Here is a 901,006-nt window from a genome sequence, read left to right as displayed (position 1 = left end):
ATGGTGGTCGGGTCGGCCGTCTTCGCGAGCGTCAGAGCAGGCGCCCGATCGGCGGTGACCCCGGCGGTGGCCGCGGCGCTGGTGATGGCGCCCGCCACGGCATCCTGACCACCGGCGACGGCGGTGTTCGAGATGGTGCCCGCGTCGACGTCCGCCGCGGTGGCGATGTAGGTCGCGGTGCACTGCTCACTCGCGCCCGCGGCGAGGATCGTCTGAGGACAGTCCGGGACCGGCGCCGTGCCGGTGCCGGTGAAGTCCGTCTCGGTCACCGCGATGGCCGACAGCGGGGTGTTTCCGGTGTTGGTCACCGTGTAGGTGTACGTGATGGTCTCGCCGGCCTTCGCGATCGTCCCCGGGCTGGCCGACTTGGTCAGGCCGAGAGCGGCGGCGCGCGCCTCGTTCGTGAACGTGCAGACCACCGACGGCGCCTCTCCCGCGTAGGTCGCCAGCGCGAAGCTGACCGTCGTCCCCGTCCCGGAGATCGGGAACTGCGGGTTGCCCGGGTTGACCGTGTCGACGCAGCGGTACGACGACAAGTACTGCGTCAGATCGGTGGTGCCCGCAGCCGTCTCGGTCGCCGTGTACGTGTCGCCGTAGCGCGCGAGCGCCGGCCCGGCCTGGAGGACGCGGCCGTCCGCCGTCTGCTGCAGTCCGGTGGCGGTGCCGGTCGTGGTGGCGGTGGCCGGGAGGCTCACCGTGGGGCCGGTCACCTGGAGGCCGAACTGGTCGGTGGCGTTGACCCGGGACACGACGTTCTTCTGGACGCTGAGTGCCGGCGGGAACGCGCAGCTGGCCAGATCGACGACGCCGACGTTGGCGGGGCCGGCGAGCGCTGCGGGCAGCGGGGTCAGGTTCCCATCCGCGTTCCCGGTGCCCGGGTCGATCGAGAAGATGCCGTTGGTGCCGCCCTGGCTCAGGTAGAGCGTCCCGTTCCCGTCGAAGGCGATGCCGTTGACGACCGCGCTGCCCGGCACGGCGAACGTGCTCAGGATCGTCGGCGAGACGGTCGCGGCCTGCGCTGCCGTCTGCGGCAGCGGTCCGCTGATCGCCTCCAGCGTCCCCTCCGTCGCCGACGACGCGACGACGTAGAGGTTCCCGCCGCCGTCGAACGCGATGTCGCCGTTGACCTCGCCCGCGATCGCGGGGAACGTGATCAGCGGCGCCGGGCTGATCATCTGGTCCGTCGTGGTGTCGAAGCCCCAGAGCTGACCCGTGACCCCGTTCGAGCCGACATCGCCGAAGTAGTAGATCCCGGTCGTGGGGTCGACGGCGCCTCCGGTCACGGCCGAGCCGGGCGCCGGCTTGCCGGGGTACGAGGTCCAGGTCCCGCTCGCGGCGTCGTAGCCCTGGACGACCGTGCCGCTGTCGGAGGCCATGAACGCCGCCGTGCCGCCGATGGCGATTCCGAGCCCGTTCGCCAGCAGGCCCGGGATCGTGCTGGTGGACTCGACCGACGCGTTGAGCTGCGGCCCGCCCACGGACGACCCGTCGATGCTGAGCATGTCGGCCGGCTGCGGGCCGGCGATGTCGTGGGGGACGACGCCGTAGAGCGAGGTCCCGGAGCAGTCGAGGGCGCCGGCGGCGTTCGCGGGCCCGGCGGGTCCGGCCGTCGCGGCGAGCGAGAGCGGGATCGCGAGGACTGTCGCGAGGATCAGTCCGTGGCGAACCGCGCGTCTCGCGGTGTTCGCGGAAGTGGGCATTGCCACCCTTTCGTCGTTGCGTGCGCGGCCGCAGGAGGCGAGTCGCGTGAGGGGTTTATAGCAACGAGATGAGAGCGGTATTCAGACGCGCTCGGATGCCGGCGTCCCGGAGTTCCGGTGTTTCCGCCGCGCAAGCCGCACGTCGGATCGGCGCCCCCGACGTCCTGGCGGCAGGATTCACCCGCGCCTTAACGCGTCGGAGTCCACGGCATCGGCGCGAAGGCACACGCGAATGCGTGCGATTTGGACGGGCGGCTCAGGCCCAGCCGAGCTCGTGCAGCCGGTCGTCGTCGATGCCGTAGAAGTGCGCGATCTCGTGCACGAGCGTCACGTGGATCTCGTCGCGCAGCTCGTCCTCGTCCGCGCAGATCGCCAGCAGCGGCTCGCGGTAGAGGATGATGCGGTCCGGCATCTCGCCGAAGCCGTAGGCGTCGCGCTCGGTCAGCGCGACCCCGTCGTACAGTCCCAGCAGGTCGAGCGAGCCGTCCTCCGGGCGGTCCTCGACGACGAACACGACATTGTCCAGCCCGTCGACCATCTCGTCGGGGAGCTCGTCGAGCTCGTCGGTGACGAGGCGCTCGAACGCGTCGGCGTCCAGGTGCAGCGGCACCGTCACCACGCCTGGGCGACGGCGGCGTGGAGGTCGAGCAGGCCGATGGTGCGCTCGGACGGCCCGCGGCCGAAGCCGCACTCCGTCGCCACCCCGAAGCGCGGCCGCGCGGTCGCAGCGGCGTCGGCCCGGCGGCGTGCGCCCTCCACACCGTCCTCGTGGTGCAGGAGGCCGAGGTAGAGCTCGGTCGACTCCGGCAGCTCGAGCGCGGCGAGGGGCACGAAGTACTCCGGGTCGTCGCGCTCGATCGGCACCGGGAGGTGGAAGAACGTGATCGGCCGCGGCGCACCCGAGAGGATCCCGTCGATGACGGCCGCCAGGTTGCCGGCATCCGCGGGCTGCACGAAGTGCTGCTCCTCGACGTCGCCGTAGCAGAGGTGGTAGCCGACCTCCACGTCGCCGGGAACCGCGGCCGCCTGCCGGAGCGAACGCTCCACGACCCCGGCGAGGACGTCGTCGGCGCCCGGCTCGGCGAACCACGGCTCGATGCGTCCCTCCAGGATCGCGAACTCCACAGCGGTGTCCCACTGGATCGCAAGGTCCTGGTGCGGGATGCCGTCGAGGATGCGCGACAGCTCGGCGAACAGCGCCCGCTCGTAGGCCGGCTCGAGTGCGGCCCGGTCGGCCGGCACGACGAAGGCGCCGATCACCGCGGCCGGCGTCGGCAGGGACACCTGGAACCGGCTGCCCGATGCGATCGTCCCCGCCGCGCGCAGCCGGGCGAACTCCGCGTACGAGGCCAGGGCCGCCTCCGCGTAGCCGAGGTCGGGGAAGACCAGCTCGTCCGCTGCGACGCCCTCGTCGAGCTGGAACGGACGGCCGTCGAAGATCCCGCGCAGGTAGTACGGCTCGACCGGGATGCGGGAGAGTCCCGTCATGGTGTCGAACCGCTTGGTCTGGAACTGGATCCAGTAGAAGCGCTCGCCCACCTCGCCGTCGGGGATGCGCCGCAGCCGGTCGCCGAGGTGCTCGCTCGCCGTGCTGAAGACCGCTGCGGCATCGGGGAGGTTGACGCTCCCGACCAGGTGCGCGCCGCGGATCGCGGGGACGGAAGAAGGGACGGGGGCTGCGCCGGTGCTCACCTGGGTGAGTCTACCGGCGCGGCCGCCGTCCCCTCATGTGTGGAGGTCGTGGACCGGTCAGTACCAGTTCATGGCCTGCGAGTGGCCCCACGCGCTGCACGGCGTGCCGTACGAGCTCTTGATGTAGGAGAGGCCCCACTTGATCTGGGTGGTCGCGTTGGTCGCCCAGTCGCTGCCGAACGAGGCCATCTTGCTGCCGGGCAGCGCCTGCGGGATGCCGGTGGCGCCGCTGCTGCCGTTGGAGGCCTGGTAGTTCCAGCCGGACTCCTTAGACCAGAGGCTGTCCAGGCACTGGAACTGGTCGGAGCCCCAGCCGTAGGTGCTCGCCATGATGGACTGCGCGGCGGTGCGGGCGCCGCCGGGGGTGTTGGCGTTCGCCTGCGCCGCGGCGGCGGCCGCGGCGGCCGCGGCTGCAGCGGCTGCGGCCTTCTGATCGGCGGCGACGCCGGCGGCTGCGAGAGCCGCGGTCGCGGCGTCGGTGGTGTCGATCTGCTTGCGGAGCTCGGAGTCGTCGAGCTTCTTGTACGCGTCGAGTCCCGCGATGGCGGTCTTCGCGGCCGTCGTGTCGGCCTTGGCGGCGTTGGCCTGCACGGTGGACTGCGCCTTCGTCAGGCTCTGCTGGGCGATGCCTTCGAGGCGGTCGCGCCAGAGCTTGTCGTAGACACCCAGCTGGTCGTGGTGGATGCCGGTGGACTCGGAGAGCTCACGGGTGGCGCGGACGCTGTCCTGCTGCTGCGCGAACATCGGGGCGACGATGCTGGCCGACATGATGATCGCGGCGGCGCCGGTGAGGACGCGCCCGAAGGAGACGTTGGATGAGCGGACGACATGGGTGAGAGAGCTGAGCATATAGTTCCTGGGTCGGGCTTCCCCGCCAAGCCGTGCGGCACCCCGGCCGGGGCGCACGCACGGCGGAGAACGCTCGCGGGGGAGCGCTCTCGGACGGGCTGGCAACCGCGCCGGGACGCACGGAAGCGCCACTGGACCAGGGGTCCCGAGGCGCGGCGTTCGACGCGGGTGTGCCGCACCAGGTTTTCGGGGGTGTCGTCCGGGGGTTCGGGGGTTGGACGCACGGGCGCAGCACGTGACGGCGTTACTGCCGTCGGGAAAACACGTTAGACGCCGACTCTGGACGATTCGGGCACAGAGCCTGGCAAAGTCGTGTGCGCGCGCTCTCTCGGCGTTGTTCCGCGGGTGTGCCGCGTTCCGAACCTGAACGCCCGGTGTGCGCCGGACGCCCGGTCAGCTGCCGAAGGCGGCGTGGTCGCGCGCGTCGGCCTCCTCGGCCTCCGCCTCCGCGGCCGTCATCCGGGCGTCGGTGACCCAGATCATCCCGATCAGCATCGCGAGCGCGACGACGCCCATGCTCAGGAACACCGCGGGGATGCCGAAGAACTGGGCGATCAGGCCGGCGGCGGCCGCCCCGAGCGGCATCGTGCCCCAGGCGAGCAGCCGGTAGGCGGAGTTCAGCCTGCCCAGCAGCCGTGCGGGAGTCACACGCTGCCGGAGGGAGACCGTGATGACGTTCCAGATGGAGACCGTGACGCCGCCGAGCAGGAATCCGGCGCCGATGATGTACGGGTTCGTGGTGAAGGCCGGCGTCGCGACCGTCAGCAGCGAACCGAGGATCGTGAGAAGGAGCGCTCTCGAGCGGCCCAGCAGGCGTTCGGCCGGTTCGGCGAGGAAGGTCCCCGCGACGCTGCCGAGCGCCGAGGCGGTGAGCAGGAGGCCGTAGCCGGGATCCGTGAGCTTCATCGCGGACGCCGGCCCGACCGCGTACAGCACGAACACGGTGAAGACGGCGCTGCTGGCGAAGTTGAAGCCGCCGACCATGACCGCGAGCGTGCGCAGCAGCGTGCTCCCGCGCAGGAAGCGCAGCCCCTCGGCGATGTCGGCGCGGATGGTGGTGGTGCGCGGGTGGTCGGTCGTGAAGCGTCCGCGGACGAGCAGCAGCATCCCGATCGCGGCGACCCAGAGCAGCACCGGCGTGCCGAAGGCCAGCCCGATCCCGGCCGCGACCAGGAACCCGCCGAGCGGAGGGCCGACGAACTGGTTCGTGGTGAGTTCAGCCGCGTAGAGGCGGCCATTGGCGCGGGAGAGCGCGGACTTGCTCACGAGCTGCGGGAGGATCGACTGCGACGAGGTGTCGTAGACGGTCTCGGCCACTCCGATGCAGATGGCCGCGGCGTAGAGCAGCCAGATCGCGCCTGCGCCCGCGACCGCCGCGATCGTGAGGAACGCGAGGAACGCCGCTCGCGCGGTGTTGGCGACCAGCATGAGCCGGCGGCGGTCGTAGCGGTCGGCGAGGGCTCCCGCCAGCAGCGCGAACACCAGCCACGGCAGGGTGAAGGCGAAGGTGAGGCCGGCGATCAGCGCGGGGGAGTCGGTGTAGCGGATGGCGACCAGCGGCAGCGCGACCTTCATCACGCCGTCGGCGAGGTTGGAGAAGGCCGACGACGTCCAGAGCGTCCAGTAGCGCGCGCCGAGTGATTCTGATGCCACGCCGCCAGCCTGACACGTCGATTGAGAAAACTCAATCGATATCAAGAAACTCAATTGAGCGGGTATCCTCCCGGTATGGCCCGCCCTACTCCACCCGACGCCGTGCCCGGTCCGTCCGCCGACCCGGACGCCAAGCGGCGCCCGGCCTCCGTCACGGAGATCAAGGCGCTGTCGCATCCGCTGCGGGTGCGCATCCTGCGGCTGTGCGGCGACCGCGAGTTGACCAACAAGCAGCTCGCCGACCGGCTGGGGGAGGACGCCGGCACGGTCTACTACCACGTCCGCCAGCTCGTGGACGCGGGCTTCCTGGAGCCGGCGCCGGTGCGGTCGGGGGAGAGCGGCGCGCTGGAGAAGCCGTACCGCTCGACCGGGCGGAGCTGGTGGCTGTCCATGGCGCTGGATGAGCGGGACGGCAACCGGGCGGTGGCGCCGGTGGAGGCCTTCCAGCAGGAGCTCGCCGAGGCCGGGCCGGCCTCCATCGCGACGTTCGCGCGCTTCTCGCTGCACCTCTCGCCGGAGGATGTGGCGGAGCTCGACCGCCGCATCGTCGCGGTCATCGATTCCTACGTCGAGACGGACAGCGAGCGCAGCCACCTGCCCGCGCACGGCGGCATCTTCGTGCTGCACCGCAGCGTGGAGTGAGCGCGGGCACCGGAGGAGGGCTCACTGCCAGGGCGACGGCGCCGGCGGCACGACGACCGGCGGCCGGTCGTCGCAGGTGATCGTGTTGGGCAGCTCCCACGACGCCAGCCACGGACCGGTGGTCCCGCCGCCGTCGTTGCCGCCGAGGTTCTGGAGCGAGAACTCCGATCCCGCGGGCGTGAAGTGGAACGACCCGCAGTTGTTGACTCCGACGGCGCCGACGTTGCGCGCGTCGACGTTCTGGAACGACGCCGACCCGGCGGCGCGGGCGCTGACCACGCTGGTGCCCGTGCCGTCCACGTGGATGTCCGCGAAGTGCACGTTCGTGATCGAGTAGAGGTCCTTCACCGGCCAGTCCGCGACGAGCATGATCGCGTTGTAGGTGTTGTCCAGGAAGTCGTCGCCCGTCACCTGGATGTCGGCGTCGATCGAGTGCTCCAGCGCGTAGAACCAGATCGCGCCCAGTCCGATGTTCCAGTTCAGCTCGTAGGTGCCGGCGCGCACGGTGGTGTTGTCCGCGATCGCGAGCGTCCCGGTGAAGGGGACCGCCCCGAACCGGCTGCCGACCTGGATGGCGCTGCCCTCCCGGAGCGGATCGGCGACCAGGTTGTTCGAGACGGTGTTGTCCGTACCGCCGTAGATCGCGATCCCGTTGGCGAGCGTCGGCGTCTGGACGGTGTCGTGGTCGAATGTGTCCCTGGCATCGGCGGTGGTCTCCGACCACAGGGCGAGGCCGTCGTCCCCGGTGTTGCGGATGAGGCTGTTCGTCACCCGGGAGTCGGTGACGCCGGTGTGGAAGTTGACGCCGTCGGCGATCTGGTCGGCGATGACCGTGTCGGAGATCGTCAGCCCGTGCATCGGCCCGTCCAGCCAGATCCCGACCTTGGTGTGGTGGATGTAGAGGCCCTGGACGGTGGAGTCGCTGAGCGCGCCGCCGATCCCGTTGACCTGGTCGAGGTCGATGCGCTCGCGGACATCTCCCTCGATCGCGAAGCCGGAGAGGTGGACGTTGTGCGAGCCCCCCGACGCGGCGTCCTTGCCGTAGAAGCCGACGCCTGTGTGCACGGAGCCGTCCGGGGCGGGCGTCGCCAGCGCGACCTCGTGCCCGCGGATGATCGTGTACCAGCTCCCGGCGCCCTCGATCGTCACGTTGTCGACGACGATGTGGCGGTTCACCTGGAAGACCCCCGGCGGCACGTACACCGACAGATGCAGCTTCTGGGCGAACGCGATCGCCTTGTCGAACGCGGGGGCGGCGTCCCGGTGGCCGGTGGGGTCGGCGCCGAAGGCGAGGACGTTCGCGGCGGCGAGGCGGACGTGCGGCGGGGCGACCAGCTGCGAGTCGAGCAGGTCGATGGTCGTAGTCGCGGCGGGCGTCCCGGCTGGGGCGCTGAGCCGCACGCGGGTCCCGGCCGGGTAGGTGCGGTGCAGGAGGAGCCGCTGCTCGTCGTAGAAGTGCATGGGCCGGAACGGCTTCGCGATGGTGGGCGCCGGCGTGGTCTGGTCCGGAATGCAGTTGCACTCGGTGATCCACCAGTCCGGGTGCAGGAGGCCGGCGTTCGGGTCGTTGCTGAACGAGTACTGGTTGTACAGCCAGGAGTACTGGGAGGTCAGGGTCATCGTCTGCCTCGCTCCGCCGTTCAGGGTGACGGCGAGCGGGGCGGTGATGCCGCCGCCGTTGGGGGCGTCGGGGAGGCTGTACCGCACCGTGAGCGCGTTGGTGGGCGCGGCGAGCGTGAACTCGACGTACTGGCCGGCGGTGAGGGAGACCGCCGAGCGCCCGGAGGCTTCGGCCGCGAGTGTGTACGCAGTGCGGTCGGGGCCGATGACGGTCCCGGTGGTGACAGCCTTCTCGGCCTCCTGCTCGGTGATGCCGAGGTCGGCGCCGCGGCCCGTGGTCAGCGACGGGTCGAGCGCGGAGCGGGTGACCGGGCTCGGCGCAGGCGCAGGTGGCGGTGCGGCCAGCGCGGGGGCGCCGGTGAGGCCGATTCCGATCGCGGTGGCCGCGGCGAGCACGACGGCCAGAGTGCGGAAATGAGCGGGAGTTCGAGTCATCGTCGACGGTCCTCTCGGAAGCGGGCGGCCCCGACGCCGCCCGGCTGCGCCCGACGATACGGCCGCCCGGCGCGGACCCACAACCCCTCCACCCGAAATGTCGAAGAATTGTCGATTCCTTGCGCAAAGCTTGCGGGCGACTGCAAGTGGAAAAGAGAAAGAGCACGTCGTTTCGGCGACGTGCTCTCTCTATTGGGGTGAGTTACGGGGCTTGAACCCGCGACCTGCTCGCGGCTCAGTACCACGACCAGGCGCTATTGGGGTGAGTAACGGGGCTTGAACCCGCGACCTCCTGGACCACAACCAGGCGCTCTACCAGCTGAGCTATACCCACCATGTTCCGCGAGCGTCCCGGATCATCTGCGATGACCGTTCCGCGCGAGGCAACTCATCGATTCTAGTACATCCGGGCGGCCCATTTTTCCACCACTCCCGCGGCGGCCTCCTGGGTCTGCTCGGTGCTCGGTCCCGGCTCGCCGACGAAAGCCGCCGCGCGGTAGTAGTCGAGCTCGCGGATGGACTCGAGGATGTCGGCGAGCGCGCGGTGGCCGCCGTTCTTCTCGGGGGCGTTGAAGTAGATGCGCGGGTACCAGCGCCGGGCCAGCTCCTTGATCGAGGAGACGTCGACGTTGCGGTAGTGCAGGTGGTTGTCGAGCCGCGGCATGTACTTGGCGAGGAACATCCGGTCGGTGCCGATCGTGTTGCCGGCGAGCGGCGCGCTGCGGGCGGTCGGCGCGTACTTGAGGACGTACTCCAGCACCTCGTACTCGGCCTCCGCCAGGCTCTTGCCGTTCGGGATCTCCTCGATCAGGCCCGAGGTGGTGTGCATGGCGCGCACGAAGTCGTTCATGTTGGCGAGTGCGGAGGCGTCCGGCTTGATCACGATGCTGAGACCCGGGTCGAGCACGTTCAGCTCGAAGTCGGTGATGACCACGGCGATCTCGACGAGCTCGTCGACCTCCAGGTCGAGTCCGGTCATTTCGCAGTCGATCCAGACCAGTCGATCACTTGAGGCAGCCATGCCCGCCAGTCTAGTGGGGGCCTCCGACCATCCGCGGCTGGCCGCCGATGAGGGCCTGCGTGCTCACGGGCAGCGCCTCCGGCAGCTTGGGGCTGAGCCCGTCGCCGGAGGAGATCCCGCGCAGCCGGCGCGCGGCCCACGGGATCGCGTGCACGCGCAGCCAGGTCCGCAGCGGGAGGTCCTCGGGGAGCGCGGGCGGCCCGTCCACGACGGCGTGCGCGTCGGCGGCGTCGCCCTGGTTGGTCTCGGCGTACGGCACGCCGAGCGCGTGGGCGGCGTGCGCCGCGAGCAGCCGGTGCCCGCGCGAGCTGAGGTGGACGCGGTCCGCACCCCACATCGCCGGGTCGCGGAACTCGCGCACGCCCCAGACGTCGAGGACGACGGCGTGGTGGTCGCGGGCGATGCTCCAGATGTTCGCGTTGAACACGGCCGCGCGTCCGCGGAACGGCTTCAGGAAGAACGCGAATTGCGGGTCGAAGAGGTTCGCCAGCAGCACCGTCGTCCCGTGCGCCCGCAGCATCCGAACTCCGTCGGACAGCCGCTCGGCGAGCGCGTCCGGGTCGGCTGTGGGGCTCATCAGGTCGTTGGCGCCGACCAGCACGGAGACCAGGTCGGGCCGCAGCGCGAGCGCGCCGGGCACCTGCTCTCCGACCACGTCGGCGATCCGTCTGCCGCGGACGGCGAGGTTGGCGAACTCGACGGTCCCGCCGGAGAGCCGGGCGTCGCCGTCCAGGATGCCGGCCAGGCGGTCCGCCCAGCCGAGCCACGCCCCGGGCCGTGCAGGCGCGGGATCGCAGAGCCCCTCGGTGATCGAGTCGCCGAGGGCCACGTAACGCGTGTAAGTGGTCCTGCTCACGCCCCGATTGTCGGTCGCGGGGATGACGTGCGGGTGACGCGCCGGGCGCTGTCGCGGGATGGTCGCCGGGAATTCGCCGGACGTACACTGGTCGACGTGGATGCGACACCCGCCGTTGACCGTCCCGTCACCCGGGAGGTCGGCCTGACCTTGTACACCTCGGCGTTCTGCGAGCCGTGCATGCAGACGAGGGCGGTGCTCGCCGAGGCCGTCCGCCTGGTCCCCGGCCTGCGGGTGACCGAGCGCGACGTCGCGCGCGACCCGGCCCACGCTGAGTCGGACGGCATCCGCTCGACGCCGACCGTGATCGTGCTGGGCGGGGACGGTGCGGAGGTGTTCCGCGCGGAGGGCGTGCCGACGCTGAACCAGGTCCTGGTGGCGGCGGCGCGGGCGTTGTGACCCCGAATGCGACATTCGGCACGAATCGACAAACGCACATTCGGCACGAATGTGGCGAATGGCGACGCCAAAGGCGACATTCGGCACGAATCGCGACTTTGATGCGCGTCGTGCCCCCGGCAGGAATCGAACCTGCGACCAAGAGATTAGAAGGCTCCTGCTCTATCCGCTGAGCTACGGGGGCGCGGCCTCCACGATACCGTAGCCGTCCGGCCCCTTCCCGACCTTCGCGCGCGAGCCCCTACAGCGTCGCCCCCGCCTTCCCGGCCCGATTCACGATCGCGATCACCGGCCGCCGCCCGCGCAGCCCGAACCGCAGCCGGAGGCTGGCGTGCCGCGCGATCATCAACGCGACCACCACAGCCGCCGCCGCCGGCACCAGCCCCGAGATCGCCATCGCGATGTGTGGGCCGACGGCCTCCACCACCCAGCCCATCAGCGGGCCGCCGATCGCCTGGCCGCCGAGCAGCACCAGGATGTACAGCGAGATCACGCGGCCGCGGATCTGGACGTTCGACGACATCTGCACCAGCGAGTTCGCCGCCGTGATGAAGAGCAGGTTGCCGACGCCGATGCCGACCAGCAGCACGCTGAAGGCGATCTGGTCCGGCGCCAGTCCGGCGAGCGCCTGGACCACGCCGAGGGCGGCGGCCGTGCCCACCACCATCGACAGGCGAACCGACGTGCGGCGGGTGGAGGTCAGCGCCCCGGCGAGCGCGCCCGCGGCGACGAGCGCGTTGAACATCCCGTAGCCCTTCGCGCCGACGTCGTAGACGTCGTTCGCGTACGCGGCCAGGAACACCGGCATGTTGAACGCGAAGACCGCCAGCACGGCGACCATCACCACGGTCCAGAAGATGACCGGCTTGCGCCGCACGTACCGCATCCCCTCGGCGAGCTGGCCCTTGCCGCGGGGAGCAGCGGGGGAGTGGTGCAGTTCCTTCGTGCGGAGACTGAGGAGGGCGCCCACCACGGCGAGGCACGCGGCCGAGTTGATCACGAACGACCAGCCGCCGCCGACCGCCGTGATCAGGATGCCGCCGAGCGCCGGGCCGATGAGGCCGCCGAGCTGGAAGATGGACGAGTTCAGGCTGATCGCGTTGCGCAGGTACTTCGGCCCGACCAGCTCGTTGACGAAGACCTGGCGCGCCGGGTTGTCCACCACGGTCACGAGGCCGAGGACGAACGAGATGGCGTAGACGTGCCAGACCTGCACGGCGTGGGTGAGCGTCAGCGTCGCGAGCAGCGCCGCGAGCGCGGCCGCCGCCGACTGCGTGCAGACCAGGAGGCGCTGCTTCGAGTACCGGTCGGCGATGACGCCGCCCCACAGCCCGAACAGCAGCATCGGCGTGAACTGCATGAAGACGGTGACACCGACCGCGGCGACGCTGCCGGAGAGCTGCAGCACCAGCCAATCCATGGCGATGCGCTGCATCCAGACGGCGGTGTTGGCGACCAGGTTGCCTGCGGCGAACCGGCGGTAGTTGGTCACGCGCAGCGAGATGAAGGTCTCGCGCCACGGCGGGCGTGCGCTGAGGACGGGCATGGGGCCGGTGGGAGGGGCTGCTGCTGCTGTGGAGTTCGCCACGAGTCGTTCCTGCGTTCCTGGTTCCGTATGGTCTGTTCGAGTTCTCCCTCAACGCTACGGAATCGGCGGTATTCTTTCAGCGAATTGAAGCTATAACTCCCATTGGCTTTCCGAATGACCGCCCCGCGAACGGAGCACCGATGTTCGACCCCGTCCTCCTGCGCACGTTCCTCGCGGTCGTCGACACCCGCTCCTTCACCCGTGCTGCCCAGCGGCTCGGCATCAGCCAGCCCACCGTCAGCCAGCACGTCCGGAGGCTGGAGCAGGCCGCCAAGCGCCAGCTCGTCTCGCGCGACACCCGCGAGGTCCGGCTGACCGACAACGGGGACGCGATGGCCGGCTTCGCGCGCACCATCCTCGCCGCGCACGCCGAAGCGGACAGCTACTTCAGCGGGTCGGCGATGCGCGGGAGGCTGCGGTTCGGCGCCGCCGACGACCTCGCGATCACGACCCTCCCGCGCATCCTCCGGCACTTCCGCCAGCAGAATCCGCAGGTCAACCTGGAGCTCACGGTCGACCAGTCCGGTCCGCTGCACCGCAGGCTCAAGGCCGGCCATCTCGACCTCATCTTCATCAAGCAGAACCCGGGCACGACGGACGGGACGGTGGTCGCCACCGACGAGCTGGTCTGGATCGGGCAGGAGAAGACGGCGCTGGAGCCCGACCAGCCGGTGCCGCTGATCGCCTACCAGGGGCCGAGCCTCAGCCGTCAGATCACGATCGAGGCGCTGGAGGCGGCCGGCCGCACCTGGCGGATCACCTGCAACACGCGCGAGGTCAACGGCGTCCTCGCCGCGGTGCGCGCCGGCCTCGGGGTCGCCGTGTTCCCGCGTTCGCTCATCCCCACCGACCTGATCAAGGTCACCAACCGCTTCGGGCTCCCGGAGCTCGGCCACGTGGACTTCACGCTGCTGTCGAACCCGTCGGCGGCACGGGAGCCGGTGGAGGCGCTGACGACGGCCATCCTCGCGCGGGCGGTCACGCGGGTGCCCTGAGCGTCACCCCTCGACCGGCACGCGGTCCGGGTCCGGCGGCCGCACGCCGCCGTCCGCCGAGCGCTGCCGCAGCATCAGGGCCACGACCGGGAAGATCAGCACGGACAGCATCCCGGCGCCGACCAGCGCCGTCGCCGTCCCGGAGGTCAGGTCGTGGTCCTTCAGCCCGATGTTCGTCACGGCGACGATGATCGGCAGCCCGGTCGCGCTGAACAGCGTGAGCGACGCCCGGTCGGCGAACGTCGAGCCGCGCGGCGCCGCGAGTGAGCCGGGGAGGCCGCGCACGACGAGCAGCAGCACGAGGAAGATCGGCAGCAGGAGCAGCGCGTGCGGGTCGCCGAGGAGTCCACGCAGGTCGAACGTGATCCCGGTCTCGATGAAGAACACCGGGACGAGGACGCCGAACGCGACGGCCTCCAGCTTCGTCTCGATGAGCTTCGCGTCCGACTCGGCCGCCCCCGACAGCAGCACGCGGACGACGACGCCCGCGGCGAACGCGCCGAGCAGCATGTCCAGGCCGAGCGCCAGGCTCAACCCGACCAGCGCGGCGATGGCCAGCACCACGACCCGCACGGCGAACTGCCCGCTGGTGTGCAGGGTCGCACGCACGAGCGCGTGGAACCGCTCGTGGCCTCCCCGTGCCGCGAACCAGACCGCGCCGGCCGCGATCACGGCGAACGCGATCAGCACGAGCGCGGCGGCCAGCGGCCTCCGACCGGAGAGGAACAGCGAGATGGCCAGCAGCGGCCCGAACTCGCCGATCGCGCCGACGGCCGTGACCGCGCGACCGAACGGGGTGCGCAGCTCGCCGGCGTCGCGCAGCATCGGCATGAGCGTCCCGAGCGCGGTGGAGCACAGCGCGATCCCGACGTACACGCCGGCGATCGCGTTCGGCGCGAGCAGCACCCCGAGCAGCACGCCGACGGCCAGCGAGATGATCCAGCCGAGGGAGGCCCGGCGCAGCGGCCGGCCGCGGATGGCGTGGAAGTCGATCTCGTTGCCCGCCATGAAGAACAGGAAGGCGAGGCCGAACTGGCCGACCGCGTGCAGCGCGTCCGACGCGGGGATCCAGCCCAGCACGCTCGGGCCGGCCAGGATGCCGAGCAGGATCTCGAACACCACGAGCGGGATCTTCGCCACCCTCCCGACCGCCGACGCGACGAGGGCAGCGACGACGGCCAGCAGCGGCACGAGGACGATCGTTCCGACGAGCGGGTTCATGCGGCCGATGCTAGAGCGGACGGCGGGCGCGCGGGGAGTTCACACGCACGAAATCCGCCGCCGGTATCGTGGCAGCATGCGTGAACTCCAGGCCAGGATCATCGACGAGCTGAACGTGACGCCGAGCGTCGACGCCGCGGAGGAGGTCGCCAAGCGCGTCGACTTCCTCGTCCGCTACCTGCGGGCGACCGGCGCCTCCGGGTTCGTGCTCGGCATCAGCGGCGGGCAAGACTCCTCCCTCGCCGGCCGGCTCTGCCAGCTCGCGGTCGAGCAGCTCGCCGCGGAGGGCGTCGAGGCCGAGTTCATCGCGGTGCGGTTGCCGTACGGCGTGCAGCACGACGAGGACGACGCGCAGCTCGCGCTCGCGTTCATCCGGCCGCAGCGCACCATCGAGTTCAACATCAAGCGCGGCGTGGACGGCGTGGACGCCGAGTTCGGCGACGCCGTCGGCGAGGCGATGACCGACTTCAACAAGGGCAACGTCAAGGCCAGGGTGCGGATGGTCGCGCAGTACGCCATCGCAGGCCAGCGGCGCCTGCTCGTGGTCGGCACGGACCACGCGGCGGAGGCGGTGACGGGCTTCTTCACCAAGTACGGCGACGGCGGCGCCGACGTGCTCCCGCTCAGCGGCCTGACCAAGCGCCAGGGCCGCGCGCTGCTGGAGCACCTGGAGGCCCCGGCGCGGCTCTACGAGAAGGCGCCCACCGCCGACCTCCTCGACCTCGACCCCGGCCAGACCGACGAGGCGAACCTCGGCATCGAGTACAGCGACATCGACGACTTCCTGGAGGGCCAGGACGTCGCCGACGAGATCGCGTCGGCGATCGAGACCCGCTACCTGGCGACCGAGCACAAGCGCCGGGTGCCGGCGAGCATGTTCGACGACTGGTGGACGACGCGCGGCGACTACAGCCGCTGATCCGCGACCTCCCGCGCGCGACGCGTGAACGACGAAGGGGCGCCGACCGGCTGGTCGGCGCCCCCTCGTTTCGGTGGGGAGGCTCGGGTGCGCTCAGGTCAGCTGACGGGCTGGCCGTACCGCTGGTTCGGAGTGGTGTCGTTCTCATTGTCGGAGGAGGCGAAGGCGGACACCGGAAGCGGGGTCTCGTCGTTGGCCGCTGCGTTCGTGGGGTAGTTCGCGGCGGTGAACGCGGCCTCGGAGTGCGCAGCCGGGGCGCCGGCCTCCGGAGCGGCCGCGGCGGGAGCGCTCGCAACCGGAGCGTACGACGCGGCAGGAACGGTCTCCTCGGTGGCGGGAACTGCCGGCGCCGCGTACTGCTCGTGGTGCTGCTGCGCCACCCAGGCGTCCTGCTGGGCCAGTACCGAGTTGCCCGGGTCGGCGCTCTCGAAGCGCCAGCGCTCCAGGTCGCCCTGGAAGATGCGGCGCGCGCGGCCCGGCTTGTTCTGCCACTCGATGAGCCGGTCGCGGAACTCCGCGACGGCCGGGTCGAGCTGGTAGCCGAAGGTCGCGGAGGCGCGCTTCATCTCGGCGAGCTGGTGACCCGCCCAGGTGGCGGCGATACCGGCGCCCTTGATCGGCAGGAGCCGCACGAGGATGTCGGCCTGGCCGACGGCGCGGTCGGAGAGCACCTGCTCGGCCGGGGTCAGCGAGTTCCACACGGACGCCTCGGTCGCAGCATCCACGAGCGCGGCGATCGCGCTCGCCTTCTGCTGACGATCGGTGCGGGAGAGGAGTCCACGGAGGGCGCCGCGCGCGATCCACGCCGCGAGCAGACCGGAGACGATGACGGCGATCGCGAGGACCGCCGCATTGAAGACCGCGGGCTGCGCGGCCGACGAGTTGAGCCAATCGACGAAGTCATTCCACCACTGCATGCGGTGATGGTAACGGGGCGGACCGTTCCGTCCGGGCAGCGGCGGCGCTGTGTCGCGCATCCCGCTGCGAACCTCGCGCCGGCCGGGCTCGTAGCAGAATGGAGGCCGGACCGATCGAAAGGGATGGACCGATGCAGACTTTCGTTGTCGCCGGCGGGTGCTTCTGGTGCCTCGACGCCGTCTACCGTGTGCTCCGCGGCGTGCAGGACGTGGTGTCCGGCTACACCGGCGGCACGACCGTCGACCCCAGCTACGAGGAGGTGTGCACCGGCACGACCGGGCACGCCGAGGCGGTCGCCGTGACCTTCGACCCGGAGGTCATCCCGGCCGACGTCATCCTCGACGTCTTCTTCACGCTGCACGACCCGCGGCAGCTCGACCGCCAGGGCGCCGATGTCGGCACGCAGTACCGCTCGGCGATGTTCTACGACGGCGAGGAGCAGTGTGCGCTGTTCGAGGCCGCGCGCGACCGGGCGTCCGAGTACTGGGAGGGCGGGATCGTGACCACGATCGAGCCGCTCGGGCCGTTCTACCGCGCGGAGGACTACCACCAGGACTTCTTCGCCAAGAACCCGGGCCAGGGCTACTGCCTCGCGGTCGCGCTGCCCAAGGTGAACAAGATCCGGGCGTCGTACGCGCCGTACGTGGTCGCGGCCTGAACCGTCTGTCCGGCGTGATCCGCCTGCGCGGCGTGATCCTCCTGCACGGCGCGATCCTCCTGCACGGCGTGATCCTCCTGCACAGGCCGCCGGTTTCGCGCGTTCTCCACTGATCTCCGCTTCCCGCGCTGTGCGGGTTGCGCGTCGGTCATGGTTGACGCAGGGCCTCACCGGAGGCCGCGGAAACGGGGGAGACATGACGGAGACGGTGGCGGTACGGGGCACGGTGGCGACGAGCCCGCGGCACATCGTGCCGGAGGCGGGGGCGCCGATCACGAGCTTCCGGCTCGTGACGAACGACCGGAGGCGCGAACGCCGCTCGGGAGCGACGGTGCCGGACGCGCCCTCCAACTGGTTCACGGTGACGGCGTTCGACGAACTCGCGGTGAGCGCGGCGGCGTGCATCGCGCGCGGCGACCCGCTCCTGGTGTCCGGGAGGCTGTGCGTGCGCGATTGGGAGGGTGAACAGCTCGGCGTGACCGTGGAGATCGAGGCGGAGGCGATCGGGCACGACCTGACCTGGGGGCGCAGCGAGTTCACGCGGTCCACGGCCGGGATCCGCCTGCCTGCCGCGGGCGGAGCTGTGTCAGACGCGCCAGGAGAGCGGCCGGATCCCGCAGCAGGTCAGGGAGATCCCACAGGCGCCGGGCCCTAGGGTGGACAGCATGAGAGCGCCCGCCCGACCCGCCGCCGCCTTTCTCGCGGGTGCGGCCGTCGCGGCGGCGCTGCTGCTGAGCGCGTGTACCGGGGCCCACCCCTCGGCGTCGACCGATCCCGCGCCGCACACGACGGCGTCGGACTCGGCTACGCCGACGCCGACCGCGAGCGCGGCCCCCGTGCTCGTGCCCGGCGGGACCGCCGCTGCGAACCAGCCGTACTTCGACAAGGTGAATCAGGCGACGATCGCGGCCAAGCCGGGTGCGAAGGGGCGCGACTTCATCGACGGGCTGGTGGCGGCCGGGTTCACGAAGGCGGACATGCAGCTCACGCCGGACACGACCACGATCGGGCTCACGGCGCCCTCCATCCAGTTCTCCGTCAAATTCGGAGACAGCTGCGTGATCGGCCAGTACGGGCCGGACTCCGGCGGCTACACGAGTCTCACCAGCCCGGCCCTCGCGACCGGAGGCTGCCTGATCGGCCAGACCCGGCCGATCGACTGGTAGTTCCCGGTATCCTCGTACAGGGCTTCGAGCCCAGGGTTCCGAGCCCAGGGCTGCGAGCCCGGCGAGTCCAAGACAGGGAGTTCAGGAAGAAGAGTGGCCGAATACATTTACTCGATGGTTAGGGCCCGCAAGGCCGTCGGCGACAAAGTGATCCTCGACGACGTGACGATGGCGTTCCTGCCGGGAGCGAAGATCGGCGTCGTCGGTCCGAACGGCGCAGGTAAGTCGACCATCCTGAAGATCATGGCGGGGCTCGACACCCCGTCCAACGGCGAGGCCAAGCTGTCTCCGGGCTACACGGTCGGCATCCTCATGCAGGAGCCGCAGCTCGACGAGTCCAAGACCGTGCTCGAGAACGTCCAGGAGGGCGTCGGCGAGATCAAGGACAAGGTCGACCGGTTCAACGAGATCTCCGGGCTGCTGGCCGACCCGGACGCCGACTTCGACACGCTGCTCGCCGAGATGGGCACGCTGCAGGAGCAGATCGACGCCGCCGACGCGTGGGACCTCGACTCCCAGCTGGAGCAGGCGATGGACGCGCTGCGCTGTCCCCCGGGCGACTGGCCGGTCAACACGCTCTCCGGTGGTGAGAAGCGCCGCGTCGCGCTCTGCAAGCTGCTGCTGCAGAAGCCCGACCTCCTGCTCCTCGACGAGCCCACCAACCACCTCGACGCCGAGAGCGTGCTCTGGCTCGAGCAGCACCTGGCCAAGTACCACGGCGCCGTGCTCGCCGTCACCCACGACCGGTACTTCCTCGACCACGTCGCCGAGTGGATCGCCGAGGTCGACCGCGGTCACCTCTACCCGTACGAGGGCAACTACTCGACCTACCTCGAGAAGAAGCGCGAGCGCCTGGAGGTCCAGGGCAAGAAGGACGCCAAGCTGGCCAAGCGGCTGTCCGACGAGCTCGACTGGGTGCGCAGCAACGCCAAGGGCCGGCAGGCCAAGTCCAAGGCGCGTCTGGCGCGCTACGAGGAGATGGCGGCCGAGGCGGAGCGCACCAGGAAGCTCGACTTCGAGGAGATCCAGATCCCGCCGGGGCCGCGCCTCGGCCAGATCGTGATCGACGCGAAGAACCTGCAGAAGGGCTTCGGCGACCGCGTCCTGATCGACGGCCTCAGCTTCACGCTGCCGCGCAACGGCATCGTCGGCGTGATCGGCCCGAACGGCGTCGGAAAGACCACGCTGTTCAAGACGATCGTCGGCCTGGAGCCGCTCGACGGCGGCGACCTGAAGGTCGGCGAGACCGTGCAGATCTCCTACGTCGACCAGACCCGTGGCGGCATCGACCCGAACAAGAACGTCTGGGAGGTCGTCTCCGACGGGCTCGACTACATCCAGGTCGGCAAGACCGAGGTGCCGTCGCGGGCCTACGTCTCCACCTTCGGGTTCAAGGGACCGGACCAGCAGAAGAAGTCCGGCGTCCTCTCCGGTGGTGAGCGCAACCGACTCAACCTGGCGCTGACGCTCAAGCAGGGCGGCAACCTCCTGCTGCTCGACGAGCCGACCAACGACCTCGACGTCGAGACGCTCTCCAGCCTGGAGAACGCGCTGCTCGAGTTCCCCGGCTGCGCCGTGGTCATCACCCACGACCGATGGTTCCTCGACCGCATCGCGACGCACATCCTCGCCTACGAGGGCACCGAGGAGAACCCGTCCGACTGGTACTGGTTCGAGGGCAACTTCGAGGCGTACGAGGAGAACAAGGTCCAGCGCCTCGGAGCCGACGCCGCGAAGCCGCACCGCTCCGCGTACCGCAAGCTCACGCGCGACTGACGCCGCCATGCGACTGCACGTTCCGATCAAGCTCCGCTGGAGCGACCTCGACGCGTACGGCCACGTGAACAACGCCGCGATGCTGCGCCTCCTGGAGGAGGCGCGCATCGAGGCGTTCTGGTCGAGCGACGAGCACGCGGTCGGCGGCTCCACCGCCGTGCTCGACGGGACACCGGGCGCGGACACGCTCACCCTGATCGCGCGGCAGGAGATCGAGTACGTCGCGCCCATCCCGTACCTGCGACAGCCGCTCGACGTGCAGCTCTGGCTCGGCAGGCTGGGCGGAGCGAGCCTGGAGGTCAACTACGAGGTGTGGACGCCGGAGTGGGCCGAGCCGCGCACGATGTTCTCGCGCGCGGCGACCACCATCGTGCTGGTCGACGCCGCGACCCAGCGGCCGCGCCGCATCAACGACCGCGAGCGCGCCGCCTGGACCCCCTACCTCGACGACCCCGTCCAGTTCACCAAGCGCTGAGCGCGTCTCTCTGGCGCCGAAGGGCACGTAAACGCCCCTAAACCCGCGTTTTAGGGGCGTTTACGTGCCCCTCGACGGTGGCGCTACTGGGTGACGGTGACCTTGTCTCCGGAGATGTTCGCCTTCAGCTTCGTCAGCGGGGTGCTCGCGGGGCCGTTGATGACGTCGCCGGTCGTCCCGTCGAAGCGCGATCCGTGGCACGGGCAGTCGAACTCCTTGCCCTGCGGTGCCACCGTGCAGCCCGCATGCGTGCACACCGCGCTGAACGCGACGACCGTTCCGGCGGACGGCTGCGCGACGACGATCGGCGTCGAGCCGAGCTGAGCGGAGACAGCGCCGCCGACCGGGATGGACGACAGAGCGACGGTGGCCGAGCCGCCGTTCCCGTTCCCCGAACCGTCGCCGGACGCGCCAGAGCCCTGCGGCGTGCATGCCGCCAGCAGCAGCGCCCCCGCGCCTGCTGCGGACACGCCGCCGATCTGGACGAGGGTGCGGCGCGTCAGCGGCGCGGATTCGGTCATCGTGGATCCTCCCGGTCGGCAGTGCTTTCTCCTAGCGTAGGCACGAGACGGAGAACAGCCCGGTTCACTCATGGCGTTCTGAACCATTCCATCGCCGGCTCCGTGGTTAGTGAAGGAGGTGACCATGCCGGATGAGGACGCACGCCTGCTGCGGGAGCTGCACGACCAGCACGCGCAGGCGGTGTGGCGTTACGTCGTCCACCTCACCGGCGACCGAGCGATGGCCGACGACGTCGTGCAGGAGACCCTGTTGCGCGCCTGGCGCAAGCCAGCGGTGCTGGATCAGACCCAGCAGTCGGCGCGCGCCTGGCTCTTCACCGTCGCCCGCAACATCGTCATCGACGACAAGCGGAGCGCGCACTCGCAGCACGAGTTCGGCACCGACACCCTCCCGGAGCGGCCGTCGCAGGACGACGGCGCGGACGCCGTCCTCGACGCATGGCTCGTCTCGGACGCACTGGCGGAGATTTCCGACGAGCACCGCGCGGTGATCGTCCACGCGTACTACGGCGGCAGGTCCATCGCCGAGATCTCGCGGGAGCTGGAGATCCCGGAGGGCACGGTCAAGTCGCGGCTGCACTACGGCCTCCGGGCCATGCGGCTCGCACTGCAGGAGAGAGGGGTGACGGAGCGATGAACCACGACGAGTTCGCCACCTGGGACGCCGCCTACGTGCTCGGCGCCCTGGCTCCGAACGAGCGCAAGCAGTTCGAGGAGCACCTGCGCGAGTGCGGGCGCTGCTCTGCCGCGGTCGCCGAGCTCGCCGGCATGCCGGGGCTGCTCGGCCGGGTGCCCCGTGAGCAGGCGTTCGCACTGCTCGACGAGGAGGCGCCGCAGGACGCCGGGCTCGGCGCGGAGGTGCTTCCGTCGCTGCTGGACGCCGCCCGGCGGCGCAGACGGCGGTCGCGCTGGCTGGTGGGCGGTCTCGCCGCTGCGGCGGCGGCCGTGCTCGTGGGGGCCATCGCGATCGCCGTCCCAGCGCTGGAGCCCGGCTCGCCTGCGGGCACCAGCGTCGCGATGGAGCAGGTGGAGCCGAGCGCGCTGTCCGCCGACCTCCACCTGACGTCCGAACCGTGGGGAACCCGGATCGACTCGCGTTGCGCCTACGCGAAGGTGGGCGGCGACGACGGAGGCCGCACCTGGACCTACGCGATGGTCGTCACCGACAAGTCCGGCCACCAGACCCAGATCTCGACGTGGACGGCGACCGAGGGGACCGTGGTCGAGCCCGCGGCGACGACGAGCGTGCCGGTCGCCGACATCGCCGCGATCGACATCAGGTCGGCGGCCAACGGGACGGTGCTGCTGCGCAGCACGTTCGGCTGAGCCGACGCCTTCGGCGGTCAGCCGCTCAGTCGCGAAGCTTGGCCGCGTCGGGGACGCGGATGGTGGCCTCCTGGGCGACACTCGCCACGAGGCGGCCGTCGCGGCTGAAGATCCGGCCGAGGGCCAGCCCGCGGCCGCCGTTCGCGCTCGGCGACTCCTGCGTGTAGAGCAGCCACTCGTCCACGCGGGCCGGCCGGTGCCACCACATCGCGTGGTCCAGGCTCGCCGCCTTGAGGCCGGGGGTCGCCCAGGCGACGCCGTGCCGGCGCATGACGGACTCCATGATCGTGTAGTCGCTGGCGTAGGCGAGCGCCGCGCGATGCAGCGCGGGGTCGTCCGGGAGGTCGCCGATCGAGCGGAACCAGACGGCCTGGTGGGCGACGTGTGCGCCCTCGACCGACAGGTAGATCGGCGAGGGCACGTGCCGCATGTCGAAGGGGCGCTGACTCGCCCAGTACTGCGCGACCGGGTGCTCGACGTCCTCCAGCGTCGCCGCCGAGTTCGGCAGCGTCTCGGGGTCGGGCAGGTCCAGCGGCATGGCGACCTGGTGCTCCAGGCCTTCGTCGTCGTCCTGGAACGAGGCGATCATCGACAGGATCGGCAGCCCGTTCTGGTAGGCCTGCGTGCGCCGGGTGGAGAACGAGCGCCCGTCGTGGATGCGGTCGACGGAGAAGGTGATCGGATAGTTGACATCGCCGGGCCGCAGGAAGTACCCGTGCATCGAGTGGATGCTGCGGTCGTCGGAGACCGTTCGGGTCGCCGCCACGATGGACTGGGCGAGCACCTGACCGCCGAACACGCGGCCCAGCGGCATCCACTGGGAAGGCCCGGTGAAGATGTCCTCGCTTGTCCGGGCGCCGGTGTCGGTGAGGTCGAGCGCGGCGAGCAGCGATTCCAGGGGCTCTGTCACAGTGTCTCCGTCCGGGGTCTCTAGTAGCTTAGAGGGCAGATGAGCCAGTCGTTTTCCCTCCAGGACACCCTCGCCGCCGCCGACCTGCAGACGTACCTGTCGCGCGCCGCCCGCGTCGAGGAAGGGTCGGTGCGCCTGATCGCAGGATCGGGCGTGCTCGCCGTGTACACCGCCATCCTCTACCCGAGGGGGCTGCTCGACCAGACGCCGACCGTGCTCGGGCTGCGCACGTTCCTGACCGGGAACGATGTGGAGTTCGACGTGGTCGTCCCGATCCGCTCGCTGCTCGACCGGCTCGCGCGGGTGCGCGAGGCTGCGGAGAGCGCGGCGGCTGCCTCCGAGACCGGTGCGGTCGAGGAGGAGGGCCGCGACGGCGACGAGTCCGGCGCGGTCGACGGGGCCGTGGAGAGCGCACCGCTGGAGGTGCGCCTGCCAATGGAGGCGCCCTCCGTGACCTGGGCGGGCATCTCACCGCCCCGCGGCGGCTGGCGGCAGGTCGGCGAGACGAACTTCGAGCTGCTGCAGGCGACGGCGGCGGCCGGCATCGCCGAGGTGGCGGACGCCGTGCCGACGGGGACGGGCGAACAGCTCGTCCAGCGCGTGCGCGCCGAGGTGTGGGGCCGTCCCATCGATGAGCTGGAGTACGTCCCGGCCGGTGCGGCCTTCGCGGCGGAGAGCCTGGGGTTCCTGGCCGCGGGGGAGCCGGTCGCGATCCTGGAGACTGGGCCGTGGACGCGGCTGACGACGCGGCGCGGACACACCCTCATCCGCCGGCAGTCGTGGAGCCTGCGCGGCTGACGCGACCCGGCGAGGCTGACGTGACCCTGCGAGGCTGAGGCGACCCGCCGCGGCTAGACCGCCCGCGCCACCGCCCGCCCGGCCTGCCGCCCGGAGAACAGGCACCCGCCGAGGAATGTCCCCTCCAGCGCCCGGTAGCCGTGCACACCGCCGCCGCCGAAGCCGCTCGCCTCGCCGGCCGCGTACAGTCCGGGCACCGGCTCGCCGTCGGCTCCGAGCACCCGGCCGTCGAGGTCCGTCTCGATGCCGCCGAGGCTCTTGCGGGTGAGGATGTGCAGCTTCACCGCGATCATCGGGCCGGCCTTCGGGTCGGTGAGCTTGTGCGGCGACGCCACCCGGATGAGCTTGTCGCCGCGGTAGGCGCGGGCGCCGCGGACCGCCGCCAGCTGGAGGTCCTTGCCGAACGGGTTGTCGAGCTGCCGGTCGCGCTCGCGCACGTGCCGGGTCACCAGCTCGGTGTCGAGCGGGACCTCCGACAGCCGCTGCATCCCGGCCAGCAGCTCGTCCAAGGTGTCCGCCACGACGAAGTCGGCGCCCTTCTCCTTGAACGCCTCCACCGGCCCGGGCGCTCCTGGCGCGACGCGCTTGGCGAGCAGGCCGAAGTCCTTGCCGGTCAGGTCTGGGTTCTGCTCGCTGCCCGACAGCGCGAACTCCTTCTCGATGATCTTCTGGGTGAGGATGAACCACGAGTAGTCGGAGCCGACCTTCCGCAGGTGCTCCAGCGTCCCGAGCGTGTCGAACCCGGGGAACAGTGGCGCAGGCAGCCGCTCGCCGCGCGCGTCCAGCCACAGCGACGAGGGACCGGGCAGGATGCGGATGCCGTGCCGCTGCCAGATCGGGTCCCAGTTCTGGATGCCCTCGGTGTAGTGCCACATCCGGTCGCCGTTGATCAGGTGCGCGCCCGCCGCGTCCGCGATGCCGAGCATCCGGCCGTCGACGTGCGCCGGGACGCCGGAGAGCATGAAGTCCGGGGGAGTGCCGAGCCGCTCCGGCCAGGCCGCGCGGACCAGGTCGTGGTTGCCGCCGATGCCGCCGCTCGCGACCACGACGGCCGGGGCGCGCAGCTCGAAGTCCGCGATCCGCTCCCGGTTGCTGGCCGCGCCGCGCGGGGCGGCGTCGGGCTTCAGGATCTCGCCGCGCACGCCGGCGACGCGGCCGTCCTCCACGATCAGCTCGTCGACGCGGTGACGGTGCAGGAGGCGCGCCTTCCCGGTCGCGGCGGCGGCCTGCACCTGCCGGACGAACGGCTCCAGGACGCCAGGGCCGGTGCCCCAGGTGATGTGGAAGCGCGGCACGGAGTTGCCGTGGCCTCCCGCCGTGCCGTCGCCGCGTTCGGCCCAGCCGACGACCGGGAAGAACCGGACGCCCTTCTCGTGCAGCCAGGCACGTTTCTCGCCGGCGGCGAACTGGAGGTAGGCTTCCGCCCAGCGCTTCGGCCAGTGGTCCTCCGCACGGTCGAAGCCGGCGCTGCCGAACCAGTCCTGCCGCGCGAGGGCGAGCGAGTCGGTGACGCCCATCCGGCGCTGCTCGGGGGAGTCGATGAGGAACAGCCCGCCGAACGACCAGAACGCCTGACCGCCGAGGGAGGCCGCAGGCTCCTGGTCGAGGATCGTCACGGTCTTCCCCGCGTCGAGCAGCTCGCATGCGGCGACCAGTCCGGCGAGTCCGGCTCCCACGACGAGGCAGTCGGGTTCAGGGGTCATGGCGTGGCTCCTTCGGCACGGCGGGAGGGTGAGGCGCTACTCCTCGAATGTGTTGACCATAGCGAACGCGGCGCGCTCCAGATAGTTCCAGAGGGTCTCGTCCTGCAACGGAGGCAGCCCGAGCTCGTCGACCGCGACGCGCATGTGCGCGAGCCAGCGGTCGCGGGCGTCCGGGTTGACCTTGAACGGGTTGTGCCGCATCCGCAGGCGCGGGTGGCCGCGCTCCTGACTGTAGGTGGTCGGGCCGCCCCAGTACTGCTCCAGGAACAGCGTCAGCCGCTCCTTGGCGGGACCGAGGTCGTCCTCCGGGTACATCGGGCGCAGCACCGGGTCGCAGGCGACGCCGCGGTAGAAGGAGTCCACGAGACGCACGAAGGTGGCGTGGCCGCCGATCTGCTCGAAGAAGGACGGCCCGAGCGGCGGTTCGACGGGGAGGCTGGTCATCACTCGGCTTCTTCCGCGGGAGGCTGCCCGGCAGCCGGAGGCTTCGGGGTGCGGGGCTTGGCGGCGGGCTTCGCCGGGGTGTCCGCGTCGGCCGGCGGCGTGGGAGGTGTGGCCGGCTTCGCCGCGGTCGACCGGGTCGTGGCGGGCTTCGCGGCCGGCTTGGCGGGCGCAGCATCCGGCTTCGTCTCGATCGCCGGCCGGATCCGGATGGCGCCCGGGTCGGGCGCGCGGGTCGCGGTCCGCTTCGCCGCCGCCCGCGCCTTGCGCCCGGTCAGCGGCCGGTCCGGGACGACCGGCGTCGGCCGGGTGCGCGGCGGCTTCGCGCCGTTGACGCTGCCCGCGCCGTCGAAGCCGGAGAGGACGACGGCCGACAGCGACGGCAGGGTGACGCCGAGTTCGTCGGTGGCCTGCTTGAGCCGCAGGCGCAGCTCGCGGGACACGTCGTCCTTCGCCGTCGTGCGGGTCTTCAGCACGATCCGGATCACGATGGCGTCGGCGGAGATCGACTCCATCCCCCACAGCTCCGGCTTGTCGAGGATGCGGGAGCGCCACTTGGGGCTCGTCGCGAGCGCGGTCGCCGCCTCCATCATCTTCGCCTGCACCGTCTCGATGTCGGTGTCGTACGGCACGGCGAGGTCCACGATCACGCGCGACCAGCCCTGCGACATGTTGCCGACGCGCAGGATCTCGCCGTTGCGGACGAACCAGAGCGTGCCGTTGACGTCGCGCACCTGGGTGATCCGGATGCCCACGGCCTCCACGACCCCGGTCGCCGGCCCCAGGTCGACCACGTCGCCGACGCCGAGCTGGTCCTCCATGACCATGAAGAGGCCGTTGAGGACGTCCTTCACGATGTTCTGCGCGCCGAAACCGAGGCCGGCGCCGATCGCGGCGGTGAGGAGGGCGAGCGAGCTCGCGGCGTTGGGTGCGACGACGCCGAAGATCATCACGATGGCGATGATGCCGATGGTCACGTTGACGATGTTGCTCAGTACGGAGCCCAGCGTCCGGGTACGCTGCACCACTCGCACCGCGGCGAGCGGCGACGCCACGAGCGCCTGCGTGTCGGTGACGCTCTGCCCCTTCTTCACGCCGCTGACGATCTGTTTGACCACGCGGCGGATGATCACGCGCAGCAGCCAGCTGATCAGGACGGCGCCGAGGATGATGCAGAAGACGTTGAGCAGGGTCCAACCGGTGCTGACGGCCCAGTCCCCGAGGGAGGTCCAGAAGTTCGCTTTCAGAATGCTCATCGCACGGAATCCTACCGAGAGCAGCCTTGGCGTCTTCTGGAATTCGCGGCGCGGCTCAGCTCTCCACCAGCCCGTTCTCGTACGCGAAGATGACCGCGTGCACGCGGTCGCGCAGCTGCAGCTTGGCGAGCACCCGGCCGACGTGCGTCTTGACGGTCGACTCGGTCAGGAAGAACTTCGCGCCGATCTCGCCGTTGGTCAGGCCGTCGGCCATCGCGAGCAGGATCTCCCGCTCGCGCGGCGTGAGCACCGCCGCCGGGTCGGCCGTCGTGGTCGCGGACGGGCCGCTGGCGGGGAGCCGGTCGGCGAAGAGTTCCAGCATGGAGCGGGTGACGCGTCCGGTGACGGCGGCGTCCCCGGCGGCGACGGCGCGGATGGCCGCGGTCAGCTCGGCCGGACGGGCGTCCTTGAGCAGGAAGCCGCTCGCGCCGGCGCGCAGCCCGCCGAAGGCGTACTCGTCCAGGTCGAAGGTGGTGAGGATGATGATGCGCGCGTCCGGATTCGCCGTCACGATGCGCCGGGTCGCCTCGATGCCGTCGAGGTTCGGCATCCGCACGTCCATGAGGATGACGTCCGGCCGGGTCTCGACGGCCAGGCGGACCGCTTCGACGCCGTCGGCCGCCTCGCCCACCACCCGGAGATCGGACTCGGTCTCCAGCACCATCCGGAAGCCCAGCCGCACGAGCGCCTGGTCGTCGACGAGCAGGACGCTGATCGGCTGCTGAGGGTGGTGGGGGTCGGTCATTCTGTTCTCCTGGTGGTGCCGGTGTCATTGTCGATGCCGGTGTCAGTGTCGGCGGCGATGGGGTCGGCCGGAGACGGCACGGTGGTGAACTCCGCCACGAGCCGCCAGCCGCCGCCGCGCCGGGGCCCGGCCTCCAGCGTCCCACCGTAGAGCGCGACACGCTCGCGCAGCCCGAGGAGGCCGCTGCCGGAACCCTGCACGGAGCCGGTGTGGACGGTGGCGTCGTCCTCCACGGTGATGCGGATGACCCGCTCGCCGAACTCGATGGTCACGGCGACCGTGGTCGCGAGTTCGGCGTGCCGGAGCGTGTTGGTGAGGGCCTCCTGCACGACCCGGAAGACGGTGAGCTGCTGCCCGACGTCGGTCGGCGGCGTCCCCGAGACGGTGATCCGCACCGGGAGGCCGGCCGCCCGGAACCGCTCGACCAGCTCGCGGAGGTCGCTGAGGCCGGGCTGCGGGGCGTGCGCGGCGGCCTCCTCGTCGCCCGCGCGCAGCACGCCGAGCAGCCGGCGCATGTCGCCGAGGGCGCCGCGGCCGGTCTCGGCGACCAGCCGCATCGTCTCGGCGGAGCGCTCCGGTGACGTGGCGACGAGTCCGGCTGAGCCGTCGGCCAGGGCGATCATCACGGTCAGGCTGTGCGAGACGATGTCGTGCATCTCCCGCGCGACGCGGCTGCGCTCGGCCGCGGTGGCGATCTCGGCCTGCTGGTCGCGTTCCCTGGCGAGCTGCCTGGCGCGGTCGATGAGCGCGGTCAGGTAGCGGCGGCGGTTGCCCACGTTGCTGCCGATCAGGACCGCCACGATGCAGAACGCTAGCGCGGCGAACCCGGAGGGCACGGCCTCCGTCGACAGCGGTGCGAAGTCGGGCACCTCCGAGACGATGGTCGCGACGGCGAGGGTGACGGTGGTCACCACCGCCGTGATGCCGTAGCCGATCCAAGCCGAGCGCACCGACCGGTAGACCGCGAGGGCGTAGAGCGCGAACACCGCGGGGACGAAGTCGAGGTTGCGCCCGAGGAAGACGCTGACGACCAGGACGACGATCGCGATCCCGAACACCGCTCGCGGGTGCAGCCGGCGGGCGAACAGCGCCGCGCCGGCGATGACCACGAGCAGGAGCTGGATCGCGGCGGCCAGACTCGGGGTCCGCACCAGGTGGACGACGCCCTCGGCGAGAGAGGGCACCAGGTAGACGCCGGCGACGATCGCATCCACGACGAGCGGATGCGCGCCGAAATAGCGCCGCACCGCCCCGGGCGGCCTCGGGAGTTCGAGGTCGGCCGGGGCGGCGTCGGCGGCGGTCACCGTCGGGGTCACGCGTCCCGTCGCTGCAGCAGGATGGCTCCCACGACGAAGGCGGCGGCGGTCCAGATGCCGAGGCTCAGGGCGTTCTGCCAGGGCTCGAGGCCGCCGTTGGCGAGTCCGGCGAGCCCGCTGCCGTTGTTGCTGACGAGGTAGTGCGTCCAGTCTGCGAGCCAGGTCTCCTTCGGAAACACCGACACCAGGACGTTGGCGAGGATCGGCAGGACGAAGAGGACGCCGACCACGGCGGAGATACCGCCGGCGCTCGACTTGATGATGGTCCCGATCCCCAGCGCGAACACCGCGACGAGCCCGAGGTAGAAGGCGCCGCCCACGATGGACCACAGCGTGGACGCGTCGAACAGCCCACGCGTGTAGCCCTTGGCGCCCGTGACTCCGACCGCGATCGACCAGGAGGCCGCCATGCTCACGAGGCCGATCACGAAGGACACGACGAAGAGCATGATCGCCTTGGCCGCGAGCACCGGGAAGCGGTGCGGGACGGCCGCGAACGAGGAGCGGATCATCCCGGTGGAGAACTCGCCGCTGATCGCGAGGACGCCGAGCACGGCGACGACGAGCTGGGCGAAGGTGAGGCCGAAGGTGGCCGCCGTCGCGACGATGTTGGACGGGTCGAGCGTGGCGGCGCGCGGACCGGCCTCGCTGAGCAGCGTGGTTTTGCTCGGCAGCGCGAAGCTGATCAGGGTCGCGAGCCCCACGACCAGCACCACGACGCTGACGAGCGTCCAGAACGTCGAGCGGAGCGAACGGAGCTTGATCCACTCCGAGCGCAGCACGCGCGGGAAGCTGAGCCGGCCGATCTCCGCGTGGACGTGCGGGGTGGCGGGCGTTGCGGTTGCGGCGCTCATCGGGCGACCTCCGAGTGGTATTCGACCTCGTCCTGCGTGAGTTCGAGGTACGCCTCCTCCAGGGAGGCGCTGAGCGGGGTGAGTTCGTGGAGGGCGATGCCCGCGGCGGCCGCGGCGTCGCCGATCTGCGCGGCGCTGAGGCCGGTGACCTCGATGAGCTGGGCCTCCACGCCGGTGATCGTGACGTCCCCGCCCTGGATCGCATTGGCGAGCCGCTCGACCTCGGGCGTCCGGACCCGGACCGCGCTGCGCGTCGCGCCGGCGAGGATCTGGTCCACCGGGGCGTCGGCGAGGATGCGGCCCCGGCCGAGCACGATGATGTGGTCCGCGGTCTGGGACATCTCGCTCATCAGGTGCGAGGAGAGGAAGACCGTGCGGCCCTGCCCGGCGAGGTGCCGGGCGAACTGGCGGACCCAGAGCACGCCCTCCGGGTCGAGCCCGTTGACCGGCTCGTCCAGGATCAGCGTCTGCGGGTCGCCGAGCATGGCGGCGGCGATCCCCAGCCGCTGACCCATGCCGAGCGAGAACCCGCCGACGCGCTTGCCCGCGACGGACTCGAGGCCGGTGAGGCCGATGACCTCGTGCACGCGGCGCTTGGAGATGCCGTGCGTCGCGGCCATGGCGAGGAGGTGGTTGTAGGCGGTGCGCCCGGTGTGGACGGCCTTCGCGTCCAGCAGTGCGCCGACCTCGCCGAGCGGCGACCGCAGCTCGGCGTAGCGCTTGCCGTTGATGGTCGCGATGCCCTTGGTGGGCCGGTCGAGACCCATGATCATGCGCATGGTGGTCGACTTGCCCGCGCCGTTCGGCCCGAGGAAGCCGGTGACCTTGCCCGGCTGGATGGTCGCCGAGATGTCGTCGACAGCGGTCTTGCTGCCGAACGTCTTGGTGAGGCGTTCGAGTTGGATCATGGCTCCGAGAGTAGGGGTGCGGAGGGGTCGCCGTCATCGAACCTGGGTACGACCTGCGTGTCGGGCGGGTCGGGCGGTGGCATGAAAGGAGGCCCCGGCTCGTGCGAGCCGGGGCCTCCTTCAGAGCGCCCGAGCGTTACGCCTGCGCGTCCCGCGCCTGCGCGGCGAGGGCCCGCTCGACGCCCGCGAGGTTCTCGACCACGAGCCGTCGCAGCGCGGCCGGCTCCTGGTTGGCGTCGAGCCACGCCCGCGTCGCGTCGCGCAGCTCGGCGTTCGCGAGCGGCGCCGGGTACATGCCGGCGACGAGGTACTCTGCGATCTTGTACGTGCGCGACACCCAGATGTCCTGCAGCGCCGCGAAGTACGGCGCGACGAAGGCCGCAAGGACCTCCTTGTCGGCCGCGCGCTGGAAGCCGAGGCCCGTGAAGCGGACGATCGTGTTCGGCAGGGCGTCCGAGGCGAACACCGAGTCCCACGCCGCCTGCTTGCCGGCGAGCGTCGGGATGGACGCACGGGCCTGCGCGGCGAACTGCGCGCCGTTCGCGGTGTTGTCCGCCGCCAGCGCGGCGTCCACCTCGTCGTCGCCCGCGACCCCGCCGGCGACGAGCGCGATGAGGAGCTCCCAGGCCAGGTCGGTGTCCACGGTCAGGCCCGGGAGGGTCACCGTCCCGTCGCGCAGGGCGGCGACGTTCGCGAGCTGCTCCGGGGTGGAGGCCAGCGCCGCGAAGAACTTGACGAACTGGAACTGGGCGTCGCTGCCGGCCTCGGCCTGCTGAGCCAGCTCCCAGAGACCGCTCGCGGCATCCTCGCTGGTCTGCTTCTGCCGTTCGGGCGCGACGTAGCTGCCGGCCGCGAGGACGAGCTGGTTGAGCGTGGTCCGCAGCGTGGTGGACTCCGTCTCCGAGGCGATGTTGCCGAGCACGAGGCGCACGTAGTCGCTCGCGGGCGTCTCGGCGTCGCGGGTGGCGTCCCAGACCGCGCCCCAGACCAGGGAGCGCGCGAGCGGGCTCTCGATCGAGGACAGGTGCTCGAGCGCGACGCGGTGCGAGTCCTCGTCGAGACGGATCTTCGCGTAGGCGAGGTCGTCGTCGTTGAGCAGGATGAGCGCAGGGCGCTTCTGGCCGACCAGCTCGGCGACCTCGGTCCGCTCGCCGTCGACGTCCAGCTCGACGCGCGAGGTGCGGACCAGGCGGCCCTCCACCAGCTCGTAGAAGCCGACCGCGAGACGGTGCGGGCGGATGGTCGGGTAGTCGGCCGCCGCCGACTGGAGGATCGCGAAGGCGGTGATCGTGCCGTCCGCCTCCACCGAGAGCTCCGGGCGGAGGGTGTTGACGCCCGCGGTCTCCAGCCACTTCTTCGACCACTCGGTCAGGTCGCGGCCGCTGGTGGCCTCCAGCTCGACCAGGAGGTCGGTGAGCTCGGTGTTGCCGTGCTGGTGCTTCTTGAAGTACTGCGCGACACCGGCGAGGAAGTCGTCCTGGCCGACCCAGGCGACGAGCTGCTTGAGCACCGACGCGCCCTTGGCGTAGGTGATGCCGTCGAAGTTGACCTGCACGTCCTCCAGGTCGTTGATCGTGGCGACGATCGGGTGGGTGGAGGGCAGCTGGTCCTGGCGGTACGCCCAGCTCTTCTCCATCGCGGCGAAGGTCGTCCACGCCTCGGTCCACTCGGTGGCCTCGGCGGTCGCGAGCGTGGAGGCGTACTCGGCGAACGACTCGTTCAGCCACAGGTCGTTCCACCACTTCATGGTGACCAGGTCGCCGAACCACATGTGCGCCAGCTCGTGCAGGATCGTGACGACGCGGCGCTCCTTGATCGCGTCGGTGACCTTGGAGCGGAAGACGTAGGTCTCGGTGAAGGTCACCGCGCCGGCGTTCTCCATCGCGCCCGCGTTGAACTCGGGCACGAACAGCTGGTCGTACTTCTCGAACGGGTACGCGTAGTCGAACTTCTCCTCGTAGAAAGCGAAGCCCTCGCGGGTCTTCTCGAAGATGTAGTCGGCGTCGAGGAACCCGGCCAGGCTCTTGCGGGCGTACACGCCGAGCGGGATGGTACGGCCGTCGCGGCTGGTCAGCTCGCTGTGGACCGACTCGTACGGGCCCGCGATGAGCGCGGTGATGTAGGAGGAGATGACCGGCGTGGCAGCGAAGGACCAGGTCTTGGCGCCCTCTCCGGCCTCGACCGGCTCCGGGGTGGGGGAGTTGCTGACGACCGCCCAGTGCGCGGGAGCGGTGACGGTGAAGGTGAACTCCGCCTTGAGGTCGGGCTGCTCGAACACCGCGAACATGCGGCGGGAGTCCGGGACCTCGAACTGCGAGTAGAGGTACACCTCGCCGTCGACCGGGTCGACGAAGCGGTGCAGGCCCTCGCCGGTGTTGGTGTAGATCGCGTCGGCGTCGACGGTCAGCGTGTTCTCCGCCAGGAGGCCGTCCAGCTGGATGCGCACGCCGTCCGAGACGACGGCCGGGTCCAGCTCGACGCCGTTCAGCACGACCGAGTGGACGGTGCGCGTGATCGCGTCGATGAACGTGGACGCGCCCTCCGTGGCGGAGAAGCGCACGGTCGTGGTGCTGCGGAAGGTCTCCGGCCCGGTCGTCAGGTCGAGGGCGACGTCGTAGCTCTGGGTGCGGACGAGCGACGCGCGCTCCTGGGCTTCGATGCGGGTGAGGTTTTCTCCGGGCAACGCTGACTCCTTGAAAAGCGGATCGGGGGGTGTGGATCGTGTCCACCGGATCCACCTTACTGACGTGGCGGCGGCGTCGGCGGCCTTCCCTAGACTGTCTCCATGCGCATCCACATCGCCACCGATCACGCCGGTCTCGAGTTCAGCACGCACCTGCAGGCGCACCTCAGCGAGGCGGGGCACGAGGTCGTCGACCACGGGCCGTCCGAGTACGACCCGATCGACGACTACCCGGCCTTCTGCATCAACGCGGCCAACGCGGTCGTGCGCGACCAGCAGTCCGGTGTGGAGGCCCTGGGCGTGGTGTTCGGCGGCTCGGGCAACGGCGAGCAGATCGCGGCCAACAAGGTGCTCGGCGTCCGCGCCGCGCTGGTGTGGAACGAGAGCACCGCGGAGCTCGCCCGCCAGCACAACGACGCCAACGTCATCTCGATCGGCGCGCGCCAGCACACCGTCGAGGAGGCCACCCGCTTCATCGACCTCTTCATCGCCACGCCGTTCTCGCTGGAGGAGCGCCACGTGCGCCGCATCGCCCAGCTCGCGGAGTACGAGGCCACCGGCGACATCGCGGGCAAGAACGTGGACCGCTGATGCCCGAGGGCCACTCCGTCCACCGGATCGCGAAGCAGTTCGCGGTCAACTTCGTCGGGCGCCGGGTCGCGGTGTCCTCGCCGCAGGGCCGGTTCGCCGACGACGCCAAGCGCATCGACGGGCACACGATGATCGCCGCGAAGGCGGTCGGCAAGCAGATGTTCCTGGAGTTCGACAACGACCTCTGGCTGCGCATCCACCTCGGCATCTACGGCGCCTGGGACTTCGCGGGCGACATCAGCATCGACCCGACCATCGCGAGCGCGAACGGGCGGATGGGCCAGACCAACCAGACGGGCACCATCCTGGATTCGGCGGGCGAGAACTCCCTGCACTCCATCGGCGCCCCGCGGCGCACCCGGCTGCGCATGTCGGAGTCCGAGAAGGTGGAGGCCGACATCGACGTCTTCCCGCCGGAGCCGATCGGGCAGGTGCGGGTGCGCCTGCTCACCGACACCGCCGTGGCCGACCTCCGCGGGCCGACCGCGTGCGAGGTGCTCGACCCCGCCGAGGTCGACGCCGTGATCGCCAAGCTCGGGCCCGACCCGCAGGTGGACGATGGCCCGGAGGCCGAGGAGGCGTTCGTCGCGAAGGTCCGCAAGAAGCCGACCGCCATCGCCCTCCTGCTGATGGACCAGAGCGTCGTGAGCGGCATCGGCAACGTCTACCGCGCCGAGCTGCTGTTCCGGGCGCGGCAGAATCCGCACACCCCCGGAAAGCTCGTCGCCGAGGACACCGTGCGTGAGCTGTGGCGCGACTGGGTGCACCTGCTGAAGATCGGCGTCGAGACCGGCCAGATGATGACGATGGACGACCTGGACGAGGAGTCGTACCGCAAGGCGATGGCCAAGCGCGAGGACCGGCACTGGGTGTACAAGCGCGAGGGCCTGCCGTGCCGGGTCTGCGGCACGCACATCGTCATGGAGGAACTGGGCGGCCGCAAGCTGTACTGGTGCCCCAAGGATCAGAAGTAAGGAGCGCTCCGTGCGTCAGAACCCCAGCTTCACCCTGACCGACCGGGCGGAGATCGAGCGGATCATCCGCGAGAACCCGTGGGGCACCTTCGTGAGCAACGCCTCCACCGGGCTGGTCGCCTCGCACTACCCGGTCATCCTCGACGACACCCGCGAGGAGCTGAGCATCGTCAGCCACGTCGGCCGTCCCGACGAGCAGCTGCACGAGCTGGGCGAGCACGAGCTGCTGGTGATCTTCCAGGGCCCGCACGGCTACATCTCCTCGTCCTGGTACGACGCCGACCCCGCGGTGCCGACCTGGAACTTCGTCGCCGTCCACCTCTCCGGCGTGCCGGAGCTGCTGAGCCCGGAGGAGAACCTCCGGGTGCTGGAGAAGCTGGTCGACCACTTCGAGCGCGAGCTGCCGGAGCCGCGCCAGATGCGCGGCACGCTGGAGGACGAGAGCTACGCCGAGCGGATCTCCTCCGGTACGGTCGGCGTGCGGCTGACGCCGACGAAGATCGTCGCCAAGCAGAAGATGAGCCAGAACCGCCCCGACCACATCGTGGACTCGATCATGTCGGAGCTGGGCGGCAGCTCGCCGTACGCGAGCCCCGCGCTGCTGCGCGAGATGCAGCTGGTGCACGACCGCCGCCGCGCGGCGCGATGACGCTCGTCCTCGCGGGGGCGCGGCTGCCCGGGTCGGGCGAGGTCGTGGATGTCACCCTCCGGGATGGCGTCATCGCGGGCGTCGCGCCGTCGGGAGGTCGGATCGCCTCGGAGGCCGAGCGCATCGACCTCGACGGGCGCTGGCTGATCCCGGGGCTCTGGGATCAGCACGTGCATTTCACGCAGTGGGCGCAGACCGCCCGGCGGCTGGATGTGTCGCGCGCGGCGTCGGCGGCGGATGCGGCCGCCCTGGTCGGCGCGCGGGTCTCGGCGGACCCCGGGACGGATGTGCTGGTCGGCTTCGGGTTCCACGACGCGCTGTGGCCCGACCTCCCGACTCGCGAGCTCCTCGACGCCGCGGCCGGGGAGCGACCGGTCGTGCTGATCGCCGGCGACTTGCACTGCTCCTGGCTGAACACGGCGGCGTTCGAGCGGTTGGCGCCGTCGGCGGAGGGCGCACTGCTGCGGGAGGACGAGAGCTTCGCCCTGACCAGCCGCCTCACGCCGTCCGACGCTGCGACGCTCGACCGGTGGGCGGCGGAGGCTGCGCAGCAGGCGGCCCGGCGCGGCGTCGTCGGGATCGTGGACCTCGAATACGGCTGGAACCTCGACGTGTGGACCCGCCGGATCGCCGCGGGCGCCCGCTCGCTGCGAGTCGAGTTCGGCGTCTACCGCGACCGGATCGCCGACGCGGTCGCCCTCGGCCTCCGCACCGGCCGCGCCGTGGACGACACCGACGGCCTGCTCACGATGGGTCCGTTCAAGGTCATCTCCGACGGCTCGCTGAACACGCGCACGGCGCTCTGCCGCCACCCGTACCCGGACGGCGGCCACGGCGTCGCGAACCTGACGCCCGCCGAGCTGCTGGCCGACCTCCGGTTCGCCGTGGGCAACGGCATAGAGCCGGCCGTGCACGCGATCGGCGACGAGGCCAACCGGCTGGCGCTCGACGCGTTCGAGGCGGTGGGCTCGGGAGGCCGCATCGAGCACGCGCAGCTGATCGACCCCGCCGACATCCCGCGCTTCGCCGCGCTCGGAGTGACGGCGAGCGTGCAGCCCGAGCACGCGATGGACGACCGCGACGTCGCGGACCGGCTCTGGGCCGGACGCACCGCGGACGCCTTCCCGCTCGCGTCGCTGCTGGCCTCCGGCGCCCGGCTCGCGTTCGGCTCCGACGCGCCCGTGGCGCCGCTCGATCCGTGGGCGGCCATCGCGTCCGCGGTCGGCCGCTCGCGCGACGGACGCGAGCCGTGGCATCCCGAGCAGCGCGTCACGACGCCGGCCGCCCTCGCCGCGTCGGCCCGGACGCGGGTCGCCGTCGGGGAGGCGGCCGACCTCGCTGTGCTGGAAAGTGATCCGCTCGCGGCGTCCGCGGACGAGCTGCGGGGGATGCCGGTCGCGGCGACCCTGCTCGCCGGGCGGTTCACGCACAGCGTGCTGGACTGACGCTCGAAGGCCTGACCCACCGAAGGCCGCCCACCTCCCGGTGGACGGCCTCCTGACTGCGGGGCTCCCGCTGCGGCTCTACTCGCTGATGTGCGCGAAGAGGAACCAGCGGTCCTTGTCGAGCCCGCGGGCGATCTCGATCGCGACGTCCTGGCTGGTCTGGTCGAGCTCGTCCAGCTCGGCGACGGCGGTGTTGACGCTCGCGAGCGCGGCGTCGATCTGGGCGATGACCTCGGCGATGGTCTCGTTCGACGGGCGGAAGCCGGCGGTCAGCTCACCCGTGGTGGTCTTCGCCGCGACGGTGCCGAGGCGGGCGTCGACCGGGAGGCCGAGCGCGACGATCCGCTCGGCGGCGAGGTCGGCCCAGTCCTGGGCGTGGGCGACGATGGTGTCGAGGAGTTCGTGCACTCCGATGAAGTTGGCGCCGCGCACGTGCCAGTGCGCCTGCTTGCCGTTGACGACGAGTGCGGTGAGGTCGATGACCACGGGGGTCAGGAACTGGGCGACCCCGGCGGCGACGTCCGGGTTCGAAACGCTCTGGGTGGCTGCGATGTCCGTCATGGTGGTGATCCCTTCTTCTGGCTGTGGACAACGCTACTCAGCGCCGGGAATTCCGCAACGAAGTGCAGGCTGCCCTCAGGAAGGGCAGGCTCCCCTCACCTGCGGGTCCTGGCATCCCGGGGGATAACCCCCGCACGGTTCGGGAGGGTCGCGGGATGGGGCGCCCGGCCGCGGTTCGGGAGGCTGGAGGCATGAACGAACAGAGCACCGTCCCGCTGCCCGCGGGTGACGTCCCCGGCCCGGCGGCCTCGTCTGCCAGGCTGGACACCGTGACCGCCCCCTCCGCCGCTCCGCGCGCCGACCGTACGTCGTACGGTGCGCTGTGGCGCCGGGTGCCGCGCGAGCTCGGCTTCCTATTGTTGACCATGCCCATCGCCATCGTCGGGCTGTCGGTGCTGTCGTCGCTGTTCTGGACCGGCATCGGCACCATCGTGATCTACGTCGGCTTCTTCATCGTCGTGGCGACCTTCTACACGGCCCGCGCGTTCGGCGTCCTGGAGCTGACCCGGCTGGACTGGGCGGGGCGGCCGGCCATCCCGCGTCCGGTGTGGGAGCCGGCGGACAAGCCGCGCACCTTCTGGCGGATGATCTTCGGTCCGTGGGCGAACGGCCACTACTGGCTGTACCTGCTGCACGGGATGATCATCAACCCGATCGTCAGCATCGTGAGCTGGAGCATCACCATCGCGTGGACCTCGGTGGCGCTCGGCGGCCTGACCGGCTGGATCTGGCTCGGCTTCATCCCGACCGGGCACCGCGACTTCTTCCTGTCCCGGGTCGTGGTGGACGCCGTCTTCGGCATCCACTCGACCTTCGACCCGGTCGCCGGCGACCGCATCCTGTACCTGATCGCCGGCGTCGTGTTCGCCGTGACGCTGCCGTTCGTCACCCGCGGGCTCACCCTGCTGCACCACGCCATCGCCCGCGGCCTGCTCGGCGCGTGGCCGTCGGAGGCGCTGCAGCGCGAGGTCGCGGACCTGTCCGCCCAGCGCGGCGCCGCGCTCGCCGCCGAGGACCACTCGCTGCGCCGCCTGGAGCGCGACCTCCACGACGGACCGCAGCAGCGCCTGATCCGGCTGCAGATGGACATCGCCGCCGCCGAGCGCAAGCTGTCCGACGACCCCGCAGCCGCCGCGTCGCTGCTGGCGGAGGCGCGCAAGCAGGCCGGCGACACGCTGGAGGAGCTGCGCGCGCTGTCCCGCGGCTTCGCCCCGCCGATCCTCCAGGACCGCGGCCTCGGCGCGGCGGTCGACTCGCTCGCCGCGCGCAGCACCATCCCGTTGACGGTGGAGTCGTCGCTGCAGCCGGGGGAGCGGTTCAGCCCCGAGGTGGAACGGAACGCCTACTACGTGCTGGCGGAGCTGTCCGCGAACCTGGCGAAGCACTCCGGCGCGACCGCCGGCCGGATAGTCCTGGAGCGGACGGTCGACATCGCGGGCGACCCGTGGCTGTCGGTGTGGCTGACGGACGACGGCCACGGCGGCGCGACGATCGTGCCCGGCCACGGACTGAGCGGCCTCGCGGACCGGGTGCACGGCCTCCGGGGCGAACTGCTGGTCGACAGCCCGGCGGGCGGGCCGTCGGTGATCGGGGCGCGGCTGCCGCTGACCTGAGCGCGCTCGGCCAATAGGGTGGAGGGGTGTCTGCCGACCCCCTCCGCCTCGTCGTCGCCGACGACTCCGTCCTCCTCCGCGAGGGCCTGGTCCGCCTCTTCGACGAGGCCGGCTTCGAAACCGTGGGAGCGTTCGGCGACGCGGACTCCCTGCTCGCCGCCCTCCCGTCACTGGCCCCGGACGTGGCGGTGCTGGACGTTCGGATGCCGCCGACCTTCCGCGACGAGGGCGTGCGAGCGGCGTTGGAGCTGCGGTCGTCGTTCCCGTCGGTGGGCGTGCTGCTGCTGAGCCAGTACGTCGAGGGGACGTACGCCCAGGAGCTGCTCGCGAGCGGCCGCGGCGGAACCGGCTACCTCCTGAAGGACCGCATCGCCTCGCTGGAGGAGTTGCGTGACGCGGTCACCCGCGTCGCCGCCGGCGGCACGGTCCTCGACCCGGAGGTGGTCCGCGAGCTGCTGGTGCGCCGGACGGACCCGCTGGCCGCATTGACGCCGCGAGAGCGCGATGTGCTCACGCTGATGGCGGAGGGGCGGACGAACACGGCGATCGGCGGGCGGCTGATGATCGGCGTGGGCGCGGTGGAGAAGAACGTGACGTCGATCTTCCAGAAGCTGGGGCTCGAGGACTCGGGGGACGATCACCGGCGGGTGCTGGCGGTGCTGGCGTATTTGCAGCGGTGAGGTGCTGCCAGGATGACGATATGGAAGAGATCGAGTACGACTTCGACGTCGCTGTAACGTTCGCTGGAGAAGACCGCGATTTTGTCGAAGAAATCGTTCGGCTGGTGCAGGCTGACGGCTTTTCAGTGTTTTACGACGAGGACTCGAAGGTTGCAACCTGGGGCGAGGATCTCACCGAGTATTTCTCCAACGTGTACGAACAACGCGCACGATTTGCCGTGATGTTCATTTCAGCGAGTTATGCCGCCAAACCATGGACGCGAATGGAGCGTCGAAGTGTGCTGTCGCGCGCGCTGCGAGAGTCTTCGCCCTATCTCTTGCCGGTGCGCCTTGACTCAACAGCGCTTCCGGGGGTGAGGGAGAGTATCGGTTACCTCGACGGTTTGCAGGAGGGGCCGTTGGGGATCGCCGACGCAATCCGGGGAAAGCTTGAGCAACCTCGATCAGATGGCAGCCGACGCTTCAATGGGCGAGTCCCGCGGACAGAAGTTGAGGTTGCTGTTCTTCTCGGCGAGCGGCCCACGGGGTGGGAGTATCTGTTGTTCAGCTATTGGCTCGCAGCCGGGCTCGAGCGATTGAACCCGCAATACAACGACCATGTAATCAAGTTCGCGATAGGCGGAGACCCCGTGAGCGACGAGGATCTGCTGGACTTCAGCAGCTCCGAGCTGGCGCGCATAGGTTCAGTGACCTCGACGTTTGAAAGCCTGCTGCTTGGTCCTGCACAAGAAGCTGCTATGGGGCGGCCGGGCGAGCCGGGTGACCCAGAACTCATCGAGCATCTCGCTGATCGGATGATTGCAATTTACGCTGAGCTGCTTAGTTGGGAGTACCGTCTCCGTGCTGCAGCTACCTGGAGCGATGAAGCCCGAGAGCTACTTCGCGCTCTCGCGAACTATGCCAACCAGCCAATCGACGAGATTCATCGATTCGTTCTTGCGCTTCGTGCCCAGATGGATGGACTGAGCGAAATTCTCCAGAGCGGCAAGTCCGTGGACTGGTCACAGACGATCGAGTTCGTGATTCCCGAAGAAGTGTCCAAGCAATACTTGGATTCGTTGGAGGCGTTCAAGCTCTGGCGTCAAACGTAGCGCCAGACCGAGGGATCGGCCCCGAAGCGGTCCGCACACGGAGGGGATGACGGGAATCGAACCCGCGTAATCAGTTTGGAAGACTGAGGCTCTACCATTGAGCTACATCCCCGAAGGCCGTCCTCTGCGGACGGCCGACGACCATCGTAGTACACGCGGGGGGATGCCCGCGTGCAGTAGACTTGCGCACGGTCTTTCGCACCGCTTGAAGCCGGGGCGTAGCTCAGCTTGGCTAGAGCGCCCGCTTTGGGAGCGGGAGGTCGCAGGTTCGAATCCTGTCGCCCCGACGAGGACCTCGTTCCTTGCGAGTAGACCATCGTTCGAACATTCAGGAGAACCCAGACATCGTGAAGACCACGGTCGAGAAGCTCAGCCCCACGCGTACCAAGCTCATCATCTCGGTGACGCCGGAGGAACTGCAGCCGTCCATCAAGCACGCCTACGAGCACATCGCCGAGCAGGTGAACATCCCCGGCTTCCGCAAGGGCAAGGTGCCGCCGCCCATCATCGACCAGCGGGTCGGCAAGGCAGCCGTCCTGGAGCACGCGGTCAACGAGGGGCTCGACACCTTCTACCGCCAGGCGGTCGAGGAGAACGACGTGCGTCCGCTCGGCCGTCCCGAGGCGGACATCACCGAGTGGCCCAGCGAGAGCGACTTCTCGGGTGACCTTCTGCTCACCATCGAGGTCGACACCCGCCCGGAGGTCACCCTTCCCGACTTCGGCGACATCACCCTCACCGTCGACGCCGCCGAGGTGTCCGTCGACGACGTCGAGGAGGAGCTGGACCGTCTGCGCAGCCGCTTCGGCACGCTCGTCACGGTGGACCGCCCGGCCAAGTCCGGCGACTTCGCCCAGATCGACCTGACCGCCGTCATCGGCGGCGAGGAGGTCGACACCGCCGCGAACATCTCCTACGAGATCGGCTCGGGCGAGCTCATCGACGGCATCGACGAGGCGCTCGACACCCTGACCGCCGGCGAGACCACCACCTTCGAGGCCCCGCTCATGGGCGGCGACCACGAGGGCGAGAACGCGCAGATCACCGTCACCCTCAACGCCGTCAAGGAGCGCGAGCTCCCGGAGGCCGACGATGACTTCGCGCAGATCGCCAGCGAGTTCGACACCATCGGCGAGCTCCGCACCAGCCTCCGCGGCCAGGTCGAGCGCGCCAAGTCGTTCGGCCAGGGCACCGCCGCGCGCGACCAGCTGGTCGACAAGCTGCTCGAGCTGGTCGAGATCCCGGTCCCCGCCTCGCTGGTCGAGGACGAGGTGCACCGCCACCTCGAGCAGGAGAACCGCCTCGAGGACGACGTGCACCGCGCCGAGGTCACCGAGTCGAGCGAGAAGACCTTCCGCACGCAGATCCTCCTCGACGAGGTCGCCCAGGCCGAGAACGTCAAGGTCAGCCAGGACGAGCTCACCCAGTACCTCGTGCAGGGCGCCGCCCAGTACGGCATGGACCCGAACGAGTTCGTCAAGATCCTCAGCGAGAACGGCCAGATCCCGTCGATGGTCGGCGAGGTCGCCCGCAACAAGGCGCTCGCGATCATCCTCGGCAAGACCGAGGTCGTGGACAGCAACGGCAAGAAGGTCGACCTCACCGAGTTCGTCGCCCTGCCGGAGGACGAGAACGGCGACGAGGCTGCGGACGAGACCGCTGCCGACGAGGCGACCGAGGCCCCGGCCGAGGAGCCGGCCGCCGAGGAGAAGCCGAAGAAGCGCGCCGCCAAGAAGAAGGCGGAGTAGCACTCCTGTCACCCGAAGGCCGGGCGTCCCACGGGATGCCCGGCCTTCGTGCTGTCCGGTAGCGTGACCGGAGCACGACGAACGGAGCGCACGATGGACGACTGGCGGCAGCGGATGGACGCGGTCTGGGCCGCGGCGGACCGGCTGGGGGAGCAGGCCACGGTGGCGGCCGTCGACGCCCTCGTCGCCGAACGCCCCGCCGACGACCCTGTCGCCCTGTTCGAGGCGGCGGGCGCCCGCGACTACGCCGGCCGGGAGGCCGAGGCCGAGCCGCTGTACCGCGCGGCGCTGGCCGGCGGCCTCGCCGAGCCGGAGCGCGGGCAGGCGATCGTGCAACTCGCGAGCACGCTCCGCAACCTCGACCGGCCGGCGGAGGCGCTGGCCCTGCTGCGCGACTTCCTTCTCGCCGAGCCCGAGCATCCGCTCGCCGGCGCCGCGCACGCGTTCGCCGCGCTCGCCCTGTTCGACGACGGACTGCACGCCGACGCGCTGCGGGAGGCCCTCGGCGCGCTCGCCCCGCACCTCCCGCGGTACGGCGGCGCGGTGGAGGCCTACGCCGCCGCCCTCGACGACGACTGACGCGGCGCGCCCGGCACCCCGCGACACCCGCTCTGCCCAGGGCGAACAGCGGGGAAATGCGTTCTCCGCTCCGATAGATTCGATGCCAAGCGACAAAGGAAACGGAGCGAACATGGCCGACATGGGTATCCAGCCCAGTGTTTTCGACAGACTGCTGAAGGACCGCATCATCTGGCTCGGTTCCGAGGTGCGCGACGACAACGCCAACGAGATCGCGGCGAAGCTGCTGCTCCTGGCCGCAGAAGACCCCAAGCGGGACATCTACCTCTACATCAACTCTCCCGGCGGTTCGATCACCGCGGGTATGGCGATCTACGACACCATGCAGTTCGTTCCGAACGACATCGTCACGGTCGGCATCGGCATGGCCGCCTCGATGGGTCAGCTCCTGCTGACGGCGGGCACCAAGGGCAAGCGGTACATCACGCCGAACGCGCGCGTTCTGCTGCACCAGCCGCACGGCGGCTTCGGCGGCACCGCCAGCGACATCCAGACGCAGGCCCAGCTCATCCTCGACATGAAGAAGCGCCTGGCCGAGATCACCGCGGCAGCGACCGGCAAGTCGACGGAGCAGATCAACGCCGACGGCGACCGCGACCGCTGGTTCAGCGCCCAGGAGGCCCTCGACTACGGTTTCGTCGACCACATCCGGGAGTCCGCGCTGGACGTCTCCGGCGGCGGCGGAACCGACCAGGACGCCCAGTAGCAGACGCCGGAAGGACAAGGACATCACTATGAACACCCCCATGCTCGGCGGGTCGGCCTTCGGCGGACTCCAGGCGCCCGGCTCCCGCTACATCCTGCCGTCGTTCGAGGAGCGCACGGCCTACGGCTACAAGCGCCAGGACCCGTACGCGAAGCTCTTCGAGGACCGCATCATCTTCCTCGGCGTGCAGGTCGACGACGCGTCCGCCGACGACATCATGGCCCAGCTTCTCGTGCTCGAGAGCCAGGACCCGGACCGCGACATCGTCATGTACATCAACTCGCCCGGCGGCTCGTTCACGGCCATGACGGCGATCTACGACACGATGCAGTACATCCGCCCGCAGATCCAGACCGTCGTCCTCGGCCAGGCGGCCTCCGCCGCGGCCGTGCTGACCGCGGCCGGCACCCCGGGCAAGCGTCTGGCGCTGCCGAACGCGCGCATCCTCATCCACCAGCCCGCCGTCGGCGAGGCCGGCCAGGGGCAGGCGTCCGATATCGAGATCCAGGCCAACGAGATCATGCGCATGCGCACCTGGCTGGAGGAGACGCTCGCCAAGCACTCCAACCGCTCGGTCGCGCAGGTCAACAAGGACATCGACCGCGACAAGATCCTCTCGGCCGAGGAGGCCCTGGAGTACGGCCTCATCGACCAGGTGCTGACCAGCCGCAAGACGCTGCCGGCGCTCGTCAAGTAGCTCCCCGTCGCCGAACGCCCCCGTCCTCACCGGACGGGGGCGTTTTGCGTGGCCGTTGAGCGCCACATTCGTGACGAATGTCCCGTTTGGCGCGGCGAATGTCGCGATTCGTCATAAATCGTGATTCGCACATTCGTCACGAATGTCGCGTTAGGGAGCCCTAGACGCGACATTCGTGCCGAATCGCGGCTACGTCGGCTGCGCGCAGCGTCTGCTACGGGCATAAGGGCCCCGCGTGTCGAATCGCCTCCGGTGCGCGCCAATGTCGCCGTCTCGGGTTAGGCTCGACGAAGAGACCCGAAGAAGGAGGGGGAGACGGATGGCACGCATCGGGGAGAGCGCCGATCTGCTCAAGTGTTCCTTCTGTGGCAAGAGCCAGAAGCAGGTACAGCAGCTGATCGCCGGTCCCGGCGTGTACATCTGCGACGAGTGCGTCGAACTCTGCAACGAGATCATCGAGGAGCGGCTCGCCGAGGCGGGCGAGGAGGCCTCGGGCGAGTTCGACCTCCCGAAACCGAAGGAGATCTTCGGCTTCCTCGAGGAGTACGTCATCGGCCAGGAGCAGGCGAAGCGCGCCCTGGCCGTCGCCGTCTACAACCACTACAAGCGGGTGCGGGCCAAGCAGACCCTCACGTCCGCCGACGCCATGGACGACGTCGAGATCGCCAAGTCGAACATCCTGCTGATCGGCCCGACCGGCTGCGGCAAGACCTACCTGGCCCAGACGCTCGCGCGCCGGCTCAACGTGCCGTTCGCGGTCGCCGACGCGACCGCGCTGACGGAGGCCGGCTACGTCGGCGAGGACGTCGAGAACATCCTGCTCAAGCTGATCCAGGCCGCCGACTACGACGTCAAGCGGGCCGAGACCGGCATCATCTACATCGACGAGGTCGACAAGATCGCCCGCAAGGCCGAGAACCCGTCGATCACGCGCGACGTGTCCGGTGAGGGCGTGCAGCAGGCGCTGCTGAAGATCCTCGAGGGCACGGTCGCCTCGGTCCCGCCGCAGGGCGGCCGCAAGCACCCGCACCAGGAGTTCATCCAGATCGACACGACGAACGTCCTGTTCATCGTGGCCGGCGCCTTCGCCGGGCTGGAGGACATCATCTCCTCGCGCGCCGGCAAGAAGGGCATCGGCTTCGGCGCCCCGCTGCACTCCAAGGGCGACGACATCAACCTCTTCAGCGAGGTGCTGCCGGAGGACCTGCACAAGTTCGGCCTCATCCCCGAGTTCATCGGCCGCCTCCCGGTCGTGACCACGGTGACGCCGCTCGATCAGGACGCGCTCATGCAGATCCTGACCGAGCCGAAGAACGCGCTCGTGCGGCAGTATCAGCGCATGTTCGAGCTCGACGGCGTACAGCTCGAGTTCGAGCACTCGGCCCTGGAGGCCATCGCCGACCTCGCGGTGCTCCGCAAGACCGGCGCCCGCGGCCTCCGCGCGATCATGGAGGAGGTGCTCGGCCCGATCATGTTCGAGGTGCCGTCCAGCTCCGAGGTCGCTCGTGTCGTGGTCACCAAGGAGGCCGTGCTCGAGAACGCCGCGCCGACTATCGTCCCGCACCGCCCGCGGCGCGAGGAGAAGTCGGCGTAAGCTTCGGCGGCTTGATCAGGAACTCGGGCGCCTTCGTCACCATCAGCCACGCCGGAAGCACGGCGAGCGACAGGATCGGCAGCACCAGCAGGTTCTGAGTGACGGCGACGCCGACGAAGATGGCGATCCAGCCGTCCCGTGTGACCGCGAGTGTGATCCCGAGGACGCCGGCCGCGACCGCGACCGGCAGCGGCACGGCCGGGACGAGTGCGGTGGCGAGCGTCCCGATCGCGGCGCCGATGAAGACCGCCGGGAAGACGCGGCCGCCGCGGAACCCCGCGCTCGCGGCGACCAGCAGCGCGACCAGCTTGACGCCGATGATGAGCGCGAGCTGCCCTGCCGAATAGTCGGCGCGGTTCATCACCAGCGTGCCCATCTGTTCCAGCCCCTTGAACAGCGTGATCGGGCCGCCGAGCGCGCCGAGCAGACCCAGGACCACGCCGCCCGCGAGCGTGATCAGCAGCGGGTGCCGCAGAGCGTGGAACGCCCGGTGGATCAGCGGGAAGAGGACCGCCCCGAGCAGGCCGAGCGCCGTCGAGACGACGCCGATGATCAGGGCGGCGAGCACGTCCCACCCGGTCACCTGGGTGTAGGCGGGCATCGGGATGCCGAAGTGCGGGTGGGCGAGCAGCGTCATGGTCAGCGACCCCGCCGCGGCAGCGACCAGCGGCAGGAACAGCTTGTCCCAGAGGGCGCCGCCGCCCTTCACCGCGGCGACGATGCCGGTGAAGACCAGCGCCGCGGCGACCGGCGTGCCGAAGAGCGCGCCGATCGTTCCGGAGGCCGCCATCAGCATGACGAGCCGGGCGGGCACGGCCTTCCACAGCCTCCCGACGAGCGTCACCAGGATACTGACGTTGATCGCGATGATCGGGTTCTCCGGGCCGAGGCTCACGCCGCCGGCCAGGCCGAGCACCGCTGCCAGGGCCAGCGACGGCACGACGCCGATCTTCAGCGGCGCCGCGACCAGATCGGTCGTCGCGGAGTCGGGGCCGGCGTGCCCGGGAACGAGCCAGACCGTCAGGCCGACCGCGAAGCCGGTCACCGTGAGGACGAGGAAGATCCACCATCCGGACGACGGGTCGACGCCGATCGCCTTCGGCAGCGTCGTCCACACACCGTCGTCGATCACGGCGGCGACCTCGTCCACTACCCACAGCGTCAGGGCGCTGACGACGCCGATGACGACGGCCGGGATGGAGAGCAGGACGAGCTGGCGGACGGACGGTGTGGCCAGCTCCGGCTCGGTGGTGGTCACGTCGCCCCCTTCCCGTTCGGATGCGCCCAGGTCTCCGGGATTGGGCCCAGAGTAGAGCTTCGCGCGGGAAGGGGGCTAGGGCTCAGCCGTCCAGCCCGCGGCGCTTCAGCAGCGGCTCGATGACCGCGTCGCGGCCGCGGAAGTCGCGGTACGCCTCCAACGGGTCCTTCGAGCCGCCCACGCCGAGCAGGCGGCTGCGGAAGCGGTCGCCGTTCTCGCGGGTCAGGCCGCCGTTCTCCTTGAACCACTCCACCGTGTCCGCGTCGAGGACCTCGCTCCAGATGTAGGAGTAGTAGCCGGCGTCGTAGCCGCCGGAGAAGGTGTGCGCGAAGTACGTGCTCGCGTAGCGCGGCGGGACGGCCGGGTTGTCGAGGCCGACCGCCGCGAGAGCCGCCGCCTCGAACGCGGCGACGTCGGTCACCGTGTCGTCGGCGGTGATCGCGTGCCAGGCCTGGTCGAGCAGTGCCGCGGCCAGGTACTCGCTCGTGGCGAAGCCTTCGTTGAACGACTCGGACGCGTGCAGCCGGTCGATGAGCTCCTGCGGCATCCGCTCGCCCGTCTCGTGGTGCACGGCGTAGTTCGAGACGATCTCGGGCCACAGCATCCACATCTCGTTCACCTGGCTGGGGAACTCGACGAAGTCGCGGAAGACGTTCGTGCCCGCGAACTTGGGGTAGGTGACCCGCGCGAACAGCCCGTGGAGAGCGTGCCCGAACTCGTGGAACAGCGTGTTCGTCTCGTCGTAGGTCAGCAGGGTCGGCTCGCCGGCGGCCGGCTTCGGAACGTTGAGGTTGTTGACCACGACCGTCGGGTAGTCCAGCAGCGCGGACTGCGAGATGAGGGGATTCATCCAGGCGCCTCCGCGCTTGGAGTCGCGCGTGTAGAGGTCCAGGATGTACAGCCCCAGCTCGGAGCCGTCCTCGTTGCGTACCTCGAAGACGCGCGCGTCCGGGTGGTAGGCGACCAGGTCCGGCCGCTCCTCGAAGGTGATGCCGTACAGGCTGGTGGCCGCGAAGAAGACGCCGTCGCGCAGCACACGCTCGGCCTCGAAGTACGGCCGCATCGCGGCGAAGTCGACGTCGTAGGTCGCCTGGCGCACGGTGTCGGTGAGCTTCGACCAGTCCCAGCTCTCGACGGTCTCGCCGTCGCCCAGCTGCTGCTGGAGGTCGGCCTGCTCGGCGCGGGCGTTGCGGGCGGCGGGAGGCGCGAGCCGGCCGAGCATGTCGGCGACGGCCTGCGGGGTCCGCGCGGTCTCGTCGGCCGTGACGAACGCGGCGTGCGTGTCGAAGCCGAGCAGCCGGGCACGCTCGGCGCGCAGCCGCGTGATCTCCAGCACCAGCTCGCGGTTGTCGTTGTCGCCGCCGCGGATGCCGCGCGACCGGGAGGCCGCCATGATCCGCTCGCGCGAGCGGCGGTCGGTGAGGCTCGCCAGCCACGGGTGGCCGGTCGGCAGCACCAGGGTGACGACGTACTTTCCGTCCAGTCCGCGCTCGCGGGCGGCCTCCGCCGCGGCCGAGAGCTCGCCCTCGCCGAGTCCGTCCAGCTCCTCGGCCGCGTCGAACACGACGGCGAGGTCGTTGGTGTCGGCGAGCAGGTTCTTCTCGAAGCGCGTCGTCAGGGTGGAGAGGCGCTGGTTGTACTCGCGCAGCCGCTCCTTCTGCTCGTCGTCGAGCCCGGCGCCGGCGAGCGTGAATTCGGTGAAGTAGCGCTCGATCAGGTACACGCCCTCCGGGTCCAGTCCCAGATCGTGGCGCCGCTCGTGCAGCGTCTGGATGCGCGCGTACAGAGCCGGGTTCAGCCGGATAGCGTCCTGATGCGCGGAGAGCAGGGGAGCGATCTCCTCCTCCAGGGCGTTCGTGAAGTCGGTGCTGTCGGACGAGCTCTTGTTGAAGAAGACCTCGGCGACACGCTGCAGCACCTGTCCGGACCGCTCCAGCGGCAGCATGGTGTTCTCGAAGGTCGGCTCCTCGGCGGAGGACGCGATCGCCTCGACCTCGGCCAGCTGCTCGGCGAAGCCCTGCTCGAACGCGGGACGGTAGTGCTCGTCGCGGATGTCGGCGAACGGCGGGAGCTGGTAGGGGAGCGGGCTGGGGGAGAGGAAGGGGTTCGACGTGTCGGCCATTCCTTCAGCCTAGGGGTAGGCGTGCACCTCGCAAAGGTTTCGCTGCAAAGACTGCGTTGCAAAATAGTTGTTGCAAAGAAGTCTTTGCATGGCTATTCTGGTCTCATGTCCGACGATGTCACCCCCGCAGACCCCGAGAAGGCCGCCGACGAGTACGAGCCGCACTTCGAGTCCCTCGGGATGCCCGCGCTGCGCGCCCTCGCGCACCCGCTGCGCGTCGAGCTCATGAACGAGCTGTCCGACTTCGGGCCGGCCACCGCCTCCATGCTGGCCGAGCGGCTGGGGGAGTCCAGCGGCGCCACGAGCTACCACCTCCGGCAGCTCGCCAAGCACGACATCATCCGGGAGGACCCCGAGCGCGGCAGCGGCCGCGAGCGCTGGTGGAGGATGGCGCCGGGCGGCGTCACCATCGGCGGCCCGGAGACACTGGAGACCCCCGCCGGCCGGGAGGTCACCGAGCAGATCTCGTTGAGCTGGCAGCAGAACAACGAGCGTCGGCTCAACGCCTACCTGCGCCGCGGGCTCGACACCTTCGGAGCGGAGTGGGTGCAGGCCGCGGCGCTGTCGACCTCGCACCTGGAGCTGAACCGCGACCAGCTCGCCGAGTTCGCCACCGAGTACTACAAGATGCTCAACCGCCTCAAGAAGAAGTGGAAGGCCGAGCCGGCCGGCGACCGCAAGCGCATCCAGGCGCAGTTCAACGCGTTCCCGCTCGTGGAGCAGGAGCACCGCGCCGAGGAGCAGAAGGCCGAGGAGCAGAAGGCTGAGGAGCAGAAGGCCGAGGAGGAGCGATGACCGCCCCCGCCGCCGCGAAGACGGGCCTCGGCGCCGGCTTCAGCCGGCTCTGGACCGCAGCCATCGCCTCCAACCTCGCCGACGGCATCGGCCGCACAGCGGTCCCGCTGATCGCCACGACCCTGACCCACGACCCCGCGTTGATCGCCGGCCTGACGGCGGTGACCTTCCTGCCCTGGCTGCTGTTCGGCATCCCGGCCGGGATGCTGCTCGACCGGGTCGACCGCAGGATCGCGATGGCCGTCGCCAACGGCCTCCGCTTCGCCGTGGCCGCGCTGGTCGCCCTGCTGATCGCCACCGACGCGCTGACGATCTGGAGCCTGTACGGCTGCGTGCTGCTTTTCGGCCTCGGCGAGACGGTGTTCGACAACGCGACCACGACGGTCACGCCGAGCCTGGTGACCCGCGCGCAGCTCGACCGGGCGAACGGCCGGATGCAGTCCGCCGAGATCGTGGTGCAGAACTTCATCGCGACGCCGATCGCGGGCTTCCTGTTCGCCGCCGCGATCGGGCTGCCGCTCTGGCTGACCGGCGCCGGGTTCCTGATCTCGGCCCTGCTGGTGCTCAGCATCCCGGTCGCCGCGGCCCGCGTGCACCAGCTCGGGGCGGACGGCGAGGAGGCCGCGCCGCGTCCGAAGCTCGGCGCCGTCGTGCGGTTCCTCTGGGACGACCGGTTCCTGCGCAAGATGATCATCCTCACCTCGATCACGGCGTCCGCGCTGTCGTTCGCACAGGGCAGCGTCGTGCTGCTGCTCCTGCAGACCTACGCGCTGCCGCCGTCGCTGGTCGGGGTCGTCACCGCGGTGATCGGCGCCGGCGCCCTCGTCGGCGCGCTGATCGCCAGCGGGCTCGTCGCCCGGTTCGGCCGCGGCCGCGTGATGTACGTGGCCATCCTGGTCAGCGGCGCCGGCATCCTCGGCGTCGGGCTCACCGGCAACGTCGTGGTGGGCATCCTGGCCTACGCGATCGGCGCGTTCGGCGTCGCGGTGTGGAACGTCCCGTGGGGCGCGCTGCGCCAGGCGATCGTGCCTGGCGCCATCCTCGGCCGGGCGATGGGCATCGTCCGCACCATCGGCTGGGGCCTGACCCCGGTCGCCACGGTGCTCGGCGGTTTCGTCGCCCGCATCGACCTCCGCCTGCCGTTCCTCATCGGCGGTGCGATCGTCGTGGTGCTCGCGCTGATCGCGACGCGCCTCCTGCTCAGCGCCGGCCGCTACGGCCAGGTGGAAGAAGAGAACACAACACCAGAAGTCCAGACCATCCCGGAAGGAACCGCATCATGACCGCCATCTCCGTGCCCGTGCACCGGCCGCTCAGCCACCGCGCAGCACTCCGGCTCGGTCGCGCCCTCACCGCGTGGGGGATGCGCCAGCCCGCCCGTCACCACCGTCACGCCGAGCTCGTCGCCACCGTCGAGCAGACCCGTGACCGCGCGGCGCGCACGCTGCCGCAGCTGCCGCGTTAGCCGCGCAACGAGCGGCTACGCCTCGTCGTAGTCCGAGGGCTCGGTCTCGACCACCTGGGTGATCGTGGCCGAGTCCTCGGCCGCGTTGTAGCGGATGACCGTCCCGTCGTCGAGCTCGACGACGGGGTTGCCCTCCAGCCAGGTCAGCGTCCAGCGCCAGCCCGCCGTGTCGATGTCCGTCGCCGTCAACTCCTCCTCGACGGTGGAGACGGCGTAGGTCACCACCTCCGGGAGGTTCGCCGGCGGATTCTCGCCAACGGCCCAGCGGGTTCCGAGCTGCATCAGGCGCTCTCGGCGTTCTGCGCGGCGGCGAGGTCGATCTCGTAGGTGACCCAGCCGGTCTTGTTCGCCACGGAGTCGTAGACCCGCTGCGCGTCGGCGTTGTCGGTCGCGGTGATCCACTGCACGACGCCGAGGCGGCGCTCCTCGGCGAGGGCGCGGACCGCGGCGATGAGCTGGTGGCCGACGCCCTTGCTGCGCTCGTCCTCCAGCACGTAGAGGTCGTCCAGGAACAGCCCGCGGTCGCCCTCCAGCGGCCGGGCGAACTCGCGCACGTTGGCGAGGCCGACGATGCGGTCGCCGTCGACGGCGACGTAGCCGAGCTCCTCGTGGTCGGGGTCGGTCAGCCAGGACCACAGGACGAGGGCCCTCTGGTCGGTCAGCTCGGTGTCGTAGAACTCCGCGTACTTCGCGTACAGGTCCAACCAGGCGAAGAAGTCGCCATCCTTGACCGGCCGAACAACTGTCGACATCAGCCCCTCCGTTCGCCTTGCTCCCCGGCTCAGGAGTCCGGGAGTCGTATCGACCCTATCGCGGACCCGTTCAGGGAACGAGGTCGTAGGTGACCCACTTCGTCTTCTCGGCCACCCGATCGTAGAGGCGGCGGGCCGTCTGGTTGTCCTTGGCGGTGATCCAGCGGACGACCGACAGGCCGCGCTCCTGCGCCAGCGTGCGCAGCTGCTCGAGGAGGGCGGTGCCCGCCCCTTCGCCGCGCGCGTCCGGCAGGACGAACAGGTCGTCCAGGTAGAGGCCGGTGCTGCCGTCGAGCGGGCGAGCGAACTCGCGCACGTGCGCCAGGCCGATCGGGGTGCCCTCCGCGTCGACCGCGAAGTACGCCTCGAGGCTGTGCTCCGGGTCGGTGATCCAGCTCCACACGAGGAGGGCCTTCTCGTCCGTCACGGGGGTCTCGTAGAACTCGCCGTAACCGGCGTAGAGGTCGAGCCAGGTGAAGAACTCGTTGTCCTCCACGCGCCGGACGTCAGCCGTCATCGTTCCTCCTCGCTCAGCGTCTGCGCAAGGAGGATATCGGTCACTTCGAGCGTGTCGGCTGCTGCGAAACGCAGTTCTGCGATTCTGCCCACCGAAGCGAGGTCGGCGGACGCGGACTCGATGGCCGCGAGCTCGCCCGCCGGAGCGGCGATGACGGCCGAGTCGACGGGTGTGCGCTGGGAGGCCTTGGCGGCCGTCTTGGCGCCGCGGATCCCGGTCAGGGCGCGGCCCACGACGGTGAGGACGGCGCGGGCGTCGTCCCAGTCGCCGGCGACCTCACCGGTCTGCGGCCAGGGCGCGAGGTGCACGGAACCGCTCTCCGACCAGCTCCACGCCTCCTCGGACGCGAACGGCAGCACGGGGGCGAACAGCCGGAGGAACGCCGACAGCGCGGTGCGGAGGGCGACCACCGCGGAGACCTGGCCGGCGTTGTGCTCGCCGTAGGCGCGCTCCTTGACCAGCTCCAGGTAGTCGTCGCAGAACGTCCAGAAGAACGTCTCGGCCGTCTCCAGCGCGCGGGCGTGGTCGTAGCCCTCCAGCGCGGTGGTCGCGTCGGCCACGACATCGGCGAGCTGCTGCAGCATGCTGCGGTCGAGCGGCGCGGTCACCTGGGCGAGGTCGAGCGACTCCGGGGCGTCGAAGCCGTGGATGAACTTCGCCGCGTTGAGCAGCTTGATCGCCAGGCGGCGGCCGATCTTGATCTGAGTGGGGTTCTGCGGGTCGAACGACGCGTCGGTGCCGAGGCGCGAGGAGGCCGCCCAGTAGCGCACGGCGTCCGAGCCGTGCCGCTCCAGGATGTCGGCTGGCGTCACCACGTTGCCCTTCGACTTCGACATCTTCTTGCGGTCGGGGTCGACGATGAAGCCGGAGATGGCGGCGTTCGACCACGGCGCGACGCCGTTCTCCAGCTGCGAGCGCAGCATGGTCGAGAACAGCCAGGTGCGGATGATGTCCTGGCCCTGCGGGCGCAGGTCGAACGGGTACACGGCGCCGAACAGCTCGGGGTCGTCCACCCAGCCGCCCGCGAGCTGCGGGGTCAGCGAGGAGGTCATCCAGGTGTCCATGACGTCGTGCTCGCCGACGAAGCCGCCGGCCTGGCCGCGCTGGGACTCCTCGAACCCGGGCGCCGGGTCGGAGGACGGGTCGACGGGGAGGTTGTCCTCGCCCGGCAGGATCGGCTGGTCGAACAGCGGGTTGCCGACGCCGTCGAGCGGGTACCAGACCGGGATCGGCACGCCGAAGAAGCGCTGGCGCGAGATCAGCCAGTCGCCGGTGAGGCCGTTCACCCAGTTCTCGTAGCGCACGCGCATGAAGTCGGGGTGCCAGTCGAGGCTGCGGCCGAGCTCGATGAGCCGCTCGCGCAGCTTCTCGTCGCGGGCGCCGTTCTTCACGTACCACTGGCGGGTCGAGACGATCTCGAGCGGCTTGTCGCCCTTCTCGAAGAACTTGACCGGGTGCTGGATGGGCTTCGGCTCTCCGACCAGGTCGCCGGAGGCGCGCAGCAGCTCCACGACGGACTGCTTGGCCGAGAACACGGTCTTGCCGGCGAGCTGCGCGTACGCCTCGCGGCCCTCCGCGCTCTCGATCGCCGCGGGCGGCTCCGCGATGATGCGGCCGTCGAAGCCGATGATCGCGCGGTTCGGGAGGTCGAGCTCGCGCCACCAGGTGACGTCGGTGATGTCGCCGAAGGTGCAGATCATGGCGATGCCGGTGCCCTTGTCCGGCTGGGCCAGGTGGTGGGCGACCACGGGCACCTCGACGCCGAAGACGGGCGTGCGCACGGTGGTGCCGAACAGCGGCTGGTAGCGCTCGTCGTCCGGGTGCGCCACGAGCGCCACGCAGGCGGGCAGCAGCTCGGGACGGGTGGTCTCGATGTAGACGGGGCCGTCGGCGCCGTGGAAGCCCACGCGGTGGTAGGCGCTCGGCTGCTCGCGGTCCTCCAGCTCGGCCTGGGCGACGGCGGTGCGGAAGGTGATGTCCCACAGCGTCGGGGCGAGCGCCTGGTAGGCCTCTCCGCGGGCGACGTTGCGGATGAAGGCGAGCTGCGAGGTGTGCAGCGCCTCCCGGCCGATGGTCCGGTAGGTCTGCGACCAGTCGACGGAGAGCCCGAGAGTGCGCCAGAGCGCCTCGAACTGCTTCTCGTCCTCCACGGTCAGCCGCTCGCAGAGCTCGATGAAGTTGCGCCGCGAGATCGGCTTCTGGTCGGCCGCCTTGGCGCTCTTGTTGTCGCCGCCCTCGAACGGCGGGACGAAGCCGGCCTCGTAGGGGAGCGACGGGTCGCAGCGCACGCCGTAGTAGTTCTGCACGCGCCGCTCGGTGGGCAGGCCGTTGTCGTCCCAGCCCATCGGGTAGAAGACGCGCTTGCCGCGCATGCGCTGGAAGCGGGCGACGATGTCGGTGTGCGTGTAGCTGAACACGTGCCCGATGTGCAGCGATCCGGAGGCGGTGGGCGGCGGGGTGTCGATCGAGTAGATCGCGGCCCGGCCGGCGGCGATGGCACCGTCCCGATCGAATTCGAAGGTGCCGTCCTGCTGCCAGCGTCCGCCCCAGACGGCCTCCAGGCCTTCGAGTGCTGGCTTGTCGGGCACGGGGTTCGCGGCGGTCATGGCTCTCCGATTCGATATGTGCGGCACCGTGTCAGCGGGGTGCCTGAGTGTGGGATACCCGTCAAGTTTACAGACTGGCCGTGGCGACGGCTGAACTCGTCTGCAGCCATATGCTGAACTCCGGATTTCAATGTGAGTGAGGCGTGATGACCGGTGCGGTTTCTGTCGAGACGGAACGATTGCGGGAAGGCGCGGCAGTGCTGTCGCAGGCCGCCGAGCGAAGGCATCCCTCGATGGTCGCCGGAGCGGAGCTCGGTTCTCGCGTCTCGGCGGCGGCGTTCGAGCGGTTCGAGGGGTACTGGTCCACACCTCGATCGCTGCTGACCGACAGTGCGGGGGCGCTGAGCGCGGCACTGCTTTCGCTGGCCGAGGGGTACGAGCAGCGTGATGCGGAGGACGCGGGGATGTTCGAGGGCGGCGTCCGTGCGATCTAGCGGGGCGGACTGGTCGGTCGTCGGCTTCGACGCCGATCCCACGCCCGGCGAGGTGGAGGCGGTCGACGCGTGGGCGCGCGATCTGAGCGCGCAGACCGACAGGCTGTGGCAGCAGTCGGAGGCCATGCGACGGACGCTGACGGTCCTCGAGACGCCCGCGTGGACCGGGATCGCCGCGGAGGTGTTCGCGGAAACGTTGGGAACGGTCCTCACCGCAGCCAAGACCGCGACCCAGCAGCACGACGAGGCCGCGGCGGCGGCGCGCGTGTGGGCGCACTCGCTCGCGGAGACGCAGCAGGAGGCGGACAGGGCGCGGCGGGACGCGGAAGAGGCGCAGGACGACCTGGAGCGGGCGCAGGCAATGGCCGGTGCGCTCTCTGTCGAGCACGCGGCCCTGGTGGCTGCATTGTCGGCCGTTGGCGCGGCGTCGTCGGTGCGCCACGACGAGGACGCAGTCCTTGCCGAACTGATCGGCGCGCGCAACCGGGTGGACGACGCGCAGCAGCGACTGGACGAGGCCACGGCACGGGCGCGGCGCGCCAAGGACGATTACGACTCGGAGGAGCGGGCCTTCGCGCGCCGGCTGGAATCGACCCTGGACGGCGCCCTCACCCGCGTGGCGACGCCGGAGCTCGGCGCCGACTTCGTGAGCGCGCTCTCCACGCTGGCGCGGTACGACCGGGCGAACCCGGGGGTGACGATTCGCCCGGCGTCGACGGCGGTCCCGGTGCCGGGAGCGAGCGTGCAGCAGGTCGCCCGGTGGCTGCTCAGCGGGGCGTACAGCATCGAGAAGCTGATCGCGCTCTGCGGTGCGGGCGTGGTCATGGCGGCGGTCGCGCTCGTGGTCATCGGGGGAGTGGGCACGGGGTCCACGAGCGGGTCGCGGTTCTACACGCCGGAGGAACGGCTGAGGCGTGCGCAGCTGAACATGTACTACCGAACACACAACCTGGACGGCAGCGTTCGTCAGTTCATCGGACCTGCGCCCACGCCCCTCGGGACATACCTCAACGAGGCGAAGACGTTCGACGAGATCGAGTCCATCGTGAAGGAGAAAACGCGTAAGGGGAAGAGCCGGCCCCACCGCGAAGTCGACACGCCGGAAGAACTGGACGCGCTCCACGAGGAGATCACTCGCGGGAGCGAAGCGGTCGAAGAGACCGGAACCTACGAAGGTGAGAAGCGCAGGCTCCCTGACGGAAGTGAAATCGGCATTCGAGGCGACAGCACATCGGGCGGCCCAACGATCGACCTCAGGTCTCCTGGTGGCAAGGAATTCAAGATTCATCTTCCGAAGGGATGGGGCAAGTGAACATCGAGCCGGACACCATTGAGCACCTCGTCCTGCAACAAGCCGCGGACGATTGGTTACCGATCGGGAATGCGAGCGCCTACGCCTCGGACTTCGTGACGGACCTGGCGGAACGCAAGGCTCTCCTGTTGGACACCATCCGATCACTGGCCGCAGCCGGGTACATCCGGATCGGCCAGCTGGCGTTCCACGACCCTGAGCAACGCCGCGGTCTCCACTGGGTGGAATGGTCCGGCGGTCTCGACGATCACATGGCGCGTCTCGCCGAGGTTTACACGCCCGAGGTGGAAGACACCACGTGGTGGTATTACGCGTGCTGGCTCAATCTCACGGATGCCGGCCGCCAGATCGTCGAGGCCCTTCCCGAGCCCGACGACCGGTTCTTCAAGGGTCTGCCGTGAGGTCTTTGAGCCGTGGTCACGGCAGATCCCTGGCTCGAGACGCAACCTGAGCCAGGGACCACACGTCGCTAGATGGTCGCAGCCGACTCTTCGACCGCCACGTCCGCATCCTCATCCAGCACCGGCTTCCGCCGCGCCGCCGCCCACGCCGCGACCAGCGTGATCGCCGACATCACCGCCAGCACCACACCGGGGTGCCACCACGCGTTGTGCACAGCCTGCCCGAAGATCAGCGTCAGCGCAGGCACGAACGACGTCAGCAGCGCCGCGACGCTGTACGCCACCGACAGCGCGCTGTAGCGGATCGGGCTCGGGAACAGGTCGGACATCAGCCCGCCGAGGCCCGCCCAGGAGAGGGTGGGCAGGATGCCGCCGATGATCATGCTGGCGACCAGCACGCCGAAGGACGCGCTCTGCAGCAGGAAGTACATCGGGAACGCGACGACCAGCGTGCCGATCGCTCCGATGGCGACGACGCGGGCCGAGCCGATCTTGGCGGCCCACAGGCCGAACAGCGGGATCGTGACGAGCTGGAGGAGGCCGCCGATCGTGGTCGCCACCAGCAGGTCCTGGAACTTGAAGCCCAGCACGCTCGTGCCGTAGTCGACCATGTAGGTGTTCATCAGCGAGTAGGAGCCGATGCCGAGGACGGCCGCTCCGATCGCGATCACGAACGCCGTCGGGGCCTTGGTGAAGACGTCGAGGACCGGGAAGCGGTCGCGGCGGCCGGTCTCGACGAGCTTGCGGAACACCGGGGTCTCGTCGATCGACCAGCGCAGGTAGAGCGACACCAGCAGCAGCGGGAACGCGGTGAGGAACGGGATGCGCCAGCCCCACGAGGCGATGTCGGCGGGCGACATGGTCAGCGTCAGGACGATGAAGACCACGGCGCTCAGGATGGAGCCGACCGGCGAGCCGAGCTGGGGGAGGGCGGCGTAGAAGCCGCGGCGCTTCGGGTTGGCGTACTCGGTCGCCAGCAGGATGGAGCCTCCCCATTCGCCGCCGAGCGAGAGGCCCTGGACGAGCCGCAGCAGCACGAGCACGACGCCGCCGAACCAGCCGGCGGCCGCGTAGGTGGGCAGCACGCCGACGAGGCCGGTGCTGATCCCCATCAGGAGGATGGTCATCAGCAGCACGGGCCGGCGGCCGATCCGGTCGCCCAGGTGGCCGAAGACGACCGCGCCGACCGGGCGGATCACGAAGCCGGCCGCGATGGCCAGGAAGCCGGCGAGGACGCCGCCGAACGAGCCGAGCGGGCTGAAGAACAGCGGGCCGACGAAGAACGCGGCGAAGTACGCGTAGAGGTAGAAGTCGTACGATTCGAGGGAGGTCCCGACGAACGATGCGATGGCGACGCGGCGAGCGGTGCCGGGTGTGATGCCCGGGCGATCGGTCTCGCTGACGGCGAGCGTGGGGGTGGAGGTCACGGGTGTCCTTCTGACGGGGGTATTTGAACCGGGTCCAATATTAGGCGTGAGGAGACAACGCATCGTGACACTGCGCCATTCCAACCAGGCGACGCAGCCTGGGCGACCGCGGGCGTCGTCGCGCGGGATGCTGGCCGAGGCGGCCGGCGAGCTCTTCCTGGAGCAGACTTACGCCGGCACCACCGTGGACGACATCGCCCGTCGCGCCGGGGTCAGCCGGGCCACCTTCTTCAACTACTTCTCGGCCAAGAGCGACCTGCTCTGGCTGGAGGTCGACGAGTCGTTGGCGGCGTTCCCCGCGATGCTCGCGGCGGCCGACGACGACGTCGAGCCGATGGCCGCGGTCCTGGAGGCCGTCGTGCGGCTCGCCGAGGGCTTCGGCCCCGACCGGCTCCCGCTCGCGGTCACCCAGGTCGAGCTGATGGGCACCGACGCCGAGCTGCAGGCGTCGGCGCTGCCGCGGTTCCTCTCGGTCGTCCGGCTGGTCGCCGCGGCGGTCGCCCGCCGGGCCGGGCAGGACCAGGACGGCCTGCTCCCGCGGGCCGCTGCGACCGCCGTCGTCGGGGCAGCGGTCGCCGCCGCGGGCGTGTGGGCGCGCGCGGGAGTGCGGCGCGGCCCGCTGGCTCCGCTCGTTCGCGCGGCCGTCGAGCCGGTGTGCGCCGGGTACGCCACCGCGTTCGGGTCCGAATAGCCCCGATCACCCGGTAGAATGGTGCGAACGACGTCGACCCGGCCATCACCGGTGAGTCTTCGGAAGAACGGCGGGCAGTCGCCCGCTCACTAGAACCGAACGGGGCAGGCCCGTCACAGCCGCAGAACGAGAGGCTTCATCCGGCGCCGCAGGCGGGTGGGGCAAGCGGGGTGGTACCGCGACGGGCGTGCGAGCGTCCGGCGTCCTCGTGCAGATCACGACTGCCAGGAGAGAGATGCCGTACCCCAAGTCCGCACCGGATGGAGCGCCCGAGTCCACCGGGCGCGAGCCCCAGGACGTCACGCCGTCGCCGGTGTTCCCGGAGATCGAGACCGACGTCCTCGCCTTCTGGGCCGAGGACGGCACCTTCCGCGCGTCCGTGGAGAACCGCGAGGGCGCGCCCGAATGGGTCTTCTACGACGGCCCGCCGTTCGCCAACGGCCTGCCGCACTACGGCCACCTGCTGACCGGCTACGCGAAGGACGTCTTCCCGCGTTTCCAGACCATGCGCGGCAAGAAGGTCGAGCGCCGGTTCGGCTGGGACACGCACGGTCTCCCCGCCGAGCTGGAGGCCGAGCGGCAGCTCGGGATCACCGACAAGAGCCAGATCGAGGAGATGGGCCTCGCCGCCTTCAACCAGGCCGCGAAGGACTCCGTGCTGCGCTACACCCGCGAGTGGCAGGAGTACGTCACCCGCCAGGCGCGCTGGGTCGACTTCGACAACGACTACAAGACGCTGGACACCTCCTACATGGAGTCGGTGATCTGGGCGTTCAAGCAGCTGCACGAGAAGGGCCTGGCGTACGAGGGCCACCGCGTGCTGCCGTACTGCTGGCGCGACCAGACCCCGCTGTCCAACCACGAGCTGCGCATGGACGACGACGTCTACAAGATGCGCCAGGACCAGACCGTCACGGTGACCTTCCCGCTGACCGGCGCCAAGGCCGAGGCCCTCGGCCTCACCGGCGTGCGCGCCCTGGCCTGGACGACGACGCCGTGGACCCTGCCCACCAACCTCGCGCTGGTGGTCGGTCCCGACATCGAGTACGCGGTCGTCCCGGCCGGGCCGAACGGTGCCGCGGATGTGCACGGGCGCGACGGCGGGCGGCACAGCTCCGCCCTGCACGAGGAGTCGCTGAGCGGCGAGTACCTGCTGGCGATCGACCTGGTCGGCAACTACGCGAAGGAGCTCGGCTACGGCTCTGCGGAGGCCGCGCGCGACGCGGTCAGCCGCACCGTCCGCGGCGGCGAGCTGGCCGGCGTCACGTACGACCGGCTCTGGGACTACTACGCCGACACCGAGAAGTACGGCACGCAGAACGCCTGGCAGATCCTCGTCGACGACTACGTCACCACCGAGGACGGCACCGGCATCGTCCACCAGGCCCCGGCCTACGGCGAGGACGACCAGCGCGTCTGCGAGGCGGCCGGCATCCCCGTGATCATCTCGGTGGACGACGGCGCGCGCTTCCTCGCCGAGGTGCAGGACGTCGCCGGCCTGCAGGTCTTCGAGGCCAACAAGCCGCTCACCACGCTGCTGCGCGAGGACGGCCGGCTGCTGCGCCAGGCGAGCTACGAGCACTCGTATCCGCACTGCTGGCGCTGCCGCAACCCGCTGATCTACAAGGCGGTGTCCAGCTGGTTCGTGCGCGTGACCGAGTTCCGCGACCGGATGGTCGAGCTCAACCAGGGCATCAACTGGGTGCCGGAGAACGTCAAGGACGGCCAGTTCGGCAAGTGGCTGGCCGGCGCCCGCGACTGGTCGGTGTCGCGCAACCGCTACTTCGGCTCGCCGATCCCGGTCTGGAAGAGCGACGACCCGAACTTCCCGCGCGTCGACGTGTACGGCTCGTTGGAGGAGCTGGAGCGCGACTTCGGGCGGCTGCCGGTCAACGCCGCGGGCGAGCCCGACCTGCACCGCCCGTTCATCGACGAGCTCACCCGGCAGAACCCGGACGACCCGAGCGGGGCGTCGACCATGCGCCGCATCCCGGATGTGCTCGACGTCTGGTTCGACTCCGGGTCGATGCCGTTCGCCCAGGTGCACTACCCGTTCGAGAACCACGACTGGTTCGACAGCCACAACCCGGCCGACTTCATCGTGGAGTACATCGGGCAGACCCGCGGCTGGTTCTACCTGCTGCACACGCTCGGCACCGCGCTGTTCGACCGCGCCGCGTTCAAGAACGTGATCTCGCACGGCATCGTGCTCGGCAGCGACGGCCAGAAGATGTCCAAGTCGCTGCGCAACTACCCGGACGTCAACGAGGTCTTCGACCGCGACGGCTCCGACGCGATGCGCTGGTTCCTGATGTCGAGCCCTGTGCTGCGCGGCGGCAATCTCATCGTCACCGAGGAGGGCATCCGCGAGGGTGTCCGCCAGGTGCTGCTGCCGCTGTGGAGCACGTGGTACTTCTTCTCGCTGTACGCCAACGCGTCCGGCTACGAGGCGAAGCGCTCGACGGCCTCCACCGACGTGCTCGACCGCTATCTGCTCGCCAAGACGCGCGACCTGGTGGAGGCCGTGACGGCCGACCTGGACGGGCTCGACTCGACGCTCGCCGCGGCCAAGCTGCGCGACTTCGCCGACGTGCTGACCAACTGGTACGTGCGCCGCTCGCGCGACCGGTTCTGGACCGGCGTCGCCGAGGACGGCTCGGGCGCCGAGGCGTTCGACACCCTCTACACGGTGCTGGAGACCCTGACCCGGGTCGCCGCCCCGCTGCTCCCGCTGGTCAGCGAGCGCATCTGGAAGGACCTCACCGGGGGCCGCAGCGTTCACCTCACCGACTGGCCGGAGGCGGCGGAGTTCCCGGCCGACGACGCACTGGTCGACGCGATGGACCGCATCCGCGCGATCAGCTCGACCACGCTCTCGCTGCGCAAGCAGTCCGGCCGCCGCGTGCGCCTGCCGCTCGCGTCGCTGACCGTCGTCGCCACGGACGCCGACGCGCTGCGCCCGTTCGAGGCGATCCTGCGCGACGAGCTGAACGTCAAGGCGGTCGAGCTGGTCGAGCTCGCCGACGACAGCGCGACGTCGTACGGCATCACCAGCAAGCTGACCGTGAACGCCCGTGCGGCGGGTCCCCGGCTCGGCAAGCAGGTGCAGCAGGTCATCCAGGCCGCTCGCGCCGGCGACTGGTCGGAGCACGACGGAGTCGTTACCGTGGGCGGCGTGGAGCTGGCCGAGGGCGAGTACGAGCTGGTGCTGGAGACCGCGCAGACCGACGACGAGGCGACCTCGGCGCTGGCGCTGCTGCCCGGCGGCGGCTTCGTGCTGCTCGACACGGCCACGACGCCGGAGCTGGAGGCCGAGGGCCTGGCCAGGGACGTCATCCGCGCCGTGCAGGACACCCGCAAGGCGGCCGGGCTCGACGTGAGCGACCGGATCGAGCTGAGCGTGGCGTTCGAGCACGCCGACGACGTGCGCGCCATCGCACTGGCGGGGGAGGCCGTGGACATCGCGGCGGAGACCCTGGCGCTGGAGTTCGAGTTCGTCGCCGCCGGCGGCCGCTCCGAGGACGCCCGCGATGACTTCAGCAAGGACTTCGCCGCCGGACTGTACGCGAACGCGGGCCGGTTCACGGTCGGCGTGACGAAGGTGGAGGCCACCCGATGACCGACGACGACGAACTGCGCGAGGACGCGGAGGCGGTCTACCAGGCCCTCCTCGCCCGCGTCGGCGAGGGCGCCCCCGAGCGCCGCCTCGACGCGACCCGCCGTGCCGTCGAGCTGCTCGGCGACCCGCAGCGGGCGTACCCGATCATCCACATCACCGGCACGAACGGGAAGACCTCGACCAGCCGGATCGCGGAGAGCATCCTGCGCGCCTACGGGCTGCGTACGGGCCTGCTGACCAGCCCGCACCTGGTGCGCTTCAACGAGCGCATCATGATCGACGGCGTGCCGATCTCCGACGAGGCTCTGGTGAGCAACTGGGAGGACGTCCGCCCATACCTGGAGATCGTGGACGCCGAGCTGCAGGAGCAGGGCAAGGCGCCGCTGACCTTCTTCGAGGCGCTGACCGCGCTGGCGTTCGCCGCCTTCGCGGACGCACCGGTCGACGTCGCCGTCATCGAGGTCGGCATGGGCGGCGAGTGGGACTCCACCAACGTCGGCGACGGCCAGGTGGCGGTGTTCACGCCCATCTCGCTCGACCACACCAAGCAGCTCGGGGGCACCGTCCGCGAGATCGCGCGCACCAAGTCGGGCATCATCAAGCCCTCCGCCGACGTCGTGACCTCGGCCCAGGCTCCGGAGGCCATGGCCGAGCTGGAGGAGGCCGCCCGGCTCACCGAGTCCACGCTCGCGGCTCAGCCGCAGGCGTTCGACGTCGTCAGCACCCAGGTCGCCGTCGGCGGCCAGCTCGTGACCGTCCGGGGACGGGCGGCGACCTACGCGGACGTCTTCCTCCCGCTCTACGGCGACCACCAGGCGCAGAACGCCGCCGTCGCGATCGCGGCGGTCGAGACCTTCCTCGGCCGCGGGACCCAGCCGCTGAAGACCGACCTCGTCGAGGAGGGCTTCGCCACCGCGACCTCGCCCGGTCGCCTCCAGCTCGTCGGCGTCGAGCCGACCATCCTGGTGGACGCCGCGCACAACCCCGCGGGAGCGGCGACCCTGGCCGACGCCCTCCGCCGCTACTTCGACTTCGACGAGCTCACCTTCGTGGTCGGCAGCCTGGGCGACAAGGACGCCCGCGGGGTCATCCGCGCGCTCACCCCCGTCGCGACGCAGTTCTTCGTGACCGAGCCCGCCTCCGACCGTGCCCTGCCCGCCGAAGACCTGGGGGACATCGTGCGCGAGGAGGCCGGCGACGAGGCGACCATCGTCTACGGCGACGCACTCGACGCCCTGGAGGCCGCGCGCGAGTGGGCGGGCGAGGAACCGCGCCGCGCGGTGGTCGTCACGGGCTCGATCGTGCTGGTCGGCGCCGCGATGGCGTACGCCGACGAGCAGGGCTGGAAGGACGCCACAGCGTGAGCGCCGCAGCCAAGCAGCCGCGCGCCCGCCGTCAGCGCGGCCTCCGCGAGAGCCTCGGCTCGATCGTGCTCGGCTTCGAGCTGATCGTCGTATTCCTGGGCGCGCTCGTGCTCTTCGGGCTGAAGGCCCTGCCGGCGTGGATCGCGCTCGGCGGGGGAGCGCTGGTGGTCGTGCTGATGATCGCGGCCATCGGGCTCATGCGCAATCGCGTCGGCGTCGTCCTGGGCTGGATCGTCCAGGTGCTCGTCGTCGCGGCCGGCTTCCTGCAGCCCGCCTTCTTCATCGTGGGGGCGATCTTCACGGCAATGTGGACCTACTGCATGATCGTCGCCTCCCGCATCGACCGGAACAACATCGACCGGAACAACCGAACGGAGACCAGATGACCACCGCCGTCGAAGAGACCCTCGTCCTCGTCAAGCCCGACGGAGTCGCCCGCAACCTCACGGGCGAGATCCTGCGCCGCATCGAGGCCAAGGGCTACTCGCTCGTCGACATCCGGATGCTGCAGGCCGACCGCGAGCTCCTCGCGAAGCACTACGCCGAGCACGAGGGCAAGCCGTTCTACGAGCCCCTCGTGGAGTTCATGGAGTCCGGCCCCGTCGTCGCCCTGCGCGTCGCAGGCAACCGCGTGATCGAGGGCTTCCGCTCGCTCGCGGGCGCGACCGACCCGACCGGTGCTCTGCCCGGCACGATCCGCGGCGACCTGGCCCGCGACTGGGGCCTCAAGGTGCAGCAGAACCTGGTGCACGGCTCCGACTCGCCCGAGTCGGCGCAGCGCGAGCTCGCGCTCTGGTTCGGCTGAACCCCCGACCGCACGAGGAACGGCTCCCGACCAGATGGTCGGGAGCCGTTTCGCGTGCCGGGGGATCAGCGCCCGGGGATCAGACGAACGCCCGGTGGATCCAGTCGAGCTGGATCTGCGCCAGCACGGCGACGATCGCGTAGCTGACGATCGTGATCAGCGGCACCCAGCCGTAGAGCGTGCCGAAGAACCGGCGGGCGCGCTCGGGCACGGGGATGTGCCCCTCCTTGAGGTTGTAGAGCGTGACCGCCCAGAACGTCGGGATCGTCACGGTCCAGGTGACCATGCACCACGGGCAGAGCACGTTCAGCACGGTCAGCGACTCGGTGATGAGGAAGATCACCAGCACCAGGGCGAGCACGACGCCGACGTTGAACGCGATCCAGTACCACCGGGCGAAGCGCCCGGCGGCGAACAGTCCGACGCCGACCGCGATGGTCGCCGTCCAGCCGGCCAGGCCGAGGAGCGGGTTCGGGAAGCCCAGCAGCGAGCCCTGCCACGAGTTCAGGTTCTTGCTGCAGCCGACGAGGACGTTGAAGTTGCAGGAGAGCTGCGCGTGGGAGTCGGCGAGCAGGTGGAACTTGTCCACGGTCAGCATGAACGCCGCCCAGAAGCCGATGACCCCGGCGACGATCAGGAAGATCGCGAGGGCGGTCGGGCGGCGGTACCCCGCGGGAGCGGGATCGGTCGTCGGTTTTGACGGCTGTGGGGTAGCAGGCGCGGTCTTCGAGGCAGGCACAGTCGGATTATGGCATGACGCGGCGCGCCCGTTCTGTGAACGCCGGTTGCGCCGGTTCGGAGCCGCCGACATGCGATAATCATTGGATAAGTCGTTCCGGCAGCATGCCGGCCGACACGAACAGAAGGCTTGAGGGCGCCAGGTGCGCCCGAATGAACAGCCGGCCACGCAGGCCGGCACAAGACAAGGGAGAGCCGGACGCGGGTGCCACGAGCACCGGCAGTCCGAGCCAGGATTACGGCAGGCGCCGAGCGGCGCCTCCGACGGAGAGTACCCGGTGAGCGGGTTGCCGCCACCGGTCGAGGAGTGCACCAGCGATGGTGGAAAACGAGAATATCGACAGCACGAACAGCAACGAACAGGGAACGGGAGGCCGCAGGCGCCGGGGGATCTTCGGCAGCAGGCGCGTGAGCCGTCCCGCCGGGACCGCCGAGACACCGGTGTTCGCCGGAGAGCGCGAGATCGCCGAGCAGGAGGTCGTCGCGGAGCAGGCCGACACGTCGGTCGCCGAGGCGACCGCCGACGCCGGGACCCCCGACGCCGCGACCGACGTGACGGTCGCCGTCACCGAGGAGACCGCGGCCGCGGAGTCCGTCGTGGACGTTGCGACGATCGCCGCCGACGGCCACGAGCCGCCCGCCCTGCCCGAGCGCCACGGCGACGAGCAGGAGGCGGCCGGCGCCGTCATCCCCGGCCTCCCGCCGACGACCCTGCTCTTCCAGGCCCCGGACATCGTTCCGCTGCCCCCGCTGCCGGACGAGGAGCCGACCGGCACCATGCGCCGCCGCTCGCGCCGCCGCGCGGGCGAGAACGGCCGCACCGAGGCGAACGACCCGGCGAACACCGTCGTCAAGGTCCGCACGCCGCGCGAGCCGGAGCTGATCACCGAGCCGCAGAAGGTCAAGGGCTCGACCCGGCTGGAGGCCAAGAAGCAGCGCAGGCGCGACGGCCGCGACGCCGGCCGCCGCCGCCCGGTCATCACCGAGGCGGAGTTCCTGGCCCGCCGCGAGTCCGTCGACCGGCAGATGGTCGTCCGCTCGAAGGGCGGCCGCATCCAGATCGGCGTGCTCGAGGACAAAGTCCTCGTCGAGCACTACGTCGCCCGGTCGCAGGAGGCCTCCCTCATCGGGAACGTCTACCTCGGCCGCGTGCAGAACGTGCTGCCGAGCATGGAGGCCGCCTTCGTCGACATCGGCCGCGGCCGTAACGCCGTCCTCTACTCCGGCGAGGTCGACTGGGACGCCGTCGAGACCGGCAACCAGCCCCGCCGCATCGAGCTCGCCCTCAAGGCAGGCGACCGCGTGCTCGTCCAGGTCACCAAGGACCCGGTCGGCCACAAGGGCGCGCGGCTGACCAGCCAGATCTCGCTGCCCGGCCGCTACCTCGTGTACGTGCCGAACGGCTCCATGAACGGGATCAGCCGCAAGCTGCCCGACACCGAGCGCTCGCGCCTCAAGAAGATCCTCAAGGAGGTCCTCCCGGAGAGCGCCGGCGTCATCGTCCGCACGGCGGCCGAGGGCGCCACCGAGGAGCAGCTCACCCTCGACGTCACCCGCCTGACGGCGCAGTGGGCGGACATCAGCCGCCAGGTCGAGACCCAGCAGGCGCCCGCGCTCCTGCACAGCGAGCCCGACCTCCTGATCAAGATCATCCGCGACGTCTTCAACGAGGACTTCCAGAAACTGATCATCGCCGGCGACGACGCGCGCCAGACGATCGAGAGCTACCTGCGCCAGGTCGCGCCCGACCTGATCGACCGCGTGGAGGCCTACACCGGCGACCGCGACGCGTTCGACGAGCACCGCATCACCGAGCAGATCGAGAAGGCGCTGGAGCGCAAGGTCTGGCTGCCGTCCGGCGGTTCGCTGGTCATCGACCGCACCGAGGCGATGACCGTGGTGGACGTCAACACCGGCAAGTTCGTCGGCTCCGGGGGCAACCTCGAAGAGACGGTCACCAAGAACAACCTGGAGGCCGCGGAGGAGATCGTCCGCCAGCTCCGGCTGCGCGACATCGGCGGCATCATCGTGGTCGACTTCATCGACATGGTGCTGGAGTCGAACCGCGACCTGGTGCTGCGCCGCCTGATCGAGTGCCTGAGCCGGGACCGGACCAAGCACCAGGTGGCGGAGGTCACCTCGCTCGGCCTCGTCCAGATGACCCGCAAGAAGCTCGGCCTCGGCCTCCTGGAGACCTTCAGCGAGGCGTGCGAGGTCTGCGCGGGCCGTGGTGTGATCGTGCACCACGACCCCGTCGTCAAGCACCGCCAGCCGCAGCAGCAGCCCCAGAGCGAGCGCCGGCGCGGCCGCGGCGGCAACGCCGGCAACGGAAACGGCAACGGCGGCGGCCAGCAGCAGCAGGCGAGCGCCGCGCACACCAACGGCACGCACGCGCTGACCGACGACGCCAAGAACGCGCTCGCCCAGATCGCCGCCTCGACCATCCACCCGCATCACGAGGGGGAGGTCGCACCGGCCGCCGAACCGGCCACTCAGCCCGCGCAGGTGGCCGACGCGCCCGCCGCCGACGCCGCGCCGAAGAAGCGCCGCCGCAAGGGCAAGGGCCCGCGCGACGAGCAGCGTCAGGCGGAGGCTCCGGCCGCGGAGGCTCCCGCCGCCGAGACGAAGCCCGAGCCCGCAGCGCAGGAGTCCGCTCCCGCGGCTCCGGCGGCCGACGAGCACCCGCACCTCGACTTCCCGATGATCGACCTGCCCGAGCCGTCCGCTCCCGTGGCGCACGCCCCGGTCGCGACGGCCGTGGAGACCGAGCTGCTGCTCGACTCCGTGCTGGACGCCCTGCCGCAGCCGAAGGCTCCGGGCCAGGGCCGCAGCCGCGGCCGCCGTGCGAGCACGGCCGTCATCACCGGCGGCCAGATCGCCGGCGAGAAGCACGAGGACTGAATCGCCCTCCGTGCGCCGTCGCTGACCTCTCAGTGGCGGCGCACGCGGTCGCGCGCCCGCACGCGCAGTCCGCTGGCGATCAGCCGGGAGACCAGCTCCTTGCCGCTGACCGCCTCCGCTCCCGCCGCCACGAGCTCGTCGTAGCGGCGGTCCGGCACGTCGTAGTGGTCGAGGTCGAACGCGCGCGCCGGGATGTCCGCCGCGGCGGCGAACGCGTGCAGCTCGTCCAGGGAGGAGTCGCTGACCAGATGCGACCACAACATGCCGTGGGCGGGCCATGCCGGGGGATCGATCAGGACCGTCATACAATGATTGTAGGAACCGGTCCCGTCCAGGGTTCCGGTCGGTCTCGACGCCCCCTCGCTGAATTGACGGGTCGTGCGGTGTCGGGTAAAGTTGACCGTTGGTGTGTGCCGGTTGGCCGGTGCACCCGCACGGTTTTCTGAGAGCCACCCGCCGCCATCGGCGGGCGCGAGCTCGCCAGTAACTCCCTGAACAAACAAGAGCAGGACAGGTCCACGGCATCGGTCGGGAACTGATCCCCGACGAAAAGGTACGTGAAAGTGGTTTACGCAGTTGTGCGCGCCGGTGGCCGGCAGGAGAAGGTCGAGGTCGGCACCATCGTGACGATGGACCGCATCAAGGCCGACAAGGACGGCAACGTCGAGCTGGCCGCTGTCCTGCTCGTCGACGGTGACAAGATCACCTCCGACGCGAAGTCCCTCGCCAAGGTGAAGGTGACCGCCGAGGTCCTCGGCGACCTGCGCGGCCCGAAGATCGTCATCCAGAAGTTCAAGAACAAGACCGGCTACAAGAAGCGCCAGGGCCACCGCCAGGAGCTCACGCGCGTCAAGATCACCGGCATCAAGTAGCCGACAGAACCTCTCGAGGAGAAGAAGACATGGCACACAAAAAGGGCGCGAGCTCCACTCGCAACGGTCGTGACTCGAACGCGCAGCGCCTCGGCGTGAAGCGCTTCGGCGGCCAGACCGTCAACGCCGGCGAGATCCTGGTCCGCCAGCGCGGCACGCACTTCCACCCGGGCGCCAACGTCGGCCGCGGTGGCGACGACACGCTGTTCGCCCTCGCGGCGGGCTCGGTCGAGTTCGGCACCAAGGGCGGCCGCAAGGTCGTCAACATCGTGGCCGTCGAGGCCTGAGCCTCACCCACGACAGCACTTCACGGATGGGCGGGCTTCGGCCCGCCCATCCGTCGTTTCAGACACAACCGAGGAGCATCCTGATGGCCACGTTCGTGGACCGCGTGACACTGCATCTGCGCGCGGGCAACGGCGGAAACGGGTGCGTCTCGGTCCGTCGCGAGAAGTTCAAGCCGCTCGCCGGCCCCGACGGCGGCAACGGTGGCAACGGAGGCGACATCGTCCTCGTCGCCGACCCGCAGGTCACGACCCTGCTCGGCTACCACCGCCACCCGCACCGTTCCAGCGACAACGGCGGCTTCGGGATGGGCGACCACCGCAGCGGCACCACCGGCGGCGAGCTCGAGCTCCCGGTCCCGGTCGGCACCGTGGTCAAGTCGGAGGACGGCGAGGAGCTCGTCGACCTGAACGAGCCCGGTATGCGCTTCGTCGCGGCCGCGGGCGGTCTCGGCGGGCTCGGCAACGCCGCCCTCGCCACCCAGAAGCGCAAGGCGCCCGGGTTCGCGCTGCTCGGAACCCCGGGCTGGGAGGGCGACGTCCTCCTCGAGCTCAAGACCGTCGCCGACGTCGCGCTGGTCGGCTACCCGTCCGCCGGCAAGTCGAGCCTGATCGCCGCGCTCTCTGCGGCGAAGCCGAAGATCGCGGACTACCCGTTCACCACACTGCACCCCAACCTCGGCGTCGTGCAGGCGGGGGACGTGCGCTACACCATCGCCGACGTCCCCGGCCTGATCGAGGGCGCCAGCGAGGGCCGCGGCCTGGGACTGGAGTTCCTGCGCCACGTCGAGCGCTGCTCCGCCCTGCTGCACGTGCTCGACTGCGCCACCCTGGAGCCCGGCCGCGACCCGCTGAGCGACCTGGAGGTCATCCTCGGCGAACTGGCCGCCTACCCGGTGCCCGAGGGCCAGGTCCCGCTGCTGGAGCGCCCGCAGCTCATCGCGCTCAACAAGATCGACGTCCCGGACGCCCGCGAGCTGGCGGACTTCGTCCGTGGCGACCTGGAGGCGCGCGGCTACCGCGTGTTCGAGATCTCCACGGTCAGCCACGAGGGCCTGCGCGCGCTGTCGTTCGCCCTGGCCGAACTGGTCGAGGAGGCCCGGACGGCCGAGGCCGCGCAGGCCGAGATCCGCCCGCGCATCGTCATCCGCCCCAAGGCCGTGGACGACGCCGGCTTCACCGTCAAGGTGGAGGGCGGCTCGGACGGCCCGGTCTACCGCATCCTGGGCGCGAAGCCTGAGCGCTGGGTCGCCCAGACCGACTTCGCCAACGACGAGGCCGTCGGCTACCTCGCCGACCGGCTCGCCAAGCTCGGCGTCGAGGACCGCCTGTTCACGGCGGGCGCCGTCGCCGGTTCGACCGTCGTCATCGGCCGGAACAACGGCGTGGTGTTCGACTGGGAGCCCACGCTCACCTCCACGGCCGAGCTGATCACGGCGCCGCGCGGCACCGACGCGCGCATCGACCAGAGCGCGCGCCCCACCCGCGCCCAGCGCCGCGAGGACTACTTCGACCGGATGGACGGCAAGGCCGAGGCCCGCGCCGAGCTCCTCCGCGAGAAGGAGGCCGGGCTCTGGCAGGACGACGACTACGACGACTACGACGGCCAGGACTCCGGCTCCCGGAGCGCGGCGAGCGAGGAGACAGGCCGGGAATGACCATCGACGAGCGCGCCCAGGTCCCCACCGCCCGACGGATCGTCGTCAAGGTCGGCTCCTCGTCGATCAGCGGCGAGAACGCGGGGCAGATCGGCCCGCTCGTGGACGCCCTCGCCGAGGCGCACGGCCGCGGCTCGCAGGTCATCCTGGTGTCTTCCGGCGCGATCGCGACCGGCATCCCCTACCTGTCGCTGGACGCGCGGCCGACCGACCTGGCCACGCAGCAGGCGGCCGCCGCGGTCGGCCAGAACGTGCTCATCTACCGCTACCAGGACAGCCTGGACCGCTACGAGATCGTCGCCGGCCAGGTGCTCCTGACTGCGGGCGACATGGAGAACCCGACCCACCGCAGCAACGCGAAGCGTGCGATGGAGCGGCTGCTCGACCTCCGCATCCTCCCGATCGTCAACGAGAACGACACGGTCGCGACCCACGAGATCCGGTTCGGCGACAACGACCGGCTCGCCGCGCTGGTGGCGCTGCTGGTGGAGGCCGACCTCCTGGTGCTGCTCTCGGACGTCGACGCGCTCTATACCAAGCCGCCGCAGGAGCCCGGCGCCGAACGGATCGGGTACGTGGGCTGGGGCGACGAGCTCGCGGGGGTCGAGATCGGCGCGACCGGGCTGTCCGGCGTCGGGACCGGGGGAGCGCTGACCAAGGTGTCGGCTGCGCGGCAGGCCGCCGAGCAGGGCACAGCGGTCATCCTCACGGCGACGACGCTGGTCGCCGAGGCGCTGCGCGGCGAGGCCGTCGGGACCTGGTTCGCGCCGTCCCCGAGCGCGGACGACGCCGAGGCCGCGCGGGCCGCCACGGCCTAGACTTGACGCATGTCCTCGACCGTCGCCGCCCCCACTTCGCTCGCTGATCGCCTCGCCGCGGCCAAGGGCGCTTCGCTCCCGCTGGCGACCGCGACGTCCGAGCAGAAGAACGCGGCGCTGCGCGCGATCGCGGATGGCGTGCTGGCGGCCGAGCAGAGCATTCTGGCCGCCAACGAGTTCGACCTCGCCAACGGGCGTGAGAACGGGCTCTCCGCGGGCCTGCTCGACCGGCTGACCCTCACCCCGTCGCGGCTGCAGAGTCTCGCGGAGGCTGTGCTCGAGGTCGTCGGCCTGACCGACCCGGTCGGCCAGGTGGTGCGTGGCAGCGACCTCCCGAACGGCGTGAAGATCGCCCAGACCCGCGTGCCGTTCGGCGTCGTCGGCGCGATCTACGAAGCCAGGCCGAACGTCACCATCGACATCGCGTCGCTCGCGATCAAGAGCGGCAACGCGGTCGTCCTGCGCGGCGGCACCGCGGCCCTCAACACCAACGCCGTGCTGGTGGAGGTCGTCCGCGACGCGCTCGCGAGCGCCGGCCTCCCCGCCGACGCGGCGCAGACCATCGACGAGTTCGGCCGCGACGGCGCGAACGAGCTGATGCGTGCACGCGGCCTGGTCGACGTGCTGATCCCGCGGGGCAGCGCCGACCTGATCCAGGCCGTGGTGACCCAGTCGAGCGTCCCGGTGATCGAGACGGGCGCCGGCGTCGTGCACATCGTGCTGGACGAGAGCGCGCGCGAGGACTGGGCGGTGGACATCGTCCGCAACGCCAAGGTCCAGCGTCCCAGCGTCTGCAACGCGGTCGAGACGCTGCTGGTGCACCGGAGCGCCGCCGAGCGCCTGCTGCCCGCAGTGCTCGGCTCGCTGGCCGAGGCCGGCGTCACCATCCACGCCGACGAGACCGCGCTCCCGTACGCGCCGGGCGGCGTCCCCGTCACCGACGAGGACTACGCCACCGAGCACATGAGCCTCGACATCTCGGTGCGGGTCGTGGACGACCTGGACGCCGCGATCGCGCACATCCGCCGGTACTCCACGCAGCACACCGAGGCGATCGTCACCAACGACCTCGGCAACGCCGAGCGCTTCCTCGCCGAGGTCGACTCGGCGGTCGTCATGGTCAACGCGTCCACCCGGTTCACCGACGGCGGCGAGTTCGGCTTCGGCGCGGAGGTCGGCATCTCCACCCAGAAGCTGCACGCGCGCGGACCGATGGGCCTGCCCGAGCTGACCAGCACCAAGTGGATCGTCCGCGGGTCAGGCCAGATCCGCGCGTGAGCGACCACTAGACTGAGAAACGGCCTCGTGCCGCAACGCCCCGAAAGGAACACCACCGATGTCCCAGTTGACGACCATCATCGCCGCGGCAGCAGCGGAGACCCACGTCGACCTGCCGATGCCCACCTGGGCCTACGGCACGATCGCGATCGTCACCTTCCTGTGCCTGCTCGGTGTCATCTTCAGCTTCCGTGACGTGGCCAACCGCCACAGCCACCGCTCGGCGACCGACGCCGCGTCGCACGCCGGCGCCCCGGGCGCCACCCACCACGGCACCGGCCACCCGACCCAGGGGCACTGAGGCCCGCCGCGCCGGGCGGCACCCACACATGGAGCTGACCGAGAAGAGCCGTCCACGCATCGGCGTGATGGGCGGAACATTCGATCCGATCCATCACGGCCACCTGGTCGCCGCGAGCGAGGTCGCGCAGTCGTTCGACCTCGACGAGGTCGTCTTCGTGCCCACCGGCCAGCCCTGGCAGAAGGGCGAGGTCACGCCCGCCGAGCACCGCTATCTGATGACGGTGATCGCGACGGCCTCCAATCCGCGCTTCACGGTCAGCCGGGTGGATGTGGACCGCGTCGGCCCCACGTACACGATCGACACCCTGCGCGATCTGCGCGAGGAGCGGCCGGACGCGGAGCTCTTCTTCATCACCGGCGCCGACGCCATCGCGCAGATCCTCAGCTGGCGCGACATCGACGAGCTGTGGAAGCTCGCGCACTTCGTGGCTGTGAGTCGCCCGGGACACGACCTCAATATTTCTGGATTGCCCAAACAGGACGTAAGCTTGTTGGAAGTTCCGGCCCTGGCGATCTCGTCCACTGACTGCCGGAGCCGGGTGAGCAGGGGATTCCCCGTCTGGTACCTCGTCCCCGACGGGGTGGTCCAGTACATCTCCAAACATCACTTGTATCGGAGCGTGGAATGACGTCATGGCCTGAACAGCCAGCGGAAGCGAGCCAGCCGCCGCAGACACGGCGACAGGCCAGAGAGAACGAGCGTACGGCGGCTCGGCAGGCGTCGCGCCGTGCGGGCACCTCCGAGATCACGCCTGCGGGGGAGATCCCCGAGACGTCCGCGACTCCCGGAGCCCCCTCCGACGCTCCGTCCTCGAACGAGGAGCAGGCACCGGCCATCCCCGCCAGCGCGTTCGCCGAGCCCGGCGTGTCGTCGGGCGGCAGCTTCGACAACCTCCTGTTCAGCGCCCCCAAGCGCTCGGGCTCCGACCCCAGCTCGGACGCGTCGTCGTTCGACTTGTTCCGGCAGGCGCCGGACCCGTCCAAGCCCGAGCCGGTGACGCAGCCGATGAGCGTTCTGCCGGGGGCGGCTGCGGCCGCTCAGGCTCCTGTGCGCGCGACGTCGCAGCAGATCACGACTCCTCCGCCGTCCGCGTCGGACGAGTCCGACCCGACCGGTGAGCGCACGCTGACCCGCCGCGAGCTGCGGGCCATGCTGCAGGCGCAGGCGGCGAACCAGCAGGCGAACCACTCGCCGGCCATCGCCGAGCCGATCATCCCCGTGAGCTTCACCGACGAGGGGGCGCCCGCGGCCCCGGTCTCCGCGGCGTCGCAGGCCGACAGCGCGGTGACATCCTCGCCGACGTCCGTCTTCACGGCGTTCGGATCGCAGGCTCCCGCCGCGCCGGCCGCTACCGCTGCCGCCCCTGTCGAGGACGACGAGGACACCTCCGCGCAGGAGCGCCGTCCGTTCACGCCGCCGACCGGCCACTGGTCGATGGCGGCCGAGCTGGAGGACGGCTCCGAGCCGATCACCTCCCGCAACGTCGGCCACTCGACGGCGGCGACCACGACCAACGCGCTGATCCTCCCGTCGCTGCCGCAGGCGGACGCCACGGGCCCGCTGACCAGCACCGGCGAGATCCTCGTCACCGGCTCGATCGACCTGCCGCGCACGCTCGGGGCGACCGGTGCCCACGACCGCATCGACTCCTCCGACATCGACCGGCTGCTGGACAGCGAGGAGAACGAGTTCAACACCTCCGAGGTCGCGCCGGTGCGCGCGTCGCGGGCGATCAGCACGCACACCTCGACGCGCGGCGTCATCGCCCCGCCGAAGAAGCGCGGCAACGCCCTCCCGGTGGTGCTCATGGTGACCGCGGGCGTGCTCGCCGTCGGCGTGATCGGCCTGCTGATCGCGGCGTACGTGCTCCACGTGTTCTGATGACCCGCGAACACTTCTTCTCGACCCGCTCTCTTCCGAAGGACTCTCTGTGACCGCCTCCCCGCATGCCCGGGACATCCTCCAGCTCGCGGCCGCCGCCGCCGACTCGAAGGGCGGCATCGACCTGGTGGCGCTGGACGTCTCCGGCCCGCTGCCCCTGACGGACGCCTTCCTCCTCGTGTCCGGCTCGGTCGAACGCAACGTGATCGCGATCGCCTCCGAGGTGGAGGACCGGCTGAACGACGCCGGCGTACGCACGCTGCGCCGCGAGGGCAAGGCGGAGGGCCGCTGGATCCTCCTGGACTTCGGCGACCTCGTGGTGCACGTCTTCCACGAGGAAGACCGCATGTACTACGCCCTCGAGCGCCTCTGGAAGGACTGCCCGGTCCTCCCGCTCGAGCTCCCGGTCCACACCGCGGAGTAGCCCCGGAAGCGGGCGCGGAGCGCACACGCCCGGGCTGCACGGCCGATTTACGTTGCGCCGCCCGCGTGTAGTACGCTTGATGAGTTGCCCGGGGAGACCCGGTGAACAACAACAAAGGTACTGATAATTCAACATGGGGGTCTGTGGCGCAGCTGGTAGCGCACCTGCATGGCATGCAGGGGGTCAGGGGTTCGAGTCCCCTCAGATCCACCGAGAACAGAAAAGGCCGGCTTCTTCGGAAGCCGGCCTTTTCTGATTGCGCGGGCCGATGAGCCGGCCTCTCCATGGGCGCGCTCAGTCGGCGGCCGCCCGCGGTACGGCCCGTCGCCGACCTCTGGTGCGCGATCCCGGCTGGGGTCGCCGGCGGCCGAACACGATCACCGCGATCAAGGCCGCCACGTACGTCGCCACCGCCGCGATGCCCAGGGGCGTCCGCGCGGCGAGCGCGATCGTGCCCGCCAGCGGGATCCGGCCGACGAACTCACCGACGGAGGTGACCACGTACGGCAGCGGGTCCTCCGTCGCGTTGGCGTCGCCTTTCAGACGCAGGGTCGTGACGCCGTCCTTCGTCGTCGCCTGCTTCACACGGTGGGTGATGAGGCCCGCGGCGCCATCCGAGCGGGGCACCGTCACGATGTCGCCGACCGCGACGTCCTTCGCCGGGACCGTGCGGTAGAAGACCATCGATCCCACCGGGAGCTCCGGCTCCATCGAGCCGGAGATCACCACCACGGGGCGGAGGCCGAAGATCGCGCAGACCGCCACGGCCACGATCGCGATCACGCCGACGACGGCCGAGAACGTCAGCAGGAGCGAGCCGAGCAGCTTCCACACCGAGCGACGCGGGGGCTCACTGCGCCGACGTGCCATCGAACTCCACCTCCAGGGCGGTCTGGCCTCCGTTGTAGGCGGAGGTCTCCGGTGTGTCCACGTAGAACAGCGTGATCGTGAGGTCGTGGCGGCTGCCGGCGTTTCCCGCCACCCAGGCGGCGCCGTCGGCGAGGGCGGCGGAGCCGCGGGCCGGGAGGCGGCCGATCACGGCCGACGCGTCCGCGACCGCGGCGCCCTGGCTGGGGTCGGACGCGCTCCCGCCGACCAGGAGCTGCCCGGTCGTCGTGTCGACCACGGTGACGCGGAGGAACGGCGTGATGTTGGGGCTGCCGTCGACCTGGCCGGTGCCGGCCGCGTCCGACGGCTTTACGGCGACGGTGACGGCGGCGGCGAGCGAGGGCGAGTTGTTCGCGACGCCGAGGTTCACAGTGAGGGCGCCCCCGGGGACGAGGGAGTCGTCGCCGGCGATCGGCACCGTCACGCCGTGACCGGGGAGTGCCTGGGCGACGTCCCCGCCCGGGAGGACGGAGACGATGTCGAAGGCCTCGGAGCCGATGCCGTCCGTCCCCGCGTTCAGCGCCGCCCGGTCGGTGAAGGCGCTCACCGTCGGGCCGACCGTCAGCAGCGCGGCCGTCACGACGAGCGTTCCGGCGGCGACGGTGGCGAGGGCGATCCCTCTGCGTGATTGTCTCCTGTGCTTCATCACGACCCCGGGGTGATCATCGTCGTCAGCCCCTGGACGGCGTTCGTGGGTGTGGTGTTGGCGGCCCAGCTGTTGATGATCGAGGAGTAGGTGTTGTTGTTGCCGCCCGCGGTGCTGCCTCCCCAGTTGACGAACGAGCCGTCGGCGTTCAGGGCCGTTCCGGAGTAGCCGAAGGCGCCGACGGCGCTGACCGTGTCGCCCAGTGGGAGCAGCGGGGTCGGGGTCACGATGTTCGTGGTCGACGCCGTCCCCGACACCGGGTCCGGTCCGCGTGCGAACGAGTAGCGGCCGTAGATGTAGACCTGGCCGGACATCCCCAGCACCTCGACGTAGTCCTGGCTCGGCGCGATCTGCTTGACCAGGTCGTCGTTCGGCAGCGTCAACGCGATCGGGGTCGCGCTGATCGGCCCGGAGACGTACGCCCGGCCGGTGCCGAAGTTGGAGGCGTCGCCCCACGTCACGAGGTGACCTCCCACGGCGACCAGCTGGTTGCCGAAGTAGTGCCCGGTCAGGGACTCGATCGAGCACTGGTCCGCGGGGGAGCCCATCACCACCCCGACCGTGTCGCAGCCGGACTGGGCGAACGGGGACAGCCCCGTCGACCGGGTCGGGGTGTACTGGTTCGTGCCGAGGTTGTCGCCGGAGGGGTCGGAGGCGTAGGAGGAGCCCGCGTTCGCCCATCCCCACCAGAAGACCCCGGTGGTCGGGTCGTTCGGGTCGAAGTTCCCGCGGACCGCCCACCCGTTCCACATGCCGGCGCCGATGCTGTGCACGCCCGACATGATCAGGGACGGAGTCGGCGAGGAGGCCGTCGCGCTGCCCTGGCCGGTGATCCCGCGGCCCTGCGCGTTGCCCCAGGTGTACAGGTCGCCCGTGCTGGTGAGCGCCATGAAGACGCCGGAGGACGAGCGGAGGTCGACGACGGTCCCGGGGATGGCGACCGGCCCCGGCTGCGTATAGGGGATCGGCGTGCTCGGCCGGCCCATGACGTTGTTCGTGTTGCTGCCGCCCCAGGTGTAGACCTGGCCGTCGTCGGACAGCGCTGCGAGGCCGGTGTAGTTGATGTCGGTGGGGTAGAAGTCGTCCAGGCTCGTGCCGGCGACCTTGACGATGTACCGATGGTTCGCGCCGGTGTAGCCGTCGTTCGGGAGGACGACGGGCGACGGCGAGGCGGTGGACGGGACGGTCAAGGTGCCGTTCCCGGCGAGGCCGTTTCCGCGGAAGCCCCACACCCACAGCGTGCCGTCGTCCTGCAGGGCGGTCGCCGTGTTGGCCAGGTAGGTGTTCGTCGGGATCATCCGCGCCGCCTGGGTGAGCAGGGGCGTGTCGGTCGGGGAGGTCTCGGCCGCGGCGGTGTCGGTGTACGCCGCCGTGGTCGACGGCACTCCGGCGACGGCGGCGAGCGCGATGGCGACGAGGGTGGTCATCCCTGCCGCGCGGGCGGCGGCGGAACGCCGGATCCGGGTGATGGGTCTGCGCGTCATGGCTGTGCACTCTGCTTTCTGCGCCGCAGGAGGAACACGGCGCCCAGGGAGACGAGGGCGAGAGGGACGCCGAGGCCGATCACCGTGAGGCCGGTGTCGGCGAGCGGGGGAGGCGCGGACTCCTGCGCCACGGAGCTGAGCCGGAGGGTGACCTCGGCGCTCTGTCCCTGGTAGGCGTTTCCGGCGGCCGTCGAGAGGGCGACCTCGCCCGAGACGGTCTTCGTGCTTCCGCCGTCGACGGTGCCGAGCGCGACCGGGCCGGCGCCGAGGATCCGGCGCACCGGGGTCGGCGCGATCACGGTGACGCCGTCCACCTGGACGCTGAGCGTGAGCTCGTCGTCGATGCCCGCCGCGCCGCCGGTCGCGCCGACGACGTTGAGGTAGACCTTCGACGTGCCGGAGACGGGATTCTGCACGGTGGCCGACCACGCGCTCTGATGGCCAGGACCTGGCATCGGCACGGTGACCACGTCGGCGGCGTTCGCGGCGGAGGCGGTGGGCAGCACGCCGGCCAGCGCGAGGAGGGCGGCGGACGCGACGACGGCGGCCCTCACGAGGTGCTCCCGTCGAAGCGGACGCCGAGGACGAGCGTGCGGTCGAAGACGTACGGATTCCCGATCGCGCGCGGCAGCGAGACGGCGACCGTGACCGCCTTCGGGGTGTTCTGCGTCCAGCCGGTGAGGACGGGGGGCGCCGCGTCGATCGCGGCGGCGGTGGCGGCCGTCACGACCGCGGTCCCATCCACCGTGACCGTGTAGAGGGCGTAGTCGTACGGATCGGCGCCGGGCCCGGTGGTCCCTGGATCGCTGGGGCGGCTCCCGGGGTAGGCGTTGTACAGGGAGAGCCGGACGGGACCGGTCGCGACGGTCGTGGTGACCACCCGCATGGCGACGTCGGAGGTGGCGTCGAACGTGATGGCGCCGTTGCCGGAGGTGTCCAGCGCGAGCGGTGTCGGGTCGCCCTCCTGGATCGCGCCTCCCGCGTCGAGGAAGGCGATGTTGTAGGAGCCGCCGATGGCGCCGCCCGTGCCGAGCCGCGGAGCGGACTGGTCCGTGAACCCGGCCGAAGTGGTCTGGAGGGCGGCGAGGCCGAAGGCGGCGCTCAGGGCGAGGAGGCCGGTGGCGGCCAGTGCGCGCCGTCCGCGCGGAAGGAGGCGCAGAGCGGAGACCCGGCGTGCGCTGCTCGCCCGCCGCCCGGTCACAGGTTCACCCCGGTGAACATGAGCCGGATGGGCGTCACCGATCCGTTCACGCTCGCGGGCGCGTCGGCCGGCAGCGCGACCTCCACGTCCAGGACCCGGTCCTCGCCGGGCGCCGTCGCGCCGGTGAGCGGGATGTCCGCCGCGCCGGTGGGCGGGACTGCTGCCGCGTACACGTGGCCTCCTTCGGAGATGGTGAAACGCAACTCGGGGAACAGCGCGTTCGGCGTGGCCGGGTCGACCAGGTGCACCCTGATCGACCCGGCGAGCCGGGGGCTGCTGTTCCGGACGGCGACGCGCGCCTGCACGGAGGTGCCGGGTTCCAGGACCGTGGCGGGCAGGGCGACCACGACCGGGTCGGGTCGGCCCTGCTGCCATTCGGCTGCCGTCGGCTGCCAGCCGGGCACGTCGCTGCCCGCCACCTGCAGGTCGAAGGTGTTGTCGCTTCCGTCCAGCGCGACGATGACGTCGGACCAGTTCACGGTGCTCGCGGCGGTGACGGCGATCGCCGAGGCGACGCAGACTCCGACCGCGGCAAGGACGGGGCGGCGCCACCGACGCGCCGGCAGAGTGGGTGGGGTCATCGGATCAGGGAGCCGACGTGCCGTTGAACTGGGCCTGGATGAACGCCTTCATGCCGTTCAGGTCGTTGTCCGTGAACGTGGAGCCGGACTCGGCCTGGGTGAGCAGGCGCACCTGGATGGTGACGCTCGACTCCTCGCCGGCGGCCAGGCCGTTCAGCGCGAGTGTGCTGAGCTCCGCGAACGTCTGGTCGGTGACGCTGATCGGCGTCGCGCCGAGCGAGGTCGCCGGCATCGTGACGGTGAACCGCAGGCTGGACAGGTAGTCGGGGTCGGTCACGTTCGCTCCGGCGTCCGGCAGCTGCACGAGACCGAGCGACAGCGTGGAGTTCAGCGTCGCGGACGCGTTCCGGACCGGGATGTCGACCGAGATCGGCGTGCTCCCCGGGAAGATCGTGTTCGCGCCGACGAGCTCGATCGGGGCTCCTGCGGGCGTGTTCGCCTCTTGCCACGAGCCGGGGATCTGCGCGCCTGTCGTGGGGTCGGTGTCGACCACCTGGATGTTGTACTGGTCGGCGCCGATCCCGTTCGCCCCGAGGTTGAGGTTCGCGAAATCGGTGAAGGCGGCGGCGGTGACGCCGGCCGCGATCGCGACGACAGCGCCCAGGCCGACGACCGCCCGAGTTCTCTTGGACATTCCGCGCTTCTGCGGCGCGGCGGCTTCTTGCATCATTGCTCTCTCCCTAACGGTCGAAGACGGTCAGGCCGTCTACAGCGACGTGACCGTAGCACCGGGGTTTCGCGGTGGAACGGCGGGGGAGGAGGGGTTTCATCGGGGTCTGACACGGGGGGAGCCGAGATGATCGTCTGGGCTTTCACCCGCGTGGAGCCCGGGCGTGTCGCGCGGGGTGTCGCGGGTTCATTCGGGGCTCACATCCCGTGCGGCGGCGTGTGCCAGCGCCTCACCTCACGGTCGGGGACTCGACGGAGACACGGATTCCGTCGGTGGTCCCGCGAATCCGGGCGACGTCGACGCCGGCCGGCCCGGGGACGTGCGGTCCCCGGCTCCAGATCTCCGTGCCGAGCGCGCGTTCCCCACTGGTGAGCCCGGCGTGGCGCCAGGCCGCGGTGATGGCGGCGAAACAGGCTTCGACGTCCTCCGTGGTCGTGCCGGCTTCATGCCAGAGCGGGAGCTCGGCCAGGCACTGCACACTGCGCCCGTCCGTGACCGAGCAGGTGGCGGTGCCGGCTTCCGCGGTCCGGAGCAGGAAGGCCCGGAGATCGGCCTCGTAGGACGCGAGGATCGGGGCGGCCTCAGCGGCGGGCGGAGGTGGGTCCGCACCGGCGAGAGGTAGGCCGACGTACCCGTTCAACGGGGGTGCGTTCGTGGCGGTGTGGGCGGAGAACGCGGTCCGTGGGCGCGGTGGGTGGTCGTCGGCGACGGTCGTCAGGAGCCGCGCGACGGCCTCCGGGTCGTCGGTCTGGACGTCGAGCAGCGGACGATCCTGACCGCGCTGCTCGTGGTGGACGATCCTGGAGACGTCCGGGCGGACGGTCAGCTCGTCCAGCGCGGCCAGAAGCTCCGCGGACGGGCCGTCGTCGGCCACCTCCACCGAGACGGAGCGGGAGGAGTCCCGCGGCCGGTACTCCACCGTGACGGGCGAGGGGACGCCCGCGACGCCGCGGAGGGCCGCCGCCGCCGTCGTGAGCGGGGACGGCCCCGCCGTGGTGTGGTCGTCCAGTCGCAGCGACAGAGCCGAGGACGTGATGCCGACCTCCGCGGCGATCGCGACCCGTCGCAGCGTGTCCGCCGCCTCCAGCGCTGCCGGGAACGGCATCCCGTCCTGGTGCGCGCGCGCCTGCGAGATCTCGACCGGCGCGAGGCCCGGAGCAGCCGGAACCGCGACCGCGAGCGTGACCTCCTCCGCGCCGGGCAGCGGCGCGGCGTCGAGGGCCGCGGCCGCCGTCGCCGCGGCCCTCAGCTCGCCCTCCGGCTGCAGCCGCACGTGCACGGTGACGCGGCCCGCATCCCCGACCTCCGACCACGCCGCCGCCACCCCCGGCTGTGTGCGCACGTCGAACGCGACCTTCGCCGCCGCCACGATCAGGTCCCGCTTCGGATCCGGCAGCTGCGAACACCCGGCGAGGACCGACGAGAGGAGGGCGACGACGCAGAGCAGTGCTGCTCCGATCACGAAGCGGTGGAGCAGCGGAACCATCCCGCCAGTCCAGCGCCTCGGCGCGGCGCCCGTCGTCCCTCCCGCTGCGGACCCGCGTCATCCTGCCGGCGTATCCGCGCGCCCCGCCCCCATCCGAAAGCGCCCATCGCTTAGGATTCACCCAGTTCTCTTCTTCGAACCGCCCCGGGGGATCCGCATGACCGACCTGACTCGCCGTCAGAAGCGTCCGCGCGGGCCGGCGCCGGTGCGGCACGGGAGACTGCCGCGGCGGCGGTTGGTGGCGTCCGTCCTCAAGCTGCTGGCGGGCGTGGTCGCGGTCGTGGTGGTCAGCAGCTTCTCGGTCGCCGCGTACGCGGTGTGGGATGTCGCCCGCTCGGTGAAGCACGGCGTCACCCTGGTCACGCTTCCCGGCCACACGGCGATCCCGCAGGACATCCCGAATGTGGGCGCCATCCCCGGCGGCGTCAACCTGCTGCTGGCGGGCACGGACAGCCGCAGCGGCCTCGGCGGCGTCTACAACTCGGCGGCCGAGCAGGACGCCAGCACGGGCGAGGGCAACAACGACGTCACGATGCTGCTGCACATCGCGCAGGACCACAAGAGCATGATGGTGGTCAGCTTTCCGCGCGACCTCATGGTGCGCATCCCGACGTGTCCGACGCCGGACGGCAAGGACACCGTGAGCGGGTCGTCGTACGCGCAGTTCAACACGGCGCTGTCGCGCGGCGGCCTCGCCTGCGTGGTGCTCACCGTCGAGAAGCTGACCGGCGTGAGCATCCCGTTCGGCGCTGTCATCAACTTCAACGGCGTGAGCGCGATGTCGACGGCCGTCGGCGGCGTCACGGTCTGCCTCGCGTCGAAGGTGCAGGACGACTACACGAACCCGCCGCTCGACCTCCCGGCCGGGGAGAGCACGCTGGTGGGGGATCAGGCGCTCTCATTCCTGCGCAGCCGGCACGGCGTCGGCGACGGCAGCGACCTCGGCCGCATCTCCAACCAGCAGGTTTTCCTGTCCGCGCTCGCACGCAAGATCGTCAGCGGGGGAGTGCTCGGCAACCCGGTGCAGCTCTACGCGCTCGCCAAAGCCGCTGTGCAGAACGTCACGCCGTCGGAGACGCTCACCAACCCGACCACGCTGGTGGAGATCGCGCTCGCGCTCAAGGACACCGGCCTGCAGAACATGGTGTTCCTGCAGTATCCGGCGGTGACGGACCCGGACAACATCAACCGCGTCATCCCGGACGAGGAGGCCTCGACCGCTGTGAACAACGCGCTGGTCAACGACCAGCCGGTCACCCTCACCGGCTCGACCGGGCGAGCGGCGGAGGACCCGAGCGCGACGGCCACGCCGACCTCCCAGCCGAGCCAGACCTCCCAGCCGAGCGACACCGCGACGGCGCCCGCGAGCCCGACCTCGAGCGGCACGCCCGCCCCGACCAACTCGTCCGGCGCGGTCGATCTGCCCTCGAACGTCACCGGTCAGACGGCCGCGCAGCAGACCTGCACGAAGGGCAACAACTGACGCTGGTCACACCGTCGGCGGCGTGACCAGGAAGTGCCAGCCGATCCACCACCAGAACAGCAGGATGGTGACCCGGGCCGCGCGATCGGCCATGACCCGGTCGAGGAGGCTGCCGAGCGGCGCGATCCGGTCGGGGCGCCGGCGCGACTGGACGACGAGCAGGACGATCAGGAGGCCGCACAGCAGGAAGCCGCCGATGGTCACCCATCTCATGACGACCTCCCGCGCCGCAGCAGCGCATAACCGCCGAGCAGCCAGCACGCCACCAGCAGCGCCCGCGCAGGCGGCGACGCCAGCAGCGGGTCGATCAGGTCGGAGAGCGCGGGGAAGGCGTTCTCGCTGCCGGTGAGGTCACGGCCGAGGAAGTAAACGCCGATCTCCCAGAGGCAGCCGAGGACGATGACGACCGACCAGAGCACGGCTGCGCGGCGCACGGCGGCTCCGGGCGGCCCGGCGTCCGCACGCGACCGGTCGGCCCACGCCACCGGCAGCAGCAGCACCCCGAGTCCGACCACGATCGCGGTGTCGGCCGGGCTGTAGAGCTGCGTGAAGCCGAGAGTGATGGCTGCGACCGCGATCAGCGTCCCGGCGATCACGCGGCGGGAGACCGTGTCGCGGTCGGCCGGCATCCGGAGCGGGACGCGCAGCCAGCCGAGCGCGTCGAGCGTGAGCACAGCCGCCCCTGCGACGTAGATCGCCGCGTCCACGGGCGCTCCCCGCACCGCGTGGAAGACGGCCGTGATGAGGAGCACGCCGATCCAGCCGGCCCGCGAGATCGTGGTCGGGGTCGGTCGGCGCCGCCCGGAGGATCGCTCGGAGTGCGACAGCTCGGACACGAGGGAAACCGTACGCCCGGCGTGCGTGGTTGCGCGATCAGCACGCCGGGTCGTTGAATGAGCACATGGCCACCGAGAAGATGACGTCCCTGCAGCTGCGCGTCCTCCTGATCGCGATCCTGGCCAGCTTCGTGGCGTTCCTCGACGGGGCCGTCATCAACGTGGCGCTGCCGGCGATCGACAAGGAGCTCGGCGGCGGGCTGCCGCTGCAGCAGTGGGTGGTCGACGCCTACCTCGTGACGCTCGGCTCGCTGATCCTCATCGCCGGCTCGCTGTCCGACGTGTTCGGGCGCAAGCGCATCCTCTACGTCGGGCTGATCGGGTTCGGCATCACCTCGCTGCTGTGCGCGTTCGCGCCGAGCGGCGTGTTCCTCGTGCTGTCCCGCGCCCTCCAGGGCGTCGCCGGAGCGCTGCTGGTGCCGTCGTCGCTGGCGATCATCATCTCCCGGTTCGAGGGGCCGGCCCAGGCCAAAGCCATCGGGCGCTGGACGGCGTGGACCGGCATCGCGATGATCGCTGGCCCGGTGGTCGGCGGCTTCTTCGTGGACGCGCTGTCCTGGCGCTGGGTGTTCGTCATCAACGTGGTGCCCATCGCGGTCACGCTGGTGCTCATGCTGACGCTCGGTGACACCGACAAGGGAATGGGGGGTCGGGTCGACATCATCGGCGCCGTGCTCGGTTCGGTCGGTCTGGCCGGCACCGTGTTCGCACTCATCGAGCAGGGGTCGTACGGCTGGGGGAGCCCGCGGGTGTGGATCCCGTTCGTGGTCGGCATCCTGTCGCTGATCGGCTTCTTCTTCGCCGAGACGCGGGTCAGGCAGCCGATGCTGCCGCTGGGGCTCTTCTCCGTGCACAACTTCTGGGTGGGCAACCTGGCCACGGCGTTCGTCTACGGAGCGCTGTCGTTCGGGCCGCTGATGGTCACGCTGTTCCTGCAGCAGGTCGTCGGGTTCTCCGCGTTCGTCGCCGGGTTCGTCTTCATCCCGTCGACCCTCTGCATGCTGCTGCTGTCGAGCTACTTCGGCGGGCTGGCGGGGAAGTACGGGCCGCGGTTCTTCATGGGCGTCGGTCCCATCGTGGCGTCGGCGGGCTTCCTCTGGCTGCTGATGATCGGGCCGGAGGTGAACTACTGGTTCGAGCTGCTGCCCGCCGTGCTGCTGTTCGGCGTCGGCCTCTCGATGACGGTCGCGCCGTTGACCAGCGCGATCCTCGGCTCCATCCACCCGGGCCAGGCCGGCATCGGGTCCGCGGTCAACAACGCCGTGGCGCGCATCGCCGGCCTCCTCACCGTCGCCATGGCCGGGATCGTGATCGGCCAGAAGCTGGACGTCGACGGTATGCACCGGGCCATGCTCGCCACGGCGGCGCTGCTGATCGTCGGCGGCGTGGTGTCGGCCATCGGCATCCGCAACCACGAGCCGGCGGCTGCGCCGATCAAGACCACGGTCGACGAGCCGCCCGCGGGGAGCCCGACGGCCTCCCGCTAACCCGCCGCGATCGACTGGCCGGCCAGGGCCAGCATCGCGACGTCCACGAGCGCGCACGTCATGATGAGCTGCATGAGCAGCCGGGTCGGGCTGCGCCGGAGCAGGAGGACGACGCCTGCGACGACCGCGGCCAGCCCGATGACGAGGCCGACGACGAGCAGCGGGCGCACCGGGAGGCCGGGCCCGAACGTGATCAGCACGGTCGCGACCGCGAGGCAGCCGAAAGCGAGCAGGCCGCTGGCGCGCGTGCCGAGGCGGTGCGGGAGGCCGCGGATGCCGGTGCGGGCGTCGTCGGCGAGATCGGGCAGCACGTTGGTCACGTGCGCGGCGACCCCGAGCAGAGCGCCGGCCGCGAAGACCCAGGGCGCCGGCCACGCCGGGTGCTCCTGGCCGAGCGTGGCGATGGCCGGGAGGAGGCCGAAGCTCACGGCGAACGGGACGAACGACGCAGCGGTCGACTTGAGGCCCAGGTTGTAGGCCCAGCCGCCCGCGATCGCCACGGCGTGGGCGATCAGTGCGCCGATACCGAGGAATGCGGTCACGATCAGCGCGAGGGCGAGCGCCACGAACGCGGACGCGCGCACGAGGGCGAGCGGGACATCGCCGCGGGCAGCCGGCTTGTCGGCCCGGTCGACCTCCCGGTCGCGGGCGGCGTCGAGCCAGTCGTTCGACCAGCCGATCGAGAGCTGGCCGAGCAGGATCGCGAGCGCGAGGACGACGAGGCGGCCGGGCGGATAGCCGAGCCCGATGCCGAGGCCGACCGCCACGACGGTGACCACGGCAGTGGGTCCCGGGTGGCTGGCGAGCAGCAGCGAGATCGGCTTGGACGCCATCCCGCCATCGTAGGGCGGCCGGAGCCGGGAGGCGACGGCGTACGGGCGGACACGCAGGAAGCACCTGCTGCAAAAGAGTTGCGTTGATCTGCAAGAGTTTGCGTACACTGTGACCATGTCGAAACGTCTCGCCGAAGTGGCGCGCAAGGTCGGGGTGAGCGAGGCCACGGTGAGCCGGGTGCTCAACGACAAGCCGGGGGTCTCCGACGCGACCCGGCAGGCGGTGCTGACCGCGCTGGACGTGCTCGGCTACGAGCGGCCGAGCAAACTGCGCGGCGAGCGGGCCCGCCTGGTCGGGCTGGTCCTGCCCGAGCTGCAGAACCCGATCTTCCCCGCCTTCGCCGAGATCATCGGCGGCGCGCTCGCACAGAACGGCTACACGCCGGTGCTGTGCATGCAGACGGCGGGCGGCATCTCCGAAGCCGACTACGTGGAGCTGCTCCTGCAGCAGCAGGTGTCCGGCGTGATCTTCGTCGGCGGCGCCTATGCGCAGCAGGACGCGTCGCACGAGCACTACGCGCGGCTGACCGAGCTGCACCTGCCGACGGTGCTGGTCAACGCGCCGGTCGACGCCCTCCACTTCGCCACGGTGTCCTGCGACGACTCGGTCGCGACAGCGCAGGCTCTCGGCCACCTGCGCTCGCTCGGCCATGAGCGGATCGGGCTGCTGCTCGGACCGCGCGACCATGTCCCGTCGCAGCGCAAGCTCGCCGCCGCCCGCCGGATCTTCGCAGAGGCCGGCCAGGAGCTCGACGAGGACCTGGTCGTCCACTCCCTCTACTCGCTGGAGGCCGGCCAGGCCGCCGCGGCCCGGCTGCTGAAGGCCGGGGTGACGGCGATCGTCTGCGCGAGCGACCCGATGGCGCTCGGCGCGATCCGCGCGGTGCGGCGGGCGGGGCTGAGCGTGCCGCGCGACGTGTCGATCGTGGGCTACGACGACTCGGCGCTGATGAACAGCACCGAGCCTCCGCTGACCACCATCCGCCAGCCCATCGAGCCGATGGGCCGCACCGTGATCGAGCTGCTGCTGCGCCAGATCTCCAGCGACTCGGCCCTGCGCGACGAGCTGCTGTTCGAGCCGGAGCTGGTTGTCCGCGGGTCGACAGGACCCGCCGCACACCTGGTCTCGTAACGCAATTCAGCGCAAAAGTATGCAAACCAATTACGTCTTGTTGAGTTCTTGCGTCATTCTGTCGCGATAGCTACATTCAGTGAGCAACGCGGCCCGCCTGGGCCGCTTCCCGAAGCGAAGGGCTCACTGTGGACCTCTCCGTGCTGGCCGAGACGGCTGCGCATCCCTCACCGCCTGCCGACGATCCGGAGTGGTGGCGCAGCGCGGTCATCTACCAGATCTACCCGCGGAGCTTCGCGGACGGGAACGGCGACGGGGTCGGCGACCTGGCGGGCGTGCGACAGCACCTCGGCTATCTGCGGGACCTCGGCGTCGACGCGATCTGGTTCACGCCCTGGTACGACTCGCCGCTGGCGGACGGCGGCTACGACGTGGCGGACTACCGCCGCATCAACCCGGCGTTCGGCGACCTGGCCGAGGCGGAGGCGCTGATCCGGGAGGCGCTCGAGCTCGGCATCCGCACCATCATCGACATCGTCCCCAACCACGTCTCGGACCGGCATCCGTGGTTCCAGGCGGCGCTGGCGGCCGGACCTGGATCGCCGGAGCGCGAGCGGTTCTGGTTCCGTCCTGGCCGCGGCGAGCGCGGCGACGAGCTGCCGACCGGCTGGGTGTCCAACTTCTCCGGCGACACCTGGACGCGCACCGTGAACGCAGACGGCACACCGGGGGAGTGGTACCTCCACCTGTTCAGCCAGCAGCAGCCCGACCTGAACTGGAATCATCCGGACGTCCGGCGCGAGCACGAGGACATCCTGCGCTTCTGGTTCGATCGCGGCGTCGCGGGCGTGCGCATCGACTCGGCGGCGCTGCTGATCAAGGATCCGGCGCTGCCCGAGGTGCCGGCAGCGCCGGGCCCCGGCGAGCACCCCAACCAGGACCGCGACGAGCTGCACGAGATCTACCGCAACTGGCGGGAGCTGGCCGACTCCTACGACGGCACCCGGGTGCTCGTGGGGGAGATCTGGCTGCCGGACATCGACCGGTTCGCGAAGTACCTGCGGCCGGACGAGCTGCACACAGCCTTCAACTTCGACTTCCTCGCCCGGGCCTGGGACGCCGGCGAGCTGCGCGCCTCGATCGATCAGACCCTGGCCGCACACGCCCCCGTGGGCGCGCCGAGCACCTGGGTGCTCTCCAACCACGACGTCACCCGCCCGGTGACGCGCTACGGCCGGGCGGACAGCTCGTTCGCCTTCGCCGCCAAGCGCAGTGGGACTCCGACCGACCTCGACCTCGGCCGCCGCCGCTCGCGCGCCGCGGCCCTGCTCACGGCGGCGCTGCCCGGCTCGCTGTACCTCTACCAGGGCGACGAGCTCGGCCTGCCGGAGGTGGAGGACCTGCCGGCCGACCGCATCGAGGACCCGATGCACTTCCGTTCCGGCGGCGTGGACCCGGGCCGGGACGGCTGCCGGGTGCCGCTGCCGTGGCGCGGGACAGCCTCCCCGTTCGGCTTCAGCCCCGATAGCGCGGCCGGGGAGCCGTGGCTCCCGCAGCCCGCCGCCTGGGCGGCCCTGACCGTCCAGGCGCAGCAGAGCGATCCCGCCTCGATGCTGTGGCTGTACACCCAGGCACTGCGGATCCGGCGTGCGGAGCCCGGGCTCGGGGACGGCCCGCTCTCCTGGGCCGAGGCACCGGAGGGCGTGCTCGCGTTCGCCCGCGGCGGCGCGTTCCTGAACGTCACCAACCTCTCGGCGGAGCCGGTCGCGCTGCCGGCGCACGCCGCCATCCTGCTCAGCAGCAGCCCGCTCGACGGCGGAATGCTGCCTCCCGACTCCACGGCGTGGCTTCGAACACAGCACTGAGCCGCCGGAGAACCCTCACCACCCACCTGAAAGGAACATTCCGACAATGAAGTCACCGAGAACGATCGCGGCCGTCGCCGCGGTCACCATCGCCGGAGTCGGGCTCCTGGCCGGATGCTCGTCGTCCGGCTCGGACTCCAGCGACGGCAAAGTCCACATCACTGTCGCCAGCCTCATCCCGGGCAGCGACAAGGCCGCCTTCAAGGCGTTCGACGATCGCGTCAAGGAGTTCGAGAAGGCGAACCCGAACATCGTGATCAAGTCCGAGGAGTACCAGTGGACCGGGCCGACGTTCGCGACCCAGCTCGCCGGCGGCACCCTCCCCGACGTCTTCAACGTGCCCTTCACCGACTCCCAGTCGCTGCTGCAGGCGGGCCAGCTCGCCGACATCACCGCCGAGGTCGACAAGCTGCCGTACGCGAAGAAGTTCAACGAGAACGTGCTGGCCGTGGCCAAGAGCGGCGACAAGATCTACGGGATCCCGTACGGCCCGTACGCCATGGGTCTGTCCTACAACCGCGACATCTTCCAGAAGGCCGGCCTCGACCCGGACAAGCCGCCGACGACCTGGGACGAGGTCCGCGCCGACGCGAAGATCATCTCCGAGAAGGTGCCGGGCGTCGCGGGCTACATGCAGATGACGCAGGGCAACACCGGCGGCTGGGAGCTGACCACCACGACGTACGCGCGCGGCGGCAGGATGGAGACCGTCGAGAACGGCAAGACGAAGGTCACGGCCGACAACGCGGTCACCAAGGACGCGCTGCAGTGGCTGCACGACCTCCGCTGGAGCGACAACTCTGTCGGCAGCAACTTCCTGCTCGACTGGAGCGGCATCAACCAGGCGTTCGGCGCCGGCCAGATCGCGATGTACCCGTCGGGCTCCGATGTGCTCACCTCGCTGGTGCAGCAGAACCACGTCGACCCGAAGAGCTACGGCCTGACGATGCTGCCCGTCGACACCAGCGACAAGAACGCCGGCGTCCTCGTCGGCGGCAACGTCGCGGCGGTCAGCCCGAAGTCATCGCAGGCGCAGAAGGACGCGGCGGTGAAGTGGATCGACTTCTACTACATGCAGAAGCTGCTCAACCAGGATCAGGCCGTCGCGGACGCGAAGGTCCTCGCCAAGTCGGGCCAGCCGGTCGGCGTGCCGACCCTCCCGGTCTTCGACAAGGCGACCTACGACCAGAACATGCAGTGGATCAAGGACGAGGTGAACATCCCGCTGGAGAACGTGGCGCCGTTCACTGACAAGATCTTCGACGCGAACCTGGTCCCGGAGCCGAACAAGCACACGCAGGAGCTCTACGGCGCCCTCGACTCGGTCGTGCAGGCCGTGCTGACGGACAAGAACGCGAACATCGACCAGCTCCTGACCACGGTCGACACGAACATCCAGAAGCTCGTCGACGCCGACAAGTAGCCACCCGGCCGGCGGGACGTCACGCGTCCCGCCGGCCCCTCGCACGAAAGCCCTCGCACATGACAGAGATCGACCGACCACACTCCGCCCGCCGGAGGTCGCCCCTCACCTGGGTGCGCGGCGGCGGCCTCACCACCCTGCTCTTCCTGATCCCGATGCTCGTGATCTTCGGCGTCTTCTCCTGGTGGCCCATCGTCCGCAGCGTGGTGATGAGCTTCCAGCACACCAACCTGGTCTCGGCGCCGACCTGGGTCGGCTGGGACAACTTCGTCCAGGTGGTGAACGACCCGCTGTTCTGGACGGCGGTCGGCAACACCGCCTGGTTCGCCTTCCTCGCGCTGATCCTCGGCTACCCGGTTCCGCTGATCGCGGCGGTGCTGATGAGCGAGGTCAAGCGTGCGAAGGGCCTCTACAGCGCGCTGGCCTACCTGCCGGTGGTCGTGCCGCCGGTGGTCGCGGTGCTGCTCTGGAAGTTCTTCTACGACGCCCGCCCTGACGGCGTTTTCAACACGATCCTCGGCTGGGTGGGCATCCCGCCGCAGCCATGGATCCAGTCCGCCACGCAGGCGATGCCCTCCCTCGTCGTCGAGGCCACCTGGGCCGCCGCGGGCGGGACGATCATCATCTACCTGGCCGCGATCACGGGCGTCGCGCCCGAGCTGTACGACGCGGCGGAGGTCGACGGCGCCGGGATCTGGAAGAAGATCTGGCACGTCACCCTGCCGCAGCTGCGCGCCGTGCTGCTCATCACGCTGATCCTGCAGATCATCGGGACGGCGCAGGTCTTCCTGGAGCCGTTCCTGTTCACGGGCGGAGGGCCGGTGGACTCCACGGTCACCATCCTGCTGCTGATCTACCGCTACGCGTTCCAGAACTCGCTCGGCGGCGACTACGGCGCCGCGACCGCGCTGAGCCTCATGCTCGCCGCGTTCCTGGCCGTGCTGTCCCTCGTCTACTTCCGTCTCACCAAGTCCTGGAGCCAGAATTGACCACCTCCACCCAGCTCCCGCCCGAGGTCCGGAAAGTCGTCACCGACGTCGTCGAGGAGGGCGCTCGCACCGAGCCGCCACGCCGCCGCAGGCGCCGCCGTCCCAGCGAGGACTCCGCGGACCGCGGCATCCTCTCGATCTCCGACCGCCGCAGGCCGGGCGTCCGCTGGAGCAGCCGGATCGTCAACGCCGCGCTGCTCGTCGTGCTGCTGATCGTGGGCCTGGGCCCGCTGCTCTGGCTGGCGAAGTCGGCGATCACCCCGACCCAGGACACCCTGGCCACGCCGATGGCGCTCTGGCCGCATGGCGTCGACTGGGCCAACCTGTCCACGGCGTGGTCGACGGTGCACATCGACGTGCAGTTCGTGAACACGATCTGGGTGGCCGCCGGCTCCTGGGCCATGCAGGTGCTCGTCGCGACCACGGGAGGCTATGCGCTCAGCGTGCTGCGGCCGAAGTACGGCAAGGTGCTCTACGGGCTGATCCTCTGCACGCTGTTCGTGCCGTCGGTGGTGCTGCTCGTTCCGCTGTACCTCACCATCCTGAACCCGCCGCTGCTCGGCCAGTCGCTGATCAACACCTTCTGGGCGGTCTGGCTGCCGGCGGGCGCCAGCGCGTTCAACCTGGTGCTGGTGAAGCGCTTCTTCGACAACCTGCCGCGCGAGGTGTTCGAGGCGGCGAGGACGGACGGCGCCGGGCCGTTCCGGCTGTTCTGGTCGATCGTGCTGCCGATGTCGAAGCCGATCCTCGGCGTCGTGTCGGTGTTCGCGATCATCGCGGCCTGGAAGGACTACCTCTGGCCGCTGCTCGTGCTGCGCGACCCGGGCATCCAGCCGCTGTCGGTGCGGCTGCCCACCCTGCAGGCGGCGATCGAGCTGGACGTGTACCTGGCGGCGCTGGCGATCTCCACGCTCATCCCGATCGTGCTGTTCCTGGTCTTCCAGGGGCTGTTCCTGCGCTCGGCCGGGCTCGGAGGGGCCGTCAAGGGCTGAGGGTTACCATCAGGGGATGCGCCGCGCCCGAGGGATGACGGCCGCCGCCCTCCTGGTGCTCGCGACGACGCTGGGCGGGTGCGCGGCCGGCGGTTCGGCGCACCCTGCGGAGACTGCGCCCAGCTCGCCGGCCGGGGCCTCCGGAGCGCCGCGCGCCGCCGCCACCCCGGATCCCGTCGTGGGGTACGCGGAGGAGCGGCTGCAGAACCTGACCCTCCGCCAGAAGGTGGCGAGCCTCTTCATGCTGCACGCACCCGGCACCGACCCGGCTGCGCTGCGCGGGTTCGTCGACCGCTACGGGCTGGGCGGCGTGATCCTGATGCCCGACAACATCCCGGCCACCCCGCCGGCCCTGGCGGCGGAGACCGCGGCCACCCGCGCCTCGGATCCCGGCCTGCCGCCGCTCGTCGGGATCGACGAGGAGGGCGGCGACGTCACCCGGCTGCCGTGGGACGCTCAGCCCGGCGCCGAGACGCTGCGGTCGCAGCCGCCCGCCGCCACGCAGCAGGCGTTCGCCGCCCGCGCCGCGCTGCTGAAGCAGGCCGGCGTGAACCTCAACTTCGGGACCATCGCGGATGTGACGGCCGATCCGCACTCCTTCATCGCCGACCGCATCCTCGGCACCGACCCGGCGTCCGCCGCCGCTCGGGTCGCCGCCTCGGTGACGGGGGAGCGCGGCACGGTGCTGAGCACGCTCAAGCACTTCCCCGGGCACGGCGAGACGGAGGCCGACTCGCACCACACGGTCCCGACCGCCGCCGTCGACCACGCCCGCTGGGCGGCGCAGGACGCGCCGACCTTCCGCGCGGGCATCGACGCGGGAGCGGAGGTCGTGATGTTCGGCCACCTCGTCTACAGCGGGGTGGACTCCCAGCCCGCGTCGCTGTCGCCGGCCTGGCACCGCATCCTCCGCGACGAGCTGGGCTTCAGCGGCGTGACCATCACCGACGACCTCCGGATGCTGCAGGACACCGGGCTGCCGCAGTACCAGGACGCGGGCGCGAACGCCGTCGCCGCGATCGCCGCCGGCAACACGATGGTGCTGATGATCCAGGGCGCGGAGGACCCGGACGCCCTGATCGACGCCGTGGTGGCGGCCGTGCAGAGCGGGCGCATCCCGGTCGCGCAGCTCGACGCGGACGTGCGGACGCTGCTCATGCTGCGGCGGTCGATCGCCCTGCACGGTTGACGTGTCAACTTTTTTTCGAGATTCCGGAATACCCGCCCGATACATGCGGTTGCATGGACTCTGACAGCGTCAGACACACGCAAGCTTCGAGCAAGGAGAACCGAATGAGCATCGACATCCCCGGATACAAGGCCGGCACCTGGACCATCGACCCCGTGCACAGCGAGGTCGGCTTCAGCATCCGTCACCTCATGATCAGCAAGGTGAAGGGCGTCTTCGAGAACTTCGACGCGACCTTCGTCACCGCCGAGAACCCGCTGGAGTCGACCGTCTCCGCCACCGCCCAGGTGGCCTCCATCAACACCAAGAACTCCGACCGCGACGCCCACCTGCGTACCGGCGACTTCTTCCTCGCCGAGGAGTTCCCGACGATCGGCTTCGTCTCCACCGGCGTCCGCCACGAGGACGGCGACTTCCTCGTCGACGGCGACCTCACGATCAAGGGCGTGACCAAGCCGGTCACCTTCGAGTTCGACTTCGGCGGCTTCGGCCAGGACCCGTACGGCAACTACAAGGCCGGCGCGACCGCGAAGACCAAGGTCAACCGCGAGGACTTCGGCCTCACCTACAACGCCGCCCTCGAGACCGGCGGCATGCTGCTCGGCGACGACGTCGTCATCACCCTCGAGCTCCAGGCTGTGCTCCAGCAGGCCTGACGCTCCACCCCCTTCCGTCGAAGGGCACGTAAACGCCCCTAAAACCGTGTTTTAGGGGCGTTTGCGTGCCCTTCGGTGTTCGTGGGGTCAGCGGAAGTCGCGGGAGGCGGTGCGGATGGCGGTCTCCAGTGGCTCGAGGCGGTCGGCGATCACGTTGACCACGCCCTCCTCGCTGCGCTCCAGGATGCCGCGGACGATCATCGCCGGCGCCTGCCTGGCCACCCGGCGGTAGCGGTTCCACACCCCGACCGGGCAGATGATGTTGACCAGGCCGGTCTCGTCCTCCAGGTTGAGGAAGGTCACACCCGCCGCCGTGGCCGGCCGCTGCCGGTGGGTGACCACGCCGCCCACCTCGATGCGGCGCCCGGACTCGGCGGCCGCCAGGGTGTCGGCCGCCCGCACGCCGCGCGCCGTCAGCGCCGGGCGCAGGAAGCGGATCGGGTGGTCGTCGGTGGAGATCCCCGTGGCCCACAGGTCGCTCGCCAGCTGCTCGGCGGGGGAGAGCATCGGCAGCAGCGGAGGCTGCACGGTGATCGCGGTGCCCGCCAGGTACTCCGGACGCTCCTGGGCGGCGTTGCCGGCCTCCCAGATCGCCTGCCGCGGGCTCAGCCCGAACCCCTCGAACGCCCCGGCCGCGGCGAGCGCCTCCAGCTGCGCCACCGTCAGCCCCACCCGGCGGGAGAGGTCGCTCAGGTCGCGGTAGGGGCCGGACGCCTCCCGCTCGGCCACGATCCGCCCGGCGAGGGTCTCGCCGATGGAGGTCACGCCCGCCAGCCCCAGCCGCACCGCGTGGCCGGCGTCGCGGCGGTGGGCGGCGAAGTCGAGCGGCACGGCGCGGTCGAAACCGCCGACCGGGGGCTGGTCGGGCTCCAGGCACGGGTCGGTCCCGGTCGGCCCCTGCCTACTCTCGTCGATCGCCTCCAGCAGCGGGAACACCCCGGAGAGCTGGATGTCCGGCCGGCGCACCACCACGCCGTGCCGCCGCGCGTCGGCGGTGAGCGTGCGCGGCGAGTAGAACCCCATCGGCTGCGCGCGCAGCAGCGCCGCGAGGAACGCGCCGGGGTAGTGCAGCTTCATCCACGAGCTGACGTAGACCAGCAGTGCGAAGCTGATCGCGTGGCTCTCGGCGAAGCCGAAGTTGGCGAACGCCTCGATCTTCTCGTAGATCGCGTCGGCGTCGGCGCCGACGATCCCGTTGTGCGCCATCCCCTCGTAGAGCTTCGCCCGCAGCGCGCCGATCTTCTCGATGCCGCGCTTGGAGCCCATCGCCCGGCGGAGCAGGTCGGCGTCCTCCGCGGTGCAGTCGCCCACGGCGACGGCCATCTGCATCAGCTGCTCCTGGAACAGCGGGACGCCGAGTGTCCGCTCCAGCACCGGCACCAGCGCGGGGTGCAGGTAGGTCACCTCCTCCTTGCCGAGCTTGCGGCGGATGTAGGGGTGCACGGCGCCGCCCTGGATGGGGCCGGGCCGGATCAGCGCGATCTCGATCACCAGATCGTAGAAGCTGCGCGGCTGCAGGCGCGGGAGGGTGCCGATCTGCGCGCGGCTCTCCACCTGGAACACCCCGATCGAGTCGGCGCGGCACAGCATGTCGTAGACGCCGGCCTCCTCCTTCGGGATGCTGTCCAGCGTCCACGCCTCGCCGAGCGACGCCTCGATGGTGCGCATCGAGTAGTCGAGCGCGGAGAGCATCCCGAGGCCGAGCAGGTCGAACTTGACCAGGCCCATCCAGGCGCAGTCGTCCTTGTCCCACTGCAGCACGGTGCGGTTCTCCATGCGGGCGTGCTCGATCGGGCACACCTCGCCGACGGGCCGGTCGGTGAGCACCATGCCGCCGGAGTGGATGCCGAGGTGCCGCGGGAACTTCAGCACCTGCTGGGCGAGGTCGACCACCGCCTCCGGGATGTCGTGGTCGTCGGTGCTGGTGACCTTGCTCCAGGAGTCGATCTGCTTGCTCCAGGCGTCCTGCTGCCCGGTGGAGTGGCCGAGCGCCTTCGCCATGTCGCGCACGGCGTTCTTGGGCCGGTAGGTGATGACGTTGGCGACCTGGGCGGCGTTGTGCCTGCCGTACTTGGCGTAGACGTACTGGATGACCTCCTCGCGCCGGTCGGAGTCGAAGTCGACGTCGATGTCCGGCTCCTCCTCGCGCATCGAGGAGAGGAAGCGCTCGAACGGCAGGTCGTACTTGATCGAGTCCACCGCGGTGATCCCGAGCAGGTAGACCACCGCCGAGTTCGCCGCGGAGCCGCGGCCCTGGCAGAGGATGCCGCGGCTGCGGGCGAACCGCACGATGTCGTGGACGATGAGGAAGTAGCCGGGGAAGTCCTTCGCCTCGATCACGTCCAGCTCGCGCTCGATGCGCTCCCGCTTTGCCGGGTTGCGGTCGAGGTCGGGGTAGCGCTCGGCGGCGCCGCGCCAGGTGAGCTCGCGCAGCCAGCTCATCGGGGTGTGGCCCTCCGGGACCTCCTGCTTCGGCAGCTTCGGCCGGGCGCTGCGCAGCCGGAACGCCAGGTCGTCGGCGATGTCGGCCGTGCTCTCGACCGCGCCGGGGTAGCGGGCGAACCGGGCCGCCATCTCGCGGCCGCTGCGCAGGTGGGCGGCGGCGGAGGCGGGCAGCCAGCCGTCCATCTCGTCCAGGCTGCGGCGGGCGCGCACCGCCGAGACCGCCGTCGCGAGCGGGTACTGGGCGGGCGTGGCGTAGTGGACGTTGTTGGTGGCGACGACCGGGAGGCCGAGCCGGCCGGCGATCCGGGCGAGCACGTCGTTGTCTGTGGTGTCGCGCGGGCCGCCCTGGTCGATCAGCTCCACCAGCACGTTGTCGTGGCCGAACAGCTCGGCGAGCCGGGCGACCTCCCGTTCGGCAGCCTGCTCGCCGTGCTCGGCCAGCGCGAGGCGCACGTCGCCCTTGCGGCAGCCGGTGAGCACCATCCACTCGCCGCCGGACTGCTCGGCGAGTTCGGGGAGGCCGTACACCGGGCGGCCCTTCTCCTCGCCGGCGAGCTGGCCGGCGGTGATGGCGGCGGCGAGCCGGTGGTAGCCGGACTGCTGCCGGGCGAGCAGGACCAGGTGGCTGCCCTCCGGATCGGCCTCGCCGTTCTGCGGCCGGCTGAGCGAGAGCGACAGCTCGGCGCCGAACACGGTCTTCACGCGCTCGTAGGCCTCCGCGGCCTCGGCGAGGCGGACGACGCCGTACAGGCCGTCGTGGTCGGTGAGGGCGAGGCCGTGCAGGCGCAGGCGGGTGGCCTCCTCCAGCAGCTCCTCCGGCGCGCTGGCGCCGTCGAGGAAGCTGAAGGTGCTGTGCGCGTGGAGTTCGGCGTACGGGACGTGGCCTTCGTCCGGCTCGTCGGAGATGGACTGCGCGACGTACTTCTGCCGCTTGCGCGAGGAGGGGCGCTCCGGCTGCTCCTGCTCGCTGACGCGGCGGCCGCTCAGCCGGCGCTCGAACTCGGCCCAGGGGATGGGCGGGTTGTTCCACCCCATCAGTCGTACCTCGCCTCCGCGACCCAGGCCGTGCCGGTGAGGGCGAGCAGCCAGGCCGTGCCGTCGGCGTCCACCAGCTGGAAGCGGTGCATGGCGCGGGCGAGCGTCGTGTCCCACCAGCGCTCGCGGACCGGCCAGGGCCCCGCCCAGGAGTCCACCGGGCGGGCGTCGCGGGCCGAGCCGGTGGGGGAGAAGCTGACGATCGGGGCGGTGACGTCGCCGCGGTCGGTGACCTCCACCGGCTCGCCGGACGCGTTCAGCACCGCCACCGGCCGCGGCACCTCGAACACCGTGGAGGGCGCGGGCGCGGGCAGCGACCCCGGCCAGGGCCGATCCGAGCGGGCGACGCCCACCGGCCGGTCGCCCCACGGCACGAGCACCTGCCGGTCGGACAGCGCGCGGCCGCCGCCGATCGTCGCGGTGACCACGGCGTCGTGGCCGAGCATCCCCTGCACACGGGTGAGGCCGTGGTGGATGCGCTCGTCCGCGCCGCCGCCCCACAGGCCGTCCTCGTGGTGGCCGATGTCGTCCACGGCCTCCGGAGCCACCGCGACCTTGGCGATCGGGGAGGCCAGCCCGGAGTCGATGGAGCCGGCGCCCTGCAGTTGCCAGCGCACCCGGTCGACCACGTCGGAGGCCGAGAACAGCCGGGGGTGCTGCCAGCTCCGCTCGCTCACCCTCCCGCGCTCGTCGGTCACCTCGATGCGCAGCGACGTGCAGACCAGGCCGGCCTTGGTGAGCCCGGCGACGAACTGCTCGGCCGTGCCGCGGAACGCGAAGGTCACCTGGTCGACCCGGTCGAGGGGAGGCTCGAACTCGATCGCGCGGTCCAGCACTTTCGGCGGGGTGCGCGGCACCACGGCGGCGCCGTCCATCCCGCTCGCCAGGTCGTGCGCGTGCTCGCCGCGCTCCCCGAACCGCTCGCGGACGTCCAGCCGGTCGAGCCGGGCCAGGTCGCCGAGGCTGCGCAGGCCCAGCCGGCGCAGCAGCGGGGTGAGCTCGGCGAGGCCGAGCTGGGCGACCGGCAGCGGGGCGAGGAAGGCGGGGGAGCCGCCGGGTGGCACGATGCGGACGCGGGGTGCGGTCTGTGCCACCCCGGCGGAAGGGGCGAGCCCGGTGGAGCGGGCGGCCTGCTCGGCGGCGAACGGGCCGTCGGCGATCCCGATCCGCACGTCGTCGAGGGCGAGCCCGGTCACGTTCTCCAGCCCTTCCAGGCAGCGCAGCAGCTCGGCCGCCGCTGCCTCCTCTCCGCCGTAGTACCGCGCGGGTCCGCGCGCCCGCAGCACGCAGGTGCCGGGCCGCACCGCCTGGACGCCCGGCGTGATCTCCTCGATCGCGGTCAGCACCGGTTCGAACGCGCGCGCGTCCAAGACCGGGTCGTAGAGGACGATCTCCAGCTGCGGGCAGCGCGACTGCGCCTCCCTGACCCGGAGCCCGCGGGTGACGCCGTCGGCGCGGGCGTGCGAGGAGCAGGCGAACACCATCCCCTTCTCGATCAGCGCCAGCGGAACCTCCGCGGGCAGCTCGAGCCGCTGCCGCGCGGCGATGACCGGCCAGTCGGGGCACCAGAGCACGATCGCGCGGGTGACCTGGCGCACCTAACTCACCGCCTCCAGGCGCGTGGGGGCGGAGGCGCGGAACGTCTCGTCCATCGCGGGCAGCCAGAGTTCGGCGCGGCGCCGCGGCCCGGCCCCGCCGCGCGGTGCGGCCTCCACCGTCACGCGTCGCGAGTGGAGGTAGCCGGCGCCCTCGCCCAGGCCGTCCCAGCCGCTGCGGACGACGGAGAGCGCCGCCTCCGCCTGCGGCCAGTCGCCGGCGACGACGAGCGTGGCCTCCCGCTGCCGCAGCCGCGCGGTCAGCCGGGCGACGTCGCCGCTTTTCGGCTGCTCCGGGGGCGCGACGGCGATCACACCGAGCACGTCGGCCATCGCGGCGGTGACCGTCAGCCACTGCGGCCCGGGATGCGGCACCAGCACCAGCCGCTCCAGGTCGATGCCGAACCGCCCGGCGGCCTCCGCTCCGAAGTCGGGCATCCCGACCACCCCGCACCAGGCGCCGGCCGCGCTCGGCCCGGCGAGCATCGCCATCAGGAGCGTGCTGGAGCCGTGCACCGTGTAGGCGGCGCCGGCTTTGAGCGCCCCGCCGGGCAGCAGCGCGGCGAGCGCGGGATGCGTCTCCAGCCGCCGCGCGTCGAGCTTCGTCGCCTGCATCTGGCGGATGCGCGACTGCAGCTCGTGCACCTGCGCCCGGTCGGCGACCGGGTCGGGGAAGGCGGGTGCGACTGCCAGGGACATACGTCTATTTTCGAACACATGTTCGAATACCGCAAATGGATTCTGGTGCGCGAAAGCGCGACAGGAGAAACGGCCCGGAACTCCTTCCGAACGTCGTTCTGCGGGAGTTCCGGCGCGTGTTGCGGCGGGATCTCCTGCGCTACGGGCGGCCGACCGGCTCGGTTACGAAGTCGATGAGGCGCTCGACCCGGCCGAGCAGCTCCGGCTCCAGGTCGGCGTAGGTCCGCACCCGGCCCAGGATGAGCTTCCATGCCCGGGCGATGTCGGCCTGCGTCTCGTGCGGCAGCCCGAGCGCCGCGCAGATGCCGTGTTTCCACTCGATGGACCGCGGGATCGACGGCCAGGCCTCCAGCCCGACCCTGGCCGGCTTCACCGCCTGCCAGATGTCGATGTAGGGGTGGCCGACCACGAGCACGTGAGCGCCGAACGGCCCGCGCGCGACCTGCTCGGCGATCCGGCTCTCCTTGGAGCCGGGGACCAGGTGGTCGACCAGCACGCCGATGCGGCGGCCGCGGTCGGGGGCGAACTCGCGCACGATCGCGTCCAGGTCGTCCACGCCCTCCAGGTACTCGACGACGACGCCCTCGACGCGGAGGTCGTCGCCCCACACGCGCTCCACCAGCTCGGCGTCGTGGCGGCCCTCCACGAAGATGCGGCTGGCGCGGGCGACGCGCGCCTTCTGGTCGCCGACGGCGAAGGACCCGGAGGCAGTCCGACCGCGGCCGGCCGGCGCCCGGCTCGGCGCGGCGAGCTTCACGGGCTCCCCGTCGATGAGGAAGGCGGCGCTCAGCGGGAACACCCGCTTCGCCCCGAAGTAGTCCTCCAGCTCGACGGTCTGCGCCTCCAGCCGGACGATCGCGCCGCAGAACCCGGTGCCGGCCTCCTCGACCACGAGATTGCGCACGGCCTCCACGGTCGGCACGGCTTTGCGGCCGGCGTTCTTCCAGTCGCCGGCCAGCACATCGGATCCGTAGCGGTCGTCGTCCATCACGTTCAGAGAGGGTAGGGGATGGGTGGGGCGCGGTGGGGGAGGCTCCCCGAGGGAGGGTGGGATGCGAAGGCGGCTGCCTCAGTCGAAGATCCGCACCAGCCACCAGCTCCGGTCGTCCGCGTCGTGCCGCACGTCGAACACGTGCGCCACCCCGCCGTCGCTGGTCGCCTGGAACCGCCACCCGCCGATCTCCCGCGGCAGCGCCCCGACGCCGTACCGGTGTTCGCCGAACGGCCGCCACCACGCGCAGATCTCCGCCCAGACGGTCGGGGTGTCGCTCACCCGGTAGCGTGTGGAGCGCCAGACCAGGCGGGTCGGGATGCCGTCCTCGGTGGTCCACACGGCCACCGCCTCGTCGATGTCGGTCATGAGCACGGGTTCCTCTCGAAATCGAACGTATGTTCGAATGCAAGTGTAAACCTGCGCGCCGACGGACGCACCTGGAATGCCGTGCGACTGCCATACTGACCCCATGACAGACTTCGGGGATCCGTCGAGCGCGTCGCTGCGCCTCAGCAACGACGAACGGGAGCGCGCCGTCGCCGCGTTGCAGTCCCACGCCGCGCAGGGGAGACTGAGCGACGCCGAGCTGCAGTCGCGGGTCGCGGCCGCGCGGTCCGCCGTCACGCGCGGCGACCTCCAGCCGCTGTTCGCCGACCTGCCGGGGGTGCTGCACCTCGACGGCGCCGCGCCCGCGCAGGGAGCCGCGCCCGCTGCCGCCGGAGGCCCGGCCGATCCGGCCGCCGCCGCGTGGCAGGCGTCGCAGCCCGGACCGGCCCCGTACGGCTATCCGCCGGCTCCCGGCGAGCACGGCCGGCCGGTGAACCGGTGGGGGCTGCTGGTCGTGTCGATCATGCCCTTCGTGGCCGTCATCCTGTTCTTCCTGACCGGGATGGCGTGGGGCTACGCGTACAGCTGGCTGTGGTTCCTGCTCATCCCGCTGGCCGGGGCGCTGGTGTACGGCGTCGACGGAGGGGACCGGCGGCGGCGCTGACCGCGCACTCCAATCGCGTCAGCCGACCGTCGCGCCGAACAGCAGTCCAAGCAGGTACGTCGCGGCCGCCGCACCGTAGCCGATCGCGAGCTGCCGCAGTGCGCGCTTGAGCGGCGACGCGCCCGACAGCAGGCCGACGACCGCACCCGTCCCGAGCAGCACCAGCCCGACCAGCACGGCAGCCACGATGATCGCCGCGGTGCCGGTCAGGCCGAACAGGAACGGCAGGATCGGGATGAGCGCTCCCGAGGCGAAGAAGCAGAAGCTCGACAGCGCAGCGCTCCAGCCGTTGCCGATGGCCTCGTGCTCGTCCTCCGCCGCGCCCTGCACCGCGACGGGCGACGTGTAGGCGCCGAGCGTCGAAAGCACCTCGTGGGCGTGCGCCTGCGCCTCCACCTGGTCCATGCCGCGCGCCCGGTAGACGAGGGTCAGCTCGTTCGCGTCCACATCGAGGTGGGGGAGAGCTGAGCTCGTCGCGGGGTTCGGGCTGGAGGCCTCCAGCAGCTCGCGCTGCGACCGCACCGAGACGTACTCGCCGGCGCCCATCGACAGCGCGCCGGCGAGGAGGCCGGAGATGCCGGTCAGCAGCACGACGTGGCTCGCCACGCCGCTCGCGCTGACGCCGAGCACGAGGGCCAGGTTGCTGACCAGGCCGTCGTTGGCGCCGAACACGGCCGCGCGGAACGTCCCCGACAGCCGCTGCCGGCCGCGGGCGGCGAGCGCGCGCACGACCTCCTCGTGCACCTGCTCGTCCGCGGCCATCTGCGGCGTGGCGTCGGCGTCGTCCGCGTACGGCGACCGGGCCTCTGCGCGCTGCGCCAGGGCGAGCACGAACACCGACCCGAACCGGCGGGCCAGGAAGCCGAGCATCCGGGTGCGGATGTCGCCGCGCAGCGGACGGCCGACCTGGTCGCCCAGGAGGCCGAGCCAGTGCTGTTCGTGGCGGCGCTCGGCGTCGGCGAGCGCGAGCAGGATCTCCCGCTCCTCGCCCTCCCGGCGGCCGGCGAGGTCGCGGTAGACGGCGGCCTCGGCGCGCTCGTCGGCCAGGTACTGCCGCCAGCGCTTGATGTCGGCGTGCGTCGGGGTGCGCGGTGCGGGTGGGGTGGGGGTCGGCTCGGGCGTGCTCATCGGGTGACGAGTCTACCGGCGGAGGTGAAACGCTCGCCCCAGAGAGCGGCCAGTTCGCGCACCTCGGACGGCCCCTCGATCGCGAACGGCGCGGCGACGGCGGCGAGGCCGAACAGCGCCCACTCGGCGGAGTCCGCCGAGATCCGGACCCGGGTGCGCGCCGTCCCGTTGGGCACCGCCGCGTCCGCGGATGCCGTGGCCCAGCGCCCGATCGCCTCCTCCACGACGGCGAGCGGCGCCTCGATCACGGCGTCCACGATGAGCGAGTCCGCCGCGCCGGCGAGCGAGTCGCGCACGTACTCGGCGGCGTCGGCGGCGGGCAGCGTCCGCGGCCGGAACCGTGCACCGGTCGGCCGCGGCCCGCTCATCCGGTCCAACCGGAAGCTCCGCCAGTCGAACCGGCCGATGTCGTAGGCGACGAGGTACCAGCGCCGGCCGACCGAGACCAGCCGGTGCGGCTCGACCGTGCGTTCGGACGCGTCCCCGTCGCGGCGGACGTACGAGAACACCAGGCGCTCCTCGTCGCGGCAGGCCTGCGCCACCACGGTGAGCAGCTCCGCGTCCACCACCGGCCCCGGCCGCAGCTCGGAGGCCAGCGTCGCGACGCGGAGGGCGTCCACGCGCCGGCGCAACCGCGGCGGCATCACCTGGACCACCTTGGCGAGCGCGCGCACGGAGGCGTCCGCGACCCCTGCGATGCCGCTCTGCGCCGCCGTTCGGAGGCCGACGGCCAGCGCCACAGCCTCCTCGTCATCCACCACGAGCGGCGGCAGCGACGCGCCGGCGGCCAGCTGGTAGCCGCCGGCGACCCCGCGCGTGGCGTCGACGGGATAGCCGAGATCGCGCAGCCGCTCCACGTCGCGCCGGAGCGTGCGCGGCGACACCTCCAGCCGGTCGGCGAGCTCCTGCCCCGGCCAGTACCGGTGCGTCTGCAGGAGCGACAGGAGCTGGAGCGTGCGTGATCCGGTGCTGGCCATACCCCCAGTGTGCCGCGAGAACCGGTCGGGATGTGACCGCTATCGCTGTTCGAGCGCGTCCGGGTCGTGCGGCAGCAGCGCCGGGGCGCCGCGGCGGGACAGGGTGAGCACCGCCTCCGCCACGTGCTCGTCGCGCTCGATCGCCCGTTCCACCTCGTACAGGTCGTCGGCGACGTCCGACTCCTTGTCGTCGCCGATCAGGTCGACCGCCGCGACGAGGAACACCCGCTCCGGCCCCACGTACTCCAGGTGCAGATAGGTGACGCGCTCGACCTGGGGATGCTGCAGGAGGGCGACGAGCGCCGCCTGGTTCACCCGGTCCGGCGCGGGCTCGCCGAGCAGGAAGCGCCGGTTGCGGTCGATCAGCACGACCGCGACGACCGCCAGCAGGATGCCGACCAGGATGGAGCCGACCGCGTCGTAGACCGCGTTGCCGGTGAGTTCGTGGAGCAGCACGCCGAGGAACGCGATCACCAGTCCGATCAGCGCCGCCGCGTCCTCCGCGAAGACCGCGCGGAGCGTCGGGTTGGAGGTGCTGAGCACGTGCTCCAGCGTCCCGGTGTCGCGTTCGGCCGCCATCGACCTGGCCTGCCGGAACGACTGGAAGAACGAGATGCCCTCGAACACGAACGCGACGGCGAGCACGATGTAGTTGACCAGGTAGTCGCTGTCCGGCTCGCCGGTGCCGAGCTGGGAGAAGCCGTGCAGGATCGAGACCACCGCGCCGGCCGTGAACAGCCCGACGGCGGCGAACAACGACCAGACGTAAGCCTCACGGCCGTAGCCGGTCGGGTGGAGCTCGTCCTGCGGCCGGAGGGCGCGCCGCTCGGCCTGCAGCAGGAAGATCTCGTTCCCGGCGTCCGCCCAGGAGTGCGCGGACTCCGCGACCATCGACGCGGACCCGGTGAGCACCGCGGCGACGGTCTTCGCGAGGGCGACGACGATGTTCGCCCCGAGCGCGAGCAGGACCGTGAGCAGACTCTGGCCGGAGCGCTTCGGGTTCGCCATGCCCGCAAGAGTAGAAGGAGCCGGGGGAAAGAAGAAGGCCCCGGATCTGTCGATCGGGGCCTTGTCCATTGGTGGGGGACGGCCCGTGCTTACACCGCGCCGTCGTCGGTGATCGCCAGCAGCACCGCCTCGGGGTGCGCCCGCACGCCGACGACCGCCTCCGAGGAGAAGACGCCCTCAAGCTCTGCGGCGACGACCTCGTACAGCGCCACCGTGAACTCGCTCTCCTCGAGGTCGAGCAGTCGCAGCGGGTTGAGAGTGTCGGTGCCGCTGGGTTCGGTGGAGATGTCCCGGCTGCCGACGAAGGGGATCTCGGTCTCCGCGCCCGCCAGTCCGACCGCCTGGGCGGTGTTGTGGAGGACGTGCACCACGGCAGCCTCGGCGGAGGTGTCAGCGGGGATGGGAAGCTGATCCCGGTTGACGTAGGCCATGCGGACGTTGTCCAACACCATGCGCTCGACAACGCTGCGCGCGTCTGCATTCTGTGTGGGCACGCCCTACGGCTGTTGCGAGCTCAGGTAGCGCAACGTCGCATCGATCAATTCGATCAGGTCGAGGGCCGAAGCCTGTCCGAAGTCGATAGTGGCGCTCGCCTCGTGGCGACACGCACCGTCGCCGAGAAAGTCGGGGTGCGTCTTCGTCCGGTTGTTCGTGGACCCGTCCGTCAGGGGAGCGCCCGCAAAGCCGTGGACGATGACCCGCTCGAAGTCTCCTGTGGCGTCCGGGCGGCCCCGCCCCTTTCCAGACACCAGCTTGACGAGTTCTGGTTCTTCTTCGGTCAGATATGCGTTGAGGCCTTCGTAGTCGATCGCGGTATCCATGCTGCGGGCGAGATCGTACGCCGCCCTGCGCACTTCCTCGTCCTCCACGCTGTCCGGTCGCGGATCGAAGTCGACGCCGAAACGCAGCTCACCGACGGGCATCGTCTCCGACCAGCGGATCTCTGCGATGAACGATCGGTCATAGCTCTCGTCACGAATAGGGGTCCAGCACTCGACTATGGGCCGGCCGCCTCCGCTCGTAACCATCGCCCTCGCCCACCTGCGCCGATCCTTGCGGTCCTTTTCGTCAAGGTCCCTTTCGATCCTGCGGGTGACGACCCGCGCCAGGAACTTCTGAGTCAGGGCACTGACCGGCTGCCAGTCGGCCGACGATCGTTCAGCGAATACCCCTGCCATCACCGTGTCCCATGACCTCAGTACTTTGGCTGCCTCGGCCGCTAGGAGCCGCGCGAACCCGTCCTTGGAGGACTCCCATGCGCCGATCAGCTCGCTCAGGCTGAGGAATTCCCACCGATCAGTGTCGGACGGCAGACGAACCTTGTCTGAGCTCAGGGCAGCCTGGAACAGATCCGGGCGACTCGCGAGCGACTCGTATGCGGCCTGCTGCTCCGTGCTCATCAGGTGACCGAGCTTCACTTCGACCACAGCACTCCGCGCTTCACCGGTCAGCAGCAAATCCGCCTTGTTGTCCGACTTCAGCCCTTCGCGATCAGCGGCGACCGGGACGAATCCCACCAGATCCTTCCAGGGCGACGGGTCGCGGTCGGTCAGCAACTGGATGAGGTCCGAGATGTTCGTTTCCTGAGCGAGATGGCGCTCGAGCCCCCGGCCGCGGACCCAGTGGAGTGGTTTCATGGTCAAGAGGCGTCGCCTTTCCGGTGTGCGTCAGGCGTTGCAGGCGCCCGTAGACGTTCCTGTCTACGGTATCGAGCACGGGCGCACTCCTGCGGCTGCCGGGCACCCCCAGATCAGGGCTGCTCCTGCCGGTCCTCGTCCGGGAGACGCAAAAGGGCCGAGACGCTACAAGCGTCTCGACCCAATACCCTGCACAGCCCTCCGGATCACTCCGAATCGCCACTGGTGTCCGAGGGGGGACTTGAACCCCCACGCCCTATACGGGCACTAGCACCTCAAGCTAGCGCGTCTGCCATTTCCGCCACCCGGACAGGTGTTTCCGGCCGCCGAAGCTTCCGGCTGCCGAAGAAAGACACTAGCACGAAACCGACTCCCGCTCTGACATCGTCGCGCACCCCGGGCGTGGCGCGGCGGTGCGCCCGGTAGCGTGGGGGGATGACCGACTCCACCGACACCGGACTCGACGAGACCGCGATCATCGCGCGCGACCTCATCCGCTTCGACACCACCAACTACGGCGAGGGCCGGTCCAACGGGGAGGCCGAGGCGGCGCAGTACGTGGAGGCGCGGCTGAGCGCGATGGGCCTGGCCCCGCAGCTGTTCGAGTCCGACCCCGGTCGCACCAGCGTCGTCGCCCGGGTGGAGGGCCGCAACGCGTCGAAGCCCGCGCTGGTCGTGCACGGCCACCTCGACGTCGTCCCCGCCGACCCGCGCAACTGGTCGGTGGACCCGTTCGGCGGCGTGGTCAAGGACGGCCTGCTCTGGGGTCGCGGCGCGGTGGACATGAAGAACATGGACGCGATGATCCTGACCGCCGTCGGCGACATCCTGGCCGCGGGGGAGCAGCCCGAGCGCGACCTGGTGCTCGCCTTCTTCGCCGACGAGGAGGACGGCGGCCGGCGCGGCTCGCACTTCCTGGTCGACACCCAGCCGCAGCTCTTCGCCGGCGCCACCGAGGCCATCAGCGAGGTCGGCGGCTACTCGATCGACCTCGGCGGGCGGCGCGCGTATCTGCTGCAGACCGGGGAGAAGTCACTGGTCTGGATCAAGCTGATCGCCCGGGGCCGCGCCGCACACGGCTCCCGGCTCATCAAGGACAACGCGATCACGAAGCTCGCAGAGGCGGTCGTCGCGATCGGCCGGCGCGAGTGGCCGATCCAGCTCACCGGCACCACCACCCGGCTGATCGCCGAGCTCGGCCGGCTGCTCGACGTCGACCCGGAGCAGGTCGGCCCGGACGAGGTCGTGCTGCGCACCGGCACGGCGGCGGGCTTCATCCTGGCGACGCTGCGGGCGACCAGCAACCCGACCCTGCTGGACGCCGGCTACAAGCACAACGTCATCCCCGACACCGCGGAGGCGCTGATCGACATCCGCACGCTGCCCGGCGACGAGGACCGCGTGCTCGCCGAGGTCCGCGCGCTGATCGGCGACGATGTGGAGATCCAGGTCATGCACCGCGACATCGGGCTGGAGGCGGAGTTCGGCGGCGAGCTGGTCGACGCGATCACCGGCACGCTCGAGCGGCACGATCCCGGGGCTCCTGTGCTGCCGTACCTGCTCTCGGGAGGCACCGACAACAAGGCGCTGAGCCTGCTCGGGATCACCGGCTACGGCTTCGCCCCGCTGCGGCTGCCGAGCGACCTCGACTTCCCCGGGATGTTCCACGGGGTCGACGAGCGGGTCCCGCTGGAGGCGCTAGTGTTCGGCAGGTCCGTCCTGCGCGACCTGCTGCGCAGCTACTGAAAGAGCCTTCGTGGAATTCCTCAACGCCCTCATCCTGGGTGTCGTCCAGGGACTCACCGAGTTCCTGCCGATCTCCTCCAGCGCCCACATCCGCATCGTCGGGGAGCTGCTGGGCACGGGGGCCGACCCCGGCGCGCGCTTCACCGCGATCATCCAGCTCGGCACCGAGGCCGCCGTGCTGCTCTACTTCTGGCGCGACATCGCCCGCATCGTCACCCGCTGGTTCCAGGCGCTGTTCGGGCGGATCCCGCGCAACGACCCCGACGCCAGGATGGGCTGGCTGGTGATCGTCGGCAGCATCCCGATCGTGGTGCTCGGCCTGCTCTTCCAGGACGCGATCGAGACCACCTTCCGATCGCTCTGGATCGTGGCGACGACGCTCATCGTGTTCGGCATCCTGCTCGGGATCGCCGACTACGTGGGCGCGAAGACCCGCCGGCTCAAGGAGCTCACCTGGGGGCACGGCATCATCTTCGGCTTCGCCCAGGCGCTCGCCCTCATCCCGGGCGTCTCGCGCTCGGGCGGCACGATCACCGCCGGTCTGTTCATGGGCTACCAGCGCCGGGCGGCCGCGCGGTACTCGTTCCTGCTGGCGATCCCGGCCGTGTTCGGCAGCGGCCTCTACCAGCTCTACAAGGCGTTCAAGGAGCCGTGCACGGCGGCCCTCCAGGCGGCGGGCACGTGTACTCCCGAGGTCTTCGGGCCGGTGGAGACGGCCGCGGCGACGGTCGTCGCGTTCGTGGTCGGCCTCCTCGTGATCGCCTTCTTCATGGGCTACATCTCGCGGCGGAGCTTCCTGCCGTTCGTGATCTACCGCATCGCGCTCGGCGTGCTGCTGATGATCCTGCTCGCGACGGGCGTGCTCGCGGCCTGACCGTCCACGACACGGGCGCCCCGCCGACCGGGTGAAATCCGGCGGGATTCAGCCCCGCCGCGGGTCGTCGCCGGCCTTGCCGTCGCGCCCGTCCCGTCCGTCCCTGCCATCGCCGCGCCGGCGGAGGTAGCGCTCGAACTCCTGCGCGATCGCCTCGCCGCTCGCCTCGGGGGAGTCGACGGTGTCGCGCGCCTGCTCCAGCTGCTGGATGTACGCGGCCATCTCCTCGTCATCGGAGGCGAGGGCGTCGATCCCGGCCTCCCAGGCGGCGGCTTCCTCGACCAGCGACCCGCGCGGGATGGTGACGTCGACCAGCTCCTCGAGCTTGTCGATGAGCGCGAGCACCGCCTTCGGGCTCGGCGCGTTGTGCACGTAGTGCGGCACGGAGGCCCAGATCGAGATGGTCGGGATGCCGACGTCCTCCGCGCCCTCGGCGAGCGCGCTGAGGATGCCGACCGGACCCTCGTAGCTGGAGCGCTCGATCCCGAGTTCGGCGCGCACGGCGGCCGACTCGCTGGTGGCGAAGACGGAGATCGGCCGGGTGTGCGGCACGTCGGCCAGCATCGCGCCGAGGAAGACGATCACGCCGATGTCCTCGGCGAGGGCGGCGTCCATGATCTCGGCGGTGAAGCTGCGCCAGCTGCGCGACGGCTCGGTGCCGAGCAGCAGGAAGATGTTGCCGGAGTTGTCGCCGGTCACGTCGAGCTCGGCGTCGCCGGCGAGCGCGTCGCCGACGCGCCCGGGGCGCGCGGGCCCCATCACGACCGCCGACGGCCACACCAGTCGCCTGCGGCCGTCGTCGTCGGTGACGACCGGACGGTTGAACTGGAAGTCGAAGTAGAGCTCCGGGTCCACCTCGGCGATCGGGACGACGTCGAGCTGCTCCTTGAGCGTCTTCACCGCGCCGCTGGCCGCTTCGCCTGCGTCGTTCCACCCTTCGAAGGCCACCACCAGGATGCGGCCGCCGAGGATGTTCTTCGCGTCAGTCACGTGGGCTACTCGTCCTCTCGTCGGCGACCGGTCGGCCGCCGTTCTCACCAGGATAGGCCCCGTCCCCGCCGCGATAGACTTGCCGGTCGTGACCGATCTGACCACGCACCCGCTGCCGGCCGCTGTCTTCTGGGACATGGACGGCACCCTCGTCGACACCGAGCCGTACTGGATGGCCTCCGAGCAGGAGCTCGTCGGCTCGTTCGGCGGCACCTGGACCCACGACGACGGGCTCCTGCTGGTCGGCCTCGGCCTGTGGAACTCGGCCGAGATCCTGCGCTCGCGCGGCGTCGCGATGGAGGCGGACGAGATCGTGCACTGGCTCACCGAGCGGGTCAGGCAGCGCCTCGCCGAGCAGGGCGTCCCGTGGCGCCCCGGCGCACGCGAGCTGCTGCGGTCGCTGCGCGACCGGGGCGTCCGGACCGCGCTGGTGACCATGTCGATGCGCAGCATGGCGGAGGAGATCGTGGCGGCCATCCCGTTCGACGCCTTCGACATCATCGTCAGCGGCGACGAGGTCACCGACCCGAAGCCGCACCCCGCGCCGTACCTGCGCGCCGCCGAGCTGCTGGGCGTCGAGCCGGGCGAGGCGGTGGCGATCGAGGACTCCCTGGTCGGGCTGTCCTCGGCGGTCGCCTCCGGCGCCGCGACCATCGGCGTGCCGCACATCGTGCCGCTGCCGGAGTCGGACGAGCACACGCTGTGGGAGTCGCTGGAGGGCCGCACGGCCGAGGACATCGCGGCCGTGGCCGCCGGGCGGCGTGCCGGCGCCACGAATCAGGAGGACGCACGATGACCGAAGAGCGAAAGAACTCGGGTCCGTTCCGGGTGGGGGACCGCGTCCAGCTGACCGGCCCCAAGGGCCGCATGAACACCATCACCCTGGAGCCGGGCAAGCTCTTCCACAGCCACCGCGGCGTGCTCGCGCACGACGCCATCATCGGGCTGCCGGACGGCTCCGTCGTCGTCAACAACGCAGGCGTCGAGCACCTGGCGCTGCGCCCGCTGCTCAACGACTTCGTCATGTCGATGCCCCGCGGCGCGGCGATCATCTACCCGAAGGACGCCGCGCAGATCCTCGCGCTGGCCGACATCTTCCCCGGCGCGACCGTGGTGGAGGCCGGCGTCGGCTCCGGCGCCCTGTCGCTCTGGCTGCTGCGCGCGATCGGTCCGCAGGGCCGGCTGCTGTCGTTCGAGCGCCGCGACGAGTTCGCCGACGTGGCCCGCGCCAACGCCGCGACGTTCCTCGGCGGCGACCCGGAGAACTGGACCGTCACCGTCGGCGACCTCCAGGAGGAGCTGACCGCGGCGGTCGAGCCGGCGAGCGTCGACCGCGTCGTCCTGGACATGCTCGCGCCCTGGGAGACCCTGGACGCCGTGACCGCCGCGCTGAAGCCGGGCGGCGTCGTGCTCTGCTACGTCGCGACCGTCACGCAGCTCTCCCGCGTCGCGGAGGCCATCCGCGCGACCGGCCACTACACGCACCCGCAGTCCAGCGAGACGATGGTCCGCGGCTGGCACGTGGAGGGGCTCGCCGTGCGCCCGGACCACCGGATGATCGCGCACACCGGCTTCCTGATCACCGCACGCCGGCTCGCGCCGGACACCGTCCTCCCCGAGCTGAAGCGCCGGCCGTCCAAGAGCGACTACGACGACGCCGACGTCGAGGCCTGGACGCCCGGCGCCCTGGGCGAGCGCCAGTCCAGCCCGAAGAGCCTCCGCAAGCGGATGCGGGAGGCCGCGGCCAGCGCGACGCTGGCGCGCGAGGGCGGCGCGGAGGCCGTCTCCGGCGCGGACGACGACGGTGACGAGCTCGACCCGCACGTCGACTAGCATGGTTCAGGTCGTGAGGCGCGCCGCCTGACGCGCCTGCACCGTTCGAATCGGTGCACACCCCCACCGCTCGCATCGAAAGAGGACCCGTGCGCAGAGCTACCGCACTCGGAAGATCGTCCGTCGCCCTCCTCGCCGTCGGCATCGCCGCCGCGGCGCTGACCGGATGTTCGTCCAACCCGAACGCCGACTGCGGCTCCGCCCTGAAGAGCGGGCAGGCGTCGTCGCTCGTGCAGGCCACGGGCCCGCTCGGCAAGCAGCCGAAGATCACGATGCCCACGCCGGTCGACACCACGACCTCCGAGCGCACGATCATCACCACGGGCACCGGCGCTCCGGTGATCAACGGCCAGATGGTCGAGATCCAGTACACCCTGCTCGACGGCCAGACCGGCCAGGTGGGCGAGAAGGGCAGCTACGGCGGCGACACCACGCCGATCACGATCGGCAACTCCAACGCCGCGATCAGCAAGGGCCTGCTCTGCGCCCCGGTCGGCTCGCGCGTCGCCGTCGCGATCTCCCCGAAGGACTCCGGCGGGGCCGGCTCCGGCAACACGACCATCCTGGTCGCCGACATCATGCACGCGTACCTCCCGGCCGCGAACGGCGCCGTCCGCCCGTCGGTCTCCGGCTTCCCGACCGTCGTGCTCGCGCCGACCGGCCAGCCCGGCATCACGATCCCGTCCTCCGGCGGCGCCCCTAAGAGCGTCCGCACCGAGACGCTGAAGCAGGGCGACGGCGAGGAGGTCAAGGCCACCTCGCAGGTCGTCCTCCACTACACCGCGGTCGGCTGGGACCAGAAGAACGTGGTGATGAGCAGCTGGCAGAGCAAGTCGCCCGACATCGTGTCGATGAGCACCGGCCAGAGCGCGCTGAACCAGGCGCTCCCGCAGGAGGTCCTGAAGCCGCTGGTCGGTCAGAAGGTCGGCTCGCAGCTCGTCATCGAGGCGCCGGCGAACGGCAACGTTCCTGCCGCCGCCTGGGTGGTCGACATCCTCGGAGTCCGCTGAGTCCCGACTAGGATGGTCGGGTGCCCCGATCCTCCTCTTCGCCCGCGCGCGTCCCGGTCGAGGAGCGTCTGTTCAGCCTCGTGCTGGCGCTGCTCGCGACCGAGAACGGCCTGACGAAGAACGAGATCCTCTCGACCGTCCAGGGCTACCGCCAGCGCTACGAGTCGCACGGCGACAACAGCAGCCTGGAGCGCCAGTTCGAGCGCGACAAGGACGACATCCGCGAACTCGGCGTCCCGCTGGAGACCGTGGAGTCCCCGGAGGCCGCGGGCAACAACCAGCTGCTGCGCTACCGCATCCCGAAGGGCGCCTACGACCTCCCGTCCGACGTCGTGTTCTCGCCCGAGGAGATCACCCTGCTCGGCCTGGCCGCCACGGTGTGGCGCGAGGGCTCGCTGTCGGGGGAGTCGCGGCGCGCGCTGATGAAGCTGCGCTCGCTCGGCGTGGAGGCCGACGAGCCGGTCGTCGGCTACGCGCCGCGCCTGCGCGCGCGGGAGAGCGCCTTCGACCCGCTGAGCCAGGCGCTGGAGCGCCACGCGATCGTCCAGTTCCCGTACCTGAAGCCCGGTGAGAGCGCCTCCCGGGTGCGCACGGTGGCGCCGCTCGCGCTCGTGCAGCACCAGGGCCGCTGGCACCTGCAGGGGATCGACCAGGAGGCCGGTGGCTCGCGCACCTTCCTGCTCTCGCGGATGGTCGGCCCGGTCAAGGTCACCAACCGCACGTTCACGCCGGAGGGCGACGACTTCGCCGAGCGGGCGCTCGCCGACCTGGAGAGCATCTGGGCGGCCAACGTCGCCGAGATCGAGGTGACCGCCGGCACCGACGCCGCGACCCGGCTGCGCAAGCGCTACGGCGACGCCGTTCCCGCGCAGCACGAAGGCGCTGCCTTCCGCTTGACGGTGAACTTCTCCGACATCAACATCCTCGCCGACCAGCTCGCGGCGTTCGGCCCGGAGGTGCTGGTGTTGTCGCCCGAGGAGCTGCGCGGCAAGGTCCTCGACCGGCTGACGGCGGTCGCCGAGGCGCACGAGGGGGAGGGGAGCGGCCGTGGCTGAGCGCAGGCGCCCGATGCAGGCGCAGGACAAGCTGGCGTTCCTGCTGGCGCTGGTCCCGTACCTCATGGACCGCGACCGGGTCACCGTGGCCGAGGCGGCCGAGCACTTCGGGGTGGACGAGGAGAGCATGCGCGACGCCGTGCGGCTGATCGCGGTCTCCGGCATCCCGGGCGAGACGAACGCGTACCAGCCCGGCGACCTGTTCGACATCTCCTGGGACGACTTCGAGGAGAACGACCGCATCATCCTGACGCACCAGGTGGCGATCGACGACTCGCCGCGGTTCTCGGCCAGGGAGGCCGCTGCGCTCATCGCCGGCCTTCAGTACCTCACCGCGCTGCCGGAGAACGCCGACCGCGACGTCATCGGCTCGCTGATGGCCAAGCTGGCCCGCGGGGCGTCCGCCGCGCCCAGCCAGGTGGCCGTCGCCCGCTCGGAGTCCGACGAAGCGCTCGCGACCATCCGCGAGGCGGTCATCGCGGGCACGCAGCTCGAGTTCGACTACCTCAACTCGCGCGGGGAGCGCGAGCGCCGCCGGGTCGACCCGCTGCGCGTCGAGTCCGCCGACCAGGACTGGTATCTGCGCGGCTGGGACCACCTGCGCACCGCGATCCGCACCTTCCGCCTCGACCGCATCGACGGGCTGGTGGCCACGAAGGAGCCGATCACCTACCGGCCGGGCGACCTGAAGCTTCCGGAGACGCTCTTCGAGGGGACGCCGGAGGACCAGCTGGTCACCGTCGAGGTGTCCGCGTCGGCCATCCCGCTCATCGAGGACTACATCCCGGAGGGCGCGGCCCGCGAGGAGCGCGACGGCGTCATCCGCACGAGCGTGCGCGTCGCCCACTTCCACGGCCTCAAGCGGCTGGTCGCCGGCCTGGCCGGAGTGCTCACCGTGCTCGACCCGCCGGAGGCCCGCCGGCTGGTGGCGGAGTGGGCGCGTGCGGGCGCCGACCGCTACCGTTAGGCTCCCTGCATGCCGTGGTGGTCGTGGGTCGTCATCTGGGCCGTGCTCGTGCTCGGCCTGCTGGGCATGCTCGCGTTCTTCGCGTGGTGGCTGTTCCGGAAGGTTATGGCCGCGGGCCGCGAGGCGAGCGCCCTGATCGAGAAGGCCGCGATACTCAGCCGGCGCTCGGATGACATGCGGTACGCTGAGTTTCACAGCGCCGTTTTCGCCGACTCGGAGGTGCTCCGAGCGGAGCGCGAACAGGCCGTTGCCGACCGTCAGGTCGCACGGCAAGCTCGCAGAGATCGGCGAGTTCAGCGCGGTAAAATACTCGTCAACGCGGACCCGTTCCGCTACTCGTACTTGAACAGAAGGACGTAACTCATGCTCGGCGGCCTCACCGGATGGCACCTGCTCATCATTCTCGCGGTCATCCTCCTTCTTTTCGGTGCGCCCAAGCTCCCCGCGCTGGCGAAGAGCATCGGTCAGTCCATGCGAATCTTCAAGGGCGAAGTCGATGAGATGAAGAAGGACGGCAAGGACGGCGACGCCTCGGCGTCCGCCCAGAACACCACAGCTCAGAACACCGCGCCCGCCGCGCCCGCGGCTCCGGCTCCCACCGCGCCCGGCACGGACTCGACCGAGTCCAAGCCGAAGCAGTAGCTGAGTGGCCTCCACCAAGCGAGGCAAGAACCGCGAAGGCCGGATGTCGCTGGCCGAGCATTTCGTCGAGCTTCGTAAACGTCTGTTCCGCGCCGCCCTGGGCCTTCTGGTCGGCGCGGTCGTCGGCTGGATCCTCGCCGGTCCGGTGATGGACGCCCTGCGCGTTCCGATCACCGCGATCGCGAAGCAGCAGGGCCGCGAGGCGCTGCTCAACTACGGCAGCATCACCGGCGCGTTCGACCTGAAGATGCAGATGGCGATCACCATCGGCATCATCGTCTCCAGCCCGATCTGGCTCTGGCAGATCTGGGCATTCTTCGTGCCGGCGCTCACGCGCAAAGAGCTCAAGTACGCGTTCGGCTTCTTCTTCACGGCCGTTCCGCTGTTCATCGCGGGCGGGGTGGCCGGCTGGCTGCTCGTGCCGCACATGGTCAGCCTGCTGACCAGCTTCGCCCCGGAGCAGGACGCGGCGATCATCGACGCCAAGACCTACATCGACTTCGTGACCAAGCTCGTCCTCGCGGTCGGCGTCGCCTTCGTCCTGCCGGTGTTCCTGGTGCTGCTCAACTTCGTCGGCGTGCTGAGCGCCAAGTCGATCATCGGCTCGTGGCGCTGGGCGATCATCCTGATCGCGCTCTTCACCGCCATCGCGACGCCGGCGGCCGACGTGCTCTCGATGTTCCTGCTCGCCGTGCCCATGGTGCTGCTCTACTTCGGCGCCTACGGCGTCGCGTGGCTGCACGACCGCCGCGCGGCCAAGGCGGCGATGCGACTGGAGGCGGAGCTCGCGGCATAGGCTGGTCGCGTGACCGACCAGCAGCAGCTCTCTCCGGCCGAACGCTTCGCCGCCTCGCGGCAACGCGCGCAGCAGCCTCTGCTGGAGACCTTCCGGGCGGGACTGCGCTTCGACCTGGACCCGTTCCAGCGCGAGGCGTGCGCGAGCCTCGAGAACGGCCGCAGTGTGCTCGTCGCGGCGCCCACCGGCGCGGGCAAGACCATCGTGGCGGAGTTCGCCGTGTTCCTCGCCATGCGCGAGGCGAACGCGAAGGTGTTCTACACCACGCCGATGAAGGCCCTGAGCAACCAGAAGTTCCAGGAGTTCGTCGAGGCGTACGGGCCCGAGTCGGTCGGCCTCCTGACCGGCGACACCAACATCAACTCGCACGCCCGCATCGTCGTGATGACGACCGAGGTCCTCCGCAACATGCTGTACGCGGACTCCGACCTCCTCGGCGACCTCGCCTACGTGGTGATGGACGAGGTGCACTACCTGGCCGACCGGTTCCGCGGCGCGGTGTGGGAGGAGGTCATCATCCACCTGCCGCAGGCGGTGCGGATGGTGTCGCTCAGCGCGACGGTCACCAACGCCGAGGAGTTCGGCGACTGGCTGCAGGCGGTCCGCGGCGACACCGACGTGGTCGTGTCCGAGGAGCGTCCGGTGCCGCTGGAGCAGCACATCCTGATGCGCTCCAAGCTCATCGACCTGTTCGACTCGTCCGGGCTCGCCGCGACCAACCGGGTGAACCCGGAGCTCGTGCAGATGGCGCGCTACGGCGGCCGGGTGCTGTCCAGCCGGCAGACCCGCGATGTCGGGCGGTACCACTCGCGCGGCGGCCGCCCCGACACCTTCCGGATGGGCCGCGCCGACTTCGTCCGGATGCTGGACGAGCACAACCTGCTGCCGGCGATCTTCTTCATCTTCAGCCGCAACGGCTGCGACGCGGCCGTGCGGCAGACCCTGCGCGAGGGCGTGCGCCTGACGGAGCAGCGCGAGCGCGACGAGATCCGCGCGATCGTGGAGGAGCGCTGCCGCACGCTGCTGGACGAGGACCTCGCGGTGCTCGGCTACTGGGAGTGGCTGGAGGGCCTGGAGCGCGGCGTCGCTGCCCACCACGCCGGGATGCTGCCGGCGTTCAAGGAGGTCGTGGAGGAGCTCTTCCGCCGCAAGCTGGTCAAGGTCGTCTTCGCCACCGAGACCCTGGCGCTCGGCATCAACATGCCGGCACGCACCGTCGTGCTGGAGAAGCTGGAGAAGTTCAACGGCGAGGCGCGCGTGCCGATCACGCCGGGGGAGTACACCCAGCTCACCGGGCGGGCCGGACGGCGCGGCATCGACGTCGAGGGCCACTCCGTCATCCAGTGGGAGGACGGCCTCGACCCCCAGTCGGTCGCCTCGCTGGCCTCCCGGCGCAGCTACCCGCTGAACTCCAGCTTCCGCCCCACGTACAACATGGCGGTCAACCTCATCGACCAGTTCGGCCGGGTGCGCACCCGCGAGATCCTGGAGTCGTCGTTCGCGCAGTTCCAGGCCGACCGGGCGGTGGTCGACCTCGCGCGGAAGGTGCGTCAGCAGGAGGAGTCGCTGGCCGGCTACGAGAAGGCGATGGAGTGCCACCTCGGCGACTTCCGCGAGTACTCCCGGATCCGGCGCGAGCTCAGCGACCTGGAGAAGAAGGGCCAGCGCATCGAGAACGCGTCGAAGGCCGAGCGGGAGCGCCGCCAGCGCCAGCTCGCCGGCCTCCGGAAGCGGATGCGCGAGCACCCGTGTCACCGCTGCCCGGACCGCGAGCAGCACGCCCGCTGGTCGGAGCGCTGGTGGAAGCTGAAGCGCGACACCGACCGGCTCAGCGCGCAGATCCAGTCCCGCACCGGGGCGGTGGCGAAGGTGTTCGACCGCGTCTCGGACGTGCTGCTGGAGCTCGGCTACCTCACCGACGAGGACGGCGAGACCGCCCTCACCGTGCACGGCCGCACCCTCAAGCGGATCTACGGCGAGCGCGACCTCCTCGTCGCCGAGTGCCTGCGCCGCGGGTACTGGAAGGAGCTCGACGCCGCGGGCCTCGCCGCGATGGCGTGCGCGCTGGTCTTCGAGCCGCGTCGCGACGACGGCCTGGCGCACGACCGCAACCTCCCGCGCGGCGCCTTCCGCCCGGCCCTGGAGCGCACCACGGACCTGTGGGCCCGGCTGGACGACCTGGAGCGCGACAACCGCCTCCCGGGCAGCGAGCCGGTCTCGACGGCGCTGGCGCTGGCGATGCACCAGTGGGCGCGGGGCGCGGCGCTGGACGTCGTGCTGCGCGAGGCGGACATGGCCGCGGGCGACTTCGTGCGCTGGGCGAAGCAGACGATCGACCTTCTGGACCAGCTCTCGCTGGTCGCCCAGGGCAACGTCGGGCGCACCGCACGGCAGGCACTGGAGTCGATCCGCCGCGGCATCGTGGCGTACTCCGCCGTTGCCTGAGCCCGTGGCTGTGCGGGACGCAGAGCGCGATGCCTTAGGCTCTCCCTTCGTGACCCGAACGCCCCGCGCCCGCCGATCGCGGCGTGCTGCGCTGCCGCCGGCTCCGCTGCCGCTCTGGCTGGCCATCCTCGTCGCGATCGGCGCAGGCCCCGTGCTGGCCGCCGGCTTCCCCGGCCAGAACCTGTGGCCGCTGACGTTCGTCGGCATCGGGATGGTGCTGCTCGCCCAGCGCGGCAGGACGGCGGGGATGGCGTTCCTGGTCGGCTGGCTCGCCGGCGAGGCCTTCTATCTGGTGCACGTGTCGTGGACCTCGCTGTACCTCGGACCGGTCCCGTGGATCGCGCTCTCGACGTTGGAGGCGCTGTTCTGGGGCGCGGGCGGCATCCTCATCACGCTCGCCTACCGGTGGGTGCCCCGGGCGTGGCCGAGCATCGCCGGGCGGCTCGGGATGGTCCCGGTCATCGTCGCCGGGCTGTGGGTGCTGCGGGAGTACGTGACGGGCAACTGGCCGTACGGCGGCTTCTCCTGGGGCCGGGTCGCGGAGTCGCAGTCGCTCAGTCCGTACGCTCCGCTCGTGGCCTGGCTCGGCATCTCGGGCCTCGGGTTCGTCATGGTCTGGCTCGTCGCCCTCCTGATCGAGCTGTTCTTCGCCGTGGATGTGCGCACCGTCGTGCGCGGCGCCGTCGCCCTCGGCGCAGTCGCCGTCGTGCTGGCCGTGCCGTCCTGGCCGGCGACGACGCACGGCACCACGCGGATCGCGGCCGTGCAGGGCAACGGTCCCGCCGGCTACTTCGACAACGCGCCGGAGGGCGCGGTGCTGCAGACGCAGTTCGACGAGACGCTGAAGATCCCCGCCTCCCAGTCGTCGGGCGACAAGAAGCTCGACATGGTGGTCTGGCCGGAGGGTGCGGCCCAGCCCGACCCGACCCGCGACCCGGACACCGCCGCGCTCCTCGACGCCCTGAGCCGCAAGTTCGGCGCGCCGTTCATCGTCGGGACGATCACCTACCGCGACGGCAAGTACTTCAACACGTCGTTGCAGTGGGAGGCCGGCAAGGGAGCCGTCGACTACTACGACAAGAAGCATCCCGTGCCGTTCGGCGAGTACGTCCCCGACCGGTCGTTCTGGCGGCCGTTCGCGCCGTCGCTCATCGACCTGATCGGCCGCGACTACACGCCGGGGACACGCGACAACGTGTTCGATGTCGGGGGAGTGCGCGCCGGCATCTCGATCTGCTTCGACATCGTGGACGACCAGCTTCTGACCGACATGATGAACGACGATGCGCAGGTCATCCTGGCCCAGACGAACAACGCCGACTTCGGGCAGACCGACGAGAACGAGCAGCAGCTCGCGATCGCCCGCCTGCGCGCGATCGAGTCGGGGCGCGCGCTGGTGAACATCTCCACGGTCGGCAGCAGCCAGATCATCGCCCCGGACGGGAAGACCATCACCGAGATCCCGCCGTTCAAGCCGGGTCACATGGTCGCGGACGTGCCGCTGGGCACCACGACGACCCCTTCGACGCTGCTCAGCCGCGGCATCGAGTTCCTGGTCGCGGGCCTCGGGCTCTTCGGCCTGGCGGTGGCGGCGTTCTCGCGGCGGCTGCCTGCCCCGAGCACGAGAAAGCCGCTCCCACCGAAACGGTGAGAGCGGCTGAACGGGGACCGAGCGTCAGGCGGTGTGCTTGTGCTCGGTCGTCCCGCGGCGTGCGCGCAGGTACTGCAGCCGCTCCTCGAGGAGCTCTTCGAGCTCGGCGCGGGTGCGACGCTCCAAGAGCATGTCCCAGTGGCTGCGCGGCGTCTTGACGTCCGAGTGGTCGATCTCGACGGGCTTGTCGTCGACCAGCAAGCGGGCCTCGTGGCCGCAGTGCTTGCACTCCCAGGCACTGGGAGGCTCGGCCTCGGCGGAGAAGACCATTTCGGTCTCCTTGCCGCAGTCGGGGCACAGGTAGGTGTAACGGGAACGCGGAGAGTAGACGACGCCTTCTTCGCTTTGTAAGCTCTGGGCGCCAAGCCTCATTCCGCGCAAACTGCGATCTGCCATCGTGTGGTCTCCTCTTCGCGCGAATCCTCACTTTTATAAACCAGCAAGCTGGGGATTCTCTTTCCGGGAGCCGCCTTCTCTCAGTGGGCTCACAGCGTCAGCAGAGCTTCGACGGGTCAGTTCTGCGGGTCGACCAGGGCTTTCATGAGGTCGCAGCGGTTGGTGACGATGGCGTCGACTCCCAGGTCCAGTAGGCGCTTCATCTCGGCGACGTCGTCCACCGTCCACACGTGCACCTCGGCTCCCGCGGCCTGGATGGCGCGCACCGTGCGCGCCGTGACCAGTCGGACCGGACCGCGGCGCTCGGGGATCTGCACCGCGGCGAACCCGCGCAGCGCGCGCCGGGTGAGCGGGCGGAGGCCAGACTTCGCCCCGACCAGCGCCGGCACGAACTCCGTCACGGAGGGCGACACGGCGACCTCGGGGAGGGCGGCTGTCGCGGCCTTCCGGCGTGCCGCCGAGAAGCTCGTGAGCAGGACGCGGTCGGCCGCGCGCGCCTTCACGATCGCAGCGGCGGCCGGGGCCGCGGCGCGCTCGTCCTTGATGTCGATGTTGAAGCGCGCCTCCGGGAAGGCGTCCAGCGCCTCCGCGAGCGAGCAGAACGACTGGCCGTCGCCGAGCGGGATGCGCCGCAGCTCGGCCAGGGTCAGCTGTTCCACGCGCAGGTCGCGGCCGGCCACCCGGGTGAGGTCGGGATCGTGACTGACCACGGCCTCGCCGTCGGCGGTGCCGTGCACGTCCGTCTCCAGATGAGTGGCGCCGGCGCTCAGCGCCTTCAAGAAGGCGAGGAGGGTGTTCTCCGGCGCGTTGAGGGCCAGGCCGCGGTGCGCGATGATCCGCGGCCGCGGCCCGTCGAGGAAGGTCACGCCGGGGGAGCGGGCGGAGGAGTCGAGCTCGCCGCGCCTGCCGCCTCCACCGACGGCGGGGCCTGTGTGCCGGCCGGGACCACGCCGAGCCCGGCCGCGTCCGCGCCCTTCGGCCCGAACGCCTGGCCGATGCCCTTCAGCGCCTCCGTGAGCTCGCTCGGGATGACCCAGAGCTTGTTCGCGGAGCCTTCGGCGAGCTTCGGCAGCGTCTGCAGGTACTGGTAGGCCAGCAGCAGGTTGTCCGGCTTCCCCTCGTGGATGGCGCCGAAGACGGTCGTGATCGCCTTCGCCTCGCCCTCGGCGCGGAGCACGGCGGCCTTGGCGTCGCCCTCCGCCTTGAGGATCGCGGCCTGCCGCAGGCCCTCGGCGTTCAGGATCTCGGACTGCTTCGTGCCCTCGGCTGTCAGGATCAGCGCACGACGGTCGCGCTCGGCGCGCATCTGCTTCTCCATCGAGTCCTGGATGGACACGGGCGGGTCGATCGCCTTCAGCTCGACGCGCGATACTCGGATGCCCCACTTGCCGGTGGCCTCGTCCAGCACCAGGCGCAGCTGGCCGTTGATGTTGTCGCGGGAGGTCAGCGCGGCCTCGAGGTTCAGGCCGCCGACCACGTTGCGGAGGGTGGTCGTGGTGAGCTGCTCGACCGCGCCGAGGTAGTTGGCGATCTCGTAGGTCGCGGCGCGGGCGTCGGTGACCTGGAAGTAGACGACCGTGTCGATCGAGACGACCAGGTTGTCCTCGGTGATCACCGGCTGCGGCGGGAAGGAGACGACCTGCTCGCGGAGGTCGATCAGCGGCCGGACCTTGTCGATGAACGGCACGACGACGTTGAGGCCGGGGGTGAGCGTCTTGTGGTACCGGCCCAGGCGCTCCACGACCCCGGCCCGCGCCTGCGGGATGATCCGGATGGCGCGGAAGAGCGTGACCAGCACGAAGATCGCGATCACCAGGACGATGATCGAGACGACGATGGTCACGACGAGCTGGGTGACGTCGGTCACGTGATGCTCCTCTCGGTGAGGTCGCCGGCTCCCGCCGACACCGGTGACGGGGCGACGACGGCCGTCGCGCCCTCGATGCTCAGGACGATGACGTGCTCGCCCGGCACCAGTTCGACGGGGCGGGACTGGCCGGGCGAGAGCCGCGCGGTCCAGGTCTCCCCGACGGACAGCTTGACCAGTCCAGCGGTGCGCGAGACGGTCGAGACGACGACGCCGTTCATCCCGATCAGCGCGTCCACGTTGCTCTTGGCGGGGTCGCCGCCGCGCTTGAGCCTGTGCAGGAGCGGCGGCCGGATGAAGAAGACCAGGATGACCGAGAGCGCGGCCGCGATGATCAGCTGTAGCCACCACGGGGCGCCGAGCAGCCCGGCGATCAGCCCGCCGAGACTGCCGATCGCGATCATGAGGAAGACGAAGTCCAGCGTCAGCATCTCGATGATCACGAACACGAGGATGAGGACGAGCCAGGCGATCCAGGCGAAGGAGGTGATGTCCACGAGCCGCCCCTCTCTACACATCACTATGTACTTGCTAGAACGCTAGCATTCCCGCGGCCCACTGGACGGAACGCACTTGGTAGTCTCAGAAAGCCGTGTCGTCCAACGCTCTAGGAGTACCCGTGTCCAACGCTTCCGCGTCCGCCAGCCCGCTCGCGCAGGGCAGCCTCACCGGCAAACGCGCCCTCGTCACCGGTTCGTCGCGCGGCATCGGCGCCGACACCGTGCAGTACCTGGCCGACGCCGGCGCCGCCGTCGCGATCAACTACCGCAACAAGGAGGCGCGCGCGGTCAAGCTCGCCGACGCGATCCGCGAGCAGGGCGGCTCGGCGATCACCGTGGGCGCGGACCTCACCGACCCCGCCTCGGTGGCGGCGCTCTTCGAGACCGTCTCGGCGGAGTGGGGCGGCCTGGACATCCTGGTCCTGAACGCCTCCGGCGGGATGGAGTCCGGCATGGCGGAGGACTACGCCATGCAGCTCAACCGCGACGCCCAGGTGAACGTGCTGACCTCGGCGCTGCCGCTGATGGCGGCGGGCTCGCGCGTGGTGTTCGTCACGAGCCACCAGGCGCACTTCATCCGCTCCACGCCGACGATGCCCGAGTACGAGGCCGTCGCGCTCAGCAAGCGGGCGGGGGAGGACGCGCTGCGGGCGCTGCTCCCGGAGCTCGAGGCGAAGGGCGTCGAGTTCGTCGTGGTCTCCGGCGACATGATCGAGGGCACCATCACCGCGACGCTGCTCAACCGGCTGAACCCGGGCGCGATCGACGCCCGCAAGGAGGCCGCCGGCCGCCTCTACAACGTCGGCGAGTTCGCCGCCGAGGTCGCCTCCGCCGTGGTCGACCCGGTGCCGGCCGACCACACCCGCCTCGTCGGGGACGTCTCCAGCTTCGAGCCGATCAGCGAATGAGGCCCGCCGACCTGGAGCTCCTGACCGGGGTCTCCCGTCCCACCGTGCACCCGGCAGGCGGCCGCGCGGTCGTCTCGGTCACGCATCCCTCCCTCGCCGCCGACGCCACGATCGGTCAGCTCTGGAACATGCCGCTGTCCGGGCACGCGGCGCCGCGCAGGCTCACGCGCGGGTTCCGCGACTCCGCGCCGCAGTTCTCGCCAGACGGCCGGCTGATCGCGTTCCTGCGAGGCGGTCCGAAGTCGCCGTCACAGCTGCACGTCGTGGACGCCGCCGGCGGCGAGCCGGTCGTCGTCACCGACCGCAAGCTCGGGGTGACCGAGTTCGCCTGGTCGCCGGACGGGCGCTCGCTGGCCTTCGTCAGCCGGGACCCGGAGCAGGGCAGGTACGGCACGGTGGACGGCATCGAGCCGAACGGGGAGCGGGCCCGGCGGATCGACACTCTGAAATATCAGGCCAACGGACTCGGCTACATCACCGACCGGCGCTCGCACGTCTACCTCGTGACGGCGCCGGACGTCTGGGCCGAGCCTGCCGTGTCGCCGATCGCGGAGGCCGACGGCTCGACCCGTCCGGCGCCGGCTGTCGCGACGCCGCGCGCGCTGACCGGCGGGGACTGGGACGACTCGACCATCGCGTTCTCGCCGGACGGGTCGACGCTCGCGTTCGTGTCGGCGCGGCACGAAAGCCGCGACGACGACCTGCGCTCGAACGTGTTCGTGGTGCCCGTCGACGGCGGCAGGGAGCCGTCCGACGCGACGGGGAGGCACGGGGACTTCTCGATCGTCGCCGTCGCCTACGGACTGAACGGCGCACTCTACTTCAGCGCGCAGGACGTGGGGGAGAGCGGCCGGGACTTCGTGGCGAAGAACACGGCGCTCTACGTCATCGACCACCCGGGCGCCGCACCGCGCCTCCTGACCGACCCGGAGTCGGTGGACCTGACCGAGTCGGACATCGTCGCCTTCCGCGACGACAGCGTGCTGGTGTCCGACCGCCGCCGCGGCGTGCTCACGCTCACCGAGGTCGACGCGGACGGCTCGGCACGCCGGCTGACCGACGACCTGACCGTGGTGAGCGGCGTCGGCGCCGCGGGCGGGACGGTCGTGGCGAGCGTGTCGGACGCCGGCACCGCGGGCGACGTCGCCGTGCTCGACGGCGACGGCATCCGGAAGCTGACCGACTTCTCCCGCGAGCTCCGTGCGTCGGGCGTGATCCCTCCGCGCGAGCTCACCGTGACGGGCCGCGACGGCTATCCGATCCACGGCTGGGTCGTGGCGCCGGAGGGCCCCGGCCCGCATCCCGTCCTCCTCAACATCCACGGCGGGCCGTTCGCCGCCTACACCGCAGCGCTCTTCGACGAGGCGCAGGTCTATGCCGCGGCGGGCTACGCCGTGGTGATGTCGAACCCGCGCGGTTCGGCCGGCTACGGCCAGGACCACGGCCGCGTGATCCGGCAGCGGATGGGCACCGTCGACCTGGCGGACGTGCTGGACTTCCTGGACGGCGCGATCGCCGCGACCCCCGGCCTAGACGCCGAGCGCGTCGGCGTGATGGGCGGCTCCTACGGCGGCTACCTGACCGCCTGGACGATCGCGCACGACCACCGCTTCGCCGCGGCGATCGTGGAGCGCGGCTACCTCGACCCGGCCGCGTTCATCGGCACGAGCGACATCGGCAGCTTCTTCAGCGACGAGTACACCGGCACCGACCCGTCCGGGATCGCGGCGCAGAGCCCGCAGGCCGTGGTCGACCGCGTGCGGACGCCCACGCTGGTGCTGCACTCGTCCAGCGACCTGCGCTGCCCGCTCGGGCAGGCGGAGCGCTACTACGCGGCGCTCAAGCGAGGCGGCGTCGAGGCGGAGCTCGTGATCTTCCCCGGGGAGGACCACGAGCTGAGCCGCAGCGGACGCCCGCGGCACCGCCGCGAGCGGTTCGAGATCATCCTGGACTGGTGGGACCGGCACCTGCCGGTCGAGCGCCGCTAGGCGGCGGCGGGAGCGGCGGGCGCCGTCGTCGTCTTGAGCACCTCGCGGCCGAACGTGAACGCGCGGACGATCCCGATGATGCCCAGCACGATCAGCGCGATCGCGGCGAACAGGATCAGGAACACCGCCGACGACGCCGGCAGGAAGAGCACCACGAGACCCGCGATGATGCTCAGGATGCCGTAGGCGATCGCCCAGCCGGCCGACCGGGAGCGCCCGGCCTCCACGAGCGCCATCACGCCCTCGATGATCCAGCCGACGCCGATGAATGCCAGGGCGAAGATCACCAGGACGGTGGCCGCCGTCGAGACGTTCTTCAGCGTCACGATGGCGAGGAACACCAGCAGGATGCCGAGGATGATGTTCAGCGTCCGGATGCCGCCGCCGATGCCGCGGGCGAAGATCCCCATGGCGAGCCGCATGATCCCGGCGATGAGGAAGTAGATGCCGAGGAAGACCGCCAGCACGGCGATCGTCTTGGCCGGCCAGAACAGCAGCACCACGCCGAGGATCACAGCGACGGCGCCGCTGACTCCCAGCACAGCGCGGATGCCGTTGATGGCCGAGCGCGTCATCTCCGAGGCGTCCAGGGAGAGGTCGCGGACGACGGAGTCGAGAGGATCGGGAGAGGACATCGCGCACACCCTTTCAGTCGTTCGGCCACGGTTCGGATGGCCGTCACGTGCAGAATACTGAAAATGTCCTGTGTAGATCAGACCCATTCTCGCGAGGCGGGGACGGCGGGGAGGGGAGCGGGTCGGCGGCACCTGGTTAGATCGGATGCGACACCGAACGGACGGAGCACGGCGATGACCACGGCGACCAGCGCAGCCACCGACGCGGGCGGACCGGAGCGGGCGGACAGCCACGACGTGATCCGCGTCCGCGGAGCGCGGGAGAACAACCTCAAGGACGTCAGCGTCGAGCTCCCGAAGCGCCGGCTGACGGTGTTCACGGGGGTGTCCGGGTCGGGCAAGAGCTCGCTCGTCTTCGGGACCATCGCCGCGGAGTCGCAGCGGCTCATCAACGAGACCTACAGCGCGTTCGTGCAGGGCTTCATGCCGTCGCTCGCGCGCCCCGACGTGGATGTGCTCGAAGGGCTGACCACCGCGATCCTGGTCGACCAGGAGCGGATGGGCGCCAACGCGCGGTCCACGGTCGGCACGGTCACCGACGCCAACGCCATGCTGCGCATCCTGTTCAGCCGGCTCGGGCAGCCGCACATCGGATCGCCGCAGGCCTTCTCGTTCAACATCCCGACCGTCCGCGGCGCCGGCTCCATCGCGATCGAGGGCAAGGGCACCGTGAAGCGCAGCTTCGAGCAGACCGGCGGGATGTGCCCGCGCTGCGAAGGGATGGGCACCGCCTCCGAGATCGACCTCACGCAGCTCTACGACGAGTCGAAGTCGCTGTCCGGCGGGGCGATCACCGTCCCCGGCTACACGGCCGACGGCTGGTCGGTGCGGATGTTCAGCGAGTCGGGCTTTTTCGACGCGGCCAAGCCGATCCGGGACTACTCGGAGACCGAGCTGCACGACTTCCTCTACAAGGAGCCGGTGAAGGTCAAGATCAACGGCATCAACCTCACCTACGAGGGCCTGGTGCCGCGCGTCCAGAAGTCGATGCTGTCGAAGGACGTGGACGCGATGCAGCCGCACATCCGCGCATTCGTGGAGCGCGCCGTCACGTTCGCGCCGTGCCCGGAGTGCGGCGGGACGCGGCTCAACGAGGGCGCGCGTTCGTCGCTCATCGAGGGCGTGAGCATCGCCGACGTCTGCGCGATGCAGCTCAGCGACCTCGCCGCCTGGGTCCGCGGGCTGGACGAGCCGTCCGTGGCGCCGCTGCTGGCGAACCTGCAGGGCACGCTCGACTCGTTCGTGGACATCGGCCTCGGCTACCTGTCCCTCGACCGGCCCTCCGGCACGCTGTCCGGCGGCGAGGCGCAGCGCACCAAGATGATCCGGCATCTGGGGTCGTCGCTCACCGACATCACCTACGTCTTCGACGAACCCTCCGTCGGCCTCCACCCGCACGACATGCGCCGCATGAACGAGCTGCTCGTGCAGCTGCGCGACAAGGGCAACACGGTGCTGGTGGTCGAGCACAAGCCGGAGATGATCGTCATCGCCGACCATGTGGTCGACCTCGGGCCGCGCGCCGGCACCGCTGGGGGAGAGATCGTCTACGAGGGGACGATCGAGGGACTGCGGGGGAGCGGCACGCTCACCGGGCGGCACCTGGACGACCGGGCCGCCGTCAAGGACGCGGTGCGCACACCGTCCGGGGTGCTGGAGGTGCGCGGTGCGACGTCGCACAACCTCCAGGACGTGGACGTCGACATCCCGCTCGGCGTGCTCGTCGTGGTCACCGGCGTGGCAGGCTCGGGCAAGAGCTCGCTCATCCACGGCTCGGTGTCGCCGCGCGAGAACGTCGTGTCCGTCGACCAGGGCGCGATCCGCGGTTCGCGGCGCAGCAACCCGGCGACCTACACCGGGCTGCTGGAGCCGATCCGCAAGGCGTTCGCCAAGGCCAACGGCGTCAAGCCCGCGCTGTTCAGCGCGAACTCGGAGGGCGCCTGCCCGAACTGCAACGGCGCCGGCGTCATCTACACCGACCTCGGCGTCATGGCGGGCGTCTCGACGGTGTGCGAGGTCTGCGAGGGCAAACGGTTCGACGCGTCGGTGCTGGAGTACCGGTTCGGCGGGCTGGACATCAGCGAGGTGCTGGCGCTGTCCGTGGAGGACGCCGAGACGTTCTTCGCGAGCGGCGAATCGCGCATCCCGGCCGCCCACGCCATCCTGCAGCGCCTGACCGACGTCGGCCTCGGCTACCTGACCATCGGCCAGCCGCTCACGACGCTGTCCGGCGGGGAGCGCCAGCGGCTGAAGCTGGCGACGCACATGGCGGAGAAGGGAGGCGTCTACGTGCTGGACGAGCCGACCACCGGCCTGCACCTGGCCGACGTCGAGCAGCTGCTCGGCCTCCTGGACCGCCTGGTCGACTCCGGCAAGTCGGTCATCGTCATCGAGCACCATCAGGCCGTCATGGCGCACGCCGATTGGATCGTCGACCTCGGCCCGGGCGCCGGCCACGACGGCGGCCGCGTCGTGTTCGAGGGCACTCCGGCCGACCTGGTCGCGTCGCGCGCGACCCTGACGGGGCAGCACCTGGCGGAGTACGTCGGGGGTTGAGACGCTTCAGCGTTCCTCCACCCGGCGAGAGCGGCCCGTCCGCGCGTTCAGCCACCCCGCCCGGGACAGCAGCTCCGTGGCGATGTCGGTGACCGAGCGGTCGTCGGTCGCGACGCGGGTCACAGTGCGGTCTGCGGCGTCGAGCGTCTGCGCTGCGTGTCTGCTGCGCTCGATGTGCTCCGTGAGCGAGCTGCCGATCTCCCGTTTCGCCAGTCGATCCGCTGCGGTCGTGTCACTCGCGGTCAGCAGTACGGCGAAGGGGCGTACCTCGGTGCCGAGCGCGGCGATGAGCGGCGACAGCTGGAGCTCGCTGACGGTGTTGGTGAAGATGAGCCGCGAGTAGCCGCTGCGACACGCTCTAGTGGCCGGCTACCGCGGTCCCGGTGAGCTCGTGGCGTGAGTAGGTGTCCACGAAGCACTCGTACGCGCGGTCTCCCGACGCCCACTCCGCCTCGGTCCGGGGGTAACGAAGCTCGATCTGGACGTCCTCGTTCCAGACCGCCACCCAGTCCCAGTTCAGGAGCCCCGGCGCGCTGCAGAGGTCGCCGACCTGGGCGTTGAGCGGCTGCGCGCCGGGGAACGCGGCGCCGGAGGACTGGGGGAGCGTGCCCTTCGCGAGCACCTGCGCGAGGTGCGGGGAACCGCAGTCGACGACCGGGTAGGCGTCGGCCCAGGGGGAGGGGAACACCTGGAGGCAGGCGCCCGTCGCGATCCCGGCGACCGGCTGCTCGGGGACCGTCGCGACGGGCGGCGTGGGGCTTGTGCGCGGGGGGAGTCCGAGCGGCGTGGGATTCGCGTTGAGCGTATGCGGGGCAGCGGGGGTGGATGCGGCCGTTATGTCAGCTCGTGCGTGGCCGGCGGGGGCGGCCAGGGCGAACGCCGCGACGGAGAGGAGAGTGGCCGCGACGACGCCGACCACGGCGACGAGGACGATCCAGCCGCGCCGCGACAGGCCGGCGGAACTCGAAGACGTTCGGCGGTCGGTCACCGCCTCATCCTACGTTCGGCTGGCGGGATCGCGAGATCGCAGCGGGCGCGGGCCGATACCCTGGAGCGGTGGATGGCGCTGACGGAGACGAGAACATCCTGCGGCTGACCGTCGGCGGCTCGACCCGTGCGCAACTCCGGGCGGCGCTGGAGTCGCACGGCGTCCTCCTGAACGCCCACGCTTCGACACTGCTCGACCATGAGGCCTTCGACCGGCGGGATCCCGTCGAGGTGTCCGTCGTCGAGCGCGACCTGCGCGAGCTGGGCCTAGGCGACGGCGGGACCCTTCCGGAGGTCTTCGCTGCGGCGGGCGAGCACGGCCTGTCGCTGTGCCCGCCCGACACCGGACCGTACCTCCGGCTGGCGCTCCGGTCGCAGCCGAACGCGCCAGACTCGATCCTGTCGGCCGGGCGGTCGCCGGCGGGCGCGATCAAGGCGGCCGCGGCGCCACTGAGCGACGACGTGGAGTTTCCGAAGGGCTTCTACCTGCGCGTCGTCGACCACGTGCCGTGGCTGCGCGGCTACCGCTGCGACGACGAGTACCGGTTCTCGGCCGGGGACCGGTTCGCGTTCACGCTCCCGTCATGAGCGATACTCCGGATTCGGGAAGTCGAAGCGCGTTCCGGCGTCCCACTCCCGGCGCTGGTTGCCGTAGTTGGGGAATCCGCCGGCGTCCTTCAGCAGCCGGGCCAGGTGGAGGAGGTTCCAGGTGAGGAATGTCGTGTTCCGGTTGGTGAAGTCGTTGTCGAACCCGACGCGCCGGCCGTCGCCGGCGTCGTCGCCGTAGCTGGGTCCGGGGCCGGCCTCGCCGATCCAGCCGGCGTCCGCCTGCGGAGGGATGGAGTAGCCGATGTGCTGCAGGCTGTACAGGACATTGGACGCGCAGTGCTTGATGCCGTCCTCGTTGCCGGTGATGAGGCAGCCGCCCGTCCGGCCGTAGTAGAGCCACTGGCCCTTCTCGTTCAGCTCGCCGGAGTGCGCGTAGAGGCGCTCGATGATCTTCTTGGTCTCGCTGCTGTTGTCGCCGAGCCAGATCGGGCCGGCGATCACGAGGATGTCGGCGGCGAGCACCCGCGGGAACAGCTCGGGCCAGGCATCCACCTCCCAGCCGTGCTCGCGCATGTCGGGGTAGACGCCCGTGGCGATCGGGTGGTCGACGGCCCGGAACTGGTCGACCTGCACGCCCTGATCGGCCATGATCGACGCGCTCACGTCGACCAGCGACTGCGTGTGGCTGCGTCCGGGGCTCCGGGTCAGCGTCGTGTTGATGAAGAGCGCGCGCAGGTCGCTGAAGTCGGTGCCGGAGGAGCTCATGGCGCTCACGCTACAACTGCTCGCCGTGCCGCGCGACGAACAACGGGGAGAAGAGGACGATGAGCGCCGCGAGGAAGAAGACGATCGCACCGATTCCGATGGTGAGGCGGTAGCCGAGGAGCGTAGCGAGGAGTCCGGCCAGGAGGGCGCCGACGAAGAAGACGACGCGGTTGACGGTCCGGATGGTCGAGTTCATCCGTCCCTGGATGGCGTCGGGCGCGACCGACTGCCGGTAGCCCGTGTCGTTCGGATCCTCGACGCCCATCGCGAGGCAGTAGACGAACTGCGCCGCGGAGACGAACGCCACGAGTGCGACACCGTCGTCGGCCGGGCTCAGCGGCACCGCGGCCAGCGCGAGCCACGGCACGACGACGAGGGCGCGGGCGAGGAAGATCGCGCGTCCCGCCCCGAGCGACGTGCCGAGCCGCGGTGCGATGAGCGCGCCCAGGAACCCGCCGAGGCCGCCGAACGCTAGGGCGAGCCCGTACTCCCAGGGCTGGAGCTGGAGCTGACGGAGGGCGAACACGGCGAACACCGTCGTGACGATGCTGTTGCCGAGGAACCAGGTGTGGATCGAGAGCGCCAGTGGACGCAGCGTGCGGTGCCGGTAGGTGTATCGCATCCCGTCGGCGATGTCGTGGCCGATATGACGACCGGGTTCGCGCGGGGCGGGTGGCGGCTCGTCCACCCGGATCCGGGACTGCAATACGGCCGAGACGGCGGTGAGGACGGCGTCGAAGGCGAACAGCAGCGGCGCTCCGAGTAGGGTCAGCAGCGCGCCGCCGACCGCCGGCCCGGCGGTCCCGGCCACGGTCTCGCTCTGCCCGAGCCGGGCGTTGGCCATGATGAGGGAATCTCGGGACACCAGCCGGGGGAGCAGCGGCTGAGCGGCCGAGTCCGCGAACAGGACGAGGACACCGAGCACGAGCGTGACGATGGCGACCGACCAGAAGCCGAGTGTGCCGGTCAGGATCAGGACGGGGATCGCCGCCAGCGCGATCGCGCGGCCGACGCTGGTGAGGACGAGCGTGCGCTGACGCCGCCGGCGATCCATGAGCGCGCCGACGATCAGCCCGAGGAACAGATACGGAACGACGCTCAGTGCGCTCAGGACGCTGATCTGCACGGCCGACGCGTGCAGGACGGAGACGATCAGGACGTTGAAGGCGACACCGGAGATCGCGCTCCCGAACGCACGGACGGTGCTCGCGCTCCAGAACAGCGCGAACGCCTTCTGACGCAGGACTTCCCGTGGACGTGCGACGACAGCGGGCGCAGGGTCGGCGTCGTCGTCCACGGGACCAGCCTAACGAGGGCGGTACGGGCGGGCGTCGAGCTCAGGCGCAGACGTCGTCCCGGACGGGCGTGAGGTCGGCGATGACGCTGGAGAGGGCGTCCGGCAGCTGCGCCATCGCCGTCTCCTTAGCGGATCCGTTCAGCAGAGCGAGCTGCCTGTCGAGCGTGGCCGTCGCGTGGCGGAGGCGGGTCGCTGTGGCGGCGTCGGCGGACGTGTCGGCCTTCAGCGAGTTGTCGACGCCGGTCATCCAGGCGGCGGCGCCGGCCGGATCGTCGTGACCCGCGCACCAGGAGCGCAGCGCCTCCAGATTGGTGACGACCGACCGCAAGTTCGCGCAGCCGGCGCTCGCGGCTGTCGTCGCGCCGGTGGGAACGGTGGAGCAGCCGGCCAGGCCGAGTGCCAGCAGGAAAGCTGCGATGGGCACGATACTGGTGGCACGGGTGTGTTGCTTCATGGTTCCCCCTGTCGACGATGACATCCACGGCGATCATACTGACCGGGTGTCGCGGAGGAGGGAGTCGTGATCCTCGCCGTGGCGCTAGCGTTCATGCATGACGATCTCCCTTCCGGGGCTTCCTCCGCTGCGGTGGACCGGCGTCGACGGCGCCGCGTCCTACGACGAGCGGAACGGCGTCCTGTCGCTGCGGGCGGCTGCGGGTACCGATTGGACGAACGACGCCGGCGGTGGCCCGCAGCAGCACGCGGCCACGGCGTTGGCGTTCACCGCGCCCGCCGGCGACTTCGTGCTGTCCGCACGGGTGCGCGTGCCGGGGGAGCGCACGACCTTCGATGCCGGCGCCCTCGCGCTCTGGTCCGACCGGGATCACTGGGCGAAACTCTGCAATGAGTTCTCGCCCCACGGCGAGGAGATGGTCGTCAGCGTCGTCACGGACGGGTTCTCGGACGACTGCAACGGCCCGATCCTGGATGCTCGGGCGGTGTACCTGCGCGTCGCTCGCGTCGGTCAGGCGTTCGCATTTCATTCCTCGCGCGATGGCCGGTTCTGGGATTTCGTCCGTGTGTTCCGGCTGCCGGTGAGCACCGAACCGTTGTGCGTCGGCTTCCTTGCGCAGGCGCCGCTCGGGGACCGCAGCGATCCGACTTTCGATTCGATCCGTTACGAGACGCGTTCTCTGGGGAGCTTGCGCGACGGGTCGTGACGGCTCCGATCGAAGTTACGCTGATAATGCACATTATGTCAGCTAAACTAGATACAACTTGCAGGATTTGCAATTGTGCGCAATTGCACGCTCCCCGTCGCTCCTGAGCTTCTCCCGGTCAGAGTCGGTTTTCATAGATGCTTACTCCTGTGGACCCACGATGGAACACTGGGCCACGACGAGTGCGAGTTGAGGTCCTGACCGGGATTTTCATTGCCGTCTATTTCATTTTATGCAATGATCATGCGAAACGTGCAACGATCGGAGTTGGCGTGAATGACGAGATGGGTCGGGTCACTGTCGTAACGTTCGGCAGCCAGGCTCCAGATCCGGAGGTGTTTCTGGAACGCCTTCTCGAGAGTTGGGTGCGCGCCCAGACGTCCTCGGACAGGAGCAAGCAGACCGTGAGGGCGAAACGAGCGCGCGTTCTAGACCTGGTCGAGTTCTCTGGACACTATCCCTGGGAATGGTCCGTAGCCGACGCGGACGACTATTTCTCGCACTGCCGCGGCGTTCGGAATCTGGCTCACAACACTGTTCGCAACTATCAAGGCGCAATTCGGTCCTTCTGCGAGTTCGCCTGCGACCCTCGCTACGACTGGAATACCGACTGTGCTCGACTATTCGGCGCCGTGTTTTCGCAGATCGTCACCGAGTGGAACCGTATCCCCCACAGCCAGCCGAATGCATCGAAGCCCGAGAAACGCGTGTTCACCCAGTGGGAATTGCAACAGCTTTTCGACCTGGCCGATCTCGAGCCTGAGCGCAAGCTCGCGTCGGGTCGAAAGGGAGCGCTATCGGCGATGCGGGATGCCGCCCTGTTCAAGACGCTTTACGGGTGGGGCTTGCGAATCGACGAAGGCCGTCATCTCCAACGCGTCGACCTGTCAGAGAACGCCGGTGCACCCCAGTTCGGCGAGTACGGCGTGGTCAGAGTTCGATGGGGCAAGTCACACCGCGGGTCGGCGAAGAAGACGAGATCGGTGTTGACAGTGTGGGAGTGGACGGCGTCCGCGCTTCAGAATTGGGTCGAGTTCGCACTCCCCCTTTACGGCAAGCCCTTAACCGATCTGTTCCCGACGACCGGAGGGCGAGTCGTCGCTGAGAGCCACGCCCTGCGCCGACTCCGTGGCTATCTGGACGAACTGGGATTCGCGCCGGGCGTTGACCTCCATGCTTTTCGCCGCTCCTACTCCGCTCATCTCATCACCGGACTCGGCGCGGACGTCTCGTTCGTCCAGCAACAACTCGGTCACGCCCACGCATCCACCACGTCGATCTACACCCTCGCCTCGCCTGATTACCAGCGCGAATCGCTGAAAAGGCTGCACGAGAAGACTCTCGCTGCCGCGATGACCTCCCGGAAAGGATCCACTCGATGAAACGCGAGATCCACTACGAATGGCACACCCGCGAGCTGATGGCCCGCAATCACTTCCGGCGCGGAAAGGATCTGATCGAACCGCTCCGCGAGCGCGGCATAACCCTCTCCCCCACTCAGGTCTGGCGTCTAGTCGACCAGACACCTGAGCGGATCTCACTACAGGTACTCGTTGCTCTGGCAGACATTTTCGGCGTCGAAGTCAGCGAGGTCATCACCTACACCGCTGCGGACAAAAGCACGCAGCGCCGAAAGACCGCACAGAGCGGCGCCCTCCCGGACATTCACGGATACCGCCCCGTTCGCGCTCGAATAGTGGATGAAGACGATGATGACGGGGCGTAGCGGGCAGGGGCGGCCACCCTCGGACGGCCGTGTCGCGCCCGCCGCCATCGAAAATGCTGCGCCGCCGCACAAGCGCGGCCGCCCTCGCACAACCGGCGACAGGCGCTGTGAACGGTGCGGTGAAATGGTGGCCAAGATCCGTGTCCGCTGGCCCGATGGAGCGATCTGCGGCCGCTGTTTCACCGACGCTGTGCGCACCGTCGGGCGCTGCGCCCAGTGCGGTGAGGAACGGCTGGTCCCGGGCCGCGACAATCTGGGCCGCTCGCTATGCCGTGACTGTGCAGGAATCGACACCAACATGACCTGCGATACCTGTGGCGCGGAAGCAGAGCGCTATCGCGGCGGATCCTGCGTCAGGTGCGTCATCCGGGTCGACCTCATCGCGATTCTCAAGCCAAACGATCCACCGGATCTCCGGCTGCGCCGCCTGATTGATGTGCTCGCGGACAGCGGCCGGCCAGAGAGTATCCACACCTGGATGCGGGGTGGAGCTGCCGCGAGCCTACTCGCACAACTCGGCGAACGGACCCTGCGCCTCGATCACGAAGCCTTTGACGCACTCCCCCGCTCTGCTGCTGTCGAGCATCTACGAGACCTCTTGACGCACCACCACATCCTGCCGCGCCTAGAGGACAAGTACATCGCCACTTTCGAGCGCTGGCTCGCTCGACGCCTCCACGAGTTGGAGCCGTACCCGCAGGTACGCTCCAGCATCGAACAGTTCGCGACCTGGCACCACCTGCGCCGCCTCCGATCTGCCGACGCAGACACAGCGACGGTCACGGCGGCGCTTGCGGCTCGACAAGAGATCACCGAGGCCGGCAAATTCCTGATCTGGCTCGCCGAAGAACACCAGACCGACCCAGCCGACATCAACCAGGCGCAGATCGACCAGTACCTCGCCGAAGGAACGAGCACCCGGAAGCACATCCGAAATTACCTGCACTGGCTGAACCATCAGCGCCCCCGCTCAGCCCACGTCACCGCCCCCTACCGAACAGCTCAGACCACCCCACTCGTCACTCAAGACCAGCGCATCCGCATGGTCCGCAACTGCCTCACGTACGACAACGTTGCCCTCTCCACCCGCGTCGCCGCACTCATCCACCTGCTGTGGGCGCAACCATTGAACAAGATCGCGCGTCTGCACACCGACGCGATCGAACTCCGTCCCGCTGGGATGCGCCTCCACCTCGCGGCCGTGAGCTCGGACATACCCGAACCGATCGCACGACTCTTCTGGACTCACCTCCGGGCGCCCAGCAACCAACGCGCAGGAAACACCGGTACCCACTGGCTCTTTCCCGGATTTCGTGCAGGCCAGCCCGTGCACCCCAACACACTGTCCCAGCGATTCCTCGCCCTGGGCATCAATACCCAGCGGGTGCGCAACACGACGCTCCGCACCCTCACACAGCAACTCGACGCACACTCGCTGGCGAATCTCCTCGGGTACGACGCCGGGATTCTCGCGGAACACGCACGCCGCGGCGGCCTCGTCATGCATACTTACCCGAGCGTCCTACTCGAGCGCTCGCGTTCGCAGCGCACACCGCCGGCCGCCCCAATTCAGGGCTAGGCCTCCGTGCCTGCCCGGAGGATCCTCACCCGGACATCGACGGGTACTGCCTGTCCTCCTGAGCCCTGCTCCCGATAGCGTGGAATCTATGCCCGACCCTCGATCGTTCAATGACGCCTCCGCTGCCATGGCCGTCGATGCGATCGCACACCTTCGCGATGTCCTGGGCCCGGGGCTCGTCGCAGTGATTGCTGACACCACAGTCCTCGAGGTCACGACCTGGGCAAGTGGAGCAGCCGCCCCCTCCCCGGCCAAACGACCGCTGCTCATTGCGGCGGAGTCGCTTGTGAACCAACTGCTTGAGGTTGACGACGCGGAAGTGGTGCGCGCCTGGTTCATGGGGATGAACCCGCAACTCGACGACGACTCCCCTGCCGAAGCTATCGCCGACGGGCGGATACGTCAGGCCACCGCGGCTGCACACGCGTTCATTCAGGGAGGCTAGTTGTAGGAGGCCAGGACGTTGTTGACGCGGGCTAATGTCGCTGAGGCGGGCGGCTTCCCGCGGTGAGCACCGTGAGGCCGGTGATAGTTGTAGTGCAGGTTCCACGTCTCCAAGGCACTCGCCCGCAGGGTTTCTGAGGCCCAGGTTCTGGCGTAGAGGAAATCTTCGGCGAGGATGCGGTTGTACCGCTCGACTTTCCCGTTGTGCTTGGGCGTATACGGCCTCGTGCGCCGATGCTCAGCACCGTCCAGTGCAGCGGCGAACGCGCCAGAGCGGTAGCAGGAACCGTTATCGGTGATGATCCGCTCGATCTTCACGATGCCGTGCTTGGCGAACCAGTCCCGTGCCCGGTCGAGGAACGCGACGGCCGTGGATGCTTGCTCGTTCTCCAACGCCTCGGTGTACGCGAGACGGGTGTGACCGTCGATCGCGGAGTGCAGGTAGACGTAGCCGGCACGCGCACCGCGCGTCTTCGTGCGCGCGACGGCCTTCGCTTCGCTACTGCCCTTGCCGAAGGCGCGCCAGCCGCCGCCGTCCGGGATGCGGCCGGCCTTCTTCACGTCGAGGTGAAACCATGTGCCCGGGATGCTTCGCGGTGATCTTCTTCACCTCACGATTGGTTTCGCCGTTCGGCTCGATGAACCTTCGCCGGTTGAGGCCGAGTTTGGGCGAGATGTCTTGTAACGGTGCGGCGGCTGATCGTGACATCGTCCGCAGCCAGCTCGAAAGTGATCCGCGACGCGGACCACTTCTTGTCGCGTCGCATGCTTTCGATCTTCGCGACGGTCTCACCGGGCGTTGCGGTTGGCTGCCGGATCGGGGCGGAGGAGCGGTCGTAGAGGCCAACCTCCCCGTACGTCCGGTACCTGTTCACCCACTTGGATGCCGTCGCGCGGGAGATCCCCATCTCTGCCGCGACGTGCGCGATCGGCCGAGTGCGGCACCGCTCGATCAGACGCATGCGCCCTTCTGGCGTCAGCTGCGCATTCCGGTGCGTCATTGGCGGGAAGTAACGGGGCCGTGGCGCTGTGCGTTGTTCAGCGTGCCAGCGGGCGCTCGACAGCCAGAGCGCCGCTGTCGATGAGCCATGCCACGGATTCCCTTACGGCGTCCAAGGAGCTGTAGCTGGGGGCGTAGCCGAGGAGGCTCTTGGCTTTGTCGATGCTGAAGCAGGGGCTGCGGTCCAGGTGCTCGAGGCTCTTGTCGGCGTGCTCGGCCGTCGTGGCCTGTCGGAACTCGTCCCAGGTGACGTGCTTGAGGTGCGCTTCCTGGCCGAACCAGGACGCGGACGCGTGCGCGAAACCGCGCACCGACAGCGCGGCCGCCGAGGTGATGTTGAAGTCCTCGCCGGCGGCGCGATCGCGGTTGGTGATCGCGAGCTCGAAGGCTTGCGCGACGTCGTCGGCATGGACGTGATGCACCGTCTCTGCACCCAGCCCGGGAACCGGCAGCGGTCGGCCGGCGGCAAGCGTCTGCCACACGGCGAGGTCGACGTTCCCGAGGGGGTTGATCGGCTCCCATCCCGGGCCGACGATGTGACCGGGGTGCAGCGAGGTGGTGTCGAGTCCGCCTGCGGCGGTCTCGGCCTTGAGCATCTCGGCGATGCGCTGCTTCTCGATGCCGTATTCGTCGAACGGCGGCGTCATCGTCTCTTCGGTGGTCGGAACGATCGCGCTGCGACCAGAACGCCAGATCGACCCGCAGTTCACCAGGTGCGCGCTTGTGCCCCGTAGCCCCTCGACGAGCGCGGCTGCAGACTCGAGTGTGAAGCACACCAGGTCGATCACAGCTTCCGGGCGCAGATCGGCCACTCGTCCCGCGAACGTGCCTGCCGCGTCCTCGGCCTGCCGGTCGGCCACGACATGCTCGACGTGCTGCCACTCGGGCGCTTCGGCGTAGGCGCGGCTGGTGCCACGGGTGATGCTGACGACCTCGTGGCCGGCCCTGACCAGCCGCGGGACCAGGAACGTGCCGATGTGGCCGCTTCCGCCGATGACGACGACGCGCATGATTCTCCTTCAGTGCTCAGTGCTCAGTGCTCAGTGCTCAGTGGTGTTGTGGCTGGCCGCCCAGCTGGCCAGCAGGGCGAACTTCTCGCCGGTATCGCTTCCCGGCAGCGGGCTGTAGGTGACGAGCTTCTGCCCCGGCGTGCCCGGTGTCTCGAAGACGTTGAATGCCACCTCGACGACCCCGAGCTCGGGATGACGGAACGCTTTCGTCCCGGTGCGGTGCTCGTGCACGTCGTTGCGCGCCCAGTCCTGACGGAAGTGCGGGCTGAGGGTCGACAGCTCCCCGATCAAGGCGGTCAGCTGTTCGTTCAGCGGGTCGCGGCCCGCCTCGAAACGCAGGATCGCAGCCGACGTGCGGCGCGAGAGTTCCCAGTCGACCCAGTAATCGCGCGCACGCGGGTCCAGATACACGAACCGGGCCAGGTTGGGAGTGCCTGGCAGGTCGAACACCGGCGCATAGATCGCCCGCCCGACCAGATTCGCGGCGAGGACATCCTGCTGCGGGTTCTGCACGATCGCCGGCAACGTCATCGCGTCCAGGAGCTGCTGCACCGAGTCCCGCACCTCGGACGGTCTCTCCGCGGGGCGCGTCACCATCGAGGATGAGGCGGCGGTGCGTGCCAAGCCGAGCAGATACTCTCGCTCGACGATCGAGAGCTGCAACGCCGCCGCGACCGCGTTCAAGACGCTCTCCGAGACGCCCGCGATGTGTCCCTTCTCCAGCCGCGTGTAGTAGTCGACGCTGACGCCGGCGAGCTGGGCCACCTCCTCGCGGCGCAGCCCCGGCACGCGACGATCATCACCTGAAGCCTGGATACCCGCGGCAGCCGGTGTGATATTCGCGCGGCGCGACATCAGGAACTCCCGAACGTCATCTCTCGTGCTCATGGCCACGATGATATGGCGACGCACCCCGGCCCCGGCAGGTCGAGACGCAACCCCCCAACGGGCCGCCCGAAGCTACCAACAACACCCGTCAGAGCCGGCCCGCGCAGGCCACGCCGTCAACAACGTCATGGCCAGCAACAGCTAGTCGCGCCACCCTAGCTGGACGGCGATGGCTCGCGCCGCCGGCGGCCCGCAGCTCGTCGGAGCGGCCCGTGGACTACCCGTCGTCGTCGCGTTCGCGCCCGATCATGACAGAACGGAAGCTGCAACCGACGGGATGGCTTAGGTGACTAGCATCGAGCGCGCGGCTACTAGAACGTCCGACGCGTCGCCAGGCGCAGCATTCCTGATATAGCGCGCGGGCGCCTCGTCACCGAGTAGAGGATTCATTCCTCGAAACCAGGTGCTGATCGTAATTGGGTCGTAACCAATCTCCAGAATCCCTAAGGCGTGGACCGCCGTTCGAAGACGTGTGTCGTCGGCGGGTGTCGGGAGTGAGCGTCCGTCAGCCCATGCGCTGACGGCGCTTGCCGTCGTCACGTTCCCGATGTAACCGACCAGTCGCACGCCTAGTACGGCCCGAAGACGCACAACGACCTGATTGATCGGAAGCTGTCGAGACTCTTCTTCCGCCAGAAGCCACGGTCGCGCTCCACCATTGTCCATACGACGATCGTGCTCCATCACCGGGCTCGGCGATACCGATCAAGCATCACAAGAGTCCGTACTCACGTCCTGGCCGAATCAGCCCCGCTCCAACATGGCCGTCCGGTGGCCGCTGAGCCGATGACTTCCCTCGCGCCTTGTACGTCTCAAGATCGATGGGGCTGAACGGTGTGCCATCCAGGCGCGCAACGGCGGCCTTGAGTCGGGTGAACGCCCGTCGCTCGGCGCTCGTCGTATCGAACCCTGAATGCGCCCGCAGCGTATTCGCAAGAACACCAGCCGCATAGAGCAGACTGAAGAGAACAGTCGCGGCTGACTCATCGGGATGCGCCATAGCATCCTCCGTGAACCCATCCACGGTGCTCGGAAGAAACCACGGCTTGGAATGCACAGCTCCCGATGCGATCACCCACCCGTAGGTCTCGTCAGGAAGATACGTCTTCGCGAGCTCAGTAGTCTTGAGACGCACCTGCGCACGCTCCCCCTCGAAGGAGACCGAAGGACACAATCGGCTCGGCTCCTTGGTAGCGCCAAGGACGAATCCGTTTTCGGCGAAGAACGCCTTGATTCCGTCGGTGCTCTCCTGCACCCGCTTCAGATCCTTCGGGGATGCATCTCGGCCGAACTCCGCGAGCGTGCTTTCGTTGCCTTGCACTGAGTCGATCTTGTAAGCCGCAAGCCGCGCTACCGACTGCGCGGGCGGCACTTCCGAGTCATACAGGTAACAGAGAACCACGACGGCCTCGTGCACCGCTCTGAGAAGCGTCGAGGCAGCCGGAGTGTGACCTCGGCCAGAACGGAACAGCAACTCGATCGCCTCGGTATGAGCATCGATCGAGTTCAGTAAACGCACTGCATCTTCTAGCCCCTGTTCGAAAATGACGCGCAGAGCCGGGAACTCCGCACGCGTCTCCATCCACTCGACCACGTTACGCAAACCGCTCCCGTGAACTTCAAGATTTCCAGCCGCGTAATCAGTGGATTCAAGGAAGGCGTGCCGAAGATCCTGCCGCTCTTGCGCGACGATCTTGGCCGCATACTCCTGGAAGCCGATCTGCGCTCGCATGCTGATCATTCTGCCCGGCAGATACCCGAATTGTTCGGAAACGGATAATCAGCTTCACCAGTAATGGACAATCGGATCAGCGTGCCCGCTCTCCCGCGCCGGGTGTGACGTGGTACTTGAAGCCGATGTGCGAGCCGGTGAAACCGAGTCGTTCGTAGAACCGGTGGGCGTCCGTCCGTGCTGCGTCCGAGGTCAGCTGGACGAGACTCGCGCCGAGCGTCGGCGCGGCGATGTCGGTCACCCAGCGCATCATGGCGCCGCCGATCCCGGCGGAACGCTGATCGCCGGCGACGCGGACGGCTTCGACCAGCAGCCGGGTGGCGCCGCGGCGTGCCATTCCGGGTATCAATGTCAGTTGAAGCGTTCCGGCGAGGTGTCCCCGGCTGTCGACGGCGATGACGAGATCGTTGGCGTCGTCCGCGATGATCCGGGTCAGACCGTCGGCGTAGGCGGGCAGGTCGGCGTCTGCCCCAACGTCTCCCCTGCCAGCGCTGATGGGGTCGTCTGAGAGAAGACGCATGAGCCCGTGGAGGTCGGTCGCGGTTGCGCGCCGGAGGGTGATGGCGCCGTCACGGATGGAGAGCTCCGCGGGAAGGTCGAGCAGGGTGAGCATGTCTGCCATTCTCCCGTTCGCGGAAGACGGGAGACAGCCGCCCCGCGCGTCATGCGCTCAGGATGCGGGCCTTCTGGGTCTCGAACTCGGCCTCGCTGAGCACTCCCGCCTCCCGGAGCTGGCCGAGCTGCGCGAGTTGGTCCAGGACCGACGGTGCCGACTCCGGAGGCGGTGCCTGTGCGGTCGCCGCGGCGTCCTGTGCGGCCCAGCGCTGCTGCTGGCGTCGGTGCGTGTTGCCGATGACGCGGGTCGCGACCGAAGCGCGGACGGCGGTGCGAAGAAGGCTCATTTTCGGTTCTCCCCCAGTGATTCGGATTCTGCTCCGGCTTCGGATTCCGGTTCGAGCGACTCGGCCAGGTCGATCATGTCGACTCCCCCGACCAGCAGCTCCGTTCCGCCCGCCGCGGTCCAGGCGTCCGCCGCGGTGGCCAGCGACAGGTCCTCGTAGACGAGGGCGATCGCGACGCCGCCGGGTTCCAGGGCGTCGGCGACGCGGCGGACGTCCTCGGCGTCGAGGATGCCGGAGAACGCGCCGGTGAAGTCGGCCGGATTGTCGAGCGGGCCGGCGACGACCGTCCCATCCGCCTCGACCCGGATGCGCTCGAGGTCGAGGACTTCGATGACGCCCTCGTCGACGCGGCGGAGGACTTCTGTGAGGCCGGCCCCCAGCACGGCTTCCGAGGGGAACGTGAAGACGAGGTAGTCCACGGGTCCGGCGAAGGCGTCTGTGGCCATGGCGGTGTTCCTTCCTGGTTCGCGGCACGGTCGTCGCAACGCTAGTGGCGGCCCGTCCGGTCGAGCGGGCCCGCTCCCCCGCCGTCCGCGGCGCGATGCCGTTCGTCGGGCGTGGGCCGGGCGCAACTTCACCACCGCGGCCACACCGCGATGCGGCCCGCCGGCGTCGGAGCTCACCCGTTCGCCGGTTGGCATGGTGGAGCCCCGGGGCGGGGAACGCCTTCATCGCGCTCCACGCCCCGGAAGGCCGGTCTCTACTCCTGCAGGACGGCGCCGAGGACGCACCGGATGGTTGTCCCGGCCGGCGCGTCCAGATCGGTGCTGACCGACCACCGCGCGGGGGTTCCCGGGGTGGCGTCCTGGACCGCCTCGACCGCCCGCGCGTAGGCGGTGGACGTGTCCGCGTCGACCCAGCTCACCGATACGACCGGGGAGCCGTGCGCTCCGGCCGGGACGGTGATCGAGCCTTCCGCCGTCACGGTTCCGTTCCCGGTCGCACAGGCGGTCATCGTCGTCGCGCGGATGATGCCCTCTCCGTCGGGGATGTCCGGCAGCGCTGCGGTGCCGGTGGGCTGAGCCCGCGCGGTGGCGGGAGGCCCCGACGGCGACGGCGACGGCGCCGCCGTGCAGCCGGCGAGGCCGACGGCGGCACCTCCCCCGAGCGCGAGCGCAAGGGCCGTCGCGGCGATCCGGCTTCGGAGGCTGCCCGCCATCTCAGCGCACCGCCTTCGGAGCGGCCACCGAACGCCGCCGCGCGACCACTCGCACCGCTACACCGACCAGGATCAGGAGGATTCCTGCCAGGACCGCGGCCCCGGCGACGTCGCCGCCCGTGAACGCGAGCGCAGTGCCCGGCTGCGGGATCCGGACCTCGGCGCTGTCCTCCGGCGATGCCACGCGCGGTGCGCCGTCGCCCGGAGGCGTGCCGACCGCGTGTGCGGTGTTCAGCACCCGGCCGTTGCGGAGGTCAGCGGCCGTCAACTCGTACGACGCCGTCGCCTGGACCCGCTCGCCGGGAGCGAGGACGCCCTTCTCCCCCGGCCACGCGTAGACCGGCGCGGAGAGGCCGGCCAGCTCGTCGACGACCTCCACGTCGGTCAGCGTGACGTTCCCCGTGTTGGTCACCAGGAACGAGTACCGGACGACGTCGCCGACCGCGCCGGGGCTGCTGACCCCGGAATCGTCGGCCGTCTTCACGAGCGCGAGCGCGGCGGCGGGAGGCAGCGGCGTGTCCGTCTCGCTGGGCGCGGTCACGTATGCGTCCGCGTCCGGTGCGGGCCGGGTGCCCTCGGCGAACGCCAGGTTCGCGACGTGCCCGGCGTCGAGGTCCGCCTGCGTCAGCAGGTAGTCGGCCGTCGCCGTGGCCTCCTCACCGGGGGCCAGGACCCCCTTGGCGCCGGGCCAGCGGTACTGCAGCTCGCCGAGCCCGTCGAGGTGGTCGACGATCGCGACGTCCGTCAGTGTGACGTTCCCCACGTTGGCGACGGTGAAGCCGTAGACGAGCGTGTCGCCCGCCGCGGCCTGCTCCGCGATCCGGCTGGCGTCCGCGGTCTTGACGATCGTCAGCTCCGCGTCCTGCGCCAGCGGGGTCAGCGTGTCGTCGTGGTTCGACGGCACGTACTGCTCCGCGCGGCCGGGGTCGGCGGGGTCGGCAGGGTCCGGAACGCCGGGCACCGTGACGCCGTCCGCGAACGCGTCGTTCGCCACCGCGCCGGCGTCGATGTCCGCCTGCGTGACCGCGTAGGCGGCGGTGGCGGTGACCCGCTCACCGGGGGCGAGCACGCCGGCCGGGCCGGGCCAGGTGTACGACAGCGCGCTCAGTCCGGGCAGAGGGTCATGGATGTCCACGTCCTTCAGCGTGACGTTTCCGGTGTTCGTGGCCGTGAAGGCGTACTCGATCACGTCGCCGACCGCACCCGTCGCCTGCGCGTCGGCGGTCTTCTCGAAGACCAGCGCCGGTGCGACCGGGATCCGCGGCGTGGTCGTCGCGGGCTCACCGCTCACCGGCAGGCCGTCCGGCGTCTCGGCCTCCGGCGTCGCCACGTTGTGCACGTAGCCGCGATCGATGTCCGCCTGGGTCACCCGGTAGGGCGCCGACGCGGTGCCGGTCTGACCGGGCTCGAGGACCCCGGGGGCGCCCGGCCAGGAGTACTGCAGCGCGCCGAGCCCCGGCAGCGGGTCGTTGACCTGTGCGCCGCGCAGGGTGACGGTCCCGCTGTTGAGCAGGTCGAAGGCGAACGTGATCAGATCGCCCGGGCGGGCCGGTGAACCGATCCCGGAGGTGTCCGCCGACTTGCTCAACTGGAGGGCGGGAGCGCCGGGCAGAGTGTCATCGGTGTTCCCCGGGTTCGAGGGGACCGGCGATCCGGACGGCGGTGTGCCGGTGGCGATCGCCGTGTTCGCGACGTGGCCGCGGTCGATGTCGGCCTGCGTGATCGCGTAGTCCGCCGTCGCCGTCATGGACTCCCCCGGACGCAGCGTCCCGTCGGCAGCCGGCCACGCCTGGGCGATCGTCCCCAGACCGGGCAGCGGGTCGTCGATCGCGACACCGGTCAGCGTCGTCGAACCGGTGTTCGTGACGGTGAAGCGGTACACGATGGTCTCGCCCGGCGCGCCCGGGGACCCGATCCCGGAGGTGTCCGAGGTCTTGATGAGGCTCAGGGACGAGTCGGACGGGAGCGGGGTGTCGGTTCCGGCGGGTGGTGTTGTGACGGCCGGGCCGGTCGGCGGGGTGCCGGTGGCGAGCGCCGTGTTCGCGACGTGGCCGCGGTCGATGTCGGCCTGGGTGATCGCGTAGGTGGCTGTCGCCTTCACGGTCTCCCCTGCGACCAGGGTGCCAGCGGCGTTCGGCCAGACGTATTGCAGCGTGCTCAACCCCGGGAGCGGGTCGTCGATCGCAACGTCGGTCAGGGTCACGGAGCCGGTGTTCGTCGCGGAGAACGTGTAGGCGATGCTCTCACCGACGGCAGCCGGGTCGCCCAGCTGCGACGCGTCAGCGGACTTCGTCAGCGCCAGCGCGGCGGCCACATGAAGCGGGGTGTCGGTGGAGGCCGGCGGCGCTGTGACGGCCGGTCCCGTCGGCGGGGTGCCGGTGGCGAGCGCCGTGTTCGCGACGTGCCCGCGGTCGATGTCCGCCTGCGTGATCGCGTACGCGGCCGTCGCCGTCACGGTCTCCCCCGGCTGGAGAACCCCCGCGGGGCCGGGCCAGACGTACTGCAGCGTGCTCAACCCCGGAAGCGGGTCGTCGATCGTCACTCCGGTGAGCGTCTGCGAGCCGTCGTTCGTCGCGGAGAACGTGTACACGATGGTCTCGCCGACGGCGGCCGGGTCGCTCAGCTGTGACGCGTCAGCGGACTTGGTCGATGACAGTCCCGAGCTGCTCGGAAGCGGGGTGTCGGTCGACGCCAGCGGCGACTCGACGGGAGGTCCTGCCGGCGGGTTTCCTGTCGCGACGGCGGAGTTGTCCACGTGGCCGCTGTCGATGTCGGCCTGGCTGAGCGCGTAGGCCGCGGTGGCCGTGACGGTCTCGCCGGCGAGGAGCGTGCCCGCGGCGCCCGGCCAGGAGTAGGTCAGCGCGCCGAGACCGGGGAGGCGGTCGGTGATCGTGACGTCGGTCAGCGTCTCGCCGCCGGTGTTCGTCGCCGTGAAGCTGTAGGCGATGGTGTCCCCGGCCTGCGCCGGATCCTGAACGCCCGACGCGCTCGCGGTCTTGAGGAGCGTGATCGCCGCGGCCTGCGGCGTGCTCGTCACGCTGGCCGAGCAGTCCGGGGTGCAGCCGGTGTCCGTGGCGCCCGCCGGGGGTGCGACGGTCGCGGTGTTCGTGATCGGGCCGGTGGCGTCGGCCGGGAGGGTGCCGGTGACGGTGTACCGGAGGCTTCCGCCCGCGGGGATCGTGACGGCGTCGTCGATGCTGCCGGCGCCCGAGGTGGCGCAGGAGGCGCCGGCCGAGGGGACGCAGGTCCAGCCGAACGTGCCGGCTGCTGCGGGCAGGACGTCGGTCACGCGCGCGCCGGCGGCGTCGCCGGGTCCCGCGTTCGCCACGTCGACCGTCCAGGTCAGCGGCCCGCCAGGAAGGTAGGAGGCTGTGTCGACCGACTTGGCCACACTCAGCGCGACCGGCGCCTCGAAGGTCACCGCGGCGCACGCGGGGAGGTCGAGCCCGGCCGACGCCGTGATGTTCGCGGCGCAGTTCTGGTAGGCGCCCGGCGCCGCCGAGACGTCGACCGTGATGGTGCAGCTGACGTCATCGAGGGCGAGCTCGCCGTTCGCCACGGCGAACTGCGCCGCCCCCGGGTCGGCCGTGACATCGGCGACGCAGGTGCCGCCGGTGTTCGGCGACGACGCGACCGTCATCCCGGACGGGAGAGCGTCGGTGAAGCTCCAGCCCTTCTTGGCGGCGAAGTCGGAGGTGTTGGTCACCGTGAACGTCAGGGTCGACACGCCTCCGACCGGAACGGACTGCGGGCTGAACGACTTGTCCAGCTGGGGCGTCGCGTCCAGGATCTCGACGTTGTCGATGGCGCCGTCGTTGCCCATGGCCGCCTCGCGCGAAAGGTTGCGGATCTCGAGCTGGACGGTGTCGGTGGTGATGAGCGCGGAGTCGTCGGCGACGAACTCCGCCGCCTTCACACAGCCGCGGAACCGGTCGACCGGGACGCTCGTCCACTCGCCGCGGGGGTCGGAGTGGACGTTGATCGGCTGGTCCGTGACCGTGTGCCGGACGCCGTCGCCGTCGACGAGCGAGTACTGCAGCAGCGGCGAGGTGGCGTCGCTCGGCGGGCAGATGTCGTTCGAGGCGGCGAACGCGGACCGGACGGTCAGGAACCGGCCGGAGCCCGCGAGCGAGATCGGGGACGAGCCGAGCATCAGGGTCTCGTTCGCCGGAGGCCGGGCCGAGGAGGTGTTCATCGACAGCGCGTAGTTGTCGTCCGCGTCCTGCTGCCCGAGGATGACCCCGAGCTGCTTGGCCTTCGCCTGGACCGCGTTCCACTCCTTGGCCTGGTCGCCGCAGTAGCCCGACGGCTGCGTGCTGCGCGCGTTCAGCACGAAGCCGTTGCACTGGGACGTGTTCGCCCAGAACGGGTCGGCGCGGTAGGTGGTTCCACCGGAGCCGACATAGGCGTCGACGGTGGTGACGAAGATCCCGTCGGCATGGTTGCTGAAGGTCTCGGCGAACAGCGGGACCGGATCGTTGGGAACCGCGGGTGTGCGACCTTCGGACGCGACGATCCCCTGCTGCCGGGCCGCCTCGGAGCCGGCGACGTCCACGGCGGCGGCGCCCTGAGCAGGCAGTGCCAGCCCGGCCCCGGCGAGCAGTGCGGCGAGGACGCCCGCCAGCAGGCTCCGCCTCCGTCGGCGGGGCGTCGTGAGCGGGGTCCCCGGAGGGCTCGTGCGTTGTGCGGTCATACCAGGTCTTTCTGATTCGACACCTGAACAGTGATTCACCTCGAATCGTCCGGCGACCGCCCCTCTCTCCCGCAGCCGGCCGCCGCCCATCACCGTGCAGTTCAGTACGCGGTCCGGCCCGCTCCGTACCGTGCGGGTGGGACGCGCGGTCTACTCACGGAGGCGGGAGGAGGCGGCCGCGGACGGCGTCAGAACCAGTCCAGCTTCGCCAGCTCGGCGCGGGCGGAGACCCCCAGCTTCCGGAAGACCTTGAGCACGTGGCTCTCGACGGTGCGCGGGCTGATTCCGAGCCGGGCGGCGATGTCCGGGTTCGACAGTCCATTGCCGACCAGGCGGGCGATCTGCACCTCGCGGCCGGTCAGCTGGGCGTGGGAGGCCTCCCACGCCCGCGTCCCGGGATCGGCCGCGTCCAGCAGTGTCCGGGCCGTGCGCTGGAGTCGCCTCACGCGCGCGCCCTCCTCCGTCCCGTCCTCGGCCAGCAGCCGCTCGGCGGCGGTCAGTGCGACGGCGGCCTGCTCGATCCGCTCCTTCGCCAGGAACCATTCGCCCAGCCCGACGAGGGCGGGGGCGTCCCCGGCGTCGAGCGACGCCTGCAGCGCGCGGTACGGCGCGACGAGGGAGCCTTCCACGTCGAGGCGGACGGAGTCGCCGACGAGCGGCGCGACGTCCCGCCCGAGGGCCGCGAAGTCGATCACCGCGTGGGTGGCCGCTGTGCTCGTGTATCCGCGTGCGGAAGCAGCCAGGACGCCCGCCGCGAGCGCGTTCGCGGCGCCGACGTCGTCGCCGTCCATGGCGAGCAGCGCCGCCTCCGGCAGGGCCGCGAGCATGCCGGGCCACGGGCCGGGGACGTGTCCGGGCGCGGACGTCTGCCGTGCCAGCGATCCGGCCGTCTGCAGCCGACCGCCGCGGACGGCCAGCAGCGAGCTGAGGGCGAGCGCGCCGAAGTACAGCTGCTCCTGGCCGAGGCCCGGCGTCCCGAGCGCCAGCACGGTCCCGAGCAGGCGCTCCGCCTCGGCGTAGCGTCCGAGCGGCACGGAGGCGACGGCCGCGATGTATGTATGCTCCCGGTACCGTTCGATGTCGAGCTCCGTCCGGGCGAGCTCGCGCTGTTCGGTCGTGCACAGGACGGCGTCGACGCACTCCCCCGCCAGCAGCAGCGCCCACGCGCGGACGGCGGCGTGCGCGCCCGCCACGGCGGAGGACGGCTCGGCCCGGACCGCGTTCAGCACCCCGAGTGCCCGGACGGGCTGCGCCGCCAGGACGAGGGCCGTCGCGCGCGCCACATCGGCCGCCGCCCAGTCGGCCTGCTCGTCCGGGTCGTACCCGGCGAACCGGTCCGCGATGTCGCCGGGTACTCCGTCGAGCTGGAGCTCTAGCGCGGTCGCGGCGGCCTCCAGGAGCGCCCCGAACCGCTCGAGGCCGGGCACGGACTCCCGCAGCAGCCCGGTGGCGCCGGTGAGGTCCCCGACGCCGAAGGCCAGCCAGCGGGCGCGGTGGACCCGGTGACGGGCGACGACGGCCGCGTCTGCGCCGTGCTCGCTGGTCTCGGCGAAGACATCCTCGATGTCCCGCGGATCGCGGTCGCCGGCGAAGAGCGCTTCGAGGTAGGCGTTGGCCGACTCCACCGTGCCGTGCCGCAGCCACTCGTGCTTGGTGGCGCTCACCCGGGCGTCGCGACTCTCGTGCAGCATCCGGATCAGGGCCGGCTCGGAGGCGGCGCCCCCGCCGGCGTGGGCGCGACGCGCGATGAGCCGGTCGAGCTCGTGCGCCGCCGGCCCACTGCCGGGTTCGAGCGCTGCCAGCTCAGCGCGGACCCGGTCCAGGATCCGGGCGTGGCGCGAGGTGGCCGGCTGCTGCTGGAAGTGCTTCGCCACCAGCGCGGGGCTGACGACGACCGTACTGCGTCCCAGCGGTCCGATGCTCTGGACGAGTCCGCGCGCCTCCAGGTCCTCGATGACGCGATGGCCGAAGAGCGCGGTGGCCGCGCGCAGGTCCAGCGGGCTCGTCAGGGACATCGCCTCCAGCGCCTCGCGCTGCTCGTCCGTGCAGCCGTAGAGCAGGCGGTCGACGACGGCGCCCATGGCGGGATGCCAGATCTCCGCGCCGGCGCTCCACAGACCGTCGTGACGGAGGATCGTTCCGTTCGCTGCTCCGATCCTGATCATCGCCCCGACGAGGCCCGGACGGCCGGCCGACTTCGCGTACAGGCGCCCGACGAGCCACGCGTCGACCGCGCCGCCCAGCATCTCGTGGGCGATGTCGGAGACCACGTCGAAGGTGACGGGGGCCAGGTCGACCGCGGCCGAGCCCATCGGCAGCAGCTGGTCGAACGCCCGCGCCGAGTCGGCGTCCGCCGTGGACGCCGTCGCGAGGACCGGGACGCCCAAACGCGCGCTGACCGCGCCGAGCGCCGCTGCGGACTGGACGTCGATGGAGGGCGCGTCGTCGACGACGATGACGCCGCGTCGTGCCGCGAGGTACTCCCCCAGCAGGTCCGCGACACCGGAGACGGACGGCGGCTTCGCCGACTTGGCGAGCAGGCCGGTGGCCTCCAGACTCTCGAACGGGCGCGCGGCGAGATGCTTGAACCCGGGCGCGACGATCGTCTCGTAGCCGCACTCGTCGAGCGCTTCGATGGCGTGGCGGGTGAAGGTCGTGCGTCCCGCCGTCGGCAGAGCGACGAGCCGGACGCTCGTCCCGGCCAGGAGGTAGTCGAGGCTGTGCCGCAACTCGGCCGCCCGGGCGAACAACAAGATAGCTCCTCCATCGGTCAGCCGAGCGCCATGAACATTTCATGCGTCCGACTAATATTCCCCGAAGAGGTCGCCGAGTCTGATGCGTCCCGAGTCGATGTGCGGGGTGACGGCGCCGCATTCCGTGCTCCGACGGCTGCCGCGTCGGTAGGAGTGCGTAAGCCGGCGCTCGGCGCGTCCGTGAGGAGCGACCGGGATTCCGATGCTCCGCCGGCCTATCGCCGGCCGACTCCCGGTCGCGACGTGATCTGCCGCATCCAGTCCGCCGCCTGGCGCTCGTCCAGGTCCGCCGGCGTCTCCAGCTCCACCCCACGGGTGGCCTTGCCCATCCCCACCGGCGTGACCGGAGGTACGGGATCGAGGGTGTCCCCGTTGACGAACATGAGCTTCACCAGCCCGTCGAAGGATCCGCAGCAGAAGCACCAGCCGTCGCCGACGCCGTAGTACGACATCCCCCACTTGACCGAGCGGGTCAAGCCGGGCAGCGTCCGGGCCGCCAGGGCGTCGACGGCCTCGGCGATGGCGCGCTGCGGCTCCGGGAGGCTCGCGATGTAGGCGAAGACCGGCTTGTCGCCGACCGCGGCCCTGGCGTCACTCGCCCGCCCGGGCATCACGCACGCTCGTGCACGGTGTAGGTGAGGTGCGTCGCGCGCGGCGACGCCTCCGAGCCGACCTGCTCCAGCCGGAGCCGGGAGTCGTCCACGGCCTCGAAGAGCCGGATGCCCTTCCCGAACAGCACGGGCGAGAGCGCGATCGAGAACTCGTCCACCAGGCCCGCGTTCAGGTACTCCACGATCGTCGCGCCGCCGCCGGCGATGCGGACGTCCCGCTCCCCTGCGGCCGCGCGCGCCCGGTCGAGGGCGACCCGGAGGTCGTCCACGAAATGGAACGTGGTGCCGCCCAGGCGCTCCCACGGGTCGCGGCGCTCGTGCGTGACGACGAACACGTCGGTGTGGAACGGCGCGTCCTCCGGCCAGGCGTGCTCGCCGGCCTCGAACATGCGCTTTCCCATCACGCTCGCGCCTGTGCGCTCGAAGGTGCGCCGGGCGACGTCGTCGTCCAGGCCCTCCTCGCCGCCGGCGCCGAGCCCCAGGTTCTGGCGGAAGAACCGGGTCGGGAAGACCCAGTGCTGCAGCTCCATCCACTGCTTGCCCATCAGCTCGTCCGGGGAGTCCGGCGCCATGAACCCGTCCAGCGACATCGAGACGCTGAAGAACACCTTCCCTGCCATCAGTCCTCTTTCTCCTTCGTCATGGTCGTCTCGACGTAGCCGGCCAGCTTGGCCAGCGTCTGCCTGCCGCCCTCGGCGGCGTGCGAGCGCTCGAGCGCCTGGTCGCGCAGCTCCCTGGTCGGGAACACCGTCCGCAGCTCGATGCGCGTGGCGTCGCCTTCCGGGGCGAACGTCAGCACGGACGCGAACGTGTCCGGGTCGTCCTTGTGCTCGCCGTGCAGCAGTTCGATGCGTTCGGGCGGCTCGATGACGGTCCAGGTGATCCACTCGGGATGCACGGTGCCGTCGGGTCCGCGCATCGTGAAGGCCCACGCGCCGCCGACGCGGAACTCGAAAGACCGCGTGGTCGTGGTGAACCCCTCGGGACCCCACCAGCGCGCGAGGTGCCTCACCTCGGTGAACGCCTCGAAAACCAGCTCGCGCGGCGCGTCGATCACGCGTGCGACGACGATCTCGCGATCGGCGGTCGAGGCCTCCACTGCTTCCGGTTCCCGCACTGCTACTCCCCTGCGCTCGGTGTTCTCGGTCCTTGGGCTTTCAGCTCCTGCACGTACGCGTCGAGCCGGTCGAAGCTCTCGTTCCAGAACCGCTCGAAGCCGCCCGTCCACTCGTGGACGGTCCGCAGGCCGCCCGCGTCGAGGCCGTAGACGCGCTGCTTGCCCGCGCGCCGGTCCTGCACCAGCCCGACCTCCTTGAGCACCCGCAGGTGCTTGGAGGCGCCGGGCTGCGGCATCCCGAGCGCTTCGGCGACCTCGTTGACCGGCCGCTCCCCCGACCGCAGCAGCGTCAGGATGTCGCGGCGGCGCGGCTCGGCGATCGCGTTGAAGACGTCCGAGGTCGTCGCTGCCCGTGCCATGCAGCGATCATATACCCATATGGGTGAGTGTCAAACGAACTCAGGCGTCGGCGCGCGCCATGAACGGCTCGTGGTGGTAGCCGTCGTCGGTGAGGATCGCGACCGTGGACTCCCCCACCTCGACGAAGGCGCCGGGGAGGTCGTTGAGCGGCTCCGACACCACGACCTTCGCCTTGTCCCCGAAAACCTCCAGGCGGGCGGCGTCCGGGTACATCTCACGCAGCTCCGGGATGGCGACCGAGTGGTAGAGGCTCCGGCTGCGTCCCGAGGTGGAGTGCCGGAAGGCCCACAGCGTCGCGCCGTCGGAGATCGCGATGGTCCCCTGCATCGGGAAGCGGACGCCGTTCGCCTCGCCGACCTCCTCGATCCGCTGGACGGTCTTCGTCATCGCGCCGATCGGGTCGTCCTGGAGGCCGAGCGTCAGGGCCAGGTAGAACATGATCTCGGAGTCGGTGGTGCCGTGGATGAGCGGATAGAGCGACGGGTCGACGGAGAACGCGAGGTCGCGCTTCATCTCGGCGAATCCGCCGAGGAAGCCGTTGTGCATGAACAGCCAGTTCTCGTAGCGGAAGGGGTGGCAGTTCGTCTGCTGGATGGGCGGGCCTGCCGCCGCGCGGACGTGCCCGAAGAACAGCGGGCTCGCGATCGAGTTGGTCAGCTCGCGCAGGTTCTCGTCGTTCCAGGCGGGCTCGGTGGAGTGGAACAGCGCGGGGACACTGCCCGCGACGGAGCCCTCCGGGTACCAGCCGAAGCCGAAGCCGTCCCCGTTCACCGTCTCGGCGCCGAGCGGCGAGTTGAGCGATTGCGCGACCAGCGAGTGTTGCGCGTCCAGGATCAGGACGGCGGGTTTGAGCGCCTCCCCCGAGTACGCGAGCCAACGGCACATGACGTCATCCCCTCCCGGATCGACCGGCTCGATCCGCAGGCACCATAACGCCGTGCCCCCTCCTCCGGGAATGGGGCTGCGGCGACTCTCAGGCGGGAGGGGCGAGCACGTCGCGATCGTCACCGTGCCCCGCGACGTGCAGCGGGACCACCAGCACCGGGCGCGGCTGGTCGTGGGCGAGGTGCGCGGCGACCGAGCCGCCCAGCCACTCCTCGAGCGCGTGCTCGACGCCCCTGCCCCGGGTGCCGACGACGATCAGCCGGGCGTCCAGCTCGACCGCGATCCGGCCGAGGGCCTTGGCGGCGTCCCCGGCGAGGATGCGCAGGCTCCAGTCCGGTGCGACCGTCCCCTGCCCGCCGCCCGGGGCCGGGTCGAGCGCGGAGCCGATCGCGGCGGCCAGGTCGAGAGCGATGCGTTCGTCGTCGGCGGCCACATCGCCCGGATGGAGCGACGCCTCCTCGCGCACGTCCGCGCGGTCCCACTCGGTGAGGTAGCTGTCCTCCGTCACATAGGCGCAGACGAGGTCGCGGCCGAGCGCGACCGCGAGGCGCGCGGCCTCCCGGGTCACGGCGGCGGCCTGACCCGGGTGCACGCCGACGATCACCGGGCCGGCGCCCGGCGGTTCGGTCATCGGACCGGAACGCTCAGGCCGACGGCGCGGAGCCCGCGATGTTCACGAGCCACTGCACGCCGAAGCGATCGACCAGCATCCCGAAGCTGTCGCCCCACGGCGCCTTGGAGAGCGGCTCGACGACCGTGCCGCCGTCCACGAGCTTGTCGTAGTAGCCGGAGAGCTGCGCCTCGTCGTCGCCGCTCAGCGAGACCGAGATCTGCGAGCCCTCCTTGAGCTCCATGTGGGCGGGGACGTCGGCGGCCATCAGGGTGAAGCCCGCGTCAGTGGTGAGCTGCGAGTGCATGATCAGGTCGGCGTCGGCCGGGTCCTGGCTCATCCCGAACTCGGCGAACGTGCTCTGCTGCAGGCTGCCGCCGAAGACGGACTGGTAGAAGTCCATCGCCTCGCGGGCTTGGGTGCGGAAGTTGAGGTAGGGGTTCAGGATGGACGGCATCTGGAGGTCTCCCTTCGTGCGCGCGCCGGATGCGCGGCTCAGGAGTCAGGCTAGCCAGTGGGCCGCGCGGGCGGGAAGGTCGGGGCCCGATGTCTGGACGCTTCGTCGGATGCGCAATCACCGAACTGTCAGGTGAGGTAGGCGGCGACGAACAGGTCACCCCGGATCTCACCCAGGGCCACGAGGATCCGCTCGACCACCGCGTCGGTGACTCCGGACGCGACGATGTCGTAAGGGCCGATCGGCGCGAGCGGAGAGCACCGGACGCGGACGACCTCCCAGCCGGCGGCGCGCAGCAGGCGGTCCTTGCGGCGGTCGGAGGCCTCCCGCGGGCCGACGTGCTCCAGGCCGTGCCGGCCGATGGTGTCGTACTCCACGGCCACGCGCAGTTCGGGCACGACGATGTCCGGCCACACCTCGAGCTGGTTGTAGAACGGCCGCGCGACGCGCACGGCGTTGTTCGACAGATCGAGGGCGAGCCGCGCGGCGAGCCGGCGCTTGAGCTCCGGCTCGGCCGCGGACGCCGGGCGCGGCGCCAGCTCGCTGACGAAGGCGTCTCCGACCGCGACCCGGTCGGCGCCGCGCCGGGCGTTCCGGCAGACCGGGCAGCGGCGGCCGCCGAGGATCCGCTCGACCGTCGTCGAGTAGGTCGGATGCCCGTGTGCGCACTGCCACGAGTAGCGCGCGGCGGTGCCGTTCTCGTGCGACAGCGCGACCCGGGAGCCCGGCGCCGCGAGGGCGATCAGCTCCTCGCGGGTCATCGAGGTGCGGTCGAGCCGGCGGCAGAGGTAGCAGCGGTCGTCGTCTGGGTCGTTCTCGATCCGGCGCAGGTCGCGCGCGTGCCCGCAGACGTGCAGCCCCGCGTCGGGCTCCGGGGTGCGGACGCGGCGCGGGACGGCCTCCTCGCTGCACCACGGGCACCAGGCCGAGCGCCGCCGGGTGCCGCCCGGGCGGGAGCGCTGCTCGTCCGGCGTGGCGATGAAGCGGTGGCCGGCGTCGCACTCCCACTGCACGTAGACGTCGGCGGCGGGCGGGATCTGGCTGAGCACGATCCCGGCGTTCAGCTCGGGATGGAACTGCCGCACGACCGTCGGATAGCGCTGCCAGTCGGCGCGGTAGGTCCCGACGGCGTACGGAATCGGGAGGCCCTTCGACCACTGCCGTCGAGCCCACCACTGCGCGACGTTCTCGGTCACGTCACCCCGTCCTTCACACGCCCACGGTACGGCGGGCCTCCGACAGCGCGCGCGTCACTGCGCCGCCCTCACAGCACGAACGGCAGCAGCGCACGCCGGTCGGCCGGGTAGTCGGGGAAGGTCTCCCGGTACCAGCGGTGGTTCGCCATCGCCCGCGGCGCGAGGTTGGCGACGGTGTAGAGCGCGAACGCGAGTCCCGCGAGGGACCAGGTGGCGATGGCCCAGCCGGTCCACTCCACGATCTCGCCGAGGTAGTTCGGGCTGGAGACGAACCGGAAGCCGCCGCCGTGCGGGATACGGTAGCCGGTTCCGCCGCGCCGCAGCCGGCGCAGGATGCGGTCGGACCCGACGTTGAGCGCGTACCCGCCGGCGAACAGGACCACGCCGATCCAGAACCGCGGATCGCCCAGCCAGGACACCGGGTAGTCGCCGTACTCGGAGATCCAGCGCGCGTTGACCCAGGCGTTGAGCAGGTTGAACAGGATGGCCAGCAGCATCACGAGCACCGGCATCCGGGACCCGGAGCGCATGAGCAGCGGGTAGACGAAGGCGCGCTGGACGTAGTGCGCCTGCCAGAGCAGCAGGAACAGCACGGGCACGAGCTCCGCCCGGTGCGCGCCGAGCAGATAGAAGGCCAGGAACGCCAGGCTCGCCGGCGCCTCCATCACGATCCAGCCGACCCGCGCCGGCACGGTCGGTCCCCAGCCCGGGCGGCCGTGGCGTCCGCCGTACGGCGCGACGATGAACAGCAGCGCGACGAAGGTCACGGCCGCGAGCACGAACTCCGCGACGACGAACCAGCGATACGGGCCCTCCGGCATGTGCGGGAGTCTAGGTTCGCGGGTCCCCGGGTGGAAGCGGCGCGCCGAGGATGCCGATCACCTGGGCGGCGACCGCGTCGGTGGCGGCGCGGTTGCGAAGGGCGGAGACGGCGGCCTTCCGCGGGTCGGTGCGGCGGGCGCGCAGGTTCCAGGCCAGGAAGACGAGGTGCCGGGCGCGCATCATGGCGGGAAGGCGGTCGAGCTCGGCGGGTTCGAGGGCGATCCGTTCGCGGTAGCCGGCGGCGACGAGCGCGGCACGGCGCGGGTCCTTGACGCCCTCCGCCCACAGGAGAAAGGCCAGCGGCCAGATCCGGGGACCGACTCCGGCGCCGGTCCAGTCGACCAGCACTATGCCGCCGTCGGCCGCCGCGACGACGTTGGGGAGGACGAAGTCGGGGTGGAGGAAGGCCTCTGGGAGCCCGTCGCCTGCGTCGGCCTCGGCGAGCTCCCGGCGGAGGGTGTCGAGGGAGGCCGCGTCGTCCGTGCCCGCGCCCTCCAGGAATCGGGAGGCTGCCGCGAGCTCGTCCGCGGGGCGTCCCTCCACGAAGTGATGCCACGCGCCGCCGGGCCGGGTCATCGCACCGCGCGGCGTGAGCAGCTGCAGGCCGGCGAGCATCCGCCCCAGCTCACGGAGGCCGCCGGCATCCCTGATGGCCTCGCGACGCTCGCTGCGCGGCACGGGGACGACGTACTCGGTGACCAGGAGTGGGCGGCCCGCCACCACGGAGACCGGATGCGCGTCCGGGCGCTCAGCGGGATAGCCGTCCTCCGCCAGGAGTCGCAGGATCTCGGCGTCGCCCTCGACCGCGGCCAGGGGCCGCTGCGCGGGGAAGACGCGCACGATCCGTTCGCGCTCGCCGCGGGCGCTGACGTGCAGGACGTCCTTGTCGAGCTCCTCGACCGCGCTCACGTGGAGGCCGTGCTCGGCGGCGAGGTGCCGCAGCAGGTCGGCGTGACGGAGGGTCGCCATGTCGGCAACTCTAGGGTGGGCCCTGCCTCGCGGCATTGCATCGAACCGATGACGTTGTGCGTGACGGTGGGCCCTGCCGGGATCGAACCGACGACATCCACGGTGTAAACGTGGCGCTCTACCAGCTGAGCTAAAGGCCCTGACTCCCCCAGCCTACCGGGCCGCGCGCGTCCTCAGCGTTCCGCCGCCCAGTCGAGGTCGAGTCCCCACTTCCCCTCCTCGCCCGCGGCGAGCTGCCACACATACTCGTTCTTCAGTTTGGCGCCATCGCCCACGAACGGGCCGGCACGGTGCGGGTAGAACGCGAGCGTCGGCAGCGTGCCGGCCGGCGCCGTGCGGATCGCGTTGTGGAAGTCGCCGTTCATCCGGCGCAGCTCCGCGACGATGCGCGGTCCCGCCTCCGCCGCCGAGAGCATGCCGGCGCCGTCGCTGAGCTGCAGCGCGATGTGGAGCTGGCGGTCGCCCGTCGCGTCCTCGAACGAGATGAGCCGGTGGTTCTCGACCGCGCGGACCAGGACCGGGTCGCCGGCGATCACGTCGCGGAGGGCGTCCGGCGCGACGACCGCGCCGTTGTAGTCGACCGACAGGTCCGAGCGGCCGTAGTGGAACAGCAGCGGGAGGTCGAGGAAGCGCTCCGCGAGCACCTGGGTGTGGCCGCGCGAGCGCAGCGCCGGCACCACATCGCGCATCCGGAGGACGTGACCGCGGTCGTGGATGTTGTACCGGATGCGCGGGTTGATGTTCTCCTTGCGGACGATCGTGACGACCAGCTCGCCCTCCGCATTGGTCTCGATCAGGTAGTCGTACGGGTTGAACTGGAACACCATCGGCAGCACGCCGTACTCCCGCTGCCGGGTCAGCCGGGCGGCGAGCTCGGGATCCGCCACCAGCGCCTGGCGCAGCGCGACGGTGAACTCCGTCTCGATGGCGATGTTGATCTCCAGGTCGCTCGCCCCGTACGACCCGAACGCGGTGGTGGCGTAGCGGAGGATGTGGGCGCGCATGCTCTCGCTGATGCCCTCGCCGCCGAACGCCGCGACGATGTCGTACTGCGCCCAGTCGATCCGGTCGTCCTCGAATAGCGCCTTCAGGAACGGCGGGTAGCTCAGGATGATGTACGTGTAATCGGTCCCGAACTCGCGCATGGTGGCGACGATCTTGTCGCGGTCGGGGCCGATCGACTTCATCATGGTGACCTCGGTGAGCGAGGTCGTCACATTCATCCCCGTCGCCCACGCGCCGAGCGAGAAGGCGTTCAGCACGAAGGGCTGCTTGCGCAGCGTCGTCGCCGTGCGGGAGAAGCCGACCTGGAGGAGCTGCCGGGTCGCCAGGCGCTCGTCGCGGCCGCGCACCCAGCTCGTCGGGACGCCCGAGCTGCCGGAGGACTCGTCCACCACCACGCCGCGCCGGGGCAGCCGGCCGCCGACGCAGCGCTCCGGGATGCTCCAGCGCTTGATGTAGGAGTCCTTGTCCATCTCCGGCAGCGCGGCGAACTCGGCGGCCAAGGCAGCGCCGCGCAGCCGGGGCGCGACGCCCCGTTCGGCGAGGAACGCGCGATACGCCGGCACGCGGCGGGCGGCGCGCTCGAAGGTCCGCCACGCCCGCCAGCGCCCCAGCTGCCAGCGCAGCGGCTCGATGCCGGGGCCGAGCAGGATCTTGTGCGTGTTGACGCTGTGCGTGAACAGCCGGACGAAGCCGTCCTGCAGCCACACGAACGCGAACACGACCGCGCGCCTCATCGGTCCGCCCCCACGAGCATGGCCGCTGCGGGACGGCGGTGGGCGACGGGAGGCGGGGCGCTGCGGCCGAAGCGGAACAGCATCCACGCCATCCGGCCGTCGCCCTCCCGGATGCCGGCGGCGGAGACGAACCGTCGGTGCGACTCCGGGTTGGTGATCACCGTGCCGAACGGGTGGAGGGCGAGGCCGTGCGCGGTGAAGGCGAGCCAGAGCCGGAGGAAGACGCGGCCGGCGGTGACGTAGTCGTCCGGCCCGGCGAAGGGTCCCTCCAGCCAGCCGAGCTGGTGCACGCCGCGCATGGTGTTCAGGTAGACGCCGCGGATGACGGGCCCGACGACCGGCGCCGTCCAGAGCTCGCGGTGGCTCATGGCGAAGCGGAGGATTGGGCCGGGCAGCAGCATCGCCTCCGCGCTGAGGCCGTCCCCGCGGTCGGCGGCCTCCCGGCGGCTGAACCGCAGCCAGGTCATGATCTCGTCGTAGACGGCGTCGTCCTGCAGGTCGGAGAACAGGGTGGACTGGTTGATCCGGACGAGGTCGCGGACGGTGCGGGCGTCCTCTGTCCAGCCGAAGCGCTGGCCGCCGGAGTCCGCGATCGCGGCGGCGTCCGCCACGGCACCCTCCGGGACCGCCGTCCCGTCGTAGGGCCGGCGCGAGGTCTGCCTGCGCAGGAACAGCGCGTGCCGGACGCGCTCGTCGTCGCCGGCCGGCGCGTCCACCAGGGTCAGCAGGCCGAGCGAGTGCAGGCGGTCGTTCACCCCGAAATCCATCTCGCGCAGGTCGAGGCGCTCCTCCACCCGGTAGCCGTGGCCGCCGGCGACCGCGGCGAGGCTCTCGAGGAAGACGCCGGCGCAGACGTGGGCGAACGGGATGCCGAACGACTCGGCGGGCAGCCCCAGGTCGAGGTCGTAGTAGAACTCCGCGGTGCGTTCGTCGATCGGGCGCACTTTGATCGGCTGCGAGTTGTGCGGCGACGGGTAGCGGCGCGCGTCCTCCAGGACGGCCGTCCACGCCGACGAGAGATCATCCATGAGGGCGACGCTAGCGGTACACCCTCGCGCTCAGTATCCGTGACAGCACGGTGGCGAGACCCCCTAAACGTGGGCCGGGAGCAACTCCAGTGCGGCCTTGTACGTCTCGATCGAGCGGGCCTCCCCCGGCGCCGTGATGAACGACGCGCGGATGATGCCGGTCTCGTCGATCAGGAACGTCGCGCGGTTCGCGAAGCCCTTCTCGGGCAGGAAGACGCCGTACTCCTTGGCGATCTCGCCGTGCGGCCAGAAGTCGGCCAGCAGGCTGAAGTCGTAGCCCTCCTGCTCGGCCCAGGCGCGCAGCGTGTACTTCGAGTCGACGGAGATGGCCAGCAGCTCCACGCGGTGGTCCTGGAACATCGCCAGGTTGTCGCGCAGCGCGCACAGCTCGCCCGTGCAGGTGCCGGAGAACGCCAGCGGGAAGAAGACGAGCGCGACGGCCTTGGAGCCGCGGAAGTCGCTCAGCCGGACCGAGCGGCCGTGCTGGTCGAGCAGTTCGAAGTCGGGAGCCTGGGTGTCGTTCTCCAGAGCCATGTGACGGTGTCCTTTCACGCGCCCCGGGGACGATTCCACCCGGCCGGCGCACGAGGACACAGCATAGACCCGGTGCAGGGAAGCGCCAACCCGGGGACGGTCACCGGTGCTCCTGAGTTGCGGCTAGGCTGAACGATGGTGCCCGCGGAATTGTCGCGACCCGACAAGCGATGCGCCCCTTCCACGATCCATCCGACACAAGAAAGAGGTCGAGGGTGACTGTAAACGACCAGGACCCGTACTCGATGAATAACATCGACTCGGACCCCGAGGAGACCGCCGAATGGCGCGAGTCCCTCGACGCACTGGTTGCGGCACACGGCCATGAGCGCGCTCGCGAGATCATGCTGAGCCTGCTGAAGCGCTCGAAGGAACTGCACCTCGGCGTGCCGATGGTGCCGACCACCGACTACATCAACACCATCTCCCCGGAGAACGAGCCGGACTTCCCCGGCGACGAGGAGATCGAGCGCCGCTACCGGGCGTGGATCCGCTGGAACGCGGCCATCCTCGTGCACCGCGCGCAGCGCCCCGGCATCGCCGTCGGCGGCCACATCTCGACCTACGCGTCGAGCGCCGCCCTCTACGAGGTCGGCTTCAACCACTTCTTCCGCGGCCAGGACCACCCGGGCGGCGGCGACCAGATCTTCGTCCAGGGCCACGCCTCCCCCGGCACCTACGCCCGCGCGTTCCTCGAGGGCCGGCTCAGCGCCGACCAGCTCGACGGCTTCCGCCAGGAGAAGTCGCACGCCGGCGGCGGCCTGTCGTCGTACCCGCACCCGCGGCTCATGCCCGAGTTCTGGCAGTTCCCGACGGTGTCGATGGGCCTCGGCCCGATCAACGCCATCTACCAGGCGCAGCTCAACAAGTACCTCACCAACCGCGGCATCAAGGACGCCTCCGACCAGCACGTCTGGGCGTTCCTCGGCGACGGCGAGATGGACGAGGTGGAGTCGCGCGGCCAGCTCCAGGTGGCGGCGAACGAGAAGCTCGACAACCTGACCTTCGTCATCAACGCGAACCTGCAGCGCCTCGACGGCCCGGTGCGCGGCAACGGGAAGATCATCCAGGAGCTGGAGAGCTACTTCCGCGGAGCCGGCTGGAACGTCATCAAGGTGATCTGGGGCCGCGAGTGGGACGACCTGCTCGCCCGCGACACCGACGGCGCGCTGGTCAACCTGATGAACCAGACGCCGGACGGCGACTACCAGACCTACAAGACCGAGAACGGCGCCTATGTGCGCGAGAACTTCTTCGGCCGCGACCCGCGCACGCTCGAGCTGGTCAAGGACTTCACCGACGACGAGGTCTGGAACCTCAAGCGCGGCGGCCACGACTACCGCAAGGTCTACGCGGCCTTCAAGGCGGCCGTCGAGCACAAGGGCCAGCCCACCGTCATCATCGCCAAGACCATCAAGGGCTACGGCCTCGGTCCGTCCTTCGAGGGCCGCAACGCGACCCACCAGATGAAGAAGATGACGCTGGACAACCTCAAGACGTTCCGCGACGCCATGCGCATCCCGGTCACGGACGCGCAGCTCGAGGAGAACCCGTACCTGCCGCCGTACTACAACCCCGGGCCGGACGACGAGGCGATCCAGTACCTGCACGACCGTCGTCGCGCGCTCGGCGGCTACGTCCCGGAGCGCCGCGTGAAGTACACGCAGCTGAACCTGCCGGACGACTCGGCCTACGCCATCGCCAAGAAGGGCTCCGGCACGCAGGAGATCGCCACCACCATGGCGTTCGTCCGCCTGCTCAAGGACCTGCTGCGCGCGAAGGACTTCGGCCACCGCATCGTCCCGATCATCCCGGACGAGGCCCGCACCTTCGGCATGGACGCGTTCTTCCCGAACGCGAAGATCTACAACCCGAACGGCCAGCACTACACCTCGGTCGACCGGGAGCTGCTGCTGGCCTACAAGGAGAGCCCGCAGGGCCAGATCATCCACGTCGGCATCAACGAGGCGGGCGCCCTCGCGGCGTTCACCAACGTCGGCACGTCGTACTCGACGCAGGGCGAGCCGCTCATCCCGGTCTACGTCTTCTACTCGATGTTCGGCTTCCAGCGCACCGGCGACGCCATGTGGGCAGCGGGCGACCAGATGGCGCGCGGATTCATGATCGGCGCGACCGCCGGCCGCACCACGCTGACCGGCGAGGGCCTGCAGCACGCCGACGGCCACTCGCTGCTGCTCGCGTCGACCAACCCGGCCGTCGTGGCCTACGACCCGGCCTACGGCTACGAGATCGGGCACATCGTCCGCTCCGGCCTGGAGCGGATGTACGGCGAGTCGCACCCGAACCCGAACGTCATGTACTACCTGACGGTCTACAACGAGCCGATCGTGCAGCCTGCCGAGCCGGAGGGCGTGGACGTGGACGGCATCGTCCGCGGCATCTACAAGCTCCGCGACGGCGGCGAGGGCGGCCCGAAGGCACAGCTCCTCGCGTCCGGCGTCTCGGTGCCGTGGGCGCTGGAGGCCCAGCACCTGCTCGCGCAGGACTGGGGCGTGTCGGCGGACGTGTGGAGCGTCACCTCGTGGGGCGAGCTGCGCCGCGACGGCCTGGCGGCCGAGGAGCACAACTTCCTCTACCCGCAGCAGGAGAAGCAGGTGCCGTACGTCACCCGCAAGCTGCAGGGCGCCGACGGCCCGTTCGTCGCCGCGACCGACTACATGCACGCGGTGCCGGACCAGATCCGTCAGTTCGTGCCAGGCGAGTACGCCACGCTCGGCGCCGACGACTTCGGCTTCTCCGACACCCGCGCCGCCGCGCGCCGGTTCTTCAAGATCGACGGGCCGTCGATCGTGGTCCGCACCCTGGAGCTGCTCGCGGCCCAGGGCAAGGTGGACCCGAACGCTCCGGCCTGGGCCATCGAGAAGTACCTGCTGCACGACGTGAACGCCGGCACCACCGGCACCGCGGGCGGCGAGTCCTAGACCGCGGGCCCGTGCCGACGACACCGGAGAGGACGAAGTCCGAGACGCTTGCGTGGCTGCGCAAGATCTCGGGCGAACTCGCCACGACCACGCTGAAGCGGCTGGAGGACACGCTCCCCTGGTACCGGGACATGCCCCCCGGCCGCCGCAGCGCGGTCGGCCTGGTCGCCCAGGCGGGCATCTCCTCCTTCATCTCGTGGTTCGACGACCCGCGGTCGACGCCGTGGATCGCGGCCGACGTCTTCGGGGCGGCTCCCCGTGAGCTGCTCCGGAGCGTCAGCCTGCAGCAGACCCTGCAGCTCATCAAGATCACCGTGGAGGTGGTCGAGGAGCGCGTGAAGAGCGGCGGCAACGAGGCTCTCAAGGAGGCCATCCTCCTCTACTCGCGCGAGATCGCGTTCGCCGCGGCCGACGTGTACGCGCGCGCCGCCGAGGCGCGCGGCCTCTGGGACGCGCGGCTGGAGGCCCTGGTGGTCGACAGCATCCTCACCGGCGAGTACGACGACGAGCTGCCCAGCCGGATCGCCGCGCTCGGCTGGCACGGCCACGGCGAGGTGAGCGTCCTGGTGGGCACCGCCCCCAAGATGCTCGACGTCGACCAGCTGCGCCGCACCGCCCGTCACATGTCGGCGGATGTCCTGATCGGCGTGCAGGGCAGCAGGCTGGTGCTCGTCATCGGCCGAGCCCTCCCGGCCGACGCTGTGAACGAGGACGCCATCGGCGCCGCTCCCGCGGTCAGCTTCCTGGAGATCGCGCAGCAGCTGGAGCCGGGCTTCGGCGCGGGCCACCTGGTGCTCGGCCACGAGGTCGCGAGCCTGGTGGACGCCTCCAAGAGCGCGAAGGCCGCGCTGGCCGGCTTCGCGGTCGCGAAGGCGTGGCGCAACTGCCCGCGTCCGGTGCACGCCGACGACCTGCTCCCCGAGCGGGCGCTCGCGGGCGACGGGCTCGCGCGGGCCACCCTGATCAGCCGCATCTACCGCCCGCTGCAGGCGTACTCCACGGAGTTGCTGACGACGCTGTGGTGCTACCTGGACAACGGGAGGTCGCTGGAGGCCACCGCGCGCGAGCTGTTCGTGCACCCGAACACGGTGCGTTACCGGCTGAAGCGCGTGTCGGAGGTCATCGGCTGGGACGCCACCGGGGCCAGGGAGGCGCTGATCCTGCAGGCCGCTCTCATCGTCGGCTCGATCAACGAACCGGACGCGCCGCGGCGGCACTGACCGCCGGCCGTGGGCGACCTCGACTGTAGACATTCACAAAGCATCGCCGAATAGTTCATACACATCCGACACATCCGCTCGGCGGAAGATTGGCAGACTTGAACCCGTGATCGTCATCGCGTGCCCGGGACAGGGTTCCCAGACCCCCGGCTTCCTCGACCCGTGGCTCACCGAACCGTCGTTCCGTGACCAGCTCACCCGCATCTCCGACGCGGTCGGCATCGACCTCGTCGCGCACGGCACGGTGAGCGACGCGGACACCATCCGCGACACCGCGGTGGCCCAGCCGCTGATCGTGTCGGCCGGTCTCCTGACGCTCTCGGCCCTCCTGGCCGATGGCCGCCGCGAGAAGGTCGGCGGCATCGCCGGGCACTCGGTGGGCGAGCTGACGGCGGCCGCCGGCGCCGGGGTGCTGTCCGAGACCGACGCGGTCGCCTTCGTCCGGGAGCGCGGCGCCGCGATGGCCCGCGCCGCCGCCGAGGCGCGCACGGGCATGAGCGCCGTCATCGGCGCCGACGAGGACGAACTGCTCGCGAAGCTGGACGCCCTCGGCCTCTCCCCCGCCAACTACAACGGCGGCGGCCAGATCGTCGTCGCCGGCGATCTCGACGCGCTCGCGAAGCTCGCCGAGGAGCCGCCGGCCCGCGCCCGCGTCATCCCGCTGCAGGTCGCCGGCGCCTTCCACACGCGCTACATGGCGCCGGCGGTGCCGACGCTGGAGGCGTTCGCCGCGACGCTGACCACGAACGACCCGACACTGCGGCTCTGGACCAACAAGGACGGCTCGGAGGTCGCCGACGGCGCTGAATTCCTGCGCCTGCTCGTCGGCCAGGTCTCCTCGCCGGTGCGCTGGGACCTCGACATGGCGGCCTTCCAGGAGGCCGGCGTCACCGGCATCATCGAGGTCGCCCCCGCCGGCGCCCTCGTCGGCCTCGCCAAGCGCGGCCTGAAGGGCGTCCCCGCCGTCGCGGTGAAGACCCCCGACGACCTGCCCGCCGCGTTCGACCTCATCGACCAGGCCGCCTAGGAGGACCGCAGCCATGACCCACCCCACCCTGCAGCAGTCCCACGGCCCGCAGTACACCCGCATCCTCTCGATCGGCGCGGCCCGCGGCGACCTCGTCGTCCCGAACGACGACCTGGTCGGCCCGATCGACTCCTCCGACGAGTGGATCCGCCAGCGCACCGGCATCATCACGCGCACCCGCGCCAGCCACGACGTGGGCGCCGTCGACCTCGCCACCGAGGCCTCCAAAGAGGCCATCGAGAAGTCGGGCGTCGACCCCAAGCTCATCGACGCCGTGATCGTCGCGACGATCTCCAACCCCCAGCAGACCCCGTCGCTGGCCGCGGTGCTCGCCGACAATGTCGGCGCCAACCCGGCCGCCGCCTACGACATGAACGCTGCGTGCGCGGGCTACGCCTACGCCGTCGCCCAGGCCGACGCGCTGATCCGCACCGGCCAGGCGCACTACGCGCTGGTCGTCGGCGCGGAGAAGCTTTCCGACGTGGTCGACCCGACCGACCGCACCATCTCGTTCCTGCTGGGCGACGGCGCGGGCGCCGTGGTCATCGGCCCGAGCGAGTACCCGGGCATCGCCAAGACGGTGTGGGGCTCGGACGGCTCCAAGGCCGGCGCGGTCGGGATGGGCAACACGCTCACCGAGTACCGCGACGGCGAGGCCCCGTGGCCGACCCTGCGCCAGGACGGCCAGACCGTCTTCCGCTGGGCGGTCTGGGAGATGGCGAAGGTCGCCAAGCAGGCGCTCGACGCCGCCGGCGTCACGCCCGACCAGCTCGCCGCCTTCATCCCTCACCAGGCGAACATGCGGATCGTCGACGAGTTCGCCAAGCAGCTCAAGCTGCCGGAGACCGTCGCGATCGCCCGCGACATCGAGACGACCGGCAACACCTCGGCCGCCTCGATCCCGCTCGCCACGCACCGGCTCCTCCAGGAGCGTCCCGAACTGTCCGGCGGCCTCGCGCTCCAGATCGGCTTCGGCGCCGGTCTGGTCTTCGGCGCGCAGGTCGTCGTGCTCCCCTAGGGCCTGCCCTAGACTGATCAACGGTCAAAACGACACCCCCTCAAGGAGAAAACACCATGGCATTGTCCACCGAAGAAGTTCTTGCCGGCCTGGCCGAGCTCATCAACGACGAGACCGGCATCGCGACCGACACGGTTGAGCTGGACAAGTCGTTCACCGACGACCTCGACATCGACTCGATCTCGATGATGACCATCGTGGTCAACGCCGAGGACAAGTTCGACGTGAAGATCCCGGACGAAGAGGTCAAGAACCTGAAGACCGTCGGCGACGCCGTCGAGTTCATCGTCAAGGCGCAGGACGCCTAAGCACCGCAAGAAGAAACTTCCTACGCGCGGGCGGAGCCGGGCCTCCGGCAGGGTTCCGCCCGCGCGGGTAGCAGCGCTCTGCGCGCTGCGCCGTTGTTCCTACTACACGGAGTTGCCGTTATGACCAAGAAGATCGTCGTCACCGGCGTGGGCGCATCCTCCCCGCTCGGTGGCACCGCCCCCGAGAGCTGGGAGGCGCTGCTGGCCGGGAAGTCCGGAGCACGCAGCCTCACGCACGACTGGGTGGCCGAGCTCGAGCTGCCCGTCACATTCGCCGCGGAAGCGCTCGTGCGCCCCGACACCATCCTCGACCGGCCGACCGCCAAGCGCCTCGACCCGTCCAGCCAGTTCGCGCTGGTCGCGTCGCTGGAGGCCTGGGCCGACGCCGGCTCCCCCGAGGTCGCCCCCGAGCGCCTCGGCGTCGACTACGCCACCGGCATCGGCGGCGTCTGGACGCTCCTCGACGCGTGGGACACCCTGCGCGAGCGCGGACCCCGCCGCGTCCTGCCGATGACCGTCCCGATGCTGATGCCCAACGCCGCGTCCGCCGCGGTGTCCATGCACTTCGAGGCCCGCGCGTTCGCGCGCACCGTGGCCTCCGCATGCGCGTCGAGCACCGAGTCGCTGGTCAACGCGTACGAGCACCTGCAGGCCGGCCTCGCCGACGTCGTCATCGCCGGCGGCACCGAGTCCGCCATCCACCCGATCACGATCGCGTCGTTCGCGTCGATGCAGGCGCTGTCGCGCCGCAACGACGACCCGGCGTCGGCCTCCCGCCCTTACAGTGTCGACCGCGACGGCTTCGTCATGGGCGAGGGCGCCGCCAGCCTGGTGCTGGAGACCGAGGAGCACGCGCTCGCCCGAGGCGCCCGCATCTACGCGGAGATCGTCGGCGGCGGCGTGACGGCCGACTCGTACCACATCACCGCCAACGACCCGGAGGGCCGCGGAGCCAGCCGTGCGGTCCGGCTCGCTCTCGAGCAGGCCGGCGTCTCCCCCGACGAGGTCACCCACATCAACGCGCACGCCACCAGCACGCCGGTCGGCGACCCGTCCGAGTACGTCGCCCTGCGCGAGGTGTTCGGCGAGCGGGTGCACGACATCCCGGTGTCGGCGACCAAGGCGTCGACCGGCCACCTGCTCGGCGGCACCGGCGCGCTGGAGGCCGTGTTCACGATCTTCGCGCTGCGCGACCGCGTCGCCCCGCCGACGATCAACATCACCGAGATGGACCCGGCGATCCCGCTGAAGGTCTCCGCCGAGCCGCAGCCCCTAGGCGACGGCCCGCAGCTCGCGATCAGCAACTCCTTCGGCTTCGGCGGCCACAACGCCGTAGTCGCGATCCGCTCGGTCTAACCACGCGAAACGTGAGTAGTCGCGGGAATCGCATCGTCGATTTCCGCGACTAGTCACGTTTCGGCGGCCGTGAAGAAGGCCCCGGTCGCAGGACCGGGGCCTTCTTCTGTTCACCGCGTGCGGACGGCCGAGCCTGGCCCGTCGCGGGAGTCGGTGGTGCGGGTCAGCCGACCTTGTGCAGCCAGATGACCGAGGTGTCGTCGTGAGCGCGCCGGAACGGCTCCAGCTCGTCGTCCCACGCCTGGCCGAGCGCGAGCCGCAGCTCGCGGTGCAGGTCGAGCGGGTTGGGCCCTGCGACCTCCATCGCGTAGCGGATGCGGTCCTCCGGCACGACGGTGTTGCCCGCGGTGTCGGTCTGGACGAAGAAGATCCCGAGGTCTGGGGTGTGCATCCAGCGACCGCCGTCGGTGCCGAGTCCGGCGTCCTCCGTCACCTCGTAGCGCAGGTGCTCCCAGCCGCGCAGCGCGGTCGCGAGGCGCGCGCCGGTGCCCTGGGGGCCGTCCCAGAAGAACTCGGTGCGCTGGGCGCCCTTCAGCACCGGCTGCGTCTCCCAGGTGAAGTTGACGGCGCGACCGAGTGCGCGTCCCGCCGCCCACTCGATGTGAGGGCAGAGCGCGCCGGGAGAGGAGTGCACGTAGAGCACTCCTCGAGCTGCGTGAGCCGTCATGGTTTCCTCCTTCGTCGGTACGTCTTCCCCTACGACCGCGAACGGATTCCATGACTCCTATTAAGTTGGCTACCGCGATTATGCCGGAGAACGCGCCCGAGTTACAAGATTGTGATTCGGCGATTCCTCCGTGCCACGCGCTCGCGAGCGGAATAGCATACCGGGTATGTCGGTCCAGTATGGTTTCCTCGCGGTGCTGACCCAGGGCCCCGCCTACGGCTCCCAGCTCCAGAATGAATTCCTCCTGCGCGCGGCCAACCGCCGCCAGCTCAACGCCGGGCAGGTCTACTCCACGCTCGACCGGATGGCCGAGCAGGGGCTGATCGAGTCGGCGGGTGAGACCGACGACGGCCTCCCCCTCTACCGGCTCACGGCGGCCGGCACCGAGGAGGCCACCGGGTGGCTGACCTCCGGCCCGCGCGACGCCCGTCCGGACTGGGACGAGATGCAGGACCAGGTGCTGGTCGCGGCGTCCCTCGACGGGGCGGACGCGGAGGCCGTCGTGGCGGACTACCGCGCGGCGTTCGCCGAGCGCATCCGGGAGCTGACCCACGACGCGGACTCCCGCGCAGTCCTGGCCGCCAACCGCGCGGCCGAACTCGGCGCCCGCGCTGCGATCGAATGGCTGGACGAGGTCGCCAAGGCACTTGCCGCGCACCCCGGCGCGCTCGTGCAGCCGCGCTGCCCCGAGCGCCCGCGCCGCGGACGCAAGCCCGCGGCCGCCGTCGACTGAGAGCAGCCGTCGCCGCTCAGTGCAGGAGCTGGCCGTCCTTGTCGAGCACGTTCTTCTCTCCGGCCTCGATCGGGACCGCGAAGCGGTTCTGCGCGGGAGGCAGCGGGCAGTTGAAGTTGTAGCTGAACGCGCACGGCGGCAGCACGGCGAGGTTGAAGTCGAGAGTCACGGTGCCGTCCTCGTTCGGGACGACGAACAGGAACCGGCCGACCGAATAGGTGCTCTCGCCGTTGGTGGTGTCCGAGAAGACGAGCTGGAGGGCGCGGCCGGCCTTGAAGGCGGCCAGGTTGTAGTCGACGCCGTCCTTGCTGAAGGTGATCTCGCCCGGGATGACCATGTCGCGGGTGGCACCGTCGTCCTTGAGGTGCTCGAAGCCGACCGTCTTGCCGCCCTCGATCGACGAGAACGTCGCGGTGATGATCCAGTCCCGGTTGAACGGGAAGGCGTCGATGGAGCCGAACTTCTGGATGTCCTCCGACTGGGCGTCCCAGACACGGAGGGCGTACTCGCCCTGCTCGCTCGCGATGACGAAGCCGGTGACGGTGTCGCTGAAGCGGATGGCGCCCGGGTTGGGGTCGTCCTTGCCGCGCACGATCGCGGAGCCGTCGACCAGCACCTCGTCCACGAAGATGTTGTCCGTCGCCGAGGCGGTGACCTTCAGCCCGGACTGACCCGCCGGAAGCGGCGACCACAGGCCGGGCACGCCCCAGACCGGCTGCTCGGAGTCCGGCTCGCCGGTGATCCACTGCGTGTTCACGAGCGCCAGGTTGCCCTGCGGGGCCGTCACAGCCTGCTCGCGGCGGGCGTGGTACCGGGCGAGGACGGCGTCGGGATCGGCGGGGGCAGCGGTGTCGGTCATGGTCTCCATCCTCTGTCAGGTCGGTGGGTGCAACCAAGCGCGACACTCCCCCATTCCCGCCGCGCGCACGTGCGCACGGGCCGGATCACTTTGCCTCGCCGTAGCTGTCCACCACCGCGGCCGTCACCGGGAAGTCGACGGGGAAGCCGCCGAAGAGCAGCCGCCCTGCGGCCTCGGCCGACGCGCGCACCTCGGCGGCGACGGCATCTGCGATGTCGGCCGGGGCGTGCACGATGACCTCGTCGTGCAGGAAGTACACCAGGTGCGGCCCCGCGGTGAACTCCGCGGCTGCCGGGGTCAGGCGCGCGAGCCGGTTGCGCAGCTCCGCCATCCAGCAGAGCGCCCACTCCGCTGCGCTCGCCTGCACGACGAAGTTGCGCGTGAAGCGGCCCCAGTCGCGCGCCTGGCTGCGGGCGCGGCGCTCCTCCGCAGGCGTCGACTCCGCTCCGGAGGCCGCCGACTGGGTGGCCTGCCAGCTGCCGCCGGGCCGCGGTGAGCTGCGGCCGAGGCGGGAGGTGACGATGTCGCCGCGCTCCCCCGTTCGCGCCGCGTCCTCGACGAGCCGGACCGCCCGCGGAAAGGCGCGCGCGAGCCGCGGCATCAAGCGGCCGCTGTCGCCCGTCGTCGCGCCGTACATGGCGCCGAGCATGGCCACCTTGGCCTGCGCGCGCTCCTCCACCGCGCCGCTCGCCACGATGCCCGCATACAGGTCGCGGCCGCGGCCGGCCTCCGCCATCGCGGTGTCGCCGGCGAGGCCGGTGAGGATGCGCGGCTCGAGTTGCGCGGCGTCGGCCACCACGAGCTTCCAGCCCGGATCGGCCACGACCGCTCCGCGGACCTCCTTGGGCAGCTGGAGGGCGCCGCCGCCCCGCGTGGCCCAGCGTCCGGTCACGACGCCGCCGGGGATGTAGTCGGGCCGGAAGCGTCCGTCGCGCACCCAGGCGTCCAGCCAGCTCCAGCCGTTGGCGGAGTGCAGCCGGGCGAGCTTCTTGTAGCGGAGCACAGCCGGGATCGCGGGATGGTCGAGCTCGCGCAGCTCCCATGACCGCGTCGAGGTGACCATGAGGCCCGCGCGCTGCAAGGCCTTCAGGAGCTCGGGCGGGCTGTCCGGGTTGAGGTCGGGCGCTTCGAGGGCTGCGCGGATCTCGACCGCCAGGTTCTCCAGCGCCTCCGGCCGCCCGTAGCTCGGGCGTGGGCCGAGCGCGGCGCGCAGCAGCTCGTCGTGCCGGTCGACGCTGTACGGGAGGCCGGCGTGCTGCATCTCCGCGGCGATCAGCGCGCCGGCGGACTCGGCGGCGAGCAGGAGCCGGAGGCGGCCGGGCTCTGCGCTTCCGGCCACGGCCTCCTGCTGCGCCGCGAACTCCGCCTCGATGGAGGGCCGGGCCGCCTCGACGGGGTGCTCGAAGTCGAACAGCGTCGCGGTCGCGGGCGCGGGTTCGTCGTCCAGCGCACGCGCGGCGTCCCACGGCCCGGGCGGCGCGGTGGCGAGGCTCGAGGCGGCCGTGAGCGTCGACGCCCGCAGGATGGCGTGACTGAGCCGCAGGTCCACGCAGCGCTCGACGCGGACGCCGTACCGGAGCAGCCGGGGATACCAGGAGCGGGTGTCGTCCCAGACCCAACGCGGACGGGACGCCGCCTCCTCGCTCCGGACGAACTCCGGCAGCTCCGCCTCCGCGAACTCCGTGCGCCCGGCGTCGTCGCCGTCGGGACGGATCGCCACGACCCGCCCGGGGGCGACGCGGTCGAGAAGCAGGTGCACGCCTCAATTCTGCATGCGGCGGACGACACTTCTCGCTATAGTGAGGAAACGTCACTTTAAGCGATGCCGACCCGAAAGGCGAGCGACGATGACAGAGTACCTGCACGACTCCCAGGGAGTGTGGATCGCGTACCGGCCCGACCCGCAGTCGCGCTGGCTGTTCAACTCCGAGGGCGACTGGATCGGCTGGTTCCCCTGGTCGGACGATGTCGCGGTGACCCCCGGCGGCTCCTACCTCGGGACCGTGCACGGCGACCGTCTCTTCATGGACACCGACCATCCGTACCGCGGCAACCCGGGCTACCCCGGAGCGCCGGGCTACCCCGGTCAGGCGCCGTACCCGGGCGCCGGGCCCTACGTCTGCCTTCCGGACGGCTGCGACGACGTGGCGCCCGCGCTGCTCTGGCCGCGCATCGCCTCCTGAACCGTCGACCCCGACCCGTCAGTCCGCGACAGCCGTCAGCCCGCGAGCGCCGCCAGCCGCGACCGCAGCTCCGGCCAGGCCGCCCCGAACCCGGGATGCAGCGGCAGGTCCGCGACCTCGCCGACCGACACCCAGCGCAGCTCGATGCTCTCGACGTCCGCCATGTGCGGCTCGAACGCGCGCACCGCCTGGGCGACCACGGTCGTGTACGACCAGAAGCCGAGGTCGAGCACGCTCTCGAACAGCACCTGCACGGCGTCCGCGGGCACAGCCGCCTCCTCCGCTGCCTCGCGCAGCGCGCCCTCCACGGCGGTCTCGCCCTCGTGCCTGGCGCCGCCCGGGAGGCCCCAGGTGCCGCCGAAATGGCTCCAGTCCGCGCGGTGCTGAAGCAGCACGCCGCGCCGCAGGTCGTGGATGAGCAGCCCCGCGGCGCCGAACCGGCCCCAGAAGCGCTCGCCGTTCGGACCTTCCACCCATGCGTCGCCGGAATTCACGTCTCCACGTTAGCCGCCCGTCGACCGCCGGTGACGCCGCGTGACGGTTCTCGCAGGACGGTCCTACTGTGTGGTCATGACACTCGAACGCTGGCGCCACCTCACCGAGTGGCCACTCACCGCCGCAGCAGCGGTGTTCCTCGTCGCCTACGCCTGGGAGGTCATCGGCGACCTCCACGGCCCGGAGCTCGTCGTCGCGGAGACCGTGATCTGGTTCACCTGGGCCGTCTTCCTGATCGACTACTTCGTCTGCCTCGCCCTCGCCCCGCGGCGATGGCGCTGGTTCTACACCCACCTGTTCGACCTCGCGATCGTGGTGCTACCGATGCTGCGGCCGCTGCGGCTGCTGCGGCTCGTGACGATCCTCGCCATCCTGCAGCGCAGCGCGGGCGCCGCGTTCCGGGGGCGCGTGATCGTCTACGTCGTCGGCGCGGGCGGCCTGCTGGTGTTCACGGCGGCGCTCGCGGCGCTCGACGCCGAGCGCGGGGTGGCGCACGCGCGGATCCAGACCTTCCCTGAGGCCATCTGGTGGGCCTTCGAGACGATCTCCACGGTCGGCTACGGCGACTACGTCCCGGTCACCGAGGTCGGCAAGCTGGTCGCGGTCGGGCTGATGATCGGCGGCATCGCGACGCTCGGCATCGTGACGGCGACGCTGGCCTCCTGGATCGTGGAGCGGGTCGCGCAGACCGAGATCGACATGCGCGCGGCCACCCGCGGCCAGATCCGCGAGCTGTCGAAGCAGGTCGCCGAGCTGAAGACCCTGCTCGAACAGAAGTCGGCCTGATGGCCGTGCGGAGCGCGGCGATCCTGCTGCACCGCCGCGGCGAGGCCGGCAGGGAGGTCTGGATCGCCCACATGGGCGGCCCGTTCTGGGCGCGCAAAGACGAGGGCGCCTGGACGCTGCCGAAGGGCCTGGTCGAAGAGGACGACGTGGACGAGCTCGCCGCGGCCCGGCGCGAGTTCGCCGAGGAGATGGGCACGCCCTCCCCCGACGCCGTCTACCTGCCGCTCGGCGAGTTCCGGGCGTCGAGCAAGACGTTCGTGGTGTTCGCGGCGGAGGCCGACTTCGGTCCGATCGAACTGGCCAGCAACGAGTTCGAGCTGGAGTGGCCGCCGCGGTCCGGCGTGTTCCGCACGTTCCCGGAGGTGGACGACGCCGGGTGGCACCCCGTGGAGCGGGCGCGCACGAAGCTCGCGAAAGGGCAGCGGCCCATTCTGGACGCGCTGCTGCGGCGCCTCGGCGAATCCGGATCCGACTAGCGCGCACGGCACCCCTGCGGACGTATCGTTGGCTGCACGTGCCGGACGGGACGAAGGAGAAGCAGGTGGCGAAGAAGAAGGCGGAGAAGGACGCCGAGAAGGCCCTGATCACCGCGAGGGCCGCTGTCGACGAGGCGCAGCGGCTGGTCAAGAAGCTCGACAAGAAGACCCGCAAGGAGGCCGACGACCTCGCGGCCGCGCTGGAGCAGGCGGCCAAGGACGCCAAGAAGGCCTCGCAGCGCGCCCGCAAGACGGCGGAGGCGGCGGCCAAGGACGCCAAGGAGAAGGCCCAGGCGGCCCGCGAGCGGGCACGCACGGCGGCGTCGGCGCCGGCGGCGAGCACGGGGATCCCGACGTTCCGCGACCTGCGCGACCGCGCGAAGGCGCAGGGCATCCAGGGCTACTCCCGGATGAACAAGGCGCAACTGCTGCACGCGCTGGGCGAGGGCTGAGCGGCGCCCCCCACCACCGGCCGTTCACCCGCCGGTAACCGGCTGCTCCTACGGTTGCCGCCGTGACAGACACCACCGCCGAGCCCGCGATCCTCTCGGCGCTGGACGCCGCGCCCGCTCCCCGGACGCTGATCGACATCCTCCGGGAGTCGGCGGCGGCCAACCCGCAGGGATCTGCCATCGAGGACGCGCGGGGCGCTCTGAGCTACCGCGAGCTGCTGGCGCGCGTGCTGGCGACGGCCGCGCGCCTGCGGGAGGCCGGCGTGCGCCGCGGCGACCGCGTCGGCGTGCGGATGACCTCCGGCAGCAGGGACCTCTACCTCGCGATCCTCGGCGTGCTCGCCGCGGGAGCCGCCTACGTGCCGGTGGACGCCGACGACCCGCAGGAGCGCGCCGACCTCGTCTTCGGCGAGGCGGACGTGCGCGGCGTCATCACGGACGACGGCTACCTCGCCACAGCCTCGGACGACGGCGCTGACGCGGTCGACGTCCCGGCCGGACCGCTCGCGGTCCAAGGCCAGGAGCCGCACCCGAGCACCTCCAACCTCCCGGTGGTCGACCCGCCGACCCCGGAGGACGACGCCTGGATCATCTTCACCTCCGGTTCGACCGGCACCCCGAAGGGCGTCGCGGTGCGGCACTGGTCGGCGGCGGCGTTCGTGGACGCCGAGTCGCGGCTGTTCCTGCAGGAGGAGCCGATCGGGCCGGGCGACCGCGTGCTCGCCGGCCTCTCGGTGGCATTCGACGCCTCCTGCGAGGAGATGTGGCTCGCCTGGGGCCACGGCGCCTGCCTGGTGCCCGCACCGCGCTCGCTGGTGCGCACCGGCATGGACCTGGGGCCGTGGCTGGCCGCGCGCCGCATCACCATCGTCTCCACGGTGCCGACGCTCGCGGCGCTGTGGCCCACCGACGCGCTCGACACCGTCCGGCTGCTGATCTTCGGCGGCGAGTCCTGCCCGCCCGAACTGGTCAACCGGCTCGCCGTGGAGGGGCGCGAAGTCTGGAACACCTACGGCCCGACCGAGGCGACCGTCGTCGCGTGCGCGAGCCTCCTCACGGCGGGAGAGCCCGTGCGGATCGGCCTCCCGCTCGACGGCTGGGACCTCGCGGTCGTCGGCCCGGACGGCTCCCCGGTCGCCAACGGAGAGTCCGGCGAGCTGATCATCGGCGGCGTCGGCCTCGCCCGCTACCTCGATCCGGCGAAGGACGCGGAGAAGTACGCGCCGCTCCCCTCGCTCGGCTGGGCGCGCGCGTACCGCAGCGGCGACCTGGTGCGCTTCGACCCGGCCGGCCTGTTCTACCTCGGCCGAGCGGACGACCAGGTCAAGGTCGGCGGCCGTCGGATCGAGCTCGGCGAGGTGGAGGCCGCCCTCCAGCAGCTGCCCGGCGTGTCCGGGGCCGCCGCCGCTGTGCGCAGGAGCTCGGCCGGCAACGACGTGCTGGTCGGCTACCTCGCCGTCCCCGAGCGCGCCTCCTTCGACCGGCGCGCGGCACTGGAGGAGCTGCGCGCCGAGCTGCCGGCGGCGCTCGTGCCGCTGCTGGCGGTCGTGGACGACCTCCCGGTGCGCACCTCCGGCAAGGTCGACCGCGCCGCGCTGCCCTGGCCGCTGGAGGACGTGGACGAGGACGCCCCCGATCTCGACCCGGTGTCCGAGCTGCTGGCCGCCGACTGGCGCAGCGTGCTCGGACTGCCGGTGAGCGGGCTCGACGACAACTTCTTCGACCTGGGCGGAGGCTCGCTCGCGGCCGCGCAGCTCGTCTCGCTCGTGCGCAGGCGGCACCCCGACATCACCGTGGCCGACATCTACGCCCACCCGCGCTTCGGCTCGCTCGCGGACGCCCTCGCGGAGAGCTCGCCATCGGCCTCCGCCGCCTCCACCCACGTCGTCCCGCCGACCCCGCGGCGGATGCAGGTCCTCCAGACCGTGCTCGGGGTGCCGCTGTTCATTCTGAACGGCATCCGCTGGCTGCTCTACCTGCTGACCGCCGCCGCGATCCTGCGGCCGGCCGGCGGCTTCGGCTCCCTGCCTGACGTGAACCTGGTCTGGCTGATCGCCGGGCTGATCGTGTTCGTCACACCGTGGGGCCGGATGGCCATCGCCGTGGTCGCGGCGCGGCTGCTGCTGCTCGGCGTGAAGGCCGGCGACTATCCGCGCGGCGGCGGCGTGCACCTGCGGCTGTGGCTGGCGGAGCAGGTCGCGCACCAGATCGGCGCGGCCAGCCTCGCGGGCGCGCCCTGGATCAGCTACTACGCGCGGGCGCTCGGCGCGACGATCGACCGCGGCGTCGACCTCCACACGCTGCCGCCGGTGACGGGGATGCTGCGGATCGGCGCCGGCGCCTCCATCGAGCCGGAGGTCGACCTCGCCGGGTACTGGATCGACGGCGACCTGGTGCGCATCGGCGAGATCCGCATCGGCGCCGGCAGCTCGGTGGGCGCCCGCAGCTCGCTGATGCCGGGCGCGAAAATCGGCCGCGACGCGACCGTGGCTCCCGGGTCCGCAGTATTCGGCCGCGTGCCGGCCGGCCAGAACTGGGCGGGCTCCCCCGCCGTACGCGTCGGCAAGGCCCGCGAATGGTGGCCGGGCGAGCGGCCGCTGCGCCGCACCCGGTGGGTCGTCGCGTACGCCGCGTCGTCCCTCGTCGTCTCGCTCGTGCCGGTCGTCGCGCTCGGCGTCGGCGGCCTGATCGTCGCGGCGTTCACGCGCGGCTCCACGACGATCGCCGGGGCGATCCCGGGAGCGGCGGCGGCCCTCGTGCCTGCGACGCTCGCCGCAGGCGTCGTGCTGGCCGGTGTCGTCGTCGTGGTGGTGCGCCTGCTCGGCCTCGGCCTGACGGAGGGCGTCTTCCCGGTGCGGAGCCGGGTCGGCTGGCAGGTCTGGTCGACCGAGCGGCTGCTCGACATGGCTCGCACGCTGCTGTTCCCGCTCTACTCGAGCCTGTTCACGCCGGTCTGGCTGCGGATGCTCGGCGCCAGGGTGGGCCGCGACGTCGAGGCCTCCACCGTGCTCCTGCTCCCGGCCATGACGAAGATCCGCGACGGCGCGTTCCTCGCCGACGACACGCTCGTGGCGTCCTACGAACTGGGCGGCGGCTACGTCCGGGTCGCGGAGGCCGAGATCGGCGCGCGCGCCTTCCTCGGCAACTCCGGGATGGCCGGCGGCGGAAACCGGGTGCCGCGCGACGGCCTCGTCGCCGTGCTGTCGGTCGCGCCGCGCAAGGCGAAGGCGGGCTCCTCGTGGCTCGGCTCGCCTCCCGTGAAGCTGCGGAGGCGCGCGCAGGATGCGGACCTCTCGCGCACCTTCGAGCCGCCTGCCGCACTGCGGGTCGCGCGCACCGCGTGGGAGCTGCTGCGCATCGTCCCCGTGTTCGTGACCTGCGCCATCGGGCTCGCGGTGCTGCTGAGCCTCGCCGCGCTCTCCGAGGGCCTGGGCGCCGGCTGGGCGATCGTCCTGAGCGGTCCGGTCCTGCTGGTCGCCGGCGCGGTCGCCGCGGCGGTCAGCACCGCCGCGAAATGGGCGCTGCTCGGGAGGCTGAAGCCGGGCGAGCATCCGCTCTGGTCCTCGTTCATCTGGCGCAGCGAGGTGTCTGACACCTTCACCGAGATGGTGGCGGCGCCCTGGTTCGCCTGGGCCGCGGCCGGGACGCCCGCGCTGGTCTGGTGGCTGCGCAGCCTCGGCGCGCGCATCGGGCACGGCGTGTGGATCGACAGCTACTGGCTCCCGGAGGCCGACCTGGTCGAGCTGGGCGACGCATCCACCGTCAACCGGGGCTGCGTCGTGCAGACGCACCTGTTCCATGATCGAATCATGAGCATGGACGAGGTGATCATCGAGCGCGGCGGGACACTCGGCCCGCACAGCGTCATCCTGCCCGCGGCCGCGATCGGCTCCAACGCGACCGTCGGGCCTGCGTCGCTGGTCATGCGCGGCGAGACGGTGCCCGACCGCAGCAGGTGGAGCGGGAACCCGATCGGCCCGTGGCGGGATGTCGTGGTACGCGAGTACCGTGCGGTGCGATGACCACGGCCCCCTCCAGTGCTGACGCTGTACCCGCGTCCCACGCTTATCTCCCGCGCTCCGGCACCGACGACTTCTCCGTGCTCTCCTACGACCTGGAGCTGTCCTACAAGGTCGCCACGAACCGCCTCGACGGGACGGCCGTCATCCGCGGCCGGGCGAACGTGCCGCTCCCGGCGGTCTCGCTCGACCTCGTGCACCTGCGCGCCAAGCGGGTGAAGCTCGACGGCGACAAGCGCACCCGGTTCACGCAGTCCCCCACGCACGTGCGGGTGAAGCCCGCGAAGCCGATCCCGGCCGGGGACGAGTTCACGGTCGAGATCGCCTACGACGGCTCCCCCGTCCCGCGGCGCACGCGGTGGGGCACTCTCGGCTGGGAGGAGCTGAGCGACGGCGTCATCGTCGCCTCGCAGCCCTCCGGGGCGCCGACCTGGTTCCCGTGCAACGACCGGCCGTCCGACAAAGCTGCGTACCGCATCACGATCACGACCGAGCAGCCGTACACCGTGCTCGCCACCGGCGAGCTGATCGAGCACAGCGTCAGCGGGGGCCGCGGCACCTGGACGTTCGACCGTCCCGAGCCGACGGCGACCTACCTCGCCGCCGTGCAGATCGGCCGGTACGTGCTGGAACCGCGTCGTACCGGCGGCGTGGAGTGGGTGATCGCCTATCCCCCGGCTCTCGCCCGCCGCGTGCTCGCGGACTTCGCCCCGGTGGGCCGGATGATCGAGTGCTTCCAGGAGCGCTTCGGCCCGTACCCGTTCCCGTCCTACACGATCGTGGTGACCGAGGACGCGCTGGAGATCCCGCTCGAGTCGCAGGGCATGGCCACGTTCGGCTCCTCGCACGTCGACGGCCGCGGCGGCTCCGAGCGCCTGATCGCGCACGAGCTGGCGCACCAGTGGTTCGGCAACAGCGTCGGCGTGGCCGGCTGGTCCGACATCTGGCTGAACGAGGGCTTCGCCTGCTACGCCGAGTGGATCTGGTCGGAGTACTCCGGCGGAGCCTCCGCCAACACGCTCGCGCGCACGCACCACGCCGTCCTCCGCATCAAGCCGAAGGACCTGGTGCTCGCGGACCCCGGCGTCGACAGCATGTTCGACGACCGGGTCTACAAGCGCGGGGCGTGCCTCCTGCACGCGCTGCGGCGCAGGCTCGGCGACGACACGTTCTTCGACCTGGTGCGCGGCTGGTCGGCCGCGCACCGCTTCGGGTCGGCGTCGACGGCGGACTTCGAGACGTTCGCAGCCGGGTTCTCGGACGAGCCGCTGGACGAGTTCTTCGACGCGTGGTTGCGGCAGACGCGGCTGCCGTCGCTCAGCGAGTGAGCCGCTGAGCGACGGCGAAGCCGGGACGGTGAGGGCTAGGGTCGACGGTCCTCGGGGCGGCGCTCCTCGCCGGTGATGCCGTCGATGCGCGGCGCGTCGTGCGCGGGCGCCGCCGCCGGAGCTCCGGTGGCCGGCTCCGCTGTCGTGGGTGCGGCGGCCGGACGCGGCGGCGGGACGTCGTCCCTGCGGGTGTCGTCGACCGACCCGTCGGCGACCACGCGGTTGCCGTGCCGGTCGGTCTCGACGTCCGGGTCGACGTCGTCGGCGCGGGACAGCTTGTCCTGCTGCTCCTCGCGGGCGGCCGCGGCGGCGCGCTCGCGCTCGTCGGCCTCCCGGCGCAGCCGCTCGGCCTCGACCTCCGCCTGCTTGACGTCGGCGGCGGCGCGGGCGGACTTCGCCTCGCGGTCCCGCGCGGCCAGCTCATCCCGGGAGGCGGCCTCCCGCAGCTCGGTCGCCCGCTGCCGGTCGGCCTCCTGCTTGCGCCGCCGCCCCATGGTCGAGACGACGATGACGATCCCGACGACGATGACCACGATGACGACGATCAGCACGATCCATCCGATGGTGTTCATGCCCGGGCACGATACCCGCGGCACGCAGTGCCGGAAGGGCCTTGCGCTCGGGGACGGGAGGTGCAGGGGCCGGAGGCCCGAACGCGCCTAGCCCTCCGCCTCCCCCGCCCGCAGCCCGGCGAGCAGCAGCCCCACCATCCGCTCGGCGCGGCCGGAGGCCGCCCCCTCCGGCCGGACGCCGTGGCACAGGTCCGCGACCGCTCCGAGGAACTCCGCCGCGTCGACCTCCTGGGCGATCTCCCCGGAGCGCCGGGCCGCGGCGAGCAGCCGGGCGAGCGTCGGGGTGAGGTGCGTGGAGAAGTACGCGGCAAGCGGCTCGTAGGCGGGGTCGCCGGAGTGCAGAGCGGCCGCGAGCCCGCGCTTGGCGGCGACGAACTGCGTGTAGCGCATGATCCAGCGGTCGAGGGCCTCCCCCGGCGGGTACGCCTCCTCGAGCGGTGCGGCCGCCGCGACGCAGGCGTTCAGCTCGCGCCGGAACACCGCCGAGATCAGGTCGGAGCGCAGCGGGAAATGCCGGTACAGCGTGCCGACCCCCACGCCGGCCCGCGCGGCGATCGCCCGTGCTGGGACGTCCACCCCGGCCTCCGCGAACAGCGCCGTGGCGGCCTCCACCAGCGCGTCGGCGTTCTGGCGGGCGTCGGCGCGGCGCGCGCGGGTGGCGGGGGTCGCCTCGCTCAGGCTGCTCGTGTCGGCGGGCATGGCGCGTTCCTCTGGGTGTTCGCTCTGGCGGATGGGCGGAGATCGGTGTACCGTCGGACGTATTACCGGAACACTGTTCCGGTTACGGCTCCTTCGATCCGGAATCATGTTCCGATTGTCCGATCCTAATCCCGCCGTCACCGCGGCGCCAGACCCGCCCGCCATCCCGACTCAGGAGACACCTCATGCAGTACCGCACCCTCGGCCGCACCGGCATCAAAGTCACCCCCTACGCGCTCGGCGCGACGATGCTCGGTTCGCTGGGCAACCCCGACCGCGCGGAGGGCGTGCGCATCATCCACCGCGCGCTCGACGCCGGCATCAACTTCGTGGACACCGCCGACCGCTACGGCGACTCCGAGGAGGTCGTCGGCGAGGCGCTCAAGGGCCGCCGCGACGACGTCGTCCTCGCCACCAAGTTCTGGGGCCCGGTGGACGACGACGTCAACCACCGCGGCGCCTCCCGGCGCTGGATCATGCAGGCCGCCGAGCGCTCCCTCCGCCGGCTGCAGACCGACCACATCGACCTGTACCAGCTGCACCGCCCCGACCCGGACACCGACATCGACGAGACCCTGTCGGCGCTCACCGACCTGGTCCGGCAGGGCAAGGTCCGGGCGATCGGAACCTCCTCCATGCGCGGCTCGGAGATCGTCGAGGCGCAGTGGATGTCCGAACGGCGCGGCTTCGAGCGCTTCCGCACCGAGCAGCCGAACTACTCGCTACTGGACCGGGAGATCGAGCGCGAGATCCTGCCCGTCGCGCAGCGCTACGGCATGGGGACGCTCGTCTACAGCCCGCTGGCCGGCGGCACGCTCACCGGCCGCTACCGCGCGGGCGCCGAGAACGACAACTTCCGCTCGACCCGCACCGGGATGCGCCACTTCCGCGACGAGCGCCGGCTCGCCGCCGTGGAGGAGCTGATCGCCCTGTCCGAGGAGGTCGGCGTCCCGCTCACCCACTTGGCGATGGCGTTCGTGATCGCCCACCCGGGCGTTACCTCCGCCATCGCGGGCCCGCGCACGATGGAGCAGCTGGAGGATACCCTCGCCGGCGTGGACGTGTCGCTGTCGGACGAGGTCCTCGACCGCATCGACGCGATCGTGCCGCCCGGCGAGAGCATCGGCGCGATGGACATGGTGTACCGCGGTCCGGAGGTCGGCTCCGCCGCGATGCGGCGCCGGCCGGTAGCCGAGCGGGCGGCGGGCTGACCCCGGTGAGCCCCCGCCTCATCCTGATCAACGGCGCACCCGCGAGCGGCAAGACGACCCTCGCCCGCGCCTGGTGCGCGCGCCATGCGGCCGAGTTGCCGCTGGCGCTCGACATCGACGCGCTGCGCGCGATGCTCGGCGGCTGGCAGGACGACCTCCACGCCGCCGGCCTCGCCGCCCGCGAGCTGGCGGTCGCCGCGATCTCGGTGCACCTCGCGAGCGGCCGGGACGTCATGGTGCCGCAGTACCTCCGCCGCGTGGAGTTCGTCGAGCGCCTGGAGGCGACGGCGGCGAACTGCGGCGCGGTCTTCGTGGAGACGGCGCTGCGGATCGACGCGGCGACGGCGGCGGAGCGGTTCGACAGGCGCGCGGCCTCGCTGGGCGGCGCGGACATCCACTCGACGCTGCCCGCGGAGATGGCCGCGGTGGTCGAGGACTTCGAGCGGTTCCTGCTCACGCGGCCGAGGGTGGTGCGGATACCGAGCGGGGAGGGGCCGTTGGCGGCGCTGGATGCGGCAGTTGCGGCTGCGTCGGGTTGAACCAACAGGAGTTACGCCCCGAATCTCCTGCCGGGAGTCGTTCTGCAGGAGTTCCGACGCGTGTCGCGCTCGAAGCTCCTGTTGGGCCGTGAGTAGGGCGGACGGGACTTGAACCCGTGACCGGCGGATTATGAGTCCGATGCTCTGACCAGCTGAGCTACCGCCCCGTGCGCCTTCCCCTGGTCACTCCGGGGTGGGCACGCCGGGGGCCGCCGCCGTCACCGGGTCGGCCACCGGCTCCCCACGATACAGGCTCTCGAAGGTGCTGATCGTGGTCTGGATGTCGTGCGTCGCCACGATCCGCAGCGACGCGTTCTTGAGGACGTCCAGCTCCTCCTGCGGGAGGGTGAGCACGCTCTCCAGCTTGTCCGCCAGATCCTGCGCGTCGCCCGGGCGGAACAGGTGGCCGTTCTCGCCGTCGTGGACCAGGTGCGGCAGCGCCATCGCGTCGGCCGCGACCACCGGGAGGGCGGAGGCCATGGCCTCCATCGTCGCGATCGACTGCAGCTCGGCGATCGACGGCATCGCGAACACCGTGGCCCGCGTGTACGCCTGGCGCAGCTCCTCGTCGGTCACGTAGCCGAGGAACGTCACCCGGTCGGCGATGCCGAGGGTCTCCGCCAGGGCCTGGAGGTTCTTGAACTGGTCTCCCCCGCCGACGATCTCCAGCTTCGCGTCCAGCGCCTCCGGCAGCAGCTTGACCGCGTTGAGCAGCACGTCGATCTGCTTCTCCCCGGTCACCCGGCCGACGAAGAGGATGTGGTTGCCCGTGCGCGGCGTGAAGTCCGGCGTGTAGTTGTGCGCGTCGATGCCGCAGGAGATCGCGTGCACGTTGCGCAGGCCGGTGGCCGCCTCCAGGAACTCCGCCGCGCGACGGGTCGGCGTGGTGATCGCCTCGGCGCGGTCGAAGCTCTTGCGGGCGTCCCGCCACGCGATCGAGACGAAGGTGTGGTGCAGGAACTTCGGCAGGCGCGTGAACTCGATGATGTTCTCCGGCATCACGTGGTTGGTCGCGATGATCCGGATGCCGCGCTTCTGCGCCTCGTACGCGAGCCCGCGGCCCACGACGATGTGCGACTGGAAGTGCACGACGTCCGGCTTCACCTCGTCCAGCACCCGGCGCGCGTTCGCCTTGCTCATCCACGGCAGCGCGAACCGCAGCCAGTCGTGCGGGTACCAGCGCCAGCTGCGGAGGCGGTGGGCGGTCATCTTCTCGCCCTCGTGCTCCTCGATCCAGGTGCCGTGCTTGCGGCTCGCGGACGGGGCGACGATGTGCATGTCGTGGCCGCGCTCCACCAGGCCGGCGGCGAGGCGCTCGGCGAAGCGGGCGGCGCCGTTCACATCCGGCGGGAAGGTGTCGCAGCCCATGAGGATGGTCATCGGCCTGTGCTCGGCCGGGGCGGGCGGGATGTCGTTCGTTCCGCTCGTATCAGGCACGTGGTGGGTCCCTCACGGTCTTCGGCCGGGGCGGTTCGCCCGGCGACGGTCTGAGCGCGCCGGACGGGTCGGACCGGCGATTCATCGATTCAGTCTAGGCCGGATTCCCGCACGGGGTCGGCAAGCCTGTCGGTGAGTGGCGCTTCGCCGTTGGTCTGCGGGTGGTGCTTGGCGAGCTGGAACACGCCGTAGATCGCCACAGCGCCGGTGATCGCGAAGCCGACCATCGCCCACCACGGCGCCCCCGCCGCCTCGTTGAGGACGACGATGCCGATGGTCACGGCGACGAGCGGGTCGATCACGGTCAGGCCGGCGATGACCAGGTCGGGAGGCCCGGACGAGTACGCGTTCTGGACGAAGTATGCCCCGAGACCGGCGGCGGACAGCAGCGCGACGATGCACAGCACCAGCAGCCAGTCCCACTCCTGGTTGGAGATCCGGTCGATGACCACCTTGGCCAGCGTCGCGACGAAACCGTAGAGGACGCCGGCGCCGACGATGTACATGATCGCCTTGAACCTGTGCCGCAGGAAGATGAACGCCAGCGCGAACAGGATGAGCACGACCGCGAGGATGATCAGGATGACGACGAGCGCCCTGGTCGTCACCGGTTGGTCGCGCGCGAAGATCGCGGCGATGATGACGAACGCGCCGACGCCTCCCACACAGAGGGAGATGGCGACGATGGACTGCCGGTTCAGCTTCACGCCGCTCACGCGCGCGTTGAGGACGCTCGTGATCACGAGCCCGACGACGCCGAGCGGCTGGACCAGGATGATCGGCGAGAGCTTGAGGCTGACCAGCTGGAACACGATCGCGAGGCCGAGCAGCGCCGTCCCGATCACCCACGACGGCCGCGCGAGCAGCAGCCCGAGCTGCTGGAGGTTGAGTCCGGCCTTCGCGTCCTGGGTCTGCGCCTCCACCTTCGCGACGCCGTGGTGCTGCAGCTGGGCGCCGAGTGACAGGAACACCGCGCCCACCAGCGCGACCGGGATGCCCAGGAGCTGGCTGGGCTGGTAAGCCAGCTGCAGTGCGTCCATCAGTTCCGTAGCCACGCCACGACCCTACCCAACATGATCCCGATAGTCTTGCCGAATGGCCGTCCTTCCCATCCGGATCACCGGAGACCCCGTCCTGCACACCCGCGCGGCGGAGGTGACGGACTTCGGCGACGACCTCCGCACGCTCGTGGCGGACATGTTCGAGACGATGGATCAGGCGCCCGGCGTGGGCCTCGCCGGTCCGCAGGTCGGCGTGCCGCTGCGCCTGTTCGTCTACGGCTGGACGGACGACGACGACGTGCTGCACCGCGGCGTCGCGATCAACCCCGTGCTGTGGCTCAGCCCGCTGACGGTGGGCGAGCCGGACGAGGACACCGAGTCTGAGGGCTGCCTGTCGTTCCCGGGCGAGCGGTTCCCGCTCCGGCGCGCCGAGAGCGTGATCCTGGAGGCCGTGGACCTGGAGGGCGAGCCGTTCACGGTCCGCGCCGACGGCTGGCTCGCGCGGATCTTCCAGCACGAGTACGACCACCTGGACGGCGTGCTCTACGTCGACCGGCTGGCGCACCCGTACGGCAAGGCGGCGATGAAGGCGCAGCGAAAGAACTCCTGGGGCGTCCCCGGGCTCAGCTGGCTGCCGGGGCGGGACCACCTGGAGGACTGAGCGGCCGCAGCGCGACCGCCGCGCTCAGCGCAGCGGCACCCCGTGCACGCCGTTGTGGTGCCGCAGCGCGGGGAACACCACCGACAGCGAGAACCCCACGCCCGGCACGGTCTTGGCGTCCAGCACCCCGCCGAACAGCGCGGCGCGCTCGCGCAGCTCGTTGAGGTCGGCGCCCTCCACGAACTCGGTCATCGCCCGCAGGTCCTCCTCGGCGCCGTAGGCGGTCGCCTGGTCGACGCCTGCGCGGTCGAGGCCGCGGCGGCGGGCGGCGGCGCGGATGCCGTCGTCGTCGACCGTGACGTGGAGGCCGTCCGGCGTCCAGGTCATCGCGACGACCGCCGTCGTGCCGGCGCCGCCGTGGTCGAGCGCGTTGCCGAGACTGGTCTGCAGGATCCGGAAGACGACGAGCTCCGCGCCCTGCCGCAGCTCGTAGCGCTCGCCGGTCTCGGTGAAGGTCACCTCCAGTCCCGCCTCGCGCATCACCCGGAACAGGTCGCGCGCCGAGTGGAGGCCGGGGGCCGGCAACACCTCGCGGCTCCCGTCGGCGACCGCGTTCTGGAGCCGGCGGAGGTCGGCCAGCGCGTCGCGGGCCGAGGTCTCGATGGCGGCGGCCGAGCGGGAGGCCGCCTCCGGGTCGGCGCCGGCCGCGTAGCGCATCCCCTCGGCCTGGGAGACCAGCCGCGACACCGCGGCGACCGCGACGTCCCCGAGCTCGCCGATGATCCGGAACCGGCCGGCCTGCTCGGCGAGTTCCAGCTCGCGGTCGATGCGGTCCCACTCGCGCTCCTCGCGCGCGTTCTGCGCGCGGCGCCGGCGGGAGCGTTCGAGGAGCCAGAGCGCCGCGAACACGACGGCGGCCGCCAGTGCGGCGGCCGCGAGGGTGGTGGCGAGCGTGGTCATGCTGGTCCTTCCGGGCCGGTGGAGCGGGCCGGTGCGCGGCCCGGACGATCATATCCGGGCCGCGCACCCGCCAGGCCGCGCCTGCCGGGTGGGACCTACGCGCTGTCGCCGCGGTTGGCGCGCAGCACCTCCAGCCGGGCGCGGTACTCCTTCTCGTCGATGTCGCCGTTGGCGTAGCGCTCGGCGAGCGTCTGCTCGGCGGCACGAGTGCCGGAGTGGGGGCCGTTCGGGCCCCAGCCGTAGCCGCCCCGTGCGGCGGCCGCGCGGCGCCAGCGGCGGCCGAAGACGCCGAAGATGAGGAAGAAGATCCCGATCCAGAAGAGCGGGATCAGGAACCACCACCAGCCGAACCAGGGGCCGCCACCCCAGGCGACGACGGCGCAGGGTGCGGCGGCTGCGAGCGAACTGAACATGGTGCATCCAATCGGTGAGCTGTCCGCGGCTTTCGCGGAACCACCATCAGCCTCGCCGCGCGGGCCGTCGCGCGAATCCGCCACCGGGAGGCAGTTGCCCTACTCCCCCGGGAGCAGCCTCCCCCGGGAGCAGCGCAGCGCTCAGCGCTGACCGGGCTGCACCAGCCCCGTCTCGTACGCCACCACGACCAGGTGCACGCGGTCCCGCGCGGCCAGCTTCGTCATGATCCGCGAGACGTGCGTCTTGGCGGTCAGCGGGCTGAGGAACAGCCGCTCGCCGATCTCCGTGTTCGTCAGGCCGTGGCCGACCAGGGAGAGGACCTCGCGTTCGCGCTCGGTCAGTTCGCGCAGCGCCTCCGTGTCCGGAGCCGGGCGCATCCCGCCCGCGACGCGCTCGATCAGCCGGCGGGTGGCGCCGGGAGACAGCAGGGCGTCGCCCGCGGCCACCACCCGCACGGCGCGCAGCAGCTCCACCGGCTCGGTGTCCTTGACCAGGAAGCCGCTGGCACCGGCCAGGATCGCCTGCGCGACGTAGTCGTCCAGCTCGAAGGTGGTCACCATCACGATCCGCGTGCCCGCGAGGTCCGGGTCGGCCGTGAGCTCCCCGGTCGCCCAGAGGCCGTCGCCGTCCGGCATCCGGATGTCCATGAGCACGACGTCGGGATGCGTCCGCCGGGCGACCTCGACGGCCTCCCGCCCGGTCGCGGCCTCGCCGACCACCTCGAGGTCGTCCTCCGCCTCCAGCAGCGCGCGGAAGCCCGCGCGGACGAGATGCTGGTCGTCCGCCAGCAGCACCCGGATCATGCGTCCTCCGCCTTCCGCAGCGGAATGCGGGCCTCAACGGTCAGTCCACCGCCTGCGGTCTCGCGCGTCTCGAACCGGCCGCCGAGCAGCTCCGCGCGCTCGCGCATCCCGATCATGCCCTTGCCGTCGGTCTCGCTCTGCGGGAGGCCGCGGCCGTCGTCCGCGATCGTGAGCACGAACTCGGCGCCCTCCTCGGCGAGCCGGATCGCGACCGTGCGGGCCTGCGCGTGCCGGCCGATGTTGGTGAGCGACTCCTGGACGATCCGGTAGAGCGCGAGCTGGGAAGCGGCGGACGGCGCGGAGGTCAGCGCGTCGTCGTAGGTCACGTCGAGTCCGGCGCGCCGGTAGGTCTCGACCAGCACGGGGATGCGCGCGAGGTCGGGCTCCGGCGCGCGAGCCGCCGGATAGCCCTCGGCCCGGAGGAAGCCCAGCACGCCGCGCACCTCCTCCAGCGCCTGGCTGCTGACCGACTTGATCGCCTCCAGGCTCTCCCGCGCCTTGTCGGGGCGGCTGTCGAACAGGTGGAGGCCGACCCCGGCCTGCACGCTGATCTGGGACAGCGAGTGCGCGAGCACGTCGTGCAGCTCGCGGGCGATGCGCAGCCGCTCCGCCTCGGCCGCGGACTCGCGGCGGGCGGCGATCTGGCGGGAGACCTCCCGGTAGCGCTCCCTGCGCCCGCGAATGGCCTCCCCGACGCCGACCAGGAGGGTGAGCACGAGGGCGATCGCGAGCGGCCGGATGACGGCCTCCGGGCGCCCCACCAGCAGGTAGGCGCCGAGCGGCCCCACGACGGCGACCCCGGCCACCGTCCACCACGCCCACGCCCGCGCCGACCGCACGACGGCGCCGACGACGGCGAACGCGAGCGGGACGGCAGCCAGCGGAGGCCCCATGGTGATCGCGATGGCCGGCGTGCAGAGCACCGCGATCGCCACCAGCACCGGCCCCGGGTACGCACGCGCGAGGAGCAGTAGGAACGACGCCGCGAACGCGACCAGGACGGCCGCGAGCGTCAGCGGATCGGCCGCGGCGGTGTGCGCGGCGATGAGGACGCCGGGGAACTGCAGGAGGACGGACAGCACCACAGGGAACCAGATGGTCCCGCGCGGCCGCCGCCCCTGCCACCCGCGTCCGTCAGCCCAGCCGGGCCCGCTCGTGCGGGTGTCGGCGGACGGGTTCCAGGGCATCTCCCCATGCTAACCAGCGCGCGGGGCGTGCGCCCTGCCCCGGCAGGAGTCTTCCGGCTACTCCCCCGGGAGTACGCAGCGGAGGATCACGGATTGTGCTCCGCGTCGAAGATCTCCCCGTCGTCCCCGTCGCCTTTCGCGAACAGCGGCCCGAAGGCGGGTCCGCCGAACGTGGTCAGCTCGGCTTCGCGTTCGAGCGATTCGCGCTGTTCGTCGTCGTCGTTCTCGTAGTCCTCGTACGTCGCGTCCGGCTCCTCGGAGTCGCGCTCGTCCCGCTCCCTGTCGTTCATGGCCGCATAGTAGCGAGAGGAGCGGGCGGTGTGGTGTATTCCGTTCGGAGCATGTTAACACCGGGAGAACGCGTACGGAGAACGGCGAAGGCCCGGAGGCTTTCACCTCCGGGCCTTCGCTTGTGTTTCGGCTCCCCGACTTGGACTCGAACCAAGAACCTGCCGGTTAACAGCCGGCTGCTCTGCCAATTGAGCTATCGAGGAATGCTTGATCAGCGAAGCTACTCTAGCAAGACTTCGACCGTCGTGAGAAATCGGCCCCGCATCCCGCGCGCGTCGCCGTCAGTAGCCCGCGACGGGGTCCACGCGGCCGACGAACTCGCCGTCGGCGAGGAAGGCGCGGACGTTCGCGCGCACCCGCTCGGCGAGCAGCGGCGCGACCATCTCGGAGGTGTCGGCCTGGTGCGGCGTGATCAGGCAGGCGTCCTCCGACCACAGCGGGTGGCCGTCCGGCAGCGGCTCGGGGTCGGTGACGTCGATGCCCGCTCCGGCGATCTCGCCGGAGCGGAGGGCACGCAGCAGCGCGTCGGTGTCGACCAGGCCGCCGCGGGCGATGTTCACGAGGTACGCGGTGTCCTTCATCGCCGCGAACTCGGCGTCGCCGAACAGGTGCCGCGTCCCGCCGGTGAGCGCCGCGGCGATGACGACGACGTCGGCGTCCGGGAGGACCTCCGCCAGCCGGTCGGAGCCGACGGTGCGCTCGGCGCCAGGGACGGGCTCCGGCGAGCGGCGCACGATGGTGACGCGGGCGCCGAACGGCGCGAGCAGCATCATCAGCTCCAGCGCGATCCCGCCGGCGCCGACGATCACGACGTTCATCCCGTACAGCGAGCGACCCTCCTCGACGGTCGACCAGGAGGTCGCCCGCACGCGCTTCGGGAGCACTCGCAGCAGCGCCAGGGTCAGTGCGAGCGCGTGCTCGGCGACCGGCTGGGCGTACGCGCCCTTCGCGCTGGTCCAGATCAGCCCGGGCCGGTCCTCCGACGCGATGATGCCGGAGAAGGCGTCGACGCCGGCGAACGGGAGCTGCACCCAGCCAATGCCGGGGTGCGCCTCCAGGATCGGCGGGAAGGCGGCGGCGTCCTTGTTGGAGAGCCAGACGACGCCGCGCGTGCGGTCGGAGAGCGGCTCGACCGTCCCGCCCGCGGCCTCGACAGCGGAGACGAAGGACGGCTCGGCGGCCGGGAGGACGGCGATGGGGCCGGGCTCCGGCCGGTCGGCCGGGTCGAGGGGCGTGCCGCCCGGCGCGAGGACGGCGCGGTGCTGCGGGGTGGGCTCGGTCATGGGTTCCTCCGGTCGGAGACGTTCTGGGATGGTCTGGGGTGGCAGCGGACGCCGCGTCAGATCGTCGCGATCTCGCTGGTCACGCTCTCGCCTGCCACGATCTGCGGTCTGCGCTCGCGCCGGCGCTGCGGCGGCTTGAGCGCGTCCGCCAGCCCGCGCACGAACGGGTGCGACGGGTCGGCCAGCACCTCCTCGATCGGGCCGTACGCGATCGGCCGACCGTTCTGCAGGACGAGCGAGACATCCGTGGCGCGGCGCAGCACCGAGAGGTCGTGGCTCACGATCACGGCGGTGAAGCCCTCGTGCGTCCGGAGCTGGGCGAGGAGATCGATCACCGCGTCGCGCACGGTGGCGTCGATCCCGGCGGTCGGCTCGTCCACGATCAGCACCTGCGGGCCGAGCACGAGCGCCTTCGCGAGCGCCACGCGCTGCCGCTGCCCGGCGCTGAGCTGGTACGGGTACTTGCCGAGCACGCTGAGCGGAAGGTGCACGGTGTCCAGCATGAGCGCGGCCCGCTCCCCCGCCGCCCGGCGGCTGTAGTGCTCGTCCCGCTCGAAGATCGGCAGCGTCACGTTGTCCTGCACGGACAGCGACGGCTCCAGGGAGGCAGCGGCCTCCTGGGGCAGGTAGCCGACGTGGAAGGTCACCTCGGCGACGTCGCGCTTGCGGGCGTGCCGCAGCGAGTGCCCCAGCACGGTCGCGTCGCCGCCGCTGATCCGCGGGCCGGGCTCGCCGGAACGGAGGGGAAGCCCCCGCCCGGCGAGCACCGCGGCCAGCGTGCTCTTGCCCGAACCCGTCTCGCCCAGGACCCCCAGCGACTGTCCGGCCTCCAACTGGAAGCTCACCCCGCGGAGGGCGACGCACGAGGGGCTGACGCCCCTGGCGGGATATTCGACGGACAGGTCACTGACGAGGATGGCGGGTTCGGAGCTCACATGTTCGACCCTAGGCGCTCTCGGCCTGGAGAGCGCGCAGCGCCTCCCGCCGGTCGGCCTGTTCCACCGGGTCGGGCACCGGCAGGGAGGCCAGCAGCCGCTGCGTGTACGCCTCGCGCGGGTTGCCGAGCACCTCGGCGCCCGTGCCCTCCTCGACCAGCTTGCCGCGGTGCATCACGGCGATCCGGTCGGCGAGGAGATCGACGACGGCGAGGTCGTGGCTGATGAACAGCGCGGCGAACCCGAACTCCCGCTGCAGGTCGGCGAACAGCTCCAGCACGCGCGCCTGCACCGACACGTCGAGCGCGGAGGTCGGCTCGTCGGCGATCAGCAGCGTCGGCTCCAGGGCGAGGGCGCGCGCGAGGCTCGCCCGCTGCCGCTGGCCGCCGGAGAGCTCGTGCGGGAACCGGTCGCCGTAGCTGCGCGGCAGCTGCACGGCCTCCAGCAGCTCGTCCACCCGGCCGCGCGCGGCGGAGGGCGAGGACGCCCTGCCGTGCACGACGAGCGGTTCCGCCACGCAGTCCGCGATCGTGAGCAGCGGGTTGAAGCTCGACGCCGGGTCCTGGAACACGAAGCCGATGTCGCTGCGCACCTTGCGGAACTGGCGCTCCTTGACGCCGTTCATCTCGATCCCGAGCACCTTCAGCGAGCCGTCGGTGACCTTGCCGAGACCGGCGATGGCGCGGCCGATGGTGGTCTTGCCGGAGCCGGACTCCCCCACCAGGCCGAGCACCTCGCCCGGCCGGATGTCGAAGCTCACGCCGTCGACCGCCACGAAGCCAGGACGGCCGAGCCGGCCGGGGTACTGGATGCGCAGGTCGCGCGCGGTGACCACAGGGGCCGCCTCCGGACGCTCGGCGCGGGCGATCGCCCGGTCCTGCGTCGCGACGGCGCCCTGGCCGATGCGCGGCACGGAGGCCAGCAGCTTCCGCGTGTACTCGGCCTGGGGCGCGGCGAACAGGGTGCGCGCGTCGGCCTCCTCCACGACCTTGCCCTGGTACATGACCGCGACCCGGTCGGCGAGGTCGGCGACCACGCCCATGTTGTGCGTGATCAGCACGATGGCCGCGCCGAACTCGTCGCGGCAGCGCCGCAGCAGGTCCAGGATCTCGGCCTGCACGGTCACGTCGAGCGCGGTGGTCGGCTCGTCGGCGACGATCAGCCCCGGGTTCAGCACGAGCGCCATCGCGATCACGATGCGCTGCTTCTGGCCGCCGGAGAACTGGTGCGGGTAGTACTTGACCCGCGTCTCGGGCTCCGGGATGCCGACCCGGCGGAGGATGTCGATCGCCTGCTTCTGCGCCTCCTTCTTGGACAGCTTGCTGTGGGCGCGCAGGCCCTCGGCGATCTGCCAGCCCACCTGGTAGACGGGGTTCAGCGCGGTGGACGGCTCCTGGAAGACCATCGCCACGTCGGTGCCGCGCACCTCCCTGAGCTCCTTCTTGCTCAGTGAGATGACGTCGGCCTCGGTGGCGCCGTCTTTGCTGCGCAGCACCACGGCGCCCGAGGCGGTCGCGGTCTCCGGCAGCAGGCCGAGGATGGTCTTGGCGGTGACGGTCTTGCCCGAACCGGACTCCCCCACGATCGCCAGGACCTCTCCGGGCGAGACCCGCAGGGTGACATCGTCGACGGCCTTGACGGCGCCGGCGTCGGTGGCGAACGTCACCGACAGGTTGTCGATGGTGACGACATCGCTCATGGCTTGACCTCGATTCCGTGCTCGTCGAACGACTCTCCGCCCTCCAGGCCGTCGATGCCGCCGGGGCCCGCCTCCAGCGGACCGCCGGGGACGACCGACGTCTCGGCGACCAGACCCGACGCCTCGGCGGCGCGGCGCCGGCCGCGCAGGCGCGGGTCGGCGAGGTCGTTGAGGCTCTCGCCGACGAGGGTGATGCCGAGCACGACGAGCACGATCGCCAGACCCGGGTAGATGGACGTCCACCAGATACCGCTGGTGACGTCGGACAGCGCCTTGTTGAGGTCGTAGCCCCACTCGGCCGCGGCGGTCGGCTCGATGCCGAAGCCGAGGAAGCCGAGCGCCGCGAGCGTCAGGATCGCGTCCGAGGAGTTCAGCGTGAAGATCAGCGGCAGCGTGCGGGTCGAGTTGCGCAGCACGTGGCGGAACATGATCCGCCCGTTGCTGGCGCCGACGACCTTGGCCGACTCGACGTAGGCCTCCGCCTTGATCCGGACGACCTCCGAGCGGATCACCCGGAAGTACTGCGGGATGTACACGACCGTGATGGAGATCGCGGCCGCGAGGATGCCGCCCCACAGGCTGGACTGACCGCCCGAGATGACGATCGCCATCACGATCGCCAGCAGCAGCGACGGGAACGCGTAAATCGCATCCGCGATCACCACGAGCACCCGGTCGACCCAGCCGCCGAAGTAGCCGGAGACCAGTCCGAGGATGACACCGGCGAAGATCGACAGGATGACCGCCACGACGATCACGAGGATCGCGGTCTGCGCACCCCAGATCACGCGGGAGTACACGTCGTAGCCGCCGACGGTGGTGCCCCAGATGTGCGCCGGGCTCGGCGGCTGCTGGGAGCCGAACTGGCCGTGCGCGTCCTTGAGCTGCGCGAAGCCGTACGGCGCGATCACGGGGGCGAAGATCGCCACCAGGATGAACAGTCCGGTGAGCACGAGTCCCGTGATCAGCATCCCTCGCTGCAGCCCGACGGACTGGCGCAGCTGGTGGACGACGGGGAGCCGGCTCCAGATGGTGCGCTTCTGCGAGGCCATCTCAGTACCTCACTCTCGGGTCGATGAGCGCCGCGATGATGTCCACGATGAAGTTCGTGATCGCGACGATGACGGCGAGCAGAACGACCATGCCCTGCACTGCGACGAAGTCGCGCGCCTGGAGATAGTGGGAGAGCTGGAAACCCAGGCCCTTCCACTCGAACGTGGTCTCGGTCAGGATCGCGCCGCCGAGCAGGAGGGCGATCTGGAGGCCCATGACCGTGACGATCGGGATGAGCGCCGGCCGGTACGCGTGCTTGCGCACCAGTCGGCTCTCGCTCACGCCGCGCGAACGCGCCGCGTCCACGTAGTCCGTGGAGAGCGTGCCGATCACATTCGTGCGCACCAGTCGCAGGAAGATGCCCGCCGTCAGCAGACCGAGCGTCACGGCCGGCAGCACGGCGTGCAGCAGCACGTCGCCGACGACGGCCGGGTCACCGGTCATGAACGCGTCGATCAGGTAGATGCCCGTCTTGTTCGGCAGCGTCTGCATCTCGATCTCGGAGCTGGTGGAGGCGCGGCCCGCGACGGGGAGCACGTTCAGCCAGATCGAGAAGACGAGCTTCAGCACCATGCCGACGAAGAACACCGGGGTGGCGTAGCAGAGGATCGCGAAGATGCGCAGCGACGCGTCGCCCCACCTGTCGCGGAAGTAGGCCGCGAGCAGGCCGAGCGGGATGCCGACGATGAACGCGACGATGAGGGCGTAGAACGCCAGCTCGAGGGTCGCCGCGCCGTAGGTGATCAGCACCTGGGTCACGGGCTGGTGGTCGGTGAAAGTCGTGCCGAAGTCGCCGCGGAGGATCTGTCCGAGGTACTCGAAGTACTGCACGATGAGCGGCCGGTCGTAGCCGGCCTCGTGGATGCGCTGCTGGAGCTGCGCGGGAGGGAGCTTGCCGCCGAGCGCCGCCGTGATGGGGTCGCCGGTGGACCGCATCAGGAAGAAGACGACTGTGACGAGGATGAAGATCGTCGGGATGATGAGGAGCGCGCGGATGACGATGTAGCGGCCGAGGCCGCCTCCCGTCTTCCGGCGCGTCCTGGTTCGTTCGGGACCGGGCGCCGTGGGCGCCGCCGGTCCGCTGACCGTCGCTGTCATGGGAGCCAATCGTGGGTGGTTCGTGGGTGGGGGCGGCTCGCGCGATCCGCGAGCCGCCCCCCTTCGGCCGTGAGGTGCGGCCTAGCCCTTCGAGAGAGCTGCGTAGTGGAACTTGAACGACGGGTCGAGCGTCTTGTCGGCGCCGTTGACGTTCTTGCCCACCACGGCGACCTGCGCGCCCTGGAGCAGGGGCAGGGTGGACAGGTCGGCGCCCACCTTGGCCTGGATCTGCTCGATGAGCTGCGTGCGCGCGGCCTTGTCGGTCGTGCCCAGCTGCTGGGTGATCAGGTTCTGGACCTCGGGGTTGTCGTAGTGGTTCGCGAGGAAGTTGTCCTTGCTGAAGAACGGCGACAGGTAGTTGTCCGCGTCCGAGTAGTCCGGGAACCAGCCGAGCTGGTAGGCCGGGTACAGGTCCTTGACGCGGTCCTTGGAGTACTGGACCCACTCGGTCGACTGCAGGTTGACCTTGAACAGGCCGCCGTTCTCGAGCTGCTCCTTGACGAGTGCGTACTCGTCGCCGGAGGACGGGCCGTAGTGGTCCGGGTTGTACTGCAGGTTGAGCGCGACCGGGGTGGTCACGCCGGCGGCCTGCAGCGCAGCCTTCGCCTTGTCGAGGCTCGGACCGCCGTTGCCGTCGCCGTAGAGGTCCTTCAGCACGGTGGTCGCGCCGGTCAGGCCCTGCGGGACGTACGAGTACAGCGGGGTGTAGGTGTCCTTGTAGACCTGCTTCGCGATGGTCGCGCGGTCCACGAGGTCGGCAGCGGCCTGGCGCACGGCGAGGGCCTTCTTGGCGTCGGCCTCCGGCGTGGTCGCACCGTACGGCTGGGTGTTGAAGTTCCAGACGATGTAGCGGATCTCACCACCCGGTCCCTTGACGACCTTGACGTTCTTGTCCGTGCCGAGGCTCTGGATATCGGTCGCCGACAGGCTGCGGTACGCGACGTCGATCGCGCCCTTCTGGATGTCGAGCTTCAGGTTGGACGACTCCGCGTAGTACTTGACGTTGACCTTGTCCGTGGCCGGCTTGCCCAGCAGGCCCTGGTAGTTCGGGTTCGCCTTGTACGCGATCAGGTTGTTGAAGTCATAGCTCGTGATGTCGTACTGACCGGCGAACGCGTGACCCTTGACGATGGTGTTGTCCGGGGTGACCTTGTCGGCCGAGAAGACCTGGTGGTCGACGATCGGGCCGGCGGGGCTGGAGAGCACCTGCGGGAAGGTCTGGTCGTTCGGGACCTTGAGCTTGAAGACCGCGGTCGTCTTGTCCGGCGTGCTGACGCTGTCGAGGTTTCCGAGCAGCGACGCGGGACCGTTCGGGTCGTTGATCTTGAGCTGGCGGTCGAAGGTGAACTTGACGTCCTCGGAGGTCAGCGGGTGACCGTTCGCGAACTTCAGGTTCGGCTTCAGCTTCACGGTGTACTCGGTGGGCGACGTGAACGCGGCGCTCGCGGCGATGTCCGGCTTGACGTCCGGGCTGCCGTACGGCGAGTTCAGCAGGAACGGGTACACCTGGTTCATCACGGCGAACGAGCCGTTGTCGTAGGAGCCGGCCGGGTCGATCGACGTGATCTTGTCGGTCGTGCCGATGGTCAGCGTGCCGCCGCTGCCACCGGAGCTGTTGTTGCTCCCCGAGCAGCCCGCGAGCACCAGCGCCGCGGCCGCGAATGCGGCCGACACGGCGAGCAGGCGCCGTCCGCCGATCTTTACGGATCTCATATCCGATTACCTCTTCCTTGGTGGGGTCACCGATCGGCGGAGCGCACGCGAGTGCCACGTCGCCGAATCGCGTAGCCACAGTCCTAGCATGAATGCCGCGTCGAGTGCGCATCTTGCCGCGGATCGCGCCGTAATCTTTACATCGGCGCAACATTTCCGCGCGCATTTGCGCACACTGCCACGGATTCCGTCGCCGGACTGCGGTGATGATCTATTGTGCCGCGCTATTCGCCGCGCAGCCGCATCCGCTCCCGGTCGATCGACGCCAGGGCGACCTGCAGCGACCTTCGCAGCTCGGCGTTCTGCGGGTCGGTGCGGGCCAGGCGGGAGGTCAGCTCGGCCTTCTCGCGCAGCAGATCGCGGTCGATCAGGCTGTCCAGGATGGACCGGGCGTAACGGCCGACGTCGGCGCCGGTCTGCGGGAGGGCGGCGACCGCGAGTGCGTTCACCGTCGGCGCGTAGGCCTGCGGCACCTCCGCGAGGATGCGGTCCACCCAGCCGGGGTCGGCGATGGACGGCAGCTGGGTGGCGATCGCGTCGCGGACGACCGCGTGCGTGGGGTTGGCGAACGGCACCTGGACCGCGCGGGCGGCCCGCTCGGCGCCCACCTCGGCCGGGTGCTGGAGCAGCACCATGAGGCTCTCCCGCTCGGTGCGCTGGGTGGGGTCGCTGGGGTCGATCTCGCGGATGGGCGCCGGCGCGTCGGGCGTGGGCGGCTGATACTGCTGGGGCGCGCCGTCGCGGCCGCCGCGCTGGTCGTCTCCACCGCTGCGCCGCTCTCCACCACCGCTGCTTCGCTGGGCCGACCGCACCGCGCGCAGGGCGTCCTGCAGGTCGGCCCCGGAGAGGCGGGCGAGCTCGCGCGTGTAGCCGTTCTGCGAAGCGGGGTCGCGGATGGTGGCGACGATGGGCGCCCCGGCGCGGAGGGCGGACGTGCGCCCCTCCACCGTGTCGAGGTCGAAGCGGTCGACCACCTGGCGGATCATGAACTCGAACATCGGCTTGCGGTTGTCGATCATCCGGCGCACCGCGTCGTCGCCGCCCGAGAGCCGGAGGTCGCACGGGTCGAGGCCGTCCGGGCCGACGGCCACGTAGGTCTGGGCGGAGAATCGCTGCTCCTCGCCGAACGCGCGGGCGGCGGCCTTCTGGCCGGCGGCGTCCGGGTCGAAGGTGAAGATCACCGAGCCGGTGCTGCTGTCGTCGCCCATGATCCGGCGGATGACCTTGATGTGGTCGACGCCGAACGCCGTGCCGCAGGTGGCGACGGCCGTCGTGATCCCGGCCAGGTGGCAGGCCATCACGTCGGTGTAGCCCTCCACGACCACCACCTGGTCGTTGCGGGAGATGTCGCGCTTGGCGAGGTCGAGGCCGTAGAGCACCTGCGTCTTCTTGTAGACGGCGGTCTCCGGGGTGTTCAGGTACTTGGGGCCGTTGTCGTCCTCCAGCAGCCGCCGGGCGCCGAAGCCGATGGTCTGCCCGGTCACGTCGCGGATCGGCCAGACCAGCCGGCCGCGGAACCGGTCGTAGACGCCGCGGTCGCGCTGCGACACGAGGCCGGCGGCCAGCAGCTCGTCGGGGGTGTAGCCCTTGCCGCGCAGGTGCTTGGTGAGCTCGTCCCAGCTCTTCGGGGCGAAGCCGACGCCGAAGTGCGTGGCGGCGGCGGCGTCGAAGCCCCGCTCGCCCAGGAACCGCCTGCCGGGGTCGGCGTCGGGCGCCGCGAGGCGGTCGCGGAAGAACTCCTCCGCCGCGTTGTTGGCGGCCAGCAGCCGGGCGCGGTTGCCGCTCGACTCGCTCGGGCCTCCCCCGCCCTCCTCGTAGTGCAGCTGGTAGCCGATCCGGCCGGCCAGGCGCTCGACCGCCTCGGTGAACGAGACGTGGTCGAGCTTCACGAGGAACGCGTAGACGTCGCCGCCCTCACCGCAGCCGAAGCAGTGGTAGCGGCCGACGCCCGGGCGGACGTTGAAGCTCGGGCTCTTCTCGTCGTGGAACGGGCAGAGCCCCTTGAGCGAGCCGACGCCGCCCGGCTTCAGGCTGACGTAGTCGCCGATGATGTCGGCGATGTTGGTGCGGGCCTTGACCTCTTCGATGTCGCTCTGTCGAATCCGGCCTGCCATGCAGTCGATTCTAGTGAGCGCCGCCGACTCCGGCCGACTTCACACGGGCTCAGTCGCGCGGTGGGCGTCTGCGCCGGGTGTTCTGGGCGATCTCGATGATCGCGCAGAAGACCTCGATGGTCACCCGGAGCAGCAGCACGCTCAGGATCGCGGCCACCAACGTCACCAGCACGCCCAGCAGGAACACGAACGCGCCGACCGGGGACCTGGTCGCGATCGCGATGCCGAGGCTGTTGGCGAAGCCCACGACGATCCCGAGGCCGATCAGGACGAGGCCCACGACGTACACCGGGCCGGCGAGCTTGCGCGTCACGTAGCTGGTGAAGGTGAAGTCGAACAGCGACGAGAAGAACCGCGAGTCGTCCAGGCGGTCGGCCAGGTCGTTCATGTTGCGGCCGGGCCGCGGGGCGTGCGGGCCGGCGGCGGGGGCCGGAGGGGCGTCCTCGACGGCCGTGGTCGTGGCGGCGCCGTCGGTCAAGGTGTCCTCGGAGACCGCGCCGACGGGGACCGGCTCGGCCGCGGCCGACGCGGGGAGCGTCTCCGTGCGCACCGGCTCGGCCCCGGCCGTCGTCGCGGCCGCGGCTCCTGCGGGGTTCAGGATCTCCGTCTCCGTGGTCGGAGCGCGGTAGAAGTCGTCCGCCGTGGGGAGGACCGCGGTCGCGGCCTCCGTCTCGAGCGGCTCTGTGACGTCGTCCGGAGCGGCCGCCGCCACGGGAGGCTCCGCGGGGGATGTGGAGGTGTCGGGCGCGGCCGCCGCCTTCGCACGGGAGGCCGCGGTCCGGCGGCGCGGGGTGGCCGGCTTCGCGGGGGCTTCGGCCACGGTGTCCTCCGTGGACGCCTTGCCCAGCATGGCGTCCAGGATCTCCGGCGCCTCGCCGTCGGGCGAGATCGCTGTGGTCTTCGGCGTGCGCTTGCGCGGAGTCGTCGTGCGCTTCGCAGGAGCGGGTGACGCCGCCGGAGCGGTCGTCGGCTCGGCCGCGCCGGACTCCGTGTCCGTAGGCCGGTCCCCGTCCGCCGGGGGCTGTGGGCTGCTCATGCGTCTCCTCCTTCGCCTCCCCCAAGCATTCTGCACACGGGCTGCCGATTCAAGCCCACGCCCGGCGCGCCGGATCAGAGCCTCCTCAGGCGCGGCTCAGTGCCGCCTCAGTGCTGGACGAGCCGCTCGAACCAGCTCAGCGCCGACTGGTCGGTCAGGCTGGCCACCTGGTCGACCACCACGCGCTTGCGCTCGGCGTCGGAGCCGGCGAGCCGCCAGTCCTCCTGGAAGCCCGGATCCAGCTCCTCCGGCCCGCGGGAGAGCAGGACGTCCGCCAGGGCCATCAGGACCTGCCGCTGCTGCGCGTAGATCGGCTGCCGGGAGTTGCGCGACATCACGAACGTCGCCACGATGCCCTTCAGCACCGCGATCTCCGCCCGGATCGCGTCGGGCACGACCACGTCGGCGCCGAAGCGGCGCAGCTCGACGCCTCCCGCCCGGTGCTTCGTCTCGTGCACGGCGGCGTGCGCGAACCGGCCGATCAGCTGGCTGGTGAGGTTCTTCAGGTGCGCCTGAGCGCGCCGGCTGCCGTCCCAGCGGTCGAGCCAGATCTCCAGGCTGTCCAGGCGGTCGAAGGCCGCGATCAGCTCGTCGTGGCTGAACTCGCCGCCCACCCACTCGTACATCGACCGGACCAGGTCGTCGTGGGCCACCCGGCTGCCGAGCGCTGCCACGTCGATGTAGCCGTTCACCACGGCGTCCTCGAAGTCGTGCACGGAGTAGGCGATGTCGTCGGAGAGGTCCATCACCTGGGCCTCGATGCTGCGGGTGCGGTCGGGGGCGCCGGCGCGCATCCACTCGAAGACCGCGTGGTCGTCGGCGTAGAAGCCGAACTTCGCGCGCCCGCTGGGGTCGGCGACCGAGCTGGTCTCCGGCCACGGGTACTTGCAGCTCGCGTCGAGGCTCGCCCGGGTCAGGTTCAAGCCGTAGGGGCGGCCGTCACGGCCGAACACCTTCGGCTCCAGCCGGGTGAGCAGGCGCAGCGTCTGGGCGTTGCCCTCGAAACCGCCGATGTCCTCCGCCCAGGAGTTGAGGGCGCGCTCGCCGTTGTGGCCGAACGGCGGGTGGCCGATGTCGTGCGCGAGGCACGCGGTGTCCACGATGTCGGGGTCGAGGCCGAGGCTCGCGGCGAGCTCGCGGCCGACCTGGGCGACCTCCAGGGAGTGCGTCAGCCGGTTGCGGGCGAAGTCGAGGCCGGCCGTGGGGCTGAGCACCTGCGTCTTCGCCGCGAGCCGGCGCAGCGCGCTGGAGTGCAGCAGCCGTGCCCGGTCGCGCGCGAAGTCGCTGCGGCGGCTGGAGTGCTGCTCGGGGAGCCAGCGCTCCCTGTCCCGCTCGCTGTAGCCGTCGGCCGGGACGCTGTCGAGCGTCGCCGTCGCACTATCCGCCACTGTTGTGCACCTCCGCCTCGGCGACCTGGGCCCGCGCGCTGCCCGCCAGCTCGCGGCTGTCGAGCCAGCCCTCCGGGAGGGCGGGACGCTTGGGCGATCCGGCGCGGCCGCGCTGGCCCTCCGCCGCCTCGCCCGGGTACTCCTGGCTCCAGTCGAGGGTGGCGAGCAGGTCGTCCAGGTGGGCGAGTGTGTCGACCGTCGCGAGGCTCGCGCGCAGGTCGCCGCCGACCGGGTAGCCCTTGAAGTACCAGGCGACGTGCTTGCGGATGTCGCGGCAGCCGCGCTCCTCGCTCTCGAAGAACTCGACCAGCAGCTCAGCGTGCCGGCGGAAGGTCGCCGCCACCTGCCCGAGCGTCGGGTGGGCCTGCGCGAGCGCGGCCTCCTCTGCGGTGATCTCCCCCGCGCGGGCGCGGAACGCTGCGGCCAAGTCGCCGAACAGCCACGGCCGGCCGAGGCAGCCGCGGCCGACCACGACGCCGTCGCAGCCGGTCTCCTCCACCATCCGGATCGCGTCGGCCGCCGACCAGATGTCGCCGTTGCCGAGGACCGGAGTGCCGGTGATCGTCTCCTTGAGCTTCGCGATGGCCGACCAGTCGGCGTGGCCGGAGTAGAACTCGGCGGCCGTGCGGGCGTGCAGCGCGATCGACGCGACGCCGGCGCCCTCCGCGGCCTTGCCGGCCTCCAGATAGGTGAGGTGGTCGCCGTCGATGCCCTTGCGCATCTTGACGGTCAGCGGGATGTCGCCCGCCGCCGCGACCGCGCCCTCCACGATCTCGCGGAAGTGGTTCAGCTTCCACGGCAGCGCCGCGCCGCCGCCCTTGCGGGTGACCTTGGGCACCGGGCAGCCGAAGTTGAGGTCGATGTGGTCGGCGCGGTCCTCCGCGACGAGCATCGTGACGGCTTCGCGGACCGTCTTCGGGTCGACGCCGTAGAGCTGGATGCTGCGCGGCGTCTCCGACTCGTGGTGCGTGATGAGGCGCAGCGACTCGGGGGTGCGCTCGACGAGGGCGCGGGACGTGATCATCTCGCTCACGTAGAGCCCGGCGCCGAACTCGCGGCAGAGCCGCCGGAAGGCGGTGTTCGTGATCCCCGCCATGGGCGCGAGGACGACCGGCACGTCGAGAGCGAGCGGGCCGATGGCCAGCCGGGGGCTCGTCTGGGTGCGGGGAGCTAGGGTTGCGGTAGTAGACATCTGCATCGATTCTCCCAGAAAGCGTGCTGATACATGGCCGAGAGCCCCGAAGCTGTGGAAACCGGCGGCGGACGCCGACGTGTGGAGGAGGATGCGCGGGCCCGCGGCATCCCCGTGCGGATCGTCGAGCGGCCCGCCGCCCGGAGCCTGGAGGAGGCCGCGTCGCTGCTCGGGATCGAGCCGGGCGACATCGTGAAGACCCTCGTGGTGAAGCGCAGCGACGACACGTTCGTGTTCGCGCTGGTGCCGGGAGGCCGCAAGATCTCCTGGCCGAAGCTGCGCGCCGTGCTGCACGTCAACAAGCTGCAACTCCCGGACGCGTCGGTGGCCTTCGCCGCGACCGGCTACGAGCGCGGGACGATCACGCCGTTCGGCAGCACGACCGCCTGGCCCGTCGTCGCGGACACGACCGTCGCCGGCCGCACCGTCTCGATGGGCGCCGGCGAGCACGGTTACTCGCTGTTCGTGGACGCCGACGCGCTGCTGGCGGGCTTCGACGCGACGCTCGCGGACATCACCGACCCGGAGTGACGCGCGTCACGCACCCGGGATGACGCACGAGTCGCCGTCGCAGGCTGCGGCGGCGGGGTCGCCCAGCGGCGTCAGCAGCGGACGCGGAGCGCCGGTCGCGGGAGTCTCGGCGGTCATGCCGTCGCCCCCGCGGCTTCCGGCTCCGCCGCACGCTCGGACCAGACCTGCTCGAGCACCTGCGCGAACGTCGACGCGCCCTGCGCGCCCGAGACGCCGTACTTCCCCTCGATGACGAAGAACGGGACGCCGTTGATGCCGTACTCGGCCGCCGTGCGCTGGTCGTCGCGCACCGCCTTCACGTACTCTCCGGACTCCATCGCGGCCAGCGCCGCGTCGCGGTCGAGTCCGACGGACGCGGCCAGGTCGGCGAGCGAGTCGGCGCGGCCGACGTGGCCGCCCTCGAGGAAGTAGGCCTGGAAGAGGCGCTCCGCCAGTTCCAGCTGCTTGCCCTGCGCCTTGGCGAAGTGCAGCAGCTCGTGGGCCTTCACCGTGTTGGTGTGCTGGAGGGCGTCGAAGTCGTAGTCGAGCCCGACCGAGGCGGCGATGCCGGTCACCCGGTCGAGCATCTGGTGCACCTGCTCGGCGGGGATGCCCTTGTGCCCGGCGAGGAAGTCCACCTCGCTGCCGTCGAAGTCGACCGGAGTGTCCGGCGAGAGCTCGAACGAGTGGTACTCGACCTCCACGGCGCGGCCGTCGCCCGCGTCGGCGAAGGTCTCACTGCCGGATTCGAACTGACGCTTTCCGATGTAGCACCACGGACAGGCGATGTCGGACCAGATGTCGATCTTGATGGGTACGCTCACGACAGAGGGCAACGCTGCAGCGGTGCAGTTATTCCGGGAGGCTACAGCGCCGCGTCCTCCGGCGTGTCCACCGCTCCCCCGAACCGGCGGTTGCGCCGGGCGAACGTGTCGATCGCCTCCCAGAGGTCGGTGCGCGAGAAATCCGGCCACAGTCTGTCCAGGAACACCATCTCCGCGTACGCGCTCTGCCAGAGCAGGAAGTTGCTGGTCCGCTGCTCCCCCGAGCTGCGGACGAACAGGTCCACGTCCGGCATGTCGGGGATGTAGAGGTGGCGCTGGATGGTCTTCTCCCCCACCGCCGACGGCTTCAGCCGCCCGGCCGCGACCTCGGCCGCGATGGACCGCACGGCGTCCGCGATCTCGGTGCGGCCGCCGTAGTTGACGCACATCGTCAGGGTGAGCACGTCGTTGCCCGCCGTCAGCCGCTCGGCGTACTGCAGCTCCTTGATCACCGACGACCACAGCCGCGGCGTTCGGCCGGCCCAGCGCACCCGCACGCCCCACTCGTTGAGCTGGTCGCGTCTGCGGTGCAGCACCTCCCGGTTGAAGCCCATCAGGAAGCGGACCTCGGCGGGCGAGCGCTTCCAGTTCTCGGTCGAGAACGCGTAGACGCTGAGGTGCTTGACGCCGACCTGGATGGCGCCGGCGACGACGTCCAGCAGGGAGGCCTCCCCTGCGCGGTGCCCTTCGATGCGGGTGAGGCCCTGCCGGTTCGCCCAGCGGCCGTTGCCGTCCATCACGATGGCGACGTGCTCGGGCACCGCCTTCGCCGGGAACGCGGGCGGGTAGGCCCCCGTCCAGTCGACGGGGCGGTACGCGACCGCGTCCTTGTGCGTGTAGGGCTTGGGCGTCATCCGCTCGCCTTCTGATCGTGCTGGACGTGCTGCAGGGAGCGCAGGCCGCGCTCCAGATGCCATTGGGTGTACGCGGCGACGAGCCCGTTCGCCTTCGAGCGGGTGGAGTCGTCGGAGGCGTCGGCCGTCTCCCAGTCGCCGGTGAGCAGCGCGCCGAGCAGCGCGATGGTGGCGGCGTCGATCCGCGGGGCGCCCTGCGGCGCGCAGTCGTCGCAGACCACGCCGCCGAGCTGGACCACGACGTGCTCGTGCGGACCGGGAGCGCCGCAGCGGGAGCAGTCCTGGAAGCTCGGCGCCCAGCCCGCCAGCGACAGCGCGCGCAGCAGGTAGGAGTCGAGGGTCAGCTGCGGGCCGTGCTCGTGGCGCGACAGCGAGCGGAGGGCGCCGACCAGCAGGAGGTACTGCTGCAGGGAGGCCTCGGCGTCGGTCAGCCGGTCGGCGGCCTCCACCATCGCGTTGGCGGCGGTGTAGCTGGCGTAGTCGTCCGCGATCAGCGCGCCGTACGCGCCGAGCGTCTCGGCCTGCGTCACGACGTCCAGGGTGCGCCCCTCGTAGAGCTGCACGTCGGCGACCATGAACGGCTCCAGCCGCGACCCGAACTTGGAGGCCGTGCGCCGCACGCCCTTCGCCACCGCGCGGATCTTGCCGTGCTGCCGGCTGAGCATGGTGACGATGCGGTCGGCCTCACCCAGCTTGTGGGTGCGCAGCACGACGGCTTCATCACGGTAGACAGGCACGACTCCAGTATCCCGCGTGATACAAGTGACTGGTGACATCCGCGGCCTTCACGATCCCCCTCTGGGGCGACCTGGTCGCCGTCGGCGTCGGCAGCCTGCAGGGCGCCATGTTCGCCTCCGGGTTCCGCGACCGCAGGCTCGATCTGCTGGGAGTCGCGATCATCGGCGTCGCCACCGGGCTCGGCGGCGGCCTCCTGCGCGACCTGCTGCTGAACGTGACGCCGGTGGCGCTGCAGTCCAACTGGTACCTGCCGGCCACGGTCGTCGCGGCGCTGCTCGGGATGCTGCTGGTGCGGCTGTTCCGGAGGCTCGACCCGATCATCACGTTCCTGGACGCGCTCACGATCGGGCTGTTCGGCGCGATCGGGGCGACGAAGGCGCTGGCGCTGGGGCTGCCGGAGGTGCCCGCCGTGTTCGTGGGCGTGGTGTCGGCGGTCGGCGGGTCGATCCTGCGCGACGTGCTGCTGAACCTCCCCATCGCGCTCATGCACGTGGGGTCGCTCTACGCGGTCGCCGCTGGGGCGGGCACGATCGTGCTGGTCATCCTGGTCGACCTGAAAGTGCCGTTCGCCGTCGCCGTACTGGTCTGCGTGGTCGTGACCCTGGTGATCCGCCTGCTCGCCGTCCGCTTCGGCTGGAGCCTCCCGGAGCAGCGCGAACTCGGCCGCCTCCGGGCGCCCCGCTGGATGGCGTTCGGCTTCGGGAGACGCCCGAGCGACGAGCGCACGATCGAGCGGACCGACACGGGGGCCATTCCGCGGTACCGCATCCAAGACAAGCCCGCAGACAACGGAGGAGATCTGCGCGCATGAGCGCCTGAACGAAGATCAACGGAGGAGATCCCGGTCAATTGGACCGGGATCTCCTCCGTTGTCTGCGGGGTCAGGCCCCGACGAGCTCGGCCTTCTCGGCGGCGTGGCCGGCCGACTCGCGGACCGCGCGATTCACGGCCGACACGACCGCCTTGAACGACGCCGTCGTGGTGTCGCCGTCGATGCCGACGCCCCACAGGCGCACGCCGTCGACGTCCAGCTCCACGTAGGCCGCCGCCTGCGCCGACTCGCTCGCCGACAGCGTGTGCTGCGAGTAGTCGTACAGGTGGACGTTGATGCCGCGGGCGTTCAGGATGTCGAAGAACGCGGCGATCGGGCCGTTGCCCTCCCCTGTCGCCTTCGCCACCGTGTCGCCGTCGCGCAGCGCCACCGTGAGGGTGACGTGCTCGCCCGTCTCGTTCGTCGTGCTCGTGCTGCCCAGCTCGAACCGTCCCCACTTGGCGTCGGGGTCGGAGGCGGGCGCCGGCAGGTACTCGTCCTGGAAGATGTCCCAGATCTGCGCGCTCGTGACCTCGCCGCCCTCGGCGTCGGTCTTCGCCTGCACGACGCCGGAGAACTCGATCTGCAGCTTGCGCGGCAGGTCCAGCGCGTGGTCCGTCTTCAGCAGGTAGGCCACACCGCCCTTGCCGGACTGCGAGTTCACCCGGATGACCGCCTCGTAGCTGCGGCCCAGGTCCTTCGGGTCGACCGGCAGGTACGGCACGGCCCAGACCAGCTGGTCGACCGTCGTCCCTTCGGCCTCGGCCCGCGCGGCCATCGCCTCGAAGCCCTTCTTGATCGCGTCCTGGTGGGAGCCGCTGAACGCGGTGAACACCAGGTCGCCGCCCCACGGGCTGCGCTCGCCGACCGGCAGCTGGTTGCAGTGCTCCACGGTGCGCTTGATCTGGTCGATGTCGCTGAAGTCGATCTGCGGGTCGATGCCCTGCGTGAACAGGTTGACGCCCAGCGTGACCAGGTCGACGTTGCCGGTGCGCTCGCCGTTGCCGAACAGGCAGCCCTCGATGCGGTCGGCGCCGGCCATGTAGCCCAGCTCCGCGGCCGCGACGGCGGTGCCGCGGTCGTTGTGCGGGTGCAGCGACAGGATGACGTTCTCGCGGTGGTTCAGGTGGCGCGACATCCACTCGATCGAGTCGGCGTAGACGTTCGGCGTCGCCATCTCGACGGTCGCGGGCAGGTTGATGATGACCTTGCGCTCCGCCGTCGGCTCGAAGACCTCCAACACCTGGTTGCAGATGTCGGCGGCGAACTCCAGCTCGGTGCCGGTGTACGACTCCGGCGAGTACTCGTAGTAGATCTCGGTGCCCGGGACCATCGACTCGAACTGCCGGCACAGGCGCGCGCCGGCCAGGGCGATGTCGACGATGCCCTGCTGGTCGGTGCGGAACACGACCTCGCGCTGCAGGATGCTCGTGGAGTTGTACAGGTGCACGATCGCCTGCTTGGCGCCGACCAGCGACTCGTAGGTGCGCTTGATCAGGTGCTCGCGCGACTGGGTCAGGACCTGGATGGTGACATCGTCGGGGATGGCGCCCTCTTCGATCAGGCTGCGGACGAAGTCGAAGTCGGTCTGGCTGGCCGACGGGAAGCCGACCTCGATCTCCTTGTAGCCCATCCGCACCAGCAGGTCGAACATGATGCGCTTGCGCTCGGGGCTCATCGGGTCGATGAGGGCCTGGTTGCCGTCGCGCAGGTCGACGGCGCACCAGCGCGGCGCGACCGTGATGCGCTGGGACGGCCAGGTGCGATCCGGCAGCTCGACGCGGATCTGCTCGTGGAAGGGCCGGTACTTGTGGATCGGCATGGCGCTCGGCGCCTGAGTGTTCTTCATGGTCTGTCTTCTCCTCGCGGTGTGGTGTGGAGAGCCAACGACGAACTCCGCGACGAGGGAGGCCCGGAACTAGGACTCGTCGCGGCAGCTAAGAAGGAGCAGACCGTACACAGAAACCACGGTACCACGCCCGCCGCGTCAGCCGCGTCCCACCGCCAGCGCCGCGGCCTGCCGCATCGACAGGTCCGGCAGGTAGGCGCGCACGAGACCGACGCCGATCGCCGGCAGGGCGACCGGATCGGGATAGGCCATGATCAGCGGGTGCAGCTCGGGCTGGAACTTCTGCTTGAACTTGAGCAGGGAGCGGAAGCCGTACACCGGCTCCAGCGACGTGCTCAGGTAGCCGAGCACGCGGTCCATGCCGCTCTTGGCGTCGTCCGGCGTGCCTGCGGTGTGCGCGAGCGGCGCGGCGGAGAGGCTCATGAACTCGACGCCCTCCTCCTTCATCCGCGTGGCGGCCTCGGCGATCAGGAACTCCATGACGCCGTTGATGCTGCCGGGGCGACGGCGCATGAAGTCGAGCGTCCAGCCCACCACGTGGCCCTCGCGGTAGCTCGGCAGCCAGGAGGTCACGCCCTCGATGCGGCCGGACTCGTCCACGGCGAGCATCAGTCGCACCGCCGGGTCGCGCAGCTCGTCCAGGCCGCCGAGGGTGAAGCCCATCTCGGGGAGATCCTTCTCCGCGACCCACTGCTCGGAGATGTCCGAGAGCTGCACCGCTGCGCTCAGCGGGAGGGCGCCGAAGCTGGTCCACTCCGAGCGGATGCCCGCGCGCTGGGCGCGGTTGATCGAGCTGCGGACGTCCTGCCACTTCTTGCCGGTGGTCGCCCACTGCTGCGGACGGATGACCGTCTCCTCCGCCACGGTCATGGTCGACCAGCCCATGCCGTCGAAGATCGGCTGGTACTGGGCGTCGACGCTGTAGAACACCGGGATCCAGCCGCTGTCGTCGCAGAACCGCGAGAAGCGCTCGATGATCCCGTCGTGCACCGACTCGTCCGCGCCGAACGGTGCGCCCGTGGTGAGCGCGACCCGGCCGACCACGCGGTAGGCGACGGCGCCGCCGGTCGCGGAGTCGAACCAGTAGCTGTTGCCCGGCCAGGTGGCCATGAACGAGATGGCGTCGCCGCCGCCGCGCTCCAGCAGCGAGCGGACACGGCCGGCGTCGCCGATCGAGCGGCGCCACGCCCCGCGGCCGACCATGAACGGCACGGCGGCGAGGATGACGACCAGCCAGAACACGGTGCCGATGTTGTGGTAGACGACGGTCGCCAGCGGCGTCGTCGGCAGGTACTGGAGCGGCTCGCGCCGCAGGAAGCTCACCGGGATGAAGCGCTCCAGCACATCGTTGAGGAGGTCGGTGATGTCGATCGGACGGGTGAAGCCGGTGTCCTTCTGCAGCCAGCCGACCAGGATGTAGAGCCCGATCAGGCCGAGGCCGGTGAGCAGGACCGTGAGCACGTAGCGCCGCACCGAGCGCGCCGTCGCGAGCACGGTGAAGTGCCGCCGGTAGGCGACCAGCAGGATCGCCATCGTCAGCGGCACGAGCGCCGACAGCGCCAGGATGAAGGTGACCTCCCAGTACCGCGGCGACACGGTCGGCCGCGGGTCGGCGAACGGGAGGATGCCGAAGTACAGCCCGGAGAGCACGGCGAGCAGCGTGTTGACCGACACGGCCATCCAGACCGCGAAGCGGCGCCCACGGAGGAGGCCGTACGCGGCGACGAGCAGCGCGAGCAGCGGCAGCACGGAGATGAGCACGGGCCCGAGGCCGTTGATCCGCTCCAGGGTGAGGTCGTGCACGCAGTCGCGGGTGACCGCGAACGCCTGGCAGCGCTCCAGGACGCTGCCGGTGGCCGGCACGTCGCTGGAGAACAGCAGGCCGATCGGCGACAGCATCCCGTACCGCGACTGGGTCAGGAGGCCGATGACCGGGCCGAGCGCGCTGATCGTCACGGCGGAGGCCAGCAGCACCCTGACCTCGTGATGGGAGCTGCGGCGCCAGCCGAGGATGCTCTCGTGCGGCCGCAGCAGCACGCCGAGCCCGAAGCCGGCGAGGACGGCGAGCAGGCGGTACAGGTCGGACGGATTCCCCGAGTACAGCAGGTACATGATCGCGACGAGCATCGTGATGACGCGGATGCGGCGGCGCCAGAACGCCCCGGCGAACGCGCTGGCGGTCATGATCGTGCCGGCGATGCCGGTGAACACGTCGAGGACGACGAGGTGGTGGACGTTGCGCGACCACATCTCACCCGTCTGCGAGCCGATGAGCTGGATGCCGACTCCGGCGGCGATGCCCACAGCGGAGGTCGCGAAGAACGCGAGCGCCGTGCGCCACGCGCCCATGAGCCGTTCGGAGACGCCGACGAGCAGCACCGTCAGCACGAGGACGACGATCAGCTCGGCGAGGTTGTCGGTGAAGAGCACGGCGGTGACCGCCGACCACCAGTGCCCGTCGATGAGCTGGTCCGGCCCGACGCCGAGCCAGACCCGCAGCGGCCGGTGCGGCCCGTGGATCGGGCCGGTGACCAGAGCGAGCACGAGGATCAGCGCCGTCAGCGCTGCGGTGAAGGGATGCGTCGCGATCAGCCGGCCGAGTCGCCGGACCGCGCCGCCGAATCCGGACGCGCGCGCGGGAGGCTCGGGCGGACGCGCTGGAGGCTCCTGCGTCGCGGTGGCCTCCTGCACCGTCTCCTGGGTCGCGCCGTTCCCCGGCCCGCCGCCGTTCGCCGGCGTGCCTCCCCCCGTGGTCACGGCATCGCTCACGGAGCCAGCCCCATGTGGGCGGCGACCGCGGGGAAGCCGTTCGTCAGCGTGTAGCGCACCGTGTTCCAATCGTGTGCCGTCCCGGGCGAGATCAGAAGGTCGCTGCGGATCCCGGCGGAGACGGCGTCCGAGTGCAGCGTCTTCGCGAAAGCAGTGTACTTGGCGTCGTTCTGACCCACGCCGAAGACCATCAGCGTGTTCGCGTAGGGGGCGTGCGCCTTCATGGTCGGCCCGAGCTGGGCGTCCTCGAAGGCGGTGTGCGAGCCCGCGAAGCCGGTCGCGATCGTGAGCGTCACGTTGCCGAGCGTCGGCCCGAGCTCGCTGGAGGAGGCGAGCGCCGAGCCGAAGAGGTCGGGCCGGCTCGCTGCGAACTGCGCGGCGCAGGTGGCGCCCTGCGAGTAGCCGAAGACGCCCCACGCCGACGGGTCGCTGCTCACCCGCAGGTGCGAGGTGATCCAGGAGCGCACGTCCTTGAGCAGGTAGGTGGCCGAGTCGCCGAAGGCCCGGGAGTCGATGCACATCGGGTTGCGGCCGGGGCCGCCGAGCTGGTCGGGCGCGACCACGATCGGCGCGTAGCCGTTGTGCTTGGCGGCGTAGGCGTCGAGGTACGTCCCGATCCGTCCGGCCGTGAACATGTCGGCCGGCGCGCCGGGCTGACCCGAGAGGGCATAGAGCACGGGGAGCGCTGGCGGGTTCGGGCCGAGCGCGACCGGCGGCAGGTAGACCACGGCCTCGCGGGCCGGGAAGTTCGACAGCGTCCCCGGGATCTTTACCTTGCCGATCTCGCCCTTCACCGGCGGGTCCGCCTGGGTCGTGGAGGCCGACCAGGCTGTGCCCGTGATCACGTCGCCGCGCTCGTGGTGCAGGTCCAGCGCCTTGTACGGCACGACGCCGATCGCGTCATTGAGGTTGCGGTACGCGCCGAAGTCGACGTTCACGCCCGCGAACGCCGCGACCAGGAACACCGGGATGCTGACGCCCGCGATCACCTTGCGCCACCAGCGCGAGCGGAAGAAGTTCGCGATTGCCAGGCTCACGCCCGCGCAGCCGAGGGCCACCCACATCGTCGTCACCGGGGTGAGCCCGACGCCGAACAGGTTGTAGACGTCGTCCGTCAGCCAGACCAGGAACCAGCCGAGCAGGCCTCCTCCGACGGCGGCGATCACCCCCGCGAGCACGCGCTTCCAGGTGGGTCGCACGAGCAGGTACACCGCGAGGATCGCGGCGACGATGTCGATCGCGATGAGGAACGGCGGTTTGTCGATCCTCAGGGTCATGAGCCAGTTCAGGGTGGATCCTCTCGAGGGTGCAGGAGGCGCTCCGGCACGGGATGATGGGCACGGGTCGGTGCGCCAGTGCACCAGTATCGGACACCCAGCCTGCGGATAGCTGAGGCTTGATGAGCGTCCAGGAAACCTGGAGGCTCGCTACTCGACCGCGAGGGCCTCCACCGGCGCCACGCGGGTGGCCCGGCGGGTCGGCGCGACCGAGGCCCCCACGGCCAGGACGGCCGCCGCGAGCACGATCAACCCGATGAAGAGCCACGGCACCGCCGGCGGGACCAGGCCGCCGCCCGGCAGCTGGCCGAGCAGTGTCTGGGCGCCGATCCAGCCGTACAGGGTACCGAGCACCAGCCCGGAGAACACTGCGGCGACGGTCAGCTGGGCGCTCTCGGCCAGGATCATCCGGCGCACCTGCGCGGCGCTCAGCCCGAGCGCCCGGAGCAGCCCGAGCTCGCGCCGCCGCTGCAGCACGCTCAGGGACAGGCTGTTGACCACGCCGACGGCCGCGATCACCGCGGAGAAGCCGACCAGGCCGCTGAACACCAGCATGGTGACCGTGAGCACACTCTCAGCGCCCTGATAGAGCTCCGGGTCCTTCGCGGCGGCGCTGCGGATGAGCGTCAGCCAGGTCTGGGTCGCGACGACGAACATCGTGATGAGCGTCACGCCGATCACCAGGCCGATCGCGGTGCGCGAGCTGCGCTCCGGATTCCGCACGGCGTTGGCCGCCGCGAGGCGTCCGGCCGCGCCCCTGCCGAAGAGGAGGCCGACCGCGCGGAGCACGGCGGGAAGGAACAGCGGTGCAGCGACGATCACCCCCGTGAAGGAGAGCAGCCCGCCGAGCATCGCGATCAGCACGCCGTAGCGGCCGAACTCCACGAGAGCGGAGTTCTCCGACTTCGCGAACGCGCCGAGCCCGAGCAGGAGGCCGAAACCGAGCAGCGCGGCGCCGGGCAGGATGAGCAGCGCGGCGGCCACGATGCGTCCCGTGCTGCGCACGGCGGCCGACGGCCGCTCCTGCGCCGCGCCGAGAGCCTCCACCGGCGCCACCGTCAGCACCCGGCGGCTGCCGATCCACGACGCAGCCCACGTGGTGAGCACGACGACGACGGGCGGCCCGATCAGCGACGGCGTGATGACGGGGTACAGGGTGTCCGGGAGGACGCCCCACCAGATGAACGCGCGCACCGCGATCAGCGCGAGCACCACGGCGATCACGCCGCCGGTGAGCGCGCCGATCACGCCGACGGCGAGCCCCTCGCCCGCCACGGAGCGACGCTGCGCCTTCGAGCTGGAGCCGAGCAGGCGCATGAGCGCGATGGTGCGGGTGCGCCCGGCGATCACGGTCGCGAACGTGTTCGTGGTCACGATGGCGCCGACGAACACCGCGATGACGAAGAAGATGCCGGCGACGAGCGCGAGCGCGAAGCGGGCGGAGCCGTGCTCCCCCATCGGCGACGCCTCGATGTACGCGCCGAGCACGTTGGTGCAGGCCAGCAGCGCCACACCGAAGGCGGAGGACAGGGCGGAGACGAGGGCGCTGGCGCGGTGGTCGCGCGCGTTCGCCCGGAACGCGCGGATCACGCGTGCGCCTCCACGTCCTGCGCCTCCACGTCCTGCGCCTCCATGCCGAGCATGAACGCGGAGATCTCCTCCGCCGTCGAGCGCTCCCGCTCAGCGACCACACGGCCGTCGGCAAGGAAGACGATGCGGTCGGCGTAGCTCGCCGCCACCGGGTCGTGCGTGACCATCGCGATGCTCTGGCCGTAGCTGCGGGAGGCCTCCTGCAGCACACCGAGGACCTCCCGGCCGGTGCGCGAGTCGAGGTTGCCTGTCGGCTCGTCTGCGAACACCAGGTCCGGCCGGGTCGCCAGCGCGCGGACGATCGCGACGCGCTGCTGCTGGCCGCCGGACAGCTCGTGCGGGCGGTGGGTGAGCCGGTCTGTCAGGCCCAGCAGCTCGATCAGGCCGTCGATCCACTCGCGCTGCGGGAGCGTCGGGCGGCGGCCGTCGATCTCGAACGGCAGCAGGATGTTCGCCCGCACGTCGAGCGTCGGGACGAGGTTGAACGCCTGGAAGACGAACCCGACCCGGCGGCGGCGCAGGACGGTCAGCTCCCCGTCGCCCATCCCGGTGATCTCGGTGTCGCCGAGGAACACGCGCCCGCCGGTCACGGAGTCCAGCCCGGCCATCACGTGCATTAGCGTCGACTTGCCGGAACCGCTCGGCCCCATGATGGCGGTGAACCGGCCGGCCGGGATGCCGACGGTCACGTCGTCGAGGGCGATGACCCGGTTGGAGCCGGATCCGTAGGTCTTCGTCGCGCCGTCGACGCGAGCCACCATGGTGTCGGGAGTGTGCATGCCTCCACGCTAGGAAGCCGGCGACGCCACCGGATCGGGCTGAGGATCCACAGGGGATCAGCCCAGAGGATGATCTGCGGGTGAAATCCCTACTCCGCCCGCTCGGCCGCACCCCCGGTCAGCCCGTGTTCGAACGCGTAGACCACCATCTGCACCCGGTCGCGCAGGCCGAGCTTCGCCAGGATGCGGCTGATGTGGGTCTTCACGGTCGCCTCGCTGAGGAACTCCGACCCGGCGATCTCCGAGTTGCTGAGCCCGCGCGAGGCGAGCACGAAGATCTCCCGCTCGCGGCTGGTGAGCGTGGCGAACTCTGGCGGCGTCTGCTTGGCCTGCTGGCTGTCGGAGAAATACTCGAACAGCTCCCGGGTCGCCCCGGCCGCGATCACCGCGCTTCCGGCGTGGACGGTGCGGATGGCGGCGAGCAGGAACTCCGGCTCCGCGTCCTTCAGCACGAAGCCGCTGGCGCCGCTGCGGATCGCGCGCGCCGCGGCCTCGTCCAGGTCGAAGGTGGTGAGCACGATGATGCGGGCCGGCGCCCGGCCCTCCCGCTCGGCCTCCTCCACGATCCGCGCCGTGGCGGCGATGCCGTCCATCACGGGCATCCGGATGTCCATCAGCACCACGTCCGGGCGCTTCTCGCGCACCAGCGCCACCCCTTCGCGCCCGTCGGACGCCTCTCCGGCGAACTCCAGGTCGGGCTGCGAGCCGATCAGCATGCGGATCCCCGCGCGGAACAGCGCCTGGTCGTCGACGAGGGCGACCGTGATCGGGGCGCTCACGCGCGCACTCCCGACACCACCGGCAGGAACGCCGTGACCACGAAGCCGTCGCCGGCCGGCCCCGCCGACAGCGAGCCGCCCGCCAGGGTCGCTCGCTCGCGCATCCCGGGGAGGCCGTGCCCGATGCGCGGGAGGCCGCCGGTGGCCAGGGGTTCCGGTGTCGGTGTCTTCATGCTGTTCCTCACGGTGATGACGATGCCCGGGCCTGAGTCGGCGCCGCCCGCCTGGGCGAGCACGACGGAGACCGGGCGGGTGGTGTCGCCGTGCCGGAGCGCGTTGGTGAGCGCCTCCTGCACGATGCGGTACGCGGCGATCTGCTGCGCTGAGCCGAGCCCGTCGAGCTCGCCGCGGCGCTCCATGGTGACGGGGAGGCCGGCCGCTCGCACCTGTTCGACGGTCTGGTCCACGTCGGCGAGCGACGGCTGCGGCCCCTCCGGCTGGCTCTGCCGCAGCTCGGCCAGCAGCACGCGCACGTCGACCAGCGCGGAGCGCGCCGTCGCGGCGATGGTCTCCAGCGCGGTGTCCACGGCGTCCGGGTCGGCGTGCCGTGCGTAGCGGGCGCCGTCGGCCTGCGCGATGACGACCGCGAGCGAGTGCGCGACGACGTCGTGCATGTCGCGCGCGATGCGGGTGCGCTCCTGCTCGACGACCACGACCTCCTCGGCCCGGTTGCGGTCGAGCTCGGCCTGCACCTGGGCGTGCCGGGACGCACGGGCGTTCCGCCAGGTGCGGACGAGCAGACCGAGCACCCAGGACAGCCCGAGCACGGTCGCGCTCACCACGAACAGGAACGCGAACTGCAGCGCCATCCCGGTGAGCTGCGACGACAGCAGGTCGAAGTAGCCCTGGGCGAGCGCGGAGGTCAGGGTCAGGTAGAGCGAGGCGACGAACGCGCCGACCCCGGCGGAGATCAGGCCGGCGTAGCGGACCACCCGGTCGCCGTAGAGCGCCGTCGCGTAGAGGACCACGAGCACCGCGATGTCGCTGACCAGGATGTTGTGCCCGGTGGTCATCTGCACCACGGCCGCGAGCCACGCGATGGCGAGCGAGACCGCGGGCGACATCCGGCGCAGCGCGACGGCGACCGCGAAGACGATCAGCACGAGGAACGTCGAGCGCCCGGCGTCGGACGGCACGAGGCTCGACGTGAAGTCGGTCACCAGGCAGAAGAACACGTAGGCGACGGCGCCCGCGATGTCGAAGGTCAGCTGCGGCCGGGTCAGCCTCCGCACCAGCTTGGGCCCGTCGCCCTCCTCCCCCGGCGCGCCGAGGCCCGGTGCGCCGCCGCCGGGCGACGCCAGCCAGACCAGCAGCGACGGGACCGGCCCGGACGTCGCGGTCGCCCGCTGCCGCGCGACGAGGAAGCCGAGCAGCCACGCGCTGACGAACACGACGGCCAGCAGCAGGCTCATCATCAGGAGCCCGACGCCCTGGCTCGTGTAGTAGCCGCCGATCACCGGCCCGAACTGCGGGAACTTGAGGTCGCCGCGCACGGTGAAGAGGTAGGCGAGCGCCGGCGCCCAGAGGATGGCCGAGCCGAACCCGAACCAGCGCACGACCTTTCCGCCGTGCGACGCGATCCCGAACAGCGCGATGACGACCGCGACGGCCGAGATCAGCCGGTGCGGCAGCGGCAGCGAACTCCCCTCGCTCAGCTCGGCGATGACCGCCAGCCACGCGATCTCCAGCGCCACCACCGGCAGCACCCGCGAGAGCGCGACGGCTGCGCAGTAGAGCAGCACGGCCAGCGCCCCGGCCAGGTCGAACGGGAGGCCGGTGATCAGCCACACCCCGAACAGCACGACGGCCAGCGCGGGCTCCAGCACCCAGCGGTGCGGCGCGAGCGCACTCAGCACGCGTGTCCGATCTGGCATATCTCTACGGTACGGGGCGGGAGGCCGCGCGCCCGCATCCGGAGCGTGGAATCATCCTGGGGATGTACGACGGCGGTCCAGGCGACCCGCCCCTAGAACCCCAGCCGCCCCAGCTGCTTCGGATCCCGCTGCCAGTCCTTCGCCACCTTCACCCGCAGCGACAGGAACACCTTCCGCCCGAGGAGTTCCTCGATCGGCTTGCGCGCCTCGGCGCCGACGTCGCGGATGCGGGAGCCGCCCTTGCCGATGACGATCGCCTTCTGGCTGTCGCGTTCCACGAACAGGTTGGCGTAGACCTCCACCAGGTCCTTGTCGTCGCGCTCCACGATGTCGTCGATCGTCACCGCGAGCGAATGCGGAAGTTCGTCCTCGACGCCCTCCAGCACGGCCTCCCGAATGTACTCCGCGATGCGGTCCTCGATGCCCTCGTCGGTGATCGCGTCCTCCGGGTACAGCGGGCCGGGCGACTCGGGAAGCAGCTTCATCAGCTCCGCGGCGAGCGTGTCGAGCTGGATGCTGCTGGTCGCGGAGATCGGGATGATCGCCTCCCACTCGCGCAGCGCGGAGACGGCCAGCAGCTGCTCGGCGACCTGCGTCTTGCCCGCGGCGTCGATCTTGGTGACGATCGCGACCTTCTTGGCGTTCGGGTAGTCGTCCAGCTGGTCGTTGATGAAGCGGTCGCCCGGGCCGATCTTCTCGTCGGCTGGCACGCAGAAGCCGATCACGTCCACGTCGCCCAGCGTGGACTGCACCAGGGTGTTCAGGCGCTCGCCCAGGAGGGTGCGCGGCCGGTGGATGCCCGGGGTGTCGACCAGGATGAGCTGGCCGCCGCGCTGGTGGACGATGCCGCGGATGGCGCGGCGGGTGGTCTGCGGCTTGGAGCTGGTGATCGCCACCTTCTCGCCGACGAGCGCGTTGGTCAGCGTCGACTTGCCCACGTTGGGGCGGCCGACGAACGAGACGAATCCGGCGTGGTACTCGCTCATGCGCGGGCCTCCTTGTGCTGGCGGTCGGATTTGGATTGCTTGGCGGGTTTGTGCGGCTTGTCGTGCCGGTCGTGCTTGTCCTGCTTCTCCGGCCGGTCCGGCGCCGCGTCCTCGTGCGGCTCCGGCAGCAGCGCCGTGTCCCGCTCCACGAGCACCGTGCTGACGTGCTTGTGCCGTCCGTCGATCCGGTCGACCGTGAAGCGGAGGCCGTGCACGGCGACGGTGGAGCCCACCTCCGGCAGCCTCCCGAGCGCCTTCGCGACCAGGCCGCCCACGCTGTCGACGTCCTCGTCCTCGATCTCGATGTCGAACAGCTCGCCCAGGTCGTCGATGGGCAGCCGCGTCGCCACCCGCAGCCGGCCTCCGCCGAGCTGCTGCACGAGCTCCACCTCGTGGTCGTACTCGTCGGAGATGTCGCCGATCAGCTCCTCGATGAGGTCCTCCAGCGTGACCAGCCCAGCGATGCCGCCGTACTCGTCCACCACCATCGCCAGGTGGTTGGACTCCAGCTGCATCTGCCGCAGCAGCGCGTCGGCCTTCTGCGACTCCGGCACGAACAGCGCGGGCCGCGCCAGCTCGCCCATCGTGATCGCGTCGGCGCCGAGCGCGCTCTCGTAGCTGAGCTTCGCCACGTCCTTCAGGTAGAGGATGCCGGCCACCTCGTCCGGGTCGCCGTCGATCACCGGCATGCGGGAGACGCCGGTGGAGAAGAACATCCCCATCGCCGTGCCGAGCCCGGCCGAGATGTCGATCGTGATCATGTCGGTGCGCGGCACCATCACCTCGCGGACGACGGTGTCGCTGAACTCGAAGATCGAGTGGATGAGCTCGCGGTCGTCCTCCTCCAGCACGTCGAACTCGGTCGCCTCGTCCACGATGCTGAGCAGCTGCTCCTCGCTCGTCACCGGGGCCGAGCGGGCGCGGGAGGGGGTCACCCGGTTGCCGAGCGCGACCAGGCCGCCCGGGATGGGGCCGAGCACGACCCGGATGCCGTGCACCAGCGGCGCGGTGAGCTGCAGCAGGACGCGCGAGTTGGCGCGGCCGACGCTGCGCGGGCTGGCGCCGACCAGCACGAACGAGACGCCCGTCATGATCGCCGCCGAGAGGATCAGCGAGATCCACCACTCCTCGAAGATCTGCTCGAAGGCAAGCGTCACGAGCACCGCGGCGGTGGTCTCCGCGATGATGCGGCTGAAGTTGATCGCGTTGAAGTACGCGCCGGGGTCCTCCGCGATCGCCGCCAGCGACTTCTTCGCCCGGGAGGTCTCGGCGAGGTCGGCGATGTCGCCGCGCGACTGCACCGCCAGCGCGGAGTCCACGGCCGCCATGAGCCCGCCGAACGCCACCAGGAGGAAGGCGACGACGAAGAACAGGGTTGCGAGCATCCGGCGCCTAGCGCTGTCGGTCGTAGCGGGCGAAGCCCACGAGGATGTCGCGCTGGATGCCGAACATCTCCCGCTCCTCCGCCGGCTCGGCGTGGTCGAAGCCGAGCAGGTGGAGGATGCCGTGCGTGGTCAGCAGCAGCAGCTCCTCCATGAGGGTGTGGCCGGCGGTCTCCGCCTGCACCTGCGCGACCTGCGGGCACAGCACGACGTCGCCGAGCAGCCCGGCCGGAGCCGGCTCCTCCTCGGTGCCCGGGCGCAGCTCGTCCATCGGGAAGCTGAGCACGTCCGTCGGGCCCGGCTCGTCCATCCACTGCACGTGCAGCTGCTCCATCGCCGCCTCGTCCACCAGGACGATCGCGAGCTCGGCGTCGGGGTGCACGTGCATGATGTCGAGCGCGTAGCCAGCGAGGCGCTGCAGGGCGGACTCGTCCACCTCGATGGCGGACTCGTTGTTGATCTCGATGCTCATCGTGTCGGGCCCTGTCGTTTCGGGAGGTGGTCGCGCGGCATGCCGGAGCGGCGTTCGGCGCGGTTCGCGAACTCGCGGGCCTCCTCGCGCTCGTACTGCCGCGCCTGCTGCTTGGCGTCGTACTCGGTGTAGGCGTCGACGATCCGGCCGACGAGGCTGTGCCGCACGACGTCGTCGCTGGTCAGCCGCGAGAAGTGGATGTCGTCGATGTCGTTCAGCACGCGCGTGACCAGCCGCAGGCCGCTGGCGGCGTTCGGGAGGTCGATCTGCGTGATGTCGCCGGTGACGACCATCTTCGAGTTGAAGCCGAGCCGGGTGAGGAACATCTTCATCTGCTCGGGCGTGGTGTTCTGCGCCTCGTCCAGGATGATGAACGAGTCGTTGAGCGTGCGGCCGCGCATGTACGCCAGCGGCGCCACCTCGATCGTGCCGGCGGCGAGCAGCTTGGGCACGAGCTCCGGGTCGAGCATCTCGTTGAGCGCGTCGTACAGCGGGCGCAGGTACGGGTCGATCTTGTCGGTGAGGGTGCCGGGCAGGTAGCCCAGCCGCTCGCCGGCCTCCACCGCGGGACGGGTCAGGATGATGCGGCTGACCTCCTTGCGCTGCAGCGCCTGGACGGCCTTCGCCATCGCGAGGTACGTCTTGCCGGTTCCGGCCGGGCCGATGCCGAACACGATGGTGTTGTGGTCGATGGCGTCGACGTACTGGCTCTGGCCGAGCGTCTTCGGCCGGATGCTCTTGCCGCGCGCGGTGAGGATCGCCTGGCTCAGCACGTCGGACGGGCTGAGGTTCAGGTCGCTGCGCATCATCCGCGCGGAGCTGGCGACCTCGGCCGGGCCGAGGTCCTGGCCGTTGCGGACCATCTGCAGCAGCTCCTCCAGCAGCGCGCGCGCCGCGGCGACCTGCGCCGGGTCGCCGGTGAGGCTGATCTCGTTGCCGCGCACGTGCACGTCGACGAGCGGGTACTGCCGCTCCAGCGTGGTGAGCAGGCGGTCCTGGGGGCCGAGCAGCCGCACCATCTGGATCCCGTCGACGCTCAGGCGCGCCTCAGCCGAACCTCCCGGCGTGGTCTGGCCATCCGGGGTCCGCTGGCCATCCGGGGTCGTCGGGTCACTCGTCGCCAAGGCTTCCTTCCTCGAGCCCGCCGTCGGGCGAGCCCAGTATGTGGGCGTGGACGTGGAACACGGTCTGTCCCGCGCCGGCGCCGGTGTTGAAGATCAGACGGAAGTCGCCGTCCGCGTGCTCGTCCGCGAGCTTCTTGGAGGTGGCCACCAGCTCCGCGAGCAGCGCGGGGTCGCCCGCAGCCAGCTCGACGACGTCGCGGTACTGCTCCGTCTTGGGCACGACCAGCAGGTGCACGGGCGCCTTCGGCGCGATGTCGCGGAACGCGATGATGCGTTCGCTGTCGTACACGACATCGGCCGGGATCTCCCCCGCGATGATGCGCGAGAAGATCGAGCGCTCCCCTGTCTCCATGTGATCCATCCTATTCGTCGGCGCCGTCGCGGCGCAGACTCACCAGCGCCCCAGCGCCGCGTTGAGCACGGCCAGGGCGGCCGGCCCTGCCGTCGACGTGCGCAGCACGGTGTCCCCGAGTCGCACGACCTCCGCCCCCGCCGCCAGGAACGCGTCCAGCTCCTGCGGCGCGATCCCGCCCTCCGGCCCGACCACCAGCGCCAGCGGCCGCCCGTCCGGACGCACCGCCGTCAGCGCGGACGTCGCGCCCGGCTCCAGCACCAGCACCCGGTGCGTCGCCGCTAGCGCGGCCACCTGCTTCGTCGTCGCCAGCTCGCCGACCTCCGGCGTCCACGCCCGGATGGACTGCTTGCTGGCCTCGCGCACGATCGCCGCCCAGCGGTCGCGGCCCTTCGCGACCTTGGCGCCCTCCCAGCGGGAGACCGAGCGGGAGGCCGACCACGGCAGCACCGCGTCCACCCCGAGCTCCGTCGCCGCCTGCACGGCCAGCTCGTCGCGGTCGCCCTTCGCGAGGGCCTGCACGAGCGTGATCGCGGGCTCGGCGCGCGGGACGCGCTCCACGGCCTCCACGTCGATCGTCAGCTCGGCGCTGGTCGCGACCAGGACTTCGCCCGACGCGACGAGGCCGCGGCCGTTGCCGATGAGGACGCTCTCGCCCGGGCGCGTGCGGTTGACGGTGGCGGCGTGCTTGGCCTCGGGGCCAGTGAGGGTGAGCCGGGCGCCCACCTCGACATCGGCGAGGTCCTCACGCAGATAGAGCGAGCTCATCGGTCGCCCGTCAGAGGTTCAGGAACCGGTCGCGGAGCTTCGCGAACAGGCCCTGCTGGAAGCGCGCGAGCGACGGATCCGGGTTGTGGTGCGTCGAGGCGAACTTCTTGATCAGCTCCTTCTCCTTGTGGTCGAGCTTCGTCGGGGTGACCACCTGGATGCCCACCCGGAGGTCGCCGCGGCCGCTGCCGCGCAGGTGGGTGATGCCGCGGTCCTTCACCGAGACGATGTCCGCGCTCTGGATGCCGGGCTTCAGCTCCAGGCGGATGTCGCCGTCCAGCGCCTTCACCGTCGCCGTGGTGCCGAGGATCGCGTCGGCCATCGAGACCTCCAGCGTGCAGAGCAGGTCGTCGCCGTCGCGGCTGAACACGTCGTGGTGCTTGACCTTGATCTCCAGGTACAGGTCGCCGTTCGGGCCGCCGGCCGGACCGGCCTCGCCCGAGCCCGGCATCTGCAGCCGGAGGCCCGTGTCGACGCCCGCGGGGATGTCCACCGGGACGGTGCGGCGCGCGCGGATGCGGCCCTGGCCCTGGCAGGTCACGCAGGGCGTGGCGATGACGGTGCCGTAGCCGCGGCAGCTGCCGCACGGGCTGGAGGTCATCACGTTGCCGAGCAGCGAGCGCACCGAGCGCTGGATGCTGCCGGTGCCGTGGCAGATGTCGCAGGTGACCGGCGCGGTGCCGGGCTGGCAGCAGGAGCCGTTGCAGGTCTCGCAGACCACCGCGGTGTCGACGTCCAGCTCACGGTGCGTGCCGAAGACGACCTCGTCGAGGTCGACCTCCACGCGCAGCAGAGCGTCCTGACCGCGCTCGCGCCGGGAGCGCGGGCCGCGGGTCGCGCCGCCTCCGCCGCCGAAGAACGTCTCGAAGATGTCGCCGAAGCCGGCGAAGTCGCCCGCTCCCCCGCCGCCGAATCCGGTCGGGCCGCCCAGGTCGTACTGCTGCCGCTGCTGCGGGTCGCTCAGCACGTCGTAGGCGTGGGTCACGAGCTTGAAGCGCTCCTGCGCCTCGGAGCTCGGGTTGACGTCCGGGTGCAGCTCGCGCGCGAGCCGGCGGTACGCCTTCTTGATCTCGTCGGGGGTGGCGTTGCGGTCAACGCCGAGTACTTCGTAGTGGTCGGCCACGTAAGGCTGTTCCTTCTTGTTCGTTGCGTTGCGGCGGGAGGTCTGAGTCTGGAGGTCAGTGTCTGGAGGTCAGTCGCCGAGGAGGCGGGAGAGGTAGCGCGCCACGGCCCTGACCGCGGCCATGTTGCCCGAGTAGTCCATCCGGAGCGGCCCGAGCAGGCCGACGCGGGCCAGGTCGGAGCCCGAACTGTAGCCGCTCGACATGACCGAGGTCTCGGTCAGGCCGATGACGGCGTTCTCGCGGCCGATGCTGACGGCCACGCCGTGCTGGTCGAGCGCCATCTCGTCGAAGAGCCGCAGCAGCACCACCTGCTCCTCGATGGCCTCCAGGACCGGCGTGATGGAGCCGGGGAAGTCGGTCTCGGTGCGCGCCAGGTTGGCCGCGCCCGCCATCACCAGCTTGTCCTGGCGGTTGGCGGCGATCTGGTCGAGCAGGGCGCCGGCGACCGGGGCGACGAGCGCGCGGGTGCGATCGGTCAGGTGGCCGGGCAGCTCCCGGAGCCGGACGGCCGCGTCGGCGAGCGAGAGGCCGGCCGCCGCGCCGTTGATGGCGCCGCGGATCTCGGCGATCTCGGCGTCGTCCAGCTCCTCCTGCAGCTCGATCACGCGCTGCTCGACCGCGCCGGAGTCCGTAATGAGCACGCTCAGGAGGCGGCGCGAGCCCAGCGCGACCAGCTCGATGTGCCGGATGCGCGAGCGCGCCACCGACGGGTACTGGACGAGCGCCACCTGGTTGGTGAGCTGCGAGAGCAGCCGGACCGTGCGCGAGAGCACGTCGTCCAGATCGACCGACTGGCCGAGGAACGCCTCGATCGCGGTGCGCTGGGCCGGCGACATGGGCCGGGCTTCCGCGAGGTGGTCGACGAAGAGCCGGTAGCCCTTGTCCGTCGGCACCCGGCCGGAGGACGTGTGCGGGGCCGCGATCAACTCCTCCTCCTCGAGGAGCGCCATGTCGTTGCGGATCGTCGCGGCGGAGACGCCGAAGGCGTGCCGCTCCACGATGCTCTTGGAGCCGACCGGCTCACGCGAGGCGACATAGTCCTGGACGATGACGCGGAGCACTTCCAGACTGCGTTCCGAGACCATGCGAACCGCCTCCTGTCGTCGCTTCGGCACCCGAGGATCGAGCACGGGAAGACATCGAATGAACTGGCACTCGAAGATCCTGAGTGCTAATCATATCGCTTCGGGATCGGAGGACGGTCAACGCCGCGACACGCATCATTTACCGGCGGCACGGCTAGCAGTACCCTGTGCGCACCGGCTCAGGTAAGCCCCCGCAGCCGCCCACGAAAGGGTTCTCCTCATGTCAGACCCGAACCTCCCCCCGGCCGACGGCCAGGGCGAGCAGCCTCCGCAACAGCCTCCCCAGCAGCCGTACGGGCAGCAGCCGTACGCCGCAGCGCCCGGTCAGCCCGCCGGCGCCGTCCCTCCGCAGCAGCCGTATGGCGCGCCCGCCGGTCAGCCCGCCGGCGCCGTCCCCCCGCCGCAGCAGTACGCCGCCGCGCCCGCCGCCCCGCTCGACCCCGCCCAGGACAAGCAGTGGGCGTCGTTCGCGCACCTCGGCGGGATCCTCTGGTTCCTGCCTTCGCTCATCATCTGGCTCGTGTTCAAGGACAGGGGTCAACTGACCAACCAGGAGGCCAAGGAGGCGCTGAACTGGCAGATCACCTGGATCCTGGCCTGGGTCGTCTCCCAGATCCTCGGCGTCATCATCGGGACGTTCACGTTCGGGATCGGCTACCTGCTGTTCAGCCTCCTCATCCCGTGGGCGCTGTACATCGTCAACCTGGTGTTCTCGATCCTCGGTTTCGTGCGCGTGAACAGTGGAGGGACGTACCGGTACCCGCTGAACTTCCGCTTCATCAAGTAGCGCGTCCCGTCGACGCGGGCGGGCGCCGGATTCGGCGAATGGGCACTCGGCTCCTTCTCAGGAACGTCGCCCGCCCCCTAGGCTGGGACCCGCCATTCCCACTCACCGGAGGAGAACGACCATGTCCGCAACGCCCCCGCCCCCGCCGCCCCCGCAGCAGCCGTACGGAGGTCAGCAGCCGCAGCTCAGCCCGGCCGACGAGAAGCTGTGGGCGACGCTCATCCACGTGGGCGGCATCCTGTTCAGCTTCATCCCCGCCCTCGTCGGCTACCTCGTGCTCAAGGACCGCGGCCCGTTCATCCGCTCGCACACCGCGACGGCGCTGAACTTCCAGATCACGCTCGCGATCGCCACCGTCGTCGGCTGGATCCTCAGCATCGTCGGCATCGGCCTCATCATCATCTTCGCGGTCTGGGTGCTGAACATCGTCTTCAGCATCATCGCCGCGATCAAGGCGAACCAGGGCCAGTTCTACACCTACCCGATCGCCATCCGGTTCCTGAGCTGAGGCTCGCGCGCTATTCCTCGGCGAGCAGCCGTCGCACGACGGCGTCCGCCAGCAGCCGCCCTCGCAGGGTCAGCACCACCGACCCGGCGAGGGCGGCTTTCGCGTCCACCAGGCCGTCGGCGATCAGCCCGGCCACCGAGCGGCGGCCCTCGGCGGTCAGCTCCTCGGTGCGCAGGCCTTCGCGGATGCGGGTGAGCAGCAGCACGCGCTCCACCCGCCGGGTCTCGCCGTCCAGCGTCTCCCGGCCGGCCGCAGGCGACTCCCCCGCCAGCACGCGCTGGGCGTACGCGGCGGGATGCTTCACGTTCCACCAGCGCACGCCGCCGACGTGGCTGTGCGCGCCGGGGCCGACGCCCCACCAGTCGTGCCCGAGCCAGTACGCCAGGTTGTGCCGGGAGCGGTGCGCGCCGTCGGTCGCCCAGTTGCTGACCTCGTACCAGCCGTAGCCCGCCGCGCCGAGCCGCGCGTCGGCGAGCTCGTACATGTCGGCTTCGAGGTCGTCGTCCGGCTCCTGCACCGAGCCGGAGTGGATCTGCCGCGCGAGCTTCGTCCCCGGCTCCACGATGAGCGCGTACGCCGACACATGGTCGGGCTCGCACGCCAGCGCAGCGTCGAGCGACCGTTCCCAGTCGGCGAGGGTCTCGCCGGGCGTGCCGTAGATCAGGTCGAGGCTGACCTGGAGGCCGGCCTCCCGCGCCCAGCGGACGACAAGTGGGATGCGCTCCGGATCGTGGGTACGCTCCAGCGTGGCCAGCACGCTCGGTACGGCGGACTGCATCCCGAACGACACCCGGGTGAACCCGGCGTCGGCCAGCCGCCGCAGGTCGTCTGCGTCGACCGAGTCGGGGTTGGCCTCCGTCGTCACCTCCGCGCCGGGGGCGATCCCCCAGGCGTCGCGGACCGCGCCGAGCATGGCGCCGAGGTCGTCGGGCGGCAGCAGCGTGGGCGTGCCGCCGCCGAAGAAGACCGTCGACACCGGCCGGGCCGGGACGCCGCTGCGCTCCAGCGCCTCCCGCGCGAAGCCCACCTCCCTGACCGCGTGGCCCGCATACTCGGACTGGGACACGCCGCGCAGCTCGGTGGCCGTGTAGGTGTTGAAGTCGCAGTAGCCGCAGCGCACCCGGCAGAACGGCACGTGCAGGTAGACGCCGAAGTCGCGCCCGGCGGCCCCGTCGGCCGTGCTCGCGGGGAGGAGCCCGTCGGCGGGCGCCGGGTCCCCGAGCGGGAGGGCGCCGGGCATCAGGCCGCCCGCGCGGGCAGCAGCGAGCGCAGGTACCGCTTGGTGAACCGGTTCTGGGTGACGCGCAGCACGGGCGAGGTCAGCCGGTAGAAGGCGTTGGAGGGCCGGGAGAACGCGCGCAGCACGAACCAGACGGTCCCGTCGTCGCGCATCTCGACCAGGAAGGCCTCCTCGCCGCTCTGAGGGTGCCCCTTGAGCGTGCCGTAGGCGAACCCGCGCCGGTGCGGCTCGTCGACCACGTAGACGACGCGGCAGGGAGCCGAGACCCGGAACGGCCCGAACGGCACCTTGAGCACGGCGGTCATCCCGTTCTGGATGAAGGGCGTGCCGTCGTCGGCGAACACGTCCTCGGCGGTTTTGTGCTCCCGCATGCGCTTCGGCGTGCCGTCCTCGTCGAACTCGATACCCTCGTACTGGACGCCGGTGCCCTCGTTGACGTCGGTCACCCGGATGCCGCTGTTGCGCTGCACGCCCCAGGTCATGAGCGCGGCGACCGCGGACTCGAACCGCTCCTCGCCGCTGCCCAGCCGCACCTTCCGCTCCAGCGGCCGGTACCCCTTCGGCGGATAGTAGAGCAGGTCAGCGGCCTGCGTGCCGCCGATGAACCCGTACGTGACAGGCTGGTCGGTGAAGCTGGTGCGGCGCATGGTGTCTATCCTGCGTCATCCGGGGTGGGAGTGCGAACCGAGGCGGGCCGAGACCTCCGCCGGTGTCAGATCGTATCCCGTGGCCGAGCGGCCGGACCAGTTGATCCCGACCAGCAGCCCGTCGCGCTCCAGACCAGGAAGCCACCGCTCCCTCCATTCAGCGACGGGAATCGCTCGCGGACGGCATCCGCTGTACGCGGGAACGGTATCCAGCACCCGCTGAGCACGCGACTCCCGCGACCAGAACGGCATCGCGCGCCGGCCGTCGGGGTTCGCCGGTGCGGGGATGCCGCCGTCGTCCTCGATGGTCCAGACCTCGGCCTCCAGCTCCACGAAGAACGCGTTCGCGTGGGCCGCGCTGACGCTCATGAACCTACTTCTTGTCCTTCTTCTCCGTATCCCCCGACAGCGCCGCGATGAACGCCTCCTGGGGCACCTCCACGCGGCCGACCATCTTCATGCGCTTCTTGCCCTCTTTCTGCTTCTCGAGGAGCTTGCGCTTGCGGGTGATGTCGCCGCCGTAGCACTTCGCCAGCACGTCCTTGCGCATCGCGCGGATGTTCTCGCGCGCGATGATCCGGGCGCCGATCGCCGCCTGGATGGGGACCTCGAACTGCTGGCGCGGGATCAGCTCGCGCAGCCGGCCGGCCATCATCGTGCCGTACGCGTACGCCTTGTCGCGGTGCACGATCGCGCTGAACGCGTCCACCGTCTCGCCCTGGAGGAGGATGTCCACCTTGACCAGGTCGGCCTCCTGCTCGCCGAACGGCTCGTAGTCCAGCGACGCGTACCCCGCCGTGCGGCTCTTCAGCTGGTCGAAGAAGTCGAAGACGATCTCGCCGAGGGGCATCGTGTAGCGGATCTCGACGCGGTCCTCGCCGAGGTACTCCATCCCGAGCAGCGTGCCGCGGCGGCCCTGGCAGAGCTCCATGATGACGCCGACGTAGTCCTTGGGCGCGAGGATGGCCGCTTTGACGACCGGCTCCTCCACCTTGTCGATCTTGCCGCCGGGGAACTCGCTCGGGTTCGTGACGGTGACGATCTTCTTGTCCTCGGTCGTGACCTCGTAGACCACGCTGGGCGCGGTGGTGATCAGGTCGAGGCCGAACTCGCGCTCCAGACGTTCCGTGACGATCTCAAGGTGCAGGAGGCCGAGGAAGCCGCAGCGGAAGCCGAAGCCGAGCGCGACCGAGGTCTCCGGCTCGTAGACCAGCGCGGCGTCGGACAGCTTCAGCTTGTCGAGCGCCTCGCGGAGCTCCGGGTAGTCGCTGCCGTCGATCGGGTACAGGCCGGAGAACACCATCGGCTTCGGCTCGGTGTAGCCGGCGAGGGCCTCTGTCGCGGGCTTCGCCGCCGAGGTGACGGTGTCACCGACCTTGGACTGGCGGACGTCCTTCACGCCGGTGATCAGGTAGCCCACCTCGCCGACGCCGAGGCCCTTCGACGGGGTCGGCTCGGGGGCGGAGACGCCGATCTCCAGGATCTCGTGGGTCGCCCTGGTCGACATCATCTGGATGCGCTCGCGCGGGCCGAGCTTGCCGTCCACCATCCGCACGTAGGTGACGACGCCGCGGTAGCTGTCGTAGACGGAGTCGAAGATCATGGCGCGCGCCGGGGCGTCCGCGACGCCGACCGGCGCCGGGATCTCCTGCACGACCCGGTCGAGCAGAGCCTCCACGCCCATGCCGGTCTTGCCGGAGACGCGGAGGACGTCCTCCGGGCGGCCGCCGATCAGGCTGGCGAGCTCCTGCGCGTACTTCTCCGGGTCCGCGGCGGGGAGGTCGATCTTGTTGAGCACCGGGATGATCGTGAGATCGTTCTCCAGCGCCAGGTAGAGGTTCGCGAGCGTCTGGGCCTCGATGCCCTGCGCGGCGTCGACCAGCAGGATGGCGCCTTCGCACGCGGCGAGCGACCGGGACACCTCGTAGGTGAAGTCCACGTGCCCGGGCGTGTCGATCATGTTGAGCGCGAAGGTTCCGCCGTCGACGGCCCACGGCATCCGCACGGCCTGGCTCTTGATCGTGATGCCGCGCTCGCGCTCGATGTCCATGCGGTCGAGGTACTGCGCGCGCATGTCCCGGTCGGACACCACCCCGGTGATCTGCAGCATCCGGTCGGCCAGGGTCGACTTGCCGTGGTCGATGTGCGCGATGATGCAGAAGTTGCGGATGGAGGCCGGGTCGGTCGCGGCGGGCTCGAGGGGCTTCAGGGCTCGTGGTGACATTGTGGGGTTATTGTCCCATGAACCCGGGGGCGCTCGGGGCGCGGTAGGTGCGTGGGCGGAGCGCACCAGCGTGGCCGGGGGCCGCGCGGATGGGCGCCCCGACGGGCGGACGGGTGCGCTTGCTCGACGCACCCGTCGCCGCGGGTCAGGCGAAGCGCTCGGAGCGCTCGACCACGTGGCCGGCGCCGTCCTCCCAGCGGTAGACCTCCGCACCGTCGATGAAAACGTGCTCCGCTCGGGAGTTGACGTCCAGCGGGTCGCCCGACCAGACGACGACGTCGCCGTCGAGCCCGGGCTTCAGCGCGCCGACTCGGTCGTCCAGGCCGAGGAACGACGCCGGGTTGACGGTCAGGGCCTCCAGCGCGGTCTCGCGCGGCAGCCCCTCCTTCACCGCGAGGGAGGCCTGGTGCACGAGGAAGTTGATCGGCACGACGGGGTGGTCGGTCGTGATGGCGACGCGGACGCCCGCCGCGGCGATGTGCGCGAGGTTCGCGATGGCGCGGTCACGCAGCTCGACCTTCGACCGCGAAGTGAACATCGGGCCGAAGATGACCGGGATGTCGCGCTCGGCCAGCACGTCGGCGATCTTGTGCGCCTCGGTGCCGTGGTTGACGACCAGCTTGTAGCCGAACTCGTCGGCGAGCCGGATCGCGGTCGCGATGTCGTCGTGGCGGTGGGTGTGCTGGTCCCAGACCAGCTCGCCGGCGAGGACCCGCGCCAGGGTCTCCTTGGTGAGGTCGCGCGCGAACGCCTTGCCGTCGCGCTCGGCCTCCGCGCGGGCGGCGGCGTAGTTCTGGGCGTCGACGAACGCCTCGCGGATGATCATCGCGACGCCGAGTCGCGTGCTCGGGGTCTGGTTCTTGCCGCCGTAGACGCGCTTCGGGTTCTCGCCGAGGGCGGACTTGACGCTGACGGCCTCCCGGATCACCTGCTCGTCGATCGTCCGGCCGCCCCAGGACTTGATCGCGACGGTCTGGCCGCCGATAGGATTGCCGGAGCCCGGCTTGACCACGATCGCGGTCACGCCGCCGGAGAGCGCGTCGCGGAAGCCCTCGTCGTCGATGTTGACGGCGTCGATCGCACGCACGGCCGCCGTGTTCGGCGTGGTCATCTCGTTGGTGTCGTCGCCGGCCGGGCCGTTGGCCTCCTCGTGGATGCCGACGTGCCCGTGCGCCTCGACGAAGCCCGGGAGCACCCACTTGCCGCTCGCGTCGACCACCCGGACGCCGTCCGGGACGACGACCTCCGCCGTCGGGCCGACCGTGGTGATCGTGCCGTCCTCGACGATCACCGTGCCCTTCTCGATCGGGTCCCCGGCGATGGGGACGACGTGGGCGTTGACGATGGCGATGCTGGCACGAGTCATGGGATCGAGCCTACGCTCCGACACGATGCGCTTCCGCGTCGCGGGAATGGGCGCGGGCCGGCTGCGTTGTCCCCTGGCATGACCATTCTCCTGACCGGCGCGACCGGCTACATCGGATCCTCCGTCCTCCCCCGCCTCCTCGAGGAGGGCCACGGCGTCACCGCCCTCGTCCGCGACGAGGCCAAGGCCGAGGCCGTCCGCGCGGCCGGCGCCACCGCGGTGGTGGGCGACGCGGCCGACGCGGAGCTCCTGACGCGGCTGGCGCGCGAGAGCGACGGGGTCATCCACCTGGCGTCCGGTCCGGACGTGGACCCCGTTCTCGTCCCGGCCGTACTGGCGGGGCTCGCCGGGTCCGGGAAGCCGTTCGTGCACACCGGAGGCGTCTGGACCTACGGCTCGAACGCCGACATCACCGAGGACTCCCCCGCTGCGCCGCCCGCCCTGACCGCGTGGCGCGCTGCCGCAGAGGCGCTGGTGCTCGGGGACTCCGGCGTGCGCGGGACGGTCGTCGTCCCGTCGATCGTCTACGGCCACGGGAAGGGCCTGGCCCGCGTGATCGTCGACGCGCCGCGCGGCGAGGGCGACGACGCCGCGCTGGCGCTGATCGGCGACGGGTCGCAGCACTGGGCGACCGTGCACGTGGACGACCTCGCCGCCCTCTACGTGCTCGCGCTCGAGAACGCGACCGCCGGATCCGTCTACATCGGCGCGAGCGGCGCCAACCCGACCGTTCGGGAGCTCGGGGAGCTCGCCGCTGCCGCCGCCGGGGCACCCGGGGTGTCGGCCGAGACGGTCGCGGAGACCGCGGAGCGGCTGGGCGCTGGACTGACCGAGGCGCTGCTCCTGGACCAGCAGGCGCGCGGCACGAAGGCCCGGATCGACCTGGGCTGGGAGCCGAACGGCCCTGCTCTCGCCGACGAGATCACGACCGGCAGCTACGCGCCGGAGTTCGCGCGCTCCTGAGCGGGCGAGGGCGCCGCGGTCTGCCGCGGCGTGCACGTTTTGGCGCAACGGTCGGCCGCTGCTAAAGTTGTTTGTTGGCTTGCGTGTGGGTGTCCCGCACGAACGCCGCAAGGCGCCCTCTCTCGCTGAGCGGCAACATCCGATCACTCATTTCGAACGAAAGTAACCATTCGTGGCAAACATCAAGTCGCAGATCAAGCGCAACAAGACCAACAAGAAGGCGCAGGAGCGCAATAAGGCGGTCAAGAGCCAGCTCAAGACGGCTATCCGCGCCACCCGCGAGGCCGTCGTCGCCGGCGACAAGGAGAAGGCGACCGCGGCGCTGCGCGTCGCCGCCAAGAAGATCGACAAGGCCGCCAGCAAGGGCGTCATCCACAAGAACCAGGCGGCGAACCGCAAGTCGGCCATCGCCAAGCAGGTCGCCGCTCTCTGAGCCGGTGACCGCTCGCGGGACCTGTCCCGCGCCGCGACGAGCCCCCGCCCCGTGCACACGGGAGCGGGGGCTCGCTGCATGTGCGGCGGGTGCGAGCTCGCCAACACTCGAGGGGCACGTAAACGCCCCTAAAAGGCTGCTTTAGGGGCGTTTACGTGCCCCTCGGCGAATGGGGCGGCGCGGGTCAGGCGCGGCCGCGGGCGCTGACGATGCGGATCATGCGCTCCAGCGCGAACACCGGGTCGCGGCCGCCGCCCTTGACGTTCGCGTCGGTCTCGGCGAGCACTTCGATGCAGCGGCCGAGGCCGTCCTCCGTCCAGCCGGAGAGGTCGCGGCGGGCGCGGTCGACCTGCCACGGCGCGAGGCCGAACTGCTGGGCGAGCTGGCCGGAGCCGCCGCGGGAGCCGGAGATCTTGGCCATCGTGCGGATCTTGCTCGCGAACGCCGCGACCATCGGCACCGGGTCGGCGCCGGACGCCAGCGCGTGCCGCATGGTCACCAGCGCCTCGCCGTACCGGCCCGCGATCGCCTGGTCGGCGACCTGGAAGGCGTTGGTCTCGACCCGTCCGCCGTAGTACTTGTCGACCGTCGCCTCGGTGATCTGCTCGGCCGAGTCGGACAGCAGCTGCTGGCACGCGGCGGCGAGCTCGGCCAGGTCGTCCGTGAACGCGGACGTCAGCGCCCGCAGCGCGCCCGGGGCGATCTTGCGCCCGGCGGCCGCGAACTCGGCCTGGGCGAAGTCGTACTTCTCGGTGTCCTTCTTGAGCTCGGAGCAGACGACCTCGACACCTCCGCCGGTCCCGGCGCGGATCGCGTCGAGCAGCTTCTTGCCGCGCACCCCGCCGGCGTGCCGCAGGACGACGACCGTGCCGTCGGCCGGGGCGGCCAGGTAGTCGAGCATATCGGAGAGGAACGGGTCCCCGGTCTTCTCGACCGCGTCCACCCGGATGAGCCGGGGCTCCCCGAACAGGGAGGGGCTCGCGAGGGTGAGCAGCTCCCCCGGCGCGTAGTCCGCCGCCGAGAGGTCGCTGACCTCCAGGCTCGGGTCCTCCTGCTTGAGGCGGTCGCGCAGCAGCCTCGTGGCCCGGTCTGCGAGGAACCCCTCGGTGCCGGACACCAGGACGACCGGCGCCGGGCGGACCTGGTTCCAGGCGAGCTGCGGGATGGCGCTCTTCGCGGGCGCGCCGGACGCCCGACCTCGTGAACCGCCCCTGCTGTTGCTTCGTGTCGCCACGTTCCTCCTCGTCCGTATAAAGGATAGAGGGGACCACCGGCAGCGGCCGCCGCGCCGGGATCGTCGCGCTCCGCCCAGAGGCGCGGACCGTCCGGGCCCGGCGACACCAGCAGCATCCCGGAGCGGTCCGTCCGTGCGGCGGCCGTGCCCGACCGGGCCAGGAGGTCGAGGGCCCGGGCGGTGGGATGCCCGTAACCGTTGTCGTCCCCGACGGATACCAGCCCGAGCCGCGCATGGATGCCCTCGTACAGGGCCGCGCTCTGATCGGCCGACCCGTGATGGGAGACCTTGACGACCTCCACGGCGCCGAGCGCGCCGGTGCGCAGGAGCAGGTCCTGCTCGTGCTCGCCCAGGTCGCCGAGGAAGAGCGCGTCGACACCTGCTCCGTCGGTGCGGAGGACGAGGCTGCCCGCGTTCCCGCTCAGCGCGGTCTCGCCCAGCCCGGGCGGCGGAGGCCAGACCACCCGCCAGCGCAGCCGGCCGAGCGCGCCCGCAGCGCCCGCATGGATCTGCTCGACCGCGATGCCTGCCGCGGCCAGCCGAGTGAGGAGGGCGGTATCGGCGGGACGGTCCGCCTGGCCGACGAACGCGCGGCCGGTGCGGCCCAGCACGGCGTCGGCTCCACCCACGTGGTCGGCGTCGAAGTGGGTGAGGAGCACCCAGTCGAGCCGGGCCACGCCGAGGGTGTCGAGGCAGTCGGCGACCGGCTGCGGTCGTCGGCCGACGTCGATGAGTCCGACGTGCCCGTCGTCGCGCAGCAGGAGGGCGTCGCCCTGGCCGACGTCGCAGGCCGCGTAGACCCAGTCGCCCGGCCGCCCGAGCGCAGCGCCCACGCCGAGTCCGCCGAGGACGCCGGCGTAGACAGTCGTCCCACCGACCAGGGCGATCGCGGCGGTGGATCCGACGGGACGCGGCAGCCGCGAGCGCGCGGCGAGCAGCGCGACCGCCACGAGCACCAGTGCGCACAAGCCCACCCCGACCAGACCGTCCGGCCACGGCAGCGCGGCGCCCGGCAGCCCGGCGGAGAACCGGGCGACCGCCGCGATCCACGCCGACGGCAGCCACGCCAGCCACACCACGACCTCCCCGAGTGCGGGCGCCCACGGCAGCACCAGGCAGGCGAGGCAGCCGAGAACCGTCGCGACCGGGGCGGCGGGCTCCGCGACCAGGTTCGCCGGGACGCCGAACAGCGGGAGGGTCGGCGTCAACAGGATCAGGACCGGTTGGCAGGCGAGCTGGGCCGCCAGCGGCACGGCGAGCGCAAGGGCGACGCCACGCGGCAGCCACCTCCCGAGCGCGAGGGCCAGCGGCCGGGCCAGCACGAGCAGGCCGGTCGTCGCCAGCACCGAGAGGGCGAAGCCGTAGTCGCGGGCGAGCCACGGGTCGTGGACCAGCAGGACGACAACGGCCAGCGCCAGGGCGGGGAGGCCGTCGGCGACGCGGCCGCGGGCGAGCCCGAGGAGGACGACGGAGGCCATGGCCGCCGCGCGGATCACGCTCGCGCCCGGTCCGACCAGCACGACGAACGCGCCGAGTGCTGTGGCGGCCGCGACGATACGCGAGCGGCGGCCCAGGCCCGCGACGCGCGCGAGCAGGAACACGAGGCCCGTCACGAGAGCGCAGTTGGCTCCGGAGACCGCGGTCAGGTGGCTGAGCGCGCTCGCCTTCATCGCCGCGTCGAGGTCGGCGGTCACAGCGGCCTCATCGCCGATCGCGAGGCCGGGGAGGAGGTCGCCGCCGTCGCCGGGCGTGCGAGCGGAGGCCTCCGCGAAGGCGGACCGGACGGGCGCGGGCCAGGCGAGCCACGGCGGCGGAGGCTCGCGGATCGTCAGGGACGTCGTGCCGCGGAGCGTGAAGGTGGTGGCCTCGCCCGGGTCGTTCGGGCGGACGGACGCCGTGAGCGCGATGACGCTGCCGAGAGTGATGGCACGGACGGTGCGCAGGTCGGCGGGGACGATGACGGAGACAGGGACCCCGGCGGCCGAACCCCCGACCGTGGTGCCGCGCAGGCGCCAGTGCTCAGAACCGTCCAGACCGGGGGCGGATCGCTTCGGGGAGCCTTCCACGCGGAGTGCGACCTCCACCTGCTGGTGTTCGCGTGCCGCGGCCTCCAGCGCCGGCGTGGAGCGTGCCGGGGCCGCCGTCGCCACCGACACCGCACCGAGCGCCACGGCCGCCAGCGCGATGGAGACGGCGGACGCCGGCAGGATGGCGCGCGGTCGCGTCGAAGCCCCGCCGTGCCCGCGACGGCGGAGACCACCGCAGCTCCGCAGGGCCGCGACACTCAGCGTCACCACAGCCGCGACGCCCGCGACGGCCGCCAGCGCCGGCATCACCGCGGCAGCACCCACACCCACCCCGCAGCACACCCACAGGGCAGCGGCCGGAATCGCCAGTCGGAGGTCGGGCATCAGACGGTCACCCTGTCCTTGAGGCCGTCGAACAGCTTCTGGCCGATCCCCGTGACCTCGAGGAGGTCCGTGATCGCCGTGAAGGAACCGTTCGCCGTCCGCCAGTCGACGATGCGCTGGGCGAGAGCGGGGCCGATGCGCGGGAGCGCCTCCAGGTCGCCAGCTGTCGCGCGGTTCAGATCGATGAGGGCAGATCCGGCGGATGCGTCGGCAGAGCCAGACGCCGACGCCTCACCCACAAGCGCCTCGCCGACCAGCGGCGCCCGGAGTTGCTCACCGTCGTGCACCCGGCGCGCCAGGTTCAGCCCGGCCGGATCGGCGCCCTCGGCGAAGCCGCCCGCGGCCTCCACCGCGTCCACCACGCGGGAGTCCGGCGGCAGGCGGATCAGCCCGGGCTTGTTCACCGCGCCGGAGACGTGGACGAAGAGCTCAGCCGACGACGACGGTCGACCGGAAGCCGCAGGCGTCACGACCGACGACGACCCCGTCGGCAACGGCACCGCCCGGCCCCCGCTCAGCCCGGACACCAGCGCCGCCACCACGAACGCGGCGACCAGCAGCACGGTCGCCGCGCCGACGCCGACCTTCAGCCGGCGTGACGGCCCGCGCCCTGTCCCCTCGTCCCGATGTCGCATCCCCTCACGCTACGAAGGCCGCAACCCCCGGAAGCCGCGCGACGACGATCGGTGGACAGACGACGGCGGCGGCCCTCCTGTGGAGGACCGCCGCCGTAACGACAGAACGGGATTCAGCCCCGCGTCGCGATGTTCACCAGTCGCGGCGCCCGCACGATCACGTTCACGATCTCGCGGTCGCCGATCGAGCGGACCACGGACTGCGACCCGCGGGCCAGCGCCTCCAGGTCGTCCGACGCGATCTTGGGCGACACCTCGGCGCGGTCGCGCACCTTGCCGTCGACCTGGAAGACGGCGGTCACCGACTCCTCGATCAGCAGCGTCGGGTCGGGCTTGCGCCACTGGACCAGCGCGACCGACGGCTCGTAGCCCAGCGTGGCCCACATGTCCTCGGCCGTGTACGGCGCGAACAGGTTCAGAGCCATCGCGGTGACCTCGGCGGCCTCGCGGACCGCGGCGTCGGCCGGGCCCGCTGCGCCGTCGATCGCCTTGCGGGTGGCGTTCACCAGCTCCATCAGGCGGGCGACGACGACGTTGAACTTGAACGCCTCGATCAGGCCGGGGGCGTCCGCCAGGAAGCGGTGGGTCACGCGGCGCAGCGCCGGGTCACCGGTCTTCCAGACCACGTCGGGCGCGCTCGTGACGTCGTGCGCCACGCGCCAGGCCCGTGCCAGGAACTTCGCGCTCCCGGACGGCGAGACGTCCGCCCAGTCGATGTCGTCCTCCGGCGGACCGGCGAACGCCATGGTCAGGCGCACCGCGTCCACACCGTGCTCGTCCAGCTGCTCGGACAGCTTCACCAGGTTGCCGCGCGACTTGCTCATCGCGGAGCCGTCCATCAGGACCAGGCCCTGGTTCAGCAGCGCCGTGAACGGCTCCGTGAAGCTGATGGAGCCCATGTCGAACAGCACCTTGGTGATGAACCGGGAGTACAGCAGGTGCAGGATGGCGTGCGTCACGCCGCCGACGTACTGGTCGACGGGCGCCCACTTCTCGGCCTCCTTCGGGTCGAACGCCTGGGTCGGGTCGTTCGGGTTCAGGAAGCGCAGGAAGTACCAGGAGCTGTCCACGAAGGTGTCCATCGTGTCCGTGTCGCGCTGGGCGGGCCCGCCGCAGTTCGGGCAGGCCACGTTGACCCAGTCGGTCGCTCCGCCCAGCGGGCTGGTGCCCTTCGGCTGCAGGTCCAGGCCCTCCGCGGGCGGCAGCAGCACCGGCAGCTCCGACTCGGGCACGCGGACCTCGCCGCACTCCTCGCAGTGGATGATCGGGATGGGCGTGCCCCAGTATCGCTGGCGGGAGATCAGCCAGTCGCGCAGGCGGAAGTTCTTCGCCGGCGCGCCCAGTCCCGAACCCTGCAGCGCCTCGGTGACGCGGCGGATCGCGTTCGACTTGCTCAGCCCGTCGAACGGACCTGAGTTGATCAGGCGGCCGTCGCCGGTCAGGGCGACGCCCGTCTCGCCGGGGCTCTCCAGCGGGGCGTCCTCCGGCAGGATCGGCTCGCCCGTCTCCGGGTCGGTGTGGATGATCGGGATGGCGCCGGTCACAGGCTGCGTCGTGTCGACCACGACCCGCACCGGCAGGTCGAAGGCACGCGCGAAGTCCAGGTCGCGCTGGTCGTGCGCGGGCACGGCCATGATCGCGCCGTGGCCGTAGTCGCTCAGCACGTAGTCGGCGGCCCAGATCGGGATGCGCTCCCCGGTCAGCGGGTTGACCGCGTGCCGCTCCAGGAAGACGCCGGTCTTCTCGCGGTCGGTGCTCAGGCGGTCCATCTCGGTGGTGCCGCGGACGGCCTCCAGATACTGGTCGAACCGCTCGCGGACCTCCGGGCGCACGTCGGCGACCAGCTCGGCGGCCAGGTCGGAGTCGGGCGCGACCACCATGAAGGTGACGCCGTACAGGGTGTCGGGGCGGGTCGTGTAGACCGTCACCGGCTCCTCGCGGCCCTCGATCGCGAACTGGACGTCGGCGCCGGTGGAGCGGCCGATCCAGTTGCGCTGCATCGACAGCACCTTGGACGGCCAGGCGCCCTCCAGCTGGTTCAGGTCGTCCAGCAGGCGGTCCGCGTAGTCGGTGATGCGGAAGTACCACTGGGTCAGCTTCTTCTTGGTGACCAGGTTGTCGCAGCGCTCGCAGCGGCCGTTCACGACCTGCTCGTTCGCCAGCACGGTCTGGTCGAAGGGGCACCAGTTGACCTGGGAGGCCTTGCGGTAGGCCAGGCCCTTCTCGTGCAGCTTCAGGAACAGCCACTGGTTCCAGCGGTAGTAGCCGGGGTCGCTGGTCTGCAGCACGCGGTCCCAGTCGAAGCTGGGCGCGTAGCGGCGCATGCTGGCCTTCTGTTGGGCGATGTTGTCGTTCGTCCAGCCGGCCGGGTCCAGCCCGCGCTTGATCGCGGCGTTCTCGGCGGGCAGGCCGAAGGAGTCCCAGCCGATCGGGTGCAGCACGTTGAAGCCCTGCTGCCGCCAGTACCGGGCGATGACGTCGCCCAGCGCGTACGCCTCGGCGTGACCCATGTGCAGGTCGCCGGAGGGGTACGGGAACATGTCGAGCACGTACTTGCGCGGGCGCTTGTCGTCGGGGTCGGCCGTGGAGAACGGCTTCAGCTCGTCCCAGACCGGGAGCCAGGTGTTCTGGATCTCGGCGAAGTCGTAGTGCGCACCGGCCTCGCGGACCGGTGCGGGTGCTGCATCGTGCTCGTGTGCCACTGGACTCTCTCTCGGATGTCGCCGCGGCCGGAAGGGCGTCGCGACGAGAAGGCATCGGGCGCGCAGCCCGAGCTTCCAGGGTACTAAACGTTGGAGGTGTCGGATCCGTTCCCCGGAGGGCGCAGGCCCGCGGCGCGGAACAGGGCCGCAGCCTTGACATCGACCTCGTCGAGCTCCTCGGCGGGGACGGAGAGCGCGGTGATCCCGCCGCCGGCGCCGATGGTGACCACGCCGTCGCGGAACCGGAGGCTGCGGATCACCATGGCGAGGTCGGCGGAGCCGTCCGCGGCGAGGGAGCCGAAGCAGCCGGAGTAGACGCCGCGCGGCCCGGCCTCCAGCCCGGCGAGGATGCGCATGGCGGAGAGCTTCGGCGCGCCGGTCATGGAGCCGGCCGGGAACGCGGCGGCCAGGGCGTCTACCGCGGTCAGGCCCGGCCGCAGCCTCCCCTCGACGGTGCTGACGAGCTGGTGCACCTGCGCATAGCTCTCGACCTCCAGGAGGTGCCGGACGCCGACGCTGCCGACCTCGCACACGCGCCCGAGGTCGTTGCGCATGAGGTCCACGATCATGACGTTCTCGGCCTGCTCCTTCTCGCTGGCCTCCAGTTCGGCGCGCAGGCGGAGGTCTTCGGCCACGGTCGCGCCGCGCGGGCGGGTGCCCTTGATCGGCTTGGTGCGGACGTGACCGTCGGGGGTGACCAGGAGGAACTGCTCGGGCGAGGAGCTGACCAGCGTCTCCCCGGCGATCCGGAGGAAGCCGGCGTGGTGGGCCGGGCTGTCGCGGCGGAGGCGGAGGTGCACGGCGAGGGGGTCGGCGGAGGTGGCGGCGGTCGCGGTGTTGGTGAGGCAGAGCTGGTAGGCGTCGCCGGCGCGGATGGCGTCCTGGCAGGCGGCGATCATGGTGAGGTAGATGTCGCCGGAGTGGCGCCATCTGGGAGCGGGAGTGGCTGTCGGGATCGGATGCGCTTTTGCGAAGCGCGCCGCCGCCCCGCTCGCGCCGGCAAGTGCCGCGACCGCCTCCCCCAGCCATTCGCCCTCCGGCGTGGCGTCCACCACGGTGACCGAGCCGTCCGCGTGGTCGAACACCACCAGCCGGTCGACGTACAGGAACGCCGCGTCCAGCCCGGGCCCCGCACTGTACGGCACCCCGAGCGCCGCGGCGCCGGCCTCGTACCCGAGCCAGCCGATCCAGCCGAGTGGGTAGCCGTCGGTGGCGGCCGGCTCGTCGCGCAGCGCGTCCAGGATGTCGCCCTCGACACTCCGGCCGTCGACGGTCACCGTGCCGTCGGCGACCGACGCGGTCGCGAGGCGCGTACCGGTCCCGATGACGCTGCGGCCGGCCTCCGCGTCCGGGCCGCTGTCCAGCCAGACCGCGTCCCCGGTCGGGAACAGCGCGGCGAAGGCGTCGGCGGGGTCGACGGGAACGTCCAGACGGTGCGTTCGAGACGGCGGGAGCACTGCACCAGTCTGCACCAGGCGCGGCGTACAGCGTGGCGGGCGTTAGCCTGAGCGGATGGACACCTCGGCGACCCTGTACGACTGGGCCGGCGGCGCGCTCGCCGTCCGCGACTCCTGCGAGGTGGTCGAGATCGAGCTGCTGGCGGCGGACTCCTTCCTCGTCGCGGAGGGCCGCGTCCTGGCGCTCGGCCTGCACAGGGAGCGCTTCGCCGAGACGGTCCGCGAGCAGGGCTTCCGGGAGGGGGCGCAGCTCGCGGCCTTCTGGGATGCGGGCGTCGCGCTCCTTCCCGGCGACGGTCGCTGGTTCCCGCGCTTCGAGCTGGTGCGCGCTCGCGACGCCTTGCGCCTGCGGTTCCGGCTGCGCACGGCGCCGCCGCTCGGCTCCGACCTGGTGGTGGCGACGGCGGCGAGCGACCCGCGCCGCGTACCGCACCTGAAGGGCCCCGACATCGACCGGCTGAACGTGCTCCGGCAGCGCGCGCAGCAGGTCGGAGCTCAGGAGGCCGTGCTGCTGGACGACGGACGGGTGTCCGACGGCACCACCACGGCGCTGCTGTGGTGGCGCGGCGACACGCTCTGCGCTCCGCCGTTCGAGCTCGCGCGGGTGGACAGCGTCGCCGCCCGCACGGTGCGTGGGATCGCGGCAGCCCTCGGCGTGCCGGTCGAGGAGGAGGCGGTGCGGCCCTCGGAGCTCGACGGCGTGGCGCTGTGGGCGGTCAACGCGCTGCACGGGATCCGCGACGTGACGGTCTGGGTGGACGGCCCGGCGCTCGGGCACGACCCGGCGCGCACGGCGGCGTGGCGGTCGCGGTTCGGCGCGCTGGCGCGGCCGATCCGCTGACCCGCGGCGCGCGATTCGTCACGAATGTCGCGAATCCGCGCGCCAAACCCCACATTCGGCACGAATCGCCAATGTCGACGCCAGCACGATTCGGCACGAATCGTCGGCAGGGACGCCTCCACGATTCGTCACGAATGTCGCAATTCCGCGCGCCGAAGACCACATTCGGCACGAATGTCGGCGCTGCGCGGAACGCGATTCGGTACGAATGTCGTGAATCGGGGTGCGTAACGCGACATTCGGCGCGAATGTGGGGCTGCGGGTCACGGGATGAGGGTGCCGGCCTCCAGGTGGAGGCGGCGGGTGACCAGCTCGTCGGGCACCGGCGTGTGCGAGATCAGCAGCACCGTCCGGCCGTCGTCCGCGGCCGTCGTGAGGATGTCGCGCACGATCCGATCGGCGACCGCGGTGTCCACGTTCGCCGTCGGCTCGTCCACGACCAGTACAGGGAAGTCCGCGAGCAGCGCCCGGGCGAGCGCGATCCGCTGGGCCTGGCCTCCTGAGACCAGCGCGCCGAGCTCGCCCACCGGGCTGGTGAGGCCGCCGCGCTCGCGCGTCCACTCCCCCAGGCCGACGCGGTCCAGCACCGCCAGCAGCTCGTCGTCGGTTGCGGTCTCGCGCGCGAACAGGAGGTTCTGCCGCAGGTCGGAGTCGAACAGGTACGGCTGCTGCTCGACCAGGCCGACGACGCGGCGGACGTCGTCCTGGCGCACGCCGCTCACGTCGACGCCGTCGATCGCGTAGGTTCCGTCGAGGTCGAGGAACCGGGTCAGCACGTGCGCGAGCGCTGTCTTGCCCGCGCCGGTCGGACCAGTCAGCACCACGCGCTCCCCCGCCCGAAGCGACAGGTCGACGGCATGGAGGACCGGTGCGTCCGAGCCCGGCCAGTGCGCCGAACGGAGGTGGAGGGCGATGTCGGGCGCCGACGGCACGGTCAACGGGAGCGCGGCCGGCACGTCGACCGGCACGCCGTCCGGAACGGTCGCCGGCACGGTGTCCGCGATCCGCTCGGCGCTCGCCCGAACCCGCCGCCAGGCGCCGAACGCCAGCGGGAGGGTGCCGAACACCTCGAACACGGCCAGCGGGAGGAGGGCCACGACCGCGAGCGTCGGGGCGTCCAGCCGTCCGGCCGCCAGGGCGGGGATGCCGGTCGCGAGCGCCAGCACGGTCGCGACGCCCGCAAGGAGCGACACAGCGCCGGCGGTGAGCCCCAGCCCGGCCGCCCGGGTCCGCACGGCCGCGGTCAGCCGTGCGCTCGCCGCCCGCACCCGCTCGCGCGCCTGCGGCAGCGCGTCGAACGCGATCAGCAGGTCGAGGCCGGTCACCAGTTCATGCAGCGCGGAGGCGAGCGCGGCCCGCAGCGGCGCGATCCGGCGCTCGGCGGAGCCGGCCGCCCAGCGGTTGACCAGCGTGCCGACGGCGAAGGCCGCGACCAGTGTCAAAAGCAGCACGACCCCGGCCGCGGGGAGGAACAGGAACGTGGCCACCACGCTCGCGAGCACCACCACACCGCCGGACACCAGTGGCTGCACGACCCGCAGCGCGAAGTCGGGCAGCTCGTCCACGTCGTCGGCGAGGCGCGAGAGCAGTTCGCCGCCGCCGGCCCTGCCGTCGCGCCGGTCGCCGGCCCCGACGCCGTCCGGGCCGAGCGGGACCAGCCGCGCGAACAGGTCCGCACGGATGTCGCCGAGCCGCCGGAACGCGGCGTCGTGCCCGGCCAGCCGCTCCAGGTAGCGGAAGAACGCACGGCCGAGCGCGAACGCGCGAACGCCGACGACGGCCATCGAGATGTAGATGAGCGACGGCTGCTCCGAGGCGCGCGTGATCAGCCACGCGGAGACGCCGAGGAGGGCGACCGCGCTCGCGCCGCTCAGGGCGCCGAGGGCGATGGCGGACCAGAGCCTCCGCGCCGGTGGGAGCGCGAGGCGGAGGATGCGGCGGGTCTGCTCCCGCTCGCTCGGGCCCGGTCCGGTTCGCGCGACGTCAGAGATGGACATCGGACAGCACCTCCAGCGTCAGGACCTCGTCGGCTTCCGCGACGACGGCCTCCCGATGGCTGACGACCAGCACCGCTACGCCTTCGTCCGCGACCGCCCGCAGCGACGTGAGGAGCGCGCGCTCGGTCGAGGCGTCGAGGGCGGAGGTCGGCTCGTCCAGGATCAGCACCGCGCACCCGCGCGAGCGCAGCCGGTAGAGCGCGCGAGCGACGGCCACGCGCTGCGCCTGGCCGCCCGACAACCCCGTCCCGCCTGCACCGATCAGGACGTCCGGGTCGAGCTCCGGTGCCGCCGCCGCTCGCAGCGAAGCGGCCACGAGAACGGCGTCCGGCACGTCATCGCCCAGCGCGACGTTCTCCGCGATCGTCCCCGCCCGGAGCCCCGGCTTCTGACCGGCCCATGCGATGGCCTCCCGGCGGCCCGCGGCGTCGGCCCTGGCGCCGGCCGCGATGGTCCCGGTGTGCGCCGCAAAACCGAGCGCCGCCGCCACGAGGCTGGACTTGCCCGCGCCGCTCGGCGCGCTCAGCACCGCGAGCGTCCCCGGCGGCACCGACGCCGAGAACGGACCGACCGTCTCACGCCCGTCGTAGGCCACGGTCACCTCCGAGAACGCGAGTCCCGCCGAAGCGGACGCCCGCACCGGTTCCGGCACGACGTCCTGCGCCGCGTCCAGCACCTCGAACGCCTTCGACGCCGCCTCCATCCCCTCGGTCGCCGCGTGGTAGGCCGCGCCGACGTTCCGCAGCGGCAGGAACGCCTCCGGCGCCAGCAGCAGCACGAACAGCCCGACCGACAGGTCGAGCGAGCCGCCGAGCAGGCGCAGGCCGATGGCCACCGCGATGAGCGCGACCGACAGGCTGGCGGCGAGCTCCAGCACGAAGCCGGACAGGAACGACATCCGGAGCACCTTCATCGTGCGCGACCGGTACTCCTCGCTCACCTGCCGGATCCGCGCCTCCTGACGGTGCTGTCGGCCGAACAGGGTGAGCGTTGGGAGGCCGGCGACGACGTCGAGGAAGCCGCGCGACAGCGTCGACAGCGCCGCCCACTGCTTCTTCTGCGCCGCCTGCGTCGCCCAGCCGACCAGCACCATGAAGACCGGGATGAGCGGGAGGGTGAGCACGAGGATGATGCCGCTCGTGAGATCCTGCCAGCCGATCACCAGGACCAGCAGCGGCATAGCCACCGCCGTGCCGATCAGCTGCGGGAGGTACCGGGCGAAGTAGCCGTCGAGAGCGTCCATCCCCCGGCCGGCCACCAGCGTCAGGTCGGCGCTGCCGCGCCCGGCGAGCCCCTGCGGGCCGAGGCGCCCATACGCGTCGACCAGCTGCTCCCGCAGCTGCGCGACGACCGTCGCCCCGCCCCGGGCAGACACGGCCTCCGCCAGCCAGAGCAGCACGGCCCGCGCGATCACCACGAGCACCAGCCCCGCGAAGAGCCCGCTCAACTCGGCGAACGGCGCCCCCGCGATCGCGCGGACGACGAGCCGGGTGACCAGCCAGGCGAACGCCACGACAGCCGCGGACTGCAGCACCGTGACGAGCGCGCCGGTCGCGAGGGTGACACGGGTCGCGCCGGCGTAGCGGAGGAGGCGGGGATCGAGCGGGCGCACGTCAGGCGGCCACCGGTTCGGGATCCGCGGGCTCGGCCGGCTCCGCCGGGATGCTCGCCCGGGTGACCCGCTTGCGGAACACCCAGTACGTGAACGCCTGGTACGCCAGGATCAGCGGCAGGAAGATCACCGCGACCCAGGTCATGATCGTCAACGTGGTGTCCGTGCTGGAGGCGTTCGCGATGGTCAGGCTGTTCTGCGGGTTCGGCACCGAGGGCATCACGTTCGGGAAGAGCGCCACGAACAGCGACACCACCGCGAGTGCGATCGTCACGGCCATGAACGCGAACGACCAGCCCTCCGCCCCGCGCAGGTTGAGGATCCACGACACCACGAGCGCGACAGCGGCCAGCGCCGCGAGGATGAGCAGCGCGACCGAGAAGTGCGCGATCACGGTCCAGATCAGGAAGGCCGCGGCCACCACGATCGCGAGGACGCCGGAGCGCACGGCGAGCTTCCGTGCCCGCTCCCGGATCGGACCGTCCGTCTTGAGCGACACGAAGACCACCCCGTGGGTGAAGAACAGCAGCAGCGTGGTCAGCCCGCCGAGCAGCGCGTACCCGTTCAGGAGGTCGAACAGCGTGCCGGTGTAGTTGTGGCCGTGGTCGAGCGCGACGCCCTGCACGATGTTCGCGAAGGCCACACCCCAGAGGAACGCCGGCAGGGCCGAGCCGACGACGATCATCCCGTCGAACCACCGCTTCCACTGCGACTCGGGCCGCTGGTGCCGGTACTCGAACGACACCCCGCGCAGGATCAGCGCCAGCAGGATGAGCAGCAGCGCCAGGTAGAAACCGCTGAACAGCGTCGCGTACCACTCCGGGAACGCCGCGAAGAGCGCGGCGCCGCCGACGATCAGCCAGGTCTCGTTGAGGTCCCAGACCGGGCCGATGGTGTTGATGAGCACCCGCCGGTCGGTCTCGTCCCTGCCGAGGAACGGCAGCGACATCCCGACGCCAAAGTCGAAGCCGTCGAGCACGAAGTAGCCGATGAAGAAGAAGGCGATGATGCCGAACCAGAGGACTGCGAGATCCATGTCGATGCTCCTAGTAGACCGTGGCGACCGGGACGTGGTTGCCCTCGTCGTCGAGGTGTTCCTCGGCGGGGGCCGGTCCCTTCTGGGCCGCGCGTTTGATGAGCTTGAACTCGACCACGGCGAGCGTGCCGTAGATGGCGGTGAAGGCGAGCAGCGAGATCAGGACCTCCAGCCCGGTCGTGCCGGGCGAGACGCCGTCCTGCGTCTTCATCAGGCTGAACACGAGCCAGGGCTGCCTGCCCATCTCGGTGAAGATCCAGCCGACGATCATCGCGGCCAGCGACAGCGGGAACGCCCAGATCGCGACCTTCCACATCCACGCCCACGGTGGCGTGCGGCCCTTGCGGGTGAACCACAGGCCGACGAGGGCGACCAGGACGTGCAGGAGGCCGAGGCCGATCATCCACCGGAACGCCCAGTAGGTCACCCAGATGATCGGGGTGTAGTCGCCGGGTCCGAACTGCTGCTGATACTGGGCGTTGAGGTCGTTGATGCCCTCGACCGTCCCGGTGAGGGTGTGCGTCGAGAGGAACGACAGCAGGTACGGGATGCGGATCGAGAACAGCTCGTGCACGCCGTCCGGTGTGCCGAGCGTGAAGATCGAGAACGACGCGTCGGCGCCGGTCGAGGTCTTGTAGAGCGCCTCGGCCGCGGCCATCTTCATCGGCTGGGTCTGCACCATGGCGAGGCCGAGCTGGTCGCCGCTGAGCACGCTTCCGATCCCGGCGACGACCATCATCCAGAGCCCGAACTTCAGGGCGGGACGCATGGTCTCGAGGTTCTTGGTGCGCGAGAGATGCCAGGCGGCCACTGCGATGATGAGGCCGGCCGAGACCATGAAGCAGCCGAAGATCGTGTGCGGGAACGCGGCCAGCGCGACCTTGTTGGTGAGCACCGCCCAGAGGTCGGTGAGCTCGGCCCGGCCGCGCGCGTGGTTGAGCGTGTAGCCGACCGGGTTCTGCATGAACGCGTTGGCCGCCAGGATGAAGTACGCCGACAGGATCGAGCCGACCGCCGTGATCCAGATGCAGGCGAGATGGACGCCGCGCGGCAGCTTGTCCCAGCCGAAGATCCACAACCCGATGAAGGTGGCCTCCAGGAAGAACGCGAGCAGGCCCTCGAGTGCGAGCGGGGCGCCGAAGATGTCGCCCACGAACCGGGAGTAGTTCGACCAGTTCATGCCGAACTGGAACTCCTGCACGATTCCGGTCACGACGCCCATCGCGAAGTTGATCAGGAAGAGCTTGCCGAAGAAGTGCGTGAGCTGGAGGTAGTGGACCTTGCCGCTGCGGTACCACGCGGTCTGGAAGATCGCGACGACCGTGACCAGGCCGATGGTGAGCGGAACGAACAGGAAGTGGTAAATCGTCGTCAGTCCGAACTGCCAGCGTGCCAGCAGCAGCGGATCGAGGATCTCGTTCACGCAGCCCACCCTTCCGGTCGTTGTTCTACAGCGTGTAGAAGACTACTTCTACAGAGTGTAGAACATTCGCAGCCTTGTCGCGCTACCCTGGATCCGTGGCGAATCTCGGAGAACTCGAACGCGCGGTGATGGACGCCCTCTGGTCGGGCGACGCCCCGATCACCGCCAACGAACTGCGCGACAAGCTAGCCGCCACCCGGGACGGCGGCAAGACCCCGGCGCTCACCACCGTGCTCACCGTGCTCTCCCGCCTGGAGCAGAAGGGGTTCGTCGACCGCGACCGCGACGCGCGCCCGCATGTCTACTTCGCGAGCCTCACCCGCGCCAACCACGTCGCCGACCTGATGCGCGAAGTCCTGGAGACCTCCACCGACCGCACGGAGGCGCTCGCCTACTTCGTCGGCTCGGTCGACGAGTCCGAGGCGGCGATGCTGCGCCGGCTGCTCGACGCACGCAGCTGACCGGGATGCCCGTCGACTCGACCGCCATCCTGCTCGGCGTCCTGGCGGTCGCCCTCGCCTGGCCGGTGCCGCTGCTGCTGGCGCGCGCGAAATGGCCGCCGGCCGCGCCCGGCCTCGCGCTCGCCCTCTGGCAGTCGATCGCGCTCGCCGGTGGCATCTCGATGATCGGCTCGCTGCTGCTCGCCGGACTCCAGCCATTCGGGAACGACCTCGTCAGCCGGATCTCGGGCGCCGCGGCCACGCTCTTCAGCGGACCACTGCCCGCCGGCGTCTCGTTGCTGCACACGTTCTTCCTCAGCGCCGCCGTGCTGCTGACCGCTCACCTGCTGCTGAACCTCGCGCTCACCTCGGTGCGCAGCCGCCGGCAGCGCCACCGGCACATGGAGCTGCTGCGGCTGCTGAGCTCGCCGCTGCCCGACGAGCCGGCCACCCGCATCATCGACCATCCGGCCCCCGCCGCCTACTGTCTCCCCGGCGCGCGCAGCGTGACCGTGCTGTCCGAGGGGATGATCGAGCTGCTCACCCCCGCGCAGCTGGACGCCGTGATCGCCCACGAGCGCGCGCACCTTCGGCAGAAGCATCACCTGCTGCTCGACGCCTTCCGGTCCTGGAAGCGCGCATTGCCGTGGTTCCCCATCGCAACGCGGGCGCAGGACGCCGTCGCGCTGCTGGTCGAGATGTTGGCCGACGACACGGCCCGCCGCACAGCGGGAGACGCCGTGCTGGCCGACGCCATCCGCATCGTGGACTCGACGGGCTCCGCGGGCGCAGCGCTCGGCGCGCCGAAGGACCCGCGCACTCCGGAGCAGCGCCGGTCGGCCCTGGTGGCCCGCGAGGATCGCCTCACCTCCGGTCACCGCACGGTCGGGCCGGGGCTGCGGCTCCTGGTGGTGGTCGCCGCCGCGCTGCTCGTGGTCGTGCCGCCGGTGCTCGTGCTGACCAGCTGACGTCCTGACCGGCTGACGGCCTGCCCGGCTGGCGCCCCGGCTCCCGCTAGCCTGGATCCATGCCGGAGAAGCGGGGATACGCCAAGGGAATCGCCAAACGCGAGGAGATCCTCGCCCGCGCCCTGGAGGTGTTCGCCGCCAAGGGCTACCGCAAGGCGTCGCTGCGCGAGATCGCCGAGTCCGTCGGGCTCAGCCAGGCCGGCCTCCTGCACCACTTCTCCTCGAAGGAGGAGCTGTTCGCCGAAGTGCTCCGCAAGCGCGACGAGGTCGACTCCGCCGGCGGCGAGCTCGGCACGGACTGGTCGGAGGCCTTCGACGGCCTGGTCGGCATCGTGCGGCACAACGCCGAGGTGCCGGGCCTGGTCCAGCTCTACGCGACCATCTCCGCGGAGGCGGCCGACCCCGACCACCCCGGTCACGACTACTTCGTGTCCCGCTACCAGCAGATCGTCGCCGGGCTGGAGGGCTACATCCGGTCGGAGCAGTCGGCGGGCCGGGTGCGCGACGACGCCGACCCGCGCATGCTCGCGCGCCTCGCGGTCTCCGTCGCCGACGGCATGCAGGTGCAGTGGATGCTCGACCCGTCCGCCGACATGGCCGACGCGATCGAGGCGTTCTGGTCGCTGCTCCGGACCACGCCCACGACGTGAACGACGCGCTGACCTGGATCCTGGACATCGTCCAGTCGGTCGACCCGGTCCTCCGCACCCTCCTGGCGGGCGTCGCGATCCTGCTGGAGACCTCCATCCTGATCGGCCTCATCGTGCCGGGCGACACCGTCGTCCTGGTCGCGTCCACCGCGGTGGCGAGCCCGCTCGAGTACGCGGCGCTGGTCGCCGTGGTCATCGTCGGCGCGCTGTGCGGCGAGTCGCTCGGCTTCGCGCTCGGCCGCTGGTTCGGGCCGCGCATCCGCGCGAGCCGGCTCGGACAGCGGCTCGGGACCCGCAACCTCGACCGCGCGGAGCGGTACCTCGCCACTCGCGGCGGCGTCGCCGTGTTCCTCTCGCGCTTCCTGCCCGTCTTGCACTCGCTGATCCCGCTGACGGTGGGAATGAGTCCGATGCGCTACCGCACGTTCATGGCGTGGACGGCGCCGGCCTGCGTGATCTGGGCGTTCGCGTACGTCAGCGTCGGGTCGCTCGCCGCGGGCGGTTACCGCGAGCTCTCGCAGGAGCTGCACTGGGCGGGCTACGTCTTCGTCGCCGTCATCGCGGTGTTCGTCGCCGCGGTCGTGGTGGTCAAGAAGGTCCTGCAGAGACGGGAGTCCGCGCACATGGATGCGGCGGCCCGGTCGCCCGAGCCGCCGCACGCGGAGCAGTGAGGAGGTCGCCCTCCCGTCAAACCGTTATCCCTTGATCGGGTGCTCCTGCAGCCACTTCTTCGCCACGGCGTCCGGCTGGGTCTTGCTGGCGCCCTGGTTCTCGCTGTTCATGGTGATCAGGTCGTCCGTGGTCAGCTCGGCCGAGACCTTGTTGAGCACCGACTTGACCTTGTCGGAGGCCTTCTTGGTGTTGATCAGCGGCACGATGTTCTGCGCGGCGATCAGGTTCTTCGGGTCCTTCAGCACGACGAACCCGTTGTCCTTGATGGCCGGGGTGGTCGTGTAGATGTCGGCCAGCTGCACGTCGCCGTTCTTGAGCGCGGTGACGGTCAGCGGGCCGCCCGAGTCGCTGATCGGCTTGAGCGATGCGGTCACGCCGTAGGTCGACTTGAGGCCGGGGATGCCGTAAGGCCGGGTGGCGAACTCAGGGTTCGCGCCCACGGTCAGCGGTACGGTGACCTTCTTGAGGTCTTCCAGGCTCGTGACGTTGTACTTGTCGGAGAACTCCTTGGTGACGTTGTACGCGTCGGCGTCCTCCGCCTTGGCCTGGTCGAGCACCTCGAAGCCCTTCGGCAGGGCGTCGTTGAGCGCGGCGTAGACATCCGCGCTGGAGGAGGCCGTGCTGGTCTTGTCGTAGAACTGCAGCAGGTTGCCGGAGTACTCGGGGACCAGGTCGATCGAGCCGTCCTGCAGCGCCTTCAGGTAGACGTCGCGCTGGCCGATGCTCGGCTTGTAGCTGACCTTCACGCCGTTGGCCGCGAGGGCCTGGCCGTAGATCTGCATCAGGATCTCGTTCTCGCCGAAGGCGGCGGACCCGACGGTGATGGTGTCGCCCGAGGAGCCGCTGCCACTGCTGCTGGTGTTGAATGCGCCGCCGCCGCCGGACGAGCACGCGCTGAGGGCGATGAGGGCCCCCGCCGCGAGCACACCGGCCGCGATGCGGCCCTTCTTGGATCCGAACATGTGATTCTCTCTCTTCTGTGTGCGTTGGGTCACTGTGGGTCAGGGAATTCGGTTCAGGTCAGGGAACGGGCTGCCGCCCGGGGGCGGTGATGCCGAGCGCACGCCGCGGCTCCGTCGCGGTGTCCGCTCGGACCTTCCCCGCGGTCACGCCGCGCGGGACGACCAGCTTCTGCGTGAGCGCGAACAGCCCGTCGACGACCAGGGCGAGCAGGACGACGATGATCGAGCCGCCCAGCATCTCCGGGTAGTTCTGCACGGCGAGCCCGTCGAACAGGAAGCGCCCGAGCCCGCCGACCGGCAGGATGGCCGCCACCGTCCAGGTAGCGATCACCTGGAGAGCGCCCGAGCGGATGCCGCCGATCACGAGCGGCAGCGACAGCGGAAGCTCCACCTTGGTGAAGATCTGCCACTCGGTCATCCCGACCGCGCGGGCGGCGTCGATCGTGCTGCGGTTCACGGACTCCAGCCCCGAGTACGCGCCCGCGAGCAGCGGCGGGATGGCCAGGATCGTCAGGGCGATCAGCGGAGGGACGATCGAGATGTTCGCCATGATCAGCGCGAGGTAGACGACGAGGCCCAGCGTCGGCAGCGCGCGCAGCGCGCCGGAGACGCCGACCGCGAGGCCGCGCAGCCGCCCGGTGTGCCCGATCGCGAAGCCGATCGGCAGCGCGATCACTCCCGCGAGCAGCAGGGTCATCAGCGTGTACAGGATGTGCTCGCCGGTACGCACGGGGATGCCGCCCGGCCCGGCCCAGTTGGTCGGGTCGAAGAGCCAGCCGAAGGCCGCCACGAAATCGGTCATGCGCCGGTCACCGCCTTCATCGCCGCGGAGCGCTTGAGGCGTCCCGTGCGCTTGTCGAGGCGCGACCAGGGCAGCAGCAGCCGGCCGAGCAGCACCAGCACCAGGTCGAACACCAGCGCCACGACCATGATCAGGATGATGCCGACCGCGACCTCCTCGGGGTAGTACCTGTTGAGGCCGTCGGTGAAGAGCTGTCCGAGGTTCGGCACGCCGAGCAGCGCACCGACGCTCACCAGGCTGACCGTCGACACCGAGACGACGCGCAGGCCGGCCAACAGGACAGGACCCGCGAGCGGGAGCTCGACCGCCCAGAACCGCCGCCACCCGGAGAAGCCGATGGCGGTCGCGGACTGAACGACGTCACCCGGCACCGAGGCGAGCGCGTCGGCGGTCGTGCGCACCATGAGCGCGACGGCGTAGACGCTCAGCGCCACCACCACATTCGCCGGGTCGAGGATCTTGGTGCCGATCAGCGCGGGCATCGCGAAGAACAGCGGCAGCGACGGGATGGCGTACAGGATGCCGCCGAGCGTCAGCAGCACCGGCCGGCTGATACGGTAGCGGTTCGCCAACCAGCCGATCGGGAGCGACAGCAGGAAGCCGACGACGATCGGGATGGCGCTCAACCACACGTGGGAGACCGTGAGATTCCAGACCTGGCCGAAGTTCGACCACAAGAAGCTCACGTCGGGTCCTCACCCTGCGCCGCGGCACCCGCGACCGAGACGGTCGCGGCCTTTGCTTCGTCGGAAGCAGCGGAGTCGTCCGCGCTGAGCACACCGGCGGTGCGCCCCTCGCTGTCGACCAGCACGGAGCCGGTCGGCGTCCGCTCGATGTGGAGGGCGCGCTTGCCCCGGTCTGCGCCCACGAACGACGACACGAAGTCATCGGCCGGGTGCGCCAGGATCTCGGCGGGCGTGCCCTGCTGGGCGACGATGCCGCCCTTGCGGAAGATCACGACCTGATCTCCCAGCCGGAACGCCTCGTCGATGTCGTGCGTCACGAACAGCACCGTCTTGCCGAGCTCGCGCTGCAGGCGAAGCAGCTCGTTCTGGAGGTCGTCGCGCACGATCGGGTCGACCGCGCCGAACGGCTCGTCCATCAGCAGGATGTTGGGGTCGACCGCGAGACCGCGCGCCACGCCCACGCGCTGCTGCTGGCCTCCCGAGAGCTGGCTCGGGTACTTGTCGGCCAGCGAGCGCTCCAGCCCGACCGTGTCCATGAGCTCCAGCGCGCGCTCGTGCGCGGCCTTCCGCTTGACGCCGGTCAGCAGCGGGACGGTGGCGATGTTGTCCACGACCTTGCGGTGCGGCAGCAGCCCCGAATTCTGCATGACGTAGCCGATGCGCCGGCGCAGGAGTACCGGCTTCAGGCTCTGGACGTCCTGGCCGTCGATGGAGACGGTGCCGCTGGTGGGGTCCACCATGCGGTTGACCATCCGCAGGATCGTGGTCTTGCCGCTGCCGGACGAACCGACGAGCACCGTGATCTGGCGGGACGGGATCACCAGCGAGAAGTCGTCGACCGCGACGGTCCCGTCCGGGAACCGTTTGGTCACGGAGCTGAACTCGATCATCGGTCCTCAGCTCTCGGTCGACGGAACGGGGTGGTCTCAGATATCGGGGCCATCGAACCCACCCAAACAGCGTTTTGCACAATGCGCAATGAATTGAGTCGGTTTGTGGCAGGAAACCCAGCCACGCGAAGCCCGGACATCATGAGACAACCCTGTCCCATACCGCCGACATTCCCCGAAGAGCCTCAGCTCTTCGGGTCGTACCGCCGCTCCAGATACTCGCGGGCGACGACGCGCGCCTCGTCGATGTAGCGCGCGTCTCCCATCGGGTCGTCGAGGAAGGCCCGGTTGATCAGGCCGTCCATGATCTCCACGACGATCTCGAGGCGGAACGCCAGGTCCTCGCCCGCGGGGAGGCCGTACTCCTCGGACAGGATCGACGCGAACTGCGACGCGAAGGACGCCGCCTGCTCCGGCTCCTCCTCGCCGGGCAGCCCGGAGCGCTCGGCGTCGGTGAAGCGGATGATCCGGAAGCCCGGCTCGGTGCGGAACATCGCGACGAACGCGTCGATCGCGCACTCCACCGCGTTCCACCAGTGCTCGGGACTCTCGGCGTGGATGGCCGCGACCACGGAGTGCCGGTAACGCAGCAGCGCCCGGTCGCGCAGCGCCTGGAGCAGGACGATGCGGTCGGGGAAGTACCGGTAGACCGTGCCGATGGACGCGCCGGCCCGCTCGGCGACCATGGCGGTCGTCAGGCGGTCGAATCCGATCTCGTCCACAACCTCCGCGGCAGCGTCGAGGAGGGCGTCGATCCGGGCGGCACTGCGCTCCTGGATCGGCTCCGTCCGCACGAGCGGCGCTCCGGCGGTGTTCTGTGCGGCGACCAGGTCGTTGATGGGCACGAGGGCGACTCCTTCTTTCTCTGTTCCACGATACGCGTGCGGGTCCCCAGCCCGGCGACGGTCCGTCCCGTCGCGCTATACCGGATCATATTGTGGAAATCTCACCTTTGCGGGTGAATTTCCTCCGACACACCGAAGAATCCTCACCCCAGATCTGGGGGCTGCGTCTGAGCGAACCTTCACTCCGTGAGAAACTGGTGTCTCTATGACTGTTGACCCAGCCAAGCGCAGCGCGAGCGTCGACCCGATCATGCACCGTGCGGCGCGCATCGAGGACGCCTTCCACGAGTTCCGTGCCCGCCGGGCGCGCAAGCACGGGTTCCTGGCGACCGTCGTCCCGTACACCGGCTACGGCTCTCCGACCTGGGTGCGCATCCTCGGCCGCGTCCTGCTGGCGAAGGAGCCGCGGCCGGGCAGCCGCGCCGAGCGCAAGCACCGCAAGCGCGAGGAGTCCATCCGCGGCTGGCGCTCGTTCATCAGCGTGCCGGTCGGCGACGTCACAGTGACTGTCGAGGTCGACGGCGCGCACCACGAGGTGCGGCCGGACCGCGGCGGCGTGATCGACACCGTCCTCCCCGTCCAGCTCACGCCGGGCTGGCACACCGTGAAGCTGACGACGCCGGAGTCCGCCCGCGTGTTCGAGGCGCCGGTCTACATCGTGGACCCGAAGGCCACCTTCGGAATCATCTCGGACGTGGACGACACGGTCATGGTCACCGCGCTCCCCCGGCCGCTGCTCGCCGCCTGGAACACCTTCGTCCTGGACGAGCACGCGCGCGTACCCACGCCGGGGATGTCGGTGCTGCTGGAACGGCTCGCGGCGGCGCACCCCGGGGCCCCGGTGATCTACCTCTCCACCGGCGCCTGGAACGTCGCGCCGACGCTCACGCGCTTCCTGTCGCGCAACCTGTTCCCCGCGGGTCCCCTCCTCCTGACCGACTGGGGGCCGACGCACGACCGGTTCTTCCGCTCGGGCCGGGAGCACAAGCGCATCAGCCTCGCCCGGCTGGCCGACGAGTTCCCCGGGCTCAAGTGGCTGCTCATCGGCGACGACGGGCAGCACGACGAGTCGCTCTACGGCGAGTTCACGACCGAGCACGCCGGCAACGTCGCAGGCGTGGCGATCCGGCAGCTCTCCAACAGCGAGGCCGTCCTGGCCGGTGGCCGGTCGAAGGCCGAGAAGCACAGCGAGATCTCCGGCGCGCCGTGGATGTACTCCCCCGACGGCGCGGGGCTGAGCGACCAGCTCCAGGAGCACGGGCTGCTCCCCTGAGCCTGTCGCCTGCCGTGGGCCTGTCTCCTCCCGCGGGCCGGCGGCGTCCGAGTGTGTCGGACGCCTGCGCCAGACTGGGTCCATGACGTCTCGCGCCGACCTGCTGCGGCTGCGCCGCCTCGCCCACGCGATCGACGGCGACCGCGAGGTCTCCCCCGCCGACGTCGCGCGCCGCTTGCTCGCCGTGCAGGCGCAGGACTTCGCCGCAGGATCCTGGGCGCTCGGCGTGCGCACGACCGGCGCCACGCGGGCGGATGTGCTGGCCGATCTCGACGCCGGCCGGATCGTGCGGTCCTGGCCGATGCGCGGCACGCTGCACTTCGTCCCACCCGAAGACCTCCGCTGGATGCTCGGCATCACGACCGGGCGGATGATCGCCGGCCTGGCGACGCGGCACAAGCAGCTGGAGCTGGACACGCCCGACTTCGTCCGCGCGCGCGACCTGGTCACCGAAGCGCTCTCCGGCGGCGGCCGGATCGGGCGCGCGGAGCTCATGGACCTGTGGGAGTCCAACGGCATCGCGACGGCGGGCCAGCGCGGCTACCACCTCATCTACTACCTGGCCCAGACCGGGCTGATCTGCTGGGGGCCGACCTTGCGGACGCAGCAGGCGCTGGTGCTGCTGGACGAGTGGGCGCCGCAGTCCCGGCGGCTGGAGCCGGATGAGGCGTGGGGCGAGTTCCTGCTCCGCTACCTTCGCGGCCACGGCCCGGCGACCGTGAAGGACTTCGTCTGGTGGACCAAAGGCACGGTCGCCGGGGCGAAGATCGCCCGGGCGGTCCTCGGCGACGCGCTCACCACGCTGGAGGTCGACGGGATCGAGTACCTGCTGACGGCCGAGCTGGCCGACCGAGCTTCGGGACTCGCGGAGTCGCGACGCGAGAGGGAGGCGGTCCAGCTCCTCCCCGCGTTCGACGAGTATCTGCTCGGGTACCAGCAGCGCGACCTGGTGCTCGACGACGATCACTTCCAGCGGATCGTGCCGGGCGGCAACGGCGTGTTCCAGCCGATCGTGGTGGCGCGCGGGCGCGTGGTCGGGACCTGGCGGCGCGGCCGGGGCGGGAACGGCGTCGACGTCGAGTCCTTCGCGCCGCTCACGGCCGGGCAGGAGCGGGCGGCCGGGCGCGCCGCCGAGGCCTACCGGCGTTACGCCGGCTGAGCCCGGCCCGACCTCCTCCGGCTAGGCTGGAACCGTGCGTTCGAAGTTCCGGGTTCCGACTCTCCCCGCGAACATCCGGGCGACGACCCGCATCCCGTTCCTGCAGGTCGCCAAGACCGCCACAGCGATGATCATCTCCTGGGGCCTCGCCGCGCTGCTCTTCCCCGGCGAGCTCCCGGTGTTCGCGACCATCGCCGCCCTGCTCGTCGTGCAGCCGAGCGTGAACCAGTCCGTCGGGCGCGCGATCGAACGCTCGCTCGGCGTGATCTTCGGCGTCGTCATCGCGTACGTCGTCGGGCTGTTGTTCGGCGCGAACACCTGGATCGTCCTGGTCGCGATCGTCGCGTCGCTCATCATCGCCTGGGCGCTGAAGCTCACGCCGGGCACCGCGAACCAGATCCCGATCAGCGTCATGCTCGTCCTGTCACTCGGCGCGACGAATCCCGAGTACGCTGTCGCCCGCATCGTGGAGACCGTGCTCGGCGCGGCGATCGGCGTCATCGTCAACATCGCGATCGTCCCGCCCGTGCTCACCGGGCCCGCCCGCACCGCCGTGCTGGACCTCGGCCGCGAGATCGCCTCCACCCTGGACCGGCTCGCCGTCGCCCTGACCAGCCGGCCGACGCCGGGTGAGCGGGACGCCCTCCTGATCGAGGCCCGCCTGCTCCGGCCGATGGAGAAGAAGGCGGAGGCCGCCCTCACCTCCGCCGACGAGAGCCTCACCCTCAACCCGCGGCAGTCCAGGCACCGCGTCGTGCTGGAGCACGACCAGCAGCTCTTCGCGCGGCTGCGCCCGCTGATCACGCGCTCGCTCGGCATGACGCGCGCGTTCCACGACCACTACGACGACAGCCTCGCCGACGAGCCGACCATCGCCGCCATCGCGGACGAGCTGGAGCGCTCCGCCCACGACCTGCGGCTGCTGTCGCGCGACCCGGACGCCCCGGTCGTCGAGCCGGGCACCGAGACCGCGGGCATCCCGGTGCTCACAGCGCCGCTCGTCATCGGCACGCCGAACCCGCGGCACTGGGTGCTGATCGGTTCGCTGATGGAGGACCTGCGCCGCATCCACGCGGAGATCACCGGAGACGACGACGCCGCCTGAACCGCTCGGTGCGGTCCAGACGGCGTCGGGAAGCTGCCTTACGCGGTGAGCGCCGCGATGGCCTCCGCCAGCGGGAGCGTCGACCGCTCGCCGTTGCGGCGGTCCCACAGCTCGACCTCGCCGTCGGCGGCGCCGCGGCCGGCGACCAGGACCCGCGGGATGCCGATGAGCTCGGCGTCGCCGAACTTCACCCCGGGCGACACCTTGGGGCGGTCGTCCAGCAGCACCTCCAGGCCCGCGGCCTCCAGCTGGGCGGCGGCTTCCTCGGCCACCTCGAACGCGACGGCGTCGCGGCCGGCGGCCACCACGTGCACGTCGAACGGCGAGACCGCCGCGGGCCAGACCAGGCCCTTGTCGTCGTTGTTCTCCTCGGCGATGATCGCCAGGATGCGGGTGACGCCGATGCCGTAGGAGCCCATCGTCACGGTGACGAGCTTGCCGTTCTCGTCCAGCACCTTCAGGCCCAGCGCCTCGGCGTACTTGCGGCCGAGCTGGAAGACGTGGCCGATCTCCATGCCGCGCGCGAGCTCGACGGGGCCGGAGCCGTCCGGTGCGGCGTCGCCGGGCTTGACCTCGGCGACCTCCACCGTGCCGTCCCAGGCGAAGTCGCGGCCGGCGACCAGACCGAAGACGTGCTTGCCGTGGACGTTCGCGCCGGTGATCCAGCCGGAGCCGTCGACCACGCGCGGGTCGACGACGTAGCGGATGCCGGTGGCGGCCTCCTCGCCGAGCACGGGGCCCTCGGCCGACCAGGGGCCGATGTAGCCCTTCACCAGGCCGGGGTGCTTGCGGAAGTCGTCTTCGGTCGCGGCGTCCACCTCGGCGGGCGCGAAGGCGACCTCGGCGCGCTTCAGGTCGACCTCCCGGTCGCCGGGCAGGCCGACGACCACGAGCTCGCGCGTGCCGTCGAGGTGGGTGAGCGCGAGGACGACGTTCTTAAGGGTGTCCGCGGCGGTCCAGAGCCGCCCGTCCGGACGCGGGTGCTTCTCGTTCGCGACGTCGACCAGGGTCTGGATGGTGGGCGTGTTGGGGGTGTCGAGCACCTCCTGCGGCGTCAGCTTCTCGTAGCCGCGGGTGGGCGGGGCGAGCGTGGTGAAGGCCTCCACGTTGGCCGCGTAGCCGCCCGCCGAGCGCACGAAGGTGTCCTCGCCGACCGGGGTGGGGTGCAGGAACTCTTCGCTGCGGGAGCCGCCCATCGCGCCTGCGTCGGCCTGCACGATGACGTACTCGAGCCCGAGACGCGTGAAGATGCGCTCGTAGGCGTCGCGCTGCGCCATGTAGCTGGTGTCCAGGCCCTCGTCGGTGTAGTCGAACGAGTAGGCGTCCTTCATGGTGAACTCGCGGCCGCGCAGCAGGCCGGCACGGGGGCGGGCCTCGTCGCGGTACTTGTCCTGGATCTGGTAGATCGAGAGCGGGAGGTCCTTGTACGAGGAGTACAGGTCCTTCACCAGCAGGGTGAAGACCTCCTCGTGCGTGGGGGCGAGCAGGTAGTCGGCGTCCTTGCGGTCCTTGAGGCGGAAGATGCCGTCGCCGTACTCCTCCCAGCGGCCGGTGGCCTCGTAGGGCTCGCGCGGCAGCAGCGCGGGGAAGTGCACCTCGTGGGCGCCGGCGGCCGTCATCTCCTCGCGGATGATCTGCTCGATGCGCGCCTTGACCCGCAGCCCCAGCGGCAGCCACGCGAAGATGCCCGGCGCCTGGCGGCGGATGTAGCCCGCGCGCACGAGAAGCTTGTGGCTGGTCACCTCCGCGTCGGAGGGGTCTTCACGGAGGGTGCGGAGGAAGTAGTTCGTCAGGCGAGTAGGCACCGTTCCATGTTAGTGGTGCACGGGAGGCCGCCCCCGCCCGTCCGTTCCTCCGGAGAATCGGCCCACGCTGGCGTCGGTCTCCGTACGAACGGACCGAGCGGCGGCGTGTCGGCCCGATCCTCCGGATGAGCCGACGCCGTCGTCAAATCCGGAGAGTTCGGCCGACACGCGGCTGTAATCAGCGTAACTCCGGAGATCGTGGCCGGATCGGCGGTGAACTCCGGAGTTTCTGCGGGAAGCTGTGGTGACGTCTAGTGGCCGACGGTGACCGTGGGCTCGCCGGAGGCGACCTGGGCGTCCTCCATCTCGGCGGCGATGCGGTTCGCCTCCTCGATCAGGGTCGCGACGATCTCGGCCTCCGGCACGGTCTTGATGACCTCGCCCTTGACGAAGATCTGGCCCTTGCCGTTGCCGCTGGCGACGCCGAGGTCGGCCTCGCGGGCCTCCCCGGGGCCGTTGACGACGCAGCCCATGACCGCGACGCGCAGCGGGACGCTCATGCCCTGCAGGCCCTCGGTGACGCTGTCGGCGAGCGTGTAGACGTCGACCTGGGCGCGGCCGCAGCTCGGGCAGGACACGATCTCCAGCTTGCGCTCGCGGAGGTTGAGCGACTGCAGGATCTGCAGGCCCACCTTGACCTCCTCGGCCGGCGGCGCGGACAGCGAGACGCGGATGGTGTCGCCGATGCCCTCCGAGAGCAGGATGCCGAAGGCGGTCGCGGACTTGATCGTGCCCTGGAACGCCGGGCCGGCCTCCGTCACGCCGAGGTGGAGGGGCCAGTCGCCCCGCTCGGCGAGCTGGCGGTAGGCCTTCACCATGACGATCGGGTCGTTGTGCTTGACCGAGATCTTGAAGTCGTGGAAGTCGTGCTCCTCGAAGAGGCTGGCCTCCCAGACGGCGCTCTCGACCAGCGCCTCGGCGGTCGGCTTGCCGTACTTCTGCAGCAGGCTGGGCTCGAGCGAGCCGGCGTTGACGCCGATGCGCAGCGAGACGCCCGCGGCCTTCGCGTAGGCGGCGATCTTGCCGACCTGGTCGTCGAACTTGCGGATATTGCCCGGGTTGACCCGGACCGCCGCGCAGCCGGCGTCGATCGCCGCGTAGACGTAGTTGGGCTGGAAGTGGATGTCGGCGATGACCGGGATCTGGCTCTTCTTGGCGATGATCGGCAGCGCCTCCGCGTCGTCGCGGCTCGGCACGGCGACACGGACGATGTCGCAGCCGGAGGCCGTCAGCTCGGCGATCTGCTGGAGGGTCGCGTTGATGTTCGTCGTCGGCGTCGTACACATCGACTGGACGCTGACCGGGGCGTCGCCGCCGACCAGGACCTTTCCGACACGGATCTGGCGGGACTTGCGACGGGGTGCGAGGGTCTCGGGGACCTTGGGCATCCCCAGATTGATTGCTGCCACCCGACAATCCTACGCGGCCCGGTGGGAAGCTCCTGGGCGTCAGGTGAACGGAGCGTATGCCCGCGTCAGCCGAACAGGTTGACCGGCTTGACGATGTCCGCGTACATCAGCAGCAGGCTCATCCCGCCCAGCACGACGACCACGGCCATCGTGAGCGGCATGAGCTTCGCCATGTCGACCGGACCCGGATCGCGCCGCTTGAACAGCTTGGCGATCGAGCGGCGGAAGCCCTCCCACAGTGCGCCGGCGATGTGACCGCCGTCCAGCGGCAGCAGCGGGATGAGGTTGAAGACGAAGAGCGCGATGTTCAGCGAGGCGATGATGCCGATCATCGAGTAGACCTTGTCGACCACGGGGACGCCGTCGAGTGCGGTCAGCTCCCCCGCCGCGCGTCCGACGCCCACCAGGCTCAGCGGCCCGTTCGGGTCGCGCGGGGCGGAGCCGAAGGCGGCGTTCCAGACGTCGACCATGCGCTGCGGCAGATGGATGACGACGCCGACGACCGCGGAGGTCTGGGCGCCGACCGCGGGGAGGACGGAGGTGATGGGCTGCGGGACGAGTTCCTGCACCGGGCCGATGCCGACGAAGCCGGCCTTCACCGTCTCCGTGCTGCCATCCGCGGCCTTGACCGCCTGTCCGTTCGCGTCGAGCTTGGCGACGGTCGTCGTCTTCGGCGTCATCGTCAACGAAACGTCCTGGCCATCCCGTCGAACGACGACGGTCAGGGGCCGATCAGCGGATGCACGGATGATCGCGGTCGACTGTGCCCAGGAGGTGATCTTCGTGCCGTCGATGCTCACGATAGTGTCGCGCGGCTTGATTCCGGCCGCCGCGGCGGGCGCCTTCGCATCGCTCGCCGTGCAGGACTGCTGGGTGGTTGCCGCCGCGTTGGTCGCGACGCACTGGCTCACGGTCCCGATCGTCAGCGAGTTCTGCGCCGTGCCGAACCCCATCAGCAGCACACCGAACAGCACCACCGCGATCAGCAGGTTCATGAACGGCCCGCCGAACATGATCACGATGCGCTTCCACACCGGGAGGCGGTAGAAGGTGCGGTCCTCCTCGCCCTCGCCGACGGTCTCGGCGCTGGAGGTGCGCGCGTCCTGGACCATGGCCTGCATGAAGCCGGTGGTCGCGTTCCGGCCGCTGCCGCCCTCCTTGCCGGGCGGGAACATCCCGATCATCGAGATGTAGCCGCCGAGCGGGATCGCCTTGACGCCGTACTCGGTCTCGCCGCGCTTGAACGAGAACAGCGTGCGGCCGAACCCGATCATGTACTGGGTGACCTTGACGCCGAACAGCTTGGCCGGCACCAGGTGGCCGATCTCGTGCAGCGCGATCGAGAGCGCGACGCCCACCAGGATGATGACGACGCCGAGGACGAAGAGCAGCACGGAATCCACCTGCCCAGGCTAGTCGCGGACTCTTGGAGCGAGCCGCACGGATGCTATGCGCGTTCGATTGCCGTACGCGTTCGATGCCTACCGGCCGGCGAGGTGCGCGTCGGCGGTCGCGCGCGCCCAGCGCTCGGCCTCCGCCAGCGACTCCAGCGTCAGCTCGCCGGACGGCTCGTGCTCGTCCACGACGCGCTCCACTGTCGCCACGATGTCCAGGTAGCCGATCGCGCCCGCGTGGAACGCCGCCACCGCCTGCTCGTTCGCTGCGTTGAACACGGCGGGGTAGGTGCCGCCCGCCGAGCCGACGCGCTTGGCGAGCGCCACGGCCGGGAACGCCTCGTCGTCCAGCGGCTCGAAGGTCCAGGTGTGCGCCTGCGTCCAATCGAGCGGGACGCCGACGCCCGGGACCCGCCCGGGCCAGCCGAGGCCGAGCGCGATCGGCAGGCGCATGTCGGGCGGGGAGGCCTGGGCGATGGTCGAGCCGTCGACGAACTCCACCATCGAGTGGATGACCGACTGCGGGTGCACGGTCACGTCGATCCGCTCGAACGGGACGTCGAAGAGCAGGTGCGCCTCGATGACCTCCAGCCCCTTGTTGACCAGCGTCGCCGAGTTGGTCGTCACGACCAGGCCCATGTCCCAGGTGGGGTGCGCCAGCGCCTCGGCGGGCGTGACGTCGCGGAGCGAGTCGCGGGAGCGGCCGCGGAAGGGACCTCCCGACGCGGTGAGCACCAGCCTGTGCACCTCGTCCGCCGTGCCGGAGCGCAGGGCCTGGGCGATGGCCGAGTGCTCGGAGTCGACGGGCACGAGCTGCCCCGGAGCCGCCGCCCGCTTGACCAGCGCGCCGCCGACGATCAGCGACTCCTTGTTGGCGAGCGCCAGCAGGGCCCCCGTCTCCAGAGCCGCGAGCGTCGGCCCGAGCCCGACCGAGCCGGTGATGCCGTTGAGCACCACGTCGGCCTCGACCGTCTGCAGGAGCCGCACCGCGTCGTCCGCGCCGAGCGCCGTCTCGCGCACGCCGAACCGCTCCGCCTGCTCGGCGAGGAGGTCCGCGTTGCGGCCGGCGGTCAATCCGACCACGTCGAACCGGTCGGGGTTGGCCGCGATGACGTCCAGCGCCTGCGTGCCGATCGAGCCGGTCGACCCGAGGATGACGACGCGGCGCGCGGGCATCAGCGGCTCGTCTTCAGGATGTCGATCACGAACACCATTGTGTCGGTCGCCTTGATCTCTCCGGAACCCTGCGCGCCGTAGCCGTCGGCCGGCGGGACGATCGCGATGACCTGGGAGCCGACCTTCTGGCCCTCCAGCGCCTTCTGGAAGCCCTTCACGACGCCGGTGGTCTGGAACGTCGCGACCTGGTTACGGCTCCAGCTGGAGTCGAACATCTGGCCGTTCCTCCAGAGCACGCCCTTGTACTGGACGGTCACGGTGTCGCCGGACTGCACGGTCTCGCCGTCGCCCTGCTTGAGCACCGCGATCTTGGTCTCGGTCGGCGGATCGGCCTTCGGGATGGTGATGCTCGGCTCGCCGGTCTTGGCGTCGTCCTTGACGGTCGGGAAGCCGGGGGTCGGGGCGACGGCCTTGCCGTTCGCGCGGGTCGGCGCGATGTCGGCGATGTCGGCGACGAACACGACGGTGTCCTTGTCGGTCAGCTTGAGCTGCGAGATGTCGGCGTTGCCGAACGCGGTCTTGGCCGGGGCGGTCAGCACCACGCGCGAGCCCACCGGGAGACACTCGACGGCGCGCACCAGTCCGGGCACGAACGCCTTGTCGTCCACCGTGATGGACTGGGTCGCCTGACCGTCGAAGCCGGCCGGGGCCGTCAGCGACTTGCCGGTGGTGCCGTTGTAGGCGGCGAGGGCGATGTCGATGCTCGAGCCGGCCTTGACCTCCTTGCCCTTGCCCTTGATGACGACGGTGCGCTCGAGGTCGCTGGTCTTCAGCGGCGCGGGGACGGTCACGTCCGGGGTCTTCAGGAAGCTGCCGGAGACCTTGATCGAGTCGGAGGATGTGCCCGACTTCACGTTCTGACAGGTCGCGGCCGCAGCGGTGCTGGTCGCCGAGGGACTGGGCGACGAGGAGCTGCAGGCGGCGAGGCCGGCGACGACGAGGGCTGCTGTGAGGACGGAGAGGGATCTGCGCACGAGGAGCCAGTCTGCCTCATCCACCTAGGTCCCCGCTGAACGGACGCCTGAACAACGCCCATACGATGGAAGACATGACCCGCGACTTCTCCGTGCCCCAGTCCCGCCACGTCGTCACCGAACTGCCCGGCCCGCGCTCTGTGGAGCTGCAGCAGCGCCGCGTCGCGTCGGTCAGCCGTGGCGCCGGGACGCTGGCGAACATCTACATGGAGTCCGGTTCGGGCGCCATCCTGGTGGACGTCGACGGCAACCGCCTGATCGACCTGGGCTGCGGCATCGGCGTGACCACCATCGGCCACGCGCACCCCGCCGTCGCCGCCGCGGCCGCCGAGCAGGCCGCGAAACTCACGCACACGCTGTTCACCGTGACCCCGTACGAGAACTACGTGCGCGTCGCCGAGAAGCTGGCGGAGATCACGCCAGGCGACTTCGAGAAGCGCAGCATCCTGGTGAACTCCGGCGCGGAGGCCGTCGAGAACGCGGTGAAGATCGCGCGGAAACACACGGGCCGCCGCGCCATCGCGACGCTCGACCACGCCTTCCACGGCCGCACCAACCTGACCATGGCGATGACCTACCGCCCCTGGCCGGAGCGCGCAGGCATGGGGCCGTTCCCCGGTGAGATCTACAGCCTCCCGATCAGCTACCCGTTCCGCGACCCCGAGGGGATGACGGGCGAGGAGGCCGCCGAGCGCACCATCGACTACATCCGGACCCACATCGGCGCGACCGACCTCGCCGCGCTGTTCGTGGAGCCGGTCCAGGGCGACGGCGGCATCATCATCCCCGCTCCCGGCTACTTCCAGCGCCTCTCCGAGTTCTGCACGGAGAACGGCATCGTGTTCGTCGCGGACGAGATCCAGGCCGGCATCGGCCGCACCGGAACGTGGTACTCCATCGAGCACCACGGCGTCGTCCCCGACCTGATCACCTCGGCCAAGGGCATCGCGGGCGGCTTCCCGCTCGCGGCCGTCACCGGCCGCGCCGAGATCATGGACGCGGTTCAGCCCGGCGGCATCGGCGGCACGTTCGGCGGCAACCCGGTCTCCACCGCTGCCGCCCTCGCCGTCTTCGAGGCGTTCGAGCAGGAGGACCTGCTCGCCGAGGCCAAGCGCGTCGAGAAGACGCTGTGGGCGCGGATCGGCGACTGGGCCGAGCGCTTCCCGGTCGTCGGAGAGGTCCGCGGCGTCGGCGCGATGTTCGGCATCGAGCTGGTCGTGCCCGGCACGAAGAAGCCCAACCCGGAGGCGCTGAAGGCCGTGCTCGCGCACGCCACCGCCAACGGCGTCATCCCGCTCGACGCCGGCAGCTGGGACAGCGTCCTGCGCCTCCTGCCGTCGGTCGTGATCAGCGAGGAGCTGATCGACGACGCCGCCACCGTCATCGAAGAGGCGCTCGGCCGCCTCGGCTGACCCGCCCGCCGAGGAGATCGACGCCATGCGCCTCCCCTTGCGACGGCCCCCGCGCCGACGGCTCGCAGGCCGACGGCTCGCCGCCGCGGTCCTCGTGACCGCGGCGGCCCTCGCTGCGCTGCCCGCGGTCGGCGCCGCGCCGGCGGAGGACGCGCGGGCGGCCGCCGGGGCGGCGACCGCAGCGGTCGCGGCGAAGGCCCAGCCGGCGTTCGACCCCGGCGACATCATCAGCGACGACAGCTTCTACAATCCGTACGCGATGACGGCCGATCAGGTGCAGCACTTCCTGGACGCCCGCACCTGCACCCCGAAGGACACCTCGCCGTGCCTCGCGGACTTCCACATGGACGTGCCGCGCACCCCGGCCTCCGCCGAGCGCTGCGCCGCCATCCCTGCGAAGAAGAACGAGCGGGCCAGCAGCATCATCGTGCGCATCGCGCGGGCGTGCACGATCAGCCCGCGCGTGCTCCTCGTGCTGCTGCAGAAGGAGCAGTCGCTGCTCACCACTCCGAGCGCCTCCGGGTATCAGAAGGCGACCGGCTACGCGTGCCCGGACACCGCGGGCTGCGACACCCGCTACTTCGGATTCTTCAACCAGGTCTACCGAGCGGCCTGGCAGTTCCGGGAGTACACCGCGCACCCGTCCGACTGGCGCTACCGCGTCGGCGCGAACAAGATCCAGTACCATCCCGACGCCGCCTGCGGCGCGAGCACGGTCCGGGTGGTGAACCAGGCGACCGCGAACCTCTACAACTACACGCCGTACCAGCCGGATTCGAAGACGGTCGCGCACCCCACCGGCCCAGGCGACGCGTGCTCGGCCTACGGCAACCTCAACTTCTCCCGGCTCTACAACAGCTGGTTCGGCGACCCGCGCACCGTGCGCTACACCGGCTTCCAGCTGCCGTGCCTGATCTACGCGGGAGGCTGGGGCTGCGCGCCGCTCCGGCCGTTCGAGAGCTGAGGGACGCATGCCGGTCGTGGCATACGATCGGGATTACCCTCGTTCTGTGAGTCTGACAGCACCCGACGGCGGGCACGAGGCGGAGACCGAGGTCATTCCGCGCCCGGGACTGACGTACTTCATCGGCCGCCGGATCGTCGCGCCGCTGCTGCGTCTCATCTACCGGCCGCACGTCATCGGCGCCCGCAACGTACCGCGCCACGGCAAGATCATCTTGGCCAGCAACCACCTCTCGTTCATCGACTCGCTCGTCATCCCGATGATCTCCCCGCGCCGCGTGCAGTTCCTGGCCAAGTCGCACTACTTCGAGGGCACCGGGTTCAAGGGCGCCGTCTCGCGCTCGTTCTTCACCGCGATCGGCGCGGTCGGTGTCAAGCGCGGAGCAGGCCAGGCCGCCCAGGAGGCCCTGGAGCAGTCCCGGCGGATCATCGACACGGGCGCGGCGTTCGCCCTCTATCCCGAGGGCACCCGCTCGCTGGACGGCCGCCTCTACAAGGGCCGCACCGGCATCGGCTGGCTGGCGCTGACCACGGGCGCCAAGGTCGTCCCGGTCGGCCTGATCGGCACCAACGAGGTGCAGCCGGTCGGCGCGAAGTTCCCGCGCGTGCGCCGCATCACCATCGCGTTCGGCGAGCCGATCGACGTCGCGCACTACGGGCCGGCGGAGTCCGGCCGCGCCCGCCGCCAGGCGACGGACGAGATCATGGCGGCCATCCACGGCCTCACCGGCCAGGAGCTCGCCGGGACGTACAACGAGTCGCCGCCCGCGAACACTGTCGAGCGGGTCAAGCGCGCACTGCGCCCCGAGCGGATGTAGAGAACCCGCGACATTCGTGACGAATGTCGCGATTCGCGCGCGTATTCGCGCGATTCGTCACGAATCCGCGTGCTCGTCTCTGCGCGCCCGGTAGCTGCGCGCCTTCTGCCGGTTGCCGCAGACCTCCATCGAGCACCACTGCCGGGAGCCGTTGCGCGAGCTGTCGTAGAACGCCCAGCGGCAGTCCTCTCCCCCGCAGAGCTTCACACGGCCGAGCTTGCCCTGGATGCTGAGCACCACCGAGCTGGCCACGGCCGCCTCGCCTGCGGTCCGGGCGCTCAGCCCCACCGACCGCTCGCCGCACGCCGTGGTCAGCGAGACGGAGGGCAGCTCGGCCTCCTCGCCGTCGATCACGTTCCGGAGGGCGTCGCGCACGCGCCGGGTCTCGGCCAGGTCGCCGGGCTCGACCCCATGCTCCCCCGCCCAGGCGGCGAAGCCGGCGGCGTCGCCGAGGGCGTCCGCGCCCTCTTCGACGTCCAGCGTGTTGAGGAACGCCACCAGGTAGTCGGCGCCCAACTCGGGCTCATTCGTACGCATATAACCATTGTAACTCAATAGACGGTTACGGTAACCTATAACCAGTCAAAGCCGTTAGGTGGTTATCATGCATCCGCTGGTCTTCTGGTCCATCTCGCACGACGCCCTCGCCCGCCGCAATGAGGAGGACGCGCTCCGCCGGGCGCAGCGCGACTCCGGCACGGAGCAGCCCGCACCGCTCACCCGGGACGAACGCTGGGTGGCGGCGATCCACCGCTGGGCCGCTGCCGAGCCTCCGCAGGCCGCGCCAGCGCAGCGCACGCAGAAGGACGGCGCGCGCCTCCGCGGCCGCGCCGTCTGAGCCGGGCGCACGTGTCTGGCCCGGGCACGGCCGTCAGGCCAGCGTCAGGATCTCCGGCTCGTGCCCGACCGGGAAGTTCACGCTCGCCGCGATGAAGCACTTCGCCGACGCCGGAGCGTGCAGGGAGGCCGCGAGCTCGGCCTGGGCCGGGTCCGCGATGGTCACCTTCGGCCGGAGCGTCGCCGTCGTGAAGTGGCCGCCGCCGTCGTTCGTCTGCACCATGACCCCGGTCGCCTCATCGGTGTAGCCGACCACGACCACGCCCGCCCTGGCGGCCTCCGCCAGGTAGCTGAGCATGTGGCACTGGCTCAGCGCGGCGAGCAGCAGCTCCTCCGGGTTCCAGCGGTCGGTGTCGCCGAAGAACGCGCGGTCGGCGGAGCCCTCGATGGGGTGCTTGCCCTCCGTGCTCACCGTGTGGTCGCGGCCGTAGGCCTTGTAGCCGTTGGTCCCCTCCCCGCGGTTGCCGGTCCACTGCAGGTCGATCGCATAGCGGTGCTCGAGCTTCATGGTTCGATTCTCGCACCCCGGCTAAACTGGCCAGCATCATGACTGACACCCTGAGCACGCCCACGTTCACCGTGGAGCAAGAACGCCGCATCGTCACCGCCGTCCCCGGCCCGAAGTCTCAGGAGCTGCACCAGCGCCGGCTCGCCGTGGTCCCGACCGGCGTGTCATCGGCCCTGCCCGTCTACATCGCCCGCGCGAACGGCGCCATCCTGGTCGACGTCGACGGCAACCAGTTCGTCGACTTCGGCGCCGGCATCGGCGTGACCACGGTCGGCCACACCGAGACCGCTGTCGTCGCGGCCGCCGCCGAGCAGCTGCAGGACGTCATCCACACGCTCTTCACCATCACGCCCTACGAGGAGTACGTGCGCGTCGCCGAGCTGCTCGCGGCGCACACCCCCGGCGACCACGCCAAGAAGACCGTGCTGGTCAACTCCGGCGCGGAGGCCGTGGAGAACGGCGTGAAGATCGCCCGCAAGCACACCGGCCGCCGCGCCGTCGCCGTGCTCGACCACGCCTACCACGGCCGCACCAACCTCACGATGGCCATGAACTACAAGGCCATGCCGTACGCCACCGGCTTCGGCCCGTTCGCCGGCGACGTCTACCACGCCCCCAACTCCTACCCGTACCGCGACGGCCTCAGCGGCGCCGAGGCGGCAGCTCGCACCATCGCCTACCTCGAGAAGGTCGTCGGCGCGACCGACCTGGCCTGCCTCGTGGCCGAGCCGATCCAGGGCGAGGGCGGCTTCGTCGTCCCGGCCGAGGGCTACCTCACGGCGCTGCAGGAGTGGTGCACGGCCAACGGCGTCGTCTTCATCGCCGACGAGATCCAGAGCGGCATGGCGCGCACCGGCGCCTACTTCGCCAGCGAGCACTTCGGGCTCGTGCCCGACCTCGTGCTGAGCGCCAAGGGCATCGCCGGCGGCCTCCCGCTCGCCGCGGTCACCGGCCGCGCCGAGATCATGGACTCCGCCCAGCCCGGCGGCCTCGGCGGCACCTTCGGCGGCAACCCGGTCGCCGCGGCGGCCGCGATCGCGGTCTTCGAGCAGCTGGAGAAGGGCGACCTCCTCGGCCACGGCGCGCGCATCGAGAAGGCCCTGAAGCCGGCGCTGGAGGAGCTGAAGCAGAAGTACGACATCATCGGGGACGTGCGCGGCATCGGCGCGATGGTCGCGATCGAGCTGGTCCAGCCGGGCACCGGCGAGACCACCAAGGTCCCGAACCCGGAGGCCGTCAACGCGATCATCGCCTTCGCGGCGCAGCGCGGCATCCTTTTCCTGAACGCCGGCACCTTCGGCAACGTGCTCCGCTTCCTCCCGAGCCTCGCCGTGAGCGACGAGCTCATCGCGGACGCCATCTCCGTCCTCGACGACGCGTTCGCCGCGCTGTGACGCCGGAGGTCTTCGGCACCGCCGAGGCGGTCGAGCTCGCGGTCGTCGAGCGCAGCGGTTTCGTGGAGTCCCGCCACGCCGGGTCGGCCGTCGTGCTCGGCCCGGACGGCGACGTCGTCCGCTCGCTCGGCGCGCCGGAGAAGCCGGTGTTCCCGCGCTCGTCGCTGAAGCCGTTCCAGGCCGTCGCGGTCATGGGTGCCGGAGTGACGCTGGAGGGCGCAGGAGCCGTGCTGGCCACCGCGAGCCATGCCGGGACCCCGGCCCACATCTCGGTGGTCCGCGGGCTGCTCGCGCAGGCCCAGCTCACGGAGGACGCCCTGCACTGCCCCGCGGACTGGCCACTCGACAGCGCCGCACGCGAGAACGCGATCCGCGACGGCGCCCAGCGCAGCCCGGTGTTCATGAATTGCTCGGGCAAGCACGCGGCGATGCTCCTGGCCTGCCGGGTCAATCACTGGCCGATCGAGAGCTACCTGAGCCAGCAGCACCCGTTGCAGCAGCACATCCGCGACACGACGGAGCGGCTGACCGGCGAGAAGGTCGTCGCGACCGGCGTGGACGGCTGCGGCGCGCCCGTGCACGCGATGTCGCTGCTGGCGCTCGCACGCGGCATCCAGCGGATCGGCACCGCGTCGGAGGGCTCGCCCTTCGCGCTCTACCGCAACGCCGCGGTGTTGCGCACCGCGGTGCTCGCCAACGGCTGGGCGATCGACGGCCCCGGCCGTGCCAACACCGTGGTGATCGACGAGCTCGGAGTCTTCGCCAAGCTCGGCGCGGAGGGCGTCATGGTGATGGCGGCGCCGGACGGCACGACCGTCACGCTGAAGGTGCTCGACGGCAGCCTGCGCGCGGCCTCCATCGTCGCGCTGTCGCTGCTCGCCGACGCGGGCGCGATCGAGCGCGCCGCGGTGGACGCCGTCGCCCCGAAGCTGGACCTCGCGGTCCTCGGCAACGGCGTCCCCGTCGGCGAGATCCGCGCCTCCTACGCCGCCTGACCTCCGCCGAGGGGCACGTAAACGCCCCTAAAACCGCGTTTTGAGGGCGTTTGGGTGCCCCTCGGCGAAAGGGTTACTGCGTGGCGCGGGCGAGGCGCTTGGCGCGGGCGGCGGCGGTGAGCTGGGTGATCAGCACGACCAGGATCGTCAGGATGAACACCGCCGAGGCGATCACGTTCGCCTGCGCCGGGATGCCGCGCGACGCCGCGATGTAGATGTACATCGGGAACGTCGTCACCGCGCCGGCGTTGAAGTTCGTGATGATGAAGTCGTCGAAGCTCAGCGAGAATGACAGCAGCGCGGCCGACAGGATGCCCGGCAGCAGCAGCGGGAACGTGATCCGCCAGAACACCGCGTTCGGCGACCCGTACAGGTCGCGGCCCGCCTCCTCCAGCGCCGGGTCCAGCGACGCGACGCGCGCCTTCACCGTCACCACCACGAAGCTGATGCAGAACATCACGTGGGCGATGATGATCGTCCCGAAGCCCTTGTTCACGCCCAGGCTCAGGAACTGCGCCGCCAGGCCGGCGCCGAGCACGACCTCCGGGCTCGCCATCGGCAGGAACAGCAGCAGGCTGGTCTGCGACCGGAACCGGAAGCGGTAGCGCATCAGCGCGATCGCGATCATCGTTCCGAGCACGGTGGCGATCACCGTCGAGACGATGCCGATGATGATCGACGCCGCGAACGCGTCGCAGATGCCGGCCGCGTCGCAGACGTTCGTCCAGTTCCGGAGGGTGAACCCGCGCCAGGCGATGTTGTTCTTGATCGCGTCGTTGAACGAGAACACGAACGTGTAGACGATCGGGATGAGCAGGAACGCCAGCGCCAGGAAGGCGTAGACGCCGAGCCCGAGGCCCTGGAACCGGAACCGCCTGCGCGGAGCCGCCTGGGCGGTGGGCCGAGAGATCGTCGTCGTCACAGCAGGTCCTCCGTCCCGCTCCGCCGCACGTAGAAGCCGACGATCACCAGGATGACGGCCATCAGAATGACCGACATCGCGGCCGCCGCCGGATAGTTCTGCAGCACGAGGAAGTTGCTCTCGATGACGTTGCCCATCATCGAGGTGTCGGCGGCGCCGAGGAAGTCCTGCGACGCGTTGATGTAGTCGCCGGCGGCCGGGATGAAGGTCAGCAGCGTCCCGGAGACGATGCCGGGCATCGACAGCGGGATGGTGATCTTGCGGAAGGTCATCCAGTTGCTCGCGTACAGGTCGCGGCCGGCCTCCAGCAGCCGGGTGTCCAGCCGCTCCAGCGTCGAGTACAGCGGCAGCGTCATGAACGGGATGAAGTTGTACGTCAGGCCGAAGATCACCGAGAACGGCGTGCCCGTGATGTGCGCGTCCGGCGGCAGGACGCTGATCGCCTTGAGCGAGCTCGCCACCCAGCCGTCGTCGCTCAGGATCGACTTCCAGGCGAGGGTCCGCAGCAGGAAGCTGATGAAGAACGGCGCGATGACGAGCGTCATCAGCAGGTTCTGCAGCACGGGCTTCGCGCGCATCTTCACGCCGATGAAGTACGCCAGCGGGTAGCTGATCACGAGCGCCGCGGCCGTGGCGATCAGCGCGTAGCCGAACGAGCGCAGGATCTGCGGCCAGTACTCCGAGATCGCGTCGGTGTAGTTCTGCCACTGGAACGCCGCTACGTACTGCCCGATGTCGCCCTCCGGCGCCGGCGCCTGGAACGACGTGATGATGAGCGAGACGAGCGGCGTCAGGAAGAACAGCACCAGGTAGAGCACACCGGGCAGCAGCAGGACCAGCGCGATCCCCGACTTCCGGCGTGCCGCGGGCTCCTGGTCCTGCGTCGCGGGGGCGCCGGTGAAGGCGGCGATGGCCATCTACGCCTCCTCCAGCTCGGACAGCAGCCGCTCCTTCGCCTGCGCCGCCACCGCCTGCGTGTCGGTGTCGTCGGCGAACCGTCCATCCGCTGGCAGGTCGTCGGCCAGCACGAAGGTGTGGGAGGCCTCCCACGACACCCAGACCTCGTCGCCGAAGCCGGCGGCCGGGCCGCTCGCGAGGTTCTGCGCGAACACGATCACCGAGCCGAGGCCCGGCACGTCGACGAGGTACTGCGTGCTCACGCCGCTGAACGACACGTCGATGACCCGGCCGGGGCCGAGCCGGTTGGCGCCGGACGGGATGGTCTGCTCCCCCGCGTGCAGCGTCAGCTTCTCCGGGCGGACGCCGACGGTGACCGTCCCGGTGCTGCGCTGGGCGCGCGCCCGCGGCACCTGGATGCGCCGGCCGCCGACCTCCACGCCGAGGGTGTCGCCCGCGCTGTCGAGCACAGGACCGGCGAACAGGTTGGACTGGCCGAGGAAGTTCGCCACGAAGACCGTCGCCGGCAGCTCGTAGAGCACCTCGGGAGCGCCCATCTGCTCGATGCGCCCCTTGTTCATGACCGCGACGGTGTCGGCCATGGTCATGGCCTCCTCCTGGTCGTGGGTGACGTGCACGAAGGTCAGGCCGACCTCGGTCTGGATGGACTTCAGCTCCAGCTGCATCTGGCGGCGGAGCTTCAGGTCCAGTGCGCCGAGCGGCTCGTCGAGCAGCAGCAGCGCCGGCCGGTTGACGACCGCGCGGGCGAGCGCCACGCGCTGCTGCTGGCCGCCGGACAGCTGCGACGGTCGCCGCGCCGCCAGATGGTCGAGCTCGACCAGCCGCAGGGCCTCGTGCGCCTTGGCGACCGGGTCGCCGATGCGGCGGCGGCGCAGGCCGAACGCCACGTTCTCCAGGATGGTCATGTGCGGGAAGAGCGCGTAGCTCTGGAACACCGTGTTCACCGGCCGCTGGAACGGCTTGGTGGCGGTGACGTCCTTCCCGCCGATGAGGATGCGGCCCTCCGTCGGCTCCTCCAGCCCGGCCACCAGCCGCAGCGTGGTCGTCTTGCCGCAGCCGCTGGGTCCGAGCAGGGCGAAGAACGACCCGGCGGGGATGGTGAGGTCGAGGCTCTCGATGGCGGTGAAGCCGGGGAACCGTTTCGTGATGCCGGCCAGCTGCAGGTCGGCGCCGGACTCGGCGAAGACTCCCTTCGGCATCAGGCCCCCAGGATCACTTTCTGGAACGACGCCTGGTACTTCTGCTCCTCGGCGGGCGTCAGGGTGCGGAAGATCTTCACTTTCGACAGGGTCTCCTCATCCGGGAAGATCAGCTGGTTCTCGGCCAGCTTCGGGTCGATCTTGACCGCGGCCTCCTTGGCGCCCTGCACCGGCGTGATGTAGTTCACCCACGCGGCGACCTCGGCGGCGACCTCCGGCTCGTAGTAGTAGTCGATCAGCTTCTCGGCGTTGGCCTTGCGGGTCGAGCCGATCGGGATGACGAAGTTGTCGCTCCACAGCGTGCCGCCGGCCTCCGGGATGGCGAACTGCCAGTTGTCGCCGGCCTCGGCGTTCAGCTGGGTGATGTCGCCGGACCAGCAGATCGCTGCGAGGGTGTCCCCGGACTTCAGGTCGTTGAGGTACGAGTTGCCCTTGATGTTGCGGATCTGGCCGTCGTTGACCTCCTTGGTCAGGGTGTCGATGGCCTTGTTGTAGTCGTCGTCGCTGAACTTCTGGGAGATGTCGACGCCCTGCTGCAGCAGGAGCAGGCCCATGGTGTCGCGCATCTCGCTGAGGACGCCGACCTTGCCCTTGAGGTCGGGCTTCCAGAGGTCGTCGATGGACTTCAGGCCGTTCGGCAGCTTCGACTTGTTCCAGCAGATGCCCGCGAAGCCGCTCTGCCACGGCAGTGACTTGGTGCGGCCGGGATCGAAATCGACCTGCACCAGGTTCGAGGTCAGGTTCTTCTTGTTCGGGATGGCCGAGGAGTCGAAGCTCTGGACGTAGCCGAGCCGGATCCACCGGGCGATCATCCAGTCCGTGAGGCAGACGGTGTCGGCGCCGATGTCCTTGCCGAGCGCGAGCTGGTCCTTCACCTTGGCGTAGTACGTGTTGTTGTCGTCCACGGCGACGTCGTACTTGACCGACAGCCCGGTCTGCTTCTGGAAGGCCTCCAGCGTCGGGTACTTGCCGTTCTCGTCCTGATCGAGGTACGCCTGCCAGTTGGCCCAGGTCATCGTCTTGTCGGTGGAGGACTGGTCCTTCGCCGGTGTGGGCTTGCCCGACGCGCCTCCGGTCGAGCAGGCGGCCAGCGCGAGCGCTGCGGCGCCGGCCGTCGCGCCGGCCAGCAGACCGCGGCGGGTGAGCTGCGACGCACGCGCGGACTGCACCAACTGGCGGATCATCGGGTCGTTGGGGAGTGGCCTTGAATTCACTGCGGAGCTCCTTCGGGTCTATCTGGTGTTGCCTGGAGGGCGATCCGCCGGAGCACGTCATCGTGTCGCCGCGGTGGGTCGATCCTGGCATAGGACCGGTGCGATTCGCACCCTTCAGAGGGCGAATCGTCCATCTCGAAACATGATCGTCACGAAATCCGTTCCGTTTCGTCCGAAAGACGGGGGAAACCGCACACAGCGTGCGGCGCGCGGATGAGCATCGAGACGAACTGACGAAATCAGCCCTGATTCGAGGCCGAATTTACGGAATCAGCACGATGGTCATCCGATTGCTATCGAAATCCTCCGTGAAGAAAGCTAAGGTGAAGTCGAACCATCACGTCGAAGTGTGAGGAGCTGAGGAGCCCCATGAAGGTCGCGATCCCCCGCGAGATCAAGAACAACGAATTCCGCGTGGCGATTACGCCCGCAGGTGTCCACGACCTGGTCGGAGCCGGCCATGACGTGTACGTCGAGACCGGAGCCGGCGTCGGCTCCTCCATCCCCGACGAGCTCTACGTCGGCGCGGGGGCGACGATCCTCCCCGACGCGGCCGCCACCTGGGCGGCGGGCGACCTGATCCTCAAGGTGAAGGAGCCGATCGCCTCGGAGTACGGCTACTTCCGCGAGGGCCTGGTGCTCTTCACGTACCTGCACCTCGCGGCCGACGAGGCGCTCACCCGCGCGCTCGTGGAAGCCCGCGTCACCGCGATCGCGTACGAGACGGTCCAGCTCCCCAACCGGGCGCTGCCGCTGCTCGCCCCGATGAGCGAGGTCGCCGGCCGGCTCGCGCCGATCGTCGGCGCCAACACCATGCTCAAGCCCAACGGCGGCCCCGGCCTCCTGGTCCCCGGCGTCCCCGGCACCCACCCGGCCGTCGTCACGGTGCTCGGCGGCGGCGTCGCCGGCACGAACGCCACCTCCGTCGCTGTCGGCCTCGGCGCGGAGGTCACGGTGCTCGACACGAACATCGCCCGCCTGCGCGAGCTCGACGCGCTCTACGCGGGTCGCATCAAGACCATCGCGTCGAACAGCTTCGAGATCGACAAGGCCGTCGTGGCCTCCGACCTCGTGATCGGCTCGGTGCTCGTCCCCGGCGCGAAGGCGCCCAAGCTGGTCAGCAACGAGATGGTCTCGCGGATGAAGCCGGGCAGCGTGCTCGTCGACATCGCGGTCGATCAGGGCGGCTGCTTCGCCGACTCGCACCCGACCACGCACGCCGACCCCACCTTCACGGTGCACCAGTCGCTGTTCTACTGCGTGGCGAACATGCCGGGTGCGGTGCCGCACACCTCCACCTACGCGCTCACCAACGCGACGCTGCCCTACGCGCGCGCCATCGCGAACAACGGCTGGCAGGCCGCGCTGCGCGCCGACGCGTCGCTGGCGCTCGGCCTCAACGTGCACGACGGCCGCGTCACCAACGCCGGTGTCGCCGAGGCGCACGGGATCGTGGACGCGCCGCTCGCTGACGCGCTGGTCTGACCTTCACGGCGTGGGCTGGGCGGAGAACCCGCTCAGCTCACGTCGAAGCTCAGCTGGCGTCGAAGCTCAGCTGACGTCGAACCATTGGTCGCCGATGTCGACCCGCGTGCCGCGTTCCACCCGGTAGCGCCGGCCGGCCTCGCACTGCCGTGCCACCCCGCCGAGCGGCCGCGCCACCGTGCCGTTGCCGGAGTAGCGGTCGCAGATCCACAGGTCCTCGCCCTCCAGCCCGAACTCCAGGTGGGTCTTGGAGACGCTCCTGGCCGGGTCGGAGATCGCCACGAGCTGGTCGACGTGCTCCCCCGGCTGCGTGATCGGGCGGCGTCCGACGAGGCCGCTGCCGCGGACCTCCACGGACTCCCCCGTCGAGAAGCTGAGCCGGTAGATCCGTACGCGCGCGACCGGCGGCGCCGGAGGGGCGCTCTCGAGCGGGACGATGTCGATCGCCTCCGTCGGCGGCAGGCCGTCCTCGTCCAGCTCGACCTCGCCGGGGAACCGGCCGGCCACAGCGGGCTTGGAGCGCGCGAGCGGCGGCTTGGCGAGCGGCGGCACGATCGAGGTGTCGGAAGGCCGGGAGTCGGCCATCTCGGGCGGCCGCACGCGTGACGCCGTCACCGAGCTCCCGCAGTTGCCGCAGAACAGCGTCCCTTCCGTGAGCTCCGCTCCGCACACCCGGCACTTCATCGCCTGCTCGTCCCTTCTCCCGTCCTCCCACGGTATCCGAGGGAACGCAGCGAGACCGCCGCGAGCCATCGCTTCCACCGCGTGTCGCGCCGATCGAGCTGGCCGCGGAGGGCGTCGACCGCTTTCCAGACCGAGTCGGCCTCCTCGCGGCTGGGTGCCAGCGGGCTGAAGACGGCCCGGTCGGCGACCTGGGCGAGCGCGGAGGCACGGGTGCCGCCGATGGTGGTGGCGAACTCAAGCCGGGTCGCGGCCGGCGGCGGGTCGTAGCCGTGGTCGACCGCGGCGTCGGCGAACTCGCGCCAGCCGCCGACGATCCGCTCGGCGGCGGTCGGGGCCGACCTCCTCAGCGACCGTCTGCGCCACTTGGCCGCGATGACGGCGAGGAACGGGGCTGCGATCACCGCCAGGACGAGCACGGTCCAGCCGATGACCGTCAGGATCGCCAGCAGCGTCTCCAGCACCGGGTTCGGCGCGGGCGGGTTGGTGCTGTCGACCTGCGCGTTCGGCGGCTCCTCGTTCTGCTGCGGGGTGTCGTCGATCGGGGGCTGCACATTCGTCTGCGGGCGGGAGATCTCCGTCGGCTGCTGCGGCTGCTTCGGCGGGACCGGACGCACCGGCGGCGTCGGGTCGACCGTGACCCAGCCGGTCGTGGTCTGGACCTCGATCCAGGCCGACGCGTCCGAACCGAGGAGTGTGACCGGTCCGCGCGCGTCGGCCGGCGCGACGAACCCCATCACGACGCGGGCCGGGAAACCGAGCTGGCGGGCCATCAGCGCGGCCGTGACGGCGTACTGCTCCTGGTCCCCCAGCATCGGCACGTCGGTCAGGAGCTCGGTGATGCGGTCCGCGCCGTGGCCGGAGCGGCTCGCCGGCTCCTTCGTGCCGACGCCGTGCGAGAGGTAACCGTCGGCCTGGAGCCCCTTCAGCGCGGCGGCGAGCTTCGGCCCTGCGCCGGTGACCCCCGCCGTGTACTTCTGCAGGGTCGACTGCAGCTCGTCGGGGACGACGGTCGGGCGCGGGACCGAATCCGACCCCGGCTCGACCTTGGCGAGCTGCGCCGTGCTCAGCTTCGGCGGGGTGACCGAGTCGGCCAGGTAGGTGTCGCCGTCGTGGAGGGAGGCCATCACGGCTCCCGTGCCCGTCACGTCGTTGTAGAAGTACGCTCCGGACAGGTTCGCGGCGTGCGGGCCGTAGAACTGGATCTGCTCCAGCTGGCCGGAGCCGGGCACCCAGGGCCCGCGGTAGCCGCGCACGGTGACCGTCAGCGACGTCGAGTCGCCTTTCGTGCCGCTCTGGTCGAGCCGATAGGGCAGGCGCACGAACGAGCCGGAGGCGCTGGTGATCGCGTCGCTGCCGACCGAGTAGGTGACGCCGTCGTACGTGTCGAGCGTCGCGATCCGGATGCGGCCGTCGGCGGGCAGGCCGGACACGCTCAGCATCGGCTGGTCGGCCGCCGCCGGCTCGAAGTACGACCGGAAGCCGGTGAGCGGGCTCGGGTAGGCACGCGGGTCGAAGGGCTGCTCGACCGCCGTCCGCACGACCTGGCGGTCGTTCGCCGGCGGCACGAGCGCCGTCGCGCCGATCCCGGCCGCCGCCGCGATGGCCAGCATGACCGCGGCGCCCGCCGCCGTGAGCACGACCGTGGAGCCGCGCTCCCGCCGGGTCTCGACCGTCAGCCCGCTCTGCTCGCGCAGGCTGCGCACCGCGGCCGTCCTCCTGCGCAGCCGCAGCCGGATGTTCCACACGAGCAGGAGCGCGAACAGGGTGAGCACCAGCCAGAGCGGGACGGAGGCCACAGACGGCCCGAACGCGATCCCGGCGATCAGCACGACCACGGGAGGGATGCCGGCGAGCTCCGGAAACCGCGACCGCAGGGCGATGGTCGTCGTCGTCACGGACGCCAGCAGCACCAGGATGAACGCGGGCACGAGCAGCGCCTCGTACGATCCGACCGGCACGGAGATGGTCACCAGCTGCTTCCAGGACAGCCACGTCCCCTGCACCAGGTCGAGGAAGCCCGCACCGGTCGGGAGCAGACCGCCTCCCGCCGCCAGGCTCGGCACGGCGAGCTGCACCCCGGTCGCCAGGTAGACCAGCACGACGACGCCGGCCACGACGATGCTGGGCCAGCGGAAGGTCGCCCCGAGCACGCCGACCGCGCCGCCCAGGACGAGCGTCGCCACCAGCATCGTGACGAAGGCGCCCGACTGGTACACCGGCCAGAACGACCACGCCGCGAGGCCGACCGCGACCAGCGCTAACGCGGTGTCCAGCGCTGCTGACCGCCAGGGCAGCCGGCCGATCATGTGGCAAGCCGTTTCGCCAGGCTGCGCTGGAGGTCCTCCAGGTAGCCGATGGTCAGCACGCTGAGGTCCGCCACCCGCCGCAGCGTCGGCACGGCGCCCTCGTCGCACACGATCGCGACCACGTCGACGCCGAGCGGGAAGTGCGCCGCGGCCGCGCGCAGCTGCGTCGCCGTGACGGTCGAGCCGCAGAGCAGGAAGGCGATCGAGATGCCCGCCGCGTCCTCGCTCGCCACCTGGGCGAGCTCGGGCAGCCGCAGCGCCGACTCCGCGGTCTCCACCCCGGCCAGGTCGTCCAGCAGCCGGCCGCGACCGACCGTGCTCAGCCGCCGCGCGCTGAACAGCACGCGCTTGGCGAAGTCGGGCGTCTCGGCGCTCGCCACGACCGAGACGGTGCGGGAGTCGAGCATCGCGCGCACGCCGAGCGATCCGGTGGCGCTGACGGCCAGCTCGAACTCCTCCTCCGTCGCGTAGTCGGCCTGCGACAGGCTCAGCGCGACCAGGAGGTGGCTACGCCGGGTCTCCTCGAACTGCCGCACCATGTAGCTGCCGGTCTTGGCGGTGGACTTCCAGTGGATGTTGCGCCGCTCGTCCCCCGGCATGTACTCGCGCAGCGCGTGGAAGGCGACGTCGCTCTGGGTCAGGTCGCGGGTCGGCGCGCCCTCGAGGTCGCGCACGAAACCCGTGCTCATGCTCGGGATCGCGATGGTGCGCGGGTGCACGAACAGGTCGAGCGACTCCGCCCAGACCATCTCGCGGCGTAGGAGGCCGAGCGGGTCGGCGCGCACGGTCCGGACCGGGCCGATCGGCACGATGCCGCGGCGGCTGGTCGGCACCACGAAGACGTCGGAGTGCTCCTCGCCGCTCGCGAGCGCCGGAGCCGCGAACTCGGCGAGTCCGGCGCCGACCGGGACCTCCACGCGCACCCCGGGCAGCCGCCGGCGCGCGGGGTTGCGGACCGTGACCTCCCCCGGCGCCCTGTCGCCGACGACCACACGGTTCGTCGGCAGGCTGAGGCCGACGTCGTAGGCGATCCGGCCCACCAGGTAGAGCGAGGCGATCAGCAGCAGCGCGACGGCCATCCAGCCCGCGACGACGGCCTCCGTCCAGCCGAGGACGTACCCGCCGACCAGCGCGAGCACCGTCACCACGAGCATCGACCAGCCGAGCGGCGTGATCACCGCGCCCAGGACGCGCGCGGCGGACGCGATCGCCCGGCCGGCCGCGGAGCCGGTGCGGACCACCGCGACGATGGCGTCGGCGAGCACGCCGTCGCGCTCGCCGACGATGCGGGCGCGTGCGTTGGTGAGCTCGACCTGGGTGCGGGTGACGGTGCTGGTCACACGGCGGCCCGATCGCTGGGCGGCGGCACCTCGATGAGGAGCTGGCCGACGACGCTGGAGGCCGTGACGCCCTCGAACTCGGCCTCCGGGTCGAGCACCAGGCGGTGGGCGAGCACGGGCTCGGCGAGGGCCTTCACGTCGTCGGGGGTCACGTAGTAGCGGCCGGACGCGGCCGCGAGCGTCTTGCTGGCGCGGACGAGCGCGAGCGCGCCGCGCACGCTGACGCCGAGCCGGATCTCGTCGGCCGAGCGGCTGGCGTCCACCAGCCGGGAGACGTAGTCGTTGATGGTCGGGTCGACGTGCACGCCGCGGGCCAGGTCCGCCATCTCGGTGACGGTCTCTGCCGAGATGACCTCGGGGACGACGATCTCGTGCGCCCGCCGTTCGGCGCCCTCCAGGATGCGGAGGGTGGCCTCGTGGTCCGGGTAGCCGATCGACGCCTTCATCAGGAAGCGGTCGAGCTGGGCCTCCGGCAGCCGGTAGGTGCCCGCCTGCTCGATGGGGTTCTGCGTCGCGATGACCATGAACGGCTCGCCCACGGTGTGGCGGACGCCGTCCACGGTGACCTGCTGCTCCTCCATGACCTCCAGCAGCGCCGACTGGGTCTTCGGCGACGCCCGGTTGATCTCGTCCGCCAGCACGATGTTCGCGAACACCGGCCCGCGGTGGAACTCGAACGCCCCGGTCCGCTGGTCGTAGATGTTCACGCCGGTGATGTCGCCGGGCAGCAGGTCGGGAGTGAACTGGACCCGATTGGTGGTGCCGCGCACGCTCTCGGCCATCGCGCGGGCCAGCGAGGTCTTGCCGGTTCCGGGATAGTCCTCCAGCAGCAGGTGCCCCTCGCTCAGCAGCGCGACCAGGGCGAGGCGGATGACATGAGACTTGCCGAGGAGCACGCGGTCGATGTTCTGCACGAGGCGGTCGAACACGCCCGAGAACCAGCCGGCCTGCTCGGGGGTCATCGTCATGCTGGAGCCTCTCTGGATGTTCGCGCTCGGGGTCTGCGCGGTGGGCGGGAGCAGCGCGGCGCCTGCGCGCACGCCGTCCTCAGTATGCCTGGCGTCGCTCATGGCATGCCTGAGGCTGGATACGGGGTGCTGTACGTGTCGCCATTGGCGTAGACCTTCACCATCAGGGTCGGGTTCGCCGCGCCAGGGGGTGCGACGCAGACCGCGGTCGACCCGACGGCCGGCATGTCGATCTCGGGACCGCCGCAGCTGTACGTCACACGGCTGTACCCGGAGCCGGTCGGCCAGCTCGTCCAGCTGAAGGTGCCGGTGGCCGCGTCGAAGCGCTGGCCGCCGATGGCCGTGCTGACGGCGACGCCCAGCTGCTTGGTGAAGTTCTGCTGCGTGCAGAGCTGGCTGCCGTCGGGGTAGGTCTCGCAGATCTGCGTGATGCTCAGTGTGAGCGGCATGCCGTAGTGCGCTCCGGGCGCCCCGGAGACGGTGCCGCTGGTGCCGGTGAGCTGCCCGCTGTCCACCACGGCGCCGCCGCCGAGGAGCTGGTAGCTGATGACCGGGCTGGACCCGCTGCCGGTCTGGTAGTCGACCGTCGCCTGGTAGTCCCAGGTGTCGTTCGAGCTCGGCGTCGGGCCGGTCACGGTCACGCCGCGCACCGTTCCCGGCTGGAGGCGCTGTGTGGCGGAGACGACGGCGCTCGCGGTGCACCCCTGGCCGTTGTAGGCGTAGACGACGAAGTTGTAGGTCTGGTTGGCCTGCAGGCCGCTGAAGGTGGCCTGGCCGCCCTGGGTGTGGATGAAGGAGGACGACTCCGGGTCGACGTGCAGCACCGGGTTGCCGCTTTCCACTCCCGTCACGCTGCAGCCCGGCTGGGCTCCGCCCTGGAAGACGCCGGCGTAGTAATCGGTGATCGCCTTGCCGTTGGGGCCGAAGACGCTCGGCCAGGACAGGGTGGCGCTCGATCCGTCCGCGTTGTTCGGCGCCGCGCTCGGAGCCGTCCCGGTCAGCACAGGGGCGCCGGCGGGCACACCGCTCCCCGAGGTCTGGTTCCAGGTCGTCCTGCCCTGGTAGAACGCATTGCGGCTCGCCACCGTGAACCCGATCGCCGCGCCGTTCGCGATCCCCGGGTCCGTGACGTTCAGGGCGTAGCTGCCGCTGTCCGCCGGTCCGACCTGGACGGCGTTGGTGATGCCGCCCACGGTGACGAGGTACGACGTGATCGGGCTGGCCCCTGGAGCGTCGGCGGGGCGGTTCCAGGTGATCCGGAGCCCGTTGTTCAGCGGGGTGGAGCCGACGTTCGCCGGAGCGTTCGGGATCACGTCCGACCACACCGGCTCGACGTAGTTCGTCGGATCCGACAGCCCGAGCGCATTGCGGGCCTGCACGGCGAGCACGACGGCGTTCTGGGGCCCGTTGCCCGGCGTGGTGATCGCGCACACCGTCGTGGTGCACTGCGTGGTGCCGAGGACCGCCCCGGTCGCCGCGCTCGACATGGTGACCTGGAAGCCGGTGATCGGCGAGTTGTTGAACGCGCCGGGCGTCCAGCTCAGCGTCAGGCTGCGGTCGCCGATGGCCCCGATCTGCACATTGGAGACCGGCGCGGGCCGATCCTGGACCGAGACGGTGACGGTCCCCCAGGTGTAGCGGTCGGGGTCGTTGGTCGCGTCGGCGACCTCGTACTGCAGAGTGGTGTCCTGCGGGGCCGCCGTGGCCGACACCGAGACCTGCAGCACCGCGTTGTCGGAGCTCGGCGTGATGCTCACGCCGTCGGGGAGCGCTCCGCCCAGCCCGCGCACTGCGAGCACGCGCAGCGGCTTGCCAGGGAACGGGTTCGTCGCGGCGTCGTTCGCCAGCACGTCCACCGTCGTCGTCTGCCCGCGCGGCGCGATCACCCGGTCCGGCTGCGGGCTGGCCAGCGGCCGCGTGGATGGCACGACGTTGAGATCGATCCGGCCGGCCTGGCCGGCGTTGACGGCGTCTTTGACGCCGATCGAGATCGAGGGCGTGCTGCCCTTCGCCACGTCGGCGCCCACCGAGATGGTCAGCTTCTGCCCGGAGAGCGAGAGCGAGACCCCGTTGGGTCGCGGGTTCTGGATCGAGTACTGGAGCTCGTTCTGGTCCTTCGCGTACGGGTAGCTGGTCAGCTTGGTGAGGTCGACCGTCTTGGACTGGCCCGGCTCGAAGTCGATCAGCGCACCGGTGAACACCGGGGGCTGGTTCTCGCGCGGCGTCACGTCGATGGGCAGCACGATGGTCGCGACGTTGCCGTTCGGGTCGTTCGCGCTGCTGCCGTCCGTCACCTGGAACGAGATGCTCGCCGGGCCGAAGTACCGGGTGGTCGAGGTGTACTGGAGGGTGTCCGAGTTGACCACCAGGTCGTCGCCGTTGGCGTGCGTCGCCCGCACCGTCGCAGCGTCGGTCAGCTTCACCTTGCGGCCGCCGATCGCCACGATGTAGTCGTTCAGGTGGATCGTCAGCGTCTTCTCGCTGACCACGGTGAGCTTCGGCGCCCCGCGCTTGAGCTGCGGCAGCGCGTCGTCGTAGCCGGGGACCCGCACGAAGCCGTACCCGGCGACGGACTCGTCCTCCGGGTTCGCCACCTTGAACGGGATGATCTGGCTCTTCGCCGCGATCGTGACGTGCAGGCGCTTGCCTTGTGTGACCGTCGCCGTGCCTCCGTAGCCGGACACCACCGAGAGCTTCAGCGTCGACACCGGGCCGTCGGCGAAGAACACGTTGGAGAGCACGTTCACGTCGACCGTGCTCCGGCCGAGGATGTCGGAGAGTCCGAGCACGGTGTCGCTCACCACCGGCCGCGCGGGAGGCGCGTTCTTGTCGACGGTGACCCGCAGGAACGCCTGACTGGTGCCGCCCTGCTCGTTCTGGATCGTGTAGAGGAACCCGTAGGCGCCCTCTTGCTGCGGAGCGGTCACCACCACGATGTCGCCCTGGATCTTCGCCTTGGCCTTGCCGTCCAGCGAGGTGACGGCTGTCACGCTGAGCGGGCTGCCGTCCGGGTCGGAGTCGTTCGCCAGCACCTGGACGTTGAGGGTCCTCCCCGGCCGCGTCGTGACGTCGTCCTCGACCGCGACGGGGTTGCGCGCGCCTCCGACCCGCGGCGCGATGCCGATCCGCACGGTCCCGGTCGCCCGGGCGCCGAGCGCGTCGACGACCGCGTAGGTGAAGGTGTCGGTGCCCGCGGCGTAGGCGCCGGCCTGGAAGTCCATCCAGTCCGGTCCGGAGGCGACGACCGCGCCCTTCTGCGGGTTGGTCTCCTGCCCGATGAACTGCACGGAGTCGCCGTCCGGGTCGATGCCGGAGAGCGGGATGGTGACGCGCACCGTGTCGCCGGCGAGCACGCGGGCGGTCACGGTCTTCGGGACCGGCGGGTTGTTCGTGGCCAGGTCGCGCTCGCGCACGGCGATGTTCACCTCGGCGGTGGCCCACTGCCCGTCGGCGCCGTAGACCCGGTAGGCGGCGACGTAGTTGCCGGGCTTCGACGGCGCCAGGTAGCGCAGGTGGTCGCCGGAGGCGAACAGCAGGCCGGCGCCGGCCGGGAGCGGGGTCGCGAGCGTCGGGTCCAGCGTCAGCTTGTCGCCGTCGGGCTGGATGTCGTTGGCGAGCACCGGGATGTCGACGGTGTCGCTCACGCGCACGGCGACCGAGTCCGGCACCGCGATCGGCGGCTGGTGCACGGTCAGGGGCGGGAGCTGGATCACCGTGACCGTGCCCTCGGCGTCCGCCAGCCCGTTGCTCAGCCGGTAGTGGAAGTCGACGGGGGCGGCGAGCGGCCGGGTCAGCGAGACCCGGAGGGTCCGCTGCTGCAGGATCTGCACCTTGACGCCGGTGGACGCCGCGGGGTCCGTCACCCCGGTGACCAGCAGCACACCCCCGGAGGGGTCGATGTCGGTGGAGAGCACGTCGACGTCCTGCGTGGACTGCTCGCGGATGAACGCGGTGTGCGGCACGGCGATCGGAGTCGTGTTCGCCCCGGGCGGCGCCTTCACCTCGACCCGCACCACGCCGGTCGCCGTGATCACGCCGTCCGTGACCGAGTACTCGATGTTGTGCGTGCCGGCCTGGTCGGAGTCGAACCGGAACGTCCCGCCCTGGTAGTCCGGCGTGATCGTCGCGTCCGCCTTGGAGGGCACCGTGCTCAGCCGCACCACTCCGTTGCCGCCGCGGACGTGGTCGAGCGGGCGCACCGTCGTCTCCTGGCCCTGGTACGCCACGACGGCGAAGGGGTCGGCGATGATCGGCACCTGGCCCGGCGGCTGCACCGTGACGGCGAGCTGGCCGGCGCCCTCCGCGCGGCCGTCGGAGAGCACGAGGGCGACGTCCTTGAGCCCGCCGCCCTGGCCGTGGTCGGAGTAGGCGACCTGGCCCTGCGGCGTGTAGGTCACGGTGTCGGGCGCTGGAACCGAAGCGCCGGCCAGGTAGAACGGGTCGCCGTCGGGGTCGTAGCACTCGCTGAGGGTGGACGTCGTCACCCGGCCGCCGGCCTGGACGACGGCCTTGGCCGGCCGGACGCAGACCGGAGGCGAGTTCTCCTGCGGGGTCCGGACCGTCACCGTCACGTGCGCGGTCGCCGTGCCGCCGCGGCCGTCGGAGATCGTGTAGTCGAACCCGAGCGAACCGCTCGCCGTCTCCGGGAGCGTGATCTGCAGCAGCTGATCGGAGTTCGTCAGCTCGATCGTCCCCTGGCTCGCGGGGATCGCGGTGAACGAGTCGATCGTCAGGACGTCGCCGTTCGGGTCGTAGTCGTTCAGCAGCACAGGGAGCGGGGTCACCCGGCCGGGGCGGGCTCCGAACTGGTCGTCCACCGCGACGGGCGGCTGCTCCTGCTTGGCGTACTGGGGCGTGGTGTCCTGCTTGGACTGGTCCACCAGCTCCTGCGTCGTCTTCTTGGAGACCAGGTCGTCCCAGTTGTCGATGCGGGTGTTCCCGCTCTGCACCGCCCAGGAGACGCCGGATCTGACGTCGTTGAGGACCACCCGGTCGCGATTGACCCGGAAGGCGAGCGCGGCGCCGGACGGCACCTGGCTCAGCGTGCTCCGGGTGCCGGAGGACGGGGTCGAGCAGGTGTGCCAGGCGGCGCCCGAGTTCCAGGCCGTGTACGCGCAGCCGCCCACCACGACAGGGGCGGCGGGCGCTCCGGACACCGTGCCGAGCACGCGCTTGGGCGCTGTGCCGTCGAGCGGGACGCGGATCAGGCCGCTGGAGGTCGCGATCCAGACCGCGCTGCCGTCGGCCGACGGCGCCTGGAGGATCGGATCGGAGTCCTCGCCGAGCGCCGCCGCCAGGTCGATCGCGCGCCCGGACACCCACAGGGTCTTCTCGTCCGGGTCGAACAGCGCCCACTGGCCGCCCGCGGAGGTGAGCTGGATGTGCGCGCCCGCCCCGCGCGTCGGGACCCGCTCGGTGGAGCTGGCCGGCTGCTGCCCGCCGAGGTCGACGCGCACCATGCTGCGCGTGCCCGGCTGGTAGGCGAACAGGACGCCGGAGGGGTCCATCGCGCCGACCGCGCGCCCGCCCAGGTCCATGGTCGGCGCCGACCCCGAGTTGAACTGCTCGAGCTGGGACACCGAGGTCAGCCAGAGCTGGCCGGTGGTCTGCGACAGCATGGCGACGTGGTCCCCCGCCACGGCGACCTGCGGCGACCGCGGCGGCAGCGCCACCGACTTGCCGGCCTGCGCCGTCGCCGGATCGACGACGGCGGCCGTGTTGGCCTCCTTGTCCAGCAGCAACACGTTCTGGCCGTCCTGGACGACGTCGAGCGCCTCGCCCGTGCCGGGGACGATCGAGTTCAGCGAGTCGATCTGCGTGTTCGCCCGGCCGAGCGCCTTCTTGGCGTCGCTGGCCACCCAGACCGCCGCGTCGTTGAGCTGGAGGTGCTGGGCGCTGTAGCCCCCCGACACCACCGCGAGCGTCGCGACGACCGCCGCGACCACGGTCCCGCTCAGGGCGGTGGCCGCGATCGACTTGTGGGCCAGGAGCCAGGCGCGGATCATGGCGAGTCGGTCCTCTGGACGCACTTCTGGCCGCTCGGCGAGCCGGTCTTGCCGTCCCGGTTCACGGTGATGGTGACGCACACCGTCTGGCCCGGCTTGGCGTCGACGCGGAACTCCGTCGCGCGCTGGCTGCTCGGCGGCTGGTCGTCCACCGTCACCTGGTAGCTGTCACTGCTCTCCAAGCCCGGGTCGCTCCAGGTGAAGACGATGGTGCCCTGGCTCACCCGGCCGCTCAGGTCGCGCACGGTCGGGATGTCGCCGGAGGCGTTCGCCCGTACCAGCACGACGGCCGCCGTGACGGCCAGCACCACGACGAGGGCCGCGCAGGCGATCAGCGCGCCGATGAGCGCGCGCGAGATGCGCGCGGGCGGCGCGGGCGGGGAGGTCGGCGCGCTGCCAGCGCCGGACTCCCGGACGATCGTGCGCGTCGGCGCCCGGGTGGATGCCACCGCCGCGGGCGCGGCACGGCGCCTGCGCCTCCGGACCGAGCCGGGGTCGACGGCCATGACGCCCTTGACGCGCGTGCGCTCCTCCGGATCGTCGGCCGTGGCCAGCGCCCAGTCGTCCATCGCGACCTCGATCGGGGTCTGCGGCAGCCCGAGCTCGGCCTCCACCGACTGCAGCTCGCGGATCAGCTCCAGAGCGCTGCGCTGCCGGGCGGACGACTTGCGCGACATCGAGCGCATCAGGATCTGCTCCAGCCGCGGCGGGACGTCCGGGCGGGCGATCGGCTGCGGGCGGCCCTTGGTGATGCGCTGGATCAGCTCGGCCGAGGTGTTCTCCTTGCCCGGCTGCTCGAACGGCGACCGGCCGGCCAGCAGCGAGTAGACCGTCGCGCCGATCGACCAGACCTCGCTGGCGACCGTGCCGCTGGTCTCGTCGAGCAGCACCTCAGGGGCGGACCACGGGATCGAGAGACCGATCGCCTCGGTGACGTCCGCCTCGCTGAGCGTTGCGGCGATGCCGAAGTCGCTGAGGACCGGGTGCCCGTAGGCGGTGGTGAGGATGTTGGACGGCTTGATGTCGCGGTGCAGCACGCCGGCGCGGTGCGCGGTCTCGACCGCGCTCGCGATCCGCACGCCGATGCTCAGCACCTCCGGCACCGGCAGCGGGTCGGAGCGGTAGCGCTGGCCGATCGCCGACGAGCACAGCTCCATCACCAGGTACGGCCGGCCGTCCGAGGAGACGCTCGCCTGATACACCGTGAGGATCGAGGGGTGCGTGCTGAGCTGGGCCATCAGATTGGCCTCGGCCTGGAACATCTGCTTGACCTGGCTGGTGACGACTTCGGCCAGCATGACCTTGACCGCGACCTGCCTGCGCGGCATGTTCTGCTCGTACAGGAACACGTCGGCGAAGCCGCCCGAACCGAGCACCCTGACGTACGAGAAGCCAGGGAGGTTCGGCGGCTGTGAAGGCAAGCGCCGAGCCAAGCAGCTCCTCCCGTCTTCGGCCGTTCGCGTTCGCGGGGGCGAAAGCGTTTGTCAATTGTAGGCAGCCCGCAGAGGGCCTCAGGGGGGTCCGACCCCCACTGGGGACAACTCGATTACCCCCAACTCGGGGGGCACGAAGGGAGGGGGGGCCAGGACCCTCTGTGGCGGAGCCCCCGTCAGTGCCGGCGCGCGGCCCGGCGCGGGAATCCTTCGCGATGCGAACCGCTCTCGGGCGTGGCGAGCACGTCGACGACGACCACGGTCACGTTGTCGCGCCCGCCGTTGCCGAGCGCGGCGTCCATGAGCTGCTGCGCGGCGTCCAGCGGGGAGCTGCCCTCGCCGAGGTAGTAGCGAATGCCGTGCTCGGTGAGCTCCTTGGTGAGCCCGTCCGAGCACACCAGCAGCCGGGAGCCCGCGACGATCGGGAACAGGAAGTAGTCGGGCACCGGGTCCTCGTTGAACCCGACCGCGCGCGTGATCACGTTGCTGTGCGGGTGGACCTCCGCCTCCTCCGGCGTGATCGCCCCGGCGTCCAGCAGCTCCTGCACGATGGAGTGGTCCACCGTGAGCTGCTCCAGCGTGCCGTCGCGGAAGCTGTAGACGCGCGAGTCGCCGATGTTGAACACCAGCCAGTACGGCGCGCCGTCCGCGAGCGTGAGCGCGATGCCGGTCACCGTGGTCCCGGTGCCGAGGTCGGTCTGGCCGACGCCGCGGCCCATGTCGCCGACCGCATCGCGCAGCGCATCGGTGAGCGCCGTCTGCGTGACGAAGTCGACGCGCACCTTCTCCGCCAGGCGGGTCACGACCGCGGTGCTGGCGAAGTCGCCGGCCGTGTGGCCGCCCATGCCGTCGGCGACCGCGAAGATCGGCGAGCGCGCGAGGAGGCTGTCCTCGTTGACGCTGCGGCGGTAGCCGGTGTCCGACAGCGCCGCCCAGGACAGGCTGATGCGCGCGTCTGCGCCGCCCGGCACGACCACGGTGTGGCGCCGGTTGGTGCGCCCGATCTGGGTCACTCGCGTCCTTCTTCTCGACGGTCCGCTTCCGGCAGCGGCCGCGGGGTCCCCGTGGTGCCGCCGGCCGGGACGGCGGTGATCTCGATGATATTACCGTCGCCGATCTCCACAACCGTGCCCGCGAGGACGACGGTGGACTCCCCGGGGCGCAGCCGGTCGGCGCTCCCGCCCGGCCGGTGAACGCGCGTGCCGTTGGTCGAGCGGAGGTCGGTGACCACCACGGCGTCCCCCGATCGCTCGATGCGGACGTGGGTGGACGAGACCTCATGCTCGGGCGACTGCACCGCGACCAGGCGCGGCGTGACGCCCGACTCCACGCGCTGGAGGGCGGGCTTGCGGCCGATCACGATCGGAACGTCGAGCTCCATGATGTCCCCCGGGACGACGCGGACGGCGAAGCGCTGCGGCGGCGCGGCGGGCTCCGGCTCGTCGGCCGGCGGCGGAACGGCCCCGGGAAGCGGCGGCCGGCCGATTCCGGGCGTGTCGCGCAGGTCGGGGCGCTCGGTCGCCGCGCCGGGCTCCTCGATGTCGACGGCGCCGGGCAGTTCGTGGGCGGCCGGGACGGGCTGGACGACGGGCGCGGCCTCCGGGGACTCCGCCAGGCCGGCCGTCGCGGGGGCGTCGGCGTCGTCTGCACGCGAGAACAGGCTGGAGCTGCGGTTGCGCTCCCGGATGATCGTCTCGTCCAGCTCGGTGAGCGGAGGCTCGGCGCCGGGCCGCGCGGAGCCCTCGACCGCGGGAGCCTTCCGGTCGGCGGTGCGCTCGACGCGCTCGATCGGGGAGTTCGACCAGGTCAGCAGCTCACCGTCGACCACGCCGAGACCGATCGGGAGGGAGCCGATGGCCAGCCGCGCCACCGACCCGGTCGGGAGGTCGTCCCCTCCGACGGCGAGACCGGTCACGTTGCGGAACTCCGCCAGCACCCAGGGCTGCACTCCCCCCGAGCCGAATCGCCGCGCGCCGCCGACCGAGAACACGTCGAGCGCGGCGGAGCCGCGCACCACCGCCGTCACGACGATCTCGCCCGCGGCGTTCGGCTCGCTCAGCTCGGCGACCGCGAACGAGCGCACGCTGTCCGGCCCGGCGAGCGGGAACGCGCCGACCACCGACTCGATCGTGGCGAGGTCGGAGTCGGCCAGCCACCACACCGCATCAACGATGCTGTCGGCGGCCGTGCTCTCGACGCAGGCGACGAACCGGCGGCCGGCTATCAGCAGCCAGCGCGACGGGCCCGCGGTCGGGGCGTAGCGGGTGAAGCCGGGAGTCACCGCGGTCCCTCCTGGTCGACGATGGACCGGGGCTGCTCCCCGATGCAGGACGTGACTGGTCGTACCGATGTTAGACCAGGCGGAACGGGGTGCCGGCGCAGCGGACCGCCCCGTCGCCCGCTTCGACGACCGCGCCGACGAGCACGGACGGGTCGGTGGAGACCATCGCCCGGCCGGCGTCGTTGACCAGCACGACGGGGCGGCCCGCTGCGAGCATGGCCGGCAGCAGCTCGCGCTCCAGCCGCTTCACGTAGACGTCGACGCCGACCACACCGATCATCCGGCCGCCGCGCTCGACCGGCGAGGTCACCGTGACGATGTAGTCGCACGCGCACAGGTGGTCGACGTAGGGGCCGGTGATGTGGGTGCGGTGGGTGGACTGCGGGATGCTGTACCACTCCAGCGAGCGGAAGTCGCGCAGATAGTCGGAGTACGACCGGGACGCCAGATCGAGCCGGCTCGGCTCGGAGGTCGAGCCGAACACCGGGTTCTCCTCCAGCGGGCCGAGCCACCACGAGAAGTGGAGGTCGTCGCCGCCGGTGAACTCGGGCGCGGCGATGAAACCTGCGCCGACCAGCAGCGGGTCGTCCTCGCGCAGCAGCGGGATGACCAGCGCGCCGACGGTCGAGTCGAGCGCGGCAGGAGTCGTGGTGGACGCGCTCCCCGCGCCGTCGTCCCCGAGGATGGCGTGTCGCCAGCCGCCGAGCGAGTCCTGGATGCGGGCGAACAGCGCGCTCACCCGCTCGGCCGCGGCCGCCACGCCGGCGTCCGTCTGCGTCCCGGCGATCTCAGCCATCGATCGTCCCTCCCGTCTCGATCCGCGCCCTCGCGGACAGCAGCCAGCGCGCGACGCCGGCCAGCAGGGCGCTGACCTCCGCGCGCGCGGCGTTCCCGTCGCCGGCGGCGACCGCGTCCGCGATCACCCGTGCGGAGTCCGCCGTTCCGGCGCGGAGTTCCGCGTCGCGCATCCCGAGCCAGAGCAGCGGGCCGAACTCGGCCTGCAGCCGGATCTGCTCGCGCACCAGCCGCGTCGACTGGCTGAGCACGGCGAGCTCCAGCAGGAAGCCGCCTGCGTTGCGCCTGGCAGCGGAAGGCCCGCTGAAGTCGGCGGCGTCCAGCCAGGCCGCGAGCCGCGCGTCGTCGGCGGTGGTCGAGCGCTCGGCGGCGCGATCCGCGCAGCCGGCCGCGATAGCCGTCACGTAGACGGCGAGGTCGCTCAGCTCCACCTGCGAGAAGCCACGCAGCCGGGTCGCGAGCAGCGCCTCGTCGCCGTCGCCCGGGTGCACGACGAAGGAGCCGCCATCGCGGCCGCGCCTGGTCTCGACCAGGCCCGCCTCGCGCAGCATCCCCAGTCCCTCGCGCGCCGTCACCAGCGCGACCCCGAACCGGCGGGCGAGCTCGGCCTCGCTGGGCAACCGCTCCCCGGGTGTCAGCACGCCCAGGACGATCGCGTCGGCGAGGCGCCGGGCGACCTGCTCGGCGCGGCCGGCGTCGGAGAGCTGCGCGAACACGGCGTCCCGCGCCCCTGGCGCCGGCCGGGTCGTTCCGGCAGCATCGCGAGTGGAGGTGGTCACGCCCCCACGATATCCCGGTCCAATCATTCGATATAGGATGAATCACCGACGGACAGCGCGCGCGACCGTCCGAGCGAAGGAGCGACCATGGCCGACGGCATCCTCTCCGGCCTGCGCGTCGCGGACTTCTCCCGGGTCCTCGCCGGCCCGTACGCCACCATGACGCTCGCCGATTTCGGCGCAGACGTCGTCAAGATCGAGAGCCCGGCGGGCGACGACACCCGGTCGTGGCGGCCTCCGGTGGACGACGCGGGAGAGTCCACCTACTTCGGCGCGGTCAACCGCAACAAGCGCTCGGCGGTCTGCGACCTCGCCACCCCGGAGGGCCTGGCGGCCGCACGCGCCCTGGCCGAGACGGCCGACGTCCTGGTCGAGAACTTCCGCCCGGGGGTGATGGAGCGCTTCGGGCTGGACGAGGACAGCCTCCGGCCCGCCAACCCCGGCCTGATCTACTGCTCGATCACCGGGTTCGGGCGGGCGGCAGGCGCGGAGCTTCCGGGCTACGACCTCCTCGTCCAGGCGGTCGGCGGCCTGATGAGCATCACCGGAGCCCCGGAGGGCGAGCCGAGCAAGGTCGGCGTGGCGCTCGTGGACGTGCTCACCGGGCAGAACGCGCTCACCGGGATCCTGCTCGCGCTGCGTGAGCGCGACCGCACCGGGCTCGGCTCCCGCGTGGATGTCGACCTCCTCGGATCGCTGCTCGCCGCCCTCACCAACCAGGCGTCGAGCACGCTCGCCACCGGCCGCTCCCCCGGCCGGCTCGGCAACGCGCACCCGAGCATCGCGCCGTACGAGCTCTTCCGGGCGGCCGACCGGGAGCTCGTGGTCGCGGTGGGGAACGACCGGCAGTTCGCCGCGTTCGCGGCCGCGCTCGGCCTCCCGCAGCTCGCGGCCGACCCCCGCTTCACGACCAACGAGGCGCGCGTGCACCACCGGGCAGAGCTGCGGGCCGTCCTGGAATCCGAGCTCGCCGCCCGCCCTGCCGCGGACTGGCTGTCCGCGTTCGGCGCGGCACGCGTCCCGGCCGGGCTCGTCAACAGCGTCGGTGAGGCGTTCGCGTTCGCAGACTCCCTCGGACTCGACCCGGTGACGACCACGACCGATCCGGCGACCGGACGCGTCTCGCGTCAGCCGGCGACTCCGATCCACCTGAGCACGTCGCCCGCCGCGCACCGCAGCCCGGCTCCGCTGCTCGGCGCCCATGAACCCCAGTGGCTGGACGCCGTCCGCCCGTCCACCGAAAGGACCACCCGATGACCGCACCCGCCGTCGCCCGCCTCGACGAGGCGTTCAGCATCGACCACCTGCTCACCGACGAGGAGCTGCGCTGGCGCGACGCCGCCCGGACCTTCGCGGTCGAGCGCATCGCGCCGGTGATCGAGCAGGACTTCGAGGACAAGCACTTCCGCCGCGAGTTCGTCGCAGAGCTCGGCGCGCTCGGCTTCCTCGGCATGCACCTGAAGGACCCCGGCTGCGCGGGCGCCGGCGCCGTCGCGTACGGGCTGGTCTGCCACGAGCTGGAGGCCGCGGACAGCGGCTGGCGCACTTTCGTCTCGGTGCAGGGCTCGCTCGCCATGAGCGCGATCTCGAAGTTCGGCTCCGACGAGCAGAAGGCCGAGTGGCTGCCGCCGATGGCCCGCGGCGAGCGCATCGGCTGCTTCGCCCTCACCGAGCCGCAGGGCGGCAGCGACCCCGCCGCCATGACGACGACCGCCCGGCGGGACGGCGACGACTGGGTGATCGACGGCGCCAAGCGCTGGATCGGCCTGGCGGCGCTCGCCGATGTGGCGGTGGTCTGGGCGGCGACGGAGGACGGTGTGCGCGGCTTCGTCGTGCCGACCTCGACTCCGGGGTTCTCGGCGACGGCGATCGACGGCAAGCTCTCCATGCGCGCCTCGGTACAGTGCGACGTCGTGCTGGACAGCGTGCGCCTGCCCGCCTCTGCGATGCTGCCGGGCGCACGCGGCCTGTCCGGCCCGTTCTCCTGCCTCAACGAGGCCCGCTACGGGATCGTCTGGGGCGCGATGGGCGCGGCGCGCTCCTGCCTGGAGGTCTCCATCGAGCGCGCGACGACGCGCGAGGTGTTCGGCCGTCCGATCGGCGCGACCCAGCTCATCCAGCAGAAGCTGGCGGACATGCTGGTCGAGTACGAGAAGGGGATGCTGCTCGCCCTCCACCTCGGCCGGCTGAAGGAGGCGGGCCGGCTGACCCCGACGCAGATCAGCGTCGGCAAACTGAACAGCGTGCGCGAGGCGCTGGCGATCGCGCGCGAGGCCCGCACCATCCTGGGCGGTGACGGCATCACCAACGAGTTCCCGGTGATGCGGCACATGGCCAACCTGGAGTCGGTGCGCACCTACGAGGGCACGGACGAGATCCACACGCTCGTGCTCGGGCGCGCGCTCACCGGGCTGGCGGCGTTCTGATGGACGAGGTCACCGCTGCCGCAGCGGCCGCCGCCGGCGCCGCACTCCTCCCGACCTCCCGCGAGGAGCGTGCGGCCTGGCTCGACGCCCTCGCCGCCGCCCTCGAGGACGACCGGGCCGGTCTCGTCGCACTGGCCGCCGAGGAGACCCATCTCTCGCAGGCTCGCCTCGACGGCGAAGTCACCCGCACCGCCGCCCAGCTCCGCTTCTTCGCGGGCGTGGCGCGGGAGGGCGGCTACCTGGAGGCGACGCTCGACTCCCCCGACCCGTCGCTCATCCCGCCGCGCCCCGACCTGCGCCGGATGCTGCGGCCGCTCGGGCCGGTGGCGGTGTACACGTCGTCCAATTTCCCGTTCGCGTTCTCCGTCCTGGGGAATGACACGGCGTCGGCGCTCGCCGCGGGCTGCCCAGTGATCGTGAAGGCGCACCCCGGTCACCCTCAGCTGTCCCGGCGGACCGCGGAGCTGGCGCTGTCGGTGCTGCCCGCGGGCTGGTTCGCGCTGGTCGAGGGGATGACGGCGGGCGTGGCGCTCGTGCAGCACCCCGCCGTCCGCGCGGCCGGGTTCACCGGCTCGGAACGCGGGGGTCGCGCGCTGTTCGATCTCGCGGCCTCCCGGCCCGACCCGATCCCGTTCTACGGCGAGCTGGGCAGCGTCAACCCCGTGGTCGTCACGCGCGCCGCCGCCCGCGAGCGTGCGGCCGGCATCGGCGCCGGACTCGTCGGATCGTTCACGCGCGACGCCGGGCAGTACTGCACCAAGCCCGGACTGGTGTTCGTGCCGGCCGGCGAAGGAGTGGACGACGCCGTGCGGGACGCGCTCGGTTCGGCCCCGGCCTCCCGGCAGCTCACCGACGGGATGAGCGCGGCCTACGCGTCGGCCGTCGAGCTGTTCGGGACCGACGAGGAGGTGACGGTACTGCTCGGCACGTCCGAGCCCGGCACGTCGACTCCGGCTGTCGCCCTCGTGGGCGCCGCGGACTTCCTCGCCGCGCGCGACGCCTTCCTCGAGGAGCACTTCGGCCCGATCACGGTCCTGGTCTCCTACCGCGAGGACGAGCTCCCCGCGCTCCTCGCCACGTTGCGGCCGTCGCTCACCGCGACCATCCACCGCGGCACGGGCGAGGACGTCACCGCCCTCGCCACCTGGCTCGCCCCCATCGCCGGGCGGCTCCTGTTCGACGGCTGGCCGACCGGCGTCGCGATCGGCTGGGCGCAGCACCACGGCGGCTCCTGGCCCGCGACCACGGCGAGCATCCACACGTCTGTCGGCGCGACGGCGATCCGCCGCTGGCTGACGCCGATCGCATACCAGGACGCTCCGCAGGAGGTGCTGCCTCCCGAGTTGCGGGACGGCAACCCGCTCGGCATCCCGCGCCGGGAGTCCTGACACACGGATGCGCCCGCCGTCGGCGCACAGTTCCGACGGCGGGCGCATGTGGGTGCGGGGTCAGTCGACCGGCGCCGCCTCCGCGGAGGCCGACGGCGACGCGAGACCGCTCCGGCGCGCCCTCAGCAGCTCCGCCACCTGGATGGCGTCGCCCGCCGGCGCGTCCGACGCCCGGTCCGGCCGGGCGAGGAACAGGTACAGCAGTCCCGCGCCCGCGACGATCCCGAGGCCGATCAGCACGATCCAGTCGTTGAACCAGTTGCCCGTGCTCGTCGGCCAGGCCAGCAGGACCATCGCGAAGATCCCGTAGGCGAGCGCGAGGATGTTGACGATGAGCCCGCCGCGCCCGAGCGAGAACGGTCCGGCCGGACGCCAGCCCTTCACCCGCTGCCGCAGCGACGCGAGCACCACCGACTGGAACGCGACGTAGATGCCGAGCACCGCGAACGCGGTCACCTGAGTGATCAGCCCGTCCGGCCCGAGGTAGACGATCAGGCTGATCAGCACCGGGATGCTGCACGCCACGATGAGCGCGTTCACCGGCACCTTCGTGCGCGGCGACACCTGCGACAGCCAGCGGTGCGCGGGGATCATCCCGTCGCGCGCGAACGAGAACAGCAGCCGGCTCGCCGCGGCCTGCAGGCTGAGCACGCAGGACAGGAACGCGGTGACCGCGACGACCAGGAAGATCTTCGCGCCGACGTCGCCGAGGGTGGACTGCAGGATCTCCGGGATCGGGTCGACATCCTTGCCCGCGACGATCTTCGCCAGGTCGGGCGCCGCCAGCACGTAGCCGCCGAAGGCGAACAGGGCCGAGACGCCGCCGACCAGGATGGTCATCATCATGGCGAGCGGGATGCGCCGGGCCGGGTTCGCGACCTCCTCTGCGACGTCGCCGCACGCCTCGAAGCCGTAGAAGAGGAACAGGCCGGCCAGCGCCGCCCCGAGGAACGCCACCAGGTACGAGCCGTGGCCCTGCACGCCCATCGTGTCGAAGAACACCGAGAACGGGTGCTTGCGCTGGAAGATCAGCAGGTAGAGGCCCACCGCGATCACACCGATGAGCTCCGCCGACAGCCCGATGCGGGCGACCGTCGCCAGCGTCTTCGTGCCGGTGAAGTTGAGCCCGAGCGCAACCACGAGCAGCAGCACCGTCAGTCCGAAGGTGACCTCCTTGGTGGCGGGGAGGCCGAACAGGCTGGCGAGGAAGCCGCTGCCGTACGACGCCACCGCGGTGATGGTCACGATCATCGCCCAGATGTAGACCCAGGCCGCCATCCACGCGTAGCGCCGGCCCCAGAGCCGCCGCGCCCACGGGTAGATGCCGCCGTGGATGGGGTACTGCGAGACCACCTCCCCGAAGACGAGCGAGACCAGGAACTGGCCGGCGCCGACGATGACGATCCACCAGATGGAGGGCGGGCCTCCCGTCGCCATCGCGACGGCGAACAGCGAGTACACGCCCACCAGCGGCGAGAGGTACGTGAAGCCGAGAGCGAAGTTGGCCCACAGGGTCATGGACCGGTTGAAGGAGTCCTCGTACCCGAGGACGGCGAGGTGCTCGCCGTCCTCCAGATGGGCAGAGGACGAGGGTTCTGCGGACATCGAATGCCTTCCGGGTCAGCCGCACACGACGATGTGTGTGGGAGGCAGCGTAGCGGAGCCGCAGGCCGAATACCTATAGGAGCGGATGTTTAAGCCGGGGCGGCGTGTCGCGTAGTGTTGCCGCGATGACCTCCGAGCGACCGGCACCGAGACCAGCACCGGGACCGGCACCGCGACTCAGCGCCGCGCTCGTCGCCGTCGCCCTGGTCGTCGCCGTGGTCGGCAGCCTCGGCGCCCCGCTGATCACCTCCGTGGCGACCACCCTGCACGTGCCGCTCGCGGCGGCGCAGTGGACCCTCACCGTGACGCTCTTCGCCGGCGCGATCGCCGGGCCGGTGCTCGGGAGGCTCGGCGCGGGTCCGCGCCGCCGGGCCACGCTGCTCGCGTCGCTCGCGGTCGTGGTGCTAGGCGGACTGCTCACCGCCCTGCCGCTGCCGGCCGGCGCGCCCGTCGCGTTCGCGGTGCTGGTCGTCGGCCGCGGCCTCCAGGGGCTCGGCCTCGGCGCGGTGGCGCTGCTGATGAGCGTCGCCCGCACCGAGCTGACGGAGGCGCGCTCGGCGAGCACGATCGCGGCGCTGTCGGTCGCCTCCACCGTCGGCATCGGCGTCGGCTATCCGCTCGTCGGGCTGATCGACCAGCTCACCGGGCTCCGCGCGGCCTACGCGTTCGGGCTGGTCCTCTCCGCCGCCGCACTGGTGGTCGCCTGGCGCAGCATCCCGCGCGACACGCCGGGAGCGACCCCGCGGCTGGATGCCGCCGGGGCCGTGCTGCTCGGGCTCGGGACGCTCGGCGTCCTCCTCGTGGTCGCCGAGCCGGCCGTCTGGTCGCCGCCGATCCTGGGCGCGGGCATCCTGGCGCTCTCGGTCGCCGTGCTCGCCGCCTGGGCGGTCGTCGAGCTGCGGGTTCCGGCGCCGCTCGCCGACCTCCGGCTGCTCGGCAGGCCCGCGGTGCTGCGCGCGAACGCGGCCATGCTGGTCTCGGGCGTCGGGATGTACCTGATCTTCAGCCTGCTGACCCGCTTCCTGCAGACTCCGGCCGGCGCCGGCTACGGTTTCGCGCTGCCGGGCGTCGCGGCGGGCGCGGCGCTCATCCCGTTCTCGGCGCTGGGGTTCGTCGCGGGACGGGTCGCGCCGCGGATGGTCCCGCGCACGGGCGCCCGCGGCGTCTTCGCGCTGTCCGCCGCCGCCGTCGCCCTGGCGGCGGTGCTGCTCGCGCTCGGCGCCGCCTCCCTCCTCCTGGTGCTGCTCGCCATGACCGTCCTCGGCTTCGGCGTCGGCGGCGTGTCCGCGGTCATGCCTCGGCTCGTGCTGGAGGGCGTGCCGGCTCCCGAGACCGCGAGCGTGCTCTCCATCAACCAGATCGTGCGCAGCGTCGGCTTCAGCATCGGCAGCGCGCTCGCCGGGCTCCTGCTCGCGGCGGCGACGCCCGCCGGGGCGCTCGTGCCCCCGGCGGGCGGCTACACCGTCGCGGCGCTGTGGGTGCTGCCGCTGCTCACGGTCGGCACCCTCATCGTCGCTGTGAGGCGCTAGCTCACTCCCCGATGTACGACATGACGTGCTTGACGCGCGTGTAGTCCTCGAAGCCGTACATCGACAGGTCCTTGCCGTAGCCGGAGTGCTTGAAGCCGCCGTGCGGCATCTCGGCCACGATCGGGATGTGCGTGTTGATCCACACGCAGCCGAAGTCGAGGCCCTTGGCGAACCGCATCGCCCGGCCGTGGTCCTTCGTCCACACCGACGACGCCAGCCCGTAGCGCACGCCGTTCGCCCAGCGCAGCGCCTCCGCCTCGTCGGTGAACTTCTGCACGGTCTGGACCGGGCCGAAGATCTCGTTCTGCACCGCGTCGTCGTCCTGGCGCAGCCCCGAGACGATCGTGGCCTCCCAGAAGTAGCCGCGGTCGCCCTGGCGGCGGCCGCCGAGTTCGACGTTCGCGTGGTCGGGCAGCCGGTCGACGAAGCCGCTCACCTGGGCCAGCTGATTGGCGTTGTTGAGCGGGCCGTAGAGGATGCCGTCCTCGCGCGGCGCGCCGGTGCGGGCGTTCTCCCGCGCGTACTGTGCCAGCGCGGCGACGAACTCGTCGTGGACGCCCTCCTGCACCAGCAGACGCGTGGCTGCGGTGCAGTCCTGGCCGGCGTTGAAGTAGCCGGCCGCGACGATCCCCTCGACCGCCTTCTGGATGTCGGCGTCGTCGAACACGATCACCGGCGCCTTGCCGCCGAGCTCGAGGTGCACGCGCTTGAGGTCGTAGGAAGCCGCGCGGGCGACCTCCATACCCGCACGCACCGAGCCGGTGATCGACACCAGCTGCGGGGTCGGGTGGTCGATCATCGCGGCGCCCGTGCTGCGGTCGCCGAGCACGACGTTGAGCACGCCGGCCGGCAGGAACTCGCTCGCGACCTCCGCCAGCAGCAGGGTGGACAGCGGTGTGGTGTCGGACGGCTTCAGCACCGTGGTGTTGCCGGCGGCGAGGGCGGGAGCGAACTTCCAGACCGCCATGTTGAGCGGGTAGTTCCACGGTGTCACCTGGCCGACGACGCCGATCGGCTCGCGGCGGATCATCGAGGTGTGGTCGGGCATGTACTCGCCCGCCGAGCGGCCCTCCAGGTTGCGGGCGGCTCCCGCGAAGAAGCGGATCTGGTCGACGGACAGCAGGATCTCGTCCTCCACCAGCGTGCCGCGCGGCTTGCCGGTGTCCTGCGACTCGGCGTCGGCGAACTCCTCGGCGCGCTCCTCCATCGCGTCGGCGATCCGGAACAGCGCGAGCTGCCGCTCGCCGGGCGTGGTGTTCCCCCACACCTCGAAGGCGGCCTCCGCGGCCCGATAGGCGTCGGCGACGTCCTCGGCGGTGGAGACGGGCGCAGTGGCGTAGACATCCTCGGTCGCCGGATCGATCAGGGCGATGCTGTCGCTCCCGCGCGCGTCGGTGCGCGCTCCGGCGACGAAGTTCTGCAGTTCGGGTGTGGTTGTGGTGCTCAGCGGTGAACTCATGGCGGGGAGTCTACTGATTTCGTCAGTGAATCGGGCAGGAATGTGCGGATTCGCTTGCTAGACCGCCTCGCCACTGACAGAATCGCTCCATGAGTACCCCTCGGGCAACGAACGGCACGAAGGCTGCGATCATCGACGACGTCTCCAAGGCGATCATCGAGCAGTTGCAGGTGGACGGCCGCAAGTCCTATGCGGAGATCGGCAAGGCCGTCGGTCTCAGCGAGGCGGCCGTGCGCCAGCGCGTGCAGAAGCTGACCGAGTCGGGCGTGATGCAGATCGTGGCCGTGACCGATCCCATGCAGCTGGGCTTCTACCGCCAGGCCATGATCGGGGTGCGCGTCACCGGCGACACGCTGGTGATCGCGGACAAGCTCGCCGCCATGCCGGCCGTGGACTACGTGGTCCTCACGGCGGGCACGTACGACATCCTCGCGGAGGTCGTGTGCGAGAACGACCTCGACCTCATCACGATGCTCAACTCCGAGATCCGGACGCTCGAGGGAGTCCTCTCCACCGAGACGTTCGTGTACCTCAAACTCCACAAACAGTTCTACAACTGGGGAACGCGATAACCATGACGACAACCGTTGAAACGTTCGGCGAGCCCATCACACCCGATGAGGCAGACCTGCAGGCGAAGGCACGCGACCACCTCTGGATGCACTTCGCGCGCCAGTCGGTGATGGAGGAGGGCCACGGCGTCCCCATCATCACACGCGGCGAGGGGCACCACATCTGGGACGACCACGGCAAGCGCTACATCGACGGCCTCTCCGGCCTGTTCGTCGTGAACGCGGGCCACGGCCGCAAGCGCCTCGCCGAGGTCGCCGCGAAGCAGGCCGAGCAGCTCGCCTTCTTCCCGATCTGGTCCTACGCCCACCCGAACGCGATCGAGCTCGCGGACCGCCTCGCTCACTACGCGCCGGGCGACCTCAACCGGGTGTTCTTCTCCACCGGCGGCGGCGAGGCCGTCGAGACCGCCTTCAAGCTGGCCAAGTACTACTGGAAGCTGCAGGGCCGCCCGACCAAGCACAAGGTGCTCTCCCGCGCGGTCGCCTACCACGGCACCCCGCAGGGCGCGCTGGCCATCACCGGCATCCCGGCCATGAAGGAGATGTTCGAGCCGCTGACCCCCGGCGGGTTCCGCGTCCCGAACACCAACTTCTACCGCGCAGGCGAGATGGGCGCTCCGACCGACAACATCGAGGACTTCGGTGTCTGGGCCGCGAACCGCATCGAGGAGATGATCAACTTCGAGGGTCCGGAGACCGTCGCCGCGATCTTCCTGGAGCCGGTGCAGAACTCCGGCGGCTGCTTCCCGCCGCCCCCCGGCTACTTCCAGCGGGTGCGCGAGATCTGCGACAAGTACGACGTGCTGATGGTCAGCGACGAGGTCATCTGCGCCTTCGGCCGCATCGGCCACATGTTCGCCTGCGACCAGTACGGCTACGTGCCCGACATGATCACCTGCGCGAAGGGCATGACCTCCGGCTACTCCCCCATCGGCGCGACGATCATCAGCGACCGGATCTACGAGCTCTTCAAGCACGGCAACACGTCGTTCTACCACGGCTACACCTTCGGCGGTCACCCGGTGTCCTCCGCGGTGGCGCTGGAGAACCTGGACATCTTCGAGGAGGAGCGCCTCAACGAGCGGGTCCGCGAGAACTCGCCGCTGTTCCGCGCCGAGCTGGAGAAGCTGCTCGACCTCCCGATCGTCGGCGACGTCCGCGGCGACGGCTACTTCTTCGGCATCGAGCTGGTGAAGGACAAGGCCACCAAGGAGACCTTCAACGACGACGAGTCGGAGCGCCTGCTGCGGGGCTTCCTCTCCAAGGCGCTGTTCGACGCCGGCCTGTACTGCCGCGCCGACGACCGTGGCGACCCCGTCGTCCAGCTCGCGCCGCCGCTCACCATCGGCCCGGACGAGTTCGTCGAGATCCGGCAGATCCTGGAGTCGGTGCTCACCGAGGCGAGCAACCACCTGTAAACCGCACCACCGCCGGCACGAGTCCGCGCACCGCACCATACAGGCGGGGCGCGGGCTCGTTCCATATCCGGCGTGCTTTCGAAGGAGTGACGTGGACTACCGCAGTGTCGGCTTCTGGTTCGACTCGATCGCCGAGGCCGAGGACGGCTTCCGCCCGCGCCCCGCGCTGGCCGACGACGCCACCGTGGACGTGGCGATCGTCGGCGCCGGCCTGACCGGGCTCTGGACCGCCTACTACCTGCAGGAGCTCGACCCCGGGCTGCGGATCCTGCTGCTGGAGCGGGAGGTCGCCGGGTTCGGTGCGTCCGGCCGCAACGGCGGCTGGTGCTCTGCGCTGTTCCCGTGGTCGGCCTCGGCCCTCGCCGCCCGGTACGGCCGGGACGCCGCCGTCGCGCAGCGGCAGGCGATGGTCGACACTGTGGACGAGGTCGGGCGGGTCGCCTCCGTCGAGGACATCGACTGCGACTACGTCCGCGGCGGGACCGTGACGTTCGCCCGCGACCGGGTGCAGCTGGAGGCCGCCCGCGCGGAGTTCGCCGAGTCGGAGGAGTTCGGCGTCGACCGCGTCTCCCTCGCCGGGACCGAGACCGTGCGCGAACGCTACGGGGTGCCGGACGCCATCGCCGCGACCGTCACCCCGGCCTGCGCGCGCGTCCATCCCGCCAAGCTCGTGCGCGGGCTGGCCCGAGCCGTCGAGCGCCGCGGGGCGACCATCGCGGAGGGCACGGAGGTCGTCGGCTGGACGGACGGCGTCGTGCGGGTGCGGGTGGACGGCGCCGAGCGCACCGTCACGGCCGGGACCGTGGTCAACGCCACCGAAGGCTACGGGTCGCAGCTGCCGCAGGTCGGCCGGAGCATCCTCCCGCTGTATTCGCTGATGATCGCGACCGAGCCGCTGTCCGACGCCGTGTGGGAGGAGATCGGCATCGAGCACGGCCAGACCTTCGCCGACTTCCGGCACCTGATCGTCTACGGCCAGCGCACCGCGGACAACCGGATCGCGTTCGGCGGCCGTGGAGCGCGCTACCACCTCGGGAGCGCCATCCACACCTCTTACGATCGCTCGCCGCGCGTGCGCGACCACCTCGTCCGGACGCTGGGCGAGCTGTTCCCCGCCGTCGCCGGTGTGCGCATCACCCACCACTGGGGCGGCCCGCTGGGCGTCCCGCGCGACTGGCACGCCGCCGTCGGCATCGACCGCGACGCCAGGGAGGCCTGGGCCGGCGGCTACGTCGGCGACGGGCTCAGCACCACGAACCTCGCCGGCCGCACGCTCGCCGACCTGATCGCGGACCGGCGCACCGGGCTCACCGCCCTCCCCTGGGTCGGCCACCGCTCTCCGCGCTGGGAGCCCGAGCCGCTGCGCTTCCTCGGCGCGAACGCCGGCCTCGTCGCGATGGAGGGCGCCGATCTGGAGGAGCGAGCCACCGGCCGCCGCTCCCTCATCGCCCGCGCAATGGCTCCCCTCACCGGCCACTGAGCACCGAAGGGCACGTAAACGCCCCTAAACCGCGGTTTTAGGGGCGTTTACGTGCCCCTCGGCGGAACGTCAGTCCTCGAAACGCAGGTGCCGCACGCTGCGGCCGTTGCGGCGCACCAGCCGGAGCGCCTCCACGCCGATCCGGATGTGCCGCTCCACGAACTGCGCAGTCACGCCGCGGTCGCTCTCGGCGGTCTTGACGCCCTCCGGGATCATCGGCTGGTCCGACACCAGCAGCAGCGCGCCGGCCGGAATGTGGTTGGCGAACCCGGCCGCGAAGATCGTCGCGGTCTCCATGTCCACCGCCATGCACCTGGTCTGCCGCAGGTACGTCTTGAAGGTGTCGTCGTGCTCCCACACCCGCCGGTTCGTCGTGTAGACCGTGCCGGTCCAGTAGTCATGCCCGAAGTCGCGGATGGTCGTGGAGACACCGCGCTGGAGCTGGAACGCGGGCAGCGCAGGGACCTCCGGCGGCAGGTAGTCGTTCGACGTGCCCTCGCCGCGGATCGCCGCGATCGGCAGCACCAGGTCGCCGAGCTGGTTCTTCTTCTTGACCCCTCCGCACTTGCCGAGGAAGAGCGCCGCCTTCGGGCTCACCGCGCTCAGCAGGTCCATGATCGTCGCCGCGTTCGGGCTGCCCATCCCGAAGTTGATCATCGTGATCCCGTCGGCGGTCGCGTTCGGCATCGAGCGGTCGGTGCCGCGCACCTCGCCGCCGTACCACTCCGCGAACCGGTAGACGTAGTCGCCGAAGTTGGTGAGCAGGATGTGCTCCCCGAACTCCTCCAGCGGCGTCCCGGTGTAACGGGGCAGCCAGTCCCGAACGATCTCCTGCTTCTCCTTCATCGCTCCCCCGTTCCCGCCGCAGCGGCTCAGCCGACCGTCGTTCCGAGCAGCGCGCCGATGGCGAACGTCGCCGCCAGCGCCAGCGCGCCGCCGATGACCACGCGCAGCATCGCCTTGCCTCGGGAGGCGCCGCCGATCCACGCCGCGACGTACCCGGTGGCCGCCAGCGCGATCAGCACGATCACGAAGGTCAGCGGGATGCGGATGCCCGGCGGCGTCAGGATGGTCAGCAGCGGCAGGATGCCGCCGATCGTGAACGAGATGGCCGACGCGATCGCGGCGTGCCACGGGCTGACGACGTCGTCCTGGTCGATGCCGAGCTCGGCGGAGAGGTGCGCCGCCAACGCGTCGTGCTCGGTCAGCTCGATCGCCACCTGCCGCGCGGTCTCCGGCTTCAGCCCCTTCGCCTCGTAGAGGCCGGTCAGCTCGGCCAGCTCCTCCTCGGGCATCTCGGCCAGCTCGCGCCGCTCCTTCGCGATGAGCGCGTGCTCGCTGTCGCGCTGGCTACTCACCGACACGTACTCGCCGAGCGCCATCGAGATCGCGCCGCCGACCAGCGCGGCGAGGCCGGCCGTCAGGATGGCGGGGACGGCGGGAGTCGCCCCCGCGACGCCGACCACGACCGCCGCGACCGAAACGATGCCGTCGTTGGCGCCGAGCACGCCGGCCCTCAGCCAGTTCAGCCGCTGCGCGATGCCTTCGCGATGCGGTTCGTCGGGGTGTCGTCCGTTCACGGTCTCCGCGGTCATAGCGTCAGCCTAGGAAGGCGGCGGCCAGGTTTCCAGCAAGCGCAGCCGAACCTAACCCGTGGCGGGCGCGGTTCCCTCGGCCGCCGCCGCTCGCCTGGCCTCCCGCAGCCGCCGCTGCACCCGGTACTCGTGCACGGTCAGCACCACGATCAGCACGTCGAACGCGGTCAGCGCCAGCAGCCCCCAGGAGAAGTGCCTGGCCAGCTCCCAGCCCTGCCAGCCGATGAAGACGGCGAGGAAGCCGATCATCCACGGGTACGCCCAGAGCTGCTCCTTCAGCACCGCCCAGACCAGCACGACCTTCACCACGCCGTGCAGCAGCAGGTAGACCGCGCCGAACAGCGTCGCCGAGCCCGTGAGGGTGTGGCCGAAGTGCACGATCCAGTTGGAGACCGGGTCGTTCGGGTCCTCGCCCAGCTCGTGCTGTGTGAGGAAGACCACGACTGCGTTCATCCGCTGCGGCGTCAGGAAGAGCAGCAGGACGCCGCCGATCAGCTCGAGCACCCCGTCCGCGCCCTTCAGCACCAGGGTGACGCGGAAGAGGACCTCCAGGAACCGTTCCCGGCGGTCGATGGTGCCGTGTTCGGCGTCCCGCTCCGTGCTCATCACCCCATGCAACCACCGCACCGGATCGCCACCGTGGCGAAGCGAGCGAGTTGTATGAGAGTAGACTCAGAAATCTTATGTTCGAGAAAGGCAACCGCGTGACTCCCGTGCTCTCCTCCCTCCTGGACGACGTCCTCCGCCGCAACGCCGGCGAGCCCGAATTCCATCAGGCGGCACGCGAAGTGCTCGGCTCGCTGGGCCCCGTCATCGAGGCGAACCCGCACTACGCGCAGGCGGCCGTGCTGGAGCGGATGACCGAGCCGGAGCGCCAGCTCATCTTCCGGGTGCCGTGGACCGACGACGAGGGGAACATCCGGGTCAACCGCGGCTTCCGGGTGGAGTTCAACTCGGCGCTCGGCCCGTACAAGGGCGGCCTGCGCTTCCACCCGAGCGTCACGCTCGGCACCGTGAAGTTCCTCGGCTTCGAGCAGATCTTCAAGAACGCGCTCACCGGCCTCCCGATCGGCGGAGGCAAGGGTGGCAGCGACTTCGACCCGAAGGGCCGCTCCGACGCCGAGGTGATGCGGTTCTGCCAGTCGTTCATGACCGAGCTCTACCGGCACCTCGGCGAGTACACGGACGTCCCCGCGGGCGACATCGGCGTCGGCGGCCGAGAGATCGGCTACCTGTTCGGCCAGTACAAGCGCATCACGAACCGCTACGAGTCGGGTGTGCTGACCGGCAAGGGTGTCGGCTGGGGCGGCTCGCTGGTGCGCACGGAGGCGACCGGGTACGGCGCCGTCGTGTTCACGCAGCGGATGCTGGCCACTCGCGGGCGCTCGTTCGACGGCGCGCGCGTGCTCGTCTCCGGCTCCGGCAACGTCGCGCTCTACGCGATCCAGAAGGTGCACCAGCTCGGCGGCACGGTCGTGGCGTGCTCGGACTCCTCCGGTGTCGTCTACGACCGCGACGGCGTCGACATCGAGCTGCTGCGCCGGCTCAAGGAGGTGGAGCGCGCCCGCCTGACCGAGTACGCCGCCCGCCGGCCGTCCGCGGAGTACCGCGCGAACGGCGACATCTGGGCGCTCGCGGCGGAGACGCCGATCGACGTGGCGATCCCCTGCGCCACGCAGAACGAGCTCGACGCGACCGCGGCCAGCACCCTCGCGGGCAACGGCGTCGCCGCCGTGGTCGAGGGCGCGAACATGCCGTGCACGCCGGACGCGGTCCACGTGCTGCGCGCCGCGGACGTCCTGTTCGCCCCCGGCAAAGCGGCGAACGCGGGCGGCGTGGCCACCTCGGCGCTGGAGATGCAGCAGAACGCGTCGCGGGACGCCTGGACGTTCGAGTACGCGGAGCAGCGGCTGGACGACATCATGACCTCCATCCACGACAGCTGCGCCGAGACCGCCGAGCAGTACGGGGCTCCGGGTGACTACGTCCTCGGGGCGAACGTCGCGGGCTTCGTGCGGGTCGCGGACGCGATGCTGGCGCTCGGGGTGATCTAGCCGCTACCGGCCGATCCGCTTCCGCAGCCACTCGATGCGGGCTTGGAGTTGCGACACGCTCGCCTGCGCCACAGCGGGCCCTCCGCACACGCGGCGGAGCTCGGCGTGGATGAGGCCGTGCGGCTCCCCCGAGTTCTTCGAGTAGAGGCCCACCAGGCTGTTGAGGAGCTGCCGCTGCTCCTTGAGCGTGCGGTGCAGCGGCGCGGGCGGGTGCCCGTCGGCGGCGGCTGGTCGGGCGGAGTGCCGCCGCGCCTGGCGCTGCTGGCGCTGCATCAGGAGGTCGTGCACCTGCTCGGGCTCCAGGATGCCCGGGAGGCCGATGAAGTCGAGCTCCTCGTCCGTGCCCGGCACCGCGAAGCCGCCGAACTCGCGCCCGTCGTAGACGACGCGGTCGAAGTTGGCCTCCGACCCGAGCGCCTCGAACGCGAACAGCTCGGTCAGCGCCTCCGACGCCCTGCCCTCTTTGTTCGCCTCCGCGACCAGGGCGTCCTCCGGGTTCCAGAGGTCGCCCTCGCCGCCCTCCTCCGACGGCCGGTCGAGCGCGTGGTCGCGCTCCAGCTCCAGCGCGCTCGCGAGCGCCATCAGGGTCGGCACGTTCGGCAGGAACACCGACGCCGTCTCGCCGCGGCGGCGCGCGCGCACGAAGCGACCGATCGCCTGCGCGAAGAACAGCGGAGTGGAGGCGCTGGTCGCGTACACGCCGACCGCCAGCCGCGGCACGTCGACGCCCTCCGACACCATCCGGACGGCGACCATCCAGCGCGAGTCGCCCGCGGAGAAGTCCGCGATCCGATCGCTGGCCTCCTTCTCGTCCGAGAGCACCACGGTGACCGGCTCCCCGCTGATCTGCTGCAGCAGGTCGGCGTAGGCGCGCGCCGCGTAGTGGTCGGTCGCGATCACGAGGCCGCCGGCGTCCGGGATGGAGTTGCGCACTTCGGTGAGCCGGCGGTCGGCGGCGCTCAGCACGGCCGGGATCCATTCGCCGCGCGGGTCGAGGGCGGTGCGCCAGGCCTGCGACGTGATGTCCTTGGTGTTGCCCTCGCCGAGCCGGGCCTCCATCTCATCGCCGGTCTTGGTGCGCCAGCGCATGTGCCCGGCGTAGACCATGAAGATCACCGGGCGGACGACGCCGTCGCTGAGGGCACGGCCGTAGCCGTAGTTGTAGTCGGTGACCGACGTGCGGATGCCCTGCCGGTCGGGAAGGTAGGAGACGAACGGGATCGGCGCGGTGTCCGACCGGAACGGCGTCCCGGTCAGCGACAGCCGCCGGGTGGCGCGCTCGAACGCGTCCCGGATGCCGTCGCCCCAGCTGAGCGCGTCGCCGCCGTGGTGCACCTCGTCCAGGATGACGAGCGTGCGGTACGACTCGGTGATGTCCTTGTGGAGGCTCGGCCGCATCGCCACCTGCGCGTAGGTGACCGCCGCGCCTTTGTAGTGCCGCGCGTACCGGCCGTCCGCGTTGCGGAAGTCGGGGTCGAGGTGGAGGCCGACCCTGGCCGCGGCCTCTGCCCATTGCCGCTTGAGGTGCTCGGTCGGCGCGACGACCGTGACGCGCTCGATCACGCGCCGGGACAGCAGCTCGGTCGCGAGCCGCAGCGCGAACGTGGTCTTGCCGGCGCCGGGCGTCGCGGCCGCGAGGAAGTCGCGCGGTTCGTTGACGAAGTAGGCGTCGAGCGCCTCCGCCTGCCAGGCGCGGAGCTTGCCGGCGGTGCCCCAGGCGGCCCGCTCGGGGAACGACGGCGAGAGGTGCTCGGCGGCGAAACTGCCCGCCCGGGAGCCTGCGGAGAGCTCGTCCGCGGTGTCGTCTTCTGCGACGTCCGCGGGTACGCCGGCGCCCCTCCCGGGCTCATCGGGCAAGGCTGCTGCGTTCGTCTCCACTTGGATCGAATCTACCGGAGCCGCCTGACAATCGTGGGTGGGCCCCGGCGGGATGCAGAATGGTGGGATGGTCGAAGCTCAGCATCCGTGGTCCCGCTACGTCGCGCTCGGCGACTCGTTCACCGAGGGCATCGGCGACCCGGAGCCGCTCAGCCCGGGCGGCCACCGCGGCTGGGCCGACCGCGTGGCGGAGGTGCTGAGCAGCAAGACGGACGACTTCGCCTACGCGAACCTGGCCGTCCGCGGCAAGCTGATCAAGCAGATCCTGGACGAGCAGGTGGAGCCGGCTGTCGCCCTCCGCCCCGACCTCATCACGATCTCCGCCGGCGGCAACGACGTCATCCGCCCCGGCACCGACCCCGACCTGATCGCCGCCCTGCTGGACGAGGCCGTCGGCCGCTTGAGCGCCGACGGCGCCACCGTGGTGGTCTTCACGGGCGTGGACGTGGGCTTCTCCCCCGTCTTCCGCGGCATCCGCGGCAAGGTCGCGATCTACAACGAGAACGTCCGCGCGGTCGCGGCCAAGTACGACGCGATCGTGGCCGACCAGTGGTCGCTGACCGAGATCCAGGACGTCCGGATGTGGGCCCCGGACCGCCTCCACCTGGCGCCCCTCGGTCACCACACCGTCGCCCGGATGGTGCTGTCGGCCCTCAACGTCGACAACGACCTCCAGCCGCTCTCGCCCGAGCCCCTGCCGGTGCGCACCTGGCGCCAGGCCCGCGCGGAGGACCTCTCCTGGGCGCGGGAGTACCTGGTGCCGTGGGTGCTGCGCCGGATCCGCCACCAGTCGTCGGGGGACCATGTGCTGCCGAAGCGGCCGCAGGCGGGGCCGTTCTTGATCGAGGTGGATGGGGAGGAGTGACGTCGTCCGGCGATCACGAGCCGCCGGAGTCGACCGCCTCAGACTGAGGGGAGTCCGCCTCTGCCTGGGGCGTGAGGCTGACGCCGTTCTCGGCCAGGAGCGCGACCAGGGCCGGATAGATGTGACGGCCGTATTCGCGGGTGATGTGGGTGGTGTCCACCTTCACGGGGATGCTCGCGACGAATGCCGGGCATCGATCCGAGACGCAGAAGAGCGGCCGGCTGTCGATGTGAACACCATCCAAGGAAGCGACCACCTTCGCATCGGCCGAGCCGAACGCCTTCCAGCGCGCCGGGACGGTCGAGACGCAGTCGGCCGGAGATGTTCGTGGTGAATAGCACTCCCGCACGTCCTTGTCCGCCGGGGGCGCCGCGAGGGTCAGGATCTTTCCCACCGCGGGAGCGACCTGCTCCAGTGTCCGGGTGAGGCCGGCCTGATACTCCGACGCGGTGATCACTTTGCCTGTGTCGACGTTCTTGTAGTCATTGGGGGCATTCGTGACGAAGAGCAGGTCGGGCTTCAGTTCGTTGATGTTGGCGATCTCGAGCTGCTTGCGATCGGGACACGCATTCTGGAGTCCTGGATCCGCACTGCTGGTCCGGATGTCGACGAAGGGGCAGCTGTACATTCCCAGGGCGGTGAACCTGAGCTGACCGCCCGACGAGTCGACCAGGGCCCGGAACATCTCCACGTAGGCGACCGAGGTGGAACCCCCACGATCGCCATCGAGATCGGCGCGCCCGGCTCGCCCCAGGTGCACGTGTCCATGCCCGGGTATTTCGAACCGGCGCAGGCGCTGGTCGTCGGATCGCCTTTGTACTCGGCGATGATGCTGTCCATGCTCGGATCGAGTTCCGGCCAGCTCTTCTCGCCGAGCGCTGTCTTGATATCGGCAGAGAGCGAGTCGAGGGCGGAGCGATCCATCGCCCCCTCGAGCACGTTCCCCGCGGCGGGAGGCGCCGTCTTCTCCGCCGCGACCTCGGGATTCTTGCCCCGCTGATCGACCGTGAACGCGAGCACCAGGATCGCGGCGGTGACGGTCGCCACCGCTCCGAGGGCAACGGCCTTCACCCTCGAGCCCTGAGCCCTGCGTCGCTTCTTCTTCGGCTCCAGCCACCTCGACTTCCGCACCGCCTCCTCGACATACCGGTACGACAGCTCGGACAGGAGGATCGCGACCGCGATCGACACGACGGCCGGGATCGGCGTCTTGTCCCCCGGCAGCCCGCGGAACGCCTCCGTGATGAGGATCAGCGCCGGGAAGTGCCACAGGTACAGCGAGTACGAGATGTCGCCGACGTGCGAGAGCACCGGGTTGGCGAGCGGATTCAGCCACCCGCGTGCGGGCTGCCACGGGAACGCGATGAACATCGCGGTGCTGAGGACCGCGACCAGCGCCCACGGCGCCGGGAAGCCCTCGCCCGGCGGGGTGATCACGGCCGCCGTGATCATGCCCGCCAGCGAGGCCAGCATGATCGCAGGCCGCCACACCGCCGGGAGCCGGCCGAACAACGGCATGCAGAACGCGATCGTGGAGCCGACCGCGAGCTCCCACAACCGGGCCGGAGTGATGAAGTACGCGGTGCCGCTGTCCGCGATGGTGAGCTGCAGCGAGACGAAGAACAGGCCGACGGTGATCACCAGCGACAGGAGTGCCGCGGTGACACGCGGACCCCGGAGGCCGGCCACCAGCAGCCCCAGCACCAGGACCGCGACCGGCCACACCAGGTAGTACTGCTCCTCCAGGCTCAGCGACCAGTAGTGCTGCAGCGGCGACGTCTGCGCCCCCTGCGCGAAGTAGTCCGTCGACACCGCGGCGAAGCGCCAGTTCGACACGAAGAACAACGCCGCGAGGCCGTCCCACACCGTCGACAGGAACCGCCCCGACCCGAACAGCGCGAACCCGCCCGCGAGCGTCACGAAGATCACCGTCGCAGACGCCGGGATCAGCCGGCGGATGCGCCGCCGGTAGAACGCCAGGAACCGGATCGTGCCCGCGCGCTCGTACTCCCGGTAGAGCAACGAGGTCATCAGGAACCCCGAGATCACGAAGAAGATGTCCACCCCGACGAAACCACCGGCCGGCCACTCGAACGCGTGGTTCAGCACCACCAGCCCGACCGCCAGCGCACGCAGCCCCTGCAGATCGAGGCGCTTCGCCGTCGGCAGGGCCGCGGAGCGGGGCTTCGAGGAGGACGCCGAGGAAGCGGTCGAAGCGGAGCGACGGCCACGGGCTTCGGCGCGCGTGAGGGGCTGGGTGTCAGACGTCATGTGATGTGGGGCCTCAGCGGGATGTGGGTGAACCACAACACGCTAAGCGGACGTCTGGCCCCGCCCCGCCGCCGCGAACCCGGCCGCCAGGCGACGCGCCGGATCGGGGACACGCACCTCACCCCGACGCTCACCCGTCGCCCCGCCAAACGCAGGACGACGGCGACGCGTTACGTCCCCAGTCCCCCGGGATGCGCCAGCCGCCAGCCGAAGCCCGGGTCCGGCACGTCCTTCGCCAACGCCAGGTCCACCGTCTTCGCCGACCCGTTGATCGTGAACGTCACGCGCCCGACGAGATCGCCCTTGAACCCGGACTGGATCGGGCGGGTGGTCAGGTCGACCGTGACCGGGGTGTCCGACCAGACGACGAAGCTCTGGCCGGTCGTCGCAACGAGGTTGGAAGCCGCGCCCCACGGCGTCGTGTACGAGCCGAAGACCTGGCCGGTCGTCGCGGCGGACACCTCGTGGAAGCCGGACTGCATACTGGTGAGCAGCCCGCTCACTCCCGCCCACAGGGTGTCGTGGTCGGCGGCGCCCAGCACGACGCCGAGCACGCGCACTTTCTCCTTGCCGACCGGCACCTCGGCCGAGAAGAGGAGGCAGAATCCCGCCTCGTCGGTGTTGCCGGTCTTGATGCCGTCCACGCCGTCCACGCCGAGCAGCGAGTTGGTGTTGTCCTGTGCGCCGGCGCCGGGCAGTGTCGCCGACTTCTGCGAAACGATCGCGGAGAGCGCGGGCGAGGCCAGCACGAGCTTGCCGATCCCGATCAGGTCCTTCGTGGTGCTCACGTTCCCCGGGTCGAGGCCGTCCGGGGTGACCACCTTCGTGCCGCTGAAGCCCTTCGACGCGAGCCAGCCGTTGGCCGCCTTGATGTAGGCGGAGGTGGAGCCGTACGCCCAGTTCGCCAGCGAGATGGCGTAGTTGTTGGCCGACGGCAGCAGCATCGCGGTGAGCGCCTGCTTCTCCGTCATCGACGTGCCCGCCTGCACCGGGGCCCACGAGCCGCCCGCGGCGATGACCTGGTTCCAGATGTCGACGTCCTTCTGCGTGAAGGAGATGCTGGGGCCGTCCGCGTTCGCGTCGAGCGGCTTGGCCTGGAGGACGACGAGCGCCGTGATCGTCTTCGTCATGCTCGCGATGGGCATGCTCGCGTCGCTGCCGTGGTACTCGGTCGCCCCGGGATAGTCCGGCGCGGTGATCGCGGCGGACCCGTAGCCCGGCCAGTTGAGCTGCGCGGCGGCCTGGGTGAGCGACTTCTCGTGCTGGGTGACGGCGGCGGTGGCCGGGACCGGCGTGATGATCGACCCGAACACGTAGAGCAGCGCGACCAGGAGCACGCCCCCGACGCCGAAGACGACGATGCGCCGGCGGCGGTACACCTGCTTGCGGTTCAGACGGCGCGGCGGATCGGCGAGGACTTGCTGAGGCACCTTCGGATTCTAGGGGGACGCACTGAGGCATCCGCTGAGAACGCGCCAGCGCGACCCCAGACGATCACCCCCGCGCCTCCACCCGCATCGCCCACAGCACCACCGCGCTCGCGGACGCCACGTTCAGCGAGTCCACCCCGTGCAGCATCGGGATGGTCACCACCGTGTCCGCCGCCGCCAGCGCCCGCCTGCTGAGCCCGTCGCCCTCCGACCCGAACACCAGCGCCGCACGCTCCGGCGCCCGGGCGGCGTACGCGTCCAGCCCGACCGCGTCGTCCGCGAGCGCCAGGGCCGCGATCTCGAAGCCCGCCTCGTGCAGCAGCGGCGCGGCCTCGTCCCACTCCGGGATGCGCGTCCACGGCACCTGGAGGACGGTGCCCATGCTCACCCGCACGCTGCGCCGGTAGAGCGGGTCGGCGCAGCGCGGGCTGACCAGCACGGCATCGGCTCCGAGGCCGGCGACGCTGCGGAAGATCGCCCCGACATTCGTGTGGTCGACGATGTCCTCCAGCACCACCACCCGGCGAGCGCCCTCGAGCAGCACACGCGGGTCCGGCAGGACCGGCCGGTGCATCGCCGCGAGCGCGCCGCGGTGCAGGTGGTACCCGGTGAGCTGCTCCAGCAGCGCCGGCTCGCCCACGTAGACCGGGACATCCGGGTACGCGTCCAGCAGCGGGGCCACGTCGTCCAGCCACTGCTCCTGCAGCAGCACCGACCGCGGGCGGTGGCCCGCCGCGAGTGCGCGCGTGATGACCTTGGTCGACTCCGCGATGTAGAGGCCGCCCTCCGGCTCGCTCACCCGCCGCAGCGCGACGTCGGTGAGACGGGAGTAGTCGGCGAGGCCGTCGGCGGTCAGGTCGGTCACGCGTTGGATCTGCACCCGTCCAGATTGCCAGTAGCCGGAAACAAACTCGAAAAGCGGCCGGTTTAGACTTCCGGAAGGACCGACCGGGAGGTGCCTGTGACCACGCTGGAGACCGAGCTCTCACCCGAGCTCTCGCGCGGCATCGACGAGGTCGAGGGGCTGCTCGCCGGGCGCACCTTCGCGGTGCTCACCGGCGCCGGCGTGTCGACCGACTCCGGCATCCCGGACTATCGCGGCGAGGGCGCTCCGAAGCGCACGCCGATGACCTTCCAGCAGTTCCTGTCCGACGACCGCTACCGCAGGCGCTATTGGGCGGGCAGCCACCTCGGCTACCGCCGGTTCGCCGCGGCCCACCCGAACGACGGCCACCGGGCGCTCGCCGCACTGGAGGCCGCGGGCGCGGCGAACGGCGTCATCACCCAGAACGTGGACGGCCTCCACAAGCAGGCCGGCAGCCGCCGCGTGGTGGACCTGCACGGCGCGATGGACCGCGTCCTCTGCCTGGTCTGCGGGCAGATCTTCGCGCGCGAGGCGATCACCGCGCGCATCGACGAGGCGAACCCGTGGCTGGAGACCGAGGGCGCCGTGGAGATCGCGCCGGACGGCGACGCGATCGTGACCGACGTCGACGCCTTCGTCGTGCCGGACTGCACCGTCTGCGGCGGCCATCTGAAGCCCGACGTGGTGTTCTTCGGCGAGTTCATCCCTGCCGAGAAGTACCGGGAGGCCAGCTCGCTGGTGCGCGCGGCCGACGCGCTCGTCATCGCCGGCTCGTCGCTCGTGGTCAACTCCGGCATCCGGCTCCTGGAGGAGGCGCGTCGCAAGCGCCTCCCGATCGTCATCGTCAACCGGGGGGAGACCAAGGGCGACGCGCGGGCCACCGTTAAGCTGGACGGCGGGACCACGGAGACGCTGGTCGAGCTCGCACGACGGCTCGCCTGACCCGCCGCGCGTCCTCGACGAAAGGACGCGCGTGACCTTCATCTCCCTCGTTCGGCACGGCCAGACCGACTGGAACCTGGCCAAGCGCATCCAGGGCTCCAGCGACATCCCGCTCAACAGCACGGGGCGCGCGCAGGCCGACGCGACGGGCCGGGCGCTGGCGGGAGGCCGCTTCGACGCCGTGTTCGCGAGCCCGCTCAGCCGGGCGCTCGACACCGCGCGGATCATCGCCGGGCACCTGGGGCTCGGCGAGCCGGGGAGGCTGCCGGCGGTCGCCGAGCGGCAGTACGGCGAGGCGGAGGGGCTGACCGGCGCCGAGATCCTGGAGCGCTGGCCGGAGGGCACCCCCGTCCCCGGGCGCGAGACCCGCGAGGAGGTTGTGGAGCGCGCCCTGCCGGCGCTGCTGGAGCTCGGCGACGCCCACCCCGGCCGGAACCTCATCGTGGTCAGCCACGGCGGCGTCATCGGCTCCCTGGTCCGGCACGTCACCGACCACGCGCTCCCGGGACCGGGCGAGGTCATCCCGAACGGCTCGGTGCACCGGTTCCGCTACGACGACGGCCGGCTGACCCTCGACCGGTTCAACCTCGGTCCGGAGGACCGCGACCTCTACACGGCGTCGGTGCTCTGAACCCGGCGGCGGCCGCGCCGGGCCGCCCGGGTCGCGGTCGCGGTCAGCACGGTCAGCAGGTGGTCGGCCGACGCCGACCAGGTGAAGCGCCCGGCCTCCTGCCGCGACGCGGCCGACCGCTGCGCCCACACGCCGTCCTGCTCCAGGTGCCGCACCCGCGCGGCGAGCACGTCGGCGTCGTCGGCCGGGAAGTAAAGCGCCGCCTCGCCGCCGATCTCGCGGAAGATCGGGATGTCGCTGACGACCACCGGCGTCCCGAGCGTCATCGACTCCACCAGCGGGATGCCGAAGCCCTCGTCGCGCGACGCCGTCACGAGGGCGGTCGCGCGCGCCAGCGTCTCGGCGTAGTCCTCGTCCGTCGCGCCGTCGTGGAAGACGAGCCGGGCACCGGGCGCCAGCGCCGCGAGCCGGTCGCGTTCTGCCGGGCTGACCCGGCTCATCAGGTGGAGCTGGTAGTCGGGGAGCTGCGCGGCCGCCCGCACCAGGGTGTCCACGTTCTTGTACGGCATGAACGAGCCCATGTAGACCAGGATCTTGGCCTCCGGCGCTGTGCGCGTCAGGCGCTGCTCCGGGAGGACCGGCATGTCCGCGGCGTTCGGCACGACGTAGACCGGGCGCGTGGTGAGGTGATGCTCGGCGATGAGCTCCTTGGTCGTCTCGGAGACCGTCACCACCGCATCCGACCGGTTCAGCAGCATCCGCTGCGGCCACCAGGCCAGGTGGTAGAGCCGCCAGAGCACCCGCACGAATCCCGGGAGGTCGCGCGGCGGCGTCGGGTGCCGGTAGTAGATCAGGTCGTGCACGGTGAGGATCAGGCGGTAGCGCCGGCCGAAGGTCCCCATCGTCTGCATCGGCGTGAACACGACGTCGGGCTTCAGCTTGTTGACCCGGCGGGCGACCAGCGGCTCCAGCGCGGAGGTCGGGGACGGCGCGAGCTCCCAGGGCAGGTCGGGCAGCAGCTCCAGCTGGCGGTGGTCGCTGATCAGCATGGTGACGGCGTGCCGCTGGGCGAGCGCGCCGACGAGACCCGCGGTGAAGCGGCTGATGCCGTCGTGCCGGCCGATGCGGGTGTAGCGGCAGTCGAAGACGATCCTCACGCGCGGCCTCCCTCGCCGGGGCGCTCCGCCAGGAACTCCTCGATCGCCCGCGCGGCCTCCACCGGCTTCTCGTAGTGGATGAGGTGCCCGACGTCGGCGATCTCCACCAGCCGCGCGTCCGGGAACAGCCCGCGCAGCCTCCGCTCGGCCGCGATGGGCGTGATGTCGTCGTTCACGGCGGCGACCAGGAGGGTCGGCTCCGGGACGCGCGCCGCGTACTCGCTGACGTCGTGCGCGACCGAGGCTCGGAACGCCTGCAGCACCACGCGCCGGTCGCTGAACGCCGAGAAATAGCTGTCGTGCTGGCCGTGGATCCACGCGCGCAGCGAGCGGTCGCGGGTCTTGGCCATCGCGATGCTCATGACGCGCACGATGATCCGGTTGCGCAGCAGGGCGAAGCCCAGGCGCTCCGGCAGCGCGGCCGCGAGCCAGTAGTAGAAGATCGCGAGCCGGGTGAGGACGCCGCGCGGACCGGCGAGCGCCGGCTGGCCGATCGGGTTCACGAGCACGACAGCATCGGGACGCTCCCCCGCATCCTCGACCAGCGTCGCGGAGACCACGATCGAGCCGAACGAGTGCCCGAGCAGGACGACCCGCCCGCGCAGGCCGAGGCCGGCGACGAACGCGCGCAGCCACGCCGAGTAGCCGGGGATGTCGTGGTCCCGCTCCGTCAGCGGGGTCGACTCGCCGAACCCCGGCAGGTCGGGCGAGATCAGCCGGAGCCCGCCGCCGAGTTGCGCGACCACCGGCTCGAGGCCGTGGTGGTCCCCGCGGAAGCCGTGCACGAGCACCAGAGTCGTGTCCGCGTCCGCGTCGCCGTAGTCCCAGTAGCGCGTCAGGCCGCCCAGCAGCGGGAGCTCGGCGCGGCGGACCGGGACCCGGCCCAGGGCCTCCGCGTACGGAGAGGCGGCGGCCCGGTACGGGGAGGCGGCGTACCGTGTCGAGGAGGTCATCGTCGTCCAGTCTAGGCCGGGTCGCTCCGGGAACCGGGTGAATGCCGGGTCGGGACTGGACAGCCCACCGCCCGCAGGTCCTAGACTTCTCTGGATGTAATCGCTTGCATGACCCCACCGTGCACGACACCCGAGCATGCTGCCCCGACGGCGTGGCCGCTCGAGAAGGAGAACCGTGAGTTTCACCGCGCCCATCACGCTGCCCGGGCTCACCCTCGATCCGCAGTGGTACCGCCGCGCCGTGTTCTACGAGGTGATGGTCCGCTCCTTCGTGGACAGCAACGGCGACGGCTCCGGCGACATCGCGGGCCTGACCTCCAAGCTCGACTACCTGCAGTGGCTGGGGATCGACGCGCTCTGGCTGCCGCCGTTCTTCCAGTCCCCGCTGCGCGACGGCGGCTACGACGTGTCCGACTTCAAGGCGATCCTGCCGGAGTTCGGCACGATCGAGGAGTTCCGCGACCTGGTCACCAAGGCGCACGAGCGCAACATGCGCATCATCATCGACCTCCCGATGAACCACACCTCTGACCAGCACGAGTGGTTCCAGCAGTCGCGCAGCGAGCCGGAGGGGCCGTTCGGCGACTTCTACGTCTGGAACGACACCGACGACAAGTGGCCCGACATCCGGATCATCTTCGTGGACACTGAGGACTCCAACTGGGCGTTCGACGAGGCGCGCAGGCAGTTCTACTTCCACCGGTTCTTCTCGCACCAGCCCGACCTCAACTTCGAGAACCCGGCCGTGCACGACGCGATGTTCGACGTCGTCCGGTTCTGGCTCGACCTGGGCGTCGACGGCTTCCGGCTCGACGCCATCCCCTACCTCTACGAGTCGGACGAGGGCAACGGCGAGGGCGAGCCGCCCACGCACGAGTTCATCAAGAAGCTCCGGGTGATGGTCGACCGCGAGTACCCGGGCCGCATGATGATCGCCGAGGCGAACCAGTGGCCGCGCGAGGTGGCGGCGTTCTTCGGCTCGGAGGATGAGCCGGAGTGCCACATGGCGTTCGACTTCCCGGTGATGCCGCGCATCTTCTACGCCCTCCGCAGCCAGCAGGCCTCCGAGCTGATCCGGGTGCTGTCCGAGACCACCGACGTCCCGGAGGGCTCGGCGTGGGGCGTGTTCCTGCGCAACCACGACGAGCTCACCCTCGAGATGGTCAGCGAGGAGTACCGCCAGGCGATGTACGGCTGGTACGCCTACGACCCGCGGATGCGCGCCAACATCGGCATCCGTCGCCGACTCGCCCCGCTGCTCGACAACTCGCGCGCCGAGCTGGAGCTCGCCCACGCGCTGCTGTTCTCGCTGGAGGGCAGCCCGTTCCTCTACTACGGCGACGAGATCGGGATGGGCGACAACATCTGGCTGCCCGACCGCGACAGCTCGCGCACGCCGATGCAGTGGACGCCGGACCGCAACGCCGGCTTCTCGACGGCCGACCCGGGCAAGCTCTTCCTGCCCGTCGTGCAGTCGCTCGTCTACCACTACAACCAGGTGAACGTGGAGGCGCAGCTCGCCCAGTCGCGCTCGCTGCTGCACTGGATCCGCAACGTCATCCACATCCGCAAGGCGCACCCGGTGTTCGGGCTCGGCGACATGCGCGTGCTCCCGACGGACCACGAGTCGGTGCTCGCGTTCGTCCGCAGCTACGCGGGCAGCGGCACGCACTTCGGAGACCAGCCGGAGGACGTGCTGTGCGTGTTCTCGTTCGCGCACAACCCGGTCTCGGTGACGCTGGAGGCGCCCGAGTTCGCCGGGAGCGCGCTGTACGACCTGTTCGGCGGCGCCGAGTTCCCGACCGTGGCGGAGGACGGCCGCTTCACCCTCACGCTCGGCACCCAGAACTTCTACTGGCTGCACATCGAGCCGCGCCGGGCGTAGTCGGCTCCGCCGAAGGGCACGTAAACGCCCTTATGGCGCGGTTTTGGGGGCGTTTACGTGCCCCTCGGCGTGTGTATCCGGCGACTGACGGAGGTCGTTCCTACGCTGGCTGCATGAGCAACTGGCATCACGAACTCGGCGTCTTCGATCTGGAGACCACGGGCGTGGATGTCGAATCGGCGCGGATCGTCACCGCCCACGTCGGGCTGCTCGGCGAGAACGGCGAGGTGCGGCACGGCCGGTACTGGCTGCTCGACCCCGAGGTGGAGATCCCCGCCGAGGCCACCGCCGTCCACGGCATCACGACCGAGCTCGCCCGCGAGAAAGGCATGGACGCCGGGGCCGGCGTCGACGCGATCGTCGACCAGCTCCGTCGCCTGTTCGACCGCGGCATCCCCGTGGTCGCCTACAACGCGCCGTACGACTTCACGCTGCTCGACCGGGAGGCGCGCCGCCACGGCGTCGAGCCGCTGCACTCCCCCGGCCCGATCATCGACCCGCTCGTGATCGACCGCGCGGTGGACCGCTACCGCCCCGGCAAGCGCACGCTCACGGTCACCGCGACGCACTACGGCGTCGAGCTGATCGCCGCACACGACGCCGGCGCGGACGCCATTGCCGCGGGCCGGCTGGCGCAGGCGCTCGCCCAGCGTCACGCCGAAGAGCTCGCCATGGGCGCCCTGGAGCTGCACACCAAGCAGGTGGACTGGTGCCGCGAACAGGCGGCCGACTTCCAGGAGTACATGCGTCGCGCCCGGGACCCGGAGTTCACGGCGTCCGGCGCCTGGCCGGTGCACGCCTGGCCCGCCTGACGGCGCCCGCGCCCCACGGGTTGGGGGCTGCTGCGGCGGCGCGGAGGACGCTAGTGTTCCACACATGAGTGACTCCGACCTGAACCCGCAGCCCCTCCCGCCGCAGCAGCCACAGCAACCGCAGTACGGCGCCTACCAGCCGCCGGCGCAGCCCGGCTACAACACGATGTCGATCGTGGCGTTCATCCTGGCGTTCTTCGTGAGCGTCGTGGGAATCATCCTCGGCTTCGTCGCCCTCTCCCAGATCAAGCGCACCGGGGAGCAGGGCCGCGGCCTCGCCCTCGCCGCCGTCATCATCGGCTTCGTCGAGGTGGCCATCGGCATCCTCGTCTTCATCCTGGTCATCGTCGGTTTCGCCATCGCTGCCTCGCACGGCTACCGGACCTACTGAGCGACCGAGCGCACGCAGAAGGCCCCCGTCGGAAGACGGGGGCCTTCTGCGTGCGGCTTACTTGCCGAAGTTCTTGTAGCGCGTGTTGAACTTCTCGACACGGCCGGCCGAGTCGAGGATGCGCTGCTTGCCCGTGTAGAACGGGTGCGACTCCGAGGAGATCTCGACGTCGATGACCGGGTAGGTGTTGCCGTCCTCCCACTCGATGGTCTTGTCGCTGCTCACGGTGGAGCGGGTCAGGAAGGTCGCACCCGAGGCCAGGTCGCGGAAAACCACTGGGGCGTAGTCGGGGTGGATGCCAGTCTTCATGAGGACTTCCTTGTTGCGTAGTGTTCGGTCGGTCGTGTCCGCGCGCGAAAGCGCGTTGACGGGAAGCTTTTCGGTTCGCACCTGCCAGATCGATGGATCGTGCGGGGAACCAGCTATCGAGTTTAGCAGATACCTCAGTCGCTCGTTGCCTGACGCGCCCGGGCGGTGAAGCGGCCCTCGGTCTCGGTGAGCTCCACGTCGACGCCGAAGGTCTCGCTGAGCGACTCGCTCGTGAGCACCTCGCCGATCGGGCCCTGCGCGGTGACGCGGCCGTCCTTCAGCAGGAGCGCGCGGTTGAAGCCGAGCGGGATCTCCTCCACGTGGTGCGTGACCATGACGATCGCCGGGGACTTCGGGTCGCTGGCGTAGCCGCCGAGGAGCTGCACCAGCTCCTCGCGGCCGCCGAGGTCGAGGCTCGCGGCCGGCTCGTCCAGCAGCAGGATCTCCGGGTCGGTCATCACGGAGCGGGCGATCTGCACGCGCTTCTGCTCGCCGTCGCTCAGGCTGCCGAAGGTGCGCTCGGCGAGGTGGTCGAGGTGCCACTCGGAGAGCACGCGGCGGGCGCGGCGCTCGTCGATGTCCTCGTACAGCTCGTTCCAGCGGCCGGTCACGGCGTACGCCGCGGTCATCACCACGTCGAGCACACGCTCGGTGCGCGGGATGCGCCGGGCCAGCGCGGTCGAGGCGAAGCCGAGCAGCGGGCGCAGCTCGGACAGGTCGCTCTGGCCGACGGTCTCGCCGAGCACCACGGCCTCCCCCGAGGACGGGTGGATCGCCGCGGCGGCGATCTGCAGCATCGTGGTCTTGCCTGCGCCGTTCGGGCCGAGGATGACCCAGCGCTCGTCCGGCTCCACCGTCCAGTCCACGTTCTGGAGGACGGGGTTGCCGTCCCGGACTACGGACACATCGTGAAGTCGGAGAACACTGCCTGCCATGCGCTCTAGCCTACCGGCGTCAGGCGGAGGTCACGGACCGGTAGATGGCGCGGGTCTGCTCCGCGATCGCCGTCCAGCTGAACTCGGCCTCGGCGCGTGCGCGTCCCGCGGCGCCCATCCGGGCCGCGCGCTCCGGGTCGGAGGCGACCTCGGTCAGCGCCGCCGCCAGGTCGCGGACGAACGTCTCCGGGTCGGTCGGCGTCCCCGTGCCGTCCTGGAGCTGCTGGATCGGCACCAGCCGGCCGGTCACGCCGTCGACGATGACCTCCGGGATCCCGCCGGTCGCGGTCCCGACGACCGGGAGCCCGCAGGCCATGGCCTCCAGGTTCACGATCCCGAGCGGCTCGTAGATCGACGGGCAGACGAAGACGGTGGAGGCCGTCAGCGCCGCACGCAGCTCGTCGTTCGGCAGCAGCCGGTCGATCCAGACGACGCCGTCGCGCTCGGCCTGCAGCCCCTCGACCAGCCCGGTGACCTCGGCGAGGATCTCCGGCGTGTCCGGCGCACCGGCGCACAGGATGACCTGCACCTCCGGCGGCAGCAGCCGGGCGGCGCGCAGCAGGTACGGGAGGCCCTTCTGCCGGGTGATCCGCCCGACGAAGATGATGGCGGGGCGGTCGGGGTCGATGCCGAGCGCACGCGCCGTGTCCGCGTCGTGCAGCGGGGTCCAGCGCTCCAGGTCGATGCCGTTGTAGACGACGGTGACCTTCTGCGGGTCCAGAGCCGGGTACGAGGCGAGGATGTCGCGGCGCATGCCGTCGCTCACGGCGATGACCATGTCGGCCGCTTCGAACGCCGTCTTCTCGATCCAGCTGGAGACGCGGTAGCCGCCGCCGAGCTGCTCGGCCTTCCACGGCCGCAGCGGCTCCAGGCTGTGCGCGGTGACGACGTGCGGGACGCCGTGCAGGAGCTTGGCCAGGTGGCCGCCGGCGTTGGCGTACCAGGTGTGCGAGTGGACGACGTCCGCTCCCCCGCAGTCCTGCGCCATCTGGAGGTCGACCCCGAGCGTGGTGATCGATCCGTTGGCCGCCGCGAGCTCCGCGGGGACGCGGTACGCGAAGGTGTCCGCCTCGTCCCTCGGCTCGCCGAAGCAGCGGACCAGCACCTCCGTGTCGGTCCTCAGCGCGCGCACCAGCTCGGTCACGTGCACCCCCGCGCCGCCGTAGATGTCCGGCGGGTACTCCTTGGTCAGAAGATCAACGCGCATGACGAGAACGCTAGTACAGCCCTCCGGTTGCCTCTACTGTGGTGCCTATGGCAGCAGGCAAGAAGATCTTCGGCATCGTGCTCGCGGGCGGCGAAGGGAAGCGGCTGATGCCGTTGACCGCCGACCGCGCCAAGCCCGCGGTGCCGTTCGGCGGACAATACCGGCTCATCGACTTCGCGCTGTCCAACCTGATCAACTCCCAGCTGCGCCAGATCGTCGTGCTCACGCAGTACAAGTCGCACAGCCTCGACCGGCACGTCTCGCAGACTTGGCGGCTCGACGGGATGCTGAACTCCTACATCGCGTCCGTGCCGGCCCAGCAGCGGCTCGGCAAGCGCTGGTTCAGCGGATCGGCCGACGCCATCTTGCAGAGCCTCAACCTGCTGCGCGACGAGCGGCCGGACATCGTGGTCGTGGTCGGCGCCGACCACGTCTACCGCATGGACTTCAACCAGATGCTGCAAGCGCACATCGACTCGGGCGCGCCCGCGACGGTCGCCGCGATCCGCCAGCCGATCGCGCTGGCCGACCAGTTCGGCGTCATCGAGGTGGACGGCGACCGGCCCGACCGGATCGCCGCGTTCCGCGAGAAGCCGACGGACCCGGTGGGCCTGCCGGACTCGCCGAACGAGGTGCTGGCCTCGATGGGCAACTACGTCTTCGACGCAGACGCGCTCATCGACGCGGTCATCCGCGACGGCGACCGTCCCGACTCGAACCACGACATGGGCGGGGACATCATCCCGGACTTCGTCACGCGCGGCGAGGCCGCCGTGTACGACTTCAACAACAACGACGTGCCGGGCTCCACCGACCGCGACCGCTACTACTGGCGCGACGTGGGGACGATCGACTCGTTCTTCGAAGCGCACACGGACCTCATCTCGGCTCTGCCGGTCTTCAACCTGTACAACCGGGAGTGGCCGATCTTCAGCCAGGTGCTCAACTCACCTCCGGCCAAGATCGTCCGCGACGGCCGCGGGGCGCTCGGCACCACGATCGACTCGATCGTCTCGCTCGGCTCCGTCATCTCCGGGGCGCACCTGGAGCGCAGCGTCCTCGGCCCGTGGGCCACCGTCGCCTCCGGCGCGAAGGTCGTGGACTCCGTCGTGTTCGAGCGCGCGCTGATCGAGCCGAACGCCTTCGTCGGCCGGGCGATCCTCGACAAGGACGTGGTCGTCGCGGAGGGCGCGCGCATCGGCGTGGACCCGGACCGCGACCGCGCACGCGGCTTCACCGTCACCGAGTCCGGGATCACCGTCGTCGGCAAGGGAGTGCACGTCGTCCCATGACGCCAGGACATCAACACGGCGGCATCCGCCCCTCCGAGCGGGCCGCCCGCTTCCTCGTCGTCCTCGACGCCGACTCCACCCTGATCCATGACGAAGTCATCGAGCTGCTCGCCGAGGAGGCCGGCTCGCGCAGCGAGGTCGCCGAGATCACCGAGCGGGCCATGCGCGGAGAGCTCGACTTCGAGGAGAGCCTGCGCGAGCGCGTCCGCACGCTCGAAGGCCTCCCGGTCTCGGTGTTCGAGCGCGTCGGGGAGCGCATCCGCGTCACCGACGGCGTCCCGGAGCTCGTCGCCGGCGTGCAGGCCGCGGGCGGCGAGGTCGGCGTGGTCTCCGGCGGCTTCCACGAGCTGCTCGACCCGCTCGGCGAACGGCTCGGCCTCGACCACTGGCGCGCCAACCGGCTCGCCGTGGCCGACGGCGTGCTGACCGGCGAGGTCGACGGCCCCGTCATCGACGCGGCGGCGAAGGCGCAGGCCCTGCTGTTCTGGGCCGCGGAGGCCGGCGTGCACCTGCGTCAGACCGTCGCGATCGGCGACGGTGCGAACGACCTGCGGATGATGGCGGAGGCCGGGCTCGCCGTGGCGTTCAACGCCAAGCCGCGCGTCCGCGAGGAGGCCGACCTGGTCATCGACCGGCAGGACCTCGCGCAGGTGCTCCCGCTGCTCGGCCTGCGGGGCTGACCGCTCGGGACTGACGGGCTCGGGGCTAGTGCCCCATCCCGAGGCCGCCGTCGACCGGGATGACCGCGCCGGACACATACCCCGCGTCGTCGCCCGCGACCCACGCGACCACGCGCGCGACCTCGTTCGGCGACGCGAAGCGGCCGGCCGGGATGTTGCGCTTGTACTCGGCCTGCTGCGCCTCCGGGAGGGCGGCGGTCATGTCCGTCTCGATGAAGCCGGGGGCCACGACGTTGGCCGTGATCCCGCGGGCGCCGAGCTCGCGCGTGATGGAGCGCGCCATGCCGACCAGGCCAGACTTGCTGGCCGCGTAGTTCACCTGTCCTGCGGAACCGTACAGGCCCACGACGCTGGAGATGAGCACGATGCGGCCCCAGCGCGCCTTCAGCATCCCCTTGGACGCACGCTTGACGACACGGAACGCGCCGCCGAGGTTGGTCTCCACGACCGAGTCGAACTCCTCGTCGCTCATGCGCATGAGGAGGGTGTCCTTGGTGATCCCCGCGTTGGCCACGACGACCTCGACCGGGCCGAGCTCGGCCTCCACCTGAGTGAAAGCGGCGTCGACGGAGGCGGCGTCGGTGACGTCCGCGCGCACCGTGAGCGCGCCGGCCGGGCCTTCGCCCGAGCGGGCCGTCACCGCCACGCGGTGCCCCTGAGCGAGGAACTCCTCGGCGATCGCGTAGCCGATCCCCCGGTTCCCTCCGGTGACGAGCACAGTGCGCGGCGTGGTCATGCAGACGATCCTCTCGTTCGTTTCGGCCCGGAGCGGGCCGGTACCAGTTTATGGACGTAGTCTGGAGTCAACGCACATGAAGCAGCCACCACGCCCGTCCATCACCAATCTCCCGCTCTCGCCGGACGAGGAGCGCAAGCGGCGGATGATCAAGTACTCCGTCGCCATGGGGGTCCGTATCGTCTGCCTCATCGTCGCGCTCATCGTGGGCTGGCCGTGGGGTGCGATCCCGCTGATCGGCGCGGTGTTCCTGCCGTACTTCGCGGTGGTGATCGCGAACGTCGGGGCCGAGCCGCATGAAGCGGAAGCACAGCGTCCGGGCAATATCCTTCCGATGGCGCCTCCACCGGGAGAACGTCGTCAGGACACCGGAGAGAAGCCCGAGGACGCGGGGCGGCAGGAGGAGGACTCGTGATCGGACTGGGCGAGCCAGAGCCGCTCACCTGCTCCCGCGCCGGCTGCCGCGAGACCGCGTCCTGGCGGATCGAGTGGCGCAACCCCCGCATCCACACCGCCGACCGCGTGAAGGTGTGGCTGGCCTGCGGCGAGCACGTGGACTACCTGCGCGAGTTCCTCGCGGCGCGGGAGTTCCCGGTCGCTGTCGTGCCGATCGAGAACGAGAGGACCAGAGCGTGAGCGCCGAGGACGTGAGCGCCGCGCAGTTGAGCGCCGAGGAGCCGAGGGCCGAGGAGTCGACGCCCGGGCAGAAGTCCGTCGGCTGGAGCTTCGCCTTCTCCCGTCGCTGGTTCGGCTACCTCGCGTTCGCGATCGTCTTCGCCATCGCGTGCGGGTTCCTCTCCAACTGGCAGCTCGCCCGTAGCAAGGAGGCCGCGGCCGCGAACGCGCTCATCTCCGAGAACTTCTACTCGCACCCGGTCCCGCTCGACCAGGAGCTCCCCTCGCTCACCGCGTACTCCGCCTCGCAGGAGTGGACGCGCGTGACCGTGACGGGCACCTACGAGAAGGACAAGGAGATCCTGGCGCGCAACCGCCCGTTCAACGGCAGCCCGGGATTCGAGGTGCTCACCCCGCTGCGCACCGCCGACGGCTCGCTGTTCATCGTCGACCGCGGCTGGGTACCCACCGGCAACAACACCGACGCGCCCGACCACGTGCCGGCCGCGCCCTCCGGCACCGTCACCGTCATCGCGCGGCTGAAGGCCAGCGAGCCTGCCATCCAGGGCCGCACCGGGTTCGGGATGCAGGTCGGCACCATCCAACTGTCCGTCGTCAAGCAGAAGCTCGGCGGCGCCGACGTCTACACGGGCGCGTACGGTCTGCTCGCCTCGCAGAAGCCGAGCCCGGCGAGCGCGCCGACGCCGACGGTCACCGACCCGCCGACGCAGGACGAGGGTCTGCACTGGTCGTACATGATCCAGTGGATCATCTTCGCCCTGATCGGCTTCTTCGGTCTGGGCTACGCCCTGCGCACCGAGTACCGCAAGCGCAACGAGCACGATCCAGCCGAGCAGGCCCGCGCCGCCGAGCGCGCCCGCCGCCGGGCCCTTCGGCGCACCGACGCCGACGTCGAGGACGAGCTCCTGGATGCGCACTAGGCACGACATTCGTGCCGAATCGCGACTCTGAGCGCGTCAGAGTCGCGATTCGTGACGAATGTCGCGGCTACGCCAGCGAGATCAGGTCGAGGTAGTCGCGGTTCCAGTGGTCCTCGACGCCGTCCGGGAGGATCAGGACGCGCTCGGGGTTCAGGGCCTCCACGGCGCCCTCGTCGTGGCTGACCAGCACGACCGCGCCCTCGTAGTGCGCGAGCGCGTCGAGGATCTCCTCGCGGCTGGCGGGGTCGAGGTTGTTGGTCGGCTCGTCCAGCAGCAGCACGTTCGCGCCGGAGACCACGATCATCGCCAGCGCGAGCCGGGTCTTCTCGCCGCCGGAGAGCACCCCGGCGGGCTTGTGGGCGTCGTCGCCCGTGAACAGGAACGAGCCGAGCACCTTGCGGGCCTCGGTCTCGGTGAGCGACGGCGACGACGACACCATGTTCTGCAGGACGGAGCGCTCGACGTCGATCGTCTCGTGCTCCTGCGCGTAGTAGCCGATCCGGAGGCCGTGGCCGGGCTCCACCATTCCGGTGTCCGGCTGGTCGACGCCCGCGAGCATCCGCAGCAGGGTGGTCTTGCCCGCGCCGTTCAGGCCGAGCACGACGACCTTCGAGCCGCGGTCGATGGCGAGGTCGACGGCCGTGAAGATCTCGAGCGAACCGTAGCTCTTGGACAGGTCGGAGGCCGCCAGCGGCGTGCGCCCGCACGCGGCCGGGGTCGGGAAGCGCAGCTTGGCGACGCGGTCGACCTGGCGCACGTCCTCCAGGCCCGCGAGCAGCTTCTCTGCGCGCGCGACCATCTGGTGCGCGGCCGCGGCCTTGGTCGCCTTGGCGCCGAACTTGGCCGCCTGGAGCTGGAGGGCGGACGCCTTCTTCTCGGCGTTGACGCGCTCCTTCTTGCGGCGCTCCTCGTCGGCGGCGCGCTGGCGCTGGTAGTTCTTCCAGCCCATGTTGTAGATGTCGATGACCTGGCGGTTGGCGTCCAGGTAGAAGACCCGATTGACGGTCTCTCCGACCAGCTCCACGTCGTGCGAGATGACGATGAACCCGCCGGAGTAGTTCTTCAGGAAGTCCCGCAGCCAGACGATCGAGTCGGCGTCGAGGTGGTTCGTCGGCTCGTCCAGGATCATTGTCCTGGCGTCGGAGAACAGGATGCGCGCCAGCTCGATGCGGCGGCGCTGGCCACCGGAGAGGGTCTTCAGCGGCTGGTCGAGGATGCGGTCCGGCAGGTTGAGGTTTGAGGCGATGGAGGCCGCCTCCGCCTCGGCCGCGTAGCCGCCGTGCATGTGGAACTGCTCCTCGAGCCGGCCGTACTTCTTCATGGCGGCGGCGGACACCGCGGCGTCGTCGCTGGCCATGTCGTGCGTGGCCTGCTGCATCCCGAGGACGATCGAGCCGAGGCCGCGGGCGTCCAGGATGCGCGTGCGCGCGAGGTCGTCCAGGTTGCCGGAGCGCGGGTCCTGCGGGAGGTAGCCCAGCTCGCCGGAGCGGTCGACCTTTCCGGCCGTCGGCAGCAGGTCGCCGGCGAGCACCTTGGTGAGGGTGGTCTTGCCGGCGCCGTTGCGGCCGACGAGCCCGATCTTGTCGCCGTCGGCCACGCGGAAGCTGACGTCCTCCATCAGCAGGCGGGCGCCGACGCGCAGTTCGAGGTCGTGCACGGCGAGCACAGTGGTGTTCCTTACGTTGTTCGGGTGGTCAGACGGAAGTCCCGGCACTCTCGTGCCGGGACTTCTTCGTCGAAACGTGTCAGATGGCGAAGCCGAGGGCGCGCATCATGTCGCGCCCGTCGTCGGTGATCCGCTCAGGGCCCCACGGCGGCATCCACACCCAGTTGATGCGGAAGGCCTCCACGATGCCGTCGAGGCTCTCGGCGGTCTGCTCCTCGAGCACGTCGGTGAGCGGGCAGCCGGCGCTCGTGAGGGTCATCGAGATGATGAGTGCGTTGTTCTCGTCGTCCCAGGCCAGGTCGTAGATGAGGCCCAGGTCGACGACATTGATCCCGAGCTCGGGGTCCATGACGTTCTTAAGCGCCTCTTCGACCTGGTCGAAGAGCGCCGGGCTCAGCGTGGCGGGCATGATCGGATTCTACTCCGGGCCGCGGCTCAGGCCTCGGCCAGCTCGCCCGCGGCGGCCGACGCGGACTCGGGGGCGTCGACGAAGCGGTCGTAGCCCTCCTCCTCCAAGCGCTCGGCCAGCTCCGGGCCGCCCTGCTCGGCGACCTTGCCCGCGACGAACACGTGCACGAAGTCCGGCTTGATGTAGCGGAGGATGCGCGTGTAGTGCGTGATGAGCAGGATGCCGAGCCCGGTGTTCGCCTTAGCCCGGTTGACGCCCTCCGAGACGACCTTGAGCGCGTCCACGTCGAGGCCGGAGTCGGTCTCGTCCAGCACCGCGAACTTCGGCTTCAGGAGCTCGAGCTGCAGGATCTCGTTGCGCTTCTTCTCGCCGCCCGAGAAGCCCTCGTTGACGTTGCGCTCGGCGAACGAGGAGTCCATGCGGAGCTGCCCCATCGTCTCGCGGACGTCCTTCACCCAGGTGCGGATGGCGGGCGCCTGGCCGTCGATGGCGGTCTTGGCGGTGCGGAGGAAGTTGGTGTTGGTCACACCGGGGATCTCGACCGGGTACTGCATCGCGAGGAACAGGCCGGCGCGGGCGCGCTCGTCGACGGTCATCGCGAGGACGTCCTCGCCGTCGAGCGTGATGGTGCCCTGGGTGACGGTGTACTTCGGGTGGCCGGCGATCGTGTAGGCGAGGGTGGACTTGCCGGAGCCGTTGGGGCCCATGATGGCGTGGATCTCACCCTCGTTGATGGTCAGGTCGACACCGTTGAGGATGGGCTTGGTGCCCTGGTCCGTCTCGACGGTGACGTGCAGGTCGCGGATCTCGAGGACTGACATGTGCTTACTGAATCTCTTTCGTGACGGTCGGGTCGATGTAGACGTCTCCGTCGATGACCTCGACCTGGAAGACGGGGACCGGCTCGTAGGCCGGGAGGTTGAGCGGCTTGCCGGTGATCAGCGAGAACTGGGAGCCGTGCGCCCAGCACTCCAGCGTCTCACCTTCGATGAAGCCCTCGGCGAGGGAGATCTCGCCGTGCGTGCAGGTGTCGCCGATGGCGTGGATGTCGCCGGCCGAGTCCTTGACGATCGCGATAGGGACACCGTCGACGACCACACGGGTCGCCTGGTTCTCGACCAGCTCGGCCGCCGAAGCGACACGAGAGCCCGCCATCAGCTCGCCGCCGTGACGGACACCGCGAGTTCGGCCTCGATCGCCGACTGCAGGCGCTCCTGGAGCGCGGGCGAGCCGATCTGCTGGACGATCTCGAACAGGAAGCCGCGGACCACCAGGCGGCGGGCCTCGTCCTCCGGGATGCCACGCGACTGCAGGTAGAAGAGCTGCTCGTCGTCGAAGCGTCCCGTGGCGCTGGCGTGGCCGGCGCCGACGATGTCGCCGGTCTCGATCTCCAGGTTCGGCACCGAGTCGGCGCGGGCGCCGTCGGTGAGCACGAGGTTGCGGTTCTGCTCGTAGGTGTCGGTGCCGACGGCCTTCGGGCCGATCAGCACGTCGCCGATCCAGACCGTGCGCGCGCCCTCGCCCTGCAGCGCGCCCTTGTAGGTGACGCGGCTGCGGGTCTCCGGGCCGTCGTGGTGGACGTAGACCTGCTGCTCGAGGTGCTGCGAGGCGTCGGCGAAGTAGGCGCCGAGCAGTTCGGCGTCGGCCCGCGCGCCGGCGAGGTGCGCCGACGGGTTGAGCCGCACGACGCCGCCGCCGAGCGTGACGGCGACGTGCTTGATGCGCGCGCCCTCGGCCAGCTCGGCGAAGTGCGCCGCGACGTGCAGCGCGTCGTCGTCCCACTCCTGCACCGAGACGACCGTGAGGTTCGCGTCCGCGCCGAGCAGGAACTCGACGTTCTCGGCCAGGTGCGCGGCTCCGCTGTTCTGCAGGATGAGCGTGGCGTGGGCGCCGGGAGCGACCTCCACGACGGTGTGCGCAGCGCGGGCGGACCCGCCGAGCGCCGCGCGCGTGAGCGTGGCCTCCTTGACGTCGTCGCCCGAGACGGACACGAGCAGCGCCTGCTCGAAGTTCGTCCAGGCGTTCGCCGAGGCGCGGTCCTCCGGGATGCCGGCGGCGCCGATGCGGGCGTCGTCACGGGCGATCCACTCGGCCGTCACGCCCGGCGCCGGCGTCAGGTCGAAGACGTACGGCGCGCCGTCCAGCTCGCCCGAGATGAGCTCGGTGAGCCGGGCGACCGGGGTGTGCTTCCACATGACCTCGCGGCCGGTCACGTCGGGGAAGTCGGAGACCTGCGTGGAGGTGAACCGCTCGGAGCGGGTCTGCACCGGGACGGGCGCACGCATGTGCGTAGGGGCCGGCGCGGGCGAGTCCTGGGTCTGCGTCGGTGTGCTGGGGGTCGTCATATCAGCCGACAGAGCCTTCCATGCCCATCTCGATGAGCTTGTTGAGTTCGAGTGCGTATTCCATCGGGAGCTCGCGAGCGATCGGCTCGATGAAGCCGCGGACGATCATCGCCATGGCCTCGTCCTCCGGGAGCCCCCGGGACATCAGATAGAACAGCTGCTCCTCGCTCACGCGGGAGACCGTGGCCTCGTGGCCGAGCTGCACGTCGTCCACCCGGATGTCGATCGCCGGGTAGGTGTCCGACCGGGAGATGGTGTCGACCAGCAGGGCGTCGCAGCGCACGGTGTTCGCGGCGTGGTGCGCGTTGGCGTCCACCCGGACCTCGCCGCGGTAGCCGGCGCGGCCGCCGCCGCGGGCGATCGACTTGGAGACGATCGAGGACTGCGTGTACGGCGCCATGTGGATCATCTTCGCGCCGGCGTCCTGGTGCTGGCCGGGGCCCGCGAAGGCGACGGAGAGCGTCTCGCCCTTGGCGTGCTCGCCCATCAGGTAGATCGACGGGTACTTCATCGTCACCTTGGAGCCGATGTTGCCGTCGATCCACTCCATCGTCGCGCCCTCGGCGGCCGTGGCGCGCTTGGTGACGAGGTTGTAGACGTTGTTCGACCAGTTCTGGATCGTCGTGTAGCGCACGCGGGCGTTCTTCTTCACGATGATCTCGACGACCGCGGAGTGCAGCGAGTCGGACTTGTAGATCGGGGCGGTGCAGCCCTCGATGTAGTGCACGTAGCTGTCCTCGTCTGCGATGATCAGCGTCCGCTCGAATTGGCCCATGTTCTCCGTGTTGATGCGGAAGTAGGCCTGGAGCGGGATCTCGACGTGGACGCCCTTGGGCACGTACACGAACGAGCCGCCGGACCAGACGGCCGTGTTGAGCGCCGCGAACTTGTTGTCGCCGGCGGGGATGACCGTGCCGAAGTACTCCTCGAAGAACTCCGGGTGCTCCTTCAGAGCGGTGTCGGTGTCGAGGAAGATGACGCCCTGCTGCTCGAGGTCCTCGCGGATCTGGTGGTAGACCACCTCTGACTCGTACTGCGCGGCGACGCCGGCGACGAGGCGCTGGCGCTCGGCCTCGGGGATGCCGAGCTTCTCGTAGGTGTTGCGGATGTCCTCGGGCAGGTCCTCCCAGCTCTGGGCCTGCTTCTCCGTGGAGCGGACGAAGTACTTGATGTTGTCGAAGTCGATCTCGGAGAGATCGGCGCCCCAGGTGGGCATCGGCTTGCGCTCGAACAGCTGGAGGGCCTTCAGGCGGCGCTGCAGCATCCACTCGGGCTCGTTCTTGAGGTGGGAGATGTCGCTCACCACCTCGGGTCCGAGCCCACGACGCGCGGATGCTCCCGCCGCGTCGGAGTCGGCCCAGCCGAACTCGTACTGCCCGAGGCTCGCGAGTTCTGGCCGGTCGATCAGGATGTCTGACATATCTACCTCGTTTCCTTCCACTCTCAACCGGATATGAGTCCGGCTCATTCCCCTCGCGGCGTGCTGCTGCCCACGCTCGGAGCGTCCTGATTGTGCGGGTGGCTCGGCTGCGATGAACAGTGGTCTGAACATACGCAGTGCTTTACCTAGACTGATCGAGGACATGGGCGACAGTGCCCCGGCCGCGAGCGAGGAAACGCTCACGGACACGCGCACGGTCGCGCGTTTCTCGAACCCACCAATTCTACAGGTGCGAAGCGGTAATAGTAGAGGCGCGCCTGCACGTTGGCCGAGTATCGATCAGATCTGAGGAACCCAGGAACATATGAAGCGCATCATCGCGTGGCTGCCCGACCGTGTCGACGCGCGGCTGAAGGTCATCGCCTGGGTCTACCTCGTCGGCCAGATCGTGCTCGTCGGCACCGGCGGCCTCGTGCGGCTCACCGGCTCGGGGCTCGGCTGCCCGACCTGGCCGAAGTGCACGGCCGGCTCGCTGGTGAACACGCCGGAGATGGGCATCCACGGCATCATCGAGTTCGGCAACCGCCTCCTCAGCGCCGGGCTCGGCGTGGTGGCCGTCATCGCGTTCGTCGCCATCCTGAGACTTCGCAAAGAGCGTAAAGACCTGTTCTGGCTGACCCTGCTCGCCGGCCTCGCCATCCCGGCCCAGGCCGTCATCGGCGGCCTCTCGGTGCTCAGCGACCTGAACCCGTACGTGGTCGGCCTCCACTTCGTCGTCTCGATCGCGCTCGTCGCACTGTGCACCGCCTTCCTGGTGCGGGTCTACGCCGTGCCGGGGCCGCGCGTGCGCGCTGTGCCCGCCTGGTTCGCGGGCGTAGCGCACCTCACCAGCTTCTTCGTGGCGCTGACCATCCTGTTCGGCATCCTCACGACGGGCTCGGGCCCGCACGCCGGCGACGCCAACGCTCCGCGCAACGGCCTGAACCCCGAGATCCTGGAGCACGTGCACGCCATCCCGGCCTACGTGACCTTCGCGCTCACGCTTGTGCTCGTCGTGGGCGCCTGGCGGATCACGGCGACCTCCGTGCACCGCTTCACGCTGCTGCTGCTCGCGGTGGAGCTCGTCCAGATCGCGGTCGGCCTCATCCAGTCGAACACCGGCCTGCCCGGCATCCTGGTCGGCATCCACATGACGCTGGCGTCCACGCTCGCGTCGGTGATGACCGCGGTCATCCTGTCGCTGAAGGCCCCAGCGCCGCGCGACGCGGTCGCCGCCGGCTCAGCGGCGGACGTCGTCGCGGCGTAGCACCCCGGTCAGCGCCTCGCGCTGCTCGCCGCGGAAGTCCACCGCGTGCGGCTGCGCCCCCGCGAAGTCGAACCCGACCGCGTCCGCCAGCCGCCTGCTCGCCTCGTTTCCCGGCAGATACTCCCAGCGCAGCCGGTCGAGGTCGAAGCCGTCGGGCGACAGCACGTAGTCGCGGACGGCCGTCAAAGCCTCCGTCATCACTCCTCTGCGGCGCGCGGACGGCGTCAGCCAGCAGCCGAGCGAGGCCGAGCCCGCCGCCTCGTCGCGGCGCACCTCGACGGCGCCCACGAGCGGCAGGGTCGCGCCCTCCCGGATCGCCCACACCGTGAACCGGCCGCTCGCCAGTCCGTGCGGGCAATAGGCGCGCACGAAGAACTCGGCGCTCTCCCGCGTGTACGGGTCGGGCAGCGGGACCCAGCGCAGCGTCTCGGGGTCGCTGCAGGCCTCCAGGACGGCGGGGATGTCGCTCTCTCGCGGCGCGTCGAGGACGAGCCGGGCCGTCCTCAGCACCTGCACGCTCCGCACGCTACCAGCGCCGCCCACATTCGGCACGAATGTCGCGAATGACGCGGGCATTCACGACATTCGGCACGAATCGCCGCGCGCACATTCGGCACGAATGTCGCGAAAGGCGCGGGCATTCACGACATTCGGCACGAATCGCCGCGTCAGAACCAGAGCAGGGGGTCGATCGCGACGGCGAGGAAGATCAGCGTCAGGTAGGCGATGGAGCCGTGGAACACCCGCATCGGCGAGACGTGCTCGTGCCGGATGGCGAGGTTGTAGAGGCGGTGCGACTCGTAGAGGAACCAGCCGCCCGCGCCCAGCGAGACCACCGTGTAGACCAGGCCCATGTGACCGACCGGGATGAGCAGCAGCGAGCACGCCACCATCGCCCACGCGTACAGGATGACCTGCAGGCCGACCACCGTGCGGCCGCGGACGACCGCGAGCATCGGGACGCCGGCCTCCTTGTAGTCCTCGCGGTACTTCATCGACAGCGGCCAGTAGTGCGGCGGCGTCCAGAGGAAGATGATGCCGAACAGGATAACCGGCGGCCAGGCGAGCGAACCGGTGACGGCGGCCCAGCCGATCAGCACGGGCATGCAGCCGGCGACGCCGCCCCAGACGATGTTCTGGGCGGTGCGGCGCTTGAGGATGAGCGTGTAGAAGACGACGTAGAGCAGGATCGCGCCGACGGACAGCGCGGCGGCCAGCCAGTTCGTGAAGAAGCCGAGCACCAGGACCGAGGCGATGCCGAGCGCCCAGGCGAAGACGAGCGCCTCGCGGTCGCTCAGCTCGCCGGTGACCAGCGGTCGGTTCTTGGTGCGGCGCATCACGCGGTCGATGTCGCGGTCGATGTAGCAGTTGAACGCGCCGGCGGAACCCGCCGACATGTAGCCGCCGACCACCGTCGCGAGCACGAGCCAGAGGTTCGGGATGCCGTGGGCGGCGAGGATCATCGTGGGGACGGTCGTGACCAGCAGCAGCTCGACCACGCGCGGCTTGGTGAGGGCGAGGTACGCCTTCGCCTTGCGTGCGACGCCGATGCGGCCCGCCGGTTCGACACGGCTCTCTACAGCGACGTCCATTGCTCCTCGGTATTACTGGAATCGTGCGGCCGCGGGACGCCGGTCTCACGAGGTGTCCCGGCGACTGTGCGGATTGTTACAGACCGCGACCAGTCTACGACACCGGTGCAGTTCCGCAGGCTTCCGCGCCCCGCCGCCCCGTGGTAGCGCATGCACCTGCGGGAACACCCCTTGTTTCGTGCGTGTTACCTATACTTGGAGGTGCTCGCCAGCCGGTGCCCCTTCCCACGGACCTCGAATTGTAGGACTGTGACGGAAAGCGCCACCGGCGCCGATGACGTCCACGGCGCGCACTACCTCAACCGGTGCGGGTTACACGACGACCCTCACCACATCTACGAAGGGTCAGTTTTCACGTGGCAGCTCTGCAGTGGGATCCCATTGACAACAAGGCGGTAGACACGGTCCGCGTCCTCGCGGCCGACGCGGTGGAGAAGGTGGGCAACGGTCATCCGGGCACCGCGATGAGCCTGGCCCCCGCCGCGTACCTGCTGTTCCAGAAGGTGATGCGCCGCGACCCGCACGACGAGCACTGGCTCGGCCGCGACCGCTTCATCCTGTCCGCAGGCCACAGCTCGCTCACCCAGTACATCCAGCTCTACCTCGGCGGCTACGGCCTCGAGCTCGACGACCTCAAGGCGCTGCGCACCTGGGACTCGCTCACCCCGGGCCACCCCGAGTACCGCCACACCAAGGGCGTCGAGATCACCACCGGCCCGCTCGGCCAGGGCATCTCCTCCTCGGTCGGCTTCGCCTACGCGCAGCGCTTCGAGCGCGGCCTGTTCGACCCGGACGCCGCTCCCGGCACCAGCCCGTTCGACCACCACGTCTACGTGATCGCGAGCGACGGCGACCTGGAGGAGGGCATCAGCTCGGAGGCCTCCAGCCTCGCCGGCCACCAGCAGCTCGGCAACCTGATCGCCATCTACGACGCCAACCAGATCTCGATCGAGGACGACACCAACATCGCCTTCACCGAGGACGTCAAGGCCCGCTACGAGGCCTACCACTGGCACGTCCAGGTGGTCGACTGGAAGAAGACCGGCGTCTACGAGGAAGACGTGCAGGAGCTGCACCAGGCCATCGTCAACGCCCAGGAGGTCACCGACAAGCCGTCGTTGATCGTCCTGAAGACCATCATCGGCTGGCCGGCGCCGAAGAAGCAGAACACCGGCAAGATCCACGGCTCGGCCCTCGGCGCCGACGAGCTGCGCGCCGTCAAGGAGGTGCTCGGCTTCGACCCCGACCAGACCTTCGAGGTCGCCGAGGACGTCATCGAGCACACCCGCAAGGCCGTCGAGCGCGGCGCCCAGGAGCACGCCGAGTGGCAGAAGGGCTTCGACGCCTGGGCCGCCGCGAACCCGGAGCGCAAGGAGCTCCTGGACCGCCTGCTCGCCGGCGACGTGCCTGCGGGCTTCGAGGAGGCCCTCCCGGTCTTCGAGGCGGGCAAGGATGTCTCGACCCGCGCCGCCAGCGGCAAGGTGATCAACGCCATCGCGGGCGTCATGCCCGAGCTGTGGGGCGGCTCGGCCGACCTCGCCGAGTCGAACAACACCACGATCGAGGGCGCCGCGTCCTTCGTTCCCACCGAGCACTCGACCCACGAGTGGACCGGCAACCCGTACGGCCGCGTGCTGCACTTCGGCATCCGCGAGCACGCGATGGCCGCGATCCTCAACGGCATCGTGCTGCACGGCCCGACCCGCCCGTTCGGCGGCACGTTCCTGATCTTCAGCGACTACCAGCGCCCTGCGATCCGCCTGGCCGCGCTGATGCAGGTGCCGTCGATCTTCGTCTGGACGCACGACTCCGTCGCCCTCGGCGAGGACGGCCCGACGCACCAGCCGATCGAGCAGCTGTCGACCCTCCGCGCCATCCCGCACCTCGACGTCGTCCGCCCGGGCGACGCCAACGAGGTCGCCTACGCGTGGAAGACCATGCTGGAGCGCCGCGGTGGTCCGGCCGGCATCGCCCTGACCCGCCAGAACATCCCGGTGTTCGAGCGCGGCGACGGCGAGGCCACGGGCGACACGCTCGCGTCCGCCGCGAACGTCGCCAAGGGCGCGTACATCCTGGCCGAGGCTCCGGGCGGCACCCCCGATGTGCTGTTCATCGCCACCGGCTCCGAGGTCCAGATCGCTCTCGAGGCCCGCGAGGTGCTTCGTGGCGAGGGGATCAACGCCCGCGTCGTCTCGGCCCCCTGCCTGGAGTGGTTCCACGAGCAGGACGCCGCCTACCAGGAGAAGGTCCTCCCGGCCGAGCTCAAGGCCCGCGTCTCGATCGAGGCCGGCCTGGCGCTCGCCTGGGACAAGATCGTCGGCGACCACGGCCGCAGCGTCTCGATCGAGCACTTCGGCGCCTCGGCCGACTACAAGACGCTGTTCCGCGAGTTCGGCATGACCACCGAGCACGCCGTCGCCGCAGCCAAGGAATCGCTCGCGTCGCTCTGAGCGCGCAGCACAAGGAAGAGAAGAAGAAGACCACGATGACCGACACCACTTCCGCCACCACCTCCCCCACCGCCGCGCTGTCCGCCGCCGGCGTCAGCATCTGGCTGGACGACCTGTCCCGTGAGCGCATCGCCACGGGCGGCCTCCAGAAGCTGATCGCCGAGCGCAACGTCGTCGGCGTGACCACGAACCCGACGATCTTCGCCGCCGCGCTCTCCAAGGGCGAGGCGTACGACGCCCAGGTGAAGGAGCTCGCCGCCGCCGGCACGAGCGTCGAGGACGCGATCTTCGAGATCACGACCGACGACGTCGCCGACGCCAGCGACATCTTCCACGAGGTGTTCGAGGCCAGCAACGGCGTCGACGGCCGCGTCTCCATCGAGGTGGAGCCCGGCCTCGCGCACGACGCGCACGGCACCATCGAGCAGGCCAAGAAGCTCGCCGCGAAGGTCGACAAGCCCAATGTGCTGATCAAGATCCCCGCGACGGTCGAGGGCCTGGAGGCCATCACCGAGACCATCGCGGCCGGCATCAGCGTCAACGTCACGCTGATCTTCAGCCTCGAGCGCTACCGCCAGGTGATCGACGCCTACCTGACCGGCCTCGAGAAGGCGAAGGCCGCTGGCATCGACCTCGCCGGCATCCAGTCGGTCGCGTCGTTCTTCGTGTCCCGCGTGGACACCGAGGTCGACAAGCGACTGACCGCGATCGGCACCGACGAGGCCCTCGCGCTCAAGAGCAAGGCCGGCATCGCCAACGCCCGCCTCGCCTACGAGCTGTACGAGCAGGAGTTCGCCACCGACCGCGCCAAGGCCCTCGTGGCCGCCGGTGCGAACGAGCAGCGCCCGCTCTGGGCCTCCACCGGCGTGAAGGACCCGAGCCTGCCCGACACCCTCTACGTCACCGAGCTGGTCGCGCCGAACACGGTCAACACCATGCCGGAGAAGACGCTGGAGGCGACCTTCGACCACGGCGAGATCGCCGGAGACACCGTCACCGGCAACTACGCCGACGCGAAGGGCGTCCTGGACGCACTGGCCGGCCTCGGCGTCGACTACGACGACGTGACCGCCACCCTGGAGCGCGAGGGCGTCGACAAGTTCAACGTCTCCTGGGCCGAGCTCGTCGAGACCGTCACCAACGCGCTGGAGGCGGCCAAGTGACCTTCCGCATCCACGTCACCGGCGCGGCGGCCCAGGCCGTCGCGTCGGTCGTGCCGCAGCTCGTCGCCGACCGGGTCGCCTCCGGCATCACCGCCCAGGACCCGGCGCTCTGGGGCCCGGCCGCCGAGCCGGAGGCGTCCAAGCGCCTCGGCTGGACCGAGGCCGTCGCGATCTCCCGCCCGCTGGTCGCCGAGATCGTCGCGCTGCGCGAGCAGCTGCACGCCAAGGGCGTCAACCACATCGTGCTCGGCGGCATGGGCGGCTCCTCGCTCGCTCCCGAGGTCATCACGCGCACCGCGGAGGCCGAGCTCACGGTCCTCGACTCGACCGACCCCGGTCAGGTGCTGTCGGCCCTGCGCGACCGCCTGCAGGCGACCGCCGTCGTCATCTCCTCCAAGTCGGGCTCGACCCTGGAGACCGACAGCCAGAAGCGCGTCTACGAGAAGTGGTTCCGCGACGCCGGCATCGACCCGACCGAGCGCATCGTCGTCGTCACCGACCCGGGCTCACCGCTCGACCAGTCGGCGCGCGAGGCGGGCTACCGCGTGTTCAACGCCGACCCCAACGTGGGCGGCCGCTACTCGGCGCTCACCGCGTTCGGGCTGGTCCCGTCCGGTCTCGCCGGCGTGGACATCTCCGAGCTGCTGGATGAGGCGGAGGCGACGCTCATCGAGCTCGCCGTCGACAACACCGCGAACCCGGGCCTCGTGCTCGGCGCGGCGATCGCCGGCACCAACCCGCTGAAGGACAAGGTGGGCATCGTCGCGGACGGCACCCACATCGTCGGGTTCGCCGACTGGGCCGAGCAGCTGATCGCGGAGTCCACCGGCAAGGAGGGCACCGGCCTGCTCCCGGTCGTGCTCGACACGCTCGCCCCCGAGCTCACCTCGAAGCCCGCCGACCTGCAGGTCGTGCGGCTCGTCGCCAACGCGGAGGCGCACCACCTGTTCCCCTCCGACCGGCACGAGGGCGAGATCCTCGTCTCCGGCAGCCTGGGCGCCCAGCTCATCGTCTGGGAGTACGCCACCGCGGTCGCCGGCCGACTGCTCGGGATCAACCCGTTCGACCAGCCCGACGTGGAGGCCGCCAAGGTCGCCGCCCGCGCGCTGCTCGAGAACCGTCCGGAGCCCGTCGCGCCCGCGTTCACCGCGGGCGGTGTCGAGGTGCGCACCACCGGCTCGTTCCTCGGCGGCGCGTCGACGCTCGACGCCGCGGTGGACGCCCTCCTCGCGCAGCTCGGCCCGGACGGCTACGTCTCGGTGCAGGCCTACGTCGACCGGCTGGCGCTGCCGCAGCTCGCGGGCATCCGCGACCTGCTCGCCGCCAAGGCCGGCCGTCCCGTCACCTTCGGCTGGGGCCCGCGCTTCCTGCACTCGACCGGGCAGTTCCACAAGGGCGGCCCCGCCGTCGGCGTGTTCCTGCAGATCACCGCGGCGGCGCCGGAGGACCTGGAGATCCCGGACCGCCCGTTCACCTTCGGCCAGCTCATCCAGGCGCAGGCCGCGGGCGACGCGAGCGTGCTCGGCGAGCACGGCCGCCCGGTGCTGACCCTGACCCTCTCGAACCCCGAGGCCGACGTCGTCTCGCTGTTCGAGGCCGTCAACTAGAGGAGCCAGATGTCACCGGTGGAGATCACCCCGGAGTTCAATCCCCTGCGGTTGCCCTCCGACCGTCGCCTCAACCGCATCGCGGGGCCGAGCAGCCTCATCATCTTCGGCGTGACGGGCGACCTGTCGCGCAAGAAGCTGATGCCGGCCGTCTACGACCTGGCGAACCGCGGCCTCCTGCCGCCCGGCTTCTCGCTCGTCGGGTTCGCCCGGCGCGACTGGGAGGACCAGGACTTCGAGAAGGTCGTCTACGACGCGGTCAAGCAGTACGCTCGCACCCCGTTCGACGACGACGTGTGGAAGCAGCTCGCCCAGGGCATCCGCTTCGTCTCGGGCGAGTTCGACGACGCCGAGGCCTTCCAGCGGCTCAAGGAGACCGTCGAGAAGCTGGACATCGAGCGCGGCACGATGGGCAACCACGCGTTCTACCTGTCCATCCCGCCGAAGGCCTTCCCGCTCGTCACCGAGCAGCTCAAGAAGTCGGGGCTGGCCGACCAGTCCGGCACCGGATGGCGGCGCGTCGTCATCGAGAAGCCGTTCGGCAGCGACCTGAAGACCGCGCGCGAACTCAACCACGTCGTGGAGTCGGTGTTCCCGCCGGACTCGGTCTTCCGGATCGACCACTACCTCGGCAAGGAGACGGTCCAGAACATCCTGGCGCTGCGCTTCGCCAACGAGCTGTACGAGCCGATCTGGAACGCCAACTACGTCGACCACGTGCAGATCACGATGGCCGAGGACATCGGCGTGGGCGGCCGGGCCGGCTACTACGACGGCATCGGCGCAGCGCGCGACGTCATCCAGAACCACCTCCTGCAGCTCCTCGCCCTCACGGCGATGGAGGAGCCCATCTCGTTCGACGCCGCGGACCTGCGCGCCGAGAAGGAGAAGGTGCTCGCGGCCGTCCGGCTCCCCGCCGACCTCGCGAAGTCGACCGCCCGCGGTCAGTACTCCAGCGGCTGGCAGGGCGGCGAGAAGGTCGTCGGCTTCCTGGAGGAGGACGGCATGAACCCCGACTCCACCACCGAGACGTACGCCGCGATCAAGCTGGACATCGGCACGCGCCGCTGGGCCGGCGTCCCGTTCTACCTGCGGGCAGGCAAACGCCTGGGCCGTCGCGTCACCGAGATCGCTGTCGTGTTCAAGCGCGCGCCGCAGCAGCTCTTCGCGGAGTCGCAGACCAGCGCGCTCGGCCAGAACGCGCTCGTCATCCGGGTGCAGCCCGACGAGGGCGTGACCATCCGGTTCGGCTCGAAGGTGCCGGGCGCCGGTATGCAGGTGCGCGACGTGAGCATGGACTTCGGCTACGGCCACGCCTTCACCGAGGCGAGCCCCGAGGCCTACGAACGGCTCATCCTCGACGTCCTGCTGGGCGACCCGCCGCTGTTCCCTCGGCACGAGGAGGTCGAGCTGTCCTGGAAGATCCTCGACCCGATCGAGGAGTTCTGGGCCACGCAGGGCCAGCCCGAGCAGTACCGCCCCGGAACCTGGGGCCCGACTTCCGCCGACGAGCTCCTCGCCCGCGACGGCCGCGTCTGGAGGCGTCCATGATCGTCGATCTGCCCGACACCACGACGAGCAACATCTCGAAGGCGCTCGTCAAGATCCGCGAGGAGGGCGGCGCCGTCGCCCTCGGCCGCGTGCTGACCCTGATCATCGCCACCCACCTCGGTCAGGAGGAGGAGGCCATCGAGGCCGCAAACGACGCCTCCCGCGAGCACCCGATGCGCGTCATCGTGGTCTCGACCGAGGAGGAGCGCAGCCACACGGACTCCGGGCGTCTCGACGCTCAGATCCGCGTCGGCGGCGACGCGGGCGCGAGCGAGGTCATCGTCCTCCGCGCCTACGGCGAGACGGCGAGCGACGAGGAGGGCCTGGTCACCGGCCTCCTGCTCCCCGACGCTCCCGTCGTGGTCTGGTGGCCGGGGATCGCGCCCGCGAAGGCGTCGCACTCCCCGCTCGGCCGCATCGCCACGATCCGCATCACGGACGCGTCGGCGCAGCCGAACCCGCAGGAGGCGCTGTTCCACCTGGCCGACACGTACGCCCCGGGCGACACCGACTTCGCCTGGACCCGGCTCACCCTGTGGCGCGCACAGCTCGCCGCGGTGCTCGACCAGCCGCCGTACGAGCCGATCACCGCGGTGGAGGTCGCCGGCGCGGCCGACTCGCCCTCCACCCTGTTGCTCGCAGCCTGGCTGCGCCTGCAGCTGCAGGTGCCGGTGCAGTACGACCTCGCGTCGCGCGCGGTCGGCTCCGGCGGCATCCACGGCGTCAAGATGGAGCGCGCGTCCGGCACGATCGAGCTGGAGCGCGAGGTGCCGAACGTGGCCCGGCTCTCCCAGCCCGGCCAGCCGACGCACGATCTGTCGCTGCCGCGCCGCAGCCTCCGGGACTGCCTCGCCGAGGAACTGCGTAGGCTGGACCCCGACGACCTGTACGGCGAGGTCATCACGAAGGGTCTCGGGATGCTCGAGACCTCCGACGAAGGAGCGGGCACGACAGCATGACGAACGAACGGCGGGTGCTCGTCCACCCCGACAAGGAAGCACTCGCCGCGTCGGTGGCCGCGCGCTTCCTCACCAAGACGATCGACATCCTCGACGACCTGGGCGCGGCGAACGTCGCGCTGACGGGCGGCACGATGGGCATCGCGGTGCTGGAGGCCGTCAACGGCTCCCCCGCGCGCGACACCATCGACTGGTCGAAGGTGCACTTCTGGTGGGGTGACGAGCGGTTCGTCGAGAAGGCCAGCGAGGAGCGCAACGAGCGCCAGGCGCGCGAGGCGCTCCTCGACCACCTCCCGGTGCCGCCGGAGAACATCCACCCGTTCCCGGCGTCGGACGACATCCCCGACATCGAGGAGGCCGCCCGCGTCTACGCAGCGGAGCTGGAGGCGTTCGCGCCGGAGGGCCAGGCCTACCCGAAGTTCGACATCACGTTCCTCGGCGTCGGCCCGGACGGCCACATCGCATCGCTGTTCCCCGACCGCGCCGGCATCCGCGAGACGGAGGCGACGGTGATCGTGGAGCGCGAGTCGCCGAAGCCGCCGCCGCAGCGGCTCAGCCTCACCCGGCCGGTGCTGAACGCGTCGGACCGGATCTGGCTGGTGCTCTCCGGCAGCGACAAAGCCAGCGCGCTCGGTCTCGCCCTCGCGGGCGCGAGCTACACGGAGGTGCCGGTCGCCGGCGCCAAGGGCCGCAAGCGCACGGTGTTCTTCGTGGACAAGGACGCGGCGGTCGACGTGCCGGAGAACCTGATCGCTCCGAGCTACTGAGCTCAGAACGCACGAAGAAGCCCCGCCGGTCTCGTGACCGGCGGGGCTTCTTCGTGTAGGGACTAGTTCGTGGTGGGCTTGCCGCGACGGGCGCGGAGCTGGTTGAGGGCGTCGTCGAGCAGCTGCTCCGCCTCCTCCTCCGAGCGGCGCTCCTTCACGTAGGCCAGGTGCGTCTTGTACGGCTCGGTCTTGGCGACCGACGGCGGGTTCTCCTTGTCACGCCCGGCCGGGAGGCCGGTGGACGGCGAGTCGATCACATCGGGGATCTCCTCGTCGGGCAGGTTCGCCGCGAAGTAACGGACGGTCTCGTTGCCGAGGGCGTCCCAGTACGAGACGGCCACGCGCTCGGCGTGGAAACCCCGGTCCTGCTCCCCCATCGGGCCCGCGCCGACGCGCGAGCCACGGATTGCGCTTCCTCCGGATGCCATGCTTCTCCTCTGGTGAAGGCGCGCCGGCTAGGCGCTGAATTTGGTGATGAGCCCGAGGACGACGATGCAGGTGATCCAGATGAGCCCGAGAATGACGGTGATCCTGTTGAGGTTGCGCTCCGCGACGCCCGAGGCTCCCAGGTTGGAGGTGACGCCGCCGCCGAACATGTCGGAGAGGCCGCCGCCGCGTCCCTTGTGCAACAGGATGAGGAGGGTCAGCAGGAGGCTGGTGATCCCCAGCAAGACCTGGAGGATGACCGTGAGAATCTGCACGCTTGACCTTTCGATGCGTCCGGGCCGATGCCCGGCAAAACCAACGACCAGTATAACCGCCGGACGGCGCGAAGGCTCACCGCCGAAACGGTGAGCCTTCGCGGTCCGTCAGAGTCCGACGTGCTTCTGGTAGCGGATGATGGCCGAGAACTCGGCCACGTCCAGGCTCGCGCCGCCGACGAGCGCGCCGTCGACGTTCGGCTCGCGCATGAAGCCGGCGATGTTGCCCGACTTCACCGAGCCGCCGTAGAGGATGCGCGTCTTGGCCGCGACGTCCTCGCCGAGCAGCTCGACGATGACCGCGCGGAGCGCCGCAGCGACCTGCTCGGCCTGCTCCGGCGTCGCCGCCTGCCCGGACCCGATGGCCCAGACCGGCTCGTACGCCACGACGAAGTCGGCCGCCGAGTCGACGGACGCCAGGGCGGCACGTAGCTGGGCGACCGGGACGGCGCTCGCGCCGTGGGTCTCCAGGTCCTCCGCGGTCTCACCGACGCAGATGATCGGGGCGATGTTGTTCTTGATCGCCTGCGCGACCTTCGCCGCGACCTGCTCGTCGCTCTCGTTGTGCAGCGTGCGCCGCTCCGAGTGGCCGATGATCACGTAGCGCGACTCCAGCGCCGCCAGGAACGACGCCGCGATCTCGCCGGTGTACGCGCCCGAGTCGTGCTCGGAGACGTCCTGGCCGCCGAAGGCGATCGGCAGCTTGTCGGCCGCAACGAGCGTCTGCACGCTGCGCAGGTCGGTGAACGGCGGGAAGACGGCGACCTCGACGGCCGAGTAGTCGTGCCCCGCGTCCTTCAGCGTCCATGCCAGCTTCTGCACCACCGCGATCGCCTGCAGGTGGTCGAGGTTCATCTTCCAGTTGCCCGCGATCAGCGGGACGCGCCGCACGGAACCGTTCACTGCTGCCATCCCAGGACCTCCAGACCCGGCAGGTGCTTGCCCTCGAGGAATTCGAGGCTCGCGCCGCCACCGGTAGAAATGTGACCGAACTGATCGTCGGAGAAGCCGAGCGCGCGCACGGCGGCCGCGGAGTCTCCCCCGCCGACGACGCCGAGGCCGTCGACCTCGGTGAGCGCCTGCGCGATCGCCTTGGTGCCCGCCGCGAACGGCGCCAGCTCGAACACGCCCATCGGGCCGTTCCAGAACACCGTGCGGGCGACGCGGATGTACTCCGAGAACAGCTCGCCGGTCTCCGGGCCGATGTCGAGGCCGAGCCCCGAGGCGCCCCAGTCCGTGTCCTCGATGGCGTCGATCGGGCGCACGACGTGCTCCGCGTCCGCGCCGAACTTCGAGGCGACGACCACATCGCGCGGGAGCACGATCTGGACGCCGAGCTCCTCGGCCTTCGCCAGGTAGCCCTTCACCGTGTCGATCTGGTCGGCCTCCAGCAGACTGGAGCCCACTTTGTGGCCGAGCGCGGCGAGGAAGGTGAACAGCATGCCGCCGCCGATGAGCAGCGAGTCGACCCGCGGGAGCAGGTGGCCGATCACGCCGAGCTTGTCGGACACCTTGGAGCCGCCGAGCACGACCGCATACGGCCGCTCGGGGTTCTCGGTGAGCCGGTCGAGCACGTCGAGCTCTGCCGCGATGAGCGTGCCCGCTGCGCTCGGGAGCGCCTTCGCGAGCTCGTACACGCTGGCCTGCTTGCGGTGGACCACGCCGAAGCCGTCCGAGACGAAGGCGTCGCCGAACGCGGCGAGCTTGGCCGCGAACGCCGTGCGCTCGGCTTCGTCCTTGGCGGTCTCCCCCGGGTTGAACCGGAGGTTCTCCAGCAGGGCGACGTCGCCGTCCTTCAGGCCGGCGACAGCGGCCTCGGCGCCCGCGCCGACGGTGTCCTGCGCGAAGGTCACCGGCTTGCCCAGCAGTTCCGAGAGCCGCTGTGCCACTGGGGCCAGGCTGTACTTCGAGTCGGGCGCGCCGTCGGGGCGGCCCAGATGGGAGATCACGACCACCTTGGCGCCCTGATTGATCAGGGCGTTCAGGGTGGGAATCGACGCTCGCACGCGACCGTCGTCCGTGATCTTCCCGTCCTGCAGAGGAACGTTCAGATCACAGCGGACGACGACGCGTTTTCCCGCGAGCGAACCGAGTGAGTCGAGAGTGCGGAGCGTCACGTCGGTTCCCGGCCCTTAGAGACGCTCGGCGACGTACTCGGTCAGGTCGACCAGACGGTTGGAGTAGCCCCACTCGTTGTCGTACCAGCTCGAGAGCTTGACCTGGTCGCCGATGATGCGCACCAGCCCGGCGTCGAAGATCGACGAGTGCGGGTCGGAGACGATGTCGGAGGAGACGATCTCGTCCTCGGTGTACTTGAGGATGCCCTTGAGCGGACCCTCGGCGGCCTTCTTGTACGCGGCCTTGACCTCGTCGATGGTGACGGGGCGCGAGGCGGTGACGGTCAGGTCGGTGATCGAGCCGGTGGGGACGGGCACGCGCAGCGCGAAGCCGTCGAGCTTGCCCTTCAGCTCCGGGAGGACCAGGCCGATCGCCTTAGCGGCGCCGGTCGAGGTCGGCACGATGTTGATCGCGGCGGCGCGGGCGCGGCGGAGGTCGCTGTGCGGGCCGTCCTGCAGGTTCTGGTCGGCGGTGTAGGCGTGGACCGTGGTCATCAGACCGCGCTCGATGCCGAACTCGTCGTTGAAGACCTTGGCCAGCGGCGCGAGGCAGTTGGTGGTGCACGACGCGTTGGAGATGATGTTGTGGTTCTCCGGGTCGTACAGGTGCTCGTTCACGCCGATGACGAACGTGGCGTCCTCGTCGGTGGCCGGAGCGGAGATGATGACCTTCTTGGCGCCCGCCTCGATGTGCTTCTTGGCGTCGGCGGCCTTGGTGAAGCGGCCGGTCGACTCGATGACGATGTCGACGCCCAGCTCGCCCCAGGGGAGGTTGGCCGGGTCGCGCTCCTCGAGCACCTTGATCGGCTTGCCGTTGACGACGATGCTGTCGCCCTCCAGCTCCACCGTCGCGTCCAGGCGGCCCGTGATCGAGTCGTACTTGAGCAGGTGGGCGAGCGTCTTGTTGTCGGTGAGGTCGTTCACCGCGACGATCTCGAGGTCGCTGCCCTTGGCGAGGGCCGCGCGCAGGTAGTTGCGACCAATGCGACCGAACCCGTTGATTCCGATCTTTACGGACACAGATGTCTCCCGTTGCTTGGATGGGGCGCCGGACGGCGCCATGTGGGTGTTTTCAGCGGACGGCGGCGTCCCGGGAGGGCTCCCTCCCGGGACGCCCACCCGCTATGACAGTAGCAGCAGACCCGCGGTCTTCTCGCGTGCCTTCACGAAGCGGTCGTCCACGTCCGCCCAGTTCGTGATGTTCCAGAACGCCTTGACGTAATCCGCCTTCACATTCACGTAATCGAGGTAGAAGGCGTGCTCCCACATGTCGAGCATGAGCAGCGGGATGGTGGCCGCCGCGAGGTTGCCCTGGTGGTCGTAGAGCTGCTCGATGATGAGCTTCTGGCCCAGCGAGTCCCACGCCAGGATCGACCAGCCGGAGCCCTGGATGCCGAGCGCCGACGCCGTGAAGTGGGCGCGGAACTTGTCGAACGAGCCGAAGAACTCGTCGATCGCCGCGGCGAGCTCGCCGGTCGGCTTGTCGCCGCCCTCCGGGGACAGGTTGTTCCAGAAGACGGTGTGGTTGACGTGGCCGGCGAGGTTGAACGCCAGGTCCTTCTGCAGCTTGTTGACGTACGTCAGGTCGTCGGCGTCGCGCGCCTCCGCCAGCTTCGCGATGGCGGTGTTGGCGCCGTCCACGTAGGTCTTGTGGTGCTTGTCGTGGTGCAGCTCCATGATCCGGCCGCTGATGTTCGGCTCCAGGGCCGCGTAGTCGTACGGAAGGTCAGGCAGCGTGTAGTCAGCCATTACTCATCTCCACAGTTGTTCTTCTTCGATTCCCGATTTCGGGCGACTTCTTCAGTCTACTGAGGGCAACTCCCCCGGCCTCCGGACCCTTCCCGGACGCGCGCCCATCCGGAAACTACACCTCATCCAGGTCGGCGGGGAGGTTGGCGTCGGTGCCGGGGATGTCCAGCTCGGAGGCCTTCTTGTCGGCCATAGCCAGAAGCCGGCGGATGCGGCCGGCGACGGCGTCCTTGGTCATGGGCGGGTCGGCGTGGTGGCCGAGCTCGTCCAGGCTGGCGTCACGGTGGGCCAGGCGCAGGTCGCCGGCGTAGCGCAGGTGCTCCGGCACGTCGGGGCCGAGGATCTCCAGCGCGCGCTCGACGCGGGCGCAGGCGGCGACGGCGGCCTGGGCGGAGCGCCGCAGGTTGGCGTCGTCGAAGTTCACCAGGCGGTTCGCTGTCGCGCGCACCTCGCGGCGCTGGCGGAGCTCCTCCCAGTTGGCGACGGTCTCGGCCGCGCCCATCTGCACCAGCATCGCGCTGATCGCCTCGCCGTCGCGGATGACGACGCGGTGCACGCCGCGCACCTCGCGGGCCTTGGCGGACACACCCAGGCGACCGGCGGCGCCGACGAGGGCCATGGCGGCCTCGTTGCCCGGGCAGGTGACCTCCAGAGCCGCGGAACGGCCCGGGTCGGTCAGCGAGCCGTGCGCGAGGAACGCGCCGCGCCAGACGGCGGCGAGCTCTTCGCGGGAGCCCGTGGTGAGCCGGTTCGGGAGGCCGCGGATCGGGCGCCGGCGGGCGTCGAGCAGCCCGGTCTGGCGCGCGAGCGTCTCGCCGCCCTCCAGCACGCGGACCAGGTACTGGCTGCTGCGGCGGACGCCGGAGGCCGAGATCACCGACACGTCGCTGCGGACGCCGTACAGCTCGGCCAGGTCCTTCCGGACCCGGCGCGCGAGCTCGGGCGTGTCGAGCTCGCTCTCCACCGCGATCCGGCCTCCGATCAGGTGGAGGCCGCCGGAGAACCGCAGGATGGTCGCGAGCTCCGCGGCGCGGACGGTCGTCTTGCTGACTTCGACCTTCGTGAGCTCGTCTTTGACGTCGGCGGTGAGAGCCAATCGGATTCCTAACTGTGAAAGACGGCGCGGGTCACGCCGTGAAGTGGGCGGCCGGCATCATTCACGGCCCAGGTCGCGGTGCTTGGTGTTGACCGCGACGCCGGGGAAGCCCCTCAACCGGGCCGCGAGCTCTTCGGCTATCGCGACGGACCGGTGCTTCCCTCCCGTGCAGCCTATCGCGATCATCGCGTGCCGCTTGTTCTCCCGCTGGTAGCCGGCGAAGATCGGGCGCATCGCGGCGACGTAGCCGGCGATGAACTCCTCGGCGCCGTCCTGCTGGAGCACGTACTCGCGGACGATCTCGTCGAGCCCGGTGTGCGGGCGCAGCTCGGGGTTCCAGAACGGGTTGGGCAGGAACCGCGCGTCGGCGACGAGGTCGGCGTCCGGCGGGAGGCCGTACTTGAACCCGAAGCTCATGACGGTCACCTGCACGCCGGCGGTGTCCTCCGCTGCGAAGGTCTCGGTGATGTTGGTGGCGAGCTGGTGGATGTTCAGGTCCGTGGTGTCGACGATGATGTCGCTCGCCTCGCGGATCTCGCGCAGCCGCGCGCGCTCCGCGTCGATGCCGTCGAGGATGGTGCCGTTGCCCTGCAGCGGGTGCGGCCGGCGCACCTGCTCGAAGCGGCGGACGAGCACGGCGTCGGAGGCCTCCAGGAACAGCACGCGCACCTTCGTGCCCTCGCGCAGGCTCTGGATCATCGTCTGCAGGTCTTCGAAGAAGTTGCGGCCGCGCACGTCCACCACGGCGGCGATGCGCGGCAGCCCGGACTCGGCCCTGTTGGCCAGCTCGATCAGCGGCCGGAGCATCTGCGGCGGCAGGTTGTCGACCACGTACCAGTCGAGGTCTTCGAGGGCGTTGGCGACGGTGGACCGGCCCGCCCCCGACATCCCGGTGACGATCAGCACCTCCTGCTGCTCGCCGTTCGTGTCGATGTCGGTCGCCACGTGCTCTCCTTCTCTGGCCGCGTGCGACCAGCCTACCGACTGACCCGCCGGGGCGAGACGGTTTCCGGTCCGGTGCGCGTCTGCGCGGACCCCTCTTCAGGGGTTGCGTTCGCTCAGCCGGCGGCGAGGCGCTCGTGGACGGCGGCCGCGATCGCCGGCCCGACCCCGCGCACTTCGGCGATCTGCTCCGGCGTCGCCTGGCGCAGCTGCGCGACAGAGCCGAAGTGCTTCAGCAGCTCCTTCACGCGCGCCGGCCCGAGGCCGGGGATCTCCCCGAGCACGCTCGAGATGTCCCGCTTGCGCCGCGCCCGCTGGTAGGTGATCGCGAAGCGGTGCGCTTCGTCGCGGATGCGCTGCACCAGGAACAGCGCGTCGCTGTTGCGCGGCAGGATGACCGGGAAGTCGGAGTCGGGCAGCCAGAGCTCCTCGAGGCGCTTGGCGATGCCCGCGAGCTGGATGCCGGTGACGCCGGACTCGTCCAGCGCCCTCTGCGCGGCGGCGACCTGCGGCTGGCCGCCGTCGACGATGAGCAGGTTCGGCGGGTACGAGAACTTGCGGCGGCGGCGCTCCGCGGCCTCCGCGATCTCGGCGTCGACGTCGATCTCGGGGTCGTCGCCGTCCCGGCCCTGGTCGTCGGGGTCCGGCGCCTCCACCGCCTCGTCCTGCTCGCCGGCCCCGTCGTCCTTCAGGTACGCCAGGCGGCGCGAGATGACCTGGTAGATCGACTCGGTGTCGTCGGTGGACTCCGGGATGCTGAAGCGGCGGTACTGGTCCTTGCGGGGCAAGCCGTCCTCGAACACGACCATCGAGGCGACGATGTTGGTGCCGCTGAGGTGCGAGACGTCGAAGCACTCCATCCGGAGCGGCGCGTCGGCCATGCCGAGGGCGTCCTGGATGTCGTTCAGGGCCTTCGAGCGCGCGACGAAGTCGGAGCTGCGCCTGGTCTTGTAGAGGATGAGCGCGTTCTTCGCGTTCATCTCCGCGGTCTGGGCGAGTGCGGCCTTGTCGCCGCGCTGGGCGACGCGCAGCTCGACCCGGCCGGTGGACTTCGGGCCGCGGCGGACGGGTCCGGCCTCGTCGGCCTCCACCCGCCGTGCCATCAGCCACTGCTCCAGCTCGGTGGCGTCCTCCGGCAGCTCGGGCACGATGATCTCGCGCGGCGGCGCGTCCGCGCCCTCGTAGGCGTTCTGCAGCACCGTCTCGACCAGCTCGCCGAGCGAGATGTCGAGCTCCTTGTCGACCACCCAGGAGCGCACACCGCGGATGCGGCCGCCGCGGACGATGAACTGCTGCACCGCGGCCGCGAGCTCGTCCTGGGCGATGCCGAAGGCGTCGAGGTCCACGTTGTCCTGCAGGACCACGGCGCTCTTGCCCATCGCCGCCTCGAGCGCGCCGATGGCGTCGCGGTGCCGCGCGGCCGCCTCGTAGTCGAGGGTGCTCGCCGCCTGCTTCATCTTCTCGGTGAGGTCGCGGATGTACTTCGTGTCGTTGCCGGCCATGAAGGAGACGAAGTCCTCGGCGAGCTCCCGGTGGTCCTCGGGGCTGATCCGGCCGACGCAGGGCGCCGCGCACTTGCCGATGTCGCCGAGCAGGCACGGCCGTCCGGTGAGCTCGGCGCGGCGGTACACGCCGTCCGAGCAGCTGCGCACCGGGAAGGCCTTGAGCATGAGGTCGACCGTGTCGCGGATCGCCCAGACCTTCGTGTACGGGCCGAAGTAGCGCGCGTCCTTGAGGTTGCGGTTGCGGGTGACCATGACGCGCGGGATGCGCTCCCCCAGCGTCACCGCGAGGTACGGGTACGACTTGTCGTCCCGGAACTGCACGTTGAACGGCGGGTTGAACTCCTTGATCCAGGTGTACTCGAGCTGCAGCGCCTCGAACTCGCTGGCGACGACCGTCCACTCGACGCTCGCCGCCGTGGTCACCATGCGGCGGGTGCGCTCGTGGAGGCTCCGCAGCGGCTGGAAGTAGTTGCTCAGCCGCGCGCGGAGGTTCTTCGCCTTGCCGACGTACAGCACCCGCCGGTTCTTGTCGCGGAACCGGTAGACGCCGGGCTGCGTCGGGATCTCGCCGGCCTTGGGGCGGTAGCCGACCGTGTCCGTACTCTGCACAGCGTGATCCTACGCGGCGCCGCGGACACGCTCGCTGCCGAGCGCGCCCTCCCCCTGGAGGATCTCCTTGAGGAAGTAGCCCGTGTGGCTCCCCGGCGTCTCGGCGACCTGCTCCGGTGTGCCGGTCGCGATGACCTGCCCGCCGCCCGCGCCGCCCTCCGGACCCATGTCGATGATCCAGTCGGCGGACTTGATGACGTCGAGGTTGTGCTCGATGACGATGACCGTGTTGCCCTTGTCGAGCAGGCCGTTGAGCACCAGCAGGAGCTTGCGGACGTCCTCGAAGTGCAGACCGGTGGTCGGCTCGTCGAGCACGTAGACGCTGCGGCCGTTCGACCGGCGCTGCAGCTCGGTCGCGAGCTTGACGCGCTGCGCCTCGCCGCCGGACAGGGTCGTCGCGCTCTGGCCGAGCCGGACGTAGCCGAGGCCGACGTCCACGAGCGTCTGCAGGTAGCGGTGGATCGCCCCGATCGGCCGGAAGAACTCCGCCGCCTCGCTGATCGGCATGTCGAGCACCTCGGCGATGTTCTTGCCCTTGTAGTGCACGGTCAGGGTGTCGCGGTTGTACCGCGCTCCCCCGCAGACCTCGCACGCGACGTAGACGTCGGGCAGGAAGTTCATCTCGATCTTGATCGTGCCGTCGCCCGAGCACGCCTCGCAGCGGCCGCCCTTGACGTTGAAGCTGAACCGGCCGGGCAGGTAGCCGCGGGCCTTGGCCTCCGGCGTCTCGGCGAACAGGTTGCGGATGCGGTCGAAGACGCCCGTGTAGGTCGCCGGGTTGGAGCGCGGCGTGCGCCCGATCGGCGCCTGGTCGACGTGCACCACCTTGTCCAGGTTCTCCAGGCCCGTCACCGTCCGGTGCTTGCCCGGCAGCTTGCGGGCGCCGTTGAGCTTGTTGGCCAGCACCCGGTAGAGGATGTCGTTGACCAGCGACGACTTGCCGGAGCCGGAGACTCCGGTGACCGCCACGAACGTGCCGAGCGGGAAGTCGACCGACACCTTCTTGAGGTTGTTGGCCTCCGCGTCGACCACCCGGATCACGCGCTTCTTGTCGACCTTGCGGCGCTTCTCCGGGATGACGATCTCGCGCCGCCCGGCCAGATAGTCGCCGGTCAGCGACTCGGTGTTGGCCAGCAGCTCGTCGTACGACCCGGAGTGCACCACATGGCCGCCGTTGACGCCGGCGCCCGGGCCGATGTCCACGATCCAGTCGGCGGTGCGGATGGTGTCCTCGTCGTGCTCGACCACGATCAGCGTGTTGCCGAGGTCGCGCAGCGCGACGAGCGTGTCGATGAGACGCCGGTTGTCGCGCTGGTGCAGGCCGATGCTCGGCTCGTCCAGCACGTACAGCACGCCGGTGAGGCCCGACCCGATCTGGGTCGCCAGCCGGATGCGCTGCGCCTCGCCGCCGGACAGCGTCGCAGCGGCACGGGCGAGGTCGAGGTAGCTGAGGCCGACCTGGATGAGGAAGTCGAGGCGGATCTTGATCTCGCGCAGCACCTGCGCGCCGATCTTCTGCTCGCGCTCGGTCAGGTGCAGCTTCTCCATGAACGCGCGGGCGTCGGACAGGCTCAGCAGCGACGCGTCCGCGATGGACGCGCCGTGGATGAGCACCGAGAGCACCTCGGGCTTCAGCCGCTTGCCCTGGCAGACCGGGCACGGCACCTCGCGGAGGTACTCGGCCCAGCGGGCGCGCTGGGTGTCTGTCTCGGCCTGCATGTACTGGCGCTCGATGTAGGGCACGACGCCCTCGAAGCCGGACGTGTAGGACATCTCACGGCCGTAGCGGTTCTTCCACCGCACCTTGACCTCGAAGTTGTCGCCGCGGAGGACGGCCTCCCTGACGTTCTGGGGCAGCTTCTTCCACGGCGTCTTCAGCGAGAAGCCGAGGTCGCGCGCGAGGCCGTCGAGCAGCTTCTCGTAGTAGTTGAAGAGGCCCTTGCCCTGCGTGGTCCATGGGACGATGACGCCGTCGGCGATGCTCAGCTCATCGTCGCCGAGCAGCAGGTCCTCGTCCACCGACATGCGGGTGCCGAGGCCGGAGCACTCCGGGCAGGCGCCGAACGGCGCGTTGAACGAGAAGGTGCGCGGCTCGATCTCGGTGAGCTGGATCGGGTGGCCGTTGGGGCAGGACAGCTTCTCGCTGAACGACTGCCACGCCTCAGGGCCCTCGCGGTCGACGAAGTTGACCTGCACCAGGCCGTCGGTGAGCCGCAGCGCGGTCTCCAGCGAGTCGGTGAGGCGGCCCAGGATGTCGGGGCCGGCGACCAGGCGGTCGACCACGACGGAGATGTCGTGCTTGTACTGCTTCTTGAGCGTCGGCGGCTCGCTGAGCTGGATCTGTTCGCCGTCCACGAGCGCGCGCGAGTATCCGCTCGCGGCGAGCTCCTTGAACAGGTCGACGAACTCGCCCTTCTTCTGCGAGATGACCGGGCTGACGACCATGTAGCGCGTGCCGGTCTCGAGCTCCATGAGCTGGTCGGCGATCTGCTGCACCGTCTGGCGCTGGATCTTCTCACCGCAGACCGGGCAGTGCGGGACGCCGATGCGCGCCCAGAGCAGTCGCATGTAGTCGTAGATCTCGGTGATCGTGCCGACCGTCGACCGCGGGTTGCGGTTGGTGGACTTCTGGTCGATCGACACCGCAGGGCTGAGGCCTTCGATGAAGTCGACGTCGGGCCGGTCGACCTGCCCGAGGAACTGCCGCGCGTAGGCCGACAGCGACTCGACGTACCGGCGCTGCCCCTCCGCGAAGATCGTGTCGAACGCGAGCGACGACTTGCCCGAGCCGGACAGGCCGGTGAAGACGACCAGCGAGTCGCGCGGGATCTCGAGGTCGACGTTGTGGAGGTTGTGCACCCGCGCGCCGCGGACGCTGAGGTGCGAACCGACGACCTTGCCCGGATTGCCTGCCGAACTCCTGCTACTCAGAGTGCTCACTCGTTCCATTCTCCGCTATTCGCCGTCGCCCCACCCGTGTGTTCGCCCTCCGCGCACCGGCACGGCGCCCGTCGGAGACCCCCGTCGGCGAGTTCGAAGCTTTGTTCGATTCTAGCAACCCGGACAGGGGATGTGCGACCACGCGCGAGCGTACGCCCGACCACCGACATTCGTGACCGGCGCTGTCCTCACGCGCGCGGGCGGGCGAGCAGCAGCGCCGCCAGCAGGACCACGAGCCCCACGATCGCGGCGCCCGACAGCATCGCGAGCCACGGCGCCGCGGACGGCCGCGCGACCAGCAGCAGGACGATCGCGACCGCCTGGACCGGCACCTGGATCACGACCACCCGCCGCAGCGACGGCAGCAGCACCGCGGGCTGCAGCCGCGCGCCCGCGGGGAGGACGAGCGTCCACGCCGCGAGCACGTGCAGCACGTGCACCGCGGCGATCACGGCGAGCACGCGCAGGGTCAGCGTCCCCGGCTCGAGAAGGGTGGAGAACGCGAGCACGCCGATCAGCACCCACGCGACCCGCCAGCGCGGGACGGCCACGGCGACCGCGGTGAGGAGGACGGCCAGGGCGGGCCACGGGCCGCTGGGGGCGGTGGTGACGGCGAGCGGGACGGCCACGACGGCGAAGGCGACGCGGAGCGACCAGGCGGGGACGGTGCGGCCGAGGTCGGGGGCGGGTGGGGCGGGGTGTTCAGGCGTGGATGCCACACGGCGTGCGCGGTCGGTGCCCGCGGCGGCGTCGCGGTCTGCCGGAGCGCTCATGGCCGCCTCCCCGGCGTCGCCAGCCGCCGCAGCACCGCGTCCCGCTCCGGCGACGCCCATACCAGCAGCTCCGCGCCGGCCGCCCGCAGCCGATCGAGCCGCAGCCCGCGCTCCAGGTCCACCACGCGCAGGGCGAGGCGCTCGCGGGCAGGCAGCTCGTCCACGCTGCGCGGGGGCAGGACATCCACCACGATCACCCGGTGCCCGGCCGCCCGCCAGGTGAGCGCGAGGCGCATGGCCTGGTCGTCCAGGAACGTCGACATCACGAAGACGACAGCGCCCTGCGCCAGCCGCGGCGCCCGGGCACGCTCGGTCGCCGAGCCGTGCGCGGTCGTCAGCTCGACGGCCCGCAGGACGCGGTGCAGGTGCCGCGACCCGGCGCGCGGCGGCAGGGCGCGGCGGGCGTCGGACAGGTCGTCGAAACCGACCCGGTCGGACGCGGCGGCGTACGCGCCGGCCAGCGAGACCGCGGCCTCCCGCGCCAGGTCGAGCGACGTCGCCCCCGGCCGCGGGTACGGCGCCGCCCAGCCAGCGACGGCCCCTGGCACGTCGTCGCGCGCGTCGACGACGAGCTGCACCGCGGCGTCGGAGGTCGCGGTGGTCCGGCGCACGTAGAGCTCGCCGGGGCGCTGGGCGAGGCGGGCGGTCGCCTTCCAGTCGATGCGGCGGAGCCGGTCGCCGGGACGGAAGCGGTCGATGTCGCGGAACTCGCCGCCGTCGCCCGGCCGGGCGGACACGTGGCCGCCGGTCAGGCCGAGCAGCCGCGCGGGCAGCGGGAGGCTGCGGAGCCGCTGCGACGCCGGCCGCACCACGCGCTCCGCGACGGCGGGGAGGCCGGGGTCGCCGGTCCACGCGGCGTCGGGCCCGATCCCCCGCGCCGCGAGCGCCAGGATGCGCTGCGGGCCGGAGTGCGAGACCGCGACGTGGAAGCGCAGCCGGCCGGCCTCCCGGGGCGTCACCACGGCGTCCTCGGGCTCCCGGTCGGCGCGGTGGATCCGCAGGTGCACACCGTCCACCCGCCCCTCCGCCTCGGCCACGGCGTCGACGCGCACGCGGCCGTCCGGGTCGTCGCCGCCGATGGTCGCGCGGGTGCGGGAGGCCGCGGACTCCGGCCGCGACGACCAGCCGAGCACCGCCGCCAGCAGGAGCGGCGCCGCGACGAGGACGAGCTCCACCCGGGACAGCACGAACGCGGCGACCAGGCACACGACCGCGACGATCGCGGCCGCGGTCACCCCCGGGCTCAGCGCCCACCCCGAACCACCCGCCGGCGCCTCCGTCCGCTCGCGCGGGCCGGGCATGCGCGCGCGGGACCAGAGCGACATCAGCCGGCCACCGTCCGCTCCCGCGACCACGACCGCATCAGCCGGCCGTCTCCCGCTCGCGCGTCCCCACCGCCGGCGGTCCCGCGACCGAGGACACGACCTCCAGAACCACCTGCGACGCGCTCACGCCGCTGGTCCACGCCTGCACGGTGAGCGTCAGCCGGTGCGCGAGGACCGGGACGGCGACGCGCTTGACGTCGTCGGGGATGACGTAGTCGCGGCCCGCGAGCACCGCCAGCGCACGGGCCACCAGCAGGAGGCCCTGCGACCCGCGCGGCGAGGCGCCGACCTCCACGGAGCGGTGGCGTCGGGTGGCGGCGGCGAGGCGGACGCAGTAAGCGGCGATGTCGGGGTCGACGTCCACCCGCTCGACCCCCGCCTGCATCGCCAGCAGCGTGCGGGCGTCGATGACCGGGTCGACCGTCGCGACCTCGTGCCGGCGCGCGACGCGGGCGAGCAGGACCTCCGTCTCGCCGTCCGCGTCCGGGTAGCCGACGCCGAGCCGCACCATGAACCGGTCGAGCTGCGCCTCCGGGAGGGCGTACGTGCCCTCCGACTCGATGGGGTTCGCCGTCGCGACCACGTGGAAGGGCCGCGGCAGCGCGAAACTGCGTCCCTCGACGGACACCTGCCCCTCCGCCATGGCCTCCAGGAGCGCGGACTGGGTCTTCGGCGAGGTCCGGTTGATCTCGTCGGCGAGGAACAGCCCGGTGAACACCGGCCCGGGACGGAACTCGAACTCGGCCGTCGACGGAACGTAGACGAACGAGCCGGTGATGTCGGAGGGCAGCAGGTCGGGCGTGCACTGCAGCCGCCGGAAGTCGAGGCCGACGGCGCTGGCGATGCTGCGGGCGGCGAGAGTCTTGCCGAGCCCCGGGACGTCCTCGAACAGCACGTGCCCGCCGGCGAGCACGGTGGCGAGCGCGATGTGCAGGGGCTCGCGCATCCCGACGACGACGGACCCGACCCGGTTCAGCACCTCGGCGCCGAGACGCGCGACCTCGGCGACCGCGAGCGGCTCGGGGTCGGCGCCGACCGTGGCGGGGAGGTTCGCGGGGGTGACTGCTGAGGTGGAGGTGTCCGGGGTCATGCGGGTCCTGTCGTGGTTGCGATGGCGGTGTCGGCGTGGTCGGGGTGGGGGCGGTCAGGCGCGTCGGGCGCCGCCAGCGCCTCCAGCCGGGCGAGCGAGGCCGCGAACTCCTTCGGGCGCGGGGCCGCAGCGCTGCCCTTGCGGAGCATCGCCGCGGTCTCCTCCCCCAGCAGCCCGGCGACCACCGGAGCGGCGGCCGGGTCGTCGAGCGTCACACCGTGCCGGTCGAGCACGTCGGCGGCGAGGCGGCGCAGCCGGCGGACGGCCTCCGGCGACACCCGTCCACCGCGGGCGCCGAGCGACCAGCCGAGTTGCACGACGTCCCGGCGCGCGCCGGGCCGCGGCTGCGGTGACGGGACCGGCCAGGCGACCTCGGCCTGATCGCCCAGCAGTGACAGCACGGCGCCGAGGGCGAACACGACGAACCCGAGCCCAACGGCGTGCGGCGCGTCCATGCCGAAGAACCAGGCCGCGACGCCGATCACGGCGGCGGCGAGCACGCAGCCGACGGCGCGGCGGATCATCCGGGCGCGGGTCATCGGGGCATGCTTTCCGCCGCCGCTGTGCCCCACGACGCACGGAGCGCTTCGATCGCGGTGCGCGCCTCGGCCACGTCCGCGGCCGTCACCGGCGCCTCACTGAAGCGTGCGCGCAGGTACAGCTCGAGCAGGCCCTGCGCGGCGGCCCGGTCGGACGCCACCCGGGCGAGCACGCGCCGCACGAACTCCCCCGGCGTCTCGGCGGGCAGCCGGTGGACGCCGCTGTCGGCCGCGCCCTCCTCCAGCCCGAGCCAGGCGCGCTCGATCGCGTCGCGGGGTTCGCGATCCTCGCCGAGCAGGTCGAGGGCCCGGTCGAGGCCCCGACGGACCCGCTCGGGCCGCGGCTGCTCGGGAGGGTCGGGCGCGACGGCGCCCTCGGTCGAGCCCGCGACGTCGCCGCGGACGCCGGGGAACTCGGGGCGCAGCCTCCGCCGCAGATAGCGCCACAGGAGGGCGAGCAGCAGCACGATCACCAGGATCACGACGGCGTACGTCACCCAGGTCAGGTCGATGCGGGTCTCGTGGGCGATGTCCTGCGGGGCGGGCGTGCCGGTGACCTGCTGCTCGCCCGGATGCGGCTGGAGGTCGGCGGACGGCAGAGAGAACCGGACTCCGGTGAAGACGGGAGCGCCCTGGAAGGCGAGCGCCGCGGCCGAGAGCGCGAGTAAGGCCCCGGCGGCGGCGACCATCCCCCACCGCTGCCGCGTACGCGCCGCCTTCGAGCCCACTCTGCCACCGTAGCGCTGTGCTGGGGGAAGTGCGTGGAAGTGCGTGGTGATGAGGTGCTGTGCGCGCGACTGTCGGCTCTCGCAGCCGCGCGACTCAGCCCAGATGCCCCGCCTTCTCCATCTGCCGCAGGTCCCGCTTCAGATCGGACAGCTCGTCGCGCAGCCGGGCCGCCAGTTCGAACTTCAGCTCGCCGGCCGCCGCGAGCATCTGCTCGTTGAGATCGGCGATCAGCGACTCCAGCTCGGCCGCGCCCTGGGCGGCGATGCCGCCGTTGCGGAGGTTCGGCGTCGGGCTCTTGCGGCGCTGCTCGCGGCCGGCGAGCATGCGGGCCGTGTCGGCCTCCTCGCGGGCGAGCACGTCCGTGATGTCGGCGATGCGCTTGCGGAGCGGCTGGGGGTCGATGCCGTTGGCACGGTTGTACTCGATCTGCAGCTCGCGGCGGCGGTCGGTCTCCTCGATGGCGTTCTTCATCGAGTCCGTCAGCACGTCCGCGTACATGTGCACCTCGCCGGAGACGTTGCGGGCGGCGCGGCCGATGGTCTGGATGAGGGATGTCGACGAGCGGAGGAAGCCCTCCTTGTCGGCGTCGAGGATCGCGACCAGCGACACCTCCGGCAGGTCCAGGCCCTCGCGGAGCAGATTGATGCCGACGAGCACGTCGTACACACCGGCGCGCAGCTCGGTCAGCAGCTCCACGCGGCGCAGGGTGTCGACGTCCGAGTGCAGGTAGCGGACCTTCACGCCCGCCTCCGCGAGGAAGTCTGTCAGCTCCTCCGCCATCTTCTTGGTCAGCGTGGTGACGAGGATGCGCTCATCGCGCTCGACGCGGACGCGGATCTCCTCGAGCAGGTCGTCGATCTGGCCCTTGGTCGGCTTGACCACGATCTGCGGGTCGACCAGGCCGGTCGGGCGGATGATCTGCTCGACCACGCCGTCCGCGACGCCCATCTCGTACTGGCCGGGCGTCGCTGACAGGTACACCGTCTGGCCGACGCGGTCCTTGAACTCGTTCCAGCGCAGCGGCCGGTTGTCGAGCGCGCTGGGCAGGCGGAAGCCGTGCTCCACCAGCGTGCGCTTGCGGGACGCGTCGCCCTCGTACATGGCGCCGATCTGCGGCACGGTCACGTGCGACTCGTCGATGACCACGAGGAAGTCGTCCGGGAAGTAGTCGAGCAGGCAGTTCGGCGCCTCACCCGGCAGACGGCCGTCGATGTGCCGCGAGTAGTTCTCGATGCCGGAGCAGAAGCCGATCTGCTCCATCATCTCCAGGTCGAACTGGGTGCGCATCCGCAGCCGCTGCGCCTCCAGCAGCTTGCCCTCGCGTTCCAGCTCCTGCAGCCGCTCGCGCAGCTCCTCCTGGATGGTGCCGATCGCGCGCTGCATGGTCGCCGGGCTCGCGGCGTAGTGCGTCGCCGGGAAGACGGACACTGCGTCCATCTTCTGCAGCACCTCGCCGGTGAGCGGGTGCAGCGAGTACAGCGCCTCGATCTCGTCGCCGAACAGCTCGACGCGGACCGCGTGCTCCTCGTACATGGGGATGATCTCGATCGTGTCGCCGCGGACCCGGAACTTGCCACGGGAGAAGTCGACGTCGTTGCGCTCGTACTGCATGGCGACGAATCGGCGGATGAGGGCGTCGCGGCCGACGTTCTGGCCGACCTGGAGCGCGACCATCGCCTCCAGGTACTCCTCCGCAGCGCCGAGGCCGTAGATGCAGGAGACGGTGGAGACCACGACCACGTCGCGCCGGCTCAGCAGCGAGTTGGTGGTGGAGTGCCGCAGCCGCTCGACCTCGGCGTTGACCGAGGAGTCCTTCTCGATGAAGGTGTCCGTCTGCGGGACGTAGGCCTCGGGCTGGTAGTAGTCGTAGTACGAGACGAAGTACTCGACGGCGTTGTTGGGCAGCAGCTCGCGGAACTCGTTGGCCAGCTGGGCGGCGAGGGTCTTGTTGTGGGCGAGGACGAGCGTCGGGCGCTGCACCTGCTCGACCAGCCAGGCCGTGGTCGCGGACTTGCCCGTGCCGGTCGCGCCGAGGAGGACAACATCCGTCTCACCAGCGTTGATGCGGCCTGCGAGTTCGGCGATGGCCTTGGGCTGGTCGCCGCTGGGCGCGTATTCGCTGACGACCTCGAACGGGCGGACGAGTCGCGTGGCTTGCATGAGTCCAGTCTAGGAAGGACCACCGACATCGCGGCCCGCTCTCGCTCAGAGCGGAACGCGGCCTCCGCGTCCGCTCAGGACCGCAGGCTCTCCCAGAGCTCGTCCACCTGCTCGCGCGTGCGGTCGAGCGTGCCGTCGGTGTCGATCACGACATCCGCCACCGCGAGCCGTTCCTCGTCGGAGGCCTGCGAGCCGATCCGGCGCTCGGCCTCCGCCCGGTCCATCCCGCGCAGCCGCACCAGCCGGTCGATCCGCGTCGCGGCGTCGGCGTGCGCGACGACGACGAGGTCGAACGGGTACTCGTTAGCCGACTCGACCAGCAGCGGGACGTCGTAGACGACGATCGCCGCGGGATCGGCAGCAGCCGCCGCCTCGAACCGGGCGGTCGACGCGGCGAGCACGGCCGGGTGGGTGATCCCGTTCAGCTTCTGGAGGGCGTCCGCGTCGCCGAACACGATCGCGCCCAGCGCCGGCCGGTCGAGGCTGCCGTCGGCGGCGATCACGCCGGAGCCGAACGTCTCGGCGATCTCGGCCAGCGCCGGCGTGCCGGGCTCGACCACCTCCCGGGCGATGCGGTCGGCGTCCACGACCACGGCGCCGAGCTCGGCGAGACGGGAGGCGATGGTCGATTTGCCGGAGGCGATGCCGCCGGTCAGTCCGATGAGCTGCACGGGGTCCAGCCTATTGCGAACGGTGCGGCCTCCCGCGACCCGCGGGGGACGTTAACGCCGGAACGGCCGGCCCCCGAGGGGACCGGCCGTTCGCGGATGAGACGTGTCTCAGTTGTTGGAGCTGAGCTTCTCGCGCAGAGCGGCGAGCGACTCGTCGTCGGCCAGGGTGCCGCCGGAGCCGGTCTCGCTCGAGTAGGACGAGGAACCGCTGTCGGCGGCCGCCTCCTCGATGCCCTTCGCGACCTGGCGCTTGTGCGCCTCCCAACGAGCCTGGGCAGCGGCGTACTGCTGCTCCCACTCGTCCCGCTGGGTCTCGAAGCCTTCCTTCCACTCGTTGGTCTCCGGGTCGAAGCCCTCGGGGTACTTGTAGTTCCCCTGCTCGTCGTACTCGGTGACCATGCCGTAGAGGGCCGGGTCGAACTCGGTGCCTTCGGGGTCCACGCCCTCGTTCGCCTGCTTGAGCGACAGCGAGATGCGGCGGCGCTCCAGGTCGATGTCGATGACCTTGACGAAGACCTCTTCGCCGACCGACACGACCTGCTCCGCGAGCTCGACGTGCTTGCCGGAGAGCTCGGAGATGTGCACCAGGCCCTCGATGCCGTCCGCGACGCGGACGAAGGCACCGAACGGAACCAGCTTCGTGACCTTGCCCGGCGCGACCTGACCGATCGCGTGGGTGCGGGCGAAGACCTGCCACGGGTCCTCCTGGGTCGCCTTGAGCGACAGCGAGACGCGCTCGCGGTCCAGGTCGACCTCGAGGATCTCGACGGTGACCTCCTGGCCGACCTCGACGACCTCGGAGGCGTGCTCGATGTGCTTCCACGAGAGCTCGGAGACGTGCACGAGGCCGTCCACGCCGCCCAGGTCGACGAACGCGCCGAAGTTGACGATCGAGGACACGACGCCCTTGCGGACCTGGCCCTTGTGCAGGTTGTTGAGGAACGTGGTGCGGGACTCCGACTGGGTCTGCTCCAGCAGCGCGCGGCGCGACAGGACCACGTTGTTGCGGTTCTTGTCGAGCTCGAGGATCTTCGCCTCGATCTCCTGGCCCAGGTACGGGGTCAGGTCGCGGACGCGGCGCAGCTCGATGAGCGACGCCGGCAGGAAGCCGCGGAGGCCGATGTCGACGATCAGACCGCCCTTGACGACCTCGATGACCGTACCGGTCACGACGCCGTCGGCTTCCTTGATCTTCTCCACGTCGCCCCACGCGCGCTCGTACTGCGCACGCTTCTTGGACAGGATGAGGCGACCTTCCTTGTCCTCCTTCTGGAGAACGAGCGCCTCGACGGTGTCGCCGACCTCGACGACCTCGCTGGGGTCGACGTCGTGCTTGATGGAAAGCTCGCGCGAGGGGATGACACCCTCGGTCTTGTAGCCGACGTCGAGGAGGACCTCGTCGCGGTCGATCTTGACGACGGTGCCCTCGATGAGGTCTCCGTCGTTGAAGAACTTCAGCGTCTTTTCGACCGCGGCAAGAAAGTCTTCAGCAGAACCGATGTCGTTGACTGCGACCTGCTTCGGTGCCTTGTCGGTCGTTGCGGTTGTCATGTAGTGGATGCTCCGTTATGGACATAAATCAGGCCGAGCGCGAACCTTGTTGGGTGTCTTCCGCGAACGGCAGGCGGATGTGGATGTCACACAAGTGACGGTCTAGTCTACCGACTGGTCTGCGGAAGGGGCAACTCGCGCGCGGCGACGATGTCGCGGAGGGCGGGCTCCAGGTCCGGGAAGGCGAACGCGTAGCCCGCGGAGAGCAGCCGCTCCGGCACCACCCAGCGGCTCTTCAGCACCAGTTCGGTCTCCGTGCGGATGACGGCGGTGCCGACCTCCAGCATCCACCGGAACGCCGGGAGGCCGGCCGGGACGCGGAGCACGCGGCGCAGGATCGCCATCAGCGTGCGGTTGTCCGACGGGTTGGGCGCGGCGATGTTGACCGGGCCGTCCAGCTCGGGATGGGCGCGCAGGAACTCGATCGACCCGAGCACGTCCGCGATGTGCACCCAACTGAACCGCTGCCGGCCGCCGCGGGCGCGGAACTCGTGGAAGGTGCCGGCGTTGCGGCGCGCGGTCGTCGCGAACCAGCGGCCGTCGAGCTGCGGGCCGCCGAGGCCGAAGCGCGTCAGGCGGATGAGCGGGATGAGTGCGGAGCCGTCGCCGAGCACGATCGCCATGCGCAGCGCGACGCGTCGCGTGCCGGGCAGCTCGCCCGCGAAGAACTCGGCCTCCCAGGCGCGCGCCACGTTCACCGAGAAGCCGGTGCCGAGCTCGCCGGTGGACTCCGTCATCGGCCGGTCTTCGGCGTGCCGGTAGATGGTCGCGGTGGAGGCGTTGAACCAGACCGGCGGCGGCGCGTCGGAGGCGGCGACGGCCTCCCGCAGCGCCCGCGTGGTCTCCAGCCGGGAGCGGAAGATCTCGGCGCGGTTCGCATCGCCGTACCGGCAGTTCACGCTCTTGCCCGCGAGGTTGATCAGGACGTCCGCGCCGGTGACGACCCGGCGCAGCGCCTCGGCGTCGCCCCAGCGGGCGTCGGCGCCGTCGCGCCCGACCAGCAGGACCGTCGCGCCCTGGGCGCGGTAGTGCTCCGCCAGGTAGCGTCCGATGAAACCGGACGCGCCGGCGATGACGATGCGCTCGCTCACTCACTCCCCCGTTGTGGCGTTGTCACCGCCGGAACCGCGGCGCCCGACCTGGTATCGGAACGTCCCCGCGTACTGGTACACCCTACCGATGAGCGGGACGCGGACCACGATGGAGACCGCCTGCGCGTCGCGCTCGTCGTCGTACCGCTCGGTGAGGGCGACCACCGGGGCGACCGCGCGTGGGATCGCGACCCGCACCCCGCCGATCCGGAGTGCGACCCGGCGGGAGGTCAGCCGGAGGCCGCCGTCGATCACGCGGGCGGAGAACGAGGCCTCGGCGAGGACCGGCGAGCCCAGCCGGTCCACGATCATCCAGCCGTCCACCCCGATCTCGTCGCGCATCTCGAGCACGCGTCCCCGGAGCTCGAACCGCCGCACCGCGCGCACCGCCGGGCCGCCGTCGGCCGACACCGCCGGCAGGTTCTCGACCGCGAACGGGACCGCACGCTCCCAGACCGGGAACATCACGTGCGCCCGGGCGAATACCGCCAGCGCCGGCCACAGCCAGCGCCGGGGCGTGCCGACGGTGTCGAACACGCCCCGGCCGCTGCCGGTCGACCCGGGCGGGATGGCGTCGAAGTAGGCGCGCAGCCGCGGATGAAGCTCCTCGAACGCCGGGCCGAGCACGGCCCGGAACGGTGAGGTCATCGCGACTGCGCGCTCTGCGTCGATGGTCGGACCGGGACGCTCAGTCCAGCAGCGCTGACTTCAGCGTGTCCAGGCCGACGCCGCCGATGTCGAGCGCCTTCTTGTGGAACGCCTTGATGTCGAACGCGGCCCCCTCGCGGCGCGCGTACTCGTCGCGGAGCTGCTCCCAGATCCGCTGGCCGATCTTGTACGACGGCGCCTGGCCGGGCCAGCCGAGGTAGCGGTTCACCTCGAACCGGACGAAGCCCTCGTTCATGTTGACGTTGTCGGCGAGGAAGCCGAAGGCGTACTCGCCGGTCCACGGCCCGGAGCCGTCCGGGAGCTGCTTCTCCAGGTGCACCCCGATGTCGAGGACCACGCGCGCCGCGCGCATCCGCTGACCGTCGAGCATCCCGAGCCGGTCGGCCGGATCGTCCAGGTAGCCGAGCTGCTCCATCAGGCGCTCCGCGTAGAGCGCCCAGCCCTCGGCGTGGCCCGAGGTGCCGGCGATGCGGCGCCAGGAGTTCAGCTGCGCCTTGTTGTAGGTGGCCTGCGCGATCTGGAGGTGGTGGCCGGGGACGCCCTCGTGGTAGACGGTCGTCAGCTCGCGCCAGGTGTCGAACTCGGTGACGCCCTCCGGGACGCTCCACCACATCCGGCCGGCGCGCGCGAAGTCGTCGCTCGGGCCCGTGTAGTAGATGCCGCCCTCCTGCGTGGGGGCGATCATGCACTCCAGCCGGCGGATCTCGGCGGGGATGTCGAAGTGCGTCTTGCCGAGCTCCTCGATCGCGCGGTCGCTGGTCTCCTGCATCCAGCGCTGCAGAGCGGCGGTGCCGTGCAGCTTGCGGGAGGCGTCGCCGTCCAGGAACGCGATGGCCTCGTGGACGGTCGCGCCCGGCTTGATCTCGTTCGCGATCGACTCCTGCTCGGCGACCATGCGCGCGAGCTCCTCGATGCCCCACTCGTACGTCTCGTCCAGGTCGACGGTCGCGCCGAGGAAGTCGCGGGAGGCCAGCGCGTACAGCTCGCGACCGACCGCGTCCTTCTCCGGCGCGTGAGCGGCCAGCTCGTCCTGCAGGAACGCGGCGAGCGTGGCGTAGGCCGCGGCCGACTCCTTGGCGCCCTCGGCCAGGTCGGCCTTCAGCGACGCAGGCAGCTCGCCGTCGAGCGGGCGGGCCGAGCCGGTGAAGTCGAAGAAGAAGCCGGTGCCGGCGACCTGCTTGTTGGCCTGCGCGAGCACCTCGCGCACCTGGCGGATGGCCGGGACGTTGCCGTTCGCGATGCCGCTGCGCAGCGTCTCGATGTAGCCGTCCATCGCGGCGGGGAGGTTGTGCAGCCGCTTCGCGACGTTGGCCCAGTCCTCCTCGGTGTCGGTGGGGACGAGGTCGAAGATGTCGCGCAGCTCCTGGGCCGGCGAGGCGATCACGTTGAGGTCGCGCTGGTTGAAGCCCGCCTCGTGCTTCTCGATGGTGAGCTCGAGCTCGCGGGACAGGTCCATCTTGGTGACCCGGTCGATGTCGTCCACCGGCTCGGCGGCCTGGATCTTGGCCAGCGCCTCCCGCACCTTGCCGACCGCCTGCTCGGCGCCGGCCGGCGAGTAGTCCGAGTACTCGCCCTCGCGGCCGGGGCGGCCGAGCCAGACGTGGTACTCGGGGTGGAGCTCCAACTGGGTGTCGACCCACTCCTCAGCGATCGTGTCGATCGGAGTCGGTTCGCGCTTCTCTGCGTTCGTCATGACCCGAGCCTATCGAGGCGGTGGAGCCGCCGGTCAAGGGCTGTCGGACCTCAGCGCGTCGAACCCGATCAGTGCGCGGCGGCCTCCCAGTTCGGCCCGCGGCCGATCTGCACGTCGAGCGGCACGCGGAGGTCGGCGGCGCCGGCCATCCGGGTGCGGACGACCGACTCTAGGGCGTCCCACTCGCCGGGCGCGACCTCGAAGATGAGCTCGTCGTGCACCTGCAGGAGCATCCGCGAGTTCAGCTGCTGGTCGATCAGGTCGCCCGCGATGCCGAGCATGGCGATCTTCATGATGTCGGCGGCCGAGCCCTGGATGGGCGCGTTGAGCGCCTGCCGCTCGGCGTTCTCGCGCAGCACCCGGTTGGTGGAGGTCAGGTCGGCGAACGGGCGGCGGCGGCCGAAGATCGTCTCGGTGTAGCCGTCGACCCGGGCGATCTCCACGACGCTGCGCAGGTAGTCGCGCACCGCGCCGAAGCGCTCGAAGTAGCCGGCCATCAGGTCGCGCGCCTCCTTCGTCTCGATGCGGAGCTGCTTGGACAGGCCGAACGGGCTGAGGCCGTAGGCGAGGCCGTACGACATCGCCTTGACCTTCGTGCGCATGAGCGGGGTGACGTCCTCCGGAGCGACGCCGAAGACGCGCGCGCCGACGAAGCGGTGCAGGTCCTCCCCCGCGTTGAACGCCTCGATCAGTCCCGGGTCCTCGGAGAGGTGCGCCATGATGCGCATCTCGATCTGCGAGTAGTCGGCGGTCAGCAGCGTCTCGTACTCGGGCGCGCTGCGGAACGCCGAGCGGATCTCGCGGCCCTCCTCGGTGCGGATCGGGATGTTCTGGAGGTTGGGGTCGTTGGACGAGATCCGGCCCGTGCTGGTGCCGGTCTGGTCGTACGTGGTGTGGATGCGGTCGTCCACGGTGATCGAGCGCTCCAGCGTCTCCACGATCTGCTTCAGCTTGGTCGCGTCGCGGTGCTGCAGCAGCAGGTCGAGGAACGGGTGCGGGTTGCTCTCCTGGAGGTCGGCCAGCGACTGGGCGTCGGTGGAGTAGCCGGTCTTGGTGGAGCGGGTCTTCGGCATCCCGAGCTCCTCGAACAGCACCTGCTGGAGCTGCTTGGGCGAGCCGAGGTTGAGCTCGTGGCCGACCTCCGCGTAGGCGCGGGCGGCGTAGTCGTTGGCCTTGTCGGTGAGCTGGCCGCGCAGGCGGCGCAGCACCTCGGTGTCGATCGAGACGCCGTCGAGCTCCATCTCGGCGAGCACTGCGACCAGCGGCAGCTCGATGTCGTCGAGCACCGCACGGGTGCCGGCGTCGAGGGCGATCATCTGGCCCTCGGCGACGCGGCGGATGTACCAGGCCTCGGTTGCCGGGCTGACCGCGTCGTTCAGCGGCACGAGCTGGTTGGGGTCGGAGACCGGCAGGGTCTCGCCCAGCACCTCGTAGACCTGCTCGGCCAGCGACTGCGGGGCGGCGCCCGGCCGGACCAGCCAGGAGGCGATGCGGGTGTCGAACGCGAGGCCGTCGACCACGAAGCCGGCGCGGCTCAGCGCCTTGAACTGCGGTTTGGCGTGGAAGAAGTACTTGGGCGCGCTGCTCGCGAGCCACTCCTCCAGCGCGGTGTAGTCGGGACGGCCGGCGGCCCACGGGACGTAGACCGTGTCATCGGCGGCGGCCAGGCCGAAGCCGGTGATGCCGGCGGGGCCGGTCTCCAGCTGGACGGCGACCGCCGTGCCGTCGGCGGAGGCCTTCTGCAGCCAGTTGGCGAGCTCCTCGTCCACGAGCGTGCGGACCAGCGGGGCGCTGACCGCGCCGGCGTCGCCTTCGGAGGGCGCGGTGCCGCCCGCGCCGGCGAGGGTGCCGTCTTCAGAGGCGGCCTTCATCAGCCGGTCGAGCAGGGTCTTGAACTGGAGGCGGGCGAAGATGTCGCGCACCGCGTTCTCGTTGAGCGGCTTGCGCTCCAGGTCGGCGGGCGCGACCTCCAGCTCGACGTCGTCCAGCAGCCTGTTGAGCCGGCGGTTGCGGAGGGCGTTCTCCTGCTGGTCGCGCAGGTTCTGCCCGACGACGCCCTTGATCTCGTCGGCGTGGGCGACGATGTTCTCGACGGTGCCGTACTGCTGCACCCACTTGACCGCGGTCTTCTCGCCGACCTTGTCGATGCCGATCAGGTTGTCGCTGGTCTCGCCGACGAGCGCCGCGATCTCCGGGTACTGGTGGGGCTCGACGCCGTAGCGCTCGCGCACGGCGGCGGGGTCGTAGACCTTGAGCTCGGAGACGCCGCGCACGTTCGGGTAGAGCAGCGTGACGTCGTCGTTGACGAGCTGGATGGTGTCGCGGTCGCCGGAGACGAGGAGGACGCGGTAGCCCTGCTCCCTGCCCTGGCGGGCGAGGGTGGCGAGGATGTCGTCGGCCTCGAAGTCCTCCTTGGCGATGGTGGTGATGTTCATCGCGTGCAGGGCCTCCTGCAGCAGCGGGATCTGCCCCACGAACTCGGAGGGGGTCTCGTTGCGGGTGCCCTTGTACTCCGGGTACTCGCGGGTGCGGAACGAGTAGCGGGAGATGTCGAAGGCGACCGCGAGGTGGGTCGGGCGCTGCTGCTGGAGCAGGTTGATCAGCATCGCGATGAAGCCGTGGATGCCGTTGGTGTGCTGACCCTCGCGGTTCACGAAACTGTCGACGGGGAGGGCGTAGAAGGCCCGGAATGCCAGCGAATGGCCGTCGATGATCAGAAGGGTAGGCTTTTCGGAGTCTGACACCAGGCAAGCCTACAAGGGGCCGGTGACAGTGCAGGACGACGGCCGACGAGGGCCCGACCGACAGCGGAGAGGCAGCAGATGACCGAGGACGCGCTCGCGTACGTGAAGCAGCGGGGGCTCGGCGCCCTCGCCGACAAGATGGGCATCGAGATCGTGGAGTTCACGATCGAGCGGGCCGTGGCGCGCATGCCGGTGCTCGGCAACACGCAGCCCGCGGACCTCCTCCACGGCGGCGCCTACGTGGTGCTCGGCGAGTCCCTCGGCTCGATGTCCGCGAACCTCTACGCCGGCGAGGGCCGCCTCGCGGTCGGCATCGAGATCAACGCGTCGCACACGCGGGCCGCGACCGAGGGCTACGTGACCGGCGTGTGCACGCCCATCCACCTCGGCCGCACGCTGACGACGCACGAGATCGCCGTCACCGACGATCGCGGGCGCCGCTGCTCGACCATCCGGATCACGAACCTGATCAAGGAGCTGTAGCACCCACCGGTCGCGATTCGGCACGAATGTCGCGAAAGCGGCGCGGTTTCACGCGATTCGGCACGAATCGCAGCATCGACTCCCCGCGGGATTCGTGACGAATGTCGCGAATGCGGAGCGGTTTCACGCGATTCGTGACGAATGTCGAGACGCACTCGCGCCGATTCGGCACGAATCGCGGGACGGGCGCGCCTTACTTCTTGGGCGCGAGCTGCTCGATGATCGCCTGAGCGACGTCGTGCATGGTGAGGCGGCGGTCCATGGACGCCTTCTGGATCCAGCGGAACGCGTCCGGCTCGCTGAGGCCCATCTTCTCGTTGAGGAGGCCCTTGGCGCGGTCGACCAGCTTGCGGGTCTCGAAGCGCTGCACCATGTCGGAGACCTCGGCCTCCAGCGCGATGATCTGCTGGTAGCGGGCCAGGGCGATCTCGATCGCCGGCAGGAGGTCGTTCGGGGTGAACGGCTTGACCACGTAGGCGAGGGCGCCGGCCTCGGTCGCGCGCTCCACGAGCTCCTTCTGGCTGAACGCGGTCAGCAGCACGACGGGCGCGATGTGGTTCTTGGAGAGGCGCTCGGCCGCCGAGATGCCGTCGAGCTGTGGCATCTTGACGTCCATGACGACCAGGTCGGGGCGCAGCTCGGTGGCCAGCGCGACCGCGGTCTCGCCGTCTCCGGCCTCGCCGACGACCTCGAAACCGTTGTCGCGCAGGGTCTCGACGATGTCGAGCCGGATGAGCGACTCGTCCTCCGCGACGACGACTCGGCGGGGTGCGGTGGGGGTGGTCTCCTGGTCAGTCACGGATAAAAGCCTACGGTATTGTTCAGGTGTTGTTGTGCGCCGCTGTGGCGGAATGGCAGACGCGGAGCACTCAAAATGCTTTGTCCGGAAGGGCGTGTGGGTTCGAGTCCCACCAGCGGCACAACCGAATCCTGCCCGGCTCAGCCCATCCGGCGCAGCCGAAGGGCCAACACCGGGCAGAGCGCGACGGCGTCCTCGGCGGCGTCGAGCTGGTCGCTGCGCACCGGGATGTCGGAGCGGGCGGAGGCCGGCTGGCCGACGGCGAACGGGTAGCCCCACTCGTCCCGCGCGATCGTGCCTTCCAGCAGCTCGGCGCACAGCCCGCGGCCGTCGCACCGGGTCCAGTCGACGTGGAGGGCGTGCCGGGCGGTCATCGTGCGCTCCGGAGGCAGCGGCCCTCGGCGTGCGCGTGGACATCGCGCCCGAACACCCGCAGGGCGCTGCGGACCAGCCGCGCGGCGCCGTCGGGATGGTGGCAGGAGCCGCGCCCGTCGACCGCCTCCGCGAGCCGGGCGAGCTCGGCCGCCGCCTGCGGAGCGAGCCGGCCGGCGGCCAGCTCGGCGAACCGGTCCGCCATCGCGGACAGCCCGAACAGGCACGGCCCGCACTGCCGGGCGGACGCCGCCGCCAGCTCCTGGACGATCGCCGCCGTCGTCGCCAGCCCGCAGCGCTGGGAGCCGAGCACGTGGACCACTCCCGCGCCCGCGGACTCCCCCGGCGCCACGCCGGTCTCGGTCGGCGCGATCCAGCGCCCGTGGTACCCGCCGAGCAGCACGCCCGCGGCGAGCCTGGCCTCCCCGCCGGCCTGCGCGACGATGTCGGCCACGGACAGGTCGGTCGGCACCTCGAGCACGCCCTCCGCGGCGACGTCGCCGGTCACCGTGACGAGGCGGGTCCCGGGCTGCGCCGGGTCGCCGACGCTGCGGAACCAGTCGCCGCCGTAGCGGTCGACCAGCGCGAGCTGCGCCAGCGTCTCCACGTTGTGCAGCAGGGTCGGCCTCCCGTCGAGCCCGGACTCCGACAACCGGCGCACCCGGTCGAGCGGCAGCGCGCGGCCGGTCTGGAGGACGTTGACCACGGCGCTCGCCTCCCCCGCGACGAATCCGTCCGCCGCCTCGACCAGCTCGACGCGGCCGGCGTCCGAGCGCTCGGCGACGGCGGCCGCGACCGGGACGAGAACCGTTTCGTGGACATACAGGACGGTTCGCGCCGCACCCAGGGCCTCTGACGCGGTCAGGAGGCCGTCGAGGACGAGGTGCGGCGCGTTCGCGAGCAGCACCGCGTCCTTCCAGCTCCACGGCTCCCCCTCCGAGCCGTTGCCGATGATGACCGGCGCTCGTCGCCCGGTCGTCGCGGCGAGCTTCCGGAACGCGGAGAACGCTGCGCCGCCGCGGCCGGTGAGGCCCGACCGCTCCAGCTCGCGTTCGAGGTCGGCGCGGCGGAGGCCGCGGCGCGGTCCGAACGCCGAGAGGTGCGCGAGCGCGTCGGCCGAACGCCCGGCCGCCAGCAGCCGCGGCGGGGCGCCGGCGGGATCGGAGACCGGCAGGACGTTGTCGGCGGTCATGGTCATGACAGTCCCCTTCTGCTCGGCTCGGCGTCCGTGCGTCGCGCGGCCGACGTCTCCAGGAACCCGGCGGACACCCGCCAGAGCACGGCCGCGAGCACGAACAGCACGCTCGCGCCGGAGAGCAGCAGCATCCAGCCGGACGTGCCGTCCGTGCCGTCGCCGATGGTGTGGGCGAGGGCGATCGGCCACAGCGCGTAGCTCAGCCAGTGCACCGCCTTGAAGACGCGCAAGCCGAGCCGCCGGCGCAGCAGCGCGGTGATCGTCACCGCGATCAGGAGGTCGACGGCGACCGTGCCGAGGCCGAGCCAGAACGGAAGGTGCGCGCCGAGGAACGGGACGAGGATGTCGGTGAGGGTGAGCTTCGCGTAGGAGTCGAGCAGCAGCGTCCCGATGTGCAGGACCAGGAAGACGACCGCGAGCAGCGAGACGTTGCGGTGCAGGAGGGTGACCGAGAAGCGCGGCATCCCGGGCAGCGGACGGCCCGAGCGGGTCACGATGCCGAGCCAGAGCGACACGGTGAGCAGCAGGAGGGCGACGACGCCGGAGGCCCGGCCGACGGCCCACAGCACCTCATCCATCGGCTCGCCCCGTCCCGCTCGGGAGGTCGGCCGGCCAGCGCCCGGTCGTGACGATCGAGCCGTCCCTCGCCACCAGCCGCGCGTCCGCGCCGAGGCCGCGCAGCCAGCCGGGCGCCGCCAGCCCGCGCACGATCGACGCCGTGCTCAGCGCGTTGGCGCGGGCGCAGGTGCCCGCCGCAACGGTGACCGACCGCCAGACATCGTCGGCCGGCAGCCCGAAGCGCGGGTCGAGGATGTGGTGCCTGGCCTGGCCGTCGCTGCGCCAGCGCCGCTTCTGCGTGCTCGACGTGGCGACGCCCGCGCCGTTCGGGATCGCGATCTGCTGGGCGGGGTCGCCCGGGAGGTCCTGCACGAGCACCTCCCAGAGCCGGCCGGTCGTCCCCGCCGTGGCGATGTCGCCACCCAGGGAGACCAGGGCGTCCGCACCGGTCTCTGCCGCGATGCGCCGGGCGATCCGGTCGGCGGCGTGCGCCTTCGCGGTCGCGCCGAGGTCGAGCCGGAGGTCGTCGGGCAGAGTCAGGGTGCGGCCGTCGAGCGACACGCGCTGCCACCCGGGCCGGCGCGGCCGCGTGACGGTGATGGTGACGCCGTCCAGGGGCAGCGCGGCGAAGTCCCGGTCGTAGCCGAGGCGGTCCAGGTCGCCGCCGAGCGTCGGGTCGACGTCGCCTGCGGTGTCCGCGGCCGCGGCGAGCGCGACAGCGACGAACTCGGCCAGCAGCGGGCTGAGCTCCACCCCGCCTGCCGGACGCTCCCCCGCGTTGAGCCGGGAGAGCTCGCTGCCCGGCTCGAACCGGCTGGTGGCCGCGGTGACGGCGGCGAGGGCGGCGTCCGCGATCCTCCGCGCCTGCGTCAGGGCGCCGGCGTCGGACACCACGAGGCGAGCGTCGACGCCCCAGATGGCGAAGTCGTCGTGGACGAGGTCAGGAGCCGCTGGACTGGCCACTGACACCACCGCCCTGGCTCTGCTGGATGCCGCTGCCGGAGTCGGAGCTGCTGCCGCTGCTGGACGAGCCCGAGCTGCTGGACGAGCCGGAGTCGCTGGACGACCCGGAGTCGCTGGACGACCCGGAGCCCGAGCTGCTGCTCGTGCCCGACGTCCCTGTGGTCCCGGTCGTGCTCGCGGTCGAGGTGCCCGCGAACAGGAAGCCCGAGAGGATCCCCGTCACCGCGAGGCTCGAGATGCCGATCGCGGTGGTGATCCCGACGGCCGTGCGCCGCCCCGTCGATCGAATGTCCATGTCAGGCCCTCCATCCCGCCCCTCGCGAGGCCTGATACCAGCCTGCGCGCGGTTTCTTTCCGCATCCTTATTCGGAGTGGGAACGGGATATCGGGTCCCTATGAATCGGCTAAGGACGCACGCCCACCACGGCTTGCGCGAAGCGCCGGACGCGCTCGCCGAGCCCGGCGATCTGCTCCTCGACCACGCGCTCGGAGTCGAAGCCGACGAACATCGGCGGCGGCGTGCGGCGGACGTTCTCGGTGCACTCGAACGACGCGCAGACCAGCGCGCCGACCGTGTCGCCCTTGCGCCCGGCCTCCCCTGCCCTGCGCGCCGACCAGAAGTAGACGTCGCGGGTGACGTGGACGTCCTGGCACCAGCCGCACATGGTGGGCGCGTGCGAGCGCATGGAGGCCTCCGAGGCCCGGAGGACGATGCCGACCGGCCCGCTGACGGTCGGCACGACGACGTAGCCGCGCTGCGGCAGCCGGGGGTCTCGCCAGCCGAGGTACTCCCGGCGCGCCCAGTCCACTTCGTGCATCCCGGGCGGCAGCGGCAGGTCGGCGGCGTCGGCGCGCGAGCAGTTCACGAACGAGTCGCGAAGCTCCTGCGGGGTCAGGGTGTCCATGTCCACCTCCTGCGTCCCATGCTCGCACAGGTGGCTCGGGGAGGACCCCAGCGCGCCGTCGTTGACCTTGACCCCGGGGGCACGGCTTAGCCTCCCGGCATGAGCACTCTCGCCAGCGTCACCGACGCCTCCTTCGCCTCCGACGTCCTCGCCGCGCCCGGCACCACCCTCGTGGAGTTCTGGGCGCCCTGGTGCGGGCCGTGCCGCGCGCTCACGCCGATCCTGGAGCGGATCGCGGACGAGCACGATCTGCGCGTGCTGCGGATCAACGCGGACGAGAACCCGCAGGCGTCCGCCGAGTACCGCGCGCTGTCGCTGCCGGTGACGAAGGTCTTCCAGAACGGTGAAGTCGTCAAGACGATCATCGGTGCGAAGCCGAAGCCCGCGCTGGAGTTCGAGCTGGCGCCGTATCTGAGCTGAGTCCCGCGCTCAGGTCAGGTGGTCGAACGCCCCGCTCACCCAGCCGATGTACCGCTCGGCCGACCGCCGCACGGCCTCCCGGGCGTCCACCGGGATGACGTTGCCCAGGTTGCCGTACATCCGCTCGAACGGCCGGTCGCAGACCAGGTCCGCGACCCGGCGCACCACGGCGGCGGACAGCGGGATGTCGTTGGGGAAGCTCCGCTGGAACGTCACCCACTTCTGCGACGGCCCCGGGAAGATCGTGTCGCCGCTGAGGACGACGCCGTGGTCCCAGTGCACCACCGCGCTGCCCGGGAAGTGCCCGCCGACCGTGCGCAGCAGCACACCGGGCAGCACCTCCTCCTCGCCGCTCCACTCCTGCAGCGCAGGGTCCTCGCGCTGCACCCAGTGCCGGTCGGCCGCGTGGACCAGCACCGGCACGCCGCCGAGCATCCGCGACCAGGAGGTCTGCGCGCCGTACATGTGCGGGTGGCTGGTGGCGATGAAGGCGGCGCCGCCGAGGTCCTGCACCGCGGTCGCGGCGGCCTCGTCGACGTAGCCGGTGGGGTCCCAGAGCAGGTTGCCGTCCGGGGTGCACAGCAGCAGCGCGCGCTGGCCGATGCCCACCTTCGGCTCGCTGCTCAGCCCGTAGAGGCCGGGCTCCAGCTCCGTCACCGTCACGTGCTCGCCCTCGCGCTGCAGGCGCTGCAGCGTGGTCCAGCGCTGGCCCGTCGGCGGGACGTACTGGCGCTCGTCCTCGCAGATCGGGCAGGAGGCCGGCGGCTCCTCCCCCGCGTCCGTCACGATCGGGGTCGTCTCCACGGCGCACGTCGCGCACAACCAGTCGGCCATGCCGGTCAGGCTACCCGGCGCGGTGGCCGCCCGTCAGGGTCTGGCCGTGCGGCCTCCTGAGCAATACCCTGTGCGCCATGGCGAATCAACCGGTGATCTTCATCCACGGCCTCTGGCTCCACGCGAGCAGCTGGCAGCCCTGGATCGACCTCTTCACGGCGGAGGGCTACGCCCCCGTCGCACCCCTGTGGCCCGGCGAGAAGGACACCGTGGCCGACACCCGCGCGAATCCGGACGATGTGGCGAACTTCGGCATCGACGACGTCACGGAGCACTTCGCGAAGATCATCGAGGCGATGGACGTGCCCCCGGTCATCATCGGGCACTCGTTCGGCGGTCTCGTCACCGAGAAGCTGATCGGCGAGGGCTACGGCAACGCGGGCGTCGCGATCGACCCGGCGCAGATCAAGGGAGTGCTGCCGCTGCCGTTCCGCCAGCTGAAGTCGTCGTTCCCGGTGCTCGACAACCCGGCCAACATCCACAAGCCGATCGCGCTCACCGAGGACCAGTTCAAGTTCGGCTTCGCGAACCAGCTCACCGACGAGGAGGCCAAGGAGCTGTTCGACCGCTGGACCGTGCCGTCCACCGTCCGCCCGATCTTCCAGGCGGCGGGGGCGAACTTCAGCGTCCACTCGCAGGCGGCCGTCGACACCAAGAACGAGGACCGCGGCCCGCTGCTGCTGATCGCCGGCGGCGAGGACAACACCGTTCCGGAGGTCACGACGGACGCCACGCTCAAGCTGTACCGCGACTCCAACGCGGTGACCGAGCTGATCACCTTCCGCGACCGCGGCCACTCGCTCGTCATCGACCACGGCTGGCGCGACGTCGCCACCGAGATCCTGGTCTGGCTCGGGCAGCAGGGACTGCAGGACTAGCCGGCGCGGAATACCGCGCGGGCCGCACGGCTTGCCCTCACTGTGAAACGCATCGGCTTCCTCAGCTTCGGCCACTACCAGGCCGTCCCCGGCTCCGTCGTGCGGACGGCCGCCGACGCCCTCCTGCAGACGGTGGAGCTCGCGGTCGCCGCGGAGGAGGTGGGGGCCGACGGCGCGTTCGTCCGGGTGCACCACTTCGCGCCGCAGCTGGCCTCCCCGTTCCCGCTGCTCGCCGCGATCGGCGCGCGCACCTCGCGCATCGAGATCGGCACCGGCGTCATCGACATGCGGTACGAGAACCCGCTGTACATGGCGGAGTCAGCGGCTGCGGCCGACCTGATCAGCGGCGAGCGCCTCCAGCTCGGCGTCAGCCGCGGATCACCGGAGACGGCGCTCGCCGGCTACGAGTCGTTCGGCTACGTTCCGGGCGAGGGCGAGTCGGACGCGGACATGGCCCGCCGGCACACCGCGATCTTCCGAGCGGCGATCGCCGGCGAGGCCATGGCGAACGCCGACCCGCGGATGACCGGCACCAGCGGCGGCCTGTCCGTCCAGCCGCTGTCGCCGACCCTTCCCGACCGGATCTGGTGGGGCGCCGGCACGCGCGCGACGGCGGAGTGGACGGCCGAGCAGGGCATGAACCTGATGTCCTCCACCCTGCTCACCGAGGACACCGGCGAGGCGTTCGACAAGCTCCAGGCCGAGCAGATCCAGCGCTTCCGCGATACGTGGGCCGAGATGGGCTGGGAGCGCGAACCGCGGGTGAGCGTCAGCCGCAGCGTCATCCCGATCGTGGACGATGAGTCCCGCCGCTACTTCGGCGCCCGGGCGCAGGTGGAGGGCCGCGACCAGGTCGGCCACCTGGACGGCGGGATCGCCCGCTTCGGCCGCTCCTACATCGGCGAGCCGGAGAAGCTGGTCGCCGAACTGGCGCAGGACGAGGCGGTGCGGATGGCGGACACGGTCCTCGTGACCGTGCCGAACCAGCTCGGCGTGGACTTCAACGCGCGGCTGCTGGAGGCAGTGGTCGGAGTGGGGCGCGAGTTGGGGTGGCGCGACTGACACGCGACGCTGGGCCCCGTGTACCCCGAACGCGGCTCTGGTCGATATCCCTGGATATGGGAGGATCGCTGTGCGGTACACCCGAATTCCGCAGCACAGGCCGTGACGGAACCGTCCGGTCCCATGGAAGGGGTGTGCTTTGCGAACTCGACGATCGGGTGCAGGATTCATCGCGGCCGGGCTGGTGCTCGCCCTCGGCGCGGTCGGGCTCGGCGCGGCCGGGCTGGTCTCAACTCCGGCGAACGCTGTGACGCTCACGAACGCCTCCACGCCGTCCGCCATCACCGGCATGTGGGCGTGGGGCAACCCGATCGACCCGTCCGTCGACCCGCGCGGCGACGGCCAGCCGGCGTTCGAGCCGAAGGCCCTGGCTTCCTTCGCGTCGGCGCACAAGCTGCGCACCGTCTACCTGTCCGTGCCGTGGGCGGCCGACCAGGGGCCGTTCGGCGCGTGGCTCCGCTCCGCGGTCACCGCGCTGCACCGCGCCGGCGTGACCACGGTCGGCGCGCTCGGCGGCGACCCGGCGTGGGCGCAGCAGCCGGACCTCGCCGCCACCTGGACCACCGCCGCTCTGAAGGCGGCGCCGTTCGACGCCGTGCAGTTCGACGTCGAGCCGTGGGTGAACGCCACCGACGACCAGCTCCCCGGCATCGTGGACCAGCTCGCCACGATGTACGACACCGCGGCGCGCGCCGCCGGCTCCGTGCCGGTCGGGGCCGACCTGCCCTGGTGGCTGGAGGCCAAGCCGACGCCCGACGGCAGCAGCACCCTGTTCCGGACCCTGCTCCCGCACGTGAAGTCGGTCGCCATCGTCGCGTTCTCCGACCACGCCGCCGGCGACGACGGGATCATCGCGCTGGCCAAGCCGGCGGCGACCGCCGCGGCCGCCGCGCGGGTGCCGTTCAGCGTCGGCGTCGAGACGGACTCGCCGGAGGTGGCCGGCGGCCCGGCCGCGACGTTCGGCGACGACTCGGCGACGGCCCTTGAAGCGCAGACGGCCCTGGTGCGGTCGGCGTTCGGCGGCCTCCAGGGCTACACGGGCGTCACCGTCGAGCACCTGCTCGCCTGGCAGGCGCTGATCGCACGCGGCTGAGCAGCAGTCAGCCGGCGTCGGCCGCCGCGTACAGCGCGGCGATGTCGATCTTCCCCATGGTGAGCATGGCCGCGTTCGCGCGACCGGCGCGCTCGCGGTCGGGATCCTGCTGCAGCTCCAGCAGGGCGCGCGGCACGATCTGCCAGCTCAGCCCCCAGCGGTCCTTCAGCCAGCCGCACGGACCCGGCTCGCCGCCGTCCGCGGTGAGGCCGTCCCAGAGCCGGTCGACCTCCTCCTGGTCGTCGCAGACCACCATGATGGATGCCGCCTCCGTGAAGGAGTACAGCGGGCCGCCGTCCAGCGCGACGTACTCGATCCCGCCCAGCTCGAAGGTCACCAGCACGATGCTGTCTCCTTCGCCGAGCCGGTCGACGCTGAGGATGCGGGAGTCCGGGACGAGCGAGACGTAGTGGCTGGTCGCCGCTTCGGCCTGGCCGTCGTACCAGAGGAACGTTCTGACCTTCTGCATGGCGGTCATGCTACGCGTGGGCGGTAGCGTAGCGGGATGGGCTACTCCAGTTTCATCGCGATCGGCGACAGCTTCACGGAGGGGGTCGGCGACGACCTCCCGGACGGCCGGCAGCGCGGCTGGGCCGACTTCGTCGCGCTCGGGCTGGCGCTCGCGTCGCCGTCGCCGGTGTACTACGCGAACCTGGCGATCCGCGGCCGGAAGCTCACCCCCATCCTCACCGAGCAACTGGACCCGGCCATCGCGCAGCACCCGCAGCTGGTGAGCCTCAACGGCGGCGGCAACGACATCATGCGCCCGCGCGTCACCATCGCCTCGGTGGCGACGCAGCTCATCGACGCCGCGGACCGGGTGGCGGCCTCCGGCAGCACGATGCTGCTGCTGAGCGGCGCCAACCCGAGCCGCCACCTGCCGATGGGCGGGCTGCTGCGCAAGCGCGGCGACGAGCTGGCGGTCGCGGTGCGCGCCCTGCTGCCCCGCGACGGCGTGCTGTTCGTCGACAACTGGGCGGACGAGTCCCTGGAGGACATCCGCTACTGGTCCCCCGACCGCCTCCACCTGAACGCGCTCGGCCACGCCCGCGTCGCCAGCAACGTGCTCACCGCGCTCGACGTGCCGGTGCCGGCCGAGTGGGGCGTCGACGAGGTGGAGGCCGCGCCCGCCGGCGAGCAGTCGCGACGCACGGCGGACTACTACCGCCGGTACGTGCTGCCCTGGATCGGCCGGCGGCTCACGGGGCGGTCGTCCGGCGACGGGCGGGTGGCGAAGATCGCGGAGCTGACCGTCGTCGACCCCGCCTCCGCCCACCCCCTCTGACCGCCGAGGGCACGTAAACGCCCCTAAAGGCGCGTTTTCGAGGCGTTTACGTGCCCTTCGCGTCAGTCGTTGTCGCCGCCGGTGGTGTCGATGCGCGTGCTTCGCGTGCCGCCGCCCCAGCGCCACTCGGCGACGGCGGGGATGTCCTCGCCGTGGTCGCGCGTGTACTGCCGCGCGTGCAGGCGCGCGTCCACCATCTCCTGACGGAACGCCGCCTCCCGCGCCGCCAGCCCCGGCACGCGGTCGAGCACGTCGATGACCAGGTGGTAGCGGTCGAGGTCGTTGAGCATGACCATGTCGAACGGCGTCGTCGTCGTGCCCTCCTCCTTGTAGCCGCGCACGTGGAGGTTGTCGTGGCCGGCCCGGCGGTAGGTGAGCCGGTGGATCAGCCAGGGGTAGCCGTGGTAGGCGAAGATGACCGGCTTGTCCGTGGTGAACAGCGCGTCGTACTCGCGGTCGTTCAGCCCGTGCGGGTGCTCGCCCTCGCTCTGCAGCCGCATCAGGTCGACCACGTTCACGACCCGCACCGCCAGGTCGGGCAGCCGGCGGCGGAGGATGTCGGCCGCGGCCAGCACCTCCAGCGTCGGGATGTCGCCGGCGCAGCCCAGCACGACGTCGGGCTCCTCGCCCTCCCGCTCGGTGCCGGCCCAGTCGAACACGCCGATGCCGCGCGTGCAGTGCGCGATCGCGTCGCGCATGCTCAGCCAGTTCGGCGACGGCTGCTTGCCCGCCACCACCACGTTCACGTAGTCGACCGAGCGGAGGCAGTGGTCGTACGTCGACAGCAGCGTGTTGGCGTCGAACGGCAGGTAGACCCGCACGACGTCGGCCTTCTTGTTGACGACGTGGTCGATGAACCCCGGGTCCTGGTGGGAGGCGCCGTTGTGGTCCTGCCGCCAGACGTGCGAGCTGAGCAGGTAGTTCAGCGACGCGATCGGGCTGCGCCACGGGATGGCGCGCGAGCTCTTCAACCACTTGGCGTGCTGGTTGAACATCGAGTCGACGATGTGGATGAACGCCTCGTACGAGGTCAGCACGCCGTGGCGTCCGGTCAGCAGGTAGCCCTCCAGCCAGCCCTGGCACTGGTGCTCGCTCAGCACCTCCATCACCCGGCCGCTCGGCGCGAGGTGGTTGTCGGAGTCGATCGGCCAGTACTCGGCGTTCCACTGCTTGCCGGTGACCTCGAAGACGTCCTGCAGCCGGTTGGAGGCCGTCTCGTCCGGGCCGAACAGCCGGAAGTCGTCCGGGTTCTGCGCCATCACGTCGCGCAGCCAGCCGCCGAGCACGCGCGTGGCCTCGGCCACGGTCTCCCCCGGAGCCGGCACGTCGACGGCGTAGTCGCGGAAGTCGGGCAGCCGCAGGTCCTGGCGCAGGAGGCCGCCGTTCGCGACCGGGTTGGCGCTCATCCGCCGGTCGCCCTCCGGCGCGTGCGAGGCGATGAGCGGGATGGGTGCGCCGGCGTCGTCGAACAGCTCCTCCGGCCGGTAGGACAGCAGCCAGTCCTCCAGCAGCCGCGTGTGCGCCTCGGTGTCGCGGGCGTCGGCGAGCGGAACCTGATGCGAGCGCCAGTTGTTCTCGGCGGGGTGGCCGTCGATCTCCTTCGGGCAGGTCCAGCCCTTGGGCGTGCGGAGGATGAGCATCGGCCACGCGGGACGGTCGATCAGGTCGCCGGACTCCGCGGCCGCCTTGATCTCGGCGATCCGGTCGAGGATGTCGTCCAGCGTCGCCGCCATCCGCTGGTGCACTTCGCGCGGGTCCTCGCCGTCGAAGCCGCCGGAGACCAGGTAGGGCGTGTAGCCGTAGCCGCGCATCAGCTCCAGCAGCTCGGCCTCCGGGATGCGTGCGAGCACCGTCGGGTTGGCGATCTTGTAGCCGTTGAGGTGCAGGATCGGCAGGACGACGCCGTCCGCCTTCGGGTTCAGGAACTTGTTCGAGTGCCACGCCGTCGCGAGCGGCCCGGTCTCGGCCTCGCCGTCGCCCACCACGGCCGCGACGAGCAGCTTCGGGTTGTCGAAGGCGGCACCGTACGCGTGCGACAGCGAATAGCCGAGCTCGCCGCCCTCGTGGATGCTGCCCGGGGTCTCGGGAGCGGCGTGCGACGGGATGCCGCCGGGGAACGAGAACTGCCGGAACAGCTTCCGCAGACCGTCCTCCGTCCGGTCGATGCCGCTGTAGATCTCGCTGTACGTGCCGTCGAGGTACGCCCCGGCGACGACGCCGGGACCGCCGTGCCCGGGGCCGGCCACGAAGATGGTGTCGAGGTCGCGCTGCCGGATCGCGCGGTTGAGGTGCGCGTAGATGAAGTTCAGGCCGGGAGTGGTCCCCCAGTGCCCGAGCAGGCGCGGCTTGATGTCGTCGCGCGAGAGCGGGCGACGCAGCAGCGGGTTGTCGAGGAGGTAGATCTGACCGACGGACAGGTAGTTGGCCGCACGCCACCAGGCGTCGAGCTGGTCGAGTTCTTGGTCGGAGAGGGTGGCTTCGTTCGACGTCTCGCTCACGCGGGAATCCTACGAGCGGTCCGCTCCGAACAACAGGGGTGGAAACCTCGACGATTGCGACACCGGCCGGACCCGTGGTGGTGCGGCACACGGGGCGCACCGGACGGACAGCGACGATCCTCCTGCACGGGGCGGCCGGCTCGTGGACGACCTGGCTGCCGGCGATCGAGGCGGCAGGCGGCGCCGACGCGCTGGACGACCTGGTCGTGCCCGACCTCCCGGGCTGGGGCGACTCGCCCGCCGACGTGAGCACTCTCGACGCGGCGTCTCTCGCGCGGGCGGTGGCGGCGACGGCGCGCGGGCTCGGCTACGAGCGCTGGCGCGTCGTCGGCCACTCGATGGGCGGCTTCGTCGCCCTGGAGCTCGCCGCCCAGGAGCCAGCGGCGACCGAGTCCCTGCTGCTCGTCTCGGCCACCACCCTCGGCGGTCGCGGCGACCGCCTGGGACGGTTCGGCCTGCTGCGCGCCTTCCCGGGGCTCGCGCTGCTGCTGGCCGGGATGCGGGCGCTCGCGGCCTCCGGCCCCGCCGCGGCCCCCTTCGTCCGCGCGCTCGAGAGGTCCGGACTCCTCGGCGCGCTGCTGGCTCCGCTTTTCGCGCTGCCGCAGCCGCTCACCGTGCACGAGCTCGCCCGCGACCTCCGGCCCGCCGCGTTCGTGCGCGCCGTCGCATGCGCCTTGCGTTATCCGGCGGCCGAGCGCTGGGCGCGTGTCCGCTGCCCCGTCCTGGCCGTGCATGGCGACCACGACGTGTTCGTGGGCGCCGACGACGACGCGAGGCTGGCGGCGATCATCCCGCGCTTCTCGGCGCTGACGCTGTCGCGGACCGGGCACTTCGGACACGTGGAGCGCCCGCGCTTCCTCGCCGGTGTCCTCGGTCCGCGCTAGGTTCGTGGCATGACGGACGAAGTGGTCACGGAATCGGTCGACGCGTCGACCTGGGACGAGCTGCAGACGGTCTTCGGCACCAAGGGCGACCCGTCCTCGTGCTGGTGCCAGTGGTTCAAGCTGAGCCGCTCCGACTGGGATGCCGCGACCCGCGAGGACACGAAGGCGCTGCTGCACGAGCAGGTGCAGGAGGGCTCCCCCGGCGTGATCGCGCGCATCGACGGCGAGCCGGTCGGCTGGGCGGCGGTCGAGCCGTTCTCCGCCTACCCCGCGCTCGGCCGGTCGCCGATCACCCGGCGCCGGGAGGGCGACCCCGAGGACGTCTGGGCGGTCACCTGCTTCGTGGTCCGGATCGAGTACCGCAAGCGCGGCGTCGCCCGCGCCCTGCTGGCCGGAGCCCTTCAGCACGCGCGCGAGCGCGGCGCGACCATTGTCGAGGGCTACCCGGTCGACCCGGAGGTCCGCCCGTCGCTGAGCGCCGCCGAGCGCTACCACGGCACGGTTTCGCTGTTCCGCGACGGCGGCTTCGAGGAAGTCCGCCGGCCGAGCGCCACCCGCGCGATCATGCGGAGGACGCTGAACTAAGCTCGGACGGTGAGTTCGCAGCGCAACCGGGTCGTCGTCGGGGCAGGCACCCAGGTCGCCACCGAGGTCAGCATCAACTTCGGCTCCTCGGTCGCCGGGCTGCTCATCCCCATCGTCGGCTCTCTCGTGGTGGTCGCCGTGCGCCAGGTGGTCACCGCCGTCTGCATCCTGCCGTTCTACCGGCCGAAGCGCGCCGAGCTGACCTGGACGCGGCTCTGGCCGGCCCTCGCCCTCGGCGTCGTGCTGGCCGCGATGAACCTCAGCTTCTACGAGGCCGTCGGCCGGCTCGGGCTCGGGATCGCCGCGACCATCGAGTTCCTCGGCCCGTTCGCGCTCGCGCTGGCCGGCTCCCGCCGGCTGCTCGACGCCGGCTGCGCGGTCGCGGCGGCGGGCGGCGTGGTGCTGCTGACCGCGACGGAGGGCGCCGTCGACCCTATCGGCGTCGTGCTCGCGCTGACCGCCGCCGCCTCCTGGGCGGCCTACATCCTGCTGACCCGGCGGGTGGCGACCCGGCTGCCCGGGCTGGAAGGGCTCAGCGTGGCGAGCGTTGTGGCGACCGTGCTCACCGTGCCGCTCGCGCTCGTCGTGGTCGACTACAGCCGGATCGACTGGCGCGTCGCCGGGCTGCTGCTGACCGCCGGGATCCTGTCCTCGGCCGTGCCGTACAGCCTGGACACCTTCATCCTGCGCCGGATCACCCCGCGGCTCTACGCCGTCATCACCGCGTTCGGGCCGGTCATCGCCACGATCTTCGGGGTCATCGTGCTCGGTGAACGCTTCGCGTTCGTGCAGCTCGTCGGCATCGTGATCGTGTGCCTGGCGGCCGGGGTCACGATCGCGACGCAACGCGACCATCCGCGCTCCGACCTGGAGTCCACGGCCGAGACCATCCCCTAGCCGGCCGAAATCAGGACAGCACGTCCTTGGTCAGGAACCGGCCGATCGCGAGCGCCCCGAAGACGGCGACGTACCCGGCCTGCAGCCACAGGTTGGACAGGAACGAGTCCCACACCAGCGGCGCGCGCAGGAAGTCGGCGAAGCCGAGCCAGTAGTGGCTGAACAGCCACGGGTGCAGCGCGTCGAGCTGCGGGAGCTGGTCGAGCACCTGCGACACCACAGCCAGCACGGCGGTCGCCGCCATCGCCCCGACCGGGACGTCGGTCAGCGTCGACAGGAACAGCCCGATCGCGCACATCCCGAGCAGCGACACCACGATGTACAGCCCGATCAGCAGCAGCCGGACCGCGGCGTCGCCGAGCGGGACCACGGCTCCCGAGAGCAGCGTCACCGGCCCGATCGGGAACAGCAGCGCGCCGATCAGCGCGCCAGCGAGCGCGACCACCAGCGCCGCGGCCACGCAGAACACCGCGCAGCCCGCGAACTTCACCGCGAGCAGCCGCAGCCGGCCGGCGGGAGCGATCACGAGGTAGCGCAGGGTCCCGTGGCTGGCCTCGCCCGCGATGGTGTCGCCGGCGACGACCCCGATGGTCAGCGGCAGGAACAGCGGGACGCACACCACGAGGGCGGTGAACGCGACGAACAGCCCGTTGCTCGTGATCTGGTCGAGGAACGCCGGCCCCCGGCCGCGGCCGGTCAGCCGCACGGCCACGGCGATGAGGATGGGAACGGCCGCCAGCGCGCCGAGCATCGCCCAGGTGCGCCACCGCCGGAACATCACCGACAGCTCGGAGCCCAGCAGCGCCCAGCCCGCCGCGGGACGTGCGCGCCGTGCGCCGACCGACGCGACCGGGCGGTCGGCCGTAGTCGCTGCGACCTCCCCGACCGGGACCGCCTCACTGCTCGACATCGAAGCCCTCCCCCGTCAGCTCCACGAAACGCTCCTCCAGGCTGGAGGACCGGACGGCGAACCCGCGCAGCCGGACGCCCGCGCCGACCAGGCGCGCGGCGATGTCCTCCACGGCGGGCGAGCCCTCGATGAGCGCGGCCTCCACCCCGTCGCCGCCGGTCTCCGGCGCGAGCCCGAACCGGGCGAGCACGTCCGCCGCGGTCGCCCGGTCCGGCGTCGTCACGCTCACGCGCGGCCCGGAGGCGCTGCGCAGCTCGTCCAGCGAGCCCTGGGCGACCAGCCGGCCGGTGCGCATGATCGCGGCGTGCGTGCAGATCTGCTCGATCTCGGCGAGCAGGTGGCTGGAGACGAACACCGTCGTGCCCTCGTCGGCGAGCGAGCGGACCAGGTTGCGCACCTCGCGCGTGCCCTGCGGGTCGAGCCCGTTGGTGGGCTCGTCGAGCACCAGGAGGTCGCGGTCGGTGAGCAGGGCGCCGGCGATACCGAGCCGCTGCTTCATGCCGAGCGAGTAGGTGCGCACGTGCTTGCCTGCCGCGTGCGTGAGGCCGACGCGCTCGAGGGCCGCCGCCACGCGCGCCGAGCGGGTCGCGCCCGACGCGTACCTGTCGGCGGTGTCGCGGCGGACCAGGTTCGCGGTGCCGGACAGGTACGGCGCGAACGCCGGCCCCTCGACCAGCGCGCCGACACGCGGCAGCACGGTCGCGCCGCGGTCGGGCATGGACTCCCCGAGCAGGTCGATCGACCCGGCGGACGGCGAGATCAGCCCCAGCAGCATCCGGATGGTCGTGGTCTTGCCCGAGCCGTTCGGCCCGAGGAACCCGAACACGGAGCCGCGCGGCACCGACAGGCTGAGCCCGTCCACGACGGCGCGCCCGCGGAAGCGCTTGGTCAGGCCGCTCGTCGCGATGGCGGCGGCGGTCGCCGCGCGGTCGCCCACGGAGGCGGCGCTCACCGGCGGTCGCTCACTGAGCGGCGGCCTGCAGGGCGGAGACGGGGACGGCTCCCGCCAGCACCCGACCGTCCGCGGTCACCAGCACCGACACCAGCGTGGTCGACAGCGCGCGGCCTCCGCCGGCCGGCTGGGTCAGCTGCGCGAGCAGCGGGTCGGCCAGCGCCTGCGCAGGGACCGTGCCCGCCGGGAGGCTCACGATGGTCGCCCAGCCGGTGCCCGTCACGGTCGGCTTGGGCCGATCGGCGCTGCCCGAGTGCTCACCACTGGTCTTCGGCGTCTGCTCGGTGACCTTCGCGCCCTTCGGCGGGGTGAACGAGAAGACGCTCGCGTCCGGAGCGCCCGGCGTGAAGTCGCTGAACCCGGCCTGGAACGCCGGCGAGGAGGCGCCGCGCGCCATCACCTGCACCTGAAGGGGGAGGCCGGTCTGCCCATCCACGGCGATGGACACCGAACCCACCAGGGTGGCGTCGGTGCGCGGCGTCAGCACCAGGTCGTACGCGTCGCGGTTGGCGACCTTCGTGTTCGCGCCGAGGGTGACCTTCGTGGCCGGGTCGACGGCGGCGAGGAACTTCTGGGCGAGCGCCTGCGGCGTGGTCGCGGTGGCGTCGGGCGTCGGCGTGGCGGTCGCGCTCTTCTCGTGCGCGGGGACGGTCGCGTGGGTGACCGACTGGTCGCTGGACTGGTAGAGCCAGACGTCCGATCCGTTGCGGATCGCGTCGCGCTCGGCGAGCTGGTCGAGCAGCTGCACACGAACCTTGGTCGGGCCGTCCACGTAGACCTTGGCCGTGTGGTCGCCCATCAGCAGCGAGAGCGTGCTCGCGATGGAGCTGTCCGCGCTGGAGGACCCGCCTCCCATCTTCGGGATGCTCGGCAGCCCCAGGTCGGAGGTCTGCTCGACGGTGCCGGAGAACGCCTTGGTGTCGCTCGACGCGACCAGCCGGAGGACGTCCTCCGGCGACTTCACGGGCAGGTCCGCCGCCCCCGCGGCGAGCGGGATGGCGATCGCGCCCGCGGCGATGGCGGCGGGGACGACGATGGCCGGGAGCCAGCGGATCAGGCGGTGCTTCATAGTCCCGAGGATACGCTCGGCGACCCGCCGCCGACCCTTCCGATTCGGTGGGAGAACCGGAAATCATCCCCAGGTATGACAGGCGCGTATGACCCGGGGATGACACGCGGAAGGCCCCGCCGCAGCGGGGCCTTCCTCATCCGCCCTAGAGGACGTCGCCGACCTTGTGGACGCGGATGTCGTTGGTGGTTCCGGGGATCCCGGGAGGGGAGCCGGAGATGATGATGACCTTGTCGCCGTTCTCGGCGCGGCCCGTCGACTTCAGCGCCTCGTCCACCTGCGCGACCATCTGGTCGGTGTGGGTGACGCGGTCCACGACGAACGACTCGACGCCCCAGAACAGGGACATCCGGCGGCGCACCGACTCCTCCGGCGTGAACGCCAGGATCGGGATCTTGTTGCGCAGGCGGGCCATCCGGCGGGCCGACTCGCCCGACTCGGTGAACACGCAGAGGTACTTGGCCTCCACGAAGTCCGCGACCTCGGTGGCGGCCAGCGTGATCGCGCCGGACTGCGTGCGCGGACGGGTGCCGAGCGGCTGGATGCGGTCGAGACCGTGCTCCTCTGTCGAGGTGACGATGCGCGCCATGGTGGCCACGGTGATCGCCGGATACTCGCCGACGCTCGTCTCGCCCGAGAGCATGACCGCGTCGGCGCCGTCGAGGACGGCGTTGGCGACGTCGGAGGTCTCGGCGCGGGTCGGGACCGGGCTGGAGATCATCGACTCGAGCATCTGGGTGGCCACGATGACCGGCTTGGCGGCGCGGCGGGCCAGCTCGACCGCGCGCTTCTGCACGATCGGGACAGCCTCCAGCGGCAGCTCGACGCCGAGGTCGCCGCGGGCGACCATGATGGCGTCGAACGCCTCGATGATCTCCTCGAGCGCCTCGACGGCCTGCGGCTTCTCGATCTTGGCGACGACGGGGACCTTGCGGCCCTCCTCCGCCATGATCTCGTGCACGCGCTCGATGTCGGCGGCGTTGCGCACGAACGACAGCGCGATGATGTCGGCGCCGAGCTTGAGGCCCCAGCGCAGGTCCGCCTCGTCCTTCTCGGAGAGCGCTGGCACGTTGACCGCGACGCCCGGGAGGTTGATGCCCTTGTTGTTGGAGACCGGACCGGCGACGACGACCTCGGTCGTCACGACGTTGCCCTCGACCTCGACGACGCGCACGCGCACCTTGCCGTCGTCGATCAGCAGGAAGTCGCCCGGCTTGACGTCGTTGGGCAGGCCCTTGAACGTGGTCGAGGAGATCTCCCTGGTGCCGATGATGTCGTCGGTGGTGATCTTGAAGATGTCGCCCTGCGCGAGATCGTAGGGGCCGGCCTCGAACTTGCCGAGACGGATCTTCGGACCCTGGAGGTCGACGAGGACCGCGACCGGCTTCCCCGCGTCGTCGGCGGCCTTGCGCACGTTGGCGTAGACCCCCTCGTGCACGTCGTAGCTGCCGTGGCTCAGATTCATCCGAGCGACGTCGACGCCCGCATCGATGATCGCGCGGATGTTGTCGTAGCTGGAGGTCGCCGGACCGAGGGTCGCGACGATTTTCGCCCTTCTCATGGGTTTTTCAGTGCTCCGTGATTCTCGCACCCCTGACGGCGCGTTCTCGTGGTGGAGGGGATCAGACGAGGATGCCCCGGTCGGTGGGTCGAACCGGGGACGGCAACTCCGTCTCCCCTTCAAGATACCGGTCCACGGCGGCTGCCGCTGCCCGGCCCTCTGCGATGGCCCAGACGATGAGCGACTGGCCGCGGCCCGCGTCGCCGGCGACGAACACGCCGGCCTCGCTGGTCTGGTAGTCGCCATCGCGCGCCACGTTGCCCCGGCCGTCGAACGGGAGGCCGAGCTGCGCGCCCAGGTCCTCCTGCTCCGGACCGGTGAAGCCGAGCGCCAGGAGGACGAGGTCCGCGGGGATCTCGCGCTCCGTCCCGGCCTTCGGCACGCGGCGGCCGTCGAGGTACTCGGTCTCCGCGACGCGGAGGGCCTTCACCTCGCCGAACTCGTTCGCGAGGAACTCGACGGTGGACGCGAGATACTCGCGCGCGCCGCCCTCCTCGTGTGCGCTCTGGACCTCGAACAGCGTCGGCGTCATCGGCCACGGCTGGTGCACGGGGCGCTCCGCCGGCGGCTGCTTGCCGATCGCGAGGTTGGTGACGCTGGCGGCGCCCTGGCGGTGCGCGGTTCCGATGCAGTCGGCGCCGGTGTCGCCGCCGCCGAGCACGATGACGTGCTTGCCGTCCGCCGTGATCTGGTCGGCGATCTGGTCGCCGGCTCCCGCCTTGTTCTGCTGGACCAGGTACTCCATCGCGAAGTGCACGCCCGCGAGATCGCGGCCCGGAATCGGGAGGTCACGCGGGACCATCGCGCCGGTGGCGACGACGACCGCGTCGTAGCGCGCCCGCAGGTCGTCCCAGGCGATGTCCACGCCGATGTTCACCCCGGCCCGGAAGCGGGTGCCCTCGGCCATCATCTGGTTCAGCCGCGCCTCGAGGTGCTTCTTCTCCATCTTGAAGTCCGGGATGCCGTAGCGCAGCAGGCCGCCGATGCGGTCGTCGCGCTCGTACACGGCGACCGTGTGGCCGGCACGGGTGAGCTGCTGCGCGGCGGCGAGGCCGGCGGGGCCGGAGCCGACGACGGCGACCGTCTTGCCGGTGAGGCGCTCCGGCGGGTGCGGCTGCACCCAGCCGTTCTGCCAGGCCTGGTCGATGATCGACACCTCGACCTGCTTGATCGTGACGGCCGGCTGGTTGATGCCGAGCACGCACGACGACTCGCAGGGCGCCGGGCAGAGCCGGCCGGTGAACTCCGGGAAGTTGTTGGTCGCGTGCAGGCGCTCGATGGCCTGCCGGCCCTCCCCGCGCCACATCAGGTCGTTCCACTCCGGGATGAGGTTGCCGAGCGGGCAGCCCTGGTGGCAGAACGGGATGCCGCAGTCCATGCAGCGTCCGGCCTGCCGGCGCAGCTGCGCCGGGTCGCCCGCCTCGTAGACCTCTTTCCAGTCCATGAGCCGCACGGACACGGGCCGGCGCTTGGGAAGCTCCCGCTCGGTCGTCTTCAGAAAACCCTTCGGGTCAGCCACCGGTCACCTCCAAGATCCGATTCCACACAATGTCGCCGTCGGGGTCGAGCCCTTCGTCGACGGCCTCCTGACGCATCTGCAGCACGGCCGCGTAGTCGCGCGGCAGTACCTTGACGAACGTCGCCATCGTGGCGTCGACGTCCGCGAGCATCCGCTCGGCGAGGGCCGAGCCGGTCTCCGCGCGGTGCTTCTCCAGCAGGTCGCGCACGATCTCGATGTCGGCGCTGCCGAGCGGCAGCAGCTCCAGCTCGCCGGTCGCCAGCGCGTCGCGGTTCACCCGCTCGCGCTTGAGGTCGTACACGTACGCCGTGCCGCCGGACATGCCGGCGCCCAGGTTGCGGCCGGTGCCGCCCAGGATGACCGCGAGGCCTCCCGTCATGTACTCCAGCGCGTGGTCGCCAACGCCCTCCACGACCGCGGTCGCGCCCGAGTTGCGGACCAGGAAACGCTCGCCCACGATGCCGCGGATGAACATGCTGCCCTGCGTCGCGCCGTAGCCGATCACGTTGCCCGCGATCACGTTGCGCTCGGCAGGGAAGACGGTCCCCCGCGGCGGGCGCACGACGATCTGGCCGCCGGAGAGGCCCTTGCCGACGTAGTCGTTGGAGTCGCCCTCCAGCCGCAGCGTGATGCCAGCGGGCAGGAACGCGCCGAGCGACTGGCCGGCGGACCCCGTCAGGGTGATGTCGATCGTGCCGGTCGGCAGGCCGTTCTCGCCGTGGCGGGCCGTGACCTCGTGACCGAGCATGGTGCCGACGGCGCGCTCGGTGTTGCGGATCGGCAGCGACAGCGCGAGCGACGCGCCCTCCGTGCCGGGGTGCGCCGAGGCGAGCACGTCCTGCGCGGCCTGGATGAGCTGGTTGTCGAAGTGCTCGTCCAGCTCGTGGTCCTGGGCACGGCCGTTCTTGCGCGGCGCGGACTCCGGGAACTCCGGCCCGCGCAGGATCGGCGTGAGGTCCATCCCCGACGCCTTCCAGTGCTCGATCGCGCGGTCGGCGTCCAGCAGCTCGGCGTGGCCGATGGCCTCGTCGAGGCTGCGGAAGCCGAGCTCGGCGAGGTACTCGCGCACCTCCTGGGCGATGAACTCGAAGAAGTTGACCACGAACTCCGGCTTGCCCGAGAACCGCGAGCGGAGCTCCGGGTTCTGGGTGGCGACGCCGACCGGGCAGGTGTCGAGGTGGCAGACGCGCATCATGACGCAGCCGGAGACCACCAGCGGGGCGGTCGCGAAGCCGAACTCCTCGGCGCCGAGCAGCGCGCCGACGATGACGTCGCGGCCGGTCTTCAGCTGGCCGTCCACCTGCACGACCACGCGCTCGCGCATGCCGTTGAGCATGAGGGTCTGCTGCGTCTCGGCCAGGCCGAGCTCCCACGGCGTGCCTGCGTGCTTGAGGGAGTTGACCGGGGACGCACCCGTGCCGCCGTCGTGGCCGGAGACCAGGATGACGTCGGCCAGCGCCTTCGCCGTCCCGGCCGCGACCGCGCCGATGCCGGACTCGCTGACCAGCTTGACGTGCACGCGGGCCTGCGGGTTGGCGCGCTTCAGGTCGAAGATGAGCTGCTTGAGGTCCTCGATCGAGTAGATGTCGTGGTGCGGGGGCGGCGAGATGAGGCCGACGCCCGCGGTGGCGTGCCGGGTGCGCGCGACCCAGGGGTAGACCTTGGTCGGCGGCAGCTGGCCGCCCTCGCCGGGCTTGGCGCCCTGAGCGAGCTTGATCTGGATGTCGTCCGCGTGGGTCAGGTACATCGAGGTGACGCCGAAGCGGCCGGAGGCGACCTGCTTGATCGCGCTGCGCCGCTCCGGGTCGAGCAGACGGTCGAGGTCCTCGCCGCCCTCGCCCGTGTTCGACTTGCCGCCGAGGCGGTTCATCGCGATGGCGAGCGTCTCGTGCGCCTCCTTGGAGATCGAGCCGTAGCTCATCGCCCCGGTGGAGAAGCGCTTGACGATGGACTCGACCGGCTCGACCTCGTCGATCGGGATGGCCGGGCGCACGCCGGACCGCAGCGCGAACATCCCGCGGAGGGTCATCAGCGACTCGGACTGGTCGTCCACGAGCTTCGTGTACTCGCGGAAGACGTCGTACCGGCGCGTGCGCGTGGAGTGCTGCAGGCGGAACACCGTCTCCGGGTTGAAGAGGTGCGGTGCGCCGTCGCGGCGCCACTGGTACTCGCCGCCGGTCTGCAGCCGCTCGTGCGCGAGGATCGCGCCCTCCGGCGGGTAGGCGGCGATGTGGCGCGCCATGTTCTCCGCCGCGATGACGTCGATGCCGACGCCGCCGAGCTTGCTCGTTGTGCCCGTGAAGTACTGGTCGACGAACTCCTGGCTGAGGCCGACGGCCTCGAACGCCTGGGCGCCCGCGTACGAGGACACCGTCGAGATGCCCATCTTGGACATGATCTTCAGCACGCCCTTGCCGAGCGCCTTGATCACGTTCTTGACCGCCTTTTCGGGCGTGACGTTGGTGATCATCCCGCTGCGGACGAGCTCCTCGCAGGTCTCCATCGCCAGGTACGGGTTGATCGCCGAGGCGCCGTAGCCGATCAGCAGCGCGACATGGTGCACCTCGCGGACATCGCCGGCCTCCACGATCAGGCCGCACTTCATGCGGTTCTCGGCGCGGATCAGGTGGTGGTGCACGGCCGCGAGCATGAGCAGCGACGGGATGGGCGCGAGGTCCTTGGTCGAGTCGCGGTCGCTCAGCACGATGAACTGCGCTCCGGCTTCGATGGCTTCGTCCACCTCGTCGCACATCTCGGCGAGCCGCGCCTGCATGGCGTCGGGGCCGGCGTCCGAGCGGTACAGGCCGCGCAGGGTCGTGGTGAGCCGGCTGCCCGGGCGCGGGTCGATGTGCTGGATCTTGGCCAGCTCGTCGTTGTCGATCACCGGGAAGTCGAGGACGACCTGCCGAGCGTGCTCCGGGCCCGCGGTCAGCAGGTTGCGCTCCGGGCCGAGGCCGAGCGCCAGGGAGGTCACGACCTCCTCGCGGATGGAGTCCAGCGGCGGGTTGGTGACCTGCGCGAACTGCTGCGTGAAGTAGTCGAACAGCAGCCGGGGGCGCTCGGAGAGCACTGCGACCGGGGTGTCGGAGCCCATCGCGCCGAGCGGCTCGGCGCCCGTCGTCGCCATGGGCTTCAGCAGGACGCGCACCTCCTCCTCGGTGTAGCCGAAGGTGCGCTGGCGGCGCGTGACGGAGGCCGGAGTGTGCACGATGTGCTCGCGCTCCGGAAGGTCCTTGAGGTTGATCCGGCCGTCGGCGAGCCAGTCGCCGTAGGGCGCGCCCGCGGCGAGCTCGGACTTGATCTCGTCGTCCTCGATCAGGCGGCCGGCGACGGTGTCCACCAGGAACATCCGGCCCGGGCGCAGCCGGCCCTTGCGCACGACGCGGCTCGGCTCGATGTCGAGCACGCCGATCTCGGAGGCGAGCACCACCAGGCCGTCGTTGGTGACGACGTAGCGGCCGGGGCGCAGGCCGTTGCGGTCGAGCGTCGCTCCGACGAGCGAGCCGTCGGTGAACACGATCGCGGCCGGGCCGTCCCACGGCTCCATGAGCATCGAGTGGTACTCGTAGAAGTCGCGGCGGACAGGGTCGATCTCGGTCTGGTTCTCCCAGGCCTCCGGCACCATCATCATGACCGCGTGCGGCAGCGACCGGCCGGTGAGCGAGATGAGCTCCACGACCTCGTCGAAGGAGGCCGAGTCGGAGGCGCCGGGGGTGACGATCGGCAGCACAGGCGAGAGGTCGCCCAGCAGCTCGCTCTCCAGCTGCGACTGGCGGGCGCGCATCCAGTTGCGGTTGCCCGAGACCGTGTTGATCTCGCCGTTGTGCGCGATCATCCGGAACGGCTGCGCGAGCGGCCAGGACGGGAACGTGTTCGTGGAGTACCGCGAGTGCACGAGCGCCAGCTTGGAGGCGAAGCGCTGGTCGGAGAGGTCCGGGTAGAACGGCTCCAGCTGGAGGGTCGTGACCATGCCCTTGTAGACCAGGGTGCGGCTGGACAGCGACGAGAAGTACAGGTCGAGCTCGCGCTCGGCGCGCTTGCGCAGGAAGAACGTCAGCCGGTCGAGCGCGATCCCGGAGACCGGCTCGCCGCGCTCGTCGACGCGGGTGCTCGCGACGAAGAGCTGCTCGATGACCGGCATGGCGTCGCGGGCCAGGGTGCCCAGCTCGTCCGGGCGGACCGGGACCGGACGCCAGCCGAGCACGGTGAGGTCGTGATCGGCGGCGATGGCCTCCACCGCGGCCTTCACGCTCTCGCGCGCGTCGGCCTCCGTCGGCAGGAAGGCGTTGCCGACCGCGTAACGGCCGGCGCTCGGCAGCTCCAGGCCGGACACGGCGCGCAGGAACGCGTCGGGGACCTGCGTGATGATGCCCGCGCCGTCGCCGGTGCCGGCGTCGGAGCCGACCGCGCCGCGGTGCTCCAGGTGGCGCAGCGCCTCGAGCGCCGCGTCGATGATGTCGTGACCGGCTGTCCCGCGGAGCGTCGCGACCATGGCGAGGCCGCACGCGTCCTTCTCGGCGGCGGGGTCGTAGAGACCCTGCTTGCCGGGAACCGTGCTGAACCGGGAGTGGGGAGGCGTAACCGCCATAATTCGACCGTCCTCACAGTGTCGTGGATGTGGGGATGTGGAGTGCGGGGACGCCTTCGGCCCGATGCTGGGAGGTTCCGCCGCAACTGCGCCGGGCTTGTGTGCGGCCCGGGGGTCGGTGCGGTCAGGTAGTGCTTACGGGATCAGCCTCTACGGGGTGGGTTGTTCTGAGCCGGCGGAGGTCATCCGCGCGACGGGCTTGTGGCCTTGGCTCCGGCGGACGCGGTGGGCTCCCCGTCGCCATCGACGAAGTCCTCGTCATCCGAGTCCGTGTCGTCAGAGTCTACCTCAGCATCGGGGCGAACCCATTCACGGCCCGGGCGGTACACGCTCGGCTCGAGTCCGGTGTGCCGGCGCGACTGCACGATGAAGATCACGACGCCCAGCACGACGGCCAGGAACGCGGCCCAGACGTTGCTCGGGATGCCGAGGAAGGAGAACTCGCTCGGGTCGATGCGGATCGACTCCAGGTAGGAGCGGCCCAGGCCGTACCAGATCAGGTAGACGGCGAGCGTCTTGCCCCACTGCAGGCGGAACTTGCGCTCCAGGAAGAGGATGACGATCACGCCGATGACGTTCCAGATGATCTCGTAGAGGAACAGCGGCTGGAACAGCGTGTTGTCCGGCAGGCCGACCGGGATGGCCTTGTTGCCTGCGTCGATCTGCAGGCCCCACGGCAGATTGGTCGGGAGGCCGAACAGCTCCTGGTTGAAGTAATTGCCGAGCCGGCCGATCGCCTGGGCGAGCAGCAGGGCCGGGGCGAGGGCGTCGGCGACGCTCCAGAACCGCAGGCCGCTGATGCGGCAGGCGATCCAGATGCCGACGGCGCCGCCGATCAGCGAACCGAAGATGGCGTTGCCGCCCTCCCAGATCGCGAACACGTTGAAGAGGTTCGCTCCGGGGTAGAAGTAGTCGGACGGGTGCGTGAACACGTGGTAGAGCCGCGCCCCGATGATGCCGAGCACGACCGCCCAGAGCAGGATGTCGAGGATGACGCCCGGCTCGGCCCCGCGCTTGGTGAGGCGGCGGGAGGTCCAGAGGGCGGCGACCACGATGCCGATCAGGATCATGATCGCGTAGGTCTGGATGCGCCAGTGCAGCCCGAAGATGTCGATCGGGATCTGCTGCCACTCGGGTCCAGGGCTCGGGATGCTGGCGACCCAGCTGCTCATCGTCGCGACCACGCGATGACTACCTTTCGTATCCGATGGAGTCCGGCGCCGAGCGGCGCACGGCCTCCAGTCTAAGTGTTGGTCGGGGGTGCCGCCGACGCGGAGGGGTTACGCGCTCGCGCTCTGCCGCACCGTGCCGCGGGCGAGTTCGGCCGCCACGCGTCCGGCCTCCGCGACTCCCCCGTCGGCCAGGGCCTTCACGAGGGCGGAGCCCACGATCGCGCCGTCGGCGTACTCCAGCACCTCGGCGACCTGCGCCGCGCTGGAGATGCCGAGGCCGACGCACGTGCTGGTGGCGCCCGCGTCGCGCAGCCGGCCGACGAGCGTGCGCGCCGCCGCGTCGACGTCGCTGCGCGCGCCGGTGATGCCCATCGTGGAGACGGCGTAGACGAAGCCGCGGCTGTGCTCGACGGTCGAGCGCAGGCGGGCGTCCGTGGACGAGGGCGCGGCGAGGAACACGCGGTCGAGTCCGGCGCGCTCCGAGGCCGCCAGCCAGGCAGCTCCCTCGTCGGGGATCAGGTCGGGCGTGATCAGTCCGGCGCCGCCCGCGGCGACCAGGTCGTCCGCGAACCGGTCGACGCCGTACTGCAGCACCGGGTTCCAGTAGGTCATCACCAGGACCGGCACGTCCACGCGCTGCGTGATCTCGCGCACGGCCGTGAAGCCGTCCCGCAGGCGGAACCCGTTGGAGAGCGCCTGCTGGGTCGCCGCCTGGATGACCGCGCCGTCCATGACCGGGTCGGAGTACGGCAGGCCGAGCTCGATGACGTCGACGCCGTTCTCGGCCAGCGCCACGGCGGCGTCGACGCTCGTCTGGAGGTCGGGGAAGCCGGCCGGGAGGTAGCCGATCAGGGCGCCCGCGGACTCCGCGTTGCGGCGGGCGATGGTGTCTGCCACACGGCTCACGACTGCACGGCTCCTTCGTCGATCAGGCCGAAGTAGCGTCCGGCGGTCTCCATGTCCTTGTCGCCGCGGCCGCTGAGGTTCACCAGGACGATGCCGTCCGGGCCGAGCTCCTTGCCGAGCTCCAGGGCGCCGGCGAGGGCGTGCGCCGACTCGATGGCCGGGATGATGCCCTCGGTGCGGCTGAGCAGGCGCAGCGCCTCCATCGCGTCCGCGTCGCTCACCGGGCGGTACTCGGCGCGGCCGATCGAGGCGAGCCAGGCGTGCTCCGGGCCGACGCCCGGGTAGTCGAGGCCCGCGGAGATCGAATGCGACTCGATGGTCTGGCCATCCTCGTCTTGCAGCAGCATGCTGCGCGCGCCGTGCAGGACGCCGGGGCGGCCCTTCGTGATGGTCGCGGCGTGCCGCGGGGTCTCCGCGCCCTCGCCGCCGGCCTCGAAGCCGACCAGGCGGACGTCCTCGTCGTCCAGGAACGCGTGGAAGATGCCCATGGCGTTCGATCCGCCGCCGACGCAGGCCGCGACGGCGTCGGGCAGGCGGCCGGTCAGCGCGAGCACCTGCTCGCGGGCCTCCTCGCCGATGATCTTCTGGAGGTCGCGCACCATCTCCGGGAACGGGTGCGGGCCGGCCACCGTGCCGAAGATGTAGTTGGTGTCCTCGACGTTGGTCACCCAGTCGCGCATGGCGTCGTTGATCGCGTCCTTGAGGGTGCGCGAGCCGGTCTTGACGGCCACGACCTCCGCGCCGAGCAGCCGCATGCGCGCCACGTTCAGCGCCTGGCGCTCGGTGTCGACCTCGCCCATGTAGATGGTGCACTTCATGCCGAACAGCGCGGCCGCGGTGGCCGTGGCGACGCCATGCTGGCCGGCGCCGGTCTCGGCGATGACGCGCGTCTTGCCGATTCGCTTGGTGAGGATGGCCTGGCCGAGCACGTTGTTGATCTTGTGCGAGCCGGTGTGGTTGAGGTCCTCGCGCTTGAGGATGACGCGGGCTCCCCCGGCGTGTGCGGCGAAGCGCGGCACCTCGGTGACGATGCTCGGCCGACCGGTGTAGCTGCGGTGCAGCTCGTCCAGCTCGGCGTGGAACGCGGGGTCGGCCTTCGCCGCCTCCCACGCCGCGGTGAGTTCGTCGAGGGCGGCGACGAGGGATTCGGGGACGAACCGCCCGCCGAAGTCGCCGAAGTAGGGACCGTGCTCAGAACGAAGGGACATCAGGCTCCAAGGAACTGGCCGAGCGTGGCGATCGGGTCGCTCGTGACGAGCGCCTCGCCGACGAGCACGACATCCGCGCCCGCCGCCCGGTAATGCGCGACGTCGGCGGCCGACTTCACGGCCGACTCCGCCACGCGGATGACGCCGGACGGGTACCGGTCGGCCAGGCGGCCGAACAGGTCGGGGTCCAGCTCGAACGTCGAGAGGTTGCGCGCGTTGACGCCCACCAGCTTCGCGCCGGTGTCGAACGCACGGCTCAGCTCGTCCTCGGTGTGCGCCTCCACGAGCGCGGTCATCCCGAGGTCGGCGATGAGATCGTGGAGCTCCACGAGCCGCTGCTGATCGAGCGCGGCGACGATGAGCAGCACGAGGTCGGCCCCGGCGGCACGCGCCTCGAGCACCTGGTAGGGCTCGGCGACGAACTCCTTGCGGAGCACCGGGAGGGACACGGAGGCGCGGACCGCTTCGAGGTCGGCGAGCGACCCCTTGAACCGGCGCTCCTCGGTGAGGACGCTGATCGCGCTCGCTCCGCCGGTCTCGTAGAGGACGGCGAGGGCGGCGGGGTCGGGGATCTCGGCGAGGTGACCGCGCGACGGGCTCGCGCGCTTGACCTCTGCGATGATCTTCACCCGCTCGGCGGGCGCGAGCGCCGCGAGCGCGTCGACGGCAGGCTCACGCGCGGCGGCATCGGCCTCCACGACCGCGTACGGTCGCTCGGCGCGTCGCCGCTCCGCATCCTCCAGCGCGCCGGCGACGAGGTCGGCGAGCACGGGTTAGTGGCCCTTCGGGGTGTACTTGGAGCCGCCCACTCCGTAGCCCGCGCGCTTCATGATCCAGCCGACGATCAGTCCGACGATCGCGAGACCGGCGGAGAGCCACACCACGATCGGAGCGTCGTAGAAGAACGCGATGGCGCCGATGGTGAAGGCGATCAGCATGATGATCACGGCCGTCCACGCCGCCGGCGAATGACCGTGGCCTGGCTCGACTGACTCGGTGCTCATGGGACTCCTGCACGTCGGGTGCGCATACCCGCGGACGAGGCCTGCGGGAAGGTGCGCACGGATTGGTGGATCTGAACCAGTCTAGTGGCTCAGCGGGTCGGGTCGTCGCCGCGGCTCAGCTCGTCCCAGCTGTCGATCGCGGAGTCGCGGTCGAGGGACGTGGGCTCTTCCGGCGCGTCGGATTCGGCGGCTTCGCGCGCCTCGCGCTCGTCGCCCTCCCCCGCGGTCTCCGCGGACGCGTCGCCGTCCAGCTCCGCGAGCGTCTCCTCGGCCGAGCGGCCGTCCTCCCCCGCGAACCGGGCCTGGTACTTGCGCGACGGGCCGGGCCAGGCGCGCAGGAAGACGATGGCGAGCGCGCCGGACACCGCGACCAGCACGCCGCCGACGACGGCGAGCCACGGCCAGAACTCGGTGGTCGTGCTCTGGACGAGCTTGCGCAGCGAGGCCTCGCCCGCGACACCCGTGGCCGAGGTGATCGCCGCGCTCGCGGCCTGCAGCGGGTCGCCGAGCACGGCGAGGGCCGAGTAGACGATCGAGAAGCCGAGCAGGATGCCGAGCAGCGCCAGCACGATCCGGAACGCCGGTCCCGCGATCGCGAGGGCCGCCGTCAGCGCGAGCCCGGCGAGCGAGAGCGCCGTCAACGCGGGCGCGGCGGCCGAGCCGGCGACCGTCACCGTGCCGGCGTGGTTCGCCACGTCGCGCACCTGGATGGTGAACCAGGTCTGCGTCGCCGACAGCAGGCCGAGGCCGCTCCCCACAACGAGCGCGAGGAGCGTCAGGTACTTGACGCGGCGGTTCTCAGTCCGCACCGTGCACCCGTCTCATCCCGTTGGCCACCGCGACAGCGCGCAGCGGCGCCGCCGCCTTGTTCTGCGACTCCTGGAACTCCAGGCGCGGCACGGAGTCGGCCACCAGGCCGCCGCCGGCCTGCACGCGCGCGACGCCGCCCAGGATGGTCGCCGTGCGGATCGCGATGGCGAGGTCGGCGTCGCCGGCGAAGTCGAAGTAGCCGATCACTCCCCCGTACACGCCGCGCTGCGCGGGCTCCAGCTCGTCGATGATCCGCAGCGCCATCGGCTTGGGCGCGCCGGACAGCGTGCCGGCCGGGAAGGTCGCCCGGAACACGTCGATCGCGCCCGAGTCCGGCAGCAGGTCGCCCTCGACCGACGAGACGATGTGCATGATGTGGCTGAACCGCTCAACGCGCATGAACTCGGTCACCTCGACGCTGCCGGCCTCGCAGACCTTCAGGAGGTCGTTGCGGGCCAGGTCGACGAGCATCAGGTGCTCTGCCCGCTCCTTGTCGTCGGCGAGCAGGGAGGCCTCCAGATCGAGGTCCTCCTCCGGCGTCGCGCCGCGCGGCCGGGAGCCGGCGATCGGGTGCGTGAAGGCGCGGCCCTCCTGCACCTTGACCAGCGCCTCCGGCGAGGAGCCGACGATCTGGTACGGCTCGCCGTCCGGCCGCTCCAGCGACAGCAGGTACATGTACGGGCTCGGGTTGAGCGCGCGCAGGACGCGGTAGACGTCGAGCGCGGAAGCCGTGCACTCCAGCTCGAAGCGCTGCGAGATGACGACCTGGAAGATGTCGCCGGCGACGATGCGCTCCTTGGCGGTCTCGACCGAGGCGAGGAAGTCCTCCTCGCGGGTGCGGGACGCCGGGTGCGCGGGCGTGCCGAGGTCGACCTCCGCCAGCCACGCCTCGGACGGCTGCGCGAGTTGCTCCTGCATGCGGTCGAGGCGCTGCTGCGCGTCGTTCCAGAGGGCGTCGGCGTCCTGCTCGCCGTCTGCGAGGGCGTTGGCGATGAGCTTGACAGTGCCGGAGCGGTGGTCGATCACCACGAGGTCGGCGACGAACGCCATCGCCTGGCCCGGCACGTCGACGTCCGCTGGCGGGCGCTGCGGCAGGCGCTCCAGCTGGCGCACGGCCTCCCAGCCGATGAAGCCGACCAGACCGCCGGTCAGCGGAGGGAGCCCGGGGATGCGCGGCGTGCTCCAGCGCTCGTGCAGCGCGGCGAGGGCGTCGAGCGGCCCGGCCGGCACGTCGGCGCCGAGGGCGCGCTCAGCGGAGAGGCCGTAGTCGAGCCAGCGCACGTCGTCGCCGTCCTGAGTCAGCGCGCCGAACGACGCGGCGCCCACGAAGGAGAAGCGCGACCAGATGCCGCCCTGCTCGGCGGACTCCAGCAGGAAGGTGCCCGGGCGGCCGGCCGCGAGCTTGCGGTAGATGCCGACCGGGGTCTCGCCGTCGGCGAAGAGCTCGCGGACCACCGGCACCACGCGGTGCTCGGCGGCCAGTGCGGCGAACTCGCTGCGGCTCGTCGTGCCGGTGGCGCCGGTCGTCCCGTTCGCGGCCGCGGTCACAGGTCGGACCCCATCTCCTGGACGAGTTCGTCGGTCTCCGCCCCGCCGACGACGGGAGAGAGCACATCGGCCTCGAAGCACGTGCGCGTGCCGGTGTGGCAGGCGGCCCCGACCTGGTCCACGGTGACGAGCAGGGTGTCGCCGTCGCAGTCGAGCGCGGCGTCCTTCACATACTGCACGTGGCCGGACGTGTCGCCCTTGCGCCAGTACTCCTGCCGGGAGCGCGACCAGAACGTCACGCGGCCCTCGGTGAGCGTGCGACGCACGGCTTCGGCGTCCATCCAGCCCATCATCAGCACCTCGCGGGAGTCCCACTGCTGGATGACGGCGGGCACCAGCCCCGCGTCGGTGAAGCGGATCCGGCCGATCACCTCGTCCATCCCGGTCATGAGCGCACCTCCAAGCCTGCCCGCAGCAGTTCGTCCTTCACGTCGCCGATGGTCAGCTCGCCCGAGTGGAACACGCTCGCGGCGAGCACGGCGTCGGCCCCGGCCTCGATGGCGGGGACGAAGTCGCCGACCGCGCCCGCGCCGCCGGAGGCGATGACCGGCACACTGCTGATCGCCCGCATCTCGCGGATGAGCTCCAGGTCGAAGCCCTCCTTGGTGCCGTCGGCGTCGATCGAGTTGACCAGTAGCTCACCTGCGCCGAGGCCGATGGCGCGCTTCGCCCAGTCGAGGGCGTCGATCCCGGTCTCGGTGCGGCCGCCGTGCGTCGTCACCACGAAGCCGGAGGTCGTCGCCGCGGAGCGCTTGACGTCGAGCGAGAGCACGAGCACCTGGGCGCCGAAACGCTGGGCGATCTCGGCCACCAGCTCCGGACGCGCGATCGCGGCCGAGTTGACGCCGACCTTGTCGGCGCCGCTGCCCAGCAGCTTCGCGACATCTTCGGTGCTGCGGACGCCGCCGCCGACCGTGAGCGGGATGAAGACCTGCTCGGCCGTCGCCCGGACGACGTCGTAGGTGGTCGCCCGGTCGTCCACCGTGGCCGTGACGTCGAGGAAGGTCAGCTCGTCCGCGCCCTGCTCGAAGTATTGCCGGGCGAGCTCGACGGGGTCGCCCTGGTCGCGCAGGTTCTGGAAGTTGACGCCCTTGACGACGCGTCCGGCGGCCACGTCGAGACAGGGGATGACCCGGACCGCGACGCTCATCAGATCCGCGCCGCGTGGATCGAGGTGACCAGGATGGCCCGCGCCCCGAGCTCGTAGAGGTCGTCCATGACGTGGTTGGTGCTGTCGCGCTTGATCATCACGCGCACCGCGACCCAGTCGGGCTCGCCGAGCGGCGACACCGTGGGCGACTCCACGCCCGGCGTGAGGGCGACGGCCTGCTCCAGCAGTGCGACCGGGAGGTTGTAGTCGACCAGCACGTACTGGCGGGCGACCATGACGCCCTGCAGCCGGCGGAGCAGGGTGTCGACCCCGGCCGCGGGCGACGGCGAGGACACCAGCACGGCCTCGGACTCCAGGATGACGGGGCCGAAGATCTCCAGACCCTGCTTGCGGAGCGTCGAGCCGGTCTCGACCACGTCGGCGACCGCGTCCGCGACGCCGAGCCGCACCGCGGACTCCACGGCGCCGTCCAGCTTGATGAGCGAGGCGTCCACCCCGTTCTCGGCGAGGAAGCCGCCGACCAGGCCCGGGTAGCTCGTGGCGACGCGCTTGCCCTCCAGGTCGGAGAGGTCGCTGTAGGCGCCGGCCGGGCCGGCGAACCGGAAGGTGGAGGCGGCGAAGTCGAGCGCCGCGATCTCGGCGGCGGGCGACTCCGAGTCGATCAGGAGGTCGCGGCCGGTGATGCCGACATCGAGGGCGCCCGAGCCGACGTAGGTGGCGATGTCGCGCGGACGGAGGTAGAAGAACTCCACCCCGTTGCGCGGGTCCGAGACGATGAGCTCCTTCGGGTCGCGGCGGCCGTTGTAGCCGGCTTCGTGGAGCATCTGCGCCGCGGTCTCGGAGAGGGAGCCCTTGTTGGGGACGGCGATCTTCAGCATGTGTTGTGACTTTCGTGACGTGAGTGGATGCGGCTGGGTTCCGTCGTCACAGATGTCGGTACACGTCGGCCGGCGTGAGGCCCTTGGCGAGCAGGAGCACCTGGAGGTGGTAGAGGAGCTGCGAGATCTCCTCGGCCGTCGCCTCGTCGGACTCGTACTCGGCGGCCATCCAGACCTCGGCGGCCTCCTCCACGATCTTCTTTCCGATGGCGTGCACGCCCGCGTCCAGCTCGCGAACCGTCCCGGAGCCCTCCGGGCGGGTCTCGGCCTTCTCGCTGAGCTCGGCGAAGAGGTCGTCGAAGGTTTTCACCGTTACAGCGTACCGGTCGCGGAGCGCGGGTCGCTCCGCGTGACCTGACCGGTCACGCGACGACGCCGGGTGATGTGCTAATGTCGGCGGGTCTCATCTGACATACCATCTCGACGAGGAGATCCGCTTGGCATCGACCACCTCCCCGCGGCCCGCCGGCCGCGCCGCGTTCTGGCCCCTGCTCCTGTGCTGGGTGATCGTCGCGCTCGACGGCTTCGACCTGGTCGTGCTCGGCACGGTCATCCCCACCCTGCTGAGCACGAACGACCTCGGCTTCGACGCCCCGGCGGCCACCGCGGTCGCCACAGCGGGACTGATCGGGGTCGGCGTCGGCGCGCTCACCGTCGGCCCGCTCGCCGACCGCTACGGGAGGAGGCTGTGCCTGCTGCTCTGCGTGACGGTGTTCTCGCTCCTCACCCTCGCGATCGTGATCGCGCCGAACGTGTTCGTGTTCGGGCTGCTCCGCGTGCTCGCCGGCCTGGCGCTGGGCGCCTGCCTGCCGGTCGCCATCGCGTACGTCACCGACCTGATGCCCAGCGAGCGCGCGGGCAGGGCCACGACCCTGACGATGACCGGGTACCACGCCGGCGCCGTCCTCACCGCGCTCATCGCCATCGCCGTCATCACCGACTGGCGGACGCTGTTCGCGATCGGCGGCATCGCCGGCCTGGCGACCGTGCCGCTGATCCGGCTCGCCCTGCCCGAGGCGCGCCGGGAGCGCACGGCCGCGCCGCGCCCCACCGTGCGCCGCCTGGTCGAGCGGCGCTACGTCACGATCAGCATCGGCGTCTGGGTGGCGTCCTTCATGGGACTGCTGCTGGTCTACGGGCTCAACACCTGGCTTCCGCAGCTCATGCGCGATGCGGGCTACGGGTCCACCGACTCGCTCGGGCTGCTGCTCACCCTGAACGCGGGCGCCGTGACCGGCCTCGTCCTCGCGGGGATCGTGGCCGACCGGGCCGGGACCAAGCGGGTGGCGATGGCGTGGTTCGCGCTGGCGGCCGTGCTGCTGGCGATCCTCAGCATCCGGATGGACGAGGTGACGCTGCTGTACGCGGCGGTCTTCGTCACGGGCGTCTTCGTCTTCTCGGCGCAGGTGCTCGTCTACGCGTTCATCACGCAGCTCTATCCGCCGGAGATCCGCGGCACCGCACTCGGCTTCGCGGCGGGCATCGGCCGGCTCGGCGCGATCCTCGGCCCGGCGGTGACGGGGACGCTCGTCACGCTCGGCCTGGCCTACCCCGGCGGGTTCTACGTGTTCGCCGCGACGGCGCTGCTCGCGGTCGCCGCGCTCTCGATCGTTCCCACGCGGATTGCCGCGACGGCCACGAAGGCGGCGCCGGCACGGGGCTGACGTCGCGCGGCCGCGCTCAGTGGGCGTGCGCCGAGACGGCGGCGCGCAGGCCCGCGATCCGCTCGGCGGGCTCGCCGCGGAAGACGCTGGAGCCGGCCACGAAGGTGTCGGCGCCGTTCTCCGCCGCGGTGACGATGGTCTCCTCGGTGATGCCGCCGTCGACCTGGAGCCACACGTCGAGGCGGCGCGCCGCCACGGCCTCCCGCAGCGACCGCAGCTTGGGCATGGTCTCCACCATGAAGGACTGGCCGCCGAAGCCGGGCTCGACCGTCATCACGAGCACCTGGTCGAACTCCGGCAGGAGGTCGAGGTAGCCCTCGGCGGACGTGCCCGGCTTGAGGGCGACGCCCGCGCGGGCTCCGAGAGCGCGCAGCCGGCGCGCGAGCGCCACCGGGTCGGCGGCAGCCTCGGCGTGAAACGTCACCGAGTATGCGCCGAGCTCGGCGTAGCCGGGCGCCCAGCGGTCGGGGTCGTCGATCATCAGGTGCACGTCGAGCGGGATGGGGCTGACGTCCTGGATGCGGCCCACCATCTGCGGGCCGAACGTCAGGTTCGGGACGAAGTGGTTGTCCATGACGTCCACGTGCACCAGGTCGGCCGTGGCGATGGTGCCGAGGTCCCGCTCCAGGTTCACGAAGTCCGCCGCCAGGATGCTCGGGTTGATGCGCGTAGCCATGGCTCCAGCCTATGGGGCGGGCGCGCTCAGGCGGGCTTCTCCAGCACCGCGATGAACATCGCGTCGGTGAGGTGGCGGTGCGGCCACAGCTGGACGAGGTCCGGGTCGCCGGCGAGGTCCAGCCGCTCCTCGGCCACGGACTGCACGATGTCCGCGGTGCGCACGGTCCGCAGCGCGCCGCGGTGCCGGTCGAGGGCGTCGGCCACGATCGCCCGGGTCTCTGCGACGTGCGGCGAGCAGGTGATGTAGGCCAGGAGACCGCCCGGCTTCAGCGCCGCCACCGCGGAGTCCAGCAACTGCGTCTGCAGCGCGGTCAGCTCGGCCACGTCGCGCGGGGTCTTGCGCCAGCGCGCCTCCGGGCGGCGTCGCAGCGCACCGAGGCCCGTGCAGGGCGCGTCGAGCAGGATGCGGTCGAACGCCTCCGGCTCCTCCGCGCCGATCCCGACGCCGTCGCGCTCCCAGACCGGGACGTCCAGCGGCACGGCCGCGAGCGCCCGGCGCACCAGCTCGGCGCGGGCGGGCACCACCTCGTTGGCGACCAGGGTCGCGCCGCCCGCCAGCGCCTCCGCCGCGAGCAGCGCCGCCTTTCCGCCGGGACCGGCGCACAGGTCGAGCCAGCGCTCCCCCGGCTCGACGGGCCGGGCGCGCGTCAGCGCGAGGGCCGCGAGCTGCGAACCCTCGTCCTGCACGCGGAGGCGGCCCTCCGCCTCGGTCACGAGCCCCTGCGGGTCGCCCCCGCCTGCCGTGAAGCCGACGGGCGAGAACCGGTCGGGGCGCGCGGCCCCCGGCGGCTCGGCGAGCCCGGGCAGGGCGACCAGGTTGACGCGCGGGGCGGTGTTGTCGGCCTCCAGCAGGGCTTCCAGCTCCGCTCCACGGCCTTCGGACTCCAGCGAGCGGTGGAAGGCTCGCACGATCCAGGCGGGATGCGACGTCAGGGCGGCGTAGCGCTCGTCCTCGTTCTTCGCGTCACCGACCACACGCTCGCGCCACTCCTCGGGCGTCGAGCGGCCGATCTCGCGGAGCACGCCGTTCACGAACCCGGTGCCGGAGCGGCTGCCGACCTGCCGGGCGAGCGCGACCGACTCGTTGACGGCCGCGTGCGACGCCACGCGGGTGGACAGCAGCTGGTGCGCGCCGAGCCGGAGCACGTCGAGCAGCGGAGGGTCGATCTTGTCGACCGTGCGTCCGGCCGCCCGGGCGATGACGCGGTCGTAGTAGCCCTGCATCCGCAGCGTGCCGTAGGTCAGCTCGGTCGCGAGCGCGGCGTCGGCCGGCGACAGGCCGGCCCGGGCGATGCGGCCGGGGAGCAGGAGGTTGGCGTAGGCGTCCGACTCGCGGACCGCGGAGATCACGTCGAGGGCGACCTTGCGGGACGGCTGGACCCGGGTGCGCTCGGCGCTGCTGCGCCCGCGGTCGTTGCGCTTGTGGTCGTTGCGGCTGTGGTCGTTCATGAGAGCACCGCCTCTCCGCCGGCGCCGCGCCACCAGTCGGCGGCGTCCATCGCGCGCTTGCCCGCGGGCTGCACCGTGAGCAGTTCGAGCGGGGTCGTGCCGGTGCCGACCTCGATGCGACCCTCGTTCGCGGCGACCACACCGGCCGGGAGGGACAGCCCGGTGGCCGGGCGCGCGGTGTGGACCTTGAACCGCTCGCCGTCGAGCAGCGCCCAGGCGCCGGGTTCCGGAGTCACGCCGCGCAGCCGCGCGTAGACCTCCTCCACGGGCTGGGTGAGGTCCAGATGGGCGTCGTCGATGGTCAGCTTGGGCGCGAGCACCGGGTCACCGGACTGCGGCACGGACTCCGCGGAGCCGTCGGCGAGGGCGGCGACGGTGTCCACGAGCAGCAGGGAGCCGTCGTAGGACAGCGTGTCGAGCAGCTCTCCCGCCGTCGCGTCGGCCGGGATCGGGATGCGCAGCTCGGAGAACACGTCGCCCGCGTCGAGCCCCGGCACGAGCTGGAACACCATTGCCCCGGTCTCGGTGTCGCCGGCCATGACGGCGCGCTGGACGGGCGCAGCGCCGCGCCAGCGCGGCAGCAGCGAGAAGTGCAGGTTGACCCAGCCGAGGCGCGGGGTCGAGAGCAGCGGCTCGCGTACGAGGCCGCCGTAGGCGACGATCACGCCGAGGTCGGCCTCCAGGCGGGCGACCTGGTCGGTCACGTCGTCGTCCAGCCGGTTGGCCTTGATGACCGGGAGATCGAGCTCGCCCGCGGCGTCGGCGACCGGCGACGGCGTCAGGATCCGCTTGCGGCCGAGCGGCGCGTCCTCGCGGGTGATGACGGCGGCGATGTCGAACCGCTCGGCGAGGGCGTTCAGGGAGGGGACGGCGACGGCGGGGGTGCCGGCGAAGACGAGTCGCATGTCAAGGTTCTTTCGGTTCAGTCCAGCCCCCGAGTCTACCCGCGCCCCGCACGCGTTCAGCGGTGCTCAGAGGATCTCGGGGTCGTCGAAGCGGACGCGGAGCGTCGGCGCGGGACGGTAGCCGGGGCGGCCCCCGGGGGCACGGCGGCGCTGGGTGGCGTTGCGCACGACCCTCGCGCGCACGGCCGCGGCCACCTCCGCGCCCTTCGCGTACTCGAACCGCAGAATGGCGCGGACCGACTTCTCGTCCACCTCCGCGGGACCGAGCACGTCGATCAGCAGGCCGGGGTCGACGGCCTTCAGCACCCCGTCGACCGCCTCGGCTGCCCCGGTCACGGAGGCCAGCCGTACGGCGGGCGGGAAGCGGAGCTGGCGGCGGTCGGTCAGCTCCTCACGCGCGAAGTCGACCAGGCGGCCGGTCGCGAAGTCGCGCGCGAGGTCGCCGGAGACGCCGACGAGCACGGTCGGGGCGCCGGCGGCGGCCAGCACCGCGGCGCTGGTCCACCAGCGCAGGCAGTCCTCGGCGACGTGCAGGGTCTCCCTGGACAGCATCCGCTCGCCGTCGAGCAGCAGCACCGCCTGGTAGCCGCCCTCGGCGATCGGCTCGGCGCCGCGGGTGGCGACGACGAGCGCGGGGGCGGCGCCGACGCGGAGCACCGGGTGGTCGCCGTCCGCGAGGATGACGCGGGTGCCGGGGAAGGCGCGGCCCAGCTCCTCGGCGGTGCGGCCAGAGCCCGGCGTCACCGTCCGGAGCTTGGTGTGCTCGCAGCGCTCGCAGTGCCAGTCGGTCGCGAGGGCGCCGCACCAGCCACACGACGGGGTCGCTCCGGCCCTGCGCTGCCCGAGCGGGCCGGCACAGCGGGCGCAGCGCGCCGCCTGACCGCAGTGCGCGCACGACAGCACCGGGACGTAGCCGGGCCGGGCGACCTGGACGAGCACCGGCCCGCGCGGCCTCCCGCTCTCGCCGCTCAGCGCCTCCCGGGCGGCCCGCCAGGCGGACGACGGGATGCGCGCGGCGCGGGCGGCCGGCTCGTCGGCGCTCTGGTTCGCGGTGAGCACGACCTTGGCGGTGTGCGCGCGCTCTGGGCCGAGGTCGCGCAGCCAGCCCAGGTCGACCAGCCGCTGCGCCTCGACGCTGCGCACCAGCCCGCTCAGCACGAGCGCGCCTCCGTCCAGCTCCTGCCGTACGAGCGCGGCGTCGCGGGTGTGGACGTACGGGCTCAGCGGCTCGGCGAACAGCGGGTCGCTGTCCTCCCACACCACGACCAGCCCGAGCCGGGCGGCCGGGGCGTAGACCACCGAGCGGTTGCCGATGACGATGCGCGGCCCGGAGAGCGAGGCGAGGAAACCCTTGTAGCGATCGGGGTTCGACTGCGAGGCGTCGGCGCGGACGACGGCGGAGGCCGGGGCGATCGCCGCCAGCGCGGCCGCCAGCTGCTCCAGGTCGCGGTGGTCGGGGACGGCGACGATGGCGGTGCGTCCCGCACGCCAGGTGGCCGTCGCGAGCGCGGCGAGCGTGATGGCCCACTCCCCGACCCACGTGCCGTCCGGGAGCCGGCTGAGCCGCGGGATCGGGCGCAGAGCGATGCGCTCCCCCGCCGCGACCGCGGCCTCCAGGACGCCGGCGGCGTAGCCACGCACCGGGAACGCCGCGGGCGCCGCTTCGGCGGGCCCCTCAGCGGCGGGTGCGTCCGCATCCTGCGCCGCCAGCCACGCCTTCTCCACCCGAACCATGCGCGGCGGCACCGCGAGCCGGAGGATATCGCTGGCTGTCCCGGCACTGCGGTCCGCGAGCCGGCGCGCCAGCCGCCAGACCGGCTCGGTGAGCACCGGCACCGGAGACACCACGGCCTCCAGCGGGCTCAGGGTTCCGGAGAACGCGTCGTCGGGCTCCGCGAGCTCCACCAGGTAGCCGTCGGCCACGCGACCTGCGGAGCGCAGCGGCACGCGCACCCGCACCCCGGGGACCGCCTGCGCGGCGAGCTCCTCCGGGACGCTGTAGTCGAAGAGGTGGTCGAGCTGGGGCAGCGGGGAGTCGAGGACCACACGGGCGACCGTGGCGGCCGCCGTCACCGTTACAGCCCCGCGGCGGAGCGCAGGTCGTCGACGCGGTCCAGCCGCTCCCAGGTGAAGTCGGGGAGTTCGCGGCCGAAGTGGCCGTAGGTCGCCGTCTGCGCGTAGATCGGCCGCAGGAGGTCGAGGTCGCGCACGATCGCGGCCGGGCGCAGGTCGAACACCTCGCGGATGGCGTGGATGATGCGCTCGTCGGACACCGTGCCGGTGCCGAACGACTCGACGTAGAGCCCGACCGGTGCGGCCTTGCCGATCGCGTACGCGATCTGCACCTCGAGCCGGTCGGCGAGCCCCGCCGCGACGGCGTTCTTCGCGACCCAGCGCATCGCGTACGCGGCCGAGCGGTCGACCTTCGACGGGTCCTTGCCGGAGAACGCGCCGCCGCCGTGGCGGCTCGCGCCGCCGTAGGTGTCGACGATGATCTTGCGCCCGGTGAGCCCGGCGTCGCCCTTCGGGCCGCCGATCTCGAACCGGCCGGTCGGGTTGATCAGCGTGCGGATGTGCTTGGTCTCCAGCCCCGCTGCGTGCATGACCGGGGCGATGACCTCCTCGACCACCTCGGCCTGGAGCTGTTCGCTGGAGATGTGCGGAGCGTGCTGGGTCGAGAGCACGACCGTCTCCACCGAACGCGGCGTGTGGCCCTCGTAGCCGATGGTGACCTGGGTCTTGCCGTCCGGGCGGAGGTAGTCGAGCGTGCCGTCCTTGCGCACGGTGGCCAGGCGCTCGGCGAGGCGGTGCGCCAGCCAGATCGGCAGCGGCATGTACTGCGGCGTCTCGGTGGTGGCGAAGCCGAACATGATGCCCTGGTCTCCCGCGCCCTGGCGGTCGAGGTCGTCGGTGCTCTGCTCGGTGCGCGACTCGAACGCGTTGTCGACGCCCTGGGCGATGTCGGGCGACTGCGCGCCGATCGAGACGGACACACCGCACTGCGTGCCGTCGAAGCTCACGTCGGACGAGTCGTAGCCGATCTCCACGATCTTCTCGCGCACCAGCGCCGGGATCTCGACGTAGCCCTTCGTCGTCACCTCGCCTGCGACGTGGACGAGCCCGGTGGTGACCAGCGTCTCCACGGCGACGCGGCTGTGCGGGTCCACCGCGAGCAGCGCGTCCAGGATGCTGTCGGAGATCTGGTCGCAGATCTTGTCGGGGTGGCCCTCTGTGACCGACTCAGACGTGAAGAGGCGCAGATCTGCCATTGGTTCTCCCTGATCGTTGATCGCGGTGCGGAGTGGGGCCGGCGGATGCCATGGCCCTGGTCGACGACTAGACGACGACGTCCAAGATACGGTCGGCCACCGACAGCTTGCTCCCCGAGGCCTCCATCACTATATCGCCGCCCCTGCGCAGGACTACGACCTCGTTGCTCTCCGTTGCGAAGCCCTGCTCCCAGCCGACCTGGTTGAGGACGAGGAAGTCGCTGCCCTTCGCGGCGAGCTTGCTGCGGCCCAGCTCGATGAGGGTCGAGGGGTCCGGCTCGGTCTCCGCGGCGAAGCCGACGACGACCTGGCCGTCGCGCTTGGCGGCGGAGAGCCCGGCGAGGATGTCCGGGTTGGCGATCAGCTCGAGCGTCAGGCTCTGGCCGGCCTCGGACTTCTTGATCTTGGAGTCGCGCATGACGGCGGGCCGGTAGTCGGCGACAGCGGCGGTCATGACGACCAGGTCGGCCGAGCGCGCGGCCTCGGTGACGGCCTCCTGCAGCTCCAGCGCGGTCTGCACCTCGACGAGCTCGACGCCCTCGGGCGGGTCGACCTCCAGGTGCGCGGCGATGAGGACCACCTCGGCTCCCCTGGCCTGCGCCGCCGCGGCGACGGCGACGCCCTGCCGGCCGCTCGACCGGTTGCCGAGGAAGCGCACAGGGTCCAGCGGCTCCCGGGTGCCGCCTGCGGTCACGACGACGCGCTTGCCGGCGAGGTCGACGCCCCCGCGCGGCCGGCGGGAGGCCTCGTTGGCCCGGCGGCGCTCGGAGAGCACCACGACGTCGGCGACCGGCTCGGGGACGGCCGAGACGGCCAGGCGCGGCGAGAGCCCGGCGGCGCGCAGGGCGGCGCGCACGATCGTGTCTGGCTCCTCCATGCGTCCGGGGCCGGAGTCGGCGCCGGTGAGCTGTCCGGAGGCCGGGCCCACGACGGTGACGCCGCGGCTGCGGAGCGTGGCGACGTTGGCGACCGTGGCGGGGTTGCGCCACATCTCGGTGTGCATCGCCGGGGCGACGACGAGCGGGGCCGTGGAGGCGAGGACGGTGTTGCCGAGCAGGTCGTCGGCGATGCCGGCGGCGAGCTTGGCCAGGGTGTTCGCCGTCGCGGGGGCGATGACGATGAGGTCGGCGGACTGGCCGATCGCGACGTGCCGCACCTCGGCGACGCCCTCGTAGAGGTCGGTCGCGACCGGGTTGCGGCTGATCGCCTCCAGCGTCGGGCGCCCCACGAACCGCAGCGCGGCCTCCGTCGCCACGACGTGCACGGAGTGCCCTTCGAGCACCAGTGCGCGGATGACGCCGACGGCTTTGTACGCGGCGATGCCGCCGGTCACTCCGACGACGACGGTCAATCGTGGGCTCACGGCGGCATCTCCTCCAGCCAGCGGGACACGGTCCCGGCTGCGGTCGTTCTGTTGCGCTCGGTCGGCGGCTCTCTGTCTGCCGGACGGTCCGGAGGTTACTCCGCGGCCAGCGGCTTGATGACGAGCTTGTCCTCGTTGATCTCGTGCAGCGCGACCGAGAGGGGCTTGTCGTCGACGGAGGAGTCGACCAGCGGGCCGACGTTGTCGAACAGGCTGCCCTCGTGCAGGTCGGCGTAGTAGTCGTTGATCTGGCGGGCGCGCTTGGAGGCGAAGATGACCAGCGCGTACTTGGACTCGACGCGGGCCAGGAGGTCGTCGATGGGCGGGTCGATGATGCCGTTGTTGGTGGTTGCCATTGCGGTAACCCTCTCTGTTGTGCTTCCGGGCCTCGCGGTGTCGAGACGCGGAGAGACTGGGAATGGCGCCGGTATCGACGCTACGAATCCGGCCTACGGGCGCGACGGCGCCGCGCGGACCTTCATCAAGTCTACGACCTCCCGGGCGGCCTCAGCGACCGTGTGGTTGACCACACGGTAGTCGAACTCGTCCTGGGCGGCCAGTTCCACCTTGGCGGTCTCGAGCCTGCGCTGCTGCTCTGCGGCCTCCTCGGTGCCGCGCCCGATCAGGCGGCGGACCAGCTCGTCCCAGGTCGGCGGCAGCAGGAAGATCAGCCGGGCCTCCGGCATCGACTCGCGCACCTGGCGGGCGCCCTGGAGGTCGATCTCCAGCAGGACGCTCCTGCCCTCCTCCAGCGCCGCCTCGATCGGCCCGCGGGGCGTGCCGTAGCGGTAGGCGTTGTGCACGGTGGCGTGCTCCAGGAGCTCGCCGTGCTCGATCATCCGGTCGAACTCGGCGTCGTCGACGAAGTAGTAGTTGACCCCGTGGACCTCGCCGGGCCGCGGCGCGCGCGTGGTCGCGGAGACCGACAGCAGCACCTCCGGGTAGTTCTCCCGGATGTAGGTCGAGACCGTCCCCTTGCCGACCGCGGTCGGGCCGGCGAGCACCACGAGCTGCTGGCGGCGGCGGCCCGCGCGGTTCTCGCGTTCGATCAGGTACTCGCGCAGCTTCAGCCGCTGGTGGCGTCCGAGGCCGCCGAGGCGCTTGGCCGGTGAGATCCCCAGCCGCTGCAGGGCCTCGTGCATCTTCGTCGTGCCGATCGCGGGGACGGACAGCAGGAACTCTGTGACGCGCAGCCGGCCCTCGACGCCGTCGGGGTTCGCGGTCGCGTGGTCGAGCACGACCAGCGGCGAGACCTCGCGGGCGGCGATCGCGTTCTTGACGGCGGCGCGGGCGCGGCGGGCGGCGACGGCCGCGGCGGACGCGGCGGTGCGGTCGACCTCCGGCGGCGCCGGGCGGCGGGAGGCGGTGGTCTCGGTGCCGGGCTCAGCCATGGCTGGCGCGCACCTCCTCCGCGCGGCGGGCGATGGCGTCGGCCAGCCCGTCCGGGCCGGCGGTCAGCAGCCCCCGGGACTCGCTGACGATCACGCCGGGCGCGAACGACCCGAAGATCCGCCGGACGTCGGAGACCTGCGCGCCCTGGTGGCCGAAGCCCGGTGCCAGCACCGGCACGGCCGGCGCGACCTGGGTCGCGGTGTCGATCCCGTACTCCCCCAGCGCGACGGTGGCGCCGAGCACCAGTCCGACCGTGCCGAAGGGATGCGGGGGCTGCTCCTGGTTGAACGAGTGCACGTCTTCGATGATCGCACGGGCGACCGTCAGGCCGGCACGGGGCCCGTCCGCGACGACCGCCTGCTGGATGACCGCGGCCTCCGGGTTGGAGGTCGCGGCGAGCACGAACAGGCCCTTGCCGGTCGCCTCCGCGAGGCGCATCGGCTCGGCGATGGACCCGACGCCCTGGAAGGCCGCGATCGTCATCGCGTCGGCCTCCAGCGGCGAGCCCGGGGTCAGCCACGCCTCGGCGTACGCCGCGACGCTCGTGCCGATGTCGCCGCGCTTGGCGTCGGCGATCACCAGCAGGCCGGCGTCGCGCGCGGCGCGGATGACGTCCTCCAGCGCGGCGTAGCCCGCTGACCCGTAGCGCTCGAAGAACGCCACCTGCGGTTTCACGATCCCGGCCCGGCCCGCGGCGGCCTCCACCACGCGCAGGCCGAACGCGCGCACGCCGGCGGCCGAGGCGTCCAGGCCCCAGTCCGCCAGCAGGTGCGCGTGCGGGTCGACGCCGACGCACAGCCGGCCGTGCGCTCCGAACGCGGCGGCCAGGCGGTCGCCGAACGACACCGTGGTCGGCCCCGTCACGCCCGCGCGGCCCTCTGCCGGGCGTACTCCTGCAGCGACGTCACCTCGAAGCCCTCGCGCACCGCGTCGAGCGACGCGACGGCGGCGCTCAGCTCGGCGATCGTGGTGAACAGCGGCTTGTCGCCGGCCACCGCCGCGGCGCGGATCTCGTAGCCGTCCGCGCGGGCGGAGCGGCCGCTCGGCGTGTTGATGACGACGTCCACCTCGTTGCGCGTGATGAGCCCGACGACCGAGTCCTCCTCCGGCGCCTCGCTGAACTTGCGAACGATGCGCGCGGCGATGCCGTTGCGGTTGAGCACCTCCGCCGTGCCCTCGGTGGCGACGATGTCATAGCCGAGCTGCTTGAGCCGCAGCACCGGGAGGACGATCGCGCGCTTGTCGCGGTCGGAGACCGAGACGAACACGGTGCCCTCCAGCGGCATGCCGCCGTAGGCCGCGGCCTGGCTCTTCGCGAACGCGGTCGGGAAGTCGCGATCGATGCCCATGACCTCGCCGGTCGAGCGCATCTCCGGGCCGAGCACCGAGTCGACGATCTTGCCCTCGCGGGTGCGGAATCGCTTGAACGGCAGCACGGCCTCCTTGACGGCGACCGGCGAGTCCATCGGGATGATCGAGCCGTCGGTCACCGGCAGCAGGCCCTCCTCGATCAGGCCGGTGACGGTGTCGCCGACCATGATCCGCGACGCGGCCTTGGCGAGCGGGATGCCGAGCGCCTTGGACACGAACGGGACGGTGCGCGACGCGCGCGGGTTGGCCTCCAGCACGTAGAGCACACCGGCGCCGATCGCGAACTGCACGTTCAGCAGGCCGCGGACGCCGATGCCCTCGGCGATCTTCAGCGTCGCCTCGCGCACGCGGTCGATCTCGCGGCGACCGAGCGTGATCGGCGGCAGGGTGCAGCTGGAGTCGCCGGAGTGGATGCCGGCCTCCTCGATGTGCTCCATGACGCCGCCGATGTACAGCCGCTCGCCGTCGTACAGCGCGTCGACATCGATCTCGATCGCGTCGTCCAGGAACCGGTCGACCAGCAGCGGGTGCGCCGGTCCGACGATGCCCTGGCCGGCGACGCGCTCGAAGTAGTCCGCGAGCGACGCGGTGTCGTAGACGATCTCCATGCCGCGGCCGCCGAGCACGAAGCTGGGGCGGACGAGCACCGGGTAGCCGATCTGCTCCGCGGCGTGCGCGGCGCTCGGGAAGTCGATCGCGGTGCCGTTGCGCGGGGCGAGCAGCCCGGCGTTCTCGAGGATCCCGGCGAACAGGCCGCGCTCCTCCGCCAGGTCGATGGCCTCCGGGGTCGTGCCGAGGATCGGGACGCCGGCGGCCTCCAGGCCCTTGGCGAGGCCGAGGGCGGTCTGGCCGCCGAGCTGCACGACGACGCCGACCAGCTCGCCGGACTGCGACTCGGCGTGGATGACCTCCAGCACGTCCTCCAGCGTCAGCGGCTCGAAGTATAGGCGGTCGGAGGTGTCGTAGTCGGTCGAGACCGTCTCCGGGTTGCAGTTGATCATGATCGTCTCGAACCCGGCGTCGTGCAGCGCGAACGAGGCGTGAACGCAGGAGTAGTCGAACTCGACGCCCTGGCCGATGCGGTTCGGGCCCGAGCCGAGGATGACGACCTTGCGGGTGTCGCTGGCGGCGACCTCCGTCTCCTCGTCGTAGCTCGAGTAGTGGTACGGCGTGAGCGCGGGGAACTCGCCCGCGCAGGTGTCGACCGTCTTGTAGACCGGGCGCACGCCGAGGATGTGCCGCACCTCGCGGACATCGGCCTCGCCGAAGCCGCGCAGCTCGCCGATCTGGGCGTCGGAGAAGCCGTGGTCCTTGGCGTAGCGGAGGGTGTCGGTGTCGAGCGTCTCGGCGTCGCGCAGCTGCTCGGCGACCTCGTTGATCAGGACGATCTGGTCGATGAACCAGGGGTCGATCTTGGTGGCCTCGAACACCTGCTCGGGCGTCGCGCCCAGGCGCAGGGCCTGCTGCACGTCCACGATCCGGCCGTCGGTCGGCGTCGCGATCGACTCCAGCAGCTCCTCCACCGTGCGGGACTCGGCGCCCCAGTGGAAGGACGACCCGCGCTTCTCCAGCGAGCGGAGCGCCTTCTGCAGCGCGCTCGTGAAGCTGCGGCCGATCGCCATCGCCTCGCCCACCGACTTCATGGTGGTGGTCAGCGTCGGGTCGGCGGCCGGGAACTTCTCGAACGCGAACCGCGGCACCTTGACGACGACGTAGTCGAGCGTCGGCTCGAAGCTCGCCGGGGTCACCCGGGTGATGTCGTTGGGGATCTCGTCCAACCGGTAGCCGATGGCGAGCTTCGCGGCGATCTTCGCGATCGGGAAGCCGGTGGCCTTCGACGCCAGCGCCGACGAGCGCGACACGCGCGGGTTCATCTCGATGACGATGATCCGGCCGTTCTCCGGGTTCACCGCGAACTGGATGTTGCAGCCGCCGGTGTCGACGCCCACCGCGCGGATGATGTCGATGCCGATGTCGCGCAGCTTCTGGTACTCGCGGTCGGTCAGGGTCAGCGCGGGCGCGACGGTGATCGAGTCGCCGGTGTGCACGCCGACCGGGTCGACGTTCTCGATGGAGCAGACGACCACCGTGTTGTCGGAGGTGTCGCGCATCAGCTCGAGCTCGTACTCCTTCCAGCCGAGGATGGACTCCTCCAGGAGCACCTCGCTGGTCGGGCTCTGGTGGATGCCGTCGCCGGCGATCCGGCGCAGGTCCTCGGGCGTGTAGGCGAAGCCGGAGCCGAGCCCGCCCATCGTGAAGGACGGTCGGACGACGAGCGGATAGCCCAGGTCCTCGGCGAACTCCAGCGCCTCCTCGACGGTGTGCGCGATGTGCGAGCGCGCGACCTCGGCGCCCGCCTCGACCACGAGCTCCTTGAAGATCTGGCGGTCCTCGCCCTTCTGGATGGCCTCGAACTTGGCGCCGATCAGCTCGACGCCGTACTTCTCCAGGATGCCGTGCTCGTGCAGCTGCATGGCCGCGTTGAGCGCGGTCTGGCCGCCGAGGGTCGGCAGGATCGCATCCGGCTTCTCCTTGGCGATGATGGTCTCGATGACCTCCCAGGTGATCGGCTCGACGTAGGTCGCGTCGGCGAAGTCGGGGTCGGTCATGATGGTGGCCGGGTTCGAGTTCACCAGGATGACGCGAACGCCCTCCTGCTTGAGCACGCGGCAGGCCTGGGTGCCGGAGTAGTCGAACTCGCAGGCCTGGCCGATGACGATCGGGCCGGACCCGATGACCAGGACGGAGTGGATGTCGTCGCGTTTGGGCATCAGTCGGTGCCTTCCTGGGTCTGGTCGTCCTGCGAACCGGACTCACGCTTGTGAATCATCTCCAGGAACCGGTCGAAGAGGTAGTTGGCGTCGTGCGGGCCGGCGGCCGCCTCCGGGTGGTACTGCACGCTGAACGCGTCGAGGTCGAGGCAGTTCAGGCCCTCCACGACGTTGTCGTTGAGGCTGAAGTGGCTGACCTCCACCGTGCCGAACCCGGCCGGCGAGTCGAAGGTCGCGTCGATCGGCGCTTTGACCGCGAAGCCGTGGTTCTGGGCGGTGATCTCCACCCGGCCGGTGCGCTTGTCGAGCACCGGCTGGTTGATCCCGCGGTGGCCGAACGGCAGCTTGTAGGTGGTGAGGCCGAGCGCGCGGCCGAGGAGCTGGTTGCCGAAGCAGATGCCGAAGTACGGCAGCCCGGCGCGCAGCGTCTCCTGGAGGAGCGCGACGTGCTTGTCGGAGGCCTGGGGGTCGCCCGGGCCGTTCGAGAAGAACAGCGCGGACGGGTTCAGGCTGAGCACGTGCTCGGCGGTGACCTGCTGCGGGAGGACGTGCACGTCGAGCCCGCGTGCGGCGAGGTTGTCGAGCGTGGACTTCTTGACGCCCAGGTCGAGGACCGCGACGGAGCCGACGCGCTCGCCGACCGCCGGCACCGTGTACGGCTCGACGGTGGAGACCTCGGCCGACAGGTTGCGGCCCGACATCTTCGCGCCGGAGAGCACGAGCTCCAGCTGCTCGGAGTCGCTGAGCCCGAAGTCGTCGCCGGAGAAGATCCCGGCGCGCATCGCACCCGCCGAGCGGATGTGGCGGGTGACGGCGCGGGTGTCGATGCCGCTGATGCCGACGACGCCCTGCTCGACGAGGTCGTCGTCGAGGCTGCGCTGCGCGCGGAAGTTGGACACGACGCGGCTGGGCTCGCGGACGACGAAGCCGTCCACCCAGATCCGGCGGGACTCCATGTCCTCGTCGTTCGTGCCGGTGTTGCCGATGTGCGGCGCCGTCATCAGGACGATCTGGCCCGCGTAGGACGGGTCGGTCAGGGTCTCCTGGTAGCCGGTCATGCCGGTGGCGAAGACCGCCTCGCCGAGCGTCCGCCCGCGGGCGCCGTAGGCCCGGCCCACGTAGCGCTTCCCGTCTTCGAGGACGAGCACGGCAGGTTCTGCTGCGGCCACGTCACACCTCGCTTTCATTCGTACTGAGGGGCGTCGAACCGCCCGGGAGGATGTCTTCCACGGCCGCGGTCAGGAGGCCGCGCCCGGCCGGGTCCACGACCCGGAAGTAGCTGTCGGCGGCCGCGCCGCCGCTGGTGGTCCAGCCGAGCCGGAGCAGGCCGTCCCGCTCCACGACCCGGTCGATCGTGACCGTCGCCGCGCCGACGCCGGTGAGCGCCGCCGCCGGGATGAACACCGGCTGCTCCCCCGTCACGCGGAGCCGGACCCCGTCGGAGGCGACGTCGACCGTGCCCTTGCCGCGGTAGGACAGCCCCGGCAGCGCCAGGCGCTCCAGGGACTCGCCCGCCTTGGTCGTGGCGACGTAGAGCACGTCGGAGGAGGCGGTCGCCGCCGCGGCGGTCGCCGGCTCCGGGTAGCCGCCGCCGGCCGGGGCGTCACGCCGCATCCGCCGGCGCCAGCCGACCAGCGCGAGCGCGAGGACGACGATGACGACGAGGAGGATGCCGATGGTCGGCAGGAGCTTATCCACGAGCCACCTCCAGCTGCTCGACGACCGCGCCGTCGAGGACGGTCGCGTAGCCGCGGTGGAAGGTCGCCACCACCCGGCCCGGCAGCGTCATCGACAGGTAGGGCGAGTTGACGCCCTTGCCCGCGAGGTCGCCGGTCGAGAACGCGCGCGAGGCGGTCGGGTCGTAGAGGAACAGCTCCGCGGGCGCGCCCGCCTCCAGCGGGAGGCCGTGGCCGTCCAGCCGGCCGATCCGGGCCGGGGCCGCCGAGAGAACGCGCGCGATATCGCTCCAGTCGAGGAGGCCGTTGTCGACCACCGATGCCTGCACGACCGAGAGGGCGGACTCCAGCCCGACCATCCCGAACGCGGCGGCGTCCCACTCGCAGTCCTTGGACTCCACCGGGTGCGGCGCGTGGTCGGTCGCGACGATGTCGATCGTCCCGTCCGCGAGGCCGGCGCGCAGCGCCTCCACGTCCTCCGCACGTCGCAGCGGCGGGTTCACCTTGTAGCGCGCGTCGTAGCCGGACGCGAGGTCTTCGGTCAGCAGCAGGTGGTGCGGCGTGACCTCGGCCGTGACGTCGACGCCGCGCGCCTTCGCCCAGCGGATGACGTCGACCGAGCCGGCGGTCGAGACGTGGCAGACGTGCAGCCGTGAGCCGACGTGCTCGGCGAGGAGCACGTCGCGGGCGATGATCGACTCCTCGGCGACGGCCGGCCAGCCGGTCAGGCCCAGCTCGCCGGACAGCGCGCCCTCGTTCATCTGGGCGCCCTCGGTGAGCCGGGGCTCCTGCGCGTGCTGCGCGATCACGCCGCCGAACGCCTTGACGTACTCCAGCGCGCGGCGCATCAGCAGCGGGTCGGAGACGCACTTGCCGTCGTCGGAGAAGACCCGCACCTTCGCGCGGGAGTCGGCCATCGCACCGAGCTCGGCCAGGCGCTCCCCCGCCAGGCCCACGGTCACGGCGCCGATCGGCTGCACGGTGGCGTAGCCCGCGGCCTCGCCGAGGCGGAGGACCTGCTCCACGACACCGGCGGTGTCGGCCACCGGGGAGGTGTTCGCCATCGGGAAGACCGCGGTGAAGCCTCCCGCCGCCGCAGCCCGCGTGCCGGTCAGGACGGTCTCGCTCTGCTCGTAGCCGGGCTCGCGCAGGTGGGTGTGCAGGTCGACCAGGCCCGGGAGGGCGATCAGGCCGTCCGCGTCGACCACGGTCGCGCCGGCGTCGCTCGCGTCGGCACCGGTGGCGGCGATCCGTCCGTCGGCCAGGAGGAGGTCGGTGCGGCTTCCGTCGGCCAGGGCGGCGCCGCGGATCAGGAACCTCTGCGTCGGGCTCTCACTCATCGCACACCACCATCGCTCGTCTCGCTCGTCTGGCTCATCTGGCTCATCTGGCTCGTCTGGGTATTCATCCGGTCGCCCGACAGCAGCAGGTACAGGGCGGCCATTCGCACGGACACGCCGTTGGCGACCTGCTCCCGCACCGTCGACCGCGGGGAGTCGGCGGCGGCCGCCGAGATCTCCAGGCCGCGGTTCATCGGTCCCGGATGCATCACAATGCTATCCGCCCCGAGCCGCCCCAGCCGTTCGTCGTCCAGGCCCCAGCGCCGCGCGTACTCGCGCTCGGACGGGAAGTAGGCGGCGTGCATCCGCTCGCCCTGGATGCGCAGCATCATCACGACGTCCGGGTCGGCGTCGATCGCCGCGTCCAGGTCGTAGCCGATCGACGCGGGCCAGCTCGAGACATCCACCGGCAGCAGCGTGGGCGGCGCGACCAGGCTCACGTGCGCGCCCAGCGTCTGCAGCAGCCACACGTTGGAGCGGGCGACCCGGGAGTGCAGGATGTCGCCGACGATCGTGACGCTCACGCCATCGAGGTCGCGGCCGCGCGAGCCGCGGCCGTGCAGCCGTCGCCGCATCGTGAAGGCGTCGAGCAGCGCCTGGGTCGGGTGCTCGTGGGTGCCGTCGCCGGCGTTGAGCACGCCCGCGTCGATCCAGCCGCTGGTCGCGAGCGTCTGCGGGGCGCCGGAGGCGCTGTGCCGCACGACGACCGCGTCCGCGCCCATCGCCGCGAGCGTCTGCGCGGTGTCCTTCAGGCTCTCGCCCTTGGAGACGCTGGAGCCCTTGGCCGAGAAGTTGATCACGTCCGCCGAGAGCCGCTTCGCCGCAGCCTCGAACGAGATGCGGGTGCGGGTGGAGTCCTCGAAGAACAGGTTGACCACCGTCTTGCCGCGCAGGGTCGGGAGCTTCTTGACCTCCCGGTCCTGCACGTCGGCCATGTCCTCTGCCACGTCGAGCAGGGTGATCGCGTCGTCGCGCGACAGGGTCTTGGTGCTGAGCAGGTGCCTCATGCGCGCGCTCCTTCCGTGGGGGCGGCCGGGGCGTCGATGGTGACCGACTCCTCGCCGTCGACCTCGTCCAGCCGCACGAAGATCCGCTCGGAGGCCGCCGACGGCAGGTTCTTGCCGACGAAGTCCGCCCGGATCGGCAGCTCGCGGTGCCCGCGGTCGACCAGCACGGCGAGCCGCACGGCGCGCGGCCGCCCGAGGTCGCTGAGCGCGTCGAGCGCCGCGCGGATGGTGCGGCCCGAGAAGAGCACGTCGTCCACCAGCACGACGGTGCGCCCGTCGATCGATCCGGGCAGCGAGGTGGGCTGCGGCGCCCGGGTGGGGTGCCGCGAGAGGTCGTCGCGGTACATCGTCACGTCGAGCGAGCCGACGATGTCGTCGGGCGACGCGACCGAGTCCGGCTCGATCCGCTGGATGTTCTCGGCGATCCGCCGGGCGAGCACGACACCGCGTGTCGGGATGCCCAGGATCACCAGGTCGTTCGTTCCCCGGTTGGACTCCAGGATCTCGTGCGAGATCCGAGTCAACGCCCGGGCGATGTCAGCCTGTTGCAGCACGGTGCGCGCTGTCATGCCGACCTCCTTCCCCGCCTCACAGGACGGCTGTTAAAGGATGCCAATTGGGTCGAGCCTAGCAGGCCCGAGCGCTCTCACCCGGCGAGGAAGCTCGCGAACTCCTTCTCGTCGCTGATCGAGCCGGTGTACTGCTTGCCGTCCACGAGCACGGTGGGCGTGCCCTGGATGTTGTCGAGCACCTTCTTGCCGTCGACCGTGATCGGGCCGCTCTGCGAGTGCGCCGTGTTCGCCTGCGCCCACGCCTGGTACGGCCCGCTGCGGTCGATGCAGCCGGAGATGTCGGTGATGCCGTGGTCGGTCGCGAGCTTGGCGAGCTGCTTGTCGGTCAGGCCGCTGGAGTTCTCCTCGGGCTGGTCGGCGAACAGCGCCTGGTAGTAGTCCAGGGTGCGCTCCGGGTCGTGCACCGCGACGCAGACGAGAGCCGCCGACGCGCGGGTGGAGTAGCCGGTCCCGTTCGACGCGCGGTCCAGGAAGGTCAGCGGGTGCAGCCGGAGGGTGATCGAGCCGTCCGTGACCGCGTTCGCCAGCGTCGCGCCGTTCGACTTCTCGAACGCCCCGCAGACCGGGCACATCGGGTCGAACCAGAGGTCGACCTTCTTCGCGCCGGAGCCCGCCGAGACGTAGCCGCCGTCGAAGTTCGCCGCGCCGTCGGTGCCGGTCGCCGGCTTCGCGGTCGCGACGGGGACGTTCGAGTTTCCGCCGAGCAGCGAGCAGGAGGCGACGCCGGCGGTCACCGCGACCGCGAGCACCGCCGCGGCGACGATCCGGCGCAGCCGGCGCTGCGCGCTCATGCGCGCTGCGGGCGGTTCTGCGCGATCTTCGCCAGCAGCCCGTTCACGAAGCCGGCGGAGTCGTCCGTCGACAGCACGGTCGCGGCTTCCACGGCCTCCGAGATGGCGACGCCGTCGGGCACCTCGTCGTTGAACAGCAGCTCCCAGACGCCGATGCGCAGGATGGCGCGGTCGACGGCGGGCATGCGCGCCAGTGTCCAGCCCTGCGCGTACGTCTCGATCTGCTCGTCGATCTCGTCCTGGTGGTCGATCACGCCGTCCACGATCTCGCGGGCGTAGAGCCAGGAGGCCTCACGCGTCGGCTCGTTGGCCGCTCGCTCCGCCTCCACGGCCAGCGCCTGCGGCAGGGTCAGCTGCCGCAGGTCGGCGCTGAACAGCACGTCGAGCGCGCGCTTGCGCGCTTTGGTCCTGGCGCTCACTAGTCGTTGACGCGGCCGAGGTAGTCGCCGGTGCGGGTGTCGACCTTGACCCGGGTGCCGGTCTCCAGGAACAGCGGGACCTGGATCTGGTAGCCGGTCTCCACAGTCGCGGGCTTGGTGCCGCCGGTGGAGCGGTCGCCCTGCAGGCCCGGCTCGGTGTAGGTGATCTCCAGGACGACGGAGGCCGGCAGCTCCACGTAGAGCGGCGAGCCCTCGTGCAGCGCGACGGTCACGTTCTGGTTCTCGAGCATGAAGTTGGCGGAGTCGCCGACGATCGGGCCCGGGATGGTGATCTGGTCGTAGTCGCTGGTGTCCATGAAGACGAAGTCGGCGCCGTCCTGGTACAGGTACTGGTAGTCGCGGCGGTCGACGTTGGTGATCTCGATCTTCGCGCCGGCGTTGTAGGTGCGGTCGACGGTCTTGCCGGTCGTGACGTTCTTCAGCTTGGTGCGGACGAACGCTCCACCCTTGCCCGGCTTGACGTGCTGGAACTCGATGACGCTCCAGAGCTGTCCGTCGATGTTGAGGACGATGCCGTTCTTGATGTCAGCGGTCGATGCCATGCCAGAGTTCCATTCGCTTTGCGGAAGATTCGGGTGGGATCGGCGCCCCGCGCCGTCCACGACGGGCTCGGCGTACGGAGCCCCAGAAGATTCTAGACGTCAGCGGGCGTTTCGGCGAATGAACGCCAGAGCCAGCCGGTACGACTCGAACCCGAAGCCGGCGATCACGCCCGTGGAGACGCCGCTGATGACGCTGGTGTGCCGGAACTCCTCGCGGGCGTGCGGGTTGGACAGGTGCACCTCGACGACCGTGCCGCCGGACTTCGTCACCAGCGAAACCGCGTCGCGCAGCGCGTACGAGTAGTGCGTCCAGGCGCCGGCGTTGAGGATGACCGGAGCGCCGGAGTCGGCGGCTTCGTGCAGCCAGCGCAGCAGCTCGCCCTCGACGTCCGTCTGACGCAGGTCGATGTCCAGCTCGGGGGCGTCGGCGACCAGCTGGGCGCGGAGGTCGTCCAGCGTTCCCGCGCCGTACACGTCGGGCTCGCGGGTGCCGAGCCTGCCGAGGTTGGGACCATTCAGGACCAGGACGGAAGTCATGCCGCTCACCCTACCTGCGCCTCTCCCTCGGCGAGCGGACGGACGCGCACCGCCGACCAGACGTCGTCCACGGCTACGTTGCTGATCGGCCGCCAGCCGAACGCGCCGGCCTCCCGGATGAAGGTGTCCCTGTTGAAGTCCGCCCTGCCGCCCTTCGGGTACAGGAACCAGACCGCCCGGGCGCCGGTCAGCGCAGGCAGCTCGTCGCCGAAGTGTGCCATCAGCTCATCCCGGGTGCGCACGAAGGTGACCGAGACAGCGGCGTCCGCCGGCGCGACCTCGGTCACGCCGTCTGGGAGCCCGCCGATCACGGCGCGCTCGTCGGCGCCGGCGCCCACGACGCTCAGCGTGTCGCCTTCCTTGAGGAGCAACTTCTGCACGATGGTCTTGGCCATCAGGACCCCACCTCCTGGTACGCCGCGAACAGCAGGCTCTGGTCGGGACCGGCGAGCACGGTGGGCCGCCCGATGTCATCCAGCACGATGAATCGCAGCAGGCTGCCGCGGGCCTTCTTGTCGCGCTGCATGCTCGCCAGCAGGGTCTGCCAGCGGCCGAGCGGGTACCTGGTCGGCAGCGTCAGCGACTCCAGGATGCGGCGGTGCCGGTCGACGGCCTCGTCGCTCAGGCGGCCGCTCAGCCGGCCGAGCTCTGCGGCGTAGACCATCCCGACGGAGACCGCGGCGCCGTGCCGCCACTGGTAGCGCTCGGCGTGCTCGATCGCGTGGCCGAGGGTGTGGCCGTAGTTCAGGATCTCGCGGAGGCCCTGCTCGGTGAAGTCCTCGCCGACCACCCGCGCCTTGATCCCGATCGACAGCTCGACCAGGCGCCGGAACTCCGGCGACTCGGGATCGGTGGCGACGTCGACGTCCCGCTCGATGATGTCCAGGATCTCCGGCTCGGCGATGAAGCCGTACTTGACGACTTCCGCGAAGCCGGCCAGCAGTTCGTTGCGGCCGAGGGAGGTCAGCGTGTCGAGGTCGCAGACGACGGCGGCCGGGGCGTAGAAGGCGCCGACCAGGTTCTTGCCCTCCGCGGTGTTGATGCCGGTCTTGCCGCCGACCGCGGCGTCCACCATCCCGAGCAGCGTCGTGGGGACCTGCACCAGCCGGACGCCGCGCAGCCACGTCGCCGCGACGAAGCCGGCGAGGTCGGTGACGGCGCCGCCGCCGAATCCGATCACGGCGTCCGAACGCGTGAAGTCGGACTGGCCCATGATGCCCCAGAGGAAGGAGGCGACCTCGACGCGCTTGGCGGCCTCCGCGTCCGGGACCTCGGCGAGCAGGACTTCGTACTGCCCGGTCAGCGACTCGCGCAGCGCGGCGGCTGCGGCCCCGAGCGTCGGCGGGTGCACCACGAGCACCTTGTTCACCCCGCTGCCCAGGTGCTGGGCGAGGTCGAAGCGGAGGCCGCGCCCGATGACGACCGGGTACTGGTCCGTCCCGGCGACGAGGATCTCGGTGGGCTGGTCGGTCATAGGTCGTGGTCTCCTTCTTCCACCCAACGTGCGATCTCCTCCACGATGGTCTCGATCGGCCGGGTCGACGTGTCCGCGGTGTAGTCCGCGAGCGACTGGTACAGCGGGGTGCGCGCCGCGACGAGCCGCTTCCACGACTCGAGGTCGGTGACCAGCGGGCGCTTGCGGTTGGTGATCCGGGCGGCGATCGCCTCCGGCCGGACGGTCAGCAGGACGACGCGGGTCGACGCGAGGTCTGCCTGCGTGTCGGGGTCGAGCACCGCTCCCCCGCCGACGGACACGATGCCCGGCTGGGCCACGGCCTCCGCGACGGCGGCGCGCTCCAGCGCCCGGAAGTACGGCTCGCCGTGCTCGGCGAAGATCTCGGCGATGGCGCCGTGCCGGGCGACCACGACCGCGTCGGTGTCCACGAACGGGAGGCCGAGCCGCTTGGCCAGGCGCTTGCCCAGCCGCGTCTTGCCCGCCGCCGGCGGACCGATCAGGACGATCGTCACGGTGCTCAGGCGTAGGGCGCGCTGACGCGCTCCGTCGCCAGGTTCTGCGGGATGGCGTCGAGGTAGCCGCGGAGGTTGCGCGCCGTCTCGGTGACCGAGTCGCCGCCGAACTTCTCCAGCACCGCGTTCGCGAGCACGAGCGCGACCATGGCTTCCGCGACCACGCCGGCCGCGGGGACCGCACAGACGTCGGAGCGCTGGTGGTGCGCAGGAGCGGCCTCGCTCGTGGCGATGTCGATCGTGCGCAGCGCGTGCGGGACGGTGGCGATGGGCTTCATGCCGGCGCGGACGCGCAGCACGCTGCCGGTGCTCATGCCGCCCTCGGTGCCGCCGGCCTTGTCGCTGGTGCGCTGGATCTCGCCGTCCTCGGCCACGAGTTCGTCGTGCGCCTGCGAACCGCGGCGGGTGGTCGTGAGGAAGCCGTCGCCGACCTCCACGCCCTTGATCGCCTGGATGCCCATCAGCGCGGCGGCGAGCTGCGCGTCGAGGCGGCGGTCCCAGTGCACGTGCGAGCCGAGCCCCGGCGGCAGGCCGTAGGCGAGCACCTCCACGACGCCGCCGAGGGTGTCGCCCTCCTTGTGGGCGTCGTCCACCTCGGCGACCATCCGCTCGGAGGTGGCCGGGTGGAAGCAGCGCAGCGGGTCGGCGTCGAGCGCGGCGACGTCGGCGGGCGTGGGCAGCGGCGCGTCCTCGGGGACGCGGACCGGGCCGATCGACAGCGTGTGGCTGACCAGCGTGATGCCGAGCTCGGCGAGGAACGAGCGGGCGACGGCGCCGAGCGCGACGCGGGCGGCGGTCTCCCGGGCGCTGGCGCGCTCCAGGACCGGACGGGCCTCGTCGAAGCCGTACTTCTGCATGCCGACCAGGTCGGCGTGGCCAGGGCGCGGACGCGTCAGCGCGGCGCCGCGGCCGCTCTCCAGCTTCTCCGGCTCGACCGGCTCCGGGCTCATGACGTCGACCCACTTCGGCCACTCGGTGTTGCCGATGCGCAGCGCGATGGGGCTGCCGAGGCTCAGGCCGTGGCGGACGCCGCCGGAGACCTCCAGCGCGTCCTGCTCGAACTTCATCCGCGCGCCGCGGCCATAGCCCAGCTTGCGGCGGGCGAGATCGGCGCGGACGGCGTCCAGCGAGACGGGGACCCCGGCGGGGAGCCCCTCCAGGACGGCGATGAGTTCGGGGCCGTGGGATTCCCCGGCCGTGAGCCAACGAAGCATGCTTCGATTCTGGCACAGCGGCAGGGGGCGGCCTTGCGCCGTTACGGCCGAGGACGGCCCGGCCTACTCGGCTTCGCCCTCCACCGAGCCGTCGCCCACCGGCGCGCCCTCCGCGTCGATGCCGACCGCGGCGAGCATGGCCTCCAGCACGCCCTCCTCGTCCGGCAGCGGCTGCAGCACGTCGCCGGAGACGAAGATCCGCACCTGCAGGAGCGCCTGCTGCGCGAGCATCGCGAGCCCGGAGACGACGCGTCCGCCGACGGCCTGCCAGGCCTTCGCGAGCACGCTCGGCCACGGGTCGTACGCCACGTCGAGCAGCACGGCCTGGCGTCGCGTCGAGTCGGTGTAGATCGCCTCGGTGGAGGCGCCGCCCGGCAGCGTGCTGATCACGAGCTGGGGCACGTCCAGCGAGCGGTCGGCCTGCGCGAACGACCGGATCCGGATCATCAGCCCGAGCTGATGGGCCAGCGGCTCCAGCCAGACGCTCTTCTGCAGGTCGCGCACGTGCACGTCGACGCGCTCGGCGCCGAGCTCGGCCGCGGCGACCAGGGCGGAGGCGGCGGTCGCTCCCCCGCCGAGGATGTGCACGTAACGTGCCTCCTCCAGTCCGGCGGCGGACAGCGCACGGACGATGCCCGCGACGTCGGTGTTGAAGCCGCTGATGTCGTCGCCGTCGAGCAGCACGGTGTTGGCCACGCCGGTCTGCTCCGCGACCCGGTCGGTCTCGGTCAGCAGCGGGATGACGGACTGCTTGAGCGGCATCGTCAGCGACAGGCCCCGCCACTCCTCGCCCAGGCCGTCGAGGAAGGCGGACAGCCCGGCCCCGCTGACGTCGAGCTGATCGTACGACCAGTCCAGGCCCAGTGCTTCGTAGGCGGCGCGGTGTAGGGCGGGCGACTTGGAGTGGCCGATCGGCGAGCCGAGGACGGCCAGGCGGCGCGAGGCGGCGGCGGCCGGGACGGCGTCGACGACGACCGCGTCGACCTCCTCGACCTCGATCACGCCGTCCTCGTCCACGGTCTCGATGATCTCCTCGACCTCGACGACCTCGACGAAGACCTCGTCCGCGGCTTCGGGCTCGGGCCGATCCGCGGCGTCGTCCGCAGCCTCGTCCTCGTCTGCAGCCTCGTCCTCGTCCTCAGCCTCAGCCTCGTTCTCGTCCTCAGACTCGGCCTCGTCCTCCAGCGGCTCCTCCTCGTCGGCGGCCGCCTCGGCCTCCGCGATCGCCGCCTCCTCGGCCTCGGCCTCGCGCTCGGCCTCGACCAGTTCGGCGATCAGCTCCTCCGCCGACGCCTCCGACACGCCGTTCTCGACGGCCGGGTCGATGGCGTCCTCCGCCTTCCGCGGTTTCGCCGCGCGCGACTTCGCGGCGGGCCGGGGCTTCGGTGCGTCACTCATAGCCGGGGTTGTCCTTCATCCATTGCTGCCACTTCGCGACCGCCGCCTCGTGCTCCGCCTGCGTCGTCGAGAAGATCGTCTCGCCGGTCTTCAGGTTCCAGGTCACGAAGTACATCCACGGTCCGTCCGCAGGGTGCGTCACCGCGTTCAGCGCGAGGTCGCCCGGGTTGGAGATCGGCCCGACCGGGAGGCCGGCGTGCGCGTACGTGTTGTACGGGTTCGAGGCGTCCGCCCGCTCGGCGTCGGTCGTCGCGACCCGGTCGGTGTGACCGGTTCCATAGGCGACGGTCGCGTCGGACTGGAGGTCCCAGCCCTGCGCGAGCCGGTTGAGGAACACGCGCGCGACCTTCGGGTAGTCGTCCTTCAGGCCGGCCTCGCGCTGCACGATCGAGGCGAGGATCACGTCGTTCCAGCGGTCGGCCGCGGGAACCCCCGCCTGGTCGAGTGCCTGGAAGGACCGGTCCACCATCGTCTTGAGGGCGTCGTGCGCCGAGATGCCGGGCGCGAACGTGTACGTCGCAGGGAAGAGGAAGCCCTCGAGGGTCTTCGCCTGCGGAGGGAGCCCGAAGTCGGCCGGGTTCGCCGCGGCCTGCTGCAACTGGGCCAGCGGGATCTTCGTGGCGTCCGCGACGGTCTGCAGAGCGTCCTTCTCGGCGGTCCCCTCGGGGATCACCGCCGTGTTCTGCATCCGGCTGGCCGGGTCCTGCAGCGCCGTCAGGGCGGCCTTCGCGCTCATCTGCTTGGCGAGCTTGAAGACGCCGGGCTGCCAGACGATCTGCGGCTGCTGGCGCAGCACCAGCGAATAGAAGGCGTCGTAGCTCTTGGTCACGCCCGCCTTCTGGAGGTTCGTCGCGATCGAGCTGCCGTCGTCGCCCGACTTGATCGTGAAGGTCACCGAGCCCGTGCCGTTGCCGGTGTAGTCGTTGTTCTGCGGCACGACCTTCGCCACCAGCGCCGCGACCTGCGGCTGGAACGCCATGAAGCCGCCGGCCGCGAGCCCGCCGAGGACCAGGATGACGACCAGGGTGATCACGAGCCGCTTCAGCAAGCGCCGCTTGCGCTTGGGCTGCTCGTGCGACACGTAGTTCTGCTGGCGCCACGCGAGCGGCGAGTCGCCGTTCCCGCCGCCGGAACCGCCGGCGCCGTCCTCGGCGAGCGGCGCGAAGATCGCGTGCGCGGGGTCCTCGAACCGGCTGTGCTCGCGCGCCGTGCCGTGCCCGGCCTCGTGCCGTACGGCCGCGCCCACGGGCTCCGGCTCCGGGCGGCCGGCGGCGTCGACGGGCACGGGTCCGGTCACGACGGAGTCGAAGTCCAGCCCGGCCAGCGTCTGCCGGTTGGCCGGGGTCTCGGCGGGAGGAGGAGTCCACGGACCCGGGGTCTGCGGGTGGCGTGCGTCGGCCTCGCGGGTGGTCCGGTCGCCGGACGGCTGCGGAGCGTCCTGCGGTGCCGCCGCCTGGGGCGCCGCCTGCTGGGGCGCCGCCTCCTGATCCCGAGCCTGGGCGGCCTCCTGCGCCTCCCTGGCCTGGCGCGCTTCGCGCCTGGTCATCGGCTGCTGCCGGTTCACGGCCGGGAAGACGGGGGGCTCCGGCTTCTCCTGCGGGTTCTGCGACAAACTAGGGTCCAATGCTCGGTTCGACGGGTTGGCCCGGCGGACGGCCTGAAGCGCGCTCCGCGTCGAGGGCGTGCTGCAAAATTATCGTGGCGGCCACCTGATCCACCACCGGACGCGCGCTTTTCGAGTTCTTGCCCGACGCCCGGAGCGCAGAATGGGCCGACACGGTCGAGAGCCGTTCGTCCACCATCCGCACCGGGACGTCCACCTCGGCGTCGAGCGCTTCCGCGAAGGCGACGGCGTCCGCCGTCGACGCGGTGTGCGCGCCCGAGAGCGCCAGAGGCAACCCGACGATAATCTCGAAAACTCCGAGTTCGGTCACAATCTCCGCGATCCTGCGACGATCCGCAGCATCCTCGGAGCGTGCGACCGTCTCCACCGGAGTCGCCAGCATCCCGTGGAGGTCGGACCGGCTCACGCCGATCCGCACCTTCCCGACGTCGATGCCGAGTCGCACTCCACTGCGCACGCGCTACCCGATCGCCGAGACCACCGCGGACAGCGCGGCCGGGATCGCCTCGGCGTCCGTGCCGCCGCCCTGGGCGAGGTCGGCCTTGCCGCCGCCGCCGCCACCGAGCACGCCTGAGGCCGTCTTGGCGAGCGCGCCCGCGTTGACGCCGGCGTCGCGCGCGGCCTGGTTGGTCGCGACGATCACGACGGGCTTGCCCGCCGCACGCGCCGCGAGCGCGACGGTGGCCGCGTCCGAGCCGAGCCGCTCGCGCACGGTCGTCACCAGCAGGCGCAGGTCGTCGGCGGAGTTCAGCGTTCCGGCGTCCTCGGCCACCACGGTGACCGCGCCACGACGGGTGGCGGACTCCAGCAGCGCCGGCACCTTATCGAGCACCGCGCGGGCCTCGAAGGCCTGGATGCGCTTCTCGGCCGCCTTCAGGTTCGCCATCAGGTCCGCGATCTTCTCGGGGAGCTGCTCGCGCGGCGTCTTGAGGGCGCCGGAGAGCTGCGAGACGATCGTGCGCTCGACGGCGAGGTCCTGGAAGGCTTCCAAGCCGACCAGCGACTCCACGCGGCGATTGGTCGAGCCGACCGACGATTCGCTGACCAGGTTGATCATGCCGATCTCCGCGCTGGTCGACACGTGCGTGCCGGCGCAGAGCTCGCGCGACCACGGGCCGCCGATGTCGACCACGCGCACGACGTCGCCGTACTTCTCGCCGAACAGCGCCATCGCGCCGAGCGCCTTGGCCTCCGCCAGCGGCAGCTCGCGGGTGGTCACCTGCAGGTTGTCGCGGATCGCGTTGTTGGAGATCTCCTCGATCTCGCTGCGGGTCTCCGGCGACAGCGCCTGGTTCCAGGAGAAGTCGAGGCGCAGGTAGCCGGCCTTGTTGAACGAGCCGGACTGGTGCGCGTTGGGGCCGAGCACCTGGCGCAACGCCGCGTGGATGATGTGCGTGCCGGAGTGCGCCTGCGTGGCGCCGCGCCGGTACTGCGCGTCGACCAGGCTGGTCGCGGGCGCACCCACGCCGACCTCGCCGCTGCGCACCAGCACCTTGTGGCTGATCAGCCCCTTGACCGGCTTCTGGACGTCGAGGACGTCGAGCTCGTAGCCCGGGCCGACGATCGTGCCGGCGTCCGCGCTCTGACCGCCGGACTCCGCGTAGAGCGCGGTCGCGCCGAGGATGACCTCCGCGACCTGGCCCTCGCGGGCAACGTTCACGGATTGGCCGTCCACGATCAGGCCGAGCACGCTCGACTCCGTCTCGAGGTCGGTGTAGCCGGTGAACACCGTCTCGCCCTGCGCGCGGAACGCGCTGTAGACCGACAGGTCGGCGAGAGCCGTCTTCTTCGCCTTGGCGTCCGCCTTCGCGCGGGCGCGCTGGTCCGCCATCAGGGTGTCGAACGCGGCGCGGTCGACGCTGAGGCCGGCCTCCTCCGCCATCTCCAGGGTCAGGTCGATCGGGAAGCCGTAGGTGTCGTGCAGCAGGAACGCCGTGTCGCCGGCGAGCTCGTCCTTGCCTGCGCCCTTGGTGTTCGCCACGGCGGTGTCGAGGATGCTCGTGCCGGAGGCCAGGGTGCGCAGGAAGGTCTCCTCCTCCGCGTAGGCGAGCTGCGACGTGCGCGCGAACTCGGCCTCTACCTCCGGGTAGGCCGCCTTCATCGCGTCGCGCGAGGCCGGGAACAGCTCGGGGAACGTCGCGGTCTCGACGCCCAGCAGGCGCATCGCGCGCACCGTGCGGCGCAGCAGGCGGCGCAGCACGTAGCCGCGGCCCTCGTTGGACGGCGTCACACCGTCGGTCATCAGCATGAGCGCGCTGCGGACGTGGTCGGCGACCACGCGCAGGCGGACGTCGTCCTCGTGCGCCTCGTTGCCGTACGGCTTGCCGGCCAGCACGGCCGCGCGGTCGAGCACCGGGCGGACCTGGTCGATCTCGTACATGTTGTCGACGCCCTGCTTGATGAACGCGACGCGCTCCAGGCCGAGCCCCGTGTCGATGTTCTTCTTCGGCAGGTCGCCCAGGATCTCGAAGTCCTTCTTACCCGTGCCCTCGCCGCGCAGGTACTGCATGAACACGAGGTTCCAGATCTCGACGTAGCGGTCGTCGTCGGTCGCCGGGCCTCCGTCGATTCCGTACGCCGGGCCGCGGTCGAAGAAGATCTCCGAGCAGGGGCCGGCCGGGCCGGGCTGGCCGGTCGACCAGTAGTTGGTGTCCTTGCCGAGGCCCTGGATGCGCTCGGCGGGGAGGCCGGCGACCCGGGTCCAGATCTCCCGGGCCTCGTCGTCCTCCTCGTACACCGTGACCCAGAGGTCCTCCGGGTCGAAGCCGAGGCCGCCCTCGTCCTCGGGCAGCGTCAGGAGGTCCCAGGCGAACGTGATCGCCTGCTCCTTGAAGTAGTCGCCGAACGAGAAGTTGCCGCACATCTGGAAGAACGTGCCGTGCCGCGGGGTCTTGCCGACCTCCTCGATGTCCAGCGTGCGGATGCACTTCTGGACGCTCGTCGCGCGCGGGAACGGTGCCGGGACGACGCCGGTCAGGTACGGGACGAAGGGCACCATCCCGGCCACCGTGAACAGCAGCGACGGGTCGTCGCTGACGAGCGAGGCGGACGGGACGACGGTGTGGCCGCGCGTGGCGAAGAAGTCGAGCCAGCGGCGGTGGATTTCAGCAGTCTGCATGGTTTCCGGTCGATCGAGAGGTGGAGCGGGGAGACGAGAGTCGTCGAAAACGCGGGAGGTCAGTCGCCGTCGATGGCCGAGCGGAGCTCCGCCTCGCGCTGACGGTAGCCGTCGGAGACGGCCTCGCCGAAGTCGCGCGCCTTCTTGTCGAGCGAACCGAAGAACTCGCGACCCTTGGGGGTCTCGTTGACCTTGTGGGCGACGACGAAGCCGAGGGCCACGCCGATCAGGAGCCACAGGAAACTCTTCATTGCCGGATCTTCCCTCCCTGGATGCGCGCTACGCGCAGCTGCGCGCGTTCAGCGCACTCGCGCAAGTCTAGTCCGCCTCGCGGCGCGAACGCCGGGAGGTCCCCGGCACCCGGAGCGCAGCCCGGACCGCGGCGCTGAAGCCCGCGAGCTTGATGAGTGGACCGCCGACGGTGGCGGCGAACAGGGCCACGAGCGCCGAGACGTTCCCGGTCACGTCGGCGACGTTCCTGGTGATGGTGTCGACGCGGGCGAGCTGCTTGTTCGTCTCCTGGATGGTGGTCGCCGTCTCCTCCAGGATCGGCGTGATGCCGTCGCTGGCTTCCTTGATGGCGTCGCGCGTGGAGTCGAGGACGCGGCCGAGCTTCAGCAGCGGGACCGCGATGAATCCGACCAGGACCGCGAACACGGCCGCAGCGATCAGACCGGCGATGTCGCCTCCGGACATGTCGGCTCCCTCCATTCCGTGACGGGCATACGACCCCCAGCGTACGGGAAGACGGCGTCCGGGTGGACCCCCGCGAACGCGAGAACGGGGCCGCGGCCGAAGCCGCGACCCCGTTCCACGGGAGTCTCGCTCGCCTTAGCGGGCGGCGTAGTACTCGACGACGAGCTGGACGTCGCAGGTGACGGGCACCTCGGCGCGCTTCGGGCGGCGCACGAGGCGGGCCTGGAGCTTGTCGATCTCGACATCGAGGTAGGCCGGGACCTTGGGCAGGACGTCGACGTGACCGCCGGCGGCCGCGACCTGGAAGGGCTCGGTCCCCTCGGAGCGGGCCTTGACGTGGATGAGCTGACCCGGCTTCACGCGGAAGGAGGGGCGGTCCACGATCTTGCCGTCGACGAGGATGTGGCGGTGCACCACGAACTGGCGGGCCTGCGAGATGGTGCGGGCGAAGCCGGCGCGCAGGACGAGGGCGTCCAGACGCATCTCGAGCAGCTCGACCAGGTTCTCACCGGTCAGGCCCTGCGAACGGCGGGCCTCCTCGAACGCGATGCGGATCTGCTTCTCGAGGATGCCGTACTGGGCGCGCAGACGCTGCTTCTCGCGCAGACGCACGGCGTAGTCGGAGTCCTGCTTGCGCTTGGTGCGGCCGTGCTCACCCGGAGCGTACGGGCGCTTCTCCATGTAGCGGGCCGCCTTCGGGGTCAGGGCGATGCCCAGGGCGCGCGACTCGCGGGTCTTGCTGCGGGAACGTGAAGACACGATTTCCTTTCGGTTTTCTCTCTACGAATGTTGGTCGCAACGCGCACAGGGGCGCGCTGCGCAGGGTCTTTCACCTGCAAGAGAGAGGGATTGACGCCAGGGACGCCCGGCTACAGGGCCTGTCCCGTCGAGAGCGTGAACCGGGCAGCCGCACCCCGAACACGCTTCTAGGCCAGACGATTCTAACAGATCGGCGTCAGCGTCCGCGCACGATGCGGCGCAGCTTCGCCAGCCGCGCGGCGACGTCGCGCTCGTTGCCGTGCTCGGTCGGCGCGTAGTAGGTCGTGTCGGCCAGCTCGTCCGGGAGGTACTGCTGCTGGAGCACGCCGAGCGCGTCGTCGTGCGGGTACTTGTACCCCTTGCCGTGGCCGAGCCGCTTGGCCCCGGGATAGTGGGCGTCGCGGAGGTGCTTGGGCACCCTCCCGATCTTGCCCGCGCGAACGTCGGCGATCGCGGCGTCGAGCGCCATGTACGCCGCGTTCGACTTCGGGGCCGTTGCGAGGTGGACGACCGCCTGCGCCAGCGGGATGCGCCCCTCGGGCATCCCGATGTACTGGACAGCGTCGGCGGCGGCGATCGCGACAACGAGGGCCTGCGGGTCGGCCATCCCGATGTCCTCGGACGCCGAGACGATGATTCTGCGGGCGATGAACCGCGGGTCCTCCCCCGCCTCGATCATCCGCGCCAGGTAATGCAGTGCGGCGTCGACGTCCGAGCCGCGGACCGACTTGATGAAGGCGCTGATGACGTCGTAGTGCTCGTCGCCGTTGCGGTCGTACCGCAGCAGCGCGCGGTCGACCGCCTGCGCGACCAGCTCGGCGGTGATGACCGGCTTCTTCTTGGAGGTCGCCGGCGTCGCGGACGCGGCCGTGACGGACGCGGCCTCCAGCGCCGTGAGCGCGCGGCGGGCGTCGCCGGAGGCCAGCCGGATGAGCGCGGCGCGGGCCTCGTCCTCCAGCGTGTACTGGCCGGCCAGCCCGCGGTCGTCGGCCACGGCGCGGTCGATGACGACGCCGAGGTCCTCGTCGCTCAGCGTCTCCAGCGTGAGCAGGAGCGAGCGCGAGAGCAGCGGCGAGATGACCGAGAACGACGGGTTCTCGGTGGTCGCGGCGACCAGGATGACCCAGCCGTTCTCGACTCCGGGAAGCAGGGCGTCCTGCTGCGCCTTGGTGAACCGGTGGATCTCGTCCAGGAAGAGCACGGTCGAGACGCCGTAGAGGTCGCGGGTCGAAAGGGCCTCGTCCATCACCAGGCGGACGTCCTTCACGCCGGCGGTGACGGCGGACAGCTCCACGAACCGCCGCCCGGAGGAGTGCGCGATGGCCTGCGCCAGCGTGGTCTTGCCGGTGCCGGGCGGACCCCAGAGGATCACCGACACGGAACCGCTCTGCCCGTCCTTGTCGGAGGCCAGGGCGACGAGCGGCGAACCCGGACGCAGCAGGTGCCGCTGCCCCGCCACCTCGTCCAGCGACTTCGGCCGCATGCGCACGGCGAGAGGCGTCGCTCCCGTCCGGAGCCCAGGTTGCACGTCGACCACCCGACAAGAGTAGTCGCCGCCACCGACATCGCGGTCGGCGCCCGCGGCGTCCGCGCACGGCGCGTGGGTTTGGGCGCTCATAGGCACGCCGGATAGGGTTCGTGCAGCATCCATCCCGCCGCGCGGCCTCCGCCGGCGCGACGGCATCCATCCCCCGCTCGACGGCGCCCCCGGAGGACAGACGTGGCACCCAGCAAGCAGAACGACCGCGACGCGCGACAGGCACGCGAGCGCCTCCGTGCCTATCAGGCGCGGCAGACGGTGCACGAGGAGAAGGTCAAGCGCCGCAAGCGGGACAACTGGATCGCCGGGATCGCCGTGCTCGTGATCGTCCTGCTCGCGATCGGCACGCAGCTCCTCTTCTTCGCGAAGCCGTCCGCCACGAGCGCGTCCGCCTCGCCCTCGCCCTCGCCCTCCTCGTCGGCCGCCGCGGGCGTGCCGTCGAAGAGCATCGCCGAGGGCCGCACCTGGACCGGCGACCTCACGATCAACGGCATCAAGCTCGGCGTCTCGCTGGACGGCAAGGCGGCCCCGCAGGCGGTCTCCTCGACCATCTCGCTGACGCAGAAGAAGTTCTACGACGGCCTCACCTGCCACCGCCTCACCAACGGCGGCTTCTACGTGCTGCAGTGCGGCGACCCGAACGGCGACGGCAGCGGAGGCCCCGGCTACTCCTACGGCCCGATCGAGAACGCGCCGAAGGACGACAAGTACCCGGCCGGGACCATCGCCATGGCGCGTCAGAGCGGCAACGCGAACAGCCAGGGCAGCCAATTCTTCATCGTCTACAAGGACACCACCATCGGATCCGACGCCGCCGGCGGCTACACCGTCATCGGGAAGATCACCAGCGGGCTCGACACGCTCAACAGCGAGGTCACCAGCAAGGGCGTCCAGGGCGGCAGCACCGACGGCAAGCCCGCGGTCACGACGAAGATCGACAGCTTCACGCTGCAGTGATCCCGGCGTGTGCAATAGGCTGATTCCCAACGTGGCACCGCAAGCAAGGTGAGGCTCTTGGCTACTTCTGAACAGCACCCCTGGGGTCGCGTCGACGAGACCGGCACCGTGTACGTCCGTGAGGGCGATGGCGAGCGCGCCGTCGGCGAGTACCCGGACGGCACTCCGGAGGAGGCGATCGCCTACTTCGAGCGCAAGTACACCGACCTCGCCGGCCAGGTCGGCCTCCTGGAGCAGCGCGCCCGTCGCGGCGCTCCCGCGGCCGACGTCGCGAAGTCCGTCGCGAGCCTGCGCGGCTCGGTGGAGGGCGCGAACGCCGTGGGCGACCTCGCGTCGCTGCTGACGCGGCTCGACGCGCTCGGCGGCACCGTCGAGGAGCTGACCGAGCAGCAGAGCGCAGAGGCCAAGGCCGCGCTGGAGCAGGCTGTCGCCGACCGCACTGCGATCGTGGAGCAGGCGGAGGCCCTTGCGGCCCAGGACCCGGCCCGCACGCAGTGGAAGCAGACCACCGCGGAGCTGGACGCCCTCTTCGCGAGCTGGCAGGCCCATCAGCACGACGGCCCGCGCTTGCCCAAGAACGAGGCGAACGAGCTGTGGAAGCGGTTCCGTGCCGCGCGCTCGACCATCGAGCACAACCGCAAGGCGTTCTTCGCCGAGCTGGACAACCAGCACCGCGACGTGCGCGCCCGCAAGAACGCGCTCATCGAGCAGGCAGAGCGCCTGGTCCCGCTGGGCGCCGACGGGGTCCCGGAGTACCGGCGCCTGCTCGACCAGTGGAAGCTGGCCGGCCGCGCGGGCAAGAAGAACGACGACGCGCTGTGGGCGCGGTTCAAGGCCGCCGGCGACGCGATCTACTCCGCCAAGGCCGAGGTCGACGCGCGCGACAACGTCGAGTACGAGGAGAACCTCACGCTCAAGCTCGCGCTTCTGGAGGAGGCGGAGCCGCTTCTGAAGGAGAAGGACCGCGAGACCGCCCGCGCCACGCTGCTCTCGATCCAGGAGCGCTGGGACGCCATCGGACGCGTCCCGCGCGACCAGGTGCGCCCCATCGAGGACCGCCTGCGCAAGGTCGAGGCTTCCGTGCGCCGGCTGGACGAGGAGCACTGGGAGCGCAACGACCCCGAGAAGAAGGCGCGCTCGGAAGGTCTGGCCAGCCAGCTCAACGCGGCGATCGCCAAGCTGGAGCAGGAGCTCGAGGAGGCGAAGGCCAGCGGCGACTCCGCCAAGGTGAAGGCCGCCCAGGAGGCTCTCGACGCCCGCAAGGTGTGGCTCGACGCACTCGGCTGAGTCTCCGCGCTCCTGCTGCGGAGTCGTCCTCCACAGCCCACGCGATCGGATGAGTACTCCACGGATCCGCTGACGGCGGTCCACGACGGCCTCGCCCAGCAGAGGCTGGATGCATGACAACAGCATCCGCTCTCTTGATCGACCGTGACATCCTCCCGCTCGCCGAGCTCTTCTCGCTCGTGCTGGACGGCCAGCTCTACCGCGTTGGCGACGCCTTCGCCGCCACGGACACCCCCGACACGCCGTCGCTGCGCGCGCACGCATTCGCGGCGCTGCGGCCGGGAAGCACCGTGGCCGACCGCGGAACGGCGGCATGGATCCACGGCACGCGTTCGGCTCCGCCGGTCAGGCCGCAGGTCTGCGTCGATCGCAGCCATCGCGGGCGCGTGTCGTCCGACTTCGACGCACGCCAGCACGCACTGCCCGACGGCGAGGTGGTCGTGCTGAGCGGCGTCCGGGTGACGGCGCCGCTGCGCACGGCGGCCGACCTGATGCTGACACTCCCCCGGTTCGGGCTGCCGGAGGCACTGGAGGTGCGTCACCTGCTCGAACTCGGGCGCGCCTCCCCCGAACGGCTCGGCGCCCATCTCGCCCGGACGCGCCGGCACGGGTCCACCAGGGCTCTCACGCGGATGTCCGTGGTGGAGCGCACCGAGCTCCCCACCCCGGTCAGCCCGCGCTGACCCGATACACGTCGTACACGCCGTCGATCCGGCGCACCGCGTTGAGCACGCGGTCGAGGTGGGTGGTGTCGCCCATCTCGAACACGAAGCGGCTCAGCGCCAGGCGGTTGCTCGACGTCGTGACCGTCGCAGAGAGGATGTTGACATGGTGCTCAGACAGCACGCGCGTGACGTCGGAGAGCAGCCCGGAGCGGTCCAGGGCCTCCACCTGGATCTGCACCAGGAAGACGCTCTTGGAGCTCGGCGCCCACTCCACATCGATCATGCGGTCGGGCTCCTGCAGCAGCGACTGCACGTTGTGGCAGTTCGCCTGGTGCACGGAGACGCCCTGACCACGCGTCACGAAGCCGACGATCGGGTCGCCCGGCACGGGCGTGCAGCACTTCGCCAGCTTCACCAGGATGTCGGGCGCGCCGCGCACCAGCACCCCGGAGTCGCTGTTGCGCAGCTGCTTCGGCCGGCCCTTGACCGGGATGTCCAGCTCGCCGTCGGACTCGACCTCGCTCTGCAGGGACGCGACGATCTTCTCGATCACCGACTGCGTCGAGATGTGGCCTTCGCCGACGGACGCGTACAGCGACGACACGTCGGGGTGCTTGAGCGACGACGCGACCTCCACCAGGGCGTCCTGCGTCATCAGCTTCTGCAGCGGCAGGTTCTGCTTGCGCATCGCCCGGGCGATGGCGTCCTTGCCCTGCTCGATGGCCTCGTCGCGGCGCTCCTTGGTGAACCACTGCCGGATCTTGTTGCGGGCCCGCGGGCTCTTGACGAAGTTCAGCCAGTCCTGGCTCGGGCCGGAGTCCGGGTTCTTGGAGGTGAAGATCTCGACCACGTCGCCCGTCGAGAGCGTGCTCTCCAGCGGCACCAGCCGGCCGTTCACCTTGGCGCCCATCGTGCGGTGGCCGACCTCGGTGTGCACGGCGTAGGCGAAGTCGACCGGAGTCGCGCCGGCCGGCAGTCCGATCACGCGGCCCTTCGGCGTGAAGACGTAGACCTCCTTCGCGCCGATCTCGAACCGCAGCGAGTCCAGGAACTCCGACGGATCCGCCGTCTCGGCCTGCCAGTCGGAGATGTGCGCGAGCCAGGCCAGGTCGGTGTCCACCTTGCCCGGGCCGCCCGTGCTCTTGCCGGTGGTCTGCTCCTTGTACTTCCAGTGCGCCGCGACACCGAACTCGGCGCGCTGGTGCATCTCCTCGGTGCGGATCTGGATCTCCACCGGGCGGCCCTGCGGGCCGATGACGGTCGTGTGCAGCGACTGGTACAGGTTGAACTTCGGGGTGGCGATGTAGTCCTTGAACCGCCCAGGCATCGGCGTCCAGCGCGCGTGGATGGAGCCGAGCACGGCGTAGCAATCGCGCACTGTGTTGACGAGCACCCTGATGCCGACCAGGTCGTAGATGTCGTCGAACTCCCGGCCGCGCACGACCATCTTCTGGTAGATCGAGTAGTACTGCTTCGGGCGGCCGACCACCTTGCCGCGGATCTTCGCGGTCTTGAGGTCGTCGTTGATGGCGTCGATCACCTGCTGCACGAGCCGCTCGCGCTCCGGCGTGCGCTGCTTCACCAGGCTCTCGATCTCCGCGTAGAGCTTGGGATACAGCACGGCGAACGAGAGGTCTTCGAGCTCCCACTTGATCGTCTGGATGCCGAGCCGGTGTGCCAGCGGCGCGTAGATCTCCAGTGTCTCCGTCGCCTTGCGCGTGGCGTTGGCGGCGGGGACGAAGCCCCAGGTGCGCGCATTGTGCAGGCGGTCGGCCAGCTTGATGATCAGCACGCGGATGTCCTTGGACATCGCGACGATCATCTTGCGGACGGTCTCGGCCTGGGCGCTGTCGCCGTACTTGACCTTGTCGAGCTTGGTGACGCCGTCGACCAGCATCGCGATCTCGTCGCCGAACTGGTCGCGCAGCTCGTCGAGCGTGTAGGAGGTGTCCTCCACCGTGTCGTGCAACAGCGCGGCGGCGATGGTCTTGGCGCCGATCCCGAGGTCCGCGATGATCTGCGCGACCGCGACCGGGTGCGTGATGTACGGCTCGCCGGACCGGCGCTTCTGGCCGTCGTGGGCGCGCTCCGCCACGGCGTAGGCGCGCTCGATCAGCGAGAGGTCGGCCTTCGGGTGGTGCATGCGCACCGTGCGGATCAGCGTATCGACGGCGCCGGCGGGCTGGGCGCGGGAGAAGATCCGCGGGACGAGACGGCGCAGAGAGGCGGACTGCGGTGTCGTCGTGTCAACCATCTGCTCGCCTCCTGTCGTCCATTATCGCCGCTGTTCGCGCCCTCCCGGTCACGGGGGCGGCGCGACCGGCGCTCAGGCGGACGCTCCCGGGGGTCGACCGGGCTCCGAAGGACCACCGGGCTCCGCGTGCGGACCCGGCTGACCGACGGTCTCGGACGCCGGGGCGCCCTGGGCGATCGGACCGCCGGAGGCCTGCCAGGCGAGCATCCCGCCCGCGACGTTCGCGGCCGGATAGTCGGCCTGCAGGAGGGCGTCGGTCACCATCCGGGACCGGCCGCCGACGGCGCAGATCACGAGGATCTGCTCGTCCTCCGGCAGCTCGTGCTGGCGCAGGCCCAGCTCCCCCATCGGGATGTGGTGGGCGGCCGGCGCGTGGCCGGACTCCCACTCGTGCTCCTCGCGGACGTCGAGCAGCCAGGCCGCGCCGGCGTCCACGAGCTCACGCGCACGCGCGGCAGTCACCTCGTCCTCCGACAGGTAGCGACCGCTCATGCGCCGACGCTACTCCGCCGGGACCGGCTCGGTCGCCGCGACCTGGGCCTTGGGACGGATCGAGCGGACCTTCTGGTCGTGCTTCTTGATCGCGGCCTCACCCTCGCGGAACTGCGAGTACATCGGCGCGGCCAGGAAGATCGTCGAGTAGGTGCCGACGATGATGCCGATCAGCAACGCGAGCGAGATGTCGCGCAGCGTCGCGGCGCCGAAGGCGTACGCACCGATGAAGAGGATCGACGCGACCGGCAGCACCGCGACCACGGCCGTGTTGATCGACCGGACGAGGGTCTGGTTCACCGCCAGGTTCACCGCCTCCGGGAACGTGCGCCGGGTGAGCTCCAGCTCCTCTCGGGTGTTCTCGCGGATCTTGTCGAACACCACGACCGTGTCGTACAGCGAGTAGCCGAGGATCGTCAGGAAGCCGATCATCGTCGCGGGCGACACCTCGAAGCCGACGAGGGCGTAGATCCCCGCGGTGATGATGAGGTCGTGGAAGAGCGAGATGATCGCGGACGCCGACATCTTCCACGTTCGGAAGTACAGCGCCATCGCGATGAACGCCAGCAGCAGGAACACCACGAGGCCCTGGATCGATTGCTGCGTCACGTCGGCGCCCCAGGAGGGGCCGATGAACGTGGACGAGACCTCGGACGACGGCACGCCGTAGGCCGTGGCCAGCGCGTCGGCGACGGCCTTGGTCTGGGTGTCGGAGAGCTGGTCGGTCTGCACCTGGATGGCGTTGTTGCCGACGACGCTGACGTGGGAGACCGCGTTGGGCACCACGCTCGCGACGGCGTTCTGCGCCTTGGTCGTGTCGGTGCTGTTCACCTGGCTGATCTGGAACTGCGATCCGCCGCGGAACTCGATCGAGAAGTTGAACCCGCCCTTGACGATCGGGATCAGGATCGAGAGCGCGACCATCACGATCGCGATGGTGTACCAGATCTTGCGCTTGCCGACGAAGTCGAACGAGCGCGCGCCGGTGTAGAGGTCGTTTCCGAACTTGGTGAGGCGGCTGGCCATCAGTTGTCCTTCCCCTCGGTCGAGCGATCCGACGACGAGGAGGTCGAGGCGGAGGCGAGCTCCGCCGCCTTGCGCTCGGCGATCGTCTGGCGGCGCGCCGCCTCTCCGCTGCTGCGGGCGTTCTTGCCCGCGCCCACCAGCTCGGGCTGCGGGGCACGGAAGCGTGCCGCGCCGCGGTACACCGCGCCAAGCGCGTCCGGGTCGAGCCCGGAGAGCGGGTGGCCGCTGCTGAAGAAGCGGGTCTTGGCCAGAAGCTGGAGCGTCGGGTGAGTGAACAGCAGCACCACGATCACGTCGATGATGGTCGTGAGCCCCAGGGTGAACGCGAAGCCGCGCACGTTGGCCGCGGCCAGCACGTAGAGCACCACGGCAGCCAGGAGGTTGGTCGCCTTCGATGCGTAGATCGTCCGGCGCGCACGGCCCCAGCCGGCCTCCACCGCGGATTCGAGGCTGCGCCCGTCGCGCAGCTCGTCTCGTATTCGCTCGAAGTAGACGATGAACGAGTCCGCTGTGAAGCCGATCGCGACGATCAGACCGGCCACGCCCGCGAGCGACAGACGGTAGTCGTAGTGCCACGACATCAGCGAGATGGTCAGCCAGGTCAGCGCGCCGGCGACGACGAGCGAGAACATCGTGACGAGGCCGAGCAGGCGGTACTGGAAGAACGTGTAGATCGCGACCAGGATCAGACCGATCAGGCCGGCGATGAGACCGCTGATCAGCTGCGAGGTTCCGAGCGTTGCCGAGATGTCGTCCTGGCTCTGCACCTTGAAGCTGAACGGCAGCGCGCCGAACTTGAGCTGGTCGGCGAGGGTCTTGGCGCTCTGCTCGGTGAAGTTGCCCGAGATCTGCGGCTTGCCGTCGGTGATCACCGCGTTGGTGGTCGGCGCCGAGATGACCCGGCCGTCGAGGACGATCGCGAACTGGTTCTGCGCGCCCTGGAGGGCGTTCAGGCGGGTCGTGACCGCGGCGAACTGCTTGGTTCCGGTGGCGTCGAAGACGATGTTGACCGCCCACTGGCCGGTCGTGACGCCCTGCGAGCTCTGCATCAGGCCGGCGCTCGCGTCGGAGATGTTCTGGCCCTTCACCTCGACGGGGCCGAGCAGGTACTTCACCGTGTTGTTGTCGTCACAGGTGATCAGCGGCTTGTCCGTCGGAGCCGAGCTGAGGTCCTTGTTCTTGTTCTCGGCGCACGAGAACGCGTCGTACTGCGCCTGCAGCTCCGGCGTCACCCAGGCCAGATCGCTGCCGTTCGTCGGCGACGTCGACGGCGTGGACTGGAGGCCGGGCGCCGGGCTCGGCGCGGGGGTCGACTTGCCGTCGGCGCCCACGACCTCATTCGTCGGGCCGCCGGTGAGCAGCACCGGACGGAAGTCCAGTCGCGCGCTCGCCTTGACGCGGTCGAGGGTCTGCTGGTCGGGCTTGCCCGGCAGCGACACCACGATGTTCCGCGAGCCCTCGGTGGAGATCTGCGCCTCGGACACTCCGGACGCGTCGATGCGCTGCCGGATGATCGAGACCGCCTGGTCGAGCTGCTGCTGCTGCACCGACTGACCGTTCTCGACCTGCGGGGCGAGGATGATCTGGGTGCCGCCCTCGAGGTCGAGGGCGAGCTTGGGCAGCCACGTCGCATTGCTGAACAGCACGCCGGCCGTGAGGGTCCCCAGGAGGACCACCACGAGCACGCCGAGCCATGTCAACGAACGCCAGGCTTTTTTGACCGGAGTCGACTTTGCCACCTAGGAACTCAGCTTTCTACGAGCGATCCGCGCACCCTCTCGGCGCGCGGAGCACAGGGATGCTATCAGTCGTCGCTCTTCGCGCCGGGCTTCTTCGGCGCGTCGTCGATCCGCTCGCCGAATTCCGGAGCGGACGAGTCCGCCGTGATGGCGTGGTCCTCGTTGAGCTCCGGGCCCGCGACCTCGGTGTCGTCGGTCTCGGTGGTCTTCGGCTCCACGACGCGGGCGAGCACCTGGCGGTGCACCTTCACCTCGTGGCCCGGGCTGGTCTCGATGACGGCGGTGTTGTCGTCCTCGTTGACGGAAACCAGGGTGCCGTACAGGCCGAAGTTGGTCATCACCTCGGCGCCGGGCACCATCTTCGAACGCGTCTCGTCCTGCTCCTTACGCCGCTTGCGGCTGTTGCGGAACATGAAGAAGACGAGGGCCGCCAGAATGACGACCATCACAATGGTCAACGGATCCATGAAGTAAGCCGAACCTTCCGGTGAAGTCAAGGGGGTATGGCGCGAATGGCCAGCTTGAATTATAGGTCATCCATCAGGGACGGTTGCTGTGAGTGGCCTTGTCGTTCACCCCCAGGTCGAGGGCTGGACAGCCCGAAGTGCCGCCAGGCCGCCGGTGTGGCGACACGACCGCGCGGCGTCCGGGACAGCAGCCCGATGCGGACCAGGAACGGCTCGACCACCGATTCGATGGTCTCCGCCTCCTCTCCGACCGACACCGCGAGGGTGTTGAGGCCGACCGGACCGCCCTCGAAGCGCTCCAGGATGGCGTGCAGCACGGCGCGGTCGAGGCGGTCGAGGCCGAGCGGGTCGACGTCGTAGAGCTCCAGCGCGGCCTGGACGGCATCCACGTCGGCGCGGCCGCCGTGCACCAGGGCGTAGTCGCGCACCCGGCGCAGCAGCCGGTTGGCGATGCGCGGGGTGCCCCGGCAGCGGCCGGCGATCTCCGCCAGGGCCTCGCGGTCGATCTCGAAGTCGAGCATCGTCGCGGCGCGGGTGAGCACCTGCGTCAGCTCGACCTCGTCGTAGAACTCCAGGTGGGCGGTGAAGCCGAAGCGGTCGCGGAGCGGATTCGGCAGCAGGCCGGAGCGCGTGGTGGCCCCGACGAGCGTGAACGGCGCGAGGTCGAGCGGGATGGACGTGGCGCCCGCGCCCTTGCCGACCATGATGTCGATGCGGAAGTCCTCCATCGCGAGGTAGAGCATCTCCTCCGCCGAGCGCGCCATGCGGTGGATCTCGTCGATGAACAGCACCTCCCCCGGCGTCAGCGACGACAGCAGCGCGGCGAGGTCGCCGGCGTGCTGGATGGCGGGGCCGCTGGAGAGTCGCAGCGGCCGCTCGCTCTCGTGCGCGACGATCATCGCGAGCGTGGTCTTGCCGAGCCCGGGAGGACCGGCGAGGAGGATGTGGTCGGCCGTCCGCTCCTGCATCTTCGCGGCCGTCAGCAGCAGCTGGAGCTGGCCGCGGACCTTCGCCTGCCCGACGAACTCGGACAGCGTGCGCGGCCGCAACGCGCCCTCGAACGCGAGCTCCGACTCCGACTCGAGCTCCGGCGCGGTGAGGTCGTCGCTCATCGGGCGGCCCCGCTCGCCGCGCCGGCCCCGGCCGGGCCGAGGCGCGCGAGGGACAGCCGGAGCAGGGCCTGGACGGAGTCACGCGCGCTCTCGTCGGTCTCGGCGACGACGTCGGACACGGCCTCCGCCGCGATCTTCTCCGGCCAGCCGAGGCCGACCAGGGCGACGATCACGCTGTCGGGGACGCTGGAGCGCGCGCCCGTGGCCTTCACCGCGCGTGCGGGGGCCCGCCGGGCGGCGGCGAGCTTGCCGGTGAGCGAGACGACGATGAGCTTGGCGGTCTTCGGGCCGATGCCGGACACCTTGCGGAACGGCGCGTCGTCGTCGGCTGCGACCGCGTCGGCGACCTGATCGGGGCTGAGCACGGACAGCACGCCGATCGCGGACTTCGGGCCGACCCCGGACACGCCGTTGAGCAGTTCGAAGACCTGGAGCTGGTCGAGGTCGGCGAAGCCGAAGAGCTGGAGGGCGTCCTCCCGGACGATGAGGGACGTGAACACGAACGCCTCGTCGCCGACGCGCAGCGAGAGCACGTGGTCGGGGGTGAGCGTCACGGCGAAGCCGACGCCGCCCACCTCGATCACGGCGGTGCCGCCGCTCGCAGAGAGGACGGTGCCGCGGAGGGAGGAGATCACCTGGCCAGCCTACGGGGAACGGCCGACGTCCGGGCGGAGCGCTCGGCGGCGAGCCACGCGGCCTGCGCCGGGGTCTGGCCGGTGGCCGGCGAACCCGCTCCCGCGGCTCCCCCGTCGGCCGCCGGCGCGCCGCGCCAGGCGTGGCAGATCGCGATCGCGAGGGCGTCCGCGGCGTCCGCCGGCTTCGGCGCCTCGGCGAGGCCGAGGATTCGAGCGACCATCGCCTGGACCTGCTTCTTGTCCGCCGAGCCGTATCCGGTGATCGCGGCCTTCACCTCGCTCGGCGTGTGCAGGGCGACGCGGAGGCCGCGGCGGGCGGCCGCGTGCAGGGCGACCCCACTCACCTGGGCGACGCCCATCACGGTGCGGAGGTTGTGCTGCGCGAAGACGCGCTCGATCGCCACGACGTCCGGGCGGTGGGCGTCGAGCAGCTCGTCGATACCGGTGCCGACCGCCAACAGCCGCTGCTCGAGCGGCATGTCGGCGGGCGTGCGGATGACGGTGACCTCCACGAGGGCGGCCTTGCGGTCGGGACGGACGTCCACGACGCCCACGCCGCACCGCGTCAGACCCGGGTCGATGCCGAGCACCCGGATCGTCATCTCGGCGCCTTACTCGTCGTCTTCGAGCTGCGCCTGCACCTCGGGCGTGAGGTCGAGGTTCGTGTAGACGTTCTGCACGTCGTCCGAGTCCTCCAGGGCGTCGATCAGGCGGAAGACCTTGCGCGCCAGCTCGGCGTCGGCCTCCACGTTGACCGTGGCGACGAACTCGGCGTCGGCGGAGTCGTAGTCGATGCCGGCGTCCTGCAGCGCGGTGCGCGCGGCGACCAGATCGGTGGCCTCGGTCAGCACCTCGAAGCTCTCGCCGCGGTCGGTGACCTCCTCGGCGCCCGCGTCGAGGACGGCGGTGAGGACGGTGTCCTCATCCACGCCGTCGGCGTGCGGGACGACGATGACGCCCTTGCGGTGGAAGTTGTAGGCGACGCTGCCCGGGTCGGCCATGGTGCCGCCGTTGCGCGTCATCGCGGTGCGGACCTCGGCGGCTGCGCGGTTCTTGTTGTCGGTGAGGCACTCGATCATGAGGGCGACGCCGCCCGGGCCGTAGCCCTCGTACATGATCGTCGTGTACTCGATCGACTCGCCGGTGAGGCCGGCGCCGCGCTTGATGGCGCGGTCGATGTTGTCGTTGGGGACCGAGGTCTTCTTGGCCTTCTGGACCGCGTCGACCAGCGTCGGGTTGCCGGACAGGTCGGCGCCGCCGGTCTTCGCCGCGACCTCGATGTTCTTGATGAGCTTGGCGAACGACTTGGCGCGGCGGGCGTCGATGACGGCCTTCTTGTGCTTGGTCGTTGCCCACTTGGAATGCCCGGACACTGGTGCTCCCTCGAGTTGCGGTTGAACCTGTCCATAATAATGCCTCGGCCCCACGCCTCCCGAAGGCGCGGCCCTCCCGAAGGCGCGGCCGGCCCGAAGGCGCGGCGCTCCGCGCGAGCTCTACGCCCCCGCCAGCGCCCGGTGTACGGACGCGACGGCGCTCGCGCCCTCCCCGACCGCCGCGGCGATGCGCTTCATCGAGCCGTGCCGCACGTCGCCCGCGGCGAAGACGCCGACCACGCTGGTCTCGAACGGGAGCGGCCCGCGCTCGGCGCCCACGGCCGGCGGGAGGTCGACATCCGTCAGCAGGAAGCCGCTGCCGTCCACGGCCGCCCCGCTCAGCCACGACGCCCGCGGCTCGGCGCCCACGAAGCAGAACAGCGCAGCGGCGGGGACGCGCTCGTCGGCCCCGGTGGCGGAGGAGGTCAGGGTGACGGCCTCCAGCTGGTCGCCGCCGTGCAGCGCCGTCACGTCGGACGACGTGTGCACCGTGATCCGCTCGTGCGACCGGACCCGGTCGACCAGGTAGGTGGACATCTTGGCCGCGATGTCCCCGCCGCGGACGACCAGCGCGACCTCGCTGCCGAGCTCGGCGAGGTAGAGCGCGGCCTGGCCCGCGGAGTTCGCGCCGCCCACGACGACCGCGGGGCGGCGGTCGACCGTCCTGGCCTCCAGCTCGGTCGTCGCGAAGAAGATGCTGCCGCCCTCGAAGTCCGCCCAGCGCTCCAGCGGGAGGCGGCGGTAGCGCGCTCCGGTCGCGACGACGATGGCCCGGGCGCGGATGGCGTCGCCCTCCGCCAGCGTCAGTTCGTGGCCTCCCTCGCGCGGCGACAGCGCCGTCACCTCCGCGGGCGCCGACAGCCGCACGCCGAACTTCAGCGCCTGCACCAGGCCGAGCTCGGTGATCTCGGCGCCGGAGACGCCGGACGGGAAGCCGAGGTAGTTCTCGATCCGGGAGCTCGCCGCCGCCTGGCCGCCGGGCGCGAGGGCGTCGAGCACGAGGGTGCGCAGCCCCTCCGAGGCGCCGTAGATGCCCGCGGCGAGCCCGGCGGGCCCGGCGCCGACGACGACCAGGTCGAACTCGTCGCCGTCCCGGTACCGGTACGCCAGCCCGACCGCCTCCGCGAGCGCGAGCGGGGTCGCGGCGCCGATCACCGCGCCGCGGGAGACGACGAGCGGGAGGGCGAGGCCGGCGTGCTCGGAGGACTCCAGCGCCTGCCGGCCGGCCTCGGTCGAGACGTCCGTCCAGCGGTGCGGCAGCTCCATCCGGGCGGCGTAGCGGCGCAGGGCCATCGCGGCCGCCGAGCCCTCGGTGCCGAAGATCTGGGTCGTGCGGTCGGCGGCGGCCATGAGCAGGCGGCGCCGCGCGCGGAAGGCGGCGAGCAGCGTCTCCGACAGCTCGCCGTCGTTCGACATGAGCTGCTTGAACACCGCGTTCGGGATGCGGCGCACTCGGCTCGGCTCGACGATGCGGGCGGTGAGCAGCGACGCCTGGCCGGTCAGCATGCTCAGCTCGCCGAGGAACTCGCCGGCCTGCCACTGGGCGACGACGCGCGCCGGCGAGGTCCCGGTGGCCTCCCGGACGATGTCGACCCGGCCGGACTCCATGACGAAGAAGTCGAGCTCCTCGTCGCCGGCGCGGAACAGCGAGTCCCCCACGGCGAACTCCTCCGGCTCGCCGAGCGCCATCAGGCGGGCGAGCGCGTCCTGCTCCAGGACGGGGTTGGCCGCGGTGCCGACCGGGACCCGGAACGGCGGCCGCTCGGCGGGAGGCGTCGGCACGCCGCGATCATAAGTGACCGCGGCGCGCCAGCACCATCCTCAGACCGCGGCGTCCACCCGAGCGGCCGCGCGGGCCCGCACCTTGTCCAAGAAGTACGCGTGGAACCGCGTGTCCCCGGTGATCTCGGGGTGGAACGACGTGCCGAGGAGGTCGCCCTGCTCGACGGCGACGACGCGGCCGTCCGGCACGCGCGCCAGCACGGTCGCCTTCTCCCCCACGCTCTCCACGATCGGCGCGCGGATGAACACCGCGTGCACCGGCTCGTCGCCGAGCTGCGGGATGTCCAGGTCGGTCTCGAACGAGTCCACCTGCGAGCCGAAGGCGTTGCGGCGCACGGCGACGTCCAGGCCGCCGAGGCTCTGCTGGCCGGCGATCCCGTCCACGATCGCGTCCGCGAGCATGATCAGCCCCGCGCAGGTGCCGTAGACCGGCAACCCGGCGGCGATGGCCGCCTTCAGCGGCTCTGCGACGCCGAACGCGCGCGACAGCTTGTCCATGACGCTGGACTCGCCGCCCGGGATGACGAGGCCGTCGATGCGCTCCAGCTCCTCCGCCCGGCGGACGGGGACGGCGTCGGCGCCGAGGCCCCGCAGGACCGCGAGGTGCTCGCGGAAGTCTCCCTGCAGGGCCAGGACGCCGACGCGGAGGCCGGCGATGTCCGCGTTACCAGCCACGCTCGGCGAGGCGGTGCGGCGCGGCGAGGTCGGAGACGTTGATGCCGACCATGGCCTCGCCGAGGCCCCGCGAGACCTCCGCGATGACCTGCGGGTCGTCGTAGAACGTGGTCGCCTTGACGATCGCGGCCGCGCGCTGCTCAGGGTTGCCCGACTTGAAGATGCCGGAGCCGACGAACACGCCGTCGGCGCCGAGCTGCATCATCATCGCCGCGTCGGCCGGGGTGGCCACGCCGCCCGCGGTGAAGAGCACGACCGGGAGCTTGCCGGTCTCGGCGATCTCGGCGACCAGCTCGTACGGCGCCTGGAGGTCCTTGGCGGCGACGTAGAGCTCGTCGCGGGTCATCGACTTCAGCGCGTTGATCTCCGAGGTGATCTTGCGGATGTGCTTGGTCGCCTCCGAGACGTCGCCGGTGCCGGCCTCGCCCTTGGAGCGGATCATGGCAGCGCCCTCGTTGATACGGCGCAGGGCCTCACCGAGGTTGGTCGCGCCGCAGACGAACGGGACGGTGAACTGCCACTTGTCGATGTGGTTGACGTAGTCGGCGGGCGAGAGCACTTCGGACTCGTCGATGTAGTCGACGTCCAGCGCCTGCAGCACCTGGGCCTCGACGAAGTGGCCGATGCGGGCCTTCGCCATGACCGGGATGGAGACCTCCGCGATGATGGCCTCGATCAGGTCGGGGTCGCTCATCCGGGCGACGCCGCCCTGCGCGCGGATGTCGGCGGGGACGCGCTCCAGCGCCATGACGGCGACGGCGCCGGCGTCCTCGGCGATGCGGGCCTGCTCCGGCGTGACGACGTCCATGATGACGCCGCCCTTCAGCATCTCGGCCAGGCCGCGCTTGACCCGGCTCGACCCCGTGGCGGTGCCCTGTTCTGTGACTGTCATGATCGCCCTCTCGTGCGGTACAAAAACTGTTTTGGCCTATGCCGAACGATAGCATCCTCCTGAGGGCTGGTTAGACTCGACGCCGGGGAGTGGAATTGGACGAACAGGTCATCACGGGCACGACCGCCGCGGAGATCGCGGCGAGCGTGCGCGCACTGCACGAGCGCGGGGCGCTGCGGCGCGGCGACGCCCTCCCTCCGGTGCGCGAACTGGCCGCCCAGCTGCGGGTGAACCGCAACACCGCCGTCGCCGCCTACCGGCTGCTCGCCCAGGCGGGCGTCGTCGTCGCACGCGGCCGCGCCGGAACGGTCATCGCCGGCGTGGAGGCCGTCGCCCAGGAGGGCTATGCGGCCGACAGCGTGCTCCGCGACATCGGGACGGGCAACCCCGACCCCGGCCGCATCCCCGACCTCTCCTCGGCGCTCGCGCGCGCGACCGGACGGCCGGTGCTGTACGGCGAGCCAGTGATCGACCCGGCCCTGGAGGCGCGTGCACTGGCGTGGATGCGCGAGGACCTGCCCGATCGCGGCCTCCGCATCACCGTCACCAACGGCGCCGTCGACGCCGTCGAGCGCCTGCTCGCCCAGGCCCTGCTGCGCGACGACGCGGTCGCGCTGGAGGACCCGTGCTTCCTGGCCAGCATCCACACGGTCCGCCACGGCGGCTACCGCGCGGTGCCCGTGCCGGTCGACGCCGAGGGGATGACTGTCGACGGCCTCCGCGCCGCGCTCGACGCCGGGGTGCGCGCGATCATCTGCACGCCGCGGGCGCAGAACCCGACCGGTGCCACCCTGTCCCCCGCCCGGGCCGCCGCTCTGCGCGCTCTGCTCGCCGACCACCCCTACGTGCTCGTCATCGAGGACGACCACTTCTCGATGCTGTCGCAGCGCCCGTACGAGACGCTGATCGGCCCGGGCCACCGCCGCTTCGCGCTGGTCCGCTCGGTGTCGAAGTTCCTCGGCCCGGACATGTGCCTCGCGATCGCCGCGACCGACGAGGAGACCGCGGACCGCCTGGCCTTCCGGCTGAGTCCGGGCACGACCTGGGTGAGCCACATCCTGCAACGGCTGGTGCTCGCACAGCTCACCGACGACACGGTGCTCGGGGAGGTCACGGAGGCCGGACGGCACTACGCCGAGCGGAACGCTGCCTTCGCGGCGCGGCTGACCGAGCGCGGGCTGCCGACCGAAGCCGGCGACGGGCTCAACCTGTGGGTGGCGCTGCCGGTCGAGGCCAGGATCGTCGCCGAGCGGCTGATGCGGCGCGGCTGGCTGGCGCGCACCGGGGACGAGTTCCTGCTGGGCGGACATCCCGCGCCCTCCCACCACCTGCGGCTCACGGTGCACGACCTCGGCGAGGAGGAGGCGGAGCGGCTGGTGGACGAGCTGGTGGAAGCGGCCGAACGGTCGGCGCCGCGCTCCTGATCTGACAGGATCGAAGGATGAAGATCCTCTCCATCCAGTCCGCTGTCGCCTACGGACACGTGGGCAACTCCGCCGCCGTGTTCCCGCTCCAGCGCATCGGGGTGGAGGTGCTGCCCGTCTACACCGTGAACTTCTCCAACCACACCGGGTACGGCGCGTGGCGCGGGCCGCTCATCGCTCCAAACGACGTGCGGGAGGTCATCACCGGCATCGAGGAGCGCGGCGCGCTCGGGAAGATCGACGCCGTCCTGTCCGGCTATCAGGGCAGCGAAGGGATCGGCGACGTGATCGTGGACGCCGTCGCGCGCGTCAAGGCCGCCAACCCGAACGCCGTGTACGCCTGCGACCCGGTCATGGGCAACGCGAAGTCCGGCTGCTTCGTCGCGCCGGCCATCCCGGAGCTGCTGCGCGACCGGGTCGTGCCGGTCGCCGACATCATCACGCCCAACCAGTTCGAGCTCGGGTACCTCACCGGGACCGAGCCGGGCGACCTGGAGTCGACGCTCGCCTCGGTCGACGCGGCGCGCGCGATGGGTCCGCGCACCGTCCTCGTGACGAGCGTCGAGCGGCCGGACCAGCCGGAGGACTCCATCGAGATGCTGGCGGTGGACGACGCGGGCGCGTGGATCGTGCAGACGCCGCGGCTGCCGCTGAAGGCGAACGGATCGGGCGACGTCACGGCGGCGCTGTTCACGGCGCACTACGTCGCCTCCGGAGACGCGGCCTCGGCGCTGAGCAAGACCGTCTCGAGCGTGTACGACCTGCTCGCGAACACGCTCGCGTCGGGCGAGCGCGAGCTCCAGCTGGTGGAGTCGCAGGAGTCCTACGCGCACCCGCGCGAGCAGTTCACCGTCACGCAGGTGCGCTGACCCGCGCCCATTCGTGCCGAATGTCGACTTTCGCCGCGCGAAAGTCGACATTCGGCACGAATCGCGCGCGCCCTAGGCTTTCGGCCAGGCGTCCGCGAGCGCCTCGCGCACCTCGCCGAGGAGCTGCGGCAGCGCTTTGGTCTTGGCGATGATCGGGAAGAAGTTCGCGTCCTGCGCCCAGCGCGGCACGATGTGCTGGTGCAGGTGCGCCGCGATCCCGGCGCCCGCGACCACCCCCTGATTCATCCCGATGTTGAAGCCGTCGTTGCGGGAGACCTCGCGGATGACGCGCATCGCCGTCTGGGTGATGCTGCCGATCTCCGCGACCTCCTCCGGCGTCGCCTCGTCGTAGTTGGCGATGTGGCGGTACGGGCAGACCAGCAGGTGGCCGCTGTTGTACGGGAACAGGTTCAGCAGCGCGAACGCGTGCTCGCCGCGCGCGACGATCAGGGCGTCCTCGTCGCTCAAGGTCGGCGCGACGCAGAACGGGCAGTCGTCCTTGCCGGGCTGCTGGCCGTGCTGGATGTAGACCATGCGGTGCGGGGTCCACAGCCGCTGGAACTCGTCCGGCACGCCGGCGAGGTGCGACGGGTCGTCCATCCGGATCCGCTCCGGATGGACGCCCCCGCCGACACCGTCGTGCTCGGCGTAGTCGTCGAGGCTCAGTCGAGCCATGCCGTCTCGACCAGCTCGTGGCTCTCGATGCTCGCGACGATCCGCTCGATCGCCTCGTCCACGGTCACGCCGTTGCGCTGCGTGCCGTCGCGGAACCGGAAGCTGACCGTGCCGGCCGTCGCGTCCTCCTCGCCCACGATGAGCTGGAAGGGCACCTTGGCCTTGGTGTGCGTGCGGATCTTCTTCTGCATGCGGTCGTCGGAGTGGTCGACCTCCGCGCGCACGCCGCGGGCCTTCAGCCGGGAGATCACGTCGTCCAGGAACGGCGCGTAGTTGTCGGCGACCGGGATGCCGACCACCTGCACCGGCGACAGCCAGACCGGGAAGGCGCCTGCGTAGTGCTCCAGCAGGATCGCGAAGAACCGCTCGATCGAGCCGAGCAGCGCGCGGTGGATCATCGCCGGCTGCTTGCGCGTGCCGTCGGCCGCGTTGTACTCCAGCTCGAACAGCTCCGGCTGGTTGAAGTCCAGCTGGACCGTCGAGAGCTGCCAGGTGCGGCCGATGGCGTCGCGCGCCTGCACCGAGATCTTCGGGCCGTAGAAGGCCGCCCCGGCCGGGTCGTCCACCAGCTCGAGGCCGGACTCGATCGCCACCTCGCGGAGGGTCTCCGTCGCGGTCTCCCAGCTCTCGTCGCTGCCGACGTACTTCTCCGGGTCCTTGGTGGAGAGCTCCAGGTAGAAGTTCGTGAGGCCGTAGCCGCGCAGGGTCTCCAGCACGAAGTCGAGCTGGCGCGCGACCTCGTCCTTGATCTGCTCCTCGGTCACATAGATGTGCGCGTCGTCCTGCGTGAGGCCGCGCACGCGGGTGAGGCCGGAGAGCGTGCCCGACTTCTCGTAGCGGTACACGGTGCCGAACTCCGCCAGCCGCAGCGGCAGCTCGCGGTAGCTGCGCCCGCGGGCCCGGAAGATCAGGTTGTGCATCGGGCAGTTCATGGGCTTCAGGTAGTAGTCCTGCCCCTGCCGGGTGATGTTGCCCTCGGCGTCGCGCTCCTCGTCCAGGTGCATGGGCGGGAACATGCCGTCCTTGTACCAGTTGAGGTGCTGGCTGGTCTCGAAGAGGTGCGCCTTGGTGATGTGCGGCGTGTTCACGACCTCGTAGCCGTTCGCGATCAGCCGATCGCGCATGTAGTCCTCGATCTCCTTGCGGATGATCCCGCCCTTGGGGTGGAACACCGCCAGGCCGGAGCCGATCTCCTCCGGGAAGCTGAACAGATCGAGCTCCGCGCCGAGCTTGCGGTGGTCGCGCTTGGCGGCCTCCTCCATGCGGGTCTGGTACGCGCGCAGCTCGTCCTTGCTGGGCCACGCGGTGCCGTAGATGCGCTGCAGCTGCGGGTTCTTCTCCGAGCCGCGCCAGTAGGCGGCCGCGACGCGGGTGAGCGCCCAGCCGTTGCCGAGCATGCGGGTGCTCGGGACGTGCGGGCCGCGGCAGAGGTCCTTCCAGACCGTCTCGCCGGTCTTCGGGTCGACGTTGTCGTAGATGGTCAGCTCGCCGGAGCCGACTTCCACGGACTCGTCGCCGCCGGACTCGCCGCCGGACCCCTTGAGGCCGATCAGCTCGAGCTTGTACGGCTCGTTCGCCAGCTCGGCCCGCGCCTCGTCGTCGGTCACGACCCGGCGCATGAATCGCTGGCCCGCGCGCACGATGCGCGCCATCTCCTTGTCGAGGGCCTTCAGGTCCTCGGGGGTGAACGGCTCGGCGACGTCGAAGTCGTAGTAGAAGCCGTCGGTGATGGGCGGGCCGATGCCGAGCTTGGCCTCCGGGTTGATCGCCTGCACCGCCTGCGCGAGGACGTGGGCCGTGGAGTGGCGGAGGATGCCGAGACCGTCGGGCGAGTCGATGGTGACCGGCTCGACGGTGTCGGTGGTCGTGACGGTCGTCGCGAGATCCTTCAGCTCACCGTTGACGCGCATCGCGACAACGGAACGGTCGGTGAAGAGCTCGAAGCCGTCGGCCACCTGTCCACTCCTAGAGTCGTATTCCAATGGGATGCGTCAACTCTAGTCGGCGCGAGTGCCCCCTCCCGTCCGGGAGGGGGCACTCGGCACTGCGATGGGTGCGCTACTTCGTGATCGCCGCGAAGAAGGAGGCGCCGTTCGGCGTCCCGACTCCGGTGGCGGTGTCGTAGCCCTTGGTGCTGTGGAGCGTCTGGTTCGGCGTCTCCTCGGTCCGCAGGCTGTAGCTGAGACCGCCGGCGGCGCTCTCGCTGTCGTTGTAGTTCACCCGCAGGACGCTCGGGAGCGCCGAGCCGAACGTGTCGGCCTGGTCGACGTCGTAGTACGCCGAGCCTCCCGCCGCGTAGGCCCCGTAGATGCGCGGGTTCAGGAACCCGAGCGGGGAGCCGGCGACCTGGTTGGCGACGGCCGCGATGCCCGCGGTCAGCGGCGCGGCGACGGAGGTGCCGCCGATGCGGTACTCGTCGTAGTACGTGCCGTCGCTGAACGCCTGGGTCTGCCCGACGAGCAGGCCCGTGTTCGGGTCGGCCAGGGCGCTGATGTCGGGCACCAGCCTCCCGGAGGCCGAGCCGACCGCCGCGGCCTGGTACGACGGCTGCGCGAAGACCGTGCTCACGCCTCCGCCGCCACCGCCGTTGAAGCCGCCGGGCAGAGCCGAGGCGAACGTGCCGTCCAGCTCGTACGGGGCACTCGACATGTGGTCGGTCGCAGTGGGCTTCACCGCGTCGAGCCCGGTCTCCCAGCCCACCTCGAACGACCGCTTCCACCCGCTCTTGTTGAGCGCGGAGGTCGGGTCGTCGACCGAGGCGTAGCTGAGGCCGGCCGGCGCTGCGGCGGTGGGCACGACGGAGGCCGACGTGCCGCCCACCGCCGTCACGAACGGGCTGTCCGCGTAGAAGTCGACCGCGGGCGAGCCCAGGGTCCCGACCTCGTCGCCGCCGTCACCGCTGGAGACGAACACGCCGATGCCGGTCGCCGCCGCCTGGATGAAGGTGTTGTTGAGGCTGTTGATGTAGCCCTGCGGGACCGCCTCGCCGACGAAGCCGTAGCTGATCGAGAGGATGCTCGCCAGGTGCTTGTCGACGATGTGGTTCACCGACGCGTCGAAGTCCTGGCGCGCGTTCGAGGAGCCGACGTAGAGCAGGCTGGCGTCCGGCGCCGTGGTGTGGATGGCCTCCGCGTCGAGGGTCTCCTCGCCGTAGAAGTCGCCGGGCGTCTGCTTCGGGGTGTCGGGGTGCTTGTACACGCCCGGCGCCACCAGCTGCGTGATCTTCGGCGCAGGGAGGCCGTGCAGGCTGCTGTACTTCGTCACGTCCTGCACCAGCGTCGGGCTCGCGGTCGCGCCGACGAAGGCGACCGTCTGGCCGGCTCCGGTCGCGGCGACGGAGTCGAGGCCGTAGAGGCCACGCACCTGGGCCGGCGTGTACCCGCACGGGGCGATCGGCTTGCTGCTGGTGCCGTACGCCGGAGCGTTGGGCATCGCGACCGTCTTCTCGCCGTACCAGAGCGAGCACGGCTCGCCGGCGCGGAAGCCCGCGGAGGGTGCGCCGTGGACCTGGTTCGGGCCGTTGCCGTTCGTGCTCCCGTTCCCGTTCGTGCTGGTCGGGGCGATGAGGTCGGCGCCCTGGTCGAGGCCCGCCACGCTCTCGACGATCCCGTTGAGGGAGGCCGGGATGGTGACCGCGGACTCCGGAGCGCGCAGCGTGGTGCCGTAGGCGTCGTACTCCCCGAGTGTGACGCCGAACGCGGACTGCGCCTGGGCGACGGTGCCCTCGGCGGAGACGTAGCGGTTGTTCGACGGGGTGTCCACGATCGAGAAGCCGGCGTTGCGCAGGAACTGCTGCACCGCGACCACGCTGGACTGCGCGGGGGCGAACTGCTGCCTGAACTGCTGCGGCGTCAGGTAGTGCCGGTAGCTCGCCGAGCCGGGCGTCGACACGGCGAGCGCCGTCGCAGCCGCCTGAGCCTGGTTCTGCCACGGCAGGTACACCCGCAGGTCGACCGTGTCGGTCGCGGGGGCCGCCGAGCGGAGCGCTTTCGCGTTCGCCCACGCCGGCTGGCTGCCGGGCAGGGCGTTCCTGCCGGGGGCCGCGACGGCGGGCGACGCCGCCACCGCGGCAAAGAGAAGGGCCGCGCCGGTGGTGACGGCTGCGGCCCTGAGGGTTCTGGTTGTCGTGCGCATGGATGTCCTTTCACCAATGCGATGGATGCGCTGGTCGGCGCACGGCCATCCAACCCCTGTGTGTGGGGGTAGACCAAGCAGGGTTTTGTGAGAGTTCGTTCAGGCTTGGATACGCTGGAGCGTATGACCGCAATCGAGTTGGCTGGCCCGACCGAGCACACGACACCGGAACAGGGTGAGCACAGTTGGATGTCCCGCGGCAGCGATCCGCGGCTAGGGACGCGATGACAACCGTGGCCGACGTCATCGGCGTCGATGGCACGTACCGGGACCCGCTCTGGCGAGTGACGGTCGAGCTGAGTGACCTCGAGAGGCGGCTGCTCGGCTCGTGGTGGGTCAGAAGGCTCGCGTATGTCATGCACGCCGGCGCGTCAGGACTCGTGACGACGCAAGGCTATTCGCGTCTGGAGCACTCGCTCGGCCTTCTCGCCCTCGTCGCCCACTTCCGCCCGGAGGACGCCGAGGGGCGTATCGCGGCCCTTCTGCACGATGTGGGCCACCTCCCGTTCAGCCACACCTTCGAGGGGGTCGCGGGGCTCGACCATCACGTGCTCGGGATCGACCGCGTTCGGGACCTGGCATCGATCCTTCGGGAACACGGTCTTGATCCCGACGACGTCATGCAAGCGGGCCGCACCCTTGACGGACGCACGGGCGAGTTGAGCCTGGATCATCTCGATTCCTTCCTCCGCAGCGGTCAGGCGCACGGACGGACGCAGGAGCTTCCAGCTCATACGTTGGAGCGAATAGATCTTCACGACGGAGCCGTCGCCACCGATCGAGACACCGCCGCCTATCTTGCGGATCTCATCGTGGACGAGGCCGGATGGCAGTCGTCGCCTGTCAATGTCGTCGCGACCGGGGTGCTGCGGTATCTCGCATCGACGCTGCTGCTGAACATGGAGGATCACGAACGTTCGGCAGCAGCGACGATGGTGGACCGAGAGTTCTGGAGCCTGCTGCTCAGCCACCCGGAGACGCGGGCGATAGCAGCCGACTTCCAGAAGCACCCCGAGCTCTGGCGGGTCACCGATGAACCCGGCACGCGAAAAGGAACGATCGTGCATGAGATTCGCCGACGATACCTCGACGTGCCGATCGTCGACGGTCGGCCCTCACTTTGCCGGAGCTGACGCTCGCGGCGCTCCCCGCGCTTCCAGCACGTTTTGCGATCGAACGGTGCCATTAGCCGTACTCGGTCATTTCATCGACGTGGGTACAGCGCGTGCGCCGTCGTCCGGGAGTCCCCCATCCCCGCCCGCACGCGACCGGCCGAGCAGCACGACCCCCGGCGCCGCCAACCCCACACCGAGCGGCAGCAGCAGGAGGAACGTCAGCAGCCCTCCCGCACCCGACACCAGCAGCAGGAGGGTGCCCGTGCCCAACACGATCGGCATCCACACCGGCAGGCGCCGCGCGAGGATCAGCCCGATCGCGATCAGCACCAGGCCGATCGGGAAGAGGTAGAACAGCTGCCACTGCCAGGTCGCCGCCGGCGCGTCGCCGGCGATCCGGATGACCTGGGTGGCGAGGTCGGGGTGCGCGGGCAGCAGCGAGCCCAGCACCATCCCGAACATCGCGTTGCCTGCGCCGGCGCCGATCGCCCCGATCGTGGCGAGCGCCGCGCCGATCGTCACCAGCGCTCCCCCGCGGGCCGGCGCGAACCGCATCATCCCGACGAACGACAGCGGGAGCAGCAGCACGCCGAACGCGATCATGATCGTGGACAGCACGTACAGCGTGGGCTTGCCGCTGATGTCGCGGAGGAGCGCGGGCACGGGCTCGTCGGCCGGGACCGTGAGGAGGTGGCCGAGCAGGAGGATCGCCGGGGCGAGGATCATCGTCGTCCCGAGGAGGATGCGGCGGGCGGAGGCGACGCCGGGCTCGCGGGTGCCTCCTGGCGTTCGCGGCTTGCGGATGTCTCCGGTCTTGCGGGTGTCGGTCATGGCTGGTCCCTCTCGGTCGAGGTCGCGCCGGGTGCGCGACGGTGCCGATCCTGTCGCCGGGGCGCCGGCCGCCCCACCGTCCGCGGTCGCTTCGTGGCCCGTCGCGGGGTGGGCGCCCGTCGAGCGCCGCCGCGGTGGGCGTCTGCGACCCGGGTGGGAGGCCGTCCCCGACCTCCGGGGGATCCGGCGGTCGCCGGCGGCGGCCTACACTGTTGCCGTGTTCGCCTCGGGGGAGGTCGAGGTCGCTGAGGAGTTCGAGTTCGCTGTGGAGGTCGAGGTCGCTGTGGAAGTCGCAGTGGGGGACGCACGGCAGGCGACGGGGCCGGTGCAGGCGCCAGGGCCGCGCGGCCCTGCCGGACGGACGGTCGTGCTGGACGGCCTGCTGGCTGCCGTGCTCGCCGCGGGGTCGGTGGCCGAGGTGCTGACCCGGCCGGACAACGTCTACGAGTCGACCGCGAGCCTCCCCGTCCAGGTGACCGCTGTGGTCCTGGCCGCGGCTCCCAACGCCGTGCGGCGCGTCCGCCCCTTCACGGCGCTGCTCGCGGTCGTCGGAATCATGGTCGGCTGCCGCGTCCTCCTCGACACCCCGGTCGTGCTCTGGAGCCTCGCCGTCATCCTGGTCGCTGTCTACAGCGCCGCCCGGCATGCGCGCGACCCGCTGCAGTGGTGGAGCGTCGCGCCGCCGCTCGCGCTGATCGGCGTCTACTCGCTCGTCATCCCCGGCTTCGTGAACGTCAACGACCTGGAGGTGGACCTCACCGTCATCCTCGCGGCCTGGGGCGTCGGCCTGGTGCTGCGGTCGTGGGCGCGCACCCGGCACGCGCTGCGGGAGAGCCTGGCGGAGGTGGAGGCCGCCGAGTCCGCCCGGACGGCGAGCGCCCTCCAGGCCGAGCGCGATCGCATCGCGCGCGAACTGCATGACGTGGTGGCGCACTGCGTGACGGTGATGGTGGTGCAGTCCGGGTCGGCGCGGCTGTCGCTGCACGAGGACCCGGCGGCGAGCGAGGCCGCGCTGCGGGCGGTGGAGGCGACGGGGCGGGAGGCGCTGGCCGAGATGCGGCGCATGGTCGGCCTGCTGAGCGACCAGGAGCCCGAAGCCCTGGACCCCCAGCCCTCGCTGGCCCACGCGGCGCGGCTCGTCGCCCGGTTCGCCGAGGCCGGGATGCCGGTGACGTTCCGAGCCGATGGCGCGCCGCGGCCGCTGCCGCCTGGCGTGGACGTGTCCGCGTACCGCATCCTGCAGGAGAGCCTGACGAACGCGGCGGCCCACGCGGCGACGGCGCCGGTGGCCGCGGTCGTGCGGTACCGGCCGGACGCGGTCGAGGTGGAGGTGACGAACGGCCGGGGCGTGCCGTCGGGCCGCGGCAGCGGGCGGCATGGGCTCGTCGGGATGCGCGAGCGGGCGCGGCTGTTCGGCGGGACGCTGGAGGCGGGGCCGACGCCGGACGGCGGGTTCCGGGTGTCCGCGCGGTTGCCGGCCGCGGACGACGGGGGCGGGCGATGAGCGCTCCGGATGATGCGCCGGCCGGGGAGGTCGCCGGTGAGGGTGCGCGTCCCATCCGCGTCCTCATCGTCGACGACCAGGGCCTGGTGCGCGGCGGCCTCCACTCCATCCTGCAGACGCAGCCCGACATCGCCGTCGTCGGCGAGGCGGCGGACGGCGACCAGGCCATCGAGCAGGTCCGCGCGCACGACCCCGACGTCGTGCTGATGGACCTCCGGATGCCCGTCCTCGACGGCATCGAGGCCACCCGCCGGATCGTCGCCTCCAGCCGCGCGCAGGTCGTCGCGCTGACCACGTTCGAGACCGACGAGTACGTCTACGGCGCGCTGCGCGCGGGAGCGGCGGGCTTCCTGCTGAAGGATTCCCCCGCCGAAAGCCTCGCCGACGCGGTCCGGACGGTCCACCGCGGCCAGGCGCTGCTGTCCCCGGCGATCACGCGCCGCCTGATGGACGCCTACGCCGCCGCGCCCTCCCCCGCCCTGGTGAGCGAGCTCGACGTGCTCACGCCGCGCGAGCGCGAAGTCCTGATCGCGATCGCCCAGGGCAAGTCGAACGCCGAGACGGCCCGCGCGCTGTACGTCGGCGAGGCGACCGTGAAGTCGCACGTGACCGGCATCCTGGCGAAGCTGGGGCTGCGCGACCGGGTGCAGGCGGTGGTGTTCGCGTACGAGGCGGGGCTGGTGCGGCCGGGCGGGTGACGCCGGCGCCCGCCCGGCCAGGGGCGGACGGCGAGGGGAGGTTACGGTGGAGCGCATGACCACGATCGAGATCGACATCCCGACCGCCCTCTCCGACACCGACCTGGACGCGCTCGGCAGGCTGCTGCCCCAGCTCTCGCGCTCGTCCACGTTCGACGCGGAGCGGATCCTGGCGATGCTGGACCACCCCGGCGCCGACCTGCTCGTCGCCCGTGTTGACGGGGAGGTGGCCGGGATGGCGACGCTGGCGTCGTTCCCGCTCGCGACCGGCTGGCGCGGCCACGTCGACGACGTGGTGGTCGACGACGCGCACCGCGGCCAGGGCGTCGCCCGGCGGCTGCTGGAGGCGATCATCGAGCTGGCCGAGACGCGAGGCCTCCGGACGCTCGACCTGACGTCGCGCCCGAGCCGGACGGCGGCGATCGCGCTGTACGAGTCGGTGGGGTTCGTCCGCCGGGAGTCGACGCTGATGCGGTACGCGGGCGTGCGGGAGTAGCGCAGGAGCACGGGCGGACCGCCTGCCTGCGGTCAGAGGCCGCCGTGACGTGACGCTTCGAGGACGCGGTCGGCCGCCTCCCGCGCGCTCACCGAGGTGTCGAATCGACGCTCGGTCACGAAGTCCAGCGGCTGCCAGCCGTGATACCAGTCGCTCATCTCGTCCGCGGTGAAAGCGTCCGCCTTCGTCCGCGTCCCGTGCCGCCGGAGGGTCTCCTCCAGAGGGAGGTCCCACCCGAAGAAGTGCGAACCCGACGCCATGCCGGCGAGGCGTTCGAGGGCCCGCTGGTAGCGTCCGGCGTTGAGGATGCCCTCGACCACGACCACGAGCCCGCGGGCGAGACCCCACCCGGCGATCGTCTCGATCAGGTCGATGTCGCCCGCGCCCGCGGAGTCGGTGTCGCCCAGGAGCTCCCGCCGTACCGTGTCCTGCGGGACGACGAGGCACTCGCCTGGGCCGAAGCCGGCCTGCACCAGGCGCGCCACGGTGGACTTGCCGGAGCCGGAGTTGCCGCGGAGCACCACGAGGACGCCGGACGCGCCCGTCCTCATGCCCGCGCCTCCCGGCCGGCCGCGACCGCTCGGAGTACCCGACGCGCCGCCACCTCCGCATCGAGGGTGCTCGTGTCGACCACCTCCCCGTCCGGACCCGCGGAGTCGAGGATCGCCGTCAGCTCGGCGGCGCGGGCCAGATGCCAGGCAAGTCCGTCCGCGTCGTCACCGTGACGGGCCCGCAATCTGCCCTCGATGACCGCGGCGTCCGCCGTCAGCCGCACGAAGGTCGCGGAACCGCCGACCGCCCGCCGGAACCGCTCCGCGTCCGCCCGCGACTCGATGACCCCGGCGATGACGACCAGCTCCGCGCCGGCCGCGGCGTAGTTCGCCGTCAGGGCGGCGACGTTCGCGAGCTGCAACTCCAGGCTGAACGGGTCGCCGGCCGGAGCAGGGCGGAAACGGCGGACCTCGTCGAGGTCGATGACGGCGTGCGGGCGCGTTTCGAGGTCGCTCAGCGCCCCGGCGACGGAGGTCTTGCCGACGCCGACCGTGCCGTTCAGGAACACTGCGTGCATCCCGTGATTCTCGCAGGCCCGGCGCGCTCGCGGGTGGGGTCGGGTCGGGACGGCGACGGCGCCGGCGACACGACAATCGGCTCGGGGCGCCGGGTCACTCGTTCAGCGACATCGACGCCGGATCGACGAGGACGTTCAGCCCGAGCCGCGTCGCACCCGATGGCGTCGGACTGGTCGAGCCGACCACCCGCGCGCTCCCGGCGCCCGCGCTGGAGACCGCGAACGGGATGCCATCGGCGCAGCTCTGCGCCCACTGCTTCGACGGGTCGGCGGGGAGGATCAGCAGGCACACCTGGCCGCGCGTGGACCGGGACAGGTAGTACGAGATCCCGCCGGCCTCCCCCGCCAGCCGTGACGAGCCGCGGACGATGAACGCCTCGTCGAAGCCGGGGACGTCCGTCGGGATCAGGTCCGCGTGCTGCTGGGGCTGGGCGAACGCCGGAATCTCCGAGGCGGCGCCCGAGAGGGTCGGCGACACGCTTCCCGTGAGAGCGCCCACGCCGATCGTCCCGAGGATGCCGAGCACGACGCCAAGCACCAGGCCGACGACGAGCGCCGGCCAGCGGCGCGAGCCCTGGCCGCGTCGGTCCGATCCGTTCGCAGCCGTCGTCGGACGGTCCAGGTCGACGCTCATGATCCTCCCCCAGGTCGGCACGCCGGTGTGGGTCAAGTATCCACGCATTCGACCGCGAACGGGGGGATTCGCGCGCTGCCGCCCGGTGGGCCACTACGATCGCACCGGGAGGGGCGATGCCACGGAGGTCGATGGCGCAACGGCTGCAGGCCGGGTTCGACGCGCAGCCGCTCACCGCGCACACGCCGACTCCGCCGGCGCCGCCGGTCACCCCACGGCGGGCCCGCCGGGCGAAGATCGAACTCATGGGTGCCTTCGTCGCGTTCGCGGTCGCGCTGTTCGCGCTCGTCGACCTCACCGTCGACGGCGTCTGGTGGAACGTCGAGTCCCACGCCGTTTGCACGATCGACTCGGCGTCGTCCCACCCCGTCTACTCGAAGTCCGGCTTCCTCGGCACGGACTGGGACCTGCGCACGAGCTGCGGCCGCCTGCAGGTGACCCGCGACGGCGAGCGCTTCCCCGACTCCGCTGCGCAACACCTCGCCCGATCCCTCCAGGTCGGCTCCCGCTATCGGCTCGCCCTCCGCGGTTGGGACGGCTGGCCTCAGGGTCCCCGGGCGATCGTCGCGGCGACGCGGGAGTAGGCGTGGGGACCGGCGCGGAACCGGGCGGGAGGCCATCGTCGTGACCACGCACGGATCGGGCAGCACCCCTTGGGTGGAGGATGGGCGCATGAAGCTGACGCTCGACCTGCACGACATCTACAACCGGGGCGGCGACATCGATCGCGCCCTGCGCGCGGTCATCGCGGACGCGGTCGCGAAGAAGGCGCCGCTGGTGGAGATCATCCCGGGAAAGGGCTCCGGCGCGTTGAAGAAGCGGGTGCTGCGCTTCCTCGACCAGCCGGAGATCAAGTCCCAGTACCACCGGGTCGAGAAGGACTCGAAGAACTTCGGGCGGGTGTTTGTGCACTTCCGGTGGAAGTGACGCCGGGCAGGCAGCGCCTACGGGTTGCGCCCGGTTCGCGCATTCACGCTCGCCGGATCCACCCCATCGCCCGGCATTCGCTGAATCGCTCCGCCATCAGGCAGCCGCCGCGTGGTGTCCTCGGTCTGCCGACCGGGCGGCGGCACGTACTCACGCTCGCGCTTGAACCAGGCGGAGATCCGCTCACGGATGCTGCTCATGCGGCCGAGCATACGCCGGGCGCGCCGGGGCGGCGCGAAGCACGCGCTTCGCGTGCCGTGCGCTGCGACGATGGTGGTCATGACCCGATCTCCGCGACCGCGGTGCGATCGTGACGGGGATCGACGCGAGCGCCGGGATGCTGGAGCAGGCACGTGCCCGGCTCGGAGGCGGCGCGGACCTGCGGATCGCAGACGTCGCCGAGGCGGCCGCCTGATCGTCTCGGAGGAGCACCCGTCTGCGATCTTCTTCTCCGACCGGCCGTCCGGCGGAGACCGGGAATACATCGGAATCCACGAGCGCACGGAAGAGTGGTCCCTGGGCGGCCGGACCGCCGAACTCACGTTCTGGGACCGGATCGCGCACCCCCGATCCACATCGCGCGCTCCCGGCGCGAGATCCTAGGCATAGTCGCGGCGGCCGACCTACGATATGCCTGTCGTAGACGCGACCGGAGGTGCGCCCGCCGCCTTCGCTCGCGCGCGGAATCGAGGTGACCGAACATGGTCCTGGAACTGGTCGAGCGGTTCGACGTGGGCGAGTGGCGTTACAGCCTCTACGAGGGCGAGCGCTGGCTGCTCTTCCGTGAGCACGGCGCGTCGGCCGAGTGCGTCGGCTCGATCATCAGGTCCGGTCTCGGGTACATCGTCAACTCGTGGGCGAAGCCGCATCCGATGGTCATCGTGCTCACGCTCGACGAAGCCGTCGAGCGGCTGGTCATGATCGACGCGCCACGGACGGTCGTCGACGAGAAGACGCCTCCGCCCCTCCTGACGGAGGTGGAGGCAGCCGAGGCGACCCGGACCCGCGCCTGAGGCGGGGCGGGCATCGCGATCGGCGGGACCCACGTCGCACCCCTCGGGGGATGTGCGGCGTGGGTCTCCCCGTTCACGCCGTCGACGGCTGCCGCTGCAGCACCCGCGTCGCGTGGCCCGCCCGCCGCGGGTCGGACTCCAAAGCCTCGAAGCCGCTGTCGATCAGTACGAGCCGCGCCCGGGCGACCGTCTTGCGCGGTTCATCGACGAGCCGGGCGAGTTGTTCGTGGGTCAGCCGCGAGCGGCCCTCGGCGTCGACGTTGTCCAGTTCGACGCGCGCCACGTTCAGCACCGCGTCGCGATCGACGTCGTGGCGCCGCATCATGGCCTCGCCGCCGTGGCCGTCCAGGTAGCGCTCGACCTGCCCCATCCATGCTTCGCAGGTCGTGAACGAAGGCTCACGCATCGGTTGACTCCAGCCTCTGCCCACCGGGGGGCAGGTGTCGCGAACTGTACGCCTGTACTGAGCGCGATCGGGTGCTGGCTGGAACAGGAGGCGCCGAGGACTCCGACGCCGAATGCGAGCTTAACCGATGCCGGGCGGACTTCGGCGTCACCCGGCGGGCGCGTTCGCGTGGATCGCCGGCCGCAGGGTCGCGTCGAGGTGGCGCTGGCCGCTGATGGACAGGGGGCTACTGGGCGAGGTCGCCGTTCAGAACGTCGGGCAGGGAATCGGAACCGGAGATCACGGCCGTCGACACCGGCGAATCGGCAGCACCGAGTACCCGGGCTCTCGTGTGCGAACGCGAAACGATCATTCGGATGTTGTCGGGGAGGAATCCGTGCTCGAGTGCCCACAGAATCGCGTGCGAGCGGTTGCCGACGCCGATGCGCCGATAACAGGTTCGGATGTAGGACTTGATCGAATTGATCGACAAGCCGGTGCGCTCTGCGATCTCGGTGTTGCTCAAGCCTTGGGTGATGAGTGCGAGCATTTCCGATTCGCGAGGGGTCAGCCCTTCCTCGCGGCCGGGCCAGTCGCCGACGGCGGCTGCCTGTGAACCCGAAGGAACCGGGTGGATGAGATTCTCGCCGCGGTGCACTTCATGCAGAGCCGTGACCAGCTCCTGTGCCGTCACGCCCTTGGAGATGTATCCGCCCGCGCCATTCGACAGAGCAGTGGAGACGAGGCGCTCGTTCATGTCCCACGAGTACACGACGACTTTGCCGATCCTCGGGTTGGCCGCGAGTGCCTTCACTTCATCGCGGTCACCCGACGTCGCCGCGAAGGTGTCGTAGAGAGCGATGTCCACGTGCTCGACGACGGGCGCTTGCGCATCCAACTCTGCGACCTCGAGGGCGTGTCGATAGCCGTGAAGCATCGCCGCAAGTCCTTTGACGACCACCTCGTAGTCATTGACGAGGGCGATCCGGATGGGGGTCATGCGTTGATCATAGGGCGCGAGCTACACCCGTGGGGGTGTATTTCCACCCCCATCAGGAATCGTAGGATGTTGGCTTTGAGCAGGAGGCGTCCGCGTGACGTTCGTCAGACGAAGGGCCAGGATTGGGTTCACTTTTATACGGAGCGAACGGTTTGCGGATCGACGTGGATGACGTCCTTCTGCAGGCTCTCGAAGTCGTCAGTTTCACCAAGATGCGCCGGCGCGAGCCCTTCCTTCTGTCCTGGCGAGACAGCACGGACGAGACTTCGGGACGCCGCACAGTCGTCGTCGGCCCAACCGTGGAGCTTCAGTTCACGTACCTCAGTGCGCGTGTCCTCGAGGTCCGGCGCGATCTCATCGAGACCCTCACTCAAGCCGCGAACTCGAACTTCGGAATTCGACTCGATGCGGCTGCGCGCGCCGTTCAGGTCGCCCCTGCTGAAATCGCCTCTGCGGATATCGCCCCTGGGCCACGCTGAGGTGGCGCCGTCGCGCGAGACCTCATGAAACCAAGAAACCCCCGGCATGCCGGGGGTTTCTTTCTGTGGGCGATACTGGGATCGAACCAGTGACCTCTTCCGTGTCAGGGAAGCGCGCTACCGCTGCGCCAATCGCCCAGAGCCTGAGTGCTCAGGATCGAGGTGGATACGGGATTCGAACCCGTGTATACGGCTTTGCAGGCCGCTGCCTCGCCTCTCGGCCAATCCACCGAAGCCACAACACGGAAGAACCGTACCGTATTCGAGAGGCCTGGAATCCGGAGATACCAGGCCGACTCGAGCGGATGACGAGACTCGAACTCGCGACCCTCACCTTGGCAAGGTGATGCGCTACCAACTGCGCTACATCCGCATTTCGCGCCCCGGTCTCCCGCGGCACTTGAATGACTTTAGCCGATCCCCGGGCCGATGACAAAACCGGACCCGCCGGCCGGGTGTGTCGCGCAGCGCGACGCCCGGCGCAACGCCCGGCGCGCGGGGCCGATGTGCAATCCGGGGCCGGCGTCGGCTAGTATCGAGACTCGCAGCCGGAATGCCGGCCGCGAACGCACGGGCGACGAGCCCATGGGCGATTGGCGCAGTTGGTAGCGCGCTTCCTTCACACGGAAGAGGTCATCAGTTCGAGTCTGGTATCGCCCACCACCACGAAAGCCCCCGGTAGACCGGGGGTTTTGTATTTTCTGGCGGCGCCTCGAGTTGTCGGTGACGTGTAGGCCCGCTGTCGTGGCACGACTCGCTCGCGCGTGCGAGCCACGGACATCACCCGCCGTATTTGGAGTCGATGACCAGTGAGGTCCCATTCGCTGTGCAGATCTGCCCTGCCAGCGAGTCGGCCGCCGTGAAGTCTCCCGCCGGCGCATGCAAGATCGCGCCGGGGTGATCCCCGGCCCCCGTCAGCCAGTCAGCGAGGGACGGGATGACCGTGCCCAGCAGGCCCGCGGAGGAGGGCTCCCTTTTCGCGTCGGCGGCCAGAGCTGCAACGTCCGCCTTCGCTGCCGCGGTCTGCTCCACCCATTGCGCATCCGACACGTCCCCGTGATCGTGGCCTTGGTCGGCGTTCCAGTACGCCTCCTGGATCTTGCTGAGGGCGGCGCACTGCTTGGCCGTCACGGGATCGGGTCTGAAGGAGGCAGTGCTGAAGTTCATCGTCGCAGCCAGTCGGGTGCCGTCGGGGACGACGAGATCGATGATGAGTCTCGTGCCCTCGGCGATGGTGTGGATGTCGAAGTCGAATGCTTGTGCACCGCCGCAGGTTCCGTGGCGCCGATCCATGTCAGCGCTCGGTACCACCGAGTACAGACCGTAGGTGCAGCTGAAATCGATGTGCAGTGAGCGAGCGCCCGCGGGGACGAGCAACGTCGGCGAGGTACGACCGGTGTGATAGATCTGCGCGGTCGGCCAAGCAGCGGTCGAGATCGTCGAGCGGGCAGACGGCCTGGGCTGGGTCGCAGTGCATGCAGCAAGCGCCGCGCCGACCAGCACCGCAGTGAGCCCCCATGCGGTCAGTCGCACGCCGAGGGGGGCGGCGCCCCCACGCCGCCCTCGCCACTGCATTTCTCTCACCGGTGAACCTGCTCCCCATAGCTCGTGGCTCGATGTGTTCATCACATACCAAAACCCCGGTAAGCGCAGTGGAAACGATATAGGCCATATCCAGCCTTTGCAACCATTCGACACAGGCTCGCCAAACCATATGGTTTGCGAGGGTCGCATGCAGCGCCAGTCCAACATCCCGTGCACCGCGCGATATCCTTCAGCGGAGCGCTAACGCTCCTGTCCAGGAAGGTTCGGCGAATGGCAGAGCGCGCTCGGCAGGCTCTCGAGACCCGCGAAGCGATACTCGACGCCGCCGCCGCCGAGTTCGCGCGCTACGGATTCAGTGGAGCGAGGCTCGACCGGATCATCACCGCCACGGGGTTCACGAAGGGCGCCGTCTACTTCCACTTCGAGTCCAAGCAGGCGATGGCGGACGCCGTGCTCTCCGGACGCTTCGATGCGTGGCCGGCACTCGTGCAGGATGTGCGAGACCAGGGCGGCCGGGGCCTCTCCGGCATGCGCCTTCTCGCCTGGCGGGTGACGCGAACAATGGCGACCAACATTCGAACACGCGCTGCGATGCGACTCAGCCAAGAGCTCCGGCTCGTCCCCCAGGGCACCAACCCCTACGACGCCTGGGCGGAACGCTTCATCCCGTTTCTCGACGAGGCCGTGGAGGACGGCGACGCACCCGACTCGCTGAACCGCGCGCGCGCTGCGAAGACGATCGTCAACTGCCTCTTCGGAGTCCTCTCCGTCGCGATCGACTCCGGGACGGAACAACTGGTCGACGCCGAGCTCGAAGCGCTCTGGCGGCTTCTCACTCCGGGGCTGCGCACAGGCGGAGCCGGCTGAACGATCGGCGAACCACCAAGGCGGAATCGCAGATCGTGCTGCCATCGTCGGTGTGAGGCCTACTTCTTCCCCTTCTTGTCATCGACGATGCCCCCGATCAGCCCTCCGATCGCGCCGCCGAGCACGCCGCCTGCCGGGCCGCCGAGGAGGGAGCCGATGCCTGCGCCGATTCCCGCCAGACTCGAGCCGTAGCTGACCCGGGCGATGCTGACCGTGGTGGATCCTTCGGGGTTCACGGAGATCTCGAACGAGCCGACGGCGGCGGAGGCGACCACCAGGGCAACGGGACTGGCATTGCCGCCTGCGGCGAGCCGGTCGTAGACCTGGCGCGACTCGAAGTACGCGCGCTGCGGGTCGCCCTTGCCTTCTCCGGCTTCGTACCCGAGCACGTAGAGGTCGAGAAGGGTCTGCACCTCCTCGTCGGTGATCAGGTCGGCAGCCTCCAGCCGCTCGAGGATCGCCTTGTGGTCGCTGACGAAATCGCCCTTGTTGGCTTCCGTGATGCGTCGCGCCTCCGCGCGGGCAGCGTGCATCATCCCCGCGATGTCGGTGCCGAAGTACGTCGAAGTCTCCATCATGCCCTCCCAGAGAAAGTGCTCATCGTGTCGATGGCACCCAGCACATACCCTCCGGCGAGGCTCCGGCAAGACACCCGCCCGTCGTTTGCGGCCCGGAGCCGCCGTCGACCAGGATGGGGATCGTGACCGACGGTGACGTGACAGGCCTCGAACTCGCTCGAACGTATTTCACGGACGTGGTCGACCCGATCCTGTCCACGCGCTTCCCCGGCCTGCCGTTCGCTGCCGGGCGGTTGGGGACGGGCTCCGACGTCCTCGGGCTGGACGATGCGGTGTCCCGCGATCACGACTGGGGACTGCGCCTGAGCCTGTTCGTGCCGGAGAACGCGGTCGGAGACGTCGCCGAGACGATCGAGCGGGCTCTCCCCGATCGCTTCCGCGGGCACCCGACCCGGTTCGCCTTCACCGGGCAGGCGACGGCACGGAATCACGTGGACGTCGGCTCCGTCTCGGCGTTTCTGGAGTCGCGCCTCGGATTCGATCCGCGCCGGGGCGTTGAGATCCGCGACTGGCTCTCGCTGTCCGGCCAGGCCGCACTGGAAGTCGTCGCCGGGCCGGTCTTCGTGGATCGTTCCGGCGACCTCAGCACGGCTCGCCGCGCGCTGGAATGGTACCCGGACGATGTCTGGAGGTACCTGCTCGCCTGCGATTGGGCTCGGGTCGCGCAGGAGCTCCCCCTGATGGGACGAGCCGCCGATGTGGGCGATGAGACCGGCTCGCGGGTGATCGCCGCCCGCGTCGCGCACATCGTCATGCATCTGGCCTTCCTCCTGGAACGCCGCTGGCCGCCGTACGCGAAGTGGCTCGGAACGGTCTTCCGAACGCTGCCGTCCGGAGCGCGGCTCGCCGATCCGGTGGCCGGGATCGTGGGCGGAACAACTCTCGCGGATCGGCAGAACGCCGCCGCCGACGCCCTGGAGACGCTGCTGGATCAGCAGAACGGTCTCGGGCTCACCGACGTGCGTCGCGCCACCGTGCCGTTCTGGGACCGGCCGTACCTGCACCCGGATCCGGAGATCGTCAGGCAGCTCGTGGCGCCGATCGCCGATCCGGAGGTCAGCGCACTGAGACCCGGTCCGGGATCGGTCGAGCAGGTCACGGACAACGTCGACCTGCTTATGGACCCTCACGCGCGCCGGGCGCTGGCCTCCTGGCTCAGTACCCGACCACGCCCGTGAAGTCCGGCGAGCCGTCCGGCCGGGCCGGCAGCGGGGCGCCGTTCACGTAACGCGGCCACTCCAGGCGGTAGCCGCCGCCCGGCGTGGCGACGTTCGGGTAGGCGGATGCCGGAGCGGCAGGGGCGGCAGGAGCCGGCGCGGCCGCAGCAGGCGCGGCCGCAGCAGGCGCGGCCGCAGCAGGCGGAGCAGCCGCGGGCGCCGGAGCAGCGGCAGGCCCCGTGACGACAGGCACATACGCCACCGCCTCCCGCCCCCGGCGCTTGTCCCCCGACTTCGGCCCGAACAGCGTGTACGTCAGCGGGATCAGGATGGTCCCGAGCGCGTCCAGGATCGCGATCGCTCCGATGAGGCGCCAGTAGGCGTCCGTGAACTCCACATGGTCGAACACCAGCGGCGCCGCCAGTCCGAGCGTGAGCGCCCCGACCAGCACCAGGGTGCACAGCGTCACCTTGGACATGATCGGGCCGGTGAAGCGCCGCTGCGTGTTCAGCACCAGGTGGATGTGCAGGAGGCCGAGGCGCACCACGGCGACGAGCGCCAGCCAGCCGAAGACGCCCCAGGAGGACGTCCCGCCGGTGTCGTCGCCGGACTGATCGCCGAACGCCGGCGACCAGAGCTTCACCAGCCCGTCCAGCAGCAGGAACGCCGACAGCGCGACCGAGACCGCCCCGAACCAGGGCGCCCGCCGCGCGGACACGTCGGCGTCGTACCAGGACACCAGCGAGAAGAACACCAGCAGCCCGATCGTGCCGATCAGCCGCCAGCAGGTCTCGTCCCAGTTGCCGATGATCACGGCGTAGACGCCGACGAGCGCCGCGGCGATCAGCGAGCCGATCACGATCCGGGGCAGGAGCTTGCGCACCCAGGCGAAGCGATTCGTCGCGGGCGGCAGGGAGCCGGTCAGGTCCGTCATGACCCGAAGGCTAGCGATGCGGAACAGGCCGCACAATCCGTGCCAGTACGGTGTTCTCCGTCCTCCTAGACCCCCTGGCTCGGATGCGGCAGATCCCCCACCCGGGCCTGCTCGCTCCGCATCGCCGCCGTGAGCTCGTCGCGCACGTCCGCGTACGACGGGTCCCCGTACACGTTGTGCAGCTCCTCGGGGTCGCGCACCAGGTCGTACAGCTCCCACTCCGGCGGGTAGGTGAAGTGCCCCGTTCCCGGAAGCCCGAGGCCGTCGTTGTAGTAGTAGATGAGCTTGTGCGTGCGCGTGCGGTAGCCGTAATGCGCCGGCGCACGGTGCGAGGCGTCGTCGTTCTCCCAGTAGCGGTAGTACATGCCGTGGGCCGGAGGCGGCGCGGACGGCGACGGCGAGGCCACCAGGTCGCCCCAGAAGCTCCTCCCCTGCATCCGCTCCACGGGCTCCACCCCCGCGGCCTGCAGGATGGACTGCGCCCAGTCCACGTTCGTCACGATCCCCTCGTGCACGCCGCCGGCCTCCACCTGCGACGGGAGGCTGAGCAGCAGCGGCATGCGCAGCGACTCCTCGAACATCAGCCGCTTGTCGAACCAGCCGTGGTCGCCGAGGAAGAAGCCCTGGTCGGAGGCGTACATCAGGAGCGTGTCGTCGAACCGCCCGCGCGCGTCGAGCCAGTCGATGACGCGGCCGACGTTCTCGTCCACCGCCCGCACGCAGTCGAGGTAGTCCTCCATGAAGCGCTGGTACTTCCAGATCGCGGCGTCCTCGTAGCCGAGACCGGCCGGCGGCGCGGTCTTGAGGTCCTCCAGCGCGAGGTGCTCGGCGATCCGCATGGTCGCGCGCCGCACCGACGCCGACCGCGTCGCGTAGTCGTCGTCGAACGTGGCCGGGAGCGGCACGGACTCGGCTCGCGGCCGCGACCCCTCCCGCGGCTCCCACGGCCGGTGCGGGGCCTTGTGGTAGATCAGCACGCACCAGGGATCGTCGCCGTCCAGCGTCTCGAGCCACGAGAGCGCCAGGTCGGTGATGATGTCGGTCGCATACCCCTCGACGGTCCGCTCCCCCGCCTCGGACAGGAACAGCGGGTTCCAGTACTCCCCTTGCCCCTCGGAGCCGACCAGCACGTCCCAGAAGTCGAACCCTTCGGGATCGTGGCCCGGCCCGTGGCCCATGTGCCACTTGCCGACGATCGCCGTCCGGTACCCCGCCGCCTTCAGCTGGGACACGAACGTCGGCTGGGAGGCGTCGATCGGCGTCTCCAGCGTCGTCACCCCGTTCACGTGGCTGTACGTGCCGGTGAGGATGCTCGCCCGGCTGGGCGAGCACAGCGAGTTGGTGACGAAGCAGTTCTGGAAGAGCACCCCACGCCGCGCGATCTCGTCGATGCGCGGCGTGGAGTTCACCACCGATCCGTACGCCCCGATCGCGCGGGACGCGTGATCGTCGGTGAGGATCATCACCACGTTCGGCCGGCGCTCGCTCATCGGACCGGGTAACTGCTCTCGTCGAGTCCGCTCATGCTCGGATCGTAACGGACCCCTCCCACGTCGTACATCGACGTCATCCAGTGATAGAAGTTGTCCCCCCGCTCGACCAGCGCCGTGTAGAGCCGGTGCATCATCCGGGCGCGGATCTCCTCGAACTCGGGATGCTCGTAGCGGTTGTGCAGCTCGTCCGGGTCGGCCTCCAGGTCGTACAGCTCGTTGACCGACTCCGGGTTCACGACCAGCTTGTAGCGCCGGTCGCGCAGCATCCGCTGCGGGTACGGGAAGTGGTGGCCGTGGAACTCGCACAGCACGTCCTGCTGCCAGTCGACGTCCTCGCCGCCGACCAGCGGAAGCAGGTTGCGGGAGTCGAGCGCCGGCCGGGTGTCGGCGCCGGCGAGGGCGAGGATGGTCGCCGTCGCGTCCGTGAGCGTCACGAACTCGTCGCTGACCTGCCCGGGCGGCATCCCCGGCACGCGGATGATGCCCGCGGTGCGGTAGATGTCCTCGTACATCGCCGGTCCCTTGTCGTGGAGGCGGTGGGCACCGGTGAACTCGCCGTGGTCGCTGGAGAAGAACACCGCGGTGTCGTCGGACAGCCCGAGTTCGTCCAGCGCGTCGAGCACGCGGCCGAGCTGCCGGTCGATCAGCGTCACGTAGCCCCAGTAGACCGCGATCAGCTTGCGGCTGGTCTCGATCGGGATGGTGTCGAACGTCCAGTGCTTGCTGTAGTTGCGCTGCACGGGCGGCTTGCCGAGGAAGTCCTCCTGCACGGAGGCCGGCAGCTCGATCTGCGACGGGTCGTACATGTCGAAGTACTCGTCCGGCAGCAGGTACGGCAGGTGCGGCCCGAAGTAGTGCAGCCCGAGGAAGAACGGCGTCCCCTCGCTCCGGCGCCCCTCCGCGTAGTCGCGCAGCATCGCGATCGCACGCTCGGCCAGGTAGTACTCGAAGGTGGCCTCCTCCGGCTGGTTCAGCCGGGCGGCGAGCAGGTTGCCCGGGCTGCCGTTCGGAAGCACGCCGCGGATGCGGTCGTGGATCTCGTACGGCGGGTAGCCGTTCTGCGCCAGGTAGGCGAGGTAGTCGGGGCTGTCGACCGGGTTGTGCCAGCCGGGCAGCGTCGGGCCCTCGAAGCCGTAGTCCGCAGCCGTCTTGTTGGTTCCGACGTGCCACTTGCCCACCAGGCCGGTGCGGTAGCCCTCCTCCTGGAGGGCCTGCGCGAAGGTGAACTGACCCTCGCGCAGGTCCTCCAGGTATCCGACGTTCCGCTCGTAGTTGGCGAGCAGGCGGTGCCGGAACGGCGCCTGGCCGGTCAGCAGGCTCGCCCGCGCCGGGGTGCAGATCGCCGTCGGGGTGTACCACCGGTCGAACCGCGTGCCCGTGGCCGCGAGGCGGTCGAGGGCCGGGGTGCTGATCCGGGTGTTGCCGTAGCAGCCGAGTGTGTCGACCCGGTGCTGGTCGGTCAGCAGGAAGAGGATGTTCCGGCGCTGGCCGTCGTGCTGTGGAGCGGTGGAGGTCAATGTCCCGCCTTGGCGTAGAGGTCGGAGGTGTAGTAGTCCTTCGCGCTGCCCGGCTGCTGGAGGGTGCCGACCGTGGTGAAGTACTGACCGAAGGTGTCGAGCCACTTGTCGACGTCGCCGGACTTAGTGGAGGCCTCCAGCGACTTCGACGAGACGAGCTGGTCGAAGCTGGCGTCCGTGGTCACCTGGTCGACGGGGACGTTGGTCATCTGCGAGACGAGGTTGATGGCCTCGGTGCGGTGAGCGAGGCGGTAGTCGTTGGCCTCCTTCAGCACGGCGAGGACCGCCGAGACCATCTTCGGGTTCTGCGTGGGCAGGTTCTCCCGGGCGACGAACGCGGTGACGAAGCGCATGGAGCTCGCGAAGTCGGAGTCCTTGGCCAGCTCGATGATGCCCGGCTGCTGCTTCTTCACGGTGGTGAGCTGCGGGTAGCCGAAGCCGGCCGCGTCGAACTGACCGGCCGAGAGCGCGGAAGTCAGGGTCGAGTAGTCGAGCGGCGTCGCGTCGATGTCGCTCATGCTCATGCCGGCCTTCTGGAGGCCGAGACGGAGGATCATCTCGCCGGAGGTGCCCTTCGGGTAGGCGACCTTCTTGCCCTTGAGGTCCTTGATCGACTTGATGCCCTTGCCCGGCAGCGCGACGATGCGGTCGGCGTTGGTGAACGTGTCGATCGCGACGATCTTGGCCTTGCCGGAGGCGGGCAGCCAGAGGGCGCCCGGGCCGATGTAACCGAAGTCGAGGCTGCCGGAGGCCATGGCCGTGATCTGCAGCGGGCCGTTGGTGAAGACCTGCGGGTTCACGTTGAGGCAGTGGGCGGCCCACATGTTCTTGGCCTTGGCGATGGCCAGGAGGCTGGTGCCGTTGAAGTCGCCGATGTAGCCGAAGTTCACGTTCTGCGTGGTGGAGCAGGAGGTGGCACTGGCGCTGGAGCCCGAGCCGGCGTTGGCCGATCCGGTGCTGCAGGCGGCGAGGGAGAGGACGAGTGCTCCGGCGGCGAGGGCGGCGATGCCCAGGCGTGCGGGGATTGTGCGCATGGCGATGCTGCTTTCTGTGTGTGTGAGGTGGTGCTTCGGGGGTGTGGTGGTGCGGTTCGGGGCGAGGTCAGCGCTGGGCGGCGACGCTCGCGCTCTCGAGTGCCGGCTGGTGGTAGACCGCCCGCCAGACGCGGTTCTTGATCTCCGCGAACTCCGGCGACAGCCGCGTCTCCTCCGTGCGGTTCGCCGGGAGGTCGACGTCGATGATCTCGAAGATGCGGCCGGGCCGGGCGGCCATCACGACCACGCGGGAGGCCAGGTACACGGCCTCCTCCACGTCGTGCGTGACGAAGAGGACGGTGCGCCGCTCCTCCTGCCAGGTGCGCAGCAGCTGGTCCTGGAGGTTGACCCGGGTGAGCGCGTCCAGCGCGCCGAACGGCTCGTCCATCAGCAGCAGCCGCGGGTTGACCGCGTAGGCGCGGGCGAGGGCGGTGCGCTGCTTCATGCCGCCGGACAGCGCCTTGGGGAGCTGGTCGGCGTGCGTGGTGAGCCCGACCAGGTCGATGAAGTACTGGGCGCGCTCGCGTCGCTCCTCCGCCGGCACTCCCGAGACGCGGAGGCCGAACTCGACGTTCTTGCGGACAGTCAGCCAGGGGAACAGCGCGTACTGCTGGAAGATGACGCCGCGCTCCGGGCTCGGTCCGTCGACCGGCTCGCCGTCGACGAGGACGCTGCCGGAGGTCGCGGTCTCCAGGCCGGCCACGATGTTCATCAGGGTGGACTTGCCGCAGCCGGACGGGCCGACCAGGGTGACGAACTCGCCGTCCGCGACGTCGAGGTCGACACCGCCGAGGGCGGTGAACTCGCCGCTGCCGAGCGGGAAGACCTTGCGCAGGTCCTTGACGCTGATCTTGGGGGTCATCGGCGTTCCTGCCACGAGGTCACTCTCCGTTCGACGGCCATCAGCAGGCGGTCCATGAGCAGACCGAGCACGCCGATGAAGATGATGGATACGAAAATCGTCGGCAGGTCGAAGTAGAGCTGCGCCTGCTGCATGCGGAAGCCGAGTCCCTGCTGGGCCGCGATCAGCTCCGAGGCGACGAGGGTCGCCCACGACGAGCCGAGGCCGACGCGCATGCCGACGAAGATGAAGGGCGAGGAGGCCGGGACGATGACGCGGGCGAAGATCGTGCCGTCCTTGGCTCCGAGCACCCGAGCAGCGTTGACCAGCGTGCGGTCGACGCTGACGACGCCCTGGTAGGTCGCGACGATCGCGGCCAGGAACGACGCCAGGAAGATCACGAACACCCGGGCGACCTCGCCCGTGCCGAGCACGACGATCGACAGCGGCAGGATGGCCAGCGGCGGGATCATGCGCACGAACTGGACCCACGGGTGCAGGAGGCCGCGCACCGTGCTGTACCAGCCCATCAGGAAGCCGACCGGGATGGCCAGCAGCGTCCCGAGCAGGAAGCCGACCAGCACGCGGGCGAGGCTCGCCCCGATGTCGGTGAACAGGATGCCGTTCGACGCCAGGTCGATCGTCTTGGCGACGACCGCAGGCGGGCTCGGCAGGATCGTGACGAACGACAGCACCCAGAAGATGCCGATGCCGACGACGATCGAGATCGTCGTCCACGCCCACGTGGGCACGCGCCTGCGCCGGCCGGGGCGCGCGGGCGGTGCGCCGCCCTCCTCCACGGGCAGGCTCTCGGTCGCGAGGGTCGTCATGGTTCTCCTTCTCGGGGGTGGTTCGGGGGTTCCGGGGGTTCGGGTGGTCTAGGCCTGCCGGCGCTCGGCGTCGGCGGGTTCGGGGGCGGGGTCGGGGAGGCCGGCGAGGCTCGCGTAGCCGACCAGCAGGGAGGAGCGGTGGAAGGCCGCGGCGATGGCGCCGAGCGCTCCGGCCTCGTCGCGGAGGGTGGAGACGCGCAGCCGGTCGCCGCCTCCCACGAGCAGGGTCTCGCGGGCGAAGGACTCGCGCGCCGCGTCGAGGAAGCCGGGGAACCGCAGGACGTCGCCCGCGATCACGATGTCGCGCGGGTCGACGACGACCGACGCCGCCGCGAGCGCGCGCCCGGTCGCCTCCCCCGCCGCGCGCACGACCGCGTCGGCCGCGCTCCCGTCCTCATCGCCGTCGCCGGCACGGACGGCCGCGAGGCGCTCCTGGATCGCGGGCACGGACGCGACCGTCTCCAGGCAGCCGGTCTTGCCGCACCAGCACGGGAGGCCGTCGGGCTCGACGGTCACGTGGCCGACCTCCCCGGCCGAGCCGGACGCGCCGGAGACCAGGCGGCCGGAGACCACCAGGCCGCCGCCGACGCCGTCGCCGAGACGGAGGTAGAGGAGGCTGTCCGCGTCGTCGGCGCGACCCCAGACGGCTTCGCCGAGGCCGGCGAGGCGGGTGTTGTTGTCGAGGGTGAGCGGCGCGGAGAACCGCCCGGCGAACCGGCCGCGGATCAGGGCGAGGAGCTCGTCCCTCGGCTGGCCGCGCCAGCGCGGCGGCGTTCGCTGCTCGCCGCGGAAGGCCGTGCTGAGCGGGCCGGGCACGCCGATGCCGATGCCCTCCAGCGCCTGCAGGCCGACCTCCTCGTCGCGGGCCAGGCCCTCGATGAGCGCGAAGGTCGCGTCGATGCGCTCGGACCAGGAGGTGTCCACGTCGTAGGCGCGCTCGCCCGACACGATGATCTCGTTGGAGGCGTTCACGACGGCGACGTGGACACGGCGGTGGCCGAGGTCGACACCGAGGAACTGCCCGGAGGCCGGGTCGAGCGCGAGCTTCGCGGCGGGACGTCCCCGGCCGCGGGCCTCGTCGTGCGTCGCGCGCTCCACCAGCACGCCGCGACGCAGCAGGGCGGCGGTGATGTCGGAGAGGGTGGTGCGCGACAGCCCGACCCGCTTCTCCAGCTCCGCACGGGTCAGCGGACCGTTCTCGCGGAGGGTCGCGAGAATCCGCTCTTCGTGGGTGCGCCGGATCAGCTGCGGCACGTCGTTGGGCTTGTGCACGAACGCAACTGTAAAGACCGTGAATTATTCCGTCAATGCACCGGCATAAATGAATTTTCACAACATCCTTGACAGTCTGTTCCGCCGGGATTCCGGGGCGGAACGACCCGGAGATATCTATTCGGCCGCCCGGTTTCCGGAAGAATTCCGCGGCCCTAGCATCCGGAGAGCGCCGAGCCTCGGCGCTCTCCGGCGCAGAGTCGCGCCACAGAAAGGGGCACCATGAAACGATTCCGGAACCTCCTCCGCCACCGAGGATGGCCCGCCGCGCTCGGCGCTCTCGCCCTCACCGCGCTCGCGCTCGTCGCCGTACCGCAGAGCGCGACCGCCGCCACGTCGCTCCCGTGCGACCTGTACGGCTCCGCCTCCACCCCGTGCGTCGCCGCGTACAGCTCGGTGCGCGCGCTCTATGCCGGGTACAGCGGCAGCCTGTACCAGGTGGCGCGCGCCTCCGACAGCCACACCCTGAACATCGGGGTGCTGAGCGCGGGAGGCTATGCGAACGCCGCGGCGCAGGACACGTTCTGCGCCGGCACCACCTGTACGATCACCGTCGTCTACGACCAGTCGCCCCGGCACAACGACCTCACCATCGAGGGGCCGGGCGCGCAGGGCGGTCAGGACGTCGGCGCCATCGCGGACCTCCTCCCGGTGACGGTGAACGGGCACGAGGCGTACGGCATCCTCATGCAGCCGGGTGTCGGCTACCGGCACACCAGCGGCGCCGGCGTCGCGACCGGCTCGCAGCCGGAGTCGATGTACATGGTCGGCAGCGGCACGAACGTCAACGACAAGTGCTGCTCGGACTTCGGCAACGCCGAGGTCCAGGAGCTCGACACCGGCGCCGGCCACATGGACGCGCTCAACATCTCGGTGCGCAACGCCGCGGGCAGCTACGGCAACGGCCCGTGGATCGCTGCCGACCTGGAGAACGGCCTCTACAAGGGCGCCACGCTCACCGACGACTCCAACCACGGCAACAGCAGCGACTTCGTCACGGCCGTGCTGAAGAACAACGGGACCACGAGCTTCGCGCTCAAGGGCGGGGACTCCCAGTCCGGCGCACTGACCACCTGGTACGACGGACCGTTGCCGGCGGGAGGCTACGCCCCCATGCACCTGGAGGGCTCCATCGTGCTCGGCACCGGCGGTGACGACAGCAACCGCGGCACGGGCTCGTTCTTCGAGGGCGCGATGACCGCGGGCTACGCCCCTGACACGACCGACGCCGCCATCCAGGCGAACATCGTCGCGACGAACTACGCGGGCTACAGCCGCGGCGGCGTGCAGATCGTCGGCAAGGGCGGCCTGTGCGTGGATCCGTCGGGGAACGACACCGGAGGCAACGGCGAGCAGGTGCAGCTGAACACCTGCGATGCCACGTCGCTCGACCAGAGGTGGGTGCTCAACCCGAACGACTCGCTCAGCACGGTCGGCGCCTGCCTCGACATCATGGGCAACAGCACGGTGAAGGGCACGAAGGTCCAGTTGTGGACCTGCAACTCGGCCGGCGGCCAGGTCTGGGTCCCGCAGTCGAACGGGTCGCTGCTCAACCCGCAGTCCGGGCTGTGCCTGGACGACCCGGGCGGGAGCGTGACGCCGGGCACGCAGCTGCAGATCTACACCTGCAACGGTCTGCCGGCGCAGCAGTTCCCGATCCGGTGAGGTGACGGTCTCCGGGGGCGGGTGTCCGTCCCCGGAGGTCCGGCGGCGTCAGGCGGGGAGCGCCCGCAGCGCCGCCACCAGCTGCCCGGTGTCCGGCATCCCGCGCAGCCCGGCCGGAGTGACGTACACGCGGCAGGCCAGCTCCTGGACGGGCTCGGCCACCGGGAAGAGGTCGGCGCCGTCCACGACGATCGTGGGCGACCCGGCGAACGCCGTGCCGACCAGGTCGGCGGAGGTCTCCAGGAAGCGGTACTCCACCGGCGCGTCCATCCCGGCCTCGGCGAGCGCGACCTCCAGCCGTGCTCCGGCCTCCCGCCAGCTCGGGCATTCCTGGATGTGCAGCACCTCGACGCGCATAGCCCAACCTTACGTTCCATGACACGCCCGGATGCGCTCGTGGCCGCGTTGCCGCATCCTGGGGCGATGAGCTTCGCACCGGCCCGGCCCCTGGAGCAGCTCTTCGCGTCCCGGTCGAGCATCAAGTGGCGCCGCTACCCGGCGGACGTCCTGCCGGTCTTCGTCGCCGAGATGGACTTCGACGTCGAGCCGGCCATCCTCGACCGCGTCGCCGGGACCCTCCGCAACTCGGACACCGGCTACCTCGACTCGGCCGGCCCGCTCGCGCCTGCCTTCGCCGACTTCGCCTGGAGCTCGTGGTCGTGGGGCGTCGACCCGGAGTGGGTGCACCTGGCCACCGACGTGACCGTTGGCGTGGTCGAGACGCTGCGGCTCGTGCTGCCGGAGTCCGGCGGCCGCGTGGTGCTCACGCCTCCGGTCTACCCGCCGTTCTTCGAGATGATCGAGGAGGCCGACGCCGTCGCGATCACGGTCCCGCTGCGCGAGGAGGCCGGCTGGACACTCGACCTCGACGGGCTGGAGGCCGCCTTCGCCGCGGGAGCCGACGCGATGCTGCTTTGCAACCCGCAGAACCCGACCGGGCGATGTCACAGCAGGCGCACCCTGGAGGCGCTCGCCCGTCTCGCCGCCCGCTACGGGGTGTTCGTCGTCAGCGACGAGGTGCACGCCCCGCTCGCCCACCCGGGCGTCCGCTTCACGCCGTTCGCGCCCGTCGCCCGGGCCGCCGGCGCCCGCGCCGTCACGGTGACCTCCGCCAGCAAGGCGTGGAACCTCGCCGGTCTCAAGTGCGCGGTCATCGTCGCCGCCGAGCCCGCCACCGCCGGCCTGCTCACCCGGCTGCCGGAGGAGCTGGCCGCCCGCACGAGCATCCTCGGCCTGCACGCCAACGTCGCAGCCCTGTCCTGCCTGCGCTGGCGCGACGGGCTGCTGGAGCAGCTCGTGACGAACCTCCGGCTGCTGGAGTCCGAGCTCGCCGCGCACGCGCCGTCGGTGCGGGTGATCCGGCCCGACGCCGGCTACCTGGCCTGGCTGGACTTCCGGGACACCGGTCTCGGCGACGACCCCGCCCGCGTGCTCATCGACACCGGCCGCGTCGCACTCAACTCCGGCCTCGCGTTCGGCGAGCAGGGCCGCGGCTTCGCCCGCATCAACCTCGCCTGCGACCCGAGCACGGTGGTGGAGGCCGTCCGCCGCATCGCTGCGACCGTCGCCGCCGCAGCGCCGGCGCTCGCCCCCGCCTGACGCGCCCGCGCGATTCGTGCCGAATCGCGCGAAACCGCCGCGCTTTCGCAACATTCGTCACGAATGTGCCCCACGTTCCTTCCACACGATTCGGCGCGAATCGCGCGAATAGCGCGCGCATTCGCGACATTCGTGACGAATGTCGCGGGGGCTACGCTTCGAGGGCCTGCTGCAGGTCCGCGATGATGTCGCGGGGGCTTTCGATGCCGATCGACAGCCGGACGAGGCCCGGCGTGATCCCGGCGTCCAGCCGCTCCTCCTCGGTGAGCTTGGCGTGGATGGTGCTGCCCAGGTGGATCGCGAGCGTGCGCACGTCGCCGATGTGCGTCATCGGGCTGACCAGGCGCAGCGCGTCCAGGAACCGCTGGGCCGCCTCCCTGCCGCCGGCGAGCTCGATCGAGACGATGGAGCCCGCCCCGAGCGGCAGATAGCGCGACGCGAGCGCGTGGTACGGGTCCCCCGCGAGCCCCGGGTAGAACACGCGCGCCACCTCCGGACGCCCGGCCAGGAACTCGGCCACGGCCTGCGCGTTGGCGACGTGCCGGTCCATCCGCACCGACAGCGTCTCGATGCCGTGCAGGAGCAGGAAGGTGCTGAGCGGTGGCACGGTCGGCCCGTACTCCAGCACGATCACCGTCCGCAGGTAGGCGAGGTACGCCCCGGCGCCGAACCGCTCCACGAACGACGCTACGCCCGGCCGCGGCGGCTCGGTGAGCTGCGGGAAACGGTCGGCGTGCGCGGACCAGTCGAACCGGCCGCCGTCGACCACCGCTCCCCCGATGACCGACCCGTGACCGGACAGCCACTTGGAGGTCGAGTGCACGACGATGTCGGCGCCGTCCTCGATCGGCCGCCACAGGTACGGCGTCGGCACGGTGTTGTCGACGATCAGCGGCACCCCGGCCTCGTGCGCGATCCCGGCCAGCCGCGCGATGTCGACCACCTGGTTGAGCGGGTTCGGCAGCGTCTCGGTGTACACGGCCTTCGTGTTCTGGCGGAACCGCGCCGCCCACTCCGCCTCGCTCGCGTCGTCGTCCACGTACTCGAACGCGATCCCCTGCCGCTTCAGGACGCCGCGGAACATCTCCCGGGTCCCCTCGTACAGCGATCGCGTCGCGAGGATGTGGTCGCCCGCCTCGGCGAGCGCGTTGATCGCCGCGGCGATGGCGGCCTGGCCGCTGGAGACCACGATGCCGTCGACGCCGCCCTCCAGGTCCGCGATCCTGCGCCCGGCGACAGAGTTGGTCGGGTTGTCGTTGCGCGAATAGGCGCGGTAGCGGCTGCGGCCGGCGAAGCGGTCCTCGCCGTCCGCGAAGTCGTCGAAGACGTAGCCGGCGGTCTGGTAGATCGGGGTGACCCTGGCGCGGGTCTCGGCGTCGACCACCGCTCCGGCGTGGATCTGCCGGGTCTCGAAGTCGAGCGGGCGCGAACAGTCGTCAGGCATGCGGCCACTGTAGTGACGCGGGCCGGGACGTGTGCACTCCCGGTTCACCGTTCGTCACGCAGCGGTCAGCTCCAGCCGTACAGCTTCCGCAGCGCGTCGCGGACGGTCGCGAACCGGCGCGCGTCGAGCGCGGCGGCCTCCCGGCGCATCCCGGTGCGGTGGACCCGGAACACCCGGTCGAGCCGGACGAAGCTCGGCCTCCCCTGCCCGTCCCAGTCCCCCGCGCCGATCGCGAGGTACTCGGGACGGCCGGGGTGCGCCTGGCTGGTCAGCGCGACCGCGATCAGGCTCCCGGACGGCTCGGCCGCCACCACGAGCACCGGCCGGTCCTTGCCGCGGCCGTCGTTCTCCTCGTACGGGACCCACGTCCAGACGATCTCGCCGGGGTCCGGCTCGCCGTCGGTCTTCGGGTTGTAGGAGGTGCGGAGGCCCTTCAGCCGGCGGGGGTCGACCTGGATCGTCGCGTCGACGCCCGAGCGGCCCGGCTCGACGCCGGCGACGCGTCCGGTGCGGGCCGGCGCGAACCGGGAGAGCTGCCGCTCAGTCTTCCGCGCCGCCGGTCGGAACAGTCGCGCGATCGCGTCGAGGAGTCGGCTCATTCGTGGCACGATAGCGGATCCGCGTGAGCCCCAGCGTGAAGCGCAGCGCGAGCGCGAGCAGCAGCGACACCAGGAAGGAGCCGATCAGCACCGAGAAGCCCGCGATCGCCTGGGCCGTGAACAGGTCGAAGTTGCCACTGTCCACCATCCCGCCGCCCGCGGCGAACAGCCCGAGGTACAGGAGGCCGACCATGCTCGCGACCGTCACGATCACGATGAGCGCCATGGAGGCCCCGAAGCGCGCCCGGGCCGCCAGGTCGACCATCGTCGCGCACGCGAGCGCGGCGATCACGCCGAGCAGCAGCGACCAGCCGACGGTCAGCACCCCCGCGGCTGGCGTGATCGCGACCAGCCCGGAGAAGGCGCCGCACAGCGCGCTCACCGCCGTCGGCCGGCGCAGCAGCACCCGGTCGACGACCATCCAGGCCAGGCAGCCTCCCGCGGAGGCGATGAAGGCGTTGATCGCGATCAGGCCGGTGTAGGAGTCCACCGCGCCCTCCGACCCGACCACCAGCCCGAGCCAACCGACCCAGACCAGCGTCCCGCCGATCGCGATGGCCGGGAAGCTGCGCTGCTCCGGCGGCCGGTGCTCTCCGCGGCCGCACGCCAGGATGACGCCGGCCGCCGCGGCCCCGGCCGCCACCCCGAGGGGCAGTGCTCCCCCGAAGTCGATGACGCCGAGCACCCCGGTCGCCCAGCCGTCGTCCAGAGCGAAGACGGCGTAGCCCGCCGGGTACAGCACAAGCAGCGACCAGAGCACGATGAACACCAGCCAGGCGCGGAGCGTGATCCGCGACGCGACCGCGACACCCACGATCGCGACCGAGACGGACGCCGCCGCGAGGATCGAGCCCGCCTTTGCCAGCGCGTACAGGTCGAGATGGTGCGACGCCGCGCCGAAGCCGGTGGCGAGGTCGGCCGACGGAGCGCCGAGCACGTGCGCCAGCCACGGTGTCCCTGCGAGCATCCCGTAGCCGCCGAGCATCCCGAGCAGGACCGTCGCCGCCGTCCCGGTGAGCGCGAACGTCAGGGCGCGGGAGGTCGTGGAGCGTCCGCCGAGGCCGCCGACGAAGAACGCGAGGCCGAACGGGACCAGCAGCGTGAGCGCTCCGCAGACGAACAGCAGCAGGGTGTCGACCTGCTCGCTCGTCGCGGCCATCCCGCTCCCTTCCGCCTCGATGCAAGGATCACCCTAGCGGCACGCGGAACGGGGCGCCGCCCGCAGGCGGCACCCCGTTCGCGGATGCTCGATGGTGCGAGTCGGTCAGACCGTCTCGAGCGAGTAGCCTTCCTCGCCGTGCACCACGGTGTCGACGCCGGCCAGCTCGTCCTCGTTCTTGATCCGGAAGCCCATCGTCTTCTGGATGACCCAGCCGATCGCGTAGGCCAGGACGAAGGAGTAGATCAGGACGCTGAACGCGCCGACCGCCTGAGCGCCGAGCTGGAGGAGGCTGCCGCCGTACCAGAGGCTGGAGAACGGCTTCGTGGGGTCGCCGTCGATGTGGGTGAAGCCGAAGATGCCGATCCACAGCGTTCCGATGATGCCGCCGATGAGGTGGATGCCGACCACGTCGAGCGAGTCGTCGAAGCCGAGCTTGAACTTGAGGTCGATCGCGACGGCGCAGACCGCGCCGGCGACCAGGCCGAGCAGGATCGCGAAGCCCGGGGTCAGGATGTTACAGGCCGGGGTGATCGCGACCAGACCGGCGACCGCTCCGGACGCCGCGCCGATGGAGGTCGGCTTGCCGTCCTTGATCTTCTCGACGATCAGCCAGCCGATGGTCGCTGCGGCCGGGGCGGCGAGGGTGTTGATCCAGGCGATCGCGGCGACGCCGTCGACCGCGGCCTCCGAACCGGCGTTGAAGCCGAACCAGCCGAACCACAGCAGCGCGGCGCCGAGGAGCGTCAGCGGCACGTTGTGCGGCTTGCTCATGCCCTTCTGGAATCCGACGCGCTTGCCGAGCACCAGGGCGAGGGCGAGGCCCGCCGCACCGGCGTTGATGTGCACCGCGGTGCCGCCGGCGAAGTCGTTGACGTGGAGGACGGAGGCGATCCAGCCCTGCGACAGGTTGAACACCCAGAACGCGACCGGGAAGTAGACGATCGTGACCCAGACGCCGGCGAAGACCATCCACGCGCCGAACTTGGCACGGTCGGCGATCGCGCCGGAGATCAGGGCGACCGTGATGATGGCGAACGTGGCCTGGAAGCCGGCGAACGCGAGGCCGCCGAGGTCGGGCGTCATCCCGTCCTTGCCCATCAGGCTGCTGAGGAACCAGTCCGGCGTGCCGAGCACGTGCGGGATGAGCGGCGTGCCGAACGCGAGACCGTAGCCGTAGACGACCCAGAGCACGCCGACGATGGCCATCGCGCCGAAGCTCATCATCATCATGGACACGACGCTCTTCGCGCGGACCATGCCGCCGTAGAAGAAGGCGACGCCGGGCGTCATCAGCAGGACGAGGGCTGCGGCGACGAGCAGCCACAGGGAGTTCACGGTCCCTGTCGTTGCGTAGTCCGCTGCTGTGTGCAACACCATGCGAGTCTCCACCTCTCTTTGCGACGCCCTGGGGATGGGGTTCGGACTCATCGGAGCCGGATCGGGCGCTTCGGGGTGGAGCCAGTCTGATCGCGGGAGGTTTCGGCTGCGGGATGCGCGTGTTTCGCGGGTGTTACGCATCCCGGCACTGTGTAAACAGTCTGTTTCGCCGGTCTGCGAATCCGCGGCACGGCCGCAGGGAGTGCGCGCTACTCGTCGTGCGGCGGCAGCTCGCCCGCGGTGAGGGCGATCATGCGGGAGACCGAGCGGAGGTACTTCTTGCGGTAGCCGCCGCCCAGCATCTCGTCGTCGAAGACCTCGCTGAGCGCAGTGCCGGTCTGCACGATCGGGATCTCCGCGTCGTACACGCGGTCCACGAACGCGACGAGGCGGAGGGCCGCCATCTGGTCGTGCAGCACGTGCACGTCGGCCAGGCCGATGACATCCACGCCGTCCAGCATCTTGATGTAGCGCGACGGGTGCACCGTGGCGAGGTGGGCGATGAGGCCGTCGAAGGTGTCGCTCGTCGCCGTCTCGCCGCGCGCGGTGAGGGCCGCGAGCACGCGGTCGTACTCCGCCGCGTCGACGCTGACCGCCTGGCCGGAGGTGTCGCGGCGGCGGTAGTCGAGGCCGTCGATGCGCAGGGTCTGGAAGTTGGCGGACAGCGACTGGATCTCGCGCAGGAAGTCGCTGGCGGCGAAGCGGCCCTCGCCGAGCGCGTTCGGCGGCGTGTTGCTCGTGGCTGCGATGCGGGTCCCGGAGGCGACCAGCTCGCCCAGCATGCGCGTCATCATCATGGTGTCGCCCGGGTCGTCCAGCTCGAACTCGTCGATGCAGATCAGGGTCGACCCGCGCAGCAGCTCGACCGCGCCGGCGTAGCCGAGCGCGCCGACCAGGGCGGTGTACTCGATGAACGTGCCGAAGTACTTCGGGCCGGGAGCCTCGTGCCAGAGCGCCGCGAGGAGGTGCGTCTTGCCGACGCCGAACCCGCCGTCCAGGTAGACGCCCGGCTTCATGGCCTCGACCTTGCGGCGGCTGCGGCTGAACAGGCCGGCCGGGCGCTGCGGCTCCCACGACTTGGCGAACAGCTTCAGCGTGGCGACGGCCTCCGACTGCGACGGGTAGTCGTGGTCCGGCCGGTACGACTCGAAGGTGGCGTGCTCGAACTGCGACGGCGGGACCAGGCTCGCCGCGATCTCGGCGCCGGTGATCGCCGGCGAGCGGTCCGCGAGGCGGGGCAGGGCTCCGGTCGTCTCGATCGTCATGTCTGGATGCGCACCTTTGTAGTGTGAAGAAGTGTTGACGGAAGCGTCGTCACCCGCCGCGCGCCGCGTAGCCTGGAGTCCGGCCCGCGATTTCGCAGGCTCCCAGCCTAACCCGGAGGATCAGCAGCATGGCCATCGCCCCCGACCCGTCGACCGACTTCTCCGGCTACGCGCACCCCGAACGCCTGGTGAGCACCGGCTGGCTGGCCGAGCACCTCGGCGAGCCCGGTCTGGCCGTCGTGGAGTCGGACGAGGACGTGCTGCTGTACGACACCGGCCACATCCCCGGCTCGGTCAAGATCGACTGGCACACCGACCTCAACGACCCGGTCGTCCGCGACTACGTCAGCCCGCAAGCGTTCGCGGAACTGCTCGGCGCCAAGGGCATCGCCCGTGACACCACCGTCGTCATCTACGGCGACAAGAACAACTGGTGGGCCGCCTACGCGCTCTGGGTGTTCACGCTGTTCGGCCACGAAGACGTGAGGCTGCTCGACGGCGGCCGGGACAAGTGGATCGCGGAGGGCCGCGAGCTCACCCGCGAGGTGCCGACGCCCGCCGCGGTCGAGTATCCGGTCGTGGAGCGCGACGACCACACCATCCGCGCGTTCAAGGAGGACGTGCTGGCGCACTTGGGCAAGCCTCTGATCGACGTCCGCTCCCCCGAGGAGTACAGCGGCGAGCGCACCGAGATCCCCGGCTATCCCACTGAGGGCGCCCTCCGCGGGGGCCACATCCCGTCCGCCGCCTCGGTGCCGTGGGCGCGCGCCGCCGCGCCCGACGCGACGTTCAAGCGCCGTGCCGACCTGGAGGCGATCTACCTCGGCGACGCGGGCCTGAAGCCCGGGGACGAGGTGGTCGCCTACTGCCGCATCGGCGAGCGCTCCAGCCACACCTGGTTCGTGCTCACGCATCTGCTCGGCTTCGAGAACGTCCGCAACTACGACGGCTCGTGGACGGAGTGGGGCTCGGCGGTGCGCGTGCCGATCGTGACGGGGACGGAGCCGGGCGAGGTCCCGGCACGCTGACCCTGCCGTCGTCCCGCGAAGGTAGCCTTTAAGAATGACCGCCCTCACCGGCACGCTCGCCGAGATCCGCGACGACTTCCAGGCGCTGGAGCAGAACGACCGTCTGCAGCTGCTGCTGGAGTTCTCCGACGAGCTGCCCGACCTCCCGGAGCGCTACCGCGACCACCCCGACCTGCTGGAGCGGGTCGAGGAGTGCCAGGCGCCGGTCTTCATCTTCGTGGAGGTGGACGAGCACGACATCGTCCACCTCTACGCCACGGCCCCGCAGGAGGCCCCCACCACCCGCGGTTTCGCGTCGATCCTGGTCCAGGGCCTCGCGGGGCTCACGGCGGACGAGGTGCTGGCCGTCCCTGACGACTTCCCGAACACGCTCGGCCTGACCCAGGCGGTGTCGCCGCTGCGCATCCGCGGGATGTCGGCGCTGCTGGGGCGGACCAAGCGGCAGGTGCGGGCGAAGGTGGCGGCGTAGCTCAGCGCCGGTAGTCGGCGACGACCCGGCGGCTCTCGCCGTCGAGGGTGATCCGCCCGCCGTACGGCACGACCCACTGCGGCGACGTGTGCCCGAACGGCACGCCCACGCACACCACCGCGTCCGGGTTGTACTCGGCGACCGTCTCGATCACCGCGTCGCGCTGCGCCTCCCGCAGCCGCCGCCGCTCGGCCGCGTCGGGCCGGTGCTCGAACGTGCTCACCGGGGGCCGCGCCGCGAGCACGCCCGCCAGCGGCGCGAGGAGGCCGCGCTCACCCAGGGCGCGCAGGGTGTAGCGCACCCAGTGCGCGGGCGGCGTCAGCTCGCTCGTCTCCAGCAGCAGCACCGCACCCTCCAGCGCCGACGGCGGGAACGGGAAGCGGTCGGCGAGCAGGATCCAGTCCACCACCTCCAGGCAGCCGCCCCAGGTCGTCCCGGTGACGCTGCGCGCGGGCCCGGCCCAGGCGAAGCCGTCGGTCGGCTCGCGCTCCCCGGTCTGGGTGAGGGCACGCGGGTCGCCCCAGTCGGCGCCGAAGTCCTCCGACTCCCCCGGGTCGGTCAGCTCGATCGGGTCTCCGCCGAGCAGCGCGGCCCGCAGCGAGCGCGCGTGGATGTCGTGGACGCGCGGTCCCGGCCCCAAGTTCACCTGCGTGCTGCCGCCGTAGAAGCCGCCGACGCCCGCCGACCATAGCCAGTTGAGCAGGCTGGTGTTGTCGCTGTAGCCGACGAACGGCTTCGGGTCGGCCCGCACCGCCTCCCGGTCGAGGTGCGGGATCAGCCGGATCTGGTCGTCGCCGCCGATGGTCGCCAGCACCGCCCGGATGTCCGGATCGGCGAAGGCCGCATTGATGTCGCGGGCGCGCTCCTCCGGCGTCGCGCCGAGCTGCCGCGTGGTCGGATACTCCACCGGCACCAGTCCGGTCAGCTCCTCCAGTCTCCGCAGGGCCTGCTCGTGCACCGCCGGCCAGCGCGCCGGCGCCGCGAACGACGGCGACAGCACGGCGACCCGGTCCCCAGGCCTCGCCGCTGGCGGCAGCGCCGGACGATGCGCCGCGCTCACGCCCGCTCGTCCAGCCACTCCCGCACGGCCGCCGTCCACTTCGCCTCGTCGTAGTTCCAGAGCTTGGTGTGCAGCGCGACCGTGAACGGCACGAACGTCACGATGTCGCTGCGCGCCGCGGCGAGCGCGCGGGAGGCGGTGTCCGGCACGAAGCCGTCGTCCTGGCTGTGCAGGATGAGCATCGGGAGGCTGAGGTCGGCGGCGCGCGCCACGAAGTCCATGCTGCGCAGGTCGATCGGCGCGCCCTGGCCGGTGATCGGGCCGCTCCAGTTGGAGGCGATCAGCCGCATCGCGCCCTGGGCGATCGCGTCGGGGAGGCGGAGCATGTTCGCCTGGAACTCCAGCGTGTCGATCCAGTCGACCACCGGGGACTCCAGCACCACCCCGCTGACCAGGTCGAGGTTCTGCGACCGCGTGACGGTCTGCAGCACGACCGCGCCGCCCATCGACCAGCCCATCAGCACGATGGAGCGCGCGCCGTGGTCGGCCGCGTACCGGATGGCGGCGTCGATGTCGCGCCACTCGGTGCCGCCCAGGCCGTAGCGGCGGTCGGCGCTCTCCGGGGCGTCGCCGTCGTTGCGGTAGGAGGCCAGGAGGCACGTGTAGCCCGCGCCGTGGAAGGTCGGAACCGCGCGCAGCCCCTCCTGCCGGGTCGCGCCCCAGCCGTGCACCTGGATGACCCAGCGGTCGCCGGACGCCGGCTCGTCCGCCGGGAACACCCACGCCGGCGCCTGCCCCAGGTCCGTCTCGATCTCCACGCTCTGCACGGGCAGCCCGAGCTCCTCCGGCTCCAGGTAGTAGTAGCCGCTGATCCGCGAACGCCCCGGTCCGAGCTCCCCGAAGTGGATGCGCTCCAGCTCCCTGACCACGCTGCCGTCGCTGGTCTCGATCAACCCGCCGAGCTTGGCGTAGCCCGACTCCGAGCCGAACCACAGGCCGAAGCGCCCGGGCATCGCCGCGTCCGGAGTCCGCTCGAGCGTGATCGTGCCGTGCGCCTCGTCCACGCCGCGCACGAACTCGCGCTGCGGCCGCCGGCGGACGGGCGTGATCACGGTGCGCGCCACCCGCGCCATGGCGTAGGCCGCGGTGGCCGCCGCGACCAGCGCGAGTCCCCCGGCTATCGCCGCGCCGACGCCGACCGCCTTTCCCAACGTGCCGTCTCCGCCCGATCCGCTGCTGGTGGTCGCCATGCCCGACAGCGTAGCCGCGCCCGCGGCCCGCCGCCTTCAGGAGTTCGTCAGGCGGCGTGCCTTACTGTCACGAGCCGCCGAACCCTTCTAGTGTTCGTAACGTGTCGACACCTACCTCGACCCCGCACCTGCCCGGGGCCTACGCGACGGCGCTGGATTCCATCCGCGCCGCGAAGGCGCGGCCGGAGCTCGTGATCACGGAGATCCCGGCTCCCGCTCAGCTCGCGCCGTTCTCCATCGCGCTGGCCGCGGACGTCCGCCCCGCGCGGCACGGCGACGACTCGGACCTCGGCACCGGACGCTTCATCCTGCTCTACGACCCCGACGAGCCGGAGGCCTGGGGCGGCCCGTTCCGCATCGTCTGCTTCGCGCAGGCCCCGCTGGAGACCGACATCGGGCTCGACCCGTTCCTCGCCGACGTGGCGTGGTCGTGGCTGGTCGACGCGCTCGACGCGCGCCACGCCAAGTACACCGCCGCCAGCGGCACCGCCACCAAGATCATCTCGACCGGCTTCGGCGAGCTCGCCGCCCAGGGCGACGGCGCCCAGATCGAGCTGCGCGCCTCCTGGAGCCCGCAGGAGACCGACATCGCCGCCCACGTGGAGGGCTGGGGCGAGCTGCTGTGCATGCTGGCCGGCCTGCCGCCCACCGGCGAAGGGGTGAGCCTGCTGAGCGCGAGAAGGACACCGCGTGGCTGACCATATCGTCATCGACAGCCGCGACGCCTACCGCGAGGCCCTGGACCTGATCGTCGCGGGCGAAGGCCCCATCGCCGTCGACGCCGAGCGCGCCAGCGGCTTCCGCTACTCGCAGCGCGCCTACCTCATCCAGATGTTCCGGCGCGGGTCGGGCACCTTCCTGTTCGACCCGCCCGCGATCGGCCGGTTCGACGAGCTCAACGAGGCGATCGCCGGCGATGAGTGGGTGCTGCACGCCGCCACCCAGGACCTCACCTGCCTGCGCGAGGTCGGCCTCGACCCGGTCAGCATCTTCGACACCGAGCTGGCAGCGCGCCTGCTCGGGATGCCGCGCGTCGGGCTCGGGACCGTCGTGGAGGAGCTGCTCGGCATCCACCTCGCGAAGGAGCACAGCGCCGCCGACTGGTCGACGCGCCCGCTGCCCGAGCCGTGGCTGGACTACGCCGCGCTGGACGTCGAGCTGCTGCCCGACCTCCGGGACGCGATCGCCGGGCTGCTCGTGGAGGCCGGCAAGACCGACATCGCCCGGCAGGAGTTCGCCGACGAGCTCACCCGCGAGCTCGTCGTCCCGCGGCACGAGCCGTGGCGGCGCCTCTCCGGCATCCATTCGATCCGCGGCCTGCGCAACCTCGCGGTCGCCCGCGAGCTGTGGCTGAGCCGCGACGCGCTCGCCCAGCAGCTCGACGTCGCGCCCGGCCGGCTGGTCCCCGACGCCTCGCTGACCGCCGCCGCCAAGGCGATGCCCGACTCCAAACGCGCCCTCGCCGCCATGCGCGAGTTCACCGGCCGCGCCAGCCGCACCGAGCTGGACCGCTGGTGGGGCGCCATCGAGGCCGGCCGCAGCACCGACGACCTCCCCGTGCTGCGCGGCACCGGGGAGAGCCTCCCTCCGCCCCGCGCCTGGGCCGACCGCAACCCGGAGGCCGACGCCCGGCTGAAGGCCGCCCGCGCCGCTCTGACCACCCTCGCCGAGGAGCTCTCGCTGCCGTTGGAGAACCTGCTGACGCCCGACACGCTGCGGCGCGTGGCCTGGACGCCGCCCGCCGAGGTCACCCCGTCGACCGTCGCCGACGCCCTCGCGAAGCACGGCGCGCGACGCTGGCAGATTGAGGCAACCTCACAGGCGATCGCCCAGGCCTTTGTGGAAAGCACCCAAACGCCGCGCGACGCGTCCGAAGCCGCTTCGTAGAAAGAATCAAACGATTCCACTCCGGCGTCGGGGCCTCTTTAGGATCGTCAGCGACCTGATTTGGGAGGCACTGTGGCCGATAGAACGGAAGTCGTGTTCGTCGACGGAGTCCGTACTCCGTTTGGACGTGCGGGCGAAAAAGGGCAGTACTGGAACACCCGCGCGGACGACCTCGTCGTCAAGGCCATGATCGGCCTGCTGGAGCGGAATCCGAACGTGCCCAAGGAGCGCATCGACGATGTCGCGATCGCCGCGACGACGCAGCAGGGCGACCAGGGGCTGACCCTGGGCCGCACGGCGGCGCTGCTCGCCGGACTGCCGAAGTCGGTGCCCGGCTTCGCGATCGACCGGATGTGCGCCGGCGCGATGACCAGCGTCACCACGCTCGGCTCCGGCATCGCGTTCGGCAGCTACGACCTGGTGATCGCCGGCGGCGTCGAGCATATGGGACGCCACCCGATGGGCTTCGGGGCCGACCCGAACCCGCGCTTCCTGTCCGAGCGCATGGTCGCCGAGGACGCGCTCAACATGGGCATGACCGCCGAGCGCATCCACGACCGGTTCCCCGCGCTCACCAAGGAGCGCTCCGACCGGTTCGCCCTCGGCAGCCAGCAGAAGACCGCCGCCGCGTACGCCGCGGGCAAGCTGCAGCCGGACCTGGTGTCCGTCGCCATCCGCTCCGAGCAGGGCTGGGGACTGGCCACGCAGGACGAGGGCATGCGCCCGGAGACCACGATGGAGGGCCTCGCCACGCTGAAGACCCCGTTCCGCCCGCACGGCCGGGTGACCGCGGGCAACGCGTCGCCGCTCACCGACGGCGCCACCGCCAGCCTGCTCGCGTCCTCCGACGCGGTGAAGGAGTTCGGCCTGAAGCCGAAGATGCGGATGGTCAGCTTCGCATTCGCCGGCGTCGAGCCGGAGATCATGGGCATCGGCCCGGTGCCGTCCACCGAGAAGGCGCTCCGCAAGGCCGGCCTCACCATCGACGACATCGGCCTGTTCGAGCTGAACGAGGCGTTCGCGATCCAGGTGCTGTCGTTCCTGGACCACTTCGGCATCGACGACGCCGACCCGCGCGTCAACAAGTGGGGCGGCGCGATCGCGATCGGCCACCCGCTCGCCGCAAGCGGCGTGCGCCTGATGATCCAGCTCGCCCGCCAGTTCGAGGAGCACCCGGAGGTCCGCTACGGCCTCACCGCGATGTGCGTCGGCCTCGGCCAGGGCGGCACCGTGATCTGGGAGAACCCCAACTACGACAAGCGCGCCGCGCGGAAGGGCTGAGCCAGACGTGACCGACTACAGCACCATCGACTTCTCCCCGCTCGTCGAGCTCACCTCCGACGAGGTCGTCACCCACTCCCTCGTGAAGGACGTCCGGCTGCCCAGCGGCAAGACGCTCGCGCTGGTCACGCTCGACAACGGCCGCGACCACACCCGCCCGAACACGATGGGCCCCGCCACGCTCCTGGAGCTGGGCCGGACGTTCGACGCCCTGACCGAGCGCGCGGCGCGCGGCGAGATCGACGCGGTCGCCGTCACCGGCAAGCCGTTCATCCTCGCCGCCGGCGCCGACCTCAGCCGCGTCAGCGACATCCCGAGCGTGGAGGTCGCCAAGCTGCTCCCCCAGCTCGGCCACTATGTGCTCGGCAAGCAGGCGACCTTCGGCGTCCCGTCGTTCGTGTTCACGAACGGCCTCGCACTCGGCGGCGGCGTGGAGATCGGCCTCAACGCCGACTACCGCACCATCGACCGCAACGCGGCGGCGTTCGCGCTGCCCGAGGTGTTCCTCGGCCTCATCCCCGGCTGGGGCGGCGCGACCATCCTGCCGAACCTGATCGGCATCGAGAACGCGCTCAAGGTCGTCGTCGAGAACCCGCTCAAGCAGAACCGGATGCTGAAGCCCCAGGAGGTCTTCGAGCTCGGGATCGCGGACGCGATCTTCGACTCGGCCAACTTCCTCGAGGACTCGCTGCTCTGGGCCGACAAGGTCCTGACCGGCGCCGTCGAGGTCAAGCGCCCGAACGTGCCGGGCAAGGTCGAGCGCATGGTCAAGTGGGACGCCGCCATCGGCATCGCCCGCAAGATGCTGGAGAGCCGCATCGGCACCGTCCCGAAGTCGCCGTACAAGGCCCTCGACCTGCTGAAGGCCGCCAAGTCGAACGACCGCGCCGCCGGCTTCGAGCTGGAGGACGACGCGCTCGCCGAGCTCATCTCCGGCGACCAGTTCCAGGCCAGCATCTATGCCTTCAACCTGGTCCAGAAGCGCGCCAAGCGGCCCGCGGGAGCCCCGGACAAGGCGCTGGCGAAGAAGGTCACCAAGATCGGCGTGATCGGCGCCGGCTACATGGCCAGCCAGTTCGCGCTGCTGTTCGTCCGGCGCCTGCGGGTGCCCGTGGTGATCACGGACCTCGACCAGGCCCACGTCGACAAGGGCGTGGCGTACATCCACGACGAGATCGGGAAGCTCCAGGAGAAGGGCCGGATCTCGCCCGACGAGGCGAACCGCCTGCGTGCCCTGGTGACCGGCACGACCGACAAGGCCGACTTCGCCGACTGCGACTGGGTCATCGAGGCCGTCTTCGAGGAACTGACCGTCAAGCAGAACGTCTTCGCGGAGGTCGAGCAGTACCTCTCCGACGAGGCCGTGCTGGCGACCAACACCTCCTCACTCTCGGTGGAGCAGATCGGCGCGAAGCTGAAGCACCCCGAGCGCCTGGTCGGCTTCCACTTCTTCACCCCGGTCGCGGTCATGCCGCTGATCGAGGTCGTGAAGACGCCGCACACGGACGACTCCACGCTCTCCACGGCGATGGTCACGGCGGCGGCGCTGAAGAAGAACGCCGTCATCACCGCCGACACCCCCGGCTTCGTGGTGAACCGGGTGCTGGCGAAGATCCTCGGTGAGGCCATGCACGCGGTGGACGACGGCACGCCGTTCGACACCGTGGACAAGGCGTTCGCGCCGCTCGGCCTGCCGATGGCGCCCTCCGTGCTGCTCGACCTGGTCGGCCTGAAGGTCGGCGCGCATGTGCTCGACACTCACCACGCGGCCTTCCCCGACCGGTTCTACCGCAGCGAGAACCTGCACCGCCTGGCGGAGCACGGCACGCTGCTGGAGAAGGACTCCAAGGGCAAGGTGAAGGGCCTCGACAAGGGCGCGGCCAAGATCCTGGCCGGCGGCAAGAACCCGTGGAGCGAGCAGGAGATCCTGCGACGGCTCGAGGACGGCCTGGCCGACGAGATCCACCGCATGCTCGTGGACGACCACGTGGTCGAGGCTCCGGAGGACATCGACCTCTGCATGATCCTCGGCGCGGGCTTCCCGTTCCAGATGGGCGGCATCACGCCGTACCTCGACCGGGTGGGCGCGTCCGAGCGGGTCTTCGGAGACACCTTCCAGCACCCGCCGGTGCGCGGCGTCCGCACTCCCGAGAAGGCCGTCGTCTGACCGCCGGCTGACCACGACGCACGGCCGGAACCGCCGGGTACGCAGAATCCTCGCGTACCCGGCGGTTCCGCTTTTTCACCCGCGACGGGTCTTGACCGCGGCGAAAGAGCCTCGTTAGCGTTCATATATCTCACTGGTGTGCGAGGTCGGGGGCTGGCGTGACGGATCAGAAGCAAACTGCGCAGACCGGGCTGTCCACGCCGGCGAAGCTCTCGATGCTCACGATGACCGGCATGGTCGTCGGCAGCATGGTCGGCGCCGGGGTCTTCTCGCTCCCCCGCCGATTCGCGCAGGAGACCGGCGTCGCCGGCGCGCTCATCGCGTGGACGATCGCCGGCGTCGGCATGCTCATGCTCGCCTTCGTCTTCCAGCTGCTGGCCAACCGCAAGCCCAAACTCGACGCCGGCGTCTACGCGTACGCCAAGGCCGGCTTCGGCGAGTACCTCGGCTTCTTCTCCGCGTTCGGCTACTGGGCCAGCGCCTCGGTGGGCCTGGTCTTCTACTGGGTCTTCATCATGTCGACGATCGGCGCCGTCGTCCCGGCGTTCGGCGACGGCGACACCATCCTCGCGATCGCGATCTCCTCGGCCGCGCTCTGGGGGTTCTTCTTCCTCATCCGCCGCGGCATCAAAGAGGCCGCGGCGATCAACCGCATTGTCACGGTCGCGAAGATCGTGCCGATCATCGTGTTCATCCTGCTGGCGCTGTTCGTGCTCAAGCCCGACGTGTTCGCCGCCAACTGGGGCGGCGCCGACTACGCGGGCTCGCTGTTCAACCAGGTCCGCAACACCATGCTGGTCACCGTGTTCGTCTTCCTCGGCGTGGAGGGCGCGAGCACCTACTCCCGGCACGCGAAGCGCCGCCAGGACGTGGGCCGCGCCACCATCCTCGGCTTCGTCAGCGTGTTCGCGGTGTTCGCGTCGGTCACGATCGTCTCCTACGGTGTGCTGCCCATGGGCGAGATCGCGAAGCTCCGGCAGCCGTCGATGGCGGGCGTGCTGGAGGCCGCGGTCGGACCGTGGGGCGCCTGGTTCGTCAGCATCGGCCTCATCGTGTCCGTGCTCGGCGCCTACCTCGCCTGGTCGCTGATGGCGGCCGAGGTGCTGTTCGTCGCCGCCAAGGACCACGACATGCCGCGCTTCCTCGGCCGCTCCAACAGCCAGGACGTCCCCACCGCCGCCCTGCTGCTCACCGCCGTGTTCGTGCAGGCGGTCCTGGTCATCATCTACTTCGCCAACGACGCGCTGAACCTGGCGCTCGACCTGACCAGCGCGCTCACGCTCATCCCGTTCTTCCTCGCCGCCCTGTACGCGCTGAAACTCGTGACCACGCGGGAGACCTACGTGCAGGAGCCGCGCGGCTGGGGCCGGGATCTGGTCGTGACGATCCTCGCGACGATCTACACGGCCTTCCTGCTGTTCGCGGCGGGCCTCACCTTCGTGCTGCTCTCGTTCATCGTCTACGCGCCGGCGACCATCCTGTTCGTCATGGTCCGGCGCGAGCAGGGCAGGAAGCTCTTCAGCGGCCGCGAGCTCATCATCCTCGCCGTCTCGGTGCTCGGCGCGATCGCCGGCATCGTCGCCCTCTCGGTCGGCTGGATCACGCTGTGACGGCACCAGAACACTTCGCTCCGGACAACCACCACGCACGACACGTAAGGGGAACACTGTGACCGACATCGACTTCGGCGTCCACTCGGAGGTCGGGCAGCTCCGGCGCGTGCTCGTCGCTTCGCCCGGGCTCGCGCACCACCGGCTCACGCCGACGAACGCCGACGACCTCCTGTTCGACGACGTGATGTGGGTCGAGAACGCCAAGCGCGACCACGCCGCGTTCGTCGCCGACCTCCGCGCCAACGACGTCGAGGTGCTCGAGCTGCACGCCGTGCTCGCCGAGACCGTCGCGCAGCCCGCGGCGCGAGCCTGGCTGCTCGACCGCAAGGTGGTCCCGAACGAGGTCGGCCTCGGGCTGGTGGAGGGCACCAGGGCGTTCCTGGAGTCGCTGCCCGCCGAGAGGCTGGCGGAGTTCCTGATCGGCGGCCTCTCCACCGCGGACCTGCCCGAGGACTACCGCACCGGCTACATCGCGCTGGCGCGCGAGTCGACGGGCGTCCGCGAGTACCTGATGCCGCCGCTGCCGAACACGCTCTACACGCGCGACACCACGTCCTGGATCTACGGCGGCGTCACCCTCAACCCGCTCTACTGGCCGGCCCGCCACGACGAGACCCTGCTCATGAAGGCGATCTACCTGTTCCACCCGGCGTTCGCGGGCGCCCGGGTGTGGTGGGGCGACCCCGAGCAGGACTGGGGTCAGGCGACTCTGGAGGGCGGCGACGTCATGCCGGTCGGCAACGGCGCGGTGCTCATCGGCATGAGCGAGCGCAGCTCGCGGCAGGCGATCACCCAGACCGCCGCGGCACTCTTCGAAGCCGGCGCGGCCGAGCAGGTCATCGTGGCCGGGATGCCCAAGCTCCGCTCGGCCATGCACCTCGACACCGTGTTCACGTTCGCCGACCGCGACCTCGTGACGCTGTACCCGGCGATCATGGACCGCGTGCACACCTTCACGCTCCGCCCGGGCAGCGGCGGCTCCGTCGACGTGACCGACGAGGGCGGCCGCGCGTTCGTGGACGTGGTCGCCGGCGCGCTGAATCTCCCCCGCCTGCGCGTGATCGAGACCGCGGGCGACAACTACGAGACCGAGCGCCAGCAGTGGGACAGCGGCAACAACGCCGTCGCGCTGCGCCCAGGAGTCGTCTACGCCTACGACCGCAACACGGCCACCAACGAGGCCCTCCGCCGGGCGGGTGTCGAGGTCATCCCGATCGTCGGAGCCGAGCTCGGCCGCGGCCGCGGCGGCGGGCACTGCATGACCTGCCCGCTGCTGCGCGACCCGGTCGACTTCTAGCGGCTCCCGCCGCGCCGTCGCCGGTCAGACGTCGGCGGCGCAGCGGAATCCGATGTGGGTGGTCGCGGTGTCGTCCGCCTGCGGCGAGCGCGCCGCGGGGCGGAAGCGCAGGCAGTAGTCCGGCGAGCACAGGTAGGAGCCGCCCTTCAGCACGCGCCGCGGGATGCGCGATCCCGGCTCGGAGCTCGCCGACGCGAGCAGGTTGACGCGCGCCCCGGCGTCCACGGCCTCCTGGCCGGGCACGACGTGGCGGGGTGCGTAGTAGTCGCTCGTCCACTCCCAGGTGTTGCCGATGATGTCGTAGAGGCCGTAGCCGTTCGCCGGATATGAGCCGACCGGCGCCGTGGTCGCACCGAACCGCCCGCGGTTGTCGTACGGGAACCTCCCGAGCCAGGAGTTCGCCTGCGCCTCGCCGCCCGGGTAGGCCTCCTCGCCCCAGGCGAAGCGCGCTCCGTCGACGCCGCCGCGCGCCGCGAACTCGTGCTCGGCCTCCGTCGGGAGCCGCTTGCCCGCCCAGGCCGCGTAGGCGGACGCGTCCTCGAACGCGACCTGCACGACCGGGTGGTCCATCCGGTCCGCGATGCTGGAGTCCAGGCCCTCCGGGTGCCGCCAGTAGGCGCCCGGCTCCCACCGCCACCACTGCCGCCAGTCCCGCAGGTCCACCGGACCGTCGGTCGCGGTGAACACCATCGCACCCGGCACCAGGTCCTCCGGCGCGACGCCCGGATAGTCGGCCGGGTCCATCGGCCGCTCGGCCACCGTCACGTAGCCGGTCGCATCCACGAACCGGGCGAAGTCCGCGTTGGTGACCGCGTAGCGGTCGATGAGGTAGCCGGCCACGGTGCGTTCATGGACGGGCTGCTCGTCGGGATAGAAGTCGTCGCTCCCCATCCGGAAGGTCCCGCCGTCGATGCGCACCATGTCGTCCACACGGCAACGCTACCGCTCGCCGGGCGCCTCGCCGACCAGCACCAGATCGAGGTAGCCGCGCAGCGCCGCGGCCGCGTCCACCCGCTCGGGCGTGTAGAGCCACTGCAATTGGATGCCCTCCCACAGCGCCACAACCGTCGCGGCGGCGAGCGCCGGTTCCACACCGTCGCGGAGCCGGCCATCTGCGGCGAGCGCGGCGAACTCGCGCTCGTAGGACTCCTGCATGCCCGCGTACCGGCGGAGGAAGTACTCGTGGCCCGGATGGTCGGGACCGGTGGCCTCGGCGGCGAGTACGGAGTACAGGGCGATGAGACCGGGGATGCCCTCGTTGCGCCGCGCCTGGGCGACGATGGCATCGGGGAACGGCAGGTCGTCGCCCCGCCGATTCCACTCGTCGCGGCGCGCGAGCACGGCCAGCAACAGGTCCTCCTTGCCGCCGAAGTGGTGCTGGAGGGTGCTCAGCCCGATGCCCGCCGCCGCCGCGATCTCGCGCAGCGAGCTGCCGTGGTAGCCGCGGGTGGCGAACACGCGGTACGCCTCGTCGACGATCTGCTGCCGCCGCTCCGCGGACTTGGCGTACGGTCCCCGCCGTCGCGCTGGATCGCCGGTCCCATCGTCGGTTCCGCCCACACGCGCCTCCAAATAGGCCAGTCCATCAAATTAGGTCAGTCGAACCATTTTCGACTACGGTCGATGCTAACTCTCCCACGCCGTCGTGATCGCCCAAGGAGCATCCGTGCCGTCTCCCGTCCACCTCGCCGACACCGCACCCTCCTCGGGAGCCCTCCGCGCGCCCCGGTCGTGGCTGCACTCCGACGCCCCCGCCCTCTCGTTGAACGGCGATTGGCGGTTCCGGCTCTCCCCCACCGCCGACCTCCCCGACGACCTCGCGCAGCCGGAGCTGGACGACGACGGCTGGGACACCCTCCCCGTCCCCGCGCACTGGGTCCTGCACGGCGACGGCCGCTACGGGCGTCCGATCTACACGAACGTGCAGTACCCGTTCCCCATCGAGCCGCCGTTCGTGCCCGACGAGAATCCCACCGGCGACTACCGGCGCCGGTTCGACCTCCCGGGTGAGTGGCCCGCGGACGCCCGCGTGGTCCTGCGCTTCGACGGCGTCGAGTCGCTCTACCGGGTGTGGCTGAACGGCGTTGAGGTCGGCTCCGCGAGCGGCAGCCGGCTCGCCCACGAGTTCGACGTGACCGAGCACCTGCGCGCCGACGGCAATCTGCTCGCCGTGCGGGTGCACCAGTGGTCCGCCGCGAGCTACCTCGAGGACCAGGACCAGTGGTGGCTGCCCGGCATCTTCCGCGACGTGACCCTCTCGGCGCGTCCGGCCGACGGGATCGAGGACGTCTGGCTGCGCACGGCCTTCGCGGACGGCGCGGGCGCCATCCTCCCGGAGGTCACCGCGACGGAGGACGCCTTCCCGGTCACGCTGCGCCTGCCCGAGCTCGGCGTGGAGGTCGTCTGGACGGCGCCCGCCGACGTGGCTCCCGTCGAGGTCGGCCCGGTCGAGCCCTGGACCGCCGAGACCCCGCGCCTCTACGACGCCACTGTCGCCTCGCGCGGCGAGTCCGTCACCCTGCGCCTCGGCTTCCGCACCGTCGAGATCTGCGGCGACCGCTTCCTCGTGAACGGCCGGCGCGTGGTCTTCCACGGCATGAACCGGCACGAGACGCACCCCGAGCGCGGCCGGGTGTTCGACGAGGAGCACGCCCGCGCCGACCTGATCCGGATGAAGCGGTTCAACGTGAACGCCATCCGCACCAGCCACTATCCGCCGCACCCGCGCCTCCTCGACCTCGCCGACGAGCTGGGGTTCTGGGTGATCCTGGAGTGCGACCTGGAGACGCACGGGTTCGAGAAGGCCGGTTGGCGGGACAACCCCAGCGACGACCCGCGCTGGCGCGACGCGTACCTCGACCGGATCCGGCGCACGGTCGAGCGGGACAAGAACCATCCCGCGATCGTGCTGTGGTCGCTCGGCAACGAGTCAGGGACCGGCGCGAACCTCGCGGCCATGTCCGCCTGGGTGCACGACCGCGACCCCGAGCGTCCCGTGCACTACGAGGGCGATTACACGGGCGAGTACACCGACGTCTACTCGCGCATGTACTCCTCCGTCCCGGAGACCGAGCAGATCGGCACGGACGGCTCGTTCGCGCCGCTGCTCGGCTGCACACCGGCGCAGGGCGCCCGCCAGCGGACCAAGCCGTTCCTGCTGTGCGAGTACGCGCACGCGATGGGCAACGGCCCGGGCGCCCTCGACCAGTACGAGGCGCTGGTGGACGCGCACCCGCGGCTGCACGGCGGGTTCGTCTGGGAGTGGCGCGATCACGGCATCCTCACCCGCACCTCCGACGGCACGCCGTTCTACGCGTACGGCGGCGATTTCGGGGAGGTCGTCCACGACGGCAACTTCGTGATGGACGGCATGGTGCTGTCGGACGACGTCCCGACGCCCGGCCTGCACGAGTTCGCGGCCGTGGCGCAGCCGGTCGCCCTCGCGTTCGACGGCGACGCGCTGGTCGTCACGAACCGGCGGCACAGCGCGAGCACCGCCGACCTCGCCCTGCGCTGGACGGTCGAGCACGACGGGCGCGCGGCGACCTCCGGGACCCTCGACCTCCCCGTGCTGGAGGCCGGCGACTCGACGCGCGTGCCGCTGCCCGCCGTCCCGGTCGCCGACGGCGCCGAGACCTGGCTCACCGTGACGGCCGAGCTCGCCGGCGACACCGCCTGGGCTCCGGCCGGCCACGTCGTGGCGCGGGCGCAGCTCGACCGGTCGGCTGCTCGGCCGCCGCGGCCCGCGGGCCGAATCCTGGACTGGCGGGAGGCCGACGGCACCCTCACGCTCGGCCCCGCGGCCTTCGAGCACGGCCGGCTGGTCTCCCTCGCCGGCCGGGCCGTCGCAGGCCCCCGGCTGGAGCTGTTCCGCGCGCCCACCGACAACGACGAGGGCTCCGGCTACGGCGACCTCGCGCTCAGCGACGCGAGCGCGCTCGGCGTCTCCAGCGCGCAGCTCTGGCGCGAGCAGGGCCTCGACCGGCTCACCCATCGGCTGGTGTCGGTGCAGGAGGCCGAGGACGGCCTCCGCACGCTCACCCGGGTCTCCGCGGCGAACAGCGTGCACTCCGTCACCGTGCAGACCGTCTGGACGCTGACCGACGGCGTCCTCGACCTTCGGGTGGACATCGAGCCGTCCACCGGCTGGCCCAGCGTGTGGCCGCGGATCGGGGTGCGCTTCGACCTCCCCGACCGCGACGGCGTCGTGGCGGGCGCCGAGTGGTTCGGAACCGGCCCGCTGGAGTCGTACCCAGACAGCACGCGCGCCGCGTACGTCGGCCGGTTCCGCGCCACGGTGGCCGAGCTGAACGTCGAGTACGCCCGGCCCCAGGAGACCGGGCACCGCTCGGCCGTGCGCGAGGTCGAGCTGGGCGCGTTCGGCTTCGCCGCCCTCCCGGACGGCCGCGGCCGGCTCCCGGGATTCTCGCTCTCCCGGCACACGCCGCAGCAGGTCGCCGCGGCCGGCCACCCGCACGAGCTGCCGGAGTCGGACACCACCTACCTGTTCGTGGACGCCGCCCAGCACGGTCTCGGCTCGCGCGCGTGCGGGCCGGATGTCTGGCCGGAGTCCGCCCTCCGGCCGGAGGCCCGCACGCTGCGGCTGCGGTTCAGGGTGTGAGGCGGTCCGCTACTTGTTGAGCGGGCTCATGTCCGCGTAGCGGTCGCCGACCGGGGCGGCCACGGCGTCCAGGCGTGCGAGTTGCTCCGGCGTGAGGTCGAGTTCGGCCGCCGCCACGTTCTGCTCCAGGTTCTCGACACGTCGCGTGCCCGGGATGGGGGCGAGGTCGTCGCCGCGCGACAGCAGCCACGCGAGCGCCACCTGACCCGGCTTCGCGCCGGCCTCGCGCGCGACCTCGTCCACCTGCTCGACGATGCGGATGTTCGCCTCCAGGTTGTCGCCCTCGAAGCGCGGGTTGAAGCGGCGGAAGTCGTCCTCGGCGAGCTGGTCGAGCGAGCGGATCGAGCCGGTGAGGAAGCCGCGGCCGAGCGGCGAGTACGGCACGAAGCCGATCCCGAGCTCTCGCACGGTGGGCAGCACCTCGGCCTCCGGGTCGCGCGTCCAGAGCGAGTACTCGGTCTGCACAGCGGTCACCGGGTGCACCGCGTTGGCGCGCACGATGGTCTCCGGCGCGGCCTCCGACAGGCCGTAGTGGCGGATCTTGCCCTCCTCGATGAGCTCCTTGAGCGCGCCGACGGTCTCCTCGATGGGCGTGCCCGGGTCCATCCGGTGCTGGTAGTAGAGGTCGATGCGGTCGGTCTGCAGCCGCTTCAGCGAGCCTTCGACCGAGAGCCGGACGTTCTCGGGCGAGCCGTCGAGGCCGCGCTCGCCCTTCGACCGGTGCAGGATGGTGCCGAACTTGGTGGCAATGACCACCCGATCGCGCCGCCCGCCGGCGAAGGCGCGGGCCAGCAGCTCCTCGTTCGTGTACGGGCCGTAGATCTCCGCGGTGTCGAAGAAGGTGACGCCCAGGTCCATGGCCCGGTGGATGGTCCGGATCGAGCCGGCGTCGTCGTCGCCGGCTCCGGTGTAGAACGCGCTCATGCCCATGCAGCCGAGGCCGAGCCGCGAGACCTCGAGCTTCTCCGTTCCGAGAGTGATCGTCATCAGAGTCATGAAGCCCACGATATCCCCGTGTCCCCGGCGGCTGGTACGGTCGCCGCATGGCCCTCACGAAGTACTACGTCGCTTCCTCCATCGACGGCTTCATCGCCGATGTGCACGACCGCATCGAGTGGCTGATGCAGTTCGGCTTCGAGGAGTTCGACGAGCACTACCAGCAGTTCATCTCCGGCATCGGCGCCCTGGTGATGGGCGCGACGACCTACGAGTTCGTGCTCGGCGAGCAGGGGCCGTGGCCGTACCAGGACATCCCGACGTGGGTGGTCACGCACCGTACGCTGCCGGTCCCGGAGGGCGCGGTCGTCACCTTCTTCTCCGGCGACATCGGCCAGCTCGACGCCGAACTCCGGGATGCGGCCGACGACCGCGACGTGTGGATGGTCGGCGGCGGCGCGCTCGCGGCCCAGTTCGCCGACCGCGGGCTGATCGACGAGCTGCACATCACCTACGTGCCGGTGCTCGTCGGCTCGGGCAAGCCGCTGCTCCCGGTCGCCGAGGCGAGTCGTCCGCTCGTGCTCTCCAGCTCCAAGACGTTCCCCTCCGGCGCCGTCGAGCACGTCTACCGCTTCGCCTGACCGCGCGCCACTACGCCGAAGGGCACCAAAACGCCCCTAAACGGCAGTTTTAGGGGCGTTTACGTGCCCCTCGGTGACGCGGCGCGCTCAGGCGCGGCGCTTTTTGGCGGGGACGTCCTCGGTGGGCTCCTCGGCCGGCAGCGGGCGGGCGATCGGGATGCGGCTGCCCAGCACCTGCGCGACCAGGTCGCGCGCGATCTTCTGCGGCGTGAGCCCCGCCTCGTCCAGGATCTGGCTGCGCGTGGCGTGGTCGATGAACGCGTCCGGCAGGCCGAGCTCGTCCACCGCCGTGTCGATCCCGGCCTCGCGGAGGTCCTGGCGCACACGCGTGCCGATTCCGCCGACCCGGATGCCGTCCTCGATCGTCACCACGATGCGGTGGTCGGCGGCCAGGCTCAGGATGCTGCGCGGCACCGGGACGACCCAGCGCGGGTCCACGACGGTCGCGCCGATCCCCTGCGCCGCCAGCCGGTCGGCGACCTTCAGCCCGAGGTCGGCCATGGGCCCGACGGTCACCAGGAGCACGTCCTTGCTGTCCGACTCGCGCAGCACGTCCACGCCGTCCTCCAGCCGCCGCAGGGCCGGGATGTCGGCCTGCACGTCGCCCTTCGGGAACCGCAGCACGGTGGGCGCGTCGTCGACCGCGACGGCCTCCGCCAGCTCCTCGCGGAACCGGGAGCCGTCGCGGGGAGCCGCGAGCCGGATGTTCGGGACGACCTGCAGGATCGCGAGGTCCCAGATCCCGTGGTGGCTCGGCCCGTCCGGACCGGTGACCCCTGCGCGGTCGAGCACGAACGTGACGCCCGCCTTGTGCAGCGCGACGTCCATCAGCACCTGGTCGAAGGCCCGGTTGATGAAGGTCGCGTAGATCGCGACGACCGGGTGGAGGCCGCCGTAGGCGAGCCCGGCAGCGCTCGTGGCCGCGTGCTGCTCGGCGATGCCGACGTCGTGCACGCGGTCGGGGAACCGCTCGGCGAACCGGTGGAGGCCGGTCGGCCGCAGCATGGCGGCGGTGATGCCGACGATCTTCGGGTTCTTCTCGGCGAGCTTCACGATCTCGCGGGAGAACACATCGGTCCAGCTCTGCCCCGTGGAGCTCTCGAGGGCCTCGCCGGTCTCCGGGTCGATCTGGCCGACCGCGTGGAACTGGTCGGCGGCGTCGCGCAGCGCCGGCTCGTAGCCGCGGCCCTTCTGCGTGATCGCGTGCACGATGACCGGGGCGCCGTAGTTCTTCGCCTGGCGCAGCGCCTCCTCCATCGCCTCGATGTCGTGGCCGTGCACCGGCCCGATGTACTTGATGTCGAGGTTCGAGTACAGCGACTCGTTGTTGGAGAACCGGCTGAGGAAGCCGTGCAGGCCGCCGCGGATGCCGCGGTAGAACGACTGGCCGGGCGCGCCGAGCTTGTCGAAGGCCTTGCGGCTGGTCAGGTAGAGGTTGCGGTAGCCGCGGCGCGTGCGCACCGTGTTGAGGAAGCGCGCCATCCCGCCGATCGTCGGGGCGTAGGAGCGCCCGTTGTCGTTGACGATGATGATCAGCCGGCGGTTGTTGTCGTCGGAGATGTTGTTGAGCGCCTCCCACGTCATCCCGCCGGTCAGGGCGCCGTCGCCGACGACGGCGACCACGTGCCGGTCGTTCTGGCCGGTCATCTCGAAGGCGCGCGAGATGCCGTCCGCCCAGCTCAGCGACGACGACGCGTGCGAGCTCTCGACGATGTCGTGCTCGGACTCGGAGCGCTGCGGGTAGCCGGCGAGGCCGCCCTTCTGGCGCAGCCGGGAGAAGTCCTGGCGGCCGGTGAGCAGCTTGTGCACGTACGACTGGTGCCCGGTGTCGAAGACGATCGCGTCCCGCGGCGAGTCGAACACGCGGTGGATGGCGATCGTCGTCTCGACCACGCCGAGGTTCGGCCCCAGGTGGCCGCCCGTCTTGGCGACGTTGGCGACCAGGAACGCCCGCACTTCGGCAGCGAGCTGGTCGAGCTCCCGTTCCGTGAGCCGGTCGAGATCACGCGGCCCGTGGATGGTTTCGAGGATGCTCATGGATTTCAGTGTAGAACCGTGTGAATCGGAGGAGGCTCGGAACCGACGATCCCGAGCCTCCCCTTGACAACGGTCTGGTTACACCAGGCTCCGCAGGACGTACTGCAGGATGCCGCCGTTGCGGTAGTAGTCGGCCTCACCCGGGGTGTCGATCCGGACGACCGCGTCGAACTCGACGACCTGCTTGCCGGCGGGCGACTGCTCGGTCGGCTCGGCGACGACGTGCACGGTCTTCGGCGTGCGGCCCTCGTTGAGCTCTTCCAGCCCGGTGATCGAGAACGACTCGGTCCCGTCGAGCCCCAGCGAGTCGGCGTTCTCGCCGGCCGGGAACTGCAGCGGGACGACGCCCATGCCGATCAGGTTCGAGCGGTGGATGCGCTCGAAGCTCTCGGTGATCACCGCGCGGACGCCCAGCAGGCTGGTGCCCTTCGCCGCCCAGTCGCGCGACGAGCCGGAGCCGTACTCCTTGCCGCCGAGCACGACCAGCGGGGTGCCCTGCGCCTGGTAGTTCTGCGACGCGTCGTAGATGAACGACTGCGGGCCGTCGGCCTGGGTGAAGTCGCGGGTGTAGCCGCCCTCCACTCCGTCCAGCAGCTGGTTGCGCAGGCGGATGTTCGCGAACGTGCCGCGGATCATCACCTCGTGATTGCCGCGGCGCGAGCCGTAGGAGTTGAAATCCTTGCGGTCGATGCCGTGCTCGTTCAGGTACTGGCCGGCCGGGCTGTCCGCCTTGATGGAGCCGGCGGGCGAGATGTGGTCGGTGGTGACCGAGTCTCCGAGCTTCGCCAGCACGCGGGCGCCCGTGATGTCGGCGACGGGGGTGGTCTCCAGCGTCATGCCCTCGAAGTACGGGGGCTTGCGCACGTAGGTCGACTTCTCGTCCCACTCGAAGACCGAGCCGGTCGGGGTCGCCAGCGACTTCCAGCGCTCGTCGCCCTCGAAGACCGACGCGTACTGGGTCACGAACATGCCCTCGTTGATCGAGGAGTCGATCGTCTGCTGCACCTCGGCGGCGTCCGGCCAGATGTCCTTCAGGAAGACGTCGTTGCCGTCGGCGTCGGTGCCCAGCGGGTCCACCTCGAAGTCGAAGTTCATCGACCCGGCGAGCGCGTAGGCGATGACCAGCGGCGGGCTCGCCAGGTAGTTCATCTTCACGTCGGGGTTGATGCGGCCCTCGAAGTTGCGGTTGCCCGAGAGGACGGCCGTGACGGCGAGGTCGCTGTCGTTGACCGCTGCGGAGATCTCGTCCAGCAGCGGGCCCGAGTTGCCGATGCAGGTCGTGCAGCCGTAACCGACCGTGTAGAAGCCCAGGGCCTCCAGGTCCTTGGTCAGACCGGCCTTCTCGTAGTAGTCGGTGACGACCTTGGAGCCGGGAGCCAGCGTGGTCTTGACCCACGGCTTGGCCTTCAGGCCCTTCGCGGCGGCGTTGCGGGCCAGGAGGCCGGCGGCCAGCATGACCGAGGGGTTGGACGTGTTCGTGCACGAGGTGATCGCCGCGATGGCGACCGCGCCGTGGTCGATGACGAAGTCCGTGCCGTCGCCCAGCTTCACCGGGGTCGGGTTGGAGGCCGTCTTCGGCGCATGGCTGTGGTGCGTGTGCACGTGGTGGCTGTAGGAGTCCTCCGGCTGCAGCTCGCCCGGGTCGGAGGCCGGGAACGACTCCGAGATGGTCAGGTCGACCAGGTCGTGCGAGATCTCGGCGTAGTCGGTGAGGTCCTTCTCGAACTGGGTCTTCGCCGCGCTCAGCTCGATGCGGTCCTGCGGGCGCTTCGGGCCGGCGATGGACGGGACGACCGTCGCGAGGTCGAGCTCCAGGTACTCGGAGAAGACCGGCTCGTTGGCCGGGTCGTGCCACAGGCTCTGCGCCTTCGAGTACTCCTCGACCAGGGCGACCTGCTCCTCGCTGCGGCCGGTGAGGCGCAGGTAGTCGAGGGTCACGTCGTCGATCGGGAACATCGCGGCGGTGGAGCCGAACTCCGGGCTCATGTTGCCGATGGTGGCGCGGTTGGCCAGCGGGACCTCCGCGACGCCGGCGCCGTAGAACTCCACGAACTTGCCGACCACACCGTGCTTGCGCAGCATCTGCGTGATGGTGAGCACGACGTCGGTCGCGGTCACGCCGGTCGGGATGGCGCCGGTGAGCTTGAAGCCGACGACCTTGGGGATGAGCATGGAGACCGGCTGGCCGAGCATGGCCGCCTCCGCCTCGATGCCGCCGACGCCCCAGCCGAGCACGCCGAGGCCGTTGACCATGGTGGTGTGCGAGTCGGTGCCGACGCAGGTGTCCGGGTAGGCGAGCAGTTCGCCGCCGACCTCGCGGGTCATGGTGACGCGGGCCAGGTACTCGATGTTCACCTGGTGGACGATGCCGGTCCCCGGCGGGACGACCTTGAAGTCGTCGAACGCGGTCTGGCCCCAGCGCAGGAACTGGTAGCGCTCGCCGTTGCGCTCGTACTCGATGTCGGTGTTGCGCTCCAGCGCGTTCTCGGTGCCGAACAGGTCGGCGATGACGGAGTGGTCGATGACCATCTCGGCCGGGGCGAGCGGGTTGATCTTGTCCGGGTCGCCGCCGAGCGCCGACACGGCCTCGCGCATGGTGGCGAGGTCGACGATGCAGGGGACGCCGGTGAAGTCCTGCATGATGACGCGGGCCGGGGTGAACTGGATCTCGGTGTCCGGCTCGGCCGCCGGGTCCCAGCCGCCGAGGGCGTTGATGTGGTCGGCGGTGATGTTGGCGCCGTCCTCGGTGCGCAGCAGGTTCTCCAGCAGCACCTTGAGGCTGAACGGGAGCTTCTTGTAGCCGTCGACCGTGTCGATCTTGAAGATCGTGTAGTCCTTCGACCCCACCGTCAGGGTGCTCTTCGCACCGAAAGTGTTTACAGCTGACACTGTGCCTTCTCCTTCGTCGGCAGGCGAGATCCCGCGCGCCGTGTCCATCTTCGTCATGCTTCGACGTCCCGTTCCAGCAAGGTAACCCTAAGTCATCGTCTCGGGAAAGTATCTTGACGTCGAGATAAAATCTAGCACGTTCAGACCCGGTCGAACACCAGGCCGCGCCGCCGGGCGAACCGGTAGAACAGCTCGATGCCGGCCGATCCCACGGCGCCTACCGCGATCCCCCAGAGCAGCGCCGTGTCGAGGGAGAGGTGCATTTCGAAGAAGCTCGCGGTGCCCGGGATGACGCACACCAGCACGAAGGCCGCCGCCACCCCGCCGAGCAGGAACCACCGCCAGGTCGTGAGCGGCCGGGTGAGCACGCACAGGATCCACAGCGACACGCAGAACAGCGCGAGGGTGGTCACGCTGCGCGCCTCGTGCAGCGGGATGGACTTGTGCAGCGGCGCGTATGCCACGACCGCCGTGAGCCCCGCGATGACACCGGTCGGGATCGAGTACCGCAGGATGCGCGAGAGCACGCCCGGCGTGTAGATGCGCTTGTTCGGCGCCAGCGCCAGGAAGAAGGAGGGGATGCCGATGGCGAGCGTGGAGACCAGCGTGAGCTGCCGCGGCAGGAACGGGAACGGCCAGAGCACCACGGCGCTGAACAGCGCGAGCAGGATGCCGTAGACCGTCTTCGCCAGGAAGATGTTGGAGACGCGCTCCACGTTGGCGATGACCCGCCGGCCGGAGGCGAGCACGTCCGGCAGCCGGTCGAACCGGTTGTCGAGCAGCACCAGCCGGGAGACGGCCTTGGTCGCCGCCGTCGCCGTCCCCATCGCGATGCCGAGGTTGGCGTCCTTGATCGCCATCGCGTCGTTGACACCGTCGCCGGTCATCGCGACCGTGCGGCCCTGCTGCTGCAGAAGGCCGACGGCCGTCCGCTTCTGCTCCGGGCTGACCCGGCCGAAGATGCTGGAGCGCTCCAGCGCCGCGGCCAGCTCCTCGTCGGTATGCAGCGTGGACGCGTCGACCGCCTCCCCCTCCATGTTCAGCGCGCGTGCGACGGCCTCCACCGTCACCGGGTTGTCGCCGGACATCACGACCACGCGCACGGCCTGCTCGCCGAAGTAACCGAGCGTCTCCGGCGCCTCCGGTCGCAGGGTCTCGCCGAGCACGACCAGCAGGGCGGGCTCCACCCGCACGTCGCCGAGCGGGACGTGCGTGCCGTGCGGGAGCGGGTCGATCGCCCGCGCGAGGGCGAGCGTCCTGCGCCCGGTCGACGCGATCGCCGTCGCGCGCCGGAGCGCCTCCTCGTGACCGGCGAGCACGCGCTCGGGGGCGCCGAGCACCCAGGCGGTCTCCTCGCCGTCCACACGCATGACCAGCCCGCTGAACTTGGTGGCCGAGCTGAACGGGATGCGCCGCTCGACCCGGAACCGGTCGCTCCGGAACCCGGTCGAGAGGATGCCGGAGGTCGCGTTCCCCGTGTCGTCCGCGCCGAACGCCGCGAGGGCGATCTCCGCCAGCTCGGCCGGGACCTCCCCGATCGGCTCCGTGCCCTCCAGCACCAGCTCGCCGCTGGTGAGCGTCCCCGTCTTGTCGAGGCAGAGCACGTCGACGCGCGCGAGCACCTCCACCGCCGCGAGCTCCTGCACGAGCACCTTGCGCGCGGCGAGCTGGATGGCGGCGACGCCGAAGGCGAGGCTGGTCAGCAGCACCAGCCCCTCAGGGATCATCCCGACGACGGCAGCGACCGCGTCGAGCAGTGCGCGCCGCCAGCGCGTGTCAGTGAAGAGCTCGTTGAACCCGCCGTACGCGAGCACCCGGCCGATGATCGTCACCAGGATGATCGGCCCGAGGATCCAGGACAGGTAGACCAGGATGCGGTTGGTCGCGTCGCGCAGCTCGGAGTGCACGAGCGAGTGCCGGCGGATCTCGCTGGTCAGCTTGCTGGCATAGGAGTCGGCGCCCACGGCCGTGACGATCGCATAGCCGGTGCCGGTGGCGACATGCGAGCCGGAGAGCAACTGAGCGCCCTCGTCCTTGAACACCGGGTCGGACTCCCCCGTCAGCAACGACTCGTCCAGCGAGAGCCCTGTGCTCTCGGCCACGACGGCATCGGCGGGGATCTGGTCGCCAGGGCGCAGCACCAGGAGGTCGTCGAGCACGACGTCCTCCAGCGCGATCGCGACCACCTGCCCGTCGCGCCGGACCCGGCTCTCGGGCGCCGCGAGCAGCGCGGCCCGGTCGAGCACGCGCTTGGCCCGCAGCTCCTGCACGATCCCGATCAGCGCGTTGACGACGACGACCCCGTAGAAGAAGCCGTCGCGCAGGTCGCCGAGCAGCAGCACCGCGATGAAGCAGCCGGTGAGGATGCCGTTGAACAGCGTGAAGATGTTCTCGCGCAGGATGTCGGAGATCGACCGCGACCCCGGCTGGCGCTGGAGGTTGACCCGGCCGTCCGCCCTGCGCTCCGCCACCTGCGCGGCGCTCAGCCCCTCCCTGGTGCGCGCGTCGAGCATCCTCCCCCTCCTGGACTCGTGCGCCTAAACGGCGCTGTCGCCTTGCGGCTTCTTGGCCTGCGACTGCGGCTTCTGCGGGAACTGCCCCTTCACCACGAACCAGGTGATGAGCAGCAGCGGAGCGTAGAGCGGGACGCCCATCAGGAGCTTGGTGAGGGCGAGGGCGCTGGTGGCCGCGTCGGTGTGCGCCAGGTAGAGCGGCACCTGCACGAGCAGCCGCGCGGCGAAGAGCAGGAACCAGAGGAACGTCAGGGCCTGCATCACCCGGAACTTCGACTTCACCGACCGCCAAGCCAGCCCGTCGCCCATCAGGTAGCCCGCCGCCAGGCCGATCAGCGGCCAGCGGATCAGGATGGAGATCAGGAGCGCGGCGGCATAGGCGGCGTTCGTCCAGATCCCGAGGATGAAGTTGTCCTCGCCGCGCCCGGTGATGAGCGCGAAGATCGCCGACAGCCCGACGCCGATCAGCCCTGCGAGCGCCTGCGTGACCGGCGTCTTGCCGACGATCCGGACCACGGTGAAGACGACGGCGACGGCGACCGAGATGCCGATCGAGAGCGGGACGTTCTGTGTGAACGTGAAGACGATGAGGAAGACCAGGCCGGGGAGGATGGTCTCCAGCAGGCCGCGCACGCCGCCGAGGGCGGACAGCAGCGCCATGCCGGTCGGCGTCTCGCCGTCGACCAGCTGGCCCATGCCGGAGTTGCGCGCGGCCTTCGCCAGGCTCTCGCCGAGCGTGGAGGCGACCGGGTCGCGCTCCTGGTCGGCGGCCTGCGCCTGGTCGGCGGCCTGCGCCTCCTCGGCCCGCTCGGGCTCGTGGTGCTGCTCGGTCACGTCTCGACCACCGCTCACAGCGAGCTGTATCCGCTGTCGCCGGCGCTCGGGGCCGACGGCATGCGCAGCGGGATGAGGTCCCGGGGCGGCATCGGGGTGTTGCCGCGCACGACCACGATGCTGCGGAAGAGGTCCTCGACCAGGGCCGCGGCCTCCGGCTTCACGGCCGCGTCGCCGGCGATCACGCCGCGCAGGAACCAGCGCGGGCCGTCGACGCCGACGAAGCGCGCGACGCGGGTCTCGCCCGGGGCGCCCTGCGGAGCGGCGACGGGGATCTCGGCGACCAGCTCCGGGCCGAACACACCGTCGCGCTCGCTCACGCGGCCGCCCTGGCGCTGCACCTGCTCCGCGATCTGGCCGCGGATCTCGTGCCACAGCCCGGTGGAGCGCGGAGCGGCGAACGGCTGCACCTGCAGCGTCGAGTTCGCGTAGTCGAGGCCGACCGCGACGACGCGCTGCGACTCCTCCTCGACCTCCAGGCGGAGGTGGAGGCCCTCGCGCGGCAGGATCTTGACGCCGCCGAGGTCGACGTAGGGACGGACCGGGTTCGCCTCGCTGTCGTCGAGGGGACCTTCCGTCTCCCGATCCTCCGGCGCGGACTTCTCCACGTCCTGAGGCTCGGCCTCGCCGGGGGTGTCGATGCTGTCGGTCAAGCGTGCTCTCCTGCCTGGGTGACGGTGTAGCCGGACGAGCCGAAGCCCGCGGTGCCGCGGTGGCTGTCCGGGAGGGTGTCGACGGGGATGAACCGGGCCTGAGCGACCGGCATGACGATCAGCTGCGCGATCCTGTCGCCGACGGCGATATCGTACGACATCGACCTGTCCGTGTTCAGGACGGTCACCTTGATCTCGCCGCGATAGCCGGCGTCGACCGTGCCGGGGGCGTTGACGATGGTGATGCCGTGGCGCATGGCCAGGCCGCTGCGCGGCACCACGAAGCCGAGGTAGCCCTCCGGCAGCGCGATCGAGACCCCGGTCGGCACGGTGTGCCGCTCCCCCGGGGCCAGCGTGACGGGCTCCGCTGCGCACAGGTCCGCGCCCGCGTCACCGGGGTGGGCGTACACGGGGAGGCGGTCGGCGATGATCGGGACGTCCACGGATTCGGTCACGTGTCGAGGGTAGTGCACGAAGGATGATCGAATAGTCCTATGGACCTCTACCGAGAACGGCTCTGGGCGACCCCCTGGCTCTTCATCTCCACCATCCTCGTCGTGCCCGCCGTCATGCTCGTCTTCGCGCCGATCAACTTCGCCGTCGGCGTCGTGCTGGCGATCGTCTTCTACGCCGCGATCGTGATCGCGCTGCTCGCCTCCGCCCCGGTGATCCGGGTCACAGCGGCCGAGCTCACCGCCGGGCACGCGAAGATCCCGCTGGAGTTCATCGGCGAGCCGCGCTCGTTCACCGGCGAGGAGGCGACGATGGAGCGCGGCCAGCGGCTGGACGCCCGTGCGTGGCTGCTCATCCGCGGCTGGATCAAGCCGGTCGTGAAGGTCCCCGTGCTGGACGTCGACGACCCGGCGCCCTACTGGCTGATCTCAACAAGAAACCCGGACCAGCTGGTCCGGGTTCTCGATGAGGCCCGACGTCCTCTGTAGTCCCTTTCGCAGGGACTGCTCGGCGTCGTAGCGGTGCGGTGCGTCGCTCAGGCGGCGCACTCCATGCAGATCGGTCCGAGCTTGGTCTCGTGGTCGATCTGCGAGCGGTGCTTCACCAGGAAGCAGCTCACGCAGGTGAACTCGTCCGCCTGAGGAGGCAGCACCACGACGTCGAGGTCGAGGTCCGACAGGTCGGCACCGGGGAGCTCGTAGCCGCCCGGGTTGTCGGCGTCTTCGACGTCGACGACACCAGACATCTTGTCCGGAACTCGCTCCTTGAGGGCCTCGATCGACTCGGAGTCGTCCTCGGTCTTCCGCGGTGCGTCGTAATCCGTTGCCATGCCCATCCACTTCTCGTCGTAACGGCCGATTCTCGCAATCGGCGGCCATAGTTTGCATCAATCGCCTGCGAATAGCAAAACCACGCAGGAGCCTCTCAGCGTTTGCTCGGTGTTCAACTTCCGGCACGCCCGCGGTATTCCCCGGAAGTCCCCCATTCCCGTGGCATTCTGGGCCGGAACGAACGCGAGCTCGGAAGGCATCACAATGCAGGATTTGAAGGTCATCGGGGTCGAGAACGGTGCGATCGTCGCCGTCGGCGACGACGGTGAACGCTTCCGCATCGCCGTCGACGACACGCTGCAGTCGAAGATCCGGCAGGTGCGTCAGCAGGCGTCCGCCGAAGTCCCCAAACTGTCTCCGCGGGAGATCCAGGCCCACATCCGCTCCGGGATGTCCGCCGACGACGTCGCCGCCGTCACCGGCGCGCCCCTGGACTACGTCCAGCGCTTCGAGGGCCCGATCGTGGCCGAGCGCGAGCACGTCGTCGCGAGCGCCCTCAGCGTCCCCGTCCGCACCGCCGCCGAGGTCGACCCGCTGGGCGACCCCGACACGTTCGGCTCCGTGATCCGCGACCGCCTCGCCTCCCTCGGCGTCGCCGGGGAGCGCTGGGCGAGCTGGAAGGACGTCGAGACCGGCTGGATCGTGAAGCTCGAGTTCACCGCCGACGAGATCGACCACGACGCCCGCTGGAGCTACGACCTCCGCAAGCACGCCCTCGCCCCGCTCAACTCGGAGGCGACCACGCTGTCGCAGGCCGGCGAGCTGCGCGGCGGCGCGCTGATCCCGCGGTTGCGCGCCGTCCTCCCCAACGAGGGCGAGCCCGACAACTCCCGCTTCGACAGCGGCGCCTTCACCTTCCCGGCCCCGGGAGTCGACCTGCTCGGCCCGGAGGTCACCCAGCCGCTCGAGCCGCTGGAGCCGCACGCTCCCGGCCGCGCCAGCAACTCCATCGCGGTCTCCGCGATCAAGCGCGCGGACGAGACGCCGCGCGACCTGCACCAGACGGCGGACCTCCTGGAGGCCCTGCGCCGCCGCCGCGGCGAGCGCGAGGCGGCCTCCTACGACGAGCCGGCTCCGCGGAACGACCGAGGCGACCGGAGCGGCCGCCACGAGCAGGTCGAGCAGCCGACGCTCCTCGACCCGATCACCCCGTTCCGGGTGGTCGAGGAGACGATCACGGTCATCGAGGAGTTCGGCCCTCCGCCGGCCGCGCCCTCCACCCCGGAGAACAACGCTCCGACGCCTCCCCCGTCGCTGTCCTCCACGCAGGAGCAGACCCCGGTCTCGACCGGGCGCCGCAAGGGGCGTGCCGCGATGCCGAGCTGGGACGAGATCGTCTTCGGCGCCCGCACGGACGACGACCTGGCGTAAGGCCCAGCGCCTACGCTGCCGCTCCGAACCGCAGCAGCGGCACCCGGGTCTCCTCGACCGTGAGCGAGCCGTGCTGGCCGATCATGCTGCGCCCGGTGCGCTGCGGGTCGCGCGAGTCGTAGTAGGCGATGCGCTTGCGAGCCGCCACCAGCACGTCGCCGATCCGCGGAGCGACCTCCGGGGCCACGACCGGCCCGAACCAGCCCGCCGCGATCGCCTCGTCACGGGTCGCGACCCAGGAGCGGCCGCCCTCCACCTCGAGCCAGCGGGCGGCGACGTCGTCGGCGCTCGCGCCCCCCTCTGTATAGAGGTGCAGCAGGCGCGGCTCGCCCGCGATCTCGGCCACGCCCTCCAGGAGTTCGGGCGCGGTGTCGAAGAGCACGTGCCCGCTCTCGGGGATGTCGACGATGCCGTGGTCGGCGGTCACCAGGACGCCCTGGGCAGGGCCGAGGGAGGCCGCCAGGCCGGCGACGAGCGCGTCCAGGGTCTCCAGCTCGGCCGTCCACCGCGGCGACTCCCAGCCGCGCGCGTGGGCGGCCTGGTCGAGCTCGGCCACATACAGATAGGTGAGGGACGGCCCCGGCGTGCGCAGGATCGCCCGCGCCGCGTCGAACCGGTCGGCCATCGTGCGGCCGCCGATGAACTCGGCGCCACGGAGCACCGCGTGCGTGAAGCCGGAGTCCGCGTACGCCGGGACGCCGATGGCGTAGCAGGCGACACCGTCCGCCGCCGCCCGTTGGAAGACCGTCTCGGCGCGCTGCCAGGTGGCCGGGTCCATCCGGTCGTCCCAGCCGTTCAGCTGGTTGGTCAGCCGGCCCGCGTCGTCGCGGACCCGGTAGCCGACGAGGCCGTGCTCCCCCGGTGTCGTCCCGGTCGTCAGCGTCGCCAGTGCGGCGGCCGTCGTGGTCGGGAAGCCGGCGTCGATGGTGGTCGTCTTGGCCAGCCGGGAGGCCAGCGTCCTGGCATGCCCCTCGCGGGCGCGGAGGGCCGCGGCGCCGAGGCCGTCGACCACCACGACCACGACGTGCTCCAAAGCGGGCAGCTCGAGGTCGTTCGGCTCCCCGCGCAGCGCCCCCAGCGAACTCGGCATTACCGTGGCGAGGCTCGCTCGGGTGGTGAACGCGGCCGGTAGCATGGGGGGCATCCGGCCCAGTCTGTCACAGCTGGACGGACGGGAGCCGTCGAACCGGCGCGCCTCCTGCCGCCCCACACACCGAATGCACGAATGACACCAGCAGACGATCAGGCCCCTACGACGGAACGCATCGAAGACGTCGACGTCACGACCGAGATGCAGGGCTCGTTCCTGGAGTACGCATACTCCGTCATCTACTCCCGGGCGCTCCCCGACGCCCGCGACGGCCTGAAGCCGGTGCAGCGGCGCATCCTCTACATGATGACCGAGATGGGCCTGCGCCCGGACCGCGGTCACGTGAAGTCGGCGCGCGTCACCGGCGAGGTGATGGGAAAGCTGCACCCGCACGGCGACAGCGCCATCTACGACGCGCTCGTGCGGATGGCCCAGGACTTCACCCTCCGCGTACCGCTGGTCGACGGCCACGGCAACTTCGGCTCGCTGGACGACGGCCCCGCGGCCGCCCGGTACACGGAGGCGCGCCTCGCCGCCGCCGCGCTGGCCCTCACCGAGGACCTGGACGAGGACGTCGTCGACTTCGTCCCCAACTACGACAACCAGCTCCTGCAGCCTGACGTGCTGCCCGCCGCGTTCCCGAACCTCCTGGTCAACGGCGCCAGCGGCATCGCGGTCGGCATGGCCACGAACATGGCGCCGCACAACCTGGTGGAGGTCGTCGGCGCCGCCCGCCACCTCCTGGCCAACCCGGAGGCCACGCTCGACGAGCTGATGGACTACGTGCCGGGCCCCGACCTCCCGAGCGGCGGCACCATCGCCGGCCTCTCCGGCGTGCGCGACGCGTACGCGACCGGCCGCGGCAGCTTCAAGATGCGCGCCAAGGTGCGCGTCGAGTCCATCACCGCGCGCAAGAGCGGCCTTGTGGTCACCGAGCTGCCCTACGGCGTCGGCCCGGAGCGCGTGATCGAGAAGATCAAGGACGGCGTCAACGCCAAGAAGCTGAACGGCATCTCGGACGTCACCGACCTGTCCGACCGCCAGCACGGCCTCCGACTCGTCATCGGCATCAAGACCGGGTTCAGCCCGGACGCCGTCCTCGAGCAGCTCTACCGGCACACACCGCTGGAGGAGGGCTTCTCGATCAACAACGTCGCCCTCGTCGCCGGTGGCCCGCAGACCCTCGGGCTGCGCGAGCTGCTGCGCGTCTACCTCGACCACCGCGTGAGCGTGGTGACGCGGCGCTCGGAGTTCCGCCTCGCCCGCCGCAAGGAGCGCCTGCACCTCGTCGAGGGCCTGCTCATCGCGATCCTCGACATCGACGAGGTCATCCAGGTCATCCGCACCTCCGACGACACCGACCAGGCGCGCACGCGGCTGCAGCAGGTGTTCGACCTCAGCACGCTGCAGGCCGACTACATCCTGGAGCTGCGGTTGCGCCGGCTCACCAAGTTCTCCCGCATCGAGCTGGAGACCGAGCGCGACCAGCTGGCGGCCGAGATCGCCGAGCTGGAGGAGATCCTCGGCAGCAAGGCGCGGATCGAGGGCCTGGTCTCCGACGAGCTGGAGCAGGTCGCCGTGAAGTTCGGCACCCCGCGCCGCACGCTGCTCACCGAGGCCAAGCCGTCCATCGCCGGCGCCGGCTCGCGCAGCAAGGCGATGACGGTGCAGCTGGAGGTCGCGGACGTCCCGTGCCGGGTGTACCTCTCGACCACCGGCCGCATCCTGCGCGTCGATGCGGGCGTCGGCGAGGGCGAAGGACTCGACCGCATCCAGCCGCCGGCCCGGCGCAGCAAGCACGACGCCATCCTGTCGCGGCTGGACACCACGAGCCGCAGCGAGATCGGCGCGGTCACCGACCGCGGCCGGCTGATCCGGTTCTCGCCGGTCGACCTCCCGGCCGCCCCGCTCAACTCGGTGCAGCTCGGCGCGGGCGTGAAGGTGGGCGACTACCTCGCGCTCGCCGACCGCAAGGAGCGGGTGCTCGCGATCGTCTCGCTGGACTCCCCGCGCGCGATCGCCCTCGGCACCCGCCAGGGCGTGGTCAAGCGGGTCACGCCGGGCGACTGGGCGAACAAGCCGGAGTTCGAGGTCATCACCCTGAAGGCCGGTGACGCCGTCGTCGGAGCTGTGCAGTCGGCCGACGACGCCGAGCTCGTCTTCGTCTCCAGCGACTCCCAGCTGCTGCGGTTCTCCGCCGGCTCGGTGCGTCCGCAGGGCCGCGCGGCCGGCGGCATGGCCGGCATCAACCTGGCCGCCGACGCCCGCGTGGTGTTCTTCGGCGCGGTGGAGGCCGCGGAGCGCGAGGAGGCGGTCGTCGTGACCATCGCGATCAGCGACCAGACCCTCCCCGGAGCCGACCCCGGCAGCGGCAAGGTGAGCGACTTCGCCGAGTTCCCGGCCAAGGGCCGCGCGACCGGCGGCGTCCGCTCGCAGCGCTTCCTCAAGGGCGAGACCGAGCTGGCGCTCGCCTGGGTCGGCGCAGCGCCCGCCCTGGCGGTCGGCTCCGACGGCGCCCAGCGCGTCCTCCCCGAGGGCGGCGCCCGCCGCGACGGCTCCGGCACCCCCCTCGACATGGTCGTCGCCTCCATCGGCTCCCGTCTCGCCTGACGCCAACGGAGGACATCCGCGCCGGCCCACGGCGTGTCGGCAGCCACCGGAGGACATCCACCCCTCCCGGCCCCGCATCTCCTCCGCTACCGACGAACCCAGAGCCATGGTTAACGGAGGAGATCCCGGCCCACCGGGCCGGGATCTCCTCCGTTGACTGTTTCCGGCTGGCGTGTCGCCCCGGATCTCCTCCGATGCCTACGCGTCGATGCGCGCGCGGGAGAGGTCGTCGGCGCCCGCGATGATGAACTCCTTGCGGGGGGCGACGTCGTTGCCCATCAGCAGCTCGAAGACGCGGTTCGCCGCCTCGGCGTCGGAGACGCGCACACGGCGGAGGGTGCGGTGGGCGCGGTCCATCGTGGTCGTGGCCAGCTGGTCGGCGTCCATCTCGCCGAGGCCCTTGTAGCGCTGGATGGGCTCCTGGTACTTGCGGCCGCGCTTCTTGAGGTCGGCGAGCACGGCCTGCAGCTCCGCCTCCGAGTAGGTGTAGATCGTCTCGTTCGGCTTCGAGCCGGGGTTGATCGCGACGACGCGGTGCAGCGGAGGCACGGCCGCGAACACCCGGCCCTCCTCGATCATCGGCCGCATGTAGCGGAAGAACAGCGTGAGCAGCAGCGTGCGGATGTGGGCGCCGTCGACGTCCGCGTCCGACATGATGATGACCTTGCCGTACCGCGCGGAGCCGATCTCGAACGAGCGTCCCGATCCGGCGCCGATGACCTGGATGATCGCCGCGCACTCCGCGTTGGAGAGCATGTCGGAGACCGACGCCTTCTGCACGTTGAGGATCTTGCCGCGGATCGGCAGCAGCGCCTGGTACTCGCTGTCCCGCGCACGTCGCGCGGTGCCGAGCGCCGAGTCGCCCTCCACGATGAACAGCTCGCTGTTCGCCACGTCGCTCGACCGGCAGTCCACCAGCTTCGCCGGCAGCGAGGAGGTCTCCAGCGCGTTCTTGCGGCGCTGCGTCTCCTTGTGGGCGCGGGCCGAGATCCTGCTCTTCATCTCCGCGACGACCTTGTCGAGCACGAGCGCCGCCTGCGTCTTGTCGTCGCGCTTGGTCGACGTGAAGCGCTCGGCGAGGGCCTTCTGGATGACGTTGGCCACGATCGTCCGCACCGCGGGCGTGCCGAGGACTTCCTTGGTCTGGCCCTCGAACTGCGGCTCAGGGAGGCGGACGGTCAGCACGGCGGTGAGCCCCGCCATCACGTCGTCCTTCTCCAGCTTGTCGGTGCCCGCCTTGAGCCGCCGCGCGTTCTGCTCCACCTGCTGGCGCAAGAACTTCAGCAGCCCCTGGTCGAAGCCGGTCTGGTGGCTGCCGCCCTTCGGCGTCGCGATGATGTTCACGAACGAGCGCATCACGGTGTCGTAGCCGGTCCCCCAGCGCAGCGCGATGTCGACCTGGCACTCGCGCTTGAGCTCGGTCGGCACCATTGCGCCGCTGTCGGAGAGCACGGGAACCGTCTCGGTGAAGTGGCCCTCGCCGGTGAGCCGCCAGGTCTCGGTGATCGGGCTGTCCGGCGAGAGGAAGTCCACGAACTCCGAGATGCCGCCGTCGTAGCTGAAGGTGGTGCGCTCGCCCTCCGGGGACCGCTGGTCGTCGATCGTGATCGCGAGGCCAGGGACGAGGAACGCCGTCTGCCTGGCGCGCCCGATCAGGTCGTCCACCGAGAACGCGGCGCCCGCGGTGAACACCTGGCGGTCGGCCCAGTAGCGGATCCGCGTGCCGGTGACGCCCTTTCGGACCTTGCCGGCGACCCGCAGCTCGCTGCCGCTGACGAACGGCGCGAATTTCGCGTCGGGGCTCGGCGCGGCGGCGCCGTCGGAGAACACGCCCGGCTCGCCGCGGTGGAAGGACATCGCCCAGGTCTTGCCGTCGCGGTCGACCTCGACGTCGAGCCGCTCGGACAGCGCGTTGACCACGGACGCGCCGACGCCGTGCAGGCCGCCGGAGGCCGCGTAGGACCCGGTGCCGAACTTGCCGCCGGCGTGCAGCTTGGTGAAGACGACCTCCACCCCGGTCAGCCCGGTCTTGGGCTCGACGTCGACCGGGATGCCGCGCGCCTGGTCGCGCACCTCCACGCTGTCGTCGGCGTGCAGGATGACCTCGATCGCGGTGCCGTGCCCGGCGAGCGCCTCGTCGACCGAGTTGTCGATGATCTCCCACAGGCAGTGCATGAGGCCGCGGGAGTCGGTGGAGCCGATGTACATGCCCGGGCGCTTGCGCACAGCCTCCAGGCCCTCCAGCACCGAGAGGTGCCTCGCCGAATAGTCCGAGCTCGCCACGAGCGCTCCTTGTGTTCCGTGCGGTGTTCCGGGTCGCATGGCGCGCGAGACCGCGTGCCGTGCATCCTCCAGGTTACGTGCTGCCCGGGAGGTTCCCCGACCCGACACCCACGGGCCCCGATGCTTCGCGTTGAGCGAAATAGCAGCGGATACGCGCCTCGTCACAGGGATTACGTGGTTCTATAGACGTACCGAGTTCACCGGTTGCGACGGAAAGGAGCATCACATGTCTACTATCACCTCGGAGAACGGTGCGGTTGACGAGCTCGAGTCGGGGCCGCAACTGACGGCCGCGGACCGCTGCGACAGCTGTGGCGCTCAGGCGTACATCCGCGTCGTCGTCAACAACGGCGAACTCCTCTTCTGCGCCCACCACGGCAAGAAGCACCAGGAGAAGCTCTCGCAGATCGCGCACAGCTGGCACGACGAGACGGCTCGTCTCTTCGAAGAGCAGCGCGCCTAGGTCCTCGCGACCCACGCGAACGGGCTGAACGAGCGATGGCAGCAGCCACCGGCGTGCGCAGGCGCGCATTCGTCGACCTCGACGTCATCCGCTCGAACGCCACCACGGCGGCCACCGCGCCGCTCCCCGACTGCACCGCCGATCTCCGCGCGGACGCGTACGGGCACGGGCTCATCCCCGTCGCCCGGGCGCTGACCGACGCGGAGGTCGGCGGTCTTCTCGTCTCCCGGGTGGAGGACGCCGCGGCCATCGCCGACGAAGGCATCCCCGTGCCGGTGACCGTCGGCTTCCCGGCGGGACGCCACGCCAGCGGCCCCGCGCACCTGCTCGGCCCCGAGCTGCTCGGGCTCACCGACCTCGCGGGAACCGCCCCGGCGCTCCGCCTCACCGGCGAGATCATTGCGGTCAAGCGCGTCGGCGCCGATCGCGGCGTCTCCTACGGCTACACGTACCGCACCGAACGCCCCAGCACGCTCGTGCTGGTCGCGCTCGGCTATGCCGACGGCATCCTGCGCGTCGCCTCCAACAAGGCGCCCGTGCTGGTCGGCGAGACCACCGGCCGCATCACCGGCCGCATCGCCATGGACCAGTTCGTGGTCGACATCGGCGACGCCGGGGCGCAGCCGGGCGACCCGGTGGTGCTGTTCGGCGACCCGGCCCGCGGCGAGCCGTCGACGCTCGACTGGGAGGCCGCGCTCGGCGTGGCCGCGCCGGTCATCACGAGCCGGCTGGGCCGCCGCATCGAGCGCCAGTACGGCCATTGGACGAGAAGGGCCGCGCAGTGACGATCGTGGACGCCATCGCGGAGCCGCTCCCCCGCGCGGTCATCGACCTGGCCGCGCTGCGCCGGAACGTCGCGCACCTCAGCGCGCTGATCGCGCCGGCCGAGACCATGCTCGCGGTCAAGGCCGACGCCTACGGCCACGGCCTGCTGCCGATCGCCGAGGCGGGGCTAGAGGCGGGCGCGACCTCGCTCGCCGTGCTGGAGGTCCCCGCCGGGCTCGTGCTGCGCGCCGCGGGCGTCACCGTCCCGCTACTGGCCTGGCTGCACGGCGAGGACACCGACTGGCGCGCGGCTATCGAGACCGACATCGACCTGGGCATCTCCGCCCTCTGGCAGCTGGAGGCCATCGCGGCCGCGGGCGCCGACCGGCCGGCCGTCGTGCATCTCAAGGTCGACACCGGCCTCAGCCGCAACGGCGCGACCCGCGAGCAGTGGCCGCACCTCATCGACGCCGCGCTGGAGCTCCAGCGGCAGGGCGTCGTGCGCATCCGCGCGGCCTGGTCGCACCTGGCCGACGCCTCCCTCGCGGACGACGAGGCCGCCCTCGCGGAGTTCCGCAGCGCGGTCGCGGAAGCCGAGGAGCGCGGCGCGCGGTTCGAGATCCTGCACCTCGCGGCGAGCTCCGCGGGCATCCGCATGCCGGAGGCGCGCTTCGACCTGGTCCGGTTCGGGATCGCCGCCTACGGCTTCTCGCCGTTCGACGACACGACCGGAGCCGAGCTCGGGCTGGAGGCCGTGATGCGCCTGGAGGCCCCGGTCGTGGAGATCCACGTCGGCGGCACCACGCACGCCCGGCTCGGCATCGGTTACGGCGACGGCGTCCCGGTGCTCGGCATCGCCAAGACCTCGGTCCTCCTCGCCGGCCAGCGCTGCCGCGTGCTCGAGGTCGACGTGGACACCATGCTCGTGGACGCCGGCGCGGCGCGGGTCGCCGTGGGCGACACCGCCGTGCTCTTCGGCTCCGGCCGCGACGGCTCGGTCACCGCCGAGACGTACGCCGACTGGGCCGAGACCATCGCCGACGAGATGATCACGGGCGTCGCCGTGCGCGTCCCCCGGGTCTACGAGAATTAGAGCGCGACGTTGAGGCGTGCGGCGATGGCTCGGCGCGCGTTCGCGGCGTAGCGGTCGACGCGCTCGGTCTGCGGGACCGGAGCCACCTCGCCGCGCAGGGCGGTCTGCAGCATCCGGTCGGCCAGCACGGGGTTCATCGGGAGGACCGGGCCGTGCAGGTGGGTGCCGATCGCGCTCCCGAGCACGACGCCCTCCGTCTTGTCGCCGTTGCCGAAGCCGCTCACGACCTCTCCGAGCGGAGTCGCGCCTACGGCGTCCGGGCTGAGTGTCGTCGTGGCCGAGTGGTTCTCGAAGCCCGCGAGCGTGACGCCGTCGGCCATCCGCACGACGACCTCCGCGACGTGACGACGCGAGCCCAGCACGGCGCGGGTCGGGAAGACCCCGGCGCCGGCGAGCGTCTCGCCGTCCGGCGTTTCGATCTCCTCGCCGAGCAGCTGCCAGCCGCCCGCGATCGCGAGGATCGGGACTCCGGAGTCGCGCCACTGCCGCAGCCGCGGCGCGATCCGCGCCACGTCACCGACGACCGCGCGCTGCGACGACAGCGGGCCGGAGCCGATGTGCACGATGTCGGCGCTGGCGGGCAGTTCGGCGCCCGGCGCGTGCTGGACGATGTCGACGTCCACGCCGCGCCAGCGCGCGCGCTCGGCCAGGGCGAGCACATTGCCTGCGTCGCCGTTGATCCCGAGCTCGCGCGGGTAGAGGTGCAGGATGCGGAGGACGGTCACTTCTCGCCGCCTTCCAGGTCGAGGAAGCCGAGCTGCTTGCGGATCGCCATCATCTGTTCGTAGTTCACGATCATGGTCTTGGTGCCGCGGGACGGCTTCGGGAGGGCGAGGAACGCCTGCAGCGCGGGCCGCAGCTCCGGCATCACCTGGTCGACCTCGATCCCGGCGTAGGCGAACCGCGTCGCGAACTGCCAGGCCTTCGTGCCGGAGACGATGTCGACGTGCTCCAGCTTGGAGAGGTCGATGTCGTAGACCCAGGACGGGTCGGGCGTGCCCTCGTCCACCGCGACGAAGACCTGCTCCGGGCTGTGGCTCAGGTAGTCGAGGTTGAGCTGGAGGCTCGGCGGGTTCTTCATCATGATGATCTCGATGTCCTCGTCGCCGACTTTCAGCGTCTCGCCGCGGCCGTAGACCGTGCGCAGCGAGCTCATCGCCGCGACCACGGCCTCCGACCGGAACCGGTCGCCCAACGCCCGCCGGGCCATCGCGGTCGCGCCGGCGGCGTCCACCGCGTAGTGGAGGCCGCGCGCGGGCAGGCCGATCCGGATGGACTCTCCGCCCATCGTCAGCTGCGCGCTCTGGGTCTCCAGCTTGCTGACGAACACCGCGGGCACCGGGAGGGCGCCGGCGGCGACGCCGGAGAGGTCGGCCACGTTGGCGAGGCCGTTGGGCGAGGACTCGATGATGGCGGGGGCCACGGCGAAGGTCGTCACGTCACGACCCGATGCCGCCAGCTCCGCACCGACCCGGGCCAGGCTGTCGTCGTCGGCGTTCACCACGACGAACTCACTGGAGCGCTCCGCGATCGTGCGCAGCATCCCGATCACGCGGGTGGGCTCGAAGAAGCGGTTGAGCTGGTCGATCTGGACGTTCAGCAGCAGCGATCCGCGCGGCTTCAGCACGGTCGCGAGGTCGACCCCGTACGCCTCGTCCACCTCGATCACGCCGACGTCGCCCCGCACGTAGCCGTCGAGCGGCACGTCCGCGAGCAGCGCGGAGGCGATCCCCTGCGGCAGGTTGCCGCCGGACGGGTTGGTGAAGACGTTCAGCCCGTGCTCGCGCAGGATCGCGGTGAGCATGTTCGTGGTCGTCGACTTGCCGTTGGACCCGGAGACGAACACCACACCGAGCGGGAGGCGGCTGACCGCGCGCTCCAGGAACTTCGGCGCGATCGCGAGCGCGACCCGCCCCGGCACCGCGGAGCCGCCTCCCCGCAGGCGCAGCAGCCAGCGGGCGAGGCGGCCGGCGATGACCGCCAGTCGGTAGCGCACCTTACTCGAGGTAGTCGCGCAGCGACTGCGAGCGGGACGGGTGGCGCAGCTTCGCCATCGTCTTCGACTCGATCTGCCGGATGCGCTCCCGCGTCACGCCGAAGGTGTCGCCGATCTGGTCGAGCGTCTTCGGCATGCCGTCGCCCAGGCCGAAGCGCATGCGGATCACGCCCGCCTCGCGCTCGGACAGGGAGTCGAGGAGGCTCTCCAGCTGCTTCTGCAGCATGGTGAAGCCGACCGCGTCGGCCGGCACGACCGCCTCGGTGTCCTCGATCAGGTCGCCGAACTCGCTGTCGCCGTCCTCACCCAGCGGGGTGTGGAGCGAGATGGGCTCGCGACCGTACTTCTGCACCTCGATGACCTTCTCCGGGGTCATGTCGAGCTCCTTGGAGAGCTCTTCCGGAGTGGGCTCGCGACCGAGGTCCTGCAGCATCTGGCGCTGGACGCGGGCGAGCTTGTTGATGACCTCGACCATGTGCACCGGGATGCGGATGGTACGGGCCTGGTCGGCCATCGCGCGGGTGATCGCCTGACGGATCCACCAGGTGGCGTAGGTCGAGAACTTGAAGCCCTTGGTGTAGTCGAACTTCTCGACGGCGCGGATCAGACCGAGGTTGCCCTCCTGGATCAGGTCCAGGAACTGCATGCCGCGGCCGGTGTAGCGCTTGGCGAGGCTGACCACGAGGCGCAGGTTGGCGCCGAGCAGGTGGCTCTTGGCGCGCTGGCCGTCGCGGGCGACCCAGCGCAGCTCGCGCTCGAGCTCCTTGGGCATGTTCGGGGTGTTCGCGAGCTTGTCCTCCGCGAACAGACCGGCCTCGATGCGCATCGCGAGCTCGACCTCCTCCGCGGCGTTCAGCAGCGGGACCTTGCCGATCTGCTTCAGGTAGTCCTTGACCGGGTCGGCGGTCGCGCCGGTGATCGTCGTGGAGTACACGGGGACGTCGTCGTCCTCGTCCACGGCGCGCAGCACGAGCGCGTCGGTCGGCAGCGGGGCGTCGGCCGCGGCCTGCACGGCAGCGCTCTCGCCCTTCGGGCCGGACCCCTCGGCGTCGTCGGCCTCGGCGTCGTCGCCCTCGGACTCGTCGCCGTCGGTGGCGTCGTCGGTCTCGGCCGCGTCGTCGCCCTCTGCCGCGTCGTCCGCGTCGATCTCGACCTCGGCGTCCTCGTCGAGCTCCTCGTCGTCGTCGCCCTTGGCCTTGGTGGCGGCCTTCTTGGGCGCGGCCTTCTTCGCCGGAGCCTTGGCCGTCGTCTTCTTCGCCGCGGGCTTGCTGGCCGCAGCGGTCTCCTCGGTCTCCTCGACCGCCTCGGCCTCGCGGGCCTTGGTTGCTGCACGGGTTGCCATGTGCCTACCTTCCATACAAGCGTGGGCCAAACATCCCCACGTAAGCGCAGTACTCGGGGCGGGAGGACTCTGGTACGTCCCCCGTTGCGCCCGCCTGAGGTCGCGTGCGGACATTACTAAGACCCATGTCAAGCCTTGGGCTGTCGCGCCGGGCACCATCGAGTGCTCCGACCCCAAGAACATGAACGGGTCCAGGTATCAATTATTGCACGTTCTCGCCAGGCTCCCGACCATCTCGCCTGCGCCAAGCGTCAACCAATGCAACCCACAAGGGGCCCACTTCTATTCCCTCCTCCTCCGCGAGCCGGCGGCGGGTGCGTCGGCGGGCCCGGACGAGGAAGACGACGCCGATGCCCACGATCACGTACTGCACGGCGAACGCCCAGCGGAAGGAGTCGAGCGCGTAGAGTCCGGCGACCGTGTGCGCGGTGTTCTGGGCGTCGAGAGCGACGCCGATCAGGAACATCATCACGAAGCTGGCGAGGAAGCCGCCGACGTTGACGATGCCGTTGGCGGAGCCGAGGCTGTGCAGCGGGTTGGAGGTGCGCGCGAAGTCGAAGCCGATCAGCGAGCCGGGCCCGCCGATCCCGATCGCGACGAGCAGGAGGATGAGCAGCCACAGGGGCGGCGTCCCCGGCCAGAGCAGCACGAGCGCCCAGACCAGCCCCATCATCCCGACGATCGCGAGCACGAGGTTGCTGCGCCGCAGCGGGAAGCGCGCGGTCAGCAGGCCGAGGATCGGGCCGGCGATCAGACCGGCGACGACCGAGACGATGAGGAGGCCGCTGGCCTCCGACGGATCGATGCCGAGCGCGAACACCATGAACGGCAGGCCCCACATCAGGCTGAACACGGTGCCGGAGGACTGCGTCGTGAAGTGCGACCAGAACCCGAGCTGTGTGCCGGGCCGGGCGAGGCTGATCCGGAGCTGGCGCATCGACTCGCCCCAGGTCGCCGGGCGCGGCCCCTCGCTGGAGCCCACCGGCCGGTCGCGGATGGCCGCGACGATGCCGACGAGCGCGACCACCGAGACCGACGCGGCGCTGAGGAACGCGGGCGTCCAGCCGGACTGGTGCAGGAGCAGGGCGAACGGGATGGCGGACAGCACCTGGCCGAGCTGGCCGATGTTGCCGATCCACTGCGAGAGCTGCGGCACGATCCGGCCGCGGAACCAGGAGTTGACCAGCCGCATGAGCGAGGTGAACACGGTCGCGTCGCCCGCCCCGACGAGGATGCGGCCCACGATCGCCAGCGTGATGGTCGGCGCGAACGCGACCGTCACCTGGCCGAGGACCATCAGGGCGGTTCCGGCGATCATCAGCGCGCGCGATCCGACACGGTCGATCAGCACGCCGACGGGCACCTGCATCGCCGCGTAGACGATCAGTTGGACGACCGCCATCGACGAGAGGACGGCGGCGGAGACGTGGAACCGCTCGGTCGCGGCGACGCCGGCGACGCCGATGCTCGTGCGCTGCATGACGGCGACGAGGTAGGCGAAGACTCCGATCCCGAAGATGACCCAGGACCGACGCGAATTCACCCCACGATCCTATGCCCGCCCCGTAGCGGATGCCGCGGCGGGGGCCGCCCCGGGGGCCGGGTCAGCGGTCGGCGCGGGGGTTCTCGTCGTCGCCGCGACGGTCGTCGCCGTGCCGGCGGAACGCCAGGAAGTTCTCCAGCTCGGCCGCGATCTCGTCGGCGCTGGGCAACTCGCCGTCGCGGTCGGTCAGCGGCGAGCGCAGCTGGGTGTCCTCCATGTACGTGTCGTGCCGCTCCTCCAGCGTGCCGACCAGCTTGGCGAGCTCGGCGTTGCCCGCGACCTGCTCGTCGATGTTGGCGACGAACTCGCGGTCCTCCTCGCGCAGCCGGTCGGTCGGGAAGATCAGGCCGGTCGCGGCGCTGATGCTCTCCAGTCCCGCGATCGCGGCCGCGGGGTACTCGGTGTCGGCGAGGTAGTGCGGGATGAGCAGCACGAACCCGGCGATCGGGTACGAGAGCTGCTGCAGCCGGTACTCCAGCAGGTGGAGGGCGTTGCCCGGCACCTGCGTCTGCGGCTTCCAGATCGACATCGCCTCGATCAGGTCGGAACGGTTGCCGCTGACGGTCACGCCGATCGGCCGGGTGTGCGGCACGGGCATCGGGATGGAGTGCACCCACGTGACGCTCTTGACCTGGTAGCGCTCGATCAGCCCGAGCACGGCCTCCGTGAACGCCTCCCAGCGGAAGTCGGGCTCGAACCCGGACAGGAAGAGGAACGGCTGGCGCAGCTCGTCGTAGACCAGGTGCAGCTTCAGCGTCGACGGCTGGTAGTCGGCCAGGTGGTCCTGGTCGAAGTAGATGATCGGCCGCCGGGCGCGGTAGTCGAGCAGGATGTCGGCGTCGAAGGTCGCGACGACCTCGCTGTCGAGCGTGCCGAGCAGGTAGGTGCCGAGCTGGCTGACGCCGGAGCCGGCGTCGGCGAACCCGGTGAGCCCCGCGATCAGAGGGAGGCCCTCCGGCACCACCAGTGCCGGGTTCAGCTCGTACAGGTCCGCGGGGTCTCGCATAGATCAACTCTAGGCCGCGCACCCGACCCGGTCGCGGCGCTCGGGGCCGCTCGCAGCACGCCCACAGCGAACAGACAGCGCTCCGCCGCTGCGCGGGACGGAGCGGCTAGGGTCGAGACATGACGCCTCCCGCCCTCAGCCTCTCGCCCGCCCCCTCCTCTTCCGCCGACGTCCTCGTCCTCGCCGCGCGTTCCGGCGCCGATGGCGTGACCGTGCTGTCGGGGTCCGCTCCGGACGGCCTGGGCGATGAGCTGGCGGCGGTCGGCTTCGGCGGAGGCAAGGACGAACTGGTCCGGCTCCCCGGCGCCGCGGGAGGCCCGGGGCTCGCCGTCGTCGGCCTCCCGGAGCCGGTGGACGAGGACGCGCTGCGCTACGCGGCGGGCACGGCGATCCGCCAGCTCGCCGGCACCGCCTCCGTCGCGCTCGACCTGCCGGCGGAGGACGACGCCCGGCTCGGCGCGGTGCTCGAAGGAGCGGCGCTCGGCGCGTACGCCTTCACCGACTACCGGTCCGCGAGCCGTGCCGGCGTCAAGACCCCGGTCGCGACCATCGAGGTCGTCGGCGCATCCGACGCGGGCGACACCCTCGTGGCGCGCGCCCTCGCGGTCTCCGGCGCCGCCGCCCTGGTGAAGGACCTGGTCAACACTCCTCCGATCGACCTCTATCCCGCGTCGTTCGCGTCGCGCGTCGAGGAGGCCGTGGAGGGTCTTCCCGTCACCGTCGAGGTGTGGGACGAGCGCCGGCTGGAGTCCGAGGGCTTCGGCGGCATCCTCGGCGTCGGGCAGGGCTCCGTGCGCCCGCCGCGGCTGGTGAAGGTCGACTACGCGCCGGCCGGCGCCGCGAAGCACCTCGCCCTGGTCGGCAAGGGCATCACCTTCGACTCCGGCGGCCTGTCGCTGAAGCCCGCCTCCGGCATGGTCGGGATGAAGTACGACATGACCGGCGCAGCCACGGTGCTCGCCGTCGCCCTCGCCGCCGCGCGCCTCGCCTTGCCGGTGCGCGTGACCGCCTGGCTGTGCCTGGCCGAGAACATGCCGTCGGGCTCCGCCATCCGCCCGAACGACGTGCTGCGCATGCGCGGCGGCCGCACCGTTGAGGTGCTGAACACCGACGCGGAGGGCCGCCTCGTGCTCGCGGACGGCCTGGTCGCCGCCGGCGAGGAGCACCCGGACGCGATCGTCGACGTCGCCACCCTGACCGGCGCGGCGATGGTCGCGCTCGGCACCCGCTACGCCGCGGTCATGGGCTCCGACGACCTGGTCGGCGACGTCCTCGCCGCGGCGAAGGCCTCCGGCGAGCTGCTCTGGCCGATGCCGCTCGCGAGCGAGCTGCGCGCCACCATCAACTCCGACGTCGCCGACATCGCGAACGCCAACCCGGGCGTCACCGCGGGCGGCATGCTGCTGGCCGGCGTGTTCCTCCAGGAGTTCATCGGCCGCACCGGGGACGAGGACGACGCGCCGCGCATCCCGTGGGCGCACCTGGACATCGCGGGCCCCGCGAAGGGGCCGTCCGCGCCCTACGGCTTCACCGGCAAGGGACCGTCCGCCGTCAGCGTACGTGCGCTCATCCGTTTGGCCGAGGACTTTTCCCAGAGGTAGTAGGGTCGTATGGGCAGGAAAATCCTGCCCATGCAACGCCTGCCCCACGTCATCCCCCCGGGGCAGGATCGTGTCACGAATCCTGATGCGCGAGGAGTAGCTGGGTGTCTGAGCAGAACTTTGACATTGTGGTGCTCGGCGGTGGGAGTGGAGGCTACGCAGCAGCGCTGCGTGCGGCCGAGCTCGGTTTCACCGTCGGCATGATCGAGAAGGACAAGGTCGGCGGCACCTGCCTGCACCGCGGCTGTATCCCGACCAAGGCGCTGCTGCACGCGGCCGAGGTCGCGGACTACTCGCGGGAGTCGGCGAAGTACGGCATCATCACCCAGCTGCAGGGCGTCGACATCAACGGCGTCACCGAGTACCGCCAGAGCATCATCGCCAAGAAGTACAAGGGCCTCCAGGGCCTGGTGAAGGCCCGCGGCATCACCGTCATCGAGGGCGAGGGCAAGCTGACCTCCCCGACGACCGTGCAGGTCGGCGACGACACCATCACGGGCAAGAACGTCATCCTCGCCACCGGCTCCTACTCGCGCAGCCTCCCGGGCCTCGAGATCGGCGGCCGCGTCATCACCAGCGAGCAGGCCCTCGAGCTCGACTTCGTCCCCAAGAAGGTCGCGGTCCTCGGCGGCGGCGTCATCGGCGTCGAGTTCGCCAGCGTCTGGAAGTCCTTCGGCGCCGAGGTCACCATCATCGAGGCCCTCCCGCACCTCGTCCCCAACGAGGACGAGACCATCAGCAAGTCGCTGGAGCGCGCCTTCCGCCGCCGCGGCATCGACTACCGCCTCGGCGTCCGGTTCTCCGGCGTCACCCAGAACGAGAACGGCGTCGTCGTCTCGCTGGAGGACGGCAGCACGGTCGACGCCGAGCTGCTGCTCGTCGCGGTCGGCCGCGGCCCGCTCACGGCCGGCATGGGCTACGACGAGGTCGGCGTCACGCTCGACCGCGGCTTCGTCATCACCGACGAGCGCCTCCAGACCAACATCCCCGGCGTCTACGCCGTCGGCGACATCGTCCCCGGCCTGCAGCTCGCGCACCGCGGCTTCCAGCAGGGCATCTTCGTGGCGGAGGAGATCGCGGGCCTGAACCCGATCGTCGTCCCCGACGTCAACATCCCTAAGGTCACCTACTGCGACCCCGAGGTCGCCTCGATCGGCCTCAGCGAGGCCAAGGCGGCGGAGCAGTACGGCGCCGACGCGATCACGAGCTACGACTACAGCCTGGCCGGCAACGGCAAGAGCGAGATCATCGGCACCAGCGGCACCGTCAAGGTCGTCCGCGTCAACGACGGCCCCGTCGTCGGCGTGCACATGATCGGCGCCCGCGTGGGCGAGCTCATCGGCGAGGCGCAGCTCGCGGTGAACTGGGAGGCGTACCCGGAGGACATCGCCCCGTTCGTGCACACGCACCCGACGCAGAACGAGTCCCTGGGCGAGGCCTTCCTGTACCTCGCGGGCAAGCCGCTGCACACCCTCTAACGCGTCGCCGCGCGAGCGGCTGCAATAAGCTACTGAACGATCAGGTTTTGAAGGAGAAAAGCTCATGAGCGAATCCGTCAGCCTCCCGGCACTCGGCGAGAGTGTCACGGAAGGCACGGTCACCCGCTGGCTGAAGAACGTTGGCGACCGTGTCGAGGTGGACGAGCCCTTGCTCGAAGTCTCGACCGACAAGGTCGACACCGAGATCCCCTCGCCCGTCGCGGGCGTCATCGAGGCGATCCTGGTGCATGAGGACGAGACGGTCGAGGTGGGCACTGCGCTCGTGACGATCGGCGACGGCTCCGGTGCGGGCGAGGCTCCGGCCGCCGCGCCGGAGGCGGAGGCCGCGCCGGCTGCTGAGGCTGCGCCGGCCGAGGCTGAGGCCGCTCCGGCTCCGGCCGCCGAGGCTGCGCCGGCTCCGGCTCAGGAGGCTCCGGCCCCTGCCGCCGAGCCCGCTCCTGCCGCGCCCGTTCAGGAGGCTCCCGCCGCCGCTCCCGCTCCCGCTCCCGCCCCCCCTGCGGAGCCGGCCCCGGCCGCGCCCGTTCAGGAGGCTCCGGCCGCCGCTCCGGCACCGGCCGCTGCCCCGGCTCCCGCCGCTGCTCCGGCTCCGGCCGCTGCCCCGGCTCCCGCTGCTGCTCCGGCCGCCGCTCCGGCTCCCGCCGCCGAGGCTCCTGCGACGTCGGGCGCGCACGCCGGCACCTCCGGCTACGTGACCCCGATCGTCCGCAAGCTCGCCAACGAGCACGGCGTCGACCTGGCTAACGTGACCGGCACCGGTGTCGGCGGTCGCATCCGCAAGGAGGACATCCTCGCCGCCGCCGCTCCGGCCGCAGCCGGGGCTCCCGCCGCCGCCGCCCCCGTGGTCGAGGTCTCCCCGCTCCGCGGCACAACGCAGCAGATGTCGCGTCTGCGCAAGGTCGTCGCCGAGCGCGCCGTCGTCTCGATGCAGTCGACCGCTCAGCTCACCACCGTGGTCGAGGTCGACGTCACCAAGGTCGCCGCCCTGCGCGACCGCGTGAAGGCCGACTTCCTGGCCAAGACCGGCACCAAGCTCTCCTTCCTGCCGTTCTTCGCCCTCGCGGCCGCCGAGGCGCTGAAGGCCTACCCGGTCATCAACGCCACGGTCGACGGCGACAGCATCGTCTACCCGGACCACGAGAACATCTCGATCGCGGTCGACACCGAGCGCGGCCTGCTGACCCCGGTCATCCGCAACGCGTCGGACCTCGACATCGCCGGCCTCGCCGGTGAGATCGCGGACCTCGCCCAGCGCACCCGGGACAACCACCTCAAGCCGGACGAGCTCGCCGGAGGCACGTTCACGCTGACCAACACCGGTTCGCGCGGCGCGCTGTTCGACACCCCGCTCGTGTTCCTCCCGCAGGTCGCGATCCTGGGCACGGGCATCGTCACCAAGAAGCCGGTCGTGATCACGGCCGACGGCACGGACTCCATCGCGATCCGCTCCACGGTGTACCTCGCGCTGTCGTACGACCACCGGATCGTGGACGGCGCCGACGCCGCGCGCTTCCTCGTCGCGGTGAAGAACCGCCTCGAGGGCGGCGCCTTCGAGGGCAGCCTCGGCATCTGAACCGCCTGACGTGACGGCCCGGCTCCCTGTGGAGCCGGGCCGTTCCGCGTTTCCGGCCGCTGTGGTTCCGGCGCGGCAGTTCCGGCGATGCAGTTCCGGCGCTGCGCGAGCGACCGTCAGTCCGGGCCTTGCTGCCCGGGAACCAGCACCAGCACCAGCACCGCCGCCAGCAGCGGAGAGCATGCGACCGCCACCACTTTCGGCCGCGTGGCGACCCAATCGCGCACCGCAGCGACCCCACGAGCGACAGGCCCGTCGCCCAGTACGTCGAACACCCGCTCCAGGACGCCCAGGACATCTCGGCCCGCACTCTCTCCGCGTCGTTCAGCGCGTTGCTCGCCGAGCGCAGCCGCGCGGCCGTCCGCCGGGGTCACTGCCTCGTTCGGATCGCCCCGCGCCCGTGCGTCGGCGACGCGGAGAAGATCACGCTCCGCCCACCGCACCGCGGTCGGGTCGGCCGCCCGCAGCAGTCCCGCGACGACATCCTCCCAACTCCGATGCCTCCGGTCGGTGGCCGCTGCGAGGACGATCGCGCCACGCTCCTCGTCTGCCGCGCAGAGCGAGCGGGCGAGCTCCGCGAACGCATCGACGTCCTCCCCCATCGTCTGCTGATCGAGCTCCCGCAGGCGGTCGACCGCCGTCAGCACCGGGCACCCGTCATCGCGGAACCCGACATCCCCCGGACTCAACCCGACTCCGCCACGACCGCCCGCATGCAGGCCGGACACGCCACGTGCGACCGCTGCGAGCACGGTGACCACCTCGCCCGCGGTCAGCCCGTCGGGCCCGGCGAGCACGTCCTCCAGCGACCCGCGCCCGGGATGCTCCCGCAGCCGCACCACGATCTCGCCCCGGCGCGCCCGAGGGGCGTACGGCGGCGGAAACGACCGAGGCAGGTGCGATGACTCCCCCCAGTCAGGCGACTCCCCCCAGTCAGACGACTCCCCCCGGTCAGGCGGCGGCCCGCTCCGGGACCCCGCGCTCCGCACCGTGAGGACCGCCTCCCCTCGCAACACGCCTCCCGTCACCACCAGTGAGGCCTCGTCCTCCCCCTCCGGCTCTCGCCGGCCGAGCACGATCCAGCCTTCAGCCGCCACGATCGCCGCCGCGCATCTGCCCACATCCACCGCTCTCCTCTTCCGTACCATGCCTCCAGTACACGCCGGAGCGACCATCCCCGGAGACCCCACGGGCACATCCGTGGACAACGCGCTCCCACCCCGAACCTGTGCAGGACTTCAGCCCGATCCACGCGGTCCCTACGCCCGTTTGGACATTTTCTGTACTCAGTCCATTTAGGATGCCTCTATGACGATCTTCGATCTCTCCGGGCTCGGCGGGCAGCACATCCCGTACGACGACGGCCTCACCACGCAGCGTGCGACCCACGCCGCCGTGGCTGCGGGACGCACGCCCGACACCGTCCTCCTGCTCGAGCACGCCTCCGTCTTCACCGCGGGCAAGCGCACCTCCCCCGACGAACGCCCCACCGACGGCACTCCCGTGATCGACGTCGATCGCGGCGGCAAGATCACCTGGCACGGACCGGGACAGCTCGTCGGCTATCCGATCCTCCGGCTGGCCGAGCCGATCGATGTCGTCGGCTACGTCCGCTGGCTCGAAGGCGTCCTCATCGACGTGCTCGTGGAGCTCGGCGTGCCGGGTGAGCGCGTGGAGGGCCGCTCCGGCGTCTGGCTGCCCGGCCATGGCACGACGGCGGACGGACGCCCCGCAGACGAGAAGATCGCCGCCATCGGCATCCGCGTCGCCGAGGGCGTCACCATGCACGGCTTCGCCCTGAACTGCTCCAACAGTCTCGACCCCTACGACACGATCGTCGCGTGCGGCATCCGCGACGCCGGCGTGACCACCATCTCCCGCGTCCTCGGTCGCACCGTCACACCGCAGGACGTCGCTCCACTCATCCAGGCCGCGCTCGACCGCGCGTTGGCCGACCCCGCCACCAGTCCGGTCGCGGCTGCACACGCAGCACAGCCGACCGCCCCGACCGCGACGGAGGCCGCCGCATGACCGCCGAATCCCAGACCGCCGAGCCTGAGACCGCCACGCCCCAGACCGCCGGACCCCAGACCGCCGGCCCCCAGACCGCCGAACCCCAGGGCCGCCGCATGCTCCGCCTGGAGGTGCGCAACGCCCAGACCCCGATCGAGCGCAAGCCCGCCTGGATCAAGACCAAGGCCAAGATGGGCCCCGAGTACCGCCAGCTCCAGAACCTCGTGAAGTCCGAGGAGCTGCACACGGTCTGCCAGGAGGCCGGCTGCCCGAACATCTACGAGTGCTGGGAGGACCGCGAGGCGACGTTCCTCATCGGCGGCTCGCAGTGCACCCGCCGCTGCGATTTCTGCCAGATCGACACCGGCAAGCCCGCCGAGTTCGACCGCGACGAGCCGCGCCGCGTCGGCGAGTCCGTGGCGAAGATGGGCCTGCGCTACTCGACCGTGACCGGCGTCGCGCGCGACGACCTCCCTGACGAAGGCTCGTGGCTGTACGCGGAGACCATCCGCGAGATCCACCGGCAGAGCCCGGGCACCGGCGTGGAGATCCTGGTGCCGGACTTCTCCGGCAACCCCGAGTACCTCGGCGAGGTGTTCTCCGCGAAGCCTGAGGTGTTCGCGCACAACGTCGAGACCGTGCCGCGCATCTTCAAGCGCATCCGGCCGGCGTTCCGCTACGAGCGGTCGCTGGACGTGATCACGCAGGGCCGCCGGGCCGGGCTGATCACCAAGTCGAACCTCATCCTCGGGATGGGAGAGGAACGAGCGGAGATCAGCCAGGCCCTCCGCGACCTCCACGACGCCGGCACCGACATCATCACGATCACGCAGTACCTGCGGCCGAGCCCGCGCCACCTCCCGGTCGCCCGCTGGGTGCACCCGGACGAGTTCGTGGAGCTCAAGCAGGAGGCCGAGGAGATCGGCTTCCTCGGCGTGCTGTCCGGCCCGCTGGTGCGCTCGTCGTACCGGGCCGGGAGGCTGTGGGCGCAGTCGATGCAGGCCAAGGGGCGCGAGGTCCCTGCCGAGCTGCAGCACCTCGCCGACGCGTCGGCCGGCTTCGCGCAGGCCGTCTCCTGAGGCCGGTTCCTTCGCCATTGACCACGCCGATCCGGGAGGCCGCGCGACCGTCTGAGCGCGGCCTCCCGATCGGCGCTACGCCTGCCGTGAACAGGTCATCCGGGGGCCGGGCGAGCCGGTATCCTTGTCTCTATGGCACGTAAGGACAAGTCCACCAAGGAGCCCGGTCGGCTGAAGCAGATGTGGCAGGTCTTCCAGATGACCCGCCGCTACGACGACCGCGCGCTGCTCTACATCGTGGGCGGAATCGTGCTGCCGATCCTCGCGGGCATCGCGATGGCGGTGTTCCTGTCGGGCGGCAACGTCTTCACGATGGTCCTCTGGATCGTCGCGGGCGTCCTGGCCGGCGTGCTCCTCGGCCTCATCATCCTCGGCCGCCGCGCCGAGCGCGCCGCCTACTCGCAGATCGAGGGCCAGCCGGGCGCCGTCGGCGCGGTGCTGCGCAGCTCGCTCAAGCGCAGCTGGCGCGGCTCGGAGATGCCGATCGCCGTCAACGGCAAGACGCAGGACGCGGTCTACCGTGCCACCGGCCGCGGCGGCGTCGTGCTCATCAGCGAGGGCCCGAAGACCCGCACGCAGCGCATGGTCGACGAGGAGCGCCGCAAGATCAACCGCGTGCTGCCGAACGTCCCCGTCACCGTCATCTCGGTCGGACCGGACTCCGACTCGGTGGCGCTGCACAAGGTCCCGCGCACCCTGGCCAAGATCAAGCCGACCCTCACCAAGGCCGAGGTCATCGCGATCAGCAACCGCCTGGCGTCGCTCGAGAACTCGATGCCGATCCCGAAGGGCATCGACCCGATGAAGGTGCGGGCGCAGCGGGCGCGCTGACGTCCGGCCTGATCTTCTTCGACTGACTGCCACACACGGCCGGCCGAACGCACGTCGTCAGCCGCGCGTCCTCCGTCAGCTGCTCGCACGTCTCCGGTACACGGCCTGCTCCGCCACGACCACCAGCGCCAGCACGCCGTTCACCGTCCACGCGACGACCGCTGTCGGCAACACCCCCGCGACCGCCCACAGCACCCCCAGCACGACCGCGCCCACCACGACCGTGAGCGACCACCGCATCCCCGTCGCCCGCCGGAACAGCAGCAGCCCGACTAGGTACACGATCGCGGAGCCGCACAGCAGCCCCGCCGTCCAGGGCGTCGGCACGCCCACCGGCCGCTCCAGCACCAGCCCGTCCGCGACGGCGGAGAGCACGATCCCGAGCACCAGCAGCAGTGGGATGTAGGTGTACGCCGTCTGGGCGATCATCCCGCGCTCGGCCGCCCGCTCGATGTACTCGCTGCCGCCGCGCTGGCTGTGCGAGAAGTAGAGCAGCCAGAGCAGCACGGTCCCCGCGAACGCCGCGAGGAACGCCGCCAGGTGGACGACGTCCAGCGGCGCCGTCGAGAAGGCCGCCCCCGTGACAACGATCGACTCCCCCAGCGCGATGATCAGGAACAGGCTCACCCGCTCGGACAGGTGCGCGCCGGAGATGTTCCAACTGGACAGCGGCGACCTCCCGAGGCCCGGTGTGCAGAAGCGCAGCCGCGGGCCGACGTAGTCGACGGCGAGGGCGATCAGCCAGACGACCAGCCGGGCCTGGTCGGGAAGGAATGCGCCCGCCAGCCACAGCGCGCCCGCCATGGCGTGCCACACGATGATGCGCACGAAGTTCACCGCGTGCTCGGGCCGCGACCGGCCGAACGCGAACAGGGTGAAGCCGGCCCGGCCGAGCTGCATGAGCACGAGGCACACGGCGAAGAGTACGGCGCGGTCGCCGAAGGCCTCCGGGATCGCCGACGCCAGCAGGAGGCCGAGCAGCATCAGCACGACGAACAGCGCCCGCACGGCCCCGCGCTCCGGGTCGAGCCAGCTGGACGCCCAGGTCGTGAACATCCACACCCACCACACGACCATCGCCAGCATGACCGTGTGCAGCAGCGTGAGCGCCGACTGCTCGTGCAGGAGCACGTGCGACACCTGGGTGACCGCGAACACGAACACGAGGTCGAAGAACAGTTCGGTGTACGTCACCCGGTGGGCGCCGGCGCCGTCCGACCGGAGCAGGTCACGGGCGAAGCCGAAGGCGCGCATGGCAGGAGTGTAGCGGCGCGCGTGCGCGGAGAGGCGCGGGCGATGTCCGCTACGCGCGGATGAGGACCGTGCCGGCGACCTTGTCGTGGAAGCCGCGCTGGTCGGAGTCCCAGACCAGCGCCGGGATGACGACGCACAGCAGCACCGTGCGCACCAGCGGCCGCCACACGCCCACCCAGCCGCCGGCGAGCGCGACGACGCGCATCCCGAAGATCCGGTGGCCGATGCTGCCGCCGATGGTCGGGATGAAGACCACCTGCATGAGCGCGAAGATGCCGATGTTCGCCCACGAGTCGTAGTGGAAGAACGCCAGCGAGATCAGCGACGCGAGCGCCCAGTCGACCACGATCGCGCCGAGCCGGCGGCCGAGCCTGCCGACCGAGCGCGGGCCCGCCTCCGGGAGGCCGAGCCGCTCGCCCGGGTAACGGCTGGGGGCGAGGTCGCCGAAGCGGGAGGGCGGGGTGTTCTGCGGCACCCCTCGAGTTTACCGGGCACGGCTGATCGCTCGCCGGGCCGTAGCGGTCGCAAGCAGCCCAGGGCGTAACATGCCGGAAACATTTGCGTCACCGGAGGGAAACGGCCTCCCCCTACCGTGTAGCTTGGGCTGCAGGTGCAGTCCGTCACCGCAAGCCATTGGGAGTCCTCCGTATGTTCCGTGATTCTTCCGAGGTGCTCAAGTACATCAAGGACACCGACGTCAAGTTCCTTGATATCCGCTTCACCGATCTGCCCGGTGTTCAGCAGCACTTCAACATCCCCGCAGCGACCGTCGACGAGGAGTTCTTCTCGGTCGGCCAGCTGTTCGACGGTTCCTCGATCCGCGGTTTCGCGTCGATCCACGAGTCGGACATGCAGCTCATCCCGGATGTCTCGACCGCCTACATCGACCCGTTCCGCGTCGAGCGCACGCTGATCATGGTCTTCGACATCTACAACCCCCGCAACGGCGAGATCTACGCGAAGGACCCGCGTCAGGTCGCCAAGAAGGCGGAGAAGTACCTCGCCTCCACCGGCATCGCGGACACCGCGTTCTTCGCCCCGGAGGCCGAGTTCTACATCTTCGACGACGTGCGCTACGAGGTGAAGCAGAACTCCAGCTTCTACTCCGTGGACTCCGAGGAGGGCGCCTGGAACTCCGGCCGCGTCGAAGAGGGCGGCAACCTCGGCAACAAGACCCCGTACAAGGGCGGCTACTTCCCGGTGAGCCCTGTCGACAAGCAGGCCGACCTGCGCGACGACATCTCGCTGAAGCTGATCGACGCCGGCCTCATCCTGGAGCGCGCGCACCACGAGGTGGGCACCGGCGGCCAGGCCGAGATCAACTACCGCTTCGACACGATGGTCGCCGCGGCGGACGACATCCTGAAGTTCAAGTACATCGTCAAGAACACGGCCGAGCAGTGGGGCAAGACCGCCACGTTCATGCCCAAGCCGCTCTTCGGCGACAACGGCTCGGGCATGCACACCCACCAGTCGCTGTGGAACGACGGCAAGCCGCTGTTCTACGACGAGGCCGGCTACGGCGGCCTGTCCGACATCGCCCGCTGGTACATCGGCGGCCTGCTCAAGCACGCCCCGGCGGTGCTCGCCTTCACGAACCCGACGGTGAACTCGTTCCACCGCCTGGTCCCCGGCTTCGAGGCCCCGGTCAACCTGGTCTACTCGGCCGGCAACCGCTCGGCGTCCATCCGCATCCCGATCACGGGCACCAACCCGAAGGCCAAGCGCATCGAGTTCCGCGCGCCGGACGCCTCGGGCAACCCGTACCTCGCGTTCGCCGCCCAGCTGATGGCCGGCCTCGACGGCATCAAGAACCGCATCGAGCCGCACGAGCCGGTCGACAAGGACCTCTACGAGCTCCCGCCGGAGGAGGCCCGCAACATCCCGCAGGTCCCGGCGTCGCTCGGCGAGGCGCTCGACGCGCTCGAGGCCGACCACGACTTCCTCACCGCGGGCGGCGTGTTCACCCCGGAGCTCATCGAGACCTGGATCGAGTACAAGCGCGAGAAGGAGATCAAGCCCCTCGCGCAGCGCCCGCACCCGTTCGAGTACGAGCTGTACTACGGGGTGTAAGCCTCAGCTGGTCGCGTAAGGGCCGCACCCCTCGGGGGTGCGGCCCTTTCCGCGCCTGCTGGCGCCTTCATCCGTCGCCATATCTTCTGTGTATAGTTTCAATCGCGCATTTCACGACCACGATTGCTGCTACCAGGAGGACTTGTGTCGATCGCACCGACGACCCGCGCGCCGCTCGCGAGCGGCGCGAAGGACCTCAGTATCGAGACCCTCCGCGGTCTCGCCTGCGTGCTGCTGGTCCTGTACCACACGGTGGGCGCCGACCGATCGCTCGGCCTGAAGGTCGAAGACGGCACCCTTCTGCGCTGGCTCACCGACTCGATGCTGTTCCTGCGCATGCCGCTCTTCACCTTCCTCTCCGGCATCGTCTACGCCATGCGGCCCGCCTATGCGCACTGGGGCGGGTTCGTGTCGAAGAAGCTCCGCCGGCTCATGGTCCCGATGTTCTTCGTCGGGACCATCTACCTGCTCGTGAAGCTGGCCATGCCCGAGGAGGTGAACCGTCCCTACGTCCTGCCGATCTGGCAGTGGCACATCGTCATCCCGATCGAGCACTACTGGTACCTCGAGGCCACGCTGGTCCTGTTCGCCATGATCGCGGCCATAGACCACTTCCGGCTCGCGGAGTCCCGCAGAGCGGCCGTCGCCTGGATGATCGGCGCCGCCGCGTTCAGCGCGGTCGTGGGTCCGTTCGTGGCGGAGGTCCGGGTCTTCAGCCTGATGGGCATCGTCTACCTGCTCCCGTTCTTCCTCCTCGGCGTGTTCGCCCGCCGCTTCGACTGGCGGGGAGCGCCCGCTGCCGTGCAGGTGGGTGCCGGTCTGGTCGCGGTCGCGCTGATCGGCGTGTCCCAGCTGGGCGTGGCCGGGGCGATTCCGGACATCCAGGAGCGGTACACGCCGCTCGTGATCCTCTTGAGCGGCGCGGCCTGCCTCACCCTGTTCTCGACGCGTTGGACCTGGCGCCCGCTCGCCTTCGTCGGCGCCTACTCCTACGCGATCTTCCTGCTGCACGTATTCGCGTCCGCCGGCTCGCGCATCGTGTTGATGCGGCTGGGCGTCGACGATACGTACATCCTGCTGGTCGTCGGAATGGTCGCGGCCCTCGGCCTGCCGATACTGGTCCAGGAGGTGTGTGGATACTCGCGCGTCCTTCGGCTCCTCATCCTCGGGCAGGCGTGGCGGGGTCCGGTGAAGCGCCTCCGGCGCACTGCGGCTCCGAGCTCGCTGACGTCGTCGGACTAGCCGGCCGGCGCCTTCGGCTTCAGGTGCGTCACAGCCGCCTCGCCACTACGGTTGTCCGTGTGCCCGCACGGGAGCAGGTGGACGAGGAGGATGTCGGATGGCCGACAGGAACTTGAACGAGGTGCTCGAGGAGGTCGGCGGACGGCTCACCGGACCGTCCTGGATGCGGGTCCGCAGCGACGACCGCGCCGAGTGGTTCGGGCATTTCGTCAGCGGCATCGCCCTCGCGGTCGGGCTCCGGCCGATCGAGCATCTGGACTCCGGAGTGCGCATCGACGGCGCCGGCGTGTTCTCGGCCAAGGTCGTCGTCTTCACGGACAAGACCATCGTGTTCGCCGACGCCGCCGGGCGCAGCACCGAACCCTACGACGTCGAGACGGTCGTCGTGGCGCGGCCGCGCGCCGGGCTCGCCCAGCTGACGATCTCGGACGCGAACTCGGCGTTCCGGCGGGACCTGTTCGATCCGTGGCCGGGCGACTTCACGGTCACCGCCGAGTGGTCGTACGGCACGAAGGTGACCTTCCCGCTGAGCCCGATCGAGACGGACGACCACCGGGCGCGGTTCAGCGCGCTCTACGCGGCGCTGATCGACGCGCTCGGCGACTAGCCGTCACCCCACGCCGCTACTTCACGCAGGGCACTCCCCCGGACGGCAGCGGCGCCGTCGGGTCCGTGTAGGTGCCGTTCGGACCGGCCGGCTTCGACGCGGCCGGCGACGGGGAGGGCGCAGGTGCCGTGGACGTGGGCGACCCGGCGGTCGTGGAGCCGCCGGGGGTCGGAGTGGCGGTCGCACTCGCCGGGTTCAGGAGCTGCTGCACGACCGAGTGGATCTGGTCCGGGTCCACGAGGTTGACGTCCTTGCCGTCCTTCACCCCGTAGCCGGTGATCGGCAGCGTCGTGAAGGTGATGTTGCCTCCCGCCAGGTGCTGCGCCTCCGACGCGAAGCTCAGGAGGTCGAAGCCCGAGTCGAGGGCGATGTTCTGCTTCGCCGCCGAGATCAGGGATTCCAGCGTCGCCGGGTTGGCGAAGGTGTCCGCCTTCTTCAGTTTCGTCGCGAGGGAGACGATGAACGCCTGCTGGCGGCGCTCGCGGTCCAGGTCGGTGAAGTTGAGCGACGGGTTGTTCTCGTCGCGGCGCTGCCGGACGAAGCTCACGGCCTGGGAGGCCGACAGCTGCTGGACGCCCGCCTTGAAGTCGGCGCCGGAGTACGGGTCCTGGGTGTCCTCCGCGATGCACACCGTGACCGGCTGGACCGCCTGGGCCACCTGGTAGAACGCGGCTATCGTGACCTCGATGAAGTGGTCGATCCTTACGCCGCCGAGGAAGTCGGACACGGTCTGCAGCTCGGTCTGGCGCGCGAAGGTCCGGGCCTGCTGGTAGGCGTCGCTCTGGGCCACCCCGGCCTTGGTCAGTTCGGTGAGCTTCTGGTCGAGCGCGAGGCCGTAGGCCTCCTTGATCTTGGACGAGGACACGCCGTCCGGGCTGCCGGACAGCGGCGCGTAGTCGTCGCGCGGGATCGAGATGCCCACGGCCTTCTTGCCGCCCGCCGGGATGTGGATGAGCATCAGCACGTTCGCGTTGTAGCCGCCGTCGGCCCCGCTCCCGGCGTGGAGGGCGTTGTAGACGTCGGCCGGCAGGGCATTGCCGTTCTCGTCCAGCCGGCTGTCGAGGCCCATCACGAGGATGTTGCTCTCTGCGACATCCTTCTTCTTCTCGCCGCCCGGGAGCGTGATGTCCGAGCGGTGCAGGCCGTTCGACAGGTCGATGTAGGAGTAGGCCGCGAACGCGCCGACGGCGACGGCCACGGCGGCGACCGCTCCGACGACCGAGAGCACGATCCGCTTCGTCACGGAGGTCCGGCGGCGCTGGGCGTGGGCGACGTTGCGGCGGAGGGGCTCGGCGGCGCCGCTGTCGCCGGCCGGGAAGGCCGGGTCGGGCTGGCGGGGCGGGGTCATGACGGGTCTCCTCGGGGATTCTCCGGCGGCGCCCTGGTGCGCTGCGGGGCGGGGCGTCGCGGATCGGGTGCGCGGGGTGCGCGGCGGGGGTGCACGGGTTCGGGTGCGCTGCGGGCGTCCCGATCGTCCCACCGAAATCGGCCATGGTCAGCGGGCGCCCGATGAACTCCCAGGAACCGTTGGTGATCGACCGGATGAAAACAATCGCAGGTTGCCCGCGCGCTGTTCCCCCGGCACAGACGCACGACTAGATTCGGTCACGCCCGGGCCACCCGGCCCGCGCCCGAATGGAAAGGACCCGAACATGGCCCGCTACCTCCTCCTCTACCGTGCCGACCCCGAGGCGATGGCCTCGATGCCGGAGCCCACCCCCGAGCAGGCCGAGCAGATGAACGCCGCCTGGAACTCCTGGGCCCAGCAGGTCGGCGCCGGCCTGATCGACTTCGGCGCGCCGACGGCCGCCGTCTCCGAGGGCGCCGACCGCAGCGTCGGCGGCTACACGCTCATCGAGGCCGACGGCGCGGACGCCGTGGAAGGCCTCCTCACCGGCCACCCGCACCGCGCGATGGGCGGCACCATCGACGTCTACGAGCTGACGCCGGTCCCCGGGATGTGACGCCGGGCCGTCCGGGCCCGCGTGCTGTGCGGCGTGCGGGGCCGGACGGTCATCGACCGTCAGCCGGCCAATGGCGCTATCTCATCGAACTCGTCGCTGTGCATGGCGAGCGCGAGCTCGATGTCGTGGTGGGCCTGCAGGTTCAGCCAGAACTCGGCAGTCGTACCGAACGCCCGTGCGAAGCGGAGCGCAGTGTCGGGAGTGATTGCCCGCTTTCCGTTCACGATGTCGCCGATGCGCTGCGCGGGGACGTGGACGGCCTTCGCCAACGCGTACTTGGTGAGCCCGAGTGGGGCCATGAACTCCTCGGAGAGGATCTCCCCCGGGGTGATCGGATCGGTCATCGCGCTACCTCCTTGAGTCTCGTGGTCAGTGATAATCGACGATCTCGACATCGGCCGGACCTCCCTCGGTCCAGGTGAAGCAGATTCGGAACTGGTCGTTGATGCGGATGCTGTATCGCCCGACGCGGTCTCCGCGGAGCTTCTCGAGTCGGTTTCCCGGTGGCACCCGGCAGTCTTCGAGCACCGCTGCCGCGTTGAGCATCGCCAGCTTCCTTCGAGCGATCCGGTGGATATCGGGATGGATTCGCCGGGACGGCAGACCGAGCCAGACTGCCTCGGCGTCGCGGTCGACGAACGATTGGAGCATGGTCAATAGTAACGCGTGTCGTTAATATTGCAAGGCGTTATTAACACGCAGCGTTACTACTGCGAGGCACATGGCCCCGCCGTCGGTCTTCACCCCGTCGGCGTCGGCCGCTGGGGCACCCCGTAGAACGCCCGCTCGAACACCGCTCGCGCGCGCCGCGTCACCGCCAAGTAGTCCTCCTCCAGACGGCTCGCCGAGCCCGGCGGGTACTCCAGGAGGCGGGCGACGCCCTCCAGCGCCACCCGGTCGGCCGGGAGGACGTCGGCCGTCTTGTCGGTCCAGAGCGTCATCGCCGAGCGGGCGCGGGAGGCGAACAGCCAGGCCTCGCGGAGCTTGGCCGCGTCGTCCGGGGCGACCAGGTCGTTGTCGACGGCGACCGCGAGGGCGTCCAGGGTCGACGTAGTGCGGAGGGCCGGGATCTCGGCGGCGCGCTGGAGCTGGATCAGCTGGACGAACCACTCGACGTCGCTCAGGGAGCCGCGGCCGAGCTTCAGGTGGCGGGCCGGGTCGGCGCCCTGCGGGAGGCGCTCGTTCTCGACGCGGGCCTTGATGCGCTTGACCTCGCGGACCTCCTGCTCGCTGATCGCGGCCGGGTAGCGGACCTCGTCGGCCACCGCGTCGAAGTCCGTCAGCAGCGCGGAGTCGCCGGCGACGCCGCGGGCGCGCAGCAGCGCCTGGGCCTCCCAGGTGAGCGACCAGCGCTTGTAGTACGCGCGGTAGGCCTCCAGCGAGCGGACCGGCGGGCCGTTCTTGCCCTCGGGGCGGAGGCCGATGTCGAGGTCGAGCGGGAGGCGGTTGTCCTCGGTCAGCCGGTTGAGGTCGGCGACGATCGCCAGGGCCGCCTTGTGCGCGGCGTCCTGTTCGGCAGCGAGCGGGCGGAAGACATACATGACGTCGAGATCCGAGCCGAAGCCGAGCTCGCGGCCGCCGAACCGGCCCATGCCGATGATCGCGAACTCCAGGTCGGCCGCGTCGCCGCGTTCGGCGCGGATCGCGGACAGCACGCCCTCGATCACGTTCTCGTTGACCGCGGTCAGCCCGCGGGCGAGCTCCTCGATCGTGGCGAAGCCGAGGATCGCCGAGAACGCCAGGCGCAGCACCTCCCGGCGGCGGACCGCCCGCAGCGAGGCGGCCGCGGTGGCCGCGGACTGGTGCCGGCCGAGGATGGCCGCCGTTTCCTCGCGCAGCACCTCGGCCGGGCGCGGGCGCAGCTCCTCCTCCGACTCCAGCCAGGCGACGGACTCCGGGATGCGGCCCAGCAGCTCGCCGGCGAAGCGCGAGCCGGAGAGTACCCGGGTCAGCCGCTCGGCGGCGCCGGTGGAGTCGCGCAGCATCTTCAGGTACCAGTGCGTCGTGCCGAGGTCTTCGCTGAGCCGGCGGAAGGTCAGGAGGCCGTAGTCGGGGTCGGCTCCGGCGGCGAACCACTGCAGCAGCACAGGCAGCAGGTGGCGCTGGATGGTCGCGCGCCGCGAGACGCCCGCGGTGAGCGCGGCGATGTGCGCGAGCGCGCCGCGCGGGTCTCGGAAGCCGATCGCGGCGAGACGGGCCTCGGCCTGCTCGCTGGTCAGCCCGGCTCCGCCGCCCGCTCCCCCGGTCAGGCCCGTCGCGTCGGTGGGCATGGCGGCGACCGCGCTGAGCAGCGGCCGGTAGAACAGCCGCTCGTGGAGGCCGCGCACACGGTGCTTGATCTCGTTCCAGCGCACCAGCAGCTGCTCGGCGCTCGGCGCGAGCCCGGTCGCGCGGGCGAGCACGCGCACGTCGCCCTCGTCGCGCGGCATGAGGTGGGTGCGGCTGAGGTGCCGGAGCTGGAGGCGGTGCTCCATCAGGCGCAGGGTGCGGTAGTCCTGCGAGAAGGCGGCGGCCTCCTCGCGGCCGATGTAGCCCTGGGCGGCCAGCGCGGCGAGGGCGGACAGCGTGTCGCGCTGCCGCACCAGCTCGTCGGTCTGGCCGTGGACGAGCTGGAGCAGCTGGACGGTGAACTCGACGTCGCGCAGGCCGCCCGGCCCGAGCTTCAGCTGGTAATGGGTCTCGTCGTCGGGGATGTTGTCGGTGACGCGCTCGCGCATCCGCTGGACGGACTCCACGAAGTTCTCGCGCGACGCGCTGCTCCACACCTTCGGCGCGAGGGCGGCGACGTAGCGCTCGCCCAGCTCCAGGTCGCCCGCGAGCGGACGCGCCTTGAGCAGCGCCTGGAACTCCCAGCCCTTCGCCCAGCGGTCGTAGTACGCGATGTGCGACTCCAGGGTGCGCACGAGCGCGCCGTCCTTGCCCTCCGGCCGCAGGTTGGGGTCGACCTCCCAGAGGCCCGGCTCGATCGCAGCCTCGTGGATGCCGCGCTGCGTCAGCATGGCCAGCCGGGTGGCGATGTCGACGGCACGGCCGGAGCTGAGCCCGGCCTCCTCGTCGCCCTCGGTGACGTAGATGACGTCGACGTCGCTGACGTAGTTGAGTTCGCGCGCGCCGGCCTTGCCCATCCCGATCACGGCGAACCGGGTGGCGCGCACCTCGGCTTCGGGGAACCGGCCGGGTCCCGTTCCGATGGTCTGCCGCCGGGCGACCGCGAGGGAGGCCTCCAGCGCGGCGGCGGCCAGGTCGGAGAGCGCGGCGGCGACCGCGTCCAGCCCGGCGACCGGGTCGTCCTGTTCGAGGTCGAAGCTGGCGAGCTGCACGAGCCGCCGCCGGTAGCGCACGCGGAGGGCGGTCCGCGCGGCGTCGTCCTCCAGGGCGGCGACGCCGTCCACCGCTCCGACCGCGTCGAGCAGGTCGGCCCGCAGCTCGTCGGCGGTCGGCAGCGCGGTGATCGGATAGTCGAGCGCGCTCAGCTCCGCCGGCTGCCGGAGGAAGAACTCCGCGGCGCCCTCGGACGCTCCGATCACCCGGAACACCCGGCGCGCGTCGTTCCGCGACGGCACGTAGCGCGCGGTCTGCACCGGGGCGTGTCGCAGCAGCCGCAGGGCCAGCGCGAGCGCGGTGTCGGGGTCCGCCGCGGCGGACAGCGCCGGCAGCAGGTCGTCGACGTCGAAGCCGGTCAGCTCGACGAGCTCGTCCAGCTCGCCGCGGACTGAGCTCAGCCCCACGAAACCGGCGCGAGCCAGCGTCGTGAGGGAGAGCTGCTCGCGGGTCACGACTCGGTCAGAGGATCTCGAGGTTCGACCGCAGCTCGAACGGGGTGACCTGTGCCCGGTACTCCGCCCACTCGCGGCGCTTGTTCAGCAGCACGTAGTTGAAGACCGACTCACCCAGCGTCTCGGCGACGAGCTCGGAGTCCTCCATCAGCGAGATGGCGTGGTCCAGGCTGGCCGGCAGCTGGCTGTACCCCAGCGCGCGGCGCTCGGCGTCGGACAGCGCCCAGACGTTGTCCTCGGCCTCCGGCGGCAGCTCGTACTGGCCCTCGATGCCCTTGAGGCCGGCGGCCAGCATCAGCGAGAACGACAGATACGGGTTCGCGGCGGAGTCGATGGCGCGGTACTCGACGCGCGAGCTCTGGCCCTTGTTCGGCTTGTAGAGCGGGACGCGCACCAGCGCGGAGCGGTTGTTGTGTCCCCAGCAGACGAAGCTCGGCGCCTCGTCGCCGCCCCAGAGCCGCTTGTAGGAGTTGACGAACTGGTTGGTGACGGCGGTGATCTCCGGCGCGTGCTTGAGCAGGCCGGCGATGAACTGGCGCCCCGTCGTGGAGAGCTGGTACTGGGCGCCCGCCTCGAAGAACGCGTTGGTGTCGCCCTCGAACAGCGACATGTGCGTGTGCATGCCGGAACCCGGGTGGCCGGAGAGCGGCTTCGGCATGAAGGTCGCGTAGACGCCCTGCTCGATCGCCACCTCCTTGATGACCGTGCGGAACGTCATGATGTTGTCGGCCGTGGTCAGCGCGTCGGCGTAGCGGAGGTCGATCTCGTTCTGGCCTGGGCCCGCCTCGTGGTGGCTGAACTCCACCGAGATGCCGAGGTCTTCCAGCATCCGCACCGAGCGGCGGCGGAAGTCGTGCGCTGTGCCGCCTGGCACGTTGTCGAAGTAGCCGGCCGAGTCCACGGGCTCCGGGCCCTCGTCGCCGAAGGTGGAGGACTTGAGCAGGTAGAACTCGATCTCCGGGTGCGTGTAGAAGGTGAAGCCGCGGTCGGCCGCCTTCTCCAGCGTGCGCTTGAGCACGTTGCGCGGGTCGGACACCGACGGCTGGCCGTCGGGCGTGGTGATGTCGCAGAACATCCGGGCGGTCGGGTCGACCTCCCCGCGCCACGGCAGGATCTGGAACGTGGTGGGGTCGGGATGCGCCAGCAGGTCGGACTCGAACGCGCGGGTCAGGCCCTCGATGGCGGAGCCGTCGAAGCCGAGGCCCTCGGTGAACGCGCCCTCCACCTCGGCGGGCGCGATGGCGACGGATTTGAGCGTGCCGACCACGTCGGTGAACCACAGCCTCACGAACTTGACGCCGCGCTCCTCGATGGTGCGAAGAACGAAGTCGCGCTGCTTGTCCATCCTGCCCCTTTCGTCGGCCTCTCCAGACTAGTGGCTCCGCGCGCGGAAACCCGCCGGATGACGGCCGATGCCGCGTCACTAGACTGAGGCGCATGAGCGAGCAGTCCCCTGTGCCCTCCGTCCACCCCGCCACCCCGTCGATGGAGTCGCTGAAGCGGGTGCGGACCCGCCACTTCCAGTCGGCGAAGGAGGCGGGCGAGCCGTTCACCGGGCTGACCAGCTACGACATGCTGACCGCTCAGATCTTCGACGAGGCGGGCATCGACTTCCTGCTGGTCGGCGACTCGGCCGGCAACAACGTCCTCGGCTACGACACCACCCTCCCGGTCACGGTGGACGACCTGATCCCGCTGACCCGCGCGGTCGCGAAGGCGGTCAAGCGCGCGTTCGTCGTCGCGGACATGCCGTTCGGCTCCTACGAGACCGGGCCGCAGGAGGCGCTGCACACCGCCGTGCGCTTCATGAAGGAGACCGGCGCGCACGCGGTCAAGCTGGAGGGCGGCCAGCGCAGCGCCAAGCAGATCCGGCGGATCGTGGACGCCGGCATCCCGGTGATGGCGCACATCGGCTTCACCCCGCAGAGCGAGCACGGCCTCGGTGGCCACCTCGTGCAGGGCCGCGGCGAGGGCGCGGAGCAGGTGCTCGCCGACGCGCACGCGGTCGAGGAGGCCGGGGCCTTCGCCGTCGTGATGGAGATGGTGCCGGCGGACGTGGCCCAGCGAGTCACCCAGGAGCTGCGCATCCCGACCATCGGCGTCGGCGCCGGCCCGCACGTCGACGGCCAGCTGCTGGTCTGGACGGACTGGGCCGGGTTCACGACCGGGCGCATCCCGCGGTTCGTGAAGCAGTACGCGGACCTCAAGGGCGCGCTGTCGGAGGCGGCACGCACGTACAAGTCGGAGGTGCAGGGCGGGGTGTTCCCCGGGCCGGAGCACAGCTTCTAGGCGTTCTCCCCGGAAGCCGACCGGCGGCGCTCGACGCGCCGACGGTCGTCGTCGTGCGCGTCGCGAAGAGCCGCCAGCGCGCGATCGAGCGTCGCAGCACCGGGATTCACGACGCAGACCCAGCCGTAGTCGCCGTAGAGGGGATGCGGGAGGAAGACGTCTGCGGCGTCAGAGCCGCCCATCGCCCCGTCGACCAGCTCGGCTGCCGCCTTCGGCCCGACGTGGATGTTGAGCCGCCAGCGGTCGGGATCGTCCAGCCGCGAACCCGCGTCGTCCGGGTAGTCCTTCGTCACGATGGTCGCGTACGGCTGCCGGTTAATCGGCACGACGCCGTCCGGCGCGTAGTAGAAGTAGTGGTCGCCCCAGGAGATCTCGGGGTACTCACTGCCGGGCTCCGGCGCGAGTTCCAGCACGCCGTCGAAGTCCCTGACCTCGGCGAGCACGCGCTCCATCGTCATGACGGCGACGCTACCGGCCCTCCTCCGCGTCCTCCTCGGCCCACTTGGCGCTGTTCTCGCGGAGCTTCTCGAGCGCGTGCTCGGCCTCCACGCGGGTGTCGAACGGGCCGACGCGGTCCGGGGCGGGCGAGAGGAAACCCTGCTCGACCTGGCCGGTCTTCATGTTGTACCAGTACTTGTCCTCGGCACCCTGCTGGATCCCGTAGTCGTTCTCGCCGGTCATAAGCTTGATCCTATGCCCAAGGATTCCGCCGGTCACCTGGTCCCGGGACGCGTCACCGCGATGCGCTCCGTCCCGTCGCGCATCCCGCGGCCGGAGTACGTCGGCAAGCCCGGCCCCACGCTGTCGGACCGCGGCGACGTCTACTCCCCGGCAGAGGTCGAGCTGATCCGGGAGTCCGGGCGGATCGCCGCGCGGGCGATCGAGCGGGTGGGCCAGGCCGTGCGTCCCGGCATCACCACCGAGGAGCTCGACGCGATCGGCCACGAGTTCCTGATCGAGCACGACGCCTACCCGTCCACGCTCGGCTACCGCGGCTACCCCAAGTCGATCTGCAGCTCGGTCAACGAGGTCGTCTGCCACGGCATCCCGGACGACACCGTGCTCGCGGACGGCGACATCGTCAACATCGACATCACCGCCTATAAGAACGGCTTCCACGGCGACAGCAACCAGACCTTCATCGTCGGAACGGCGTCGCAGGAGGTCACCCTCCTGGTCGAGCGGACGAAGGAGGCGCTGAACCGCGGCATCAAGGCGGTCGCGCCCGGCCGCGAGGTCAACGTGATCGGCCGCGCGATCGAGTCCTACGCCAAGCGCTTCGGCTACGGGGTGGTGCGCGACTTCACCGGGCACGGAGTCGGCGCCACCTTCCACTCCGGGCTGATCATCCCGCACTACGACTCCGCACCCGCATTCGACGACGTGATGGAGGTCGGGATGGTGTTCACCATCGAGCCGATGCTCACGCTCGGGACGAGCGAGTGGGACATGTGGGCCGACGACTGGACCGTCGTCACCCGCGACCGCAGCATCACGGCGCAGTTCGAGCACACGCTCGTCGTCACGGAGCGGGGCGCGGAGATCCTGACGCTGCCGTGACGGCAGCGGGCGTCGGTGCTGCAGGCGCCGTCGCCTGAGCTTGCACCGCCTTCGCCGACGGCAGCACGAACGAGATGCCGACGCCGAGCAGCGTCGCCCCCGACGCGACCCAGAACGCCAGGTCGAACGCGCCGCTCAGGCTCGCGCCGCCCTCCACGGCCGCCTGCAGCAGCACCGCGAACAGCGCGGTGCCGAACGAGCCGCCGAGCTGCTGGGCCGTGCGGGTCAGGATGCTGGAGTGGGCGATCTGCTCCCCCGCCAGTCCCTGGTACGACGCGACCATGAGCGGCATGGTGATGGCGCCCAGGCCGAATCCGCGGATGAAAAGCGCGACGAGCAGCAGCGGATCGGCCGCGGAGGCCGGGCTCAGCGCGAACGGGACCGTCGAGACCGCGACGATCGCGAAGCCGGCCAGCGCGATCCAGCGCGCCCCGACCCGGTCGATCAGCCGCCCGGCGAGCGGACGGCAGGCGAGCGTCCCGAGCCCCTGCGGCACGAGCAGGAGGCCGGCGCCGAGCGCGTCGGTTCCGCGCACCTGCTGGAAGAACAGCGGCAGCAGCAGCATCGCCCCGTAGAGCGCGACGCTGGAGAGGAACAGCAGCGTCGACGCCGACCAGACCGAGCGCACGCGCAGCAGCCGCACGTCCACCAGGGCGGCGCCGCGCTGCCGCAGCGCCCACCAGACGAAGGCCGCGACGAGCGCCGCGCCCGCGACGAGCGGGAGCCAGGCGTCCAGCCGCCCGAACCCGCCGATCAGGACCGAGTCCGACAGGCCGAGCAGCAGGCCGGCGAGCCCGGGCACGAGCAGCAGCACGCCGACGAGGTCGAGCCGGCGCTTCGGGTCGCGCCCGCGGTCGGCAGGCAGCATCCGCCACGCCAGCAGGAGGCCGGCGACCGAGAACGGGATGTTGACCCAGAAGATCCAGCGCCAGTCCCCGAGCGCGAGGATGAGGCCGCCGAGCACCGGGCCGAGCACGGGTCCGGCCATCGCGGGCAGGCCGATGACAGCGGAGACGCGGCCGAGCTGCCTGCCGCCGGCGACCTCCATCACCATCGTGGTCATCACGGGCAGCATGAGGCCGCCGCCGACGCCCTGGAAGACGCGGAAGGCGATGAGCGACTCCGCGTTCCAGGCGAGCCCGGAGAGGATCGACCCGGCCAGGAAGATCGCGAGCGCCGCCATCCAGACCCGCTTGCCGCCGAATCGGGCGAGGCACCAGGCGGAGAGCGGGACCGTCGCGGCGAGCGCCAGCAGGTACCCGGTGGTGACCCACTGGATCTGGGCGACGGTCGTGTGCAGGTCCGTGGCGAGCGTGTGCAGGGCGACGCTCAGGATGGTCGTGTCGAAGACGACGGCCAGGGCTCCGACGACGAGCGCCGTCGCCGTCCGCACGACCGTCCTGTCGAGCTTGTCCGCCATGTCCGCTCCTTTAGATGCGCATGTGTATCTTAAACGCGACGATACGCCGATCCGATAAGATGCGCAAATGGACTCTAAAGCGACAGCCCCGCAGTCCGCCCCGCCGCAGCGCCGCCGCGGCGAAGCGCTGGAGCACGCCCTCCTGGAGGCGGCGTGGGCCGAGCTCGACGCCAACGGCTACGCGAACCTGACGATGGAGGCCGTTGCCGCCCGCGCCGGCACCAGCCGGCCGGTGCTCTCCCGGCGCTGGCCCACCCGCAGCGACCTCGCCCTCGCCGCGATCCGGCACCACTTCGACGCCGACCCGATCGACCTCCCCGACCACGGCAACCTCCGGGACGACCTGCTCGACTACCTGCGTCAGGCGAACGACCGGCGCAGCCAGCTCGTCGGCCCGCTGATGCTGCGGTTCAGCGGGATCGTCTCCGACAGCGACGGCGGCCTCGCGGGCTTGCGCGAACAGCTCATCGGCGGCCGGCCTACGATGCTCGACGCCCTCCTCGACCGGGCCGGCGAGCGCGGAGAGCTCGACCGGTCGTCGCTTCCTCCCATCGTGGCCCAGCTCCCCTTCACCCTGCTTCGGCACGAACTGCTCATGCGGATGGCGCCGGCCGACGACGACACGATCGTAGCGATCGTCGACGACGTCTTCCTGCCCCTCGTCTCGCGCACCGCTGGGTCGGGCACTGCGACTCCGCGGCGCCGCGGGGTAGATTCGAGTCCATGAGCGCGCAGAACCACGCAATCGGAATCGACGTCGGCGGTACGGGCATCAAGGGGGCGCTGGTCGACCTGGACAGCGGTGAGCTGGTCAGCGACCGGATCAAGCTTCCGACGCCGGAGGGCGGCAAGCCGGACGACATCATCGAGACCACCGCGGAGATCGTGAAGCAACTGGCCTCCGAGCAGCCGGATGCGCCGGTCGGCGTGTGCTTCCCCGCCATCGTCAGCCACGGCGTCACCCTGTCGGCGGCCAACGTGTCCAAGAAGTGGATCGGGCTGCACGCCGAGGAGCTGTTCGAGAAGGCGCTGGGCCGCAACATCCACTTCGTGAACGACGCCGACGCCGCCGGCTATGCGGAGACCCGGTTCGGCGCCGCGAAGGGCACGGACGGCCTCATCATCATGACGACGCTCGGCACCGGCATCGGCTCGGCGCTCATCTACGACGGCGTGCTGATCCCGAACGCGGAGCTCGGCCACCTGGAGATCGAGGGTCACGACGCGGAGTCGCGCGCGGCCTACTCGGCGAAGGAGCGCGAAGACCTCTCCTGGGAGAAGTGGGCGAAGCGCCTGCAGAAGTACTACTCGACGCTGGAGTTCCTGTTCACCCCCGACCTGTTCATCGTCGGCGGGGGCGTGTCCAAGAACTACACCGAGTTCCTGCCGCTGCTCGACCTGAAGACGATGATCGTCCCGGCGACGCACCGCAACAACGCGGGCATCCTCGGAGCCGCGGCCCTCGCGGTGCGCAGCGAGCGCCGCAACGCCGGAGCCCGCGGCCGGTCGGCGGAGGTCGGGGTCAGCCCCGACAACTAGGCGCCGGACGGCGGCCCCGTCAGCGATCCGCATGGATCGACCGCCGGCCCGTTAGAAAAGCGTGAGGACCGTCACCCGCGTCCTCATCCGGGTGTGGACTCTCTCTCGCCCCCGGCCACCCGGCCGGGGTGTCCCGATGGATGGAGAGAGTCGTGCTTGACCTCGTCTACCTTCTCGCCGTCGCGGCGCTGGCGTTCGTCGTCGCGCTCGTCGGCCGGGGGGTCGAGAAACTGTGATCGTCGTCACCCTGATCGCCGCGCTGCTCGGCGTCGCGGCGATCGGCTACCTGGTCGTCGCCCTGGTCAAGCCGGAGCGGTTCTGACATGGCGGCCTGGTTGTTCGTCGCCCAGCTGGCGACCCTCGTCCTCCTGCTCGCCATCGTCTACCGCCCGCTCGGCGACTACCTGGCCCGGGTGTTCACGTCCGACACGGACCTCGCGCCCGAGCGCGGCGTCTACCGGCTGATCGGTATCGACCCGCGGTCGGAGCAGTCCTGGCCCGCTTACCTGCGCGGCGTGCTCGCGTTCTCCGTGGTCGGCATCCTCATCGTCTACGGGCTGCAGCGGCTGCAGCAGTTCCTGCCGTACAGCCTCGGCTTCCCGGCCGTCCCCGAGGGGACGTCGTTCAACACCGCCATCTCGTTCGTGACCAACACGAACTGGCAGTCGTACTCCCCCGATGTGACCCTCGGCTATACGGTGCAGTTCGCCGGTCTGGCGGTGCAGAACTTCGTGTCGGCCGCGGTCGGCATCGCGGTCGCCGTCGCGCTGGTCCGCGGGTTCGCTGCACGGCGCAGCGGGGGCACGTTCACCCAGGCGGGGATCGGCAACTTCTGGGTCGACCTCATCCGCGGCGCCGGCCGCGTCCTCCTGCCTCTGGCCCTGGTCTCGGCCGTCGTGCTCATCGCCGGCGGCGTCATCCAGAACGTCGGCGGCTTCGACACGGTGCACACCATCGCGGGGGCGACGCAGACCATCCCGGGCGGGCCGGTGGCCTCCCAGGAGGCGATCAAGCTGCTCGGCACGAACGGCGGCGGCTTCTTCAACGTCAACTCCGCGCACCCGTTCGAGAACCCGACCGCCTGGACGAACCTGGTCGAGATCTTCCTCATGCTGATGATCCCGTTCTCGCTGCCGCGCACGTTCGGCACGATGGTCGGCGACAAGCGCCAGGGCTACGCGATCCTGGCGACGATGGGCTCGCTGTTCCTGATCTCGCTGATCGCCATGACGCTCTTCGAGCTCGGCGGGTCGATGGAGGGCAAGGAGACCGTCTTCGGCGTCCTCGGCTCGACCCTGTTCAACACGACCTCGACGGTTACCTCGACCGGCGCGGTGAACTCGATGCTCGACAGCTACACGCCGCTCGGCGGGATGATGGCGATGATCAACATGATGCTGGGCGAGACCGTGCCCGGCGGCGTGGGATCCGGGCTGTACGGCATCCTCGTGATCGCCGTGATCGCGGTGTTCCTCGCCGGCCTCATGGTCGGCCGGACGCCGGAGTACCTCGGCAAGAAGCTCGGGCCGCGCGAGATCAAGCTCGCGAGCCTCTACATCCTGACCACCCCGGCGCTCGTGCTGCTGGGCACCGGGCTGAGCTTCGCGATCCGGGCGGTCCGCGCCGACATCGAGAAGACGTCGATCCTCAACCCGGGGCTGCACGGCTTCAGCGAGGTGCTCTACGCGTTCACCTCGGCGGCGAACAACAACGGCTCGGCCTTCGCCGGGCTCACGGCGGCCACCCCCTGGCTCAACACGGCGCTCGGCGTCGCGATGTTCCTCGGCCGGTTCGTGCCGATCGTCTTCGTGCTCGCCCTGGCCGGCTCACTGGCCTCCCAGAACAAGGTCCCCGCGACCGCGGGCACCCTCCCCACGCACCGCCCGCAGTTCGTCGGGCTGATGGCCGGCACGATCCTGCTGGTCTCCGCACTCACCTACTTCCCCGTTCTCGCGCTGGGTCCCCTGGCGGAAGGGCTGCACTGACCATGACCACCATCCACTCGACCGCGACCAGAACGGTCGCCACCCCGGCCGGGGCGTTCTCGGCCCGGCAGCTCGTCGCCGCCCTCCCCGGGGCGCTGCGGAAGCTCGACCCGCGCTTCATGTGGCGCAACCCGGTGATGTTCATCGTGGAGGTCGGCGCGGCGCTCACCACCGTGATCGCCGTGGCCCAGCCGTTTGTCGGCGCGGGTGGCTCGGGACCGGCGACGCTCGCCTTCACCTGGAGCATCGCCGTGTGGCTCTGGCTCACCGTGCTGTTCGCCAACCTGGCCGAGTCGGTCGCCGAAGGCCGCGGCAAGGCGCAGGCGGCCACCCTCCGCAAGACCCGCTCCACCACGGTGGCGACGCGGGTGGCCCACTACGACGAGACCGGCGACCCGGAGGCGCTGACCGCCGCGACGGCGCAGGTCGCCTCCAGCGAGCTGAAGCTCGGGGACGTGGTGGTGGTCACGACGGGCGAGCTGATCCCCGGCGACGGGGACGTCATCCGCGGCATCGCCACGGTGGACGAGTCGGCCATCACCGGTGAGTCCGCCCCGGTGGTCCGCGAGTCCGGGGGCGACCGCAGCGCGGTGACGGGCGGAACGCGCGTGCTGTCCGACCGGATCGTGGTGCGGATCACCAGCAAGCCGGGCGAGACCTTCGTCGACCGGATGATCGCGCTCGTCGAGGGCGCCTCCCGGCAGAAGACCCCCAACGAGATCGCCCTCAACATCCTGCTGGCCAGCCTGTCGATCATCTTCGTGATCGTCGTGCTGGTCCTCCAGCCCGTCGCCGGCTACTCGGACGTCTCCCCGACCGTGCCGGTGCTCGTCGCCCTGCTGGTCTGCCTCATCCCGACGACGATCGGCGCGCTCATCTCGGCCATCGGCATCGCCGGCATGGACCGCCTGGTGCAGCACAACGTGCTCGCCATGTCGGGACGCGCGGTGGAGGCGGCGGGCGACGTGACCACGCTGCTGCTCGACAAGACCGGCACCATCACCTACGGCAACCGCCGGGCCAGCGAGTTCACGGCGGTCGGCGGCACCGCGGGCGACCAGTTGGTGCGGGCGGCGGCGGAGTCCTCGCTGAGCGACCCGACGCCGGAGGGCGTCTCGGTGGTGGAGCTGGCGGAGACGCTCGGTTACCAGCGGCCCGAGCAGATCGACGGCGAGATCGTGCCGTTCACGGCGCAGACCCGGATGAGCGGCCTCGACCTCCCCGACGGCTCGCAGGTGCGCAAGGGCGCGGCGAGCGCCGTCGTCGCCTGGGTGCGCGAGACCACCCCGCCCTCGGCCGCCTCCCTGGACGAGCTGGACCGCGAGGTCGAGCGCATCTCCCAGGTCGGCGGCACTCCGCTGGCCGTGGCGACGCGCGACGCGGACGGCACGGCCCGGCTGCTCGGCGTCGTCTACCTCAAGGACATCGTCAAGGAGGGTCTGGCCGACCGGTTCGCCGACCTCCGGAAGATGGGCATCCGCACCGTCATGGTCACCGGCGACAACCCGCTGACCGCCAAGGCGATCGCGGCGGAGGCCGGCGTGGACGACTTCCTCGCCGAGGCGAAGCCGGAGGACAAACTCGCGCTCATCCGCCGGGAGCAGGAGGGCGGCGCTCTGGTCGCGATGACCGGCGACGGCACCAACGACGCCCCCGCGCTCGCCCAGGCCGACGTCGGCGTGGCGATGAACACCGGCACCTCGGCGGCGAAGGAGGCCGGCAACATGGTCGACCTCGACTCCGACCCGACCAAGCTGATCGACATCGTCCGGATCGGCAAGCAGCTCCTGATCACCCGCGGCGCGCTCACCACGTTCTCGATCGCGAACGACGTGGCGAAGTACTTCGCGATCATCCCGGCGATGTTCGTCGGCGCGTTCCCCGGCCTCGCCGTGCTCAACGTGATGGGCCTGCACTCGCCGGCCTCCGCCATCCTCTCCGCGGTGATCTTCAACGCGATCGTGATCGTGCTGCTCATCCCGCTCGCCCTGCGCGGCGTGCGCTACCGGCCGTCGGCGGCGTCCTCGCTGCTCGGCCGCAATCTCCTCATCTACGGGCTCGGCGGGATCATCGCCCCGTTCATCGGCATCAAGCTGATCGACCTCGTCGTCGCCCTGATCCCCGGCTTCTGACCGGCACCGACAGTAAGGAATCGAGAATGAACCGCCTCCGCGGCGCCTGGCGCCAGTACTGGGTCGCCATCCGCGCCATGATCGTGCTCACGGTCGCGCTCGGCGTCGCCTACACGTTCGTCGTGACCGGGATCGGGCAGCTCGCCCTCCCGGCCCAGGCGAACGGGTCGATGATCACGCAGGACGGCAAGACCGTCGGCTCGGCGCTGATCGGGCAGGCCTTCACGGACGCGAAGGGGAACCCTCTGCCGCAGTGGTTCCAGTCCCGTCCGTCGGCGGCGACCTCGAACGGCCCCGCCGGCTACGACGCGGCCGCGTCCTCCGGCAGCAACCTCGCCACCGGGAACCCGGCGCAGGTGAAGGCCGTGCAGGAACGCACCGCCGCCATCGAGAAGCTGGACGGCGTGCCGGCGTCGGCGATCCCGTCGGACGCGGTCACCGCCTCCGGCTCGGGGCTCGACCCGCACATCTCGCCCGCCTACGCACTGCTGCAGGTGAAGCGCGTCGCCGAGGCTCGCGGACTCCCCGAAGCAACGGTGAAGAAGCTGGTCGAGTCTAGGATTCAAGCACGGGACCTCGGCTACCTCGGGGACCCGACCGTGAACGTGCTCCAGCTCAACCTGGCGCTCGCCCAGCTCGGCCGCTGACCGGCCGACACCGAGAGAGGGATCGAGAGGCAATGGCGCGTGGCCACCTCCGGGTCATGCTTGGCGCGGCGCCCGGCGTCGGCAAGACGTACGCGATGCTCGAGGAGGGCAAGCGGCTGAAGTCGCTCGGTAAGGACGTGGTGGTGGCGGTCGTGGAGACCCACGGCCGCTCCGCCACCGCCGCCATGCTGGAGGGGCTGGAGGTCGTGCCGCGCCGCGCGGTCGAGCACCGCGGGGTGGAGCTCACCGAGCTCGACCTGGGCGCGGTGCTCGCCCGCGCTCCGCAGCTCGCGCTGGTCGACGAGCTCGCCCACACCAACGCCCCCGGCCTGGAGAACGCCAAGCGCTGGGAGGACGTGGAGGCGATGCTCGCCGCCGGCATCGACGTGATGTCGACGGTCAACATCCAGCACATCGAGTCGCTGAACGACGTCGTCGAGCAGATCACCGGTGTGCAGCAGCGCGAGACCATCCCCGACGCCGTGCTGCGCCGCGCCGACCAGATCGAGGTGGTCGACCTCGCCCCGCAGGCGCTGCGCGACCGGCTCGCGGAGGGCGTGGTCTACCCGGCCGCGCGCGTGGACGCCGCGCTCTCCAACTACTTCCGGCTCGGCAACCTGACCGCGCTGCGCGAGCTCGCCCTGCTCTGGCTGGCCGACGAGGTCGACAGCGCGCTGCAGCAGTACCGGGCGGAGCACGGCATCGCCGGCAAGTGGGAGGCCCGCGAGCGCGTGGTCGTCGCCCTCACCGGCGGCGCGGAGGGCGAGACGCTGCTGCGGCGCGGCGCCCGGATCGCCGCCCGGTCGGCCGGCGGCGAACTTCTCGCCGTCCATGTGACGAGCCAGGACGGCCTCCGCGAGGCGAACCCCGGTGCGCTCGCCTCGCAGCGTGCGCTGGTGGAGCAGCTCGGCGGCAGCTACCACCAGGTGGTCGGCAGCGACATCCCGCGGGCGCTGGTCGAGTTCGCCCGCGGTGAGAACGCGACGCAGCTCGTGATCGGCGTCTCTCGGCGCAGCCGGCTCGCCGCGCTGCTCACCGGTCCGGGGATCGGCGCGACGGTGATCCGGGAGTCCGGCGACATCGACGTGCACATCGTGTCGCACTCCCGCGCGGGCGGCCGGTTCTCGCTGCCGCGGCCGCGCGGCGGCCTCACGACGAGGCGGAAGGTCTACGGCTTCCTGCTGGCGCTCGTCGGCGGCCCGCTGCTGACGCTGCTGCTGGTGACGATGCGCTCCGGCGAGTCGATGACCGCCGATGTGCTCAGCTACCAGCTGCTGGTCGTGATCGTCGCGCTGGTCGGCGGGATCTGGCCCGCGTTGTTCGCCGCCCTGCTCTCCGGCCTGACGCTGGACTACTTCTTCGTCGCCCCGCTCTACACGATCACGATCGCCGAGCCGCTGCACCTGCTCGCGCTGATCCTTTACATGGTCATCGCCGCGCTGGTCAGCCTGGTGGTGGACCAGGCGGCCCGTCGCACCCGCGCCGCCCAGCGCGCCGCGGCCGAGGCCGAGATGCTGGCGACGGTCGCCGGCGGCGTCATCCGCGGCGAGGATGCCCTGCAGGCGCTGGTGACCCGCACGCGCGAGGCGTTCTCGCTCACCGGGGTGCGCCTCCTGGACGGCGACGAGGTGGTCTCCACCGACGGCGAGCCCGCCGACTCCGCTCACACGCAGCGCATCGCGGTGGGCGACCGCGGCACGCTGGAGCTGTCCGGCCGCGACCTGGAGGCCGCCGACCGGCGCCTGCTCGCCGCGATCGTCGCGCAGCTCGACGCGGCGCTGGAGCACCGCGAGCTGGCCGCGACCGCGAGCGAGCTCGGCCCGCTCGCCGAGGCCGACCGGGTGCGCAGCGCCCTGCTCGCCGCCGTCGGCCACGACCTCCGGCGTCCGCTCGCAGCCGCGACCGCCGCCGTCACGACGCTGCGCCAGCGCGACCTCGCGCTCAGCGACGGCGACCGGGAGGCACTGCTGGAGACCGCGGAGGACAGCCTCGACGGCCTCGCCACCCTGGTCACCAACCTCCTCGACGTCAGCCGCGTCCAGGCCGGCGTGCTCGGGGTCTCGCTCGCGCCGACCGAGCTGGACGATGTGATCCCGCCCGCGCTCGAAGAGCTGGGCTTGGGCCCGGCGAAGGTGGAGCTCGACCTGGCGGAGTCGGTGCCTCCCGTGCTCGCCGACGGCGTGCTGCTGCAGCGCGTGCTGGTGAACCTGCTCGGCAACGCGCTGCGGTTCTCGCCGGACGGGCGCCCTCCCGTCATCGCGGCCAGCGAGTTCGGCGGGACGGTGCAGCTGCGCGTCATCGACCACGGCCCCGGCATCCCCGGCGAGCGCCGCGAGGCCGTCTTCCTGCCGTTCCAGCGGCTGGGCGACACGGACAACGACACCGGGATCGGGCTGGGGCTCGCGCTCTCCAAGGGCTTCGCCGAGGGGATGGGCGGGACGCTGGAGGCCGAGGACACCCCGGGCGGCGGGCTCACCATGGTGGTGTCGCTGCCGGCCGCGACCGCATCGACCCTGAATACGGAGGAGACCCCATGAGGATCCTGATCGCCGACGACGACCAGCAGATCCTGCGCGCCCTGCGCATCCTCCTCACCGCGCGCGGCTACGAGGTGCTCACCGCGCGCACGGGCGCCGAGGCGCTGTCGGAGGCCGTCGAGCACCATCCCGACCTGGTCATGCTCGACCTCGGGATGCCCGAGCTGAACGGCATCGAGGTCATCGAGGGGCTGCGCGGCTGGTCGACGGTGCCCATCCTCGTGGTCTCCGGGCGCACGGGCTCGGCCGACAAGGTGGACGCGCTCGACGCGGGCGCCGACGACTACGTCACCAAGCCCTTCGCCGCCGATGAGCTGCTGGCGCGCATCCGGGCGCTGACCCGGCGGCAGTCCGGGCCGGCCGACGAGCCGGCGGTGCGCTTCGGCGACATCACCGTGGACCTGGCCGCCCACCAGGTGCTCAAGAGCACGCCGGACGGGGAGTCCCCCGTGCGCCTGACGCCGACGGAGTGGGCGATCCTGGAGGTGCTGGTGCGCAACCCGCGGCGGCTGGTCACGCGCCAGGCGCTGCTCACGCAGGTGTGGGGTCCGCAGTACACGAACGACACCGGCTACCTGCGCCTGTACCTGGCGCAGCTCCGCAAGAAGCTGGAGCCGGTGCCGTCGTCGCCCCGCTACCTGCTGACCGAGCCCGGCATGGGCTACCGCTTCATGCCGGACCACGACCCGGAGTGATCGCCGAGGGGCACGTAAACGCCCCTAAAACGCGGTTTTAGGGGCGTTTACGTGCCCCTCGGCGGTGGCTGAGTGGAACGGGTCGGCCGATACGCCGGGTTCTGTCACGGCGCTTGCGCGCCGCGGACGGCCATCTCTCTCGGGACGACGTTGCCGCCGCCCTCTAGCGGTCTACCCGGGGACGAGGCGAGCAGCCTCATGGTCCCCTGTCTGACCTTGCTCCGGGCGAGGTTTACCCAGCCGGCCGGGTCACCCCGGCCGCTGGTGGTCTCTTACACCACCGTTTCACCCTTACCGCGCACTCGCGTGCGAGGCGGTCTGCTCTCTGTTGCACTTTCTCGCGGGTCACCCCGGGTGGGTGTTACCCACCACCCTGCTCTGCGGAGCCCGGACGTTCCTCGGCGGCCCGCTCGCGCGGACCGACGCGACCGTCTGGCCGACCCGTTCCGGGCACAACCCTAGCGCAGCAGGGTCGAAGGCCGCTGCGGGAGCCCGGAGCTCAGAGCCCGGACTCCTCGTTGCGGATCAGGATGGCGCCGCTGTCCGGGCAGAGCACCACGTCGTCGGCGGCCGCCCGGCGGATCTCGGCGAGGTCGGACTCGGTGAGCTTCACGTTCGACCCCATCGACACCCCGCGCAGCAGCAGCGCCGCGCCGACGCCGTACCGCGACCGCTGCCGCTCGTAAAGCGCCACCAGGTCGTCGGGGAGGGCGCCGGCGATGACAGCGCGGTCGCGGGCGAGGGCGTCGCGCTGCGCGCCGACGGCGCCGGCCTCGCCGTCGCGGGAGGCCTCCAGCTCCTGCACCTTTCCCTCAACCTCGCCGCGCTCGGCGTCGATGCCGGACAGCGCTGCCTCCAGCCCCTCCAGGCGCTCCATGACCGTCAGCTCGATCTCCTCGAGGTCGCCCTGACGCCGGGCGAGGGACGTGAGCTCGGCCTCCAGCGCCTGCACGTCCTTCACCGAGGACGTGTGCTGCAGCCGCTCGCTGTCGCGGCGCTTGCGCGCCTCCACCAGCTCGACGTCGGACTCGACGCGCTTCAGCTCGGCGCGGGCGTCCTCCACCTCGCCGGTCGCGGCGATCCAGCGCGCGCGGAGGGCGTCGACCTCGGGCTGCAGGGCGGCGAGCTGAGCGGCCTGCGGGAGGTTGCGGACGGTGTGGTCGAGCTGGCTGAGCCGGGTGTCGGCGGCCTGCAGCCGGAGGAGCTCGTTCTGGTCGGCGGGGCTGGCTTTCATGCTGTGCTCTCTGCTGTCGTCGTGCGGGCTGTCGTCGTGCGGGCTGTCGTCGTGCGGGCTGTCGTCGTGCGGGCTGTCGTCGTGCGGTCCATCATTGCAGGATCGCGAAGTCCCAGGGGTCGGTGCGCAGCTCGCTGACGACGACCTCCACGCCGGGCAGCTCGCGCCGGATGCTCTCGGCCGCGGTGTCGAGCCAGAGCCACTCGCTCGCCCAGTGCGACACGTCGAGCAGGGCGGGGCCGCCGCCGAGCACGGCCTGCTCGCGCGCCTCCGACGCCGGATGGTGGCGCAGGTCGGCGGTGATGTAGACGTCGGCGCCGCGGACCGCGTCGCTGCCGAGCAGCGAGTCGCCCGCACCGCCGCAGACGGCGACGCGGGAGACGGGCTGGTGGTAGTCGCCCGCCGCGCGAACTCCCCCGGCGGTCGGCGGCAGCAGGTCGGCGAGGGCCCGGGCGAGCGCGCCGAGCGTCGTCGGCTCGGCCAGCGAGCCGACCCGGCCGATGCCGGTGACGCCGTCGGGAGCCGGTGCGATCGGGGTGGTGTCCCGGAGGCCGAGGGCGGAGGCGAGGACGGCGCTCGTGCCGTCGGCGACCACGTCGGCGTTGGTGTGCGCGGCGATGAGCGCGCAGTCGTTGCGGATCAGCGTGGCCAGCAGCGAGCCCTTGTAGCGGTCCTCGGCGACGGAGGTCACGCCGCGCAGCAGCAGCGGATGGTGCGCGATGATCAGGTCCGCGTCGATCCCGACGGCCTCGTCGACCGTCGCGGCCACGGCGTCCACGGTGAGCAGGATGCGCTCCACGCCCGCGGTCGGGTCGCCCGACACGAGCCCGGGCGCGTCCCACCCCTCGGCCCCGGCGACCGGCCAGAGCGATTCGACGACCTCGCAGACGGAACGGAGAGTGTGCGGCACGCTCTAGAGCCTACGTGATGGAGCCGGGCCCGGCCCGGTCGCCACCGGAGGACTCCCGCCCCGACACGCCGCCCACCGACAGCCACCGGAGGATCCCCGCAGGATCCCGGCCCAAAACTCCTCCGCTCCCCCAGCCTCGCCCACCGCGGCCAACGGAGGAGATCGGGATGGGCGGAGGCCGCGGGTCCTCCGTTCACTGCGATCCGGGCGCCCGTGACCCGGGATGTCCTCCGTTGCCGACGCGGTCAGGCGGCCGCGCGCTCCTGCCGCCGCACCGCGCGCACGCCCGACACCATCGGAGTCACCAGCCCGATCCCGAGCGCCAGCAGCACGCCGACGTTGCTCGCGCCGATCCCCGCGTGCGGGTCGGCGCCGAGCAGCCGGAACAGGTAGCCCTCCCAGGCCAGCCACGGCAGCGGGGAGCTGACGAAGCCGAGGCCGATCGCGCTGGCGACCACCAGCATCGTGAGGTTCGTCCAGCGCCAGTCCGGGTACACGCCGCCGCCGGTCAGCAGCGAGGCGTGGTGGAAGCGGCGGGTGCGCAGCATCATCTCGCCGGCGAAGATCCCGGCCCAGGCCGCGACCGGCACGGACAGCGCGGTCGGGATGCCGCGGATGACCACGTCCAGGTCGCTCACCGTCAGCGCGAGCACCACGCCCGCGACGGCGATCGCCGCGCCGACGACCACCGTGCTCCAGCGCCGGCCGAGGCGCACGCCGAGCGCGTCGAGGGTGAAGCCTCCCGAGTAGATCGTGAGCACGAGCGCGGAGATCAGGCTGAGGGCGACCGCCAGCAGCAGGGGAACCGGGAACCACGCCGGGAGGCCGAGCTGCACGAACCCGCCCACCGGGTCGCTGGCCAGCTCGTCGGCCAGGCGCGGGTCGGAGGCCGCGAGCAGGCCGCCGTAGGAGACGAGCACGAACGGAGGGACGCCCGCGCCGAACGTCGCCCACAGCATCCCCGCGGCGCCGGACGAACGGCGGCGCTGGTAGCGGGCGACCTCCGCGCTGCTCATCGCCCAGGCCAGCCCGACGTAGCTGAACACGAGCACCGCGCCGGTCACGACGTGAGTCCAGAGCGCGTCGGGAACCGCGAGCGCACGCGACATGTCCACGTGCCGCCAGGTGGCCGCGATGGTCACGGCGATGAGCACAGCGGACGCGATCGTCAGCACGAGCTGGACCCGCGACACGAGCCCGTAGCCGAAGAAGGCCACCGCGCCGGCGACGCCGATCGTGACGATCAGCGCGATCGCGGTCGGGATCGCGGCGCCGTGCGACCAGCCCTCCGACACGGCCAGCGACCCCGCGGCGGACCCGGACAGCCAGAGCAGCACCGCTCCCCAGAAGAGTTTCGTGACGAGTGCCAGCGCGGTCGGGAGGGCGTTGCCGCGCAGCCCGAACGTGGCGCGCGACACCACCATGGTCGGCTGTCCGCTCCACTTGCCGGCGAGCGTGCCGAGCCCGAGCGGGAGGAACGACAGTGCGACGCCGACCAGCGTCGCGACCAGCAGCTGGCGGAGGCTGAGCCCGAGCAGGAACAGCGTCGCGCCCACCCCGACGCTGATCAGGGAGGACGTCCCGGCGAACCAGAGCCAGAACAGCCGGGACGCGTGCCCCGCCCGCCGGTCGAGCGGCGTGGGCTCCAGGTCCACGGTCTCCGGCACGAACGCGGCGGGCGCGACCGGGCCCGAGCCGTACAGCACGGCGTTGTCCTCGGGCGGGCGCGGGGACGCGACGGGCGTGGGCGCGCTGCGCACGTCGTCCGCGTCGTCGGCCACATCGCCGTCGATGTGGTCGGGGGTCGCGGCGGTCGGCCCGAGATCGTGGGTGACCACCGGGGCCGAGAGCGCCACGGGCAGGGCGCTCGGGAGCAGCGGGACGGGCTGGGAGTCGCTGGGCGCGTACTCCTCCGGCACGAGCCCGAGCGGTTCGACGCGCGGCGCCGCGGTCGCCGGAGCAGGCGGCTCCGGCGCGGAGGGCGACGTGTCGAGCGCGATCGTCGGGAACTTCGGCGGCGACACCTCCGGCTGCGCCGGCGCGGGCGCCACCGGCTGCGGCACGGCCGCCCCCACCCACGCGCTGTACGTCGGCTGCGGCCCGTCGTCCCTGCGCCGGGAGGGGAGGTCGTCGAAGCTGATCAGCTGCGTCGGCGGCCCGACCCAGTCGTCCACTTCTTCTTCCTCTTCCTCCACGGCCTCCTCGGCGACCTCGTCCGCCGGCTCCCCCACCAGCGGGATCGCCGCCGTCGCCCGTGCCTGCAGCACGTTCTGGAGGTGCTGGATCGCCCCGAAGGTGTCGTGGATCCGGAGGTCCGCGTTCACGATCGCCGTGACCTCCGCGTCGCTCAACGCCGCACCGTCCGCCGCGGCGAGCGGCCCCGCCACGATCGGGATCGCCGCCGTCGCCCGGTCGACCTCCGCCTGGAGGGCGTCGGCGAGCTCGTCGTCGCTGTGGCGCGCTGCGCCCGGCTCGACGACGCCGTCCCCCTCCACGCCATCGGCCCGCTCCATATTCGAAGCCTACGACCGGAACGTCCACCGGGTCAGGGGGCATCCTGGCGGTACCATCGTCTCGATGAGCACGCCGATCCCGACTCCGTACGAAGACCTGCTGCGCGACGTCCTCGCGAACGGCAGCCACAAGTCCGACCGCACGGGCACCGGGACGCGCAGCGTGTTCGGCCGCCAGCTCCGGTTCGACCTCGCAGAGGGCTTCCCGCTGATCACGACCAAGCGGGTGCACTTCAAGTCGATCGCGTACGAGCTGCTGTGGTTCCTGCGCGGCGAGTCCAACGTCGGCTGGCTGCGCGACAACGGCGTCACGATCTGGGACGAGTGGGCGGACGAGCGCGGCGAGCTCGGCCCGGTCTACGGCGTGCAGTGGAGGTCGTGGCCGGCGCCCGACGGCACGCACATCGACCAGATCCAGCAGGTGATCGACACCCTCCGCCGCGACCCGGACTCCCGCCGGATCATCGTCTCGGCCTGGAATGTGGCCGACATCCCGGACATGGCGCTCGCCCCCTGCCACGCCTTCTTCCAGTTCTACGTCGCAGACGGCCGGCTGTCCTGCCAGCTCTACCAGCGCAGCGCCGACATGTTCCTCGGCGTCCCGTTCAACATCGCCAGCTACGCGCTGCTCACAATGATGGTCGCCCAGCAGGTGGGCCTCGAACCGGGTGACTTCGTCTGGACCGGCGGCGACTGCCACATCTACGACAACCACGTCGAGCAGGTGACCGAGCAGCTCAGCCGCGACCCGTACCCGGCGCCCACGCTGCGGTTCGCGCGGAAGCCGGAGAGCATCTTCGACTACCGCTACGAGGACTTCGTCGTGGAGGACTACCAGCACCACCCCGCGATCCGCGCGGCCGTGGCCGTATGAGCCTCGCCCTGATCTGGGCGCAGGCCCACGACCGGGTGATCGGCGCGGGCGGCGTCATGCCCTGGCACCTGCCCGAGGATCTCAAGCACTTCCGGGAGCTGACCGACGGCGATCCGGTCGTCATGGGCCGGCGCACCTGGGAGTCGCTGCCCGAGCGGTTCCGACCGCTGCCCGGGCGCACGAACCTCGTCGTCACCCGCAACGCCGGCTTCGACGCTCCCGGCGCCACGGTCGTCCACTCGCTGGAGGCCGCGCTCACCGCCGCCGGCGCCGGAACCGTGTGGGTGATGGGCGGCGCCGAGCTGTACGCGCAGGCCCTCCCGATCGCGGATCGGGTCGAGATCACCGAGATCGACCTCGACGTCGCCGGCGACACGTTCGCGCCCGTCCTCGGCCCGGAGTGGCACGGCGACCCCGGCCCGTGGCTGGAGGCCGCGAACGGGATGCGCTACCGGTTCGTCCGCTACGGGCGCCAGGACGGAGCCGGGCGCTAGGTCAGCCCCGCGACCAGGTTCACCGTCGCGGCCACGATGACGGTGCCGAACACGTACGACAGCAGGGTGTGGCGGAGGATCGCCCTGCGCAGGTACGAGCTGGAGATGTCCGTGTCCGACACCTGGAAGGTCATACCCAGCGTGAACGCGAGGTAGGCGAAGTCGCTGTACTGCGGCGGCTCCTTCTGGTTGAAGTCGACGCCGCCGTCCCTGCGGTAATAGATCCGCGCGTAGCGCAGCGTGTAGAGGGTGTGGACGAGGACCCACGACAGCGCGATGCTCACGATCGCGAGCAGCGCGACGGCGAGCTGCGCGCCGCCCTTCAGGCTGCGCGCCTCGACGAGGACCCAGACGACCGCGAACAGGCTCACCAGCGCGGTGATGGTCAGCACGAGGTCCACCGTCCGGCGACCCGGGTCCTCCAGCGTCGCGTGGCTGCGCGTCTGCTCCCCGTCCATCCGCCAGACCGTCGACCAGATCCACACCACGTACACCAGGCACGCCGCCGCCCAGCCGGTGAGCACCGCGTGGTGCACCAGTTCGAAGAAGGAGGCGACCACCGCGACCACGATGCCGACCGCCAGTGCCACATACAGCTTGACGCGGGTGCGGCCGCGTCCGCGCTTCAGTTCGTCCGTCACACAACGGATGTTCGCACGTCACGCCAGGGCGTCGATGCCAGCGCGCCGGTACGATCTTTTTGTGACCACCGCTCCCGCACCCCTCGCCGACCTCGACACCGAAGCGCTCCGCTCCGCGCACGCCGACTTCGCGCGCGCCTACGACGAGCTGAAGGCCGCCGGCCTCGCGCTCGACATCACGCGCGGCAAGCCGTCCGCCGAGCAGCTCGACCTCTCGAACGACCTCCTGCACCTGCCGGACGGCGCCTACCGCGACGCCGCGGGCACCGACCTCCGCAACTACGGCGGTCCGAACGGCCTCCCCGAGCTGCGCGCGATCTTCGCCGACGCGCTGCGGGTGCCGGTCGCCCAGCTGCTCGCGCTGGGCAACTCCAGCCTCACGGTCATGCACGACACCGTCGCGCAGGCCCTGCTGCACGGTGTCCCCGGCGGCGACCTGCCCTGGGGCCACCAGTCGATCAGCTTCCTCGCGCCGGTACCCGGCTACGACCGCCACTTCACGATCTGCGAGCGCTTCGGCATCCGGATGATCGCGGTGCCGATGAACGACGACGGCCCCGACATCGCGACCATCGAGACGCTGCTGGCGACCGACGACAGCATCAAGGGCATGTGGTGCGTGCCGGTGTACTCCAACCCCACGGGCGCGGTGTACAGCGAGGAGGTCGCGCGGGCGCTGGTGTCGCTGCCCGCCGCCGCCGACTTCCGGCTGTTCTGGGACAACGCCTACGTCGTCCACCACCTGAGCGACGAGCGTCCGGAGCCGATCGACATCCTCGCGCTGGCCGCCGAGGCCGGCAACCCGGACCGGCCGCTGATCTTCGCCTCCACCTCCAAGGTCACGTACCCGGGGGCCGGGGTCGCGTTCGTCGGCGCGTCGGAGGCCAACATCGCGTGGTTCCAGCACAACTCGGCCGCGCAGAGCATCGGCCCGGACAAGATCAACCAGCTCCGCCACGTGCAGCTGCTCCGCGACCAGGAGGGGCTGGCGGCGCACATGGAGAAGCACCGCGCCATCCTGGAGCCGAAGTTCGCCGCGGTCGACGAGGCGTTCCGGGCGCGGCTGGAGCCGTGGGGCGCCGGCGCCTGGAATGCGCCGCTCGGCGGCTACTTCGTCAGCCTGGACGTGCTCGACGGCTGCGCCAAGCGCGCCGTCCAGCTCGCCAAGGAGGCCGGCATCGCGGTGACGCCCGCCGGGGCGACTTTCCCGTACGGCGAGGACCCGCGGGACGCGAACATCCGCATCGCGCCCACCTTCCCGCCGCTCGCGGAGCTCCGCGCGGCGCTCGACGGGCTCTGCACGGCCATCCTGCTCGCCGAGACCGAGGCGCTGCTGGCCGAGCGGAACTGACGTGACGGACTGGGTCGTCCGCCCGAGCGTCGAGGACGACTGGGCCGCGTACCGCGCGATCCGGCTGGAGATGCTCGAGGACACACCCATCGCGTTCCTCGAGACGCTGGCCGGCGCGCGGGCGCACCCCGACGAGCACTGGCGGCGGCGGGCGGCGAACACGTCCTCCAGCGGCAGGCTGTTCGCCGCGGTCGCGCCGGACGGTCGGTGGCTCGGGACGATGGGCGGCTTCCACGCCACCGGCTCCCCCGACCCGCACCTGGTCGGCGTTTACGTCACGCCGTCCCTGCGCGGCCGCGAGCACGGCGTCGCGGACGCGCTGCTGGACTCCGTAATCGCCTGGGCGCGGCTCCGCTCCGGGAGGCTGCTGCTGGAGGTCCACGAGCACAATGCGGCGGCGATCCGGTACTACGAGCGCCGCGGCTTCGCCTTCACCGGCAACACGCAGCCTTACCCGCTCGACCGCACCGCCCGGGAGCTGGAGATGGCGGCCGACCTGTAGGTCGCCAGCGGAGGAGATCGCGCGCCGGCAACGGCGTGTCGGCAGGGAACGGAGGAGATCCCGGCTGGGGCGGCCGGGATGTCCTCCGTTGGCGACGGTCGGGCGCGGCGGGAACGGAGGAGATCCGGGCTCGGGCGGCCGGGATGTCCTCCGTTAGCGGCGGAAGCGGAGGGCGAGCTCGGCGAGGAGGCGGGCGCCGTAGCCGGTCGCGCCCTTGGCGCGCCAGGCGTCGTCGCTGTCGGCGTGCATCGTGCCCGCGATGTCGAGGTGCGCCCACGGGGTCTCGCCGACGAACTCGCGCAGGAACAGTGCGGCCGTCGTCGCTCCCGCGTACGGACCTCCGACGTTGGCGATGTCGGCGATGTCGGAGTCCAGCAGCTTGCGGTAGGCAGTCTCCAGCGGGAGCTGCCAGACCTTCTCGTCGGTGCTGCGGGAGGCCGCCACGATCGCGTCGGCCAGCCCCTGGTCGGTGGCGAACAGCGCAGCCCTGGCCGGTCCGAGCGCCATCAGCGCCCCGCCGGTGAGCGTCGCGATGTCCACCACCGCGTCCGGCTGCTCCTCCGTTGCGAGGACGAGGCCGTCCATCAGCACGAGGCGCCCCTCGGCGTCGGTGTTCTTGACCTCCACCGTCGTGCCTCCGCGCGCGGTGAGCACGTCGCCCAGCTTGTACGCCGAACCGGACGGCATGTTGTCCGTGCACATCAGGAACGCCGTGACCGTCGTCGTGCAGCCGAGGTCCTGGAGGCTGGAGAGCGCGCCGAAGATCGCGGCCGCCCCGCCCATGTCCATCTTCATCAGCAGGTGCATCGGGTCGGACGGCTTGAGGCTGATGCCGCCCGAGTCGTACATGATGCCCTTGCCGACGAGGGCCAGGTGCCCGGTCGACTCGCCGGACGGGGCGTAGCGGAGCCGGATCATCCGCGGCTCCTCGGCGCTGCCGGCGTTGACCCCGAGCAGGCCGCCGCAGCCGAGCTCGACCAGCTGCTGCCGGTCGAAGACCTCGACATCGAGGCCGAAATCGGCGGCGAGCTCCAGGGCGAGCTCGCCGAAGTCGGTCGCGGTCAGGTGACCGGGCGGCGTGTTGGCAAGGTCGCGGGCGATCGCGGCGCCGCGGGCGGTGATCGCACCGGCCGGGAGCCCGTCGGCCACGGCGGAGGACGGCGCCTCGTCGACGAGCACCTCGACCCGGGTGAGCTCGGTGACGGCGGGCGCCGACTTCAGCTCGGAGTAGCGGTAACGGCCCAGCAGCGCGCCCTCGGCGACGACCTGGCCGACCCGTTCCGGCGGCACGGCTCCCGTCGTCGGGAGGCGGAGCCCGATCGCGGCCGACGACGCGGCCGCGCGGGCGAACGTGGCGGCGATGTCGCGGAGGACGTCGGCCGTGAGCTCCCCGGAGTCGCCCGAGCCCACCGCGTAGAGCAGCGACGCGGCCTCGGTCGGCACCAGCAGAGTCTGTCCGGCCTTGCCCTCGAACCCGGCGCGCTCGAGCGCGCCCCGGTCGAGGCCGAGGTCGGGGTCCACGGGGCCGTCGGTGCCGACAGCGATCCCGATCGCGTCGAGCCCTGGTGCGAAGGAGGTCACCGCCTCGAAGCCGACGGCGTGCTCCGGGCGGTACGACGGGACGGGGGTGAACGACGACGGGATGAGCCTGCGCACCGCCGATTCCATCTCAGACCTCCCCGAAGCCGCTCTCGACCAGCTCGACCAGGGCGTCCACGGCGGCCTCCCCCTCGCTGTCCGGCGACGCGATCGAGGCCGTCGCGCCCGCGGTGAGGCCGAGCGACATCACGCCGAGGAGGCTCTTGGCGTCCTTGCCGTTCACGGTCACCTTCGCCGGGAAGGTGTTGGCGAGCTTGACGAACTCGGCTGCGGGACGGGCGTGCAGGCCCTGCGGGTTGCGCACGAGCACCTCGCGCGTGTAGCCGTCGGCGCTGCGGGCGCCTTCCGACCCGGATGGGACGGCGGCGGGCGCGGGCGCGGAAGCCTCCGCGTCCCCCCACGCCGAGCGCGCGCCCTCCACCGCGGCCGCGACACCCGCGAGGTCGGCGCCGGTCTCCGCGGCCACGGCCGCGGCGACGCCGCCTTCCACGAAGGGCCCGTCGACGACGCGCACGCGGGCGCGCTCGTCCTCCGGGAGCATGTCGAGCACGGTCTCCGCGGTCATCAGCGCAGACCCCAGGTCGCTGACGACCACCACGCCGGAGCCCTGGTCGGCCTCCCCCACCGCGGTCATCACCTTGCCGAAGCTGGTGCCGATCCCGTCGTCGTCCGTGCCGCCCGCGGCCAGCAGCGTCACCGACGGCGCCATCTGCCCGGCGAGGGCGACGGCGCCGGCGGCGAGCTGCGAGCTGTGCGAGACGAAGACGAGCCCGACGCGCCCGCTCATCCGGCCGCCTCTGCTGCGGCTCGCAGGATCAGCGCGGTCGACTGCGCGCCCGGGTCGCGGTGACCGGCGGACCGCTCGCCCAGGTAGCTCGCGCGCCCCTTGCGTGCGACGAGAGGGATGGTCGCGTCGGAGCCCTGCTCGGCGGCGTCGGCCGCGGCGGCGAGGATCGCCTCCGGGGCGTCCCCCGCGGCGAGCGCGGCCGAGGCCGCCTCCACCGCGGGGGTCCAGGCGTCGATCATCGTCTTGTCGCCGGACTCCGCCTTGCCGCGGGACACGATCCCGTCGCGCGCCGCCGTGAGCAGCGCGACCAGGGTCTCCCCGTCGATCGGGTCCGTGTCGCCGACCGGCTCGGCCGCCTTGAGGAAGGCCGTGCCGTACAGCGGGCCGGACGCGCCGCCGACCGTGGAGATCAGGGTCATCGCGACGGAGCGCAGCGCCGCGGACGGCGTCGCGTCGGCGGGCAGCTTCCCGAGCGCGTCCACGGACGCGCGGAGGCCGCGATCCATGTTCTCGCCGTGATCGCCGTCGCCGATCTCCCGGTCGAGCGTGTTCAGCTCACCCTTGTGCTCGCCCACGGCGGTCGCCGCGGCCGAGATCCAGGAGGTGACCCAGTTCGTGTCCAGCGCCATCAGCGCATCCTTCCTCGTGTCGTGTCATCCGGTCTGTGGAGCGTACGCCCGAGAACGCCTCAGACGCCCCAGCGGAGCGCGGCCGTGTGCACCGGCGCGTCCCAGAGGGCGGTGAGCTCGTCGTCCAGCTTCAGCACGGAGATGGAGGCGCCCTGCATCTCCAGCGACGTGACGTAGTTCCCGACCAGCGACCGGCCGAGGACGATCCCCTTCTCGTCCAGGATCTCCGCCGCGCGCCGGAACAGGATGTAGAGCTCGGAGAGCGGCGTTCCGCCCATCCCGTTGACGAACAGCAGCACGGTGTCGCCCGAGGAGAACGGCAGATCCGTGAGGATCGCGTCCATCATCCGGTCGACAAGGCGGTCGGCGGGCTCGAGCTTGATCCGCTCGCGGCCCGGCTCGCCGTGGATGCCGACGCCGAACTCGATCTCGTCCTCCGGGAGGACGAAGCCGGGCTCGCCCGCGTGCGGGACGGTGCCGTCGGTGAGGGCGAGGCCGATCGAACGCACGTTGGCGTTGACCTTCTCGGCCACCGCGGTGACGGCGTCGAGGTCGTCGCCGCGGTCGGCCGCGGCTCCGGCGATCTTCTCCACCAGCACGGTGCCGGCGACGCCGCGGCGGCCCGCGGTGTAGAGGGAGTCCTGGACGGCGACGTCGTCGTTGGTGACGACGGCGCGCACCGTGATGCCCTCGGCGCCCACCAGGTCGGCGGCCGTCTCGAAGTTCAGCACGTCCCCCGTGTAGTTCTTGACGATGTGGAGCACGCCCGCCCCGCCGTCGGCGGCTTTGGTGGCCTCCACGATCGGCATCGGCGTCGGCGAGGTGAAGACCTCACCGGGGACCGCGGCGTCGAGCATGCCCTTCCCCACGAAACCGGCGTGCAGCGGCTCATGGCCGCTGCCTCCTCCGCTGACCAGGCCGACTTTGCCGCGCACCGGGCCGTCGGCCCGGGAGACGAAGCGGGGGTCCTGCGACACCGTCACGATGTCCGCGTGAGCCCGTCCGAACCCCGCGAGGGACTCGGTCACGACGTCGGGTACGTCGTTGATGAGCTTCTTCATCGAAAACCCTTCCTTCCACTTGCTGTCAGTGCGTCGCTTCGACCCATTCCTCGAGCTTCGCGGCCGCGGCCCCGGAGTCGATCGCCTGGGCGGCGACCGCCATGTGCGAACGGAACCGATCCAGGATGGACACCTGGACCCTCGACGGGTCGGACGCGAGCTCGTAGGACACGAGCCCGGCCGCCGCGTTGAGCAACACGATGTCGCGCACGGGGCCCTCCTGGCCCGCGAGCACGGCACGCACGACAGCCGCGTTGTACGCGGCGTCCTTCCCGAGCAGGTCATCGATCCTCGCCCGCGGGATGCCCAGATCGCGCGGGTCGATGTCGTGCTCGGTGACGAGGCCCCTGGAGACCTCCCAGACGTGGCTGTGACCGGTGGTCGACAGCTCGTCCAGGCCGTCGTCGCCGCGGAAGACCAGCGCGGTGGCGCCGCGGGTCTGGAACACGCCGACGATCAGCGGGATGCGGTCGAGCGTCGCGACGCCCACCGCCGACGCCTCCGGGCGCGCCGGGTTGCACAGCGGCCCGAGGAAGTTGAAGACGGTCGGCACGCCGAGCTGCGACCGGACGGGACCGGCGTTGGCGAAGCCCGGGTGGAACGCGCTGGCGAACGCGAAGGTGATCCCGGTGCTGCGCAGCACCTCGGCGACGCGCTCCGGCGGCAGGGTCAGGTCGATGCCGAGCGCGGCGAGCACGTCGGAGGATCCGGACGACGAACTGGCCGCCCGGTTGCCGTGCTTGATGACGGGCACGCCGGCGGCCGCGGCGACGATGGAGGCCGTGGTCGAGACATTCACGGTGCCGAACCGGTCGCCGCCGGTGCCGACGATGTCCAGCGCCATCGGGTCCACCGGCAGCGGGACGGCGTGGTCGAGGATGGCGTCGCGGAAGCCGACGATCTCGTCCACGGTCTCGCCTTTGGCGCGAAGTGCGATGAGGAATGCCGCGAGCTGGGCCTCCGTGGCCTCGCCCGACATGACCTGGTCCATGGCCCACGCCGCGTCCGCCACACTCAGGTCCTCGCGGGCGAGGAGGGAGGTGAGCACGGACGACCAGGACTGCATTTCCGTCATACTGCGATCCTATGGGGAGGCGACACGCCACGGGGAGCCGCCCGTTTGTACCAGGTGTTAGCTGGTGCTTATCCGAATCGAGGCGGATTCGTGCCATTCAGGTGAGAAAACCACGGCTTCTTTTCAGCCATAATGGGAATTGTGACGAGCACCTCCATTTCCCCTGCAACGAGTGCGCCGGCGATCAACCGGCCCAATGTCGTGGCCGTCGGCACGATCGTCTGGCTCGGCTCCGAGGTGATGTTCTTCGCGGGTCTGTTCGCGATCTACTTCACGCTCAAGTCGACGTCGCCCGGTCTGTGGGCCGCCGAGACGGCGCACCTCAACGTCCCGTACGCGCTCACGAACACGATCATCCTCGTGCTGAGCTCGGTCACCTGCCAGATGGGCGTGTTCGCCGCGGAGCGGCTGCAGCCGCGCCACTCGGCCGGCGTGCTGAAGTTCTGGAAGTGGGGCATGGTCGAGTGGTTCGCCCTCTCCTACCTCATGGGCGCGGTCTTCGTGTCCGGCCAGGTGCTCGAGTACGCGACGCTCGTCTCCGAGGGGATCTCGCTGCACGCCAACGCCTACGGCTCCGCCTTCTATCTGACGACCGGCTTCCACGCCCTCCATGTCACCGGCGGCCTCATCGCCTTCCTGCTCGTCATCGGCCGCGCCTTCGCGGTCAAGACCTTCGGCCACAAAGAGGCCACGAGCGCCATCGTCGTGTCGTACTACTGGCACTTCGTCGACGTCGTGTGGATCGGACTGTTCGCGGTCATCTACATCATCCGATAGATCAACAGGAGCTGACCCCACCTCATGCGTCCCCGCGTCCCCGGCACCCAGAAGTCCCGCGCAGCAGCGCCCTCGCGTAACGCGAAGGCCGCGCGCAAGACCGGTCGCCGCCACCCGCTCGCCACCGTCGCCCTGCTCGCCATCGGCCTCGGCCTGACCGGCGGAGCCTACGCCGCGTTCACCACCACCACGGCCTCCGCCGACACCCCGCAGGTCCAGACGGCCTCGAAGTCGTCGGTCTCGCAGGGCGAGAAGCTCTTCCAGGCCAACTGCGCCACCTGCCACGGCATGGACGCCCAGGGCACGGTCAACGCGCCGTCCCTGATCGGCGTCGGCGCCGCCGCCGTCGACTTCCAGGTCGGCACCGGCCGCATGCCCATGCAGATGCAGGGCCCGCAGGCCCAGGAGAAGCCGGTCCAGTTCTCGGACGAGGAGGTCGCGGCCCTGGCCGACTACGTCGCCTCCCTCGCTCCCGGGCCGTCCATCCCCGAGCAGAAGTACCTCGATGGCAAGGGCGACGCCGCCAACGGCGCCCAGCTCTTCCGGATCAACTGCGCGATGTGCCACAACGTCGCCGGCGCCGGTGGAGCCCTCACCGAGGGCAAGTACGCCCCGCCGCTCACCGGCGTGAGCGCCAAGCACATCTACGAGGCCATGATCACGGGCCCGCAGAACATGCCGGTCTTCAACGACCTGAACATCACGCCTCAGGGCAAGGCCGACATCATCACGTACCTCAAGTACATCCAGAACAACCCGTCCCCGGGCGGCATCGAGCTCGGCTCGCTCGGCCCGGTGGCCGAGGGACTCTTCCTCTGGATCTTCGGTCTGGGCGCCATCGTCGCGCTGACCGTGTGGATCACGGCGAAGTCCAACTGACCGTTCTGTCGTACTTGTAGAAGCACAGCGTAAGAAGGAGAACAATGGCACAGGACGAGAACGGCGGTCACGAGCTGACGCCAGCCAGTTCGTCGGCCGTCGACGTGCACCGGACCGGCGACCCCGGAACGGCGGTGGTCATCCGCGACGCCGTGGAGAACCCCGGCTTCCCGCCGCACCGGCCCCGGGTGACGGACCTCGACCCCCGCAAGGAGCGGCGTGCCGAGCGCACCGTCTACACGCTCTTCTACCTGTCGATCGCGGGTTCGGTCTGGGCGGTCGCCGCCTACATGGCGTTCCCGATCAATGACAGCGACCCGGGCTCGGTCCGGCTGAACAACCTGTTCATCGGCATCGGCATCACGCTGGCGCTGCTCGCGATCGGCATCGGCGCGGTGCACTGGGGCAAGGCCCTGATGCACGAGAAGGAGGGCGTCGACCTCCGCCACCCGGTGCGCGGCTCCGAGCAGACCACCGAGCGGGCGGCGGAGATCTTCCGCCAGGCCGACGAGGAGTCCGGCTTCAACCGCCGGGTCCTGATCCGCAACAGCCTCATCGGCGCGCTGATCGCCTTCCCGCTCCCCGGCGTCATCCTGTTCCGCGGTCTCGCGCCGCAGGGCGTGGACCCGGCCGAGCTGCTGTCGCAGACCATGTGGGCCAAGGGCATCCGCCTCACCCGCGACCCGTCCGGCACGCCGATCAAGGCGTCGGACGTCACGCTCGGCAGCGCCTTCCACGTCATCCCCGAGGGCCTCAACGACGCCCCCGACATGCTGGAGCAGAAGGCCAAGGCGGCCGTCCTGCTCATGCGCCTCAAGCCCGAGGACCTGCACGTGTCCAAGGGCCGCGAGAACTGGAACTACGACGGCATCGTCGCCTACTCCAAGATCTGCACGCACGTCGGGTGCCCCGTGGCGCTCTACGAGCAGCAGACCCACCACCTGCTGTGCCCGTGCCACCAGTCGCAGTTCGACATCACGCACGAGGCGCAGGTCATCTTCGGACCGGCGAAGCGGCCACTGCCGCAGCTGCCGATCACCGTTGACGCCGACGGTTACCTGGTCGCCCGCAGCGACTTCCACGAGCCCGTCGGCCCGAGTTTCTGGGAGCGTCATTGAGCACCTCGACCGCCGCAGCCCCTGCGGCACCCACCACGGCCAAGAGCGGCGGCTTCACCGCTGCCGCCGCCAACTACATCGAGGACCGCACCAGCATCTCGGGCGCGGTCAAGGAGTTCGGGCGCAAGATCTTCCCGGACCACTGGTCCTTCCTGCTCGGTGAGGTCGCCCTCTACAGCTTCATCGTCATCCTGCTGACCGGAACGTTCCTGACGTTCTTCTTCCAGGCGTCGATGGCAGAGGTCGTCTACAACGGCTCGTACGTCCCGCTCAAGGGCATCCACATGTCCGCGGCGATGGAGTCCACCCTCAACATCTCGTTCGAGGTGCGCGGCGGCCTGCTCGTGCGCCAGATCCACCACTGGGCGGCGCTGCTGTTCGTGGCCGCGATCGGCCTGCACATGCTCCGCATCTTCTTCACGGGCGCGTTCCGCAAGCCGCGCGAGCTCAACTGGGTGATCGGCTTCACGCTGTTCATCCTGGCCATGGCCGAGGGCTTCACCGGCTACTCGCTCCCGGACGACCTGCTCTCGGGCAACGGCCTCCGCATCATCGACGGCCTGATCAAGGGCCTCCCCGTCGTCGGCACCTGGATCTCGTTCCTGCTCTTCGGCGGCGAGTTCCCCGGCACCGCGATCGTCGGGCGCCTCTACACGCTGCACATCCTGCTGCTGCCCGCGCTGGTGGTCGCGTTCATCGCGCTGCACCTCGTGTTCGTGGTCGTCCACAAGCACACGCAGTACGCGGCTCCGGGACGCACCCAGGGCAACGTGGTCGGCTACCCGGTCCTCCCGGTGTACGCGGCGAAGGCCGGCGGCTTCTTCTTCATCGTGTTCGGTGTCATCGCGCTCATGGCGTCGTTCTTCACCATCAACCCGATCTGGAACTACGGCCCGTACGACCCCTCCCCTGTGTCCGCCGGCACCCAGCCGGACTGGTACATCGGCTTCGCGGACGGCGCGCTGCGTCTCGTCCCGCCGGGCTGGGAGTTCGTCTGGCTGAACCGCACCTGGTCGTTCAACATCATCGTCCCGGTCGCCATCCTCGGTCTCTTCATCGTGACCGTGATGATCTACCCCTTCATCGAGGCGTGGGTCACCGGCGACAAACGCGAGCACCACATCCTCGACCGTCCGCGCAACGCGTCCACCCGCACGGCCATCGGCGCCGCGGGCGTGACCTTCTACGCGGTGTTCTGGGCTGCTGCCTCGTCGGACATCATCGCGACGCACTTCAAGCTCACGATGGAGGGCGTCATCCACACCCTCCAGGCGCTGCTCTTCGTCGGCCCCGTCGTGGCGTACTTCCTCACCAAGCGCATCTGCATCGCGCTGCAGAAGAAGGACCGCTCGATCGCGCTGCACGGCTACGAGACCGGCCGCATCGTCAAGCTCCCCGGTGGCGAGTTCATCGAGGTGCACGAGCAGCTGAGCGACTACGAGCGCTGGCGCCTGATCAGCTACGAGGCCTACGAGCCGCTGATGATCCGCCCGAACAAGCGCGGCAAGATCACGGCCGGCACGCGCATGCGCGCGAGCCTCTCCCGCTGGTTCTTCGAGGACCGGCTGGTCCCGCCGACCCGCACGGAGCTCGAGTCGGGCCACGGCCACCACTGATCCGACCGGAAAGCGCCGGTGCAGTTTCTGCACCGGCGCTTTCGCGTACTCCCCCTCCACCGACCGCTTCCGGAGGCCGCGATGACCGACCTGACCCGCCTGGCCTCCTGGCTGCGCTGCCCCGTCTGCGAGCTGCCGCTGGAGCCCGTCGACCGGCTCACCCTCGGCTGCGCCTCCGGGCATCGGCACGACGTGAACAAGCGCGGCTACGTGTCCCTGCTCGGCGGCGGAAGCAAGTTCGTGGGCGACACCGCGGAGATGCTGGACGCGCGCGACGCGGTGCTGGAGGGCGGGGCGTACGCGCCGATCGCGGCGGCAGTGGCCTCCGCCGTCACACCCGCGGAGCGTGTCCTGGACGCCGGCGCCGGCACCGGCCACTACCTGCGCGCCGTGCTCGCGGCCTCCCCCGGCGCCGTCGGACTCGCGATGGACCTCTCCCCGACGGCCGTCGCCCGGGCCGCCCGCTCATCGGCCGACATCGACGGGCTGGTGGCCGACACCTGGCGCCCGCTGCCGGTACGCTCGCACCGCGTGGACGCCGTGCTGGATGTGTTCGCGCCGCGCAATCTCCCCGAGTTCCACCGCGTCCTGCGGCCGGGCGGGACGCTGGCCGTCGTCGTCCCCCGCGCCGACCACCTCGCGTCCCTGCGCGCAGCCGGCGGCATGCTCGACATCCCCACCGACAAGGCGGAGGACGTCATCACGGCCGCGGAGGCGCTGTACGCCCCGCTGGCGCGCGAACAAGTCGTGTACGACCTCGCGCTCGATGACGCCCTTCGACGCGCTCTGGCGGGCATGGGGCCGTCGGCGCGCCATGCGGACGTGGCGCCCGCGGAAGCGGACTCCACGACCGTCTCCGTCGACGTCCTGACATTCACGGCGCGCTGAATCCGTTCTACTGCGGTTTCCAGACGAGCCACTTGCGCGCGACTTCGGACTCGAGGTCGATCTCGAGCCGCTTCGCGATCAGGAGCACCTGAGCGAACACATCGGACAGCTCAGCGCGGAAGTCGTCCTCCCGCTCGGCTGCGTCGCGCCCTTTGTCGCGTGCCCGGCCCGACCGGGCCAGATACGCCTGCGTCAGCTCGCCGACCTCCTCGCCGAGCTTGAGCATGAACCAATCGTCCGTCCGCGCGATGTCGTGTCGCTCCGCATAGAAGGCGGACACCGACTCGACCTCGTCCCCGAGAGCAGCTACATCCATGCATCGATCCTGGCAGCCCACCCACGACGTCCCCGCACGAACGACGAGGGCCGCCTCCCCACGGGAGACGGCCCTCGAACGACGCAGTCGCGGCTCAGCGCGCGAAGTAGCCGCGGTAGTACTCGTAGACCCAGCCGACGATGCAGACGAGGCTGAAGGCCACGCCGATGAAGCAGATCCAGAAGCCGACCGCGAGGCCCAGCATGACCAGCGCCGCGCCGGTCGCGAGGGCAACGGGCCACCAGCTCCACGGGGAGAAGTGGCCGAGCTCGGGGTCGCCGTCGTCGATGTTGGCGTCGAGGCGGTCCTCCGGCAGCTCGCCGTGCTGGGCGGAGTGCGAGCGGCCCACGTAGAACGCGATGAACGCGGCCAGGATGGCGCTCAGCGTCAGCGCCACCGTGCCGACCCACTCGACCTTCATGTGCATCGGGTCGAGCAGGCTCCACAGCGTGTAGACGATCGCCGAGAGGATGAAGAAGACCGACAGGATCCAGAAGAGGATTGCATTGGCTCTCATGGGTTCACTTCACCTTGTTGTTCGAGATGTCGAGCACGGGAGCGTCCGGGGCGTCCTTGCCGCCGCCGACGCCGATCGGGATGCCGGCCTCGGGGTGGTTGAGGTCGAACGCCGGCGACTCGGAGCGGATGCGCGGGATGGATGTGAAGTTGTGCCGCGGCGGCGGGCAGGAGGTCGCCCACTCGAGCGAGCGGCCGTAGCCCCACGGGTCGTTGACCGTGACCTTCGGGGCGTTGCGCGCCGTCAGGTACACGTTCACGAAGAACGGGATCATCGAGACCGCGAGGATGCCGGCGCCGATCGAGGAGACCTGGTTCATCCAGGTGAAGCCGTCCTGCGGCGAGTAGGTCGCGTAGCGGCGGGGCATGCCCACGACGCCCAGCCAGTGCTGGATGAGGAACGTCGTGTGGAAGCCGATGAACAGCAGCCAGAAGTGCCACTTGCCGAGACGGTCGTTGAGCATCTTGCCCGTCCACTTCGGCCACCAGAAGTAGAAGCCGGCGAACATCGCGAAGACGACGGTTCCGAACACGACGTAGTGGAAGTGCGCCACCACGAAGTAGGTGTCGGACACGTGGAAGTCCAGCGGCGGCGACGCGAGGATGACACCGGTCAGACCACCGAACGTGAAGGTGATCAGGAAGCCGATCGACCACAGCATCGGGGACTCGAAGGTCAGCGAGCCGCGCCACATCGTGCCGATCCAGTTGAAGATCTTCACGCCGGTCGGGACCGCGATGAGCATCGTCATCAGCGAGAACCAGGGCAGGAGCACCGATCCGGTCACGTACATGTGGTGCGCCCACACGGTGACGGACAGGGCCGCGATCGAGATCGTCGCGTAGATGAGGGTCTTGTATCCGAAGATCGGCTTACGGCTGAACACCGGGAAGATCTCGGAGACGATGCCGAAGAACGGCAGCGCGATGATGTACACCTCGGGATGGCCGAAGAACCAGAACAGGTGTTGCCAGAGCAGCGCCCCGCCGTTGGCGGCGTCGTAGATGTGCGCGTCGAACACGCGGTCGGCCGCCAGGGCGAACAGCGCGGCCGCCAGCACCGGGAAGGCCATCAGCACGAGGATCGAGGTGACCATCGCGTTCCAGGTGAAGATCGGCATGCGGAACATGGTCATACCCGGCGCGCGCATCGTGATGATGGTCGTGATGAAGTTCACCGCGCCGAGGATGGTGCCGAAGCCCGAGAGGCCGAGGCCGAGGACCCAGAGGTTGCCGCCGATGCCCGGCGAGAAGGTCGTGCTCGACAGCGGCGCGTACGCGAACCAGCCGAACGACGCCGCACCCTGCGGGGTGAGGAAGCCGGCGACCGCGATCAGCGAGCCGAAGGAGTAGAACCAGTACGCCAGCGCGTTCAGACGCGGGAACGCCACGTCCGGGGCGCCGATCTGCAGCGGCATCAGCACGTTCACGAAGCCGGCGAAGAGCGGCGTCGCGAACATCAGCAGCATGATCGTGCCGTGCATCGTGAAGAGCTGGTTGTACTGCTCCTTGGTCTGCACCACCTCGAGACCCGGCTCGAAGAGCTGGGCACGGATGATGAGGGCCATCACGCCGCCGATGAGGAAGTAGATGAACGACGAGATCAGGTACATGTACCCGATCGTCTTGTGGTCCGTCGACGTGATGTAGTTCACGAGGATGTTGCCCTTGCGCTCAACGCCGTTGGCGGTGAGGAGGGTGGGCTTCGGAGCGGGCGCGGTGGTCGCTCCGGGCGCCGGTGCTGTCGTCGTCATGCGTCTGTCCTACTCGTTGCCGGAATCACTCGTTGCCCGTCGGGGCGCCCGTGCCGGGCAGGTTGTTGTTGCGGTCGTACTGAGACCCGAGCTGGCCGTTGAAGCCCTTGTCGCGCAGCGACTGGATGTGGGCGTCGTACTCGCTCTGCGACACGATCTTCACGTTGAAGAGCATCGCCGAGTGGTACTCGCCGCACAGCTCAGCGCACTTGCCGACGAAGGTGCCGGTGCGGCCGGTGGTGGAGAAGTACATGTAGTTGGTCTTGCCCGGGATGACGTCCTTCTTGTAGAGGAAGGCCGGCACCCAGAAGGAGTGGATCACGTCGCGCGAGTCGAGCTGGATCGTGATCTTCTTGTTCTCGGGCAGGTACAGCGTGGGGATCTGGCTCTCCTGGACCGTGCCGGGCGCCGCGTTCGAGTCGTCCGGCTGCGCCTGGATGCCCGGGTCGTACACGTTGTCGGTGACGTAGTTGAAGTCCCACGCCCACTGCTTGGCGTACACCTGGATCTTGAGGTCCGGGTGCGCGTACGGCTGCTCGATGGCGTTCTGGTCGCGCGCCGTGAAGGCGAAGAAGCCGAGGACCAGGATGAGCGGCACGATCGTGTAGAAGATCTCGATCGGCATGTTGTAGCGGAGCTGGACCGGCAGTCCGGTCTGTCCCTTGCGGCGGCGGTACACGACGACCGCCCAGAGGATGAGACCCCAGACGATGATGCCGACGATGAGCAGGACGATCCAGCTGGTCACCCAGAGGCCGCTGATGCGGTCGGTGTGGTTGGTGACGGGCTGCTGGCCCTCGACGAAGCCCGGCAGGAATCCGTGGAGCTGGGCCTGCGTGCAGCCCGCGAGGACGATAGCGAGTGTCGCTGCGATCGGGATTGCAACCCATCGGAAACGGCGATTGTGACGCACCGGTGACCTTTCGAGAGACTCGGGGACAGTTCACATGCAACTGTATGTGGCGTTCTCTACCCTACTCCGACGGACACCCGGTTTCGAACACAAAGGGCCGCCCACAAGGGGCGGCCCTGACGTGTTTTCTGTGCTATGGAAGGCTCAGTGGAACGAGTCTCCACAGGCGCAGGAGCCCGTCGCGTTCGGGTTGTCGATCGTGAATCCCTGCTTCTGGATGGTGTCCTCGAAGTCGATCGTGGCGCCGTCCAGGTAGGGGACGCTCATCTTGTCGACGATGACCTCCACCCCGTCGAAGTCGACGGTCGCGTCCCCGTCGAGCATGCGCTCGTCGAAGTACAGCTGGTAGATCAGCCCCGAGCAGCCGCCGGGCTGGACGGCGACGCGCAGACGCAGGTCGTCGCGGCCTTCCTGCTCGAGCAGGCTCTTGACCTTGCCGGCAGCGGTGTCGGTCAGGCCGACGCCGTGGGCCTTGGTCGCGGTCAGCGCTGTGTCGGTCATGGGACTCCTCACACGTGTTCTACGGATTCGATTGCGAAATCTGCGTCGATTGTACGTCGTGATCCCGCGAGATCGCTCAGTTCCGCCGGATCGCTCAGTCCTGGCGGGCGTCCAGGCGCGCGAGCAGGAGCGCCTCGGCCAGAATCGCCCGCTTGAACACCCCGAGGTGGAGCGACTCGTTCGGGCTGTGGGCGCGGGTGTCCGGGTCCTCGACGCCGGTGACCAGGATCTGCGCCTCCGGGAACTCGCGGACGAGGTCGGCGATGAACGGGATGGACCCGCCGACGCCGGTCTCCACCGCCTCCGCGCCCCAGGCGTCCGTCATGGCGCGCTTGGCCTCCGTGGCCGCCCAGCCGGCGGTGTCGACCAGGAAGGCGTCCCCGGTGTCGACGTCGCTGATCTCGATGTTCGCCCCGAACGGCGCGTGCGCGCGGAGGTGGCGCTCGAGCGCCTCGTACGCCTCCGAGGCCGGCTGACCGGGTGCGACGCGGGCGCTCAGGCGCACGGACACGCTCGGCAGGAGGGTGTTGGAGGCGTCCACGACGCTCGGCGCGTCGATGCCCGTGATCGTGACGGTCGGCTGCGACCACATCCGGGACAGGATCGGCCCGGTGCCGATCGGGGTGACGCCGGGCAGCAGGGCGGCCTCCTCGCGGAACTGCTCCTCGCTCACCGCGGGCGGCTCCGCGGCGTCGTCGTGCGAGCGCATGCCTTCGACGGCGACCGAGCCGTTCTCGTCGTGCAGCGTCGCCAGGAGGGCGACGAGCGCGAGCATGGCGTCCGGCGCCGCGCCACCGTACATCCCGGAGTGCGACGCGTGCTCCAGCGTCGAGACCGTCAGCTTGAAGGTCACGTTGCCGCGCAGCGAGACCGTGAGGGCGGGGGTGTCGACATCGACGTTGTCGGAGTCGGCGACCACGATGACGTCGGCGGCCAGGGCCGACTTGTTCTGCTCCAGGAAGTTCGCGAACGAGCGGGAGCCGAACTCCTCCTCGCCCTCGATGAACACGGCGATGCCGAGGTCGAAGTCGGAGCCGAGTGCCTCCACGAGGGCGCGGACGCTCGCGACGTGAGCCATCACGCCGGCCTTGTCGTCGGCGGCGCCGCGGCCGTACAGCCGGTCGCCGCGCACGGTCGGCTCGAACGGCGGGGTGTCCCAGTTCTCGGCGTCGCCCTGCGGCTGCACGTCGTGGTGCGCGTAGAGCAGCACGGTCGGGCGGCCGTTCTTCGCGGCGCGGGTGGCGAGCACGGCCGGCTGACCCAGGCTCTCCCCTGCACCGGTGGACGGCCCGGAGATGGGCGCCTGCTTGACCTCGACGCTCTCGAACGCTCCGGTCTCGCGCAGCAGCTCCGCCACCGCCTCCGCGCTCTTGCGGACGTTGCCCGGGTCGTACGCGGTCCACGAGACCGAGGGGATGCGCACGAGGCGGGAGAGCTCGGCGATCGTGGACGGGAGGCCGGTCTCGACGGAGGAGCGGATCCGCTCCTCCACCTCCGGGCGGTCCCCGGCTGCGGATCGGCCGGAAGGAGTCTGCTGAGTGTCTGTCATGCGGGTAATCTTAAACGGACCCCAAAACGAAGGCTCAAGCTTTGGCGAAACGACAGAACCCGGCGGCCGAGGCGCAGGCGCCCGCCACCGAGACCCCCGAACAGACCGCTGCCCGGCTGGGCAAGGGCGCACCGACGCCCACCCGCCGCGAGCAGGAGGCCGCGCGCAAGCGGCCGCTGGTGCCGACCGACCGCAAAGAGGCGGCCAAGGCGGCACGCGCCCACCAGGCCGAGGCGCGCGAGAAGGCACGCGTCGGCATGGCAGCGGGCGACGAGCGCTACCTGACGCAGCGCGACCGCGGCCCGCAGCGCCGGTACGTGCGCGACTACGTCGACGCCCGGTTCAGCATCGGCGAGTTCCTCATCCCGGTGATGCTGCTCGTCATCGTGCTCAGCTTCCTGCCGTGGGCGTTCATGCAGGTCTGGGGCCTGGTGGCCCTGTGGGCGTTCTTCCTGATCGCCGTCCTGGACTGCATCGTGCTCGGCTTCGTGGTGACCAGGAAGATCGGCGACAAGTTCGGCAAGACCAAGGTGGAGCGCGGGCTCAAGTGGTACGCCGCCATGCGCGCGCTGCAGCTGCGCGTCATGCGCCTGCCGAAGCCGCAGGTCAAGCGCGGCCAGTACCCCGCCTGACGTGACGATCGTCGCAGCGGCGGACGGCTCCGCCCTCGGTAATCCCGGCCCGTCGGGCTGGTCCTGGTACGTCGACGACGAGCGCTGGTCGGCGGGCGGCTGGCCGCACGGCACGAACAACATGGGCGAGCTCATGGCGGTCATCGACCTCCTGGAGTCGACCGCGCACGTGGACGAGGACCTGCGCATCCTGTGCGACAGCCAGTACGTGATCAACTCGGTCACCAAGTGGATGCCGGGCTGGAAGCGCAAGGGCTGGCGGAAGTCCGACGGCTCCCCCGTGCTCAACCGTGAGCTGCTGGAACGGCTGGACCGGGCCCTGCACGGCCGGACGTACACGTTCGAGTGGGTCAAGGGCCACGCAGGCCACGACCTGAACGAGGCGGCCGACCAGCGCGCACGCGCGGCGGCGACGGCCTATCGGGACGGCGACGCCATTCCGATCGGGCCGGGCTGGCCAGGAGCCGCTGTCCACGAGCCGGCGCCCGCGCTGGCGGTGGCCGAGAAGGCCGCGCCGGCCTCCCCCGCCGCCGAGACGGTCGAGTTCGATCTCTTCGACGACCTGCTGACCGCGTCGGAGTCCGACGAGGACGTCGTGAAGCGCCTGGAGCGCGAACTCGTCGAGCCGGCCGTCCGCTCGGACTCCGCCCGGGTCGCCGCGCTGCTGCACCCCGACTTCGAGGAGATCGGCCGCTCCGGCCGGCTCTGGGGCCGCGACGCGATCCTGGAGGCCCTGGCCGAGGAGGACTCCCCCGCCGCGGAGCTCGCGGTGCTGGGCACCGAGCGGATCGGCGCGGACGCCATCCTGCTCACGGCGCGCACGGTCGACGACCGCGGCGCCAGCCTGCGCAGCTCGCTGTGGCTGCGTGTGGGAGGGCGCTGGCGCCTACGCTTCCACCAGGGCACGCCGGAGGCGTAGCAGCCCGCGGTTGACCTGCCGCGCCCACAGCGGGCCGCGGTAGAGGAACGCGGTGTAGCCCTGCACGAGCGTCGCGCCGGCGTCGAGGCGCTGCTGCACGTCCTCCGCTGTCTCCACGCCGCCGACCGAGATCACGCACAGCTCGGCGGGGACGTGGGCGCGGATCAGGCGCAGCACCTCCAGCGAGCGCGCGGCGAGCGGTGCTCCGGAGAGCCCGCCGGCGCCGGCGGCCTCGACCACGGCAGGGTCGGTCGCGAGGCCGTCGCGGGCGATCGTGGTGTTCGTGGCGATGATCCCGGCGAGGCCCAGCTCGACGGCGAGGCCGGCGATCTTCTCGACCTGCTCGTCGGTGAGGTCGGGCGCGATCTTGACCAGCAGCGGGGTCTCCCCCGCGACCTCCTTGACCGCGGTCAGCAGCGGGGCCAGCAGCTCCAGCTCCTGGAGACCGCGCAGCCCTGGGGTGTTGGGCGAGCTCACGTTGACGACGAGGTAGTCGGCGACCGGCGCGAGCGAGCGGGCGCTGGTCAAGTAGTCCTGGGTGGCGTCCTCGACGGCGACGACCCGGCTCTTTCCGATGTTCACTCCGAGCACCGGACGGCGGCGGGTGCGGCGCACGCGCTGCAGCCGGTTGGCGGCCTCACCGGCGCCGTGGTTGTTGAAGCCCATCCGGTTGATGACGGCGCGGTCCGGGATGAGGCGGAACAGCCGCGGCCGGTCGTTGCCGGGCTGCGGGAGGGCCGTGATGGTGCCCACCTCGACGTGGCCGAAGCCCAGGTCGCCGAGGCCCACGACCGCCTCGCCGTCCTTGTCGAAGCCGGCGGCGACGCCGAACGGGGAGTCGAACCGCAGGCCGAGCGCTTCGACGGCGAGCGACGGGTCCGGCGCGGTGAACCGGCGGACGAGACCGCCGAGGCCGAGCGCGGGAAGGGCCCGGATCACCAGGAAGGCGTAGTGGTGCGCGCGCTCCGGGTCGAGCTTCGACAGGACGAGAGAGAAGAGTGTGCGATACATGCCGGTACGAGAATACCCGCCTCCGGCACCGACGCCCGTCTCAGGCTTCGACGTCGGCGGGCTCGGCGTGGTGCTCCACGCGGAGCTGCTGGATGGCCTCCTCGAAGTCCTCCAGCGAGTCGAACGCCTGGTAGACGCTCGCGAAGCGCAGGTAGGCGACCTCGTCCAGCTCGCGGAGCTCCGGGAGGATGGCGAGGCCGATGTCGTTCGCCTCGATCTGGGAGGCGCCGGTGGAGCGGATGGTCTCCTCCACCTTCTGCGCCAGCACGGCGAGGTCCGAGTCGGTCACCGGCCTTCCCTGGCACGCCTTGCGGACGCCCAGCACGATCTTCTCGCGGCTGAACGGCTCCACGACGCCGCTGCGCTTGATCACGCTGAGGCTCGCGGTCTCGGTCGTGGAGAAGCGGCGGCCGCACTCAGGGCACTGCCGGCGGCGCCGGATCGAGAGCCCGTCGTCGCTCGTACGGGAGTCGATGACGCGGGAGTCCGGGTGGCGGCAGAAGGGGCAGAACATGAGGGAAATCCTACTGCGCGGTGGAGCTTAGGGTGGCGCGGAGCGACACGCGACCCCAGCGCCGAGGGAGCCTGCGACCGAGGTCCATCACGAAAACCGGATCGTGACCGCCTCGCCGTGCGCCGGCAGGTCCTCCGCCGACGACAGCGCCACGATGCGGTCGGCGACCGTCCGCAGCGCGTCGCGGTCGTAGCGGATGACCTGCTGCGGCCGGAGGAACGAGTACGCGCCGAGGCCAGGCGAGAATCGTGCCTGGCCGCCGGTCGGAAGCACGTGGTTGGAGCCGGCGAGGTAGTCGCCGAGGCTGACCGGCGCGCTCGGGCCGACGAAGATCGCGCCGGCGTTCTGGATGAGCGCGAGCAGCCCGTCCGGATCCGCGGTCTGCAGTTCCAGGTGCTCGGGGCCGTAGGCGTTGCTGAAGGCGGCTGCGGCCGCGAGGTCGTCCACGAGCACGACCGCCGACTGCTGACCGCCGAGCGCCGTGCGCACGCGCTCGGCGTGCTTGGTGGCGCCGGCGAGGGACTCCAGCTCGGCCGCGACCCGCTCGGCGAACGCCGGGCTGTCGGTGACCAGCAGCGAGGCGGCGGCTTCGTCGTGCTCGGCCTGGCTGATCAGGTCGGCGGCGACGAACCGGGCGTCGGCGGTGTCGTCGGCGATCACCAGGATCTCGGTGGTGCCGGCCTCCGAGTCGATGCCGGCCTGGCCGCGCACGACGCGCTTGGCGGCGGCTACGTAGATGTTGCCGGGGCCGGTGATGACCTGCACCGGGTCGAGGCCGATGTCCTCCACGCCCCACGCGAGCGCGCCGATGGCTCCCGCACCGCCCATCGCGTAGACCTCGTCGATGCCGAGCAGGCCGGCCGCTCCGAGGATCGTCGGGTGGACGGCGCCGCCGAACGCGCGCTGCGGCGGGCTGGCGAGGGCGACGGAGGCGACGCCCGCGACCTGCGCCGGCACGGCGTTCATCACGACGCTCGACGGGTACACGGCCTTGCCGCCAGGGACGTACAGCCCGGCGCGCTCCACGGGCTGCCAGCGCTGCACGATGGTCGCGCCCGGACCGATCCGCGTCTCGGCGGGCGGCGGGACCTGCGCGGCGGTCGCCTCGCGGACGCGCACGATCGCCTCCTCCAGGGCCGCACGCACGTCGGCGGGCAGCGCGGCGACGGCCGCGGCGATCTCGGACGCCGGAACGCGCACCGAGGCCGGCGCGCCGCCGTCGAACTTCGCGGCCTGCTCGGCGAGAGCGGCCGCTCCCCTGGCCCGGACGTCGTCGATCAGCTCGGTCGCGACATGCACGGCGACCTGGATGTCGACGGCTGGACGGGGCACGAGGCGCTCGAAAGCGGCCCGGGTAGGCTGGACTCCGCGGAGATCGATGGTCTGCATCATGACCGCTCAAGCCTATCCGCACCACCCGCTCCGCTCAGCCCCGTACGCTGCCGCGGAATTCCTCACCCCGAACGGCGCTTGATAACTGCGTATGACTGACGCGACTCCCGACCTCTCCGCCTTCCGGCAGGCGTTCCGCCGGCACGCCGCCGGTGTGGCGATCATCACCGCGCAAACCGCCGACGGCACGCCCGTCGGGTTCACCGCGACCTCGCTCGCCTCGCTGTCGGCCGTCCCGCCGCTCGCGACATTCAACATGGCGCTGTCGGCGTCGAGCTGGCCGGCCATCGCGGAGACCGACCGGATCGTCATCCACATGCTCGGCGTGCGCAACAAGGGCGTGGCGGAGATCCTCTCGGCCGACAACAGGCGCCGGTTCCTGGGCGACCACTGGCGGCGCGGGCCGTACGGCCTCCCGGTGATCAACGACGTCACGGCGTGGATGGTCGGCCGCATCGTCGACCGCTTCCCGGTGCACAACAGCGCGGTCGTGGTCGTCCAGATCGAGGAGGGCGAGCTCGGCGCCCCCGACGAGCCCCTGCTCTACCACGAGCGCCGCTACCACCGCCCCAGCGAACTCGACTGACGCCCGCACCTTCGCGCCGAATGTCGCGTTTGGCGCAGCCAAAGACGACATTCGGCACGAATGTGCGCGGAGCTACACCAGGCAGTTCGGCCCGAGCAGCCCCTTCAGCTCGCCGTAGAGGTCCGGGGAGACTTTCACGGGTTTCGGCACCTCGAACACGCGCGCGACCTGGCCCTTGACGAGCCGGAGGCGCACCTCGCTGTCGCCGGGGTGCCGCGACAGCACCTCCGCGAGCGAGGAGACCGTGTCGGTCGTCGCGCGCTGGTCGGCCATCGTGATCATGAGCGTGCCGATGTCGTCGGCCTGGCCGAGGTCGGGCACCATCAGGCTGAACGCGTGCAGGTTCATCCCGTCGTCGCGCATGCTGACGCGGCCGCGGACGACGACGATCGAGTCGCCCTGCATCATCGGCGAGAACTCGGTGTACGCCTTGCCCATGAACATGACGGTCATCTCGCCGCCGAAGTCCTCGACCTGGATCATGCCGTACTGGTTGCCGGAGGCCTTCGCCACGCGGTGCTGGACGCTCGTCACGAGGCCCGCGATCACCACGGTGTCGCCGTCCTGCACGTTGTCGGAGGCCAGCAGCTCGGCGATCGACGTGCTCGCGAGCTTGGCGAGCTGCAGCTCCAGGCCGGCCAGCGGGTGGTCGGAAACGTAGAGCCCGAGCATCTCGCGCTCGAACGCCAGCTTGTCGCGCTTGACCCACTCGGGGCGCTCCGGGATGTGGTGCTGCGACTGGTTCGGCTCGTCGTCGCCCCACAGGCTGTCGAAGTCGAAGCCGACGTCGCCGTTCGCCTCGCTGCGCTTGATCTTGACCGCGGACTCCACCGCGTCCTCGTGCACCTCCACGAGCGCGCGCCTGGTGTGCCCGAGCGAGTCGAACGCGCCCGCCTTGATCAGGGACTCGACCGTGCGCTTGTTGGCCGCGTGGATCGGGACCTTGCTCAGGAAGTCGTGGAACGACTCGAACCGGCCCTTGGCCTCGCGGGCCGACCGCACGCCGTCCACGACGTTGGCGCCGACGTTGCGCACCGCGCCCATGCCGAAGCGGATGTCCTGGCCGACCGCGGCGAAGTAGAGGTTCGACTCGTTGACATCCGGCGGCAGCACCTTGATGCCCATGCGCCGGCACTCGTTCAGGTAGAGCGCCATCTTGTCCTTGGAGTCGCCGACGCTCGTCAGCAGCGCCGCCATGTACTCGGCCGGGTAGTGCGCCTTGAGGTAGGCCGTCCAGTACGAGATGACGCCGTAGGCCGCCGAGTGCGCTTTGTTGAACGCGTAGTCCGAGAACGGCAGCAGGATCTCCCACAGCTTGCCGACGGCCGCCATCGAGTAGCCGCGGTCGACCATGCCCTGCGAGAAGCCCTCGAACTGCTTGTCCAGCTCGGACTTCTTCTTCTTGCCCATCGCGCGGCGCAGGATGTCGGCCTGTCCGAGCGAGAACCCGGCGACCTTCTGCGCGATGGCCATGACCTGCTCCTGATAGATGATCAGGCCGTAGCTGGTCGAGAGGATGTCCTCCAGCGGCTCCGCCAGCTCCGGGTGGATCGGCGTGATGTCCTGGAGGTTGTTCTTGCGCAGCGCGTAGTTGGTGTGCGAGTTCGCACCCATCGGGCCCGGCCGGTACAGCGCGATGAGCGCCGAGATGTCCTCGAAGTTGTCCGGCTTCATCAGGCGCAGCAGCGAGCGCATCGGGCCGCCGTCGAGCTGGAACACGCCCAGCGTGTCGCCGCGGGACAGCAGCTCGTACGCGCCGCGGTCGTCCAGCTCCAACTCTTCGAGCACCAGGTTCTCGCCGCGGTTGTCGCGGATGTTGTCGAGCGCGTCGTTGATGATCGTCAGGTTGCGCAAGCCCAGGAAGTCCATCTTGATCAGGCCGAGCGACTCGCAGGCCGGATAGTCGAACTGCGTGACGATCTGGCCGTCCTGTTCGCGCTTCATGATCGGGATGACGTCGATCAGCGGGTCGGACGACATGATGACGCCCGCCGCGTGCACGCCCCACTGGCGCTTCAGGTTCTCGAGCCCGAGCGCGGTGTCGAAGACGGTCTTGGCCTCCGGGTCGCTCTCCACGACCGCGCGGATGTCGACGGCCTCCTTGAAGCGCGGGTGCTCCTTGTCGAAGATGCCCGTCAGCGGGATGTCCTTGCCCATCACGGGCGGCGGCATCGCCTTGGTCAGCTTCTCTCCCATCGAGAACGGGAAGCCGAGCACCCGGCCGGAGTCCTTCAGCGCCTGCTTGGCCTTGATGGTTCCGTAGGTGACGATCTGCGCGACGCGCTCCGAGCCGTACTTCTCGGTCACGTACTTGATGACCTCGCCGCGGCGGCGGTCGTCGAAGTCGACGTCGAAGTCGGGCATCGAGACGCGGTCGGGGTTGAGGAAGCGCTCGAAGATCAGGCCGTGCCGCAGCGGGTCGAGGTCGGTGATCCGCATGGCGTAGGCGGCCATCGAGCCGGCGCCGGAGCCGCGGCCCGGGCCGACCCGGATGCCGTTGTTCTTCGACCAGTTGATGAAGTCGGCGACGACGAGGAAGTAGCCGGGGAAGCCCATCTGCGAGATGACGCCGATCTCGTAGTCGGCCTGCTTGCGCACGTCCTCGGTGATGCCGCCCGGGTAGCGCTCGTGGAGGCCCTTCTCGACCTCCTTGACGAACCAGCTCTGCTCGGTCTCGCCGTCGGGCACCGGGAAGCGCGGCATGTAGTTGGCCGCGGTGTCGAACTTCACGTCCACGCGCTCGGCGATCGCGAGCGTGTTGTCGCACGCGTCCGGGTGGTCGCGGAACAGCTGCCGCATCTCCTCCGGCGTCTTGAGGTAGAACTCGTCGGCGTCGAACTTGAACCGGTTGGGGTCGTCGAGCGTCGAGCCGGACTGCACGCACAGCAGCGCCGCGTGGCTCTTGGCGTCGGCCGCGTGCGTGTAGTGGAGGTCGTTGGTCGCCACGAGCGGGAGGCCGAGCTCCTTGGCGAGCCGGATCAGGTCGCTCATGATGCGGCGCTCGATGCCGAGGCCGTGGTCCATGATCTCGGCGAAGAAGTTCTCCGGCCCGAAGATGTCGCGGAACTCCGCCGCGGCCTTCTTGGCCTCCTCGTACTGGCCGAGCCGCAGCCGGGTCTGCACCTCGCCGGACGGGCAGCCGGTGGTCGCGATGATGCCCTTGGAGTAGCGCTGCAGCAGCTCGCGGTCCATGCGCGGCTTGAAGTAGTAGCCCTCGGTGGAGGCGTACGACGACAGCCGGAAGAGGTTGTGCATGCCCTCGGTCGTCGCCGCGAGCATCGTCATGTGCGTGTAGGCGCCGGAGCCCGACACGTCGTCGCCGCCGCCGTCGCCCCAGCGCACGCGGGTCTTGTCGGTGCGGTGGGTGCGCGGGGTCAGGTAGGCCTCTGTGCCGATGATCGGCTTGATGCCCGCGTCCGTCGCCGTGCGCCAGAAGTCGAAGGCGCCGAACATGTTGCCGTGGTCGGTGATGGCGACGGCGGGCATGCCCTGCTCGACGGCCGCCTCGATGAGCGGCTTGACGCGTGCGGCCCCGTCGAGCATCGAGTACTCGCTGTGGACGTGGAGGTGGACGAAGGAGTCGGTCGGCACTATTGCTCCGGGTCGAGGTGAGGGCTTAAGACTACGTCGGACCTACGACGCGCGGAGCACGTCGAGAGCGTGTTGCAGATCCTCCGGGTAGGTCGTGGTGAACGTCACCCACTCCCCCGTCGCCGGGTGGTCGAACGACAGCTGGACGGCGTGCAGCCACTGCCGGGTCAGGCCCAGCCGGGCGGACAGCGCGGGGTCGGCGCCGTACATCGCATCGCCCACGCAGGGGTGCCGCTGGGCCGCCATGTGCACGCGGATCTGGTGCGTCCGCCCGGTCTCCAGGTGGATCTCCAGCAGGCTCGCGGCCGGGAACGCCTCGATGGTCTCGTAGTGCGTCACGGACGGCTTGCCGCCGGCGATCACGGCGAACTTCCAGTCGCTGCGGGGGTGCCGGCCGATCGGCGCGTCGATCGTGCCGGTCAGCGGGTCGGGGTGGCCCTGCACGACCGCGTGGTAGATCTTCTCCACGGTGCGGTCGTGGAAGGCGCGCTTCAGCACCGTGTAGGCGTGCTCGGACTTCGCGACCACCATCAGGCCGCTGGTGCCGGCGTCGAGGCGGTGGACGATCCCCGCGCGCTCGGCGGCGCCGGAGGTCGAGATGCGGAAGCCCGCGGCGGCCAGCGCCCCGAGGACCGTCGGGCCCTCCCAGCCGACCGACGGGTGCGCGGCGACGCCGACCGGCTTGTCGATGACCACGATGTCGTCGTCGTCGTGCACGATCGTCAGCTCGGGAACCGCGATCGGGACGATGCGGGCCTCCTCGCGCGGCTGCCAGGACACCTCGAGCCAGGAGCCGGCGGAGAGCCGGTCCGACTTGTCCGCCTCGCGGCCGTCGATGGTGACGCCGCCGGCCTCGGCGATCTCGGCGGCGAAGCTGCGCGAGAAGCCGAGGAGTTTGGCGAGGCCTGCGTCGACGCGGGAGCCCTCGAGGCCGTCGGGGACGGGGAGGCTGCGCGACTCCATCAGGGCTGCGGGTTCCGGGGCTCGTGTGCTTGCGCGGCGTCGGGCTCGGCCTCGTCGCCTTCGAGCTCGTCGCCGTCCTCATCCTCGTCATCAGCGGGGCGCTGGCCGTCGAGGCCGATCCCGCGCAGCGTGAGGATGAGGAACAGCACCATGCTGGAGACGATGGCGACGTCCGCGAGGTTGAAGATGGCGGGCAGCAGCGGGATCTGCAGGAAGTCGACGACGTGGCCGACGCCGAAGCCCGGCTCGCGGAACAGCCGGTCGGTCAGGTTGCCGAGCAGGCCGCCGAGGAGCAGGCCGAACAGGATGGCCCACGCCGTCGAGCGGATGCGCGGCGCGTACCAGATGACGAAGCCGAGCACGCCGACCCCGACGATGGAGAAGATCCAGGTCGAACCGCTGCCGATCGAGAAGGCCGCGCCCGGGTTCTTGACGAAGTGGAACTGGAGGAGCTGTCCGAGGACCTGGACCTGCTGGCCCTCGTAGAGGTTCGAGACGACCAGGACCTTGGCGATCTGGTCCACGAGGTACACGCAGAGCGCGACCACGGCCAGGATCGCCAAGGCCCTGATGCTGACCTTGGCCCTCGAGGGGCTAGCCTCCAAAGCCCGGGAAGACCGGAGGCTGGGCGCCCTGGTCCTGGCTGCTGCCGTCGGCGGAGCCCGCGGGCACCGGGGTGGGGGCGTTGCCGCCGAACGAGGCGGACTGGCTGTCGAGGTCGCGGAGCTGGCCCTCGATGTAGCCCTTCAGGCCCTGGCGGTAGTCGCGCTCGAAGCCGCGGAGCTCGTCGATGCGGCGCTCGAGGCCCGAACGCTCCTGGTCGAGGGCGCTGATCTGGGCGCGCTGCTTGGACTCGGCCTCTGCGACGATGCGGGCGGCGGTGGCGTGCCCCTCCGCAATGAGCGCGTCGCGCTTCTCCACGCCCTCGCGCACGTGCTCCTCGTGGAGGCGGCGGGCGAGCTGGAGGAGGTTGTTGGTCGCGTTCGGGTCGTTCGCGTCGGCGGCTCCGGCGGCGAAGCCCGCTGCGGCGCCCGCGGCGGCCGGAGCGGCGGCAGCCTGCTGCTGCGCCTGCTGAGCCTGCTGCTGCGCGGCGGCCAGGCGCTGCTTGAGGTCGTCGTTCTCCTGCTGGAGGCGCTGCACCTCGCCGTTGTCGGCGGCCGGGGCCTGAGCCGGAGCGGCGGCCGGGGCGCCGCCGCCGCTGCGCTGCAGCTCGGCGATGCGCGAGTCGGCGGCCACGAGGCGCTGCTTGAGCTCGTCGCTCTCCTGGGTCAGTCTCCGGAGTTCGACGACGACCTCGTCGAGGAAGTCGTCGACCTCGTCCTGGTCGTAGCCCTCACGGAACTTCGTCGGTTGGAACCGCTTGTTGACTACATCTTCCGGAGTCAGCGCCATGGCAAGCCACCTTAGATCTTGAAAAGACGAACATTGAGTGCGTTCAGCCAACGCTAGCAAAGTGCACGGCCGGCGCGCACTCCGCCGCACCCGTGGTGCGTCGGCCTCGACCACATTACAACGCGACCCCAGTCCGCCCCCAACCGACGCTCGGGGGGCGTCAGGTGAAGCTCAGGGTGACGTAGAGCCCGATGATGACGACGAGCATGGTGAGGCTCCAGCCGAAGTCGATCGCGACCGGCCCCATCGACAGCGGCGGGATGATGCGCCGGAAGAAGCGGATCGGCGGGTCGGTGACCACGTACGTGGACTCCGCGAGGACCAGTCCGAAGCCCCGCGGGCGCCACTGCCGCGCGAAGGTCCGCACCAGGTCCAGCACGAAACGGGCCCAGAGCACGAAGAAGTAGATCAGGAGGACGTAGTAGAGCACGTTCGCGATGATCGAGACGACAAGCACACCACCAGTATGAACGACCGCGTATGCACGAAAGCGCACCGCCCTGCCGGGCGGTGCGCTTTCGGAGGAATCGGATCAGGCCTGCGCGAAGAAGGAGGCGTCGACGTCGGCGTCCTGGCCGCCGTGCTCGCCGGAGACGACGACGTGCGACGGGGAGAGCAGGAACACCTTCGGGGTCACCCGCTCGATCTTGCCGTAGAGGCCCTGCGAGAGGCCGCTGGCGAAGTCGATGAGCCGGCGGGCGTCGCCCTCGCTCATCTGCGACAGGTTGATGATCACCGGGATGCCCTCGCGGAAGGACTCGGCGATCGCCTGCGCGTCGCGGTACTGACGGGGGTGGACTGTGAGGATCTCGTTCATTTCCTGTACCGAAACATTCCGTGCGGTGGACGATTTGCGCAGCGGGGTGACCGGAGCGCGGCCGGCCACGGGAGCGACCGGTGCAGGGTGCGGGACGGGCTGGACGGGGGCGGGCGCCGGCGCCTCGCGGCGCGGCTGGTGCTGCACCGGCTGGTGCTGCTCCTGCGCCTCCTCGAACTCCAGCTCCTCGTCGGCGAGGCCGAGGTAGACCATCGTCTTCTTCAGCGGGTTGGCCATGCGCTTCCTCCGTGTAGACCGGTGCGCCGACGCCTCGCACGCACTGAATGAACCTTCTTCCCTTTCGAGATTAACGAAGGCTCGGCCGATTCCCGGTAATGGCCGTGCCGATGCGAAGGTGTGTCGCACCGGCCGCGACGGCCTCCCGGTAGTCCTGGGACATGCCGGCGGAGATGGCGGCCGCGTCCGGAGCGATCCCGCGGACCCGCTCGCTCGCCAGCCGCACGCGCTCGAACGCGCGCGCGGGCTCCTCGTCCAGCGGGGCGACCGCCATGACGCCGAGGAGGTTCAGCCCCGGCGTGGCGAGCACGTGCTCGACCAGCGGCTCCAGGTCCCGGTCCGCGACCCCGCCGCGGGCCGGGTCGTCGGTGAGGTTGAGCTGGACGAACACGTCCACGTCGGGCGCGTCGTCCAGCCGGAGAGCGTCGACCAGCGAGATCCGGTCGAGCGAGTGGATGACGGACGCGTAGCGCCGGACCTGCCGCGCCTTCTTGCTCTGCAGCTGGCCGACGAAGTGCCAGCGCAGGTCGAGGCCGGCGAGCTCCGCCGCCTTCTCCTGCGCCTCCTGGTGCCGGTTCTCCCCCACATCGCGCACGCCGAGGGCCGCGAGCTCGCGGACGAGCGACGCCGGGTGGAACTTGGTCACCACGATCGTCGTCAGCTCGTCCGGCGAACGGCCGGCGGCCCGGGCGGCGTCGGCGACGCCCTCCCGGACCGCGGCGAGCCGCTCGGCGAGCGGGCTACTTGAGGAAGTCGGGGATGTCGAGGTCGTCATTCTCGTCGTCGAACGCCGGGTCCTTCTGGGCGGTCTCGGTGACCGGGGTCTCGCCGGTCGCGTGCCACTCGGTGGCCGGGGCCTCGACCTCGCCCGCCTCGATGGTCGCGGACGAGGCGATCGACGCCTCCTCCGAGCCGGCCTCGACGTAGGTCGAGCGACGGGCGTCCGCGGCCGAGGCCTGGACCGACTTCGGCTCTCCGCCGTCGAACCCGGCCGCGATGACCGTGACGCGCACCTCGTCGCCGAGGGTGTCGTCGATGACCGCTCCGAAGATGATGTTCGCCTCGGGGTGGACGGCCTCCTGCACCAGGCGGGCGGCGTCGTTGATCTCGAAGATGCCGAGGTTCGATCCGCCCTGGATGGAGAGCAGCACGCCGTGGGCGCCGTCGATGGAGGCCTCCAGCAGCGGGGAGGCCACGGCCAGCTCCGCGGCCTTGATGGCCCGATCGGCGCCGCGCGAGGAGCCGATGCCCATGAGCGCGGAGCCCGCGCCCTGCATGACCGACTTCACGTCGGCGAAGTCGAGGTTGATCAGTCCCGGGGTGGTGATCAGGTCGGTGATGCCCTGGACACCGGCGAGGAGCACCTGGTCGGCGGTGGAGAACGCCTCCAGCATGCTGATGCCGCGGTCGCTGATCTCCAGCAGCCGGTCGTTCGGGACGACGATGAGGGTGTCGACCTCTTCCTTGAGCCGCTGCACGCCGGACTCGGCCTGCTGCTGGCGGCGCTTGCCCTCGAACGAGAACGGCTTGGTCACGACACCGATGGTCAGCGCGCCGATCGACTTCGCGATGCGCGCGACGACGGGCGCGCCACCGGTGCCGGTGCCGCCGCCCTCGCCCGCGGTCACGAAGACCATGTCGGCGCCCGCGAGCGCTTCCTCGATCTCCTCCGCGTGGTCCTCGGCTGCACGGCGGCCGACCTCGGGGTCGGCGCCGGCTCCGAGGCCGCGAGTGATCTCACGACCCACATCGAGCTTCACGTCGGCGTCGCTCATGAGCAGCGCCTGGGCGTCCGTGTTGATGGCGATGAACTCGACGCCGCGCAGGCCGAGCTCGATCATGCGGTTGACGGCGTTGACGCCGCCGCCGCCGATGCCGACGACCTTGATCACGGCGAGGTAGTTCTGGTTTGCTGTCACTTCCGGCCTCCACGGGAACCTTCAACCTCAAGTCGAGGCTTAAAGTTATGCTGAGTATGCAATTCTCGATTCGACGGTAGAGGCGCTGAGGCCCCTGCTGCCGCAGTTCGCAGGCGTGTCGGCAAATGCGCCGTCAACCCGGTCATCCTGTCGTCACACTGTGCGGCGACGAGACGTCGAAACGGCTCGCCTTGGGCGCGCCCGTGAGCAGCGCAGCGAGGTCGGCGGACTTGAGCGCCGAGTCCTCCGCACTCCCCCAGACCACGGTCGCTCCGCCCTCGCGGAGGGTGAACGAGACGTCGTCCTTGGTCTTCGCCGAGATGGTGTCGACGCGGCTCAGCACGGAGGCCGGCAGCGACGAGAGCACGGCGGCGGCCGCCGCGAACCCGGAGTCCGCGTTGGCGTCGGCGGCCGCGCCCGTCGCGGCGATGACCGGATAGCCCGCCGGCCGGGTCGAGCTGGAGGAGATGGGCACCTTCGCCGCGTCCACGAGCACGAACGCCGAGCCCTTCTGGATCGCGCCGATCGCCTGGCGCTCGACGATGCGCACCACCAGGGTGTCCGGCGGGTGGCTCTCCAGCGTGTAGCTGCGGATGAGCGGGAAGGCGGCCAGGTCGCTGGAGATCTCCGCCTGGTCGAGCAGCGCGAGCGGCTTGCCGACCTGGTCGCCGAGCTTGGCCGAGATCGCGCCGGCGTCGAGGCGCGAGGCGCCGACCACCTGGATGTGCTTGAGCGCGAGCAGCGGCGACAGCCCGACCAGGACCACGCCGAGCACGAGCGCGACGGCGACGCCAGCGGCCCCGAGCCACGCCATCCGACGCCGGCGAGAGCGCTTGGTGAACCGGCGCACCTCGCCGCGCTCGACGCGCCTGCGCTCGGCGCGGGCGGCGCGGAGGGCCTGGGAGATCTCGCGGTTGCTCGGGACGCGCTCGGTGGCCGGGAGGCGGTCGCGCGTCGTGCGGGCGGGACGGGCCTTGTCCGCCGGGATCGGCTCGGAGGCGCGCACGATCGGGATCGGCTCGGTGATCGTCCCGACCGGCGCGGCGGCGCGAGCCTGCTCCGGGCGCGCAGGAGCCGCGGTCTCCGGCGCGGACGGCGCCGGCGCGCCGGTCTGCCGTGCCGCGGACCGGTCGAACCCCTGGGGACGCTTCACTCGGGCTACTCCCGGACGTGACGGAGCGAGTCGAGCAGCTGCGGGACGATCCGGTAGACGTCGCCGCAGCCGAGCGTGATGACGAAGTCGCCCTCGCGCGCGATCCGCGCGGTGTGGTCGGCGGCCTCCTGCCAGTCGGCGATGAAGGCGACGTGCTCGGGATGCTGGAACCGGTCCGCGACGAGCGCGCCGGTGACCCCGGGCTCCGGGTCCTCGCGCGCACCGTAGACGTCGAGCACGACCGTCTCGTCGGCGTAGGTCTCCAGGGTCTCGGCGAACTCCTGCGCGAACAGGCGGGTGCGGCTGTAGAGGTGCGGCTGGTGGACCGCGATGATCCTGCCCTCGCCGACGACGGTGCGCGCGGCCGACAGGGCGGCGGCGACCTCGGTCGGGTGGTGGGCGTAGTCGTCGTAGACGCTGACGCCGCCCACGTTGCCGTGCAGCTCGAAGCGGCGCTCGGTGCCGCCGAACTCGGCGATCGAAGCCAGCGCGGCGGCGGGCTCGAACCCGAGGCCGGTCAGCACGGCGAAGGCGCCGGCCGCGTTGATCGCGTTGTGCCGTCCTGGCACGCGCAGCCGGGCCGAGTACTCGGCGCCCGCGTAGCTGAGGGTGAATGCGACGGGACCGTCGGTGACGATCGAGTGGACGCGGACGTCGGCGTCCTCCGCCTCGCCGAAGGTGACGACGCGCTTGTCCGGCGCGACCTCCACGAGCCGGCGGTGGACGTGCTTCGCGCCCGCGTCGTCGGAGGAGACCACGACGAACTCGTCGGACTCCCGGGCGAAGGTCACGAAGGCGTCCTCGAACGCCTCCAGCGAGCCGTAGTGGTCGAGGTGGTCCGGGTCGACGTTGGTGATCAGCGCGACGGCGGTGTCGTAGAGCAGGAACGAGCCGTCCGACTCGTCGGCCTCCACGACGAACAGCTCGCCGGTCCCGGTCTGCGAGCTCTTGCCCAGGGAGGCGATCACGCCGCCGTTGACGAAGCTCGGGTCCTCGCCGAGGCCGAGCAGGCCGGTGATGATCATGCCGGTCGAGGTGGTCTTGCCGTGCGCGCCGGCGACGGCGACGAGGCGCTTCTTGTTGATCAGCCAGGCCAGCGCCTGCGAGCGGTGCAGCACAGGGAGGCCCTTCGAGAGGGCGAGCTGGTACTCCGGGTTGTCCTGCCAGAGCGCGCCGGTGACCACGAGGGTGTCGGCGTCCCCGACGTTCGCAGCGTCATGGCCGATCGCGATGGTGGCGCCGAGCGCGCGCAGCGCGTCGACGTTGGCCGAGTGCCGCACGTCGGACCCGGTGACCGTGTGTCCGGACTCCAGGAACAGCCGCGCGATGCCGCTCATGCCCGAACCGCCGATGCCGACGAAGTGGAGCCTGCCCAGCTCGTCGGGGATGGTGGCGTTGAGGTCGGGTTTGATCGTCACAGGTGCTGCTTTCGGTCCACGAGTCGAGTTGACAGAGTACAGGCTACGCGGCGAACCTCAGGATCCGGCCAACCCACTCCGGCCCAGCGCGCTTCGGATCAGGGCGACCATCCTCTCCGAGCCGTCGCGCACGCCCGTGCTCGCGGCCCGCCGCGCCATGTCCTCGACCGCGGACCGGTCCGCGAGCAGCGGGAGCAGGCTCGCGTCGACCCACGCGGGCAGGAACTCCGCGTCGTCCACCAGGATGCCGCCGCCGGCCTCCACGACGCCCGCCGCGTTGAATCGCTGCTCGCCGTTGCCGATCGGGAAGGGCACGTAGACGGCGGGGATGCCGAGCGCGGCGAACTCGCACACCGTCGCAGCTCCCGCGCGCGCGACGGCGAAGTCGGTCAGCGCGAAGGCGAGGTCCATCCGGTCGCAGTAGTCCAGCAGCCGGTAGTGCTCGATGCCGGGGTCGGACAGCTCGCCGCGGCCGCCCTGGATGTGCAGCACCTGCCAGCCGGCTTCCGTGAGCTGCGCGGCCCGCTCCGCGATCGTGCCGTTGAGCCGGCGGGCGCCGAGCGAGCCTCCGGTGACCAGGAGGGTCGGGCGGTCGGCGGAGAGGCCGAACTCGGCCAGCGCGGCGGCGCGGGAGGCCTCCCGGTTCAGCTCCTCGATCTCGCGGCGCAGCGGCATGCCGACGAAGCGGGCGTGCCGCAGCGGCGTGCCCTCGAACGCGACGCCGACCCAGCGGGTCGAGCGCGCGCCGAGCCGGTTCGCCAGCCCGGGGCGGGCGTTCGCCTCGTGCAGCGCGTACGGCACGCCGGCGCTGCGCGCGGCAGAGTAGGCGGGGGCGGCCGCGTAGCCGCCGAAGCCGACCACCACATCGATGCCGCGCTCGCGGATCAGGTCGGTGACAGAGCGCACCGCGCGGCGGTACTCGCCGGGGAAGCGCAGCGCCGCGCCGTTCGGGCGCCGTGGGAACGGCAGCTTCGGGATCGTCGCCAGCTCGTAGCCGCGGTCAGGGACCAGGCGCGCCTCCAGGCCCTCCTTCGTCCCGAGCACCAGCACCTCGGCCGACGGGTCGTCGCGGCGCAGCCGGTCGGCGACGGCGAGCAGCGGATTGACGTGGCCGGCGGTCCCACCGCCGGCCAGGAGGTAGCGGCTCACAGGTCGATGCCCTTCGCGCGACGCGAGTCGCGGGCGTTCTGGCGGGCGAAGGACAGCACGATGCCGATAGCGATCATGGAACTGATCATCGCAGTTCCTCCCGCAGAGATCAGTGGGAGCGGTACGCCGAGCACCGGGATGACGCCGAGCACGACGGCGATGTTCACGAACGCCTGGAAGATCAGCCACACCATGATCGCCGCGGTCGTGACGCGCGGGAAGGTGTCGGTGGACGAGTGGATGATCCGCAGGAAGACGATCGCCAGCATGACGAACAGCAGGAGCACCACGACCGCGCCGATCAGCCCGAGCTCCTCGCCGATGATCGCGAAGATGAAGTCGGTGTCGGCGGCGGGCAGCCACGACCACTTCGAGTGCGAGTTGCCGAGGCCGACGCCGAACACGCCGCCGGAGGCGAGCGCGTAGAAGCCGTTGTCGATCTGCCAGTTGACGTCGGGGTTGGCCGCACTGGTGCCGCCGAAGAGCGCGGCGATGCGGCCCATCCGGCTGGCGCTGGACATCGCCACCACGACGGCGACGATCACGACGCCGGTGAGCCCGACGAACAGGTAGCGCAGGCGCACGCCGGCGAAGTAGAGCCCGCCGAGGACGAACGCCGACATGACGATCGTCGTGCCGAGGTCGCCGCCGAGCACGACGACGCCGATCGCGCCGCCCGCGATCGGGAGGATGGGAAGGGCGACGTGCCGCCAGTCGTCGAGGAGGTCCTGCTTGCGCGACAGCACGACGCCGAGCCAGATCACGAGCGCGATCTTGATCGCCTCCGACGGCTGCCCGACGAACCCGCCGACGCGGATCCAGTTGCGGTTGCCGCCGATCTCGACGCCGAGCGGCGTCACCAGCACCAGGAACTGCACGAAGCAGGCGGCGCCCAGGATGAACCAGATCGAGCGCTTCCAGAAAGTCATCGGGATGCGCGACACGATGAACATCAGCGGGAGGCCGATCAGCGTGTACATCCCCTGCGACCAGAACCGCGAGAAGAAGTTGTCGGTGTCGTTGTGCGACTCGACGGCGGACGACGAGAGCACCATGACGAGCCCGAACACGACCATGAAGAGCGTGATGCCGAGCAGCAGGAAGTAGTCGGAGGACTCGCTGTTCATCGCCCGGCCGAGCGAGATCCGGGCGGTCAGGCCGCCCCGGGAGCCGTCGTCCTCTCCGGGGTCGCCGGAAGGGCGGTGATCGTGCGGCTCAGGCCCCCGGCGGACGCGAGGCGGGCTCGTCGTCATCCGCCTCACCTCCAAAGAACTCGTTGACGGCCGCCTGGAAGAGCCGGCCGCGCTCCGCATAGTCGGCGAACTGGTCCATCGACGCCGCCGCCGGAGCCAGCAGGACGGTGTCCCCCTCGCGGGCGAGACCGCCGGCCAGCCGCACCGCCGTCGGCATGACCCCCTCAGTCTCGTCGGCCTCCACCTCCAGCACCGGCAGCCCGGGGGCGTGTCGCTCGAATGCGGCCAGCAGGGCGGCGCGGTCCACGCCGATCAGGACGGCGCCGCGCAGCCGGGCCGCGTGCGACGCGACGAGCTGGTCGATGTCCACGCCCTTCAGGAGGCCGCCGACCACCCACACGACGGACGGGTACGCGCGCAGCGACGCGTCGGCGGCGTGCGGGTTGGTGGCCTTGGAGTCGTCCACCCAGCTCACGCCGGCCTCCACCCGCACCAGCTCGATGCGGTGGGCGTCGAGGCGGAAGGCGGTGAGCACGTCGCGGATGACCTGCGGCTCGACCCCGTAGGAGCGAGCGAGCGCGCTGGCGGCCAGGATGTTGGCGACGACGTGCGGGGCGGCGAGGCCGGCCTCCGCCAGCTCGTCCAGCGTGGTCAGCTCGATCGCGCTGTTGCGGCGGTCCTCCAGGAACGCGCGGTCGCAGAGGATGCCGTCCACGATGCCGAAGTCGCTCGGGCCGGGGATGTCGAGGCCGAAGCCGATGGCGCGGGCGCCCTCGACCACCTCGGCCTCCTCGACCATGCGCAGGGTGTTCTGGTCGGCGCGGTTGTACACGCAGGCGACCTGGGCGTTGTCGTAGACCTTCGCCTTGGCCGCGATGTACGCCTCCATCGAGCCGTGCCAGTCGAGGTGGTCGTCTGCGATGTTCAGGCAGGCCGCGGAGTACGGCGACAGCACGCCGCCGCGGTTCCGGTTGACCCAGTGCAGCTGGTAGCTCGACAGCTCGACCACGAGCACGTCGAAACCCTCGGGATCGCGGATGGCGTCGAGCACCGGCACCCCGATGTTGCCGCACGGAGCGACGCGCGAGCCGCCGGCGAGCAGCATGGTCGCGGTGAGCTGGACGGTCGTGGTCTTGCCGTTGGTGCCGGTGACGCAGATCCAGTCGGCGGGCTCGCCCACCTTGTCGCGCAGTCGCCAGGCCAGCTCGATGTCGCCCCAGACCGGGATGTCGCCCGTGTCCGCCCAGAGCAAGAGGGGGTGGTCCCAGTGGAAGCCGGGCGAGACGACCACGAGCTCGGGGTCGAAGTCCACGAGCCGCGCGGGCGGCGCGCTCAGGTCGGGCTCCTCCAGCAACTCGGCGCCGATGACCTCCAGCAGCATGGCGCGCTCGGCGTCGGCGCGGGAGGCGACGACCAGCACCTGCGCTCCCAGCTCGGCGAGCGTGTCGGCGACCGAGAAGCCGGTGACGCCGAGGCCGAACACGGCGACCCGCAGCCCGGACCAGTCGTGGTGCCAGCTGGTCAGGGCCTCCAGGCGCTCCCGGGATCCGGTCACGTCGCGAGCCACTCGAGGTAGAACGACCCCACGCCGGCCGCGACGAGGAGGCCGCCGATGATCCAGAACCGGACCACGACCGTCACCTCCGCCCAGCCTTTCAGCTCGAAGTGGTGATGGATCGGGCTCATCAGGAAGATGCGCCTGCCGTGCGTGACCTTGAAGTACGCCCGTTGGACGATCACCGAGCCGGCCTCGATCACGAACAGACCGCCGATGAGGACGAGCAGCAGCTCGGTGCGGCTGAGGATCGCGAGCGCGGCGACCGCGCCGCCGAGGGCGAGCGAGCCGGTGTCGCCGAGGAAGATCTGCGCGGGCGAGGTGTTCCACCAGAGGAAGCCGACCACGGCGCCGACGATCGCCGTCGCCACGATCGCGAGGTCGAACGGGTCCCGGACGTCGTAGCACTTGGCGAGGTTCTCGGGATTGAGGTTGGGGCTCGCGCACGACTGGATGGACTGCCAGAACCCGATGATGATGTAGGCGCCGATGGCGAGGATGCTCGCGCCGGACGCCAGCCCGTCGAGGCCGTCCGTGACGTTCACGCCGTTGGAGGTCGCCGCGACGATGAAGTTGATCCAGATCAGGTAGAGGCCGTACCCGACGAGGACGCCGATCACGCCGAACTTGGTGATCGAGCCGAAGTCGATCGGGAGGTCGCGGATGAACGAGACGCTCATCGTCGCCGGCGTGTAGCCGCGCCCGTCCGGGAACCGGACGGCGAGGAAGGCCCACACCGTCGCCACGACGACCTGGCCCGCGACCTTCGCCCAGCCGGTCAGGCCGAGGCTGCGCTCGCGGCGGGTCTTGAGGAAGTCGTCCACGAACCCGACGATGCCGAGCCCGACCATGAGGAACAGCACCAGGAGCGCGGAGACGCTGGTCTCGTCGCCCGTCAGCAGCAGCGCCGTGAAGTAGCCGAACAGCGTGCCGAGGATGACGACGATGCCGCCCATGGTCGCGGTGCCGCGCTTGGCGTGGTGGCTCTGCGGTCCGTCGTCGCGGATGAACTGGCCCCACTGGAGGCGGCGGAACAGCCGGATGAACAGCGGGGTGAGGAACAGCGTGAACGCCATGGCCAGCGCGCCGGAGGTCAGAAGGGCTCTCACGAGAAGAATTCTCCCAGTCGGTCGCCGAGGAAGCGCAGCCCCGCCGAGTTGGAGGACTTGACGAGCACCGTGTCGCCGGAGCGCAGCGCCCCGGAGAGGTGGTCGAACGCCGCGTCCTGGGTCTCGAAGTACAGGGACTCCCCGTCCCACGAGCCCTCGTTGATGGCGGTGATGTGCATGCGCCGGGCCGACGGCCCGACGATGACGAGCTGGTCGATGCCGAGCCGGACGGCGAGCAGGCCGATGCGGTCGTGCTCCTCGCCGGAGAACTCGCCCAGCTCGCTCATCTCGCCGAGGACGGCGATGGTCCGCTCCCCCGGCTCGGCGATCTGCGCGAGCGTCTTGATGGCCGCGGCCATGGAGTCCGGGCTCGCGTTGTACGCGTCGTTGATGACGGTGACGCCGCGGGCGCCGCCCATGACCTCCATCCGCCAGCGCTCGGCGCGCTGCACCGTCTCCAGCGCGGTGACGATCGTGTCGATGTCCACGCCGAGGGTGTGCGCGGCGGCCGCGGCTGCCAGCGCGTTCATGACGTGGAACTCGCCGAGCACGCGGAACTGCACGGGACGCGACTCCCCCGCGCCCTCGCCGCCGTCGGCCGGCGGGAGGTGCAGCACGAAGGAGGTGCCGCGCGCGGTCGAGCGCACGTCGGTGGCCCGCACGGCGGCGCGGTCGTCCAGGCCGAACCAGAGCACGCGGGCCAGGGTCTTGTCGGCCATGGAGGCGACGCGCGGGTCGTCCAGGTTGAGGACGGCCACGTCGGACTCCAGGAGGTCGCTGACCATCTCGGTCTTGGCCGCGAGGGTCTTCTCGATGCCGCCGAACTCGCCGGCGTGCGCGAGGCCCACCTTGAGGACGATGCCGATGTCGGGCCGGGCCATGCGCACCAGGCGGGCGATCTCGCCGATGCCGCTCGCGCCCATCTCGGCGACGAGGTACTGGGTCTCCTCGGTGACCTCCAGCATCGTGACCGGCGCGCCGACCTCGTTGTTGAAGGAGGCGCGCGGGGCGATGGTCGGGCCGAGCTGCTCCAGGATGGCACGCAGCAGGTTCTTGGTGGTCGTCTTGCCGTTGGAGCCGGTGACGCCGACGATCTTCAGGGTGCCGAGCGCCCGGACGCGGGCGATGACCTCGGTGGCGAGGTCGCCGAGCGCGACGACGGTGTCGGCGACGAGCAGCTGCGGCACCGGGAGGTCGAGGGCGTGGTCCACGACCAGGAGCGCCGCGCCGGCCTCGACCGCCTGCGGGGCGAACAGGTGGCCGTCGGTCACCTCGCCGGGCTTGGCGAAGAAGACCGTGCCGGGCACGACCTCCCGCGAGTCGGTGGTGGAGAGCCCGGACACGACGGTGTCCGGCGCGGCATCCGTGCCGTCGAGCAGGAGCGTGCCGCGGGTGGCGTCGGCGATCTCGGCGAGGGTGAGCGCGATCATCACAGCCACCCGGCCTCTCGCAGCGCCAGCCGAGCGTCGTCGCGGGCCGAGTACGGGAGGCGCTGGCCGGCGACCTCCTGGTAGTCCTCGTGGCCCGGGCCGGCGTAGAGCACCACGTCGCCCTCGCCCGCGAGCGAGAGCGCGGTGCGGAACGCGGCGCGCGGGTCGGCGACCTCGTAGAGCTCGGCGCCCGGCACGGCGGCGCGGGCGCCGTCGAGCAGCGCGGCGCGGATCAGGGCAGGGTCCTCCGAGCGCGGGTGGAAGTCGGTGATGACCACAGCGTCGGCGCCGCGCGCGGCGATCGCGCCCATGTCGGCGCGCTTGGTCGTGTCGCGGTCGCCGTCGGCGCCGAAGACCATGACGATCCGGCCGTCGGTGACGCGGCGCAGCGCGCCCAGCAGCGACGAGAAGGCGTCGGGCGTGTGGCCGTAGTCGATGAAGACGACCGGGCCGCGGTCGCCGGAGAGCCGCTCGGTGCGGCCGGGCACGTAGGCGTCGATCCCGCCGTCGCGCTCCAGCGCCGCGCCGATGGCGTCGAGGTCGTAGCCGGACTCCACCAGCATGACGATCGCGAGCGCCGCATTGGCGGCGTTGTACGCGCCGAGCAGCGGCACGCTGGTCTCCAGCCGTCGGCCGTCGGGGCCGGAGAGCTCGAAGACCGTCTCGGCGAGGGTCTCCTCGATCACCGTGAGGGTCCAGTCGGCGTCGACGCCCGGGACGCTCGCGAGCGTGGAGACGGGGATGCGGGACTGCTCGACCAGGGCGCGGCCCCACTCGGAGTCCACGGTCACGACACCGCGGCGTGCGCGGTCGGGCTGGAAGAGCTCCAGCTTGGCCGCGAAGTAGTCGTCCATCGCCGCGTAGTCGTCGAGGTGGTCGTGGCTCAGGTTGGTGAAACCGACCACGTCGAACTCGATGCCGTCGACGCGGTGCCGGCTGAGGGCCTGGGCGGACACCTCGAGCGCGACGGCGCGGACGCCCTCCTCGCGCATCCGGGCGAGCAGCGCGTGCAGCTCGCTGGCCTCGGGGGTGGTCAGCTTGCTCGTGATCGCGTGCTCGCCGATGCGGCGCTCCGCGGTCGAGGACAGGCCGGCGACCACGCCGAGCTGGCCGAGGATCCCGTACAGGAGGTAGACGACGCTGGTCTTGCCGTTCGTGCCGGTGACGCCGAACAGCGTGGCGGAGTTCTCGTCCGTCCGGTAGATCCAGGCCGCGACGGCGCCGAGCGCCGCGCGCGGGTCGGAGGTCACGATGACGGGCACGCCCGCGTCGGCCGCGATGTCCGCGCCGGCGGGGTCGGTCAGGACCGCGACGGCTCCCGCCTCGACGGCGGCGGCGGCGTAGCTCGCGCCGTGCGCGTTCTTCCCCGGCACGCCGACGTACAGGTCGCCCGGCTCGACGGCCGAGCTCGCGAGTGCTGCTCCGGTCACCTCGACGGCGTCGAGGTCTCCCCGCACATCCAGCCCGAACTCCGCGACCAGCTGGGCGAGCGGGCGGGCGACGGGATGCTCGGGGCGCAGGGAGGAGGGCGCCGGTCCTGTCACGGGGCTCACTTTCACTCGGGGATTCTGGTGCGCGAGACGCGTCTCAGGCGGCGTCTCGGCGGGGGTTCAGTAGAAGGGCGGGTAGTCTGCCGGGCTCGTCGTCGAGGGCTTCACCCGGTAGGTCTTCAGCACCTGGCTCATGATCGTGTGGAACAGCGGAGCGGCGGCAGCCGACGAAGTAATGGTAGTCGGGAACCCGAGGTTGACCGAAACGACGTACTGCGGATCGTCCACCGGAGCGACGCCCATGACCGACACGTAGTACGACGGCAGATAGCCGCCCTTGCCGTCCGGCTGCTGGGCGGTTCCGGTCTTCGCCGCGACGTTGTAGCCGGGGATCTGCAGCTGCTTGGAGAGCTCGCCCTTGGTGGTCACCGACTCCATCATGCCGAGCGTCGTGTTCGCCGCGTCGGCCGAGACGACCTTCACCGGTGTGGGCTTCGGGACGTCGGTCACGGTGCCGTCGGCCTGCTTGCAGCCCGCGACCATCGTCAACGGGACGCGGGTGCCGCCGTTGGCGAGAGCCTGGTAGGCGCTGACCATCTGCAGCTGGGTGGCCGAGACGCCCTGGCCGAACATGGTGGCGTACTTGGTCTGGTCGTCCCAGCTCTTCACCGGGTTCAGGAGGCCGGAGGACTGCCCGGGATAGGGCAGCCCGGTGTCGTCGCCGATGCCGAACTTCTTGAGGTAGTCGTAGCGGGTCTGGTCGCTGAGCGCGCGGCCCAGCTGCGACATGCCGGTGTTGGACGACTCCATCAGCACGCCGGTCAGGGTCAGCCGCTCTGGCGCGTGGTATCCCGAGTCGTGCAGGTCGGCGCCGTTGCCCGACTTCCACTCGTAGGGCGCCAGCACCTGGCTGGTCGGCGTCGCTTTGCCCTGATCGAGGAGCATCGAGGCCGTCAGCGCCTTGAAGGTCGAGCCCGGCTCGTAGGGGTCCGTGAACGGAAGCAGCCGCCAGTACGACGGGTCGGTGGCGTCGATGTTGTTCGGGTCGAGCGCCGGCCACTGCGCGATCGCCTTGATCTTGCCGGTCTTGGCCTCCGCCACGGTCACGAAGCCGAACTTCGACCCCGTCGCCGAGACCTGCTGGGCCAGCGTCTGCTCGGCGAACCACTGCAGGTCGCTGTCGACCGTGAGCTCCAGCGTCCCGCCGTCCTTGGCCTTCTGCTGCACGACGGTGCTGCCGGGGATGGCGACCCCGTCCGCGCCGCGCTGGTAGGTCTCCACGCCGTTCTTGCCGGCCAGGCAGCCGTTCTCGCTCTCCTCCAGGCCGCCGTTGCCGCCCTGCGAGACGTAGCCGATCAGGTTGCCGGCGACGGCTCCGTTCGGGTAGCTGCGGGCCTGCGTCTTGTCGAAGGTGAGCCACGGGTAGGGCAGCTTGTCGAGCTTGTCGAACGTGGTCACGTCCATGCCGGACTTGATCAGCACGTACTTGGACTTCGCGTTGGCCTTCAGCGCGTCGTCGAACAGCTTCACCACCGCGTCGCCGCCCTGGCCGGTGATCGCGCCGATCTTGGCCGCGGCCTCCACCATCTTGTCGCGGCCGCCTGCGATCGCGTCCGACGGCGACGCCTGCGCCGTGTAGGTGTAGATCGTGGTCGCCAGCACCTTGCCGCTCGCGTCGACGATGTCGCCGCGGTTGCCGTAGAGCGTGGTGGAGTCCTCCCGGGCGTTGACGGACGCCTTCTGCAGGGCGTCGGCACGGACCACCTGGATGTCCACCAGCTTGCCGCCGAGGATGGCGACGAACGCCGCGACCGCCACGACGGTGAGGGCCGTCCGCCGCCGCAGCATCTTCCTGTTGATCACGCCCCGCGTCCGTCCCGTCGCGTCGTCAGTGCGTCACCGGTGTCGGCAACGCTCCCTGCAACGGTACGGACGGCTTCGCGGGAGTCGTGGACGCCGCACCCGTGCTTGCGGAACTCCCAGCTTGGGCTCCCGCGCCGGCCGCGGGAGTGCCGGTCACGGTCTGCCCCGGCGCCGCCGCGAGCGGCACGCCGTTCAGCTGCGAGTTCGGGACCAGGTTGCCCTGGCCTCCGGTCACGGTTCCGGCCGCCCCGGTGGCCGCGATGGGCGCGCCGAGGACCGCCCCGTCGGAGAGGCGGAGGTAGGCGGGGTTGCTGTTGCTCACCATGCCGAGCGCGTTGGCGTTGGCGGCGAGGTTCTGCGGGGAGGTGAGCCGGTTCAGGTCCTCCGAGGCGGCCTGGTAGCTGCGCTGCAGCTGCGTCTGCTGGGTCTGCAGCGAGCTGAGCTGGTAGGCGCCCTGCGAGACGCCGATGCTGAGCAGGAGCTGCGCCACCACGATCACGAGCAGCGAGGAGACCGCGGTGATCGCGTACACGGTGCGCGGACGCGCCCGACGCTGGCTGCGGGTCGAGACGACCTCGAGGTGGGAGCGGCGCTCGCGGGCCGGCTGCTCCGGCCTGTCGAGCAGCGGGGCCGGCTCGTCCAGCTTGGCCGCGGTCGCCGCCGTCGACGCCGGCGCGTGCCAGCTCATCGTCGGGCGTCGGCGGACACCCGTCCCCATCGTGTTCGTGCTCACGAGTCCCTCCTCACTCGTTCGGCCGCGCGCAGGCGCACTGGGGTCGCCCTCGGGTTCGCGGCCTTCTCCTCGTCGTCGGCGAGCTCCGCGCCGCGGATCAGGAGCTTCAGCTCCGGCCGGTGCTCCGGCAGCTCGACGGGAAGCCCTGCCGGTGCGCTGGAGCGCGACCGGGTCTGCAGCTCGCGCTTGACGATGCGGTCCTCCAGCGACTGGTACGACTCCACGACGATGCGGCCGCCCACCGCGAGGGCGTCGATCGCGGCCGGGATGGCGCGCTCCAGCACGGCCAGCTCCTGGTTCACCTCGATGCGCAGCGCCTGGAAGACGCGCTTGGCGGGGTGGCCCTGCCGCGAGATCGCGGCGGGCGTCGCCTTCTGCAGGATGTCGACCAGCTGGCCGGAGCGGACGATCGGCGCGGTCTGCCGCTCGTCGACGATGCGGCGCGCGTAGCGGGCGGCGAGCTTCTCCTCGCCGTAGTCGCGGAAGATCCGGCGGAGGTCCGCCTCGGAGTAGGTGTTGAGCACGACCTCGGCCGTGAGGTCGCTCGTGCCGTCCATCCGCATGTCGAGCGGCGCGTCCTTGGAGTAGGAGAAGCCGCGCTCGACGCGGTCGAGCTGCAGCGAGGACACGCCCAGGTCGAACAGCACGCCGTCGATCCGGTCGATGCCGAGCCCGTCCAGCGCCTCGCGGATGCCGTCGTACACGGTGTGCACCAGGTGCACGCGGTCGCCGAAGCGGGCGAGCCGGGCGCCGGCGATGGCCAGCGCCTCCGGGTCGCGGTCGAGTCCGACCAGCACCGCGTCCGGGAAGCGTTCGAGCACGCCGGCCGAGTGGCCGCCCATGCCGAGCGTGGCGTCCACGAAGACGGCGCCCGGCTCCTGGAGGGCGGGGCCGAGCAGCTCGATGCAGCGCTCGAGGAGGACGGGGGTGTGGATGTCGTCTGTCATGTCCGCACCCGGGAGGATCGGCTCCTGGATCCGGATCCCCATCCATTCCGACCTGCCACCGGGGAAGTGGTGTCAGGGCGTATGGCTGGGAGTCCGGCGCCAGGCGCTAGAACAGTCCCGGGATCACCTCCTCCTCCGTGTTCGCGAATGCTGCCTCCTGCTCGGCGAGGTAGGTCTCCCACGCCTCTGCGTCCCAGATCTCGGCGCGGCTGCCCGCGCCGATCACGACCAGGTCTCTGTCGAGCCCGGCGTACGACCGCAACGGGGTCGGGATGGTGACCCGGTTCTGCTTGTCCGGGACCTCCGCGCTCGCCCCCGAGAGGAAGACGCGCAGGTAGTCACGGGCCTGCTTGCTGGTCACCGGCGCCTGCCGGATCTTCTCGTGGAGCGATTCGAACTCGCGCTGCGAGAAGACGTAGACGCAGTGCTCCTGACCACGGGTCAGGACGAGCCCGGACGCGAGCTCATCCCGGAATTTGGCCGGCAGGATGATGCGCCCCTTCTCGTCCAGCTTGGGGGCATAGGTGCCGAGGAACATCGGTGCCACCCCCACTCTCCCGGCCACGGTTGCGGTGTGCCTCCACTTTACTCCACTCCCATCCACAAAATCAGCACAATCGGGAATTTTGCCCCGTTTAGGGGTGTTTGTGCCGCGGAATCACGCGGGATAACCCGGTGGAGGGAAATGGAGGGTGAAGGAGCCCCCGGGGAGCGCCGGGCGCACAAAAAAGGGCCGATCCGAAGATCGGCCCTCATGTCGAAGGGAAGAGGGAGCGGAGTGGAGGGGCTACTGCTGCCCGTCCTGCCGCTTGTCCCAGCGGTCGTTCATGCGGTCCATGAAGCCGGGCTGCCCGCGCGTCGGCTTGCCCGACGAGCCGGACGCCGCGGCGTCGGGATCGATCGCCACGCGCTTGCCCGGCGCGATCGCCAGCAGCACGCCGCCGAACATGATCACGAAACCGAGGATCCCGACGATGGGGAGCTGGACGAAGACGCCGGTCACGAGGACCGCCACGCCGATGACGGCGACGAGGATTCCGAGGACGATCGAGCGGTAGGCGGGGCGAGCCCGCTTGCCTCCGACCTTGGCGACGAAGTCCGCGTCGTTCTGGTAGAGACTGCGTTCCATCTCTTCGAGGAGGCGCTGCTCATGTTCTGAAAGCGGCATCCGGATCCCCCTCTTTCTAGCGGGTTCTAGGCGTTGTGTGGCCGATTGTAGCCGCACCACTCTGACTAGGCTATACGTGTGTCCGAAAGCATCCGATTCGTCGACCTCATCCAGTCAAGAATCGATGGATTCTTCGATGCGCGTGCATCCATTCTCGTCTCCATCGCCGATGAACTCTCCCCGATCGCGGCTTTTTCGAGGGATTTTCTCAGCGGCGGGAAGCGCTTCAGGGCGTTGTTCTGCTTCTGGGGCTGGCAGGCGGTCCGGACGGCGGGTGATGAGCCGGGCGAGGACGCGGCCGTGACCGCCGGCGGCCCGCTCGACGCGGTCGTCTCCGTCGCCTCCGCGCTGGAGCTGTTCCACGCCGCCGCGCTCGTGCACGACGACCTCATCGACAACTCCGACACCCGCCGAGGGGCTCCCTCCGCGCACCGCCGCTTCGAGCGGCTGCACGACCAGGAGGGCTGGCAGGGCTCGGGCGCCGCGTTCGGAACGGGAGCGGCGACGCTGCTCGGCGACTACCTGCTCATCCTCAGCGACGAGCTCTTCGACGAAGGCCTCACCCAGACCGTCAGCGCGGCGGCCAGGCGGTCGGCCCGGGCGGAGTTCAACCGGATGCGCCTGGACGTCACGGCCGGGCAGTACCTCGACATCTTCGAGGAGATCGGCTGGGCCGGGCGCCCGGACGCCGACCAGCTCGCCCGAGCCGAGCGGGTCATCGTCTACAAGTCGGCCAAGTACTCGATCGAGTCGCCGCTGCTGATCGGCGCCAGCCTCGCCGGCGCGACGGTCGGCCAGCTCGACGCCCTCCGCCGCTTCGGCCTCCCCCTCGGCATCGCGTACCAGCTGCGCGACGACCTGCTCGGCGTCTTCGGCGACGCGGAGGTCACCGGCAAGCCGAGCGGCGACGATCTGCGCGAGGGCAAGCGGACCGTCCTCATCGCGCTTACCCGGCAGGCCGTCCCGGCCGGAGCGCGGGCGACGCTGGACGAGCTGCTCGGCGACCCGGACCTGACGCCGCAGCAGATCCAGACCCTCCAGATGACGATCAGGGACTCCGGCGCCGTGGAGAAGGTGGAGCGCATGATCGCGGACAACGTCGCGAGCGCGATCGAAGCCCTCGACGAGGCGCCGATCGGGCCGGCGGCGCGCGCCCAGCTCCGCGAGCTCGCGGTGACGGTCACCCGCCGGGCGTCCTGACCGCCTGAGCGGCGCCGGGCTCAGGCCAGCGCTTGGGCGACGCGGCGCACCTCGGCCTTGCGGCCGGCGCGCAGCGCCTCGATGGGAGCCGTGCCGAGGCTCTCCTCGTCGGCGAGCAGCCAGTCCACCGCCTCGTCATCGTCGAAGCCGTTGTCGGCCAGCACGATGAGCGTGCCGTGCAGCTCGCCGAGCGGCTCCCCGTCGCGCAGGAACACGGCGGGGACCTTGAGGACGCCGTCGATGCGCTTCGCCGCGAGATGACGGTCCTCGATGAGGCGGCGGACACGGCTGACGCCGAGTCCCAGCTGCTCCACGAGGTCGGGGATGGTGAGCCACTCGGTGGCCTGGACCTGCTCGTTCACAGAGACAAGCGTGCCACGTCCGGCGGGCGATCACATGATCCAGCGAATGTTACGGTTGTGTTAACTGTTGTCACAGCAGCCACATTGGTTGACTCCTTACTCACAGTGTGTCAGCGTGGACAACGGTTTTGTCACTCATGAGGGGGTCGACCATGTCTCTGAGCGAGAGCACGAACCGGCGGATGCTGGGCACGGTGCCGATCGCGATCGCCGGTTCGATCGCGGTGACGCTCAACCTGCTCACCCCCGCGCAGGCCGCGACCGGCGAGGTGCGCGACCGGGCCCCGGAGAACCGAGACGTCACAGCGAATCGGGATGCGGGCGGAGCACGGAACACCATCCGCAGCGCCGCTGCCCCTGAGGCCTCCGCGACAGCGCCCGCCCAGGTCGAGATCGCGGCCGCACCTACCAGCTACAGAGTCCAGACCGGGGACACCGTCTCGGGCATCGCCGCACGCTTCGGCATGTCCACGGCCGCCGTGCTCGCGCTCAACGGCCTGAGCTGGAAGAGCCTGATCTTCCCCGGTCAGGTGCTCGCGCTGAGCGGCGCGGCCAAGCCGGCGGCGGCGCCGGCGCCAGCTCCGCCCGCGCCCGCACCGGCCCCGGCGGCGGCCCACGCCCCCTCCGGGACGTCGTACACCGTCGCGCGCGGCGACACCGTCAGCGGCATCGCGGCCAAGTTCGGCCTCCGCACGTCCGCCGTCCTCAGCGCCAACGGCCTGAGCGGCGCCAGCATCATCTACCCCGGCCAGAAACTCGCCATCCCCGGCATGACCACAGCGGCGGTGAACACCCCGATCGCGGCGCCCGCCACGGTCGTCACCGCGCCGGCGCCGGCGCCGACCCCGGTCATCCAGCCGGGCCAGGTCGTTCCGCTCACCGACGAGATGCGCGCCAACGCGCAGCTGATCATCCGGATCGGCCATCAGGAGGGCGTCCCCGCCCAGGGCATCGTCATCGCCCTCGCCGCGGCGGCCCAGGAGTCCGGCCTGAAGAACGTCCGCTACGGCGACCGCGACTCCCTGGGCCTGTTCCAGCAGCGCCCGAGCACCGGCTGGGGCACGCCCGACCAGGTGCTCGACCCGACCCGCGCGACGCTCGCCTTCTACGGCGGCGCGAACAACCCCAACAAGGGCCGCACCCGCGGCCTTCTCGACATCCCCGGCTGGACCTCGATGTCCGTCACGCAGGCCGCTCAGGCCGTGCAGATCTCGGCCTTCCCGACCGCCTACGCCAAGTGGGAGACCTCGGCGCGCGCGTGGCTGGCGCAGCTCGGCTGAGGGGCGCGACGCCCCGAAGGTCACAGCCGGATCACAGCCCCGGCGCACACCGGTGTTTTGCAGGTTTCCGGGCCGCCCCGTTCCCTAGACTCGATCCGTGACCACGAGCCAAACCGACCCGATGATCGGACGTCTCATCGACGGCCGCTATCAGGTGCGCTCGCGGATCGCCCGGGGCGGCATGGCGACGGTGTACCTCGCCACCGATCTGCGCCTCGAACGGCGTGTCGCGATCAAGGTCATGCACGGCCACCTGGCCGACGACAACACGTTCAAGAGCCGCTTCGTGCAGGAGGCCCGCTCGGCCGCCCGGCTCGCCCACCCCAACGTGGTCAACGTCTTCGACCAGGGCCAGGACTCCGACATGGCCTACCTGGTCATGGAGTACCTGCCCGGCATCACGCTGCGCGACCTGCTCAAGGACTACGGCAAGCTGACGCCCGAGCAGACCATCGACATCATGGAGGCCGTGCTGAGCGGTCTCGCGGCCGCGCACAAGGCCGGCATCGTGCACCGCGACCTGAAGCCCGAGAACGTCCTCCTGGCCGACGACGGCCGGATCAAGATCGGCGACTTCGGCCTCGCCCGCGCCGCCAGCGCGAACACGGCGACCGGCCAGGCCCTCCTCGGCACGATCGCCTACCTCTCCCCCGAGCTCGTCACCCGCGGCGTGGCCGACGCGCGCAGCGACATCTACGCGCTCGGCATCATGATGTACGAGATGCTGACGGGCACGCAGCCGTTCCACGGCGAGCAGCCGATGCAGATCGCCTACCAGCACGCGAACGATCCCGTCCCCGCTCCCAGCAGCGCCAACCCGGCCGTCCCGCCGGAGCTGGACGAGCTCGTGCTGTGGGCGACCGAGAAGGACCCGGACCGCCGGCCCTCCGACGCCCGCGAGATGCTCGACCGGCTGATCGAGGCCGAGAAGTCGATCCGCGGCGACGCGGTCATGCAGCCCACGATGGTGCTGCCTCCCGCGTTCGACATCGCCGACGGCGACACCCAGATCATCAACCCCGCCATCCGTCAGCAGGTCGCGTCGAGCACGCCGACCGCGACGGACACCCTGACCCGGGCCGCCGGGCGCCGGCGCGGCAAGGGCTGGTGGCTGTTCGCGCTCGTCCTGGTGCTCGCCGCGGTCGCCGGGGGCACGGGCTGGTACTTCGGCTCCGGGCCCGGCTCGTTCGTCACGGTGCCGAACGTCGTCTCCCAGGCGCCCGCCGCGGCCTCCACGACGCTGACGAACCTGGGCTTCAAGACGGTCCAGGCGCAGGAGTACAGCATCACGGTCCCCTCCGGGCAGGTCTCCAGCACCGACCCGAAGGCCGGCGCGTCGGCCAACCGCGGGAGCACGGTAACGATCCGTGTCTCGCAGGGCCCGAAGCCGGTCACCATCCCGGCCCTCGCGGGGCAGAACGTCGACGCGGCGAAGTCCGCCATCACGGGCGCGGGCGCGAAGGTCGGCGACGTCGCACAGCAGTTCGACGCCAAGGTTCCTGCGAACACGGTCATCTCGGCGGCGCGCGCCTCCGACGGCAGCGACCTCTCCGGAGGCGGCGGCTACTTCCAGGCCGCTGCGGTCAACCTCGTCGTCTCCGTCGGCCCCATCCCCGACGTCGCGGGCAAGTCGGTCTCGGCCGCGACGTCTGCGCTCGAGAAGGTCGGCCTGCACGCCACGGCGGGTCCGCAGAGCTACAGCGACACGATCGACAAGGACGACGTCATCTCGGCGCAGCCGCAGAGCCAGCCGGTGCGCCCGGGCGACACCGTCGCGCTGGAGACCTCCCGCGGGCCGCAGCCGGTGCCGGTGCCCGACGTGGTCGGGCAGACCTGGGACAAGGCCAAGGCGGCGCTTCAGGCGGCGGGCTTCCAGCTCAAGTACAGCGCAGCGGCCGACCTCCTGCCCGGCGCGTTCGTCGTCTCGAAGATCTCGCCGGACGCGGGCACCCAGGCCCCCAAGGGCTCGACGGTCACCGTCAACTTCGCCGGCTTCTGAGCGGTACCGCACCTACTCGAAGGGCACGTAAACGCCCCTAAAACGTGGTTTTAGGGGCGTTTACGTGCCCTTCAGCGTTCGCCGGCGCGGGAGATTCAGCCGCGGCTGAGCTCCTCGGAGACCAGGAAGGCCAGCTCCAGCGACTGCATGTGGTTGAGGCGCGGGTCGCACAGCGACTCGTAGCGTGTGGCGAGGGTCTCCTCGTCGATGTGCTCCGAGCCGCCCAGGCACTCGGTGACGTCGTCGCCGGTGAGCTCCACGTGGATGCCGCCCGGGTGCGTCCCCGCGGCGCGGTGCGCCTCGAAGAAGCCCTTGACCTCGTCCACGACGTCGTCGAAGCGGCGCGTCTTGTAGCCGTTCGGCGTGGTCAGCCCGTTGCCGTGCATCGGGTCGGTGACCCAGAGCGGATTGGCGTCCGAGCGCTTGACGGCCTCCAGCAGCGGCGGGAGGGCGTCGCGGATCTTGCCGGCGCCCATCCGGGTGATGAAGGTCAGGCGGCCGGGCTCGCGCTCGGGGTCGAGCGTGTCGATCAGGCGGCGCATGTCGTCGGCCGTCGTGGTCGGGCCGAGCTTGACGCCGATCGGGTTGCGGACGCGCGACAGGAAGTCGACGTGCGCGCCGTCGAGGTCGCGGGTGCGCTCACCGATCCAGACGAAGTGCGCCGACGTGTTGTACGGCGTTCCGGTGCGCGAGTCGATGCGGGTCATCGGCCGCTCGTAGTCCATCAGCAGGGCCTCATGGCTGCTGTAGAACTCCACGCGGGTCAGCTCGTCGAAGTCCGCGCCGGCGGCCTCCATGAACTTGATGGCGCGGTCGATCTCGCGGGCGAGGCCCTCGTAGCGCTGGTTGGCGGGATTCGCGGCGAAGCCCCTGTTCCAGCTGTGCACCTCGCGCAGGTCGGCGAAGCCACCCTGCGTGAAAGCGCGGATGAGGTTCAGCGTGGAGGCGGCCGTGTGGTAGCCCTGGATCAGCCGGCGTGGGTCGGCCGCGCGCGACTCCGGGGTGAAGTCGTACCCGTTGACGATGTCGCCGCGGTAGGCCGGCAGCGTCACGCCGCCGCGGGTCTCGGTGTCGCTGGAGCGGGGCTTGGCGAACTGCCCGGCCATCCGGCCCATCTTGATGACGGGGACGGAGGCGCCGTAGGTCAGCACGACGGCCATCTGCAGCACGGTCTTGACGCGGTTACGGATCTGGTCCGCGGTCGCTCCCGCGAACGTCTCGGCGCAGTCTCCGCCCTGGAGCAGGAACGCCTTGCCCTCCGCCGCGCGGGCGAGCCGGGTGCGGAGCTGGTCCACCTCGCCGGCGAACACCAGCGGCGGCAGGGTCGCGATCTCCGCGGACGCCGCGGCCGCGGCCTCCGGGTCCGGCCACTGCGGCTGCTGCTTGATCGGGAGCGTGCGCCAATAGTCCAGGCCCTCGATCACGGAGTCGTCAGGTTTCACGACGGGATCTGTGGTCTGCAGCACTGTTCTGTTTCCGCTCGGTCGGGTGTATTGGGATACCCGAGCCTATCGCGCCGGACGGGCCTCCGGAGCCGAGGGAGCGGATTGTGACGGGACCGCGACCGGCGGCGGGGAGGCCGGGTCGGCGGCGAGGGCGGCGCGCTTCTCCTTGACCGTGCTGGCGTAGACGTCCACGTACTCCTGGGCGCCGAGCCCGTGCAGCGCGTACATGATCTCGTCGGTGACCGAGCGGAGGATGAAGCGATCGCCCTCCATGCCCTCGAAGCGGGAGAAGTCGAGCGGTTCGCCGATGATGATGCCGATCCGGCCGATGCGCGGCAGCCGCTTGCCGATCGGCATGATCTCCGCAGTGTCGATCATCGCGACGGGGACGACGGGGACGCCGGCCTCCAGGATCATGCGCGCGACGCCGGTGCGGCCGCGGTACAGCTTGCCGTCGGGGCTGCGGGTGCCCTCCGGGTAGATGCCGAGGATCTCGCCGCGCGCCAGGACCGCCAGGCCGGTGTTGAGCGACGCCTCGGAGGCTTTGCCTCCCGAGCGGTCGATGGGGAGCTGGCCGGTGGCGTTCATGAACGCGCGCGTGGCCCAGCCCTTCAGGCCGCGCCGGGTGAAGTAGTCGCTCTTGGCGAGGAAGGAGACGTGGCGGTCGACGACGATCGGCAGGAAGATCGAGTCGATGAACGACAGGTGGTTGCTGGCGAGGATGACGGCGCCGTTCGCCGGGACGTTCTCCAGCCCCACGACCCAGGGACGGAAGACTCCCCGGAGCAGCGGCCCCGCGATCAGGTTCTTCATCAGCCAGTAGAACATCGATCGAAAGCCTAGTGCCCTGCTCCGCTCACCGGGAGAACCGGCTCACGACGCATTCCCGCGGCGGCACGTGTCAGAGCGCTGCGTGCAGGCGCGCCAGGTCGGCCGCGCCGACCACTCCGGCGTCATTGACCAGCTCCGCGATCTTGAACTCCGGCTCCGGGTGGTAGCCGCGCGCCGGCAGGTTCTCGAGGTACGCCTGACGGATCGGCTCCAGCAGCAGCTCCCCCGCCTGGGCGACGCCGCCGCCGAACACGAACAGCTGCGGGTCGAGGATGGCGCCGAGGCTCGCGCAGGCCTGGCCGAGCCAGTCGCCGAGCTGGCGCAGGGCGGCGAGCGCGCCGGGGTCGCCCGCCATGATGAGGCCGGAGATGTCGCTGCCGCTCAGCTCGCCCTTCCGCATCCGGATGTCGGCGAGCGACTGCCCGATGCCGCCCGCGTCGGCGAGCTCGTTCGCCATCCGCTGCAGCGCCCGGCCGGAGCCGTACTGCTCGATGCAGCCGTGCGCGCCGCAGCCGCACGGCAGGCCGCCGGGGACCACGCGCATGTGGCCGATCTCCGCCCCGGCGCCGAAGCCGCCGCGGAACAGCCGGTCGTTGCTGACGATCGCGCCGCCGACGCCGGTGCCGATGGTGAGGATGACCATGTCGCTGACCAGCCGGCCGGCGCCGTAGCGGAACTCCGCCCAGCCCGCCGCGTTGGCGTCGTTCTCGATCAGCACCGGGAGGTCGATGCGCTTCTCGAGCTTCTCCCGGAACGGCTCGTGCCGCCAGTTGATGTTCGGCGCGTAGTACACGGTGGACTGCGCCGCGTCGATGAAGCCCGCGGCGGCGACGCCCGCCCCCGCGATCTCCTCCGGCCCGTCCGACAGCCGCTCGATCATCGCGACGACGGCGTTCTCGATCTCCTCGGGGCGCGTCGCGTCGGTCGGCACCCGGTCCTCGCGGACGATCGCGCCGAGCTCGTCGACGACGGCTCCCGCGATCTTGGTCCCGCCGATGTCGATTCCGATGGCGTGCACAGGCGGGCCCCTTCCGGGTGGGCGTGGGTCGGGTGGAGGTGATGGTCGCGGACCGGGCCGTCTCGGGAGACTCCCTGCCGCACCATCTAGAGTGTAATCAACCACTGCGAGCCGGAGCGATTCGGCCCGATTACCCGCCCGCCCGGTATCGAGGGAGCTACCGTGAACCAGTTCGAAACCCCCGCCGTCGTCCCCGCCGACCCGGAGGCCAACGCGACGGACCTGCTCGTGCAGCGGGTCGCAGCGACTCCGGATGCCGCGCTGTTCAGCATCCCGGACGGAGACGGCTGGCGGGATGTGACCGCCGCGGAGTTCCACCGCCAGGTCGTCGCGCTCGCCAAGGGCCTGGTCGCCGCCGGCATCCAGCCGGGCGACATGATCGGCCTGATGTGCAAGACCCGCTACGAGTGGACGCTGATCGACTTCGCCACCTGGTTCGCCGGGGCCGTGCTCGTGCCGATCTACGAGACGTCGTCGCCCGCGCAGGTGCAGTGGAACATGTCCGACTCCGGCGCGAAGGCCGTCATCCTGGAGACCGCGGAGATGTTCTCCCGGTTCGACGAGGTGCACGCCGACCTCCCCCTCATCCAGGACGTCTGGCAGCTTCACCTGGGCGACCTCGACAAGCTCGTCGCCGCCGGTGTGGACGTGCCGGACGCCGAGATCGAGCGCCGCAGGAACCTGGCCCGCGGCGAGGACATCGGCACCCTGATCTACACCTCCGGCTCGACCGGCCGCCCCAAGGGCTGCGTGCTCACGCACTCCAACTTCGTCGAGCTGTCTCGCAACTCCGCCGAGGCGCTGAAGGAGGTCGTGATGCAGCCGGGCGGCGCCTCCACGCTGCTCTTCATCACGACCGCCCACGTCTTCGCCCGCTTCATCGCCGCGCTGTGCGTCACCGCCGGCGTGAAGGTCGGCCACCAGGCGGACACCAAGCAGCTGCTGCCGGCGCTGGCGAGCTTCAAGCCGACCTTCCTGCTGGCGGTGCCGCGCGTGTTCGAGAAGGTCTACAACTCGGCCGAGCAGAAGGCGGAGGCCGGCGGCCGCGGCAAGATCTTCCGCGCCGCCGCCGAGGTGGCTGTCGAGCACTCGAAGGCCGTCGAGGCCGGCTCGGTGCCGTTCGGGCTCAAGCTGAAGTTCGCCCTCTACGACCGGCTGGTGTTCTCCAAGCTGCGCGCAGCGATGGGCGGCCGCGTGAAGTACGCCGTCTCGGGCTCGGCGCCGCTCGGCGCGCACCTCGGCCACTTCTTCCACAGCCTCGGCATCAAGATCCTGGAGGGCTACGGCCTGACCGAGACCACGGCGCCGGCGACGGTCAACCGTCCCGACATGTTCAAGATCGGCACCGTCGGCCCTGCCCTCCCCGGCGTCGACCTGCGGCTCGCCGCCGACGGCGAAGTCCAGGTCAGGGGCGTCAACGTCTTCAAGGAGTATTGGAAGAACCCGGAGGCCACCGCCGCGGCGTTCGACGACGGCTGGTTCCGCACCGGCGACCTCGGCTCGTTCGATGACGACGGCTACCTGACCATCACGGGCCGCAAGAAGGAGATCATCGTCACCGCGGGCGGCAAGAACGTCTCCCCCGCCGTGCTGGAGGACCCGATCCGAGCGAACCCGCTGGTCGGCCAGGTGATCGTGGTCGGCGACCAGAAGCCTTTCATCGCGGCACTGGTGACCCTCGACACCGAGATGCTGCCGACCTGGCTGGCGAACAACGGCGAGGACAAGGACATGACCCTCGCCGAGGCGTCGGTGAACCCGGCGGTGAACGCCGAGATCCAGCGCGCGATCGACGCGGCCAACCAGGGCGTCTCCCGCGCCGAGAGCATCCGCAAGTTCGTCATCCTCGCCACGGAGCTGACGGAGGCCAGCGGCCACCTCACTCCGAAGCTCAGCATCAAGCGCAACGTGATCCTCGCCGACTTCGCCGACGTGATCGACGGCGTCTACAGCGGCAACCCGAGCACGCAGGGGATCTCGCTGGCGCACTAGCCGCCCCACGATTCGTGCCGAATGTCGCCTTTGGCGCCGCCAAAGGCGACATTCGGCACGAATCGGTTGAGGCGTTGGGCGAACGATTCACGGTCGCCGAACAGATCGTGCGCGGTCACCCGGACGACGCGCCAGCCGTGCGACTCGAGGAGGTCGCGCCGCTCGATGTCCACGTGCCACTGCCGGCGGTCCACGCGGTGCCCGTCGCCTTCGTATTCGAAGGCAAGCCTCCGGTCCGGGATGGAGAGGTCCGGGTGCAGCTCCGGACGCCGGCGCCCCACCTTGACCGGGACGTTGACCTCGAGTCCGCGGTAGCCTCGAGCCTCCAGGAACAGACGCAACAGCGTCTCGGGCCGCGAATCCGTGCCCGGGCGAATCCGGGGCAGCGCCCAAGCGCGTGCACGTGCACCCTTGGTGCGTTGCAGCTCGTCCGCCGCGACGACGAGTTCATCGAGAGCGGCGACAGCCGGTCGCCTGCGCGCGCCGACCAGATAGTCCCCCGCCGCCACGAGATCCTCGCGGGAGAGCATTCCGGAAAGCTGGCACCAGAGGTGCGCCGCCGAACTGACCGGGAGGCCGTCGACGATCCCACCCGCCAGGCTCCCCAGGCTGTGCCCCACCACCCCGCGGCCGCGCGGCGGAGATCGCGGGAACTCCACGGACACGTGGAGCGGCTCGTCGTCCGCAGCGGTCGGCATCGGCACGCCGAGAAGCGCCGCACCGGTCCGATGGCTGAAGTACGCGCCCTCAGCCAGGAGCGGAAGGTACGCATGGCACCGTTCCCGAAGCGATTCCGGCGCCACCGACAGATGGATGCCGTGGAACGGATTGTGAAGGTCTCGGGCGCGCAGGCGAGACGCGCTCACCCCCGCGCGGCGTGCGTCCGATGGGGTGAAGGCGACGCCGGTCAGCGCAGCCGGAAGCGGATGTGGTGTTCGCATGCCCCCATCGTGGCTGCCACGCGCGCCGCGATCCGTCGCACAAGCACATCCGTGGAGAACCCGCGTTCTCCACATCCACCCGCGCCCACGCGATTCGTCACGAATCGCGCCTCACGTTCCCGCGCACATTCGTGCCGAATGTCGCGAATCGCACGGCCAAACGCGACATTCGGCACGAATCGTCAGTTCGCGCCACGGTGCGATTCGGCACGAATGTTGCGAATGGCGCAGCCATACGCGACATTCGGCACGAATCGCGGAAGGGCTACACCTCGTCGCGCCAGGAGTGCTGGGGGTCGTACCCCAGCACCCGGCGCGCCTTGTCGATCGACAGCAGGGTCTCGGTGTTGTCGAGGTCGTCGCGCTTCAGCGGGACGCCCGGGAAGACCTCGGCGACCAGCTCGGCGTTCGGGCGGCTCATCACGGTGTCCGCCGCCGCGATGATGAAGCGGTCGAAGCCGGTCGTGTCCCACTCCAGGGCCTTCTGGATGGCCTGGGCGCCGTCGCGGGCGTCGATGTAGCCCCACAGGTTCCACTTGCGCGCCCGCGCGTCCGCGTCGTACGACGGGAAGGCGGCGTAGTCGGCCGGCTCCATCACGTTGGAGAAGCGCAGCGCAACGATCTTCAGCGACGGGTCCCAGCGGGTCAGCTCGATCGCCATCTGCTCCTCGAGGTGCTTGACCAGCGAGTAGGTCGACTCCGGGCGCGCCGGGTAGTCCTCGTCGACCGGGATGTAGGGCGGCGGCACGTCGAACGGGAGACCGAGCACGGTCTCGCTGGACGCGTAGACGACGTTCTTGATGCCGGCCCGGCGCGCGGCCTGGAAGACGTTGTACGTGACGCGGATGTTGTTGTGGAACGTGGCGACGTCGCTGAGGATGCCCGGCGCCGGGATGGCGGCGAGGTGCACGATCGCGTCGAAGCCGTCGTGCAGGTCGTTCACCCCGAGGATCGCGTCCACCGTCTGGCCGTAGTCGGTCAGGTCGACGCGCACGAAGCCGCTGCCGCGCTCCCCTGTCGCGTCCAGGTTGACGACGGTGTGACCCGCCGCGCGTAGTTCGCGGACGACTGTGCGTCCGAGCTTGCCCGATCCTCCGGTGACTGCGATGTCCATGCACCGAGTCTACGGACTCAGAACCAGTCGCTCTCCCGCACCTGGCGCATCGCCTCGCGGCGGGTGTCCTTGTCGAGGCGGTCGAGGTAGAGCTTGCCGTCCAGGTGGTCGGTCTCGTGCTGCAGCGCCTGCGCCATCACGCCGGTGCCGGAGAGCTCGATCTCGTTGCCGTCCAGGTCGATGCCGCGCACCCGCGCGAACGGGTAGCGCGCCGTCTTGAACCACAAGCCGGGCACCGAGAGGCAGCCCTCGTCGACCAGCTCGGGCTCGCCGGAGACCTCCACGAGCTCTGGATTGATGATGTAGCCGACCTCACCGTCGACGTTGTAGCTGAACGCCCGGAGGCCGACGCCGATCTGCGGGGCAGCGACGCCCGCGCGCCCCGGCGGGATCACGCTGTCGATCAGGTCCTCGACCAGGCCGCGGACGCCCTCGTCGATGTCGCCGACGGGCGCGGACGGGGTCTTCAGGACGGGGTCGCCGAACAGGCGGATCTGACGTTCGGTCACGGGGGTCTCCTAGAGCGCGGGCTGCGCGGGGTGGGACGGGAGCGGGATCAGGCGCGCTCGGCGGGCAGGCCCTCCACCACGAGCGCGGCGAGCGCCCGGGCGGACAGCTTGGTCAGGGGCTTGAGGTCCTTCCAGTTGACCACGGAGCCGGCGGCGAGCTGCGGGTCGTACGGGATGCGGACGATCTCGCGCACGCGCGAGCGGAAGTGCGACTCGATCTCCTCGAGCTTCACCAGGTTGGTCGCGTGGGTCGCGGTGTTGAGGGCGACGACGGCGTTGCGGACCAGGTCCGTGTAGCCGTTCGCCTCCAGCCAGGTCAGCGTCTCGGAGGCCAGCCGCGCCTCGTCCACGCTGCCGCCGGAGACGATCACGATCTCGTCGGCGCGCTGCAGGGTCGCCCGCATGACCGAGTGGACGATGCCGGTGCCGCAGTCGGTCAGCACGATCGAGTAGAACCGGGCTGCGAGGTCCGCGACCACGTTGTAGTCGTTCTCGTCGAAGGCCTCCGACAGCAGCGGGTCGGTGTCCGACGCGAGGATGTCGAGCCGGGTCTCGTCGCGGGACACCAGCGCGGAGAAATCGGTGAAGCCGCCGATGCTCGCCGCCTTGTGCACCACATCGCGCACGGTCGCGCGGGTCTGCTTGGGGACGCGCTCGGACAGCGTGCCGCGGTCGGGGTTGGCGTCGACCGCGATGATGCGGTCCTCGCGCGCGTCGGCCAGCGCCATTCCGAGCAGCGTCGTGATGGTGGTCTTGCCGACGCCGCCCTTGCGGGTGAGCACCGGGACGAACCGGGTGCCGCCCTCGAACTGCTTCTGGATGCGGTGGTCGAGCTCCTTGCGGGCGCGGACCTTGGCGGAGTCGCCGAGGTTCACCGTGCGGAAGGTCGTGTTGTAGACGAAGCGCTGCCACGGACCCTCGGGGCCGGGGCGCGTCTTGCGGTTGACCTCCAGCAGGCGGTCGGCGGTCAGCATCGCCGCGGGCTCGGGCTGCGGCGAGTGCTCGCCGCGCAGCCGGTCGCGACGCGATTGGGCGTACGCGTCGTGCGTGTCGTGGCCGGGCAGCGGCACGACGTCGTCGGCCGGCGCGTCCTTCTGCGTCGGCGTCGGGCCGGTCGCCAGCCGCGAGGCGACGATCGCGACGGAGGTCGTGGTCGGCTCGGTCGGCGACGCGACGAAGCCCGGGTCGACCGGGACGTCGTCGATCGCGACGGCGGCCTCGTCCTCCGGGACCTCCTGGGGCGGCGCGGGAGGCAGGTCGACGGCGATGCTCAGCTTCGTGTCGATCTCGAGCGGGGACGGTGTGAACCTCGTCTCCCCGTCCCGCGGCACGAGGTCGCCGCGCTCCGGCTCCTCCGGCTTGTCTGCCACGCTTGCACTCCTTCTGCCGCACGACGGCGGCACTGCGACAGTTTATCGGGCCGCCCGCCCGCACTGACAGCAAACGCCCTGCGGGGGCCGCCGTCCAGCACACGCGCCGCAGCGCTCCCCGCCGGTGCGGAGAGCGCTGCGGAGGGAGCCGGTCAGGCGGGCGTGATGACGACCAGGAGGTCGCCGGCGTCCACCTGCTGGGTCTTCGGGATGGCGAGGCGCTCGATCGTGCCGGCGATGGGCGCCGTGATCGCGGCCTCCATCTTCATGGCCTCGATCGACGCGACGGCCTGGCCCGCGGAGACGACGTCGCCGGGAACCACCTGCAGGGTCACCACACCCGAGAACGGCGCGGCCACCTGGCCGGGCTTCGCGGAGTCGGCCTTCTCGGCGGCCTTCGTCTCGACCACGATGCCGCGGTCGCGCACGAACACCGGCCGGAGCTGGCCGTTGAGCGTGGTCATGACGGTGCGCATGCCCTTCTCGTCGGCCTCGCCGATGGCCTCCAGCCCGATGTAGAGCCGCACGCCCTTGCTGAACTCGATGACGTGCTCCTCGCCGGACGCCAGTCCGTAGAGGTAGTCCACCGAGTCGACCACCGAGAGGTCGCCGAACAGCTCGCGCATCTGCTCCTGGATGCGGGTCGGGCCGGGGAAGAGCAGCCGGTTGAGCGTCGACCGGCGCTCGGCGCTGGAGCCTTCCAGAGCCTGCGCGTCGGCGGCGGAGAGGTCTTCGACCCCGACCTTGACGGTCTTGCCCGCGAGCACCTTGGTGCGGAACGGCTCCGGCCAGCCGCCCGGGAGCTCGCCCAGCTCGCCGGCCATGAAGCCGACGACCGAGTCCGGGATGTCGTAGTTCTGGGGGTTCTCGGCGAAGTCGTCCGGGTCGGCGCGGACCGCCGCCAGGTGCAGGGCGAGGTCGCCGACGACCTTGGAGGACGGCGTGACCTTGGGGATGCGGCCCAGGATCCGGTTGGCCGCGGCGTACATGTCCTCGACCAGCTCGAAGTCCTCCGCGAGGCCCAGCGCCTTGGCCTGCTGGCGCAGGTTGGAGAGCTGGCCTCCGGGGATCTCGTGCTTGTACACGCGTCCCGTGGGGCCGGGCAGGCCCGACTCGAACGGGCGGTAGACCTGGCGCACGGCCTCCCAGTACGGCTCGAGGTCCTCGACCGCGCTCAGCGAGATGCCGGTGTCGCGCTCGGTGTGGGCCAGGGCAGCGACGAGGGCGGAGGCGCTCGGCTGGCTGGTGGTGCCCGCCATCGGGGCGCTTGCCACGTCGACCGCGTCGGCGCCCGCGCGCGAGGCCGCGAGCAGCGTCGCGAGCTGGCCACCCGGGGTGTCGTGGGTGTGCACGTGGACCGGGAGGTCGAACCGCTCGCGGAACGCGCCAACCAGCTTCTCGGCGGCGGCCGGGCGCAGCAGACCGGCCATGTCCTTGATCGCGAGGATGTGCGCGCCGGACTCCACGATCTGCTCCGCGAGGCGCAGGTAGTAGTCGAGGGTGTAGAGCTCCTCGGCCGGGTCGAGCAGGTCGGCGGTATAGCAGACCGCGACCTCCGCGATGGAGCTGCCGGTGGCGAGCACCGACTCGATGGCGGGGCGCATCTGCGACACGTCGTTGAGGGCGTCGAAGATGCGGAAGATGTCCACACCGGTCGCGGCGGCCTCGCGCACGAACGCGTCGGTCACCTGCGTCGGGTACGGCGTGTAGCCGACCGTGTTGCGGCCGCGCAGCAGCATCTGGATGTTGATGTTCGGCAGCGCCTCGCGCAGGGCGGCGAGCCGCTCCCACGGGTCCTCGCCCAGGAAGCGCAGCGCGACGTCGTAGGTCGCGCCTCCCCAGGCCTCCACCGAGAGCAGCTCGGGGGTGAGCCGGGCGACGTAGGGCGCGACGGCGAGGAGGTCCTTGGTGCGCACGCGCGTCGCGAGCAGCGACTGGTGCGCGTCGCGGAAGGTGGTCTCAGTGACCGCGAGGGCGGTCTGGGCGCGCAGCGCGTCGGCGAAGCCCTTCGGGCCGAGCTCGAGGAGCTTCTGCCGCGAGCCGGCCGGAGCGGGGACGCTCAGGTCGAGGTGCGGGAGCTTCTCCACCGGGTCGGCGACCTCGGGGCGCGGGCCGTTCGGCTGGTTGACGGTCACGTCGGCCAGCCAGTTGAGCACCTTGGTGCCGCGGTCCTTGGACTCCCGGCCCTTGAACAGCTCCGGCCGCTCCTCGATGAAGGAGGTGGAGACGTTTCCGGCGATGAAGTCCGGGTCCTCCATGACCGCCTGCAGGAACGGGATGTTCGTGGCGACGCCGCGGACGCGGAACTCGGCCAGCGCGCGCCGCGCGCGCAGCACAGCGGCCGGGAAGTCGCGGCCGCGCGTGATGAGCTTGGCCAGCATCGAGTCGAAGTGCGGGCTGATCTGGGCGCCCGGGTTGATCGTGCCGCCGTCCAGGCGGATGCCGGCGCCGCCCGGCGAGCGGTAGGTCGTGATCTTGCCGGTGTCGGGGCGGAAGCCGGCGGTCGGGTCCTCGGTGGTGATGCGGCACTGGAGGGCGGCGCCGCGCATCTGCACCGAGTCCTGGCTGAGGCCGAGGTCGGCGAGGGTCTCCCCCGCCGCGATGCGGATCTGCGACTGCACCAGGTCGACGTCGGTGATCTCCTCGGTGACCGTGTGCTCCACCTGGATGCGCGGGTTCATCTCGATGAAGACGTGCTCACCCGCACGGTCGCCCGCGGTGTCGAGGAGGAACTCGACCGTTCCCGCGTTCTCGTAGCCGATCGACTTCGCGAAGGCGATGGCGTCGCGGTAGAGCGACTGGCGGATCTCGTCCGACAGGTTCGGAGCCGGCGCGATCTCGACCACCTTCTGGTGGCGGCGCTGCACCGAGCAGTCGCGCTCGAACAGGTGGATGGTGTCGCCCTGGCCGTCCGCGAGGATCTGCACCTCGATGTGGCGGGGCCGCAGGACGGCCTGCTCCAGGAACATGGTCGGGTCGCCGAACGCGCTGTCGGCTTCGCGCATGGCCTCCTCGAGCGCCGCGCGCAGGTCCTCCTTGCGGGCGACCCGGCGCATGCCGCGGCCGCCGCCGCCGGCGACCGCCTTGGCGAAGATCGGGAAGCCGATGGCGTCGGCGCCGGCCAGCAGCTCCTCGATGTCGCGCGACGGCGGAGTGGACTTGAGGACGGGGACGCCCGCGGCGATCGCGTGCTCCTTCGCCGTCACCTTGTTGCCGGCCATCTCGAGCACTTCGGCGCGCGGGCCGATGAACGCGATGCCCGCGGCTCGGGCGGCCTCGGCGAGCTCCGGGTTCTCGGAGAGGAAGCCGTAGCCCGGGTAGATCGCGTCGGCGCCGGACTCCTGGGCGACCCTGATGATCTCCTGGACATCCAGGTAGGCGCGCACCGGGTGGCCCGGCTCCCCGATCTGGTAGGCCTCGTCCGCCTTCAGCCGGTGCATCGAGTTGCGGTCTTCGTAGGGGAAGACGGCGACCGTGGCGGCGCCCAGTTCGTAGGCGGCGCGGAAGGCCCTGATGGCGATTTCACCGCGGTTGGCAACGAGGATCTTACGGAACATGGGGACCTTTCGAGCAGGGGTCGGCACCACACAGCAAACGGTTAGGTACTCCAAGACTAGTGAAGGTAACGTGGCTGTCGTGCACGTACTCAGCGTTAGTTCCCTCAAGGGCGGTGTCGGAAAGACCACGGTGACACTTGGTCTGGCCTCGGCGGCGTTCGCGAAAGGGCTCCGTACGCTGGTCGTCGACCTCGACCCGCAGTCCGACGTCTCGACCGGCATGGACATCCAGGTCGCCGGTCATCTGAACGTCGCGGACGTGCTCGCGTCCCCCAAGGAGAAGATCGTCCGCGCGGCGATCGCGCCCTCCGGCTGGACGAGGGGACGCCCGGGCAAGGTCGACGTCATGATCGGGAGCCCGTCGGCGATCAACTTCGACGGCCCGCACCCGAGCATCCGCGACATCTGGAAGCTCGAGGAGGCGCTGGCCAACGTCGAGCACGACTACGACCTCGTCCTGATCGACTGCGCCCCGTCGCTCAACGCGCTCACCCGCACCGCCTGGGCGGCCAGCGACCGCGTGGCCGTCGTGACCGAGCCCGGCCTGTTCTCGGTGGCCGCGGCCGACCGCGCGCTGCGCGCGATCGAGGAGATCCGCCGCGGCCTCTCGCCGCGCCTCCAGCCGCTCGGCATCATCGTGAACCGCGCCCGCGTGCAGTCGCTGGAGCACCAGTTCCGCATCAAGGAGCTGCGCGACATGTTCGGCCCGCTGGTGCTCTCGCCCCAGCTGCCCGAGCGCACCTCGCTGCAGCAGGCCCAGGGCGCTGCGAAGCCGCTGCACGTCTGGCCGGGCGAGAGCGCCCAGGAGATGGCGCACAACTTCGACATGCTGCTGGAGCGCGTGCTCCGCACCGCGAAGATCGGCGAGTACGCGGTCGCGGGCAACTAGACCCGAATCCCGCCCCTCCTCTTCCGTAACTCCGGAAAACTATGAGAACGCGCCCGGGTTCTCCGGAGTAACGGACTTCCCGAGGGCGTGTCGCGTCAGACCTCCGGAGTTACCGTCCACGCGACTAAATCCGGAAAGAAGTCGCTACCATCCCGGAAAATGTCCGTTCCCACGGATTTTGGCCCAGAACGACCCAGATCTCCGGAGTTACGGAAGACCGCTCAGGAGGCCTTGGACTTCGCAGCCCGGCGGGCCGCCAGCTCGTCGAGGTCGTCGCCGGCCGTGTCGAGCTCGACGAGGGAGGACTCGACCTCGCGGAGGACCTTGCCGACGGCGATGCCGAAGACGCCCTGGCCGCGGCTGACCAGGTCGATGACCTCGTCGTTGGACGTGCACAGGTAGACGCTCGCGCCGTCGCTCATCAGCGTGGTCTGCGCCAGGTCGTTGACGCCCGCCTCGCGGAGCTGGTTGACCGCGGTGCGGATCTGCTGGAGCGAGATGCCGGTGTCGAGGAGGCGCTTGACCAGCTTGAGCACGAGGATGTCGCGGAAGCCGTACAGGCGCTGCGAGCCGGAGCCGGCCGCACCGCGGACCGTGGGCTCCACGAGCCCGGTGCGGGCCCAGTAGTCGAGCTGGCGGTAGGAGATGCCGGCCGCGCGGGCCGCGACAGCGCCGCGGTAGCCGTTGGCGTCGTCCATCTCGGGCAGGCCGTCGGTGAACAACAGGCCCAGGTCGTACCGGGCGGCGTCGTTGTCACGACTCAGTTCGCTCATGATGACTGCCCCTCGGTTGACGGATCGTGCGCTTCGTGATGAGGCGCTTCAACCACGGTACCCATCCCCCGGTCGCCGGGCAACGACATCCGGAAAACGCCCTCGGCGTGTCGAGCCGGTCAGGGCTGGAGGCGCGTGAGCGCTGTGCGGATGATGCTGCCGCGGACCACGTCGAGCTGCCCGGCGATCTCCCGCGCCAGCTCGGCGGTCTGCGGCCCGGCCGTCACGTCCTTGCGACGCGCGAGCGGCACCAGCGCGGTCTCGATCAGCCCGATCTCGCGCTCGGCCGCGGCGCGGAAACCGCGCAGGTGGCGCGGCCCGATGCCCGTGCGGGACAGCTCGGCGAGGGCGCGGAGCACGGTCAGAGTGTCCTCGCCGTAGACCTCGGCGGGCACGATCAGCGACGCGCTGACGGCCTCCTGCAGCAGTTCGGGGGTCGCGCCCGCCTCGCGGAGCAGTTCATCCCGGTGGAAGCGGCGGCCCGCCGGAAGCATCGACGCCGAGCCCTCGCGGGCTCCGCCGGGCAGCGGCGGGTTCTCCCCCGCGTCGAGGGCGGCGAGGTACTTCTTGATGACTTTCAGCGGGAGGTAGTTGTCCCGCTGCATCGCCAGCACCGTGTGCAGCCGCTCGACGTCCGCCGGCGAGAACTTGCGGTAGCCGGAGGCCGTGCGCGACGGAGTGATGAGCCCGCGCTCCTCGAGGAAGCGCAGCTTGGACGACGACAGGTCCGGGAACTCCGGCGTCAACCGTGCGAGCACCTGGCCGATGGAGAGCAGAGCAGGCGAGGCGGCCTGCGCCCTCGCTGCTTGCCGGGCCACTGGCTAGTTCTTCGCCGCGGCGGCGAGGTCCTGGCGCGAGGCGTAGAACGTGAGCCGGAACTTGCCGATCTGCACTTCGGACGAGTCGCTGAGCAGCGCGCTCTCGATGCGGACGCCGTCGTAGTACGTGCCGTTGAGCGACCCGAGGTCGCGGACCTCGAAGGCCGTGCCGCGGCGCGTGAACTCGGCGTGCCGGCGCGAGACGGTCACATCGTCGAGGAAGATGTCGGCGTTCGGGTGACGGCCGGCGCTCGTCACATCGGCGTCGAGGAGGAACCGCGCGCCGGTGTTGGGACCGCGCCGCACGATGAGCAGCGCCGATCCAGACGGCAGCGCCGCGATCGCCTCCTGCTCCTCTGGGCTGATCTCGCCGTCCATGGGGAACATCTTGGAGATGAACTCCTCGCCGAAGCGCGCGGTCGTGTCCTCGTTCCCCGTCGCGGCGTCGCGCAGGGGGTTCTCGGCGTCGCGGCCGTCGTCATCGGCAGCAGAAGCCCATCCAGGGTAGTTCTCGTCAGGCACCGTCAACCTCCTCGTGGTCAAGCCTATCGGAATGTGGGCCGCTGTCATCGGCCGGGAGGCGGATGACGCGTGCGGTCTCCCGAATGTAGACGATGCCGGCCCACCAGTAGAGGAACGCGCCCCACAGCGCGAAGGCCCAGCCGAGCGGCAGCGAATACGGCGCGAGCGGGTCGAAGGCCTCGCCCAGCATGAGCAGCGGGAGCGCCCAGAACAGGCAGAAAGTGGCGACCTTGCCGAGATGGTGGACCGGCAGCGGGCCGAAGCCGTGGTTGGCGAGGATCACTCCGAGGACCGCGAGCATGACGTCGCGCGCGACGATGACCGCCACCAGCCACCAGGGGATGACCTCCCGCCAGGCGAGGCCGACGAGGGCGGCGAAGATGTAGAGCCGGTCTGCGGCGGGGTCGAGGAGCTGCCCGAGCCGGGAGACCTGGTTCAGCTTCCTGGCCAGCCAGCCGTCCAAGAAGTCGGTGACGCTGGAGACGATGAGGACCAGGAGGGCGAGCGCGTCCTCCCCCGCGATCACGAACGCCAGGAACACCGGCACCAGAGCCAGCCGGAAGAAGCTGAGGACGTTCGGGATCGTCCACACGCGCGAGCTCACCGCGCCGACACCATCCACGATTCCACTCTACTGACCGTGGATGCCCCGTCCAGGCCGCAGCACGACCCTAGGATGTGGGTCGTGGAGCCCTTCTTCGTGTGTCTCTGGATCCTCGCTGGCGTGTGCGCCGCGACCTGGGTGCTGTCGCTGATCACGGGCGAGCACTCCTGGGTCGACCGGATCTGGTCCGTCGTGCCCGTCGTCTACGTCTGGGTGTTCGCGATCGCCGCCGGCCTCCACGACGCCCGGCTCGACCTGATGGCGGCGCTCGTGACGCTGTGGGGCGCCCGGCTGACCTTCAACTTCGCGCGCAAGGGCGGCTATGCGCCGGGCGGCGAGGACTACCGCTGGGAGGTGCTGCGCGGCCGGATGGGCCGGGGCGCCTTCGCGCTGTTCAACCTGTTCTTCATCGTGATCTACCAGAACGTGCTGCTCCTGCTGATCGCGCTCCCGGCCTGGACAGCCTTTCAGCATCCGACGCCGCTGAACGGCTTCGACGTCGCCCTCGCGGTGCTGTTCCTGGTGCTGCTCACCGGCGAGACCGTCGCCGACCAGCAGCAGTGGGACTTCCACCGCTGGAAGAAGGCGGAGGTCGCCACAGGGAAGCAGCCCAGCCCGCGTTTCCTGCAGACCGGGCTGTTCCGCTACTCCCGGCATCCGAACTTCTTCTGCGAGCAGGCCCAGTGGTGGGTGGTGTTCCTGTTCGGCGGCGCGGCCGCCGGATCGCTGCTGCAGTGGACCGTGATCGGGCCGGTGCTGCTCACCGGGCTCTTCATCGGCTCGACGGTCTTCACCGAGAGCATCTCGCGCTCGCGCTACCCCGAGTACGCGGAGTACCAGCGCCGCACGTCGCCGGTCGTTCCGTGGTTCCCTCGGCGCGGCGGGGAGGCCGTCACGGCGCGGTCGTGACGGCGCGCGCCGGGCGCGGGAAGGCCTCCCGCATGTGGTCGGAGTCGAGGTAGTCGGCCACGCCGATCAGGATGAGGCTGAACACGATCTGCTCCGTCACCATCCAGAACGGGTAGAGGCCCGGGATCGCGGCGATCACGAGCGTGACGACCGGGAAGATCTTCGAGAACAGCCGCAGGCGCGAGTAGGCCCAGTAGTAGCCCTTCTGCGCCCGCCAGGCGAAGTAGAACAGCGTGACGGTCATGCCGAGCACGACCACGGAGCGCATCCAGACCGCGAACGGGACGGGGGCACCGTCGAGCGTGAGCACCGAGGCGATGACGACGGCGGTGGTGCCGACGATGAGTTCGGCGACCAGCAGCCAGGCGATGACGACGAACGCACGGCGCGTCCGCGGGTGGTCGCGCCCCTCCTCCGGGACGGTGTAACCGGCGTGGCGTCCGCCCGCGATCCGGTCGAGCCGTCGGAGCAGTGAATCCATGTATTCAACTTAACCCGGCGACGCTGGGAGGCCCTTCACTTTCCCGATGTCACAGCCATCCTTCGATGGATCGAGCGCGTACCGTGGAGTCATGTCCTGCATCCGCTTCAACACCCCCGCCCAGCGTCAGGCCATGCGCGAGCACCGTCCCGCGATGCTCACCGCGGAGGAGGCCGCCGCGCTGCACCCGGCGCCGGAAGTGACCGAGAGCAAGCTGCGGAGGCTGCGGCTGCTGGCGGCGGACCCGAACCCGAAGATCCGGGAGGCCGTGGCCTCCAGCTACAACACGCCGCTCGACCTCTTCGAGACGCTCGCGAAGGACCCGGACGAGGGTGTGCGCGGCTGCGTCGCCAAGAACGAGGCGACGCCGTGCGACATCCTGCGCTCGCTCGCGACCGACAAGTCGGAGACCGTGCGCGGCTGGGTGGCCGTCAACTACTACGTGCCGGCCGATGTGATGGAGGCGCTGGCGGGCGACCGCAGCAAGACGGTGCGCAGCCTCGTGAAGTGGAAGGCGCAGCTCGCCGAGGAGGCGGAGGCGGAGCAGGCCGCGCTCTCGCGATGACCGCGACGCCGTCCGGCGCGAACGCGGTGCGCGTGGACGCCTGGGCCTGGGCGGTGCGGCTCTACAAGACGCGCTCGGCAGCCTCCGACGCCTGCAAGGCAGGGCACCTGAAGGTGAACGGCGACCGGGCGAAGCCGTCGCAGCAGGTGAAGGTCGGCGACGAGGTGCGCGCCTACGTCGGCGGCTCCGAGAAGATCTACATCGCCCGCCGGCTGATCGTGAAGCGCGTCGGTGCGGCGATCGCGGCCGAGTGCTTCGAGGACCGCACGCCTCCCCCGCCGCCGAAGGCCGAGACCCCGTCGGACGTCACGCGCGAGCGCGGCGCCGGACGGCCGACCAAACGCGACCGCCGCCTCCTGGACCAGCTGCGGGGCCGCTGATGGCGGTGGCGCGGGTGGGGATCTCCGGGTGGACGTACGCGCCGTGGCGCGGCGTGTTCTACCCGAAGGGCCTGCCGCACCGCGCCGAGCTGGAGTACGCCTCCCAGCGGCTGAGTTCGATCGAGCTGAACGGCAGCTTCTACGCCCTCCAGAAGCCCTCCAGCTATCGCAATTGGGCGGCGGGCACCCCGGACGACTTCGTCTTCGCGGTCAAGGGCGGCCGCTACATCACGCACATCCTGCGTCTGAAGAACGCGCGGGCGGCGGTCGCCAACCTGTTCGCGTCCGGCGTCCTGACGCTCGGCCCCAAGCTCGGCCCGCTGCTCTGGCAGCTGCCGCCGAACCTGCAGTTCGACCCGGAGGCGCTGGACGCCTTCCTCGGGATGCTGCCGGCGACGACGGCGCGGGCACGGGCGCTGGCGGCGGACACGACGCTGGAGGAGGACAGGACGGACTACTCCGGAACGGACGACCGCCCGCTCCGGCATGCGGTGGAGGCCAGGCACGCGAGCTTCGCCGACCCCGCCTTCGCGCGCATCTGCCGCGAGCACGGCGTCGCGGTGGTGCTCGCGGACACGGCGGGACGGTATCCCGTGCTGCGCGAGACCACGGCCGACTTCGTCTACGTCCGCCTGCACGGCGACGAGGAGCTGTACGCGAGCGGGTACACCGACGAGGCGCTCGACCGCTGGGCCGGCGAGCTGCGCGAACGGCTGGCGGCCGGGCTCGACGTCTACGCGTACTTCGACAACGACATGAAGGTGCGCGCGCCGTACGACGCGATGGGGCTGCTGGAGCGGCTGCGCCGGCCTGCGACGGGCTAGCCCGCCAGCACCGACATCACGTTGCCCGCGGGGTCGCGGAACCAGGCGATGTCAGGCCCGCGGTTCGCCGCGCGGCCGCGGGCGACGCCCTTCTCGTCGGTGTGCAGGTCGTCGTCGTCGTAGATCTTGGTGACGACGCCCTTGGCGTTCAGGTCGTCGACGGCGGCGTCGATGTCGTCCACCGCGAGGTTCAGAATGGTGAAGCTCGCCGGGGTGTGGTCGGGCTTCGGGTAGACGAAGACATGGCCGCCGCCCGGGAGGGCGATGTCGAGGTTGCCGCCGGGGCCTTCGGTCACGTCGAGGCCGAGGGCGTCGCGGTAGAAGTCGCGGGCGGCGTCGATGTCGTTCACGCTGAAACCGCTGAAGATGTCGATTGCGTTGACCATGCCGCCCACTCTGCCCCGGAGCGGGCGCGGCGTCTAGACGAAGCGGACGGCCTCCTGCAGCCGCGGCCGCAGCTCGAACGCGCGGTCGACGCTCGCGCGGCCTGCCGCGTCGGCGCCGTCGCGGAGGCTCTTCGGCAGCAGGGACCTGCGCACCACCGTCGCCCCGGCCAGCCGGCCGCGCTGCACGACGTCCAGCGGGACGGCCAGCGCGTCGTCCGGGACCACCACGATCAGGCCGGTGAAGCGCACGCCGGCCTGCCGGCCGAAGCTCTTGGCGGCGTTGTGCAGCTCGTGGAAGGGCTCCTCGTCGCGGTGGATTCCGTCGCCCACCAGCTCACCCTTCGCCAGCTTGACCGGGCCGCCCCAGTCGGCGGAGCGGATGGCGAACAGGCCGGCGGGGCCGAGGACGATGTGGTCGAGCTTGGCGTCGGTCGCCGGGTGCACGGCCACGTCGTTCCAGATCGTGAATCCGATGCCGAGGCCGGAGACGGCGCGGGCGGTCGCCTCCTCGGCGAGCGCCTCCGCCAGCAGCATCCGGATCTCGCGCGGCGCCGAGCGGACCAGTGCGGGGTCGTACGGGTCGCCGGGGTCGGCGCCGCGGCCCATCCACTCGCGCATCAGGGTCAGGAAGCGCTCGCGGGCGCGGCCGCCGGGATGGCCGTAGCTGCGGGCGCGGACGGTCGGCCCGCGGCCGGCGGAGCGGGTGGGGTGGACGGTGGCGCTGAAGCCGCCGCCTCCCGACTCGCCGGAGACGGCGTCCACCACCAGGGACTCTCCGCGGTCGTAGCGCGCCCGGTCCTCGGGGTCGCCGACCTGCTCCCACGCCAGCTGCACGGCCTGGAACGCCTCGGCGGTGCCGCCGGTGTCCGGGTGGGTGAGGCGGGCGAGCCGGCGGTAGGCGCGACGCAGCTCCTCCTGGCTGACGGTCGCGCTGACGCCGAGCACCTCGTAGGCGCTCGGCGCGGCGGGACTGTCACTCATGCTTCCCGAGAGTAGCGGGCGGATCCGTGGATTCGCTCGATTTCGATTGAGGACGGAATGTGACCGGATGCGGTCATAGCCTGGTGTCACACCAACCGGAAGGGCAGGAATCATGACCATCAGCGACTGGCGCATCGAGCTCATCATCGTCCCCGTCACCGACGTCGACCGGGCCAAGGCGTTCTATGTGGACGCGCTCGGCTGGAACGGCGACTTCGACCAGCGCGTCTCGGACACGCTCCGGTTCGTCCAGGTGACGCCTCCCGGCTCCGCCTGCTCGATCGCGTTCGGCGAGGGGCTGACCGACATGGTCCCCGGCACGATGAAGGGGTTGCAGATCGTGATCCCGGACGCCGACGCCGCCCTCGAGCACCTGCGCAGCAATGGCATCGAGGCGCAGGGCGTGGACGAGCAGGCCTGGGGTCGCTTCGTCTTCTTCACCGACCCGGACGGCAACGGCTGGAGCCTGCAGCAGCTCGTGCCGCAGAACGGCTAGCGGGCAGGACTCCTAGCGGGAGCCCAGCGCGTAACCGATCAGCAGCAGCGTGACCACGAAGCCGCACGCGTAGTTGATCCAGAGGAAGCGCCGCCAGCCCCGGTTGGCGGCGCTCGCGCGTTCGTCGGGAACCGACCAGTACGGCGCCGCGGTGAGGATGTACGGGAGGGCGAGCACGGCGGCGAGCGGGCCGGGCCACGCCGTGCCGAGCATCGCGACGCCGGCGGCGGCCCAGGCGAGGATCGCGAGCCTGGTCGTCCGCGCGGCGCCGAGCACGGTCGCGATGGAGGCGATGCCGCCCTCCCGGTCGGGAACGACGTCCTGCACGGCGCCGAACGCGTGACTGCCGACGCCCCACAGGAAGAAGGCGAGCAGCAGCAGCCAGAGCGCCGGGGTGAAGACGGCTCCGGCGAGGACGAGGCCGTAGAGCGCCGGGCTGACGAAGTGGAAGCTCGACGTGGCCGAGTCGAGGAAGGGCACCTCCTTGAACCGCAGGCCCTTCACCGAGTACGCCAGCACCGCGAAGACGCTCGCGGCGAGCACGAGCCAGGACAGCGGCGAGCCGGCCACGACGAGGAAGACCAGGAACGGCACGTTGGTCACGGCCGCGGCGACCAGCGTGCGGCGGTGCATCCCACGGTCGAGGAGAGCTCCCTCCGCGCCGCCCTTGCGCGGGTTGCGCAGGTCGGACTCGTAGTCGAACACGTCGTTCACCCCGTACATCGCGAGGTTGTACGGGACGAGGAAGTAGAGCGTGCCCACGATCAGCACGGCGTCGACCCGGCCGGTGGTCACCAGGTACGCGGCGGCGAACGGGAACGCGGTGTTGATCCAGCTCAGCGGGCGGGACGCGAGGAGCAGCTGGCGTGCGGCGGAGGGCGCGACGGCGGTGGTCATCGGCCGCTCCGTTCGTGGGTGCGGGAGTCAGCGGGCCGTTCGCGCGTGGGTGTCGTGTCGTCCGGTCGCGGACGCAGCAGCAGCCAGAGCCCGGGCAGAAGCAGCAGCCCGGCGACGGGATAGGCGAGGTCCTCGATCGGGACCAGCCAGAGATGGACGCCGGAGATCGCGGCCGAGGCGTAGGTCATCAGACCGGCCGCGATCATCAGGTTGTCGAAGACGGCGGTGAGGACGACCAGGACCACGCCGGTGACGACGGCCGGGACGGTCCAGCGCGCGACGAGCCGGGCACGGTCGGGAGCGCGCACCAGCCCCGCGACGAGGACGGCGGCGGTGAGCGCGAGGAACGCGGCGCTGAGCAGCGGGTAGGTCATCCGCGCCTCCATCCGCGGTCGAGCGCCGCGCGCGTCCCGAACAGCAGGACGAGCGTCAGGTAGCAGAGGAACACCAGGAACACCGGCTCTTCCAGCGGCAGCTGCGGCGCCAGCTCGATCCCGGTCATGTACGGCGACCGGCCGCGCGCGAAGACGCCGAGCGCGATGCCGAGGACATCCCAGGCGAGGAAGAACACCAGGCCGGCGGCCAGCACGAGCCCGGCCCGCCGCGCCGTCCCTCCGCGCCAGAAGACCAGGGCGAAGCGCCGGTCGAGCAGCACGAGCGCGCCGAGGGCGACCAGCAGGCAGGCGAGGTAGGCGAGGTTCACGGGACGCGCTCCCCCGTGCTCGCCGGATGCAGCGGCTCCGGCAGTGGGGCCGCTGTCCCGTCGCCGCGGAGACGCTTGAGGACGAGCTCGGCGCTGATCAGGCACATGGGCAGGCCGATCCCCGGGATGGTCGACGATCCGGCGTAGAGGAGGCCGTCCACGCGCTTGGACGCGTTCCCCGGCCGGAGGAACGCGCTCTGCCGGAGGGTGTGCGCGAGCCCGAGCGCGCCGCCCATCCAGGCGTTGACGCCCTGGGCGAAGTCGTCGGGGCCGACCGTGCGGCGCACGACGATCCGGTCGGCGAGGTCCGGGATGCCCGCCCAGGCACCGACCTGCGCCACCGCCGCGTCGGCCGTCCGCTCCACGAGGCGGTCGCCGGCGCCGTCCACGCCGCCGCGGCCGATCGACACGTCGGCGGCGACCGGGACGAGCACGAACAGGTTCTCGTGCCCGGCGGGCGCGACGTCCGGGTCGGTCGCGCTCGGCATGCAGACGTACAGCGAGGCCGGGTCCGGGATGACCGTGCCCCGGCCGAAGCCGCGCCGCGCGCCGTAGATCCGCGCGAAGCCGGCCTCCCAGTCGGTCGTGAAGAACAGATTGTGGTGGGTGAGCTCGGGGAGGGCGCCGCGGACGCCGAGCATGGCGAGCACCGCGCCGGGGCCGGGGTCGCGGCGGTCCCAGGTGCGCTCGGGCGTGCGCAGGTGCGGCGGCAGCAGGTCGGTCTCGGTGTGGTGGAGGTCGGCGGCCGAGACCACGACGTCCGCCTCGGCGACCTGCGCACGGCCGGCCGCGTCGACGTACTCGACGCCGGTTGCGCGCGAACGCCCGCGGCGACCGTGTCCGGGCTCGGTGCGGATCGCTGTCACCCGCGCGCCGGTCACCAGTTCGGCGCCGGCGGCCTCGGCAAGGGCCGCGATCCGGCCGATCAGCTCGGTGAAGCCGCCGAGCGGATAACGGACCCCGTCGTCGAGGTCGAGGTGGCTCATCAGGTGGTACATGCTGGGCGCGCGGCCGGGCGAGGTGCCGAGGAACACCGCCGGGTAGCCGAGAAGCTGCCGGAGCCGGGTGTCCGTCACGAAGCCGGCGGCGTAGCGGTCCAGCGGCTCGAACAGGAGCCGCGCCAGCCTCCCGGCGCGGCGCAGCACGGCCGGGTCGAGCAGCGGCCCGGGCGTCGCGAAGGTCGCGTAGAGGAAGCGGTCCACGGCAAGGCGGTAGGTCTCCGCCGCGCTCGCCAGGTAGCGGTCGAGCGCGGCCCCCGCGCCCGGCTCCACGCTCTCGAACAGCGCGCGGTTGGCGCGCCCGTCCGCGCGGATGTCCAGCGGCGCGCCGCCCTGCTCCGCGAACAGGCGGTAGCCGGGATCGAGCGTCACGAGGTCGAGCTGTTCGGCGGCGCTCGTGCCCAGCAGCCGGAAGAAGTGCTCGAACACCTCGGGCATCAGGTACCACGACGGCCCGGTGTCGAAGCGGAAGCCGTCCGCCTCCCAGAGTCCGGCCCGGCCGCCGAGCTCGTCCTGCTGTTCGAGGAGGGTGACCCTGCGGCCGTCGTGCGCCAGCAGCGCCGCGGTCGCGAGCCCGGCGATCCCGCCCCCGACGATGACGACGCGATCAGCGCTCAAGCGATCGGCGGGCATTCGGCGCTCCGTCACCGCAGGGATCCCGTCGAGGCCCGGAGCAGGATCGCGAGCTTCGTGGGATTCGGCACGCGCACGCGCCGGACCAGCAGGTCCTGCGCCGGCGTCGCCCGGATGCGGTCGCTCAGCTCGGAGAACAGCCCGTGCGCCGCGGCGATGGCGCGGCGGCAGTTCTCCGGCAGCTCCGGGATGGCGTCGGCCGCGGCCCCCAGGTCGCAGTCGATGTCCACGACAAGAGCCAGCTTCTGCCGCTCGGTGAGGTGCGCGGGGTCGATGCCGGGGAAGTAGCTGCGGCCGAGCTCGGCGTAGTCGACGGCGAGGTCGCGCAGGAAGTTGATCTTCTGAAACGCCGCCCCGAGCCTGCGCGCACCGGCCTCCAGCCGGCGCCGGGTCGGGTCCGGCACGGGCGAGTCGGCGAGGAACACGGCGAGGCACATCAACCCGACGACCTCCGCCGAGCCGTAGACGTAGGCGCTGAGCTCGTCGGCGGAGAAGTCGACCGGATCGAGGTCGCGGCGCATGGAGGCGAAGAACGGCCGGGTCAGCTCGGCACCGAAGCCGGCCGATCGCGCCGAACGGGCGAAGGCGTGCACGACGACGTTGGCACTGTAGCCGGTGCGCAGCGCCTGCTCGGTGTCGGCCTCCAGCGCGCCGAGCACCTCCCGGATCTGCTCGGAGGTCAGCCCGGCCTCCGCGGCGGCTCCGTCCACGATCTCGTCGGCGACGCGGACCAGTGCGTAGACGTCCTCCACCCGGGGACGGACGGAGGGCGACAGCAGCCGCGTCGCCATCCCGAACGAGGTCGAGTACTCGTGGATGATCGTGGCCGCGCTGCGATGGGCGGCCCGGCCGTAGAGGGCGAGGTCGGTGTCGGAGGGAGGAGTGGGGGGCTCCCCGGGGGAGGTCTCCGACGCCGACGGCTCTGTACGCGTCATGCCGTCCTCCCGACGCAGCCGAGGGCGACGCCGGTGAGCGTCGCGGCGAGCGCGGACGGCAGCAGCGGCGAGTCGAGTGCGGCGACGGCGGCGGTGACATGGTCGGCCAGCAGCCGCTCGGCGAAGGCACGGGCGCCGCAGCGTTCCAGGCCCGCGGCCAGCTCTGCTGTGTCGGCGGGGCCGAGGTCGTCCCGGCCGAACAGCGGCTCGATGTCGGGCCATTGCGCCGTGCCTCGCGCGAAAGCGATGAGTGTGGTCTCCTTGCCCTGCTGGAGGTCGCCGACCGCCGTCTTGCCCGTCACGGACTCGTCCCCGTACACCCCGAGCAGGTCGTCTCCGAGCTGGAAGGCGACGCCCACCAGCCGGCCGTAGCGGGTCAGCAGCTCCACGACGTCGTCGCCCGCTCCCGCGAGCAGGGCGCCCGCGGCGAGCGGCCCGGACACGGAGTACTCCGCGGTCTTGTCCGCGGTCATCGTGAGGACGTCGGGCAACCCGCTCGCGGACATCCCGGTGGCCAGGCCCACGTCGGCCAGCTCGCCGGCGGCGGTGACGAAGACGGCCCGGTCGATCAGGTCGAGCAGCCGGGAGCGGTTGGCCTCCGCGACCCTCAGGCGCGCGATCCGCTGTGCGGCGGCGTGCAGCAGCAGGTCGCCGGCGAGGATGGCCGCCGACTCGCCCCAGAGCCGGGCGCGGGGGAACCCGGCTCCCCGGAACAGGGCGTCGGCGCTGAACTCGCCGGCGACGTTCGGACGGCCGCGGCGAACCGTGTCGCCGTCGATCACGTCGTCGTGCAGCAGGAAGGCGGTGTGCAGGAGCTCGAAGGCGAGCGCGGTCTGGACCGCTGCGGCACGGTCTTCGGCGTCGCGGTCCCCGAAGCCGGCCGAGCCGTGGAAGGCGGACAGCACCAGCCGGGGCCGGAGCCGCTTGCCGCCGCGGGCGGACTCCCCCACGGCCTGCCACAGGCGGGTGTACTCCTCCCCGTGGGCCGCGGCGTCGCGTTCGCGTTGCCCGAGGAATGCGGACAACTCGCGCTCCACCGAGCGCAGATCGTCCTCCACTGGATCGGAAGCCGAGACCTCCGCATCGCTGCGCTGCTCCGTGAGTTCCGGGCGAAGCTGGGTCATACCGACCTCCTTTACCTAGCCTGGTTAGCAAATAACTTAGCACGCTTCTTACGATGGGCAATAGGATGTCCGCATGAGTTCGAAGGAGGAGGCCCGGCGGATCTCCGGGTCGTTGATCGACCCGCGGGTGATCGACCCGCGTCAGGAGCTCGTGCGCCACGACGACCTGAGCGAGGACGAGCTCCAGCAGGTCATCGGCGTCCTCGACGCGGTCCGCGGCTGGCGGGAGGCCGAGCAGCGCCTCAGCTTCGAGTCGCGCACCGCTATGCAGCTCAACGAGACCGACATGAAGGCGCTGCGCTACATCATCGCCTCCACGAACGCGCACGTCGCGGTGACCGCCGGGGCGCTCGCCGAGCACCTGCACATCTCGACCGCCTCCGTCACCAAGCTGCTCGACCGCCTGGAGCGCGCCGGGCACATCGTCCGCAAGCCGCACCCGACCGACCGCCGCGCCGTCACCGTCGAGATCACGGCGGAAACCCACCGCCAGGTGCGCCGCACGATGGGGATGCAGCACGCGCGCCGGTTCGAGGTCGCCCGGGCGCTCAGCCCGGAGGAGCGCGAGATCGTCACGCGCTTCCTGCACGACCTGAGCGCGACGACACTGGTCACCGCTCCGCCGGAGTGATCCCTTCCGGGGGCGGTGTGCGCGCCGCCCCCTCGGCCTCCACGACGATCCGCTCGGCCATCCCGGCGAAGATGACGCCGTGGAACGGCAGGATCGCCAGCCAGTAGAGCCGGCCGGCGAGCCCGTGCGGGAAGAACACGGCGCGCTGCCGGTAGCGCGAGCCCGCGCCGTCCGGGCCTGCGCCGGAGGGGGTGACGCCGAGCTCCAGCCAGGCGAGACCCGGCACCCGCATCTCGGCGCGCAGCCGCAGCGCCGACCCGCGTTCGATGTGCTCGACGCGCCACCAGTCGAGCGCGTCCCCGGTCTGCAGCCGGTCGGCGTCGCGGCGGCCGCGGCGCAGGCCCACGCCTCCGGCCAGCTTGTCCAGCCAGCCGCGCAGCGCCCAGGCGAGCGGGAAGGAGTACCAGCCGCGGTCGCCGCCGATCCCCTCGATGACGCGCCAGACCTCCGCGGCCGGCGCCGTGCTGGTCCGCTCGCGCACGTCGGTGTAGACGGTGTGGCCCGACCAGTCCGGGTCGCTCGGCAGCGGATCGCTCGGCGCCCCGGACACCGAGGCGTCCTGCCAGCTCGTCTCCACCGTCCCGGCCCGCAGCCGCGCCAGCGCCAGCCGCACGGACGCGCGGTAGCCGGTGAGGCCGCCCTCCGGCGGGGCGATCACGGCGTCGATGTCGTGCTCGCGCATCACGCAGTCGTACTGCAGCGACTCGATGATCGGCACCGCGAGCGCGCGCGGGATCGGGGTGACCAGGTTCACCCACTGCGACGCCAGCCACGGGGTGAACACCGGCAGCGAGGCGATCGGGCGCTGCCGGAGGCCCGCCTCCAGCGCGTAGCCATTCATCATCTGCCCGTAGCGGAGGATGTCGGGTCCGCCGATGTCGAAGGCGCGGGACACCTCCGGCGGCAGCTCGGCGGCCGCCAGCAGATAGTGCAGCACGTCGCGCACCGCGATCGGCTGGATGCGGTTGCGCACCCAGCGCGGCGCCGGCATGTACGGGAGCACGTCGGTGAGCTGGCGGATCATCTCGAACGACGCCGAGCCCGAGCCGATGACGACGCCGGCCTGCAGCACGACGGTCGGCACCCCGGAGTCGAGGAGGATGCGGCCGACGGCGACGCGGGAGCGCAGGTGCCGCGAGAGCGGGCCGTCCGGGTGCAGCGCGCCGAGATAGACGATCCGGCGCACGCCCGCCTCGGCCGCGGTCTCGGCGACCGTGCGGGCGCCGTCGGCCTCCTCCTCGTCGAAGTCGCCGGTGGCCCGCATGGAGTGCACGAGGTAGTACACGATGTCCACATCGCGCACGGCCTCCGCAACGGACGCGCGGTCGTGCAGGTCGCCCTTCACGACCTCCACCTCCGGCGCCCAGGGCACGTCGGTGAGCTTGAGCGGCGAGCGGACCAGCACCCGCACGCGATAGCCGCGCTCCAGCAGGCGGGGCACCAGGCGGCCGCCGATGTAGCCGGTCGCGCCGGTCACGAGCACGCGTCGAGGTTCCACCGCCCGACCATACCCCCGGCGCGCGGACCCTCCCCGGCACACGGAAACGCCGCCCGGACAATCCCCCGCGCCGAATACGTGCATTTCCTATGCGTCGGGTACGGTTCTCGCATGGGCAAGCTCGTTTACGGAGGAACGACCGAGATCGGTTTCGAGGACAGAGTGCTCGCGCACCTGCAGATCGTCGTCGGACTCAAGCTGCGGCGCAAGGAAGGGTTCTTCTTCTCCTGGCGCGACGAGCAGGGCGTCGGCGACGGCCGCTCCGCGATCTGGATCGACCCGGCCATCCCGCTGCTGTTCCGCTACAGCGGCGGACGCCACCCGTCAATCAACAAGCAGTGGCTGGAGCAGCTCACCCTCTCCTCCAACAGCGCCCAGGGACTCCAGCTCACCGAGGAGATCGGCGCGCTCGGCGCCGACGAGGTGAGCGCCGACACGCCTCCCGGTCGCTGAGCCCGCCGCGGCGGCCCACGCAGCGCCGCCAACTCGCTGAGAGACCCTCGGCGACTCTTGATCGGCTTCCGGCCCCGGCCTACCGTTGGTAGGGATCATGGATGGGAGGCGCACCATGACACCGGAAGCAGAAGACCCGCTCGTCGCCGCCGCACCGGCGGAGGCGCCTGTGGCGGAGACCGCCGACGCCCCCGCGGACGCGGAGGCCGGCGCGGACGAGGCCGCCCCGGGCGATCGCCCTGGCGACATCCCGTTCGACCAGGCGGTGGCGGAACACGAGAACCCCGAGCTCGGCTGAGCCCGGGGTTCCCTGGTCTTGGTCCTGCGCGACGCTCGGCGCAGGCGGTCGATCAGCGCAGGTATTCGAGCAGCTCGGGGCTGCGCAGGCGCTTGAGGCTGCGGGTCTCCAGCTGACGGACGCGCTCGCGGGTGATGCCGTAGACGGCGCCGACCTCGTCGAGGGTCATCGGCTTCTGGCCGTCGAGCCCGAAGCGCATCCGGACCACCTTGGCGTCGCGCGGCGGCAGCTCGCGCAGGCGCTCCTCCAGATCGCGGTGGCGGAACTCGACCTCGACCGACTCCGACGGGCCGGGGGCGTCGCCGTCCTCGATCAGGTCGCCGAGCTCTGCGCCCTCGTTCTCGCCGACCGGCACGGCCAGCGACACGGTCTCGGAGTCGCTCATGCGCAGCTTGTGCACCTCGGCCGGGGTGAGGTTGGCGGCCTCCGCCATCTCCTCCAGCGTGGGGGTGCGGCCGAGCTCTCCGCCGAGGTCGCGGCGGATGCGGTCCAGCTTGTCGATCTTCTCGACGGTGTGCACGGGGATACGGATCAGGCGGGCGGTGTCGGCGATGCCGCGCAGGATGGACTGGCGGATCCACCAGGTGGCGTAGGTGGAGAACTTGTTGCCCGTCCGGTAGTCGAACTTCTCGACCGCGCGCACCAGGCCGAGGTTGCCCTCCTGGATCAGGTCCATCACGGCGAGCCCGCGGCCCGCGTAGCGCTTGGCGATGCTGACGACCAGGCGGAGGTTCGCCTCGATGAAGCGCTCGAAGGCGCGCTTGCCGTCGTCGGCCAGGTACTGCAGTTCGCGCTTCTCCCGCGGGGTCAGCCCGGGGCGGGTCGCCAGGCGGTCGCCGGCGAGCACGCCGATCTCGATCCGCTTGGCCAGGGCGACTTCCTCGTCCGCCGTCAGCAGGCGGGTCCTTCCGATGGAATTGAGGTAGTCGCGAACTGGATCATTGGTCACTTCGAGCGTCGTCATCGTGTCATCCCATTTCGTCGTGCGCAGGTGTTTTCTGCCTCGATTCGTGGGTCCACGGTGTCAGATTGCGCAGACCCCCAACAAGGGGTTGACAAGGGTGGTAGCGCTCGCTAGGCGTGTCGCTTGCTTTCGCGCAAATACTCGGTTGTCAAGGGCCTGTAACGAGAATGGGAGGCTCGTACTGTCCTGGCAATGAGTGCGTATTCATCGGATTCTCAGCGAGGAAGCGGATTGAAGACGATCCGCACCACCATCCCGGCCCGCTTGGACCGCCTCCCCTGGTCGCATTTCCATTGGCTCGTCGTGGTCGGCCTCGGCACGGTGTGGATCCTCGACGGCCTCGAGGTGACCATCGTCGGAGCGATCGCGAGCCGCCTCACGGAGAAGGCTTCCGGGCTCGGGCTGACCACCGCGCAGGTCGGACTCGCCGCCGCGATCTACGTCGCCGGCGCGTGCGTGGGGTCCCTGGTCTTCGGCTACCTCACCGACCGGTTCGGCCGGAAGAAGCTCTTCATCCTCACGCTCGGCCTCTACCTCCTCGCGACCGTGCTCACGGCGTTCTCGGTGACACCGTGGATGTTCTTCGTGTTCCGGTTCTTCACCGGCGCCGGCATCGGCGGCGAGTACGCGGCCATCAACTCGGCGATCGACGAGCTCATCCCCGCCCGCCGCCGCGGTGTCGTCGACCTCGCCATCAACGGCTCGTACTGGCTCGGCACCGCCTTCGGCGCCATCCTCACGGTCTTCCTGCTCAATACGGCGATCTTCCCGGCGAACATCGGCTGGCGCATCGCCTTCGGCCTGGGCGCCGTGCTCGGCCTGGTCATCCTGCTCGTGCGCCGCAACGTTCCGGAGTCGCCGCGCTGGATGTTCATCCACGGCCGCGACGAGGCCGCCGAGAAGGAAGTCGCGGAGATCGAGCGCGACATCGAGAAGGAGAGCGGTTCGCAGCTGGAGGCCGTGCCCGACGACAAGGGCATCGAGATCCACCAGCGCCGTTCGACGGGGTTCGGCGAGATCATCCGGGTCGGCATCCACCAGTACCCGAAGCGCTCGGTCCTCGGCCTGTCGCTGTTCATCGGGCAGGCGTTCCTCTACAACGCCGTGTTCTTCACCTACGCGCTGGTGCTGACCAACCTGCTGAAGGTGCCGGCCGACGTCGCGCCGTGGTCGCTGATCCCGATCGCGATCGGCAACTTCCTCGGCCCGCTGCTGCTGGGCCGGCTGTTCGACTCGGTGGGCCGCCGGTTCATGATCACGCTGTCGTATGTCGGCTCCGGCGTGCTGCTCATCGGCACGGCCCTGCTCTTCTCCGCCGGCGCCCTCGACGCCGTCTGGCTGACGGTCTGCTGGATGGTGGTGTTCTTCTTCGCCTCGGCGGGTGCCAGCGCGGCCTACCTGACGGTGAGCGAGATCTTCCCGATGGAGACCCGCGCGATGGCGATCGCGTTCTTCTACGCGGTCGGCACCGCGGCGGGCGGCATCGTCGGCCCGATCCTGTTCGGCCAGCTGATCGGCGGCGGCGTCCAGGCGGTCGCCTTCGGGTACTACCTCGGCGCCGGGCTGATGATCGCGGCGGGACTGGTGGAGCTGTTCCTCGGCGTGGACGCGGAGCGGAAGTCGCTGGAGGATGTGGCGGCGCCGCTGTCGGCGGGGACGCCTGCGCAGACGGGGTCGCCGTCGCAGTCGCGGTCGGAGTCCGGGAGGTAGGCCTCAGCCCAGGAGCTCCAGCAGCGCCGGCTCGGGAGCCCGGCCACCGCCCGTGTCGATGACGTCGCCCGACCGGTAGCGGTCGAAAACCCGCGGGTCGATGTAGCTGTTCCTGGCGATCGTCGGCGTGTTCCCGAGCGCGTCCGCGGCCTCCGCCACCGCTGCCGTGACCCGCTTCGCCCGCTGGGCCTCCTTGTCCGCCAGGCCCAGTTCGGCGAGCGCCTTCGCCGCGACGATCGTGCCGTGCAGGGTGCGGAAGTCCTTGGCCGTGAACTCGCCTCCGGTCTGGCGCTGGATGTACTCGTTCAGCGACGCCGGGCGGATCGTGTGCCAGGTCCCGTCCTTCCACGACAGCAGCCGGGAACGCTGACCGCGCAGCGCCACGATCTCGGCCAGCAGCTCCGCCAGGTCGGGGTCCTCGATGGTGCTCGACCACTTCTGCGCCGACTTGGCGGGGAACGTCAGCGTCACCTGGTCGCCGTCGATGGCGGCGTGGCGGCAGAGCAGCGTGGTGAGGCCGCGGCTGCCGTTCGCGTGCAGGTACTCCTCGCTGCCGATCCGGAGGCTGCCGAGGTCGATGACGCGGAACGCGGCGGCGAGGATGCGGTCGCGCCCGAAGCCCTCCTGCCGCAGGTCCATCGTGACCTTGCGGCGAGCGCCCGGCAGCGTCTCGGCGAGCTGCGCCGCCCGCTCGAACTTGATCCGGTCCTGATGCAGCCGCCAGGCCTCGTGGTAGAGGTACTGCCGCCGTCCGGCCGCGTCCGTCCCGACCGCCTGGATGTGGCCGCGGGCGTCCGGGGAGATCCAGACGTCCTTCCACGCGGGCGGGATGACGAGCGAGCGGATGCGCTCCAGCTCGCGCTCGTCCACGATGCGGTTGCCCGCTTCGTCCTCGTACACCGGACCCTTCGCGGAGCCGCGGCGCGCATAGCCCGGCCCCGACGGGTCGCTGCGGCGCAGGCGTGTCACGCGGGTTTCTTGGCCTTCGCGGGAGCCTTCTTCGCCTGGGCCTTCTTCTCCGGAGCCTTCTTCGCCGTCGCCGCCGGCTTCTTCTCCGCGGCGTCCTTCGACCCGCCTCCCCTGCTGCGCTCGACGCTGCGCTGCAGCGCCTCCATCAGGTCGATGACCTCGCCGCCGCCCTTCTTGGCCTCCTCCTGCTCCTCGCCGAAGGTCGCCGCGGTGTCGATGCTCTCGCCCTGCTCCAGCTTGGCGTCGATCAGCTTGCGCAGCTCGTCCTGGTACTCGTCGCTGAACTTCTCCGGCTCGAAGTCGCCGGCGAAGCTCTCCATCAGGGCGGAGGACAGCGACAGCTCGCGCTCGGTGATGCGCGGCGCGGTCTCCAGCGACGGGAAGTCGGCCGCGCGGATCTCGTCGTGCCACAGCATGGTCTGCAGCACCAGGACGTTGCCGCGCACCCGCAGCGCGCCCAGCCGGGTCTTCTGGCGCAGCGCGAAGTTGACGATCGCGGTGCGGTCCTCGTCCTCCAGCGTCTTGCGCAGCAGCGCGTAGGCCTTCAGCGACTTCGAGTCCGGCTCCAGGTAGTAGCTGCGGTCGAACATGAGCGGGTCGAGCTGGTCGTTCGGCACGAACTCGACCACGTCGATCTCCCGGCTGCGCTCGGCGGGCAGCGACTCCAGGTCCTCCGGCGTCAGGATGACCGTCCGCTCGCCGTCGTCGTACGCCTTCGCGATGTGCTCGTACGGGATCGTCTTGCCGTCGATCTCGCACACGCGCTTGTACCGGATGCGCCCGCCGTCGGCGTCGTGCACCTGGTGCAGCGCCACGTCGTGGTCCTCGGTCGCGCTGTAGACCTTCACCGGCACATTGACCAGCCCGAAGGTGATGGCTCCCGTCCATATGGCCCTCATGGGACCATCGTGTCCGCGCTCCCGCGGAAAAACAACAGTGGAAGCGGTATCTGCCGCGCACGCGCTCGGGCGGCGTACGGTGTTCGCATGGTTGCGGAGGACACCGAGACGGTCTCGATCGACGGCCACCGGCTGCGGCTGACGAACCTCGACAAGGTCATGTACCCGGAGACCGGGACCACGAAGGCCGACGTGATCGGCTACTACAACGCCATCGCCGACGTGATGATCCCACACACCCGCGACCGCATCGCCACCCGCAAACGCTGGGTGCACGGAGTCGGGACGCCGGAGAAGCCCGGCGAGGTCTTCTTCCAGAAGAACCTGGACCCGGCCTCCACTCCGGGCTGGGTGAAGCAGCGCACGATCACGCACAAGACCAGCGCCAACACCTACCCGCTGGTCAACGACCGGGCGACCCTGGTCTGGCTGGCGCAGATCGCGTCGCTGGAGCTGCACGTGCCGCAGTGGCGGGTGGGCCGCGGCGACACGCGGCACAACCCGGACCGGCTGGTGCTCGACCTCGATCCGGGCGAGGGCGCGACGCTGCAGGACTGCGCGGAGGTCGCCCGGCTGGCCCGCGCCATCCTCGCCGACATGGGGCTCGACCCGCTGCCGGTGACGAGCGGGTCGAAGGGCATCCACCTCTACGCGCCGCTCGACGGCTCGCAGACCAGCGACCAGGTCTCCGCGGTCGCGCACGAGCTGGCCAGGGCGCTGGAGGCCGACCACCCCGACCTCGTCGTCAGCGACATGAAGAAGACGCTGCGCGAAGGCAAGGTGCTGGTCGACTGGAGCCAGAACAACGGCGCGAAGACGACGATCGCGCCGTACTCGCTGCGTGGCCGGTTCCGGCCGACGGTCGCGGCGCCGCGCACGTGGCGGGAGCTGGCCTCGAAGGACCTGCGCCAGCTCGAGTACCCGGAGGTGCTGGAGCGGGTGAAGCGCCGCGGCGACCCGCTGGCGGACCTGTCGGCGGGGCGGGCCGTCGCCGAGGAGAACAGCGCGGCGGACACCGACCGGCTCACGACGTATCGCTCGAAGCGCGACGCCGCCAAGACCCCGGAGCCGGTGCCGTCGGTCAGCCCGGACGCCGCCGAGGGCCGCTCGTTCGTCATCCAGGAGCACCACGCCAGGCGGCTGCACTGGGACTTCCGCCTCCAGCACGACGGCGTGCTGGTCAGCTGGGCGTTGCCGAAGGGGCCGCCGGACGACCCGAAGCAGAACCACCTCGCCGTGCACGTGGAGGACCATCCGCTGGAGTACGGGACGTTCGCGGGCGACATCCCGCACGGCGAGTACGGCGCGGGCCACGTCGACATCTGGGACCACGGCGAGTACGAGCTGGAGAAGTGGCGCGACGACGAGGTGATCGCGACGCTGCACGGGCAGCCGGACGGCGGCCTGGGCGGGGAGCCGCGGAAGTTCGCGCTCATCGCGACGAAGCAGGGCGGGGATGAGAAGAACTGGCTCATCCACCTGATGAAGGACGCGGGGACGGCTGCGGCGAAGAAGCCGGCGCGCTCCGCCTCCGCGAAGCCCGTCACAGAGAAGATCATCACCCCCAAGCGCATCACAGAGAAGCCCGTCTCCCCCATGCTCGCCACGCTCGGCTCGCGCGCTGACATCCACGACGAGTCCGAGTGGGCGTTCGAGATGAAGTGGGACGGCATCCGGGCGGTCTCGGTCGTGCGCGGCGGCGCCCTGCGGCTTACCACCCGCAACGGCAACGACGTCACCGGCACCTATCCCGAGCTCGCCGCGCTCATCGGCCTGGCGGGCGACCACGATCTCGTCCTGGACGGCGAGATCGTCACGCTGACCCCGCAGGGCCGGCCCGACTTCGGCCTGCTGCAGACCCGGATGGGCCTCACCCGTCCGGCGGAGGTGCGCGCCGCGGCGGAGCGGGCGCCCGCGCACTACTTCGTCTTCGACCTCCTCGAACTCGACGGGACCGACCTCCGAAAGAAGACGTACGACGAGCGCCGCGCCGCCCTCCAGGACACCCTGCGCCCGCCGAAGGACGACCCGGTGCAGGTCCCCCCGGCGTTCGCCGGCGACGTCGACCACGCCATCTCCTCGTCCCGGGAGCTGGGCCTGGAGGGCGTCATGGCCAAGCAGCGCGACGGCACGTACGCGACGGGCCGGCGCTCCCGCACCTGGATCAAGATCAAGCACCACCTCACGCAGGAGGTCGTCATCGGCGGCTGGACCCCCGGCAACGGCCGCCGCGCCAACAGCATCGGGGCGCTGCTGCTCGGCATTCCGGACGGCGACGGCCTGCGCTACGTCGGCAAGGTGGGGATTGGCTTCACCGACGCGATGCTGGACGACCTGGCGAAGAAGCTCGCAGCCCACCCGCGGACGACTCCCCCGCTGACGGGCGTCCCGTCGCTCGACGCGCGCGGCGCGCACTGGGTGCGGCCGGAGTACGTCGGCGAGGTCGAGTTCGCCGAGTGGACAGGCACCGACCGACTGCGTCAGCCGTCGTGGCGCGGGCTGCGTCCCGACAAGCGCGTCGACCAGGTCGTCAAGGAGAGCTGACGATGTTCTTCCCGGCGCCCGGGCGGGCGGTAGGATCGTCGTCGTGACCACGCACATCATCGCTGAGCCCCGCACCGAGAACGAGATCGACGACGAGCACGGCGCTCTCGTCCGCAGCCTGAGCGCGACGGTGCCGCCGATGCTCGGCAACCTGCTCGCGACCCTCGTCGTGCTGGTCACCCTCGTGCTCGGCGTCATCAGCCTGGTCGCGACCTGGTCGGGCAATGCGGGTGCGTTCCTGCCGCTCTTCCAGATGACGGTCGCCGGCACCGTCGTGTCGCTCAACGCGCTGTACGCGCGCCGCACCTTCAGCTACGTCATCACGCTGATCGGCGCCGTCCTCTGGCTCTGGGTCTCCGTCACCCCGTTCCTGCCGTTCTGGCAGGTCGTGCTGCAAGCCGTCACGGTCACCATCATGCTGTTCGGCGTCGTGTTCTCGCTGGCGGCGGTCTCGCTCAGCAAGAAGCCCCGCTTCTGAGCGCCGGCCAGGCGCCGGGCACCAAGGAGCCCGACGATACGAGCGCGCCCGGCGGCTCGGGCGCAGCTGCGCACGATGAGCCGCGACTGGCCCACTCCCGGCACTTCGTCGACCTCAGCCCGCTGAAGGAGTCGCCGGCGTTCGCCCGGCTCTGGCTCGGCGGGGCGATCTCCGGCATCGGCGGCCAGATGACGGTCGTGGCCGTCGGCCTCCACATCTACGACCTCACCCACTCGACACTGGCCGTGTCGCTCGTCGCGCTGTTCGCGCTCGTGCCCATGATCGTGTTCGGGCTGTACGGCGGCGTGCTCGCCGACGCCTTCGACCGGCGGACGGTCGCACTCGTCACGGCGGTCGTCGCGTGGGCCTCCACGGCCGGGATCGCGGTGTTCGCCTGGATGCACATCCAGGTGGTCTGGCCGCTGTACGTGCTCACGACGCTCAACGCAGTCGCCACGGTGATGATCGGCGCCACCCGGCAGGCGATCACCCCGCGACTCCTGCCCGCCCGGCTGCTGCCGGCGGCGAGCGCGCTCGGCGGGATCAGCATGGGCGTCATGGTCACCGTCGGCCCCGCGCTCGCCGGCCTCCTGGTCGCGAGCGTCGGCATCCCGTGGACGTACACGGTCGACGTCATCCTGTTCACTGCGGCGTTCCTCGGGATCTTCACACTGCCGAAGATCATCCCGGAGGGCGAGCGGCAGAGCGCCGGGCTGTCCTCGGTGCTGCAGGGGCTGCGGTTCCTGAAGTCGGCGCCGAACCTGTCGATGACCTTCGTGCTCGACATCATCGCGATGACCTTCGGGCAGCCGCGCGCGCTGTTCCCGGCGGTCGGCGCGCTGCTCATCGGCGGCGGTCCGGTGACGGTCGGCATCCTGACCGCGGCCGGCGCCGTCGGGACGCTCGTCTCCAGCGTGTTCTCCGGCCGGCTCGGCGGCGTGCGCCGGCAGGGCCGTGCGGTGGAGCGGGCGATCATCGTCTACGGCGCCGCGATCCTCGGCTTCGGCATCGTGCTCGCAGTCGTCGCGTTCAGCGGGACGGCCGGCGGCGCCGCGTCGATCGCCGACGCGAACCTCCCCGCGCTGATCGCGGCCACCGTGCTGCTCGCGGCCTCGGGCGCGGCGGACAACGTCAGCTCGATCTTCCGGATGACCATCCTGCAGGCGTCGGCGCCCGACGCGATGCGCGGCAGACTGCAGGGCGTCTTCACCGTCGTCGTGACCGGCGGCCCACGGCTCGGGGACCTCTACATCGGCGTGCTCGCGCTCACCGGCGCCCTCTGGTTCCCTCCGCTGCTGGGCGGCCTGCTGATCGTGGTGCTGGTCGCGACGATCGTCCGCGTCCGCCGCGGCTTCCGCGACTACGACGCCCTCGCCCCCACCCCCTGACGCACAACCGTCGAGGGGCACGTAAACGCCCCTAAGAGCGCGTTTTGGGGGCGTTTACGTGCCCCTCGGCGTCAGCGGGTGCGGATGCGGCGGGCGAGGCGCGGGTAGTCGATGACCAGGCCGTCCTCGTCCACGCCGAGGTCGGCGGTGAACCCGCTGCCGACGCTCCGGTAGCGAACGACCGAGCGGCCCGCTCCCGCGTCGAACGGCTCGGCCGCGCTGTACGCCTGGCGGCTGGCGACCACCGCGAGCGACGGGAGGTCGACCCACGCCATGGTGAGCTCGGTCTCCTCCAGCCCCTCCAGCGCACGCAGCCGGAGGATCGGCATGGTGTTCGTCACCGGGCAGAGCGCCAGGTCGCAGTCGAGCGCGCCGCCCAGGCTCCCGGGATCCGCGATACCGGGAGCGGCCATCGGCTCGTCGTGGTAGCGGTCGTCGCCGTGCGTGTACGACTCGGAGGCCCAGCGGCCGTGGGCGTCGCGGGTGAGGACGAGCCAGCGGGTGAAACCGCGGCCGTCGACGGCGACGGACAGCCGGGAGGTCACCCAGTCGGGCCCGGTCTCCAGCGCCCAGCTGGTGACGTAGTCCGTCGTGCGCGACGTGCCGAGCGCGTCCAGCCGGTCGGGCGCGAAGGTGACGACCGCCGCCTCCAGCCGCTCCGGGTCCTCGTCGCCGACCCACTCCACGTGCCGCACCGCTCCGCGCATGGCGTCCTCCGTCGCTCGTGCGAACCGCTGACGCGGCCGCCGAGCAGCACGATACGCCCGCCACCCGCCCCGCGTCAGGCCGCGATCGAGCGTCCGGGCAGCGGCTCGGGCGCCGGCGGGCCGACGTACCGCGACGAGGGCCGCAGGATCTTGCCGTCCGCCGCCTGCTCCAGGATGTGCGCCGTCCAGCCGACCACGCGCGCCGCGGCGAACGTCGGCGTGAACAGCTCGCGCGGGATCCCGCACAGCTCCATCACCACGCCCGCGTAGAACTCGACGTTCGTGTGCAGCCCGCGGCCGGGCTTCAGCTCCTCGAGGAGCTGCTGGACGCGCTCCTCCACCCGCACCGCGAAGTCCACCCGGTCGCCGCCGAAGCCCTGCGCGACCTCCTTCAGCAGCACCGAGCGCGGGTCCTCCGTGCGGTACACCGCGTGGCCGAAGCCCATCACGCGTCCGCCTGCGTGCACGGTCTCGGTGATCCACGTGTCGATGTTCTCGGGCGCGCCGATCGCGTCGAGGGTGTCGAGCGCGCGGCTGGGCGCGCCGCCGTGCAGCGGGCCGGACAGGGCGCCCAGCGCGCCGTCCACCGCCGCCGCGACGTCCGCGCCTGTCGACGCGATGACCCTGGCCGTGAAGGTGGAGGCATTGAAGCCGTGGTCGATCGCAGCCGTCAGGTAGGCGCTGAGCGCGTGCTCGTGGGCGGCGTCCGGAGTGCGTCCGGTGATCAGGCGGAGGTAGCCGGCGACGTGGCCGAGGTCGTCGCGCGGCTCCAGCGGCGTCCGCCCCTCCGCGTAGGCGTGCAGCGACGCCAGCAGCACCGGCGTGACCGCCGCGATGCGGATCGCGTCGCTCAGCCGCTCGTCCCCGTCCTCGTCGTAGACGGGCCGCATCCCGTCGGCCGCGGCGACCGCGGCGAGCGCCATCCGGAGCCCGGCCAGCAGGTCGCCGCCCGCGGTCAGCCGGGCGATCGCGGGCAGCAGCTCGGCCACCGACTCCGGGATGCGTCGCGCCGCGGCGATCCGCTCCCGGAACGCCGCCAGCTCCTGCGCCGACGGCAGCTCGCCGAACAGCAGCAGGTACCAGGCGTCCTCGAAGCTGCGCTCGCGCGCCAGGTCGATGGCCGAGTACTGGCGGTAGTGGTAGAACCCCTCGTGCCCGCGGACGTCGCCGAGCGCCGTGGTGGCGGCGACGACGTTGGTGAGCCCACGCGGGACGTCGATGAGGGTGTCGTTCATGCGGTCCATGCCAGTAGTGTGAACGTGGATTCTACGCACGTCAACGTTGATCGGATCAATATGAGCGACCTCCCGCGGCTCACTGCCGAACAGACCGCCGACCGCCTCGGCGTGAAGCTGGAGACCCTGTACGCGTACGTCGCGCGCGGGCTGCTGACCCGCGAGCGCACCGCGGCCGGGTCCACGTTCGAGCCTTTGGAGGTGGAGGCCTTCGCCTCGGCGCGCCGCCGCCGCACGTCCTCCCGACCGCCGCGCTCGGAGGGCCGCCCGCTGATGGTGATCGAGACGGACTTCGCGCTGATCGACGACGGCGAGTTGTACTACCGCGGCCGCCCGGCCGCCGAGCTAGCCGCGGACCCGTTCGAGGTGGTGGCGCACTGGGCGCTCACCGGAGTGTGGGACGCGTCGGTGCGGTTCGCGGCCGGCCCCGGGCTGGAGGCGGCCCGCCGGGTCGCGGAGGCGCTGCCGGCCGGGGCAGGTGACCGCGATCGCCAGCTGGTGGCGGTGACGGCGCTGGCGGCGGCTGACCCGCTGCGGACCTCGCTCGATCCGGAGGCCGTGGCAGGAGCCGCGGAACGGCTGATCGCGGGGATGGTGGCGGTTCTTCCGGAGAAGTCGGCGCCGGACGACCCCACCCTCGAAGGCCCTACCCTCGCCGCCGCGCTCTGGGCCCGCCTCTCCCCGCACCCCGCCTCCCCCGAGGCCCTGCGCACCCTCGACGCCGCGCTGGTCCTGCTGCTCGACCACGACCTCGCCGTCTCCACGCTCGCCGCCCGCGCGGCCGCGTCCGCGCGCGCGACCCCCTACGCCGTGGTCGTCGCCGGCCTCGGCGCGCTCGACTCACCCCTGCACGGCAACGCCAGCCGCGCCGCGCACCGCATGCTCGCCCGGATCGCCGCGGGCGAGGAGCCCGCCCGGGTCGTCGCGGACGCCGTGGCGGACGGGCGCGGACCCGTCCCGGGCTTCGGCCAGCCGCTCTACCCCGGCGGCGACCCGCGCGGGCGGATCCTGCTCGGCATGCTCGCCGACGTCCCCGGAGCCGAACCGGTGGTGGCCGCCGTCGACGCGCTGGCCGCCCTGCTGCGCGAGCGCACCGGAGCCGCGCCGAACGTCGACCTCGCGCTCGCGGCGCTCTCCCTCGCGGGCGGGATGGCCGACGACGCGGGCGAGGTGATCTTCGCGACCGCGCGCACCGCGGGCTGGATCGTGCACGCGCTCGCGGAGTACCGCGAGCGCCCGCTGCGGCTGCGGCCGGTCGGCCGCTACACCGCGAGGGCGTAGCCGCCGGCCGACGCGGTCAGCGCCCCCTCGGCCCCGGCACCGGACGGACGCACCGGCCGGCCGACCGCCTCACCGCCGCAGCGCCTTCCGCGCCAGCCGGTTGCCCACGAACTGCGCCACCTGCACCAGCACCACGATGGTGAGCACCGCGACCCACGTCACGACCCAGTTGTACCGCTGGTAGCCGTACGAGATCGCGAAGTCCCCGAGCCCGCCGCCGCCCAGGCTGCCCGCGACCGCCGACAGGTCCACGATCGCCACGAACACGAACGTGTAGCCCAGGATGAGCGGGCCGAGCGCCTCCGGGATGAGCAGCGTGGAGATGATCCGCCATGGACTCGATCCCATCGCGCGCGCCGCCTCGATCACGCCGGGGTCGATCGTGACCAGATTCTGCTCCACGATGCGGGAGATCGCGAACGTCGCGGCGATCGTCATCGGAAAGATCGCCGCAGGCGTGCCGAGGAAGGTCCCGAGCACCGCCTGGGTCAGCGGCGCCACCGCGGTCATGAAGATGATGAACGGGATCGGCCGGACGAAGTTGACCAGCACGTTCAGCACCGCAGACAGCACCCGGTTCTCCAGCAGCCCGCCGGGCCGCGTCGTGTAGAGCAGGACGCCGAGCGCGAGGCCGAGGACGCCGCCGAGCACGAGCGTCGCGACAACCATCCAGAGGGTCTGTCCGATGGAGGTCAGGTACACCGGCCAAAGCGTCGACCAGTCGTTCATGCCGCGACCTCCTCGACCTCGGTGACCGTGCGCAGCTCCGCCACCAGCGCGTCCACCGCGTCGGGTTCGCCGAGCAGTTCGAGCGTCAGGCTGCCGAACGACCGGCCCTGCAGCGCCGAGATGCCGCCGTAGACGATCTCGAACCGGACGCCGTGCCGGCCGACCGCGTCGGAGAGCACGGCGCCGAGGCGGCCGTCATCGTGGATGCGCGCCGAGACGATCCTCCCGGCGTGTTTGCCGCGCAGCCGCTCGATGTCGGCCTCGCCCGGCTGGTTGCGCAGCACCGTGCCGACGAAGCGCTGCGACGTCGCGGTCTGCGGGTCGGAGAACACGTCGAACACTGTCCCCAGCTCGATGATCCGGCCGGAGTCGAGCACGGCGACCCGGTCGGCGATCGAGCGGACGACCTCCATCTCGTGCGTGATGACGACGATGGTGACGCCGAGCTCCGCGTTGACCCGCTTGAGCAGTGCCAGCACGTCGGCGGTCGTCTCCGGGTCGAGCGCGCTGGTCGCCTCGTCGGCGAGCAGGATGGCCGGGTTCGTCGCGAGCGCCCGGGCGATGCCGACGCGCTGCTTCTGGCCTCCCGAGAGCTGGTCGGGGTACGCCCAGGCCTTCTCGGTCAGGCCGACGAAGGCGAGCAGTTCGGCGACCCGCTGCTTGCGCTTGTCGGCGGGCCAGCCCGCGACCTTCAGCGGGTACGCGATGTTCGCGAACACCGTGCGTGAGCGGAACAGGTTGAACTGCTGGAAGATCATCCCGATCCCCGCCCGGACGCTCCGGAGGTCGCGCTCACGCAGCGTGGTCAGGTCGCGGCCGTCGACGATCACGGAGCCTGCGGTCGCGTGCTCCAGCGCGTTGATGAGCCGCAGCAGCGTGCTCTTGCCCGCGCCGGAGTAGCCGATGATGCCGAAGATCTCGCCGCGCTCGATGGTCAGGTCGATGTCCGAGACGGCGGAGACCGCGGCGTCGCCCGAGCGGAAGCTCTTGGTGACGCCGCGGAACTCGATGAGGGCGCTCACGCCTACTTCGCCGCCTTGATGGACGTCTCCAGCGAGCGCAGGATCGCGATCAGGTCGGCCTGCGGCTTCTGCACGATCACGGCGGTGTTCTTCGAGTCGGCGAGCACGGCGTCCTGGACGGCCTTCGAGTGGTACAGGTCGGCGATCTTCAGGAAGGTCGCGTTGTCCTTGTCCTTCGCGCGGGCGACGAACGCGTTGATGTACGGCTCGGCAGCGGAGCTCTTCGGGTCGTCCTGGAACAGGGCGGACTTCGGGTCGATCCCGGCCGGGCCGACGAAGGTGTTGTTGATCACCGCGGCGTCTGCCGAGTCGAGCGCGGGCGCGGTCTGGGCCGCATCGACCGGAAGCACCGTGACCTTCGATGCCGCGGCGTCGATGTCGGCCGGCGTGGAGAGCGTGCTCCCGCCGTTCTTCAGCTTCAGGAGCCCGGCCTTCTGTAGCACGAGGAGGGCGCGCGCCTGGTTGGTGGGGTCGTTCGGGATGGCGACCTTCGCCCCGGCCGGCAGCGCGTCCAGCGAGGTGAACTTCTTCGAGTAGAGCGACAGCGGGACGACGTAGGTCGACGCGATCGGGACCAGGTTCTGGCCGGACTCCACGTTGTAGTTCGCCAGGAACTGCAGGTGCTGGAAGAGGTTGAGGTCGAGCTGGCCGTTCGCGAGGGCGGCGTTCGGTTGCGTGTAGTCCTTGAACCCGACGACCTGAATGTCGATGCCCTCCTTGGCCGCCTCGCTCTTCAGGATGGGCCAGTACGGTGCGGACTGCTCGGTGGTCCCGATCTTGACGGCGACGGTCGTGCCCGCCGCGTCGGCGGAGCCGCTGTTGTTCGCGTTGACGACCGCGATCACACCGCCGAAGACGGCGAGGACCGCGACGACGGCGATGCCGACGATCCACGGGGTCTTGGAGCGCTTGGGCTTCTCCGGGAGCGCAGGGACGGTTCCGGGCGGGGTGGCGTCGGGCATGGCTGTGCCTCTCTTGTGAAGGGGTGTGATGTGCCGGCGGACGGTTGGCGGCACATCAAACCTTTCAAGGGAGGATGTGCATCGTCAAACGCTCTACGTAATGTGACGGCGTCCGGCGAACTTAACGTTTGCAATATCTGGTTCAACCACTCTGGTCATATCGAACGTCGCCGGAGACGATCAGTGTGGCGGTTCGCAGTCTCGGGCTCGCTATCACACGTCGGCCTCACGAACTCGAGTGCGAGTCAGCGCCGACACAAAAGTAAGGAACTCTACATGAAGAAGCTCGCGCGATTTGGCGCAGGAGTAGCAGTCACGGCTGCGTTGTTCACGGGAACGGCTGCTCCGGCATTCGCCGACACAGCAGGTCTCTATTCTTCGAAGGCGGCATGTGTAGCAGAGCAGAACAAGACTCAGAAGCTGGGCTACTACATCTCGCGCCCGTGCTACGACAACACCGGCCTATTCGTCGTGTGGGCCGGCCTCCAGCCCATCGGATGGGCATTCGACTACAAGTGGATGGGGATGTAATCGGCCCCAGAGAGGACAACTGATCCTGAATGTGAAGCGCAAACGCTCTGGCAGCGAGCGACAAGAGACCTAAGGATCCGAGTACGACAGATAAGTCGGCCTGCGCGGCGCGCCGGACACCATTTGGGGCGGCGCACCACGCCCTCGCAGGACGGATTCGCCGACCCGCTCGCTTCGCAGGCTGCGCCCAGAACGTGAACCGCAACCACGACGCGGTTACGGTCGGGGACCTGGCCCATCGAGCCTTCCAGGGAAGAAATCGCGAGGCACACACGCCTAGTCCGTCAGATTTCGGATCTTAGGTACGAACACTCTTGTCGGGCGCAGCGGCTGGCGGAAGAATCGGACGTACGTGTGCGCCGGAGGCCATTGGGGGGCTCCCGGCGCACACCGCACGCTGCCCGGTACGGGCGGTTCGCTACGCGGGCTGCGCCGCCGACTGCAAGATGCGCACCATGTTGCCGGACGGGTCGCGAAACGCGCAGTCGCGCGGGCCCCACGGCTGGTCCTTCGGCTCCTGGAGCACTTCGGCGCCGCTGGCGCGCACGCGCTCGAAGACGCCGTCGAGGTCGTCCTCGGTGCGGAAGACGACGTTGGTCAGCACGCCCTTGGCGACGAGCTCCTGGATGGCGTCGCCGTCGGACTGCGAACGGCCCGCGTACGGGTCGGAGAGGACGATCTCGGTGCCGGGCCGGCCGGCGACGCCGAGCGTGATCCAGTGGTGGCCGCCCGACTCGACGTCGTTCAGGACGTCCAGTCCCAGCGCGTCACGATAGAACGCGAGCGACTCCTCGGGGTTCGTGACGGTGATGTGCGAGTACTGAAGCGAAATGGTCATAGGGCCACTCTAGGAACGCGGCGCGGGCCGCGCTTCTCCATTCCTGCTCAGCTCTGCCCGGATGGGTCTTACCCCGGAATGGGCTTCGACCGCACCGGACGGGTGCGCTGCTTCGCGATGCAGTTCGGCATGGCGAGCACGGCGCGGTGCTCGCGGGCGCGGTAGCTGGTCGGCGACTCCCCCACTACCTCGGCGAACTTCGAACTGAACGAGCCGAGGGAGGTACAGCCGACCGCCATGCAGGCCTCCGTCACCGTCATCCCCTCGCGCAGCAGCGCCATCGCGCGCTCGATCCGCCGGGTCATCAGGTAGCTGTAGGGCGTCTCGCCGTAGACCGCGCGGAACCGGCGCGAGAAGTGCGACGGCGACATGAAGGCGGACGCGGCCATCGTCGGGACGTCGAGCGGCTCGGCGTACTCGCGATCGATCTTGTCGCGGGCTCGTCGCAGGATGACGAGCTCCTCCAGTTCCTCCGGGGACACGCCTCCACCGTAGCTCTCAGGCCCGCGCCTCACCAGCGGCTTCCCGCGCAGCCACGGTGGTGGACGGCGCGGGGCGGCCCGAGCCGGCGGGCTCGACCAGCCGGATGAACGCGCTGAGCTCGCCCACGCCGGCCGGGGTCGTCGGCAGGAACTCGGTCAGCTCGGGCGAGTGCACCAGGTACGCCGCCCACTTCGCCCGCGAGATCGCGACGTTCAGCCGGTTCTTCATCAGCAGGAACGACATCCCGCGCGGCACGTCGGCGGCCGACGACGCGGCGAGGCTGACGATCGCGACGGCGGCCTCCTGGCCCTGGAACTTGTCGACCGTCCCGACCCGCACCTGCGGGAAGCCGGCCTCGTCCAGCAGCTCGCGCACCTCGGCCAGCTGCGCGTTGTACGGGGTCACGACGATGACGTCGTCCTGCGCCAGCGGAACGTCCTCAACGTGCGCTGCGGGGTCGGTCCAGGAGCGGCCGATCAGGTCGTCCACGATGCGGACGACCTCCGCGGCTTCCTGCGGCGACGCGGTCGCGTCGCCCACGTGCTCCACCGGTGCCGGGTGGAGGCCGGGCTCGACGCCGCCGAGCTCGCGGTCGCGTGCGCTCGGGTGCGCGTGCAGCCGGCCCTCGTACGACAGCCGGGACACGGCCTCCGCCAGCGCCGGATGCATCCGGCGGCTCTCAGCGAGGAAGTAGCCGAGCTCGGCCGGGAGCACGTCGTGGCCGGCGCTCACCCAGCCGAGCGCGGAGCCGTCGACGGGCTCGGGATGGCTGCCCTGGCTCACCTGCGGGAGCTGCTGCGGGTCGCCGAGCAGCAGCAGGTTCCGCGCGGCCACGCCGACCGCGATGGTCGACGCGAGCGAGAACTGCCCGGCCTCGTCGATCACCAGGAGGTCGAGGCTGCCGCGCGGGATGCGCGCGGGGTTGGCGAAGTCCCACGCCGTTCCGCCGAGCACGTAGCCGCGGCCCTCGCGCTCGGCGGCGAACTCCAGGTGGCCGTTGCGGCGCAGCGGCGTGAACCGCGGCGCTTCGGCCGCGCCGCTCGGCACCTTGCCGACCAGGGCCGGGTCGAGCCCGGTGTCCACGACCCGGTCGAGCAGGTTCTCGACCACGGCGTGCGACTGGGCGACCACCCCGACGCGCCAGCCGTGCGCGGCGACGAGCCGGGCGATGACGTGGGCGCCGAGGTAGGACTTGCCGGTGCCGGGAGGCCCCTGCACCGCCAGGTAGGAGGCGTCCAGGTCGAGCAGGCTCGCGGTGACCGCGGCGATGCGGCCGCTGCCGTCCTCCGGCCCCTCGGGCGCCAGCGCTCCGGATCGCGTGCGCGGCGGCGTGCGCCGGAGCAGGTCGACGGTAGCGTTCAGGGGCCAGCGGTCGTCCCGGCGCGCGGCCAGCAGGTCGGTGCCCCACTCCCGCACCGCCTCGGCGAGCGGGCGCGTGTTCGGCGGCGGCGCCGGGGTGAGCGCCATCGGGAGGTGCGGGTAGGCCGCCACGTCCTCCGGCAGCGTCTCGCGCACCAGCACCGAGCCGTCGTCGGTGACGTCGATGACGGCGGCGCTGCGCACGGTCCGCGCGCCCGGCTGGGCACGCAGCAGCCGGAACGGCCCCGGGTACTCGTAGAGCAGGAACGGCCCCGAGCTCTCGCTCACCCGCACCGCACTGCCAGCGCCCCACTGGCCGGACAGCAGCAGTTCGCGGCGCTCCACCCGCTGACCTTCGTCGAGGTACCAGTCGCGCACCACGCGCACGGACTCCACGACCAGCACGTCGCGGGTGTCGGCCCACTCCTCCACCGGCTGGATGAGCCGGGAGAAGTGGCTCTGCCAGAAACTCTTCTGCTCGCGCCGGTGGAAGTCGATCGCCGCCGCGGCGAGCGCCACGGCCTCCCGGTCGGGCGTGCGGTGCGGATCGAGCGGGTCCCCGGCGAACCCGAGCAGGCCCGCGCGCAGCGGGGACTCCTCCGGGGCCGGCTCCGGCTCCTCCATCGGGGCGGCGCCGATCGGGACGCCCGCTTCGGCGGCGCGGGCGAGCAGCCAGTCCCGGAGGCGGAGCGTCGAGACGCAGTCGTAGCGGTTGTAGTCTCCGAGCGCGTCGAGCAGCGGCTGGGCCTCGTCGAAGCGCCCGAGCGCGATCAGGTCGCGGGCGTTCGCGTACTCGGTGATGGAGTCGGCGCCGTTCGTCACCTCGCTCTCGCGCAGCTCGGACCCCATGTACAGCGGCTCCAGCTTCTTGATGGAGTACGACCGCGAGCCGACCCGGACGGACTTGCGCACCAGCGGGTACAGGTCGACCATCACGTTGTCGCGCAGCAGGCCGTCGACCTCCTCCTCGCCGACGCCGTGCCGGGCGGAGATCGAGAGCAGGTGCGTCTGCTCGTACGCCGCGTAGTGGTAGATGTGCATGCCGGGATGGGCGGCGCGGCGATCGCGGACGAACTCCAGGAAGCGCTCCAGCGCCACCCGCTCCTCGGCGAAGTCGTGCGCCCAGAACGCGGTGAACCGGGCGTCGGTGTCGACCATGCCGAACAGGTAGTCGAGGTTCCAGCGCTCGCCTGCGCCCTCCGTGTAGAGCGGGTCGCCCTCGAAGTCGAAGAAGATGTCGCCCGCGTCGGGCTCCGGAAGGACGGCGAGCACCGGAGCGTTGAAGACCCGCACGGGCGGCGGCGCGCCCTCGACGGCCTCCAGCTGCAGCCTCGCCTGCTCGCGCAGCCCGGCGAGCGTGCCGTCGGGGATGCCCTCGACCGGCCCGGTCGTGGCGGCGAGCGCGTCGATGGTCGTGATGCCCGCCGCCGCCAGGCGCTCGCGCTGCGTGACGCGCATGCCGGCGACCAGGAGGACGTCGCGGGCGGCGACGATCTCCGCGTCGCAGGTGTCGCAGCGGCCGCAGACCGTGAACCGCGGGTCGCCCCACTCCACCGGCCCCGCGTCCGCGACGTGCTCGGCGATGACGTCGAGCAGCCGAGCGCGGCGCTTGCGGTAGACCGGCTCGATGTCGGACAGCCGGTGCTCGCTGACCGAGCCGTCGCCGAGCAGCAGCTCGACCGTCTCGTCGACCTCAACGCCGGTGCGCCGCAGCTGCTCGGCGTACGCCGCGAGCTGCAGCAGCGCGGTGACCCGGGCGCTGCGGGCCAGCTTGGAGTCCTGCACACGGTAGCGACCGTCGGGCAGCCGCACGATGAAGTCCGCGAAACCGACGAACGACCCGTCGAAGAAGGTGGCCTGGAAGACCACTTCGCTCGCGCGCGCGAAGGCGTCGGCAGTGAGGCGCACGGCCTCCGCGAGGCTGTCCGCGGTCAGCGACTCGGGCCGCTCGATCTCCGCGACGCCGTCGCCGAACCGCTCGCGGTAACGCTCCAGGATGTGGTGCTCCTGCTCGTCGCCCAGCCGCGACGAGCGCACGTACATCGGATCTTCGACCTCGTCGGTCTTCTCCAGCCGGCCGAGCTTGACGTCGAGCGTCCGCAGGAAGGCGAACTCGCACTTGGACGCTTCGGTCAGATCGCTGGCGCTGGTGACGATCACACCGTCGAGGAGGAACACACCGCTACGCTATCGGGGGCCGCCGACATCCCGGTCGCGATCCGGCCCGCCGGGCCGCTCAGCCCTTGGCCGCCGCCTTCATCGCGCGCTTGTGCTCACGCACCTTGGTCAGCGACTCCGGGTCGACGATGTCGGCGACGGAGCGGTAGCCCTCCGCGCCGTAGTCTCCGGCGGCCTCCCGCCAGCCCGGCGCCTGCAGGCCCTTCTGCTTGCCGAGCAGCGCCAGGAAGATCTTGGCCTTCTGCTCGCCGAAGCCGGGCAGCGCCTTGAGCCGGCGCAGCACCTCCGCGCCGCTGGGGTCGCCCTGCGTCCAGATCGCGGCCGTGTCCCCGCCCCAGTCGTCGACGATCGCGGCCGACAGCGACTGCAGCCGGCCCGCCATCGACCCGGGGAACCGGTGCACGGACGGGGTCTGCTTCATCACCGCCACCAGCTCGTCGGGGTCGAGGGCGGCGATCCCGGCCGGGTCGAGCGAGCCGAGCCGGTCGCGCAGCTTGGCGGGACCGGTGAAGGCGGTCTCCATCGCGATCTGCTGGTCGAGCATCATCCCGACGAGCAGGGCGAACGAGGACTGGTCGAGGAGGGCGTCGGCTTCGGCGTCGCCGGTGATCGTGATGGCCATGCCCTCATGCTCCCATCCGGCTCAGGCGACGAGCAACAGCACCCCCGCGACCGCGGACAGCAGCGCGAGCAGGAGAGCGATGCCGAGCAGCGTCGCGTGCACGCGCAGGAACGCCGTCGCGCGGCCGTCGGCGTCCCTGGCCCGCTGGTCGGAGCGGACCCGGGCGAAGAACCGCGGCCAGGCGATCACGTTGAAGACGGCGTTGACGAAGAGGACGAGGGCGGCGAAGACGGTCATGGTCCCTCCAGCGTAGGCGGGATCGGGCGGCCGAACCGCTCCGCGATCAACTCCAGCAGCGCGCGGGCGGCGGCTCCCGGGCGCGGATGCGCGATCACGCTGAGCCGCCAGTCGACGCCGGGCGACAACGGACGCACGACGACGCCCTCCGCCCGGTTGACCGTGAGCTCGGGGAGCGCGCCGACGCCGAGCCCTGCGGCCACGAACCGCGGGATCTCGCCGAGGTCGGACACCTCCGTCGCGACCTCCCGGCCGAGACCTGCGGCGGCGAGCGCGCGGTCGAGCACGACCCGGTTGCCGAAGCCCGCGCGGGCGTCCACCCAGCGCTCTCCGGCGAGGTCGGCCAGCGGGACGACCGCGCGGCCCGCGAGCGGATGCCCCTCCGGCAGGACCGCCACGAACGGCACGTCGGCGAGCGGCAGCGCGATCGTGCCGGGCACCGGGTCCGGCAGGCCGTAGAAGGCGACGTCCAGCCGCCCCTGCCGGACGTCGTCCGCCAGCCCGGTCGAGCCGCTCGGGGACGGCCCCAGCCGCAGGTCGACGCCGGGATGCCTGCGGCGGAACTCGCCCATGATCCCCGGGAGGTCGATGGAGGTCAGGTTGGTGAAGATCCCGACCCGCACCACCCCGCGCAGCGGCCCGTCACCCGCGCCGAGGTCGCGCAGCCGCTCGATGGACTGGAGCCCGGCGCGCGCCTCGGTGAGCGCCGCCTCCCCCGCGCTGGTGAGCGTCACTCCGTGCGCGTCGCGCTCGAACAGCCGCACGCCGAGCTCGCGCTCGAGGGCGGCGACCCCGGCCGAGACGGTCGACTGGGCGGCGAAGACCCGGGCCGCCGCGCGGGTGAAGTTCAGCTCCTCGGCGACCGCGACGAAGTACTCCAGCTGGCGGGTGTCCATGACGTCATCCTGTCGATCGCTCTGCTCGATTGCAAGGATCGGTTGCTTTCGTTGGACACGATCGAGCGGCGGGCGGATCATGTCAGCATGTCGATGAAAGCCCCCGCCTCCCACCCGACCTCGCCGGCGCGCCAGGACGCGCGCCCGTGGCGCCTCCGCCACGGCTCCGGCTTCTGGATCGTGGCCGCGGCGTTCCTCGCCGTCATGGCCTTCTCGACCGTCCCGACGCCGCTGTACGCGCTGTACCAGCAGCGCGACGGCTTCCCGACCTGGGTCGTCACGGTCATCTTCGCGGCCTATGCGGTCGGGGTGATCGCGAGCCTGTTCCTGATCGGCCACCTGAGCGACTGGGCGGGCCGGCGCCGGATGGTGCTCGTCGCGATCGCGCTGGAGATCGTGGCGGCGGCGCTGTTCCTGGTCTGGAACGACGTGAGCGGACTGATCGTCGCGCGCTTCATCTCCGGCGTGGGTGTCGGCGCGCTCACGGCGAGCGCGACGGCGCACCTCGGCGAGCTGCGGTCGGTCGCCCGGCCGGCCGAGGGCCCGCGCCTCGCGAGCACGGTCTCCACGGTGGTCAACACGGGAGGCCTGGCGCTCGGCCCGCTGATCGGCGGGGTGTTCGCGCAGTTCCTCCCCGCGCCGCTGCTGCTGCCGTACGCGGTGTTCCTGGTGATCCTCGCGCTGGCGGCACTGGCGGTCACCCTTGTCCCGGAGACCGTGGAACGCGCCGAGGAGCGCCCCGCGTACCGGCCGCAGCGCATCTCGGTGCCCGCGGCCTCCCGCGGCGCGTTCTCGGCCGCGGCCGTCGCCGCGTTCGCCGGCTTCGCGGTCTTCGGCCTGTTCACCTCGCTCGCGCCGAGCGTGCTCGCCGGGACCTTCCACGTCGCGTCGCACCTCGTGGCCGGCGCGGTGCCGTTCTCGGTGTTCGCCGCGTCCGCGCTGTCGCAGATCGTGTTCGCGCCGCTGCGGTCGCGCACAGCGCTGATCGTCGCGGTGGTGCTGGTCGCGATCGGCCTGGCCGGACTGGCCGTCGGAGTGCTGGGCGACTCGCTGCCGGTGTTCCTGATCGCGGGCGTGCTGGCCGGCGCGGGAGTCGGCCTGTCCTTCCGCGCGTCCATCCTCGTCGCCGGGTCGCTCGCCGAGCCCGAGCGCCGCGGCGAGGTGCTGGCCGCGATCTTCCTGGTCGCCTACATCGGGCTGGCGCTGCCGGTGCTGCTGGTGGGCGTGGCGCTCATCCTGTGGCCGCTCGTCCCGGTGCTGGTGGGGTTCGTGGCGATCGTCGGGGTGCTGTCGGTGGTGGCGGGCGTGCGGATGCTGCCGACGGCGAAGTGAGGGGGCTCAGGCTCCTGCGACCAGCTGCACCCGCAGCGAGTCCACCCGCGTGGCGATGGCATCGTCCGCGGCCCAGCGCTGCGCGAGCCTGGACAGGATCGCGTTCAGCTCCTCGGCCGTGAGGCCGGCGGCGAGCGTGAGCCGCACCACCAGTTCGTCGCCCGCGAGCCGGTAGCCCGGGTCGCCGGCCTCCAGCCTCACGTCGAGGACCCCGAGCTCGGAGCCGATCGACGCACGGAACGCCGCGACCACGACCGGGTCCCGGTCGCTCGGCAGCCAGGGCTGCCCCTGCGCGAGCGCCCAGACGGCCGGCCGCCGCAGCACGAACTCCGTCTCCGAGGTCGGGTCGAGCACCAGCAGTTCGGTCTCCTCCGACGCGGCGGCGAGCGCGGCGCGCGGTCCCGCAGCCGGGACCGGACGGGCCGCCGGGTTCCACGCCTGCATCGCCGTCACCGACGAGAACACCGGGAGGACGCGTCGCCCGTCCGGGGCCGCGACGGTCACGATGGAGAGTTCCTGCGTCTTGTCGACCGCGAGCCCGGCGTCGCTCGTGCCCTCCTCCCCCAGCTCGGCGACGAGCGGGATGAGCACGCGCACCGCGCGCACGGCGTCCACCACGGCCTCAGCGCCGACCTCGCCGGCGCGGAACGCGGCGAGCGCACCCAGCAGCTCCGGGGGCGCGGACCCGTCGTCGTCGCCGAACGGGTTGTCGTCGAACTCGCGACCCTCCCACGGCTGGCCAGCGGAGTCGCCGGAGGACGCAGCGGAGTCGCCGGAGGACGCCGTGAACGCGGCGAGCGTCGCCGCGAACCCGGCCAGCCGGCCGGCGCCGGTGGAGGTGGGACCGCTCGACGGCGCGCCCGGTCCGGCGTCCTCGGGGTCGCCCTCCAGCCCGTCCCCTGGCTCAGTCGCCGGCGACATCCAGCGCCTCGGGCAGCGTGAAGGCTCCGGAGTAGAGCGCCTTGCCGACGATCGCGCCCTCTAGTCCGAGCGGCACCAGCTCGCGCAGCGCGGCGATGTCGTCGAGGCTGGAGATGCCGCCGGAGGCGACCACCGGGCGTTCGGTGCGCTCCATCACCTCGCGCAGCAGGTCGAGGTTCGGGCCCTTGAGGGTGCCGTCCTTGGTCACGTCGGTGACGACGTAGCGGGCGCAGCCGGCCTCCTCGAGTCGCGCCAGCACCTCCCACAGATCGCCGCCCTCGCGCGTCCAGCCGCGGGCCGCCAGCGTCGTCCCGCGCACGTCCAGGCCGACCGCGATCGCCTCGCCGTAGCGGCCGATCACGTTCGCCGCCCACTCCGGGTTCTCCAGCGCCGCCGTGCCGAGGTTGACGCGGGTCGCGCCGATCTCCAGGGCGTGCTCCAGCGACGCGTCGTCGCGGATGCCGCCGGAGAGCTCGATGTTGACGCCCTTGGTCTGGCGGATGACCTTCCGCAGCAGGTCGCGGTTGTCGCCGCGGCCGAACGCGGCGTCCAGGTCGACCAGGTGGATCCACTCGGCGCCGGCGTCCACCCATTCGGCGGCGGCGTCGACCGGGTCGCCGTAGCTGGTCTCGCTGCCGGCCTCGCCCTGCGTCAGCCGCACCGCTTTGCCGTCGGCGACGTCGACGGCGGGCAGCAGGACGAGCTTGGGCGTGTTCGTGAATTCGCTCATGTGTTTCCTCTGTCGGGGTGGTTCGGGTCCGCGTGGCGGACGGGGATGGCCGCTAGAGCGAGCCGATCCAGTTGCGCAGCAGCTTCAGGCCCGCCTCGCCGGACTTCTCGGGGTGGAACTGGGTCGCGCTGAGCGGCCCGTTCTCGACGGCGGCGATGAAGCGCGAGCCGTGCTCGGCCCAGGTCACGCGCGGCGCCGCGAACGGCCCGGTGGCCTCCAGGGTCCACTCCTGCGCTGCGTAGGAGTGCACGAAGTAGAAGCGCTCGTCGTGGATGCCGTCGAACAGCACGGAGTCCGCCGGCGCGTCGACCCGGTTCCAGCCCATGTGCGGGACCACCTCGGCGCGGAGCAGGTCGACCGTGCCCGGCCACTCGCCGAGCCCTTCGGTCTCCACCCCGTGCTCGACGCCGCGCTCGAACAGCACCTGCATGCCGACGCAGATGCCGAGCACCGGGCGTCCGCCCGCGAGCCGGCGGTCGATCACCTCGTCGCCGTGCGAGCGGCGCAGCGCCTCGGTGACCGCGGCGAACGCGCCGACCCCGGGGACGAGGAGGCCGTCGGCCTCCTGCGCGCGCCGGCGGTTGCCGGTGAGCTCCACGTTCGCCCCCGCGGCCTCCAACGCCTTGACGGCGGAGTGGACGTTTCCGGTCCCGTAGTCGAAGACGACGACGTCGGGTGCGCTCACAGTGCGCCCTTGGTCGAGGGGATGCCGGACACCAGCGGGTCGAGCGCCTTCGCCTGGCGGAAGGCGCGCGCGAACGCCTTGAACTCGGCCTCCGCGATGTGGTGCGGGTCGCGCCCGCCGACCACCGTGACGTGCACGGTCAGCCCGGCGTTGAACGCGATCGCCTCGAAGACGTGGCGCACCATCGACCCGGTGAAGTGCCCGCCGATCAGGTGGAACTCGAACCCGGCCGGCTCGCCGCCGTGCACGAGGTAGGGTCGCCCGGAGATGTCGACCACGGCCTGCACGAGCGCCTCGTCCAGCGGGACAAGGGCGTCGCCGTAGCGGGAGATGCCGGACTTGTCGCCGAGCGCCTCGCGGATGGCCTGGCCGAGCACGATGGCGACGTCCTCCACGGTGTGGTGCACGTCGATGTCGGTGTCCCCGGTCGCCCGCACCGTCAGGTCGGTGAGCGAGTGCTTGGCGAACGCGGTCAGCAGGTGGTCGTAGAACGGCACCGACGTGTGGATGTCGGACTTCCCGGTGCCGTCGAGGTCGAGGCTGAGCTCGATGCTCGACTCACTGGTCGCACGCTGGAGCTGGGCGGTCCGATTCGTCATGACTGCGAGCTTACCGACTGCGCGCCGGCCTCCACGGCTCCGGTCGGGCGGCCGAGCGCCCGCAGGGCCTCCAGGAACGCGGTCGTCTCGGTCTCGGTGCCGGCGGTGACCCGGAGGTGGTTCGGGATGCCGACGTCGCGGATGAGGACACCGCGTTCCAGCAGGGCCTCGAACACCGCGTGCGGGTCGTCGACGCCGCCGAAGAGCACGAAGTTGCTGCCGCTGCGGTGCGGTCGGTAGCCGAGCTCGGCAAGCTCGATGACGAGGCGGTCGCGCTGCGCCCGGATCTCGCCGACCATCGCGAGCATCTCGTCGGAGTGGGCGAGAGCGCCGAGCGCCGCGGCCTGGGTGATCGCGGACAGGTGGTACGGCAGGCGCACCAGCCGGAGCGCGTCAACGACGGCCGGATCGGCCGCGAGGTAGCCGACGCGCGCGCCCGCGAACGCGAACGCCTTGCTCATGGTCCGAGAGATGAGCAGCCGCTCCCGCCCGGGGATCAGCGTGAGCGCCGACGGCTCGCCGTCCGGCATGAACTCGGCATAAGCCTCGTCCACGATCACGATGCCGCGCGCCGCGGAGTACACGGCTTCGATCGTCTCGAGCGTCAGCGGCGTTCCGGTCGGGTTGTTCGGCGAGCAGAGGATGACGATGTCCGGATCGTGCTCGCGCACGGCCGCCGCCGCGGTCTCGGGCGACAGCTCGAACTCGGCGTCGCGTCCGGCCGCGATCCAGCTCGTCCCGGTCCCGGAGGCGAGCAGCGGATACATGGAGTACGTGGGAGCGAACCCGAGCAGGCTCCGCCCCGGCCCGCCGAAGGCCTGGAGGATGTGCTGAAGCACCTCGTTGGACCCGTTGGCCGCCCACAGCTGCTCGGCGGCGAGTCCGTGCCCGAGGTACCGCGCGAACGCCTCCCGCAGCTCGGTGAACTCCCGGTCCGGGTAGCGGTTCACCCCGGTGACGGCGACGGCGACCCGCGCGACGATGTCGGCGGCGACGTCCTCCGGAACCGGATGCGTGTTCTCGTTCACGTTCAACGCGACGGGCACGACCTTCTGCGGCGCCCCGTACGGGGTGCGACCGCGCAGGTCGTCACGGATCGGAAGATCGGAGAGGGAGGTCACCCCTCAATGGTAGTCAGCAGCGCTGAGCCCTCCCGCCGTGTGACGCCTCAAGACACACACCCCCCGCCTCGACGCCCCTCGGTCGCCGCCGCCCCAGAAGACCTAGAGAAGGAGACACGACCCCAAATCTTCTGCCGAACCCCCTTCTGCAGGAAATTGCCCGACCTGTCACACCAAATCTCCTTCACCTGAGGTGTCGCGGCCGCGGCGGACGGAGCAACAGGAAATGCTTCGCCGTGTCGCCCCAAAGCTCCTTTTTCGGCGGCCGTAGGTGAGCGAGCTGAGCTGGCGGCGGATCAACCGCCCCCTACTTGTCGTACTGCGCCGGAATCGCCAGCTGCTGCCCCGGCGTCACCACCGCCGACGACAGCCCGTTCAGGCTGACCAGATCGGCGATGACATCCCGCGGGTCCGCATTCGGAGCCAGCCGAGAGGCCACCGACCACAGCGAGTCCCCCGACTGCACGGTCACGTAGTGGAAGGTCGCGTGCGTCTGCTCCCCCGAAGCCGCCGCACCCCCACCGTTGAGCGCGAACACGAACGCCCCGATCACGATCGGCAGAGCCGCGAGCAGCGTCAGGACCACTCGTCCCCGCCGCGTCAGCCGCAGCCGAACGCGCGAAGACATCCCCGCGTCGCCCATCTCAACGTTCGTCATCCCGACGTTGTGAACCACTGCTGTGCTCATCGTGACCTCCAAAGGGCTTCGGTCGAAGCTCTGTTCCGAATATATCTTCGAATGTTCGAGACCGCAATCCTCGGGCCGGCAGAAAATCCCCGATGTTTTTCGAGACACACTCGAACACATGTTTGTCGGGCAGCCGTACTGTGGATACAGTTTCGATTGTCTGGACGCAAGACAACCAGGCACCACCGACATTCGGTTCCTCCGGGTGTCGGCGACGGTCACGAAGGGACGAGCGTGTCGAACGAGAACCAGGCTCCGCGCACGCGGCGCCGCAAGAACCTCAGCGAGAAGCAGCTCGCCATCCTCGACGTGATCCAGAAGTCCGTGAGCCAGCGCGGCTACCCGCCGAGCATGCGCGAGATCGGCGACGCCGTCGGCCTCTCCAGCCTCTCTTCCGTCACCCACCAGCTCAACCAGCTGGAGCTGAGCGGCTACCTGCGCCGCGACCCGAACCGGCCGCGCGCGCTGGAGATCCTCATCGACCTCCCGTCGGCGCCCACCCCCGACTTCGAGAACCAGACCCCGGTCGGCGACGCCGCCATGGTCCCGCTGGTGGGTCGCATCGCCGCCGGCGTGCCGATCACCGCCGAGCAGCAGGTGGAGGAGGTCTTCCCACTCCCGCGCCAGCTCGTCGGCAACGGCGAGCTCTTCATGCTCAAGGTGATCGGCGAGTCGATGATCGACGCCGCCATCTGCGACGGCGACTGGGTGGTCGTCCGCGCGCAGAACACGGCGGAGAACGGCGACATCGTCGCGGCCATGCTGGACGAGGAGGCCACCGTCAAGGTGTTCCGCCAGCGCGACGGCCACACCTGGCTGCTGCCGCGCAACTCGAACTTCGAGCCGATCCTGGGCGACTACTCCACCATCCTCGGCAAGGTCGTAGCCGTCCTCCGCGCCGTCTGACCCGAGACGTGACTAGTTGCGGGATTCGCCACCGCGATTTCCGCGATTAGTCACGTCTCGATTTGGGTTAGGCCCAGCCGAGTTCCTGGAGGCGGGCGTCGTCCAGGCCGAAGTAGTGGCCGATCTCGTGCACGAGGGTCACGCGCACTCGGGCGCGCAGCTCGTCCACGGTCGCGCACGACGCCTCGAGGTTGTTGCGGAACAGCGTGATGCGATCCGGGAGCTCCCCGAAGCCGTAGACCCCGCGTCGCGTCAGCGGATGCCCGGTGTAGAGCCCGTAGAGCCGAGGGCGCGCGCCGGTGGGCTGGTCGGCGACGAGGATGGCCACGTTCTCCAGCGGCCGCACCATGTCGTCCGGCAGCGCGTCGAACACCTCGTCGACCAGAGCGTCGAACTCCTCGTCCGAGATGCGCACCATGCGCTCATCATCCCCGAACCGGCGGAGGCCGCGCTCCCCCGTCCGCGCAGAGCGGAACGGGACAGCACGGCCTCGGCCGGCGGAGCGGTTCAGGCCGTGACGCCCGCCCGCTCCCGCACGTCGCGCGTCGCCGCGATGATGTTGCGCAGCGACGCCACCGTCTCGTCGTAGCCGCGGGTCTTCAGCCCGCAGTCCGGGTTCACCCAGAGCTGACGACCGGGAATCGCGCCGAGCGCCGTCTCCAGCAGCTCGGTCACCTCGGCGACCGACGGCACGCGCGGCGAGTGGATGTCGTAGACGCCAGGGCCGATGCCGTGCTCGAACCCGGAGCGCTGGATGTCGTGGACGACCTCCATCCGGCTGCGCGCGGCTTCGATGCTGGTCACGTCGGCGTCGAGGTTGCGGATCGCGTCGATGACCACGCCGAACTCCGAGTAGCAGAGGTGCGTGTGGATCTGCGTCTTGTCCGCCACCCCGGAGGTCGCGAGCCGGAACGAGCCCACCGACCACTCCAGGTAGCCGGCCTGATCGGCGCGCTTCAGCGGCAGCAGCTCGCGCAGCGCCGGCTCGTCCACCTGCACGACGCGGATGCCCGCCGCCTCCAGGTCCGCGATCTCGTCGCGCAGCGCCAGCGCCACCTGCCGCGCCGTCTCGCCGAGCGGCTGGTCGTCGCGCACGAACGACCAGGCGAGGATCGTGACCGGCCCGGTCAGCATCCCCTTGACCGGCTTCTCGGTCAGCGTCTGGGTGTAGGTCGACCAGTCGACCGTGATCGGCTTCGGCCGCGACACGTCGCCCCAGAGGATCGAGGGGCGCGTGCAGCGCGACCCGTACGACTGCACCCAGCCGTTCTGCGTCACCGCGAAGCCGTCCAGGTTCTCGGCGAAGTACTGCACCATGTCGTTGCGCTCGGGCTCGCCGTGCACGATCACGTCGAGGCCGATCTCCTCCTGGAGGTCGACGACGCGCTTGATCTCCGCCTGCATCCGGCCCAGGTACTCGGCCTCGTCGATGACGCCCTTGGCGAGCTGGGCGCGCGAGCGGCGGATGTCCGCGGTCTGCGGGAACGATCCGATCGTGGTGGTCGGCAGGAACGGCAGGTGCAGTGCCTCGTCCTGCGCCGCCTGCCGCGCGCCGTACTCGCCGCGGCGGAAGTCGGCCCGGGTGAGCCCGGCCTCGCGCGCTCGCACGGCCTCCACGCGCACGCCGGGGGCGGCTGCACGGTCGGCGAGCGCCGCGGTCGCGCCGGTCAGCTCGTCCTGGATGGCCTCGTGGCCGTCCACGATGCCGCGCGCCAGCACGGCGACCTGGCCGACCTTCTGGTCGGCGAACGCGAGCCACGTCTTCAAGCGCGCGTCGAGGTCCGGCTCGTCGTCCACGTCGTGCGGGACGTGCTGAAGCGAGGTGGAGGTCGACACCGCGACGTCGGGGCTCAGCGACAGCAGCTCCGTCAGCTTCCCGAACGCGGCCTCCAGATCGCCGCGCCAGATGTTGTGGCCGTCGATCACGCCGCCGACGAGGGTCTTGCCCGCCAGCCCGGCGGTCGTGGCGGCGTCGAGTCCGGCCGGGACGCCGCCCTTCACCAGGTCGAGGGAAATCGCCTCCACGGGCGAGACGGCGAGCACCGGGAGGGCGTCGTCCAGGCTGCCGTAGGGCGCCGCGACGAAGATCGCAGGCCGTTCGGCGGCTCCCCCCAGCGCGGCGTACGCGGCGCGCGCGGCCTCCAGCACCTCCGTGCGCGGCTCTTCGACGCTCTCGGAGACGAGCGCGGGCTCGTCCAGCTGCACCCACGGCGCGCCCGCGGCGGCGAGACGCGCCAGCAGCTCACGGTAGACCGGCAGCAGGTCGCCGAGCCGCGACAGCGGGCGGAAGCCCTCCGGCGCGTCGTCGCTCGCCTTGCTCAGCAGCAGGAACGTCACCGGGCCGACGATCGCCGGGCGCGTGACGAAGCCGGCTGCGCGGGCCTCCTCGAACTCCCGGACGATGCGGTCGGATGCCAGCCGGAAGGCGGTCTCCGGACCGATCTCCGGCACGAGGTAGTGGTAGTTGGAGTCGAACCACTTGGTCATCTCCAGCGGCGCCTTCTCGCCCTCGCCGCGGGCGATCGTGAAGTAGCCGGCCAGGTCGACCGAGCCGTCGTCGGCGGCCAGCCCGGCGAACCGCGACGGGATGGCGCCGACGGTCACGGCCGCGTCGAGCACCTGGTCGTAGAAGCTGAAGCTCTCCGGGATCGCGGCGTCGTCGCGGCCGAGCCCGAGCGCGGCGAGGCGCTCCCGGGTGGCGGCGCGCAGCTCGGCGGCCGTGGCCTCCAGCTCGTCGGCGGTGGTCTGCCCCGCCCAGAACGCCTCGACGGCCTTCTTGAGCTCGCGGCGCCGGCCGATGCGCGGGTAGCCGATGATGGTGCCCACCGGGAAGGCGGAACGTGTGGTGGTGTCGGTCATGCGGGATCGCCTGCTTTCTGCGAGGTGGCTGCGGTGGTCGTTGCGGTGGTCGCGTTGGTCGGATCCAGCAACCCCACCCTCTCGAGCACCGAGAGGACGGCCGTGTGCTGGTTGAACGTGTAGAGGTGGATGCCGGGGGCGCCGCCGTCGAGCAGCCGCTGCGCCAGGCGCGCTGTCCACTCGATGCCGAGCTCGCGCCTGCCCTCGTCGTCGGGTTCGACCTCCAGCTGGATCGCGAGGTCGCTCGGGAGGTCCTCGCCGCTGAGCTCCAGCATCCGCGCGAGCCGCGCGGGCGAGGTGACCGGCATGATCCCCGGGAGGATCGGGAACGTCACCCCGGCCTCCCTGGCCTTCTGCGCGAACGAAAGGTAGTCCTCGGCGTGGAAGAACAGCTGGGTGATCCCGAGGTTGGCGCCCGCCGCCTGCTTCGCGAGCAGGGCGTCGATGTCCTGCGAGACGGACCGCGACGGGTGGCCGTGCGGGAAGGCGGCGACGGCGATCTGCACGTGCTCGCGGTGGGAGAGCACGGCCTGCGCGTGGAGCCCGGGCACCGGGAGCGCGTCGTACGGGACGCGCTCGGCCTGCACCCGGTGGATGAGCTGCACGAGTTCGGAGGAGCTCTTGATGTCGCCGAGTCCGTCGTCCCCGGGGGCGAGGCCCGCCGGCGGATCGCCGCGCACCGCGAGGAAGCGCCGGATGCCGGCGTCCAGGAACTCGCGGATCAGCCGGTTCGCCTCGGTGTGCGTCGACCCGACGCAGGTGAGGTGCGCCATGGGGCTCACGTCGGTGTGCTCCAGGATGTAGCGCAGCACCTCCAGCGACGACGAGCGCGACGACCCGTTCGCCCCGTAGGTCACCGAGATGAAGTCGGGACCGGCGGCGGCGAGCCGGTCGATCGTCGCGGGCAGCGCGGCGGCGGCTCGTTCGTTGCGCGGCGGGTACAGCTCGAATGAGAACCGCGCGTCGGTACAGTCCATGGTCCCTCGGTGTCGATCAGCGTCACGGGCGCCCTCGCTCCTCGGCGGTGGAGGCCGTCGGAAGGGAGGGGGCGGGCGGGTGCCGGGCTCGGCTGTCGCACCACGTCAGCGGTCGCCCGCTTCGGTTGTGCAGACACAGTAACAACCACGGAGGCCGGGCGGAACCCGCTGCGTCATCTAGTGACACAGTGATTCCGCCCGGCCTCCTGTTCCGGTGCGCGCCTCCGCTAGACGGCGAAGGGCTCGAACACGGACTGGTACTCCGGCATGATCCTCGCCCGCACGCGCGTGCCGTCCTCCACGTACTCGGTGGAGAGCACCCGGCCGCGCTCGTGCAGCGCCGAGACGAGGTCGCCGCGGTCGTACGGGACGACCAGCTCGACTTCGACGGACGGGTCGGGCAGCAGCCGCGCGATCGCCGCGAGCACCTCGTCCACGCCCTCACCGGTGCGGGCCGACGCGAAGATCGCGCCGGGCTCCAGGCCGCGCAGGACGAGCCGGTCGTCGGCCGGGATGAGGTCGGCCTTGTTGAACACCACGATCTCCGGGATGTCCCTGGCGCCGACCTCGCCGATCACGTCGCGGACTGTCGCCAGCTGCGACGCCGGGTCGGGGTGCGACCCGTCGACCACGTGCAGGATGACGTCGGAGTCGGCGACCTCCTCCAGCGTCGAGCGGAACGCCTCCACCAGCTGGTGCGGCAGGTTGCGCACGAAGCCGACCGTGTCGGCCAGCGTGTACAGCCGGCCGTCGGCGGTCACCGAGCGGCGCACGGTCGCGTCCAGCGTCGCGAACAGGGCGTTCTCGACGAGCACGCCCGCCTTGGTCACCCGGTTCAGGAGGCTGGACTTGCCCGCGTTCGTGTACCCGGCGATCGCCACGGAGGGCACCGAGTTGCGGTTGCGGTTCGCCCGCTTCGCCTCGCGCGCCGGCTTGAACCCGGCGATCTGCTTGCGCAGCTTCGCCATCCGCGAGTGGATGCGGCGCCGGTCGAGCTCGATCTTCGTCTCACCGGGTCCGCGCGAGCCCATGCCGGCGCCCGCGCCGCCCACCTGGCCACCGGCCTGGCGGGACATCGACTCGCCCCAGCCGCGCAGGCGCGGAAGCAGGTACTCGAGTTGAGCGAGCTCGACCTGCGCCTTGCCTTCGCGGCTCTTGGCGTGCTGGCTGAAGATGTCGAGGATGACGGCCGTGCGGTCGATCACCTTCACCTTCACCACGTCCTCCAGCGCGCGCCGCTGGCTGGGCGCGAGCTCGGTGTCGGCGATGACGGTGTCCGCGCCGAGCGCGCGCACGATCCCGGCCAGCTCCTCCGCCTTGCCGCGGCCGAGGTACGTGCTGGGGTCGGGATGCGGCCGCCGCTGCAGGAGGCCGTCGAGCACCGCGGCGCCCGCGGTCTCGGCGAGGGCGGCGAGCTCGCGCAACGAGTTCTCCGCGTCCTGCAGCGAGCCCTGCGAGTAGACGCCGATGAGCACGACGTTCTCCAGCCGCAGCTGCCGGTACTCGACCTCTGTGACGTCCTCGAGCTCGGTGGAGAGCCCGGAGACGCGGCGGAGCGCGGCGCGCTCCTCGCGGTCGAACTGCTCGCCGTCGTGGCCGCCGCCGTCGGTGTCGCTGTGCTGGAGCGCCTGGGCTCCTGAGCCGAAGAGCGTCACCGTCGCGCGGTTCTGCTGGGTGGCGAGCACGCGCGCGACGACGTCGTCGACGGTGTGGTCGGTGGTCACTTCTGCGGTCTGTTCTTCGAAATCTGTTCGTTCGGTCATTCACTGTCCCCTGATCCAGGTGGGGTACACCCTAGTCTGTCTGTTCTGCCGTGTTTGTCTGTTGGTCCGCGTCCTGTACGGTCCTCTATATGGCCAGCGGAGATCACTACTTCTCACCCGCTCCCGAGAGCGAATTGAACCTGCGGCCGTTCACCGCACGCCTGGCGGGCCAGACGTACGAACTGGTGACGGCGAACGGGATCTTCAGCCCCGAGCGCATCGACATGGGTACGCGAGTGCTCCTCGACCATGTCCCCTCCGCGCCGCCCGGCGGTCAGTTCCTCGACCTCGGCTGCGGCTGGGGGCCTCTGGCTCTCACACTTGCTCTCGAATCCCCTCATGCGACCGTCTGGGCGGTCGACGTCAACACCCGAGCACTGGACGTGGTGCGCCGGAATGCGCAGAAGCTCGGTCTGACAAATGTTAACCCCGTGACGCCGGATGATGTTCCCGAGTCGCTGGAATTCACCACGATCTGGTCCAATCCGCCCATCCGGGTCGGCAAGAACGAGCTCCACGACATCCTGCAGCGCTGGCTGCCGCGCCTGGAGCCGGGCTCGGACGCGTGGCTGGTCGTGCAGCGGAACCTCGGCAGCGACTCGCTGCAGCGCTGGATCCAGGCGACGATGCCGGAGCTGACCACGACGCGGGCGGCGATCAGCAAGGGGTATCGCGTGCTGCGGGCGCGCAAGCCCGCCGAGGCGTGACCCGGCGATACGCGGCTCAGGCGAGTTCGAGCGTCCCGGTGTAGACCAGCTCGGCCGGGCCGGAGAGCGCGACGTGCTCGCCGTCCTCGGTCGGGAACATCCGCACGCCCACGGTGCCGCCCGGCACCTCCACCCGCCACTGGTCGGGAGCGCCTTCGCCTGCCCAGTGCCGCACGGCCAATGCCGCCGCCGCAGCGCCCGTGCCGCAAGAGAGCGTCTCGCCGCTCCCCCGCTCGTGCACGCGCATCCGGATGCGTCCGATGCCGTCACGCACCAGCGGCTCCTGCGGGACGACGAACTCGACGTTCGCCCCGTCCTCGGGCTCCGGCTCGATGTGCGGGATGTAGGTGAGGTCGGCGGCCTCCAGCTCGGACTCGTCGGCGACCGCGACCACCACGTGCGGGTTGCCCATATCGATGCCGAGACCGGGACGTGCGACCGGCAGCTCCTTGGCGCGCACCAGCGGCTCACCGCCGTCGAGGCCCCACCGGCCGAGGTCGACCTGGAACCCGGTGAGGTTGCGCTGCACGTCGCGGACGCCCGAGCGGGTGCCGATCGGGAGGGTGTCGCCGTCCGCGAGTTGCGCGAGCCCGGACGCCAGCAGGTAGCGCACGTACACGCGGATGCCGTTGCCGCACATCTCCGCGACGGAGCCGTCTGCGTTGTAGTAGTCCATGAACCACTCGGCGCCGTCGTCCTCCGCGAGCGCTTCGGCGCCCTCCGGCAGGTGGGTGGAGCGGACGGCGCGGATCACGCCGTCGGCGCCGATCCCGAAGTGCCGGTCGCAGATCGCGGCAATCTGCTGCGGGGTCAGCGGCTGGCGCCCGTCCGGGTCGGAATAGAGCACGAAGTCGTTGCCGGTCCCCTGACCCTTGGTGAAGTGGAGCGTCGCCATCGCACCAGCCTAGCTGGCGGCGGCTCAGCGAGTGCGGAGCACCCCCATCGCCGTCGCCGCCAGGTCCGGGTCGTCGTAGTCGAGCCAGTGGATGCCGTCGTAACGCTTGAACCAGCTCACCTGCCGGCGCGCGTAGCGCCGGGTGAGCTGCTGCGTGGCGGCGATCGCCTCCGCGCGGGTCAGCTCGCCCTCCACCTCCGCGAGCGCCTGCGCGTAGCCGATCGCGCGGCGGGCGGTCACCCCGTCCTCCAGCCCGAGCGGGATCAGCCGCCGCACCTCGTCGGCGAGCCCGTCGCGCCACATCCGCTCCACCCGCGCGTCCAGGCGCTGGACCAACTCCTCGCGCGGCGCCGCGAGCCCGAGGACGGTCGTCGGCCGCCAGTACTGCGGCTCGTCCGGAAGCGCGCCGCTCACCGGGGACCCGGTCAGCTCGGCCACCTCCAGCGCGCGCACGATCCGCCGGCCGTTGGACGACCCGATCCGCTTCGCGGCCTCCGGGTCGACCGCGACGAGCCGCCGGAACAGCATCCCCGGCCCCTGCGCGGCAAGCTCGGCCTCCAGCCGCGCCCGCAGCTCGGGATCGGTGCCGGGGAACCGGAAGTCGAAGATCACGCTCGACACGTACAGCCCCGACCCGCCCACGAGGATGGGCGTCGCCCCCCGCGCCAGGATCTCCCCGACGACGCGCCGCGCCTCCGGCTGGTAGCGCGCGACGGTGGCCTCCTCGGTCACGTCGAGGACGTCGAACAGGTGATGCGGCACACCCCGCCACTCGGCCGGAGGGAGCTTCGCCGTGCCGATGTCCATCCCCCGGTAGAACTGCATCGCGTCGGCGTTGACGACTTCGGCGGCGCGGCCCTGCGCGCGGAGGGCCTCGGCCAGGGCGAGGGAGAGCTCGGTCTTGCCGGTGCCGGTGGCGCCGACGATGGCGATGATCCCGTCCTCCGGCTTGGCGATGTCAGGCTCGGCGCCTGGCGTGACAGCCGAGGCCGCGTCGCCCGGGTCGGCGTCGGCGCTCAGCGCTGGCCGTCCGACGGGTCGTAGATCGGCATGGTGCCGACGCCCGGGGAGGTCAGCGGGGCGCGCGGGCGGAGCGTCGGCAGGCCGAGCGAGACCGGGCCTGCCGCCTGGGCGGCATCGCCGTGGGACGGCACCGCGCACGACTCGGCCTCCGCGCGGTCCCATGCGTCGCCCGCGCGGGTGCGGCGGATGGCGAGGGGCGCGCCGTCGGCGCTGTCCGCGATCAGGTAGTGCGGGGCCGCCTGCGTGATCCGCACCGTCACGACGTCGCCGGGGCGCGGGACGTCCGAGCCCGCGGGAAGCTCGAAGTGGACCAGGCGGCTGTCGCGGGCGCGGCCGGTCAGGCGGTGCGTGTCGGCGTCCTTGCGGCCTTCGCCGTTGGCGACTAGCAGCTCCACCTCGCGGCCGATCAGGCGCTCGTTCTCCTCCAGGGAGATGCGCTCCTGCAGGGCGATCAGGCGGTCGTAACGGTCCTGGACGACCTCCTTCGGCACCTGGTCGGCCATGCCGGCCGCGGGCGTGCCGGGGCGGATCGAGTACTGGAACGTGAACGCCGACGCGAACCGGGCCTGCTCGACCACGCGCATCGTGTCGAGGAAATCCTCTTCGGTCTCGCCGGGGAAGCCGACGATGATGTCAGTGCTGATCGCCGCGTCCGGGAGCTTCGCGCGCACGCGGTCGAGGATGCCGAGGAACTTCTCCGACCGGTACGAGCGTCGCATCGACTTGAGGATGCGGTCGGAACCCGACTGGAGCGGCATGTGCAGCTGCGGCATGACGTTCGGCGTCTCCGCCATCGCGTCGATCACGTCGTCCGTGAACGCGGCCGGGTGCGGGCTCGTGAAGCGGATGCGCTCCAGGCCCTCGATCTGACCCGCGGCGCGCAACAGCTTGCTGAACGCCTGGCGGTCCCCGAACTCGACGCCGTACGAGTTGACATTCTGGCCGAGGAGGGTGACCTCGATCGCGCCGTCCTCGACCAGCGTGCCGATCTCGGCGAGGATGTCGCCGGGGCGGCGGTCCTTCTCCTTGCCGCGCAGCGACGGGACGATGCAGAACGTGCAGGTGTTGTTGCAGCCGACCGAGATGGAGACCCAGCCCGAGTAGGACGAGTCGCGCTTGGTCGGCAGCGTGGAGGGGAAGGTCTCGAGCGACTCCAGGATCTCGATCTCGGCGGCGTCGTTGTGCCGCGCCCGTTCGAGGAGGCCAGGGAGCGAGCCCATGTTGTGGGTGCCGAAGACGACGTCGACCCACGGCGCCTTCTCGAGGATGACGTTCTTGTCCTTCTGAGCGAGACAGCCGCCGACGGCGATCTGCATCCCGGCGTGCCTGCGCTTGACGCCGGCGAGGTGGCCGAGGTTGCCGTAGAGCTTGTTGTCGGCGTTCTCGCGGACCGCGCAGGTGTTGATCACGACGATGTCCGCCTCGGCGCCGTCCGCCGGAACATAGCCGGCCGCCTCCAGCGAGCCGCTGAGCCGCTCGGAGTCGTGGACGTTCATCTGGCAGCCGAACGTCCGCACCTCGTACGTGCGCGGACGGCCGTCCTCCGCGAGGGCGGCCGGCGACGGCTCGAAGACGCGGGAGCGCTCGACGCTGATCGGATCTGCGGTGCTCGACTCGATGGTGCTCATGATGCGTACGATTCTACGTTCGACCGGGACCGGAATCGAACGGCCGCCCGACCCCCGTTCGCGCCTACTGGAACCGCACTCCGCCGCGCCGCCCGCGGGTCGCGAACGCCGCGTCCATCGCCTGCCGGACGACGGAGGAGTCGTAGCCCTTGCGCGCGAGGAACCCGTGCAGCCGCCGCCGGGCCGTCTCGTCGTCGTAGGACGACAACTGCCCGATCCGCTTGATGGCCAGCTCGGTCGCCCGCTCCAACTCGTCCTCGTCCGCGATGTCGGCCAGCGCCTCCTCGATCAGCTCGGGAGCGATGTGCCGCCGCTTGAGGTCGAGCTCGATCGCCGAGCGTCCGAGGCCCTTGCGGCTGTGCTGGGTGAACGCCAGCGTGGCTGCCAATGAGGCGTCATCGATCACACCCATGGCCTCGAGCCGATCCAGCTCCGGCCCGAACACCTCCGGAGCGATCTCGCGCTTGGTGAGCAACTGCTCCAGCTCCCACCGCGACATCCCCCGCCGCGCGAGCTGCCGGATCGTGACCCCCGACGCCTTCCGCGCCAGCCGCTCGGTCTCCTCGTCCTCGGCGTCAGACGCGTCGGCTCTGTCGGACACGTCAGCTCTGTCGGACGCATTGACTCTGCCGGACACATCGCGAGCATCGGAACGCCGCGCAGGCTCAGCAGCCCACGTGTTGTTCCACCGCTCCGACGCCTCCGCACCGGCGGGAGCCGCGACCTCCTGAGCCCCCGGAAGCTCAGCCACCGGCCGAACCATCCCCGGCTCAACCGTCCGCTCCCGCTTCGCCGCGACCCCACGACGCAACGGCGTCACCGGAGCCACATGCTCGGCCCCCGCACCCCCGGCACCGCCGGAATCCGAAGCCTCAGAAGGAAACCTCACAACCACGAAATCCCCTCCTCATTCTTCTCCCGCTGATATCGGTGCCGTCGCTTCCGCGACTCGACTCACGTCGAGCCCGCCGATCACGCCCCCTTACGAGCCTGCAGCTTCTTTTCCAGCGAGTCCACGTTGTCCGCCTCCGCAGGCGCCGCGGCCGCGTTCGGGTCCGCGATGACACCGAGCTTGATGAGGATCTTGTGCTCGATCTCGGCGGCGATGTCGGCGTTCGCGATGAGGAAGTTGCGCGAGTTCTCCTTGCCCTGGCCGAGCTGGTCGCCCTCGTAGGTGTACCAGGCACCCGACTTCTTGACGATGCCGTGCTCCACACCGAAGTCGAGCAGGCTGCCCTCGCGGGAGATGCCGACGCCGTAGAGGATGTCGAACTCCGCCTGCTTGAAGGGCGGCGCCATCTTGTTCTTGACGACCTTGACGCGGGTGCGGTTGCCGACCGCGTCGGTGCCGTCCTTCAGGGTCTCGATGCGACGGATGTCGAGGCGGACCGAGGCGTAGAACTTGAGCGCCTTACCGCCGGCGGTCGTCTCCGGGCTGCCGAAGAACACGCCGACCTTCTCACGCAGCTGGTTGATGAAGATCATCGTGGTGTTGGTGGAGCTCAGCGCACCGGTCAGCTTGCGGAGCGCCTGCGACATGAGACGGGCCTGGAGGCCGACGTGCGCGTCGCCCATCTCGCCCTCGATCTCGGCCCGCGGCACGAGCGCGGCGACGGAGTCGATGACGATGAGGTCGATGGAGCCGGAGCGGACCAGCATGTCTGCGATCTCGAGCGCCTGCTCACCGGTGTCGGGCTGCGACACGAGGAGGGCGTCGATGTCGACGCCGAGCTTGCGGGCGTACTCCGGGTCGAGCGCGTGCTCGGCGTCGATGAAGGCCGCGATGCCGCCGGCCCGCTGGGCGTTGGCGATGGCATGCAGCGTCAGCGTGGTCTTACCGGAGGACTCCGGACCGTAGATCTCGACGATGCGGCCGCGGGGCAGACCCCCGATGCCGAGGGCGACGTCGAGGGCGATCGACCCGGTGGGGACGACCTCGACGGGGGCGCGCTCGTCGCTGCCCAGTCGCATGACCGAGCCCTTGCCGAACTGACGGTCGATCTGGGCGAGCGCGGTCTCGAGCGCCTTCTCGCGGTCTGCGGGTGATGGCATTGCGGTTCTCCTTCGTGGGCTTCGCTGACGAGTTCGACTGTATGGCCGACCGCCGACACTCCAGGCGTCGACCGATGGATTCGTGGACAACTCGTTTTCGATTGCCGCCTGTGCAGGAGTTTACCCAGTTCCGAACATATCTTCGAGCGATCCCACGCGGCGTGTCGCCCGCGCATTCGTCACGAATGTCGCCTTTGGGCGCGGCTTTCGCGACATTCGGCACGAATGTCCCGAACGGGTCGTGACGCGATTCGTCACGAATGTCGCCTTTGGGCGCGGCTTTCGGGACATTCGTGACGAATGTGCGGTCGGCGGATCAGCGCTTGGGCGCCGGCTTGCCCGCGCCGTACCAGTGCGACTGCGGCACACCCGTCTCGCGGCAGAGCGCGAGCCACACCTCGCGCGCGGGGATGCCGGCGTTCAGCGCGTCCTGCGCCGTCCGCCCGCCGAGTTCACCGAGGACGAGATCGGTCAGCAGCGCCTGCCCGTAGCCCGAGCCGAACTCGTCTACGACCGCACGCTGGAACTCGCTCAACTTCATGGGTTCACCTTAAACGAGCGACGCCCCGCATGCTGCGGGGCGCCCTCGGGAATGTCGTGGATGGTTCAGCGGGCGACGAGGTTCGCGTCCAGAGCGGAGACGAAGTCGTCGGGGATGGTGTCGGGGATGACCGGCTCGAGGCCTTCGAGCACCGCGATGCGGTCGCCGACCTCGCGCATGATGACGGAGACCGGGGTCTCCAGCGCGTCGGCCACCGAGGCGAGGATCTCGCTCGAGGCCTCCTTCTGACCGCGCTCGACCTCGCTGAGGTAGCCGAGGGCGACACTCGCCTTGCTCGCGACCTGGCGCAGGGTGCGGCCCTTCTGCAGGCGGAAGTCCCTGAGCACGTCGCCGATTTCCTGACGTACAAGAATCATTTCGGAGCCTCCTTCTTCTACCCTGCCGACGTATCGAATGGATGCCAACTGTACCGCATCCATGTCAGTCACGATATCCGCGACGACTGGGCTTTCGTTGTGAATGCAACGAGTTGTAACCGAACGGAAACACCAGCTATTCCCTGGGCTCCGAGCGGGTTCGGAGACGCCCCGCGAAGGGGGGTCAGGGGGCGACGATGCCCAGCTCGACCGCCAGTTCGCGGACCGCCCTGGACACCGTCTGCGCACGGATCGACTGCCGGTCCCCGGCGAGGCGGAGCTCGACGGAGCGCACCCCCGCGGCCGACGCGACGCCGACGTAGACCGTGCCGACGGCACGGCCGCCCTGCGGGTCCGGGCCGGCGACGCCGGTGGTCGAGACTCCGAGGTCGGCGGGACGCCCGGCGACGGCGAGTCGCTCCCGGACGCCGGCGGCGAGCTGGCGCGCCACCTCCGGGTCGACCGGGCCCTCGCGCTCCAGCAGCCCGGCATCCACCCCGAGCAGCGTGTGCTTGAGCTCGGTGGCGTAGACCACGGCCGCGCCGAGCACGACAGCGGAGGCCCCGGGCACCCGGGTCAGCTCGGCCGTGAGGCCTCCCCCGGTCAGCGACTCCGCGACGGCGATCGTCTGACCGCGGTCGATGAGCGTGCGCACCACGCGGAAGGTGAGGTCGGCCGCCGCGACGTCGTCAGGCCCCGGCACGCTTGGCCTTCCGGCCGCGGTAGGCCTGCCAGAGGTAGTCGAAGCCCGTCACGACGGTGAGGATGACGGCGGCGGTCATCAGGATGCCGTTCACCCAGAAGATCCAGTCGCCGAAGATCGTCCAGAGCGGGAAGAGCGCGAACGAGATGGCCACGGACTGCACGATGGTCTTGATCTTGCCGCCGCGGGAGGCAGCGATGACCCCCTGGCGGATGACCACGAACCGGTAGACCGTGATGCCGATCTCGCGCACGAGGATGACGATGGTGACCCACCACGGCAGCTCGTTCAGGATCGACAGCGACACCAGGGCGCCGCCGGTCAGCACCTTGTCGGCGATCGGGTCGAGCAGCTTGCCGAGGTCCGTGACCAGGTTGTTGCGCCGCGCGATCGCGCCGTCCACGCCGTCCGTGGCGATGGCGAGCACGAAGAGCACAGCGGCGGTCCAGCGCAGCGGCCCGTCGTGACCGGCGTCGGCGAGCAACATCCAGACGAACACCGGCGCGAGCAGGATGCGCACCACCGTGATCAGGTTGGGCACGTTCCAGTTGCTCGCGCGGTTCGCGCTGCCGTCCGCCGCGGCAGGCGGAGGCGTGTCGGGCACCGACATCGCGGTCTACTCCCTGCCGGTCAGCTGCCAGGCGTCCTCGTCCGAGTCGCCGTCCACCTCAGGATAGCCCTCGGTCATCTCCGCGACAGGATCGGCTCCGTACCGGTCGCCGTCGTCGTGGGCGTCGGCGCGCGGCTGCCCGGCGGTCACCTGTCCGGCCGCCGGCTGCCCGGCCGCCGGCTGCCCGACAGGAGCCTGCGCGCCGGCGGGACGTGCCGGCGGCTCCTCGCCGCGCAGGCGCGCCAGCACCTGCGGGAGCTGCTCAGCGGTCACGAGCACGTCGCGCGCCTTCGATCCCTCCGACGGGCCGACGATCTCGCGGGACTCCAGGAGGTCCATGAGCCGGCCGGCCTTGGCGAAGCCGACGCGCAGCTTGCGCTGGAGCATCGAGGTGGAGCCGAACTGGGACGACACCACGAGCTCCGCCGCGGCGAGCAGCAGCTCCAGGTCGTCGCCGATGTCGGAGTCGATCTGCTTCTTCTCCGCGCCGGCGGTGACGTCCTGCCGGTACTCCGGCCGGGCCTGCCGGGTGACGTGGTTGACGACCTTCTGGATTTCATCCTCGTTCACCCACGCGCCCTGCACGCGGAGCGCCTTGGAGGCGCCCATCGGCAGGAAGAGCCCGTCGCCCTGGCCGATGAGCTTGTCCGCGCCCGGCTGGTCGAGGATGACGCGGGAGTCGGTGACGCTCGTCACGGCGAACGCCAGCCGGGACGGCACGTTGGCCTTGATCAGACCGGTGACGACGTCCACCGACGGACGCTGCGTCGCGAGCACCAGGTGGATGCCGGAGGCGCGCGCGAGCTGGGTGATGCGCACGATCGAGTCCTCGACGTCGCGCGGGGCGACCATCATCAGGTCGGCGAGCTCGTCCACCACGACCAGCAGGTACGGGTAGGGCTTCAGCTTGCGCTCGCTGCCCTCCGGAAGCACGATCTCGTTGTTGACGACGGCCTTGTTGAAGTCGTCGATGTGGCGGAAGCCGAAGCTCGCCAGGTCGTCGTACCGCATGTCCATCTCTTTGACGACCCACTGGAGGGCCTCCGCGGCCTTCTTGGGGTTGGTGATGATGGGCGTGATGAGGTGCGGGACGCCGCCGTAGATGGTGAGCTCGACGCGCTTCGGGTCGATGAGGACCATGCGGACCTCGGACGGCTTGGCGCGCATCAGCAGGCTGGTGATCATCGAGTTGACGAAGCTCGACTTTCCGGAGCCGGTGGAGCCGGCCACCAGGAGGTGCGGCATCTTCGCGAGGTTCGCGACGACGAAGCCGCCGCCGACGTCTTTGCCGACGCCGATGGTCATCGGGTGGACGCTCTTGGCGGCCGCAGGAGAGCGGAGGATGTCGCCGAGCGAGACGATCTCGCGGTCGCTGTTCGGGATCTCGACGCCGATCGCGGACTTGCCGGGGATCGGCGACAGGATGCGGACCTCGTTGCTGGCGACCGCGTAGGAGAGGTTCTTGCTGAGCGCCGTGACGCGCTCCACCTTGACGCCGGGGCCGAGCTCGATCTCGTACTGGGTGACCGTCGGGCCGCGCGAGTAGCCGGTCACCTTGGCGTCGACGCCGAACTGGTCGAGCACCTCGGTGATCGCGGCGACGATCTCCTCGTTCGCGCTGGAACGGGTCTTCGCGGGCGTGCCGGCCGACAGCATGGTGGCCGAGGGCAGGTTGTACGGCGCGGTCGGCTGCGCGTCGGCCTCGTCGACCGCGCTGGTCTCGTCGAAGTCGTCGGCGCCGGCCTGGAAGCCCGGCAGCACCGCCGGGGCCGTCGGCACGGGTGCGGCCGCGGCGGTCGGCGGCAGCTCGCCCGTGAAGCGCTGCAGCACCGTCTCCGCGTTGGCGAGCTCGCCGAGCACCTCGGTGTTGTAGTGGTCGTGCGCCGGGTCCGGCTCGATCGCGGACGCGAACTCGCCCTTGCCCCGCGTGGGGGCTCCGAAGACCTCGGTGAGGTCGGCCGGCGCCTCGTAGTCCGGGTCCTCCTCGCGCTGGGACTTGTTGCGCCGCCACCACGGCAACGCGGTCTCGCCCTCCGGTTCGTCCAGGCCGTCGAGCTCGACCTGCTCGGTGCGCTGGTTCTTGCGCTCGTCCCTGGCTTCCTGGCGCTCCTCCTCCGTGGGGAGCTGAGCGCCGAACAGGTAGGCGTACAGCTCGCGGATGCGCGCGGGCAGCTTGTTGGGCGGCGTCTTGGTGATGATGAAGAGGCTCAGGACCAGCAGCAGGATGATGACAGCGGCGGCCCCGTAGGGCGTGATGAGCCAGGACAGCGGGGCGGCGATCAGCCAGCCCAGCATGCCACCGGCCTGCGCGAGCGCGGCGACGCCGTCGGTGGGCGACGGGTGGTGGCTGAACAGGTGGCAGAGCCCGGAGATCATCAGCAGCAGGATGCCGAGGCCGATGCCGATGCGCGTGTTGTCGTGGACGGAGCTGGGATGCCGGAACAGCCAGGCCGCGAAGACGACCATGACGACCGGGAGTGCGAAGGCGACCCGGCCGAACAGGAGGCCGAACGTCCAGGAGTCGAGTGTGCGGGCGACCTGGTCGTTGATCAGGAACCACTCGACGACGACACCGGCGATGGCGAGCAGGACGAGGAAGAACGGGAAGCCGTCGCGCCGCTCCTCCTTGCTCAGCTTCTCGGGGCCGAGGGCGCGGAACGCCCCTCCGGTGAGGTGCGCCAGCCCCATCCAGGCGCGCACGAGCGGACTCGGCGCCTCGTCGGCGGCCGGGTACGCGACGGTCTTCTGGTTCTGCGTCTTCGCCGGGGTTTTGGCGGCCGTCTTGCGCGCCGTCGAGCCGCCGCGACCGGACCCCCGGGCGGACGAGGTCGACTTGGTGCTCGTAGCCATAGGTTCAACGCTACTTCGGACCCCCGGCAGGGGGACGGATCCCGCGCTGAAATGGGGAAAATCCGCGGCGGCGCACGGGCTGTGGAGGAGGGGGTCGGGAGGACGTGCTCTGGTAGGACGGGGCGCTCAGCGCACCGCGCGCACCATCGTGTCGGCCGTCGACCGCGACTCCACTGTCACGTAGCCCTCGCTCACGTAGAGGCGCTGGGCGAAGTTCGCGCGCTCGACGCTCAGGCTCAGCCGGGCGGCCCCGGAGACGGCGGCCTGCCTCCCGAGCTCCTGGAGCAGCGCGCGGCCGACGCCCTGCGCGCGCCACTGCGTGTTGACGCCGAGGGTGAGCTCCGGGACGCCGACGGCGACGAACCCGCTGCCGGGCGCGTCGGCCGGGAAGAGCCGGGCCCAGCACGCGCCGACCGCCGCGCCGTGGGCGTCCTCCGCGACGCAGCCGAAGTCACCGGGCCGTTTCCAGCCCGCGACGTACCGCAGAACGGCCGGGTCCTCCAGCACCGCGACGCGCGCGCGGGCGCGGGAGGCGTTCCAGTTCGCAGCCTCCACCAGCATGTCGGAGAGGATGCGCGCGTCCTCCCCGTTCGCCGGGCGGATCCGGAACCCTGTCATGGCTGAACGCTACTCGCCGCGATGTTTCGCGCGGGTTACAGAGCCGGCGACGACCCGGGGTTCAGTACCGGATCGCATCGATCACCTTGACCCGCACCGCCACGAGCGCCGGGAGCAGCCCCGCCAGCGCGCCGACCGCCGTCGCCGCGACCAGCCCGAGCACGGCGGCCTCGACCGGGTACGGCGGCATGTCGGTGATCATCCCGCCGCCGAGCCGCTCCTCGACCCACGGGTTCTTCACGACCAGCACCGACAGCGCGACGCCCGCAGCTCCCGCGACCACCGTCGCCACGACGCTCTCCATCATCACCGCGAAGAACACCCGCGCGCCCGTCGCCCCGAAACTGCGCCGCACCCCGATCTCCCGGATGCGGTGCCGCACCGTGACCATGGCGATGTTGACCAGCCCGAGCGCACCGAGCAGGAGGATGAGGACGGCGATGCCGCCGACGATCAGCTTGAAGTACCACAGCGGGTCTTGATCGAGGTGGGCGAGATAGTCGTTCCGGTTGACGCTGATCGCGCCTGTGCCGAGCGCTCGGTCGAACTCGGACGTGATCGCCGTGACCATCGGCGTCGCGATCTCCGGAGGCACCCACGCTTCGAGCGAGGGCGCGCCGAAGTCGAGCCCCCGACTGGAGGCGAGCCTGTCGAGGCTGGCGTTCAGAACGATCGCCGTCGCGTCGTCCGGCGAGTACGGCGTCTTCATCACGCCGACGACGACCGCTGTGACCTTCGACTCGCCGTTCAGGACGGTGGCGGTGGGGTGCTCGGCGAGAGGCGGCGAGCCGAGTCTGCGCCAGAACGCCTCGTTCACGATGATCGGAGGTGCGAGCAGTTGCTCGTCCGCGGGCTGGAACCAGCGCCCCTGCTCCACGACGGTACGGTGCATCGTGGCGTAGGGCTGGTCGACGGTCTGCGCCATCACGGCCGTCACTCCGTCGCGGAATTGGATCGGCAGCGACACATTTCCGACCTTCGAGGAATAGCGGATGCCGTGGCGTTTCAGAATGGTGTCCCAGGCTGCGTCGAGCCGCTCCTCGCTGGTCGCGCTGGAGTCGTTCGGGAAGACCGCGATGAGCGCCGGACGGCCGCCCGAGCGCTCGTTGCCCTCGCGCATCCCCTGCTCGGCGATGTTGGCGACCCCGACGACCGAGCTGAGCGCGCACACGGCGACCCCCACTCCGATCAGCGACAGCAGCACCCGCGTGCGGTGGATGCGCAGCTCCTGCCAGGCCTCGACGATCGCGCCCCAGAGCGCGGCGAGCGCGTTCATGCGGCCGCCTCCGCGGTCGTGGCGTGCAGACGTCCGGCGTCGAGCCGGTAGCGGACCGCCGAGCGCGCGGCCACGGCAGGGTCGTGCGTGATGACGACGAGGGCCGCGTCGTTCTCGGCGGCGACCTCCTCGAGCAGGTCGATGACGGTGGACCCGGTCTCCACATCGAGCGCGCCGGTCGGCTCGTCCGCCAGGATCAGCCGCGGCCCGCGCACCAGCGCCCGGGCGATGGCGACACGCTGCTGCTCGCCACCGGAGAGAACTTCGGGCAGAGAGCCGAGCCGGTGGCCGAGCCCGACGCGTTCGAGCATCTCGGTGGCGAGGAGCCGGCGCTTCCAGAACCTCCGGCCGGTCGCGTACAGCAGCGGGGTCATGACGTTCTCGAGCGCCGTGCGGCCGGACAGGAGGTTGAACTGCTGGAACACGAAGCCGACGTCGGCGCCGCGGCGCAGGTCGCGCGCTCGCCCGCCGATCCGCTGGACGGGCACGCCCTCGAACTCGAACTCGCCGCTGCTCGGGGAGTCGAGGAGGCCCAGGATGTTGAGCAGCGTCGACTTGCCCGACCCGGAGCGGCCGACGACCGACACCCGCTCCCCCGACTCCACGACGAGATCGATGCCGTGCAGGATCGTGAGCGGAGCGGCGTCCGGCACCTGGACCGTCTTGGTGACATCGCTCAGGCGCAGCAGGCGCGTCACGGCCCGGCTTCCGGGCCGGGGCCTGAGCACATCATCCCGCCGTTGCCCATCGGCACGCAGCCGCCTTCCGGCGTCGTGGCGCCCGGGACGAACTGCAGGACGGAGTCGCCCTCCTTCAGGCCGCCCGTGACTTCGACGGACGTGCCGTCGGTGAGCCCGAGCGCGACCTCGACCTGCGCTGGGTCGCCGCCCTTCCCGTCCGGGACGTAGACGACGCCCTTCTCGGCGGAACCCTTCACCGCGGTGGTCGGCACCGTGAGCACGTTCTCCGCGCGCCCGGCGGAGATCGTGACATCCGCGCTCAGCCCCGCGAACACGGTCACCTCGGCGGGGACCGCGCAGCGCACGGTCGTGGTCGAGCCGCCGCCGCTCCCACCGCCCCCGCCGCCGGTTCCCGGCACGGTGTTCGGAGCGGTGTTCGCGGCGGACGCCGGGGGCGTCGTGATGGTCAGCCCGGTGCAGGTGAACGGCGCCGGGCCGCCCTTGACTGTGACGGTGGCCTCGGTCGGCCGGTGGATCAGGCGGTACTGCTGCTCGGCCGGCAGCGTGGCGGAGACCGAGAAGGTGGGCGGCGCGACCGAGCCGACGGCGTCGCCGATGGAGACGCTCTGGCCGGCGAGCACGGGAAGCTCGCTCACGACACCGGAGATCGGCGCGGTGACCTCCGTGTAGCTGATGGCGGGCTTGCGCTCCGTCATCGTCTGCGTGCCGTCCGGGCCGGTCTCGACGACCGGGTCGCGCGGCGTCTCGACCTTGATGTCGAAGAGCACCGCCCCGACGTCGATGGGCTTGCCGACGGTCGCCTGCACCTTGTTGACGGTGCCCGCAGCCGTCGCGCGCGCCGGCACCGCGTCGTCGGCGACGATCGACCCGGTCACCGTCACGTCGTTGACGATCGTGCCCGTCGTGACGGTGGTGACCGGGTCGGTCAGCTGACCGGTCGGTGTCGCCGGATCCGCGGCGGTGGACTCCCCGCTCGGGAAGAACGCCAGCTTGACCAGCGCGACGGCGATCGCCGCCACCAGGACGATTCGGAGCACCGGGAAGACCCAGCGACGCATGACCCCCACATGCAGCCTTTCATTCGCGTGCGCCGACCCCCGGCGTCACGTGGATTCCATCTTACATACCTGGAGCTGAAACTCCGTTACGCCTCGATGACGAGCGGGACGATCATCGGCCGGCGGCGGTAGCTGGTGTTCACCCAGCGGCCCACCGTGCGGCGAACCACCTGCGAGAGCGCGTGCGAGTCGCGGACGCCGTTGTGGGCCGCATCGGCGAGCGCCGCCGCGATCTTCGGCTTGACGTCGTCGAACACCGCATCGTCCTCCGCGAAGCCGCGGGCGTGGATCTCCGGGCCGGTGACGATGCGGCCGCTGGCGGCCTCCACCACCACGATGATCGAGATGAAGCCCTCCTCGCCGAGGATCCGGCGGTCCTTGAGGTCGGCGTCGGTGATCTCGCCGACGCTGGAGCCGTCGACGTAGACGAAGCCGAGGTCGAGCTGGCCGACGACGCGGGCGACGCCGTCGCGCAGGTCGATGACCGTGCCGTCCTCCGCGAGGATCGTGTTCTCCTCCGGCACACCGGTGTCCATCGCGAGGCGCGCGTTGGCCACCAGGTGGCGGTACTCGCCGTGCACGGGCATCACGTTGCGGGGCTTGAGGATGTTGTAGCAGTAGAGCAGCTCGCCCGCGGCGGCGTGGCCGGAGACGTGCACCTTGGCGTTGCCCTTGTGGACGACGTTGGCGCCGAGCTTGGTCAGGCCGTCGATGACGCGGTAGACCGCGTTCTCGTTGCCCGGGATGAGGCTGGAGGCCAGGATGACCGTGTCGCCGTGGCCGACCTCGATCTGGTGGTCGAGGTTCGCCATGCGCGCGAGCACCGCCATCGGCTCGCCCTGGGAGCCGGTCGACATGTAGACGATCTCGTCGTCCGGGAGGTCGGCGGCCTTCTTGTAGTCGATGAGCACGCCTTCGGGCACCTTGAGGTAGCCGAGCTCGGCGGCGATGGTCATGTTGCGCACCATCGAGCGGCCGAGCAGCGCGACGCGGCGGCCGTTGGCGGCGGCGGCGTCGAGCACCTGCTGGACGCGGTGCACGTGGCTGGAGAAGCTCGCGACGATCACCCGGCGCGGGGCGCGGGCGATCACGGTGTCGAGCACCGGGCCGATGGAACGCTCCAGCGGCGTGAAGCCGGGGACGTCGGCGTTGGTGGAGTCGGCCATGAACAGGTCGACGCCGCGCTCGCCCAGGCGGGCGAAGGCGCGCAGGTCGGTGATCCGGTCGTCGAGCGGGAGCTGGTCCATCTTGAAGTCGCCGGTGTGCAGCACCGTGCCGGCCGGCGTGGTGATGGCGACGGCGAGCGCGTCGGGGATGGAGTGGTTGACCGCGACGAACTCCAGGTCGAACGGGCCGAGCTGCTCGGTGCGGCCCTCCTTGACGGTGAGCGTGTACGGCTGGATGCGGTGCTCCTTGAGCTTCGCCTCCACCAGGGCGAGGGTGAGGCCGGAGCCGATCAGCGGGATATCCGCGCGCAGCTTGAGGAGGTACGGCACGGCGCCGATGTGGTCCTCGTGACCGTGCGTCAGCACCACGCCGAGCACGTCGTCCAGCCGGTCGCGGACCGGGCCGAAGTCGGGAAGGATCAGGTCGACGCCCGGCTGGTCCTGCTCGGGGAACAGGACGCCGCAGTCGACGATCAGCAGCTTGCCTTCGTATTCGAAGACGGTCATGTTGCGGCCGATCTCGCCGAGACCGCCGGTGGGGATAATCCGAAGCGTTCCCGGTTCGAGCGCAGGGGGTTCGGAGACGAGGTTGGGCATCTGCCCTCCAATGTTCAGGTGTGTACGTGCGTCCGGGCGGTGGCCCGGGGTGGAACCGGCCGCAGAGCGGCCCTAGCGTGTGGCGCCGGCGATCTTGGGCAGCGCGCCGCCTGCGGCGGCGTTGCGATCGGGGCGGAAGTTGCGGAAGTCGGCGCCGGGGATGTCGCGGACGAGGTCGAGCTCGTCCTCGATCTGGGCGGCCTCCCACTCTTCCGGGCCGACGAGCGGGAGACGGACCCGCGGGCTGGAGATGCGACCCAGGCCGTGCAGGATGTACTTGGCCGCGACGGTGCCGGGAACGTGCGTCATGACGGCGCGGACCAGCGGCTCCAGCTTCTGGTGCGCGGCGGTCGCGGTGGCCAGGTCGCCGGCGTTGACCGCGTCCACGATCTGCCGGTACGGCGTGGCGGTGATGTTGGCCGTGACCCCGATGAGGCCGGTGGCGCCGATCGCCAGGTGCGGGAGGACGTTGGCGTCGTCGCCCGAGAAGTACATCAGGTCGGTCTGGTTCAGCACCCGGCTGACCTCGCTGAAGTCGCCCTTGGCGTCCTTGATGGCGAGGACGTTGGGGTGCTTGGCGATGCGCAGGATGGTCTCGTACTTGATCGGGATGCCGGTGCGGCCGGGGATGTCGTAGAGGATGACGGGCAGATCGGTGGAGTCGGCGATCATCCGGAAGTGCGTGAGGACGCCGGCCTGGGTCGGCTTGTTGTAGTACGGCGTGACGATCATGACGCCGTCGGCGCCGGCCTTCTCGCTCTGCTTGTAGAGCTGGATGGCGTGCGCCGTCTCGTTCGAGCCGCCGCCGGTGATGATCTTGGCCCGGCCGCCCGCGACGTCTTTGCCGACCTCGACCAGGCGCAGCTTCTCGGCGTCGGTGAGGGTGGAGGTCTCGCCTGTGGTGCCGGTGACGACGATGCCGTCCGCGCCCGCGACGATCACGTCGTCCATGTGCTTCTCCACGCCGGCCCAGTCGACCTCGCCATCGGCGGTGAAGGGCGTGACCAGGGCGACGAGCACCTGGCCGAACGGGTTCGCGGGAGCAGCCATGGTGTCAAGGCTATCGGGTCGGGCCGGGCGACCGCCTCCCCCGCCGGCCGATCTGTGGAGAGCCCGTGACGGCGCGGACCCGTGGAGGACGACGGCGCGTCATGTTCGTTCACACTGCCTTCAGCATCGAGTGGAGCCCGCGTATCGTCGCGCTCACCATGTCCGTACCCGCCGCGCTCCTCGTCCTGCTCGCCCTGGTCGCCGTCGCGACAGCGGCCGGCGTCGTGTGGCGCGCCCGCGCGGGACGGGTGCGCCACGCGCGAGCCGACCGCGTGACCGCGCACGAGGTGGGCGCGGCCGTACTCGGCGCACGAGCCACGCTGGTCCAGTTCTCCACCGCGTTCTGCGCCCAGTGCCCCTCGACCGCTCGCGTCCTGCACGGCGTCGCGGGCGAGCACGACGGCGTCGAGCACCTGGACGTCGACCTGACCGAGCGCCCGGAGCTCGCCCGCCGGTTCGGCGTGCTGCAGACCCCGACCACACTGCTGCTCGACGCCCGCGGCACCGTCCGCGGCCGCATCGCCGGCGCGGCGCGCCCGGGCGATGTCCGCACCGCCCTCGACCGCATCCTGACGGAGTGACCATGACCGAGAAACCAAGCACCGAGAACCCGAGCGCCGCCCGGCCCACCACCACCGGCATCGACCCCCGCTCTCCGCGGTTCGGCGCCGCGATCACCGCAGTCCTGCTGCTGGTCGACCTCTTTCTCGCCCTCACCGGCGCGACCGCGGCCGCCGCGGTGCTGCTGCTCGTGATCGCGGCGCTGTTCGCCTGGGGCGCTTTCGCGGGCGTACGCCGGCATCCCTACGGCCTCCTCTACCGCGTCGCGATCCGTCCGCACCTCGCACCGCCGACCGAGCTGGAGGACCCGGCCCCGCCGACATTCGCGCAGCTCGTCGGCCTGGTCGTCACCGGTCTCGGCCTCCTGCTGTTCGCGCTGGGCGTGCCCGTCGCGCTGCCGATCGCCGCCGCGCTCGCGTTCGTCGCGGCCTTCCTGAACGCCGCGTTCGGGTACTGCCTGGGCTGCCAGATCTACCTGCTGCTCGTGCGGGCCGGCGTCATCCGGAAGCGTGCCAGCACGGCCTGAGGACCAAACCGGGAATCCCCCGTGCGGGGGTCGACGCGTCGGGGGCCGCCAGTAGTCTGGTCGGACCCGCGGGCACTCCGCGGCGCACAACAGGAGGTCTCATGGCAGTCACCAGCGAATCCACCACGGTCTGGACCGGCGATCTGAAGTCCGGCTCGGGGACCGTCTCCCTGGACTCGTCGGGAGCGGCGACGCTCTCCGTGAACTGGAAGGCCCGCTCCGAGGGCGGTGCGGAGACCTCCACGCCGGAGGAGCTGCTGGGCGCGGCGCACTCGGCCTGCTTCTCGATGGCGTTCTCGAACGTGCTCGCGACCTTCGGCACGCCGCCGGAGAGCATCCGCACCACCGCCGCGGTGACCTTCGACCCCGCGCAGGGCATCACCGGCAGCCACCTCCTGGTCGAGGCGACCGTCCCCGGCCTCGGCGAGGAGGACTTCCAGCGCCTCGCCGACGAGGCCAAGCGCACCTGCCCGGTCTCGCGGGCGCTCGTCGGCATCCCGATCACGATCGAAGCCACGCTGGCCTGAGCCGATGCGCGTGCTCGTGGCCGGCGCGTCCGGCATGATCGGCACCGAACTCGTCCGCGCGCTGACGGCGGAGGGCCACGACGCCCTCCGCCTGGTGCGGCGGGAGCCCGCGGCCGCCGACGAACGCGCCTGGGCCCCCTCGGCGCGCAGCATCGACCTGCGGCTGCTGGACGACGCGGACGGGCTGGTGAACCTCTCCGGCGCCTCCCTCAACCGACTTCCCTGGACCGCGGCGCACAAGCGCCGGATCCTCGACTCGCGCCTGGCCGCGACGGGCACGCTCGCGGACGGGATGCGCCAGGCCGCCGACCCGCCCAGCGTCTTCGTCAGCGGCTCGGCGGTCGGCTACTACGGCGACCGGCCGGGGCAGACGCTGACCGAGGACTCCGCCCAGGGCACCGGATTCCTCTCCGACGTGGTGGAGGCCTGGGAGACCGCCGCGCACCTCGTCCCGGCCGGGACCCGCGTGGTCACCGTCCGCACCGGGGTCGTCGTCGGGCCGGGCGGAGCGATGGCGCCGCTGCTGCCGCTCGCCAAGGCGGGGCTGGTCGGCCCGATCGCGGGCGGCCGGCAGCACTGGCCGTGGGTGAGCCTGCGCGACGAGGCGGCCGCGATCGTCCACCTCCTGACCTCCGGCCTGAGCGGACCGGTGAACGTCGTCGGGCCGGAGCCCGCGACCGCCGCCGAGGTGCTGCGCGCGCTGACGACGGCGGTGCACCGGCCGTACGGCCTGCCGCTGCCTGGCGCGATCGTGAACCTGGGGCTCGGCGAGGCCGGGCGGGAGCTGCTGCTCGCGGATCAGCGGGTGCTCCCGCAGCGGCTGCTGGAGGACGGGTTCGTGTTCCAGGATGCGACCGTGCAGGACGCGATGGCGCAGCTGATGGCGCGGGCGGCGTAGCGCGGTTCAGCCCGTAGCGCGCCCGGCGCGCTCCTGCGCCCGGTACAGCCCGATCGCCTGCCGCAGCGCCGCGCGTGCCCGGCGGCGGTCTCCGCTCGCGTCGTAGGCGAGACCGAGGCGGAACCAGGCGCGCCAGCTCTCCGGCGACGCCTCAACCTCCGCCTTGAACTGCGGGAACTCCGCGTCCGCAGCGTCGCGCAGCGGGCGTCCGCTGGCACGGTGCGGGAGGTCGTCCACCGGGAGGGTGCCCTCCGCTGCCATCAGCTTGACGAGCTTCTCGGTGCGGGCGCCGAACAGCAGCTCCCGGATGAGCGCCCAGGCTGCGATCAGACCGATCACGATCAGCGCGACGCTCATCGCGATGCCGACGGCCGAACCCGATTCGAACAGCAGCACCGCGCGCTGGAGGACCAGCACGAGGTACACGACGAGCAGCAGCGCCATGAACAGCGCCGAGAGACGGTTGCGCATCGGGCGGCCTACACCTCGCGGACGGTCGGGCGCGGCGGCTCCCCGTCCGGCTCGGAGATGCCGAGGTCGACCAGCTTGTCGAGGCCGACGACCACGCCGGTGGTCGTCGCGGCGGCGCGCAGCGCGAGCAGGATGCCGGCCTCGTACGCCTCCTGCCCGATCGTGTCGTGGCGGATGGTGAGGGTCTCCCCCGCCCCGCCGAAGATCACCTGCTGCTGGGCGGCGACGCCGCGCATCCGGAGGCTGTGGATCGGGACGCTCGCGACCTGCTGGCCGCGCGCCCGCTGGTCCGTGTGCGGCGCGTCGACCGGCCCGCGCTGCAGCCGGGCGGCGCCGATCAGCTCGGCGGTGCGCACCGCGGTGCCGGAGGGCGAGTCGACCTTGCCCGTGCCGTGCGTCTCCACGATCTCGATCGAGTCGAAGAAGCGCGCGGCGACCGTCGCGAAGGCGGTGCCGAGCGCGGAGCCCAGCGAGAAGTTCGGGATGACGATCGCGCCGGCGCCCTCGTGCTCGGCCACCCGGCGCTCCAGCTCCAGGATGCGGTCGGCCGACCAGCCGGACGTGCCGACCAGCACGTTCAGGCCGTGGTCGACGGCGAAGGCAACGATCCCCTGGCTGACCTGCGGGAGCGTCATGTCCACCAGCACGTCGGCGCCGAGCATCGCGTCGAGCGGGGTGCGGGAGTCGAGGGCGGCCACGAGCTCCAGGTCGTCGGCCGCCTCGATGAGACGGACCGCCACGGATCCGAGCTTGCCGGTCGCCCCGGCCACGGCCACGCGAATAGTCACCCGTCCACCCTACCTGCCGTGCGCGGCCGCCGACCCGGCTCGCACCTGTGCGCAGCCGTCGGACGTCCGCCGCCGACTAGCCTGGGACGATGGTGTCCTTTGCCGATGTCTCCGTCACCGACGCGACCGCCCACCGGATGCTGGCGGACTACTTCGCCGAGCGCGCCGAGACGTTCCCCGCGTCCCAGGGCGCGTACCGCACGACCTTCCCCGACCCGGGCCAGTTCGTGCCGCCCGCCGGCGTCTTCCTGCTGGCCTACGACGACGGGGAGGCCGGCTGCGGCGGCATCCGCGAGCTGACGGTCCCGCTGTCGGAGACCGAGGACGGCGAGCAGGTCGTCCGATACGAGATCAAGCACCTCTGGGTGGCGCCGGAGCACCGCGGCCAGGGCCTCGGCCGCGCCATCCTCGCCGAGCTGGAGCACCGCGCACGCGGCTTCGGGGCGACCGAGGTCGTGCTGGACACCAACGCGAGCCTGGAGGCCGCAGGCGGCCTCTACCGGTCGCACGGCTACGAGAGCGTGCAGCCCTACAACGACAACCCGAACGCGACGGACTGGTTCCGCAAGCGGCTCGGCCCGAACGTCACGTCGGCGTAGCGCGGGAGCCCGGTCAGACCGGCTGCAGCTCCGGCAGCCCGGTGCGCAGCTCGACCGGCAGGTGCCCGAGGTCGTTGTGCACCACCAGCACCGGCGGCTTCGCCGAGCGCACCCGGATGATGGTGAGGCCGCAATTGGCCTGGTTGAGTCCGAGCCAGCGCCAGGCCGGCGCGTCGAACACGTGCCGGACGAACCAGCCGATCACGAAGTTGTGCGTCACCAGCAGATCGTGGCGATCCCCCATCGCCGGCGTCAGGAACTCGTGGACCGCGTCCTCCATCTGGGCGCGGCCGGCGTCGATCTCGGCCTCCGTCACCGGGCCGAAGAACGACTCGAACGCCTTGGGCATATCGGGCGTCGGCCCGGACGGAATGCAGTCGAACAGCAGGCTGGACGGCTCCGGCTGCACCGCCGGCATCCGGGAGGCGATGATCGAGGCGGTCTCCTCGGCGCGCACGAGCGGCGAGTGGTACATCCCGGTCAGCGGCAGCCCGCTGAGCCGGTCCGCGATGAGCTGGGCCTGGCGCTTTCCGCGCGGCGAGAGCGGGCCGTCGGGGAGGCCGTGCTCGGCATCCTGCTGCTCGCCGTGCCGCACGAGGTAGAGGTAATGGGGCACCGGTAGACCTTTCGATGTAACGGGAATGGAGAGGGCGGTCAGGCCACCAGGCCTGCGAAGACGTCGTCGTCGACGCCACCCACCGCGGAGATCGAGACCGGCCGGTCGGCCAGGTCCCGTGCGAGTTCTCGGACGTCACCTGCGGTGACGAGGTGCAGGCGCCGGAGGCTCTCGTCGAGGTCGGCGAACTCCCCCAGGCTGATCTCGGCGCGGCCGAGCCGCGACATCCGGGTGTCGGAGTCCTCCAGCGCGAGGGCCGCCCCGCCGGAGAGCTGTCCGACCGCGCGGCGGAGCTCGTCCGCCGACACCCCGCCGTCGGCGAGGCGGTGCAGCTCGGAGAGCATCAGCTCGGCCACCTGCCGCGCCTTCGCGGGCGCGCAGGCGGAGAACAGCCCGAAGACGCCGGCGTCGGAGTAGGAGCCGGAGAACGAGTAGACGGCGTAGGCCAGCCCGCGCTTCTCGCGGACCTCCTGGAACAGCCGGCTCGACATCCCGCCGCCGAGGATGGAGTTGAGCACGCTCATCGTGGTACGGCGTTCGTCTGTCGCGACGATGCCGGGCATGCCGATGATGAGGTTGGCCTGCTCGATCGGCCGGGCGACGGTCACGACGGATGCGCCGCGCTCGACCGGCACGAGTTCGTTCGGACGGCGGTCGACCGGGGCGGCCACCTCGTCCCGGCTCCAGCCCGCGGCGTCGAGCGCGCGCTGGACGCCTGCGACGAGCACGTCGTGGTCGACCGCGCCCGCTGCCGTCACGACCAGGTCGCGCGGCCGGTAGTTGGCGCGGTAGTGGCCCCACACGGCGTCGCGGGTCGCGGCGCGGATGGTGTCGGGACGGCCGCCGATCGGACGCCCGAGAGGGTGGTCGCCGAGCACGGCGGTGAAGAGGCGCTCGTTGGCGACGTCGGCCGGATCGTCCTCGGCCATCGACAGCTCTTCGAGGATCACGCCGCGCTCGTTCTCGAACTCGGTGGGGTCGAGAACGGAGGAGGTGAGCATGTCGCCGATGACCTCCACCGCCATCGGGAGGTCGCGATCCTGCACCTTGGCGTAGTAGCAGGTGTACTCCTTGGCGGTCATGGCGTTGTGCTCGCCGCCGACCGAGTCGAAGGACACCGCGATGTCGAGGGCGGTGCGCGTGCGCGTGCCCTTGAACAGCAGGTGCTCGAGGAAGTGCGTGGAGCCGAGACTGCCGGCCACGTCGGCCAGCTCGTCGCGGGATCCGACCGCCACCCAGTAGCCGAGGGTGGCGCTGCGCGCACCCGGCACCTGCTCCCTGAGGATGCGGACGCCGTTCGGCAGGATCGTGCGGCGGACGAGGGCTTCGCCGGAGGCGGCGAAAGCGAGGTCGGCCAGACCGAGCGGGAGGTCGACTGCGCTGTTCATCCCCTCAACCCTACGCCAGCGCCCGTTCGAAAGCGGAGACTGGGAAATTGAGGACAAACAGACTGGTCTGTCTACCACTATACTGAAGTGACCACCCCGACCGGTCGTCCCCCCTTGGACCGGTCGGGGGGTTCTCAGAGACGAGCGGAGGCCCCGGCCTCCCGGAGAGAGGAGACGACCAGATGGTCGTAAGTGCCCGCGCGACCATCCGGCCGCCCGCACCGTCGAAGATCAAGATCCTCGCGACCGCCGACGAACTCTTCTACCAGGAGGGCATCCACACGGTCGGCGTCGACCGCATCATCGCGGGCGCCCGGGTGACGAAGGCGACGTTCTACAAGCACTTCCGCTCCAAGGACCTCCTGATCATCGCCTACGTCGAGGGCCGGGACCGCCAGGTGCGCGAATGGTTCACCGAGAAGGAGGCCGAGCTCTCCGACCCGACCGAGATCGCCCGCGCCCTCGTGGACTCCATCAACGCCGAGGCGGTCCGCCCCGGCTTTCGCGGCGACCCGTTCATCAACGCCGCCGCGCAGTTCGCCGACGAGAACCACCCCGTGCGCATCGCCGTGACCGCCCACCGGGACTGGTACGCGAAGCACATCGAGGAGCTGTTCCGCCAGATCGGTCACCCGCGTCCCGGCGACGCGGCGGACGACCTCATCCTCGCGCGCGACGGGGCCCTGGCGGGCGGCTACGTGGGCGACCCGATCGCGGCCGGGGCGGCACTGCACCGCGCGCTCGACCGCATCCTCGCCGAGCAGTAGGGCGTAGCCAGCGGAGGACATCGGACGCGACACGCCGTCCGATGGCAGCCAACGGAGGAGTTACGACCCCTGACGGGGTGGAAGTCCTCCGTTGGCTGGCGAATCTCGCCGGGATGGGGTGGAAGTCCTCCGTTGGCGACGTGGCCCGGTTACTCGGAGACGCGGTCGAGGTCGAGCATCTGGGCTCGGGTGAGGCGGATGCCGGCGGCGGCCATCAGTCCGTCGACCTGCTCCGGGCGGCTGGCGCTCGCCACGGGAGCGACGATGGTGCGCTTGGCCAGCAGCCAGGCGATCGCCACGCTCGCCGGGGCGACGCCGTGCTCGGCGGCGATCCGGTCGAGGACGGCCAGGACGCGCATTCCCTTGCGGTTGACGTAGGCGGACGCGCGCACGCTGCGGGCGTCGGCGCTCAGGTCGGACTTGGAGCGGTACTTGCCCGTGAGGAAGCCGTTGGCCAGCGCGTAGTACGGCATCACCGCGAGGCCCTGGGCGGCCGCGACGATGCGCAGCGCGCTCTCGAACTCGGCGCGGTGCATGAGGTTGTACTGGGTCTGGATGGCGACGAACTTCGGCAGGCCGGCCGACGCCAGGATACGTGCCTCGATGAGCCGCTCTGCGCTGAAGTTGGAGGCGCCGAGGTAGCGGACCTTGCCCGTCTCGATGAGCCACTCGGCGGTCGCGAGGCTGTCCTCCAGCGGGACGTCCGGATCGTCGTCGTGGAAGTACAGCAGGTCGATGTGGTCCGTCTGCAGGCGCTCCAGGGAGGCCTCCACGGCGCGCACGATGCTCACCGAGCCGAGGCCGGGGTTCTCGTGGTGGCGGCCGACCTTGGTGGCGACCACCAGCTGGTCGCGGTTTCGGCGCTCGTGCATCCACTTGCCGATGAGGACCTCGCTGCGGCCGCCGACGTAGCTGTCGGCGGTGTCGATGAAGTCGCCGCCGCGCGAAGCGAACCGGTCGAGGATCGCCAGCGAGGTGTCGCCGTCGGCCGTCCAGCCGAACACGCTCGCGCCGAGCGACAGCGGGTGGACCGCGAGGTCGCTCTCGCCGATGCGGCGCGGGGCGATGATCGAGAGCGGGCCGGTGCGCTCCAGACCGGAGTCGATGTCGAGCGGGCCGCCGGTGTCGGTGGACGGCCCGGCGAAGGTCAGCGACGCAGCCGCGACGAGAGGACGCGGCGAGGTGGCAGCCGACTGCGCAGGCGGCACCGAGGTGGACGCGGGCGCCGGGTTCGAGGTGCCTTCAGCGTCCGGAGCGACCGGTGCGGCGGGGGCGCGGAGACCGACGCTCTCGAGCAGGCGCAGGGGAAGCAGCTGTGGCATTCCGTCCCCCTTCCAGTCGTTCGAGCGGGTGTTCACGCTGACGATCGATTCGTGGCTCGAAACGATTCGAGAGTGCTCTGCTCTGGAACGTTAAGGGCAGAGTACGGCATGCCGCCGACACGGCACGACCAAACGGGTGAACGGCGTAAAAATCGTTCATCACAGTTTCATCACAACGTGCTAGTCGCCCTCCGGAGCACCGATCGGGCGTGCGAAAGGACGGGTCCGTCGACCATCTTGCCGTTGTGGCGGAACACTCCCCCGCCCGCCGCGCGAGCCGCCTCCAGCAACTCTACGGCCTCCGCCACCTGGGCCTCGTCGGGCCGGTACGCGGCCCGCACGGTGTCCACCTGCGCGGGGTGGATGCACGCGGTCGCGGCGAACCCGACGGCGACCGCGTCCTCGGCCTCGGCGGCGAGCCCGTCGAGGTCCGCGATGTCGAGGTGGACCGTGTCGATCGCGGGCTTCCCCGCGGCCCCGGCGGCCAGCAGCACCGCGGAGCGCGCGTGCGCCGCCACGTCCCGGTAGCGGCCGTCGGCGTGCCGGCTCGACGTGCCGCCGAGCGAGGCGACCAGGTCCTCCGCTCCCCACATCAGGGCGACGACGTGCTCGGCAGCGGCGAGCTCGGCCGCCGCCATGACCCCCGCCGCGGTCTCGCACAGGGCGATCACGTGGAGGCCGTCGAGCGCCGCGAGGTCGGCCGCCTGCTCGGCCTTCGGCAGCATCACCGCCGGGTAGGGCGTGAGCGCGAGGGCGGCGAGGTCGGCGGCCTGGTCGTCGGTGCCCGCCTGGTTGATCCGCACGATCACGCGGGCCGGGTCGAGGTCGGAGGCGGCGAGCGCCTCGCGCGCGGCCGGCCGGCGCCCGGGGTCGACGGCGTCCTCCAGGTCGAGGATCACGGCGTCCGCCCGCTCCAGCGCCTTCGCGTACCGGTCGGGCCGGTCGGCGGGGCAGAACAGCAGCGCCGGACCCCACGGGAAGGGCGTCATACGTCGCTCGTCCCGAGGTGCGCGTCGCGGCACCACACCATCACCTGGCGGACCGCGGTCGCGACCAGGACGCCGTCCTGGTTGCGGCCGGTGTGCTCCAGCGTCACGATCCCCTGGCCCGGGCGGGAGGCCGACAGCCGCTTGGCCGTCACCGTCGTCTCCGAGTAGAGCGTGTCGCCGTGGTACAGCGGGTGCGGGAAGGACACCTCCGAGAAGCCGAGGTTCGCGACGATCGTGCCCTGCGTCAGCTGGGCGACCGACGCGCCGACGATCGTCGCGAGCGTCCACATCGAGTTCATCAGCCGCTCGCCGAACGGCTGCCGCGCCGACCACGCGGCGTCCAGGTGCAGTGCCTGCGTGTTCATCGTCAGGGTGGTGAAGAGGACGTTGTCGGCCTCCGTCACGGTGCGCCCTGGACGGTGGAGGTAGCGGGTCTCCAGCTCGAACTCCTCGTAGTAGAGGCCGCGCTGCTCGACTTCTTTCATGATGCGGCCTCCAGCTCCACCGCGAGCGGCGCACCCGTCGCAGCCACGACCTCCTCGACCGTCACACCCGGCGCCGTCTCGCGCAGGACGAGCCCGTCCGGCGTCACGTCGATCACGGCGAGGTCGGTGATGATGCGGTCGACGCAGCCGGTACCGGTGAGCGGGAGGGTGCACTCGGCGAGGATCTTGGGCCGGCCCTCCTTGTCGACGTGCTCCATCATCACGATCAGCCGCTTGGCGCCGAAGACGAGGTCCATCGCGCCGCCCATGCCCTTGACCATCTTGCCGGGGATCATCCAGTTGGCCAGGTCGCCGGTGGCCGAGACCTCCATCGCGCCGAGGACCGCGACGTCCACGTGGCCGCCGCGGACCATGCCGAACGACAGCGACGAGTCGAAGTAGGCCGCGCCGCGCTTCACTGTGACGGTCTCCTTGCCCGCGTTGATGAGGTCGGGGTCGACATCGGCGTCGGCCGGGTATGGCCCGACGCCGAGCACGCCGTTCTCGGAGTGCAGGATGACCTCGACGCCCTCCGGGATGTAGTTCGGGATGAGCGTCGGCATGCCGATGCCGAGGTTGACGTACTGGCCGTTCTCCAGCTCCAGCGCCACGCGCGCGGCGAGCTCGGTGCGGGTGAGGCTCATCGGGTGGTCCCTTCCTCGGCGCTCGCAGGCGCTGCGACCGTGCGCCGCTCGATCCGCTTCTCCACGTCCGGCGCGAGCACCACGCGCTGGACGAAGATCCCGGGCAGGTGCACCTCCCCCGGCGAGAGCTCGCCCGGCTCGACCAGCTCCTCCACTTCGGCGATGGTCACGCCGCCCGCCATCGCGGCGAGCGGGTTGAAGTTCATCGCCGCAGCGTGGAAGACCAGGTTGCCGTGCCGGTCGCCCTTCGCCGCGTGCACGAGCGCGAAATCGGGGCGCAGCGAGCGCTCCAGCACGTAGGAGGCGCCGTCGAACTCGCGCACCTCCTTCGGCTCGCTGGCGACGGCGATGGAACCGTCCTCGTTGTACCGGCGCGGCAGGCCGCCGAGGGCGATCTGCGTTCCGACCCCGGCCGGCGTGTAGAACGCTGGGATGCCCGCGCCGCCGGCCCGCAGCTTCTCGGCGAGCGTGCCCTGCGGGGTCAGCTCCACCTCCAGCTCGCCGGAGAGGAACTGCCGCGCGAACTCCTTGTTCTCGCCGACGTAGGAGCTGATCATCTTGCGGATGCGGCGTTCGGCGAGCAGGAGTCCGAGCCCCCAGTCGTCCACGCCGCAGTTGTTGCTGACCACCTCCAGGTCGGTCGTGCCGGCCTCCAGCAGCGCCTGGATGAGCGCGCTCGGGATGCCGCAGAGCCCGAACCCGCCCACCGCCAGGCTCGCGCCGCTCGGGATGTCGGCGACCGCCTCCGCAGCGCTCGCCACCGTCTTGTCGATCACGCCGTGACTCCCCTTCCGATCCTCACCGTCGAGTACGCGAAACGTATCGCGCTCAGGCCTCGAAGCCCAGGGCCCGCGAGATGATCATCAGCTGCACCTCGGTGGTGCCCTCGCCGACCTCCAGGATCTTCGAGTCGCGGTAGTGCCGGGCAACCGGGTTCTCGTTGAGGAAGCCGTAGCCGCCGAAGATCTGCGTCGCGTCGCGGGCGTTGTCCATCGCGGCCTCGCTGCCGACCAGCTTGGCGATGGAGGCCTCCATCTTGAAGGGCTTGCCCGCCATCAGCTTGAACGCGGCGTCGTAGTACGCCAGCCGCGCCGCGTGCACCCGGGCCTGCATCCGCGCGATCTTGAACGCGATGTACTGGTTGGAGCCGATCGAGCGGCCGAACACGTTGCGCTCCTTGGCGTAGCGCATCGCCTCCTCCAGGCAGCCCTGCGCGGCGCCGGTGCAGAGGGCGGCGAAGGCGACGCGGCCCTCGTCGAGGGTGGCGAGGAAGTTGGCGTAGCCGCGGCCTCGCTCGCCGAGGAGGTTGGCCTCGGGGACGTGCACGTCGGTGAGCGTCAGCGGGTGGGTATCGGAGGTGTGCCAGCCGACCTTGTCGTAGACCGGCTCGGCGACGAAACCGGGGGTGCCGGTCGGGACGATGATCGCCGAGAGCTCCTTCTTGACCGAGCCGTCGGCGCGGCGCTCCTCGCCGGTCACGGCGGTGATGGTCACGAGCTTGGTGATCTCGGAGCCGGAGTTGGTGATGAACTGCTTGGTGCCGTTCAGGATCCACTCGCCGTCGCGCAGGATCGCGGTGGTCTTCGTGCCGCCGGCGTCGGAGCCGGCGTCGGCCTCGGTCAGTCCGAACCCGGCGAGCGCTTCGCCGCGCGCCAGCATCGGCAGCCACTCCTGCTTCTGCTCCTCGGTGCCGTTGCGGAAGATCGGCATCGCGCCGAGACCGATGCCGGCCTCCAGTGTCACGCCGATGGACTGGTCCACCCGGCCGAGCTGCTCGACGGCGAGGCACAGCGAGAGGTAGTCCTTGCCCTGGCCGCCGTACTCGACCGGGAACGGGAGGCCGAACAGGCCCATCCGGCCCATCTCGGCGATGATCTCGTACGGGAGGCTGCGCTTCGTGTCGTACTCGTACGCGGCGGGCGCGACGACGGTGTCGGCGAAGTCGCGGACCTGGTCGCGGAGCCGGCGCTGCTCGTCGGTGAGCTCGAAGCCGGCGACGTCGAGGTCGGCCGGGCGTGACATCTGCATGGTCATCGGAGATTCCTGTCTGTTGTGGTGACGGTCCCTGCCGCGGCGTGCTCGCCGTGGGATGTGGCGGCCGATGGTGTCGGCTCGGTGGTGTCCGCCGGGGTGGGCGGGACGTTCTGGGTGGTGGACGCTTCGCCGGATTCGGGCGCGGCGGCCTCGGGAGCATCCACGACAGCGACGAGCTGGTCGAGCTTCACGAGATCGCCCGGCGCGACGGAGACGGTCACGGTGCCGGCGATCGGGGCGACCAGGCGGTGCTCCATCTTCATCGCCTCCACCACGGCGACGGTGTCGCCCGCCTCGACGGATTCGCCGGAGGAGACCGGCACGGCCACGACGGTGCCGGGCATGGGCGAGCGGACCTCGGGGTGCGCGGCCGCCTCTCCGCGCTCGCGGGCGGCGAGCGCCGCGGCCAGCCGCTCGGCGGGCGTCCGCAGCCGGAGGGCGCGGGAGCGACCGCCGTGTGCGAGCCACACGGTGGCGCCGTCGCGGGCCGCGTCGAAGCGGGTGACCACGCCGTCGAGGTCGAGCACAACCGCGTCGGGCTGGCCGGCGGCGCCGGGCTGCACCGCGACGCGGGCGGTGTGCGCGCGCGCCTCGCCCTCCCGACCCGGCACGGTCACCCGATCGCCGAGCACCTGCACGGGCGTGCCGTCCACGTCGTACCGGACCGGACGGGCCGAGCCCAGCCGCCAGCCGCTGGGCGCGCCCCACAGTGCTCCGACGCCGCCCGGGGTCGCGGACTCCCGCTCCCGGTGCGCCAGCAGCGCCGCAGCGACCAGCTCGGCGGTGGAGGCCGGGACCGGCTCCAGCGCGGAGAACCGCCGGTCGATCAGCGTGGTGTCCATGCTGCCCGCGCGGACCTCCTCGTCTGCCAGGAGGTCGCGGAGCCAGGCGATGTTGTTGACGAGGCCCAGCACCGCGGTGCCGGCGAGCGCGCGGTCGAGCCGCGCCAGCGCCCCGGCGCGATCGGGCGCCCAGGCGATCACCTTGGCGAGCATCGGGTCGTAGTCGGTGACGACGCGCGTCCCGGCCGCCAGGCCGCTGTCGACGCGGACGCCCTCCCCCGCCGGCTCGCGCAGCGCGAGCACCGCGCCGTCGCCCGGCAGGAAGTCGCGCTCCGGGTTCTCGGCGTACACGCGCGCTTCGACGGCGTGACCGGTGAGCCGGATGTCGTCCTGCGCGAGGCCAAGGGGCTCCCCCGCCGCGACACGGAGCTGCCACTCCACCAGGTCGACGCCCGTCACCAGCTCGGTCACCGGGTGCTCGACCTGGAGCCGGGTGTTCATCTCCATGAAGAAGAACTCGTCCGGGCGCTCGGCCGACACCAGGAACTCGACGGTCCCGGCCCCGACATAGCCGACGCTCGCCGCGACCCGGCAGGCGGCCTCACCGATCCGGGCGCGGGTCGCCGCGTCCAGCAGCGGCGACGGCGCCTCCTCGACCACCTTCTGGTGGCGGCGCTGGAGCGAGCACTCGCGCTCGCCGAGGTGCACGACGGCGCCGTGCCGGTCCGCGACGATCTGCACCTCGATGTGCCGGGGCGACTCGACCAGCCGCTCCAGGAAGAGCGTGTCGTCGCCGAAGGCGGCTGCCGCGACGCGCCGGGCCGCGCGCAGCGCCTCGGGAAGGTCGGCGGCCGCGTGCACCGCTTGCATGCCCTTGCCGCCGCCGCCCGCCGACGGCTTGACCAGCACGGGATAGCCGATGCGCTCGGCCGCCGCCACGAGCTCGTCGTCGCCCAGGCCGGGCTCCGCGATGCCGGGGATGGTCGGGACGCCCGAGCGGCCGACCTCCTGCTTGGCCGAGATCTTGTCGCCCATGACCTCCAGCGCGTGCACACCGGGGCCGACGAAGACGATGCCCGCGGACTCGCAGGCCTCGGCGAGCGCCGCGTTCTCGGACAGGAACCCGTAGCCGGGGTGCACCGCCGTGGCGCCCGTGCGGCGCGCGGCGTCCACGATGGCGTCGACGGACAGGTAGCTGTCGCGTGCGGGCGCAGGTCCGATGCGGACCGCCGTGTCCGCGAGCCGGACGTGCGGGGCGTCCCGGTCGGCGTCGCTGAACACGGCGACCGAGCGGATGCCGAGGCGGCGCAGCGTGCGGATCACGCGGCAGGCGATCTCGCCGCGGTTCGCCACCAGGACGGATTCGAACGGGATGGAGGAGTAGTCGGTCATCGTCATCACATCCGGAAGAGGCCGAAGGCCGTGTCGGGCAGCGGAGCGCGGGAGCAGACGTCGAGCGCGAGCCCCAGCACCGTGCGGGTGTCGGCCGGGTCGATCACGCCGTCGTCCCACAGCCGGGCGGTCGAGTAATAGGGGTTGCCCTGGTCCTCGTACTGCGCGGCGATCGGCGCGCGGAAGGCCGCCTCGTCCTCGGCGCTCCACTCCTCTCCGCGGGCGTCGAGCTGGTCGCGCTTGACCGTGGCGAGCACGCTGGCCGCCTGCTGGCCGCCCATCACCGAGATGCGGGAGGCCGGCCACATCCAGAGGAACCGCGGCGAGTACGCCCGTCCGCACATCGAGTAGTTGCCCGCGCCGAACGAGCCGCCGATCACGACGGTGAGCTTCGGCACACGGGTGGTGGCCACGGCGGTCACCATCTTCGCGCCGTTCTTCGCGATACCGCCCGCCTCGTAGTCGCGGCCGACCATGAAGCCGGAGATGTTCTGCAGGAACACCAGCGGGATGCCACGCTGGTCGCACAGCTCGATGAAGTGCGCGCCCTTCAGGGCCGACTCGCTGAACAGCACGCCGTTGTTGGCGACGATGCCGATCGGATGTCCGTGGAGGTGAGCGAAGCCGGTGACCAGGGTGGTGCCGTAGTCGGGCTTGAACTCGCTGAACTCCCCCGCGTCGACCAGCCGGGAGATGACCTCGTGCACGTCGTACGGCGCCTGCACGTCGACCGGGACGACGCCGTAGAGCTCCTCCTGGTCGGCGATGGCCGCGCGGGTGGCCAGCACCTCCCAGGCGGGCGTCGCGGGCGGCGGGAGGGTCGCCACGATCTCGCGGACGATCCCGAGCGCGTGCTCGTCGTCCTCCGCCAGGTGGTCCACGACGCCGGAGGTGCGGGCGTGCAGGTCGCCGCCGCCGAGCTCCTCGGCCGTGACGATCTCGCCGATCGCGGCCTTCACCAGCGGAGGCCCGCCCAGGAAGATCGTGCCCTGGTTGCGGACGATGACCGTCTCGTCGCTCATCGCGGGGACGTAGGCGCCGCCCGCGGTGCACGAGCCGAGCACCGCGGCGATCTGCGGGATCTTCGCCGCCGACAGCCGCGACTGGTTGTAGAAGATGCGGCCGAAGTGGTCGCGGTCGGGGAATACCTCGTCCTGCATCGGCAGGAACGCGCCTCCCGAGTCGACCAGGTAGACGCACGGGAGGTGGTTCTCCAGCGCGATCTCCTGCGCCCGGAGGTGCTTCTTGACGGTCATCGGATAGTAGGTGCCGCCCTTGACCGTGGCGTCGTTGCAGACGATCAACACGTGCCGGCCCTCGACGATGCCGATGCCGGCGATGACGCCGGCGGCCGGGCTCTCGTCGCCGTACATCCCGGTCGCGGCCAGCGGAGCGATCTCGAGGAACGGGCTGCCCTCGTCCAGGAGGGCGTCGATGCGGTCGCGCGGCAGCAGCTTGCCGCGGGCGACGTGACGTTCGCGGGCGCGCTCGGGGCCGCCGGCGGCCGCGACGGCCAGGCGCTCGCGGAGGTCGGCGACCAGCGCGCGCTGGGCGGCGTCGTTCCGTGCTGCGTCGTTCCCGGCCGGCGCGTTCGGACCGGTGGTGCTCGGGTCGGGCATCGTGCTCAGGGCAGGCATCGTGCTCCTGTGTCCTCATCGACATGAGTTAGTGGTCACTAACTCGAATTTAGGTTAGTGTTCGTTAACCCGAATGTCCAGCCCAGCACCTGGGAGTCCCATCGAGATGACCGAGACCGTACCGGCGGATCCGCTCGCCCGCCCGACCCAGCGCAGTCAGGCGAAGGCCGACCGGCGCGCAGCGCTGCTGGAGGCCGCAGCGGGCAAGTTCGCCGAGCGCGGCTTCAACGGCGTCTCGATCGAAGACCTCGGCGCCGCCGCCGGCGTCAGCGGCCCGGCCGTCTACCGGCACTTCGCTTCCAAGCAGGCCGTTCTCGCCGCCCTCCTGATCGGCGTCAGTGAGAACCTCCTCGACGGCGGCGACGGTGTCGTGCGGGAGGCCGCCGACCCCGCGGGCGCTCTGCGCGGCCTGATCGCCTTCCACGTGGACTTCGCGCTGACCGAGGCCGACACCATCCGCGTGCAGGACCGCGACCTCGACGCCCTCGCCCCCGAGGACCGCCGGGCGGTGCGCACCCTGCAGCGCCGCTACATCGAGCTGTGGATGCGCGTGCTCGGCGAGCTGCACCCGTCGCTCGCCGACGACGAGCTGCGCGTGCGCGTGCAGGCGACGTTCGGCCTGATCAACTCCACCCCGCACTCCGCGCGGGTCGGCGCGGCGCACACCGCCGACGCCTCGGTGCGCCCGGTGCTGGAGCGGATGGCCTGGGCGGCGCTGACCTCCCGCTGACTTCCGAGCGCGTGATTCCTCTTCGATACGACACCCGCGTGGGTTAGAGTCCGAAGACGCGGGCGCGACGTCCCGGCGGATCCGACGGGAGGGCGACGTGGGCGACGACACTCCCCGGCTGCGGCTGCACCATCGCGTGCTGCGGACCCTCGGAGTCACCCTCGCCGTGCTGCTCGTCCTCGCCCTCCTGGCCGGCGGCCTCGCGGTGTGGACGGTCACCCGGTCGTTCCCGCAGACCTCCGGCTCGCTGACGCTCAGCAGCCTGACCGCGCCGGTGACCGTCCTGCGCGACTCCGCCGGCGTCCCGCAGATCACGGCACGCACCGCCGACGACCTGTTCCGCGCGCAGGGCTACGTGCACGCGCAGGACCGGTTCTGGGAGATGGACTTCCGCCGGCACGTCACCTCCGGCCGGCTCTCCGAGTTGTTCGGGGCCAGCCAGATCCCGACCGACACATTCATCCGCACGCTCGGCTGGCGGCAGGTCGCCGAGCAGGAGGTGAAGCAGCTCGACAAGACCTCGCTGCGCTACTACCAGGACTACGCCGACGGCGTGAACGCCTACCTGGCCGCGCACTCCGGGGCGGAGCTGTCGCTGGAGTACGCGGTCCTCGGCATCCAGAACCCCGGGTACCACCCGGCGAAGTGGACACCCGCCGACTCGGTCGCCTGGCTCAAGGCGATGGCGTGGGACCTGCGCTCCAACCTGGAGGACGAGATCGACCGCGCGCTCCTGTCCACCAAGCTGACGCCCCAGCAGGTCGCCGAGCTGCATCCCGCCTACGACTACAGCGCGCGGCCGACGATCACCTCGCTCGGCGGCGGGTCGCCCACGACGGTGACGCCGGACGCTGCACCGGCCGGGTCGAAGGCCTCCGCCTCCGCCTCCGCGGACGACGCGGACGCGACGGCAGCCCTCGCCGACGTGCCCACCGCGCAGTATCAGAACCGGCTGGAGCAGGTCGCCGCCAGCCTCGACGCCCTCCCCACCCTGATGGGCCCGGCCGGCGACGACATCGGCTCCAACTCCTGGGTCGTCTCCGGCGCCCACACCGCGACCGGCAAGCCACTGCTCGCCAACGACCCGCACCTCGGCGTGGTGATGCCCTCGGTCTGGTACCAGATCGGCCTGCACTGCGCGGTCGTCGACGCCGCCTGCCCGTTCGACGTCGCCGGCTTCAGCTTCTCGGGACTCCCGGGCGTCATCATCGGGCACAACGCGAGGATCGCCTGGGGATTCACCAACCTGGGACCGGATGTCGCCGACCTCTACGTCGAGAAGGTCACCGGCGACACCTACGAGTACGACGGCGCGCAGGTGCCGCTCACGATCCGGCACGAGACGATCAAGGTCGCCGGAGGCCCGGACGTCCGGATCACGGTGCGCTCGACCCGGCACGGCCCGATCATCACCGACCTCAGCGACGGCTACGAGGCGATCGCGAAGGACCAGGCGGGCAAGTTCGGCGTCCCTGCACAGCAGTTCCAGCTCTCCCTGCAGTGGACGGCGCTGACGCCCGGTCCAACGGCGAACGCGATCTTCGCCTTCGACACCGCCCACGACTGGACGAGCTTCCGCGCGGCGGCCGCCTCGTTCCAGGTGCCGTCGCAGAACCTGCTCTACGCCGACGTGGACGGCAACATCGGCTACCAGGCCCCCGGCCTCATCCCGATCCGGGCGAAGGGCGACGGAACGATGCCGGAGCCCGGCTGGACCAGCGAGTACGGCTGGGTCGGCACGATCCCCTACGATCAGCTCCCGAGCATCCTCAACCCGCCGAGCGGGTACATCGTGACGGCCAACAACGCCGCCGTCGGCGCGGACTTCCCCGCGATGATCACGCGGGACTGGGATGCCGGCTACCGGGCCAACCAGATCCAGCTGCGCCTGACGAAGCTCCTCGACGCGGGACACAAGGTGACATCGAAGGACATGTCCGCCATCCAGGCCGACACCTACGACGCCAGTGCGGCCACGCTCGCCCCGTTGATCGTCGCCGTGGGCGAGAAGGCCGACCAGACCACGGGCGCCGCCAAGGGAGCGGCGCTGCTGCGCGGCTGGAACTACCACGACGACGGCGACAGCGCCGCAGCCGCGTACTACGCAGTGTTCTGGAAGGACCTGCTGGCGGACGCGTTCGGCCGCAAGATCCCGGCGGACGCGCAGCCGGCCGGCGGCGACCGCTGGTTCCAGGTCGTCCAGAACCTCGTGAAGCAGCCGGACTCCGCGTGGTGGGCGGACAGCAGGCTCGGCACGCTCGACCGGGACGACATGATCGAGTACGCGGCGAACCAGGCCTGGAAAGAGACCCAGGGCATGCTCGGCGGCGACCCGAAAGGCTGGCGCTGGGACCGCCTGCACACGCTGGAGCTCACCAACGCGTCCTTCGGGTCCTCCGGTGTCGCGCCGATCGAGTGGCTGTTCAACCGCGGGCCGTATCCGCTCGGCGGCGGGTCGAGCGTCGTGGACGCCACCGGCTGGGACGCCTCGGTCGGCTACCAGGTGGACCGCGCTCCGTCGATGCGGATGGTGGTCGACCTCGGCGACTTCGACCGCAGCACCTGGATCAACCTCACGGGCGCGTCAGGCCACGCGTTCGACTCCCACTACGCCGATCAGGCGCGGCTGTGGGCGGTCGGGCAGACCCGGCCGTGGCCGTTCACGGCGAAGGCCGTCCGCGCGGCGGCGGATCAGACGCTCACGCTGAAGCCGTGACGGCGGCGGAGTCGTCCGTTCAGCGCGCGGTCGGCCAGTTGCGCTCGCCGTCGCCGACGTAGAGCTGCTGCGGGCGGCCGATCTTGGTGCTCGGGTCCTGCGTCATCTCGCGCCAGTGGGCGATCCAGCCCGGGAGGCGGCCGATCGCGAACAGGACGGTGAACATCCGGGTCGGGAAGCCCATCGCCTTGTAGATCACGCCGGTGTAGAAGTCGACGTTCGGGTAGAGGCGGCGGTCCACGAAGTACTGGTCCGCGAGCGCGACCTCCTCGAGCTCCTTCGCGATGTCGAGCAGCGGGTCGTGCACGCCGAGGGCGGCCAGCACCTCGTCGGCGGACTGCTTGACGAGCTTGGCGCGCGGGTCGAAGTTCTTGTAGACCCGGTGCCCGAAGCCCATGAGCTTGACGCCGGACTCCTTGTTCTTCACCCGCTCCACGAACTTCTGCACGCTCTCGCCGGAGTCGCGGATGTTCGCGAGCATCTGGAGGACGGCCTCGTTGGCGCCGCCGTGCAGCGGGCCGTAGAGCGCGTTGATGCCGGCCGAGACCGAGGCGAACAGGTTCGCCTGCGTGGAGCCGACGAGGCGGACGGTCGAGGTGGAGGCGTTCTGCTCGTGGTCCTCATGCAGGATGAGCAGGCGCTCGAGCGCCCGCGAGAGCACCGGGTTCACCTCGTACGGCTCGGCCAGCGTGCCGAAGTTGAGCCGCAGGAAGTTGTCCACGAAGCTCAACGAGTTGTCCGGGTAGAGGAACGCCTGGCCGATGCTCTTCTTGTGCGCGTAGGCCGCGATCACGGGGAGCTTGGCGAGGAGGCGGACGGTCGAGAGCTCCACCTGCTCCGGGTCGCTGACGCTGAGCGAGTCCTGGTAGAAGGTCGACAGCGCCGAGACGGCGCTGGAGAGCACCGACATCGGGTGCGCGTCGTGCGGGAGGGCGCTGAAGAAGCGGCGCAGGTCCTCGTGCAGCAGCGTGTGGCGGCGGATCTTCTCGTCGAACTCCGCCAGCTCTGCCGGCGTCGGCAGCTCGCCGTGGATGAGCAGCCAGGCCACCTCGAGGAAGGTCGAGTTCTCCGCGACCTGCTCGATCGGGTAGCCGCGGTACCGCAGGATGCCCGCGTCGCCGTCGATGTAGGTGATCGCCGACCGCGTGGCGGCGGTGTTGACGAAGCCGTAGTCGAGGCTGGTGAGCCCGGTCTGCTTGGTCAGGCTGGAGAGGTCGATGCTCGACGCGCCCTGCGTGCTCGGCAGGATCGGGAACTCCGCGACGCCGCCGGGATAGCGCAGCTCCGCGACGGCGGCCTCCTGGGCGGGACCGCGCTGCTCGGTCTGCGGCTGCGCCGCACCGGTCTGCTCGGTGCCGGCCTGCTCGGTGCCGGCCTGCTCGGTGCCGAGTCCGCTCACAACGCCTCCTGGGGTGGGATTGGGGTGCTTCGCGTGCCGATCGTGTCGACGCCGCAGTGAAGCCGTGCTGGTACAGCCTAGCCAACCCGTGCGGCAACTGTCGCATCGGGCAAAGGCGGGGAAGGTCCTTTAGAGGGTGTCTCCAAAGGCGCGCAAGCGCGAGGCCGCCGCTGCGATCCGCTCGTCCGAAGCCGTCAGCGACAGCCGCACGTGCTCCGGGTAGTGGTCGCCGTAGAAGACGCCGGGACCGGCCAGGATGCCGAGGTCGGCGAGCCGGCCGATGCTCTCCCAGGCGTCGCGTCCCTCGGTCGCCCAGAGGTACAGCCCGGCCTCGCTGCGGTCGACGCGGAAGCCCGCGGCCTCCAGGGCCGGCTTCAGCAGTTCGCGCCGAGCCCGGTAGCGCTCGCGCTGCTCGGCCACGTGTGCGTCGTCGCCGAGCGCGACGACCATCGCGGCCTGCAACGGGGAGGGCAGCATGAGCCCGGCGTGCTTGCGCACGGTGGTGAGCCGGGCGATCAGCGCACGGTCGCCGGCGATGAACGCGGCCCGGTAGCCGGCGAGGTTCGACTGCTTGCTGAGCGAGTAGACCGCGAGGACGCCGCTGCGGTCGTCGCCGACCACGCGCGGGTCGAGCACGCTGGGGGTCGGCGCGGCATCCCACGGCGCGTCCCAGCCGAGCTCGGCGTAGCATTCGTCGCCGGCCACGACGGCCCCCAGCTCCCTGGCGCGGGTCACGGCCGCGCGCAGCTCGTCGACTGTCAGCACCCGGCCGTCGGGGTTGCCGGGGCTGTTCAGCCAGACCAGGCGGGTGTTCTCCGGCCACTCGGCCGGGTCGTCGCTCGCCACGGCCTCCGCGCCGGCGAACGCGGCGCCGATCGCGTAGGTCGGGTAGGCGGCGCGGGGATGCACGACGGCGTCCCCGTCGCCCAGCCCGAGGAAGAACGGCAGGAAGGCGACCAGCTCCTTGGAGCCGATGGTCGGGAGGACATCCTCCGGCGCGAGACCGGGGACGCCGCGCCTGCGGTCGAACCACGCGGCGATCGCCTCGCGGAGCGCGGGCGTGCCGACGGTCTGCGGGTAGGCGTGCGCATCGGTCGCCTCGGCGAGCGCGTCGCGGATCAGCGCGGGCGTCGGGTCGACCGGGGAGCCGATCGAGAGGTCGACGATCCCCGACTCGTCGCCGAACGGCACGGCCGCCCTGGCGCGCGCCGCGTACGGCGCCATCAGGTCCCAGGGGTAGTCGGGCAGCTCTCCGAGCGCCACGTCAGCGCGCCACGTCAGTGCGCCTGCGGAGGCAGGGCGGAGATCAGCGGGTGGTCCTTCGCGATGACGCCCACCTTGGCGGCGCCGCCGGGCGAGCCGATGTCGTCGAAGAACTCCACGTTGGCCTTGTAGTAGTCGGCCCACTCCTCGGGGAGGTCGTCCTCGTAGTAGATCGCCTCCACCGGACACACCGGCTCGCACGCGCCGCAGTCGACGCATTCGTCGGGGTGGATGTACAGCGAGCGCTCGCCCTCGTAGATGCAGTCGACGGGACACTCGTCGATGCAGGCGCGGTCTTTCACATCGACGCACGGGAGGGCGATGACGTAGGTCACTGGGTTCCGGTTCCCTTCGGACGGCGGGAGGCTACTCCCCTAGCTTAGGACGTTCGGCGCGAGGCCGCGGCGCTCAGGCGGAGGCCCGGCGCTCGCGGGCGGCCGTGGCGCCGCGCACGTCCGGCCACGCGACGACGACCGCGGCGATGAGGATCGGCCCGACCAGCCAGATCTGCCCGATCAGGTTGTTCGGGATCAGCACCGAGCCGCCCGGGCTCTGCTGGGTGAAAAGCAGGATGACGACGATCGCCCCGAGCGCCGCGCACAGCGCCGGCCAGCGCGAGCCGCCGAGCAGCCGCAGACCGACCAGGAGGGCCGTGAAGCAGAGCAGCGAGCCGATCAGCCCGAGCGGGACGGTCACGCCCCAGGTGACGGTGATCTGCTGCGCGACCGTCCCGATCCCGCCGACCACCGCTCCGGCGACGACCAGGAGGACGGCGTTGACGATCCGGCTCAGCATGCTCGAATCCTAGCTGGACACATCGGCCGGACGTGTTCTAGAGTCGAGCAGGTAAGGTTAGCCTTACCAACATCCCCCACCTGACGATCCGAAGGTCCTCTGTGCTCGCGAACTACCTGATCGGCCTCCGCGAAGGCCTCGAAATGGCGCTCATCGTCACCATCCTCGTCGCGTACGTGGTCAAGGTCGGGCGCACGGACGTCCTCTCCAAGCTGTGGATCGGCGTCGGCATCGCGCTCGTCGTGCCGCTCGGGATCGGGGCGCTGCTCACCTGGGGCCCCTACGGTCTCAGCTTCGAGGCGCAGGAGATCGTCGGAGGCACGCTGTCGCTCATCGCGGTCGGCTTCGTCACCTGGATGATCTTCTGGATGGGCAAGACCGCCCGCAGCATGAAGTCCACTCTCCAGGGCAAGCTCGACTCCGTGCTCGTCGGGGCGGGCTGGGGCGTCGTGATCCTCGCCATGCTGAGCGTGGGCCGCGAGGGAATCGAGACGGCGCTGTTCGTCTGGGCCACCGTCGCCAGCATCGGCGGCGGCTGGGAGCCGGTCATCGGCGCGGTCCTGGGTCTCGTCACGGCGGCGGTGCTGGGCTTCCTGCTCTACCGCGGCATGGTCAAGATCAACCTCGGATCGTTCTTCACCTGGACGGGCGCGTTCCTCATCCTCGTCGCGGGCGGCGTGCTCGCGTACGGCATCGGCGACCTGCAGGAGGCGGGCGTCATCCCCGGCGCCGGCATCCACGCCTACGACATCAGCGGCATCATCCCGGCGTCGAGCTGGTACGGCACGGCACTCGCCGGCATCCTCAACTTCAACCCGTCGCCCACCTGGTTCCAGGTGATCGCCTGGGTCGGCTACATCGTGGTCGTGGCGTTCTTCTACGTGCGCCAGCACCGCGCGTCGCACGCCCGGCCGGCGCAGACCACCGCGGCCCCGTCCGCCCCGGCCCCGCGGACGCCCGTCCACTCCTGATCCGCGGCCCCGCCGCGCTCCACACAGCATCCACAGAGCAGAAAGCACAGCATCGCCATGCCCCGACTCCGTCACCTCGGCCCGATCGCCGGCTCCCTGGCCGGCGCCGCCGCCGTCGCGCTCGCCCTCACCGGCTGCGTCCCCAACAAGGCCGTCGCCACGGCGGAGGCCATCGAGGTCACGCTGACCGACAGCTCCTGCACGGTGAAGACCGCGACGGCGCCCGCCGGCCCGATCACCTTCCAGGTCACCAACACGGGCGCCGACGTCAACGAGTTCGAGGTGCTCGCGCCGGACAAGCTGCGGATCGCCGGCGAGAAGGAGAACATCGGCCCGGGCACCACGGTCAACTACGTCGTGCAGCTCGCCGAAGGCAGCTACTTCACCGCCTGCAAGAAGGGGATGGTCGGCAACCCGACCTCGCTGGCGGCGTTCACCGTGACCAAGGGCGCCGGCGACACGAAGTCCGCGAGCGAGAGCAAGCAGGTCGCGCAGGCCGTGACCAACTACGTCAGCTACGTCAAGGACCAGACCGGCCAGCTGCTGACCGCCACCAAGACGTTCGCCGCGGCCTACGAGGCCGGCGACGACGCGGCAGCGCGCGCCCAGTACCCCGCCGCGCGGTCGTTCTACGAGCGGATCGAGCCGACCGCCGAGCAGTTCGGCGACATCGACCCGGCGCTCGACCTCCGCGAGGCCGACCTCGAGCAGGGCCAGGACTGGACCGGCTGGCACCGCATCGAGAAGGACCTGTGGGCGCCCGCCGGGTTCACGGCCTCCGACGCCGCCGGCCGCAAGGCCCTCGGCGACCAGCTCGTCGCCGACACCCAGCGGCTCTACGACCTCGTCTACGCGAAGGACTTCACCCTCAGCCTCGACCAGATCTCCAACGGCGCCAGCGGCCTGATGGAGGAGGTCTCGCGCAGCAAGATCACGGGCGAGGAGGAGACCTTCTCGCACACCGACCTGTGGGACTTCAAGGCCAACGTCGAGGGCGCGGAGGTCGCCTACGGCAACGTGCGCGCGGTGCTGCTCCAGAAGGGCGCGACCGGTAAGAGCGCGGCGTCGAAGCTGGACGGCGAGTTCGCGACGATCGACAAGCTCCTCGCGCAGTACAAGGAGGGCGACGGCTACGTGAGCTACACGCAGCTCACGACCGCCCAGGTCAAGGAGCTCTCCGACTCGGTCAACGCGCTGAGCGAGCCGCTCAGCCAGCTCACCTCGATCCTGGTCAAGTAGCGGTGACCGACGACACCACCTCAACAGACCGCCCGACGCCCGAGGAGGGCGGCGGGCGGTCCGGCCTGTCCCGGCGCGGGATGCTGGGCCTCGCGGGCGCGGCGGTCGGCGCCGGCGTCGTGGGCTTCGGAGCAGGAGCGGCCGTGGGCCACGCGGTCACCGCCTCCCCCACCGTCGCGACGTACCCGTTCTACGGCGCGAACCAGGCGGGCATCGTCACGCCCACCCAGGACCGCCTGCACTTCGCCGCGTTCGACGTCGCGCCCGGACTCGACCGGGACGGCCTGATCGAGCTGCTGCGGGACTGGACCGTCGCCGCCGCGCGGATGACCCAGGGCAAACCCGCCGGGAAGTACGGCCCTGCCTCCGGCCCGTCGGACGCTCCCCCGGACGACACCGGCGAGGCGCTCGACCTGCCGCCCGGCGGCCTCACGCTCACCTTCGGCTTCGGTCCGACCCTGTTCAGGACCGTCGACGGCGTCGACCGGTTCGGGATCGCGGGCAAGCGGCCGGCCGCGCTGGTCGACCTCCCGCACTTCCCCGGCGACGCTCTGCTCGACAGCTACACCGGCGGCGACCTGTGCGTGCAGGCGTGCAGCGAGGACCCGCAGGTGGCTGTGCACGCCATCCGCAATCTGTCCCGCATCGCGTTCGGCCGGGCCGCCATCCGGTGGTCGCAGCTCGGCTTCGGGCGCACGTCGTCCACCTCCCGCAGCCAGACCACGGCCCGCAACCTGTTCGGCTTCAAGGACGGCACCGCGAACATCAAGGCCGAGGACTCGTCGGTCGTGAACGACCAGGTCTGGGCGGACGGCGGCGACGGCGCGGCGTGGATGCACGGCGGCTCGTACCTGGTGGCGCGGAAGATCCGCATGGTCATCGAGACCTGGGACCGCCAGCAGCTCGGCGAGCAGGAGCGCATCGTGGGCCGCGACAAGGGCGAGGGCGCGCCGCTGTCCGGCGGCACCGAGTTCACCGAGCCGAACTTCCTCGCGCTCTCCACGGCGGGCGGCACCAAGATCGACCCCGACTCGCACGTGCGCCTCGCGCACCCGACGATGAACGACGGCGCGCAGTTGCTGCGCCGCGGCTACAACTTCGTGGACGGCAACGACGACCTCGGGCGGCTGAACGCGGGACTCTTCTTCATCGCATTCCAGCGCGACCCGCGGAAGCAGTTCATCCCCATCCAGAACCGGCTCGCGAAGAACGACCTGATGAACGAATACCTCAAGCACGTCGGCTCCGCCGTGTTCGCGGTGCCGCCGGGCGCACGCGAAGGCTCCTACGTGGGCGCGCCGCTCTTCGCGTAACCGCCCCGCACATTCGTCACGAATCGCGCGATACGCGACGCCTTCCGCGACATTCGTCACGAATCGCCACGAGCGGCCACGTCCACATTCGTCACGAATCGCGGGAAACGCGACGCGTTTCGCGACATTCGTCACGAATGTGCGTGGGTGCTTAGGGGGTCGCCGTCGGAGCCGGCGTCTGCACCGCAGCGCGCGACACCGAGTAGGTGGCCACCCAGCCGTTGCTGCCCGCGTCGCTGACCACGACCAGGACGCCGTACTGGTCGTTCGCGAACGTGCCGGTGCCTCCGCCGTCCGGTCCCTGCGCGCCGAACTGGCCGTCGAAGCCGGCGTCGGTGAGCTGCTTGGCGATGTCCGTGTACGCCTGCGCGTCCGTGACCTTGACGGTCACGTTCCAGACCTTGCCGTGGCCGCTGCCGACACCCGCGCCGAACACGACGGCGCCCTTGTAGAGCGGCACCGACGTCGGGAAGTCGGACGGCACCTTGTTGCCGCCGAGGTCGACGTTGCCTCCGGTGACGTTCTTGACGACCGTCTGGAAGCTGCACCCGGCGAGCGCGGGCGCGGCCCCCAGCAGGAGGAGGGCCGCGACCGGCAGCGCGAGCAGGCGCGAACGTCTCATGAGTCGATTATGCGCGCCGTGGAGCCGGAGCGACGGCTCAGGCGTCCTGGCGCTTCAGGCGCGCCGCGGCACGGCCGCGGGCGGTCGCGTCGAGCTCGACCTTGCGGATGCGCACGGCCTCCGGGGTGACCTCCACGCACTCGTCCTCGCGGGCGAACTCCAGGCACTCCTCCAGCGTGAGCTGACGGGACGGCGTCATCGACTCGAACGTGTCGGCCGTGGAGGAGCGCATGTTGGTGAGCTTCTTCTCCTTGGTGATGTTCACGTCCATGTCGTCGGCGCGCGAGTTCTCGCCGATGACCATGCCCTCGTAGACCTCCTCGGTGGGGTTCACGAAGAAGGTCATGCGCTCCTGCAGGGCGATGATGGCGAACGGGGTCACCACGCCGGAGCGGTCGGCCACGATCGAGCCGTTGCTGCGCGTGATGATCTGACCGGCCCACTCGTCGTAGCCGTGCGAGATCGCGTTCGCGATGCCGGTGCCGCGGCTGATCGTGAGGAACTCGGTGCGGAAGCCGATGAGGCCGCGCGACGGGACGATGAACTCCATGCGGACCCAGCCGGTGCCGTGGTTCGCCATGTTCTCCATCCGGCCCTTGCGGGCGGCGAGGAGCTGCGTGATCGCGCCGAGGTACTCCTCCGGCACGTCGATCGTGAGGTGCTCGAACGGCTCGTACGTCTTGCCGTCGACCTTCTTGGTGACCACCTGCGGCTTGCCGACGGTCAGCTCGTAGCCTTCGCGGCGCATCTGCTCGACGAGGATGGCGAGGGCGAGCTCACCGCGCCCCTGCACCTCCCAGGCGTCGGGGCGGCCGATGTCGAGCACGCGCAGCGACACGTTTCCGATGAGCTCCCGGTCGAGACGGTCCTTGACCATGCGGGCGGTGAGCTTGTGCCCCTTGACCTTGCCGACCAGCGGGGACGTGTTGGTCCCGATCGTCATGGAGATGGCGGGGTCGTCCACGTGGATCAGCGGGAGCGGGCGGATGTCGTCCGGGTCGGCGAGGGTGTCGCCGATCATGATGTCGGCGAAGCCGGCGACGGCGACGATGTCGCCCGGGCCTGCGCTCTCGGCCGGGTAGCGGTCCAGAGCCTTGGTGATCATCAGCTCGGTGACGCGCACGTTGTGCACATCGCCGTCGTGACGCACCCAGGCGACCGTCTGGCCCTTCTTGAGCGTGCCGTTGAAGATGCGCAGCAGCGCGAGGCGGCCGAGGAACGGCGAGGCGTCGAGGTTGGTGACGTGCGCCTGCAGCGGGGCCTCGGGGTCGTAGGTCGGCGCCGGGATGTGGGTGAGGATGGCGTCGAAGAGCGGCTCGAGGTCGCCGTTGTCGGGCAGCTCGCCGTTCTCGGGACGGTTCAGGCTCGCGGCGCCGTTGCGCCCGGAGGCGTACACCACCGGAACGTCGAGGATCGCGTCGAGGTCGAGGTCGGGGACATCGTCGGCCAGGTCGCTCGCGAGGCCGAGGAGGAGGTCCTGGCTCTCGTGCACGACGGCCTCGATGCGGGCGTCGGGACGGTCGGTCTTGTTGACGAGCAGGATGACCGGGAGCTTGGCCTCCAGCGCCTTGCGCAGGACGAAGCGGGTCTGCGGCAGCGGGCCCTCGGACGCGTCCACGAGCAGGACGACGCCGTCGACCATCGACAGGCCGCGCTCGACCTCGCCGCCGAAGTCGGCGTGACCCGGGGTGTCGATCACGTTGATGGTGATCGGGCCGTTGGCGGCGTGCTTGCCCTTGTAGGAGATCGCCGTGTTCTTGGCGAGGATCGTGATGCCCTTCTCACGCTCCAGCTCGTTGGAGTCCATGGCACGCTCTTCGACGTGCTCGTGGTCGCCGAACGAGTTGGTCTGCCGCAGCATGGCGTCGACCAGCGTGGTCTTGCCGTGGTCGACGTGGGCGACGATCGCGACGTTGCGCAGATCGTCGCGGTGGGCGACGGCGTTCTCGGACATGCGTGAAGGCTCGACTCTCGTCAGAAAGAAAAAGGGGAACGGTCCATTCTATCCCAGTGGCGAGGCACTGCCGTGAATGGGCGGTCAGGCGAGCGGGACGGCCGCTCCCGGGATCGCGTCGAGCAGTGCGCGGGTGTACTCCTCACGCGGCGACGTGAACACCTCCGCCGTCGTGCCGCGCTCCACCAGGACGCCCTTGCGCATCACGCAGACGTCGTCCGCGATCTGCCGCACCACCGCGAGGTCGTGCGTGATGAAGAGGTAGGTCAGTCCCAGCCCCTCCTGCAGCTCGGCCAGGAGGTCGAGCACCTGCGCCTGGACCAGCACGTCGAGCGCGGACACCGCCTCGTCCAGCACCACGATGTCCGGGTTCAGCGCCAGCGCGCGTGCGATGGCGACGCGCTGGCGCTGGCCGCCGGAGAGCTCGTTCGGATAGCGCGCCGCGAACGCCGCGGGCAGCGCGACCCGGTCGAGGAGCTCGGCGACGCGGCCGCGGCGGGACTCCCGGTCGCCGACGCGGTGCACGGCCAGCGGCTCCGCGATGCTGGCGCCGACGCTGCGCAGCGGGTCGAGCGAGGCGTACGGGTCCTGGAACACGGGCTGCAGCCGGCGGCGGAGCGCGAAGAGCTCGCGGCGGCTCAGCGCTGCGGTGTCCCGGCCGTCGACGGCGATGCGACCACCCGTGGGCTCCTCCAGGCGCAGGACCAGCTTCGCGACGGTCGACTTGCCGGAGCCCGACTCGCCCACGAGTGCGGTCGTCGTGCCTTTCGGCACCTCGAAGCTCACGCCGTCCACCGCGGTGACGGTCGACGCCCGGCCGCCGCGAAGGCGGTAGACCTTGGTGAGGCCGCTGACCGCGATCGCCGGGGTCGGCTCGGCAGCGGCGGCGAGCCGGCGGTCGCTCGTCCGCACCGGGGCCGCCCACACGCCCCGGCCGGCCCACATACCCCGGCCGGCTCCGACGCCCGGGGCGGCCTCCACCAGCCGGCGCGTGTACGGATGCGCGGGACTCTGCAGGACCTCGCGGCTCGGGCCGGACTCCACCACCCGCCCGCCGTGCATCACCAGCACGCGGTCGGCGCGCTCGGCCGCGAGGCCGAGGTCGTGGGTGATCAGGAGCACGGTCGTGCCGAGCTCGCGGGTCAGCGCGGCGAGGTGGTCCAGGATGCCGCGCTGCACAGTGACGTCGAGCGCGGAGGTGGGTTCGTCGGCGATCAGCAGCTTCGGGTCGCCGGAGAGGGCGATCCCGATCAGCGCGCGCTGGCGCATCCCGCCTGAGAACTGGTGCGGGTACTGCCGGAGCCGCTTCTCCGCGTCGGCGAGCCCGGCCCGCTCCAGCACTTCGACGGCCTTCGCGCGCACCGCCCGGCGGCCGGAGGCGACACCGTTCGCCCGGATCGCCTCCTCCACCTGGAAGCCCACGCTCCAGACCGGGTTGAGGCTCGCCATCGGATCCTGCGGAACGAAGCCGATCTCGCGGCCGCGGACGGCCTCCAGCTCTCGCCGCCCGAGTGCCGTGAGGTCGACGCCGTCGAGCTCGATCGAACCGCCGAGGACCCGGCCCGTACCGGGCAGGAGCCCGATGATGGCCTGCGCGGTCGTGGACTTGCCCGAGCCCGACTCGCCGACGATCGCGACCGTCTCGCCGCGGTGGATGGTCAGGTCCACGCCGTCGACAGCGGTCGAGACGCCGCCGCGGGCCGGGAAGCCGACGCGGAGGCCGGAGACGACGAGGAGCGGGGTGGCCCCTGCGGCTTCGCGTGGAGCGTTCATCGGCGTGCCCTCGCCTTCGGGTCGAGCGCGCCCCTGACCACCTCGCCGAGCATGATGAAGCTCAGGACGGTGACCGAGAGCGCGACGGACGGGTAGACGAGCGTCTGGGGGGCCGTGCGGATGTCGCCCTGCGCCTGGCTGATGTCGTTGCCCCACGACATCACGTCGCTCGGCAGGCCGACGCCGAGGAACGACAGCGTGGCCTCCGCGACGATGGCCCCCGCGAGCGACAGCGTCGTCACCACGATGACCGGCGCGATCGAGTTGGGCAGCACGTGCCGCAGCAGGATGCGGAACCGCGACAGCCCGATGGCCGTCGCCGCCAGCACGTGGTCGGCGGTCTTCACGCGGAGCACTTCCGCCCGGAGCACGCGCGCGGTCGCCGGCCACGCGAAGACGCCGATCGCGAGCGAGATGACCCAGACGTTCGCGAACTTCGCGAAGACGGACATGATCACGACGGCCGCCAGGACATACGGGATCGAGAAGAAGATGTCGCCGACCCGCGACAGGACGGCGTCGATCCAGCCGCCATAGAACCCCGCCAGCGCGCCGAACACGACACCGAGGGCCGCCATGAGCGCGGTCGAGAGGACGCCGACGGACAGCGAGGTGCCTGCCCCGTGGACGATCCGGGAGTAGACGTCGCAGCCCTGCTTGGTGAACCCGAGCGGGTGGCCCGGCGCCGGGCCGCCGTTGCTGTTCGCGAGCAGGCAGTCGTTGTTCGGCGCGGCCGATGCGAACAGCCCGGGGAGCAGCGCGACGGCGGCGATCACGACGATGAGGACGACCGAGCACCAGAACATCGGCCGGCGGCGCAGGTCGTCCCAGGCGTCCGACCAGAGGGTGGCGCGAGCGTCACGAGGCATAGCGGATCCTCGGGTCGAGCACCGCGTACAGGAGGTCCACGATGAGGTTGACGACGAGGTAGAGCAGGACCATCACCGTCACGAACGAGACCACCGTCGGCCCCTCGCCCCGGATGATCGCCTGGTAGAGCGTGCGGCCGACGCCGGGGACGTTGAAGATGCCCTCCGTCACCGTCGCGCCGACGAGCATCACACCGAAGTCCGTCGCGAGGAAGGTGACCACGGGGATGAGCGAGTTGCGCAGCACGTGGACCGGCACGATCCGGCGTCGCGGCAGCCCCTTGGCCGCTGCGACGCGGACGAAGTCCATCCCGTTCGTGTCGATGACCGACGAGCGCGTCAGCCGGACGACCTGGGCGACGCTGATCGCCGCCATCGCGATCGCCGGGAGCACGAGGTCCTGGAGCGGGGCGCCAGGGCCCGCGGTCGGCCGGGTCCAGCCCAGCCAGATCCCGAACACGTACTGGAGCACGAACGCGATCACGAAGATGGGCACGGAGATCAGCAGCAGGCTCACCACCAGCGCGCTCGCGTCGAAGAGCCGGCCCTTCCTCAGCCCGCTCACGAGCCCCACCCCGATGCCGACCACCATCTCGATCGCGAGCGCGAGCAACGCCAGCCGCAGCGTGACCGGGAACGTGCGGGCCAGGATCTCGCTCACCGGCTCGCCGGAGAACGACGTCCCGAAGTCTCCGCGCAGGACGCCGCCGAGGTAGTTCAGGTACTGGACGAGGAACGGCTGATCCAGCAGGTAGCGGCTCCGCAGCTCGGCCAGCACCGCGGCACTGGGCGTGCGGTCGCCGAACAGCGCGGCGACCGGATCCCCGGGCAGGGCGAACACCAGGAAGTAGATCAGCCGCGTCGTGCCCAGCAGGACGGGGACGGCCTGCAGAACCCGGAAGCCCAGGAAACGGATCATCGGTGTCAGTGCGCGGACTTCTTGATGATCTGCTCGTAGAGCGGGACGGAGTTCCAGCCGAAGCGCACATCCGAGACGGCCTCGCTGTAGCCGCCGGTGACGTTCTGGTACCAGAGCGGGATCGCCGGCAGGTCGCGCAGCAGGAGCTCCTGCGCGGCCCGGAATTCGGCGTCCGCGGCCTCCACGTCCGGCTCCGCGAGACCCTTCGCGAGCAGCGCGTCGAACTCCGGGTTCGCGTACTCGGAATCGTTGGAGAGCGCGCCCGTGCCGTAGACCGGACGGAGGAAGGTCAGCAGCCCCGGGTAGTCGCCCTGCCAGCCGGCGCGGAACGCCGAGTCGATGGTGCGCTCCGTGATCGACGTGCGCAGCTGAGCGAACGTCGGCGACGCCTCGCCCTTCGCGTCGACGCCGAGGGTGTTCTTCAGGTTGTTCGCGACGGCGTCGACCCAGGCCTTGTGTCCGCCGTCGGCGTTGTAGGCGATGGCGAACGTGCCGGTCCACGGCGAGAGCTTGTCGGCGTCGGCCCAGAGCTTCTTGGCCTTCTTCGCGTCGTGGTCGAGCACGCCCGCCCCGGCCAGCTTCCCGGACCATCCCGGGATGACCGGCGATGTGAAGTCCTTGGCGGGGGTCCGGGTGCCGTCGAAGATGACCTTCGTGATCTCGGCCCGATCGATCGCCAGCGAGATGGCCTCGCGACGGAGCCGGCCCTCCTCGCCCGCGAAGTGCGCGATCCGCTCCGGGATGGCGAAGTTCTGGAAGACCGCGGCCGGCTGGTTGACCGCCCGGCCGTCGAGGTCCTTCTCGAACGTCGCGAGCTCGGTGTCGGGGATCGCGTCGAGGACGTCGAGCGTCCCGGATCGCAGGTCGGCGTAGGCGGACTCCAGCGAGGCGTAGAACACGATGCGGAGGCCGCCGTTCTTCGCCGTGCGCGGGCCCGTGTACGCGGGGTTCGCGACGAGGTCGATGCTCTCGTCGTGCTTCCACGCCGTGTCGCCGGCGAGCTTGTACGGGCCGTTCCCGATCGGGTGGGCGCCGAAGGCCGTCATGTCCTCGAAGGCGACGCTCGGCAGCGGGTAGAACGCGGAGAAGCCGAGACGGAGCGGGAAGTCGGACACCGGAGTCTTCAGGTCGACGGTGAACTCGGTGTCGCTGACGACCGTGAGGCCGGAGAGCTCGGTGTCCTCGTCGCCGGAGAAGCCCTCGATGTCTTCGAAGAACGAGTTCAGGAGCTGGGCGTTGGACTTCTTCGCCCCGTGGTTCCAGGCGTCGACGAACGAACGCGAGGTGACCTTCTCGCCGTTGCTGAAGGTGCGGTCCTCGTTGATCGTGATGACGAAGTGCTGGGAGTCGCTCGTCTCGATCGACCGGGCGACGTCGTTGACCGGCCTCCCGTCGGCCTGGTACGCGAGGAGGCCGGAGAAGACCGCGTCGATGATCTTCCCGCCACCGGCCTCGTTGGTGTTGGTCGGGACGAGCGGATTCTGCGGCTCGCTGCCGTTCGTCGTGACGATGGCCGAGGCGTCCGCTTTCGAGGGCGCGTCGGGGCTGCTGCAGCCGGTCAGCACGAGCGCGCCGGCCGCTGCCAGCGCGGCGGCCGAACGGCCGAGAAGTCTGATGGTCACGGTTTCCTCCTGAGCAGTGTCGACATCAGACCATAGAGTTCCACGGTTGGCGTTGCAAGTTCTTCTTGTTAGATTGGAATTCTACATCTAGGGCGTTACTGTGGAGCCATGTGGACGGCACACCTGGGCGGGATCATCCGGATGACCGGGATCGTCGTCGCGCTCGTCCTCGGGTTGAGCGGCTGTGTACTGGGAGGCGAACCGGTGGAACGGAAGACGAACACCCAGGAGAATCTGGCCAACCAGAAGAGAGCCGCCGAGCTCTTCCTCAACCGCCCACGGCCGGGCGTCGAGGAGATTCGGTTCACGCAGGAGGGTAACCGACCCGGACTCGGCGTCTCCTGGTCGGTCAACGCGGTCATCACGATCGAGGGACGCGAGTACCGCGAAATCCTCGGCGTGACGGGCACGGGGGCGCCCGCGGGAGAGCCGCTGCCCGAAACTCCGACCACTGCGTCTCCTACTCCGGTGACAGTGATTTATAGCGATGGTTCCTCTGAGGTAGTCGGATGACCACCGACGAAGAATACGCATGGATTGCGCGTGAGGCCTACGACCTCGACGCGCTGAAGAAGGACCCACCCCTGGTCCGAGGTGACCGTTTCCACACCCGTGAGGATGAGGACAAACGGCAATTCACCGTCCTCCACGCCGCCTCCAACGCCATCACAGGCTTCCAGGCGATGGCGGTCGCCCCCATCGTCGACGGCCGACCCGATCTCTCACACATCGTCATCTCCTACGCCGGGACCAACCCCGAGCACCGAGCGGATCTGCTCGCGGATGCGCAAAGCGTGGTGGGCGGAAGAACCGGGCCGGGCACCCAGGCGTTCGAAGCGTTGATCTACGCCGACGCGATGAAGGTGCGCTACCCCAAGGCGTCCTTCTCGACCACAGGCCACTCCCTGGGCGGGTTCCTTGCGCTCTATGTCGCAGCGGAGAACGACTGGTCCGCGACCACATTCAACGCCCCTGACCCCGGCGCTGTGCTGAGTCCGCGAGCCCTGCGCACGCTGGCGGACCGGAAGGCCGCCGGCGCGATGACCCTGCGGAACTTCGTGGACGTCCTCGACGTGATCGGGAACATCGCCGGCGATCGTACGGGCTCAGCCATCTACATCGACGATGTCCCAGGCAAGGCCAGCGTGCTCGACTATCACGATCTGGAGGGGGTGTTCCGGTTCGCCGAGGACGGTTCCATTCTCGACGTCACAGCCACGGGCCGGACCCTCGAAGAGATCCTTCAGAACGCTGCAAGGACGATGGTCGAACCGGACATCGCGCCCGCGCTCGGCATCGTCCTGGCCGGTGTCGCCAACGCACTGCGCAATCCCGCCGTCGGACGCCTGGCCGGCTTGTCCGTATCGGGAGCAACGGTGACCGTCGAGACGGTAGGGGCTGTCGCTCTCGCGGCGAGCATCGGCGGAATAGCGGTGGAGTTGCAGGCGATCAAGGCCGCGAACAACGCGCTGATCCCCCGCATGACCGCAGGCCTCCACCGCGCCAAGACGGCGGCGGCGAGCCTCTACCCGTGGATCACCGAGGCGGACATCGAGGACTGCATCGCGAGACACCGTCTCGCAGTCCGCGACAACATCGACGCCTCCGCCGTCGCGAGAGTCGACGCGCTCGCAGACGACCACCTCCGGATCGTCACCGAACTCTCCGACGGGATCCTCCGCAGCGTGAAGCACGCTGTGGCGCACGACGCGCAGTGGGCGCTCATCTACAGCCACTGATAGAGAAAGGGACCGCCTCCCCACAGGAAGCGGTCCCTCATCTCACCAGGCGTATAGCCCCAGGTTTACAGCCCCTGCGCCACCGGCGGCTCCGGCTCCTGCGGGAGCCCCTCGTTGACCGGGACGACCTCGTCCGAGCCCGCGGCCAGCAGTTCCAGGCGCAGGGCGCGGCGGGCGCGCTGCTGCTCCGGGTCGGGCAGCGGCACGGCAGCCAGGAGGCGCTGCGTGTAGGCCTCCTTCGGGTAGCGGAGGATCTCGTCGCGCGATCCCACCTCAACCAGGGCGCCGTGGTGCATCACCGCGATGCGGTCGGCGAGGACGTCGATGACGGCCAGGTCGTGGGTGATGAACAGGCACGCGAAGTTCATCTCCTTCTGGAGCTGCTGCATCAGCTCCAGCACGCGTGCCTGGACCGACACGTCGAGCGCGCTCGTCGGCTCGTCGGCGATCAGGACCTGCGGCTTCAGCGACAGCGCACGGGCGATGCCGACGCGCTGCTTCTGGCCGCCCGACAGCTCGTGCGGGAAGCGGCTGCGGTAGGCGCGCGGCAGCTCGACGCTGTCGAGGAGGCGGTCGACCTCCTTCGCCAGGCCGGCGCCCTTCAGGCCCTTCGCCAGGCGCAGCGGCTCGCCGATCGAGTCGGCGATCTGGAGGCGCGGGTTCAGCGACGACGACGGGTCCTGGAAGACGATGCCCACGTTGCGGTGCAGCTTGCGGATCTCGTCGCGGTTCGCCGTGCTGATGTCCTGGTCGGCCACCACGAGCTTGCCCGAGTGGATCGGCAGCAGGCCGATCGCGGCGCGGCCGAGCGTGGTCTTGCCGGAGCCTGACTCGCCCACCAGGCCGACGACCTCGCCCTCGTGGATCTTCAGGTCGATGTCCGTCGCCGCACGGAACGCGGGGACGCGGCCGTGCTTCGGGTACTCGATCGCGACCTTCTCGAAGTCGACGACCACCTTGCGCTTGTCCATCTCCGCCTCCTGGGCGGCCGCGGCGGCGATGCGCTCGTTGACGCGGATGCGCTCGGCGTACTCGGCGTCCGGGTTCTCGGTGCCGGCGGCGAGGGCGGCGGTGGTGTCGATCTCCTCGTCCTCGCGCTGGCCGAGGTGCGGCACCGCGTCGAGCAGGGCGATCGTGTACGGGTGCTGCGGAGCGGCGAAGACCTCCTGGACCGTGCCGGTCTCGACGATGTCGCCCTTGCGCATGACGACGATGTTGTCGGCCAGGTCGGCGACGACGCCCATGTCGTGCGTGATCAGCAGGATTGCGCTGTCCAGGCGGTCGCGGAGGCTGCGGATGAGCTCCAGGATCTCGGCCTGCACGGTCACGTCGAGCGCGGTGGTCGGCTCGTCGGCGATGAGCAGCTTCGGGTCGCAGGAGATCGACTGGGCGATCATCGCGCGCTGGCGCTGGCCGCCGGAGAGCTGGTGCGGGTACGAGTTGAACGCCTTCACGGGGTCCGGCAGCTCGACCATGTCGAGCAGCTCGAGGGCGCGCTCCTTGGCCTCGTGCGGCGACATCCCGAAGTGGATGCGCAGCGTCTCGACGATCTGGAAGCCGACCGTGTAGACCGGGTTCAACGCCGTCATCGGCTCCTGGAAGATCACCGCCACCTGGCGTCCGCGCACGCGGCGCATCTGCGGAGGGGTCAGGCCGGTGAGCTCACGCCCCTCCAGCTTGATCGAGCCTCGGACGCGGGAGTTCTCGGGCAGGAGGTCGAGGATCGCCATCGAGCTCGCACTCTTGCCGGAGCCGGACTCGCCGACGATCGCGAGCACCTCGCCCGCTTTGATCTTGTAGTTCAGCTTCTTGGCCGCGGGCACCCAGACGTTGTCCACGCCGAAGTCGACGGACAGGTCGGTGACCTCGAGCACGGGGGCGCCGACGACGACCCCGGCCCCACCGGTGGTGTTCTCGGTCATGATTCGTGGTTCCTTTCGGGGGCGCGCTCGGGCGCGGTGGAGACGGTGCGGGATGAGAGCATGGACCCATGCCCTACGTCTCCCCCGCCGAGCGCGAGGTTTTCGTGTCCCGGTTCAACCGGGTCCTTGCCGTTCTGATCTGGGCGGCCGCTGCCGCCCTCATCGTCGGCCTTCTGGTGAGCGTGCACGATGTGCGCCTGCTCTACGTCGTGCCGTGCGCGCTGTTCGCGTTCATCGGCTGGGCGCTGCTGTGGCGTCCGCGCCTGGCGGTCGGCGACGAGGGCGTCGAGGTGGTCAACGTCACGCGCACCATCGACATCCCGTGGCAGGCGCTCATCCACGTCGACACCAAGTACGCGCTGACCCTCTACACGCCGGGACGCAAGTTCCCGGTGTGGTCCGCGCCCGCTCCCGGCACGGCGCGCACGCTGCGCGCCACCCGCCAGGAGACCAAGGGCCTCGTCGGCAGGCCGACCGTCGCGGACAGCGTGCGCCGTCCAGGCGACCTGCTGAACACCGAGTCCGGCGCCGCGGCCGAGGTGGTGCGGCGCCGCTGGACCCAGCTGCAGCAGAACGGCACGATCGACAGCGGCCTCGCGGACGAGACGCCCGTGACGGTCCGCTGGCACATCGCGTCGCTGGCCGTGCTGACCGTTCTCGCGGTCGGCACGGTCGCCGCCCTGCTGGTGGCCTGAGGAGGCCACCAGCAGCGCAGCGCGGGCGGATGTCACAGCACGTCCTCCGCGAGGGCCGCGCCCGTGCGGGGTCCGCCGAACCCGTCCTCGCCGGGCTCCGGCTCTTCCTCGCGCATCTTGCGGAGGTTGAACCGGCGGTGCCGCGGGTCGAACGCGTCGCGCAGGCCGTCGCCGACGAAGTTGACCAGCAGGGCGAGCGTCACGATGAACGAGCCGGGCCACCAGAACAGCCACGGACGGGTCTGGAACGCGGACTCGTTCGAGCTGATCAGGAGGCCGAGCGAGACGTCCGGCGGCCGGATCCCGTAGCCGAGGAACGACAAGGCCGTCTCGAGCAGGATGGCCGAGGCCATGATCAGCGTCGAGGCGACGATGACGACGCCGATGGCGTTCGGCAGGACGTGCTTGAAGATGATCCGGGTGTCGGAGGCGCCCGCGACGCGAGCGGCCTCGACGAACTCCCGCTCGCGCAGCGACAGGAATTCGCCGCGCACCAGACGCGCGATGCCCATCCACGAGAAGAAGCCCAGCATCAGGGCGAGGAAGAACGCACCGAGGCCGCCGAAGATGTGGCCGACGACCGAGCCGATGACCAGCGCCGGGATCACGATGAAGACGTCGGTGATGCGCATCAGGATCGCGTCGACCACGCCGCGGAAGTAGCCCGCGATCGCGCCGACGACGACGCCCACCACACTCGCGATGAGGCCTAGCACGATCATGACCAGCACCGAGTTCTGGATGCCGCGCATGGTCAGCGCGAAGTAGTCCTTGCCGATGCGGTCCTGGCCGAACGGGTGCTCGGCGCTCGGGGCGCCCTGGTTCACCTGGTCGTTCAGCTCGACGTAGTTGTACTTCCACCAGCCGTGGATCGGGCCGATGCCGATCGCGGAGATGGAGAACAGCACGATCAGGATGAACAGGATCGCACTGGCGACGGCGACCTTGTTGGACAGGAAGCGCTTCCAGATCAGCTTCCCCTGGCTGACGGGCGGGGAGCTCGGCTCCTGCAGCTCGTCGGCGATCATGGGTTCAGTGGTCGACATCAGCGGACCCTCACTCTCGGGTCGAGTGCGGCATAGGACAGATCCGCGAGGAAGTTGAACAGGATCGCCATGATCGCGATGACGAGGAAGTACGCCATCACCGGGTTCAGGTCACCACGCGACAGTCCGAGGTTGAACAGGGAGCCCATGCCCGGGATCGCGAAGACCTTCTCGGTGATGATCGCGCCACCGAGCAGCGCGCCCACATCGAAGGCGACGAGAGTCGTGATCGGGATGAGCATGTTGCGGAACGCGTGTCGGACGACGACGGTGCGCTCCGGCAGGCCCTTGGCGCGCGCGGTGCGGATGAAGTCCTGGCCGAGCACCTCCAGCATGCCGGCACGCGAGTAGCGCGTGTACGACGCGAACGAGATCAGCAGCAGCGCGACCGTCGGCAGGGCCAGGTGCGTGAAGGTGTCGAGACCCGTCACCCACATGTCGCCGGTCAGACCGGGGGTCGACGAGCCGACCGTCGCGATCGGGCGTCCGTTGGTGTCCTGGAAGTAGGTCGGCCAGGCCTGCATGAAGCGGTCGACGACGATCAGGAAGCCGGAGACGATCGTGACGATCACGGCGACCCGCATGTTCTGGCCGCGGTCGTAGCCGCCGACGAGCCAGCCGATGAGGAGGCTGACGAGGATCGCGACGATCGCCAGGATGGCGATCGTGGCCGGCGTCGAGATGTTGAACAGCCACTGCAGCCCGAAGTAGCAGACCAGCGCGACGGCTCCCGCGATGCTCGCGGAGATCAGCGCGCGGCGGCTCTGCAGGCCGGCGGTCAGCGCGGTCGCGCCGATGACCGTCGCGGCGATCAGGATGATCATCACGACCGGGCCGAGGCCCGGGTGCAGGAACCAGTTGGTGACGCTCATCAGCAGCAGCACACCCGCGGTCGCGACGGCGGAGACGCCGAACGTGATCGCACGCCTGCGCAGGTCGCCGCCTATCAGCGACTGCCAGATGAGTCCGGCCACCAACCCGATCAGCACCGCGACCCACCAGGGGATCGTCGGGTTCGCCAGGAAGTTGTTGAAGCCGATGGCCACGAACTCCTTGAGGAGGACGGCCACGAGGAACGCCGGGAGCGAGTACAGGAAGAAGCTGAGGAACGTGACGACGTTGTCGAGTCCGCTGTACTGCCGCAGGGCGGTGACGATGCCGATGGTGACACCGAGGAGGATCGCGAGGATGAGCGCGACGGTGACCAGCTGAACGGTCGAGGTGAGCGCCTGCGGGAGGATGTCCACCACCCTCGCGTTCGAGATGGTCGAGCCCAGGTCGCACGAGTTCGCGAACGGGATGAGGCACTTGGCGGCGCCTCCCAGCCAGAGCAGCCACCGGAGGGGCGGGACCACGTCGAGCTGGAGCAACTGGATACGCGCGTTGATGAGCTGCGTCTTGTTGGGGGAATTGCTGCTTCGCAGATCCTGGAGCGGGTCGGCGCTGTACGCGACCAGCATGTACATCAGGAACGAAGCGGCGATGATGATGAGCACTGAGACAAGGAGGCGTCTCAGGATGAAACTCGCCATAGGTTCAAAACCTTCACTGACAGGGCGCGCCATTGCGGGTTGGCGGCGAGGAGCTCGCCTGGCGCGATCGGGGGAACGACCGGATCACGGCCGTCGACTTACATGATAACGGGGCGCCGACTCGAAGCCGACGCCCCGTCGCAGCGGAGTGCCCGGGGGTCACCCGGGCACTCTCACTGTCGAGCGTTACTTCGCGGTCGAGGACTTGACAGTCCACTCCCAGAAGTTCCAGAACGGGCCGTTCTGATTGCCCATGTACTTCACACCGTCGACGCGGGCGTTCGCACCGAAGACACCGGGGAGCTGGAAGAGCGGCAGACCGTAGCCCTGCGAGAAGGCGGTCTTGTCGATCTTCATCTCCAGCGAGGTGAGCTTGCTGGTGTCGAGCGTCGTCTGGGTGGCCAGAGCGTCGTCGTTCGCCGCCGAGAAGCGGTTGTAGTTGCCGCCACCGGTGGTGGTGAACAGCTGCGGGATCTGCGAGGTGCCGGCGCCCGGGCTGATCCAGCCGAAGAGCGACGCGTCGTAGTTACCGCCCGGGAGGAGCTTGCTCCAGTCCGGCGAGCCCGCGTCGACGACCTTGAAGCCGGCCTTGGCGGCCGAGGTCGAGATCGCCTGGAACTCGTCTACACGGTTCGGGTTGTTCGTGTTGTACAGGATGCGGACGGTCGGGGTCGCACCGGCGAGCAGCGCCTTGGCGCCCGCGATGTCCACCTTGTCGTACGCGGACGAACCGTTGTTCTTCACCGAGTCGCCGTACATCGGCTGCTGGTTCGGCAGCCAGATCTGCGAGTTCAGGACCTTGGCCTTCGGGTTCACCGGGGTGACGATCGAGTCGAGGATCTGCTGACGCGGGATCGTCTTCAGGAACGCCTCACGGACCTTCGGGTCGGCGAAGACCTGCGAACCGAAGTTCAGGTCGAGGTGGTCGTACGACGCCTGGTCGCCGGTCAGGACCTTCGCGTTGGTCTGCTTGAGGGCAGTCAGCGTGTCGGCCGAGGCCTGCGGGTTGATGATGTCGACCTCACCGTTCTGGAGAGCGGTGACCTGGGCGTTCGCGTCCGGGATGATGCGGAACACGATCTTGTCCACGGACGGCTTGAGGCCGCCGTCGTAGTACTTGTTCTGCGACATCGTGAGCGACTGGCCCGGGGTCCACGACGACACGACGAACGGGCCGGAGGAGACCAGCAGGTCGGGGTCGGTCGGGAACGCGGTCACGTCGTAACCGGTGTTGACGAACTTGGCCGCCTTCTCCAGCGTCGCGTTCGGGGCGACCGGAGCGTCCGGGTTGCCCTTCGGCAGCGTCTTCAGCAGCTTGGTCAGGTCGGCGGCCGAGGACAGGCCCGCCTTCTTGGCCACGATGTGAGCCGGCTGTGCGATCGGGTTGACGAGCTCCCAGTCCACGTACGGGGTGGCGTACTTGAGCGTGATCGACGTGTTGTTGTCGCCCACGGTCGGGAAGTCGGTCGAGTCGATGCCCGCGGTCGAGCCCGCGATCGAGAAGTACTGGGTACCGCTCGTCACGTTGCCCTGGTCGTCGAACTTCGCCGAGTCGTAGTGACCGGAGGCGATGGCCCACGCGAGGATCATGTCGTCAGCGGTGACGGGCTGTCCATCGGACCACTTGTCGTTCTTGTTCAGGGTGTACTTGACCGTCAGCGGGTTGTCCGAGAGCTTCTCGAACTTTCCGAACTTGTTGTCGTGGACGATCTTGTAGTTGTTGTCGATGTACTGGAAACCAGTACCGTACGACCCGTCCAGGTAGCCGACCTGGCCGTTGGTGTCCAGGTTGCCCTGCGGGGTCTGCGAGTTGAACGAGGTGAAGTCGTTCACGACAGCGACCGTCACGGTGCCGCCCTTGGCCGCGGACGAGGTCCCCGTGCTGCCGGTCGTGGTGCAGGCAGACAGTGCCAGCGCTGCAACGCCGGCGACGGCGACGGCGCTGACCGCGTACCTGACCTTTCTTCCCTTGATGTGCAATGTTCCTCCTGTGCGAAGTGTGCGGCAGCACGGGCATGCGAGAGCCCCGTACCCCGCGGGATAAGAATGACCCTAGGTATCGTTGAGGGTGAATGCAAAATGGGGCTGGAAAACGTTACACAGTGGTAACTCAGTCGGTGGATTATTGCGTCCACGCCAGGAATTCGGGGGTCCAGGAGCGTGAAACGCAAGAAACCGTGCACTTCCGTCGGTCCGCGGGCGAAATTCTCGGACGCGTGTGCTCGCGACGGAGCCCGGCCGGGCCTGGAAGGATGCACATATGAGCACTGAAGCGGTCCGGACGGCCGGAACGACGCCCGTCGCACCCACCTGGACCGGCGAAACCCCCGTCGGGCGGGGCGAGCGGCCCCGGCTGTGGTGGGAGGTCGCGATCGTCCTCGGCCTGTCGCTCGGCCAGTCCGCGATCTACTCGATCGTCACGATCGTCGACCGCTCGACGCAGAGCACCCCGCTGTCGAACCAGACGGCGCAGGTGAACCCGTCGCAGTCCAGCCGGGAGGTCTTCGACTTCCTGTACCAGTTCCTCGACAACGCCTTCCCGCTGTTCGCGGTGGCTCTCGTGATCTTCCTGCTCTGGCAGCCGCGGCGCAGCGGGTTCCGGCGGATCGGCTTCGACCTGAGCCGGCCGGGCCGCGACCTCGGCGGCGGCCTCCTGCTGTTCCTGGTGATCGGCATTCCCGGCATCCTGTTCTACGCCCTCGGCCGGGTGCTCGGGCTGACGGTTCAGGTGCAGGCGTCGCCGCTCGACACGCACTGGTGGACGGTGCCCATCCTCGTCTTCGCGGCGCTGCGGGCGGGCCTCCAGGAGGAGGTGATCGTGGTCGGCTACCTGTTCACCCGGCTGCGCCAGCTGGTCTGGGGCAAGTGGTGGATCATCGTCGCCGCCGCACTCCTGCGCGGCAGCTACCACCTGTACCAGGGCTTCGGCCCGTTCGTGGGCAACGCGATCATGGGCGTCGTGTTCGGCTGGTGCTACACGCGCTGGGGCCGGGTGATGCCGCTCGTGGTCGCGCATGTCGTCATCGACATCGTCTCGTTCGTGGGGTATCCGCTCGCCGTCGCGCTGTGGCCGCACATCTTCGCCTGAGGCGGGATCCGTCGACCTGTCAGTCTCCCGACCGGTCCTGCTCTCGCCGGTGCTCGTGGAAGTCCTCGAGTTCGTGCGCGTGGCGGACCTGCAACGCTCGGTAGTCCTCGTCCAGGCGGGCGACCACCGCGGCAGCCGAGCGGATGTTCTCATCCGCGTCGTTCGAGAGCTGCGCGAACACCGCCCTGAACCGCGGGTCGTCGGCCGCGCCCTGCCGGGCGAGTTCGTGGAAGCCCTCCTCCATCGACCGCATCCGCGACCGGTAGTACGAGACGTACTCGTCGGCCTGTTCGATCCGGCGCAACGCTGTGGCGCTCTCCTCGCGCTGCGTTTCCTCCAGCTCCCCCCGGGTGCGGTGTTCGTGGTGCGTCATACGGCGATGCTGTCCACGGCGCGGGTGTAGTCGTTCTTGGACGCGATGTGTTCGAGCCCGGCCGTCACCTTCTTCTCGACGGCGCCGGAAAGCCCGGCAGCGACGTTCGCGCTGCTGAGCGTGACGTACACGGCGGTGACGGCTCCCTGCATGACCACCCAGTTGGCGCTCTTCACGAGCCCGTACTGGGCGTGAACCGCCGGCGGCAGGGCCGCATCCAGCAGCGTCTTCGCCGCCTGATGGACGGCGCCGTCGATCGCGTGGATGGTCGAGTCCACCGTGCCCGACACGTCCTGCACCGCCTCCTCGATGAGGTCAGCCAGCCATGACATCACGTGCCCCCTACCGACCCGAGCGCATACGCTCGCGCCCAGGCTGTGCCCTGTTCGAACGCGTTCGTGACCGTGTTCATCACGCCGCGCGAGATCTTCCGCACCGTGTCGATGTGGTCGTCCAGCAGGTCGTTCACGGCCGCGACCGCCTCCTCGTCGATGTGCTTCTCCACCTCGAGGCCATGAGCTCGCACGCACTCCTCGATGTCCGCCTCCGTCACCAACGGGTAGAGCTGTAGTGCCGCGATCTTCGCGTTCGTGAGTGCGGTGGTCATCGCGGGAACGAGACCGATGTTCACGTCCTTGATGGCCTGGAGCTCGGTCGCGACACTTCCGACGCTGGACGCAAGCCCCAGGGCCGCCACCGTGTCCACCGCGACGAGGAGACCCGACAACGTCGCTCCCGCAGTGACCGCGCCGACGCCGTTGACGGTCGAGACGATCCCGTCGAGAGCCCGCAGCGCCTGCCCGTGACCCGGATTCGCGACGCCCACCAGGTCCGCGAGCTCCGTCACCGTCAGGCTCTTCCCTCCCAGGCCGAGCATGGCGCCGAACGGATCGAAGTCGAACGCGGCCGCCAGATCGTGATGCGCGATCACGCCCTTCCACAGCTCGTCCTCGACGAAGACGCCGGCGCCGGTGCCGTGCCCCAGGAAGTTCCCGACCAGGTCGAACTGGTTCACGTAGTTCGTCAGCGGGCTCCCACCGCTTGTCCGCTCCGCCTGGACCCACTCCTTCGCCTGCGGGGACAGCACGCCCCATGGGTCAGGACTGTTGAACGTGGTCGAGTGCCAGTGGCTCTCGGCGGCGACGTACAGGGCGAGGTAGCCGCCGAGCGAGTGACCGACCGTCTCTATGCGCGCCTCTGAATGCCCGTCAGCGGCGAGCCGCGCCTGCACCCGCTCCGCGAACTTCTCGGCCTCGGCAACCTGCGTGCCCTCCCCCGTGCGGCGCCCCACCACCGAGACCAGGTCGGCGACGACATCGGCACGGTCGTCGGGGTTCGTGCCCGCGAAGGCGATGTAGACCTGGGAGTGGTCGGGGAGCCCGTCGATGAGGGGGACGACGGCCATGCCTTGGAAGCCGGTGGCCGGGTCGGTGGCGGTGTCGTAGACCTGGAACTGCTGTTTGCTCCTGCCCGGAGCGGCGAACTTGTCACGCTTCTCCGCCGTAAATTCGCGCTGAAGCGGATCGACACCGTAAACCTGGTTCGCGATGGTGGCGTAGTCTTCCGCGGTCGTCACTCGATCACCTCCGACGAGTCATCGCTGAAGATGACCGTCACGGAAGCTCGCGTCGCCCCCGGGTCAACGTCTGGCAAGGGCTCTGACGAAATGAGCTGGGGGCTGAGCGTTGCACGGTAGTCGTTTCCTTCGACTGTGACCACAGCGTCGGCCCGCCAAGATGCTCCGAGTCCCGGTTGACCGCCCTCCTGCACGAATCTGATCTTCTCTACTCCGCCCTGTGATTCGAGGAAGGCAATGGCCGCCTTTCTTTGGTTCGCAAGGTTCGTCGACTTCCCCAAATCACTTCCTCCTAGTGCGCACCCGCTCAAGCCAGCGGCGAGGGCCGCCCAGATACCCACCGCTACGGGCAACAGAGTCAACACTCTCCTCGTCCGGGACTCGCGGGCCTGCGTCCCCCGCTCGGTCCCGCGGCCGACAGCCGAGCCGCTGGCGGCAACCGATGCGTAGTCTTCCGGAGTCATTCGATCACCTCGGACGAGGCATCGCTGTAGATCACGGTCACGGGTGCGTGCGCCGTCCCGGGAGCGGTGTCTGGCAACGGCTTACCGGCCCTCGAGTACCTCGTAATACCCAGAATCTCGTTGTATTCCTCACCGTTGACGGTGACCACCGCATTCACCGCCCACGGCGCCCCGAACCCCGACAGTCCACCCTCCTGGGTGAACCTGATCTGCTCCACGCCACCCTGCGTCTCGAGAAAGGCCACCGCGGCTCTTCTCTGAGTGGCTAGCTGCATGGCAAGACACCTTCCCCTCGGAGACCGGCAAACCGACGCCGGCAGCTGGAGGAAGGCTAACATGCCCCGTCTGCAATCACACCGTATAGAATTTATATTGCAAGCATTTCCACGCACAAACGCAACCGCCGAGCCACGGACAATCCGTGGCTCGGCGGTTCGAGCGGTGTTTCGGGTCTGCTACGCGAACGCCTCCGGCGGCGGGCACGCGCAGAACAGGTTGCGGTCGCCGTAGGCCTGGTCGATGCGGCGCACCGGGGGCCAGTACTTGTTCCGCACCAGCGTCGGCACCGGGTAGACGGCCTGCTCGCGGGTGTAGGCGTGGTCCCATACGGAGGTAGCCACCGACTCGGCGGTGTGCGGCGCGTTCCGCAGCGGGTTGTCGTCCGCCGGCCAGTCCCCCGCCGCTACCGCGTCGGCCTCCGCCTTGATCGCGATCATCGCTGTGACGAAGCGGTCGAGCTCCGCCAGGTCCTCGCTCTCGGTCGGCTCCACCATCAGCGTGCCCGCGACCGGGAAGGACATGGTCGGCGCGTGGAAGCCGAAGTCGATGAGGCGCTTGGCCACATCGTCCACGGTCACGCCGGTGGCCTCGGTGAGCGGCCGGACGTCGAGGATGCACTCGTGCGCGACGAGGCCGTTGTCGCCCGCGTAGAGCACCGGGAAGTGCTCGCGCAGCTTCGCGGCGACATAGTTCGCCGCGAGCACCGCGGCGCCGGTGGCGTCGGCGAGGCCCTGCGCGCCCATCATGCGGACGTACGCCCACGAGATCGGGAGGATGCTCGGGCTGCCGTACGGAGCCGCGGAGACGGGGCCGCCGCCGTGCTCGATGCGACCGTCCGGCCCCTCGGCGCCGACCAGCACGTGCGTCGCGTCCTGCGCGAGCGGATGGCCGGGCAGGAACGGCGCGAGGTGCGCCTTCGCCGCCACCGGGCCCACGCCGGGGCCGCCGCCGCCGTGCGGGATGCAGAAGGTCTTGTGCAGGTTGAGGTGGCTGACGTCGCCGCCGAAGTCGCCGAAGCGGGCGTAACCGAGCAGCGCGTTGAGGTTGGCGCCGTCGACGTAGACCTGGCCGCCGGCGTCGTGCACCGCGGAGGTGATCGCGACGACCTCGTGCTCGTAGACGCCGTGCGTCGACGGGTAGGTGATCATCAGTGCGGCGAGAGTGTCGGCGTTGGCCGCGATCTTCGCCCGCAGGTCGTCCAGGTCGACGTTGCCGAGCTCGTCGGTCGCGACGACGACGACGCTCATGCCGGCGAGCACGGCGGACGCGGCGTTGGTGCCGTGCGCCGACTGCGGGATGAGGCAGACCGTGCGCTGGAGGTCGCCGCGCGAGCGGTGGTAGCCGCGGATCGCCAGGAGACCGGCGAGCTCGCCCTGGCTGCCCGCGTTCGGCTGCAGCGAGACGGTGTCGTAGCCGGTGACGTCGGCGAGCCAGCCCTCGAGCTGGTCGATCAGCTCGAGCGAGCCCACCACGTCGGCCGCCGGGGCGAACGGGTGCAGCGCCGCGAACTCCGGCCAGGTGACGGCCTCCATCTCGGTGGCCGCGTTGAGCTTCATGGTGCACGAGCCGAGCGGGATCATGCCGCGGTCGAGCGCGTAGTCGCGGTCCTGGAGCTGGCGGAGGTAGCGCATCATCGCCGTCTCCGAGTGGTGCGTGGAGAACACCGGGTGGGTGAGGAAGTCCGACGTACGGGTGAGCGCGGCATCGAACGACGGCTCCGAGCCGAAGGAGAGCGCAGGCTCGCCGTCGGTCGTTCCGCCGAGCACCTCGATCAGGTCGGCGAGCGGGAAGACGCCGTCGCGCAGGTCGGCGGCGGTCTCCTCGTCCAGGCTCAGCGAGACCAGGCCGGCGTCGACCGCGTGCAGCAGGAGGCCGCGCTCGTGGGCGCGAGCGACGACCGTCGCGGCGTCGTCCGCCTCGACCACGAGGGTGTCGAAGAACGAGCGGGAGCGGACCTCCACCCCGGAGGCCCGGAGCGCGTCGGCGACGGCGACCGTCGCGAGGTGCACGTGACGGCCGATCGCTCGCAGCCCGGCCGGGCCGTGGTAGACCGCGTACATCGCGGCCATGACGGCGAGCAGCACCTGGGCGGTGCAGATGTTGGAGGTCGCCTTCTCGCGGCGGATGTGCTGCTCGCGGGTCTGCAGCGTGAGCCGGTAGGCGGGCTTGCCGATCGCGTCCTGCGAGACGCCGACCAGGCGGCCGGGGAGCTGGCGCTCCAGGCCCTTGCGGACGGCCATGTAGCCGGCGTGCGGGCCGCCGAAGCCCATCGGGACGCCGAAGCGCTGGCTGGTGCCGACGGCGACATCGGCGCCCAGCTCGCCCGGCGAGGTGAGCTGCGTGAGGGCGAGGAGGTCGGCGGCGGCCACGACGACCGCGCCCGCGGCCTTCGCGGTCGCGATGACGGCGGACGGGTCCCAGACCCGGCCGGAGGCGCCCGGGTACTGCACGAACAGGCCGAAGGCCTCCTGCAACTCGGCGGCGTCGGCGGGCGTGGCGGCGAGGTCGAGAACGACCAGTTCGATGCCGACGGCCTCCGCGCGGTTGCGCAGCAGCGCCAGGGTCTGCGGGAACGTGTCGGCGTCCACGACGAACGTCGAGCCTGCGGCCTTGGAGGCGCGGCGGGCGAGCAGCATCCCCTCGACGACGGCCGTTCCCTCGTCGAGCATCGACGCGTTGGCGGTGTCCAGGCCGGTCAGGTCGGAGACCATGGTCTGGAAGTTGATGAGCGCCTCCAGGCGGCCCTGCGAGATCTCCGGCTGGTACGGCGTATACGCCGTGTACCAGCCCGGGTTCTCCAGCACGTTGCGCTTGATCACCGCGGGGGTGATCGTGCCGTAGTAGCCGAGGCCGATCATGCTGCGGTTCACGGTGTTGCGCGCGGCGAGCGCCCGCAGCTCGCGGAGCGCCGCGCGCTCGCTGATCGGGGCGGGCAGCGCCGAGACGCGCCCTTCCGCGATGCGGATGGAGTCCGGCACGGCGGCGGAGACGAGCGCCTCCACCGAGTCGTAGCCGAGGGCGGACAGCATGGATCGCTGCGCGTCCCCGTCGGTGCCGATGTGACGCGTCTGGAACTGGTCGCTCATGTTCTCGCGGTTGCCTTACTCGCCCGTGAGGGCCTTGTACTCGTCGTAGGAGAGGAGACCGTCGGGGAGGGCGGTGAAGCGCACCTTGATGAGCCAGCCCTCGCCGAACGGGTCGCTGTTGACCAGCTCGGGCGCGTCGACGACGGCCTGGTTGGCCTCGGCCACGGTGCCGTCGACCGGGGCGAAGAGCTCGCCGACCGACTTGGTCGACTCGATCTCGCCCACCACGCGGCCGGAGGCCACATCACTGCCCTCGGCGGGGAGCTCGACGAACACGACGTCGCCCAGCTTCTCTGCCGCGTAGCTCGTGATTCCCACCGTGGCGGTGTCGCCCTCGACGAGGAGCCACTCGTGCTCGGCGGTGTACTTCAGGTCCTGCTCTGCGGCCATGTCAGTGCTTCTTTCTGCTGTAGAAGGGGAGGGCGGTGACGGTGAAGGGGAGGCTGGTGCCGCGCACGTCGACGTGCAGCTCGGTGCCCGGCCGGGCGAACTTCGGAGCGACGTAGGCCATGGCGATGGGGACCCCGATGGTCGGCGAGAGGGCGCCGGAGGTCACGACCCCGACCTCCTCGTCTGCGCCGTCGGCGGCCGGGGCGACGACCGGGTAGCCGGCGCGGGCGGCGCGCTTGCCCTGGCCCATCAGCCCGACGAGGACGCGCGCCTCGGCGTCGGGGCCGTCCTCGCTGGCGGCGCGGCCGACGAAGTCGGTGTCCTTGGCGAGGTTGACGACGCGGCCGAGACCGGCCTGGGCGGGCATGGTGTCGAGGCCCAGCTCGTGGCCGTAGAGCGGCATCCCGGCCTCCAGGCGCAGCGTGTCGCGGCTGGCGAGGCCGGCGGGGACGAGGCCCTGCGCGCTGCCGGCCTCCAGGAGAGCGTCCCAGAGGGCGCGCGCGTTGTCGGGCGCCGTGTAGAGCTCGAAGCCGTCCTCGCCGGTGTAGCCGGTGCGGGCGACCAGCACGGGGTGCGTCTCGAACTCGGCCGGGATGCTCCAGTAGTACTTGAGGTCGGTGACCCGCTGGTCGAAGTCGTCGCCCTCGATGTGGAAGCCGGGGGTCGCCAGCACGACGCTCAGCGCGGCGGGGCCCTGCACGGCGATGAGCGCGATGTCGTCGCTCTCGTCGAAGACCTCGACGTCGAACGGCGCGGTGCGGTCGCGCAGCTCCTCGGCCACGGCCTCCCGGTTGGAGGCGTTCGCGACCACCATGTAGCGGTCGTCGCCTGTGCGGTACACGACGAGGTCGTCCAGGATGCCGCCGGCGCGGGAGAGCAGCATGCTGTACTTCGCCTGGTCGAGGGCGAGCGACGACAGCTTGCCGGCGAGCGCGTAGTCGAGCGCCTGTCCGGCCTCGGGGCCGATCAGGACGATCTCGCCCATGTGCGACAGGTCGAAGAGCCCGGCGGCGGTGCGCACCGCGTGGTGCTCGGCGAGGTCGCTGGAGTAACGCACCGGCATCTGCCAGCCGGCGAAGTCGGTGAACGACGCGCCCGCGGCGGTGTGGGCGTCGTGCAGCGGCGAGGTGCGCTCCGTCGCTGCAGTCGCTGCGTCGTTGGTCTGGCTGTCGTGCGAGCTCATGAGTTCTCCGTTCGCCGGCCGTCGCCGGAGGGATGAACGGTAGCGCGATGCGCGCTCCGTGTGAAGAACTCCCCCTCTGTCATCCGGCCTGAGAGTTTCACCCCGGCCGCTGCTGCGGTCGGGGCTTTCACCGTGGGCGAGGGCGCGTGCGCGTGCTGCGCGCGGCCCTGCTTTTCAGAGTGGCCAGTCCGATGCGGTACGCGTACCTGAGAGATTGTCGGGGAGGATTGCTCCTTCGGTGCCGCCCGCTCGCGCGCGCGACTCTCCCGCATCGGCCTGATTGGCCCGGTATTCAGTTGACTCGGCCAGCATAACGGGTCCGTGCTGCTGGTGCGCGCGCGGCAACCGTTGCCGCCGGTTTGGCGTTCTGGTCACGATGACACTAAGATGATCTCCAACTTAGGGTCACGGTGACCTTTAGTCGGACGGGAGGCCGCGATGGCCGAGCACGAACGCGCGAGTGCGATGCTCGCCGTCTCGACGGTCATCTTCGCGCTGCGCTCCGACGAGCTGACCGGAGGCCGGGCCCAGGTCTGGCTGCCGCTGGTCCGCCGCATCCGCGCCCCGTTCGAAGGGCGCTGGGCGCTCCCCGGCGGTCCCCTGCGCGTCGGCGAGGACCTGGCCTACGCGGCCGCCCGCACCCTCGGTGACACCACCGGCCTCGCCCCGCGCTACCTGGAGCAGCTCTACACGTTCGGCGACGCCGTGCGCTCCCCCGGCGACGAGCGTGTGGTCTCCATCGTCTACTGGGCGCTGGTCGGCAGTGCGGAGGCGGAGGCGGCGACCTCCGGCGAGAACGTCGGCTGGTTCTCGGCCGACGACCTCCCGGAACTGGCGTTCGACCACACGCTGATCGTCGAATACGCCCTCTGGCGGCTGCGCACGAAGATGGAGTACTCCCGGATCGCGCACGCCTTCCTCGGCGAGCGCTTCACCCTCGCCCAGCTGCGCGAGGTGCACGAGGCGGTCCTCGGCCGCCCCCTCGACCCGGCCAACTTCCGGCGGACCATCGAGTCCTCCGGCGCCGTCGTCGCCACCGGCGACTACCTGACCGGCACGCGGCACCGGCCGCCCCGGCTCTACCGCTACAACGACTCGATCGACCTCGCCGACGCGGGGCCGCTCCCCCGGCAGCAGCCGCCCGTCGGCCTGCGCCAGCACCGTCCCACCCCGGAAAGCGAGCAGTCATGACCATCGCATCGGTCGACACCACCATCCAGCTCATCTCGAGCGGCAGCATCGACGGCGCCACCTGCGCCCCCGAGCTCGCCGACGGGCCCTGGCTGTTCGACTCCGCTCCCCCTTCGTACGGTCCCGGCGCCTCGCAGGACGACCCGATCCCCGCGTTCGCGCCGAAGCAGGGCGAGCTGCCGGAGGAGTACCGCACCGCGTCCAAGGACGAGCTCGCGGAGCGCATCCGTGCCGCCAAGGCGACCCTCGGCGACCGGGTCGCGGTGATGGGCCACTTCTACCAGCGCGACGAGGTCGTGCAGTTCGCGGACTTCGTGGGCGACTCGTTCCAGCTCGCCAACTTCGCCAAGGCGCGCCCGGAGGCCGAGACGATCGTGTTCTGCGGCGTGCACTTCATGGCGGAGACCGCGGACATCGTGTCGCGGCCCGAGCAGAACGTCATCCTCCCCAACCTCGCCGCCGGCTGCTCGATGGCCGACATGGCGGACCTCGACTCCGTGCAGGAGTGCTGGGAGGCGCTGGAGGAGCTGTACGGCACCGAGCCGGACGCCGACGGCCGCGTGCCGGTCATCCCGGTCACCTACATGAACTCGTCGGCGGCGCTCAAGGCGTTCTGCGGCGAGCACGGCGGCATCGTGTGCACCTCGTCCAACGCGGCGACCGTCCTCCAGTGGGCGTTCGAGCGCGGGCAGCGCGTGCTGTTCTTCCCGGACCAGCACCTCGGCCGCAACACCGCGAAGGCGATGGGCGTCTCGGTCGAGCGCATGCCGCTCTGGAACCCGCGCAAGCCGCTCGGCGGCAACGACGAGACCTCGCTGGGCGAGGCGCAGGTCATCCTGTGGCACGGCTTCTGCTCGGTGCACAAGCGCTTCACCGTCGGCCAGATCGAGCACGCCCGCGCCGAGTTCCCCGGCGTGCGCGTGATCGTGCACCCCGAGTGCCCGATGGAGGTCGTGGACGCCGCCGACGAGTACGGCTCGACCGACTACATCGTCAAGGCGATCCAGGCGGCGCCGGCCGGCTCCACCTTCGCCATCGGCACCGAGATCAACCTGGTGCAGAGGCTCGCTGCGGAGTACCCGCAGCACACGATCTTCTGCCTCGACTCGGTCGTCTGCCCGTGCTCGACCATGTACCGCATCCACCCCGGCTACCTCGCCTGGGTGCTCGAGGGCCTGGTGCGCGGCGAGGTCGTGAACCAGGTGCGCGTGGCCGACGAGGTCGCCGCGCCCGCCCGGGTGGCGCTGGAGCGCATGCTCGCCGCCCGGCCGGACACGACGATGGCGGCCTGACATGGCCCGCGTCGTCGTCGTCGGGAGCGGGATCGCCGGGCTCGTCGCCGCACTGCGGGCGGCCGAGCGCCACGACGTCACGATCGTGACCAAGGGCGGCATCGCCGACGGCAGTACCCGGTACGCCCAGGGCGGGATCGCCGCGGCGGTGTTCTCCGACGACAGCGTCGCCGACCACGTCGCCGACACGCTGCGCGCCGGCGCCGGGCTGAACGTGCGGGAGGCCGTGGAGGCGCTCTGCGGCGACGGTCCGGCACGGGTGCGCGAGCTGATCGCGCTCGGCGTCGCCTTCGACCGCGACGGTCGCGGACTGGCGCGCGGACTCGAGGCCGCGCACTCCAGCGCCCGCGTGCTGCACGCGGGCGGCGACGCGACGGGCGCCGAGATCGAGCGGGCGCTGGACGCCGCCGTGCGCGCAGCGGGCATCCGCGTCATCACCGGGGCGTTCCTCCGCGACGTGCTCGTGACGGACGGCACGGCCTCCGGGGTCGCGCTGCGGCTGGCCGACGGGACGGACGTGGAGCTCGACGCCGACGCCGTCGTGCTCGCGACCGGCGGCTGGGGTCAGCTCTACGCGCACACGACCAACCCCGAGATCGCGACGGGCGACGGCGTCGCGGCGGCGTACCGCGCGGGCGCGCTGCTCGCCGACCTGGAGTTCACGCAGTTCCACCCGACCGCGCTGCGGCTGCCCGCCGCGGACGGCGGCACCCGCACCTTCCTCGTGTCGGAGGCCGTGCGCGGCGAGGGCGCGGTGCTCCGCAACGCGCGCGGCGAGCGGTTCATGCTCGACGTCCACCCGGACGCGGAGCTCGCTCCGCGCGACGTCGTCGCCCGTGGGATCGCGGTCGAGATGGCCGCGCAGGACCGCCTCCCGGTCGTGCTCGACGCCACGGCGCTCGGCGCGGACTTCCTCACCCGCCGCTTCCCCACCATCGACGCCGCCTGCCGCGCCGCGGGGATCGACTGGTCCCGCGAGCCGGTGCCGGTGACGCCCGCCGCGCACTACGCGATGGGCGGGGTCGCGACCGACGTCCTCGGCCGCACCAGCGTCCCCGGACTGTTCGCCGTCGGCGAGGTCGCCTGCACCGGCGCGCACGGCGCGAACCGGCTGGCCTCCAACTCGCTGCTGGAGGGGCTGGTGTTCGCGCACCGCGCCGCCGAGGCGATCGGCGAGCCGTGGGCGGACGTGCCCGCATGGGTCGCGGGGCCGGGGCTGAGCGCGAGCGCTGCGACCGCCGACGCCGGTGAGGGCGACCGGCCGTTCGACCGCGCTCGCCTCCAGTCGATCCTCTGGACCGGCGCCGGCCTGCACCGCGACCGCGCCGGCCTCGAACGCGCCGCGCGCGAGCTCGCCGCCTTCCGGACCCCGGAGCCCGGCGAGGATGCGAACCTGCTCCAGCTCGGCCGCCTGGTCGTCGCCTCCGCCCTGTCGCGCGAGGAGTCGCGCGGCGCCCACTTCCGTTCCGACTTCCCGCTTCCCGCGCCGGGCACGCCCCGCCACACGGTGCCCGCACCCCTGACCGTTCCTACCGAGGTGACCGTTCCATGCTGACCCGCCAGACCATCCACGACGTCGTCCGAGCCGCTCTCGTCGAGGACGCTCCGTGGGGAGACCTGACCAGCGAGCTGCTCATTCCCGAAACGGCATATGCCGCAGCGCGGCTGTCCGCGCGCGAGCCGGGGACCTTCTCCGGAGGGGCCGTCTTCACCGCCGCGATGACGCTCACCGACCCCGCCATCGAGGTGACCCTCGCCGTGGCGGACGGCGACGCGTTCGGCGCGGGCGACACGCTCGCGACCGTGAGCGGCCCGGCCCGCTCCGTGCTGCAGGGCGAGCGCGTGGCGCTGAACTTCGTGCAGCGGATGTCCGGCATCGCGACCCTCACCGCGTCCTTCGTCGCGGAGGTGGCGCACACCTCGGCGCGGATCGTGGACACCCGCAAGACCACGCCGGGCCTGCGCGCGTTCGAACGTCACGCCGTCCGCAGCGGCGGCGGCCACAACCACCGCTACTCGCTGTCGGACGCCGTCATGGCCAAGGACAACCACCTCGCGATCCTCACGGCGCAGTCCGGGCTGTCGGTCACCGACGCCCTCCGCCGGGTGCGCTCCGAGCTCTCGCACACCACGCACCTGGAGGTCGAGGTCGACCGCATCGACCAGATCGAGCCGGTGCTCGCCGCCGGGGTGGACACGATCATGCTCGACAATTTCACGCTCGACCAGCTGCGCGAGGGCGTGGCCATCGTCGGCGGCCGCGCGATCGTGGAGGCCAGCGGCAACGTCAGCCTCGCCACGGTCCGCGACATCGCGGAGACCGGAGTGGACGTCATCTCGTCGGGCGCGCTCACGCACAGCGTCCGCTCGCTCGACCTCGGCCTGGACGTGGTGCTGGAGAACGCATGACCGGAGCGAAGGCATGACCTCCCTCTACCTCGACGCCGCCGCGACCTCCGCGGTGCGCCGCGAGGTGCTGGAGGCCATGTGGCCGTACCTCACGGGCGACTTCGGCAACCCGTCCAGCCACCACGCGGTCGGCGAGTCGGCGGCGCGCGCCCTGGCCGCGGCACGGGCGACGGTCGCGGAGTGGCTCGGCTGCCGGGCGTCGGAGGTCGTCTTCACCTCGGGAGGCACGGAGGCCGACAACCTCGCCGTGAAGGGGATCGCGCTGGGCGCGCCCCGGGGCCGGCACCTCGTGACGACGCCGATCGAGCACGAGGCGGTGCTGGCCTCCGTCGACTACCTGGTGCGCGTGCACGGCTTCGAGGCGACGTACGTCCCGGTCGGGCGCGACGGCCTGGTCTCCCCCGACGACTTCGCGGCGGCGCTGCGGCCGGACACGACGCTCGCGAGCGTGATGCTCGCCAACAACGAGGTGGGCACCATCCAGCCGGTCGCGGAGCTCGCGGCGCTGGCGCACGATCGAGGTGTGCCCTTCCATACCGATGCGGTGCAGGCCGCGGGCTGGCTCCCGCTCGACGTCCGCGCGCTCGGCGTCGACGCGCTCAGCGTCTCCGGGCACAAGATCGGCGCCCCCAAGGGGATCGGGGCGCTATACGTGCGCGGCCGGCTTCCCTTGGAGCCGGTGCTGCACGGCGGCGGCCAGGAGCGCGGACGCCGTTCGGGGACCGAGAACGTCGCGGGCGCGGTCGCCCTGGCGACGGCGGCGCGCCTGGCGATGCGCGACCGGGAGGCCAACTCCGCCCGCGCGACGGCCGCGCGCGACGCCTTCACGGCCGCGGTGCTGGCGCAGACGCCCGGGGCGGAGCTGACCGGGCACGCGTCGTCGCGGCTGCCGGGTACGGCCTCCTTCGTCTTCCCCGGCACCAACGGCGAGACGGTTCTGCTGGAGCTGGAGCGGCGCGGGATCGTGTCCTCCAGCGGGTCGGCGTGCGCGGCGGGCAACGAGGACGCCTCGCACGTGCTGCTCGCGCTCGGCTACGACGAGGACGTGGCCCGCACGGCGGTGCGGTTCTCCTGGGGACCGGACGTCACGGAGGCCGCCCTCGCCGCCGTAGCGCCCGCCGTCGCGGACGCCGTCCGCGAGGTGCGTGGCCTCGCCTCCTGACATTCGTGCCGAATGTCTCGTTTGGCTCGGCGAAACGCGAGATTCGTCACGAATGCGCTGACCGTTTATTCCGCGTTACGCGGAGAGTGAACGCTCAGGTGAGTTCATCTGTTCGAAACCCACGATGTCGGGGGTCGTGGATAGTGTGGACCGGTGACTGAGAAGACCTCACCTGCGCCTCGCGCCGACTCCATCGACACCGAAGCGCCCGATCTCGCCGGGCAGGCCACCGGAGAGACCACGGGGTCCGGCGCGGACGCGCGCGCCGCCCAGCCCCGCATCGCGCCGCGCGATCAGCGCGTCATCTGGCTGCTGCTGGCGGCCACTTTCGTCGTGATCCTCAACGAGACGATCATGAGCGTCGCCATCCCGAAGCTGATGGACGACCTCCACATCGACGCGCTCGCGGCGCAGTGGCTCTCGACCGCGTTCATGCTGACGATGGCGGTCGTCATCCCGATCACCGGCTTCCTGCTGCAGCGGTTCACCACCCGGCAGGTCTTCATCGCCGCGATGTCGCTGTTCTCGCTCGGCACACTCGTCGCCGCCGTGGCGCCGGGCTTCAGCGTCCTCGTCGTCGCCCGGGTGATCCAGGCGTGCGGCACCGCGATCATGCTGCCGCTGCTGATGACCACGCTGATGACGCTGGTGCCGCCGGCGCTGCGCGGCCGCACGATGGGCAACGTCTCCATCGTCATCTCGGTCGCTCCCGCGATCGGCCCGACCATCTCGGGCGTCATCCTGAACTTCCTCGCGTGGCGCTGGATCTTCCTCATCGTGCTGCCGATCGCGCTCGTGATGCTGCTGATCGGGATCAAGTTCGTCGAGAACGTCACCGAGACGCGCAAGAGCCGGGTGGATGTGCTGTCGGTCATCCTGTCGGCGTTCGGCTTCGGCGGACTGGTCTACGGGCTGACGCTGAGCGGCGAGTCCGGCCCGGCCGCGGCCTCCAACGGGCCGATGCTGTGGGGCTCTCTCGCGGTCGGCGTCGTCACGCTGGCGGCGTTCATCACGCGGCAGCTGCTCCTGCAGCGCAGGGATCGGGCGCTGCTCGACCTCCGCACGTTCCGCAGCCCGATCTTCACGGCCGCGATCGTGCTGATGGCGATCACGACGGCGTCGCTGTTCGGCGTGATCATCGTCCTGCCGCTCTACTTGCAGCACGTGCTGCACCTCGACGTGCTGGGCACCGGCCTCCTGCTGTTGCCGGGCGGCCTGGTCATGGGCCTCGCCGCGCCGTTCGTCGGCCGGCTCTACGACCGGATCGGCCCGCGCCCGCTGGTCATCCCGGGCGCCATCCTGGTGAGCCTAGTGATGTGGGGGCTGACGATGGTGACCGAGACCACGCCGGTGTACCTGGTGCTGATCGCTCACATCACGATGAGCCTCGGCCTCGCGCTGATGTTCACGCCGCTCTTCACGGCCGGCCTCGGCGCGGTCCCGCCGCACTTGTACTCGCACGGCAGCGCCATCCTCGGCACCATCCAGCAGGTCGGCGGCGCCGCGGGCACCGCGCTCCTGGTCGCGGTGCTGTCGGCGCAGACCGCGGCCCTCGCGGCGGGCGGAGCGTCCCTGGACGCGGCCACCGCGGGCGGCATCCGTGCAGCGTTCTTCGCGGCGGCGATCATCTCGGTCTTCGGGGTCGTCGGCTCGTTCTTCGTCAGCAAGCCGGCGGACGCGCCGTCGGAGGCGGCCTTCGCGCACTGACGCAAACAAGGGGGATCGCATGGCGCGCGGAGTCGACGCGGACACCGTCGAGGAGTACCTGGACCGGATCGGGGAGCCGTTCGGGCCGGCGCTCACGACGGTGCGCGACCGGATCATGGTGATCATCCCCGATGCCGAGCAGGTGATCAGCTACCGCGTGCCGACCTTCAAGGTCGGCGGACAGAGCGTGGTCGGCCTCTCGGCGACCGCGAAGGACTGCAGCCTCCTGCTGATGTCCCCTCCCGCCGCGGCGGAGTTGGCCGGAACGCTCTCCGAAGGGTCGATCACGGGCGCGACGCTGCACTTCCCGCCGTCGGCGCCGCTCGGCGAGGAGACGCTGCGCGCGGTGCTCGCGGTGCGGCTGCGGGAACTCGGCGTGAGCTGATCGCCGCGCCACCTCCGTACGCTGGCACCCTCGCTTCCACTGGCACCCCCGCCCGCGCGGTGGCACGATGAGTCCCGCGACATTCGAGGAGGAGTCATGGCCATCATCGAGACCGTCGACCCCGGTGAGGCGACCGGGGCCGTTGCGGAGATCTACGCGAAAGACGAGCGCGACCTCGGCTACGTGGCCGAGTACACGCGCGTGATGGCGTCCAATCCGGAGGCGTACCAGGCCTGGGAGCAGCTCATGCGCGCGATCATCGCGCAGCTCGGCGTGCGCCGGTTCGAACTCGTCACCCTCGCGGCCGCCGAGGGCACGCACTCCCAGCACTGCCGGCTCGCGCACGGCCGCAAGACCCTCGCGGTCATGGACGCCGCCGACGTGGAGGCCGTCGCCCGCGACTTCCACGACGCGGGCCTGAGCGAGGCCGAGGTCGCGATGATGGAGTACGCGAAGCGGGTCAGCGAGGACTCATCGTCCATGACCGAGGCCGACTCGCTGCGGCTGCGCGAGCTCGGCTTCACCGACCGCGAGATCGTCGACATCACGCTGGCCGCCGCGGCACGCAACTACTTCAGCCGCGCCATCCAGGCCCTGGCCGTCTCGGTGCAGGTCCCGCCGGGGATCGACGACGGCCTTCGCGACGCGCTGCTGGCGCCGCTGTGAGCGCCGAAGAGGTCCCGCCCGTCGCGAGGGAGATCGTGCAGGACGTCACGCTCGCCAACCCGCGTCCGGTCGGCCGCATCCAGACCCGCCGCATCACCATGCAGCCGGATGTGGAGGGCGGCCTCCACCTCCACAACGGCCCGGTGGTGGGCTCGATCGAGCGCGGCTCCGCGATCTACCAGGTCGAGGGCGGCACGCCGGTCACCCTGGAGACCGGCGACACCTTCTACGAGGAGGAGGGCGCCCGGATCGCCCGGTTCGACGCCGGCCCGGAGGGGGTCGTCTTCCTCGCCCACTTCCCGGTCGGCACCCACGAGGAGCCGACCCTCACGATGCTCTAGGAGGCTCCCATGGTGTACCGCGTCAAGCGCGTCTACGACCCGCCCGCCGTGGAGGACGGCCTCCGCGTGCTGGTCGACCGGCTCTGGCCGCGCGGCCTCACGAAGGAGAAGGCGAAGGTGGACCTCTGGCTCAAGGACGTGGCGCCGTCCACCGAACTGCGCCGCTGGTTCCACCACGAGGCGCCCCTCTTCGACGAGTTCACGGCGCGCTACGACGCCGAGCTCGACGCCAACCCGGCCGTGGCCCAGCTGCGCGAGCTGGGCGACACGCATCCCGTCGTCACGCTGCTGGTCGGCGCGCGCGACCCGGAACTGAATCAAGGGGTGGTGCTCGAGAAGTACCTCGAGCACCACCCCCGGTGACGGCAACCACAGCCGTCGACGCCGGCCACGCCCGGTTCAGACGGCCGGCGCCAGCTCCCGCTCCACCTCGTCCACCAGGAACCAGGTGTAGGCCGGGATGGTCAGGAAGGTCGGGAACTCCTCCGCGAGCGACACCTCGGCCAGCAGCTCGGCCGCGTCGTCGAAGCGGTCGTCGACGCCCGCGCTGCGCGCGTCGGCGCTGAGCCGGATGCACTCCTCGGCCAGGATCCCGGCCACGAGCGACCGGTCGACCGGCGTCCCCTCGGCGGTGACGACGCGGTTCTCGATCCACTGCCGCAGCAGCGAGCGGGAGATCTCCGCGGTCGCGGCGTCCTCCATCAGCCCGTCGATCGCGACGGCGCCGGTGCCGCGCAGCCAGGCCTCGATGTAGCGCAGGGCGACCGAGACGTTCGAGCGCACGCCCGCGTCGGTGACGGTGCCGCCCGCCGACGTGACATCCAGCAGGTCAGCGGCCGTCACGTGCACGTCCTCGCGCAGCCGTCCGACCTGGTTCGGCCGGTCGCCCAGCACCGCGTCGAACTCGGCGAGCGCCGTCGGGATGAGGTCGGGATGGGCGACCCAGGTCCCGTCGAAGCCGTCGCCGGCCTCCCGGCGCTTGTCGTCCGCGACCTGCGCGAGCGCCCGCTCCGTCGCCTCGGCGTCGCGGCGGTTCGGGATGAAGGCGCTCATCCCGCCGATCGCGTGGGCGCCGCGCTTGTGGCACGTCGCGACCAGCAGCTCCGTGTAGGCCCGCATGAACGGGACGGTCATCGTGATGCCGCTGCGGTCGCCGAACGCGAACCGCTTGCCGCGGCCGAGGAACGTCTTGATGATCGAGAAGATGTAGTCCCAGCGGCCGGCGTTGAGGCCGGCGCAGTGGTCGCGCAGCTCGTAGAGGATCTCCTCCATCTCGAACGCGGCCGGGATGGTCTCGATGAGGACGGTGGCGCGCACGGTGCCGACCGGCATCCCGATCCGCTGCTGGGCGAAGACGAAGATGTCGTTCCAGAGCCGCGCCTCCAGGTGCGACTCCAGCTTGGGCAGGTAGAAGTACGGCCCGCGGCCGGACGCCACCAGCTCCTCGGCGTTGTGCCAGAAGTACAGCCCGAAGTCGGTCAGGGAGGCGCTGGCCGGGGAGGTGCGCCCGGCCCGGTCGGCGAACGCGAGGTGCTTCTCCACCAGGTGCCAGCCACGCGGGCGCATCACGATCGTGGGCGTGTGCTCGTGCGGGGTGGTGACCCGGTAGTCCTTGCCCTCGGGGCTCGTGAAGGCGAGCTGTCCGCGGACGGCGTCGTGCAGGGTGCGCTGGCCGCCGACGACGTTCGCCCAGGTGGGGCTGGTGGCGTCCTCCTGGTCGGCCAGCCAGACCCGGGCGCCCGAGTTGAGGGCGTTGATCGCCATCTTCGGGTCGGTCGGGCCGGTGATCTCCACCCGGCGGTCCTCGAGGCCCGGTCCGGCGCCGGCGACGCGCCAGTGCGGGTCCGCCCGGACCGCCTCGGTGGTGGAGAGGAAGCGCGGGTCGCGGCCGTTGCCGGCCTCCTCCCGGCGGAGCTGGCGCTCCAGCAGGAGCTCCTGGCGGCGCGCGGCGAAGGCCTGGTGCAGGTGGTCGACGAAGGCGAGCGCCTCCGGGGTCAGGATGTCGTCGGTCCCGTCGACGCGGGGACCGGTGATCTCGATCATGGTCGTAGTCCTTTCGTGGCGTGTGGCGTGTCCTGTCCGCGCGGCGGATCAGAACTGGTGCTGTTCGGTGGAGCCGACGAGGGCGAGCGTGGCGCTGTCGGGGTTGAGCGCGGTCGCGATGCGGTCGAAGTAGCCGGTGCCGACCTCCCGCTGGTGACGGGTGGCGGTGTAGCCGGAGCTCTCGGAGGCGAATTCGGCCTCCTGGAGGTCCACGTAGGCGCTCATCTGCCGGTCGGCGTAGTCCTTGGCGAGCGTGAACATGGAGTAGTTGAGGGCGTGGAAGCCCGCGAGGGTGATGAACTGGAACGCGTAGCCCATCGCCGCCAGCTCGCGCTGGAACCGGGCGATCGTCTCGTCGTCCAGGTGCTTGCGCCAGTTGAACGACGGCGAGCAGTTGTACGCCAGCTTCTTGCCGGGGAACTGCGCGTGCACGGCCTCGGCGAACCGGCGCGCGAGCTCCAGGTCGGGCTCGGCCGACTCCACCCAGAGCAGGTCGGCGTACGGCGCGTAGGCGAGGCCGCGGGCGATGACCGGCTCGATGCCGCCCGTCACCTCGTAGAAGCCTTCCGCGGTGCGGGTGCCGGTCAGGAACGCACGGTCGCGCTCGTCGTGGTCGCTGGTCAGCAGGGTGGCGGCGAGCGAGTCGGTGCGGGCGATCACGATGGTCGGGACGCCCGCCACATCGGCCGCGAGGCGCGCGGCGTTGAGCGTACGGATGTGCTGCCCGGTCGGGACGAGCACCTTGCCGCCCATGTGGCCGCACTTCTTCTCGCTGGCCAGCTGGTCCTCCCAGTGCACGCCGGCGGCGCCGGCCTGGATCATGCCGTGCATGAGCTCGTAGGCGTTGAGCGGGCCGCCGAAGCCGGCTTCCGCGTCGGCGACGATCGGCGCCATCCAGTCGGACACCGGGCCGTCGGTGCCCTCGACCTGGCCGGCGCGCAGCAGCGCGTTGTTGATCCGGCGGACGACCGCGGGGACCGAGTTCGCCGGATACAGGCTCTGGTCGGGGTAGGTCTGGCCGGACAGGTTGGCGTCGGCCGCGACCTGCCAGCCGGAGAGGTAGATGGCCTCCAGGCCCGCGCGGACCTGCTGGACGGCCTGGTTGCCGGTGAGCGCGCCGAGCGCTGCGACCCACTGCGCGTCCGGTCCCGAGCCCTCGCGCTGGATGAGCTGCCAGAGCTTCTCGGCGCCGCGGCGGGCGAGCGTCTGCTCCTCGCGCACCGGGCCGCGGAGCGCCACGACATCCTCGGCCGTGTAGTCGCGGCGGATGCCGGACCAGCGCGGGTCGGCGTCCCACTCGAGGCGGAGCTCGGCGGCGGTCTGGGCGGTGTCGCCGGGGCGGGCTGCGGTGTTCATCGTGACCTCCATCGGTCGGATCGGATGACACGATCGTGACCCGTCCGCAACAGGTCTGGAGAAGATCGGCCGACAGAAATTCGCCGGTTCTTCTGTTTGCTAGAACTTCGCCGGAGTGTCACCATGGCCTGCATGACCGACACCGCTGTCCGGATCGACGACGAGCCGACGGGCGCCGACGCGCTCACCCTCGGCCGGCGCGTGCGCGCCTTCCGCGTGGAGCGGGCCATGACCCTGGAGGCTCTGGCCGCCGCGATCGACCGGGCGCCGTCGCAGGTGTCCGCGATCGAGAACGGCAACCGCGAGCCGCGGCTCGCCCAGCTCCGCGCGATCGCCGCGGCGCTCGGCGTGACGGTCGACGACCTCCTCGCCCCCGACGCCCCGGACGAGCGCGCGGCCCTGGAGATCGCGGTCGAGCGGGCGCAGCGCGGCCCGGTGTTCGGCGCGCTCGGGATCGATCCCGTGCGCGTCTCCAAATCGGTCCCCGACGCGACGCTGCGGGCGATCCTGGCGCTGCACCAGGAGGTCGCCCGCCTGCACAAGGAGCGGGCAGCGACCCCCGAGGAGGCCCGCCGGGCCAACGCCGAGCTGCGCGCGACGATGCGCGCCCGCGACAACTACTTCGCCGACCTGGAGGCCATCGCCGCCGACCTGCTGGGCGCCGTCGGGCACACCGGCGGCCCGGTCTCGCACCAGACCGTGGCGGACATGGCCGACCGCCTCGGCTTCTCGCTGCACTACGTCGGCGACCTCCCGCACTCGACCCGGTCGGTGACCGACAAGCGCAACGGCCGCATCTACCTGCCGACGGAGCAGTCGGCCTCCCGCGACTCCCGCTCCCCCATCCTGCAGGCGTTCGCCTCCCAGCTCCTCGGCCACGACGAGCCGGGAAATTACGCGGACTTTCTGCGGCAGCGGGTGGAGACCAACTACCTGACCGCGGCGCTGCTGCTGCCGGAGAAGGACGCGGTGGCATTCCTGACGGAGGCCAAGAACTTCCGCCGCATCTCGATGGAGGACCTCCGCGACGCGTTCGCCGTGTCGTACGAGACCGCGTGCCACCGGTTCACCAACCTGGCGACCGCGCGGCTCGGCATCCCGGTGCACTTCATGAAGGTGCACGAGTCGGGCACCATCATCAAGGCCTACGAGAACGACTCGGTGTCGTTCCCGTCCGACGCGCTGGGCGCGATCGAGGGTACCCCGGTCTGCCGGAGCTGGACGGCGCGGACGGTGTTCGACGTCGCGGACCGGTTCAGCCCCTACTACCAGTACACGGACACCCCGCGCGGGACGTTCTGGTGCACCTCCCGCATCGAGAAGGCGAAGGAGGGCGACTACTCGGTGAGTGTGGGCGTCCCGTTCGCGCACGTGAAGTGGTTCCGCGGCCGCGAGACCACGCACCGCGCGGTGTCGCGCTGCCCGGACGAGTCGTGCTGCCGCCGCCCGTCGGGCGCGCTGGCCGACCGCTGGGAGGGGATGGCGTGGCCGGCGGCCCGCACGCCGACCTCCCTGCTGGCCGCGCTCCCCACCGGCACCTTCCCCGGCGTCGACTCCACGGAGGTCTACGACTTCCTCGAGCGCCACGCCCCCGCCTGACCGCCTTCGGCGGAGGCGGGGCCTCAGTCGAGGACGAGTTCTCGGACGGCGACGCCGTACGGGGCGAGCGTCAGCTCGGCGCCGGCGTCCCCGGCGAGCGTCCGCAACTCCCCCGCGACCTCCGGCCGCACCGTGACCGGGGTCGCGTGCTGCGACACGAACACCGCGAAGCGCCGCCCGTCGTCGTGCACCAGCGTGTCCACGAACACCCTCGGGTCGTCCAGCCGCACGTCGCGCTCCACATCCGCCACCGTGGCGAGCGCCTCGTACAGCCGCCAGGTCTCCTCCGGGTTGCTGTGCGCCCGTGCGGACGCGAAGAACTCCAGCGGATAGGTCGACAGCACCGCGCGGCCCGCGCCGTGCTCCTTCACCACGATCGCCGGGCGGCCGTGCGCGTCCACCGCGACGACAGAGCCGGAGGTGGCCCGCACCGGCAGGTACGTGCGCCCGTTCTCATTGCCCGCCGCGGGGAAGGTCAGCACCGTCCCGGCCGGCAGCGACCCGAAGTCCGCGACGAACCGGATCGTCGCCTCCTCGTCGGTCACCTGCTCGGCGAGCCCGTACGAGCTCGCCGGACGGACCCCGAACAGCGCCTCCGTGTTCGTCCACCACGGCCCGCGCTGCACTCCGCTGTCGCCGTGCGCGTACGAGGCGTAGACGGTCGCGCCGTCCTGCGCCAGCTCCTCCAGCTGCAGCCACGAGGTCGCGCAGAGCTGCTTGACGGACGGCATCAGGTACAGGCCGTAGCCGACCGGGAGGCCGCCGTCCTCGCGCTCGCGCACCACGGCGACCGGGATATGCGCCTCGTGCGCCGCCAGGTACGCCTGCTCGCCAGTCGCGACGATGTGGGCGCGCTCGGGCTCCTGGGTGAACGGGTAGTCCGCCTCCAGGTGCGACGGCACGACGATCGCGGCGTCCACCGGCGTGCGGTTCACGTTCGGGAGGTCGATGGCCGCGAGGTCGGCGGCGAACCGGGCGAGCTCGCGCAGCGGCGGCTTGGGCGCGCCGTGCCGGTCGGTGATGCCGAAGTGCATCTCGAACGGGTGGTGCGAGTAGGGCCGCTGGTCGGCGAGGTCGTCGTAGTCGGTGTTGTTCCAGGCGATCCAGCCGGTCGCCCCGGCGAGCAGCGTCGTGTAGAGCAGCTGCCGGTAGTAGGAGGCCGCGCCCTCGTCGGAGACGAAGTCGCTGGTGAGCCCGAACTCCTCCATGATCACCGGGAGGCCGACGCCGGCGAGCTCCGCGATGTACGCCGCCTTCAGGTGCTGGCGGGTCTGGTCGGTCTCCATCCGGTAGACGTGCGGGCCGACGAAGTCGGTGAACGTCGCGAGGTCCCGCACCGAGAACCCGTTGTCGTGGCCGGTCGTCTCGATGCCCCACGCCCCGTCGCCGACCGCCACCGGCTGCGTGCCACCGCCCGCGCGGACCGCGTCCACCAGCAGGGAGGCCCACGCGTCCACGATGGGCCGCGGCGCCTCCCCGCCGTAGATCGGCATCTCGTTGGTCAAGAGCCAGCCGGCCACCGCGGGATGCGCGGCGAACCGGGCGGTGAGCTCGCGCACGTACCAGGCCTGCCGGCCGACGAACCAGACGTCGCTGTAGAGGTCGCGCCCCTCCCGCCACGCCGGATCCCAGTTCTCGCCCGACATGTGCCCGACCAGGAAGGTCGGCACGGTCGTCATCCCGGTCTCGGTGTGCGCGTCCAGGAAGTCGGCGAAGTTCGCCAGGCACTGCTCGTCCAGCGTGTCCGGGGTCGGGTGGAAGTCGGGCCAGTAGAAGAACGACCGCGTCATGTTGAGGCCGTGGTCGGCCAGCACGCGCAGCTCCTGGCGGATGACCGCCGGGTCGTAGCGCTTCCACATGAGCGGGCCGCCGGTGCGCGACCAGAAGTTCGCTCCGAGCCAGACCACAGGCGTTCCGTCGACGGCGAGGAGGGGAGACGGGCGGTCCATGATTCCTTTCGAGGGCAGGGTGTTTCCGGTGCTGTTGCGGGTCACTTGACGGCGCCGGCGGTCAGACCGGCGACGAAGCTCCGCTGCAGGATGAGGAACGCGACCACGATCGGGATCGACACGACGAGCGAGGCCGCCATGATCTGGTTCCAGTAGACGTTCGTCTGCGTCGAGTACAGCTGGAGGCCGACCGCGAGCGTCCGGTTCTCGTCCGTCGTCATCACCGAGGCGAACAGCACCTCGCCCCAGCTCGTCATGAACGAGTAGATCGCGACGGCGATCAGGCCGGGCTTGGCCGCGGGCAGCACGACGTGCCAGAGCGCGCCCATCGGGCCGGAGCCGTCGACCATCGCGGCCTCGTCCAGGTCGCGCGGGATGCCGTCGAAGTAGCCGGCGAGCATCCAGATGGCGAACGGCAGCGCGAACGTCAGGTAGGTGATCACCAGCCCCCAGCGCGTGCCGACGAGCTGGATGCCGACGGCCTGGTTGATGTTCACGAAGATGAGGAACAGCGGCAGCAGGAACAGCACGCCGGGGAACATCTGCGTGGACAGCACCGTCGTGGTGAAGATGCTGCGGCCCTTGAACCGGTACCGCGACACCGCGTAGGCGGCGAACACGGCGATGATCAGGCTCAGGATGGTCGCCGCGCTGGCCACGATGACGCTGTTGATGAAGTACGACGCCAGCGGCACGGTCGTCCACATGTCGATGAACGGCTGGAACGTGATGTTCGTCGGCCACCAGGTGAATGCGCCCTGCACATCCGACAGCGGCTTCACCGACGAGGTGATCATCACATAGAGCGGCACCGCCGTGAACAGCGTCAGGAAGACGACGACGACCCAGCGGAAGACTTTGGACGAGACGGTCTCACGCATTGCGGTTCCTCCGGTTGAGCACGATCAGGTAGATGCCGGACACGATGAGCAGGAAGATCAGCAGCAGCACGCTCATCGCGGCTCCCGAGCCGAAGTTCCAGGTCAGGAACGACGCGTTGTAGATGTGGAACGAGATCAGGTCGCCCGCCGCGGGTTGCGCGTTGCCGAACAAGACGTAGGGCGTGTTGAAGTCGTTGAACGTCCACAGGAACATCACCAGCAGCAGCACGGCGTTGACCGGCCGCAGCATCGGCAGGGTGATCGACCTCCACTGCCGGAACGGCTTCGCGCCGTCCACGGCCGACGCCTCGTAGACCTCGTCCGGGATCGACTGGAGGCCCGCCATCAGCATCAGGAAGGCGAACGGCCAGAGCCGCCAGATCGCGACGATCACGATCGACCAGAAAGCGTTGTCCCCGATCAGCCAGAACGGCTTCTGGCCGGGCAGGCCGAGGTTGTCGAACAGGAAGTGGTTGACCGCTCCGGTGTCCTTCTGGAGCATGAACTTCCACGTGATGATGCCGGCGTAGAGCGGCAGCGCGTAGGGCACGAGGAAGAGGGTGCGGAAGAACCCGCGCCCGCGGAACCGGCCCTGCAGTGCGACGGCCGCGGCCATCCCGAGCGCCCAGGACAGCCCGACCACGAGGATCGTGAAGCCGCAGGTGATGAGGAACGAGGTCAGCAGGCCGGCGCCGATGGACGTGTTGAAGTCCAGCGCGACCTGGTAGTTCTTGAGGCCGACGAACGGCGCCTCGCTCCAGTTGGCGATGAAGAACTTGGTGAGCTGCAGGAAGCTGATCCAGATGCCCGTGAGCATCGGGATGACGTGGATGAGCAGCTCGAAGATGATGGCCGGCGCCAGCAGCACCAGCGGAAGCCACCAGCCTTTGGGGCGCTTGCGGCGGGTCTTGGCCGGGGCCGGCGCCTCGGCGGGGCTGGTCCGGACGGATGTCGTCGTCGACATGGAACTCCTTCGGTGGGGTGCGCCGGCCGGGCGGGGGCGAATCCCGTCCGGCCGGCGCGGTGGGGCTAGAGACCTAGCCGCCGATCGACTGCTTCACCTGGTCCTGAGCGGTGCTCAGCGCCGACTTGATGTCGGAGTCGGAGACGGTGCCTCCGGTGGCGATCTTGGCGAACATGTCGTTCATGGCCTTGCCGACGGTGTTCTCGAACTGGTCCTCGGCCGGCACCAGCGGCAGCGGCTTGGACATCGTGTTGTAGATCTTCGAGAACGTGGCGGCCTCGTCCGCGTTGTCGGTGAAGTTCGGCTTGGCGCCGTTCAGCACCGGCAGCGTGGAGTACGGCTTGCCGAGCGTGGTCTGGGTCGACTCGCTCGTCATGTACTTGACGAACTCGAGGGCCGCGTCCTTGTTCTTGGTGTTCTTGAAGATCGACAGGTTGATGCCGGCGACGTGGCTGGCGATCTGCTTGCCGCCGTCCGGGGCCGGGAACGGCACGACGCCGTACTGGTCGGCCTTCATGCCGTTGGCGTTGATCGACGAGTCCGCGTTGTTCTGGCTGAGGATCATCGCGACCTTGCCGGTGGCGAAGTCGTTCACCGCCTGGACGCCGTTGTCGTACTGGGCGTTGGAGGTGTTGACGACCTTGTCGGTCTGCATCAGGTCGAGGTAACGCTTGACGCCGTCGATGTTCGCCTGGCTGGTGAACGTCGGGTTGCCCTTGCTGTCGAACCAGGAGCCGCCGTTCTGCGCCGAGTTGATGAACGCGAAGTGGGCGTTCTCGGTGTAGCTGCCGGCCGCGAGCGAGAAGCCGTACTGGGTGCCGTTGGTCAGCTTCTTGGCGTCGGTGACCAGCTCCTCCCAGTTGGTGGGCGGCTGCACTCCGGCGTCGGAGAACATCTTCTTGTTGTAGTACAGGCCGTAGGCGAGGCCGTAGAGCGGGACGCTCGTGACCGTCTTGCCCGGGGCGCCTCCGGTCTCCAGGGCGGTCTTCACGAACTTGTCGCTGCCTCCGATCGCCTTCATCTCGCTGTCGCCGAACGGCAGGAACGCGCCGGTCGCCTGCAGGGAGGCGGCCCACGTGTTGCCGATGTTCAGCACGTCGGGCCCCTGCCCGGAGGTGACGGCGGTCTGGATGCGCGTCTGCAGGTCGTTCCAGCCGATCACCTCGAGCTTGACCTTCACCCCGGTCTTCTTGGTGAAGTCGTCGAGCACCGGTGTCAGGACTTGCTTGTCGTTGTCGAGGCTGGTCCCCTGGTTGCTCGCCCAGTACGTGATGGTCGACCCGCTGGCCGACGATGTCGAGCCGCTGCTGCTGCATCCTGCCGCCACGAGCGAGATCGTGGCCGCCAGCGCTGCCGCGGCGATGACGCGTTTCCTCATTGTGACTCCTTCGTCTCTTGATGGGCGTTTCGCCGCTCCCGTCCCCGGGGAGCGCACCTGACGCCACGGCGATACTAACTGAACCGGTTCAGTAACCTCAAGCGTTGACACCCCAAGTTTTGGGGGTATATCGGATACGTTTCCGCCAGCCCTGGTCAGGGTGTGAAACCGGGCGGGGACGCTGGGTGAGGTCGGCGCTCGTCGCGGCGCGGACGCGGGTGAGACCGGCGCTCAGACGCCGGCGCGCACGCTGGTCGAGCGCACCACCAGCTCCGATGCGCGCGCCGTGTGCGTCCGCGTCTGCACGTCCGCGAGCTCGTCCAGCAGCATCCGGGTGGCGCGCCTGCCCTGCTCCTCCGGGAACCGCGCCAGCGCGGTCAGCGGGCGCGAGCCGAGCCGGCAGATCAGCGAGTCGTCCCAGCTGACCAGGGCCACGTCGTCGCGTCCGGCACGGCTGAGGGCGGCCTGCGCCCCGAGCGCGAGGAGGTCGTTGGAGGTGACCAGCGCGGACAGCGACGGGTCGGCCGCGTGCGCGGCCGCGATTCGCTCGCCGGCCTCCATCGAGTAGTCGGACGGTTCGGACGACGCCTGCATCCCGTTCTCGGCGGCGAACCGCGCGATCGCGTCGGCGCGCTCGCGCTCGTGCTCGAACTCCGCCGGCCCCTGGAGGTGCAGGATGCGGCGGTGCCCGAGCGCGTGCAGGTGCTCGACCAGGATGTGCGCGTCTCCCCACGCGTCGTAGACCAGCACGCGGCCGGGCGCGACGCTCTCGTCGTTGCCGTGCAGCACGAACGCCAGCCCGAGCTGGTCGAGGAGGGCAGGCCGCGGGTCGCCGACGGTGATGTCGAAGAGCATGACGCCGTCGACGCGCTGCTCGGCGCTCCAGCGGCGGTAGGCGGCGAGGTCCTGGCCGCCGGAGGCGCCGACCATCCGCAGCAGCAGCGACTGGCCGCTCTCGGCCAGCTCGGCCTCCACGCCGGCCAGCAGGCTCATGTAGTACGGCTCGGTGCCGAGCAGCCCGGGGTCGCGGCGCAGCACGATGCCGATCGCGTCGGACCGCGCCCGGGAGAGCGCGCGGGCGCTGGAGGAGGGATGCCAGCCGAGCTCGTCGGCGAGGTCGAGCACGCGGCGCCGCGTCTCGTCGCTCACCCCGGGCTGGCCGTTCAGCGCATACGACACCGACGCCTTGGACAGGCCCAGCCGGTCGGCGAGGCCGCCGATCGTCACCCGGGTCGCTGACACCACGTCGTGCTCCTCTCGCGCCGGCCGCTCCGCGCTGCCGATCGGGCCAAGAGTACCCCGAACTGAAGCGGTTCAGCCCGCGTGTCGTCTGCGATCGTTCCAGGCGCGCGCCGGACGGTCTGCCCGGAGTCGCGGCGGATTCGCGACGGACATCCGGAGCGGTCCCCGGCAGAATGGGCGGCACCAGGAACCGACCACCGCACCAGGAAGGGCATCCGCGTGACGACGACCGTGTTCGAACGACAGGCACCGCAGGCGGCCGTGGTGAGCCACGCGCTCGCCCCGGCCCGGCAGGCCGTGTTCTGGATCGAGGACGCCCCCGGCGACGCCTACCCGCGGTTCCGCGGCGACATCCAGTGCGACCTCGCCGTCGTCGGCGGCGGCTACACCGGGCTCTGGACCGCGCTGCTCGCCAAGCGCGAGAACCCCGCGGCGCGCGTGGTGCTGCTGGAGGGCCGCCGGATCGGCTGGGCGGCCTCCGGGCGCAACGGCGGTTTCTGCGAGGCGAGCCTCACACACGGCGACGAGAACGGCCGCACGCGCTTCGGTCACGAGTTCGACGAGCTGCAGCGGCTCGGGATGGCGAACCTGGACGAGATCGAGGCGACGATCGCGGAGCTCGGCCTGGACGCCGAGTTCGAGCGGAACGGCGCGATCGACCTCGCGACCGAGCCGCACCAGGTCGAGTGGCTGCGGGAGGCCGACGGCGAGGACGCGAGGTTCCTCGACCGGGAGGCCGTGCAGGCCGAGGTGCACTCCCCCACCTACCTCGGCGGCCTGCTGCGCACCCGCGACTCGGCGCTCGTCCACCCCGCCAAGCTGGCCCGTGCGCTGGCCCGCGCCTGCGAGGCGGCCGGCGTCGAGCTGTTCGAGCACTCCCCGGTGGAGGGAATCGGCGAGGGCACGACGCTCTACACGCCGGAGGGGGTGGTCCGCTCGAAGCGCACCGCCCTCGCCACCAACGTCTTCCCGAGCCTGCTCAAGCGCAACCGCCTCGCGACCGTGCCGGTCTACGACTACGTGCTGATGACCGAGCCGCTGAGCCCGGCGCAGCTCGCCGCGATCGGCTGGTCCGGCAGGCAGGGCCTCGGCGACTCGGCCAACCAGTTCCACTACTACCGGCTCACCCGCGACAACCGGATCCTGTTCGGCGGCTACGACGCGGTGTACCACTACGGCGGCCGGGTGCGCGAGCGGTACGAGGACCGGCCGGCGACCTTCCGCACGCTGGCCGCGCACTTCTTCACGACCTTCCCGCAGCTCGAAGGGCTCACCTTCACGAACCGCTGGGCCGGCGCGATCGACACCTGCAGCCGGTTCTGCGCGTTCTTCGGCACGGCGCGGGGCGGCACCGTCGCCTACGCCACCGGCTACACGGGCCTCGGCGTCGCCGCGACCCACTTCGGCGCCCAGGTGATGCTCGACCTGCTGGCCGGGCGGGAGACCGAGCGGACGAGCCTGGAGATGGTCCGCAGCCGGCCGCTGCCGTTCCCGCCCGAGCCTGCGGCCTCCGTCGGCATCAACCTGACCCGGTGGTCGCTCGACCGCGCCGACCACCGCGAGGGCCGGCGCAACCTGTTCCTCCGAACGCTCGACGCCGTCGGACTGGGGTTCGACTCGTGAGCGGGATGCTGGGCGCGACGGGCGCCGTCCCCGCTCGCGGGCTGCCCCTGGAGCCGTCGCCGGACGATCCGCTGACGGCCCTCGCCGAGCTCGGCACGTTCGCCGGGCTGGAGATCGGCGTCTGGGAGATGGCGCCGGGCGCCGCGACCGACGTGGAGGCCGACGAGGTGTTCGTCGTCATCGCCGGCCGGGCGCGCGTCGACTTCCCCGACACCGGCCGCCGCCTGGAGCTGGGCGTCGGCGACGTGGTGCGGCTGACGGCCGGCGACCGCACCGTGTGGACGGTGACCGATACGCTGCGCAAGGTGTACCTGACCCCGGCCGGCTGACGCGCAAGCGACATTCGTGCCGAATGTAGCGAACGCCGCTCGGTTTCGCGACATTCGTGACGAATCGCGGCCATGCGGCGGCGCATCCCGAGCCCGCATTCGTGTCGAATGTGGCGAATGGCGCGCCGTTTCGCGACATTCGTGCGGAATCGCGTGCCGGGGGTGCACGGCGTCAGCCCCGCACGCGACGCGCCAGCACCGCGGCGTGCAGCGCCCCGATGGTCTCCCCGTCGTCCAGGTCGAGGCCGAGCAGGTCCTCGATGAGGGCGATCCGCTGGTAGAACACCGACCGGGAGAGGTGGCTGGCCGCGGCCGCTCGCGTCCGGTTGCCGGGGTGGCTGAGGTACGCCCGCAGCACCTCGATCAGGTCGCCGTCGTTGGCGAGGTCGTGCTCGATCAGCGGCCGCAGCATCCGCTCGGCGTACTCCTGCAGCCGCGGATCGTCGCCGAACGCCGTGACCAGGCGCAGCAGCGGGCGGCTCTCGGCGCGCTGAACGACGGCGTGCCGTCCGCGGCCGCCGCCCCCGCGGCCGGTCAGCTCGACAGCCTCCTCGACCGACGACAGCAGGCCGGGGATGCCGTGCGCGTCCGAGCCCACCCCGACCACCGCGGCGTCCCCGCCGGCGAGCGCGTCGGCCACCGCGTCCGCGCCGGGGCGGCCGGTCCGCGACGACACCGCGACCACGAGCAGCCCGGGGGCTCCGGGATGCCGCGCGGCGATGGCCTCCGACCCGGCCGCCTTCGCGGCCTCCAGCGCCGTGGCCTCCACCCCGGCCTCCACCCGCCCCGACCGGGTGCGCACCGCGACACCGGCGAGCGCGCGCCCGGCGATCGGGAACCCGGACGCCTCGAACCGCGCGGCCATCCCGCCGTCGCCCGCGAACCGCCGCCCCAGCAGCGCCGTCAGCAGCGCGTCGTGGCTGCGGCGGGTCCACTCCTCCTCGTCGCGGTCGGCCAGCCGGCTGAGCGCGAGCGCGACCGCGGCCTGCTCCAGGACGCTCGACCGGCCGGCGGGATGCGGTTCGCCCGGCAGCGCGACCAGGTGGCCCCAGCGCATCCCGCGCGCCTCCACCGGCGTCAGCGTCCAGCCCGGCTCTCCCGCTCCCCGGTGTGCGGCCCGCGAGCGCTGCTCCCAGCGCTCCAGCTCCGCCTCGCCGTCGCCCACGTTCTCGGCGACGAGCACCTGGTGGCCGGTGTCCTCCAGCACCACAGGGCAGCCGAGCACGCGCGCCGCCTGCGCCACGATGAAGTCGGCCGGGCTGCCGCGGAGGCTGAGCCCGGTGAACAGTTCGCGGATCTCGTCCCTGGCCCGTAGCGCGACGGACTGGTCGTCGATGATCCTGGCGTGCACCGCCTCGGTGATCGCGACGAAGCGCGCCTCGCGGTGCAGGACCACGAACGGCAGCCCCGCCGCCCGGAACTCCGCCACCAGCGGCTCCGGCGCCTGCGGCGTGCGGTCGCCCAGTTCGAGCACGAGGCCGGCGATCTCGGCCTCCGCCAGGTCGCGGCCGAGCGCCCGCAATGCGCGGGCGTCGCGCGGCCAGCCGAGGCCCGTCGCCAGCAGCAGCTCGCCGCCGGAGACCAGCCGCGCCACCTCCGCCGTCTCGGCGACGTGCACCCAGCGCACCAGGATGTCGAGGCCGGCCTCGCCGGCCAGGACCTCCGGAAGCGCGTCGGCCACCGGGTCCATCCGCAGCACCTCGCGCACGGTCGGCAGGATCATCCGCTCTGGTGCCGGACGAACTGTCTCGTCTTGCCCGAACGCCCGACGATCTGGCCTCATCGATCGCTCCTCTGCTCTGTGATCATGGGGATTGCAAGCCTACTTCCCCCGCCGGGCATTCCGTCCGGCGCAGCGACTTCAGGAGGATCCCGTGGCCCTCATCCGCCACTTCGTGAACGGCGAGGAGTCCGGCGACCCGGCCCGCCTCGGCCCCGTCTTCGACCCCGCCACCGGCGTCCGGCAGCACGACGTCGTGCTCGCCAGCGCCGCAGAGACCGAGGCCGCGATCGCTGCGGCGAAGGCCGCCCTCCCGGGCTGGCGCGCCACCAGCCTGACCAAGCGCGCCGACGTGATGTTCCGCCTCCGCCACCTCCTCACCGAGCGCCGCTCCGAGCTCGCCGCTATCGTCACGAGCGAGCACGGCAAGGTGCTCTCCGACGCCGCGGGCGAGATCGCGCGCGGGCTCGAGAACGTCGAGTTCGCCTCCGGACTCATCGACAAGCTCAAGGGCGAGTACAGCGAGCAGGTCTCCACCGGCATCGACGTGCACAGCGTCAAGCAGCCGGTCGGCGTCGTCGCGTGCATCACGCCGTTCAACTTCCCGGTCATGGTGCCGCTCTGGATGGTCGCCAGCGCGATCGCCTGCGGCAACACCGTCGTGCTCAAACCGAGCGAGAAGGACCCGTCGGCGTCCGTCTTCCTGGCGAAGCTGTTCGCCGAGGCCGGCCTGCCGGCCGGCGTGCTCAACGTCGTGCACGGCGACAAGGAGGCGGTCGACACCCTGCTCGACTCCCCCGACGTCGCGGCCGTCTCGTTCGTCGGCTCGACCCCGATCGCCCGCTCCATCTACCAGCGCGCCGCCGCCAACGGCAAGCGCGTCCAGGCGCTCGGCGGGGCCAAGAACCACATGGTCGTCCTGGAGGACGCCGACATCGAGGCCGCGGCCGACGCCGCCGTCTCGGCCGCCTACGGCTCGGCCGGCGAGCGCTGCATGGCGGTCAGCGTGCTGGTCGCGGTGGGCGAGGCGGGCGACCGGCTCGTCCCGGCCATCCAGCGCCGGCTCGGCGCGCTCGCGATCGGCCCGGGCACCGACCCGGCCAGCGAGATGGGCCCGCTCATCACGCGCGAGCACCGCGACAAGGTCGCGTCCTACGTCGCGAAGGCCGCCGCCGAGGGCGCGACGGTCGTCGTGGACGGCACGGCCCAGCAGTTCGACAACGACGGCTTCTTCGTCGGCGTCAGCCTGGTGGACCACGTCGAGCCCGGCACCGCGGTCTACGACGACGAGATCTTCGGCCCGGTCCTCTCGGTCGTCCGGGTCGACACGTTCGAGGAGGCCGTTGCGCTCATCAACGCCAACCCGTACGGCAACGGCGTCGCACTGTTCACCCGCGACGGCGGCGCGGCCCGGCAGTTCGAGTTCGACGTGGAGGTCGGCATGGTCGGCATCAACGTCCCGATCCCGGTGCCGATCGGCGCCTACTCGTTCGGCGGCTGGAAGAACTCGCTGTTCGGTGACTCGCACATCTACGGCCCCGAGTCGTTCCACTTCTACACGCGCAGCAAGGTCGTCACGACGCGCTGGCCCGACCCGGTGCACTCGAAGATCGAGCTCGCGTTCCCCGGCAACTCCTGAAGCCTGAAAGAAGTCACCGCCATGACCGACACCATCGACAGCACTGTCCGTACCGGCTTCACCGACCGACACGGGATCTCGCACACGTTCGGTGACGCCGACGCCGAGACCCAGGTGCGCAGCGACGACCGCAGCCACGTCTTCCACTCCTGGAGCGCGCAGGCGAAGATCGATCCGCTGCCCATCGCCGCGGGCGAGGGCTCGACGTTCTGGGACTACCAGGGCAACGCGTACCTGGACTTCAGCTCGCAGCTGGTCAACCTCAACCTCGGCCACCAGCATCCCGACCTCGTCGCCGCCATCCAGCAGCAGGCCGGCCGGCTCGCGACCGTCCAGCCCTCGATGGCGAACGACGTCCGCGGCGAGTTGGCCCGCCGGATCGCCCGCGTCGCGCCCGGCACGCTGAACCGGGTGTTCTTCACCAACGGCGGCGCCGACGCCAACGAATATGCCGTGCGCATGGCCCGCCGGGTGACCGGCCGCCGCAAGGTCCTGTCGATGTACCGCTCGTACCACGGCGGTACGGCGACGGCGATCTCGCTGACCGGCGACCCCCGGCGCTGGGCGAACGAGCCGAGCGACCCGTCCGTCGCGCACTTCTTCGGCCCGTACCTGTATCGGTCGGCCTTCCACTCCACCACCCCGGAAGAGGAGACGCAGCGCGCGCTCGAGCACCTCGAGAGCGTGATCGTGCTGGAGGGCGCCGCGACAGTCGCAGCGATCATCCTGGAGACGATCGTCGGGACCAACGGCGTGCTCATGCCGCCGCCCGGCTACCTCGCCGGCGTGCGCGCGCTCTGCGACAAGTACGGGATCGTCTACATCGCCGACGAGGTGATGGTCGGCTTCGGCCGCGTCGGCGAGTGGTTCGCGGTCGACGCGTTCGATGTCGTCCCCGACCTGATCACCTTCGCGAAGGGCGTCAACTCCGGCTACGTCCCGCTCGGCGGCGTGGTCATCTCGGACGCGATCGCCTCCTTCTTCGACGAGGTCTCCTTCCAGGGCGGCCTGACCTACTCGGGCCACCCGCTGGCGTGCGCGGCAGGCGTCGCGACGTTCGACGTGTTCGAGCGCGACGGCATCCTGGAGCGGGTGCGCGACCTCGGCGAGCGCGTCGTGGAGCCGGAGATCACCGCCTGGCTCGACCGTCACCCCTCGCTCGGCGAGGTCCGCGGCCGCGGCCTGTTCTGGGCGCTGGAGCTGGTGCGCGACCGCGAGACGCGCGAACCGCTGGTCCCGTTCAACGCCGCCGGCGCGGACGCGGCCCCGATGGGCGAGGTCGCCGCCGCGTGCAAGGCCGCGGGTGTCTGGCCGTTCACCCACTTCAACCGCGTCCACATCGCCCCGCCCCTGGTGATCGAAGAGGATGACCTCCGCCGCGGCCTCGCCGCGATCGACGCCGCCCTCACCGTCGCCGACCGCTACGCGGACCGCGGTTAACGGAGGACACCCACCTCACCACCCCACCCACCAGCAGCCAGCGGAGGAGATCGGCCCACCCCACACCCCGATCTCCTCCGTTAGCAGCGCACTCCCCACCACCACCACATCCCCCAGCCCGCAGCCAACGGAGGACTTCCCCCCTCCGCAAGCCCCGATCTCCTCCGTTGGCTGCGGGCGGGCGGCGTGTCGCGGCCGAAGTCCTCCGTTGTCGACATGGCGTCTGGGGCGGGGCCAGCCCGCGGGATATCGTGACAGCATGAGCGAACCCGGGGACGGCCGCGTCGCGGTCTATATCGACTTCGACAACATCGTCATCTCGCGTTACGACCAGGTCCACGGCCGCGGGTCGTTCATGCGCGACCGGCAGAAGTCGGGCACGCAGCCGAAGCCCGCCTTCGTCGCGAAGCTCGCGGAGGCCCGCGTCGACCTGGGCGCGGTCATCGACTTCGCGTCCTCCTTCGGCACCCTCGTGCTCACCCGCGCGTACGCCGACTGGTCCGCCGCCGTGAACGCCGAGTACCGCGGCCAGCTCGTCGGGCGCGCCGTCGACCTGGTGCAGCTCTTCCCCGCCGCGGCCTACGCGAAGAACGGCGCCGACATCCGCCTCGCCGTCGACGCGGTGGAGGACCTGTTCCGGCTCCCCGAGCTCACGCACGTCGTCATCGTGGCCGGCGACTCCGACTACATCCCGCTGGCCCAGCGGATCAAGCGCCTCGGCCGCTATGTGATCGGCATCGGCGTCGCGGGCTCGACGGCCCGTTCGCTCGCGGCCGCGTGCGACGAGTTCGTCAGCTACGACGACCTCCCGGGCATCGCCCGCGACGAGGCCGCAGAGACGGAAGCCGCCGAGACGGAGGCCGTCGAGACCGAGGCCGCCGAGACCGACGCCGCCGCGGAGACGACCGGCGAGGAGACCGGAGCCGACCCAGCACGCGCGTCCCGCGGGCGGGCGGCCCGCTCGGCCGCGACCTCCGCCGAGGACGCCGTCGCCGAGCAGCCGGCCGAGCCCGCGAAGCGCCCCACCCGCAAGCGGAAGGCCGCCGCCCCCGAGCCGGAGGCCGACGAGGAGGAGGCTGCCGAGGACCCGCAGGTCGTCGCCACGCGCCTCCTCGCCCGGGCGATGCAGCTCGGCCACGAGAAGGACGACACCGAGTGGCTGCACTCCTCCTCGGTGAAGAGCCAGATGAAACGCATGGACCCGTCGTTCAGCGAGAAGGCGCTCGGCTACCGGTCGTTCAGCGACTTCATCAAGTCGCGCAACAACCTGGTCGAGCTCGACGACAGCTCCACCGCCCAGGTGCTCCGCCTCGCCCCCGCCCGGTCGCGCCGCGCCCGGCACAGCGGCAGGGCGTCGGACTCGGTGTCGGCGTCATGAGCACCGGGGACCCCGCCGGTGCGGCCCGCGACCGCAACGCCGACCGCCCCGGCGTCGTCACGGCGGTCGCCGTCCTCTGCTGGCTGGTCGGCACGATCGAGCTGATCCTCAGTGTCCTGCTGATCGTCCTCGCGGCGATCCGCGGAGTCCTCCCCGCCGGCGAGACCGGGAACATCCTGGTGTCCACGATCGGCTACCTGATCGTCGCGATCGCGTACCTCGCGGTCGGGTTCGGCGTGTTCCGCGGCGTGGATCTCGCGCGCGTGATCGTGCTGCTCGCGAGCGTCATCCACCTCGGCGTCGGGCTCTACACGGCGCTCACGACGCAACCGGTCGCCGGCATCCTCTCGATGGGACTCGCGGTCGCGATCGCCCTGCCGCTGTGGGTCGGGCGCGGCGCGACGTGGTTCGGCCGCGGCAAGACGGACGCGACAGTCTGAGCCCGCACCCAGCCTCCGCGCGTTGACTGTCGCCATGGCACGAGTGTGGTTGGCAGAGCAGTGGGGTTCCCCCGACACGTGGACGTTCGCCGAGCGGGAGGTCCCGCGTCCGGGACCGGGCGAGGCGACGATCCGGGTGCGCGCCGCGGGCGTCAACCCGGCCGACTACAAGCATGTCGCCGGCCCGCGTCCCGGCCTCGAACTGCCGGTGCCGATCGGCTACGAGGTGGCCGGCGAGCTGGTGGAGCTCGGGCCGGACACCGAGCTGGCCTCCGGAGGCGGCGAGCCCGGCGACGCGGTGGTCGCGTTCCGGATCCAGGGCGGCTATGCGACCGAGGTCACCGTCCCGGCGTCCGACGTGTTCGCCAAGCCGGCCGCGCTCTCGGACGAGGAGGCGGCCAACCTGATGCTGGCCGGGGCGACGGCCGCGCAGATGCTCGACGTGACGCACGTCGGCGCCGGGGACACCATCCTCGTCCACGGCGCGTCCGGCGCCGTCGGGGTGAGCGTGCTGCAGCAGGCCGCGGAGCTGGGCGCGCACGTCATCGGCACCGCGAGCGAGGGCAGCTTCGCCCGCGTGCGGCGCTTCGGCGGCCATCCCGTCGCCTACGGCCCCGGCCTCGCCGACCGGGTGCGGGAGGCCGCGCAGGGCCCGATCGCCGCCGCCCTCGACACCGTCGGCACGGACGAGGCGGTCGACGTCTCCCTCGAACTGGTGGAGGACCGCGACCGGATCGTGACGATCGTCGCCTCCGGCCGTGCCGGGAAGGACGGCTTCCACTCTATTTTCGGCGCACAGCCGGAGAGCGCCGCCTTCCGCGACGCGGTGCGGCCGCGGCTGCTCGCGCTCGCGGCGGAGGGGCGGCTGCAGGTCCCGATCGCACGCACGTATCCGCTCGCCGAGGCTCCGGAGGCGCTACGCTTCCTGGCCGAGGGGCACCCCGGAGGGAAGATCGCGCTGCTGCCGTGACACACAGCGGGCGTTAGTGGTGGAACGCCACCCGATCCGGCCCCGGCATCGGCGCCTTCAGCTGGTCGAGCTCCTGCACGCTGGTCCGGATCGCGTCGACCAGCCCGCCCGCGAGGTCGCGGCTGAGCCCATTGCGCACCACGGCGCGCTGCACCGTCACATCGGTGAGCGCCTCCGGCATCGGGTAGGCGGGTACGAGCCAGCCGCGCGTCCGCAGCCGCATCGACAGGTCGTAGAGCGTCCACGGCGCGTCGTGGTCGGCCCGCAGCTGCCACGCCGCGACCGGGATGTCGCTGCCGTCCGTCCAGATGTCGAAGCGGTCGAGCGCCCGCACCTCGTCCGCCAGGTAGCGGGCGACGTCCCGGGAGGCCGCCTGCACGCGCGTGTAGCCGTCGAACCCGAGGCGCAGGAACTGGTAGTACTGCAGCAGCACCTGCGCGCCCGGCCGGGAGAAGTTGATCCCGAACGTCGGCATCTCGCCGCCGAGGTAGCTGACCTTGAAGATCAGCTCCTCCGGCAGCAGGCCGGCGTCACGCCAGACCACCCAGCCGATGCCGGGATAGACGAGCCCGTACTTGTGCCCGGAGGTGTTGATGGAGGCCACCCGCTCCAGCCGGAAGTCCCAGACGATATCGGGTTGGATGAACGGCGCGACCATCGCCCCGGAGGCTCCGTCGACGTGGATCGGGATGTCCAGCCCGGTCCTCGCCTGGATCGCGTCGAGCGCGTCGCTGATCGCCTTCACCGGCTCGTACATCCCGGTGTATGTGACGCCCATGATCGCGACGACACCGATCGTGTTCTCGTCCACGAACGCGTCGAGCCCGACGCCGTCGAGCGTCTTGTGGTCGAGCGAGATCGGCACGAACCGCGGCTCGACCTCGAAGTAGTTGCAGAACTTCTCCCAGCACACCTGCACCGCGGCGCTCATCACGAGGTTCGGCTTCTCGGTGGACAGCCCGGCCGCCCGCCTGCGCTGCTGCCAGCGCCGCTTGAGCGCGAGCCCGCCCAGCATGCAGGCCTCAGAAGACCCGATGGTGGAGGTGCCGATCGACTGCTCGGGCGCCGGCGCGTTCCACAGCCCGGCCAGCATCCGCCAGCACCGCGTCTCGATAGCCGCGGTCTGCGGGTACTCGTCCTTGTCGACGATGTTCTTGTCCACCGCCTCGGAGTACAGCCGCCCGGCCTGATCCTCCATCCAGGTGCCGACGAAGGTGGCGAGGTTCAACCGCGCGTTCCCGTCGAGCATCGCCTCGTCGTGCACCACCTGGAACGCGGTGTCCGGCAGCGACTCTCCCTCCGGCAGTGTGAAGCGCGCGAACTCGGTCGCCTCCCCGGCCCGCGAGAACACGGGATTCAGACCGACGGGCTCCTCGGGGGACTCGTAACCGTGCCTCATGTGGGGAGCCTATGCCCGGGGGCGGGAGCGGCGTAGGGGCGGCGGCTGATAGTTTTCCTGAGGGATATTTCAGGCAGGGAGGGGCCGACGCCGTGTCTCGTCCGACCGCTCACGCGAGGCGCCTCGCGGCCGCCGCTGCGGTGCTCCTCCCCGCCGCCCTCGCGCTCGCCTCCCTCGCTGCCTGGGGCCCCGGCCTCCCGCCCGCGATCGGCACGCACTGGTCCTCCCCCGGCCCCGCCGACCGCACGACCCCGACGGACGAGTTCTTCGCCGGGACGTTCGCCGTCGCCGCGATCGCCGCCGTCATCGGCGCGACCGCCGCGCTCCTCCCCCAGGCGCACCCGCTCGCCCGCCGCCTCATCCTGCTCGCGACCGGGAGCGTCTCCGCCATCGCCGCAGCCCAGTGGCTGGTGTCGACGTGGCTGACGATCCGCGCCGGCGACCCCACGCAAGCCGTCCTCGGCGCGTGGATCCTCGTCCCGTTCGCCGCCTTCGCCTACGGCGTCATCCCCCTGCTGCTGGCCCCGCCGCCCCGCCCGGCGCGCATCTCCCCCTGACGCTCACGGCCGGGCCGCGAGCGTTCCATACCGGTCGCTCATTCGACCTGCAACTGCGTCCGCGCGGGCGACGGGCAGATCAGGAACGCATGACCGTGGTCGCGTTCCGTCCCGTGCTCGTCGATCCGGCGGCCGCACAGCGGGCACGTCGCGGCTTCCGTCCTCGGCGCCTCCTGGCCGTAGGGGCCCAGCGGAGGCGGACCGAGGACCGGGAGCAGCTTGGCGTCCAGCCATTCAGCCGCTCGCTCGGCGCGAGTGCCGAGCCGGCCCTCCACCTTGTCCATGCTTCGATGGTAGGCCGGTTCAGGGCGCGCGAGAGTGCTTCGCAGCGGACGCCGAGCCGCCTCTCAGCGCTCCCGCGCCACCCTAGACCGGGCCTCCGCCCTCCACCGAATCCTCCGGCATGATCACCATGCCGCCAGTGCGCTGGCTGGTCTGCAGCAGCGCCTCCATCCAGCGTTCGTTGAGCGCGGGAGGCCGGGAGCCGTTGAAGACGAACGCCAGCGGGATCTCGCGGCTGATCCAGAGACTCATCCGGCCGCCGCCCTGCTCGACCGGGACCTCCCAGTTCAGCAGGAAGCTCTCGTGGCGGCGCAGCTTGGTGACGAGCGCGATCTTGACGTGCGAGAGGGTCCTGTCGTCGAACTCGTACTCGCGGCCGACGCCGTAGATCAGTTTGCCCATCTCAGCCGGCCTGCTTCTTGCCGCGCGACTCGCGGTAGCTCCCCTCGGGGACTTCCTGCCGGATCTCGGCGCGCAGAGCGTCCTCCAGCATCAGACCGGTGTTGCCGTTGGCCTTCTCGGTGAGGATGGCCAGCCACTCCCGGTTGAGCTCGGGGAACGTCGGGTGGGTGAAGGCGAACTGGAGGCTGATCGACGGGTCGAGCCAGATCGAGCGGAGGGTCGGCTCGGTGCCGCCGGTGCGGTCCGCCCAGATGAGCAGGAAGCCCTCGCGCCGGCGCAGCTTCGAGGCGATCACCGCCTGAAGGTGGGCGAGCACACGGTCGTCGAAGGTGAAGCCGTCGGCTCCGTCGTAGATCAGGGTTCCCATGGATGTCCTTCCCGGCGTGTCCCTCCGGTTCTCACTTTCGCCGTCCGCCCGCGCGCCGTCAAGATGTCCGCCCGGCGCGGCGTACCGTCTGGTCATGGACGCTCTCACGCGAACCATCAAAGCGGCACTTCTGTACGAGGACGGCCGCACCCTGGACAGTGTCGTGGTCGTGCCCCTGATCGGAGGCTGTCCACCGGGCGAGATCCGGGTCGCCACCCTCTTCGCCGGCGCGCTCGCCTACGACGTCTACGAGCTGGACGACGACGAGGAGTTCTCGTCGATGCCGGCGTACCCGTACCGCTCGACCATCCCGCTCACGACGGCCGACCTCGACGCCTGACGGCACGGGCGTCGCGACAACGGTGCGGCGGCGGGGGCGCCCCGCGGTCCGCGAACCGGACACCTTCCGCGCCCCGCGTAGTGTGGACGGGTGACCGACGCTCCGCCCGACAACGCCCGCACGGGCTGGGCGGTGGCCTCCCTCAGCCTCGGCACGCTGCTCAACCCGCTGAACTCCTCGATGATCGCCGTGGCGCTGGTGCCGCTGCAGCGCGACTTCCAGGTGAGCGTGACGACGGTCACCTGGGTGATCACGTCCTTCTACCTGGCCTCGGCCGCCGGCCAGCCGCTGATGGGGAGGTTCGCCGACCGGTTCGGCCCGCGGCGGCTGTTCCTGTTCGGGATGCTCGTGGTCGTGCTGGCCTGCGCCGCCACCCCCTTCTCCGGCTCGTTCGCCGCCGTCTGCGCCGGACGCGTCGCGCTCGCGGTCGGGACAGCGACGGCTTTCCCGTCCGCGATCGCGATGCTGCGGACCGTCTCGGCGCACACGCGCGTCGGCACGCCCCGGCTGCTCGGCCGCATCCAGATCGCGAACACGTCGGGCGCGGCGGTCGGCCCGGTGCTGGGCGGCGCGCTGGTGACGTTCCTCGGCTGGCAGTCGATCTTCTGGATCAACGTGCCGCTCGCCGTGCTCGCCTTCCTGGGCGTCCGGTTCTTCGCGCCGCGGGATGCGCCACGCGAGCGCGTGCCGCTGCGCCGGGTGGTCGCCGAGTCGGACGTGCCCGGCATCCTCCTCTTCATCGCGACGCTGACCGCGCTCCTGGTGTTCCTGCTGGACCTGCGCCCTGCGCCGCTGTGGTGGCTGCTGCCGCTGGTCCCGATCGCCGGTGCGCTGTTCGTCTGGCGGGAGCTGCGCACGGCGCACCCGTTCCTCGACCTCCGGCTGCTGGGCGCGAACCACCGGCTTCTGATGGTCTACCTGTGCTTCGCGGTGTTCAACACGGTGTACTACTCGGCGTTCTTCGGCCTCCCGCAGTACCTCCAGGAGCACGGCGGCTACTCGGCGGGCGTGACCGGGCTGCTGATGTTCCCGCTCGCGGCGGTGACGATCGCGATCACGCCGCTGGCCGCACGCGCGATCGAGGGCGTCGGACTGCGGCCGACGCTGCTCACGGGAGCGGCGGCGCTGATCGTCGGGGCGGTGCTGCTCGGCTTCGCCGCGGCGACGACGGCGCCGTGGGTGGTGCTGCTGATCACGGCGGCGCTCGGCATCCCGTACTGCGTGGTGAGCATCGGGATGAACCAGGCCCTCTACGCCGCCGCCCGCCCCCAGGACGCGGGCGTCGCGGCGGGCATCTTCCAGACCTCCCGCTACGTGGGCGCGATCGTGGCGACGACAGTGCTCGGGCTGCTGTTCAGCGCGGGGACGACGCCGGCGAGCTGGCTGGCGGCGGTCGCGGTGGCGAGTGCGCTGGCCGTGGTACACCTGTGCCTGCTGGTGTTCGTGCGGCGGAGGTCGCAGCCGGGAGGGGCGCCAGGGGGTGCCACGGAGGCCGCGCCCTCCTAGACTCCGGCGCATGAGCGGGCGGGTTCTGAACAGGAGCACGGCATGAGCGGCTGGGTGCCGTCCGGCGAGCTCCTGCCACAGCTGCTCCTGCTGCTGCTCGCGTTCGTGCTGTCGGCCGTCATCGGCGTCGAGCGGGAGCGGCAGTTCAAGAGCGCCGGACTGCGGACGCACATCCTCGTCGGGCTCGGGTCGGCGCTGTTCACGCTGGTGTCGGCCTTCGGCTTCACCGCGTTCGGCCTCCCCGCGACCGACCCGGGACGGATCGCGGCGCAGGTCGTGACCGGCATCGGCTTCGTCGGCGCCGGGGTGATCTTCGTGAACCGCGGCAACGTGGTCGGGCTCACCACCGCGGCCTCGATCTGGATGACCGCCGCCGTCGGCATGGCGTGCGGCGCCGGGCTCCCGCTGCTCGCGATCGCCGGGACGGCCCTCCACCTCCTCGCGCTCGGCTCGCTGCCGACCGCCGAGCGAATGATCCGGCAGCGCGGGGAGAGCCGGCTCGTCGTGCGCGTCGACCCCTCCGGCGCATCGCTCGGGGTCGTGCTCGACCGGCTGACCGGGGACGGGCTGCGCACGCGCGTGGACGACCTCCGCCGTCTCCCGGACCAGGACCTCGAGCTCGCGGTCCACATCCGGGGGTCGCAGAAGGAGGCCGACCGCCTGCTCACCGAGCTCGGCCGGATCGACGGGGTCGTGAGCGTGAAGGCCGGGCCGATGAAGGGTTAGCCTGCCGCCTGCTCGCCCGCCGCCGCCCCCACCCGCACGCAGCAGCCTCCTGCCAGCGGCTCCAGCCACGCCTCGCGTCCGTCGCTCGCCCCGGCGCTCAGCGCGGAAACGAAGACGGTGTTCGCGGAGCAGATCACGTCGGTGTGGCGGCTCGACAGCCGGTGGAACGGGCAATTGGCGAGCACGTAGCCGCCCGCGTCGTCGTCCACGGGGTCGTAGCCGAGCCCGTCGAGCGTCTCGGCCACCGGACGGGACGGATCGCTGCGCGCGGCGCCCTGCTCGGCGGCGACGGCCAGCAGGCACTCCCGGACGGGGAGGCCGGTGCTGTCCGAACGCTCCACCGCACCGGCGAGCAACTCGCCGGCGAGGTCGTAGCGCCGCGGCGGGACGGCGGCGACCAGCTCGTCGTGGGCGAGCGAGTAGAACTTCGCGGGGCGGCCGGAGCCGGGTCCGCGCTTCTCGCCGCGGTGCCGGAACTCGGTGACGAGCACGCCGGCATCCACGAGCTTCTCCAGCTGGAACGCGGCCGTCGCGCGCGTCAGCCCGGCGCGCTCGGCCAGCTCGTCGCGGCCGAGCGGGCCTCCCTCCGCGGTCAGGATGCGGACCAGTTCGCGGCGCGCGGGTTCGGCGAGCGCCGCCACCGCCGCCACGTCGTCGTCGGTCATGCGGTCATCCTAACTCTAAAAATGCGATTCTTGACAAAAGAAATCCCGCGGACGTAGTCTCGGCGCAGGACGAACGCCCGCAGACCCGGGAGGCACGATGACGCTGACCACAGAATCCCACGACGACGAGGCAGTGCTCCACCCGGTCGCCGAACCCCTCCCGGGCCCGTGGCCCGCCACCGTCGACCGGCCGCGAGCGGAGGCCGCGGTCGCCGAGCTCCTGCACGCCCTCGGTCGCGACACCGCCGACCCGCAGCTGGCCGACACCCCCCGCCGCGTCGCCGCGGCCTTCGCTGAGCTGCTGGACTCCCCCGCGCTGCGGCCGACCACGTTCCCCAACGACGAGGGCTACGACGACCTCGTGCTGGTGCGCGACATCCCGTTCACCTCGCTCTGCGCGCACCACCTGCTACCGTTCCGCGGCGTCGCACATGTCGGCTACCTGCCGGGCGGCCGGCTGCTGGGACTCTCCAAGCTGGCGCGCGCCGTCGAGCACTTCTCCCGCGACCTCCAACTGCAGGAGCGGCTGACCGCGCAGATCGCCGACTACCTGGACGACGAGCTGGAGCCGCGCGGCGTCGGCGTCGTCCTGGAGGCCGAGCACCTGTGCATGGCGGTCCGCGGCGTCCGCGCGCCGGGGGCGACGACCCGCACCTCCCGCTTCACCGGCGAGCTCGCCGGGATCGCGCAGCGGCGATTCCTGGAAGGAAGCGCGGACGGCTGGAGCGGCCAGGGCTGGAGCGCCCGGAGGGCCGACGGATGACCGCGACCGGCGACCTCCGCCGGGCAGGGGTGAGCATCTGGCTGGACGACCTGTCGCGCGGCGACCTCGTCTCCGGAAGGCTCGCGGAGCTGATCCGCGACCGCGACGTGACCGGGGTCACGACCAACCCGACCATCTTCGCGAAGGCGGTCGAGGACGACCCGGACGCGTACGCGAGCCGGCTCGCCGAGCTGCGGGCGTCCGGCGCCGCGCCGCGGGAGGCCGCGCTCGCGCTGGTCGCGGCGGACGTGCGCGAGGCCTGCGACGTCCTCCGCCCGGTGTTCGACGCCGCCGGCGGCGCGGACGGGTTCGTGTCGATCGAGGTGACGCCCGACGCTGCGCACGACACGGCGGCGACGCTCGCCGAGGTCCGGGAGCTGCGCGGGCTCGTGGACCGGCCGAACGTTCTGGTCAAGATCCCCTCCACCGACGCGGGCGTGCGCGCGCTGGAGGAGGCGACGGCCGAGGGCGCGTCCATCAACATGACGCTGCTGTTCGGGCTCGAGCGCTACGGCCAGGTGATGGCCGCCTACCGCGCCGGGCTCGCGAGGGCCGCCGCGGGCGGGATCCCCCTGGACGGCATCCACTCGGTCGCGTCGTTCTTCGTCTCGCGGGTGGACGTAGCGGTCGACGAACGGCTGGCCGCGATCGGCGGCCCCGTCGCGGACGGGCTCCGCGGCCTCGCCGCCGTCGCCAACGCGCGCCTGGCCTACGCCGCGTTCGAGGAGTCGCTGATGCTGCCCGAGTGGCAGGCGCTCGCGGCCGCGGGCGCCCACCCGCAGCGCCCGCTCTGGGCCTCCACCGGCGTGAAGGACCCGGCGATGCGGGACACCCGCTACCTCGAGGAACTGGTGGCCCCGGAGGTCGTCGACACCATCCCGGCGAAGACCTTGGAGGCGCTGTACGACCACGGGGCGGTGCGTCCGGACACGGTCCGCGGCGCCTACGCGGAGTCGCGGGCGGTGCTGGACGACCTCGAGCGCGCCGGCGTGCGGCTCGCGGACGTCACCGCCGAGCTCGAACGGGCGGGGATCGACGCCTTCGGCGCGTCCTGGGCGCGGCTCGTCGCGGCGGTCGTGGGCTGAGCCCGGCGCGCGCGTAAGAGTGACGGAGCGCCCTGTGGAAGGTGGCAGGGCGCCCCGTCGGGAGGGCTAGCCCTCCTCGTCGGGTGCAGCGGCCTGCTCGGCCTCCTCGTGCTGCGCCTTCGGGTAGTTCCCACTCCGCTGGTGGGTGCTGCGCACGAGGGGCGGCCTGCCCTCGCGCTCGGAGCCCACGTAGGCTCCGACGACCTCGGTGTCGGGGCCGAGGTGCCCCTCACCTTCGGTGTACTGACCGTGGACGACGCGCTCTTCGGCCGTCTCGGGCTCGGCCTGCGTGTACCGGCCCTCGACCACGTCGCGCTCCCGTGCTTCGACCATGACGATCGCCTCCTTGATTGCGACAGCGCAATTGTCCCGCGTTCCCGGCCCGTGCGGAAGGGGGCCGACAGCACTCGAAGCGTGCTCGCACGTAGCACTCAGGACACCCGGCGGAACACGCCGCGTGACGCCACGAGCACGAGATGGATGCACGAATGTATCCGCACACGGTAAAACTGAGGGGTGGACCAGGAAAAAATCGCCGACGAGGTCGACGCAGCCCTCGAGGCGGCCGACGTGATGATGCGGGTCGCCGCCCGTTCGGTGTCCGAAGTGGAGGACATCGTCACGTCACCGCAGCTCCGGGTGCTCGTGATGGTCGCCACCCGCGGCCCCCAGACCCTCGGAGGCGTGGCCGCCGAACTCGGCGTGCACGCGTCCAACGCCACCCGCACCTGCGAGAAGCTCGTGCGGCTGGGGCTGGTCGCGCGCACGGAGGACCCCGACGACCGCCGCTTCGTCCGCGTGACCCTCACGCCGGAGGGGTCGGCGCTCGTCCAGCGCGTCATCGGCCACCGCCGGGCGGCCCTCGCCGAGGTGCTCGCCGAGATGGAGCCCGGCGAGCGGAACACGGCTGTGGCGTCGTTCCGGGCGTTCGCGACCGCGGCGGGCGACCTCCCGAGCGCCGACGGCCGGTTCACCCTGCTGCTGCCGGGGGCTGCTGCGGGGATGTGACGCGCGGGGAGCCCGCAGAGGCTTCAGCTCAGGCGGGCGGGTCCGCCTGGCAGCGCTGACACGGCCCGTCGCCCTCCCGCATCGCCCCGCACTCGGGGCAGACGGAGGCGAGCCAGCAGGCGGAGTCGCCGCCGGCCTCCTCCAGCTCCCAGGCCACCAGGTCGAAGGTGGAGGCGGGTTCGCGGTCCGCGTCCACCCGGGTCGCGTCCACCCTCTCCGGCACCGCTCCCCCGCGCGCTCCCAGCGGCTCCCCGATCCCGAAGTAGTGCCGGAAGCTGTAGACGATCGGCTGCCACGCCAGCGGGTCGATGTGGTCGCCGTCCGCGACGATCCGGCGGTCGGCGTGCACGCGCACGACCTCCGCCTCGGCGATCGCGTACTCCCCGGTGACGCCGGGCGTGATGCGGCGCACCTCCGCCTCCAGCTGCAGCAGGCACTCCGCCACGCGCGGCGGCGCGACCAGGTCGGAGGCCTGCGGCGTGAGCCCGGCGGCGGCGAACTTGTCGGCGTGGTGCGTGTACCGCCCGGCCTTCGCGGCAGGGATGTCCGCGCGGCCGGTGAGGTCGGCGATGCGCTCCACCGCGGGCCAGAGCGGCGGCGACGGGAAGCTGACGGTCAGCTGCGGACGCTCCTGGAGGTTCGCGAGGGTCTGCCCGTCGCTCTCCAGCCCGAGCGCGAGCATCTGCCCGAGCGCCCAGTACGACGACGCCGGCGCCAGGTTCGGCGTGCCGTCCCCGTTCAGCGAGGAGAGCAGGATGACCGGAGTGCCGGCATAGAGGATGGGTGGGCGCACGACGCGGTGCGTGCGGGCGGGCTCAGCGGGCGCCATCCGCCACCCCCGCGGCGAGCTCGGCGAACACGTCGGCGGCGTCCTCGAACCGGGAGAGCCCGGCGCTCTGCCCCATCCACAGCGACAGCAGCTCGGGCTGCTCGGCGGCCGACGCGGCGCGCCGGAACACGCCGGTGAGGATGTTCTGCAGCGGGAAGCCCGCCGCAGCCCCGCTGCGCTCGATCGCCCGGACGGCGTGGTTCGGGAGGCCGCGCGCGACCCGTCCGCTCATCGCCCGGGTGAGTACGGTGTCGGCGGCGAGCGCTGCACGGATCCGCTGCCGGTGGACCGCGGGGGCCGCGGACTGCGCCGTGGCGAGGAAGGCCGTGCCGACCTGCACACCCGACGCGCCCAGTGCGAACGCCGCGGCGACCCCGCGTCGGTCGGCGATGCCGCCGGCCGCGATGACCGGCACGCTCACCGCGTCGGCCACCTGCGGGATCAGCGAGATCCCGCCGACGAGGCTCCGCTCGGGCTCCAGCAGGAAGGACGGCCGGTGCCCGGCCGCCTCCGCGCCGGACGCGACGATGGCGTCGACGCCGCCGGCCTCCAGCGCGCGGGCCTCCGCACCGGTGGTCGCCGCGCCGATCACGCGGATGCCGCGCGCGTGCGCCTCCTCGACCACGTCGGGCGCCGGCACGCCGAACACGAAGCTCAGGGCGGCGGGGCGCGCGTCGAGCGCGGCCTCCAGCTGCTCCTCGAAGTCGGGGAGAGGCGCGACCGGCCACTCCGGAGGCCGCACGCCGGCCTGCGCGAACAGCTCGGCCATCCCGGCGACGGCGCGGTCGAACTCGGCGCGGTCGAAGTCCGCCGCGTCGCGCTCGCCCGCCTCCCGGTGCGGCAGCCACAGGTTCAGGGCGATGGGACGGGCCGTGGCCTCCCGCAGCTCGGCGGCGACCGAGCGGATGCGCGCGCCGTCGTAGCCGTACAGGCCGTACGAGCCGAGGCCTCCCGCCTCGCTCACCGCCGCGGTCAGCGCGACCGACGACAGCCCGCCGAACGGGCCGAGGACGACGGGCACGTCGACGCCCAGCATGCTCCTCAGACTCATCCGCAGGACTCCCCCTCACGAAATTTGCGACGCCGCACAGAATATGATTGCGCAATCGCAATCACTGGCGTAACACTGATTATATCGGCGCACGATCCCGCTCCGTGAGACAGCGACGCGCCGGGACGCGCGAGCGCGCGCCCGTACCGATTTCCCGTGCGGAGGTGCGGAAATGAGCGATGACACGATCCCCGTCCTGGTACGCGGATGGGGCCTCAAACGACGCGGAGGACTGTGGGGCGAATGCCTCGCCGAGTTCCTCGGGACGTTCGTCCTGATCGCGTTCGGCGACGGAGTGGTGGCCATGGCGGTCGCCGCCCTCCCCGGGTCGGGGCGCACCGAGGGCCCGACGACCTTCTTCCTCGGCACCGGCGACTGGCTGCTCATCACCTGGGGCTGGGCGATGGCCGTCGTGTTCGGCGTCTACGTCGCGGGCGGCGTGAGCGGCGCGCACCTGAACCCGGCGGTGACGCTGGCCTTCGCGGTGCGTCGCGGCTTCGCCTGGGTGAAGGTGCTCCCGTACATGCTGTCGCAGCTGCTCGGCGCGTTCGTCGGCGCGGCGCTCGTGCTCGGGGTCTACGCGGCGGCGATCGGCGCGTTCGACGCGGCGAGCAAGGGACCGAAGACGAACGGCCACACGCTGGCGTCCTTCTCGATCTTCGCGACCTTCCCCGCCCCGTACTACAACGGCAACATGTGGGGCCCGCTGTTCGACCAGGTGGTCGGGACGATGTTCCTGGTGCTGCTCATCGTCGCCGTGATCGACCTCCGCAACACCGCGGTCCAATCGAATCTCGGCCCGCTGATCGTCGGCTTCGCGGTCGCGGCGATCGGCATGTCCTACGGCGCGAACGCGGGCTACGCCATCAACCCGGCCCGTGACCTCGGGCCGCGCCTCCTCGCCTGGATCGCCGGGTGGGGGGACCTCGCTGTGCCGGGCAACGGCGCCTGGTTCAGCGGGTACATGTGGGTGCCGATCCTCGGTCCGCTGATCGGCGGTGTGATCGGCGTGCTCGTCTACGACCTGTTCGTCGGGGACGTGCTGCACGCACGGTTGCTAAAGGGCGGCGGCCCGGGTCGCGTGCCCGACGCCGCCGTCGCGGAGGCCGCCGCGGAGGCCGCGGAGGCGGCAGCCGTGCGCCCGCCGGGGCCCGACACCCCGGAAGTGGACGGCGCCCGCGACGCGGGGATGCGCCGGGAGCGCGACACCCGCTAGCGTTCGAGGCGTGGATGTAGACGTTCCGACCGCCGCCGGGCCCGGCCGGCTGGTGGTCGCGCCCGCGGAGCGCCCGCGCGCCCTCCTCTGGCTCGGCCACGGCGCGGGCGGGGGCATCGGCGCCGCCGACCTGAGCCCGCTGGCGTCCGCGCTGCCCGCGCTCGGGGTGACCGTCGCGCTGTTCGAGCAGCCGTGGCGGGTCGCCGGGAAGAAGGTCGCCTCCCGGCCGCCGGCGCTCGACGCCGCATGGCTGGAGGCCGCGCCGGTCGTCGCGGAGCTGGCGGGCGGCCTCCCCGTCATCGTCGGTGGCCGCAGCGCGGGGGCGCGGGTCGCATGCCGCACGGCGGGAGCGACGGGAGCCGCTGCGGTCGTGTGCCTGGCGTTCCCGCTCCATCCGCCGGGACGGCCCGCGGTCACCCGTCTCGACGAGTTGCTGACTCCGACCGTCCCCGTGCTCGTGCTCCAGGGCGACCGCGACACGTTCGGCGGCGCCGAGCTGTTGCGCACCGAGGTGGCGGCCGCGCCGGGCGACCACGCGAATGTGCGGATCGTGCCCGTCGCGGGCGCCGACCACGGGATGAAGACGCTGAAGGTGTCGGCGCTCACGGCGCGCGACGTGCGCGAGCTGGTGGTGGCCACGACGAGCGCGTTCGTGGACGACGTGCTCAGCCCCAGTGCGCGCTAGCCTCCCCCGTCACTCGCCGAGCAAGGAGCGTGCGCGCGAAGCGTGACGGCTCAGCAGCGACCACTCCACGACCGCCGATGCCGTCTCCAGCCGGTAGATCGTGGTCGGCGAGGCCGCGAGCACCTCGCGCAGCGTGGCCTGCCGCGGCTCGTCGGCGGCGACGCCGAGCACTCGGACGGTGAGGTTCTCCATCCGCACCCGCCCCTCGGCCACGGTGCAGTCGGCGATCCGCCAGTCCGACGACAACCCCTGATGCCGCCCCGAGAGGACACGGAGCCCGGCGAGGAAGGTCCCTTCGGCCGCGCGCCGATCGTGTCCGCGAGCGGTCAGCCGGTTCGCCAGGGCCGCGCCGCCGAACCAGCCGATGGTGTCCGCGAAGAGGCTCCCGAGCATGCTGAGATGCTAGCCCGCCGCACCATCGTCGGCCCCGAAGAACACCCCGAAAAAAGTCGGTATTCAGTGTTGCTATCTACCGGTACTCGGCGTTACTATCTAGTGGTAGTCAACAGCACTGAGTAGTTGGAAGGGGTGTCATGGGCAAGCAGACGACCGAGATGCTCAAGGGCACGCTCGAGGGCATCGTCCTCGCCATCCTGTCGGGCCGGGCCGCGTACGGCTACGAGATCACCTCGTGGTTGCGCGACCAGGGCTTCGAAGACATCGCCGAGGGCACCGTCTACGCCCTGCTCGTCCGGGTGGAGCAGCGGGGCCTCGTGGATGTCGAGAAGGTCCCGTCGGAGAAGGGGCCGCCCCGCAAGGTGTACTCGCTCAACGCAGCGGGACGCGAATACCTGGACGAGTTCTGGAGGACGTGGAGCTTCCTCGCAGAGCGACTGGAACAGCTCCGAGACGGAGGAAACTGAAATGGCAGCCAAGTGGATCGAGCTGGTCACCGGATCGCTCGAGCAGAAGAAGCAGTACCGGCAGATCAAGGGCCGGCTGGACGCCCTCCCCGAGCCGTACAACGGCGTCGCGAAGGCGCTCAACCGCTACCTCATGTACAACGGCGGGATCGTCGACGGCGACACCATCCTCACGATGATGACCGACTTCGTCGAGCTCTGGGAGCGCGCGGCGGCCGACGGCACGCCGGTCCGCGAGATCGTCGGGGACGACCCGGTCGAGTTCGCCGAGGCCTTCGCCGCGGCCTACGTCGGCACCCGCTGGATCGACAAGGAGCGCGCCCGCCTCACCGAGGCGGTCGACGCGGCCGAACGCGAGCAGGAGAAGAAGTCATGAGCCCCACCACCACAGCCGGCCCCGCCATCCATGTGCGCGGCCTCCAGAAGTCCTACAAGGACCTGCACGTGCTGCGCGGCGTCGACTTCGACGTCCAGCCCGGCAGCATCTTCGCCCTCCTCGGCTCCAACGGCGCCGGCAAGACCACGGCGGTGAAGATCCTCTCCACCCTGCTGAAGGCCGACGACGGCACCGCCAGCGTCAACGGTTTCGATGTCGCCCGCAACCCGGACGATGTGCGCGACTCGATCAGCCTGACCGGCCAGTTCGCCGCGGTGGACGAGGTCCTGAGCGGCCGGGAGAACCTCATCCTGGTCGCCCGGCTCCGCCACCTGAAGAACCCGGCCGGGATCGCGGACGAGCTCCTGGCGCGCTTCGCCCTCACCGAGGCGGGAGGCCGCAAGGTCGGCACGTACTCGGGCGGCATGCGCCGCCGGCTCGACATCGCGATGAGCCTGATCGGCGAGCCGCCGGTGGTGTTCCTCGACGAGCCGACCACGGGCCTCGACCCGCAGGCCCGCATCGAGGTGTGGGAGACCGTCAAGCGCCTCGCCGGGCGCGGCACGACCGTGCTGCTCACCACGCAGTACCTGGACGAGGCCGAGCAGCTGGCCGACCGCATCGCGATACTCCACGAGGGCCGCATCATCGCCAACGGCACGCTCGCCGAACTCAAGCAGCTCCTCCCGCCGGCGCAGGTCGAGTACGTGGAGAAGCAGCCCAGCCTGGAGGACGTGTTCCTCGCCATCGTCGGACCGTCGGCCTCCGCCGGCGCCTCCGCTTCGCCTGAGTCCGCGGCCGCCGAAGCGCAGCCGTCGAAGGAGTCCTGATGTCCACCGCGAACTTCGTCGCAGACACCACCGTCCTCACCGGGCGGTCCATGAAGCACATCACGCGCAGCCTGGACACGATCATCACGGTCACCATCGTGCCGATCGCCCTCATGCTGCTGTTCGTGTTCGTCCTCGGCGGGGCCATCAACACCGGCCCCGACTCGGGTTCGTACGTGAACTACCTGCTCCCCGGGATCATGCTGATCACGATCGCGTCGGGCATCTCGTACACCTCGTACCGGCTCTTCATGGACCTCCAGGGCGGCATCTTCGAGCGCTTCCAGTCCATGCCGATCGCCCGGTCGAGCGTGCTCTGGGCGCACGTGCTCACCTCGCTGGTCGCCAACATGATCTCGGTCGTGCTGGTGGTGCTGGTGGCGCTGCTGATCGGCTTCCGCACCGGAGCGAGCGTGCTCGCCTGGCTGGGGGTCGCTGGCATCCTGGTGCTGTTCACGCTGGCGCTGACCTGGGTGGCCGTCATCGCCGGGCTCTCGGCGAAGAGCGTGGACGGCGCGGGAGCCTTCGCCTACCCGCTGATCTTCCTCCCGTTCATCAGCTCGGCGTTCGTCCCCACGAACACGATGCCGGCCCCGGTCGCCTGGTTCGCCGAGCACCAGCCGGTGACTCCGATCGTGGACACCATCCGGGCACTGTTCGCCGAGCAGCCGGTCACCGGGGACATCTGGATCGCCCTCGCCTGGTGCGTCGGCATCCTGGTGGTCGCCTACGGTTTCGCCACCGCGATCTACCGGCGGCGGATCAGCCGGGGGTGAGTCCTCCGCCCTCGCCCTCGGCGGCGCACACGGCCGCCGGCCCGATTCGGGTCGGCGGCCGTGGTGTGCGTGGCGGGGCCTCAGCCCGGCCGGTAGGCTCCGCGGGAGGGTGTCCTCCCGCGACGATTGCGAGCCGCCGATGCAGTACGTGCGCTTCCGCGCGACGACCGTCAACCGCCGCGGCATCCGGCCCGGCGTGTTCGCTCTCGTGAACGGTCTCGCGCGCGACGGCCGGCTCTCCCCCGTCGACCGGCGGTTCTGGCGGTCGGCGAACGACTGGTTCGCCGCGCGCGTGATCGATCCCGCCTCCGTGGATCCGGGCATCTTCATCGCGCACCCGCTCTCTGTGAGCTGGTTCGACGCCGGCGCGGAGGACCTGCTCGACCGCATCCCGGGCTACCTGCGGATCCTCGACCGGCACGGGATCGGGTGGGAGCGACGGGTCACCCGCGACCCGGGCGTTGTGGTGTACTCCGACCCGGACCAGGTGCTCGCGACGCCGCGGGAGTGATCGAGCCAGGCTGATCTGTCCCGCGCTCACTAGGGTGGCGGGATGGAGCACATCGAGGTCCGGCCCGCGCATCCGGACGAATGGGGGCAGGTCGGCGGACTCCGCTGGGACTCGCTCGTGGAGTTCGCCGGCGAGCCCGACGATCCCCGCGAGGAGTTCGCGGCGCGTTTCGCGTCGTGGGCGGCGGCGCACGGCGACCACGAGTGCTTCGTGGCGGTGCGCGGCGCGGAGGTCATCGGCATGACCTGGCTCGCCGTGATCCCCCGGGTGCCGAGCGCCCGCCGGTTCGAGCGCGCCTCCGGGGACGTGCAGTGCGCCTACGTCGTCCCCGGCGACCGTGACGGCGGCGTCGGCGGGAGACTCCTCGACGCGATCCTCGCGCGGGCGGCGACGCTCGAGCTGGAACGGGTGACCGTCCACTCCAGCCCGCGCGCGATCCCGTTCTACCGGCGTCACGGGTTCACCGCGGACGACGACCGGCTGCTCCACGCGGTCATCTCGCGCTGACGAGCACCGCAGCGCCGCTCAGACCTCCCGCCGCATCACCCACCGCACAGACCCGCCCGAGTGCGCGTCCGTCTCGCGCAGCCGCGCGAACCCGTGCTTCTCGAACAGCTCGACCGTGCCGACGTAGCCGCTGATCACGTCCACCCGCTCGCCGCGCGTCTCGACCGGGTAGCCCTCAACGAGCCCCGCGCCTGAAGCCCGCGCGTGCTCCACCGCCCCGTCGAGGAGGTCGTGCATCAGCCCGCGCTTGCGGTAGCCGCCGCGCACCACGAAGCAGACGATCGACCACGGGTCGAGCTCCTCGTCCAGGTGCGGGATGGTGCGGGAGTTCATCAGCCGCCGGTACGTGGACTTGGGCGCGACCGAGCACCAGCCGGCGACCTCCCCGTCTGCGTAGACCAGCACGCCGGGACCCGGCTCGGTGGAGCACTCGTGGTGCATGTAGTCGATGCGCTCGGACATCGGCAGGCGGGCGTCCCGGTACGACATGCACACGCAGCCGCCGGCGCCGGCCTTCCGCGGCACCATGAACGTGGCGAAATCGTCCCAGCGGCCGGTGGCCGGCAGCACCTCGATGGCCATGCCCGGGATGCTACCCGAGGGGTCCGACATCCCTGGCGTGTCCCGGTGCCCCGGCACCTCGAGCGGAGGGAGGATCGTGGGATGCCGAGCGACCTCCTGATGCGCATCCACTCCCCCGAATTCCAGGCCATGTCGGAGCGCGTCCTGCGGGCGACCGAGCTGACCTCCCGGCTCAACGTGCTGCCGTTCGACGACGAGGCGGGCAAGGCTGCGCTGTTCTCGGAGATCATGGGCCGGCCGCTGCCGGAGCGCACGACGATCTACCCGCCGTTCTTCACCGACCACGGCCTCAACCTGGAGCTGTCGGAGCGCGTCTTCATCAACCAGAACTGCACGTTCCTCGACTACGCCGGCATCCGCCTCGCTCCGCGCGTGATGGTCGCGCCGCGGGTCACCTTCATCACGGTCGGCCATCCCGTCGACGTCGAGGAGCGCCGCGTCTGGCTGACGGGCGGCCCGATCGACGTCGCCGAGAACGTGTGGATCGGGGCGGGGGCGACGATCCTCCCCGGCGTCAGCATCGGGCGGGACGCGGTCATCGCCGCGGGCGCGATCGTCGCGGATGACGTCCCGGCGGGTACGCTGGTGGCGGGGCCGAAAGGGACGGTGGTCCGGGAGTTCTGATCTCGCCTCCCCGCGGCCGCCGCGTCGGCGTATGGTGCGGCACCATGGACAGCATCCCTTCTTCGCCGGGCGGCGCGACCCGGCGCCCGCACCGCGCGGAACTGGCCGACTTCGCCGACCGCCTCCGCGGCCAGCTCGGCGGCCTCCCCGGCTTCGGCCGGTACCCCGGCACGATCGCCGCCCTCGACGCCGGCCACGCCGCACGCACCCTGGGCACGGGCGTCGACCTCACCCTGCCGTCGGCCGTCGCGACCGGCGACGTCCTCTTCGCCCCCGACCTGAACCCGGCGTTCTACTACTCGTGGGACGTGCACCCGACCCAGCGTCCGGACTGGTTCCGGATCTCGGTGCGTTTCACGCCGGCCGACTTCGGCATCACCGAGACGCGCTCGTACGACTTCGCCTGGGCGGTGGCGCCGTTCTTCCTCGACCTCGGAGCGGTGCTGACCGTGGAGGCGTCCGCGAACGCGGGAGTCGCGGCGCAGAGCTGGACGCTGGATGCGCCGCAGGCGCGGACGCTGCATGTGGGCGTGGGGCCGGTGGCGGCGGAGGAGACGGTGCATGTGGATCTGGTGCGCGGCAGCGCGAACGGGAGCTGGATCTGGTTGCACACGGTGATCGGGGATCCGCCGCTGACCACGGAACCGTAGGCACGGCTGGAAGGACACACGGCCCGGATCTCCTTCCCAACGGCCTTCGGAAGGACGGGCGCGCCGTGTCGTGCCCGGATCTCCTTCGGGCGCACCCACAGAGGGCTTTCACCTGACGACTGATACGGTCGCACATCGATATGACCGAGAACGACGTGAGCGATGACCGCACCCTGGGCCTCGTCCTGGGCGGCGGCGGCGCGTTCGGCGCTGCCCACGTGGGCGTTCTGCAGGTGCTCGCGGAGCGCGGCATCCGGCCGGGAATCATCACCGGCACGAGTTCCGGCGCCCTGGTCGGCGCAGCATATGCCGCGGGCTTCGAGTCGCCGGAGATCGAGCGCGCCGCGCATCGGTTCCGCTGGAGCGCGATCGCCCGGTGGTCGCTCACCCCGCGCTGGGGACTGCTCGACACGCATGCGGTCCGGCATTCCCTCCACCGCCACCTGGGCTCCGATCCGCTCATCGAGCACCTCCCGCGCCGGTTCGGCGCCGTCGCCACCGACCTGCGAACCCGCCAGGCCGTGACGATCGACGAAGGACCGCTGAGCGTCGCCCTGCGCTCGACGATCGCCGTGCCGGGACTCCTCCCTCCGGTCCGCCGCGACGGGAAGCTGCTGGCCGACGGCGGCATCGTCGACAACGTCCCGGTCCAGGCCGCTCTCGCTCTCGGCGCGACCCGCGTCATCGTGGTGCGCTTGCACGCGAAGTGGGAGAACGTTCGGATGATGCGGATGGTCACGCGCACCGCCGACCTCAAGCGGGACCCCTCCGTCGTGCTCATCCAGCCCGAGATGGGCGGGATGGCGCAGTGGGGGATGTCGGACGTGCCGCGCCTCATCGCCGAGGGGCGCCGAGTGGCGACCGCGGCACTGGATGAAGCCGTGGAGCTGGGTGGGGCCGCGTGGCCCGAGCCCGTCCGCGAAGGGATGCCCGACGCGGCCTGAACCCGGCGATTCCGGCGTGTGGCGCCGGCAGCCGAACGGCGGTCGGATGCCTCACTCGGCGGCCCAGAGCTCCTCCGCCTCGAGGGTCAGATCGATCGTCTGACGCAGGAGACCTCCCATCGATGTCGACCTCAGCAGGGTGTACCGGTCGTACTCGCCCAGCGGGGCGATCGCCGCCAGCTGCCACGCGGCTGCGACGGGATCCTCCGACAGCTCGACACCGGCGTCGGACTCCGGCTCCGCGACGCGCGCGATCACGCGGCGGACGACCGTTTCGGCCTCGGCCCGCAGGGGTATCAGCGCCTCGGACCACTCCAGCTCCGGCAGCATCGAGAGCTCGGCCCGGGGATACGGGTCCTCGTCAAGCCACTGCTCGACCGTGAACCGACGGGTGCCGACGCCGACGATGAGCAGGTCCTCGGCGCCCGCGGAAGCGCTCACGAGACGCGCCATCGTCCCGACCGAGGCGCGCTGGTCGCCACCCCCGGCTTCGGATCCGCGCTCGATGAGGACGACACCGAACTCGAAGCCCGGTTCGTCCTCGTCGAGCAGTCGTCCGACCATCGTGAGATACCGCGACTCGAACACCCGCAGCGGGACGGCCACGCACGGGAACAGCACCGATCCGAGCGGGAACATCGGCGAGGCGGCCATACTCCAGTGAAGCACCGCGGACGTAGAGTGAACAGGTGCCCCGACCGCGCCCCGAGATCCCAGGACCGGGACAGGAGTCCGTGTGGGACTACCCGAGGCCGCCACGCATCGAGCGCGTCACCGCGCCTGTCACGATCCGTCTGGGCGGGCAGCTCATCGTGGAGACCCGAGACGTCGTCCGGGTGCTCGAGACCAGCCACCCGCCGGTCTACTACATCCCGATAGCGGACTTCGCACCCGGCGCGCTGGTCGACGCGGACGGTTCGTCGTTCTGCGAGTTCAAGGGCACTGCGCGATACCTCGACGTGCGCGGCGGAGGCGAGGTGCGGTCCGCATCCGCGTGGAACTACCCGCAGCCGTCACCCGGGTTCGAGCCGCTCCGAGACCGCGTCGCCGTCTACGCGCAGCAGATGGACGAGTGCACGGTCGACGGGGAGGTCGTGACGCCGCAGCCCGGAGGGTTCTACGGCGGGTGGATCACGAGCGGCGTGGTGGGGCCGTTCAAGGGGGTGCCGGGGTCACTGGGGTGGTGAACGGCGGGGAGGGCTAGACGTTGAAGCGGAACTCCACAACATCCCCATCCTGCATCACATACTCCTTCCCCTCCATGCGCGCCTTCCCGCGCGCACGCGCCTCCGCGACGCTGCCGGCGTCGACGAGGTCGTCGAAGGAGATGACTTCGGCCTTGATGAAGCCCTTCTCGAAGTCGGTGTGGATGACGCCGGCCGCCTGGGGGGCCTTCCAGCCCTTGTGGATCGTCCAGGCGCGGGACTCCTTCGGGCCCGCCGTCAGGTAGGTCTGCAGGCCCAGGGTGTCGAAGCCGATGCGGGCGAGCTGGTCGAGGCCGCTCTCCGTCTGGCCGGTGGAGGCCAGGAGTTCCGCGGCGTCGGCGGCGTCGAGGTCGATCAGCTCGGACTCCAGCTTGGCGTCCAGGAAGACCGCCTGCGCGGGGGCGACCAGCGCGGCCAGCTCGGCTCGGCGCGACTCGTTGGTCAGCACGTCCTCGTCCACGTTGAACACGTAGATGAACGGTTTCGCGGTCAGGAGCCCTAGCTCGCGGATCGGCTCCAGGTCGATCGTCGACGCCGACAGCGGCTTGCCGTCGTTCAGGAACGCGATCGCCTCGCGGGCCGTCTCCAGCACCACCGGCTCCAGCTTGCGGCCCTTGACCTCCTTCTCGTAGCGCTGCTCCGCCTTCTCCAGGGTCTGCAGGTCCGCGAGGATGAGCTCGGTGTTGATGGTCTCCATGTCGCCTGCGGCGTCCACCTTGCCGGCCACGTGCACCACGTCCGGGTCCGAGAAGCCGCGGACGACCTGCGCGATCGCGTCGGCCTCGCGGATGTTCGCGAGGAACTTGTTGCCCAGGCCCTCGCCCTCGCTCGCGCCCTTCACGATGCCGGCGATGTCGAGGAACGACACCGGCGCCGGGAGGATGCGCTCGCTGCTGAACAGCTCGGCCAGCTTCTCCAGCCGCGGGTCGGGGAGGTTGACGACGCCGACGTTCGGCTCGATGGTCGCGAACGGGTAGTTCGCCGCGAGGGCGTCGTTCTTGGTCAGCGCGTTGAAAAGGGTCGACTTGCCGACGTTGGGGAGTCCGACGATACCGATAGTGAGAGCCACGGTCGTCCATTCTACGGGCGGGAGCGGCGACCGGCCGCCGACCTCACCCCAGCGTCGCCCGGTAGCACCGTGTGACGTACGGCAGCTCGATCCGCTCCGTCCCTGCCAGCTCCGGATGCTCGGCGTGGAGCCGGCGCAGCGACGCGATCACCGCCGCCTGGGCGTCCGGGTCCTTGGTGATGAAGTAGCTGCGCGAGCGCGCCAGGTCCAGGAGGCCGTCCAGCGTGAGCGCCTGAACCCAGTGCACGTCGTGACGCTCCAGCTCGCCGAACGGCGCGCCCACCGCCGGCTCCCCCTCCTCGCCGAAGTGCGCCTCCCCCGCGCCCATCAGCTCGCCGAGCTCGCGCACCCAGTCCACGCTCTCGTCGCGGTCGTTCCAGACCAGCCCGATCCTGCCGCCCGGCCGGAGCACGCGCGCGACCTCCGGGACGGCGCGCTCCCGGTCCACCCAGTGCCAGGCCTGCGCGGCGACGACGAGTCCGGCGCTGGAGTCGGGGACCGGGATGCTCTCGCCCGCCCCGCTGCGGGCGTCCGCCTCCGGGACGCGGGAGGCCAGCACACCGAGCATCTGCGGCGACGGGTCGACGGCGATCACGTCGAAACCGCTCCCGACCAGGGCCTGCGTCAGCTTTCCGGTGCCTGCACCGAGGTCGATGACCGGGCCGGTCACGCCCTCCGTGAGCCAGGCGACCGCGTCCGCCGGATAGTCCGGCCGCGCCGCGTCGTACACTTCCGCCGCCCGGTCGAACGCCCGCGCGTGCGCCTCCCGCTCCCGTCGCTCCCGCATACCTGCGACCCTACTCCGGGCCGTCCGGGGTATTTTCAGCCCTCGGCGGCGTGGGCGACCGGGCGAGGTCGGTGGGCCGTGCGAGCATTCGGGCGTGCCACTGGACTTCACCGCCATCGACTTCGAGACCGCGAACTCCTCGGCGGCGTCCGCCTGTTCGGTCGGGCTGGTGAAGGTGCGCGACGGTCGCGTGGTCGACCGGGCGAGCTGGTTCATCCGGCCCCCGCTCGGGCACGACCTGTTCCAGGAGTGGAACGTCCGCATCCACGGCATCCAGCCGGAGGACGTCGCCGGCGCCGCGGGCTGGGTCGACCAGCTCGCCGACCTGGTGGAGTTCGCGGAGGACGACCACCTGGTCGCCCACAACGCCGGCTTCGACATGGGCGTCATCCGCGCCGCGTGCGCCGCCACGTTCGTCTCCTGCCCGGAGTACCGCTACCTGTGCAGCCTCCAGGTCGCCCGCCGCACCTACCACCTGGAGTCGTACCGCCTCCCGGTCGCGGCGATGGCGGCCGGCTTCGAGGACTTCCACCACCACGACGCCCTCGCCGACGCGGAGGCCTGCGCGGCCATCGTCGTGCACGCCGCGCGCCGCCACGACGCGGCGACGATCGACGACCTGTCCGCGCTGACCGGCGCGCGCATCGGGCGGATCGGGATCCCGGCCGCGGCGTAGCCCGCTCCGAAGCGCACCTCGCCGCCATCCCGGTGGCGCGGTTTTTCGGAGCGCCCAGCGATCCGGCATAAAAGCACCAAGAATGAAAGCATTGCAACTTCTCGCGTCACGTTCTAATGTCCAGACATAGCAACAAGACGCGAAGGAGCGACCATGACCGCATCCCCTCTCCCGGAGGCCGCCACCACGGCGATCGCCGGCACGGCCTCACCCCACCCCGACGACCCACGCGCCCGCCGCTTCCTCCGCCGGGTCGCCATCCTCGCCACCTTCGGCGGCCTCCTGTTCGGCTACGACACCGGCGTCATCAGCGGCGCCCTGCCGTTCATGCAGTTCGAGGACCGGCCGCTCACCCCGCTCGAAGAGGGCACTGTGGTGTCGTCGCTCCTCTTCGGCGCGGCACTCGGCTCCTTCCTCTGCGGGCGGATCGCCGATCGCCGCGGGCGCCGGGGCCTCATCGGCGCCCTTGCCGTCGTGTTCTTCCTCGCCGCGGTCGTGTGCGCCTTCGCGCCGACCATCGGCGTGATGATCGCCGCGCGCTTCGCGCTCGGCCTCGCGGTCGGCGGCGCCTCCGTCGTGGTCCCGATGTACCTGGCGGAGCTCGCCCCCGCCGCCCGCCGCGGCCGCATCGTCACGACGAACGAGCTGATGATCGTGTCCGGCCAGCTCGCGGCGTTCGTCGTGAACGCCTTGCTCGCCGCCGTCGTCCCCGAGCACGCTGCCGTCTGGCGCTGGATGCTCGTGGTCGCCTCGCTGCCCGCCGTCGTGCTGTTCTTCGGCATGCTCGTCGTCCCGGAGAGCCCGCGCTGGCTCATCCTGCACGGCCGGTTCGCGGAGGGGCTCGCCGTCCTCCGCCGCATCCGCACCGAACACCATGCCGAGCGGGAGGCCGAGGAGATCCGCCGCCACGAGGAGCGCGCCGTGCGCACGCCGCTCCTGACGGAGCTGGCCGTCCCGTGGATCCGCCGCGTGTTCGTCATCGGCCTCCGGATCGCGATGGTGCAGCAGCTCACCGGCGTGAACTCGATCATGTACTACGGCGTCCAGATCCTGCAGAAGTCCGGCTTCGACCAGCAGGGCGCGCTCATCGGCCAGATCGCCAACGGCGTCATCTCGGTGCTCGCCACGTTCGTCGGCATCGCACTGCTCGGCCGGATGGGCCGGCGTCCGCTGCTGATCACCGGCCTGATCGGGACGACGACCTCGCTGCTGCTCGTCGGCGGCGCGTCCGCCCTGCTCGCCGGCACACCTGCCCTGCCGTTCGTGGTGCTGTCGCTGACCGTGACGTTCCTCGCGTTCCAGCAGGGCGCGGTCTCGCCGGTGACCTGGCTGATGCTCGCGGAGATCTTCCCCGCCCGCATCCGCGGCGCCGCGTTCGGGCTCGCCGCGCTCATCCTGTGGCTGACGAACGTCCTGGTCGGGTTCCTGTTCCCTCAGCTGGTGGACGGCATCGGAATCTCGCCGACGTTCTTCCTGTTCGCCGTCGTGGGCGTCGGAGCGGTCGTGTTCGTCGAGCGCTGCCTGCCCGAGACGCGCGGGCGCAGCCTGGAGACGCTGGAGGCCGAGCTGCGGGAGCGGTTCGCCCGCTGATCCGCCACGCGGCACACCGGGGCGGGGCGGGGACGATTTCCCGCCCCGCCCTCCGTCGTTCGCGGCCGTTGTCGGCGGCCCCTGCGACACTGAGGCCATGGACACTCCCGCTCTCCTCCTCGGCCTCCTGCTCGGTCTCCTCATCGGAGCGGCCGGCGCGGGATTCGCCGTCGCGCGACTGCTCCGGAGCCGCGAGGCCGCGGCCCCCGCGGTGGAGGACCCGGCGATCGTCGCCGCCCGGCACGAGCGGGAGCTGCTCGAGGTGCGCGCGCAGGAGGCGGCCGCGCAGGCGGCGCTCCGTACGGAGCTCGCCGCCGCCGACACCCGGGTCGACTCGCTGCAGGAGCAGCTGCTCGGGGCCCGCGAGCAGCTGCAGCGGGTCGAGGAGCGGCACCGCGCGGAGGCGCTCGCGCAGACCGAGCGCGAACGTGCCGAGAGCAAGGTGCTCCAGGCGCTGGCGCCCGTGCGCGAGAGCCTGAGCGACATGCAGCGCAAGGTGATCGAGCTCGAGACCCAGCGCAACCAGCAGCACGGCCAGCTCGCGCAGCAGCTCCGGTCGGCGGCCGAGTCGGAAGAGCGGCTGCGCAGCACCGCCGAGTCGCTGGCGTCGGCGCTGCGCTCCAACAGCACGCGCGGCGTCTGGGGCGAGACCCAGCTCCGCAGCGTCGTGGAGGCCGCCGGCCTGATCGAGCGGGTGGACTTCGACGTGCAGTCCAGCATCCACTCGGAGTCCGGCGCCGGGCGTCCCGACATGATCATCCGGCTCCCCGGCGGCAAGAGCATCGCACTCGACGCCAAGGTGCCGTTCAACGCCTACCTCGAGGCCAGCCAGATCCCCGCGACCGCCACCGGCACCGAAGGCGCGCAGCGCGAGGCCCTGCTGAAGCAGCACGTGAAGGCCGTGCGCGACCACATCACGACGCTGGGCGGCAAGGCGTACTGGACGGGGCTGGAGTCCTCCCCCGAGCTGGTCATCGCGTTCATCCCGAGCGAGTCGCTCGTGTCGTCCGCGATGGAGGCCGACCCGTCGATCATGGAGTTCGCGTTCGGCAAACGGGTGGCCCTGGCCTCCCCGGTGACCCTGTGGTCGGTGCTGAAGACCGTCGCGTTCAGCTGGCAGCAGGACGTCCTGACCCAGGAGGCCAAGCAGCTCTTCGACCTCAGCCGCACCCTCTACAGCCGGCTGGGCACGACCGCGGGCCACATCGAGAAGCTCGGTCGGTCGATCGAGCGCACGGTGAAGGACTACAACGGCTTCGTCGGCTCCTTCGAGCGTCAGGTCTTCCCGGCTGCGCGCAAGCTCGGCGCGCTCGACGAGTCCAAGGTGATCGGCGTCCTGGAGGGCATCGAGGAGGCGCCGAGGGAACTCACGGCGTTCGAGCTCGTAGAGGAGCTGGACGCGCAGGCCGAGGCGCGGCTCCGCGTCGAAGCGCCCGCAGCCGAACACGCCCGCGACATGCACGGCATCGACAAGCTGGCGCTCGAGGAGCGGGCCCGCGCCGCTGACCGCGACGAGGACTCCGGCGCCGCCTGACGCGCCGCCCACCTCCACATTCGTCACGAATGTCGCCATAACGCGACGCAATCACGACATTCGGCACGAATGTCGCAACGGCCCCGCGCCGACATTCGGCGCGAAAGTCGCAACGGCCCCAGGCCAACATTCGGCACGAATGTCGCAATAGCAACGCGCAAACGCCACATTCGTCACGAATGTGCGAAGCGGCAGCGCGGACATTCGGCACGAATGTGCGAAGCGGCAGCGGACATTCGGCACGAATGTGGCGAAAGCAGCGCGCGAACGCGACATTCGGCACGAATGTCGCGTGCGCGTTACAGCTCGTCGGCCGACAGCCACTTCTCCGCGAGGTGGTCTGCCACCACGCGGCGGATGGTGCCCGACTTCGAGCGCAGCACGATCGACTCGGTGCGGATGATCGGGCCCTTGCGGCGCACGCCCTCCACGAGGCCGCCGTCGGTGACACCGGTGGCGACGAAGAAGGTGTTGTCGCCCTTCACCAGGTCGTCGGCGCCGTAGACCTTGTCCATGTCGAGGCCCGCCGCGATCCCCTGGGCGCGCTCCGCGTCGTCCTTCGGCGCCAGCCGGCCCTGCATGAAGCCGCCGATCGCCTTGATCGCGCAGGCGGTCGTGATGCCCTCCGGGCTGCCGCCGATGCCGACGCACAGGTCGATGCGCGACTCGTAGCGTGCCGCGTTGATGCCGCCGGCCACGTCGCCGTCGAGCATGAGGCGCGTCCCGGCACCCGCCGCGCGGATCTCCTCGATGAGGCCCTCGTGACGCGGCCGGTCCAGCACGGCCACCCGGATCTCGCCCACCGGCTTGCCCTTGGCCTTCGCCAGCTCGCGGATGTTGTCGCCGATGGGCTGCGACAGGTCGACGACCCCGCGGCCCTCCGGACCGGTGACGATCTTGTCCATGTAGAAGACGCTGGAGGCGTCCAGCATCGTTCCGCGGTCGGACACCGCGATGACCGACAGCGCGTTCTGGCGGCCGGCGGCGGTCAGCGAGGTGCCGTCGATCGGGTCGACCGCGATGTCGCAGGCCGGTCCGCGGCCGTTGCCGACGTGCTCGCCGTTGAACAGCATCGGGGCGTTGTCCTTCTCGCCCTCGCCGATCACGATCAGACCGTCGAAGTTCACCGTGCCGAGGAACTTGCGCATCGCGTCGACGGCCGCGCCGTCCGCCGCGTTCTTGTCGCCGCGGCCGATCCACGGGGTGGCCCGGATCGCCGCCGCCTCGGTCGCACGCACCAGCTCCATGGCCAGGTTCCGGTCGGGGTGAAGGAAGAGTGACGCGGTGTCGGTGCTGGGCATGATGGGTCCTCCCGGACGAATCGATCGAGCCGCCGGACGACGGCGAAGCCAGTGTATCGAGGGGAGGTCGCCGGTATCGAGGGGAGGACGCCGGGGGCACGGCAGCCGTCTCGGTATGATGAGTCCCGTTCGACACCCCGATTCCCAAGGAGCCGCAATGCCCATCGCCACGCCGGACCAGTACGCAGAGATGCTCGACAAGGCGAAGGCAGGCGGGTTCGCGTATCCCGCGTTCAACGTCTCGTCGTCGCAGACGATCAACTCCGTGCTCCAGGGCCTCACCGAGGCGGGCAGCGACGGCATCATCCAGGTGACCACCGGCGGCGCCGACTACTTCGCCGGCCAGACCGTCAAGGCCCGCGCCACCGGCGCGCTCGCCTTCGCCAAGTTCGCGACCGAGGTCGCCAAGAACTACCCGATCACGGTCGCACTGCACACGGACCACTGCCCGAAGGGCGCCCTCGACGACTTCGTGCTGCCGCTCATCGCCGCCTCCGAGGAGGAGGTCCGCGCCGGCCGCAACCCGATCTTCCAGTCGCACATGTGGGACGGCTCGGCGGTCCCGCTGGACGAGAACCTCGAGATCGCGCAGGAGATGATCAAGCGCACGAAGGCCATCAACGCCATCCTCGAAGTCGAGATCGGCGTCGTCGGCGGCGAGGAGGACGGCGTGCGTCACGAGGGCTCCAACGACGCCCTCTACACGACGCTTGCCGACGTCGAGAAGGCCGTCGAGGCCCTGGGCCTCGGCGAGAACGGCCGCTACATGGCCGCGCTCACCTTCGGAAACGTGCACGGCGTCTACAAGCCGGGCAACGTCAAGCTGCGCCCGGAGCTCCTCAAGGAGATCCAGGACGGCCTCGCGGCGAAGTACGGCACCGGCCCGAAGCCGCTCGACCTCGTCTTCCACGGCGGCTCCGGCTCGACCGACGCCGAGATCGCCGAGGCGGTCCGCAACGGCGTCGTGAAGATGAACATCGACACGGACACCCAGTACGCGTTCACCCGCTCGATCGCGGGCTACATGTTCGACAACTACGACGGCGTCCTCAAGGTCGACGGCGAGGTGGGCAACAAGAAGGCCTACGACCCGCGCGCCTGGGGCAAGGTCGCCGAGACCGCGATGGCCGCCCGCGTCGTGGAGGCCACGCAGCAGCTCGGCAGCGCCGGTCACTCCGGCAAGTAGTCCGCGCACGTAGGCTGGGGGGATGAGCGAGCACGACCCGGAGAAGGCGCCGGACGAACGACCGCGCCCGAAATACGGCGAGCTCGCCCCTCCCGGCTGGGTGTGGAAGCCTCCGCAGGACGCGGACCGGCTGGACACCACGCACCACAGCCCCGCAGCGTCGGAGGTCGAGCAGCCTCCCGCGCCGCCGCAGCAGCCCGGGCTCTGGGGCGGGCAGCACGGCGGCGGGCAGCAGGGCGGCGGGCAGCAGGGTGGCGGGCCGCACAACGGCGACCAGCACGGTTTCGGCCGCCCCGGCGGCCCGCAGGGCCACGACGCCTATGGCCGTCCGTACTCGCAGAGCCCCCAGCTGCGCGCCGACGCTCCACGCTGGAACATCACGACGACCATCGTGCTGCTCGTCGTCGGCTTCTTCGGGATGTCGTACACGATCGGCACCCTGCAGAGCCTCCCCTCGGTGATGCAGCTCATGCACACCTCGCTGAACCTCGGCAAGTACGTCCAGGACCCGTCCGTCGCCCCGCTGATCACCGTGGGGACGATCGCCATGGCGGGCATCTGGGCGGTCTCGCTCGGGCTCTCGATCTGGCTGCTCGTGCAGAAGCGGCTGGCGTTCTACGTCCCGCTCGTCGCCGGGATCGTGGCGTTCGTGACGCTCTTCGTTATCCTGGGCCTGATTTTCTCCACGGACCCGGTGCTGCTCGACTACTACAACGGGATCGCCCCCGCGACCCCGGGCCCGACGACGCCGGCGCCGAGCTCGCCGCCCCCGACGAGCCCGGCGCCGACGCCCGGGACTTCGGCCTGAGCCTCAGGCCGCGCGCGACTCCGCAAGCCCCGCGGCGAGCGGCGTCGTCGGCCGGCCGATCAGCTCGCTGAGCGTCCCGGTCGCGTCCGCGAGCGCTCCGTCGCGGATGTTGCCGTCGAGCGCGACCACGAAGCCCGCGGTCCCCTCGTCCAGTCCGGCCTCGCGCAGCGCGGCCCCGTGCTCGTCCGGCGTCACCGACCGGTAGGCGACCGGGCGGCCCAGCAGCTCGCCGATCGCCGCAGCCAGGTCGTCGAACGTCCACGCGACGTCGCCCGCCAGCTCGTAGACCGCGCCGTCGTGGCCGTCGGTCGTGAGCACGACGGCGGCGGCCTCCGCATAGTCCTTGCGCGAGGCGCTGGCGACCCGTCCGGTCGCCGCGCTGCCGACCAGCTCGCCGGTCGCGGCCGCGATGTCGACCTGACCGGTGTAGTTCTCGGTGTACCAGTTGTTGCGCAGCACGGTCACCGGGAGGCCGGAGGCCGCCAGAAGCCGCTCGGTCTCCGCGTGCTCCGGCGCGAGCACCAGGTCGGTGTCGTCGGCGTGCGGGGCGCTCGTGTAGACCAGGCGGCCGACGCCCGCGCGCACGGCGGCGTCGATGGCGTTGCGGTGCTGCGGGATGCGCTGGCCGACCTCCGACCCGGAGACGAGCAGGAGGGCGTCGGCTCCGGCGAACGCCGCGTCCAGGGTCTCCGGCTTCTCGAAGTCGATCACGGCGGTCTGCACGCCGCGCGCGGCGAGCGGGGCGAGGCGCTCGGCGCTGCGCCCGAGGGCACGGATGTCGGCGGCGGGGACGCCACGGTCGAGGAGGGCGTCCACGGTGAGGCGTCCGAGGTGTCCGGTGGCTCCGGTGACGACGATGGTCATGGGTGTGTTTCCTTTCGGTCGGTCGTGGTTCGCAACCGGCGTCTCACGCGAAAACTTCCCTGTCGGAGGTACCCACTTTTCGGTAAGTTACTGACGTGGACACCAGATTCGAGTCGTTCGAAGCCCTCGGCTTCACCGATGGCGTGCTCCCCTCGGAGTGCCCCTCGCGCATCGTCCTCAACCACGTCACCAGCACGTGGGGCGTGCTCGTGCTGGTCGCGCTCGCCCGCAGCGACCTGCGCTGGGGCGAGCTGCGCCGCACCGTGCAGGGCATCAGCGAGAAGATGCTCGCCCAGACCCTCCGCACCCTGGAGAAGGACGGCTTCGTCCTCCGCACCGCCCAGCCCACCGTGCCCCCGCGCGTCGACTACAGCCTCACCACACGCGGCCGCCAGGTCACGGAGCACCTGCTCCCCCTGATGGGCTGGATCGCGGACAACGCCGACGACATCCTCTCCGGCGCGCCGCCCGCACCTCCCGCTCCGCTCGGCTTCGAGACCGGGCAGAGCTCGGTCAGCGGCGACTACCGCGAGGGCAACGAGGACTCCCTCTACGCCTCGTCCTGGTCGGCGTTCGTCGCGGACGGCGTCGGCGGGCACGCGGCCGGCGAGATCGCGTCGGCCACGGTCTCGATCCGGCTCGCCTCGATGCTGGACGCGACCGAGGGCCGCATCCCCGGCGAGGAGCGGCTGCGCGAGCTGGTGGCGATCGCGAACTCCGACCTCGCCCTGCGCGTCCGCATGGACCCGGCGCTGTCCGGGATGGCGACGACGCTGGTCGGGCTGTTCTCCGACGGCGAGCGCATCGCCGTCGCGCACACCGGCGACTCCCGCGCCTACCGTCTCCGCGACGGCGGCCTCGCCCAGATCACCGAGGACGACTCCCTCGTGCGCGAGCTGCTCGCGCGGGGAGCGATCGGCGAGGGCGACGTCTCCTCGCATCCCCTGCGCTCGGTGGTCACACACGTGCTGGGCGGGGATCCGGAGGACGCGGCCGCGCTGCACGTCGCCACCGAACCGGCGCGCCGCGGCGACCGCTGGCTGCTGACGAGCGACGGGCTGACCGACTACGTGCCGATCCTCGACGTCGCCGAGACGCTGGCGGCGGCGGAGACGCCCCAGGAGGCCGCCGACGCGCTGGTCGCGCTGGCGCTCCTGCACCAGGCGCGCGACAACGTCTCGGTGGTCGTGGCGGACGTGGTGGAGCTGGCGGAGACGCCCGAGTACCGTCCGGCGTTCGGCGGGTCCGCCGCAGCGGACCCGGCGTCGGCGCGGACGTTCTAGCCCGCGGACCGACTGGGCGTCAGCTCCCCGACCGGCCGCCCAGCGCCCGCGCGTCCTGCTTGCCGCTGATGTCCTTGCGGAGCTCCTTCGGCAGCGAGAACATCAGGTCCTCCTCCGCCGTCTTGACCTCCTGCACCTCCGCGTAGCCCGCGCCGGAGAGGTCGGCCAGCACCTCCTGCACCAGCACCTCCGGCACCGAGGCGCCGCTCGTCACACCGACCGTCGCCACGCCCTCCAGCCACTCCTGGCGGATCTCGCTGGCGTAGTCGACGCGGTAGGCGGCCTTCGCGCCGTACTCGAGCGCGACCTCCACGAGGCGCACCGAGTTGGAGGAGTTGGCCGAGCCGACCACGATCACCAGGTCCGCATCCTCTGCGACCTTCTTGATCGCGACCTGGCGGTTCTGCGTCGCGTAGCAGATGTCGTCGCTCGGCGGGTCCTGGAGGTTCGGGAAGCGCTCGCGGAGCCGGCGGACCGTCTCCATCGTCTCGTCCACCGACAGTGTGGTCTGCGACAGCCACACCACCTTGTCCGGGTCCTTCACCTCGATGCGGTCGACATCCTCCGGACCGTTCACGAGCGTCACGTGCTCGGGAGCCTCGCCCGCGGTGCCCTCGACCTCCTCGTGGCCTTCGTGGCCGATCAGCAGGATCTCGAAGTCGTCGCGGGCGAACCGGACGGCCTCGCGGTGCACCTTGGTGACCAGCGGGCAGGTGGCGTCGATGGCGAGGAGTCCGCGGTCGGCCGCGGCGTTCACGACCGCCGGCGAGACGCCGTGCGCCGAGAAGACGACGTGCGCGCCCGTGGGGACCTCGTCCACCTCGTCGACGAAGATCGCGCCCTGCTGCTCCAGCTCGGACACCACGTGCACGTTGTGGACGATCTGCTTGCGCACGTAGACCGGCGCGCCGTAGTGCTCGAGCGCCTTCTCGACCGCCACGACGGCGCGGTCGACGCCTGCGCAGTAGCCGCGCGGGGCCGCCAGCAGCACGCGCTTGTGTCCCTGGACCGGGATATCCTGAAGCCGCCCACGCTCGCCGGCCTCCCGCTTGACGGGGATCCGGGGCATGGGGAGGCTGATGGTCGCATCGCTCACCCCTCGATCGTACGCGGTGGGCGCTGATCAACGGATGGGAGGCCGGGTGGCACAGGTCGCACAAGGGACATCGGGCACGCCGACGATGAATCCAGGACCGCCGACCCTCGACGCCCCGTGGCCGGTCGCGCTGCTCGCCGACCGCATCCGGGGCTGGATCGACCGGCTCGGCACCGCGTGGGTCGAGGGCGAGATCACGCAGTGGGGCGTCTCCGGCGGCAACGTCTACGGCAAGCTGAAGGACCTCCGCGAGGACGCGACGATCAGCTTCAGCATCTGGTCCTCGGTCAAGGCGCGCATCCCCGCCGACCTCAAGCAGGGCGACCGGGTGATCGCCGCGGTGAAGCCCAACTACTGGGTCAAGGGCGGCAGCCTCACCATGCAGGTGAGCGACATGCGGCACGTGGGTCTCGGCGACCTCCTGGAGCGGCTGGAACGGCTGCGCGCCCAGCTGACGGCGGAGGGGCTGTTCGCGGCCGAGCGCAAGAAGCGGCTGCCGTTCCTCCCCCACACGATCGGGCTGGTGACCGGCAAGGACTCCGATGCCGAGAAGGATGTGCTGCGCAACGCGCAGCTGCGCTGGCCGGCGGTGCGGTTCCGCGTCGTGCACGCGGCCGTGCAGGGCGACCGGACCGTCCCGGAGGTCGTGTCCGCCATCCGCACCCTCGACGCCGATCCCGAGGTGGAGGTCATCATCGTGGCCCGCGGCGGCGGCGACTTCCAGAACCTGCTGGGTTTCAGCGACGAGCGCGTGGTGCGCGCCGCCGCGGAGGCCGCGACCCCGATCGTGAGCGCCATCGGCCACGAGGCCGACCGGCCGCTGCTGGACGACGTCGCCGACCTGCGCGCGTCGACGCCGACCGACGCGGCCAAGCGGGTCGTACCGGACGTCGCGGAGGAGCTGGCGCGCGTGCAGCAGGCCCGCACGCGCATCGGCACACGCCTCACGCACATGATCACGCACGAGATCGACCGGATCGGGCACCTCCGCACCCGGCCGGTGCTGGCCTCCTCGACCTGGATCGTGGACTCCCGCTCGCAGGAGCTCACCCGCTACGTCGCCCGCGGCGTGGAGCTGGTGGAGCGCCGGACGGAGCGCGAGGGCACCCGCATCGCCGAGCTGCGCGGTCAGCTCCGCGCGCTCTCCCCGCAGGCGACGCTCGACCGCGGCTACGCGATCGTGCAGAACGACGCCGGGCACGTGGTGACCGCGCCGGCGGAGGCGCCCTCGGGCGCCGCGCTGCGCGTGACGGTGGCGGGAGGGGCGTTCGCCGCGACCGCGGGCGACCCGGTCCCCTCGCCGGCCGCCCAGCGAGACGAATAAGCGGCCGCCCAGCCAGACAAATAGAATGGACACCATGCCCACCCCGGAGATCAGCGCGCTCAGCTACGAGGAGGCGCGGGACGAGCTCGTCCGCGTCGTCACCGAGCTGGAGCAGGGCTCGACGACTCTGGAGGAGTCCATCGCCCTGTGGGAGCGCGGCGAAGAGCTCGCCCGGCACTGCGAGGAGTGGCTGATCGGCGCGAAGGCGCGGCTCGACGCGGCCCGCGCCGGCGCCACGGCGGGCGCGAGCGCTGCCGCAGGGGCGGGCGCACGGAGCGTGTCAGACACCGAATGAGTCCCACGTCCCGCACCAACCGAGGGGCCAAGCCTCCCGCCGTCGTCGCCGAGCTCGGCCGCCCGGAGACGCCGGAGGAGACTGCCGCCCGCAAGGCGCAGAACTCCGCCAACCACCGCAACCGGCAGACGGTCAACAACCTCGTCTACTCGCTGATCGCGACGGTCGCGCTGGTCGCCGTCATCGTGCTGATCGTGCCACGCGGCAACCCGACGTCGTCGGCTCCCCCCGTCGACTACGCCGCGGTCGCCCAGCAGGCGCAGGGCAGCGAGCCCGACCGGCTCGTGGTGCCGAAGCTCCCCTCCGGCTGGACGTCGAACAGCGCCGAGCTGCGCACCAAGACCTCCGACAACGTCGACGCCTGGTACATCGGGCTGCTCACGCCCAAGGGCCAGTACATCGGCATCACGCAGGGCTTCGACGCGAACGACAGCTGGGTCGCCGACCAGGTGAACCGCACCCGCATCGCCGGCACCCGGAACATCGACGGCGTGAAATGGGACGTCTACGACAATCGCGCGGCCGGCTCCGACGCCGGAAACGTGAAGTACGCCCTCGTCACGACCGCGGGCACGAGCACCATCGTGGTGTTCGGCACCGCGGAGGACTCGGAGTTCACGACAGTCGCCTCGTCCCTCACCGACCAGCTCCACTCCCTCGGCTCACCCACCCCAGGAGGAAAGTAATGCCAACGACCCGTCCCGGCCGCGTATGGAACGAACTGCTCGAAGGCAACGAGCGCTTCGTCTCGGGAGCTCCCGAGCACCCCCGTCAGGACGTCGAGCGCCGCGAGACCGTCGCGCAGGGCCAGAACCCGGTCGCCGCGATCTTCGGCTGCGCCGACTCCCGGCTCGCGGCCGAGATCATCTTCGACCTCGGCCTCGGCGACGCCTTCGTGGTCCGCAACGCCGGGCAGGTCGCCTCCGACTCCGCGATCGCCTCGCTGGAGTACGCCGTCGCGGTGCTGAACGTGCCGCTCATCCTCGTGCTCGGCCACGACGCCTGCGGCGCGGTCGCGTCCGCCATCTCCTCCCAGGCCGACGGCGCCGACCCGCTGCCGCCGCACATCGCGCAGCTCATCGCCCCGATCGTCCCCGCGGTGCACCGGGTCGCTGGCACCGCACCGGGCCAGGCCGTCGTGCCCGCCGAGGTCGACGCGTCCGAGGTCGGCCGCCTGCACCTGCGCGACACCGTCGCAGAGCTTCTCGCGCGATCGGAGATCATCAGCGACGCCGTCGCCGCCAATCTCCTTGCCATCGTCGGAGCGAACTACGTGCTCCAGGAAGGTCGGGTCGTCCCCGACGCCGTCGTCGGACTGGCCGAACCGGCCGCCGACCCAACACCCGGGCGCTGACGCGCTCGGGCCCAGAAAGGAAGAACACACCGTGGTGGACACGCAGGCGGGCACCGAGTACCGCATCGAGCACGACACGATGGGCGAGGTGCGGGTCCCCGCAGCCGCCCTGTACGGCGCGCAGACGCAGCGCGCCGTCGAGAACTTCCCGATCTCGGGCTCGGTTCTCGAGCCGGCTCAGATCGCCGCGCTCGCCCGCATCAAGAAGTCGGCGGCGCTCGCGAACGCGCGCCTCGGCGTCCTGGACGCGGACGTGGCCGAGGCCATCGCCGCCGCCGCAGACGACGTGGTCTCCGGCGCGCACAACGGGGACTTCCCGATCGACGTCTACCAGACGGGCTCGGGCACCTCCTCGAACATGAACATGAACGAGGTGCTGGCGACGCTCGCCTCGCGCCGCCTGGGCCGCCCGGTGCACCCGAACGACCAGGTCAACGCGTCGCAGTCGTCCAACGACGTCTTCCCGACGTCGGTGCACATCGCCGTGACCGGCGCGCTCATCGACGACCTGATCCCGGCGCTCGACCATCTCGCGGTCGCGCTGGAGGAGAAGGCGGAGCTCTGGGCGACCGCGGTCAAGTCGGGCCGCACGCACCTCATGGACGCCACCCCGGTCACGCTCGGCCAGGAGTTCGGCGGCTACGCCGCGCAGATCCGCTACGGCATCGAGCGCGTGCAGGCCGCGCTGACCCGCGTCGCGGAGGTCCCGCTCGGCGGCACGGCCGTCGGCACCGGCATCAACACCCCGATCGGCTTCCCGCAGCTCGTGATCGAGCTGCTGACCGCCGAGACGGAGCTGCCGATCACCGAGGCGCGCAACCACTTCGAGGCCCAGGCCAACCGCGACGCCCTGGTGGAGGCCTCCGGCGCGCTCCGCACGATCGCCGTCAGCCTGACCAAGATCTGCAACGACCTGCGCTGGATGGGCTCCGGCCCGAACACCGGCCTCGGCGAGCTGCACATCCCCGACCTGCAGCCGGGCTCCTCGATCATGCCGGGCAAGGTCAACCCGGTCATCCCGGAGGCCGTGCTGATGGTCGCCGCCCGTGTCGTCGGCAACGACGCCACCATCGCGTGGAGCGGTGCGTCCGGCCTGTTCGAGCTGAACGTCGCCATCCCGGTCATGGGCACGGCGCTGCTGGAGTCGATCCGCCTGCTCACCCAGGCCAGCCGGGTGCTCGCGGACAAGACCATAACGGGCCTGGAGGCCAACCTCGACCGCGCCCGCGCGTTCGCGGAGTCGAGCCCGTCGATCGTGACGCCGCTCAACCGGGTGATCGGCTACGAGGCCGCCGCCAAGGTCGCCAAGCACGCCGTCGCCCAGGGCATGACGGTCCGGGAGGCCGTGATCGACCTCGGTTTCGTCGAGCGCGGCGAGATCACCGAGGAGCAGCTGGACTCGGCACTCGACGTGCTGAGCATGACCCACCCGGGCTGAGCCGCAACCGCACGGCAGCCGTTCGATCGAGGCGCCCCTCCCGTACGCCGGGAGGGGCGCCTCGCCGTTCCGGCGAGGTTCACCCCAGCAGTACGAACCCCCAGAACACCCCCAGCAGCACAGGACCGAACGGCAGCTCCGCGCGCAGCCCCCGCCCCACGACTCTCCGCGGGAGCACCACCGACGCCACCACGGCCCCGGCTGCCAGCGAAACGACCGCCCAGCACCCGACGACCGCCACGACCTCTCCCAGCGGCGGCCCCCGCTCCGCCACCACGGCGGCCAGCGCTGCGGCCAGCACGGCCGCGAGCTTCACGTCGCCCATCCCGAGCCCGCCGCCGGACGCCAGCACGACGAACCCGACGAGCGTCCCGACACCGCACACGAGCGCGGCGCCCACCACCAGCCAGCCACCGAAGCCGAGCGCGCTCCACACCGCACCCACGGCCACGAACGCGGCGCCCGGCAGCACCAGCGCGTCCGGCAGCCGCAGCTCGCGCAGATCGTGCTGGACGAGCGCCGCCGTCACGACCGCGAGATAGAGCGCTCCGATCGCGGCCGGCCCGACGCCACCTGCCCCCAGCAGGGCGACGCACAGGCCGGCCGCGACAACGATCCGGATCGTCTTCTCTTCCATGCCGTCACGCTAGGTGCGGTGGCATGGCCTCCTCACGATTCCACAGAAAATACGAGAATCCCGAAATTCTCCCCAGCGGGCGGCGCTTTTTCGCCCACCGGCTCACCTCACGCGAGCTCGTTGCCCTCCAGCATCTCCGTCACGAGCGCCGCGATGGCCGACCGCTCCGAGCGCGTCAGCGTGATGTGCGCGAACAGCGGGTGGCCCTTCAGCGTCTCGATCACCGACGCGACGCCGTCGTGCCGGCCGACCCGCAGGTTGTCGCGCTGCGCCACGTCGTGGGTCAGCACCACGCGCGAGTTCTGCCCGACGCGGCTGAGCACCGTGAGCAGCACGTTCCGCTCCAGCGACTGCGCCTCGTCCACGATCACGAACGCGTCGTGCAGCGAGCGGCCGCGGATGTGCGTGAGCGGCAGCACCTCGAGGATGCCGCGGTCCTGCACCTCGTCCAGCACGTTCTGCGACACCAGCGCGCCGAGCGTGTCGAACACCGCCTGGCCCCAGGGGTTCATCTTCTCGCCCTGGTCGCCGGGGAGGTAGCCGAGCTCCTGGCCGCCCACGGCGTACAGCGGCCGGAACACCATGATCTTCTTGTGCTGCTGACGCTCCAGCACGGCCTCCAGCCCCGCGCACAGCGCGAGCGCCGACTTGCCGGTGCCGGCCCGGCCGCCGAGCGACAGGATGCCGACCTCCGGGTCGAGCAGGAGGTCGATCGCCAGCCGCTGCTCCGCCGAGCGCCCGTGCAGCCCGAACACGTCTCGGTCGCCGCGCACCAGCTTCACCTCGCCGTCGGCGACCACGCGCCCGAGGGCGGAGCCGCGGTCCGAGTGCACGATGAGGCCCGTGTTGACCGGGAGGCCGTCGACGAGCGGCGTGCGCATCCACTCCTCCTCGTACAGCGAGCTCATCTGGTCGCTGCCGAGCGAGATCTCCGCCAGGCCCGTCCAGCCGCTGTCCACGACCTGCTCGTGGCGGTACTCCTCCGCCGCCAGGCCGATCGAGGACGCCTTGACGCGCATCGGGAGGTCCTTGGAGACGACCGTGACCGCGAGCCCGTCGTTCGCGAGGTTCATCGCGACGGCGAGGATGCGCGAGTCGTTGTCGCCGAGCTGCATGCCGCTGGGCAGCACCGACATGTTGGAATGGTTCAGCTCCACCCGGAGCGAGCCGCCGTCCCCGACCGGGATCGGGAAGTCGAGCCGTTCGTGCTGGACGCGCAGGTCGTCCAGGTTGCGCAGCGCCTGCCGCGCGAAGTACCCGATCTCCGGATCGTTCCGCTTGCCCTCCAGCTCGCTCACGACGACGACAGGGATGACGACAGCGTGTTCGGCGAACCGGAAGATCGCCTTGGGGTCGGACAGCAGCACCGATGTGTCGAGCACGTAGGTGCGCTCGCTCTGCCGGACAGTGCTGGATGCCGACTCGAACTGCCGGGTTCCTGATTCAGCCACGACCACTCCCACCCCGCCGCTCCGCTTCCGCTGGAGCCGGCGGATCATTGGCGAGCCGGCCATTGGGTCTCGAAACGAACTTATGTGGCCGTCTCGATCGGGCGCCGTGCCCGATGAGTCGAAAGTACGCCGGACGGCCGACACGGGAGGCTCAGAACGGGGCGTGTCGTGTTTCGTTCAGCCGATCTTCACCCCCAGTTATGGGAGGAGCGGGATCAGGCGGCCGAGGCGTAGGAGGTGAGGGCGGCGCGCAGCATGTCCAGGGTCTCCTCCGTGGTGCCCGCGTGCACGCTGATCCGCGCGCTTGTGCTGCGCACCTTGGCCGTGACACCGTGGTTGAAGAGGGAGGCCGCAAGAACGGTGAGCTGTTCCGGCAGCGGCTCCAGCACGACGATCCCGGCGCGCTCCGCGGCGTTGCGCGAGGAGGCCACCGGCACGGCGAACTCGTCGGCGAGGTCGATGACCTGCTCGGCGATGTCGGAGATGGCGGCGGATATCTCCGCCACGCCGACGGCCGCGACCTCCTCCAGCGCGGCGGCGAGGCGGGCCTCCGCCACCGGGTCGGCGTTCGACGCCGTGAAGGCCGACGCGTCCTTCGCGGGATCGAGCACCTCGTCCCACCGTTCGCCCGCGCCGGTGCCGACCCATCCGCTGAAGACGGGCGTGAGGTGGTCGATCGCCCGCTCGCTGAGCGCGAGGAAGCCCGTCCCCCACCCCGCCCTGGTCCACTTCTGGCCGCCGGAGACGACGACGTCCGCGACCTCGTACGGCACATCCGCGACCCCGAAGCCCTGGATGGCGTCCACGATGAGGAGGCGGTCGCCGATCACCTGGCGGATGCCGTCGATGTCCGCGAGGTAGCCGGAGCGGGAGTCGACCAGGCTGACCATCACCGCGCTCGTGGAGTCGGTCAGCTGCGCCTTGATCTGCGCGGGCGTGACCCGGCCGTGATCGGTCTCCAGCCAGACCGGCGTCACGACGCGCATCGCCTGGGCGGCGCGCACCGCGGCGTACGTCACGCTCGGGAACTCGGCCGCCGACAGCAGCACCTCGCCGCCGGTGAGCCCGAACGCCGCGTGCATCAGCCCGGTGGAGGCGTTCGGCTGGAACGCGATCTGCCCGGACGGGAACCCGGTCAGCGCGGAGATCGCGTCGCGGACCCTGTCGTTCTCGGCGTGCATCCGGTCGACGGTCCCGAAGCGCGCCTTGGCGAGTGCCTCGTACTGTCCCAGCGTCTCGGCGCGCACCGTCGCCGACAGCGGGCCGACCCGGCCGTAGTCCAGGTATCCGGGCTCCTCGCCGAACCCGGCGGCGAACTCCTCGATCGTCGTCATCGTGACCTCCGGGACCATCCTGCCGTCGCGACCGCCGGCGACGCGAATTCTGGTGTGCCCGAGCGTCTTTCGCGGGGAGTGGAGACGGCCGGAGCTCAGGACCCGTAGCGGCGCTGGCGGCGCGAGAAGTCGCGCATCGCCCGCAGGAAGTCGACCTCGCGCAGGTCGGGCCCCAGTGCCTCCACGAAGTAGAACTCGCTGTGCGCGCTCTGCCACAGCATGAAGTCGCTGAGCCGCTGCTCGCCGGAGGTGCGGATGACGAGGTCCGGGTCGGGCTGGCCTCCCGTGTACAGGTGCTCGCCGATGAGATCGGGGGTGAGGAGGTCGGCCAGCGTCTCCAGGCTGCCGCCCTCCGCCGAGTGCGCCGCGACGATGCTGCGCATGGCGTCCGTGATCTCCTTGCGGCCCCCGTAGCCGACCGCGAGGTTGATGTGCAGGCCGGTGTTGCCGGACGTGCGCTTCTCCGCGTCGACCAGTGCGGCGACGAGCGGCTCCGGGAGGCCGGCCGTCGAGCCGACGTGCTTGACCCGCCAGTCGCGGTAGCGGGAGAGGTCGTCCGCGAGCTCGGCGATGATCTCGATCAGGTCGGACAGCTCGGCGCTCGGCCGGTTGGTCAGGTTGTCCGAGGACAGCAGGTAGAGCGTCACCACCTCGATGCCGAGGTCGTCGCACCACTCCAGGAACTCGCGCATCTTCGCCGCGCCCGCCCGGTGGCCGTGTGCGACGGTCGTCATGCCGACCTGGCGCGCCCAGCGCCTGTTGCCGTCGATGATCATCGCGACGTGCCGTGGCAGCGACTCCGGGCCGAGGCCGGCGATGTCCCGCCGCAGCCGCTTCTGGTACAGGCCGTAGAGCAACCCGTTGGCCGTCTCGGAACTGCGTCTGCTCACGCAGCTACGTTAGCGCCCCTCGGCCGCCCGGTTCCCAGCATCCGACCACCCGTCTCCCCTACTCTTGCTCCATGACGCCGCGAAACGCCCCCGACCCCGAGGACGTCGCCGAGCTCCTCGCCGAGCCGGTCTCCGACCTCCCGCCCGCCGACGCGGCGGTGAAGGCGGACGAGTCGCGCGGCCCGCTGCTGCCGAACATCCCGCTGCTGGACGCCTCGCCGGCCCATCCGGCCGAGCTGAAGCCGACGTGGCGCGGCTGGATCCACGCCGGCACCTTCCCGGTCACCATCGCCGCGGGCATCGTGCTGATCTGCCTCGCGCAGGGCGCTCCGGCCAAGTGGGCGTCGGCGGTGTTCATGCTGACCTCGATGCTGCTGTTCGGCAACTCGGCGCTCTACCACCGCTTCAACTGGCGGCCGCGCACGAAGATCGTGCTCAAGCGCATCGACCACGCCAACATCTTCCTGCTGATCGCCGGCACCTACACGCCGCTGGCGGTGCTCGCGCTGCCGCCGTCGAAGGGCATCGTGCTGCTCTGCGTGGTCTGGGGAGGCGCGCTGCTCGGCATCGGCTTCCGGGTGTTCTGGATCACGGCTCCGCGCTGGCTGTACGTGCCGATCTACCTGCTGCTCGGCTGGGCGGCGATGATGTACATCGTCGACCTGGTGAACGCCAACGTGGCGATGATGGTGCTGGTCTGCGTCGGCGGCGTCTTCTACACGATCGGCGCCGTCATCTACGGCATCAAGAAGCCGAACCCGTTCCCCGGGGTGTTCGGCTTCCATGAGATCTTCCACACCTTGACGGTGCTGGCGTTCCTCTGCCACTGGACCGCGACGCTGCTGATCGCGCTGCATCCCGCCTACAACGGCTGACGCCGCCGGCGGAGCCAGGGCTCAGCCCCGCGAGTCGCCGTCCGCGTCGTCCTGGTGCTCCGCCTTCTCGGCGTCCAGCTTCTCCGCGATCTCCGCGCGGTAGCGCACCCGGCGGATGCGGCGCGTCATGTCGAGGACGAGCAGCACCGCCGCGACCGCGATCAGGAAGGTCACGGTGAACCCGACGACGCCGGGCGTGACCGAGTCGTCGCTCGGACCCGAGGTCGGCGACGGCGTCGGGGTCGCGGCCAGCCACACGCCCGCCTTCAGCAGCAGCTCGCCCATCACACGGCCTCCACGGACACAGTGGACAGGTCGTTCTGACGCATGGCGGACTTCGCTTTCGGATCGGGTGGTTCGGGAGGCGCGAAGCGCGATTCACAGCTTCGTCTCCTAGTCTTGTCTCAGCCTACCGTCGCCCCGACGGCGGGCCTGAACGAAGCCCCTGAGAGGCGGACGGCGAGTACATGGCACGCGAGACCGAGGCGCCGTCCGAGACCCTCGAATCCCGCTACGGCCGCACCCCGAAGCGCCGCCGCCGCGACCGGTGGCTGCTGATCGGCGGCGCCGCCGCCGTCCTCGCGGTGGTGACCGCCTGGGTGTTCTGGGCCGGCTGGGACAACAACCAGGCCGACCTGCAGGCCACCGACACCGCCTACGTCATCCCCGACGCGCACCATGTGCGGATCACCTTCACGATCAACGCCCAGCCCGGCACTGGCGTCACCTGCGCCCTGCAGGCGCTCAACGACGACTACGCGATCGTGGGCTGGCGCATCGTGAGCTATCCCGGCACCGATTCCCGGGTGTCCACCCACACCGAGACGATCCGGACCATCCAGCAGAGCAACACGGGTTTGATTAACACCTGCTGGCTGACCTAACATTCTCTGGATACGCCCCGGCCGAGGCCGGGGCGTCTACTTTACCCACCGGCTCCGGCCGGCCATCAGCCGAAGCGGCGAACCGCCGCACAGGCGCGAAGGAGTTCATCATGTCCCAGGAGTCTCAGGTCACCTTTCTGACCCAGGACGCGTACGACCGTCTGTCGGCCGAACTCGAGGAGCTCAGCGTCAACGGCCGTAACGAGATCGCGAAGCGCATCGAGGCGGCCCGCGAGGAGGGCGACCTCAAGGAGAACGGCGGCTACCACGCCGCGAAGGACGAGCAGGGCAAGATCGAGGCGCGCATCGTGCAGCTCACCAACCTGCTGCGCAGCGCCACGGTCGGCGAGGCGCCGGAGAGCCACGGCGTCGTGGAGCCCGGCACCGTCATCACCGCGGTCATCGCGGGCGACGAGAGCGTCTTCCTGATCGGCAACCGCGAGATCGCGGCCGGCACCGAACTCCCCGTCTACAGCGAGCAGAGCCCGCTCGGCGGCGCGATCCTCGGCCTTAAGGTCGGCGACAAGACCGAGTACACCGCCCCGAACGGCCGTCAGATCCCCGTCGAGATCACCAAGGTGGACACCTACACGGGTCAGTGACCCCCGAATACCACGAGAACCGCCGGCCTCGCAGTGCGACTGCGAGCCGGCGGTTTCTTCATTCCTCTTCGAGGACCGGGTCGTAACCCGCCGACCGCAGCACCTGGATGACCTGCTGCCGGTGCTCGGTGCCGCGCGTCTCCACCGACACATCGAGCTCGACCTGGCTGAGCTGGAGGCCGTGGCCGTGCCGCGTGTGCAGCACCTCCACCACGTTCGCGTTGACACCGGCGAGGATCTCGGCGATCCGCGCGAGCTGCCCCGGCCGGTCCGGGAGCATGATCGAGAGCCGCAGGTAGCGGTCGGACGCCGCGAGACCGTGGGCGATGACGCGCTGCATCAGCAGCGGGTCGATGTTGCCGCCGGAGAGGATGGCGACGACCGGGCCCGTTGCGTCGTCCGCCGGGACGAGTCCCGCGAGGATCGCCGCCACGCCGACCGCGCCGGCCGGCTCGACCACGAGCTTCGCCCGCTCCAGCAGCACCAGCAGGGCGCGGGCGATGTCGTCCTCGGTGACCGTGACCACGGCGTCCACCGCGTCCCGGATGATCTCGAAGTTCAATGCGCCGGGCTTGCTGACGGCGATGCCGTCGGCGATGGTCGCGACGAGGCCGATCTCCGTCGGCTCCCCCGCTGCGAGTGAGGCCGGGTAGGCGGCGGCGTTGGCCGCCTGCACGCCGATCACCCGGACCGTGCGTCCCTCGCGGGCCGCGCGCTGCTTGACCGCGCTGGCGACGCCCGAGATGAGGCCGCCGCCGCCGATCGGCACGACGATCGTCTGGACGTCCGGCACCTCGTCGAGGATCTCGAGGCCGAGCGTGCCCTGCCCGGCGATCACGTCGGCGTGGTCGAACGGCGGGATGAGGACGGCACCGGTCTCGGCGGCGAAGTCCGCGGCGGCCCGCAGCGTCTCGTCCACGATGCTGCCGCTGAGGACGACGTCCGCGCCGTACGCCCGCGTCGCCTGGAACTTGGGGATGGCCACGCCGACGGGCATGAAGATCGTGGCGTGGATGCCGAGCTCGCGGGCGGCGAAGGCGACGCCCTGCGCGTGGTTGCCCGCGGAGGCGGCGACGACGCCGCGCGCCCGCTCCTCGGCGTTCAGCTTGGAGAGCCGGTGGTACGCGCCGCGGATCTTGTACGAGCCGGTGCGCTGCAGGTTCTCGCACTTGAGGATGACCGGTGCGCCGAGCACGTCGGTGAGGTAACGGGACGTCTCGAGCGGCGTCGGCTGGGCGACCCGGGCCACGATCGCGCGCGCGGCCTCGATCTCGTCCAGGCCGGGGCCTGCGAACGGGGTGCGCGTCGGATCGGTCGCGGTATCCACTCGCACAGCCTACTCGTGGTCATATACCGCTGAATGTATGCGTCCGCTACGGCCGCTGAGCCCGCCGGGGCCGCGGCACGGTCTCCCAGATCGCGCCCTCCGGCGCCGTCGTGGCCTCCGGGGGCCGCGACCGCCAGGCGCCGGATGAGACGTAGTGCACCATCACGTTGAGGACGGCGACGAATGGGACCGCGAAGAGCGCGCCGGGAATGCCGGCCAGCAGCGATCCCGCCGCGACCGCCAGCACGACCGCGAGCGGGTGCACCTTCACGGCGGTTCCCATGATGAGCGGCTGGAGGACGTGCCCCTCGATCTGCTGCACGAGCAGCACGATGCCCAGCATGATGAGCGCGAACACCCAGCCCTTGAAGACGAGCGCGACGAAGACGGCGAGCGCGCCCGTGATGACCGCGCCGACGATCGGGATGAACGACCCGAGGAAGACCAGCACCGCGATCGGCAGCACCAGCGGCAGACCGAGGAAGAACGCGCCGAGGCCGATCCCGAGCGCGTCGATGGAGGCCACCAGCACCTGCACCTTGGCGAAGTTCCGGAGGGTCAGCCAGCCGGCCTGGCCCGCGCCGTCGACCGCGGCCCGCGCGTTCTTCGGGAAGATCCGCACGATCCAGCCCCAGATGCTGCGGCCGTCGATGAGGATGAACAGCACACTGAACAGCGTGAGCAGCGCGCCCGTGAGCACGTGGCCCAGCGTCGAGCCGACGGAGAGCGCGCCGGAGATGTAGACCTGGCTGTCCTGCTGCGCCGAGGTCCAGATGGACTGGAACGCACTGTCGATCTGGTCCTTGGTGAGTCCGAGCGGCCCGGTCGTCAGCCAGCTCCGGAACTGGTCGAACGCCGCCACGGACTGCGTCTGGAGGTCGTGGCTCTCCCGCGTGACCTGCCAGATGGCGAGATAGAACAGTCCGCCGACGACCACGACCAGGGTGAGCAGCGTGGCGACGATCGCCAGCCAGCGCGGCCAGCGGTGGCGGACGAGGAAGTCCTTGAACGGCACCAGCAGGGCGGCGAGGAGCACCGCGATCAGCACGGGGACCACGATCAGCCGAAGCTGGACGATGAGGAAGACCACGACGGCGATCACAGCGCCGATCACCAGCAGTCGCCACGACCAGGCGCCGGCCAGGCGCACACCGCGTGGCAGCGACGCGTCGACCGGGGCGGCCTCCCCCGCCCTCGACTCGGCACGGCCCTCGATGTCGCGCCGGCGCTTCAGAAACCGCGCCCGGGCCGGAGGGACGGACGGGTTCTGCGCTGCCGGAGCGTCGCTCTCTGCCATGCCCGTCAGTCTAGGGGCGCGGCCCGGCGCTTCCTGAAGGATCGCTCAGGGAATGCCGTGCCGCGCCGAAGGGATGGCCGCTCAGGGTTCGAACACCAGCGGCGGGTGCTCGATGGAGGTGGAGAACCACTGCCAGCCGGGCCCGGAGGACGTCTGCTGGATCGAGGCGTAGGTGATCTGCCCGGGCGGGACGTTGCCGAGGCCGACCGAGACGGAGACGTTGCCGTTCACCGTCCGGACGCCGGCGCCGGTCACGGAGCCGGCTCCCGCGTAGCCTCCGACCGTGAGCGACACCGGGCCGCTCGTGGCGATCAGGAACTCGATGACGTAGCTCGCGACCGCGGTCGCCCCGTACGCTCCGGGGTCGAAGTGGACGGAGACGCCGGGGCCGCCGGACGGGACCTGGCGGTAGCTGAACGACGCGTACGGCGTGCCGGTCGTGTCGGTCTGCATGATGTCCGACGCGATCAGCGTCAGATTGGTGCGGCCTTTGCCGACCGTGTGGGTCGGGCTGATGGTGTCGATGGGGAAGAAGAAGGGCGGCCAGTGCAGGATGTCGCCCGGTCGGATCCGAGTGAGCACGTCGCTCGGCGAGAGGGTCTTCACGAAGGTTGAGGGGTCGATGGCGTCCGAGTACTCGGCGTCCGCCCCCGGGACGATACCAGACATGAGGATTACTCTACTGACGCCGTCCCGCGTGTGCGACCGTGCCGGCAGGGAATCCCGAGGGGCACGTAAACGCCCCTAAAACGCTGTTTTAGGGGCGTTCGGGTGCCCTTCGGCGGAGGTCAGGAAGCGGGCGCGACGGTGACGGGGGTGCCGGAGAGGGTGAGGTGGATGCGGTCGCCGGGGGCGGGGAGGTCGCGCGCGCCGTGCTGGACGGCCAGCTCCGACCCGTCGGCCAGGCGCACCCGCGTGCGCCGCAGCGCGCCCAGGAAGCTGGTCGTCAGCACATCGGCCGGGATGCCGTCCGCGGCCGGCAGCAGATCCTCCGGCCGCACGAACGCCGTCACCGGGCCGTCGGGCGCGGGCGACGCGAGCGGCGCGGTCCCGCCGAGGACGTGCAGCACTCCGCCCACGACCGTGGCGGGCACGCGGTTGGTCAGCCCCACGAACTCCGCGACGAACGCGGTCGCCGGGCGGTGGTACAGCTCCTCCGGCGTCCCGATCTGTTCGATGGCGCCCGCCCGCATCACCGCGACCCGGTCGGCGACGGCGAGCGCCTCCTCCTGGTCGTGCGTCACGAAGAAGGTCGTGATCCCGAGCTCGGTCTGGATGCGGCGGATCTCCTCGCGGAGCTGCACGCGCACCTTCGCGTCGAGCGCGGAGAGGGGCTCGTCCAGCAGGAGCACGCGCGGTTCGGTGACCAGCGCCCGGGCGAGCGCCACGCGCTGCTGCTGGCCGCCGGAGAGCTGGTGGGCGTAGCGCTCGGCGTGGTGGTCGAGCCCGACGAGCTCCAGCGCCTCGGCCGCGCGACGGCGCCGATCGCCGGCGCCGACCTTGCGCATCCGCAGCCCGAACTCGACGTTCTGGCCGGAGGTGAGGTGCGGAAACAGCGAGTACGACTGGAACACCATCCCGAGGTCGCGCCGGTTCGTCGGCTCGTCCGTGACGTCCCGGCCGTCGATCAGCACGCGGCCGGAGTCGACGCGCTCCAGCCCGGCGAGCGCGCGCAGCGCCGTGGTCTTGCCGCAGCCGGACGGCCCGAGCAGGGCGATGAACTCCCCCGGGCTCGCGGCCAGCGAGAACCCGGCGAGGCCGGCGCCGCCGCCGAAGTCGCGCACGACCCCGTCCAGCTCGACGGTGGAGCCGACGCGCGCGCCGGCGACGGTGGATTCGAGGACGGTCATGGGGTGCCTTTCACGGGACGCCGCGTACGGCGGCGGGCGCCGACGACACGGTCGACGACGACGAGGAGGACGAACGCGAACACCAGCGCCAGCAGGGCGAAGATGACCGCGACGAACGGATCGGACTGGGAGACCAGCAGCAGCGAGGTCTGCAGGTTCACCCGGCTGAGCAGGGAGGCGATCGTGAACTCGCCGAGCACGACCGCGATCGAGAGCGCGGAAGCCGCGAGGATGCCGCGGCGCAGGTTCGGCGTCAGCACCCGCCAGAACACGGTCCCCCAGCCGGCGCCGAGCGACCGCGCAGCCTCGCTCAGCGTCACCATGTCGACGGCCTGGACGTTGCTCTGGATAGCGCGGTACGCGTACGGCAGCACGGTGATCCCGTAGGCGAACGCCAGCGTCCACGTCCCGGAGCCGAAGATCGAGGTCACGACCGCGTAGGTCGGCGCCAGCCCTACGACCATCACGATCGCCGGGATCATGATCGGCAGCAGGCAGACGGCTTCCAGCAGTCGGCGCAGCCTCGGGAAGCGCAACTCGACCAGCACGATCGTCGGCAGCAGCACCAGCAGCACGATCGCCACGGTCACGGCAGCGAGCACGAGCGAGTTGCCGAGGCCCTGGTAGACGCGGTCGTAGCGCGTGGTCTCCCCGCCGAAGACGGCGATCCAGCGGTCGAAGCTGTAGACCCCGGGCTTCGCGGTGCGCAGTGTGAACTCCAGCATCGAGAACAGCGGGATGAGGAAGAACGCGCCGAGGACGACCCAGATGACGGTGCGGACGACCGGGCCGGGACCCGGCCGCAGCGTCGTGCGCGCGCTCACCGCTGCCACCGCGCGGTGCGCCGCACGAGCGCCGAGTAGGCGAGCATCACGACGATCATCACCACGAGCATGCCGAGCGCCATCGAGCCGGCCAGGTTCGCCCGGCCGAGCACGGTCTCGGAGACGAGGGCCTGGCGGATCTGCAGCGACACGATGTTGTTGGCCTGGCCGACGAGCGCGGCCGCGGTCGCGTACGACGAGAAGGCGTTGGCGAAGAGCAGCAGCAGGCTGCCGAGGAACGAGGGCAGCAGGATGGGTCCGCCGACGCGGGTCCAGTAGATCCAGCGCGTGCCGCCGAGGGTGGCGGTCGCCTCCAGCCACTGCGGGCGCAGGCCCTCCAGCGCGGGCAGGAAGGTGATGACCATGAGCGGGATCTGGAAGTAGAGGTACGGGAGGATGAGTCCCGGCACCGTGTAGAGCCAGACGCCGTTCGCGTAGATGTTCACGTGGAACTGGTTGCGCAGCAGCACGGTCACCAGGCCTTGCGCGCCGATGGTCGCGATGAACGCGAACGCGAGCATCACGCCGCCGAACTGGGCGAGCACGCTGCTGGCGGAGCCCACGAGCGAACGCGTGACGCCGCCCGGGCGGGAGCTCAGCATGGCGAAGCAAAGCGCGGCGCCTGCGACGGCGCCGACGATGGCGGTGACCGCGGAGAGCCAGAAGGCGCCGAAGAACGAGCCGGTGATGGCCGGCTCGGCGAGGCCCGTGATGTTGGACCAGGTGAAGCGGCCCTCGCCGTCCACGAAGCCGCTGCCGACGGCGACGAGCGTGGGAACGGCGAGGAAGATCACGACATAGAGGGCGAACGGGGTGAGGCCGAGCACGGCGGCGAGTCCGCGTCGCCGGCGGCGCCCCGAGCCCGGTGCGGCCGCCGACGACGGCTGCCGCCGGGGGTCGCGCGAGGCGATCCCGGCGGCAGCGTCGGCCGCGGGTGCGGCGATGGTCTCGGTCATCAGCCGACCGCGTTGGCCCACTTGGCGTTGAGGAGCGTGCCGGCGTCGGTGGCCTGCTTGTCCGTCATCACGGCCGTCTTGTCGAGCTTGCCCGGGAAGTCCTTGGTGTCCAGGGTCCCGGCCTTCTCCATGGCGTCGACGCGCGCCGGGTAGGCGCCGCCCTTCAGCCAGGCGTTCTGGGCGGCGTCACTGTAGAGGTACTCCTCCCAGAGGCGCGCGGCCGCGGGGTGCGGGGCGTCCTTGTTGATGGCCTGGTTGTAGTAGCCGACGTACGCGGTGCCCGGGAGGACGACGTACTTCCAGTTCACGCCGCCCGACTTGATGGTGTCGGAGGTCGTGTAGCCCTTCTGGTTGAACGACCAGTCGAGCAGGACCGGGGTCTCGCCCGAGGCGATGGTGTTCGGCTTGCCGTCGGCGGCGTTCCAGTTGCCCGCGGCCTTCAGCTTGGTGAACCACTCGACGCCCGGGGTCAGGTCGTCCAGCGTGCCGCCGTTCTGCAGGTCGGCGTACGCGACGGCGCCGGCCGCGGCGGCCGCCTGGGTCGGGTTGCCGTTGAGCGCGACGGCGCCCTTGAACTCCGGCTTCAGCAGGTCGGCGAACGACTTCGGCGCGGTCTTGATCTTGTTCGCGTCGTAGCCGACGGACATGACGCCGTAGTAGCCGACCTTCCAGAGGCCGTCCTTGTCCTTCTGCGCGGCCGGGATGTCGTTGAAGCCGGTCGGCTTGTACGGGGCGAAGTACTGCGTGTTCGCCAGCGTCACCGAGGAGCCCATGTCGAAGGTGTCCGGCGCGGTGTCCTGGCCCTTCAGCTTCTTCGCGGCGTCGATCTCCTCCTGGCTGGACGCGCTGTCCTGGCTCGGGTTGATCGTGATGCCGTACTTCTTGGTGAAGCCGTCGAAGATCTCCTGGTAGTTGGCCCAGTCGCCGGGGGTGGCGATGATGTTGAGGCTGCCCTCCTTCTTCGCGGCGGCGACCAGAGCGGCCATGCCGCCGGCGGAGGCCACGTCGGTGGCCGAGGCGGCCGAGGTGCTTGCGGTGGTGCTGCTGGCGTCGGCGCCGCCGGAGCAGGCGGCGAGCGAGAGGGCGACGACGGTCGCCGCCGCGGCGAGTCCGGCGATGCGGGCGCGCGTGTTGATCACGGAATGTCCTCCAGGTCGGGTTGACGGCCGGGATGTGCGACCCGGCTCGTCGCCACGCTAGGGACGCCGGGATACGCGTGGCCCAGCGGAGAGTGACCATCGGGTGAACGACCGATGTCGGACCTTGCCGCTAAGGTCGATCCGTGGTCGAACAGCTCTCCCCCGCCCTCGCGCGCCGTATCGCGCTCGCCGCCCAGGGCTTCGGGCGCCCGCGCCCCGCCATCGTGGGAACGCGGCAGCTCAACGGGCTCATCGACCGGATCAACCTGCTCCAGATCGACTCCGTCAACGTGTTCGAGCGCAGCCACTATCTGCCGGCCTTCGCCCGGCTCGGGGCCTACGACCGCACCCTGCTCGACCGGCTGACGTTCGACGCGCGCGGCCCGCACACCGAGTACTGGGCGCACGAGGCCGCGTTCGTGCGCAAGGAGGACTGGTCGCTGTTCCGGTGGCGCATGCTCCGGTACCAGGAGCGCTACGGCACCGGCAACGCCTGGTTCGCAGCCCACGAGTCCACACTGTCCTGGCTGCGCAGCGAACTCGCCGCCAAAGGGCCGCTGGCCGCGAGCGAGATCGAGCACGACGCCAACCGGCGCTCCGGGCCGTGGTGGGGCTGGTCGGAGGTCAAGCGCGCCCTGGAGCGGATGTTCCTGTTCGGCGAGGTCGCCATCGCCGGCCGCACGCGCTTCCAGCGCCGTTACGGGCTGGTGGAGGACGTCCTCCCGGCGAGCGTGCTCGACCGCGAGGTGAGCGAGGCGGACGCCATCCGCGAGCTGATGCGTCGCTCGGCCGTCGCGCACGGCGTCGGGACGCTCCGCGACTTCGCCGACTACTACCGGCTCAAGGGCCCCGCCGTGGCGGTGGCCATGGAGGAGCTGGCCGACGCGGGCGAGGTCGTCCCCGTGCAGGTGAAGGGCTGGACCGGCGCGGGCGACCGGCCGGTCAAGGCCTGGGTGCACCGCGACGCGCGCAAGCCGCGCGGCATCGACGCGGCCGCGCTGCTGTCCCCGTTCGACCCCGTCGTCTGGTTCCGCGACCGGGCGCTGCGGATGTTCGGCTTCCACTACCGGATCGAGATCTACACGCCCGCCCCGCAGCGCGTGTACGGCTACTACTCGCTGCCCATCCTGCTGGACGACGAGCTCGTCGGCCGCATCGATCTGAAGAGCGACCGGCAGGCGGGCGTGCTGCGCGTGCAGTCCGCGTGGACGGAGGCCGGCGACGGCGGCCGCGTGGCCGAGCGCCTCGTCCCGCTGCTGGGCGAGACGGCGGCCTGGCAGGGCCTGGGCGGCGTGGAGGTCGCCGAGGGAGCCAGAGGCGACCTCGCGCCCATGCTCGCCGCCGAGCTCGCGCTGGCGGCGCCCAGCGGCTTCTGAGGGTTTCTCCCTCGCGGCGCCGCCGGGTGCGGGGGTAAGGTGCGGGGCATGAGTTCACCGCTGGAGTACCTGGACGCCGACGGGGCCGATGAGGCCGACTACGAACAGCCCATGCGCGAGCTCTTCGCCTACCGCGACGGCGAACGCTGGCTCGACGGCATCGTGACCGGAGTGAAACGGGGCGAGGACGGTCGCGCGCACGTGCAGTTCGACAACCGCATCTGGGTGACGACCGACGACGTGCGCGAGTCCAGCCACTACATCGCGGTGCTGCTGAACCCGGACTCGTCCGTCTATGCGGAGGTCATCACCGGCTACCGCGACGGCGCCCCCGCCGACCTCATCCGCGACATCGACGTGGTCGACGGCTCGAACAACGCGGGCACCGAGTGGCGCCCGGTGGACGAGCGCGCCGTCGGCACCCGCGTGCGCTACCGCTACACCGGCACCGCCGAGCTGGAGGCCGCCGAGGCCTGACCGCCCCGACATTCGTCACGAATCGCGCAAACCCTCCACGCCCACATTCGTGACGAATCGCGCGAATGGCACCGCGATAGCGCACATTCGGCACGAATCGCGCGAACTCTCCACCTTCGCATTCGTGACGAATCGCGCGAATGGCACCGCGAAAGCGCACATTCGGCACGAATCGCGCAGACCCTCCACCCCCGCATTCGTGACGAATCGCGCGAATGGCACCGCGATAGCGCACATTCGGCACGAATCGCGCGCACCCTCCACACCCGCATTCGTGACGAATCGCGCGAATGGCACCGCGAAAGTGCACATTCGGCACGAATCGCGCGCACCCTCCACACCCGCATTCGTGACGAATCGCGCGAATGGCACCGCGAAAGTGCACATTCGGCACGAATCGCGCAGACCCTCCACACCCGCATTCGTGACGAATCGCGCGAATGACGCCGCGAAAGCGCAGATTCGGCGCGAATGTGGCTAGAAGGTCGAGCCCATCTTCTCGAGGCGGTCGACGCGCTCGGGGATGGGCGGGTGCGTCGAGAACAGCCGGCTCATCAGGCCGGGCTTGAGCGGCTCCGCGATCCACAGGTGCGCCATGCTGCTGTTCTGGCGGCGCATCGGCCGGCCGTAGTCCTGCAGCTTGAGCAGCGCGCTCGCGAGCGCGTCCGGGTGCCGCGTCGTCATCGCCCCGGTGGCGTCGGCGAGGTACTCGCGCTGGCGCGAGACCGCGAGCTGCACGAGCGTCGCCACCAGCGGCGCGATGATCGCGGCGACAAGGCCGAAGACCAGGACGATGGGGTTGCCGCCCCCGCCGCCGTTGTTGTTGCGGTTGTTGCCGCCGAAGAACGCCATCCGCACGAAGATGTCGGCGATCAGGCCGATGGCGACGGTGAGGCCGAAGACGATCATCGAGAGCCGGATGTCGTAGTTGCGCACGTGCCCGAGCTCGTGCGCCATGACGCCCTCCAGCTCGGCGTCGTTCATGATGTCGAGCAGGCCGGTGGTCGCGGCGACCGACGCGTGCTGCGGGTCGCGGCCGGTGGCGAAGGCGTTCGGCGCGGGGTCGTTGATGATGTAGACCGCCGGCATCGGCGTCCCGGTCGTGATCGACAGGTTCTCGACCACATTCCAGAGCCGCGGGTTGTCCGCCTTGGTGATCGGGACCGCGCCCGACATGCTGAGCGCCTGGCTGGAGGCCATGAAGTACTGGAAGACGGCGTAGACGATCGCGCCGATCCCGACCCAGGCCAGGATCGCCCAGCTGTTGTAGATGACCGAGAACAGCCATCCGAGCGCACCGATGAGGATCAGGAACAGCAGGACGATGAAGACGGTGTTGCGCTTGTTCCTGGCGATTGCCCTGTACATCGACGCCCTAGAACTGAACGCGCGGCGGCTCGGCGATCGCCGCCAGGTTGTCGACCTCGAAGAACTCGCGCTCGGTGAAGCCCAGACGACGCGCGAACAGGTTGTTCGGGAAGACCTTGATCTTGGTGTTGAACTCGCGCACGCCGCCGTTGTAGAACCGGCGCGAGGCCTGGATCTTGTCCTCGGTGTCGACCAGGTCGGCCTGCAGGCGCAGGAAGTTCTGGCTCGCCTGGAGCTGCGGGTAGGCCTCGGCCACGGCGAAGATGCTCTTCAGCGCGGTCTGCATGTGCCCCTCGGCCACGGACGCCTCACCCGGCGTCTGCGCCGACAGCGTCTCGGCGCGCGCCTTGGTGACCGACTCGAAGACCCCGCGCTCGTGCGCGGCGTAGCCCTTGACGGTCTCGATGAGGTTCGGGATGAGGTCGGCACGGCGCTTCAGCTGCACCGTGATGTCGCTCCACGCCTCGTCGACCCGCACCTTGAGCGTGACGAGCGAGTTGTACGTGGCCCAGAAGTAGATTCCGATGATCGCGACGAGCACGACGACGATGATGACCGGAATGAGCCATTCCATTGCGGGAACTCCTAAGCGTGAAAGCGCCGATCGACTGCGCTGAACAGCATCCTAACGGGGACGGATGCGCCTCCCACGGGCTTCCCATCACACTCGAAGCAACCGCAATGCGGATGGACAGCGCACCCGGTCCGGGGTGCACAATGACAAGCGTGAGTGAGGTCGCCGAACGCCGCAGGCGGGGCCGGCCGCGCAAGGAGCGCGGCGCGGCCTCCACACGCTCGGCCATCGTGCGCGCCGCGGCGGAGGAGTTCACCGAGCGCGGGTACGAGGCCGCCTCCCTGCGCGCGGTCGCCCGGCGGGCGGGCGTCGACTCGGCGCTGGTGCACCACTACTTCGACGACAAGGCCGACCTGTTCGCCGCGACGCTGGAGGCCCCGCTGCGGCCCGACCGCGTGCTGAGCGTCGTGCTCGGGGCGCCACGGGAGGAGGTCGGCGAGACGCTCGTCCGCTACCTGCTCACCCAGTTGCAGGACGACCGGGCGGCCGCCCGGATGGTGCTGATCCTGCGCACCGTGCTGAGCAGCGGCCCGGGGACCCGGATGCTGCGCGAGTTCCTCACCAGGGAGGTGTTCACCCGGCTGGCCGCGCTCACGCACGCGGAGGACGCCGATCTGCGCGCCGATCTGGCCGCCTCCCAGATCGTCGGCGTGCTGATGACGCGGTACGCCCTCAAGCTCGAGCCGATCGCGAGCGCGTCTCCGGACGAGGTCGCGCGCCGGGTCGGCCCGGTCATCCAGTGGCATCTGTTCGGGGATGTTGACGGAGGGCGCGGTCCGGGCGAATAATTCATCACATGATGAATTCATCGCCGGCCGCCGGCAGCGAGCTCGTCGGAGACGCCGCCGTCGTGATCGAGGGACTGCGCGTGAAGCGCGGCCGGACGACCGTGCTGGACGGGCTCGATCTGCGCATCCCGCGCGGGCAGGTCGTCGGGCTCCTCGGGCCGAGCGGCTGCGGCAAGACGACGCTGATGCGCTCGATCGTCGGCGTGCAGCGCGTGGCCGGCGGCACGGTGGAGGTGCTCGGCGAGCCGGCCGGCTCGTCCCCGCTGCGTCACCGGGTCGGCTATGTGACGCAGGCGGCGAGCGTCTACGACGACCTGACGGTGCGGCAGAACCTGGCGTACTTCCGCAGCGTGCTCGGCGCCGGCAAGGCGGACGTCGACCGCGCCATCGAGGCCACCGACCTCGGCGCGAACGCCGGGCAGCTGGTCTCGACGCTCTCGGGAGGCCAGCGCAGCCGGGTCTCGCTCGCCGCGGCGCTGCTCGGCTCCCCCGACCTCCTGGTGCTGGACGAGCCGACGGTCGGCCTCGACCCGCTGCTGCGCGTCGAGCTCTGGACGCTGTTCCACCGGCTGGCCGACAGCGGCACCAGCCTCCTGATCTCCAGCCACGTCATGGACGAGGCGACCCGCTGCGACCGGCTGCTGCTGATGCGGGAGGGCGCCATCCTCGCCGACACGACCCCGGAGGAGCTGCTGGCGGAGACCGGCGCGGCGGACGCGGAAGGCGCGTTCCTGACGCTGCTGCGGCGGCACCATCCCCGGCACGCGCTGGGCGAAGGGGCGGACGACGCCAATGAAGAGGCCGAGCACCGCCACGATCAGCACGGGGAGGCCGCCCGATGAACCCCACCCGCACCCTCGCGACCGCCGGCCGCGTGCTCACGCAGATCCGGCACGACCCGCGCACGATCGGCCTGCTCGTGGTCGTGCCGAGCCTCCTGATCGGGCTGGTCGCCTGGATCTTCACGGACACCCCGGTGTTCGCGACGATCGGGCCGGCCATCGTCGCGCTGTTCCCGTTCATCGTCATGTTCCTGGTGACCAGCATCACGACGCTGCGCGAGCGCCGCACCGGCACCCTCGAGCGGCTGCTGTCGATGCCGCTCGGCCGCGGCGACTTCATCCTCGGCTACACCCTCGCCTTCGGCCTGCTCGCGATCGTCCAGTCGCTCGTCGCCGTCGGCTACGCCGTCTGGGTGTGCGGCCTGGAGATCAAGGGCGACCCGTGGCTGATGGTCGCGGTCGCCGTCACCGACGCCGTGCTCGGCAGCACGCTGGGCCTGTTCGCCAGCGCGTTCGCGCGCACCGAGTTCCAGGTCGTGCAGTTCATGCCGGTGATCGTGTTCCCGCAGATCCTGCTCGGCGGCATCTTCATCCCGCGCGACCAGCTCCCGGACGGCCTGCGCCAGATCAGCGACTGGCTCCCGCTCTCGCACGCCGTCGACGCCCTGAACGCCGTCTCCACGGACTCCCACGACGCCGCGTACATCGGCGGCCAGCTCCTGATCATCGGCGCGTTCGCCGTCGGCGCCGTCGTCGTCGGCGCCCTCACCCTGCAACGCCGAACGCCCTAGCGCCCGGCGGAGGGCTCAGGCGCCGAGGACGCGGCGGAGGTAGGCGTTCTCGAAGCGGCGGTCCGGGTCGAGGCGGTCGCGCACGGCGAGGAAGTCGTCGAAGCGCGGATACGCCGCCCGCAGCGACCCGGCGTCGCGGTAGTGCAGCTTCCCCCAGTGCGGGCGGCCGTCGTGGGCCTTCATGATCTCCTCGACCGCCGTGAAGTACTCGGTCGGGTCCTCCCGGTAGTAGCGGTGCACCGCGATGTAGCCGGTCTCCCGTCCATGCGCCGTCGACAGCCAGTTCTCGTCGGCCGCGGCCGAGCGGACCTCGATCGGGAAGGAGATGCGCCAGCCCTTCCGCTCGATGAGCGCCTTCACCTCGGCGAGCGCCTCCGGCACGGCCTCCCGCGGCAGCGCGTATTCCATCTCCCGGAACCGCACGGTGCGGTTGGTGACGAAGACGCGCGGCGAGTGGTCGGTGAAGTCGCGGTTGCCGGTGAGCCTCTGGGCGAGCCGGCTGAACGGCGGGATGACGCCCGGAACGATCGTCCCGACCGCGCAGACGCCGCGGTAGACGCCGTTGGCGAGCAGTTCGTCGTCCACCCAGCGGCCGGCCGCCGACAGCGGGGCGCGCTGCTCGGTGAGCGGCAGCCGGGTGTTGGTCTTGGTCAGGCCGGTCTCGGTGTGCGGGAACCAGTAGAACTCGAAGTGGTGCTCCGCCGCCGAGCGCTCCAGATAGCTGTCGAGCACCTGCTGGAGCGGCTCGGGACGCTCCACCGCCTGGAGCAGGTACGCCGGCACGCACTGGATCGTGACGTCGACGATGACGCCGAGCGCGCCGAGCCCGAGACGGGCGGCGGGCAGCAGCTCGGCGTTCTCGTCCTCGCTGATCGTCAGGAGCTCGCCTGTGCCGGTGACGAGGGTGACCGCGACGATCTGCGTCGCCAGGCCGCCGAAGGAGCCGCCGGTGCCGTGCGTGCCCGTGGAGGTCGCGCCTGCGATGGTCTGGCGGTCGATGTCGCCCATGTTCTCCAGCGCGAGCCCGTACGGGCGCAGCAGCCGCGGCAGCTGGTGGAGGCGCGTGCCCGCGGCGAGGCGCACCCGGCCGCGCTCCAGGTCGACGTCGAGGACGCCGCTGACGTCCTCCAGGTCGAGCAGCACGCCCGGCGCCGCCGCGATCCCGGTGAAGCTGTGCCCGGCGCCGACCGCCTTGACGCGCATCCCCTGCTTCGCCGCGGCAGCGACGGCGCGCTGAACGGCCTCCGCGTCGCGCGGGCGCTCGACGCGCTGCGGCCTGATGGACTCGCTGCGGCCCCAGTTGCGCCACGTGCCGTTTCGCCATTGGGCGCCGTTGTTCGCCGTCACAGGAACACCTTCCCCTCGCCGCGGTAGCTCGGGATGGAGCCGGTGACCGTCGCGCGGCCGTCCACGGCGTCGACCAGGTGGAAGTCGTTCACGTGCTCGCTGAGCTCGCCCGACTTCGTGTGCCGCAGCCAGACCCGGTCGCCGACGCGGAGGATGCCCGCCGCCGCTCCGGTGACCGGCGTCTGCACCTCCCCCGCCATCTCGCGCTCGACCATCGACAGGCCCGTCGGCCACTCGATCCTCGGGAGGCGGTCGGGGGCGGGAGGGCCGGAGGCGATCCAGCCGCCGCCGAGCAGCGTCGCCGTGCGCTCGTCCGGCCGGCGCACCACCGACAGCGCGAACGACGCCGCGGGCGCCGGACGGAAGCCGCGGTAGGTGTCGAACAGGTGGCCGCCGAACAGGCCGCTTCCCGCCGCGATCTCGGTCACGGACGGGTCGGAGGCGGTGAACTCCAGCGAGCCGGTGCCTCCGCCGTTCACGAACTCCAGGTCGGCGATCGCGCGCACGGCGGCCACGGCCTCCCCGCGGCGCTCGATCAGCTCCTCGCGCGAATTCTTCTGCATCCAGCGCAGCGTCGCGCCCCACGCCGGGCGGCCGGGCGGGTTGTCGCCCTGGCCGGCGATCTGCGCCTCGTATCCCATCATCCCGACCAGCGCGAAGCCGGGCCGCCGGACGATCGCCTCCGCGACCGCACGCACGGTCTCGACGCTGTGCAGCGGCGACCGGTAGACGCCGATGTGGCCGAGCACCGGCGCGTCCCAGGAGGAGTCGAGCTCCAGGCAGAGCCGGATCGTCGCGCGCTGCGCCGGCGGCACGACCGCGTCGATGAGGTCGAGGTGCGCGACCGAGTCGACCATGAGCGTGACCCGGGAGGCCAGCTCGGGCGAGGCCGCGAGCCGCGCGATCGCGGCCCGGTCGGCGGTCGGGTAGCCGACCACGACGTCCTCGATCGGCGCATGGCCGGCGTCGCCCTCCGCCAGCCACAGCGCCTCCGGCAGCGTGTAGGCGAGCACGCCCGCGTACCCCGGGAGGCCGAGCACGGCGTCCAGCACCGAACGCACGCGCACCGATTTGGAGGCGACGCGGATCGGCTTGCCCGCGGCGCGGCGGAGCATGTCGTGGGTGTTGTGCCGCAGCGCCGGCAGGTGCAGCACGCCGAACGCCGGGTCGAGCCGTGTGGTCGCCGCGCTGAGGGCGGGCCAGAACACGTCCGGCGTGGTCCAGGTGCGCTCGGCCGCGGCCGGCTTCGTGGTCAGGTCGATCGTGGTCATCAGCGCACCGCCTTCACCCGTGCGACCGCGAGGGCTCCCGCGAACGCGAACACTGCCGAGAGCACGAACAGGCCGACGAAGCCGCCCAGCGCCGCGACGATCGCGGCGCCGAACAGCGGCGCCATCGCCTGCGGGACGGCCGTAGCGATGTTCATGATGCCGAGGTCCTTGCCGCGGTTCTCCGGATCGGGCAGCACCTGGGTGGCGAGCGCCTGGTCCACCGAGAGGAAGCAGCCGTAGCCGAGGCCGAGCAGACCCGCCGCGACCATCGCGACCGACAGCTGCGGCACGAACGCCAGCAGCAGCGCGGCGACGCCCTGCAGCGCGGACGACACGAACACGAACGCCTTGCGTCTCCCGAGCCGGTCGGAGAGCCGGCCGAGCGCGAGCGACGCGATGATGACGAACACCATGTAGATGAGGATCAGCACGAGGAGGTCGTCGTCGGCGTGCTTGTCGTGGAGCCCGAACTCCAGGAAGTACAGCAGCAGCGACGTCCCGAACGCATTGCCGAAGTTCACCAGCACGCGGCTGAGCAGCGTCCAGCCGAAGTCGGGATGCTCGCGCGGGCTGATCCACAACCCCTCGATCACGCCGCGGAACGTCATCCGCTCGCGCAGGTGCGGCGGCAGCACGGTGTCCGGGAGGAACAGGAACGGCAGCACGAGCAGCACCAGAAGGACGGCCATCGCCGTGTAGCCGACCAGCGCGCCGACGAACACGTAAGTGACGAGCGAGACGCCGAGGATGATCCCGATGGCCTGGGGCGCGCTGATCCAGCCGGAGACGTAGCCGCGCTGGTCGACCGGCACCTGGTCGGAGATCGTCGCGGTGAGCGCCGCCGTGAGGACGCAGAACCCGGTGAGCGCGAGCGACCAGAACACGCCGATCCCGACCATGGTCGTCTGCAGGCCGAGCAGCACGAGCGAGACCGCGAACAGCGCCGCGCCGCCGGCGATCCACGGCCGGCGGCGGCCGAATCGGCTGGTCGTGCGGTCGGAGAGCGCGCCGGTCAGCGGGTACGCGACGATCGCGCACACGCCGGAGATGCCGGAGATGATGCCGAAGGCGACGACGTTGTCGACCCAGTAGGTGGTGTGCAGCTGCGCCTGAACCTGGTCGGGCAGCAGCTTCTGGATCGGCGCGAGCTGCGCCATCCAGACGCCCAGCCAGGCGACCGCGAAGGCCGCGATCCAGCGGCCGGGGACGCGGCGGGTGGGTTCGGCGAAGACGGCCGGAGTCGAGGTGTGGGTCATCGGGCACCTGCGTTCGGGAGGGGGATGGTGTGGGTGGGGGTGTCGTGCGGAGCGGCGAGCGCGGCGAGCGCGTCCGCGGCGAAGTCCATGGCGCGTTCGGCCGCGGCGTCGTCGCGGGTCACCAGCCAGGCGATCGTGAGCCCGTCGGTGAAGGTCACCAGCAGCCGGGCGACCTCGGCGACCGGGAGGCGCCACGCGCTGCCGGTCAGCTCGGCGGCGTCGCGCGCGGCACGCTCGGCGAGCTCGTAGTAGCGGTCGTACTGGCGGAGGGCGAGCGGTGCGAAGCCAGGCTCGCGGAGCGCCCACTGGGTCAGCTCGAACATCGCCTTCTCGCGGTCCGGGTCGGCACGCACGCCGTCCAGGTAGTGCCGGAGGCCGGAGCGGATCGCCGCGCGCAGCTCCAGCGGGGCCGTCGCCGGGTCGAGGGCGGGCTCCAGGTCGGTCTGCTCCCCCGCCACGACCGTGTTGACCAGTTCGGCCATCAGCTCGTCGCGCGAGTCGAACACGTAGTGGAAGCTGGCCAGCGGCATCCCGGCCTCGGCGACGATGCGCCGGGTCGTGGCCGCGGCCACCCCGTCCCGCGCGATCACCCGCAGGGCGGCCTGCACGAGCGCGGCGCGCCGTGCTGCCGGGGCGATGCGCGTCATCGAAGCTCCTCACGGTGCCGTCGCGCGTCGTCGCGCGAAGTGGGACAGTTGACCCACTTGTCAGTATGCCGTAAATCCGGCCGGGCGGTTTGACAGGAAGCGTGTCCTCCCCCTCAAATGGGGTGGAATGCGGGTATTTGCGTCAGACGTGTCTCCACCAGTCCGGCCCGGGGGGTCGACCGGACTGCGCGTCGCCGTGCGCTCCGGATTCGTGCTCGCCGCACTCGCCTTCGCCGCCGGGTCCATCGCGGGGCTCGCGCCGCCGGCGTCGGCGCAGACCTCGACCTCCACGTCCACCGCAGCAGCGTCCCTCAGCAATCCGTCCCGCACAGCACCGCAGGACTTCACCGGCCCAGCACCCGCCGACACCGGCGCACCCGCCGACACCCCGACCCCGACACCGACCCCGGGGCCGCCGACGCTCGACCCGCTGCCGAGCGGACTGGTCACGAGCTTCCCGCTGACCGTGTCCGGGACCGCCGATCCCGGCGACGTCATCGACGTGTCCGGCGGCTCGTCGACGAACGCGGACACCTCGTGCACCGTGACCGCCGGGTCGGATGGCAGCTTCCGCTGCGCGTTGCGGCGTCTCCCTGATGGGCCGGGCGTGCCGGTCCGCGCCGTCTCCCGCTCCAGCGGGCTCGCCGACAGCGGACGTGTCGACGTGCTCTCGCCGCCGGCCATCGCCTCCGCGGGCGGGGCCTCCGACGGCGGCATCCGCGGGACGGCATACCCGGGCGCCTCGGTGACGGTCACCGCCGAGACGGGCGCCTCCTGCACGTTCCCCGCAGACAGCGGGGGCAACTGGGGATGTGTCATCGCCGGTCTCGGCGACGGCCGGCACACGGTCACCGCCACCCAGGTGGCCCCCTTCTCGTCCACGCGGTCGGCACGGAGCGCTGCGGCGAACGTCGTGATCGACACCGTCGCGCCTCCCGCGCCGACCATCACCTCGCCGTCGCCCGGCACGTCGGTCGCCGCGGGCGGGTCGATCGGATTCGGCGGCGCCGGCGAGCAGGGCGCCACCGTCACCGTCTACGCCAGCACCTCGAAAGGCACGACCGTCGCCTGCACCGGGACGGTCTCCGGGGGCGCCTGGTCGTGCGCGGCCACGCTTCCCTCGGGAGACTACGTCGCGTCGGCACTGCAGCGGGACGCCGCCGGCAACGTGAGCGCGGGAAGCAACCCGGTGGCCGTCACCGTGGAGGCGGCCTCCGGCGCGACCACCCCGCCGAAGACCCCCACCACGCCGGCTCCCGCCCCGGCGCCTGCCGTGCCGCCGGCGACCACGGCCCCGCCGTCCGCCCCCGCCGGCCCGACGCATCCCGGCACGAAGGGCTGGACCTCCACGCCGTTCACGACCGCCTCGGCGCCGGTCGTCTCGGCGGCGTCCGTGCCCGGCTGGCTCCGCTCGGTCGGGCTCGCGATCGCCGCGCTCCTGCTGCTCGTGCTCCCGGCGCGGCTGCTCGTCGTCTCGCTGGCGCGCCCGCGGGAGCAGCGGGCTGCGCGCACCTCGATCTTCGGACGCAACCGGGCGGCCGCCGAGCTCGGCGAGGCGGACGCGCTGCTCGGCGGGCGCGCAGCCGGTGGCCTCACCGCGACCGCCGGAGCGCACGCCGCGGGCGGTGGCGCTGTCGGTGGGCAACCGGTCTGGCTGGCGCCCGTGGTGGGCATCGCCGCGGCGGCGCTCGTGACCCTCTCCACCTCGGTGCAGGACGCCGCGGCGTACGTCCGCCTGCTCCTCGCACTCGCCATCGCGATCGCCGCGGTCAACGCCATCTGGGTCCTCGCGGCCCGCGGCATGACCCGCCACCTCGGGGTCGCCATGGCCCGGACGGTGGTGCGGCCCCGCCTCCTCGTGCTCGTCGCGGCCACCGCGATCGGGTCCCGGCTGTTCGGCCTGGAGCCCGCCCTCCTGTTCGGGCTGGTTCTCGGCGCGGTGCTGCCCGACGGTCTCGGGCGCGCTGAACGCGGCCGGACCTCCGCCGTCCAACTCTCCGCCGTCGCCGCCCTGGGCGTGCTGGCGTGGCTCGCTGTTGGCGTCCTCCCGACGCCGTCCGGCGCGGTGTCGGCGTTCCTGATCGAGCTGGTGAACGCCGTCGCGCTCGTCGCCATCGGCTCGACCTCCATCGCGCTGCTCCCGTTCGGCGGTCTCGCCGGTCGCGCCGTGATGCAGTGGTCGCGACCGCTCTGGCTGGCGATGGCGCTCGTGGTCTACACGGTGCTGTTCGCGCTCCTGCTGCCGGTGGCGTCGCTCGCCCAGACCGGGGCGGGCGCTGTCGTCGTGGTGATCGCGGCGGTCGCGTTCGCGGTGGTGGCGCTGTCGGTGTGGCTGTGGGAGCGGTACGTGGAGCCGGCGCGTTGACGCGGCTGCCACGGCTCATCGCCGCTCAGACCGCCGCTACGTAGAACCAGTCGCCGCCCTCCCGGACGAACCGGGACACCTCGTGGAGGCTGCCGCGCTCGGCGCCTTTGTAGAACGCCGTGAACGCCACCACGCCCTCCCGGTCGAAGGGGCCGCCGCGCTCGGTGGACTCGACGTCCAGCCGGTACCAGCGCAGCCCGTCGTCGAGATCGAGCTCGTCCGGTCGGGTGGACGGGTGCCAGCTGCGGAGCAGGTAGGCGGCGTCGCCGAGGGCGAACGCGCTGAACCGCGACCGCATCAGCCGCTCGGCCGTGGGGGCCGGAGCTCCGGCGTGCAGTGGACCGCAGCAGTTCGCGTAGGTCTCGCCGCTCCCGCAGGGGCATCGTGTGTCGGTCACCCGGCCGAGCCTAGCCGACGTGCCGCGGACAGAAAGGACCCGGCCGGAGCCTTGCGTCGGGGGATCTCGGGCTCCAGCCGGGTCGGAGGACACCTCACCAGAAAGGGTGTCGGCATCTAGTCTGCACGGCCTGGGTGGGTGGACCCTTTGGGCGTCCTGAAGGTGTTCTCAGCGGTCGCGCTCTCACGCACCCTCAGGGTTCTGCGCTCACGCCGGGGGCGCGGCGGCCTCCCCCGCGGCGACGACGCAGAACCGGTTGCCGTCCGGGTCCGCCAGCACCAGATAGTCGGCGCCGGGCTCGTACTCCCACTCGACGTCCGTCGCCCCGAGGCCCCGCAACCGGGCCGCCTCGGCCTCCTGATCGTCGGCGTACAGGTCGAGATGGTGCCGCGGTGACGGGTTCGCCGCACTGCCGACGAGCTTGAGCGCCAGCTGCGGCCCCCTCCCTTCGACCGGGACGAGGATGGCCCAGTCGACATCCGGCTCCCGCGACGGCCGGTAGTTCAGCGCGGACGTCCAGAACCCGACGGCACGCGGCAGGTCGCGCACCCCCCACACGACGGAACCGATCCGGATCATGCACCCACCTTCCGCCCCGGCGATGCTCCCGACAAGAGGCGGGGGGCTCGCACACCGTATATTGTTGGACGCATGGCTGGCGTGCTCATCGGACTCATCTGGACTGTCGTGATCGTCGGCGGCGCGCTCGCGTTAGCCGCGATCGTGCAGATGGTGAAGTCCCCCTACCGCGACCGCTGACCTCGCCGCACCGCGGACGGCTCGCCCCAATAACCCCATCGGCCCCCATAGCCCAATTGGCAGAGGCAGGCGACTTAAAATCGCCCGAGTGTGGGTTCGAGTCCCACTGGGGGCACCTGTGATCCATCGCCGGGCGCACTCGTGACACACACCCTCGCCGCCCCTGCCACCGCCGAGGTGGAGGTGCGCCACAGCCGGTTCCTCGCGCTGGTCGCCCCTGTGGCCGACCGCGAGGAGGCCCTCGCCGTCGTCGCGCGGCTCCGCGCCGAGCATCCTGCGGCCGCGCACGTCTGCTGGGCGCTGCTCGCGGGCGGCCATTCCGGCATGTCCGACGACGGCGAGCCGTCCGGGACGGCGGGCCGTCCGATCCTGGAGGTGCTGCGCCACCACGACCTCGACGGCGTGCTCGGCGCCGTGGTCCGCTACTTCGGCGGCGTCAAGCTCGGCGCCGGCGGACTGGTGCGCGCGTACACGGACGCGATCGCGGCGGCCGTCGCCGGCGCCGAGAAGGTCGAGCGCGTCCGCGAGACCGAGCTGCGGGTGGAGGCCGACTACGCCGACGCCGAGCGGGTGCGGCGGTGGGCGGAGGGCGAGGGCTACGCCGAGCCGGAGGCGGAGTACGGGGAGTCCGTGCTGCTGACGCTCCGGGTGCCCGAGGCGGCGCGGGAGGCGGCGGTCGCCGCGATCGCCGACCTCAGCAACGGGCGCGTGCGCTTCGCGACACCCGAGTGACGCAGAAGGCCCGGCCCCTTTTCACAGGGACCGGGCCTTCACGCGCGGGTGCGGCGACTACTTCGCCGCGACCTCCGCAGGCTCCTTGGCCTTCGGCGCAGCCTTCTTGGGGGCCTCCGCCGGGGCGGCCTCGACGGCCGGCTTCGGGCGGGTAGCGAACTCCTCGAACGCGGCGCGCGGGGCCTGGAGGGCCTCCAGCGACACGATGTCGCGGCCGAGCCAGAAGTTGTTCCACCAGCCCCACAGCACGCGCCACTTGCGCTCCCAGCTCGGCATCGCCAGGCCGTGGTAGCCGCGGTGCGCGAACCAGCCGAGGACGCCCTTGATGGCGATCTTGCCGGACTGCAGCACGCCGATGCCGAGGCCGAGGCCCGCGACCGCGCCGAGGCTCTTGTGGTAGTACTGGCGCGGCAGCTCGCCGCGCAGGTCCGCGATGATGTTCTTCGCGAGCAGCTTGCCCTGGCGGACGGCGTGCTGGGCGTTCGGCACGCAGTAGCCGCCGACGCCGGCGCCGGTCAGGTCGGGGACGGCCGAGACGTCGCCGGCGCCCCAGGCGCCCTCGATGATCTCCTCGTCGGTGCCCACGCGCAGGTCGGCGCGAACGCGCAGACGGCCGCGCTCCTCGATCGGGAGGTCGGTGTGACGGACCACGGTCGGGTTGGCCATGACGCCGGCCGTCCAGACGATGAGGTCGGTCTCGAAGCTCTCGCCCGTGGACAGCTCGATGCGGCCGTCGACGGCGCTGGTGAGCTGCGTCTCCAGGTGGATCTCCGCGCCGCGCTCGGCGAGGTTCTTGATCACCCAGTGGCTGGTCGGGAGGGAGACCTCCGGCATGATCCGGCCCATGGCCTCGATCAGATGGAAGTGCGTGTCCTCGAACGACAGCTCCGGGTACTTCTTGAGCAGCGCGCTCGCGAAGGACCGCAGCTCGGCGAAGATCTCGATGCCCGCGAAGCCGCCGCCGACGACGGTGACGGTCAGGAGGCGGTCGCGCTCGGGGCCGGCCGGGAGGGTCGACGCCTTGTCGAAGTTGGTGAGCATCCGGTCGCGGATGTACACCGCCTCCTCGATCGTCTTGAGGCCGACGGCCTGGTCGGCGACGCCCGGGATCGGGAACGTGCGCGACACGGCGCCGGCGGTGACCACGACGATGTCGTACTCGAACTCGTACGGCTCGCCCGCGGCCGGCGCGATGGTCGCCGTCTTGTTCGCGTGGTCGATGTAGGTGACCTTGCCGCTCACGATGTTCGTGCTCTTGAGGTGACGGCGGTGCGCGACGACCGCGTGACGCGGCTCGATGGAGCCGACGGCCACCTCCGGGAGGAACGGCTGGTACGTCATGTACGGCAGCGGGTCGACCATGGTGACCTCGGCCTCGCCCGAGCGGAGCTGCTTCTCGAGCTTCCACGCGGTGTAGAAACCGGCGTATCCTCCGCCGACGATCAGGATTTTGGGCACAGTAATGCGTCTCCTCAACACGAAAGTATGGGTGTTAACTTACCCCCTGCGGCCCGCTCGCCTGAAATGCTGCAACGCGCCCACCCCGCCGAGGGCGAGGAGTGCGACGAAACCGGAGATCAGAGCGAACGGCAGCCAGAGGGTGGTGAGGACGCTCCATTGCGGCCAGAAGAACGATCCCCATGTTACAGGCCGTTCCGGGCTGAGCTTCGCGGGCGCCGGCGCCGCCTGTGCGTCCGGGGCCTGCGGAACCGCCGTGGAGGGCGTCTCGGCCCGGCGGTGGATGTGGATCCACTGGGTCAGGTCGCCCATCGGGTTCGCGGTGACGTGCGGCACGGTGGCGGTCACCGCCGCCGCCGCGTCGAGCAGCCCGTACCCGTAGACCGGGCTCGGCACGGCCGCAACCCCCGCTGGTTTGCGGGCGGTGCGGATGATGCGGTTGATGACGTCCGGCGCCGTCAGCTCGGGATGCGCGGCCCGCACGAGAGCCACCGCCCCCGCCACCAGCGGCGCCGCCCCGCTGGTGCCCGCCCACTGCACGTAGCCTCCGCCGGGGTTCGCGCCGACCAGCTCCTCGCTCGGCGCGGACACCCCGATGGTGATGCCCTGCGACGACGCGTCGAAGGAGGCCTGCCCGGCCCGGTCGACGCCCGCGACGGTGAGGACGCCCGGGATGGTCGCCGGCGCCCCGACCTCGGTCGTCCCGCTCCCCCGGTTGCCGGCCGCCGCGACCACGACCACGTCGTGCGAGAACGCGTACTGGAAGGCGTCGTCCCAGCTGGGCGGCCAGTCGAGCGTGTTGCGGGTGAGAGAGATGTTGATGACGGAGGCGCCGCTGTCCACGGCCCAGCGCATCGCCTTGGCGATCTGGTCGTCGTTGTCGATGCTCCCCGTCGACTTCCCGAGCGCCACCGACGCGCTGAGGATGCTCGCCTGCGGAGCCGCGCCGAGTACCCCCGAATCCGGGCCGGTGCCGCGCCCGGCGAGCAGGGAGGCCACCCAGGTGCCGTGGTTGGCCGCGTCGCCGTCGCCCAGCGGCTTCTGGCCGTTCGCCGCGCCGACGCCGGACACGTCCGTCCCGCCGGTCACCGCGCCGGCCAGGTCGGGGACCGTCCCGTCGACGCCGGTGTCGATCACCGCGACCTTCACTCCTGCGCCTTTGGTCGTCTGCCAGGCCTGGGCGAAGCCGTACTCGGTGAGCCAGTACTCCAGGTCGCGCACCTGGTCGGCGTGCGCGACGGTCGCGGGCGCGATGCCCACGACGAGGGCGGCGGCGAGCGTCATCGCGCCCGCGGCCAGGGTACGGCCCAGCCGATTCAGCCGGCCTGGATGCGGCACTCGCACACCTCGGGCGACCACCCGCCCCGCGCGAGCGCCAGGTCGCCGATCGGGTTCACGCCGGGGCCGGCGGCGAGCGCGTGCGCGGCGAGCGCGTGCAGGCACTTGACGCGGGTCGGCATCCCGCCCGCGGAGACCCCGGCGAGCTCGGGCACGACGCCGACCGACTCGCGGTCGGCGAGGTACTGCTCGTGCGCGGCCCGGTACTGCGCGCGCATGTCCTCGTCCTCCGCCAGGAGGTCGTTGTACTCGTTCATCACCTGGGTGGCCTCCAGCTGCGACATCGCGGCGGTGGCGGCGGGGTGGGACAGGTAGTAGAAGGTCGGGAACGGCGTGCCGTCGTCCAGCCGCGGGGCCGTGGAGACGACCGTCGGCCGGCCGCACACGCAGCGCGCGGCGATGCCGACGACGTTGCGCGCCGGGCGGCCGAGCTGTTCGCTGACGGCGGCGATGTCCGCGTCGGTGACGGGTTCGAACGGGGGTCTGGTCATGGCGTGCCTTGGCTGTCTACTTGCTCGGTGCGGGGGTCGGGGTCGGGCTGGGCGCCGGCGTGCTGCCGAGCTGCGCCGGGGTCGCGTCGGTCAGCCCTGCGCCCATCAGCGAGCCGAACAGGGAGCCGACCCAGTCGGTGCGGGTCTTCTGGAGCTTGGAGCTCACCGGGGTGGTGTCGCCCTTCGCGGCGGGCGGCCGGTCGTCGATGACGAGGTAGCTGGTCTCCCCCGGCATCACGTAGTACAGCCGGTCCCTGGCCTGGGCGCGGATGTAGCTCGGGTCGTTCCAGCGGGCGCGCTGCTCCTTCAGCGCGTCCACCTGCGCCGAGAGCTCCTGGACGGCCTTCTGCTGGTCTGCGATCTGCTGCCGCTGTGCGAGGAAGCCCTGCAGCGACGGCGCCAGGATGACGACGGCGAGCACGACCGCTCCCATCATCACGAGCGAGAAGGCGGAGAAGTGGAGGCCGCGCAGCCAGCGCCCGGTGGCCGACGGCTGCTCGAAGGAGGCGGCGACGCGCTGCGTGCGCGGCTTCGGCATGGCCCCTCCTGCGGTTCTCGGCGGCGGTCCTCGGCGGACGTGGAGGACCGGCGTCCCCGCTGTCAATCGTAGGCGATGCGCCCTGAGCGGCGGCCGCGCGGGCGGGGTGTCGCCGGGTGAGGCGGCGAGCGCTCAGCGCACGGTCAGCATGACGACGAGCCGGACAGCCCCGACGGCGAGGAGCCCGAGGCCGCCGAGGGTGAAGACGAGCCCGATCGCGCGGGCGTCGCGCGGTCGGAACCGCTCCCGCGCATCCCGGTCGGCGAACAGCGCCGCCGCGCGCTCCGGCCGCCGCAGCAGGTAGGCGCCGAACACGACGAAGAGCGCGGCGAGCAGCAGGAACACCCCGAGCGGGACGAGCTCGGCCGGCAGACCCGCGGCAGTGCGCATGGGGCGATTCTCGCAGACCACCGGGAGAACGATCGAGGGGCACGTTGTCGCCCTCATTCGCTAGGAATAAGGGCGTTTACGTGCCCCTCGACGGGTTGAGCGGGTCCGCTCAGCCCTGGAAGCGCGGGAACGCGCTGCGGCCGGCGTACACCGCCGCGTCGCCCAGCTCCTCCTCGATGCGGAGCAGCTGGTTGTACTTGGCGACGCGCTCGGAGCGGGCCGGGGCGCCGGTCTTGATCTGGCCGGCGTCGGTGGCGACGGCGAGGTCGGCGATCGTGGTGTCCTCGGTCTCGCCGGAGCGGTGCGAGAGCACGGCGGTCATGCCGCTGCGCTGGGCCAGCGACACCGCGTCGAGCGTCTCGGTCAGGGTGCCGATCTGGTTGACCTTGACGAGGATGCTGTTCGCGGCCTTGGCCGTGATGCCCTGTGCGAGACGCTTCGGGTTGGTGACGAACAGGTCGTCGCCGACGAGCTGCAGCTTCGAGCCGATCTCGGCGTTCAGGTGGGCCCAGCCCTCCCAGTCGTCCTCGGCCAGCGGGTCCTCGATCGAGACCAGCGGGTAGTTGGCGGCGAGCTCGGCGTAGTAGGCGCTCATCTGGGCGGCCGTGCGGTCCTGGCCCTCGAAGCGGTAGACGCCGTTCTCGAAGAACTCGGTGGAGGCCACGTCGAGGCCGAGCGCGATCTGCGAGCCGACGGCGTAGCCGGCCTTCTCGATGGCCTCGGAGATGAGGTCGAGCGCGGCGCGGTTGTGCTCCAGCTCCGGGGCGAAGCCGCCCTCGTCGCCGAGGCCGGTGTTGAGGCCCTTCGACTTCAGCAGCGCCTTGAGCGAGTGGTAGGTCTCCACGCCCCAGCGCAGACCCTCGGAGAAGGTCTCGGCGCCGATCGGCAGGATCATGAACTCCTGGATGTCGACGCCGGTGTCGGCGTGCGCGCCGCCGTTGATGATGTTCATCATCGGGACCGGGAGGACGTGCGCGTTCGGGCCGCCGACGTACCGGAACAGCGGGAGGTCGGCCGAGTCGGCCGCGGCCTTGGCGACCGCGAGGCTGACGCCGAGGATGGCGTTGGCGCCCAGGCGCTTCTTGTTGTCGGTGCCGTCGAGCTCGATCATGGCCTCGTCCACCAGGCGCTGGTCGCTGGCCTCGAAGCCCTCGATCGCCGGGCCGATCTCGTCGAGCACTGCGTCGACGGCCTTCTCGACGCCCTTGCCCAGGTAGCGGTCCTTGTCGCCGTCGCGAAGCTCGTAGGCCTCGAAGGCGCCGGTGGACGCACCGGACGGGACGGCGGCACGGCTGACCGTGCCGTCCTCGAGGAGCACCTCGACCTCGACGGTCGGGTTGCCGCGGGAGTCGAGAATCTCGCGGGCGCCTACAGCTTCGATCTGAGCCACAACAGTCTCCTTGGTGGTTTTCGTGGGTGTGAGGTCAGTCTAGTGAGATCGCGTCGGCGACCGAACCGGGCTGGCGCGATGCTTGCGGTGAATGGCGCGGCCTAGCACGGAGCCGCCTGCCCCGCATCGGCGGCCGGGATGACCCGGCCCGTCCGGCGACCGGAGACGAAAGCAACCCGGAGACGGATTCGCTCCGGCGGCCCCTCGACCGAGGATAGAAATGCGATATTTGTACGCATTTCCGTGATCCGACCTCGCTCAAGGAGTCATTCAGTGAAGAATCCCGCCAGCCCGCCCCGCCCGGCCGTCCGCGCTGTGAGCAGGCCCTCGCGCCGCGCCGTCGCCGCGACCGCCGCCTGGTCCCTGCCGGCCGTCGCCCTCACCGTCGCGTCGCCGGCCTACGCCGCCAGCCAGTCCCCCGTCCTCCACATCGCGGGCCTGCCGCCGACGGTCACGTCCGGCTCCTCGGTGACGGGAGCCGAGGTGGTCGCGCACGGCAACGAGAGGGAGACCATCACGGTGGAACTGTCGGCCGGCTTCGCGTGGGCCGACGGGACCGCGTCGCCCGGCCGCGCCATCGGGATCGGGCCGGGCGTCCACACGATCCCGCCCTTCACCGCGACGACCGGCGTGCCGGGCACGCCGACCGGGGTGCGTGCGGAGAGCGCCGGCGTCCGCGCCTGGGCGCCGATCGAGATCGGCGCGGGGCTCTACGAGCTGACGGTGCTGGGCGCGATCGGCATCATCTGCCGCGGGCCGGACGAGTTCCGCGCGGACCTCGCCGTCATCGTCCCGCGCGGGGTCCGGCCCGCGAGGATGGAGTACCGGTTCTTCGTGACCGCGGCGACCGAGGGGATCAACATGCCCCTGCGCCTGGTGTCCGACGACATCCGCCGCTCCATCGACGAGAACTACGCGATCGTCCACGTCCAGGACCTGGGAGACGGTCTGGAGCGCCTGTATCTGAGCTGCCGCGGCGACGCGCACACCGAGAACGTCGCCTCCGCGATGTACGGCTGGCCGATCCGCGCGACCTGGCCGGACGGGACGCAGTCCGTCGCCGAGTTCCCGGTCCTCCAGCAGCAGACCGGCAGTGACGGACGCCCCGTGGCCATCAACGCCTGGGACCGGACGACGTGGCTCCTGCCCGGCTACGACTCCACGCTCTCGTCGCAGGCGGCCTGGGGGAACGTCGTGACCGCCGACACGACAGGAACGCTCGACGGCAACCACTTCCACGTCGACGCCCTCGCCTCGGGACGGACGGCCGCGGAGGGCAACGACGAGACGGCCGCGCTGTTCTACCAGTTCCGGCACGTCGACGGCACGCCCGCGTCCGTCACTCCGACGCCGCGACACGTCGTCATCCCCAGCCATTCCGCCGCGCTCAGCGTGCAGGGTCTGCTCCTCGGGGCTCCGGAGCAGCTGGGGCGCGCCTTCACCCTCGACAAGCCGGGCTACTGGAGGCTGCTGATCTGGCCGCAGTCGAGCAACTCGAGGGCCGATCTCGACGTCAGCCCGGACGGCGTCGCCTGGGACCCCGCGACCGACCAGGGACACCAGGTCGGGTCGGTGTTCTGGAAGCTGCCGGCGACGGCCGTGCGGGAGGCGGAACCGGCTATGCCAGCGGCTTGAACTCTAGCGCGGCGGCGTCCGCGGTCTCCGGGCCGACGAACGCGAACGACCGGTACCCGGCTGCCGCCGCGCGGTCCAGCACGGCCTTGAGGTTCTTCGCCCGCCGGTCGAGCCGGACGCGGCGGCCGGAGGCCACCAGCTCGGACTTGATCGCCATCAGCCGGTCGAGCGGGACGCTCGGGTCGTGCACCAGCACCACGGTGTCCGCTGCCGAGTCCTCCGGCGTCTCGATAAGGTCGACGACGCGCTCGAACCCGATCGAGAACCCGCAGGCCGGCACGTCGGTGCCGAGGAAGCGCCCGATCATCCCGTCGTAGCGGCCGCCGCCGCCGACCGAGCTGCCGGATCCCGGGTGCGCGATCTCGAAGATCGTTCCGGTGTAGTAGCCCATGCCGCGCACCAGGGTGGGGTCGAACCGCAGCGCGACGCCCTCCGGGAGGGTGTCGAGCGCGTGCGCGAGCGCTTCCAGGTCGGCGATGGTGTCGGTGTCCATGCCCGCGGGGAGGATCTGCGAGATCGCCTCGACGGTCAGCTCGACGCCGCCGTCGGCGAGGTGCGGCTCCAGCCCGGCGAGGATGCCGCCGAGCACGGCCGCGGAGTCCGCGCCGCCCTCGCTCAGCTCGGCGACGACGCCCTCGGCGCCGATCTTGTCGAGCTTGTCGATCGAGATGAGCACCTGCGGCCAGCGCGACTCGGCGAACCCGCAGTACTCGAGCAGGCCGTTCAGGATGCGGCGGTCGTTGATCCGGATGGTGCAGCCGGCCAGGCCCAGGGCCTCCAGCGCTGCGGCGGTCGCGGTGATCAGCTCGACCTCTGCGAGCTGCGAGCCCTCGCCGATGATGTCGATGTCGCACTGCACGAACTGGCGGTAGCGGCCCTTCTGCGGGCGCTCGGCCCGCCAGACCGGCGCGATCTGGATGCTGCGGAAGACGGGAGGCAGCTCGCCGCGGTGGGTGGCGTAGAAGCGGGCCAGCGGCACCGTGAGGTCGAAGCGCAGGCCGAGGTCGCAGAGCGCGAGGGTGTCCCCCGACTCGATCGCGGCCCGCAGGTCGTCGCCGCCGAGGCCGCGCTTGAGCACGCTGAAGGCGAGCTTCTCGTTGTCGCCGCCGAGGCCCGAGTGCAGGCGGGCCACGTCCTCCACCACCGGGGTCTCGATCTCGTCGAAGCCGTGGGAGGCGAAGCTCCGGCGGATCACGCCCAGCGCATGCTCACGGCGGGCCTTCTCGGCGGGGAGGAAGTCGCGCATGCCGCGGGGCGGGGTGATCGGGGAAGCCATGCGACGATTCTTCCAGATGGCGGGGCTTCCGATGGAGGCCTCCCGATGCCGCCCGGGGGGATCGCGGGCGCGACGTGCGGAGAACTAGACTGCTGCCGTTGCCACCCTGATGTCGCGCCGACCCCGCGCGATGCGGTGGTGTCCCAGTGAGGACCTGGCATGAGCCGTAGTCGTCCGACCACGTCGGCTGCGTTGCCAGACACACGACAACGCGTCCGCCCGGGACCGGGATGAATGCGCCGCCGGCCGGCGCCCGTCAGACCCGATCGGCGGTCCGGGTCCCCCCGGCGGGCGCGCTGCCGGCCCCTGCTCACTGCTGACTCAGAGCGTGTGGTGCCTCCCCAGCGGCACCACCAGCGGCGTCCCCGCCACCGGGTCCGGCGCGATGACCGACTCCACCCCGAACACGTCGCGCACGAGCTCAGCGGTCACGACCTCCGCCGGGTCGCCAGCCGCCACGATCTCCCCCGCCCGCATCGCCACCAGGTGGTCGGCGTAGCGCGCCGCGAGGTTGAGGTCGTGCAGCACCATGACGACCGTGGTTCCCCGCGCCGCGTTCAGGTCGAGCAGCAGGTCGAGCACGTCGAGCTGGTGGCTGATGTCGAGGAAGGTCGTCGGCTCGTCCAGCAGCAGGATGCCGGTCTGCTGCGCGAGCGCCATCGCGATCCAGACGCGCTGGCGCTGGCCGCCGGACAGCTCGTCGATCGCGCGGTCGGCCAGCTCGGCGACGCCGGTCGCGGCCATCGCCTCCTGCACGGCGGCGTCGTCCTCGGCGGTCCAGCGCCGGAACCAGCCCTGGTGCGGGTACCGGCCGCGCGAGACGAGGTCGGCGACGGTGATCCCGTCGGGCGCGGTGGGCGTCTGCGGCAGCAGGCCCAGCCGGGTCGCGACCTCCTTGGTCGGCAGCGAGCGGATGTCGGCGCCGTCGAGCAGCACGCTGCCGGAGGCCGGGGCGAGCAGCCGGGACAGCCCGCGCAGCAGGGTGGACTTGCCGCAGGCGTTCGGCCCGACGATCGCGGTGACACGCCCGGGCGGGATGTCGAGGTCGAGGCCGTCGACGACGACCCGGCCCTCGTAGGCGAGGGTGAGGTCGCGCGCGGCGAGCGTGCTGTCGGTCATGCGAGCATCCACTTTCTCAGCCTTCATGGTTCTCAGCCTTCATGGTTCTCAGCCTCCATGGTTCTCAGCCTCCACGGCCGACGCGGTTGGTCCTGGTGAGCTGCCAGAGCAGGTAGGGCGCTCCGACGATCCCGGTCACGACGCCGACCGGGAAGACGACGCCCGGCACGGCGAACTGCGCGACGACGTCGGACAGCACGAGCACGAGCGCTCCGACGAGAGCCGCGGGGACGAGCGCGAGCGAGCCGCGCCCGACCAGCCGGCGCGCGACCGGCGCCGCGAGCAGCGCCACGAACGCGATCGGACCGGCGACGGACACCGCGACTGCCGCGAGCGCCACCCCGACGCCGACGCTCAGGATGCGCGTGCGCTCGGGCCGCACACCGATCCCGGCCGCGAGGTCGTCGCCGAGCCCGAGGGCGGCGAGCGGCCGGCCGACCAGCAGCGCGGCCGGGATGAGTACGACGGCGGAGACCGCGAGCACCACCAGCGACGTCGGGTCGACGCTGTTCAGGCTGCCGGTGATCCACACCAGGGCCTGCTGCACGTCGCTGAGGTCGGCGCGGGTGAGCACATACGAGACAAGTCCCGCGCAGATCGCGGCGAAGCCGATCCCGACCAGGACGAAGCGGTAGCCGCTCACGCCGTTGCGCCAGGCGAGCAGGTAGATCAGCACGGCCGCGACCAGGGTGCCCGCGAGGACGATGCCGGAGAGCGCGAGGCCGCTGATCCCGAACCAGACCAGGGCGATGGCGCCGGTCGCGCTCGCGCTGGTGGTGATGCCGATGATGTCGGGGCTCGCGAGCGGGTTGCGCGCGACCGACTGGAAGAGCGCGCCGGACAGACCGAGGCACGCACCGACCAGCACGGCGGCGAGCAGGCGCGGCAGGCGGAGGTCCAGGATGACGAACGACGTGAGCCGGTCGGCGCGGCCGACGAGGGCGGCGAGCACGTCGGAGGGCGCGACGCCGGCATCCCCGAGCGTCAGGGACACGGCCGACACCAGCGCGACGAGCACGGCGAGCACGATCGACACCCGCAGGGCGCGCGCGTGCCGTCGGCGCCGGTCGACGGCGACGCTCGACACAGCCGGGGAGGCCGCACCCGCGGCGGTCTGCGCGCTCACAGCCCGACCAGCTTCCTGCGCCGCACGAGCGCGATGAACAGCGGCGCCCCGACGAACGCCATGACGATGCCGACCTGCAGCTCCCCGGGAGGGGCGACGACGCGGCCGATCACGTCGCACGCGATCAGCAGGGCGGGCGCGATCACGGCGGAGAAGGCGAGGATGCGGCGGTAGTCCGCGCCGACGACCCAGCGGGCGACGTGCGGGACGACGAGCCCGACGAACGCGATCGGGCCGACGGCGGCCGTCGCCGACCCGCACAGCAGCACGATCGCGACGGCCGACAGCACGCGCGCGAGGCCGACCCGCTGGCCGAGGCCGCGCGCGACGTCGTCGCCCAGCGCGAGGCCGTTGAGCAGCCTCCCGAGAGCCAGGGCCAGGATCGCGCCGACGGCGAGCGTCGGCAGCACCTGCCAGAGCACGCCGAAGCCGCGCCCGGCGAGCGAGCCCACCTGCCAGAACCGCATCTGGTCGAGGGACACCCGGCTGGTGAGCATGACCGCCGTGATGAGCGAGCCGAGCGCGGCCGAGACCGCGGCGCCGGCGAGCGCCAGCTTGACCGGGGTCGCTCCCTCCCGGCCCACCGCGGAGACCGCGTAGACGATCCCGGCGGCGAGCGCCGCGCCCGCGAAGGCGAACCAGACGTAGCCGGAGACCGCCGTGACGCCGAGGAACGCGATCGCCACCACGACGGCCAGCGACGCGCCGAAGTTCACCCCGAGGATCCCGGGGTCGGCGAGCGGATTGCGCGACAGCCCCTGCATCACGGTTCCGGCGAGCCCCAGCGCCAGCCCGGCGGCGAGACCGAGCAGCGTGCGCGGGAGACGGCTGCCGACGACCACGAGGGAGTCCGGGTCGCTCGCCGAGTAGTGCGTCAGCGCGTGCAGGACGTCGGCCGGCGCGATCGTGCGCGCGCCGACCATCAGGCTGAGCACGCACACCGCCAGGAGGACGACGACCGCGATCAGGAACCCCAGCAGGGTGCGCCGGCGCCGCCGGACGTGCGCGGGGAGCTCCCGGGCACGCCCGGCGGGCGCGGAGACGGCACCGGTGGGCATCGGCGGGTTACTTGACCTTCTCGGCCGCGGCGGCCAGCTGCGGCACGTAGCGGTCGAGCATCCACGGGATGCTGAGCACGCTGGGCGCGCTGGTGGCGGCGACGAACGACTCGCCGACGATCGGCGCGAAGCGGCCCTCCTTGACGGTGGGCATCGCGGCGACGAGCGGGTCGGCGGTGAAGGCGTCCACGGAGGACTGCTTGTCGAAGTACATGACCAGGAGGTCGGTGTCGATCTTGGACAGGTTCTCGTAGCTGAGCTGGTAGAAGAAGCTGCCGTCGCCCTTCGAGGAGTCGAGCGCGGCGATGCTCGGCGAGTTCTTCATCCCGAGGTCGTTCAGCAGCTGGACGCGCGGGTCCTCCGCCCGGTAGACGTTGAGCACGCCCGGCTGGTTGGCGGCGGCGTAGAAGAACGTCTTGTTCTTGATCACCGGGTACTTGTCGGAGAGCGCCGAGACGGAGGACTCGGTCTTCTTCACGAGCGCGTCGGCCTGGGAGGTCATCCCGAGCGCCTTGCCGACGATGGCCGTCTGGTCGCGCCAGCTGGTCGCCCACGGCTTGTCCGGGTAGGCGACGACGGGCGCGATCTTGCTGAGCGTGTCGAACTCGGTCTGGGTGAGGCCGGAGTACGGGGCGAGGATGACGTCCGGCTTGGCCTTCACGAACTGCTCGAACGGCACCTCGCCGGAGTCGGCGTCCAGGAGCTGCGGGGTGCTGCCCTTCAGCTTCGTGATCTGGTCGGCGTCCCACGGGAGGATGCCCTTCGCGTCGCCGCCGTACGTGAACTTCGGCATCGCGACCGGGACGATCCCGAGCGCCAGCACGATGTCCTGCGCGCCCCAGCCCCAGGTCGCGACGCGCTTCGGCGCGGAGTCGATGGTGGTCTTACCCAGCGCACTGTCGATCGTCACCGGGAAGCTGCCCTTCGCGGCCGAGGACGAGGATTCGTCGGCCTGTCCGCCGGCGGAACAGCCGGTGAGGAGGAGGGCGGCCGCGGAGGCGACGGCGGCGAACGACAACACGAAACGCGTCCGGCGGCTGCCGGGGCGTGCGGAAACAGGCATGACTCTCCTCGCGAGGGTGCCCGGGGGCACAAAGGTGGGAAGCGTGCCGACATGGCACGTTAGGTAAGCCTAACCTAAACCGTAGCTTCCTGCTCGCGGATCTCCCCCTGCAGCTCGCGCAGCGTCGACCGCAGCGCGCGCTCGGCGTCCAATCCCTGCGCTTTCGCCGACGCGACGATGGCCAGCAGCAGCGGCCCCAGCTCGTCCTCGCTCTCGACCTGCACTCCGCCCGACTCGCTGAGGTCGATCAGCCCGACCTTCTCGGCCCGGCCGAGCAGTTTGTCGGCGAGGGCGAGGGAGGGCATGGCCTGGGGGATGCCGTCCAGCACGCTGGTGCGGCCCGGCTTCTCGGCCTTCTTCAGGTCGTCCCAGAACCCGACCACGTCGTCCGCGGTCTCCGCGGTGCGGTCGCCGCCGAAGACGTGCGGGTGCCGGCCGACCATCTTGCGGGTCATCTGCTCGGCGACGTCCTGGATGTCGAAGTCCTCGCCGGGGGTGTGCGCGGCGATGTCGGCGTGGAACAGCACCTGGTAGAGCACGTCGCCGAGCTCCTCCAGCATCTCGTCGCGGTTGCCCGTCTCGATGGCCTCGATCAGCTCGTAGGTCTCCTCGACGAGGTACTGCACCAGCGACTCGTGCGTCTGGGCGGCGTCCCACGGACAGCCGCCCGGGGCGCGCAAACGCGCCATCACGGCGACGAGCTCGTCGAGTCTGGTGGGCGCCGCGTCGGTCATGGGATGCTCCTCCCGTCGGGGACAGCTTCATCCTCTCACCGCGATCGGTAGACTGGATCCCGGTGTGCCGGGAAGTCTGGTCGGCGAAGTCGTTCCCCCGTATTCGACCCCGTTCCGCGCGTCGGCGCGAGATTGGCCACCGATGAGCATCATCCGCTCCGAGCGCACCGCCGCCGGGCTCCTACTGGGCGCCGCCGCCCTCGGCCTCCTGCTGGCGAACACCGCCGTCGGCCCCGCGCTGCTCGATCTCCAGCATGCGCACCTCGGCGGCGAGCTCGTGGATCTCAGCGTCGGGCACTGGATCAGCGACGGGCTGCTCGCGGTGTTCTTCTTCATCGTGGCGGTCGAGCTGAAGCACGAGCTGGTCGCCGGCGAGCTGAACTCGTTCGCGAAGGCCATCCATCCGGCGATCGCGGCCGCGTGCGGCGTCGCGGTGCCGGCGCTGATCTACCTCGCGGTGACGGCGGGCTCCGGCCTGTCGGACGGCTGGCCGATCCCGACCGCGACCGACATCGCCTTCGCGCTCGGCGTGCTGGCGGTGTTCGGGCGCGGGCTGCCGAACCGGCTGCGGGTGTTCCTGCTGGCGCTGGCGGTGCTGGACGATCTGGTCGCCATCCTGATCATCGCCGTGTTCTTCACGACAGAGCCGAACCTTCTGGAGCTGGGCGCCGCCGCGGTGGCCGTCGTCGCGTTCGGCCTGCTCAGCCGGCTGCTGCGCGGGAGGCTGCGCTGGCCGATCGGGGTGCTGATGGCGCTGCTCGCCGTGCTGACCTGGTGGCTGGTCTACGACTCCGGGGTGCACGCCACGATCGCGGGCGTCGCGCTCGGGCTGGTCATGGCGCGCGCGCCGGGCCGCCGCACCGCGCACGCGCTGGAGCCGTGGTCGAACGGACTGATCCTGCCGCTGTTCGCGTTCTCCGCAGCGCTCGTCGTCATCCCCTCGGTCTCCCCCGCCGAGCTGTCGCCGGCGTTCTGGGGCATCCTCGTCGCTCTCCCGGTCGGCAAGCTCGTCGGGATCACGCTCGGCGGCTGGCTCGGCGCGTTCACCCGCCCGAAGCCCGAGCGCTCTCGCATCTCCGTGCTGAGCCTCGTGACGATCGGGGCGTTGGGCGGCATCGGCTTCACCGTCTCACTGCTGATGAACGAGCTGGCCTTCGCGGGCTCGGCCACCGTGCGGGCGGAAGGAACGCTCGCGGTGCTCCTGGGTTCGGCGGTGTCCATCGTGCTCGCCGGCGTGCTCGTGACAACGCTCGCGCGGCGCAACCGGAGGCTGCACGCGCGACCGATTCGTGTCGAATCGCGCGAAAGCGCTCCCCGTTCCCACGATTCGTGACGAATCGCCCCTGCGGCGATTCGCGAACGACGCCGTCGACATTCGGCACGAATGTCGACAATGGTCGCGCCATTCGCGACATTCGGCACGAATCGCGACGCAGCCCATCGACATTCGGCACGAATCGCGAGAATGGGGCGCGGTTTCGCGACATTCGGCACGAATCGCGACGGGGCGTCAGCGCAGCAGCGCGGGAAGAGAGATCGCGGCCACCAGCAGCAGGAGCGTGACGACGCCGATCGCCATCCCGCCCGGGTGACCGAGGTTGAGCGTCACGCCCACCCCGAACCGCTTCGGCACGAAGAGCGCGGGGTCGGCGGAGTTGACGTAGATCAGGCCGCCCTTCCAGTGCCGGTCGTCGTCGCGCGGGTCTACGGTGTCGCGGGCGGGCGATGCGGCCGCCGACCCTCCGCCGACCGGCACGGCCGCGCGGGCGGCGCGCGTGCCGTGCACGAGCCGCAGGGCGTAGACGCCGATCACCACGAAGATCACTACGAGCAGTGCCACGGTGACGATGCCGATCCCGGCGCTCGGCTGGTTCGACCCGTCGTGCAGCCAGCCGATCACCGACAGCGCGGCGAAGGCGGCGGACACGACGAACGCCATCCAGCCGAGCAGCGACTGGGTCAGCTCGGCCTGCAGCGCGGCGATCCGCTCGGCGACCTCCGGCGCGTCTCCCCCGCCTCGCCGCCACGGGACGGACCGGATCACGAACGCGATCCCCACCATCAGGGCGAGCACCCCGAACGCGATCAGGAGCGGGCCGAACACCGAGAGGACGGTCTTCTCCGCGAAGCGGTTCGGTTGCCCGCTCGAATCCCAGTGCACCGCGATGGAGGCCGGGAGGCTGTCGTACAGCGCGATGCCGACGGCCGCGGCCGCCAGCAGGAGCACGAGTGCGGCGGCGTACCAGCCGAACGCGGGCTGCGGACGGTTGCCGGAGTCCGGCGTCACGCTGCCGGAGATCCGCACCGGCACGTCGTCCAGCCAGCCGCCCGCTCGCTTGGCCGCCTGGATGCTGCGCCGCGCGAGCAGGTAGCCCGCGATGGAGCCGGCGAGCAGGACCAGGGTCGCGACCAGCGCCGGCGCGGCGGGACCCACCGGGATGACGAGCGCGGCCGCGACCAGCGCGACGACGTACGAGACCACGACGATGACGCGGAAACGCCGGATCGCCGCGACCACGACCGGATCGGCCACCCGGCTGCGCGGCACCAGCACACCGAGCGGCAGGGTGCTGCGGCTCATCGCGGGCAGCATCAGGAGGATTGCGGCGGTCAACGTCGTCACCGCGAAGGTGCTGAGCAGGACGGCGATCATGGGGTGGTTCCTTTCTGGTCCCCGGCGGGAGGATGGTCCGCGGCGTCGTGCTGCTCGCGGGCCTGGTCGAACAGCCAGGCGATGGCGGACGTGCGTGCTTCCAGCTCGGACCGCTCGACACCGTGGGCGATGCCTTCGGCGATCAGGACGCTCAGCCGCGCGGACCAGTCCGCGAGGAACCGCTCGTCGGGCGGCCCGCTGGCGGCGTCGCGCGCGATCACCGACCCGGAGCGGCGGCTCGTGCGCACGATGCCCTCGTTCCGGAGCGCGTCGTACGCCTTCACGACCGTGGCGGCATTGATCCCGAACCGCACGGCCAGCTGCCGCACGGAGACGAGCGCGTCGCCCTCCCGCAGCTCGCCGCGCGCGACGGCGTCGATCACCCGATCGTGCAGTTGCTGGTAGAGCGGCCTCTCCGCCGTCGGATCGAGCTCGATGCGCACGCGCAGCCTCCCGTCTGTATCAGTACCTATAGTACAGCCGATACAGCCGACCATCACCTCCTCCCCGACCGCAACTCCGGAGATCCCGCCCGTTCTGGTCGCGATCTCCGTTGGAACGGACATCCGAGCGGCGTGTCGGGCCAGGGCTCCGGAGTTAGCGACACCGTCGTCAACTCCGGAGATCTCTCCTCGTCGGGGACGGAAATGACCGTAACTCCGGAGATTCGGGCCAGAAGGGGATGGATCTCCGGAGTTACGGGCGACGGGTCAGGCGGCGGGTTCGGTGGCCGGCTCGGGAGCTGGGAACAGGGCCCCGAGCAGGGTCGCCACCCACTCGATCAGCGCCGCGTCGTCCGGGGCCTCGCCGTTCACTCGCGGCAGCGGGACGGTCGCGACCTTGGGCGCTGCGTGGTACTTCGACCCCGGGTACATGCGCTGCAGGCGCACTTGCAGGGAGTCCGGAAGCTGCGCGGGCGCCAGGCGCAGGTTCGAGCCCATCGCCACGACCTCCCCCAGCCCGGCCTTCTGCGCCGCCCGGCGCAGGCGCGACACCGCGATCAGGTTCACCACCGGCTGCGGCGGCTCGCCGTAGCGGTCGGCCAGCTCCTCCAGCACCAGGTCGATCTGGCCGTCCTTCGCGGCGGGCGCGCTCGCGGTGGACAGCTTCTGGTAGGCCTCCAGCCGCAGCCGCTCGCTGTCGACGTACTCCTCGGGGATGTGCGCGTCGACCGGCAGTTCCAGGCGCAGCTCGGTCTGGCCTTCGGCGACCTCGCCGCGGAAGGTCGAGACGGCCTCCCCGATCATCCGGAGGTAGAGGTCGAAGCCGACGCCGGCGATGTGGCCGGACTGCTCGCCGCCCAGGAGGTTGCCCGCGCCGCGGATCTCCAGGTCCTTGAGCGCGACCTGCATGCCGCTGCCGAGGTCGTTGTTCGCCGCGATCGTCGACAGCCGGTCGTGCGCGGTCTCACTCAGCGGCTTGTCCTCGTCCCACAGGAAGTACGCGTACGCCCGCTCGCGGCCGCGGCCGACCCGGCCGCGCAGCTGGTGGAGCTGGCTGAGCCCGTACTTGTCCGCGCGATCGATGATGATCGTGTTGGCGTTGGAGATGTCCAGGCCCGTCTCGATGATCGTCGTGGACACCAGCACGTCGAACTTCCGCTCCCAGAAGTCGACCACGACCTGTTCCAGGGTGTGCTCGTTCATCCGGCCGTGCGCGACGGCGATGCGGGCCTCTGGCACCAGCTCCGCCAGCTTGGCCGCGGTCGCGGAGATCGAGCCGACGCGGTTGTGCACGAAGAAGACCTGGCCCTCGCGCAGCAGCTCGCGCCGGATCGCCGCGGCTACCTGCCGCTCGGAGTACGGCCCGACGAAGGTGAGGATCGGGTGCCGGTCCTCCGGCGGCGTGGCGAGGGTCGACATCTCGCGGATGCCGGTGACCGCCATCTCCAGCGTGCGCGGGATCGGCGTGGCGCTCATCGCGAGGATGTCGACGTTGGTCTTCAGCTTCTTCAGCTGGTCCTTGTGCTCGACGCCGAAGCGCTGCTCCTCGTCGATGATCACCAGGCCGAGGTCTTTGAAGGTGACGCCGTCGGCCAGGATGCGGTGCGTGCCGATCACGACGTCCACGGTGCCGTCGGCCAGGCCGCGCAGGGTCTCGCGAGCTTCCTTGTCGGTCTGGAACCGGCTGAGCTGGCGCAGGTGGATGGGGAACCCGGCGAAGCGCTCCTGGAACGTCTCGGCGTGCTGCTTCACCAGCAGGGTGGTCGGCACGAGCATGGCGACCTGCTTGCCGTCCTGCACCGCCTTGAACGCCGCGCGGACCGCGATCTCGGTCTTGCCGAAGCCCACGTCGCCCGAGATGAGCCGGTCCATCGGGATCGGCCGCTCCATGTCGGCCTTCACCTCGTCGATGGTCTGCAGCTGGTCATGCGTCTCCGCGAACGGGAACGCCTCCTCCAGCTCGCGCTGCCACGGCGTGTCCGGCCCGAACGCGTGGCCCTTGCTCGCCATGCGCGCCGAGTACAGCTTCACAAGCTCCACCGCGATGTCGCGCACCGCCCGGCGCGCCCGGCCCTTGGCGGCCGACCAGTCGCTCCCGCCCATCTTGGACAGCTGCGGGGCCTCGCCGCCGACGTAGCGGGTGAGGAGGTCGAGCTGATCGGTCGGGACGAACAGCTTGTCACCCGGGTAGCCGCGCTTGGACGGCGCGTACTCCAGCACCAGGTACTCGCGCTTGGACTTCACCGCGTTGCGGCCGCCGCTGGAGACCTCCCGCTGGGTGAGCTCCACGAACTTGCCGATGCCGTGCGTCTCGTGCACGACGTAGTCGCCCGGCTTCAGCGCGAGCGGGTCGACGACGTTCTTGCGCCGGGTGGCGAGCTTCTTGACCTGCCGCGACTCGTAGCCGACCGAACGGCCGTAGAACTCGCTCTCGCCGATCAGCGCGAGCTTCTCCTCCGGGAACTCGAAGCCGTGCTCGACGTTCGCGCGCAACAGGTAGGCGACGCCGGGCTCCGGGCTCTCCGGGAAGGAGTCCACCGGGCGCGCGGGCAGCTCGGCCTCCGACAGCACCTGCGCTGCGCGCTCGACCAGGCCCGCGCCCTCGGCGACGATGGCGACCTGCCAGCCCTCGCGGAGCCGCTGGGCCACGTGCTCGACGGCGCCGGTGACGTTGCCCGCGAAGCTGGGCACCGCCTCGGCGTTGACGCGGACCTGGAGGTACTCCTCGACCTCGCGCTCCAGCACCGGCTCATCGGCAGGGTCGGACTGGAACCCGGAGAACGTCCACCAGGGATGCTCGGGCGCCGCCTGGCCCGGCTTGCTGAACTTCACCGAGTCCTTCAGCCGCTGCAGCGTGAGGAAATCGCCCGCGGCGAGGTCGATCGGGGCCGCGGCGCCGACGGTGGCGGCGCTCCACGCGGCGGACAGGAACTCGCGGTTCGTCTCCGCGAGGCTCACGGCGCGCGAGGCGACGCGCTCGGGCGACAGCACCGCGATGGCCGCGCCGTCCGGGAGGTAGTGGGTGAGCGGCACGAGCCGGTCCACGAGCGCGGGGGCCAGCGACTCCATGCCCTCCACCGGGATGCCCTCGCCGATCTTGGCGAGCATCGCCGACAGGCTCGGGAACTCGTGCTCCATCTCGCGGGCGCGCTGCCGCACCGGCTCGCTGAGCAGCAGCTCGCGGCTCGGCGGGAGCGTCACCGCGGGGATCGGCTCGGGCAGCGAGCGCTGATCCGCGACCGAGAACGCGCGGATCTGCTCGACCTCGTCGCCGAAGAAGTCGACGCGGTACGGGTGCTCGGCCGTGGGCGGGAAGACGTCGAGGATGCCGCCCCGCACCGCGAACTCGCCGCGGCGGGTGACCATGTCGACGCGCGCGTAGGCGAGGTCCACCAGCTGGAGGGACAGCCCGCCCAGGTCGAAACCGCGGCCTCCCGCGGTCAGCTCGACGGTGCCGTAGTCGGTGAGGTTGTCGGCCAGCGGCTGCAGGGCGGCGCGCACCGAGGCGACGAGCACGAACGGGTGCGAGGCCTCCCCCGCCTCCCGCGCGGCGGCCCAGTCGGCCAGCCGGCGGAGGGCGAGCAGCCGCTTGCCGACGATCTCGGGGCTCGGGCTCAGGCGCTCGTGCGGCAGCGTCTCCCAGGCCGGGAACTCGACGATCTCGGCGTCCGGGAGCACGCACGGCAGCGCGGCGCGCACCGACTCGGACTCGCGGCCGGTCGCCGTGATGACCAGCACCGCCTCCGAAGCGCCCGCGGCGGCGCGCTTGCCGACCAGGCCGGCGAGCAGCGGCACGCGGAGGCCGTCCGTGAGCGAGAAATCGGCGTCACGACCCGCATAGGCCAGAGCGTCGGCGAACGTGGAGGCGCGCTGAAGCGCCGCGATCAAGCCCTGCAGTATCACTCGCCAAAGTCTACGCGGGGCTTCCGACAGCCCGGCCCGGAACGGGGACGAGCTCGCCGCTGTCGCCGAGGATCGCCCAGTGCGCCGGTTCGGTAGTCGCCGCGGCGGCCGTCGCGCCGGGATGCTGCCACGCGCTCAGGTGGAGACCGCCGTGCGACGGGCGCAGCGTGCCGGGAGCCGCCAGCACGTCCAGCTCGGCGACGCCGTCGAGGTGCGCGGCCCCTGCCTTCACGCAGGCCTCCTTCGCGGTCCACGCCAGGCGGAAGGCCCGCGCGGGATCCGGGGCCGACGACACGAGGGCGGCCTCCCCCGGCGTCAGCGCCTCGGCGAGGATCACCCCGCGCTCCGCCTCGACATCCACGCCGAGCCGCGCCCGTGACACTCCGGCGGCCACCCAGCCGTGCGCGTGCGACCAGCTCACATGCAGGCCGCCGACCGGCAGCGGGAGGCCGTGCTCGCCTCCGCAGACCTCGCAGCGCTGCCGCAGGTCGGCCGGTGCGACTCCGAGAAGGTGCGCGGCCAGCAGGCGGGCCGCCGTGAAGTCGTCCCGGTCCGCCGGCGACCGCAGAGCGCCCAGCCGGGACTCCGCAGCGCTCCCGAGCGGAGCGCCCGGCAGAACGGCGAGCACGTGCCGTGTCGGGGCGACGACGACGGTGCTCAGCTCCATCCGCCCAGGCTAGCCGTCAGATCCAGCCTTCGAGGGCGTCCATGAACCCGTCGTGGTCGTCGCGGTTGATGACGTGGCCGCTGCCCTTCACGATGCGCACGTCGAAGCCGGTGTCGCGCAGCCGCTCGGCGATGTGCGGCTTCACCAGGTAGGAGTTGTCGGCCAGCATCACCAGCGACGGCACCGCCATGTGCTCGGGCGCGCGCATCACGCTCGGCGCGAGCACGGCCGGGATGGCCGCGCGGTCGAACGACTTGAACGTCTCGACCTCGATCGCGACATCGGCGGGGTCCCAGCGCGGATTCCGCTTGGCGATGGCCGCGGCGGACTGGCGGGCGAGCGTCTTCAGGAAGGCGGGCGCCAGCATCCGCTGGAACCAGTTGGCGGCCGGGCAGGAGAAGGCGGGGTCGACGTAGACCGCGCGCTCCGGGTGCAGCCGGTCGACCGCGAGGCTCACGGTGAGACCGCCGAGCGAGTGGCCCATCACGAGCTCCGGCGCGTACGGGACGGTGTCCACGATGTCCTCCGCCATCAGCTCGGCGGTGTACTCCTCGGTCCGTGGACTGTGGCCGTGGCCGCGCAGGTCGACGGCGACCACGTGGTAGCCGCGCTCCGCGAGCACGGGGCCGACGCGGCGCCAGTTGCGCGAGTCCGACATGACGCCGTGGACGAGGACCGCGTGCCGGTCTCCTGCGCCCCACTCGCGCGTGTACAACTTCATGGTCTGCGACGGTACCGTGTCGCCCTGGGGCGACGCCCCACGTCAGCTACGCTCTGGCTGAACGTCCGGCGTGAGTCGCCGGGGAGGGGGACAGATGAGCTTTCAGCCGCAGCCGGTCTACGGACCACCCGGATACTACGCCGCACCGCCGGTCGGCCCCCGGCCGCGCACCCTCGGCGCGGTCTCGATGGGGATCGCCCTCGGCGTCTTCGTGCTGTCGCTGGTCGCCTCGGCGTTCATCGGCGCGACCACGGGACCGCTCTCGCACCGCACGGGAACGTCGTTCACCGCCGACACCGCGCACCTCACCTCGGCGCAGACCGCCGCGTTCGCGACCATCGGGATCCTGACCGCCGCGCAGATCCTCCTGGGCACCCTGTTCGGCATCCTCGCGCTGGTGCTGGGGATCATCGCGGCCGTGACCAAGCGCGGGCGTGCGTTCGGCGTCGTCGGGATCGCGGTCGCGGCGGCGGCGCCGGTCCTGTCCTTCGCCGTGTACCTGATCACGCTGACCGCGACCATCCCGCACGCCTGACCTCCGCCGAGGCGATCGGCGGGTGCTCAGCGCTCTGTGTGGAAGCGGTTCTGGGCGGCGGTGAGGCCGTCGGCCGCGATCTGCTCGACCGCGTCGGCCGCGTCGGAGACCAGGATCGGGAGGTTCTTGCGCTCTTCCGCGCTGAAGCCGGCGAGCACGTGGTCCGCCGCGGCGCGCGATCCGGGAGGCCGGCCGACGCCGACCCGCACCCGGGTGAAGTCGCCGGTGCCGGTCGCGGCGATGACGTCTCGGACGCCGTTGTGCCCGCCGTGGCCTCCGCCGAACTTCAGCTTGAGGGTGTCGAACGGGATGTCCAGCTCGTCCTGCACCACGATCAGGTGCGACGGGTCGAGCGAGTAGAAGCGCAGCAGCTGCGACACCGGGCCGCCGGACACGTTCATGAAGGTGTTCGGCTTGGCCAGGACGAACCGCGGGCCGCCGGGGGCGAGACGCCCCTCGGCGACCGTGGCGTTCGTCTTGTGGGTCTTGAAGGTGAGACGGCCGCGCGAGGCGAGCTCGTCCAGCACCATCTGCCCCACGTTGTGACGCGTGGCCGCGTAGCCGGGCCCGGGGTTACCGAGCCCGACCACGAGCCAGGGGCCCTCTGAAGAGAGAGGACTGGCCATCGGAGGTGATTACTCCGCGGACTCTTCGGCGGCGGCCTCCTCGGCGGCCTCCTCGCCGGCCTCGGCCTCTGCGGCCTCTTCCTCCTCGTCCTCGGCGCGCGCGGCGGCCGGGACGACGACGTTGAGGATGAGCAGGTCCTCGTCCTCGGCGAGCACGGCGCCCGTCGGGAGGGCGAAGTCCTTGGCGTGGTACTGGGTGCCCTCCTCGGCGTCGGTGACGTCGATGACGATGCGCTCCGGGATGTGGGTGGCCTCGACCTCGAGCTTGAGGGTCGGGATGTCGAGCACCGCGATGGTGCCGGAGAACGGCTCGCCCTCGACGTGGACGGGGACCTCGACGACGACCTTCTCGCCACGGCGGACGATGAGGAGGTCGAGGTGCTCGATGATCTGGAGCACCGGGTCCTTCTGGACGTCCTTCACCAGGGTGAGCTGGCTCTTCCCGTCGATGTCGAGGTCGAGCACCGCGTTGGCCTTGCGGAGGAGCAGGCCGACCTGGTGCGCCGGGACGGTGATGTGCACGGGCTCGGTGCCGTGGCCGTAGATGACGGCGGGGATCTTGCCGGCGGCGCGGATCTTGCGGGCAGCGCCCTTGCCGAAGCTGTCGCGGACTTCCGCGACGACCTTGTTGGACTCGTCAGCCATGATGTCTCCTTGCCGGCTGCGCCGGCTGTCGGGCGAGCCGGAGGGCTCGCAGTATCGGGGTGTTCGACTCGAGCGCATCGAAGTGCGCGAGGAAAGACTGCGTAGCCTGCTCCACCGCGTCGATAACGGATGCGTGCGCATCCCTCGCCGAAGTTCAGTGCCCCAGTCTACCCGACAGCCGAGCGCACGTCGTCCACGATCGCCGTGACGAGGTCGGCGGGCGCCTCCGAGACGTCGAGGCGCACGCCCTCCTCGTCCGGTTCGAGCGACTCCAGCGTCGCCAGCTGCGAGTCGAGCAGGGAAGCCGGCATGAAGTGGCCGGGCCGGATCATCCGCTCGGCGAGAAGGGCACGGTCCCCGTCGAGCTCGGCGAAGTACGTGCCGGGCGCCTCCGAGCGGATCAGGTCGCGGTACGTGCGCTTCAGCGCAGAGCACGCGACGACCATCCCGGCCGGCCCGGCGTCCGCGAGCGTGCGCCCGACCGCGCGCAGCCACGGCTCGCGGTCGTCGTCGGTGAGCGGGATGCCCTGGCTCATCTTGGCCACGTTGGCGGCCGGGTGGAGGTCGTCGCCGTCCACGAAGCCCGCGCCGAGCGCGTCCGCGACCTGCTTGCCGACCGTCGACTTGCCCGACCCGGACACGCCCATCACCACGACCCTGACTGCCATGTCTCTCCTCTGCCGCCCCGCGTCCATTCTCCTGCGCGGACGATCACCAGTCGTGCATGGAGCCGTCGAGCAGACGGTTCACGGGCAGGTACGCCGCCTCGTACGGGAAGGATTGCGCCACGATGTCGTCGTAGTCGACGCCGATTCCGGGCGCCTCGCCGGGCTTCAGCATGCCCTCCTCGAACGTGTAGGTCGTCCGGAACACCTCGTGGGTCGCGGGGCTGTGCTTCATGTACTCCTGGATGCCGAAGTTCGGGATGGCGATTCCGAGGTGGATCGCCGCCGCGAGGCCGACCGGGGACACGTCGGTGGGGCCGTGCACGCCGGACTTGATCTGATAAACAGCGGCGTAGTCGAAGATCCGGCGCAGTCCGGTGATCCCGCCGGCGTGGGTGACTGGGGAGCGCACGTAGTCGATCAGCTGCTCCTCGAACAGCTCCCGGTAGTCCCAGATCGTGTTGAACACCTCCCCGATCGCCAGCGGCGTCGTGGTGTGCTCACGCACCCGGCGCAGCACGGCCTGGTTCTCGGCCGGGGTGACGTCCTCCAGCCAGAACAGGTCGTACGGCTCCAGCGACTTGCCCAGCTTCGCCGCCTGAATCGGGGTGAGCCGGTGGTGGGCGTCGTGCAGCAGCGGCAGCTCCGGACCGAACTCGTTCCGCACCGCCTCGAACACGGTCGGCGCGTGCCGGAGGTACGCGCGGGTGTCCCAGCTCTCCTCCACCGGCACCGCGCTGCGCCGGGCGGGCTCGTAGTCGTAGCGGGCGTCGGAGCCGGTGCCGGCTCCCGCCGCGGCGTTCTTGCTCGACGCGACGCCGTACACCGACGGCAGGCCCGGGATGCCGGTCTGCACGCGCACCGCGCGGTAGCCCTCCTCCAGGTGCTCGTTGATCGAGTCGAACAGCTCGGGCAGCTCGGCGCCCGACGCGTGGCCGTAGACCAGGAGGCCGTCGCGGCTGCGACCGCCGAGCAGCTGGTAGAGCGGGAGGCCGGCGACCTTGGCCTTGATGTCCCACAGCGCCGTGTCCACGGCCGCGATGGAGGCCATCGTCACCGGACCGCGCCGCCAGTACGCCCCGCGGTACAGGTACTGCCAGGTGTCCTCGATCGCGTGCGCGTCCCGGCCGATCAGCAACGGGACCACATGCTCGCTCAGGTACGCGGCGACCGCGAGCTCGCGCCCGTTCAGCGTCGCGTCGCCGAGACCGGTGTAGCCGTCCTCTGTCGTGATCCGGAGGGTGACGAAGTTGCGGCCGGGGCTTGCGACCAGGACCTCTGCTGCGGTGATTCTCATACGTGTGCTCCTTGGTGCGTGGCTGGATCGCCCGCGGCGATGCGCTCGGCGAGCGGTTCGGTCAGGTCGGTGAGGTCGGGGGCGAGCGCGGCCAGCACGGCGGCGGCGCGGTCGTGCGGGGTGCGCGCGTCGCGCAGGGCGGCGACCAGCTCGTCGGCGCCCGCGTCGCGGACGTCCGGCCCGCCGAGGTGCCGGCTCCAGGCCGCGAGCACGCCGAGCTGGGCGGCGCCGGGCTCACGCCCGGACGCGAGCCGGGCGCGCAGCGGGTCCACGATGCGCGGGCCGAGCTTCTGCGAGCCGTCCGAGGCGATCTGCGCGAGGCGGTGCTCGATGCGCGCGTTGCCGAACCGCGAGCGCAAGGCGTCGAGCGCGTCGTCCACGGTGGCGTCGTCGAAGGGCAGCTCGGTGCGCTGCTCGTTCCAGAGCCGCTCCAGCTCGGCCGACAGCGCGGGGTCCGCGACCGCGTCGGCGACGGTGCGGTGGCCGGCCGCGAGGCCGTGGTACGCGAGCAGCGAGTGCCCGGCGTTCAGCAGCCAGAGCTTGCGGCGCTCGTACGGGGCGATGTCGTCCACGAACTGCGCGCCGGCGGCCTCCCACGCCGGACGGCCCGCGGGGAAGTCCCCGGCGAGCACCCACTCCGCGAACGGCTCGGTGACCACCGGCGCGGCGTCCTCCAGACCGGTGAGCCGGAGGGCGGTCTCGCGATCGGCGTCGGTGGTGGCGGGCGTGATGCGGTCGACCATCGAGGAGACGAAGGAGACCTCGGCGCGGATCCAGGCGTCCAGCTCGGAGCCCGGGTCGGCCAGGGCGAGCACGGCGTCGCGGATCACGGCGCCGTTGTCCGGGAGGTTGTCGCACGAGACGACGGCGATGCCGCCGGCGCCGCCCTCGAACCGCGCCCGCAGGCCGTCGAGCACGCGCGGCGGGGCCGTCGACCCCGGGCGGTAGCCGGCCTCCGTCACGGTGAGCGTCAGCACTCCCACCTGCGGGTCGGCGAGCACGCGCCGCCAGGCCTCGGCGTCGGCGCCGTCGTGGACACTGCTGAGCGCCTCCACGACGGTCGCGGCGTCGCCGTCGGGGCCGCGCTCGATGAGGGTGTAGACCGCGTCCTGCGCGGCGAGCACGCGCGCGGCGTCGGGGCTGCGGCCGGTGAAGGACGCGATCCCCCAGCCGTCGCCGCCCATTCCCTCGGCCTCCGTCGCATCGTTGGCCCGCTGCGTGTACCAGGCCTGGTGCGCGCGGTGGAAGGCGCCCAGCCCCAGGTGCGCCACCCGCACGGGGTGGCGCACCTGACGGGCCGAGCCGATGGAGCCGTGGGTCATGCGGGCACCGCGTCGCGCGTGCGCGCCTCCACGTCCCGGAGGTAGGCCAGGTTCCCGCGGGTGCGCTCCTCGAGCGGCACCGCGGTGGAGAAGTCCTCGCAGGTCACCCACCCGTCATAGCCGAACTCGTGCAGCGCGCGGAAGTAGGCGTCCACGTCTCCCACGCCCTCGCGCAGCGGCGCCCAGTCGTGCCGCCAGCGCACGGTGCCGTCGGCCTCCGGCTCGCCTGGCAGCCAGGCGACGTTCTTGACGTGCACGTGCGCGAGGTACGGGCCGAGCAGCTGGAGGGCGGAGAGCGTGCGCTCCTGGCCCTCGATCAGCAGGTTGCCGAGGTCGTGGATGACGCCGACCGCCTCCGGGTCGAGCCCGTCGAGCAGCCGGAGCGCTGCGGAGGCCGACGGCGTGATGGTCTCGTGGTGCAGCTCCACCAGGGCCTTCACGCCGAGCGACGCGGCGACCGAGGCCGCGCGCTCCATGTCGGCGCGCGCGGCGGCGAACAGCTCGCGGTAGTCGCCGAGGTCGGAGCGCGGCATCGTGACGCGCACCTGGCGCGCGCCGAGCTCGGCGGTCGCGGCGAGCATCCGGTCGACATTCGCGTGGTCGCCGCAGCCGGCGTAGCCGCCGATGCCGGAGAACTCCAGCCCGGCCTCCCGGGTCAGCCGGGCGATCTCGGGCAGCGACTCCTCCAGTCCGGTCAGCGGCCAGGTCGAGCGGTTGCCGGCCCAGAAGCCCGGCTCGTCGGCCGGCTGCTGGTCGACCACGCGCCACTCGATGCCGTCCCAGCCCTGGGCGGCGACGGTGCGGGCGGCCTCCTCGGGCGTCCAGTCCGGGGTGGAGGCTGTGAAGACGGAGAACTTCATGCGTTCACCCCCGTCGAGACGGTGACGTCGTCGAGCGAGCCGTCGAGGACGTCGTCCAGGCGCACCGGCCGGCCGAGGGTGGCCGACAGGTAGACGCCGCGGACGACCGCGAGCGACAGGAACGCGTCGGCGACGGTCACCCCGGGGGCGCGGCGCTCGCGGATGGCGTCCACGATGTCCTCGTACTGGCGGAAGTGCCCGATCACGAACTGCTCGGGTCCGCGGTCGCCGCCGCGCAGGTCGCTCGCCGGGACCAGGTCGGCGGCGCGGTTGCCCTCGGCGTCGGCCGTGCCGAAGTACTCCAGCTGGTCGTCGTCGATGATCGCGGAGCCGCGGTCGCCGTGCACCTGCAGGCGCACCGACAGGCCGGGGTAGGCGGCGGTCGTCGCGTGCAGCACGGCGAGGGCGCCCGACTCGAAGCGGATGGTCGCCACGGCGATGTCCTCGACCTCCACGCGCTCGTGGGCGAGGAGGGCGGTGCGGGCGTCGATCTCGACCGGCTGCCCGAGGAACCAGACCAGCAGGTCGACGGTGTGGACGCCCTGGTTCATCACCGCTCCGCCGCCGTCGAGCTCCCAAGTGCCGCGCCACTGACCGGAGTCGTAGTACTCCTGGCTGCGCCACCAGGCGACGGAGGCGAGCCCGCTGGTCAGACGGCCGAACGCGCCGGAGTGCGCGGCCCGCGCGACGACCTGCGAGGCAGGGTCGAAGCGGTGCTGGCTGATCACCGAGACGACCAGCCCGTTCTGCTCGGCGCGGCGGGACAGCTCGAGGATCTCGCGGGCCCGCGGAAGCGACACGTCGAGCGGCTTCTCGATGACGACGTGCTTGCCGACCGCGAGCGCCTCCTCGGCGAGCATGACATGGAGCCCGCTCGGCGTGCAGATGACGACCACATCCACCTCGGCTTCGGCGAGCGCGGCGGTCAGCGAGCCGAACTCGGGGATCCGGTCGGCGCCGAAGTCGGCGACGAGCTGGTCGGCGAGCTTCGTCGCGGCCTCCGGGATGGCGTCGACGAGCGCCGACAGCGCGAGGCCCGGATGCCGGAGGATCGCGCGGGCGTGGTTGAGGCCGATGATGCCGCAGCCGACGATGGCCACGTTGAGTGTGGGTGTGCTCATGCGAGGGTGACTCCGATCTGGTCGGTGAGGCGGCGGAGGGCGCGGCCGGCGACGCCGAACGCCGCCGGCCCCGAGAAGCCGCCGAGGGCGTTGAAGTCGGTGAGGTGGGGCTCCAGGGAGGCGAAGCCGGTGTAGCCGTCGTCGCGCAGCGCGGTGAGGGTCTCCAGCAGCTGGCCGTCGCCCTCCCCCGCCGGCGTGACCTCGGAGGTCGCGGCCTTGGCGTCCTTCACCTGCAGGTACTCCAGGTGCGGGCGCAGCATCGCGTAACCGTCCGAATAGGGGCCCGGCACGCCGACCTGGACGAAGTTGGCGCTGTCCCAGGCGAGCTTCAGCGCCGGGGAGCCGACCGACTCCACGATGTCGAGGCAGCGCTCGGGGGTGTCGCCGTAGATGTCCTTCTCGTTCTCGTGCAGCAGCACCACCCCGGCGGCCTCTGCCGCCTCGGCGAGGGCGCGCATCCGCACCAGCACATCGTCGCGGATGTCCTCCACCGGCACGCCCTCCGCACGGTAGAAGGAGAACAGCCGGATGTAGCGGGCGTCCAGGCGCTTCGCCGCGGCGATCGCGCGTCCCAGCCGCTCCACCTCGTGCTCGACGGGCAGGGAGACGTCGACCTTGCCGATCGGCGACGCGATCGCCGAGACGCGCATCCCGCGCTCGGCGAGGATTCCCGCGAGCCGGTCGAGCTGCTCGTCGTCGAGGTCGACGATGTTGACGCCCCACGCGCTGCGCACCTCGATGTGGTTGGCGCCCAGCGCCTGCAGGACCGCGACCTGCACGGCCGGGTCGGGGTCGATCTCGTCGCCGAACCCGGACAGGGCCCAGGTGGTTCCGGTCGAATCAGTCAC

At 71.0% G+C, this 901,006-nt stretch carries 852 protein-coding genes, 15 tRNA genes, 1 other RNA gene, 4 pseudogenes and 1 riboswitch (1 of these 873 cut by a window edge); of the genes and pseudogenes, 319 read left to right on the top strand and 553 right to left on the bottom strand.

What is annotated here, in order from left to right; all coding sequences use genetic code 11:
- The 5 genes from F1C12_RS04350 to F1C12_RS04330 form a co-directional block, all read right to left on the bottom strand.
- On the bottom strand, positions 1 to 1,700 hold the 5' portion of the coding sequence (locus F1C12_RS04350) for a DUF7507 domain-containing protein (RefSeq protein WP_185277601.1). Its footprint begins 508 nt before the window's first position; 1,700 of the gene's 2,208 nt are visible here — the first part of the coding sequence; it begins with the start codon at positions 1,698 to 1,700; its stop codon lies beyond the left edge, outside the window.
- Between the two features lie 256 nt (positions 1,701 to 1,956).
- Positions 1,957 to 2,310, bottom strand: coding sequence for a metallopeptidase family protein (locus F1C12_RS04345; RefSeq protein WP_374939552.1), 354 nt, complete (start codon positions 2,308 to 2,310; stop codon positions 1,957 to 1,959).
- A gap of 2 nt (positions 2,311 to 2,312) precedes the next feature.
- Positions 2,313 to 3,392, bottom strand: a complete 1,080-nt coding sequence (locus F1C12_RS04340; RefSeq protein WP_185277600.1) for a hypothetical protein — start codon at positions 3,390 to 3,392, stop codon at positions 2,313 to 2,315.
- Between the two features lie 57 nt (positions 3,393 to 3,449).
- Complete coding sequence (locus F1C12_RS04335; RefSeq protein ID WP_185277599.1) at positions 3,450 to 4,241, bottom strand: hypothetical protein; 792 nt, start codon at positions 4,239 to 4,241, stop codon at positions 3,450 to 3,452.
- A 393-nt stretch (positions 4,242 to 4,634) separates the two neighbouring features.
- Positions 4,635 to 5,894 carry an MFS transporter gene (locus F1C12_RS04330; protein ID WP_185277598.1) on the bottom strand — a complete coding sequence of 420 codons (1,260 nt, stop codon included), beginning with the start codon at positions 5,892 to 5,894 and terminating at the stop codon, positions 4,635 to 4,637.
- Between the two features lie 75 nt (positions 5,895 to 5,969).
- Between F1C12_RS04330 and F1C12_RS04325 the strand changes: the two genes are divergently transcribed.
- On the top strand, positions 5,970 to 6,536 hold the full coding sequence (locus F1C12_RS04325) for an ArsR/SmtB family transcription factor (protein ID WP_185277597.1): 567 nt from the start codon (positions 5,970 to 5,972) through the stop codon (positions 6,534 to 6,536).
- Between the two features lie 21 nt (positions 6,537 to 6,557).
- Here F1C12_RS04325 and F1C12_RS04320 read toward each other — a convergent pair whose 3' ends face one another.
- The 4 genes from F1C12_RS04320 to F1C12_RS04305 all read right to left on the bottom strand — a co-directional run bounded on the left by F1C12_RS04320 (position 6,558) and on the right by F1C12_RS04305 (position 10,468).
- On the bottom strand, positions 6,558 to 8,591 hold the full coding sequence (locus F1C12_RS04320) for a glycosyl hydrolase family 28-related protein (protein ID WP_185277596.1): 2,034 nt from the start codon (positions 8,589 to 8,591) through the stop codon (positions 6,558 to 6,560).
- 258 nt (positions 8,592 to 8,849) lie between these two features.
- Positions 8,850 to 8,925, bottom strand: a tRNA-His gene (locus tag F1C12_RS04315).
- Between the two features lie 63 nt (positions 8,926 to 8,988).
- Positions 8,989 to 9,612, bottom strand: coding sequence for an oligoribonuclease (gene orn / locus F1C12_RS04310; RefSeq protein ID WP_185277595.1), 624 nt, complete (start codon positions 9,610 to 9,612; stop codon positions 8,989 to 8,991).
- Positions 9,613 to 9,622: 10 nt separating this feature from the next.
- Entirely contained in the window at positions 9,623 to 10,468 is an 846-nt protein-coding gene (locus tag F1C12_RS04305; protein WP_185277594.1) for an SGNH/GDSL hydrolase family protein, read from the bottom strand.
- A gap of 96 nt (positions 10,469 to 10,564) precedes the next feature.
- Here F1C12_RS04305 and F1C12_RS04300 point away from each other — a divergent pair, with 96 nt between their 5' ends.
- Entirely contained in the window at positions 10,565 to 10,867 is a 303-nt protein-coding gene (locus F1C12_RS04300; RefSeq protein ID WP_185277593.1) for a glutaredoxin family protein, read from the top strand.
- Between the two features lie 111 nt (positions 10,868 to 10,978).
- Here the strand turns inward: F1C12_RS04300 and F1C12_RS04295 are convergent.
- Positions 10,979 to 11,051 (bottom strand) — tRNA-Arg (locus tag F1C12_RS04295).
- Positions 11,052 to 11,108: 57 nt separating this feature from the next.
- Positions 11,109 to 12,413 (bottom strand): MFS transporter, encoded by a 1,305-nt coding sequence (locus tag F1C12_RS04290; protein WP_185278771.1) that lies wholly within the window; start codon positions 12,411 to 12,413, stop codon positions 11,109 to 11,111.
- A gap of 182 nt (positions 12,414 to 12,595) precedes the next feature.
- Between F1C12_RS04290 and F1C12_RS04285 the strand changes: the two genes are divergently transcribed.
- On the top strand, positions 12,596 to 13,450 hold the full coding sequence (locus F1C12_RS04285) for a LysR substrate-binding domain-containing protein (protein ID WP_185277592.1): 855 nt from the start codon (positions 12,596 to 12,598) through the stop codon (positions 13,448 to 13,450).
- Positions 13,451 to 13,453: 3 nt separating this feature from the next.
- Here F1C12_RS04285 and F1C12_RS04280 read toward each other — a convergent pair whose 3' ends face one another.
- Complete coding sequence (locus tag F1C12_RS04280) at positions 13,454 to 14,671, bottom strand: cation:proton antiporter (RefSeq protein WP_185277591.1); 1,218 nt, start codon at positions 14,669 to 14,671, stop codon at positions 13,454 to 13,456.
- Between the two features lie 76 nt (positions 14,672 to 14,747).
- On the opposite strand from F1C12_RS04280, the gene nadE reads away from it, so the two are divergent.
- Positions 14,748 to 15,590 carry an ammonia-dependent NAD(+) synthetase gene (nadE, locus tag F1C12_RS04275; RefSeq protein WP_185277590.1) on the top strand — a complete coding sequence of 281 codons (843 nt, stop codon included), beginning with the start codon at positions 14,748 to 14,750 and terminating at the stop codon, positions 15,588 to 15,590.
- A gap of 98 nt (positions 15,591 to 15,688) precedes the next feature.
- Here nadE and F1C12_RS04270 read toward each other — a convergent pair whose 3' ends face one another.
- Entirely contained in the window at positions 15,689 to 16,507 is an 819-nt protein-coding gene (locus tag F1C12_RS04270) for a hypothetical protein (protein WP_258046105.1), read from the bottom strand.
- A gap of 131 nt (positions 16,508 to 16,638) precedes the next feature.
- On the opposite strand from F1C12_RS04270, the gene msrA reads away from it, so the two are divergent.
- The 5 genes from msrA to F1C12_RS04245 all read left to right on the top strand — a co-directional run bounded on the left by msrA (position 16,639) and on the right by F1C12_RS04245 (position 20,583).
- Positions 16,639 to 17,166 carry a peptide-methionine (S)-S-oxide reductase MsrA gene (gene msrA / locus F1C12_RS04265; RefSeq protein ID WP_185277589.1) on the top strand — a complete coding sequence of 176 codons (528 nt, stop codon included), beginning with the start codon at positions 16,639 to 16,641 and terminating at the stop codon, positions 17,164 to 17,166.
- A gap of 196 nt (positions 17,167 to 17,362) precedes the next feature.
- The gene (locus F1C12_RS04260) at positions 17,363 to 17,821 is read left to right on the top strand and encodes a single-stranded DNA-binding protein (protein ID WP_185277588.1); all 459 of its coding nucleotides are present in this window, start codon (positions 17,363 to 17,365) and stop codon (positions 17,819 to 17,821) included.
- A 10-nt stretch (positions 17,822 to 17,831) separates the two neighbouring features.
- Positions 17,832 to 18,332, top strand: coding sequence for a DUF6993 domain-containing protein (locus tag F1C12_RS04255; RefSeq protein WP_185277587.1), 501 nt, complete (start codon positions 17,832 to 17,834; stop codon positions 18,330 to 18,332).
- Positions 18,333 to 18,425: 93 nt separating this feature from the next.
- Positions 18,426 to 20,108 carry an energy-dependent translational throttle protein EttA gene (gene ettA, locus F1C12_RS04250; protein WP_185277586.1) on the top strand — a complete coding sequence of 561 codons (1,683 nt, stop codon included), beginning with the start codon at positions 18,426 to 18,428 and terminating at the stop codon, positions 20,106 to 20,108.
- A gap of 7 nt (positions 20,109 to 20,115) precedes the next feature.
- On the top strand, positions 20,116 to 20,583 hold the full coding sequence (locus F1C12_RS04245) for an acyl-CoA thioesterase (protein WP_185277585.1): 468 nt from the start codon (positions 20,116 to 20,118) through the stop codon (positions 20,581 to 20,583).
- An 83-nt stretch (positions 20,584 to 20,666) separates the two neighbouring features.
- Here F1C12_RS04245 and F1C12_RS04240 read toward each other — a convergent pair whose 3' ends face one another.
- Complete coding sequence (locus tag F1C12_RS04240; protein WP_185277584.1) at positions 20,667 to 21,104, bottom strand: QcrA and Rieske domain-containing protein; 438 nt, start codon at positions 21,102 to 21,104, stop codon at positions 20,667 to 20,669.
- 124 nt (positions 21,105 to 21,228) lie between these two features.
- Here F1C12_RS04240 and F1C12_RS04235 point away from each other — a divergent pair, with 124 nt between their 5' ends.
- Together F1C12_RS04235 and F1C12_RS04230 are read left to right on the top strand one after the other, a co-directional pair.
- A complete protein-coding gene (locus F1C12_RS04235) occupies positions 21,229 to 21,741 on the top strand; it encodes a sigma-70 family RNA polymerase sigma factor (protein ID WP_185277583.1) in 513 nt (170 codons plus the stop codon).
- Positions 21,738 to 22,430 carry an anti-sigma factor family protein gene (locus F1C12_RS04230; protein ID WP_185277582.1) on the top strand — a complete coding sequence of 231 codons (693 nt, stop codon included), beginning with the start codon at positions 21,738 to 21,740 and terminating at the stop codon, positions 22,428 to 22,430. Before F1C12_RS04235 ends, F1C12_RS04230 begins: the two co-directional genes overlap by 4 nt.
- A gap of 25 nt (positions 22,431 to 22,455) precedes the next feature.
- On the opposite strand, the gene F1C12_RS04225 is transcribed toward F1C12_RS04230, so the two are convergent.
- Positions 22,456 to 23,340: an acyl-CoA thioesterase gene (locus tag F1C12_RS04225; protein WP_185277581.1), complete on the bottom strand. Its 885-nt coding sequence runs from the start codon at positions 23,338 to 23,340 to the stop codon at positions 22,456 to 22,458.
- A 39-nt stretch (positions 23,341 to 23,379) separates the two neighbouring features.
- Between F1C12_RS04225 and F1C12_RS04220 the strand changes: the two genes are divergently transcribed.
- On the top strand, positions 23,380 to 24,138 hold the full coding sequence (locus F1C12_RS04220; protein ID WP_185277580.1) for a hypothetical protein: 759 nt from the start codon (positions 23,380 to 23,382) through the stop codon (positions 24,136 to 24,138).
- Positions 24,139 to 24,191: 53 nt separating this feature from the next.
- Here the strand turns inward: F1C12_RS04220 and F1C12_RS04215 are convergent, their stop codons facing one another.
- The 8 genes from F1C12_RS04215 to pepN all read right to left on the bottom strand — a co-directional run bounded on the left by F1C12_RS04215 (position 24,192) and on the right by pepN (position 34,044).
- The gene (locus tag F1C12_RS04215) at positions 24,192 to 25,841 is read right to left on the bottom strand and encodes an FAD-binding dehydrogenase (protein WP_185277579.1); all 1,650 of its coding nucleotides are present in this window, start codon (positions 25,839 to 25,841) and stop codon (positions 24,192 to 24,194) included.
- A gap of 36 nt (positions 25,842 to 25,877) precedes the next feature.
- Positions 25,878 to 26,285, bottom strand: a complete 408-nt coding sequence (locus F1C12_RS04210) for a globin (RefSeq protein ID WP_185277578.1) — start codon at positions 26,283 to 26,285, stop codon at positions 25,878 to 25,880.
- Positions 26,285 to 27,538: a mechanosensitive ion channel family protein gene (locus F1C12_RS04205; protein ID WP_185277577.1), complete on the bottom strand. Its 1,254-nt coding sequence runs from the start codon at positions 27,536 to 27,538 to the stop codon at positions 26,285 to 26,287. The genes F1C12_RS04210 and F1C12_RS04205 overlap by 1 nt, the downstream gene beginning before the upstream one ends.
- 55 nt (positions 27,539 to 27,593) lie before the next feature.
- Positions 27,594 to 28,283 (bottom strand): response regulator, encoded by a 690-nt coding sequence (locus F1C12_RS04200; RefSeq protein ID WP_185277576.1) that lies wholly within the window; start codon positions 28,281 to 28,283, stop codon positions 27,594 to 27,596.
- On the bottom strand, positions 28,280 to 29,599 hold the full coding sequence (locus F1C12_RS04195) for a sensor histidine kinase (protein WP_258046104.1): 1,320 nt from the start codon (positions 29,597 to 29,599) through the stop codon (positions 28,280 to 28,282). The genes F1C12_RS04200 and F1C12_RS04195 overlap by 4 nt, the downstream gene beginning before the upstream one ends.
- On the bottom strand, positions 29,596 to 30,453 hold the full coding sequence (locus tag F1C12_RS04190) for an ABC transporter permease subunit (RefSeq protein ID WP_185277575.1): 858 nt from the start codon (positions 30,451 to 30,453) through the stop codon (positions 29,596 to 29,598). The genes F1C12_RS04195 and F1C12_RS04190 overlap by 4 nt, the downstream gene beginning before the upstream one ends.
- On the bottom strand, positions 30,450 to 31,361 hold the full coding sequence (locus tag F1C12_RS04185; RefSeq protein ID WP_185277574.1) for an ATP-binding cassette domain-containing protein: 912 nt from the start codon (positions 31,359 to 31,361) through the stop codon (positions 30,450 to 30,452). The genes F1C12_RS04190 and F1C12_RS04185 overlap by 4 nt, the downstream gene beginning before the upstream one ends.
- A 136-nt stretch (positions 31,362 to 31,497) precedes the next feature.
- Positions 31,498 to 34,044 carry an aminopeptidase N gene (pepN, locus tag F1C12_RS04180; protein ID WP_185277573.1) on the bottom strand — a complete coding sequence of 849 codons (2,547 nt, stop codon included), beginning with the start codon at positions 34,042 to 34,044 and terminating at the stop codon, positions 31,498 to 31,500.
- A gap of 102 nt (positions 34,045 to 34,146) precedes the next feature.
- Between pepN and F1C12_RS04175 the strand changes: the two genes are divergently transcribed.
- The 4 genes from F1C12_RS04175 to F1C12_RS04160 are packed head-to-tail and all read left to right on the top strand — an operon-like array spanning position 34,147 to position 37,703.
- Positions 34,147 to 34,635, top strand: coding sequence for a ribose-5-phosphate isomerase (locus F1C12_RS04175; protein WP_185277572.1), 489 nt, complete (start codon positions 34,147 to 34,149; stop codon positions 34,633 to 34,635).
- Positions 34,635 to 35,609 carry an Fpg/Nei family DNA glycosylase gene (locus F1C12_RS04170; protein ID WP_185277571.1) on the top strand — a complete coding sequence of 325 codons (975 nt, stop codon included), beginning with the start codon at positions 34,635 to 34,637 and terminating at the stop codon, positions 35,607 to 35,609. The genes F1C12_RS04175 and F1C12_RS04170 overlap by 1 nt, the downstream gene beginning before the upstream one ends.
- A gap of 10 nt (positions 35,610 to 35,619) precedes the next feature.
- Positions 35,620 to 36,258, top strand: a complete 639-nt coding sequence (locus tag F1C12_RS04165; RefSeq protein ID WP_185277570.1) for an FMN-binding negative transcriptional regulator — start codon at positions 35,620 to 35,622, stop codon at positions 36,256 to 36,258.
- Complete coding sequence (locus F1C12_RS04160; RefSeq protein WP_185277569.1) at positions 36,255 to 37,703, top strand: amidohydrolase; 1,449 nt, start codon at positions 36,255 to 36,257, stop codon at positions 37,701 to 37,703. The genes F1C12_RS04165 and F1C12_RS04160 overlap by 4 nt, the downstream gene beginning before the upstream one ends.
- A gap of 78 nt (positions 37,704 to 37,781) precedes the next feature.
- Here the strand turns inward: F1C12_RS04160 and F1C12_RS04155 are convergent, their stop codons facing one another.
- Entirely contained in the window at positions 37,782 to 38,264 is a 483-nt protein-coding gene (locus F1C12_RS04155) for a Dps family protein (RefSeq protein ID WP_185277568.1), read from the bottom strand.
- A 191-nt stretch (positions 38,265 to 38,455) separates the two neighbouring features.
- Here F1C12_RS04155 and F1C12_RS04150 point away from each other — a divergent pair, with 191 nt between their 5' ends.
- Genes F1C12_RS04150 through F1C12_RS04140 form a run of 3 tightly spaced genes read left to right on the top strand, consistent with a single transcriptional unit; the run spans position 38,456 to position 41,648 of the window.
- Complete coding sequence (locus F1C12_RS04150; protein ID WP_185277567.1) at positions 38,456 to 39,877, top strand: sensor histidine kinase; 1,422 nt, start codon at positions 38,456 to 38,458, stop codon at positions 39,875 to 39,877.
- 26 nt (positions 39,878 to 39,903) lie between these two features.
- Positions 39,904 to 40,557 (top strand): response regulator transcription factor, encoded by a 654-nt coding sequence (locus F1C12_RS04145; protein ID WP_185277566.1) that lies wholly within the window; start codon positions 39,904 to 39,906, stop codon positions 40,555 to 40,557.
- Between the two features lie 20 nt (positions 40,558 to 40,577).
- Positions 40,578 to 41,648, top strand: coding sequence for a TIR domain-containing protein (locus tag F1C12_RS04140; RefSeq protein ID WP_185277565.1), 1,071 nt, complete (start codon positions 40,578 to 40,580; stop codon positions 41,646 to 41,648).
- Positions 41,649 to 41,689: 41 nt separating this feature from the next.
- Here the strand turns inward: F1C12_RS04140 and F1C12_RS04135 are convergent.
- Positions 41,690 to 41,760, bottom strand: a tRNA-Gly gene (locus F1C12_RS04135).
- 100 nt (positions 41,761 to 41,860) lie between these two features.
- On the opposite strand from F1C12_RS04135, the gene F1C12_RS04130 reads away from it, so the two are divergent.
- The 6 genes from F1C12_RS04130 to clpX all read left to right on the top strand — a co-directional run bounded on the left by F1C12_RS04130 (position 41,861) and on the right by clpX (position 46,972).
- Positions 41,861 to 41,935, top strand: a tRNA-Pro gene (locus F1C12_RS04130).
- Between the two features lie 60 nt (positions 41,936 to 41,995).
- On the top strand, positions 41,996 to 43,396 hold the full coding sequence (tig, locus tag F1C12_RS04125; protein WP_185277564.1) for a trigger factor: 1,401 nt from the start codon (positions 41,996 to 41,998) through the stop codon (positions 43,394 to 43,396).
- A 93-nt stretch (positions 43,397 to 43,489) separates the two neighbouring features.
- A complete protein-coding gene (locus tag F1C12_RS04120) occupies positions 43,490 to 43,975 on the top strand; it encodes a tetratricopeptide repeat protein (RefSeq protein WP_185277563.1) in 486 nt (161 codons plus the stop codon).
- A gap of 112 nt (positions 43,976 to 44,087) precedes the next feature.
- Positions 44,088 to 44,681 (top strand): ATP-dependent Clp protease proteolytic subunit, encoded by a 594-nt coding sequence (locus F1C12_RS04115; RefSeq protein WP_185277562.1) that lies wholly within the window; start codon positions 44,088 to 44,090, stop codon positions 44,679 to 44,681.
- A gap of 28 nt (positions 44,682 to 44,709) precedes the next feature.
- The gene (locus tag F1C12_RS04110) at positions 44,710 to 45,378 is read left to right on the top strand and encodes an ATP-dependent Clp protease proteolytic subunit (protein WP_258046103.1); all 669 of its coding nucleotides are present in this window, start codon (positions 44,710 to 44,712) and stop codon (positions 45,376 to 45,378) included.
- A gap of 319 nt (positions 45,379 to 45,697) precedes the next feature.
- Positions 45,698 to 46,972, top strand: a complete 1,275-nt coding sequence (clpX, locus tag F1C12_RS04105; RefSeq protein ID WP_185277561.1) for an ATP-dependent Clp protease ATP-binding subunit ClpX — start codon at positions 45,698 to 45,700, stop codon at positions 46,970 to 46,972.
- On the opposite strand, the gene F1C12_RS04100 is transcribed toward clpX, so the two are convergent.
- Both F1C12_RS04100 and F1C12_RS04095 read right to left on the bottom strand, forming a co-directional pair.
- On the bottom strand, positions 46,929 to 48,230 hold the full coding sequence (locus F1C12_RS04100) for an ion channel protein (RefSeq protein ID WP_185277560.1): 1,302 nt from the start codon (positions 48,228 to 48,230) through the stop codon (positions 46,929 to 46,931). The genes clpX and F1C12_RS04100 overlap by 44 nt on opposite strands.
- 82 nt (positions 48,231 to 48,312) lie before the next feature.
- Positions 48,313 to 50,352, bottom strand: a complete 2,040-nt coding sequence (locus F1C12_RS04095; RefSeq protein WP_185277559.1) for a M3 family metallopeptidase — start codon at positions 50,350 to 50,352, stop codon at positions 48,313 to 48,315.
- 105 nt (positions 50,353 to 50,457) lie between these two features.
- Between F1C12_RS04095 and F1C12_RS04090 the strand changes: the two genes are divergently transcribed.
- The 3 genes from F1C12_RS04090 to F1C12_RS04080 are packed head-to-tail and all read left to right on the top strand — an operon-like array spanning position 50,458 to position 52,612.
- A complete protein-coding gene (locus tag F1C12_RS04090) occupies positions 50,458 to 51,147 on the top strand; it encodes a helix-turn-helix domain-containing protein (protein WP_185277558.1) in 690 nt (229 codons plus the stop codon).
- Positions 51,144 to 52,430, top strand: coding sequence for an MFS transporter (locus tag F1C12_RS04085; RefSeq protein ID WP_185277557.1), 1,287 nt, complete (start codon positions 51,144 to 51,146; stop codon positions 52,428 to 52,430). The genes F1C12_RS04090 and F1C12_RS04085 overlap by 4 nt, the downstream gene beginning before the upstream one ends.
- Positions 52,427 to 52,612 (top strand): hypothetical protein, encoded by a 186-nt coding sequence (locus F1C12_RS04080; RefSeq protein ID WP_185277556.1) that lies wholly within the window; start codon positions 52,427 to 52,429, stop codon positions 52,610 to 52,612. Before F1C12_RS04085 ends, F1C12_RS04080 begins: the two co-directional genes overlap by 4 nt.
- 15 nt (positions 52,613 to 52,627) lie before the next feature.
- Here F1C12_RS04080 and F1C12_RS04075 read toward each other — a convergent pair whose 3' ends face one another.
- From F1C12_RS04075 to valS, 4 genes are all read right to left on the bottom strand, one after another.
- Positions 52,628 to 52,894 carry a hypothetical protein gene (locus tag F1C12_RS04075; protein WP_185277555.1) on the bottom strand — a complete coding sequence of 89 codons (267 nt, stop codon included), beginning with the start codon at positions 52,892 to 52,894 and terminating at the stop codon, positions 52,628 to 52,630.
- On the bottom strand, positions 52,894 to 53,364 hold the full coding sequence (locus F1C12_RS04070; RefSeq protein ID WP_185277554.1) for a GNAT family N-acetyltransferase: 471 nt from the start codon (positions 53,362 to 53,364) through the stop codon (positions 52,894 to 52,896). The genes F1C12_RS04075 and F1C12_RS04070 overlap by 1 nt, the downstream gene beginning before the upstream one ends.
- 70 nt (positions 53,365 to 53,434) lie before the next feature.
- Positions 53,435 to 53,881, bottom strand: coding sequence for a GNAT family N-acetyltransferase (locus F1C12_RS04065; RefSeq protein WP_185277553.1), 447 nt, complete (start codon positions 53,879 to 53,881; stop codon positions 53,435 to 53,437).
- Positions 53,878 to 56,487, bottom strand: coding sequence for a valine--tRNA ligase (valS, locus tag F1C12_RS04060; RefSeq protein ID WP_185277552.1), 2,610 nt, complete (start codon positions 56,485 to 56,487; stop codon positions 53,878 to 53,880). The genes F1C12_RS04065 and valS overlap by 4 nt, the downstream gene beginning before the upstream one ends.
- Positions 56,488 to 56,684: 197 nt before the next feature.
- On the opposite strand from valS, the gene F1C12_RS04055 reads away from it, so the two are divergent.
- The 3 genes from F1C12_RS04055 to F1C12_RS04045 are packed head-to-tail and all read left to right on the top strand — an operon-like array spanning position 56,685 to position 58,634.
- On the top strand, positions 56,685 to 56,921 hold the full coding sequence (locus tag F1C12_RS04055; protein WP_185277551.1) for a hypothetical protein: 237 nt from the start codon (positions 56,685 to 56,687) through the stop codon (positions 56,919 to 56,921).
- Between the two features lie 52 nt (positions 56,922 to 56,973).
- Positions 56,974 to 58,233 (top strand): hypothetical protein, encoded by a 1,260-nt coding sequence (locus F1C12_RS04050; RefSeq protein WP_185277550.1) that lies wholly within the window; start codon positions 56,974 to 56,976, stop codon positions 58,231 to 58,233.
- On the top strand, positions 58,221 to 58,634 hold the full coding sequence (locus F1C12_RS04045) for a hypothetical protein (protein WP_258046102.1): 414 nt from the start codon (positions 58,221 to 58,223) through the stop codon (positions 58,632 to 58,634). The genes F1C12_RS04050 and F1C12_RS04045 overlap by 13 nt, the downstream gene beginning before the upstream one ends.
- 68 nt (positions 58,635 to 58,702) lie before the next feature.
- On the opposite strand, the gene F1C12_RS04040 is transcribed toward F1C12_RS04045, so the two are convergent.
- Complete coding sequence (locus tag F1C12_RS04040; protein ID WP_185277548.1) at positions 58,703 to 60,061, bottom strand: MFS transporter; 1,359 nt, start codon at positions 60,059 to 60,061, stop codon at positions 58,703 to 58,705.
- 64 nt (positions 60,062 to 60,125) lie between these two features.
- Between F1C12_RS04040 and F1C12_RS04035 the strand changes: the two genes are divergently transcribed.
- From F1C12_RS04035 to ndk, 5 genes are all read left to right on the top strand, one after another.
- Positions 60,126 to 60,752 carry a TetR/AcrR family transcriptional regulator gene (locus F1C12_RS04035; RefSeq protein ID WP_185277547.1) on the top strand — a complete coding sequence of 209 codons (627 nt, stop codon included), beginning with the start codon at positions 60,126 to 60,128 and terminating at the stop codon, positions 60,750 to 60,752.
- A 235-nt stretch (positions 60,753 to 60,987) separates the two neighbouring features.
- The gene (ileS, locus tag F1C12_RS04030) at positions 60,988 to 64,371 is read left to right on the top strand and encodes an isoleucine--tRNA ligase (RefSeq protein WP_185277546.1); all 3,384 of its coding nucleotides are present in this window, start codon (positions 60,988 to 60,990) and stop codon (positions 64,369 to 64,371) included.
- On the top strand, positions 64,368 to 65,735 hold the full coding sequence (locus tag F1C12_RS04025) for a bifunctional folylpolyglutamate synthase/dihydrofolate synthase (RefSeq protein WP_185277545.1): 1,368 nt from the start codon (positions 64,368 to 64,370) through the stop codon (positions 65,733 to 65,735). The genes ileS and F1C12_RS04025 overlap by 4 nt, the downstream gene beginning before the upstream one ends.
- Positions 65,732 to 66,121, top strand: coding sequence for a DUF4233 domain-containing protein (locus F1C12_RS04020; RefSeq protein WP_258046101.1), 390 nt, complete (start codon positions 65,732 to 65,734; stop codon positions 66,119 to 66,121). The genes F1C12_RS04025 and F1C12_RS04020 overlap by 4 nt, the downstream gene beginning before the upstream one ends.
- Positions 66,118 to 66,540: a nucleoside-diphosphate kinase gene (gene ndk, locus F1C12_RS04015; protein ID WP_185277544.1), complete on the top strand. Its 423-nt coding sequence runs from the start codon at positions 66,118 to 66,120 to the stop codon at positions 66,538 to 66,540. The genes F1C12_RS04020 and ndk overlap by 4 nt, the downstream gene beginning before the upstream one ends.
- Positions 66,541 to 66,619: 79 nt before the next feature.
- Here ndk and F1C12_RS04010 read toward each other — a convergent pair whose 3' ends face one another.
- Positions 66,620 to 67,279, bottom strand: a complete 660-nt coding sequence (locus tag F1C12_RS04010; protein WP_258046100.1) for a vitamin K epoxide reductase family protein — start codon at positions 67,277 to 67,279, stop codon at positions 66,620 to 66,622.
- A gap of 317 nt (positions 67,280 to 67,596) precedes the next feature.
- Here F1C12_RS04010 and F1C12_RS04005 point away from each other — a divergent pair, with 317 nt between their 5' ends.
- Positions 67,597 to 70,179 (top strand): Rne/Rng family ribonuclease, encoded by a 2,583-nt coding sequence (locus F1C12_RS04005; RefSeq protein ID WP_185277542.1) that lies wholly within the window; start codon positions 67,597 to 67,599, stop codon positions 70,177 to 70,179.
- Positions 70,180 to 70,208: 29 nt separating this feature from the next.
- Here F1C12_RS04005 and F1C12_RS04000 read toward each other — a convergent pair whose 3' ends face one another.
- On the bottom strand, positions 70,209 to 70,484 hold the full coding sequence (locus F1C12_RS04000; RefSeq protein WP_185277541.1) for a DUF4031 domain-containing protein: 276 nt from the start codon (positions 70,482 to 70,484) through the stop codon (positions 70,209 to 70,211).
- A gap of 258 nt (positions 70,485 to 70,742) precedes the next feature.
- Between F1C12_RS04000 and rplU the strand changes: the two genes are divergently transcribed.
- The 10 genes from rplU to F1C12_RS03950 all read left to right on the top strand — a co-directional run bounded on the left by rplU (position 70,743) and on the right by F1C12_RS03950 (position 77,908).
- Positions 70,743 to 71,051 carry a 50S ribosomal protein L21 gene (gene rplU, locus F1C12_RS03995; RefSeq protein WP_055916382.1) on the top strand — a complete coding sequence of 103 codons (309 nt, stop codon included), beginning with the start codon at positions 70,743 to 70,745 and terminating at the stop codon, positions 71,049 to 71,051.
- 29 nt (positions 71,052 to 71,080) lie between these two features.
- On the top strand, positions 71,081 to 71,338 hold the full coding sequence (gene rpmA, locus F1C12_RS03990; protein ID WP_179606195.1) for a 50S ribosomal protein L27: 258 nt from the start codon (positions 71,081 to 71,083) through the stop codon (positions 71,336 to 71,338).
- 83 nt (positions 71,339 to 71,421) lie between these two features.
- Complete coding sequence (gene obgE, locus F1C12_RS03985) at positions 71,422 to 72,993, top strand: GTPase ObgE (RefSeq protein WP_185277540.1); 1,572 nt, start codon at positions 71,422 to 71,424, stop codon at positions 72,991 to 72,993.
- Positions 72,990 to 73,811: a glutamate 5-kinase gene (gene proB / locus F1C12_RS03980; RefSeq protein ID WP_185277539.1), complete on the top strand. Its 822-nt coding sequence runs from the start codon at positions 72,990 to 72,992 to the stop codon at positions 73,809 to 73,811. Before obgE ends, proB begins: the two co-directional genes overlap by 4 nt.
- A 9-nt stretch (positions 73,812 to 73,820) precedes the next feature.
- Positions 73,821 to 75,089, top strand: coding sequence for a glutamate-5-semialdehyde dehydrogenase (locus F1C12_RS03975; protein WP_185277538.1), 1,269 nt, complete (start codon positions 73,821 to 73,823; stop codon positions 75,087 to 75,089).
- A gap of 58 nt (positions 75,090 to 75,147) precedes the next feature.
- Positions 75,148 to 75,390 carry a hypothetical protein gene (locus F1C12_RS03970; RefSeq protein WP_185277537.1) on the top strand — a complete coding sequence of 81 codons (243 nt, stop codon included), beginning with the start codon at positions 75,148 to 75,150 and terminating at the stop codon, positions 75,388 to 75,390.
- Positions 75,391 to 75,418: 28 nt separating this feature from the next.
- Positions 75,419 to 76,021, top strand: a complete 603-nt coding sequence (gene nadD, locus F1C12_RS03965) for a nicotinate-nucleotide adenylyltransferase (RefSeq protein WP_185277536.1) — start codon at positions 75,419 to 75,421, stop codon at positions 76,019 to 76,021.
- A complete protein-coding gene (locus F1C12_RS03960) occupies positions 76,018 to 77,274 on the top strand; it encodes a hypothetical protein (RefSeq protein WP_258046099.1) in 1,257 nt (418 codons plus the stop codon). Before nadD ends, F1C12_RS03960 begins: the two co-directional genes overlap by 4 nt.
- A 49-nt stretch (positions 77,275 to 77,323) precedes the next feature.
- The gene (rsfS, locus tag F1C12_RS03955; protein WP_185277535.1) at positions 77,324 to 77,698 is read left to right on the top strand and encodes a ribosome silencing factor; all 375 of its coding nucleotides are present in this window, start codon (positions 77,324 to 77,326) and stop codon (positions 77,696 to 77,698) included.
- A gap of 137 nt (positions 77,699 to 77,835) precedes the next feature.
- Positions 77,836 to 77,908, top strand: a tRNA-Ala gene (locus F1C12_RS03950).
- Positions 77,909 to 77,992: 84 nt separating this feature from the next.
- Here F1C12_RS03950 and F1C12_RS03945 read toward each other — a convergent pair.
- The 8 genes from F1C12_RS03945 to F1C12_RS03910 form a co-directional block, all read right to left on the bottom strand.
- Positions 77,993 to 78,568, bottom strand: coding sequence for a signal peptidase I (locus F1C12_RS03945; protein ID WP_185277534.1), 576 nt, complete (start codon positions 78,566 to 78,568; stop codon positions 77,993 to 77,995).
- Positions 78,549 to 79,235 carry a hypothetical protein gene (locus tag F1C12_RS03940; protein WP_185277533.1) on the bottom strand — a complete coding sequence of 229 codons (687 nt, stop codon included), beginning with the start codon at positions 79,233 to 79,235 and terminating at the stop codon, positions 78,549 to 78,551. Before F1C12_RS03940 ends, F1C12_RS03945 begins: the two co-directional genes overlap by 20 nt.
- Complete coding sequence (locus F1C12_RS03935) at positions 79,232 to 80,716, bottom strand: hypothetical protein (RefSeq protein WP_185277532.1); 1,485 nt, start codon at positions 80,714 to 80,716, stop codon at positions 79,232 to 79,234. Before F1C12_RS03935 ends, F1C12_RS03940 begins: the two co-directional genes overlap by 4 nt.
- Entirely contained in the window at positions 80,713 to 81,270 is a 558-nt protein-coding gene (locus F1C12_RS03930; RefSeq protein ID WP_185277531.1) for a hypothetical protein, read from the bottom strand. Before F1C12_RS03930 ends, F1C12_RS03935 begins: the two co-directional genes overlap by 4 nt.
- A complete protein-coding gene (locus F1C12_RS03925; protein ID WP_185277530.1) occupies positions 81,267 to 81,917 on the bottom strand; it encodes a hypothetical protein in 651 nt (216 codons plus the stop codon). Before F1C12_RS03925 ends, F1C12_RS03930 begins: the two co-directional genes overlap by 4 nt.
- Entirely contained in the window at positions 81,914 to 82,498 is a 585-nt protein-coding gene (locus F1C12_RS03920) for a hypothetical protein (protein WP_185277529.1), read from the bottom strand. The genes F1C12_RS03925 and F1C12_RS03920 overlap by 4 nt, the downstream gene beginning before the upstream one ends.
- Before the next feature lie 4 nt (positions 82,499 to 82,502).
- Complete coding sequence (locus F1C12_RS03915) at positions 82,503 to 83,132, bottom strand: hypothetical protein (protein WP_185277528.1); 630 nt, start codon at positions 83,130 to 83,132, stop codon at positions 82,503 to 82,505.
- A gap of 265 nt (positions 83,133 to 83,397) precedes the next feature.
- Complete coding sequence (locus F1C12_RS03910; protein ID WP_185279117.1) at positions 83,398 to 84,654, bottom strand: hypothetical protein; 1,257 nt, start codon at positions 84,652 to 84,654, stop codon at positions 83,398 to 83,400.
- Positions 84,655 to 84,811: 157 nt separating this feature from the next.
- Here F1C12_RS03910 and F1C12_RS03905 point away from each other — a divergent pair, with 157 nt between their 5' ends.
- Positions 84,812 to 86,137: an LCP family protein gene (locus F1C12_RS03905; RefSeq protein ID WP_258046098.1), complete on the top strand. Its 1,326-nt coding sequence runs from the start codon at positions 84,812 to 84,814 to the stop codon at positions 86,135 to 86,137.
- A 6-nt stretch (positions 86,138 to 86,143) separates the two neighbouring features.
- Here the strand turns inward: F1C12_RS03905 and F1C12_RS03900 are convergent, their stop codons facing one another.
- Together F1C12_RS03900 and F1C12_RS03895 are read right to left on the bottom strand one after the other, a co-directional pair.
- Positions 86,144 to 86,350, bottom strand: a complete 207-nt coding sequence (locus F1C12_RS03900) for a DUF6186 family protein (protein WP_185277527.1) — start codon at positions 86,348 to 86,350, stop codon at positions 86,144 to 86,146.
- The gene (locus F1C12_RS03895) at positions 86,347 to 86,973 is read right to left on the bottom strand and encodes a hypothetical protein (RefSeq protein WP_185277526.1); all 627 of its coding nucleotides are present in this window, start codon (positions 86,971 to 86,973) and stop codon (positions 86,347 to 86,349) included. The genes F1C12_RS03900 and F1C12_RS03895 overlap by 4 nt, the downstream gene beginning before the upstream one ends.
- Before the next feature lie 65 nt (positions 86,974 to 87,038).
- Here F1C12_RS03895 and F1C12_RS03890 point away from each other — a divergent pair, with 65 nt between their 5' ends.
- Positions 87,039 to 88,460 (top strand): MFS transporter, encoded by a 1,422-nt coding sequence (locus F1C12_RS03890; protein ID WP_258046097.1) that lies wholly within the window; start codon positions 87,039 to 87,041, stop codon positions 88,458 to 88,460.
- On the opposite strand, the gene F1C12_RS03885 is transcribed toward F1C12_RS03890, so the two are convergent.
- Positions 88,457 to 89,293 (bottom strand): UbiA family prenyltransferase, encoded by an 837-nt coding sequence (locus tag F1C12_RS03885; protein ID WP_185277525.1) that lies wholly within the window; start codon positions 89,291 to 89,293, stop codon positions 88,457 to 88,459. The genes F1C12_RS03890 and F1C12_RS03885 overlap by 4 nt on opposite strands.
- Positions 89,294 to 89,408: 115 nt before the next feature.
- Between F1C12_RS03885 and F1C12_RS03880 the strand changes: the two genes are divergently transcribed.
- The 7 genes from F1C12_RS03880 to F1C12_RS03850 all read left to right on the top strand — a co-directional run bounded on the left by F1C12_RS03880 (position 89,409) and on the right by F1C12_RS03850 (position 97,479).
- Positions 89,409 to 90,425: a LacI family DNA-binding transcriptional regulator gene (locus tag F1C12_RS03880; RefSeq protein ID WP_185277524.1), complete on the top strand. Its 1,017-nt coding sequence runs from the start codon at positions 89,409 to 89,411 to the stop codon at positions 90,423 to 90,425.
- A gap of 128 nt (positions 90,426 to 90,553) precedes the next feature.
- Positions 90,554 to 92,230 carry a glycoside hydrolase family 13 protein gene (locus F1C12_RS03875; RefSeq protein WP_374939551.1) on the top strand — a complete coding sequence of 559 codons (1,677 nt, stop codon included), beginning with the start codon at positions 90,554 to 90,556 and terminating at the stop codon, positions 92,228 to 92,230.
- A gap of 46 nt (positions 92,231 to 92,276) precedes the next feature.
- Positions 92,277 to 93,653 carry an extracellular solute-binding protein gene (locus F1C12_RS03870; RefSeq protein WP_185277523.1) on the top strand — a complete coding sequence of 459 codons (1,377 nt, stop codon included), beginning with the start codon at positions 92,277 to 92,279 and terminating at the stop codon, positions 93,651 to 93,653.
- Positions 93,654 to 93,712: 59 nt separating this feature from the next.
- Complete coding sequence (locus F1C12_RS03865; protein ID WP_185277522.1) at positions 93,713 to 94,642, top strand: carbohydrate ABC transporter permease; 930 nt, start codon at positions 93,713 to 93,715, stop codon at positions 94,640 to 94,642.
- Positions 94,639 to 95,634, top strand: coding sequence for a carbohydrate ABC transporter permease (locus tag F1C12_RS03860; protein WP_185277521.1), 996 nt, complete (start codon positions 94,639 to 94,641; stop codon positions 95,632 to 95,634). Before F1C12_RS03865 ends, F1C12_RS03860 begins: the two co-directional genes overlap by 4 nt.
- Before the next feature lie 16 nt (positions 95,635 to 95,650).
- The gene (locus F1C12_RS03855) at positions 95,651 to 96,823 is read left to right on the top strand and encodes a glycoside hydrolase family 3 N-terminal domain-containing protein (RefSeq protein WP_185277520.1); all 1,173 of its coding nucleotides are present in this window, start codon (positions 95,651 to 95,653) and stop codon (positions 96,821 to 96,823) included.
- A 104-nt stretch (positions 96,824 to 96,927) separates the two neighbouring features.
- Positions 96,928 to 97,479: a YceI family protein gene (locus F1C12_RS03850; RefSeq protein WP_185277519.1), complete on the top strand. Its 552-nt coding sequence runs from the start codon at positions 96,928 to 96,930 to the stop codon at positions 97,477 to 97,479.
- Between the two features lie 87 nt (positions 97,480 to 97,566).
- Here the strand turns inward: F1C12_RS03850 and F1C12_RS03845 are convergent, their stop codons facing one another.
- The 5 genes from F1C12_RS03845 to F1C12_RS03825 all read right to left on the bottom strand — a co-directional run bounded on the left by F1C12_RS03845 (position 97,567) and on the right by F1C12_RS03825 (position 104,613).
- Positions 97,567 to 100,959, bottom strand: a complete 3,393-nt coding sequence (locus F1C12_RS03845; protein ID WP_185277518.1) for an error-prone DNA polymerase — start codon at positions 100,957 to 100,959, stop codon at positions 97,567 to 97,569.
- On the bottom strand, positions 100,959 to 102,557 hold the full coding sequence (locus F1C12_RS03840) for a DNA polymerase Y family protein (protein WP_185277517.1): 1,599 nt from the start codon (positions 102,555 to 102,557) through the stop codon (positions 100,959 to 100,961). Before F1C12_RS03840 ends, F1C12_RS03845 begins: the two co-directional genes overlap by 1 nt.
- Positions 102,558 to 103,253 (bottom strand): hypothetical protein, encoded by a 696-nt coding sequence (locus tag F1C12_RS03835; protein ID WP_185277516.1) that lies wholly within the window; start codon positions 103,251 to 103,253, stop codon positions 102,558 to 102,560.
- Positions 103,254 to 103,392: 139 nt separating this feature from the next.
- The gene (locus F1C12_RS03830) at positions 103,393 to 104,241 is read right to left on the bottom strand and encodes a DUF3097 domain-containing protein (RefSeq protein ID WP_185278764.1); all 849 of its coding nucleotides are present in this window, start codon (positions 104,239 to 104,241) and stop codon (positions 103,393 to 103,395) included.
- 81 nt (positions 104,242 to 104,322) lie between these two features.
- On the bottom strand, positions 104,323 to 104,613 hold the full coding sequence (locus F1C12_RS03825; protein WP_185277515.1) for a DUF6504 family protein: 291 nt from the start codon (positions 104,611 to 104,613) through the stop codon (positions 104,323 to 104,325).
- 103 nt (positions 104,614 to 104,716) lie between these two features.
- Here F1C12_RS03825 and F1C12_RS03820 point away from each other — a divergent pair, with 103 nt between their 5' ends.
- A complete protein-coding gene (locus F1C12_RS03820; protein ID WP_185277514.1) occupies positions 104,717 to 105,238 on the top strand; it encodes a DUF1707 SHOCT-like domain-containing protein in 522 nt (173 codons plus the stop codon).
- 18 nt (positions 105,239 to 105,256) lie between these two features.
- On the opposite strand, the gene F1C12_RS03815 is transcribed toward F1C12_RS03820, so the two are convergent.
- The 6 genes from F1C12_RS03815 to F1C12_RS03790 all read right to left on the bottom strand — a co-directional run bounded on the left by F1C12_RS03815 (position 105,257) and on the right by F1C12_RS03790 (position 110,299).
- Entirely contained in the window at positions 105,257 to 106,366 is a 1,110-nt protein-coding gene (locus tag F1C12_RS03815; protein ID WP_185277513.1) for a VIT1/CCC1 transporter family protein, read from the bottom strand.
- Positions 106,363 to 107,343 carry a helix-turn-helix transcriptional regulator gene (locus tag F1C12_RS03810; RefSeq protein WP_185277512.1) on the bottom strand — a complete coding sequence of 327 codons (981 nt, stop codon included), beginning with the start codon at positions 107,341 to 107,343 and terminating at the stop codon, positions 106,363 to 106,365. The genes F1C12_RS03815 and F1C12_RS03810 overlap by 4 nt, the downstream gene beginning before the upstream one ends.
- A 39-nt stretch (positions 107,344 to 107,382) precedes the next feature.
- Positions 107,383 to 108,351, bottom strand: coding sequence for a cation diffusion facilitator family transporter (locus tag F1C12_RS03805; protein ID WP_185277511.1), 969 nt, complete (start codon positions 108,349 to 108,351; stop codon positions 107,383 to 107,385).
- Positions 108,352 to 108,440: 89 nt separating this feature from the next.
- On the bottom strand, positions 108,441 to 108,803 hold the full coding sequence (locus F1C12_RS03800) for a hypothetical protein (RefSeq protein WP_185277510.1): 363 nt from the start codon (positions 108,801 to 108,803) through the stop codon (positions 108,441 to 108,443).
- Positions 108,804 to 108,848: 45 nt separating this feature from the next.
- Positions 108,849 to 109,994 carry a hypothetical protein gene (locus tag F1C12_RS03795; RefSeq protein WP_219732678.1) on the bottom strand — a complete coding sequence of 382 codons (1,146 nt, stop codon included), beginning with the start codon at positions 109,992 to 109,994 and terminating at the stop codon, positions 108,849 to 108,851.
- 217 nt (positions 109,995 to 110,211) lie between these two features.
- A tRNA-Leu gene (locus F1C12_RS03790) sits at positions 110,212 to 110,299 on the bottom strand.
- Between the two features lie 124 nt (positions 110,300 to 110,423).
- Here F1C12_RS03790 and F1C12_RS03785 point away from each other — a divergent pair.
- Together F1C12_RS03785 and F1C12_RS03780 are read left to right on the top strand one after the other, a co-directional pair.
- Positions 110,424 to 111,734: a M20/M25/M40 family metallo-hydrolase gene (locus F1C12_RS03785; protein ID WP_185277509.1), complete on the top strand. Its 1,311-nt coding sequence runs from the start codon at positions 110,424 to 110,426 to the stop codon at positions 111,732 to 111,734.
- A 10-nt stretch (positions 111,735 to 111,744) separates the two neighbouring features.
- On the top strand, positions 111,745 to 112,608 hold the full coding sequence (locus F1C12_RS03780; protein WP_185277508.1) for an undecaprenyl-diphosphate phosphatase: 864 nt from the start codon (positions 111,745 to 111,747) through the stop codon (positions 112,606 to 112,608).
- Positions 112,609 to 112,656: 48 nt separating this feature from the next.
- On the opposite strand, the gene F1C12_RS03775 is transcribed toward F1C12_RS03780, so the two are convergent.
- Complete coding sequence (locus F1C12_RS03775) at positions 112,657 to 113,598, bottom strand: proteasome assembly chaperone family protein (RefSeq protein ID WP_185277507.1); 942 nt, start codon at positions 113,596 to 113,598, stop codon at positions 112,657 to 112,659.
- Between the two features lie 136 nt (positions 113,599 to 113,734).
- Between F1C12_RS03775 and F1C12_RS03770 the strand changes: the two genes are divergently transcribed.
- From F1C12_RS03770 to lnt, 10 genes are all read left to right on the top strand, one after another.
- On the top strand, positions 113,735 to 114,394 hold the full coding sequence (locus F1C12_RS03770) for an HAD family hydrolase (RefSeq protein WP_185278762.1): 660 nt from the start codon (positions 113,735 to 113,737) through the stop codon (positions 114,392 to 114,394).
- Positions 114,391 to 115,431: a tRNA (adenine-N1)-methyltransferase gene (locus tag F1C12_RS03765; protein WP_185277506.1), complete on the top strand. Its 1,041-nt coding sequence runs from the start codon at positions 114,391 to 114,393 to the stop codon at positions 115,429 to 115,431. The genes F1C12_RS03770 and F1C12_RS03765 overlap by 4 nt, the downstream gene beginning before the upstream one ends.
- Positions 115,432 to 115,520: 89 nt before the next feature.
- Entirely contained in the window at positions 115,521 to 116,441 is a 921-nt protein-coding gene (locus tag F1C12_RS03760; RefSeq protein WP_185277505.1) for an FKBP-type peptidyl-prolyl cis-trans isomerase, read from the top strand.
- Between the two features lie 20 nt (positions 116,442 to 116,461).
- Positions 116,462 to 117,496 (top strand): helix-turn-helix transcriptional regulator, encoded by a 1,035-nt coding sequence (locus F1C12_RS03755; RefSeq protein ID WP_185277504.1) that lies wholly within the window; start codon positions 116,462 to 116,464, stop codon positions 117,494 to 117,496.
- Positions 117,489 to 118,463 (top strand): helix-turn-helix transcriptional regulator, encoded by a 975-nt coding sequence (locus tag F1C12_RS03750; protein ID WP_185277503.1) that lies wholly within the window; start codon positions 117,489 to 117,491, stop codon positions 118,461 to 118,463. The genes F1C12_RS03755 and F1C12_RS03750 overlap by 8 nt, the downstream gene beginning before the upstream one ends.
- 9 nt (positions 118,464 to 118,472) lie before the next feature.
- Positions 118,473 to 118,823: a hypothetical protein gene (locus tag F1C12_RS03745; protein WP_185277502.1), complete on the top strand. Its 351-nt coding sequence runs from the start codon at positions 118,473 to 118,475 to the stop codon at positions 118,821 to 118,823.
- A gap of 3 nt (positions 118,824 to 118,826) precedes the next feature.
- Positions 118,827 to 119,105 carry a Sec-independent protein translocase subunit TatA gene (gene tatA, locus F1C12_RS03740; RefSeq protein ID WP_185277501.1) on the top strand — a complete coding sequence of 93 codons (279 nt, stop codon included), beginning with the start codon at positions 118,827 to 118,829 and terminating at the stop codon, positions 119,103 to 119,105.
- 43 nt (positions 119,106 to 119,148) lie between these two features.
- Positions 119,149 to 119,901, top strand: coding sequence for a twin-arginine translocase subunit TatC (gene tatC, locus F1C12_RS03735; RefSeq protein WP_185278761.1), 753 nt, complete (start codon positions 119,149 to 119,151; stop codon positions 119,899 to 119,901).
- A 9-nt stretch (positions 119,902 to 119,910) separates the two neighbouring features.
- The gene (locus F1C12_RS03730; RefSeq protein WP_185277500.1) at positions 119,911 to 122,346 is read left to right on the top strand and encodes a DEAD/DEAH box helicase; all 2,436 of its coding nucleotides are present in this window, start codon (positions 119,911 to 119,913) and stop codon (positions 122,344 to 122,346) included.
- Positions 122,347 to 122,395: 49 nt separating this feature from the next.
- Positions 122,396 to 123,997, top strand: coding sequence for an apolipoprotein N-acyltransferase (lnt, locus tag F1C12_RS03725; protein WP_185277499.1), 1,602 nt, complete (start codon positions 122,396 to 122,398; stop codon positions 123,995 to 123,997).
- A 24-nt stretch (positions 123,998 to 124,021) separates the two neighbouring features.
- On the opposite strand, the gene F1C12_RS03720 is transcribed toward lnt, so the two are convergent.
- From F1C12_RS03720 to F1C12_RS03705, 4 genes are all read right to left on the bottom strand, one after another.
- Positions 124,022 to 124,393, bottom strand: coding sequence for an RNA polymerase-binding protein RbpA (locus F1C12_RS03720; RefSeq protein ID WP_185277498.1), 372 nt, complete (start codon positions 124,391 to 124,393; stop codon positions 124,022 to 124,024).
- Positions 124,394 to 124,509: 116 nt separating this feature from the next.
- Positions 124,510 to 125,259 (bottom strand): glycerophosphodiester phosphodiesterase family protein, encoded by a 750-nt coding sequence (locus F1C12_RS03715; protein WP_185277497.1) that lies wholly within the window; start codon positions 125,257 to 125,259, stop codon positions 124,510 to 124,512.
- Positions 125,256 to 126,260, bottom strand: a complete 1,005-nt coding sequence (locus F1C12_RS03710; RefSeq protein WP_258046096.1) for an SPFH domain-containing protein — start codon at positions 126,258 to 126,260, stop codon at positions 125,256 to 125,258. Before F1C12_RS03710 ends, F1C12_RS03715 begins: the two co-directional genes overlap by 4 nt.
- Positions 126,257 to 126,757 carry an NfeD family protein gene (locus F1C12_RS03705; protein ID WP_219732677.1) on the bottom strand — a complete coding sequence of 167 codons (501 nt, stop codon included), beginning with the start codon at positions 126,755 to 126,757 and terminating at the stop codon, positions 126,257 to 126,259. Before F1C12_RS03705 ends, F1C12_RS03710 begins: the two co-directional genes overlap by 4 nt.
- A gap of 122 nt (positions 126,758 to 126,879) precedes the next feature.
- On the opposite strand from F1C12_RS03705, the gene F1C12_RS03700 reads away from it, so the two are divergent.
- Entirely contained in the window at positions 126,880 to 127,668 is a 789-nt protein-coding gene (locus F1C12_RS03700; protein ID WP_185277496.1) for an SDR family oxidoreductase, read from the top strand.
- On the top strand, positions 127,665 to 129,656 hold the full coding sequence (locus F1C12_RS03695) for a S9 family peptidase (protein ID WP_185277495.1): 1,992 nt from the start codon (positions 127,665 to 127,667) through the stop codon (positions 129,654 to 129,656). Before F1C12_RS03700 ends, F1C12_RS03695 begins: the two co-directional genes overlap by 4 nt.
- On the opposite strand, the gene F1C12_RS03690 is transcribed toward F1C12_RS03695, so the two are convergent.
- Complete coding sequence (locus tag F1C12_RS03690) at positions 129,653 to 130,291, bottom strand: HdeD family acid-resistance protein (protein ID WP_185277494.1); 639 nt, start codon at positions 130,289 to 130,291, stop codon at positions 129,653 to 129,655. The two genes, F1C12_RS03695 and F1C12_RS03690, sit on opposite strands and share 4 nt — an antisense overlap.
- A gap of 174 nt (positions 130,292 to 130,465) precedes the next feature.
- Here F1C12_RS03690 and F1C12_RS03685 point away from each other — a divergent pair, with 174 nt between their 5' ends.
- A complete protein-coding gene (locus tag F1C12_RS03685) occupies positions 130,466 to 132,847 on the top strand; it encodes an ATP-binding cassette domain-containing protein (protein WP_185277493.1) in 2,382 nt (793 codons plus the stop codon).
- A 181-nt stretch (positions 132,848 to 133,028) separates the two neighbouring features.
- A complete protein-coding gene (locus tag F1C12_RS03680; protein WP_185277492.1) occupies positions 133,029 to 133,190 on the top strand; it encodes a hypothetical protein in 162 nt (53 codons plus the stop codon).
- 15 nt (positions 133,191 to 133,205) lie between these two features.
- Here F1C12_RS03680 and F1C12_RS03675 read toward each other — a convergent pair whose 3' ends face one another.
- Positions 133,206 to 133,835 (bottom strand): hypothetical protein, encoded by a 630-nt coding sequence (locus F1C12_RS03675; RefSeq protein ID WP_185277491.1) that lies wholly within the window; start codon positions 133,833 to 133,835, stop codon positions 133,206 to 133,208.
- A gap of 68 nt (positions 133,836 to 133,903) precedes the next feature.
- Here F1C12_RS03675 and F1C12_RS03670 point away from each other — a divergent pair, with 68 nt between their 5' ends.
- Complete coding sequence (locus tag F1C12_RS03670) at positions 133,904 to 134,422, top strand: hypothetical protein (protein ID WP_185277490.1); 519 nt, start codon at positions 133,904 to 133,906, stop codon at positions 134,420 to 134,422.
- On the opposite strand, the gene F1C12_RS03665 is transcribed toward F1C12_RS03670, so the two are convergent.
- The 3 genes from F1C12_RS03665 to F1C12_RS03655 are packed head-to-tail and all read right to left on the bottom strand — an operon-like array spanning position 134,417 to position 136,899.
- Positions 134,417 to 135,148 (bottom strand): flavodoxin family protein, encoded by a 732-nt coding sequence (locus tag F1C12_RS03665; RefSeq protein WP_185277489.1) that lies wholly within the window; start codon positions 135,146 to 135,148, stop codon positions 134,417 to 134,419. The genes F1C12_RS03670 and F1C12_RS03665 overlap by 6 nt on opposite strands.
- Before the next feature lie 10 nt (positions 135,149 to 135,158).
- On the bottom strand, positions 135,159 to 136,445 hold the full coding sequence (locus F1C12_RS03660) for an MFS transporter (RefSeq protein WP_185277488.1): 1,287 nt from the start codon (positions 136,443 to 136,445) through the stop codon (positions 135,159 to 135,161).
- Between the two features lie 40 nt (positions 136,446 to 136,485).
- Positions 136,486 to 136,899 (bottom strand): hypothetical protein, encoded by a 414-nt coding sequence (locus F1C12_RS03655; RefSeq protein ID WP_185277487.1) that lies wholly within the window; start codon positions 136,897 to 136,899, stop codon positions 136,486 to 136,488.
- A gap of 97 nt (positions 136,900 to 136,996) precedes the next feature.
- On the opposite strand from F1C12_RS03655, the gene F1C12_RS03650 reads away from it, so the two are divergent.
- The 5 genes from F1C12_RS03650 to F1C12_RS03630 all read left to right on the top strand — a co-directional run bounded on the left by F1C12_RS03650 (position 136,997) and on the right by F1C12_RS03630 (position 141,355).
- Positions 136,997 to 137,605: a DUF1349 domain-containing protein gene (locus F1C12_RS03650; RefSeq protein WP_185277486.1), complete on the top strand. Its 609-nt coding sequence runs from the start codon at positions 136,997 to 136,999 to the stop codon at positions 137,603 to 137,605.
- A gap of 182 nt (positions 137,606 to 137,787) precedes the next feature.
- Positions 137,788 to 138,987 (top strand): tyrosine-type recombinase/integrase, encoded by a 1,200-nt coding sequence (locus tag F1C12_RS03645; protein ID WP_219732676.1) that lies wholly within the window; start codon positions 137,788 to 137,790, stop codon positions 138,985 to 138,987.
- Entirely contained in the window at positions 138,984 to 139,331 is a 348-nt protein-coding gene (locus F1C12_RS03640) for a helix-turn-helix domain-containing protein (RefSeq protein WP_185277485.1), read from the top strand. Before F1C12_RS03645 ends, F1C12_RS03640 begins: the two co-directional genes overlap by 4 nt.
- Before the next feature lie 124 nt (positions 139,332 to 139,455).
- Positions 139,456 to 140,910: a hypothetical protein gene (locus F1C12_RS03635; RefSeq protein ID WP_185277484.1), complete on the top strand. Its 1,455-nt coding sequence runs from the start codon at positions 139,456 to 139,458 to the stop codon at positions 140,908 to 140,910.
- An 88-nt stretch (positions 140,911 to 140,998) separates the two neighbouring features.
- Positions 140,999 to 141,355, top strand: a complete 357-nt coding sequence (locus F1C12_RS03630) for an XRE family transcriptional regulator (RefSeq protein WP_185277483.1) — start codon at positions 140,999 to 141,001, stop codon at positions 141,353 to 141,355.
- Here F1C12_RS03630 and F1C12_RS03625 read toward each other — a convergent pair.
- From F1C12_RS03625 to F1C12_RS03510, 24 genes and pseudogenes are all read right to left on the bottom strand, one after another.
- A pseudogene (locus F1C12_RS03625) lies at positions 141,352 to 142,355 on the bottom strand (IS481 family transposase). The gene F1C12_RS03630 and the pseudogene F1C12_RS03625 sit on opposite strands and share 4 nt — an antisense overlap.
- A 37-nt stretch (positions 142,356 to 142,392) precedes the next feature.
- A complete protein-coding gene (locus F1C12_RS03620) occupies positions 142,393 to 143,364 on the bottom strand; it encodes an NAD-dependent epimerase/dehydratase family protein (RefSeq protein WP_185277482.1) in 972 nt (323 codons plus the stop codon).
- A 30-nt stretch (positions 143,365 to 143,394) separates the two neighbouring features.
- Positions 143,395 to 144,252, bottom strand: coding sequence for a helix-turn-helix domain-containing protein (locus tag F1C12_RS03615; RefSeq protein ID WP_185278757.1), 858 nt, complete (start codon positions 144,250 to 144,252; stop codon positions 143,395 to 143,397).
- 712 nt (positions 144,253 to 144,964) lie between these two features.
- A complete protein-coding gene (locus F1C12_RS03610; RefSeq protein WP_185277481.1) occupies positions 144,965 to 145,984 on the bottom strand; it encodes a hypothetical protein in 1,020 nt (339 codons plus the stop codon).
- Between the two features lie 76 nt (positions 145,985 to 146,060).
- Positions 146,061 to 146,597: a GNAT family N-acetyltransferase gene (locus F1C12_RS03605; RefSeq protein ID WP_185277480.1), complete on the bottom strand. Its 537-nt coding sequence runs from the start codon at positions 146,595 to 146,597 to the stop codon at positions 146,061 to 146,063.
- A 49-nt stretch (positions 146,598 to 146,646) separates the two neighbouring features.
- Positions 146,647 to 146,886 (bottom strand): SHOCT domain-containing protein, encoded by a 240-nt coding sequence (locus F1C12_RS03600; protein ID WP_185277479.1) that lies wholly within the window; start codon positions 146,884 to 146,886, stop codon positions 146,647 to 146,649.
- Positions 146,883 to 147,332 carry a DUF6325 family protein gene (locus F1C12_RS03595; protein ID WP_185277478.1) on the bottom strand — a complete coding sequence of 150 codons (450 nt, stop codon included), beginning with the start codon at positions 147,330 to 147,332 and terminating at the stop codon, positions 146,883 to 146,885. The genes F1C12_RS03600 and F1C12_RS03595 overlap by 4 nt, the downstream gene beginning before the upstream one ends.
- 254 nt (positions 147,333 to 147,586) lie before the next feature.
- Positions 147,587 to 148,045, bottom strand: coding sequence for a hypothetical protein (locus F1C12_RS03590; RefSeq protein ID WP_185277477.1), 459 nt, complete (start codon positions 148,043 to 148,045; stop codon positions 147,587 to 147,589).
- Between the two features lies 1 nt (position 148,046).
- A complete protein-coding gene (locus F1C12_RS03585; protein WP_185277476.1) occupies positions 148,047 to 152,738 on the bottom strand; it encodes a DUF11 domain-containing protein in 4,692 nt (1,563 codons plus the stop codon).
- Between the two features lie 188 nt (positions 152,739 to 152,926).
- Positions 152,927 to 155,491, bottom strand: a complete 2,565-nt coding sequence (locus tag F1C12_RS03580) for a helix-turn-helix transcriptional regulator (protein ID WP_185277475.1) — start codon at positions 155,489 to 155,491, stop codon at positions 152,927 to 152,929.
- Between the two features lie 215 nt (positions 155,492 to 155,706).
- Positions 155,707 to 156,102 (bottom strand): DUF1801 domain-containing protein, encoded by a 396-nt coding sequence (locus tag F1C12_RS03575; protein ID WP_185277474.1) that lies wholly within the window; start codon positions 156,100 to 156,102, stop codon positions 155,707 to 155,709.
- Complete coding sequence (locus tag F1C12_RS03570; RefSeq protein WP_185277473.1) at positions 156,102 to 156,722, bottom strand: dihydrofolate reductase family protein; 621 nt, start codon at positions 156,720 to 156,722, stop codon at positions 156,102 to 156,104. Before F1C12_RS03570 ends, F1C12_RS03575 begins: the two co-directional genes overlap by 1 nt.
- Entirely contained in the window at positions 156,722 to 157,219 is a 498-nt protein-coding gene (locus F1C12_RS03565) for an SRPBCC family protein (protein WP_185277472.1), read from the bottom strand. The genes F1C12_RS03570 and F1C12_RS03565 overlap by 1 nt, the downstream gene beginning before the upstream one ends.
- Positions 157,220 to 157,221: 2 nt before the next feature.
- On the bottom strand, positions 157,222 to 157,578 hold the full coding sequence (locus F1C12_RS03560) for an ArsR/SmtB family transcription factor (protein ID WP_185277471.1): 357 nt from the start codon (positions 157,576 to 157,578) through the stop codon (positions 157,222 to 157,224).
- Between the two features lie 40 nt (positions 157,579 to 157,618).
- Complete coding sequence (locus F1C12_RS03555) at positions 157,619 to 158,464, bottom strand: class II glutamine amidotransferase (protein ID WP_185277470.1); 846 nt, start codon at positions 158,462 to 158,464, stop codon at positions 157,619 to 157,621.
- Between the two features lie 88 nt (positions 158,465 to 158,552).
- Positions 158,553 to 159,095, bottom strand: a complete 543-nt coding sequence (locus tag F1C12_RS03550) for a universal stress protein (protein WP_185277469.1) — start codon at positions 159,093 to 159,095, stop codon at positions 158,553 to 158,555.
- A gap of 13 nt (positions 159,096 to 159,108) precedes the next feature.
- A complete protein-coding gene (locus tag F1C12_RS03545; RefSeq protein WP_185277468.1) occupies positions 159,109 to 159,531 on the bottom strand; it encodes a VOC family protein in 423 nt (140 codons plus the stop codon).
- Positions 159,532 to 159,659: 128 nt separating this feature from the next.
- Positions 159,660 to 160,727: a hypothetical protein gene (locus tag F1C12_RS03540; protein WP_185277467.1), complete on the bottom strand. Its 1,068-nt coding sequence runs from the start codon at positions 160,725 to 160,727 to the stop codon at positions 159,660 to 159,662.
- A gap of 68 nt (positions 160,728 to 160,795) precedes the next feature.
- Positions 160,796 to 161,548 (bottom strand): methyltransferase, encoded by a 753-nt coding sequence (locus F1C12_RS03535; protein WP_185277466.1) that lies wholly within the window; start codon positions 161,546 to 161,548, stop codon positions 160,796 to 160,798.
- A 10-nt stretch (positions 161,549 to 161,558) separates the two neighbouring features.
- Positions 161,559 to 162,518 (bottom strand): phosphotransferase enzyme family protein, encoded by a 960-nt coding sequence (locus tag F1C12_RS03530; protein ID WP_185277465.1) that lies wholly within the window; start codon positions 162,516 to 162,518, stop codon positions 161,559 to 161,561.
- 67 nt (positions 162,519 to 162,585) lie between these two features.
- A tRNA-Val gene (locus F1C12_RS03525) sits at positions 162,586 to 162,658 on the bottom strand.
- 33 nt (positions 162,659 to 162,691) lie between these two features.
- Complete coding sequence (locus F1C12_RS03520; protein WP_185277464.1) at positions 162,692 to 164,257, bottom strand: phenylacetate--CoA ligase family protein; 1,566 nt, start codon at positions 164,255 to 164,257, stop codon at positions 162,692 to 162,694.
- Positions 164,254 to 165,285, bottom strand: a complete 1,032-nt coding sequence (locus F1C12_RS03515) for a hypothetical protein (RefSeq protein ID WP_185277463.1) — start codon at positions 165,283 to 165,285, stop codon at positions 164,254 to 164,256. Before F1C12_RS03515 ends, F1C12_RS03520 begins: the two co-directional genes overlap by 4 nt.
- A 63-nt stretch (positions 165,286 to 165,348) precedes the next feature.
- The gene (locus F1C12_RS03510; RefSeq protein WP_185277462.1) at positions 165,349 to 165,819 is read right to left on the bottom strand and encodes a peroxiredoxin; all 471 of its coding nucleotides are present in this window, start codon (positions 165,817 to 165,819) and stop codon (positions 165,349 to 165,351) included.
- Between the two features lie 215 nt (positions 165,820 to 166,034).
- On the opposite strand from F1C12_RS03510, the gene aceE reads away from it, so the two are divergent.
- The 6 genes from aceE to F1C12_RS03480 all read left to right on the top strand — a co-directional run bounded on the left by aceE (position 166,035) and on the right by F1C12_RS03480 (position 173,690).
- A complete protein-coding gene (gene aceE / locus F1C12_RS03505; protein WP_185277461.1) occupies positions 166,035 to 168,761 on the top strand; it encodes a pyruvate dehydrogenase (acetyl-transferring), homodimeric type in 2,727 nt (908 codons plus the stop codon).
- A gap of 11 nt (positions 168,762 to 168,772) precedes the next feature.
- Positions 168,773 to 169,981 (top strand): PucR family transcriptional regulator, encoded by a 1,209-nt coding sequence (locus F1C12_RS03500; RefSeq protein ID WP_185277460.1) that lies wholly within the window; start codon positions 168,773 to 168,775, stop codon positions 169,979 to 169,981.
- A 106-nt stretch (positions 169,982 to 170,087) separates the two neighbouring features.
- Positions 170,088 to 171,008 (top strand): ACP S-malonyltransferase, encoded by a 921-nt coding sequence (locus tag F1C12_RS03495; RefSeq protein ID WP_185277459.1) that lies wholly within the window; start codon positions 170,088 to 170,090, stop codon positions 171,006 to 171,008.
- 13 nt (positions 171,009 to 171,021) lie between these two features.
- Positions 171,022 to 172,026, top strand: coding sequence for a beta-ketoacyl-ACP synthase III (locus F1C12_RS03490; protein WP_185277458.1), 1,005 nt, complete (start codon positions 171,022 to 171,024; stop codon positions 172,024 to 172,026).
- Between the two features lie 56 nt (positions 172,027 to 172,082).
- On the top strand, positions 172,083 to 172,334 hold the full coding sequence (locus F1C12_RS03485) for an acyl carrier protein (RefSeq protein ID WP_021765217.1): 252 nt from the start codon (positions 172,083 to 172,085) through the stop codon (positions 172,332 to 172,334).
- 120 nt (positions 172,335 to 172,454) lie between these two features.
- A complete protein-coding gene (locus F1C12_RS03480; protein ID WP_185277457.1) occupies positions 172,455 to 173,690 on the top strand; it encodes a beta-ketoacyl-[acyl-carrier-protein] synthase family protein in 1,236 nt (411 codons plus the stop codon).
- A gap of 163 nt (positions 173,691 to 173,853) precedes the next feature.
- On the opposite strand, the gene F1C12_RS03475 is transcribed toward F1C12_RS03480, so the two are convergent.
- Positions 173,854 to 174,357 (bottom strand): DUF3145 domain-containing protein, encoded by a 504-nt coding sequence (locus F1C12_RS03475; protein ID WP_185277456.1) that lies wholly within the window; start codon positions 174,355 to 174,357, stop codon positions 173,854 to 173,856.
- Positions 174,358 to 174,523: 166 nt separating this feature from the next.
- On the opposite strand from F1C12_RS03475, the gene F1C12_RS03470 reads away from it, so the two are divergent.
- Positions 174,524 to 175,090, top strand: a complete 567-nt coding sequence (locus F1C12_RS03470) for a PadR family transcriptional regulator (protein ID WP_185277455.1) — start codon at positions 174,524 to 174,526, stop codon at positions 175,088 to 175,090.
- A 16-nt stretch (positions 175,091 to 175,106) separates the two neighbouring features.
- Here the strand turns inward: F1C12_RS03470 and F1C12_RS03465 are convergent, their stop codons facing one another.
- Together F1C12_RS03465 and F1C12_RS03460 are read right to left on the bottom strand one after the other, a co-directional pair.
- Positions 175,107 to 175,949: a DUF1684 domain-containing protein gene (locus F1C12_RS03465; RefSeq protein WP_185277454.1), complete on the bottom strand. Its 843-nt coding sequence runs from the start codon at positions 175,947 to 175,949 to the stop codon at positions 175,107 to 175,109.
- An 85-nt stretch (positions 175,950 to 176,034) separates the two neighbouring features.
- Complete coding sequence (locus F1C12_RS03460; RefSeq protein ID WP_185277453.1) at positions 176,035 to 177,708, bottom strand: bifunctional 3'-5' exonuclease/DNA polymerase; 1,674 nt, start codon at positions 177,706 to 177,708, stop codon at positions 176,035 to 176,037.
- A gap of 88 nt (positions 177,709 to 177,796) precedes the next feature.
- On the opposite strand from F1C12_RS03460, the gene F1C12_RS03455 reads away from it, so the two are divergent.
- The gene (locus tag F1C12_RS03455) at positions 177,797 to 178,132 is read left to right on the top strand and encodes a hypothetical protein (protein WP_185277452.1); all 336 of its coding nucleotides are present in this window, start codon (positions 177,797 to 177,799) and stop codon (positions 178,130 to 178,132) included.
- Positions 178,133 to 178,167: 35 nt separating this feature from the next.
- Here the strand turns inward: F1C12_RS03455 and F1C12_RS03450 are convergent, their stop codons facing one another.
- Positions 178,168 to 178,626 carry an NUDIX domain-containing protein gene (locus F1C12_RS03450; protein ID WP_185277451.1) on the bottom strand — a complete coding sequence of 153 codons (459 nt, stop codon included), beginning with the start codon at positions 178,624 to 178,626 and terminating at the stop codon, positions 178,168 to 178,170.
- A 76-nt stretch (positions 178,627 to 178,702) separates the two neighbouring features.
- On the opposite strand from F1C12_RS03450, the gene F1C12_RS03445 reads away from it, so the two are divergent.
- The 5 genes from F1C12_RS03445 to F1C12_RS03425 all read left to right on the top strand — a co-directional run bounded on the left by F1C12_RS03445 (position 178,703) and on the right by F1C12_RS03425 (position 185,688).
- Positions 178,703 to 179,413 (top strand): potassium channel family protein, encoded by a 711-nt coding sequence (locus F1C12_RS03445; RefSeq protein WP_185277450.1) that lies wholly within the window; start codon positions 178,703 to 178,705, stop codon positions 179,411 to 179,413.
- Complete coding sequence (locus tag F1C12_RS03440) at positions 179,413 to 179,889, top strand: NUDIX domain-containing protein (RefSeq protein WP_185277449.1); 477 nt, start codon at positions 179,413 to 179,415, stop codon at positions 179,887 to 179,889. Before F1C12_RS03445 ends, F1C12_RS03440 begins: the two co-directional genes overlap by 1 nt.
- A 65-nt stretch (positions 179,890 to 179,954) precedes the next feature.
- Positions 179,955 to 180,341, top strand: coding sequence for a hypothetical protein (locus F1C12_RS03435; protein ID WP_185277448.1), 387 nt, complete (start codon positions 179,955 to 179,957; stop codon positions 180,339 to 180,341).
- 62 nt (positions 180,342 to 180,403) lie between these two features.
- Positions 180,404 to 184,363 carry a Pls/PosA family non-ribosomal peptide synthetase gene (locus F1C12_RS03430; protein WP_185277447.1) on the top strand — a complete coding sequence of 1,320 codons (3,960 nt, stop codon included), beginning with the start codon at positions 180,404 to 180,406 and terminating at the stop codon, positions 184,361 to 184,363.
- Positions 184,360 to 185,688 carry a M1 family metallopeptidase gene (locus F1C12_RS03425; protein ID WP_185277446.1) on the top strand — a complete coding sequence of 443 codons (1,329 nt, stop codon included), beginning with the start codon at positions 184,360 to 184,362 and terminating at the stop codon, positions 185,686 to 185,688. Before F1C12_RS03430 ends, F1C12_RS03425 begins: the two co-directional genes overlap by 4 nt.
- Positions 185,689 to 185,723: 35 nt before the next feature.
- Here F1C12_RS03425 and F1C12_RS03420 read toward each other — a convergent pair whose 3' ends face one another.
- Positions 185,724 to 186,260: a hypothetical protein gene (locus F1C12_RS03420; RefSeq protein ID WP_185277445.1), complete on the bottom strand. Its 537-nt coding sequence runs from the start codon at positions 186,258 to 186,260 to the stop codon at positions 185,724 to 185,726.
- 87 nt (positions 186,261 to 186,347) lie between these two features.
- Complete coding sequence (locus F1C12_RS03415) at positions 186,348 to 186,959, bottom strand: TetR/AcrR family transcriptional regulator (RefSeq protein ID WP_185277444.1); 612 nt, start codon at positions 186,957 to 186,959, stop codon at positions 186,348 to 186,350.
- A gap of 185 nt (positions 186,960 to 187,144) precedes the next feature.
- Here F1C12_RS03415 and F1C12_RS03410 point away from each other — a divergent pair, with 185 nt between their 5' ends.
- Together F1C12_RS03410 and F1C12_RS03405 are read left to right on the top strand one after the other, a co-directional pair.
- A complete protein-coding gene (locus F1C12_RS03410; RefSeq protein ID WP_185277443.1) occupies positions 187,145 to 188,170 on the top strand; it encodes an aldo/keto reductase in 1,026 nt (341 codons plus the stop codon).
- Positions 188,171 to 188,175: 5 nt separating this feature from the next.
- Positions 188,176 to 188,709 carry an AAA family ATPase gene (locus F1C12_RS03405; RefSeq protein WP_185277442.1) on the top strand — a complete coding sequence of 178 codons (534 nt, stop codon included), beginning with the start codon at positions 188,176 to 188,178 and terminating at the stop codon, positions 188,707 to 188,709.
- Between the two features lie 93 nt (positions 188,710 to 188,802).
- Here F1C12_RS03405 and F1C12_RS03400 read toward each other — a convergent pair.
- The 3 genes from F1C12_RS03400 to F1C12_RS03390 form a co-directional block, all read right to left on the bottom strand.
- Positions 188,803 to 188,876, bottom strand: a tRNA-Ile gene (locus F1C12_RS03400).
- 16 nt (positions 188,877 to 188,892) lie between these two features.
- Positions 188,893 to 190,146: a glycosyltransferase gene (locus F1C12_RS03395; RefSeq protein WP_258046095.1), complete on the bottom strand. Its 1,254-nt coding sequence runs from the start codon at positions 190,144 to 190,146 to the stop codon at positions 188,893 to 188,895.
- Between the two features lie 89 nt (positions 190,147 to 190,235).
- Complete coding sequence (locus F1C12_RS03390; RefSeq protein ID WP_374939550.1) at positions 190,236 to 191,201, bottom strand: DMT family transporter; 966 nt, start codon at positions 191,199 to 191,201, stop codon at positions 190,236 to 190,238.
- Between the two features lie 40 nt (positions 191,202 to 191,241).
- Between F1C12_RS03390 and def (F1C12_RS03385) the strand changes: the two genes are divergently transcribed.
- A complete protein-coding gene (gene def, locus F1C12_RS03385; protein WP_185277441.1) occupies positions 191,242 to 191,808 on the top strand; it encodes a peptide deformylase in 567 nt (188 codons plus the stop codon).
- A 24-nt stretch (positions 191,809 to 191,832) separates the two neighbouring features.
- Here the strand turns inward: def (F1C12_RS03385) and F1C12_RS03380 are convergent, their stop codons facing one another.
- The 16 genes from F1C12_RS03380 to dusB form a co-directional block, all read right to left on the bottom strand.
- Positions 191,833 to 192,708, bottom strand: a complete 876-nt coding sequence (locus tag F1C12_RS03380) for a sensor histidine kinase (RefSeq protein ID WP_185277440.1) — start codon at positions 192,706 to 192,708, stop codon at positions 191,833 to 191,835.
- Positions 192,709 to 192,803: 95 nt separating this feature from the next.
- On the bottom strand, positions 192,804 to 193,121 hold the full coding sequence (locus F1C12_RS03375) for an SHOCT domain-containing protein (RefSeq protein WP_185277439.1): 318 nt from the start codon (positions 193,119 to 193,121) through the stop codon (positions 192,804 to 192,806).
- Between the two features lie 141 nt (positions 193,122 to 193,262).
- Positions 193,263 to 193,925, bottom strand: coding sequence for a response regulator (locus F1C12_RS03370; protein ID WP_185277438.1), 663 nt, complete (start codon positions 193,923 to 193,925; stop codon positions 193,263 to 193,265).
- On the bottom strand, positions 193,922 to 195,112 hold the full coding sequence (locus tag F1C12_RS03365; RefSeq protein ID WP_185277437.1) for a sensor histidine kinase: 1,191 nt from the start codon (positions 195,110 to 195,112) through the stop codon (positions 193,922 to 193,924). The genes F1C12_RS03370 and F1C12_RS03365 overlap by 4 nt, the downstream gene beginning before the upstream one ends.
- 86 nt (positions 195,113 to 195,198) lie before the next feature.
- Positions 195,199 to 195,402, bottom strand: a complete 204-nt coding sequence (locus F1C12_RS03360; protein WP_185277436.1) for a hypothetical protein — start codon at positions 195,400 to 195,402, stop codon at positions 195,199 to 195,201.
- A gap of 131 nt (positions 195,403 to 195,533) precedes the next feature.
- Positions 195,534 to 195,606 (bottom strand) — tRNA-Asn (locus F1C12_RS03355).
- A gap of 78 nt (positions 195,607 to 195,684) precedes the next feature.
- Positions 195,685 to 196,686 (bottom strand): D-isomer specific 2-hydroxyacid dehydrogenase family protein, encoded by a 1,002-nt coding sequence (locus tag F1C12_RS03350; RefSeq protein WP_185277435.1) that lies wholly within the window; start codon positions 196,684 to 196,686, stop codon positions 195,685 to 195,687.
- Positions 196,687 to 196,742: 56 nt separating this feature from the next.
- Positions 196,743 to 197,621, bottom strand: coding sequence for an ATP-binding cassette domain-containing protein (locus F1C12_RS03345; protein ID WP_185277434.1), 879 nt, complete (start codon positions 197,619 to 197,621; stop codon positions 196,743 to 196,745).
- Between the two features lie 10 nt (positions 197,622 to 197,631).
- Positions 197,632 to 199,320 carry a dipeptide ABC transporter ATP-binding protein gene (locus F1C12_RS03340; protein WP_185277433.1) on the bottom strand — a complete coding sequence of 563 codons (1,689 nt, stop codon included), beginning with the start codon at positions 199,318 to 199,320 and terminating at the stop codon, positions 197,632 to 197,634.
- A complete protein-coding gene (locus F1C12_RS03335) occupies positions 199,317 to 200,372 on the bottom strand; it encodes an ABC transporter permease (RefSeq protein ID WP_185277432.1) in 1,056 nt (351 codons plus the stop codon). Before F1C12_RS03335 ends, F1C12_RS03340 begins: the two co-directional genes overlap by 4 nt.
- A 1-nt stretch (position 200,373) precedes the next feature.
- Positions 200,374 to 201,471 (bottom strand): ABC transporter permease, encoded by a 1,098-nt coding sequence (locus F1C12_RS03330; RefSeq protein ID WP_185277431.1) that lies wholly within the window; start codon positions 201,469 to 201,471, stop codon positions 200,374 to 200,376.
- Positions 201,472 to 201,552: 81 nt separating this feature from the next.
- Entirely contained in the window at positions 201,553 to 203,184 is a 1,632-nt protein-coding gene (locus F1C12_RS03325) for an ABC transporter substrate-binding protein (protein WP_185277430.1), read from the bottom strand.
- A gap of 224 nt (positions 203,185 to 203,408) precedes the next feature.
- Positions 203,409 to 205,298, bottom strand: coding sequence for a DNA primase (gene dnaG, locus F1C12_RS03320; RefSeq protein ID WP_185277429.1), 1,890 nt, complete (start codon positions 205,296 to 205,298; stop codon positions 203,409 to 203,411).
- 49 nt (positions 205,299 to 205,347) lie between these two features.
- Entirely contained in the window at positions 205,348 to 206,334 is a 987-nt protein-coding gene (locus F1C12_RS03315) for a DUF4282 domain-containing protein (RefSeq protein ID WP_185277428.1), read from the bottom strand.
- A 107-nt stretch (positions 206,335 to 206,441) separates the two neighbouring features.
- Positions 206,442 to 207,722, bottom strand: coding sequence for a deoxyguanosinetriphosphate triphosphohydrolase (locus F1C12_RS03310; protein ID WP_185277427.1), 1,281 nt, complete (start codon positions 207,720 to 207,722; stop codon positions 206,442 to 206,444).
- Positions 207,712 to 208,914: a tRNA dihydrouridine synthase DusB gene (gene dusB, locus F1C12_RS03305; RefSeq protein ID WP_185277426.1), complete on the bottom strand. Its 1,203-nt coding sequence runs from the start codon at positions 208,912 to 208,914 to the stop codon at positions 207,712 to 207,714. The genes F1C12_RS03310 and dusB overlap by 11 nt, the downstream gene beginning before the upstream one ends.
- A 33-nt stretch (positions 208,915 to 208,947) precedes the next feature.
- On the opposite strand from dusB, the gene F1C12_RS03300 reads away from it, so the two are divergent.
- Complete coding sequence (locus F1C12_RS03300; protein WP_185277425.1) at positions 208,948 to 209,445, top strand: aminoacyl-tRNA deacylase; 498 nt, start codon at positions 208,948 to 208,950, stop codon at positions 209,443 to 209,445.
- A gap of 113 nt (positions 209,446 to 209,558) precedes the next feature.
- Here the strand turns inward: F1C12_RS03300 and F1C12_RS03295 are convergent, their stop codons facing one another.
- From F1C12_RS03295 to recO, 3 genes are read right to left on the bottom strand one after another with little or no spacing between them, the layout of a single operon-like run.
- On the bottom strand, positions 209,559 to 210,248 hold the full coding sequence (locus F1C12_RS03295; RefSeq protein ID WP_185277424.1) for a DsbA family oxidoreductase: 690 nt from the start codon (positions 210,246 to 210,248) through the stop codon (positions 209,559 to 209,561).
- Positions 210,249 to 210,289: 41 nt separating this feature from the next.
- Positions 210,290 to 211,102 (bottom strand): isoprenyl transferase, encoded by an 813-nt coding sequence (locus tag F1C12_RS03290; RefSeq protein WP_185277423.1) that lies wholly within the window; start codon positions 211,100 to 211,102, stop codon positions 210,290 to 210,292.
- Positions 211,099 to 211,839: a DNA repair protein RecO gene (gene recO / locus F1C12_RS03285; RefSeq protein WP_185277422.1), complete on the bottom strand. Its 741-nt coding sequence runs from the start codon at positions 211,837 to 211,839 to the stop codon at positions 211,099 to 211,101. The genes F1C12_RS03290 and recO overlap by 4 nt, the downstream gene beginning before the upstream one ends.
- A gap of 32 nt (positions 211,840 to 211,871) precedes the next feature.
- Between recO and F1C12_RS03280 the strand changes: the two genes are divergently transcribed.
- The gene (locus tag F1C12_RS03280) at positions 211,872 to 212,651 is read left to right on the top strand and encodes a trimeric intracellular cation channel family protein (protein WP_185277421.1); all 780 of its coding nucleotides are present in this window, start codon (positions 211,872 to 211,874) and stop codon (positions 212,649 to 212,651) included.
- Positions 212,652 to 212,721: 70 nt separating this feature from the next.
- Here the strand turns inward: F1C12_RS03280 and leuA are convergent, their stop codons facing one another.
- The 15 genes from leuA to hrcA form a co-directional block, all read right to left on the bottom strand.
- Complete coding sequence (gene leuA / locus F1C12_RS03275; RefSeq protein WP_185277420.1) at positions 212,722 to 214,500, bottom strand: 2-isopropylmalate synthase; 1,779 nt, start codon at positions 214,498 to 214,500, stop codon at positions 212,722 to 212,724.
- 138 nt (positions 214,501 to 214,638) lie between these two features.
- Positions 214,639 to 217,269, bottom strand: a complete 2,631-nt coding sequence (locus F1C12_RS03270; RefSeq protein ID WP_258046094.1) for a bifunctional lysylphosphatidylglycerol flippase/synthetase MprF — start codon at positions 217,267 to 217,269, stop codon at positions 214,639 to 214,641.
- Positions 217,266 to 218,546, bottom strand: a complete 1,281-nt coding sequence (locus F1C12_RS03265; RefSeq protein ID WP_185277419.1) for an alpha/beta hydrolase — start codon at positions 218,544 to 218,546, stop codon at positions 217,266 to 217,268. Before F1C12_RS03265 ends, F1C12_RS03270 begins: the two co-directional genes overlap by 4 nt.
- A gap of 150 nt (positions 218,547 to 218,696) precedes the next feature.
- The gene (locus F1C12_RS03260) at positions 218,697 to 220,136 is read right to left on the bottom strand and encodes an ABC transporter permease (protein WP_185277418.1); all 1,440 of its coding nucleotides are present in this window, start codon (positions 220,134 to 220,136) and stop codon (positions 218,697 to 218,699) included.
- Positions 220,133 to 220,915, bottom strand: a complete 783-nt coding sequence (locus tag F1C12_RS03255; protein ID WP_185277417.1) for an ABC transporter ATP-binding protein — start codon at positions 220,913 to 220,915, stop codon at positions 220,133 to 220,135. Before F1C12_RS03255 ends, F1C12_RS03260 begins: the two co-directional genes overlap by 4 nt.
- 89 nt (positions 220,916 to 221,004) lie before the next feature.
- On the bottom strand, positions 221,005 to 221,694 hold the full coding sequence (locus F1C12_RS03250; protein WP_185277416.1) for a response regulator: 690 nt from the start codon (positions 221,692 to 221,694) through the stop codon (positions 221,005 to 221,007).
- Positions 221,691 to 223,568, bottom strand: a complete 1,878-nt coding sequence (locus tag F1C12_RS03245; RefSeq protein ID WP_185277415.1) for a sensor histidine kinase — start codon at positions 223,566 to 223,568, stop codon at positions 221,691 to 221,693. Before F1C12_RS03245 ends, F1C12_RS03250 begins: the two co-directional genes overlap by 4 nt.
- Before the next feature lie 92 nt (positions 223,569 to 223,660).
- The gene (era, locus tag F1C12_RS03240) at positions 223,661 to 224,554 is read right to left on the bottom strand and encodes a GTPase Era (protein WP_185277414.1); all 894 of its coding nucleotides are present in this window, start codon (positions 224,552 to 224,554) and stop codon (positions 223,661 to 223,663) included.
- Positions 224,551 to 225,939: a hemolysin family protein gene (locus tag F1C12_RS03235; protein WP_185277413.1), complete on the bottom strand. Its 1,389-nt coding sequence runs from the start codon at positions 225,937 to 225,939 to the stop codon at positions 224,551 to 224,553. The genes era and F1C12_RS03235 overlap by 4 nt, the downstream gene beginning before the upstream one ends.
- Positions 225,940 to 225,946: 7 nt before the next feature.
- A complete protein-coding gene (ybeY, locus tag F1C12_RS03230; RefSeq protein WP_185277412.1) occupies positions 225,947 to 226,408 on the bottom strand; it encodes an rRNA maturation RNase YbeY in 462 nt (153 codons plus the stop codon).
- Positions 226,405 to 227,427, bottom strand: coding sequence for a PhoH family protein (locus tag F1C12_RS03225; RefSeq protein WP_258046232.1), 1,023 nt, complete (start codon positions 227,425 to 227,427; stop codon positions 226,405 to 226,407). The genes ybeY and F1C12_RS03225 overlap by 4 nt, the downstream gene beginning before the upstream one ends.
- A gap of 91 nt (positions 227,428 to 227,518) precedes the next feature.
- Positions 227,519 to 227,884 (bottom strand): histidine triad nucleotide-binding protein, encoded by a 366-nt coding sequence (locus F1C12_RS03220; protein ID WP_185277411.1) that lies wholly within the window; start codon positions 227,882 to 227,884, stop codon positions 227,519 to 227,521.
- A 39-nt stretch (positions 227,885 to 227,923) separates the two neighbouring features.
- Entirely contained in the window at positions 227,924 to 228,652 is a 729-nt protein-coding gene (locus F1C12_RS03215) for a 16S rRNA (uracil(1498)-N(3))-methyltransferase (protein WP_185277410.1), read from the bottom strand.
- A 10-nt stretch (positions 228,653 to 228,662) separates the two neighbouring features.
- Entirely contained in the window at positions 228,663 to 229,775 is a 1,113-nt protein-coding gene (dnaJ, locus tag F1C12_RS03210) for a molecular chaperone DnaJ (RefSeq protein WP_185277409.1), read from the bottom strand.
- A gap of 69 nt (positions 229,776 to 229,844) precedes the next feature.
- The gene (hrcA, locus tag F1C12_RS03205; RefSeq protein WP_185277408.1) at positions 229,845 to 230,861 is read right to left on the bottom strand and encodes a heat-inducible transcriptional repressor HrcA; all 1,017 of its coding nucleotides are present in this window, start codon (positions 230,859 to 230,861) and stop codon (positions 229,845 to 229,847) included.
- Positions 230,862 to 231,081: 220 nt separating this feature from the next.
- Between hrcA and F1C12_RS03200 the strand changes: the two genes are divergently transcribed.
- Together F1C12_RS03200 and F1C12_RS03195 are read left to right on the top strand one after the other, a co-directional pair.
- A complete protein-coding gene (locus F1C12_RS03200) occupies positions 231,082 to 231,648 on the top strand; it encodes a DUF4870 domain-containing protein (RefSeq protein ID WP_185277407.1) in 567 nt (188 codons plus the stop codon).
- A 121-nt stretch (positions 231,649 to 231,769) separates the two neighbouring features.
- A complete protein-coding gene (locus tag F1C12_RS03195) occupies positions 231,770 to 232,156 on the top strand; it encodes a DUF4870 domain-containing protein (RefSeq protein ID WP_185277406.1) in 387 nt (128 codons plus the stop codon).
- 10 nt (positions 232,157 to 232,166) lie between these two features.
- Here the strand turns inward: F1C12_RS03195 and hemW are convergent, their stop codons facing one another.
- The 5 genes from hemW to F1C12_RS03170 all read right to left on the bottom strand — a co-directional run bounded on the left by hemW (position 232,167) and on the right by F1C12_RS03170 (position 237,633).
- Entirely contained in the window at positions 232,167 to 233,396 is a 1,230-nt protein-coding gene (hemW, locus tag F1C12_RS03190; RefSeq protein ID WP_185277405.1) for a radical SAM family heme chaperone HemW, read from the bottom strand.
- Positions 233,396 to 234,043, bottom strand: a complete 648-nt coding sequence (locus tag F1C12_RS03185) for a DUF1990 family protein (protein ID WP_185277404.1) — start codon at positions 234,041 to 234,043, stop codon at positions 233,396 to 233,398. The genes hemW and F1C12_RS03185 overlap by 1 nt, the downstream gene beginning before the upstream one ends.
- A gap of 15 nt (positions 234,044 to 234,058) precedes the next feature.
- Positions 234,059 to 234,412, bottom strand: coding sequence for a DUF2750 domain-containing protein (locus tag F1C12_RS03180; protein WP_185277403.1), 354 nt, complete (start codon positions 234,410 to 234,412; stop codon positions 234,059 to 234,061).
- Positions 234,413 to 234,416: 4 nt separating this feature from the next.
- Complete coding sequence (gene lepA, locus F1C12_RS03175) at positions 234,417 to 236,267, bottom strand: translation elongation factor 4 (protein ID WP_185277402.1); 1,851 nt, start codon at positions 236,265 to 236,267, stop codon at positions 234,417 to 234,419.
- Between the two features lie 145 nt (positions 236,268 to 236,412).
- Positions 236,413 to 237,633 (bottom strand): amidohydrolase, encoded by a 1,221-nt coding sequence (locus tag F1C12_RS03170; protein WP_185277401.1) that lies wholly within the window; start codon positions 237,631 to 237,633, stop codon positions 236,413 to 236,415.
- Between the two features lie 78 nt (positions 237,634 to 237,711).
- Between F1C12_RS03170 and F1C12_RS03165 the strand changes: the two genes are divergently transcribed.
- Positions 237,712 to 238,596: an NAD-dependent epimerase/dehydratase family protein gene (locus F1C12_RS03165; RefSeq protein ID WP_185277400.1), complete on the top strand. Its 885-nt coding sequence runs from the start codon at positions 237,712 to 237,714 to the stop codon at positions 238,594 to 238,596.
- Positions 238,597 to 238,768: 172 nt separating this feature from the next.
- The gene (gene rpsT, locus F1C12_RS03160) at positions 238,769 to 239,029 is read left to right on the top strand and encodes a 30S ribosomal protein S20 (protein ID WP_185277399.1); all 261 of its coding nucleotides are present in this window, start codon (positions 238,769 to 238,771) and stop codon (positions 239,027 to 239,029) included.
- A gap of 184 nt (positions 239,030 to 239,213) precedes the next feature.
- Here the strand turns inward: rpsT and holA are convergent, their stop codons facing one another.
- The 5 genes and pseudogenes from holA to F1C12_RS03140 form a co-directional block, all read right to left on the bottom strand.
- The gene (gene holA, locus F1C12_RS22640) at positions 239,214 to 240,263 is read right to left on the bottom strand and encodes a DNA polymerase III subunit delta (RefSeq protein ID WP_374939549.1); all 1,050 of its coding nucleotides are present in this window, start codon (positions 240,261 to 240,263) and stop codon (positions 239,214 to 239,216) included.
- A 329-nt stretch (positions 240,264 to 240,592) separates the two neighbouring features.
- Positions 240,593 to 241,933: pseudogene (locus F1C12_RS22635) on the bottom strand (ComEC/Rec2 family competence protein); the annotation flags it as partial.
- A 740-nt stretch (positions 241,934 to 242,673) separates the two neighbouring features.
- Positions 242,674 to 243,309: a helix-hairpin-helix domain-containing protein gene (locus F1C12_RS03150; protein ID WP_185277397.1), complete on the bottom strand. Its 636-nt coding sequence runs from the start codon at positions 243,307 to 243,309 to the stop codon at positions 242,674 to 242,676.
- 113 nt (positions 243,310 to 243,422) lie between these two features.
- Positions 243,423 to 246,011, bottom strand: a complete 2,589-nt coding sequence (leuS, locus tag F1C12_RS03145; protein WP_185277396.1) for a leucine--tRNA ligase — start codon at positions 246,009 to 246,011, stop codon at positions 243,423 to 243,425.
- Positions 246,012 to 246,094: 83 nt separating this feature from the next.
- A complete protein-coding gene (locus F1C12_RS03140) occupies positions 246,095 to 247,468 on the bottom strand; it encodes an anthranilate synthase component I family protein (protein WP_185277395.1) in 1,374 nt (457 codons plus the stop codon).
- Positions 247,469 to 247,523: 55 nt separating this feature from the next.
- Between F1C12_RS03140 and F1C12_RS03135 the strand changes: the two genes are divergently transcribed.
- Positions 247,524 to 248,309, top strand: a complete 786-nt coding sequence (locus F1C12_RS03135) for an aminotransferase class IV (protein WP_185277394.1) — start codon at positions 247,524 to 247,526, stop codon at positions 248,307 to 248,309.
- Positions 248,310 to 248,572: 263 nt separating this feature from the next.
- Here F1C12_RS03135 and cydC read toward each other — a convergent pair whose 3' ends face one another.
- From cydC to F1C12_RS03115, 4 genes are read right to left on the bottom strand one after another with little or no spacing between them, the layout of a single operon-like run.
- Positions 248,573 to 250,306 carry a thiol reductant ABC exporter subunit CydC gene (gene cydC, locus F1C12_RS03130; RefSeq protein WP_185277393.1) on the bottom strand — a complete coding sequence of 578 codons (1,734 nt, stop codon included), beginning with the start codon at positions 250,304 to 250,306 and terminating at the stop codon, positions 248,573 to 248,575.
- Entirely contained in the window at positions 250,293 to 251,918 is a 1,626-nt protein-coding gene (gene cydD, locus F1C12_RS03125; RefSeq protein WP_185277392.1) for a thiol reductant ABC exporter subunit CydD, read from the bottom strand. The genes cydC and cydD overlap by 14 nt, the downstream gene beginning before the upstream one ends.
- Before the next feature lies 1 nt (position 251,919).
- A complete protein-coding gene (cydB, locus tag F1C12_RS03120; RefSeq protein ID WP_185277391.1) occupies positions 251,920 to 252,954 on the bottom strand; it encodes a cytochrome d ubiquinol oxidase subunit II in 1,035 nt (344 codons plus the stop codon).
- Between the two features lie 10 nt (positions 252,955 to 252,964).
- Positions 252,965 to 254,377, bottom strand: coding sequence for a cytochrome ubiquinol oxidase subunit I (locus F1C12_RS03115; RefSeq protein WP_185277390.1), 1,413 nt, complete (start codon positions 254,375 to 254,377; stop codon positions 252,965 to 252,967).
- A gap of 95 nt (positions 254,378 to 254,472) precedes the next feature.
- On the opposite strand from F1C12_RS03115, the gene F1C12_RS03110 reads away from it, so the two are divergent.
- From F1C12_RS03110 to F1C12_RS03095, 4 genes are read left to right on the top strand one after another with little or no spacing between them, the layout of a single operon-like run.
- Entirely contained in the window at positions 254,473 to 254,838 is a 366-nt protein-coding gene (locus F1C12_RS03110) for a BlaI/MecI/CopY family transcriptional regulator (protein WP_185277389.1), read from the top strand.
- Between the two features lie 5 nt (positions 254,839 to 254,843).
- Positions 254,844 to 255,785, top strand: a complete 942-nt coding sequence (locus F1C12_RS03105) for a M56 family metallopeptidase (RefSeq protein ID WP_185277388.1) — start codon at positions 254,844 to 254,846, stop codon at positions 255,783 to 255,785.
- A gap of 59 nt (positions 255,786 to 255,844) precedes the next feature.
- Positions 255,845 to 256,435 (top strand): TetR/AcrR family transcriptional regulator, encoded by a 591-nt coding sequence (locus F1C12_RS03100; RefSeq protein ID WP_185277387.1) that lies wholly within the window; start codon positions 255,845 to 255,847, stop codon positions 256,433 to 256,435.
- Complete coding sequence (locus tag F1C12_RS03095) at positions 256,432 to 257,106, top strand: DedA family protein (RefSeq protein ID WP_185277386.1); 675 nt, start codon at positions 256,432 to 256,434, stop codon at positions 257,104 to 257,106. The genes F1C12_RS03100 and F1C12_RS03095 overlap by 4 nt, the downstream gene beginning before the upstream one ends.
- A gap of 24 nt (positions 257,107 to 257,130) precedes the next feature.
- On the opposite strand, the gene F1C12_RS03090 is transcribed toward F1C12_RS03095, so the two are convergent.
- The 5 genes from F1C12_RS03090 to F1C12_RS03070 form a co-directional block, all read right to left on the bottom strand.
- On the bottom strand, positions 257,131 to 258,069 hold the full coding sequence (locus F1C12_RS03090; RefSeq protein WP_185277385.1) for an ABC transporter substrate-binding protein: 939 nt from the start codon (positions 258,067 to 258,069) through the stop codon (positions 257,131 to 257,133).
- A gap of 58 nt (positions 258,070 to 258,127) precedes the next feature.
- Positions 258,128 to 258,871 carry an ABC transporter permease gene (locus F1C12_RS03085; protein ID WP_185277384.1) on the bottom strand — a complete coding sequence of 248 codons (744 nt, stop codon included), beginning with the start codon at positions 258,869 to 258,871 and terminating at the stop codon, positions 258,128 to 258,130.
- Positions 258,868 to 259,557, bottom strand: coding sequence for an ABC transporter permease (locus F1C12_RS03080; protein ID WP_185277383.1), 690 nt, complete (start codon positions 259,555 to 259,557; stop codon positions 258,868 to 258,870). Before F1C12_RS03080 ends, F1C12_RS03085 begins: the two co-directional genes overlap by 4 nt.
- Complete coding sequence (locus F1C12_RS03075) at positions 259,554 to 260,447, bottom strand: ABC transporter ATP-binding protein (RefSeq protein WP_185277382.1); 894 nt, start codon at positions 260,445 to 260,447, stop codon at positions 259,554 to 259,556. The genes F1C12_RS03080 and F1C12_RS03075 overlap by 4 nt, the downstream gene beginning before the upstream one ends.
- A 185-nt stretch (positions 260,448 to 260,632) precedes the next feature.
- On the bottom strand, positions 260,633 to 261,292 hold the full coding sequence (locus tag F1C12_RS03070) for a TetR/AcrR family transcriptional regulator (protein WP_185277381.1): 660 nt from the start codon (positions 261,290 to 261,292) through the stop codon (positions 260,633 to 260,635).
- A 205-nt stretch (positions 261,293 to 261,497) separates the two neighbouring features.
- Between F1C12_RS03070 and F1C12_RS03065 the strand changes: the two genes are divergently transcribed.
- The 3 genes from F1C12_RS03065 to F1C12_RS03055 all read left to right on the top strand — a co-directional run bounded on the left by F1C12_RS03065 (position 261,498) and on the right by F1C12_RS03055 (position 264,829).
- Entirely contained in the window at positions 261,498 to 262,565 is a 1,068-nt protein-coding gene (locus F1C12_RS03065) for an App1 family protein (RefSeq protein WP_258046093.1), read from the top strand.
- A gap of 82 nt (positions 262,566 to 262,647) precedes the next feature.
- Positions 262,648 to 263,724, top strand: a complete 1,077-nt coding sequence (locus F1C12_RS03060) for a winged helix DNA-binding domain-containing protein (protein ID WP_185277380.1) — start codon at positions 262,648 to 262,650, stop codon at positions 263,722 to 263,724.
- 34 nt (positions 263,725 to 263,758) lie between these two features.
- Entirely contained in the window at positions 263,759 to 264,829 is a 1,071-nt protein-coding gene (locus F1C12_RS03055; protein WP_185277379.1) for an FUSC family protein, read from the top strand.
- Between the two features lie 38 nt (positions 264,830 to 264,867).
- On the opposite strand, the gene F1C12_RS03050 is transcribed toward F1C12_RS03055, so the two are convergent.
- The 5 genes from F1C12_RS03050 to F1C12_RS03030 all read right to left on the bottom strand — a co-directional run bounded on the left by F1C12_RS03050 (position 264,868) and on the right by F1C12_RS03030 (position 271,587).
- The gene (locus tag F1C12_RS03050) at positions 264,868 to 266,634 is read right to left on the bottom strand and encodes a proline--tRNA ligase (protein ID WP_185277378.1); all 1,767 of its coding nucleotides are present in this window, start codon (positions 266,632 to 266,634) and stop codon (positions 264,868 to 264,870) included.
- A gap of 251 nt (positions 266,635 to 266,885) precedes the next feature.
- Positions 266,886 to 268,022 carry a flavodoxin-dependent (E)-4-hydroxy-3-methylbut-2-enyl-diphosphate synthase gene (ispG, locus tag F1C12_RS03045; RefSeq protein ID WP_179609390.1) on the bottom strand — a complete coding sequence of 379 codons (1,137 nt, stop codon included), beginning with the start codon at positions 268,020 to 268,022 and terminating at the stop codon, positions 266,886 to 266,888.
- 86 nt (positions 268,023 to 268,108) lie between these two features.
- Entirely contained in the window at positions 268,109 to 269,446 is a 1,338-nt protein-coding gene (locus F1C12_RS03040; RefSeq protein ID WP_185277377.1) for a M50 family metallopeptidase, read from the bottom strand.
- Positions 269,447 to 269,524: 78 nt separating this feature from the next.
- Positions 269,525 to 270,613, bottom strand: a complete 1,089-nt coding sequence (locus tag F1C12_RS03035) for a 1-deoxy-D-xylulose-5-phosphate reductoisomerase (RefSeq protein ID WP_185277376.1) — start codon at positions 270,611 to 270,613, stop codon at positions 269,525 to 269,527.
- Positions 270,613 to 271,587: an FKBP-type peptidyl-prolyl cis-trans isomerase gene (locus F1C12_RS03030; RefSeq protein WP_185277375.1), complete on the bottom strand. Its 975-nt coding sequence runs from the start codon at positions 271,585 to 271,587 to the stop codon at positions 270,613 to 270,615. The genes F1C12_RS03035 and F1C12_RS03030 overlap by 1 nt, the downstream gene beginning before the upstream one ends.
- 65 nt (positions 271,588 to 271,652) lie before the next feature.
- On the opposite strand from F1C12_RS03030, the gene F1C12_RS03025 reads away from it, so the two are divergent.
- From F1C12_RS03025 to F1C12_RS03015, 3 genes are read left to right on the top strand one after another with little or no spacing between them, the layout of a single operon-like run.
- A complete protein-coding gene (locus F1C12_RS03025; RefSeq protein WP_185277374.1) occupies positions 271,653 to 272,999 on the top strand; it encodes an aminotransferase class III-fold pyridoxal phosphate-dependent enzyme in 1,347 nt (448 codons plus the stop codon).
- A 25-nt stretch (positions 273,000 to 273,024) separates the two neighbouring features.
- Positions 273,025 to 273,963 (top strand): hypothetical protein, encoded by a 939-nt coding sequence (locus tag F1C12_RS03020; RefSeq protein ID WP_258046092.1) that lies wholly within the window; start codon positions 273,025 to 273,027, stop codon positions 273,961 to 273,963.
- A gap of 7 nt (positions 273,964 to 273,970) precedes the next feature.
- A complete protein-coding gene (locus F1C12_RS03015; RefSeq protein WP_185277373.1) occupies positions 273,971 to 274,780 on the top strand; it encodes a lysophospholipid acyltransferase family protein in 810 nt (269 codons plus the stop codon).
- A 57-nt stretch (positions 274,781 to 274,837) separates the two neighbouring features.
- On the opposite strand, the gene F1C12_RS03010 is transcribed toward F1C12_RS03015, so the two are convergent.
- Positions 274,838 to 275,317: a CGNR zinc finger domain-containing protein gene (locus tag F1C12_RS03010; protein ID WP_185277372.1), complete on the bottom strand. Its 480-nt coding sequence runs from the start codon at positions 275,315 to 275,317 to the stop codon at positions 274,838 to 274,840.
- Between the two features lie 67 nt (positions 275,318 to 275,384).
- Between F1C12_RS03010 and F1C12_RS03005 the strand changes: the two genes are divergently transcribed.
- Complete coding sequence (locus F1C12_RS03005) at positions 275,385 to 275,618, top strand: hypothetical protein (RefSeq protein ID WP_185277371.1); 234 nt, start codon at positions 275,385 to 275,387, stop codon at positions 275,616 to 275,618.
- A 33-nt stretch (positions 275,619 to 275,651) separates the two neighbouring features.
- Here the strand turns inward: F1C12_RS03005 and F1C12_RS03000 are convergent, their stop codons facing one another.
- On the bottom strand, positions 275,652 to 276,125 hold the full coding sequence (locus tag F1C12_RS03000) for an OsmC family protein (protein ID WP_185277370.1): 474 nt from the start codon (positions 276,123 to 276,125) through the stop codon (positions 275,652 to 275,654).
- Between the two features lie 38 nt (positions 276,126 to 276,163).
- Here F1C12_RS03000 and gabT point away from each other — a divergent pair, with 38 nt between their 5' ends.
- Together gabT and F1C12_RS02990 are read left to right on the top strand one after the other, a co-directional pair.
- Complete coding sequence (gabT, locus tag F1C12_RS02995) at positions 276,164 to 277,519, top strand: 4-aminobutyrate--2-oxoglutarate transaminase (RefSeq protein ID WP_185277369.1); 1,356 nt, start codon at positions 276,164 to 276,166, stop codon at positions 277,517 to 277,519.
- Positions 277,516 to 278,514 (top strand): asparaginase, encoded by a 999-nt coding sequence (locus F1C12_RS02990; RefSeq protein ID WP_185277368.1) that lies wholly within the window; start codon positions 277,516 to 277,518, stop codon positions 278,512 to 278,514. Before gabT ends, F1C12_RS02990 begins: the two co-directional genes overlap by 4 nt.
- A 73-nt stretch (positions 278,515 to 278,587) precedes the next feature.
- Here F1C12_RS02990 and F1C12_RS02985 read toward each other — a convergent pair whose 3' ends face one another.
- Genes F1C12_RS02985 through F1C12_RS02970 form a run of 4 tightly spaced genes read right to left on the bottom strand, consistent with a single transcriptional unit; the run spans position 278,588 to position 282,737 of the window.
- Positions 278,588 to 279,436, bottom strand: a complete 849-nt coding sequence (locus tag F1C12_RS02985; RefSeq protein ID WP_258046090.1) for an ABC transporter permease — start codon at positions 279,434 to 279,436, stop codon at positions 278,588 to 278,590.
- Positions 279,433 to 280,353 carry an ABC transporter permease gene (locus F1C12_RS02980; RefSeq protein ID WP_185277367.1) on the bottom strand — a complete coding sequence of 307 codons (921 nt, stop codon included), beginning with the start codon at positions 280,351 to 280,353 and terminating at the stop codon, positions 279,433 to 279,435. The genes F1C12_RS02985 and F1C12_RS02980 overlap by 4 nt, the downstream gene beginning before the upstream one ends.
- A complete protein-coding gene (locus F1C12_RS02975) occupies positions 280,354 to 281,553 on the bottom strand; it encodes an ABC transporter ATP-binding protein (RefSeq protein WP_185277366.1) in 1,200 nt (399 codons plus the stop codon). It lies immediately after the preceding gene.
- Complete coding sequence (locus tag F1C12_RS02970; RefSeq protein ID WP_185278750.1) at positions 281,553 to 282,737, bottom strand: ABC transporter substrate-binding protein; 1,185 nt, start codon at positions 282,735 to 282,737, stop codon at positions 281,553 to 281,555. Before F1C12_RS02970 ends, F1C12_RS02975 begins: the two co-directional genes overlap by 1 nt.
- Positions 282,738 to 283,136: 399 nt before the next feature.
- Here F1C12_RS02970 and ald point away from each other — a divergent pair, with 399 nt between their 5' ends.
- A complete protein-coding gene (gene ald / locus F1C12_RS02965; RefSeq protein ID WP_185277365.1) occupies positions 283,137 to 284,252 on the top strand; it encodes an alanine dehydrogenase in 1,116 nt (371 codons plus the stop codon).
- Positions 284,253 to 284,318: 66 nt separating this feature from the next.
- Here the strand turns inward: ald and F1C12_RS02960 are convergent, their stop codons facing one another.
- The 10 genes from F1C12_RS02960 to F1C12_RS02915 form a co-directional block, all read right to left on the bottom strand.
- Complete coding sequence (locus F1C12_RS02960; RefSeq protein ID WP_185277364.1) at positions 284,319 to 284,936, bottom strand: zinc ribbon domain-containing protein; 618 nt, start codon at positions 284,934 to 284,936, stop codon at positions 284,319 to 284,321.
- A complete protein-coding gene (locus F1C12_RS02955; RefSeq protein ID WP_185277363.1) occupies positions 284,933 to 287,242 on the bottom strand; it encodes a transglutaminase domain-containing protein in 2,310 nt (769 codons plus the stop codon). The genes F1C12_RS02960 and F1C12_RS02955 overlap by 4 nt, the downstream gene beginning before the upstream one ends.
- The gene (locus F1C12_RS02950; RefSeq protein ID WP_185277362.1) at positions 287,239 to 288,582 is read right to left on the bottom strand and encodes a DUF58 domain-containing protein; all 1,344 of its coding nucleotides are present in this window, start codon (positions 288,580 to 288,582) and stop codon (positions 287,239 to 287,241) included. The genes F1C12_RS02955 and F1C12_RS02950 overlap by 4 nt, the downstream gene beginning before the upstream one ends.
- On the bottom strand, positions 288,579 to 289,550 hold the full coding sequence (locus F1C12_RS02945; RefSeq protein WP_185278749.1) for an AAA family ATPase: 972 nt from the start codon (positions 289,548 to 289,550) through the stop codon (positions 288,579 to 288,581). Before F1C12_RS02945 ends, F1C12_RS02950 begins: the two co-directional genes overlap by 4 nt.
- Positions 289,551 to 289,648: 98 nt before the next feature.
- Complete coding sequence (locus F1C12_RS02940; RefSeq protein ID WP_185277361.1) at positions 289,649 to 295,555, bottom strand: Ig-like domain-containing protein; 5,907 nt, start codon at positions 295,553 to 295,555, stop codon at positions 289,649 to 289,651.
- Positions 295,552 to 296,976, bottom strand: a complete 1,425-nt coding sequence (locus tag F1C12_RS02935; protein WP_258046089.1) for a serine/threonine-protein kinase — start codon at positions 296,974 to 296,976, stop codon at positions 295,552 to 295,554. Before F1C12_RS02935 ends, F1C12_RS02940 begins: the two co-directional genes overlap by 4 nt.
- Positions 296,977 to 297,164: 188 nt before the next feature.
- A complete protein-coding gene (locus F1C12_RS02930) occupies positions 297,165 to 298,001 on the bottom strand; it encodes a PP2C family protein-serine/threonine phosphatase (protein ID WP_185277359.1) in 837 nt (278 codons plus the stop codon).
- Complete coding sequence (locus tag F1C12_RS02925; protein WP_185277358.1) at positions 297,998 to 299,269, bottom strand: FHA domain-containing protein; 1,272 nt, start codon at positions 299,267 to 299,269, stop codon at positions 297,998 to 298,000. Before F1C12_RS02925 ends, F1C12_RS02930 begins: the two co-directional genes overlap by 4 nt.
- 70 nt (positions 299,270 to 299,339) lie before the next feature.
- Complete coding sequence (locus F1C12_RS02920; protein WP_185277357.1) at positions 299,340 to 300,065, bottom strand: cache domain-containing protein; 726 nt, start codon at positions 300,063 to 300,065, stop codon at positions 299,340 to 299,342.
- Positions 300,058 to 300,843 carry a FadR/GntR family transcriptional regulator gene (locus F1C12_RS02915; RefSeq protein WP_185277356.1) on the bottom strand — a complete coding sequence of 262 codons (786 nt, stop codon included), beginning with the start codon at positions 300,841 to 300,843 and terminating at the stop codon, positions 300,058 to 300,060. Before F1C12_RS02915 ends, F1C12_RS02920 begins: the two co-directional genes overlap by 8 nt.
- Before the next feature lie 87 nt (positions 300,844 to 300,930).
- Here F1C12_RS02915 and F1C12_RS02910 point away from each other — a divergent pair, with 87 nt between their 5' ends.
- Genes F1C12_RS02910 through F1C12_RS02900 form a run of 3 tightly spaced genes read left to right on the top strand, consistent with a single transcriptional unit; the run spans position 300,931 to position 304,657 of the window.
- A complete protein-coding gene (locus tag F1C12_RS02910; RefSeq protein WP_185277355.1) occupies positions 300,931 to 302,100 on the top strand; it encodes a CaiB/BaiF CoA transferase family protein in 1,170 nt (389 codons plus the stop codon).
- A complete protein-coding gene (locus F1C12_RS02905; protein ID WP_185277354.1) occupies positions 302,097 to 303,269 on the top strand; it encodes an acyl-CoA dehydrogenase family protein in 1,173 nt (390 codons plus the stop codon). The genes F1C12_RS02910 and F1C12_RS02905 overlap by 4 nt, the downstream gene beginning before the upstream one ends.
- A complete protein-coding gene (locus F1C12_RS02900; RefSeq protein WP_185277353.1) occupies positions 303,269 to 304,657 on the top strand; it encodes an aldehyde dehydrogenase family protein in 1,389 nt (462 codons plus the stop codon). The genes F1C12_RS02905 and F1C12_RS02900 overlap by 1 nt, the downstream gene beginning before the upstream one ends.
- Positions 304,658 to 304,717: 60 nt before the next feature.
- On the opposite strand, the gene F1C12_RS02895 is transcribed toward F1C12_RS02900, so the two are convergent.
- Positions 304,718 to 306,262: an APC family permease gene (locus F1C12_RS02895; RefSeq protein WP_185277352.1), complete on the bottom strand. Its 1,545-nt coding sequence runs from the start codon at positions 306,260 to 306,262 to the stop codon at positions 304,718 to 304,720.
- Positions 306,263 to 306,387: 125 nt separating this feature from the next.
- Here F1C12_RS02895 and F1C12_RS02890 point away from each other — a divergent pair, with 125 nt between their 5' ends.
- Positions 306,388 to 307,791 carry an MFS transporter gene (locus tag F1C12_RS02890; RefSeq protein ID WP_185277351.1) on the top strand — a complete coding sequence of 468 codons (1,404 nt, stop codon included), beginning with the start codon at positions 306,388 to 306,390 and terminating at the stop codon, positions 307,789 to 307,791.
- A gap of 1 nt (position 307,792) precedes the next feature.
- On the opposite strand, the gene F1C12_RS02885 is transcribed toward F1C12_RS02890, so the two are convergent.
- Positions 307,793 to 309,250, bottom strand: coding sequence for a gamma-aminobutyraldehyde dehydrogenase (locus F1C12_RS02885; RefSeq protein ID WP_185277350.1), 1,458 nt, complete (start codon positions 309,248 to 309,250; stop codon positions 307,793 to 307,795).
- Between the two features lie 89 nt (positions 309,251 to 309,339).
- On the opposite strand from F1C12_RS02885, the gene F1C12_RS02880 reads away from it, so the two are divergent.
- The 3 genes from F1C12_RS02880 (at position 309,340) to F1C12_RS02870 (ending at position 312,720) form a co-directional block, all read left to right on the top strand.
- Positions 309,340 to 309,822, top strand: coding sequence for an Lrp/AsnC family transcriptional regulator (locus F1C12_RS02880; protein WP_185277349.1), 483 nt, complete (start codon positions 309,340 to 309,342; stop codon positions 309,820 to 309,822).
- A 2-nt stretch (positions 309,823 to 309,824) separates the two neighbouring features.
- The gene (locus F1C12_RS02875; RefSeq protein ID WP_185277348.1) at positions 309,825 to 311,240 is read left to right on the top strand and encodes an aspartate aminotransferase family protein; all 1,416 of its coding nucleotides are present in this window, start codon (positions 309,825 to 309,827) and stop codon (positions 311,238 to 311,240) included.
- Positions 311,241 to 311,331: 91 nt separating this feature from the next.
- The gene (locus tag F1C12_RS02870; protein WP_185277347.1) at positions 311,332 to 312,720 is read left to right on the top strand and encodes an NAD(P)/FAD-dependent oxidoreductase; all 1,389 of its coding nucleotides are present in this window, start codon (positions 311,332 to 311,334) and stop codon (positions 312,718 to 312,720) included.
- A gap of 69 nt (positions 312,721 to 312,789) precedes the next feature.
- On the opposite strand, the gene F1C12_RS02865 is transcribed toward F1C12_RS02870, so the two are convergent.
- From F1C12_RS02865 to F1C12_RS02855, 3 genes are read right to left on the bottom strand one after another with little or no spacing between them, the layout of a single operon-like run.
- Entirely contained in the window at positions 312,790 to 313,566 is a 777-nt protein-coding gene (locus F1C12_RS02865) for an AMP nucleosidase (protein ID WP_185277346.1), read from the bottom strand.
- 26 nt (positions 313,567 to 313,592) lie between these two features.
- On the bottom strand, positions 313,593 to 314,315 hold the full coding sequence (locus tag F1C12_RS02860; protein WP_185277345.1) for a VIT1/CCC1 transporter family protein: 723 nt from the start codon (positions 314,313 to 314,315) through the stop codon (positions 313,593 to 313,595).
- A gap of 51 nt (positions 314,316 to 314,366) precedes the next feature.
- Positions 314,367 to 314,921 carry a DUF2127 domain-containing protein gene (locus F1C12_RS02855; RefSeq protein WP_185277344.1) on the bottom strand — a complete coding sequence of 185 codons (555 nt, stop codon included), beginning with the start codon at positions 314,919 to 314,921 and terminating at the stop codon, positions 314,367 to 314,369.
- A 77-nt stretch (positions 314,922 to 314,998) separates the two neighbouring features.
- Between F1C12_RS02855 and gdhA the strand changes: the two genes are divergently transcribed.
- Positions 314,999 to 316,369 (top strand): NADP-specific glutamate dehydrogenase, encoded by a 1,371-nt coding sequence (gene gdhA, locus F1C12_RS02850; protein ID WP_185277343.1) that lies wholly within the window; start codon positions 314,999 to 315,001, stop codon positions 316,367 to 316,369.
- A gap of 3 nt (positions 316,370 to 316,372) precedes the next feature.
- On the opposite strand, the gene F1C12_RS02845 is transcribed toward gdhA, so the two are convergent.
- A complete protein-coding gene (locus F1C12_RS02845) occupies positions 316,373 to 318,253 on the bottom strand; it encodes a DEAD/DEAH box helicase (protein WP_374939572.1) in 1,881 nt (626 codons plus the stop codon).
- A gap of 61 nt (positions 318,254 to 318,314) precedes the next feature.
- Here F1C12_RS02845 and F1C12_RS02840 point away from each other — a divergent pair, with 61 nt between their 5' ends.
- Positions 318,315 to 319,112 (top strand): SGNH/GDSL hydrolase family protein, encoded by a 798-nt coding sequence (locus tag F1C12_RS02840; RefSeq protein WP_185277342.1) that lies wholly within the window; start codon positions 318,315 to 318,317, stop codon positions 319,110 to 319,112.
- A 13-nt stretch (positions 319,113 to 319,125) separates the two neighbouring features.
- On the opposite strand, the gene F1C12_RS02835 is transcribed toward F1C12_RS02840, so the two are convergent.
- The 4 genes and pseudogenes from F1C12_RS02835 to F1C12_RS02820 form a co-directional block, all read right to left on the bottom strand.
- On the bottom strand, positions 319,126 to 319,797 hold the full coding sequence (locus F1C12_RS02835; RefSeq protein WP_258046087.1) for an SGNH hydrolase domain-containing protein: 672 nt from the start codon (positions 319,795 to 319,797) through the stop codon (positions 319,126 to 319,128).
- 539 nt (positions 319,798 to 320,336) lie between these two features.
- Positions 320,337 to 321,383 (bottom strand): annotated as a pseudogene (locus tag F1C12_RS22630) (acyltransferase family protein); the annotation flags it as partial.
- A gap of 170 nt (positions 321,384 to 321,553) precedes the next feature.
- Positions 321,554 to 322,813 (bottom strand): D-alanyl-D-alanine carboxypeptidase family protein, encoded by a 1,260-nt coding sequence (locus tag F1C12_RS02825; RefSeq protein ID WP_258046086.1) that lies wholly within the window; start codon positions 322,811 to 322,813, stop codon positions 321,554 to 321,556.
- Positions 322,814 to 322,877: 64 nt separating this feature from the next.
- Complete coding sequence (locus tag F1C12_RS02820) at positions 322,878 to 323,693, bottom strand: TrmH family RNA methyltransferase (protein WP_185277339.1); 816 nt, start codon at positions 323,691 to 323,693, stop codon at positions 322,878 to 322,880.
- An 81-nt stretch (positions 323,694 to 323,774) separates the two neighbouring features.
- Between F1C12_RS02820 and F1C12_RS02815 the strand changes: the two genes are divergently transcribed.
- Both F1C12_RS02815 and F1C12_RS02810 read left to right on the top strand, forming a co-directional pair.
- Positions 323,775 to 324,620 (top strand): Sir2 family NAD-dependent protein deacetylase, encoded by an 846-nt coding sequence (locus F1C12_RS02815; RefSeq protein ID WP_185277338.1) that lies wholly within the window; start codon positions 323,775 to 323,777, stop codon positions 324,618 to 324,620.
- A gap of 31 nt (positions 324,621 to 324,651) precedes the next feature.
- Positions 324,652 to 325,251, top strand: a complete 600-nt coding sequence (locus tag F1C12_RS02810) for a histidine phosphatase family protein (protein WP_185277337.1) — start codon at positions 324,652 to 324,654, stop codon at positions 325,249 to 325,251.
- On the opposite strand, the gene F1C12_RS02805 is transcribed toward F1C12_RS02810, so the two are convergent.
- Positions 325,230 to 326,348 (bottom strand): glycosyltransferase family 4 protein, encoded by a 1,119-nt coding sequence (locus F1C12_RS02805; RefSeq protein WP_185277336.1) that lies wholly within the window; start codon positions 326,346 to 326,348, stop codon positions 325,230 to 325,232. The genes F1C12_RS02810 and F1C12_RS02805 overlap by 22 nt on opposite strands.
- The gene (locus tag F1C12_RS02800; protein WP_185277335.1) at positions 326,345 to 327,301 is read right to left on the bottom strand and encodes an alpha/beta fold hydrolase; all 957 of its coding nucleotides are present in this window, start codon (positions 327,299 to 327,301) and stop codon (positions 326,345 to 326,347) included. The genes F1C12_RS02805 and F1C12_RS02800 overlap by 4 nt, the downstream gene beginning before the upstream one ends.
- Positions 327,302 to 327,476: 175 nt before the next feature.
- Here F1C12_RS02800 and treS point away from each other — a divergent pair, with 175 nt between their 5' ends.
- The 3 genes from treS (at position 327,477) to F1C12_RS02785 (ending at position 330,389) form a co-directional block, all read left to right on the top strand.
- A complete protein-coding gene (treS, locus tag F1C12_RS02795) occupies positions 327,477 to 329,186 on the top strand; it encodes a maltose alpha-D-glucosyltransferase (RefSeq protein WP_185277334.1) in 1,710 nt (569 codons plus the stop codon).
- Positions 329,187 to 329,299: 113 nt separating this feature from the next.
- Positions 329,300 to 329,998 (top strand): 3'-5' exonuclease, encoded by a 699-nt coding sequence (locus tag F1C12_RS02790; protein WP_185277333.1) that lies wholly within the window; start codon positions 329,300 to 329,302, stop codon positions 329,996 to 329,998.
- Between the two features lie 64 nt (positions 329,999 to 330,062).
- Entirely contained in the window at positions 330,063 to 330,389 is a 327-nt protein-coding gene (locus F1C12_RS02785; protein ID WP_185277332.1) for a DUF4190 domain-containing protein, read from the top strand.
- Positions 330,390 to 330,446: 57 nt separating this feature from the next.
- Here F1C12_RS02785 and F1C12_RS02780 read toward each other — a convergent pair whose 3' ends face one another.
- The 3 genes from F1C12_RS02780 to glgA form a co-directional block, all read right to left on the bottom strand.
- Complete coding sequence (locus F1C12_RS02780) at positions 330,447 to 330,698, bottom strand: type B 50S ribosomal protein L31 (RefSeq protein WP_090038270.1); 252 nt, start codon at positions 330,696 to 330,698, stop codon at positions 330,447 to 330,449.
- Positions 330,699 to 330,832: 134 nt separating this feature from the next.
- A complete protein-coding gene (locus F1C12_RS02775) occupies positions 330,833 to 331,633 on the bottom strand; it encodes an ABC transporter ATP-binding protein (RefSeq protein WP_185277331.1) in 801 nt (266 codons plus the stop codon).
- A gap of 19 nt (positions 331,634 to 331,652) precedes the next feature.
- The gene (glgA, locus tag F1C12_RS02770) at positions 331,653 to 332,840 is read right to left on the bottom strand and encodes a glycogen synthase (RefSeq protein WP_185277330.1); all 1,188 of its coding nucleotides are present in this window, start codon (positions 332,838 to 332,840) and stop codon (positions 331,653 to 331,655) included.
- A gap of 47 nt (positions 332,841 to 332,887) precedes the next feature.
- Between glgA and F1C12_RS02765 the strand changes: the two genes are divergently transcribed.
- Both F1C12_RS02765 and serB read left to right on the top strand, forming a co-directional pair.
- The gene (locus F1C12_RS02765) at positions 332,888 to 334,132 is read left to right on the top strand and encodes a glucose-1-phosphate adenylyltransferase (protein WP_185277329.1); all 1,245 of its coding nucleotides are present in this window, start codon (positions 332,888 to 332,890) and stop codon (positions 334,130 to 334,132) included.
- Complete coding sequence (gene serB, locus F1C12_RS02760; protein WP_185277328.1) at positions 334,129 to 334,812, top strand: phosphoserine phosphatase SerB; 684 nt, start codon at positions 334,129 to 334,131, stop codon at positions 334,810 to 334,812. Before F1C12_RS02765 ends, serB begins: the two co-directional genes overlap by 4 nt.
- 25 nt (positions 334,813 to 334,837) lie before the next feature.
- On the opposite strand, the gene fabG is transcribed toward serB, so the two are convergent.
- The gene (gene fabG / locus F1C12_RS02755; RefSeq protein WP_185277327.1) at positions 334,838 to 335,548 is read right to left on the bottom strand and encodes a 3-oxoacyl-ACP reductase FabG; all 711 of its coding nucleotides are present in this window, start codon (positions 335,546 to 335,548) and stop codon (positions 334,838 to 334,840) included.
- Positions 335,549 to 335,624: 76 nt separating this feature from the next.
- Between fabG and F1C12_RS02750 the strand changes: the two genes are divergently transcribed.
- From F1C12_RS02750 to F1C12_RS02740, 3 genes are read left to right on the top strand one after another with little or no spacing between them, the layout of a single operon-like run.
- A complete protein-coding gene (locus F1C12_RS02750) occupies positions 335,625 to 335,963 on the top strand; it encodes a DUF3099 domain-containing protein (protein WP_185277326.1) in 339 nt (112 codons plus the stop codon).
- Entirely contained in the window at positions 335,960 to 336,184 is a 225-nt protein-coding gene (locus F1C12_RS02745; RefSeq protein WP_185277325.1) for a hypothetical protein, read from the top strand. The genes F1C12_RS02750 and F1C12_RS02745 overlap by 4 nt, the downstream gene beginning before the upstream one ends.
- On the top strand, positions 336,181 to 337,104 hold the full coding sequence (locus F1C12_RS02740; protein ID WP_445626111.1) for an SURF1 family cytochrome oxidase biogenesis protein: 924 nt from the start codon (positions 336,181 to 336,183) through the stop codon (positions 337,102 to 337,104). Before F1C12_RS02745 ends, F1C12_RS02740 begins: the two co-directional genes overlap by 4 nt.
- 67 nt (positions 337,105 to 337,171) lie before the next feature.
- Here the strand turns inward: F1C12_RS02740 and abc-f are convergent, their stop codons facing one another.
- The 6 genes from abc-f to sufB all read right to left on the bottom strand — a co-directional run bounded on the left by abc-f (position 337,172) and on the right by sufB (position 342,944).
- On the bottom strand, positions 337,172 to 338,770 hold the full coding sequence (gene abc-f / locus F1C12_RS02735) for a ribosomal protection-like ABC-F family protein (RefSeq protein WP_185277324.1): 1,599 nt from the start codon (positions 338,768 to 338,770) through the stop codon (positions 337,172 to 337,174).
- 79 nt (positions 338,771 to 338,849) lie between these two features.
- A complete protein-coding gene (locus F1C12_RS02730) occupies positions 338,850 to 339,179 on the bottom strand; it encodes a metal-sulfur cluster assembly factor (protein WP_055893974.1) in 330 nt (109 codons plus the stop codon).
- A gap of 26 nt (positions 339,180 to 339,205) precedes the next feature.
- The gene (gene sufC, locus F1C12_RS02725) at positions 339,206 to 340,000 is read right to left on the bottom strand and encodes a Fe-S cluster assembly ATPase SufC (protein ID WP_185277323.1); all 795 of its coding nucleotides are present in this window, start codon (positions 339,998 to 340,000) and stop codon (positions 339,206 to 339,208) included.
- A gap of 4 nt (positions 340,001 to 340,004) precedes the next feature.
- Entirely contained in the window at positions 340,005 to 340,334 is a 330-nt protein-coding gene (locus F1C12_RS02720; RefSeq protein ID WP_185277322.1) for a non-heme iron oxygenase ferredoxin subunit, read from the bottom strand.
- On the bottom strand, positions 340,334 to 341,524 hold the full coding sequence (sufD, locus tag F1C12_RS02715) for a Fe-S cluster assembly protein SufD (RefSeq protein ID WP_185277321.1): 1,191 nt from the start codon (positions 341,522 to 341,524) through the stop codon (positions 340,334 to 340,336). Before sufD ends, F1C12_RS02720 begins: the two co-directional genes overlap by 1 nt.
- A 1-nt stretch (position 341,525) precedes the next feature.
- Entirely contained in the window at positions 341,526 to 342,944 is a 1,419-nt protein-coding gene (sufB, locus tag F1C12_RS02710) for a Fe-S cluster assembly protein SufB (protein WP_185277320.1), read from the bottom strand.
- 325 nt (positions 342,945 to 343,269) lie between these two features.
- Here sufB and F1C12_RS02705 point away from each other — a divergent pair, with 325 nt between their 5' ends.
- Positions 343,270 to 344,211 carry a COX15/CtaA family protein gene (locus F1C12_RS02705; protein ID WP_185277319.1) on the top strand — a complete coding sequence of 314 codons (942 nt, stop codon included), beginning with the start codon at positions 343,270 to 343,272 and terminating at the stop codon, positions 344,209 to 344,211.
- Here F1C12_RS02705 and F1C12_RS02700 read toward each other — a convergent pair.
- Together F1C12_RS02700 and F1C12_RS02695 are read right to left on the bottom strand one after the other, a co-directional pair.
- On the bottom strand, positions 344,185 to 344,727 hold the full coding sequence (locus tag F1C12_RS02700) for a GNAT family N-acetyltransferase (RefSeq protein ID WP_258046085.1): 543 nt from the start codon (positions 344,725 to 344,727) through the stop codon (positions 344,185 to 344,187). The two genes, F1C12_RS02705 and F1C12_RS02700, sit on opposite strands and share 27 nt — an antisense overlap.
- A gap of 152 nt (positions 344,728 to 344,879) precedes the next feature.
- Entirely contained in the window at positions 344,880 to 345,803 is a 924-nt protein-coding gene (locus F1C12_RS02695) for a heme o synthase (RefSeq protein ID WP_185277317.1), read from the bottom strand.
- Positions 345,804 to 346,159: 356 nt separating this feature from the next.
- Between F1C12_RS02695 and tkt the strand changes: the two genes are divergently transcribed.
- Genes tkt through pgl form a run of 6 tightly spaced genes read left to right on the top strand, consistent with a single transcriptional unit; the run spans position 346,160 to position 354,300 of the window.
- Positions 346,160 to 348,253, top strand: a complete 2,094-nt coding sequence (tkt, locus tag F1C12_RS02690; protein WP_185277316.1) for a transketolase — start codon at positions 346,160 to 346,162, stop codon at positions 348,251 to 348,253.
- A 35-nt stretch (positions 348,254 to 348,288) separates the two neighbouring features.
- A complete protein-coding gene (gene tal / locus F1C12_RS02685) occupies positions 348,289 to 349,416 on the top strand; it encodes a transaldolase (RefSeq protein ID WP_185277315.1) in 1,128 nt (375 codons plus the stop codon).
- Complete coding sequence (locus F1C12_RS02680; RefSeq protein WP_185277314.1) at positions 349,413 to 351,023, top strand: glucose-6-phosphate isomerase; 1,611 nt, start codon at positions 349,413 to 349,415, stop codon at positions 351,021 to 351,023. Before tal (F1C12_RS02685) ends, F1C12_RS02680 begins: the two co-directional genes overlap by 4 nt.
- A gap of 9 nt (positions 351,024 to 351,032) precedes the next feature.
- Positions 351,033 to 352,574 (top strand): glucose-6-phosphate dehydrogenase, encoded by a 1,542-nt coding sequence (gene zwf / locus F1C12_RS02675; RefSeq protein ID WP_185277313.1) that lies wholly within the window; start codon positions 351,033 to 351,035, stop codon positions 352,572 to 352,574.
- A complete protein-coding gene (locus F1C12_RS02670; RefSeq protein WP_185277312.1) occupies positions 352,571 to 353,533 on the top strand; it encodes a glucose-6-phosphate dehydrogenase assembly protein OpcA in 963 nt (320 codons plus the stop codon). Before zwf ends, F1C12_RS02670 begins: the two co-directional genes overlap by 4 nt.
- Entirely contained in the window at positions 353,530 to 354,300 is a 771-nt protein-coding gene (gene pgl / locus F1C12_RS02665; protein ID WP_185277311.1) for a 6-phosphogluconolactonase, read from the top strand. Before F1C12_RS02670 ends, pgl begins: the two co-directional genes overlap by 4 nt.
- Before the next feature lie 62 nt (positions 354,301 to 354,362).
- Here pgl and F1C12_RS02660 read toward each other — a convergent pair whose 3' ends face one another.
- The 22 genes from F1C12_RS02660 to polA all read right to left on the bottom strand — a co-directional run bounded on the left by F1C12_RS02660 (position 354,363) and on the right by polA (position 380,994).
- Entirely contained in the window at positions 354,363 to 354,728 is a 366-nt protein-coding gene (locus F1C12_RS02660) for an RNA polymerase-binding protein RbpA (protein WP_185277310.1), read from the bottom strand.
- A gap of 27 nt (positions 354,729 to 354,755) precedes the next feature.
- Positions 354,756 to 355,001 (bottom strand): preprotein translocase subunit SecG, encoded by a 246-nt coding sequence (secG, locus tag F1C12_RS02655; protein WP_179605831.1) that lies wholly within the window; start codon positions 354,999 to 355,001, stop codon positions 354,756 to 354,758.
- A gap of 108 nt (positions 355,002 to 355,109) precedes the next feature.
- Positions 355,110 to 355,913, bottom strand: a complete 804-nt coding sequence (gene tpiA, locus F1C12_RS02650; protein WP_185277309.1) for a triose-phosphate isomerase — start codon at positions 355,911 to 355,913, stop codon at positions 355,110 to 355,112.
- A complete protein-coding gene (locus tag F1C12_RS02645; RefSeq protein WP_185277308.1) occupies positions 355,901 to 357,118 on the bottom strand; it encodes a phosphoglycerate kinase in 1,218 nt (405 codons plus the stop codon). The genes tpiA and F1C12_RS02645 overlap by 13 nt, the downstream gene beginning before the upstream one ends.
- 15 nt (positions 357,119 to 357,133) lie before the next feature.
- Positions 357,134 to 358,138 (bottom strand): type I glyceraldehyde-3-phosphate dehydrogenase, encoded by a 1,005-nt coding sequence (gene gap, locus F1C12_RS02640; protein ID WP_185277307.1) that lies wholly within the window; start codon positions 358,136 to 358,138, stop codon positions 357,134 to 357,136.
- 102 nt (positions 358,139 to 358,240) lie between these two features.
- Positions 358,241 to 358,867 carry a superoxide dismutase gene (locus F1C12_RS02635; RefSeq protein ID WP_185277306.1) on the bottom strand — a complete coding sequence of 209 codons (627 nt, stop codon included), beginning with the start codon at positions 358,865 to 358,867 and terminating at the stop codon, positions 358,241 to 358,243.
- 115 nt (positions 358,868 to 358,982) lie between these two features.
- Positions 358,983 to 359,963: a DNA-binding protein WhiA gene (gene whiA, locus F1C12_RS02630; protein ID WP_185277305.1), complete on the bottom strand. Its 981-nt coding sequence runs from the start codon at positions 359,961 to 359,963 to the stop codon at positions 358,983 to 358,985.
- Between the two features lie 57 nt (positions 359,964 to 360,020).
- Positions 360,021 to 360,851, bottom strand: a complete 831-nt coding sequence (gene rapZ / locus F1C12_RS02625; protein WP_374939571.1) for an RNase adapter RapZ — start codon at positions 360,849 to 360,851, stop codon at positions 360,021 to 360,023.
- A 170-nt stretch (positions 360,852 to 361,021) separates the two neighbouring features.
- Complete coding sequence (gene uvrC, locus F1C12_RS02620; protein WP_185277303.1) at positions 361,022 to 363,019, bottom strand: excinuclease ABC subunit UvrC; 1,998 nt, start codon at positions 363,017 to 363,019, stop codon at positions 361,022 to 361,024.
- A gap of 9 nt (positions 363,020 to 363,028) precedes the next feature.
- Complete coding sequence (gene uvrA, locus F1C12_RS02615) at positions 363,029 to 365,968, bottom strand: excinuclease ABC subunit UvrA (protein WP_374939548.1); 2,940 nt, start codon at positions 365,966 to 365,968, stop codon at positions 363,029 to 363,031.
- Positions 365,969 to 366,147: 179 nt separating this feature from the next.
- Entirely contained in the window at positions 366,148 to 366,732 is a 585-nt protein-coding gene (locus F1C12_RS02610; protein ID WP_185277302.1) for a hypothetical protein, read from the bottom strand.
- Positions 366,729 to 368,057, bottom strand: a complete 1,329-nt coding sequence (locus tag F1C12_RS02605; RefSeq protein ID WP_258046084.1) for a DUF58 domain-containing protein — start codon at positions 368,055 to 368,057, stop codon at positions 366,729 to 366,731. Before F1C12_RS02605 ends, F1C12_RS02610 begins: the two co-directional genes overlap by 4 nt.
- Before the next feature lie 37 nt (positions 368,058 to 368,094).
- Positions 368,095 to 369,147: an AAA family ATPase gene (locus F1C12_RS02600; protein ID WP_185277301.1), complete on the bottom strand. Its 1,053-nt coding sequence runs from the start codon at positions 369,145 to 369,147 to the stop codon at positions 368,095 to 368,097.
- Positions 369,144 to 369,686 (bottom strand): hypothetical protein, encoded by a 543-nt coding sequence (locus F1C12_RS02595; protein WP_185277300.1) that lies wholly within the window; start codon positions 369,684 to 369,686, stop codon positions 369,144 to 369,146. Before F1C12_RS02595 ends, F1C12_RS02600 begins: the two co-directional genes overlap by 4 nt.
- A complete protein-coding gene (locus F1C12_RS02590; protein WP_258046083.1) occupies positions 369,683 to 370,414 on the bottom strand; it encodes a DUF4129 domain-containing protein in 732 nt (243 codons plus the stop codon). Before F1C12_RS02590 ends, F1C12_RS02595 begins: the two co-directional genes overlap by 4 nt.
- Before the next feature lie 94 nt (positions 370,415 to 370,508).
- Entirely contained in the window at positions 370,509 to 372,575 is a 2,067-nt protein-coding gene (gene uvrB, locus F1C12_RS02585; protein ID WP_185277299.1) for an excinuclease ABC subunit UvrB, read from the bottom strand.
- A gap of 74 nt (positions 372,576 to 372,649) precedes the next feature.
- Complete coding sequence (gene coaE, locus F1C12_RS02580; RefSeq protein ID WP_185277298.1) at positions 372,650 to 373,246, bottom strand: dephospho-CoA kinase; 597 nt, start codon at positions 373,244 to 373,246, stop codon at positions 372,650 to 372,652.
- A gap of 108 nt (positions 373,247 to 373,354) precedes the next feature.
- Positions 373,355 to 374,797 (bottom strand): 30S ribosomal protein S1, encoded by a 1,443-nt coding sequence (rpsA, locus tag F1C12_RS02575; RefSeq protein ID WP_185277297.1) that lies wholly within the window; start codon positions 374,795 to 374,797, stop codon positions 373,355 to 373,357.
- A 107-nt stretch (positions 374,798 to 374,904) separates the two neighbouring features.
- On the bottom strand, positions 374,905 to 375,888 hold the full coding sequence (locus F1C12_RS02570; protein ID WP_185277296.1) for an epimerase: 984 nt from the start codon (positions 375,886 to 375,888) through the stop codon (positions 374,905 to 374,907).
- Positions 375,889 to 376,536 carry a DUF4166 domain-containing protein gene (locus F1C12_RS02565; RefSeq protein WP_185277295.1) on the bottom strand — a complete coding sequence of 216 codons (648 nt, stop codon included), beginning with the start codon at positions 376,534 to 376,536 and terminating at the stop codon, positions 375,889 to 375,891.
- Between the two features lie 40 nt (positions 376,537 to 376,576).
- A complete protein-coding gene (locus F1C12_RS02560) occupies positions 376,577 to 378,250 on the bottom strand; it encodes a DUF885 domain-containing protein (RefSeq protein WP_185277294.1) in 1,674 nt (557 codons plus the stop codon).
- A 68-nt stretch (positions 378,251 to 378,318) separates the two neighbouring features.
- Positions 378,319 to 380,994 (bottom strand): DNA polymerase I, encoded by a 2,676-nt coding sequence (polA, locus tag F1C12_RS02555; protein WP_185277293.1) that lies wholly within the window; start codon positions 380,992 to 380,994, stop codon positions 378,319 to 378,321.
- Between the two features lie 78 nt (positions 380,995 to 381,072).
- Between polA and F1C12_RS02550 the strand changes: the two genes are divergently transcribed.
- A complete protein-coding gene (locus F1C12_RS02550) occupies positions 381,073 to 381,477 on the top strand; it encodes a hotdog fold thioesterase (protein WP_185277292.1) in 405 nt (134 codons plus the stop codon).
- Positions 381,478 to 381,670: 193 nt separating this feature from the next.
- On the opposite strand, the gene F1C12_RS02545 is transcribed toward F1C12_RS02550, so the two are convergent.
- The gene (locus F1C12_RS02545; protein WP_179605811.1) at positions 381,671 to 382,276 is read right to left on the bottom strand and encodes an ANTAR domain-containing response regulator; all 606 of its coding nucleotides are present in this window, start codon (positions 382,274 to 382,276) and stop codon (positions 381,671 to 381,673) included.
- A gap of 38 nt (positions 382,277 to 382,314) precedes the next feature.
- Here F1C12_RS02545 and F1C12_RS02540 point away from each other — a divergent pair.
- Positions 382,315 to 382,397, top strand: a tRNA-Leu gene (locus F1C12_RS02540).
- Between the two features lie 19 nt (positions 382,398 to 382,416).
- On the opposite strand, the gene F1C12_RS02535 is transcribed toward F1C12_RS02540, so the two are convergent.
- The 6 genes from F1C12_RS02535 to F1C12_RS02510 all read right to left on the bottom strand — a co-directional run bounded on the left by F1C12_RS02535 (position 382,417) and on the right by F1C12_RS02510 (position 386,269).
- Positions 382,417 to 382,650: a ferredoxin gene (locus F1C12_RS02535; protein ID WP_185277291.1), complete on the bottom strand. Its 234-nt coding sequence runs from the start codon at positions 382,648 to 382,650 to the stop codon at positions 382,417 to 382,419.
- Entirely contained in the window at positions 382,647 to 383,846 is a 1,200-nt protein-coding gene (locus F1C12_RS02530) for an NADH-ubiquinone oxidoreductase-F iron-sulfur binding region domain-containing protein (RefSeq protein ID WP_185277290.1), read from the bottom strand. Before F1C12_RS02530 ends, F1C12_RS02535 begins: the two co-directional genes overlap by 4 nt.
- Entirely contained in the window at positions 383,843 to 384,421 is a 579-nt protein-coding gene (locus F1C12_RS02525; protein WP_185277289.1) for a ferric reductase-like transmembrane domain-containing protein, read from the bottom strand. Before F1C12_RS02525 ends, F1C12_RS02530 begins: the two co-directional genes overlap by 4 nt.
- Positions 384,414 to 385,364, bottom strand: coding sequence for an FAD:protein FMN transferase (locus tag F1C12_RS02520; RefSeq protein WP_219732675.1), 951 nt, complete (start codon positions 385,362 to 385,364; stop codon positions 384,414 to 384,416). The genes F1C12_RS02525 and F1C12_RS02520 overlap by 8 nt, the downstream gene beginning before the upstream one ends.
- Positions 385,342 to 385,659, bottom strand: a complete 318-nt coding sequence (locus F1C12_RS02515) for a hypothetical protein (RefSeq protein WP_185277288.1) — start codon at positions 385,657 to 385,659, stop codon at positions 385,342 to 385,344. Before F1C12_RS02515 ends, F1C12_RS02520 begins: the two co-directional genes overlap by 23 nt.
- A 109-nt stretch (positions 385,660 to 385,768) precedes the next feature.
- The gene (locus F1C12_RS02510) at positions 385,769 to 386,269 is read right to left on the bottom strand and encodes an FBP domain-containing protein (RefSeq protein ID WP_185277287.1); all 501 of its coding nucleotides are present in this window, start codon (positions 386,267 to 386,269) and stop codon (positions 385,769 to 385,771) included.
- Positions 386,270 to 386,368: 99 nt separating this feature from the next.
- On the opposite strand from F1C12_RS02510, the gene F1C12_RS02505 reads away from it, so the two are divergent.
- Positions 386,369 to 386,689, top strand: a complete 321-nt coding sequence (locus F1C12_RS02505; RefSeq protein WP_185277286.1) for a thioredoxin family protein — start codon at positions 386,369 to 386,371, stop codon at positions 386,687 to 386,689.
- Positions 386,690 to 386,698: 9 nt separating this feature from the next.
- Here the strand turns inward: F1C12_RS02505 and F1C12_RS02500 are convergent, their stop codons facing one another.
- Entirely contained in the window at positions 386,699 to 387,523 is an 825-nt protein-coding gene (locus F1C12_RS02500) for a hydrolase (RefSeq protein ID WP_258046082.1), read from the bottom strand.
- A gap of 77 nt (positions 387,524 to 387,600) precedes the next feature.
- On the opposite strand from F1C12_RS02500, the gene F1C12_RS02495 reads away from it, so the two are divergent.
- From F1C12_RS02495 to F1C12_RS02485, 3 genes are all read left to right on the top strand, one after another.
- Positions 387,601 to 388,401: an alpha/beta hydrolase gene (locus F1C12_RS02495; protein ID WP_185277285.1), complete on the top strand. Its 801-nt coding sequence runs from the start codon at positions 387,601 to 387,603 to the stop codon at positions 388,399 to 388,401.
- A gap of 42 nt (positions 388,402 to 388,443) precedes the next feature.
- Entirely contained in the window at positions 388,444 to 389,463 is a 1,020-nt protein-coding gene (locus F1C12_RS02490; protein ID WP_185277284.1) for an LLM class flavin-dependent oxidoreductase, read from the top strand.
- 139 nt (positions 389,464 to 389,602) lie between these two features.
- Positions 389,603 to 390,556, top strand: coding sequence for a hypothetical protein (locus F1C12_RS02485; protein ID WP_258046081.1), 954 nt, complete (start codon positions 389,603 to 389,605; stop codon positions 390,554 to 390,556).
- A 7-nt stretch (positions 390,557 to 390,563) separates the two neighbouring features.
- Here the strand turns inward: F1C12_RS02485 and F1C12_RS02480 are convergent, their stop codons facing one another.
- The gene (locus F1C12_RS02480) at positions 390,564 to 391,025 is read right to left on the bottom strand and encodes a VOC family protein (RefSeq protein WP_185277283.1); all 462 of its coding nucleotides are present in this window, start codon (positions 391,023 to 391,025) and stop codon (positions 390,564 to 390,566) included.
- Between the two features lie 36 nt (positions 391,026 to 391,061).
- Between F1C12_RS02480 and F1C12_RS02475 the strand changes: the two genes are divergently transcribed.
- Positions 391,062 to 391,841, top strand: coding sequence for an SGNH/GDSL hydrolase family protein (locus F1C12_RS02475; protein ID WP_185277282.1), 780 nt, complete (start codon positions 391,062 to 391,064; stop codon positions 391,839 to 391,841).
- Positions 391,842 to 391,903: 62 nt separating this feature from the next.
- Here the strand turns inward: F1C12_RS02475 and F1C12_RS02470 are convergent, their stop codons facing one another.
- Entirely contained in the window at positions 391,904 to 394,339 is a 2,436-nt protein-coding gene (locus F1C12_RS02470) for a phosphoketolase family protein (RefSeq protein WP_185277281.1), read from the bottom strand.
- 38 nt (positions 394,340 to 394,377) lie between these two features.
- Here F1C12_RS02470 and F1C12_RS02465 point away from each other — a divergent pair, with 38 nt between their 5' ends.
- Genes F1C12_RS02465 through F1C12_RS02455 form a run of 3 tightly spaced genes read left to right on the top strand, consistent with a single transcriptional unit; the run spans position 394,378 to position 396,705 of the window.
- Complete coding sequence (locus F1C12_RS02465; RefSeq protein ID WP_258046080.1) at positions 394,378 to 395,223, top strand: alpha/beta fold hydrolase; 846 nt, start codon at positions 394,378 to 394,380, stop codon at positions 395,221 to 395,223.
- A gap of 9 nt (positions 395,224 to 395,232) precedes the next feature.
- The gene (locus F1C12_RS02460) at positions 395,233 to 395,808 is read left to right on the top strand and encodes a GNAT family N-acetyltransferase (RefSeq protein ID WP_185277280.1); all 576 of its coding nucleotides are present in this window, start codon (positions 395,233 to 395,235) and stop codon (positions 395,806 to 395,808) included.
- Positions 395,809 to 395,817: 9 nt separating this feature from the next.
- On the top strand, positions 395,818 to 396,705 hold the full coding sequence (locus F1C12_RS02455; protein ID WP_185277279.1) for an EamA family transporter: 888 nt from the start codon (positions 395,818 to 395,820) through the stop codon (positions 396,703 to 396,705).
- A 10-nt stretch (positions 396,706 to 396,715) separates the two neighbouring features.
- Here F1C12_RS02455 and F1C12_RS02450 read toward each other — a convergent pair whose 3' ends face one another.
- The 17 genes from F1C12_RS02450 to F1C12_RS02370 all read right to left on the bottom strand — a co-directional run bounded on the left by F1C12_RS02450 (position 396,716) and on the right by F1C12_RS02370 (position 416,251).
- Complete coding sequence (locus tag F1C12_RS02450; protein ID WP_185277278.1) at positions 396,716 to 397,615, bottom strand: ABC transporter permease; 900 nt, start codon at positions 397,613 to 397,615, stop codon at positions 396,716 to 396,718.
- Entirely contained in the window at positions 397,602 to 398,567 is a 966-nt protein-coding gene (locus F1C12_RS02445) for an ABC transporter ATP-binding protein (RefSeq protein ID WP_185277277.1), read from the bottom strand. The genes F1C12_RS02450 and F1C12_RS02445 overlap by 14 nt, the downstream gene beginning before the upstream one ends.
- A gap of 10 nt (positions 398,568 to 398,577) precedes the next feature.
- Positions 398,578 to 399,636, bottom strand: coding sequence for a LolA family protein (locus tag F1C12_RS02440; RefSeq protein WP_185277276.1), 1,059 nt, complete (start codon positions 399,634 to 399,636; stop codon positions 398,578 to 398,580).
- Between the two features lie 145 nt (positions 399,637 to 399,781).
- Complete coding sequence (pyk, locus tag F1C12_RS02435) at positions 399,782 to 401,197, bottom strand: pyruvate kinase (protein WP_185277275.1); 1,416 nt, start codon at positions 401,195 to 401,197, stop codon at positions 399,782 to 399,784.
- Between the two features lie 61 nt (positions 401,198 to 401,258).
- On the bottom strand, positions 401,259 to 402,716 hold the full coding sequence (locus F1C12_RS02430) for a glutamate synthase subunit beta (RefSeq protein ID WP_185277274.1): 1,458 nt from the start codon (positions 402,714 to 402,716) through the stop codon (positions 401,259 to 401,261).
- Positions 402,709 to 407,304, bottom strand: coding sequence for a glutamate synthase large subunit (gltB, locus tag F1C12_RS02425; RefSeq protein ID WP_185277273.1), 4,596 nt, complete (start codon positions 407,302 to 407,304; stop codon positions 402,709 to 402,711). Before gltB ends, F1C12_RS02430 begins: the two co-directional genes overlap by 8 nt.
- A 182-nt stretch (positions 407,305 to 407,486) precedes the next feature.
- Positions 407,487 to 408,476, bottom strand: coding sequence for a prolipoprotein diacylglyceryl transferase (gene lgt, locus F1C12_RS02420; RefSeq protein WP_185277272.1), 990 nt, complete (start codon positions 408,474 to 408,476; stop codon positions 407,487 to 407,489).
- A gap of 108 nt (positions 408,477 to 408,584) precedes the next feature.
- Complete coding sequence (trpA, locus tag F1C12_RS02415) at positions 408,585 to 409,382, bottom strand: tryptophan synthase subunit alpha (RefSeq protein ID WP_185277271.1); 798 nt, start codon at positions 409,380 to 409,382, stop codon at positions 408,585 to 408,587.
- On the bottom strand, positions 409,379 to 410,590 hold the full coding sequence (trpB, locus tag F1C12_RS02410; protein ID WP_185277270.1) for a tryptophan synthase subunit beta: 1,212 nt from the start codon (positions 410,588 to 410,590) through the stop codon (positions 409,379 to 409,381). The genes trpA and trpB overlap by 4 nt, the downstream gene beginning before the upstream one ends.
- Positions 410,590 to 411,360 (bottom strand): indole-3-glycerol phosphate synthase TrpC, encoded by a 771-nt coding sequence (gene trpC, locus F1C12_RS02405; protein WP_185277269.1) that lies wholly within the window; start codon positions 411,358 to 411,360, stop codon positions 410,590 to 410,592. Before trpC ends, trpB begins: the two co-directional genes overlap by 1 nt.
- Before the next feature lie 3 nt (positions 411,361 to 411,363).
- Entirely contained in the window at positions 411,364 to 411,594 is a 231-nt protein-coding gene (locus tag F1C12_RS02400) for a DUF6704 family protein (RefSeq protein WP_185277268.1), read from the bottom strand.
- A gap of 89 nt (positions 411,595 to 411,683) precedes the next feature.
- Positions 411,684 to 412,403, bottom strand: coding sequence for a Trp biosynthesis-associated membrane protein (locus F1C12_RS02395; protein WP_185277267.1), 720 nt, complete (start codon positions 412,401 to 412,403; stop codon positions 411,684 to 411,686).
- Entirely contained in the window at positions 412,393 to 413,952 is a 1,560-nt protein-coding gene (locus tag F1C12_RS02390) for an anthranilate synthase component I (RefSeq protein ID WP_185277266.1), read from the bottom strand. The genes F1C12_RS02395 and F1C12_RS02390 overlap by 11 nt, the downstream gene beginning before the upstream one ends.
- A complete protein-coding gene (gene hisI, locus F1C12_RS02385) occupies positions 413,949 to 414,341 on the bottom strand; it encodes a phosphoribosyl-AMP cyclohydrolase (RefSeq protein ID WP_185277265.1) in 393 nt (130 codons plus the stop codon). Before hisI ends, F1C12_RS02390 begins: the two co-directional genes overlap by 4 nt.
- On the bottom strand, positions 414,338 to 415,102 hold the full coding sequence (gene hisF / locus F1C12_RS02380; RefSeq protein WP_185277264.1) for an imidazole glycerol phosphate synthase subunit HisF: 765 nt from the start codon (positions 415,100 to 415,102) through the stop codon (positions 414,338 to 414,340). The genes hisI and hisF overlap by 4 nt, the downstream gene beginning before the upstream one ends.
- The gene (hisG, locus tag F1C12_RS02375) at positions 415,102 to 415,941 is read right to left on the bottom strand and encodes an ATP phosphoribosyltransferase (RefSeq protein WP_185277263.1); all 840 of its coding nucleotides are present in this window, start codon (positions 415,939 to 415,941) and stop codon (positions 415,102 to 415,104) included. The genes hisF and hisG overlap by 1 nt, the downstream gene beginning before the upstream one ends.
- A 46-nt stretch (positions 415,942 to 415,987) precedes the next feature.
- Positions 415,988 to 416,251 carry a phosphoribosyl-ATP diphosphatase gene (locus F1C12_RS02370; protein WP_179605777.1) on the bottom strand — a complete coding sequence of 88 codons (264 nt, stop codon included), beginning with the start codon at positions 416,249 to 416,251 and terminating at the stop codon, positions 415,988 to 415,990.
- Positions 416,252 to 416,378: 127 nt separating this feature from the next.
- Here F1C12_RS02370 and F1C12_RS02365 point away from each other — a divergent pair, with 127 nt between their 5' ends.
- Positions 416,379 to 417,605, top strand: coding sequence for an MFS transporter (locus F1C12_RS02365; RefSeq protein WP_258046079.1), 1,227 nt, complete (start codon positions 416,379 to 416,381; stop codon positions 417,603 to 417,605).
- Between the two features lie 16 nt (positions 417,606 to 417,621).
- On the opposite strand, the gene rpe is transcribed toward F1C12_RS02365, so the two are convergent.
- The 31 genes from rpe to F1C12_RS02210 all read right to left on the bottom strand — a co-directional run bounded on the left by rpe (position 417,622) and on the right by F1C12_RS02210 (position 450,022).
- The gene (rpe, locus tag F1C12_RS02360) at positions 417,622 to 418,281 is read right to left on the bottom strand and encodes a ribulose-phosphate 3-epimerase (RefSeq protein WP_185277262.1); all 660 of its coding nucleotides are present in this window, start codon (positions 418,279 to 418,281) and stop codon (positions 417,622 to 417,624) included.
- 26 nt (positions 418,282 to 418,307) lie between these two features.
- Positions 418,308 to 419,732: an RsmB/NOP family class I SAM-dependent RNA methyltransferase gene (locus F1C12_RS02355; protein ID WP_185277261.1), complete on the bottom strand. Its 1,425-nt coding sequence runs from the start codon at positions 419,730 to 419,732 to the stop codon at positions 418,308 to 418,310.
- A complete protein-coding gene (gene fmt / locus F1C12_RS02350) occupies positions 419,729 to 420,637 on the bottom strand; it encodes a methionyl-tRNA formyltransferase (protein WP_185277260.1) in 909 nt (302 codons plus the stop codon). The genes F1C12_RS02355 and fmt overlap by 4 nt, the downstream gene beginning before the upstream one ends.
- A gap of 66 nt (positions 420,638 to 420,703) precedes the next feature.
- Entirely contained in the window at positions 420,704 to 422,710 is a 2,007-nt protein-coding gene (locus F1C12_RS02345; RefSeq protein ID WP_185277259.1) for a primosomal protein N' family DNA-binding protein, read from the bottom strand.
- 2 nt (positions 422,711 to 422,712) lie between these two features.
- Positions 422,713 to 423,906, bottom strand: coding sequence for a methionine adenosyltransferase (metK, locus tag F1C12_RS02340; RefSeq protein ID WP_185277258.1), 1,194 nt, complete (start codon positions 423,904 to 423,906; stop codon positions 422,713 to 422,715).
- Between the two features lie 67 nt (positions 423,907 to 423,973).
- On the bottom strand, positions 423,974 to 425,257 hold the full coding sequence (locus F1C12_RS02335) for a bifunctional phosphopantothenoylcysteine decarboxylase/phosphopantothenate synthase (RefSeq protein ID WP_185278737.1): 1,284 nt from the start codon (positions 425,255 to 425,257) through the stop codon (positions 423,974 to 423,976).
- Between the two features lie 107 nt (positions 425,258 to 425,364).
- Positions 425,365 to 425,625: a DNA-directed RNA polymerase subunit omega gene (gene rpoZ / locus F1C12_RS02330; protein WP_185277257.1), complete on the bottom strand. Its 261-nt coding sequence runs from the start codon at positions 425,623 to 425,625 to the stop codon at positions 425,365 to 425,367.
- Positions 425,626 to 425,718: 93 nt separating this feature from the next.
- Complete coding sequence (gene gmk, locus F1C12_RS02325; RefSeq protein WP_185277256.1) at positions 425,719 to 426,660, bottom strand: guanylate kinase; 942 nt, start codon at positions 426,658 to 426,660, stop codon at positions 425,719 to 425,721.
- A complete protein-coding gene (pyrF, locus tag F1C12_RS02320; RefSeq protein ID WP_258046078.1) occupies positions 426,653 to 427,525 on the bottom strand; it encodes an orotidine-5'-phosphate decarboxylase in 873 nt (290 codons plus the stop codon). The genes gmk and pyrF overlap by 8 nt, the downstream gene beginning before the upstream one ends.
- Positions 427,522 to 430,803 (bottom strand): carbamoyl-phosphate synthase large subunit, encoded by a 3,282-nt coding sequence (gene carB / locus F1C12_RS02315; protein ID WP_185277255.1) that lies wholly within the window; start codon positions 430,801 to 430,803, stop codon positions 427,522 to 427,524. The genes pyrF and carB overlap by 4 nt, the downstream gene beginning before the upstream one ends.
- On the bottom strand, positions 430,803 to 431,990 hold the full coding sequence (gene carA, locus F1C12_RS02310) for a glutamine-hydrolyzing carbamoyl-phosphate synthase small subunit (RefSeq protein WP_185277254.1): 1,188 nt from the start codon (positions 431,988 to 431,990) through the stop codon (positions 430,803 to 430,805). Before carA ends, carB begins: the two co-directional genes overlap by 1 nt.
- Entirely contained in the window at positions 431,974 to 432,501 is a 528-nt protein-coding gene (locus tag F1C12_RS02305) for a PH-like domain-containing protein (RefSeq protein WP_185277253.1), read from the bottom strand. Before F1C12_RS02305 ends, carA begins: the two co-directional genes overlap by 17 nt.
- Positions 432,494 to 433,819, bottom strand: coding sequence for a dihydroorotase (locus F1C12_RS02300; protein WP_185277252.1), 1,326 nt, complete (start codon positions 433,817 to 433,819; stop codon positions 432,494 to 432,496). Before F1C12_RS02300 ends, F1C12_RS02305 begins: the two co-directional genes overlap by 8 nt.
- Positions 433,816 to 434,826, bottom strand: coding sequence for an aspartate carbamoyltransferase catalytic subunit (locus F1C12_RS02295; protein ID WP_185277251.1), 1,011 nt, complete (start codon positions 434,824 to 434,826; stop codon positions 433,816 to 433,818). The genes F1C12_RS02300 and F1C12_RS02295 overlap by 4 nt, the downstream gene beginning before the upstream one ends.
- Positions 434,823 to 435,395 (bottom strand): bifunctional pyr operon transcriptional regulator/uracil phosphoribosyltransferase PyrR, encoded by a 573-nt coding sequence (gene pyrR, locus F1C12_RS02290; RefSeq protein ID WP_185277250.1) that lies wholly within the window; start codon positions 435,393 to 435,395, stop codon positions 434,823 to 434,825. Before pyrR ends, F1C12_RS02295 begins: the two co-directional genes overlap by 4 nt.
- A gap of 77 nt (positions 435,396 to 435,472) precedes the next feature.
- A complete protein-coding gene (locus tag F1C12_RS02285) occupies positions 435,473 to 436,189 on the bottom strand; it encodes a DsbA family protein (RefSeq protein WP_185277249.1) in 717 nt (238 codons plus the stop codon).
- On the bottom strand, positions 436,186 to 436,608 hold the full coding sequence (nusB, locus tag F1C12_RS02280; RefSeq protein ID WP_185277248.1) for a transcription antitermination factor NusB: 423 nt from the start codon (positions 436,606 to 436,608) through the stop codon (positions 436,186 to 436,188). The genes F1C12_RS02285 and nusB overlap by 4 nt, the downstream gene beginning before the upstream one ends.
- Positions 436,608 to 437,171: an elongation factor P gene (efp, locus tag F1C12_RS02275; protein WP_185277247.1), complete on the bottom strand. Its 564-nt coding sequence runs from the start codon at positions 437,169 to 437,171 to the stop codon at positions 436,608 to 436,610. The genes nusB and efp overlap by 1 nt, the downstream gene beginning before the upstream one ends.
- 99 nt (positions 437,172 to 437,270) lie before the next feature.
- Entirely contained in the window at positions 437,271 to 437,708 is a 438-nt protein-coding gene (locus F1C12_RS02270) for a type II 3-dehydroquinate dehydratase (RefSeq protein ID WP_185277246.1), read from the bottom strand.
- A 5-nt stretch (positions 437,709 to 437,713) separates the two neighbouring features.
- Positions 437,714 to 438,103, bottom strand: a complete 390-nt coding sequence (locus tag F1C12_RS02265) for a hypothetical protein (RefSeq protein WP_258046077.1) — start codon at positions 438,101 to 438,103, stop codon at positions 437,714 to 437,716.
- Positions 438,103 to 439,182: a 3-dehydroquinate synthase gene (gene aroB / locus F1C12_RS02260; protein WP_185277245.1), complete on the bottom strand. Its 1,080-nt coding sequence runs from the start codon at positions 439,180 to 439,182 to the stop codon at positions 438,103 to 438,105. The genes F1C12_RS02265 and aroB overlap by 1 nt, the downstream gene beginning before the upstream one ends.
- Entirely contained in the window at positions 439,179 to 439,685 is a 507-nt protein-coding gene (locus F1C12_RS02255) for a shikimate kinase (RefSeq protein WP_374939570.1), read from the bottom strand. Before F1C12_RS02255 ends, aroB begins: the two co-directional genes overlap by 4 nt.
- Complete coding sequence (aroC, locus tag F1C12_RS02250; RefSeq protein ID WP_185277243.1) at positions 439,682 to 440,890, bottom strand: chorismate synthase; 1,209 nt, start codon at positions 440,888 to 440,890, stop codon at positions 439,682 to 439,684. Before aroC ends, F1C12_RS02255 begins: the two co-directional genes overlap by 4 nt.
- 63 nt (positions 440,891 to 440,953) lie before the next feature.
- On the bottom strand, positions 440,954 to 442,288 hold the full coding sequence (locus F1C12_RS02245; RefSeq protein ID WP_185277242.1) for a shikimate dehydrogenase: 1,335 nt from the start codon (positions 442,286 to 442,288) through the stop codon (positions 440,954 to 440,956).
- Positions 442,281 to 443,900 carry an endolytic transglycosylase MltG gene (gene mltG, locus F1C12_RS02240; RefSeq protein ID WP_258046076.1) on the bottom strand — a complete coding sequence of 540 codons (1,620 nt, stop codon included), beginning with the start codon at positions 443,898 to 443,900 and terminating at the stop codon, positions 442,281 to 442,283. The genes F1C12_RS02245 and mltG overlap by 8 nt, the downstream gene beginning before the upstream one ends.
- Position 443,901: 1 nt before the next feature.
- Complete coding sequence (gene ruvX / locus F1C12_RS02235; RefSeq protein ID WP_185277241.1) at positions 443,902 to 444,369, bottom strand: Holliday junction resolvase RuvX; 468 nt, start codon at positions 444,367 to 444,369, stop codon at positions 443,902 to 443,904.
- Positions 444,370 to 444,372: 3 nt separating this feature from the next.
- A complete protein-coding gene (gene alaS / locus F1C12_RS02230) occupies positions 444,373 to 447,030 on the bottom strand; it encodes an alanine--tRNA ligase (protein WP_185277240.1) in 2,658 nt (885 codons plus the stop codon).
- 59 nt (positions 447,031 to 447,089) lie between these two features.
- The gene (locus tag F1C12_RS02225) at positions 447,090 to 447,281 is read right to left on the bottom strand and encodes a hypothetical protein (RefSeq protein ID WP_185277239.1); all 192 of its coding nucleotides are present in this window, start codon (positions 447,279 to 447,281) and stop codon (positions 447,090 to 447,092) included.
- 67 nt (positions 447,282 to 447,348) lie between these two features.
- Positions 447,349 to 447,726 carry a DUF948 domain-containing protein gene (locus F1C12_RS02220; RefSeq protein WP_185277238.1) on the bottom strand — a complete coding sequence of 126 codons (378 nt, stop codon included), beginning with the start codon at positions 447,724 to 447,726 and terminating at the stop codon, positions 447,349 to 447,351.
- Positions 447,727 to 447,861: 135 nt separating this feature from the next.
- Positions 447,862 to 448,485: a 30S ribosomal protein S4 gene (gene rpsD, locus F1C12_RS02215; protein ID WP_185277237.1), complete on the bottom strand. Its 624-nt coding sequence runs from the start codon at positions 448,483 to 448,485 to the stop codon at positions 447,862 to 447,864.
- 196 nt (positions 448,486 to 448,681) lie between these two features.
- Complete coding sequence (locus F1C12_RS02210) at positions 448,682 to 450,022, bottom strand: replication-associated recombination protein A (protein WP_185278733.1); 1,341 nt, start codon at positions 450,020 to 450,022, stop codon at positions 448,682 to 448,684.
- A 183-nt stretch (positions 450,023 to 450,205) separates the two neighbouring features.
- On the opposite strand from F1C12_RS02210, the gene F1C12_RS02205 reads away from it, so the two are divergent.
- The 3 genes from F1C12_RS02205 (at position 450,206) to F1C12_RS02195 (ending at position 452,952) form a co-directional block, all read left to right on the top strand.
- Positions 450,206 to 450,982 carry a peptidylprolyl isomerase gene (locus tag F1C12_RS02205; RefSeq protein ID WP_185277236.1) on the top strand — a complete coding sequence of 259 codons (777 nt, stop codon included), beginning with the start codon at positions 450,206 to 450,208 and terminating at the stop codon, positions 450,980 to 450,982.
- A 57-nt stretch (positions 450,983 to 451,039) separates the two neighbouring features.
- A complete protein-coding gene (locus tag F1C12_RS02200; protein WP_185277235.1) occupies positions 451,040 to 452,269 on the top strand; it encodes a DUF349 domain-containing protein in 1,230 nt (409 codons plus the stop codon).
- Between the two features lie 113 nt (positions 452,270 to 452,382).
- Positions 452,383 to 452,952 (top strand): hypothetical protein, encoded by a 570-nt coding sequence (locus F1C12_RS02195; RefSeq protein WP_185277234.1) that lies wholly within the window; start codon positions 452,383 to 452,385, stop codon positions 452,950 to 452,952.
- Here the strand turns inward: F1C12_RS02195 and F1C12_RS02190 are convergent.
- From F1C12_RS02190 to pdxS, 12 genes are all read right to left on the bottom strand, one after another.
- Complete coding sequence (locus tag F1C12_RS02190; RefSeq protein ID WP_179605745.1) at positions 452,939 to 455,188, bottom strand: RelA/SpoT family protein; 2,250 nt, start codon at positions 455,186 to 455,188, stop codon at positions 452,939 to 452,941. The genes F1C12_RS02195 and F1C12_RS02190 overlap by 14 nt on opposite strands.
- Positions 455,189 to 455,260: 72 nt before the next feature.
- Positions 455,261 to 455,680, bottom strand: a complete 420-nt coding sequence (locus F1C12_RS02185) for a rhodanese-like domain-containing protein (protein ID WP_185277233.1) — start codon at positions 455,678 to 455,680, stop codon at positions 455,261 to 455,263.
- A 9-nt stretch (positions 455,681 to 455,689) separates the two neighbouring features.
- Positions 455,690 to 456,706, bottom strand: a complete 1,017-nt coding sequence (secF, locus tag F1C12_RS02180) for a protein translocase subunit SecF (RefSeq protein WP_185277232.1) — start codon at positions 456,704 to 456,706, stop codon at positions 455,690 to 455,692.
- Complete coding sequence (secD, locus tag F1C12_RS02175; RefSeq protein WP_185277231.1) at positions 456,706 to 458,445, bottom strand: protein translocase subunit SecD; 1,740 nt, start codon at positions 458,443 to 458,445, stop codon at positions 456,706 to 456,708. The genes secF and secD overlap by 1 nt, the downstream gene beginning before the upstream one ends.
- Positions 458,446 to 458,510: 65 nt before the next feature.
- The gene (gene yajC, locus F1C12_RS02170; protein ID WP_185277230.1) at positions 458,511 to 458,912 is read right to left on the bottom strand and encodes a preprotein translocase subunit YajC; all 402 of its coding nucleotides are present in this window, start codon (positions 458,910 to 458,912) and stop codon (positions 458,511 to 458,513) included.
- Between the two features lie 59 nt (positions 458,913 to 458,971).
- Complete coding sequence (ruvB, locus tag F1C12_RS02165; RefSeq protein WP_185277229.1) at positions 458,972 to 460,024, bottom strand: Holliday junction branch migration DNA helicase RuvB; 1,053 nt, start codon at positions 460,022 to 460,024, stop codon at positions 458,972 to 458,974.
- On the bottom strand, positions 460,021 to 460,659 hold the full coding sequence (gene ruvA, locus F1C12_RS02160; RefSeq protein ID WP_185277228.1) for a Holliday junction branch migration protein RuvA: 639 nt from the start codon (positions 460,657 to 460,659) through the stop codon (positions 460,021 to 460,023). The genes ruvB and ruvA overlap by 4 nt, the downstream gene beginning before the upstream one ends.
- Positions 460,656 to 461,255, bottom strand: coding sequence for a crossover junction endodeoxyribonuclease RuvC (ruvC, locus tag F1C12_RS02155; RefSeq protein WP_185278732.1), 600 nt, complete (start codon positions 461,253 to 461,255; stop codon positions 460,656 to 460,658). The genes ruvA and ruvC overlap by 4 nt, the downstream gene beginning before the upstream one ends.
- 15 nt (positions 461,256 to 461,270) lie before the next feature.
- Positions 461,271 to 462,032, bottom strand: coding sequence for a YebC/PmpR family DNA-binding transcriptional regulator (locus F1C12_RS02150; protein ID WP_185277227.1), 762 nt, complete (start codon positions 462,030 to 462,032; stop codon positions 461,271 to 461,273).
- A gap of 120 nt (positions 462,033 to 462,152) precedes the next feature.
- Entirely contained in the window at positions 462,153 to 463,814 is a 1,662-nt protein-coding gene (locus F1C12_RS02145) for an FAD-dependent oxidoreductase (RefSeq protein WP_258046075.1), read from the bottom strand.
- A 39-nt stretch (positions 463,815 to 463,853) separates the two neighbouring features.
- The gene (pdxT, locus tag F1C12_RS02140; protein ID WP_374939547.1) at positions 463,854 to 464,489 is read right to left on the bottom strand and encodes a pyridoxal 5'-phosphate synthase glutaminase subunit PdxT; all 636 of its coding nucleotides are present in this window, start codon (positions 464,487 to 464,489) and stop codon (positions 463,854 to 463,856) included.
- Positions 464,479 to 465,381 (bottom strand): pyridoxal 5'-phosphate synthase lyase subunit PdxS, encoded by a 903-nt coding sequence (gene pdxS, locus F1C12_RS02135; RefSeq protein WP_185277226.1) that lies wholly within the window; start codon positions 465,379 to 465,381, stop codon positions 464,479 to 464,481. The genes pdxT and pdxS overlap by 11 nt, the downstream gene beginning before the upstream one ends.
- A gap of 95 nt (positions 465,382 to 465,476) precedes the next feature.
- On the opposite strand from pdxS, the gene F1C12_RS02130 reads away from it, so the two are divergent.
- Together F1C12_RS02130 and pdxY are read left to right on the top strand one after the other, a co-directional pair.
- Positions 465,477 to 466,805, top strand: a complete 1,329-nt coding sequence (locus F1C12_RS02130) for an aminotransferase class I/II-fold pyridoxal phosphate-dependent enzyme (protein WP_185278729.1) — start codon at positions 465,477 to 465,479, stop codon at positions 466,803 to 466,805.
- A gap of 17 nt (positions 466,806 to 466,822) precedes the next feature.
- Positions 466,823 to 467,674 (top strand): pyridoxal kinase PdxY, encoded by an 852-nt coding sequence (gene pdxY / locus F1C12_RS02125; protein ID WP_185277225.1) that lies wholly within the window; start codon positions 466,823 to 466,825, stop codon positions 467,672 to 467,674.
- A gap of 72 nt (positions 467,675 to 467,746) precedes the next feature.
- Here pdxY and F1C12_RS02120 read toward each other — a convergent pair whose 3' ends face one another.
- The 3 genes from F1C12_RS02120 to F1C12_RS02110 form a co-directional block, all read right to left on the bottom strand.
- Positions 467,747 to 468,274 carry an HIT family protein gene (locus F1C12_RS02120; protein ID WP_185278728.1) on the bottom strand — a complete coding sequence of 176 codons (528 nt, stop codon included), beginning with the start codon at positions 468,272 to 468,274 and terminating at the stop codon, positions 467,747 to 467,749.
- A 62-nt stretch (positions 468,275 to 468,336) separates the two neighbouring features.
- Positions 468,337 to 470,304, bottom strand: a complete 1,968-nt coding sequence (gene thrS / locus F1C12_RS02115) for a threonine--tRNA ligase (protein WP_185277224.1) — start codon at positions 470,302 to 470,304, stop codon at positions 468,337 to 468,339.
- Between the two features lie 103 nt (positions 470,305 to 470,407).
- Complete coding sequence (locus tag F1C12_RS02110) at positions 470,408 to 472,483, bottom strand: S53 family peptidase (protein ID WP_185277223.1); 2,076 nt, start codon at positions 472,481 to 472,483, stop codon at positions 470,408 to 470,410.
- A 233-nt stretch (positions 472,484 to 472,716) separates the two neighbouring features.
- Here F1C12_RS02110 and F1C12_RS02105 point away from each other — a divergent pair, with 233 nt between their 5' ends.
- A complete protein-coding gene (locus tag F1C12_RS02105; RefSeq protein ID WP_185277222.1) occupies positions 472,717 to 473,616 on the top strand; it encodes an HD domain-containing protein in 900 nt (299 codons plus the stop codon).
- 66 nt (positions 473,617 to 473,682) lie between these two features.
- Here the strand turns inward: F1C12_RS02105 and F1C12_RS02100 are convergent, their stop codons facing one another.
- Positions 473,683 to 474,429 (bottom strand): hypothetical protein, encoded by a 747-nt coding sequence (locus F1C12_RS02100; protein ID WP_185277221.1) that lies wholly within the window; start codon positions 474,427 to 474,429, stop codon positions 473,683 to 473,685.
- Between the two features lie 217 nt (positions 474,430 to 474,646).
- On the opposite strand from F1C12_RS02100, the gene F1C12_RS02095 reads away from it, so the two are divergent.
- Genes F1C12_RS02095 through F1C12_RS02085 form a run of 3 tightly spaced genes read left to right on the top strand, consistent with a single transcriptional unit; the run spans position 474,647 to position 477,127 of the window.
- On the top strand, positions 474,647 to 475,933 hold the full coding sequence (locus F1C12_RS02095) for a sensor histidine kinase (protein WP_185277220.1): 1,287 nt from the start codon (positions 474,647 to 474,649) through the stop codon (positions 475,931 to 475,933).
- Entirely contained in the window at positions 475,930 to 476,631 is a 702-nt protein-coding gene (locus F1C12_RS02090) for a response regulator (RefSeq protein WP_185277219.1), read from the top strand. The genes F1C12_RS02095 and F1C12_RS02090 overlap by 4 nt, the downstream gene beginning before the upstream one ends.
- A 55-nt stretch (positions 476,632 to 476,686) precedes the next feature.
- Entirely contained in the window at positions 476,687 to 477,127 is a 441-nt protein-coding gene (locus tag F1C12_RS02085; RefSeq protein WP_185277218.1) for a GNAT family N-acetyltransferase, read from the top strand.
- A gap of 32 nt (positions 477,128 to 477,159) precedes the next feature.
- On the opposite strand, the gene F1C12_RS02080 is transcribed toward F1C12_RS02085, so the two are convergent.
- The 3 genes from F1C12_RS02080 to F1C12_RS02070 all read right to left on the bottom strand — a co-directional run bounded on the left by F1C12_RS02080 (position 477,160) and on the right by F1C12_RS02070 (position 478,830).
- Positions 477,160 to 477,678: a kinase gene (locus tag F1C12_RS02080; protein ID WP_185277217.1), complete on the bottom strand. Its 519-nt coding sequence runs from the start codon at positions 477,676 to 477,678 to the stop codon at positions 477,160 to 477,162.
- Positions 477,675 to 478,196: a phosphotransferase-like protein gene (locus F1C12_RS02075; RefSeq protein WP_185277216.1), complete on the bottom strand. Its 522-nt coding sequence runs from the start codon at positions 478,194 to 478,196 to the stop codon at positions 477,675 to 477,677. Before F1C12_RS02075 ends, F1C12_RS02080 begins: the two co-directional genes overlap by 4 nt.
- 94 nt (positions 478,197 to 478,290) lie before the next feature.
- Positions 478,291 to 478,830 carry a hypothetical protein gene (locus F1C12_RS02070; protein WP_185277215.1) on the bottom strand — a complete coding sequence of 180 codons (540 nt, stop codon included), beginning with the start codon at positions 478,828 to 478,830 and terminating at the stop codon, positions 478,291 to 478,293.
- A gap of 131 nt (positions 478,831 to 478,961) precedes the next feature.
- On the opposite strand from F1C12_RS02070, the gene F1C12_RS02065 reads away from it, so the two are divergent.
- Together F1C12_RS02065 and F1C12_RS02060 are read left to right on the top strand one after the other, a co-directional pair.
- The gene (locus F1C12_RS02065; RefSeq protein WP_185277214.1) at positions 478,962 to 479,414 is read left to right on the top strand and encodes a hypothetical protein; all 453 of its coding nucleotides are present in this window, start codon (positions 478,962 to 478,964) and stop codon (positions 479,412 to 479,414) included.
- Positions 479,415 to 479,502: 88 nt separating this feature from the next.
- Positions 479,503 to 479,757: a Smr/MutS family protein gene (locus F1C12_RS02060; protein WP_185277213.1), complete on the top strand. Its 255-nt coding sequence runs from the start codon at positions 479,503 to 479,505 to the stop codon at positions 479,755 to 479,757.
- 17 nt (positions 479,758 to 479,774) lie between these two features.
- Here the strand turns inward: F1C12_RS02060 and F1C12_RS02055 are convergent, their stop codons facing one another.
- On the bottom strand, positions 479,775 to 480,038 hold the full coding sequence (locus F1C12_RS02055) for a hypothetical protein (protein WP_185277212.1): 264 nt from the start codon (positions 480,036 to 480,038) through the stop codon (positions 479,775 to 479,777).
- 420 nt (positions 480,039 to 480,458) lie between these two features.
- Here F1C12_RS02055 and F1C12_RS02050 point away from each other — a divergent pair, with 420 nt between their 5' ends.
- Positions 480,459 to 480,770: a hypothetical protein gene (locus F1C12_RS02050; RefSeq protein ID WP_185277211.1), complete on the top strand. Its 312-nt coding sequence runs from the start codon at positions 480,459 to 480,461 to the stop codon at positions 480,768 to 480,770.
- Positions 480,771 to 480,843: 73 nt separating this feature from the next.
- On the opposite strand, the gene F1C12_RS02045 is transcribed toward F1C12_RS02050, so the two are convergent.
- A complete protein-coding gene (locus F1C12_RS02045; RefSeq protein WP_219732674.1) occupies positions 480,844 to 481,176 on the bottom strand; it encodes a hypothetical protein in 333 nt (110 codons plus the stop codon).
- Positions 481,177 to 481,402: 226 nt separating this feature from the next.
- Positions 481,403 to 482,155 (bottom strand): response regulator transcription factor, encoded by a 753-nt coding sequence (locus F1C12_RS02040; protein WP_185277209.1) that lies wholly within the window; start codon positions 482,153 to 482,155, stop codon positions 481,403 to 481,405.
- 164 nt (positions 482,156 to 482,319) lie between these two features.
- Here F1C12_RS02040 and F1C12_RS22900 point away from each other — a divergent pair, with 164 nt between their 5' ends.
- Positions 482,320 to 482,634 (top strand): DUF7882 family protein, encoded by a 315-nt coding sequence (locus F1C12_RS22900; RefSeq protein ID WP_445626110.1) that lies wholly within the window; start codon positions 482,320 to 482,322, stop codon positions 482,632 to 482,634.
- A gap of 66 nt (positions 482,635 to 482,700) precedes the next feature.
- Here F1C12_RS22900 and F1C12_RS02030 read toward each other — a convergent pair.
- From F1C12_RS02030 to F1C12_RS02020, 3 genes are all read right to left on the bottom strand, one after another.
- Positions 482,701 to 482,772, bottom strand: a tRNA-Val gene (locus F1C12_RS02030).
- A gap of 22 nt (positions 482,773 to 482,794) precedes the next feature.
- Positions 482,795 to 482,865 (bottom strand) — tRNA-Cys (locus F1C12_RS02025).
- A gap of 69 nt (positions 482,866 to 482,934) precedes the next feature.
- Positions 482,935 to 483,007: transfer RNA gene (locus F1C12_RS02020), tRNA-Gly, on the bottom strand.
- 214 nt (positions 483,008 to 483,221) lie between these two features.
- Here F1C12_RS02020 and F1C12_RS02015 point away from each other — a divergent pair.
- Positions 483,222 to 483,297, top strand: a tRNA-Val gene (locus tag F1C12_RS02015).
- Between the two features lie 117 nt (positions 483,298 to 483,414).
- Here the strand turns inward: F1C12_RS02015 and F1C12_RS02010 are convergent.
- Positions 483,415 to 484,137, bottom strand: coding sequence for a hypothetical protein (locus F1C12_RS02010; protein WP_185277207.1), 723 nt, complete (start codon positions 484,135 to 484,137; stop codon positions 483,415 to 483,417).
- A 312-nt stretch (positions 484,138 to 484,449) separates the two neighbouring features.
- On the opposite strand from F1C12_RS02010, the gene F1C12_RS02005 reads away from it, so the two are divergent.
- The gene (locus tag F1C12_RS02005) at positions 484,450 to 485,046 is read left to right on the top strand and encodes a TetR family transcriptional regulator (protein ID WP_185277206.1); all 597 of its coding nucleotides are present in this window, start codon (positions 484,450 to 484,452) and stop codon (positions 485,044 to 485,046) included.
- 59 nt (positions 485,047 to 485,105) lie between these two features.
- Here F1C12_RS02005 and F1C12_RS02000 read toward each other — a convergent pair whose 3' ends face one another.
- Positions 485,106 to 485,621 carry a hypothetical protein gene (locus tag F1C12_RS02000; RefSeq protein WP_185277205.1) on the bottom strand — a complete coding sequence of 172 codons (516 nt, stop codon included), beginning with the start codon at positions 485,619 to 485,621 and terminating at the stop codon, positions 485,106 to 485,108.
- 125 nt (positions 485,622 to 485,746) lie between these two features.
- Between F1C12_RS02000 and F1C12_RS01995 the strand changes: the two genes are divergently transcribed.
- On the top strand, positions 485,747 to 486,802 hold the full coding sequence (locus F1C12_RS01995; protein WP_258046074.1) for a DUF4037 domain-containing protein: 1,056 nt from the start codon (positions 485,747 to 485,749) through the stop codon (positions 486,800 to 486,802).
- On the opposite strand, the gene F1C12_RS01990 is transcribed toward F1C12_RS01995, so the two are convergent.
- The 7 genes from F1C12_RS01990 to F1C12_RS01960 form a co-directional block, all read right to left on the bottom strand.
- Positions 486,780 to 487,715 carry a hypothetical protein gene (locus F1C12_RS01990; RefSeq protein ID WP_185277203.1) on the bottom strand — a complete coding sequence of 312 codons (936 nt, stop codon included), beginning with the start codon at positions 487,713 to 487,715 and terminating at the stop codon, positions 486,780 to 486,782. The two genes, F1C12_RS01995 and F1C12_RS01990, sit on opposite strands and share 23 nt — an antisense overlap.
- A gap of 65 nt (positions 487,716 to 487,780) precedes the next feature.
- Positions 487,781 to 489,205, bottom strand: a complete 1,425-nt coding sequence (locus tag F1C12_RS01985; RefSeq protein WP_185277202.1) for a sulfatase family protein — start codon at positions 489,203 to 489,205, stop codon at positions 487,781 to 487,783.
- Positions 489,202 to 490,725 carry a sulfatase-like hydrolase/transferase gene (locus F1C12_RS01980; RefSeq protein WP_185277201.1) on the bottom strand — a complete coding sequence of 508 codons (1,524 nt, stop codon included), beginning with the start codon at positions 490,723 to 490,725 and terminating at the stop codon, positions 489,202 to 489,204. The genes F1C12_RS01985 and F1C12_RS01980 overlap by 4 nt, the downstream gene beginning before the upstream one ends.
- The gene (locus F1C12_RS01975; RefSeq protein ID WP_185277200.1) at positions 490,722 to 491,759 is read right to left on the bottom strand and encodes an aliphatic sulfonate ABC transporter substrate-binding protein; all 1,038 of its coding nucleotides are present in this window, start codon (positions 491,757 to 491,759) and stop codon (positions 490,722 to 490,724) included. Before F1C12_RS01975 ends, F1C12_RS01980 begins: the two co-directional genes overlap by 4 nt.
- 67 nt (positions 491,760 to 491,826) lie before the next feature.
- Positions 491,827 to 492,621, bottom strand: coding sequence for an ABC transporter ATP-binding protein (locus F1C12_RS01970; RefSeq protein WP_185277199.1), 795 nt, complete (start codon positions 492,619 to 492,621; stop codon positions 491,827 to 491,829).
- Positions 492,618 to 493,430: an ABC transporter permease gene (locus tag F1C12_RS01965; RefSeq protein WP_185277198.1), complete on the bottom strand. Its 813-nt coding sequence runs from the start codon at positions 493,428 to 493,430 to the stop codon at positions 492,618 to 492,620. Before F1C12_RS01965 ends, F1C12_RS01970 begins: the two co-directional genes overlap by 4 nt.
- Before the next feature lie 48 nt (positions 493,431 to 493,478).
- Entirely contained in the window at positions 493,479 to 494,702 is a 1,224-nt protein-coding gene (locus tag F1C12_RS01960; protein ID WP_185277197.1) for an ROK family transcriptional regulator, read from the bottom strand.
- A gap of 222 nt (positions 494,703 to 494,924) precedes the next feature.
- On the opposite strand from F1C12_RS01960, the gene F1C12_RS01955 reads away from it, so the two are divergent.
- Positions 494,925 to 496,367: an arabinofuranosidase catalytic domain-containing protein gene (locus F1C12_RS01955; protein ID WP_185277196.1), complete on the top strand. Its 1,443-nt coding sequence runs from the start codon at positions 494,925 to 494,927 to the stop codon at positions 496,365 to 496,367.
- Between the two features lie 48 nt (positions 496,368 to 496,415).
- On the opposite strand, the gene F1C12_RS01950 is transcribed toward F1C12_RS01955, so the two are convergent.
- A complete protein-coding gene (locus F1C12_RS01950) occupies positions 496,416 to 496,724 on the bottom strand; it encodes a thioredoxin family protein (RefSeq protein WP_185277195.1) in 309 nt (102 codons plus the stop codon).
- A gap of 66 nt (positions 496,725 to 496,790) precedes the next feature.
- Between F1C12_RS01950 and F1C12_RS01945 the strand changes: the two genes are divergently transcribed.
- Entirely contained in the window at positions 496,791 to 497,966 is a 1,176-nt protein-coding gene (locus F1C12_RS01945) for a MalY/PatB family protein (protein ID WP_185277194.1), read from the top strand.
- A gap of 151 nt (positions 497,967 to 498,117) precedes the next feature.
- Here F1C12_RS01945 and F1C12_RS01940 read toward each other — a convergent pair whose 3' ends face one another.
- The 5 genes from F1C12_RS01940 to zapE all read right to left on the bottom strand — a co-directional run bounded on the left by F1C12_RS01940 (position 498,118) and on the right by zapE (position 503,813).
- Entirely contained in the window at positions 498,118 to 499,410 is a 1,293-nt protein-coding gene (locus F1C12_RS01940) for an O-acetylhomoserine aminocarboxypropyltransferase/cysteine synthase family protein (protein ID WP_185277193.1), read from the bottom strand.
- Between the two features lie 65 nt (positions 499,411 to 499,475).
- A complete protein-coding gene (locus F1C12_RS01935) occupies positions 499,476 to 500,009 on the bottom strand; it encodes a type II toxin-antitoxin system PemK/MazF family toxin (RefSeq protein ID WP_185277192.1) in 534 nt (177 codons plus the stop codon).
- Positions 499,951 to 501,168 (bottom strand): ammonium transporter, encoded by a 1,218-nt coding sequence (locus F1C12_RS01930; protein WP_185277191.1) that lies wholly within the window; start codon positions 501,166 to 501,168, stop codon positions 499,951 to 499,953. The genes F1C12_RS01935 and F1C12_RS01930 overlap by 59 nt, the downstream gene beginning before the upstream one ends.
- A 105-nt stretch (positions 501,169 to 501,273) precedes the next feature.
- Positions 501,274 to 502,548, bottom strand: a complete 1,275-nt coding sequence (locus F1C12_RS01925) for an ammonium transporter (protein WP_185277190.1) — start codon at positions 502,546 to 502,548, stop codon at positions 501,274 to 501,276.
- Positions 502,549 to 502,757: 209 nt separating this feature from the next.
- Positions 502,758 to 503,813: a cell division protein ZapE gene (gene zapE / locus F1C12_RS01920; RefSeq protein WP_185277189.1), complete on the bottom strand. Its 1,056-nt coding sequence runs from the start codon at positions 503,811 to 503,813 to the stop codon at positions 502,758 to 502,760.
- A gap of 128 nt (positions 503,814 to 503,941) precedes the next feature.
- On the opposite strand from zapE, the gene F1C12_RS01915 reads away from it, so the two are divergent.
- Both F1C12_RS01915 and F1C12_RS01910 read left to right on the top strand, forming a co-directional pair.
- On the top strand, positions 503,942 to 504,841 hold the full coding sequence (locus F1C12_RS01915; RefSeq protein ID WP_185277188.1) for a sulfurtransferase: 900 nt from the start codon (positions 503,942 to 503,944) through the stop codon (positions 504,839 to 504,841).
- 34 nt (positions 504,842 to 504,875) lie between these two features.
- Entirely contained in the window at positions 504,876 to 505,310 is a 435-nt protein-coding gene (locus F1C12_RS01910) for a SufE family protein (protein WP_185277187.1), read from the top strand.
- 1 nt (position 505,311) lies between these two features.
- Here F1C12_RS01910 and F1C12_RS01905 read toward each other — a convergent pair whose 3' ends face one another.
- Positions 505,312 to 506,370: a S66 family peptidase gene (locus tag F1C12_RS01905; protein WP_219732673.1), complete on the bottom strand. Its 1,059-nt coding sequence runs from the start codon at positions 506,368 to 506,370 to the stop codon at positions 505,312 to 505,314.
- Entirely contained in the window at positions 506,367 to 507,560 is a 1,194-nt protein-coding gene (locus tag F1C12_RS01900) for an alpha/beta hydrolase family protein (protein ID WP_185277186.1), read from the bottom strand. Before F1C12_RS01900 ends, F1C12_RS01905 begins: the two co-directional genes overlap by 4 nt.
- A gap of 101 nt (positions 507,561 to 507,661) precedes the next feature.
- Between F1C12_RS01900 and F1C12_RS01895 the strand changes: the two genes are divergently transcribed.
- From F1C12_RS01895 to F1C12_RS01870, 6 genes are all read left to right on the top strand, one after another.
- Complete coding sequence (locus tag F1C12_RS01895) at positions 507,662 to 508,258, top strand: DUF3000 domain-containing protein (RefSeq protein ID WP_185277185.1); 597 nt, start codon at positions 507,662 to 507,664, stop codon at positions 508,256 to 508,258.
- Positions 508,251 to 509,447 carry an HRDC domain-containing protein gene (locus F1C12_RS01890; RefSeq protein WP_185277184.1) on the top strand — a complete coding sequence of 399 codons (1,197 nt, stop codon included), beginning with the start codon at positions 508,251 to 508,253 and terminating at the stop codon, positions 509,445 to 509,447. Before F1C12_RS01895 ends, F1C12_RS01890 begins: the two co-directional genes overlap by 8 nt.
- Before the next feature lie 72 nt (positions 509,448 to 509,519).
- Positions 509,520 to 510,728, top strand: a complete 1,209-nt coding sequence (locus F1C12_RS01885; RefSeq protein WP_185277183.1) for a thiolase family protein — start codon at positions 509,520 to 509,522, stop codon at positions 510,726 to 510,728.
- Between the two features lie 7 nt (positions 510,729 to 510,735).
- Positions 510,736 to 512,895 (top strand): 3-hydroxyacyl-CoA dehydrogenase NAD-binding domain-containing protein, encoded by a 2,160-nt coding sequence (locus F1C12_RS01880; protein ID WP_185277182.1) that lies wholly within the window; start codon positions 510,736 to 510,738, stop codon positions 512,893 to 512,895.
- 158 nt (positions 512,896 to 513,053) lie between these two features.
- Positions 513,054 to 514,505, top strand: coding sequence for a basic amino acid/polyamine antiporter (locus tag F1C12_RS01875; protein WP_308457999.1), 1,452 nt, complete (start codon positions 513,054 to 513,056; stop codon positions 514,503 to 514,505).
- A gap of 58 nt (positions 514,506 to 514,563) precedes the next feature.
- Positions 514,564 to 515,805 (top strand): arginine deiminase, encoded by a 1,242-nt coding sequence (locus tag F1C12_RS01870; RefSeq protein WP_185277181.1) that lies wholly within the window; start codon positions 514,564 to 514,566, stop codon positions 515,803 to 515,805.
- Positions 515,806 to 515,829: 24 nt separating this feature from the next.
- Here the strand turns inward: F1C12_RS01870 and F1C12_RS01865 are convergent, their stop codons facing one another.
- On the bottom strand, positions 515,830 to 516,726 hold the full coding sequence (locus F1C12_RS01865; protein WP_185278725.1) for a formylglycine-generating enzyme family protein: 897 nt from the start codon (positions 516,724 to 516,726) through the stop codon (positions 515,830 to 515,832).
- Between the two features lie 18 nt (positions 516,727 to 516,744).
- Entirely contained in the window at positions 516,745 to 517,365 is a 621-nt protein-coding gene (locus tag F1C12_RS01860) for a TetR/AcrR family transcriptional regulator (RefSeq protein ID WP_185277180.1), read from the bottom strand.
- A gap of 106 nt (positions 517,366 to 517,471) precedes the next feature.
- On the opposite strand from F1C12_RS01860, the gene F1C12_RS01855 reads away from it, so the two are divergent.
- Positions 517,472 to 520,426 carry a glycoside hydrolase family 2 TIM barrel-domain containing protein gene (locus tag F1C12_RS01855; protein WP_185277179.1) on the top strand — a complete coding sequence of 985 codons (2,955 nt, stop codon included), beginning with the start codon at positions 517,472 to 517,474 and terminating at the stop codon, positions 520,424 to 520,426.
- A gap of 9 nt (positions 520,427 to 520,435) precedes the next feature.
- On the opposite strand, the gene F1C12_RS01850 is transcribed toward F1C12_RS01855, so the two are convergent.
- Positions 520,436 to 521,416 (bottom strand): aldo/keto reductase, encoded by a 981-nt coding sequence (locus F1C12_RS01850; protein ID WP_374939569.1) that lies wholly within the window; start codon positions 521,414 to 521,416, stop codon positions 520,436 to 520,438.
- Positions 521,417 to 521,469: 53 nt separating this feature from the next.
- Between F1C12_RS01850 and F1C12_RS01845 the strand changes: the two genes are divergently transcribed.
- On the top strand, positions 521,470 to 522,003 hold the full coding sequence (locus F1C12_RS01845) for a dihydrofolate reductase family protein (protein WP_185277177.1): 534 nt from the start codon (positions 521,470 to 521,472) through the stop codon (positions 522,001 to 522,003).
- 87 nt (positions 522,004 to 522,090) lie between these two features.
- On the opposite strand, the gene dxs is transcribed toward F1C12_RS01845, so the two are convergent.
- From dxs to dut, 6 genes are all read right to left on the bottom strand, one after another.
- Positions 522,091 to 524,040, bottom strand: coding sequence for a 1-deoxy-D-xylulose-5-phosphate synthase (gene dxs / locus F1C12_RS01840; RefSeq protein WP_185277176.1), 1,950 nt, complete (start codon positions 524,038 to 524,040; stop codon positions 522,091 to 522,093).
- 78 nt (positions 524,041 to 524,118) lie between these two features.
- Complete coding sequence (gene acnA / locus F1C12_RS01835; RefSeq protein ID WP_308457998.1) at positions 524,119 to 526,929, bottom strand: aconitate hydratase AcnA; 2,811 nt, start codon at positions 526,927 to 526,929, stop codon at positions 524,119 to 524,121.
- 140 nt (positions 526,930 to 527,069) lie between these two features.
- Entirely contained in the window at positions 527,070 to 529,442 is a 2,373-nt protein-coding gene (locus F1C12_RS01830; RefSeq protein WP_185277175.1) for an HAD-IC family P-type ATPase, read from the bottom strand.
- A gap of 24 nt (positions 529,443 to 529,466) precedes the next feature.
- On the bottom strand, positions 529,467 to 530,294 hold the full coding sequence (locus F1C12_RS01825; RefSeq protein ID WP_258046073.1) for a DUF3159 domain-containing protein: 828 nt from the start codon (positions 530,292 to 530,294) through the stop codon (positions 529,467 to 529,469).
- Positions 530,291 to 530,929 (bottom strand): DUF3710 domain-containing protein, encoded by a 639-nt coding sequence (locus F1C12_RS01820; RefSeq protein ID WP_185277174.1) that lies wholly within the window; start codon positions 530,927 to 530,929, stop codon positions 530,291 to 530,293. Before F1C12_RS01820 ends, F1C12_RS01825 begins: the two co-directional genes overlap by 4 nt.
- Positions 530,926 to 531,384 carry a dUTP diphosphatase gene (gene dut / locus F1C12_RS01815; protein WP_185277173.1) on the bottom strand — a complete coding sequence of 153 codons (459 nt, stop codon included), beginning with the start codon at positions 531,382 to 531,384 and terminating at the stop codon, positions 530,926 to 530,928. Before dut ends, F1C12_RS01820 begins: the two co-directional genes overlap by 4 nt.
- Positions 531,385 to 531,423: 39 nt before the next feature.
- Here dut and F1C12_RS01810 point away from each other — a divergent pair, with 39 nt between their 5' ends.
- Complete coding sequence (locus F1C12_RS01810) at positions 531,424 to 531,870, top strand: DUF3093 domain-containing protein (protein WP_185277172.1); 447 nt, start codon at positions 531,424 to 531,426, stop codon at positions 531,868 to 531,870.
- Positions 531,871 to 531,917: 47 nt separating this feature from the next.
- Here F1C12_RS01810 and F1C12_RS01805 read toward each other — a convergent pair whose 3' ends face one another.
- Complete coding sequence (locus tag F1C12_RS01805; RefSeq protein WP_179605681.1) at positions 531,918 to 532,211, bottom strand: DUF4193 domain-containing protein; 294 nt, start codon at positions 532,209 to 532,211, stop codon at positions 531,918 to 531,920.
- Between the two features lie 205 nt (positions 532,212 to 532,416).
- Here F1C12_RS01805 and sepH point away from each other — a divergent pair, with 205 nt between their 5' ends.
- On the top strand, positions 532,417 to 533,583 hold the full coding sequence (sepH, locus tag F1C12_RS01800; RefSeq protein ID WP_185277171.1) for a septation protein SepH: 1,167 nt from the start codon (positions 532,417 to 532,419) through the stop codon (positions 533,581 to 533,583).
- Between the two features lie 10 nt (positions 533,584 to 533,593).
- On the opposite strand, the gene F1C12_RS01795 is transcribed toward sepH, so the two are convergent.
- Complete coding sequence (locus F1C12_RS01795) at positions 533,594 to 534,718, bottom strand: alkaline phosphatase family protein (RefSeq protein WP_185278722.1); 1,125 nt, start codon at positions 534,716 to 534,718, stop codon at positions 533,594 to 533,596.
- 90 nt (positions 534,719 to 534,808) lie between these two features.
- On the opposite strand from F1C12_RS01795, the gene F1C12_RS01790 reads away from it, so the two are divergent.
- Entirely contained in the window at positions 534,809 to 537,283 is a 2,475-nt protein-coding gene (locus tag F1C12_RS01790; protein ID WP_185277170.1) for a DNA gyrase/topoisomerase IV subunit A, read from the top strand.
- Positions 537,284 to 537,481: 198 nt separating this feature from the next.
- On the opposite strand, the gene F1C12_RS01785 is transcribed toward F1C12_RS01790, so the two are convergent.
- Positions 537,482 to 539,566 carry a DNA gyrase/topoisomerase IV subunit B gene (locus F1C12_RS01785; RefSeq protein WP_185277169.1) on the bottom strand — a complete coding sequence of 695 codons (2,085 nt, stop codon included), beginning with the start codon at positions 539,564 to 539,566 and terminating at the stop codon, positions 537,482 to 537,484.
- 226 nt (positions 539,567 to 539,792) lie between these two features.
- Between F1C12_RS01785 and F1C12_RS01780 the strand changes: the two genes are divergently transcribed.
- Genes F1C12_RS01780 through alr form a run of 3 tightly spaced genes read left to right on the top strand, consistent with a single transcriptional unit; the run spans position 539,793 to position 541,887 of the window.
- The gene (locus F1C12_RS01780) at positions 539,793 to 540,029 is read left to right on the top strand and encodes a DUF7455 domain-containing protein (RefSeq protein WP_055915732.1); all 237 of its coding nucleotides are present in this window, start codon (positions 539,793 to 539,795) and stop codon (positions 540,027 to 540,029) included.
- A 35-nt stretch (positions 540,030 to 540,064) separates the two neighbouring features.
- Complete coding sequence (locus tag F1C12_RS01775) at positions 540,065 to 540,814, top strand: alanine racemase C-terminal domain-containing protein (protein WP_258046072.1); 750 nt, start codon at positions 540,065 to 540,067, stop codon at positions 540,812 to 540,814.
- On the top strand, positions 540,811 to 541,887 hold the full coding sequence (alr, locus tag F1C12_RS01770) for an alanine racemase (RefSeq protein WP_185277168.1): 1,077 nt from the start codon (positions 540,811 to 540,813) through the stop codon (positions 541,885 to 541,887). The genes F1C12_RS01775 and alr overlap by 4 nt, the downstream gene beginning before the upstream one ends.
- Here the strand turns inward: alr and F1C12_RS01765 are convergent.
- The 5 genes from F1C12_RS01765 to F1C12_RS01745 all read right to left on the bottom strand — a co-directional run bounded on the left by F1C12_RS01765 (position 541,884) and on the right by F1C12_RS01745 (position 547,774).
- The gene (locus F1C12_RS01765) at positions 541,884 to 542,612 is read right to left on the bottom strand and encodes a type 1 glutamine amidotransferase (protein ID WP_185277167.1); all 729 of its coding nucleotides are present in this window, start codon (positions 542,610 to 542,612) and stop codon (positions 541,884 to 541,886) included. The two genes, alr and F1C12_RS01765, sit on opposite strands and share 4 nt — an antisense overlap.
- The gene (locus F1C12_RS01760; RefSeq protein WP_185277166.1) at positions 542,609 to 543,883 is read right to left on the bottom strand and encodes a MurT ligase domain-containing protein; all 1,275 of its coding nucleotides are present in this window, start codon (positions 543,881 to 543,883) and stop codon (positions 542,609 to 542,611) included. The genes F1C12_RS01765 and F1C12_RS01760 overlap by 4 nt, the downstream gene beginning before the upstream one ends.
- Position 543,884: 1 nt before the next feature.
- Positions 543,885 to 545,225 carry an RNA polymerase sigma factor gene (locus F1C12_RS01755; RefSeq protein WP_185277165.1) on the bottom strand — a complete coding sequence of 447 codons (1,341 nt, stop codon included), beginning with the start codon at positions 545,223 to 545,225 and terminating at the stop codon, positions 543,885 to 543,887.
- A gap of 202 nt (positions 545,226 to 545,427) precedes the next feature.
- On the bottom strand, positions 545,428 to 546,768 hold the full coding sequence (locus tag F1C12_RS01750; RefSeq protein ID WP_185277164.1) for an MFS transporter: 1,341 nt from the start codon (positions 546,766 to 546,768) through the stop codon (positions 545,428 to 545,430).
- 61 nt (positions 546,769 to 546,829) lie between these two features.
- Complete coding sequence (locus F1C12_RS01745) at positions 546,830 to 547,774, bottom strand: proteasome assembly chaperone family protein (protein WP_185277163.1); 945 nt, start codon at positions 547,772 to 547,774, stop codon at positions 546,830 to 546,832.
- A gap of 119 nt (positions 547,775 to 547,893) precedes the next feature.
- Between F1C12_RS01745 and F1C12_RS01740 the strand changes: the two genes are divergently transcribed.
- The 3 genes from F1C12_RS01740 to sucB all read left to right on the top strand — a co-directional run bounded on the left by F1C12_RS01740 (position 547,894) and on the right by sucB (position 552,444).
- Positions 547,894 to 549,375, top strand: coding sequence for a leucyl aminopeptidase (locus F1C12_RS01740; RefSeq protein ID WP_185277162.1), 1,482 nt, complete (start codon positions 547,894 to 547,896; stop codon positions 549,373 to 549,375).
- A 104-nt stretch (positions 549,376 to 549,479) separates the two neighbouring features.
- On the top strand, positions 549,480 to 550,853 hold the full coding sequence (gene lpdA, locus F1C12_RS01735; protein ID WP_185277161.1) for a dihydrolipoyl dehydrogenase: 1,374 nt from the start codon (positions 549,480 to 549,482) through the stop codon (positions 550,851 to 550,853).
- A 64-nt stretch (positions 550,854 to 550,917) separates the two neighbouring features.
- Positions 550,918 to 552,444, top strand: a complete 1,527-nt coding sequence (gene sucB, locus F1C12_RS01730; RefSeq protein ID WP_185277160.1) for a 2-oxoglutarate dehydrogenase, E2 component, dihydrolipoamide succinyltransferase — start codon at positions 550,918 to 550,920, stop codon at positions 552,442 to 552,444.
- Positions 552,445 to 552,560: 116 nt separating this feature from the next.
- On the opposite strand, the gene F1C12_RS01725 is transcribed toward sucB, so the two are convergent.
- Entirely contained in the window at positions 552,561 to 553,286 is a 726-nt protein-coding gene (locus tag F1C12_RS01725) for a hypothetical protein (RefSeq protein ID WP_185277159.1), read from the bottom strand.
- Positions 553,287 to 553,752: 466 nt separating this feature from the next.
- Here F1C12_RS01725 and lipB point away from each other — a divergent pair, with 466 nt between their 5' ends.
- The 3 genes from lipB (at position 553,753) to F1C12_RS01710 (ending at position 556,367) form a co-directional block, all read left to right on the top strand.
- Positions 553,753 to 554,475: a lipoyl(octanoyl) transferase LipB gene (gene lipB, locus F1C12_RS01720; protein WP_185277158.1), complete on the top strand. Its 723-nt coding sequence runs from the start codon at positions 553,753 to 553,755 to the stop codon at positions 554,473 to 554,475.
- Positions 554,476 to 554,573: 98 nt separating this feature from the next.
- Positions 554,574 to 555,536, top strand: coding sequence for a lipoyl synthase (gene lipA, locus F1C12_RS01715; protein ID WP_185278720.1), 963 nt, complete (start codon positions 554,574 to 554,576; stop codon positions 555,534 to 555,536).
- Positions 555,537 to 555,668: 132 nt separating this feature from the next.
- Positions 555,669 to 556,367, top strand: coding sequence for a DUF4191 domain-containing protein (locus F1C12_RS01710; protein ID WP_185277157.1), 699 nt, complete (start codon positions 555,669 to 555,671; stop codon positions 556,365 to 556,367).
- A 75-nt stretch (positions 556,368 to 556,442) separates the two neighbouring features.
- Here the strand turns inward: F1C12_RS01710 and F1C12_RS01705 are convergent, their stop codons facing one another.
- Positions 556,443 to 557,621, bottom strand: coding sequence for a low temperature requirement protein A (locus tag F1C12_RS01705; RefSeq protein ID WP_185277156.1), 1,179 nt, complete (start codon positions 557,619 to 557,621; stop codon positions 556,443 to 556,445).
- A 49-nt stretch (positions 557,622 to 557,670) separates the two neighbouring features.
- Positions 557,671 to 558,096: an RDD family protein gene (locus F1C12_RS01700; protein WP_185277155.1), complete on the bottom strand. Its 426-nt coding sequence runs from the start codon at positions 558,094 to 558,096 to the stop codon at positions 557,671 to 557,673.
- A gap of 173 nt (positions 558,097 to 558,269) precedes the next feature.
- On the opposite strand from F1C12_RS01700, the gene glnA (F1C12_RS01695) reads away from it, so the two are divergent.
- From glnA (F1C12_RS01695) to F1C12_RS01685, 3 genes are all read left to right on the top strand, one after another.
- Positions 558,270 to 559,694 (top strand): type I glutamate--ammonia ligase, encoded by a 1,425-nt coding sequence (gene glnA / locus F1C12_RS01695; protein WP_185277154.1) that lies wholly within the window; start codon positions 558,270 to 558,272, stop codon positions 559,692 to 559,694.
- A 144-nt stretch (positions 559,695 to 559,838) separates the two neighbouring features.
- Positions 559,839 to 560,936, top strand: coding sequence for an acyltransferase family protein (locus tag F1C12_RS01690; RefSeq protein ID WP_185277153.1), 1,098 nt, complete (start codon positions 559,839 to 559,841; stop codon positions 560,934 to 560,936).
- A gap of 97 nt (positions 560,937 to 561,033) precedes the next feature.
- The gene (locus F1C12_RS01685) at positions 561,034 to 561,543 is read left to right on the top strand and encodes a hypothetical protein (RefSeq protein WP_185277152.1); all 510 of its coding nucleotides are present in this window, start codon (positions 561,034 to 561,036) and stop codon (positions 561,541 to 561,543) included.
- Between the two features lie 16 nt (positions 561,544 to 561,559).
- Here the strand turns inward: F1C12_RS01685 and F1C12_RS01680 are convergent, their stop codons facing one another.
- Entirely contained in the window at positions 561,560 to 562,891 is a 1,332-nt protein-coding gene (locus F1C12_RS01680) for an LCP family protein (protein WP_185277151.1), read from the bottom strand.
- Between the two features lie 304 nt (positions 562,892 to 563,195).
- Here F1C12_RS01680 and F1C12_RS01675 point away from each other — a divergent pair, with 304 nt between their 5' ends.
- Entirely contained in the window at positions 563,196 to 563,507 is a 312-nt protein-coding gene (locus F1C12_RS01675) for a hypothetical protein (protein WP_185277150.1), read from the top strand.
- A 59-nt stretch (positions 563,508 to 563,566) separates the two neighbouring features.
- Here the strand turns inward: F1C12_RS01675 and F1C12_RS01670 are convergent, their stop codons facing one another.
- The 4 genes from F1C12_RS01670 to glnA (F1C12_RS01655) form a co-directional block, all read right to left on the bottom strand.
- The gene (locus F1C12_RS01670; protein WP_185277149.1) at positions 563,567 to 563,851 is read right to left on the bottom strand and encodes a HigA family addiction module antitoxin; all 285 of its coding nucleotides are present in this window, start codon (positions 563,849 to 563,851) and stop codon (positions 563,567 to 563,569) included.
- 25 nt (positions 563,852 to 563,876) lie between these two features.
- Positions 563,877 to 564,158 (bottom strand): type II toxin-antitoxin system RelE/ParE family toxin, encoded by a 282-nt coding sequence (locus F1C12_RS01665; RefSeq protein ID WP_185277148.1) that lies wholly within the window; start codon positions 564,156 to 564,158, stop codon positions 563,877 to 563,879.
- 89 nt (positions 564,159 to 564,247) lie between these two features.
- Complete coding sequence (locus tag F1C12_RS01660; protein ID WP_185277147.1) at positions 564,248 to 567,283, bottom strand: bifunctional [glutamine synthetase] adenylyltransferase/[glutamine synthetase]-adenylyl-L-tyrosine phosphorylase; 3,036 nt, start codon at positions 567,281 to 567,283, stop codon at positions 564,248 to 564,250.
- 7 nt (positions 567,284 to 567,290) lie between these two features.
- Positions 567,291 to 568,628, bottom strand: a complete 1,338-nt coding sequence (gene glnA / locus F1C12_RS01655; protein WP_185277146.1) for a type I glutamate--ammonia ligase — start codon at positions 568,626 to 568,628, stop codon at positions 567,291 to 567,293.
- Between the two features lie 92 nt (positions 568,629 to 568,720).
- On the opposite strand from glnA (F1C12_RS01655), the gene panB reads away from it, so the two are divergent.
- On the top strand, positions 568,721 to 569,572 hold the full coding sequence (gene panB, locus F1C12_RS01650; RefSeq protein WP_185277145.1) for a 3-methyl-2-oxobutanoate hydroxymethyltransferase: 852 nt from the start codon (positions 568,721 to 568,723) through the stop codon (positions 569,570 to 569,572).
- On the opposite strand, the gene F1C12_RS01645 is transcribed toward panB, so the two are convergent.
- Complete coding sequence (locus F1C12_RS01645) at positions 569,569 to 570,030, bottom strand: DUF6194 family protein (RefSeq protein ID WP_185277144.1); 462 nt, start codon at positions 570,028 to 570,030, stop codon at positions 569,569 to 569,571. The two genes, panB and F1C12_RS01645, sit on opposite strands and share 4 nt — an antisense overlap.
- 10 nt (positions 570,031 to 570,040) lie before the next feature.
- Positions 570,041 to 570,253, bottom strand: a complete 213-nt coding sequence (locus F1C12_RS01640) for an SPOR domain-containing protein (protein WP_185277143.1) — start codon at positions 570,251 to 570,253, stop codon at positions 570,041 to 570,043.
- 12 nt (positions 570,254 to 570,265) lie between these two features.
- Between F1C12_RS01640 and map the strand changes: the two genes are divergently transcribed.
- On the top strand, positions 570,266 to 571,132 hold the full coding sequence (gene map / locus F1C12_RS01635; RefSeq protein ID WP_185277142.1) for a type I methionyl aminopeptidase: 867 nt from the start codon (positions 570,266 to 570,268) through the stop codon (positions 571,130 to 571,132).
- Here the strand turns inward: map and F1C12_RS01630 are convergent.
- A complete protein-coding gene (locus F1C12_RS01630; RefSeq protein WP_258046071.1) occupies positions 571,095 to 572,552 on the bottom strand; it encodes an MDR family MFS transporter in 1,458 nt (485 codons plus the stop codon). The genes map and F1C12_RS01630 overlap by 38 nt on opposite strands.
- Positions 572,553 to 572,619: 67 nt before the next feature.
- Here F1C12_RS01630 and F1C12_RS01625 point away from each other — a divergent pair, with 67 nt between their 5' ends.
- From F1C12_RS01625 to F1C12_RS01590, 8 genes are all read left to right on the top strand, one after another.
- Complete coding sequence (locus F1C12_RS01625; RefSeq protein ID WP_185277141.1) at positions 572,620 to 573,279, top strand: TetR/AcrR family transcriptional regulator; 660 nt, start codon at positions 572,620 to 572,622, stop codon at positions 573,277 to 573,279.
- Entirely contained in the window at positions 573,276 to 574,091 is an 816-nt protein-coding gene (gene ppgK, locus F1C12_RS01620; protein ID WP_185277140.1) for a polyphosphate--glucose phosphotransferase, read from the top strand. The genes F1C12_RS01625 and ppgK overlap by 4 nt, the downstream gene beginning before the upstream one ends.
- A 232-nt stretch (positions 574,092 to 574,323) precedes the next feature.
- Complete coding sequence (locus F1C12_RS01615; RefSeq protein ID WP_185277139.1) at positions 574,324 to 574,413, top strand: potassium-transporting ATPase subunit F; 90 nt, start codon at positions 574,324 to 574,326, stop codon at positions 574,411 to 574,413.
- Between the two features lies 1 nt (position 574,414).
- Positions 574,415 to 576,076, top strand: coding sequence for a potassium-transporting ATPase subunit KdpA (gene kdpA / locus F1C12_RS01610; RefSeq protein WP_185277138.1), 1,662 nt, complete (start codon positions 574,415 to 574,417; stop codon positions 576,074 to 576,076).
- 2 nt (positions 576,077 to 576,078) lie between these two features.
- Entirely contained in the window at positions 576,079 to 578,208 is a 2,130-nt protein-coding gene (gene kdpB / locus F1C12_RS01605; protein ID WP_185277137.1) for a potassium-transporting ATPase subunit KdpB, read from the top strand.
- A 26-nt stretch (positions 578,209 to 578,234) separates the two neighbouring features.
- Positions 578,235 to 578,855, top strand: a complete 621-nt coding sequence (kdpC, locus tag F1C12_RS01600) for a potassium-transporting ATPase subunit KdpC (RefSeq protein ID WP_185277136.1) — start codon at positions 578,235 to 578,237, stop codon at positions 578,853 to 578,855.
- Between the two features lie 32 nt (positions 578,856 to 578,887).
- Complete coding sequence (locus F1C12_RS01595; protein ID WP_185277135.1) at positions 578,888 to 581,392, top strand: DUF4118 domain-containing protein; 2,505 nt, start codon at positions 578,888 to 578,890, stop codon at positions 581,390 to 581,392.
- On the top strand, positions 581,389 to 582,087 hold the full coding sequence (locus tag F1C12_RS01590) for a response regulator (RefSeq protein WP_185277134.1): 699 nt from the start codon (positions 581,389 to 581,391) through the stop codon (positions 582,085 to 582,087). The genes F1C12_RS01595 and F1C12_RS01590 overlap by 4 nt, the downstream gene beginning before the upstream one ends.
- A gap of 74 nt (positions 582,088 to 582,161) precedes the next feature.
- On the opposite strand, the gene rnpB is transcribed toward F1C12_RS01590, so the two are convergent.
- The 4 genes from rnpB to F1C12_RS01570 form a co-directional block, all read right to left on the bottom strand.
- Positions 582,162 to 582,531: RNase P RNA component class A (gene rnpB / locus F1C12_RS01585), an RNA gene on the bottom strand.
- A gap of 55 nt (positions 582,532 to 582,586) precedes the next feature.
- Positions 582,587 to 583,321 carry a zinc ribbon domain-containing protein gene (locus tag F1C12_RS01580; protein ID WP_185277133.1) on the bottom strand — a complete coding sequence of 245 codons (735 nt, stop codon included), beginning with the start codon at positions 583,319 to 583,321 and terminating at the stop codon, positions 582,587 to 582,589.
- Between the two features lie 91 nt (positions 583,322 to 583,412).
- Complete coding sequence (locus F1C12_RS01575) at positions 583,413 to 584,231, bottom strand: Nif3-like dinuclear metal center hexameric protein (protein WP_185277132.1); 819 nt, start codon at positions 584,229 to 584,231, stop codon at positions 583,413 to 583,415.
- Between the two features lie 245 nt (positions 584,232 to 584,476).
- Complete coding sequence (locus tag F1C12_RS01570; protein WP_185277131.1) at positions 584,477 to 586,744, bottom strand: purine-cytosine permease family protein; 2,268 nt, start codon at positions 586,742 to 586,744, stop codon at positions 584,477 to 584,479.
- A gap of 64 nt (positions 586,745 to 586,808) precedes the next feature.
- Here F1C12_RS01570 and F1C12_RS01565 point away from each other — a divergent pair, with 64 nt between their 5' ends.
- Both F1C12_RS01565 and F1C12_RS01560 read left to right on the top strand, forming a co-directional pair.
- Entirely contained in the window at positions 586,809 to 587,618 is an 810-nt protein-coding gene (locus tag F1C12_RS01565; protein ID WP_185277130.1) for a thymidylate synthase, read from the top strand.
- Positions 587,615 to 588,112, top strand: a complete 498-nt coding sequence (locus F1C12_RS01560; protein WP_185277129.1) for a dihydrofolate reductase — start codon at positions 587,615 to 587,617, stop codon at positions 588,110 to 588,112. The genes F1C12_RS01565 and F1C12_RS01560 overlap by 4 nt, the downstream gene beginning before the upstream one ends.
- On the opposite strand, the gene F1C12_RS01555 is transcribed toward F1C12_RS01560, so the two are convergent.
- Positions 588,109 to 588,753, bottom strand: coding sequence for a DUF1345 domain-containing protein (locus tag F1C12_RS01555; protein ID WP_185277128.1), 645 nt, complete (start codon positions 588,751 to 588,753; stop codon positions 588,109 to 588,111). The genes F1C12_RS01560 and F1C12_RS01555 overlap by 4 nt on opposite strands.
- A gap of 61 nt (positions 588,754 to 588,814) precedes the next feature.
- Here F1C12_RS01555 and F1C12_RS01550 point away from each other — a divergent pair, with 61 nt between their 5' ends.
- Both F1C12_RS01550 and F1C12_RS01545 read left to right on the top strand, forming a co-directional pair.
- Positions 588,815 to 590,104 (top strand): aminotransferase class I/II-fold pyridoxal phosphate-dependent enzyme, encoded by a 1,290-nt coding sequence (locus F1C12_RS01550; protein WP_258046070.1) that lies wholly within the window; start codon positions 588,815 to 588,817, stop codon positions 590,102 to 590,104.
- A gap of 1 nt (position 590,105) precedes the next feature.
- The gene (locus tag F1C12_RS01545; protein ID WP_185277127.1) at positions 590,106 to 590,606 is read left to right on the top strand and encodes a GNAT family N-acetyltransferase; all 501 of its coding nucleotides are present in this window, start codon (positions 590,106 to 590,108) and stop codon (positions 590,604 to 590,606) included.
- 153 nt (positions 590,607 to 590,759) lie between these two features.
- Here the strand turns inward: F1C12_RS01545 and F1C12_RS01540 are convergent, their stop codons facing one another.
- From F1C12_RS01540 to trpD, 5 genes are read right to left on the bottom strand one after another with little or no spacing between them, the layout of a single operon-like run.
- Positions 590,760 to 592,274, bottom strand: coding sequence for a leucyl aminopeptidase (locus F1C12_RS01540; RefSeq protein ID WP_185277126.1), 1,515 nt, complete (start codon positions 592,272 to 592,274; stop codon positions 590,760 to 590,762).
- A gap of 1 nt (position 592,275) precedes the next feature.
- Positions 592,276 to 592,992, bottom strand: coding sequence for a dihydroxyacetone kinase phosphoryl donor subunit DhaM (gene dhaM / locus F1C12_RS01535; protein ID WP_185277125.1), 717 nt, complete (start codon positions 592,990 to 592,992; stop codon positions 592,276 to 592,278).
- Positions 592,989 to 593,621: a dihydroxyacetone kinase subunit DhaL gene (gene dhaL / locus F1C12_RS01530; RefSeq protein WP_185277124.1), complete on the bottom strand. Its 633-nt coding sequence runs from the start codon at positions 593,619 to 593,621 to the stop codon at positions 592,989 to 592,991. Before dhaL ends, dhaM begins: the two co-directional genes overlap by 4 nt.
- A 59-nt stretch (positions 593,622 to 593,680) precedes the next feature.
- Positions 593,681 to 594,682: a dihydroxyacetone kinase subunit DhaK gene (gene dhaK / locus F1C12_RS01525; RefSeq protein ID WP_185277123.1), complete on the bottom strand. Its 1,002-nt coding sequence runs from the start codon at positions 594,680 to 594,682 to the stop codon at positions 593,681 to 593,683.
- Positions 594,683 to 594,707: 25 nt separating this feature from the next.
- A complete protein-coding gene (trpD, locus tag F1C12_RS01520; protein ID WP_185277122.1) occupies positions 594,708 to 595,757 on the bottom strand; it encodes an anthranilate phosphoribosyltransferase in 1,050 nt (349 codons plus the stop codon).
- Positions 595,758 to 595,889: 132 nt separating this feature from the next.
- Here trpD and ctaE point away from each other — a divergent pair, with 132 nt between their 5' ends.
- The 5 genes from ctaE to F1C12_RS01495 all read left to right on the top strand — a co-directional run bounded on the left by ctaE (position 595,890) and on the right by F1C12_RS01495 (position 601,035).
- The gene (gene ctaE / locus F1C12_RS01515) at positions 595,890 to 596,534 is read left to right on the top strand and encodes an aa3-type cytochrome oxidase subunit III (protein ID WP_185277121.1); all 645 of its coding nucleotides are present in this window, start codon (positions 595,890 to 595,892) and stop codon (positions 596,532 to 596,534) included.
- A gap of 24 nt (positions 596,535 to 596,558) precedes the next feature.
- The gene (gene qcrC, locus F1C12_RS01510) at positions 596,559 to 597,413 is read left to right on the top strand and encodes a cytochrome bc1 complex diheme cytochrome c subunit (protein ID WP_185277120.1); all 855 of its coding nucleotides are present in this window, start codon (positions 596,559 to 596,561) and stop codon (positions 597,411 to 597,413) included.
- 44 nt (positions 597,414 to 597,457) lie between these two features.
- Positions 597,458 to 598,531 (top strand): cytochrome bc1 complex Rieske iron-sulfur subunit, encoded by a 1,074-nt coding sequence (gene qcrA, locus F1C12_RS01505; protein ID WP_185277119.1) that lies wholly within the window; start codon positions 597,458 to 597,460, stop codon positions 598,529 to 598,531.
- Positions 598,528 to 600,147 carry a cytochrome bc1 complex cytochrome b subunit gene (qcrB, locus tag F1C12_RS01500; RefSeq protein WP_185277118.1) on the top strand — a complete coding sequence of 540 codons (1,620 nt, stop codon included), beginning with the start codon at positions 598,528 to 598,530 and terminating at the stop codon, positions 600,145 to 600,147. Before qcrA ends, qcrB begins: the two co-directional genes overlap by 4 nt.
- Positions 600,148 to 600,228: 81 nt before the next feature.
- Positions 600,229 to 601,035, top strand: a complete 807-nt coding sequence (locus tag F1C12_RS01495; RefSeq protein ID WP_185277117.1) for a methyltransferase domain-containing protein — start codon at positions 600,229 to 600,231, stop codon at positions 601,033 to 601,035.
- A 7-nt stretch (positions 601,036 to 601,042) separates the two neighbouring features.
- Here the strand turns inward: F1C12_RS01495 and F1C12_RS01490 are convergent, their stop codons facing one another.
- From F1C12_RS01490 to F1C12_RS01465, 6 genes are all read right to left on the bottom strand, one after another.
- Complete coding sequence (locus F1C12_RS01490) at positions 601,043 to 601,351, bottom strand: MazG nucleotide pyrophosphohydrolase domain-containing protein (protein WP_185277116.1); 309 nt, start codon at positions 601,349 to 601,351, stop codon at positions 601,043 to 601,045.
- A gap of 94 nt (positions 601,352 to 601,445) precedes the next feature.
- A complete protein-coding gene (locus F1C12_RS01485; protein ID WP_185277115.1) occupies positions 601,446 to 601,868 on the bottom strand; it encodes a cytochrome c oxidase subunit 4 in 423 nt (140 codons plus the stop codon).
- 4 nt (positions 601,869 to 601,872) lie between these two features.
- Positions 601,873 to 603,621: an aa3-type cytochrome oxidase subunit I gene (gene ctaD / locus F1C12_RS01480; protein ID WP_185277114.1), complete on the bottom strand. Its 1,749-nt coding sequence runs from the start codon at positions 603,619 to 603,621 to the stop codon at positions 601,873 to 601,875.
- A 25-nt stretch (positions 603,622 to 603,646) separates the two neighbouring features.
- On the bottom strand, positions 603,647 to 604,534 hold the full coding sequence (gene ctaC / locus F1C12_RS01475) for an aa3-type cytochrome oxidase subunit II (RefSeq protein WP_185277113.1): 888 nt from the start codon (positions 604,532 to 604,534) through the stop codon (positions 603,647 to 603,649).
- 144 nt (positions 604,535 to 604,678) lie between these two features.
- On the bottom strand, positions 604,679 to 605,035 hold the full coding sequence (gene erpA, locus F1C12_RS01470; RefSeq protein WP_185277112.1) for an iron-sulfur cluster insertion protein ErpA: 357 nt from the start codon (positions 605,033 to 605,035) through the stop codon (positions 604,679 to 604,681).
- 94 nt (positions 605,036 to 605,129) lie between these two features.
- A complete protein-coding gene (locus F1C12_RS01465; RefSeq protein ID WP_185277111.1) occupies positions 605,130 to 606,584 on the bottom strand; it encodes a dipeptidase in 1,455 nt (484 codons plus the stop codon).
- Between the two features lie 41 nt (positions 606,585 to 606,625).
- On the opposite strand from F1C12_RS01465, the gene F1C12_RS01460 reads away from it, so the two are divergent.
- Both F1C12_RS01460 and F1C12_RS01455 read left to right on the top strand, forming a co-directional pair.
- The gene (locus F1C12_RS01460) at positions 606,626 to 607,216 is read left to right on the top strand and encodes a DUF3043 domain-containing protein (RefSeq protein WP_185277110.1); all 591 of its coding nucleotides are present in this window, start codon (positions 606,626 to 606,628) and stop codon (positions 607,214 to 607,216) included.
- Position 607,217: 1 nt separating this feature from the next.
- On the top strand, positions 607,218 to 608,135 hold the full coding sequence (locus tag F1C12_RS01455) for a ribonuclease HI family protein (RefSeq protein ID WP_185277109.1): 918 nt from the start codon (positions 607,218 to 607,220) through the stop codon (positions 608,133 to 608,135).
- Here the strand turns inward: F1C12_RS01455 and F1C12_RS01450 are convergent.
- From F1C12_RS01450 to hisD, 3 genes are all read right to left on the bottom strand, one after another.
- The gene (locus tag F1C12_RS01450; RefSeq protein ID WP_185277108.1) at positions 608,103 to 609,146 is read right to left on the bottom strand and encodes a quinone-dependent dihydroorotate dehydrogenase; all 1,044 of its coding nucleotides are present in this window, start codon (positions 609,144 to 609,146) and stop codon (positions 608,103 to 608,105) included. The two genes, F1C12_RS01455 and F1C12_RS01450, sit on opposite strands and share 33 nt — an antisense overlap.
- 40 nt (positions 609,147 to 609,186) lie before the next feature.
- Positions 609,187 to 609,660, bottom strand: coding sequence for a transcriptional regulator NrdR (nrdR, locus tag F1C12_RS01445; RefSeq protein WP_185277107.1), 474 nt, complete (start codon positions 609,658 to 609,660; stop codon positions 609,187 to 609,189).
- Positions 609,661 to 609,747: 87 nt separating this feature from the next.
- Positions 609,748 to 611,052, bottom strand: a complete 1,305-nt coding sequence (gene hisD / locus F1C12_RS01440) for a histidinol dehydrogenase (RefSeq protein WP_185277106.1) — start codon at positions 611,050 to 611,052, stop codon at positions 609,748 to 609,750.
- Positions 611,053 to 611,143: 91 nt separating this feature from the next.
- Between hisD and F1C12_RS01435 the strand changes: the two genes are divergently transcribed.
- Positions 611,144 to 611,638, top strand: a complete 495-nt coding sequence (locus F1C12_RS01435; RefSeq protein WP_185277105.1) for a flavin reductase family protein — start codon at positions 611,144 to 611,146, stop codon at positions 611,636 to 611,638.
- A gap of 72 nt (positions 611,639 to 611,710) precedes the next feature.
- Here the strand turns inward: F1C12_RS01435 and dnaE are convergent, their stop codons facing one another.
- From dnaE to F1C12_RS01330, 21 genes are all read right to left on the bottom strand, one after another.
- A complete protein-coding gene (dnaE, locus tag F1C12_RS01430; RefSeq protein WP_258046226.1) occupies positions 611,711 to 615,181 on the bottom strand; it encodes a DNA polymerase III subunit alpha in 3,471 nt (1,156 codons plus the stop codon).
- 90 nt (positions 615,182 to 615,271) lie between these two features.
- Positions 615,272 to 616,192: an RluA family pseudouridine synthase gene (locus F1C12_RS01425; RefSeq protein ID WP_185277104.1), complete on the bottom strand. Its 921-nt coding sequence runs from the start codon at positions 616,190 to 616,192 to the stop codon at positions 615,272 to 615,274.
- A complete protein-coding gene (gene lspA / locus F1C12_RS01420) occupies positions 616,192 to 616,755 on the bottom strand; it encodes a signal peptidase II (protein ID WP_185277103.1) in 564 nt (187 codons plus the stop codon). The genes F1C12_RS01425 and lspA overlap by 1 nt, the downstream gene beginning before the upstream one ends.
- Positions 616,756 to 616,786: 31 nt before the next feature.
- Positions 616,787 to 617,584, bottom strand: coding sequence for a DivIVA domain-containing protein (locus F1C12_RS01415; RefSeq protein WP_185277102.1), 798 nt, complete (start codon positions 617,582 to 617,584; stop codon positions 616,787 to 616,789).
- A gap of 160 nt (positions 617,585 to 617,744) precedes the next feature.
- Positions 617,745 to 618,041 (bottom strand): YggT family protein, encoded by a 297-nt coding sequence (locus F1C12_RS01410; RefSeq protein ID WP_179605620.1) that lies wholly within the window; start codon positions 618,039 to 618,041, stop codon positions 617,745 to 617,747.
- A 75-nt stretch (positions 618,042 to 618,116) separates the two neighbouring features.
- Complete coding sequence (locus tag F1C12_RS01405) at positions 618,117 to 618,638, bottom strand: cell division protein SepF (RefSeq protein ID WP_185277101.1); 522 nt, start codon at positions 618,636 to 618,638, stop codon at positions 618,117 to 618,119.
- A 70-nt stretch (positions 618,639 to 618,708) separates the two neighbouring features.
- Positions 618,709 to 619,413, bottom strand: coding sequence for a YggS family pyridoxal phosphate-dependent enzyme (locus tag F1C12_RS01400; RefSeq protein ID WP_185277100.1), 705 nt, complete (start codon positions 619,411 to 619,413; stop codon positions 618,709 to 618,711).
- Complete coding sequence (gene ftsZ, locus F1C12_RS01395) at positions 619,379 to 620,557, bottom strand: cell division protein FtsZ (RefSeq protein ID WP_185277099.1); 1,179 nt, start codon at positions 620,555 to 620,557, stop codon at positions 619,379 to 619,381. The genes F1C12_RS01400 and ftsZ overlap by 35 nt, the downstream gene beginning before the upstream one ends.
- Before the next feature lie 142 nt (positions 620,558 to 620,699).
- Positions 620,700 to 621,710, bottom strand: a complete 1,011-nt coding sequence (locus F1C12_RS01390; protein ID WP_185277098.1) for an FtsQ-type POTRA domain-containing protein — start codon at positions 621,708 to 621,710, stop codon at positions 620,700 to 620,702.
- Positions 621,711 to 621,715: 5 nt separating this feature from the next.
- Positions 621,716 to 623,128: a UDP-N-acetylmuramate--L-alanine ligase gene (gene murC, locus F1C12_RS01385; RefSeq protein WP_185277097.1), complete on the bottom strand. Its 1,413-nt coding sequence runs from the start codon at positions 623,126 to 623,128 to the stop codon at positions 621,716 to 621,718.
- A gap of 57 nt (positions 623,129 to 623,185) precedes the next feature.
- A complete protein-coding gene (locus F1C12_RS01380; RefSeq protein ID WP_185277096.1) occupies positions 623,186 to 624,277 on the bottom strand; it encodes a UDP-N-acetylglucosamine--N-acetylmuramyl-(pentapeptide) pyrophosphoryl-undecaprenol N-acetylglucosamine transferase in 1,092 nt (363 codons plus the stop codon).
- On the bottom strand, positions 624,274 to 625,530 hold the full coding sequence (gene ftsW / locus F1C12_RS01375; protein WP_185277095.1) for a putative lipid II flippase FtsW: 1,257 nt from the start codon (positions 625,528 to 625,530) through the stop codon (positions 624,274 to 624,276). The genes F1C12_RS01380 and ftsW overlap by 4 nt, the downstream gene beginning before the upstream one ends.
- Positions 625,493 to 627,025 (bottom strand): UDP-N-acetylmuramoyl-L-alanine--D-glutamate ligase, encoded by a 1,533-nt coding sequence (gene murD / locus F1C12_RS01370; RefSeq protein WP_185277094.1) that lies wholly within the window; start codon positions 627,023 to 627,025, stop codon positions 625,493 to 625,495. The genes ftsW and murD overlap by 38 nt, the downstream gene beginning before the upstream one ends.
- The gene (mraY, locus tag F1C12_RS01365; RefSeq protein ID WP_185277093.1) at positions 627,022 to 628,134 is read right to left on the bottom strand and encodes a phospho-N-acetylmuramoyl-pentapeptide-transferase; all 1,113 of its coding nucleotides are present in this window, start codon (positions 628,132 to 628,134) and stop codon (positions 627,022 to 627,024) included. Before mraY ends, murD begins: the two co-directional genes overlap by 4 nt.
- Entirely contained in the window at positions 628,131 to 629,564 is a 1,434-nt protein-coding gene (locus F1C12_RS01360) for a UDP-N-acetylmuramoyl-tripeptide--D-alanyl-D-alanine ligase (RefSeq protein WP_185278716.1), read from the bottom strand. Before F1C12_RS01360 ends, mraY begins: the two co-directional genes overlap by 4 nt.
- Positions 629,564 to 631,108 (bottom strand): Mur ligase family protein, encoded by a 1,545-nt coding sequence (locus F1C12_RS01355; protein WP_185278717.1) that lies wholly within the window; start codon positions 631,106 to 631,108, stop codon positions 629,564 to 629,566. The genes F1C12_RS01360 and F1C12_RS01355 overlap by 1 nt, the downstream gene beginning before the upstream one ends.
- Before the next feature lie 66 nt (positions 631,109 to 631,174).
- Positions 631,175 to 632,917 carry a peptidoglycan D,D-transpeptidase FtsI family protein gene (locus F1C12_RS01350; RefSeq protein WP_185277092.1) on the bottom strand — a complete coding sequence of 581 codons (1,743 nt, stop codon included), beginning with the start codon at positions 632,915 to 632,917 and terminating at the stop codon, positions 631,175 to 631,177.
- 25 nt (positions 632,918 to 632,942) lie between these two features.
- Positions 632,943 to 633,650 (bottom strand): hypothetical protein, encoded by a 708-nt coding sequence (locus F1C12_RS01345; protein ID WP_258046069.1) that lies wholly within the window; start codon positions 633,648 to 633,650, stop codon positions 632,943 to 632,945.
- Positions 633,647 to 634,597 (bottom strand): 16S rRNA (cytosine(1402)-N(4))-methyltransferase RsmH, encoded by a 951-nt coding sequence (gene rsmH, locus F1C12_RS01340; protein WP_185277091.1) that lies wholly within the window; start codon positions 634,595 to 634,597, stop codon positions 633,647 to 633,649. The genes F1C12_RS01345 and rsmH overlap by 4 nt, the downstream gene beginning before the upstream one ends.
- Positions 634,598 to 634,703: 106 nt before the next feature.
- The gene (gene mraZ, locus F1C12_RS01335; RefSeq protein WP_055916780.1) at positions 634,704 to 635,135 is read right to left on the bottom strand and encodes a division/cell wall cluster transcriptional repressor MraZ; all 432 of its coding nucleotides are present in this window, start codon (positions 635,133 to 635,135) and stop codon (positions 634,704 to 634,706) included.
- 249 nt (positions 635,136 to 635,384) lie between these two features.
- Complete coding sequence (locus F1C12_RS01330; RefSeq protein WP_185277090.1) at positions 635,385 to 635,765, bottom strand: DUF3040 domain-containing protein; 381 nt, start codon at positions 635,763 to 635,765, stop codon at positions 635,385 to 635,387.
- 78 nt (positions 635,766 to 635,843) lie between these two features.
- On the opposite strand from F1C12_RS01330, the gene F1C12_RS01325 reads away from it, so the two are divergent.
- Positions 635,844 to 636,965, top strand: coding sequence for a polyprenyl synthetase family protein (locus F1C12_RS01325; protein WP_185277089.1), 1,122 nt, complete (start codon positions 635,844 to 635,846; stop codon positions 636,963 to 636,965).
- Positions 636,966 to 636,985: 20 nt separating this feature from the next.
- On the opposite strand, the gene F1C12_RS01320 is transcribed toward F1C12_RS01325, so the two are convergent.
- Positions 636,986 to 637,327: an Rv2175c family DNA-binding protein gene (locus F1C12_RS01320; RefSeq protein ID WP_185277088.1), complete on the bottom strand. Its 342-nt coding sequence runs from the start codon at positions 637,325 to 637,327 to the stop codon at positions 636,986 to 636,988.
- A 152-nt stretch (positions 637,328 to 637,479) separates the two neighbouring features.
- Between F1C12_RS01320 and F1C12_RS01315 the strand changes: the two genes are divergently transcribed.
- Both F1C12_RS01315 and pknB read left to right on the top strand, forming a co-directional pair.
- A complete protein-coding gene (locus F1C12_RS01315) occupies positions 637,480 to 638,607 on the top strand; it encodes a LysM peptidoglycan-binding domain-containing protein (RefSeq protein ID WP_185277087.1) in 1,128 nt (375 codons plus the stop codon).
- 97 nt (positions 638,608 to 638,704) lie between these two features.
- Positions 638,705 to 640,606, top strand: a complete 1,902-nt coding sequence (gene pknB, locus F1C12_RS01310; protein WP_185277086.1) for a Stk1 family PASTA domain-containing Ser/Thr kinase — start codon at positions 638,705 to 638,707, stop codon at positions 640,604 to 640,606.
- A gap of 95 nt (positions 640,607 to 640,701) precedes the next feature.
- On the opposite strand, the gene F1C12_RS01305 is transcribed toward pknB, so the two are convergent.
- The 3 genes from F1C12_RS01305 to F1C12_RS01295 form a co-directional block, all read right to left on the bottom strand.
- Positions 640,702 to 642,030, bottom strand: a complete 1,329-nt coding sequence (locus tag F1C12_RS01305) for a class II 3-deoxy-7-phosphoheptulonate synthase (RefSeq protein WP_185278714.1) — start codon at positions 642,028 to 642,030, stop codon at positions 640,702 to 640,704.
- 84 nt (positions 642,031 to 642,114) lie between these two features.
- Positions 642,115 to 642,879, bottom strand: coding sequence for a lysophospholipid acyltransferase family protein (locus tag F1C12_RS01300; protein ID WP_185277085.1), 765 nt, complete (start codon positions 642,877 to 642,879; stop codon positions 642,115 to 642,117).
- A 73-nt stretch (positions 642,880 to 642,952) separates the two neighbouring features.
- A complete protein-coding gene (locus tag F1C12_RS01295; RefSeq protein ID WP_185277084.1) occupies positions 642,953 to 643,900 on the bottom strand; it encodes an ROK family glucokinase in 948 nt (315 codons plus the stop codon).
- Between the two features lie 162 nt (positions 643,901 to 644,062).
- On the opposite strand from F1C12_RS01295, the gene F1C12_RS01290 reads away from it, so the two are divergent.
- The gene (locus F1C12_RS01290; RefSeq protein ID WP_185277083.1) at positions 644,063 to 645,892 is read left to right on the top strand and encodes an AMP-dependent synthetase/ligase; all 1,830 of its coding nucleotides are present in this window, start codon (positions 644,063 to 644,065) and stop codon (positions 645,890 to 645,892) included.
- Here F1C12_RS01290 and F1C12_RS01285 read toward each other — a convergent pair.
- The 5 genes from F1C12_RS01285 to F1C12_RS01265 all read right to left on the bottom strand — a co-directional run bounded on the left by F1C12_RS01285 (position 645,889) and on the right by F1C12_RS01265 (position 653,383).
- Positions 645,889 to 646,833: an endonuclease domain-containing protein gene (locus F1C12_RS01285; protein ID WP_185277082.1), complete on the bottom strand. Its 945-nt coding sequence runs from the start codon at positions 646,831 to 646,833 to the stop codon at positions 645,889 to 645,891. The two genes, F1C12_RS01290 and F1C12_RS01285, sit on opposite strands and share 4 nt — an antisense overlap.
- Positions 646,834 to 647,098: 265 nt before the next feature.
- A complete protein-coding gene (locus F1C12_RS01280) occupies positions 647,099 to 647,947 on the bottom strand; it encodes an NAD-dependent epimerase/dehydratase family protein (RefSeq protein WP_185277081.1) in 849 nt (282 codons plus the stop codon).
- Between the two features lie 17 nt (positions 647,948 to 647,964).
- Positions 647,965 to 648,456, bottom strand: coding sequence for a peptide deformylase (gene def, locus F1C12_RS01275; protein WP_185277080.1), 492 nt, complete (start codon positions 648,454 to 648,456; stop codon positions 647,965 to 647,967).
- A gap of 47 nt (positions 648,457 to 648,503) precedes the next feature.
- Positions 648,504 to 649,826 carry a MinD/ParA family ATP-binding protein gene (locus F1C12_RS01270; RefSeq protein WP_185277079.1) on the bottom strand — a complete coding sequence of 441 codons (1,323 nt, stop codon included), beginning with the start codon at positions 649,824 to 649,826 and terminating at the stop codon, positions 648,504 to 648,506.
- 152 nt (positions 649,827 to 649,978) lie between these two features.
- Positions 649,979 to 653,383 (bottom strand): pyruvate carboxylase, encoded by a 3,405-nt coding sequence (locus tag F1C12_RS01265; protein WP_185277078.1) that lies wholly within the window; start codon positions 653,381 to 653,383, stop codon positions 649,979 to 649,981.
- A 70-nt stretch (positions 653,384 to 653,453) separates the two neighbouring features.
- Here F1C12_RS01265 and F1C12_RS01260 point away from each other — a divergent pair, with 70 nt between their 5' ends.
- Positions 653,454 to 654,272, top strand: a complete 819-nt coding sequence (locus F1C12_RS01260) for a ParA family protein (protein ID WP_185277077.1) — start codon at positions 653,454 to 653,456, stop codon at positions 654,270 to 654,272.
- A gap of 221 nt (positions 654,273 to 654,493) precedes the next feature.
- Here the strand turns inward: F1C12_RS01260 and F1C12_RS01255 are convergent, their stop codons facing one another.
- The 4 genes from F1C12_RS01255 to F1C12_RS01240 all read right to left on the bottom strand — a co-directional run bounded on the left by F1C12_RS01255 (position 654,494) and on the right by F1C12_RS01240 (position 657,007).
- A complete protein-coding gene (locus F1C12_RS01255) occupies positions 654,494 to 655,045 on the bottom strand; it encodes a MerR family transcriptional regulator (protein ID WP_185277076.1) in 552 nt (183 codons plus the stop codon).
- Between the two features lie 119 nt (positions 655,046 to 655,164).
- Positions 655,165 to 655,863 (bottom strand): transcriptional regulator FtsR, encoded by a 699-nt coding sequence (gene ftsR / locus F1C12_RS01250; protein WP_185277075.1) that lies wholly within the window; start codon positions 655,861 to 655,863, stop codon positions 655,165 to 655,167.
- A 3-nt stretch (positions 655,864 to 655,866) separates the two neighbouring features.
- Positions 655,867 to 656,316, bottom strand: coding sequence for an FHA domain-containing protein (locus F1C12_RS01245; protein ID WP_179609324.1), 450 nt, complete (start codon positions 656,314 to 656,316; stop codon positions 655,867 to 655,869).
- Between the two features lie 61 nt (positions 656,317 to 656,377).
- The gene (locus tag F1C12_RS01240; RefSeq protein WP_185277074.1) at positions 656,378 to 657,007 is read right to left on the bottom strand and encodes a CDP-alcohol phosphatidyltransferase family protein; all 630 of its coding nucleotides are present in this window, start codon (positions 657,005 to 657,007) and stop codon (positions 656,378 to 656,380) included.
- A gap of 63 nt (positions 657,008 to 657,070) precedes the next feature.
- Here F1C12_RS01240 and F1C12_RS01235 point away from each other — a divergent pair, with 63 nt between their 5' ends.
- Positions 657,071 to 657,898, top strand: a complete 828-nt coding sequence (locus F1C12_RS01235) for a DUF1295 domain-containing protein (protein WP_185277073.1) — start codon at positions 657,071 to 657,073, stop codon at positions 657,896 to 657,898.
- Here F1C12_RS01235 and F1C12_RS01230 read toward each other — a convergent pair.
- The gene (locus F1C12_RS01230; RefSeq protein ID WP_185277072.1) at positions 657,882 to 658,379 is read right to left on the bottom strand and encodes a hypothetical protein; all 498 of its coding nucleotides are present in this window, start codon (positions 658,377 to 658,379) and stop codon (positions 657,882 to 657,884) included. The genes F1C12_RS01235 and F1C12_RS01230 overlap by 17 nt on opposite strands.
- 91 nt (positions 658,380 to 658,470) lie before the next feature.
- On the opposite strand from F1C12_RS01230, the gene F1C12_RS01225 reads away from it, so the two are divergent.
- The 3 genes from F1C12_RS01225 to F1C12_RS01215 are packed head-to-tail and all read left to right on the top strand — an operon-like array spanning position 658,471 to position 660,148.
- A complete protein-coding gene (locus F1C12_RS01225) occupies positions 658,471 to 658,944 on the top strand; it encodes a hypothetical protein (protein WP_185277071.1) in 474 nt (157 codons plus the stop codon).
- Complete coding sequence (locus F1C12_RS01220) at positions 658,941 to 659,324, top strand: RNA-binding S4 domain-containing protein (protein ID WP_185277070.1); 384 nt, start codon at positions 658,941 to 658,943, stop codon at positions 659,322 to 659,324. The genes F1C12_RS01225 and F1C12_RS01220 overlap by 4 nt, the downstream gene beginning before the upstream one ends.
- On the top strand, positions 659,324 to 660,148 hold the full coding sequence (locus F1C12_RS01215) for a DUF72 domain-containing protein (RefSeq protein ID WP_185277069.1): 825 nt from the start codon (positions 659,324 to 659,326) through the stop codon (positions 660,146 to 660,148). The genes F1C12_RS01220 and F1C12_RS01215 overlap by 1 nt, the downstream gene beginning before the upstream one ends.
- On the opposite strand, the gene F1C12_RS01210 is transcribed toward F1C12_RS01215, so the two are convergent.
- Positions 660,145 to 660,534 carry a VOC family protein gene (locus F1C12_RS01210; RefSeq protein ID WP_185277068.1) on the bottom strand — a complete coding sequence of 130 codons (390 nt, stop codon included), beginning with the start codon at positions 660,532 to 660,534 and terminating at the stop codon, positions 660,145 to 660,147. The two genes, F1C12_RS01215 and F1C12_RS01210, sit on opposite strands and share 4 nt — an antisense overlap.
- A 33-nt stretch (positions 660,535 to 660,567) precedes the next feature.
- The gene (locus F1C12_RS01205; RefSeq protein WP_185277067.1) at positions 660,568 to 661,515 is read right to left on the bottom strand and encodes a nuclease-related domain-containing protein; all 948 of its coding nucleotides are present in this window, start codon (positions 661,513 to 661,515) and stop codon (positions 660,568 to 660,570) included.
- A gap of 112 nt (positions 661,516 to 661,627) precedes the next feature.
- On the opposite strand from F1C12_RS01205, the gene F1C12_RS01200 reads away from it, so the two are divergent.
- Positions 661,628 to 662,011, top strand: coding sequence for a glyoxalase superfamily protein (locus tag F1C12_RS01200; protein WP_185277066.1), 384 nt, complete (start codon positions 661,628 to 661,630; stop codon positions 662,009 to 662,011).
- Positions 662,012 to 662,023: 12 nt separating this feature from the next.
- Here the strand turns inward: F1C12_RS01200 and F1C12_RS01195 are convergent, their stop codons facing one another.
- Genes F1C12_RS01195 through F1C12_RS01170 form a run of 6 tightly spaced genes read right to left on the bottom strand, consistent with a single transcriptional unit; the run spans position 662,024 to position 667,301 of the window.
- The gene (locus tag F1C12_RS01195) at positions 662,024 to 662,908 is read right to left on the bottom strand and encodes a prenyltransferase (RefSeq protein WP_185277065.1); all 885 of its coding nucleotides are present in this window, start codon (positions 662,906 to 662,908) and stop codon (positions 662,024 to 662,026) included.
- A complete protein-coding gene (locus F1C12_RS01190; protein ID WP_185277064.1) occupies positions 662,905 to 663,282 on the bottom strand; it encodes a lycopene cyclase domain-containing protein in 378 nt (125 codons plus the stop codon). Before F1C12_RS01190 ends, F1C12_RS01195 begins: the two co-directional genes overlap by 4 nt.
- Positions 663,279 to 663,611 carry a lycopene cyclase domain-containing protein gene (locus F1C12_RS01185; RefSeq protein ID WP_185277063.1) on the bottom strand — a complete coding sequence of 111 codons (333 nt, stop codon included), beginning with the start codon at positions 663,609 to 663,611 and terminating at the stop codon, positions 663,279 to 663,281. Before F1C12_RS01185 ends, F1C12_RS01190 begins: the two co-directional genes overlap by 4 nt.
- Positions 663,608 to 665,242, bottom strand: a complete 1,635-nt coding sequence (gene crtI / locus F1C12_RS01180) for a phytoene desaturase family protein (protein ID WP_185277062.1) — start codon at positions 665,240 to 665,242, stop codon at positions 663,608 to 663,610. Before crtI ends, F1C12_RS01185 begins: the two co-directional genes overlap by 4 nt.
- Positions 665,243 to 665,253: 11 nt before the next feature.
- Positions 665,254 to 666,177 carry a phytoene/squalene synthase family protein gene (locus F1C12_RS01175; protein ID WP_185277061.1) on the bottom strand — a complete coding sequence of 308 codons (924 nt, stop codon included), beginning with the start codon at positions 666,175 to 666,177 and terminating at the stop codon, positions 665,254 to 665,256.
- A complete protein-coding gene (locus F1C12_RS01170) occupies positions 666,174 to 667,301 on the bottom strand; it encodes a polyprenyl synthetase family protein (protein WP_185277060.1) in 1,128 nt (375 codons plus the stop codon). The genes F1C12_RS01175 and F1C12_RS01170 overlap by 4 nt, the downstream gene beginning before the upstream one ends.
- Before the next feature lie 73 nt (positions 667,302 to 667,374).
- Here F1C12_RS01170 and F1C12_RS01165 point away from each other — a divergent pair, with 73 nt between their 5' ends.
- Positions 667,375 to 667,932: a MarR family winged helix-turn-helix transcriptional regulator gene (locus F1C12_RS01165; protein WP_185277059.1), complete on the top strand. Its 558-nt coding sequence runs from the start codon at positions 667,375 to 667,377 to the stop codon at positions 667,930 to 667,932.
- Here F1C12_RS01165 and F1C12_RS01160 read toward each other — a convergent pair.
- Positions 667,913 to 669,430: an SDR family oxidoreductase gene (locus tag F1C12_RS01160; RefSeq protein ID WP_258046068.1), complete on the bottom strand. Its 1,518-nt coding sequence runs from the start codon at positions 669,428 to 669,430 to the stop codon at positions 667,913 to 667,915. The genes F1C12_RS01165 and F1C12_RS01160 overlap by 20 nt on opposite strands.
- 111 nt (positions 669,431 to 669,541) lie before the next feature.
- Between F1C12_RS01160 and F1C12_RS01155 the strand changes: the two genes are divergently transcribed.
- Both F1C12_RS01155 and F1C12_RS01150 read left to right on the top strand, forming a co-directional pair.
- Positions 669,542 to 669,883 carry a DUF7882 family protein gene (locus tag F1C12_RS01155; protein WP_185277057.1) on the top strand — a complete coding sequence of 114 codons (342 nt, stop codon included), beginning with the start codon at positions 669,542 to 669,544 and terminating at the stop codon, positions 669,881 to 669,883.
- Positions 669,884 to 669,998: 115 nt separating this feature from the next.
- Positions 669,999 to 670,181 carry a hypothetical protein gene (locus tag F1C12_RS01150; RefSeq protein WP_185277056.1) on the top strand — a complete coding sequence of 61 codons (183 nt, stop codon included), beginning with the start codon at positions 669,999 to 670,001 and terminating at the stop codon, positions 670,179 to 670,181.
- A gap of 52 nt (positions 670,182 to 670,233) precedes the next feature.
- On the opposite strand, the gene F1C12_RS01145 is transcribed toward F1C12_RS01150, so the two are convergent.
- On the bottom strand, positions 670,234 to 671,145 hold the full coding sequence (locus tag F1C12_RS01145) for a sigma-70 family RNA polymerase sigma factor (protein ID WP_185277055.1): 912 nt from the start codon (positions 671,143 to 671,145) through the stop codon (positions 670,234 to 670,236).
- Positions 671,146 to 671,409: 264 nt separating this feature from the next.
- Here F1C12_RS01145 and F1C12_RS01140 point away from each other — a divergent pair, with 264 nt between their 5' ends.
- Positions 671,410 to 672,855 (top strand): MFS transporter, encoded by a 1,446-nt coding sequence (locus F1C12_RS01140; RefSeq protein ID WP_219732708.1) that lies wholly within the window; start codon positions 671,410 to 671,412, stop codon positions 672,853 to 672,855.
- 3 nt (positions 672,856 to 672,858) lie between these two features.
- Here the strand turns inward: F1C12_RS01140 and F1C12_RS01135 are convergent, their stop codons facing one another.
- Entirely contained in the window at positions 672,859 to 673,824 is a 966-nt protein-coding gene (locus F1C12_RS01135; protein WP_185277053.1) for a DNA topoisomerase IB, read from the bottom strand.
- A complete protein-coding gene (gene ku, locus F1C12_RS01130) occupies positions 673,821 to 674,723 on the bottom strand; it encodes a non-homologous end joining protein Ku (protein WP_185277052.1) in 903 nt (300 codons plus the stop codon). The genes F1C12_RS01135 and ku overlap by 4 nt, the downstream gene beginning before the upstream one ends.
- Positions 674,724 to 674,810: 87 nt before the next feature.
- Between ku and F1C12_RS01125 the strand changes: the two genes are divergently transcribed.
- The 3 genes from F1C12_RS01125 to F1C12_RS01115 all read left to right on the top strand — a co-directional run bounded on the left by F1C12_RS01125 (position 674,811) and on the right by F1C12_RS01115 (position 679,133).
- Positions 674,811 to 677,267, top strand: a complete 2,457-nt coding sequence (locus F1C12_RS01125; protein WP_185277051.1) for an ATP-dependent DNA ligase — start codon at positions 674,811 to 674,813, stop codon at positions 677,265 to 677,267.
- A gap of 43 nt (positions 677,268 to 677,310) precedes the next feature.
- On the top strand, positions 677,311 to 677,745 hold the full coding sequence (locus tag F1C12_RS01120; protein ID WP_185277050.1) for a hypothetical protein: 435 nt from the start codon (positions 677,311 to 677,313) through the stop codon (positions 677,743 to 677,745).
- 86 nt (positions 677,746 to 677,831) lie between these two features.
- Complete coding sequence (locus tag F1C12_RS01115) at positions 677,832 to 679,133, top strand: MFS transporter (RefSeq protein ID WP_185278713.1); 1,302 nt, start codon at positions 677,832 to 677,834, stop codon at positions 679,131 to 679,133.
- Between the two features lie 71 nt (positions 679,134 to 679,204).
- Here the strand turns inward: F1C12_RS01115 and F1C12_RS01110 are convergent, their stop codons facing one another.
- Both F1C12_RS01110 and F1C12_RS01105 read right to left on the bottom strand, forming a co-directional pair.
- Entirely contained in the window at positions 679,205 to 679,840 is a 636-nt protein-coding gene (locus F1C12_RS01110) for a putative glycolipid-binding domain-containing protein (RefSeq protein ID WP_258046067.1), read from the bottom strand.
- Positions 679,841 to 679,914: 74 nt separating this feature from the next.
- Positions 679,915 to 681,084, bottom strand: coding sequence for a citrate synthase (locus F1C12_RS01105; protein WP_185277049.1), 1,170 nt, complete (start codon positions 681,082 to 681,084; stop codon positions 679,915 to 679,917).
- Positions 681,085 to 681,135: 51 nt separating this feature from the next.
- Between F1C12_RS01105 and F1C12_RS01100 the strand changes: the two genes are divergently transcribed.
- Positions 681,136 to 682,356, top strand: coding sequence for a citrate/2-methylcitrate synthase (locus F1C12_RS01100; RefSeq protein WP_185277048.1), 1,221 nt, complete (start codon positions 681,136 to 681,138; stop codon positions 682,354 to 682,356).
- Positions 682,357 to 682,425: 69 nt separating this feature from the next.
- Here F1C12_RS01100 and F1C12_RS01095 read toward each other — a convergent pair whose 3' ends face one another.
- The 3 genes from F1C12_RS01095 to F1C12_RS01085 are packed head-to-tail and all read right to left on the bottom strand — an operon-like array spanning position 682,426 to position 685,069.
- Positions 682,426 to 683,085 (bottom strand): methionine ABC transporter permease, encoded by a 660-nt coding sequence (locus F1C12_RS01095; RefSeq protein WP_185277047.1) that lies wholly within the window; start codon positions 683,083 to 683,085, stop codon positions 682,426 to 682,428.
- Positions 683,082 to 684,107 (bottom strand): methionine ABC transporter ATP-binding protein, encoded by a 1,026-nt coding sequence (locus F1C12_RS01090; protein ID WP_308457996.1) that lies wholly within the window; start codon positions 684,105 to 684,107, stop codon positions 683,082 to 683,084. The genes F1C12_RS01095 and F1C12_RS01090 overlap by 4 nt, the downstream gene beginning before the upstream one ends.
- A gap of 2 nt (positions 684,108 to 684,109) precedes the next feature.
- The gene (locus tag F1C12_RS01085; RefSeq protein ID WP_185277046.1) at positions 684,110 to 685,069 is read right to left on the bottom strand and encodes a MetQ/NlpA family ABC transporter substrate-binding protein; all 960 of its coding nucleotides are present in this window, start codon (positions 685,067 to 685,069) and stop codon (positions 684,110 to 684,112) included.
- 276 nt (positions 685,070 to 685,345) lie between these two features.
- Here F1C12_RS01085 and F1C12_RS01080 point away from each other — a divergent pair, with 276 nt between their 5' ends.
- Positions 685,346 to 685,600 carry a hypothetical protein gene (locus F1C12_RS01080; protein ID WP_185277045.1) on the top strand — a complete coding sequence of 85 codons (255 nt, stop codon included), beginning with the start codon at positions 685,346 to 685,348 and terminating at the stop codon, positions 685,598 to 685,600.
- Positions 685,601 to 686,018: 418 nt separating this feature from the next.
- Here F1C12_RS01080 and F1C12_RS01075 read toward each other — a convergent pair whose 3' ends face one another.
- The 6 genes from F1C12_RS01075 to F1C12_RS01050 form a co-directional block, all read right to left on the bottom strand.
- Positions 686,019 to 686,438, bottom strand: a complete 420-nt coding sequence (locus tag F1C12_RS01075; RefSeq protein ID WP_185277044.1) for a VOC family protein — start codon at positions 686,436 to 686,438, stop codon at positions 686,019 to 686,021.
- A gap of 68 nt (positions 686,439 to 686,506) precedes the next feature.
- A complete protein-coding gene (locus tag F1C12_RS01070) occupies positions 686,507 to 686,920 on the bottom strand; it encodes a helix-turn-helix transcriptional regulator (protein ID WP_185277043.1) in 414 nt (137 codons plus the stop codon).
- Positions 686,921 to 686,936: 16 nt separating this feature from the next.
- On the bottom strand, positions 686,937 to 690,458 hold the full coding sequence (locus F1C12_RS01065) for a TM0106 family RecB-like putative nuclease (protein WP_185277042.1): 3,522 nt from the start codon (positions 690,456 to 690,458) through the stop codon (positions 686,937 to 686,939).
- A 58-nt stretch (positions 690,459 to 690,516) separates the two neighbouring features.
- Positions 690,517 to 691,080, bottom strand: a complete 564-nt coding sequence (locus tag F1C12_RS01060; protein WP_185277041.1) for an HhH-GPD-type base excision DNA repair protein — start codon at positions 691,078 to 691,080, stop codon at positions 690,517 to 690,519.
- 21 nt (positions 691,081 to 691,101) lie between these two features.
- Positions 691,102 to 691,317 (bottom strand): SCO4848 family membrane protein, encoded by a 216-nt coding sequence (locus tag F1C12_RS01055; RefSeq protein WP_185277040.1) that lies wholly within the window; start codon positions 691,315 to 691,317, stop codon positions 691,102 to 691,104.
- Positions 691,314 to 692,213: a LysR family transcriptional regulator gene (locus F1C12_RS01050; RefSeq protein ID WP_185277039.1), complete on the bottom strand. Its 900-nt coding sequence runs from the start codon at positions 692,211 to 692,213 to the stop codon at positions 691,314 to 691,316. Before F1C12_RS01050 ends, F1C12_RS01055 begins: the two co-directional genes overlap by 4 nt.
- An 87-nt stretch (positions 692,214 to 692,300) precedes the next feature.
- Between F1C12_RS01050 and F1C12_RS01045 the strand changes: the two genes are divergently transcribed.
- Entirely contained in the window at positions 692,301 to 693,545 is a 1,245-nt protein-coding gene (locus F1C12_RS01045) for an MFS transporter (protein WP_185277038.1), read from the top strand.
- Between the two features lie 6 nt (positions 693,546 to 693,551).
- On the opposite strand, the gene F1C12_RS01040 is transcribed toward F1C12_RS01045, so the two are convergent.
- The 6 genes from F1C12_RS01040 to F1C12_RS01015 all read right to left on the bottom strand — a co-directional run bounded on the left by F1C12_RS01040 (position 693,552) and on the right by F1C12_RS01015 (position 698,289).
- Positions 693,552 to 694,466, bottom strand: coding sequence for an SseB family protein (locus tag F1C12_RS01040; RefSeq protein WP_185277037.1), 915 nt, complete (start codon positions 694,464 to 694,466; stop codon positions 693,552 to 693,554).
- On the bottom strand, positions 694,450 to 695,196 hold the full coding sequence (gene priA / locus F1C12_RS01035; protein WP_185277036.1) for a bifunctional 1-(5-phosphoribosyl)-5-((5-phosphoribosylamino)methylideneamino)imidazole-4-carboxamide isomerase/phosphoribosylanthranilate isomerase PriA: 747 nt from the start codon (positions 695,194 to 695,196) through the stop codon (positions 694,450 to 694,452). Before priA ends, F1C12_RS01040 begins: the two co-directional genes overlap by 17 nt.
- Positions 695,197 to 695,248: 52 nt before the next feature.
- Entirely contained in the window at positions 695,249 to 695,881 is a 633-nt protein-coding gene (gene hisH, locus F1C12_RS01030; protein WP_185277035.1) for an imidazole glycerol phosphate synthase subunit HisH, read from the bottom strand.
- Positions 695,878 to 696,480, bottom strand: a complete 603-nt coding sequence (gene hisB, locus F1C12_RS01025) for an imidazoleglycerol-phosphate dehydratase HisB (protein ID WP_185277034.1) — start codon at positions 696,478 to 696,480, stop codon at positions 695,878 to 695,880. Before hisB ends, hisH begins: the two co-directional genes overlap by 4 nt.
- Positions 696,477 to 697,601, bottom strand: a complete 1,125-nt coding sequence (locus F1C12_RS01020; RefSeq protein WP_185277033.1) for a histidinol-phosphate transaminase — start codon at positions 697,599 to 697,601, stop codon at positions 696,477 to 696,479. The genes hisB and F1C12_RS01020 overlap by 4 nt, the downstream gene beginning before the upstream one ends.
- A 307-nt stretch (positions 697,602 to 697,908) precedes the next feature.
- Positions 697,909 to 698,289: a LysM peptidoglycan-binding domain-containing protein gene (locus F1C12_RS01015; protein ID WP_185277032.1), complete on the bottom strand. Its 381-nt coding sequence runs from the start codon at positions 698,287 to 698,289 to the stop codon at positions 697,909 to 697,911.
- Positions 698,290 to 698,523: 234 nt separating this feature from the next.
- Between F1C12_RS01015 and lexA the strand changes: the two genes are divergently transcribed.
- Positions 698,524 to 699,195, top strand: a complete 672-nt coding sequence (gene lexA / locus F1C12_RS01010; RefSeq protein WP_185277031.1) for a transcriptional repressor LexA — start codon at positions 698,524 to 698,526, stop codon at positions 699,193 to 699,195.
- A 67-nt stretch (positions 699,196 to 699,262) separates the two neighbouring features.
- Here the strand turns inward: lexA and F1C12_RS01005 are convergent, their stop codons facing one another.
- The 4 genes from F1C12_RS01005 to hflX form a co-directional block, all read right to left on the bottom strand.
- Complete coding sequence (locus F1C12_RS01005; protein WP_185277030.1) at positions 699,263 to 699,613, bottom strand: metallopeptidase family protein; 351 nt, start codon at positions 699,611 to 699,613, stop codon at positions 699,263 to 699,265.
- 89 nt (positions 699,614 to 699,702) lie between these two features.
- The gene (gene metE / locus F1C12_RS01000; RefSeq protein WP_185277029.1) at positions 699,703 to 702,054 is read right to left on the bottom strand and encodes a 5-methyltetrahydropteroyltriglutamate--homocysteine S-methyltransferase; all 2,352 of its coding nucleotides are present in this window, start codon (positions 702,052 to 702,054) and stop codon (positions 699,703 to 699,705) included.
- The gene (locus F1C12_RS00995) at positions 702,051 to 703,031 is read right to left on the bottom strand and encodes a methylenetetrahydrofolate reductase (protein WP_185277028.1); all 981 of its coding nucleotides are present in this window, start codon (positions 703,029 to 703,031) and stop codon (positions 702,051 to 702,053) included. The genes metE and F1C12_RS00995 overlap by 4 nt, the downstream gene beginning before the upstream one ends.
- Positions 703,032 to 703,258: 227 nt before the next feature.
- A complete protein-coding gene (gene hflX / locus F1C12_RS00990; RefSeq protein WP_185277027.1) occupies positions 703,259 to 704,794 on the bottom strand; it encodes a GTPase HflX in 1,536 nt (511 codons plus the stop codon).
- Positions 704,795 to 704,883: 89 nt separating this feature from the next.
- Between hflX and F1C12_RS00985 the strand changes: the two genes are divergently transcribed.
- Positions 704,884 to 705,501 carry a class I SAM-dependent methyltransferase gene (locus F1C12_RS00985; RefSeq protein WP_185277026.1) on the top strand — a complete coding sequence of 206 codons (618 nt, stop codon included), beginning with the start codon at positions 704,884 to 704,886 and terminating at the stop codon, positions 705,499 to 705,501.
- Positions 705,502 to 705,517: 16 nt separating this feature from the next.
- Here the strand turns inward: F1C12_RS00985 and dapF are convergent, their stop codons facing one another.
- From dapF to dapA, 16 genes are all read right to left on the bottom strand, one after another.
- Positions 705,518 to 706,396 (bottom strand): diaminopimelate epimerase, encoded by an 879-nt coding sequence (gene dapF, locus F1C12_RS00980; RefSeq protein ID WP_185277025.1) that lies wholly within the window; start codon positions 706,394 to 706,396, stop codon positions 705,518 to 705,520.
- 24 nt (positions 706,397 to 706,420) lie between these two features.
- Positions 706,421 to 707,353 carry a tRNA (adenosine(37)-N6)-dimethylallyltransferase MiaA gene (gene miaA, locus F1C12_RS00975; RefSeq protein WP_374939568.1) on the bottom strand — a complete coding sequence of 311 codons (933 nt, stop codon included), beginning with the start codon at positions 707,351 to 707,353 and terminating at the stop codon, positions 706,421 to 706,423.
- Positions 707,354 to 707,412: 59 nt separating this feature from the next.
- A complete protein-coding gene (miaB, locus tag F1C12_RS00970) occupies positions 707,413 to 709,047 on the bottom strand; it encodes a tRNA (N6-isopentenyl adenosine(37)-C2)-methylthiotransferase MiaB (protein ID WP_374939546.1) in 1,635 nt (544 codons plus the stop codon).
- Between the two features lie 64 nt (positions 709,048 to 709,111).
- Positions 709,112 to 709,648: a regulatory protein RecX gene (locus tag F1C12_RS00965; RefSeq protein WP_258046066.1), complete on the bottom strand. Its 537-nt coding sequence runs from the start codon at positions 709,646 to 709,648 to the stop codon at positions 709,112 to 709,114.
- A 371-nt stretch (positions 709,649 to 710,019) separates the two neighbouring features.
- Positions 710,020 to 711,099 (bottom strand): recombinase RecA, encoded by a 1,080-nt coding sequence (gene recA / locus F1C12_RS00960; RefSeq protein ID WP_185277023.1) that lies wholly within the window; start codon positions 711,097 to 711,099, stop codon positions 710,020 to 710,022.
- Between the two features lie 316 nt (positions 711,100 to 711,415).
- Entirely contained in the window at positions 711,416 to 711,640 is a 225-nt protein-coding gene (locus tag F1C12_RS00955; protein WP_185277022.1) for a DUF3046 domain-containing protein, read from the bottom strand.
- A gap of 65 nt (positions 711,641 to 711,705) precedes the next feature.
- Positions 711,706 to 712,017, bottom strand: a complete 312-nt coding sequence (locus tag F1C12_RS00950; RefSeq protein WP_055915450.1) for a helix-turn-helix domain-containing protein — start codon at positions 712,015 to 712,017, stop codon at positions 711,706 to 711,708.
- A gap of 184 nt (positions 712,018 to 712,201) precedes the next feature.
- A complete protein-coding gene (locus F1C12_RS00945) occupies positions 712,202 to 712,720 on the bottom strand; it encodes a CinA family protein (protein ID WP_374939545.1) in 519 nt (172 codons plus the stop codon).
- Entirely contained in the window at positions 712,707 to 713,330 is a 624-nt protein-coding gene (pgsA, locus tag F1C12_RS00940) for a CDP-diacylglycerol--glycerol-3-phosphate 3-phosphatidyltransferase (RefSeq protein ID WP_185277021.1), read from the bottom strand. The genes F1C12_RS00945 and pgsA overlap by 14 nt, the downstream gene beginning before the upstream one ends.
- A gap of 6 nt (positions 713,331 to 713,336) precedes the next feature.
- Positions 713,337 to 716,180 carry an FtsK/SpoIIIE family DNA translocase gene (locus F1C12_RS00935; RefSeq protein WP_185277020.1) on the bottom strand — a complete coding sequence of 948 codons (2,844 nt, stop codon included), beginning with the start codon at positions 716,178 to 716,180 and terminating at the stop codon, positions 713,337 to 713,339.
- Positions 716,181 to 716,306: 126 nt separating this feature from the next.
- The gene (locus F1C12_RS00930; protein WP_185277019.1) at positions 716,307 to 716,798 is read right to left on the bottom strand and encodes a GNAT family N-acetyltransferase; all 492 of its coding nucleotides are present in this window, start codon (positions 716,796 to 716,798) and stop codon (positions 716,307 to 716,309) included.
- A gap of 61 nt (positions 716,799 to 716,859) precedes the next feature.
- Positions 716,860 to 718,074 carry an ABC transporter permease gene (locus F1C12_RS00925; protein ID WP_185277018.1) on the bottom strand — a complete coding sequence of 405 codons (1,215 nt, stop codon included), beginning with the start codon at positions 718,072 to 718,074 and terminating at the stop codon, positions 716,860 to 716,862.
- Positions 718,071 to 718,763 (bottom strand): ABC transporter ATP-binding protein, encoded by a 693-nt coding sequence (locus F1C12_RS00920; RefSeq protein ID WP_219732707.1) that lies wholly within the window; start codon positions 718,761 to 718,763, stop codon positions 718,071 to 718,073. Before F1C12_RS00920 ends, F1C12_RS00925 begins: the two co-directional genes overlap by 4 nt.
- A 5-nt stretch (positions 718,764 to 718,768) precedes the next feature.
- Positions 718,769 to 719,833: an efflux RND transporter periplasmic adaptor subunit gene (locus F1C12_RS00915; RefSeq protein WP_185277016.1), complete on the bottom strand. Its 1,065-nt coding sequence runs from the start codon at positions 719,831 to 719,833 to the stop codon at positions 718,769 to 718,771.
- Between the two features lie 86 nt (positions 719,834 to 719,919).
- On the bottom strand, positions 719,920 to 721,596 hold the full coding sequence (locus F1C12_RS00910) for a ribonuclease J (protein ID WP_185277015.1): 1,677 nt from the start codon (positions 721,594 to 721,596) through the stop codon (positions 719,920 to 719,922).
- Positions 721,597 to 721,668: 72 nt separating this feature from the next.
- Positions 721,669 to 722,646: a 4-hydroxy-tetrahydrodipicolinate synthase gene (gene dapA, locus F1C12_RS00905; RefSeq protein WP_185277014.1), complete on the bottom strand. Its 978-nt coding sequence runs from the start codon at positions 722,644 to 722,646 to the stop codon at positions 721,669 to 721,671.
- A 101-nt stretch (positions 722,647 to 722,747) separates the two neighbouring features.
- Between dapA and F1C12_RS00900 the strand changes: the two genes are divergently transcribed.
- From F1C12_RS00900 to F1C12_RS00885, 4 genes are all read left to right on the top strand, one after another.
- Positions 722,748 to 723,227, top strand: a complete 480-nt coding sequence (locus tag F1C12_RS00900) for a thioredoxin family protein (protein ID WP_258046065.1) — start codon at positions 722,748 to 722,750, stop codon at positions 723,225 to 723,227.
- Positions 723,228 to 723,229: 2 nt separating this feature from the next.
- Positions 723,230 to 723,733: a DUF4395 domain-containing protein gene (locus tag F1C12_RS00895; protein WP_185277013.1), complete on the top strand. Its 504-nt coding sequence runs from the start codon at positions 723,230 to 723,232 to the stop codon at positions 723,731 to 723,733.
- A 101-nt stretch (positions 723,734 to 723,834) separates the two neighbouring features.
- A complete protein-coding gene (locus tag F1C12_RS00890) occupies positions 723,835 to 724,260 on the top strand; it encodes an OsmC family peroxiredoxin (protein WP_185277012.1) in 426 nt (141 codons plus the stop codon).
- 4 nt (positions 724,261 to 724,264) lie between these two features.
- The gene (locus tag F1C12_RS00885; protein WP_185277011.1) at positions 724,265 to 725,158 is read left to right on the top strand and encodes a TIGR01777 family oxidoreductase; all 894 of its coding nucleotides are present in this window, start codon (positions 724,265 to 724,267) and stop codon (positions 725,156 to 725,158) included.
- Positions 725,159 to 725,164: 6 nt separating this feature from the next.
- On the opposite strand, the gene F1C12_RS00880 is transcribed toward F1C12_RS00885, so the two are convergent.
- Positions 725,165 to 725,629 (bottom strand): hypothetical protein, encoded by a 465-nt coding sequence (locus tag F1C12_RS00880; protein ID WP_258046064.1) that lies wholly within the window; start codon positions 725,627 to 725,629, stop codon positions 725,165 to 725,167.
- 8 nt (positions 725,630 to 725,637) lie between these two features.
- Entirely contained in the window at positions 725,638 to 726,417 is a 780-nt protein-coding gene (gene dapB, locus F1C12_RS00875) for a 4-hydroxy-tetrahydrodipicolinate reductase (RefSeq protein ID WP_185277010.1), read from the bottom strand.
- Between the two features lie 89 nt (positions 726,418 to 726,506).
- Between dapB and F1C12_RS00870 the strand changes: the two genes are divergently transcribed.
- A complete protein-coding gene (locus F1C12_RS00870) occupies positions 726,507 to 727,016 on the top strand; it encodes a GNAT family N-acetyltransferase (protein ID WP_185277009.1) in 510 nt (169 codons plus the stop codon).
- Positions 727,017 to 727,029: 13 nt separating this feature from the next.
- Here F1C12_RS00870 and F1C12_RS00865 read toward each other — a convergent pair whose 3' ends face one another.
- On the bottom strand, positions 727,030 to 727,632 hold the full coding sequence (locus F1C12_RS00865; protein ID WP_185277008.1) for a histidine phosphatase family protein: 603 nt from the start codon (positions 727,630 to 727,632) through the stop codon (positions 727,030 to 727,032).
- A 38-nt stretch (positions 727,633 to 727,670) separates the two neighbouring features.
- Positions 727,671 to 729,020, bottom strand: a complete 1,350-nt coding sequence (locus F1C12_RS00860; protein ID WP_185277007.1) for a M16 family metallopeptidase — start codon at positions 729,018 to 729,020, stop codon at positions 727,671 to 727,673.
- 182 nt (positions 729,021 to 729,202) lie between these two features.
- Between F1C12_RS00860 and F1C12_RS00855 the strand changes: the two genes are divergently transcribed.
- Positions 729,203 to 729,787, top strand: a complete 585-nt coding sequence (locus tag F1C12_RS00855) for a TetR/AcrR family transcriptional regulator (protein ID WP_185277006.1) — start codon at positions 729,203 to 729,205, stop codon at positions 729,785 to 729,787.
- Positions 729,788 to 729,936: 149 nt separating this feature from the next.
- Here F1C12_RS00855 and F1C12_RS00850 read toward each other — a convergent pair whose 3' ends face one another.
- From F1C12_RS00850 to F1C12_RS00815, 8 genes are all read right to left on the bottom strand, one after another.
- Positions 729,937 to 731,109 (bottom strand): aldo/keto reductase, encoded by a 1,173-nt coding sequence (locus F1C12_RS00850; RefSeq protein WP_185277005.1) that lies wholly within the window; start codon positions 731,107 to 731,109, stop codon positions 729,937 to 729,939.
- A gap of 170 nt (positions 731,110 to 731,279) precedes the next feature.
- On the bottom strand, positions 731,280 to 732,098 hold the full coding sequence (locus tag F1C12_RS00845; RefSeq protein WP_185277004.1) for an HpcH/HpaI aldolase/citrate lyase family protein: 819 nt from the start codon (positions 732,096 to 732,098) through the stop codon (positions 731,280 to 731,282).
- Positions 732,095 to 732,583 (bottom strand): MaoC family dehydratase, encoded by a 489-nt coding sequence (locus tag F1C12_RS00840; protein WP_185277003.1) that lies wholly within the window; start codon positions 732,581 to 732,583, stop codon positions 732,095 to 732,097. Before F1C12_RS00840 ends, F1C12_RS00845 begins: the two co-directional genes overlap by 4 nt.
- Positions 732,580 to 733,227 (bottom strand): CoA transferase subunit B, encoded by a 648-nt coding sequence (locus F1C12_RS00835; RefSeq protein WP_185277002.1) that lies wholly within the window; start codon positions 733,225 to 733,227, stop codon positions 732,580 to 732,582. Before F1C12_RS00835 ends, F1C12_RS00840 begins: the two co-directional genes overlap by 4 nt.
- Positions 733,224 to 734,003 carry a CoA transferase subunit A gene (locus F1C12_RS00830; RefSeq protein WP_185277001.1) on the bottom strand — a complete coding sequence of 260 codons (780 nt, stop codon included), beginning with the start codon at positions 734,001 to 734,003 and terminating at the stop codon, positions 733,224 to 733,226. The genes F1C12_RS00835 and F1C12_RS00830 overlap by 4 nt, the downstream gene beginning before the upstream one ends.
- A gap of 52 nt (positions 734,004 to 734,055) precedes the next feature.
- Complete coding sequence (locus F1C12_RS00825) at positions 734,056 to 735,261, bottom strand: acyl-CoA dehydrogenase family protein (RefSeq protein ID WP_185277000.1); 1,206 nt, start codon at positions 735,259 to 735,261, stop codon at positions 734,056 to 734,058.
- Positions 735,258 to 737,435, bottom strand: coding sequence for an ATP-binding protein (locus F1C12_RS00820; protein WP_185276999.1), 2,178 nt, complete (start codon positions 737,433 to 737,435; stop codon positions 735,258 to 735,260). Before F1C12_RS00820 ends, F1C12_RS00825 begins: the two co-directional genes overlap by 4 nt.
- Before the next feature lie 5 nt (positions 737,436 to 737,440).
- The gene (locus tag F1C12_RS00815; protein WP_374939567.1) at positions 737,441 to 739,054 is read right to left on the bottom strand and encodes a carboxyl transferase domain-containing protein; all 1,614 of its coding nucleotides are present in this window, start codon (positions 739,052 to 739,054) and stop codon (positions 737,441 to 737,443) included.
- A 124-nt stretch (positions 739,055 to 739,178) separates the two neighbouring features.
- Between F1C12_RS00815 and F1C12_RS00810 the strand changes: the two genes are divergently transcribed.
- A complete protein-coding gene (locus tag F1C12_RS00810) occupies positions 739,179 to 739,802 on the top strand; it encodes an SACE_7040 family transcriptional regulator (RefSeq protein ID WP_185276997.1) in 624 nt (207 codons plus the stop codon).
- 97 nt (positions 739,803 to 739,899) lie between these two features.
- The gene (locus tag F1C12_RS00805) at positions 739,900 to 742,518 is read left to right on the top strand and encodes a penicillin acylase family protein (RefSeq protein ID WP_185276996.1); all 2,619 of its coding nucleotides are present in this window, start codon (positions 739,900 to 739,902) and stop codon (positions 742,516 to 742,518) included.
- A 19-nt stretch (positions 742,519 to 742,537) separates the two neighbouring features.
- On the opposite strand, the gene F1C12_RS00800 is transcribed toward F1C12_RS00805, so the two are convergent.
- The 4 genes from F1C12_RS00800 to F1C12_RS00785 form a co-directional block, all read right to left on the bottom strand.
- Positions 742,538 to 743,800 carry a citrate synthase gene (locus tag F1C12_RS00800; protein WP_185278705.1) on the bottom strand — a complete coding sequence of 421 codons (1,263 nt, stop codon included), beginning with the start codon at positions 743,798 to 743,800 and terminating at the stop codon, positions 742,538 to 742,540.
- 246 nt (positions 743,801 to 744,046) lie between these two features.
- Positions 744,047 to 745,180 (bottom strand): succinyldiaminopimelate transaminase, encoded by a 1,134-nt coding sequence (dapC, locus tag F1C12_RS00795; RefSeq protein WP_185276995.1) that lies wholly within the window; start codon positions 745,178 to 745,180, stop codon positions 744,047 to 744,049.
- A gap of 14 nt (positions 745,181 to 745,194) precedes the next feature.
- Positions 745,195 to 745,515 carry a ferredoxin gene (fdxA, locus tag F1C12_RS00790; RefSeq protein WP_185276994.1) on the bottom strand — a complete coding sequence of 107 codons (321 nt, stop codon included), beginning with the start codon at positions 745,513 to 745,515 and terminating at the stop codon, positions 745,195 to 745,197.
- Between the two features lie 73 nt (positions 745,516 to 745,588).
- Positions 745,589 to 745,975 (bottom strand): DUF6113 family protein, encoded by a 387-nt coding sequence (locus F1C12_RS00785; protein ID WP_185276993.1) that lies wholly within the window; start codon positions 745,973 to 745,975, stop codon positions 745,589 to 745,591.
- Positions 745,976 to 746,076: 101 nt separating this feature from the next.
- Here F1C12_RS00785 and efeU point away from each other — a divergent pair, with 101 nt between their 5' ends.
- The 3 genes from efeU (at position 746,077) to efeB (ending at position 749,498) form a co-directional block, all read left to right on the top strand.
- Complete coding sequence (efeU, locus tag F1C12_RS00780) at positions 746,077 to 746,946, top strand: iron uptake transporter permease EfeU (RefSeq protein WP_185276992.1); 870 nt, start codon at positions 746,077 to 746,079, stop codon at positions 746,944 to 746,946.
- A gap of 57 nt (positions 746,947 to 747,003) precedes the next feature.
- Positions 747,004 to 748,185 (top strand): iron uptake system protein EfeO, encoded by a 1,182-nt coding sequence (gene efeO, locus F1C12_RS00775; protein WP_185276991.1) that lies wholly within the window; start codon positions 747,004 to 747,006, stop codon positions 748,183 to 748,185.
- An 80-nt stretch (positions 748,186 to 748,265) separates the two neighbouring features.
- Positions 748,266 to 749,498 carry an iron uptake transporter deferrochelatase/peroxidase subunit gene (gene efeB, locus F1C12_RS00770; protein WP_374939566.1) on the top strand — a complete coding sequence of 411 codons (1,233 nt, stop codon included), beginning with the start codon at positions 748,266 to 748,268 and terminating at the stop codon, positions 749,496 to 749,498.
- A 151-nt stretch (positions 749,499 to 749,649) separates the two neighbouring features.
- Here efeB and F1C12_RS00765 read toward each other — a convergent pair whose 3' ends face one another.
- The 6 genes from F1C12_RS00765 to F1C12_RS00740 form a co-directional block, all read right to left on the bottom strand.
- The gene (locus F1C12_RS00765; RefSeq protein ID WP_185276989.1) at positions 749,650 to 750,120 is read right to left on the bottom strand and encodes a hypothetical protein; all 471 of its coding nucleotides are present in this window, start codon (positions 750,118 to 750,120) and stop codon (positions 749,650 to 749,652) included.
- A 37-nt stretch (positions 750,121 to 750,157) separates the two neighbouring features.
- A complete protein-coding gene (gene typA, locus F1C12_RS00760) occupies positions 750,158 to 752,074 on the bottom strand; it encodes a translational GTPase TypA (protein WP_185276988.1) in 1,917 nt (638 codons plus the stop codon).
- 84 nt (positions 752,075 to 752,158) lie between these two features.
- A complete protein-coding gene (locus tag F1C12_RS00755) occupies positions 752,159 to 753,847 on the bottom strand; it encodes a dipeptide ABC transporter ATP-binding protein (protein WP_185276987.1) in 1,689 nt (562 codons plus the stop codon).
- Complete coding sequence (locus tag F1C12_RS00750) at positions 753,844 to 754,716, bottom strand: ABC transporter permease (protein ID WP_185276986.1); 873 nt, start codon at positions 754,714 to 754,716, stop codon at positions 753,844 to 753,846. The genes F1C12_RS00755 and F1C12_RS00750 overlap by 4 nt, the downstream gene beginning before the upstream one ends.
- The gene (locus F1C12_RS00745; RefSeq protein ID WP_185276985.1) at positions 754,706 to 755,635 is read right to left on the bottom strand and encodes an ABC transporter permease; all 930 of its coding nucleotides are present in this window, start codon (positions 755,633 to 755,635) and stop codon (positions 754,706 to 754,708) included. Before F1C12_RS00745 ends, F1C12_RS00750 begins: the two co-directional genes overlap by 11 nt.
- A 5-nt stretch (positions 755,636 to 755,640) precedes the next feature.
- Positions 755,641 to 757,257 (bottom strand): peptide ABC transporter substrate-binding protein, encoded by a 1,617-nt coding sequence (locus F1C12_RS00740; RefSeq protein WP_185276984.1) that lies wholly within the window; start codon positions 757,255 to 757,257, stop codon positions 755,641 to 755,643.
- 141 nt (positions 757,258 to 757,398) lie between these two features.
- On the opposite strand from F1C12_RS00740, the gene F1C12_RS00735 reads away from it, so the two are divergent.
- Together F1C12_RS00735 and F1C12_RS00730 are read left to right on the top strand one after the other, a co-directional pair.
- Positions 757,399 to 757,770 carry a hypothetical protein gene (locus F1C12_RS00735; RefSeq protein ID WP_258046063.1) on the top strand — a complete coding sequence of 124 codons (372 nt, stop codon included), beginning with the start codon at positions 757,399 to 757,401 and terminating at the stop codon, positions 757,768 to 757,770.
- Entirely contained in the window at positions 757,767 to 758,996 is a 1,230-nt protein-coding gene (locus F1C12_RS00730; RefSeq protein WP_185276983.1) for a hypothetical protein, read from the top strand. The genes F1C12_RS00735 and F1C12_RS00730 overlap by 4 nt, the downstream gene beginning before the upstream one ends.
- Positions 758,997 to 759,061: 65 nt before the next feature.
- Here F1C12_RS00730 and F1C12_RS00725 read toward each other — a convergent pair whose 3' ends face one another.
- Complete coding sequence (locus F1C12_RS00725; protein ID WP_185276982.1) at positions 759,062 to 760,918, bottom strand: ABC transporter ATP-binding protein; 1,857 nt, start codon at positions 760,916 to 760,918, stop codon at positions 759,062 to 759,064.
- Between the two features lie 68 nt (positions 760,919 to 760,986).
- Between F1C12_RS00725 and F1C12_RS00720 the strand changes: the two genes are divergently transcribed.
- Positions 760,987 to 761,613 carry a PH domain-containing protein gene (locus F1C12_RS00720; protein WP_185276981.1) on the top strand — a complete coding sequence of 209 codons (627 nt, stop codon included), beginning with the start codon at positions 760,987 to 760,989 and terminating at the stop codon, positions 761,611 to 761,613.
- Positions 761,614 to 761,645: 32 nt separating this feature from the next.
- Here F1C12_RS00720 and F1C12_RS00715 read toward each other — a convergent pair whose 3' ends face one another.
- From F1C12_RS00715 to F1C12_RS00705, 3 genes are all read right to left on the bottom strand, one after another.
- Complete coding sequence (locus F1C12_RS00715) at positions 761,646 to 762,659, bottom strand: ABC transporter permease (RefSeq protein ID WP_185276980.1); 1,014 nt, start codon at positions 762,657 to 762,659, stop codon at positions 761,646 to 761,648.
- A complete protein-coding gene (locus F1C12_RS00710) occupies positions 762,659 to 764,191 on the bottom strand; it encodes an ABC transporter permease subunit (protein WP_185276979.1) in 1,533 nt (510 codons plus the stop codon). The genes F1C12_RS00715 and F1C12_RS00710 overlap by 1 nt, the downstream gene beginning before the upstream one ends.
- A gap of 186 nt (positions 764,192 to 764,377) precedes the next feature.
- Positions 764,378 to 766,171, bottom strand: a complete 1,794-nt coding sequence (locus F1C12_RS00705) for an ABC transporter family substrate-binding protein (protein ID WP_185276978.1) — start codon at positions 766,169 to 766,171, stop codon at positions 764,378 to 764,380.
- Between the two features lie 280 nt (positions 766,172 to 766,451).
- On the opposite strand from F1C12_RS00705, the gene F1C12_RS00700 reads away from it, so the two are divergent.
- Positions 766,452 to 767,279, top strand: coding sequence for a CPBP family intramembrane glutamic endopeptidase (locus F1C12_RS00700; RefSeq protein ID WP_185276977.1), 828 nt, complete (start codon positions 766,452 to 766,454; stop codon positions 767,277 to 767,279).
- Between the two features lie 19 nt (positions 767,280 to 767,298).
- Here the strand turns inward: F1C12_RS00700 and F1C12_RS00695 are convergent, their stop codons facing one another.
- From F1C12_RS00695 to gcvT, 8 genes are all read right to left on the bottom strand, one after another.
- Entirely contained in the window at positions 767,299 to 767,652 is a 354-nt protein-coding gene (locus tag F1C12_RS00695) for a hypothetical protein (protein ID WP_185276976.1), read from the bottom strand.
- A complete protein-coding gene (locus F1C12_RS00690; protein ID WP_185276975.1) occupies positions 767,649 to 767,984 on the bottom strand; it encodes a hypothetical protein in 336 nt (111 codons plus the stop codon). Before F1C12_RS00690 ends, F1C12_RS00695 begins: the two co-directional genes overlap by 4 nt.
- Positions 767,984 to 769,228, bottom strand: a complete 1,245-nt coding sequence (locus F1C12_RS00685; RefSeq protein WP_185276974.1) for a DUF6792 domain-containing protein — start codon at positions 769,226 to 769,228, stop codon at positions 767,984 to 767,986. The genes F1C12_RS00690 and F1C12_RS00685 overlap by 1 nt, the downstream gene beginning before the upstream one ends.
- The gene (locus tag F1C12_RS00680) at positions 769,225 to 769,692 is read right to left on the bottom strand and encodes a hypothetical protein (protein WP_185276973.1); all 468 of its coding nucleotides are present in this window, start codon (positions 769,690 to 769,692) and stop codon (positions 769,225 to 769,227) included. Before F1C12_RS00680 ends, F1C12_RS00685 begins: the two co-directional genes overlap by 4 nt.
- Complete coding sequence (locus tag F1C12_RS00675; protein ID WP_185276972.1) at positions 769,689 to 769,967, bottom strand: hypothetical protein; 279 nt, start codon at positions 769,965 to 769,967, stop codon at positions 769,689 to 769,691. The genes F1C12_RS00680 and F1C12_RS00675 overlap by 4 nt, the downstream gene beginning before the upstream one ends.
- Positions 769,968 to 770,147: 180 nt before the next feature.
- The gene (gene gcvP / locus F1C12_RS00670; RefSeq protein ID WP_185276971.1) at positions 770,148 to 773,057 is read right to left on the bottom strand and encodes an aminomethyl-transferring glycine dehydrogenase; all 2,910 of its coding nucleotides are present in this window, start codon (positions 773,055 to 773,057) and stop codon (positions 770,148 to 770,150) included.
- A gap of 15 nt (positions 773,058 to 773,072) precedes the next feature.
- Positions 773,073 to 773,447 carry a glycine cleavage system protein GcvH gene (gene gcvH / locus F1C12_RS00665; RefSeq protein ID WP_185276970.1) on the bottom strand — a complete coding sequence of 125 codons (375 nt, stop codon included), beginning with the start codon at positions 773,445 to 773,447 and terminating at the stop codon, positions 773,073 to 773,075.
- A 1-nt stretch (position 773,448) separates the two neighbouring features.
- Positions 773,449 to 774,630, bottom strand: coding sequence for a glycine cleavage system aminomethyltransferase GcvT (gcvT, locus tag F1C12_RS00660; protein ID WP_185276969.1), 1,182 nt, complete (start codon positions 774,628 to 774,630; stop codon positions 773,449 to 773,451).
- 184 nt (positions 774,631 to 774,814) lie between these two features.
- Positions 774,815 to 774,909: riboswitch (glycine riboswitch) on the bottom strand.
- Positions 774,910 to 775,068: 159 nt separating this feature from the next.
- On the opposite strand from gcvT, the gene F1C12_RS00655 reads away from it, so the two are divergent.
- From F1C12_RS00655 to F1C12_RS00610, 10 genes are all read left to right on the top strand, one after another.
- The gene (locus tag F1C12_RS00655) at positions 775,069 to 775,821 is read left to right on the top strand and encodes an NUDIX hydrolase (RefSeq protein ID WP_185276968.1); all 753 of its coding nucleotides are present in this window, start codon (positions 775,069 to 775,071) and stop codon (positions 775,819 to 775,821) included.
- On the top strand, positions 775,818 to 777,113 hold the full coding sequence (nadA, locus tag F1C12_RS00650; RefSeq protein ID WP_185276967.1) for a quinolinate synthase NadA: 1,296 nt from the start codon (positions 775,818 to 775,820) through the stop codon (positions 777,111 to 777,113). The genes F1C12_RS00655 and nadA overlap by 4 nt, the downstream gene beginning before the upstream one ends.
- 1 nt (position 777,114) lies before the next feature.
- Positions 777,115 to 778,668, top strand: a complete 1,554-nt coding sequence (gene nadB, locus F1C12_RS00645) for an L-aspartate oxidase (protein ID WP_185276966.1) — start codon at positions 777,115 to 777,117, stop codon at positions 778,666 to 778,668.
- Positions 778,662 to 779,522 (top strand): carboxylating nicotinate-nucleotide diphosphorylase, encoded by an 861-nt coding sequence (nadC, locus tag F1C12_RS00640; RefSeq protein WP_185276965.1) that lies wholly within the window; start codon positions 778,662 to 778,664, stop codon positions 779,520 to 779,522. The genes nadB and nadC overlap by 7 nt, the downstream gene beginning before the upstream one ends.
- Positions 779,523 to 779,535: 13 nt before the next feature.
- A complete protein-coding gene (locus F1C12_RS00635) occupies positions 779,536 to 780,684 on the top strand; it encodes a cysteine desulfurase family protein (protein ID WP_185276964.1) in 1,149 nt (382 codons plus the stop codon).
- Between the two features lie 153 nt (positions 780,685 to 780,837).
- Positions 780,838 to 782,391 carry an MDR family MFS transporter gene (locus tag F1C12_RS00630; RefSeq protein ID WP_374939544.1) on the top strand — a complete coding sequence of 518 codons (1,554 nt, stop codon included), beginning with the start codon at positions 780,838 to 780,840 and terminating at the stop codon, positions 782,389 to 782,391.
- A gap of 19 nt (positions 782,392 to 782,410) precedes the next feature.
- Complete coding sequence (locus F1C12_RS00625) at positions 782,411 to 782,776, top strand: iron chaperone (protein ID WP_185276963.1); 366 nt, start codon at positions 782,411 to 782,413, stop codon at positions 782,774 to 782,776.
- A 96-nt stretch (positions 782,777 to 782,872) separates the two neighbouring features.
- A complete protein-coding gene (locus tag F1C12_RS00620) occupies positions 782,873 to 783,442 on the top strand; it encodes a peroxidase-related enzyme (protein ID WP_185276962.1) in 570 nt (189 codons plus the stop codon).
- Positions 783,439 to 783,783 carry a hypothetical protein gene (locus F1C12_RS00615; RefSeq protein ID WP_185276961.1) on the top strand — a complete coding sequence of 115 codons (345 nt, stop codon included), beginning with the start codon at positions 783,439 to 783,441 and terminating at the stop codon, positions 783,781 to 783,783. Before F1C12_RS00620 ends, F1C12_RS00615 begins: the two co-directional genes overlap by 4 nt.
- A 9-nt stretch (positions 783,784 to 783,792) precedes the next feature.
- Positions 783,793 to 784,146: a DUF488 domain-containing protein gene (locus F1C12_RS00610; RefSeq protein WP_185276960.1), complete on the top strand. Its 354-nt coding sequence runs from the start codon at positions 783,793 to 783,795 to the stop codon at positions 784,144 to 784,146.
- 36 nt (positions 784,147 to 784,182) lie between these two features.
- Here F1C12_RS00610 and aceB read toward each other — a convergent pair whose 3' ends face one another.
- Both aceB and aceA read right to left on the bottom strand, forming a co-directional pair.
- Positions 784,183 to 785,826, bottom strand: coding sequence for a malate synthase A (gene aceB, locus F1C12_RS00605; RefSeq protein ID WP_185276959.1), 1,644 nt, complete (start codon positions 785,824 to 785,826; stop codon positions 784,183 to 784,185).
- 48 nt (positions 785,827 to 785,874) lie between these two features.
- A complete protein-coding gene (gene aceA, locus F1C12_RS00600) occupies positions 785,875 to 787,182 on the bottom strand; it encodes an isocitrate lyase (RefSeq protein WP_185276958.1) in 1,308 nt (435 codons plus the stop codon).
- Between the two features lie 132 nt (positions 787,183 to 787,314).
- Between aceA and F1C12_RS00595 the strand changes: the two genes are divergently transcribed.
- Positions 787,315 to 788,781, top strand: coding sequence for a helix-turn-helix transcriptional regulator (locus tag F1C12_RS00595; protein WP_185276957.1), 1,467 nt, complete (start codon positions 787,315 to 787,317; stop codon positions 788,779 to 788,781).
- A gap of 23 nt (positions 788,782 to 788,804) precedes the next feature.
- Here the strand turns inward: F1C12_RS00595 and F1C12_RS00590 are convergent, their stop codons facing one another.
- The 5 genes from F1C12_RS00590 to F1C12_RS00570 all read right to left on the bottom strand — a co-directional run bounded on the left by F1C12_RS00590 (position 788,805) and on the right by F1C12_RS00570 (position 795,198).
- On the bottom strand, positions 788,805 to 790,730 hold the full coding sequence (locus F1C12_RS00590; protein WP_185276956.1) for a cellulase family glycosylhydrolase: 1,926 nt from the start codon (positions 790,728 to 790,730) through the stop codon (positions 788,805 to 788,807).
- A gap of 41 nt (positions 790,731 to 790,771) precedes the next feature.
- Positions 790,772 to 791,611 (bottom strand): carbohydrate ABC transporter permease, encoded by an 840-nt coding sequence (locus tag F1C12_RS00585; protein WP_185276955.1) that lies wholly within the window; start codon positions 791,609 to 791,611, stop codon positions 790,772 to 790,774.
- The gene (locus tag F1C12_RS00580; RefSeq protein WP_185276954.1) at positions 791,604 to 792,575 is read right to left on the bottom strand and encodes a carbohydrate ABC transporter permease; all 972 of its coding nucleotides are present in this window, start codon (positions 792,573 to 792,575) and stop codon (positions 791,604 to 791,606) included. The genes F1C12_RS00585 and F1C12_RS00580 overlap by 8 nt, the downstream gene beginning before the upstream one ends.
- 73 nt (positions 792,576 to 792,648) lie before the next feature.
- Positions 792,649 to 793,953, bottom strand: a complete 1,305-nt coding sequence (locus F1C12_RS00575; RefSeq protein WP_185276953.1) for an ABC transporter substrate-binding protein — start codon at positions 793,951 to 793,953, stop codon at positions 792,649 to 792,651.
- Between the two features lie 231 nt (positions 793,954 to 794,184).
- The gene (locus tag F1C12_RS00570) at positions 794,185 to 795,198 is read right to left on the bottom strand and encodes a LacI family DNA-binding transcriptional regulator (RefSeq protein WP_258046062.1); all 1,014 of its coding nucleotides are present in this window, start codon (positions 795,196 to 795,198) and stop codon (positions 794,185 to 794,187) included.
- A 216-nt stretch (positions 795,199 to 795,414) separates the two neighbouring features.
- Here F1C12_RS00570 and F1C12_RS00565 point away from each other — a divergent pair, with 216 nt between their 5' ends.
- On the top strand, positions 795,415 to 796,818 hold the full coding sequence (locus tag F1C12_RS00565) for an NAD(P)/FAD-dependent oxidoreductase (protein WP_185276952.1): 1,404 nt from the start codon (positions 795,415 to 795,417) through the stop codon (positions 796,816 to 796,818).
- Between the two features lie 5 nt (positions 796,819 to 796,823).
- Positions 796,824 to 797,147: a cupin domain-containing protein gene (locus F1C12_RS00560; protein WP_185278701.1), complete on the top strand. Its 324-nt coding sequence runs from the start codon at positions 796,824 to 796,826 to the stop codon at positions 797,145 to 797,147.
- A gap of 172 nt (positions 797,148 to 797,319) precedes the next feature.
- Here the strand turns inward: F1C12_RS00560 and F1C12_RS00555 are convergent, their stop codons facing one another.
- Positions 797,320 to 798,870 carry a PucR family transcriptional regulator gene (locus F1C12_RS00555; RefSeq protein ID WP_185276951.1) on the bottom strand — a complete coding sequence of 517 codons (1,551 nt, stop codon included), beginning with the start codon at positions 798,868 to 798,870 and terminating at the stop codon, positions 797,320 to 797,322.
- Between the two features lie 151 nt (positions 798,871 to 799,021).
- On the opposite strand from F1C12_RS00555, the gene F1C12_RS00550 reads away from it, so the two are divergent.
- From F1C12_RS00550 to F1C12_RS00530, 5 genes are all read left to right on the top strand, one after another.
- Entirely contained in the window at positions 799,022 to 800,506 is a 1,485-nt protein-coding gene (locus F1C12_RS00550; RefSeq protein WP_185276950.1) for a CoA-acylating methylmalonate-semialdehyde dehydrogenase, read from the top strand.
- Between the two features lie 21 nt (positions 800,507 to 800,527).
- Positions 800,528 to 801,946 (top strand): aspartate aminotransferase family protein, encoded by a 1,419-nt coding sequence (locus F1C12_RS00545; RefSeq protein WP_185276949.1) that lies wholly within the window; start codon positions 800,528 to 800,530, stop codon positions 801,944 to 801,946.
- A gap of 259 nt (positions 801,947 to 802,205) precedes the next feature.
- Positions 802,206 to 803,324, top strand: a complete 1,119-nt coding sequence (locus tag F1C12_RS00540; protein WP_185276948.1) for an NYN domain-containing protein — start codon at positions 802,206 to 802,208, stop codon at positions 803,322 to 803,324.
- Complete coding sequence (locus F1C12_RS00535; protein ID WP_185276947.1) at positions 803,321 to 803,764, top strand: hypothetical protein; 444 nt, start codon at positions 803,321 to 803,323, stop codon at positions 803,762 to 803,764. Before F1C12_RS00540 ends, F1C12_RS00535 begins: the two co-directional genes overlap by 4 nt.
- A gap of 34 nt (positions 803,765 to 803,798) precedes the next feature.
- Complete coding sequence (locus F1C12_RS00530; RefSeq protein ID WP_185276946.1) at positions 803,799 to 804,734, top strand: quinone oxidoreductase family protein; 936 nt, start codon at positions 803,799 to 803,801, stop codon at positions 804,732 to 804,734.
- 13 nt (positions 804,735 to 804,747) lie between these two features.
- Here the strand turns inward: F1C12_RS00530 and F1C12_RS00525 are convergent, their stop codons facing one another.
- Positions 804,748 to 806,133, bottom strand: a complete 1,386-nt coding sequence (locus F1C12_RS00525) for a glutamate decarboxylase (protein ID WP_185276945.1) — start codon at positions 806,131 to 806,133, stop codon at positions 804,748 to 804,750.
- 92 nt (positions 806,134 to 806,225) lie between these two features.
- Here F1C12_RS00525 and F1C12_RS00520 point away from each other — a divergent pair, with 92 nt between their 5' ends.
- Positions 806,226 to 806,690 (top strand): hypothetical protein, encoded by a 465-nt coding sequence (locus F1C12_RS00520; RefSeq protein ID WP_185276944.1) that lies wholly within the window; start codon positions 806,226 to 806,228, stop codon positions 806,688 to 806,690.
- 38 nt (positions 806,691 to 806,728) lie between these two features.
- Here the strand turns inward: F1C12_RS00520 and F1C12_RS00515 are convergent, their stop codons facing one another.
- The 3 genes from F1C12_RS00515 to F1C12_RS00505 form a co-directional block, all read right to left on the bottom strand.
- A complete protein-coding gene (locus F1C12_RS00515) occupies positions 806,729 to 806,974 on the bottom strand; it encodes a hypothetical protein (RefSeq protein WP_185276943.1) in 246 nt (81 codons plus the stop codon).
- 82 nt (positions 806,975 to 807,056) lie between these two features.
- A complete protein-coding gene (locus F1C12_RS00510) occupies positions 807,057 to 807,374 on the bottom strand; it encodes a DUF7882 family protein (protein WP_185276942.1) in 318 nt (105 codons plus the stop codon).
- Between the two features lies 1 nt (position 807,375).
- Positions 807,376 to 807,741 carry a DUF7882 family protein gene (locus F1C12_RS00505; protein ID WP_185276941.1) on the bottom strand — a complete coding sequence of 122 codons (366 nt, stop codon included), beginning with the start codon at positions 807,739 to 807,741 and terminating at the stop codon, positions 807,376 to 807,378.
- 94 nt (positions 807,742 to 807,835) lie between these two features.
- Here F1C12_RS00505 and F1C12_RS00500 point away from each other — a divergent pair, with 94 nt between their 5' ends.
- The 3 genes from F1C12_RS00500 to F1C12_RS00490 all read left to right on the top strand — a co-directional run bounded on the left by F1C12_RS00500 (position 807,836) and on the right by F1C12_RS00490 (position 810,313).
- On the top strand, positions 807,836 to 808,081 hold the full coding sequence (locus tag F1C12_RS00500; protein ID WP_185276940.1) for a hypothetical protein: 246 nt from the start codon (positions 807,836 to 807,838) through the stop codon (positions 808,079 to 808,081).
- A 90-nt stretch (positions 808,082 to 808,171) separates the two neighbouring features.
- On the top strand, positions 808,172 to 809,587 hold the full coding sequence (locus tag F1C12_RS00495) for an MFS transporter (RefSeq protein ID WP_185276939.1): 1,416 nt from the start codon (positions 808,172 to 808,174) through the stop codon (positions 809,585 to 809,587).
- Positions 809,588 to 809,629: 42 nt separating this feature from the next.
- On the top strand, positions 809,630 to 810,313 hold the full coding sequence (locus F1C12_RS00490; protein ID WP_185276938.1) for an MgtC/SapB family protein: 684 nt from the start codon (positions 809,630 to 809,632) through the stop codon (positions 810,311 to 810,313).
- Here F1C12_RS00490 and F1C12_RS00485 read toward each other — a convergent pair.
- The gene (locus F1C12_RS00485) at positions 810,310 to 810,978 is read right to left on the bottom strand and encodes a helix-turn-helix transcriptional regulator (RefSeq protein WP_185276937.1); all 669 of its coding nucleotides are present in this window, start codon (positions 810,976 to 810,978) and stop codon (positions 810,310 to 810,312) included. The two genes, F1C12_RS00490 and F1C12_RS00485, sit on opposite strands and share 4 nt — an antisense overlap.
- A gap of 97 nt (positions 810,979 to 811,075) precedes the next feature.
- On the opposite strand from F1C12_RS00485, the gene folE reads away from it, so the two are divergent.
- Positions 811,076 to 811,741, top strand: coding sequence for a GTP cyclohydrolase I (gene folE, locus F1C12_RS00480; RefSeq protein ID WP_185276936.1), 666 nt, complete (start codon positions 811,076 to 811,078; stop codon positions 811,739 to 811,741).
- Positions 811,738 to 812,826 carry a transaldolase gene (gene tal, locus F1C12_RS00475; RefSeq protein WP_185276935.1) on the top strand — a complete coding sequence of 363 codons (1,089 nt, stop codon included), beginning with the start codon at positions 811,738 to 811,740 and terminating at the stop codon, positions 812,824 to 812,826. Before folE ends, tal (F1C12_RS00475) begins: the two co-directional genes overlap by 4 nt.
- 66 nt (positions 812,827 to 812,892) lie before the next feature.
- Here the strand turns inward: tal (F1C12_RS00475) and F1C12_RS00470 are convergent, their stop codons facing one another.
- Entirely contained in the window at positions 812,893 to 813,159 is a 267-nt protein-coding gene (locus F1C12_RS00470; protein WP_185276934.1) for a hypothetical protein, read from the bottom strand.
- A 183-nt stretch (positions 813,160 to 813,342) separates the two neighbouring features.
- Between F1C12_RS00470 and F1C12_RS00465 the strand changes: the two genes are divergently transcribed.
- The gene (locus F1C12_RS00465; RefSeq protein ID WP_258046061.1) at positions 813,343 to 813,834 is read left to right on the top strand and encodes a MarR family winged helix-turn-helix transcriptional regulator; all 492 of its coding nucleotides are present in this window, start codon (positions 813,343 to 813,345) and stop codon (positions 813,832 to 813,834) included.
- Positions 813,835 to 813,862: 28 nt separating this feature from the next.
- On the opposite strand, the gene F1C12_RS00460 is transcribed toward F1C12_RS00465, so the two are convergent.
- Positions 813,863 to 814,663: a flavin reductase family protein gene (locus tag F1C12_RS00460; protein WP_185276933.1), complete on the bottom strand. Its 801-nt coding sequence runs from the start codon at positions 814,661 to 814,663 to the stop codon at positions 813,863 to 813,865.
- Entirely contained in the window at positions 814,650 to 815,714 is a 1,065-nt protein-coding gene (locus F1C12_RS00455) for an NAD(P)H-dependent flavin oxidoreductase (protein ID WP_185276932.1), read from the bottom strand. Before F1C12_RS00455 ends, F1C12_RS00460 begins: the two co-directional genes overlap by 14 nt.
- A 172-nt stretch (positions 815,715 to 815,886) precedes the next feature.
- On the opposite strand from F1C12_RS00455, the gene F1C12_RS00450 reads away from it, so the two are divergent.
- Entirely contained in the window at positions 815,887 to 816,930 is a 1,044-nt protein-coding gene (locus F1C12_RS00450; protein ID WP_185276931.1) for an MIP/aquaporin family protein, read from the top strand.
- 10 nt (positions 816,931 to 816,940) lie between these two features.
- Positions 816,941 to 817,615: an alpha/beta hydrolase family protein gene (locus tag F1C12_RS00445; protein ID WP_185276930.1), complete on the top strand. Its 675-nt coding sequence runs from the start codon at positions 816,941 to 816,943 to the stop codon at positions 817,613 to 817,615.
- 9 nt (positions 817,616 to 817,624) lie between these two features.
- Here the strand turns inward: F1C12_RS00445 and F1C12_RS00440 are convergent, their stop codons facing one another.
- Positions 817,625 to 818,008: a hypothetical protein gene (locus tag F1C12_RS00440; protein ID WP_185276929.1), complete on the bottom strand. Its 384-nt coding sequence runs from the start codon at positions 818,006 to 818,008 to the stop codon at positions 817,625 to 817,627.
- 140 nt (positions 818,009 to 818,148) lie between these two features.
- On the opposite strand from F1C12_RS00440, the gene F1C12_RS00435 reads away from it, so the two are divergent.
- The 6 genes from F1C12_RS00435 to F1C12_RS00410 all read left to right on the top strand — a co-directional run bounded on the left by F1C12_RS00435 (position 818,149) and on the right by F1C12_RS00410 (position 821,478).
- Complete coding sequence (locus F1C12_RS00435; RefSeq protein ID WP_185276928.1) at positions 818,149 to 818,478, top strand: PadR family transcriptional regulator; 330 nt, start codon at positions 818,149 to 818,151, stop codon at positions 818,476 to 818,478.
- Between the two features lies 1 nt (position 818,479).
- Complete coding sequence (locus F1C12_RS00430) at positions 818,480 to 818,854, top strand: DUF1048 domain-containing protein (protein ID WP_185276927.1); 375 nt, start codon at positions 818,480 to 818,482, stop codon at positions 818,852 to 818,854.
- Positions 818,851 to 819,684, top strand: a complete 834-nt coding sequence (locus F1C12_RS00425) for an ABC transporter ATP-binding protein (RefSeq protein WP_185276926.1) — start codon at positions 818,851 to 818,853, stop codon at positions 819,682 to 819,684. Before F1C12_RS00430 ends, F1C12_RS00425 begins: the two co-directional genes overlap by 4 nt.
- On the top strand, positions 819,684 to 820,460 hold the full coding sequence (locus tag F1C12_RS00420; protein ID WP_185276925.1) for an ABC transporter permease: 777 nt from the start codon (positions 819,684 to 819,686) through the stop codon (positions 820,458 to 820,460). Before F1C12_RS00425 ends, F1C12_RS00420 begins: the two co-directional genes overlap by 1 nt.
- Before the next feature lie 109 nt (positions 820,461 to 820,569).
- Entirely contained in the window at positions 820,570 to 820,971 is a 402-nt protein-coding gene (locus tag F1C12_RS00415) for a hypothetical protein (RefSeq protein WP_219732670.1), read from the top strand.
- A gap of 42 nt (positions 820,972 to 821,013) precedes the next feature.
- Positions 821,014 to 821,478 carry a GNAT family N-acetyltransferase gene (locus tag F1C12_RS00410; RefSeq protein ID WP_185276924.1) on the top strand — a complete coding sequence of 155 codons (465 nt, stop codon included), beginning with the start codon at positions 821,014 to 821,016 and terminating at the stop codon, positions 821,476 to 821,478.
- An 18-nt stretch (positions 821,479 to 821,496) separates the two neighbouring features.
- Here F1C12_RS00410 and F1C12_RS00405 read toward each other — a convergent pair whose 3' ends face one another.
- Complete coding sequence (locus F1C12_RS00405) at positions 821,497 to 822,060, bottom strand: GNAT family N-acetyltransferase (protein WP_185276923.1); 564 nt, start codon at positions 822,058 to 822,060, stop codon at positions 821,497 to 821,499.
- An 81-nt stretch (positions 822,061 to 822,141) separates the two neighbouring features.
- Between F1C12_RS00405 and F1C12_RS00400 the strand changes: the two genes are divergently transcribed.
- From F1C12_RS00400 to F1C12_RS00390, 3 genes are all read left to right on the top strand, one after another.
- Complete coding sequence (locus tag F1C12_RS00400) at positions 822,142 to 822,684, top strand: DapH/DapD/GlmU-related protein (RefSeq protein WP_185276922.1); 543 nt, start codon at positions 822,142 to 822,144, stop codon at positions 822,682 to 822,684.
- 44 nt (positions 822,685 to 822,728) lie between these two features.
- The gene (locus F1C12_RS00395) at positions 822,729 to 823,334 is read left to right on the top strand and encodes a hypothetical protein (RefSeq protein WP_185276921.1); all 606 of its coding nucleotides are present in this window, start codon (positions 822,729 to 822,731) and stop codon (positions 823,332 to 823,334) included.
- Positions 823,335 to 823,474: 140 nt separating this feature from the next.
- The gene (locus tag F1C12_RS00390; RefSeq protein WP_185276920.1) at positions 823,475 to 824,278 is read left to right on the top strand and encodes a patatin-like phospholipase family protein; all 804 of its coding nucleotides are present in this window, start codon (positions 823,475 to 823,477) and stop codon (positions 824,276 to 824,278) included.
- A 51-nt stretch (positions 824,279 to 824,329) separates the two neighbouring features.
- Here F1C12_RS00390 and F1C12_RS00385 read toward each other — a convergent pair whose 3' ends face one another.
- Entirely contained in the window at positions 824,330 to 824,932 is a 603-nt protein-coding gene (locus tag F1C12_RS00385; protein ID WP_258046060.1) for an LON peptidase substrate-binding domain-containing protein, read from the bottom strand.
- 35 nt (positions 824,933 to 824,967) lie between these two features.
- On the opposite strand from F1C12_RS00385, the gene F1C12_RS00380 reads away from it, so the two are divergent.
- Positions 824,968 to 825,465 (top strand): DUF427 domain-containing protein, encoded by a 498-nt coding sequence (locus tag F1C12_RS00380; protein WP_185276919.1) that lies wholly within the window; start codon positions 824,968 to 824,970, stop codon positions 825,463 to 825,465.
- A gap of 13 nt (positions 825,466 to 825,478) precedes the next feature.
- Here the strand turns inward: F1C12_RS00380 and ychF are convergent, their stop codons facing one another.
- Both ychF and F1C12_RS00370 read right to left on the bottom strand, forming a co-directional pair.
- Positions 825,479 to 826,552: a redox-regulated ATPase YchF gene (gene ychF, locus F1C12_RS00375; RefSeq protein ID WP_185276918.1), complete on the bottom strand. Its 1,074-nt coding sequence runs from the start codon at positions 826,550 to 826,552 to the stop codon at positions 825,479 to 825,481.
- A 43-nt stretch (positions 826,553 to 826,595) separates the two neighbouring features.
- Positions 826,596 to 827,339 (bottom strand): class I SAM-dependent methyltransferase, encoded by a 744-nt coding sequence (locus F1C12_RS00370; RefSeq protein WP_185276917.1) that lies wholly within the window; start codon positions 827,337 to 827,339, stop codon positions 826,596 to 826,598.
- A 94-nt stretch (positions 827,340 to 827,433) separates the two neighbouring features.
- On the opposite strand from F1C12_RS00370, the gene F1C12_RS00365 reads away from it, so the two are divergent.
- The 3 genes from F1C12_RS00365 to rmuC all read left to right on the top strand — a co-directional run bounded on the left by F1C12_RS00365 (position 827,434) and on the right by rmuC (position 831,139).
- Positions 827,434 to 828,015 (top strand): exonuclease domain-containing protein, encoded by a 582-nt coding sequence (locus tag F1C12_RS00365; protein WP_185276916.1) that lies wholly within the window; start codon positions 827,434 to 827,436, stop codon positions 828,013 to 828,015.
- 153 nt (positions 828,016 to 828,168) lie between these two features.
- Positions 828,169 to 829,605: a sugar porter family MFS transporter gene (locus F1C12_RS00360; protein ID WP_185276915.1), complete on the top strand. Its 1,437-nt coding sequence runs from the start codon at positions 828,169 to 828,171 to the stop codon at positions 829,603 to 829,605.
- 97 nt (positions 829,606 to 829,702) lie between these two features.
- The gene (rmuC, locus tag F1C12_RS00355) at positions 829,703 to 831,139 is read left to right on the top strand and encodes a DNA recombination protein RmuC (protein ID WP_185276914.1); all 1,437 of its coding nucleotides are present in this window, start codon (positions 829,703 to 829,705) and stop codon (positions 831,137 to 831,139) included.
- Positions 831,140 to 831,438: 299 nt separating this feature from the next.
- Here the strand turns inward: rmuC and glpX are convergent, their stop codons facing one another.
- A complete protein-coding gene (gene glpX / locus F1C12_RS00350) occupies positions 831,439 to 832,440 on the bottom strand; it encodes a class II fructose-bisphosphatase (protein WP_185276913.1) in 1,002 nt (333 codons plus the stop codon).
- 157 nt (positions 832,441 to 832,597) lie between these two features.
- Here glpX and fbaA point away from each other — a divergent pair, with 157 nt between their 5' ends.
- Positions 832,598 to 833,626 (top strand): class II fructose-bisphosphate aldolase, encoded by a 1,029-nt coding sequence (gene fbaA, locus F1C12_RS00345; protein ID WP_185276912.1) that lies wholly within the window; start codon positions 832,598 to 832,600, stop codon positions 833,624 to 833,626.
- Positions 833,627 to 833,648: 22 nt separating this feature from the next.
- Positions 833,649 to 834,434: a DUF6264 family protein gene (locus F1C12_RS00340; protein ID WP_185276911.1), complete on the top strand. Its 786-nt coding sequence runs from the start codon at positions 833,649 to 833,651 to the stop codon at positions 834,432 to 834,434.
- Positions 834,435 to 834,437: 3 nt separating this feature from the next.
- Here F1C12_RS00340 and F1C12_RS00335 read toward each other — a convergent pair whose 3' ends face one another.
- Positions 834,438 to 835,298, bottom strand: coding sequence for an SDR family oxidoreductase (locus tag F1C12_RS00335; RefSeq protein WP_185276910.1), 861 nt, complete (start codon positions 835,296 to 835,298; stop codon positions 834,438 to 834,440).
- A 95-nt stretch (positions 835,299 to 835,393) separates the two neighbouring features.
- Here F1C12_RS00335 and F1C12_RS22625 point away from each other — a divergent pair.
- Positions 835,394 to 835,765 (top strand): annotated as a pseudogene (locus F1C12_RS22625) (winged helix-turn-helix transcriptional regulator); the annotation flags it as partial.
- Complete coding sequence (locus tag F1C12_RS00330) at positions 835,748 to 836,581, top strand: PP2C family protein-serine/threonine phosphatase (protein ID WP_258046275.1); 834 nt, start codon at positions 835,748 to 835,750, stop codon at positions 836,579 to 836,581. The pseudogene F1C12_RS22625 and the gene F1C12_RS00330, both read left to right, overlap by 18 nt.
- Positions 836,582 to 836,600: 19 nt before the next feature.
- Here the strand turns inward: F1C12_RS00330 and F1C12_RS00325 are convergent, their stop codons facing one another.
- A complete protein-coding gene (locus F1C12_RS00325; RefSeq protein WP_185278695.1) occupies positions 836,601 to 837,650 on the bottom strand; it encodes a 4-hydroxy-3-methylbut-2-enyl diphosphate reductase in 1,050 nt (349 codons plus the stop codon).
- 112 nt (positions 837,651 to 837,762) lie between these two features.
- Between F1C12_RS00325 and xseA the strand changes: the two genes are divergently transcribed.
- The 5 genes from xseA to F1C12_RS00300 all read left to right on the top strand — a co-directional run bounded on the left by xseA (position 837,763) and on the right by F1C12_RS00300 (position 842,088).
- Entirely contained in the window at positions 837,763 to 839,001 is a 1,239-nt protein-coding gene (xseA, locus tag F1C12_RS00320) for an exodeoxyribonuclease VII large subunit (RefSeq protein ID WP_185278696.1), read from the top strand.
- A gap of 25 nt (positions 839,002 to 839,026) precedes the next feature.
- Positions 839,027 to 839,296, top strand: coding sequence for an exodeoxyribonuclease VII small subunit (locus F1C12_RS00315; protein WP_185276909.1), 270 nt, complete (start codon positions 839,027 to 839,029; stop codon positions 839,294 to 839,296).
- Positions 839,293 to 839,982 (top strand): DUF4245 domain-containing protein, encoded by a 690-nt coding sequence (locus F1C12_RS00310; RefSeq protein WP_185276908.1) that lies wholly within the window; start codon positions 839,293 to 839,295, stop codon positions 839,980 to 839,982. Before F1C12_RS00315 ends, F1C12_RS00310 begins: the two co-directional genes overlap by 4 nt.
- On the top strand, positions 839,982 to 840,650 hold the full coding sequence (locus tag F1C12_RS00305; RefSeq protein WP_185276907.1) for a carbonic anhydrase: 669 nt from the start codon (positions 839,982 to 839,984) through the stop codon (positions 840,648 to 840,650). The genes F1C12_RS00310 and F1C12_RS00305 overlap by 1 nt, the downstream gene beginning before the upstream one ends.
- Positions 840,651 to 840,729: 79 nt before the next feature.
- On the top strand, positions 840,730 to 842,088 hold the full coding sequence (locus F1C12_RS00300; RefSeq protein ID WP_258046274.1) for a class II fumarate hydratase: 1,359 nt from the start codon (positions 840,730 to 840,732) through the stop codon (positions 842,086 to 842,088).
- Positions 842,089 to 842,167: 79 nt separating this feature from the next.
- On the opposite strand, the gene F1C12_RS00295 is transcribed toward F1C12_RS00300, so the two are convergent.
- The 4 genes from F1C12_RS00295 to F1C12_RS00280 form a co-directional block, all read right to left on the bottom strand.
- Complete coding sequence (locus F1C12_RS00295) at positions 842,168 to 842,725, bottom strand: prepilin peptidase (RefSeq protein WP_185276905.1); 558 nt, start codon at positions 842,723 to 842,725, stop codon at positions 842,168 to 842,170.
- A 107-nt stretch (positions 842,726 to 842,832) separates the two neighbouring features.
- Positions 842,833 to 844,182, bottom strand: coding sequence for a PhoH family protein (locus F1C12_RS00290; RefSeq protein ID WP_258046273.1), 1,350 nt, complete (start codon positions 844,180 to 844,182; stop codon positions 842,833 to 842,835).
- 209 nt (positions 844,183 to 844,391) lie between these two features.
- Positions 844,392 to 845,510, bottom strand: coding sequence for an aminotransferase class V-fold PLP-dependent enzyme (locus F1C12_RS00285; RefSeq protein ID WP_185276904.1), 1,119 nt, complete (start codon positions 845,508 to 845,510; stop codon positions 844,392 to 844,394).
- A gap of 95 nt (positions 845,511 to 845,605) precedes the next feature.
- Positions 845,606 to 846,400, bottom strand: a complete 795-nt coding sequence (locus F1C12_RS00280; protein WP_185276903.1) for an isoprenyl transferase — start codon at positions 846,398 to 846,400, stop codon at positions 845,606 to 845,608.
- 71 nt (positions 846,401 to 846,471) lie between these two features.
- Between F1C12_RS00280 and trhA the strand changes: the two genes are divergently transcribed.
- A complete protein-coding gene (gene trhA / locus F1C12_RS00275; RefSeq protein WP_185276902.1) occupies positions 846,472 to 847,275 on the top strand; it encodes a PAQR family membrane homeostasis protein TrhA in 804 nt (267 codons plus the stop codon).
- A gap of 21 nt (positions 847,276 to 847,296) precedes the next feature.
- On the opposite strand, the gene F1C12_RS00270 is transcribed toward trhA, so the two are convergent.
- Positions 847,297 to 847,560 (bottom strand): hypothetical protein, encoded by a 264-nt coding sequence (locus tag F1C12_RS00270; RefSeq protein ID WP_185276901.1) that lies wholly within the window; start codon positions 847,558 to 847,560, stop codon positions 847,297 to 847,299.
- A gap of 182 nt (positions 847,561 to 847,742) precedes the next feature.
- Here F1C12_RS00270 and F1C12_RS00265 point away from each other — a divergent pair, with 182 nt between their 5' ends.
- Positions 847,743 to 848,159, top strand: coding sequence for a DUF4307 domain-containing protein (locus tag F1C12_RS00265; RefSeq protein ID WP_185276900.1), 417 nt, complete (start codon positions 847,743 to 847,745; stop codon positions 848,157 to 848,159).
- Between the two features lie 110 nt (positions 848,160 to 848,269).
- Positions 848,270 to 848,761, top strand: coding sequence for a transcription elongation factor GreA (gene greA / locus F1C12_RS00260; protein WP_185276899.1), 492 nt, complete (start codon positions 848,270 to 848,272; stop codon positions 848,759 to 848,761).
- A gap of 58 nt (positions 848,762 to 848,819) precedes the next feature.
- On the opposite strand, the gene ilvA is transcribed toward greA, so the two are convergent.
- From ilvA to F1C12_RS00225, 7 genes are all read right to left on the bottom strand, one after another.
- Positions 848,820 to 850,088 carry a threonine ammonia-lyase gene (gene ilvA, locus F1C12_RS00255; protein ID WP_185276898.1) on the bottom strand — a complete coding sequence of 423 codons (1,269 nt, stop codon included), beginning with the start codon at positions 850,086 to 850,088 and terminating at the stop codon, positions 848,820 to 848,822.
- Between the two features lie 46 nt (positions 850,089 to 850,134).
- Positions 850,135 to 851,385 (bottom strand): AI-2E family transporter, encoded by a 1,251-nt coding sequence (locus F1C12_RS00250; protein WP_185276897.1) that lies wholly within the window; start codon positions 851,383 to 851,385, stop codon positions 850,135 to 850,137.
- A gap of 81 nt (positions 851,386 to 851,466) precedes the next feature.
- The gene (locus F1C12_RS00245) at positions 851,467 to 852,054 is read right to left on the bottom strand and encodes a hypothetical protein (protein ID WP_185276896.1); all 588 of its coding nucleotides are present in this window, start codon (positions 852,052 to 852,054) and stop codon (positions 851,467 to 851,469) included.
- 119 nt (positions 852,055 to 852,173) lie between these two features.
- Positions 852,174 to 853,235, bottom strand: coding sequence for an ABC transporter ATP-binding protein (locus F1C12_RS00240; RefSeq protein ID WP_185276895.1), 1,062 nt, complete (start codon positions 853,233 to 853,235; stop codon positions 852,174 to 852,176).
- Positions 853,232 to 854,059: an ABC transporter permease subunit gene (locus F1C12_RS00235; RefSeq protein ID WP_185276894.1), complete on the bottom strand. Its 828-nt coding sequence runs from the start codon at positions 854,057 to 854,059 to the stop codon at positions 853,232 to 853,234. The genes F1C12_RS00240 and F1C12_RS00235 overlap by 4 nt, the downstream gene beginning before the upstream one ends.
- Positions 854,056 to 855,036, bottom strand: coding sequence for an ABC transporter permease (locus F1C12_RS00230; protein WP_185276893.1), 981 nt, complete (start codon positions 855,034 to 855,036; stop codon positions 854,056 to 854,058). The genes F1C12_RS00235 and F1C12_RS00230 overlap by 4 nt, the downstream gene beginning before the upstream one ends.
- Positions 855,015 to 856,154 (bottom strand): ABC transporter substrate-binding protein, encoded by a 1,140-nt coding sequence (locus tag F1C12_RS00225; protein WP_185276892.1) that lies wholly within the window; start codon positions 856,152 to 856,154, stop codon positions 855,015 to 855,017. Before F1C12_RS00225 ends, F1C12_RS00230 begins: the two co-directional genes overlap by 22 nt.
- A 143-nt stretch (positions 856,155 to 856,297) precedes the next feature.
- On the opposite strand from F1C12_RS00225, the gene F1C12_RS00220 reads away from it, so the two are divergent.
- Entirely contained in the window at positions 856,298 to 857,530 is a 1,233-nt protein-coding gene (locus F1C12_RS00220) for a winged helix-turn-helix domain-containing protein (protein WP_185276891.1), read from the top strand.
- 48 nt (positions 857,531 to 857,578) lie between these two features.
- The gene (locus tag F1C12_RS00215) at positions 857,579 to 858,007 is read left to right on the top strand and encodes a hypothetical protein (protein ID WP_185276890.1); all 429 of its coding nucleotides are present in this window, start codon (positions 857,579 to 857,581) and stop codon (positions 858,005 to 858,007) included.
- A 477-nt stretch (positions 858,008 to 858,484) separates the two neighbouring features.
- Here F1C12_RS00215 and F1C12_RS00210 read toward each other — a convergent pair whose 3' ends face one another.
- Positions 858,485 to 859,375 carry a M48 family metalloprotease gene (locus tag F1C12_RS00210; protein ID WP_185276889.1) on the bottom strand — a complete coding sequence of 297 codons (891 nt, stop codon included), beginning with the start codon at positions 859,373 to 859,375 and terminating at the stop codon, positions 858,485 to 858,487.
- A gap of 7 nt (positions 859,376 to 859,382) precedes the next feature.
- Positions 859,383 to 859,949, bottom strand: coding sequence for a LemA family protein (locus F1C12_RS00205; RefSeq protein ID WP_185276888.1), 567 nt, complete (start codon positions 859,947 to 859,949; stop codon positions 859,383 to 859,385).
- A gap of 152 nt (positions 859,950 to 860,101) precedes the next feature.
- Here F1C12_RS00205 and F1C12_RS00200 point away from each other — a divergent pair, with 152 nt between their 5' ends.
- From F1C12_RS00200 to F1C12_RS00190, 3 genes are read left to right on the top strand one after another with little or no spacing between them, the layout of a single operon-like run.
- A complete protein-coding gene (locus tag F1C12_RS00200; RefSeq protein ID WP_258046059.1) occupies positions 860,102 to 860,737 on the top strand; it encodes a TetR/AcrR family transcriptional regulator in 636 nt (211 codons plus the stop codon).
- Between the two features lie 8 nt (positions 860,738 to 860,745).
- A complete protein-coding gene (locus tag F1C12_RS00195; protein ID WP_185276887.1) occupies positions 860,746 to 861,579 on the top strand; it encodes an ABC transporter ATP-binding protein in 834 nt (277 codons plus the stop codon).
- The gene (locus tag F1C12_RS00190; protein WP_185276886.1) at positions 861,576 to 862,310 is read left to right on the top strand and encodes an ABC transporter permease; all 735 of its coding nucleotides are present in this window, start codon (positions 861,576 to 861,578) and stop codon (positions 862,308 to 862,310) included. The genes F1C12_RS00195 and F1C12_RS00190 overlap by 4 nt, the downstream gene beginning before the upstream one ends.
- 15 nt (positions 862,311 to 862,325) lie before the next feature.
- On the opposite strand, the gene F1C12_RS00185 is transcribed toward F1C12_RS00190, so the two are convergent.
- Genes F1C12_RS00185 through F1C12_RS00170 form a run of 4 tightly spaced genes read right to left on the bottom strand, consistent with a single transcriptional unit; the run spans position 862,326 to position 866,831 of the window.
- Positions 862,326 to 863,657, bottom strand: a complete 1,332-nt coding sequence (locus tag F1C12_RS00185; protein WP_185276885.1) for a D-arabinono-1,4-lactone oxidase — start codon at positions 863,655 to 863,657, stop codon at positions 862,326 to 862,328.
- The gene (locus F1C12_RS00180) at positions 863,654 to 864,928 is read right to left on the bottom strand and encodes an amino acid deaminase/aldolase (RefSeq protein ID WP_185276884.1); all 1,275 of its coding nucleotides are present in this window, start codon (positions 864,926 to 864,928) and stop codon (positions 863,654 to 863,656) included. Before F1C12_RS00180 ends, F1C12_RS00185 begins: the two co-directional genes overlap by 4 nt.
- Positions 864,928 to 866,184: an MFS transporter gene (locus F1C12_RS00175; RefSeq protein WP_185276883.1), complete on the bottom strand. Its 1,257-nt coding sequence runs from the start codon at positions 866,182 to 866,184 to the stop codon at positions 864,928 to 864,930. Before F1C12_RS00175 ends, F1C12_RS00180 begins: the two co-directional genes overlap by 1 nt.
- Positions 866,181 to 866,831: a TetR/AcrR family transcriptional regulator gene (locus F1C12_RS00170; protein WP_185276882.1), complete on the bottom strand. Its 651-nt coding sequence runs from the start codon at positions 866,829 to 866,831 to the stop codon at positions 866,181 to 866,183. Before F1C12_RS00170 ends, F1C12_RS00175 begins: the two co-directional genes overlap by 4 nt.
- A 148-nt stretch (positions 866,832 to 866,979) precedes the next feature.
- Here F1C12_RS00170 and F1C12_RS00165 point away from each other — a divergent pair, with 148 nt between their 5' ends.
- Complete coding sequence (locus F1C12_RS00165) at positions 866,980 to 869,196, top strand: Ig-like domain-containing protein (protein WP_258046058.1); 2,217 nt, start codon at positions 866,980 to 866,982, stop codon at positions 869,194 to 869,196.
- 25 nt (positions 869,197 to 869,221) lie between these two features.
- Here the strand turns inward: F1C12_RS00165 and F1C12_RS00160 are convergent, their stop codons facing one another.
- On the bottom strand, positions 869,222 to 869,593 hold the full coding sequence (locus tag F1C12_RS00160) for a YchJ family protein (protein WP_185276881.1): 372 nt from the start codon (positions 869,591 to 869,593) through the stop codon (positions 869,222 to 869,224).
- Positions 869,594 to 869,800: 207 nt separating this feature from the next.
- Positions 869,801 to 870,172 (bottom strand): VOC family protein, encoded by a 372-nt coding sequence (locus F1C12_RS00155; protein WP_185276880.1) that lies wholly within the window; start codon positions 870,170 to 870,172, stop codon positions 869,801 to 869,803.
- A gap of 221 nt (positions 870,173 to 870,393) precedes the next feature.
- Between F1C12_RS00155 and F1C12_RS00150 the strand changes: the two genes are divergently transcribed.
- Positions 870,394 to 870,467, top strand: a tRNA-Leu gene (locus F1C12_RS00150).
- Positions 870,468 to 870,493: 26 nt separating this feature from the next.
- Positions 870,494 to 871,084 (top strand): IMPACT family protein, encoded by a 591-nt coding sequence (locus tag F1C12_RS00145; protein ID WP_185276879.1) that lies wholly within the window; start codon positions 870,494 to 870,496, stop codon positions 871,082 to 871,084.
- 57 nt (positions 871,085 to 871,141) lie between these two features.
- On the opposite strand, the gene F1C12_RS00140 is transcribed toward F1C12_RS00145, so the two are convergent.
- From F1C12_RS00140 to eno, 6 genes are all read right to left on the bottom strand, one after another.
- The gene (locus tag F1C12_RS00140; protein ID WP_185276878.1) at positions 871,142 to 872,542 is read right to left on the bottom strand and encodes an NAD(P)/FAD-dependent oxidoreductase; all 1,401 of its coding nucleotides are present in this window, start codon (positions 872,540 to 872,542) and stop codon (positions 871,142 to 871,144) included.
- Between the two features lie 39 nt (positions 872,543 to 872,581).
- Complete coding sequence (locus F1C12_RS00135) at positions 872,582 to 873,880, bottom strand: S8 family serine peptidase (protein ID WP_374939543.1); 1,299 nt, start codon at positions 873,878 to 873,880, stop codon at positions 872,582 to 872,584.
- Positions 873,859 to 874,371 carry a DUF501 domain-containing protein gene (locus F1C12_RS00130; RefSeq protein WP_185276877.1) on the bottom strand — a complete coding sequence of 171 codons (513 nt, stop codon included), beginning with the start codon at positions 874,369 to 874,371 and terminating at the stop codon, positions 873,859 to 873,861. The genes F1C12_RS00135 and F1C12_RS00130 overlap by 22 nt, the downstream gene beginning before the upstream one ends.
- 16 nt (positions 874,372 to 874,387) lie before the next feature.
- Positions 874,388 to 874,909 carry an FtsB family cell division protein gene (locus F1C12_RS00125; RefSeq protein WP_185276876.1) on the bottom strand — a complete coding sequence of 174 codons (522 nt, stop codon included), beginning with the start codon at positions 874,907 to 874,909 and terminating at the stop codon, positions 874,388 to 874,390.
- A 132-nt stretch (positions 874,910 to 875,041) separates the two neighbouring features.
- A complete protein-coding gene (locus F1C12_RS00120; RefSeq protein ID WP_185276875.1) occupies positions 875,042 to 875,299 on the bottom strand; it encodes a hypothetical protein in 258 nt (85 codons plus the stop codon).
- Between the two features lie 109 nt (positions 875,300 to 875,408).
- Positions 875,409 to 876,689, bottom strand: coding sequence for a phosphopyruvate hydratase (gene eno / locus F1C12_RS00115; RefSeq protein ID WP_185276874.1), 1,281 nt, complete (start codon positions 876,687 to 876,689; stop codon positions 875,409 to 875,411).
- A gap of 273 nt (positions 876,690 to 876,962) precedes the next feature.
- Here eno and F1C12_RS00110 point away from each other — a divergent pair, with 273 nt between their 5' ends.
- On the top strand, positions 876,963 to 878,324 hold the full coding sequence (locus F1C12_RS00110; RefSeq protein ID WP_185276873.1) for a hypothetical protein: 1,362 nt from the start codon (positions 876,963 to 876,965) through the stop codon (positions 878,322 to 878,324).
- Here F1C12_RS00110 and hisS read toward each other — a convergent pair.
- From hisS to F1C12_RS00080, 6 genes are all read right to left on the bottom strand, one after another.
- Positions 878,308 to 879,600, bottom strand: a complete 1,293-nt coding sequence (gene hisS, locus F1C12_RS00105) for a histidine--tRNA ligase (RefSeq protein ID WP_185276872.1) — start codon at positions 879,598 to 879,600, stop codon at positions 878,308 to 878,310. The genes F1C12_RS00110 and hisS overlap by 17 nt on opposite strands.
- Before the next feature lie 321 nt (positions 879,601 to 879,921).
- Positions 879,922 to 880,719, bottom strand: a complete 798-nt coding sequence (locus F1C12_RS00100; RefSeq protein ID WP_185276871.1) for an ABC transporter ATP-binding protein — start codon at positions 880,717 to 880,719, stop codon at positions 879,922 to 879,924.
- Between the two features lie 64 nt (positions 880,720 to 880,783).
- Positions 880,784 to 881,845: a FecCD family ABC transporter permease gene (locus F1C12_RS00095; RefSeq protein WP_258046057.1), complete on the bottom strand. Its 1,062-nt coding sequence runs from the start codon at positions 881,843 to 881,845 to the stop codon at positions 880,784 to 880,786.
- Complete coding sequence (locus F1C12_RS00090; RefSeq protein ID WP_185276870.1) at positions 881,842 to 882,903, bottom strand: FecCD family ABC transporter permease; 1,062 nt, start codon at positions 882,901 to 882,903, stop codon at positions 881,842 to 881,844. The genes F1C12_RS00095 and F1C12_RS00090 overlap by 4 nt, the downstream gene beginning before the upstream one ends.
- 7 nt (positions 882,904 to 882,910) lie before the next feature.
- The gene (locus F1C12_RS00085) at positions 882,911 to 883,966 is read right to left on the bottom strand and encodes an iron-siderophore ABC transporter substrate-binding protein (RefSeq protein WP_185276869.1); all 1,056 of its coding nucleotides are present in this window, start codon (positions 883,964 to 883,966) and stop codon (positions 882,911 to 882,913) included.
- Positions 883,967 to 884,040: 74 nt separating this feature from the next.
- Positions 884,041 to 884,700: a MazG family protein gene (locus F1C12_RS00080; protein WP_185276868.1), complete on the bottom strand. Its 660-nt coding sequence runs from the start codon at positions 884,698 to 884,700 to the stop codon at positions 884,041 to 884,043.
- A 142-nt stretch (positions 884,701 to 884,842) separates the two neighbouring features.
- On the opposite strand from F1C12_RS00080, the gene F1C12_RS00075 reads away from it, so the two are divergent.
- Positions 884,843 to 886,033 carry a Na+/H+ antiporter NhaA gene (locus tag F1C12_RS00075; protein WP_185276867.1) on the top strand — a complete coding sequence of 397 codons (1,191 nt, stop codon included), beginning with the start codon at positions 884,843 to 884,845 and terminating at the stop codon, positions 886,031 to 886,033.
- Positions 886,034 to 886,210: 177 nt separating this feature from the next.
- Here the strand turns inward: F1C12_RS00075 and F1C12_RS00070 are convergent, their stop codons facing one another.
- The 5 genes from F1C12_RS00070 to F1C12_RS00050 all read right to left on the bottom strand — a co-directional run bounded on the left by F1C12_RS00070 (position 886,211) and on the right by F1C12_RS00050 (position 893,087).
- Complete coding sequence (locus tag F1C12_RS00070) at positions 886,211 to 887,353, bottom strand: DUF1648 domain-containing protein (protein WP_185276866.1); 1,143 nt, start codon at positions 887,351 to 887,353, stop codon at positions 886,211 to 886,213.
- Positions 887,350 to 887,919, bottom strand: a complete 570-nt coding sequence (locus F1C12_RS00065) for a GntR family transcriptional regulator (RefSeq protein WP_258046056.1) — start codon at positions 887,917 to 887,919, stop codon at positions 887,350 to 887,352. Before F1C12_RS00065 ends, F1C12_RS00070 begins: the two co-directional genes overlap by 4 nt.
- 144 nt (positions 887,920 to 888,063) lie before the next feature.
- The gene (gene mfd, locus F1C12_RS00060; RefSeq protein ID WP_185276865.1) at positions 888,064 to 891,699 is read right to left on the bottom strand and encodes a transcription-repair coupling factor; all 3,636 of its coding nucleotides are present in this window, start codon (positions 891,697 to 891,699) and stop codon (positions 888,064 to 888,066) included.
- Positions 891,700 to 891,709: 10 nt separating this feature from the next.
- Complete coding sequence (locus F1C12_RS00055) at positions 891,710 to 892,366, bottom strand: 4'-phosphopantetheinyl transferase family protein (RefSeq protein WP_185276864.1); 657 nt, start codon at positions 892,364 to 892,366, stop codon at positions 891,710 to 891,712.
- A gap of 16 nt (positions 892,367 to 892,382) precedes the next feature.
- Positions 892,383 to 893,087 carry an alpha/beta fold hydrolase gene (locus F1C12_RS00050; protein ID WP_185276863.1) on the bottom strand — a complete coding sequence of 235 codons (705 nt, stop codon included), beginning with the start codon at positions 893,085 to 893,087 and terminating at the stop codon, positions 892,383 to 892,385.
- Between the two features lie 94 nt (positions 893,088 to 893,181).
- Here F1C12_RS00050 and F1C12_RS00045 point away from each other — a divergent pair, with 94 nt between their 5' ends.
- Complete coding sequence (locus tag F1C12_RS00045; protein ID WP_185276862.1) at positions 893,182 to 893,622, top strand: hypothetical protein; 441 nt, start codon at positions 893,182 to 893,184, stop codon at positions 893,620 to 893,622.
- Positions 893,623 to 893,648: 26 nt separating this feature from the next.
- On the opposite strand, the gene pth is transcribed toward F1C12_RS00045, so the two are convergent.
- The 8 genes from pth to F1C12_RS00005 all read right to left on the bottom strand — a co-directional run bounded on the left by pth (position 893,649) and on the right by F1C12_RS00005 (position 901,006).
- Positions 893,649 to 894,248: an aminoacyl-tRNA hydrolase gene (gene pth / locus F1C12_RS00040; RefSeq protein WP_185276861.1), complete on the bottom strand. Its 600-nt coding sequence runs from the start codon at positions 894,246 to 894,248 to the stop codon at positions 893,649 to 893,651.
- Positions 894,249 to 894,257: 9 nt separating this feature from the next.
- Entirely contained in the window at positions 894,258 to 894,893 is a 636-nt protein-coding gene (locus tag F1C12_RS00035; protein WP_185276860.1) for a 50S ribosomal protein L25/general stress protein Ctc, read from the bottom strand.
- A gap of 167 nt (positions 894,894 to 895,060) precedes the next feature.
- A complete protein-coding gene (locus F1C12_RS00030; protein WP_185276859.1) occupies positions 895,061 to 895,561 on the bottom strand; it encodes a gluconokinase in 501 nt (166 codons plus the stop codon).
- A gap of 43 nt (positions 895,562 to 895,604) precedes the next feature.
- Complete coding sequence (gene manD, locus F1C12_RS00025) at positions 895,605 to 896,855, bottom strand: D-mannonate dehydratase ManD (RefSeq protein WP_185276858.1); 1,251 nt, start codon at positions 896,853 to 896,855, stop codon at positions 895,605 to 895,607.
- Positions 896,852 to 898,177: a mannitol dehydrogenase family protein gene (locus tag F1C12_RS00020; protein WP_185276857.1), complete on the bottom strand. Its 1,326-nt coding sequence runs from the start codon at positions 898,175 to 898,177 to the stop codon at positions 896,852 to 896,854. The genes manD and F1C12_RS00020 overlap by 4 nt, the downstream gene beginning before the upstream one ends.
- Positions 898,174 to 899,037 carry a sugar phosphate isomerase/epimerase family protein gene (locus F1C12_RS00015; RefSeq protein ID WP_185276856.1) on the bottom strand — a complete coding sequence of 288 codons (864 nt, stop codon included), beginning with the start codon at positions 899,035 to 899,037 and terminating at the stop codon, positions 898,174 to 898,176. The genes F1C12_RS00020 and F1C12_RS00015 overlap by 4 nt, the downstream gene beginning before the upstream one ends.
- On the bottom strand, positions 899,034 to 900,158 hold the full coding sequence (locus F1C12_RS00010) for a Gfo/Idh/MocA family protein (RefSeq protein ID WP_185276855.1): 1,125 nt from the start codon (positions 900,156 to 900,158) through the stop codon (positions 899,034 to 899,036). The genes F1C12_RS00015 and F1C12_RS00010 overlap by 4 nt, the downstream gene beginning before the upstream one ends.
- Positions 900,155 to 901,006, bottom strand: coding sequence for a sugar phosphate isomerase/epimerase family protein (locus tag F1C12_RS00005; RefSeq protein WP_185276854.1), 852 nt, complete (start codon positions 901,004 to 901,006; stop codon positions 900,155 to 900,157). Before F1C12_RS00005 ends, F1C12_RS00010 begins: the two co-directional genes overlap by 4 nt.

Origin of the sequence: Leifsonia shinshuensis (genome assembly GCF_014217625.1) — a bacterium.
GTDB classification, from domain to species: Bacteria; Actinomycetota; Actinomycetes; order Actinomycetales; family Microbacteriaceae; genus Leifsonia; species Leifsonia shinshuensis_A.
Note: the sequence above shows the minus strand (reverse complement) of the source record. Positions and strands in the feature narration are given on the sequence as shown.

Coding starts and splice junctions, on each gene's coding strand:
- recA (WP_185277023.1), bottom strand. CDS start 711,099: ATGCCATCACCCGCAGACCGCGAGAAGGCGCTCGAGACCGCGCTCGCC.
- F1C12_RS00410 (WP_185276924.1), top strand. CDS start 821,014: ATGGAGCACATCGAGGTCCGGCCCGCGCATCCGGACGAATGGGGGCAG.
- mraZ (WP_055916780.1), bottom strand. CDS start 635,135: ATGTTCCTCGGCACCTATGCCCCCAAGCTGGACGAGAAGGGGCGCATC.
- orn (WP_185277595.1), bottom strand. CDS start 9,612: ATGGCTGCCTCAAGTGATCGACTGGTCTGGATCGACTGCGAAATGACC.
- F1C12_RS04065 (WP_185277553.1), bottom strand. CDS start 53,881: ATGACGGCTGACGTCCGGCGCGTGGAGGACAACGAGTTCTTCACCTGG.
- F1C12_RS01265 (WP_185277078.1), bottom strand. CDS start 653,383: ATGTTCCGTAAGATCCTCGTTGCCAACCGCGGTGAAATCGCCATCAGG.
- F1C12_RS00765 (WP_185276989.1), bottom strand. CDS start 750,120: ATGAGACGTTCGCGCCTGCTCGCGCTGCCGGTCGCGGCCCTCCTCCTG.
- F1C12_RS01150 (WP_185277056.1), top strand. CDS start 669,999: ATGACACCGGAAGCAGAAGACCCGCTCGTCGCCGCCGCACCGGCGGAG.
- F1C12_RS03100 (WP_185277387.1), top strand. CDS start 255,845: ATGCCGGAGAAGCGGGGATACGCCAAGGGAATCGCCAAACGCGAGGAG.
- ileS (WP_185277546.1), top strand. CDS start 60,988: ATGCCGTACCCCAAGTCCGCACCGGATGGAGCGCCCGAGTCCACCGGG.
- F1C12_RS02110 (WP_185277223.1), bottom strand. CDS start 472,483: ATGCGCACGACAACCAGAACCCTCAGGGCCGCAGCCGTCACCACCGGC.
- F1C12_RS00680 (WP_185276973.1), bottom strand. CDS start 769,692: ATGACTCCGGAAGACTACGCATCGGTTGCCGCCAGCGGCTCGGCTGTC.
- F1C12_RS03915 (WP_185277528.1), bottom strand. CDS start 83,132: ATGTCCAAGAGAACTCGGGCGGTCGTCGGCCTGGGCGCTGTCGTCGCG.
- F1C12_RS03880 (WP_185277524.1), top strand. CDS start 89,409: ATGTCGAAACGTCTCGCCGAAGTGGCGCGCAAGGTCGGGGTGAGCGAG.
- F1C12_RS03165 (WP_185277400.1), top strand. CDS start 237,712: ATGACCATTCTCCTGACCGGCGCGACCGGCTACATCGGATCCTCCGTC.
- nrdR (WP_185277107.1), bottom strand. CDS start 609,660: ATGTTCTGCCCCTTCTGCCGCCACCCGGACTCCCGCGTCATCGACTCC.
- gabT (WP_185277369.1), top strand. CDS start 276,164: ATGACTGACACCCTGAGCACGCCCACGTTCACCGTGGAGCAAGAACGC.
- F1C12_RS04240 (WP_185277584.1), bottom strand. CDS start 21,104: ATGACCGAATCCGCGCCGCTGACGCGCCGCACCCTCGTCCAGATCGGC.
- F1C12_RS03315 (WP_185277428.1), bottom strand. CDS start 206,334: ATGAGCAGCCCACAGCCCCCGGCGGACGGGGACCGGCCTACGGACACG.
- F1C12_RS00205 (WP_185276888.1), bottom strand. CDS start 859,949: ATGGAATGGCTCATTCCGGTCATCATCGTCGTCGTGCTCGTCGCGATC.
- carA (WP_185277254.1), bottom strand. CDS start 431,990: ATGAAAGCGAGGTGTGACGTGGCCGCAGCAGAACCTGCCGTGCTCGTC.
- F1C12_RS03010 (WP_185277372.1), bottom strand. CDS start 275,317: ATGCGTACGAATGAGCCCGAGTTGGGCGCCGACTACCTGGTGGCGTTC.
- F1C12_RS00455 (WP_185276932.1), bottom strand. CDS start 815,714: ATGAGTCTGAGGAGCATGCTGGGCGTCGACGTGCCCGTCGTCCTCGGC.
- dhaK (WP_185277123.1), bottom strand. CDS start 594,682: ATGAAGAAGCTCATCAACGACGTACCCGACGTCGTGACCGAGTCCCTC.
- F1C12_RS01965 (WP_185277198.1), bottom strand. CDS start 493,430: ATGACGACCCTCGCGACCGAGAGCCTGCCCGTGGAGGAGGGCGGCGCA.
- proB (WP_185277539.1), top strand. CDS start 72,990: ATGACCATCGACGAGCGCGCCCAGGTCCCCACCGCCCGACGGATCGTC.
- F1C12_RS00295 (WP_185276905.1), bottom strand. CDS start 842,725: ATGGAAGAGAAGACGATCCGGATCGTTGTCGCGGCCGGCCTGTGCGTC.
- F1C12_RS03195 (WP_185277406.1), top strand. CDS start 231,770: ATGTCCGCAACGCCCCCGCCCCCGCCGCCCCCGCAGCAGCCGTACGGA.
- F1C12_RS03035 (WP_185277376.1), bottom strand. CDS start 270,613: ATGCCCGCGCGCCGCGTCGTCATCCTCGGGTCGACCGGCTCGATCGGC.
- F1C12_RS03075 (WP_185277382.1), bottom strand. CDS start 260,447: ATGATCGAGTTCAGCTCCGTGACCAAACGGTTCCCGGACGGGACCGTC.
- F1C12_RS03425 (WP_185277446.1), top strand. CDS start 184,360: ATGACCACGGCCCCCTCCAGTGCTGACGCTGTACCCGCGTCCCACGCT.
- F1C12_RS03465 (WP_185277454.1), bottom strand. CDS start 175,949: ATGACCGACACCGCTGCCCCCGCCGATCCCGACGCCGTCCTCGCCCGG.
- nadC (WP_185276965.1), top strand. CDS start 778,662: ATGCTGACCCGCCAGACCATCCACGACGTCGTCCGAGCCGCTCTCGTC.
- F1C12_RS02835 (WP_258046087.1), bottom strand. CDS start 319,797: ATGTTCCGGGCCCTGGTCGACTCGTCGGGCGGTCAGCTCAGGTTCACC.
- F1C12_RS03560 (WP_185277471.1), bottom strand. CDS start 157,578: ATGGCACGGGCAGCGACGACCTCGGACGTCTTCAACGCGATCGCCGAG.
- F1C12_RS00020 (WP_185276857.1), bottom strand. CDS start 898,177: ATGACCCACGGCTCCATCGGCTCGGCCCGTCAGGTGCGCCACCCCGTG.
- F1C12_RS00190 (WP_185276886.1), top strand. CDS start 861,576: ATGAACCCCACCCGCACCCTCGCGACCGCCGGCCGCGTGCTCACGCAG.
- hisI (WP_185277265.1), bottom strand. CDS start 414,341: ATGACCGGGATGGACGAGGTGATCGGCCGGATCCGCTTCACCGACGCG.
- F1C12_RS01755 (WP_185277165.1), bottom strand. CDS start 545,225: ATGGCAACCCGTGCAGCAACCAAGGCCCGCGAGGCCGAGGCGGTCGAG.
- F1C12_RS04120 (WP_185277563.1), top strand. CDS start 43,490: ATGGACGACTGGCGGCAGCGGATGGACGCGGTCTGGGCCGCGGCGGAC.
- F1C12_RS04000 (WP_185277541.1), bottom strand. CDS start 70,484: ATGACGGTCCTGATCGATCCCCCGGCATGGCCCGCCCACGGCATGTTG.
- F1C12_RS00065 (WP_258046056.1), bottom strand. CDS start 887,919: ATGTCCGTTCCAACGGAGATCGCGACCAGAACGGGCGGGATCTCCGGA.
- ctaE (WP_185277121.1), top strand. CDS start 595,890: ATGGGAATTGTGACGAGCACCTCCATTTCCCCTGCAACGAGTGCGCCG.
- yajC (WP_185277230.1), bottom strand. CDS start 458,912: ATGGATCCGTTGACCATTGTGATGGTCGTCATTCTGGCGGCCCTCGTC.
- F1C12_RS01640 (WP_185277143.1), bottom strand. CDS start 570,253: ATGACCGGCGAGAACGACTACGGGATCCAGCAGGGTGCCGAGGACAAG.
- F1C12_RS02100 (WP_185277221.1), bottom strand. CDS start 474,429: ATGACCGACACCCGCAAGACCGGAGACATCCGCAAGCCGCGAACGCCA.
- F1C12_RS00335 (WP_185276910.1), bottom strand. CDS start 835,298: ATGACCATCGTCGTCACCGGAGCCACCGGACACCTCGGACGCCTCACC.
- lipA (WP_185278720.1), top strand. CDS start 554,574: ATGCTCCGCCTGGAGGTGCGCAACGCCCAGACCCCGATCGAGCGCAAG.
- F1C12_RS03105 (WP_185277388.1), top strand. CDS start 254,844: ATGCCCGTCGACTCGACCGCCATCCTGCTCGGCGTCCTGGCGGTCGCC.
- F1C12_RS04320 (WP_185277596.1), bottom strand. CDS start 8,591: ATGACTCGAACTCCCGCTCATTTCCGCACTCTGGCCGTCGTGCTCGCC.
- F1C12_RS02785 (WP_185277332.1), top strand. CDS start 330,063: ATGAGTGACTCCGACCTGAACCCGCAGCCCCTCCCGCCGCAGCAGCCA.
- F1C12_RS01560 (WP_185277129.1), top strand. CDS start 587,615: ATGAGCCTCGCCCTGATCTGGGCGCAGGCCCACGACCGGGTGATCGGC.
- F1C12_RS04005 (WP_185277542.1), top strand. CDS start 67,597: ATGGTGGAAAACGAGAATATCGACAGCACGAACAGCAACGAACAGGGA.
- F1C12_RS04325 (WP_185277597.1), top strand. CDS start 5,970: ATGGCCCGCCCTACTCCACCCGACGCCGTGCCCGGTCCGTCCGCCGAC.
- F1C12_RS03610 (WP_185277481.1), bottom strand. CDS start 145,984: ATGCGAGCGCAGATCGGCTTCCAGGAGTATGCGGCCAAGATCGTCGCG.
- F1C12_RS00935 (WP_185277020.1), bottom strand. CDS start 716,180: ATGGCTACGAGCACCAAGTCGACCTCGTCCGCCCGGGGGTCCGGTCGC.
- F1C12_RS01865 (WP_185278725.1), bottom strand. CDS start 516,726: ATGGTGCGCATCGACGGCGGGACCTTCCGGATGGGGAGCGACGACTTC.
- F1C12_RS02460 (WP_185277280.1), top strand. CDS start 395,233: ATGACGGACGAAGTGGTCACGGAATCGGTCGACGCGTCGACCTGGGAC.
- F1C12_RS00360 (WP_185276915.1), top strand. CDS start 828,169: ATGACCGCATCCCCTCTCCCGGAGGCCGCCACCACGGCGATCGCCGGC.
- F1C12_RS03835 (WP_185277516.1), bottom strand. CDS start 103,253: ATGTCCCTGGCAGTCGCACCCGCCTTCCCCGACCCGGTCGCCGACCGG.
- F1C12_RS00305 (WP_185276907.1), top strand. CDS start 839,982: ATGCCAACGACCCGTCCCGGCCGCGTATGGAACGAACTGCTCGAAGGC.
- clpX (WP_185277561.1), top strand. CDS start 45,698: ATGGCACGCATCGGGGAGAGCGCCGATCTGCTCAAGTGTTCCTTCTGT.
- F1C12_RS00180 (WP_185276884.1), bottom strand. CDS start 864,928: ATGACCACGATCGACCTGACCACGAAGCCGGCCGCGGCCGAGCGCACC.
- F1C12_RS03910 (WP_185279117.1), bottom strand. CDS start 84,654: ATGGTTCCGCTGCTCCACCGCTTCGTGATCGGAGCAGCACTGCTCTGC.
- sepH (WP_185277171.1), top strand. CDS start 532,417: ATGCAGGATTTGAAGGTCATCGGGGTCGAGAACGGTGCGATCGTCGCC.
- F1C12_RS03550 (WP_185277469.1), bottom strand. CDS start 159,095: ATGACCGAACCGCCGGGCGCCGGCCCGGTGATCGTCGGCGTGCACCCG.
- F1C12_RS03325 (WP_185277430.1), bottom strand. CDS start 203,184: ATGAGATCCGTAAAGATCGGCGGACGGCGCCTGCTCGCCGTGTCGGCC.
- F1C12_RS03620 (WP_185277482.1), bottom strand. CDS start 143,364: ATGCGCGTCGTCGTCATCGGCGGAAGCGGCCACATCGGCACGTTCCTG.
- F1C12_RS00750 (WP_185276986.1), bottom strand. CDS start 754,716: ATGCCTCGTGACGCTCGCGCCACCCTCTGGTCGGACGCCTGGGACGAC.
- zapE (WP_185277189.1), bottom strand. CDS start 503,813: ATGACGATCGAGACGACCGGAGCCCTGCCCCGCCTCGCGGACCGCTCG.
- F1C12_RS02055 (WP_185277212.1), bottom strand. CDS start 480,038: ATGACCACCATCGTCGCAGCGCACGGCACGCGAAGCGCGTGCTTCGCG.
- metK (WP_185277258.1), bottom strand. CDS start 423,906: ATGGCAGATCTGCGCCTCTTCACGTCTGAGTCGGTCACAGAGGGCCAC.
- F1C12_RS04215 (WP_185277579.1), bottom strand. CDS start 25,841: ATGACCCCTGAACCCGACTGCCTCGTCGTGGGAGCCGGACTCGCCGGA.
- nadD (WP_185277536.1), top strand. CDS start 75,419: ATGGAGCTGACCGAGAAGAGCCGTCCACGCATCGGCGTGATGGGCGGA.
- gcvT (WP_185276969.1), bottom strand. CDS start 774,630: ATGAGCTCGCACGACAGCCAGACCAACGACGCAGCGACTGCAGCGACG.
- F1C12_RS02865 (WP_185277346.1), bottom strand. CDS start 313,566: ATGAAGGAGAAGCAGGAGATCGTTCGGGACTGGCTGCCCCGTTACACC.
- F1C12_RS00265 (WP_185276900.1), top strand. CDS start 847,743: ATGGCACGCGAGACCGAGGCGCCGTCCGAGACCCTCGAATCCCGCTAC.
- F1C12_RS00470 (WP_185276934.1), bottom strand. CDS start 813,159: ATGGTCGAAGCACGGGAGCGCGACGTGGTCGAGGGCCGGTACACGCAG.
- F1C12_RS03015 (WP_185277373.1), top strand. CDS start 273,971: ATGCCGGTCGTGGCATACGATCGGGATTACCCTCGTTCTGTGAGTCTG.
- F1C12_RS00245 (WP_185276896.1), bottom strand. CDS start 852,054: ATGTCTGGTATCGTCCCGGGGGCGGACGCCGAGTACTCGGACGCCATC.
- F1C12_RS02560 (WP_185277294.1), bottom strand. CDS start 378,250: ATGACGAACGCAGAGAAGCGCGAACCGACTCCGATCGACACGATCGCT.
- pyk (WP_185277275.1), bottom strand. CDS start 401,197: ATGAGAAGGGCGAAAATCGTCGCGACCCTCGGTCCGGCGACCTCCAGC.
- F1C12_RS03825 (WP_185277515.1), bottom strand. CDS start 104,613: ATGACCGACATCGACGAGGCGGTGGCCGTGTGGACCACCGAGGACGGC.
- F1C12_RS03845 (WP_185277518.1), bottom strand. CDS start 100,959: ATGGGGTGGAACAACCCGCCCATCCCCTGGGCCGAGTTCGAGCGCCGG.
- F1C12_RS01190 (WP_185277064.1), bottom strand. CDS start 663,282: ATGACCTACCCGCTGCTCAGCGCCGCGTTCCTCGCGCTCACCGCCGCC.
- F1C12_RS00655 (WP_185276968.1), top strand. CDS start 775,069: ATGGCCGAGCACGAACGCGCGAGTGCGATGCTCGCCGTCTCGACGGTC.
- F1C12_RS02955 (WP_185277363.1), bottom strand. CDS start 287,242: ATGATCGGCCGGCTGCCCTGGCGGTCAGCAGCGCTGGACACCGCGTTA.
- tatA (WP_185277501.1), top strand. CDS start 118,827: ATGCTCGGCGGCCTCACCGGATGGCACCTGCTCATCATTCTCGCGGTC.
- F1C12_RS03445 (WP_185277450.1), top strand. CDS start 178,703: ATGACACTCGAACGCTGGCGCCACCTCACCGAGTGGCCACTCACCGCC.
- F1C12_RS01075 (WP_185277044.1), bottom strand. CDS start 686,438: ATGACCATTTCGCTTCAGTACTCGCACATCACCGTCACGAACCCCGAG.
- F1C12_RS01175 (WP_185277061.1), bottom strand. CDS start 666,177: ATGACGCGTACAGAGCCGTCGGCGTCGGAGACCTCCCCCGGGGAGCCC.
- F1C12_RS00485 (WP_185276937.1), bottom strand. CDS start 810,978: ATGACCGACGACGACGTGGCGGCGGTGGCGGCGCTCGCCGAACCCGCG.
- F1C12_RS00900 (WP_258046065.1), top strand. CDS start 722,748: ATGTTCGTTCACACTGCCTTCAGCATCGAGTGGAGCCCGCGTATCGTC.
- F1C12_RS04245 (WP_185277585.1), top strand. CDS start 20,116: ATGCGACTGCACGTTCCGATCAAGCTCCGCTGGAGCGACCTCGACGCG.
- F1C12_RS00575 (WP_185276953.1), bottom strand. CDS start 793,953: ATGAGGAAACGCGTCATCGCCGCGGCAGCGCTGGCGGCCACGATCTCG.
- F1C12_RS02855 (WP_185277344.1), bottom strand. CDS start 314,921: ATGAGCACGGAGCGGGACGCCGAACACGGCACCATCGACCGCCGGGAA.
- F1C12_RS01155 (WP_185277057.1), top strand. CDS start 669,542: ATGGGCAAGCTCGTTTACGGAGGAACGACCGAGATCGGTTTCGAGGAC.
- F1C12_RS00755 (WP_185276987.1), bottom strand. CDS start 753,847: ATGAACGCTCCACGCGAAGCCGCAGGGGCCACCCCGCTCCTCGTCGTC.
- F1C12_RS00700 (WP_185276977.1), top strand. CDS start 766,452: ATGAGCACTGAAGCGGTCCGGACGGCCGGAACGACGCCCGTCGCACCC.
- F1C12_RS02525 (WP_185277289.1), bottom strand. CDS start 384,421: ATGGATGAGGTGCTGTGGGCCGTCGGCCGGGCCTCCGGCGTCGTCGCC.
- dhaM (WP_185277125.1), bottom strand. CDS start 592,992: ATGAGCGGGCGCGTCGGGCTCGTCTTCGTCTCGCACAGCTCGCAGCTC.
- F1C12_RS00620 (WP_185276962.1), top strand. CDS start 782,873: ATGGCCATCATCGAGACCGTCGACCCCGGTGAGGCGACCGGGGCCGTT.
- F1C12_RS00555 (WP_185276951.1), bottom strand. CDS start 798,870: ATGATCCTGCCGACCGTGCGCGAGGTGCTGCGGATGGACCCGGTGGCC.
- F1C12_RS02075 (WP_185277216.1), bottom strand. CDS start 478,196: ATGCACGCAGTGTTCCTGAACGGCACGGTCGGCGTCGGCAAGACCTCC.
- F1C12_RS03475 (WP_185277456.1), bottom strand. CDS start 174,357: ATGACGGCTCACGCAGCTCGAGGAGTGCTCTACGTGCACTCCTCTCCC.
- F1C12_RS00515 (WP_185276943.1), bottom strand. CDS start 806,974: ATGGACAAGGTGGAGGGCCGGCTCGGCACTCGCGCCGAGCGAGCGGCT.
- F1C12_RS02220 (WP_185277238.1), bottom strand. CDS start 447,726: ATGTCCGGAGGCGACATCGCCGGTCTGATCGCTGCGGCCGTGTTCGCG.
- F1C12_RS01215 (WP_185277069.1), top strand. CDS start 659,324: ATGGCGGTGGCGCGGGTGGGGATCTCCGGGTGGACGTACGCGCCGTGG.
- F1C12_RS02750 (WP_185277326.1), top strand. CDS start 335,625: ATGAAGCAGCCACCACGCCCGTCCATCACCAATCTCCCGCTCTCGCCG.
- F1C12_RS00725 (WP_185276982.1), bottom strand. CDS start 760,918: ATGACCGAGAACACCACCGGTGGGGCCGGGGTCGTCGTCGGCGCCCCC.
- lepA (WP_185277402.1), bottom strand. CDS start 236,267: ATGTCACCACGAGCCCTGAAGCCCCTCGAGCCCGCCGCGACCGACCCG.
- F1C12_RS02450 (WP_185277278.1), bottom strand. CDS start 397,615: ATGTCGAGCAGTGAGGCGGTCCCGGTCGGGGAGGTCGCAGCGACTACG.
- F1C12_RS04175 (WP_185277572.1), top strand. CDS start 34,147: ATGCGCATCCACATCGCCACCGATCACGCCGGTCTCGAGTTCAGCACG.
- F1C12_RS00840 (WP_185277003.1), bottom strand. CDS start 732,583: ATGAAAGAAGTCGAGCAGCGCGGCCTCTACTACGAGGAGTTCGAGCTG.
- F1C12_RS01900 (WP_185277186.1), bottom strand. CDS start 507,560: ATGGCGACCACCAGCAGCGGATCGGGCGGAGACGGCACGTTGGGAAAG.
- F1C12_RS02790 (WP_185277333.1), top strand. CDS start 329,300: ATGAGCAACTGGCATCACGAACTCGGCGTCTTCGATCTGGAGACCACG.
- F1C12_RS01360 (WP_185278716.1), bottom strand. CDS start 629,564: ATGATCGCGCTCACCCTCGCCGAGATCGCCGACGCCACCCGCGGCACG.
- F1C12_RS02595 (WP_185277300.1), bottom strand. CDS start 369,686: ATGACCCGCGCCCGGATGATCCGCCGCGCCGTCGGCTGCGTGCTCGCC.
- F1C12_RS00735 (WP_258046063.1), top strand. CDS start 757,399: ATGACCGGGATCGTCGTCGCGCTCGTCCTCGGGTTGAGCGGCTGTGTA.
- F1C12_RS00545 (WP_185276949.1), top strand. CDS start 800,528: ATGACCGACACCATCGACAGCACTGTCCGTACCGGCTTCACCGACCGA.
- efeB (WP_374939566.1), top strand. CDS start 748,266: ATGCTGGGCCTCGCGGGCGCGGCGGTCGGCGCCGGCGTCGTGGGCTTC.
- F1C12_RS00195 (WP_185276887.1), top strand. CDS start 860,746: ATGATGAATTCATCGCCGGCCGCCGGCAGCGAGCTCGTCGGAGACGCC.
- F1C12_RS03510 (WP_185277462.1), bottom strand. CDS start 165,819: ATGGCTCTGGAGAACGACACCCAGGCTCCCGACTTCGAACTGCTCGAC.
- F1C12_RS02565 (WP_185277295.1), bottom strand. CDS start 376,536: ATGACCTCACCGTTCCGGGCCGTGCTCGGCCCGGCGTTCGAGGAGCTT.
- F1C12_RS02475 (WP_185277282.1), top strand. CDS start 391,062: ATGGGCTACTCCAGTTTCATCGCGATCGGCGACAGCTTCACGGAGGGG.
- uvrA (WP_374939548.1), bottom strand. CDS start 365,968: ATGGAACGAGTGAGCACTCTGAGTAGCAGGAGTTCGGCAGGCAATCCG.
- F1C12_RS03490 (WP_185277458.1), top strand. CDS start 171,022: ATGACCCACCCCACCCTGCAGCAGTCCCACGGCCCGCAGTACACCCGC.
- F1C12_RS02885 (WP_185277350.1), bottom strand. CDS start 309,250: ATGAGTTCACCGCTGAGCACCACAACCACACCCGAACTGCAGAACTTC.
- F1C12_RS00210 (WP_185276889.1), bottom strand. CDS start 859,375: ATGTACAGGGCAATCGCCAGGAACAAGCGCAACACCGTCTTCATCGTC.
- F1C12_RS03600 (WP_185277479.1), bottom strand. CDS start 146,886: ATGAGCCTTCTTCGCACCGCCGTCCGCGCTTCGGTCGCGACCCGCGTC.
- F1C12_RS00490 (WP_185276938.1), top strand. CDS start 809,630: ATGAGCGGCTGGGTGCCGTCCGGCGAGCTCCTGCCACAGCTGCTCCTG.
- F1C12_RS04140 (WP_185277565.1), top strand. CDS start 40,578: ATGGAAGAGATCGAGTACGACTTCGACGTCGCTGTAACGTTCGCTGGA.
- F1C12_RS04285 (WP_185277592.1), top strand. CDS start 12,596: ATGTTCGACCCCGTCCTCCTGCGCACGTTCCTCGCGGTCGTCGACACC.
- F1C12_RS03590 (WP_185277477.1), bottom strand. CDS start 148,045: ATGGCGGGCAGCCTCCGAAGCCGGATCGCCGCGACGGCCCTTGCGCTC.
- F1C12_RS00635 (WP_185276964.1), top strand. CDS start 779,536: ATGACCTCCCTCTACCTCGACGCCGCCGCGACCTCCGCGGTGCGCCGC.
- F1C12_RS00385 (WP_258046060.1), bottom strand. CDS start 824,932: ATGGCCGCCTCGCCGATGTTCCCGCTCGGATCGGTGCTGTTCCCGTGC.
- F1C12_RS02245 (WP_185277242.1), bottom strand. CDS start 442,288: ATGAGTGACGCACCGAAGCCCCGGCCCGCCGCGAAGTCGCGCGCGGCG.
- hisF (WP_185277264.1), bottom strand. CDS start 415,102: ATGAGCGTCGCGGTCCGGGTCATCCCCTGTCTCGACGTGGCCGCCGGA.
- F1C12_RS00075 (WP_185276867.1), top strand. CDS start 884,843: ATGAGCATCATCCGCTCCGAGCGCACCGCCGCCGGGCTCCTACTGGGC.
- F1C12_RS01625 (WP_185277141.1), top strand. CDS start 572,620: ATGGACTCTAAAGCGACAGCCCCGCAGTCCGCCCCGCCGCAGCGCCGC.
- gcvP (WP_185276971.1), bottom strand. CDS start 773,057: ATGAGCGACCAGTTCCAGACGCGTCACATCGGCACCGACGGGGACGCG.
- lipB (WP_185277158.1), top strand. CDS start 553,753: ATGACGATCTTCGATCTCTCCGGGCTCGGCGGGCAGCACATCCCGTAC.
- F1C12_RS02285 (WP_185277249.1), bottom strand. CDS start 436,189: ATGAGCGCGCAGCGCCGGCTGCGCCGGATCGTCGCCGCGGCGGTGCTC.
- F1C12_RS01675 (WP_185277150.1), top strand. CDS start 563,196: ATGGCCCGCTACCTCCTCCTCTACCGTGCCGACCCCGAGGCGATGGCC.
- F1C12_RS01205 (WP_185277067.1), bottom strand. CDS start 661,515: ATGAGTGACAGTCCCGCCGCGCCGAGCGCCTACGAGGTGCTCGGCGTC.
- era (WP_185277414.1), bottom strand. CDS start 224,554: ATGAGCGAGTACCACGCCGGATTCGTCTCGTTCGTCGGCCGCCCCAAC.
- tatC (WP_185278761.1), top strand. CDS start 119,149: ATGTCGCTGGCCGAGCATTTCGTCGAGCTTCGTAAACGTCTGTTCCGC.
- F1C12_RS03365 (WP_185277437.1), bottom strand. CDS start 195,112: ATGCCCTGGAACCCGTCCGCCGACACCCGCACGAGCGGGCCCGGCTGG.
- F1C12_RS00045 (WP_185276862.1), top strand. CDS start 893,182: ATGAGCTTTCAGCCGCAGCCGGTCTACGGACCACCCGGATACTACGCC.
- F1C12_RS02040 (WP_185277209.1), bottom strand. CDS start 482,155: ATGACCCCCATCCGGATCGCCCTCGTCAATGACTACGAGGTGGTCGTC.
- F1C12_RS02495 (WP_185277285.1), top strand. CDS start 387,601: ATGGCGAATCAACCGGTGATCTTCATCCACGGCCTCTGGCTCCACGCG.
- F1C12_RS00080 (WP_185276868.1), bottom strand. CDS start 884,700: ATGACCGACGCGGCGCCCACCAGACTCGACGAGCTCGTCGCCGTGATG.
- pgl (WP_185277311.1), top strand. CDS start 353,530: ATGACGAACGAACGGCGGGTGCTCGTCCACCCCGACAAGGAAGCACTC.
- aceB (WP_185276959.1), bottom strand. CDS start 785,826: ATGATCGAGATCACCGGTCCCCGCGTCGACGGGACCGACGACATCCTG.
- F1C12_RS03850 (WP_185277519.1), top strand. CDS start 96,928: ATGAGCATCGACATCCCCGGATACAAGGCCGGCACCTGGACCATCGAC.
- F1C12_RS00695 (WP_185276976.1), bottom strand. CDS start 767,652: ATGACGCACCACGAACACCGCACCCGGGGGGAGCTGGAGGAAACGCAG.
- F1C12_RS01200 (WP_185277066.1), top strand. CDS start 661,628: ATGACCATCAGCGACTGGCGCATCGAGCTCATCATCGTCCCCGTCACC.
- F1C12_RS03650 (WP_185277486.1), top strand. CDS start 136,997: ATGACGATCTCCCTTCCGGGGCTTCCTCCGCTGCGGTGGACCGGCGTC.
- F1C12_RS03455 (WP_185277452.1), top strand. CDS start 177,797: ATGACAGAGTACCTGCACGACTCCCAGGGAGTGTGGATCGCGTACCGG.
- F1C12_RS00870 (WP_185277009.1), top strand. CDS start 726,507: ATGGTGTCCTTTGCCGATGTCTCCGTCACCGACGCGACCGCCCACCGG.
- F1C12_RS03585 (WP_185277476.1), bottom strand. CDS start 152,738: ATGACCGCACAACGCACGAGCCCTCCGGGGACCCCGCTCACGACGCCC.
- F1C12_RS02975 (WP_185277366.1), bottom strand. CDS start 281,553: ATGCCGAAGGGAGTCTTCGCCGAGTCCGGCGCCGACCTGCAGCTGGCC.
- F1C12_RS03185 (WP_185277404.1), bottom strand. CDS start 234,043: ATGCGCCGCACCAGCTTCACCGACCAGCCTGTCACGTACGGGTTCATC.
- F1C12_RS01465 (WP_185277111.1), bottom strand. CDS start 606,584: ATGACAGACACTCAGCAGACTCCTTCCGGCCGATCCGCAGCCGGGGAC.
- F1C12_RS00090 (WP_185276870.1), bottom strand. CDS start 882,903: ATGCCCACCGGTGCCGTCTCCGCGCCCGCCGGGCGTGCCCGGGAGCTC.
- fabG (WP_185277327.1), bottom strand. CDS start 335,548: ATGACCACGCCGCGCACTGTGCTCGTCACCGGAGGGAACCGGGGGATC.
- F1C12_RS00510 (WP_185276942.1), bottom strand. CDS start 807,374: ATGGGCAAACTGATCTACGGCGTCGGCCGCGAGTACGAGTTCGACGAC.
- F1C12_RS01125 (WP_185277051.1), top strand. CDS start 674,811: ATGGTTGCGGAGGACACCGAGACGGTCTCGATCGACGGCCACCGGCTG.
- F1C12_RS03420 (WP_185277445.1), bottom strand. CDS start 186,260: ATGAACACCATCGGATGGATCGTGCTGATCGTCGTCATCGTGGTCATC.
- F1C12_RS00030 (WP_185276859.1), bottom strand. CDS start 895,561: ATGGCAGTCAGGGTCGTGGTGATGGGCGTGTCCGGGTCGGGCAAGTCG.
- crtI (WP_185277062.1), bottom strand. CDS start 665,242: ATGCCCGCCGATCGCTTGAGCGCTGATCGCGTCGTCATCGTCGGGGGC.
- rpoZ (WP_185277257.1), bottom strand. CDS start 425,625: ATGGCAACCACCAACAACGGCATCATCGACCCGCCCATCGACGACCTC.
- F1C12_RS01100 (WP_185277048.1), top strand. CDS start 681,136: ATGAGCGACCTCCCGCGGCTCACTGCCGAACAGACCGCCGACCGCCTC.
- dusB (WP_185277426.1), bottom strand. CDS start 208,914: ATGTCTACTACCGCAACCCTAGCTCCCCGCACCCAGACGAGCCCCCGG.
- F1C12_RS01710 (WP_185277157.1), top strand. CDS start 555,669: ATGGCACGTAAGGACAAGTCCACCAAGGAGCCCGGTCGGCTGAAGCAG.
- F1C12_RS03090 (WP_185277385.1), bottom strand. CDS start 258,069: ATGTTCGGATCCAAGAAGGGCCGCATCGCGGCCGGTGTGCTCGCGGCG.
- F1C12_RS01195 (WP_185277065.1), bottom strand. CDS start 662,908: ATGACCACCGCCGTCGCGCCCTCCGCCGCACGCCAGCTGCTCCTCGCG.
- F1C12_RS01565 (WP_185277130.1), top strand. CDS start 586,809: ATGAGCACGCCGATCCCGACTCCGTACGAAGACCTGCTGCGCGACGTC.
- glpX (WP_185276913.1), bottom strand. CDS start 832,440: ATGCCCAGCACCGACACCGCGTCACTCTTCCTTCACCCCGACCGGAAC.
- cydC (WP_185277393.1), bottom strand. CDS start 250,306: ATGTCCATCTCTGACGTCGCGCGAACCGGACCGGGCCCGAGCGAGCGG.
- F1C12_RS01490 (WP_185277116.1), bottom strand. CDS start 601,351: ATGGATGTAGCTGCTCTCGGGGACGAGGTCGAGTCGGTGTCCGCCTTC.
- F1C12_RS04260 (WP_185277588.1), top strand. CDS start 17,363: ATGACGGAGACGGTGGCGGTACGGGGCACGGTGGCGACGAGCCCGCGG.
- F1C12_RS02265 (WP_258046077.1), bottom strand. CDS start 438,103: ATGGCCAAGACCATCGTGCAGAAGTTGCTCCTCAAGGAAGGCGACACG.
- F1C12_RS00130 (WP_185276877.1), bottom strand. CDS start 874,371: ATGACCAGACCCCCGTTCGAACCCGTCACCGACGCGGACATCGCCGCC.
- nadB (WP_185276966.1), top strand. CDS start 777,115: ATGGCCCGCGTCGTCGTCGTCGGGAGCGGGATCGCCGGGCTCGTCGCC.
- F1C12_RS03530 (WP_185277465.1), bottom strand. CDS start 162,518: ATGGCGACCCTCCGTCACGCCGACCTGCTGCGGCACCTCGCCGCCGAG.
- F1C12_RS02400 (WP_185277268.1), bottom strand. CDS start 411,594: ATGAGCACCGAGTCAGTCGAGCCAGGCCACGGTCATTCGCCGGCGGCG.
- F1C12_RS03945 (WP_185277534.1), bottom strand. CDS start 78,568: ATGGCACGTCGGCGCAGTGAGCCCCCGCGTCGCTCGGTGTGGAAGCTG.
- F1C12_RS01280 (WP_185277081.1), bottom strand. CDS start 647,947: ATGGACATCGCAGTCACCGGAGGATCGGGCAAGCTCGGACGCACAGTC.
- hisG (WP_185277263.1), bottom strand. CDS start 415,941: ATGCTGAAGATCGCCGTCCCCAACAAGGGCTCCCTCTCCGAGACCGCG.
- F1C12_RS00430 (WP_185276927.1), top strand. CDS start 818,480: ATGGCAGCCAAGTGGATCGAGCTGGTCACCGGATCGCTCGAGCAGAAG.
- F1C12_RS01740 (WP_185277162.1), top strand. CDS start 547,894: ATGACGCCTCCCGCCCTCAGCCTCTCGCCCGCCCCCTCCTCTTCCGCC.
- F1C12_RS02905 (WP_185277354.1), top strand. CDS start 302,097: ATGACCGCACCCGCCGTCGCCCGCCTCGACGAGGCGTTCAGCATCGAC.
- F1C12_RS00310 (WP_185276908.1), top strand. CDS start 839,293: ATGAGTCCCACGTCCCGCACCAACCGAGGGGCCAAGCCTCCCGCCGTC.
- F1C12_RS03720 (WP_185277498.1), bottom strand. CDS start 124,393: ATGGCAGATCGCAGTTTGCGCGGAATGAGGCTTGGCGCCCAGAGCTTA.
- F1C12_RS01910 (WP_185277187.1), top strand. CDS start 504,876: ATGACCGCCCTCACCGGCACGCTCGCCGAGATCCGCGACGACTTCCAG.
- F1C12_RS02080 (WP_185277217.1), bottom strand. CDS start 477,678: ATGAGGACGGGCGCGTCCGGCGTCCTCGTGGTGCTCCGCGGCAACTCC.
- efeO (WP_185276991.1), top strand. CDS start 747,004: ATGCCCCGACTCCGTCACCTCGGCCCGATCGCCGGCTCCCTGGCCGGC.
- F1C12_RS03855 (WP_185277520.1), top strand. CDS start 95,651: ATGCGCCGCGCCCGAGGGATGACGGCCGCCGCCCTCCTGGTGCTCGCG.
- secF (WP_185277232.1), bottom strand. CDS start 456,706: ATGGCCAGCCGCCTCACCAAGTTCGGAAACGACCTCTACACCGGCGCG.
- miaB (WP_374939546.1), bottom strand. CDS start 709,047: ATGAGCACCATCGAGTCGAGCACCGCAGATCCGATCAGCGTCGAGCGC.
- F1C12_RS00560 (WP_185278701.1), top strand. CDS start 796,824: ATGCTGGGCGCGACGGGCGCCGTCCCCGCTCGCGGGCTGCCCCTGGAG.
- F1C12_RS02910 (WP_185277355.1), top strand. CDS start 300,931: ATGGCCGACGGCATCCTCTCCGGCCTGCGCGTCGCGGACTTCTCCCGG.
- ruvB (WP_185277229.1), bottom strand. CDS start 460,024: ATGAGCGACGACCTCACCGCGCCGGAGCTCGAGTCGGAGTCGGAGCTC.
- panB (WP_185277145.1), top strand. CDS start 568,721: ATGAGCGAGCAGTCCCCTGTGCCCTCCGTCCACCCCGCCACCCCGTCG.
- lgt (WP_185277272.1), bottom strand. CDS start 408,476: ATGAGCAGCTGGGTCGCCAGCATCCCGAGCCCTGGACCCGAGTGGCAG.
- F1C12_RS00890 (WP_185277012.1), top strand. CDS start 723,835: ATGGCAGTCACCAGCGAATCCACCACGGTCTGGACCGGCGATCTGAAG.
- F1C12_RS02765 (WP_185277329.1), top strand. CDS start 332,888: ATGGCAGCAGGCAAGAAGATCTTCGGCATCGTGCTCGCGGGCGGCGAA.
- ybeY (WP_185277412.1), bottom strand. CDS start 226,408: ATGAGCATCGAGATCAACAACGAGTCCGCCATCGAGGTGGACGAGTCC.
- F1C12_RS00170 (WP_185276882.1), bottom strand. CDS start 866,831: ATGACGCGCATCGCCCCGGCAGCACGGCGCGCCGCGCTCGTGCAGGCC.
- F1C12_RS00675 (WP_185276972.1), bottom strand. CDS start 769,967: ATGCAGCTAGCCACTCAGAGAAGAGCCGCGGTGGCCTTTCTCGAGACG.
- F1C12_RS00820 (WP_185276999.1), bottom strand. CDS start 737,435: ATGACCGACTACTCCTCCATCCCGTTCGAATCCGTCCTGGTGGCGAAC.
- F1C12_RS01055 (WP_185277040.1), bottom strand. CDS start 691,317: ATGACCGTCTTCGCCGCCCTCGTCCTCTTCGTCAACGCCGTCTTCAAC.
- F1C12_RS00085 (WP_185276869.1), bottom strand. CDS start 883,966: ATGCCTGTTTCCGCACGCCCCGGCAGCCGCCGGACGCGTTTCGTGTTG.
- F1C12_RS01300 (WP_185277085.1), bottom strand. CDS start 642,879: ATGTTCTACTGGCTGATGAAGAACCTGATCGCGGGGCCGCTGCTCCGG.
- map (WP_185277142.1), top strand. CDS start 570,266: ATGCCCAAGGATTCCGCCGGTCACCTGGTCCCGGGACGCGTCACCGCG.
- F1C12_RS03810 (WP_185277512.1), bottom strand. CDS start 107,343: ATGGCCAGCACCGGATCACGCACGCTCCAGCTCCTGTCGCTCCTGCAG.
- F1C12_RS02065 (WP_185277214.1), top strand. CDS start 478,962: ATGGCGCAACGGCTGCAGGCCGGGTTCGACGCGCAGCCGCTCACCGCG.
- F1C12_RS01110 (WP_258046067.1), bottom strand. CDS start 679,840: ATGCGCGGAGCGGTGCGGCACGTGGAGTGGGTCGGCGACGAGGACCCG.
- F1C12_RS03265 (WP_185277419.1), bottom strand. CDS start 218,546: ATGACCCTGAGGATCGACAAACCGCCGTTCCTCATCGCGATCGACATC.
- F1C12_RS00125 (WP_185276876.1), bottom strand. CDS start 874,909: ATGCCGAAGCCGCGCACGCAGCGCGTCGCCGCCTCCTTCGAGCAGCCG.
- F1C12_RS03180 (WP_185277403.1), bottom strand. CDS start 234,412: ATGAGCGTCAGCGCGGCCCACGCGAACGCGTTCTTCGTGGAGCTGGAG.
- F1C12_RS01495 (WP_185277117.1), top strand. CDS start 600,229: ATGACCGACCTGACCCGCCTGGCCTCCTGGCTGCGCTGCCCCGTCTGC.
- F1C12_RS02045 (WP_219732674.1), bottom strand. CDS start 481,176: ATGCGTGAGCCTTCGTTCACGACCTGCGAAGCATGGATGGGGCAGGTC.
- greA (WP_185276899.1), top strand. CDS start 848,270: ATGTCCCAGGAGTCTCAGGTCACCTTTCTGACCCAGGACGCGTACGAC.
- F1C12_RS02860 (WP_185277345.1), bottom strand. CDS start 314,315: ATGACCGCGGAGACCGTGAACGGACGACACCCCGACGAACCGCATCGC.
- F1C12_RS04280 (WP_185277591.1), bottom strand. CDS start 14,671: ATGAACCCGCTCGTCGGAACGATCGTCCTCGTGCCGCTGCTGGCCGTC.
- F1C12_RS02800 (WP_185277335.1), bottom strand. CDS start 327,301: ATGACCTCCTCGACACGGTACGCCGCCTCCCCGTACCGGGCCGCCGCC.
- aceA (WP_185276958.1), bottom strand. CDS start 787,182: ATGAACACCGCAGCCCGCCCCGGCGACACCGCCCAGACCGCCGCCGAG.
- F1C12_RS00715 (WP_185276980.1), bottom strand. CDS start 762,659: ATGTCGACCACTGAACCCATGATCGCCGACGAGCTGCAGGAGCCGAGC.
- typA (WP_185276988.1), bottom strand. CDS start 752,074: ATGTCCGAGAACGCCGTCGCCCACCGCGACGATCTGCGCAACGTCGCG.
- F1C12_RS01330 (WP_185277090.1), bottom strand. CDS start 635,765: ATGCCGCTTTCAGAACATGAGCAGCGCCTCCTCGAAGAGATGGAACGC.
- F1C12_RS03975 (WP_185277538.1), top strand. CDS start 73,821: ATGTCCTCGACCGTCGCCGCCCCCACTTCGCTCGCTGATCGCCTCGCC.
- F1C12_RS01810 (WP_185277172.1), top strand. CDS start 531,424: ATGGACCTCTACCGAGAACGGCTCTGGGCGACCCCCTGGCTCTTCATC.
- F1C12_RS00390 (WP_185276920.1), top strand. CDS start 823,475: ATGACCGAGAACGACGTGAGCGATGACCGCACCCTGGGCCTCGTCCTG.
- F1C12_RS04170 (WP_185277571.1), top strand. CDS start 34,635: ATGCCCGAGGGCCACTCCGTCCACCGGATCGCGAAGCAGTTCGCGGTC.
- F1C12_RS01170 (WP_185277060.1), bottom strand. CDS start 667,301: ATGACCCAGCTTCGCCCGGAACTCACGGAGCAGCGCAGCGATGCGGAG.
- fmt (WP_185277260.1), bottom strand. CDS start 420,637: ATGCGACTCGTCTTCGCCGGCACCCCCGCCGTCGCCGTCCCCTCCCTG.
- F1C12_RS03970 (WP_185277537.1), top strand. CDS start 75,148: ATGTCCCAGTTGACGACCATCATCGCCGCGGCAGCAGCGGAGACCCAC.
- F1C12_RS01745 (WP_185277163.1), bottom strand. CDS start 547,774: ATGCGAGACCCCGCGGACCTGTACGAGCTGAACCCGGCACTGGTGGTG.
- F1C12_RS00285 (WP_185276904.1), bottom strand. CDS start 845,510: ATGACGACGATCGAGGAGTTCGCCGCCGGGTTCGGCGAGGAGCCCGGA.
- ppgK (WP_185277140.1), top strand. CDS start 573,276: ATGAGCGCGCAGAACCACGCAATCGGAATCGACGTCGGCGGTACGGGC.
- F1C12_RS04080 (WP_185277556.1), top strand. CDS start 52,427: ATGACCGCCATCTCCGTGCCCGTGCACCGGCCGCTCAGCCACCGCGCA.
- valS (WP_185277552.1), bottom strand. CDS start 56,487: ATGACCGCCGCGAACCCCGTGCCCGACAAGCCAGCACTCGAAGGCCTG.
- gltB (WP_185277273.1), bottom strand. CDS start 407,304: ATGGCGGTTACGCCTCCCCACTCCCGGTTCAGCACGGTTCCCGGCAAG.
- trhA (WP_185276902.1), top strand. CDS start 846,472: ATGACGCCGCGAAACGCCCCCGACCCCGAGGACGTCGCCGAGCTCCTC.
- F1C12_RS01400 (WP_185277100.1), bottom strand. CDS start 619,413: ATGACGACCTCGACATCCCCGACTTCCTCAAGTAGCCCGCTCGCCGAG.
- F1C12_RS03025 (WP_185277374.1), top strand. CDS start 271,653: ATGGAAGACATGACCCGCGACTTCTCCGTGCCCCAGTCCCGCCACGTC.
- F1C12_RS00100 (WP_185276871.1), bottom strand. CDS start 880,719: ATGACCGACAGCACGCTCGCCGCGCGCGACCTCACCCTCGCCTACGAG.
- F1C12_RS01830 (WP_185277175.1), bottom strand. CDS start 529,442: ATGCTCGACGCGCGCACCAGGGAGGGGCTGAGCGCCGCGCAGGTGGCG.
- F1C12_RS02270 (WP_185277246.1), bottom strand. CDS start 437,708: ATGACTTCCGTCCTGGTCCTGAATGGTCCCAACCTCGGCAGGCTCGGC.
- F1C12_RS02705 (WP_185277319.1), top strand. CDS start 343,270: ATGAAGCGCATCATCGCGTGGCTGCCCGACCGTGTCGACGCGCGGCTG.
- F1C12_RS00460 (WP_185276933.1), bottom strand. CDS start 814,663: ATGGCGCCCGCTGAGCCCGCCCGCACGCACCGCGTCGTGCGCCCACCC.
- nadA (WP_185276967.1), top strand. CDS start 775,818: ATGACCATCGCATCGGTCGACACCACCATCCAGCTCATCTCGAGCGGC.
- F1C12_RS01315 (WP_185277087.1), top strand. CDS start 637,480: ATGTCTCTGAGCGAGAGCACGAACCGGCGGATGCTGGGCACGGTGCCG.
- F1C12_RS01060 (WP_185277041.1), bottom strand. CDS start 691,080: ATGGCCATCACGATCACCGGCGACGCCGAAGCCGACGCCCTCCTCGAC.
- kdpC (WP_185277136.1), top strand. CDS start 578,235: ATGAACCGCCTCCGCGGCGCCTGGCGCCAGTACTGGGTCGCCATCCGC.
- F1C12_RS01680 (WP_185277151.1), bottom strand. CDS start 562,891: ATGACCCCGCCCCGCCAGCCCGACCCGGCCTTCCCGGCCGGCGACAGC.
- alaS (WP_185277240.1), bottom strand. CDS start 447,030: ATGCAGACTGCTGAAATCCACCGCCGCTGGCTCGACTTCTTCGCCACG.
- F1C12_RS01970 (WP_185277199.1), bottom strand. CDS start 492,621: ATGACCCCCAAGATCAGCGTCAAGGACCTGCGCAAGGTCTTCCCGCTC.
- F1C12_RS03905 (WP_258046098.1), top strand. CDS start 84,812: ATGACCGACCTGACTCGCCGTCAGAAGCGTCCGCGCGGGCCGGCGCCG.
- F1C12_RS03630 (WP_185277483.1), top strand. CDS start 140,999: ATGCCCGACCCTCGATCGTTCAATGACGCCTCCGCTGCCATGGCCGTC.
- F1C12_RS01845 (WP_185277177.1), top strand. CDS start 521,470: ATGGCCCTCACGAAGTACTACGTCGCTTCCTCCATCGACGGCTTCATC.
- F1C12_RS00610 (WP_185276960.1), top strand. CDS start 783,793: ATGGTGTACCGCGTCAAGCGCGTCTACGACCCGCCCGCCGTGGAGGAC.
- F1C12_RS04270 (WP_258046105.1), bottom strand. CDS start 16,507: ATGCAGTGGTGGAATGACTTCGTCGATTGGCTCAACTCGTCGGCCGCG.
- F1C12_RS00050 (WP_185276863.1), bottom strand. CDS start 893,087: ATGAAGTTGTACACGCGCGAGTGGGGCGCAGGAGACCGGCACGCGGTC.
- F1C12_RS03765 (WP_185277506.1), top strand. CDS start 114,391: ATGACCGAAGAGCGAAAGAACTCGGGTCCGTTCCGGGTGGGGGACCGC.
- F1C12_RS00950 (WP_055915450.1), bottom strand. CDS start 712,017: ATGATTCTTGTACGTCAGGAAATCGGCGACGTGCTCAGGGACTTCCGC.
- dnaG (WP_185277429.1), bottom strand. CDS start 205,298: ATGGCAGGCCGGATTCGACAGAGCGACATCGAAGAGGTCAAGGCCCGC.
- F1C12_RS01685 (WP_185277152.1), top strand. CDS start 561,034: ATGGCCGACAGGAACTTGAACGAGGTGCTCGAGGAGGTCGGCGGACGG.
- F1C12_RS03245 (WP_185277415.1), bottom strand. CDS start 223,568: ATGCCAGATCGGACACGCGTGCTGAGTGCGCTCGCGCCGCACCGCTGG.
- F1C12_RS01595 (WP_185277135.1), top strand. CDS start 578,888: ATGGCGCGTGGCCACCTCCGGGTCATGCTTGGCGCGGCGCCCGGCGTC.
- F1C12_RS01925 (WP_185277190.1), bottom strand. CDS start 502,548: ATGGTGTTGCACACAGCAGCGGACTACGCAACGACAGGGACCGTGAAC.
- F1C12_RS00985 (WP_185277026.1), top strand. CDS start 704,884: ATGGCCAGCGGAGATCACTACTTCTCACCCGCTCCCGAGAGCGAATTG.
- F1C12_RS01540 (WP_185277126.1), bottom strand. CDS start 592,274: ATGGAATCGGCGGTGCGCAGGCTCATCCCGTCGTCGTTCACCCCCGTC.
- F1C12_RS01005 (WP_185277030.1), bottom strand. CDS start 699,613: ATGGTGCGCATCTCGGACGAGGAGTTCGACGCTCTGGTCGACGAGGTG.
- qcrA (WP_185277119.1), top strand. CDS start 597,458: ATGGCACAGGACGAGAACGGCGGTCACGAGCTGACGCCAGCCAGTTCG.
- F1C12_RS01225 (WP_185277071.1), top strand. CDS start 658,471: ATGTCCTGCATCCGCTTCAACACCCCCGCCCAGCGTCAGGCCATGCGC.
- hisB (WP_185277034.1), bottom strand. CDS start 696,480: ATGACGAATCGGACCGCCCAGCTCCAGCGTGCGACCAGTGAGTCGAGC.
- def (WP_185277441.1), top strand. CDS start 191,242: ATGGCCGTCCTTCCCATCCGGATCACCGGAGACCCCGTCCTGCACACC.
- dapA (WP_185277014.1), bottom strand. CDS start 722,646: ATGGCTGCTCCCGCGAACCCGTTCGGCCAGGTGCTCGTCGCCCTGGTC.
- F1C12_RS03380 (WP_185277440.1), bottom strand. CDS start 192,708: ATGACCACGCTCGCCACCACCCTCGCGGCCGCCGCACTGGCGGCCGCC.
- F1C12_RS03695 (WP_185277495.1), top strand. CDS start 127,665: ATGAGGCCCGCCGACCTGGAGCTCCTGACCGGGGTCTCCCGTCCCACC.
- F1C12_RS01665 (WP_185277148.1), bottom strand. CDS start 564,158: ATGCTCCAATCGTTCGTCGACCGCGACGCCGAGGCAGTCTGGCTCGGT.
- F1C12_RS03575 (WP_185277474.1), bottom strand. CDS start 156,102: ATGCCCGGGCGGGCGAGTGACGCCAGGGCCGCGGTCGGCGACAAGCCG.
- F1C12_RS03300 (WP_185277425.1), top strand. CDS start 208,948: ATGGCCGAGAGCCCCGAAGCTGTGGAAACCGGCGGCGGACGCCGACGT.
- metE (WP_185277029.1), bottom strand. CDS start 702,054: ATGACCGACACCACCACACGTTCCGCCTTCCCGGTGGGCACCATCATC.
- efp (WP_185277247.1), bottom strand. CDS start 437,171: ATGGCATCGACCGCTGACATCAAGAACGGCATCGTCCTCAACATCGAC.
- F1C12_RS04115 (WP_185277562.1), top strand. CDS start 44,088: ATGGCCGACATGGGTATCCAGCCCAGTGTTTTCGACAGACTGCTGAAG.
- F1C12_RS01040 (WP_185277037.1), bottom strand. CDS start 694,466: ATGTCGCCGGCGACTGAGCCAGGGGACGGGCTGGAGGGCGACCCCGAG.
- ispG (WP_179609390.1), bottom strand. CDS start 268,022: ATGCCCAAGGTCCCCGAGACCCTCGCACCCCGTCGCAAGTCCCGCCAG.
- F1C12_RS02600 (WP_185277301.1), bottom strand. CDS start 369,147: ATGACCCCGGACACCTCCACCTCAGCAGTCACCCCCGCGAACCTCCCC.
- F1C12_RS00500 (WP_185276940.1), top strand. CDS start 807,836: ATGGACGCTCTCACGCGAACCATCAAAGCGGCACTTCTGTACGAGGAC.
- pdxY (WP_185277225.1), top strand. CDS start 466,823: ATGAAGATCCTCTCCATCCAGTCCGCTGTCGCCTACGGACACGTGGGC.
- F1C12_RS02775 (WP_185277331.1), bottom strand. CDS start 331,633: ATGGCAGGCAGTGTTCTCCGACTTCACGATGTGTCCGTAGTCCGGGAC.
- F1C12_RS02940 (WP_185277361.1), bottom strand. CDS start 295,555: ATGATCCGCGCCTGGCTCCTGGCCCACAAGTCGATCGCGGCCACCGCC.
- F1C12_RS03690 (WP_185277494.1), bottom strand. CDS start 130,291: ATGTCCTCTCCCGATCCTCTCGACTCCGTCGTCCGCGACCTCTCCCTG.
- F1C12_RS00595 (WP_185276957.1), top strand. CDS start 787,315: ATGACCGACACCGCTGTCCGGATCGACGACGAGCCGACGGGCGCCGAC.
- F1C12_RS04235 (WP_185277583.1), top strand. CDS start 21,229: ATGCCGGATGAGGACGCACGCCTGCTGCGGGAGCTGCACGACCAGCAC.
- F1C12_RS02945 (WP_185278749.1), bottom strand. CDS start 289,550: ATGACGATGACCCCCGAGCAGGCCGGCTGGTTCTCGGGCGTGTTCGAC.
- F1C12_RS03150 (WP_185277397.1), bottom strand. CDS start 243,309: ATGCGACATCGGGACGAGGGGACAGGGCGCGGGCCGTCACGCCGGCTG.
- F1C12_RS04090 (WP_185277558.1), top strand. CDS start 50,458: ATGTCCGACGATGTCACCCCCGCAGACCCCGAGAAGGCCGCCGACGAG.
- F1C12_RS03595 (WP_185277478.1), bottom strand. CDS start 147,332: ATGGCCACAGACGCCTTCGCCGGACCCGTGGACTACCTCGTCTTCACG.
- F1C12_RS03745 (WP_185277502.1), top strand. CDS start 118,473: ATGCCGTGGTGGTCGTGGGTCGTCATCTGGGCCGTGCTCGTGCTCGGC.
- F1C12_RS03885 (WP_185277525.1), bottom strand. CDS start 89,293: ATGGCGTCCAAGCCGATCTCGCTGCTGCTCGCCAGCCACCCGGGACCC.
- ald (WP_185277365.1), top strand. CDS start 283,137: ATGAAGGTCGCGATCCCCCGCGAGATCAAGAACAACGAATTCCGCGTG.
- trpD (WP_185277122.1), bottom strand. CDS start 595,757: ATGACGGAAATGCAGTCCTGGTCGTCCGTGCTCACCTCCCTCCTCGCC.
- F1C12_RS01085 (WP_185277046.1), bottom strand. CDS start 685,069: ATGCCCGACGCCACCCCGCCCGGAACCGTCCCTGCGCTCCCGGAGAAG.
- F1C12_RS02070 (WP_185277215.1), bottom strand. CDS start 478,830: ATGAGCGTCGACCTGGACCGTCCGACGACGGCTGCGAACGGATCGGAC.
- hemW (WP_185277405.1), bottom strand. CDS start 233,396: ATGCCCGGCGCCCTCCCGCTCGGGGACCCGGCGCCCGCCGACGGGCTC.
- F1C12_RS02530 (WP_185277290.1), bottom strand. CDS start 383,846: ATGACCATGACCGCCGACAACGTCCTGCCGGTCTCCGATCCCGCCGGC.
- F1C12_RS02670 (WP_185277312.1), top strand. CDS start 352,571: ATGATCGTCGATCTGCCCGACACCACGACGAGCAACATCTCGAAGGCG.
- F1C12_RS00540 (WP_185276948.1), top strand. CDS start 802,206: ATGAGCGAACCCGGGGACGGCCGCGTCGCGGTCTATATCGACTTCGAC.
- glnA (WP_185277154.1), top strand. CDS start 558,270: ATGTTCCGTGATTCTTCCGAGGTGCTCAAGTACATCAAGGACACCGAC.
- F1C12_RS01805 (WP_179605681.1), bottom strand. CDS start 532,211: ATGGCAACGGATTACGACGCACCGCGGAAGACCGAGGACGACTCCGAG.
- F1C12_RS00325 (WP_185278695.1), bottom strand. CDS start 837,650: ATGCCCCGGATCCCCGTCAAGCGGGAGGCCGGCGAGCGTGGGCGGCTT.
- F1C12_RS04045 (WP_258046102.1), top strand. CDS start 58,221: ATGGGGCAAGTGAACATCGAGCCGGACACCATTGAGCACCTCGTCCTG.
- F1C12_RS00250 (WP_185276897.1), bottom strand. CDS start 851,385: ATGGCAGAGAGCGACGCTCCGGCAGCGCAGAACCCGTCCGTCCCTCCG.
- carB (WP_185277255.1), bottom strand. CDS start 430,803: ATGCCCAAACGCGACGACATCCACTCCGTCCTGGTCATCGGGTCCGGC.
- F1C12_RS04290 (WP_185278771.1), bottom strand. CDS start 12,413: ATGCCCGTCCTCAGCGCACGCCCGCCGTGGCGCGAGACCTTCATCTCG.
- F1C12_RS03515 (WP_185277463.1), bottom strand. CDS start 165,285: ATGGATGATCTCTCGTCGGCGTGGACGGCCGTCCTGGAGGACGCGCGC.
- F1C12_RS00215 (WP_185276890.1), top strand. CDS start 857,579: ATGAGTTCACCGCTGGAGTACCTGGACGCCGACGGGGCCGATGAGGCC.
- F1C12_RS00315 (WP_185276909.1), top strand. CDS start 839,027: ATGGACACCATGCCCACCCCGGAGATCAGCGCGCTCAGCTACGAGGAG.
- F1C12_RS00885 (WP_185277011.1), top strand. CDS start 724,265: ATGCGCGTGCTCGTGGCCGGCGCGTCCGGCATGATCGGCACCGAACTC.
- F1C12_RS00915 (WP_185277016.1), bottom strand. CDS start 719,833: ATGCGTCGCTGGGTCTTCCCGGTGCTCCGAATCGTCCTGGTGGCGGCG.
- F1C12_RS00580 (WP_185276954.1), bottom strand. CDS start 792,575: ATGTCGACGACGACATCCGTCCGGACCAGCCCCGCCGAGGCGCCGGCC.
- F1C12_RS03665 (WP_185277489.1), bottom strand. CDS start 135,148: ATGAGCTCCTCCGGCACCGACTTCAGCGACCTGCGCGCGCTCTTCATC.
- F1C12_RS03290 (WP_185277423.1), bottom strand. CDS start 211,102: ATGACGCCCAAGCCCTACACGCACAAGGACGCGGTCGCGTACCGCCCC.
- F1C12_RS03220 (WP_185277411.1), bottom strand. CDS start 227,884: ATGGAGACAGGGGAGCGCTCGATCTTCTCGCGCATCATCGCGGGGGAG.
- F1C12_RS04155 (WP_185277568.1), bottom strand. CDS start 38,264: ATGACGGACATCGCAGCCACCCAGAGCGTTTCGAACCCGGACGTCGCC.
- F1C12_RS00995 (WP_185277028.1), bottom strand. CDS start 703,031: ATGGACTGTACCGACGCGCGGTTCTCATTCGAGCTGTACCCGCCGCGC.
- F1C12_RS02355 (WP_185277261.1), bottom strand. CDS start 419,732: ATGAACGACCACAGCCGCAACGACCACAAGCGCAACGACCGCGGGCGC.
- F1C12_RS00855 (WP_185277006.1), top strand. CDS start 729,203: ATGGTCGTAAGTGCCCGCGCGACCATCCGGCCGCCCGCACCGTCGAAG.
- F1C12_RS03360 (WP_185277436.1), bottom strand. CDS start 195,402: ATGAACGACAGGGAGCGGGACGAGCGCGACTCCGAGGAGCCGGACGCG.
- F1C12_RS00405 (WP_185276923.1), bottom strand. CDS start 822,060: ATGGCCATCGAGGTGCTGCCGGCCACCGGCCGCTGGGACGATTTCGCC.
- erpA (WP_185277112.1), bottom strand. CDS start 605,035: ATGACCGACACAGCGCTGACCGCGACCAAGGCCCACGGCGTCGGCCTG.
- F1C12_RS04230 (WP_185277582.1), top strand. CDS start 21,738: ATGAACCACGACGAGTTCGCCACCTGGGACGCCGCCTACGTGCTCGGC.
- F1C12_RS03335 (WP_185277432.1), bottom strand. CDS start 200,372: ATGGCCTCGCAGAAGCGCACCATCTGGAGCCGGCTCCCCGTCGTCCAC.
- F1C12_RS00175 (WP_185276883.1), bottom strand. CDS start 866,184: ATGACCCACACCTCGACTCCGGCCGTCTTCGCCGAACCCACCCGCCGC.
- F1C12_RS04150 (WP_185277567.1), top strand. CDS start 38,456: ATGAACGAACAGAGCACCGTCCCGCTGCCCGCGGGTGACGTCCCCGGC.
- F1C12_RS01580 (WP_185277133.1), bottom strand. CDS start 583,321: ATGAAAGCCAGCCCCGCCGACCAGAACGAGCTCCTCCGGCTGCAGGCC.
- F1C12_RS01285 (WP_185277082.1), bottom strand. CDS start 646,833: ATGCGAACACCACATCCGCTTCCGGCTGCGCTGACCGGCGTCGCCTTC.
- F1C12_RS03215 (WP_185277410.1), bottom strand. CDS start 228,652: ATGAGCTCGCTCTATCTGCGTGAGGACCTCGCCGATGTCGAGGTGGGC.
- F1C12_RS00440 (WP_185276929.1), bottom strand. CDS start 818,008: ATGCTCGGGAGCCTCTTCGCGGACACCATCGGCTGGTTCGGCGGCGCG.
- nadE (WP_185277590.1), top strand. CDS start 14,748: ATGCGTGAACTCCAGGCCAGGATCATCGACGAGCTGAACGTGACGCCG.
- F1C12_RS00745 (WP_185276985.1), bottom strand. CDS start 755,635: ATGATCCGTTTCCTGGGCTTCCGGGTTCTGCAGGCCGTCCCCGTCCTG.
- F1C12_RS00590 (WP_185276956.1), bottom strand. CDS start 790,730: ATGGACCGCCCGTCTCCCCTCCTCGCCGTCGACGGAACGCCTGTGGTC.
- F1C12_RS04255 (WP_185277587.1), top strand. CDS start 17,832: ATGAGAGCGCCCGCCCGACCCGCCGCCGCCTTTCTCGCGGGTGCGGCC.
- F1C12_RS01570 (WP_185277131.1), bottom strand. CDS start 586,744: ATGGAGCGGGCCGATGGCGTGGAGGGGGACGGCGTCGTCGAGCCGGGC.
- F1C12_RS02000 (WP_185277205.1), bottom strand. CDS start 485,621: ATGGAGACTTCGACGTACTTCGGCACCGACATCGCGGGGATGATGCAC.
- F1C12_RS03005 (WP_185277371.1), top strand. CDS start 275,385: ATGCATCCGCTGGTCTTCTGGTCCATCTCGCACGACGCCCTCGCCCGC.
- F1C12_RS01220 (WP_185277070.1), top strand. CDS start 658,941: ATGACCGCGACGCCGTCCGGCGCGAACGCGGTGCGCGTGGACGCCTGG.
- F1C12_RS00035 (WP_185276860.1), bottom strand. CDS start 894,893: ATGGCTGACGAGTCCAACAAGGTCGTCGCGGAAGTCCGCGACAGCTTC.
- F1C12_RS03060 (WP_185277380.1), top strand. CDS start 262,648: ATGACGTCTCGCGCCGACCTGCTGCGGCTGCGCCGCCTCGCCCACGCG.
- F1C12_RS02300 (WP_185277252.1), bottom strand. CDS start 433,819: ATGAGTGAGAGCCCGACGCAGAGGTTCCTGATCCGCGGCGCCGCCCTG.
- F1C12_RS01210 (WP_185277068.1), bottom strand. CDS start 660,534: ATGGTCAACGCAATCGACATCTTCAGCGGTTTCAGCGTGAACGACATC.
- F1C12_RS02535 (WP_185277291.1), bottom strand. CDS start 382,650: ATGACCGCCCGGCACGCCCTCCACGTCGACTGGACCCGGTGCGACGGC.
- F1C12_RS04185 (WP_185277574.1), bottom strand. CDS start 31,361: ATGATCCAACTCGAACGCCTCACCAAGACGTTCGGCAGCAAGACCGCT.
- dhaL (WP_185277124.1), bottom strand. CDS start 593,621: ATGGCGCTGGACACGAACTGGGTCACCTCCTGGATCTCGGCCGCGGCG.
- F1C12_RS01450 (WP_185277108.1), bottom strand. CDS start 609,146: ATGTATCGCACACTCTTCTCTCTCGTCCTGTCGAAGCTCGACCCGGAG.
- F1C12_RS00825 (WP_185277000.1), bottom strand. CDS start 735,261: ATGACCATGCAGATGTCACGCCCGGCCGACCTCGACGTCGCCGGCTTC.
- F1C12_RS01015 (WP_185277032.1), bottom strand. CDS start 698,289: ATGAGCACAGCAGTGGTTCACAACGTCGGGATGACGAACGTTGAGATG.
- F1C12_RS01425 (WP_185277104.1), bottom strand. CDS start 616,192: ATGGAGTCGCGCAGCCTCCCCGTCCCCGACGGCCTCGAGGGCTCCCGC.
- F1C12_RS02980 (WP_185277367.1), bottom strand. CDS start 280,353: ATGGCCATCGCCGCCTTCACCGGCGCCCCCGCGACGCAGGACCAGGAG.
- F1C12_RS00845 (WP_185277004.1), bottom strand. CDS start 732,098: ATGACGCCCTTCCCGTGGGGTCCGGCGCTGCTGTTCTGCCCCGCCGAC.
- F1C12_RS04110 (WP_258046103.1), top strand. CDS start 44,710: ATGAACACCCCCATGCTCGGCGGGTCGGCCTTCGGCGGACTCCAGGCG.
- hflX (WP_185277027.1), bottom strand. CDS start 704,794: ATGACCGAACGAACAGATTTCGAAGAACAGACCGCAGAAGTGACCACC.
- F1C12_RS04085 (WP_185277557.1), top strand. CDS start 51,144: ATGACCGCCCCCGCCGCCGCGAAGACGGGCCTCGGCGCCGGCTTCAGC.
- F1C12_RS00340 (WP_185276911.1), top strand. CDS start 833,649: ATGAGCGAGCACGACCCGGAGAAGGCGCCGGACGAACGACCGCGCCCG.
- F1C12_RS03900 (WP_185277527.1), bottom strand. CDS start 86,350: ATGAGATGGGTGACCATCGGCGGCTTCCTGCTGTGCGGCCTCCTGATC.
- F1C12_RS03020 (WP_258046092.1), top strand. CDS start 273,025: ATGCGCCTCCCCTTGCGACGGCCCCCGCGCCGACGGCTCGCAGGCCGA.
- F1C12_RS03685 (WP_185277493.1), top strand. CDS start 130,466: ATGACCACGGCGACCAGCGCAGCCACCGACGCGGGCGGACCGGAGCGG.
- F1C12_RS01165 (WP_185277059.1), top strand. CDS start 667,375: ATGAGTTCGAAGGAGGAGGCCCGGCGGATCTCCGGGTCGTTGATCGAC.
- F1C12_RS01095 (WP_185277047.1), bottom strand. CDS start 683,085: ATGAACGACTGGTCGACGCTTTGGCCGGTGTACCTGACCTCCATCGGA.
- F1C12_RS02185 (WP_185277233.1), bottom strand. CDS start 455,680: ATGAGCGGTCGCTACCTGTCGGAGGACGAGGTGACTGCCGCGCGTGCG.
- F1C12_RS01930 (WP_185277191.1), bottom strand. CDS start 501,168: ATGGCCGCGACGAGCGAGCAGGTCGACACCCTGCTGCTGTTCGTCTGC.
- F1C12_RS00925 (WP_185277018.1), bottom strand. CDS start 718,074: ATGAACGCGCTCGCCGCGCTCTGGGGCGCGATCGTCGAGGCCTGGCAG.
- F1C12_RS00240 (WP_185276895.1), bottom strand. CDS start 853,235: ATGACCGTCCTCGAATCCACCGTCGCCGGCGCGCGCGTCGGCTCCACC.
- F1C12_RS02515 (WP_185277288.1), bottom strand. CDS start 385,659: ATGGACATTCGATCGACGGGGCGGCGCACGGCCGTCGGGATCACCACC.
- hrcA (WP_185277408.1), bottom strand. CDS start 230,861: ATGGTCTCGGAACGCAGTCTGGAAGTGCTCCGCGTCATCGTCCAGGAC.
- F1C12_RS02875 (WP_185277348.1), top strand. CDS start 309,825: ATGACGACAACCGTTGAAACGTTCGGCGAGCCCATCACACCCGATGAG.
- F1C12_RS01780 (WP_055915732.1), top strand. CDS start 539,793: ATGTCTACTATCACCTCGGAGAACGGTGCGGTTGACGAGCTCGAGTCG.
- F1C12_RS02440 (WP_185277276.1), bottom strand. CDS start 399,636: ATGAAGCACCGCCTGATCCGCTGGCTCCCGGCCATCGTCGTCCCCGCC.
- hisD (WP_185277106.1), bottom strand. CDS start 611,052: ATGATGCAGACCATCGATCTCCGCGGAGTCCAGCCTACCCGGGCCGCT.
- uvrB (WP_185277299.1), bottom strand. CDS start 372,575: ATGCAAGCCACGCGACTCGTCCGCCCGTTCGAGGTCGTCAGCGAATAC.
- ku (WP_185277052.1), bottom strand. CDS start 674,723: ATGAGGGCCATATGGACGGGAGCCATCACCTTCGGGCTGGTCAATGTG.
- F1C12_RS00395 (WP_185276921.1), top strand. CDS start 822,729: ATGGACAGCATCCCTTCTTCGCCGGGCGGCGCGACCCGGCGCCCGCAC.
- sufC (WP_185277323.1), bottom strand. CDS start 340,000: ATGTCAGTCCTCGAGATCCGCGACCTGCACGTCACCGTCGAGACGGAC.
- F1C12_RS04070 (WP_185277554.1), bottom strand. CDS start 53,364: ATGTCGACAGTTGTTCGGCCGGTCAAGGATGGCGACTTCTTCGCCTGG.
- F1C12_RS00955 (WP_185277022.1), bottom strand. CDS start 711,640: ATGAAGTTGAGCGAGTTCCAGCGTGCGGTCGTAGACGAGTTCGGCTCG.
- F1C12_RS03480 (WP_185277457.1), top strand. CDS start 172,455: ATGACCAAGAAGATCGTCGTCACCGGCGTGGGCGCATCCTCCCCGCTC.
- F1C12_RS01945 (WP_185277194.1), top strand. CDS start 496,791: ATGAGCTTCGCACCGGCCCGGCCCCTGGAGCAGCTCTTCGCGTCCCGG.
- F1C12_RS01105 (WP_185277049.1), bottom strand. CDS start 681,084: ATGGACCGCATGAACGACACCCTCATCGACGTCCCGCGTGGGCTCACC.
- F1C12_RS00895 (WP_185277013.1), top strand. CDS start 723,230: ATGACCGAGAAACCAAGCACCGAGAACCCGAGCGCCGCCCGGCCCACC.
- F1C12_RS02050 (WP_185277211.1), top strand. CDS start 480,459: ATGGTCCTGGAACTGGTCGAGCGGTTCGACGTGGGCGAGTGGCGTTAC.
- F1C12_RS03890 (WP_258046097.1), top strand. CDS start 87,039: ATGGCCACCGAGAAGATGACGTCCCTGCAGCTGCGCGTCCTCCTGATC.
- ftsW (WP_185277095.1), bottom strand. CDS start 625,530: ATGACGACGAGCCCGCCTCGCGTCCGCCGGGGGCCTGAGCCGCACGAT.
- manD (WP_185276858.1), bottom strand. CDS start 896,855: ATGAGAATCACCGCAGCAGAGGTCCTGGTCGCAAGCCCCGGCCGCAAC.
- sufD (WP_185277321.1), bottom strand. CDS start 341,524: ATGACGACCCCCAGCACACCGACGCAGACCCAGGACTCGCCCGCGCCG.
- F1C12_RS00450 (WP_185276931.1), top strand. CDS start 815,887: ATGAGCGATGACACGATCCCCGTCCTGGTACGCGGATGGGGCCTCAAA.
- F1C12_RS02060 (WP_185277213.1), top strand. CDS start 479,503: ATGAAGCTGACGCTCGACCTGCACGACATCTACAACCGGGGCGGCGAC.
- F1C12_RS00435 (WP_185276928.1), top strand. CDS start 818,149: ATGGGCAAGCAGACGACCGAGATGCTCAAGGGCACGCTCGAGGGCATC.
- trpB (WP_185277270.1), bottom strand. CDS start 410,590: ATGTCCCTTCGTTCTGAGCACGGTCCCTACTTCGGCGACTTCGGCGGG.
- F1C12_RS02895 (WP_185277352.1), bottom strand. CDS start 306,262: ATGTCCGCAGAACCCTCGTCCTCTGCCCATCTGGAGGACGGCGAGCAC.
- F1C12_RS02840 (WP_185277342.1), top strand. CDS start 318,315: ATGGTCGAAGCTCAGCATCCGTGGTCCCGCTACGTCGCGCTCGGCGAC.
- F1C12_RS01050 (WP_185277039.1), bottom strand. CDS start 692,213: ATGGACACCCGCCAGCTGGAGTACTTCGTCGCGGTCGCCGAGGAGCTG.
- F1C12_RS03485 (WP_021765217.1), top strand. CDS start 172,083: ATGGCATTGTCCACCGAAGAAGTTCTTGCCGGCCTGGCCGAGCTCATC.
- F1C12_RS03470 (WP_185277455.1), top strand. CDS start 174,524: ATGTCGGTCCAGTATGGTTTCCTCGCGGTGCTGACCCAGGGCCCCGCC.
- F1C12_RS00910 (WP_185277015.1), bottom strand. CDS start 721,596: ATGCCCAACCTCGTCTCCGAACCCCCTGCGCTCGAACCGGGAACGCTT.
- F1C12_RS00400 (WP_185276922.1), top strand. CDS start 822,142: ATGCCGAGCGACCTCCTGATGCGCATCCACTCCCCCGAATTCCAGGCC.
- F1C12_RS02195 (WP_185277234.1), top strand. CDS start 452,383: ATGACAACAGCATCCGCTCTCTTGATCGACCGTGACATCCTCCCGCTC.
- F1C12_RS02890 (WP_185277351.1), top strand. CDS start 306,388: ATGACCTCCGAGCGACCGGCACCGAGACCAGCACCGGGACCGGCACCG.
- F1C12_RS03415 (WP_185277444.1), bottom strand. CDS start 186,959: ATGCCCGCCGACACGAGCAGCCTGAGCGAGGCGACCCCCGCCACCCGC.
- F1C12_RS01080 (WP_185277045.1), top strand. CDS start 685,346: ATGAAGAAGCTCGCGCGATTTGGCGCAGGAGTAGCAGTCACGGCTGCG.
- F1C12_RS03370 (WP_185277438.1), bottom strand. CDS start 193,925: ATGATCCGGGTGCTGCTGGCGGACGACCAGCATCTCGTCCGCGCGGGC.
- aroB (WP_185277245.1), bottom strand. CDS start 439,182: ATGACCGACCAGCCCACCGAGATCCTCGTCGCCGGGACGGACCAGTAC.
- F1C12_RS01485 (WP_185277115.1), bottom strand. CDS start 601,868: ATGAGAGCCAATGCAATCCTCTTCTGGATCCTGTCGGTCTTCTTCATC.
- tpiA (WP_185277309.1), bottom strand. CDS start 355,913: ATGGCAGCAGTGAACGGTTCCGTGCGGCGCGTCCCGCTGATCGCGGGC.
- serB (WP_185277328.1), top strand. CDS start 334,129: ATGACGCCAGGACATCAACACGGCGGCATCCGCCCCTCCGAGCGGGCC.
- F1C12_RS04335 (WP_185277599.1), bottom strand. CDS start 4,241: ATGCTCAGCTCTCTCACCCATGTCGTCCGCTCATCCAACGTCTCCTTC.
- F1C12_RS03520 (WP_185277464.1), bottom strand. CDS start 164,257: ATGAGGCGCGCGGTCGTGTTCGCGTTCGTGTGGCTGCAGGACGGCTTC.
- F1C12_RS01790 (WP_185277170.1), top strand. CDS start 534,809: ATGACACCAGCAGACGATCAGGCCCCTACGACGGAACGCATCGAAGAC.
- F1C12_RS01670 (WP_185277149.1), bottom strand. CDS start 563,851: ATGACCGATCCGATCACCCCGGGGGAGATCCTCTCCGAGGAGTTCATG.
- F1C12_RS01955 (WP_185277196.1), top strand. CDS start 494,925: ATGAAACGATTCCGGAACCTCCTCCGCCACCGAGGATGGCCCGCCGCG.
- F1C12_RS03570 (WP_185277473.1), bottom strand. CDS start 156,722: ATGGCAGGGAAGGTGTTCTTCAGCGTCTCGATGTCGCTGGACGGGTTC.
- F1C12_RS03820 (WP_185277514.1), top strand. CDS start 104,717: ATGACAGACTTCGGGGATCCGTCGAGCGCGTCGCTGCGCCTCAGCAAC.
- F1C12_RS03655 (WP_185277487.1), bottom strand. CDS start 136,899: ATGAAGCAACACACCCGTGCCACCAGTATCGTGCCCATCGCAGCTTTC.
- F1C12_RS00070 (WP_185276866.1), bottom strand. CDS start 887,353: ATGATCGCCGTCCTGCTCAGCACCTTCGCGGTGACGACGTTGACCGCC.
- F1C12_RS02085 (WP_185277218.1), top strand. CDS start 476,687: ATGACCACGATCGAGATCGACATCCCGACCGCCCTCTCCGACACCGAC.
- F1C12_RS03815 (WP_185277513.1), bottom strand. CDS start 106,366: ATGAGCACGCCCGAGCCGACCCCCACCCCACCCGCACCGCGCACCCCG.
- F1C12_RS00835 (WP_185277002.1), bottom strand. CDS start 733,227: ATGAGCCTCACCCGCACCGAGCTCGCCGCGCGCGTGGCGCTGGAGCTG.
- F1C12_RS02970 (WP_185278750.1), bottom strand. CDS start 282,737: ATGATCCGCCAGTTGGTGCAGTCCGCGCGTGCGTCGCAGCTCACCCGC.
- glnA (WP_185277146.1), bottom strand. CDS start 568,628: ATGGACAAGCAGCGCGACTTCGTTCTTCGCACCATCGAGGAGCGCGGC.
- F1C12_RS03225 (WP_258046232.1), bottom strand. CDS start 227,427: ATGGTGCGGCTGCTCGGCCCCCAGGACCGCCTGCTCACCACGCTGGAG.
- qcrC (WP_185277120.1), top strand. CDS start 596,559: ATGCGTCCCCGCGTCCCCGGCACCCAGAAGTCCCGCGCAGCAGCGCCC.
- F1C12_RS01795 (WP_185278722.1), bottom strand. CDS start 534,718: ATGCTACCGGCCGCGTTCACCACCCGAGCGAGCCTCGCCACGGTAATG.
- priA (WP_185277036.1), bottom strand. CDS start 695,196: ATGAGCGAATTCACGAACACGCCCAAGCTCGTCCTGCTGCCCGCCGTC.
- tal (WP_185277315.1), top strand. CDS start 348,289: ATGACCGACACCACTTCCGCCACCACCTCCCCCACCGCCGCGCTGTCC.
- F1C12_RS00120 (WP_185276875.1), bottom strand. CDS start 875,299: ATGCGCACTGCCGCGGGTCTGCCGGCCGAGCTCGTCCCGCTCGGGGTG.
- F1C12_RS01415 (WP_185277102.1), bottom strand. CDS start 617,584: ATGGCGCTGACTCCGGAAGATGTAGTCAACAAGCGGTTCCAACCGACG.
- F1C12_RS03935 (WP_185277532.1), bottom strand. CDS start 80,716: ATGACGCGCAGACCCATCACCCGGATCCGGCGTTCCGCCGCCGCCCGC.
- F1C12_RS02605 (WP_258046084.1), bottom strand. CDS start 368,057: ATGTCGCTCTGGTCCCGCGCGCGCATGCCCGGCCCGCGCGAGCGGACG.
- pdxS (WP_185277226.1), bottom strand. CDS start 465,381: ATGACAGTCACAGAACAGGGCACCGCCACGGGGTCGAGCCGGGTCAAG.
- F1C12_RS02780 (WP_090038270.1), bottom strand. CDS start 330,698: ATGAAGACTGGCATCCACCCCGACTACGCCCCAGTGGTTTTCCGCGAC.
- F1C12_RS00300 (WP_258046274.1), top strand. CDS start 840,730: ATGGGCGAGGTGCGGGTCCCCGCAGCCGCCCTGTACGGCGCGCAGACG.
- F1C12_RS03605 (WP_185277480.1), bottom strand. CDS start 146,597: ATGCTCACCCTGCTCGACCTTCCCGCGGAGCTCTCCATCCGTGACGGC.
- F1C12_RS03830 (WP_185278764.1), bottom strand. CDS start 104,241: ATGGACGACGACCGCTACGGATCCGATGTGCTGGCCGGCGACTGGAAG.
- F1C12_RS00585 (WP_185276955.1), bottom strand. CDS start 791,611: ATGCGTGAGACCGTCTCGTCCAAAGTCTTCCGCTGGGTCGTCGTCGTC.
- F1C12_RS01045 (WP_185277038.1), top strand. CDS start 692,301: ATGTCGATGAAAGCCCCCGCCTCCCACCCGACCTCGCCGGCGCGCCAG.
- F1C12_RS04160 (WP_185277569.1), top strand. CDS start 36,255: ATGACGCTCGTCCTCGCGGGGGCGCGGCTGCCCGGGTCGGGCGAGGTC.
- rpe (WP_185277262.1), bottom strand. CDS start 418,281: ATGGCTACGCGCATCAACCCGAGCATCCTGGCGGCGGACTTCGTGAAC.
- F1C12_RS02500 (WP_258046082.1), bottom strand. CDS start 387,523: ATGGCCGACTGGTTGTGCGCGACGTGCGCCGTGGAGACGACCCCGATC.
- F1C12_RS03785 (WP_185277509.1), top strand. CDS start 110,424: ATGACCGACTCCACCGACACCGGACTCGACGAGACCGCGATCATCGCG.
- F1C12_RS03800 (WP_185277510.1), bottom strand. CDS start 108,803: ATGGTGTTGGACAACGTCCGCATGGCCTACGTCAACCGGGATCAGCTT.
- F1C12_RS02120 (WP_185278728.1), bottom strand. CDS start 468,274: ATGGACGACCCGTCGCACCTCGCCGGCGTGCCGGACGAGTTCCAGCGG.
- rapZ (WP_374939571.1), bottom strand. CDS start 360,851: ATGTCGGGGGCGGGCCGGTCCACCGTCGCCAACGCCCTCGAAGACCTC.
- F1C12_RS01975 (WP_185277200.1), bottom strand. CDS start 491,759: ATGCGCACAATCCCCGCACGCCTGGGCATCGCCGCCCTCGCCGCCGGA.
- F1C12_RS03920 (WP_185277529.1), bottom strand. CDS start 82,498: ATGACCCCACCCACTCTGCCGGCGCGTCGGTGGCGCCGCCCCGTCCTT.
- F1C12_RS02090 (WP_185277219.1), top strand. CDS start 475,930: ATGAGCGCTCCGGATGATGCGCCGGCCGGGGAGGTCGCCGGTGAGGGT.
- F1C12_RS00525 (WP_185276945.1), bottom strand. CDS start 806,133: ATGAGGCACGGTTACGAGTCCCCCGAGGAGCCCGTCGGTCTGAATCCC.
- sucB (WP_185277160.1), top strand. CDS start 550,918: ATGAGCGAATCCGTCAGCCTCCCGGCACTCGGCGAGAGTGTCACGGAA.
- dxs (WP_185277176.1), bottom strand. CDS start 524,040: ATGAGCATCCTCGAAACCATCCACGGGCCGCGTGATCTCGACCGGCTC.
- F1C12_RS03535 (WP_185277466.1), bottom strand. CDS start 161,548: ATGCCGGAGGGCCCGTATCGCTGGTTCGTCGTCGCGGAGTTCGTGCTC.
- F1C12_RS01985 (WP_185277202.1), bottom strand. CDS start 489,205: ATGAGCGAGCGCCGGCCGAACGTGGTGATGATCCTCACCGACGATCAC.
- kdpA (WP_185277138.1), top strand. CDS start 574,415: ATGGCGGCCTGGTTGTTCGTCGCCCAGCTGGCGACCCTCGTCCTCCTG.
- gmk (WP_185277256.1), bottom strand. CDS start 426,660: ATGGCTGAGCCCGGCACCGAGACCACCGCCTCCCGCCGCCCGGCGCCG.
- F1C12_RS01915 (WP_185277188.1), top strand. CDS start 503,942: ATGGCCATCGCCCCCGACCCGTCGACCGACTTCTCCGGCTACGCGCAC.
- F1C12_RS00155 (WP_185276880.1), bottom strand. CDS start 870,172: ATGATCCGGATCGGTTCCGTCGTGTGGGGGGTGCGCGACCTGCCGCGT.
- dapF (WP_185277025.1), bottom strand. CDS start 706,396: ATGGCGACGCTCCACTTCACCAAGGGTCAGGGGACCGGCAACGACTTC.
- F1C12_RS04025 (WP_185277545.1), top strand. CDS start 64,368: ATGACCGACGACGACGAACTGCGCGAGGACGCGGAGGCGGTCTACCAG.
- pth (WP_185276861.1), bottom strand. CDS start 894,248: ATGGCCAGTCCTCTCTCTTCAGAGGGCCCCTGGCTCGTGGTCGGGCTC.
- F1C12_RS00930 (WP_185277019.1), bottom strand. CDS start 716,798: ATGACAGGGTTCCGGATCCGCCCGGCGAACGGGGAGGACGCGCGCATC.
- F1C12_RS04210 (WP_185277578.1), bottom strand. CDS start 26,285: ATGACCAGCCTCCCCGTCGAACCGCCGCTCGGGCCGTCCTTCTTCGAG.
- F1C12_RS00730 (WP_185276983.1), top strand. CDS start 757,767: ATGACCACCGACGAAGAATACGCATGGATTGCGCGTGAGGCCTACGAC.
- zwf (WP_185277313.1), top strand. CDS start 351,033: ATGTCACCGGTGGAGATCACCCCGGAGTTCAATCCCCTGCGGTTGCCC.
- F1C12_RS03870 (WP_185277523.1), top strand. CDS start 92,277: ATGAAGTCACCGAGAACGATCGCGGCCGTCGCCGCGGTCACCATCGCC.
- F1C12_RS03375 (WP_185277439.1), bottom strand. CDS start 193,121: ATGTTCAGTTCGCTCGCAGCCGCCGCACCCTGCGCCGTCGTCGCCTGG.
- F1C12_RS03340 (WP_185277433.1), bottom strand. CDS start 199,320: ATGAGCGATGTCGTCACCATCGACAACCTGTCGGTGACGTTCGCCACC.
- rpmA (WP_179606195.1), top strand. CDS start 71,081: ATGGCACACAAAAAGGGCGCGAGCTCCACTCGCAACGGTCGTGACTCG.
- F1C12_RS00710 (WP_185276979.1), bottom strand. CDS start 764,191: ATGGCGAGTTTCATCCTGAGACGCCTCCTTGTCTCAGTGCTCATCATC.
- F1C12_RS00810 (WP_185276997.1), top strand. CDS start 739,179: ATGACCGAGACCGTACCGGCGGATCCGCTCGCCCGCCCGACCCAGCGC.
- F1C12_RS03350 (WP_185277435.1), bottom strand. CDS start 196,686: ATGACCGAGCCCACCCCGCAGCACCGCGCCGTCCTCGCGCCGGGCGGC.
- tal (WP_185276935.1), top strand. CDS start 811,738: ATGACCGCGACCGGCGACCTCCGCCGGGCAGGGGTGAGCATCTGGCTG.
- F1C12_RS01990 (WP_185277203.1), bottom strand. CDS start 487,715: ATGACGGACCTGACCGGCTCCCTGCCGCCCGCGACGAATCGCTTCGCC.
- rpsA (WP_185277297.1), bottom strand. CDS start 374,797: ATGACAACCGCAACGACCGACAAGGCACCGAAGCAGGTCGCAGTCAAC.
- F1C12_RS00530 (WP_185276946.1), top strand. CDS start 803,799: ATGGCACGAGTGTGGTTGGCAGAGCAGTGGGGTTCCCCCGACACGTGG.
- F1C12_RS03235 (WP_185277413.1), bottom strand. CDS start 225,939: ATGCTCGCAACCCTGTTCTTCGTCGTCGCCTTCCTCCTGGTGGCGTTC.
- F1C12_RS02900 (WP_185277353.1), top strand. CDS start 303,269: ATGGACGAGGTCACCGCTGCCGCAGCGGCCGCCGCCGGCGCCGCACTC.
- F1C12_RS01405 (WP_185277101.1), bottom strand. CDS start 618,638: ATGGCCAACCCGCTGAAGAAGACGATGGTCTACCTCGGCCTCGCCGAC.
- F1C12_RS02610 (WP_185277302.1), bottom strand. CDS start 366,732: ATGAGCGCTCCGGCAGACCGCGACGCCGCCGCGGGCACCGACCGCGCA.
- F1C12_RS00625 (WP_185276963.1), top strand. CDS start 782,411: ATGGCGCGCGGAGTCGACGCGGACACCGTCGAGGAGTACCTGGACCGG.
- fbaA (WP_185276912.1), top strand. CDS start 832,598: ATGCCCATCGCCACGCCGGACCAGTACGCAGAGATGCTCGACAAGGCG.
- F1C12_RS02880 (WP_185277349.1), top strand. CDS start 309,340: ATGAGTACCCCTCGGGCAACGAACGGCACGAAGGCTGCGATCATCGAC.
- F1C12_RS00370 (WP_185276917.1), bottom strand. CDS start 827,339: ATGCGGGAGCGACGGGAGCGGGAGGCGCACGCGCGGGCGTTCGACCGG.
- F1C12_RS03615 (WP_185278757.1), bottom strand. CDS start 144,252: ATGAGCACGAGAGATGACGTTCGGGAGTTCCTGATGTCGCGCCGCGCG.
- F1C12_RS02550 (WP_185277292.1), top strand. CDS start 381,073: ATGACCGAGGACGCGCTCGCGTACGTGAAGCAGCGGGGGCTCGGCGCC.
- glgA (WP_185277330.1), bottom strand. CDS start 332,840: ATGCGCGTTGATCTTCTGACCAAGGAGTACCCGCCGGACATCTACGGC.
- F1C12_RS02695 (WP_185277317.1), bottom strand. CDS start 345,803: ATGGACGTCGCTGTAGAGAGCCGTGTCGAACCGGCGGGCCGCATCGGC.
- gcvH (WP_185276970.1), bottom strand. CDS start 773,447: ATGGCCGCAGAGCAGGACCTGAAGTACACCGCCGAGCACGAGTGGCTC.
- pyrR (WP_185277250.1), bottom strand. CDS start 435,395: ATGACAGCGCGCACCGTGCTGCAACAGGCTGACATCGCCCGGGCGTTG.
- F1C12_RS03865 (WP_185277522.1), top strand. CDS start 93,713: ATGACAGAGATCGACCGACCACACTCCGCCCGCCGGAGGTCGCCCCTC.
- F1C12_RS04200 (WP_185277576.1), bottom strand. CDS start 28,283: ATGACCGACCCCCACCACCCTCAGCAGCCGATCAGCGTCCTGCTCGTC.
- F1C12_RS03635 (WP_185277484.1), top strand. CDS start 139,456: ATGGTGGCCAAGATCCGTGTCCGCTGGCCCGATGGAGCGATCTGCGGC.
- F1C12_RS03770 (WP_185278762.1), top strand. CDS start 113,735: ATGGACGGCACCCTCGTCGACACCGAGCCGTACTGGATGGCCTCCGAG.
- F1C12_RS00015 (WP_185276856.1), bottom strand. CDS start 899,037: ATGAAGTTCTCCGTCTTCACAGCCTCCACCCCGGACTGGACGCCCGAG.
- F1C12_RS03200 (WP_185277407.1), top strand. CDS start 231,082: ATGTCAGACCCGAACCTCCCCCCGGCCGACGGCCAGGGCGAGCAGCCT.
- F1C12_RS01255 (WP_185277076.1), bottom strand. CDS start 655,045: ATGAGCGAACTGAGTCGTGACAACGACGCCGCCCGGTACGACCTGGGC.
- dnaE (WP_258046226.1), bottom strand. CDS start 615,181: ATGCTCGACGGGGCCGCACGCGTCAAGCCGCTCATCGAGGCGGCCGTC.
- xseA (WP_185278696.1), top strand. CDS start 837,763: ATGAATCCAGGACCGCCGACCCTCGACGCCCCGTGGCCGGTCGCGCTG.
- F1C12_RS00420 (WP_185276925.1), top strand. CDS start 819,684: ATGTCCACCGCGAACTTCGTCGCAGACACCACCGTCCTCACCGGGCGG.
- F1C12_RS02920 (WP_185277357.1), bottom strand. CDS start 300,065: ATGGCTGAGATCGCCGGGACGCAGACGGACGCCGGCGTGGCGGCCGCG.
- F1C12_RS04095 (WP_185277559.1), bottom strand. CDS start 50,352: ATGGCCGACACGTCGAACCCCTTCCTCTCCCCCAGCCCGCTCCCCTAC.
- F1C12_RS03555 (WP_185277470.1), bottom strand. CDS start 158,464: ATGTGCCGTTGGCTCGCGTACTCGGGGGAGGCGCTCAAACCCGCCGTC.
- F1C12_RS01775 (WP_258046072.1), top strand. CDS start 540,065: ATGGCAGCAGCCACCGGCGTGCGCAGGCGCGCATTCGTCGACCTCGAC.
- F1C12_RS00720 (WP_185276981.1), top strand. CDS start 760,987: ATGCCCTACGTCTCCCCCGCCGAGCGCGAGGTTTTCGTGTCCCGGTTC.
- F1C12_RS00690 (WP_185276975.1), bottom strand. CDS start 767,984: ATGTCATGGCTGGCTGACCTCATCGAGGAGGCGGTGCAGGACGTGTCG.
- F1C12_RS01630 (WP_258046071.1), bottom strand. CDS start 572,552: ATGGCGGACAAGCTCGACAGGACGGTCGTGCGGACGGCGACGGCGCTC.
- F1C12_RS00425 (WP_185276926.1), top strand. CDS start 818,851: ATGAGCCCCACCACCACAGCCGGCCCCGCCATCCATGTGCGCGGCCTC.
- F1C12_RS00270 (WP_185276901.1), bottom strand. CDS start 847,560: ATGGGCGAGCTGCTGCTGAAGGCGGGCGTGTGGCTGGCCGCGACCCCG.
- F1C12_RS00535 (WP_185276947.1), top strand. CDS start 803,321: ATGAGCACCGGGGACCCCGCCGGTGCGGCCCGCGACCGCAACGCCGAC.
- F1C12_RS01705 (WP_185277156.1), bottom strand. CDS start 557,621: ATGCGCGCCTTCGGCTTCGCCCGTGACCTGCTCCGGTCGGACGGCGCC.
- F1C12_RS02960 (WP_185277364.1), bottom strand. CDS start 284,936: ATGAAGTGCCGGGTGTGCGGAGCGGAGCTCACGGAAGGGACGCTGTTC.
- leuA (WP_185277420.1), bottom strand. CDS start 214,500: ATGAAGAACACTCAGGCGCCGAGCGCCATGCCGATCCACAAGTACCGG.
- F1C12_RS02190 (WP_179605745.1), bottom strand. CDS start 455,188: ATGGTTGACACGACGACACCGCAGTCCGCCTCTCTGCGCCGTCTCGTC.
- F1C12_RS02510 (WP_185277287.1), bottom strand. CDS start 386,269: ATGGACACCCTGACCCCGCAGGAGCTTCGCGACTCGTTCGTGAACTGC.
- F1C12_RS02225 (WP_185277239.1), bottom strand. CDS start 447,281: ATGAAGAGTTTCCTGTGGCTCCTGATCGGCGTGGCCCTCGGCTTCGTC.
- F1C12_RS03805 (WP_185277511.1), bottom strand. CDS start 108,351: ATGGCGAACCCGAAGCGCTCCGGCCAGAGTCTGCTCACGGTCCTGCTC.
- F1C12_RS02660 (WP_185277310.1), bottom strand. CDS start 354,728: ATGGCATCCGGAGGAAGCGCAATCCGTGGCTCGCGCGTCGGCGCGGGC.
- gdhA (WP_185277343.1), top strand. CDS start 314,999: ATGTTCGAGAAAGGCAACCGCGTGACTCCCGTGCTCTCCTCCCTCCTG.
- F1C12_RS03545 (WP_185277468.1), bottom strand. CDS start 159,531: ATGCCGTCCATCCTGAACCCCTACCTCAACTTCCGCACCCAAGCCCGC.
- kdpB (WP_185277137.1), top strand. CDS start 576,079: ATGACCACCATCCACTCGACCGCGACCAGAACGGTCGCCACCCCGGCC.
- rmuC (WP_185276914.1), top strand. CDS start 829,703: ATGGACACTCCCGCTCTCCTCCTCGGCCTCCTGCTCGGTCTCCTCATC.
- F1C12_RS04075 (WP_185277555.1), bottom strand. CDS start 52,894: ATGCAGCTCGGAACCCGCTGGGCCGTTGGCGAGAATCCGCCGGCGAAC.
- F1C12_RS01940 (WP_185277193.1), bottom strand. CDS start 499,410: ATGCCTGACGACTGTTCGCGCCCGCTCGACTTCGAGACCCGGCAGATC.
- F1C12_RS04190 (WP_185277575.1), bottom strand. CDS start 30,453: ATGAGCGCCGCAACCGCAACGCCCGCCACCCCGCACGTCCACGCGGAG.
- sufB (WP_185277320.1), bottom strand. CDS start 342,944: ATGTCAGACATCCTGATCGACCGGCCAGAACTCGCGAGCCTCGGGCAG.
- F1C12_RS00815 (WP_374939567.1), bottom strand. CDS start 739,054: ATGCCCGACCCGAGCACCACCGGTCCGAACGCGCCGGCCGGGAACGAC.
- F1C12_RS03000 (WP_185277370.1), bottom strand. CDS start 276,125: ATGAAGCTCGAGCACCGCTATGCGATCGACCTGCAGTGGACCGGCAAC.
- F1C12_RS01435 (WP_185277105.1), top strand. CDS start 611,144: ATGACTGACGCGACTCCCGACCTCTCCGCCTTCCGGCAGGCGTTCCGC.
- rsmH (WP_185277091.1), bottom strand. CDS start 634,597: ATGACAGACGACATCCACACCCCCGTCCTCCTCGAGCGCTGCATCGAG.
- F1C12_RS04220 (WP_185277580.1), top strand. CDS start 23,380: ATGAGCCAGTCGTTTTCCCTCCAGGACACCCTCGCCGCCGCCGACCTG.
- F1C12_RS03960 (WP_258046099.1), top strand. CDS start 76,018: ATGACGTCATGGCCTGAACAGCCAGCGGAAGCGAGCCAGCCGCCGCAG.
- F1C12_RS01590 (WP_185277134.1), top strand. CDS start 581,389: ATGAGGATCCTGATCGCCGACGACGACCAGCAGATCCTGCGCGCCCTG.
- F1C12_RS02730 (WP_055893974.1), bottom strand. CDS start 339,179: ATGCCCGCCACGCTGAGCCCGGCGCTCTTCGACCAGGTCGAAGAGGCG.
- F1C12_RS00010 (WP_185276855.1), bottom strand. CDS start 900,158: ATGAGCACACCCACACTCAACGTGGCCATCGTCGGCTGCGGCATCATC.
- aroC (WP_185277243.1), bottom strand. CDS start 440,890: ATGCTTCGTTGGCTCACGGCCGGGGAATCCCACGGCCCCGAACTCATC.
- hisS (WP_185276872.1), bottom strand. CDS start 879,600: ATGGCTTCCCCGATCACCCCGCCCCGCGGCATGCGCGACTTCCTCCCC.
- F1C12_RS03135 (WP_185277394.1), top strand. CDS start 247,524: ATGGACACCTCGGCGACCCTGTACGACTGGGCCGGCGGCGCGCTCGCC.
- obgE (WP_185277540.1), top strand. CDS start 71,422: ATGGCCACGTTCGTGGACCGCGTGACACTGCATCTGCGCGCGGGCAAC.
- F1C12_RS01950 (WP_185277195.1), bottom strand. CDS start 496,724: ATGCGCGTCGAGGTGCTGCACATCCAGGAATGCCCGAGCTGGCGGGAG.
- F1C12_RS02480 (WP_185277283.1), bottom strand. CDS start 391,025: ATGCAGAAGGTCAGAACGTTCCTCTGGTACGACGGCCAGGCCGAAGCG.
- F1C12_RS03170 (WP_185277401.1), bottom strand. CDS start 237,633: ATGACTCGTGCCAGCATCGCCATCGTCAACGCCCACGTCGTCCCCATC.
- F1C12_RS01145 (WP_185277055.1), bottom strand. CDS start 671,145: ATGACGACGCTCGAAGTGACCAATGATCCAGTTCGCGACTACCTCAAT.
- F1C12_RS02295 (WP_185277251.1), bottom strand. CDS start 434,826: ATGAGGCACCTGCTCAGCACCAAGACCCTGTCGCGCGACGACGCGATC.
- F1C12_RS00860 (WP_185277007.1), bottom strand. CDS start 729,020: ATGAACAGCGCAGTCGACCTCCCGCTCGGTCTGGCCGACCTCGCTTTC.
- ctaD (WP_185277114.1), bottom strand. CDS start 603,621: ATGACGACGACAGCACCGGCGCCCGGAGCGACCACCGCGCCCGCTCCG.
- F1C12_RS02505 (WP_185277286.1), top strand. CDS start 386,369: ATGAGCACTCTCGCCAGCGTCACCGACGCCTCCTTCGCCTCCGACGTC.
- F1C12_RS03255 (WP_185277417.1), bottom strand. CDS start 220,915: ATGCACACTCCCGACACCATGGTGGCTCGCGTCGACGGCGCGACGAAG.
- F1C12_RS02635 (WP_185277306.1), bottom strand. CDS start 358,867: ATGGCTGACTACACGCTGCCTGACCTTCCGTACGACTACGCGGCCCTG.
- msrA (WP_185277589.1), top strand. CDS start 16,639: ATGCAGACTTTCGTTGTCGCCGGCGGGTGCTTCTGGTGCCTCGACGCC.
- ndk (WP_185277544.1), top strand. CDS start 66,118: ATGACCACCGCCGTCGAAGAGACCCTCGTCCTCGTCAAGCCCGACGGA.
- F1C12_RS01645 (WP_185277144.1), bottom strand. CDS start 570,030: ATGACGATGGAGCGCGTGCTCGCCGAGGTCAGGGACTTCGACGGCGTG.
- F1C12_RS03440 (WP_185277449.1), top strand. CDS start 179,413: ATGGCCGTGCGGAGCGCGGCGATCCTGCTGCACCGCCGCGGCGAGGCC.
- F1C12_RS03640 (WP_185277485.1), top strand. CDS start 138,984: ATGAAACGCGAGATCCACTACGAATGGCACACCCGCGAGCTGATGGCC.
- folE (WP_185276936.1), top strand. CDS start 811,076: ATGACGCTGACCACAGAATCCCACGACGACGAGGCAGTGCTCCACCCG.
- F1C12_RS00505 (WP_185276941.1), bottom strand. CDS start 807,741: ATGGGAACCCTGATCTACGACGGAGCCGACGGCTTCACCTTCGACGAC.
- F1C12_RS01230 (WP_185277072.1), bottom strand. CDS start 658,379: ATGGATTCACTGCTCCGACGGCTCGACCGGATCGCGGGCGGACGCCAC.
- F1C12_RS04205 (WP_185277577.1), bottom strand. CDS start 27,538: ATGAGCATTCTGAAAGCGAACTTCTGGACCTCCCTCGGGGACTGGGCC.
- F1C12_RS00055 (WP_185276864.1), bottom strand. CDS start 892,366: ATGGAGCTGAGCACCGTCGTCGTCGCCCCGACACGGCACGTGCTCGCC.
- F1C12_RS02005 (WP_185277206.1), top strand. CDS start 484,450: ATGGCAGAGCGCGCTCGGCAGGCTCTCGAGACCCGCGAAGCGATACTC.
- F1C12_RS03085 (WP_185277384.1), bottom strand. CDS start 258,871: ATGACCGATTTCGTGGCGGCCTTCGGCTGGCTCTTCGACCCGACCAAC.
- F1C12_RS00785 (WP_185276993.1), bottom strand. CDS start 745,975: ATGCTGAGCCGGATCGTCAACGCCGTCCTCCTGGTCGTCGCCGGAGCG.
- F1C12_RS00880 (WP_258046064.1), bottom strand. CDS start 725,629: ATGCGCAACCGTCTCTCGGCGCTGTTCATGGCGCTGCTGCTCGTCGTG.
- F1C12_RS03410 (WP_185277443.1), top strand. CDS start 187,145: ATGCAGTACCGCACCCTCGGCCGCACCGGCATCAAAGTCACCCCCTAC.
- F1C12_RS00850 (WP_185277005.1), bottom strand. CDS start 731,109: ATGCCACAGCTGCTTCCCCTGCGCCTGCTCGAGAGCGTCGGTCTCCGC.
- F1C12_RS01935 (WP_185277192.1), bottom strand. CDS start 500,009: ATGAGCCGACTCCTCGACGCGATCGCGCGACTGTTCCGACCGGCGGCG.
- F1C12_RS02720 (WP_185277322.1), bottom strand. CDS start 340,334: ATGGCGGGCTCTCGTGTCGCTTCGGCGGCCGAGCTGGTCGAGAACCAG.
- cydB (WP_185277391.1), bottom strand. CDS start 252,954: ATGGATCTCGCAGTCCTCTGGTTCGGCATCATCGCCTTCTTCTTCATC.
- pgsA (WP_185277021.1), bottom strand. CDS start 713,330: ATGTCGGTGCCCGACACGCCTCCGCCTGCCGCGGCGGACGGCAGCGCG.
- F1C12_RS03065 (WP_258046093.1), top strand. CDS start 261,498: ATGACTGTTGACCCAGCCAAGCGCAGCGCGAGCGTCGACCCGATCATG.
- F1C12_RS03330 (WP_185277431.1), bottom strand. CDS start 201,471: ATGACAGCGACGGTCAGCGGACCGGCGGCGCCCACGGCGCCCGGTCCC.